The organism is Paenarthrobacter sp. TE3676 (genome assembly GCF_056279165.1).
Genome location: NZ_JBWBQU010000001.1, coordinates 55,265 through 803,991, shown reverse-complemented (window position 1 = coordinate 803,991; position 748,727 = coordinate 55,265). Strand labels below are relative to the sequence as shown.

Genomic DNA, 748,727 nt, shown 5'->3' with positions numbered 1-748,727 from the left:
CGGGCAAGATCACCAGTGACTCCGAAGAACACCAACGACGACGGCCCGGCAATACGATTCAGGCGCCGATCCCGCGGATCCCGCAAAGGATTCCGGAGACCGGCGTTCTTCCTGCCGTTTTCAGTTTCTGGCATGTTTGGTTCTGTGCCTTAGCTTTCGAGTGCGCTAGCCTGGTTGGCCAACGCAGCGACGACTTCCTGGAGTTGGGCTACGCCCGCAGCGCGCTCAGTGAGGTGCAGGCGCAATACCGGGCGGCCATGGCCTTCCAGGACCTGGGCGTCGCCCGAGGCCTGGGCAGCAATGAGCTGACCGAACGTGAAGGGCCGCTCCGGGATCTCAAGATCAGTGGAGGATGCTGCAGTGACCTGCAGGAACACTCCGATGGCCGGTCCACCCTTGTGGAACTGGCCAGTGGAGTGCAGGAACCGCGGGCCCCAACCGAACGTCACCGGACGCCCGCTGACGGCGGCGAGTTCGCCGCGGATGCCTTCAAGCGGTGCATGGGAAATGCGGTCAAGATAGGCCTGAACGCTCAAGTAACCGTCTGTGCCGAGCTGGCCAAGGAGCGCCTGCACGGCTTCGCTTGCCGTCGAGGCGCTACCGAGCCATTCGCCGCCGCGTACTTCCACTGCGCCGTCCGTGAAGGCCGCTGGAGTGGGTTCGGGGCGTGCGTCCAGCAAGCCGCGCGCGGCCACCTTGGCGGCCTCGACGTCGGGCTGGTCAAACGGGTTGATGCCCAGCAGGCGACCCGCCACGGCGGTGGCAAACTCCCACACAAACATCTGCGAAGCCAGTCCACCGGCAATGGCAACCTCGTTTTCACGAAGTTCTACGTCCGCATCGGCGTCCACCAGCCGGACCACCAGGATGTCTTCGGCACCGTTCAAGGCTTCCGGGGATTCCGGGCCTGCTACGACCGGCAGCACGCCGGTGCCCAGCTTGCCGGTGGATTCAGCGATAAGCTGTTCGGCCCAGTCGGCGAAACCGACTATGCCTGATCCGTCCTCGGCGATGACGATCTTGTTGCGCAGCGGGCTGGTACCACCGAGGGCGATGCCGAGCGCCAGACCGATGTTGTCAGCTGAGTCCTCGTTGAGGATCTCAGCAGCCTCTTCTGCTTCGTCCAGGAACGCCTGGATGTCCACGCCGGCCAGCCCGCAAGGCACCAAGCCAAATGCGGTCAGCGCTGAGAAACGGCCGCCAACGTTGGGGTCAGCGTTGAACACTGCACGGTAGCCGGCTTCGCGGGAAGACTTATCCAGCGGAGAACCCGGGTCGGTGACAATGATGATCCTGCTCTTGGCGTCGATACCGGCATCATTGAACGCCTTCTCGAACACGCGGCGCTGGGAGTCAGTTTCCACGGTGGAGCCGGACTTGGAAGAAACGACGATAGCTGTTTCCGCCAAGCGGTCCGCCAAGGCCGCACTGACCTGTTCAGGATCAGTGCTGTCCAAAACAGTCAGCTCGACGCCGGCAGTGCCGGCAATGACCTCGGGAGCCAACGAAGACCCACCCATGCCGCACAGGACAATGCGTGAGACGCCGTCGGCGCGGAGGGCATCGCGAAGTTCCAGAATGCCTTCGACCAAAGGTTGGGACACGGTGGCAGCCTCTACCCAGCCGAGACGAATCGCCGACTCAGACTCCGCTTCAGGACCCCATAGAGTGTGGTCTTTCGAGAAAATCCGGGTTGCGATCTTTTCCTCGACCAGGCTGTCAATGTGCTGGGCGATGGCCTGTTGGGCAGCACCGCTGGCGTCGTAGCTGATTGTGCTCATGATGGGTTAGGAAGCCTTCCGTGCGGTGACGAGTGCGCCTTCGACGTCGGCGAGGAGTTCCTTCCAGGAGCCTACGAACTTCTCGAGGCCTTCGGTCTCGAGGAGGGTGACGACGTCGTTGTAGGAGACGCCGAGGGCTTCGAGGGCGTTGAGGGTCTCGTTCGCTTCGTCGTAGGTGCCGGTGATGGTGTCACCGGTAACGACGCCGTGATCGAACGTGGCGTCGAGGGTCTTTTCCGGCATGGTGTTGACCACGCCTGCTGCGACGAGCTCGGTCACGTAGAGGGTGTCCGGGTAGGCCGGGTCCTTCACGCCAGTGGAGGCCCACAGAGGACGCTGGGGGAGCGCGCCGGCCTCGGCCAGCACTGCCCACCGCTCTGTGGAGAAGAGCTCTTCGTAGACCTGGTACGCGAGGCGTGCGTTCGCGACGCCGGCTTTGCCCTTGAGTGCCTTGGCTTCATCGGTGCCGATGGCGTCAAGGCGCTTGTCGATCTCGGAGTCCACGCGGGACACGAAGAACGAGGCCACTGAGTGGATCTTGGAGAGGTCGTGGCCGTTCTCCTTGGCCTGCTCAAGGCCGGACTGGAAAGCGTTGATGACCGCGCGGTAGCGCTCAAGGGAGAAGATCAAGGTCACGTTGACGCTGATGCCCTCGGCCAGCGTAGCCGTGATGGCTTCGAGGCCTTCAAGCGTTGCCGGGATCTTGATGTGGACGTTGTCCTTGTTGACCTTGGCGTAGAGGTGCTTGGCCTCGGCGATGGTTCCTGCGGTATCCCAAGCAAGGCGAGGGTCAACCTCGATGGAGACGCGGCCATCCACACCCTTGGTGGCGGCGGCGATGGGAGCGAAGAGATCGCAGGCGTCAACGACGTCCGTGGTGGTGATTTCGAAGATCGTTTCTTCGACGCTGGCACCGGCCGCGGCCTGCGCTGCGATGGTGGCGTCGTAATCCGTGCCGGCAGTGATGGCGGCGTGGAAGATCGACGGGTTGGTGGTCACACCAACAACGTTCTTCTCGTCGATGAGCTTCTGCAGGGTGCCCGTCTCCAAGCGGTTGCGGGAAAGGTCATCAAGCCAGATGGAGACGCCGGCGTCTGAGAGCTGCTGTGTGGGAGTTGTAGACATGTGTTTTTCTCCTTGTGAGAGGGAAGCAGGCTGTTATGCGTTGGAGTCTGCGAGGGAGTCTTTTGCTGCGGCGGCAACAGCTTCGGCAGTGATGCCGAATTCGTTGAAGAGCCGCTTGTAGTCAGCCGAGGCGCCGAAGTGCTCCAGTGAGATGGAACGGCCGGCGTCGCCGACGAATTCGCGCCAACCCAGTGCGAGACCGGCTTCAACCGAAACACGGGCCTTCACGGAGGCCGGGAGTACGGACTCGCGGTAAGCCTCGTCCTGCTTGTTGAACCATTCAACGCACGGCATGGACACGACACGCGCTGCGATGCCTTCAGCCTGGAGGGCTTCGCGGGCCTGGACTGCGAGCTGGACTTCGGAGCCGGTGCCGATCAGGATGACCTGCGCGTCAACGGTTTCGCCGTTCTTGGAGGCCTCAGCCAGGACGTAACCGCCCTTGGCCACACCAGCGGTGGAGCCGAACGTGTCGCCGCTTGCTTCACCTTCGCCGCGGGCGTAGGTGGGGATGTTCTGACGGGTCAGGACAATGCCCGCCGGGTTCTCGTGGTTCTCCAGCATGACCTTCCATGCCGCGGAGACCTCGTTCGCGTCGCCGGGACGGACAACATCCAGGCCCGGGATGGCACGCAGGGAGGCGAGCTGTTCCACCGGCTGGTGGGTGGGGCCGTCTTCGCCCAGGCCGATGGAGTCGTGTGTCCATACGTACAGGGAGGGAACACCCATCAGCGCGCCGAGGCGGATGGCCGGGCGCTGGTAGTCGCTGAAGATCAGGAACGTGCCGGAGAATGCGCGGGTGCGGCCGTGCAGGGAAATACCGTTCACGATCGACGCGGCAGCGTGCTCACGGATACCGAAGTGCAGCACACGTCCGTACGGGTTGCCCTTCCAGGCGTCCGTTGAGCGGGACGTCGGGATGAACGACGGCGAGCCTTCAATGGTGGTGTTGTTGGACTCCGCGAGGTCGGCTGAGCCGCCCCACAGCTCCGGCAGGACCGGGCCGATGGCGTTCAGGACCTTGCCCGAGGCTGCACGGGTGGAAACGTCCTTGCCTGCTTCGAACACGGGGAGGGCAGAGTCGATGCCAACGGGGAGCTTCTTGGCTTCGACGCGTTCCAGCAGGGCAGCAGCGTCCGGGTTGGCGGACTGCCATGCCTCGAACGAGCTCTGCCAGGCAGCGCGGGACTCGGCGCCGCGGTCCAGGACCTTGCGGGCGTGTGCCAGAACTTCTTCGTCAACATCGAAGGACTTGGCCGGATCGAAGCCGAGTACGGTCTTCAGTGCTGCGACTTCCTCGGCGCCCAGGGCGGAGCCGTGGATCTTGCCCGTGTTCTGCTTCTTCGGTGCCGGGTATCCGATGATGGTGCGCAGCGAAATGATGGACGGCTTGTTCATCTCAGCCTTGGCAGCGAGCAGTGCAGCGTAGAGTTCCTGGACGTCTTCGACGTAGTCGCCGGTCTTGGTCCAGTCAACGCGCTGGGTGTGCCAGCCGTAGGCCTCGTAGCGCTTGAGGACGTCTTCGGTGAAGGCGATGTCGGTGTCATCTTCGATGGAGATGTGGTTCTCGTCGTAGATCACTACGAGGTTGCCCAGTTCCTGGTGGCCGGCGAGCGAGGAAGCCTCGGACGTTACGCCTTCCTGGAGGTCACCGTCGGAAGCGATGACCCAGATGGTGTGGTCGAACGGCGATTCGCCGGCGGGAGCATCGGCGTCGAACAGGCCACGTTGGCGACGCTGGGAGTAAGCGAAACCAACAGCCGAGGCCAGGCCCTGGCCCAGCGGGCCGGTGGTGATTTCCACACCGGCGGTGTGCTTGTACTCCGGGTGGCCCGGGGTCAGTGAACCCCAGGTACGCAGTGCCTCGAGGTCCTTCAGTTCCAGGCCGTAACCGGAGAGGAACAACTGGATGTAAAGGGTCAGCGAAGTGTGGCCGGGGGACAGGACGAACCGGTCGCGGCCGAGCCAGTCCGGGTTCTTCGGGTCATGACGCATCAGCTTCTGGAACAGCAGGTACGCTGCCGGAGCCAAGCTCATCGCCGTACCAGGGTGGCCATTGCCGACCTTCTCCACGGCGTCGGCGGCCAACACGCGAACGGTGTCAACAGCCTTCTTGTCCAGATCGGTCCATGACAGTTCTTGCTCTTCCAAATGTGGCACGAAAACCGAGCCCCTCTCTGTGCTGACGGCAGGCGTATGGACACGGCACGCAGGAAGCACAGGATGGCGCCCGCTGCAATGTGTCTACCAGCCGTTCACCATTGAAACGTTGATCTCTCATCCAGACGCACGGATATCCAAGAATACGGTTTCCCGGATCGTCAACGTGTGCTGATCTGCTCAACAGCTTAGCCCTAAACGTGTCATGGAACTCAGGGAATCCCACTAACTGGACAGAATTTCCCTTATATGAATCACTATGGCCCGGCGGAGGAGTGAAGATTCGGAAACATTGGCGTATTTTGCGGACATCGGGCCGCTTTCCGCCACGGTATGATATTTGGAGGCCAGCAGCGGTTCATGCGCCCGGTTCGAGGGACGGCAGCCGCTGCGAGAACCCCAGAGCATAGAACAGAGTGACTGCCGCCGTGAGCACAACTGATACGCCCCTTAACGCGTCCCCGGCCCGGGGAAGCGTCGGAATGTCCCGTAAGTTCAAGGCGTATCTGGCTCTGACGAAGCCCCGTGTCATTGAGTTGCTCTTGGTCAGCACGCTTCCCACCATGATCTTCGCGCAGCGCGGCTTCCCGTCCATCGGCCTGATCCTTGCCACCCTCGTTGGTGGCGCGTTCGCTGCGGGCAGCGCCGGCGTCTTCAACTGCTACATCGACCGCGACATCGACAAATTGATGCACCGCACGGAGAAACGTCCGCTGGTCACCGGTGAAGTGACTCCCCGCGAAGCTCTGATCTTCGCCTGGATCCTTGGTGCCGCCTCCATCGCAATCCTGTGGTTTGGCGCCAACCCGCTGTCTGCTTGGTTGGGCCTCGGTGCAATCGTCTTCTACGTGGTGATCTACACCATGATCCTCAAACGCCGCACTGCCCAGAACATCGTCTGGGGTGGCGCTGCCGGTTGCTTCCCGGTGCTCATCGCCTGGGCGGCCGTCACCAACACTGTCGAATGGCCCGCCATCGTGCTCTTCATGGTGATTTTCCTCTGGACGCCTCCTCACTACTGGCCGCTGTCCATGCGTTACGGCGAGGACTACCGCAACGCCAAGGTTCCCATGCTCGGCGCCATTGCCGGCGCGAAGGTGGTCTCCGTACAGGTAGTTCTTTACGCGTGGGCCATGGTTGCCTGCTCGCTGCTGATGATCCCGGTGGGCGGGGCCGGGTGGGTCTACACGATCGTAGCTGTTGCTGCCGGAGCCTGGTTCCTCTACGAGAGCCACGCATTGTACAAGCGTGCGCAGGGTGGCGACGTTTCCAACAAGGGGGCCATGAAGGTGTTCCATGGCTCCATCAGCTACCTGACGTTGCTCTTCATCGCGCTGGCCGTTGATCCGTTCATCGGCTCAGCGATCGTCGGCGGCTAGCCCACCAACGCCCTCTCACGTCCCACTGGCTTGAGGCCAACGCCCGCTCACGTCCCACTGGCTTGAGGCCAACGCCCGCTCACATCACGACTCAAAAGATGCAACCAGTCGAGCCAGCGGAGGAGGCGCCTGTCCTTCCGGTAGCGCGTTGACAAGCAGAGGCGCGTATCGGATCTTATTCCCGCTGCGCCCCCCGAAGAACCGCCGTAACTGCCTCTCCACAGACCGGTCCCGCAACGAGGGCTGGCGTTGCAGGAGCTCAAAGGACGCGAGCTCCCCTTGGTCCGCGATGACGTCGAGCACGGCATCCACGCCAAGGCACCGGATGAGTTCGTCCTCTAAATCGGCGTTACAGACCTGGAAGCCATGGTCTTCCAGCGGGCCTGCCCCCATGCCAGCCCGCATGAGGGCACGGCCAATGCCCGCGGCCTCGCCGAAATCGCAGAGACCCAACAATCGGTGGCCCGCCCCACGCGGGCCATAGCGGTCGAGGAAGCGCACGATGCTCGTGGCGCCATTCATGGGCACAACCGAAACGCGTTCCATCCTTAGGTCGTGGCCAAGCCTTTTAGCCAGCATTTCCACTGCCAGCCGGTCGCTCTCGCCCTCCACCAACACAGTCGTCTCCAGCACATGACCAGTATGGCGGACAAGGGTGGCAACTCCTTTAACCAGCGCAAACCAAGAGATCAACACCTAGAAGCCGCATTGCGGCACCTAGTTTGGACCCCCTGAACACTTATCTTTTGCCTGAACGCCACCTAGAACCTCGAAAAGCAGCCTAGGTGGTGCTCAAGGCGACTTACCGTTCGAGATGGAACAGAGTTGTTCCACTTCACACGAGCCTTTGGGGATTCTCATGAAGAACATCCTGCGCACAGCCGGGGTGCTTGCAGTTGTTTCAGCCTCTGTATTGACCGGGGTGTCTGCAGCCCAGGCCGCACCGGCGTGCTCCACCGCACGAGTATGCCTATACGACAACTACTGGTTCACGGGGACCTCCAGGTCCTTTGGCTGGGTCACGTACAACGTGGGCGTGGACGCCAATGATAAGGGGAGTTCCTTAGTAGTTAGACCTGCCGCAGATCCAGCTTCGCCTTATGTCTATTTCTATGTTGACAGCAATTTTGTTGGCCACAATGTGGTTTTTCGGGCCGGCAATGCCTCAAATGATCTGCGCGGACTCTACATGACGTCCACCCGGAACTGGGACGACGAAATCACGAGCGTCTGGGGCTAGTCTCTTGGCGTTCAAGATCCAAAGGATGCCGTCCGCGGCACTTGGCGTGCTGGCGATACTGGTTGCTATCGCCGGCACGTCGTGCTCCAGCGAACCCGCCCGTCCGTCCGAACCCGGGCCCACCCTCAGCTTGCCTGCGATTGATCGGAGCGCCGGAGCGAACGCGCGGGCTTCCCTCAATGAGATGACCGGAGAGGTTGTGCTGCCCATGAGCGCCTACTGGTACTCCGACAGGGAAAACGTCATGGTCAATTCCGCGGTCGCGTTTCTCATTTTCGACTGCGTTGAAGAGGCTGGATTCACTGTGGCTTCTTGGGGAGGCGGCGGCAAGGCACTCCAGGACAGCAGGTATGGTCAGTGGTCACGTGCCTTGGCCGCAAAGAATGGGGGCCCTGCCGGAGATCCGGAAAATTCCTGGTGCGATGGAGGAGCAACCGGAGCGCCCGGCACTTAGCTCCAAGCAACAAGAAGCGGAATCCCAGTGCACCAAGTCTGTAGGGCGCGCTGGCTTACCTGAACTTCTGGAGGGACTTGTCGGCGATACGTCCCTCCAGAACCAGATCTCCGACATCGCGGTGGGGCTGACAGAGCGTGACCCGGAGTTCGTTGCCTTCCGCCAGGGCTGGGAAGACTGCTTGGCAGGAAGAGGCCTGAAGCTCACTGAAGCAGGTTCCTGGAACCTGCAATCAACAGGGTCAAAAGAAGACGAAATCCGTGTTGCCCTGCTGGCTCTTGACTGCAAGGACGCGGGCGGCGGTGCCAGGAAACCCTATGACATCCTTGCTCAGTACCAAGCAGCACAGATGAAGGACCATCAGGCTGAGCTCAACGCCTTGGCAGAAGAGAAGGCGGCCGCCGTTGAACGAGCCAGGCAAATACTGAGGGACCACGGTGTGGCTGGTGCACGACTCTGAGGTGATCCCGGCGGGTCGTGCCATGAGGCGCGTTCCCCGGTGGTGGCTCATTCCAGCGCTGCTGGTGATGGTGTTGGCAGGCCTGGGCGCCGCCTACTGGACTGGTGCCAGCAGCGTTGCCAGCGCAGGGCCCTTCCCTGTTTCGGCAACCGTGGAGCGTCGCGCGGTCATCAAACAGGTGGTGCTCTCCGGCAAAGTCGTGGCAGGTGCACAACACGCGATCAAAGCGAGTTCCACTGAAGGTATTGACAGGCTGGTCTTGACGGCAGCCCCCAAAATGGTGGGAAGCGTGGTGGTTCCAGGTGAACTGCTGGCCGCTGTGTCCGGGAGGCCGTTACTCGTACTCCCCAGCGGCGTGCCCCTGTACCGCGATATCGAACTGGGTGATTCGGGCCCCGACGTCGCGGCGTTGCACGGCGCATTGGCTGGCTTTGGCTACGCCGTTTCTTCGGCGGATACCTTCGAAACCGGCACGCAACGCGCCTTGATCGACTGGTACAAGGCGGCCGGTTACGAAGCCCCAACCTCAACACCTTCGTCGAAAGCGATCAAACCCGGGGACGTGGACTCCCACCCATTTTCGACCAAGCAGGCCCCCGACGCGGTGGTTTTTCGGTGGAAGGAATTCGTTCAAGTTCCCGGAGACACGGGGACAATCGCCGCCATGGCCGGCAACGGATCGGTTCTCGGTGAGCATGGCATCGTTGCCCAGGTAAAGATTGCTGACGACTCCATTGTTGCCCGGGCGGACGTTGTCCAGTCCGAGAGTTTTCCCGTGGGTGGGGCCGTTACTGTTCGCGCCGGCTCCGCAGTCCTCGAAACCAAGGTAGTGCTTGTCAGCGACTTTTTGGAGGGTGACCAAAGCAAGAACGAAATCCCCGGAAAGGACATCACGTTTGCTGTGCCACCCGGCACGCAAGGATTCGCCGCGGACCAGTCCGTGACTGTAACTGCTGGCAGCGCCGCCGCGGAGTCCTTGGCCGTACCCCTGATCGCGGTTCGCCAGGAGGAAGGTGTCCCTTACGTGCTGCTGGAAAAGAACGGTGAGCCGCGGCGGGTGAACGTAAAGGTCATGGCACAGGCGGACGGGTGGGCGGCCATTGCCGACATGGACGGGTTGGCTCCAGGCGACGAGGTCAAGTTGCAATGACTTCACACTGGCATGTCCCGGAAGCGACCGATCCGCCATCACACCGTCCGATACTTGGCATGCGGGACGTCCGGCGAGACTTTTCCGGCGCGCCCGCCCTGGCCGGTTTGCGCCTCGACATCTATCAGGGCGAGTTCGTGGCTATCGTTGGCCCCTCCGGCTCGGGAAAGTCGACGCTTCTCAACGTCCTCGGCCTTTTGGACACAGCTTCGGCAGGAACGTACTCGGTGCAGGGTACGGACGTGTCGGGCCTCAGCGAGCGACAGAGAGCCGAGCTGCGCGCCAGTCTCTTCGGTTTCGTCTTCCAGGACTCGCACATGGTGGGACGCGATGCTGCCGCACGCAATGCCGTCCTCGGACTGCGTGCAAGGGGGATTGCCCTGTCCGTCCAAAAGCGACTAGTGATGCCCGCACTTCACAAGTTTGGCCTTGCGCATAAGGCGGCCACCCCCGCTTCCTTGCTCTCCGGGGGCGAACGACAGCGGCTGGCAATTGCACGTGCCGTCATCGGAGCCCCGGGAATCGTGCTCGCTGATGAACCGACAGGCAGCCTGGACACCGTCAATGGCGGGCTGGTCCTGGTCCATCTCCGCGAGCTTCACGCCACAGGAACCACCGTCGTCCTGGTCACCCATGACCCAGGCATCGCTGCTGCTGCTGATCGGGTCATCACAATGCGGGACGGGCTGATCGTGGGTGACACCGGCTCCGCTACGGTCCACAGCGACCCGCCAATAACATCAGGCGACAGTTCCGCTTCCTATCACCTTGCCCGGCGCATCCACCATGAAGCTGCAGACGTGGTTGCGGATGCGTTGTCTGCGCTGACGGTCCGCCCGGCCAAGGCCCTTCTGCTGGTACTGGCATTCCTGCTGGGGAGCGGCGGGCTTGTAGCCGCCATGGGGCTGAGCGAGAGTGCAGCCGTCAAGGTGTCCGCGAGGATCGACGCAGCCGCCAGCGACGAAGTGCGGGCTACGCGTGAGGGCGGATACGCCTCGTGGGACGCCATGACAGAGGATCTTCAGCGGTCAAAGGAGCTCTCCAGCGTCCTCGAAGCCGGAGTTCTTGCTGAGCTGTCGGCGTCGATAGTCCAGCCCGCGACCTTCCGCCCTGGGTCCTTTCCCGAACAGCCTGTCTTCACCGGAGCAGTCCGGGTGGCTGATTCGGCCTATCTCCGACTCCAAGGGGCCACCCTTTCCTTCGGCGATGCCAGCCTGCTTGATCAATCTTTCGGTGGCCCGGTCGCGGTCCTTGGTCAGGATGCCGCCATCCAACTGGGTATCGCAAGGCCAGGTCCCGGCGTCGTCATCTGGCTGTATGGTGAGCCCGTTCCGGTGGTGGGCATCATCGAGAATCCGGGGAGGGATCCGATGCTTCCAGGGTCGGTGGTGGTGGGAGTCGGTTCATACCCCGTGACCAGCAGAGTCGCAGCCAACCTGGTCTTACGGACAGATCCGGGCATGCCGGCGGCCATCGCGGAGGCGCTGCCCAAGACGCTGAGCCCCGCTGAGACAGGCGCCGTGACAGTGCAGACCGTGGCCGACCTACGGGACCTCAAGCACGGGATTGACGCTGATCTGGGGAGGCTGGTGGGCATTGTCTCCATTGTGCTCCTGGCCATCGCCTGTTTGAGTGCGGAACCACGATGTACCTCGGTGTCCTGGCCCGGTCGAGCGAAATAGCCCTTCGACTGGCACTGGGCATGCGGAGGGGGCCACTGGCCGGGATGTTCCTGCTGGAAGGCGCCGTGGTGGGGGTGTTAGGCGGCACTGCCGGAGCGGCAGTGGGCATGGGGGCAGTCCTGTTATACGCCTCCACTGAAGGTTGGGCGGCCGTGATCCCTTGGTATGCAGCGCTGTGGGGAATCGGAGCCGGGCTGGCCAGCGGAACCCTGTCCGCGCTGTACCCGGCCCTGGTGGCTTCGCGATTCAACCCCGCCCAGCTCATCCGGGCATAGAAAAAGCTAGTTGGCGGGGCTGTGTTTCGCCAGGTCGGCGGCGTTGGTGGCCGCGCTCATCAGCACAGCTGCGCCGAACATGTGTGCACCAACCAGGAGAGCAGGGATTCCGTTGTAGTACTGGGTGAAGCCGATGACAGCCTGTAGCAACGTGACACCCAGCAGAAGATACGACGCCGATCGGAACGGACCGCCGATCTTGTGCCGGATCACCAAGTACACCGCGAAGAGCGTTCCGGCAGTGATGAGGTACGCAGGGACCGCGTGGATGTGCGAGAAGAGGTCCCAGTCGAGGTCGTTGCGGGGAGCATCTGCATCTCCGGCGTGGGGTCCGGCTCCTGTAACTACGACTCCCAGCATGACAGAGAGCGCGGAGAAAACTGCGACAGCAAGCATCACGGGGCGAGCAAGCCGGGGGAGGTCCGGGAGGGTGCGGTTCATGAAGCGGCCGGTCCGCCCGTAAGCCCGATTGACCAGCAGCGTGGCAAAAACCACCAAGGCCATGGATACGAGGAAGTGCAGGCCAACAACCCAGGGGTTGAGGCCGGAAAGTACGGTGATTCCACCGATCACTGCCTGTGCCGGGATGCTGGCAAGGAGTCCCAATGCAAGCATGAAGAGGTCGCGGCGTTCCTTGCGGAGGTTCCACAAGTACACCAACATCATGGCGGCCACCGCGGCGAGGGCGAAGGTGAGCAGGCGGTTACCGAATTCAATGAACCCGTGAATGCCCATCTCCGGCGTGTTGACCAACGAATCGCTGGTGCAGCGCGGCCACGTCGGGCAACCCAGGCCCGAAGCTGTGAGTCGTACGGCACCACCGGTTACCACCAGAACGGTCTGCCCAATGAGCGACAACAATGCCAGGCGGCGCACGGCCTTGTTGACCTCGGTTGGCAACTTGGAGGTCAATCGCTGGACGGTTTTTGGTAGGCGCGATGCCGTGCTCACAGTTTTCTCACTTCTCAGTTCTGCGTTGGTGGTTAGTGCCTGGACGGGTTAGTTCCATTTGAACCAGCGGATGGCCGCGGCGCCGGCCAGTACGGTCCACAGGAGGAGGACTGCTACGGCGGGGAAGGGAACAGCGCCCAACAGGAAGGCGTCCCGAAGTGCTTGGCCCAGGGCCCCGGAGGGAAGGAATTGAACGATCCCCTGAAGCAACGACGGCAATCGCTCAGCAGGCACCACAATGCCGCCCAATGCCCCGAGGAGGATCCACAGCAGGTTGGTAATCGCCAGGGTAGCTTCCGGCCGCACGGTGCCCGCCACCAGCAAGCCCAAGGCGGTGAAGGCGGCAGCGCCAAGAACCAGAAGCCCCGCGCCGGGAAGCCAGGCCTCGAGCCGAGGTTGCCATCCCAGCAGACCGGCAACAGCGCCGACTACCAGTACTTGAAGGAACAGGACCACCAGCACGGCGAGAATCTTGCCCGCGATGAGCCCGCCCCTGCCAAGGGGAGTAGTGGACAGGAAGCGGAGTACTCCGTAGCGGCGATCAAAACCAGTGGCGATGCCCTGGCCGGTGAAGGCCGTGGACATGGCGCACAGCGCCAGAATCCCGGGCGTGGCCACGTCCACGCGGGACCCGCCGAGGCCGTCAAGTAGCGGGGTAACAACCAAGCCCACGAGGGCCATCAGGGGCAGGACGACAGCGAGGATGAGTTGCTCACCGTTCCGCAGCATGGTGATGGTTTCGTAGCGGCCCTGCTGCATGATCCTGCGCGGCAGGGATGCCGGTCCGGCATTGGGGGACAGGAGCTTGCTCATCGGAGGTCCCTTCCGGAAATGTCCAGGAACACGTCTTCCAGGCTACGGGCTTCCAACCGCAGCGAGGCCGGCATGATGTTCCGTTCGGCCCACCATGCCGTCAATGATGCAAGGTCCTTGGGCGTGATGGCACCGGTGATTGAGTAACTCCCGGAGCGGGTTTCGGTGATCTGAAGGCCCGCACCGACAGCACCGTTGAAATTTAGTCCTCCGGGGGCATCGAAGTAGAGCGTCCGATCCGTGATGGCCGAGTCTGCGGCATGATCGTGCCGGAGCAGCTCGGCTACCGTTCCCTCCACCACGTTGTGACCGCCGTCGATGATGTACACGTAGTCGGCCAGGCGCTCAGCATCATCCATCAGGTGCGTTGTCAGCACGATGCCCATCCCGGCGTCCCGCAGTTCGGCAATGAGCTCGAAAACCATTTGCCGGGACTGCGGATCCAGCCCTGCGCTGGGTTCGTCGAGAAACAGGATTTCAGGATTGCCCACGAGGGCGGCCGCTAGTGCCAGCCGCTGCTTCTGGCCCCCGGAAAGACGGCGCACGCTGGTCCTGCTGAACTGGCTGATTCCCAGCCGTTCCACCAGGGCGTCAACGTTCATGGGCTTTTGGTACATGCCGGCGACGTGCCGCAACAGTGGGATGGGACGGGCCGACGGCGGGAGGCCGCCGTCCTGGAGCATCACACCTACACGGGACCTCAGGTCGGCACCTGCCGTGTCGGGGTCCGCTCCCAGCAGGGAAATACGTCCGCCCGTCCGCTTCTGCAGGCCTTGAGCACACTCCAGGGTGGTGGTTTTACCAGCGCCGTTCGCCCCCAACAGGGCGGTTACTTGGCCGCGTTCGGCCACAAGGGACAGCCCACTGACTACCCTGAGCATTTTGCCGTCAAGGGAGGCCAGGGGGCCTACATCCTTAATGAGTCCATCTATAGTGAGGACAGGGGAATCGGGGGATCGCACCAGAGTATTCTACGGGAAGTAGTACGGTCACACTTGGCGGCTGGCTAAGGTCAGTCTTGCCTTACTGGATGCATGAAACAAATTACGACATGATTGTGTTGTGTATTCCATGAGCAGTCCAACTTCCATGCCCGCAACGCGGCATGCTGCAGCGGCAGAGGCCTTCGGTGCTTCTCCTGTGCTGCCGGACGCGGATGACCGTACACGGGACCGGGTTCTGAGCGCTGTACTGGAGAACGGTCCGGTAAGTGCCGCGGAGCTGGGCGACCTTCTGGGCTTCACGCCCGCTGCAGTTCGACGTCACCTTGACCATCTGGAACGCAGCGGGGTTATCGAAGTTAAACGAGTAGCCAAAGCCGGTTCCGGCGCAGGCCGCCCGGCGCGCCGCTACGTCCTCAGCTCACAGGGGCAGTCCAAGCTCGGCGACGATTACCTGAATATTGCCAGCTCCGCGCTAAGGCGCCTTCAGGAACTTGCCGGCGAGGATGCAGTCCGGGAGTACGCGGAAGAACGCTTCTCGGACATGGAACGCCGCTACGCCCCCGAGGTGGAAGCCGCTGGTGATGACATCACCGCCCGCGCCATGGCACTGTCAAAGGCCCTCAGTCGTGATGGCTTTGTTGCCTCAGCCCACTCCATCGAAGCCAAGGCGCCACTGCCGGCAGCGTTGTCCAGTGTCCAGCTTTGCCAAGGCCACTGCCCGATTCAGCGGCTTGCCGCAGAGTTTCCCGTGTTCTGCGACACGGAGACCAAGGTCTTCTCGCGCTTGGTGGGTGTCGATGTCCGGCGCCTCTCCACGCTCGCGCAGGGCGGACACGTCTGCACCACCCACATACCTACCGGGCGCCCGGCTGCCACGGCATCCCCAGATGTCGCAGAGCAGCCCGGGAACCCGTACCAGGAATCAAACAACCAGCAAGAAAGGCCGTGATGACGGACCAAATAGCAGAGAAAGCGGTAGCTGACGGCACTGTGATCTCGGAGATTCTGGAGAAGAATCCCGAACTGCACGGTATCGGAAACTACGAGTACGGCTGGGCCGACAAGAACGACGTAGGCGCCAACGCCCGTCGTGGCCTCAACGAGGAGGTCGTCCGCGACATTTCCTCGAAGAAGAACGAGCCCGAATGGATGCTCGATCTGCGGCTCAAGGGCCTTAAGTACTTCGACCGCAAGCCCATGCCTACCTGGGGTGCAGACCTCTCGGGCATCGACTTCGACAACATCAAGTACTTCGTGCGCTCCACCGAGAAGCAGGCGGCAACGTGGGAAGACCTTCCGGAAGACATCCGGAACACCTACGAAAAGCTCGGCATCCCGGAAGCTGAGCGCAGCCGCCTGGTTTCCGGAGTCGCAGCCCAGTATGAGTCCGAGGTCGTCTACCACCAGATCCGCGAGGACCTGGAAGCCCAGGGCGTCATCTTCCTGGACACTGACACCGCCCTGCGGGAGCACCCGGAGATCTTCCAGGAGTACTTCGGCACCATCATCCCGGTGGGCGACAACAAGTTCGCGTCACTGAACACGGCCGTATGGTCCGGCGGATCCTTCGTGTACGTGCCCAAGGGCGTGCACGTTGACATCCCCCTCCAGGCATACTTCCGTATCAACACGGAAAACATGGGCCAGTTCGAGCGCACGCTGATCATCGCCGATGAAGACTCCTACGTTCACTACATCGAAGGCTGCACGGCTCCGATCTACACCTCGGACTCGCTGCACTCGGCTGTTGTGGAGATCATCGTGAAGAAGGGCGCCCGCGTCCGCTACACGACCATCCAGAACTGGTCCACCAACGTGTACAACCTGGTTACCAAGCGCGCCATCTGCGAAGAAGGCGCCACCATGGAATGGATCGATGGCAATATCGGTTCCAAGGTGACCATGAAGTACCCGGCCGTCTACCTCGTTGGCGAGCACGCCAAGGGCGAGACGCTGTCCATCGCTTTCGCCGGCGAGGGCCAGCACCAGGACACCGGCTCCAAGATGGTCCACATCGCACCGAACACCAAGAGCTCCATCATTTCCAAGTCCGTGGCCCGCGGTGGCGGACGCGCTGCGTACCGCGGCCTGGTACAGGTCCGTGAAGGCGCCAAGCACTCGGCCAACACCGTTCGTTGTGACGCCCTTTTGGTGGACACCATTTCCCGTTCGGACACGTACCCGTACATCGACATCCGCGAGGATGACGTTGTGATGGGCCACGAGGCCACCGTTTCACGCGTCAGCGAAGAGCAGCTCTTCTATCTGATGTCCCGCGGCATGCCTGAGGACGAGGCCATGGCCATGATCGTGCGCGGCTTCATCGAGCCGATCGCGCGTGAATTGCCCATGGAATACGCTCTTGAGCTGAACCGCCTGATTGAACTGCAGATGGAAGGGTCCGTCGGTTAACAATGACTGATATCACTACTGAAAAGGCGCGCATCGGCGCGCCCTCGGCCCAGCCGTTTATCAACGGTTTCACCGAGGAAGGCGAGAACCTTTCGCCCGTCAACACCGGAACGAACACCAGCACGACGTCGGAGCAGCCTTCCGCTGGTCCGCTCGCCGGTGCTTCGGCCAAGAGCCACTCGCATGGTGGCGGCGTTGGGATTCCGGACAGCTCCCGCGCGGGTCGTCTCACCTCTTACAAGCTGGCGGACTTCAAGCCACTTAACGGCCTCGAGGAAGACTGGCGGTTCACGCCGCTGAAGCGCCTGCGTGGCCTCCACACCGAAGTACTTAACGGCGCAGCTCCGGCTGTCAGCGTCACTGCACCGGCCGGCGTCGTTGTTGAAACCGTTGGCCGCGATGACAAGCGCATTGGCCAGGCGGCAATCCCGGAGGACCTCGTGTCTGCCAACGCGTGGGAGAACTTCGCCGAGGCCACTGTCGTCACGGTGCCCGCCGAGCTGCAGGCCGAGAGTGAAGTTTCTGTCCTGATTACCGGCGCTGGGGAGGCACCGTCTGCCCAGCACATCGTGATCGTGGCAGAACGCTTCTCCAAGGCCGTTGTGGTTCTGGACCACCAGGGTTCCGCAGTTGTGTCCGAGAACGTTGAAATCATCGTTGAAGACGGCGCTGAACTGACCGTTGTGTCCTTGCAGGAATGGGCGGATAACGCTGTCCACGCGTCATCGCAGCAGGCAAAGATCGGCCGCGATGCCAAGTTCAAGCACATCGTGGTCAGCCTTGGCGGCGACCTCGTGCGCGTTACGCCGTCCACGCGCTTCACCGCGCCGGGTGCCGACGTCGAAATGTTCGGCCTTTATTTCGCAGACGCCGGACAGCACCTTGAGCAGCGGCTCTTCGTTGACCACGCAGTGGCCAACTGCAAGTCGCGCGTGCTCTACAAGGGCGCCCTTCAGGGCCGCAACGCCCACAGCGTATGGGTCGGCGACGTCCTGATCCGCAAGGAAGCAGAGGGCACGGATACCTACGAGGCCAACCGTAACCTGGTCCTCACCGATGGCGCCCGCGCGGACTCGGTTCCCAACCTCGAAATCGAAACCGGTTTGATTGAAGGTGCAGGCCACGCCAGCGCCACAGGCCGTTTTGATGACGAGCACCTGTTCTACCTCATGGCCCGTGGCATCCCGGAAAAGGTTGCACGCCGCCTGGTGGTCCGAGGCTTCCTCAACGAGATCATCCAGCAGATCAAGGTCCCGGCAATCGAAGAGCGCCTGACCGCAGCTGTTGAGCGCGAACTCGCCGCGACCGACAACTAAGACAGGCCAGGCAGAGCAACAATGAGTGAAGAAACCAAGGGCGAACTGGTATGCAACGCCAATGACATCCAGGTCAAGCAAGCGCTGCGCGTCCTGATTGATGACTACCCCGTAGCCATTGTCAGGGACTCGATGGGCGACATCCACGCCATCGCCGATACCTGCTCGCACGCGGACATCTCGTTGTCCGAAGGTGAGGTTGAAGGCTGCGCGATTGAATGCTGGGGACATGGTTCCCAGTTCGACCTCCGCAGCGGACAGCCCCTCCAGCTGCCTGCTTACGACCCCGTCCCCGTTTTCGCCGTCACCATCGACGGAGACGACGTTTACGTGGACGTGACCAACGTTGTGAACGGCGCCTCGGTAGATCACTACTGAGCGCCCAGTACCGCCAGACTTACGAACGGAAAGAAAGAAGAGCATGTCAACTCTTGAAATCAAGGACCTGCACGTCAGCATCGAGACGGAGCAGGGCACCAAGGAGATCCTGAAGGGCGTCAGCCTCACCATCAAGACCGGTGAAACGCACGCCATCATGGGCCCCAACGGCTCTGGCAAGTCCACGCTTGCCTCCACCATCGCCGGCCACCCGCGCTACAACGTCACCAGCGGCACCATCACGCTGGATGGCGAAGACGTGCTGGAAATGAGCGTCGACGAGCGCGCCCGTGCAGGCGTCTTCCTGGCCATGCAGTACCCGGTAGAGGTTCCCGGCGTCACCATGACCAACTTCCTGCGGACCGCCAAAACGGCGATCGACGGCGAAGCACCGGCCCTTCGCACGTGGACCAAGGACGTCAAGGCAGCGATGCAGCAGCTGCGTATCGACGCCGACTTCGCACAGCGCAACGTCAACGAAGGCTTCTCCGGTGGTGAGAAGAAGCGCGTTGAAATCCTTCAGCTCGAACTTTTCAAGCCGAAGTTCGCCATCCTTGACGAGACCGACTCCGGCCTGGACGTCGACGCTTTGAAGGTCGTCTCCGAGGGCGTCAACCGCGCGCACGAAGAGGGCAACATGGGCACCCTGCTCATCACCCACTACACCCGTATCCTGCGCTACATCAAGCCGGACTTCGTTCACGTGTTCGTTGACGGCAAGGTTGTTGAAGAGGGCGGACCCGAGCTCGCGGACCGCCTTGAGGATGAGGGCTACGACCGTTACGCTCCGGGCGCAGGCGTTGCCGTTGCTCCTGCTGTGCAGGCCTAGTTAGGATCGTTCCATGACCGAAATCAACACGGCGCGAACCAGTCTCGAGGACGTCGAAGAAGCGCTCAAGGACGTTATTGACCCGGAACTCGGAGTCAACATTGTGGACCTGGGCCTTCTCTACGGTCTCAAGTACTCCGACGAAGACGGCGCACTCCTGATCGACATGACACTGACCACGGCGGCTTGCCCGCTGACGGACGTGCTTGAAGAGCAGGTGGGCAAGTCCCTCGACGGCGTGGTTGATGATTGGCGCCTGAACTGGGTATGGATGCCGCCATGGGGTCCCGAGCGGATCACCGACGACGGCAAGGACCAGATGCGGGCCCTCGGCTTCAACATCTGATCAGCAGTTTTTGCTCGCTTCGGCGGGCACAAGGAAGGGTTCCGGGCTTGCCGCCCGGAACCCTTCCTTTTTCATGTCGTCAATGCGCTCATGTCGTCAAATGCACTACGGCGCAGCCACCCCAAAGGTGTCGCACTTGTTGATATCGCCCGTGGTGTATCCCTGATAGAACCACTTCTGCCGCTGCTCACTGGACCCGTGGGTCCAGGATTCAGGAGACACCCTGCCGGTAGCCGCCTCCTGGATCCGATCATCACCAACGGCGGATGCGGCCGAGAGCGCATCCTGCAGGTCCTGCTGGGTCAGGGGATCGAGGAAGGGCTTGCCGCTGGCGTCCGTTTGGGTGGTGGCGTGCCGGACCCAAAGTCCCGCATAGCAGTCAGCCTGGAGCTCCACCCTGACGGCGCCGGACTGGGGACCTTGTGGGTCCTGCTGGGCTTGGTCAAGGTTACCGAGGACATTCTGGACGTGGTGACCAAATTCGTGGGCCACTACATACTCCTGTGCCAGGGGACCTCCTGAGGAGCCGAACCGGGTTACCAAGTCATCAAAGAATCCAGGATCAAAGTATGCGGTGGTGTCCGCAGGGCAGTAGAACGGACCCACGGCACTTGTGGCCGCACCGCAACCGGTGTTCGTGGCTTGGCTAAAAATGACGGTCTTGGGACGGGGATACTCCACGTTGTAGTCAGCAAGGTAGGCAGGCCAAAAGGCATTGAGGCTGTTCACTGTCCCTGTGATCCGGCAGTCCAGCCGTTTGTCCGCATCGGCGCCTGTCTGGCATTCCTGGACACCTCCGGCCCCGCCACCACTTTCGACGGCGGGTGGCTGGCTTCCGCTACCTGTCAGGTCCCCGAGGATGTTGGGATTGATACCGAAAAGTGCCAGCAACAGCACCACTATTCCACCGCCGATGCCACCGCCGATCTTGGTGCCGCGGCCCATGCCGCCGCCACGTCGGTCTTCTACTTGCGAGGGGTCAAGCTGCGCGCCGTCATTGAAACTCATACAGTCAGAATAGACGTCACTTTTGGTGCCCGGGGCCGAACACTGCCGTAAAATTGTGTGGATGCCTTTCCTGGACAAACTTCAGCTCTGGGCCGAAGAGCGCCCCCACGACACCGCCGTCGTTGTGGGCAGCAGCCGGCTCACCTGGGCGGGACTTCGCGACGCTGCAGCAGGGCTGCTGGGCGACGCGACTGCCACTACTGTTCTTGCCGAGCCCAACTCCGTGCGCTTTGTTGAGCGCTACGCGGCCGCGGTGGCGGGGGAGCGTCGCTGTGCGGTGCTGGATCCCGAATGGCCGCTCCCCATGATCGAGGAAGTTTCATCACGCGTTGTCGGGACCACCACCACCATTGATGCCGGGTTGGTAGACGGAAACCCGTCAAGTACCTTCCTCATCGGTCTCACGTCCGGCACTACTTCGGTTCCCAAAGCGTTCACCAGGTCTCGTCGTTCCTGGCAAGTGTCGTTCGAAGCGTCCATCGAATTTTTTGGCCTAACGCAGGACGATTGCACCCTGGCGCCGGGGCCCTTGTCAGCCAGCCTGAACCTTTATGCCCTCTCGGAATGCCTGTACGCGGGGGCCGCGTTCCACACGCTTGAGTCTTTCGACGTCGGCGACGCCCATGCTGCCATCAGTCACGACGGAATCACCCGGCTGGTCCTGGCACCCACGGCGCTGCGTCTACTCAGCGAACGGGGACTCGCCGGCGACATTGATGCTTCCGGTATCCGCAGCATCATTTGCGCGGGTTCCAAGTTGGACGCCCGGACCTTGGAGGCGGCCCGGCGGTGGGCGCCCCATGCGGCCATTTATGAGTACTACGGTGCCTCAGAGTTGAGCTTTGTTTCCGGCACCCGCCTTGCCGCTGGTGAACCACTGGACGCCGGTGGCACCGGCATTGGCTTGCCTTTCCCGGGTGTTGAACTGAGCATCCTCGATGACACCGGCAGGTCCGTGCCGGACGGCGAACACGGCAATATCAGCGTTCGCAGCGGAATGGTCAGCAACGGCTACCTTTGGGGAGACGATGGCCAAGCCCTGCGGTGCCTTGACGGCTGGTACACCGTGGGGGACCAGGGCTTCCTGGAAAACGGCACCCTTCACATTCTCGGCCGCCGCTCGGACATGATCATCACCTCTGGAAAGAACGTCTACCCGCATGAGGTTGAGCTTGCAGTTGCCTCCGTGCCCGGTGTGGACGTTGCGATTGCCGCCGGGGCACCTGACGATATCCGCGGCCAAAAGGTGATTGCCGGCGTCGTGCCTGCCTACGGCGCGGTCACCGCCACCCAGCTGCGCACGGGCCTGGATGGTCTGCTGGCAAGGGATAAATGGCCGTTGCAGTACTACTTATTGGCGGAGTTGCCCATGACTGACCGGGGCAAGGTCAGCAGGAAAGTCCTGCTGGACTGGATCAAGAATCATGACCCCCGGGCACAGCCCCTTGGGTAACGGCAGCCCTTTGGGTAGCGGCAAGCCTGGCGCCGAAGAGTTGCAACACGGCTCCAACGAATCCCGGCAACCCGTCATCATCGCCGCGCTCCGGTCTCCGATTTGTCGCGCCAACGGGCAACTGAAGCATCTCCGCGCGCCGGATCTCCTGGCACCCGTGCTGGGTTCTCTTCTGCAGAACATAAATGCGGAACCTGCGGATGTGGATGATGTCATCATCGGAAACGCCGTGGGCGGGGGAGGTAATGTGGCCCGGTTTGCCGCACTCCAGGCCGGCTTGCCCGTCACCGTACCGGGCCTTACCGTTGACCGGCAGTGCGGTTCAGGCCTGGACGCCATTGCGCTGGCGTCACGGCTGGTGGCTGCAGGGGGTAATCCGCTGTACCTTGCCGGCGGCGTTGAGAGCATCAGTACCGCACCGGCCAGGGCCAACAGAACCGACGACGGCGAACTGGAGTTTTACTCAAGGGCCAGCTTTGTGCCTCCACAGTTCGGCGACCCTGACATGGGTGTTGCGGCGGAGAACGTGGCCCGCGCGTTTGGCGTGACCCGGGAGAAACAGGACGAGTACGCACTCCGGAGCCATCGCCGCGCGGTTGAGGCGGCAAGTGCGGGCTCCTTTGCGGATGAGATCGTTCCGCTCAAGAGCAACGAAAAACTGGTGGATTTCGATGACGGCCCCAAAGCGACCCTGCGGGCGCCGCTGATGTCGAGGTTCCCTGCCGCGTTCGTCCCGGATGGAACGGTCACGGCGGCCAACTCCTGCTTCGACGCAGACGCAGCCTCAGCGGTGGTCATAACGTCACTCGAGCGGGCCCGCGAGATGGGAGCCTCGGACGGACTATTGATACTGGGGTGCGATACGGCAGGCGTTGATCCGGAAGTCCTTGGTATCGGAGCCGCCCATGCCGCCGAACGGCTCTTAAGCCGCCACGACGTGGCCGCAGGAGACCTTGACCTGATTGAGTTCAACGAGGCGTTCGCCTCCCAAACGATTGCATGTCTGGCTTACTTAGGCGTAGATCCTGAGCGAGCCAACCTGGACGGCGGCGCCCTGGCTTTGGGCCACGGCTACGGCGCCTCGGGAGCGGTCCTGGTGACGCGGTTGATGGCCCAGGCACGCAGCCGATATGCAACGGATGGAGAGACTCCGTTGGCGTTGGCAATGATCAGCATTGCAGGCGGCATGGGAACCGCAGCACTGCTGCAGTACACCAGGTTTTAGTCCCTTTCCGGTTCGCCCAGCCCGCGGGCTGCCAACGCGTCGCCGGTTTGACGGGCGTACGCCACAGTAGTGATGAAGACAGGAAGGACCAATGCGCGGGGATTGCGTTCAAGGCCGCGTGCCCGGGCGGAGTCCCGTACGTCCGAGAAAGTGCCCGCAATGAACGGAATGCTCCGCAGCATTACTGCGATGGTCAAGGCGAATCGTTCAGGATCGGCACCGAAACGCCGGAACGGTTTTGCCAAGGCCACCACCCCGTCCAGCAGCGCCTGCACGGGGGTGGTGGCTGTCAGCACGGACGCTGCCACCACACAAATAAGCACATTCAGTACGATGCGTGCGGCGGTGGGTCCACCGAGTTGCCACCACTGGAAGAGACCGATGACCAGCAGGATGGGCGTAACCATCCAGATGGCCCTCAGAAGTCGGCGGAGGCCGGCGCCGGTCAGGAGGAACAAGCCGCACATGATGGCGAAGACCACAAGGGAAACGGTCCAATCCACAATGAGGAAAGACGCCGTTCCGCAGGCGGCTACCACAAGGAATTTCAGCCATAGGGGAGTTCGGTGGATGATCGAGTTTCCGCGAACGTAATTCGCAATCAGGAATCCATGGCCCCTCACCTCGACACATCACCTAAGGGGCCGCTGGGCAGGGCAGCCGCGCACAGCGCACGGTAACGTGCGACGCCGTCGGCAGCATCGCCGTCGAATACGATTCGTCCGGACTCCACCACCAGCACCCGGTCCATGTCGAGCGCGAGGTCGAGATCGTGCGTGGACATGATCACCTGTTGGTCCAGTTCGGCTACGGTGCGCCGCAGGAGTTCACGGTTCCGGAGGTCCAGAAGGGTGGACGGTTCGTCAAGGACCAGAACTGCCGGATCAACGGCCAGGACCGCAGCCAGTGCCAACAACTGCCTTTCACCACCGGAAAGTTCGTAGATGCTTTGATCGGCAAGGTGCAGCAAGCCGAAACGATCCAGGACTGTTTCTGCCCGCGATGCCCGCTCCTTGGAGTTCTTGATGGAACGGCGCAGGGAGAGCTCAACGTCCTCCCGTCCCGTGGGCATCACCAACTGGGACAGGGGATCAGTAAAGACGAAGCCCACATTGCCGCGAACGCGACGGACCTCGGCGACGGTGTCGCCGCCGTGGACCACAACAGTGCCTTCGCTCGGGACAACCAAACCGTTCAGGAGACGGAGCAGGGTGGATTTCCCGGATCCGTTAGCGCCGATCACCCCGATCCTGCGCTCGGTCAGGTCCAGGGAAATGTCCTGCAGCAACGTCTTGGGCACGTCGCTTCCATCAACGGGGACGCGCACCGAGACACTGCTGAAACTGATGGAGTTCATCTACTGATTGTTCCTGCTTTACTTGACCCGACGCACCAGGACGTCCGGGAAAGCCTTGTGGATCGCCATGGCGATGATCACAGCCAGGACGTTCTTGAGGATGTCGCCGGGCACGAACGGGAGGTCTGCGAGGAGAGCTTTGGTGAAGTCCAATTTTGCATTGACCATCAATCCAAGGATGCCCAGCGCATGGATGACCACGATGCTGCTTACCATTGCCGCGGCGAAGAGCCACAGCGCACGGAACTTAACCGTCCGACGGATGACGACCCCCGCAAGGTATCCGGTTGCCGCTGCGGCCAAGGGGAACGCAATGATGTAACCGGCGGAGGGCGTCGCGAGAATCCCCAGTCCGCTACGGCCGCCGCTGAAGATCGGCAGCCCGGCGAAGCCGAGCAGCACATAGAGCCCGACGGCGGCGAAACCGCGCCCGGCGCCCAGCACCAGCCCGCTGAGCATCACTGTCAGGGTCACCAAGGTGATGGGAACGCCAAGGGCGCCTACCGGAATGCCGGGGACGATCGCGGAGGCGGCGACGAGGGCAGCGAAAACGGCAATGAGGCCGAGGTCGGTGGTGGTCCAGCGTTTGCGGGAGGAGGCGGTGCGTTGCACTGTTGCGTCGGAAGTGGCAGCAGTGTCAGGTTGGGTCTGGCTCATGACGTTCCTATCGGGTGCGGTGCAATGAAAGTTGTTTCCCCTGATGTCGAGGGTACGGAGGGACGGGGGGCGGCATTTTGGAGCCTTCCCACAAAGTCTTTCGGGAATTGTTTGGCCGTTGGCACAGTTTTCTCTTTCGAGGGCCGATGTCAGCCTGCGGCCGGGGTACCGGTAGACTTGAACAGGCTGTTCTCACGGCCACATCCCGCCGCACTTATCGGACCCACCGGTCCCCGCGAGCGTTCCCCATTGAAAGGCATCACCCGAATTGATTACCGTCCAGGACCTCGAACTCCGCGCCGGCGCACGCCTGCTCATGGACCAGGTCAACTTCAGGGTGGACAAAGGGGACAAGATTGGTCTCGTCGGACGCAACGGCGCCGGCAAGACAACCCTCACCCGGGTCCTTGCCGGCGAAGGCCTTCCGGCAGGCGGCAAAGTCACCCGCAGCGGTGAGATCGGCTACCTGCCGCAGGACCCGCGGACGCCGGACATGGAGCAGCTTGCCCGGGACCGTATCCTTTCCGCCCGCGGCTTGGACGTCGTGGTAGGCAAGCTCAAGAAGGCCCATGAGGACATGGCAAGCGATGATGCGGCCGTGCAGCGCAAAGCCATGAACCGCTACGATCGCCTCGAAGCTGAGTTCCTCTCGGGTGGCGGCTACGCTGCTGAAGCCGAAGCCGCTGCGATCTCCTCCAACCTCGCCCTGCCGGATCGGCTCCTCAACCAGCCGTTGAAGACCCTCTCAGGTGGCCAGCGGCGCCGTGTCGAGTTGGCACGCATCCTTTACTCGGACGCGGAAACCCTGCTCCTCGACGAGCCCACCAACCACCTTGACGCCGACTCCATTACTTGGCTGCGCGACTTCCTGAAGAACCACCAAGGCGGCTTGATCGTGATCAGTCACGACACGGACCTGCTCGAAGCAACGGTGAACAAGGTCTTCCTGTTGGATGCCAACCGCGCCCAGATCGACTTCTACAACATGGACTGGAAGCGCTACTTGCTGCAGCGCGAAACGGACGAGCGCGCCCGGAAGCGCGAACGCGCCAATGCCGAAAAGAAGGCGCAGGTCCTGATCGACCAAGCCAACAAGATGCGCGCCAAGGCCACCAAGGCCGTGGCTGCCCAGAACATGGCCAAGCGCGCCGAGAGGCTCCTCAGTGGATTGGAGGCCGTGCGCGAAAACGACCGCGTGGCCGCCTTGCGTTTCCCGGATCCCTCACCATGCGGCAAAACCCCGCTGACGGCGGAGGGGCTGAGCAAGTCCTATGGCTCCTTGGAAATTTTCACGGATGTGGACCTGGCCATTGACCGCGGTTCCAAGGTGGTCATCCTTGGCCTTAACGGTGCCGGCAAGACCACCCTCTTGCGCATGCTGGCCGGTGTTGACAAGCCCGACACTGGCGACATCATCCCCGGGCACGGCCTCAAGGTGGGCTACTACGCCCAGGAGCATGAAACGCTCGACGTCGACCGCACGGTCCTGGAAAATATGCGGTCTTCAGCCCCGGACATGAAAGACGCCGAAGTCCGAGGCATCCTGGGTTCATTCCTGTTTTCAGGCGACGACGTCGACAAGCCCGCAGGCGTACTTTCCGGTGGTGAGAAGACCCGCTTGGCCTTGGCTACAATCGTGGCCTCCAGCGCGAATGTGCTGCTCCTTGATGAGCCCACCAACAACCTGGACCCTGCCAGCCGCGCCGAAATCCTGGGGGCGCTCAAGAACTACAGCGGCGCCGTCGTCATGGTCAGTCACGACGAAGGTGCCGTGTCGGCACTGAACCCGGAGCGCGTTGTGCTGCTTCCGGACGGCGTAGAGGACCACTGGAACGAGGACTACCTGGACCTCATCACGTTGGCCTAACCGCCCCCGGGGGCTCTTGCGTACCGCTTCGCGGCGCGCTCGATGTGCCGCGTGCTCGCTCGTTCCTCGCTTAGACGCACGCTACGCACATCAAACGCGTCGCTCCGCTGGCGTTCATGTCACCTCGCGTGCGCTAACGAACCTGGAGTTCCCTAGCGTTTGTGATGCGTGCCAGTTCCTCGTAGCTGATGGAGAACATTGAATTATGGTCTCCGGCGCCTGCCCATAGCAGCGGGTGTTCCTGCAGCGAGGTGTCCAAGAGGGTTCGGATCCGGCTGGGGTGGCCTACCGGTGCTACTCCGCCTACTTCCTGGCCTGTGTGTTTCAGCACGAAGTCTGGCTTGGCGCGTCGAATCTTTCCGATTCCCAGCTGGTCGGCCACCAGGGCCGTATCCACTTTGGCTGCTCCACTGGCCAGGATGAGCAGGGGTTCGCCGTCGAGCTCGAACACCAGGCTGTTGGTGATCGCGGCGACGTCACAGCCCAGGACCAAGGCAGCTGCGGCTGCCGTCGGCACGCTGACGTCGAAAGTCCGGACAGTGTCCTGGGCGCCGGAAGCTGTCAAAGCTGACCTGACGGTGATGACGGGATCAGGCATCAAATCAGTAGCCTTGTGCATCCAGGATCGCGTCTTCCTCTTCTTCGGACGTTCGCCGTTTGTTTTTTCGGGGTGACGGGGTGCGGAGTTTTGGCGTTCCACCGGCGGCGAGGATTTGTTCGTCCTCTTCCTCTTCAGCATCGATTGCCGCGTTCCGGGCTTGTTGCCGCGCTGCGTATCCGAACCCGATAAACATCAACACGCCAAAGGCGAACCACTGCAATGAGTAGGAAAGGTGTGTTCCTTCTTCGGTGGCAGGTTTCGGGAAGGGCGTTGGCATCGGCTGCACTGCGGGGGCTTCGCTGGCCAGTTGCCCGTATGCCCCTGTCGCGATGGGATAGGGAAGTTCACTGGCGAATCCGGCGAGGTCAATGGACGCCAGCTGACCGTCCACCGCGCCCCGGTCCAGCTTGGGTTCGGCGGGCTTTAGCCGCGCTACCACCGTCACCTCGCCAGGGGGAGGAGCCGGAATGACGTCAGGACGGCCTGGTGTATTGTTTCCGATCGGCAGCCAACCCCGGTCGATCACCACGGCTTCGCCTGTGGTCAGCCGAAAAGGAACCACGACGTCGTAACCTGGCTGGCCGTTCAGCGGCCGGTTCCGCACAACCCGCTGACCATCAACATCGTAGCTCCCACGCAATTCAACCTGGGTCCATTCCCGCTCGGGGTCCAGGGCGTCGAACTGCTCTTTAATCTCCGTGTAGGGAATGGGAGTTGCCGAGTAGTTGCTCACCACGCGATTGATCTCGGCCAGCGTTTCAGCCCTGCGGTCCATCTGCCAGCGGCCCAGGAAAACGCAGGCTGTGGCGAAGATGACAGCCAGCACGAAGTATCCCAGCCACTTGCTGGAGAAGAGGAAACGATACATTCAGCCGGCCCCATTTGCTGCTTCTTGACTGGCCGTGAACGGCACAGTTTCTTTCCAGAGGCCACGCGTCTGCAGGTAGTCCTCCAGCCAGTCCCGGTGGTCGCCGCACGATAACCACACCTTGCGTCGATCCGGCGTATGGATGCGGGGATTGTTCCATAAGAGTTGCCATTGGGCGCCGGCTCTGCAACCTTTACGGGAGCACAAGGCCGGACCCGTGGCACGTTCGGACTCCTGGCTGGCCGCACCCGGGCCGCCAAGATTAAAGATATTCATGAAGCCGCCCGTTCGTCGCCGGGATGCCCGGCCTCGCTTGCATGGCCCGTCGCGGGGCCCGCTTGTTTGCTTGGTGGTTCATCGTCCACCAGTTCTCCTTGAAGCACTGTCGGCCCGTCCGCAGGAGCTTCTTCCGGCTCCGGGGAACGTTCGATCTCAGGAACGGCCACGTAGTCCAGCAGGGACTCGCTGTGGTCCTCCGCTTTGTCGTTGCCATTTGCTATGACCACAGCAATCCAAGGCAGGAACACGGCACCAGCGATGGCGATGATCTTGAACCAGCCGTCAACCACGAAAATCAGGATGATACAGACCATGCGGATGCCCATGGCCACCGCATACTTGATCATGCGGTCACGCATGTCTTCGGAGTGTGCGGCCGCGGCATCGGTGATGCTGTGGACCTCGGGGTCGCTGGAAACAGCGTCCGGTTCCCCGGGCACTTGCTGCAGGGGACTGTTTTCTCGTGTCACAACTGAATCATCACGCTCCAAAGGCCTGTCTCAATTCTCTCACCAAGGCTGTAACCGCCCAAACCGCGCTGGTTGCCGGTTACCCGCGGGTTGCAGCGGGCTGCGGATAGGATCGAATCAGGAAAATCCCTCTTCATAGCGGCAAAAGAATGCCGCGGAACCTGGAGCGAAAGAATGTCTGAAGCAGTATCCACCGGCCGCAGTGTCCTCATTACCGGCGGCAACCGGGGCATCGGCCTCGCTATCGCCGAATCGTTCCTTGCCAACGGTGACAAGGTGGCCGTCACCTACCGCAGTGAAACAGAACTGCCTGAGGGCATCCTGGGCGTCAAGGCCGACGTCACGGACGAGGCATCAATCGACGCTGCCTTCAAGATCGTCGAAGAGGCGCACGGACCTGTGGAAGTGCTGGTAGCCAATGCCGGAATCACCAAGGACACGCTGCTGCTGCGGATGAGCGAGGAAGACTTCACGTCAGTTCTCGACACCAACCTGACCGGAGCCTTCCGTGTGATCAAGAGGGCGTCCAAGGGCATGATCCGCCTGCGAAAGGGCCGCGTTGTGCTCATTTCCTCGGTGTCGGGCCTCTACGGCGCGCCTGGCCAAATCAACTACTCCGCCTCCAAGGCCGGCATGGTGGGCATCGCACGCTCCCTGACCCGCGAACTTGGTAGCCGCGGCATCACCGCGAATGTTGTTGCGCCCGGCTTCATCAACACCGATATGACGGCCGAACTGCCCGAAGACACCCAGAAGTCCTACCTGTCCAATGTTCCGGCGGGACGCTTCGCCGAAGCGTCCGAGGTAGCCAACGTGGTGCGCTGGATTGCCAGCGACGAAGCCGCGTACATCTCCGGTGCAGTGATCCCTGTCGATGGCGGCCTCGGGATGGGCCACTAGGAAACTAGCCTGCACGGCTGTTTTTTGTCCGGGGTCAACAACGGATTTCCTTCGTGCCGCTGGCATGATGGAATCCGAGCCCACGGAATTTGGATGAAGTGAACAAAAGGAGCACGAATGGGAACGCTGGATAACAAGACCGCCATCGTCACGGGGTCTTCCCGGGGAATCGGCGCCGAAGTTGCCAAGATCCTCGCTGGTGAGGGTGCCGCCGTCGTCGTCAACTACCGTCAGAAGGCGCCGCGAGCCAACAAGGTAGTGGCAGAGATCCAGGCAGCAGGCGGACGCGCGGCTGCTGTAGGGGCAGACCTCACCACTGACGAAGGCGTGCACGCACTGGCAAGCACCGCCATGGAGGAGTTCGGTTCCCTCGATGTCTTGGTACTTAACGCCTCCGGCGGCATGGAATCGGGCATGGAAGAGGGGTACGCACTCAAGCTGAACCGCGATGCCCAGGTGAATGTGCTTAACGCAGCTGTTCCGCTCATGCCCGAGGGTTCGCGCGTGGTTTTCGTCACCAGCCATCAGGCGCACTTTGTGGAAACCGTGCCCACCATGCCCGAGTACGAGCCCGTTGCCAAGAGCAAGCGTGCCGGTGAGGACGCCCTGCGCGCCCTCCTGCCCAACCTTGCGGACAAGGGCATCTCACTTGTGGTCGTATCCGGCGACATGATCGAAGGCACCGTGACTGCCACCTTGCTGGATCGCTCCAACCCGGGAGCCATTGAAGCCCGTCGAGCGGAAGCCGGCAAGCTGTACTCCGTGGAGGAGTTCGCGGCCGAGGTTGCAAAGATGGTGACCGCCGATGTGGAATCCGGCCATACCGAATACGTGGGTGGTGCAGACTACTTCGGTAAGACTGCCGAATAGCCCGCACAGCAAATTATCGGCGGCCCGGGACCAACGTCCCGGGCCGCTGCTGTTTAACAGCCGCTCCTCTCTGCAAATAACAGTTCCATAAATTATTCAGCATTTCGCGTCACGAAATAGCAATTTTTGTTTCGCAACTTTAGCTTTGCATTAAACGAACTTATCTGATTAACTCTCCAAAGCGCCCTCGTCCTTGTTTGTAAGCAGGCCGCATGAACCCGGTTGGCGGCTCTATGCCAACTCGCGCACTCAGACATCAAGTGGAAACTTCGCGGTTGACTCACAGGGGCGGCCATTGTCCCTTTGTTTAGGAGCTTTCTTTGGACCTGTTATTGCACGCTGATGATATTCATGCCTCGTACGATCATCGGCGCATCCTTAAAGGCGTCGGACTTTCCGTACAACGTGGCGAGATACTGGGGTTGATCGGCACCAACGGTGCGGGAAAAACCACGCTAATGGGCGTACTGGCCGGATCCCATAGGCACGACACCGGAATGATGACGCTGGCCGGAGAAAAGTATGTGCCGGACTCCATAGAGGAAGCGCAGGCCTGCGGGGTTGGTCTCATCCCGCAGAACTTCCGGATCGATCCCCAACTAACCATTGCAAGGGCCATTTTCCGGGGTACTTTCCAAGCAGATAAGCCTCATCACGAACTCCGGGATCAAGCAGGAAAGTTAATACGCGACATCGGCATCAACTTGGATCCCGACATGAAGGTCGGAACGCTGATTCGTGCTGAGCAGGCCCTTGTGGAAGTGCTGCGGATGGTTGCCGAAGAAGCCCAGTTGGTCATCATGGACGAGGTCGCCGCTTCGCTGCCGGACCATGATGTCGCTGTCCTGCATCAGGTGTTGCGAATGCTGGTCCGGCAAGGTCGCGCAATCATCTACATCACGCATCGACTGGATGAGGTCCGATCCATTGCACACCGTATAGCCGTCCTCCGGGAAGGCCGGGTGCACAAAATACTTGAAGCCAGTCATACCGACGTCGACGAATTGGCCTTTCTGTTGCTTCAGCAGGAACTCGAAGACGGCACCAGGCCTACTGACCCGGCAACGGGTGAAGAGGCACTGCGGGTGGTGAACCTCAGCATGGAAGACAAGGTTCGGGAGGTCACCTTCAATGTATCCAAAGGCGAGATTTTTGGCTTGGTCGGAACTCATCGGTCAGGTGTCTACGAGTTGGTCGAAGCGCTGGCGGGAGTTCACCCCAGCACCTCGGGACACATCCTTTTGCACGGTCAACCGGTTCAGATCCGAGGGGTCCAGGATGCCTCCCGCTTAAAAATCGGCTACTTGTCCGATGCCGCGGAGAATGGTGAGGAGACGGGCAGCATCGTGGACGGCCTTCAGCCTGTGCCGGAAGCAGGGGAGGCAACTCTACGGGACGAGATTTCCCAGCTCCGTGGTGTAACTGAGGTCATTCGACGCATGCGCATCAGCACGACGAACATCCACGGCAACATCGCCACCCTCTCCGGCGGGGACAGGCAGAAGATTCAACTCGCCAAATGGATCGGCTCGGACTGCGATGTGCTGATCCTTAGCCATCCCAGCCGTGGCATCGACATTGGCGCCAAGGAGACGGTCTACAAGATGCTGAGCGAGCTCAGCCAAACAGGGGTTGCCATTATCCTCTTGTCTTCCGACTTGTCCGAACTGATCGGCTGGTGCCACCGGGTGGGCGTGATGCGGGACGGCGAACTTGTGACTATCGAGGCCAATGCCAACACCAATGAGGATGTTTTGGTACACCACATGCTGGGTGTGAAGTTTGAATCCGGTGGCGGCGACGCACGCCGTGTGAGAAATTGACGCTGTTTCTTCCTTCTGCGAAAGAACGATCCGACGTGCAAGACAACGAAAGGGGACGGTGACGCGTGCGCCACCGTCCCCTTCGTCTCCCGCCGGAAATCAGATGGTGATGTCCTTGGCAAGGTTTTTGAGCTTGTGCCTGGCCAGTGCCAGGTTCGCGTACGTGCGATCGAGTACGAGGTAGACGAAGAGGCCCCTGGAACCGCTTGAGTTCAGGACGTTGATCAGGTGGTACTGGGTCCCGAGCGTGATGAGGATGTCTTCAATGTCGCTGTCAACGCTTAGCTCAGCCATGGTGCGCAGTTTGGCGCTCACCACATTTGAGTTCCCCGCAGCAGCAACGCCGAGGTCGAAGCCCGGGTTTCCACCTTGGGCCAAGGCCATTCCACTGGAATAGTCCACCACGGCCGCGCCAGTGGCTCCTTCGATAGCCAGTAGTTGCTTTATGGACTCATCAAGTGTGCTCATATCGGGTTGTTCCTGTTCTGTTGTGTCATCGGCAGTGCCCGTGAAGTTGGTAGTTCGGGTGACGTTGACGTCGTTGTGATTCGCCTGCAAAAACTCGTGGAGGGGTGTTAAACGCTCATCCGGAATTTTGTCATCAGGTTCCCTCGATTCGAATACGTAGTCGCGTTTCCACCACTTCCACGTGCGCTCCGAACGGTTCACTTCCTGCCCCCGCACTTTCCTCGTTCCAGCCTGCCGCCTGCTTTGCGGAGATATAGATGGAAGTCTTCACTTTACACAACAACTAATGCTCCAAAGCACAAGATTTACGCATTAAACGAAAAGTGCTGTTGATTACGAACAAGAATGACAGTTTGATAAATAGTTGCTTTTTCTGCGTCACGAAATTGGTTTTGCTGTTTCGCTCCGAATGCTTCTTTTCGACTGTCGCACTTCTCCTGCAAGCGTGCCTCTCCGGGCAAACTAAAGCACCGGTGGAGAAACTCCACCGGTGCCAGGTCAGGGTAATGCGAAACGGCGTCGCGCAAGCGACGTCCAGCCTTCAGACGTTGGCGATATGCCGCACTGCGTCAAGATACGGCATGGTGATGACAGCGTCGGCCACTGCGCGCACTGCTGGTTTGGCGTTGAAGGCGACGCCGAGGCCGGCCGCACTCAGCATGTCCAGGTCGTTGGCGCCGTCGCCCACCGCTATGGTGTGCTCAATACTGATGCCTTCCGCGGCCGCCCACTCACGCAAGTACTTCTCTTTGGCAGCCCGATCGATGACTGAGCCGAGAACCTTACCGGTCAACACGCCGTCGACGATCTCGAGCTCATTGGCAATCCAATAGTCCAAGCCAAGCTCTTCAGCAATGGGCCCCAAAATCTGGTTGAATCCTCCGGAAACAACAGCCACCACATGCCCCGCCTCCTTGAATGCGGCCACCAGTTCAGCCGCACCAAGGCTTAGGCGCACCTCTTGGCGAACAGCATTAACGACGGCGGCAGGAAGTCCGGCAAGGACGGCAACGCGGGCATGCAAGCTCTGGGCGAAGTCCAATTCACCGCGCATGGCAGCCTCTGTGACGGCAGCGACTTCCTCCCGTTTGCCGGCGTGCGCTGCCAGCAGCTCAATGACCTCCTGCTGGATCAGGGTTGAATCCACATCCATGATCAGGAACTTCCGGGGGGCTTGGCGCAGGCTCCCGGAAACAATGGCTGTATCCACTCCTGCCTCGGCAGCTTCGGCCACCAGCCGCCTCACTGTCAAAAGGCCCGCTTCCGTGTCGGCGTCCACCACAAGATCGGCCGTGTGCACACCGAAGCGCTCGTCGCCGCCCTGTGATTCCGACGACACTGAGGCTCCGGCGTCAGCCAGAACTTTGAGCACATTTTCCAGTGATTCGGGGGACAAGTTCACGCCGTAGCTGACTGCAGCCAAGTTCGAAGTCATGGCCTCAATCCTACTGAGGGCGCTACATCCATCCGAATTCGTTTCCCCTCGTAAACCAGGAGATACCCCGGTTATCAGTCACACCTACTTTTGTCCTAGTGTCTACTGCTATGAGTGATGTTCTGGAATTGGCTTCCGTCAGCGTTGTCCGAGGCAAGAAGACCCTGCTGGACAAGGTCGACTGGGAAGTCAACGAAGGCGAACGCTGGGTCATCCTGGGACCGAACGGCGCGGGCAAGACCACCCTGCTCCAGATAGCTGCCGCCCGCATGCACCCAAGCAGCGGCAAGGCCGGGATCCTGGACGAAACCTTGGGGCGCGTTGATGTTTTTGAACTCCGTCCCCGCATCGGCCTTTCTTCGGCAGCACTCGCTACCCAGATTCCAGAACACGAGAACGTCCTGAACGTCGTGGTCACGGCAGCTTATGGAGTTACCGGTCGTTGGCGTGAGGGATACGAACGCGACGACGAACGCCGCGCCTTCGGCTTGCTCAATGACTGGGGGATGGGTCCGTTGTTGAACCGCACCTTTGCCACCCTGTCCGAGGGGGAGCGCAAACGCGTCCAAATTGCCCGTGCGCTGATGACCGACCCTGAACTGCTACTGCTGGACGAGCCTGCCGCAGGCCTTGACCTCGGCGGGCGTGAAGAACTGGTCCACAAGCTCGGTAAGCTCGCCAGCGACGAAGCCGCTCCGGCGATGGTCCTTGTCACTCATCACCTTGAGGAAGTACCGCCTGGATTCACGCACGCCATGCTGCTTCGCGAAGGCGGAGTGGTGGCTGCTGGTCCCATCAAGGAAGTACTTACGGACGAACACCTCAGCAAAACCTTCGGCTTGGCGCTGGACGTTTCGGAAAACGCCGGCCGCTACACGGCCACGGCCCGCCGCTAGCCCGGTCGCGTAGTCAACAATGGAGATCCTTAGCAGCATTCTGGTCTTTTTCGCGGGCCTGTGGGCCGGCACCATCAACGCGGTAGTCGGTTCCGGCACGCTGGTAACCTTCCCCGTGCTCATAGCCCTCGGCGTCACACCGGTGGTCGCTTCCATGAGCAACGCGATGGGACTCGTGGCCGGCACGGCCGCGGGTGCCTGGGGCTACCGACGCGAACTGGCAGGCCGTGGCAGGCAGCTGATGAAACTCCTGCCGGCCTCCTTGCTCGGTGGAATCACCGGCGCGTGGCTGCTGCTGCACCTGCCGGAGAAGGTCTTCCACTACGTAGCCCCCGTCCTTCTGGTCCTTGCCCTCCTCATGGTGGTGTTCCAGCCCAAACTGCAGGCATGGGTCCGCAGCAGGGAAGAGAATCCGGAACATGCCATCCGAGACCGCAGCCACGGATTCCTGCTGGTGGTCCTTGTGTACTTGGCGGGTGTGTATGGCGGCTACTTCGTCGCTGCGCAGGGAATTCTCCTGGTAGGCATCCTCGGGGTATTCCTCAGCGGAACCATGCAAAATGCCAATGCCATGAAGAACATCCTGGTACTGGGCGTCAACATGGTGGCGGCAATCTCTTACCTGATCTTCGCCTTCGACCGCATCAACTGGCTGGTTGTCCTACTCATCGCAGTCAGCTCCACCATTGGCGGACTCGTCGGTTCCAAGGTAGGCCGGAAGCTGTCTCCCAAGGTCCTCCGGGCAGTGATCTTCACCCTCGGCATCGTGGCCTTGGGCTTCATGGTCGCCAACCTGCTGAAATAATCACCCGGTGACATTCCATTATCTTGAGTCCGCCAACGATCCCCGCGTCACGGACTACACCACGCTCACCGATGTACACCTGAGGAAGCTGCGAGAGCCCCGGGAGGGCATGTACATCGCCGAATCCTCCAAGGTCCTCCGCAGGGCACTCGCTGCAGGCCACCAGCCACGTTCCTTCTTCCTTGCTGAGAAGTGGCTGGAGGACCTCGACGACGTCTTCCGGGCTCATCCTGATGTTCCGGTCTTCATTGGCAAGGCCTCCTTGCTGGAAGAAATCACGGGGTTCCACCTGCACCGCGGAGCCATGGCTGCAATGCACCGGCCGGCTCCCGTCCCGTTGTCGGACCTCTTGGCCAACGCGCAGCGGATCGCCGTCCTGGAGGACATCGTGGACCATACCAACGTGGGTGCCATCTTCCGCTCTGCCGCTGCACTTGGAGTGGACGCGGTCCTCGTGTCGCCACGGTGCGGGGACCCGCTGTACAGGCGCAGTGTTCGCGTCAGTATGGGCACGGTGTTCCAGGTTCCATGGGCGCGCCTGGAGAGCTGGCCGGGCGACCTGGCGCAACTGAAGGAACAGGGCTTCACAGTGGCGGCCATGGAGCTGACCGATGATGCCTTGGACCTGGACGATCTCGCGGCACGGAACATCCCCAAACTGGCTCTGGTTCTTGGAACCGAAGGGGCAGGCATGAGCCTGGAGACGTTGACCGCCGTCGATCTCGCCGTCAAGATTCCCATGCGTGCAGGCGTCGATTCACTCAACGTCGCCGCGGCCTCGGCAGTGGCGTTTTGGGAACTCCGTCCACGCGATTGAGCGCAGTTCGTACGGAATGGCCGTTTCGGCTATGATTGGTTGTTGGCCCGGCCGCTGGAATGTTCGCATTGCAGCAAAGGTCCACCTCCATTCATACCTGGCAGCTGGCAAAATCCAGTTGCGCGAACAAAAGGTCCCATTATGAAGTCTGATATCCACCCGAAGTACGAAGCTGTTGTTTTCAACGACCTGGCTTCCGGTACACAGTTCCTGACCAAGTCCACCGTGTCTTCCTCGAAGACCATCGAGTGGGAAGACGGAAACACCTACCCGGTTATCGACGTCGAAATCTCTTCGGAGTCCCACCCGTTCTACACGGGCAAGCAGCGCATCATGGACTCCGCTGGCCGCGTCGAGCGCTTCAACGCTCGCTTCAAGGGCTTCGGCGGCAAGAAGTAACCCACTTCACCCCAAGGCTTTTCGAGGCCCGTATTGCTGGATTTCCGGCAATGCGGGCCTTTGTGTTTTCCGGCAAGATGGACACCATGACTACCCACCCGGCTCAGGAACCGCACACCCACGACGACGACGCGCGACTTCACGGCGAATATAAAGTCCCCGGCGGCAAACTTGTGGTGGTGGACCTGGAAGTGGCCAATGGCCGGTTTTCCAACGTATCCCTGAGCGGCGACTTTTTCCTGGAGCCCGACGAAGCCCTTGAGGACATCAATCGGGCACTCACCGGCCTCCAGGAGAATTCAACAGCGGCAGACATCGCCGCAGCCGTCAATGCCGGATTGCCCCCGGAGGCCGTACTGTTCGGGTTCTCCGCAGAGGCGGTGGCTGTAACCGTCCGCCGTGCGCTCTCCAAGGCGACGGGCTGGGCGGACCACCAATGGGAAGTCATTCCACCTTCGGTACTGCCCACGCAGGTGAACGTGGCGTTGGATGAGGTCCTCACGGAGGCAGTGGGAGCAGGGCGGCGCAATCCCACCTTGCGGTTCTGGGATTGGGAAGAGCCGTCCGTTGTCATTGGCAGTTTCCAGTCGGTACGAAACGAGGTGGATCCGGACGGCGTCTCCAAGCACGGCATCACGGTGGTGCGCCGCATCAGTGGTGGCGGTGCCATGTTCATGGAAGCAGGCAACTGCATCACCTATTCGCTCTACCTCCCGCAGACGCTGGTGGATGGAATCAGCTTCGCTGACTCGTACGCATTCCTGGATGCCTGGGTCATGGCCGCGCTCGAGAAGCTGGGCATTACCGCCTTCTACGTGCCCCTCAATGACATTGCCACCGATCAGGGCAAGATCGGTGGTGCAGCACAAAAGCGGCTCGCAAGTGGCGGTATGCTCCATCACGTCACCATGAGCTACGACATTGACGCGGACAAGATGGTGGAGGTCCTGCGCATCGGCAAGGAGAAACTCTCTGACAAGGGAACCCGGAGTGCCAAGAAGCGCGTGGACCCGTTGCGGCGCCAGACAGGCCTTGCGCGCTCGGCAATCCTCCAGGCCATGCAGGACGTCTTCACAGAACGTTACGGCGCTGTGGAAACCCGGCTTACGGACAACGAACTCGCCGAAGCAAGGCGGCGCGTGGACGCGAAGTTCGGCACCGGGGAATGGTTGAACCGGGTTCCCTAGGTTCTTTCCGGTCGGCTGTCCTTCGCGGTCAGCCGGCCGCTTGCGCCGTCAACGCCCGCAACAGGTGGCTCCGTTGCTCGATGATGATGCGGCGCAGGGCGCGGGGAGCTCCATCGTGGTCACGAAGCCAATGGTCGGCACGCACCAGTACCGGGTGATCAGCAGGCCGCACGCCTTCTGGCAGGTCCTGGGCTCCGGGGAAGAGGCCACGGACAATCCGGCCCGCGATTTCAATACTGCGTTCGGACCAAACACGCTCAAGGCACTCGAAGTAGGGCTCGACGTAGCGTTCCAGTAGGTCTCCGGGAGCCGTAACAAAGCCGGCGATCGTGGCACTGAGGATCTCGTTGGAAAGGCCTGTGCTGTTGACCGCGGAATCCCAGGCAGCTGCCTTGACTGATGCGTCCGGTCGGGCCGCTGAGGCAAGGGCATGCCCCTCCCTGCCCGATGCTGTCTTATCAGCCTCAAGCTCGTGGTCCAGTTCGGCCAGGGTCGCTTGCCCGTGGGCCGCCAGCGCCTGCCAGAGGCTCCATCGTAGTTCGGCGTCCACGGCAAGGCCCTCCACCACGGTGCTGCCCTCCAGGACTCCCCGAACGAGGGTCAGCTGGCTGTCACCATGCCTGGAGACGTCGGCCAAGGTCCTGGCCCAGGCCAGCTGGGAGTCTGAGCCGGGAGCAGCAGCCATCAACTGCTCAGCAGCCACCGCCAGGAACTCTTTTCGCACGGCTTCGCGAGTCTCCGAGGCTACATAACGCTCGATGGCGCTGGCAGCATTGCCCAACACGTTCAGCAGGACACCTATGCCCGTTTCGGAAGTCGCGAACTGCTCGACGGCGGACACGTAGCGGGCCGCTGGGGTAACTCCGTCCCGGGCCGAATCCCAGAGCGCGGTCCAGCAGAGGGCGCGGGCCATGGGATCCGAAATCTTATCCAGGGAGGTCCGCACTGTGTGTTCGGACTCGGGGTCCAGCCGCACTTTGACGTAGCTCAGGTCGTCATCATTGACCAGCAGCAGCGCTGGCCGGCGCTTTCCGTTCAGAGCAGTCACCAGCGTGCTTGGGCCGGCGACGTCCACGTCGATGCTTTCAGTCCTCACCAAGGCACCAGTGGAGTCGGTGTCATACAAGCCCAACCGCATGCGGTGCGGACGGAGCTCCTGGTGGCCGGTCAGGGGATCGATGGCCTCTTGTTGGAGGGTGACGGCGCCGAGGACCCCATCGTCTTCCACGATCTCAGCGGCAACAGTGGAGATGCCCGATGTCTGCAACCATTGGCGTGCCCAGTCGGCGAGATCCCTGCCCGAGGCAACGCTGAGCGCCTGAAGGAGGTCCTGAAGGGATGTATTGGCAAATTCGTGATCCCGAAAATACTGACGGGACCCCGCAATGAAAGCATCAAAGCCAACATAGGCGACCAACTGTTTCAAAACAGAGGCGCCCTTGGCATAGGTGATGCCGTCAAAGTTCTGCTTGGCGGCCTCGAGGTCAGGAATGTCCGCGACGATCGGGTGCGTTGTGGGCAGTTGGTCCTGCACATAAGCCCAGGCTTTACGCTTGCTGGCGAAATTCACCCATGCAGTGTCCCAATCCGTAGCCCGGTCTACACCCAGGGTTCCCATGTAGTCCGCGAATGACTCCTTGAGCCAGAGATCATCCCACCAGTTCATGGTCACGAGGTCGCCGAACCACATGTGGGCCATCTCGTGCATCAGCGTATTGGATCGGGCTTGATACTGGGCATCCGTAGCGCGGGAAGCGTAGACGTACTTCTCCGTGAACGTCACCAGCCCGGGATTCTCCATGGCTCCGAGGTTGTATTCAGGCACAAACGCCTGATCATACTTGCCCCATGGGTAGGGGTAGGCGAAAAGCTCGTTGAAGAATGCCAGTCCACTCTTGGTCAGCCGGAACAACTCGCCGGCGTCGAATGAGCCTGCCAAGGAGGCCCGGCAGAAAAGTGCCAGCGGGACGTCAAGGCGGGTGCCGTCGTCGAGCTTTGCTCCCCAGTGATCTTCGGCCTTGAAGTAAGGGCCGGCGAGCACAGTAGTGATGTAAGTGGACATTCGCTTGGTGGTGGCGAAATCCCATTGCGCGGCACGAGGATCGCCCGGCACAGGCGTGCGGGCTTCTTCCACTCCGTTGGAGGCGACTTCCCAGGCAGCGGGAGCGATCACGTGGAACGTAAATTCAGCTTTGAGGTCGGGCTGCTCGAAATTGGCGAAGACGCGGCGGCTGTCCGCCGGTTCATATTGCGTGTAGAGATAGCATTCACCATCGGCGGGATCCACAAAGCGGTGCATGCCCTCCCCGGAGCGGCTGTAGAGCGCCGTCCCGGTCACAGTCACCATGTTTTCGGCTTCGAGACCTTCCAGGATGATCCTGTCGCGGTCCACCACTGATCCAACGTCGAGCGACCGGCCGTTCAACACCACGGAATCCACGCCGCCGCTGATGAAATCCAGGAAAGTGGCGGTGCCGGAGTCCGCTGAGAAGGTGATGGTACTGGTGCTCGCGTATCCGGCGACGGCAGGATCTGCTGCGTCGCGGACATCGAGGGTGACGTCGTAGCTGTGGGTGGTGATCAGGGCTGAACGGGTAGCGGCTTCATCGCGCGACAGATTGTGATTCGACACACAGCTATCTAATCATGATCCACGCGGCCCCCAGGCCCAACGATGCGATGAGGAGCCAGGACCCCAAGGCCACCAGAATTGCTCGCCCTCCCGTGTGAATCAGGGTGCGGACCCGCACCGCCGAACCAAGCCCGAACAGCGCCGTCGCCAAGAGGATGTCCTGAATAGCCGCCGCGATCTCCAGTCCCGCCGCCGGTGCCCAACCCAAGGATCGGAGGGCCACCATGGACAGGAAGCCGATGACGAACAGCGGAACAATCGGCGGGAACCGTCCGTCAACGCCGTTGGCGGCGCCACCCGTCCCGTTGCTGCGTTCCCTCACTTGGAGAATCCGCTGGTGGACCCCGGCTGCTGCTGCAACAGGCGCCAGCAGGACCACCCGGGTCAATTTCACGACGACGGCGATCGCCAGCGCCGAGGTACCTGCGGTTTGTGCCGTGGCCACCACCTGGCCGACGTCGTGCACTGATGCGCCGGTCCAGGCCCCGAACTGTTCGGGATTAAGGTTCAACGGGTGCATGAGAAGTGGGAGTACACCAATGGCAAGGGTTCCGCACAGTGTCACCAGCGCTACGGGGAGCACGGTGTCTTGATGCTTGATACGGCGCACAGCTGCCATTGCGCCAATCGCGGAGGCTCCGCAGATGGAAAAGCCCGTGGCGATAAGGAGGGCGGCTTCTCCGGGGAGGCGCAGCAGACGCGCCAGCCCATAAGTTCCCGCGAAGCTCACCAGGACAACACCTGCGATCAGCAGTAGGGATAACCAACCCAGGCCAAGGACGTCGCCGATGCTGACCTTGAGGCCCAAAAGCACGATGCCGGCACGCATGAGGTGCTTTCCAGCGAAGTCCAGGCCTGGCCGGGCGCGCCCCGCGGTCAACACGGCAGTGCCCGGTATATTGGCTGAAAGCAGGCCCAAGGCAACAGCAAGTGTCATGGCCGGAACCACCGGAAAGACAGTGTGGATGGCGAAGGCAAGACCCGTTGCGACGATGCTCAGGACCAACCCGGGCCCCAGCCGGGACAACTGGGGCGCAAGACTGTTGAAGGGCATGCCTCAACCCTGCCGGATGGGGACACGGAAGGCGAACCGGGAGTGCCCGGAAACGGCCACACAACCAGCGCGAAATGCGCTCGACTCAAAAAGGTGATTACCTGAATCCCATGTCTGACCTATTTCAGGATTACTCCGAGGCCGCCGCGCGCAGCGGTGCCTATGACGAGATGTTTGCCCAGGGCCACGTTGCCAGAAGATCCTATGGTCAGGTTTCCGGGGCTCTCCGCGAGCTTTCCCTGGCGGATGTCACCGCCCGGGCGGATTCCATGGCCCGAACTTTCCTGGACCGCGGCGTGACGTTCGACTACGCGGGGGAGGAGCGGCCATTTCCCCTGGACATTGTCCCGCGCGTCATTCCCGCCGACGAGTGGGATGTACTGGAGCGCGGCGTTGCCCAGCGCGTCAAAGCCCTTGAAGCATTCCTGAACGATGTCTATGGGCGGATGGCCGTAGTCACCGATGGCGTGATTCCGCGGCAGCTTGTGACCACCAGTGCACATTTCCACCGCGCGGTCCACGGTTTCGAGCCCTCAGGTGGTGTTCGTGTCCATGTTTCGGGCATTGACGTCGTCCGGGATGCAGCTGGAACCTTCCGCGTGCTGGAAGACAACGTCCGCGTACCTTCGGGTGTCAGCTACGTTTTGGAGAACCGCCGGGCCATGGCCAAGGGTTTGCCTGAGGCTTTCGGCCAGCAGCACATCCGGCCTGTGGAGGAGTACCCCCGCCGACTCCTCTCTGCACTGCGCAAGACCGCTCCCTCAGGCGTGGACGATCCCACCGTTGTTGTCCTGACGCCGGGCGTCTTCAACAGCGCTTACTTTGAACACACCCTCCTTGCAGGGCTTATGGGCGTGGAGTTGGTGGAAGGCCGGGACCTCATCTGCCGTGGCAACCGCGTGTACATGCGAACCACAGCGGGTGAACAGCGCGTGGATGTCATCTACAAACGCATCGATGACGACTTCCTGGATCCACTGCAGTTCCGTTCGGACTCCATGCTCGGCTGCCCGGGATTGGTCAACGCCGCCCGCGCCGGGGGAGTGACCATCGCCAACGCTGTGGGCAACGGCGTAGCCGACGACAAGCTCGTGTACAGTTACGTGCCTGACCTCATCCGGTACTACCTCCACGAAGAGCCGATCATCGCCAACGTCGACACTTTCCGGCTTGAGGAAAAGGAAGCCCGGGAGCATGTTCTGGACCGCCTCGACGAGCTGGTGGTCAAGCCCGTGGACGGGTCGGGTGGTAAGGGATTGGTCATCGGGCCGGACGCCACGAAGGACGAACTCGACGCCCTGCGCAAACGGGTCATCGCCGATCCCCGTGGATGGATCGCACAGCCGGTCCTGCAGCTCTCCACGGTGCCGACACTCTCCGGAGACAAGTTCGGCCCCCGCCACGTGGACCTGCGTCCTTTCGCAGTCAACGACGGCGACGACGTCTGGGTCCTGCCCGGAGGCCTCACCCGGGTGGCGCTCAAGGAAGGGTCCTTGATAGTGAACTCCAGCCAAGGCGGCGGTTCCAAGGACACATGGGTTTTGGCCGATTCCCCGCAACTGCCGGCCGAAGTGATTCCACGCCAATCCGTGACGGTCCGCGAGCAAGTATCCGTGTGGCCGGTTGAAAGCAACTGGCGGGACCGCCAAACGGAGCAGCAGCAGTGAACACGCTCCACCAACACTTAAACTTCGACATGCACCACGCGAAGGAGGCAGTTCCATGCTGAGCCGCATTGCTGAGTCACTCTTCTGGATTGGACGCTACGTAGAGCGCGCCGACGGTACTTCCAGGATTTTGGATGTGCACCTTGAGCGCCTGAACCACCTGCCCCTGGAGGAACAGCGCAGCGTCGCCCGGGAGCTCCTCGCCGTGATGGGAGCGAAGCCGCAAAGCGAAGACTTCGGCCTTCCCGAGCTCCTGCACGCCCTGGCCTATGACAAGCACAGCGCGTCATCCATAGCAGGTTCATTGGGTGCAGCCCGCGAGAATGCCCGACGGGCGCGCGAAACTGTCTCCCAGTCCCTCTGGGAAAGCCTCAACACCACGTATTACGGCCTCAACCAACACCGCAAGGACGTTGTGGGAACCTACCGTTTCTGCAACTGGGTTTTGGAGCGGACCGCCATGGTCCGCGGTCTCGCGGACACTACGGTCAGCCACGACGAGAGCTGGTTGTTCATGGTGCTCGGCCGCTCCTTGGAAAGGGCCGATATGACTGCCCGCATGTTGTCCACACGCGACGTTCAGTCCGCTGGAATGTCGTGGGTCAACATGCTGCGGTGTGCGGGAGCTTATGAGTCCTTCATCCGTACCCGCAGGGCAGCGTTCGGGGACCAGCACGCGGCGGAGTTCCTGCTGTTGGACCGGTTGTTCCCGCGCTCGATTGTCTATGCGTTGCGCGATGCCGACGAGTGCCTCGCCAAGCTGGATCCGTCGGCGCAGCGCGTGGGATTCATCAACGACGCCCGCCGAATTGTGGGCCAGGCCCGAACCTTCCTTGAGTTCCACCGCACAGACGACCTCATGTCCGAACTGCCTGAACACATGGAACGTGTGCAGAAGGCCGTGACGCAGGCCTCGGACGCAATTTCCCGTAAGTACTTCAATCAGGCTGATGAGCACGCCTGGGTGGGAGAAGTTTCATGACCCGGCTGAGCATCGTTCACAAGACTGCCTATAAGTACAATCGCCGCGTGACCTTGTCCTACAACGAGGCCCGGATGACTCCGCTGACTGACGGTCAGCAAGTTGTCCTCGAGGCCTCGCTGAAGGTCTCACCCAACCAAGCCTCTGTCAGTAACTACCGTGATTACTGGGGAACGCGGGTCACTGCGTTCGATATGCAGATGCCACATGAGAGCCTTGAGGTCCTTGCGACGGCCACCGTTGAAGTGCACCGCACCGAACGGGTGGCAACCGAGGACGACATTGTGGGATGGGACGTCATAGCTTCGGAGAAGGTCCAGGACGAATTCAGCGACTGGTTGCCCCAATCCCGGCTCAGCGGGCCTGGTGAGGAAGTCCTGGAGATCATCCCGGATATCGTCAAGGGAAAGAACCCCCACGAGGCGGCAATGGCAGTCTTTGCGTGGATGGCCGGCGAGATGACCTACATGAAGGGCACCACGGGGGTCACCACGAATGCCGAACAGGCGTGGTCCCAGCGTCAGGGAGTATGCCAGGACCTGGCCCACCTGGCCATCGGCGCCTTGCGCTGCAGTGGCATTCCTGCCCGTTACGTTTCGGGATACATCCACCCCCGCTCCTCGGCGGACATCGGCGAAACTGTTGCCGGACAATCCCACGCCTGGCTGGAATGGTGGGATGGCGAATGGCGAAGCTGGGACCCCACCAACCACAAGCCGGCAGGTGACTACCATGTCACAGTGGCTCGAGGCCGCGACTATCGCGATGTTCCCCCGCTGAAGGGAATACTGTCCGGTGGAGGCGGCTCGGGGCTCTCCGTTTCAGTGGAGATCACCCGCCTCGCATAAGTATTTTGTACAGATAAGGCCCTTAAGAGTAGATCTTAAGGGCCTTATCTGTACTCAAACTTTCTACCAGGGGGAGGGCTTGTAGTCCTTGAGGAAGACACCGTACTGGTCCTCGCCCTTTTCGCCCATCACAATGGGGTCGTAGACACGCGCGGCGCCGTCCACCAAGTCCAACGGAGCATGGAATCCTTCTTCCATGAGCCGGACTTTGGTGTAGTGCGGCCGTTCGTCAGTGATCCATCCGGTATCAACTGCGGTCATGAGAATGCCATCGGCATCCAGCATTTCCTGTGCGCTGGTCCGGGTCATCATATTAAGCGCGGCCTTGGCCATGTTGGTGTGGGGGTGTCCGGGGCCCTTGTAGGCACGGGAGAACTGCCCTTCCATGGCTGAGACGTTGACAATGTACTTCCTGTGGGCCGTGGATCGCTTCATGGCATCGCGAAGGCGGCTTACCAGCAGGAAGGGTGCCGTGACGTTGCAGAGCTGAACTTCGAGCATCTCCAATGGATCCACCTCGTCCACCACCTGGGTCCAGCTGTTGATGGACGCGAGGTCCGGAACCAAGCCACCGGCGTCGATCGCCGTTCCTGACTCAATACGCTCCAATGATGCAGAGCCGGTGGAGAGCGCCAGCGAGGTGATCGCGTCGCCCGCCAGGACCGGGTGCTCGGTGACGCTGCTGGCGAGGGCAAGCGGGTGCTTGTCATGCGCATGACCAAAGGTCACCAGCTCGGGGCCACCGTTGGCAGCTTCAAGGGCCGCAGGCAGTGGCTCGTCCTCTGCGTCGACCAAGGGCTTGTAAGCGTTGCCGGAGCGCCGGACGGTCTGAGCTGCGTTGTTGATGATGATGTCCAACGGGCCGGCCTCGTTGAGCGAGTCGGTCAAGGCCATGACTTGTGCCGGGTCACGGAGGTCTATGCCAACAATCCTGAGCCGGTGGAGCCACTCTCCGCTGTCTTCCATGGCAGCAAAGCGCCGCGCGGCGTCCTTGGGGAAACGGGTAGTGATGGTGGTGTGGGCGCCATCCCTGAGCAGGCGCAACGCAATGTACATGCCGATCTTGGCGCGTCCGCCGGTCAGCAATGCCCTGCGTCCCGTGAGGTCCGTGCGCGCATCGCGCTTGCTGTGGCTGAAGGCCGCGCATTCAGGGCAGAGTTGGTGGTAGAAGGCGTCAACCTGCGTGTAGTGCTTCTTGCAGATATAGCAGGGACGCGACCGGATGAGGTGCCCGGCGATCTCGCCAGTGGCTGAAGGCTCCAGCTTGTTGCCGCGGGTTTCGTCGTCAATGCGATCCGGCGCGGCGGTAGCCGTCAGAGCGAGGACAGCCCGGTCAGCCTCGGCGATGGAGTCGCGTTTGGTGACACGGCGGTGGCGTTTGACGGCTTTGAACATCTTGCCGGTGGCACGGCGGACAGCAACGTAGTCCGGGTGCTCTTCGTCGTAGACGTGGATCGTGGTCAGAACCTTGAGGCAGGCCTGGATCTCTTCAGGCGTCAGATCGGTGGAGCTCATTGACCTGATTTTACAGCCTTGGGAGCCTGAGGCCTGCCTCGGGTTCTGCCATCGTCAGCCGGGTACGTTCGGGCTAATGTGAGGCACCCTGGGCCGCGGCGTCGGCCACGCGTGACTGGATGCCCGCCGCTACCTTTTCGGCGGAGTCACGGATGTCGGGATCATCATGGGTGGCCGCCTTGACAGCTTCCGGCAGCCCACGGCGATGTTGCGCCGAAAGCGCCAGCTCTGCCTCGCCGGGCTCCGGAACAACCTGGCCCTTCGCAAGCACGGTAATGCCCGACTCAGTGACCTTGTAGCCCCGCGCCTTATCCAAGGCAGGGTCCAAACCGATGGCCGCGCCGGCGGGGACCTTGACGTTCTTGTCAAGGATTGCCCGCTTGATCACGGCACCTTCGCCGACACGGACCTTATCCATCAACACAGAGTCCTGGACACGGCTGCCGGCCGCCACATAGGCGTCGTTGGAGATTACGGACCCTTCAACGATGCCACCGGAAACCACCACGCCGCTGGCAACGATGGAATCGAGGGCCGTTCCGACCGTGTTGTTCTCGCCACGGACAAACTTTGCAGGGGGCGAGATGCTCTGGCGGGTGTAGATCGGCCACTCGGAGTTGTAGAGGTTGAAGATCGGCACGGGGGAGATGAGGTCCATGTGTGCGTCGTAGAACGAGTCGATGGTACCGACGTCGCGCCAGTAGGTCCGGTCGCGCTCGGTGGCGCCTGGGATGTCGTTGAGCGTGAAGTCGTACACGCCGGCTTCGCCCTGGTCCACAAAGTAGGGAATGATGTCCCCGCCCATATCGTGTTTGGTATCAAGTCTTTCCGCGTCCACGTGCAAGGCTTCAACGAGGGCGTCCGCATTAAAGACGTAGTTGCCCATGGAGGCGAGGAACTGCGTGGGGTCGGCTGCCAGTCCGGGGGTGCTGGCCGGCTTTTCCACGAAGGCCGCAATTTTTTGGGGATCGTTCTGGTCTACCTCGATCACACCGAACTGGTTGGCCATGTTCAGTGGCTGCCGCACTGCAGCAACTGTCGCTTTGGCCCCGCTGGCAATGTGCTGCTCCACCATTTGGGAGAAGTCCATGCGGTACACGTGATCAGCGCCGACCACTACCACGATGTCCGGGGCGTCGTCATGGATGAGGTTCAGCGATTGATAAATTGCGTTGGCACTGCCAAGGAACCAGCTCTTGCCCACGCGCTGCTGCGCCGGAACAGAAGCCACATAGCGGCCCAGTTGCGTGGACATACGCCAGGTTTCAGAGATGTGCCGGTCAAGGCTGTGCGATTTGTACTGCGTCAGCACGACGATTTTCAAATATCCCGAATTAACGAGATTGGATAGTGCAAAGTCAATTAACCTGTAGCCGCCTGCGAACGGAACCGCGGGCTTGGCCCGATCCGCCGTCAGCGGCATGAGTCGGTTGCCTTCTCCGCCTGCCAATACGATTGCCAAAACTTTCTTCAACGCCATGGTCACAGCTCCCCGTACGTCTTCGTATCCCCCAAAAGTCCGATTTTCCGGACTCTTTCACACTAGAACACATACGCCGGAACGACTACGTTGGTTAGCGTGCGAATAGACATTGTGACTAAAGAATTCCCTCCGGAAATTTATGGCGGTGCCGGTGTCCACGTTGCCGAGCTCAGCCGGGTGCTGGCAAAGCACGTCGACCTTCATGTCAGGGCGTTCGGCGCGCCCCGTGATGCCGACTATCATGGGGCTTCCGTGGCGTCCTACGCCACGCCCGAAGACCTCGGCGAAGCCAACGCCGCCATCCAGACCCTCGGCGTGGACCTGAGGATAGTTCCGGACATTGCGGGAGCGGACGTTGTCCACTCGCACACCTGGTACGCCAACATGGCCGGCCACCTCGCGTCGCTGCTGCACGGCATTCCGCACGTGCTCAGCGCCCACAGCCTGGAGCCCCTGCGTCCATGGAAGGCCGAGCAGCTTGGGGGCGGCTATGCCCTGTCCTCCTGGGTGGAGAAGACAGCGTACGAGGCAGCCGCCGCTATCATTGCCGTCTCCGATGGCATGCGTCAGGACATCCTCCGCAGCTACCCCAACGTGGATCCGGACAAGGTTCGCGTGGTCCACAACGGCATCGATGTCTCCCTATGGGAGCGTGATGAAGAGGATGATGCGATCCGCGCGCTTGGTATCGATCCCGCCAAGCCCAGCGTGGTCTTCGTGGGCCGCAACACCCGCCAGAAGGGTGTGCCGTACCTGCTCCGTGCCGCGTCAAGCCTGCCCGAAGATGTCCAATTGGTGCTGTGCCTCGGGGCTGCGGACACTCCCGAACTTGCCGCTGAAACTGCACGCCTTATTGAGGAACTGCAGGCAAAGCGGGAGGGTGTCATCCTCATCGAGCGGATGCTGCCCCGGAAGGAGCTTATCCAGGTCCTCAGCCATGCCACCGCGTTTGCCTGCCCCTCGATTTACGAGCCCCTGGGCATCGTGAACCTCGAAGCCATGGCCTGTGGTGCCGCAGTGGTGGCCAGTGCCACAGGCGGCATTCCGGAAGTGGTCCGGCATGGCGAAACCGGGCTCCTCGTCCAACTGGAGCAGGTCACTGACGGGACCGGGACGCCGTTGGATCCCGGGAAGTTCGTCAGCGACTTCGCTGCAGCCCTGAACGAGGTAGTGGCCGATCCTGCGCGCGCCCGTGAGATGGGCATTGCTGGACGACGCCGTGCGGAAGAACACTTCTCCTGGGAGTCCATCACCGAAACAACCCTTGAGGTCTACCGATCAGTCCTGCGCTAGATCCCTAGCCTCCCGGTAGCAGGCCAAACCACGACGGCGCCGCCCCCTTTTGGTGGGGACGGCGCCGTCGAGGTTTTCAAGAGTTCCGCAATTGTTCACCGCGTGGCAGCGAACTCCTGCTAACGGGCCTTGGATGCCTTCAGCGCCAGGAGCGTTTTCTCGTCCGCGGGGGCGTTGCCGTTGGCCCGCAGCTCGCGGAAGTGCTCGCGCGCCTCATCCTGCCGGACGGCTTCTGCGCCGGTAGCGATGGAGGCGCGAAGATGCTCCGGGCCGTAGCCGAAGGCGTCCACGAGGTCTACGGCGTGGGGACGGATCTTGACCAGGAGCCGGTTGATGTAGGTGCCCACGGTGCGGCCACGCTGCATCGAGAGCCTTCCGTTCATCAGGTACCAGGAGAGATGCTTCTCGATCAGGGACAAGCCGAACAGGTCCCGCAGCCAGGTCAAGACGCGCTTGGTTCCCTCATCCGATACATGGGTGAGGGCCTCTGTGAAGGCCTCCCACTGAAGAAGTTCCGCATGGGCCTGGGCCGCTTCGATGAGTTCGTGTTGGTGCTGGTTGAACAGGGCTGCGGCCTGGTGCTGTGGAAGCTTGTTGGCTCCCTTCAGTGCAGCACCGACGTCGGCGACCATTGACTGAACGCGGTCAGCCAAGAGCGTGCGCTGGCCTTCCTCGTCCCGCAATGCCAAAGCCGCCTTCTGGACCGAGCCGGTATCAGCCACGAACTGGGCAACCTGCCGGAGGCCCGTCCGGTGCAGAGCCACACCGGCGGCCTGATCAACTACATAACGGGCAAGAACACCAAAATCGGCGCTCCGGAATTCCTTGGCGTAGTCAGCCAGGAGCCGCTTGGCTACCAGCTGCAGCAGCACGGTGTTATCACCTTCAAACGTGACATACACGTCGAGGTCCGCACGCAAGGAGGCAAAGCGGTTCTCGATCAGGAAGCCGGCTCCGCCACACGCTTCGCGGCACTCCTGCAAAGTGTCCAAGGCATGCCAGGTGCTAAGGGGCTTGAGCGCGGCCGCCAGCGTTTCCAGGTCCTGTCGGTCGGCATCTGTATCGTGTGCGCCGGAGAAGACGTCGTCGAATTTCTGCAGGAGCTGTTCGTGGGCGAAGCTGGCCGCGTAAGTGGTGGCCAAGCGGGTGAACAACCGGCGCTGGTGCCGCTGATAGTCCAGCAGGACCTCTTCATCGGTGCTGGACGAAGCATTGAACTGCCGACGCTCGGTGGCGTACTGAATAGCTGTCTTGAGGGCCACCTTGCTCGCGGCCACAGCGGCTCCGTCGAGGGAAACACGGCCTTGGACCAGAGTGCCGAGCATGGTGAAGAAGCGGCGTCCCGGGCTCTCAATGGTGGAGGAGTACGTGCCGTCCTGAGCGACGTCGCCGTAGCGGTTCAGGAGGTTGGTCCGGGGAATGCGTACGTCCGTGAAGTGCAATCGGCCGTTGTCAATGCCGTTCAGTCCACCCTTGATGCCGTCATCTTCACCGCCGATGCCCGGGAGAAATTCCTTGGTGACAGGATCGCGGAGTTCCACATAGAAGGCGTGGACGCCGTGATTGACGTTCTTGGTGATCAGCTGGGCGAACACCACGGCGGCCAGGCCGTCGTTGGCTGCATTGCCAATGTAGTCCTTCCATGCCGCACGGAAGGGTGTGGTGATGACGAATTCCTGGCTCGCTTCGTCGTACGTAGCCGTGGTGGCAATGCTGGCGACGTCGGAGCCGTGGCCGGTTTCCGTCATGGCAAAGCAGCCCGGGATCTCCAGGCTCATGATGCCGGGGAGCCACTTGTCCTGATGTTCCGCCGTGCCGAGGTGCATGACAGCGGAGCCGAAGAGGCCCCACTGGACGCCGGCCTTGATCTGAAGGGAGGGGTCGGCTGTAACGATCTCTTCGAAACCGGCGATGTTGCCGCCGTGATCGTCGGAGCCGCCCAGCCTGGTTGGGAAGGCGCGGTGGACGGTGTTGTTATCCACCAGGAACTTCAACTGCTCAAACACCCGTGCACGATGCTCGGTGTGGTGCAGGCCCTCGATCTTTTGCACCACTGGATTGCCTGCCACCTTGCGGGCTTCGTGGCGGATATGGGCCCATTTTCCGAGGAGCTGCTCCCCGAGGGCGGCGACGTCGACCACCGGGTCTGCGCCAGAGGCAGCCTCTTTGCGGCCGGCGGGTTGCTGGGCGGATGAGGCCCGATCCACTACTTCAGTCATGTTGCTTCCTTCTTTGGTTCCGACAACTGATGAGTCATTGCTGGTCTCACGTGCTGCTTTTGAGCTCCGGGGCGATGCCGAGGCACAGCCAATCCGTGATCTGCCCGGCCATGGTTGCCTGATCGGGCTTAGTCCTGCCGGCGGGACTTCCCAGCCACATTTCTCCGGCGTTCCTCACGAGTCCGATAGCGGCCGTAGGCCAGTAAACGATGACCGATTCCTTCTCTTCGCCCAGGTGTTCCCGCATGGGAGTCGCGATCATGTCCGTAATTTGTTCGAAGAAGTTACCCAGGGCACCTGAGGCCGCGATAGCGTCCTGCGCCGAGGCCTCCCCGGGGGTAAGCCGGGTGATGAAGGCGTATACGTTGGGGCTGGATTCGGCCATCTGCAGATAGGCGGAAACCATGGCGAAGAGTCCCTCCCGCGGGGTTTGCGCCAATTGGGCGGCCTCCTGCATGCGGCGTTGCATCTGCCCCAGCACCACTTCACCCATGGCTTGCTGAAGACCTGCTTTGTCCCCGAAATAGCGATAGAAGACCGATTTGGATGTCCCCGCGGAGCCGGCTATGTCCTCCATGGAGGCTTCACTTCCGAGCCTATGAACAGCCTTTCGCGCGGCTTTGATGAGTTCACGCCGGCGCTCCTCACGATGGGACTGCCATCGGGCCGCACGTCCATCAACCATGGCTTCGGCTTCACCGGCCAAGGGAACTTCACTTGCAACCCGTGCCGAGCCGGCGGCACCGGCGGATTCTCCATCGCGACTGTTCACGATACCCAGCGTATCAGGTACGCTGGGTATCAGTAACTGGCATTGATCGAAGGAGACAAGCATGGCTACGGCAGACGTGACTACGGACGGGCCCCTGGAACCGACCACTGGCCCGCAACCAACACGCTCGGCGGTCATCGTGGGCGGCAACCGCATTCCGTTCGCAAGAACCGGCGGCGCCTACGTAAAGTCCTCCAACCAGGACATGCTGACCGCGGCCCTGGAGGGGCTGGTGGCCAGGTTCGGACTCCAGGACGAACGCATCGGAGAGGTCGCAGCCGGGGCAGTGCTTAAGCACTCAAGGGACTTCAACCTCACACGGGAAGCTGTCCTCGGCTCGGCTTTGTCGCCCGAAACCCCTGCATACGACCTCCAACAAGCCTGCGCAACCGGATTGGAGACCGTTCTTGGGTTGTCCAATAAGATCAAGTTGGGGCAAATCGACTCAGGGATCGCCGGCGGTGTGGACTCGGCCTCTGATGCCCCGATCGCCGTCAGTGAGGGATTGCGCGAAATACTGCTTGACCTGAACCGGGCAAAGACCACCGTGCAAAAGCTGAAGATCATCGGCCGGATCCGCCCCAAGGATCTGGCCCCCGATGCTCCCAACACCGGTGAGCCCCGCACAGGGCTGTCCATGGGCGAACATCAGGCCCTCACTACTGCGCAGTGGAAAATCTCCCGGGAAGCGCAGGACGAGCTTGCTTTTAACAGCCACCGCAACCTGGCTGCCGCCTACGAACGGGGCTTCTTCGATGACCTGATCACCCCGTACCGCGGGCTTAACCGGGACTCCAACCTGCGTGCAGACACCACGCTGGAGAAGCTCGCCACCCTCAAGCCCGTCTTCGGCAAGAACCTTGGCTCCGAAGCAACCATGACCGCGGGCAACTCCACACCCCTGACAGACGGTGCATCAACCGTCCTCCTGGCTACCGGAGAATGGGCAGACGCCCACGGGCTGCCGAAGCTCGCCACAGTCCTGGACGGCGAAGCGGCCGCCGTCGACTTCGTTCACGGCAAGGACGGCCTCCTCATGGCGCCGGTCTTCGCGGTTCCCCGCTTGCTGGCTCGGCACGGCCTCACTTTCGAGGACATCGACTTCTTCGAAATTCATGAAGCCTTCGCCGGAACCGTCCTCAGTACCTTGGCCGCGTGGGAAGACGAAGAGTTCGGCCGGACGCGCTTGGGACTTGACGGCGCACTGGGAAAGGTGGACCGGGCCAAGCTCAACGTCAATGGCTCATCGTTGGCTGCCGGCCACCCGTTTGCGGCCACGGGTGGCAGGATCGTAGCTTCACTTGCGAAGATGCTGCATGAGAAGGGCACCGTTAATGGCCGCCCTGCGCGTGGCCTGATTTCCGTGTGCGCCGCCGGCGGTCAGGGCGTTGTTGCGATTCTCGAAGCAGCGTAGGGGGAGTGCGATGACAGACAGGTACACACAGCTGGTAAGTCAGGGACTGGGGAAGGACGTAGCCAAGAAGCTGGGCCTGCCCCAGCCCGTGGTGCTTCGACGCCACCAACCCGGCGCACCGCTCATCACAGGCCCGGTCTTGGTCAGTGGCGACAGTGCAGGGGCAGATGACATTGCCACCACCCTGCTTGGTTGGGGTTTGGACGTCCGCCGCAACGCGCTGCCCAAGGAGAAACTTGGGGCAATCATCCTGGTACTTGATGCAGTCCAGCACCCCGGGGACCTGGGAAAATCAGTCCTTACCGCTGGCGCATCCCTTCGGGACCTCTCGCCCAACGGCCGTGTCATCACCATGTCGCGGACGTCGCAGTCAGCCCCGACTCCGGCGTCTGCTGCTGCGCGGCAGGGCATTGATGGATTCCTGCGGTCTCTCGCCAAGGAACTACGCGCGGGGGCCACGGCCAACGGCACTCTCCTGGATGGCCAGCTCGCGACCACCAGCCCTTCGGCACTGGGGGCCCTGAGGTTCTTCCTCTCGGGCCGCTCCGCTTATGTGGATGGACAGTTCCTGACCGTCCACTCAACGGCAGGCAGCTTGCCGAACGACGCCGACAAGCCGCTCGCCGGAAAAGTAGCAGTTGTTACCGGCGCAGCGCGGGGGATCGGTGCAGCAATCGCCCGTACCCTGCACCGCGACGGGGCCAAGATCGTGGCTGTGGACATCCCGGCTGCAGGGGACCACCTGGCAGCTGTAGCCAACGAGGTACGCGGGACGGCCCTGCAGCTTGATATCAGCAGGGATGACGCCGGACACCGCATCATCGAACATGCCGTGGAACGCCACGGCCGGCTCGACATCGTGGTGCACAACGCAGGGATTACCCGTGATCGACTGCTTGCCAACATGGACGAGGGCCGCTGGCAATCAGTCATTGCCGTCAACATCGCGGCCCAGCTGAGAATCAACGAGGCACTTCTGGCGTCGGAGCATTTCAAAGAATCGCCGCGCATTGTGTCAGTCGCATCCACAAGTGGCATCGCCGGAAACAGGGGCCAGACCAATTACGGCGCATCCAAGGGTGGTGTCATTGGCATGGTGAGATCCACGGCTGCCCTGATGGAACCTTTCGGTGGGACCATCAACGCGGTAGCTCCTGGTTTCATCGAAACTGAGATGACGGCCAAGATGCCCTTCGCAATCCGCGAGGCGGCTCGCAGGCTCAACTCCCTCAAGCAGGGCGGCCAGCCCCAGGATGTGGCAGAGGCCATCGCGTTCCTTTCCAGCGATTCTGCCGGTGGAATCTCCGGTGAGGTACTGCGCGTGTGCGGGCAACAACTGGTGGGAGCATGAACCATCCCCAGCCGGTTGTCCTTGGCGAGCTTCCGTCGCTCTCCAAGTTGTATGTCAACGCCGCTACCGCAGCAGCCCGCCGTCGGGTTCTGGGAGCATCCTCCGGGAAGAAGCGGCTTCCTGCGGTCAGCCACGAGGTCAGGGGGGTGCGGGCCGACGTCGAAAATCTGACCGCCTACCAACATTTGGTGGGTGAGACCGCCAGCGACACCCTCCCTGCCGGCTACGTTCATGCTTTGGCTTTTCCCGTATCCATGAGCGTCATGAACCGTGAAGACTTTCCGCTGCCGCTTCTTGGCATGATTCATCTGAAGAACCGTATCGAACAACTGGCACCCATCCAGTTCTCCGAGCAACTGGACATCCGCTCCTGGGCGGAGAACCTTGCCGGCCACAGGGCCGGAACCCAGCTGGATGTAGTGGCCGAGGTCCGTTCCGGTTCCAGCGGTGACATATTGTGGCGCGGCGTGTCCACGTACTTAGCCAAAGGTGTCTTCCTGCCGGGTATCGACAAGCCAGGCAGCCCGAATGGCGCATTTGCCGGAGACTTTTCGCCGCCTGATCCCACTGCGCTGTGGCAACTCGGCCTGGATACCGGAAGGAGCTACGCTACCGTGTCGGGCGATTTCAATCCGATCCACTTGAGCGTCCTTTCGGCCAAAGCCCTGGGACTGCGGGGATCAATCGCGCACGGAATGTATCTGGCCTCGCGTGCACTTGCCGACGTCGGGGCCGTGAAGTCGGATTCCTTTACCTGGGACGTTGCCTTCGAAGCCCCTGTGTTCCTTCCAGCGCGAGTTGCCTTGGACATCACCACGGTGCAAGCGGATTCGGGAAGTTGGGAGCGCTCGGACTACGTTGCGTGGAATCCCCGCAGCGGCAGGCGGCACTTTGCCGGAAGTGTTGTTGCTCTGGCATAAGCTGCCGCAACGGGAAATGGCGGCAGCCACCTGAAGGTGACTGCCGCCATTTCTTCGTTAACGACAAGTAAGGAAACAGTTGTGACTAAGCTCGCATGCTGTTCTTGCCAAAGTAGATCAGGAGAAACAAACAAGGCCCAAAATCCGTGGATTTCAGGCCTTGTGATTGTGCGCGGAGGGGGACTTGAACCCCCACCCCCTTTCGAGGACTAGCACCTCAAGCTAGCGCGTCTGCCATTCCGCCACCCGCGCAGGTGGTGTTCAGATGGTCCATTTTGCACCTTGCGGTGCTTCACTTTCCTCCGAAGCAGCGAGAAAAACTCTAACACGGTTTCAGGTAGCTGAAAAATCGGCCCTGGTCCGGGAACATCCGATGTCGCCCCCGTGCGTGCGCTTATCCACATTCCGGACGTCTCCCGCCACTGGTGGGTAGGCTGAGGGGACACGGGACGGAAACGCTGGGAAAACCACAGCGCGCGTCTCCGGAACCTGCAGCCCAGCCACGCAAGGAGAGTTTCCATGTCTGTCATCCGCCCCGAAGACGAAGTTGTCCGGATCTGCCAGGAGCTCATCCGCATCGACTCCTCCAACTTTGGAGACGACTCGGGTCCGGGGGAGCGCGCGGCAGCAGAGTACACGGCCGGGCTGATCACCGAAGTCGGACTTGAAGCCGAGATCTTCGAGTCCGCCCCGGGCCGCGCCAACGTGGTAACCCGCATGACCGGCGAAGACCCCTCGGCCGACGCCCTGGTAGTACATGGGCACTTGGATGTTGTCCCCGCGCTCAAGGACCAATGGAGTGTGGACCCGTTCAGCGGCGAACTGAAAGATGGCCTGGTCTGGGGCCGCGGCGCCGTGGACATGAAGGACATGGACGCCATGATTCTTTCAGTCATGCGTAACTTTGCCAGGACGGGCCGGAAGCCAAAACGCGACATCATCTTCGCTTTCTTCGCAGATGAGGAGGCGGGCGGCACCTACGGTGCCAGGTACGCCGTCGAGCACCGACGTGAACTTTTCGACGGCGCCACTGAGGCGATCTCGGAAGTCGGCGGATTCTCCGCCACAATTGGCGGACAACGGACCTACCTGCTGCAGACTGCCGAGAAGGGATTGTCCTGGTTGCGGCTGGTAGCGCACGGCCGGGCGGGCCACGGTTCCCAGATCAATACTGACAACGCCGTTACGCGGCTTGCCGCCGCTGTGACCAGGATCGGCGAACACAAGTGGCCCGTGGAACTGACGCCAACCACGCGACAGTTCCTGGACGGCGTCACCGAACTGACGGGAGTCGAGTTCGACGCCGACAACCCGGACATCCTCCTCAAGGAACTTGGAACTGTAGCCCGGTTCGTCGGTGCCACACTACAGAACACTTCCAACCCCACGTTCCTGCGCTCCGGCTACAAGCACAACGTCATTCCCGAGTCGGCCGAGGCGTTCGTTGACTGCCGAACACTTCCGGGGCAGCAGGAACTGGTGTTCGAGACCATCAAGGAACTCGCCGGGGACGGCATTGAGATCAGCTACGTCAACAAGGATGTTTCCTTGGAGGTGCCCTTTGCAGGGAACCTGGTGGACTCCATGATCGATGCCCTGCACTCCGAGGACCCGGGCGCCAAGGTCCTCCCTTATACGCTTTCCGGGGGCACCGACAATAAATCGTTGAGCAAGATCGGCATCACCGGATACGGTTTCGCTCCGCTGATGCTGCCCGACGAACTCGACTTCACAGGGATGTTCCACGGCGTCGATGAGCGCGTGCCGGCCGAGTCCCTCCAGTTCGGCGCACGGGTCCTGAACACCCTGCTCAGCAACTACTAAAGGGCTCAGCAACTACTAAGGCAAGCACCCGAAGGACCATCATGACTCCCGAAGAAATTCTGCCCGACGAACTGCTTGAAAAGCTGCGTGGCCGCGCCGCAGGTTACGACCAGAACAACCAGTTCTTCCACGAGGACCTGGAGGACCTGGCAGCCGCCGGTTACCTGAAGCTGTTCGTGCCGGAGGCCGACGGCGGTTTCGGGCTCGGGCTCGAATCGGTGGCTGCATTGCAGCAACGTCTCGCCACGGCTGCCCCGGCCACAGCGCTGGCGGTGAATATGCACTTGGTGTGGACCGGCGTCGCGCAGGTCCTGACGGCCCGAGGGGACAGATCCTTGGATTTCGTGTTGAAGGAGGCGGGGCAGGGTGAGGTCTTTGCCTTCGGCATTTCCGAGGCCGGCAATGATTCCATGTTGTTCGATTCCGGCACGGCCGCCGAGCCGCTGCCTGACGGGAGCTACCGGTTCACTGGCCGGAAAATCTTCACCAGCCTCTCACGCGGCTGGACCCGGCTGGGAACATTCGGCAAGGATGCCGATGCCAGGGACGGTGAGGGGGAGCTCGTCTTTGGCTTTCTCCGCCGCGACGAGCCGGGCCACGAAACTCTGAGCGACTGGGACACCCTGGGTATGCGTGCCAGTGCGTCCAACACCACCCTCCTGCACGGAGCCGTGATTCCGGCAGAACGGATCTTCCGCAAGCTCCCCGTGGGACCCAACAAGGACCTGTTGATCTTCGCGATCTTCGCGTGCTTCGAGACCTTGCTCGCCGCTGTGTACACGGGCGTTGCCGAACGTGCATTCACCCTTGGCGTAGCGAACGTCAAGCGAAGGGTTTCAGCCAAACACGGTGGCCGGAGCTACGCCCAGGACCCTGACATCCGATGGAAGGTGGCAGACGCTGCCCTGGCCATGGACGGAATCGCACCTCAAATCTCTTCCCTGGCCCGCGATGTGGACAACCTGGTGGACCACGGAGCCCAATGGTTCCCCAAACTTGTGGGACTAAAGTCCCGGGCAACGGAGAACGCACGCCACGTAGTGGACTTGGCGATCCGTGTCACGGGAGGATCCAGCTACTTCCGTGGGTCTGAGATGGAGCGGCTCTACAGGGACGTCCTGGCAGGCATCTTCCACCCTTCCAACGATGAATCCGCCCATAACACTGTGGCGAACGCATGGTTGGGTCCGCTGGAGGACCAGCGGTAAACCTGAATGCGTGATGCCGCTGTGTTCAGACGGTTCGCTGCACGGAATAGACTTTGCGGCGCAACCAGAAGCGGCGCCCGCCTCCGAGGTAGAGCACGCTGCGCTCGAGTTCCCACTTGCCATATTCGGAATGCTCGGCGAGTCGGCGTCGGGCTTCCGGCAGTGAATCGTCAGGTCCCACCGTCAGTACGAGGTATTCGTACTGACGTGCGTAGTCTCGTTGGCGCTCAACGGAGCTGCCCGGAAATTGTTCTCTCATCCCTCTCCATTTTCGTCCTTTTCCGGCTAACGTGAAGTCATGAGCATCGATCCGCGTGTCGCGCTTCAATCACTGACCGCCGCCCTGGAAGAACACCTGGCCGCCGCATCAGCGCGCAGGGGCGAAGGTGACCCCAATGTCGAAGCGGCTTTTTTCGCCGTCGCCGATGCCTTCGAAGTTTATGAAGATGCGCTGTACGAGGCGTACTCCGAGGTTACTCCGCTCCAAGTCTTCGACGACGAAGATGAAGAAGACGAGGACGTCCTGGACGAAGACATGGAAATCGTAGAGGACTAACTGACCTAACGAACCGGCCACCTTGGGGTGGCCGGTTTTTTGTGCTCCCTTCCTGCAGCTTTTGTGCTGGTTCCAGACCGGATTTCCGCAGTTTTTGCCCTCCTGCGCGCCACGAAAGCACGTAGTGCCGCCGTCGCCGGCTAGGTACTCGCACGTAGGTGCAATGGGTAAACCTGCGCAAACTTGAGTACCGACTACTGGTGCGCCTCCTGACTGCCGCCGCTTCACTGATAAGTAGGCAATGGCAGGTCTGCAAAGAAGGCTGACATGGTGAAAGTTCCAGTCTTGCGTACGGGCAAGGTAGCGGCACCCACGGGTGCGGACCGTGCCTTGGCGGGTTCAGTCTTTCCCGCAAAAACTGCCATCGCCGACGTCAATCCGCCGGTGTCTCCCTGGATTGACAAGTCCGTTGCTGCACAACGGACTGAGAAGGCGGGACTGGCGGCACCGAGCTCCGAGGTCACCCTGGACTTCGTGCCGCCAGTCACCCGCAGGACCCCTCGGATCACGTTCCCCCGCCGGGGCAGGACCGACTGGGCGCATTCACTGACCAACAGTCTTCGCATGACGGACATGGCCCTCGTTGCTGCCGCAGTGTTCGCCGGTTTCGTTCTCAACACCGAGGGCCTGACCCTGGCTGCGGAGAGTCCTGCCTACACACGCCATCTGGTGATGGCACTGATTCTTGGACTGGTTTGGTTGGGTTCGTTGGAGGTCTACCGCACCCGCGATCCGAAAGTCCTGGGCGTTGGTCCCGAGGAGTACAAGCGCGTCCTGTCGGCAAGTTTTCGTGTCTTTGGTTTCCTGGGCATCGTTGCCGTGATTTTCCGGCTTGATGCTGTCAGCTCATTCGTACTCGTCTCCCTGCCGCTTGGCTTGGTGGCGCTCACCGGCAGCAGGTGGAGCTTCCGCCGGTGGCTGAGCCACGAAAAGTCCCGTGGCCGCTGCCTCTCCCGGGCGATCGTTGTAGGTGAGCCCCAAGACGTTCGGTACGTCATCAAGCAGATCAATCGAAAGTCCGGCACCGCGTACGACATCCTCGGAGCATGCCTTCCAGGGGCACGGCGAGGTGCGGTCCTCAAGGTGGACCACCTCCGTGTCCCAGTCCTTTCTTCGATCTACGGGATCTCCCACACTGTCCGGCAAACAGGCGCCAACGCGGTGATTGTGGCCGGCCCCGTGCCCGGTGGAAACCAGTTCATCCAGGAGCTCGGGTGGCGGCTGGAGGAAAATTCCGCGGAACTTGTCCTCGCTGCGGCCCTAACGAACGTGGCCGGTCCGCGAATCCACTGGCGCCCGGTCGAGGGACTTCCCCTGATGCACGTGGACATCCCGCACTACTCCGGGGGGAAGCACACACTCAAGCGTCTGATGGACATTACGGTCTCGGCGTCGGCATTGCTGGTCCTGTCACCGGTCCTGCTGCTCCTGGCAGCCATAGTTCACCAGGACAGCCCCGGGCCTGTACTTTTTCGCCAGGAACGGGTCGGCAGGAGGGGCACTACCTTCCACATGCTGAAGTTCCGTTCCATGGTGGTGGACGCCGAATCCCGCCTGGAGGAACTTAGCGCCCAGGATGAGGGCGCCGGCGTCCTGTTCAAGATCCGCGGCGACCCCCGTGTTACCAAGTGCGGCCGATGGATGCGTAAGTACTCCCTCGATGAATTGCCCCAGTTCTGGAATGTCCTGGTGGGCAACATGAGCCTCGTGGGACCGCGGCCGCCGTTGGCCCGTGAAGTCAGCGGATACGAACGCCATACGCATCGTCGGCTGCTCATCAAGCCCGGTATCACGGGCCTATGGCAAATCAATGGGCGGTCGGACCTTCCATGGGACGAGGCCGTACGGCTGGACCTCTATTACGTGGAGAACTGGTCCATAGCTGGAGACCTGATGATCATGTGGCGGACGTTCAGGGCAATGATTCAACCTTCCGGGGCCTATTAGCCAATAACTGCAACAAACCAAGCGAATCGCGCTGTCAACACAGAAGCAGAGTGGGAAATGAGCATACGAACGATTCCATCAGGACAACTCAACGGCCACGGCCCACAGCCCAGGCTCCGCATTGCGGTAGTGGGGGCAGGATACTGGGGCCCCAATCTTGCCCGGAACCTCAAAGCCAGCCCTGACTGGGATCTCGTTGCCATCTGCGACCTCGACGTCGAACGAGGGCTAAGGCTCGCCGAGACGGTTGGCGGAGTGGCCGTCGTCGAATCCTTGGACGAACTGCTTGACACGTACAACTTGGACGCCGTTGCAGTAGCTACGCCGGCGCATACCCACCACGGAGTGGTGATGACTGCCCTGCGCGCCGGCAAACATGTCCTGGTGGAGAAGCCGTTGGCTGACAGCCGTGCGAAGGGCCTGGAGATGGTGGAGGAAGCGAAGGCCAGGGGATTGGTCCTCATGGCAGACCACACCTACTGCTTCACACCAGCGGTCCTCAAGATCCAGGAACTGGTAGCCAGCGGTGCTCTCGGCGACATTTTGTATGTGGATTCCGTCCGCATCAATCTTGGACTTGTCCAACCGGACGTCAACGTTTTCTGGGACCTGGCGCCCCACGACCTTTCCATCCTGGACTTCGTCCTGCCGGGTGGCTTGCATCCCACGGAAATTTCCGCTCACGGCGCGGATCCCCTGGGAACCGGCAGGGATTGCGTCGGGCACCTCACTTTCGGCCTGCCCAACGATGCCATGGTCCATATTCACGTGAATTGGCTCAGCCCCACAAAGATCCGGCAAATGATCATCGGGGGGTCAAAGAGGACCTTGGTGTGGGACGACCTCAATCCCCAGCAGCGCCTCAGCGTGTACGACCGCGGGGTCAGCCTGGAGCATCAGCCCAGATCTGCAGCTGACAAACGGACCTCCGCCATCTCCTACCGCCTGGGCGACACTTGGTCTCCGGCATTGCAGGAACGCGAACCCCTTGGCCAGGTGGTGTGCGAACTTGCCTCCTCCATCCGCAACCGGACCATGCCACGGACCAGCGGGGAATCCGGGCTCCGCGTCTTGTCCGTTCTCGAAGCCGTCACGCAAAGCCTCAGCACTGACGGTCAATCAACAATCGTCGCCGGGAATGAAGTCTCTCTCCAGGTTGCACGGTGAAAAAGCTTCTAGGGGCCAGTGTCCTGGTCACCGGAGGGGCCGGCACCATTGGTTCGACGCTGGTGGACCAACTGCTCGACGCCGGCGTGGCGCACGTAGACGTGCTGGACAACCTCGTCCGCGGCCGCCGTGCAAACCTTGACGAAGCTCTCTCCACCGAAAGGGTACGGCTGGTCGAAGGCGACCTCCGTGATCGCGACCTCGTCCACGACCTGACCCATGGCAAGGACCTGGTTTTCCATCAAGCCGCCATCCGCATCACCCAGTGCGCGGAAGAACCACGGTTGGCCCTCGAGGTACTGGTGGATGGAACGTTCAACGTTTACGAGGCTGCTGCGGCGCACAAAATTGACCGACTCATCTCAGCCTCAAGTGCCTCCGTTTATGGCATGGCCGAGGAATTTCCCACTAAGGAAAGCCACCACCACCACAACAACGACACCTTTTACGGCGCGGCGAAGTCCTTCAACGAAGGAATGGCGAGGAGCTTTCGCGCAATGTCAGGCCTGGACTACGTCCTCCTGAGGTACTTCAACGTTTATGGACCCCGCATGGACGTGCACGGGCTCTACACCGAAGTCCTTGTTCGTTGGATGGAGCGCATAGTGGATGGCCAGCCCCCACTGATTTTCGGCAACGGGCAGCAAACCATGGACTTCATCCACACCGCGGACGTCGCCAGGGCCAATGTCCTTGCCGCCGTCAGCAATGTACGCGAGGGCGTCTATAACGTGGCCAGCGGTACGGAGACCAGTCTGGTGGAACTGGCGCAAACACTGCTCAAGGTCATGGCTTCACCCCTCCACCTGGAACATGGTCCGGAGCGTGCCGTCAACGGAGTTGCCCGACGGCTTGCCGACGTCACGGCAGCACGCGAAGACCTGGGCTTCGAGGCAGCCGTTGGCCTGGAAGACGGCTTGCGCTCGCTGGTCTCGTGGTGGCGTCCGCTTCGTGCTGAGATTGCTGCCGCCCGCACCATGAGCCGCCCCGCACCGACAGTCGGTGCGCGATGACCATCTCCGAAACCCGCTTGGGCCGCATTGACGTCATGAAGCCGTGGCTCGGCGAAGAAGAAGCCCAGGCTGTCGCAGAGGTCATCGCCTCCGGTTGGGTGGCCCAGGGTCCCAAGGTTCGCCAATTCGAGGACGCGTTTGCAGCCGAGCAACATGCTGGATTCGCGGTCGCAACGTCGAGCTGCACCTCTGCACTCCACTTGGCCCTCGTCGTTGCCGGCGTCGCAGCCGGTGACGACGTGGTGGTGCCATCGTTCTCCTTTATTGCTACTGCCAACGCCGCAACGTACGTGGGTGCGCGGCCCGTTTTCGCCGACGTCGATATCCTCACTGGCTGCGTTACTGCAGAAACCGTCAAGGCTGCCCTGACTCCCGCTACTACAGCGGTCATCGCCGTCGACCAAGGTGGAGTCCCGGTTGACCTGGAACCTATCCGGGCGCTGTGTGATCCCCTGGGAATCATCGTGGTGGAAGACGCCGCGTGCGCTATTGGCTCCAGATATCGGGGACAGCCCGTAGGTTCAAACGCCGATTTGGCTGCTTGGTCGTTCCACCCGCGCAAGATCCTCACGACGGGTGAGGGCGGCATGATCACTACACCGCGCCAGGACTACGGCGACAGGGCACGGCGCCTCCGCGAACATGCCATGAGTGTTTCAGCCGCTGACCGACACGCCAGCCTGCTCGCCCCCGCGGAGGAGTATCTCGAGGTCGGGTTCAACTACCGCATGACCGACCTTCAGGCCGCCGTCGGAATTGTCCAACTTGGCCGCCTCAATGCCGCTGTCCAGCGACGGCGCGAACTGGCCGCTACCTACGCATACGCCTTCGCCGGAGTGGAGGGCCTACGCCTGGTAAGCGATCCGGAGTATGGCATCAGCAACTTCCAGTCATGCTGGCTGGAGGTCGGCCCGGCGTTCCCGCTGGGCCGGGACGCCCTCATGGCACGTTTGGCCGCGGATGGTATCTCTGCCCGCCGCGGGATCATGGCCGCGCACCGGCAGCCTGCGTACGCAGGCACGGACACAGGCACGGCCGGGCTGGACGCCACGGAGTGGTTGACGGATCACACACTCATACTGCCCCTCTTCCACCAACTGGCGCTGGGCGACCAAGTCCGCGTCATCGACTCAGTATTACGAGCCGCGGGTCAGCCATGAGCGAGCTACTCCTCATCGCGGCAAGCGGCCTCGCCCGGGAGGTCCTTGCCATGGTCCGCAGCAGCGGGCCTTTCGACGTCATTGGGATCCTCGACGACGACGAAGACAAGCTAGGCCGCGTGGTGGACGGGGCACATGTCCTCGGTCCCGTCCGGGAAGCTATGAACTACCCCCACGCCCTGCTGCTGATCTGCATTGGATCCGGCAGCGGCCGGGAAAGCGTGGTGATGCGGCTACGCGCCTTGGGGCTGGGCGAAGACCGCTACGCTACAGCGATCGATCCTTCCGTGCGCGTTCCAGAGGGCTGCATGATTGGCCGGGGGAGTATCCTCCTCGCCCACGTGAGCATGACAGCTTCGGTGACCATCGGCGACCACGTGGTCGCAATGCCAGGGGTCACGTTCACACATGACGACGTCATCAGCGATTACGCCACCTTGGCCTCCGGGGTGTCCCTCGGCGGCAACGTCCACGTTGGCCGGGCCGCCTACATCGGCATGAATGCCAGTGTCCGCGAGCGCCTGACCATCGGCGCGAAAGCGATGATCGGCATGGGCGCCGCTGTCCTGGCCGATGTTCCTGAGGACGAAACGTGGGCCGGCGTGCCGGCAAGGGTGATCCGGCGGGGAAATACCCCGGAGCTGGAGGGCGTCCTGTGACACTTCGGAGCCCGGTGACTCCCAGGCGGACACCAACGCCCACCAGGGCATTCGTGATCAGCGTGGTCAACGCTTTCATCACGAAGCTGGGCACGATCGGAATCGGAATCGCACTGGCACGCCTGCTGGGGCCCGAAGAATTCGGAACCTACGCCGTAGCATTTGTAGCTTTGGTTGCGGTCTTGAGCTTCAACGAATTGGGAGTCAGTCTCGCGATCGTTCGCTGGCCCGGTGACCCAAAGGACATAGCAGCAACCGTCACCACTATTTCGGCAACATGCAGCGTCCTGCTGTTCGGGGTTTCCTATGCAGCTGCACCCTACTTCACGGCCGCCATGGGAAATGAAGCAGCCACGGACGTGGTCCGGGTCATGGCGGTCTGCATCGTGCTGAACGGCTTGGTAGCCACCCCTGCAGCCCTGCTGCAACGGAACTTCCGTCAAGGCCAGCGCATGGTCATTGACCAAGTCAATGTTTGGCTGGGGGCAGGTGCCTCACTGATCATGGTGATCGCCGGGATGGGCGCCATGAGCCTTGCCGTTGGGCGGGTCTTGGCCAGCCTGGTAGCCGGCGTCCTGTTCCTGATCTATTCGCCTTTGCCCTATCGCTTTGGATTCTCATTGAAAGGTGCCAGGCAATTGCTGGCCTTCGGGCTGCCCCTGGCCGGCGCCAGCATGGTGGTCTTTGCGGTTGGCTATGTTGATCAACTCGTCGCGGGGAAGATGCTGGGGCCGGTCGCGTTGGGCCTGTATGTCATGGCGTTCAACATGGCTGGCTGGCCTTCCAGTTTGTTGTCCCCGCCCCTTAGGAGCGTGGCACCAGCAACCTTTGCCAGGTTGCAGGACAGGCCGGGGGATATGCAGTCGGCCCTGTTGTCCCTAACGGGGGCGCTGGCGGCGGTTCTTTTGCCGGTCTGCGCGGTAATGATGGGATGTGCCGTCCCACTGGTCATGCTGGTTTATGGCGACGCTTGGGCTCCGGCCGGCCTCGCCCTTTTTTGGTTGGCTCCGCTGACCGCCGTGCGAGTGCTTCACGAGCTGTTCTACGACTACCTGGTCATTCTTGGTTTGTCTGGTTCGATTTTCACGGTCCAAGTGATGGCGCTCGCAGCTTTGGTCCCCGCCCTGATTGGTGGGGCGATTTATGGCGGGATGTCGGGACTGGCGGCAGCGCCGGTGGCCGTTGCTGTTGTGGTGACCTCGCCGATGTACCTCAGGGCCATGAAGCGGGCGAACGTTTCACTGCGCGCGTTGGCCGGTCGACTTTTCCGGCCCTTCTTGGTGGCTGTTGCTGCCGGTATTGGTTGCGCGCTGCTGAGCCAATCTGTGCGGTCACCGATGGAGGCTGTTCTTTTGTCTGCTGGTGTGGGCGTCCTGGCGATGGGCCTCACGCTTGCGTTCGGGAGGCGGGACATTGCCGATGTCCGGCGTTGGGGCCGTGGCCGGGGCCCTGAGGAGGCCTGGACATGAGAATCCTCGTTTACCCACACGACCTCCGCCTGGGCGGCAGCCAGCTGAATGCAATTGAATTGGGCGCAGCCGTACAGCGCTTGGGGCACGATGTCCTGCTCTTTGGGCAACCGGGTCCGCTGGCGCAAACGGCTGTTGAGTTGGGATTGGAGTACGTTCCCGCACCACTTCCCGGGAAGCGTCCTTCGCCAACGGTCATCAGCGCCCTGGTACGCACTGTCCGCGAGCGCGGTGTGGAGGTTCTTCACGGATACGAGTGGCCACCGGCCTTGGAGTGCCTGGCTGCTTCCAAAGTGGTCGGTGGCACCACGGCGGTCGCCACCGTCATGTCCATGGCTGTGGCTCCGTTCATTCCAAAGTCCATGCCGCTCATGGTGGGTACTGAGCAGATCCAGCAATGGGAGTCTTCCCGGGGGAGGGGAGAAGTGCACGTCATGGAGCCGCCGGTGGATACGCACGCCAACCAGGCTTCCGCGACGGTGGGCTTGGACGCATTTACCCGGAAGTTTGCACTGGCTGATCGTTCCCTGACCGTTGTCTGTGTTTCACGCCTGGCGCAGGAATTGAAGCTTGAGGGCCTTCTGAGCGCCATGGACGCCGTCCGCCTGTTGTCCCTTGAACATCAGGTGACGCTGATCATTACGGGAACCGGTCCGGCCTCGGATACAGTCGCTAGCCGGGCGGCGCTTATCAATGCAGCCACCGGGCGGGAGACGGTGATCCTCACGGGTGAACTCGCGGATCCGCGGCCTGTCTATGCTGCCGCTGATGTGGTGCTGGGGATGGGCGGTTCAGCCTTGCGCGGGCTTTCCTTCGGCAAGCCCCTTGTGGTCCAAGGCGAGCGCGGGTTTTGGGAACTTCTCACCCCCGATTCCCTACCTACCTTCCTGTGGCAAGGATGGTACGGATCCGGTCCGGGGACAGGCGGTGAAGGACAAACCGCTTTGCTCGCCATCCTGCGAGCGCTAATGGAAGATGAGCAACTTCGCCGGGACTTGGGTGGCTTTGGTCGGCGGGTCGTCGAGGAGAGGTACTCATTGGACTCCGCTGCTCGACGTCAGGTGCGCTTTTACGAGGATTTTGCCGCTGCCCGCCCTGGCCTGGCTGCGACCATGGCGTCTGAAGTGGCAGCCATAGGCCGATACGCCGGGTATGTGGGGAAACGACGTTCTCAGCGCGTGCTGCGACGACTGCCACGGGACGACTTCAATGCACGCCCTGTTGCCATGACGGCCGCTTCGAACACACCCGCGGCGGTGAAGGCATGAACGGCACCATCATGTACATCTCTGGTGGCCAATGGGATGGTGTGCCTGGCACAGACAGGCTTTTGGCGGAGGCTTTGAGCGTCCGCGCAAGGGTTCTCTGGGTTGATCAACCAGTCTCTGTCGCCAGGGATGGCAACGTACGTCGCCACACTGTCCGCAGCTTCCGTGGGGTGCCTGAGACTGTGGCGCCCACGGTTAGCAGGTTGCGAGTGCCTTCCCTGCCCGGCTTCAGCCGCCCCGTGGTACGACGCTCCACCGAGGCGATCGCCCGATGGACCATGCGGTCGGCAGCGAGGAGGGTGGGGGACGGCCTGGCAGGAGTGGTCAATGCATCCCCATTGGTTCATTTCCCCCGGGAACTATCCGCGCCACGTCTTCTACATCTGACCGACGATTGGCTTGCCTCCGCGGAGCTCATGGGTTTATCACGCATACATGTGGAGCGGGTCCTCATGTCCAACATCGCTGCGGCCGACGTCGTCACGGCAGTGTCGCCCGCACTGGCTCAGAAATTCTCTGAATTCTCTGGCCGTAAGGTCGAGTTCCTACCAAATGGTTGCAGGACACCTGTTCCGGCCGAATCCGGAACAGTCCGCCCACCGGTCGCCGTGTTGGTGGGCCAACTCAATGAACGTCTTGACTTTGCCACACTCAGCGAGCTGGGCAGGACGGAGCTTCCCGTCATCGTGCTGGGACCTAGGACGGAACGGGAACAGCACGCCCGGAGAAGCCTCGACGAGTTCTTGTCCCGGCCCAATGTTGATTGGCGCGGCGAGGTGTCCGCTCTGGAAGTTGCCAAGGTACTGGCTACGGCAGCCATAGGTCTAACCCCCTACACGGATTCGGAATTCAACCGTTCAAGTTTTCCCCTCAAAACACTCGAATACCTCGCCTCCGGGGTGCCTGTGGTTGCGGCGGACCTTCCGGCTACGCGATGGATCAGCTCCGATTTCGTGAAGATAGCCACGACTCCACGGGACTTTGTTGATCTGGTGCGATCAGGCTTGGAGACGGAACTGACGTGCGAACAGCGACGAAGGATCCAATCCTCAGCGCAGCAGCACACCTGGGACGTAAGGGCAGAGAAACTGCTTTCCCTTTTGGGTGAGCAACAAACCACGGAGCCGCTCGGTAAACGCGCTCCCCGTCACATTGGGAGCAAATGATGCAGTTGCGAACTGTTCTGGCGAGCGTTGCGCGCCGGTGGTACTTGGTGGTTGCAGGCATGCTCGTCACCGGGCTGCTGTGTATGTCAATCCAAACGAGCGCGCCGGAAAAGTACAAATCTCAAGCAAGCCTGGTCCTCATGCCCTCAAGCCAGAGCATTGGCGACGCCGGAAATCCATATCTGTATCTGGGCGGTATGAGCGAGGCCCTTGACATTCTGATCCGCAAAATTACGTCACAGCCCGTGAAGGAACGGCTCCTGGCGAACTTCGGATCCGCAACCTACGTCGCAGAACCCGACCGCGGTACCAGTGGTGCGATCCTGGTCATAACTGCCACTGCAGACAACCCCGAAGAGACCATGGCAGTCCTGAAGGCAGTGATGGACGAGACTCCGCGCTCCCTCAACGACATGCAGGCAGCCCTCGACGTCGCTGTGCCGGCAAGGATCACCACCATGAGTCTTCTCGTGGACCGGCAGGCCGTACCCGAAGTGAAGGCCCGCACACAGCTGGTCCTCATTGCCGGGGCTGGGGGAGTGTTACTGACCCTGGTCCTGTCTGTCTTGGTGGATGGCTTGTTGATGACCAGGAAACGCAGGAAGGAAGCTTCGAGGAAAGAAGCCCTGCGGCCTGAGCAGCCCCCTCATAGGCGCGCAGCCCATGACGCCAAAGAAACGGATGAAGAGATTCGTGGAGTCCTGCCGCTGTCTTCAGGGCCAAGTTAGCCATGACTGCGTCAACTTTCCTGGGGATCCTGCTGCGCCGATGGTACATGGTGGCCTTCGGACTGGCGCTAGGTCTGGCTGCCCTTGGCGCCATCCGGTCATCGGAGCCCGTCTTTTGGACTGAAGCCGACGTTACCTTCGTGGCCCCTGAACGCGAACCGGCCTACTGGATCTCCGGTGGCAGCGCCATGACCTTGACGGAATTCGCCGACATGGTCAAGCGACGCGTCAATCAGGAAGCTCCATCTGTAGATCTGGGCCTGACACGGGGAACCCTCTACGGTGCCGGCGTTCAAAAGGGGTTCTCGGTGACGTTACCCGCCAACGGCGGTCAATGGAACAAGACATTCAGCCAACCGGTGCTCAAGATACAGGTAGTGGATACCAGCGCCGAAAGAGTGAACCAGGTCCTCGCCGACGTACTCGACCGAATAAACGACGCCACGATCCAATTGCAGAACGAAGCAACCGTAAAAGCGGACCGTATTTCCACGCAGACCACCCCGTCACAAGCAGAAGTCATATTCGGCGGCGGCACCCCGGTGACCCGCATGAAGGGATCAGTGGTGTGGGCTGGCCTGTCCTTGGCCCTCACTTCAATAGCAACCCTCTACGCTGATCGCGTCCTGGTGCGCCGCAAACAAAACCGCAACAACCAAGTGGAGGGGACACTCAATGCATCCCTCCTATGAAAGCACCACCGCCCCAGGCGGAGCCAGTGCTCTGGACGCCCCGGAGCGCAAAGACGTTTCATGGTTTGTCATCGTTTACTTGTTCGCTACGTGCCTTATTCCCTCAAATCTGACGATAACTGCTTTAGGCTCCGTTGGACGACCAAGCACACTCTGCGGCCTCTTGGCCTTCGCCTGGTGGCTGCTGTATCAGTTGCAACGCACTACGCCAACGCGCACAGGCACCCAAGCTGTCCGAATTGCCATGGTGGTTTTCCTGGCCGCCGCCCTGACCAGCTATTCGTTGGCAATGCTGCACGGCGTCCCCGATTCGGAGGCCAGCCCCGCAGACAGCGGGCTGATCAGGCTGGCCAGCTGGGCCGGAATCTTCCTGCTCATCAATGACGGACTGGCCAGCCGCCAAACTCTGATCAAAGTGCTGCGAAGCTTTGTCGTTCTCGGGACGGCGACGGCCGTCTTGGGATTGATGCAATTCGCCACAGGATCATCCCTTGTGGACTGGATCAGCATTCCCGGCTTCAGCGCAGCCTCGGAACTGACGGGCGTGCAGTCCAGGGGAGGGTTCATTCGTGCCGCCGGAATGGCCAGCCACCCATTGGAGTACGGAGTGGTACTAGCCGCTTCACTCCCCATCGCCATCGCGCTCGCCGTTACTGACCGGGCCAGAGGCTGGCTCCTGCGATGGCTGCCCGTGGCGGCCATCTCTTCGGCCGCCGTCCTATCGGTCTCCCGCTCGGCATTGATGGCCTTCGGCGTCGCTGTGCTTGCCTTGGTGCCGTCCTGGCCCAAGAAGGTTCGGCGTGGTGCACTGCTGCTCGGCCTCGTGCTGGCCGCAGGAATGTACCTGTTGACTCCCGGGATGCTTGGGACGCTCCGGGGGCTTTTCACGGTGGGGACAGCAGACCCCAGCATCAGTTCGAGGACCAGTGCATACACGACCGCTTTTGGGATGCTCGCCAACAACCCCGTGGTTGGGCGCGGGTTCGGAACCTTCCTCCCGGACTATGTCATCGTGGACAATCAATTCCTCGGGATCCTGGTGGAACTGGGATTCGTCGGCTTGGCGGCATTCGTAGCGTTGATTCTTTGCGCCATTGTCTGCTCTTGGCGGGCCCGTAAGCTGGCGTCCGATGACCAAATGCGCCAGGTCAGTCAGGGCGTTTTGGCCTCGATCACCGCGATCGCCGTGACCTTCGCGTTCTTTGACGGATTGTCGTTCGCCATGGCAGCCAGCCTCTTCTTCTTCATGCTTGGAATCGCTGGTGCGCTGTGGCGCCTGGCACGACAAACCGATGACGTCGATGCCGGACGGACATACCGTGTCCAAGGCCAGCCAGGAAAGCGGTAGCCATGAAACGGAAAACAACCGCAATGTTAGGCGCACTTGCCTTGTTCTGCCTCTTGGCCGCAACAGCGGTCGTTGGTGGCGCGCCGGGACCAGGCCCCGCTGCCGAACCAGAACCCAGTATCCAAACGCCGCGAAGCACAACGACGCACCCGCCTGGAATAGAACTCCGCGACGTCGACGGCGGCCTCGACTTCTACTCTCGATTCACGAACGGCTTACCCATCGAACCCTACTTCTTTCCTGTCGGCGTTTGGTTCGAAAGTGCCTTGGAAAAGGACTACGTCGCAAAGGATCGCGCGGCGGGACTAAACACGTACGTGGTCCTGACTCCGGACTCCGACCTCGACCTCGTCAGGGCTTCGGGAATGTACGCGATTCCCACATTCGCTGCAGCCCCGGCATCCGGCTATGCCTTGGGCGACGAAGTAGACATGTGGGGTGGGGCAGGAGACGCCCAATGGACCGGCAAGTTCCCGGGCGAAGGCCCTATATGCTCGCCTGAAGAGTCCAAATGCGGCTATACAGTGCAAAAGCAGTTACGAGCCTCCGCTCCACCGGGAATCATGACCTATGCGAACTATGGCAAAGGGGTGACGTTCTGGCTCTCCGATGAACAATCCCGGGCTTTCATCAACGGAACCCAGGACCTCGTATCAGCAGACAACTACTGGTTCACAGATCCCAACATTTGCGCCCAAACAGAGGGCGGAGCAATCACCGGCTACGCCAGGGACCTGACAGACTCCGAATGCCGATTGGCAGCCAACTATGGGTGGACCGTTGAGCGTATCCGAAAACTCACGGAAGGCAACGCACCCGTGTGGGCATTCGTGGAGGTGGGACACCCCTTTGAGGACTCACCACAGGCGACAACAATCAGCGGACCCGAAATTCGCGCAGCAGTCTGGAGCAGCCTCATCCACGGAGCCCGCGGGATCATCTACTTCAACCATAGTTTTGGCGGAGACTGCGTGACCCAACATGTGTTGCGTGATTGCCCAGGCGAAGCCCGCCCCACAGTTACCGCCGTCAACAAACAAATCAACAAGCTCGCCCCTGTCCTCAACGCCCCCTTCCTGGACGGCGCCACCACAGCCACCGGACCAGTGGACCTCGCAACCAAACTCCACAACGGCAAGGTCTACGTCTTCGCGGGAGCAGACAAGGGCACCGGCGGAACCGCAACCTTCACAGTGAACTGCGGCGGCAGCACCGCCGTCGTCATCGATGAAAACCGCACCATCCCCATAGAGGACGGAACCTTCACAGACGCCTTCGTCGATGGCAACGCAATCCACCTGTACAGCATCGAAGGCGGCGGCAGCTGCGGCTACTGACTAACGGCTGCTGTCGTCCCGCTCCCAAACGGCCGCCGACTTGCGTGATACCAGCGGACGACGACGGCCCGCACCGGCGAACGCGACATAGACGGCGGCATCGAACAAACTCAGCGGCCCCCGGACGGAGGACAGCAATTCCCGTATGGTCCGCGCACTGGAAGCACCGCCGGACACACCATCCTGCTCCGCGTTCCCCCGATACGTACGCCTGAGGACAGACAACAGTGCCGAGCACGTCCGCGGCGTCCGGACAACCACCGGCTCCGTGGGCAGCACCGCCTTCTCCCCGTCAGAAAAAAGCCGGTCCACATAGTAGTCATCACCGGTAAAGGAAGGGAACCTGCCCAACCTCTCGTGCCCTGAAAAGCTCAGGGCATACGCGCCTGCACCCCAAAGCCCTTGAGCATTACCCGGTATACGGGAACGGGCACGGTAGTAAGCCCTGACCAACACGGACGCGCCCTCGGTGTCATATCGAAAAGCAGGACGGGCGGCCAGCAAACTGTTGTCCTCCAAGGCAACAAAGACAGCACGAACCGCAGGGGCGCTAACCTCAATATCAGCATCCAGGTAAAGCCGCGGCCAACGCTCCGTGGCCTCGTCGGCAGCGTTCAACGCCGCAGTCTTGGACGCCTCGCGCACGTGAACCACATGAACACCTTTGCACCGGGACGCAATCGCTGCAGTAGCGTCCCTGCACCCGTTACAGGCCACCACCACATCAACCGTGCCCCACTCGATGACCTCCCTCAATGCCTCCAACGTCCTGCTGATCACCCCGGCCTCGTTATGCGCCGGAATGATGATTGCACCGGAGGGATAGGACCCGGTCATCGCAAGGTTACAGTCGAGGTACGCGTAGCGTGGGGGAGCGCCGCCCAACGCCGTTGACTCAGGACCGCCAACGCCGCGTCCCGATGCCCGGGCTTATTGAAGCGGGCAACCTCCGCGGCGAGCACAGCACCCCTAAAAGCCATGGCCCGGCCACGCCCAAGATATTTGGCCGCATAGCGGACCCGGTTGACCGACATCAAAGCAGTCAACTCCGGCGACGACCCCGACCCCCCACGCTCATGCCACATCCGGGCCGCCGGCTCAAACCAGATGGAAAAACCCGCGGCCCTCACACGATGGCAATAATCGGTTTCTTCCGAATACAGAAAGAACTGCTCGTCCCATGCACCCACCGCCTTCGCCGCATCAGCACTAATCAGCAGAGCCGCACCCGTCGCCCAATCAACCCGATGCCCATGCAGGTAACTCTCCGGGTCAAAGTCCATCTCCGACAACCAACCCGGCCTGGCCTTCACATGGCTGCCCAGCGCCGCGTCACCCAGCGCTCGCAGAACGCCCGGCTCACGGCGCAAGGACGGGTAGATACTTGCGTCATTGTCCAACAAGACCGGTACCACCATGCCGGCCCCCTGGGTGTTCATGCGCTTGAGCATGGCGGTCAACGCACCGGGTTCCACGCGCAGGTCCGGGTTGAGGATGAGATAGCTTCCTGCCTCTCCGGCCACGGACAACGCTGCATTGATGCCGCCGGCATAACCGAGGTTTCCTCCCGTTCGAACCGCCGTGATATCGGGATGGTGTGACAGTTCAAGAAAGGTGCTTTCGTCGGGAGAGTTGTCGGCCACCACCACTTTGATCCGAACAGCCGCCGCTTCTTTCCGCAGGCTGGCGACCAGTGGCCCGACGTCGTCGGCGTTGTTGTAGGTGACAACAACGACGGAGACGTCTGCCCTGTCGGTCGTCGGTACGAATGATCCCTGACCCCGGCTGGGCACGGGCTCAGGGACGAAGTTGGTCCCGATGGCTACAGGGCTTGCCACCGCACCGCCCGCGGCCGGGACACGGCTGCTCGCCATGCGTAATTTCACGTAGGCCTCCGGTCCCTCCACCAGGTAACGGCGGGCCAAGCGGCGCGGCTCCAGCATGAGGCGCCATGCCCATTCGAGTCCATGCGAGCTGGCCCATACGGGAGCGCGCCGGACATGCCCGGCCAGGAAGTCCACAACGGCACCGAATGCGAGCAGGACCTTGGCGCCGGTCAGGTGGCCGTACTCGGCAATCCACAGTTCCTGGCGGGGTTTTCCCAAACCAACCACCAGGACATCCGGGGCCGCCAGCCGTATCTCGTCGGCGAGCTTGCGGGATGAGGCCGCATCGCCCAGCGTGGATCTGGCAGGAGCCCACCATCCCACCACCGTCAAATCAGGCCGCTCTGCTGCGAACTTCCTCGCGATCAGTTCCTGGGTCTCTTCTGAACCTCCCAGGAAACCAAGGCGCAGTCCCCGTGTAGTTGCTCCATCCAACAGGGGGTGAATGAGGTCGCTGCCCGCAAGGCGGGGCCATATCCGCGAAGTGAGGCGCCGGGCCTCGGTGGCCAGGGGTGCGCCATCGATCAAGGTTAGCCATTCAACAGGCCCTGGTGGGTCCAATGTGCCAATCCAACGGCTTCCTGCTCCAAAATGCCGGATGTGGTCCAAATTTGCAGAACAAACGCCCAGGGGAGGTGCTTCGGGGGAGCTTGCACGGTCCAAAATCTCCCCTAGCGCGCCGTCAGCTTCCATGAGCCTTACTGGAACCCCGCCAAGGCTCACCCAAGGCGAATCGGACGCGCGCACTCCGGTTTCAACCATTCGTGCGTGCGGTTCAGGATGGAGATTACCGGCAGCGACACCGCGTCGCGGGTAAAGGTATGGGACTACCCGGTGGAAGAGATCTCCGGTGGGCACGATTTTCGGTAGCAGCATTCTCGGCTCCAACTCAAGGCATCACCATGTGGCCGACGATCCGAGGCTGCTGCACTGCCTGGATCGTCGGTGGCGGACCTGTGCCGCCGTGTCAACATGTTTACTTGAGTTGTCTCCCGGCCCCTGCAAGAGGCTGCCGTAGGGCCACTTTAGGACTTTTCAGGGCTCTCCGCTAGAGCTCCAAGCCTTTGAGGTACTCAGCCAGACGCTCCCTCGCATCGGGCGGATCAAATCCGGTGGCGCGGATTCTGCTCAGGTCCAGGACACTGCTTGGTGGCCTCGGCGCAGTGTTGGGCTTCGCGTAGTCCGATGTACTAATGGGTTGCACAAGATCTGGATCGACGCCCTGTAAGCCGTAGATGTCGCGGGCCACCTCATACCAGGACTTGGCTTCACCGCTGTTGCTGAGGTTGTACGTCCCGTAGGGCGCCTTGCTTCGGAGCAGGTGATGAATGCCCTCCGCGATGTCAGCTGCGAAGCTCAACCGTCCCCGTTGGTCATCCACCACCGATGGCGAGGCCCCCTTGACGGCCAACGAAGCCATGGTTCGAACAAAGTTCTTTCCGTCACCCACTACCCAGCTTGTCCTCACGATGTAGTGCTTCGGTACGGTGCTCACAGCAAGATCACCGGCGGCCTTGCTTTGGCCATAGACACTCAGGGGAGTGGGAACTTCATCTTCGTGGTGCACTTCTGTTGTTCCGTCGAACACGTAGTCGCTGGATACATGGACCAGAGTCAGTGAATGCTCGACGGCGGTACGCGCCAAGCGGGAAACGGCAGCGGAGTTGATGCTCCAGGCAGCTGCGCGGCCTTCCGGAGTCTCGGCGGCATCGACGGCAGTGAAAGCGGCTGCGTTGATGATCGTGGAGTAATTGCGCCAGTTGAGTGCCTCATATGCGTCCTCTACGCTGATGTCGAACTGCGCCCGACTGGCGAACTCCGCCGTGGCGTCGCCCGAGAAAGCATGCCGGAGGGCTGTACCCAACTGGCCGTCCGCTCCAAGGACCAGCGTCCGCCGCCCCTGCATGGGAACAACGTCACCCAACCGCGGATGCTTCCTGTCCTGTGCAGACACAATGGACTTCTCCAAGGGGATTGGCCACCGCACGGCTACTTCCTCATCGGCAAGGTTGAGGAACGTGTACTCCTTCTGTGCCTCCGCGCTCCAGTGATCGTTAACCAGGTACGTGTACGCCGTGTCGTCATCCAGCGTTTGGAAGGCGTTGCCCACCCCACGGGGGACAAAAACGGCGTCCTGAGGCGTCAGCTCTGCGGTAAACAGCGTCCCGAAAGTCGGGCCCTCGCGAAGGTCAACCCACGCGCCGAAGATCCGGCCGCAGGCCAAGGAAACGAACTTGTCCCAGGGTTCAGCATGAATGCCCCGAACCGTACCGCGCATTGCGTTGAAGGAAATGTTGTTCTGCACCGGACCGAAGTCGGGCAGCCCGGCATCCAGCATCTTGGTCCTGTGCCAGTTCTCTTTGAACCACCCCCTGTCATCCCCGTGAACAGGCAGCTCAAACAGCAGCAGGCCAGGGATGGGCGTGGTCCTCGAACGCAGCTGCCGTCCCGGCTCCACGCCTTAGTGCCCCTGTCCAGCGTATTTGGACTCCGTGGCTGCCTTCTGCGGCCGCCACCAGTGTTCGTTGTCCCTGTACCACTGCACTGTGTCAGCCAGCCCGGCGTCGAAGTCCGAATAACGGGGCGACCAACCGAGCTCGCGTCGAAGTTTGCTTGAATCGATGGCGTAACGGAGATCGTGACCGGGCCGGTCGGTCACCAGGTCATAAGCATCGCGGGGCTGCCCCACGAGGGTAAGCAACATCTCAACTACCTCGCGGTTGGAACGTTCGCCGTCGGCGCCGATTAAGTAGGTTTCGCCCAAGCGGCCGCCTTCCAATATCGCCAAGATTGCGGACGAGTGGTCCTCCACGTGGATCCAGTCCCGGACGTTCCGCCCGTTGCCGTAGAGGCGGGGTCGGAAACCGTCAAGGATGTTGGTGATCTGCCGTGGAATGAACTTCTCCACATGCTGGTAAGGACCGTAGTTGTTGGAACAATTACTGATGGTCGCCTTGAGGCCGAACGAGCGAACCCAGGCGCGCACCAACATGTCCGAGCCCGCTTTCGTTGCGGAATACGGACTTGTGGGACGGTATGTGGAGTCTTCCGTGAACCGGTGAGGATCGTCCAAGGCCAGATCTCCGTACACCTCATCCGTGGAGATGTGATGGAACCGGGTACCGTGCTTTCGCGCCGCTTCGATGAGGGTGAATGTGCCGAGCAGGTTAGTGTCCAGGAAAGGCCGGGGCTCCTCCAACGAGTTGTCGTTGTGCGACTCGGCGGCAAAGTGGACAACCGCATCCACCGAGGATGTCAATACGTCCACCACAGCAGCATCGCAGATGTCACCCTCGAAGAATTCAAAACGGTCTGTGGGTAGTCCCGACAGCGATTCAATGCTGCCCGCGTAAGTCAGTTTGTCCAAGACAGTGACATGGAGACGGGTGTGCTCCATGATGAAGTGAACGAAATTGCATCCGATGAATCCGGCCCCGCCGGTGACAAGGATTCTCTGCATGGCCAAAGCGTAACCGTCGAATACGGCGATGTGCAGCGGGAGAGGACAGTTAGATGCGCGGAATTATTCTGGCCGGTGGAACAGGATCCCGGCTCCATCCCATTACGCTCGGAATAAGCAAGCAATTGGTACCCGTCTTCGACAAGCCAATGATCTACTACCCACTGTGCACCTTGATGCTTGCCGGCATCCGCGACATCCTTATCATCACGACACCAACGGATGGCCCTCAATTCGAAAACCTGTTGGGCAATGGTTCCCAATTCGGCATTAATTTGAGCTATGCCCGGCAGCCGACGCCGGACGGGCTTGCCCAGGCATTCATTCTGGGGGAACAGCATATCGGTAGCGGCAAAGTGGCGCTGATCCTGGGCGACAACATTTTCAACGGCCCCGGCATGGGCAACCAGCTCCGACATTATGCCGATGTGGACGGTGGAGCCATCTTCGGGTACTGGGTCAAGGACCCGTCCGCCTACGGTGTGGTGGAGTTCGACGACCAAGGCATGGCCGTTTCCATCGAAGAAAAGCCCGCAGCGCCCAAAAGCAATTATGCCGTTCCTGGACTTTACTTTTATGACAACAACGTGGTTGCCATGGCCACGGAGCTGCAACCCTCTCCGCGGGGGGAACTGGAGATCACGGATATCAACAGGAAATATATGGAGCTTGGCCGGTTGCATGTGCAGAAATTTCCCCGGGGAACCGCTTGGCTGGACACCGGTACCTTCAGTGACCTGAATGACGCCTCAAACTATGTCCGTACCACGGAAAACCGACAGGGATTGAAGATTGGTGCTCCAGAGGAGGTGGCTTGGCGGATGGGCTACCTGACGGATGACGAGCTCCGCCAGCAGGCTGCCAAGCTCGCCAAGAGCGGCTACGGCAGTTACCTTTTGGACATTCTGGACCGCCAGTAGGCCGAAATCAAGCTGCTGAAACGTCCTCGAGAGCGCGCGCAATTTCAGCCGGCAGCGCCGTCAATTGGGCGTCCAGTACTTCCTTCAGCTGAACGGCGTTCCTGGGGCCGACGATTGCTGTGGCAACGCCAGGCCGGGAGAGCAACCAGCTGAGGGACACGTCCATCGGTGTCCGGCCAAGTCCGCGGGCGGCCATGGCCACGGCCTCCACCACACGTGATGGCCGCGACTCGAGATACGGCTCGACGTAACCGGCCAACCGACTCTGTGCGGCACGGGAATCGGCAGGAATCTGGCCACGGTATTTGCCGCTGAGTACTCCACGGCCCAGAGGCGCCCACGCCATCAGCCCCAGGCCGGCGTCTTCCACCGCAGGGATGAGTTCTTCCTCGGCTTTACGGTGGACGAGGGAGTATTCGGACTGGTTGGCCACGAGGGTGAAGCCGGCCACGGCCGCTGCCTTGGCCGTCTGCCAACCGTTGTAATTGGAGATACCCACATAGCGGGCACGTCCGCTCCGCTGGGCAAGTTCCAAAGCCGAAAGAGTCTCGTCCAAGGGAACATTCGGATCCCACTCGTGGGCGAACCAAATGTCAATGTAGTCGGTGCCAAGCCTGGCGAGGCTGGCATCAAGTGCGGAGAGCATTGCGCCGCGGGAAGCGTCGACGCTGCGCCTGGAGTCCGAGGACGACACGCCGGCTTTAGTGGAAATCACAATTTCGGAACGGGCCACGACGTCGCCCAGCATGGATCCCAACATCGCTTCTGCCCGGCCTTGCGCGTAGGACGCTGCCGTGTCTACAACAGTGCCGCCAGCGGCAACGAATTCATGGAGCAGTTCAGCCGCGTCCTGCTCGTCGGTTTCCTGGGCCCAGGACATGGTGCCAAGGGATAAAGAGGACACGCGGAACCCACTGTTTCCGACATAACGCTGCTGCATAGCAGTTAGCTTACGGGGAGTTTGCGGACTTCATGACGTAGGGTCTATTCACGTGAACTGGATAGAAGCAGCCTTGCTGGGCCTGGTGCAGGGCCTCACCGAATTCCTCCCGATTTCCTCGAGCGCACACCTGCGCATTGTCGGCTCGTTCCTTCCGAATGCCGCAGATCCGGGTGCAGCCTTCACGGCCATTACGCAGCTGGGAACTGAAACCGCTGTAATCGTCTACTTCTGGCGGGACATCGTCCGGATCGTCGGGGCTTGGTTCGGCTCCCTCACGGGCAAAGTCGAGCGCAACAATCCGGATGCCCGCATGGGTTGGCTGGTCATCCTGGGCAGCTTGCCCATCATCATCCTGGGCCTGCTGTTCCAGGACCAGATTGAGTCAGTGTTACGCAGTATGTGGATCGTTGCCACCATGCTGATCGTCTTCGGCATGATTCTTGCTGTCGCCGATGCCATCGGCCGGCAAGAGAGGGACCTCACGCAACTGAGCTATAAGCACGGCATCCTCTACGGCTTCGCGCAAGCCATGGCGTTGATCCCGGGCGTTTCCCGCTCCGGCGGCACCATCACAGCCGGCCTCCTCATGGGTTACACCCGTGAAGCAGCTGCCCGGTACTCCTTCCTCCTGGCCATACCCGCGGTGTTCGGCAGCGGCCTTTACCAGCTTTATAAGACAGTGACGAACGAGGGCCTTGCTGGCCCCTACGGTCTCCCGGAGACTGCCTTGGCCACGGTGATCGCTTTCGTGGTGGGTTACATCATTATTGGCTGGTTCCTGAAGTTTGTCTCCACCCGCAGTTACAGGCTCTTCGTTTGGTACCGCATCCTCCTGGGCCTGGCTTTGTATGTCCTGCTCGGTTTCAATGTCATCAGTGCCTAGCACTAAGGTTGAGTCGTGAAATCGTGGACCTCCCGCCCTGTTCCTGAGCTGCCCGGCAGCATGCCGCAACTACGGCTGTACGACACAGCCATCGGCCGAGTGGTGGACGTCGAGAGACAGCCGGAACAGTCAATGTACGTCTGTGGCATCACGCCGTATGACGCTACCCACATGGGACACGCGGCCAGCTATGTGGCATTCGACCTCCTGAACCGTGCCTGGCGCGATGCCGGCGTCCGGGTCTCCTACGTCCAGAACGTCACGGACATCGATGATCCGCTCCTGGAGCGCGCCACGGCAACAGGCGTGGACTGGCGTGACTTGGCCCAGAGCCAGATCGACCTTTTCCAGACAGACATGGACGCCCTGAATGTCCTCGCGCCGAACCACTACATCGGCGCAGTCGAGGCGATCCCGGACATCGTGCCCGCTATCGAGCAGCTTATTGCCGACGGCGTTGCTTATCGCGTTGCCGGTTCTGAAGGAGAGCCCGACGGCGATGTCTACTACGACGTCGAGACGGCGGGCAAGCGCTCCGACGCCACAGACGCCTGGACACTGGGCGATGTCTCCGGCCTCGGCGAAAAGGAAATGCTGGAGCTGTTCGCAGAGCGCGGTGGCGACCCAGCCAGGGCGGGCAAGCGCCACGCCCTCGATCCCTTGCTCTGGCGCGTTGCACGGGACGGCGAACCGAGCTGGCCCGGAGCTACCTTGGGCGATGGCCGGCCGGGTTGGCACATCGAATGTACGGTGATCGCACAAAAGTACCTTCCCGCCCCCTTCACTGTTCAGGGCGGCGGCTCTGATCTGGTCTTCCCGCACCATGAAATGGGCGCAGGCCATGCCTACTCCTTGTCCGGCGTTCCGCTGGCTCGCCACTACTCACACGCCGGCATGGTGGGCTTGGACGGCGAGAAGATGAGCAAGTCCAAGGGCAACCTGGTACTTGTCTCAAAGCTGCGCGCTGCAGGGGAGGAGCCGGCGGCCATCCGCCTTGCCATCCTTGCCCACCACTACCGCTCGGACTGGTCATGGACCGATGCGGAGTTCGCCGAAGCCAAGGACCGGCTCACACAGTGGCGTGCTGCCTTGGACTGCGCGCCGGCCGGATCCGCTGCAGGACTGATATCTGCCATGCGCGATGAACTTGCCAACGACCTCAACGCTCCTGGCGCAATCGCCGCCGTCGACTCTTGGGCGAAGGAAGCGATTCGCACTGCCGCTGAGAAGTCGGAGCAGGATACCGCCCTTGTTAGCGACGCCATTGATGCTTTGCTCGGCGTTGAGCTATAAGCTCCCCAAGAAAACAATCAACGGCCCTGACATCTTGTCAGGGCCGTTGTTGGTTTTTGCCGGTACTGATCCCTTAGGGGCGCTCTTTACCGCGTCGCTTCAGGTACCGCTCAAACTCGCGGGCGATTGACTCACCGGACGCCTCCGGGAGATCGGCGGTGTCCTTCGCTTCTTCCAGTTGCCGCACATAGGCAGCAATTTCAGGGTCCTCCGTGGCGAGCTCGTCCACTCCACGCTCCCAAGCCTCCGATTCTTCAGCCAACGCCTGGCTGTCCAAAGGAACCTGCAGCAGATCCTCGATCCTGTGCAGGATCGCGAGCTGTGCCTTGGGGGAGGGCGGCTGGGCGACGTAATGCGGAACTGCTGCCCACAGGGAGACCGTGGGCAGCCCTGCCAGCATTGCGAACTCTGCGAGCACGCCCACGATGCCCACTGGCCCCTCGTACTGGGAAGCCTCCAGGTTGAGGCGCTCCCGCAGGGAACTGTCCTCGGTGGTGGTGCTAACCGGAATTGGACGGCTATGGGGCACGTCGGCCAGCAGCGCGCCCACCAAAATCACGGAGTCCACCTTGAGCGCTTCGGCATGGACCAGTAATTCGGTGGTGTAGGCGCGCCAGCGGTATGAAGGTTCGGTACCGAGCACGAGGACCACGTCAACGTTGCTGTCCGGAACTTCAGCCTTGTAAATCCGGGTCGACGGCCATTTCACCTTCCGGGCACCTGAGGACGTGCGACGCACGGTGGGCCGCGTGAACTGGAAGTCGTAGTACTCCTCGGCATCCACAGTGGCAACCTTCTTGCCATCCCAGAGCTTGTTCAAGTAGTGCAGGGCATCGCTAGCGGCCTCTCCGGCGTCATTCCAGCCCTCAAACGCGGCGAGCATTACCGTGACACGTTGGCCGTCCGCGGGTTCCTTAAGGAAACGCTCGGGCTCCGCGGTGATGTCCTGTCCTTCGGGGGTCCCGTCCACACTGTTCATCCACTCACCCTACGTCCAAGACCCTCGTGGATGCATGGCATTTCACGCCGAAGCGTGTCCGGGATTCGCCCACAGCGCAACGGACGAACGGCCGCCCGCCAGGTTCCACGTAGACTGGAAACCATGCATTCGTTACCCAGCCAGCCCCTCCTCAAAGCCGTGCTCTGGGATATGGATGGCACACTCGTGGACACGGAACCCTACTGGATCGCTGCGGAGCGCGCCCTGGTGGAATCCCACGGCGGCACATGGTCCCACCAGCAGGCAATGCAATTGGTGGGACAGTCCCTGCTTCACTCGGCAGCCGTCCTGCAGGCCGCGGGCGTCAGGCTCGAAGCCCGTGACATCGTGGACACGCTGAGCGCACAAGTCATCGAGCAGGTCCGTAAAGAAGTCCCATGGCGGCCCGGGGCACGCGAACTGCTGGATGAACTCCACTTGGCGGGCATCCGCTGCGCCCTGGTGACCATGTCCGAAGGCCCGTTGGCCGGAGTGGTGGTGGAGAGCCTTCCCAAGCCCTACTTCGAGTTCATGGTGACAGGTGACACCGTCACCAACGGGAAGCCGCACCCGGAGGCCTACCTCACCGCCGTGGAACGCCTCAGGTTGAACGACCCGTCCGTCACCATCGACCACTGCGTCGCCTTGGAGGATTCCATCCCAGGTGCCACTGCCGCTATCGCTTCGGGTGTGGTCACAGTGGGAATTCCCCATCAGGTTCCCCTCCCGGAAGACCCCCGGATGATCACGTGGCCCACGTTGGTGGGCCGTACCGCAATCGATCTACAGCAGCTCGTGGCGGACCGATTCGCCGCAGCCAACCTGTTCGAAGGGGCCAACTAGGTGAGCAGCCCCTCCACACAGCAACACCCGCAAACCAAAAAGAGGGACGGCATTCCCCTCGGACGAATCGCCGGCATTCCCGTCTACCTTGCGTATTCGTGGTTTGTCATCGCGGCCTTTACGGTGTTCGTTTACGGGCCGGTGTTGATGGACTACATGCCCTACCTGAATAACTGGGCCTACCTTGTGGCGCTGTGCATTGCCCTGCTGCTCGCCATTTCCGTCCTGATCCATGAACTTGCACATGCGCTCAGCGCAAAGGCCTTCAAATGGCCAACCGAGAAGATCGTTCTGAATCTTTGGGGTGGACACACTCAATTCGAGAACTTCACAGCTTCCCCGGGGAAGTCCGTCATCGTCGCCCTGGCTGGGCCTGTTTCCAACTTCGTCGTCGCCGCGGTCATGTGGGCAGTAATGTCCGCCGACTTGCTCAGCGGAGTGTCGGCGACCCTGGGTGACATCCTGATGAGGGCAAACCTCTTGATCGGCATCTTCAACATACTTCCCGGGATGCCACTGGATGGCGGGCGTTTGGTGGAGTCTGCTGTATGGAAAGCGACCGGTAGCCAGGACAAGGGCACCATTGCCGCAGGGTGGTCCGGGCGCATCATCGTTGTGGTGCTGGTCATTTGGTTTATTGGCTTGCCCTTGATCAGCGGCGCTTGGCCGGACCTCACCTTCATTGTGATCACCGTGTTGGTGTGCGGCTTCCTCTGGATGGGCGCCTCGAGCTCCATCCACCATGCAAAGCTCCGCAGTCGTCTGTACCTGGTAAGTGCCGCGGGGTTGGCTGAGCCCGCAGTGGGCGTGCCGAACTCGGCTTCAGTGGCAGACGTCCTGGACATTTCACCCGCCGGAAGTCCCGCCGTCGTGATTTGCGGTCCCGACGGCAAACCGCAGGGAGTTGTGGATTTCGGCGCAACGCTCGCTGTTCCAGCCGCAGCTGCCACGACGACGCCTGTCACCGCAGTCGCGCATGCCCTGGCCGCCGGGGCGTACGTCCCCGAATGGTCCAAGGGGCAGGAACTGATCCAGTACTTGGCGCGCCTGGAGGGCGGCGAATACGCTGTGGTTGATCACAACGGAATCGTCACCGGGCTGCTCCGCCAGCAGGCCGTAGTGACGGCCATAACAGGTAAGGAAGCACGCAAGAGCGGGCGCGCCTGACTGCCTTGCCGGTAGAGTTACATGCCGGCGGTTATACAAGACAGACCCATTGAATTTTGGCGCCCACCAGCCGGTTACACACCGCGGCCCAGCCGTACAGGAGCGAGGAACACCACATGAGCAGCGAAACCGCCGCCCCCGCAGCAACCACAGGCACTGACGAGCCCGGTACCGGCTCAACAGTCCAGCCGACGGGCGCTGCACGACGCCGCGGGCCTTTCCGTGTGGGCGAGCGGGTCCAGCTCACGGACGAGCGTGGGCGCATGAACACCATCACCTTGGAAGTGGGCGGCGCCTTCCATACGCACCGCGGCTTCTTGAACCACGATGAAATCATCGGCAAGGTGGATGGCTCGGTGGTTAGCAACAACGTCGGCCAGCAGTATCAGACCTTGCGGCCGCTGCTCTCCGACTTCGTTCTGTCCATGCCCCGTGGTGCCGCTGTGGTTTATCCCAAAGATGCAGGCCAGATCGTCACCATGGCCGATATCTTCCCGGGCGCGCGGGTTGTGGAAGCCGGCGTTGGCTCCGGCGCACTCTCCATCTCCCTGCTGCGCGCAGTCGGCGACGGCGGCTACCTCCACTCCTTCGAGCGTCGCGAAGAGTTCGCGGACATCGCCAGGGGGAACGTTGAGACCATCTTCGGTGGACCGCACCCCGCGTGGCAGATCTCCCTGGGAGATTTCCAGGAAGAGGTAGTCAAGGCCGAGGCCCCGGGGTCCGTGGACCGGGTCGTGCTGGACATGCTTGCGCCGTGGGAGTGCTTGGACGCGGTTGCTACTGTCCTGGCTCCAGGCGGTGTCTGGATCAACTACGTAGCAACAGTCACCCAGTTGTCCCGCACTGCCGAAGCCATCCGCGCTGACGGCCGCTTCACCGAGCCGGACGCTTGGGAATCGATGGTTCGTGGCTGGCACCTCGAGGGCCTTGCTGTCCGTCCGGACCACCGGATGGTCGCCCACACCGGATTCCTGCTGGTCACCCGCCGTCTCGCTGAGGGCGTCACGGGAATTTCCGTGAAGCGCCGCCCTTCCAAGACCGAATTCAGCGAAGAGGACCTCAACGCCTGGACCCCTGCAGCAGTGGGGGAGCGTTCCGTCTCGGACAAAAAGCTGCGCCGTGCAGCACGTGATGCCATCGCCGGGACCAACGTTCAGGATGATCCCTCAGTCACAAACTGACAAAGGTCACAATAGGGTTCGCATTCCGGATGTCACCCAGCACCCTGAGCTTTTCGGGACTAAGGTCTTGTTAAGCGCAGGAAGGGGCTGATGAATCGTGGATACGTCAAACAACGACCTTGGACGGCCGACGCCGGAAGAAGCAAACGACGCAGCGGAGAATACGGCAAGCCGGGGGCTTGGCGTTGTTCAACCGCCGGAGACCTCGAGTGAGCTGACTGTTGCCGAACGGCAAATCAACATTCTCCGGGACAAGCTTCGCCACATCGACCGCCAGTTGGCAGCCGCGACCCAGAACAACGGCAAACTGGTCAGCATGCTGGAAACGGCGAAGGCTGAAATTCTTCGTTTGAAGGGCGCCCTGGAGCAGGAGGGCCAGCCTCCTTACAGCTTCGGTACCGTGGTGCAGATCAACCCACGGAAGCAGCCGTCAGCCGGCAGTTCCGGGCAGGCAGCCACCGAAGAGTCCGTGGATATCTTCAACTCCGGCCGCAAGATGCGCGTGGGAGTCAGCCCGCTCGTCAACCTCAACCAGCTCGCTGTAGGACAGGAAGTCCTGCTGAACGAGGCACTCCTGGTAGTGGCCGGGCTCGGTTACGAACGCGCCGGCGAACTGGTCACCCTCAAGGAAATGCTGGGCAAGGACCGGGCACTGGTGGTGGGCCGCGCCGACGAAGAGCGTGTAGTCAGGCTGTCCGGGGCACTCCAAAGTGTTCATTTGAAAGTGGGCGACGCGTTGTCGCTCGATTCAAGGACCGGCTACGCGCTGGAGAAGGTCCCTCGCGCCGAGGTGGAGAACCTCGTCCTCGAAGAAGTTCCGGACATCACCTACCAGGACATCGGTGGGCTTGGCCCGCAGATCGAGCAGATCCGCGACGCCGTGGAGCTGCCGTTCCTCCATCCGGACCTCTACCGTGAGCATGGCCTGAAGGCCCCCAAGGGCATCTTGCTCTACGGCCCTCCGGGCTGCGGTAAAACCCTGATTGCCAAGGCAGTAGCGAATTCCCTCGCTGCCCGGGCTGCGGAACGTGCGGGCAACACCGATCTCAAGAGCTATTTCCTGAACATCAAGGGTCCGGAGCTCCTTGACAAGTACGTGGGTGAGACCGAGCGCCACATCCGGCTGATCTTCTCGCGCGCCCGTGAAAAGGCTTCAGATGGCAGCCCCGTGGTGGTCTTCTTCGACGAAATGGATTCCTTGTTCCGCACCCGCGGTACCGGGGTGTCCTCCGACGTCGAAACCACCATCGTGCCGCAGCTTCTCAGTGAGATCGACGGTGTGGAGCGCCTGGACAACGTGATTGTGATTGGGGCCTCAAACCGTGAGGACATGATCGATCCCGCAATCCTTCGTCCCGGTCGCCTTGACGTGAAGGTCAAGATTCAACGACCCGACGCCGAGGCCGCAGCCGACATCTTCGCAAAGTACATCACCACTGACCTGCCCTTCCACCCTCAGGATTTGGCTGAATATGGCGGCGACGTGCAGGCCACCGTGGACGCCATGGTCCAGCGCACCGTGGAGGCCATGTACTCCACGGAGAAGTCCAACGAGTACCTCGAGGTCACCTACGCCAACGGCGACACCGAAATGCTGTACTTCAAGGACTTCAACTCCGGCGCCGTGGTCCAGAATGTGGTGGATCGGGCCAAGAAGTACGCCATCAAGGATTTGCTGACCAGCCACCAAAAAGGTCTTCGGATCGATCACCTGCTTCGGGCCGTGGTGGATGAGTTCCGTGAGCATGAGGACATGCCCAACACCACAAACCCCGATGACTGGGCACGGATTTCGGGCAAGAAGGGCGAAAGGATCACCTACATCCGCACCATCGTTCAGGGCAAGGCAGGCCAGGAGCCTGGCAAGTCCATCGAAACCACCGCCAACACTGGGCAATACCTGTGACAGCAAGGCCCGAGGGTTCACCCGGAGAGAAGCTTCCCGCAGGCGGCGCCATGCGCGTCATGGGCTCGGAAACTGAATATGGGATCCATGCACCGTCAGCGCCGGGAGCTAACGCGACCATGATGTCCGCCAGGATCATTCAGGCGTATGCAACTGTTACCCGGCAACGTGCGGCCGGCGGCGCGGAGACACGGTGGGACTATACGGACGAGGAACCGCTGCACGATGCCCGCGGTTGGACAGTGGATAGGTCAACGGCGGATCCCAGCCAGCTGACGGACCAGCCGCCAGTGCTCGACGCCGAAGCGGTCGCCTTGGCCTATGGCCGACAGGAGTTGGAACTGGACGGCGCTGACGAGTCCGGTTCCCTCCTGATGAACATGGTCCTCGGCAATGGTGCCCGCCTTTACGTCGATCATGCGCACCCTGAGTACTCCAGTCCCGAGGTCACCAACCCACGCGATGCCGTGGCCTGGGATGCCGCCGGTGACCTGGTGGCGTTGGCTACCGTCAGGAAGGTCGCGTCCGATACAGGGCTTCCTCCGATCAACCTCTACAAGAACAACACCGACAACAAGTCTGTGTCCTATGGCTCGCATGAGAACTACCTCATGCCCCGTTCGGTGCCCTTCGGGGACATCATCCGTGGATTGACTCCCTTCTTCGTTTCGCGCCAAGTCATGTGCGGTGCGGGCCGGGTGGGGATGGGACAGGACAGCTCAACGCCCGGCTACCAGATCAGCCAACGGGCTGACTTCTTTGAGGCAGAGGTGGGGCTGGAGACCACCATCCGGCGCCCCATCATCAACACGAGGGACGAGCCACACGCCACAGCGGACAAGTACCGCCGCCTCCACGTAATCATTGGTGACGCCAACCTCAGCCAGGCCTCAAATTTCCTGAAGTTCGGAACCACTGCCATGGTCCTGAGCCTCATTGAGGCGGGACAGGCTCCCAGGATCGAAGTTCATGAGCCTGTCCAGGCCCTCCAAGCCGTCAGCCACGACACCACCTTGGCTGTCACAGTAAGGCTCCTCGACGGCAGACGCGTGACAGCTCTCGATCTCCAGTGGATGTATTTCGAGGCCGCCGCCAAACTGGCCCAGGAGACAGGGGTAGCGGATTCAGTCACTGGAGACGGCCATACGCATCAGGTTTTGTCCCATTGGGAGTCCACGTTGACAACTCTCGGTACAGATCCTGATGCTGCTGCCTCGTCGGTTGAGTGGGTGGCCAAAAAATCGCTGCTGGAAGGTTACCGAAACCGAGACGGACTGGCGTGGGACGATGCCCGTCTGGGCTTGGTGGATCTTCAATGGTCCGATATCCGACCCGAGAAAGGCCTCTACTACAGGTTGCTCTCCAGGGACAGGATGAGGCGTATTGTCGACGACGGCGACATCACCCGGGCGGTCACCGAACCGCCGTCGGACACCCGGGCCTACTTCCGCGGCCGGTGCGTTTCCAGCTTCGGCAAGGACGTTGTCGGCGCCAGCTGGGACTCGGTGATCTTCGATGTTCCAGGGCTGGGAAAACTGCAACGGGTACCCACGCGCGAGCCTTTGAGGGGCACACAGGCTTTGACCGGCGCGCTCTTTGACCGCCACACGGATGCTGCTTCATTCCTGGCCGAATTGCTGGGTCAAAAACCACCGCCGGCGAGGAGCTGACGGATGAACGCCACAGGACTATTCGTGCCGGGTCAAAGCCGTCCGCAGCACCGGTCCGCGTGGCAATATTGCATTAGGAAGTCTCCGTCTTCAGGAGACTGACAGTAGGGAGAAAGAAAATGGCAGCACAGGAGCAGCAACAACCGCAGTCACGGGACACCGAGACCGAAGTCGACGTACCGGAAGCACCACCGGCAGCACCCGAGGCACAGGCTTCGGAAGCGACGCAGGGTGTGGATGACCTCCTCGACGAAATCGACGGCGTTCTCGAGTCGAACGCTGAAGAGTTCGTGAGGGCGTTTGTCCAAAAGGGCGGCCAGTAGGCGGACCCGCCAGAGGATGTACTGCCCGGCCGGCGTGAGGCCGCCGGGCATCGGAATGCAGAGTCGAAGGAGTGCAGCAATGCAGGACCCATCAACCGGCCCCCTGGCCACCCAGGCAACGTCTTCTTTCACGGAGCATCTTCAACGCTCGCGTCCCGAACTCCTTCCCTTCACTCAATCGTTACCCGCCGGTATGGTCCCGGCCTCGCCGCACGCCACCACGATCGTGGCCTTGACGTACGCCGGTGGTGTGCTGATGGCCGGGGATCGCCGCGCCACCATGGGCAACATCATCGCCAGCCGGCACATCGAGAAGGTATTTCCGGCGGACCAGTATTCAGTCCTCGGCATTGCCGGAACTGCCGGCTTGGCCATCGACATCACACGGCTTTTCCAAGTGGAATTGGAGCACTACGAAAAGATCGAGGGCACGCTCCTCAGCCTCGTCGGCAAGGCCAACCGATTGGGCGCCATGATCCGCGGAAACCTACCCATGGCAATGCAGGGCATGGCAGTCGTTCCACTGTTTGCCGGCTTCGACCACGTCTCCGGCGTGGGCCGCTTGTTCTCCTACGACGTCACAGGCGGCCGCTACGAAGAACAGGAGCATCACTCCGTTGGTTCCGGTTCCGTATTCGCGCGGGGAGCCCTGAAGAAACTGTGGAAACCAAACTTGTCAGAAGAGAACGCCGTGGCAGTGGCTGTTGAGGCCCTCTACGATGCCGCCGATGACGACTCCGCCACCGGCGGTCCTGACCCTGTCCGGCAACTATGGCCGGTGGTGTACACCGTCGACCGTTCCGGCAACCGGCGCGTCCCTGAACGGGACCTGGCCGCGATAGCCGGCGCCATTGTCGAATCGCGGGCCGCAGCAGGAAGGGAGGCCTGACATGACACAGCAGTTCTATGTCTCTCCCGAACAGCTGATGAAGGACCGTGCGGACTTCGCACGGAAGGGCATCGCCCGCGGACGTTCTGTAGTGGTCATCAGCTGCGCCGACGGCATCGCGCTGATCGCCGAAAACCCTTCGCCCTCGTTGCACAAAATCGGTGAAATTTACGACAAAATTGCCTTCGCTGCGGTCGGCAAGTACAACGAATTTGAAAGCCTCAGGCAAGCCGGCGTCCGCTACGCCGATGTCCGTGGCTATTCCTATGATCGCGAGGACGTTACGGCGCGCGGCCTTGCCAGTGTTTATGCACAAAGCCTTGGAGCTGTGTTCACGGCCGAGCAGAAGCCGTTCGAAGTGGAGTTGGCGGTAGCCGAAGTTGGCGTCACCCAGGAACAGGACCACCTGTACCGGCTCACCTTCGATGGATCAATCGCCGATGAGAACGGCTTCGTTGTCATGGGCGGGCTTGCCGACCAAATTTCCGACGTCGTCAACGGGGCTTGGGAGCCGGAGCTCAGCTTGGCGGGGGCCATGCAATTGGCCCTGCGCGCCTTGGCCACGAACAAGGAAGTTGAAGAACTGCCCGCCACTGCCGTCGAAGCCGCCGTGCTCTACCGTGCTTCGGAAAGCAACCGCGGATCCCGCAGGGCGTTCCGGCGGTTGTTGCCGGATGACATGACCCGGTTGCTCACAGAGGAGAGCTGAGATGGATAAACGGATTTTTGGCATCGAAACGGAATTTGGAATCTCTTATTCCAGCCCGGATTCACGCCCGCTGGCTCCCGAGGAAGTTGCACGGTACCTGTTCCGCAAGGTGGTCAGTTGGGGGAGGTCCTCCAACGTGTTCCTCACCAACGGTTCCCGTCTTTACCTTGATGTGGGCTCGCACCCTGAGTACGCCACGGCCGAGTGCGACGACCTTGCCCAGCTCATCGCCCATGACCGGGCGGGCGAACTTATCCTGGACGACCTCGTGGATGAGGCCCAGGCCAGGCTCGCGGCAGAGGGTTTCAATGGCACGGTCTACCTCTTCAAGAACAACACTGATTCGGCCGGGAACTCCTACGGCAGCCACGAGAACTACCTCATACCGAGGCGCGGGGAATTCTCCCGCCTGGCCGAGATCCTGATTCCCTTCCTGGTTACCCGGCAGTTGATCGCCGGGGCCGGCAAGGTATTGAAGACCCCGCATGGCGCCACGTTCGCTTTCTCCCAGCGCGCTGACCATATCTGGGAAGGCGTGTCTTCGGCCACCACCCGGTCCAGGCCCATTATCAACACACGCGATGAGCCGCATGCGGACGCGGAGTTCTACCGCCGCCTCCACGTGATCGTGGGCGACTCCAACATGTCTGAGACGTCCGCGCTGCTCAAGGTAGGCACTGTGGACCTCATCCTCCGCATGATTGAGGCGGGCGTCATCATGCGGGACATGCGCATGGAGAACCCGATCCGCAGCATCCGCGAAATTTCCCACGACCTTACGGGTCGCGCACTGGTTCGGTTGGCCAATGGACGGCAACTCACTGCCCTTGATATTCAGCGGGAGTACCTCAACAAGGTGACAGACTTCGTGGCCACCAACGGCGCGCACAACGCCCACGTACCGCTCATCCTGGACTTGTGGGAGCGGACCTTGAATGCCATCGAGAGCGGTGACACCAGCACCATCGACACCGAAGTGGATTGGGCTATCAAGAAAAAGCTCATGGACGGCTACATGCGCCGCCATGACCTCAGCCTGGATTCACCCCGTATTGCCCAATTGGACCTCACGTACCATGACATTTCGCGGCAACGCGGCATCTTTTTCCTCCTGCAGGCGCGCGGCGCAGCACGCAGGCTGGTTACGGAAACCGACGTCAAGGATGCCGTGGACGCACCACCCCAGACGACTCGCGCAAAGCTCCGCGGAGACTTTGTGCGGAGGGCGCAGGAGCTTGGCCGCGATTACACAGTGGACTGGGTACACCTGAAACTCAACGATCGCGCCCACCAAACGATCCTGTGCAAGGATCCTTTCCGGAGCGTGGACGAACGAGTGGATGCACTCCTGGACTCAATGGGCTGACGCGCTCTTTAAGCTGGCTCCCAGCTTCACGGGCTATTCTGGATAGTGGTCTCTTCCCGAGATACACCTTGCTTGGATGCGCTACGCGCCTTTCCGAGTGTCCCTTTGCCCCGACGAAAGTGTCTTTTTGTGCGCCGACTCCTAGCAATACTTCTTCCCGCCCTCCTGCTCATTACCGCCTGCGGTGGGGAAAGCACTCCGGCCGCTGAGCCCACCAGCAAGTCTGTTGGGGACGTCTCCAAGCTTGACTCCCTGAAGGTGACGGACAACGGCAATGACAAAGCGCCCGCCCTTGATTTCTCCAAGCCGCTGGCGGTGACGGGACCCACCGTCAAGGTCGTCAGCGAAGGTGATGGAGAGCCCGTCAAGATGGGTCAAATCGCCGAACTGGTGTTCGTCGCAGTGGACGGCACTGATGGCAAGACGCTGGAGGACGGTTACACCAAAGGACCCCAGCCGATCGAGCTCTCCGAGCAGATGAAAACCGGCAATGAGCTGATCTTCGACGCCATCATCGGCGCCAAAGTTGGCAGCCATGTAGCTATCGCCGCTCCGGGCAACTCGTCTGCCACGGCACCTGCGTCCACACAACTGGTGGTATTCAAGATCGCCTCCGCCAAGGACGCCCCCGGCCTGTTGAGCAAGGAAGAAACTGAGCAGCTGGACAAAGACGGCAAGCTTCCCAAGGTGACCTTTGACGACAAGGGCGTACCTTCCGTGGACATCCCCAAGACTGATGTGCCTGCCGGTCTTTCAGTCAAGGTCCTGTCCGAGGGCACCGGCGAGGAGTTGACAAGCTCTGACACGATCGATGCCAACTACAGTGGCTGGCGCTGGGAAGACAGCACCAAGTTCGATTCCAGCTATGACCGCGGGGAGGCCGCTACCTTTGGCCTGAACCAGGTCATCAAGGGCTGGACGCTTGGCCTCACAGGCCAAAAGGTGGGTTCCAAGGTTCTTCTGACGATTCCTACGGATCTCGCGTATGGTCCGAACGCCGCTGCCCAGGGCAAACCTGCCGGCCCGCTGGTCTTTGTCGTAGAGATCACCGGCAAAAAGTAGATCCCAACCAGGTTCTGGCTAAGCTGGTTCCTGAGAACTTCTCCGTCCCTTGAACTTAGGAGCAACCATGTCATTTGGTCAGCGTGACTTCGACCGCACCAAGCCCGAAATCGACTTCCCTGAAGGCGACGTCCCCACGGACCTCGTTATCACGGACCTCATTGAGGGCACCGGCCCCGAGGCCAAGGCCGGCGACACTGTGTCCACCCACTACGTCGGCGTCGCCTGGTCCACCGGCGAAGAATTCGACGCTTCCTGGGGCCGTGGCGCTCCGCTGGACTTCCGTGTGGGCGTCGGCCAGGTCATCCAGGGATGGGACCAGGGCCTTCTGGGCATGAAGGTGGGCGGCCGCCGTCGCCTGGAGATCCCTTCGGAGCTCGCCTACGGCTCACGTGGCGCTGGTGGAGCAATCAAGCCCAACGAGGCCTTGATCTTCGTGGTCGACCTCGTGGCTGTCCGCTAGGACTCTGGCATCCGCAAGGCGCGTTACCCTCCGGTTTTGCCGGTCGGTGACGCGCCTTGCTGCTTTCCCGCTGGTTTTTAGTAACGTAGCAACCGTGTCCGCATCCCGCACTGAACGTCTCCTGAACCTTCTCCTGGCTTTGCTCAATACCAAAGTGGGCCTTCCACGTGCCGTGCTGCGCGAAAAGGTCTACCACGATTCAGCGGACAATGATGTCGCTTTTGGACGGATGTTCGAGCGCGACAAAGTGGATCTGAAGCAGTTTGGCTTCGAGATCGAGACCCTGATGGACCCGCGCAACTTCGGTGCGGACGACCCCGCCTCGACACGCTACCGGATCGGCAAGGACTCCAACCGGCTTCCTGATGTGAGCTTGACGACTGCGGAGAGCACCGTGCTTCTGCTGGCGGCTCAGCTGTGGGAACGCGCTGCCCTGGGAACAGCGGCTGCCAACGCTGTTCGCAAGCTGCAGGCCGCAGGAGGCTTCACGGATGTTGACCTGCCTGCGGGCGTCCAACCCAGGATCAAACCTGCCGGACAAGCCTTCGACGACGTCGTTGCGGCCATGCACGGCAAGCATCCTGTCCGCTTCGGCTACCTCGCGGTCAGTACCGGCCGGGAAGAAGTCCGCGAAGTCGAGCCATGGGGGTTGGGCAGCCGCTTTGGTCAGTGGTACCTCGCTGGCTGGGATCGGGGGAGAGGGGCCAAAAGGCTCTTCAGGCTCTCACGGATGACTACCGCAGTGAGCGTTGTAACCACGAGCAGTTTCCAACCACCGGAAGGCTTCAGCGCCCGGGCCGAGTTGGACGCACTCAAGGAGCTGCCCGTCCAACAAGCCATTCTGGACGTCGATAAGGACAGGCTGCTTGCCTTGCGCAAAAGGGCCGTGTCCGTCGAGGCAGCCCCGGATGCAAGCAGTCGTGACCGCATCACCGTGGATTTCCGGGATCCTGAGCAGCTGGCCGAAGAGCTGGCCTCTTACGGCCCCCATACCAAGGTGGCTGGACCCACAGAGCTGCGCACCGCCGTCGTACGCCGCCTCAAGGCTGCCGCTGACTTTGATGACTCTCCGCCAATACTCATTGAATTTCCCGAAGCGGGCCGTGCTCCGCGGGCGCGCAAACGCACCTCTGAAGACCAACTCGCCAGGATGCTGCAACTGGTTCCTTTCCTGGTTCACCACCAAGGCCTGCATATCCAGCAGGTGGCCGATCACTTTGGCATCAGCCGCAAGGCACTGATCGATGACCTGAAGATCCTGATCTGTTCGGGGCTGCCCGAGGGATACCCTGACGACCTCCTCGACATCCAATGGGAAAACGATCACGTCTACATCTCCGAGCACCTCGATTTGAACCGTCCAGTGCGTTTCAGTGAAGACGAAGCGGCTGCGTTGCTGACCGGCCTGGCCATGCTGGGCGATCTGCCGGCACTGGCAGGAATGCTTGAGGATGAGTCGGGGAGCGCCCTGGAATCCGTGACCATCAAGCTGACAGGCGCTGCCGGGCAGGCCGCACGATTGGCCGGCTCAGTCTCCGGACAGTCGGTGGCACCGGAACAGTCACAAGCTTTCGCCGCAATAACCCGCGCGATCCGTGAAGGGCAGCAACTGCGACTCAAGTACTTCTCACTGCAACGCGACGAAGTGACCGAGCGTGACGTGGACCCGCTGCGGCTCTACTCGCTGGACAATACGTGGTACTTCGAGGCGTACTGCCACAGCAAGGCCGGAATCAGGAACTTCCGTCTGGACCGGGTAGAAGCGTTGGAGGCCAACGGCCGCGCCGTGTCCATGCCGGCAACGGCCGGGCAGGATTTTCCGGCCCGGCTGTTCACGCCCAGCGACGATGACGTGCTGGTGGTCCTCCAGGTGACCCGTCAGGGAGCCGGATTGGCTGACGACTACTACGCCGAACGCACCGCTCAACTGCCCGACGGCGGTCTGGTCGCCGAAGTTCGGTTCGGCAACGCCGAGTGGCTTCCGATGTTCGTTTCGCAGCATGGAGGCAGCGTTCGGATCCTCGAACCCGGGCACCTTCAGCAGGAAAGCCGCGCGTGGGTCGACGCGGCCCTCGCGCAGTACAACTCACCTTCCACCACGAAGGCTGGCTAGACTACTCAGATGCCTTGGTGGTTCTGGATCCTGTTGTGGATCGCGCTTATAGCCCTGTCGTTGCTCTTTCACCTGACTTTGGGCTATCGCCTGTACAAGAAATTCATGTCAACTGTTCATGATTTAGGTGCCGCGGGTAAACGTTTCAGCAACCTTGCTCCTTCCCAGGAAACCTCCGATGTTGAAACCGCCGAACCACGGTCCGCGCCGGGGTCCGCAATTTTTGCCTCACCGGAACAGATGCGTCATGATTACCTGACGGCCAAAGCCTTCCGTCAGGAAGTTCGTCGTCAACGACGCGTCAAGCGCAAAGCCGAGCGGGGTCAACCCCAATCCCTGCACGACATTGAATTCAGATAGACGTAGGATGTATCCAAAAGGAAAGGACCTCCCCACATGAGGCTCGAAGGCTGGCATCTCATCATCATCATCGTCCTGGCTCTGGTGCTCTTTGCAGCGCCGAAGCTGCCGTCCATGGCGCGCAGCATTGGGCAGTCGATGCGCATTTTCAAGTCTGAGGTCCGCGAAATGAAGAAGGATGGTTCTTCCGAAGCCAAGGACTCGCAGGACGCTTCCGACGCCGTGGAAGGCAAAGTAGTGGGCCACCCGGACGTCAAGGCCAAGAACAACGGCGAGACTGACGTACCGCCCTCCAACCGCGTCTAAAGAGAAGTGGTAGAGACGAAGGGGCGCAAGGCCAACCCCGAAGCCCGGATGGCGCTCCTGGATCACCTCAAGGAGCTGCGAAACCGGCTCTTCAAGGCTGCAATCGGCGTCATCCTGGGAACAGTGGTGGGCTTCATCGTCTACCAGCCTCTCCTGGAGGCGCTGATCAAGCCGATCAAGGACCTCAACGAAAAAGAGGGACGCGCTGCCACGCTGAACTTTGATGGCGTCGCCAGTTCGTTCGACCTCATGGTTCAAGTGTCGGTCTTTCTTGGCGTGATCCTGTCAAGCCCGGTCTGGATTTACCAGCTGTGGGCCTTCATCGTTCCGGGCCTCCACAAGAAGGAACGGCGCTTGGCATTGTCCTTCGTGGCAGCAGCCGTACCGCTCTTCATCGGCGGTGTCCTGCTTGCCTGGCTGGTGTTGCCCAACGCTGTTCGCGTCCTGACCGACTTCACTCCGGTGGGCGGCTCAAACTTCATCAGCGCCGAAATCTATCTGGCCTTCGTCCTTCGGCTCCTCTTGGCCTTCGGAATCGCCTTCCTCGTCCCCGTGGTGCTGGTGGGATTGAACCTGGCCGGACTCATAAAGGGCAAGCAGCTCATCAAGAGTTGGCGAATCACCATTTTCCTGGTGTGCCTGTTCGCTGCGATGGCCGCTCCCGGCGCTGACGCCATGAGCATGTTCTACCTCGCAGCGCCCATGCTGCTCCTGTTCTTCGCGGCGATCGGTGTCTGCGTCCTGAATGACCGCCGCCGTGAGCGCCGTGCCATCAAGCGGGCGGCTGAGACTGAAGCCACTGCAGACATCGCAACCCCGGCCACGGATCTGGAGAATCTCTAGACCTTGGGCCACTAGGCTTGATGCATGTCCTCCATTTCCGGGTCTTCATCTCCATCAGACCGTTACCAGGCGGCAGCCCAGCGTGCGGCTGAGTCGAAAACTTATCTGGGCGCCTTCGCACGTTCCCTGGACTTTGAACTGGACGACTTCCAACGTGAGGCGTGCAGGTCCCTCCAGGAGGGTCGCGGCGTTCTCGTGGCGGCCCCCACCGGTGCTGGTAAGACGATCGTTGGCGAATTCGCCATCTACCTGGCTTTGGAACGCGGACTCAAGGCTTTTTACACCACTCCCATCAAGGCCTTGAGCAACCAGAAGTACTCTGAACTGGCGGCAAAATACGGGTCGGCGAACGTCGGCTTGCTGACCGGTGACACCACCATCAACGGCGAAGCTCCCGTAGTGGTCATGACCACCGAAGTTCTTAGGAACATGCTTTACGCCGACTCCGAAACCCTTGGCGATCTTGGGTTTGTGGTGATGGACGAAGTTCATTACCTGGCCGATCGCTTCCGTGGTGCCGTGTGGGAAGAAGTCATCATCCACTTGCCCAGCGAAGTGCAGGTTGCCTCGCTGAGTGCCACGGTTTCCAACGCGGAAGAGTTCGGCGCCTGGCTGGATACCGTGAGGGGCGATACCGACGTCATTGTCTCCGAACACCGTCCAGTACCGCTTTGGCAGCACGTCATGGTGGGCCGTGAAATAGTGGATCTCTTTGCCGGCGACACAACGTTCGACGAAATTGCGCCCCAAGCCCCGGGAATGCAGGAAACCGAAGCACCGGACCTTTCCGAGGCCCATGAGGTGGTGGCCGAGCCTGTCACCGCTGACCACCGGCGCGCCTCAGCCAAGCGCTCGTCTGCAGAGACAGTCCGCCAAGCAGTCACCGGCCCCGAGTTCGAAGTCAATCCGGACCTGTTGGCCATGGCCCGCTCCGAGAGCCGGATGAACATGAACGGCCGGTTCGGCCACGGTGGCCGGAGTCGGCGTCGTCAGGACCGTTATCGCGATGAGCGGCAACAATCCGAGCAGCGCAGTCCCGTGCGGAAAGCCAGCCGTCCCCAAGTCATTGAGAGCCTCAGGCGTCAGGATCTCCTGCCTGCCATCACCTTCATCTTCTCCAGGGCCGGCTGTGACGCTGCCGTCGCTCAGTGCGCAGCATCGGGACTTTGGCTGACCACCGAACGCGAACAGCAGATCATTGCCCAGCGGGTGGACGAGGCGAGCCACGAAATTCCGGCGGACGACCTCGACGTCCTCGGATTCTGGGGTTGGCGCGACGGTCTCATCAGGGGCTTTGCTGCCCACCACGCAGGCATGCTTCCCACGTTCAAGGAAGTGGTGGAAAAGCTCTTTGCCGACGGCCTTGTCAAGGCAGTCTTCGCCACCGAAACGCTGGCTCTTGGCGTCAATATGCCCGCACGCTGCGTCGTGCTTGAAAAACTGGAGAAGTTCAACGGCGAAGCGCACGTCAACATTACGGCGGGGGAGTACACCCAACTTACTGGTCGAGCCGGACGTCGTGGCATCGACGTCGAAGGCCATGCCGTTGTGCTGTGGCAGCCGGGAACTGATCCGGCTGCCGTAGCCGGCCTTGCCTCCCGACGCACCTACCCCCTGAACTCCAGTTTCAGGCCTACGTACAACATGAGCATCAATCTGATTGCCCAGTTCGGACGCGTCCGGGCCCGTGAAATCCTGGAATCCTCGTTTGCCCAATTCCAAGCTGACCGCTCCGTAGTAGGCCTTGCCCGGCAGGTGCGGGGGCGCGAAGAATCGCTGGCGGGCTATGCCAAGTCCATGCAGTGCCACCTGGGAGACTTCACCGAGTACTCAAAGCTCCGGCGCGAACTCAGCGACGCCGAGAATTTCGCCGCCCGCGACCATCAGCGGGCCCGTAAATCCCATGTAGCGGATTCCCTCGCGCGCCTGATCCCCGGTGACGTCATCAGCATCTACAGCGGCCGGCTGGCAGGACATGCCGTTGTGCTGGAGGTGGACCGCAACGCCAGGGAACCAAGGCCCTCCGTTCTTACCTCTGATAACCAGCTGCGGCGCATCGGTGTCCACGACCTCGACGGTCCGGTATCGCCGGTGACGCGTATCCGGATTCCCAAGTCCTTCAATGCCAAGGTCCCCAAATCCCGCCGGGACCTCGCTTCGTCGATGCGGCATGCCATCAGTGAGGACGCACCCCACAGCCGTCGCAACAGCAGGCACGAAGATTTTGGCCTCGGGGCGCGCCTGCCGGATCAGGAGAAGAAGATCGCGGACCTTCGGCGGGCCCTGCGGGCTCATCCGTGCCATGGCTGCAGCGAACGCGAAGACCATGCACGGTGGTCGGAGCGTTGGTGGAAGTTGCGCAGGGAGACCGATGGGTTGGTCAGGCAGATCCAAGGCAGGACGAATACCATCGCCAAGACTTTCGACCGCGTCTGCGATGTCCTGTCTGTCTACGGTTACCTGGAAAGCAACGACGCCGGACACGTCACCATCAGCCTCGACGGGCAGCGGCTTCGGCGGATCTACGGTGAGAAGGACCTGCTCATATCCCAGACTGTGCGGCGCGGTGCCATCAACGACCTCGACGCCGCCGAACTGGCCTCGCTTGCCAGCACCTTGGTTTACCAAGCCAAACGGGAAGACCGTGGCCTTCGGCCCAGGATGCCCAGCGTTGCCCTGGAATCAGCCATAGACATCGTCATCCGCGAATGGTCCCAGCTGGAGGATACCGAGGAACGCAACAGGCTGCCATTGACCGGCGAACCGGAACTCGGCCTGATGTGGCCCATGTACAAATGGGCCAAGGGACGCCATCTTCAGGACGTGCTCAGCGGAACCGACCTCGCCGCCGGCGACTTTGTGCGCTGGGCCAAGCAAGTGGTGGACCTCCTCGACCAGCTGGCCAAGATCCCTCAACTCGACCCACGCTTGGCCCGCATTTGCCGCGAGTCCATCGACTTGGTGCGACGCGGCGTCGTTGCCTACTCAACAGTGGCTTAGCGCCCCTACTCTCATTGAATGTTTTCAACGCTCGAGGAGCACAACGCATGAATCAGCCAGGCGTGCCAGCCGGCCAGGACCGCACCGCGAAGGACCGCAAGGTCACGATGTACCGCAACGGTTCGATCTATACCGCCGCAGATCCTTTTGCCACCGCGCTGGTGGTGGACGGGGATACCGTTGCCTGGGTCGGCTCCGAACAGGCTGCCACTTCCATAGTTGACTCATCCATGGAGGTTATTGACCTCCGCGGAGCCCTCCTGGCGCCGGGATTCGTGGACTCCCATGCACACCTGACGGAGTCAGGCCTTGCCCTGTCCGGACTGCAGCTCACCGGCGTACGTTCGGCCAAGGAACTACTCGACGCCGTTGCCTCCGCCAGCGGCTCGGGCACAGTCCTGGGCCACGGTTGGGATGAAACGACGTGGCACGACTCCACGCTCCCCACCTCGGAGGAAATTGACAGGGCGTCTGCCGGGCGGGCTGTCTACCTGTCACGCATCGACGTCCACTCCGCCCTGGTTTCGTCGTCGTTGGCCGCGGCCGCAGGGCTGGATGGCCTCGATGGTTTCTCCGGCACCGCCCGCGTTGTTCGTGCGGCACATACGGCCGCCCGGCTGACTGCACGGAAGTTCCCGGAACACGAACGGCGCGGATACCAGGAGTCAGCCCTGCAGGAGGCCGCTTCGCACGGATATGTCGCCTTGGCCGAGATGTCCGCACCGCATATTTGCGGGGCCGAGGACCTCAGGATGGCCATGTCCTGGAACGAACACGGGAACCGGCCGGAGGTGCTTGCCTATTGGGGCGAGTTGGCTACCTCGGAGGAGCACGCCCAAGCTATTCTTGACGGTTTAGGCGCGAGGGTCCTGGGCCTCGCCGGCGACCTCAATATTGACGGTTCAATCGGCTCCCGCACAGCGGCCCTCGTGGATGACTATTCCGATGCACCGGGCCAACGCGGCAGTTTGTACCTGTCAGTGGCCGATGCCACCAAACACCTTGTGGCCACGTCCCTCCTGGGAGTTCAGGCTGGGTTTCATGTCATAGGTGACGCCGGGCTGGGGGCAGTGCTGGAAGCATTGGACGCAGCGGCTGACGAGGTGGGCGAACAGCGCCTCCGGGCAGCCGGCCATCGGCTGGAACACGTGGAGATGGCGGACCAGTCCGCCATCGACCGGCTGGCCAAGTACTCAGTGTCGGTCAGCGTGCAGCCCGGTTTCGATGCTGCGTGGGGTCAACCAGGCGGGCTCTACGAACAGCGCCTGGGTGGCCGCAGCCAAACGATGAACCCCTTTGCTTCCTTCTACGCAAGCGGCGTCCCTATCGCTTTCGGCAGTGACAGCCCTGTCACCCCTCTCCGCCCGTGGTCGAGCGTACGAGCCTGCCTGGAGCACAGCAACCCGGAGCAAAGGATCTCGGCTCGTGCCGCATTCTTAGGCCATACACGGGCGGGGTGGCGGGCTACCAAACACCGGAACCCGCTGATGGGCCAATTGGTCCCGGGCGCGCCGGCCAGTTTCGCTGTGTGGGAAGTGGACGAACTGATGGTCCAGGTGGCTGATAGCCGCGTTCAGTCCTGGAGCACTGATCCACGGGCACGGACGCCCCTTTTGCCGGCCCTGGACACCGGCAGCGACCCCCGTTGCCTTCAGACAGTGCGCGAGGGTCGAGAGTTGTTCGCCCACGAGTCGCTGAGGGTGTGAGGCAGGATTTTGCCGCTGCCGTGCGGCGCCTGAACTCGGGCAATGGACGAAGCCAGGTCTGCCCATCAATGTCCTGCCAGAACCCGGACCATGTGTCCGGGACCACAACCGCCAAATGAATCCTTGCCGTCGTCCTATAATGGAGAGTTGCGCCAGAACGCCAGCCGCCAGGCTGCTCCGGCACACTGACCGCTCCATCAAGGAAAGGCCTCTTCTTGCGTGTCCTGACGATCATTCCCACCTACAACGAGCTGGAATCGCTCCCCGTGACATTGGGACGGCTGCGCGCAGCAGTACCCGACTCCGATGTGCTGGTGGTCGACGACAACAGCCCTGACGGCACGGGAAAGCTTGCCGACGGCTTCGCGGCAGAGGACAGCCAGGTGCATGTCCTGCATCGCAAGGGCAAGGAAGGCCTTGGGGCCGCCTACATCGCCGGCTTCAAGTGGGGACTGGCTGCAGGCTATGACGTCCTGGTTGAAATGGACGCCGACGGTTCGCATAAGCCGGAGCAACTGCCGCTTCTGCTCGACGCCGTCAAGGAGGGTGCAGACCTCGCCATGGGGTCCCGGTGGGTTCCCGGTGGCAGCGTGGTTAACTGGCCGCTCTACCGCCAGGCAATCTCCCGCATCGGCAGCACCTACGCCCGCATCATGCTCGGCGTCAAGATCAAGGACGTCACAGGAGGCTACCGGGCATTCCGCCGCAGCACGCTGGAGGCGCTCAACTTGGACGAAGTGGAGTCGGTTGGCTACGGCTTCCAGGTTGACCTCGCATGGCGCGTGGCCAAGCTTGGCCTGCGCATCGAGGAGCGTCCCATCACTTTCGTCGAACGTGAGCTCGGGGCATCGAAGATGAGCGGCAACATCGTCGTGGAAGCCATGATCAACGTCACCAAATGGGGACTGGCAGCACGTTGGGAAAAACTCACGCGCAAGTCGCCCGCAGTGGCAAAGTAGCTCGTACCTTTCCAAGCAGAAAGGCCGGGTCCGATTCCCAAGAGGAACCGGACCCGGCCTTTGTCTTTAAATCAGCAACCGATATTATGCGGAGCGGCGCTCTCCACGGCGCTCACGCAGGATGTTCAGACGGTCCTCGAGGATCTGCTCGAGCTCGGGAAGGCTGCGGCGTTCCAGGAGCATGTCCCAGTGGGTGCGGACGGCTTTCTCATTGGCGTCCACAGGTCGCTCGCCATCAACCAGCAGCGCTTCCTTGCCGGTCTTGGAAACCCATACGGGGGGAATTTCGGCTTCGGAGGAGAAGGTCACGAAGACCTGCTCGCCATCCTCGCAACGGTACTCGACCCGCTGGCGCGGTGCCGGTTCAACGCCGGATTCTGTTTCCATGCTTTGGGCGCCAAGACGCATACCCCGCAGGCTGCGATCGCTCATGATTACTCCCTCTGTCTGTTCGCGGAGCAGGAACTCCGCGCTAGCCGTAAGCCGTTTTCACGATCCTTACGGACTACTTCTGCACACCTTGCATCACTAATTGCAACGCCTGGCCAAGCTTTAATGTTCCATCCACGCTGAACCAGCCGGACAAATATCCCATTATACGCGGATGAGCGCCCACTACTCAAAAGGAACCAACAGACAACGAGCGGTCAGCCTGAAGGGCTGACCGCTCGTTGACCCTGCGACAGTGGATTATTCAGCTGGCCGGGGCTGCGGGGCTGCCGCTGCCGGGTCTGAAGTCCCGGACTGTTCATTGTTTCCAAAGAGGCCAACGGGGGAGTCACCGTTGTTGCCACCAAGGGCGCCGCCGATACCCTTGAGCGCCTCACCGACTTCACTCGGGATGATCCAGAGCTTGTTCGAGCTTCCCTCGGCGATCTTGGGGAGTGTCTGCAAGTACTGGTACGCAAGGAGCTTCTGGTCCGGGTTGCCCTTGTGAATGGCGTCGAAGACCTTCTGGATGGCTTGGGCTTCACCGTCTGCCCTGAGGATGGCCGCCTTCGCGTCACCTTCAGCCGCGAGGATGGCTGCCTGCCGTTGCCCTTCGGCGGTGAGAATCTGCGACTGCTTGGTGCCTTCAGCCGTCAGGATCGCAGCGCGGCGGTCCCGCTCCGCGCGCATCTGCTTCTCCATCGAGTCCTGAATGGAGTGGGGCGGATCAATCGCCTTCAGCTCGACGCGGGACACGCGGATTCCCCAGCGGCCCGTAGCTTCGTCCAAGACACCACGCAGCTGGCCATTGATCTGGTCGCGGGACGTCAAGGCTTCTTCGAGGTTGAGCCCGCCCACCACGTTACGAAGCGTGGTGGTGGTCAACTGCTCCACGGCCTGGATGTAGTTGGCGATCTCGTAGGTTGCCGCCCGGGGATCAGTGACTTGGAAGTAGACAACGGTGTCGATCGAGACCACCAGGTTGTCCTCGGTAATGACCGGCTGAGGCGGGAACGACACCACCTGTTCACGCAGGTCAAGCAACGGCAGCAGCCGGTCGACGAACGGGATCAGGATGGTTAGTCCCGGGTTGAGCGTCCTCTGATACTTGCCGAGGCGTTCAACGACGCCGGCACGTGCCTGCGGGATGATCCTTACCGAACGGACCAACACGATGATGACAAAAATGACGAGAACAATCAGCACAATTGCCGCTGCTGTTCCTCCTAAGCCGTCCATACATCTCCTTCATTCCCCAATTGCGTGGTTTGATGCGACTGGACCCGGGCAGGCTGCCCGGATCGGCAACCGCTGAAATTCAAAGGCGCGCCTAGCGCGGGCTGTTCTCGGCACGCGAGGCTACTACCGCCGTCGCGCCGTCGATCCTGGTGACCTGGACCGTCGAACCGGCGTCGAGAACACCGGCCGTGCTGCGGGCGCTCCACACGTCTCCGCCGATCTTCACCAGTCCGCTGGTTCCGCTCACGGCTTCAATGACCAGAGCGGACTGACCGATGAGCCGGTCGATATTGCTGCGCTGTTCCGCCGGTCCCTTGTGAAGGTGCTTCATTGCTACGGGCCGGACAAAGACAATCATCAGGAGGGAGACCACTGAGAAGATCACGATTTGGAGCCAGAAATCGGCCCCCGCAAAGTCTGCGATCAGCCCGGCAAGGGCACCGCCGCCCAGCATGATGAAGAAGAGGTCGAGGGTAAGCATCTCCACCACTGCGAACGCGAGGAAGACCGTGAGCCAGAGGGCCCACCAATTCTCGCCGAGCCATTCAAACATCATTTCCCCCTTGGTCCCGGATCCCGCGAGCGGGATCACAGTCACTGTTCCTCCATCCTAGCCCGACGTTCCGTCCCACGTCAGGAGACGACGAATTCGCTGATCCGGAACTTCGCTGTGGTTGCCACGGAACCTTCCAAGGTTGCCAATTCGGCCAACTCCCCACGCTTCAGATGGTGCCCGGCCGGACCCATATAGGCCAGGTCAGCTACCTCCTGGCCACTCAGCAGCAAGGGAAGGTCCAGGCTTTGGCTGGTGCCAGAGTCAAAATAGCCCTTCATGGATTCTGCCAGCCGCTCATCCTTGCCCTCTTCAATGCCAAGCATCCCTGTCCGGGCTGCGATCTCAGCGAGGTGGCCTGGCCTGGGTGTCACAACAATCAACGAGCCCCCGGGGCGCAGCACACGGGCGAACTCGGCGGGGTTTCGCGGGGCAAAGACCACCGTGACCACGTCCGCAGTGTTATCCGCCATGGGCAACGGACGCCAAATGTCCCAAACAAGGTTGGCGGCCTGCGGATTGAGCCGGGCGGCGCGCCTCAGTGCGAACTTGGAAATGTCCACACCGATTCCCGTCGCCCCGGACATCTGAAGGACCGCTGCCAGATAGTGCCCGGTCCCGGTTCCGGCGTCCAGAACCAGCGCGTCGGGACGTTGAAGTGGTCCGGCGGCGGCTTGGGCAAGGGCTCGGGCAAGTCCGGAGTAGTGTCCGGCCTCCAGGAACCCGTGACGGGCTGCCACCATGTCCGCAGAATCGGCTTCGAAGACCGTGCCTTTGCCTGTCAGCAGGTTGAAGTAGCCCTGTTTAGCGGCGTCGAACAGGTGTCCGGACTCACAAGCGAGAGTCCGCTGCTGGCCTTCCCTGAGCTGGAACGTCCCTTGGCAAACAGGACAGCGGAGGGCAGCAACAGCGTGGGACAACATGGCTTCAATCCTACGGCGGACGGAGTGTCTGGTGCCGGGCGTGGGACCGCCGGGCTAGGCTCACCAACGTGAAACCCGAGCAATTGCATCTGCTGAACACCGTGTCCGCCCCGGCAATCCACCCCGACGGCAGCAAGGCGGTGGTTTCCGTCGTGAGGCCGGACTTTGATGCTGACAGCTATGTCGGCCAGCTGTGGAGCATTCCTTTGGACACCACCAAGTATCCGCGACGCATCACGCGCGGCTTCCGGGACAGTTCCCCGGCTTTCTCTCCCGACGGCCTGGTATTGGCGTTCCTCAGGAGCGACCCGGATGGCAAGCCGCAACTATTCGTCGTGGAGGCCGCGGGCGGCGAGCCACAACGGATCACGGACCAGCAGGCCGGCGTGGGTGGTTTCGTGTGGGCGCCGGATTCCCACCGCATCGCGTTCGAGGCCCGCGTGCCCGAGCAAGGCCGTTACGGAACGGTGGATGGAGTCCCATCCGGCGGTGAAGATGCCCGCCTTATCACCACCAACCAATACAGGATGAATGGCCTCGGATATACGGCAGACCAGCGTCAGCAGCTGTTTGTGGTTGAAGTCCCGGAGCTGGGCGGCGAACCGGTGGTTGTTCCGCGCGGGAGGGCCGCCCATGAACAGCCGACGCGGACGGTTACGGGGGTTCCTGCTGCACAGCAGGTCACGTTCGGCGACTCGGACCACGAGTCGCCGTGCTTTTCAGCTGACGGCTCCCACCTGTACTTCGTTGCCGCCCTCCATGAAGGGCACGACGACGACCTGGTCACCTCCGTCTATCGGATCGGCGCCGGCGGCGGCCAGCCGACCGTCGTCGAACCTTCCAACAAGAAGTTGCAGACTGTCACTGCTGTCCGTGCCTCCACGGACGGCCGTTGGCTGTTTTACGTAGCCCAGAACTTAGGACACACCGGCAAGGACTTTGTGGCTCGGAATTCTGTTCTGTACGTCATGCCCGTCGCAGGGGGAGAGGCTGCGGCGCTGACCGACGAGGAACATTTGGACGTGTCCGGTCCGCTGGAACCCAGCGGACCAGCCAGTGTGCTGGTGCTGAACACAGCGTTGGGAAGTGTCGAACTGCTGGACGTCACGGCGGAAGGTGGGATCACACCCCTGGTCCACGGTGCCCGGGTAGTTGTTGGGGCGACGGTGGCTGCCAACGGGGAAATTGCCGTAAGTTTCTCCGATTCCTCAACCGTGGGAGATGTCGCGTCACTTGAACGGGGAGAGATCCGCCTCCTCACGGACTTCTCCGCCATCCTGCGCAACAACTCCCGTGTAACGGAACCTCTGGACTTCGACGCCGAATCCACCGACGGACACCCCCTTCATGGTTGGGTCGTCTTGCCTGATGGCCCAGGCCCACACCCGGTCCTACTCGCCATCCATGGCGGCCCCTTCTCCCAGTACGCAGGCGCATTCTTCGATGAAGCGCAGGTTTACGCCGCTGCAGGGTACGCAGTTGTCATGTGCAATCCAAGAGGGTCCGCCGGCTACGGCCAAGCCCATGGGCGCGCCATCAAGGAACGTATGGGGACGCTGGATATGCAGGACGTGCTTGCGTTCCTCGACTCAGCGTTGGCCTCCTTTGACGCCTTGGATAAAGACCGGGTGGGGATCATGGGGGGTTCCTATGGTGGCTACCTGACCGCCTGGACCATCGCCCACGATCACAGGTTCAAGGGTGCGATTGTGGAGCGCGGCTTCCTGGACCCGGTCAGCTTTTCGGGTTCCGCTGACATCGGTTGGTTCTTCGGGGCCGAATACACCGGAGGGACATCGGAACAGATGACGGCCCAAAGTCCCATGGCCGTAGTTTCGCGTGTCGATACACCTACCTTGGTGATTCACAGCGAGAACGATCTACGGTGCCCCATCGAACAGGGGCAGCGGTACTACGCACATTTGAAGGCCCAGGGCGTGGACACTTCCCTGCTGATCTTTCCTGGGGAAGACCACGAGTTATCACGGTCCGGGACGCCACATCACCGGAGGCAGCGCTTTGACCACATTCTCCGTTGGTGGGCGCAGTACCTTCCAACGGATGCCAACCAACCGGAGGACCAGCCGTAGCCGTACTGGCCGGATTCTACGTCAGCGAAGGAATCCCAGAGCCCGGCGGGCCTCGTCAATCTCCGGCGCGAACCACCGGGCCGAGTGTTCAGCATTGCTGGAAAGGGAGCGCAGTTCGGCCCGGTCCAGATACAGGATGCCGTGGAGATGGTCCGTTTCGTGTTGCACAATGCGGGCCTGCCACCCCGAGAACCACTCTTCCACGGGTTCGCCCGCGGGACTTGTGTAGCGCAACTCGACGTTCCGGTGTCGTGTCACAACAGCCTGATACCCGCTGACGGAGAGGCACCCTTCATAAAACGAGGCCGTCTCAGTACCGAGTGGACGGTACTCCGGGTTGATGACCGCGAAAAATTCCAGCTGTTCCCTGTGACGCACTGCGGCAGACTCCGGGTCCACCTCATATTTGTCTTCAAGGACGGCCAGCTGCAGGGGGATGCCCAGCTGTGGGGCGGCCAGTCCAACGCCCGGGGCGTCATGCATGACGTCCCTCATTCGTTCGATGAAAGCGGCCAACTCGGCATCATCAACCTGGCCGTCATACGGGGCCGCCAACTGCCGCAGTACGGGGTGCCCGGCCTGCACAATGGTCGGGAGCCCGTCTGCATCAAGCAACCGTCGGACAGCGTCACGTATCCGGGTGGGGTTGTAGTCCGTGGCGGGGCTCGTGGCCTCAGGATGAGGTTGGTGCGTCATACAGTGAGCCTAACGCGATGAGGGCATTCGCGAGTGTGGGCTAGGCTCGACGAATGATCGATTCCACCCCTTTGGATTGTGTACTCGGGTTTGTTCGAACGGTTGAAGCCGGTGGCGGGGCTGCTGAACTGCGGCCTTTCCTGGCCGACGATTTCAAGCTCACGGAGTGGCCGCACGCCCTGTCCAAAACGGGCTCCACGCGGAACTTGGCAGAAACGTTGGCTGGCGCCGACCATAGCAAGGACATCGTCTCCGATCAGCGTTTTGAGGTGGTCCGCACAACAAGCCAGGACAACCGGGTGGTGCTGGAGATGAACTGGTCAGCCACACTGCTTCTTGACCTGCCGCACTGGGACCGCGGCGATACCATCCGGGCGAGGAGCACTGCGGTCTTCGAGTTGCGGGATGGCCTGATCATCAGCCAGGACACGTACGACTGCTATTACACGACGCCGGAATAGCCAGCGACCCGGAAATACCTAACGCATGGTGAAGCGACGCTCCACCAGTTCTGAAATTGCCGGTACAGCCAGGGCGCTTGCGAAGAGCATGTTCCTTGCTGACATGGCGGGAGCCGGCAGCGGTCTGCCCAGTGCCATATTTAGCCCTGCCTGACGTGAAGCGCGAAGCGCCGCTTTCCTTCGTAACTTCTCGAAATTCACCACATCGCGTCCTACGTTGGCGCCCCGCAGGGATGCATCCATGATGGGGGCCAGTGCTGCAGCATCCAACCAGCCAAGGTTCATGCCCTGCCCTCCGATGGGGCTGATTTCGTGGGCGGCATCCCCAAGAAACACCACCCTGCCGTGAACCATGCGTTGGGCCAGCCGCGACCGCACTTCAAAAGCACTCAGCATCGAGTTGCCGGCTATGTCCAGCACCTCACCGGTCCTGGCTGCGATCAGCCCAGCCAGCCCCACCGGCGTCGGATTCTTGTGCGGTGCGCCCAGCCTGACAACCCATCTGCGGACACCTCCTGGCAGGGGAAACGATTCCACGATTCCTTCGGGTTCCAGGTACAAGACGGCGTCGGAGCCATGCCCGGTGTCATCCGGGAAGTCGCCCATGATGTAGCAGTCCGGATAGCTGCGGGAGGGCACACCGGGCAGGTAGCGCCGACGGATGGTGGAATGCGCTCCGTCGGCGGCTATCACCAAACGGGCTCCCACCTCCAAACTGCCGGAAGGCGAATCTGCGCGGACTCGCAAGGTACTCCCGGTGGCGTCAATCTCCTGGACGTCGGCATCTCGGACGACCGCATCGGCATCCAGTTCCTTTACCGCCAACTCCAGGACTTCCTCGGTGATCATCTGCGGAACGGCAAGGATGAAGGGAAAGGCATCGTCGCCGTCGAACGCGAGCTCGGCCACCCGCCGTCGCCGGCTGTACGCCACTCCCCGCCTAATGTGGATCCCGGCAGTTACCAAAGGGTCGGCGACTCCCGCGCGTGCCAGCTCCGCCAATGCCGGAGGGTGGATTCCGATGGCCCTCGAACTGTTACTCCTGTTGCTCCGGCGCTCCAGTATGCGGACCTGGTGCCCCCGCTGGAGCAACAGAACCCCCATGAACAGGCCTACTGGCCCCGCACCGACAATCACGACGTCAGGCACGGTCCTCCCATGGGTGCCCGGCATCAGCTTGGGGAAATTCACGAACCGGACCTTCATGAAAGAGGAGATGGTGCCACGGCCCGTTTCGTTCCACTGACCATGAGGATGGAACAACGGCTTTCAGTTCCGCCGCGGTGTAACTGCGCCTGATGGACGTCAAACCATCCCCGCAAATATAGGAGCCGACGCCCAACGGCCAAAAGCCCGCCAGGAACAACAGGTACGCGATGTTGCTGCGAGTGAGGTCGTTATGGAGGCAAAGCCCCCGGCTTAGCAACTCCGAATCGTGGAGGACCGCTGCAAGCTGCCCCGGATCCAGGTGGTGAAGGATGTGGTTGGAAATGACGACGTCGAATTTCCGCCCTTCAGCGACCAGCTGGGAGCTGTGAGCCTTACGGTAGCTGACACCTTCCACGCGAGGCGCTTTGGAGGCGAAGGCAAAGGCTCTCTCATCCGGGTCAATCGCTGTCACGGTGAGCCTGAAGCCATCCCGCCGGGCCCACCGCGCAAGGCACCGAGCCACATCACCGCTGCCACCTCCGATGTCCAGCACGGACGCCGAACCGTTGGCTACCAACAGCGGACGGAGTCGTCGACGATACGTCCCGCGCCACCCCGATAACAGCCTGTTCACCACAGGAAAACGAGCGTAAGTCCTATTAAGGCGCCTGGGATCGCAGTCAGCTTTGTCCATCTCCTCGACGGCGTGCAGGTCCCTCTCCTGGAGGGATCCCCAAGGCCTCACAGGGCAGGGGAGACCAGCGTAAAAAGTCCCGTCTCCACCGTCAGGCCGGGGCCGAACGCCATTGAACAGATACGCTCCTCACGTTCACTGACCGGCTGCTCCAGCATGTACTTAAGGACGAACAACACAGTAGCGCTGCTCATATTCCCGTATTCCCTCAGTGTTTCCCGCGCCGGAACCAACTGCTCTTGGGTGAGTTCCAACTTCGACTCAACCTTGTCCAGGATGCTGCGGCCGCCGGGATGGATGGCCCAGTGGGTAATGTCGCGGTAGGTGAGGCCCGCCACTGAAGGATCCTTGGCGAGCAACGGCGCCAGGGCACCGGTGATGTGTTCCTCGATAATGTGGGGGACGTACGAGCCCAGGACCATTTCAAATCCTTCGTCGCCGATGTTCCAGGCCATCGCTTCCTCGCCCACAGGCGTCAGGACCGTCTCAAAGTGGTCCAGCCGGATGGCCGGCTCGGGTCCCTGCAGTTCCCGCGCAGTTACGACGGCGGCCGCCGCACCATCGCCGAATATCGCGGACCCCATGATCGTGTCCGGGTCGTTTGAGGTCCGCACGTGCAACGAGCAGAGTTCAACACAAATCACCAGCACAACCGCAGTGGGGTCGGCAAGGCAGAACTGCTTGGCTGCCTTGAGCGCGGGGAAAGCTGCATAGCAGCCCATGAAGCCAAGGTGGTAGCGCTGGACGGCGGGGTTGAGCCCCAGAGCCCTGACCACCTTGTAGTCCGGACCGGGATTGAAGAATCCTGTGCAGGACACGGTAATGACGTGCGTGATGTCGTCCAGGTCGATCCCCGGCGCCTGAGCCACTGCGGCTTTGCCGGCCTCCACGAACAGTTTGGTGGCTTCAGTTGCAAAGATCTCATTCCGCACTTTCGTACTGGGGCTCAGGACCCGATTGGTTTCGGGATCGAAAAACTGCGGATTCTCAGGATGTGCATCAAGGCTGAGCTCAGCTACAGCGGTGTACCGGGTATCTATGGCTGCTGAGTCGAAACAAGTGCTCACGAGGCGCGTTCCCAGCCTTGTAAGCCCGGGTTGGGATGCGAAAACGTCACGGGCTTGCTGCTGGACAAGGATGGTTTGCGGAACGGCGGTTTCAAGGGACCTCATGTATACCGGCATGCTTCATTCTTAGCGAGTAAACCGAGGAAGACAATGGCAGAATCAAACGTACTGACCGTTGCCGGTCAGAGAGAGCCAGGCGACGCCGACGGGGGACTGTTGGGCAACGCCGCCTAACGGATGGAGAAATCATGACTATTGCCACGAGCACGGACACGCAATCTCCCGGGTCCCATGTTGCGGACACCCACGATTTGATCCGGGTCCAGGGTGCACGTGAAAACAACCTGAAGGACATCAGCATCGAGATCCCGAAGCGCCGGCTCACGGTGTTCACGGGCGTCTCCGGCTCCGGGAAGAGTTCACTGGTCTTCGCGACCATCGCCGCAGAGTCGCAGCGCATGATCAACGAAACCTACAGCGCCTTTGTGCAGGGCTTCATGCCGTCCCTGGCGCGGCCCGACGTCGACGTGCTTGAAGGCTTGACGACAGCGATCATCGTGGACCAGGAGCGAATGGGCTCCAACCCGCGCTCGACCGTGGGTACCGCCACGGACGCCAATGCCATGCTGCGGATTTTGTTCAGCCGCCTTGGCCAGCCCCACATTGGTTCGCCCAACGCCTACTCATTCAACGTGCCCACGGTAAAGGCCAGCGGCGCTATCACAGTGGAACGCGGAGAAGGCAAAACAAAGACCGAGAAGGCCACGTTCAATCGCTTGGGAGGCATGTGTTCACGCTGTGAGGGCATGGGCTCGGTCAACGACTTTGATCTCACGGCTCTCTACGACGACACCAAATCCTTGAGCGAAGGCGCCCTCACCATCCCCGGCTACACCATGGATGGCTGGTATGGACGCATCTTCAGCGGCTCAGGGTTCTTCAACATGGACAAGCCCATCGCAAAGTTCACCAAGAAGGAACTCCACGACCTCCTATACCGTGAGCCCACCAAAATCAAAGTGGAAGGGATAAACCTCACCTACGAAGGCGTGATTCCCAAGATCCAGAAGTCGATGCTCAGCAAGGATGTAGACGCCTTGCAGCCGCACATCCGCGCCTTCGTGGAGCGTGCCATAACCTTCACCACATGTCCCGAATGCGAAGGCACAAGGTTGAGCCCCGAGGCAAGGTCCTCCAAAATCAAGGGCAAGAGCATCGCTGACGTGTGCACCATGCAAATCAGCGACCTCGCAGACTGGGTTCGCGAACTTGATGAGCCCTCCGTAGCTCCTCTGCTCAAGGGCCTCCAGCACCTCCTTGATTCTTTCGCCGGAATCGGATTGGGTTACCTATCCCTTGACCGACCCGCGGGAACGTTGTCCGGGGGAGAGGCCCAGCGGACAAAGATGATCCGGCACTTGGGGTCGTCCCTCACGGATATTACTTACGTCTTTGACGAACCAACCATTGGCCTGCACCCACACGACATCGAGCGAATGAACCAGTTGCTGCTGCAGCTTCGCGATAAGGGCAACACGGTGCTGGTGGTGGAACACAAGCCGGAAACCATCGCGATCGCTGATCACGTGGTTGACCTGGGTCCCGGCGCCGGGACCGGAGGCGGCACGGTTTGCTTCGAGGGCGACCTTGAGGGTTTACGGGGGAGCGACACCATCACCGGGCGCCACTTGGACGATCGGGCGTCCATTAAGGACAGTGTGCGTTCCGCCTCAGGTCATTTGGAAATCCGGGGCGCCTCAACAAACAACCTCAAGAACGTCGACGTCGACATCCCCCTTGGCGTTCTCTGCGTCCTCACCGGGGTGGCCGGGTCCGGCAAGAGTTCGCTGATTCACGGCTCCGTAGCCAAGCGAGACGGTGTCCTGGTGATTGATCAGGGCGCCATCCGCGGATCCCGCAGAAGCAACCCCGCCACGTATACAGGCCTGCTGGAACCCATCCGTAAGGCTTTTGCCAAGGCCAACGGTGTCAAGCCGGCACTGTTTAGTTCGAACTCCGAGGGCGCGTGCCCAACGTGTAACGGAGCGGGTGTGATTTACACGGACTTGGGCGTGATGGCCACCGTTGAGTCACCCTGTGAAGAGTGTGAAGGAAAGCGCTTTCAGGCATCTGTGCTGGAGTACCGGCTGGGTGGACGCAATATTGCAGAGGTGCTTGCAATGTCTGTGGATGAGGCTGAAGTGTTCTTCAGTGAGGGCGAAGCCCGGACCCCGGCTGCCCACAAGGTTCTCGATCGCCTTACCGATGTCGGCCTTGGCTACCTAACGCTGGGGCAGCCACTCACCACATTGTCCGGTGGTGAGCGCCAGCGGCTCAAGCTGGCAACGCAGATGTCCGAAAAGGGAGACATTTACATCCTGGACGAACCGACCACCGGCTTGCACCTGGCTGATGTCCAAAACCTGCTGGGCATGCTGGATCGTCTTGTTGAGTCCGGAAAATCGGTGATTGTCATCGAACACCACCAAGCTGTCATGGCACATGCTGACTGGATCATTGATCTTGGACCAGGCGCCGGACACGACGGCGGCAACATCGTTTTCGCAGGAACGCCGGCTGAGCTCGTGACGGATAAGCCAACGCTAACGGGCAAGCACCTGGCTGCTTACGTCTCGGTGTAACGCGTCCATTGGTGTGGTCGCTCGGAAGGCATTCATAGCGACCACACCAACCAGCCCCACCCGCTTCCCAGGGACACTCCCATAACGCCGATAATCTACATTATGTAAAGTAACGAAGTGATCGACACTCCCCAAGGCGAACCTGGCACGACTCTGGGCCATAACCGACTGGCCGGAGTCACATCACATCGACTACCCATTCAAGTCAATTATTCAGAGAATTCAACGGAATTTTCAGAACTAAGAATTGACGACCGCCCTGCCACCTCTGAGTACCCAGCCAAACTCGCGGGTTGCAACAAAACAGGGTGGGTGTTCCCTCAAAGGGACACCCACCCTGCCTTTATGGATAATGTCTAATCGGACGGCGTGGCGCCAGAGCGTCGGCGTGCAATCACTACCGATGCGGCGCCCGCTGCCAGGACGCCTGCTCCAGCCAGCCCCCAAACAATGAGGCCGGGATCAGTAGCCAACTTCTCCGGCCCTACTGCTGCACGAGCGTCCGTGACGCTGGAGACAGCAACGAAATCGGAATCATGGTTGCCACCCCCCAGACCGTTGCCGTTGTTTCCGCGTCCGTGGTTGCCGTTGTTTACAGCCACCCGCGCAGAGCGGGTAACTCCGGACTCTGAACCAACGGCTGTGATCATGAAGCTTCCGGCGTCTTCGAAGGTGACGCTCGTAGTGATGGCGCCATCACCGTTGGCGATAACGCTGAAGTTCGCTGGAGCGCTCCCCCGTGGTCCACCCCTCTTCTCGAAAGTGATGTTGACGGTTTCGCCTGGGAGGTATCCGCTGGCGGAGAAGGTGATGGTTTCACCGCGGTCAATCGTGCCGTCTGAGACGGTTCCTTGCTCATTGCCTGGTGCCGGGTAGGTGCTGGCTACGGCTGGTGCAATACCCGCGAACATGACGGTTCCCGCAACCATAAGAGTTGTGATGGTCTTTTTCATTTGTTTCCCTTGAGATCAATGAGTAAATCTACGTAAATGATGGCCTAACCGTTACGTAAATAACTTGTGGAACCCCCCTATGCAATAGCAAGCGAAACGTTATCACGCAGATGTTGCCGCTACAAGGCAGGATTGAACGATTATAAAGCCTTAACCAGCCGTTCAATTGACACAACTATCTCACTTTCTTCATTTCTTATACTGTATTTGTGACAAGATCAACAGGCTCTGTGACAAGCAGGCGAGCTCCAGCCGTGTGCTCAATCGGGGAGGGAACCAAAAAGGATGCCCATCCGGTAATCCGGATAGGCATCCCTGTTGTTGTCCTAAGCCGCCGGGCTTCCGGCCGGCCACGAGCAGAGTTATTGGGCCTGCTGTGCTCCTGCAATGTTGACCAGCCAGCCGATGCCGAACTTGTCTACGCACATTCCGAAGGTGTCACCCCAAGGCGCCATCTCCAGCGGGACTGTCACGGTGCCGCCGTCGATCAGCTTGTCCCAGTACCCGCGGAGCTCCGCTTCATCCGCCGAGTCTCCACTCAAGGAGACCGAAATGTTGTCACCAGGGTTGTACTCCATTCCGGTGGGCGTGTCGGCAGCCATCAACGTCAATCCGCCTGGAGTTTCCAGCATGGCATGCATGACCTTGTTGGCTTCCGCTGGATCTTCGCTGGCCTGGTAGTCGCCGAAGGTGCTGATGTTTAGTTCGCCGCCAAAGACGGATTCGTAGAAAGTGATTGCATCGCGCGCGTTATCGCGAAATGAAATGTACGGGTTGAGGCGGGTCGTCATTGGTCAGTTCTCCTCATTGTTGTGATAGTCACACGTCATCGTGCGGCAATGCTAACAGCGCCAACCGGCGCCTGTCCCCCATAGCGTTTAGTCGCCGTCGTACGCCCTTTGCAGAACATTGATGTCAAGCTTTCGCATCTTCATCATGGCCTCGAGGGCACGCTGTGAACCTTCGGGATCGGGGCCCGCCAACAGTCCGTTCATCGCTGTGGGAACGATCTGCCACGACAGGCCGAACTTGTCTTTTAGCCATCCGCATTGACTCTCCTGACCGCCGACAAGCAGGGCGTCCCAGTATTTGTCCACCTCCTCTTGAGAATCGCAATTGACCACCAGCGACACAGCCTCATTGAACGAGAATGCCGGTCCCCCGTTGAGGCCCATGAACTGTCTGCCCTCGATCTCGAACTCAACAGTGAGCGCCTCTCCATCGGGCCCCTGCATGGTTTGTCCCATGGATGAATGATCGAAAGTCGATGTGTAAAACCCGGCGGCTTCAGCCGCTTGCCCGTCGAACCATAAACAAGTGGAAATCTTCTGCATCTGCTGCTCCTCCAGGGACGCGTCGGGAACAGCCTGTCCCCCGTCAGAGGCTAGTACCGTGAGATCGCCCACACAACGCCCGACGGCGAAAAGGGCTTTTGCTGACCCGGCACCAGGCGCCGTGGTGATGGAGCGGTCACTGCCAGTCAGTCCCCCGACACGCGTATCCGACTCACCAGGCCCACAGTGTTGGCCTCACTGTCCTCGATGAAGGCCATCCACTCTTCCGAGCCGGCGGGTCCCAAAGTGCTGTCTTCATGCATATGGATCACGTGCGGCTCGGCGATGATGCGCACTCCCCTGCGCCGAAGATCTGCCACGGTTCCTTCAAGATCTGCCACCTCGAAGTAAACGAGCGCCGACGGTGCACCTTTCTCCAACAGGAGGCGAACCCCGCCGACATCAAAGAACAGGAGGCCGGGCGGATCAAAGATGGCACTCGGTTCGGCGTCCAACAGCACTGCATAGAAAGCCGCTGCCCTTTGAAGATCTTCGGCATGCTGGGCCACCTGGACAAATCGCACGGCATCCTCCAAATCTGCGCTGCCACGTGGGCACCTGCCCTCATGGTGACGGCCCATCGGACCACACGCAAGGGCTGTGGCCCAGGAGCCGGCTTCGCGCATGAAGGAAGGCCCGGATAGTGTCGGCAGTATGTCTTCACCATCTCGACTGTGGATTACCGCAGCTATTGCCGACCTTCTGCTGATTCTTGTCTTCGCCGCCATCGGCCGCGACGCACACGCCCGCGGAGACATCATTTCGGGAGCCTTCTCCACAGCATGGCCGTTCCTGGCCGGAGCGGCAATTGCGTGGGTGGTCACTCGCGCGTGGCGTGCACCCTTGGCTGTATGGCCATCCGGGGTGAGCATCTGGATCGGTGCGGTGCTGGTGGGAATGTTGTTGAGGGCTGTCACTGGCCAAACCGTCGTACTGCCTTTTGTCCTCGTGGCGCTGATCAGCCTCGGCGTATTCCTTCTCGGGTACCGGGTCCTTGCGACGCTGCTACTGCGGGCGCCGCGTAAGCGGCAACGCCGGGCGTGATCAAGCCACGCCCAGCGGGAATGCACTAGGCTGGAAACCGTCCGCAACGATGCATTTCCGGAAAGGCCCCACGTGATCACCGCTTTCGTCCTGATCAAAACCGATGCCTCACGCATACCGGAGACCGCCGAACAGATCTCGGCCATTCAGGGCATCAGTGAGGTCTACTCTGTCACCGGCGAATGGGATCTCATCGCGGTGGCAAGGGTGACCAAGCACGACGAACTAGCCGACGTGATCGCCGATCGCCTGTCGAAGGTTGCTTCAGTGGTCCACACCACCACCCACATCGCTTTTCGGGCCTACTCACAGCACGACCTTGATGCAGCTTTCGCGCTCGGATTCGAGTAACAACTCCGAATAACGGCGGGGCCGCCCATCGTCAGCTTTGGCTGAGGGCTATCCACTTAGCGAGTACTTCGGCGGCCTTACCGGAGTCAACGGACTCTGCTGCTCTTGCAAAAGCGGTGCGCATCCGCTCCTCGAGGCTCCCGTCGGCGTCGAGGTCGATTGACACCAGCCCAGCCGCGGCGTTCAGCAAAACGGCGTCACGCACCGGACCCGTCTTACCTTCCAGGATTTCGCGCACTACTGCCGCATTGGCAGCAGCATCCCCACCGCGAAGGTCCGCGACGGTCGAGGGTTGGATCCCCAGGTCTTCAGGCGAAAACACCTGTTCCCTGACTGCTCCTTTCCTGATCTCCCAGACGGTGGAGGGGCCTGTGGGGGTCAATTCATCCAGTCCATCGTCACCACGGAACACCAGGCCCCGGCTGCCTCGGCGGGCCAGAACTCCTGCCACCAACGGCGCCATGCGGGCATTCGCTACGCCCACGGCGGAGGCTTGCACGTGCGCAGGATTGGTCATCGGCCCCAGGAAATTGAAGGCCGTGGGTACGGCCAGCTCGCGGCGCGGAACAGCTGTATGCCGGAACGACGGGTGGAAAACCTGGGCAAAACAAAAAGTGATTCCCGCCTCTTCGGCGTTCCGCGCCACCTGCTCGATCGAAAGATCCAAGCGGACGCCCAAGGCTTCCAGGACGTCGGCCGATCCTGATGTGGACGACGCAGCCCGATTGCCGTGCTTGACCACCTTGGCCCCGGCTCCAGCGGCCACGAGCGCGGCCATGGTGGAGATGTTCACGGTGTTCAACCGGTCCCCGCCGGTTCCTACGATGTCCAGCTTCTCACCGGAAATATCGATCGGATTGGCGTGCTGGACCATGGCCGCAACCAAGCCGGCCAATTCTTCCACCGTCTCTCCCTTGGCACGAAGCGCAACAAGGAAGCCGGCGATCTGAGCGGGAGTCGCTTCACCGGACATGATCGTGTTCATGGCCCACTCTGTGTTGCCCAATGCAAGGTCGTCGCCGTTGATCAGTGCAGAGATGAGCCCTGGCCAGGTATTACTGGCTGCAGGTGCCGATGCCGGAGAAGTCACTCCCTGATGCTATCGAGCCAGCCACGCCGATGACCAATGTGAACGAGGCCGGGAACTTTTCCGCGCGAATTCGCGTCTTTGTAGAAAAAGTCTCCCGAATCGGTGGTTTGCATTGGGAAGTCTGGACTTTTACAGACATAATGTCCTTGTGACATCTGCGACCCATGCCCCCAGTACCCCGGCGCACCCGACGCTGAACCGCCCCAACCTGGTTTCTGTTGGAACCGTTGTTTGGCTGTCCAGTGAGTTGATGTTCTTCGCCGGCCTCTTTGCCATGTACTTCACCCTGCGCTCCACATCAGGAACGATGTGGGCCGAGGAGACGGCCAAGCTCAACTTCCCGTTTGCGCTCGTCAACACCATCGTCCTTGTGGCAAGTTCCTTTACTTGCCAGATGGGCGTCTTTGCCGCCGAGCGGCTCGAGCCGCGCCGCACCGGTGGGCTCCTGCAGTTCACGCGTTGGGGCATGACCGAATGGTTCTCCCTCACGTTCGTCATGGGCGCCTTCTTCGTAGCCGGCCAGACCATGGAATACGCCATGCTCGTTTCCGAGCATGTATCCCTGTCGTCCAACGCTTACGGCTCCGCCTTCTACATGACCACGGGCTTCCACGGTCTCCACGTCATCGGCGGCCTGATCGCATTCCTGTTCATCATCGGCCGCGCGTTCGCAGCCAAGAAGTTCGGACACTTTGAAGCGACGTCGGCGATCGTCACCTCGTACTACTGGCACTTCGTTGACGTTGTGTGGATCGGCCTCTTCCTGGTCATCTACGTTCTGAAGTAAGCCCGGCTTTGACTCTTTTTCTACAAGAGGCAGAATTTCAAGAAGCGGCTCTCGGAGCCGACGCAGGATCGAATAAAGGAACCACCACGTGAAGGCACTCTCGCAGAAGCGACGTCACCCACTGGCAGCCATTGCGCTGTTGCTGATGGGCCTCCTCCTCACTGGTGGGCTGTACGCCGTTGCCACAACTGTCAACCAGGCCAAGGCCAGCACCACAAGCTTCAGCGCAAGTGACGTAGAAGAAGGCGGCAAGCTCTTTGCCGCTAACTGCGCCACCTGCCACGGCATGGGTGCAAGCGGAACCCAGGACGGCCCCTCGCTGGTCGGCGTGGGTGCTGCTGCAGTTGACTTCCAGGTTGGCACCGGCCGCATGCCCATGCAGATGAGCGGACCGCAGGCCCAGCAGAAGCCCGCCCAGTTCAATGCGGAACAGACCAAGCAGCTCTCTGCTTACGTTGCATCCCTCGGTGCAGGTCCAGCTATTCCCGAACAGAACCTCCTCGACGGGAAGGGAGACGCAGCCAACGGTGGCGAACTCTTCCGTGTCAACTGCGCCATGTGCCACAACGCCGCTGCTGCCGGTGGCGCCCTGACCCGCGGCAAGTTTGCCCCGGCCCTGGCAGGTGTAAGCGCTGAGCACATTTACGAAGCCATGGTTACCGGTCCCCAGAACATGCCCGTCTTCAGTGACTCCAACGTCACCCCTGAGGACAAGCGCGACATCATCACCTTCCTGAAGACCATCGAAGCCAACGGGTCCCCCGGTGGCGCAGACCTGGGCGCACTTGGCCCGGTATCTGAAGGTCTGTTTGTTTGGGTTGCCGGCTTGGGTGTCATCATCGCATTCACGATCTGGTTGACGTCCCGCACGTCCTAACCCGGACACGACAAAACTTCTGCTGCACGGTCAGCAGTTTGAAACTGAAAATAACTCGGCCCCGGCCGAGACAACGAGAGAAGGATGAGGCGAATTATGGGCAACCATAGTGACGGCAGTCCGAACCACTCGGGCACCGTAGCTACGGCTGGTCAGAATGAGGTGGAGAAGTTCCAGGATCCTGGACTGCCTCCGCATCGTTTGCGCCTGGCTGACACGGACCCGGTAGCCGCAAAGCGCGCCGAGCGTCAGGTAGCCATTCTGTTTGGCACCTCTGTAATCGGTACGCTGGTGTTCCTGGTGGCATACTTTGCCATCGACTTGGGCGACGATACCTCTATTGCAACCATCCGCACCCAGAACCTTCTTCTGGGACTCGGTACGGCGTTCGCAATGCTGGGAATCGGCACCGGAATCGTGCACTGGGCCAAGGCCCTGATGCCCGATCACGAAGTGTCGGAAGAGCGCCACGCTATCCGTACTGAAGAAGATCGCCAGGCAGCAGTCCGTATTGTCGATGACATCGTCGACGAGACCGGCATCAAGCGTCGCCCGCTGATCCGCAACACCCTTCTTGGTGCCGTTGCACTTGCTCCCCTGCCTGCCCTCGCCATCTTCGGCGATCTGGGTCCGCGGCCGGACAACGCTTTGGCACACACCATGTGGGCGCCTGAAGGCGACAAGCTCAAGCGACTGACCCGCGACCCTGATGGCACCCCCATCAAGGCTTCGGATGTCACCATCGGTTCGGCTTTCCACGTGATCCCCGAAGGCCTCAACGAACTCCACGAAGGCAAGCTGAACGAGAAGGCAAAAGCCGTCGTTCTCCTGATGCGCCTGGACCCGGATTCGTTGAACCCCTCCGAGGGCCGCGAAGACTGGAGCTACAACGGCATCGTTGCTTACTCCAAGATCTGCACGCACGTCGGTTGCCCGGTTGCTCTCTACGAGCAGCAGACGCACCACCTCCTGTGCCCCTGCCACCAGTCCACCTTTGACCTCACGCAGGAATGCAAGGTCATCTTCGGACCGGCAAGCCGTCCGCTCCCCCAGCTGCCCATCGCAGTTGATGCAGAGGGCTACCTCGTCGCAACCAGCGACTTCAGAGAACCTGTAGGACCGAGTTACTGGGAGCGTGACGAGCATGAGCGCCTCATCAACAGCTGAAGCCCCCTTCGTCCCGAAGACCAAGGTTGGTAGTTTCACCAACTTCGTGGACGAGCGTGTTGGCGGCTCCGGCATCCTGCGCGAGTTCGGCCGGAAGGTCTTCCCCGACCACTGGTCGTTCATGTTCGGTGAGGTGGCGCTGTACTCCTTCGTCATCTTGCTGATGTCAGGTACCTTCCTGACCTTTTTCTTCGACCCCTCCATGGCGGAAACCCATTACCAGGGTTCCTACACGCCGCTGTACAACGTCGAAATGTCGGTTGCCTACAGCTCGTCACTGAACATTTCGTTTGACGTTCGTGGCGGTCTGTTCATGCGCCAGGTTCACCACTGGGCAGCGCTGTTGTTCGTAGCGTCCCTCGGTGTGCACATGCTGCGCGTCTTCTTCACGGGCGCTTTCCGCAAGCCCCGCGAAATGAACTGGGTAGTGGGCGGCGTGCTGCTCATCCTGGCAATGGCTGCCGGCTTCACCGGCTACTCCCTCCCCGATGACCTGCTGTCCGGCAACGGCCTGCGCATCATCGACGGCGTCATCAAGTCCATTCCGGTCATCGGAACGTACACCTCGTTCTTCCTCTTCGGCGGAGAGTTCCCGGGTACGGCCATCATCGGCCGTCTGTACGTCCTGCACATCCTCCTGGTGCCGGCGCTCATCCTCCTGATGATTGTCATCCACCTCTTCATGGTGGTCGTGCACAAGCACACCCAGTACCCCGGCCCGGGACGCAATGACGGCAACGTCGTCGGCTACCCCCTCGGCCCGGTATACGCCGCAAAGGCTGGTGGATTCTTCTTCATCGTCTTCGGAGTCCTGGCGCTCATGGCGGCAGCGTTCACGATCAACCCGATCTGGAACTACGGCCCCTACGATCCCTCCCCGGTTTCGGCCGGTACCCAGCCTGACTGGTACATCGGTTTCGTTGACGGAGCCCTGCGTCTTATGCCGGGTGTCATCAACGACTTCCACTTCGAGTGGGTCATCTTCGGATACACCCTGACCCTCAACGTCCTGCTTCCCGCGCTCGTACCGGCCGGCATCATCTTCACTGTGCTGTTCATGTACCCGTGGATCGAGCGGTGGGTCACCAAGGACAACCGCGAACACCACGTCCTGGACCGCCCGCGCAACGCTCCTACCCGTACTGCCATCGGTGTTGCAGGCTTCACTTGGTACTGCGTGATGTGGGCGGCTGCTGGCTCCGACCTGATCGCAACACACTTCCACGTGTCGTTGAACGATGTCACTTACTGGCTGCGGACACTGTTCTTCATCGGCCCTGTCATCGCCTTCATCGTGACCAAGCGAGTAGCACTGGCCCTCCAGCGCAAGGACCGCGAAATTGCACTTCATGGTCGCGAGACAGGCCGCATCGTCCGACTCCCCCACGGCGAGTTCATCGAGGTTCATGCCCCGCTGGATGAGTACAAGCGTTACAAGCTCGTCGGGTTCGAATCACCGGCTCCGATCCCGGCCCAGCCGAACGAGCACGGCGTAGTCACCCGCAAGGAGAAGCAGCGCGCGGCACTCTCCCGCTGGTTCTTCGAAGACCGTGTTGCCCCGGCAACGCCTGCGGAACTCGAAGCAGCACACGCACATGGCCACCACGAGGCCATCGCAGCTGGTGAAGACCAGAAGAGCCTGAGCCACTAGCGCTTAGCACTCGACATAAGGGAAGGACCCGGTCCACATGGACCGGGTCCTTCCCTTATGTCTGCTCTATTTCGGCAGCCTGCAGGGCGTGCGGGCAGCTCAAGGTCTACTGTGTGCGGTACCCCGACGAGTAGTTGCGCGTGGGACGAATTCCCGGGCGCTGCAAGGGAACCCACAGTTTGTAGCGGTCCGCACGGTAGTACGAGACGGAGTAGTCAACCATTGCACGGGCAACGAAGGCGTGCCGCTGAATCTTGAGTAGCGGGGCGCCGACGTCGACGTTGAGAAGCCGGGCAGTTGACGGCGACGCTGCAGTGGCCTCAATCATGTCCTCACCCCACTCCATCACCAAGCCGAAGCGTTCGCTCAGAACGTTGTACAGCGACGTTGGCGGTGCCTCGTCGAGCAGTCCAGGCACCCGATGGGCCGGAATGAAGTTCTCATCCACGCTCATGGGTTCGTTATCGGCCAACAGCAGACGCCTGAACCGCACCAGGGGCGTGCCCTCGTCCAGTTGCAGCTCCCTGGCGAGGAAAGCACTTGCCGCAATTTGTTCGAAGCTCAGTACCTTTGCAGCGGGCACCATTCCGCGACGCTGCATTTCCTCGCTGTAGGAGGTTAACTTCACCTGCAAATCCAGCTTTGGCTTCCTGACAAAGGTTCCAAGGCCCACTACACGCTCTATTACCTCTTCGCCAACCAGAGCATCAATAGCCTGACGAACTGTCATCCTGGCCAGCCCGAACCGTTCCGACAGGCCCCGCTCGGATGGGAGCGCAGACCCTGGTGGGCAGGACTGGGCGATAAACGTGCGCAGAATTTCACGGAGTTGAACGTAGATGGGCGTCCCGCTGGCACGGTCGATTTCGCCGGCAATGCTTGCTGCCTCAGCCACGGCAGACTTCCAGCAATTGAGTCATGCTTCAAGGATAATTCAGCATGGCCGGAGGTCTAGACCACCGAGGTGCCATGTGGAATGGGCGGCGCCCCGGCGGCTACGCTGGTATGGATCAATTTTCAGACGGAAGTTCCGTCGTATCAAAGGAGCTGGGTTGCCGGAGCAGAGAACCTTCGTTGCCGCTGAAATCGGGCTGCACGCACGGGCAGCCGCAGTATTTGTTCGTGCTGTCACCGAAACAGGACTGCCGGTGACGATTCGCAAGCCCGACGGCGACCCGGTGGACGCCCGTTCCCTTCTGGAAGTGATGACCGAAGATTTCGGACATGGGTGCGAAGTCTTCCTCGCAGTAGCTCCAGACGCACTCAGTGGCGATCAGAGCCTTCCGGAAGCCGAGAATGCCCTCCTAGCTCTTTCCGCCGTCCTGGAGGGCGCACAAGCCCACTGAAAGCACTCTCAGCTTCATGTGAAGATCCACTGTGATGCGATTGCGTTCCCGCACAACGAGGACTTAACGACGATGGACCCCACCTTCCGGTGGGGCCCATCATTGTTATACCAACTAGTTAGTGGGCGTGATCGCCACGGCTGTACTCGAAGACCCAGCCAACCAAAGCAATCAAGGCAAGTCCGCCGGCAACGTACGTCACCCAGAACCCAATGGCGAGACCGAGGAAGCCTCCTGCGCAAGCCAAACCAAGGACCAGCGGCCACCAGCTCCAGGGGCTGAAGTGACCCTGCTCGCCAGCTCCCTCGTGGATCTCTGCGTCGGGACGGTCTTCGGGTCGAAGGCCGATGCGCTTACCAGTGAATCCGAGGTAGGCACCGATCATGCCGGCAAGGCCACCGACCAGGAGGATGCCCAGGACACCGACCCATTCATTCCATTCCGTCAGGAAACCGTAGGCGATGGCTACGGGGACGAAGAAGAAGACTCCGGCTCCGAAGAGCCACGATTCAATTTTCATTTGCTGACGTCCCTTTGGTCGGCGTTACCCAAAACGGCTGCTGCGGGTGACGGGGCCTCGGCGGTGTGAACCTGGGCCAACTCCGGGTGGTGAAGGTCCAGGGCCGGGCGCTCGGAGCGGATACGGGGCAAGGAAGTGAAGTTGTGGCGCGGCGGCGGGCAGGAAGTTGCCCACTCCAGCGAGGCACCGAAGCCCCACGGGTCATCCACTTCTACCTTTTTGTTGCTACGCCAGGTGATGTAGACGTTCCAGAAGAACGGCAGGAGGGAAGCACCCAGGACGAAGGAAGAAATAGTGGAGAACTGGTTCATCCACGTGAAGTTATCCTGCGGCATGTAGTCGGCGTAGCGACGCGGCATACCCTCAACACCCAACCAGTGCTGGATGAGGAACGTGCCGTGGAAGCCGAGGAACAGCAGCCAGAAGTGGATCTTGCCGAGGCGCTCGTTGAGCATCTTGCCTGTCCACTTGGGCCACCAGAAGTAGAACCCTGCAAACATGGCGAATACGACGGTACCGAACACAACGTAGTGGAAGTGCGCCACAACGAAGTACGAGTCAGATACGTGGAAGTCCAGCGGCGGCGAGGCCAGGATGATGCCGGTGAGACCACCGAAGAGGAAGGTCACGAGGAAGCCGATGCTCCAGAGCATGGGCGTTTCAAACGTAATGGAGCCCTGCCACAGCGTTCCGATCCAGTTGAAGAACTTCACGCCGGTTGGAACTGCGATGAGCATCGTCATGAAGGCGAAGAACGGCAGCAGCACGGATCCGGTCACGTACATGTGGTGGGCCCACACGGTGACGGATAGTGCGGCGATGGCGATCGTCGCGTAGACCAGACCCTTGTAGCCAAAGATCGGCTTGCGGCTGAAGACCGGGAAGATCTCGGACACGATGCCGAAGAACGGCAGCGCGATGATGTACACCTCGGGGTGGCCGAAGAACCAGAACAGGTGCTGCCAGAGGACCGCACCGCCGTTCTCGGGGTCGAAGATGTGGGCACCGAAACGGCGATCCGCACCGAGTGCGAACAGCGCTGCAGCCAGCGGCGGGAACGCCATCAGTACCAGGATGGCCGTAACAAGCGTGTTCCACGTGAAGATGGGCATGCGCCACATGGTCATGCCGGGTGCACGCATGCAGATGATGGTGGTGATGAAGTTGACAGCACCAAGGATGGTACCGAAGCCTGACAGAGCAAGGCCGAAGACCCACAGGTCACCACCGACACCGGGACTGAACGTTGTGTTCGAGAGAGGCGCGTAAGCAAACCAACCGAATGATGCAGCACCCTGGGGGGTGATGAATCCGGACACGGCAATGGTCGAACCAAAGAGGAAGAACCAGAAAGCCAAGGCGTTCAGACGCGGGAAGGCAACGTCGGGCGCGCCAATCTGAAGCGGCATGATCACGTTGGCGAAGCCAGCAAACAGCGGTGTAGCGAACATCAGGAGCATCACGGTGCCGTGCATCGTGAACATCTGGTTGTACTGCTCTTTGGTCTGCAGAATCTGCATACCAGGCTCGAACAATTCAGCGCGGATCAGCAGCGCCATGACGCCGCCGAGGCAGAAGAACACGAACGACGCAATCAGGTACATGTACCCGATGGTCTTGTGGTCCGTGGAGGTGATCCAGTTGACGACAATGCGTCCCTTGGATTTAGGAACTACGGGGGCTTCTAGGACCCCCGGTGCGGATTGAGTGTACGTAGCCACGTCGCTCCCCTTACTTGGTTTCGTTCAGGTTCGGGTTGCGGTCATATTCCGCACCGAGCAGGCCCGTGTTGCCATCCTGGCGCAGCTTCTCCATGTGAGCCTGGAATTCAGTCTCGGAGACAACCTTCACGCGGAAGAGCATTTCGGAGTGGTATTCACCGCAGAGTTCGGCGCACTTGCCATCGAAAGTGCCCTCCTTGGTGGGGGTGAACCTGATGTAGTTCGTCTTGCCGGGAATCATGTCGCGCTTCTGAAGGAAGGCGGGAACCCAGAAGGAGTGGATGACATCGCGGGAGTTCAGCTCCAGGTCCACTGACTTGCCAACCGGCAAGTACAGGGTGGGGAGAAGTTCCTTGTTGACCTCGGCACCGGTCAGGTGGGCTTGAACGCCGGCCTCGTGGAGGTCTTCGTTGATGACCTCACCCTTTTTGTAGTTGAAGTCCCAGGCCCACTGTTTGCCGCGGACGTCAACAACGACGTCGGCGGGCTGCGAGCGGTCATCGATCGCACGCTGGTCCTGGTCGGTGAAGTAGAAGAACACCAGCACCATGAACAGCGGGATGGTCAAGTAGAAGACCTCGAGCGGCAGGTTATAGCTGAGCTGCTTGGGGAAACCCGTGGTGCCCTTGCGGCGACGGTAAGCGATGATGCACCAGACCAGAAGGCCCCACGTGATAATACCGACTGCCAAGGCGGCGATCCATGAGTTGACCCAGAGGTCCATGATCCGGTCAGTGTGGTTGGTCGTGCCGCGCTCTGTAGGCAGCCAACCCTTCTCTACCTCTGGTGAACATCCGGTCAAAACCAACGCGCCGGCTAGTGCCAAGCCAGTGATCGATGTGATCTTTATGCGTCGGCTGCCGGTTCGGTTCTGCGAACTCACAGACGGCCCTTCCTCTTGTTGCTGTCTCCCGGCAGGCCGAAGGCTCACCGGGCACACTAAAAGTTTTACTACCCGATGTAGAGCTTACCGCTATCACGCGGTTTTCGCGCACATGTCGGCGCCGTGGCTCCGAACGGTTTCAAACCGCGCGAAGAGGCGCCGACATGCGGCGATGGCTCACATCAGTGGAATGAATCGCCGCAGGCGCAAGACCCGCCGGCGTTTGGGTTGTCGATGGTGAAGCCCTGCTTCGAAATGGTGTCTTCGAAGTCGATGCTTGCGCCGCTGAGGTAAGGAACGCTCATCTTGTCCACTACGACCTCAACGCCGTCGTAGTCGCGCACAGCGTCTCCGTCGAGCAGGCGCTCATCGAAGTAAAGCTGGTAGATCAGCCCCGAGCATCCTCCGGGCTGGACTGCAACGCGCAGCCGAAGGTCTGTGCGCCCTTCCTGCTCGAGGAGGCTGCGGACCTTGCCTGCGGCGACGTCGGTCAGATTGACCTCGTGCGTGGCCAGTTCGTCGTCGTTGGTGACGAGCTGTGCTCCGGTGCTGTTTTCGTTGGTTGCAGTGCTCATTGGCCTACCTTCTTATGAAGCTCCTGGCGGCGGCGCCGGAACGCTGCCTGCCCTTACCCAATTACGTACGGGTTATAGCTAATGCTACGTCGCGCAGACGCTTAGCTATAACTCCTGACGTAACCACAGACAGCATTCCGTTGTTCCCGGCGCGCCGTGGGAGCTTACTCCACCAAGCCCTCGGCGTTGAGGCGGGCCAGCATCAGGGCTTCGGCCAACACCGCGTGCCGGAAGTCTCCGATGTGCAACGATTCGTTGGCACTGTGCGCGCGGGAATCGGGGTCCTCCACACCTGTCACGAGGATCTGGACGTCCGGATACATCTCCAAGAGGTCGGAGATAAACGGAATGGAGCCACCGATGCCCATTTCCACAGGTTTGACGCCCCATGACTCACCCAGCGCCCACAGTGCCACCCGCGCCGCAGCGGAAGTCGTATCGGTGGAGAAGGCATTACCCCTCTCCCCCGGCGTGAACGTCACCTTTGCACCAAAAGGCGCATTGGATTCAACGTGCTGCTTCAGGGCCGCCATTGCTGCTTCGGGATCCTGGCCCGGAGCCAACCGCATGCTGAATTTTGCGCGGGCCGCCGGTATGAGGGTATTCGAAGCGACATCGACAGCCGGGACGTCCATACCGATGATGGACAGTGCGGGCTTGGTCCACAGGCGGGAGGCGATGGTTCCGCTCCCGGCGAGCCTCACGCCGTCGAGCACTGAGGCATCGGCGCGATAGTCCGCTTCGGTGAGGTCCACGGCCGCCTCGTCACGGCCCACAAGTCCTGCTACCGCAACGTTCCCATCATCGTCGTGAAGCGTGGCAATGAGCCGGGACAAGAGAGTAGGAGCATCGAGCACCGGGCCGCCGAACATGCCTGAGTGCACGGCATGCTCGAGGACGCGCACTTCGAACGTGCCGTCCACCAAACCCCGGAGGCTGGTGGTCAGGGCGGGAACGCCCACTTTCCAGTTACTGGAGTCGGCAACAACAATCACATCTGCCCGGAGAAGTTCCTGGTGCTCCTCGAGGAATGTCCGGAAAGTGGGCGACCCCGCTTCTTCCTCACCTTCGAAGAACAAGGTCACGCCGAGCCCGAAATCTTCCCCCAGGACCTTAGTGACAGCACTGTATGCGGCCAGGTGCGCCATGATCCCTGCTTTGTCGTCGGCAGCGCCGCGGCCGTACAACCGGCCATCACGTTGTTGGGCGACGAACGGTTCCGACTTCCAGAGGCTCCGGTCCCCGGGCGGCTGGACGTCATGGTGCGCGTAGAGCAGGATGGTCGGCTTGCCTTCGGCGGCAGGTCGGCGCGCGACGACGGCAGGACCACCGGGCGTACCGTCACCCTTGTTGCAGCGAAGGATGCGGACGTCCTCCATGCCGGCTTCCTTAACCAAGGAAGCCACGGCGTCAGCGCTTCGATCCAGTTCCTTGGGATCGAAGCTTGGCCATGCAATCCCGGGAATACCCACCAGCTCTTCCAGTGACGCGAGTGTGTTCTCGAAAGAGTCGTTGACCGCCGTGGTCAGTGCCTCGACCGGAGTGGAGTCGGGGTGCCCTTGCTTGTTCTGCGGGATCTCCGCATGTGCTGAAGTCATGGGCCACACTTTACCGCCGGGGATTCTCCCGCCGCAGCAGGCGCAGCCCAAGCCATGGGGCTTGATGCAGGGCAAAGGGCTCGAGCAACCGGACACGTAACGTGCGCCACCTTCTTGAGGGGTATTCTGTATGGGTGTTCGGACGCAAAAAGGAAGAGCCCAGCGCTCAATCAGTAGTAGATCAGGCCTACGCCACCGCACCGGAGTCCGGTGCGGGAAAAGGCGCCCCAACGCCCAAACGGAAGGACCAGGAAGCGGCCCGCAAGCGCCCTTTGGTTCCCAACGACCGTAAGGCCTCCAAGGCAGCGGAAAGGGTAGCCATCCAGGACCAGCGGCAGAAAATGCGGCAGGCCCTCGATACAGGTGACGAGAGGTTCCTCCCCCTTCGCGACAAGGGGCCTCAAAAGCGTTACACGCGTGACTACGTGGACGCTCGGTTCAGCTTGGGCGAGTACCTCATGTTCGGCGCTTTGCTGTTCGTCGTAATTTCCCTGATCATTCCGCCCACCAGCGCCGGCATCAGCTACGTCCTTATTGGATTCTGGATCATGTTCCTCGCTGTCTTCGTGGACGTCTTCATCCTGTCGCGCAAGCTTCGCAAGCGGCTAACCGAGAAGTTCGGCGAAGTGGAACGGGGCTCCATCTGGTATGGATGCATGCGTGCCCTCCAGTTCCGCAAACTCCGCCTTCCCAAGCCCCAGGTAAAGCGCGGGCAGTACCCCGCCTAGGCGCCGGAAACCCAGGCACCCCAACCCTTGCATTCAAGAAGACCCCGGACCACTGGTCCGGGGTCTTCTTGTAGCTGGTATCAGCGAGCTGCCCGCTGACGAAGTTTCACGAGGCCCTTGTTGATGCGCGAAGCCCAAAAAGGTCCTTCATAGAGGAACGCTGTATAACCCTGCACCAGAGTTGCTCCAGCGTCCAAGCGGTCCTGAACATCCTGCGGCGTCTCCACGCCCCCCACCGCAATGAGCACGAGCTGGTCCCCCACAGCGTTCTTGAGCCTGCGCAATACATCCAGGGAGCGCTGCTTCAGGGGTGCTCCCGACAAGCCGCCCGCACCCAGGGACTCCACCTTCGCGGCGTCGGAGACGAGCCCATCACGCGAAATCGTGGTGTTGGTGGCAATAATCCCATCGAGCTTCAGGTCCAGCGCAAGGCGTGCGACGTCGTCGACATCATCATCGGACAGGTCCGGCGCGATCTTGACCAGAAGGGGTACATGCCGGCCGGCAGCTTCGTCCGCAGCGTCGCCAACAGCCCGCAACAGGGGACGCAGCGTCTCCACATTCTGCAGCAAGCGCAGCCCCGGCGTATTCGGAGAACTAACATTAACCACCAGGTAGTCGGCTGCCGGCGCCAGGCTACGTGCACTCACCAAATAGTCCTCGGTAGCGTCGTCGAGCTCAACCAGCTTGGTCTTGCCGATGTTCACCCCAATAACCGGCCGGACGTCGGGGTATTGCCGCTGCAAAGCAGCTCGTGCTGACTTGAGTCTCGGCGCGACTGCTGCGGCGCCGTCGTTGTTGAATCCCATGCGGTTGATGACCGCTTTGTCCTCAATCAAACGGAACAGGCGGGGCTTTTCATTGCCTGGCTGCGCCTGGCCGGTGATGGTCCCCACCTCCACATGTCCGAAGCCGAGCTCGGATAAGGCTTCAATGCCGTGACCCTCTTTGTCGAAGCCTGCTGCCAAGCCGAAAGGAGACGGAAAGGTGAGCCCCAGCGCTTCCGTCCGAAGGGAAGCATCAGGAGCTGTAATCCTGGACAAAATCCGGCCGGCTCCGGAACGGTGGGCCGCCCGGATGCCTTGGAAGCCGATCTTGTGGGCTTTCTCGGCATCCATCCAGGAGAAGGCCAACTTGAAGAATGTGGGGTAAACACGCATGGTCCTAGTTTTCCCGCTTACAGACAACTCACCAAACCCGTGACCCGGCCTGCCGCTAGCATGTAGGCATGCCGCCGGAAAATCGTGACGCAGATCATGGAAGCCAAAAGGTCGCTGCCGACGTCGTAGTAGTGGGAGCCGGGTTGTCCGGGCTGGTTGCCGCGGCTACGGCCTATGCTGCCGGCAAGTCAGTGGCTGTCCTGGACCAGGAACCGGGGGTATCCGTGGGCGGTCAGGCGCACTGGTCCTTTGGCGGCCTTTTCATGGTCAACACGCCCGAACAGCAGCGCCTGGGTGTCAGGGACAGCACAGAACTCGCCCTTTCGGACTGGCTGGCGTCGGCCGCTTTTGACCGCTCCGTGGACCAGAAGGCCCGGGAGTGGGCCGAGGCTTATGTCCACTTCGCCTCAGGTGAGAAGCGGACATGGCTACGGAGCCTGGGCGTAGGCTTTTTTCCTTTGGTGCAGTGGGCTGAACGCGGCGGCTACGGGCCGCAGGGCCACGGCAATACCGTGCCCCGGTTCCACGTCACATGGGGCACGGGACCCGCGCTGGTTGAACCGTTCCTCGCCAAGGTGCTGGAGGGCGTTGATACCGGGAGGGTCGGCCTTCACTTCAGGCATCGGGCTTTGTCGCTGACGACGACGGCGGGCAGGGTCACCGGCGTTTCCGGCGACGTTCTGCAACCGTCGACGGCGGTCAGGGGACAAGCATCCGGCCGCATCGTCATCGGGAGCTTTGAGGCAACGGCGGGAGCCGTGGTGGTGACCACTGGCGGCATCGGCGGCAATCACGCCAAAGTGCGCCGGCAATGGCCGGACGACACGGCTCCCGACTACATGCTCAGTGGAGTACCAGCTTCAGTTGACGGCGAGTTCCTGTCCGCCGTGGAATCCTCGGGAGCTGCCCTGGTCAACGGCGACCGCATGTGGCACTACCCCGAAGGAATCCACAACTATGATCCGGTGTGGCCCAACCATGGAATCCGCATCCTGCCCGGCCCATCCTCACTTTGGCTCGACGCCGAAGGACATCAGCTGCCGGCGCCGCTCTTTCCTGGCTTTGACTCACAGGGAGCGCTTCGGCACATAGTCGGGTCGGGACATGGGTATTCATGGTTTGTCCTCAACCGCACCATCGCACTCAAGGAACTGGCCCTCTCCGGGTCCGAGCAGAACCCGGATCTCACAGGTAAAGATTTCCGGCTGCTCGCAACGCGGCTCCGGCCTGACAGCGACGCGCCCATTCAGCGTTTCATGGACAAGGGTGTTGACTTTCTCCAGGCGGCAACGCCTATAGAGCTTGCTTCACGCATGAACCACCTCACAGGAAGGTCCTTGATCGACGGCGACGGGCTCGACTCAATGATCCGGGCCAGGGACAGCCAAGTAGCCAGCGGACTAGGCAAGGATCCGCAGTTGTCAGCTATCAGGGCAGCACGGCGCTTTGCAACCGACAAACTCATGCGGGTGGCTCGCCCGCATCGTTTGACTGACCCTGCGCACGGACCCCTGAGTGCCATTCGGCTGTCCGTACTGACACGTAAGAGCTTGGGCGGTCTCACAACCGATCTGCGCTCAAGGGTGCTGGACGATGAGGGGAACGATATCCCGGGCCTCTATGCGGCCGGAGAAGCTGCCGGATTCGGCGGAGGCGGTATCCACGGGTATCGGGCTTTGGAAGGAACATTCCTCGGCGGTTGCCTCTTCACGGGGAGAGCCGCGGGCCGGGACGCCGCCGCCAGTGTCTAAGCTAAAGCCATGGAGTGGACGGCTGACATCCTGGGAACCGACTTCCAATCCTGCAGGGTTGACGCCCCAGGGCCGGATGGCGTGGTCCGGCGCGCCACCTTGATTCGGCACAGGGTGGAATCCAAAGACCAAGCTGACAGCGACGCCTACTCAGCGCCGAAGCGCTACGGTGCCGTACTTTTCCTGCACGGTTGGAGCGATTACTTTTTCAACACCGAGCTGGCCCGCTTCTGGGCACAGCAAGGCTACGACTTCTACGCCCTGGACATGCACAACCACGGCCGGAGCCTGCAGGCCGATATGCCCGGCGGCTACGTGGCCGACTTGGCCGACTACGATGGCGAGATTGAGAAGGCCATCGAAATCATTCGCCACGACCACACTGCCTCCTCAACTGGAAGCCTGACCCTGATGGGCCATTCAACCGGAGGACTGGTTGCGGCGCTTTGGGCCAGCCGCCACCCGGACGACATCCAATACCTGATTCTCGACAGTCCATGGCTGGAGATGCACGGTAGTTCATTGGTGCGGCGCGCAGCGCAAGCCATGGTGTCCCCGATCGCACGGATCCGCCCGGAGATGGTTTTGAGGTTGCCGGAGCGGGGCTTCTACTTCCGGAGCATCAGCAGCACTGCTGAGGGGGAATGGACCCTGGATGAGAACTACAGGCCTCCGCTCGCTTTCCCTGTCCGGGCAGGTTGGTTGAGCGCTGTGTTCGCAGGCCATTCGCAAGTTGCCCGCGGCTTGAAGCTGGAGATGCCTGTCCTTGTGCTGACGTCCACCACCAGCGCCAATGGCATGGTGTGGCAGGAAACGATGCGCCGATCGGACGCCGTCCTGGACGTTAGCGTCATTGCACTGCGGGCGATGGCCTTAGGCCGGACAGTTACCTTGGAACGCATCGACGGAGCCCTCCATGACGTCTTCCTTTCAGCGCCGGCAGTAAGGAAGGACGCTTATTCACGACTTGCCCGGTGGGTCAAAGGATTTATGGACAACAACGAGCCGGATCGTCGGCGGGAAGGGGACGCATGACCACCACGGAGGAGTCGGTTTCACTATGGCAGCCCGACGTCCTCGGCCACGGCTACGAGCGCATGGATTTGCCCTTGAAAGCCGACGAGGAGGGGCCAGTAAAGACGACCCTCATCAGGCATGCACCGCCCGTGGCCCATCCGTCCCAGCAAGGCGTGCTTGATTTCCTGGCTTCCTTTACCAAGAGCAAACGACGCCCCGCCCCATCTGATCCCGGCGGAGCCCCGACGGTGGTCCTCTACCTGCACGGATGGGCGGACTACTTTCTACAGACGGAGCTGGCCGAGTACCTCACGGCGTCAGGATTTCACTTCTATGCCCTGGACCTCCGGAAATTCGGCCGCAGCCTGCTACCGGGACAGACACCCGGCTACACATCCGATCTTGGCGTATACGACGAAGACCTCGCCGCAGCCTTACGTGTGATCGAACGGGACGTAGCCACAAGGACCAATAACGCGACGCCACCCACTATCCACCTGCTCGCCCACTCCTTGGGCGGCTTGATCGCGGCCCTTTGGGCCGACCGTAATCCCGGCCGAGTGGGAACGTTGGTCCTGAATTCTCCATGGCTGGAACTGCAGGGAAGCAGCCTGGTCCGAAGTATCGCCATGCATCTGGTGGAACCCTTTGCCCGGACCGATCCAAAACGGCCTTTCAGGTTCCCGGAAATGCCCGCATATTGGGAAAGTGTCAGCAACGAGGCACATGGCGAGTGGATGCTGGATCTGGTGTGGCGTCCGCGGGCTTCGTTTCCTATCCGGGCCGGATGGACAAAAGCAGTTCTAGCGGGCCACGCCGCGGTAGGGCGCAAGCTCAACATAGACGCCCCGGTGCTTGTGCTTTTGTCCGGGAGGACCAGGATCCAGGCCGAATGGACTGCCGACCTCATGCGTGCCGATGCCGTCATCGACGTTGAAGAAACGTCGCGGCGGGCGCTTGGTCTTGCCCGCAGGATCGCTGTTTTCCGCTATCCCGGCGCCCTGCACGACGTATTTCTGTCAAGGCGCACAGTCCGCCAACAGGCATACCGTGACGTTGCTGTGTGGCTGGCGGCCTACCCGTACTGAGTTAACGTGTATGTGCTATTTGACAGCGGGCGCCGCGTCCACGGCCCCTCCGTAGCGACGGTCGCGTTTGGCATAAATTTCGACGGCGTCCCAAAGGGTCCGCCGATCCACATCCGGCCACAACGTATCCATGAAGACGAACTCCGCATAAGCCGACTGCCAAAGAAGGAAATTGGATAGCCTCTGCTCCCCCGAACTGCGCAGGAAGAGATCCACATCGGGAAGGTCCGGTTCGTCCAAGTACTTTTGAATGGTCTTCTCCGACACCGACCCCGGCTTCAACCGGCCAGCGGCGACGTCGTGCGCGATTGCGGAAACGGCGTCGGCAATTTCTGCACGCCCACCGTAATTAACACACATGGTCAGCGTGCAGGTGTCGTTGGCTCGGGTGTAGTCCTCTGCCTCTTCCAGCTCCTTGATGACCGATCCCCACAGGCGGGGCCTGCGGCCAGCCCAACGGATGCGGACACCCCATTCATCGAGTTGGTTGCGTTGGCGGCGTAGTACATCCTTGTTAAATCCCATGAGGAATCGAACTTCCTCCGGTGACCGGCGCCAGTTCTCGGTGGAGAACGCGTACACACTGACGTACTTGATCCCGAGTTCGATCGCTCCTGCCATGACGTCCAAGAGCGCAGGCTCGCCGGCCTTATGTCCCTCTATCCGAGGGAGGCCCCGCTGATTAGCCCAACGCCCGTTGCCGTCCATGACTATGGCCACGTGCTGCGGAATGAGCTCACTCGGAATACTCGGCGGCAGAGCTCCGGAAGGGTGTCCATAAGGGGCAATCACCGGGGCAGTCCTCGCCGCTGTTGATTTACTCTTCTTTCCAAGTACCACTGTCAGCTTCGCTCCACGTGTTTGAGTGATTTCAGGGCTCGTTCAAGATGCCACTGGAGGTAACTGGCAACCAAGCCGGCAGCCTCCCGCCTGTGCCGCGGATCCGAAGCATCAGCGACGCTCCAATTGCCAGTTAGTAAGGCGCCCAGCAACAGTACTGTCTCCGGCGCCGGAGCCGGAGAGCCCGGGGGCCTGCAGTCGCCGCACACCATGCCGCCAACGGGGGCGGCAAACGCTGTGTGAGGACCGGGACGGCCACACCGTGCACAATCAGTGAAGCTTGGTGCCCACCCACCGGTGGCCAGCGCCCGCAAAAGATAAGAATCAAGAATGAGCTCGGGTGGATGGTCCGAACGGCTCAAGGCAGCCAGCGCACCAACCAGCAGATTATATTGGGCGGTCCCTGATTCGGTATCAGCATCCGTGAGCTTCTCGGCAGTCTCCGTCATGGCTGCAGCCACAGTGAACCGCCCATAGTCGGCCGCGATACTACTTCCGTACGCGCCCTTCGCCACGGCCTGGGTCACAATGTCCAGGGTCCGGCCCGAGACCAGTTGCAGGTCCGCCACCATGAAGGGCTCCAGCCGCGCCCCGAAGCGGCTACTGGTCCTGCGAACACCCTTGGCAACGGCACGAACCTGACCATGGTGTTTGGTCAGCAGAGTGATGATTCGATCCGCCTCGCCCAGCTTGTGGGTACGAAGCACCACGGCATCGTCCCGATAGGACCGCGCTGCAAACGACGGATTGGCCACAACTAATCTTCCCACTATGCCTGGTCCGGCAGTGTTCGCCGGACCGTGTGGTGACGGTATTTCCCGTCACCACACGGTGGGCTTAGGCCTGGGCGTCCCGGACGGCCCGGTTCACTGCCGAGATCAATGCCTTGAGGGAGGACGTGGTGGTGCTGGGGTCAATTCCGACACCCCACAAAACGCGTTCTCCGACAGCACATTCAACGTAGGCCGCAGCACTGGCACTGCCGCCTTCGGACAGGGCGTGCTCGCTGTAATCGAGCACCCGCACGTCAACGCCATCGTGGTGGAGTATGTCCAACAGGGCTGCAATGGGACCATTGCCATGGCCGGTGCGGCGGACTTCGACGCCGTCGATCCGCAGGTTTGCGTTCATGGTCATGGCGCCCGATTCATCCGTCTCGGTGCTCACGCTACCCAGCCCATAGCGACCCCACTGAGCCTGCTCTTCTTCGGAGGGCAAGTACTCATCCTGGAAGATCTGCCACAGCTGGGCACCGCTGACCTCGCCGCCCACGGCATCGGTACGACGCTGGATGACTCCGGAGAACTCGATCTGTGCCCGGCGGGGCAAATCCAGGTTGTGCTCGTTCTTCAGCAGGTAGGCCACGCCGCCCTTGCCGGACTGCGAGTTAACCCGGATAACAGCTTCATAGCTGCGGCCGAGGTCCTTGGGGTCGATGGGCAGGTAGGGAACCTGCCAGGTGAAGTCGTCAACCGACTTCCCGGCAGCAGCAGCGTCCTTCTCGAGCGCCTCAAAGCCCTTCTTGATGGCATCCTGGTGCGAACCGGAGAAGGCCGTAAAGACGAGGTCGCCACCGTAGGGCGAACGCTCCGGGACCGGCAACTGGTTGCAGTACTCCACAGTGCGGCGTATCTCATCGATATCTGAGAAATCAATCATGGGGTCTACACCCTGCACGAACATGTTGAGCCCCAGCGTCACCAAGTCGACGTTGCCGGTACGTTCGCCGTTGCCGAACAAGCAACCTTCAATGCGGTCGGCGCCTGCCAGGTAACCCAGCTCAGCTGCAGCGACGCCGGTGCCGCGGTCGTTGTGCGGGTGGAGGGAGATGATGATTCCCTCGCGGGGGTGCAGGTTCCTGTGCATCCACTCGATGGAGTCTGCATAGACGTTGGGGGTTGCCATTTCCACCGTGGCCGGCAGGTTGATGATGACCTGCTTGTCGGCAGAAGCCTCAAAGACATCAGCAATGGCGTTGCACACGCGGGCGGCATACTCGAGTTCGGTTCCCGTGAATGACTCCGGTGAGTACTCATACGTGATGTGCGTGTCTGTCAGGGTCTCTTCATACTTCTTGCACAGACGCGCACCCTGCAGCGCAATATCCAGAATGCCGTCTTCGTCCTGGTTGAATACAACGCGACGCTGCAATACGGACGTGGAGTTGTACAGGTGGACGATAGCCTGCTTGGCGCCGACCAGGGATTCGTAGGTGCGTTCAATCAAGTGTTCACGCGCCTGCGTCAGAACCTGGATGCTGACGTCGTCCGGAATATGACCGCCCTCGATGAGCTGGCGAACAAAGTCGAAGTCAGTCTGCGATGCTGAGGGGAAACCAACCTCGATTTCCTTGTAGCCCATCTTGACGAGCAGCTGGAACATCTTCAGCTTGCGTGCCGGGCTCATGGGGTCGATCAGTGCCTGATTGCCATCGCGCAGGTCAACTGCGCACCAACGCGGAGCCTTGGTGATGACCTTGTCCGGCCAGGTGCGGTCCGGAACCTCGACGCTGATCTGGTCCTGGAACGGCAGGTAGCGGTGAATCGGCATACCGGAGGGCTTTTGTGCATTACGCATGACGTGTGGCCTTTTCTCTAAGAACTAAATGAAAGCTTAGCCGGACACAACGGAACTCCGCGGCGAGGATGGCCCAGCTTCAGATAGCTTTCAGGCCCCGCCGCGGCAGCTAAGAAGAAGCATCGCCGTACGCACAAATTCACACTAACACGATGCGTATGATGACAGTGCAACACCTCATGCAACGTCCACTATGCAGACGCCGCGACGGTGGAAACGCCGACTGCAGCGTCCACACAAGGAGCCACAGTGCCACAGTCGGGGATCTCTCTTTCCAACATCGATCACAGCGTCCGGCCCCAGGACGACCTCTATCAGCACGTCAATGGTGCGTGGCTCAACAGCACAACGATTCCGGACGACAGGCCGCTTGAAGGTACTTTCACGGCTTTGCGCGATGGCGCGGAGCTGGCCGTGAAGGCGATTATCGAAGAGGCGGCCGCCAAAGGCGGGTCAGCCACCGGCGTCGAACAGAAAGTTGGCGGACTCTACGCGAGCTTCATGGACGAAGAAGCAGCCGAGGCGAAGGGGATGGAGCCCGTGCGAGGCCGTCTTGATGAGGTTCGCGAGGTGGGCTCCCCAGCGGAACTGGCTGCCCTGATCGGACGATTGTTCCGCTCGGACGTCTCCGGGCTCTTTTCGATCTACCCCGCACCGGACGCTGGCAACCCGGAGCGCATTCTCCTTTATATCGGACAAGGGGGCCTGGGATTGCCGGACGAGTCCTACTACCGAGAAGAAAAGTTCGCGGCCATCGTCGCGGCCTATGGCGACTACATTGCCAAGCTGTTCAACCTCGCAGGCATCCCCGACGCGCAAGCTGCCTCCCAGCGCATCGTCGCACTCGAAACCGCTCTGGCATCCCACCACTGGGACAATGTCACGCTGCGGGATCCCCAGAAGACCTACAACCTCAAGACCGCGGCTGAAGCCGTGGAACTGTTCCCCCTGCTCGACACCTGGTTCCAGGCGGCAAGGGTGGAACCAGCCAAGCGAAGTGAAATCGTGGTGAGCACGCCGGACTTCTTTGCGGGCGCGGCAGCTTTGCTGGAATCCCAGCCCCTGGAAACCTGGAAGGAGTGGCTGACCCTCCGGGTTCTCAGTTCGGCTGCGCCCTATCTTTCGTCCGCGTTCGTTTCCACGAACTTCGACTTCTACGGCACCACGCTCAGCGGTACGCCGCAGAACAGGGAACGGTGGAAGCGCGGAGTGGCCGTCGTTGAGGCGGCCCTCGGCGAGGCAGCCGGCCAGATCTACGTTGACCGGCACTTCCCTGCCGGACACAAAGCAAGGATGGAGACCCTGGTCTCAAACCTGATCGAAGCTTATCGGGAGAGTATTTCTTCCCTAGGATGGATGGGCGAGGAGACCAAGAAAGAGGCACTGAAGAAGCTGGACGCGTTCCGTCCAAAGATCGGTTTCCCGGACAAATGGATCGATTACTCCGCCGTGGAAATCGATCCGACGGATCTCCTCGGCAACGTGGAGCGCGCCCATGACGCGGATGTGGACCGGCACCTGGACGAGATCGGTAAGCCGGTTGATCTGACGAAATGGCTCATGACGCCGCAGACCGTAAATGCCTACTACCATCCGATGCTCAACGAGATCGTTTTTCCCGCGGCTATCCTTCAGCCACCCTTCTTTAACGCAGATGCGGATGACGCTGTGAACTACGGCGGAATCGGCGCGGTGATCGGTCACGAAATCGGCCACGGTTTCGACGACCAAGGGTCCCAGTTTGATGGCAGCGGCGCACTCCGCAATTGGTGGACGGAAGACGACCGTACAGCCTTCGAAGCCCTGACGGCGAAATTGGTTGCCCAGTACGACGCCCTGTCCCCCTACGCTGCGCCCGACCATAAGGTCAACGGCAAGCTGACTCTGGGCGAGAACATAGGCGACCTCGGAGGCCTCACTATTGCCTACAAGGCCTATCTCCTGAGTCTGAACGGAGCCGAGCCGGAGGTCCTGGACGGCTTCACGGGCTTCCAGCGGTTCTTCATGTCGTGGGCTGCCGGTTGGCGCCAGGTGATCCGCACCGAAGAAGCGATCCGGAGACTGGCTACGGACCCCCACTCCCCCAACGAGTTCCGCACCAACGCCATAGCCCGCAACCTCGATGCCTTCCATGAAGCCTTCGACGTGTCGGAAGCCGATGGCATGTGGATGGAACCCGGGGAACGCGTCAGCATCTGGTAGTACCCGGAAGCGCAACGGCCGGCCAGTTGAAGAACTGGCCGGCCGTTGTTGTGTTCGGCTAAAAGCAGGGAATCTCTTACTCGTCGATGTAGAGGGGATTCACCTGTTGGCAAACGGCATCGCTGGCCGTTTGGTTGACAACATCTGATGGTACTGAGGCTGCACCGTACGCAGTTCCGGTGCCGAAGTCCGTGCCAACGTACAGCTGCACGCCCGCTACACCCGGGGCTTCCTGGACTTGGGCGGCCGGGATGCCGAACAGGGTGGCCACGTCGGCGGCCACATCCGCAAAACCCGGTCCGTAGTAAAGCACAGTTTGATCCACAGGATTGGCCAAGTAGGACACCGTCTGGGCAAATCCGTTCCCCGTGAGCACGGCCAGGAGCTCCTGTGCCCGTGTAGCGACGCCGCTGCCGTTGGCAACGGCCACCGGTTGGATCGCTTTGTCATACGCCGGTGCGGCAGGCGTGGTGGCCGTTGGCTGAGGAGCCGGGCTTTCGCTAGGTGCCGGAGTGGACGTCGCGCCGGGTGTTGTGAGGTCCAGGTCGGCACGAAGTGCGGCGAACAGCTGTGATGACTGAGGCTCCACGAGCTCCAACCGGTTAAGGTCGGCCGCCGCCTGCTGCGTGGGCACCGCCACGAACGCCACCTTGGAAACATCAATGTCCTTGAGCCGCCCACCAATGGTCAACAGTGACGGAACTGACGCGAGACCCTCGTCCACTGTCAGGTTCTGCGTGACCACATCCGCGATCTGCAACAGCCGCTGCGGGTTGCCCAAAGTTCCCTCGTCCTTGAGCTTCCGGGTGAGGGAAGAGAGGAAGGCCTGCTGGCCCTTGATGCGGCCGAGGTCGCCTCCGTCACCGAAAGCATGCCTGGTTCGGAGGAATGCCAAAGCCTGTTCGCCTTCCACCAGGGAATCGCCCTTGACCAGGCGGAGCCGGGAATCCGGATCAAAGACCGGATCACTGACGCAAACGTTGACGCCACCCACCGCGTGGGAAAGCTCCTTGACGGCGTTGAAATCAGCCATCATGAAATGGTCGATTTCCAAGCCGGTCAACTGGTTGACGGTATCCACAGCGCAGCCGATGCCAGCCTCAGCCATGGCCTCGTTGATCATCACCCCACTGCGGGCAGGGAACGTCTGGTTATTGGTACGGTCCGTGCACTGCGGAACGTCCACCAACAGGTCTCGCGGGAAACTCAGGACGTTAACCCGTTTGTTGTCCGCGGAGATATCCAAGAGCATCATCACATCGGAGTGGCCATAGCCGGTTGAGTCTTCCGTGCTGCCGTATTCGGCGTTCTTTCCATCACGGGTATCGGAGCCAAGGATCAGGATCTGCAGGCGATCCGTCTTGTCATCGACCAGCGGATCACCGGCATTGCGTGTCTCGCCGGCACTCAAGGGGGCCTTGGTGATGTTGGTCTGCAACCGGATAAACCAAAAAGCGGCAAAGGCAACGCCTGCAACCAGCGCAACGGAGACCACGCCGGTAACAATTTTCAACCAAAGCGGCAGGCCTTTTGGCGCCTTCATGTGGCGAGGGGTACCGTCGGCATCCTCTCCATGGCGTGCCCCACCGGGGACAGCGGTGCCGGTGCCCTGCGGGCGGGCGTCACGACGTCGCACTATTTGGTTTACCTTTCATCAAACAGCTGGATCCCCGCAATCATAGTTGCCGTTTCTGGGAAGTTCCTTATCGCGCCCGAAGCCACGCCGGATCCAGTGGTGCCAATTAGAACCCGAGTTTGACCAGTTGCTTGGGATCGCGCTGCCAGTCTTTAGCTACTTTTACGTGGAGATCAAGGTAAATCCGGGTTCCGAGCAGCGTTTCAATCCCCTTGCGGGCGTTGGTTCCCACCTCGCGCAACCGGCTTCCGCCCTTGCCGATAATGATGGCCTTCTGCGAAGGCCGCTCGACATAGAGATTCACTCGAACATCCAACAGCGGGTTGTCCTCGGTCCGGCCTTCGCGGGGAACGATTTCCTCCACCACCACTGCCAGTGAGTGCGGAAGTTCATCACGGACTCCCTCGAGGGCCGCTTCGCGGATAAGCTCAGCGATCATGACGGCCTCGGGCTCGTCAGTCAGCTCGCCATCAGGATAAAGCGGCGGCGACGACGGCATGTGGCTGATCAGCACATCCGCCACTGTTGAGACCTGGAAACCATCGGCAGCAGAAACAGGCACAATGTCAGCCCAGCCCTGCTCACCAAGAACGTCGCGTCCCAATGCGGCGACTGCGAGCAGTTGCTCCGTCAACGCCTGACGGTCCACAAGGTCCGTTTTAGTCACCAGCGCCACGATCGGCTTGCGTCCGACGGCGGCCAATTGGGCTGCGATGTATTTGTCCCCGGGGCCGATCTTTTCGTTCGCGGGAAGGCAGAAACCAATGGCATCGACTTCCGCCAGGGTGTCTGCCACCAGTTCGTTAAGACGCTTCCCCAGGAGGGTCCGTGGACGGTGAAGGCCCGGCGTGTCCACGAGGATAAGTTGCGCATCATCGCGGTGAACGATACCTCGAATGGTGTGCCGTGTAGTCTGCGGCTTGGCCGAGGTGATGGCAACCTTCTGGCCAACCAAGGCATTGGTCAGAGTCGACTTTCCCGCGTTGGGTCGGCCGACAAGCACCGAGAAGCCAGCGTGGAAGCCACCGAAATCGGCATCGGCATCGAATTTCTTATTTTGCTTGCTCACGTGGAACTCCCTGTTGCGTTGAGTCGGCGTCATCGAGTAGGTCTTCAAAGTCAGTGTCTTCCTTTGGCATGGCTGCCGCAATGATGTGGCTGACCCTGTTTCGGCGACCCTCCAGCCTATCTGCCCGAAGTGAAATACCGTTCACTTCGACGGAGCTCCCAACAATGGGAACCTGACCAAGGGCTTTCGCGAGGAGGCCACCTACGGTATCCACTTCGTCGTCGTCGAGGTCGATATCGAACAACTCGCCCAGGTCATCGATGCTCATGCGGGCACTCACGCGGTACGTGCCATCGCCGAGGTCGACCGCCTCCTCGGCTGCGGCGTCGTATTCATCCACAATCTCGCCCACGATTTCCTCAATGAGGTCCTCAAGGGTGACCAGTCCAGCGGTGCCGCCGTACTCGTCGATCACGATCGCTACGTGTGTGGACTCCTTTTGGAGTTCCCTCAGGAGGTCGCTCACTGGCTTGGATTCCGGGACATAACGAACATCCCTTGCAAGTGAGTCAACGTCATGGGCTTGTAGTCCCGGTTCGCTGCGATGCATGGCTGCAGCCACGTCCTTGAGGTAAAGAATTCCACGGATCTGATCCGTGTTCTCACCGATGACCGGGATTCTTGAGTAACCAGAACGCAGGAAAAGGCCCATTGCAGTTTCGAGGTCCGAGCCCGTACCGATGCTGACAATGTCCGTGCGGGGAACCATCACGGAACGCACCAAAGTGTCACCGAAGTCGAAGACTGAATGGATAAGTTCAGCCTCATTGTCTTCAATCATGTCCGACTCCGCGGCACGATCCACGAACTCACGGAACTCTTCTTCGCTGACGAACGCGTCGTCCCCGCTCGGGGCGCCAGGTGCAACTGCCTGCCCCAGGGCAACCAACCAGCCGGGGATTGGTCCCAATATCCAGCACAGGAACCTGATCAGCGGAGCAGTGAAACGAACGACGGGTCCGGAGTGGGCCCTGCCCAACTGCCTGGGCGAGACACCCACAAGTACGAAGCCAATCACCGCCATGATGCCCGTAGCTGCGAGCCCGGCGAGCCATACGTTGTCCAGCAAACTGTGCAGGACCACGGCGACGGCAACTGCTGCCGCCATTTCGAACCACACGCGCCAAAAGCGCAGCGCCCGCATATGTGCGATCGGGTTCTTGAGAATGCCCCCCAGTGCTTTGCCCTTGCTGCGCACTATTGATTGTTCGGCCTCATGCCGGGGCAGGAAGTTGAACGCAGCCTCGGCTGCGGTCAGCAGTGCAACGAAGCTGAGGAAAACCAGCGCCATGCCGACCAGGATGATCGAGGTCACTGCATGGTCTCCATGGGGGCATCCTTGCCCAGGAATTCAGACAGCAGTTCCCGCTGCAAGCCGAACATCTCTTCCTTTTCCTCCGGCTCCGCATGGTCAAAACCAAGCAGGTGGAGGATGCCGTGGGTGGTCAGGAGAAGCATCTCATCCTGCGTGGGATGCCCGGCGTTGCGCGCCTGAACCTCGGCAACCTGCGGGCAGATGGCGATATCACCCAGCATGCCCTGCGGCGTGGGCTTGTCCGGAGTGCCCGGCGTCAATTCGTCCATGGGTACGGACAAGACGTCCGTAGCTCCGGGCTCGTCCATAAGTTCGATGTGCAGCTTTTCCATGGCCGGTTCATCGACAAGGAGAATGGACAGTTCGGCCTGGGGGTGGATGTACAGACGCTCAAAGATGAAGCGGGACAACGTCACCAGTTGCGCTTCGTCCACCGCTACACCGGACTCGTTGTTTACTTCAATGCTCATTTACGTTCTCCACGTTGGTACTGTGCGCCAGTGGCGTCTGTGCGGTGTGCGTCGTCCCATGTGCTGTAGGCGGAGACGATGTCGGCAACCAAGCGGTGCCGCACGACGTCAGCAGCCTCCAGAATGGAGAAATTGACGTCGTCAATCCCCTTCAGGATCTCCCTGACGATCCGCAGGCCCGATGTTGAACCGGAAGGCAGGTCAATCTGGGTGACATCGCCCGTGACCACCATTTTCGATCCGAAACCGAGGCGGGTCAGGAACATCTTCATCTGCTCCGGAGTGGTGTTCTGCGCTTCGTCGAGGATGATGAAGGCGTCGTTCAGTGTCCGTCCTCGCATGTAGGCCAAAGGAGCGACCTCGATGGTCCCCGCAGCCATCAAACGCGGGATGGATTCAGGATCCATCATGTCGTGCAAAGCGTCATACAGCGGGCGAAGATAGGGGTCGATCTTGTCGCTCAGCGTGCCGGGGAGGAAGCCCAGCCTCTCCCCCGCTTCCACAGCGGGCCGGGTCAGGATGATCCGGCTGACTTCCTTCGTCTGCAGGGCCTGCACTGCTTTGGCCATTGCCAGGTACGTCTTTCCAGTACCAGCCGGGCCAATTCCAAAAATCACGGTGTTGTCGTCAATGGCGTCAACATAGTTTTTCTGGTTCAGCGTCTTCGGCCGTATGGTTTTACCCCTGCTGGACAGGATGTTGTGCGTCAGGACATCCGCCGGATTCTGCACGGACTGCGTCCTCAGCAGGGACACGAGCTGCTGCAGGATGTCCGGAGTGACCACCGTCCCCTTCGCCACGAGCCCCCGGACTTCCTCCAAGAGCCGCATGATGCGTGGAATGACTGCGGAAGGCCCGGTCATGGAAAGTTCGTTGCCACGGACGTGGAAATTAACGTCCTGGAACTGTTCCTCGATGTATCGCAAGGCTTCGTCGTGGCTGCCCAACGAGTGAACCATTTGGTCGGAGTTGTCGAACGTGACAACTTCCGTGCGCGTACCCGGTAGTGTGTGCGGGAACTCGGTGGGCGGCTGGTTGCCGTTTCCGGTCCTGAGCCGCCCGTTCAAAGATTCACTCATAGTGCTGGCCTTAGGGCCTTTTCTCCTCCGGTTGGTCGTATTAACGCCATCGATTCGACATTCGTGGCCACTTAAAGGCGACCGCCCGGATGCCGGAATGTCTTCAATCCTACGCCAGCCCGGCCCACGTTGAGCCTCAACGGACGGCATCATCGGGGCCCGCCCTGCGATGTCATACATTTTGTCTCAACTCTGCATCAAGCCGGTATCAATCATGTTTCAGTTGGCGCCTGGCAGCCCGATCCTGGCCGACCGCCGTCGACGATGTGCCAAGCTGGCATAGCGGGTGGGATCAGCACCCTGCGGTCCGGCCCGGTGGCTGCGGCCGCCAAGAGAGACACGTTAAGGCAGGAAGCCCATCACGAAGCCAGCAATCATCGGGAATGGCTCGCGCAGTCGGACGAGGTCCGTCATCGCCGTGCCAGCGATGTTTGCTGTCCTTTTGCTGACCGGTTGCATCGCCAACGGCGGCAGTAGCCAAGCAAGCGTTAGTTCGCCACCAGTCACCGTCCAGGACGCCCCTGCCAGCCACGCCCCGCTGGAGACCACGCAGGCTTCCACCAAAATCCCGGTGTACTGGATCGGACGCAGCAAGGAGGAGGTTTACCTCTACCGCGAGTTCAGGGACATTTCGAGCGACGAAAATCCTGTGACCACAGCGCTGCGGATCATGATGGCCGAAAAACCCTTGGACCACGACTTCTTCACGCCGTGGCAGGACCCCGAGAGTCTTGCTACGTCCATCTCGGGCAAGAATGTGATCACCGTTGATATTTCGCGGGACGCCTTCAACTCAAACCTCGACGCCGGGATGGCGCATCGCGCCGTCCAGCAATTGGTCTACACGGCTACAGCAGCAGCTTCGTCCTCCGGACTCATAAACTCAGGCCAGCAAATCCAGGTTGTCATTTTGGTTGACGGACACAAGGACTACATGGCGTTCGGGCAGGTACAGCTCGGCCAACCCATGGAACGGAATGCCTCCCTGGTTGCGCCGCTTTGGATTATCGATCCGCAGGAAGAAACGTCCTTGCCGGCAGGCGTCGTCAAGTTCAACGGCCGCAGCACCGACAGCTCCAGGCCCGTCAGCTGGCAGATCCTCCAAGAGAACGGCAAGGGCGAAAAGACCGGCCTGCTCACCGGTCAAACCAAGGCGACCGGTGAACCAGGTCAGTACGGACTTTTTACCTTCAGCGCCACGTTGAAGACCGGAAAGTATGAGTTGCGGGTTTCACAAGTCGATGAAGCAGGCGCCACCATCGAAACGAGCACCGATACCCGCCTGTTCAACGTCGGATAGCGTGCGGGGCTGGATAGCCTGCGAGGCTGGTTACCAGCGGCCCAGAACGTCACTGGCAAGAACGACGGCGGCGGGTCCCGCCGTCGACGACCGCAAGACATGGTGACCCAACAGGGCCGTTACGGCGCCTGCGTCGCTGAGCCGTGTTACTTCACGCGGTGAGATTCCGCCCTCCGGTCCAACGATCAAAAGAACCTCCCGCTGTGACCCCGCAGCGTCACTGGGCAACGCAGCCGACTCTTCGAGGACAGTCCGCAAGGGATTTTTGGCGTCTTCATGCAGGATGATGGCCAAGTCAGCGGCCTCGACCGCCTTCGCCAAATTAGCGGTATCGACGATGGACCGGACCTCAGGAATCCAGGCTCGCCGCGCCTGCTTGGCGGCCGCAGTGACCACCGACTGCCACTTCGCGTGGGCTTTGGCAGCCCTTTCGCCCTTCCAACGCACGATTGCGCGCTCAGACTGCCATGGAATGACAGCATCAATTCCTAGTTCCGTGGCGGTCTCGATGGCAAGTTCATCGCGGTCACCTTTAGCCAGGGCCTGAACCAGCACCAACCGGACCTCCGGCTGCTCCTCGAAAAGCACCTCAGACGCCTTCACGGTCAAACTGCTGGATCCGGCATCCACCACCGTGCCTATCAGCCGCGCACCTGAACCATCCGCTATATCAACGGGCTCGCCCGCGGCCAGGCGTTTGACCGTTACAGCATGCCGGGCCTCGGGACCCTCGAGCACGAATGTGGAACCGGGGATCACCTGGCCGAGGCTGCCCGCGGCTGTGAAGAAAACGGGGTTGCTCACCGCTACAGGTTACCGAGCTTGTCCCGCAGCTTCGCGAACATGCCCCCGCTTGCCACAAGCTTTCCTTCGGTGAATTGCTCATTGCGCAGCTTGGCGAGCTGCTGCAAGAGTTCTTCCTGGGCTGGGTCGAGCTTGCTTGGCGTCTCTACGTGCAGGTGAACCTTGAGGTCGCCTCGTCCGTAACCACGGAGGTGCGTGACGCCCAGGCCGCGGAGGGTAATGATTTCGCCCGACTGCGTGCCGGCCTTCACGTCGATATCCTGTGCGCCGTCGAAGGTGTCCAGCTGCAGCTCGGTGCCAAGTGCCGCCGCCGTCATGGGGACGCTCAGTGTGGCATGAAGGTCGTCGCCTTCGCGCATGAACATGGAATCGTTGTTGACCCGGATTTCTACATAGAGATCACCGGCAGGACCACCTGCGGGACCTGCTTCGCCCTGCCCGGACAACTGGATGCGCGTCCCGGTTGCGACGCCTGCCGGTACCTTGATGGTGAGGGAACGGCGGCTGCGGATTCGGCCCTGTCCATTGCACTCGTTGCAGGGGTCCTTGATGACCGTGCCGAAACCTTCGCAGGAACCACAAGGCGCGGTGGTCATGACCTGACCGAGAATGGATCGGACAGCCCGCTGTACCTGGCCGCTGCCACCGCAAATGTCGCAGCGTTCCGGGTGGGTGCCCGGGCGGCAGCAGCTGCCGTCACAGGTGGGGCAAACCACGGCAGTGTCCACTTCAAGCTTCTTGTTGACGCCGAACACGGCGTCCTTCAGGTCGATGCGGACGCTGATGAGTGCGTCCTGGCCGCGACGGACACGCGAGGCTGGTCCACCGTGGCCGCCACCGCCACCAAAGAAGGTGTCGAAGATGTCCTGGAACGCGAAACCCTGGCCGGAGTAGCCGCCACCGAAACCGTTGTCGGTGCCGTTCTCATTGCCGGTGGCATCGTAGACCCGGCGCTTCTGGGGGTCGGACAACACTTCGTAAGCGTGGGTCACGGCCTTGAACTGTTCCGCGACATCTTCACCGGGGTTTACGTCGGGGTGCAGTTTCCGCGCCAACTTGCGGTACGCCTTTTTGATCTCTTCCCCGGTGGCTTCCGGCGAGACTCCCAAAACGTCATAGTGGCTGCTCAAAGTCGGTATCTCTTCCTTGTTGTACTGCGGATGTTTCCTCGGACCGGTTTTCAGCCGCCGAGAATGCGGGAAAGGTAACGGGCCACGGCGCGTACGGCTGCCATGGTGGTGGGGTAGTCCATGCGTGTCGGACCAAGAATCCCCACCTTGGCCCCGGAGCCATAGCCGGTAGCCACGACGGACGCCTCAGCCAAGCCGTCGTACGGATTTTCGCGTCCAATGCTCACGGTGACGCCACGGGGATCATCCCCCATGTCTGACAACAACCGAAGCATGACAACTTGTTCCTCGAGTGCCTCCAACACGGGACCGATGCTCAATGGGAAATCCACATTGGAGCGGGCCAGGTTGGCCGTTCCTGCCATCAGGATGCGCTCTTCGCGGCTGGTGTCACTGAGTGATTGCAGCCCCTGAGCCAACGTCTGCGCCAGGCTGCGGAGCTCCGGCGGACACAGGGCGACTACCGATGGCAGCACCTGCGGCAAAAGAGCCATCTGGGTGGCTGCGATGCTGCCGAGGAAGCGGGACCGCAGGAGCATCAGCGCCTCGTTGCTCACGTCAGAGCCGGCGTCGATGACCTTCTGCCCAACGCTGCCCGTATCCGCAATGAGGACCACAAGCACCTGCTTTGGGGCCAACAGGACGAATTCCACGTGCCGGACCAGCGCGCGATTGGAATGGGGATACTGCACCACGGCCACCTGGTTGGTCAGCTGCGACAGAAGCCGTACTGTGCGCTCCAGGATGTCATCAACATCATCCGGGCCCTCAAGCAACGAGTGGATGGCCCTGCGCTCGGCGGCCGAAAGCGGTTTGACCTGGGAAATTCGGTCAACGAATAAGCGGTAACCCTTGTCCGTTGGGATTCGGCCTGCGCTAGTGTGGGGTGCCGCGATGAGGCCTTCCTCTTCCAAGACAGCCATGTCATTCCTGATGGTGGCACTGGAAACGCCAAGATGGTGCCGTTCCACGAGGGCCTTAGATCCAACAGGTTCCCTGGAATGCACGTAATCCTCAACGATGGCACGCAGCACCTCAAGCTTGCGCGGCTCACTCATTGCTCCACCTCCTGACGACTGCCTTGGTCCCTGCGACCGGTCAACGCGGGATCTCAATCGGACCACCACACTTAGCACTCAACATGCCCAAGTGCTAACAAGTCTAGTATGAGCCACCCCGTTGCTAGCATTGAAACCTCCCGCGACCGCCTTCGGCCCGCGCCATAAACCAGCACAAAAGGTAGGAATCCCTTGGCTTTCGACAATTGGGGCCCGCAGGATCTGTCCGCTCCTGGCAAAAAACAGCTGCCGGAAGTGGCCGTACAGCGGGGAATGGTCCTCGAAGACGTGCAGTCGGGCTGGGTGGGCGAAGTCACCCGTGTTGAGAAATCAGGCGGAATGCACGTCGTCTCCCTTGAAGACAGGCGCGGAAAGACCAAGTCGTTCCAGTTGGGATTCGGGTTCCTACTGGAAGGGCAGGCAATCCGGCTGATGCCTCCTGCTGCCCGCCCTGCCGCCTCTGCCGCCCCTTCCACCCGGACAGCGTCCGGATCCGTGAGGGTACAGGGCCAACGTGCCCAGGTGGCCAAGGCGAGCCGCGTCTGGGTGGAAGGAAAGCACGACGCCGAGCTCGTCGAGAAGGTCTGGGGCGACGATCTCCGCGTGGAAGGCATCGTCGTGGAGCCATTGCATGGCGTTGACGACCTGAAGTCGGCCATCGCTGCCTTCAACCCCGGGCCGGGTCGCCGCCTTGGCATCTTGGTGGACCACCTTGTCCCCGGGTCCAAAGAGTCGCGCATCGCAGCCGAGGCAATGACGGTGCCCGGAGCGGCAGGAAACGTTTTGATTGTCGGCCACCCCTACGTGGACGTCTGGCAGGCCATCCGGCCAAAGGTCCTGGGCATCGAGGCTTGGCCTGCCGTACCCCGGGGGATCGATTGGAAGACAGGAATCCTCACGGCCTTCGGCTGGCCCCACGAGACCGCTGAGGACATAGGCTTGGGCTGGCAGCGGCTACTCGGGGCAGTTCGCACCTATGCCGACCTTGAAGCATCTCTTCTGGGCCGCGTTGAAGAAGTCATCGATTTCCTGACGGTTCCTTGAGCCACGGTCCATGAGCTATCAGCAACTACCGTGTCAACGGGGCGTTGGTCCCGGGAAGTACCTTGGGGCCGGTATTCTGGGACAGCAATACCGCAGCATCTTTACAGCAAAGGGAAGACACCGTGGCAGATAACGCTCCTGAAGAACCGGGCAGCGCCGCAGGCCGGCCCCAGTACCATGGCGCGCCTGCCAACGCACTCCCGTTGACGGCCAGCGAGGACAGGCAGTGGGCTACCTTGGCCCACTTTGGCGGCATCCTGGGATGCCTGCCATCCCTTCTGATCTACTTGATTTTCCGGGATCGCGGGCCGTTCACCGCACAGGAATCCAAAGAGGCGCTGAACTTCACGTTGCCTCCCACCATCGCCGCAGTGCTGGCCAACATTCTGGTGCTGCTGCCGGTTGTGGGCAACATCTTCGCCGTGATTGCCACCGCTATCTGGGTGGCCCTCACGTGCTTCTCCGTCTCGGCGGGAATCCGCGTAAACCACGGGCAACCCCACCGTTACAAGGTCAACCTGCGTTGGATTAAGTAGCCCCGCCTGCCCTTTCGGGCGGGCACTGCGGTTAGTCCGGAAGAATCCTGCGGACTACGGCGTCGGCCAACAGCCGCCCCTTCAGCGTGAGGACAAGCCGGCCCTTGAAAGCCTGGACGGGGTCCACCAGCTCGTCCGCAATCAGCCCGGCCATCGCATGGCGCCCGATCGCGTCCAAGGCATCCACGGACAGCCCCGTTCCGAGCCGCGCTTCGAGCATGATGCGCTCAACCTCACGGGTTTCGGCGTCGAGGGTTTCCCGGCCGGCAGCCGGCGAGCTTCCTGCGGCCAGCCGTCCCGCATAGGCAGTGGGGTGCTTGACGTTCCACCACCGGACACCTCCCATGTGGGAGTGGGCTCCGGGTCCGATGCCCCACCAGTCATCCCCGCGCCAGTAGGCAAGATTGTGCCGGCAGGCCTGTTCCGGCGTTCGGGACCAATTGCTGACCTCGTACCAGTTCAGGCCTGCCTGGGAGATCATCTTGTCTGCCAGCTCGTATTTAGCGGCGTGGTCGTCGTCATCGATTCCGGGGACTTCGCCGCGACGGATCTGGGCGGCAAGTTTCGTGCCGTCTTCGACGATCAATGCGTAGGCGCTGATGTGATCAGGCTGGTACGAGAGTGCAGTTTCAAGTGACAGCTGCCAGTCCGCCATGGATTCCCCGGGCGTGCCGTAGATGAGGTCCAGGCTCACTGCAAGGCCGGCTTCACGTGCCCACTGCACCACTAGTGGCACGCGGCTTGGCGTATGGGTGCGGTCCAGTACTTTCAGAACGTGTGGGACTGCGGATTGCATGCCGAACGAGACCCGGGTGAATCCGGCGTCAGCCAGCACCCTCAGGGATTCAGGCGTCACCGAATCGGGATTGGCCTCCGTTGTCACCTCGGCCCCGGGCTCCAAGCCCCACTGGTCGACGGCGGCGCGCAGGATCCGCGCCAGGTCTTCCGCCGGGAGGAGCGTGGGAGTGCCACCACCAAAGAAAACAGTGCTGAGGGGACGCCGAGGCAAACCGGAAGCGTCCAAGGCCAACGCCGCGAAGTCGAGCTCAGATACCGCCGTCGTAGCGTAGGCATCCTGCGAGGCCCCACCGCCAAGCTCGGTGGCCGTATAGGTATTGAAGTCACAGTAGCCGCAGCGAACGGCGCAAAACGGGATGTGGACGTAAAGCCCGAATTTACGATGCTCGACGCCGGCCAACACCTGCGGAGGCAATATGCCATCCGCAGGTGCAGGGTCGCCCAGAGGTAGGACGCTGGGCATTTACTTCTTGGCCTTGTCCTTGGACTCGTCAGTGGTCAGGGCAGCGATGAATGCCTCTTGGGGCACCTCCACGCGCCCCACCATCTTCATGCGCTTCTTGCCTTCCTTCTGCTTTTCCAGAAGTTTGCGCTTACGGGTGATGTCACCGCCGTAGCACTTGGCAAGAACGTCCTTGCGGATGGCCCGGATGCTTTCGCGGGCAATGATGCGTGATCCGATGGCGGCCTGAATGGGCACCTCGAACTGCTGCCTGGGAATAAGCTCACGGAGCTTCCCCGTCATCATCACACCGTAGGCGTAGGCCTTGTCGCGGTGGGTGATGGCGCTGAATGCGTCCACTTGTTCACCTTGGAGCAGGATGTCCACCTTGACGAGGTCGGCCACCTGCTCGCCGTCGGCCTTCCAGTCCAGGGAGGCGTAGCCGCGCGTCTTGGACTTCAGGAGGTCGAAGAAATCGAACACGATTTCGGCCAGCGGGATCCAGTAGCGGAGCTCCACGCGATCCTCGGACAAGTAGTCCATGCCGCGCATTTGGCCGCGGCGGCTTTGGCAGAGTTCCATGATGGAACCAACAAACTCGTTGGGTGCCAGGATGGTGGCGGACACCATGGGTTCGCGGACCTCGGAGATCTTGCCCGTGGGGTACTCGCTGGGGTTGGTGACGTGGATGACCTTCTTGTCCTCCAGTGTCACCTCGTACTCCACGTTGGGAGCCGTGGAGATAAGGTCCAGGTTGTATTCACGCTCGAGGCGTTCACGCGTGATCTCGAGGTGAAGCAACCCCAGGAACCCAACACGGAAACCGAAGCCCAGCGCTGCCGACGTCTCGGGCTCGTAAACCAGCGCGGCGTCGTTGAGCATCAGCTTTTCGAGGGCGTCGCGAAGTACCGGGTAATCCGTTCCGTCCAGCGGGTAGAGACCCGAAAAGACCATAGGCTTGGCGTCCGCGTAACCGCTGAGCGACTCCGATGCCGGCTTGGCCAGGTTGGTGACGGTATCGCCGACCTTGGACTGGCGGACGTCCTTCACACCGGTGATCAGGTATCCCACCTCACCGACGCCCAAGCCCTTGGACGGTGTGGGCTCCGGGGAGCTGACACCAATTTCCAGGAGCTCGTGCGTGGCACGGGTGGACATCATCTGGATGCGTTCCCGGGGGTGGAGCATGCCGTCAACCACACGGACATAGGTGACCACGCCGCGGTAGGTGTCATAGACGGAGTCGAAGATCATGGCGCGGGCCGGAGCATTGGGATCGCCCACGGGCGCAGGGAGGTCGCGGACAATTTTGTCCAGCAGCGCTTCTACGCCTACGCCGGTCTTACCGGAAACCTTGAGCACATCATCCGGGTCGCCGCCAATCAGGTTGGCAAGCTCAGCCGCGTACTTCTCGGGCTGCGCGGCCGGGAGATCGATCTTGTTCAAGACAGGAATGATGGTGAGGTTGTTTTCCATCGCCAAGTACAGGTTGGCAAGGGTCTGGGCCTCGATGCCTTGGGCAGCATCCACCAGCAGCACTGCACCTTCACAGGCCGCCAGGGAACGGGACACCTCATAGGTGAAGTCGACGTGGCCAGGAGTATCGATCATATTCAGGGCGTAGCTGTTGCCATCGAGCTCCCACGGCATACGAACAGCCTGGGATTTGATGGTGATGCCGCGCTCACGTTCGATATCCATACGGTCCAGATACTGGGCCTTCATGTCGCGTTGCTTAACGACGCCGGTGTACTGCAGCATGCGGTCGGCCAGGGTGGATTTACCGTGGTCGATGTGGGCGATGATGCAGAAGTTCCGGATGATGGCCGGATCTGTTGCGGCGGGCACCGGTGCGGTGCGGGCCATGGGAGACACGCAGGATCCTTACTGTCGACACTCGCGCGGTAATTCCCGTCACTGGGCATAGACCAGCCGGAACACGCCGCGCATCTGATCCTCTAGTCTCCCATGAACAGGCGCTTCGCCGTACATTGTGTGCCGGGCATCAGCAGGAGCCAGCTGTAGCGTTGTCACATGGCTTTCGACTTGCGCCCTCTGGGCAAACTCATCCTGCGGTCCCTCAAGTCATTGGGAGGCACCAGCACCAAGACGGCCACCCCTGCACGCGCCCGAAGGACGCAGTCCCGGCGATCCGACGTCGAACATCAGCCAGGCCCCTACCCCGGCGACTTCAGCGGTTCAGTTAAGGTCAATTACTCCCCCAAGCCCGATGGCCAACCGGACCCTGGCGAGATTGTGTGGAGCTGGGTTCCTTATGAAGAGGACCACACGAAAGGCAAAGACCGCCCCGTACTTCTTGTTGGTCGGGACCGCGAGTGGCTGTTGGGTCTCATGCTGACGTCCAAGGACCACGACAACGACGCGCGGGCGGGCGAGTATGTCGATATCGGAACCGGCGCCTGGGATCGGCAAGGCAGGCCCAGTGAGATCAACGTGGGTCGCGTCATCCGGCTGAATCCCAACGCGATCCGGCGGGAAGGCGCTGTTCTGGGAAAGTCGCAGTTCCACGAGGTTGCCCGGGCTCTCCAAGCCCGGAACTAGCCGGACTATGCGCCAGGTTCTGCGTGACGCCTGAGTTTCTGCTATCCTTTATAGCTGTGTGTCCGTGCAGGTCGACGGCCATACATGGTTGGCTGCCATAGGCATCCCCACGCCGCTCAGTCGATGGCCAACCTGAAAACCCTCTAGACCATTTCCGCATTAAAAAGAGAGTTCATACGTGGCTAATATCAAGTCCCAGAAGAAGCGCATCCTCACCAACGAGAAGGCTCGCCTGCGTAACAACGCCGTCAAGTCTGAGCTGAAGACGGCCATCCGCGCCGTCACCACCGCCGTTGAGTCTGCCGACAAGGATGCTGCTGGAACTGCACTTGTTGCTGCCAGCCGCAAGCTGGACAAGGCTGTCAGCAAGGGCGTTATTCACAAGAACAACGCTGCAAACCGCAAGTCGGCGATCTCCAAGAAGGTCAACGCACTCTAAGGTTTTCCAGTTCGACTGAGCTGATCAAAAGGCCGGCGCCCATTGGGTGCCGGCCTTTGGGTTTAAACGGAAGCCGCGGTGAACGCGCCAGCTTCAGCGGCGGCTGGCCGACGTGGCAATAACCGTGACCGCGTGCTCCACCGCATAGACAGGGTCACGCGATTCGCCCTTCACCTGGGCATCCGCCTCGGCGATGACTTGGATAGAGCGAATCAGGCCCTCAGGGGTCCAGCGGCGGACATCGCGTTGGGCCTGCTCTACGAGCCAGGGCTGCATTCCCAAGTTCTTGGCGATGGTGGCCGGTGAACCATTGGCTCCCGCAACTTTTGCCAGAGTGCGCAGCTTGGCCGCCAGTGCCGCAACCAAAGGAACGGGATCCACGCCGGTGGCCAAGGCGTGCCTCAGAGTGGACAATGCCACCGGTCCGTTGCCAGCCATGGCAGCATCGGCCACTTTGAACGCCGTAGCTTCCACGCGGCCACCGTAGTAACGCTCCACGGTTTCGGCTGTAACAGCTGTGGTGGCGTCGGCAATCAACTGGCTGCATGCCGCCGCGAGCTCCGAGAGATTGGCACCCACGGCATTCACCAAAGCCTGGACGGCTTCGCCTTCAATGCGGCGTCCCGCAGCCCTGAACTCGGAGACGACAAACGCCGTTTTGTCCGAGTCCTTCTTCAGGGGCTGGCAATCAATGACTGGCCAGCCGGCAGACTTCACGGCGTCGAGCAGCTTCTTGCCACGTACTCCCCCGGCATGGCGCAAGACAAGGACAACGTCCTGGTCCGGATGCTGGAGATAGGCCAACCCGTCTGCCAGAAAGGCGTCATTCATAGCTTCGAGGCCCTCGACCTCAATGAGTTTGCCCTCGCCAAAGAGCGACGGGGTGACGGTCATCGCCAAGGACCCGGCCTCGTAGGCGCCAGCGTTCAGCCGGCTGAGCTCAACGTCCGGAGTGCTGGTTCGAACTTGGGTACGAATCCCATCGGTGGCGCGAATTCCGAGGTACTCCTCCGGGCCAATGATCAGGACTACGGCGGCCGGCGCGGCGTCACGCCAGCTGACAGTGTTCGCCGCGACGCTCTTGGCCCGGGTGTTTTGGGCAGCAGCCACTGGTAGTTCCTTCCGGACGTTTATTTTGCAGGCTTCAAGTCTGCCATGTTTGGTGACCGTGCTGCGTTTAGTGATTGTGCTGCCGCCTTGAGCTAAGTGCCGACGACGGCGTACTCGCCTTTCAGTTTGTCGGCCAGGCCTTGGAGGTCCGTTGTTGACGACCGGCCGCCCGCGATTCTGCTGAGATCGACAACCATCCAGTTGGCGCCGCGAACCAGGGGGATTTTGCCCTGACTTGAGTCAGCCCACGTTTGATAGCTCTCATCAAGGGCGCCCTGATTCGGGTACAGGTCTATCTGCACATTCTCTGAACAGACTCTCTGCGCGGAAGCGAGTCGGCCGCCATCGCCCATAGGAACAACCGGGTTGCCAATGGCTTCAGAATCGCATCCCAGGATCTCATCGACGGCAGCGTACGCCTCATCCATGGAGCTGAAAGACTGCAGTTCATTGCTGGCCGCTTGCTGCCCCGCGCATCCCGCGAGCGAGGGCCCGAGAAGAGAAATCGCTATTGCGATGCCGGCCGGATGTCTACGCTTCATCACTTTCCCCCAAGGCTAATGATCCATACCTGCTCGGACTCCGGGAAGCCCAATCATTGCCACCGTAGAACCATCTCCATTCCCACGGCGCATGCGGCGGATCACAAGAGCATAACCTTCTCCCCGACTGGCGCCACAGGATGAACCTGCTCCGTACTTACTTCTGACTCATAAATCAGAATCCACAGGAGCGAAAGATGGCCTTCCGATTTGCCAGCACCCAGTTACTGCGCGTCCAAGCGGTTGATGACATCGGCGATATCAGCTCAACCGAAATCCACATTGCCTTGATGTGCTTGATTGTCCTGGCGACTGCTCTGGCGACCTTCCTCGTCGTCTGCGTCTTCCTGCTGACAGTACCGCTGGCAACACTGGTGTTCCGTAAGAAAATCGCGGCGCTGGCTAACGAGCTAGAGTCCAGCTCACCCGGCAGCCCGCCAACGGCCGATCCTCTGGGCATGACACCAGGAACCGCCTCTCGAGTCCCAAAACACCATGTAGCCCGAGTGGAAACGCCGATGCAGGTGCCCGATCCGAGCCCGCACGGGCGTCAGGTCCGTGTTGTACATCAGCCAAATGTCGACCACCCCGCAAGGAGCGTTGACTTGACTTCTAAATCTATATAGCTAGATTAGGCGCATGGAGAACATGGGACGGATCACCCCGGCCACTGCACTTGTCCTCGAAGCGCTGTTGTCGGCAGAGAGCGTGTGGGGGCTGCAGATCGTCAAAGATACGGGCAAAAAGCCCGGTACGGTTTATCCCATCCTGGAGCGCCTCGAAGCCGCTGGCTGGGTGCAGGGGGAATGGGAAACTTCGTTAGAACGCAAAGGACCACGACGGCGTTACTACCGTCTCCTTGCCGACGCCCGTCCACTGGCGCAGGAGTTTGTGAGAGCGCAAAAATCACGAACTTCCTCTGCTACGCCCCCGTCGCCCGCTTTCGGCGATAGTGCATGGAGGGCTGTATGAAGCCACAAGAGGCAGTCCTAGCTGTATGTCTCGCTTTGACGCCTGCAGGGCTTCGGCCAATCCGGGAAGAACAGTGGAAAGCTGACCTACTGGACGGTCCAGGAATGGGCATATCTCCCGCCACTTTGCTGTTTGGCGCTGCATGCTCATCAGCGGCGTCGAGGTTTTACGACCTCAAACATCGCGGCGGGATCGTCCTGTAGCACATTACCAAGGGGGAAAACGTGAAGCTCGTACTAGGTGCTTTGGGCACGGCAGTGGTGCTGGCTGGTGCAGTCGCAGTAAGCGTCCAAGCTAACGCAACAGCGCCACAGGATGACGCCTTTTCATTCAAGGGACCGGTGGCAGACCGACCCATCGGCGGATATGAAGGATGGTGGAACTCATCGCACTTGGACGGGACCCCGGCAGGCCCCGAGGAGACCGTGGCCGTAAACACGAACACCGGAAAGATCGTCGACTACTCCAACTGGGCGAAGAACGCGGCCGGACAAGTGCTGACGGCCGCAGATGCCACCTACAACGTCGTCCCGGATCCGACTTGGCCAGCCAGCTCGATCGTCATCATTGACACATCCACAGGGAAGGTCATTGAGGACTTCCCCGTAGACGAAAAGGGCCGGGTCATCTATACCCTCGAAGACGGCACGAAGTTCGCTGGATGACCTTCCGCGCACAAACGCGACGCCAGAGATAGCGCACACTTTGGGTGGGCCTCACATGCGACCTCTGATCGCGAACATAATCGAGGTGCCATCACCACAAAGAAATGCTAGTGACGGCTCCGGCGTCAGGCGAGCGGATACCGGGTCGAGGGCGACCCCTAGTAAAAGGTCCGTCCCGACAACCGACTAGCTTTGCGTCGTCGGGACGGACAGTCGTCTAGAGGACTGGCCTTGAGCATTCGTTCATGCAGGCGACAGCATAGGTTACGACCCGATGGGTACTACTTCAGCGTGACCGTGGTTTCGGCCTTTTCCTTCTTGTCGTGGTCCAGCTTGCCGTCAGCTGCAGCAGGAGTCATAGTCGCCTCGATCTCGGTCTCCTTGCCCGCGGTGTAGGCAAAGTTCTCCGCAATGTTGAAGGACTCGCCCGGCTTCAGCACGAACGGGGCCTCTTCCTTGAGCTTCACGCCGGAGCTGCTGAGCCCATGCTTCTTGTACCCGTCGCTGCTGGAGTCCGAAGGCATTCCGCCCATGTACTTCCAGTCCGTGTACTTTGCGCTGGGAGTGATCAGCGAGTGGCTCAGGGGAATGTCCGCGGACGAGGTGTTGGTGACCACGTAGTTCAGGTAAACCACCGGATCGCCCTTCTTGAGTAGGTTTTCCTTGGTTTCCTTGTCCACGAACATGCTGTCCTTGGACGCGACATCGGTGGCCACCTGGTAGATGTCGACGCTGAAGCTGTCGCCCTTGAGGCTGCCCAACTTGTCCCCTGCCTCCGAGATGGGCAGCGCCCAGGCCGCTACCTTGTAAGAACCCGAGGAGGTGCCGGCGCCCTCGGACGAAGTAGAGGCCAACGGGGAAGCAGACGCTGAAGGCGAGTTGAACGCAGACGAGGACGAGGACTCCGAAGGTTTTGAACTACCGGCCGCGGAACTGCCACAAGCGGTCAGGGCCAGCAGACCCGCCAGCGCAAGGCTGCCTGACTTTACTACGAGATTTATGCGCATTCTTCTCCCAAAACTGGTTGATGTGATTGAAGGCCCCCATGTTAAAGGAGTAGCCGCGGCGCTGTGTTTGTGTCGCGATTAGGTGAAGCTTTAGGAATTGCCTTACAACGCATTGACAGGGGCATGGAAGAAAGCCTGGCTCAGCAATACGCCGCCATCCGCTACTCACAATGTGACCCGGCAAGGACGATCGAATTGGATCCCCCATACTGCTCTAGGCTGTTCCGCATGCGAGTTTGCGCATTCTGTCGTGGTGTTCCCCTACCCCGCGAGCACGTCGTCCCGCCGCGGCTATAGCGGAAGTAGCCAGCTGAAAAGTGCAACCGGTGAGGGACTCGAAGGTGTCATGCTTGCCAACGCCCGTCCAAGCTAATGCCGTTGGACTGGATATTAGCAATGGGTTTCATTGACAGGTTCTTTCAGAACCTGTCAAGACCCCCGGGGTCAGACGGCTGCTGGTCACTCGTCTGGCCGCCGAGCGCGTCGCTCAAGGCATCCCGCCCCTGCTTGATCTGCTCCTCGAACCGGCTGCCGGTCAGCTTGTTGGCCGCTGCGCCAGCCTGGTCAAGTGCATTGTTCTTTATGTCCTGCCCTTCGCTGGTACCCAGGAAGTCTTTGGCCATGTCTTCTAGTCCCACGATGTTTCTCCTATTGGCTTGTCCCGGCCGGCCGCCGAGACACAATCCCCGTCCCTGGGGCTGACAGATCAACTCTTAGGATCAGCCACACAGGTCGAGAGGAAACGCTCAGGGACAAGACGTCCCTGGCCACTCCGACGCATAACCTGACAACTTGCGCCGTTATCCAATATGTGAAGGTTCTCTCGCAGTCGTGACGTGAATCATGGCAACTATCGGTGAAGTTCAGGATTCCTCTTGGAGGAAATCACATTGAAAGTTGCTGCGGAAACAGCCCTTGGGGCACGCTCTGCTTTTACTTTCCGGAGCCGTTCGATGACGAGCTCGGACTCAGTAAATCGGATTTCCGCATGCAGTGGGTCATCGTCCGGTCAGGAAATTCACGACGTGGCGCTGGCCTGTTTAGGGTCCGACTTCCACTGGCAACATGATCAGGTACTCGGCAAGGAGCCCTGAAGCGATGACCATGCGGTATGTCGTGTCAGTTTTGATGGTTCTGTCGGCTTCTTCGGCGATGGAGTCGTCCACCACGAATTGCCCGCAAGAGGTGTCGAGCTTATAGGACGTGCGACTTCGGTTCTCATGGGAAATGACCACGCTCTTGGTGGTGCAGACCTTTTCTGATGTGGGCCGCAGAACCTTCTCCACTGCCGGGGCACCAAAGGACAACGCTACAAGCACCCCCACACATATGAGGTACGTTCGGACCCGGATCTGCGTCGGAGATTTCCTGATGCGTGGCATCCGAGTTCCTGATGGTTCCGCGCTCATGGCTTGACTCCCTCCGGTGGTGGATTATCGAGTAGTTGGGCAAATTGTGAAACGCAATCATCAGGACGAGCTTGAGGACCAGGTACACGACAAAGCGACCAGGATCGAGCCGAAGATGCCGCTGATTATGATCGCAAAGACTGTTTCAGAAACGATGATCCTTGGCGACACGGACGCTTCAAACCGATATCGGTAGTGATCTCGCATGTGCTGCGACTTCGGCATGCCTCGACGCTAGCACTCGTGAAGCCGCGGCCCGGCAATCCAACGGCTCAATGACCGACGGCAGCGTCGGCAGAACCAGGAGACGGCATATCACAATCAGAAAGCCCGCCGAAGTGCTGGTCTGCGAACGAATCACATGATACCCCCCTACGAGAGGTACACAGACTCGATTCTTATCCTTTTTAAGAGGTTGTAAATGCTATAACGTGACGCAACCTTCGGATAAAAGTGCTCTGATTTTTTTAGTGCCGAAATAATCAGCCCTGTCGGAAGACATGCTTGACTTGCAATCCGGACCAGGCCTATTCTTGGCTGCGAGCGGAAAGCGCATTCCCATAGTCACTTCCGATAAATCCAGCAATGAGGCGGAGCATATGACCGCCGTCGTTGACATATCCGACAATACTGCCGGCAACCTGGCCAAGAGGATATGTGCGTTCCTGGACGGGCCGGGATGTAATCCCGGGGACCCGCAGCTCGGCAATGGTGGACTCGACCGCCGGTGAAACAGAACGTGCCAGATACGTGAACTGGCTGTCGCCACTGAGCGCAGTTCTAATATCCTCGACTGGCTGGCCGAGCGCATGAGCCAATTCAATCAGTCCATCTTCGCGGGTAACGTCACGGATTGTGCCGTCGGAAGCACGCCGTGGAAATGTCTCAGCCGCATTGTTCTCCCGCGGAGAGCCAACTATGTCGTAACGGATGATGCTCTCAGCCAGGACGACCCCCGAGGCATCGACGATTTTGCCACGGGAGGCACCCGGCACGGAAGACTGCGTTCGTAGATCATTTGCTGCATTGGCGAGACCCGTCGGATCAAAGCCCTGAACAACAATCACGCGGCCGGCAATAACTACCAGGAACGCCAGCATGATCCCATACCGATCCGCAGCCGGGTTTTGCCCCGTTCAGCGTCGCGATGTCCTGTTACTAACGCTGCTGGTTTGCGCACGACGGATGTCCCCACCTCGAATATCTTTATGAGCCACTACCGCAGGTGCGCATCCCCGTGGTTGGCATGTACCCAAGCAGGCTACGGCATGCCGGCCTTGCCGGACCCGCAGACCCGCGGACCTGCAGACCCGCAACGGCATGAAGCGCTGGGGGGCTGTCTTTATCCTTATGACGCTCGGCTGGTCCGTTCCAACGGCTTACCTCTCGCAACTAACCAAGCTGCGCCAGCAGCAAGAACGCTGGATACCAGAAACGCAGGCAGTGGGGACGGACCACTGGTTATCGGGATTCCGGCAAACCCAGCCAACAACGGTAGGGCGAAGACCACCAAGTATGTCATCCAAGGCAGGGCTTGCCCGCTACTGAGCGTCAATGCAGCCATAGAAACGATCAAGATTATGAAAGTCGCACTGACCGGGAACTGGTCCCAGGAATGACCCTTGTAACCATAGAAAGTCATCCGGGAACCGGCACCGAGCCGATATGCAGCGAAGGTAATGCCGGCAGCCAGGACAGGCGCGGACCACAGCATTATTGGCGTCACCTTGTTCATCCGGGCTGGGTCACCGAGAAGCCCCAGCGAGGAGGCAAGGGCAAAGAAAGCAGGAACATACCAAGCTGGAGCCACAGAAATGCCGGTAAAAGCCGTGATTACCGGCACGAGGATTGCTGTCGCGATGACCAACCAATGACATATTGCTCGAAGGCCGCGGAGCCGGAGCACTGTCGCGCCGAAGGCCACCAACCACAGCAGATGGATCAGGCTGGCCGCCGACGTGAAGGGGCCGAAGAGCGCGACGTCAGGACCATAGCTGCCGTACCGAAACCAGCGCCCCAGCTCGCCAAGCACCATCATGGTCGCAGCTGCAGCTGCGCCAATAACCGTGGCGCCCACAGCCACCCGGTTCCGGCGGCCTACCGGAAACCAGCCGACCACCACCATTATTCGGGCAACAAGTCCGTTGCTGCAGAGACTGAAAATATGGCGCCACATGGCCCCCGGCCGTTGGATCACTGACTGTGTTGTCGGCTCTACATGTCCATCCGGCCGGCTCAATCAGCTTTCCGGAGATCATCTGAGCCCGCCGGAGATAGTGAACACTGCCTCGGCTGTGGCAGGTGCTGTTTCTTCTCGAAGGCTAAAGATGACAACGATGTTCAATTCCGCGGCGCTCGCGCCCTGGTCTACGCGAAATGACGCAGCAACCTGCGGCCTTGGTGAAGGTGTACCTGCAACGGTAGGCGTAGCGCCCGGCGTCGGTAACACCGTTGGAAGTTAAGTCTGGATCGGGTCGACAGGAACAGGAAACCCCGGGAACAGCGGCGGTACTGACACCACGGGCGAGCTGCCCCACGCCTGAGATGTTTGCCGCGGTGACAGGACCGCACCAGGACTAGCCGACCCAGGACTCGACGGCCTGACCAAGGCTGGAACCGTTGGATGCAACTGTTCCTGCCGCCCGACAGTCCCCTCCGCGGCCGGGACCATCGGCGTTTGCTCGGCAGGCGCCGTCGTTTGGCTCGGCGCAATGGTGGGCCCGGGTACCAGTGATGCCTCCGCGACAGGAACATCGGCGGTCGGCGCACCGGTCCCTCCCAGTGCTACCGCAGTTCCAACAGCGACAACTGACGCCGCCAGCACGCCAGTACCCACTTTCAACAACAGAGGCAAAGCCCCATGGGCACTGTGAGACCCAACTGCGCTGATAGCGGTCCCGCCCACCCCTGCCGACAGGGTAGGTATCGCCCCTGTGAAAGCTATGCCGGCAACCATGGGGAAGATCACAGCACGCATTGCAGACTGCATGTCATTGAGGTCCAGCAAAAGGGCCGTGCACTTCGTGCAGTTGTCCAGATGCGCCCGAATCTTGCCCATGGACCGCGAACCCAGACCGGTGTTTCTTTCAAGCCTGCCTATAGCGGACCGGGCGTCGCGCAGCCATGCAGTTCGGTGCGGTCCGAACACAGATCACCTCTGCGGGGGGCCTTTCGGCCTAGGACGTTTGGTTGATCGCCGCGGCTTATGGAGCCCTCGTTGCGTTTCCTTGGCTGCTCCGCATCCGCCCACGCGTTTCCCCGGCCAGCGACCGAGGAGCACCACCACGGCATCATGCAGCCCAACGATGCCTGCCATGGCTTGCGTAGGGTGGAACGCTCCCCAGACAAGCAATAAAGTCATCATCGAGAAGGCCACCATGGACACAATCCCGGCCGGTCCTTCGGCCCATGGCAGGGCTGCCCCGGGCAAGTGCGCGAAGAACCTGGCCACGCCGGCCACCACGCCCGCACAGGTCCCGGCGACGGCTATGGGAACTGGTGCCAGCCATGGCAGACCAACTGCCAGCGGAACGGCGAGGGTCCCGAACACCGTCACCGGGGCCACCAAAATGCCAGCCACCACATTGGCGATGAACGCGTAGGGAGTGAACTGCGGTTGAAGGGCCACAATCACCGGGCCGCACAGCAGCTGCGCAGACAACGGAACGGCAACCCCCGAGGCCAACCACCGTGGCACCCATACAGGGATCCATGACGCAACGCGAGTGGCCAGCAGGACAATGCCCAAGGTCGCCAGCACGGACAGCAGGAACCCGACATTCGCCGCCATACTCGGATCAAGCAGCAAGAGAACAATGGTGGCTAAGCAGAGGAACGTCAAGGATCGACCCCGCAGGCCCCCAATTAAGGCCGCCAGCCCCACAGTCCCCATCACAGCAGCCCGGAGCACACTTGGTTCCGGACCCACCATCACAACAAAAGCCGCCAGACCACACGCAGCAAAAGTGCCGGCTACGGGGCGTGTCAGCCTCAGGCATCGCGCCAACAGAATGAAGCCTCCCAGCACCAAGCTGCAATTAGCACCGCTGACCGCGGTCAGGTGTGTCATTCCGGTTGTCTTCATATCCGCCTCCAGACTTTCCGGAAGAGCGCTGGTGTCTCCTGTGACCATGCCCGGCATGAGCCCGGCCGGGTCCGGCGGCAACCAACCCGAAGCTGCGACGAAGTGCCTCCGCACGTCGGCGACGGATTGCCGGATATCAAGAGTCGACGCGACGACAACGGGAGCGGAGGACGCCGCCAAAAGAGCAGCCTGCGTTTGTCCCTCCCGCACAGCCTTTATCGTTCCCGAAGTTCTGACCCGCTGCCCGGGCCGCACGTCTTGCCAGCCGTTCCCACCCACTATCACCAGGTCAGCGGAACCTTGAATGACCGAACCCTTGGAGGTGACCTCAACCAAGGCTGCATCTACCGACCACCTGTTTCCACTCGCATGGCCCGGCACGCGGACCTCGGTAGGAACTCCTGTGATGAGCACGTGGATAAGGACACCACTCCCCCCTGCTACCGCCTCAGCGAGCGGCCCCTCTTCGCGCGTATTGGCCATGACAGCACAATCAACAGCCACTACAGCACCCAGGATGCATGCAAGGGCAATGGTGGCGGGGACCGTTCTGGCACGGTGCAGGGCTGGCCGATGACGCCGCGCCCCCACCAACAGCAGACCCCCAGCCAAGGCAAAAACCCCCGCCAGGGCTGCGGACCAGGTTGCATCAATAAAAGCCCCCGCCAGGGCAACGGACCACGTCACCAGCACAGCGGGAACCAGCCTCAGATCCGTACGCCGCGGTAACGCAGAGACTCCGGCAAGCCTTGTCACCTCAGCCGAATTAGCCATCCTGCACCGTGACAAGGTCTTTGAGTGATTCCATGAGCTTGGGTCCTATGCCGTCAACCGCGTCAAGTTCATCAACCGAGGCAAAAGGTCCGTGCTCTTTCCGCCAATCAATAATTCCTTGCGCAGTCACCGGCCCGACTCTCGGCAACGTTCCCAGTTCTTCCAGCGACGCCGTGTTGATGTTGACCTTGGCCTCTGCGGCCGCAGGGCCCGCGGCCCCTGCAGAACCGCCAGAACTTCCAGCAACTGGAGCAGGCTGCGGCACCTCCCCGACCACCGGGACCTGAATCTTGGCCCCGTCGCTCACCACCTCAGCAAGGTTGAGGCCGTTGAGTTCCGCGTTGGAAACAGCTCCGCCCGCAGCCTCAATCGCTTGGAAAACCCGGCTGCCCATCGGCAAGGAAACAACACCGGGTTTCTGCACCGCACCGGCCACGTGCACGAGCACGCTCCCCCCAGCCTCCGTGGCCTCTGACTGAGGGGATTCGGAAGTACCCGGCATGCCGGGCCCCGCAGACGAGGATGACGTGAGGGGTTCCGTTGTTGGCTGCCCCACGGCCGATTGCCACAAGTGCCAGGCAATAATGGCAACTCCTACAACGGCAAGGAGGGCAGCAACCCGCCATGGGGTTCGCCAGCGGGTCCGCAGATAACGCGTCCCGGATTCCGGGTCCGAATCTTCGGGCGTCGGCTCGGGCTCGGTGGGCAACTGTAATAGCGGAATGGTCTGGGTGTCCGTACCCAGACGGGATGCAAAACGCTGCCGGACTGCCTGCGCTGCGGCATCTGGGGAGGCATCCCGGTTCCGGCGTGGCATAAAACGAGCCTATGGCTGCCACCACTGTCACAGCGGGGACGAGGTGTCCTATGTGGATAAGAGCAGCAAAGGATCAATCCGTTGGCGTACTGCTCTCCCCCACGATGACCGCGAGAACGCCTAATCCTGCATGTGCTGCCAACACAGCCGGAAGCGCACTGATTTGGGGTGCCGGGCAGTCAGGGCATTTTTCGTTCAGGCGGGCTGCCAAGGCTTCGGCCTCCAACTGATTGCCAAAGTGGTGAACTGCCAATCGTTGCTGGCCGGCCGGGCGGGAGGCGACGTCAGCGGCAACGATCTCCTCCAAACGGGCCACGGCTCGCACAGCGGAACGGACCTTTTCCAGCGGCACGATCCTGCCGCCGTCGACCGCCAGGATGGGTTTAATAGCCAAGACGGTACCGAACAGAGACGCTGCCGCCCCGATGCGCCCACCCCGTCTCAATTGTTCGAGGCTGGGCACGTAGAAGTAGACCTTGGTTCGCTGCATGCGCTTCTCAGCAAAGTCGCGGACTTCTGCCGCTCCTTGGCCATCGGCTGCCGCCACCACTGCACTCTGGACACCCATTCCTTGAGCCATCCCCACAGTGCGCGAGTCCACTACTTCAACCGGGATGCGGACGCGTGCGGCAGCCAACCTTGCGGCATCAGCGGTTCCTGAGAGCTCGGACGAAATGTGGATGGACACTACAGCCTCGAAACCGTAGCGCTCCGCAGCGAGGTACGCCTGTTCGAACTGTCCAGGCGACGGCCGTGAAGTTTTCACCGAGGCGCCGGAGGCAAGAGCCAAGGAAAGGGTTTGTGTGATGTCGTCTTCGCCCTCGCCGTAGATTTCGCTTCCCACCATGACTGGCATGGGAACAACCGCAAGGCGGCCGTCTGAGGTAAAGGCAGATACCCAGTCCGGCGGCAGGGCAGCGGCCGAATCGGTGACAACCGCAGTTTTGACGACGGCGGCCAGCGGCACGTCAGCGACAGGAACCGGTGCCGTGGGCTGCCGGAGGCGCGCCACTCTTTCCTTGAGCCATATCCATGCGGGTGGTTCTCGCTCAGGCACGCAACCTCCAAAGATGATGGCTGGCCGCCGGCAGAACGCCGGCGGCCGCACTATCCCTGCTAGGCAGGAACGATGTTCACCAGTTTAGGTGCACGCACGATGACGGTGCGGATGCCACGGCCGTCCAAGGCACGCTGGACGTTTTCCGAGGCCAAGGCGAGCTCACGCAGCGCGTCCTCGGTGATGTCCGGCGACACTTCAAGACGGTCGCGAACCTTGCCCTGCACCTGGACAACGGCGGTGACGGTGTCCTGCACCAGCAGTGCATCGTCGTGCTTCGGCCAGCCTGCATTCGCAACCGAAGCCGGGTGACCGAGCGTGTTCCAAAGGTCCTCGGCCGTGTAGGGCGCAAAGAGGCTCAGGATTACGGCTACGGCTTCCACCGCTTCACGAACAGCTGGATCTGCGGCACCTGCACCCGAATCGATGGTCTTGCGCGTGGCGTTGACCAACTCCATGAGGCGGGCAACCACGACATTGAACTTGTTATTGTCCAGCAGTTCAGCGGCATCTGCGATGGTCTTGTGCGTCACGGTGCGCAAGGCACGGTCACCAGTGGCCGGATCAACGCCCGGTTCACTGCTGACGTCCTGGCCCAGGCGCCACGCACGGGCCAGGAACTTGGCCGAACCCGACGGCGAAACGTCCGCCCAGTCGACGTCGTCCTCAGGTGGGGAGGCGAAGACCATGGTGAGGCGAACGGCATCGACACCGAACTTGTCCAACTGCTCGCCCAAATCCACGCCGTTGCCGAGGGACTTGCTCATGGCCTTTCCGCCGTTGAGTACTTGGCCCTGGTTGAGCAGCGCAGAGAACGGTTCGTTGGCTTCGATCAGGCCGATGTCCTTGATGACTTTGGTGAAGAAACGTGCGTACAGCAGGTGCAGGATGGCGTGTTCTACGCCGCCCACGTACTGCCCGACCGGCATCCAGTTGTTGATCTTTTCGGGATCGAACGGGCCTTCGGTGTAGTCCGGCGATACGAATCGCAGGAAGTACCAGGACGAGTCCACGAACGTATCCATGGTGTCAGTATCACGCTGCGCTGCCCGGCCACAGTTGGGGCACTCAACGTTGACCCACTCGACGGCGGCGGCCAGCGGGGAGGTCCCCTTCGGCGACAACGCCTCACCGCGCAGGTTGTCGGGCAACCTGACGGGGAGCTGGTCATCTGGAACTGGCACTTCGCCACATTCACCACAGTGGATGATGGGGATCGGGGTACCCCAGAAGCGCTGGCGGCTCAGCAGCCAGTCACGCAAACGGAAGTTGACGAACTTTTCGCCGGTCCCGAGCTTCTCGAGAATCTCGATCGCCGCGGGAATGCCGTCGGACTTGGAAAGGCCGTCCAACACACCGGAGTTCTTGAGCGTGCCTTCACCTGCAGTGGCGACGCCGGTCTCTGCGGGATCTTCGTCACCGGTATCCAGTACCGCGCGGACGGGCAGCCCGAAAGTCTTGGCGAAGTCGAGGTCGCGCTGGTCGTGTGCCGGGACGGCCATGATGGCGCCCGTGCCGTAGTCGGCCAGGACGTAGTCAGCGGCCCACACCGGGAGCTTTTCTCCATTGAGCGGGTTGACGGCGTAGCGGCCGGTGAAGACACCGGTCTTCTCGCGTTCGGTGGACTGGCGCTCGATTTCCGAGAGTGCCTTGACCTTTTCGCGGTAGGCCATGAGTTCATCGTGCTGTTCAGGCGTCACCAAATCCAGCGCCAGGTGAGCATCCGCTGCAACGACGAAGAACGTTGCACCGTAGAGGGTGTCCGGCCGGGTGGTGAAAACGGTGACTTCGCGTTCGGCACGATCATCCGTGGCTTCGATGACAAAACGCACGTGGGCGCCTTCGGAGCGGCCAATCCAGTTGCGTTGCATGGCCAGAACGCGCTCGGGCCAGTGACCCTGCAGCTGGTCCATGTCTTCAAGAAGACGATCAGCGTAGTCCGTGATCTTGAAGTACCACTGGTTCAGGGACTTCTTGGTGACAAGCGTGCCGCAACGCTCACAAGCGCCGTTGACTACCTGCTCGTTGGCGAGCACAGTCAGGTCCTTGGGGCACCAGTTGACGGGCGAGTCCTTGCGGTAGGCCAGGCCACGCTCGTAGAAGCGTTTGAACAGCCACTGAGTCCACCGGTAGTACTCGGGGTCGGAGGTGTGGAGGCGGCGGGACCAGTCGGCGGAGATTGCGTAGCGCTTGAAGGACGCCGCCTGGGTGTCGATGTTGGCGTAGGTCCACTCACTGGGGTGGGCGTTGCGCTTGATTGCAGCGTTCTCAGCGGGCAGGCCGAAGGAGTCCCAGCCGATGGGGTGCAGGACATCGAAGCCCTTCTGGCGCAGGTAACGCGCCACGACGTCACCCATGGCGAAGGCTTCGGCGTGGCCCATGTGGAGGTCGCCGGAGGGGTACGGGAACATGTCCAGCACGTAGCGGCGTTCCCGCGAACCGTCGTCGGCAGGCGTGAAGACTTTGAGGTCCTCCCAGACCTGCGGCCACTTGGCTTCCATCGCAGCGAAGCTGTAGACGCCTTCTTCGGGCGCTTCGGCTGCGGCTGTTTGTGCTGTTCCGGTCTCTGTCTCCGGCTGAACGCTCACTGCTGCCCTCTTCTGTTCTTCGATGGCGGTTTTGACTCCTGCTATGGCACCGGAAAGTCCCGGACACACAAAAGCCCCTCAACAATGGAGGGGCGGCCGCACGGCTATTGAAAGCCGAGCGGCTAGCTAAGCAGAAGGATCGCACGCATAGATCTACAATAGCGCACGATCAACGTTCCACTCACCGGCAAATCATGGTGGGCGCGCGGCGCACAGCGTCGAAAAAGGGGCCGATGACTCCCCGCCATGGTGTGGTGGGCACCGCGAAGCGGGCGGGCGGGAGTCATCGGCCCCTTTTTGAACTACTTCACGTCTTCGTCGACCCAATCCATGGATTTGGTCACGGCCTTCTTCCAGAGCCGCAGCTGACGCTCCTGCTCCTCCGCCGGAAGCTGTGGCTCCCAGCGCTTGTCTTCGTTCCAGTTTGCGCTGAGCTCGCCGAGGTCTTTCCAGAAGCCGACGGCGAGGCCGGCCGCGTAGGCAGCACCGAGGGCCGTGGTTTCCACGACCTTCGGGCGGACGACGGGCACGCCAAGGATGTCGGCCTGGAACTGCATGAGTGCCTCGTTGGCGACCATGCCGCCGTCGACCTTCAACTCGGTGAGCGGAACGCCCGAGTCGGCGTTGACGGCGTCGAGTACTTCACGCGTCTGGAATGCAGTTGCTTCGAGTGCGGCGCGGGCAATGTGGCCCTTGTTGGCGAAGCGCGTGAGTCCGACGATCGCGCCGCGTGCGTCTGCACGCCAATACGGTGCGAACAGGCCGGAGAAGGCCGGCACGATGTAGACGCCGCCATTGTCCTTAACGCCGGCGGCCAGATCTTCTACCTCAGGTGCGGAGCTGATCAGGCCGAGGTTGTCGCGGAGCCACTGGATCAGGGACCCGGTGACGGCAATGGAGCCTTCAAGGGCGTAGTGCGGCTTGGCGTCGCCCAGTTTGTATCCAAGGGTGGTGAGCAGGCCGTTCTTTGAGTGAACGATCTCTTCGCCCGTGTTAAATATCAGGAAGCAGCCGGTGCCGTAGGTGTTTTTGGCTTCGCCGGGCTGGAATGCAGCCTGCCCGAAGGTTGCCGCTTGCTGGTCTCCGAGAATGCCGGCGACCGGCGTTTCGCGGAGCAACTGCGAGGTGTGGACGTGCCCATATACCTCGGAGGAGGACTTGATGGCAGGCATCATGGAGGCCGGGACGCCGAAGACGTCCAGAATCTCCTGGTCCCACTGCAGCGTTTCGAGGTCCATGAACAGGGTTCGGGAAGCGTTGGTGACGTCGGTGACGTGCACGCCGCCGTCAACACCGCCGGTCAGGTTCCAGAGAACCCAGGCATCGGTGTTGCCGAACAGGAGGTCGCCAGCTTCGGCACGTTCGCGGGCGCCATCCACGTTGTCCAGGATCCATTTGATCTTGGTTCCCGAGAAGTACGTGGCCAAAGGCAGGCCGACCTTCTGTTTAAAGCGCTCCACTCCCCCGTCTTGGGCCAGTTCATCCACGATGGGCTGGGTTCGGGTGTCCTGCCAGACGATGGCGTTGTAAACGGCCTCGCCGGTGTTCTTGTCCCAAACGACGGCGGTTTCGCGCTGGTTGGTAATGCCGACGGCGGCAATGTCGTGCCGTGTCAGGTTCGCCTTGGATAGGGCGGAGGCGATGACTTCGCGGGTGTTGTTCCAGATTTCGGCGGGGTTGTGCTCCACCCAGCCTGCCTGCGGGAAGATCTGCTCATGCTCCATCTGGCCGGTGGACACGATGTTGCCCGTGTGGTCAAAAACGATGGCGCGGGAGCTGGTGGTGCCCTGATCGATGGCGATGACGTATTGATTCATGGTGACGTCCTTGTCTTTGTTTGTTAGCTTCTCAAGTGTTTTATCTACAACGTGCGGTGAAGCGAAGTGCGCGTACGTGCAGGACTAGCCTGCGATTGCAGGCATGATGTCCGGTACCCAGAGGGCAACGATGCCTGCAAGGGCGCCGCCAACCAGCGGTCCGACGACAGGGATCCAGGAGTAGGCCCAGTCGCTGGTGCCCTTGCCCTTGATGGGGAGGAGAGCGTGGGCGATGCGGGGGCCCAGGTCACGTGCAGGGTTGATGGCGTAACCGGTGGGGCCACCGAGGGAAACACCGATACCAACAACCAGCAATGCCACAGCCAGCGGACCGAGGCCCGAAGGGGTGCCGCCGAAGGTCAGGATGACGAAGACCAGAACGAACGTGCCAATGATTTCGGTGATGAGGTTCCACGGGGTGGAGCGAATGGCCGGCCCGGTGGAGAAAGTGCCGAGCTTGTTCGCTGCGAGGGGCTCTTCATCGAAGTGCTGCTTGTAGGCGAGCCAGCAAACAACGGCACCCAGGAAAGCGCCGAGCAGTTCAGCGCCGAAGTACGTCAGGGTGGATGCGAAATCCACGGCAACACCGGGGGCGTATTCTGCTTTGCCGTTGACAAGCAGGCCCAAGGTGACGGCCGGGTTAAGGTGCGCACCGGACTTTGCGGCCACGAAAACGCCCGCGAAGACCGCAATACCCCAGCCCCACGTCACCATCAAGAATCCACCGCTGTTGCCCTTGGTGCCTTTGAGCGCAACGTTTGCCACGACGCCGCAACCCAGCAGGGTCAGCATCATGGTTCCGAATACTTCGGAAAGGAAAACAATTCCAAGAGACATCTTTGACTCCTCATTTTTCTGTTGTCAGCCTCCTCGCGGGTGAAGAGGCTGTTGGGACGGTTCCGTTGTCTCCGGAACCGTCCCGGTGTGGTGGTCCCCTGGCGGGCCCACCTACCCCATTCCGCCCCTGCCGCACATTGGGACGGTCAAGCTGTTTCCGCTGCTTGGTGTCAGGCTACGAGACTGTGCACGTCGACCTTGTGGAACCGCTGCAGTACTTCCTGGGCGTGGCGGATTTCTGCTTCACGGGCAGCAGCATCCCAACCAAGAGGCTCGGCCAACGCTGCTGCTATTTCATTGAGCAACTCCCCGGTGACAAGCCCACGGAAGGCCAGCGACGTCCTGCGGATGAGTACATCCACCAGGTGCCCGATCTGCTCGTGCTCGGCCATGAACGCCAGCTCCCGGACGCTCAGTTCGCGGGTGGAACGCAGCGGAGTGTCGTGTCCGGCATTCAGGTAGTCGATGACGGCGTCTGCGCGCGTTCCGTACCGGGTCAACAGGACGGCTACGCGGTCAGCATCCAGCCCCGGTCCCATGTGCTTCTTGATCCATTCCTGCTCGCCTTGTTCAGTGGCAGGGAAGCCGGCGCCGCCTCCGATAGCGAGTTTCGCCGTCGAGACCTTGCGCTCCATGCCCAGTTCGCGGAGGACGTCGTTGGTCATGTGTTCGGCCAAGGCGCGGAAGGTGGTCCACTTGCCGCCCACCAGGCTGAGTACGACGGCGGCCTTACCGCCTGGCGTAGCGACGGAGTCGCTGCCAGTGCGGACGCTGCGTTCGATGCGGTAGTCGCGTGAGACGAATCCCGGCTGGGTTTCGTCGTGGCGCGGCAGGGGCCGGACGCCGGCGAAGCTGTAGACGATCTGTTCGCGCTCCACCTTGATGGTGGGAAACACGTGGCCGACGAGGTCGAAGAAGTAGTCGATTTCTTCTTCAGTGCACACGGCGTCCTGGGACATATCAGCGTCCACATCCGTGGTGCCTACCAGCACGCGGTCCCCCATGGGGTAGATCAGGACGATACGGCCATCAGTGTGCTCGAAGAAGATTTCGCGGCCGTTGCACGCTGCCAGCAGTTCCGGGTGGTCCAGGACGATGTGCGATCCCTTGGTGCCGCCCATGAACTTGCTGACGGCGCCCATGGCCTGGTTGGTGAGGTCCACCCAGGCCCCCGTGGTGTTGACGATGACGTCCGCCTGGAAGTCGAATTCCTTGCCGGTCAATTCGTCACGGAGCCGGACTCCGTCCGAGCCCATGGACACGAGAGAAACGTAGTTGCTGGCGCGGGCGCTTCCTCCCGGGAGTCCCCCGCCGCGGCCTGCTTTCTCGCCATCCTGCAGGACGTCAAGGGTCAGACGCTCCGGGTTATGGACCGAAGCATCAAAGTAGGTAGCGGCGTACTTGATACCGGAATGAAGTTTGGGAAGTTCAGCCAAGGCCTTGGTCCGCCCACGGAACTGGTGGCGCGGCACGCTGCCGCCGTCGCGGGAGAAGAAGTCGTACATGCTCAGGCCAACCTTGATCAGGAAAGCGCCGCGTTCCTTGGGCTTGCCTTGCTTGTGGGTGAGGAAGCGCATGGGTGCAGACAGGATGCCGGAGAACGTGCTGAAGATCGGGATGGTGGTCTGCAGTGGCTTAACGTAATGGGGCGCGATCCGCAGGAGCCTGTTGCGCTCGACCACGGACTCCTGGACCAAGCGGAACTCGCCGTTTTCCAGGTACCGGATGCCGCCGTGGATCATGTGGGAGGAGGCGCCGCTGGCACCTTGGCAGTAGTCACCACGTTCAGCAAGCGCAACGTCGACACCCTGGAGGGCGAGATCGCGGAACGTTCCGACACCATTGATGCCACCGCCGATGATGAGTACCTTGGCCGAGGGCCGCTCCTGCAGTGCAACGACGGAGTCGCGCTGTGTGTGCTGTGAGGTACCGGAAATCCTGTTGTGTCCCAAAACTGCTCCCTTGGGCTTGGTTCGTGCGCCGCGCCACTCGCTGCTGCACCGTTCACCACTAATCTGGCGAAGGTGGAAAATGGAGTCAAGCTATTTGCACAAACGTGCAGTAAGGAAATGAGATGGGACGATCACGTCACTCGGATGCACTCCGGGCTGCACAGATGTACTACCTGCAGGACCTCACCATGGATGCGATCGCCCGGGAGCTGAGGACATCCAGGTCCACGGTCTCCAGGCTGTTGTCTTCGGCGAGGGAAACGGGCCTCGTGCAGGTCCAGATTCGAAGCCCTTTCGATACCGGACCTGAGCTGGAAAGCCAGATCCGGAACCAATACGGCGTGGATGTCCACGTGGTTCCGGTACTGGACACGCTCAACGAAGCAGAGACCCTGGACCGCGTAGCCATGCAGGCTGCACGGACAATCGGACCCTTGGTGGACTCGAATGCCATCATCGGAGTGGCCTGGGGTGCGACGCTCAGCGCGGTCAGCAGGCACCTCACGCGCAAGGTGACCCACGACAGCATCGTGGTCCAGCTCAATGGCGCCGGCAACATGCAAACCACCGGCATTACGTATGCCAGTGACATCATGCGCCGCTTCGGCAGCGCGTACGGCGCCCGCGTGGAACAGTTCCCTGTTCCGGCTTTTTTTGATCATGCCTCCACCAAGACCGCCATGTGGAATGAGCGCAGCGTTCAACGCATCCTGGACCTGCAGGCCCGGATGAGCATCGCTATCTTCGGCGTCGGATCTGTGGACTCGGACTACCCGAGCCATGTCTATGCCGGCGGTTACCTCGATGAACACGACCTCACCATGCTGGCCGCAGACGATGTTGTGGGCGATGTAGCCACGGTCTTCTTCCGGAGTGATGGTTCCTCTGACGGCATCACCTTGAATGAGAGGTCAACCGGTCCCAGCCATGAACAATTGCGGCAAGTCAGGCGACGGATCTGCGTGGTCTCCGGGGCATCCAAGATCAATGGCCTCCAAGGAGCCCTGGCTGCGGGACTCGCGACGGACCTCATTCTGGACGAAGCCTCAGCCCGACGCCTGGTGAGTTTCAATGCCCATTCCTGAAGCAATCGTGCAAGGAATGGGTAGAGTCGTTGCTATGAGATCCCCATCCAAGCTGACATCGAACAGGCTGGCACTAAACAACGGCGTTCAGATGGATCGCATGGGATACGGGCTCTATAAAGTTCCAGCCAAAGACGCAGAGGCCTTGGTTGCCACGGCTTTGGGTGAGGGCTACCGCCGGTTTGATACTGCCGCGATGTACGGCAACGAAGTCGGGGTGGGCCGCGCTCTCGGCGGTGCGATCGGTGACGCCGCGGAAGCCAACAGAGGTACCGGTGGCTCCGGCGAGTCGGTACACGCGCTGGCACGCGAGGACCTCTTCGTTACCACCAAGGTCTGGAACGATGACCAGGGCTACGACGCGACACTACGGGCGTTCGACACGTCCATGGCGAACCTTGGACTTGATTACGTGGACCTCTACCTCATCCACTGGCCGTGCGCCGGCCGGGGGTTGTTCGTGGAAAGCTACAAAGCCATGGAAACCCTTTACAGGGAAGGCAAAATCCGGGCCATAGGTGTTTCCAATTTCCAGCCCGGACACCTCGATGAGCTCATGCAAAAGGCAGAGGTTGTTCCGGCAGTGAACCAGATAGAACTGCACCCCTGGTTGCAGCAGACCAGATTGCGGACGTTGCACGAGCAACTCGGAATCCGTACCGAGGCGTGGAGCCCCCTTGGTCGCGGGCAAGTCCTGGCTGACCCCGCTATTGTCTCGCTATCAGAAAAGTACGGCCGGACTCCGGCCCAGGTCATTCTGCGGTGGCATCTTCAGCTGGGGAACCTGGTCATTCCCAAGGCAAGCTCGGCCGGACGGATCAAGGAAAACATCGCCGTCTTCGATTTTGAATTGGACGCCGGGGATATGGACGGCATAGCCGCATTGGAACGCCACCATCGGACCGGGTCCCACCCGGACAACGTGAACTAGGAATAGACGAATGGACAACGTGGACACCGCGCACTCCCCAAAGGGTGCGCAGGCCCCCAGCGAATTCTTCAGCGAATCCTTGCAGGGGCGGACGCATGCCTCGGAGGTTGAGGTGGATGGCAGCAAGGTAGCTTACTGGACCTACGAACCGGTCACCGTCACTCCCCTGACGCGCACCATCCTGGTCATCCACGGTTTCCGGGGTGACCACCACGGATTGCTGCGCGTAGCCGACCAACTTCCCGGGATGAGGATCATCATGCCGGACTTGCCGGCCTTCGGAAGCTCGGAGCCTTTCGTCCACGATGAACACAGCGTTGAGCGCTATGGAAAGTTCATCTCCGGTTTCATGGCCGCGCTCGATCTGAATGACGAGACTGTCCTGCTGGGCCACTCCTTCGGCTCAATCGTGGCCAGCCACTTCGCCGCCGCGAATCCCGGAACCGTCTATCCGCTGATCCTGATCAACCCCATTGCCGCACCCGCGTTGGAGGGTCCCAAGGGCATCATGACCAAACTAGCGGTGCTGTACTACCAGGCGTCCGCCAAGCTTCCCCGCCAGCTCGGACTAGCGGTCCTTCGGAATCGGGTGATCGTTCGCATCATGAGCATCACCATGGCCAAAACCAAGGACAGAGTCCTTCGTCGTTTCATCCACGGCCAGCACGACGCATATTTCAGTGCCTTCGCAGACAGGAAGAGCCTGCTCGAATCGTTCAAGGCCTCCGTCTCGGGCAACGTGGCCGAGGTCGCCGGGAAACTAACACTTCCCGTACTCCTGATCGCCGGCGAAAAAGATGAGATCGCCACTCTTCCCAACCAGCACAAACTCATGAAGCGACTACCTGACGCCAAGCTGGAAGTGATTCCCGACGTCGGGCATCTTATCCACTATGAGACGCCGGTTCCGGCCGCTGAAGCAATCCGTACCTTCCTGGAGGAACATCCCGCGTGAAAATTGTCATCGACGCCCGCTTTACCCGAACGGACCATCACGATGGCATCAGCCGCTACGGTTCCAGCCTCATAGCCGCAACGTCCAAAATCGCCGATGTCACCATGCTCATCAGCGACAAGCGCCAACTGGCACTTCTGCCCGACGTCCCGTACGTGATGCTCAACAGCCCCCTGTCACCTATGGAATTGTTCGTCGCCCGCAAGGTCAACCCCCTTGGTGCTGACGTGGTTGTGTGTCCTATGCAGACCATGGGCACCGTGGGCCGCCGTTACGGACTGGTGCTTACCCTTCACGACCTCATTTACTATGAGCACCCGACTCCCCCGGGCTTCCTGCCAGCCCCCGTGCGCCTTCTCTGGAGGCTCTACCACAAGGCGTTCTGGCCGCAGAGGCTCCTGCTCGACCGCGCGGACATCGTGGCCACCATCAGCCGCACCACTGAAGCCCTCATGGCCAAGTACAAACTGACCAAGCGTCCCGTGCGCATCGTGGGCAACGCACCCCAACCCGGTCAAACGCCCCGCGACCCTGAAGGAGGCGCAGACAAATCCCTCCTCTACATGGGTTCGTTCATGCCTTACAAGAACGTGGAAACCATGATCCGGGGCATGTCCGGACTGCACGATTACACGTTGCATTTGCTCAGCCGGATCACCCCCGAGCGCAAAGCCGAGTTGGAGGCGTTGATCCCCGATGGAGCAAAGGTGCTGTTCCATAACGGTGTCACTGACGCCGAGTACGACGAACTCCTGCTGCGGGCCACCGCATTGATCAGCCTGTCACGGGCCGAAGGGTACGGTTTGCCGTTGGTGGAGGCGATGGCCTTGGGCACCCCCGTTATCGCAAGCGATATTCCGATTTTCCGTGAAGTGGGTGGTGACGCCGTCAGCTATGTCCACCCCGAATCGCCGACGGAATTCGCGGCAGCTGTGACGGCCCTTGCCGACGACGTACTTTGGCAGCAAAGCTCCCGCAAGTCAGTGGAACGCGCTGCAGAATTCAACTGGGACGAGTCGGCGCGGCAGCTCGTGGCTGCGGCGGAAGAAGTTGTGGCCCGGCGCGCACGCAAGACCCGGGAACGCGCTTAGCGCACTCCCAGGTCCAGGGGCGGCACCCTGTCATCCAGTAGTCGCTCTTGACGCAGGCTGGTTGGTTGCGGAGGATGCAATCTCTTCGTAGGGCCGCAGTCGGAACAGGGCGACTGCCGCGAGGAGGACCACCACGGCCACTCCGATGTAGAGCTGGTGGGGGTTCCATCCGTTGTCAAGCAGCGCGCCGACCGCAATGGGAGCGAGGATGGCACCGGCCCGGCCAATACCAATCCCCCAGCCCACACCCGTGGTGCGGACACCAGGCTCGTAGGTCATGGGAGCCACGGTGTAGAGACCAGCGATGCAACCGTTGACGAGCATGCCGACGACCACGCCGGACGAGAACGCCAGCAGCGGCAGGGGGCTTGTGGTGATGAACAGGACGAGGGTCACGGCCGAGAGCACGGTGAAGACCATGAGGGTCAACCGCGCGTCCCACCGGGTGGTGAGCACCCCATAGAGCAGCGAACCGAAGGTTCCACCCATGGTGAGCATGAGTCCCCCGATGATGCCCTGCTGCTCCGTCATCCCTGATTCCACGAGCAGCCGGGGCGTCCATGAGTTGGCGAAGTAGAAGCCGAACATGATGACGAAGAAGGAGATCCAAAGCAGGATGCTGGCCGTGCGGTACCGCGGGCTCAGGAGCACGGCCACGCTGCCCTGCTGCTTACCGGCGCTCACAGGGGCAGGACCGGGATTGACGTCACCCTCGAGACCCAGACGGCCGGCGATGCGCTGGAGCTTCGCGGCCGCGCCCTCCGGTCGCCGGGCGCGGAGGTAGTCGACGGACTCGGGCATGAGGACAACCACCAGAGCGATCGCCAGGAGAGTCAGGAGGCCACCAACAAGGAACACGGAGCGCCACCCAAAGGCGGGGATGAGCTGGGTCGCTCCCATCCCACCGAGCGTGGCCCCTACTCCATAGCCCGCGGTGAAGATGCTGACGGCCATACCGCGACGGCGGGCATTGGCGTACTCACTCGTGATCACAGTCGCGGAGGCGAGGATGCCGCCCACACCCAGTCCTGTGACGACGCGCCACAGGCCGAGCTCAAGCGCGGAGTTCGCTGTTGTGGACAGGAACAGTCCGACGGCGTTGATCGCCAGTGCCACGATGAGGATCTTGCGTCGGCCGTAGCGGTCCGCGAAGGGCCCGAGGACGAGCGAACCCACGGCCATACCGATGAGGCCCGCACTGAGCAGCCAGCCAAGCTGGGAACCGGAGAGTCCGAACTCCTTGGTCACGGACGTGGCTGTAAAGGCCATGGCCAGCACGTCGTAGCCGTCGAGGGCGTTGAGGAAAGTGGTCACGGCGATGATGAGCCACTGGTAGGACGACATCTTGGATGCGTCGATCTGGTGTCTGATATCCATGGTGCTGATGCCTCTCAGGGGACGTCGATGGTGAGGATGGTGGGACGGGGCGTCGGGTCTGTGCCCGGTTCGGCGGCGGCCACCCGCGAGACGCAGCAACACATTTTGGTGTTGGGTTCCTTCTGGCGGTCCGAATAGAAAACGTCGCGGTGGTCGATCCGTCCGGCGAGCTCAAGGACCTTGACCTGGCACAGGCCGCACTCGCCCTTGCGGCAGTCCGACATCATGTCCACGCCATCACGTTCGAGGGCCTCCAGCACGGACTCGTCGGAACCGACAATTGTCTCTACCCCCAGCCGCGGTATCCGTACGGTGAACGGTTCTGCCTCGTACCAGCCGCTGTTGCCGAAAGTCTCGTAGCGCAGGTTCGTGGGTTCGAGCTCCCGTTCGGTCCATGCACGGCGGACAGCGTCCATGAGCCGGATAGGCCCGCACATGTAAAACTCTGCGTCCTCGGGGGCTGAGCCCACGAGAGCCCGGACGTCAAGGGGAGCGCCCTCCGCGTCGACGTGCGCCTCGAAACGGTCCCCGTGCATGGCGGCGAGGTCATCCAGGTAGGCCATCGCATCCCGGGAACGGGCCACATAGACCAGGCGGTAGTCGGCGCCGAGGCGGCGCAGCAACGCGGCCATCCCGGCGATTGCGGTTATGCCGATGCCGCCGGCAAGCAAGACATAGGAGGGGGCTCCGATCCGCAGCGGGAAGTTCTGCAACGGCTGGGTGATCTCCAGGCGCTGCCCCGGCTGGAGTGAGTGCATGAACACGGATCCTCCCCGGGAATTGGGAGTCCGGTAGACGCTGAGGGCGAGGTGCGTGCCATCGTCGGCGGCGTTGACCACGGAGTATGAGCGGACATGCTGCTCGCCGTCGATGGTCGTGCGGACATCCACGTGCTCGCCGGGACGAATGGGGCAGGGACGCTCCGGACGCAGGACGATGCGGCGGATGTTCTCTGCCACGTCGGAGACGGCGTCGACGACGGCCCGCTGCCAGAGGATGTGGTGGGAATCGGCCATGGTTTCTCCCCCTGCTCAGCTGCCCGGCAGGGTTGCGAGGCGACCCTCGGCTTCGAGCGCACGCTCGAGGAGCCGGCGCACCCACATCCCGCCCATGTCGATGTTGAGGTTGTAGAACTCGTAGTCGGGGTTGGCGTCGATGGCCGCCTGCTGCGCAAGAAGCATAGCCTCGTCTTCGCCGAAGACCCCGTGCACGCCGTTGCGCAGCTGTGTGGTGATGAGCTGGCTCTCCAACCGGTAGTTGCGCATGAACGCCCAGAAGTAGTGGCAGGAACGTTCAGTCTCCGGCGTGATGGTGTTCATCACGTAGCCGTTCACCCCGCGGGAGCGATCGCCCTCGGGAGCTCCGGTCCCGGCCGCGGCGACCCCGACGTCGATGCAGATGGTGGACGGGAAGTAGTAATGGATGATCTGCCAGCGGTCCACCTTTCCCTCGAAGTCCGGGAACTTGTCGCGCATGTTCTTCAGCCAAAACGGCGGCGCATCAATGTTGCGCATCCAGCGGGTGACAGTGACGGATGTCTCGTCGTGGGTCACCTCGAACTCGGACTCGGACAGTTCCTCTTGCCCGATCGAGGAGCTGTGCACGAACTCCTCGTGGGTGAGGTCCATAAGGTTGTCGAGGACCAGCTGGTAGTTGCACGGGGCGTGGATGGTCTCGCCATCTCCCGCCCACTCGGAGCTCTCCAACTGGTGCATGTCCGGCAACAGGCCCGGGTCGGCCTTCGTAGGGTCACCGAGCCAGACCCACACATAGCGGTACCGCTCCACCACAGGGAAAGAGGGCACCGTGGCTGAAGGATTGAGGGTTTCCTGCGCGGGCATCGAGGTGCAACGGCCAGCAGCGTTGTAACGCAGCCCGTGGTACGGGCACTGGATCTCGTCGCGGCCCACGAGTTTACCCTGGGACAGCGGGGCAAGACGGTGCCAGCAGGCGTCGGCCAATGCGACAGCGCGGCCGTCCTCGGTTCGGTAGAGGGCCAGCGAGCGGCCCGCAATGGTGCGGGCCAGAATCCCCTTGGCGGAAATCTCATGATCCCACCCCGCCACGAACCATGCGTTGAGCGGAGAGGGCAGGAGCTTGGCGGTGGATGTGGTCTTTGTTGCAGAGACAGTCATGAAGCGGTCCTCATCTTTGAGCGGGCCGGGGGGCAGAAAATAACTATCAACATAGCTATTTGGTGACGTGAGACACATACTATCTATCTCGATAGTGGTTTGCAAAGCTCTTCTGGAGCTAAGCTGTAATTGCCGTCCTGAAAGGAGCGCGTGTGACCCTTCGCTCAGCTCTGCTGGCACTGCTGTCCTCAGGCCCGCTGACGGGCTACGACTTGGTCAAGCAGTTCAGCTCCTCCGTGGGCCACGTCTGGCACGCCCCCGACTCCCAGATCTACCCGGAGCTGCGTAGGATGCACGCCGAGGGCTTACTCTCCAGCAGGCCTGTGCCGTGGGGCACCCGCGGAGCGACGAAAACGGAATATGCCCTCGCGCCGGCAGGCGAGGCGGCTCTGATCGAGTGGCAGAATCAGCCGCTCACTTACGTCCGGGACCGGGACCCTGCCCGCCTCAGGGCCGCTTACTTCGAGTGGGCACCGTCCGGCGTGGCGGCTGCGCAGCTGCGAGCCCACATAGCCCATTACGACGAACAACGCATCCAAACTCTGTACATGATCGAAGCTCTCGAGCAGCGTACCCATCCCACGCTTGCCCGGCGCCTCGCCCTGTATTCCGAAGAGGAACGAGAGCATATTGTCCGCTTTAAAGTCTTCGCCTATGAAGGTCAGCTTGCCCATGCCGAGCAGGAAATCGCGTGGGCGAAGCGCGGCCTGCAGATACTTGAGGATATAGAGAACCCCGGAACGTCTGATCCGGTGAACGAACCAGGGACCTAGAGGACGTCTACGCCGTCCAAGCGCAATTGCACAGGGCCAGCGGTACGCTTGGCGGCATTTGCTACCTTCACGGCCCGCATGGCACGGGTGGCGGTCGCAGCGTCAGCGTAGGGAATGAAGTAGAGCGTCCTGACCTCCGCATCGCTCTCATCGGCTGACGACTGGGCTCCTCCGAATAGCTGCACCGGCGCAGGTCCGGCTTTGCGAAGTTTCGGTGCCGACGCCAGCTCGGCGTTGGCTTCCAGCGCGTCACTGAAATGCACGACGTCGGCCCTTGCGCCGGTCACGGAAGCCACCCTGACCGCCGGGGGCAGCTGCAGTTCCTTCCGAAGCGTCAGTTCGCGTGATGCGTAGCCGGAAGCATCCCACCGCAACAGTGCTCCCGTCGCCGCGGTGTCGTCCGCAGTAATCACCACCAGCCCACCTTGGCTGGCCGGCTTCACGAGGGAGGCGGCATTGAACCACCGGCGAACAGTGTCCTCCCCCGCCCGCAGGTTCTCCCGCCGGAGCAGCGAGTTGCCGTCCAACAGCAGGGCAGCCGCGTAACCGTTTGGTGCAACCGGCTCGGCACCCACCGTAGCGACTACCAGTGCGGGTGCATCCGGGACTGTTGCCTTGATGTGTTCGCCGGAGGACGTCACCACGGCCTTGCCGGGGAAGGCCCGTCCCAGTTCCTCGGCAGTACGCATGACTCCAGCCGCTCCACGGCGCAGCTTTGTCCCGCTGCAGTGGGTGCAACGCCATTGAGGAGCGGGGGTGGAGCACCACCGGCATGCCGGCATCGCGGAACTGCTGGACACGGCCAAGGGGCCCTGGCAGGCGTTGCAGCGCGCTAGTTCCCGGCACGTCTCGCACACCAAGGACGGGGCGTACCCGGCTCTGGCCACCTGAACCAGGACCGGCCCGCGTTCCAGGCCTTCCTTGGCCGCCCGCCACGCTGCGCCGGGCAAACGGGCAATGCGGGCCAGCGGATCACGTTCTTGCTCGAAACTGTCAGCTGTGTTGAGGACTCTGGGCACGGTGGCTCGGACAGTAGTGCGCGGCGCTTCGATGGGCACCGCCCATTGCCTTTCAACAAGGCGCTGGAGTTCGGTGCTGCGGCCATGGGACGCCATGAGGCAGGCGGCATTCTCCTGCTCGGCCCGAAGCAGAAGGACTTCCCTGCTGTGTGCATAGGGAGCCCTTTGCTCGATGTGGAGGTCGTCGCCGTCGTCCCAGCACACCACCAAGCCGAGGTCGCGAACAGGAGCGTACGCCGCCGAACGTGTGCCGATGGCAACGCCCGCGGCGCCGCTCAGAAGTCGCAGGAAATTCCTGTAACGGGGCGTTTGGCCATCATCCGCCGTTAGTCGGGCAACGTCCGACGTCGGCAGGACCTTGGCCAGTGCAGCCTCCAACTGCTCAAGATCCCGATAGTCCGGCACCACCACTACTGCTCCGCGCCCGGAGGCCCGAACAGTAGCCACGGCAGACGCCACGAGAGCCGGCCAACCATCAGGGCCGAAGCCCTGAAGAGCCGTGAGGACAGCTTTGGGCGAACCTCCGCTGGCCAGGTGCTGCAGGTAAGCGGCCCCGTTCGCGTACGAAGCCCAGGCATGGGCATCCGTGGCCGGCTTCAAGTCCACTACGTCAGACTCAAAATCTCCGGCCAGCAGTTCCTTCTCCACCTTCGCCACCCGTGGAGGAACAGCCGTTCTAAGGACATCGCTCAGCGTTCCGGCATAACGGGCGGCGACAGTCCCGGCAAGCCCCATAATGGCCGGAGTCAGGACCGCTACGGGGGAAACCAGCTTATGCAGCGGAGTTAGCGGATGGGCCGCGTCGGAATCCGCGCGGCGCTCAGCAATGTAACCATTCAGTTCCTGGCCGTTGAACTTAACTTTCACGCGGACGCCGGGGACTGCCGTTTCGGCGAGGTCAGCGGGAACACTGTAGTCAAAGGGCCTGTCGAGGTGCGGCACGGATGACTCCAGTACCACACGGGCCACCGGATCCTTCGCGGCCAGAGGCGGTCCGTTGACCGGTGCCCGATCCGGAAATCCCTGCAGCAGCGAAGGCTGAAGCAAGGACTGTTGGGCCTCGTGTCCCGTCATGCTCGTCACCTCCCAGTCATTGCACAAGCTGATTCCCATGGAACGCTTCTACACACCTCAACGCAGGATGCCCACAGCGGGATCGACCCGCTGCGGGCATCTCTCTGGCACCAGCCAATCACGGGCCACCGACAAAAACAGAGGCCAACGACAAAACAGGTCAGGCGTTGAAGTATTCCTTCAGGTCGGCCACCCGGTCCAGGCGTTCCCACGTGAAGTCGGGCTCGTCGCGACCGAAGTGACCGTGGGCCGCCGTCTTGGTGTAAATGGGCCGCTTGAGGTCAAGGGCATCAATGATGGCGCGGGGACGGAGGTCGAACAGTTCGTCGATTGCTTCGCTGATGCGCGCCGGATCAACAGTTTCGGTGCCGAAGGTCTCCACGTATGTTCCAACAGGGCGTGCCTGGCCGATTGCGTAGGCAATCTGAATCTCGGCGCGCTTGGCCAGTCCAGCGGCTACCACATTCTTGGCAACCCAGCGCATGGCGTAGGCGGCGGAGCGGTCCACCTTGGACGGATCCTTGCCGGAGAAGGCGCCACCGCCGTGGCGGGAGAATCCGCCGTAGGTGTCCACGATGATCTTGCGGCCTGTGAGGCCTGCATCGCCTACCGGGCCGCCGATGACGAAGGCACCTGCAGGATTAAGGATGTTCGCCGTGCGGGCAATGTCCAGGTTGGACGCCGACATCACGGGGTCGATCACGTAGCTGGCAAGGTCTGCACGAAGCTGCTCAAGGCTTGCTTCTTCTGCGTGCTGACTGGAGATGACCACAGTTTCCACCGAAACCGGCCGGTCGCCGTCGTACCCTACGGTGACCTGGGTCTTGCCATCCGGGCGGAGGTAAGCCAGCTCGCCGTTCTTGCGGACTTCGGTGAGGCGTTCAGACAAACGGTGGGCCAGCCAGATGGGAGTGGGCATATAGGACGCCGTCTCATCGCTGGCGTAGCCGAACATGATGCCCTGATCGCCTGCACCCTGGAGGTCGTAGTCGTCCTCCTGGCGGCCTTCACGGGCCTCGAGTGAGTTGAACACGCCACCAGCGATGTCGTTGGACTGCTGGCCTATTGAAACGGACACACCACAGCGGGCACCGTCGAAGCCGTTGGCGGACGAGTCGTATCCAATCCCAAGGATCGTCTCGCGGACAATCTGCGGAATTTCCACGTAAGCGTCGGTAGTGACCTCACCCGCCACGTGCACCAGGCCGGTGGTGGCCATGGTTTCAACGGCCACGCGGGATTCAGGATCAGCGGCGAGCAGCGCATCCAGGATGGCATCGCTGATTTGGTCGCAGATCTTGTCCGGGTGCCCTTCAGTGACCGACTCGGAGGTGAAGAGCCGGAGCTTGGACGGGGTGCCATGGTGTTCATGGTGCAGCGGTAAAGTCACTCGTCCACCTTACTGGGTTGTGGGACGGCGGTCTTTGCCGTGTGTCCCTTTGCTAAGAATTCGGGTGTGGGCTCGATTACAACGCCGGGAAGACCCGTGTGAGCTCGGTGCCCACCCGATCAATCACGGCAGCGGCGACGTCGGCTTTGGAACCGGCAGCCGACTGAGGTTCGGCTCCGTGGCCGGAGAGGATCACCACGGAATTGTCATCCTGGCCGAACACCCGGCCAATCCCCACCTGATTAACCACCAGGAGGTCGCAGCCCTTTCGCTTGAGCTTGGCCGTTGCATGCTCCAGGACATCGCCCTGGGCGTCGCCCGTTTCGGCCGCGAAACCAACAATCAGCTGCTGGCCGCCCCCGGCGTTGCGGCGTTCCACGAGCTCATGCAGGATGTCCGGATTGCGGATCAACCGCACAACAGGGGCATCCTCGCCGTCGACCTTCTTGATCTTGGTGTCCGAAACCTCTGCCGGACGGAAGTCAGCCACGGCAGCGGCCATAATGACGACGTCGGAGTCCACCGCCGCTTTCAGCGCCGCGTCGCGTAGCTCCAAGGCTGATTCGACGCGGACAAGCTCGACGCCGGCAGGCGGCTCGACGTCCATGTGCGCTGCGAGGAATCTCACAGTTGCACCGGCAGCCAGGGCCGCAGCAGCCAGAGCAACCCCCTGTTTTCCAGAAGATCGGTTACCCAGGAAGCGGACGGGATCCAACGCTTCCCTGGTCCCGCCTGCGGAAACGGTGACGGTACGGCCTGCCAAGGATGCGTGCGCGGCAGGTTCGGCCTTCGCTGCACCATCCACCGAGGCCTCGGCCAGCGCCATGGCAGCAGCAAAGATCGCTTCGGGCTCGGGCAAACGGCCGGGACCCGAGTCAGCACCCGTAAGGCGACCCGAGGCAGGCTCGAGCACTGTGACGCCACGGCTGCGCAGGGTCTCCACGTTTGCCTGAGTTGCGGCATGCTGCCACATTTCCGTGTGCATCGCAGGGGCAAACAGAACCGGCCCATGGGCCATAAGGAGCGTGTTGGTGAGGAGGTCCCCCGCTTGTCCGGTTGCTGCCTTGGCCAGGAGGTCGGCCGTAGCGGGAGCAACCACGATCAGGTCAGCCTCATGCCCCAGACGGACATGGTTGACCTTCTCAACGTCGTCGAAGACGCTATTGCTTACGGGGTTGCCGGAGAGGGCTTCCCACGTGGCCACTCCGACGAATCGGGTTGCGGCTTCGGTGGGGATGACCGTCACCTTGTGACCGGCTTCAGTAAAAAGCCGGAGGAGCGATGCAACCTTGTAGGCTGCGATCCCTCCCCCGACTCCGAGGACTATGCGCACGTGACCTCCGTCAACAGGCAGTCTTTGTTATTCGGTGGGCTCGATCGGCGTGGAAACCAGAAGGCCTTCGTTGATCTCGCGGAGTGCGATGGACAGCGACTTCTCGTTCAGCTTGGTGTCAACCAGCGGGCCGACGTACTCGAACAGGCCCTCGTGCAACTGTGCGTAGTAGGCATTGATCTGGCGGGCGCGCTTGGCGCCGAAGATGACCAGGCCATACTTGGAATCAGCAGCCTCAAGCAGCGAATCGATCGGCGGGTTGATGATGCCTTCAAGGTTCGTGGACACGAATTCTCCAAATTTTAGCGGGCCAACAAATGCAAGCGCTTAGCGCTGGTGCGGGGTAAGCCCCATGAGTGAAACAAGCTCGTCCGCTGCCCGGCGAACGTCGTCATTGATGACGGTGTGGTCAAACTCCGGTTCAGCAGCAAGTTCCAGTTTAGCGGTTTCCAGCCTGCGCTGCTGTTCCTCAGGAGTTTCGGTGCCGCGCCCCACCAAGCGACGGACCATTTCGTCCCAGCTGGGCGGTGCCAGGAACACAAAATTCGCGTCCGGGACGGCAGCTTTGACTTGTCGCGCACCCTGGAGGTCGATCTCCAGCAACACTGATTTGCCGTCGGCGATGGCGGCGTCAACGGTACTGCGAAGCGTCCCGTAGCGGTTCTGCCCGTGGACCACAGCCCACTCCAGCAATTCACCCTCAGCTACCAGGGAGTCGAACTCCTCGGCGGACTTGAAGAAGTAGTGAACGCCGTCCTTTTCGCCCGGACGCGCAGCCCGGGTGGTTGCCGACACCGAGAGCCAAACCTCTGGATAGTTGTCCCTGATATAGGTGGATACGGTTCCCTTGCCAACGGCAGTGGGGCCTGCAAGGACAGTCAGTCCGGGTTTCTTGCTCACGGATTCCTTCGGGGAGATGCGTCAAACGCTTTGCTGGGTATCCATAAAATCTACCAGCGCCCGGGCCTGATGAATTCCCAGGCCCTTGATGCGCCGGGATCCTGCGATACCAATCTCCGCCATGATCCCGGCAGCCCTGACGGGCCCAATGCCCGGCAGGGCCTCCAGCAACTCCACCACCCGCATGCGCGCAATCGCTTCGTCCGTTGAACCGGAAGAAATCAGCTCCGCGACACTCACTTCGCCGCGCTTGAGCTTTTCCTTGGCAGCGGCACGCACGGCCCGCGCCTTGGCAGCCTTTTCAAGCGCATCGGAACGCTCCTGCGGTGTCAGTTCTTTAAGGCCCACTGCCAAACCCCTGTCAGATCGCAATTGTGATCCAGATCACGCGGACTGATCCTGAACCTACCGGCAGGGGCCGCGTTGCGCAATGAGGGTAGGAAACTTACTCTGAGCGAAGCCCGGCCAGCGTCCCTTCCGTTGCGGCACGAAGGCCGGCCAGGGACGGACCAGCGGCCAGGATCCCCCGGCTGGAGGTCGCCAGGACAGTGGGGTAGGCAACGCCGAACGTCGCTCGAAGATCGGCCGGAGTGGCCCCCTGGGCACCAAGACCAGGAGCCAGGATCGGCCCGCGGACAGGGCCGAGGTGGATGTCCAGATCCTCAAGCGCGGAACCGATAGTGGCTCCAACAACCAAGCCAACAGAACCAAGGGAGCCCGCGTACCGCTGGTTCTCGGCCGCAGCCGCGGCCACGATCCTGCGCGCCACCGAGTCGCCTCCGCCGACATGCTGGACAGACTTGCCTTCAGGGTTCGATGTCAGTGCAAGTACAAACACTCCCCTGCCGTACTGCGCAGCAAGGTCCAAAGCGGGGCGCAGCGACTCAAAGCCAAGGTAGGGGCTCAGTGTCACGGAGTCCGCAGCCAAGGACGAACCATCCCGCAACCAGGCATCCGCATACGCCGCCATGGTGGAGCCGATGTCCCCGCGCTTGGCATCGGCGATGCTGAGCACACCTGCCTCCGTGGAGGCAGCCAGGGTGCGCTCCAGGACTGCCATGCCGGCGGAGCCGTGACGCTCATAGAGTGCCACCTGCGGCTTGACCGCGGCAGCGAGGGAAGCCACGGCCTCCACCACTGTCAGCGAAAAGCGTTCCAGTCCCGCGGCGTCGTCGTTCAATCCCCATTCAGCCAAGAGCTGCGGGTGCGGATCGATTCCAACGCACAGCGGACCGCGCGAGGCCATGGCGGCAGCCAGCCGGGAGCCAAAAGACTCCCGGACCGGCTGCTGCCCTTGCTCTGGTGAAGCAGACTCAGGCATTGGCTGCTTCCACTGCTGCTGCCAGGTTGGCAGCGTGCTCCTGCAGGCTGGTCACGGACCATTCGTAGGTGCGCAGCGCCTCAATGGCCTGCACTGCGGCGTTGAACTCGGCAACGGTGGTGATGCAGGGAATGCCGATGGACGTTGCCGCGGCACGAAGTTCGTATCCGTCGCTGCGGGCTTCGCCACCGGAGGGCGTGTTGAAGACCATGTCGATCTCGCCTGCAATAACCAGGTCCGCAATGGTGCCTTCGCCTTCTGCGCTGCTGCCCTCGGCAACCTTGCGGACCGGAGTCGCCTGGATGCCGTTGCGACGCAGGACGTCAGCCGTGCCACCGGTGGAGACGATCTCGAAGCCGAGGTCCGAGAGGCGCTTGACGCCCATGATGACCGAACGCTTGTCACGGTTGGCTACCGAGACGAAGATCTTGCCTTCGGTGGGCAACGCGTTGTTGGCAGCGGCCTGGCTCTTGGCGAAGGCGGTGTCGAAGTGCTTATCGATGCCCATGACTTCACCGGTGGAGCGCATTTCCGGGCCCAGCAGGGAATCGACGACCTTGCCTTCAGGTGTACGGAAGCGGCTGAACGGAAGGACCGCTTCCTTGACGGCAACCGGGGCGTCCAGGGGCAGGGTGGAGCCGTCACCGGACTCCGGCAGCATCTTGTAGGCGCCGCGGAGCTGGTTGATGGTCACCCCCGTGCCGATGAGGGCTGCCGCCTTGGCCATCTGCACACCCGTTGCCTTGGAGACGAACGGAACCGTGCGGGAAGCGCGCGGATTGGCTTCAAGGACGTACAGGACGTCGGAGGCCAACGCGAACTGGATGTTGATGAGGCCGCGGACACCCACGCCTTCGGCAATGGCACGGGTTGCCGTGCGCACGCGCTCGATCACGTTATTGCCCAGGGTAATCGGAGGAAGCACGCAAGCGGAGTCACCGGAGTGGATGCCGGCTTCTTCGATGTGTTCCATGATGCCGCCGAGGTACATGTCAGTGCCGTCAAAGAGCGCGTCGACGTCGATTTCGACCGCGTCTTCGAGGAACCGGTCAATCAGCACCGGGTGGTCCGGGGTAATTTCCGTGGCATTGGCGATGTAGCGGGAGAGGTTTGCTTCGTCGTACACGATCTCCATGCCACGGCCGCCCAGGACGTAAGACGGGCGGACCAGTACCGGGTAGCCGATTTCGTCGGCGATCTTCTTGGCGTCCTCGAAGGAAACGGCGGTGCCGTTCTTCGGGGAAGTCAAGCCGGCTTCGTCAAGGACGCGGGCAAAGGCACCGCGGTGCTCGGCGAGGTCGATCGCTTCCGGCGACGTGCCAAGGATCGGAACACCAGCGTCGGCGAGCTGCTGTGCCAGCTTCAACGGAGTCTGGCCACCGAGCTGCACGAAGACACCCATGACGCCACCGGTGCGCTCTTCAGCGGCGATGACCTCGAGGACGTCCTCAAGGGTCAGCGGCTCGAAATAAAGGCGCGTGGAAACGTCGTAGTCGGTGGAGACGGTCTCGGGGTTGCAGTTGACCATGACGGTCTCGTAGCCGGCCTTGCGCAGCGCCATGGAGGCGTGGACGCAGGAGTAGTCGAACTCGATGCCCTGGCCGATGCGGTTGGGCCCCGAGCCAAGGATGATGACAGAGGGCTTCGCGTGCAGGCCTACCTCATCCTCCTCGTCGTAGGACGAGTAGTGGTACGGGGTGTAAGCAGCAAACTCAGCGGCACAGGTGTCCACCGTCTTGTAGACCGGACGAATGCCCAAAGCCTGGCGGACGCCACGGACCACTGCCTCGTTGTTGTGCGTCAAGGCACCGATCTGCTCGTCGGAGAAGCCGTGGCGCTTGGCGTTACGCAGCATTTCCTCGGTGAGCACGCCGGCCTTGCGGATCTCCTGCGCAGTCTCGTTGAGAAGCTGCAGCTGGTCCAGGAACCAAGGGTCGATCTTGGTGGCTTCGAAAAGGTCTTCCACCGTGGCGCCACCCAGGAGGGCGCGCTGCACCTGGTGCAGGCGGTCCGTCGTGGGACGCTTGGCCTTCTCGATGAGCTCGGCAACCTCGTACTCCGGCACGGAGCTGAAGTCCAGCTGCGAGCCCTTCTGCTCCAAGGAGCGAAGGGCCTTCTGCAGGGCTTCGGTGAAGTTGCGGCCCATGGCCATGGCTTCGCCAACAGACTTCATGGTGGTGGTCAGCGTGTTGTCGGCTGCCGGGAACTTCTCGAAGGCGAAACGCGGAACCTTGACCACTACGTAGTCCAACGTGGGCTCAAAGGAGGCCGGCGTCTTCTGGGTGATGTCGTTCGGGATCTCGTCCAGTGTGTAACCGAGGGAGAGCTTGGTTGCGATCTTGGCAATTGCGAAGCCCGTTGCCTTGGAGGCCAGCGCGGAGGAGCGGGATACGCGCGGGTTCATTTCGATGACCACTACGCGGCCCGTGGCGGGGTCGATGGCGAACTGGATGTTGCAGCCACCGGTGTCCACGCCAACTTCGCGGATGACGGCGATGGAGACGTCGCGGAGCTTCTGGTACTCGCGGTCTGTGAGGGTCAGCGCCGGTGCAACCGTGATGGAGTCACCGGTGTGGACGCCCACGGGGTCGAAGTTCTCGATGGAGCAGACAACAACGACGTTATCGTTCTTGTCGCGCATCATTTCAAGCTCGTACTCTTTCCAGCCGAGAATGCTCTCTTCGAGCAGGACCTCGGTGGTGGGGCTGTACTGGAGGCCCTGGCCGACGATGCGGCGGAGGTCGTCCTCGTTGTAAGCCAAGCCTGAGCCCAGGCCACCCATGGTGAAGGACGGCCGGACCACCATGGGGTACCCGAGATCCTCGGCAGCGGCGAAGGCCTCTTCCATGGTGTGGATGATGTGGCTGCGTGCGGACTCCGCGCCACAACGCTCCACAACACCCTTGAACTTCTCACGGTCTTCCCCGAGCTCAATGGCAGCAATGTTCGCGCCAATGAGTTCCACGTTGTACTTCTCCAGCACACCGTTCTTGTCCAATGCGATGGCAGTGTTCAGGGCCGTCTGGCCACCCAAGGTAGGCAGGATGGCGTCCGGACGCTCCTTGGCGATGATCTTCTCCACCACCTCGGGGGTGATGGGCTCAACGTAGGTGGCATCGGCGAACTCGGGGTCCGTCATGATGGTGGCCGGGTTGGAGTTTACGAGGATGACCCGCAGGCCCTCCTCCTTGAGGACGCGAAGTGCCTGGGTACCGGAGTAGTCGAACTCGGCCGCCTGGCCAATGACGATGGGGCCGGAACCGATGACAAGGACGCTCTTGAGATCTGTACGCTTGGGCATTACTTCTTGTCCTCAGTCTTGGAGTCGGTGGAGTTGGCGCCTGTGGCCTTGGACTTGGTATCGGCCATGAGGTCGATGAAGCGGTCGAAGAGGTAGGCAGCATCGTGCGGTCCGGCCGCCGCTTCGGGGTGGTACTGGACCGAGAACGCAGGGATGTCGAGGCAGGCGAGTCCTTCAACGACGTCGTCGTTCAACGAAACGTGGCTGACTTCAACGCGACCGAAGCGCTCTTCCGGCGCTACGGTGGAGCCGTTCAGCGGCGCGTCAACAGCAAAGCCGTGGTTCTGCGACGTGATTTCCACCTTGCCGGTCCGGCGGTCCATCACAGGCTGGTTGATGCCCCGGTGGCCGTAACGGAGCTTGTAGGTGCCGAAGCCCAGGGCACGGCCCAGGATCTGGTTACCGAAGCAGATGCCGAAGTACGGGAGTTTCTCATCCAGCACCGAGCGCAGCAGGGAAACCTGGTGGTCGGCCGTAGCGGGGTCGCCGGGTCCGTTGGACATGAAGAAGCCGTCAGGGTTGACCGCGTTGACGTCCTCCAGGGTGGACGTGGCCGGCAAGACGTGCACGCGCACGCCGCGCTCAGCGAAGCGCACCGGAGTCATTGCCTTGATACCAAGGTCAACGGCAGCGATGGAGAAGCGCGGCTCGCCTTCCCAGCCGTGGTCCTTGGGCTCCACGACGTAGGCCTCGTCAATGGAGACTTCCTCAGCCAGCGCTGCGCCTTCCATGGGCGCACTGGCCAGGACAGCGTCCAGCAGTTCCTTGTCGGTGGCCTGCGCGGCCTCGCCGGAGAAAATACCTGCGCGCATGGTCTTGTGCTCGCGGAGGTGGCGGGTGATGGCGCGGGTGTCTACGCCCTGGATGCCAACGATCCCCTGCTCCACCAGTTCATCATCGAGGCTTCGTTCGGACCGCCAGTTTGAGGGGCGGCGGGCGGCGTCGCGCACAATGTACCCTGCCACCCAGATGCGGCGTGACTCAGCGTCTTCGCTGTTGACGCCGGTGTTGCCGATGTGCGGCGCAGTCTGGACCACCAGCTGACGCGCATAGGAGGGGTCGGTGATGGTCTCCTGGTAGCCGGTCATGCCGGTGGCGAAGACGGCCTCACCAAGAGCGGTTCCCTGGGCTCCGTAGCTGCGGCCGCGGAACATGCGGCCGTCTTCGAGCACGAGTACTGCTGCTGAGGGGGTGGGTGTGGTGGCTGCTTTACTATCCGTCACTTTATTACTTTCCACTATCGGCATCTGCCTGAGGGGCTGCGGAGATCAATTCTTGGAGGGCTTCGAGGAGGAGCTGCTTGTCGGTTGCGTGCCTGGAACGGAATCCGGTGTCGAGTTCCCGGTCACCAAGCTTCCAGTTGACGACCAGGAGCCCGTCCTTTTCGACGAATTTCCCGGCCATACCGTTGGCTTCGCGGCTGTCCACCAGGGCGGCTCGCGGGATGAACACAGGGGCGGCACCGGATCGGTCGAACAGCACGCCTTCTGCGTGGATGCTCAGTTCCGCATTTGTCCGGATACCCAGGCCCTGCACTGCGATCCGGTCCAGCCAGTCGCCCGCGGTGGTGGTGGCAACGTATTGGCCGTCCGCGACCACCGTTGCCGGCGTCAGCTGCTCCGGCACCCCGGGAAGGCGTTCGACGTCGGTTTGTCGCCTCAGCCGGTTCCTCCATCCCAGCCAGATCATCGCCAGGACGACGACGATCAGCGGCACCGTGATGAGCACGGTCAGTGTTTGGTTGTCCATTAGTTGCTGCTGACTGCCGGGTACCTGTACGGCGTGTTGAGCTGGCCGTCGAGGACGGTTGGGTGACCCTTGAAGAAAGTAGCCACCACGGATCCGGGCAGCTCTTTGCCCTTGAACGGTGAATTGCGGCCCATGGTTGCCATTTTATGGGGGTCAACGGTCCAACGCGCAGCAGGGTCCACCAGGATGACATTGGCGGGCTCGCCAACCTCCAACGGTCGGCCCTGATCAACCACCCGGCCGATGACTGCCGGCGCGAACGAGGTAACCCTGGCGAAGTCGGCCCAGGTCATCAGGCCGGTTTGGATCATGGTCTCCTGGACCACGGACAAAGCGGTTTCAAGGCCGGTCATTCCCATTGCTGCCTGCGCCCATTCGCATTCCTTGTGCTCGCTGGGGTGCGGGGCGTGATCGGTTCCCACGACGTCGATGGTGCCGTCCGCCAAGCCCTCACGGAGGGCTTGAACGTCGGCGTCGGTACGCAGCGGCGGGTTGACCTTGTAGACGGGGTCGTAGCTACGGACCAGCTCATCGGTGAGGAGCAGGTGGTGAGGGGTGACCTCGGCAGTGACATTGATTCCACGCGCCTTCGCCCAGCGCACGATTTCCACGGAACCTGCCGTGGAGACGTGGCATACGTGGAGACGGGAACCAACATGCTGGGCAAGCAGGACATCGCGGGCAATGATGCTTTCCTCGGCGACAGCCGGCCAGCCGGTGAGTCCCAGCACCGCGGAAACAGCACCTTCGTTCATCTGTGCGCCAGCGGTAAGGCGCGGCTCCTGCGCATGCTGGGCCACCACGCCGTCGAACGCTTTGACGTATTCCAAGGCCCGGCGCATGAGGACGGGATCGTGGACGCAGATGCCGTCGTCGGAGAACATCCTGACCTGGGCACGGGAATCCGCCATGGCCCCCAGCTCGGCGAGCTGCTCCCCCGCCAAGCCCACGGTCACGGCACCGACAGGACGCACATCCACCCAGCCGGACGCCCGGCCCAGGCTGTGAACCTGCTCCACGACGCCCGCGGTGTCTGCCACGGGGTTGCTGTTGGCCATGGCGTGGACCGCGGTGAAGCCACCAAGCGCGGCGGCCCGGGTGCCGGTTTCCACCGTTTCGGCGTCTTCGCGGCCGGGTTCGCGCAAGTGGGTGTGAACGTCCACCATGCCAGGCAAGGCAATGAGGCCTTGGGCGTCGATGACTGTTGCGTCGTCAGCTGACAAGTCCTTGCCGCGTGCTTCAATGACGCCGTCACGGATCAAGAGATCTTCAGCTTCGCCGCCGAGGATGGCGGCCCCACGAATCAGGTAGGTGTTCTCGGCCATCAGTTGGTCTCCTTGCTGGACTGGCTTACGTTCGGGGCGGCTTCACGGGAGTCCCCGGAGAGCAGCAGGTAAAGGGCGGCCATACGGACTGAGACACCGTTCCGTACCTGCGCGAGCACAGTGGAACGCGGCGAATCCGCGGCTGCCGAAGATATTTCCAGCCCCCGGTTCATGGGGCCGGGATGCATGATGATGGTGTCCTTCATGCCGAGATCGTCCAGTGCCCGGAGCCTGGCGTCGTCGAAACCCCAGCGGCGCGAGTACTCGCGGGTCGAGGGGAAGAACGACGCGTTCATGCGCTCGCCCTGCACACGCAGCATCATCATGGCGTCGATGCCGGCCTCCAGCGTCTCGTCCAGGTTGTAGCTGACCTTGCAAGGCCAGTGCTCGACGCCGATGGGCAGCAGCGTGGGCGGTGCCACCAGGGTGACCTCAGCGCCAAGGGTCTTCAGCAGCCAGACGTTGGACCTGGCGACCCGGGAGTGCAGGACATCCCCGGCGATTGCTACCCGCATGCCCTTCAGGTCTGCTCCCGTGGACTCGGTGCCGTTGACCTGCGACCAGTGCCGACGCATGGTGAACGCGTCCAGCAGCGCCTGGGTTGGATGCTCGTGGGTGCCATCGCCGGCATTGATAACAGCTGCGTCAATCCAGTCAGTGGCAGCGAGCCGGTGTGGCGCCCCGGAAGCCCAGTGGCGGATGACGACGGCATCCGCACCCATGGCTGCGAGTGTCTGCGCCGTGTCCTTGAGAGACTCCCCTTTGGAAACCGAGGACCCCTTGGCGGCGAAGTTGATGACATCGGCTGACAGGCGTTTGGCCGCGGCCTCGAAGGATATACGGGTACGGGTGGAGTCCTCGAAGAAGAGGTTGACTACGGTACGGCCGCGCAGCGCCGGTAGTTTCTTTACTTCACGCTCGCCGACTGCGGACATTTCCTCAGCCGTGTCCAGAACACGAATGGCGTCGAAAAGACTGAGGTTTTCGGTGGAAAGGAGGTGTTTCACTTGCCGGCCTCAATAACTACCTCGTTGACGGGCACGCCGTCCACGGAGTCGATCTCCTCGAGGTGGACCCGGACCTTTTCAGATGAGGAAGTGGGCAGGTTCTTGCCCACGTGGTCTGCACGGATGGGAAGCTCGCGGTGGCCCCGGTCCACCAACACAGCCAAGCGCACTATCCGCGGACGGCCGAGGTCAACCAAAGCGTCCAGCGCGGCGCGAATGGTCCGGCCCGAATAAAGGACGTCGTCGATCAGGACAACAACCTTGTTGTCGATCCCGGACAACGGAAGCCGTGTGTGGCGTGGGGGCCGCGTGGGCTGGTGGGAGAGGTCGTCACGGAACATGGTGACATCCAGCTGGCCGACCATCGTCTCGGCGTTCACCGCGGGGTCGGCCGCTGCAATCTTGTTGGCAAGCCGCACTGCCAAAGGATAGCCGCGGCTGGGAATGCCCAACAGGACCAGGTCCTTGGAACCCTTATTGGCTTCGAGGATCTCGTGGGCGATACGAGTGAGCGCACGGTCAATGTCCGCCTGATTGAGAACAACCCGCGACGGCACGTGCGCTGAAGTGACTTCAGTCATCGCTCGTCTCCCCTTTCCCCGCCTCACGGGACGGAATTAAAAAAGGAATATTTGCTTTTCAAAGCTACCACGGCGCCCCTTTCCCACCTCACCGGGGACGGTAGTGAAGCGTGAGTTTAAGCTCACACTTCGCAGTGTGGAATAGGCTCGTGCCCATGACCATGAACCACCACGGCCAACCGTATCCGCGGCCTTATCTGGAACCTGGCGCCAATCCCACCTGGATCGGCCGCGTCCAGCCGGGGAACTATCAACCGGCTCCGGGTAATCCGACGTCCCTCCCCCGCCAAACCTGGGCAATGCCGCCGGCGCCGCCAGGTCGCAGGTCCTGGGGCATGCTTCCGTTACTCATTGTGGGAACCGTTCTGGTCTTCGGCAGCCTGCTGCTGGTGGTGCCGTTCCTGCTGGGTAATACCGGCATTACCGGTTTCGTGGTCGGCTTCATCGCCTCCCTTGTTCCACTGTCCGTGGTGCTGTTGACAGTACGCCTGATCGATCGCTGGGAGCCCGAGCCAAAGAGGCTCCTGTGGTTCGCTTTCACTTGGGGTGCCGCGGTTTCCATTGCCGGGACACTGCTCATCCAGCCGGTGTTCGCACTCGCCGCACCAACCTCCAGCGAAGAAGCATTCACCTACTTCATGGCCACGGTCCAGGCCCCCATCGTGGAAGAGTTCACCAAGTCTCTTGGGTTGCTGGTCCTGATCCTGGCTGCCCACAAGTACTTTGACGGACCTGTGGACGGTGTCGTCTTCGCCTTCACCATTGCCGCAGGCTTCGCCTTCACGGAGAACATCCTCTACTTTGGCCGCGAAATAGCCTCATCCACCGACCCGGGCACCGACTTGGTCCGAATTTTCATCCTCCGTGGAGTCATGTCGCCGTTCGCCCACGCGGTGTTCACGGGGACCACCGGACTGATCATGGGCTTCGCAGCCCGGAAATGGCACTCGGGCTATGCCGTCCTGGCGTTCTTCGTCGGTTTGCTGCCCGCGATGTTCCTGCACAACCGCTGGAACAGCATGGGGCAGAACTTCCTGGTGGAGTACTTCGTGGTCCAGGTGCCGATCTTCCTGATCGCTGCTGCAGGCATCATCCTTCTCCGCGTTGCCGAAGGAAAAATCACCCGCCAGCGGCTTCTCGAGTATGCCCGGGCAGGCTGGTTCACGCCAGCAGAAGTGGAGATGCTGGCCACGTCACGAGGCCGGCGGCAGGCTGTTCGTTGGGCGTCGTCGCGCGGTCGCGGCAACCAGATGAAGTCATTCATCAAAGGGGCCACGGCACTGGCGTTTACCCGGCAGCGGATCCTCAGTGGCCGGGACGTCCACGTTCACCAGCACGATGAACTGGAGCACCTGCGCAGCATCCCCTCCCTCAGGGCGGCCGTGCTTCAGTAGCGCACCGGACCTGCTGGTAATACGAATGCTGGTAATGCAAAAAGGACCCGCATCCTGTGGATGCGGGTCCTTTTCCTCATGAATGCCTAAGCGAGAAGTGACGGCTTGAGCTTCTGCAAGCGGCCAAGCAGCCCGTTGATGAAGGCTGGTGACTCGTCGGTGGACATCGTCTTGGCAAGGGCCACAGCTTCGCTGACAGCTACGCCGTCAGGAACTTCGTCATTGTAGAGAAGTTCCCAAGCGCCGATACGAAGGATGATGCGGTCTACGGACGGCATACGCTCCAATGTCCAGCCCTGGGCGTAGGTCTCCAGGAATTCATCGATGGTCGCCTGCATGGAAACAACGCCCTCCACGATTTCCACCGTGTAAGGGTTGATGACAAGGTCGGTCTTCTCCCGGCGCGCTGTCATCGCGTCGAAAGCCGAAACGGAACGCTGCTCCGCCTCGAAAAGTACTTCGAGCGCCCTGCTACGGGCTTTACCGCGTGCGCTCACTAGTCGTTGACCCGGCCCAAGTAGCCGCCATCGCGGGTGTCTACCTTGACCTTGGTGCCCTGCTCGACGAACAGCGGAACCTGGATTTCGTAGCCCGTCTCCACAGTTGCGGGCTTGGTGCCTGCCGAGGAGCGGTCGCCCTGAAGGCCCGGCTCCGTATAGGTGATCTCGAGGACAACGCTCGGGGGCAATTCGATGTACAGCGGCGTGCCCTCGTGGATGGCAATGTTGACCATCTGGTTCTCGAGCATGAAGTTGGTGGCGTCGCCTACAGTGGCACCGGAAACGGTGATCTGGTCGTAGTCCTGAGTGTCCATGAAGACGAAATCTTCGCCGTCCTGGTACAGGTACTGGTAGTCGCGGCGGTCAACCGTTGCGGTTTCGATCTTCAGGCCGGCGTTGAAGGTCTTATCGACCACCTTGCCGGACATGACGTTGCGCATCTTGGTGCGAACAAAGGCGCCGCCCTTGCCCGGCTTGACGTGCTGGAACTCAATGATGTTCCAGAGCTGGCCCTCGAGCTTCAGTACGGTCCCGTTCTTGATGTCGTTTGTGGTTGCCACTCGTATCCTCTGGTTTCTCTCACTGGTTCAAGCTGCCAGTTTGTCTATGCCAAGCAGGCATGCCAAACGGCCCGCCAGCGCGTATTTATCAAAAATCCAAGAACCATTCTACCGGCAAATACTGCCACGGCTTGCGAGCTGCTTTTCCCGCTGCTTCAGGAAGCCAGTTCAAGTACATTCCGGGCCCTTTGCAGGGCAACAGCGGAAGAGTAGATCAGCGCCGCATCGGCGGCCATGGCGACGCGGAGATCCAAGGCCTTGGCGAATTCCTCGGATGCGGCCAGTGCATTGCCGCTGACAAAGTATGCCCTGCCCAGATACTGGTGCACGATCGCTTCCTTGGAGCTGCCCTGGACGTCCTGCAACAGGTGCCTGAACAACTGCACCGCACGGTCCAGCCGGTTGGTTGCCCGGTGGACTTCCGCTTCAAAAATCCTCAACCGGAACGACTCCGGATCTTTGTAGCGCGCCTCGGCCAACAGCTCAGCCGCCTCGTTGGGCTGGTTGTCCAGCAGTAGGGCCATGATGCGGTCCGCGGGGTCTTCCGACGCCGCGAGGGCGGACTCCATGACTTCCTCATTGACTACCACGGGAAGCAAGGTATCCGGGTTCATCCGGACTCCGGGGAAACCGGCAGTAGGCCAGTCGCTGATGCCTTCCCGAAGAGTGACGGTCATGATGCGATCTCCTGGTAGGCGGCAAACAGGAGTGACGTGTCAGGGACCTCCAGGATGCCCGGCTTGGCAACGCCGTCAAGGACAACGAACCGGAGGAGATCGCCACGGGACTTCTTGTCCCGGCGCATTCCATCCAGAAGACCCTGCCAGCGGTCCCTGCGGTACGTGATGGGCAGGCCAAGGCTCTCCAGGATGGTGCGGTGTCGGTCTGCGTCAGCATCGGACAAACGCCCGACACTTCGCGACAACTCGGCAGCGAACATCATTCCCACGGAAACGGCGGCGCCGTGACGCCATGAGTAGCGTTCCACGAGCTCGATGGCGTGGCCCAGCGTGTGACCGTAGTTCAGGATTTCGCGGAGGCCGGACTCCTTGAGGTCCTGGGAAACGACTTCAGCCTTCACGGAAATCGCGCGTTCAATGAGCTCCCGAACTACATCGGATCCCGGATCCATTACTGCGTCGGTGTTCTTTTCCACGAGGTCGAGGATTGCAGGGTCAGCGATGAAGCCACACTTGATGACCTCGGCCATCCCTGAAATAAGCTCGTTCTTCGGCAGGGTCTGGAGCGTGTCCAAGTCAGCCAGGACTGCGGCCGGGGGGTGGAAGGAGCCCACAAGGTTCTTGCCCTCGGCAGTGTTGATGCCTGTCTTGCCTCCCACCGAGGCATCCACCATGCCCAGCAAGCTCGTGGGCATGTGGATGACTTTGACGCCACGGAGCCACGTGGCTGCCACGAAGCCTGCGAGGTCCGTTACAGCGCCGCCACCAACTGCCACGATGGCGTCGGACCGCGTGAAATCGTTCTGGCCCAGCACTTGCCAACAGAACGCCGCAACCTGGATGTGCTTGCCCTCTTCAGCATCCGGGATTTCGGCTGTGAGTGCCGTGAACCCTGCAGCCTCAAGTTCGTCCCGGACGGTATCGCCGGTCAGGCGCAAGGCCCGCGGGTGGATCACCAGAACTCGTCGTACGCGTTCGCCAAGCTTGGCGGGCAGGGTGTCCAACAGCCCGCGGCCCACCACGACGTCGTAGTTCTCATTAACCGACTGGCCGGTCACCTTGATGACAGTTGCTTCGTTGCTCACTTTTCAACTTCCTCTTTCAAGGCTGCATGCTGGAGCAGCCGCTCCTCCAAATGGAGGCCGATTTCTGCCACGGATCCGGAACGGACATCCACGACAATGTCCGCGAGACGCTCATAGACGGGACGCCGGGTGGCAAACAATGCTTCCCAGCGGGTCATGGCGTCACCCTGCAGCAGTGGCCGTCCGGTGTTCCGGGCAATCCTGTCTGCGACCGTTTCCGCATCGCATTCCAGATAGACAACGGTGCACTCCCCCAGCAACTGCTGGGTCCCGGAGTCAAGAACCGCCCCGCCGCCCAGGGAAATGATGGCCGGATCTACTTTGGCAGACTCAATGGCCTTCGCCACTGCCCGCGCTTCAATCTCGCGGAACGCATGCTCTCCCCTGCCGGCGAAGATGTCTGCAATGCTGCCGTGGGCAGCTACCACCACCGCGTCAGTGTCCACGAACGGTACACGGAGCTGGTGGGCCAGTTGCTGGCCGATCGCCGATTTTCCGACGGCCATGGGGCCCACGAGAACAACGGGGCGGCCATCCGGGATAGCGCCAACCACTACCGGCCGACCGAGTCCAGGGTGGCCGGGATGCTCTCAAGGTAGCTCTGCAGATTCCGCTGGGTCTCCGCGACGGAGTCGCCACCGAACTTCTCGGCGACAGCCTCGGCCAGAACCAAAGCCACCATCGCCTCCGCCACAACGCCGGCTGCGGGAACCGCACAAACATCTGAACGCTGGTGGTGTGCCTTGGCAGGCTCACCCGTGCTGACATCGATGGTGCGAAGTGCGCGAGGGACCGTGGCAATTGGTTTCATGGCCGCCCGAACACGAAGAACCTCACCGATGCTCATGCCGCCTTCGATGCCACCGGCCCGGTTGGTCTGGCGAACGATCTTGCCATTTCCGTCCTTGAGGATCTCATCGTGGGCAGCAGATCCACGGCGTGCAGCCGTGAGGAAGCCGTCGCCCACTTCTACACCCTTAATGGCTTGGATGCCCATGAGTGCGGCCGCGAGGCGGGAGTCGAGGCGACGATCCCAGTGGACGTAACTGCCGAGTCCCGGGGGAAGCCCGTATGCCAGGACCTCTACCACGCCACCCAGGGTTTCGCCTTCCTTGTGGGCAGCATCAACCTCAGCCACCATCGCGTTGGACGTCTCGCGGTCGAAACAACGCAGGGGGTCGGCGTCGAGGGCTATGACGTCCTGCGGCAACGGCAAAGGCCGGCCTTCGGGCACTGTCACGCTGGCAATGGAAACGGTGTGGCTTACCAACTCGATGCCCAGTTGCTTCAGGAACTGTGCAGCGACGGTACCAAGAGCCACTCGCGTGGCGGTCTCGCGTGCGCTGGCACGCTCAAGGACCGGACGGGCTTCGTCGAAGCCATACTTCTGCATGCCCGTGAAATCGGCGTGCCCCGGGCGCGGACGGGTCAAAGGTGCATTGCGGGCTTGGTCGGCGAGGACCTTGGGGTCCACGGGATCAGCAGACATGATCTGCTCCCATTTAGGCCACTCGGTGTTGCCAACCTGGATGGCAACAGGGCCACCCTGGGTAAGTCCATGCCGGACGCCACCCATGATGGTGACCTCGTCCTGTTCAAACTTCATGCGGGCACCACGTCCATAGCCCAAGCGTCGACGCGCCAACGCGTCACGAATCTGCCCGCTGGTGAGTTCAACACCGGCAGGCACGCCTTCAACAATTCCGATCAGGGCCGGACCATGGGATTCACCGGCAGTCAACCAACGCAACATATAACCAATCCTGCCATGTAAGGCTTCTAGAACACTCGCCGGGGAAGCCCGACTGAGTCGCACATCACATCTATGACGGCGGCATCCACGTCACAGCCGCTGAAACGCCTGATCTGCTCGGCCGCCTGATACATCAGCATCTCCAGGCCCGGGACTACCGCTCCCCCGTGACCATGCCACACTTCCGCGAGGCGACTGGGCCAAGGATCGTAGGCAACATCCAGCAGGACTCCAGCCCCGGTGCCGGGCAACTCCGCAAGCTCCTCAGCCAACGAATCGGCAGCGCGAGGCGGGAACGTGGAGATCACCAGATCCGTGCCGGCCACAGCAGTTGCCGCTTCCGTCAGGGGCCGGATGGCCAGGGAAATTCCGACGGCGGCTGCGGCCGCTTGCGCATCGCCGGCACGTCCCGCGTCGCGAACGAAAACGTCGACGTGACGGGCCCCAAGTTCCTGCACAGCGGCTACAGCCGCAGCTGAGGTGCCACCGCCACCAAGGATGGCCGCGTGGGGTGCGGCTGCGACGCCCGCGTAGCGGACCGCTTCCACTATGCCGGCAACATCAGTGTTGTAACCCACCCGACGGACCTGTCCGGCGTCGTGCTCGAAAACCACCGTGTTGATAACGCCCAGATGGGCGCCGGCGCCACGGACTTCGTCCACTTCCTTGACCATGGCTGACTTCAGCGGCATGGTGACCGAGAGGCCGCACCAAGCGTCATCTCCGCGGAGCGAGTCCATGAAAGAAGGAAGCCGTTCCACAGTGACGTCGATGGCCGAGTACTCGATATCCACACCCAACTTGGCGTAGGCAGCTGAGTGCAGTGCCGGAGATTTCGAGTGTGAGATCGGGTGCCCCAGTACCGCGGCGCGACGACTCACACACACCGTCCCGCGTTGGCCTGGCACCACGCGTTGTACTGCTCAACGTAGGTGTTGTGCTCAGCCAACGTCTTGGAGAACTTGGTTTCCTTGCTGTCCAGGTTGATGGTCACCCAGTAGAGGTATTCATTCTGCGTTGGCTTGGCTGCAGCATCAATCGCTGTCTTTCCAGGCGAGCCAATAGGTCCTACCGGTAGCCCGACGTTGGCGTACGTGTTGTAGGCGTTGGACTTGTCGGCCTTTTCTTCCTCAGTGAGGTGGAACGACTTCTTGCCCAAGCCGTACGTCACAGTGGCATCGGACTGGATCAGGCCGCTGGTCTCTACGTTGTTGGGCTTGAGCCTGTTGTAAATGGCTCCGGCCACGTTCCCGTAATCTGCCTGACCACCTTCGGCCTGCACGATGCTGGCGATGGTTACGGTGTCGTACTGCTTGGCGGGGTCCGTAACGCCCTGGGCTTTGAGTTCATCAAGGGTGGTGGTCACCAACTTCTGGATGATGTCCTTCGCGGGCGTCCCCAGCTCAAACCGGTATTCGCCCGGGGCAAGGAAGCCTTCCAGGTTTTTAGCCTTGGCAGGAACTCCGAACTGCGCCGGGGCCTGGTTCAAGGCGTTGAGCTGCTGCATGGGAATGCCGGAACCCTTGGAAATGGCCTCCAGTGACTCATTGATGCGCAAGCCGGCACTCAGAGCGAAATACATCACTTTGCCGGCGTCCTTGTTGACGAGGACAGCCACGGCGTCGGAGTTCTTCATTTCGGTACGGAACGTGAAGTCACCCGGAGACAGTTCCCCGCCTTCACTCAGGAACGCCTCAACAAAGGCATCGGGGTCTGCAACCACGCGGTTTTGAACGAGCTCGTTGGCTACGGCCTTGGGACCGGATCCCTCGGGTACGGTGATGGTCACCGATCCCGTTCCGGGACCCGGGTAATCGGTGACCCTATCCATGCCCAGCAGGGGCTTCAGGAACTGTGCACCAATGGCGATGGCGGCGACGAAGACACCCAGCGTGATCAGGAGAGCCAGGACACGACGACGGCGGCGGGCCTTCTTCGCGGCAGCCTTGGACGCCGGACTGGCAGCAGGGGCAATAAGGTCATGGTGGTGCTCATCATGGAGATGAACGTCATCGTGAAGTTCTTCGTGGATGTCCAGCTCATAGTGGCCGTCATGCGCAGCGAACTCGTGCTGGTCATGACCGTCGTGAATATCACCGTGATCAACGGCGGCGTGTTCACTGAGGTCGTGTTCTCTGACCTCGTGTCCACTGACCTCGTGTTCACTGGCCTCTTGGGCGTGGACTTCATCCTCGTGGACATGGACGTCTGCCTCGTGCAGGTCCGCGTGATGACTTCCCTGCTCACCAAGCACCTGTGCTGCGTGCACCTCGGCGTCGCCGGCCTCATCGACAGGCGGCGCGGGCGTTGGGGGTGCCACAGGAGTCGGCGGTGCTACAGGTGTTGGGGGCGCGACGGGTGTGGGGGGCGGCGTCACGGGCGCAGATTGCACGGCCGGGACTGGTCGGGGCAATTCCGGCTCAACTTCCGCCGAGGGAACCGCCTCTCCCGGAGTCGCTTCAGGAACGGGCACCACATTGTGGTTCTGCGTGGCGAGGAATCGTTCACGCGCCCGCAGCTCTTTGCGGGTTAGCGACATACCGCCGCCGGCGGTTCCGCTGGAGGGGTCGTTGTTGACCGGGCTCACAGTTGCAGTCCCCTCTTAGAAGAATCGGATTCACGGCCTGAGGCAGCCCGCAGCGTTGGGGCACTGCTGGGTTTCTCGGACTGCGCCGGTGCCTGCACTCGGCGGCCAACGTCCGTTCCTCGGGCTTTTTGCATGTCGATTGCGTGCTGAAGTATTCCAGCAGCGGCAACCTGATCAACCACTTTACGGTGGTTCTTGCTGCTCATGCCAGCTTCGTGCAGGTTGCGGTGTGCCGTCACAGTGGAAAGTCGCTCATCGACGAGGTTTACGGGAACGTTCAAACCGGCGCGCGAAAGCTCACTGGTAAGAAGGTCCGCGTAGTCCATGGCCATTTGGGCAGACGCGCGTTCCTCGCCCTTCATGGTTCGTGGTAGACCCACAAAAATCTGGACCGCCGGCAACTCCGCCGCGTGCTTGACCACTACGCGAACATCGGAGTTTTTCTTGCTGTCCCGCCCTACCGTCTTGAACGGGGTGGCCAATATCCCCTCGGGATCACAAATGGCCAGACCCACCCGGACGGTACCGACGTCTACCCCCAGCTTGATGCCGTGGGGGTAGACGCCGCTGTCAGTACTGGAATTCACCGTCAGCGCTTGGCTATCGCATCCACCACCGCTGTGAGGGCCTCGGAGACCTTCCCAGCGTCGGTGCCGCCGCCTTGGGCGACATCGTCCTTGCCGCCGCCGCCGCCACCGAGGATCCCTGCGGCAAGGCGGACAAGCACGCCGGCCTTTACGCCTGCTTCCCGGGCAGCCTCGTTGGTGGCGATTAGAATGACGGGCCGGTCATTGCTTACACCCGCAACAGCCACGGTGGAGGCCTCCGAACCCAGGCGATTACGCAGATCGAGGGCGAGGTTGCGCAGATCGTCAGCTCCGCCCACCTGACCGGCGTCGTGAGTTACCACCCGAACACCAGCGGCATCCTTGGCGGTACCCACCAGGTTAGCGGCCGCTGCTGCAAGCTGTTCCTTGCGGAGACGGTCAAGCTCCTTCTCCGTGGCCTTGAGCTTGTTCAGGGTGCTGGAGATGCGGTCAGCAAGTTGTCCGGACGGAACTTTCAAGAGTTCCGTGAGCTCGGAAACCAGAGCACGCTCGGCTGCCAAGTGACGGAATGCGTCCAAGCCAACAAAAGCCTCGACACGACGGTTTCCGGACCCAACAGACTGTTCGCCCAGCAAGGAAAGGCTGCCGATCAGGGAAGTGTTGGAAACGTGGGTGCCACCGCACAATTCGCGGGACCAGGCGCCGTCGATCTCCACTACGCGGACTTCGCTGCCGTAGTTCTCACCGAACAGAGCCATGGCGCCCAGTGCTTTGGCTTCAGGGAGCCCCATGACTTTGGTGTCCACCCGGTAGTTGTTCCGGATGGCGATGTTGGAGACCTCTTCGATTTCAGACCGTGTGGCGGTGCTCAAACCCTCGCCCCAGGCGAAGTCGAAGCGAAGGTACCCGGCCTTGTTGTAGGAACCGCGCTGAGTAGCTTCCGGGCCCAGGATCTGGTGCAGTGCCGCATGCACAATGTGCGTGCCGGTGTGGGCCTGCTCGGCAGCATGGCGGCGTTCACGGTCGACGGCGGCGCGCACCAGCGCGTCGGAACCGATCTCACCTTCACGGACAATTGCTTTGTGCACGCTCAGGCCCTTGATGGGACGCTGCACGTCCAGGACCTCCACCACGAAACCATCGCCGGTGATGAGGCCGGTGTCAGCCGACTGGCCACCGGCTTCTGCATAGAACGGGGTTTCGTTGAGGACCAACTCAATCTCATCGCCTGTGGAGGCGTGCGCTACGGCACGGCCACCGCTGACGATGCCGCGGACCTTTGCCTCGCCCTCAAGTTCGTCGTATCCCGTGAAGACGGTCTCACCCTTGCCGAGGAGCTCCTGGTAGGCGCTGAGGTCGGCGTGGCCGCCCTTCTTGCCCTTGGCATCGGCCTGGGCACGCTGGCGCTGCTCGAGCATGAGCGCACGGAAGCCTGCCTCGTCCACCTTGAGCCCGGCCTCTTCCGCCATTTCCAAGGTCAGGTCAATCGGGAAGCCGTAAGTGTCGTGCAAGGCGAAAGCGTCCGCGCCGGACAGGGGAACGCCGGCAGCCTTCGATTCGGCTACTGCATCCTCCAAGCGGGCCGTACCGGAAGCAATAGTGCGCAGGAACGCCTTTTCTTCGGCGTAGGCAATACGGCTGATGCGGGCAAAATCAGTCTCCACCACCGGGTAGACGCCCTTCATGGCGTCGCGGGAGGCGGGAAGGAGGTCAGGCAGGCAAGCTTTTTCGACGCCGAGCAGGCGCATGGCGCGTACAGCGCGGCGGATGAGCCGGCGCAGCACGTAGCCACGGCCCTCATTGGACGGTGCGACGCCGTCAGCGATGAGCATCAACGCAGAACGAATGTGGTCGCCAACGACGCGCATGCGGACATCGTCCGTGTGGTGCGGGTCTTCCGGAGATTCAGCCGAGGTGTACTCGCGGCCGGACAATTCAGCAGCTTTGTCGATGACCGGACGGACCTGATCGGTCTCATACATGTTTTCGACACCCTGGAGGATCATCGCGAGACGTTCCATGCCCAAGCCGGTGTCAATGTTCTTCTGCGGCAGTTCACCAACGATGTCAAAGTCCACCTTGGAGCGGACGTTCTCGATCTGGTACTGCATGAACACGAGGTTCCAGATTTCGATGTAACGGGTCTCGTCGGCCAGGGGGCCGCCTTCGATTCCGTAGGCAGGGCCGCGGTCGTAATAGATCTCCGAGCAGGGGCCGGCCGGGCCTGGCTGGCCAGTCGACCAGTAGTTGTCAGCCTTGCCCATCCGCTGGATGCGCTCTGCCGGAATTCCGGTGTTCTTGAGCCACAGCTCCTTGGCTTCGTCGTCCTCTTCGTAGACAGTCACCCAAAGACGTTCGGCCGGAAGCCCGTAACCGCCGTCGTCAACACTGGTGGTGAGCAGCTCGAAAGCGAACTTGATGGCGTCTTCCTTGAAGTAATCGCCAAAGGAAAAGTTGCCACACATTTGGAAGAACGTGCCGTGGCGGGCGGTCTTGCCCACTTCCTCGATGTCTCCGGTGCGGATGCACTTCTGGACGCTCGTTGCACGGCTGTAGGGAGGCTCTTCGCGCGCGGTCAGGTAAGGAATGAAAGGCACCATTCCGGCCACAGTGAAGAGAAGTGACGGGTCGCTGGAAACGAGCGACGCGGAGGGAACGGCGGTGTGGCCCTTGTTGACAAAAAAGTCCACCCAGCGCTTGGTGATCTCCTGCGACTTCATTAGCTGATTACTTACCCTTCTCAATTCACTGCACACGATGTGCGCGGAACCGGCTGGTGCCGTTCCGCAGCTTTCCATTCTGCCCTGTTGAGGGCGTGGGGGCGAACCGCTCCCACTAGCGCCGAGCGGCTCCGGCGTCGTCGATCCCCAACGCTGCCCGCAAATCCTCTTCGCGTTGATGCATCCCTGTACGCACGGCGTCGGCAAAGTCGAACAGTCCGTCAGCCATCCGGCCGACGGCACGATTAAGGCCCTCCGGCCCAAGGTTCGCTTGCGCTTCGGTGATCTTACGGAAGGCAATGACGCCGATGGCGACGCCGATGCCCATCCAGACAATTCTCTTCATGAGGTTTCAGTCTCCCTGTAATTCAGCAGTTGGCTTGTTCGGCGGCTGACTTGTTCAGCGGCTGCGACGGCCGGAGGAAGGCGTCCGGCGTCCGGCGAAGGCAGAACGAACGCCATAGCTGAAGGCAGCCACCTTGATCAGCGGTGAGCCTACCGTGGCTGCAACGAGCGAGGACAACGCGGAGATGTTGGCCGATGCATCGGAGACGTTGGAGGCGATGCCGTCAACCTTCTTCAACTGCTGGTTGGTGGTGGTGACCGTTGCAGTCACTTCATCCATCAGGGGCGTGGCGCCGTCGCTGATGGAACGGATGGAGGTCCGCACCTCGTCAAAGACGCCGCCCAGCTTCAAAATGGGCACGGCCAAAAGCAAGACGAGGAGCGCGAAGACTCCTGCTGCGATGAGGCCGGCGATGTCGCCACCAGACATAGAATTTCTCTCCTTGGATCGTTTCGCTGCCTCGCACCAGCCGGTTCACGGCTTTGGCCGAAGCCTCCCCAAGTACCTTACCTATTTGGACCGGTACCTTACATACAAAGAAGCCCGCGGCGTGTGCCACGGGCTTCTTTGTATGCGCTGCTTGAATTTAGCGAGCGTAGAATTCGACGACGAGCTGCTCTTCGCAGATCACGGGGACCTCGGAGCGCTTCGGGCGACGAACCAGGCGGGCCTGAAGGGCGTCAATCTTGACGTCCAGGTATGCCGGCACGTTGTTGAGCACGTGTGCGCCAGCGGCTGCCACCTGGAACGGGGGCATAACCTCGGAGCGGCTGTGAACGTGGATGAGCTGGCCTTCGCCAACGCGGAAGGACGGGCGGTCCACGCGGATGCCGTCAACCATGATGTGGCGGTGCACAACCAGCTGGCGGGCCTGTGCGATGGTGCGGGCGAAGCCTGCACGGAGCACGAGGGCGTCCAAACGCATTTCGAGCAGCTCAACCAGGTTTTCACCGGTGAGGCCCTTGGTGCGGCGTGCTTCTTCGAAGGCACGGGTCATCTGGGCTTCGCGGATGCCGTACTGGGCGCGCAGACGCTGCTTTTCGCGCAGACGTACGGCGTAGTCGGAGTCCTGCTTCTTGCGGGCACGGCCATGCTCGCCGGGGCCGTACGGACGGCGCTCCATGTACTTGGCGGCCTTGGGGGTCAGAGCAATGCCGAGTGCACGCGAAAGGCGTGCGGTACGGCGAGCACGAGTGTTGTTAGCCACTTGTGTCCTTCCAATTACTGCGGTGTGTCAGTGTTACTGGCCTCCATCAGGGAGAGCATCGGCCAACCGCTGCCTCTTGCTACTAGCCCGGGCGCACAGCACTATTGAAGAAATCTTCAAAGGGGTTGTGCGTCGGGCCATGCCAGACAAGCAATTATCCTATCACGCGCAGGGCCGCCACCCGCAGTTGGCCTGATCCTGCCGGCTACTCCCCGCGTACGATCTTGCGGAGCCGTTCCAGCCTGGCGGCAATATCCCGTTCAGCTCCGTTATTGGTGGGCTGGTAATAGTCCTTACCCACCAGGTCATCCGGCGGATACTGCTGGGTTGCCACACCGTGTGGTTCGTCGTGCGCGTACTTGTAGCTCTTGCCATGGCCCAACTGTTTGGCCCCGGGGTAGTGCGCGTCACGCAAATGCAGGGGAATGCCGCCACCAAAACCGGCACGAACGTCGGCCACCGCTTTGTTCAAACCCATATAGGCGGCATTGGACTTGGGCGCAGTGGCCAGGTGGACCACGGCTTCGGCCAACACGATGCGGCCCTCCGGCATACCGATCAACTGCACTGCCTGCGCCGCCGCGACTGCAGTCTGCAACGCCGTGGGGTCGGCCATGCCAATATCCTCGGCCGCCGAGATCACGATCCGTCTCGCCACGAACCTTGGGTCCTCCCCGGCTTCAAGCATGCGTGCCAAATAGTGCAAGGCCGCGTCCACGTCCGAGCCCCGGATGGACTTGATGAACGCACTGGCCACATCGTAGTGCTGGTCGCCGGCGCGGTCGTAGCGAACGGCCGCCGCATCCAAAGCGCGTTCAGTATGCCGGAGTTCCACCAATACCGGAGCGTCAGGCAGGCCGTCGTTGGCTAGTCCGGATTCGCCGCCGTCAGGGTCGCCCTCCCCTTCGGCCACTATTGGGGCGTCGTCCGAAATATCGACGGCGGTAGAGTCACCGAAGGCGACGCCGGCAGCTGCTTCCAGTGCTGTCAGCGCCCGTCGGGCATCACCGCCGGATAGCCGGACCAGGTGGTCCAATGCCTCAGGGCTAAGCTCCACACGGCCGGCAAGGCCGCGGGCGTCGGCCACAGCCCTCTGCAGGAGACCCGAAATGTCGTCATCGGTGAGCGGCTTCAGGGTGAGCAGGAGTGAGCGTGACAGGAGCGGCGACACCACGGAGAAGGAAGGATTTTCCGTCGTTGCAGCTACCAGCACAACCCAGCGGTTCTCGACACCGGGCAGCAGTGCATCCTGTTGGGCCTTGTTAAAGCGATGAATCTCGTCGAGGAAGAGAACCGTGGTTTTCTTGTACAGATCCCGGGCCGTCAGGGCCTCGTCCATGACGCGCCGGACGTCCTTGACTCCGGCGGTGATTGCCGACAACTCAACGAACTTACGTCCGGGTCCGCGCGCGATCACGTGGGCGAGCGTGGTCTTCCCTGTTCCGGGAGGCCCCCAAAGGATCACCGAGCTCGGACCCGCCGGGCCGGCAGCCTCAGCACCCGCTGCCAGTTGCCGCAAAGGCGAACCTTGCCCCAGGAGGTGCTGCTGCCCTACCACCTCGTCCAGCGACCGGGGACGCATTCTTACCGCCAGTGGACTGCGTTGGGAAGCCATCCAATGAGCATCGGAGGGACCCCCTGACGCAGGCAGATCCTCCGACTCGTCGTCGTCAACTGCACCGGCACCAAAGAGATCTTCCACATGGATAGGCTACTCATAGTTCCAGCAAAGGAGACATCGACGTGGATCGCCGAGCATCTGCCCCGCACCAGCCTTCCGGCAGGCGGACCGCTTTGGTGCCCGCGGCCAGGTTGCAGGGTTGGGCCGACCGGTTCGCGGCGAGCCACGGCGCCGTTGCTGAAGACCTCGACGACGGTGGGCTGCTCCTGCGGGCAGCCGACGGTGCGACTGCAATGTTGAAGGCCCCTTGGCCGGCTGACGGACGTCCGGGACGGGGCGGTACTGAGCTGGAACGCCTGGCTGCGCTTGCGAACCAGGAACGGGGGCTTGGACTGCTCCTTATTCGCAGGGGCGGCTACGCCATAGCTGCTGCCAGCGGCTCCACGATCCTGGCTTCGAAGAGCGGCAGTCGTTTCCTCGAAGCCAAAGCCACGGCAGAACAGGCCTCCCGCATCTTCAACGAACACCGCATTGAGTACATCGTCCCGGGCGGCGACCGCGTCCTGGTGGATCAGCTTCTCTCCCAGCCCTTGCTCAAAGCCCTAGCAGGACGGACTCGCTTAGCCTTCCTGGACTTTCAAGGGCCAAAGACTGCCGTGCTGGCGAAAGCGGCTGCCGACGCCTGCTCTGTGCGCATTACGGTCACCGACCCGCAACCCTAGCAGCCGCTGGACGCACGCCTCAGCGGCGCCTGCCGGTACAGGTAGCTGCCGGAGTGGGCGAAACCTGTTTGCGAGTACAGTATCTGCGCTCCACGATTGGCCTCGGTGACAAGGAGCCAGAATCCCTTAAGATCCTGCCGGGTCCCGGCGTGCAACAACGCAGTCAGCACGTCCGTCCCATAGCCGCGCCTGCGGTGCCCGGCCGCCGTCGCCATGCTGTAAATTCCGCCCCAACCATCCACCAGGGCGAGACGCCCGACGGCGGCGGGGACGCCGTCGTCGTCCCTCACCGTTGCGAACAGCGCCGGACAGCCGGTGAGAATCCTGTGGGCGACGGACAGTTCTGCACTACCGCCACGGCCGTCCACGGACCACCAGACGCGCAGCCATTCTTCGGAGGGCTCATCAGCCAGTTCAACGTTCCGTCCCGAACTGCTGACCGGCAGCTCATCCATGCCGCGGACCATGATCCTTGTTGCGGATTGCCTGGTGAAGCGTTGCTCATCCAGGACAGCATTGAGTCCGGCACTGCGGGAGTCGTCGAACACCTGGAAGATCAAGGGAAGGCGACGATGCCGATACCACTCCGCTGCTGCACGCACGGCTCTTGTGATGCCCGGCTTGCCGTTCGGGCCGCCGCCCGAGGTGCTTGGCCACACGGAGTTAGCCCTCTGAGTCACTCCGCCCGAAGCACGGAGGACCCACTCCCCCGATTTTTCACGCTCAAGGGCGGGCCAGGCCTTGTCCATAAGTGTTTCCAGGACTGCTTGCTCCATCATGCGGGTCTCCTTGTGGCTGGAACGCAAAAAGCTCCCCACATCAGTGAGGAGCCTTTTGGGCAGAAACTTACTCGGACTTCGTTTCCGGCTTGGCTGCGGGCTTGGACTCCGACTTGACCTCCGGCTTGAAGTCGACGCCGGCTTCCTTGCGCTGCTGCGGCGTGATCGGTGCCGGTGCCGCGGTCAGGGGGTCGTAGCCGTTGCCCGACTTCGGGAAGGCAATGACGTCGCGGATCGACTCGACGCCGGCCAGCAAAGCAACCACACGGTCCCAGCCCAGTGCCATTCCGCCGTGCGGAGGTGCACCGTACTTGAAACCTTCGAGCAGGAAGCCGAACTTGGTTTCGGCGTCTTCCTTGTCCAGGCCCATGAGCTGGAAGACGCGTTCCTGTACTTCGCGCTCATGGATACGGATGGAACCGCCGCCGATCTCGTTGCCGTTGCAGACGATGTCGTAGGCGTAGGAGAGCGCCGATTCCGGGTCCTTGTCGAAGGTGTCCAGGAACTCGGGCTTCGGCGAGGTGAAGGCGTGGTGCACAGCCGTCCACTGGCCACCGCCCACTGCAACGTCACCGGACGCGACAGCCGCGGCCGCGGGTTCGAACATGGGAGCGTCCACGATCCAGACGAAAGCCCAGTCCTTGGGGTCGATCAGGCCGGTGCGGTGACCGATTTCAACGCGGGCAGCACCCAGCAGGGCGCGGGCTGCGGACTTTTCGCCTGCCGCGAAGAAGATGCAGTCGCCGGGCTTGGCGCCAACAGCGTCCGCCAGACCTTCGCGCTCGGCCTCGGTCAGGTTCTTGGCCACCGGACCAGCCAACTCGCCGTCTTCCTTGAACAGGACATAGGCCAGGCCCTTGTGCCCGCGCTGCTTGGCGAATTCCTGCCAACCGTCCAGGGTACGGCGCGGCTGGGAAGCGCCACCGGGCATCACGACGGCGCCCACGTACGGCGCCTTGAAGACACCGAAGTTGGTGTCCTTGAAGAACTCGGTGAGCTCAGTCAGTTCAACACCGAAACGCAGGTCCGGCTTGTCCGAGCCGTACTTGGCCATGGCGTCCAAGTACGTCATGCGGCGGATCGGGGTGGGGATCTCGACGTCGATCAGCTGCCACAAGGCCTTGACGATTGCCTCGCCGAGCTCAATGACGTCGTCCTGGTCCACGAAGCTGGCTTCGATGTCCAGCTGCGTGAATTCCGGCTGGCGGTCCGCGCGGAAATCCTCATCACGGTAGCAGCGGGCAATCTGGTAGTACTTCTCGAAGCCGCCCACTTGGAGGAGCTGCTTGAAAAGCTGAGGCGACTGCGGGAGGGCGTACCAGGAACCCGGCGCCAGACGTGCCGGGACCACGAAGTCACGGGCGCCTTCCGGCGTCGAACGCGTCAGCGTCGGGGTCTCAATTTCGACGTAGCCCCGCTGGTGGAGGAGTTCACGTGCCACACGGTTCGCCTCGGAACGCAGACGCATGTTGCGGGCGGGGCCGGGGCGGCGGAGGTCAAGGTAGCGGTGCTTGAGACGGGCTTCCTCTCCGACCTCCACGTGTTCGTCGATCTGGAACGGCAGGGGTTCGGAGGTGTTGAGGATGACAACCTTGTCCGCGATGACCTCGATCTCACCCGTAGCCAACGCAGGGTTCTCATTGCCTTCAGGACGCTTGTTGACAGTACCCGTCACCTGCAGGACGTACTCATTCCGCAAGCCGTGGAAGACCTCTTCCTCACGGACAACCACCTGGGCTACACCGGACGCATCACGCAGGTCAACGAATGCAACGCCACCGTGATCACGGCGGCGCCCCACCCAGCCGGCCAAGGTAACGGTTTGTCCAATGTGCTCGGAGCGAAGAGATCCGAGGTCATGTGTGCGCAGCACAGCATTCCTTTCAGCATGAAATATAGGGGGATCGTTGCAAAGACGATCCCGTCCGAGTTTACCCGCCCCCGCCACAGCTCATGCCACGAGGACGGAACAATGGATGTTGCCTAGCCCGCGGTGGTAACGCGGACGTACAAATCCTCTTCAGAGGGCGTCCAGCTGGCGGGGTCGGCGTCAACCTGTTCCCCGGAACGGATGTCCTTGACCTGGTGGCTGCCGTCGTCGTCGGTGAACCACACAAAAGGGATGCCCCGGCGATCAGCGAACTTAATTTGCTTTCCGAACTTCTCGGCCTTGGCTGCCACTTCCGTGGCAATCCCCCGGCCCCGCAACTGGGCCGCAATGTCCTGCGCAGCTGACCAGCTGTCGTCCGAGTTCAGGGCGACCAGTACCGCCGTGGGCACAGAACGCGACGCTGTGGCCAGTTCCTGGCTGAGGATACGGGAAACAAGCCGCGTCACGCCGATGGAAAGTCCGACGCCGGGGAACTTGCGGTTGCCCTTGCTGGCAAGTGCGTCATAGCGGCCTCCGGAGCAAATTGAACCCAGCTGCTCGTGGCCCACAAGCACCGTCTCAACCACAGTCCCCGTGTAGTAATCCAGGCCGCGGGCGATGCTGAGGTCTGCCACTACCTTGCCGGGAGCGCGCTGGACTGCCGCCTGGATGACCTGCTCAAGTTCATTGAGGCCCTCTTCAAGGAGATCGTCTTTCACTCCCAGCGCGCGGACCTTGTCCACGAATGAGGTGTCCTCCGTACGGATCGTGGCCAATTCGAGGGCAAGACCGGCCTGTTCATCAGTAGCACCAAGCTCGCTCTTCAACAGCTCCGCCACCTTCGCGGCACCGATCTTTTCCAGTTTGTCGATGCTACGCAGTACACCGGCCGTGTCCGTCAACCCAATGCCGCGATAGAAGCCTTCGGCCAGCTTGCGGTTGTTGATCCGGAGCCTGAAGTCCGGGATCGGCAGGGCGCTAAGGGCCTCAGCGATGACCAGCGCGATTTCGACGTCGTAGCGGAACGGCAGTTCGCCGTCGCCCACAACATCGATGTCTGCCTGGGTGAACTCGCGTGCCCGGCCTTCCTGCGGCCGCTCGCCCCGCCAGACCTTCTGGATCTGGTACCGGCGGAAGGGAAATGCCAGGTACCCGGCGTTCTCCACCACGTAGCGGGCAAAGGGAACGGTCAGGTCGAAGTGGAGGGCCAAGGCGTTCGGGTCAGCCTTGTCGGGTTGGGTCTGCTTCGCAGCCTCACCCTCATCGTCCTGGAGCCTGCTCAGGCCATAGACCTCTTTGTCGATCTCGCCTTTGCGAAGCAACTGGCCCACGGTCTCAACAGCGCGGGTCTCAATGGAAGAAAAACCGTGTAGTTCAAACGTCTTCCGGAGCGTATCCAGCACATGGAGCTCCACCAACCGCTCCTGGGGAAGCCACTCGGGGAATCCGGACAGGGAGGCGGTACGTGCCATGGTGGAAAAGTCTCCTCGAAGAAAGCTGAAACTGGCTTTGCACCGCAGCTTTAAACGCCCTTTCGGCGTTTACAGGGCGGGCGTCCAGCCGGTCATGCATAAACTATGTGCGGCAGCCAGTTTATGCTTTCCGCGCGTGCACATCTAATGCAGCATGCCCGGTTCCTGTCGGCAGCCATCGAAAGTGGACACAATCAGGAGGACTCTTGGCAACAAGGTCGCGGGATGACCGCGAAGCGAAACGGCGCATCAGGCAGATGGAAGCGAAGCGTGCCCTGCGGCAGGAACAGGGCAAACGACGCAAACGCGACAACACCATCGCCGTGAGTGCAGCTGGCGTTGCAGTGGTTCTGGCCGTAGTGCTGCAACTGACCGTCTTCAGTTCCAACCCCACCGAGGCAGAGTTCGCCGCCGCGGAGGCTGGGCTCACTTCGCCCTCCGCTTCCCCGTCCGCTTCCAACAGTGCCGACATTCCCAGCCCGGACACGGCTGCCGGAAAGACCTTCACCGGCGAGCTGGCATTGAACAGCGGTGTTGTCGGCTTGGAACTCAACGGAACCGCAGCTCCGCAAGCTGCTGCCGTGTTCAAGTCCCTGAGCGACGCCAGCTACTACAACGGAGCGTTCTGCCACCGGCTGACAACGTCCGAAACGTTTGGCCTCCTCCAATGCGGAGCCAAATCCGAAGACGGCGCAGACGACGCAAATTATCGGTGGGGGCCACTGGAAAATACCCCCGCAGACAACAAGTACCCTGCAGGGACGATTGCCGTTGCCCGCACCGGCAACGATGCCTATGGAAACGGACACCAATTCTTCATCGTCTACAAGGACACCACCATTCCGGCGGATACTGCAGGCGGATACACCGTGGTCGGCAAGGTCACCAGCGGCCTGGACGTGGTCACCAAGATCGCCGCAGCAGGCCTTAAGCCCGGTGAAAACGCCACCGACGGCGCCCCTGTGGCACCTGTCACGATAGACTCGTTTTCTCTGAAGTAACCAGCTCCAGGCCCGGCCTGCGGTGCATTACCTGAGCAGTTCCCTCCAAGCGAAAGACTTTTAGCGGTGACAGACAGTCAGAAATCCGACGAAACAGCAGTAGTGGCCAACCAAGACACAGTCGAGGCAACCGGCACCAACGGTACCGAGGCACCAGCTCCGGCGGAGCCCACTCCAGCCAACGAAGCAACTCCGGCTGCCGAATCAGCTCCGGTGGAGGCCGCCCCAGCCGCGGAAACTGCTCCGGCTGCCGCGGAAACACCGGAAGAGGCGCCGGTCGCAGAACCCGCAGCCCCTGCCGCTCCACGACCGACGCCTTCCGCGGCGCCGTCCCCCGCGGCCTTCGCGGCCCGGCCCAAGGCTCCTGCCGCCGTCGTACCTGCCGCCCCCGCGGTCTCCGCTGCCTCACTGGCCGAGGCAGCCAAATGGGGACGGGCTGAAGGTGATGGCCACGTCTTCCTGACGCTGGATGGTGAGGAAATCCCTGTCGGTCAGTACCCGGGTGTCAGCGCCGACGAAGCACTTGGCTACTTTGCCCGTAAGTTCGACGACATCATCGCGCAGGTGGTTCTCCTGGAACACCGTGTGGAGTCCAAGGCTCCTGCCACGGACATGCAGAAGACGGTTACTCATTTGCGCGAGCAACTCGCGGAACGCAACATGGTGGGTGACATCCGTGCTGCTGAGGCCCGCTTGGACGCCCTGTCAGCCCAGATCGTAGAACTCGAGAAGTCCGAGAAGGCTGCCCACGAGGCGGTGCGCGCCAACGAACTCGCAGCGCGCGAAGCAATTGTTGCTGAAGCTGAGACCATTGCCGGCCAGGACCCTGCGCAGATTCAGTGGAAGACTTCAAGCGCACGCATGAACGAGTTGTTTGAAACGTGGAAGGCCGCACAGAAGAGCGGGGTCAGGCTTGGCCGCAGTAACGAAGACGCACTGTGGAAGCGCTTCCGCTCGGCACGCACTGTATTTGATCGTCACCGCCGCGCATACTTCTCGCAGCTTGACAGCAACAACTCCGCTGCAAAGTCAGCCAAGGAGGCCTTGATCGCGGAGGCCGAGGCGCTTTCCACGTCTACCGACTGGGGATTCGCGGCCGGCGAGTACCGCAGGCTGATGGACCAGTGGAAGACCACTCCGCGTGCAAGCCGCAAGGACGATGACGCTCTCTGGGGCCGGTTCCGCGCCGCCCAGGACGTCTTCTTCAGCAACCGCCAGGCCGCCAACGAGCAAATCGACCAGGAATACACTGCGAACCTGGCCGTCAAGGAACAGTTGGTGGCTGAGGCGCAGGCGCTCCTGCCCATCAACGATCTCAACGCCGCCAAGAAGGCCCTACAGTCCATCAGGGACCGTTGGGAAGATGCCGGCAAGGTTCCCCGCGCCGACATGGGTCGGATTGAGGCCGGGCTTCGCAAGGTCGAAGATGCGGTCCGTGAAGCCGAGGAAGACAAGTGGCGCCGGAGCAACCCGGAAACCAAGGCCCGCACCAACAGCGCCTTGTCACAGCTTGAATCGGCTATTGCAGGCCTCAAGGACGATCTGGAGAAGGCCGAGAAGGCCGGCGACCAGCGCCGTATCAAGGCCGCCCGAGAGGCTCTGGAAGCTCGCCAGGCATGGCTTGACCAGATCCAGCGCTCGGCAAGCGACCTCGCCTAGAGGACTCCGGGCCAAGATCTTTCCTACAGGCTCCGTTCCGGTTATCCACATAACCGGGACGGAGCCTGTACTCGTAGGGTGGCCGCACGGAATGATCGATGAATGGTCCCCGCTGTCAACGCCCCGCATCTACTGGAGCCGGTCATCTCCGAGCTCTACTCCCCCAGCCGAATCTTTACGTGGAACGAACTGCAAAGTATGGCGTTCGATGGCATCCTGCTGCCCCTGTACGGGAAGAGTTACGCCTCCCCTGGTGTTGCTGTCACTCACCGCCTCAGAGCCCGTGCAGCGGCGCTCACAGTCCCGGAAAGAATCCGAACCAAGGTTGTGGCCGGCCGGCTAACGGCAGCATGGATCTACGGTTGCGCCAATCCGCCCGAGCACCTGTCACTACTGGTCGATGCAAAACATCGCATATCCAGCCTGCGGGGAACCACACAATGTAGTCTCCATGAGGTTCGGCTGGGTCAGATGGACGTGGTCAGTCTCGGAGGAATGCTGGTCAGCAGCCCACTACGTACCGCGGCGGACATCGCCCTCCATGTCGAGCCCGATCGCGCGCTGCCGGCGTTGAAGCGCCTTCTTGAACGCGAGGAGCTTGGCATCAGGCTGCGGCTGCTCACCCTGGCCGTCGAGACGGCTCCCCGAGTGCCACATAAGAAGCGTGCCTTGGCAACACTGGGCCAGCTGGCTTCCTCAGATCCGGGCTAGCTGCGACGGCGGTTTCCCGTAGTGCGATACACGTCAAAAACGCCATCAATGCGGCGAACCGCGTTCAAGACGTGATGCAGGTACTTCGGATCGCCCATTTCGAAGGCAAACTTCGAGATCGCCACCCTGTCACTCGACGTATGAACCGACGCGGCCAGGATGTTCACGTGGTTCTCGGACAAGATACGGGTCACGTCGGACAGCAGGGACTTCCTGTCCAAAGCTTCCACCTGAATCTCCACCAGGAACACGCTCGACTGGGTGGGTGCCCACTCAACTTCAACAATTCTGTCCGGCTGGTCACGAAGACCCGAGACATTGGTGCAGTCAGTCCGGTGGACAGAAACTCCTGATCCACGCGTGACGAAGCCCAGGATGGGGTCCGGTGGTACCGGGGTGCAACACCGGGCCAGCTTGACCCACACATCACCGACGCCGCGCACGATGACGCCCGAATCCGAGAACTTCGACTTCGCAACCTGGGTAGGAATACTGACTTCATCGAGGTCTTCGTCGGGTGTTTCATGACCACCCAAGTGCTCCACGAGCTTTTCCATGACGGACTGGGCCGAGGTGTGCCCGTCGCCAACGCCCGCATACAGCCCGGAGATGTCTACATAGTGGAAGTCCTCCGCCACCGCGGACAAAGCGTCGTGCGTCATCAGGCGTTGCAAGGGCAGGTTCTGCTTCCGCATCGCCCGCGTCAGCATGTCCTTGCCGCGTTCAATGGCTTCTTCGCGGCGTTCCTTGGTGAACCATTGGCGGATCTTATTGCGTGCCCGCGCCGACTTGACGAAATGCTGCCAGTCCTGGCTGGGCCCGGCGCCTTCCGCCTTGGAGGTGAAGATCTCTACCCAGTCGCCATGGTTCAGCTCGCTGTTGAGCGGAACCAATTTGCCATTGACGCGGGCACCAATGGTTCGGTGGCCCACCTCGGTGTGCACGGCGTACGCGAAGTCCACAGGGGTTGATCCGGCCGGAAGGGCCATGACCTCACCCTTTGGAGTGAAAACAAATACTTCCCGGGCGTTGATCTCGTAGCGGAGTGAATCCAGGAATTCTCCCGGATCCGACGTCTCCTGCTGCCAGTCCACCAGCGACCGCAGCCAGCCCATGTCACCGTCACGAGGGCTGCCCGGGCCTTGCGCGGTGCGGTTGGGCTGGTCCTTGTACTTCCAGTGGGCTGCCACACCGTATTCGGCACGGCGGTGCATCTCGTGGGTGCGGATCTGGATCTCCACAGGCTTGCCGCCCGGGCCAATCACCGTTGTATGCAGTGATTGGTACATGTTGAACTTGGGCATCGCGATGTAGTCCTTGAACCGGCCCGGGAGGGGGTTCCACCGCGAATGCAGCGTCCCCAAGGCGGCGTAGCAATCACGAACCGAATCAACCAGGACACGCACGCCCATGAGGTCGTTGATGTCGTCGAAGTCTTTGTCCCGGACGATCATCTTCTGATAAATCGAGTAGTAGTGCTTGGGCCGGCCAGTGATGGTCGCTTTGATTCGTGCCGTTCGAAGGTCATCCGCTATCTGGTTGCGGATGACGCTGAGGCTCTTTTCCCGCTCCGGTGTGCGGTCGCCCACCATGCGCACGATTTCCTCGTACACCTTGGGATACAGCGCAGCGAAGGAGAGATCTTCCAGTTCCCACTTGATGGTGTTCATACCGAGGCGATGAGCCAGGGGTGCGAAGATCTCCAGGGTTTCACGGGCTTTGCGCGATGAAGACTCCGCGGAAACGAACCGCCAAGTGCGCGCATTGTGGAGGCGGTCTGCAAGCTTGATCATCAGGACACGGATGTCCTTGGCCATCGCGACCACCATCTTGCGAACGGTTTCCGACTGCGCAGCCTCGCCAAAACTGACTTTATCCAGCTTGGTGACGCCATCCACCAACATGGCAACTTCGGGTCCGAAGTCCCGCGTAAGGTCAGCCAGTGTGTAGGGGGTGTCCTCTACTGTGTCGTGGAGCAACGCTGCTGCCAGAGTAGTCCCGGTCATGCCGAGTTCAGCCAGGATGGTGGCCACGGCCACCGGATGGGTGATGTACGGATCACCGCTCTTGCGCTTCTGACCCTGGTGGCTCTGCTCTGCCACTGCGAAGGCGCGCTGGATCAGGTCGAAGTCCTCTTTGGGATTGTTCGCCCGGACCGTCCGCAGCAGTGGCTCCAGGATCGGCGAGTACGGAGCGATTCCCCGTCCCGTCAGGCGGGCAAGCCGGGAACGCGTACGCTCCCGCCGTCCCGGGAAGGTGGGACGCGCGCCGGGAGCATCGACCGGAACCGCAGCTGCAGTCCGTCCGGGCACACTCGTTGCCGGAACTGCCACAGTCTCGCGGCCGTCATCCCCGCCCGCCGGTGGTGCCGACGTCGCACGTTCTTCCACAGAAGTACCCCTCACAACCGATTTAATTCTCCCAGTCTATTCCCGCAGGTGAATGCTTCTGCAACCGGGCAGCACATGACGATGACGCAGGCAAGTCAAAGAGCCGGCCTCCGCAGTCGTGCGGAGGCCGGCTCCCGGCCAAACAACGGTACTGAAAACCCCTAGACTGTGGCCTCAGTCCTGCGGTGGGCAACCTTCTTGGCTTGCTTGACGAGGTCGGGCTCGCTCTGGCGGAGCCACGCGTACAGCGGTGCCGCAATGAAGATCGTGGCCGCGGTACCAATGAGGATACCCACGAACAACGCCAGGGAAAGATCGCGAAGGGTGCCCGCGCCCAGAAGCCCGGCACCAATGAAGAGGATTGCCGCCACCGGGAGGACGGCCACCATCATGGTGTTGATGGAGCGGACCAAGGTTTGGTTGACGGCGAGGTTGACCTCTTCACTGAACGTGCGGCGGGTGGAGGTGGAGATGTCCGAGGTGTTTTCACGGATCTTGTCGAAGACCACCACGGTGTCATACAACGAGTAGCTGAGGACCGTCAGGAAGCCGATGATGGCCGAAGGCGTCACTTCAAAGTCGCTCAGGGCGTAGACGCCCGCCGTGGTGAACATGGTGACCAGCATGCCGACGAGTGCCGACAAGGACATCTTCCAGGTCCTGAAGTACAGCGCCATCAGGACAGCGGCCAAGGCAACGAAGACCACCAGACCGATGAGGGCCTGGCGAGTGACATCCTGACCCCAGGTTGGGCCCACGAAGTTGGATGTCACTTCGTTTTCCGTCACGCCGTAGGCGCTGGTGAGGCCATCCTTGATCCGGTTCGTCTCGTCATCGGTCAGCTGATCCGTTTGGATCCGCATGGTGTTGCCTGCCACGTTGGCAACGCGGGGAATGGCATCGGGCACGATGTCGTGGACGGCCTTTTCGCCCAGGCTTGCATCAGCGGTGCTGACATTTGAAACAGTGAACTCGGAGCCGCCACGGAATTCGATTCCAAGGTTGAAACCGCCCTTGACCACCGGAATCAGGATGGAGAGTGCCACGGCGACCGCCGCAATGATGAACCAGATTTTCTTGGAATTGACGAAGTTGTACGAGCGCTTGCCCGTGTATAGCTCGTGGCCGAAGGTTGCGAAGCTCGTGGTCATTACTTCTCCTCCTTGGTGCCGTTGGAAGTACCAGTGAGCTGGCCCTTCTCGGCAAGGCGCCTCTCGGCGATGGTCATGCGTCGTTCGGCTTCGGCAGCCGCACCGGTGTTGCGTGCGCGAACCACGGCAGGCTTTTCCTCAGGCGTACGGAGGCGGCCCGCGCCCCGGTAAAGGGGAACTGCGCCGAGACGGTCCGGGGAAAGCCCTGAGAAACGGTGGCCTTCGCCAAAGAACTTGGTGCGGGCAAGGACCTGCAGCATGGGGTGCGTAAACATGAACACCACCAGGAGGTCAGCCAGGGCCGTCAGGCCGAGGGTGAAGGCAAAGCCACGTACGTTGCCGACAGCTACGAAATAGAGGACCAGAGCGGCAAGGAGGTTGACGGCCTTGGAAGCCAGTACGGTGCGCTTGGCCCGCTTCCAACCATTCTCGACGGCGGACACCAGGCCACGGCCCTCGCGCAGCTCATCCCTGATGCGTTCGAAGTAGACGATAAACGAGTCAGCAGTCTGGCCAATGGCCACGATCAGGCCCGCCACACCTGCCAGGGAGAGACGGTAGTTTTCCGTCCACCCAAGGATGGCAATGGCGAGATAGGTCAGCACACCAGCCACCACAAGGGACGCGATGGTGACAAGGCCCAAAGCGCGGTACTGGAACAGGGAGTACACAACCACCAGCAACAGACCGATCATGCCTGCCAGCAAGCCGAGGCGAAGTTGGTCGCCACCGAGGGTGGCCGAAATCTGCTCTTGTGATTGGATCTCGAAGCTGATGGGCAGCGCGCCGTAGCGCAACTGGTCAGACAAAGCCTTCGCTGACGCCTGGGTGAAGTTACCCGTGATCTGCGGCTTGCCATCGGTGATGACAGCCAGGGCTCGCGGGGCTGAAAGTACCTTGTCGTCCAGGACAATAGCGAACTGTGACTTGGGATCGTCAGTACCCTGGGTCTGCGCTGCAGCATAGAACTGGTTGAGGCGTTCGGTTACGGCTTTGAACTTTGCCGTTGCATCCGAGTTGAAGACAATGTTGACGCCCCAGGAATTCGTCACGGAGCCCTGGGCACCCTGCACCTGGGTAAAGGTGGAATCGCTGATGTCCTGGCCCTTGACCTCAACGGGCCCGAGGATGTACTTGATTGCCGGAGTCGTCGCAGTGGCCGCCTCGCAGGTTACCAGCGGTTTGGCAGGATCCGACCGGTCGCGCTTTTCCGGTGACGGATTAACACAGTCGAGCGCTTCAAATTCCTTCTGGACTTCCGGGGTGATCCAGTTGACATCACTGGCGTTGGCCGGCTCCGCCGTCGGCTTGTTCAGCTGGTCCTCAGGAGTGCGCTGCTCGGCCGGTATAGCTGCCGGGTCGCCATAGGTGATGACCGGACGGAAGTTCATGTCGGCCGAAGCCTGGATCAGGTCACGGGTTTCCTTCGATGGTGTTCCCGGAAGGCTGACCACCACGTTGCGGCCGGACTGCGTGCTGATTTCGGCTTCAGCAACACCGGAGCCATCCACTCGCTGCCGGATGATGGCGACTGCCTGGTTGAGTTGCTGCTCATTGATCTCGCTGGAACCCTCCACGCGGGGTGCCAGGATCATCTGGGTTCCGCCTTCAAGGTCCAGAGCAAGCTTGGGAGCCCAACTGGCATTGCCAGTCACCACTCCGCCAGCAAGGACAGCGGTTAATACAACGAAAATTGCTCCAAGCCAGGTCAGCACCCTGCGGGCTGAGTTTTTGGGGCCGGTCCGTGCCATTATCGATCTTCCTGTTATCGCCGGACAGCCGCCGGCCGACGCTGGTGAGCGTCTGCCGGCGGCTCTCCGCTGCCGTAGAAGTTGCCTTGCGCGGTGTCGCCGCGACTGACGGTGCTAGTTGTCCTTCTTGTCCTCTTTGTTGAGGCGCGCGATGGTTTCGTCCGGTGTCTCGACGGCGGCAGGAGCCTCAGCCTCCGCGGCGGTCAGGGAAGAAGCGTCATCCGGGACAACCGGTGCTTCCTCGGGGGTGGATTCGACCACCTTGGTGACTGCCTGGCGGTGAACCGTTGCCTGGTTACCCGGGGAAAGTTCGATGACAACCTTGTTCTCGGCTTCGTCGATGGACACGATGCGGCCAAAGAGACCGAAGCTGGTCATGACGTCAACACCAGGAGCGAACTTGGACTGCATTTCAGCCTGCTGCTGCTGGGTCTTCTTGTTGCGGCGGAACATCATGAAGACAAAGAGTCCAAGCATGACGAACAGCAATATGGTCATTGGATCCACAGGGAAGTTCCGTTCTGTACTTACGTTTTGGTTCACGGCAACGTCCCTGGCAGATCCGCATAGCGGGCATTGATCAAGGACTCGAACGTGCCGAGCGTCATACCAGTCTAGTGGGAAAAGCTGAACAGAGCGTGTTAACCGACCGTATCTATGCTTTCGGCGTGGTTTTCGTCCTCACCGAACAAGGCGAGGGTCTCTTGACCAAAGACTCCGGCCGGTACGGCGTAGCCGAGGTGGGTCCAAGCCGACGCCATCGCGATTCGACCCCGCGGAGTACGTCCCAGAAGTCCCTCGCGTACAAGGAACGGTTCAGCCACGGTCTCAACCGTTTCGGGTTCTTCACCGACGGCAATGGCCAATGTGGACAAGCCAACAGGGCCACCGTTGAACTTGGTTATGAGGGCTTCCAGAACGGATCTGTCCAGCCTGTCCAAGCCACGCTCGTCTACTTCGTACATATCCAAGGCAGCTGACGCCGAACGGGCATCGATTTGCTCGATGCCATGAACAAGCGCCCAGTCACGGACACGGCGCAGCAGCCGGTTGGCTATACGCGGCGTTCCTCGCGACCGACCGGCGATCTCGGTGAAACCCGCGGAGTTTACCTTCAGGTCCAGAAGCCCGGCAGAACGGCGGAGGACGAGTTCGAGTTCGGCCACCGAATAAAACTCGAGGTGCCCGGTGAAACCGAATCGGTCCCTCAAGGGCCCCGGAAGGAGTCCCGCGCGGGTGGTGGCACCTACCAGGGTGAAAGGCGGAAGCTCCAGGGGAATTGCAGTTGCGCCTGCTCCCTTGCCCACCACGATGTCCACGCGGAAGTCCTCCATGGCCATGTACAGCATTTCTTCTGCAGGCCTGGACATGCGGTGTATTTCGTCAAGGAACAGGACCTCGCCCTCCGAGAGCGAGGAAAGGATGGCAGCGAGATCCCCGGCATGCTGGATGGCCGGTCCGCTGCTGATCCGCAACGGCGCGTTCATCTCCGCTGCAATGATCATGGCAAGTGTGGTCTTACCGAGTCCGGGAGGTCCGGACATCAGCACGTGGTCGGCGCTGCGGCCACGCATCTTCGAAGCCTCAAGCACCAGGGCAAGTTGCTTGCGGACCCGATGCTGTCCTACGAAGTCGTGCAGGTTCTTGGGGCGGAGAGCAGCCTCAATGACCCTCTCTTCCGGTTCCTCTCCCCCGCTGACGAGTGACTGCTCAACCACGGCTGCCTACACGATTGCCGGCGCGAGCCCCGTCCTGGCCAAGCCAGCGCAACGTAGCCCGAAGTATTTGGGCCACGTTTCCTGCGTCTACGAGTTCCGGCGAATCGGCCATCGCTTTGTCGATACTGCCGTTGGCGTCTTTCTCGGACCATCCCAAACTGGTCATGGCTGCGACTACCTGCGGCTTCCATTCTGCGTTCGGGGCCGCGGCGGGAGCAGCACCAGTGCCGGTTCCATGCGGAACCAACTTCCCGGCCAGCTCGAGGACAATACGGCCGGCCACCTTAGGGCCGATGCCCGGCACCTTGGTGAATGCCTTGTTGTCACCAGTGTGAGCCGCCACCCGGATGGCTTCCGGTTCGTGCACGGCGAGGACGGCCAAGGCCAAACGGGGCCCAACCCCGCTGACGCTGAGCAGGACGTCGAAAACTTCGCGTTCGTCGTCGTCGGCAAATCCGAACAGCGTGAGTGAATCTTCACGGACGATCATGGAAGTGAAGAGCTTGGCTTCGGTTCCTGTTTTGAGGTGGCTCAAGGTCTGCGGTGTGGCGAAGACACTCATTCCCGCACCGTTGAGGTCGATAACAGCGGTGGACAAACCAACGTGGGCTACGGTTCCACGGAGAAAACTGATCAAGACCCGGCTCCTGAAATACTGCCTGCTCCGTTACCGTGAAAACTGCGGCCAAAGCGGACTATCCGAACATATCTACGAATACCCTAGCAAGAGCGGCCGACAATCACCGTTTGCGGCGCGCTTTTGCTTCGGCTTCGGCCCACGCTTTCTGCGCGGGAGTGAGTCCGGCCTTGCCGTTGGCGCCACCGGCTGAGCCCATGCCACTGCCTGCGCGCCACGCGTGGGTGAGGGCCAGGGCCAGGGCGTCGGCAGCATCAGCCGGCTTGGGTGGAGCATCCAGGCGCAGAATCTTGGTCACCAATTTGGTGACCGCGTCCTTGTTGGCAGTGCCGCTGCCGGTAACTGCGGCTTTCACCTCGGAGGGTGTATGCATGGCGACCGGGATACCCCGGCGTGCTGCCGCCACGATGACGACGCCCGAAGCCTGGGCTACGCCCATCACCGTGCTCACGTTCATTTGCGAGAAAACACGTTCGACGGCGACGACATCCGGCTTGTGCAGATCCAACCATTCGTCGATTGCCTGGGCGATGACCAGTAAACGCTTGTCCAAGGTCAGCTCGGCGGACGTGCCCACCACTCCGACGGCCACCATGGTTGCCCGGCGGTTCCGCTCAATGTCCACCACACCGATGCCGCAACGGGTGAGGCCCGGATCGACTCCCAATACGCGAAGAGTCAAGTCCGGGCCTTCCTGATGGCTTTAAGCCTGCTGGTTGTCAAAATTGATGCGCTGCGCCCACCCGATTACTCGGCGTCGAGGGCAGCCTGCACTTCCTCGCTGAGGTCCGCATTGCTGTACACGTTTTGGACATCGTCCAGGTCTTCCAGCGCATCCACGAGCTTCATGAACTTCTTGGCGCCGTCAACGTCCAAGTCAACCTGCATGGACGGAACGAATTCGGCTTCGTCAGTTTCGTAGTCGATGCCGGCTTCCTTCAAGGCGTCACGGATGGCCTGGAGATCGGAGGGCTCGGAGTGGATTTCCCAGTTTTCACCGCTGTCCTTGACTTCCTCGGCTCCGGCATCAAGGACAGCCATCAGGATGTCGTCTTCGCTAAGGCCGTTCTTGGGCAGGACAACAACACCCTTGCGGGCGAAGAGGTAGCTCACGGAACCGGGATCGGCGATGGTCCCGCCGTTGCGCGAAATCGCCAGTCGCACCTCGGAAGCGGCACGGTTCTTGTTGTCAGTCAGACATTCAATCAACAACGCCGAACCCTGGGGACCGCGGGCTTCGTACATGATCTCGGTGTAGTCCACCACTTCACCGGTGAGGCCCGCACCACGCTTGATGGCGCGGTCGATGTTGTCGTTGGGTACCGAAGTCTTCTTTGCCTTCGTGACTGCGAGCTCAAGGCCCGGGTTGCCGGCAAGGTCCGGTCCACCCATGCGGGCAGCAACTTCGATGTTCTTGATCAGTTTCGCGAACGACTTTGCACGCCTGCCGTCAATGATGGCTTTCTTGTGCTTGGTGGTCGCCCATTTGGAGTGGCCTGACATGCTTTACGCTTCTCCTCTGATCATTCGAATAAAGAGTTCATGCACGCGTTTCTCTCCCGTCACTTCCGGGTGGAAGGAGGTGGCCAGCAGTTGGCCGGAACGCACTGCAACAATTCTAGCCACTCCATGCAAAGTAGCCGTGTGGCTGGCGTGGTCGGGATCAACCTGGGCAAGGACTTCCACGCCCGGACCAACACGTTCCACCCAGGGGCCGCGGATGAATACCGCGTGAACGGGATCCACACCGGATTCACCGGCACTGAAATCCAAGCCCTTGAAATCGAGGTCGGTTTCGAAGGATTCGCGTTGTCGTCCGAAGGCGTTGCGGCGGACCGTAATATCCAGACCGCCGAAAGTCTGCTGGGGATTTCCGTCAAGGTCCGTGGCCGGGTCTGCAATTTCATTGGCCAGCAGGATCATGCCGGCGCAGGAACCGTAGACGGGAAGGCCCTCTGCGATGCGCTTTTGAAGGGGGTCACGGACTTCGAAGATCCGGGAAAGCTTGTCTATGGTGGTGGACTCGCCGCCGGGGATAATCAGGCCGTCGATGTCGTCGAGCTCTGACGGGCGGCGAATACCCACGCCGGTGGCTCCAGCGGCCTCAACAGCGTGGATATGCTCGCGGAAGTCGCCCTGGAGAGCCAGCACGCCTATTCGGAGTCCTGCACCCACGCGTGACGAAGCGTCGGAAAGGGGGTTGGTCATTGGTCCATCATAGTGGTCCAAGCCCTCAGTAACCTTGTGTCCGGCCGTCGGGCGCCGCCGTCAGGCAGGGTTCCATGCCCCGACTGGGATATATTACAGAGCATGCTTTCCTTCAGCGTTCCCCTCGGCAAGCTGGTCCGCACACTGTCCCGGCTCCGGGGCGGAGGCTCAGCTTTTCCCGGCTTGGTGGTCGAGAAGATCGACCCCGGCTTCATGCAGCGAACGCTCGCGTCGCTCCCCCTTGGTGTAGCCGTGGTCAGTGGTACCAACGGTAAAACCACCACCACCAAAATGGTGGTGGAACTCCTTGAAAGCCAGGGCTTAAAGGTCTTCACCAACCGCAGCGGCAGCAACTTCACCCGAGGTGTGGCCGCTTCGCTCCTGGGCGATGTGGATTGGCGTGGACGACTCGATGCGGACATCGCCATCCTGGAACTCGACGAAGCCCACGCCGTGCACTTCGTCAACAAAGTGGAGCCACGCTTCAGCCTCCTGCTGAATGTCCTGCGCGACCAACTGGACCGCTTCGGAGAAATCGACAAGACCGCCCGCTTACTGGAGCACATCGCCTCCAAGACAACGGACACCGTGGTCCTCAACCGGGAAGATCCGCGCGTTGCCCGGATTGCCGCCGCCCTCAACACCCTAGACGCTGTTCACCACCCCGAAATCCGGTACTTCGGACTCGACGAATCGTTGCGCAGCACTTTCCCCAACGACGACGAAATGCGCACCACAGGCATTGGTCCATCCCCGTCAGGCACCTCTGTTGCTGCGGAAACCGGTGACGATGTAGAACTGCCGGCTGCCGACGTCGTACTCCGCCGGGTGGGCGCCCAGGACGCTGACTTTGAGTTCGACGACGAAACCGTCACCACATCGATGAAACTGCGTGGCGTCTACAACATCTTCAATGCGGCGGCAGCTTTGTCGCTGGCGCGCGCCATCCTGGGAACCGGGCCGGTGGACACGCCCAAACTCGTCAAGGCCCTGGGGGAAGTTGCTCCCGCGTTCGGCCGCGGCGAAAGCCTCACGGTGGACGGCCAGCCCCTGGAGCTGGTGCTTGTGAAGAACCCGAGCGGTTTCCGACTCGGACTGAAGTCCTTCCCCGCCGGCGGATACGCCACCATGATTGCCATCAACGACAACTACGCCGACGGCAGGGACATGTCCTGGCTCTGGGACGTCGAGTTCGAATCCCTGCGGGAAGACGGCGTGGAAGTCCTCACCGGCGTCCGCGCCTACGACATGGCCCTCCGCCTCCAGTACGACGATGTGCCGTTCGGAACAGTGGAACCGGACATCACCGCTGCCCTGCGGACTTTCATAGACGGCTCGCGAGGCAAGCCCAAGCGCGTCTTCTGCACTTACACCTCCATGCTCGCCATTCGCCGTGAACTGGCCAAAATCACCATAGTTGAGGTGGTCTCATGACCTCGGAAACACAGCCCCACTCAGACGCACAGCCCAGCAAGGGAACAATCCGCGTCCTCCAGCTCTACCCGCGGGAAATGAACATCTACGGCGACTGGGGCAACGCCCTGGTACTGAAGCAACGGATCAAGTGGCACGGTTATACGCCCGAGTTGCTCGAATACAACGTGGGTGACGAGTTCCCGGACGACGTCGACATTATTGTGGGCGGAGGCGGGCAGGACAGTGGACAACTGGTCATCCAGGACGACCTGCAGGCGCGTGCCACGCAGTTGAAGCAGCTCGCGGATGAAGGCGCCCCCATGTTGGTGATTTGTGGGCTGTACCAGCTTTTCGGCAAGTTCTTCAAGACCAGCACCGGGCCCGTCATTCCCGGCATCGGCATTCTTGACGTCGAAACCCACGGTACTGACGAACGACTCATCGGCAACGTAACCATGAAATCTGCCGAGTTCGGCGACATTCTGGGCTACGAGAACCACAGCGGGCAGACAACTTTGGGTCCCGGCGTCGAGCCCCTCGGCACTGTCACGAAAGGCGCCGGCAACAACAGCAAGGACGGACATGAAGGCGCCCGCTACAACAACGTCGTAGCGAGCTACCTGCACGGTTCACTGCTGCCGAAGAATCCGGCCATTGCGGACTTCCTGATCCGAACGGCAGCCGAACGCAAGTTCGGAACGTTCGTGCCGGGAACGCCCGACGACGGTTACGCCCGCCTTGCGCGCGAACACGCCGCACGCCGGCCGCGGTAGGCGCTACTTTTCCTTGGTGATCAGCAGTTCGTGCGCGCCTGCTGTTGCTGCGCCCATGGACTCAACCACCGCTTTGGTTCGCTGGTAGGTCTCAGCATCGGCCGCGGGTGTAGCGCAGACTCCCTGTGGTGCATCGCTGGCCACGGAGCACCAACGATAGGGATCGCGAACGATCACTGACGGGGCCCAGGCGAGATCCGACGCAGTCCAAACACCTGCTGCGTTCTGGCTGAACTGCGCCCGGACGAGAAGCCCCTCATTGTTCAGGACATACCACGGGGACAGTTCGGTGACGCCGTTGCCCAGCCCATAGACGATCCAGGTGCCTTTGTAATTCTCGATCGGCAGCACCGAGTGGGTGTGGTGCCCGTAGATCATGGTGAACTGGCCGCTGTCCACCAACGCGTGCGCAACTTCCTGCTGCTGGGCATTGGCTTCGCTGGCGTACTCGTCACCGGCGTGCATGACGCCCAGGACAATGTCGGCTCCCAACGCCTTTGCCTGTTTCGCCTTAGCGATCATGGCCACTGGGTCCAGCTCGTCAACCAACCACGGGTATTCAGGGATTTGCCCGTTGTGGCCATACGTTCCAATGATGACCGCCACCTTGGCAGCGTCCGTTTGGAGCATGAGTATCTCCTTGGACTCCGCTTCCGTCCGGTAGGACCCCGTGTGCTTGAGGGCCGCCGCGTCCAACGCGTCCAGTGTCCGAAGCAAACCTTCAGTACCGCGATCAATGGTGTGGTTGCTGGCCGTGGTGCAGGCCTGGTAGCCGACATCCTTGGATGCTGTGATGATCTGCGGTGGCACGTTGAAGGATGGATAGGCAGAGAACGGCCCTTCCGGGGTTGCAACGGGAGTTTCCTGGTGGCAAATGGCGAGATCGCTGTTACGAATGTAGCGACGCTGCCCCTCGAGAAGCGGAACGAACGTATAGCCGGGCTGACCAGCTGCCGCAGCGTCAGCTCTCGCTTGTTGCCAGAGCTGCGTATGGACCAACATGTCGCCTGTCACCGTGATGGAGGTGCAGCGTAACTCCGGGCAGGCGGGCCCCTTACCTGGGGTGGGGTTCGGTGCGGGGGTGCGGGTCGGGCTTGGGCTTTCCATGGCCGGGGCAGAAGTTGCGCTGCTGCGGTTCGCGTCATCATTTTCCGCGATGACACCGCAGGCATTCACCGATAGGGACATGACCACGGCACTCAGCACGAGTACCGCCTTGCGAGGACCGAACCATCCCCCGGAATATGTGATTTTGCCCATGGCTTTCATCCTACGGCGGGAGCTTTGCGGAAGCGGGCGTGCCGCCCTTGAGGACACGATTCTTACGTGAAAGAGTCACTTCATGACTAATCCACTCTTGAGCCCCAGCCCCCTGCCCTATGGGCTGCCGCCTTTTGCCGGCATCTCAGCAGAGCACTATGCGGAGGCTATAGAGGCAGGATTGGCATCGCACCTCCAGGAGATTTCCCGGATCGTGGCCAATCAGGAGCCAGCTACCTTGGAAAACACGGCACTGGCCATGGAGCGGTCAGGGCTTCTCCTCAACAGGGCGGCTGCGGCATTCTTCACCTTGGTTTCTGCGGATGCTTCCGACGCCATCAAGGCGCTGGAGACAGAGCTGTCACCTAAGTTCTCGGCACACCAGGATGCTGTTTACATGAACCGCGCGCTCCACCACAGGTTCGCAGCCATCGATACAACAGACTTGGAAGCAGAATCGTCCCGGCTGGTACAGGAGTACCTCAAGGAGTTCCGGCAGTCCGGAATTCAACTGGATGACACCGGGCAACAACGCTTGCGTGAAGTTAACTCCGAACTGTCCCGATTGGGCACCGAGTTTGGCCAGCGCGTCAAGGAAGCCATGAAGTCTGCCGCCCTGCTTCTTGACGACGCCGATGATCTTGCCGGGCTGCAGCCCGAAGTGGTCACCGGCGCCGCGGAAGCAGCCAAGCTTGCCGGGCATGACGGCAAGTACCTACTGACCTTGATCCAACCCAGCAACCAACCCGCCATGGCGTCTTTGGAGAACCGGACCATCCGCCGTCGTCTATTCGAAGCGTCCCTGGCACGCGGCACCGATAGCGGCGACTTGGATGTCCGTGAACTTGTGAAGGCTACCGCGCGTTTGCGGGCAGAGAAAGCAACGCTCCTGGGGTTTGCCAACTTCGCTGAGTTGGTGGTGGACCAACAGACTGCTCCCGGTTTCAGCGAGGTGGCGGCGATGCTGGGCCAGTTGGCACCTGCTGCTGTGCGTAACGCCCGGAAGGAGGCAGACGCCTTAGCGGAATCCGCCGGACACCAACTCGAGCCGTGGGATTGGGCGTACTACTCTGCACTTGTCCGAAAGGAAAAGTTCGAGGTGGACGAGCAGGCACTCCTGCCCTACTTCAGCCTTGAAACCGTGCTCAACGACGGTGTCTTCCATGCGGCAACGCAGCTTTACGGGGTCACTTTCCATGAGCGCGAAGACTTGGACGGCTATCACCCCGACGTCCGAATCTGGGAGGTCCGGAATGAAGACGGCAGCGGCCTCGGCCTCTTCCTGGGCGACTACTACACGCGGGAATCAAAGCGCGGAGGTGCCTGGATGAATTCCCTGGTCGAACAGTCCAGCCTCCTGGGAACGCGCTCCGTGGTCATTAACAACCTCAACATCACCAAGCCGGCGCCCGGCGAGCCTACACTGTTGTCCTTGGACGAGGTCCGTACCGTTTTCCATGAATTCGGCCACGCCCTGCACGGCCTCTTTTCCGATGTCACCTATCCGCGGTTCTCCGGCACGTCCGTGCCGCGCGACTTCGTGGAGTACCCGTCCCAGGTCAACGAAATGTGGATCATGTGGCCGGAGGTACTGGCCAACTACGCACGTCACTACTCCACCGGGGAAGCTCTCCCCCAGGACACGGTGGACAAACTCAATGAGTCGTTGTTGTGGGGAGAAGGTTTCGCAACCACCGAATACCTCGGCGCGGCCCTCCTTGACCTGGCGTGGCACGTGCTGTCCGAGTCCGAAGTTCCGGACGACATTCCCGCCTTCGAAGCCAAGGCTTTGGCCGACGCGGGAGTCGCGCACCCACTGATCCCGCCGCGGTATCGCACCGGCTACTTCCAGCACATCTTCGCCGGCGCGGGCTACGCAGCCGGCTATTACTCCTACATCTGGAGTGAGGTGCTGGACGCGGACACCGTGGAGTGGTTCAAGGAAAACGGCGGCCTTACCCGATCCAACGGGGACCGGTTCAGATCCGAGCTGCTATCGAGGGGTAACAGCCGCGATCCGCTGGAATCCTTCCGCTCATTCCGAGGCCGTGACGCCGAGCTGGACCCCCTGCTAAAGCGCCGCGGCCTCAACTAACTCACACACCCCAAAAAAACGAAACGGTGGGCGCTGATCCGGCAGTGTGCGTAAAAGGGCCCCCGCCCCAGCCACCGCCAAAGTGGCGGCAGCGGGAGCGGGGAATAGCACACAGAGGATCAGCGCCCACCGGGCGCAATGAGACCTACCAGCCGCGCTCTGCGAGGCGGTGGGGCTGCGGGATGTCGTCCACGTTGATGCCGACCATGGCTTCGCCGAGGCCGCGGGAGACCTTGGCGATGACATCGGGGTCGTCGTGGAACGTAGTGGCCTTCACGACGGCGGCGGCACGCTCTGCGGGGTTGCCGGACTTGAAGATCCCCGAACCAACGAACACGCCGTCGGCGCCGAGCTGCATCATCATCGCAGCGTCAGCCGGGGTAGCGATGCCACCGGCGGTGAACAGCACCACGGGGAGCTTGCCGGTGGCGGCAACTTCCTTGACCAGCTCGTACGGGGCCTGCAATTCCTTGGCCGCAACGTAGAGCTCGTCCTCGGGCAGTGCTGCGAGCTTGGCGATCTCCGAACGGATCTTGCGCATGTGGCCGGTCGCGTTGGAAACATCGCCGGTGCCGGCTTCGCCCTTGGAACGGATCATCGCCGCGCCCTCATTGATGCGGCGCAAAGCCTCACCGAGGTTGGTGGCACCGCAAACGAAGGGGACGGTGAAGTTCCACTTGTCGATGTGGTTGATGTAGTCGGCCGGGGTCAGGACCTCGGACTCGTCGATGTAGTCAACACCGAGGGACTGCAGGACCTGGGCTTCGACGAAGTGGCCGATGCGGGCCTTGGCCATGACCGGGATGGACACGGCGGCGATGATCGCATCGATCATGTCCGGGTCGGACATGCGGGACACGCCGCCCTGGGCGCGGATATCGGCCGGGACACGCTCGAGCGCCATGACAGCGACGGCACCGGCATCCTCGGCGATGCGGGCCTGCTCGACGTTAACGACGTCCATGATGACGCCGCCCTTGAGCATCTCCGCCATGCCCCGCTTGACGCGGCTGCTGCCCGTGACGCTGTTCGCGGACGAACCGGCTTCGTTGCTTACATCTGGTGTAGACACAAAAACCCCTATGGGTAGATAAACGACCTTCTTGCCGGGGGCGCACGCAGCCACACGACCGCTATCAGCGCACACCGGGTTTCAGGTCAAGGTGACCAAGTACTAGTAATAGTAGTCGCACCTTGCATGGTGGCAGTACATTCATTACTGCCTGAGCGGGCAACAAAGCGGGCTCCAGTAGGGCAGGTGCACAACTTCGGAGGAGCCACATTGGTCGCTTGCCAGTTCCTTTGGCAAGCATTGCCTGCTGGTCCTTTACGCTGCAGCGGTTCCATCGGCTTCAGCCGTAGCCTGCCGCCGCACTGCCGACATTCGCTGGACGATCGTCACCAGGCTGGCCAGGGCAAGAAGAATCAGGGTCCCGAACAACACAACCGGCGGGAGCCCCAATCCCGTGAGCCCCGTGATGAGCAGCACGGAAGCCAAGCGTTCTGCGCGCTCTGCGATCCCCACACTGGCTTGGTAGCCCAAGGACTCCGCTTTGGCCCGGGCATAGGAAACAACCATGCCAAGAACCAGGCAGACGACGGCGGCGGTGCCTATTGCCGGATCCTCACCGCCGGTGAAAAACCAGATGGTGAGGCCGGCAAAAATCGCGCCATCGGCGAGACGGTCCAAGGTAGAGTCCAGGAAATTACCCCAACCACCGCTCCGCCCCTGCAGCCTTGCCATGATTCCGTCTACGACATCCGAGAACGCAAAAAAGGCGACCACGACTGAACCCCACCATAAGAAGCCCAGCGGGTAGAGGACGAGTCCTCCCAGGATGACGCCGGCGGTCCCTGCAATGGTCACTGCGTCCGGAGACACACCGATCCTGAGGAGCCAACGCGCTAGAGGTGTAAAAAGTGAAGTGAAAAAGCCGCGCGCATGCCTATTGAGCATTCGACTCCCCCGGCCAGGCTTCGGCCACAAGCTTGCGGACCTCATCAAGGGTCTGCGTAATGGCCTTGGTCTGGGCGATGATCGGGAAAAAGTTTCCATCCCCGCCCCAGCGCGGAACCACGTGCTGATGGAGATGCGCGGCGATGCCTGCACCGCCGGTAACACCTTGGTTCATGCCCAGATTGAAGCCGCTGGGATTCGAAACCTTCCGCAGCACCCGCATTGCCGTCTGGGTAAGATCGGCGAACTCTGCCGTTTCCTCCGCCGTGATGTCCGTGTAGTCGGGAACGTGCCGGTAGGGACAGATCAACAGATGGCCGGGGTTGTACGGGAACAAATTCAGGACCACATAGCAGGTCCTTCCCCTATGGACGATGAGGGATTCCTCATCCGAGCGCGTGGGTCCTACACAGAACGGGCAGTCATCCTTGTTTTTGAATTGATCCTGCCCGCCCTTGATGTAGGCCATACGGTGCGGAGTCCACAGGCGCTGAAACGCGTCCGGTACGCCCGCCAATCCGAAGTCATCGGTTACGTCTGCGTCGCCTGGAAGGTCAGCTGCCGCGCCTGTGTTCTCCTGCACCGTCTATGTGTCCGTTCCGTCAGCTCTCGCGGTTCTTGACGGCGTCAACGATCCTGCGGACCGCCTCGGCCACGGGAACCCCGTTATCCTGGCTGCCGTCCCGGAAGCGGAACGACACCGCACCGGCTTCTGCGTCCTCACCTCCGGCAATCAGGACGAAGGGGATCTTGTCTTTGCTGGCCGTGCGGATCTTCTTCGGGAACCGGTCCGAGGAGATATCAACCTCGGCACGGATTCCTGCAGCTTTGAGCTGGCCAACGACGTCGAACATGTAGTCGTTGAAAGTTTCCGCCACGGGGATTCCCACCACCTGGACAGGAGCCAGCCAGGCCGGGAACGCCCCGGCGTAGTGCTCGGTGAGTACACCCATGAAGCGTTCTACGGAACCGAAAAGGGCTCGGTGGATCATGACCGGCCGCTGGCGTGTGCCGTCGGCTGCCTGGTACTCCAGTTCGAAACGCTCAGGCAGGTTGAAGTCCAGCTGGATGGTGGACATCTGCCAGGTCCTGCCGAGTGCGTCCTTTGCCTGTACGGAGATTTTAGGTCCGTAGAATGCTGCTCCACCCGGGTCCGGTACCAGCTCCAAACCGGAAGCCGCAGCAACCTCGGAAAGAGTGCGGGTGGCTTCCTCCCAAGCGGCATCGTCACCAACGAACTTCTCCTCGTTCTTGGTAGAGAGTTCCAGGTAGAAGTCGTCCAGGCCGTAATCCTTGAGCAGGCCCAGGACGAAGTTCAGCGTAGTGGTGAGCTCGTCCTTCATCTGTTCGCGGGTGCAGTAGATGTGGGCGTCGTCCTGTGTCATGCCACGGACGCGGGTCAGACCGTGCACAACCCCGGACTTTTCGTAGCGGTACACAGAGCCGAATTCGAAGAGGCGCAGCGGAAGTTCGCGGTAGGACCGGCCCCGGGAGCGGAAGATCAGGTTGTGCATGGGGCAGTTCATCGGCTTCAGGTAGTAATCCTGCGCCGGCTTTCGAACGGTGCCGTCTTCGTTGAATTCAGCGTCTACCTGCATCGCCGGAAACATGCCGTCCTTGTACCAGTCAAGGTGGCCGGAGACCTCGTAGAGGTGTCCCTTGGTGATGTGCGGGGTGTAGACGAACTCATAACCTGCATCCACGTGGCGTTGACGGGAGTAGTCCTCCATTGCCTTGCGGATGATGCCACCCTTGGGGTGAAACACAGGGAGGCCTGAGCCCAGCTCATCCGGGAAGGAGAAGAGGTCAAGTTCGACGCCGAGCTTGCGGTGGTCCCGTCGCTCAGCTTCAGCAATGCGCTCCTGGTAAGCCTTGAGGGCTTCCTTGGTGGGCCACGCGGTGCCGTAGATGCGCTGCAACTGCTGGTTGTTCTGGTTGCCGAGCCAGTACGCGGCGGAAGAACGGGTCAACGCGAAGGCGTTGGAGATGATTTTGGTGTTCTGCAGGTGGGGACCGCGGCAAAGATCGCACCAGATGCTCTCGCCGCTCTTTCGATCCACATTGTCGTAGATCGTGATGTCGCCCGCACCTACCTCGACATTGACGCCTTCCACCGCATCGCCTGCGTCGTTCTTCTTGCCCAGCAGCTCCAGCTTGTAGGGCTCGTTGGCCATCGCTTCGCGGGCTTCTTCTTCGGTAACCACACGGCGAACGAATTTCTGGTTCTGGTTGATGATCTTTTGCATCATCTTTTCCAGCGTGCGGAGGTCTTCCGGGGTGAAGGGATCAGCGACGTCGAAGTCGAAGTAGAAGCCGTCAGTGATGTACGGGCCGATTCCGAGCTTGGCGTCGGGGCGCAACTGCTGAACGGCCTGTGCCATAACGTGGGCTGTTGAGTGGCGGAGAACGTTGAGCCCATCGGGGGAATCGATGGTGACGCCCTGGACGTCTGCGCCTTCGGTGAGGACCTGATCAAGGTCCTTCAGCACACCATCCACACGGGCTACAACGACGTCGCGGCGCTCGAAGAAGAGTTCCGCGCCGGTAGTCCCTTCCGTCACCTTGGTCTCTTCGCCATCGACGATGAGGGTGATCTGTTGGGCATCTGACACGGGTGTCTCCTATTCATAGTTAAGGCTTCATAGCTTGTGGCGTACGGGGACCACAGCCAGCCACCGTCAATCGTATCCGCTTCAGCGAAGGCGGCCAAAGCAGCGCGCCGTGGCCGAATCTGGCTAACCGAGGCATGATTCTGCCGGGTTCAGCTACCCAGGCCGGTGATGGCAAGGTTCCTGGAGATGCCGTGGAGCGGCCCATGCTGGGTGTATTCCTCCGGTAGCCCGGTTTCGGCAGGTAGGAGCTCGGCAAATGGCAGCGCTTCGGGCCGGCTGAGGTCCCAGGCTTTGCTGGCGCTCAGGCTGATTCCCTTGGGGCCTGTCCTTCTGGTGGTTCCACGGATCAGCAGCAGGCGGGTACCAAACAGCAGTGGCCCGGATTCTTCCTGCGCTTCATGGAAGAAGACCGAATCCACACAGCCGGTACCGTCGTCGATGCTGATGAAGACGACGCGCCGCCCGCCTCGCATGGGTGGGGTCTGGGTCGCTATTCGGACCCCTGCCACCAGGACTTCGGTCCCGTTGCGCAAGCCCAGGAGTTTGTCTGCCGTTGTAACTCCCAGTTTGTCCAACAGTGGCCTGTGGCTATCCATCAGATGCTCGCTGACATCCACAGCCATGAGATCAAGTTCCGCCCTGACGTTGTCCACCATGGAAGGTTCGGGAAGTTCAGGAGCCAGGTTCCTCAATTCAATATCGCCCAAGGCAAATGACAGTTGACCTTCGATGACGTCTGCAGCTTTTTTCGAGGGGCTGCTTTGGAGTGCCTGCAAATGGTGCACAAGATCGGCCCGGTTAGCCTTTCCGCCAGAGTCTTTATGCAAAGCATCGAAGGCGCCAAGTTGGGCAAGTCTTTTGATGTTCGGTTTGCTCACCCTTGCCCGCGCGCGCAGGTCCGCCAAGGAATCATAAGGTTGCCCGGCCGCGATGCGTTTCAGCTCTGCGCCTGAAAGTCCGTAGATTCCCGTGAGGCTCAAGCGGATTCCGAGCTTGCCCTGGTCGGGGCCCTGTTGGATTTTCTCCACTCGATATTCAGCCTGGCTCCTGTTGATGTCCAAAGGCAGGATGGGAATGCCGAGTCGGCGGGCTTCCGCTACCAGAAGGCGTTTGGGATACATCCCGGGGTCATGTTCCCACAGACCGGCAAGAAAAGCCTCGGGATGATGGGCCTTGAGCCAGGCTGACTGATAAGTGGGCACCGCAAAGGCAGCACCGTGGGCTTTGCAGAAACCAAAACTGCCGAAGGCTTTCAAGGTTCCCCAGACCTTGTCCACCACTTCGGGAGAGTAGTTCTTGATTGCTTCCCTGCGGAAGTACTTCTCCACACCCGGCTCATGCACTTCGTCGCCCAGGGCTCTGCGAAACTCATCAGCCCTGTCCAAACCGCAGCCAGTCATGACGTGGAAGGTCTTCAGGATCTGTTCATGGAACACGGTAACGCCATGGGTCTCTTCCAGCACGGGCTTCAGGTCCTGGTGGGGATAAATCTCAGGAGCAAAGCCATGCCGATGTTCCAGGAAGGGTCGCACCATGTCGGATTTCATGGGTCCGGGCCTGAAAAGTGAGATGTCGATGATGAGGTCGTTGAATTCCCGGGGCGCCATCTTTCCAATGAGCTCACGCTGTCCCGGTGATTCGATCTGGAAGCAACCGAGTGTGTGGGTGCTCCGGATCAACTCATATGTTGGCTCATCGTCGAAGGGTACGGCGTTGAGGTCAATCCTGCCGTCAGGGGCGATGTAGTCGGGACCTGCGCCACCTGGCTCCACTGAATGCCGCCCGGCTGCGACAACTTCAGCCTTGGAAGGATGCAGCCTGATTACTTCCCGAACCGCGAATGCCATGGCGCTCTGCATGCGCACTCCCAGGACATCCAGTTTGAGCATGCCCATGGGGTCCATGTCGTGTTTGTCGAACTGGCTCATGGGCAGGCCCAAACCGCTGGGCTGAATGGGAGTTCGGTCCAGGAGTGTTGCATCTCCCAAAATCACTCCACAGGGATGCATGGAGATGTGCCGGGGCAGCCGATCCAGCCTTTCGGTGAGATCCACCAACAAATCCAACTGCTGGTTCTCCTCCATGGCACCCCGCTCCACGCGCCCGGCAAAATCGCGCAACTCGGGCTTCTCCACCAAGGCTTCGCGGAATTTACGTGCAGAGAATCTCCACAGTTGCTTGGCAATCTCACCCACTTCTTCGTCAGGCATTCCCAAGGCCATGCCTGCATCCCGAACGGCACCACGTGCCCTATAGCCGTTTTGCATGCTCATCAGGGTGACGCGTTCGGCGCCGAAGCGGTCAAAAATCTTTCGGTAAACGTTATGCCTTTCAGCACTTTCCACATCAATATCAATGTCAGGAAGCGTGGACCTGCGGCCGGAGAGGAAGCGCTCGAAGATGAGGTCATGGCGGATCGGGTCAACCTGGCTGATATCGATCAAGTAATTGACCAGGCTTGAGGCACCGGATCCCCTCGCAGCTACCCTGACCCCCATATCGAGGATCATCCTTGAAACTTCTGCCACTGTAAGGAAGTACGAGGCAAAGCCGAGCCTGCCGATGATTCCCAGCTCGTGCTCCAACCGCGAGCGCAGATGTTCTTCTGCATCTCCATTGATGCCCGGGAACCGCCGGATGATTCCGGCTTCGCAGCGTTGGGTGAGTTCAATCATGGGGTCAGCGTCGATGCCGATGATGGAGGCCTCGGGAACTACCGGCTTCTTCCATCCCATATCAAGGACAGGATTGATGCGGCATTTGTCCGCGAGCGCTTCAGTGTTTGCGAGGAGTTTGGTGAGGTCGGCTTTCCCCAGGCCAGCTGCGCTCATGATTTCTTTGCCGAGTTGGAGCATTTGGTGCGGCGTCTTAAGCCAGCCCTGCCCTGTTGGTTGGAGCTTCCCTGTTGGTTGGAGCAGGGGTGCCGTTGAGAGTTCAGGGAGGGATTTGAGGGTTCGTGCGGAGTCGAGGACGTCTGCGGTGGCGGCGCCGTCCTGGGCACAGTAGCGGACGGCGTTGCTGAGGATTGCGGGAATGTTGTATTCGAGTGCGAGCTTGAGCATGCGCACGGCATGAGCTGTGCTTAGTGGTTCTCCGGGGGCGCTGAGGTGGGATACGACTTCAGCGACCATGGTGCCGGGTGGCATGGCGTCGATCCATTGCTTGAAGAGGGTTCTGGGCCTGAGGTATTTGCGGCCTCCCATGGCTTGGCCGACGTCTGAGTCGGGTCCTATCAGCACGGTCAGGACTGGTTTGAGGGTTTTGGGGTCGAGGGTCCTTGAGGCGAGTTCGCCGCGGGTGACTGCAGCGGGGACCGCTCCCCCGGCTTTGCCTGAAGTGCGTGCGTGGGCGTCGGATATAAGGCGGCACAGTGCCCTGTACCCGGCGCCGTTGTTGTTTCCGTGGGCGAGTACGACGACGCGGCCCGCGACTTGGGTGCAGTGGTCGCCGTCGTCGTCGAATACCGCCAGGTCCACCCCTACGATGGGGTCGATGCCTGCGTCCATGCATGCTTTGAGGTGTTTGATGGTGCCGTACAGGCCGTCCCGGTCTGTGCAGGCGAGCGCTGTGGCTCTGTCTGCTGCGGCTGTTTGGGCTAGCTCATCCGGCCAGGAGACGCCGTAGTGTGCGCTGAATGCCGTGGAGGCGTGCAGGTGGGTGAAGCTCAACGTTTACGCCGCTTCTTCGGGTTCTACGGTGCGTGCTGGTGCGGCGTCGTGGATGCGCAGGAGTCTCCAGCGTCCGCTTCCTATGTGCCGGACCAGGTCGAGGGTGATGGGGTGGCTGGTTTCTGCGTCAGATGAGGTTGGCAGGAGTTGGACACGCCAGATCTCGTGGTCAACCAGGCCAGCTCCGCTGCCAAGGGGGGCGCGGCTTTCTTCAAGCCACCATTGGCGCCGTTCGTACCATCGAACAGGTTCGTTGGTGACCGTGTATTGCGTTCCTTTCCATTGGACTTCCCGCGGCTGGCCTGCGTCAGTGCAGCTAACTCCGACAGATTCACTGAACAGCCCCATGCCCTCACCTCTTTACGCCAGGAAACCATATTCGAAAGTATGTTCGAATAAATCAAGTTTACGCCGACGTACCGACAAAACCTACTTCGAAGTTTCAGCCTTCTCCCGGGCTCCGGCCACACGTTTTCCCACCTGCCTCAGCAAGGCGTCACGCCATGGTTGTGCGCCCTGGGCAAGAGCAATGCTCCCCATAGCGGAAGAAGCCGAGCGGAGTAGCTGGGTTCGTATGACCCGCCTGCTGTTGTAGGTGGCGAGTGCCTGGTCAATGGGTTGGTCGTTCAGCAGTTTGCCCAGGGTCACAGCATCGATGAGGGCTTCGCAGGCGCCACGCCCCAGGTTTGGGGTCATGGCGTGCGCGGCATCCCCTACCAGCGCAACGCTCCCTCGCGTGTATCGGCCCATGGGTGGAGTGGTCCAGATGCGTTGCGCCAGTGACGTCTCCGGATTTGCCTGGGAGAGTACACCCCGCACTGCGGACGAGTAGTTGGCATAGCGTTGACGTGTCACTTCGAGTGCCTCTGCGACGTCTACCTTGTCCGGGCCCAGCTCGGAGCGGAAGGAGGCGTACCAGTTGCTTCCCCCTATGGCAGGGGCCAAGCCGAAAATTTCACCGCGTCCCCAGTATTCTCCAACGTCGCGTGGGGACGGGGTTCCGGGAACGACTCCCCGGACTGCCAGGAAGGGCGTGGGCTTTGCCGCACTTCGTTTGCCCCACGAATCCCTCCGAACAATGCTGTTGACTCCATCGGCTCCCACGGTCAACGTGGCTGCGCCAGAAGGTTGATCCACCCTCCCCGCTACCCGGCGTACGGAGACGGGCACCGCGGTGTCCAGCAGCCTCAGCAGTTCGGGTCGGGATACTCCCAACAAACCCTCTCCCTCCATGGACAGCAGGGCTTCTCCGGAGGGCCGTCGAAGTGCGCCGGCTTTGATAATGGCTCCATGATTCCGTACGGCCCCGAGTATCCCCAGCCTGGATAACGCCTGCTGGGCTTCCGGCCACATGGCCAGGGTTGTTCCGACTGCTGGGAGTTCGGTCCGCTGTTCATGGACAGTGACGTCGAACCTGCCGGGGTTGAGCATTCCTGCGAGCGCAAGCCCGGCGATTCCTCCACCAATGATGTCCACTTTTTCCATGGCCACACTGTACTACTACATTTGTAGTACCGATAGGGTTTGAAGCTAGACTTTCGCCATGCCGGACCGCCGAACCGAACTTGCCGACGCAGCGCTCGCAGTCGTTGCTGCCAAAGGCCTCAAGGGACTCACCCACCGGGCCGTCGACGCCCAAGCAGGCGTCGCCGTCGGAACTACCTCGAACTATTTCCGCAGCCGTGCAGCGCTGATAGGGGCCGCCGTCGACCGCGTTGAAGAACGGGACCGCCTCCTGCTCCAGCAGGGTGGAAGGGAAATCCCGACGTCGGTAGCCACCTTGGCGGAGCAGATCGCCGGAGCGGTCATGGGACTCGCGCATGAGAACGCGGAACTGACCCGGGCCCGTTTCGCCTTTGCCCTTGACCAGCCCGATGTTGTGGCTGCCGGGCACGAGCGGCTGGTATCGGCCTTGGCGCAACTGCTCGAAGCCATGGGAATACCAGAAGCCAGGGCCCGGGCGGAAGCAGTATCCGACTACAGCGACGGCCTGGCCATGCACCTGCTGACCGCCCGCAAAGGGCAGCACACGGACAGCGCTACGGTGGCACGGAACGTCCGGCGCTTGCTGGAAGGTTGAAAGTCAAGGGGTGGACGGCAGCCGGTCCACAGAGCAGGATTGTGGCATGAGCACCAATGACGCACTCCTGAAGCAGGTCAACATCTCCGCCGAAGACGACAACCTCGTGGCACGGTTCGAAATCGATGGCAACATACCAGGCTCCGGCGCTTACGTCGTGGGCCTTGTTGCTGCCAGCGAGGACTATTCCTCACAGCGCAGGCTCGGAATCGAGTTCATGAACGGCGAGGCAATCTCGTTCTACTCCTTCAACCATTCCCTCAGTGCCGAGGAGAACTACGACATCAAGGGCGTGGAGCACTCCGGCAACGTCATCACGGGGAACTTCCCGATGTCGGCCATCCACGGCCTCAGCAAAGGCCACGTCATGACGGGCTTCAGCGAAGCCGATGGCCGGGAGTTCCAATCCGGCGTGCCGGTGAACGAAGCCCTCTGACTCCTAGAAGAGACCCTCTACCGGTTCGATGAGTTCCGGTGAGTTGTTACGGACATTGCCCACTGCGGCCCCCACCGGGTCCAGCGTCCAAGCAGCGGCGGCGTCGTGTGCCCTGGACCGGACCATGTCCACCAACCCCTGGGCGTCTTTCCCGCGCGGATCCAACCACGCTTCCATCGTCTCAGTGCTCATGGGCAACGGAACCCTGTCATGGAGGGCAGTCAGTTCGTCAAACACCGAAGCACTGCGCCGGGTTCGCGCCTCCTCCACCGTTGGGGTGTCGGCGGTCAGGATGGACATGGACAGCAACCAGCGGCCCGGATCATCAGGGGAAGCTGACTGGTCCCGCCACCACTCGTACAAGCCCGCAAAGACCAGACCGTGGCCGTCCGCCGGATGCACATAGTACGGTTGCTTGTTCTTGCCCTCGCCCTTCTTCCACTCGTAGTAGCCATCCGCGGGAACCGCACAACGCCTGGACACCGCAGCTTTCTTGAAGGGCGGCTTCTCCAACAACGTTTCGCTGCGGGCGTTGATAAGCCTCGCGCCGCCCTTGGGGTCCTTCGCCCATGAGGGCACCAGCCCCCACTTCGCGACGTGGAGCTGTCGCTTAACGTCGTCGTCAATCAGTCTCTCCAACACAATGGGAACAGCATCCGTAGGAGCCACATTCCACGATTTCCCGAGGGCAATCTCGTTCTCAAGCTCGGCGTCGAAATCGGCAAGCAGGTCCCCCACCGCACGGGCCATCACATAACGTCCACACATGGCAACAGTCTGCCCCCTCCCCGCCGAACGCACCAGCGCAGGCATGTGACGTAACCCGGCTTCGCCACCGAACGGGAATTATTCGGACGCGGGTTACCGTTGATAACAACGAACCATCCCGTGCAAACGATCAATACTGAGGAGAGCTCTGTGGACTTCACTCCCGACTCCGGCACCATCACCATGTTCTCGACCACCTGGTGCGGCTACTGCAACCGCCTGAAGAAGCAGCTGGACGCCAAAGGCATCGGCTACACCGAGATCAACATCGAAGAAGTGGATGGCACTGCCGAACTCGTCGAGCAGCTCAACGGAGGCAACCGTACGGTCCCCACCGTCCTCTTCCCCGACGGAACCGCGGCCACCAACCCCTCAGCCTCCGAAGTCGAAAACCGCTTGGCCGCATAAGCTGCCCACTCGGCTACTGCCTGGGCCCGCACGGAACAATCCACATACTGTCTGTCACCTGTGATAGACAGAATGGGAATCCGTAGCGGGCCCTGCTGCATTAAGGGGCCTGCCCTCCGAGAGCCCGAAGGGAACATCTCCATGGTCCACGCAGTCAAAGGTGTCGTCGTCCGATCCAAAGGCGCACCCGCAACCCTAGAAACCATCCTGGTTCCCGAACCCGGACCGGGAGAAGCACTGGTAGACATCCTCACCAGCGGCGTCTGCCACACAGACCTCCACTACAAACTGGGCGGCATCAGCGACGATTTTCCGTTCCTGCTCGGCCACGAAGCCACCGGCGTTGTCAGCGCGGTGGGCCCCGATGTCACCGATGTAGCCCCCGGCGACCGCGTCGTCCTCAACTGGCGGGCAGTCTGCGGTAACTGTCGTGCTTGCAACCGCGGCCAAGCCCAGTACTGCTTCAACACCCACAACGCCACCCAAAAAATGACCCTCGAGGACGGCACGGAACTCTCGCCCGCCCTGGGCATCGGCGCGTTCACCGAAAAGACCCTGGTCGCCGCCGGACAATGCACCAAGGTAGACCCCGACGCCGATGCCGCCGCTGTCGGGCTGCTCGGCTGCGGCGTCATGGCAGGCTTGGGTGCGGCACTGAACACCGGCGGCGTCAAGCGTGGCGACTCGGTGGCCGTCATTGGTTGCGGCGGCGTGGGCGTAGCAGCCATCGCCGGTGCCGCGCTCGCAGGCGCCACCACCATCATCGCCGTCGACATCGACGCAAAGAAGCTCGAGCGCGCCAAAGAACTCGGCGCGACACACACCGTGGATTCATCCACGGGAGACCCTGTCGAAGAAATCCGCGCCCTGACAGGCGGCTTCGGCGCAGACGTGGTGATTGACGCCGTCGGACGTCCCGAAACCTACAAGCAGGCGTTCTACGCCCGCGACCTCGCAGGCACCGTGGTCCTGGTTGGTGTCCCCACTCCGGAGATGACACTGGAACTACCACTTCTTGACGTCTTCGGCCGAGGCGGATCACTCAAGTCATCCTGGTACGGCGACTGCCTGCCCTCCAGGGACTTCCCCATGCTCGTGGACCTCTACAAGCAGGGCAAGCTGGACCTGGACGCATTCGTGACCGAGCGCATCACCATCAACCAGGTCGAAGAAGCGTTCGACAAGATGCATCAAGGCGCCGTCCTGCGATCGGTGGTTGAGCTGTGAGCGCCGGCAACCTCTCAATCGATCACGTCGTTACTTCCGGGACATTCTCCCTGGACGGCGGAACCTGGGACGTTGACAACAACGTCTGGATCATCGGCGACGACTCCGAATGCATCGTCATCGACCCCGCCCACAACCCCGAAGCGATTCGCGAGGCCGTGGGCGGCCGCACCGTCAAAGCTATTTTGCTGACCCACGGCCATGACGACCACATCAGTTCCGCCGGCGCGTTTTGGGAGCTCGTCAAAGCTCCCATCCACCTGCACCAGGACGACTGGATGCTATGGCGGGCAGTGTTCCCCGAAATTGATCCCGATGTGGCAATCGTGGACGGCGACGAGTTCACCATTGCCGGTGCAACACTGAAAGCGATCCACACTCCCGGACACTCGCCCGGGTCTGTCTCGTTCCACCTGCCCAGCGAAGAAACACTCTTCAGCGGAGACACACTCTTCCAAGGCGGACCCGGTGCGACGGGACGCTCATACAGCGACTTCCCCACCATCATCGAGTCCATCCGGACCAAGCTCCTCCCCCTGCCCGAGGCAACCGTGGTCCGCACCGGACACGGCGATTCCACCACCATCGGCGCGGAAAAGCCGCACCTGGATGAGTGGATCGCCAGGGGTCACTAGCTCCAGCGCGAGCCAGCTTCACGGTTTCGTTCGCGTCAGCCGGCTGCCGACCCGTATACCGGGGCGGCGGCCGGCTCAAGCCTGATAATCACCGACTTCGAGGCCGGAGTATTACTCTCCTCCGCCGTCGAATCCAACGGCACCAGGACGTTCGCCTCCGGATAGTAAGCAGCTGCGCATCCCCGCGCACTGGGGTACGCGACCAAACGCAACTGAGGCAGGACACGGTCAACGCCGTCGTCGGCCTCGCTGTGTACATCCACGTAGCCCCCGTCCTCGAAACCCAATTCGGCCAGGTCCGAGGGGTTGACCAAGAGGACCATGCGGCCTTTCTTTATGCCCCGGTACCGATCGTTCATGGCATACGTGGTGGTGTTGAACTGATCATGTGACCGGATTGTTTGCAGGAGCAGGCGGCCCTTGGGAATCGTCATTGTCTCAAGCTCGTTGACGGAGAACATGGCCTTGCCCGTTGCTGTGGGGAATGTCCTGCTGTCCCTTGGCCCGTGCGGCAAGACGAAGCCATCCTCCTCACGGATGCGGGCATTGAAATCCTCAAACCCCGGCACGACGCGGGATATGTGATCCCGGATGGCGTCATAGTCGCGTCCCAGCCCGACCCAGTCAACCGGCACTTTATCGCCCAGGACAGCTTGGGCCATGCCGCTGACGATGGCCACCTCGGACAACACATTCGGGGCTATTGGCTCAAGCGGACCCACCGAGCGATGTACCGCGCAGACCGTGTCCTCCACGGTGACAAACTGCGCCACGCCGCCCTGCCTGTCGATCTCTGTCCGACCCAACGTCGGCAAGATCAGGGCCTGCTCACCTACCACCACATGGGAGCGGTTGAGCTTGGTTGAGATTTGTACCGACAGACGCGTTTTCCGCACCGCCGCTTCAGCAACCTTGGTGTCTGAAATTGCGTGGACCAGGTTACCTCCCAACGCGATCAGGACTTTGATCCTGCCATCCCGCATGCCCCTAATGCTGTCCACTGCATCGACGCCGGGATTCTGTGGCGGGGCAAAGCCGAACTCCCGCTTGATTGCCTCCAGGAACCATGACGGCATCTTCTCCCAAATGCCCATGGTCCGGTCACCCTGGACGTTGCTGTGTCCACGGATCGGGCACGGCCCTGCGCCGGGCTTTCCGATGTTGCCGCGTAACAGGAGCAGGTTGATGATCTCCTTGATGGTGGGCACGGCCTTCTTGTGCTGCGTAATACCCATGGCCCACGTGATGATGACCTTTTCGGCACGGACGTACCTTGCGGCCAGTTCATCAATATCGGCGCTGCCAAGCCCAGTGGCAATGAGGACATCGCGTTCATTTAATGTGGCGAGGTGAGCTGCCAAACCGACGAAGCCCTGGCAATGCTCATCTATGAACGTGCGGTCCAGCACCCTTCCGGGAGCAGCCCTCTCGGCATCGAGGACACGCTTCGAAAGTGCCTGCAACAATGCCATATCCCCGGCAATGCGGATTTGCAGGAACTGGCCTGCCAGATCTGTGCCCTTGCCTACTAATCCCCGAGGCCGTTGCGGGTTCCGGAAGTTGATCAGACCAGCCTCGGGCAACGGATTCACGGCCACAATCTCCGCGCCCGCTTCTTTCGCTTCCTCCAGGGCCGTAAGCATCCGCGGATGGCAGGTTCCCGGGTTCTGGCCCATGATGATGATCAGGTCAGCCTTGGCAAAGTCCGCATAGGTGATGGCAGACTTCCCCACCCCGATGGTTTCCCCCATCGCGACCCCTGTGGATTCGTGGCACATGTTGGAGCAGTCGGGGAGATTATTGGTTCCGAATGCCCGAACGAAAAGTTGATAGAGGAACGCTGCCTCGTTGCTCGTGCGTCCGCTGGTATAGAACGTCGCCTGGTCAGGGGTCCCAAGCCCGTTCAGCTCCTGGGCGATGACCTCAAACGCCCGGTCCCAACTCACAGGTTCATAATGATCAGAGCCCGCAGCCTTATAGACCGGTTCCACCAACCTTCCTTGCTGTCCCAGCCAGTACTCGGATTTGGACTCCAAGGCACCCAAGGTGTTGTCCGCCCAGAACTGCGTGGGAATCCTGAGTGGCTCCGCCTCCCACCCGATTGCCTTGGCGCCGTTCTCGCAAAATTCAGCCGCCTTACGTTCCGGCGGGTCAGGCCAGGCGCAACTCATGCAATCGAAACCGTCCTTTTGGTTGACGGCCCGTAGTGTCTTCCACGCCCGGGACGGCCCCATATCGGCCATGGCGTGCGGGAGTGTTTCGCTCAGACTGGGCAATCCCGCGGCGGATCTCTTGGGCGGGCTGACGCTGATGCCTACGTCAGAATCCTCAATAGGGTGCTTCTTCCGGCCCATTGTTCCACCGCGATCCGCGTGCTTGGGAAACCCTGTCTAATTCAGACTAGACCCGGGCACCAACACGCTCAACGGACCTGCGGCGACTAGGCCAGCAAAGTCTGGAAGTCGCCGTCGATGATGTCTGCGTAACCGCGGTAAGCCTCAATCACGGCGTCCTCCACCGTTGCTACGTCCAGATGCGGCAGCAGGTCATTCGCAGCCCCGGCAGTGGCGGTGTCCCATTCGAGGCCGAGCGCAGCATAACTCGCGGCCAGTACCTCGCGAATGGGTTTGGAGTCCTCCACCACGATCACGGAGCTGAACAGCCAACCTCCGGAGACGACGCGTTGGGCAGTGCCGATGAGCTTGATGCGGTGAGCAGGAAAATCGGGGTCCTCACCGTGGACGCTGAACTCCCCCGGACAGTACTCCCCCGGAATTTCGCCGACGGCGGCATGGACGCCGACGCTGCGAAGCGCACCGGCCAGCAGCTCACCAAACTCCGAGAAACGGGCTTTGGCACGCACGATCGCGTCGGGATGCGGCTCAATATGATCTATGACCAAGGTCCCTTGGTGATACGCGGCGGCGCGGCCCCCGGCTTTGCGTATCAGGGGCTCAAAACCGAGTTCCCGGCATGCCTCCTCCGCTGCGTGAAAACCAGGAAGGTTTGCATCGCGCTGGCCGAAAGCCACGGTAGGTTGCGGACGATACAGGCGGAGGGACGGACCGAGCTTGCCGTTGCGGGCACGCTGAAGCAGCTCCAAGGCGAAATCGAGGTCTCCCGCCGCCCCCATCGAATCCTTCTGGCGATAAACCGTAAGCTGGCGGGTCCCTGCTTCCGAGCCGCCCATCAACTCTTCCTCAACGTCAGGATCTGTTCAGCCCGCCCAAAAGGTCCGTTGGCATCATGGAGCACAGTGGATGTCAGGCCGATGCCGTCAGCCCCGAAAGAGACCTTGTTGTCCAGCCCCAACCATTCACCAGACGGAGCACGATACATGTGAATCTGAAGATCAACATTGGGAAAAATGTAGCTGTTTTCGCCCGGCGGAACTCGGGCCGCGATGCCGTTCGCGGTGTCCACCAAGCCCATGAGGCGGGCGAGATCGGTGCTGTCGTGTTGGTCGGTCAGCGGGTGGGATGTCCGGATCCACACCTTCCCTGATCCTGGACGGTGTCCTTCGGCAATGCGCATCTCCAAGGACCGGATGTATCCCCCGGGCCACACGCTGGCGCCATCCCATGGCTTGCATTCGTCGGGGGCCGGCATGGACTCGTCTTCCACTGCGGCTACAGCACTGGTGTCGCTGGTGACCATACGCCACGCGGCAGCACGGATAGCCACACGGCCTCCCGCGGAAAGCTCTGCCTGGATAAGTTCGATGGTCCGTCCCGGCCTCAACGTCGATGTGGTCACCTGGAACTCGCCGCCGGGAATCAGCCCGAGGATTTCGTAGCTGATCCGCGCCAGGCGGACGTCGTCCCGGGGTTCATGGCGCACCAGGGCATCGGCAATGATGCCCGAGGCGGGGGCCATGTGTTGTTCATGGGGATTCCACGCACCTTGGGCATGGATGGTGGACCGGTAGCGGCCCTCGCCCAATGATTCGTAGTAAAAATCGCCGTCCGCCAGTTCCGGTAATGCAGTAGTCAACCCAGGCCTTTCGCCGATCCAGCTGTAGAACTCAGACCACTGTATCCGCTGATTTGGTCCTCGCCCGACGCCGACGGAACACGACAACCCAGACGACGATGGCCGCCAAGGCTGCGATTCCCACCGCAGCACCAACTGGCGACGCCGCCGCTACCGCCAGCCACGCCTCCAATGCAGCAAGGCCAATGGTCGCGTAAAGCAGTGCCCAGATGACAGAACCCGTCACGGCGGCGGGCAAGTACCGCCGGAGCGGCATGCGGGCAGCGCCCGCTGCAAGGTTGATGGCCGTCTGGAGGCCGATGGTCAGGAAAGAGAGTACGACGGCGTATGGTCCCCAGCGCTGTATCAGGGCCTGGGCCCGCGCTGCTTTGGGCCGCTCCAAAGAATCACCGAAGCGGGTGTGCGCGAGTCCGGCCACCGCTCCCCGCCCAATCCAGTAGGTGACGTTGACGCGGATCATGACGATCGCGAAGAGCGCCGCGAGTGCGACGCCGAAAGGCAAACTCATGATCTGGTCCACTCGACTTAGGCTACCCTAAGCAGCGGGTCAATGAAGACCCGGGCTCATGTACTGCACGGCGGAAACTCTGGACGTGCCAAACCGTAGGACCAGTGCGAACCCTAGGATGAGTGGATGGACCTCCGCGATGCCGCCCAGGAGCTGTACGCCGTGACACCCCGTGATTTCACGGCGGAACGAACCGCGCTTGTCCGCAAAGCGAAGGTTGCCGGCCAGAAGGACCTGGCTAAAGAGATTGGCAACCTCCCAAAGCCGGCCGCCGGCGCCTGGGCCATCAACATGCTGGCCGTTCACAAGCCCGAGGTGATTGACGGCGTCGTACGCTTTGGTGTTTCGCTGCGAACCGCCCAAGAGGAGGGCGACGCAGAAGCGTTCCGCGAACTCGGACAGCAGCGCCAAAGCCAACTGACATCTGCTGTGCATGCGGCAAAGGATCTTGCCTCCGAGCTTGGCGCTCCTCTTAGTGCTGCCGCGGCATCCGACGTTGAGCAAACGTTCAGGGCCGCCATGGCCGATGCCGGGGCCGCCGCCGCGGTAGGAACCGGGCGGCTGGTGCGGGGGCTCAGCGGGAGCGGCTTTGAGGCAGTGGACCTTACAGGTGCCATCGCTGCGACCGGGCCGGATGACGAAGCTGGCCCCGTATCTGCGAAGGCGCCTGCAAAGCGCGCGGCCAAGACGGAACCGGCGACAACTCCCAGGGCCGCCACGACCTCCAAACAGAAGCCGTCCAAAGAGAAAACATCCAAAGACGAAGCGACGTCCCTCGCCGATCGGCGTGCCGCCAAACAACAAGCAGCACTGGAAGTGGCCCGCCGCGAATTCGAAGCCGCCGACAAGGACGCCAGGGAAGCAGAAGCGGCAGCAGCCGAGGCGTGGGACACCGTCAAAGAGTTAGCCGGCCGTCGAACAGACCTCAAATCCGAGATCGAAGACATCAAGAAGCGTCTGGCCACTCTTGAAGCCGAACTCATTGGGATTACCCGTGATGCGGAATCCGCGGAATCAGACAAGAAGCGTGCGGTCCGGGCCGCAACGCAGCAACGACGCGCCGCGGACCAAGCCCAACGGCGCGTCGAGCGGCTGAGCTAGTCCTTCTTCTTAGCCGGCGACTTCTGCAGGTGGTGCGTGGCCGGGCCTTCCAGGTACTTTCCTTCCGGGGTGAAGCGCGAACCGTGCAAGGGGCAGTCCCACGATTTTTCAGCGTCGTTCCAGGTCAATAATCCGCCCAAGTGCGCGCAGCTGGCGGACACCATGCAGACCTTCCCGTCCACGGTGGACACCGCCGCCGGCTCGCCCTTGTAGAGCCCGACGACGCCACTGCCTTCCGGTGGGCGCGTTGCGTCAGTGATTTCAGGGTTGCTCCTGACCTTGGCTTTGTCCTCGATCATCCGTTTGGCGGTGCTGGCATTGAGGCGAATGGCTTGGATGGCACCTTGGGGTGATGTGACCCGGTGATGGATGGCCGTGGCCCAGTCGGACTGGCCACCCAGGATGTCCGAGGTGATGGACAGGGCAGCAGCCACCCCGTTGCTCATCCCCCATTTGTTGTAGCCGGTGCCAAAGAAGATCCGTCCGTGGCCACGGGGAAGTTTGCCGAAGAACGGCATCAGGTTAGTGGCTTGATAGTCCTGCGCCGACCAGGTGTGGGTCACCTCGGCACCGGGGTAGTGCTCATTGGCCCATCCCAGCAGGTCATTCAGATGCTGTTGCGGCGAAGTGGCGCGGCCACCGGTATGCCCGTAGCCGCCAACCAAGAGCAACTCGCCCTCGGGAGTGGGATAGGTCCGCTGGGATCGGGTTGGCGCGTCGATGGACAGGTACATTCCCTTCGGAATGTCCCCTGCCACGCGAAGGGCGGCGGCGTAGGAACGGTTCGGTTCGAGCTTGGCGAAGTACAAGCCGCGGTCCAGGATGGGCGTTCCTGTGGCAACCACCACAGTGTCCGCAGTGAACGTTCCTTTGCGGGTGGCCACTTCCAACGGCAGATCTGAGCCCACGTTCTGGACCTGCACGCCCTCAACGATCAGGCCGCCGTGCTCCCGGACATCGCTGGCGAGGGTCTCAAGGACATCCATGGGGTGGATCTGCGCTTGGTCTTCGAGCTCCAGCGCCTCCACAACAGGGAACGGCAATCCGGGATCACGGCTGAAATGGACATCCAAACCCGCGTCCCGCGAAACGGCAGCTTCCTTGCGGAGCCGCTGCCCGCCCTCGTCGGTGGTTGCGAAGGTGACCGCGGTCCTGCGCTGGAAGGGGACGCCTTGCTGCTCCATGTACTGCGCAAGCCAGGCTTGTCCGGTCTTGTTGGCTTCCACATAGGCCTGGACCACCTTCAGCGAGTACTGACTGCGCAACGCGGAAAGCACACCGCCCTGCAGGAGGCTCAGCTTGCCAGTGGTATTTCCCGTAGTCACAGCGCCTAGTGTTCGGGCCTCGAAAACCACCACGCGCTGGCCGGAGCGGGACAAGAGCAACGCTGCGACCATTCCGGTGAGGCCGGCGCCCACCACAATCGTGTCAAAGTGCTTCTCAGCGGGGATTGCGTCAGACGTGAAGTGAGATTTGCGGTCTAGCCATAGCGATTTCATCGAACAATCCGCCTCTCAAACTCACTGGCATGTGTTGAGGGAAACGCTAGGCGGGTCGCTGGTGCTTATCAAGGGGTGGCGGTGTCTCTCGCCAGAGCCGCTGCATGCCGTAGTTCGGGGTCAGGATCAATCGCCCAACGTTCCAGTACGCGTTCTGCGCGTTCCTTCGCGAGTCCCTCCAGCCGCGCAATGAGAGGCCTCACAACGTCTGCAGCCAGGGGATCCACCAGCTCCCGGGTTCCTGCACGCCTGATGAAGCCTTCGATACGGGTGAGGTCCGTGTTGACGAGAAGCCCGACCTTGGTTTGCAGCAGAACCACCGCTGCGAGGCGGCGTTCGAAGACCGGCTCCTCCCAAAGTTCCGAGCTCAGGGCAGTGATGTCGTCATGGTTGAGGTTCTTGTACCGCTTCAGCGCATCCCGGACCGTGCCACGCACCGCGCCCACGGACGCGCCGTATACCTTCAGGCTCCCGCCCAGTCGCTCACTGGCCTCTGCCGCCTTCTCCCAGGTCGATTCCATCTGCAGGGTGTAGTCCACGAATTCACCGGCTTCACTCACCTGTCTATTTTGTCAGTGCCTCCCCCTAGCGTGATGACAACAGCAATCGACAGGAGCAACATGCCGTCCCAAGAGCTCGCCACCGAGGCATCCTTTCCGGGTGTCCCCGCTGCTTCGTCCATGCCCGACTGGTACCCGACACTGCTCAACACCGTGGCTCAAGAGGTCCGTGTCGGCAGGACCCGGGCGCTGGCAGCCGCCAATAGCGAGTTGTTGAATTCTTACTGGAGTATCGGCCGGCAGCTCGCCGAGCGTGAATCCCAGCAAGGCTGGGGAGCCAAGGTGGTCACCCGCTTGTCCGCCGACATCCGCACACGGTTCCCGGAAGCAAAAGGCTTCTCCCCCAGGAACCTGAGGTACATGAAGAGCTTCGCCCAGGCATGGCCGGACTTTCAAATGTTGCAAGCGCCGCTTGCAACATTGCCCTGGTACCACCAGATCGCACTGCTTGAAAAGCTCGACGACGCCGCCACGCGCCTTTGGTACGCCGCGGCGGCTGCCCAACACGGATGGTCGCGCAACGTGCTGACCCACCAGATCTCAACGCGTCTGCACGAACGCTCAGGGCAGGCCATCACCAACTTCAAAACCACCATGATCCCTGCCGATTCGGACCTCGCGCAGCAGGCGACCAAGGACCCCTACGTCTTTGACTTTCTGTCCATGAGTGATCGGCACACCGAACGGGACCTGGAGCTGCAGTTGGTGAAACACGTGGAGAAATTCCTGCTGGAGCTGGGCCAGGGTTTCGCCTTCGTTGGTGAGCAGGTGCGGCTGGAGATTGCCGGGGACGAGTTCTTCGCGGATCTGCTCTTCTATCATCTGAAGTTGCGCTGCTACATGGTCATCGAACTCAAGGCCGTGAAGTTCGAACCTGGGTTCCTCGGTCAATTGGGTATGTATATGGCGGCCGTGGACGACCTCATGGCGCATCCCGACGACAAGCCCACCATCGGCCTGCTGTTGTGCAAAGAGAAGAACAGCGTGGTGGCCGAGTACGCCTTGCGTGGGTTCAACGCTCCTGTGGGCATCGCGGAGTGGAAAACCTCCCTTGCTGACTCCTTGCCTGATGAGTTGGTGGCGAGCCTGCCGAGTATCGAGACCTTGGAGGCCGAGCTGGCGAGCGAGGCTGCACGGTTGCAGGGCTAGGGGTGTTTAGACGTTGTCCTTGAACCATGTCAGGGTGTCGTTCCAAGCCGCAGTTGCCTGGGCCTCCACGTAGCGCTCACCTGTGTCATTGTGGAACGCGTGGTCCACGCCGGGGTACACCTTGAGCTGGTGCTTGACCGTTGAGGCATCCAAGGCTGCCTGCAGTTGGGGCATCGCGCCGGTGATACGTGCATCGTTCTCCGCGTAGACGCCAAAGACCGCCGGTTTGATGGAGGGGACCTTGGCCAGGTCCGGCGCGGGACCGTAGAAGGCGGATGTTGCTTTCAGTCCTTCGACCTCGGTGCTTGCCTGCCATGTGATGCCGCCGCCGAAGCAGAAACCCACCATGGCGATCCGGCCCTCTTCGACGAAGTCCTGGCCCTTGAGGTGTTCGAAGGCGGCTTTGAAATCGTCCACGTGCCTTTGGGCGCCCGCCTGCGTCAGAGCGCCGGGGACAGCATCCGGATCCATACTCGCTGTGCCGCCCTCCCTGCTCAGCAAATCCAGCGCCAGCGCCGCGTACCCTTCCTTGGCGAAGCGCCGGGCGACGTCCTGGATGTGCGGCGTGAGCCCTCGGTTTTCATGGCAGATCAAGACGCCGGGACCCTTTTGGCTCCCCTCGGGCCTAGCCAGGTACGCGCTGATTTCCGTCCCGTTTGCGGGGAACGTCACTGTTGCCGTCGTCAGGCCCGCAGCACCTTCCGGGACAGATAACGGACTCTTGGCGTTGGGAACTGCAGTGGTCGCGGTCCCTGTTCTTGCCGCCTCGGATGTCGGTGAAGGCGTGGGCATGGGGTCGGTGGTTTGGGGAACCTCGTCCGGTGTACAGCCCACCAAAGTCATGGCCGCCGCAGCCGCGGTCATGCTTCCCATGATGAACGCCACCCGTCTGGTGAACGTCTTGTGCGACATGTCCCCCGACCGGAAGTCGTCGTAGAACTCTTCGATCAAGTACTTTTCGAACTTGCCCAGCTGAGTCATGGTGAACCTCCCGAAGATGGCAGTTATCCTCCCCTGATGTGAAGACGCGGACAAGGGCGGGATGGTTCAATCTCAGTCCCGGGCGAAGCGTCTAAAAATGTCAGTGCCTCCTGCGAGAGTAGGGACATGGAGCAGATCCGGGAAAGGCAAACGAAGACAGCGGTGTCCGCTGCGCCTCTTCGTGCCATTTCCCGAGGCGTGTCTCAACCCGGCGCGGTTTCGGCCGGTTCGGTTTCGGCCGGTTCGGTTTCGGCCGGCACCGTGAGTGGGGACCTGATTGAGCAGTTGCGGGTTTTGGAGGAGATGAAGTCGGCCATTACGGCTTTGCAGGCGCGGGTTGCTGTGGCTTTTGATCTTGCCCAGCGTGCCGAGCAGGCCGAGGCCGGTGTTCCTGTTTCGGAGCGTGGCAGTGGTGTGGGTGCTCAGGTGGCGTTGGCCCGGCGGGAGTCGCCGAATCGTGGGTCCCGGTTGCTGGGTTTGGCGAAGGCCCTTGTGCTGGAGATGCCGCGGACGTTGGCGGCCCTGAAGGCGGGGCAGTTGAATGAGTGGCGGGCCACGCTGCTGGTGAAGGAGACGGCGTGTTTGTCTGTTGAGGACCGGTGCGCGGTGGATGAGGAGCTCGCTCCCGATACCGGGACTTTTGAGGGGAAGGGCGATAAGGCGATTGTTGCGGCGGCGAAGGCTGCGGCGTATCGGCGGGATCCGCGGTCGGTGGTCGGGCGTGCCAGCCGTGCCGCCGCCGAGCGGATGGTGAGCCTGCGCCCGGCGCCGGACACCATGACGTACCTGACCGCGCTGCTTCCTGTGGCCCAAGGGGTGGCTGTTTACGCTGCTCTTTGCCAGGCTGCTGATTCGGCCCGTTCCAGCGGTGATGCGGGCTCTGGTGTTGTCCCGACCCGTGGTCAGGTCATGGCCGATACCTTGGTCGAGCGCGTCACCGGCACACCTGGCGGGATTTCAGGGATCAACCTGGACCTCGTCATGACCGACCGCACCCTGTTCCAAGGTGACAGCGAACCAGCCCGGCTCAAGGGCTACGGAATAGTCCCCGGAGAATGGGCAAGGGAACTTCTCGGCCCGGGACAAACCGCAACCGCGAAACCGACTGCAACCCAGGGGCAGACCGCAACCCTGGAACTGACCGCAACCTTGGGGCAGGCAGCGGCGAACCTATCCTCCGGCCGGGGGCGAACCGGCAAAGATCACGCGGGAACGCCGGATACAGAGCTCACTGTCTGGCTTCGCCGGCTCTACACCGCGCCGGCCAGTGGCGAGCTCCTGAGCATGGACTCCAAAGCCCGGCTCTTCCCGACGAGGCTTCGGCGTTTCATTGAAACCCGCGACGATACCTGCCGGATGCCGTACTGCGATGCGCCCATCCGGCATATCGACCATGTGGTTCCTTGGCGTTCCGGAGGGAAAACAAACCTCGCCAACGGTGCAGGACTGTGCGAGGCGTGCAACCACACCAAGGAAAACCCCGGCTGGGCCACCAAAACCGTACACGCCGACGTGCACGGGGGTACGCACACCCTGGAAATCAGCACCCCCACCGGGCACAGCTATCAATCGAAAGCCCCACCCCTACCCGGACACCGCCCCTCCAGAACGTAACCACTCATCGGCGGCGCTGCGACGCCTCAAGTTGCGCACAAAAAAGGCGGACAGCGATCGCTCGTTGTCCGCCTTCTAAAAGTCGACTTATAGACGACGTCTTAGAACTCCCAGTCCTCATCTTCCGTGTTGACAGCTTTGCCAATCACGTAGGAGGAGCCTGAGCCGGAGAAGAAGTCGTGGTTCTCGTCGGCGTTCGGGGACAATGCCGAGAGGATGGCCGGGTTCACGTCGGTGACGGAAGCCGGGAACATGGCCTCGTAGCCGAGGTTCATGAGCGCTTTGTTGGCGTTGTAGTGCAGGAACTTCTTGACGTCCTCGGCCAGGCCGACACCGTCGTAGAGGTCGTGCGTGTACTGGACTTCGTTTTCGTACAGCTCGAAGAGGAGCTCGAACGTGTAGTCCTTAATTTCCTGCTTGCGGGCCTCGGAAACCTTCTCCAAGCCCTTCTGGAACTTGTAGCCGATGTAGTAGCCATGCACGGCCTCATCGCGAATGATGAGGCGAATGAGGTCAGCCGTGTTCGTGAGCTTGGCTCGCGAGGACCAGTACATGGGCAGGTAGAAGCCCGAGTAGAACAGGAAGCTCTCCAGCAGCGTGGAGGCAACCTTGCGCTTCAGGGGATCGTCGCCCTGGTAGTAGTCCATGACGATCTGGGCCTTCTTCTGCAGGTTCTCGTTTTCGAGGGACCAGCGGAAAGCGTCGTCAATCTCCTTGGTGGAGCACAGGGTGGAGAAGATGGACGAGTAGGACTTGGCGTGCACCGACTCCATGAAAGCGATGTTGGTGTACACAGCTTCTTCGTGCGGGGTGATCGCGTCCGGAATCAGCGAGACGGCGCCGACGGTGCCCTGGATGGTGTCCAAGAGAGTGAGGCCAGTGAAAACGCGCATGGTGAGCTGCTGCTCGTCCGGCGTCAGTGTGTGCCACGACTGGACGTCGTTGGACAGCGGCACCTTCTCCGGGAGCCAGAAGTTATTGACCAGGCGGTTCCAGACTTCCACGTCCTTGTCGTCCTGGATCTTGTTCCAGTTGATGGCCTCGACGTGTGTCAGCAGCTTGACCTTTTCGGTCATTTCATCCCCTTAAAGCGATGGTTTTCTTGAGATAAGCCTACGACGGCGGGTGGTAACCCGCCGTCGTGCTCTTTAGTTTTATGTGAGGCCGAGGCCTCAACTAATCAACCAAAAACGGTTGACTACAGCATGCAGCTGACGCAGCCTTCCACCTCAGTCCCTTCCAGCGCGAGCTGGCGGAGACGGATGTAGTAGAGGGTCTTGATGCCCTTGCGCCATGCGTAGATCTGCGCCTTGTTGATGTCACGCGTGGTGGCGGTGTCCTTGAAGAACAGCGTCAGGGACAGGCCCTGGTCCACGTGCTGCGTGGCAGCGGCGTAGGTGTCGATGATCTTCTCGTAGCCGATTTCGTACGCATCCTGGTAGTACTCCAGGTTGTCGTTGGTCAGGTACGGAGCCGGGTAGTAAACGCGGCCGATCTTGCCTTCCTTGCGGATTTCGATCTTGGCGGCCACCGGGTGGATCGAGGACGTGGAGTTGTTGATGTAGCTGATGGAACCGGTAGGCGGCACGGCCTGCAGGTTCTGGTTGTAGATACCGTGCTCCATGACGGAAGCCTTCAGCTCGCGCCAGTCATCCTGGGTGGGGATGTGGTGGCCGGCGAAGAGCTCGCGGACGCGCTCCGTCTCCGGAACCCATTCCTGCTCGGTGTACTTGTCGAAGAACTCACCGGAAGCGTAGGTGGACTTCTCGAATCCGCCGAACTTCTGGCCGGTCTCAATGGCCAGGCGGTTGGAAGCGCGCAGGGCGTGGAACAGCACCGTGTAGAAGTAGATGTTGGTGAAGTCCAGGCCCTCTTCGGAACCGTAGTGGACGTGCTCACGGGCAAGGTAGCCGTGGAGGTTCATCTGGCCGAGGCCAATCGCGTGGCTCTGGGCATTGCCCTGGGCGATGGAAGGCACGGAGTTGATATACGACATGTCCGAAACAGCGCTGAGGGCGCGGATGGAAGTCTCAATGGAGAGTCCAAAGTCCGGCGAATCCATGGTCTTGGCGATGTTCATGGAACCGAGGTTGCAGGAAATGTCCTTGCCAACGGTCTCGTAGCTGAGGTCCTCGGCGTAGATGGACGGCGAAGAAACCTGCAGGATCTCCGAGCACAGGTTGCTCATGGTGATCTTGCCGTCGATCGGGTTGGCCCGGTTCACGGTGTCCTCGAACATGATGTACGGGTAGCCGGACTCGAACTGGATCTCCGCGAGAGTCTGGAAGAACTCGCGGGCGCTGATCTTGGTCTTCTTGATCCGGGAATCATCAACCATCTCGTAGTACTTCTCGGTCACCGAAATATCGGAGAACGGAACGCCGTAGACCTTCTCGACGTCGTACGGGGAGAAGAGGTACATGTCCTCGTTCTTCTTGGCGAGCTCGAACGTGATGTCCGGAACCACGACGCCCAAGGAAAGCGTCTTGATGCGGATCTTCTCGTCAGCGTTCTCACGCTTGGTGTCCAGGAAGCGGTGGATGTCCGGGTGGTGGGCGTGCAGGTACACGGCACCTGCGCCCTGGCGGGCACCGAGCTGGTTGGCGTAGGAGAAGCTGTCTTCGAGGAGCTTCATCACGGGGATGACGCCGGAGGACTGGTTCTCGATCTGCTTAATCGGGGCGCCGTGCTCGCGGATGTTGGTGAGCGAAAGAGCTACACCGCCGCCGCGCTTGGAGAGTTGGAGGGCGGAGTTGATGGCGCGGGCAATCGACTCCATGTTGTCCTCGATGCGGAGCAGGAAGCACGAGACGAGCTCGCCGCGCTGAGCCTTGCCGGCATTGAGGAACGTGGGAGTGGCCGGCTGGAAGCGGCCGTCAATGATTTCGTCGACGAGGCGGTTGGCCAGCTCTTCGTCACCGCGGGCCAGGTGGAGGGCCACCATGCAGACGCGGTCTTCGTAGCGCTCGAGGAAACGCTTGCCGTCAAAAGTCTTCAGCGTGTAAGACGTGTAGAACTTGAAGGCGCCGAGGAAGGTCTCGAAGCGGAACTTCTTTTTGTACGCGCGGTTGAAGAGGTCGCGGATGAAGTTCATTGTGTACTGGTCGAGGGTTTCGCGCTCGTAGTACTGGTTCTTCACCAAGTAGTCGAGCTTCTCTTCCAGGTCGTGGAAGAACACCGTGTTGTTGTTCACGTGCTGCAGGAAGTACTGGTGCGCAGCTTCACGGTCGGCTTCGAACTGGATCTCACCGTTGGGGCCATACAGGTTCAGCATGGCGTTGAGCTCGTGATAACCCAAGCCCTTGAAAGCCTCAGGCAGCGGCTTCTTGACCGTGTCCACAGCGCCCCCGGTTACTTCTGTTTCTGCGACAGTTGTGTCCAAAACTTTTCCAGCCCTTCGTTGACCCGTTGAACGTCTTCCGGCGTCCCCATGAGTTCAAATTTGTAAAGATGCGGCACCTTGCACTTGACGGAGATGATGTCCCCCGCTGCGCAGTAGTTATCCGCGAAATTGGTGTTCCCTGCTCCAATAACACCCCGGATCAGTTTCCTGTTCCGGGGATCGTTCAAAAACCTGATGACCTGTTTCGGCACCGAACCTTCACCGTTTGTTCCGCCGTAAGTGGGCAGCACAAGGACGAAAGGTTCAAGGGCCTGAAGCGGCGCATCCTGGGCATAGAGCGGGATGCGCGCTGCATCCCTGCCCAATTTTTGGACGAATCGTTTGGTGTTCTCGGAAGTCGAGGAAAAGTAGATGAGGTGACTCCTGGTGGTGACAGCTTCCGCAGCTTCGCGTACGGTTGCCGTTGCCAGCGGTGCCATGGGAGTCACCTCCACTACATAGGAATTCTGAGTTTGCTGTGGTGGCGAAGTTTGAATGGAAACTTAGGCCACGGAGGAAACAGCCTGGGCCAGTTCCTCGATCTTGTCCGGACGGAAACCAGACCAGTGGTCCTGCTCGGTCACGACAACCGGCGCCTGCATGTAGCCCAGGGCCTTGAGGCGCTCAAGGGCCTCGACATCCTGGGAGATGTCGACACTCTGGTAGGCAATGCCCTTCTTGTCGAGTGCGCGGTAGGTTGCGTTGCACTGAACACAGGCCGGCTTCGTGTAAACCGTAACGGTCATGATCCCTGTCCCCTTAGTTGAAGTCTGTCGCTCTTCGTATCTGGCGGGCTCAACCGGAACTAGTTTCTGAATCCGATACCGGCCCGCGGGCTGCTGTGGCAGCCAACACGCTTATTTAGTCTTGTGCTGGTTTCCCGCTCAATCCGTAAATCGATACTACATGTAGTGCAAGCGCCTCGCCGGAACCCCAAGATGATGTATTACAAGTATGTCATTCAATCCACCGCTCGTCCACAGGCGGGGGCCCTCAAAATGTCCGTGATTCCGCCGAATTGAGAGATGTCATCCACACCCTGTGGACTACTTAGCCACATTTAATCTTCAGCGTGTCGCCCGGATACGGCGTGTCGTGACACTTTGAAAATGTGGCGTGGCGAACAGCTAAAATCGGCTGATGGTCAACCTTCTCCATCTCCGCACCTTGATGGAGGTCACCCGGTTGGGTTCCTTCGCAGCCGCTGCCGCCCAACTCGGCTACACAGCTTCCGCAGTCTCCCAACAGATGGCTGCGCTGGAACGCGATACCGGCGTCGAGCTCTTCCAACGGTCAGCCCGCAGCGTTGTCCCAACGGAGGCCGCGTTGACCATGACCCGGCACGCGTCGAAAGTGCTGACCGACGTCGAGGCCCTCATGGCGGCTGCCTCAAGGACCAATGACTCCCCCGCGCAGGAACTAAGGCTGGGCATTTTCCCCAGCCTCGCAACCTACGTACTGCCGGACATCCTCAGGAATGAGCGATGGAGCGGACTGGGTATTGAGCTGCGGGTCTCCGTGGCCGAGCCGGCACAAACCATTCAAGGCCTGCGCAGCGGCGGTGAACTGGATGTGGCACTTGTGTACCAGGTGGGGCAGTCCGGTCTGGCGTGGCCGCATTCACTGGAACGCCAGTGGATAGGCGACGACGACTTCCGCGTAGTGCTGCCGGCATCCTGGAAGATCCGCGAGGACGCCGAGATCGAAGCAGCACATCTCTCCGACATGCCATGGATCGTCCACCACCCGGGCACCAGCGATGCCCTGGTGATCGAACGCCTGTTCGCCAGCTGCAACCTGCACCCCCGGGTGGTGGCGTACAGCGACGATTTCCACGCGAGCCTGGAGATGACAGCCGCCGGCCTTGGTGCCTCGCTGGTACCGGAACTGGCCCTGCGGCACCGGCCACCCGGCGTCGTGGTCCTTGACGTACCGGACATCCGGCTGGCCCGGAACGTGTTCGCCCTTCTCATCAACGAAAAGCGCACAGCCCAAGTGCAGTTGTTCACACAGTTGCTTGCGGACACTCTCAGGGACACCTCGGGAAAGAGTGGTCTTCACCCCCTGAAATCCGCTCCTGTCAAGGGCCGCAAGCTCCAGAGGTGAATTGCTGCGAAGTGCTGGAACCCGCCGGTTGATGGGGTTAGATTGATCACATGGGCAAGGTAGCGAGCAAACATTTTGGGGAGATCGAGCTCAATCACGGGCGTGAACATTGCTTCGTCGCGAGACACGAACTTGGCGGCAACCAGCTTGAGCTGGACCTCAATGTCACCGCGCACGACCACTTCGATGAGGCGGCCATGCGCAAGGTGGACTATAGATTGCGCTTCCTGCCGGAACTAGTGGATCAGGTCAGGGAGATGATCGCCGATGAACTCGACCAGGACGGCACCAATCCCCAACAGTTCCTGCACTTCCACAGCTCGCAGCTCAAGGAAGAGCAACTCGAATCGGTCTTTGGTGTCAGCGACAAGGGCCAGCTCACCAACGACGTCTTCCTGAAAGCCCTCAAACTCGGCCATGTGGCCATCTATCCGGGTCAGCCGGAGCGGTACTTTGTGTTGGACTTCACCCTCGGCTCGCACTTCACCGACGAGCTGCTGGTAGTGGCCGCTGATGAGGACGGCGTGGTGGACGACGAAATCCTGTGGGAGTCGTAAACAGCTTTTAACCGCGAACGACGGCGGCCGGTCACCTTTTCGGGTGACCGGCCGCCGTCGTTATGGCTGGCTTGACGAGGTTGTGCAGGACTCTTCAGTCTCCACGTAGCCACGGGTCTTCAAACCGCAGTCGGGGTTGACCCAGAGCTGGCGGGACGTGCGGGCACGGACGTCCTCGCGGCGGACGCCTTCAGCGGTTGCGCGGGACGCGATCACAGCAGATGCTTCGTCAAGTCACCATGGCCTATCCATACCCGGGGCTTTGTCCGGTCCTCGCAGGTACTCGCCGCGTTCCTGACCCTCCGAACGCTCCCGCTGGGCCTGTTGCGCGTTCTCTTCAAGTTGCTGAAGCTGTTCCTGTTTGAGGGGCGACGGCGCTTCCTGGTTGGGGGTGGCTGGATCGTCGTTCCGCGACTCGCCCTCGGTGATTTTGCCGGCCAGCCGGTCCTGGGCCGCGTCCAGGCTGCCACCTTCTCCGGCGGCGTTTGCCGGACCTTCCGCGTGGCACTGCGGCGGTGCGCTTTTTGCTGCCGCCATAGCTTCCCTGAACAGTTGGGCGGCGGCATCCCGATCCCCGGCGGCGTCCCCCAGCTTCTCAATGCTGAGGACCAGATTGACGCGCACTTTGCACTCATCTACGCCGGAGCCGGCCCTCAGCGCTGACTCAAAGTCCTTCCGCGCAGCTGTGAAGTCGCCCGCCAAAACGTGGGCATCCCCGGAGGCGAAATGTGCCTTGTGCGGCTCTAGGATGTTGGCTATCTGCAGCCAAGACGCCGCGCTGGCCACTCCCTGCTGCTGCCCGGAATCGAAGGACTGACCGGCAGAGGCACCCAGCACCCCAACACTCAGAAGCTTCGCCGTAACGGCGAGCGCCACGAGCGCAGGTGGCGCTGACCAGAGCACGAGGCTGCTTCGCCGCCGTCGTGCTTTGTCGCCGGTCATGTGGTGGGCTCCTTCCGCATGGCTGGCCGAAGCGTTTGAAGTGCGGTGAAGTGCCGCAACGGCTCGTGGATTGCCAGGAGGAAAGCGGCCAGGGCGAGCAGCCAGTAGAGTTCTACGCGCCCCGGGCCGTCGTGTGTCATGCCGGTCATGGCGCCGGGGCGGGCCTGGCCCAACATGTCCGATGTTGGCTCGACGCCTGTTCTGTGGGCGTAGGGGACGTGGAGTTGCTCTGCGATGGTTCGCAACTGCGCTTCGTCAATTCGTGAGACCGCGTCCTGTGGGTTATTGGAGGTTTTGTCCTTCACGTATCCAGCGTCAGGGTCCGCGGTTTCCTTCATCGGGCCGCCCTCGCTGGTGCCGTACCCCAGCACCGCTCCCCCGGCCACATGGGTGGTATCCATGGGGGCCGGGGCCTCGGCACTGGTGTTCTCGCCGTCGCCGGCGTAGAAGACCAGTGCCGGACGACCCGGATGTTGCTGGTTAGCGGCTGCGAGCCTTTCTTTCAGGAGTTGTGCCGCACCCGTGACGCTGCTCCCCTTGGCGTACCTGCTGTTTTGGGGTTGCAAGGTGGTCATGGCGGTTTGGAGGGCTGTTGCGTCCTGTGTGAGCGGCATGCGGACGGTTGCTTTGTTATCGAAGGTGATGAGGGAGAACTTGGCTCCCGCGAGTTCCTTTGCGATGGCCATGACGTCCTGTTTGACCCCTGAAAGCCGGGTGCCGGTTCCGTTGTAGTCTTCGGCTGCCATGCTGGTGCTGGTGTCTACGACGAAGTAGACGTCGAGGTCAGCGGTCGCGGTTTGGGCTTGGCCACCTGCCCAACCGGGACGCAAAGCGGCGAGCAGAAGAAGTACGACGGCGGCGCTCCGCAGGGCTGCGGGCCTCCAGGTTCGAAGCGGCTGGCTTCGAACACGCCTCATGTAGGTCCAGGCAGTGAAGCCCAGCACGGCGACGAATGCCAAGGCCAGTAGGGACCACGGAATGATGGGGGCGAAGGTCATGGCTCCAGCCGCCATCCGAGCAGCAGCATTCCCGAGCCGGCAAGCAAGGCGATACCCAGAGGCCAAGCGGGTGTATCTGCGACTACTGCCTGCGGTGCCGCGAGGTAGCTCGTGGCCTCGGTTTCCTGCACTTTTTGGACAATGCCCGGCACGGCGGTGGGGCTGTCCAAGGTGAAGTAGGAGCCGCCGGTCCTTTCTGCTGCAGCCCTGAGCTGTGCACCGGGCTGCTCGGGTTGCTCGCCGTAGTCCATGTCGCCGGGGTTCAGGGCGTACACCTTCACGTTTTTCCCAGCGGCCAGGGCTGCGGCCTCGTCCAACGTAAAGATCGGTTCCCCGGAGAGGAAGTTATCTGTGGCCAGCACCACGGACCGTGAGCGCTGGTTGTCTCCTAGCTGGTTGTCTCCTCGTTTGGTATCTACTGCGGCGTTGTCGGGGAAGCTCTGTATGCAGGATGCCAGTCCGTCGCCAATGAGCGAGGAGCCTTCCCCGTTCCAGGTGCCGTCGAAGAAGGACCCGGTGCCGCTGTCCAAGGCTTCCTTCGCTTGCGTGAGTTGTTCGGCGGCGAACTGGTAGTCGTCGGTGAGCGGGAAGAGTTGCACACTGCTGCTGTCGAAGATGACCATGCCGATTCTTTCGCCGTCGAACTCCTTGGCCAGGTCTTCGAACACTGCAGCGATGGCGGCATCCGTGCTGGTCATGGACCCGGAGACGTCCAAGCACAGCACGATGTCCCTGTTCCTGATTTCCGGCTGCTCTGTTGTGCGTTGGATGGGCCTTGCCGCTGCCGTGGCGGTCGCAGCGAGGAACACTGCGCCCAACACCACCGCGAGCGCCAAGCGGGTGCGGTGCCGGCGCAGGCCCCTTTGGTATTCGGGGAGTTCAGTGAGCCGCCCACCGTGCGCGATTGGCTTGGTTTTTTGCGGACGACGGCGGCGGTACAGCCATGCTGTGACTGTCACGGCTGCTGCGGCCATGGGAAGAATCCACCAGTAGCTTAGTTCCATGCCAGGACCACCTGACGCGCGGTCTCCGCGGATTGCCTGACCGTATGGACGGGTAGCGGCGCGAACTCGTTGGGATAGATGCCGGCCACAACTGCCGCAAGTTCCTTGAGGTCGTGGCGGTGGAGATCCTCGAGGGTCATGGAGGTCACTGGCAGGCTGGTGGCCGCTCCGGCGAACTCCCGCACGAGGAAGCTGAGCCGCTGGTGCGCATCGCGCTCGGGTAGGCGGCCGGCGTCGGCGTCTGAAGCTGTGGCGTTGATTGCGGCCAGGCAGGTGGCCCGAAGTGTCTCAAGGTCCGGCACCACCGTCACCTGACGGGCTGGATTTTCGTGGACCGCCACCATTTTGCGGGCGGGCCGGAAGATCCATGCGTACCAAGCCCCGATGATGAGCACCAGAACGAGCCCAAGCCACAACCATTGTGGCTGATACTGCAGGGGCGAATAGAAGCCGGCTTCATCCTGCACGAGTGCCACCCCGGGCAAAGGTTCTTGTGGTGAAAGTTCCGGAGCGGTGCTTTTCCAGGAGTGAGAAGACTGCAGTCAGGACGTTCTCATTGCCGGTTGTGTGTTCCTCGGCGATTCCCAGCCTGTGGAACACGTCCCGCCGCACCTGGTCGCGTTTAAGCATTGCCGCAGCGTAGGCGGCACGTACTTTGCCATCCCCCGCCACGGACCGGGGAATTCCACGTCCCGTGCCCACGTCCGTGCTGTCTTGCATGTGGCTCCCTGCCTCAGCAGCGAGCTCGGCGTCCCGAACGGTCAGCCACAGGACTTCGTGCCGGCCGCGCAACCTGCGCATCAGGCTCTCTGTGCGGGCATCCGGCAGGAATTCGTCCGCAATGACGACAATGAGCAGGCGCCCCTTCAGGTACCTCAGCACATAATCCAGCTGCGCTGCGATGCCACTGGCTGGGCCGTCAAGGGAAGCACCCGCATCCACTTCACGGAGCAGCCGTTCCAAGTGCTCCTCGCCACTGCGGGGCGGGACATACTTGGACGCAACAGCGTTCCCGTGAAGGAGACCCACGTCGTCACCGTGCCGGGAAGCAAGGTACCCCAGGACGCCGGCCGCATGAACGGCGATGTCCTTCTTGGACTCCCCCGAGAACGCCTGTGCCGCCATGTTCCTTCCGGTATCCACCAGTAACAGGACCGCATGGCGGCGTACTGCGACATAGCGCTTGACCAGGGGTGATCCGTGCCGTGCCGTGGCTTTCCAATCGATGTCACGGACCTGGTCGCCAGGGACATACGCCCGGAGTTCGTCGAAGTCCAGGCTGCGTCCTTTGAAGACCGAACCGTATTCGCCGTCAAGGAGGGTCAGTGTCCTACGGTGGGCGAAGATGAACATCTTCGATTTGACGCGTCGGAGGAGGCTGGGCACGTGCAGGCCCTGCTACGGCGTCTGGACGGACGCCAGCACGGCATCGATCACGGTTTCCACGGAAATTTCCTCCACCACGGCATCGAATCCGAGAATGATCCGGTGACGCAGGATCCGATGTGCGAGGTTTTTGACGTCCTCAGGTATGACGTGGTCACGCCCCTTGAGCAATGCCATGGCGCGGGCTGCCTGGCTGAAGGCGATGCTCGCCCGCGGGCTGGCACCGAATTCCACGACGTTGGCCAGCCTGGGCTCCAGATACTGTGAAGCGTTGCGGGTGACGTAGGCGAGTCCCACGATGTAGCGGACGATCGCCGGATCAATGTAGACCCGCCGTACCAATTCCTGGACCTGGACTACGGCGTTAAGGGAGGCGGCCGCCGGAGGCTTCTGGTCCGCGTTGAACACGCCGGCGTCAATCCGCCGGATGACTTCCGCTTCCTCCGCAGGACTTGGATAATCCAGTACGTCCTTGAGCATGAACCGGTCCATCTGCGCCTCGGGAAGTCGATACGTCCCTTCTTGCTCTATGGGGTTCTGCGTAGCCAGCACCAGGAAGGGCTGTGGCAAAGGGTAGGACTCGCCGCCGATGGACGTCTGCCGCTCCTGCATCGCTTCCAGCATGGCGCTCTGGGTCTTGGCACTGGATCGGTTGATCTCGTCCAGCAGGACGATGTTGGCGTGGACCGGGCCCAATTGGGTGACAAACGTGCCTTTGACGGCGTCGAAAATCTGCGTACCGGCGATGTCGCTGGGCAGGAGGTCCGGCGTGCACTGGATCCGGCGGAACTCTGCGCTCACCGACTCCGCGATTGCTTGGGCCGCGGTGGTCTTGGCCAGGCCGGGCACACTTTCCAACAGGACGTGCCCACCGGTCAACAGGCCGATCACAAGCGTCTCCCGCAGCCGTGCCTGGCCCACCACTTTGTTTTCGAAGCTTCGTACGATGCTCCCGACGAGTTGCTGGGCACGGGCCATGTCCGGCGCATCGATTCCGGCCATGGCTGTCATCTGTTGCACTCGTGGTCCCCTTGCTTGCTGGCGTTGATGTGAAACGGCCACTTCATCCAAGCCTTCCTGGAGCGTCGTTGCAATGGGGACCCCTCCCCATGTGGTCTTCCTGGGTCTATTCTTTTGCCATGCATCAGCTACCAGCCGCCTATCAGAAGTACCTCGCCTCCCAGGACCAGCACGTCATCGACGCCGTACGGCCGGTTCTCCTCCAGTCTGCAGCAGACCAACGGCATGGAGTCCGGATCACGTACAACACAGGATCCACTGGGCATCAAGCCCATCTGGACGATTCCATACCCTATGGGGAGATCATCGAGGACATCGACTGACACCGAACTAACCCTTCATAGCGCCAGACAGGGCAAACGAATTTCCCATGCCACGCGATACCAGCGCATAGAGCACCAGCACAGGGACCGAATACAAGATGGAGAACGCGGCCAACTGGCCGTAAGCGATAGCGCCGTGCTGGCCAAAGAAGCTGAAGATGGAAACGGCGGCTGGTTGCTTGCCTGTGGACAGCAGCAGGATGAAGGGGACGAAGAAGTTCCCCCACGCCTGGATGAAAACAAAAATAAACACCACTCCCAGTCCCTGCCTCATCAGAGGCAGGACGATGCTCCGCAGGGCCACCATCGTGGAGGCCCCATCCACCCACGCCGCTTCCTCCAACTCTAGAGGAACGGAATCCATGAAGTTCTTGGTCATCCAGATCGCCATGGGCAACGTGGTAGTTGCCATGAAGAAGATGGTGGCAGCCATGGAATCCAAAAACTGAAGCTGAACAAACAAGCCATAGACAGGCACCATGATGGCCGTCACAGGCAACGACGTCCCAAACAGGACCGTGTACATGAAGGGCCTGTTGAACCGTGATTGATACCTGGACAACGGGTAGGCGGCAAGCACAGCTGCAAGCACATTCACCACAGCCGTGCCCGCTGACAACAGAAAGCTGTTTGCCAAGGGTTGAAACAACAGCTCGGGAGTCATCACCGCACGGAAGTTCTCGGTGGAAGGCGCCAAGGGAACCTTGGTCTGGTACCCGGCTTGAGGGTCGACGGCGGCCAGCAGCAACCAGAGCAACGGCGCGACAAAACAAATCCCAATGACCGCCAGGGCGATGTCCGCGCCCAACTTGGCCTTGGTGGTCATGGCCGTTGCTCCCGTAGCAACCGCACGTACACTGCGCCAAAAACCATCCCCAACAGAATCAGCACCGATGCCACAGCGGTGCCGTAACCAATGTCTCCGAACTTGAACGCTTCCTGGTAAGCCAACACCGGCAAGGTGGTGCTCGCATTGGCGGGGCCTCCGGCAGTCATCACCCAGATGAGGGTGAACACAGCCAACGTCTGAAGCGTGATCAGCATCAGGTTGGTGGCGATACTGCTCCGGATGAGCGGCAGCGTGATGAAGGCGAGCCGCTGCCAGCCTCGGGCCCCATCCATGAGCGCCGCCTCTGCGATATCCCTGGGAACGTCAGCCAGCGCTGCCCGGTAAACCAGCATGGAGAAGGCCGTTCCACGCCAGGTGTTCGCCAAGACGATCGCCACCAGGGGAAACGAGTACAGCCAATCCGGGCCCACACCACCGAAGGCTCCCACTACCTGGTTGAGCGTTCCCTCACGGTTGAAGTAGGCGTAGGCGGCAAACGCAGCCACGATCTCCGGAAGCACCCAGGCCGCCACCACAGCGGTCCCCACCCAGGATGCCATTGCCCTGCGCGAACGCGTCATCAACAGGGCAATCAGCAAGCCCAACACATTCTGTCCCAGCACCGCCGACGCTGCGACGAACACTACCGTGAGCCACGCGGCCAAAGGGAAAGAGTCGTCGCTGAACATCCGGACGTAATTGTCCGCACCCACCCACTGCGGGTCTTTGGCCGCCCGCCCTGACAACGCGGCGTCCGTGAACGAGGCGTAGAAGGACCACGCCACAGGAGCCAGCAGGAACAACAGGAGCAGGAGAACGGACGGGACGACGGGGAGCAGCCGCAGGAAGCGGCGCATTCTCATTTCTCCAGAACCTTGTCCTCACCTACCAGCTTGCGGACGGTGGCATCGTATTCAGCCGCGGCGTCCTCAGGACTCCGCTTACCCGTGATGACGGACTCAGTAGCTACTTGGACGGCCGTGGAGATCCTCGGGTAATCGGCAGTCGCCGGCCGGTAATGCGTTACCTTCACCAAGTCCGAAACGTCCTTCACGAACGGGTTGGCTGCCAGATACTCAGGCTCCGATGCAACATCCGTGCGGACAGCGATCTGGGAGTTGTTGATGTCATAGGCCAGGGCGTTCTTCTTGTTCAGCGCTGTGGTGAGGAACTGGAAGGCCAGTTCAGGGTTCTTACTCTTCGCCCCCACAGCCAGGGTCCAACCACCGGACATGCTCACGCCACCGGGGTCCTGTCCCTTCTGTGTGGGAAACATTGCTACGCCCATCTCCTGCTCATAGCCGGCCCACTCATACGCGCCGCCTTTCTGCCAGAACGACGGCGTGTAGGAACCTTCCACAGTTGCCCCGAGTTTGCCCTGCGGGAACCACTCGCCAAAGACCTTCTTCCAGACGTTCGCGTCCAGGGCTTCGGCAGGGCTCACGGCGAGCTTCTCGTCATACAGGGTTTTCAAGAACGCCAACGAGTCGGTGAACCCTTGGGAGCCCACCACCCACTTCTTTTCGTTCTCGTCATACAGGCCGCTGTCTGTGCCATAGAGCAGTTCATAGAAGCCCTGCATGACCGTTCCCTCGCCGGTCCCCTTGCCTGCATACATGTTGAACGGGATCACATTGGGATCCGCAGCTTTCATGGCGCGCGCGGCGGTCAGGATCTCGTCCCACGTTTTCGGTTGCCACGGTACGGAAATTCCCGCCTTCTGCAGGACGGACTTGTTATACCAAATGGCCCGGGTATCCGTGCCCAACGGCACCGCATAAATGCCGCCGTCATCCGCGCGGCCAGCTGCCTTTGCAGCTTCGTTGAACGCCCCCCAGTCGTCCCACTTCTCAAGGTAACTGTCCAGCTTGAGGAGGTAACCGGCGTCGACGTCGGACCGCACCTTGAAGGTGTCCTCATAGAAAACATCCGGCGCCGTATCAGCGGAACGCTGAGCCAGGGCGAGCTTAGTCCCATAGTCGTCGTCATTGGCCTGGATGGGCTGAAGGTCCACGGTCACACCGGAGTTGGAAGCTTCGAATTCCTTCTTGGCGTCCTGCATGACGGTGTCCAAGGCCGTGAACGAGTCCGTTTTCTGATAGACGATCTTGAGCGTTTTGCTCTCAGCAGCCTCAGGTGTGGGCGAACAAGACGTCGCTGCCGTAAGAACGGCAGCGACGGAGACAACGGCAGCGAACTTAACTGCGGCAGACTTCACCGACATTTTAGTCATTGCCTTGTTTTTCACAGGGCGGCGCATGATGCTCCATTCTGTCGAACGTGGCTACAGCCCCCATACTTCACCGTGACACCCATGCGACGTGGCCGAGCCTTGTGGATATTCAGTTGTCCTGCTTCGAACTAGCCTTCCAGCAGGAGCCTTTGCGCGCGCGGAGCCAGCATGTGCTCCAGAACCAGGCAGGCGGCACCAATGGCCCCAACGTCTTCACCTACACCGGTTCCCACGACTTCCAGGTCATGGATCATGCGGGCTGCGTTGTTCTTGTCCAGCAAATCCGGAACGCGTTCCAGGAAGTAAGGGGACATCCGCCCCCAGAACGGACCGCCAAAGACGACGCGCTCCACGTCCAGTGTGTTGGTCACGATGGAAACGGCGCGTGCCACCAGTGTGGCGGACTTGTCCAGGATGGCAATGGCTTTTGCGTCACCAGCATCTGCTTTGTCGCACAACGCGGCATAGCGTTCCTGGACTTCAGGGCCGTCCGCACCCTCCCGGTGCCCTTCGAGCAAACCGGCGGCTTCGGCCTCGGCCACCAGCACCTGCGGAATGCAGGAAGACTTGACGCAGCCGTGCAATCCACAATCACACTGCCGACCGTTAGGGTCCACCACGATGTGGCCGATTTCGCCGGCATTGCCGGAAGTGCCGCGCACTACTTCGTCATTGAGCACAATGCCGCAGCCGATACCGGTTCCCATGTACATGAACACGAAGCTGCCGGCCCCACTCGCGCCACCGGCCCAGGTTTCCGCCACCGCGGCACTTGTCACGTCCTTGTCCACCAACGTTTCCATGCCGGTGGCTTCAGCCAAAGCCTCGCGGATGCGCACGCGGTTCCATCGCGTCAGGAGGGGCGGCTCCACCACGGAGCCCTCGTCGAGGTCGATCGGGCCCGGAACCGCAACACCGAGTCCGGCGATCTTGGAAGCATCGACGCCTGACTCTTCGATCAGGACATTGATCTGTTCGGCGATGCTGGTAATCACGTCGGCAGGGTCACCACCGGGGGTTACCATCCGCGAATGCCTTACGACGTCGCCCAGCAAGTCGAGGACGACAAAGGTGATGACGGCCGGGTCCAGATGAACGCCCACCGCGTACATACCCGACGGGTTGAGGCGCAGGATGGTCCTCGGCTTGCCGGGGCCCGAGCCTTCCTTACCGGCCTCCACTATCAGCTGCTGGTCCAGGAGGCGCCGGGAGATATTCGAGATCGTCTGTGGGGAAAGGCCCACGATCTGAGCCAGCTCAACACGGCTGAGACCGCCCGATGACCGCCGGATCGCCTCCAGAATTACGGTCAGGTTGAAGTCCCCCATGCGGGGAAGGTTGGTTCCGCGCCTCGGTGTCGGCTGCCGGATCTCAGTCACTGATGCCCCTCGTCATTGGGATGAACTTCGTCGAAGATGGTCTTTGTCTGAATCGTACGATACCGCCGCCGCTTCGGATACGAGCACACGCTGACGCAGGTGTCAGGGCTTGGTAACGATGCCGCTGCATTCCATGCCACCGGGGTCCCGGCAGGCCCTTGATGGCCAGGCTCAGGACTTCCGGCTTCGAGTCACAGTGAACTTCGGATTCCGGCCTTCCTCCACCGTTGGCCCGATGTTCCGTTCCAGGGCGGCCCGGTACTGCAAGTGGCTGTTATATACGGTCCACAACTCTCCCCCGGGGGCAAGAACACGGGCGGCCGCTTGAAACATCTTGAGCGCAGCGCCAGCATGCACGCTGGCACCCAGATGGAACGGCGGGTTCAGCAAGATGAGGTCAACACTGCCAGGCTCGAGGGTGGACATGGCATCATCGTGGATCACTGCCACCCGCTCCCCCAACCCGTTTGCAGCGGCCGTCGCCCTGGCTGAAGCAACGGCTGCAGCTGACTGGTCGGTGGCTACGACGCGGGCATCCGGGTGGCGAAGCGCATACATTGTGGCGAGAATACCGGTCCCGCAGCCCAGATCCACAACCTGCTTCGATGCCGGCATACGATCCAGGAACGTCAGAAGGTAGCGTGTGCCGATGTCCAGACGGGCGCCGGAGAAAGCAGCACCATGCGCGCACACTGTGATTCCCAACTCCGGCAGCGACTCCACCACAGGAAAGGGACGCTTTCCGGGCGTCGCTTTGGGGGCCCGTGCCACCAGGACCCGGGATTTCTGCCGGGCAAGTTGCGGCTGGACCGATGAGAAGTAGCGTTCCAGGACCTCATTCATGCCGAGTGACATGTGCTTCACGCGACCCCCGGCCAGCAGGACCGCATCCGGCGCCGCAAACCGCGCCACGGCGTCGGCGATTTCCTCCAACTCAGCCAGAGACTTAGGCAACTGCAGAAGCACAACGCCTGCACCGTCCAGCAAGTCCCGGTTCAGTTCGTATTCGGTGAAACGTCCCTCCAAGCCAGCAACCACGGCATTGCGTTTCAGCGCAAGCCTTCCAGTGAAAAGGTCTTGGCTGACGCGTACATGCCCGACGCCGAGCCCAGCCAAGGTGCCCAATGTCAGCGCGCCATAGCGGTCGCCGATGACAACCACCTTTGTGTCGGGCCCCAGCGGATCCGCCGCCGTGTCCAACAGGAGCCTGTCTGTGGCATCGAAGGCCTGCAGGTTGTCCGCTTCGACGTCGGGAAGCCTGCTCAACGTACCCAAGAGCGCTTCTACATCCATTGCCGTCACGGTGTGGTTCTCGCTTTCATGCTTAACTGTCTCGACTTTAGGGCGGCTTGGGAGGAACCTAGTTCTTGCACCACGCAAACACCTGTCATGCCTTCGGCTGGAGACCACCAAGGCGGCAGGCACAGGTCACGGCGACCCTTGGAGCCAGGCACCGGGATCCACTCATCATTGGGCTCCCCTTTCCCTGCGAGAAGCCATGAGTGTCAATGTTGTCACGAACCTTGAAGTAAAGTCCCACAACTCTCCCGACGAAACGCGACGCCCCGATAAGACGGTCCTGGACCTCGTCACCGTGGGAGACTACACAATCGGCCGTATGACCTTTGAACCAGGGTGGACCTGGGCCGACTGCATCAAGCCAGTGGTTGGCACCGACTCCTGCGAATTGAGCCACGTCGGGTTCTGCCTTTCCGGCAACTTGGAGGTAGAAACCAATGACGGCGGCAAGATCAGCATTTCAGCCGGCGACTCCTACACCATCCCACCGGGTCACAACGCCCACGTGGTGGGCGATCAACCCTTCCAAGGCGTCGAGTTCGTCAGCGGCGCCGAATTCGCGCGTCCTCCGCAGTAGTGCCACAGGACCACGGGTTGAATAACAAAAAGACCCCGCTCATTGAGCGGGGTCTTTCTTCCGAAGTGGAGCTGAGGGGACTCGAACCCCTGACCCCCTGCATGCCATGCAGGTGCGCTACCAGCTGCGCCACAGCCCCGGATTTGCTGACTACAAGCGGTTCAATTTCTCTTCCCGCCGAAGCAACTCGTCAATACTAACCACAATCCCCCGAGAAGCGAAATCGCCGGAACATGAGCTGCATCACGCCACCCCTTGCGGTCCGACGGACGGCGATCCGCAGCCGAGGTGCGCTGGATTACTCCACCGCACCTCCCCCCAAACCGGCCGCGAAGGAGCCATCCGCCAAAACTGCGCGGCTCCACTTGAAGTCTAGATTTTCTTCGGAACAAAACCAAACCGTTCAGTCGGTTTATGTTCCGGTGAGGCCGTGGTCGGCTGATGGTAGCGTTGTGGAGTCTCGACGGCGGCCCGCTCCTCCGTCTCCTGCCTGACCTGAGAGGCTACCCACCGCCCATGCAGCAACGTGCGAAAGACACCCGGCTTTCCGTCATCGAAGGCGCTGCCCGGGTCTTCGCGGAAATCGGCTACGGAAATGCCAGCCTGACCGACATCACCAAGCGTGCAGGCGTGACGAAGGGGGCGCTGTACTTCCACTTCACGTCAAAGCGGGACCTGGCTTTAGCTGTCATCGAAGAGCAGCACGCCATCGTCTTGGCCGCGGGGTCTGAAATCGTCGCCTCGGGCGCACCCGCCTTGGACAGGCTCATAGGACTCTGCAGGATGTTCGGCCAACAGCTGCTGGATGAGCCGGTGGTCCAAGGAGGCATTCGGCTCACGTTTGAAGCCTCCGCTTTCGACGCCGACGTCTCAGGTCCCTATCAGGACTGGATCAACACGGCAGAGCAACTGCTGCGGCAGGCTGCAGAGGATGGCGCCGTACGTCCCGAGCTGGACGCTGCAGCGTTCGCCCGGTACTTGGTTGCGTCGTTCACCGGCGTTCAGATGGTCTCTGAAGTACTGACCTCACGTGAAGACGTGCTGCCAAGGATCGAACAGATGTGGGAGTTCATGCTGCCGGCGTTACGCCCGGCACCGGCCAAATAGCCACGAGTTCTGCAAGCGGCTGCCTCCGGGTACGAAAAAAGGCCCTGCCTTCTCCATGCAATTCATGAAGAAGACAGGACCTTGGTGGTGGAGCTGAGGGGACTCGAACCCCTGACCCCCTGCATGCCATGCAGGTGCGCTACCAGCTGCGCCACAGCCCCATATTCTTGCTGCTTCGCAACTGGTTTTTTGGACCATCCGCGCCGAAGCAACTCAAATATCTTAGAACAGCATTTCCGAAAATTCCAAATCGGACATATTTCGGCTGACCGCTGTTCCTAGTGCTCGAAATCTTCCGCCGAAACAGACTTCGCGGAAGCGTCGTCGCCCAATTCGAGGTCCACTACAGGGCAGTCCTTCCAGAGGCGTTCCAAGGCATAGAAGACGCGGTCTTCAGCGTGCTGGACATGGATCACGATGTCCGCATAATCCAAGAGAACCCAACGGCCTTCAGAGCGGCCCTCGCGGCGCACGGGGCGAAGATCCTGCTTCATCAGTTCTTCCTCGATGCCGTCAACAATGGCGTTGACCTGGCGTTCGGTGGGAGCGGATGCAATCAGGAAGACGTCGGTGAGCGCCAAACGCTCACTGACGTCCAAGGCGACAATGTCCTCGGCAAGCTTGTCTGCCGCGGCACGCGCAGCGTGACGGGCGAGGGTAATGGATTGTTCATGTGCAGACACGGGTACTCCTTGTTGTGGCCAGTGGCCTATGTTTGGCGTGAGCCGTTGTTCAGCGGAATTAGCCGCTGGTGATCATGATGATGCCGACGATGAGTGCCACGATGCCCAACCCCAGGACGCCGAATTGCAGCAACCTGTTCCGTTGCGCCCGGGCCAAACCGGCGGTGTTGGCATCCAGGGGGTCAAGGCCATACGCGGCGCTGGCCGAAACCGGTGGGCGCTGGGTCTCTTGGCTGGGCTCCGCGGCGGCGACAGGACGTTTCCCGACCGACTTCGCAACTGCTTCTGCGCGGGCAAGAACGCCGGCACGGCCGCGTGCTGCCGGCTTTTTTCCCTGGGCTTGTTCTGCGTCGAGCTTTGGCCCCGCAGACGTGATCAGCGGTACAAAGGTGGTGCTCGGGCGCTTCATGACAGGGCGTTCGATCCCCGGCATCTTAACGAACTCCAAGGGAGTCACCATCGCCAGGTTGTTAGCCGTGGAAGGACCCACCGTAGCGGCCGGCGACTTGCCGTCACCCCCGGAACCCGACGCATTCTTGGCGGGGTCCGACGCATTCTTGGCGGGTTCCGACGTGTTTTTGGCGGATTCTCCCTGCGTCTTCTCGGCAAGCTTCTGCTTAGCGGCGGCGCGCTTGTTCAGGACGGCAGCACGCTCGGCAAGGGCGATCTGCTGGGCCAGGACCTCAGGATCTACAGCCAATGGGTCCTGCTCGGCAATGTGTTCCAGCTTGGACGTCTGGTTTTCCACCTGCGCGGCGATCAGCTGCCGAACCGCAAGCGCCTGCTCCACGGACATTTCGGACTCAGCAGGAGCCTTGCCGCTTCCCGCGCCACCCGTTGTGGGCTTGGGAGCGCCTTGAGTCTTCTCGTTGGGAGCTTTGCTGGCAGGCTGCGGCTTGGAAGAATCCGGTTTGGAAGACTTGGCACCCTCCGACTGACCCGTGTCCATTGCCGCTGGGGCGGGAACAATGGGATTCATTGAGGTAGCAACTTCGGCCTGAAGTTGCTGGAGGCGCAACTGGCGACGAGTAGGCGGTCCCCCACCGGAGAGCTGCTCCTCTTTGTCCGCCAGCTCCTTGATGGTGCGCAAAGCGGCACGATCCCGGGCACGGATCTGCGATGACCGTTCCTGGGCTGCCGGTCCCACTGCGTCCACAGGGACGTCGGCGGCACGACGATTGCGGCCGTTCGGGCGATCGGCTTGAGGAAGGTTTTCCACGTCCGCAGGCGCGGACGTATCCACTTGCTCAGCCTCGGGGTTTTCCTCCCGGGCACGTCGAAGCTCGCGCCTGCTACGGATGGGTCGCTGGTCCTGGCTGCTCATTCAAAACTCATTCAGTACGTGCTTGGTCGTCTGATCCGGACAGTGCTGGTGTCAGATCCGCTGCGTTCGCCGGCGCCGCATACAGTCCATATTTTGCGATGTACTGCACAACTCCATCAGGCACGAGGTACCAGACAGGATTTCCGGCCCCAACGCGGGTCCGGCAATCCGTGGAGGAGATGGCCATGGCGGGAACTTCCAACAGGCTGACGTCGTCCCTGCCCATGTCGTGCAGTTCATGGCCGGGACGGGTCACGCCGACGAAATGGGCCAAGGACCACAATTCGTCAACGTCCTTCCACGAAAGGATCTGCGCCAAGGCATCTGCACCCGTGATGAAGAACAGGTCAGCGTCAGGACGCTCTGCACGGAGATCGCGGAGGGTGTCGATGGTGAACGTCGGCCCCGGCCGATCAACATCCACCCGGCTTACAGTGAACCTTGGATTGGAGGCCGTGGCGATGACGGTCATCAGGTAACGGTGTTCAGGCCTGCTGACCAGCTTGTGTGACTTCTGCCAAGGCTGGCCCGTGGGCACGAAAACCACTTCGTCAAGGCCGAACTTGGCTGCGACTTCGCTGGCAGCAACAAGGTGGCCGTGATGAATGGGATCAAATGTTCCACCCATCACGCCCAGCCGGAGCCTGCGCCCCGCCTCCCCACGCGGTGTTGCGGCGATAATGTTAGTGGCCTTGGCCGTGGGTGTGCTTGTTCGGGTGCTGGCGGTGCGGATCGGAGTGCTCTTCAACTGCCTCGTGACGGTTGCCAAGGTTGGTGTAGGAGAGGGTAACGAACAGGAGAACCAGCATGAGGGCGAACATCACTACGCCGAAAACCCACGGCTCGGCCCACAGCGGAGCGAGTTCCTCGTGGCCGCCTTCAGTTTGGGCGGCAATGGACGTGGCGATCTGCTGAAACAGCATCTTCTCCCCTATTGGTTCTCAAAGGATTTTCGACGGCGGGACTCCCCGCCGTTCCGGACTTCTGTTCTATGTTACCGCGTTGCTAGGCGCGGATCTGGCCCTCGCCCTGGACGATCCACTTGGTGGTGGTCAGCTCCGTGAGGCCCATAGGACCCCGGGCGTGCAACTTCTGGGTGGAAATACCCACTTCGGCTCCGAGGCCGAGCTCCCCTCCGTCAGTGAACCGGGTGGAGGCATTGACGATCACGGCAGCAGAATCAATGTCCGCAATGAACTTCTCAGCGTTGGCCAGGTTATTGGTGAGGATCGCTTCCGTGTGACCGGTGGTCCAGGTGCGGATGTGGTTGACCGCTTCATCCAGGCTGTCCACCATGGCAACCGCGAGATCAAGGTCCATGTATTCGGTGGCCCAATCGTCATCGTCGGCGGGAACGGTTTCAACGTCCTTGCCCAAGGCAGAAGCGATCCGCTCATCAACGTGGAGGGTGACGCCGGCTGAACGCAGTGCTTTGGCAACGGCAGGCAGCACAGTGGCGCCCGAGTGCACCAGCAGGGTTTCAACTGTGTTGCAGACGCTGGGGCGTTGCGTTTTGGCGTTGAGGAGGATTTCCACGGCCATCTCTTCATTCGCGGACTCGTCAATGAAGATATGGACATTGCCTTCGCCGGTTTCGATGACGGGTACAGCGGAGTTGGTCACAACAGTCTGGATGAGATCCCGTCCACCGCGGGGAATCAGGACATCCACCCGGCCGCGGGCGCGCATCAGTACGTTGGCTCCTTCGCGACCGTACTGGTCCACAGTCTGCACGGCATCCGCGGGCAGGCCGACGGAATCCAGCGCTTCGCGGAGGATCTGAACCAGTGCCTCGTTGGTGTTCGCAGCGGCGGAACCTCCCCTGAGGATTACTGCGTTCCCGCTCTTCAATGCCAGGCCTGCGATATCCACCGTAACGTTCGGACGGGCCTCATAAATGGCGGCGACAACACCCATGGGGACGTTCACTTGGCGCAAGCGCAGTCCATTGGGCAGTGTTTGTCCACGGACCACGTTTCCCACGGGATCGGGCAAGCCAGCCAGGTTCTCCAAGGCAGCAACCAAACCGTCGATGCGGGCAGGAGTCAGGGTCAAACGGTCCAGCAAAGCCGCTGACGTACCGTTGGCGCGGCCCAGGGCTACATCCTTGGCGTTGGCCTCCAGCACGCGCTTCCGGTTCTCCACCAAGGCAGTTCCGATGGCACGCAACGCGCGGTCCTTCCATGCACGGTTGGCCTGTCCCATGCGGCGTGCAGCTTTACGGGAACGGTCCGCGATGGCGTGAACAGCTGCCTGGACATCTTCCGGTGACAACGGGACGCCTGCCGCAGGGTTCTCCGGCGTCTGGCCGGTGGTACCGGATACGTCGGAGATCACAGGGGCGTCAGGGGTCAGCGCTTCAGTCATGCTCCAAGTTTAGATGAGCGCGACGCCCTCAGGAGCACCAGATCGTCAACATGAACAACTTCGCGGTCATAGCCGCGACCCATGGCCTGGCCGAGCTCCTGCGTTGTACGGCCCAACATGCGCGGGAGTTCCTCCGAAGAGTAGTTCACCAGGCCGCGTGCCACCACGGTTCCGTCATGGGCAACCATCTCAACGGGATCTCCTGCTTCGAAATCACCGCTAATGTCCGAAATGCCTGCGGGAAGGAGTGACCTGTGCCGGTCGCGCACGGCCTTCACGGCGCCGTCGTCGAGTATTAGACGGCCGTGAACGGTGGCCAGGTGTGCCAGCCAGAGGAGTCGGACCGGCTTGCGATTGCCGTTAACGGCAAACCACGTTCCAACGTCCTCGCCAGCCAAAGCCGCCGCAGCATTGGCCGTGGACGTGACCAGGGCATGTATACCCGAACCGGCAGCGATGGACGCTGCTTCCACCTTGGTCATCATGCCGCCGGTTCCGACGCCGGCTTTGCCCGCCTTGCCTATGGTCACGTCCTCGAGGTCCTGCGGACCACGGACCAAAGGAATACGCTGGGCGCCCTGGGACGGCGGGCCGTCGTAGAGGGCGTCGACGTCGGACAGCAGCACGAGCGCATCGGCGCGAACCAAGTGGGCCACCAAGGCAGCGAGACGATCGTTGTCACCGAAACGGATTTCATGCGTGGCCACGGTGTCGTTCTCATTAACTACCGGAACGACACCAAGGTTTAGCAGCCTGTCCAATGCCCGGAAGGCATTTGTGTGCTGCGTCCGGCGCATCAGGTCATCGGCGGTCAACAGGACCTGGCTGACTGTTACACCGTGGGCGCTGAAAGCCTGGGTATACCGTGCCATCAGGAGTCCCTGCCCCACACTCGCGGCAGCTTGCTGCGTGGCGAGGTCTTTGGGTCGCTTGGCCAGGCCTAAAGGGGCAAGCCCGGCAGCGATGGCACCCGAGGACACCAGGATGATCTCTGTCCCCGCATTGCGCTTTTCAGCCAAGGCATTGACGAGCCCCGTGAGGGACTTTTCGGAGATGCCCCCCTTGATGCTGGTCAGTGAGGACGAGCCCACTTTGACAACAATCCGCTTGGCGGTGGCAAGGGCCTGCCGCTCAAGTCCCTCAGCTATGTCCGGAGCGTCGACAGTCTTAGTCGTCATCACCGGAATCCAGGTGGCTTTCCTTCACTGCCTGGGCACGGCGACCACTGACGGATTCAGTCCAGATGCCAGCCTTGCGTTCTGCTTCAAGCTCAGCCCTCGCGGCAGCCTTGGCTTCGCGGCGCTCGATCTGCTCGTCGCGCTTTTGTGAACGCGTGGGGCGGTCGCCGATGTCCGCGACGCGAATGTCGGTTCCGCGGGGCGTCGCCAGGAGCTCGGCGCCGGCCATCATGGTGGGCTCCCAATCGAACACCACGCCATCGTCTTCACCGATAACCACGGTGTCGCCGGGCTTGGCGCCAACCTTGAAGAGCTCGGTTTCAACACCGAGCTTGGCGAGGCGGTCGGCGAGGTAGCCAATCGCTTCCTCGTTGGTGAAGTCGGTTTGCTTGACCCAGCGCACGGGCTTTTCGCCCAGGACGCGGAACAGCGGCTCGAGGTTTTTCTCCTCGCGGCGGATCTTGAAGCCGGACTCGTTGACGGCGCGCGGCCTGAGGACGGGAGCAGCCACCTTGGGAGGCGTGGCCTGAACGGCGTCACGAGCTGCCTGGACGATCTCAGCCATGGCAAAGCCGAGCTGACGCAAACCCTCGTGGCTCGTTGCAGATACCTCAAAAACGCGGTAGCCACGGGCTTCGAGGTCAGGACGGACGAACTCGGCCATGTCCTTGCCGTCAGGAAGATCCACCTTGTTAAGGACTACCAGCTTCGGGCGCTCGTTAAGGGGCACCACTTCACCGTCAACACCGGCGTAGCTCATGTCAACTGCATACTTCTCAAGTTCGGCCTCGATGATGGCGAGGTCGGACAGAGGATCCCGGTCAGATTCAAGGGTTCCGCAATCAAGGACGTGAACCAGTGCAGCACAACGCTCTACGTGACGCAGGAAGTTGTGGCCCAGGCCCTTGCCTTCGCTGGCGCCCTCGATCAGGCCGGGAACGTCGGCGATAGTGAAGCGGACATCGCCGGCCTGCACCACGCCGAGGTTGGGAATGAGGGTAGTGAACGGGTAGTCGGCAATCTTGGGCCGGGCAGCAGACATGGCTGCAATGAGGCTCGACTTACCGGCAGAAGGGAAACCAACCAGGGCGATATCTGCGATGGACTTAAGTTCCAGGACGATATCGCTGGATTCACCTTCGATACCAAGCAGGGCAAAGCCCGGAGCCCGACGCTTCTGCGATGAAAGGGAGGCGTTGCCGAGGCCGCCCTGGCCGCCGGCAGCTGCAATGTACTCAGTACCCTCGCCAACGAGGTCGGCCAGAACGTCGCCGTCCTTGGTCTTGACCACGGTGCCATCGGGCACGGGAAGAATCAGGGTTTCACCGTTCTTGCCGCCACGCCAGTCACCCATGCCGGGGCCACCGTTGGTGGCGTGGCGGTGGGGAGCGTGGTGGTAATCAAGCAGGGTTGTGGTCTGGGCGGATACGCGCAGGATGACATCGCCGCCGTTGCCGCCGTTGCCGCCGTCGGGGCCGCCGAGCGGCTTGAACTTTTCCCGCTTGACAGAGACACAGCCGTGGCCGCCGGTTCCGCCGGATACGTGCAGGACTACCCGGTCTACAAAGCTCGCCACGTGAATCTCCTCAGTTGCTGTCTTACAGCGCTTGTTGCTGTTGCCAGCGTTGTTGCAAAAACCAGTGCGCTAAAGCGCCCTAGTCGATTGTAATGCGGTTAAAAGAACGGTGGAGCGGGCCGTTTGGCCCGCTCCACCGGTTCAGAACTTGTAGTTACTCTGCAGCTGCAGCAGCAACAATGTTCACTACGCGACGGCCGCGGCGAGTACCAAACTCAACCGCACCGGCCTGCAGTGCGAACAGGGTGTCGTCGCCACCGCGACCGACGCCTGCACCGGGGTGGAAGTGGGTTCCACGCTGGCGAACGATGATCTCGCCAGCGGAAACTACCTGACCACCGAAACGCTTGACGCCCAGGTACTGAGCGTTGGAGTCACGACCGTTGCGAGTGGAACTCGCGCCTTTTTTGTGTGCCATGTGAAATGCCTGCCTCTAAATTTCTGGGGAAACTGATAAACCTGAACAGCGGGTAACGAAAGTTACGCGATGCTGGTGATCTTGATCTTGGTCAGTTCCTGACGGTGACCCTGACGCTTCCGGTAGCCGGTCTTGTTCTTGAACTTCTGGATGACGATCTTCGGACCACGGAGGTCCTCGAGGATCTCAGCCGTGACCTTGACGTTGGCCAGTTCCGCAGCTGCGGAGGTGACCTTCTCGCCGTCAACCAGGAGCAATGCGGGCAGCTCAAGCGTGCTACCGGCTCCACCGGGGACGCGGTTCAGCGTTACGTAGTCTCCAACGGAAACTTTTTCTTGGCGGCCGCCTGCGCGGACAATCGCGTACACCACTTGGGTACTCACTTCTCTCGACGTTTATTACAAAATTTGCGTGCGGAACCTTGAACCGGAATCAGCCCTGGTTCGCGCTGTGCCTCAACGCCGTGGACTTCTGAATCGAAGTCCGCGAGTCATCCCATGAACAATTCCAAGGGGCATAACCCAAGTGTTGGCGTAAGCACCGAAGATCAAGATTACGCTAGTTTGACCTTCAGCTGCAAATGAGGCCGGGTCCGGAGGCTACCTCGTGACTTGCATCACCAGTTGTAACGGACTCTCCCGGCACCGTGCCCATACAGCCTACAGGGTTTGAGCGAGATTAACGCGATCCGGCCAGCGACGCGCGGACGTGTCGCCGCAATTGGCCTCAAGTGCGTGCCCGGAAAGCTACTGAGCGCGCGTGAACGAAGCCTGGGCAAACAGCCTGGGAGCATCGAAAAACGCCGTCTCGTAGCGGCAGGACTGAGTGAAAGCATCCATCATCGCAGTCCGCTCCGTGCCAGAAGCCGCGACGGCCGCGGCAGCAGTGAAGTTGATCGCTTTCCGTGTTGCCGCCGCGAAATCCTCGTCGGCATAAGTCTTCAACCAGTCCGCGTATGCGTGGTCCGCAGGCGCGCCGGCGTCTACGTATGCCGTATGAAGCTGCTGACCCACCTCCGCGTACAACCAATAACAGGGCAGGATCGCCGCCAGCACCACGGCGTAGCTGCCGGCGGCGGATGTTGCCAGTAAATGGTCCACGTAGGACTTGGTAACCGGTCCGGTTGCCGTGGAGGCTTCCCGCGTGCTCAGCCAGTTCCTGTGCAACTCCGATTCAACCTCCAGGCACTGCTGTGATGCCTTTGCCCAGAACAGTTGTTCTTCCTCCGTGGGCGCCAAGGCGCCCGCACGTGCGAGGACCCTCGAATACCCATTGAGATAGAGAGCGTCCTGGGCAAGGTAGTAATTGAAGTCACGTTCCGGCAGCTCGCCGGATTGAAGTCCTTGAATAAACGGGAGCCCGTAAATCGCTTCGAGTTCGGGGACGGCTTCGTTCCACATCGCCGCAGCGAAAGCGCCCGGCGTGGATGCCTGCTGGAAGTGGTGGAAGTGGTTCACGGGCCCGTTGCCTTGACCCACGTGCAGGGTGTCAGAGGCCTGCAATGCCCCTAGCAACCACGGCTTGACTTCCCGCAATGAAACTTCCCAGTCACCGGTTCGTGCCTGGACTGTGGCCAAGGCGGAAGACAGAGAGCACCCGGTACCGTGGCTGTTCCGCGTTGCAACCCGGGGACCTGCCACTTCGATCACGTCCCGGGACAGCAGCCCGCTCGTGTTCACCAGCGCATCGGGGCACTCCGGCGCTGGCAGGTGGCCGCCCTTGACCAGGACCGTGTTTCCGTACTCCGCTGCCAGCCGTTTGCCCTGGTCCAGCGCCGAAGCCCAGTCAGTTGCCTCGGGCTCCCCCAGCAACATGGCCAGTTCAGGAAGGTTCGGCGTAATGAGGTGGGCCAAAGGCAGCAGCGAACGCAATGCCTTCTCAGCAGACTCCCGCAGCAGCCGGTCACCGCTGGTGGCCACCATCACCGGATCAAGGACCACGACGGCGGGACTCACCTCTTCGAGCCAGCCCCGGACCTCGTTGATGACGGCTGCGTCGCCGAGCATTCCGATCTTGACGGCGTCAATGGTGATGTCGGCACTAATGGCTTCCAGTTGCTGACGCAGGAAGTGCGCGGGAGGGACGTGGACGGCACTGACTTCCCTGGTGTTTTGCGCGGTGAGGGCCGTGATGGCAGCCATGCCATACCCGCCGAAAGCGGCGATGCTCTTCAGGTCCGCCTGTATTCCGGCGCCACCTGAAGGGTCCGAGCCGGCAATGCTCAGAATGCGCGGGGTTGGACGGCCCGAAGCCGGAGCGTCGAGGGGGTACACCGATGAATATGATGATGCAGTCATGAGGACATCCCTTCGCCGGTGCTAACCGGACAGGTTCAACGGGTTTGGATCTCAGCCTGGCCCAACGCCCGGCACCCCGTGTCAGTCCCCAAGCGTAGCCGGGAAGCAACGCGCCGCGGGAACCGGGCCACACCGACGCCCGGATGTGACTCTGAACGCAGCCTGTGCGTGGCTTGCAGAGCGGACGCAAAAGGACCCCGCGCTACCCGCCGTTTGGCATAGCGCAGGGCCCTCTTCAACTTATTCGCCGCGATTAGAGCTCGGAAGCAGGAACTCCAACGCCGAGGATGATGGGCTCATCCTTTGGTAGCTTCTTGGCCGGTTCCACAGGCGCCTTGGCCTCATGGGCCGAACCCCGGGTGGCCGACGCTGTCGCCTCATGGTGTTCAACGCTGGTTTCATTGGCCGCGCCCTGGGCCCTGCTGGCACTCCGGTTACGGCGACCACGACGACCACGCGAGGCTGAAACAGCCTCGGGATCTTCCTCAGCAGTCCGTGCCGGAGAAGCAGCCTTCGGGGCTGAAACCGGAGCGGCTTCCTGCTCGGGTGCCGGAGCCGCACCGAGGTGCGAAAACGCTTCGGCCAGCAGATCCAGGCTCATCGCAGGCTTGGCTGCCTGCGGTTCCTCGTGGTGCTCAACGAACGGCAAGGCAACTTCTTCCCCGCCGAAGCGCAGTACGGGAGTAGATCTTGCTTCCTGGACTGCTGCTTCCCTGCTTGCAGCATCGCGGGCTGAAGCCCCTGCTTCGCCGCTGCCTGCTTCACTACTGGCGGCGGTGCCGGCTGTAGGGCTTCCGTCCGGCTCGTGCCGGCCTGCCGCCCGCGCTTCCTCCTCTGCACGGTGAACTTCGTCGTCGTGCAGGTGTGCGGCGTGCGCTGCAGCGGCAATCGTCGCCAGGGCGGCCCTGGTTGCCTCGGCTTTGGCTATCCGGGCAGGATCCTGCGGTTCAGCCGTGGTGGATGCTGCGACCGGGGCGGACGTGGTGGTGTGGACCTGCGCGGGAGCTTCGGCAACAGCCGGTCCCCCGCCCTTGCCGCGGCGGCGTTTGCGTTCGGTCCGCGCAGCAGGCTGCTGCGCTTCCGTGTGCGGGCGGTGATGTTCAGCAGCCACTACGTTGGCGCGTCGGTGCTCAACGGGCTCGTCGTGCGTGACGACACCTCGGCCAGCGCAGTGCTCGCACTGCTCACCGAAGACCTCAAGGAGGCCGGTACCCATGCGCTTGCGCGTCATCTGGACCAGGCCCAGCGACGTTACTTCGGCCACCTGGTGCTTGGTGCGGTCCCGTCCGAGGCACTCCACCATGCGGCGGAGGACGAGGTCGCGGTTGGATTCAAGGACCATGTCAATGAAGTCAATGACGATAATGCCGCCGATATCGCGCAGACGAAGCTGGCGAACAACTTCCTCGGCCGCTTCCAGGTTGTTCTTGGTGACTGTTTCTTCAAGGTTTCCGCCACTGCCGGTGAACTTGCCGGTGTTGACGTCCACTACAGTCATGGCCTCGGTGCGGTCGATGACCAACGAACCGCCGGAAGGCAGGAAGACCTTCCGCTCCAGGGCCTTGTGGATCTGCTCGTCGATGCGCCACGCGGCGAAGATGTCCTGGTCCTTGGTCCACTTTTCGAGGCGGCCCACCAGATCAGGGGCAACGTATGTCACGTAAGCCTCGATGGTGTCCCAGGCGTCGTCGCCGGAGACGATCAGTTTGGAGAAGTCCTCGTTGAAGACGTCACGGACCACCTTGATGGTGAGGTCAGGTTCGCCGTAGAGCAGTTCCGGAGCCAGGACCTTGGTGGACGAGGCCTGTCCTTCGATGCCTTCCCACTGCGCACGCAGACGGTTGATGTCGTGGGTGAGCTCTTCCTCCGAAGCGCCCTCGGCTGCTGTGCGAACAATGACACCGGCGTTCTCCGGCAGGCGGTCCTTCAGGATGCGCTTGAGGCGGTTGCGCTCGACGTCGGGCAGCTTGCGTGAGATGCCGGTCATGGAACCACCGGGTACGTACACCAGGTAGCGGCCCGGCAAGGAGATCTGGCTGGTAAGGCGGGCACCCTTGTGTCCCACGGGGTCCTTGGTGACCTGGACCAGGACGGAGTCGCCGGACTTCAGGGCGTTCTCGATCCGGCGCGGCTGGCCTTCAAGGTTGACTGCGTCCCAGTTGACTTCACCGGCGTACAGGACGGCGTTACGGCCCCGTCCGATGTCCACGAACGCAGCTTCCATGGACGGCAGCACGTTCTGGACCTTGCCCAAGTACACGTTGCCGATCAGGGAGTCCTGCTGGGTCTTGGACACGAAGTGCTCAGCAAGCACACCGTCTTCCAGGACACCAATCTGTATTCTGTCGTCGCGCTGGCGGACGATCATCTGGCGGTCCACCGACTCGCGGCGAGCAAGGAACTCAGCCTCGGTGATGACCTGGCGGCGGCGTCCGGTTTCACGGGACTCGCGTCGGCGCTGCTTCTTGGCCTCCAGCCTGGTGGATCCCTTGACGCCGGTAACGCGGTTGGAGGGTGCTGTCTCCGTGATGGGGCGCGGCGCGCGGACACGGGTGACTGTGTTGGGCGGATCATCATCCGAGCCGCCGGTCAGTTCAAGATCCTGGTCTCCACGGCGGCGACGACGCCTGCGCCGAGACGTGACACCTTCTTCGAGGGCTTCTACTACCGGCGCTTCCTCGTCCTCGGACTCGGTGCCATCCTCGGTCTCGTTCTCGTCCCGCTCGGTTCCACGGCGGCCACGGCGGCCGCGGCTCCTGCGACGCCGGCGACTACCTGCGTCTTCCAGCTCGCCTTCAGTGGTAGTTTCGGTTTCTTCTTCGGGCTCCTCAGCCTTCTCTTCCACCGCGGCGACGCGGGGAACTGTGGTGAGGTCCGGGGCCTGGAAGATCATGGAGGTGATGGAAACCGGCTCCATGAACAGGGAGGTGGACGTTGCAGGGGCAGCTTCTTCGGCAGCTTCGTCCGCGGCGGCTTCCGCTTCCGGGTTTTGGGCAGCAACATCGGTGGCTACCTCAGGGACCGGTACTTCCGGCTGGGAGCCATTTTCCGGCGTCGTGGTTTCCTGCGCGGCTTCCGCGGCAACCGGCGCCTCTACGGCTTCAGTTTTGGGCTTGGTAGCACGACGACGGCGGACCGGCTTTTCGGGGGCCGGCTCAGCGGCCGCTTCGGGCTTGGCTTCGGCAGCTGCCGGGGCGGCAGCGGCGTCTTCGCCCACAGCAGTGGCTTCGTCGCCCAAACCGGGCAGGGTTTCGGCGGGCTCTGCCTTCTTGCGGGAACGCGTGCGACGCACTGGTGCTGCGGCGGCCTCAGGGGCGGCTTCCGAGGCGGGGGCCTCGGCCGCAGGTGCCTCTACGTCAGCGGCGACTTTGGGCGCTGCCTTGCGCCGGGTCCTGGTGGCTTTCTTGGGCGCTTCCGCAGTTTCCGCGGGAGCTGCCTCGTCATTAACGGCTACAACCTGGTCATTATCCATATGTGGCAACACTCCTGCCCCAGCGACGCCGCCACATCCGGCGCCCAGTGGAGCAAATATTGTCAAAACCCGCAGGCGTTGACAGAAGTCGGCAGTATGCCTTCCGGTTCGCACCAGCATTGGGGTGCGGCAGCCCTGGAAGGCCGGCGGCTTTATTCTGAAACCCGTTGTTCTGCTGCCACAACCAGGTGCCGTCCATTGTCATGGCGGGCCTACCGAGGATCACGCGATCCGGGCATGCCCAGCTCATACTGGCGGTCTTGGGAACAAAGTCACCGGACCGGAATTCGAATGTGGATCGACTCCCGGCCATGTTCATTCTCTCACACCCCTGCACATTCCCAGGGTAGGTCGCTGTGTCGTGGAGCTCCGTGCACAAGCTGGGGCCGGCGCCCAGCCTTCGGAGTTACAATCCTCCCAAGAGCCCTTCCCGGCTTGCCGGGCCATTTGTCGAAAAGGATCACATCCGCGATGCCAAGCACCGCCAGGGAAAACCTGGCCAACAAAGCCACAAGCCATGTGGAGGACATATCCACCCAGCAGGATTCCCTCCCGAATACGGTCCGTGACAAGCCTTTCGCGTGGCTGCTGTTGATCACCGGCGTCGTTGGCTGGCTGGCTTCCGGAATCCTGGTGCTGGAGAAACTTGAGGTCCTCAAGGATCCCAACCACGTAACAGTGTGCGATGTAAATCCGTTTGTCTCCTGCGGTGAAGTGATGCAGACACCGCAAAGCTCGGTATTCGGCTTTCCCAACATGTTCATCGGCATCGTTGCTTTCGCTGTCATCATCACTACAGCCATGGGCATTCTCGCGGGAGCCAGGTATTCACGGGGCTACTGGCTGGGCCTGCAAACCGGTGTGACCCTTGGTTTCGCGTTCGTTGTGTGGCTATGGTCGCAGGCACTCTACGTTATTCACGTGCTGTGCCCGTTCTGCATGGTGGTGTGGGCCGCCATGATCCCCCTGTTTGTCTGGGTAACCATCCGCAACGTCACCAGCGGGGTCATCAAGGCGCCGCCGGCACTGGTCAAGCTTTTGTCCGGATCGGGATGGATTATCGTTGCCCTGCTGTACATCGCCGTGATCGCCACGATCTTCTTCTCGTTCATCCACCTCTTTGTGGCGTCCACAGCGTAGAACCACCACTCGCGAGATAACAGTTAAGGCCAATGTTCACGAAGAACATTGGCCTTAACTGTTATCTCGGCGGGGGGTGTTTAGCCCTCGAACCAGATCTTGATCTCACGCTCTGCGGAGTCGACTGAATCTGAGCCGTGAACGAGGTTCTGCTGGACTGCCAGGCCCCAGTCGCGGCCGAAGTCGCCGCGGATGGTGCCCGGTGCCGCCGTCGTCGGATCCGTTGTTCCGGCCAGCGAGCGGAAGCCTTCGATCACGCGGTGGCCTTCGAAGACTGCAGCGATAACCGGTCCGCTGAGCATGAACTCAACCAGCGGCTCGTAGAACGGCTTGCCAACGTGTTCCTCGTAGTGCTGCTCCAGCAGCTCGCGGGTCGCGTTGACCTTCTTCAACTCCGCCAGGGTGTAGCCCTTGGCTTCGATCCGGGCGAGGATGCTTCCGCCCAGGTTGCGGGCGACGCCGTCGGGCTTGACTAGGACAAGTGTCCGTTCAATGCTCACAGTTGCTCCAATGTGGTTGTTCGGTGGTTTTCCCAGCCAGTTTACGGGGTTTGCGGTCCAGCCTGGTCACCGTGGGCTGCATCCCATTCCGCCTGCTCGCGGTCGCGCTGGGCCACCTCGCGGTCAATCCGCATACCGGCCCTGATCCCGTACCACCAGCAGATGGCGAACAGGATCCCCACAATGAACATGGTGGGCTCGGCGAAGCCCGTCAGGATCAGCACAAGCTGCAGTGCCCAGCCAATCCCGATGCCCCATGGCTTGGACAGTACGGCGCACGCCAACACCAGCACCACCGTCAGTGCGATGCCAACCCCAAGAATGATGCCGGGGTCAACTTCTCCACGCCTCAGGCCGAAGACTGCCAACGTGCCGAAGAACGCGACGAAGGCTTCAAGCAGGAGCACGGTAGACGCGAACATCACCTTCGTGGATCGGCGCTTCCTGGGCATGCCGGGCCGCCATTCACGCTGCGCCTTGGTCATTTTCGCCATGCTAGGCACTCGCCTTTCCGAGCAGGATCCGCGCCTCGGCCACCACAGTGATGGAACCCGTTACCAGGACACCGCCTGCCAGGTCATCGTTGGATTCGGCGCGCTCCACAGCCCATTCCAGGGCGTCGTCCAACTTCTCCGCGATGTGGACGTTGTCCTCGCCGAAGCCGAGGTCGACGGCGAGTTCGGCCAGTTCCGCCGCCGGAACGGCACGCGCCGAGTTGGATTGGGTGAAACAGAATTCCTCGGCCAGGCCACCCAGTGATTCCTTGAGGGTCTTAAGGATCTCCTCGGCGTCTTTCTCCCGCAGGACGCCCACCACAACCACCAGCTTGCTGAAGCTGAAGGCCTCCTGGATGGCTTCCGACGAGACGCGGATGCCGTCCGGGTTGTGTGCAGCATCCACCACGACGGTGGGCGCAGTGCGCACAACTTCGAGCCGGCCGGGCGAAGTCACGTTGCCAAAGGCTTCTTTGAGCACCTCGGCATCGAGCTCTTTCTCTCCCCCACCGAAGAACGCTTCCAAAGCCGCGACGGCTACGGCGGCGTTTTCGGCTTGGTGGGCACCATGCAGTGGCAACAGAAGGTCCTCATAGCGGCCGGCGAGGCCCTGAATGGTCAGAACCTGGCCGCCGACAGCGACGCTGCGGGACTCGACACCGAATTCGACGCCCTCAAAACGGAACGGCACGTCAACTTCACGGGCTTTCTCCAACAGGACCTGCGCAGCGTCAACGGGTTGAGCTGCACTGACCAGGAAGCCGCCCGGTTTGATGATGCCGGATTTCTCGTAAGCGATGTCCTCGGTGGTGTCACCCAGAAGATCCGTGTGGTCCAGCGAAATCGGTGTGATGACTGAGACTTGGCCATCGCCAACGTTGGTGGCATCGGTGATGCCTCCCAAGCCGACTTCCATGACGGCAACATCAACAGGCTGATCGGCGAACACCGCGAAGCCAAGAATAGTCAGGCACTCGAAGTAGGTCAGTCGCGGTTGGTCTTCGGCGACGAGCTCGCTGTCCACGATCTCCAGGTAGGGGCGGATTTCGTCCCAGATACGCACGAACGTCGCATCCGGTACAGGCTCTCCGTCAATGCTGATGCGCTCAGTCACTTTGGACAGGTGCGGGCTGGTGTAACGGCCCGTGCTCAGGCCGTGGGCACGCAGTCCGGCCTCGATCATGCGTGCCGTGGACGTTTTGCCGTTGGTGCCGGTGATGTGGATGATCGGGAAGGCCTTGTTCGGCTCCCCCAGCACATCCATCGCCCGGAACAACGGAGCCAGGCGAGGTTCCATCTTGTTTTCCGGGGCACGGCCCAGAAGTTCGGCGTAGACACTTTCAACCGAGAATTCGTCAGTCATGGATCAGGCCCCTGCCTTTGCAACGGTGACCTGCGGTTCGTCGACACTGGCCAACAGAACCTCCAGTTCCAACGTTAGAGTTTCGGTCTTGACGAGTTCCGAGTTGGCTTCCAAGGCGTCAACCACATCCTGTGCGGCCTCCACGGAAGTGCGGATGCGGTCGCTCACGTTCAGTCCGGCGTCCTTGCGAGCCTGCTGGATGGCGCGGACCATGTCGCGGGCCAGTCCCTCGGCTGCAAGTTCAGGAGTGACCTCAGTGTTGAGGACAACGAAACCGCCGCCCGGCAGGACAGCTACTGCCGAGCTGCCGCCGTCGGCCGTTTCTGCCACGACAGTTTCAAGCGTGTATTCCTGGGGCTCGAGCTCCAAGCCACCGGCCACCACCACGCCGGCGTCATTGACAGACCAATCGCCGGACTTGGATCCCTTGATGGCCTGCTGCACGTTCTTGCCAAGGCGCGGACCCGCGGCCCGGGCGTTGACCACGAGCTTCTGCTCAATGCCGAACTCCTCAGGCGAGGCAGTTGCAGCGTCCAGGAGCCGGACGGAACGCAGGTTCAGTTCATCGGCGACGACGGCGGCAAAGCCTTCCAGCGCATCTGCACCAGGTGCCACCACGGTCAACTCCTGCAACGGCAAGCGGACGCGCAGGTTTGCTGCTTTCCGGAGGCTTGAGCCGGTGGAGCAGATTTGCTGGACGCGGTCCATTGCTTCAACCAAGTGCGGGTTGGACGGGAACAGCGAAGCGTCAGGCCAGTCGGCGAGGTGAACAGAGCGGCCACCGGTCAGCCCACGCCAGATCTCTTCCGTCACCAGCGGCAGCAAGGACGCCGATACACGGCACACCGCTTCGAGCGCGGTGTAAAGCGCGTCAAAGGCGTCAACGCTTTCATCGAAGAAGCGCTGGCGGCTGCGGCGCACGTACCAGTTGGTGAGCATGTCCAGGTAGCTGCGCAGCTCATCGCAGGCACCGGAGATGTCATAGCTGTCCAGGCTTGCGGTGACATTGCGGACCAGGTCCCCGGTGTTGGCCAGGAGGTACTGGTCGAGGGTGTCGGCGTAGCCGTCGTAGCGCAGCTTCGCCTCGTAGCCCGAGCCGCCATTGGCAGCGTTGGTGTACAGCGTGAAGAAGCTGTAAACGTTCCACAGCGGCAGGATGACCTGGCGTACGCCGTCGCGGATGCCCTGCTCGGTGACCACAAGGTTGCCGCCGCGCAGGATGGGGCTGGACATGAGGAACCAGCGCATGGCGTCGGAACCGTCGCGATCCAGGACCTCGGACACGTCAGGGTAATTGCGCAGGCTCTTGGACATCTTCTGGCCGTCAGAGCCCAGCACGATGCCGTGACTGATCACATTTCGGAACGCAGGACGGTCAAACAGTGCGGTGGACAGGATGTGCAGCATGTAGAACCAGCCGCGGGTCTGTCCGATGTACTCGACGATGAAGTCCGCCGGGTTGTGGGTGTCGAACCACTCCTCGTTCTGGAACGGGTAGTGCACCTGGCCGTACGGCATGGAACCGGAGTCGAACCAGACGTCCAGGACGTCTTCGACGCGGCGCATGGTGGACTTACCCGTGGGATCGTCCGGGTTGGGACGCGTCAGTTCATCGATGAACGGCCGGTGCAGGTCTACCTGACCCTCATTGTTCATCGGAAGACGGCCGAAGTCGGCTTCGAGATCGGCCAGGGAACCGTAGACGTCGGTGCGCGGGTATTCGGGGTCATCAGACTGCCATACGGGGATGGGCGAACCCCAATACCGGTTGCGGCTGATGGACCAGTCGCGGGCGTTATCCAGCCATTTGCCGAACTGGCCGTCCTTGACGTTGCCCGGGATCCAGTTGATCTCCTGGTTCAGCTCGGACATACGGTCCTTGAACTTGGTGACTTCCACGTACCAGGACGACACGGCACGGTAGATCAGCGGGTTCCGGCAGCGCCAGCAGTGCGGGTAGCTGTGCTCGTAGCTGGCTTGGCGGACCAAGCGGCCATCGGCACGGAGCACCTGGGTGATGGGCTTGTTGGCGTCGAAGACCTGGAGGCCGACGATCGGGGCCAGCTCGCCGTGCGCGAACAGCGGCAGGAACTTGGCGCCTTCGTCGACGGACAGGACCACGGGGATGCCGGCGTCTTCACAGACCTTCTGGTCATCCTCACCGTAGGCCGGAGCCTGGTGGACGATGCCCGTACCGTCGGTGGTGGTGACGTAGTCGGCTACGAGGAAACGCCAGGCGTTCTGGGTGCCGTACTTCTCAGCATCGGCAAAGTCGTTCCAGAGCGGTTCGTACTCAAGACCGGCCAACTCGGTGCCTGTGTGAGTGGACACGACAGCGGCAGCCGCGGCAGCAGCGTCGTCGTACCCCAGATCCTTGGCGTACGCCCCCACAAGGTCAGCTGCCAGCAGGAAACTGCCCGTGACGGGCGCTTCAGCTGAAGCGGCCTTGACGCCGTTGGGTCCGGCAGGCAGGACTGCGTAAGAGATGTCCGGCCCGACGGCGAGCGCCAGGTTGGTGGGCAACGTCCAGGGCGTGGTGGTCCAGGCGAGTGCCTGAACACCGGCGAGTGCCTTGGAGAGCTCGGACTCCCCTGCCTTGACGGGGAACGTTACAGTGACCGTTTGGTCCTGGCGGTTCTTGTAGACGTCGTCGTCCATGCGGAGTTCGTGGTTGGACAGCGGTGTCTCGTCCTTCCAGCAGTATGGGAGGACGCGGTAGCCGTTGTAGGTGAGGCCCTTCTCGTGCAGCTGTTTGAAGGCCCAGAGCACCGACTCCATGTACTCGACGTTGAGCGTCTTGTAGTCGTTCTCGAAGTCCACCCAGCGTGCCTGGCGGGTGACGTAGGCCTTCCACTCATTGGCGTACTTCATGACCGAGGCGCGGCAGGCGTCGTTGAATTTGTCGATGCCCATGGCTTCGATCTGGGTCTTGTCCGTCATGCCCAATTGCTTCATGGCTTCGAGCTCTGCCGGGAGGCCGTGGGTGTCCCAGCCGAAGCGGCGCTCCACGCGCTTGCCACGTTGGGTCTGGTAGCGGCCCACAAGGTCCTTGGCGTAGCCGGTCAGGAGGTGGCCATAGTGCGGGAGTCCGTTGGCGAAGGGAGGGCCATCGTAGAAGACGAACTCGTTGCTGCCGTCCTTGCCTGCATCACGTTGGTCGATGCTGGCTTGGAAGGTGCCGTCTTCGTCCCAGTATTTGAGGATGCGCTCTTCGATTTCCGGGAACTTCACGGAAGCGGACACGCCGTGCGTGCCGGACGAAGACGCTGAGGCCTTGGGGTAGTGGGTCATCTCATATCCTGTGATAGCTGGTTGACTGTCAGGATGCGAGGACGGCTTCTGTGCTGCCTGTCGGCTGCGCAGGTACCGCGGTACCACCTCACTTACCGGAACGCGAAGTTCCGGCCTCTCATTACTGCTGTGACGGGCTTACCCGTCCGGTTCTACTGGGCGCTTGCCGCCTTTGCAGGTGGTCAGTGCTGTTCTTCCGGAAGCTCACCGGTGATGGCCGGGTCAAAGCTGCTCTTCCAAGTCTAGCGGCAGCGGAGGGCCCCGCTCTACTTGTGAGTTCATCCTGTGGATGGAGTCCGGTTCGCTGGGCGATGCATAGACTCAAGCCCATGACACACCCCGGGACTGCCGTGATGGAAACCCGTCCTGCGCCGCGCCACGCTTCTTTGGCGTGGTCGGTGATGGCGTTGCTTGCTGCGCTTCCCGTGGCGGGGGTATCGATGTTCCGCGCGGTCCCCGCGGAGTGGCCCTTGATCGTGGTGCAGCTGTTGTCCTTCACCCCGTGGATGGTTCTGCCGGCGGCGCTTGCCCTGGTGCTTGCCTTGGTAGGGCGGCGGCGTTGGGTCATCATCATGACGACGGCCCTGTTGGCGGCCCAGTTGTTCTGGCTGTTCCCGTTGGACGCCGGAAAGCCAAATTCTTTGCCTGCCGGTACTGCAACAATCCCTTTGAGAGTGATGAGCCTCAACTCCGAATACGGAGAGGCGGACGCCGCCACCATCGTGAATTTGGTCCGGGAAAACGGGATTCAGCTGCTGACCATCCAGGAACATAAGCAGGGACTCGAGGATCGCCTAACCTCCGCGGGCATGGAGGATGTACTGCCGAACCGGGTCAGTGAACCCAATGCCGACGCATCCGGCGGCGCCGTGTATTCGGTGTTCCCGCTTGAGCCCGACGGCCTCCTGCCTGACACGCCCTTCCGGATTGACGTCACGCGGGTACTCGTCTCACACCCGGAGTCCGGTGCCAAGGCCTCCTTGAACCTCAGCAACGTGCACGCCTTCCCACCGGTGGATGAGCGGATTGACCAATGGCGGAGCGACCTCGGCAAGATCGCCCGCCAAGCATCAGAATCCGGGAATCACCTGCTGATGGGTGACTACAACGCCACGTACGATCACTCCGAATTCCGGGCTTTGCTGGACACCGGACTCGACGGCACCTCGGCAGGCGGCACGAAGCTTGTGGATGTGGGCACGGCCTCTGCCGGCGGACGGTTCTCCCCCACGTGGCCCATGGAAGGGCCACTGCTTCCGGGCATCGTGATCGATCACATGGTCACCTCGCCCGGCATCGGCAGCAGCGACTACGCGGTCCTCCGGGTTCCCGGTTCGGACCACGCGGCTATCATGGCCAGGCTGATCATTCCAGCTGGTTGAGCGTCTCAGCCTTCTTTGCGGACAAGCTTGTGGTTCGCCGCTTGGGCCACCGGGCGGATGACGATCTGGTCGAGGTTGATGTGGTGCGGCAAAGAGACTGAGTACGCCACGACGCCTGCCACGTCCTCGGCGGTCAGTGGCTTCTCCACACCGGCGTAGACCTTGGCGGCTGCGTCTTTGTCACCGAGGCGGTTCAGGGCGAACTCCTCCGTCTGCACCAAGCCCGGGGCAACCTCGATGACCCGGATGTTGTTGCCCACCTCTTCCAGGCGCAGGGCATTGGTCATTGCGTGCTGGGCAAATTTGGCTGCGTTGTAGCCCGCGCCGCCTTCATAGGCGGACAGCCCTGCCGTGGACGTGAGGTTGAGGACGGTTCCCTCGCCGTTGTCCCGCAGCATGGGCAGGAAGGCCCGGGTGATTTTCATGGTGCCCAGGACGTTCACCTGGTACATCCAATCCCAGTCTTCAGTGTCAGCGTTCGCGATGGTGTCCGCGCCGCGTGCCCCACCGGCGATGTTGATGAGCGTGTCGGCACCCCCGGCTTTGGTGACGGCCGCGAGCAAGGCCGAGACGTCGTCGTCGTCCGTGATGTCAGCCGGGAACGGCACGGCGCCGGTTTCGGCTCCCAAGGCGTCCAGCCTGTCCGCCCGGCGGGCCACCGCGAAGACCTTCCATCCGGTGGTAGCCAGCGCCTTCACCGTGGCCTCGCCGATGCCGGTACTCGCACCGGTTACGACTGCCGTCTTGTTGTTGTCTACATTCTGTCCGGAAGGCGTGTTGTGCGCAGCCAAAGTCATGGCACCACCTTATCGGGGGTGCAGGCTGCACGGAGGGCGGGCGGTAACGCCAGGCCATGAAACAATTGACCCATGGCTGAATCAACGCAGGGTACAGACACGCCCGCCACCGCCCCCATCAACGTTCCCGACAAGCCGGCCCTTGAAGGCCTCGAGGCTGCCTTGACGCAGCGCTGGCTGAAGGAAGGAACCTACAAGTTCAACCCGGACACCACCCGGGAGCAGGTCTACTCGATCGACACTCCCCCGCCCACGGCATCCGGCTCGCTCCACGTGGGCCACATGTTCTCCTTCACCCAGACTGACGTCCAGGCCCGCTACATGCGCATGACCGGCAAGAATGTCTTCTACCCCATGGGATGGGACGACAACGGCCTGCCCACGGAGCGCCGCGTCCAGAACTACTACGGTGTGCGTTGCGATCCCGCCATCCCCTACAAGGCCGACTACACGCCCCCGGCGCAGCCTGCCAAGAACCAGCGCGATTTCGACGTCGTTTCGCGCCAGAACTTCATCGAACTGTGTGAAGAACTCGCCGTTGAGGACGAGAAGGTCTTCGAGAACCTGTTCCAGACCCTTGGTTTGTCGGTGGACTGGGACCTCACCTACCGCACCATTGACGACACTTCGCGTGCGGTGTCCCAGCGTGCCTTCCTCGCGAACCTCTCGGCCGGTGACGCGTACATGGCCGAAGCACCCACACTCTGGGATGTCACGTTCCGCACCGCTGTTGCCCAAGCCGAGCTTGAGGACCGCGAAGTTGCCGGCGCCTACTACCGCTACCCCTTCTTCACGGAAGACGGCGAAAAGATCTTCATCGAAACCACGCGCCCGGAACTTCTTGCTGCTTGCGCGGCCCTGGTGGCGAACCCCGACGACGAACGGTACCAGCCGCTCTTCGGCAAGACTGTAAAGTCGCCCCTGTTCGACGTGGAGCTCGAGGTTAAGGCACACCCGCTCGCCAAAGCTGACAAGGGTTCCGGCATCGCCATGGTGTGTACCTTTGGTGACCTGACCGACGTCACCTGGTGGCGCGAACTGCAGTTGCCCACCCGCGCCATCATGGGCCGCGACGGCCGCATCATTGCCGAGACCCCTGAATGGATCACCACCGACGCCGGCAAGGAAGCCTACGCTGCGATCGCCGGCAAGACCGCGTTCTCCGCCAAGGAAGCCGTGGTTGAACTGCTCAAGGCAGCGGAGCTGCTGGACGGCGAACCAAAGAAGATCACCCACCCGGTGAACTTCTTCGAGAAGGGCGACAAGCCCCTCGAGGTTGTTACCTCCCGTCAGTGGTACATCCGCAACGGTGGGCGCGATGAGGAACGCCGCGAACGCCTGATCGGCCGTGGGCAGGAAATCACCTTCCACCCAGCGTTCATGCGTTCCCGTTATGAGAACTGGATCGCGGGCCTGAACGGTGACTGGCTCGTATCCCGCCAGCGCTTCTTCGGCGTGCCCATCCCTGTCTGGTACCCGCTGGATGCCCAGGGCAACCCGGACTACGACAACCCCATCCTGCCTTCGGACGAGATGCTCCCCGTGGACCCGGCCGCAGACGCTGCTCCCGGCTTCGAGGAATCCCAGCGCGACCAGGCCAACGGCTTCACAGGTGACGCCGATGTGCTGGACACCTGGGCAACGTCATCGCTGACCCCGCAAATCGTGGGTGGGTGGAGCCGTGACGAGGAATTGTTCTCCAAGGTCTACCCCTTCGACCTCCGTCCTCAGGGACACGACATCATCCGAACCTGGCTGTTCTCCTCTGCCGTTCGCGCAGATGCCCTGCAGAAGAACGCCCCGTGGAAGCACGCGGCCATCTCCGGCTGGATCCTGGACCCGGACCGCAAGAAGATGTCCAAGTCCAAGGGCAACGTTGTTGTGCCTACGGACGTGCTGAACGAGTACGGTTCGGACGCCGTCCGCTATTGGGCAGCCTCGGCCAAGCTCGGTGCTGACACGGCCTACGAGATCGCCCAGATGAAGATCGGCCGCCGCCTGGCCATCAAATTGCTGAACGCTTCGAAGTTCGTGCTGAACCTCGGCGCCACCGAGAACTCAGTGGTGACATCTGACCTGTCGGTGCTTTCCAACCCCTTGGACCGTGCGCTGTTGGCGCAGCTGTCCGACGTCGTTGCCCAGTCCACCAAGGCGTTCGAGAACTACGACTACGCCCGCGCGCTCCAGATCACTGAGTCGTTCTTCTGGCAATTCACGGACGACTACGTGGAGCTCATCAAGGACCGTGCCTACGGTGCCGCCGGCGAAACAGAGCAGGCATCCGTCCTGGCAGCCCTGGCAACAACCCTGGACTCGCTCCTGCGCCTGTTTGCACCGTTCCTTCCCTTCGCAACCGAAGAGGTCTGGGGCTGGTGGCGCACAGGATCAGTTCACCGTGCCCAGTGGCCTGCAGCCTTGGAAATCACCGATGGCGACACCACGATGCTTGGCACCGTGGGTATAGCACTCAGCGGTATCCGCAAGGCCAAGTCTGAGGCGAAGGTGAAGCAGCGCACCGAGGTGTTGTCGGCATCCATTACGGCTTCGGAAGTACTCGTCGCCCAGCTGAAGGCCGGCCTTGGCGACCTGAAGGCAGCCGCAAACGCTCAGGAGATCACTCTCCAGTCCGGTGAAGGCGAACTGACGGTCAGCGATGTTGTCCTGGCGCCCGCCGAGGAACAGCCTGCGTCCTAGTAAATAGTCAGCCGCCCGTTTTAGGGCAAAGGGGAAGCCCCATCAGCGTTTTGCCGTTGGTGGGGCTTCGACTTTTCGGCTGTCTGGTGATGTCTTGACAGTCTGGCGGAATCCTTGGAATTTCAGGTCTTCCTACCTCATCACTGGTAGGTTACTTCCAACTTTGCCAAAGGCTGCGTTGGTTGCAATCACTGAATCTTTGGTTTCCGTGTCCCTCTTCTTTCGAAGTGGGTAAGAACCATTGTTGTCCCGCTGAGGACGATGCACAAGGGGTTCGAAAGAACTACAACCCTGTAGTTTTCCTGCCGGAAGATGGCTATCTGTGGCAGAGTATTGACCATGCCGGAACTCCCCGAAGTGCACGGCCTGTGCATGTACTTGGACACCCAACTCCATGGAGCCGTGCTGACTGAGGTCCGCATCAACTCCATCTCTGCGCTCAAGACGGCAGATCCTCCCTACACGGCTCTGGAGGGACGGGCCATTCGTGGCGCAAAGCGCATCGGGAAGTTCGTGTGCATTGACGCTGACGGACTGTTCTTCGTGTTCCACTTAGCGAAAGCCGGCTGGGTCAGGTACACCGAGCACCCGTCCTCGGCCGGGCTGCGCCTGGGCAAAAGCAACATCTCAGCACGACTCTTACTCCACCGCCCCGCCGACGATGCCCACATTGGGGTAGACCTGACCGAAGCCGGAACGAAAAAGAGCCTCGCCATCTACGTGGTGAAAGATCCACAGGACGTCCCGGGAATAGCAACCCTTGGACCAGAACCCCTCAGTCCCGATTTTGATCTCGAAGCGCTGGCCGCAATCGTCGGCTCAAGTTCCCAACAAATCAAAGGTCTGCTCCGCAGCCAGAGCGTGATCGCTGGAATCGGCAATGCCTACAGCGACGAGATTCTCCACGCCGCGAAAATTTCACCTTTTGCCACCGCTAAGTCCTTGGACCAGGCAACGGTGGCCCGGCTCTATGAGGCCATGCAGGAAGTTCTGGTGGGCGCCGTCAACGCAGCTGCGGGCAAGCCTTCCAGCGAACTCAAGGACACTAAGCGCAGCAATTTCCGGGTGCATGCCAGGACGGGCCAGCCTTGCCCTGTGTGTGGAGATACCGTCCGTGAGGTGTCCTTCGCGGACACCTCACTTCAGTATTGCCCTACATGCCAGACCAACGGGAGGATCCTCGCCGACCGCAGGACCTCACGGTTTCTGAAGTAGGGCTGCGCCGCTAGTTGAACTCAGGGCTTTCAGTTCGGCTGCGCTTAAGCTCGAAGAAGTGGGGGTAGCCAGCCAAAGCCACCGTGGCGTCCCAGAGCTTTCCTGCTTCTTCGCCCCGGGGAATCCGTGTAAGGACAGGACCGAAGAACGCCGTGCCATTGACGGCTACCACGGGAGTTCCGACGTCTTGCCCCACAAGGGAGATACCGGCTTCGTGGCTGGCGCGCAGCTGGGCATCGTATTCATCTGATCCGGCAAAGCGTGCCAGGTCAGCGGGCAGTCCGGTGTCGGCGAGGGCCTTCTGGATCACCGAAGCCCGGTCCTTGTTACCCTCGTGGTGGATCTGCTCCCCCATGGCGTCATACAAAGGCTTGACGTACCTGCTGCCGTGGAGCTCCTGGGCTGCGATGATCACTCGAACAGGCCCCCAGCTATCGTCCATCATGGCCCGGTAGTTATCGGGAAGGTCACGGCCCTCGTTGAGCACCGAGAGGCTCATGACGTGCCATTCGGTCTCGATGCCCCGTACCTGCTCCACCTCGCCGATCCAGCGCGACGTGATCCACGCGAAGGGGCATACGGGGTCGAACCAGAAATCGGCCTTGTTGACGTTCTCTTCGGACATAAGCTGTTCGGTCGAAGTCTGCTCGGGCACAGGGTACTCCTCTGAAAGGTGTGAAAGTGGCATGACCAAGGTCCCAGCGGAACCATGTCTTGTTTAGGCCAACAGGAGGCTAAGCCGACTTATTCCGGCGCTTGGCCACGACGTCGTGGGCGATCATGGTGGGCTGGGCCTTCTTGGCCACCACGTCCGCCGTGATCACCACAGTTGCGATGTCATCCCTGCTGGGGAGATCGAACATCACGGGCAGCAGCACATCTTCCATGATGGCCCGCAGGCCACGTGCACCAGTGCCACGTTCAAGGGCCTGGTCCGCTATGGCGTCCAAGGCGTCGTCGTCGAACTGCAGCTCTACGCCGTCCAACTGGAACATCTTCTGGTACTGCTTCACCAAAGCGTTCTTTGGGGTAGAGAGGATCTGGATCAGCGCCGGCCGATCGAGGCTGGACACCGTGGTGATGACAGGGAGCCGCCCGATGAATTCCGGGATGAGGCCGAACTTGAGCAAATCCTCCGGCATGACTTCGCCGTAAGTATCCACGTTGTCCCGGGCCTCGTTGAGCGGCGCACCAAATCCGATGCCCTTTCGTCCGGAGCGCGAACCGATGATGTCCTCCAGCCCGGCGAACGCGCCGGCCACAATGAAGAGAACATTGGTGGTGTCGATCTGGATGAATTCCTGGTGCGGGTGCTTCCGGCCGCCTTGGGGTGGAACGGAGGCGACTGTGCCCTCCAGGATTTTCAAGAGTGCTTGCTGTACACCTTCGCCCGAGACATCACGGGTGATCGACGGGTTCTCACTCTTGCGGGAGATTTTGTCGATCTCGTCGATGTAGATGATGCCTTGCTCGGCCTTCTTGACGTCGTAGTCAGCAGCCTGGATGAGCTTGAGCAGGATGTTCTCGACGTCCTCGCCAACATAGCCGGCTTCCGTCAACGCAGTGGCGTCAGCTACGGCAAACGGCACATTAAGGCGACGAGCCAGTGTCTGCGCCAAGTAAGTCTTGCCGCAACCCGTAGGCCCGATCAGCAGGATATTGGACTTGGCGATCTCAACATCCTCATGGTGCGAACCCTCGCCGAGGCTGCCGGCCTTGGGCGCGTGACCGGCCTGAATGCGCTTGTAGTGGTTATAGACCGCTACCGCCAGGGAACGCTTGGCGGGTTCCTGGCCGATGACGTATTCCTGCAGGAAGTCGAAGATCTCACGAGGCTTGGGCAGCTCGAAACTACCGAGATCGGAGACTTCAGCGAGTTCCTCTTCGATGATCTCGTTGCAAAGCTCGATGCACTCATCGCAGATGTAGACACCGGGCCCGGCAATCAGCTTCCGTACCTGCTTCTGGCTCTTTCCGCAGAAAGAACACTTCAGCAGATCCGTGCTCTCGCCAATCCGAGCCATGTGGGAATCCCTTCGTTGCATACGGGTGATGCGGCTCCGCGCCGTACCCAGGTGTGCGGCCACGCCGCGGTTGGCACCACCGTGACAACATCCACTCTAGGTCACAATGGGCTGCTTGGGTGGAAACAGAACGCCGGTGCGGTCCATATTTCGTGAACCGCACCGGCGTCGAAATCCGTGCTCTACCGGGCGATTGCCTGGGGCTTGATCTTACGGGAGTCCAGAACCTGGTCGATGAGACCGTAGCTCAGGGCGTCCGCCGCAGTGAGGATCTTGTCTCGCTCGATGTCGTTGTTTACCTGCTCGGACGTACGGCCTGAGTGGTGCGCCAGCGTGTCCTCGAGCCAGGTGCGCATACGCATGACTTCGGCCGCCTGAATCTCGAGGTCCGAGGCCTGTCCGCCTTGACCGCCGGAAAGAGCCGGCTGGTGAATCAGGACGCGGGCGTTCGGCAGGGCCAGGCGCTTCCCGGGTGTACCAGCAGCCAGCAGGACCGCAGCGGCGCTGGCTGCCTGTCCAAGGCACACCGTCTGGATCTCCGGACGAATGTACTGCATGGTGTCGTAGATGGCCGTCATGGCAGTGAACGAGCCACCCGGCGAATTGATGTACAGGGTGATGTCACGATCCGGGTCAGTCGACTCAAGGACCAGCAACTGGGCCATGATGTCGTCAGCGGACGCGTCGTCGACCTGGACACCAAGGAAGATGATGCGGTCCTCGAACAGCTTGGTGTACGGGTCCTGGCGCTTGAAGCCGTAAGGCGTGCGCTCCTCGAACTGGGGCAGGACGTAACGGCTGGACGGGAGATTACCGGCAGACCATCCGAAGTTGTAGTTCATGTTCTTTACTCCTGGGGTTTCAGTGGTTCTTTGTGCCGGTTAGTTTTCGGAGTTCGACTGGTTGGCCGTTCCGCCGCCACCGGCGACAGAACCGGCGTGCGCCGAGATCTTGTCGAAGAAGCCGTACTCCAGGGCCTCAGTAGCCGTAAACCACTTGTCGCGGTCGTTGTCCTTGAGGATGGTCTCCACGGACTGCCCGGTCTGCTCTGCCGTGAGTTCTGCCATGACCTTCTTCATGTGCAGGATCAGTTCTGCCTGAATCTTGATGTCCGACGCCGTGCCGCCGATGCCGCCCGAGGGCTGGTGCATCAGGATGCGTGCGTTGGGCGTTGCGTAACGCTTGCCCTTGGTGCCGGAGGAAAGAAGGAACTGACCCATTGACGCTGCCAGGCCGGTTGCCACGGTGACGACGTCGTTCGGGATGAACTGCATGGTGTCGTAGATGGCCATGCCGGCCGTCACGGATCCACCCGGTGAGTTGATGTACAGGTAGATGTCCTTCTCCGGGTCTTCGGCCGAGAGGAGGAGGAGCTGCGAGCAGATGGCGTTGGCGTTCTCGTCACGGACTTCAGAGCCGAGCCAGATGATGCGCTCTTTCAGCAGGCGGTTGTAGATGTAGTTGTCCTGGGCTGCGGGATCGACAGTTGCCATCCGGGGAGCCTCTGATTGCTGTGACATAAGTACTTACCTCTCGCTGGTGCCAGTGACCTCACTGAACTTCACTACTTGGACACTAACCGTTTTCGCGGGTGATTTGTTCGCCGAAATCGCACTGTTCGCTGACGGCGCACGTCTGCGTTCAGCACCAATGTTCAGCCTTAAAGCAAACCGGCCCCGGATCAAGAGATCCGGGGCCGGTTGAAGTCGTTGACTAGAACTTCACTGCTGCGGGGTCGTCGCTTGCGACAACGTCGGCTTCTTCGTTTGCCTCAACCGCTGCAGCCTCTTCGGCTGCTGCTTCGCCGGCGGGGCGGACGAAGTCAGTGAGGTCAACCTTGTTGCCCTCGGAGTCGACTACCTCAGCCTGACCCAGCACAACGGCAAGGGCCTTGCGGCGGCGAACCTCGGAAACCATCATGGGAACCTGGCCGCTCTGATCAATGATCTGGGCGAACTGGTTGGGATCCATGCCGTACTGGCTTGCGGTGGTAACGATGTAGTCGATCAGCTCGTTCTGGCTGACGTCTACCTCTTCCTTGTCCGCAATGGCGTCAAGGATGATCTCGTTCTGGAAGGCACGCTCGGTGTTGGCCTTGACCTCGGCGCGGTGCTCCTCGGTGTCGTGTTCACCTTCGCCGTGTGCGTTCTCCGGGTTGAAGTGAGCTTCGATCTGCTCCTCAACAACGGAATCCGGAACGGGAACCTCAACGAGCTCAACGAGCTTGTCCAAGACCTTGTCGCGTGCTTCAACGCCCTGCTCGACTACCTTGGAGTCCGCAGCCTGCTTGGCGAGGTCCTCACGGAGCTCAGCAAGGGTGTCGAACTCCGAGGCGAGCTGAGCGAAGTCGTCGTTTGCTTCGGGGAGCTCGCGCTCCTTGACAGCCTTGACAACAACCTTCACCTGCGCGGACTCGCCGGCGTGGTCGCCGCCAACCAGCGTGGTCTCGAAGATTGCTTCTTCGTCGGCGGAGAGGCCTGTCACGGCTTCGTCGAGGCCTTCGAGCATGGTGCCGGCACCAACCTGGTAAGAAAGGCCGGAAGCGGAATCGATGTCTTCGCCGTCAATCGTGGCGGTGATGTCGATGGTCAGGAAGTCGTCGTTCTTGGCCGGACGCTCAACGGACTTCAGCGTGCCGAAGCGGCCACGCAGTTCGTCCAGCGCCTTGTCAACGTCAGCTTCGGAAGACTCAGCAGCCGCAACCTCAACCTTGATGCCGGCGTAGTCCGGCAGCTCGATCTCGGGGCGGACGTCGATCTCCACCTGGAACTTGAGTTCACCATCGGTTGCGGACGGGTCCGGAACCTCGGTGATTTCAACTTCGGGACGGCTCAGGGGGCGAACACCCGTTTCCTGAACTGCAGCCTGGTACCAGCCGTTGAGGCCATCGTTGATGGCAGTCTCCAGAACATAGCCACGGCCAACGCGCTGGTCGATCAGCTTGGAGGGAACTTTGCCCTTGCGGAATCCGGGAACCTGGATCTGCGAAGCAACGGTCTTGTACGCGGCATCGATGCTCGGCTTCAGTTCCTCAAAGGGAACCTCAACGTTGAGCTTGACCCGCGTTGCGGTGAGGTTCTCGACAGCGCTCTTCACAGTCTAAGTACTCCTGATTTTGTGGGTATGGGTTTCTGTCGTGCCCCTGAAGCGGACACAAACACAGAGTCGGGGTGACAGGATTTGAACCTGCGACTTCCTGCTCCCAAAGCAGGCGCTCTAGCCAAGCTGAGCTACACCCCGAACGCACAGGACAGTCTACGGGCAAGCGAGCCCAGAATGCACATTTGACACTGCCGCCGGAATTAGGTTTAGTAGTACCCGGCTTCAACAGCCACCAGGAAGATGTCCTGAACAAGGATATCCGTCCTGGGGACGTAGCTTAATGGTAAAGCCTCAGTCTTCCAAACTGATTACGCGGGTTCGATTCCCGTCGTCCCCTCCACGCAAAAGGGCCCCGATCAACGGATCGGGGCCCTTTTTCTCTTATTCAAAGATGAACTCCTACACCTGGCAGCCGGGACACCAATACAGCTTGCGCGCACCGATTTCCGTCATCCCCACGAGCGTCCCGCACGCCCGGCAGGGCATGCCGTCCCGCTTATAGACGAAGTGGGCATCGGCGTCAGGCGCTACAGCACCACCGCCGGTCCACAGCGTCGGGGGCGTCGTAACAATACGTCCGTCACGGACGCCGTCGGACATGGTGTCCACGGTGTCGTCCCAGAGACGGCCAGCGGTTTCCGCATCAATGCTGCTCCCCGGTGTCCACGGATCGACCGCTTGCCGGAACAAAACCTCGGCCCTGTAGATGTTGCCGACGCCGGCCAGGACGGACTGATCCATCAAAAGCAGGGCCACCGCAGTCTTGCGGCGGCGAAGGCGGCGGATGAACTCCTCACGGTCACCCCGGCGATTGTGCAGCGGATCCGGGCCCAGCCGCGCCAACACGGCGGCTGCCTCGGCCGCAGTGATGGCGGCACAGGTGGTGGCACCACGGAGATCCGCCCAGCCGTGCCCGGACACCAGCCGGACACGCACCGCGCCCACGGGAGGAGGCGGGCCGGCGTAATCGCCGTCGTCGGAAGACGGACCTGCCTCCCGTTCGCCGATACGACGCGGAGCCCCGATGCTGGAGGCGCCCGTGAAGGACCTATCTCCGCCAAAGCTCCAGGCCCCATAGAGGCCCAGGTGGACGTGCAGGAACAGCTCGTGGTCAAACCTGAGAAAGAGCTGCTTGCCATGGGCAGTGGCTTCAACCATGGTGTGCCCGGTGAGTAGCTCCGCGCCGGCGGCAAACCTCCCTTGCGGGCTGGAGACATCCAAACGCCGGCCGCCAAAAACATCCTGGAACTGGCGGGCCAGCCTATGGACCGAATGCCCCTCAGGCACTACTCGACGATCTCGCCGGTGGTTTCGTACACCGCAATTTTTCCGATCCGGCGAACGTGGCGTTCGTCGTTGCTGAAGGGTTCCTGCAGGAAGGCTTCGATGAGTTCCGTGGCCTCTTCAACGGTGTGCTGGCGTCCGCCAACGGCCACAACGTTGGCATCGTTGTGTTCGCGGGCCAACTTCGCGGTGGAGAGGTTCCAGGCCAAGGCCGCGCGGACGCCGTTGACCTTGTTGGCAGCAATTTGTTCCCCATTGCCCGAGCCGCCCAGCACGATGCCGAGAGCGTGCACACCGGCTTTCTGGTCTGCCACCACGGCAAGGCCGGCATTGATGCAGAAGGAGGGGTAGTCATCCAGGGCGTCATACTCCTTGGGCCCGTGATCCACCACTTCGTAGCCTTTGGCCGTGAGGTGGCTGACCAGGTGGGCACTAAGTTCCATGCCGGCGTGGTCCGTGGCGATGTGGACGCGGGGTGTAGTCACAGGAAGTCCATTCTTTCTGGCGCGCGGGTACGGCATATGGCCGGGCGCGGCGTTGAGGGATGCGCTACCTAGGGTACCGCTACCCGGGTTGTTGGGCCTGCCCGTCGCCATGGGCGCGATGCGCCGCCCTGTTGAGAACACCGGCCAGCTTGTCTGCGGAAGCCTGGGTCCCTGCGCTAAGTGCCACGCGGCCTCCGTTGAGTTTCCTTACGACGACGGCCGGGCCACTGCTGACGAGCATCGCTGTCGCGTCGTCATGGTGCCGCCAGCCCCACCCACCATAGTCTGCCGCCTTTACGTCCGCAGGGGCTGCCCCAGCGATGTCGACGGCGGGGACGGTCAGGACGCGGACGATGCCGCCGGCGAATACCTGCAACCCTCCCCTGTCCGCCCGCACCCGTGCGAACAGGAAACCTGCGCCGATGAGGGCCGCCGCTGCTACCAAGGCACCCAGCCATGGAACTGCCACGGCTATCAGCGCAGCGGGGAACAGTGCCGAGACTATGATCATGACGAAAACGGAACTCCGGGCATGCACCCACAGCCTGAGCGTGTCGCGGGCGAGATCGGGATCTTCGAGAAGTCTCAACTCTTCTTCGAGCGCAACGTCATCTTCCCTGGTCCAACGAGGGTCCGGCTTAAAGGCGAACATCATGATGACGCCCAGCGCCACAGCGGCTCCGCTGCCCATGGCCAGCACGATCGGATCAACGTGGGACTCGCGCGCGTCCGCCAGCCCGGACTGGCCGACCAGACCTGCAGCCAACACGGTGGTGATGAAAAGGCTGACCATGAGGCCCACACCCATCATGACGCGGCGCATGACCACCGGCCGGGAAATCGACACCGCTTGGAGGAAGACTGCCCAACCGCAGAAGGTGATGAGGGCAGCGCCGCCTGCCACGTAGGCGCCGAAAGGAGCGAAGGAAGAGCCGCCGTCGGCGCTCCACATAACGGCGACCGGGTTTGGGAGGTCGTTGCGCAGCATCTGGGCGCACACGACAAACCCGACGGCGAGAAGCAACGGAAAGGCGACCGCAAACCTCAGTGCGCGGAAATCGAGGGTGTCCCGGAACGATGCCATAATCCAACGCTACTCCGTGGTGCGACACTGTGGTGCCCGCTCCTTGCCTTCACGGCGTGGAGTGAAAGAATGACTTCACACCAGCGACCGGCCATGACGGGCCGGCCATCCCAAATCTCCGGAGGCACCACTTGCCAGGCCTGAATCTTACGCGCGATGAAGCCGCCACGCGCGCCGAACTACTCAACGTCGAGTCGTACAACGTCACCCTGGACCTGACCCAGGGAGCAGAGACCTTCGGCTCCACCACTGTTGTGAAGTTTTCCGCGGAGCCGGGATCGTCCACGTTCATCGATGCCATCACCGCAGCGGTCCACAGAGTGACTCTTAACGGCACCGAGCTGAACCCCGCTGAGGTCTCTGACGGCGTCCGCATCCAGCTCCCGGATCTGTCAGCGGACAACGAACTCGTGGTGGTGGCAGACGCTCCCTACATGAACACCGGTGAGGGACTCCACAGATTCGTTGACCCTGTTGATGGTGAGGTTTACCTCTACACGCAGTTCGAAGTTCCTGACTCCAGGCGCATGTTCGCCGTCTTTGAACAGCCCGACCTGAAGGCCAGCTTCACGTTTACCGTCACCGCTCCTTCGCATTGGGACGTGATCTCCAACTCCCCCACGCCGGTTCCCGTTGAAGCCCCTGGCGCCGATGACGGCACCGCACGTTCGGTGTGGAAATTTGCCCCCACGCCCCGACTGTCTTCCTACGTCACCGCCTTGATTGCCGGACCGTACCAGTCGGTCCGCTCCGAGGTCACCAGCTCAGATGGCCGCGTCATCCCGCTGGGAGTATTTGCCCGCAAGTCACTCATGCAGTACCTCGACGCGGACAACATCTTTGAACTGACCCGCCAAGGCTTCGAGTTCTTCGAGGCACAATTCGGGTTCCCGTACCCGTTCGAGAAGTACGACCAGCTCTTCGTCCCGGAGTTCAATGCCGGAGCCATGGAGAATGCCGGTGCCGTGACCATCCTGGAGGGCTACGTTTTCCGTGGAAAGGTCACGGGTGCACAGATTGAGCGGCGCGCCATCACGGTCCTGCACGAGCTGGCGCACATGTGGTTCGGGGACTTGGTAACCATGCGTTGGTGGAACGACCTCTGGCTCAACGAATCCTTTGCCGAATACATGTCTCACCTGGCCGCCGTAGAGAACACCGAATTTGACCGGGCCTGGACCACGTTCGCCTCCGTGGAAAAGTCCTGGGCCTACAAGCAGGACCAGTTGCCCACCACGCATCCGATCTTCGCCGAGATCAACAACCTCGAAGACGTCGAGGTGAACTTCGACGGCATCACCTACGCCAAGGGCGCCTCTGTCCTACGACAATTGGTGGCTTGGGTGGGACCTGAACAGTTCATGGCAGGCGTCCGCACGTACTTCGCCAAGCACGCTTGGAAAAACACCGAGCTCGCGGACCTCATGGTGGAGCTCGAAGCTGCGTCCGGCCGCGACCTGGACGCGTGGGGCAAGCTCTGGCTCGAAACTGCCGGTGTGAACACCCTCGCCCCGGAGCTGACCGTTGCCGCGGACGGCAACATTACCGATTTCGCGATCCTGCAAACCGCGATCGACGAACAGCCCACGCTCCGCCCGCACCGCCTGGCCGTTGGCTTCTACTCGCTCTCGGGCGAAGGCAAGCTGGAGCGGACCCACCGCGAGGAACTCGACGTCGATGGCCCCCGTACCGAGGTACCTGCCTTGGTTGGCAAAGCCCGGCCGGACCTGATCCTGTTGAACGACGACGACCTCGCGTATGCCAAGGTCCGCCTCGATGAGCACTCCCTTGCCACCGCCAAAGCCCACCTGAAGGACTTCGCCACCAGCCTGCCCCGCACTTTGGTGTGGGGTTCGGCCTGGGACGCCGCCCGCGACGGCGAAACCCCGGCCCGCGGCTACATAGAACTGATCCTGGCGAACATCGCCTCGGAAACAGACTCCTCCGTGATCCTGGTCCAGCTGCGCCAGCTCGCCACCACCTTGACCTATTTCGTGGCCGCCGATCACAAGCTTGACTCAACGACCGCGGCTGCGGACAAGTTGTGGGAGCTCGCATCGGCAGCTGTCGCAGGTTCGGATGCCCAGCTGCAGTTCGCCAAGTCGTATGCCCAGCTGGCCCGCAGTGGCGGACAGTTCGACCGTCTTCAGGCCCTTTTGGACGGTACGGAGACCCTCGAAGGACTCAGCATCGACCAAGACATGCGTTGGGAACTGCTGACGGCCCTTGTTGCCGGCGGCCGGCAGGGCCAAGCCCGGATCGACGAGGAGCTTTCCCGGGACAACACTTCCAACGGCCAAAATGCAGCAGCCCAGGCGACAGCAGCCATCCCCACGCCGGAGGCCAAGGCAGCAGCTTGGGACTCGATCGTGGTCAAAGGAGAACTCTCCAACGCCTTGCAAGCCTCAGCCGTGGCCGGCTTCATGCGAGTCGTGGACACCGGCTTGTTGGAACCTTTCGCGGAGAAGTACTTCGAGGCCGTACCCGGAATCGTTGAGGACCGAACGCACGCCCTGGCCCAGCAGATTGTGGTAGGTCTCTACCCGGCACAGCTCACCACGCAGGCCACCGTGGAACGCACGGACCAGTTCCTGGCCGGTCTTCCGGAGGAGAGCGCAGCACTGCGCCGCATGATGCTGGAAAACCGGGACAGCGTAGCCCGGGCACTGCGCGCACGGGCAGCAGACGTCTAAGCCCGCAGGATCGTGAGGCCCGTGCGGACGGTTGTGGCCCCAAAGCTAAACTGTCCGCATGGGCCTCCACGAACACCATTACGCACTGACCGTCCGCTGGACCGGAAACCTCGGCGAAGGCACGGCCAGCTACCGGGGATATTCAAGGGACCACGACGTCGAAATCAGTGGCTTGCCCACCTTGAAGGGCTCAGCAGATCCGACGTTCCACGGCGACCGGACACGCTACAACCCGGAACAGTTGTTACTTGCGGCCCTCTCGCAATGCCACATGTTGTCCTTCCTGCACGTGGCCGTCAAGCATGGGGTGGTAGTTACCGGCTACGAGGACAACGCCGAAGGCCTCATGAAGCTCAACCGGGACGGCAGCGGGCAGTTCGAAAGCGTCACCCTGAAGCCTCACGTCATCATTGCCGATCCCGCCCACGAAAGCTTGGTCCCGCAGCTTCACCATGAAGCCAACCAGGTCTGCTTCATCGCCCGCAGCGTCAACTTCCCGGTACTCCACGAACCGATCACGACGGCGGCAGCAGCCTAACGCTGTTCGAGCTGCCAGAGTGCCACGAGCCTTTGTTCCGTTTCACGGCTCAGGCCGGCTTTTCGTTCCCTGTCCAGGCCTCGCGCCCGTTCATCCTCGAGCGTGGCCGCCAGGGTTTCCTGCCACGGCCGCAGGACCATTCCGCGCTCACGTGCCGCCCGGTTGCTCCGCGCCTGAAAGCCGTCATGGCCTGACGGGAGCCACAGAGGCAGGGAATCCGGGCCGGACCAGTATTCGACACCGTGCTGCACGAGCCAATCCACGTCAGGCACGACGAAGTCCGGGGTTCCAACCGCCCGCTGGGACTCGGCGATGTAGTCCTCGAACCGCACTACCTCTCCCAAGGCGTTGTAAATTCCCGTCAGCCCTTCCTCCGCGGACTGCAGGATCCACGCCGCGAGGTCCCGGACATCAATGATCTGGGTGGCGTCGTCCGGGATGTCCGGGACCAGTACCGTGTCAGTGTTCGCAGCGAATCGGGCAGGCCAATAACCGTATCTGTCGGTGCCGTCCCCGGGTCCGCCAATGAGTCCCGCCCGGACGATATGCGCCTTTTCCCCCACAGCGGCAAGCGTCATTTGCTCGATCGCCGACTTGGACTCCCCATACGTTTCCGGGGTGCCTGCCTGGCCTTCAGGCAAGGGCTCCAAGAGGGACGCATTCTCATCCGCGTCAGGCATTGAGTGGTCCGCGTACACGGAGCAACTTGAAACAAAGGTCCAATGAGCGGCGGAAGGGCCCAGCACGTCCAGTGCCACACGCGCCTGTACCGGATCCCGGGAAACATCCACCACTTCGTCCCAGCGTCCGTCGATCTCCGCGAAGGCCGTTGCACCCGCCGCGCGGTCGCTCCTGACCCAAGTGACGCCGTCGGGCGGGCTTGTTGAACTGCCGCGAGCCAAACAGGTGACCTCATGCCCGGCTTCAACAGCCTGCCGGGCGATTTCTGCTGACAAGAAGGCGGTACCGCCCAAGACCAGGATGCGCATACCGTCACGCTACGGCGCTAGGGTTGTAGGTGGACAGAGTGTTCCGCGCCCGGCGAACACGGGCCGACGACAAGGAGCTATTCCACCTTGACCTCCATCCCCCTGGCGGAAACCATCAACATTGAACCCGAAAAAATCGACCTCATGTCGATCCTCATCACAGTGGGCGTAGGCCTGGCTGTGTGGATCGTGGCGCGGTTCATCATCCTGCGCATTACGCGACGAGTCTCGGCGGGCAGTTCTTTCTTCAAGAAGCCGCACTTCAAGTGGGTGCAACCCGCAATCCGTGCATTGGACCATGAACGACGCTCCCAGCGCGCCGAGACCATCGGCTCGTTGCTGACAAGCCTGGTAAGCGTTGTGGTGGTGGTGATCGTGATCATCTACGTCCTCAAATACATGAACGTGGACGTCGCACCGCTCCTGACCAGCGTGGGCATCCTCGGTGTTGCCATCGGTTTCGGCGCCCAGCAGTTGATCCGCGACTTCCTCGCGGGAATCTTCATCACCATTGAGGACCAATACGGAATCGGCGACGTGATCGTTACCAGCGAAGTCATTGGTACCGTTGAATCGGTGGGCCTGCGCATTACCCGGGTCCGCGCTGAAGACGGCGCCATCTGGTACCTTCGCAACGGCGAAATCCTCCGCGTGGGCAACCGTTCGCAGGGCGACTACGTACCGCTGGAGACACCTGACACCAGCGACGAACCAGGCGCTGCAGCTGCGCCCGTCACAGCAGGCGCACCGCGCGTCACCAAAGCCGAGGAGAAGTCCAATGAGTAACTCTGCAGGTGGGCAACCGCCAGCACCGCAGGCGGGCCCCCGACGCCAGCTGATGCAGAACGATCCGTTCAGCCAGCCCGCCTACACGGACAGCTTCTACGCGGCAGTTGGCGGCCATGAGACGTTCGTCAAGCTCATCGACGTCTTTTACGACGGCGTAGCCACAGACCCGTTGCTTCGACCCATGTACCCCGAAGAGGACCTCGAACCGGCAAAGCGCCGCTTCCTCATGTTCCTGGAGCAATACTGGGGCGGTCCAACCACCTACGGCGAAGAACGCGGCCACCCACGGTTGCGCATGCGCCATATGCCGTTCCGGGTGACCCCCGAAGCCAAGGACCGCTGGTTGTTTCATATGCGCACGGCCGTGGACTCTTTGGAGCTCTCGCCGTTGCATGAGGGCACGCTGTGGGACTACATGGAGCGCGCAGCGCTGACCATGGTCAATAGCCCTTCGACAGGCCCTGAGGCCTAGGTCCTAGAAACCGAGCCCCAGGCCTGCTCCGGTCCGGACCAGCACATGGCCGCGAGGGCCGCTCAGGCGGAACCAGCGGCCATTGCGGAAGACCTTCTGCTCGGACTCGCCCAGGAAACCCAAAGCGAAAGCGGCGAAAGCCGCACCTGCCGGCAACCCGTCCAGACATGGCAGTTCCCGGCCCCACACTGAGGCCCTGGCTGTGTTGACCACTGCGGCGCCCGCCAAAGCGGGAATGACGCCCGCCACCTCCGCAATGCCGGCCTCCGCCGCAGACTTGAGGTCGGCGTCGGGAACTGTTCCTTGGGCTTCCCAGCCGGTCCGCGGTGCGCCAACGCCCGCCCAGGATTCAGAAACTGTCGACGGCGGGATGGGCAGTTCCACATCCTCGGCCCCTGAGCGGGCCAGCCGGTCCAAAACGGACGCGAGCGTCACAGTAACGTCGGCTTGCGCAGGCTCTGCCAGGGCCATGGTTCGCAGGCCAAGAATTGTAGGGGTTGATTCGCCCAGGATGCGGGGCCTCAGCACACACACGTAGGCAGCCAGGACATTGCCCGTGGCCTGAAGGCGGATAGCGCCGTCGTCGATGCTCTTTGCCCGCGTAACGAAGGTTCGCAGGTCAGCGAGGTCGCGGGAATCGGCGAAGCGGAAGGACTGGGTCAAGACGTCTGTCACATCATCGACTCTACCGGCATGTCCCCGGTTGAGAGGGGTTGGGGTGCCGTCTAAAGTCGAACCATGACTGACACGAACGCTGGCCTCGAGGTGGAGGCACCCGTAGAAGACCCCATGGAAGTGCTGATTGGCCTGCTGGATCTTGGTGACTTTGACGGAGCCCGCACCAACGAGGACATTTTCCTGGGGCCGTCCCAAAAGCAACCCAGGCACCGCGTTTTTGGTGGCCAGGTGCTGGCGCAGTCCATGATGGCCGGCATGAGGACCGTTGAGCCGGACAGGGTGGCGCACTCCATGCACGGATACTTTCTCCGTCCGGGTGATGCCAACAAACCCATCACCTTCGGTGTGGAGAGGCTGCGGGATGGCCGGTCCTTCTCGGCCCGCCGCGTACATGCCTACCAGGACGGCGTACCGATTCTCTCAATGATCGCTTCCTTCCAGGTGGAAGACAGCGGCCTGGACCATCAGGCACAGATGCCTGAGGGCATCCCTGATCCGGAAACCCTGCCCAGCACCGCCGAGCTGTTGTCCCACTACGATCACCCCATGGCACGGCACATGTCTTCAGAGCGGCCCTTCGACGTCCGCCACATCGACCCCGCGCTCTACGTGTCCCCACCCACCGATCATGAAGCTACCAATGCTGTCTGGATGAAGACCATGGGCCCCCTTCCCGATGAGCCCAACCTTCACCGGGCCGCCTTGGCGTACGCGAGCGACTACACGCTGCTGGAACCCATCCTCCGTAAGCACGGCCTGGCCTGGATGACGCCGGGCATGAGCGTTGCCAGCCTCGATCACGCCATGTGGTGGCACCGTCCCGTGCGGGTGGACGAGTGGATGCTGTATGTGCAGGAATCCCCCAGTGCCCAGGGTGCCAGGGGACTCGCCACGGGACGCATCTTCAACCGGGACGGGCAGCACGTTGCCACGGTGGCCCAGGAAGGCATGGTCCGGATTCCGTAGCCTTGCCTTAAAGCCAAGAGGCCGATCCCTGCTGGGACCGGCCTCTTGTGTTTGCGGCTTACTACTAGTCGCGGGTCAGGCGGCGGTGGGTCACCCGGTGCGGCTTTGCGGCATCGGGGCCGAGGCGCTCCACCTTGTTCTCCTCGTAGGAGTCGAAGTTGCCCTCGAACCAGTACCACTTGGAGGGGTTCTCGTCGTCACCTTCGTAGGCGAGGATGTGGGTCGCAACCCGGTCCAGGAACCAACGGTCGTGCGATACCACTACGGCGCAGCCCGGGAACTCGAGAAGGGCGTTCTCAAGGCTGCTCAGGGTTTCGACGTCGAGGTCGTTAGTAGGTTCGTCAAGGAGCAGGAGGTTGCCACCCTGCTTGAGTGTCAGGGCCAGGTTCAGGCGGTTGCGCTCACCACCGGAGAGGACACCCGCCTTCTTCTGCTGGTCCGGTCCCTTGAAACCAAACGCCGAAACGTAGGCACGCGAAGGCATCTCAACCTGGCCGACCTGGATGAAGTCATGGCCTTCGGAGACAACTTCCCACAGGGACTTGTTGGGATCGATGCCGCCACGGGACTGGTCCACGTAGGAGATCTTCACGGACTCGCCGATTTTGAGCTCACCATCGTCCAAAGGCTCCATACCGACGATCGTCTTGAACAGCGTGGACTTACCCACACCGTTGGGTCCAATGACGCCGACGATGCCGTTGCGGGGCAGCGAGAAGGAAAGGTCTTCGATCAGCACCCGATCGTCGAAGCCCTTCTTCAGGTTCTTGGCCTCGATGACCAAAGAACCCAGGCGCGGTCCAGGCGGAATCTGGATCTCTTCGAAGTCCAGCTTGCGGGTGCGCTCGGCCTCGGCAGCCATTTCCTCGTAGCGGGCCAGACGGGCCTTGGACTTGGTCTGGCGGCCCTTGGCGTTGGAGCGCACCCACTCAAGTTCCTCGGTAAGGCGCTTGGAAAGCTTCGCGTCTTTCTTGCCCTGGACCTCCAGGCGGGCTTTCTTCTTCTCCAGGTAGGTGGAGTAGTTGCCCTCATACGGATAGAGGTGGCCGCGGTCGACTTCTGCGATCCATTCAGCCACGTGGTCAAGGAAGTAACGGTCGTGGGTCACGGCAAGGACAGCGCCGGGGTACTGAGCCAGGTGCTGCTCAAGCCAAAGTACGCTCTCGGCGTCCAAGTGGTTGGTGGGCTCATCAAGGAGCAGGAGGTCGGGCTTCTGCAGGAGAAGCTTGCACAGTGCTACGCGGCGGCGCTCACCACCGGAGAGGACTGTGACATCGGAATCAGCCGGCGGGCAGCGCAGTGCGTCCATGGCCTGCTCGAGCTGGGAATCGATGTCCCAGGCATCAGCAGCATCAATGGCTTCCTGAAGCTTGCCCATCTCGTCCAGGAGCGTCTCGTAGTCCGCATCCGGGTTAGCCATTTCTTCGGAGATCTCATTGAAGCGCTGGATCTTGCCGTAGATCTCGCCAACACCCTCCTGGACATTGCCCAGGACGGTCTTTTCCTCGTTCAGCGGCGGTTCCTGCAGGAGGATGCCCACGGTGTAGCCGGGGCTCAGGCGGGCCTCGCCGTTTGACGGGGTGTCCAGTCCGGCCATGATCTTCAGGATGGTGGACTTGCCAGCACCGTTCGGACCCACGACGCCGATCTTCGCGCCAGGGAAGAACGACATGCTGACGTCGTCCAGAATAAGTTTGTCGCCAACGGCCTTGCGAGCCTTGGTCATCGTGTAAATGAATTCCGCCATGCCCTTAAATCTAATGGGTAGGCGTACATAACTCACATTCGAGCCCTGCGGTGGAGCTAGCGGGCGTCTCCCACGAAGCATTTTCCGGTGGCCAGCACCGGCAGCACCGTAACCACTACCCCGCCGTCGCGGATCTGCCCCATGATGCAGCTCTCCCCCGTCAGCGCTGCGGCTTCCATCGCATCCACGTCAAGGCCCGTGGGCGTACGGCTCACGGACACCTCTACGTTGGCGTTGGGGATGCCTGCAGCAACCAGGGCCGCACGCAGGGTTTCGCGGTCGGGCTTGGGGTTGCTGGCTACCAGGGTTTTCAGCGTTGACTCCACGGCAGAGGTGGTTGCTGCAACAGCCGGATCAATGGTGGCCGTGGCCACCGGACTCGCGGACGGTGAGGGAGTAACCGCAGGCTGAACGGTGGATGACGTGGGCGTTGCCGTGCAAGCGGTGATCGTCAATGCCGCCGCGACCATCAGCGACAACCCGGCTACGCGGACTTTCGATGCGTCTGCTGCCCTGCCATATGCCTGTGCGGTTCGCCTGCTTATCACCTAGCCATTCTGCCATCCACAAACGAGTGCGCCATTCACCTGCGAGCGCCATTCACAGGGCGTGCTGACGGGCGTAGCGTTTTCCCAGTTAGGGTTTAGCGCTTCCAAGTGACATTTCAGGGCAGATCGATAGGTGGTTGCATAATGCGTGGACCAAGAAGCGGGCCAATACCTGATGCGGTCGCATCGACCACCATTGCTGCCCCTCCTGAAAAGGTATGGGAAGCCCTGACTGATCCGGCCCTCATTCGGCAGTATTTCCTGGGAACCAATGTCACCACGACGTGGCGGGTGGGCGATGAGATTACGTACGCCGGCGAGTACAACGGCAAGCTGTACCAGGACAGAGGCACCATCCTTGCTTTCGATCCTCCGAAGTTGCTGAAGACCACTCATTACAGTCCATCCTCGGGGCTCCCTGACGTTCCCGAGAACCACCACACTGTGGAATACAACGTGACTGACGAATCTGACGGAACAAGAGTGACCATCATTCAAGGCAACAATTCGAGTGTGGAGGAAGTGGAGCAGTCCACCGCGACTTGGGAGTTGGTGCTCCGAAACCTCAAGGAATTTCTCGAGTAAGGGCGCTAACGAGTGAGTGCCTTTTAACGCGGACATCCCCCTTGGACGCTGTTCCAAGGGGGATGTTTCAGTGCCCCAGGAGGGAATCGAACCCCCGACCGGCGGATTAGAAGGCCGCTGCTCTATCCCCTGAGCTACTGGGGCGCACTCGCGCCAAGACCACATGGGCCGCTGGCGCCACAAAGAGTTTACAGTGCGATCAGCCAACTGCTTGCCATCCCATGCAAGGTGCCTCTAGTCCTCCACAGCCGCCGTTATCCACATAGGCGCATGAGGCACTGCCCTCACTGACTTCCCTGGATGAAGCTGAAAGAGCCGGACAGGCACTTCACCAAACCGAGAAGGACCACCATGAATGACATGATCACCGTTCGGGGCTTCGTGGCCTCGGAGGTCAAGAGCTCCACCACAACACGGGGCACGTCCACGGCATCGTTCCGCCTGGGCACCACGGAACGCCGCTACGACCGCGCCACCAACACCTGGGTGGACGGGAACACCAATTGGTACACGGTTCAGTCATTCCGCTACCTCGCCGGACACGTTGGATGCAGCGTGAAAAAGGGACAGCGCGTCCTCGTCGTTGGGAAGCTCCGGTTGCGGCAATGGGAACATGAGGGCCGTGTCTATCACGTAGCCGAAATCGACGCCGAATCAGTGGGACATGACCTAATGTGGGGCTCTGCCAACTTCACCCGAATGACCGGCGCCTCAGCCCCTGCCGATGCAGCACCTGCTGTCGAGGTACCCGGCACCCCTGACCACAGCAATGACTGGGACTCGGACGACCACGAACAAGTTCCACCGGAAGACGAGTCCATCGTGAGGGACGTTGACGGTCCTGATGGCACCGGTCCCCTACTGGTCAACACCACAACAGGCGAACTGGTGGGTGCCGGCGTGTGATCGTTGCACCACGATTCCGGCGTCCACGGGACCAGCAACGCGGGCCCGGCCTATTGTGGGTCCATGGAACACGGCCATCCTGCTTCGAAGATCGAGACAGCTCCTGCCACCTGGGCGGCTGTTGAGGAATTGTTCGGAACCAAGGGCGAACCCTCCCGGTGCTGGTGCCGGTGGTTCGCCCTTACCGGCAATGATTGGGCCGGAACATCGCCCGGTGACCGCAGGGAATTGTTGAAGTCATCGTTCCAAACAGGTCCTGCGCCCGGCGTACTGGCGTTCCGGGATGGTCGTCCGGTCGGCTGGTGCGCAGTGGAACCACGAGCCAAGTATCCGCGCCTGAAACGATCCCAGGTCCTCAGAGAGGCAGGTCTCCGGTCGGAGGACGGCCTCGATCTTTGGGCCGTCAGTTGCTTTGTTGTAGCACCGAACCACAGGCGCACCGGAGTGTCGTCCGCTCTGCTTGCTGCCGCGATGGATCACGCTTTCAACAACGGTGCGAACGTCATCGAGGCCTATCCGGTGGATACGGATCATAGGACCAAAGCGACGGCCTCGGACCTGTTCCACGGCACGCTTTCTCTTTTCAAGGCTGCCGGCTTCAGTTCCGTGTCCGAATCAGTTCCCGGTCGGCCGGTGGTACGCCTCAAAAAGCGTGGTGCGGCTCGATAACGAGGCCCGGCAAACTACGGCAAAGTGAGGATCATCGGCCCGTCAGCCGTGACGGCTACAGTGTGTTCGCTGTGGGCGGCGCGTCGCCCGTTTGCCGAACGAAGAGTCCAATCGTCCTCGTCGTGGTAGTAGTCGTCCTTGCCGCCCAGGATCAACATGGGCTCAATGGCAATGACCAGGCCTTCCTCGAGCTTCATGCCCCGGCCAGGTCGTCCCAGGTTAGGGACAGGAGGTTCGGCGTGCATTGTCCGTCCTATGCCATGCCCTCCATGATCAGCCAACAGCCCATATCCGGCACGTTTCGCCTCGCCACCAATCGCATAGGCAAGGTCACCCATCTTGTTTCCTATGCGGGCAGCGTCGATACCGCGGACAAGTGCGGCTTCCGTTGCTTTCACCAAGTCATGATCCGCCGGGTCTCCGTCCCCTACGACGAAGCTGACGGCGGCATCACCGCACCAGCCTTCCACGAAGGCACCACAATCGACGCTGAGCAGATCGCCGTCCTCCAGTACGTATCCATTGGGGATCCCGTGCACCACGGCGTCGTTGACACTGGTACAAATGACGCCGGGGAACGGCACAGCCGCCCAGCGTGGGTGGTAATCCAGGAAGGCAGGCTTTGCCCCGGCATCGGAGATTACGGCGGCAGCGACGTCGTCGAGTTCCTTAAGCGAAACACCCACTGCAGCTTGCTCCCGGACTGCGGACAGTGCATTGGCCACTACGCGACCGGCCTCGCGCATCATCGCGATTTGGTCCGGTGATTTCAGCATTGACATCAAGGTTCCTTCGTTGTGGCCGATGTGAAGTTGGTTGTTGCCGGCGGGAGTTCGTTGTTGCCGATATGAGTTCGGGAGCCGATGGCCGCGAAAAGGAACAGCGGGCCGAATATGCCCACTCTACGGTGGCCGAACAGCGGGGACCACAGTTCTCGCGCAGCGGCTCACACCCCGTCGTCCGTCACCGACCTAGAGTTATGGCATGAGCCCCAATGTCCTCGTGGAGTCGATCCGATCAACGCTCCGATCAGCCGCTGATGCCGAACGCGGCGCCGGAGCCCAGGCTTACTTGAAGTCCGACATGCCTTCTTGGGGTGTCCGGGTTCCCGAGGTTCGCAGGATAGTGAAGGTTGCAGTAAAGCAGTTCCCGGTGACCTCGCCAGCTGAGCTGCAAAAAGCCGTTCTTGAGCTGTGGCGCAACGCGGAGGCCCGCGAAGAGCGATACGCAGCCATCGACCTGACAGGCCTGCGAATGGTCAAGGAAGACCTGCAGATGCTCCCCCTATATGAGGAAATTATCCGGACGGGTGCATGGTGGGACCTCGTCGATGGGGTCTCACATCGGATCTGCGCGCTTCTTCTTGCGCACCGGCCCACGATGACGCCGATACTGCTGCAGTGGTCCACTGACCACGATATGTGGATTCGCCGGGCGGCAATCACCGCACAGCTAGGGGCCAAGTCAGAGACTGATACCGGCCTCCTGTCAGCGGTCATCTCCGCGAACCTCGCCGACAATGAATTCTTCATCCGCAAGGCCATCGGGTGGGCGCTCCGTGAGTACAGCAAAACAGATCCAGCATGGGTCAAGGCGTTCGCTGCCAACAACTCAGCCGCGTTGAGTCCGCTGTCCACCCGCGAGGCATTGCGGCTGTTGCCGTCCGACTGACGCGGAACGCAGCAGGCCGGACAGGGCCGGGACTTCAGATAATCGGACGCAGTCCGGATTCGTCCCGCACCCGGAACAAGCTCTTGGTCTTCGGATCCATGAAAATCAGGTAAATGGCGAAGAACAACGCAATAACAGCCGCCCCGATCCGGGCCAGCAACAGTGCCAAGCCCAGGTCTTCACTCTGAAGGTACGGGAAGACGTCCAACTGGTCGGAGATCGCGTAGACCATGAAGAATGACACAACGAAGTACAGTGCCTTCACCTGCCAGTCGTTGCGGATGCCGGTCACGGCAAACAGGGGGATCAACCACACCACGTACCAGGATTGGATCATTGGTGCCAGCAGGACAATGGCAGCAAATGCCAACGTAAGCCGCCGCATGAGCCGGTCGTAGTCTCCCCGGAAGATCATCCAGGCAACAGCAGCAACCATGAGGACCTTGCCGGCGTCGTAAACCACCTTGGCCATGACCTGGCCGTCCAAACCCAAAACGCTGGAAATCGATCCGACAGCCAACCCGATAAGACCAACGGGCGCATACCAGATTGCTACGCTCCCGGGCGCCGACAAGCCGTTGATCCATCCGAACCCGAAGCCGTTGACCAGGCTGAGTGCATAGAGGAGCCCGAAGCTCAGAGCCGCTGTCAGGAACCAGTAGAGAAATCTGCGCGGCCATGAGGCATGCTTGCCGGCCCACAGAAGTCCAATGAAGGGAAGGAATACCACCGTGATCGGTTTGACTGAGATGGAGAGCGTTACCAGCACCAGTCCGCGAATGACGCGGTGGGTTGCGCAGTAGTACAGGCCTGCCAGTGCCAGCCCGATCATCAAGGCGTCGTTATGGACGCTGGCAATGAAGTTAGTGAGAAAGAGCGGATTGGCAGCTGTCAGCCATAGTGCCCTGTGGGGATTTACACCGTGGAGTTCGGCCAGCTTCGGCACGTAGATGATGCAGAGAACCACACCCACTGCAGCGACGAGGCGGAAGAGCATGATGCTTGCTTCCGGTTGGACGTTGGTCACCCACACCACAAACTGTTCAATCCAAAGAAACAGCTGTCCGTACGGTACCGGCGCCTCTGTCCATTGCTTGTCAGCTCCCAACTGGAAGTAGTTGGGCAGCGCCGATATGCCGTTCTCATAAGGATTGATGCCCTCCACCATCAACCGGCCTTGGCCGATATACGCGTAAACGTCCCTGCTGAAGAGGGGAACAGTGAACATCATGGGCAGGCCCCAGGCCACCACCGCCTGCAGCGTGGCTTTTCGGGCTTCCATTCCCCAGACCCGGACCCGCTGGCCTAGACGAAGCCAGGCGCGGACGAGCAGCATACCGCCGATGGCCAGTAAAACAATGGAAAGTCCGACGCCCACACCTTCGGTGCGCATCCAGATGAAAAGCGGGAGTCGGCGAAGTTCCGAGACCGGAGCAAGCCAGCCAACCCCCAGTGAGCCAAACACCATGAACATGGAACCAACGAAGCCGGCGATCAGCGGCGAACGTGCGTTATCTACCTCGCCGGCAACGGCGTCAGCCGACGGCGTCGCTGTCCCTGCCAACTGGGCGGCGGGTACTGGCACCGTCATGTAGTCGTCATCCAATCGTTCACCCGCTGTGTTCGGGTCAAAATTCTGCGTCATGGGGGCTTTCGGCAACAGGAAGAAACGACACTGCCGCGCTCAAAAATCGTACCATCGCAGCACTTGTAAGCCACTGAGGGATAGGCTTGGCGCGTGCCTATTACTAATGAACGCATCGTCTGGATCGACTGCGAAATGACCGGCCTGGACCTCACGAACGACGCCTTGATCGAGGTTGCAGCGTTGGTGACGGATTCCGAGCTCAACATTCTGGGCGACGGCGTTGACGTCGTCATCAAGCCGGACGACGCCGCGCTGGAACAAATGAATGACTTCGTGCGGGACATGCACACCCGCTCCAAGCTCCTGGACGAGCTCCCCCACGGGAAGACCATGGCAGAGGCAGAAGCACAGGTCCTTGAATACATTGAGAAGTGGGTTCCGGATCCCCGTAAAGCTCCCCTGGGTGGAAACTCTGTGGGAACAGACCGCATGTTCCTTGCCAGGGACATGCCCAACATCGTAGAGCACCTCCATTACCGCGTGATCGATGTCAGCACCATCAAAGAGCTCTCACGCCGTTGGTTCCCGCGCGCGTACTTCCAGTCCCCGGCCAAGCATGGCGGTCACCGCGCCCTGGGCGACATCAAGGACTCCATTGACGAGCTCCGCTACTACCGCCAGGCTGTCTTTGTGCCGGCGCCGGGACCGGACACGGCAACGGCACAGCGCATTTCCAAGGACATCATGGCTACCGCAGAGACCCTGGGGTCCAGCGAAAAAGTGTGATCTGCACCATTTTTTGAGGTTTTTTTGCCAAAACCGGCAAAAGTGGACTTTGCACCCCAAAACAGCAGGTAAGCTATTTGTCGTTGCCTTGAAGGAAAGCCGGTCAAACGGTTCAGCCCAAAAAGGCACATGGTGGGCTTAGCTCAGTTGGCAGAGCGCCTGGTTGTGGTCCAGGAGGTCGCGGGTTCAACCCCCGTAGCTCACCCCACCGAGATTGGCTCCAGAGCCGGTTTCCACAAAGGCCGCACCGGTTATCCGGTGCGGCCTTTGCTTTTAACCCAAAAGCGGACCAAGGCCGCTTCCGGACCGCAGCGCTAGACGAAGGAAAAACTGAGATGACCGTCCTGCCAGTCACCATTTGGGGCGAACCTGTATTGCACCGCCGGGCAAGTGAAGTCGAGGTTTTCGACGACGAACTCCGCGCCTTGATCGCGGACATGTTCGAGACTAATGACGCTGCCAACGGCGTAGGGCTCGCCGCGCCCCAGATCGGCGTGGGCAAACGCCTTTTTGTCTACAAGTACGCCAACGATGACGACGTCCCCGAACAGGGTGTTGTAGTCAACCCCGTGCTGACGCTGTCCAAGGTCTCCGGCGCACTCCCGGATCCCGATGAACACGTTGAGGGCTGTTTGTCCTTCCCCGGCGAGTACTACCCGCTGCAGCGCGCTGAATGGACACGGGTTCAGGGCTTTGACGGTGACGGCAAACCCCTGGATTTCGAAGCGACAGGCTGGTTCGCCAGAATCCTGCAGCACGAGTTCGACCATTTGGACGGAAAACTTTACGTCAATCGTCTCGTGGACCGGTACTCAAAGAAGGCCCTCAAGCAAGCAAAGAAAAACGGCTGGGGTGTGCCGGGCCTGACCTGGATGCCTGGCGTCGACCCAGATCCGTTCGGGCACTAAGCCATGGCCGCCAGCCCTCACGCAGAGCTTTTTGAGCTCCTGGACATCACCGGCGAAGACGCCACTGAATGTGCGCACCTACTGGGGACGCCCCCGGACGAGCATGTTCTGCAGGCAATGAAGACGATGCAGGAAAGGCTTGGGACCTTTCCAGTAGACAGCATTCGGGCCGACGGCGCTGTGGAGACGGTGTGGATCGAAGCACTCCTCCGCTTCGCGCCCTCAGTTCACGCCTACCATCTGGAGCTGGGAATCAGTCCCGCTGTCTCGGCCGCATCCTTGGCAGACATGGGCTTGCAGCTTCGTATCAACAGGCGGGTCCATGGCCGTTTTGGCCTGGACACCTGGAGTTGGCTGACGTTGCACATGGCCGGCAATTTGTTCCGGCTTGGCCGACTGCAGTTTCATTTGGTTCCGGCCGATGGTCGGGGCTCAGGCTGGGTTCTTGGCGTCCATATACCCGAAGATGGAGGCCTCTCCCCTGCGCTGGTGGATGCCAGTTTTGCGGAGGCAGGATCCTTCTTCCCCCGGTATTTTCCTGACAAGCCTGCGCGCAAAGCCACGTGTGATTCATGGATGCTGGACCCGTATCTCGTCGAGCGCCTGCCGGACAGCAACATCGCGTCGTTTGCCGGACGTTTCACGCTCGACCGCTGCACTGATGCTCCTACGGATGCCATCTACTTCACTTTCAGGCAGCGGGGACTCCACGACTTGGATAAGCTCCCGCGGGAAACCTCACTCCAGCGCGTGGTCCTGGAGCGGATAGACGACGGCGGCATCTGGCAACTGGGGCACGGTCACCTGGCATTGTAGATGGTTTGCTGTTCCGGGCACGAGGACAAAACCCGCTTCATGGCGTCCTTTTCGGCCTGCGTAATCCAGAGCTTATAGGCCGCTTTCACGGAGACCTGCCGGGCGACGTAGTGGCAACGAAAATTCTTGTTAGCCGGCAACCACGTGGCCGCGTCACCTGCGCCCTTCTTGACATTGGCGGGACCGTCGGCGGCGATCAGGTTCAGCGGATCGTTCGCGAATATTTGCCGCTGCTGCACAGTAAGCTGCTGGGCGCCCTTTTGCCAGGCGTCGGCGAGGGCCACCACATGATCGATTTGAACTGCAGCGCTGGTGTCCTGGCCTCTCCGGAAAGTCACCTGCGCCCCCGTGTATGGTTCGTGAAAGCTGCCACCGGCAACCTTGCACGATGAGCCTTCCGTGAATTCGACCGCCGAAAGGTCCCTCCGGAGAATGTCGTTTCTGGTGTCGCACCCATTCCGGTCAGCGTCCGCCCAGGCTTGCCCGAATGCGGCCCTATCGTAGTCCGATTTGGCCGCGCGCCCTTTTACCGGGAGTCGCTCCAAGGCGTCACTCGCCTTTTCCGGGGCAACGGGCACCCCACCGCGAAGGGGTTTCATCCAGCCGGGATTGTAGACGGGCGCTTCACTAGGGCCGGCGGCCCATGGTTCCGCGGCCGTGAATTGTCCTGTGGTGAAATACCAGGAAAGCCCTGCCACCACGGTTGCGGCGGCCAGTCCCAGAATGGCCCACGCCTGACGTGACCGTCGCCGCGCGCGTTTGTAGGCAGACCACGTGATACTCAAGGGACTCCATCCAGTGGGGAAACAGCAATGTCCTACGAGCGTAGGACATTGCCCCGACAGTCAGAGTCGATATCCACAGTGTGCAGGAGAAGTCACACTGCGCAGATGTGATGCTTCAGTGGGTTATTGCTCACGCATTACGCGCTGCAGGTCCTCTGTTGCCAGCGCGAGGAGGCCTCGCAGTTGTTCCACGCGCTGATCCGGGACGTCGCCGGAAGCGTTGGCTGAAATAGCTTGATCCAGAAGTTTTTGGGCCTGTTTGTGGTTGGCCTTTGCGACGTCCAGGGCGTGCTCCAGGGTGGTCTCATGTTCCAACGTTGATTCGTTTTCCATGAACCCATTTTGGTCAGGTTTCCCGGCTGATACCAGTGACTCAGCCGGGAAACCCGTGAATACTTCGGCGTGCTTAGGCTCCAGCGCCTTCAAGCACTGCGATGGGAGCAACCACGTCGCGTGCCGGGAACGACGGCGGGTTGACGCCGGCCATTTCTTCCATGACACGGACAACCTGGCAGGAGTAGCCGAACTCGTTGTCGTACCAGACGTACAGAACGAGGTTCTTGTCATTGGAAATCGTTGCGAGGCCATCAACGATGCCCGCGCGGCGTGAGCCAACGAAGTCAGTGGAGACAACATCGGGAGAGTCGATGTAGTCGATCTGCTTGCGAAGATCGGAGTGCAGGGACATCTCACGGAGGAAGTCGTTGACTTCGTCGCGGGTGGTTCCCTTTTCAAGGTTGAGGTTCAGGATGGCCATGGAAACATCCGGAGTAGGAACGCGGATGGCATTGCCCGTGAGCTTGCCCTGCAGTTCCGGAAGTGCCTTGGCTACGGCCTTGGCGGCACCAGTCTCCGTGATGACCATGTTCAGGGCCGCGGAACGGCCGCGGCGATCGCCCTTGTGGAAGTTGTCGATCAGGTTCTGGTCATTGGTGAAGGAGTGCACAGTCTCAACGTGGCCGTGGATGATGCCGAACTTGTCGTTGATGGCTTTCAGCACCGGCGTAATGGCGTTGGTAGTGCAGGATGCCGCGGTGACGATCTTGTCATCATCGGAGATGTCCCGGTGGTTGATGCCGTGGACGATGTTCTTCAGCTCACCCTTGCCCGGTGCAGTGAGCAGCACACGGGAAGCACCCTTGCTCTGCAGGTGCTGGGAGAGACCCTCGGCGTCGCGCCAGCGGCCCGTGTTGTCCACCACCAGGGCGTCCTTGATACCGAAGGCCGTGTAGTCCACAGTGGCCGGGTTGTCCGAGTAGATGACTTGGATTTGCACGCCGTTGGCGGTGATGGTGTTGGCTTCCTCGTCCACGCGGATGGTGCCTTCGAAGGAACCATGCACCGAGTCGCGGCGCAGCAGGCTGGCGCGCTTCACAAGATCGTTCTCGGCCCCCTTGCGCACTACGATCGCGCGGAGTCGCAGGCCGTGCCCGCCACCGGCCTTCTCAATGAGGATGCGGGCCAGGAGGCGGCCAATGCGGCCAAAGCCGTAAAGAACGACGTCGGTGCTGGTGCGGTCGTCTGCGCCACGCTTTCCCACGATTTCGGCGAGCTCGGCACGGAGGTACTCATCCAGCGAGGCGCCGTTGCCTTCGGCCCGGAACTTCTCTGTCAAACGTGCGATATCAATGGCGGCTGCGCCGAGTTCCAGCTCGGACAGGGCGTTCAGCAGCGGTGCGGTCTCTTCGAGCAGCAGCTCGTGGTTGCTCATCCGGCGCGCAAAGCGGTGGGCCTTCAGGATGTTCATGGTGGACTTGTTGATCAGGCTCCGGCCGTGGATGCTCGTGACCACGTTGTTTTCCCGGTACAACCGGCCGATCACCGGAATCATGGCCTCGGCGAGAGCCTCCCGGCCCATCCACTTATCAAGACAAGAATCTGACGTCTGGCTCACAGAACTACCTTCCTTGGGTCAACCACATACGTCTTCGTATGCAGATGGCAGCGGCCGCCCGGAGTAGTCCTGCGGCTCATGCGCCGGCGGGCTTCGGTCCACCCACAGCGCCTTGAACGAGAGCAAAGAAAATCCGCCGGCTGCGAACGCAGTCCCGGCGGCAGAACATCTACGTTCAGTAACCATTCTAGGGCGGAAGGAAGCGGTGAAGGCCGCCCCGCGGCGTGAAATCACTCACACGGCGGAAATTCGGGAGTAATAAATGGATGGGTCGACCGATACGCCGGGTTCTGTCATCCCCTGCCGTTACCGGAAAGGGAGTGGCGGCCATCCATCTACGAACGCCGTTGCCGACGCCCTCCAGCAGCCTACCCGGACACTCGGGCGAGCAGCCCTCAAGCGTGTCCTGTCTGGCCTTGCTCCGGGTGGGGTTTACCTAGCCTCCCCGGTCACCCAGGGAGCTGGTGGTCTCTTACACCACCGTTTCACCCTTACCTGCTGCGCTGCGATGCAAACATCACGACGCCCAGGCGGTCTCTTCTCTGTGGCACTGGCCTGCGGGTTACCCCGAGTGGGCGTTACCCACCACCCTGCTCTACGGAGCCCGGACGTTCCTCGAGCCACTTTCGTGACGCGCGACCGCCTGGTCGACCCATCCGCCGTCCAGTCTACCGGCGTTGGGACCACCCAAAGACCCCGGTAATATCGACGGGTGCTGATTCTGCTGCCGCCTTCCGAAGGCAAGACCCCCGCTGCCAACGGTCCCTCCATCAACTGGGAATCGCTCAGCTTCCCTGAGCTGAACCCGCACCGGGCAAAAGTACTGGAAGCGTTGGGCACGGTGAGCGCGCACGAGGATGCACTTGCGCTGTTGGGGGTCGGCGCCTCGCTGCGGGACGACGTCGAACGTAATACGCGGCTGCATGCCGAACCGGCCGCTCCCGCGCATCAGGTCTATTCAGGGGTTCTGTATGACGCCCTTGGCTACAACACCATGACCCCGACGCAGCGCCGGAAGGCGAACGAATCCATCCTGGTGGTTTCCGCACTGTGGGGCGCCATCGGCTTTGGCGACCATGTGCCCGCCTACCGGTTGTCCATGGGAACTGCACTGCCCGACCTCGGACGCCTCGCCTCCTACTGGAAGCCGCAGCTTAACGCCGCCCTCGCCTCACGTGCTGAAGGTGAGCTCCTGGTCGATTGCCGCTCCAGCACCTACGCCGCGGCCTGGGCTCCCCCGGCGACGCAGACAGTCAATGTCAACGTCTTCAACGAGGCGAACGGCAAGCGCACGGTTGTCAGCCACTTCGCCAAACACACCCGCGGGGAACTGGCGCGACACTTGCTGACCCGGCGTGGCAAGGCGCCGGCAACCCCGGATCAGCTCCTGAAGGCCGCGCGGGAAATCTGGAGAACAGAACTTGTTGAGGGAACGGACCGAAAGCCGCACGCCCTCAACATCATCCTGTCCAACTGACTGCTCCCGCCCAGCTGAGGTTGGGCTGCGTCAGTTCCACTCCGCCGAACGGACCAGGATGACACCTGAGTCCGGGCAAAAAACAATGTCGTCCTCTGCGGCTGCTTTGACTTCGGCAAGGTCGCCGGGGCTGAGCATCATGCCGGAGCCTTCGGACTTACCGTGGAACAGCCGGGCTGCACCGACTCCCCGCTTGGTAATGGTCTTCTCGTAGATGGCAAGCACTCCCGCGTCCAGTGATTCCGCGAAAGCGGCACGTTGCCCGCGGACCACGGTTTCTTCAGCGGCAATCTCTGCAATAGCCTCGTCCAGCTCAGCCCGGATGCTGCCGAACGAGCCCTGGATGTCGTCCACGATCGCCTGCTGGGCAGCCTGACGCTCCCGCAACGTATCCAGGCGCTCCAGGATTTCGAGTTCCACGTCTTCTAGGTCCGAACGGCGCTTATTGAGTGAGGCAATGTCGCTCTGCAGCGCCACCAGGTCCTTGGACAGGCCGGTGCCGCTGTTGAGCCGGGTCTCGTCGCGTTGAATGCGGGTGGCTACCTGCTCAACGTCGGCTTCCGCACGGCGAAGTTCGGCCTCGGCGTCGTGGACGGCAACCTTGGCAGCGCCAAGTTCGCCGTTGGCCACGTTCAACGCATCCGTGAGGTCCGTGATGCGTGGATCTGTTTCCAGAACCTTCCGTCGGCCGGCAAGCGACCTGAGCTTGGCATCGAGCCCCTGCAGTTCAAGCAATTTCAATTGTTCTGCCGGTGCTGCTTTCGCCACGCTTACCTCCGCTAATCGCCACCGGTCCTGGGGATCAGGTCCGGCCGGACCGCCACTATCTGTCAGGGCTGCCCGTATCTTTCTAGACTCTAGTCCCCGCCGGGAGTGAGTATGAAGTCCCATGGGTCGCTGTTGGTGCCGCTGACGCGGATCTCGACGTCGTAGCCCTGGTCTGCGAGCACGTTACCCAGCGCTTCGGCGGCTGCAGGCAGCCACAGCCATTCACTGGCAAAGTGCGAAACATCGATCAGGTAGGGCCGGCCGTTTGTGGCCCCTTCGCGGGCCTCCGATGCCGGGTGGTGACGCATGTCTGCCGTGACGTACACATCCGCATGGCTGGCCCGAACGGCGTCGAACAGGCTGTCCCCGGCTCCACCGCAAACTGCGACACGCCGGACCAGGCCGTCTTTATCGCCAGCCACCCGGACTCCCCCGGCGACAGCGGGCAGCATCTCAAAGACGCGCGCTGCGAAATCACCGAGCGTCTCAAGTTCAGGTAGGTCCCCCACCCTGCCGATGCCCTCCTCCGGAAGGCCGTTGCTTGCAGCAGTCAGCGGAGTGACGTTCTCCAATCCGAAAGCGTCGGCCAGGACATCGGAAACCCCGCCCACTGCTGAATCACCATTGGTGTGCACGGTCAAAAGGCCCGTACCGGCCTCTATCAACCGGTGGACAGCGAGGCCCTTTGCGGACGTGGCTGCCACAGAGTTCACCCCTTTGAGAAGCAGGGGGTGGTGGGTGATGAGCAGTTCGGCTCCCCACTCCACGGCCTCATCGATCACGGCCAGCGTGGGATCCACAGCAAAGAGGATTTTGGTGACGGGGGCGTTGGGTCGGCCGACAACAAGGCCCACCTCATCCCAGTCTTCAGCTAGGGACTCCGGCCAGAGTTCCTCGACAGCCAGCAACACCTGACCGAGCGTAGGATCACCGCTGGCGTCAACTGTTTCGTCTTCTTCGACGGAATCCGCATCAGAAATGTCGGTGTTTACTGCTTCCATGCTCTTATTCTTCCCTACTGGGCCCGATCGGGCGGTTGCCGCACCGGCAGCACCTCCCTGGTGCCGTAATTCTCCCGTAAGGTGAAGCGGGAATCATCAGGCCCTCCGATCCATTGAAGAGAACATGAAAACTTTCGTACTTGGCGGCGGCTGCTTCTGGTGCCTTGATGCCGTATACCAGAAGACCCGCGGCGTCAGCTCGGTTGTATCCGGTTACACCGGCGGACACGTCCGCAATCCCGATTACTACGAAGTGTGTTCGGGTACTACGGGCCATGCAGAAGTTGTCGCCGTGACATTCGATGAAACCGTGGTTCCGGAGGAAGTCATCCTGGACATGTTCTTCGCCCTGCACGACCCCACCACGCTGAACCGTCAGGGCTATGACGTGGGAACCCAGTACCGATCCTCGATGTTCTACACAACGACGGAAGAGAAGGTGCTGTTCGAGGAAGCCATCGAGCGCGCCCAGGCCCTATGGTCCGATCCGATTGTGACCGAGGTCAGCCGCCTTCCCGAGTTTCATGAGGCCGAGGAAGTCCACCAGAATTACTATGCGAAGTTCCCGTATCAGGGGTACTGCCAGGTGATCATTAACCCGAAATTGGCTAAGGCCCGGAAATATTACTCTGCGTGGCTTACTGCTTAGCAGGGTTTCGATCCTGCTGGTTAGGCTGACCTCAGCATTCCCTCTTCAGAGATAGGCGTAATTTTCATGGCAAGGATCTACGACGACGTCACGCAGCTTGTCGGCCGCACCCCGCTGGTCCGTCTGAACCGGCTGACCGAAGGCCTCGACGCCACCGTTGCAGTCAAGCTTGAGTTCTACAACCCGGCCAACAGCGTCAAGGACCGTATTGGCGTGGCCATCATTGATGCCGCCGAGAAGTCGGGCGCCCTGAAGCCCGGTGGAACCATCGTCGAAGGTACCTCCGGCAACACCGGCATCGCACTGGCTCTGGTGGGTGCAGCCCGCGGTTACAAGGTCATCCTGACCATGCCTGAGACCATGTCCACTGAGCGCCGGGTCATGCTGCGTGCGTACGGTGCGGAAATTGTCCTGACGCCCGGTTCCGAGGGCATGCGTGGCGCCGTCGAGAAGGCACAGGAAATCGTCGCCAACACGGAGAACTCCATCTGGGCTCAGCAGTTCGCCAACGAGGCCAACCCGGCGATCCACCGCACCACGACCGCCGAGGAAGTCTGGGAAGACACCGATGGCGAAGTAGACATTTTTGTTGCTGGCGTAGGCACCGGCGGCACCATCACAGGTGTTGGCCAGGTCCTCAAGGAGCGCAAGCCCGGCGTGCAGATTGTCGCTATCGAGCCCAAGGACTCCGCGATCCTCAACGGTGGAGCGCCCGGTCCGCACAAGATCCAGGGAATCGGCGCCAACTTCGTTCCGGAAATCCTGGACACCAACGTTTACGACGAAGTCCTGGACGCGACTCTGGAGGACTCGGTCCGCGTAGCCCGTGAACTCGGCGCTCGTGAAGGTATCCTCGGCGGCATTTCCTCCGGCGCCATCGTGTGGGGTGCACTGGAACTGGCCAAGCGTCCCGAGAACGCCGGCAAGCTGATCGTCGCCGTCGTGTGTGACTTTGGAGAGCGTTACATCTCCACGGTGCTGTTCGACGACATCCGCGGCTAACACTTCGCCCGCACGCCTTCATTTCCTGTAGAAAGGTCTTTGTGAGCTTCTTCGCAAGGCTTAAGGAAGACCTCGATGCCGCCCGGTCCCACGACCCGGCGGCTCGAGGCTCTTTTGAGAACTTTTTCGCATACTCCGGCCTGCACGCCATTTGGGCCCACCGTGTGACGCACCGGCTGTGGCAGAATCCGGCGCTCCGTTTTCCTGCGCGCCTGATCTCCCAGCTGGCCAGGTTCCTTACCGGAATCGAAATCCATCCCGGTGCCACCATCGGCCGCCGATTCTTCATCGACCACGGCATGGGGGTGGTGATCGGTGAGACCGCAGAGATCGGCGAGGACGTGATGATTTATCACGGAGTAACGCTCGGCGGACGTTCGCTGGCCAAGGTCAAGCGGCACCCCACCATCGGTGACGGCGTGACCATCGGCGCAGGCGCAAAGGTCCTTGGGCCAATCACCATCGGTGCCGGCAGCGCAATCGGCGCCAATGCCGTGGTGGTCAAGGACGCGCCAGCGGAATCCATCATCACAGGCATTCCGGCCACATGGCGACACCGCGATGCACGGTCGGAAACCAAACCCGCTGTGGATCCGGCGGAGTACTACATCGAATACCGGATCTAGCCGGCGAGCCTTCTATAAAAATTCCAGAAGACAGCGTCGAAGGCGCGGTCCGGAAGAACCCTTCGCAATGCCAGGACGCTCCAGGCTCCCCTACCCACCGGGTAGCGGGTCCTGGGGCGTTTTGCCGTTGCGGCCCGTACTATCGTTTTCGCCACAACCCGCGCCGGGGTCGACAACACATGACCGGTTCCGGATGTTGATGCCAGTGCGGCAGCCACTATGTGGGCTTGCTCGCTGTAGGGCCCTCCGCCGGAGGCGGCCAACAGGCCCTCGCCCGCGATGGTGCCCCATTCACTGTCCGTTCCCGACGGTTCAATAATGACCACGTCGATGCCGTGCGGCCCCAGCTCCAGGCGCAGGGAATCGCTCATTCCCTCAACGGCAAATTTGGTGCCGTGGTACCACGCTCCCAAGGGCTCATGGATCTTGCCGCCAATCGACGCCACATTGATGATCCTGCCTGAACGCGAGCGGCGCATCCCGGGTATGACGAGTTGGGTCATCCTCGCCAGGCCCATGACGTTGACCTCGAACTGGCGCCTGCCCTCAGCCAGTGGAACTTCCTCGAGTGAGCCGTAGGAGCCGTAGCCGGCGTTGTTGACGAGCAGGTCGATTCGCCCATGTGCCGCTTCAACCAGGCCAACAGCAGACGCCATTGATTCCTCCGAAGTGACGTCCAAGGACAGCACCGTGATGCCATGCTGCTTCAACGGCTCCATCTTGTCCACACGGCGTGCCCCTGCGTAGACGGTGAAGCCGGCGGACCTGAGGGCGACGGCAGTTTCGAAACCGATTCCCGTTGAAGCTCCGGTGACAAACGCGATACGGGATGCCATGACTGGTCTCCTTCAGCTGGGTACGGCAAAGGCCGGTCTCCACAGCGTAACTGGGAGGAACCGGCCTTTGACGGGAAGCTGCTGCTAGTGGGTGTCGACTGCCGAGATCTCGGACTTGTCTTCTCCCCAGAGGGTGTGGAACGTGCCCTCGGTGTCCACGCGACCGTAAGTGTGTGCACCGAAGAGGTCGCGCTGGCCCTGGATCAGGGCAGCGGCAACGCGCTTGCGGCGCAGGCCGTCGTAGTAGGCCAGCGAGGAGGAGAACACCGGTACCGGGATGCCCAGCTGGACTGCGGTGGCTACCACGCGGCGCCATGCCGGGAGGGCCTCGGCGATGGCCTTGGTGAAGGCCGGCGCGAACAGCAGGTTGGCGGGCTTCTCTTCCGCGGCGTAGGCCTTGGTGATGTCCTTGAGCAGTTCTGCCCGGATGATGCAGCCAGCGCGCCAGAGGGAAGCGATCTCGTCCAGCTTGAGGTCCCAGCCGTATTCCTTGGCAGCGGAGGTCAGCATGTCCAGGCCCTGGGCGTAGGAGACCAGCTTGGAGGCGTACAGTGCCTGGCGGACGTCCTCGACGAAGGTCTCGGGAATTTCCACGGAGGCTTCTTCGCCGGCCAGCAGTTCCTGGCCAAGCTTGCGCTGCTCGGCCTGGGAGGAGAGGCCACGGGCAAAGACGGATTCGGCGATGCCTGAGATCGGAGAACCGAGCTCCAGGGCGGAGATGACCGTCCAGCGACCTGTGCCCTTCTGGCCTGCAGCGTCCACGACCACATCCACGAACGGCTTGCCCGTCTTGGCATCAACGTGGCCCAGGACCTCGGCGGAGATTTCGATCAGGAAGGAGGACAGGTCGCCCTTGTTCCATTCAGCGAAGATCTTGGACTGCTCTGCGGGCTCGATGCCGGCGCCGGAGCGGAGGAGGTCGAATGCTTCGCCGATGACCTGCATGTCAGCGTATTCGATGCCGTTGTGGACCATCTTGACGAAGTGGCCGGCGCCATCGGTGCCGATCCATGCACAGCACGGTTCGCCGTCGACCTTCGCGGAGATCTTCTCCAGCAGCGGGCCGAGGGCGTCGTAGGACTCACGCGAGCCGCCGGGCATGATGGACGGGCCGTTCAGTGCGCCCTCTTCGCCACCGGATACGCCGACGCCTACGAAGTGGAGGTCCTTCTTAGCCAGCGCGGCTTCACGGCGGCGGGTGTCCTCGTAGTGCGAGTTACCGGCGTCGATGATGATGTCACCGGCTTCGAGAAGCGGTTCGAGCTGCTCGATCACGTTGTCAACGGGAGCGCCTGCCTTGACCATGATGAGGACGCGGCGGGGCTTTTCGAGGGAGTCGACGAGTTCCTGCAGGGTTTCCGTGCGGATGAAGTCGCCGTCCGTGCCATGCTTTTCGAGCAGGGCGTCAGTCTTTTCCACGGAGCGGTTGTGGAGAGCCACGGTGAAGCCGTTGCGGGCGAGGTTGCGGGCCAGGTTGGCGCCCATCACCGCAAGGCCGGTGACACCGATGTGTGCTGACATCAAAACTCCAATTCGTTCGTTTGCAAACAGTCCCACCTACCCCCCTGGGGGCACGCAGGAAGCGAATTCAAAACCAGGGGCTGTAATAAACCATACGTATTAAAACCGTGGGCCGGAAAGCGGCGCCCACGTTTTGGAACGGCGCCGCGTCATAAACAGTCTATGATGCCGACCCGGATCCGACTGCGCACGGGACGTCCCCGCGCCACTATGCTTACCTCTATGTCAACCAGCCTCCACCACCGCGCCGTAGAGCATTTGGGCACCAGGATTGTCGGTGGCGCCCTTCCTACAGGCCACGTCATGCTGGCCGAGCATTTGGAAGACGAACTCAAAGTCTCGCGCTCCGTTGTCCGTGAAGCTGTCCGTGTGCTGCAGTCGCTGGGGCTGGTGGAGACCATTAAGCGGGTGGGCATCCGGGTCCTCCCGGCCCACCGTTGGAATCCCTTCGATCCGCTGGTGATCCGTTGGCGGCTTGCCGGCGAGGGGCGTGGCGCCCAGTTGAGGTCGCTGGCCGAACTCCGTTCCGCCGTCGAGCCTGTTGCAGCAGAGCTGGCCGCAGGAAACGCACCCGAAAGTCTTCGGCAGGAGCTGGTGGGCATCTCCCTGGCCATGAAGGAAGCCGGTGATGCCGGCGATATGGCCCGCTTCCTTGACCTCGATATCCGGTTCCATGCGCTGGTCCTCTCCGGCTCCGGGAACGAAATGTTTGCCAACCTTATTGGGCAGGTCACTGAAACCCTCACCGGTCGCACCGTCCATGGGCTCATGCCGGAACACCCTCAAAAGCAGGCGCTTCAGTGGCACATGGATGTTGCACACGCGATCGACGCCGGCGACGGTTCTGTCGCGCGCGATGCCGCCGCCAAGATCATGCGGCAGACCATCGCGGAGTTGGCACCCAGCTGGAATGACCAGCCCCGCGTCTTCGTCCCCATCGCGCAGAACTGACTGTCGCCAAGAGCCAGCTACTGCCGGAAGTTCAGCAACACCTTGCCGGATTCGGCTGAGTTCTTCGCCACCTCAAAGGCTTCCAGGGCTTGGGCGAGGTCGAACTCGTGTGTCACCACAGGATCGACAAACAGCGAGCCATCAGCCAGGGCATCAATGACCTCATCGATCTCGTTGTTGAAGCGGAACGAGCCAAGCAGTTCCAACTCGCGGGTGATGGCCAGTGAGATGAACACCGGCTGCGGTCCCGACGGCAGGAGCCCCACCATCACCACTTTGCCACCCCGGGCAGCACCCTTGATAGCCGAGGCCAGCCCGAAATGGCTTCCAGAGGATTCAATAACGACATCGGCATCCACGGCGGCGATGGCATCCGCATCATCACCCTTAAGGACGTCATCGGCGCCGACGGCCCGGGCGATTTCCAAGGGCTTGTCATGCATGTCGACAGCGACGATCCTGGCCGCACCGGCACGCTTGAGAACGGCGACCACAAGCGCACCAATAGGGCCGTTGCCGATCACAAGCGTGGTCTTTCCCTTGACGTCTCCTGCGCGTCCTACCGCGTGCCAGGCAACACTGGCAGGTTCAACCAGGGCAGCGGTGCGAAGGTCCAGGTTTTCCGGCAGCGGTCGCAGCATTCGCGCGGGCAGGTTGGCGTAGCGGCTGAACGCACCGTCCGTGTGCGGGTACCGGGCAGCACTGCCCAGGTACGTACAGCCCGGGGACAGATTTGGCCGGTCCTCCGGGTACCTGACGTCACCTGAGGCAGGGGTAGCCGGATGGACCGCCACACGTGTGCCAACCCCGGGGCCGGCACCATCAACAGCTTGCTGTACCACCACGCCTACGATTTCGTGCCCGAGGACCAGGGGTTCTTTGAGGACGGACTCCCCCGCTGCACCATGCAGCCAATAATGCAGGTCTGACCCGCAGATCCCACCGTAGGCGATCTCCACCACCGCCTCATGGGGAGCAGGTGCCGTCAAGGGAATGTCTTCAATCCTGAGATCGCCCTTGCCGTGGGCGACTACGGCGGGGCCGAAGGTCGGGAGACTGATGCCCATCAGACCACCACCGTCATTCCGCCGTCGACGAAGATCGTCTGGCCGTTCACAAAATTGGATGCCTGCGAGGCGAGCCACACAGTTGGCCCGGCAAGATCGGCTACTGTACCCCACCGGTTGGCCGGCGTCCGGCCCAGGATCCACGAGTTGAAATCGTCATCATCCACCAGGTTCTGGGTCATTTCCGTGTGGATGTACCCGGGCGCTATGCCATTGATCTGCAAGCCGGAGGCAGCCCACTCTGCAGTCATGGCGCGGGTCAGGTTGCGAAGTCCACCCTTGGCCGCCACATAGGGTGCAATGGTGGGACGGGCCAGGTCCGTCTGGACAGAGCAGATATTGATGATCTTCCCCTGTCCCCGGGGGATCATGTGCCGGGCCGCTTCCCGGCCCACAAGGAAGGCGCTGGTGAGATTGGTGGTAATCACACGCTCCCAGTCCTTCACATCAAGGTCCAGCATGGGAACACGGTGCTGGATTCCGGCATTGTTCACCAGGATGTCAAGAGGACCCACGTTCTCCTCCACCCAGGCCATTCCTTCAGCGGCGGCCGTGGCGTCGGTGACGTCGAAGGACAGGCTGTGGACCCTTCCCTCCGGGTAGTCAGCAGCCATGGCCTGCCGGGCTGCTTCCAGCCGTTCGGCATTGATGCCATTGAGCACCACGGTCGCTCCGGCATCCGCCAGCCCCCTGGCCAGGGCGTTACCGATCCCCCGGCTTGAACCGGTGACCAACGCAACCCGGCCGGTCAGATCAAAAAGTCCATTCATAGTTTGTACGTCATTTCTTCTTCGGTCGGGCCGTCTCTTCTTCAGTTGCCCCGGTCAGTTACTGTTCGACGCCGCGGCCGCCACGCTCAGGTTTGCGATGGCCTGGCGAACCACGGCGAGGTCCTGGTCTCCGAGTCCTTGGCGCTTGAGTTCGTCGTATAAATCGATTGCCGCCGAAGCCATGGGAACGGCGGAGCCAACCGCTTCAGCGCTGGTGAGCACGAAGCCCAAGTCCTTATGCATGAACTTGGCAGGCCCTGTCGGGGCATAGTCCTTGGCAGCCAGGCGGGGGCCTACGTTGTCCAGCACCCGACTTCCGGCCAGCCCTCCCGAGAGGACCTCGTAAAGCGCCACCACATCCATGCCGGAGCGTTCCGCGAGTTCGGCCGCTTCGGCCAGCGCCGCCGTCGTGGTTCCCACGATGAGTTGATTGCAGGCTTTGGCGAGCGACCCCGATCCAAGAGGACCCATGCGCCGCACCGTGGTCCCCATGGTTCCCAGGAGCGGCTCGAGCGCTTCGAACTGGCTTTCGGTCGCGCCCACCATGATGGCCAGGCTTCCGCTTTGTGCCCCGGAGGTGCCGCCGCTGACCGGCGCATCAACCACCGCGGCGTTGCCACCGGATGCCTGGTGAACAGTCTCGCCGAACAGCCGGACTGCGGTTGGTGAGACGCTGCTCATGATGACGACGGCGGTGCCCGGCTCGGGTGGATCGTTCCGCCATGACTCGAGCAATTCCGTGGCCGCTTCCTCAATGAAGGGCAGGTCAGGGAGCATGAAGATGATGGTGTTTTCGTTGCGCAGCTCTGCGACGCTGGCTGCGCGGCGGACGCCGGAGAGGTCCTCAAAAACGGTGTCTGAGCGGTTCCAGGCGGTGACATTCCATCCTGCGCCGGCGATGTTGGAAGCCATGGGCGCTCCCATGAGTCCTAGGCCGACGAAGCCCACGCGTTTGCTGGTCACGGTAGGTAACACCTCACTTCTTTGTGGTCATCCAGGAGATTTCTGTTCAATATCCTAGCCTCCATTCAGTATGATGAACACCATGACGACTGACGAACTTACCATCGCCATCGCTGTGCCGCTCGAAGCAGAGCACGTAGAGCTGATCCGCGCTGTAGATCCCTCTGTAACCGTTTTTTACGATCCCGAACTTCTTCCGCCGGAAAGGTTCCCCGCCGATCACGCTGGCGATCCGGAGTTCAAGCGCACGTCGGAGCAGGAGGAACGCTACTGGGCCATGCTTAACAGGGCCCAGGTCCTGTACGGCTTCCCTAACGAGAGCCCGGCCGGACTGGCGCGCATAGCCGACAGCAACCCCCACCTGCAATGGATCCACGCCATGGCGGCCGGAGCGGGTGGCGCCGTCAAGGCATCCGGCCTGGACACGGAAACCCTTCAAAAGTTCCGCGTGACGACATCCGCGGGTGTCCATGCGCTGCCCCTGGCAGAGTTCTCAGCCTTCGGCATCCTCAACGGGTTCAAGCGCAGCGCCGAAATGGCGCAGGACCAGGCCACCAAAAACTGGCCCGAGCTGAGGACGCCCACCAAGCTGGTCAACGGCTCCAAAGTGGTCATCGCAGGCCTCGGCGAGATTGGCATGGAGACTGCTCGAATCGCCCGGGCCTTGGGGATGAAGGTCAGTGGAACGAAGCGCACTGTGGAACCGATGGAGGGGATCGACGAGGTCACCACCAATGAGGGCCTCCCCGGCCTGCTGGCGGACGCCGACGCAGTGGTGAACACACTGCCCGGCACCCCATACACGGAGAAGCTGTTCAACAAGGACATTTTCTCCGCCATGAAGCCGGGAACCGTATTCGTCAACGTCGGCCGCGGCACCGTAGTGGATGAGGTCGCTTTGCTGGAAGCCCTGAACAACGGCCAGATCTCATACGCCTGCCTCGACGTATTCGCGGTGGAGCCACTTCCGCAGGACAGCCCTTTGTGGAATCATCCCAAAGTCCTGGTGTCACCGCACACCTCGGCATTAAGCACAGCGGAAAACCGGCTCATCACGGAACGCTTCTGCAGCAACCTGCGCACATTCCTGGACGGTGGCGAACTCCCCCACCTGGTTGATCCGGTCCACTTCTACTAGGCCGGAAACTACCATCCTGTGGCGTCAAACCACCTCTCGGACAACGTCTCGGTCATGGTCCTGACGTAGGTACTCGAGAGGTGGTTGTCGTCGAGGTAGACATACACGTTGCCAACGATGCCCGGGCATGAAGATCCGTCGCAGATCAGGTCCGTCATGTCCAAGATGGACAACCCCGTGAAAGTACCCTCCAACTGATCCAAGGGATTGCTTTCGGCAAGCACCGACGACTGGGCTGGACGGCAGCGTGGGTCCTCTACGCCTGACGCCATTGCACACTCACTCGGGCTGAATGAGAAGCGCGGGTTGTCCCTCATGGCGATGACCTCAATGCCCTGGTCAGTGATCTCGCCAACCAGTTCGTCAAGACCCCAAGTGAGGTCCTCATCCGGCGAGTCTGTAACTGCTGCCGTCCCCACAAGGAAGACAGCATCGGGCTGATGGATACGGATGTGTTCCCGGACGTTTCGGTTGAAGGCGTTGCATTCGTCCCCTACCTCGTCCGTTTCGGTCATGAACGGGCAGGCCCCGAACGTGATGACCTGGACACGCCACTGGTGCTCCTTGGCCAGGGGGCCGATGGCTCCAAGCCACTGCAGCGAATGGGACTGACCCACCACAAAGACGGTCCTCTCGGCGTCAGCACCGACGTCGTTCTGCTGGCACTCTGCAAACAGCACCGGATCCGTTGGACGAAGATCTCCGGTACACGCGCCGTCGAGCCTTCCCCAATCTTCCGGCAGCTGCTCAGGGGTGGGCAGCGTCCGCGCGCCCTCGCTAACAAGGTCGACATATCCGGGTAGCAACGCCCGCGCCCCCGGGTTATCGTCGGTATTCTGCGAAGCGATAATGTTCTTCGCCATTTGTTGCTGGTATCCGAACTGCACCATCGGAGCGGCAGCGACCGCAAGACAAACAAATACAGCCAACGCCAGACGCCGGCGTTTGGCCTCCGGCCATCGCCATGCACGCAAGGGTTGCTCCACAAACCGGGTAGTGAGGAACGCCAACAGCAGCGACGCACCCACGATCAAGGTGCCGGTGATCGCATCTGCTTGGTCTTGGCCGATCCACACCAAAGTAATCACCAACAGCGGCCAATGCCACAAGTAGAGCGCATAGGAGGTAGATCCCAGACCCACCAACAGCTTGGACGAAAGGATCCTGTCAACTCCGAAGCGACTGCCCGATTGCCCCGCGACAATGACAGCCACGGCCGCAAGGGTCGGCCACAAAGCCACAAAACCAGGAAACGCGGTCTGCACCTGAAGAAGGGCGCCACAGCTCAGCATGGCGGCCACCCCTGCCCAGCCAAGCACGCTTCGCAGTCCCCGCCCGGGCCGAAGATACGGAAGCAACAGCGCCACCAGCGTGCCCAAGGCAAACTCCCACAACCGGGCAAAGGTATCAAAGTAGGCCAATTCCTGATTGGCCGCCGTGAAGTAGATCGAATACGCCAGCGATACTGCGAAGATCAGCCCGAAGACTCCAAGCAGCACGGCCCGGTACCGCAGATTCAGACGGCGGCACACCCAGGCCGTGGCAACGAAGATGGCCGGCCAGAGAATAAAGACCTGCCCCTGGATGGACAGCGACCAGAAATGCTGAAAAGGACTCGCCAAGCTATGGTCTGCCGCGTAGTAATTGACCACCTGGCGTTGGAGCAGCCAATTTTCGACGTAGAACAGCGAAGCCCATCCCTGGCTGACTATTTCGATCCAGCGTGTGCGGGGAATGAACACATACGTGGCCGCGAGAGTGCCAAGCAGGACCACGACGACGGCAGGCAGCAGCCGCCAGAACAGGTGCAGCCAGTGCCGCACCAGTGATACCGGCCGCGCGTCCTCGTAACGGCTGACGAATTGCAACGTCATCAGGAACGCCGAAATCAGCAGGAAGACGTCCACTCCACCGGAAACCCGGCCGAACCAAATGTGGTATGAAACGACCATGAGTACGGCCAAGGAACGCAGGCCTTGGATCTCAGGCCGAAACGTAGTCTTCCCTGCCCCGGCCCGGACCTGCCCGGTACTCTCCGGTGACGCAAGGCCCTTGGTTGCCGTCATCGACACGCTCCTCTTTCGCTGCACCAATTCTGCACTGCCACCCGCGAATTTCCACCACAGTCTGAGCCACTCATTTTTGTGTTCAGTCGCAAAACAGCGCGGCACCCTCTTGAAGGAGGTGCCGCGCTGTTTTGGGAGTTCCTGGTGCAGGTGCTTCTGCGGAACCTACTTTGCGTCGTCGGTACTGACGAGGTCCCTGCCAGCCGTCTCAGGGGTAAAGAACGTGGTCACGAAAGAGATGAGCGCCAGGACCAGGGAGTAGATGGCCAGGACCAGCCATGAGTGGTTGGTGGCGGCCAACATCAGCGCGCCGAGCAGCGGTGCAAGTCCGCCAGCCAGGACCGCCGAGATTTCGCGACTCATGGCGACGCCGGTGAAGCGGTACTGGGATCCGAACAGTTCCGGCAAGAGAGGGCACTGCGGGCCCAGCATCGACTGAACACCGATTGCAATGCCTACCGCCATGACTACCCATACCAACGTGACGTTCCCCAAAGTGACCAGGTAGAAGGCAGGAACCGCGATGATCGCCTGAAAGAGTGCGCCGTAGCGGTACACAGGAACACGGCCGAACCTGTCGGACAAGGCACCGAAAGTTACCACCATGACCGCGGCGAAACCGGCCGCGATCAGCAAACCCACAGGACCGATGGAGTTGTTACCAGCGAACACGCCCGCCGGCATGCTCATGAAGGACACCAGAAGCGCGGAGTAGATCGAAGAGTTGCCGTTCTCGCCCATGCGAAGACCGATGCCGAGCAACACGTTCTTCTTGGAGTGCTTCCAGAGAGCGCCAATGGGGTTCTTGACCACGTTCCTGTGCTTCTCCAACTCCTGAAACGCGGGCGTTTCCTTGAGCTTGAGACGGATGAAAATGGCCACGGCGATCAGAATGAAACTGGCCAGGAAAGGCACCCGCCACAGCCACCCCTGAAGGACGGCCTTGTCCGCCATGGCAATGAGCGCGAAGGTGCCGGCACCGAGGAGCGTGCCCAACTGGATGCCGACAAACGGCAATGAAGCGAAGAACCCACGACGGCGGCGCGGAGCCACTTCTGAAATCAGGGTCGTGGCGCCGGCTTGCTCGGCTCCGGCCCCCAACCCCTGGATGATTCGCAGCGTGACCAGCAATACAGCGCCGAGCATTCCGGCTTGTTCGAAGGTGGGAAGAAGGCCAATGGCGAAGCTTGCAGTTCCCATCAACGCGATGGTGAGGATGAGGACCATTTTCCTTCCGAACCTGTCCCCGATGTAGCCGAAGATCAAACCGCCAAACGGACGGGCAGCAAAGCCAACGCCGTAGGTGGCGAACGACGCAATCAACGCGCCGTCAGGGCCCAGCGGAGAAAAGAACAGCGGACCGAAGATCAGCGCCGAAGCCAAGCCATAAATGTAGAAGTCGTAGTACTCCAGCGCGGAGCCGACAGAGCTGGCCAGCGTAGCCCGTCGGAGCTGTTCCGGCTCGACTACAGCGTCCCCGGCCTCGGCCGCGAGCTTTTCATTTGCACGAGTTATCACAAGCACTCCCTCAAAATCACCCCGGGCCCCCGTTGGCCCAGCGAGATAGTGATGGCATCACCGCCAAGATCACTATGATGAACAGCGTACAGCTTGTTGAACGCGCTGCCAAGGTTGTAATCAGATTTATTTAGACCGTTTGAAGGGACCTAACCCATAGGGTTGCCCAGGGAACGCGCCAATTCCTTAAGTTCCTTGACCATGAGGGCGCCCTGCTCCTCCGAGTAGGTGGCCTTAAGCGCTGTCACCGACAGGCCAAGGCTTGGGCCATGCGCCCCGCGGGTAGGGACCGGCACGGCCAGGCAGACTACGCCTACCGTGGACTCCTCATCCTCGAAGGCGTACCCCTGCTTGCGGATGGTGGAAATCTGGGCCTTGAGCTCCTCCGCAGTCTTGAGGGAGTTCGCGGTCATGGTGGGCAACTCCATGCCATCCGGGAACATCGCGTCGAGATCGTGATCGTGAAGCTGTGCAATCAGGGCCTTGCCGACGCTGCAGAGCGAGACGGGCATCTTGTCGCCGATGTTGGACGTCAGCCTGACCGCTGGATGGCCCTCGTACCGTGCCAAATAGATGACATGGTCGCCATCGAGCATCGCAATTCTCACAGTCTCTCCCGAGAGCGTAGGCGCTTGCTCGCAGTACTTGTAGAACTCCTGCACCTCGTCCAGGCGACTGAGGTATGCAGCTCCCAGTTCCACAAGCTTCCTCCCCAAGGCAAAGTCGGCACCTTGGCGGGTAATGAGCCGCGCTTCTTCCAGCGCCAATAGCAGGTTGGACGTGGAGGACTTGGGAATTCCGAGTTCACGCGAGAGATCGCTCAGCGTTAGTCGGCCCGTGGGGGACTCGGCCAGCACCTCCAACACGGCTGCAGCGCGGGTGACGGCAGGCGCCGGCGACGAAGCGCCCAGCCCTTCGGAACGGGAGGTGCGGGAATCGGCCATGATTCTCCTTCGACATCGCAATTCGACTGTTCATTCTGCTGAACAATACTCATCATAGTGGAATGGGGGCGTCTCAGCAGGGTGAGTTGGGCCCCCCGCGGCGTCTCCGGTGAGACCGTACTTTCCAAACCAAAAAGTTCTCTGTATATTCATCTTCGAGCTCTCCACCGCGGCATCCCCCAATAGTCGTGGTGGAGAGCTCATCCATTTCCGGCGTCAGCCTAAGCAGCAGCGAGTTCCTCGCCCCGGAGGCGCCAGCCCCCACCAGTTCCGTCCCTCACCAGTTCCCAGGTAGCGATGCCGGACCGTGGGTTGCTCCCCAGGCGGACCTGGACCTGCCAGACTTCAATATCAACCCGCCCTTGCCCCCTGGGCATCCGGCGGGACTGCTCCCACCAGGCAACCCGCTCAAACCACCGCACTGGTTCCACCACCATGCGCCACTCCCGGCCGCCCCTCATGATGACCGCCGGGGCGCCTGGCTCAACTGTGACGATGTGTACGTGCTCCATGGAAGAAACCGTAGGGCGCAGGTCTGACATTCAAGATCGCGGGCGGCTGGAAGGAGGCAAACAAAAACCCCGCCCTCCAAGCCTTTCGACTTGAATGACGGGGTTTTCCTGGTGGGTCCTACCGGGATCGAACCGATGACATCCACGGTGTAAACGTGGCGCTCTACCAGCTGAGCTAAAGACCCAAACCGCGGCTTCCGTGCTTCGTAACTTCCTCCGCGCTTCAACCAACGAACAATGACTCTACATGATCAACCGCCCGAAACACCAATCGGCGCAGGAGCTTGTGGAAGATCCGGCAAAGAGCGCGCAAGGTAGTCCAATGCGCCGCTGACTCCCAGTTCCAATTTCACTTGAGCAAAGTCGTCGCCGCGGGTAGTTCCCCGGTTGATGATGACCACTGGTTTTCCCGATTTTGCGGCGTGGCGCACGAACCGCAGTCCGCTCTGAACCGTCAGCGACGATCCCGCCACCAAGAGGGCGTCCGCGTTATCCACCATCTCGTAGGCGCGGGCCACCCTGTCCTTGGGGACGTTCTCACCGAAGTAGACAAAGTCCGGCTTCAACGTCCCACCGCAAATGGGACAGACCGCCATCACGAACGAGGTAATGAGCTCGTGGTCCTCAACTGTTGCGTCAGCGTCCGGAGCCATCTCTACTACACCGGACTCCAGTGCCGCCTCCAGGAAACCAGGATTGATTTCTTCAAGGATCGCTGCGATCAAGCGCCGGGTGAAGGTGTGTCCATTGCTGAGGCAAACCACCTGGTCGAATCGGCCGTGCAAGTCCACCACGTTGATGCTTCCGGCGTCCTCATGGAGCCTGTCAACATTTTGTGTAATGAGACCGGACAACAGGCCGCGACGTTCCAGAACCGCGACTGCCTTATGGCCGGCATTAGGATCGGCATGCCTGAGGTGGGACCAACCGATGTGGTTCCGCGCCCAATAGCGCCGCCGGTTTGCCTCACTTCCCACGAACTCCTGGTAGGTCATGGGGTTCCGGGGCGCAGAACCGGGCCCTCGGTAGTCAGGAATCCCTGAATCGGTGCTCAACCCGGCTCCGGTGAGTACAGCTAAGCGCTTCCCCCTTAGGAGCTCCCCGGCAACTTCGAGCGCCTGCAACTCTTCGGGGTCAAGTTGCCCTACGGGCGCGGATGGCATGCTGGCAAATCCAGTCATGCCGACTCCGGGCCTGGGATGGTTCATGACGGCTGGTCCGCCAAAGACGACAACGCCCGGCGATACTCGGCAAAGTCCCTCGCTTGGCCGCGGGGATTGACAACGACATAGCGGATGACGCCTGTAGCGTCGATGATGAACGTCCCCCTTAGGGCCATTCCACTCGCTTCATCGAAGACGCCATAGTCCCGCGCCACGGCCCCATGCGGCCAGAAGTCCGCCAAGAGGTCGAAGCCAAAGTTCTCATGCTCCGCGTAGGCCCGTTGTGCGAACTTACTATCTACGGACAACGCCAGTACCGTGGCATTCGAATCCTTGAAGTCCGCGATGTTGTCGCGAATCTCACAGAGTTCGCCGGTGCAAATGCCGGAGAAAGCAAAGGGAAAGAACACGAGGACAACATTGCGGCCCCGGTAGTCCGCCAAACGGACAGGCTCGCCGTACTGATTCAGCAGTTCAAAATCCGGTGCAAGCCGCCCCGTTTCAGGAACGAGCACCTGGGCCGGAGCCTGTTGGACTGCTGTCACTTGTTCTTCTTGGGCACCAAACGCGTGGCGCTCCAGTCCTTTGAGACCCCTGCCGATGTAGTCAGGTGTAGTCCTGAAGTGGGGGCGGCATCCTGGATGTCTGCAGGAGAAACGTAGTTGTCACGGCCTGACTTTGGCGTCAGCACCCAAACAACCCCGCCTTCCTTCAGGTTGGTGAGCGAATCCATCAGGGCATCAACAAGGTCACCGTCGCCATCCCGCCACCAGAAAACAACAGCATCCACGACGTCATGATCATCTTCATCCAACAACTCGGAGCCTGTGACATCTTCGATGTCGTCACGCAAGTCGAAATCGACGTCGTCGTCGTAGCCGCGTTCCTGAATCAGATCCCCATCTTTGAAACCCATTCTTTCCGCCACATTTACCGATGTGGCGGCGTCGGCCTCGCTCACGTTTCCTCCTTTTGCAGTGACTTCCATTACTAACAGCCAACACCCTTTGGGCGTGTGCTTCAAGCTATTGTCCCAGCCAGCGGCCATATTCCGCATTCCACACGGTGTTTCGACGCCAAGAGGATTGCGTGCTTTGCGTCACGGAGGCCGCGGGAGTGTGACATACAACGCCCCTAGGCACCCACGGCTACGCATCGCGACGCCGCGAAAGCTAGAGTGGCCATGAGCGCTACGGCTGCAGGGCGACCGCCCCGAGAAGTTCCACAGGCAGCCAAGCGCTCACAAGACCTGCCCGGCGCATCCGACCGGGCTGTTGAAACAGAGATGTCGCACACGACGCGTTCACGACGGGCAGTTACCCTGCCGGACTTGAGGCGCCGATGCATGCGCCTAAAGGAAGGTTGGACGTGGCTGCAGGAGAAGAGACCTCACACATCCTCAGCGGGTTGACTGCCCAGCTGCCTGATCGTGATCCGGAAGAGACCGCGGAGTGGATTGAGTCCCTTGATGCGTTGATCGCGGAGCAGGGTACCGAGCGTGCCCAGTACGTTATGCGTTCGTTGCTCCAGCGTGCCGGTGCCAGGTCGGTGGGTGTGCCGATGGTGACGACCACTGATTATGTGAACACGATCCCGGTGGACCAGGAAGCGCCGTTCCCGGGGAACGAGGAGTTCGAGCGCCGGTACCGGGCGTACATGCGGTGGAACGCCGCGGTGATGGTTCATCGTGCGCAGCGTTCGGATATTGGTGTGGGCGGGCATATCTCCACGTATGCCGGGGCTGCGACGTTGTATGAGGTGGGTTTCAACCACTTCTTCCGCGGCAAGGACCACCCCTCGGGTGGGGATCAGGTGTTCTTCCAGGGCCACGCCTCGCCGGGCATGTACGCCCGGGCGTTCATGGAAGGCCGTCTCACGGAAGAGGACCTGGACGGGTTCCGTCAGGAAAAGTCCAAGGCCGGTCATGCCCTGTCCTCCTACCCGCACCCGCGCCTGATGCCTGATTTCTGGGAGTTCCCGACCGTGTCGATGGGTATCGGCCCGATGAACGCGATCTACCAGGCCCAGTCCAACCGGTACCTGCAGAACCGCGGCATCAAAGACACCTCCGACCAGCAGGTCTGGGCGTTCCTGGGCGACGGGGAAATGGACGAGCCCGAGTCCCGTGGCCTGCTCCAGCTCGCCGCGAACGAGAACCTGGACAACCTGAACTTCGTGATCAACTGCAACCTCCAGCGCCTGGACGGACCGGTCCGCGGTAACGGCAAAATCATGCAGGAATTGGAGGCGTTCTTCCGCGGTGCGGGCTGGAACGTGATCAAGGTCGTCTGGGGCCGGGAGTGGGACTCCCTGCTGGAAGCGGATAAGGACGGGGCGTTGGTGAAGATCATGAACGAAACCCCCGATGGTGACTACCAGACCTACAAGGCCGAGTCCGGCGGGTTCGTTCGTGAACACTTCTTCGGCAAATCCCCGCAGACCAAGGACATGGTCGCGGACCTGGACGACGAACAGATCTGGGGCCTCAAACGCGGCGGCCACGACTACCGCAAGGTCTACGCCGCCTACAAGGCAGCGACCGAGTTCAAGGGCAAACCCACCGTGATCCTGGCCAAAACGGTCAAGGGCTACGGCCTGGGCCCGCACTTCGAAGGCCGCAACGCCACGCACCAGATGAAGAAGCTGACCATGGACGACCTCAAAGCCTTCCGTGACCACCTCCGCATCCCGATCAGCGATGACCAGCTCGACGCTGACCTTTACCGGCCCCCGTACTACCACCCCGGCATGGACGCCCCGGAAATCAAATACCTGATGGAACGCCGCGCCGAACTCGGCGGGTTCGTGCCCGAACGACGCCGCACCCACACCCCCGTGACCCTCCCGGACGCCAAATCCTACGAAGTGGCCAAACGCGGGTCCGGGAAACAACAAGCCGCCACCACCATGGCCTTCGTCCGTTTGTTGAAGGACCTGATGCGGGACAAGAACTTCGGGGCCCGGTTCGTGCCCGTCGTCCCCGACGAATCCCGGACCTTCGGCATGGACGCGTTCTTCCCGACCGCGAAAATCTACAACCCCAAAGGCCAGAACTACCTCTCCGTGGACCGCGACCTCGTCCTGGCCTACAAAGAATCACCCGCCGGTCAACTGATCCACCCCGGCATCAACGAAGCCGGCGCCGTCGCAGCGTTCACCGCCGCCGGCACCGCCTACGCCACCCACGGCGAACCCCTGGTCCCGATCTACGTGTTCTACTCCATGTTCGGCTTCCAACGCACCGGCGATTCCTTCTGGGCCGCCGCGGACCAAATGACCCGCGGCTTCATCATCGGCGCCACCGCAGGACGAACCACCCTCACCGGCGAAGGACTCCAACACGCCGACGGACACTCCCCCATCCTGGCCTCCACCAACCCCGCCGTGAAAACCTACGACCCCGCCTACGGCTACGAAATCGGCCACATCATCCGCCACGGCCTCGAAGAAATGTACGGCAACGCTGACGGCCCCGGTGAAGACCGTAACGTGATGTACTACCTCACCGTCTACAACGAACCCATCACCCAACCCGCCGAACCCGAAAACCTCGACATCAACGGGCTCCTCAAAGGCATCTACCGCCTCGCCCCCGCCCCCCAAAGCGACGGCACCACCGGGAACCGGCCCACCGCGAACATCCTCGCCTCCGGCGTGTCCGTACCCTGGGCCCTCGAAGCCCAACGGATCCTCGCCGAAGACTGGAACGTCGCCGCCGACATCTACTCCGTGACCTCCTGGAACGAACTCCGACGCGACGGACTCGCCGCCGAAGAACACGCCTTCCTGAACCCCGGCCAACCCGCCCGCACCCCGTTCATCACCGAACAACTCGCCGGCACCACCGGACCCGTCATCGCCGTGTCCGACTACATGAAAGCCGTCCCCGACCAAATCCGCCAATTCATCCCCAACGACTTCGCCTCCCTCGGAGCAGACGGCTTCGGCTTCTCCGACACCCGCCAAGCCGCACGCCGCTACTTCAAAAACGACACCCACTCCATCGTCGCCAAAACCCTCCAACTCCTCGCCGCCAAGGGAGAAGTTGAAGCAGGTGCGCTGGAAAAGGCGATCGAAAAGTACCGGCTTCTGGATGTGAACGCCGGCACCACCGGCGGAGCAGGCGGCGACGCCTAACTGTTCGTCGGGTAATTCGCGGCAAAAGCAGCGACAGCAATATCCGCGACGGCGGCTTTCACCGAAAGGTGGGGGCCGCCGTCGGGCGTTAAGCGGGTTAGGTCATACATGCCAAGGACGTGACCAGCAACAACACGAGTTGTAGCCTTCTCACAAATGGAGCTTGTCCGTGATGGGCCGTATGCTCGTTCCATGGCAGAGCCGAGCAAAACAACCACCAAGCGCAAGGCAGCATCCCAGGCATTGTCACCCGAAAAGGCTGAAACCCTTCGGCAACTCCGCGCCAACGTGGGCCAACTGTCCACCAGCACCATGCGCCAGCTCGAGAAATCGCTGCCTTGGTATGGCCGCCTGAGCTCCGATGAGCGCTCGGCCTTGGGCCTGGTGGCCCAGAATGGCATCGCGGCCTTCGTGACGTGGTACGAACGGCCCAGTTCGCCGTCGTGGATCCTCACAGACGTCTTTGGCAACGCCCCCACGGAACTGACTCGTTCCATCAGCCTGCAAAAGGCCCTGCAGCTGATCCGCATCGTGGTGGAAGTCGTCGAGGACCAGGTGCCCGTAATCGCCCCGGAATCGGACCAGCCGTCACTCCGGGAAGCCGTACTGCGCTATTCACGGGAAGTAGCTTTCGCGGCCGCTGATGTTTATGCGCGGGCTGCGGAATCCCGCGGGTCCTGGGATACGCGGTTGGAAGCGTTGATCGTTGACGCCATTTTGCGAGGCGAGAACACCGATGCGTTAAGGTCCAGGATTGCAGCCCTTGGCTGGAAAGCGCAGGAGCGATTCACAGTGATGGTGGGAAATTCGCCGTCGGAGCCCAGCGCCAGCTATGTCAGCGAGCTTCGCCGTACCGCCGGCCGCTTCGCCGAAGACGCACTGGTGGGAATCCAGGGCGACCGGCTCATCTTGATCCTTGGCGGGGTGCAGGACCGCGACACAGCCTATGTCAAGCTCAGTGAGCTCTTTGCACCAGGGGCTGTGGTTTACGGCCCGGAAGCAGGCTCGTTGCTTGAGGCGAGCAGTTCCGCCCAAGCGGCATTCGCAGGGCTGACCGCAGCCCGTGCATGGCCGTCCGCGCCACGGCCTGTTGCTGCAGACGACCTCCTCCCCGAGCGTGTCGTTTCCGGTGACGACGCCGCGCGCAGGTCACTGATCAAGAACATTTACAGGCCCCTGCTGGCGGCCTCAAACGGGCTCGTGGAGACCCTGGGCACGTACTTGGAGCTCGGCCACTCGCTGGAAGCCACGGCACGCGAACTATTCGTCCATGCCAACACCGTGCGCTACCGTTTGAAGCGTGTCTGCGATGTGACAGGCTGGGATCCGCTCCTCCCCAGGGAAGCGTTTGTGCTGCAAACGGCGTTGGTGGTGGGCCGCCTTTCGGCCCAACCGAAAGCCGCCGCCGAACGTCACGCGTCACGTTCACAGAACTGAACCGTTGTAGACTTCCTACAAACTGACCCAGTGAGCTTGGTGTACCAAAACACCAGTGGATCACGTGGCAATTTGGAAAGCTGGATACGTGCTTGCAATCGTCTGCCCTGGACAGGGCTCCCAGACCCCCGGATTTTTGGCCCCTTGGCTGGAACTCCCCTCCGTCGAAGGCCAATTGGCCGTACTGAGCGAAATCGCAGGCATTGACCTCAAGGCCCACGGAACCACCTCGGATGAAGAGACCATCAAGGACACTGCCGTAGCGCAGCCATTGATCGTCGCCGCCGGCCTGGTTGCTGCCAAGTCCTTGTTCGATGTCGAACTCAGCACCCTTCCCGTCATCCTCGCCGGGCACTCGGTGGGCGAAATCACGGCCTCAGCCCTCGCGGGCGTCCTCACCGAGGCCGAGGCCATGAGCTTCGTTCGGGAGCGGGCCAACAGCATGGCTGCAGCAGCCGCAGTGACCCCCACGGGCATGAGCGCCGTTGTGGGCGGAGACCCGGCCGAGGTCCTGTCGGCAATTACTGCCGCGGGTGCCACTCCAGCCAATGTCAACGGCGCGGGACAAACAGTCGCCGCAGGTACCTTCGAGCAACTCAAGGCCTTGGCGGACAACCCGCCAGCGAAGGCCCGCGTCATACCCCTCAAGGTGGCCGGCGCTTTCCATACTTCCCACATGGCACCGGCAGTCAGCGCCCTTGAGGCCCTCAAGCCGTCCCTGTCGCCGCGAAACCCGGCAGTTCCGCTGTTGTCGAACTACGATGGCAAGGAAGTCACAGAAGGGTCTGCCGCAGTCGAAAGCCTGATCGCGCAGGTCTCGCGCCCGGTCCGCTGGGATCAGTGCATGGAAACCCTCGTTGAACGCGGCGTCACCGGTGTGATCGAACTTGCCCCTGCCGGCACGCTCGCAGGGCTCGCCAAGCGCGGCATGCCCGGCGTCAAGACGGTTGCTGTCAAAACCCCGGAGGATCTCTCCGCGGCTCTCGCACTCTTTGCTGAATTGGAGGGGCAGGCGTGAGCACTCCAGTACTCAACAAGGCTGCTGTCAACGAGAATGCACGCATCCTGGGCATCGGCGCCTACCGGCCGGACGTCATCGTCACCAACGACGACGTGTGCCAGTGGATTGACTCCTCGGACGAGTGGATCCGCCAGCGCACCGGCATCATCACCCGTCATCGTGCAGCCGCGGATGTCAGCGTGATCGACATGGCCGAAGGCGCCGCACGTGAGGCCCTCAAGCAGGCAGGAATTGAACCGTCCCAGCTGGGTGCCGTCATCGTGTCCACCGTGACACACCCCTACGCGACTCCTTCCGCTGCCGCTGCGCTTACCGACCGATTGGGCGCGACGCCGGCACCGGCCTTCGACATCTCGGCCGCCTGCGCAGGGTACTGCTACGGCGTGGCCCAGGCTGATGCCCTTGTCCGTTCCGGCGCTGCCGAGTACGTTCTCGTGGTCGGCGCCGAGAAACTCTCAGACGTCATCGACAACCACGAACGGACCATCTCGTTCCTCCTCGGCGACGGCGCCGGCGCGGTGGTGGTCGGCCCGTCCGACACCCCTGGCATCGGACCTTCGGTCTGGGGCTCCGATGGCAGCAAGTGGGACGCGATCGGGATGACCCACTCCTTGGAAGATGTCAAGAAACTCGGCGAATCTGCCCGCCACTCGGACGAAATCGACGACCCCGCCATCCTCTCCGCGACTCAGGACGTTTGGCCCACCCTGCGCCAGGACGGCCAGACCGTTTTCCGCTGGGCAGTCTGGGAAATGGCCAAGGTAGCCCAGCAGGCTTTGGATGCCGCCGGCATCGAAGCCAGCGACCTCGCTGCTTTCGTTCCCCACCAGGCCAACATGCGCATCATCGACGAGATGGTCAAGAAGCTCAAGCTTCCCGAATCTGTTGTCATCGGCCGCGACATCGCCCAGGCGGGAAACACGTCGGCGGCATCCATCCCCTTGGCAACGCACCGCTTGCTTCAGGAGAACCCTGAGCTGAGCGGCGGCCTGGCACTGCAGATCGGTTTCGGTGCCGGACTGGTCTTCGGCGCCCAGGTAGTGGTTCTGCCGTAGACCGGGACACGTCCCGGCTACCACCAGCCAACTGAATACGACTTACATACCCAAGCCGCAACCCGCGGTTTGCCCCCTTTCCGGCAGTAGCCGGTACAACAAGAAAAGGAGCCAACAATGGCTAGCAACGAAGAGATCCTGGCCGGCCTGGCTGAAATCGTCAACGAAGAAACGGGCCTTGCAACTGAAGCCGTGGAGCTGGACAAGTCCTTCACCGAGGACCTGGACATCGACTCCATCTCGATGATGACCATCGTCGTCAACGCTGAAGAGAAGTTCGGCGTTCGCATCCCGGACGAAGAGGTCAAGAACCTCAAGACCGTCGGCGACGCCGTCAGCTTCATCGCCAACGCACAGGCCTAGTCCTGACACCAGCTGTGCCGGGCCAGGATTCCTATCCTAGCCCGGCACAGCCGCAGTAACACCCATAGATTTTCATGCCTCCCCCTGTGAACCGCGCATGCGGGATGGCTATCCGACAGAGAGTGATCGCATGGCACGCAAAGTAGTCATAACCGGTCTGGGGGCCACCACTCCCATCGGCGGCGACGTACCCACAATGTGGCAGAACGCGCTGAAAGGGGTCTCCGGCGCCCGCACGCTCGGCGACGAGTGGGTGGCCAAGTACGACCTCCCCGTCCACTTTGCTGCCCGGGCCTCGACGCCGGCACTTGAGGTCCTGAGCCGCGTTGAGGCAAAGCGCATGGACCCCTCCACCCAGTTTGGTGTCATTGCAGCCCGTGAGGCCTGGTCAGACTCGGGGATTGAAGAAATCGACCACGACCGCCTCGCCGTGGCATTCGCCACAGGCATCGGCGGTGTCTGGACGCTCCTCGATGCTTGGGACACGCTCCGGGACAAGGGACCCCGCAGGGTCCTGCCGATGACCGTCCCCATGCTCATGCCCAACGGTGTGGCAGCGGCAGTCAGCCTCGACCTCGGCGCCCGGGCCGGCGCGCACACTCCCGTCTCGGCCTGCGCTTCCGGCACAGAGGCCCTCCACCTTGGCTTGGACCTGATCCGGTCCGGCAAAGCAGACGTTGTGGTTTGCGGTGGCGCTGAAGCTGCCATCCACCCGATGCCGCTGGCCGCCTTCTCTTCCATGCAGGCCTTGTCCCGTCGCAATGACGAGCCGGAGCGCGCCTCGCGCCCCTACGACATTGATCGCGACGGTTTCGTCATGGGCGAAGGTGCCGGTGCGCTGGTACTGGAAGCCGAGGAGCACGCCATCGCCCGCGGTGCGCGCATTTATGCCGAGCTTGCCGGAACGTCCGTGACAGCAGACGCTTACCACATCACAGCACCGGACCCTGAGGGTCTGGGCGCTACCCGTGCACTGAAGGCCGCTATGTTCGATGGGCGGATCCAGGCGGAGGACGTGGTCCACGTCAACGCGCACGCTACCTCGACTCCTGTTGGCGACAAGCCCGAGTACACAGCCCTGCGCGCCGCCCTGGGGACCCACGTGGACAACGTGGCAGTCTCCGCTACGAAGTCGCAAATGGGCCACCTCCTGGGCGCTTCAGGGGCCGTTGAAGCTGTTCTGACCGTACTTGCCGTCTACGAACGTAAGGCACCGGTCACCATCAACCTCGAAAACCAGGATCCTGAGATCCCACTCGATGTTGTGACATCTGCCCGTGACTTGCCCAGTGGCGACATCGTGGCATTGAGCAACTCCTTCGGCTTCGGTGGCCACAACGCCGTCATCGCAGTCCGGAACGTCTAAGTCCGGCTTTCACCACTGCCTCGATGAGACATGAGAAGGGCCCCACCAACAGGTGGGGCCCTTCTCATTGCTATGGGAGACGCTTGTGAGTCAGTGCTCTGGATCGATTGCTGTTAACCGACTTGGTGCAACCAGCGCACGGGAGCACCTTCAGCTGCGTGGCGGAAGGGCTCAAGTTCCTCATCCCACGCTTCACCGAGCGCTAACGAGAGCTCGTGGTAAACCGCGGAGGGATCCCCTGCACCGGACTCATAGGCGTAGCGGATGCGGTCCTCCGTCACCATGATATTGCCGTGCACGTCGGTGACAGCATGGAAAATACCCAGCTCGGGGGTGTGCGACCAGCGCGCTCCATCCACCCCTTGGCTGGGTTCTTCGGTCACCTCGTAGCGCAAATGGGCCCAACCCCTCAGGGCTGATGCCAATTGCGCTCCCGTACCGGGCGCCCCGGTCCACGACAACTCCGCCCGGAACATTCCTGGCGCAGCCGGTTGAGGGGTCCACTCAAGATCGGTTCGCTTATCCACGACCGATCCGATGGCCCATTCAACATGCGGGCAAAGGGCCGTTGGGGCCGAGTGCACGAACAAGACACCGCGGGTTGTTGCAACAGACATTCCATCCTCCATAGCTGTAGGTACGTCTTCCCCAACGACCTCTGCCTGGATGTTTTGCTGTTGCTGCCGGATGCCATGAAACTCATGCGGGCCCTGACAGGCTATTCAGTTTTTAGTACTACAGACGATATTGGCACAGATATAACCCTCAACCGTGAATTGAAGGTTTCCCCGTGGTGCTTTCATTTTGCCGTACGCTGCACGTTTCCGCCAGTGGCGCCCTTGAGGGGCATACTCAGGCCCTCGGGTGCGCTTGTTGGTAGCTCTTCCGGAGCCGGTCCACGGACACGTGCGTATAGATCTGTGTGGTTGCCAGGCTGCTGTGACCAAGAATCTCCTGAACAGCCCGCAAATCTGCTCCTCCATTCAGCAAGTGGGTGGCCGCGCTGTGCCTGAGTGCGTGCGGCCCTGTGGCGGATGTGTCGCCCAGCGCCTGCAGCAATTCGCTGACCACTGCCCGGATTTGGCGGGGATCAACACGGTTGCCACGCACGCCCAGGAACAAGGCAGGTCCGCTCGCGGCTGTTACCACTGCCTGTCGACCCCGCCTGAGCCAATCGTCCACAGCAACAGCCGCTGGTACGCCGAACGGAACAGTGCGTTCCTTGTTACCCTTGCCCAGCACGCGGAGCGTACGACGATCAGGATCAAGGTCATCTATATCGAGCCCCGCTAGTTCCCCCACGCGGACTCCCGTCGCATACAAGAGTTCCACCATGGCCTTGTTGCGCAAAGCCATGGCGTCCCCGTCGGCGGCTGCAGAGTTCAGGTCATCCACCATCCGGGAGACCTGCTGTTGCTGAAGGACTCCGGGCAGGGACTTGTCCCGCTTGGGTGCCTGCAGACGGACCGCAGGGTCCGTCTGGATAAGTTCCTCCCGGAGCGCCCAGCCCGTGAACGACCTCGCGGTTGCGGCCCGGCGCGCCAACGTGGCCCGGGCCATGCCGGCCTCACTCTGCGCGCCAAGCCACCGACGCAGGGAGCCCAACTCCAATTCCCCAAGTTCCTTGACTCCTTCCTGCACGGCGAAGCCAAGGAGACTCTCGACATCGGCAAGGTAGGCACGGACTGTATGCGCAGACCTGGCACGTTCGCCCTCCAAATACCGCCGAAAGCCATCGACTGCATCTTGAAGGGGTGCTGGTAGCGATTGTCCGTCCACCCTTCACACTGTGCCAGTTACCAGTACAAAGAAGGTGCATCAACATGCTTGTCCTTGACGGACTAAGCATTTTTGACCCGTTTCCACCCTCCCCCTTCCGAGCCGGCCAAACCCAGCAACCCCAGCCGACCCAGGCCGGCCCGCACGGAATCCGCGCTCAGTCCTGCCACCACAGTCAGCTTTTCCACCGAGCTGGTGGACCGGAGAGGCAGTGCGTCCAGAAGAATGAGGTCCTCCAAGGACAGGCCATCGTGCACCGCTGCCCCTGAGTCCTTTTCCTCGCTTGTGGCTTCTCCTATGGCGCCGGCAAGCTCGGCAATTTCGCCAACGTCGGTAACACAGATTGCTCCCCCATCCCGGAGTAGGCGGTGACAGCCTGCCGAATTGGCACTGTGGATGGAACCCGGGACAGCAGCAACAACCCTTCCGATGGTTTCAGCATGATGGGCTGTGTTAAGGGCGCCCGACCTCCAGCGTGCCTCCACTACCACCGTCACTGATGCCAAGGCGGCAATGATCCGGTTCCGTTGAAGGAACCTGTAACGGGTTGGAGCCGATCCAGGTGGCACCTCAGAGATGACAGCGCCTTGAACGGACACTGCGCGAAGAAGGTCCTCGTTACCCGATGGGTAGAAACGGTCCACACCTCCTGCCATGACTGCGATGGTGGGCACGCTGGCGACTCCGCCGCTCAAGGCTCCACGATGTGCGTGAGCGTCGATGCCATAGGCTCCACCGGAAACCACGGTATAACCGCGTTGCGCCAAACCGTAAGCGAGATCACCTGTGACGGATGCTCCGTAATTGGTGCTGTCCCTGGAACCTACCAGGGCGATGGTTTGGCGGGCGGAGGGCAACTGCTGCTCCTGTCCCCGCCACCACAAACAAAGCGGCTCCTGGAGTCCCAGGTCTGCCAACTGCTCGGGCCACAAGTCATCACCGGGGATGATCAATCTCCCACCCAAACGACGCATGGTCTCCAAATCGCGGTCCGGCGCAAGGTCGGCGACGCGCGGTGCCCATCGCCGAAGGCTGGCCGGAAGTCCTGCCCACGACGATGCTCCTCCTCCGTCAACGAGCAAGGACGAGATCTCCTGTTCCAGGCTTTGACCTGTTCTCAGCTCGCCGCTTGCAACACCCAAGGCATCCACGGCGCCTACTGCCCTCACCAATGCGAGGCCTACTGAGTCCTGAGGTTCCATGAGCCGGGCCAATGCTGCCCTGGCTATGCGTTCTTTGTCTTGCTTCCCCAATTCGGCCACTGCTGTGAATCCCTTCGTGTCGGTATTTCTCATGTCGCAGCTGCAGCTTGGCGCAGGCCCAGTGCTTGGCCTATGTGATCCATGTCCGGCGTATCGCTGTGCGCGAGATCTGCCAGCGTCCATGCCAGCCGGAGGACGCGGTCGTAGCCGCGCGCAGTGAGGGTGCCCCGTTCCAGCGCAGTGTCCAGAATCCGGGTAGTCCCTGGAGGCAGCCGCAATTCACCCCGCAAGGTTCGCCCCGGCACTTGGGAATTCGTTTCAAGCCCCATGGCCAGCAGGCGCTCAAGCTGGCGTTCCCTGGCTGCCAGTACACGTTCCGCGACGATACGGGTATCTTCTTCTTCACCCGCATGGCCGAAATCGGCCAAGGACACCCGTTCAACCTGCAATTGAATATCTACGCGGTCCAACAGCGGTCCTGAGATTCGTCCGAAATACCTGCGCCGCATCATAGCCGTGCACGTGCAGTCCATGCCTTTGCCGGAGGCCTGTCCGCAGGGGCAGGGATTTGCGGCAAGTATGAGCTGAAACCGTGCCGGGTATGCCGCAGTTCCCGCTGAGCGATGGATGACCAGCTCTCCGCTCTCCAACGGTTGACGGAGGGCATCCAGTACCCGGCGCTCATACTCCGGGGCCTCGTCCAGGAACAACACGCCCCGATGTGCACGCGAGGCCGCCCCGGGCCGGGGCAGCCCTGAGCCTCCACCGATGATGGCAGCGGCGGTGGCACTGTGGTGGGGATTTTCGAAGGGCGGCCTGCGGACGAGCCGCACCGTAGACGACTGGACAGCGGCCAACGATCGGATAGCCGTAACTTCCATTGCCGCTGTGTCGGCCAAATCCGGGAGCAAGCCCGGCAAACGCTCAGCCAGCATGGTCTTGCCGGCCCCCGGTGGCCCGGTCAGCAACATGTGATGACCCCCGGCGGCAGCTACCTCCAGGGCACGTCGCGCCTCGCCCTGCCCCGACACATCGCAAAGGTCCGGCATCGTGGCTGCAACATCGTCGTCCTCATCCGGAGCATCGGCGTCCAAGGGATTGTAATCGAGGGCAAGGTCCTTGGGATCGGCGCCAAAGTCGAAGGCAAGCCGAGCGAGCGTTTTATAACCGCGGACCTTTGCCCCGGGAACAAGGGCGGCCTCCACGGCGTTGGAGTCGGCCACCACAATATCCGGATAGCCAGCCTGAACAGCGGCCATCACGGCAGGAAGTATGCCCCGTACCGGCCTCAACCTGCCGTCCAAGCCAAGCTCCGCGATGAAGACGGTTCCACCAATTTCACGGATGTCGTTGGCGGCGCGGAGCACGGCCATGGTGATGGCGAGATCGAATCCAGAGCCCCGCTTGGGGAGGGAAGCCGGAATCAGGTTGGCCGTGATCTTCCGTCTGCTCAGCGGAATCCCGGAATTCTGCGCCGCAGATCGAATGCGTTCCTTAGCCTCATTCAAGGAAGCATCAGGGAGCCCAAGGATCACAAAGTTCGGAAGAGTTTGGCCAATGTCAGCTTCGACCTCCACGATGTAGCCGTTGAGCCCTACCAGGGCAACGCAGTAGCTGCGTCCGACCCCCATCAGCCGACACCCCGCAGATGCTCCAGCTGCGGCTCGCCGACGCCGCTATCGATCACGGACACGACATCGATGCGCCTCCGCGGGGCGTTGAGGTCGTGCTCCCGGCACCACGCCGATGAGAGCCGGTGGAGACGGGCCAGCTTGGCCGCGTCTACTGCCTCAAAAGGATGTCCGTAATCCAGGCTCTTCCGGGTCTTCACCTCGGCAATTACCAAGGTGTCGCCCTCCAACGCCACAATGTCGATCTCGCCGTCCGGACACCGCCAATTGCGATCGACGATCCGCATTCCCTGGTTCTCCAGAAAACCGGCCGCCAGTGCTTCGCCGTTTCGACCAAGCTGGTCTTTTGCTCTCATGACCACCACCTCCGCTCACCAGCTTTCAGGCTGGTGGAAAGCGGCGGCAGAGGCCTATGAAGCTATGTGGGTAAACCTGGCCAAATGGTGGTTGTGGAGGACTACTCCAGGCAAAGGCAGGCGTTAGTTACCGAGATCTCCCAAATCCCCAAGTCCGCCATCCTTCGGCAGGGCCAGCTCCTCATTTCGCGGCAACTCTTCTACGTTGACGTCCTTGAACGTGATTACCCGGACGTTCTTCACGAAGCGGGCCGAGCGGTAAACGTCCCAAACCCAGGCATCCTGCAGGGTCAGGTCAAAATAGACTTCACCGTCCGCGCTGCGCGCCTGCAGGTCCACATGGTTAGCCAAGTAGAACCGCCGTTCGGTTTCCACTACATAACTGAACAGACCGACAACATCCCGGTACTCGCGGTAGAGCTGAAGCTCCATGTCGGTTTCATAGTTCTCAAGGTCCTCGGCGCTCATAGTTCCATCTTGCACTATCAGCCGGGCGGCCCGCGCCACGGAAGACGGCAGCGCCGCTCAGGGTGACGTCAGAGGAGTTCCGGCCCAGTGAGGTTCCAACTCGTCCGGTGGTACGCGCTTGGGCCCTGCAGGCGGATCATCTCCCGGTGGGCAGAGGTGGCGTAGCCCTTGTTCTCGTTCCAGCCGTAGGCAGGAAGTTCCGAATGCAGGCCCACCATGATGCGGTCCCGGGCCACTTTGGCCAGGACGCTGGCAGCGGCAACACTGAGGCAACTCATATCGGCCTTGACCTTGGTATGAACAGGCGCTTCGCACCATGGTCCCGAGTCGGACGTATCGAAGAGAGAGGCCTGAACCTCGGGCGACAACCAGTTGTGGCTGCCATCAAGCAGCACCGCATCAGGCGTAACACCGCCAGCCAGGATCTCGAACCAGGCGCGGGTTCCGGCCAAACGGAGCGCCGCGATGATGCCGATCTGGTCAATCTCCCGGGACGATGCGTGCCCAACGGCGGAGGCCACGGCCCACTCCCGTACCAGTGGTTCCAGCCTGTCGCGATCCTCAGGCTTGAGCAGTTTGCTGTCCCGGACGTCTGCCAACAAGCCGTGGTTCTCGAGGTTGACCACGGCAATTCCCACACTCACAGGACCAGCCAATGCTCCCCGCCCAACCTCATCCACACCGGCCAACAAGCGCACTCCGGAGGACAAGAAGGATCGTTCGACGTCAAGGGTAGGGAAACCCACCGGGTTCTTGGCCTTGGTGGTGGATTTCGCCGTTGTCTTGGACGCGGCTTTGACCTTCGCCTTGCCCTTCGTGCCGCTAGCCGTTGTTGCCATTACTTTGCCGGGATGCCTTACTTTGACGAGGTGCCTTCAGGGACGTCACGGAAAACGTCCTGATAGTTATCGAGGATGGTCCAGCGGTTGATCGGCCAAGCGATGACGGTAGCCTTGCCTTCGACGTCCTCAATGTCAACGAAGCCACCATTGACTTCCTGGTGCGCCCGGGAGTCCTCTGAGTGGTTTCGGTTATCGCCCATCACCCATACCTTTCCTTCCGGAACGACGACGTCGAACGTCATGGGCGAAGGCACTTCTGCCGGGTTGATATAGGTCTCGTTGACAGGCACACCGTTGATCGAAAGACGGCCCTCTGCATCGCAGCAGGAAACTCTGTCACCCGGGAGTCCGATGATGCGCTTAACAAGGTGTTGCTCATTGTCATCAGGAGCCAAACCTACGAACTCCAGACCGTCTCCCACCCAGTCCATGGGTCCGGCCGCCTTCTTGGCCACGGGCGGCAACCAAGCCTGAGCATCCTTGAAGACCACAACATCCCCGCGCTCAAGATCGAATGGCCCGGGAACCAAGAGATTGATGAAGATGCGATCGTTGACGTCCAAGGTGCTTTCCATGGATTCGGAAGGAATGTAGAACGCCCTGAACAGGAAAGTTTTGAGAAGGAAGGACAGCACCAGCGCAATCGCCACCACTGTGACGATCTCCTTGACCCACACGAGCACCGGATTTTTGCGCGGCTTCTCTGCAGCGTGGGAGCCGCCTTCAGAATCACGGGAACGGGGCTCGTCCGCGGCGTCGCGCGAGCCGGATGTGACGCCGTCGACCTGGCGCGGCTCAGCCACACCGGCGGCGGCACTTGCCGTTCCGTCTGAGAGCCGGGCGTCGTCGTCGTACCGCTCGGGATTCTCAGGAGCTTTGTCCGGCATTTACTGTCCGTTCTTCGATGATGTTTCAGCCTGCGCTGAGCGAGGCATCTCTGCAAATCTATCAAGTGGCCAAACAATCTGGACCGGTCGCCCGATAACACGCTCGACCGGGACCATGCCGCCACCCGGCGCTCCCAGTAGTCCACGGGAGTCAGCAGAACGCGAACGGTGGTCACCCATGAGCCATAGTCGGCCATCAGGAACTACGACGTCGAATTTCTGCGTGCTGGGCTCATCCCCCGAATACAGATATGGTTCCTCAAGAATCTGACCATTGACCGTGAGATGGCCTGCTGTGTCACAGCACTGGACGTGGTCGCCCCCGACCCCAATGACCCGCTTGACGTATGTCGTGTCACTGCCGGTGAGCCCGAACCATTGGCTTGCAGCCGACACCGCGTCAACGAATGGGCTCTGACCGCTGCTCAAGGGTGCGAAGGAACCGCGGCCGTCGAAGACCACAACGTCCCCGCGGCGGATCGGCTCGGCGCTGAAGGCCGTCCGCGAAACCAGGATCCTGTCCCCTTCAACGAGGAGGGGCTCCATGGACTCGGACGGAATGTAGTAGACATCCAGCCACAAGGACCGGACCAGGCCGCTGATCGCGACGGCCAGCACCAGTGCGAGCAAAACAAAACGCCAGCCCTGTTTACGGGGCTGGCGTTCTGTTGTGTCCATGACTCGTATCCCTGTTGCGTTGCGGATTGCTCCGGAACTACCGGGCACGAATCCTGGACCCGTTGCGTAAGTCGCGGGACTTACTTGGCGAAGTCGCGCTTTTCCTTGATCTTCGCAGCCTTACCGCGCAGTGCGCGCATGTAGTAAAGCTTCGCGCGGCGGACGTCACCCTTGGTGACGACCTCGATCTTGTCGATGATCGGGGAGTGTACCGGGAAGGTACGCTCTACGCCGACACCGAAGGAAACCTTGCGCACGGTGAAGGTTTCGCGAACGCCGTCACCCTGGCGGCCCAGGACGAAGCCCTGGAATACCTGGACACGGGAGTTCTTGCCTTCGATGATGTTGACGTGAACCTTGAGGGTGTCGCCCGCGCGGAACTCCGGAACATCGTTACGCAGCGAGGCTGCATCTACGCTATCGAGGATATGCATTAATCCACTCCTGGTGAACGCCACAGGTCATTCACTTTGGGTTACGGCAGACAAGCCCGGGCATGAAAGCAACCGGAAATCCCTGCCGAAGTTTCTTAGTGTCCAGCTCCGCCACTGATTGGCGTCGCCGGGTTGTCCGACTGTTGGCTGAACTCCCCCTGTGGCAGGTGTCAGCCCAGCAGACACAAGGGTTAATTCTGCCATAGTCGCCACCATCCGGCCAACTGCCATGACTCCCGCAACGTTCGACGGCGGAAAGTGGACTTAGTTTTCGGCGTCGCCGACCGGTCTGGCACGGAGGCGGCCGTCAACGACGTCGTACCCAAGGTCCGCGAGGGCCGTACGGTCCGCGCGACTCAACACACCGGCGTCGAAACCCTCCATAAGATCAGGCCTGCGCTCAGCCGTCCGGCGGAACTGCTCGTGGCGCCGCCACTGTGCAATCTTGCCGTGGTTACCGCTGAGGAGGATCGGGGGGACGTCGTGTTCCCGCCATGCCGACGGTTTGGTGTACACGGGATACTCCAAGAGGCCATCGGAGTGGGACTCCTCTACCAAGGACTCGGGGTTACCAACCACGCCGGGAAGGAGGCGGCCAATGGCCTCGACCATGGCCAACACGGCCACTTCTCCGCCGTTGAGGACGTAGTCACCGAGACTTACGGGCCGGACCGTGAAGTGTTCCTGCGCCCAATCGATGACGCGCTCGTCGATGCCTTCGTAGCGTCCGCAGGCGAACACCAGCTGCTCTTCTTCGGCTAGCTCATAGGCCAAGGCCTGGTTGAACTTCTCCCCTGCCGGCGAAGGGACAATCAGCACCGGCTTGGAGCCTTCGCGCGCTGCGGCAACCGATTCGAGGGCCTGCGCCCATGGCTCCGGTTTCATGACCATTCCAGCGCCGCCACCATACGGCGTGTCATCTACAGTCCGGTGCTTGTCCGTGGTGAAGGTGCGTAGATCGTGGACGTTGAGCTCCAACAACCCATCCTGGCGGGCCTTGCCGATGAGCGAAAGCTCGAGCGGGGCGAGGTACTCAGGAAATATGCTGACGACATCGATCCTCATTCAGGCATCATCCCCGGCGTCGTCCGTGGGCTCCTTGGGGTTCTCGTCGTTGATCTCAAAGAGCCCCGTCGGCGGGGTGATAAGGATGTACCCACCCTCGACGTTGACCTCCGGCACAATTTCCTCGACGAAGGGAACCAGGATTTCCTTGCCGTTGTCGGCCTTGACCGTCAACAGATCCTGAACGGGCAGCGTGGTGAGGGCGGCAACCTTGCCCACCACTTGCGAACCTACCCGGGCCTCCAGGCCAACGAGCTCGTGCTCGTACCAGCCCTCATCATCGTCTTCGTCGTCGAGTTCCTCGGTTTCGATGAAGAGCTTCGCCCCACGGATGACCTCGGCGGCATTGCGGTCGGCAATTTCTTCGAAGCCAAGCAGGAGGATGTCCTTGTTCCACCTGGCACTGCGGATGGTCAAAGGTCCAGCGGAGGCGGGCTCAACGACGAACTCCGTTCCGGCGACGAAGCGCTCGGAGGGGGCATCGGTGAGTACCTGCACCGTAACCTCGCCGCGGATGCCATGGGGTTTGCCGATCCGGGCCACCTGGAGCTGCATGGGTTCCTCTGAATTCTTGTAGTGTCCGCGCCGCCGGGCGGCAACGGACAGGAAAGTGTGGATAAAGCAATCCGGCCCCTCCACCATATTCGGTGAAGGGGCCGGATCTAAGACAAGTATTGCTGAGCGCGTTACCGGCGACGGTCTGTGTCGACGACGTCGACCCTGACCTGCTCGCCACCAGCCAAGGCTGCAACCACAGTGCGCAATGCGCGTGCGGTGCGTCCCTGACGGCCGATCACCCGTCCGAGGTCCTCCTGGTGAACACGCACCTCGAGGGATTCCCCGCGGCGGTTGTTCTTGGCACTGACCTTGACATCCTCAGGGCTGTCAACGATCCCACGGACCAAGTGCTCGAGCGCTTCTGCCAGCAACTTACTCAGCCTCGGTGGTCTCTGCTTCAGCCTCGGCCGGAGCTTCGGCTTCGTCCTTCTTGGCCTTCTTGGTGATGGCTTCCGGAATGATGACGGAACCCTTCTCCGGGGCTACGAAGGCTTCCTTCGGAGCTTTGGTCTTCAGGGTGCCTTCCTGGCCCGGCAGGCCCTTGAACTTCTGCCAGTCACCGGTGATCTTGAGGATCGCGGCAACCTGCTCGGTGGGCTGGGCGCCAACGGAAAGCCAGTACTGGGCGCGCTCGGAAGCGACCTCGATGTACGACGGCTCTTCGGTGGGGTGGTACTTGCCGATTTCTTCAATGGCACGGCCATCGCGCTTGGCGCGGGCATCCATGACGACAATGCGGTAGTACGGTGCGCGCATCTTACCGAAGCGCTTAAGGCGAATCTTTACGGCCACTTTTGTGGTCACTCCTGTTTCTGAAACGAGGTGAACCCGACGTTTTGCACCCGTGGGGCGGGCCATACTTGACGGTTCGAAGGACAAGATACGAGCACGGAGAGAGGGGCCGCACCGATCGAGTACCTGTCTATTGTGCCAGATGCCTGGAGCAAATACGACTCAGCCCACGTCGAGCGGCGTGTTCTTGCCCACTCCCCCGAATAAAACGTGCCGCGTGGTCCGCGTCAATGCATCATTCAGACCAGACGAAGAGTCCGGAGCGTTCCGCCTTTTCGACGTCCGTGGCGAGGGCGGCCAACTGCTGGACGTACTGGCGCGATCGGGCTGCATCAAACGGCATATCGTCCTGCGCGGCCCAGGCAGCAGCCACGTCATCGAGGACGTTCGCGTCGCCTTCGCTTTCATAGGTGAGCAGTTCGGCCAACGCCCTCACCATGGCTTCAGGAACCCCAAGAAGGGCATCACTGGTGACATCAACCAGGGCAAGCTCATAGTCAGCTCCGGCGGCGTGGACAGCTTGTCCTGCGAGGTCGCCCAACTGCTCCACCTCGAAGTCGGTGATTCCCTCAATCCTCACGGCGGGGCCGGTTACATCGGCACCCTTTTCAAGGGCAGCTGCCCGCTTGAGTGCTTCATCGTGGGTGGCTACAAAAATTTCGGCAAAGCCCATGGAGAGTACTCTCATTCCTTCGTGCTGACGGGGCGGCGGCGCGAATCCGAATGGCTCCGTGCCGTCACTGCCCAGCCTAGTGCAGGAGAAGCGGCAAGCTGCTAGCGGACGGCAACCCGCAGCTTGTTCCGCCACGGGTCCTCAAACTGAAGCTCAGCCCCGGTGTGCTGATGCTGCACTCCTGCAACCTTCAGGCGATCCGCCAACGCTGCGACGTCGTCACTTCCGGGCACTTCGATCAGAACCTCCCCGAGTCCGAGCGTGTCCTTTCGGGGGCCGGCACCGCGGCTGTTCCAGACGTTCATGGCCATGTGATGGTGGTAGCCGCCGGCGGAAACGAACAACGCCTGGCCATGCCAGCCTGCGGTCCGCTCGAAGCCGAGGGTCTCCACATAGAACTTTTGCGCAGTTTCGACGTCACCCACCTGCAGGTGCACGTGCCCGATCCCGGCAGCGGCCTCGCGTTGACCCGTCACGGCAGCTTCACTCAGGTGCTGCTGGAGGAAGCGCTGCGGGGGCAAGGCCACATTGTCCATCACAACATTGCTGCCGTCCCACTGCCAGAGCTCACGCGGCTTGTCGTAGTAAAGCTCAATTCCGTTGCCTTCGGGGTCAGTGAAGTAGAACGCTTCGCTCACCAGGTGGTCGGCGCTGCCTGCGAAAGCACGAGGTTCGTACTCCGCCGCCGTAGCAATAGTCGCGGCCAGCGACGGCTGATCCTGGAACAGGATTGCTGTGTGGAACAGACCGGCCTCTCCCCGCCCGGGAATCTGCAGTCCCGCAGCGGGGGCAAGGTGGACAACGGGCTTGGCTACGCGTCCGAGGTACAGGCCACCATCCTGCTCAGCCACGACTTCCAGGCCAAGTGCTCGCTGATAGTAGTCGCTCATGACCTTCATGTCGCCCACCTTGAGCATGACGCTGCCCATGGTGAGTTCGGCAGGCAGAAGATCCTGGCTGAATGATGAGGTCATGTGAAGCTCCCGGTTCTGAGGTGGCCGCGCATCGGCACCTTCTTACCTATCTAAATTACTTGAAGCTTCAATTTATTCCTAACGAACGACATTACCCCTGAGCACGACATGTTTGAGCGCCGCGATGGTACCCGGATGACGGCGCGGATCGTCACTGCACAGCACGACGTCGGCACTTGCGCCTTCGCTGATGCCCTCGACTCCCAGCCACTCACGGGCGCCCCAGGCGGCGGCGTGCAGGACCGCCGCCGGCGGAAGGCCGGCGTCGTGGAGTTCCATCATTTCGTCCGCAATCCTGCCGTGTTTGATCACGCTACCGGCGTCGGTACCGGCATAGACGGAAACCCCCGCTTCGAAGGCCTCCAGCACACGCTCGCGACGACGCTCCCAGAGACGCATCATGTGGTCCGCGTACTCCGGAAACTTCGGCGCTGCCTGGGCTGCGATATCCGGGAAGGTAGCGATGTTGACCAGGGTGGGGACGATGGGCACTGACTGTTCCACCAAACGGGGAAGGTGCCGCGGAAGGAGTCCGGTGGCGTGCTCTATGCAGTCGATATTGGCGTCGAGCATGTCATCGATGGTGTCCTCGCCGAAACAATGCGCGGTGACCCTTGCTCCCTCATCATGGGCCGCGGAAATGGCTTCCTTGACGGTCTTCGCGGGGAACGAGGCAGCGAGGTCTCCAACGCCGCGATCGATCCAGTCGCCCACAAGTTTTACCCAGCCATCTCCGTCACGGACTTCCTTTCGGACCGTTTCCACTAGTTCCCGCGGCTCAATTTCATGACCCAAACCGCGAAGATAACGCCGACTCCGGGCGATATGCCGACCCGACCTGATCAGTCGCGGCAGGTCCGTTCGTTGCTGCACCCAGCGGGTGTCGGCGGGCGATCCGCAATCGCGGATCAGCAGCGTTCCGGCGTCGAGGTCTGCTTGGGCCTGGGCGAGCGTTGCCTGTTCATCCACCGCTCCTCCAAGGCCGAGTCCGATGTGACAGTGGGCATCAACCAAACCTGGCAGGACCCAGCCATCCAATATCCTGTCCGGCGTCGCACCGGGACGCTCAAACGTCAGTATGCCGTCTACGGACCACAGCCCATGGCGCTCTTCGTCTGCCGATACGAGCGCAGGTCCGCTGAATTCGATGATGTTGGCCATGGCAAAAGCGTAGCGGGGGCGGCGTGTTGGAGCCTGGTGCCTGCATGTGACTGGGAGCCCGTCGGGAGCTGTGGTAGCTTCGTCTACGACCACACGGGGGCCCCTGCAGGGGCTGAGATCGGACTGACGCAGTCTGCGACCGTTGAACCTGTCCGGGTAATGCCGGCGAAGGAAGTGAGTATTCCCTTGAGCACCACAGAAACACAGCACAGCCCTGTTCAAAACCAGATCAACACGGGCCAAAACCAGACCAATACTGTCCAAAATACGGCGGAAACTGTAACGCAATCCCTGAAGTCCCATTCGTTGGCTTGGCTGGAAGATCCAGGTAACGGCATACGGGTCCCCGTCACGGAGATCGCCTTGGAGCCTTCTCCCAATGGGCAAGCAAACAAACCTCTGCAGGTATACCGAACAGCGGGCCCCGGAAGCGATCCCGTGGTGGGCCTGGAGCCTTTCCGTGCACCATGGATCGAATCCCGCGGAGACACGGAGGCTTATTCGGGGCGGGAAAGGAACCTGCTCGACGACGGTAAGTCCGCGGTTCGGCGTGGAGCCGCGTCAGCGGAGTGGAAGGGTGCGCAACCGGTGCCGCGCCGCGCCGTCGCGGGTAAGACCGTCACGCAAATGCACTACGCGAAACAAGGCGTCGTGACTCCGGAGATGCAGTTCGTTGCGTTGCGGGAGAACTGTGACGTTGAGCTGGTCCGCAGCGAAGTCGCCGCGGGATGGGCAATTATTCCGAACAACATCAACCACCCTGAATCCGAGCCGATGATCATTGGCAAGGCATTCTTGGTCAAGATCAACGCCAACATCGGCAACTCGGCAGTCACCAGCTCCATTGCAGAGGAAGTGGACAAACTGCAGTGGGCAGCCCAGTGGGGCGCTGACACGGTGATGGACCTCTCCACCGGAGATGACATCCACACCACTCGCGAGTGGATCATCCGCAACTCGCCCGTTCCGATCGGAACAGTGCCTATTTACCAGGCACTTGAGAAGGTAAACGGGGAGGCCAACCAGCTGACGTGGGAGATCTTCCGCGATACCGTGATCGAGCAATGCGAGCAGGGTGTGGACTATATGACCATTCACGCTGGCGTTCTGCTGAGGTACGTGCCCTTGACCGCCAACCGCGTCACGGGCATCGTTTCCCGCGGCGGATCGATTATGGCCGGATGGTGCCTGGCACACCACCAGGAGAACTTCCTCTACACGCACTTTGACGAGTTGTGCGAAATCTTCGCCAAATACGATGTCGCATTCTCCCTGGGTGACGGTCTCCGCCCGGGTTCCATCGCCGACGCCAACGACGCCGCGCAGTTCGCCGAGCTTGATACGCTCGCGGAGCTGACGCAGCGGGCGTGGGATTTCGACGTCCAGGTCATGGTGGAGGGACCCGGGCACATTCCCTTCCATCTGGTGCGGGAAAATGTGGAGCGTCAGCAGGAACTCTGCAAGGGTGCGCCGTTCTACACGTTGGGGCCGCTGGTTACCGATATCGCCCCCGGCTATGACCACATCACGTCAGCAATCGGCGCCACGGAAATTGCCCGCTACGGCACCGCGATGCTCTGCTACGTGACCCCCAAGGAGCATCTGGGGCTTCCCAACAAGGACGACGTCAAGACCGGTGTCATCACGTATAAGATCGCGGCTCACGCAGCGGACCTCGCCAAGGGACATCCGGGGGCCCATGAGCGTGATGATGCTCTTTCCAAGGCACGGTTCGAGTTCCGCTGGAGGGACCAGTTCGCTTTGTCCCTTGACCCGGTCACGGCAGAATCCTTCCACGACGAGACCCTGCCCGCCGAACCAGCGAAGACCGCGCATTTCTGCTCCATGTGCGGCCCCAAGTTCTGTTCGATGCGCATCAGCCAGGACATCCGTGACGAGTATGGTTCGGCAGAGTCGCAGGCCGCAATCGCCGGGATGTACAGCGGGATGCGGGAAAAGAGCGAGGAGTTCCTGGCCTCCGGCGGAAAGGTCTACCTGCCGGAACTTCAGGTCCCAACGAACTTAAACGGAAGCAGTTCAGGAAGCCTGAGCTGACATGGCTCGTCCGACGTCCGCGATGAATGAGCGGATTGCCTGATCGCCATCAACTGAATCCTGGGGCCGGTGTCCACCCGCTGCCACGCGGCGGAGGGCGCCGGTCTCCTGGAGATAGCCGGCGATTTCCTCGTACAGGGGCTCCCAACCGCCAGTGAGAACCAGCGTGGGAACGCCCGGCACAATGTGAAGCGGAGCTTCCCATGGCGGTGCTTGGAGCCGGAGCCTGTGTGCTGACCGCCGCGCCTCCGGAGTGTCCAGTCCGCCGGTCTCGGCGGAGAAAGCACGCCGGTAAAACTCACGCTGGTAATCGGCGTCGTTGAGCTGGTTTCGCACGTCGAACAGCGGTTCCATGAGGGCCCGATAGGAAGCAGTCGCCGGAAGCTCAGCGGTCAGGGACAAACAGGACGGCTCTACCAAGCAAAGTGAGTGCACCAAGTCCGGGCGCTCGACGGCTGCCAGCATGGCGGAAATTGCACCTTGTTCATGGGCAACGATGTGACCGCCGCCGGAATCGACCAACGCATTGATCAGAATGGCGACGTCCGCCGCCACGTTGGATTCCACCGGTTCGGCCATAGCGTCAAAGCCGTGCCGCCGGAGGAAGAGTGCATCATAAGCAAGGGCCATGCCATGCTGCTTCGGCCATGCCGCAGCACCGAAACTTCCCAGGCCATGGACGAAGACTACGCGCTGCTTATGCATTGGTTCAGCCTATTCCACGGCTCTGACATCCCAACTGCGACGCGGTTGGGATGTCAGCCACGGACTACTTGCCCAGGAACTTGTCGAAGCCCTTGGGGAGGTTGAGCGATGAGGGATCGAAGTCTGCTGCGCCTTGGCCGAATGCCGCGCCTGTGGGGGCTGCCGAGGCTGCATTTGCCCGTTTGGCTTCGGCATCCCGCAGCTCTTGGGCTGCCTTGGCAGGGTTGCCCGAGCGCGCTTTCTTCTTGGGAGCGTTCTTGCCGCCCTTGCGTCCGCCGCCGGGGCCGCCAAGGCCAGGCATCCCGGGCATACCCGGCATGCCACCGCCCTGAGCGAGCTTCTTCATCATCTTCTGGGCCTGGGCGAACCGCTCCAGCAGGCCGTTGACCTCAGACACGTGTACACCGGAACCCCTGGCGATACGTGCGCGGCGGGAACCGTTGATGATCTTCGGAGCCACACGCTCGTGCGGAGTCATGGAGCGGACAATCGCCTCGACGCGGTCGATCTCTTTTTCGTCGAAGTTCTCCAGTTGCTGCCGGATGTTTTGCGCACCCGGCATCATCATGAGCATCTTCTTCATGGAGCCCATGTTGCGGATCTGCTGCATCTGGGCCAGGAAGTCGTCCAGGGTGAAGTCTTCCTGGTCAGCGAACTTCTTCGCCATCCGGGCGGCTTCGTCTTTGTCCCACGCCTTCTCAGCCTGTTCGATCAGGGTGAGGACGTCACCCATGTCCAGGATGCGGGAGGCCATGCGGTCCGGGTGGAACAGTTCGAAATCGTCCAGGCCTTCACCGGTGGACGCGAACATGACCGGCTTACCGGTCACGGACGCTACCGAAAGCGCAGCACCACCGCGGGCGTCGCCGTCGAGCTTGGAGAGCACGATACCCGTGAAGTTGACGCCTTCATCAAACGCCATCGCCGTGTTGACGGCATCCTGGCCAATCATTGAGTCGATGACGAAAAGGACTTCGTTGGGGATGATCGCCTGACGGATGCGGCGGGCCTGATCCATCATCTCGGCGTCGACGCCAAGGCGGCCGGCGGTGTCAACGATCACGACGTCGTGCAGCTTCTGGCGCGCTTCCTCGACGCCGGCCTTGGCTACGGCTACCGGGTCACCGGCAGGGTGCTCGAGCTCGGACGTAGCACCGGGGTGCGGAGCGAACACGGGGACGCCCGCGCGCTGACCAACAACCTGGAGCTGGGTCACTGCATTGGGTCGCTGGAGGTCACAGGCCACCAGCATGGGGCTGTGGCCCTGGGCCTTGAGCCACTTGGACAGCTTGCCGGCGAGGGTGGTCTTACCGGCACCTTGGAGGCCGGCAAGCATGATGATGGTGGGGCCGGTCTTGGCCAGGCGGATGCGGCGGGTTTCGCCACCGAGGATCTCCTTGAGTTCCTCGTTGACGATCTTCACGATCTGCTGGCTCGGGTTCAGTGCTCCCGAGACTTCGGCGCCCAACGCACGTTCGCGGATACGGCCAGTGAACTCGCGGACCACGGATACGGCAACGTCCGCATCCAACAAGGCACGGCGAATCTCGCGAACGGTGGCATCGACATCAGCCTCGGTGAGGCGGCCCTTGCCACGAAGGTTCTTGAAGGTTGCTGTCAACCGGTCAGAGAGTGAATTGAACACGCGCCGTGCACTTCTTTCGATGGTCTACGAATGGCGGCCAATACGGCACGCCATAGTCTTGACGATTCTTGCCCCGGCAAATATGTCTCAAGTACGGGACTCGACTATCTAGGGTACCAAGTCGCACCTGCAAGATGGCATGCTGGCACAGTGACCAGCAAAACAACTGTAAAAACGTTGCTCATCCTCGGCGCGTCCGGGGACCTGACAGGCAGGCTGCTCCTGCCCGGACTTGCCGGACTCCTGGCTTCCGGCCGGGCGCCCGGACTTCGGCTGGTCGGGGCAGGTTCCGACCCTTGGTCCCCTGGACAGTGGCAGGAACGGGTTCATGGCGCCTTCGCTGCAGCGTCGGATGCAGCCGATGCAGGAGGCCGCGCTGCTCTGGCTGCTGTCGCCGCAGCAACCGAATACCATCAGCTCGATGTTACGGCAGACGGGCCTCTGGCGGAGCTGCTGGCCGGGTTGGGGGGCCCGATTGCCATCTACTTCGCCCTTCCGCCGCACATCAGCCAGAAGGCCTGCGAGGTTCTCCACAAGGATCAGCTGCCCGCGGGAACACGCTTGGTGATGGAGAAGCCATTCGGTTCGGGAACAGAATCTGCGCATGAGCTGAACAAGACGCTGGCCGCACTGGTGCCCGAGGACCACATCCACCGCGTGGACCATTTCCTGGGCAAAGCCACGGTGCTGAACATCCTGGGACTTCGTTTCGCCAACAGGTTCCTGGAACCGGTGTGGAACCGCGATCACATCGAGAAAGTGGAAGTCATCTTTGACGAGGACCTGGCACTTGAGGGCCGCGCCCGGTACTACGACACTGCCGGGGCCCTCCGCGACATGATCCAGAGCCACCTCCTGCACATCATGGCTTTCCTGGCCATCGACGCGCCGGCCACCATCGAAGAACGGGACCTGCGCGACGCCGTGGCGACGGTCCTGCGAGCCAGCAGCATCAAAGCCCCGTACACCGATTCCACACGCCGGGCCCGATACACCACGGGAACCCTCGGAGAACGAACGGTGCCGGATTACGCTGCCGAGGAAGGCGTGGACCCGGCCCGCAACACTGAAACCCTTGCAGAGGTCCGGGTGGACATCGATAACTGGCGTTGGAAGGGTGTCCCGTTCATCCTTCGCTCCGGCAAAGCCATGGGACGCCGACGCAAGGAGGCCGTGATCACCTTCCGTCCTGTCCCCCACCTGCCCAAAGGATTTTCGGGCGTGGACTCCCCCAACCAGCTGCGGATCGGTTTCGGTCCGGACGTGCTCCAACTCGACGTCGACGTGAACGGCCCCGGCGACATCTTCACGCTGGACCGCGCTAGTTTGGTGGCCCAGCTCAACGCAGCCGGAATGCTGCCTTATGGAGAGGTGCTGGAGGGCATCCTCAACGGCGACCCGTTGTTGTCCGTTCGGGGCGATACTGCCGAAGACTGCTGGCGGATCATCGAGCCTGCTCTTCGCGCCTGGGAGGGCGGCGACGTCCCGCTTCAGGAGTACGACGCCGGCAGCGCCGGGCCGGCGGACTGGCCCACCGTCGTCGAGGACTAAAGAAGGTGTGAAGGATAGACACCGCCAACACGGCAAGCGGGCCGGGTACCTTGAACTGGTACCCGGCCCGCTGTGTGTTGACTGAAGGACTTAGATTGCGGCTGCGCCGCGCTCCCCGGTCCTGACCCGGACTGCTTCGTAGACATCCACGGTCCACACCTTGCCGTCACCGGCGCGGCCCGTGTTTGAGCTGGCGATGAGGACATCCAGGATGTCGTCTGCCTGCTCATCCGTGGCCAGGACCTCGATGCGGATCTTGGGCAGCAGGTCCACGTTGTACTCGGCTCCGCGATACACCTCCGTGTAGCCGCGCTGACGGCCGTAGCCACTGGCCGCGCTGACCGTCAGGCCCTGGACCCCGTACGACTCGAGGCCTTCCCGGACTGCTTCAAGCTTTTCGGGACGGACGATCGCTGTAATGAGCTTCATGCCTGGACACTCTCCTTGCCTTCTGCGGGGGTCTTGGCTGCGGCGGGGTCGGATTTTCCAGTCACTGCATTGTGCAGCGGCTGGAAGCTGCCACCGTGGCCATTGACGCCGAACTCGTATGCCGTCTCAGCGTGGAGGCTGAGGTCGACGCCAACATTCTCCTGCTCCGTGGAGACCCTGAAGCCCATGGTCTTGTGGATGGCGAAGGCAATGATGGCGGTCATGATGGCGGAGAACGCGATGGCGATACCGGCCGCTGCGAGCTGTGCCCACATCTGCGTCATGCCGCCGCCGTAGAAGAGGCCGCCACCGACTCCATCAGTGGACTTGGCGATGAAGCCAAGGGCCACGGTGCCGATAATGCCGGAGACGAGGTGGACGCCAACTACGTCCAAGGAGTCATCGAAGCCCCAACGGAACTTCAGGCCAACTGCCAGGGCAGAGGCAACGCCTGCAACTACGCCCAGACCGAGGGCGCCAATGGGATCTACGTTTGCGCAGGCCGGGGTGATGGCTACAAGTCCTGCTACAACACCGGACGCTGCGCCGAGCGACGTCGGGTGGCCGTCACGAATGCGTTCGGTGATGAGCCAGCCGATCATGGCTGCTGCAGGGGCTGCCAGGGTGTTGATCCAGATCAGGCCCGCCTGTTCCGCGGTGGTTGCGGCGCCGCCGTTGAAACCGAACCAGCCGAACCAGAGAATCGCAGCGCCGAGCATCACGAACGGGATGTTGTGGGGGCGGTGGTTCGGGTCCTTGCCGAACCCGCGGCGGTTACCGATGATGAGGACCAGAACGAGTGCCGCGACACCCGCGTTGATGTGGACTACGGTGCCGCCGGCAAAGTCGATGGCCGGGCCGAGGGCCTTGCCAATGGCGCCTTCGGGACCGAACAGGCCGCCGCCCCAGACCATGTAAGCCAGCGGGCAGTAAACCAGGGTGACCCAGACAGGAACGAAGATGCTCCAGGCGCCGAACTTGGCGCGGTCTGCGATTGCGCCGCTGATAAGGGCGACGGTGATGATGGCGAAGGTGGCTGCGTAGCCGATCTTGATCATCGCGTCCGGTGTCGTTTCAACTCCGGCAAGACCGAAGGCAGCAAAGGGGTTGCCCACAATCTGCATGAAACCTTCACCGGAGCTCATGGAAGCGCCCCACAGCACCCAGACGACGCCCACGATGCCGATGGAGATGAAGCTCATCATCATCATGTTCAGGGCTGCTTTGGCGCGTGTCATGCCGCCGTAGAAAAATGCCAGACCAGGTGTCATGAACAGCACAAGCGCCGCCGCCACCATGACCCATACGTGACCTGCGGTAAGTTCCATGGTGCACGTTCCTCTCTTGCTAGATCTGCGGTTCAACCGCTGTCCTGACGCCGTTTGCGTCCTGCTTAAGAGTTTTGTGCCGCCGTGTTTCACCTGCGCAGGTTTTACATTGCGGGCTCGTTACAACAACCTCCCCAACGTAAATGGTGCATATCCCCGGTGTTACGGATATGTTTCAGGCGTCGGACTCCACCGGAAATACCCGGTTTTGGACCACAGGCACCTCAATATCCCCGGAAGTAACACCAGAAACCCCACCAGAAGGACCAGCACCGTATGACCGAGTCGCCCAGATCCGTCAAAGCCCCAAGGATCAGGCCGGATAAGGCTCCCCTTCCGCGCGACATCAAGGTGATGTTGGCTGCAGCGTTCCTGATCGCCCTGGGCTTCGGCTTGGTGGCCCCCGTACTGCCGCAGTTCGCTACGACGTTCGATGTTGGTGCCACGGCCGCCGCGGTGATCGTCAGCATCTTCGCGTTCATGCGGTTGGTCTTCGCCCCTGCAGGCGGCGCCTTGATTGGACGGTTCGGTGAGCGGAACGTCTACGTCACCGGTTTGTTGATCGTGGCCGTCTCCACCGCGGCATGCGCTTTCGCGCAGGACTATTGGCAACTACTGATCTTCCGGGGCCTCGGAGGGGCCGGCTCTGTGATGTTCACCGTTGCCGCCATGGGACTGCTCATCCGCCTCGCACCGCCCGAACGTCGGGGCCGCGTGTCCGGGGCTTACGCCTCCGCATTCCTGATCGGAAGCGTCCTGGGTCCGGTCGTGGGCGGTTTGCTGGCAGGCTTCGGCCTCCGGGTACCGTTCCTTGCCTACGCAGGAGCGTTGTTGGTGGCGGCCTTGGTGGTGCGCACCATGCTCAGCGGAGAAGGCAACGCGGCCGAGAACGCTACACCTGCCCCGGCCATGACGCTCAAGGAAGCCCTGGCGGACTCCGCTTACCGCGCCGCCATATTTTCGAGCTTTGGCAACGGCTGGGTGACCTTCGGCGTCCGAATGGCCACCATCCCGCTGTTCGCCGTGGCCGTCCTGCAGTCAGCGCCCGAGACCGCTGCCTGGGCGCTGGCCATTTTTGCTGTGGGCAACGCCTTGGCGCTGACCTTCAGCGGGCGGCTCGCAGACGCTTGGGGACGTAAGCCCCTGCTCATCCCAGGCTTGCTCATCACGGGCGCAGCCACCGGCGTTATAGGACTCACCACCGACCTGACTGCATTCCTCATCGCATCCGCAGTGGCGGGTTTCGGCTCCGGATTGCTGGGCCCGGCGCAACAAGCCGCCGTCGCGGATGTCATCGGTCGCGGACGCTCGGGAGGGAAAGTACTCGCCATCTTCCAGATGGCGGCCGACACGGGCGCGATTGTCGGTCCGATTGTGGCCGGTCTGCTCGCTGACCGCCTCGGCTACGGATGGGCGTTCGGCATCACCGGAGGAGTGCTCATCCTCACCGCAGTGGCATGGCTGCCGGCGCGCGAACCCTCAAAGCACTCCCCCTCCGGTGACGACGTTAATTGAGCAGTGCGTCCACAAAGCTCTCGGCGTCAAACGGTGCGAGGTCGTCCGGGCCTTCACCCAAGCCAATGAGCTTCACCGGGACGCCCAGTGACTTTTGGATGGCCACGACGATGCCGCCCTTGGCGGTTCCATCCAGCTTGGTCAGCACGATGCCGGTGATGTTCACCACCTCCGCGAAGACGCGGGCCTGGTTGAGGCCGTTCTGTCCGGTGGTGGCGTCCAGGACCAGCAGGACTTCATCAACTTCGGCCAGCTTCTCAATAACGCGCTTGACCTTGCCAAGCTCATCCATCAAACCGGTCTTGTTCTGCAGGCGTCCTGCGGTGTCAACCATGACCACATCGACTTCCTGATCGATGCCGGCCTTCACGGCTTCGTAGGCCACGGACGCGGGATCGGCGCCGTCGATGTCGGACTTGACCGTAGGCACGCCCACGCGCTGTCCCCAAGTGGCCAACTGCTCCGCAGCAGCTGCGCGGAAAGTGTCAGCGGCGCCCAACAGGACATCCTTGTCTTCGGCCACCAGCACACGTGCCAGCTTGCCCACTGTGGTGGTCTTGCCAACGCCGTTCACGCCAACAACCAGCACGACGGCGGGACGGTCAGCTTTGCGCTCGACGTTCAAGGAGCGGTCCATGGAGGGATCGACCAGCTTGATGAGCTCCTCACGGAGCATTGCCTTGACGTCCTCGGGGCTGCGCGTGCCCAGCACCTTGACGCGCTCACGCAGTGCATCGACCAGCTGCATGGTGGGTTCGGTGCCAAGATCGGCCAGGAGGAGGGTCTCCTCCACCTCGTCCCAGACGTTTTCATCGATCTTGTCGCCCGACAGCAGAGCCAGGAGGCCCTTGCCCAGGATGTTGTTGGACTTGATCAAACGCGCGCGGAGGCGGGTGAGCCTGCCTTCCACCGGCGCCGGAGTATCAATCGCGATGGTTTCGAGCCCGCCGGCGTCATCCGGGACATCCGTATCCTCCACGGTCCCGTCGAAGGTCGGGGCCGGAGCGGTCACCGCATCCGGGCGGTCCTCCACAAGGGTTCCGCCGCCTGCTGCTGATGACTGGACGGGATCGTTCGCGTCGCGTGTTCCGGGGTACTTGGCTCCGGTCTTCCGGGCTTTCATCAGTACCGGCACGAGTCCGCCGACCACTACGAGCGCAGCGAGAATGGACAGAATTATGGGTAGGAAATCGTTCACTCCCCTACCTTCTCATAAAGCTATGCCCCGGCACCGAGCCTCTGGCTGATGACCGTAGAGACGCCGTCGCCCCTCATGGTGACTCCGTAAAGCGCATCCGCCACTTCCATGGTGCGCTTCTGGTGGGTGATCACGATCAACTGGCTGGACTCGCGCAGTTCCTCGAAGATGGTGATGAGCCTGCCCAGGTTGGTATCGTCCAACGCCGCCTCCACCTCGTCCATGACATAGAACGGTGAGGGCCGGGCTTTGAAGATGGCCACCAGCAGCGCCACTGCCGTGAGTGAGCGCTCCCCGCCGGAGAGCAGCGAAAGCCTCTTGATTTTCTTTCCCGCAGGCCGGGCCTCTACTTCAATTCCCGTGTTCAGCATGTCGTCAGGGTCCGTGAGAACCAACCTGCCCTCACCACCAGGAAAGAGCCGGGCAAAGACGTGGTCGAACTGGGCGGAAGTATCAGCAAAAGCCTCAGTGAATACCTGCTGGACACGGTTGTCCACCTCTTTGATGATGTCCAGCAGGTCTTTGCGGCTGGATTTCAAGTCCTCGAGTTGCGAGCTAAGGAACTGATGCCGTTCTTCCAAGGCGGCGAACTCTTCCAACGCGAGCGGGTTTACTTTGCCCAGCGCCGCGAGTTCCCGCTCGGCCTTTTTGAGCCTCTTCTCCTGTTCCGCCCGGACGAACGGAACTCCCTCAATGATGGCCTCGCCATTCTCATCAACGGGCGCCCGCAGTTCAGCCCACTTATCGGTGGTGGTTCCAGGAGGCAACGGAACCGGTTGATCGGGACCATAATCTGCGATGAGTTGTTCAGCGGAGAGGCCCAGTTCTTCGATGGACCGCGTCTCCAGGGCCTCGATACGGAGCCGCTGCTGTGTCCGGGCCATCTCGTCCCGGTGGACGGAATCGGTAAGTTGGGCAAGCTCCCGGGCCAAGGCATCGTTACCAGCGCGGACCTCGGTGAGTTCCTTCTCCAGCTGCTCCCGCTTTTGCTCGGCAAGGTCACGATCATAGCCCGCCAAATCCACCGAAATATCGATGAACCGGAGGGTCTGCTCCACCGCTGACGCGACTGCCGCGGCACGCTGGGCCTGGGCGCGTCGGCGTTGGGCCCGGCGGGCGGCTCCTTCACGGGCGCGGCGTTCTGTCGCTGCTGCCCGCTCCAGCGATGCAGCCCTGTTGCTGATGGCCCCCACTTGCTCCTCGGACGTGCGGAGGGCAAGGCGGGCCTCCGTTTCTTGTGCCCGGGCGGTTCTGGCCTTGGCAGCGAGTTCGTCCCGTTGGTCGGTGGACGGTTCCTCGTCCGGAGCTTCCTGGGCCGCGGCGAGGCGCTCCGCCGCAACTTCGAGGTCCAGTTGAGCATCGGCGATGTTGGCTTCAGCCTTGGCCATGGAAGCAGCGAGCCGTTCGCTTTCTCCAACAGCACTGCGAAGAACCGAATTAAGGTGACCCAAGCGCTCGGCTACCGCCGCAAGCCGGGCGTCCGATTCGTGCAGCCTCTCCAACGCGGCATCGGCGCGGTCCTGCGCCTCAGCGCGGCGGGACTGGGCCCCGGCCAGGGCGAACCGTCCACGTTCCAGACGGGCCGTGACCTCCTGAAGCCGGGCAACGGCGTCGTCAACTGCTGCCTGGACCTCAAGCAGCGACGGCGCGTTGGCAGATCCTCCTGTGATGGTCAGGGAGGTCAGGATGTCACCTTCCCGGGTGACGGCCCTGAGGCCGGGATGTTCCGCGATGAAGGCTGCCGCCGCCTCCAGATCATCGACGACGGCGGTCCGCGCCAGGAGCCCGAGCGCGCCTTGGGCAGCGGGATCAGCAATCTTGACAACATCCGCTGCCCAGCGGCTGCCACCGGGAAGCGCGGGGTTGGCACGGCTGTCTGCATTGACAGCGGTACCGCCGGCTAGAAGCAATGCTGCCCGCCCGCCGTCGTTATCCTTCAACAATCCAATGGCTGCTAAAGCAATATCCTGATCGGCAACCACCAAGGCATCGGAGGCACTCCCCAAGGCGGCAGCTATGGCGGCCTCGTATCCCGGCTCGATGGAAACCAGCGCGGCCAAAGGTCCAAGCACGCCATCGGCCGTGAGGAGACTTCCGGACCCGTCCTTGCGGTTGAGCCCAAGCTGAAGGGCATCGCGACGTGCCATCAGCGCGTCCCGCTCACGGACAGCTTCCCGCTCAGAAGCTTTGAGCTCCTCGATTTCCGCGAGGACTGCGTCCAAGACGTCATTGGCATCCTCATAGTCAGCGTCAAGGCTCTCTTCGCCATCCTCAACACCGGCCACTTGCGACTCAAGGGCAGTGAACTCGCTCTGGGCCTTGCGGCGCCGTTCGTCACCTGCAGCGAGGGATTCCCTGAGGCGACCACGTTCGGCCTCGGCAGCTTCAGCCCTGGACCTGGCCGCGGCCACCTGGCCTGCCAATCTGGCCAGCCCTTCCCGACGGTCGGCGGCTGCCCTCAGCATGGCCGTCAAGCGTTTGTCTTCCGCAGCTGCGAGCGCTTCGGCCGAGTCCTTGGCAACTGTGGCTTCCAGGAGTGCCGCTTGCTTTGCAAGGATGTCGTGCTCAAGGGCAGCCTGTTCCTCACGGACCCTGGCGGCTTGGCGTTCGAGTTGCTCGGGGTCGCGTCCCGTGTCCGGGCTGACCTCCGAGGAACCCAAGAGCCTCCTGCGCTCCGTGGCCAGTGATCCGAGCGAGCGGAGTCGTTCCCTGTTTGCTGAGAGCTGGTACCAATGGTCGCGTGCTGCGTTGAGTCGCGGTGTGGCTTCGGTGGCCTGTTGCTCCAAGGCAGCTTGGCGTCGCCTCCCCGCACCCAGCTCCGCTTCAACCACCTGACGGCGCTCCTTGAGCGCTGCTTCGTCGGCGACGTCCTTTTCAAGGGTTGTGGTCAGTTGCACGAGGTCGTCAGCTAAAAGTCGTGCGCGGGCATCACGGACATCGAACTGGACTGTTTGGGCACGGCGGGCTATTTCTGCCTGCTTGCCCAAGGGGGTTAATTGCCGCCGTATCTCTGCCGTGAGGTCACCGAGCCGTGCGAGGTTGGCCTGCATGGCTTCCAGCTTGCGGACAGTCTTTTCCTTGCGGCGGCGGTGCTTAAGGATGCCTGCGGCTTCTTCGATGAAGCCGCGGCGGTCCTCAGGGGTGGCATGGAGTACGCGGTCCAGCTGGCCTTGTCCGACGATGACGTGCATCTCGCGGCCGAGGCCTGAATCGGAGAGGAGTTCCTGGATGTCCAGGAGCCTGCAGGGTGCGCCGTTAATGGCGTACTCGGACCCACCCGTACGGAAGAGGGTCCGGGAGATGGTGACTTCGCTGTACTCGATGGGGAGTGCGTTGTCCGCATTGTCGATTGTCAGGGCTACATGGGCCCGGCCCAGCGGAGGCCGGCCTGAGGTACCTGCGAAGATGACGTCTTCCATCTTGCCGCCGCGGAGGGTTTTTGCGCCCTGCTCTCCCATGACCCAGGCCAAGGCATCCACCACATTGGATTTGCCCGAGCCGTTGGGACCGACGACGGCAGTGACGCCCGGCTCAAAGTCGAAGGTCGTGGCCGACGCAAACGACTTGAATCCTCGGACAGTCAAACTTTTCAGGTGCAAGGCGCTTCGGTTCTCCTGGGTGGCCCGGGTGTCTGTATCCACTAAATCTACTGCGGTTTGTGCGAAATCCGCGGATCTGAAGGCGTAAGCCCTTGCGGGCGGCAAGCCACGCCCCTACACTCCTGCCAAGGGTTACTTGGCGGATTCGTTCCTGTGATCCGGCTTCGGCTTGAACTTCTGTTCGGTCTTTGCCGGATCCGGTCCCGATCTTCGGAACATCCATCCGTGATAATCCTGTATTTCATAACTGAAGATCTTGGTTTGACCCTGGCTGGGGAGCGGCAAGCAGGGGCTGCGCTTAAGGCGTGGCCCCGTCTTAGCAATCGGCGTACCACTCCAGGAGTTCTCATGCCCGGTCCTTCAGCTACCCAACCGCAGCGGGTCTTCAAAGGGTTTCTTGTGCCCTTGGTGCTTGCCATGGTGGCAGCCCTGCTGCCTCTTACAGCACCAGCAGCCGTTGCGGCAGGGCCTTGCGACCCCGTGGTAAACCCAGTGGTCTGCGAGAACTCCAAACCAGGCAGCCCCCCATCGGAGTGGGACATCCTTGGAGCCGGGGATGACAGCATTCAAGGCTTCTCGACCGAGATCAGCGTCAATGCCGGCCAGCCCATCCGCTTTAAGGTGGCCACGAATGCGCCGAGCTACACCATAGCGATCTACCGCACAGGCTGGTACGGCGGCAACGGAGCGCGCAAGATCGCGGATGTTGTGCCATCGGTCTTGCGCCAGAACCAACCTGCCTGCCGGAGCGACCTCGCCACGGAGCTGTACGACTGCGGCACATGGGGTGTGTCGGCAACGTGGCAAGTACCGGCAACAGCAGTATCCGGTGTTTATGTGGCCTTGCTAACAAGGCCTGATACTGGCGGCCAAAGCCACATAACGTTCGTTGTCCGCCAAGACGCCAGCCGCTCGGACGTGGTCTTCCAAACCAGTGACACCACATGGCAGGCCTATAACACTTACGGAGGCTCCAGCTTCTATGAGGGCGGTGACAATGGCAGGGCCTACAAGATCAGTTATAACCGGCCCATGAACAGCCGCGGCGGGCCCGACGGCAGGGACTTTTACTTCGCCAACGAGTACCCGATGGTCCGCTTCCTGGAGCAAAACGGCTATGACGTCAGCTACATCAGCGGGCTCGACACCGACCGCAGCGGGAGTTTGCTGCTCAATCACAAAGTGTTCCTGTCCGTGGGGCACGATGAATACTGGTCCGGCCCACAGCGCGCCAACGTCGCAGCGGCACGCGATGCGGGCGTCAACCTGCAGTTCTTGTCCGGCAACGAGATGTATTGGAGGACCCGTTTCGAACCCTCAATCGTGGATGGCGCAGCCGGGCGCACGCTGACCTCCTACAAGGAGACGTGGTCCAACGGCAAGATCGACCCCAGCCCGCAGTGGACAGGCACCTGGCGGGACCCGCGTTTCGCATCACAGGCCAATGGCGGCGGACTCCCGGAGAACGGGCTGACTGGAACCCTGTACATGTCCAACTACTCCGACCTTCCCGTGACCGTCAGCTCCGAGGAAGGCAAGACGCGGCTATGGCGTAATACCACTCTGGCTTCCCTGCCGGCAGGCTCGTCGGCGGCGTTGGCTCCGCACACCGTGGGGTATGAGTCGAACGAGGACATCGACAACGGCTTCCGTCCGGCCGGCCTCATCCGCCTGTCCACAACGGTAGGCAGCGTAGCTGAATATCTGCAGGACTACGGGAACACGGTGAAGCCCGGAACCACCACCCATAATGTCACGCTGTATCGCGCTGCGAGCGGGGCCCTGGTGTTCTCAGCCGGCAGCGTGCAGTGGACCTGGGGTCTGGATCAGGAACACGACGGCAACGGGGCTCCGGCTGACCCGAGGATGCGCCAAGCCCAAGTCAACCTTCTTGCCGACATGGGGGCGCAGCCGGCTTCGAGGGCAGCAGGCCTTGTGGCCGCGGCCGCCAGCAGCGATCGGACAGCGCCGACGGTTGCTGTTACCGCCCCGGCCAATGGGGCCACCATCCCCCATGGCAGCAAAGTCACAGTAAGCGGCACCGCAGCCGACACCGGCGGCGTGGTTGCCGGCGTCGAGGTTTCCACGGACGGCGGCAGCACTTGGCACCCCGCCGCGGGCAAGCAGAACTGGACCTACAGTTACATCCAGCAGGGCCTGGCGAATGCCACCATCCAGGTTCGGGCGATTGACGACAGCGCCAACATTGGAGCTCCGACCACCCGCAACCTCGTACTGAGCGGACCGTACAGCGTGTTCGGCCAAACGGTTCCCGCGATCCAGGACTCCGGTGATGGGGGCGCGTACGAAATGGGACTGCGTTTCACTCCCACGGTGGATGGCTTCATCACCGGCGTCCGCTTCTACAAGAGCACCGCAAACACAGGAACGCATACGGGCTCACTCTGGAGTTCCTCCGGCGAGCGCCTGGCCACCGCCACATTCAGCAATGAGACTGCCAGCGGTTGGCAGAGCACGCTGTTCAGCCAACCTGTAGCGGTCGCCGCCGGGCAGAAGTACACCGTCTCGTATTGGGCTCCACGGGGGCACTATGCCACCAAGGACTTCCAGTGGGTGAGCTTCGGGTCCACTGCTGCCCCACTGACGGTTGCGGGGGGCTTTGGCGCTGAACCCGCGGGTGTTTACAGCACCTCCCAGAGCTTCCCGACCACCAGCTTCAACGGGGGCAACTACTTCGCCGACGCCATCTTCAGCACCGTTGACAATTCCCCAATGACGGTGTCCGGGCACTCCCCGATCCCGTCGTCGTCAAGCGTCGCGGTCTCCACGAAGGTCAGCGCGGTGTTCTCCAAGCCCGTCACCGCCGCCAGCGTCCAGTTGACGCTGCGGTCTGCTGCCGGTCCCGTGGCCGGCACCACGACCTACGACGCTGCTACCCGCCGCGCCACGTTCACTCCGACGTCGCAGTTGGCCTTCAGTACGCAGTACACGGCGACTCTTGCCGGTACCGACACGGTAGGCGGCCAGGTAACCTCAGGCGGCACCTGGACGTTCACTACAGCGTCGACGGTGCCGGTTCCCGGTTCCTGCCCCTGCAGTCTTTACGACGACAGCGTGACGCCAGGGATTGCCGAGATCCGTGATGGCGTTCCGCTGACATTGGGTGTGCGGTTCTCGAGTGTTTCGGCAGGCGAGGTCACCGGCATCCGGTTCTACAAGTCGGCCGGCAACACGGGCACGCATACGGGCGCCCTCTACACGGCCACGGGCCAGCAGCTGGCAACAGTTACCTTCGCCAACGAGAGCAGCTCCGGATGGCAGACCGCAATGTTCAGCCAGCCCGTCCAGATTGCGGCGAACACTGAATATATTGCGTCCTACAAGTCACCCACGGGCGCCTACTCGGCCACGTCCAACGGCTTTGGGTCCGGCATGAGCGTTGGACCCCTTCGGACTGTGTCGGACGCGGGCGCGTACACGTACAGTGGCGATTTCCCGGGTTCGCGGTCGTCCGCCAGCTACTTGGTGGACGTGGTGGTGATGGTTTCGGCGCCACCGTTCACGGTCGGCGGTCATAACCCGATCCCGAACGCCTCCAGCGTCCCACTGAACTCGACCGTGAGCGCAGTCCTTTCCGAGGCCGCAGTTGCCTCAAGCGTTGCTCTGTCCCTCAAGACCGCCGCCGGCGTTGCGGTTTCAGGAACCACCGCCTACGACACGGCAACGCGCAAGGTCACGTTCACTCCGGCGGCCCCCTTGGCGGCCGGTACAACGTACACGGCAACGGTGACTGCGACGGCGACGTCCGGACAACCGATGTCGTCCGGCGGTACCTGGCAGTTCGCCACTGTCCCGCCGGCCGGCACGCCTGGTTCGTGCCCCTGCAGCCTGTACGAGGACACGGTGACGCCGACCACTGTCGAAGTCAATGATGGAGTGCCTTTGACGTTGGGCGTCCGGTTCAGCAGTGACACCGCCGGCCAGGTAACCGGCGTGCGCTTCTACAAGTCCGCGGGGAACACCGGAACCCACACCGGATACCTGTACACGGCGGCCGGCCAAGTTTTGGCTACCGTCACCTTCACCAATGAATCCAGCACCGGCTGGCAGACGGCCACCTTCAGCCAACCGGTGAACATCCAGGCTGACACGGAGTACGTGGCCGCCTACAAGACGCCTACAGGTAAGTACTCATACACGGCCGGAGGATTCGGAGAAGGCTTCACCAGGGGGCCGCTGAAGACCGAGCCGGATTCCGGGTCTTACTCCTACAGCGGGGATTTCCCGAATACCGCATCCACGGCAAGCTACCTCGTAGATTTGGTATTTACCGTAGCGGCACCGCCACTGAGCGTGGTGGCACAGGTGCCGGCACCCGGTGCAACGGCCATTCCGACTGACGTGAAACCGTCCATCACGTTCTCCACGGCCATAAAGCCCGGCGCCTCGTTCACCCTGACCGCGAACGGCTCGTCCGTGGCCGGGACGGCTGCCTTGTCCGCCGATGCGAAGACCATTACCTTCACGCCGACGGCTGCACTGCCGGCCAGCACTGCGATTTCCGCCAGTGTCTCAGGTGTGGCAACTCCACAAGGGCAGACGCTGCCCCCGAGCAATTGGCAATTCACCACGGCCGCCCCAACCATGCAGCAATCCACAATCTTTGGATCGTTGGTTCCACAGGTGGCCGCTAACTCCGACTTCCTATCTGTGGAACTGGGTACTGCCTTCACAGTCTCCCAAGCGGGAAATGTGACCGGCATCCGCTTCTACAAGGGGACCGGTAACACCGGAACCCATGTGGGCTCCCTCTGGAATGCGGCCGGCACCCGATTGGCTCAAGTAACCTTCACCAACGAGACGGCCACGGGCTGGCAAACCGCCACCTTGGCCACACCAGTGGCACTGGCGACAGGCCAAACCTACGTCGTGTCCTACCGGGCGCCGAACGGCCGCTACTCCTCAACGCAGGGCTTCTTCAACCAGACGTGGACGAGCGGAGTCTTTACGGCCACTGGCCCGAACAATGGCCGTTACCGGTACGGATCCGGCGGTGTGATGCCAACCAACTCCTGGAACGCCACGAACTACTTCGTTGACGTCGTGTACTCCACGGCGGCGCCTGCCCAGCAGCAGGCTGCGCCATCCGCCACAGCTACTCCGACTGCCACCGCCACCGCAACGCCGTCACCAACAGCGACGGCGACGGCGACGGCGACTCCGACGGCGACTGCCACCCCCAGTCCCACGCCCAGTCCCACACAAACCGGCGGGCTTCTCTGCGGGTTGCTGCGGACCTGCTGACGGCCGGCCGTAAACGGCGACTTCCGCTGGTGTCCGACCCCCGAACTCCGGGCCGGGCGCCAGCGGTTCCACGTACCAGCCGATTTTGAGCCCACTACCTACAGCGGACCACTACCTTCAGCGGACGACGCTGGGGGACCACCCATGAGCGATGAACAGGCTTGGCTGTGAGGTCGGGTCCGTTCCGAGTTTCCATATGTTGCTGTCACCGTTACCGCCATCGGCTGCCAAGCCATAGAGCAGGTTCCGGTTATCCAGCCATTCGATCTGGTCATCAACACTGCGCTTCTCGGAGAGCACGGTTTGTTGTCCCGTAGCGAGCTCAAGCACTGCGACTTTCCAGTGTGCGGCCAGCGCCCCGCCGTCGTTCTTCTTAAACGCGATCCTCGTGCCGTCAGGCGAAATGGACGGACACTCCACATTGTCGTGAATGGCAGTCAGGGTCTTCGCGGACAGGCTCCCCCGAACCAGCCAGATGCGCCCGGAGGAAGCGGCCGTTGCGTAGAAAACATCGCTCTGGCCAGGCGCGAACGTCACACCCCAAATATTCCTGTCCGTAGCCAGAAGCCTTTCGCCGTTCACCATCAAAGCAAAGTCCTCGAGGTTGCCTGATGTGCCTTCCGGAAGGCTGATCTCGGTGGCCGTGGAAAAGCCTGCCGTGGCGTAGGAGTGGCCCGAGACGAACACGGTGGTGGCAATCATTGATCCGTCGGGGCTGATGCGAATCCTGCTGGGTATTCCCGGGACCGGCCATGCCCTTTGCTGCTCCCAGTTGCGGTCCAGGACAGCAGCTTCAAACGCCGTCACCAGTCCACGGTTTGTCTTCAGGCACACCACCCTCTCAGACGTTCCGTACACGCGGTCGCACTCCTGCCCGCTGACGGCCCGGTTGCCATCGGGAGATGCCAACGGAACAGTGGCCGCGTTGCCATAGCCTTGGCCCGATGCTGTGTTGCGAAAAAGGATGAAGGGCGCTGCTGGAAGCGGCTGGCTCGCCGTGATGCCCACGGACGAAGCCGCAGTGCGGCTTTCTTCAAAACGCTGGTAGGCCGCCACCGCGTATATGCCGGCCGCCACCAGGACGAGTGCCGTGACGGCCAGGAGTGCACCCCACCGCAGCTTGCCTTCAGCGAGCGCGCCGCTCATGCCTCGTTGCCCGAGTCATCCGGGTCCCCTGCCGGCGCAACCCCTGCGCCACGCAGGATGAAGGCCACAGCCACAACAGCACAAGCGAGTAATCCACCCGCCACCACCATGGCCGATGGGGCACCAACCGCATACCAGAGAACACCAAAACCTGCCGATGCCAACATCCGGGTGAGCGCCACTACGGTCTGCGCGGACGCGATGCCCGTAGCAAGTTTTCCCGGAGGTGTCAGCTGGCTGGCCAAGGCGGCCAGCACGCCATCGGTGGCTGCATAGAACGCCCCTAGAAGGATGAGGCAACCGACGGTCGCCCACAGCCCACCAAAAGGTGCCGCCGCGAGAAGGTACGTTGCCAGCAGTGCAATATGCCCACCCACGAACACCGGGATTTTTCCCACCCGGTCAGCCAGCCGTCCCAGCGGAATGGCGAAAGCCAGGAACACCACGTTTGTGCCTACGAACAACAGCGGAAACCACTGGACTGCGAAAGAATCCCGTGCCTGCAGCACCAGATAGATGAAGCCGTCGCCGATGGTCACCAAGCCCAGCAAACCGGCAGCGATCAGCAGCTTGCCGAGGCCCGGTTCCTTCAGATGGGACCAGGAGAAAGCGAAAAGACGGCGGCCTTCACGCTCCTCCATGCCCTTAATGCCATGTGCCTTAATGTCAGGCACCACCAAGGCGAGGACAGCAACACCGATCACGGCGAACGCCAGCGACACCACAAACACCGTGCTGAAACCGTTGGGAATCATCAACAACACGAAGAAGGCGATCAACGGCCCGGCTGCGGCGCCGATGTTGTCCAGCATGCGATGAGCGCCGAACGAACGGGCCAGGTGTTCGGGCTGTGCTGAAACTGAAATGAGGGCGTCCCGCGGTGCCGTGCGGATGCCCTTGCCGATCCGGTCCCCGGTAACTATCGCCGCAATGGCCCAGAATCCGCCCGCGAAGAGGAAACCGATCCGCGCAAGCATTGATAATCCGTAACCGGCCAAAGCTATCCGTTTGGGGTGTCCGCTGCGGTCGGCAGCCCAGCCGGCCGCGATCCTGACGATTGCACTGGCACCCTGGTTGATTCCGTCGATGAACCCGAAGGCAATGGTGGACAGCCCCAGGAAGCCGGTCACGTACAAAGGGAGGATCGCTGTGACTGATTCCGAAGAAACATCGGTGACCATACTCACAATGCCCAGCCACAGAATGACCGGAGACAAACGGAACGGCACTTCGCTCGATAGTGCCGTTCTTGTTCCCTCCGGCTTGTCCCGTTTACCCCGGTCCGAAAGTGAAATATACATCGCTGCCCCTAGTCCGCCGCCGTGTGCAGGCTGCCCAAAAGCTGGAAGCGTGAGTTGCCTGTGCCTGTCGTCGACACTGAAACCGTGACCGTGTCTGCGCCTCGCACGAATCGTTCGGCCAGTGCGCCCTGTGCGGCCGGCGCAGCCTCAGACCAGAACCCGTGGGCAACCAACGACTGGCGGAAGGACGCCAAGACCTCTGCCTGTGGCTTGGCGATGATGCCATCAGCAGCCACCTGGAGGACATCACCCGACGTCGACACTGACGTGGAACCGATCGTTGTTCCTTCGGGCAACGTCAGAATGTCGGCAGGCCACCCGTCAACCACTTCGCCGGCTGCGCTGCCGGGGTCAGGCAAGGTGGTGACCAATGGTGCGGGGGCAGATGGTTGAGGCAGCCCTGTTGGGGTGGCAGTCACCGGCGGCAGGACTTCGAGCGGCTTGGCAGTGGACGGACCATCATCACCCTCACCGCTGCCTTCACCAATGCCGCTGCCTTCAGTCCCCGACGCCGGGCTGCCGGGCTGAGGATCGCCGGTGGGATCTCCCGTGCCGCCAGGGGTTGCTCCCCCGGATGGGGTGATGCTGGAGCCAGTACTCGGAGCGGAAGAGGATGTGCCTTGCGCAGCAGACGGCCCTGGCTTCCCGGCCATCTGGTCCAGAACTATGGCGACGGCGGCGATCAGCACAGCAAGGCAAATGCCCGCGATGACCAACCGCCGCGCCATCATGGCATACCCGGGGTGACTGGGTTGCCGAAAGGTTGGGAGGCGCTTTCACGAAGGAGAGCGGATAGAACTGACGCCACCCGCATCGTGGTGGCGTTGATCCTTGCGATGGCGATTCGAAGCGCCAAGCTGTTCATGGGGACAGTCTGCCATTGCGATCCCGATTCCGGAACAGTTTTGGGCCTACCAACGTCCATTCCGGGGCCGCGGTTGGCACACAGGGCAGGTATAGGAAGAACGGTTCATAAACTGTTCCCGCTTTATGATGCTGTGCAGGCCTGTCGCCTCGCAGCGGCCGCACATTTCACCAGCACGCCCGTAGGCATTCAGCGACCGGGCGAAGTATCCGGAATCGCCGTTGACATTGACATACAGAGAGTCAAAACTAGTCCCTCCCGCGGCAAGGGCAGCGTTCATGACCTCTCTCACGGCTTCAACCAGCCGTTCAGCATCCGAGCGGCGAAGCGTGTCCGTGGCCCTGGCGTAATGGAGGCGGGCGCGCCACAACGCTTCGTCCGCGTAGATGTTGCCGATGCCGGAAATAACCGCCTGGTCCAGCAGCGCCCGTTTCAGCCCTGTCTTGCGACTCCTGATCTTCCGATAAAACGCGTCGAACGAGAAGTAGGGGTCAAGCGGATCCCTGGCGATGTGCGATGCTTCTTCTGCGATCTCCGGCAGGGGCGTTTCGCCCAAGCCGCCAGGGCCGCCGTCGACAGTCGGCACCAGGGACGTCACGAACAGGCCGCCAAAAATTCTCTGGTCCACGAACCGCAGCTGCTCCGGCATACCATCCGCGGAACTGAGCCTGATCCTGACTTTGAGGTGCTTTTCATCCGGTACTTCGGGGTCCTGCATCAGCAGTTGGCCGCTCATTCCCAGATGCGCCATCAGCGCCACTTTAGGGAGATCTGCTGTGGGGGCCGGCGCTATTCCGGGGTAGGTTTCGGGCGAGTTCGACATGGCCAGGGGCATCCAGAGGAATTTCCCTCGCCGCACGACGTCCAGGACAGTGGCTTGCTCGAGATTCCCGATGAAGTCTTCGGTTCCGAGTGTGTGTCGCCGGATGGAGCGCGGATCGACGACGTCCACTCCGGTGATTGTTCGGCCACGGACCCAACGGGCCAAGCCGCGGCGGACTACCTCTACTTCGGGAAGTTCAGGCATTTTGGGTTCAAGAGGAAGCAGGACCGGCAGTAGTGGGGTCCAGGGCGGTCAGGGCACGCCATGCATCAGCGGCGGCTTCCTGCTCCGCTTCTTTCTTGGAGTGGCCCGAGCCCCGACCGTAGGGAGTTCCGCCGATGTTCAGAACTGCCTCGAACGTCCGGGCATGGTCCGGCCCTGAACCTTCGACGGCATAGTGAATGGCGCCCAGCTGCCGGCTGGCCGTAAGTTCCTGGATGCTCGTCTTCCAGTCAGTTCCCGCCCCCAGTGCGCCTGCATCCTTGAGGAGCGGTCCTACCAGGCGCATGACCAGTTGCCGCGCGGTCTCGATATCGTTCGAGAGATACGTGGCCCCGATCAGGGCTTCCATGGTGTCAGCCAGGATGGAGGCCTTGTTCTTGCCATCGGTGAGCTTCTCACCTTGCCCGAGATATATAAACTCGCCCACGCCGATTTGCCGGCCAATCCCGGCCAGCGCGCGCGTACTGACGACGGCCGAGCGTCGCTTTGCGAGCTCACCTTCGGGCAGCGAGGGGTTCTCACGGTAAAGGGAATCGGTCACGGAAAAGCCCAGGATGGAGTCGCCGAGGAACTCGAGGCGCTCGTTGGTGGGAATCCCGCCGTTCTCATACGCGTATGAGCGATGTGTCAGAGCAAGACGAAGCGTCTCGGTGTCAATCGAGACACCGAGACGCTTCAGAAGCTCTTCAGTTGAAGACATCCTTAGTCAGCCTGTACGGCAGATTAGGCGTCTGCGACCTTGCGGCCCTTGTATTCAAGGAACAGCGCGGTGCCGGCAGAGTCAGTGACGACCTTTGCCTGGTGCGGCAGGCTGTAGGTAACCTGACCGTTTTCGATGGTCTTGACCAAGTTGGGGGCAGTTGCCTTCCACTGGGCACGGCGGGCGCGTGTATTTGCGCGAGACATTTTCCGCTTGGGAACAGCCACGGCTATCTCATTTCTCTCTTAGACGAACACTTACTAATCGGTTTGCCGGTCAGTCTTAGCCAGATCAGCTAGGGCAGCCCAGCGAGGGTCAATGACCTCGTGGTGGTGCCCCGGCTCGTCTTCCAGGCGCGCTCCACATTCGGAACACAGGCCCTGGCAGTCTTCCCGGCACACCGGCTGGAACGGCAGCATAGTGACAACTGCGTCCCGCAACACCGGCTCAAGATCGATCAGATCGTACTCGACTCGACGTTGCTCTTCATCGTCTTCTTCGCCTGAAAGCTCAACACCTTCATAGAAGAAAAGTTCTTGCACATTGACCTCAAGGTCATACGCAAGGGGATCCAGGCATCGACCGCATTCGCCGGTTACTTCGACGACTACGGTTCCGGATACCAGAATTCCTTCGTGTACGGCCTCAAGACGAAGATCCAGCTCGATATCCGAGCCTTCCTTTACGCCAATGAGCGCCACACCAAGGTCACTTGGCGCAGGTACATGCTCGTTGAGTGTCCGCATGGTCCCTGGACTGCGTCCAAGGTCCTTGACTACCAGCGCCAAGGGCGAACTTGCATCTCGCTTAATGAGAACTCCTGTAGAACATATGACCGACGTACCATCTTAGCCTGATCACGCTTGAGGACTCAAACCGACGCCGGGCGCGCGTGAACGCGCAGTGGTTTCAGCTTGGGGAACTCTGCGCGATGGCGCAAGGTACCCGACAAGCCTACCCCTTGCGCGGCGGTTCTGTTGGCGGCTCGCCAGCAAGGAGCCTCTTCAGTACCGATTTGGGGACGAAATCGGAGATATCGCCCCCGAGGACATTGACCTCTTTGATCAAGGTGGAGGAAAGGTGCACGTAATGCGCTTCAGCAGGCAGGAAGACCGTTTCGACGCCGGCCAACTGGCGGTTCATGGTGGCCATCGGCAACTCGTAGTCAAAGTCCGACGATGAACGAAGGCCCTTGACTATGGCTGAGACACCGCGGTGGCGGCAGTACTCCGCCAGCAGCCCTTCACCCATCGGCTCAACGATGATGCCGCGCAAAGAGGCCAAAGTTTCCCGCGCCATCTCCATTCGGTCCTCAAGACTGAACCTGTACTTCTTGGCGTAGTTGGTGGACACGGCCACGATGACTTCGTCGAACAGGCCGGCGGCCCGGGCGATGACTTCGAGATGTCCATTGTGGATAGGGTCAAAGGATCCAGGGCATACCGCGCGTCTCATGAGACGAACCTACCCCATGGCTTTGCCGGGATACCATGTCTGACATGGCATCCGCAGGCAGCAATTCTTCCCTTGATATGAGCGCGGGCACCACCGCAGGTACCAACGCAACACCATGGCAGCGGGCGGCCACGGGAGCCAACCTGCTCTCCCCCGAAGGAACGCTGGGAGTGACCATTTTCGAGGAAATGACCACCTTGGCACTGTCCACCGGCGCCATCAACCTCGGCCAGGGATTTCCCGATGAAGACGGCCCCGCGGAAATCAAAGCGGCAGCCCAGTCCGCCATCGCCGCGGGAGCCAACCAGTATGCGCCCGGCAAAGGCGTTCCCGCGTTGAGGGAAGCCATCGCCTCCCACCAGCAGCGCTTTTACGGGCTGAACCCGGATCCTGATACTGAAGTCCTTGTCACCACGGGCGCAACAGAAGCGATCGCAGCGACGCTGCTCGCGTTCATCCAGCCCGGGGACGAAGTCCTGACCTTCGAACCCTTCTACGACTCCTACGGGGCCATCATCGGCATGGCCGGCGCCAAACACGTCACCGCTCCCCTGCTGGCCCCGGATTTCCTTCCCGACCTCGCGATGTTGGAAAGATCCTTCAGCACACGCACCAGAGTTGTCCTCCTGAACAACCCGCACAACCCCACGGGTGCGGTCTTTCCGGAATCCGTCCTGTCCATGATTGTGGAACTGGCCGCAAAGTACGGCGCCATCATCGTCAGCGACGAAGTCTACGAGCACCTCACCTTCGGCGTACCGCACCTACCGATTACTTCGCTGCCCGGCGCCGCCGAACGTACCATCACCATTTCATCCGCGGGAAAGACGTTTTCCTTCACCGGCTGGAAAATCGGCTGGCTTAGCGGACCGGCACACTTGGTGGCTGCAGTTCGCACGGTGAAGCAGTTCCTGACCTACAGTTCAGGCACCCCCTTCCAGAGCGCCATCGCAGTGGGCCTTGGCCTTCCCGATGAGTTCTATACAGGAATCGCCGATCAACTGCGCCGCAAACGGGACATTCTCGCCCAAGGCCTCCGGGCAGCCGGCTTCGGCGTCTACAACCCGAGCGGCACTTACTTCATCAACGTGGACACGGCACCGCTGGGCATTCGCGACTCCGTTGACCTCGCAAGGCGGCTGCCAGGGCTCGTCGGCGTGGCAGCCATCCCGGTCCCGGTGTTCTGCCATCCGGAGGGAGCCGAGCGTACGCGAAGCCTGCTGCGTTTCGCCTTCTGCAAGAAGACCGGCGTCCTGCAGGAAGCCGCCGAACGCCTCGCCACCCTTAAGGACCGGCTCTGAACGCCAGAGGCTCCGGCCAGCCCCAGGCATCGCGCTTCCTCCGAACCACGGGACAGCACGCCACCATCGAGAACGACACCCTCGTTGAGGGCGGCTTCATACTCAGCATCGGCGGAGCCGAACAATCGCACGTGAACCTGGCCGATCCCTCGGAGATCTTCTACGAGTACCTCCGCAGGATCGGGCATGTGGTGGACTTGGCTGCAGCACCCGGAATGCCCATCTGCGCCCTGCATTTGGGCGCCGGCGCCCTCACCCTGGCTCGATATATCCAAGCCACCCGTCCTGGCTCGGAGCAATACGCCGTTGAGCTTGAGCGTGAGCTGTTGGACTTCGTACTTCAGAAGCTGCCCATGCCTGACGGCACTACGTTGACCACTCACATCGGCGACGCCCGCGACGCCCTGGCAGAGCTTCCCGCGCAGGTGATGTTCGACGTCGTGATTCTCGATATCTTCTCCGGGCCGGAGGCCCCAGCCCATATTGCCTGCCGGGAATTCTATGAGGAAGCAGCAAGTAGGCTCCGGCCGGATGGGGTGTTGATCGTTAATGTGGGTGACGAACCTGCGCTGACGCTCGTCCGTAGCCAGGTGGCAGCGCTGCGCCAAGCCATGCCGGACGTCGCCGCCTTCGCTGAGACGGGAATGTTCGCCGGCCGCTACCCGGGCAACATCGTCCTGGTAGGCACATGCAAACCGTGGTCCCCGGACTGGACGGCGCAACTGCTGGCACGTGGCCCCCACCCCGCCAGCGTCCTCACGGGCGTTGAGCTGGACGGCATTACAGGCTAACGAGACGGTCCTCTAGGCCGGCTCAGCGAACCACAGCTTGGTCTCGCCATACTTCTTGTCGGCGAAACTTTCCAAGGCGTCGGGCCACAAAGGCTCCGGGCTCCGCGAACTCCGCTCCACCACCACAACGGCCGCATCGTCCAAATGCGGCCCCAGCTTTGCCAGCACAGCACTCAAGGCAGGCTCATCCAAGGGGTAGGGCGGATCAAGGAAGACGAGATCCCACATGTCTGCGTTACCCGCTCGCTCCAGGAATGATTCCACCTTGGAACGATGGACTGAGACCCTTTTCCCGCCCAGGAGTTGGTTCACCAGATCCGCATTGCGCTGGCAGACATCGCTTGCCTTGGCGTCGAACTCCACCAGATCCACGGTCCGGGCCCCTCGGCTGGCACTTTCGATTCCCAAGGATCCAGAGCCTGCATAAAGGTCCAGGACCCGGGCATCGTCGATGACTGCCAAGGATTCCAGGCGGGAAAAGAGCGCCTCCTTGACCCTGTCCGTGGTGGGACGCGTGGCCGTTCCCGGGACGCTGGCCAGCGGGTTCCCGCCACCAACTCCGGCGATGATCCGGCTCACAGGGATTCTCCATGAGCGCGCTTCCATGGATCTCTAACCGCGTTCAAGGAACGCCTCCTTCTCCGGGTTCAAATAATCATCTATTGCGGCGGCAAGTGCCGGCTGTTGTTGCAGGGCAGGGTCTTCCGACACCAGGCCTTGGGCGTCGGTACGTGCGCGGGCAATGATGTCTTCGTGTTCAAGTACACGGAGCAACTTCAGGGTGGAGCGTCCGCCGGATTGCGAAGCACCTAGAATGTCGCCTTCACGGCGGAGTTTCAAGTCTTCCTGGGACAGCTCAAAGCCGTCAGTCGTTGAAGCCACGGCATCAAGCCGGCGACGACTCGGGTGGCCGGGTTCCAGCGTGGTCACCAGCAGGCAAGTGCCGGGCAAACCTCCGCGGCCTACCCGCCCACGCAGCTGGTGGAGCTGTGAGATTCCAAAGCAGTCGGCATCGAGAATCACCATGAGGGTGGCGTTGTGGACATCGACGCCCACCTCAATGACAGTGGTGGACACCAGCACTTTGGTGTTGTTGGAGGCGAAGGAGGCCATCGTCTCTGACTTCACCTGCGGATCCTGCCGCCCATGGAGCGGCGCTACCGGGACGCCAGCCAGTGAAGGCTCCTGCAGGAGGCTTTCGACGACGGCGGTCACCGATGCGAGTTCCCGCGCCGGGCCTTCGTCCGCCAGGTCGGCATCGCTGGGTTCCGCTTCGCCCGGACTGAAGTCGCCGTCGTCGTCGGAGCCGATCTTGGGGCACACCACGTAAACCTGGTGACCCGAATCGACTTCTTCGCGGGAACGTTTCCATATTCGGTCCACCCAGCCCGGATTCTCCGCGAGCCCCACGACGTGAGTGGAAATCGGCGCACGCCCGGCCGGAAGCTCATCAAGGATGGAGGTCTCGAGGTCACCGAATACCGTCATGGCCACCGTGCGGGGAATCGGTGTGGCTGTCATGACCAGCAAGTGTGGAGGCCGCTGCGCCTTGGCCCGGAGGGCATCGCGCTGTTCCACCCCAAAGCGGTGCTGCTCATCGACCACGATCAGACCGAGGTCTTGGAAGCTGGTCTTGTCGCTCAGCAAAGCGTGCGTGCCAATGACAATTCCCGCATTTCCTGAGGCCGCGTCCAGCATTGCCTGTTTCCGCGCAGCGGTGGGCATGGAACCGGTCAGGAGCGTCACTTGAACGGCTTCCTGGGTGGAGTCGCCGCCAAGCATGCCGGCACCGCCAAAGATGTGGTCGCGGGCGAGCGCACCCAACGTCTTGCGGATGGAGTGGAAATGCTGGGCCGCCAGGACCTCCGTGGGCGCCAGGAGTGCTGCCTGGCCACCTGCATCCACTACCTGCAACATGGCCCGCAAGGCCACGATCGTCTTTCCCGAGCCCACTTCGCCCTGCAGCAGACGGTTCATGGGAGTGTCGCGCCCGAGCTCTTCAGCCAGCGTCTTTCCGACGGCGGATTGGCCGGCAGTCAGGGTAAAGGGCAGGTTTTGATCGAACTTAGTGAGCAAACCTCCCACGCGCGGACGGCGCGCAGTGGCTTCTTCTGCAGCCAGCTGGGCGCGCCGGCGTGCGAGGGCCGTTTGCAGCACCAGGGCTTCCTGGTACCGGAAGCGTTCCTGAGCGCGTTGCCAGTCCTTGGCAATCCCGGGTGAATGGATCAAGCGGTAGGCCTCAGCGACACTGAGCAGGCCGTCCCTTCGGACGATGCTTGCCGGAAGCGGATCTTCCAGGGAATCAAGGTCCATGGTCTGGAGCAGGGCAGTGATCACTTTGTGGATGGACCAACTGGTCAGCTTGGCCGTTGCCGGATAAATGGGGATGGGCATGGCTGCGAGTTTTTCGGGGTCTACAGACCCTTCCGCTTCCGGGTCCTCGTCCAGCAGAAGGAAGTCCGGGTTGGTCAGGCCGAGGGCTCCACCGTAACGGGTCACCTTGCCTGAAAACATGGCCCGACGACCAGCCAGGAGTTCAGCTTTTGCCCGGAACCCGTTGAAGAAGCTGACCTTCAACGTACCTGGAACACCGCTACCACCGGCTTCGTCCGTCACCACCACATCGGTGATCGAACCACGGCGGGCCCTCATCTGGCGGGTACTGTTGGACAGCACCCGGGCAATCAGCGTGACCTCTTCATCCAGCGGGAGCTTGCTGATGGGCGTCAACTCACCGCGGTTCAAGTATCTGCGAGGAAAGTAATTCAGCAATGCTCCGGCCGTTTTTAGGCCCAAATGCTTGTCTATGACGGCCGCAGACCGCTTGCCAATCCTGCGTTCGAGGGGCAGGTCCAGCTCAGTATTCATGCCGTGGCTGGCCTGATTCGCTGCCGACTGGTTCTTGTGTGGGAGCCGGGCGCTGCACGTCGTCACGGGGTATTGCCAACTGGCTTACTGCTATATCAGTCGGTTCTCCCAGCGAACGAATGAATGCGACGGCCGGTTCCGGGTCGGCGACGTGGACATGGACGCGCCAACGGTAACTGATCTCCACACTGGATTCGTCGTCGTCATCATCTGCGCCTTGGGCACCGCCGACTTGGCTCATGATGACGGAATCGCCCATCTCGTCCAGGCGTTGCCGAAGGATGGCCGCATTCAGGGGCGAGAGGTTGATGGTGCACATGACTTCCACGCCGTCGTCGGCCGGCATGTGCTCGTGGATGTGGGGATCCTGCAATTTGTAGCCGTGGAGGCCGTCGAGCAGCTCCTCCTGGAGTTCTTCCCCGAGGACGGCGGCTCGGAGGCAATCAAGCACCAGCAGCATCCCCACGCCGCCTGCGTCCACCACATGTGCTTCATGGAGTTGTGCGAGCTCATCCTCTGTCCGGACGACGGCTTGGTAGGCGGCCTCCACCACGGCGTCGAGCGAGAGCCCCAATGCATGGTTGCTGTCGTCGCCACTTTGGGATGCGTCCACGGCTTGAGCAGCATGGGCGGCCGCTTCCAAAACCGAAAGCATGGTGCCTGCCACAGGTTCACTCAGGGCAGACCAGGCACGGATCTGTGCCCTGTTCAGCGCAGTGGCAAGCAGGGGCGCGCTGAGGCGGGTTTTCCCGGCCAGGGGCTCGGCAGCGGCGCAGAGGAACACTGCAAAGAGTGTGCCCGAATTGCCTCGGGCTTGCTCCATGGCTGCCTGCCCGGCACGGGACAGTACGGCGCCGACGTCGTTGCCGGTTTCAGTGGAGTCCGGCGCAGTTCCGCCAAGGGCAGCCACAGCTGCCCGGACAGTGAGATAAAGGTTGGTTCCGGTATCTCCGTCAGCGACGGGGAAGATGTTGATCGCATTGAGACGGTCACTGTGGTTGCCGAGGACCACCTCCGCCTTGCCGAGCCAACGTTTCATGGCGTGTGCATTCGCGGCGATCTTAGTCTGCAAAGTGATCCCATCCAACGGTGTCAGCAGTTTGCCCGGCAATCCGGACGCCACTGCCTGGCGGCTCGACAACGGCTTGCACCGAGCCTATCGCAGTGAAGCCCTGCGGCAGCTGAATTCCTGCCGGGAACGTAGCAAGCAAACCATGGTCTTCTCCCCCGCCAAGCACCCACCGCATGGCTTCCCTTCCCAGAACGGCCGCTGCTGGTTCCAGTGAGGCTGCATAAGTCTTCAAAGCAACCGGATCGAAATCAAGGATCACGTTGCTCGCTCCGGCCAGGCGGCTGCCATCCCGCAGCAGGCCATCGGAAATGTCCATCATGGCCGTGGCACCGGTACGCGCAGCCAGCGGTCCGGCGGCCAGCGGTGGCATCGGCCGGCATTGGTTGTCCACCAGGCTCCGCAATTCAGAAGACAGGTTGTCGAACGGAATGTCGCTTTCCAGCAGGGCCCAGCCCGCAGCTGCCCTTCCCAGGGCCCCTGAAACCGCCACGACGTCCCCGGCTTTGGCACCGGACCTCAGCACTGGCGCAACACCGGCAAGCGTCCCGACGACGGCGACAGTCACCGCCAGCTCGCGGCCCCTTCCAAGGTCTCCGCCTGCCACCGAGCAATCCGAAGCGCCCAAGCCAACAATTGCCGCCGTGAGCCCATCAGCAAAAGCTTCAACCCATTCGACCGGCGTTTCCGGCGGCATGGTGAGGCTTACCACGAGACTCGTGGCGCTGCCGCCCATGGCGTTGATGTCGCTGAGGTTTTGCGCTGCGGCCTTCCAGCCGACGTCGAATCCTGTGGTCCGGTAGCCGTTACGCCACTCAAGCCTGAAGTCCTGGTCCTGCGTTTGGGTGTCGATGGAGATGAGCGCCCTGCCATCCGGCGCTGCTATCAGGGCGGCGTCGTCGCCGGGTCCCAGCAGAACGCCTGGGCTATGGTGCAGGCGCGGAAAAATCCGCGCGAGGAGCTCTGACTCCGACAGGTGTTGGACGGTCAACGGTTCTTCTGGCACTGCTGTCAACTCTTCTCTTGGCACGGCGCCTGCGTCTTCTCATGGCACCGCTCTACGCTATCGCGATCCACCGACAGAATAATGCGGCTCTCCGGACGGCAGTTCCAGCGGGAATGTGACCCGGGCAACGCGAATCTGCCTGCCGGCGCTTGCGGGATAGGCTGGATAAATGCACCGAAAGACCCTTCCCCGGACCGCCCTGGCCATCGCCTTGGCTTCCGCATCCGTCACCGTTTTGTCGGCCTGTGCGCCTACGGTGGACGTCACGGCAGCCTCCGACGCCGCCAATCCTGCCTGCGCGCCAATGATGGTTGCTCTGCCGGACCAGATCGGTGATGCTGCCCTCCGCAAAACCAACAGCCAGGCGACAGCTGCCTGGGGAGATCCTTCGCAGGTCATTCTCCGATGCGGAGTGAACGTTCCCGGACCCACCACGGACCGTTGTGTGAGCGTCAATGACATCGACTGGGTCATCAAGGAAGGCGATCCCGTCTACACCCTGACCACGTTCGGCCGCGAACCAGCCACGGAGATCTTGATAGATCCAGTCAAGCTGGAGGCGGCAAACATCAGTTCAGCAACTGTCCTGACTGAGTTGGCAGCCGCGGTTGGCAAGATCAAGGCGACCGGAAAGTGCGTGGGCCAGGAAGATCTGCAGAACCTGCCATCCCCGCAGTAGTGCTTTAGCGCAGCCCCGTCTTGCGGGTCAGAGCAAGGTGGATCAGTTCGTCGATCAAGTCCCCGTAAGCCAGCCCGGATGCCGCCCACATCTGCGGGTACATGCTCTTGGGCGTGAAACCCGGCATGGTATTGATCTCATTGATGATCAGTTCACCGGCCGGGGTGTAGAAGAAATCCACACGGCTGAGGCCTTCCGCCCCCACGGCGTCGAAAGCGACGGCGGCGAGTTCACGCACGCGTGCGATTGCCTCGTCCGGCATGTCAGCCGGGCAACTCAGGGCTGCGGCACCGTCTTCAACGTACTTGGCGGCAAAGTCGTAGAACTGGTGCTCACCGGTTGCCACCGCAATCTCACCAGGCATGGAAGTACGGGGCGCATCCGTGCCACGACCCTGCAGGACAGCACACTCGATCTCGCGGCCCACGATGCCGGCTTCAATGACCAGCTTCAGGTCATGGCGGCGGGCTTCCTCGATGGCAGCGTCGAGCCCTTCCATCGAGTCGACCTTGGAGATACCCATGGACGAACCCGCGCGGGCAGGCTTAACGAACACGGGGTACCCGAGCTTGTCCACGCGCTTACGGACGGCCTCGGCGTCCGTGGTCCATTCGCGGTCCGTGACGGCCACGTACGGTCCTACGCTCAGTCCGGCGGATTCAAAAACCACCTTCATGAAATGCTTGTCCATCCCCACGGCCGAGGCCAGCACACCGGCGCCTACATAGCGCGTGTCCGAAAGCTCCAGGAGGCCCTGGATGGTCCCATCTTCGCCCCATGGCCCATGCAGCAGGGGGAAGACAACGTCCACGGAACCCAGTTCCTGGGGAACCGCGTTGGGCTCGGTAACGATGAGCTGATGCTCACCACCCACTTCGGCCAGGGTCACGGTCCTGCCTGAGGGCGCCACCTCGGGAAGCGCTGCCGAAGTCAAGGACCAGTCGCTGGTGTCACCCGAGGCAAGTACCCACTGCCCCGATTTGGCGATGCCAATCGGTATGACCTCGTACTTGTTCTTGTCGATCGCTCCCATGACGCCAGCCGCTGTCACGCAGCTGACGGCATGTTCGCTGGAGCGACCCCCAAAGAGAATCGCTACGCGGGGGCGGCCCGTCAAGGGGGTGGATTGGTCAGTCACCATCAGTAGTCGCCTTCGGACTTCAGTGCCCGGGCCAACAGCCGTGGTCCCAGGTCATCAACGGACATTCTGCCTTCCAGCACTGCCACGACGGCAGCCGTAATGGGCATTTCAACATTCAATTTGCCGGCCAGCTCGTGCACAGCGGGGCCGGATTTGATGCCCTCTGCTGTCTGCGTCATCTGTTCAGCCACTTGCTCGAGGCTGAGGCCTTCACCAAGCAACCTGCCGGCGGTGTGATTCCGGGACAGGGCTGAAGAGCAAGTGGCAACAAGATCGCCGAGTCCGGCAAGACCGGCCATTGTGTGGGCTTCTCCGCCAAGGGCCAAGGCAAGCCGGGACGTCTCAGCGAGTCCGCGCGTGATCACCGAGGCTTTGGTGTTGTCGCCCATCTGCCGGCCTTCGCAAATGCCCACAGCAAGCGCAATCACATTTTTTACGATCCCGCCGATTTCCACGCCCACAACATCAGTGCTGGTGTACGGCCGGAAGTACGGCGCCGTGCAGCACAGCGCTATGGCAGCAGAAGTGTCTGCGTCACTGCAGGCAACAACTGACGCTGTTGGTTGTTCCCTGGCAATCTCCATGGCCAGATTGGGGCCTGAGACTACTGCTACACGCGGTGCGGGAAGACCCAACTCCTGGGCAATGACTTCGCTCATCCGGGCGTCCGTGCCCAGTTCCAGGCCCTTCATCAGGGAGACAACCACGGCGTCAGGCGCAAGGAAGGCCTTCCACTCCCCGAGCTGCGGTCGAAGTGACTGGGCGGGTACGGCGAGGACCACCAGGGTGGCATCCTTGAGCACCTTCTCCACATCCGTGGATGCTGTTACGGATGGTGGAAGCTCAATGTCTTTGAGGTACTGCTCGTTTCGGTGCGAAGAGTTGATCTGCTCCACGACCTCCGCCCGACGACCCCAGATCCGGATACTACGTTCAGATCCGGTAGCCGCAGCGGCATCGGCCAGGACCTTGGCAAACGTGGTTCCCCACGAACCCGCGCCCAAAACAGCCACGATGTCCGGCGTGGAGACATTCGTTTCCACCGTGGTCATTTGCCGTCCCCGCCTTCGTGGGCATCAGGAGAACCACCCTGAATGAAGCGGCCGTGCTTGGACTGCTTGTGCACAGCCGGATCCCAGCGTTCAGCCGGGGCCTGTTCGCCTCGAAGGGTTTCAAGGAGTTCGGTAATGGCATCCATGATGACTTCAGTGGCCGCTGTCAGCGTTGTGCGATCCAGCGGCCGTTCGCTGAAGGCACTGAGATCAACGGGCTTCCCAATAAGCACTCGGACGGTTTTCCGCGGGAAGATATGGAACCGCTTGGCATACCGGGGGAAAACCTCTTGTGCACCCCAGTGCGCCATGGGCACCACAGGGGCTCCGGTCTGCAGGGCTAGCCTGGCGGCCCCGGTATGGCCCTTCATGGGCCACAAATCGGGATCGCGCGTGAGAGTGCCCTCGGGGTAGATGATGATGGCACCACCGGCGTCCACCACTTCTTTGGCGACTTGAAGCGAGCGGTTCGCTCCCGCCGTCGAGCGTTCAACCGGTATCTGCTTGGTGGCGTGCAGCAGGGCACCCAGAACGGGCACTTTGAAGAGGCCCGTCTTGGCGAGGAAATGCGGTGGCCGCTTCTGGTTGTACACCATGTGTCCGATGACGATGGGGTCGATCTCGGTGCAGTGGTTTGGTACTGCGATGAAGCCGCCGGGTGGAAGGTTCTCCACGCCTTCCCACTTCCTGGCCATCAGGACATTCATCAACGGACGCGCGAGACCCGCCAGCAGCATGAACGTTGCACGGCTCTTGGCCGATTCCTTCAAAGGAGCCCCCGCTACTTGGTGGTGGTGATATCGAAATCGGCGCCCAGGCCGGCCAGCTTCTCGGTAAAGCGCTCGTACCCGCGGTTGATGATGTCGATGCCCGTAACGCGTGACGTGCCCGTAGCTGCCAGCGCTGCGATGAGGTGGCTGAAACCACCCCGGAGATCGGGGATGTCAATGTCTGTGCCCCTGAGCGGGGTGGGGCCTGAAATCACTGCTGAGTGCAGGAAGTTCCGCTGTCCGAACCGGCAGGGAACACTACCCAGGCACTCGCGGTGTACCTGGATGTTCGCACCCATCCGGGCAAGGGCTTCCGTGAATCCGAAGCGGTTCTCATAGACAGTCTCGTGGACGATGGAAACGCCCTCGGCCTGTGTCAGGGCAACCACCAGCGGCTGCTGCCAGTCAGTCATGAAGCCCGGGTGGACATCCGTCTCCAGGACGAGCGGGGAGAGCTTGCCGCCTTGGTGGTAGAAGCGGATACCGTCGTCGCCGATGTCCATGCCGCCACCAACTTTGCGGTAGGTATTGAGGAACGTCATCATGTCGCGCTGCGAAGCACCCTCAACATAAATGTCGCCACGGGTAACCAATGCAGCAGAGGCCCAGGATGCGGATTCGTTCCGGTCCGGGAGCGCACGGTGGTTGTAACCCCGAAGGTCCTTGACGCCCTCGATCCGGATGGTCCGGTCAGTCTGGACGCTGATGATGGCGCCCATCTTCTGCAGGACCGCGATGAGGTCGATGATCTCTGGTTCCGTGGCCGCGCCAATGAGTTCAGTGATGCCCTCGGCACGCGTTGCGCTCAGGAGCACCTGCTCGGTGGCGCCAACCGATGGATACGGCAGCGAAATTTTGGCTCCATGCAGGCCATTCGGGGCAGAGATATGGATGCCGCCCGGGCGCTTTTCCACCACCGCGCCGAACTGCCGCAGGACATTCAGGTGATAGTCGATGGGCCTGTCGCCGATCTTGCAGCCACCCAGATCCGGGATGAAGGCCTCGCCGATCGCGTGAATCAGCGGTCCGCACAGCAGGATGGGAATCCGCGAATCGCCGGCGTGCGCATCAATTGCCGTGCTGGAGGCCGTCTTTGCATCTTTCGGATCCAGGGTGAGGTCGCCCGATACCGGATCCTTCACAACGGTCACGCCGTGCAGCTGCAGCAGGCTGGTGACAACCTCGACGTCCTTGATTTCCGGCACGTTCCTCAGCACCGATGGTTCGCTGCCCAGCAACGCCGCCACCATGGCCTTGGGCACCAGGTTCTTGGCACCGCGAACGGTCACTCGCCCGGTCAACGGGACGCCACCGCGGATTGTCAGAACACTACTCATCTATACCGGTTTCCTCACGACTACTCGCCCCCCAAACTTACAAAGGCTCCAGCTAAGCATAGAAGCTCGCTTTACCGATCCGAAATGGAACCGCCCGACACACCCCGTATCCGGCTTCAGCCGCACCCCGACGAAAAAGGACCGGCAGACGCTCCCGAGGGAGGCCTGCCGGTCCGATTATCCGCAGGTTGCGGCCAAAGACAAGGGGCTACCGGGCATCAACTTTCGCCGGGAGTGTCTTCGGCTTGAAAGCCGGGCGGGTGGCCTCGTACGCCGTGATGTCCGACTCATGCTGAAGGGTCAGGCCGATGTCATCGAGGCCTTCCAGGAGGCGCCAACGGGTGTAGTCGTCAATCTCGAACGGCGCCACCACGTTGCCGCACTCAACCGTTTTGGACACCAGGTCAACCTTGACCTCAGTTCCCGGCTGGTTTTCCAGGACCTTCCAGATCAGTTCGATGTCATCCTGTGCCACCTGGGCTGCCAGCAGCCCCTGCTTTCCGGAGTTTCCGCGGAAAATGTCGGCGAACCGGGAAGACAGGACGGCTTTGAAACCATAGTCCTTCAATGCCCAGACAGCGTGCTCACGGGATGACCCCGTACCGAAGTCAGGGCCTGCCACCAGCACTGAGCCCGCATTGAACGGGGCCTGGTTAAGGATGAAGGACTCGTCCTTCCGCCAAGCAGCGAACAAAGCGTCCTCGAAGCCAGTGCGCGTGATGCGCTTGAGGTACACAGCGGGGATGATCTGATCGGTGTCCACGTTGCTCTGACGCAGTGGAACGCCGATGCCGGTGTGGGTAGTGAATGCTTCCATGGGATCCTCCTAGACTGCGATTCCGGTCAGTGTGCCTGCGGTAGCGGACTCGAGGTCCGACGGCGAACTCAGCGTGCCCCGGACAGCAGTGGCGGCAGCCACGACAGGCGAGACCAGGTGCGTGCGGCCGCCCTTGCCCTGGCGACCCTCAAAGTTGCGGTTGGATGTTGAGGCGCAGCGCTCCCCCGGCTCCAACTGGTCCGGGTTCATGCCCAAGCACATGGAACAACCGGCAAAACGCCATTCTGCGCCGAATTCCTTGAAGACCTTATCCAGGCCTTCCGCCTCTGCCTCCAGGCGGACACGGGCGGAACCCGGTACCACCAGCATGCGGACCTTGGGGTCCTTTTCGCGGCCACGAATGATGTCCGCAGCAGCGCGCAGGTCCTCGATGCGTGAATTAGTGCAGGATCCCAGGAAGACGGTGTCCACGCGGATGTCCTTCATGGGAGTGCCGGCTTCCAAGCCCATGTACTGCAGGGCGCGCTCGGCAGCTGCTTTGGCATTCTCGTCACCGAAATCTTCCGGCGACGGTACCTTGGCGGACAGCGACACGCCCTGGCCCGGGTTGGTTCCCCAGGTCACGAACGGTTCGAGCGTATCGGCGTCCAGGTCAACCTCGACGTCGAAAGTTGCGTCCGCGTCCGTGTTGAGCGTGTTCCAGTACTCGACGGCGGCATCCCAGTCTGCGCCTTCCGGCGCGTGGGGGCGGCCCTGCATGTAGTCGTACGTGGTCTGGTCCGGAGCCACCATACCGGCGCGGGCACCGGCTTCGATGGACATGTTGCAAATGGTCATCCGGGCATCCATCGACAACGCACGGATGGCAGAGCCACGGTATTCGAGAACATAACCCTGACCGCCGCCTGTCCCGATCTTGGCGATGACGGCAAGAATGATGTCCTTGGCGGTGACGCCGGGACGCAGGGTGCCTTCAACATTGATGGCCATGGTCTTGAATGGCTTCAAAGACAGGGTTTGGGTGGCCATGACATGCTCCACCTCGGACGTGCCGATTCCCATGGCCAACGCACCAAAGGCGCCATGTGTTGAGGTGTGCGAGTCGCCGCAGACCACTGTCATGCCCGGCTGGGTCAGTCCCAGCTGCGGCCCCACGACGTGCACGATCCCCTGTTCCTTGTCACCCAGGGAATGTAGTCGGACGCCGAATTCCTTGCAGTTGGCGCGCAGGGTCTCAATCTGCGTGCGGCTGGTCAGGTCCGCGATTGGCTTGTCAATGTCCAGCGTGGGAGTGTTGTGATCCTCCGTGGCGATGGTCAGGTCGACGCGCCGCAGGGGCCGGCCAGCCAGGCGCAGGCCCTCAAACGCCTGCGGGGATGTCACTTCGTGGACCAGGTGCAGGTCGATGAAGAGAAGGTCTGGCTGGGCATTGGCTCCTTCGCCCTCACCCTTGCGCACTACGTGCGCGTCCCAGACTTTCTCGGCCAGTGTCTTTCCCACGGCCTTGCTCCCTTCACTGCGGTTGGCTTGTTGCGTTGTTCTTGTTCCACTGAAGCAGCACCGCCGCGAAATAGGCCAGCGAAACAACTTGCATCTCAGATATTGAGACGGCAATATCATTACATGGACAATTCTAGTGGAGTCGGTGTCATTGATAAAGCGGCCCAAGTACTCGATGCACTTGAGGCAGGGCCCACGACTCTCGCGCAACTCGTAGCGGCCACAGGGCTTGCCCGGCCCACAGTTCACCGCCTTGCGCTGGCTCTGGTTCACCATCGCCTGGTGAGCCGGGACATCCAAGGACGCTTCGTCCTGGGCAGCCGGTTGGTGGAGCTCGCATCCGCTGCCGGTGAAGACCGGCTCATCGCCTCCGCAGGACCCGTTCTCATTCAGCTCCGGGACGCCACAGGCGAAAGCGCGCAGATCTTCCGCCGCCAGGGCGACTGGCGTGTCTGCGTGGCATCCGCGGAACGTCCCATCGGCCTGCGTGACACCATTCCGGTGGGGACCCAGCTCTCCATGAAGGCCGGCTCCGCCGCACAGGTCCTGCTGGCGTGGGAAGACCACGACCGCCTCCTCGAAGGGCTGCAAAACGCCCGCTTTACGCCCACCGTCCTTGCAGGCGTACGACGCCGGGGCTGGGGTCAGAGCCTTGGCGAACGCGAGCCCGGGGTCGCCTCGGTTTCAGCCCCCGTTCGCGGACCGTCAGGCCGGGTCATCGCGGCCGTGTCCATTTCAGGTCCGATTGAACGCCTTACCCGCCAGCCGGGCCGCCTTCACGCCGAGGTAGTTTGTAACGCCGCCCGGGTTTTGACCGAAGCCCTGCGCAAGAACAATGACTAGCCTGAGTAACTACGCCGTATTCCTCCGCGGCATCAATGTGGGCGGCATCAACATCAAGATGGCCGATCTCACATCAGCCCTCAAGGACTACCCGTTTACCAAGGTCAAGACGCTGCTGGCCAGCGGAAATGTGGTGCTTCAGAGTGAACTCAGCGCCAAGGACGTCAAGGCGCAGTTCGAGAAGTGCCTACGTGAAACCTTTGGTTACGATGCCTGGGTGGTTGTCCTTACTGCCGCACGGGTAGCGGAATTGGTGGACGCGTGCCCGTACCCGGCGGACGACAAAACCACGCACAGCTACATCACCCTCACCTCCGATACAGCCATGCTCGATGAACTTTTTCAGGCAGGCGAAGCGGTGGACGGCGTGGAACAAGTGCGGCTGGGCCCGGAAGCCTCCGCGTGGCTGGCTCCCGCCGGCGGGACGCTGGACAGCCCCTTCAGCAAGCTCTCGGCCAAGGCACGCTACAAAGCCAGCACGACTACAAGGAACCTGCGCACGCTCATCAAAGTCAGGGACGCCGCTTCGGCCCTTTAAGCTGCAGGGCCCTAGCCGGAGCGCGCAGCCTTCAGCGCCGCGTTGAACGCTTTCAAGCGCGTAATTTCCACCCCGACAGGCTCCACGATCCGTTGCTCGGCAACTGCTGCCACGGCGGCCTTTAAACGCTTCGCTGCTCCCGATGCCCTGACCCGGGCAGCCCAGCCTCCAAGAATCCTTCCAGTGATGGCAAGGACGATGCCCAGCGCCACTCCCCCGGCGACCATCAGAGTAGGCCACGGCCACCCTTCAGTTCGCGGGACCTCCGGCACTGGCATTTGGAAGTAGCCGAGTACGGCCAACACACCAAGCCACCCAAGGCCGCCTATTGCGAGCAGAAGCGCAATCCATTGAAGGGTATTGAAAAGGATCCACCACAGGGGACGTTTGCCCGCCTTCAAGTCGGTGCCTGCAATAGCTTGATCCAACGCGTCAGGCAGCTGCTCCCGCCCCTCCCTGGCCACGCTGCGAATGGCTGCACGCCAAGGACCGGGGGCGCCGGCGGAAGCCTCATCGGCAAAATCCCTGACGGCGGCGTCCGTCCGTGCCCGTTCCGGCGCCCCCGCAGGAGGCAGCGATGTCCGGCTCAATTCCGGCTTGGTGTCCTCCCTGCCCAGGTTGAGCCTCCGCAATGGGTCGGGTCGGAAACGCAACAGCCATCGGGTGGCGGGCCACCCGGTCCTCTTGGCTGACTCCCTCGTGAAAGATCGCTGCACGGCGTCCACCACCACCGGTACGTTTGCCGCCGTCGAGAGTTCAGACGCCAGGCGGGCCTTCGCGCTTCCTTTGATGCCTCGGGCTTCGCCCTCGCCGGAGGCCCGGGCAAGGTCCGCCGCGGCCTTGGTGACGTCTGCTGACAGGCGCTGTGTTGTTGCCTGCCGTTGGACCACTACGTTCCGGATGGCCGCGCGGAGAGTCGGGACGCCGTCGCCGGTTAGCGCCGAGGCACTGAGGACCCTGACTTTGCCTAGTCCGTCCCGCGCCAGGATCCCTTCCAAGGACTCCATCACGGCGGCTGCATCGGCTGCATTGAGTTTGTCCACTTGGTTCAGGACAACCAGCGTGACGGCACCGTGGGAGGCCATGGGTCGAAGGAAGTCGTTATGCACCGCAGCGTCGGCGTACTTTTGCGGGTCCAGGACCCACACCAGCACATCCACCATGCCCACCATGCGCTGAACAATCTCCCGGTTTTCCACCCTGGTGGAATCGAAGTCGGGCAGGTCCAGCAACACCAGGCCGCTGTTCTCGTCTGCGAGCCCTGGAACAGGCGGTAGGGTATGCCGCTCCTTGACGTCCAGCCAATCAAGCAAAGGGCCGCTGCCCTCTTCGCCCCAGATGCCCGCCAAAGGTGCAGACGTTGTGGGACGCCGCGCAGTGGCAGTCGCGAGATCGCTGCCGGATACAGCATTGAACAACGACGATTTTCCGCTGCCCGTCGCCCCGAAAAACCCCACCACAGTGTGCCCTGCCGACAATGACCGCCGCGAGGTTGCACGCTCCAAAACGTCGTACACTGACTGCAGATCGGGGTCCGGCAGGACGCCCTCAGCCAGTTCCCTGGCAGTGTTGAGCGATTCAAGCCGGCGCTGCAGTTGGGACGACTCGCGGACCTGGCCGTGGCGGCTCATGCGACCCCTGCCAGGCGGCGCAAGGCCTGGGCATGCCGGGCGAGGTTGTCTCCGGAGTTGGGATGGGCCGCTTCAAGGCGATCCAGGAACCGTTGCCTCTCGTCGTCCAGGAGTCGTTGGCACTGTGTGTGCAGATCATCCCTGGCCTGCTGGGCCAAGCGACGTACTGCGTCCTCACCGAACACGGCTTCCAGCAGCTTCTGTCCAACAACAGCCGTTCCGCCTGCGATACCGATCTCCAAGCCACTCAGGCCGGCGGTCATGGAGAACACCACCACCATGAGCGCGGCGCCGAGCCCGTTGACGCCGAAGGACAACCACCGGGCCTGGGTGCGTTTTCCCTGGCCCTGAGTGCGGATCATCTCCATCAGTCCTTCCTGCCAGGAACGAATAGCTGCTGCAGCCTTCGCATCGAAACCCTCGCTGGTGCCCGAAAGATCTTCGGAGCCAAGAAGTTCCCGACCAGCGGGGTCCGAACGCCATCGCCTGTCCACGTTTTCGGCCGCGTTCGCGGCCTCGTCCAGGATCACCGCCTGCAACCCGGTCTCGATCGCTGTTTCAACCTTCACAGCGGGAGCCGGCTCGCCCCGGAAGAAGGCCCCTACACGGTCCCGCATCCGGCCGATATTCTGCTCGAGTGCCCGGAAGAATTCCCCTGTTCCCACGAAGTCCTGCCACCGCGCCAACACTTCGCCGCGAAGCAGCGCTCCGTCCTTCGTGGCTTCCAGAATGCGCGAGAGAGCTTGCTCATACTCGGTGACGCACGTTGACTGGAGATCGTGGGCGGCGGCATCCTGGGCCGCAGCAGCACCCGCGATTCCCTCCAACCGGACGCTGACAGCTTTGACTGCGCCATTCAGTGTCCGCCTGGCCACTTCCGCCCGTCCGGCCGCATTGGCCGCCAAGGCCCCCAGCCACTGACGCAAGCCGACCACGGAGTCCTCCGGGAGCATCCCCAGCCCATCCAAGGCACTCTCCGGAACGACGAAGAGCTTCGCGTCAGCCAGGCCCTGCCGGTCCAGCATTGCCTGGAGGTCAGTCCTGACTTCATCCTCCGCAGCTGCGGGCACGCGGTCCAGGACCACCGCTACGGTGATATCCCGCGAAGCTGCGTCCAAGAGCAGGCGCCACGGCACGGCGTCGGCATAGCGGTTAGCCGTGGTGACAAACACCCAGAGGTCAGCGGCAGCAAGCAGTTGTCCGGCGAGCCGACGGTTGTCATCGGAGATGGAGTCGACATCGGGTGCATCCAGAAGGGCGATTCCCTGGGGCACTGACTCGTGTCCCACCAGTACCAAAGACGTGATGGCCTGTGCGTCCGGAGCGGCCCCTGCCTGATGCGCCGGGAGAGGACTCGCAGAGACGGTGCCGCGGATACGGTCCAGGCTGGGAAGTATCCGGTGGCCTTCAAACCACCCCGCGTCCAGAGGATGGTGCAGGAGGATGGGCTGGCGCGTGGTGGGCCTGATAGCGCCTGCACGGGTCACCGGGTAGCCGATCAGCGCGTTGACCAGCGTGGATTTCCCTGCGCCGGTGGAACCACCTACGACGGCCAGCAGCGGAGCGTCGAGGCTGCGGTAGCGGGGAATCACGTAGTCGTCGAGCTGGGCCAGGGATTCACGGATCCACTGACGGGCTTCCCGGACCTCCGGCACCGCGAGCGGAAGGGTTGTGGCCGCGAGTTCCGCACGGGCAGCTTCCAAGGCCTCGACGGCGGTTGCCGCACCTTGGGCAGCTTGGGTAGCCCGGGGTGTTGTCTCATCATCATTTGCGGTCACAGCATCATCATGCCAGCCCGATCTCCGTCACAGGAGCGGCGCAAGCACCGTGGCCGAAATTGGGGAAAAAGAAATCCCCCGGAACAGTGGTTCCGGGGGATTTGTTTGTGACCCCAGCGGGATTCGAACCCGCGTTACCGCCGTGAGAGGGCGGCGTACTAGGCCGCTATACGATGGGGCCTTGCACTTTTTGTCACCGTTTCCGGCGATCAAGCTGAATGAGTATTTCATACTTTCAGCTACGCTCCAAATCGACTAATCGACGTGAAACTTCTGAATTTCCAGCGTGTTTACGCGGATTTTCAGAGCTGGGATACCAGGACTCGAACCTAGAATGACGGTACCAGAAACCGTAGTGTTGCCAATTACACCATATCCCAAAGTGGCTTTTGGACCGGAGTTCAGCGCTTTGGTTTCCCTCAGCTTTTCCCTCCGTGCCCCTCAGCACGAGTAATGACTCTACCGGAGTCTTGCCACCTGCACAAATCGTAAAGCCGTTACCTGCATCACACGGCCCTCATGCCGGAGTAGCAGCCTTCACCAGTAGCCGCGACAGTGAGTCCACTTGGCGGCCGGCAAACTCTTCCACCACTTCCCCCGTCCTGTTAAGCCACACGCCAACCAAGCCCGCCGCCGTTGCACCGTCAGCATCAAGCAACCTGTTATCGCCCACATAGAGGGTCTCCGCCGGACGGGTACCCAGCAGGCGCACGCCTTCGAGGTAGATCGCAGGATCCGGCTTCGGCACACCTACAGTGTCCGTACCCACGAGGACCTTGATCCTTGCAAGGCCGGCACCATCCAGCTTGGCCCGCTGGTAATCATGCACATTATTGCTGACGGCGCCGTAAGGGATGCCTGCAGCATCGAGTGCGTCCAGTACGCCTTCTACATCGTCAAAAGCCCGGACGTACGCCGTCTGGCGTTGGTGATAGTCGGCTACCCACGCCTGCGACTCCTCGCCGTCCTGAAGCTCCACACCAAAGTGGCCCAAAGCGGCCCTGCCACGCAGCAGCCGCTGCTCGTTGAACGTCAACTCTCCGGCCAGGTAGCGGTCGTAGAAGTGCGTGGTTTCGTGGGTAAAGATGCGCCCGAACTTCACCCACCCGGCCTGGTCCAGGCCGGGCAGGAGATGCTCGCTGACATCGCGGAGTGCTGTTGTCATGGCGTACTCAAGGTCCACCAAGGTGTCATCAATGTCGAAGAGGACACCGCGAATGGTGCCGAAAGTACTTGAGATAGCCATGACTGCTTCCGTTGCTAGCCGCGGAAGGCGCGGACGCGGGCGAGCGAGGAATCCTTGCCGAGGATCACCATCGACTCGAAAAGCGGCGGCGAAATGCGTCGTCCTGAGATAGCAGTGCGCACAGGCCCGAACGCCGCACGCGGTTTGATACCCAAGTCCTCAACCAGAGCCTGCTTGAGCGCGGCCTGGATGTTCTCTGCCGTCCACTCCCCGATGGGCTCCAACGCCGCCAGGGCGGCATCCAGTACTTCTTCCAGGTTCTGCGGGAGACCCTTGCGGGCATCGTCCGCAACATCGATCGCGTCATCGGCCTTGAAGAGGAAAGCCAGCATCTCGGGAGCTTCACCCAAGAGGGTGATTCGTTCCTGGACCAGAGGAGCTGCTTCAGCGAGGATCTCCTCCTGCCGTGGAGTCAGGATCTCCCCAACGAAACCAGCAGCGCGGAGGTAGGGAACCAGGCGCTCCTTGAAGTCCTCCGGCGCGAGCATCCGCACGTGCGTTCCGTTGATGGCTTCGGCCTTCTTGATGTCGAAACGGGCGGGGTTGCCCAGGACATCATGAATATCGAAGTTAGCAACAAGCTGCTCCACGGTGAAGATGTCCTCGTCCGCGCTCAAGGACCAGCCAAGCAGCGAGAGGTAGTTGAGCAGGCCTTCGGGGATGAATCCTCGTTCGCGGTGCAGGAAGAGGCTCGACTCCGGGTCGCGCTTGGAAAGCTTCTTGTTGCCTTGGCCCATGACATAGGGAAGGTGTCCGAATTCCGGCATGTACTCGGCCACGCCAATGGCGTAGAGCGCACGGTACAACGCAATCTGACGCGGAGTGGAGCTCAGGAGGTCCTCGCCACGCAGGACATGGGTGATTCCCATGAGGGCATCGTCAACGGGGTTCACCAACGTATAGAGCGGAGCACCGTTGGCGCGGACAACGGCAAAGTCGGGAACCGAACCTGCCTTGAAAGTAATCTCGCCCCTGACGAGGTCGTTGAATGTCAGGTCCTCGTCCGGCATGCGGAGACGCAGGACGGCCTCGCGGCCCTCGGCCTTGAACTGTGCCAGCTGCTCATCCGTCAGGTGCCGGTCGAAACCGTCATAGCCCAGCTTCGGGTCGCGGCCGGCCGCCTTGTGGCGGGCTTCAATCTCATCGGGCGTGGAGTAGGACTCGTAAACGTGTCCCCCTGCCTTGAGCTTGGCGATAACATCCTGGTAGATGTCGCCGCGCTGCGACTGCCGGTAAGGCTCGTGCGGTCCACCAACCTCTACGCCCTCATCCCAATTGATGCCGAGCCACTTGAGGGCGTCCAGCAGCTGGTGGTAACTCTCTTCGCTGTCGCGGGCTGAGTCCGTGTCCTCGATGCGGAAGATCAGCTTGCCGCCGGTATGGCGTGCATAGGCCCAGTTGAACAGGGCGGTGCGGATCAGGCCAACGTGCGGCGTTCCCGTGGGTGACGGGCAAAAACGGACGCGGACCGGAGTCTCGGCGTTGACGGCAGGAATGGCGCTGGAGGCAGCGTTCGACGCAGAAGCAGTAGTCATAGTGGTTCCAACTTTACCGCTTGGCGACGCCTCGGATTCCCGTACGGAAACGCTCGACGGCGGCACGCGCCTTTCGTGTGAAAGGTGCGTGCCGCCGTCGAGGTTTAAGGCCTGGCTGGGAGCCTAGCGGCGAACCACCGGGTTGGAGAGCCGGCCGATGCCTTCGATTTCCACTTCAAAGCGGTCGCCTTCACTGACCAGGCCGACGCCGGCCGGAGTGCCGGTCATGATGACGTCGCCCGGAAGCAAGGTGAACGCGTGCGAAACGATCGAGACGAGCTCGCGTACACCGCGGATCATCTGGTTGGTGCTGCCGTCCTGGCGGAGTTCGCCGTTGAGCCGGCCCTGGATGGACAGGTCCTCATGGTCGAGTTCGGTTTCGATCCACGGACCCAGCGGTGCGGAGGTATCGAACCCCTTGGCCCGCGCCCACTGAAGATCGGTCTTCTGGACATCACGGGCGGTGAGGTCGTTACCGCAGGTGTAGCCGAAGATAACATCGTCCGCACGCTCCTCGGGAACGTCCTTGCAGATCCGGCCGATCACTACACAGAGCTCAGCTTCGAAGGAAACTTCCTCGGAGAACTCGGGAAGGATGATGGGATCGTTCGGGCCGATCACCGATGTGTTGGGCTTCAGGAACAGCAGCGGTTGCTGGGGAACCTCGTTGCCGAGTTCAGCGGCGTGCTCGGCGAAGTTCCGGCCAACGCCGATGACTTTGCTGCGGGGAATGATCGGGGCAAGGAGCCGCACGTCCTCCAGCTTGTGCTTCACATGGGTACGTTCGACGCCATTGAAGAAGGGGTCGCCGTTGATGACAGTGATTTCCTCACTGCCGGGCTCGCCTTCAACAACGCCGTAAAGGGGATCAGAATCAACTACAAACCGGGCGATACGCATGGGCTCAAGCCTACAGTCCGGGTTTAGCTTCGGAGGTAATCCAACTGGGCCGCAACGGAAGTCTCTGCCGCCCACCTGACGGAAGGGTCGACGTCGGGATAAACGGCATCCGTGACCGCAGCGACGGATGCCTCCGTACCGAGATGTTTCAACGCCGTCCGGATTTGGTCGAGCCGCTGCTCGCGATGATGACGGTACTCACGGCACTTTTCGTCCAGGGCCGGCAGAACAGGCCCATGTGCGGGCAGCAGTGTTGCGCGTCCTAGCCCTTCCAGCCTGTCCAAGCTTGCAAGGTAGTCTCCCAACCGGCCATCCGGGTAATCCAACACAGTGGTTCCACGGCCCAGAATCGTATCGCCGGTGAGGACGGATCCGCTGGGCCCGTCATCAGGGAGATGGAAGCAGAGGGAGTCCGACGTGTGACCCGGGGTGGCCACCACACGGATCTCCACGCCACCTGCAGTCAGGACTTCGCCGTCCATCAGCGGCTCGCCGCCGTGGCAATGCTCCGGCAATGCAGCACGGACAGGCGCCCCGGTGATCTGATGAAAACGTGCTGATGCCTCCGTGTGATCTGCATGCCGATGCGTAATGAGGACTACGTCCACAACCCCTGCCGATGCCAACACTGCCAAATGCTGTTCGTCTTCAGGGCCCGGGTCTACCACCGCCACATAACGGGATCCCGGGGCGCCGATGACGTACGAGTTGGTACCGTCCAGGCTCATCGGGCCCGGATTGGGGGCCAATCGGAAGCGGGTGAGTTCGCTGCTGCGTTGCAGGGAACTGTCATGGGAGGTCGCCGTTGATTCTGAAGTCACTGTCCCATCTTGGCACTGAACGGATGCTCTCTCACATCCCTAACCCTTCCCACCAACGCCCGCTCACATCCCTAACCCTTCCCACCAACGCCCGCTCACATCCCTAACCCTTCCCACCAACGCCCGCTCACATCCCTAGCCCTTCCCACCAACGCCCGACACCGTCGCCTCACCAAGGTGCCGCCGTCGCCAATCTAAAGCCTCCCGAGGGAGCTGAAAGAGCGTCCACCCCAAACCCGAGGGAGGGTGAAAGAGCGTCCGCCCCAAACCCGAAGGAGGTGAAAGAGCGTCCGCCCCAAACCCGAAGGAGCTGAAAGAGCGTCCGCCCCAAACCCGAAGGAGCTGAAAGAGCGTCCGCCCCAAACCCGAGGGAGCTGATAGAGCGTCGGGGAAGCAGAACGGCGGCCCTTCCGCTTGTTGCCAAGTGGAAGGGCCGCCGTCGTGCGTGCTGTTGAGCCGAAAACCTAGACCAGGCGGGTCAGCCAGCCGTGGGTGTCCTCGACGGTTCCGGTTTGGATGCCCAGGAGCTGCTGGCGGATGGCCATAGTGGTTTCCCCGGCCTTCGCGTCCTCGGAGCCGATGAATTCGGTGGCGTCCTTGAGCACACCGATCGGCGTGATCACGGCTGCGGTGCCACAAGCGAAGACTTCGGTGATCTCACCTGAGGCCACGCCGTCGCGCCACTCGTCCAGGGTGATCTTGCGCTCGGTGACTTCACGGCCCATGTCCTTGGCCACCTGGATAACGGACATGCGGGTGACACCTTCAAGGATGGTGCCGCTAAGGGCCGGAGTGACCAGGGAGCCGTCCTTCATGACGAAGAACACGTTCATGCCGCCGAGTTCTTCCACGGCGTCGTCGTTGAAGTGGTCCAGGAAAAGCACCTGCTTGCAACCGTTCGCTTCGGCTTCCTGCTGCGCGATCAGGGAAGCTGCGTAGTTGCCTCCGCACTTGGCGGCACCGGTTCCGCCGCGGCCGGCACGGGCATATTCGCGGGAGATCCAGATGGAGACGGGCTTGAGCTCGCCGCCGAAGTAGTTGCCGGCAGGAGAAGCAATGACGCGGAAGGACACTTCGCGCGCGGCACGAACACCAAGGAACGCCTCCGTGGCGATCATGAACGGACGCAGGTAGAGGGCTTCACCGTCGCCGGAAGGAACCCATTCCTTATCAGCCTGGACGAGTTCGCGGATCGCGCCGAGGAAGTACTCCTCGGGCAGCTCCGGGAGGGCTAGGCGACGCGCGGACTTGTTCAAGCGGGCGGCGTTGGCTTCGGGCCGGAAAGTCCAAACGGAGCCGTCAGCGTGGCGGTATGCCTTCAGGCCTTCGAAGATTTCCTGGCCGTAGTGCAGAACCGCAGCCGAGGGGTCCAGGGAGATGGGTCCGTAAGGCTCGATCCGGGCATTCTGCCAACCGCCATTTCCGTCGGCGTCAACCTTGTAGTCGACGACGGCGGTGTGGTCGGTGAAGTAGTCGCCGAAGCCTGGGTTCGCCAGGACGGCTGCACGCTCCTCAGCAGACTTCGGGGTATCCGAAAGCTGCTGGCTGAATTCGACGCCATGGGCAGTCTGAGTCATGTTTCCTCCACAGTCAGCTACCTGGCAGGGCGAACCGGGCCCCAAAAAAGGGTGTGGTTCAGCAATGGACCAGGGAAGCAGGTAAATAATTCAACACAAGCTTACGCCTGAGAAATGGGCCTAAAGTGCGGCCGCAATGGCATCGCCAATAGCAGCCGTGCTGCGCGGCTCGCCGGTGCGGGCTTCGACGTCGGCGACTACTGCCGCTTCGATCTTGCGGGCCGCCGTGGTGTAGCCAAGGTGGTCCAAGAGGAGCACTGCGGAGAGGATGGCCGCGGTGGGATCGGCTTTCTGCTGTCCGGCGATGTCCGGGGCTGAGCCGTGGACGGGCTCGAACATGGACGGTGCGGTGCGGTCCATGTTGATGTTGCCCGATGCCGCCAGGCCGATGCCGCCGGTGATGGCAGCGGCGAGGTCGGTGAGGATGTCGCCGAACAGGTTGTCGGTGACGATGACATCGAAACGGGAGGGGTCGGTCACCATGAAGATGGTGGCGGCGTCAATGTGCAGGTAGTCGTGGGTGACCTCGGGGAATTCCAGGGCCACAGCCTCGACCGTGCGCTTCCACAAGTGCCCGGCGAAGACCAGCACATTGTGCTTGTGGACGAGCGTGACGTGCTTGCGCGGACGCTCGTTGGCGCGGCGGAAGGCATCGCGGACGACCCGCTCCACACCGTGAGCTGTGTTGAGGGAAACTTCCGTGGCCACTTCGTGGGGTGTTCCGCCGCGCAGGGTGCCACCGTTGCCCACATAGGGACCTTCAGTACCTTCGCGGACGACGATGAAATCGATGGTGCCGGGGTTCGCCAGGGGGCTGCCGACGGTGCCGTACAAGCGGGACGGGCGCAGATTCACGTAGTGGTCCAGGCTGAAGCGGAGCTTGAGCAGCATCTCGCGTTCGATAATGCCGGAAGGGATGCGGGTATCCCCCGGGGCTGCGCCCACTGCTCCGAAGAGGATGGCGTCACGCGTGCGCAGGTCTTCCAGGACCTCGTCCGGGAGGGTCTCGCCAGTCTCAAGCCAGTGCTGGGCGCCAAGCTTGTAGTTGGTCAGCTCGAGGGCCACGCCTTCGGCGGCGACAGCCTTTTCGAGGACCTTGACGGCTTCGGCGATGACCTCAGGGCCAATGCCGTCGCCAGGGATGACAGCGAGATTGATGGACGTTGCACTCATAGCTCTATCTAGCCAAGCAATCCACATGCTGGTCAAAATCGTCTCACTCTTCGAACACTGGGCGTGCCCGGGACTTGGGTAAGACTCAGACCACGGCATGATGCCCGGGCCGGTCGCGTGCACATAGAGTCGTATCGTGGATAGAAGGCACGAGATATACGAATGGTTCCGGATCAACCGCTTCAAAGTTGATATGACGGCCACGTGCCTCCTTATCCTCCTCTTTGGTCCCGTATATCTGGTCGCGGACCGCCCTTGGCTGTTCCTCTTGTCCTGCAGCCTCCTGCTGCCCCTCGCATGGCGACGCACCCGCCCGGCCGTGGCGGCCGGCGTAGTCATCCTGGTGTGTCTCATCCAGTGGGCAGCGGGCGTCGAACCCGTAGCTGGCCAAATCGCCGTCCCGCTGGTCATCTACGCTACGGCGGCTTATGGGCCCGCGTGGGCGAGCCGGACGGTTCTTCTGGCCGGCCTGTTGGGTGGAGTCATGCTCACTACCCGGCTCTTTTCAACCACAGCTGAGTCCGGCATCCTGGGTCTCACCATCGGTGCGCTTTATACCGTGCTGATATGGATGCTGGTGCTGGTGAGCTGGACATTGGGCGACCTCACGCGCGTACGCCGGTTACAGCTTCAGGCTCTTGAGGATCGCACGCGGAGGCTTGAAGTGGAGCAGATGCAGGAGCGCAAGCTGGCTGCCGCCGACGAACGTTCCCACATTGCCCGGGAAATGCACGACATCGTGGCGCACTCCCTGTCCGTCATCATCACCCAGGCCGACGGAGCCCGATACGCTGCCGCCGCGAAACCCGAACTCGCGACCGAGGCACTGGCCACTATTGCGGCCACGGGCCGGGATTCGCTGGGCGAGATGCGAAGACTGCTGGGCGTACTCCGCTCCGACGACGACTCCCCTACCCGCCCTCAACCCCGGCTTTCCGATCTTGACGAACTCCTCCTCGGCTTCCGCGCCGCAACACTGCAGGTGGCGTTCGAACAAACCGGTGTACCCCGCAGGGCCCTACCAGCCGGCGCGGAACTCACGGCTTATCGAATCATCCAGGAAGCCTTGACCAACGTGATGAAACACGCAGGACCGAAGGCGACGGCGAGCGTCACCCTGACGTGGCAGGCCCGTGGCCTGCAACTGGACATCATCGACGACGGCCGGGGCGCCGCTGCTGATCCGCCCTCGGCAGGGGGCGGTAACGGACTATTGGGAATGGGTGAGCGTGTCTCCCTCTACGATGGTTCCTTGACCGCGGGACCTGAACAGGGCGGCGGTTTCCGTGTGTCCGCATTTATCCCGTATTCGGAGGCCTGATCCATGCCTGAAGTTTCCGCACCCATCCGGGTGGCCCTCGTTGATGACCAGCAGTTGGTCCGATCGGGTTTTGGCATGCTCATCAATTCGCAGCCGGACCTTGAAGTAGTTGCTGAGGCCGGCAACGGGATCGAGGCGGTCCAAGCCCTGAGCGCCACCGCTGCCGACGTGGTCCTGATGGATGTTCGAATGCCTGGTATGGACGGGATTGAAGCGACCCGTCGCATCCTGGAACAGGCAGCGGCACAGCCCGTCGGTTCGCAGCGGGCCGATGTCAAAATTGTGGTCCTCACCACCTTTGACCTTGACGAGTACGCCCTTGCAGCCATTCAGGCCGGCGCCAGCGGATTCCTCCTAAAAGATGCGCCGCCGGAGGAACTACTGGAGGCCATCCGCACTGTCTACCGCGGGGACGCCGTGATTGCCCCCTCCACAACCCGACGCCTGCTTGACCACGTGGCGCCACTCCTGAGGACGCAGACACCGGAGCAGACTGAACATGCTGCCGCAGTCGAGCGCCTCACAGCCCGCGAGCGCGAGGTTTTCCAGCTGATCGCGCAGGGACAATCAAACCCGGAAATCGCGGCGGGGCTGTTCTTGTCCGAGGCTACGGTCAAGACCCACGTGGGGCATATCCTGGCGAAGCTTGGCGCACGGGACCGCGTTCAAGTAGTGGTCATCGCCTATGAGACCGGCGTTGTAGCCCCTGGTACCTAGCAACTCAGACCAGGGTATGAGCAAGCCTCCCTGATAATGGGCCTGCGGCCCGATCCGGCAGGGCCGGCCGGAAACATAGCGTGGAACCATGACAACATTCACGCCTCTCCCCCACCCGTCAGGAACCGATCGGCCCGCAGGCCCGGAAGACGCCCAGGCTCGTCCCGCCGTGGAGGCGCATGAGCTGACCAAGAGCTACGGCCGGGCTGACACCACCGTCACTGCCTTGAACAAAGTGTCAGTGAGCTTCGATGCCGGAAAGTTCACTGCCATCATGGGACCGTCCGGTTCCGGCAAGTCCACCTTGATGCATTGCCTTGCCGGCTTGGACACGGCCGACTCCGGACGGATCTTGTTGGGCGGCACCGAATTGACGGGGCTCAATGACCGTCAGCTCACCGCTTTGCGCCGCGAGCGGATCGGCTTCGTTTTCCAGGCGTTCAACCTGGTGCCCACCTTGACCGCCGAACAGAACATCACGCTTCCGCTCGCCTTGGCGGGAACCACCGCCGACGCCGGGTGGCTGGATACCGTAGTCACAACGCTAGGGCTCAAGGACCGTTTGAAGCACCGGCCCCATGAGCTCTCGGGCGGCCAACAGCAGCGCGTGGCGGTTGCCCGGGCGTTGCTGACGCGTCCCGACGTCGTCTTCGGCGACGAACCCACTGGAAACCTGGACTCACGGGCGGGCGGGGAAGTCCTGGCGTTGCTGCGCAGGAGCAGCCAGGAGATGGGGCAAACGATCATTATGGTCACCCATGATCCCGTGGCGGCGAGCTACGCGGACCGCGTGGTGCTGATGAGTGATGGAGGCCTGGTGGGAGAGATCCACGATCCCACTGCCGATTCTGTGCTGGCTGCCCTCGGCAAGCTGGGGGCCTAGAGCATGTTGCGTGTTGCCCTTTCCCAATTGACCACCCATTTCCGGCGTTTCGTGGCCATCGGGCTTGCAGTTATGTTGTCTGTCATGTTCCTCTCCGCCACGCTGATGGTGGGCGCGAGCACCAATGCATCACTGGGCGCGAGCATCGGCGAGGCGTACCGCAACGCCGATGTTGTGGCTACGTCCAAGAACGGGGAGCCGTTCACCCAGGCAGCGGTGGACGCAGCGGTTTCCGCGCCCTCAGTGCAGGACAGCTATCCCGAGCGTTCCACCTACGTGACGTTCGAGGCTGGTGGCGGTGAACAATACGGCCGGTTGCGCAATGCGGCACCGGCTTCCCTGGAGGGCGCAGTGCTTTCCTCCGGGTCCATGCCATCGGGCGTCTCGGAAGCCGTCATTGACGTCAAGACGGCGGATCATCTGGGCCTCACAGTCGGCAGCACTTTGGAGCTGCGGGGTGCGGGACCCGTCAAGACTGCAAAGGTGACCATTACGGGCCTGACCAAGGCCACCAATGACCCTTTCTCGTCGTCGGCTGCCCAGCTGGTGGGTTCTGAGTCAGTGCTGAACGCGGTCCAGGACGCGGGCGCCGAATACTCGGGGCTACAGTTTGCACTCAAGCCCGGGGAAGACGTCACAGCAGCCAAGGACTACATTGCGCACCGTATGGAAGCAGCAGGTGCCGTTGGGGCCGTGCTGGAAACGGCGCAGGAGAAAGTCACCTCCACAGTGGCCATGCTCAGTGCAGGCCAGGACCAGTTGACCGTTGTCCTGCTAGCCTTCGCAGGGGTGGCCATCCTCGTTTCCACGTTGGTGGTGGCCAATACGTTCTCAGTGCTGGTAGCTCAACGGACCAGGGAGTTGGCGTTGCTCCGATGCTTGGGCGCCGGCCGGGCACAGATCCGCGGGTCGGTGATGCTGGAGGCGGTCGTGGTTGGTTTCATCTCTTCAGTGTTGGGTGTCCTCGCTGCCACGGGACTGATGACCGGCTTGATCGCCTGGGCCAAATCCCAGCCCGAGCAGGCGTTCGCTACGTTGGCGGTGCCGCCGTCGGCCATCATTGCCGGCTTGGTGGCCGGAACGCTTCTGACCGTAGTTGCCGCGCTGGTGCCCGCGAAGGCGGCCACCGCCGTCGCACCACTCGCCGCCCTCCGCCCGTCCGACGACGCCTCCGTAAGCAACCGCCGCGGCAGGATTCGCCTTGTCCTGGGCCTGTTGGCCCTGCTGGGCGGAACAGCCCTGCTGGTATACGGCAGCATGACTGTTTCCTTGCTTGTGGCGCTGCTGGGTGGAGCTGTCTCGTTTGTGGGCATCCTGTTGTGCTCCACCCTGTTCATTCCCACCGTGGTGGCCCTGGCCGGACGTCTGGCCGCACCGGCCGGTGTGCCAGGCAAGCTTGCCGCCGTCAACGCGACGCGGAACCCGGCACGTACCTCCGCTACTGCCGCCGCGCTGCTGATCGGCGTCACCTTGGTTTCCCTCATGATGACGGGGGCGGCTACCTCCAGGCACGCCTTCAACGACACCTTGGCTGAAAACTACCCGGTGGACCTGTCCGCCCAGACCGCGGTGGACGCCAGCGATCCCGCCCAGGCTGTATCCCGGATCAAAGCGCTCGACGGCGTCAGCGCTGCAGTGCTGCTGCAGCCGGTGGGAACGCTGAATGACAATGCGACGCCCGACGGCGGCATGACCATCTATGGTCTCTCCGCCGCAGACGCTGCATCCGTGGTGCGTGATAACCACTTGAAGCCGTCCGCGGACACCGTGTATCTGCCTGAGGACTCCACCGAAGGCCCGGCAAGCATCACGACGGCGGCCGGAACCATTTCGCTCGATGCCAAAGTCCTGCGTACCCGCCATGTGCCTGCCTTTGTGGAAAGCTCCAGCATCTCTTCCGGTACGCTGCCGGAAATTCCCGGGATGGTGTGGGTGAAACTGGATGATTCAGTATCCGCAGATCGGGTTCAGGCCATCCAGAAGGAGATCGCCGCAGAGTTGGGCGTGCATGAGCGCACTGTCAGCGGTGCCGCGATTGAGCGGGTGACGTTCAACAGCATCATCGATGTCCTGTTGCTGGTAGTCACGGGGCTCCTTGGTGTCGCGGTGGTGATCGCGTTGATCGGTGTGGCCAACACGTTGTCACTTTCGGTCCTGGAACGGACGCGCGAGAACTCGTTGCTCCGTGCTTTGGGGCTGACCAGGGGCCAACTCCGCGGCATGCTGGCCATCGAGGCCGTGCTCGTCGCAGGTGTGGCCGCGATCATGGGCGCAGGTTTGGGCATCGTTTATGGCTGGCTTGGCGCGCAGGCAAGCCTGGGAGGCGTAGCCACTGTTGTTCCGGCCGTGCCGTGGCTTCAGCTGACGGCTGTCTTTGGGGTCGCCGTGGTGGCCGGACTCCTGGCTTCGGTGGTCCCTGCCAGGCGCGCGGCACGGTTGTCACCGGTGGAGGGACTGGCCACAGCCTAGACCCTCTCCCACTTCATCGCCCTGTAACAGGAAACGCTCTCTCACTACCCCGGACGGACCGGAAGGTAGTGAGAGAGCGTTTCCTGTTTGTGGCTGTTATGTGAAAGAGGGTCTACGCCTCGACGGGTTCTTCGTAGCGCGGGAAGACGGGAGCCGGGGCGGGCAATTCCGTGCCGGCAACAATCGGGGTGGCGACGGCGGCGAACCGGCGCGACTCGCCTTCAGTCTGCCCGAGCACCTCAAGGAGCTTCGCGGACGACGACGGCATGACCGGCTGGGCGAGGATCGCCACGATGCGGACAACCTCCAAGGTGACGTACAAGACCGTGTTCATGCGCTCCGGGTCAGTCTTGCGCAGCACCCACGGAGCCTGCTCCGCGAAGTAAGCGTTGGTGTCGCCGAGGACAGTCCAGATCGCTTCAAGGGCCCTGCTGAATTCCTGCTTATCGAAGGCGGCACGTGCAGTGCCCAACAATTCGCCGGCCTGGGCCAACAAAGCGCTGTCCTCGGCTGTATACGCGCCGGGAACCGGAACCTTGCCTTCACAGTTCTTCGCCACCATGGACAGCGAACGCTGCGCGAGGTTGCCGAAGTTGTTGGCCAGATCCGAGTTCATGCGGCCCACGATGGCTTCGTGGTTGTAGTTGCCATCCGCCCCGAAAGGAACTTCGCGGAGGAAGAAGTAGCGGCACTGGTCCAGGCCGTACTGCGCCACGAAATCCTGAGGTGCCACAACATTCCCCAATGACTTGGACATCTTCACACCGTTGTTGGTGAGGAAGCCATGGATCATGACGCGCTTGGGCAGTTCCAGCCCTGCGCTCATGAGGAACGCGGGCCAATAGATGGCGTGGAAGCGTGAGATGTCCTTGCCGATGACGTGCACGTCGGCGGGCCAGAACTTCTTGAAGGATTCCGACTCGATGTCCGGGTAGCCGACGCCGGTCAGGTAGTTGGTGAGCGCGTCAACCCAGACGTACATGACGTGCTTCTCGTCGCCCGGGACCGGGACACCCCAGTCGAAGGTGGTGCGGCTGATGGACAGGTCCTCCAGACCACGTCGCACAAAGCTGATGACCTCATTGAAACGGGATTGCGGCGCACCGAATTCAGGCTGTTCCTCATACAGGGCAAGGAGTTTGTCCTGATAGTTGGAGAGCCGGAAGAAGTAGCTTTCCTCGGCAGTCCAGGTGACAAGGGTGTCCGTCTCCTTGGAGTAGCGGAGCCCATCCTCCTTCACCACGGTGTCGTCCTCGACGTAGTAGGCCTCGTCGCGGACGGAGTACCAGCCCTCGTACTTGGACAGGTAGATATCACCGTTGGCTTCCATCTTCTTCCAGATGGCCTGGGAAGCCGCGTAGTGGTCCTTATCCGTGGTGCGGATGAAGCGGTCGTGGGAGATCCCCAAGTCCTGGCTCATCTGCTTGAAGGCTGCCGAATTGCGGTCAGCGAGCTGCTTGGCAGTAATGCCTTCCTTCTCGGCTGATTGCTGCATCTTGAGTCCGTGCTCGTCCGTTCCGGTCATGAAGAACACCTCATGGCCGTCAAGGCGCTTGAACCGCGCCATGGCATCAGTCGCGATGACCTCGTAGGCGTGGCCGATGTGCGGCACGCCATTGGGGTAGCTGATTGCGGTGGTGATGTAGAACGGGGATTTCTCTGGAGACGTCACTCTAAGAAGTTACCTTTTTTTGGGATGAAATAGCTTAGTTAAGTTCGGTCAGCGTATCGCTGAGCCGGACCAGTTCATGGTCGTGGGAAGCAACCAGGACGGCAATGCCATCGCTGGTGGTGTCCTTGAGAATGCCGATGATGCGGTTGGCCGCTGCGCGGTCGAGGCTGGCCGTGGGTTCGTCCACCACCAGGACGCGGGTGCCCAGAATCAGGGCGCGGGCAATGGCGACACGCTGGCGTTCACCACCGGAGAGCTGCGCGGGACGGTGGCGCATACGGCGTCCGAGGCCCACCAGGTCCAGGAGGTCCTTTGCCATCTCGGTACGCTGTTCCACTTCGCCGTCGGGTACGGCGGGGAGCAGGACGTTCTCCAAGGCGCTCATGCCATCGATCAAGGCGCCGCCCTGGTCCACGTAACCAATCAGGGCCCGTCGGCGGTCCGCGATCTCGTCGTCGCCCATGGTGTCCAACGGCTGGCCTTCCCACAAGACCTTGCCCGACGTCGGGAGCGTAAGTCCCGCGCTCACCGTCAGGATGCTGGTCTTACCGGAACCGCTTCGTCCGGCGATGCAGTGCATCTCACCAGCGTGAAGGGTGAGGTTGAAGTCGTCCACGACGTCCACTTCCTCGGCACCGCCCTTGTCGCCACCGTAATGAATGGTGACCCGGCTCAGTTCCAAGGGAGTTGCGTGGTCCGTGGCCCTCACGATGGTGTTGGCACGGGTCTGCAGCGACTCGTCCGTGGATTCCGGGGTGGCCGTCAGCTCGGGGTTGAGGTTGTCAGTCATTTGACTACTTTCGTTGCAATCGGAATCCAGCAAATTACGGCCAGCAGACCGGCCAAACCGGCCCAAAGAGCCGCGTAGGGAGCCAGGAGCAATCCCAGCCCCAGGGCACCAAGGACACCCAAGGGAAGTGCCACTGTGCCCACAAGTGCGTTTTCGAAGAAGCGGACCTGGCCAAGCATGTCCGGGTTCCAGCCCATGGCACGCAAAGTACCGAGGTACTCCCGTTTGGCGTGGAGCTCGAAGCGGCCGGTGACCAAGGTCAGGAGAAGGCCAACAACCACACCGAACACAGCGAGGATGATGCTCGGCAAGGTGATGCTGGCAGCGGCCAGACCGCTCAAAGCGCTTGCGCCGGCTGCTCGGGGAATGTCGATCAGGAGCGCGATCAGGGCACCCACTGCTGCACCGAACACACCCACTGCCACGGCCAGGGAGATCGAGTTGAAGCGGTTGGTGGTGAGCTGCCTGTTGGCGAACGTCAGGGGCGAGTCAACAGTCACCAGGCGTTCATCGTGCTGCGGTTCCTGATCAATCACGACGCGGTGGCGCAACTGCTGGGCGGCGAGCAATGCAGCAGCGCTGTAGATGACCAGCATCGTGACTGAGACGATCACGGTGGCAACGTTCCAGCTCAGCAAGCTGAGGACGAGTCCCGCCGCCGCGAGTGCGGCAGCTCCCACCGCGAATTCTTCCAGGACCCAGGAGCGGATCCGTTTCTGGGTCCAACCCATGGCGCGGAGGATGCCGGCTTCGCTTCGGCGTTGTCGGATGTAGCTGACGGTGGAGGCGCCCGTCAGGAGCGTCGCACCAAGCAGCGTCAGGAACAGCAGGGTGATGTTGGTTCCGGTGAGGGAACCTGAGACGGCATCGGCTGCGTCCTGGCGCACCCACGACTGCTGGACAGTGCCCAGGGGTGATTCCTTGCCGGCGTCGTCCTTGCTGTAGCCGGGGACGAAGATATTGGCATCTTCACGGGCGGAACCCGCCACGACCGTAGCCTCAAGGCCGAGCTCACGGATCTGGGTGGCCAACTTCTCCACCTCGGGCTGTGCCGTCTTCCAGTTTCCGGTTGCTGACGCTTTGACACGGATAGCGTCAATGACGTCCGCGTTGGTGTCGTAACCACGGGCGGCTGCCAGACCGTAGTAATCGGTGATGGCGCCGGCGGACTGGCTGACCAAGCCCGTAGCACTCAGCGATGGCTTCAGTTCCGTGCCCTCAACCTCTTTGCCCTCAGCGTCCTTGGTGAGAGTCATCGGCGTGGGGTCGTAGCCGCCCAAGGGCAGCTTGTTGACGTCCCCGGCAGCTGACTTCACGGCGGCAGGGTCGAAGGTGCCGTACACCATGGGCAGCGGCGTTGCCGGCTTCTTGCCTGTTTCCAGGTCTTCCCGGTATGAGCGCTCCTCCACCGGCTTACGCTGCGTCTGGTCCACGGGCGCACCGAAGGACGACTTCTCCGGCAGACGGTTCACCGTAACCCAGTCCCCCGGTGTGGCGCTCTTATCCGACGCGCCGTTGGAAGCTTCGTCGCCGTCCTTGTACTGGGGCGCTGCGGCAAATGCCGTGCTCCACGTGGCGGGATTGTACAAACCCTGGCTGAAGGAGGCCGTGCTGCCCAGCAATTTGCTGTGGTCGGTTGATCCAGGCCACTCGAGGGCGAATGGGGACTTCGACACGAACGGAAGGTAGTCCTTGTCCAGTGAACGCGTTACCGTGCCCACCTCATTGACTACCTTGCCGCTGGCGTCAAGTTCCTCGATCTTCACTGAGTACTGCAGGTCAAGGGACGTGCCTGAACGGACAATCAGCGGAATGGCTTGGGAGTCCGCAGTCAGCAGGCCGTCGCGCTTGGCCTGCTGGTACTGCGTCATCAGCGGCGCCCAGTGCTTGAGCTTGACGCCCAGGAAATCGGGACCTTCTTCCAACTGGTCCATGCTGAGGCCGGTGGTGAAAAGACTCTCGAAGTGGCGTCCGATAGCGCCCGCGTCACGGGCATCCGCCGGAGGAGCCTTCTCCAGCGGTGCCAGGAAATCTCCTGCTGAGCCCAGCAGCGCCCGCTCAGCGGCAGGGTCGACGGCAACGACGGACTCTGTCACCTCAGGCGCCAGGGGAAGCGCCACGGAGAGATTAAAGAGATTGTGCTCCGAGCCCAAGGCCGGGGCGGGGAACTTGACGCCCGTCTCGCCCTCAGGGCCTGCGATCCGGACGTTGGTGCCGCCCGCCGTCTGCTCCTGGATCAGGCGGCCCTTGCCCAAGGTGCCCTCAGCGCTGGTTTTGAAAAGGGTTTTCTGGTTAGCTCCGTCCGAGCTCGTGGCCGAGGCGGTCAGGCGGTACTTCTTGGGGGAATCAGGCAGTACTGATTCCGCTGCAGGCCACTTGCCCGAATCCATGGCGGATGGATCCCCCGCCGTCACTGCGCCGGCAAGGCCCGCGTTATAGCCCAGGTAGTCCATGGCGTTGAGCCGCGGAGCTTCAAGGTTCTGCGATACACGCGAGACCAGGCTGATGGGCGCGGCCACGGCCGTTTGGCCCATGGTCCGGATCTTCTCCAGCTGCTCAAAGCTGATGCCGCCTTGGCCGTTGGCGATTTCCGGCTGAATCAATGCACCGCCGTCGCCATCTTGTGATTGGTCAGGCTTTGCCTGGACCAGGATGTCGTAGAGTCCCCGCGAGTTCTCGTCCACTGTCCTGTTCAGAGCCGCCTGCGACTGGCTCTGGACGAGGACGGACAAGCACATGGCGACGATCAAAATGGCCGCGGTCAGCAGCAGCACACGGCTTCTGATGAACCTTTGGACGGCGTTCATTGGGCTCCCTGAGACCTTGATTGCGGGCGCGCACACACGCGCCGTGATTCCTCAAAAGACACAGAGGAAGACCGGGCTGTATGTGCAAAAAGTTGTGGCCGGCCTGCTGCCGGGTCCGAATCCCGGACCCAGCCATTGTAAGCAGACCGGCCACTCCTGCGTGCCATGGTGTGTCGCCGGCACGCGAACCTAGCTGATGAAGATCAGTGCTAGTCCTCCAGGTCCACTTCGCGAACCATCTCTGCGCCGATACCGGCCTTGATGGCTTCCAGGACCTGCTGCGGAACCGAGCTGTCGATGGTCAGGAGCGCAAGAACCTGGCCGCCTTCGGTCTGGCGGGCAACCTGCATCCCGCCGATGTTGATGTTGTTCATTCCCAAAATGTGTCCGATGGTGCCAATCACGCCCGGACGGTCGGCGTAGGCCACAACAACCAGGTGCTCGCTGATAGGAATTTCGACGTCGTATCCGTTGACGCCTACGAGCTTCTCCACCTGCTTGGGACCCGTGAGGGTACCGGCAACAGAGATCTGCGAACCATCGCTGAGGGCACCACGGATGGTCAGGACATTGCGGTAGTCCTCGGCGTCGGGGGTGGTGATCAGCCTGGTGTTGATGCCACGCTGTTCTGCGATTACCGGAGCATTCACGTAGGAGACCTGCTCCGTGACCACATCAGCGAAGACGCCCTTCAGCGCAGCCAGTTCGAGTACCTTGACGTCCAGCGCGGCAATTTCGCCGGCCACCTCAACGTCGATCTGGGTGAGGGACGCGTGGGTAAGCGCCGTGAAGATCCGGCCCAGCTTTTCGATCAGCGGTATACCCGGGCGAACATCGGGAGCGATGACGCCTCCGGCAACGTTCACGGCATCGGGAACCAGTTCGCCTGCAAGGGCAAGGCGAACCGACTTGGCCACTGACACGCCGGCCTTCTCCTGGGCCTCATCCGTGGACGCTCCAAGGTGCGGGGTGACAACGACGTTGTCGAGCTCGAAGAACGGCAGGTCGGTGCTGGGTTCCTTGACGAAGACGTCCACGCCGGCGCCCGCGATCTGGCCTTCCTTCAAAGCCGTGTACAGGGCTTCTTCGTCCACCAGGCCACCACGTGCCACGTTGATGACGTACGCCGTTTCCTTCATCTTGCGGAAGGCGTCGGCGCCCAACATGCCTACCGTCTCCGGCGTCTTGGGCATGTGGATGGTGATGAAGTCGGCGTTTTCCAACAGTTCATCCAAAGTTACAAGCTTGACGCCCAACTGGGCCGCGCGTGCAGCCGTGATGTAGGGGTCATAGGCGAGGATTTCGGTTTCGAATCCCTGCAGGCGTGCTGCTACCAGTGCGCCGATACGGCCAAGGCCGATGATGCCGATCTTCTTCTCGAAGAGTTCAATGCCGGTGTACTTTGAGCGCTTCCACTCGCCGTTCTTCAGCGCAGAGCTGGCCTGCGGAATGTGGCGGGCGAGGCTCAGGATGTGGCCCACGGTGAGCTCTGCGGCAGAAACGATGTTGGACGTGGGCGCGTTGACCACCATGACGCCTGCTTGCGTTGCGGACTTGATGTCCACGTTGTCCAGCCCCACGCCGGCGCGGGCGATGACCTTAAGGTTCTTGGCCGCAGCGATGGCTTCGGCATCCACTTGGGTGGCCGAACGGACCAGGACGGCGTCGACGTCGGCAATGGCGGACAGCAGCTGGGAACGGTCGGCGCCGTCGGTCTGTCGGATTTCAAAGTCCGGGCCCAATGCCTCGACTGTGGCGGGCGAAAGTTCCTCGGCGAGGAGGACGACGGGTTTGCTGACTGACACGGGGTGGCACCTTACTTTGGACAACTTTGGACAGAACTGGACAAGGAGCGGATGCGTGGCCCGGGGCACGGCGCCGGGACCAGCCCAGAATATCGAATCCGGGCAGGGTTTCCGGTGCCGGGGAGGGATGTTACGGCCGGGCCGGTAGTTGTTGTGAAGAAGTTCACAGCCCATGAGGCTGGGCAATTCACTGGAGAAACTGGTGTCGGTGGAGAAACGACGACGCCCGCCCGGCTATGTTCTCCGGACGGGCGTCGTAGTGCGCCGGCCGTTAGGCCAGCACCCAAGGATCAGCGGGCTGCGGAACCTTCAACATAGTCAGCGTCCTGCTGCTGCCAGGAGAACAGGGAGCGCAGTTCGCGGCCGACCTCTTCGATCGGGTGCTGCTCTGCCTTGGCACGCAGTTCCTTGAACTCGGTGCCACCGTTGTCCTGGTCGTCGATGAAGCGCTTGGCGAAAGCACCGCTCTGGATGTCGGCGAGGACAGCCTTCATGTTTTCCTTCACCTCGGGGGTGATGACGCGCGGGCCGGAGACGTAATCGCCGTACTCTGCGGTGTCGGAAACGCTCCAGCGCTGCTTGGCAATGCCGCCTTCCCACATGAGGTCAACGATGAGCTTGAGCTCGTGGAGAACCTCGAAGTAGGCGATCTGCGGCTGGTAGCCGGCTTCGGTCAGGGTTTCGAAGCCGTACTGGACGAGCTGGGAAACGCCGCCGCAAAGAACGGACTGCTCGCCGAAGAGGTCGGTCTCGGTCTCTTCGGTGAAGGTGGTCTTGATGACGCCTGCGCGGGTTCCGCCGATTGCCTTGGCGTAGGACTTCGCCAAGTCCCATGCGGAACCCGATGCGTCCTGCTCAACAGCGATGATGTCCGGGATACCGCGGCCGGCTTCGAATTCGCGGCGCACAGTGTGGCCCGGAGCCTTCGGGGCGATCAGGATGACGTCGACGCCTGCCGGAGCTTCGATGTAGCCGAAGCGGATGTTGAAGCCGTGGGCGAAGGCGAGTGCCTTGCCCTCGGTCAGCTTGTCCTTGATGGAGTCGTTGTAGATGGAGCGCTGGTGCTGGTCCGGTGCCAGGATCATGATGACGTCTGCCCATTCGGCGGCATCCGCAACGTTCTTGACAGTGAAGCCTGCGTCCTCTGCCTTGGCGGCCGACTTGGAGCCGTCCTTCAGCGCGATAACAACCTCGACGCCGGAATCGCGCAGGTTCAGTGCGTGGGCGTGGCCCTGGGAGCCATAGCCAACGATGGCTACCTTGCGGCCCTGGATGATCGACAGGTCTGCGTCGTCGTCGTAGAACATTTCAGTCACTTGCGTAACTCCTCTTGAGTGGTTTTTCGATATTGATAGTGGTGCTGCGGTACTGGACGCAACGCTCACGCGGAGCGGAGCGCCCTGTCACTCATGGAGCGGGATCCCCGTCCAACGGCCAAGGTGCCGGACTGCACGATTTCACGGATGCCGAACGGCTCGAGCACTGAAAGCAGCGCGGCGAGCTTCTCGGGGGTACCGGTTGCCTCAATCACCAACGAGTCTGTGGACACGTCGACGACAGCGGCACGGAACAGGTCTGCAGCCTGGGTAACCTGCAGACGTGTCGCGGCATCCGCACGTACTTTGACCAGGATGTGGTCACGTTGTACGGAAGATTCGGAAGTCAGCTCAACAATCTTGATGACGTTGACCAACTTGTTGAGCTGCTTGGTGACCTGCTCGATGAGGTCGCCGTCGGCGTCGACGACAACCGTCATGCGGGACATGCCAGGAACCTCGGTTGGTCCCACAGCCAGGGAATTGATGTTGAACGCGCGCCGGGCGAAGAGGCTGGCCACGCGGGTCAGCACGCCGGGCTTGTCTTCTACCAGAACGGACAGTGTGTGGCGGCTCATGCCTAGTCCTCCTCTTCCCATTCCGGGGTCATGTTGCGGGCAACCTGGATCTGGTCGTTGCTGACGCCCGAAGGCACCATCGGCCACACCATCGAGTTGGGGCTGACGACAAAGTCGATGACCACGGGACGGTCATTGATTTCGAGTGCCTTCTGGATGGTGGCATCGATGTCTTCGTCGCGCTCACAACGCAGTGCAGCACAACCGTAGGCATCGGCCAGTTTCACGAAGTCCGGAATCCGGATGGTGTCGTGGCCTGTATTCAGATCCGTGTTCGAGTAGCGGCCCTCGTAGAACAGCGTCTGCCATTGGCGGACCATGCCCAGCGAGGAGTTGTTGATGATGGCGACCTTGATCGGGATGTTGTTGATGGCACAGGTGGCCAGCTCCTGATTGGTCATTTGGAAGCAGCCGTCACCGTCGATGGCCCAGACCACGCGGTCCGGTTCGCCGACCTTGGCGCCCATGGCTGCCGGAACCGAGTATCCCATGGTTCCTGCACCGCCTGAGTTCAGCCAGGCGTGGGGCCGTTCGTACTTGATGAACTGGGCGGCCCACATCTGGTGCTGGCCAACGCCGGCTACGTAGATGCCTTCGGGACCCGTGAGCTCGCCGATCCGCTTGATCACGCGCTGCGGGGCGGTGAGCCCGTCCTCGGGCTCGGTCCACCCCAGCGGGTACGTGTCGCGAAGATTGCCCAGGAAGGCCCACCACGAGTCCAGGTCCGGGGTCCCGCTCAGTTCAAACTGCGTTTTCACGGCCTCGGTGAGTTCCGGAATGATTTCCTTGACCGAGCCAACGATCGGGACATCGGCCGTGCGGTTCTTGGAGATTTCCGCGGGGTCGATGTCAGCGTGGATGACCTTGGCAAACGGGGCAAAGGTCTTCAGCACGCCGGTGACGCGGTCATCAAACCTGGCACCGAGGGTGATCAGGAGGTCAGCCTGCTGAAGCGCAGTCACGGCGGAGACAGAGCCATGCATGCCCGGCATGCCAACGTGCTGCGGGTGCGAATCAGGGAATGCACCGCGCGCCATCAGGGTGGTGACCACGGGAGCGCCGGTAGCCAGCGCGAGCTCCATGAGCTCTGCTGACGCATGGCCCTTGACCACACCGCCGCCCACGTAGAGGACCGGCTTGCTGGCGGCAGCGATCAACTTGGCAGCTTCGCGGACCTGCTTGTTGTGGCCGCGCACTACGGGGCGATAGCCCGGCAAATCAACCTTCGGCGGCCAGGAGAAGGTCATCTGGCCAACCTGGGCGTCCTTGGCGATATCCACCAGGACGGGGCCCGGACGGCCGGTGGACGCGAGGTGGAAAGCCTCAGCCATGACATGCGGGATGTCATTGGGGTCAGTCACCAGGAACGAATGCTTGGTAATGGGCATCGTGATACCCACGATGTCCGCTTCCTGGAAGGCATCGGTGCCGATGACACCGCTGGAAACCTGGCCGGTGATGGCCACCATGGGCACGGAATCCATGTGGGCGTCCATGATGGCGGTAACGAGGTTGGTGGCACCGGGTCCCGAGGTGGCGATGCAAACGCCAACCCGTCCGGTAACCATGGCGTAGCCTTGCGCGGCGTGGCCGGCTCCCTGTTCGTGACGGACCAGGATGTGATTCATGCTGGAGGCCATCAAGGGGTCGTAGGTGGGCAGGATCGCGCCACCGGGCAAACCGAAAATATCGTCCACGCCGAGTTCTTCGAGCGAACGGACAATTGCTTGCGAGCCGGACATCACCGTTGGGGGTACAACGGTGTTCGGCCCAAGTACAGGAGAGAGAGGTGCAGCAGCGTCGACGACGACGGCCTCAGCCGTACGGTCGACCTTTTCCGGAGCTTTGTGGGCTCCAGCGGACTTTGCAGCCATCAGCGAGGGGCTGATCGGCGATCCTTTGCTCATCGGACTCTTCCTTAGTGGATCTTCAATAGGTGGGTCTTGCTTCGGGGAATAAAAAAACCCCTCAGCCTTCCGGCTCTTAGAGGGGTTTGCGCGTGACGGTTCGTTACCAGTCGGGCTAAGCCACGCGCTTGGTAAGGACGACGATGCCGACGGTAACGAATGTGATCATGCGTTCAGTGTTCCCTCAAAGTGAGATACGTGTCAATCGGGCACTATCGTATCTCACTATTTGGACAGCAATGTCCGCCTGCCGGACTCCGGCCGCCGCACGGCAGCCGGAGTCCGAAGCAGGAACTACCCGCAGTACGCTCCCGTGGAGGCACTGTGGACAAGCTTGGCGTACTTGGCAAGCACGCCCTTGGTGAACTTGGCTGGCAGTGGCTCCCAGCCCTCCTTGCGGGCCTCGAGCTCGGCTTCGTCGACCAAGAGGTCGAAGGAGCGGGCAGCGATGTCAACACGGATGCGGTCGCCGTCCTTCACGAAGGCGATGGGGCCGCCGTCGACGGCTTCCGGCGCAACGTGGCCGATGCACAGGCCCGTGGTGCCTCCGGAGAAGCGGCCATCGGTCAGCAGCAGGACATCCTTGCCAAGCCCTGCACCCTTGATGGCTCCGGTAATGGCCAACATCTCGCGCATGCCGGGGCCGCCCTTGGGGCCTTCATAGCGGATGACCACAACGTCACCCTTGTTGATTTCGCCATTGTCCAACGCGCTGAGGGCGCCCTGTTCGCGCTCGAAGACACGCGCAGTTCCTTCGAAGACGTCAGCATCGAAACCTGCACTCTTCACTACGGCACCTTCCGGAGCCATGGACCCGTGCAGGATGGTGATGCCACCGGTCTTGTGGATGGGGTTGTCCAAGGCACGGAGGATCTTGCCGTCAAGGTCCGGCGGATTGATCGAGGCGAGGTTTTCGGCAAGCGTCTTGCCGGTAACGGTGAGGCAGTCACCATGCAGCAATCCGGCGTCGAGCAGTGCCTTCATGATGACCGGCACGCCACCAATCTTGTCCACGTCGGTCATAACGTAGCGGCCGAAAGGCTTGAGGTCCCCCAGGTGGGGAATTTTGTCGCCGATGCGGTTGAAGTCGTCCAACGTCAGCTCGACTTCGGCTTCGCGGGCGATCGCGAGCAGGTGGAGCACGGCATTGGTGGAGCCGCCGAATGCCATGGTGACGGCGATGGCGTTCTCGAAGGCCTTTTTGGTCATGATGTCGCGGGCCGTGATCCCCAGGCGCAACAGGTTCACTACCGCCTCGCCGGACTTGCGGGCGAAATCATCACGACGGCGGTCGGCCGACGGCGGAGCGGCCGAACCCGGCAGGGACATACCCAAGGCCTCGCCGATGCAAGCCATGGTGTTGGCCGTGTACATGCCGCCACAAGCGCCTTCGCCGGGACAGATGGCTTTTTCGATGCGGGTGAGGTCTTCCATGCTCATTTTGCCGGCGGCACAGGCGCCCACGGCCTCGAAGGCGTCAATGAGGGTGACTTCCTTCTCCGAGCCGTCTTCCAGCTTGACCCAGCCCGGCATGATGGAACCTGCGTAAAGGAACACCGATGCGAGGTCCAGGCGGGCAGCAGCCATGAGCATCCCGGGAAGGGACTTGTCACAGCCGGCCAGGAGCACCGAGCCATCGATGCGTTCGGCCTGCATCACTGTTTCCACGGAGTCGGCGATGACCTCACGGGAAACCAACGAGAAGTGCATTCCCTCGTGGCCCATGGAAATACCGTCCGAGACGGAGATGGTGCCGAACTGCATCGGGAAGCCACCGCCCGCATGGACGCCTTCTTTGGCGCCCTGTGCAAGGCGGTTAAGGGAAAGGTTGCAGGGGGTAATTTCGTTCCACGAACTGGCAACACCAATTTGGGGTTTGGCGAAGTCGTCGTCTCCCATGCCCACCGCACGGAACATGCCACGGGCAGGCGCCGCGTGAATGCCGTCGGTCACCACCCGGCTGCGGGGTTTGATGTCCGGCGTGTTGTCCGTCGCAATTCGGGTGGTGTCACTCATGGTCCAAAGTCTATGTGTACCAGGCGGCTGCGAACGTTGATGCACGCCGGGTTAAGCCCAAACTGCCGAATGTTGCGATTTTTCGGCCACCCTGCCCCAAACGAAGGTCCGTGCCTCGAATGGCCTGCGCCTCAAACGTTGGGGCGTGTCTCATTGAGTTCCTTGGCAATGGATTCAGCTTCGCTCTTGAGCATATCCAGGACACTTGCAATGGTGGCCCGCGCGGCAACTTCCTGCCGCGACAAAGCCACGATGCTTCTGCTTGCTTTGACCCCTGTAAGTGGCCGGAGAACGAGTCCCCGCCGCGCACTTGCCCGGGCCGTGTATCGAGGCAGAAGGCAGATGCCATGGCCCGCGCCCACCAGAGCCTCAAGCACCCTCAAATCCGGATATCGCTGACCCCTCAGGGCCTGCCTGCCTGCATGGAGTTCGATCTGGCGAAGCACCGTGTCGAACGGGAAGCCCTCCGGGACCCCGATCCACGGGTAATCAACAACGTCCTGGGGGCTGAGCCGGACTTTTGCGGCCAAGGGATGACCGGCCGGCATGGCGACGTCCAGGGCTTCCTCCAGGAGCGGCACCACGGTCAGGCCCCGCCGGGCGAAAACTTCCGGCCCGTCCACGCTGTGCGCCAGCACAATGTCGTAGTCCGCCACCAAGGGAGCGAAATGGGCGGTTCCCGGATCCTCGAAATGTGCATCGAAAGTCAGACCATCCACGGAGGAGACCCGGTGCAGGACACCTGGGAGGAGCATTTCCGCAGCGCTGGGAAAGAAAGCAGCAGAAACACGTGTTTGCCAACCCTTCCGGTAGGTGTCAATGGTGGACTCGGCCCGGGCCATGGCTGTGGCTATATCCGCTGCTGCTGCCGCCATGGCCAGCCCTGCTTCGGTCAACTGAACGCCCCGGCCCACTTTCTCCACAAGGACAACACCGATCTCGGCCTGTAGCGTTTTCAGCTGCTGTGATACCGCCGAGGCTGTGACATTCATGGCCTCGGCGGTGGCGCCAACACTTTGCCGGTCCGCCAATTCGCGCAGAATCTGCAGCCTTTTGAAGTCCATGGAGCCAGACTAGGCGACTCCCGAAGAATTGCCTGCCCGCGAATTATCCCGGCCCGCAATTAGTAAGGCAACTGACATTTCGGGCAAACCGGCAGGTCAAACGCTGGACAGCCCATAAGCAGGCACGTAACGTCGGCATTACCACGAGCTTCACCCCAGTGAGCAGAAGGGCTTCCACCATGGACTGGTTAATTTGGGTCATTGTCATTGTTTTGGTCGTCGCAATTGTTTGGTGGCTAATGAACCGCAACAAGGCAGGAAACGTCCATACCACCCCAAGCCAGGCTCCCGCCGATGAACGCCTTTCCGGGACAACCAGCACCACGGCCCCGGCAGCGATGGAGCCCAGTAACACAGCTTCCATGCCTGACCCTGGTGCAACGGCAGCAGGTGTGGCCGGCCTGGCCGGGGTAACCAACCTGGGCAAGACCGCCGCCGAAGGCAGCGGCCCGACTGTCGACGAACCAAGGGTTGCCGAACCCGACATTGCCGAACCGGACGTCGCCGAACCCGGACCTTCCGAAGAAATCCACGGCGCCTCCCCTGTCACCCATGACATGCAAGCCGAGCCCCGCACCGCCGTCGACGACTCACCACCTGTTGTAGCCTCAGACGCTCAGCCGGCCACGACACCCGGATTGACCGTGGCCGAACCAGTCATCGCACCCCCCGCGGTGGCCGAACCCGTGATTGACGAACCAGTGGTGGCCGAACCCGTGGTGGACACGGACGCGAAGGTCCACGCCGCAGACGCCGGTGACATGGACGCCGGTGACGTGGACGACTGGGACACAGGTGCTTCCGCTGCCGCCTCCAAGGAGGCAGCAGATAAGGCTGAGTGGGAGTCTTCCTGGACAGACGGAAGCGGCACCCCTGTCCATCATCACGAGTACACCGATGCCCACTCACCCACCCTGCCGGGAGCAGAGTCCGCAGCGGCCGAGGATTCGGCGGCCTCTGGTCACCTGGCCGTCGAGCATCCCTACGGCACCGGATCATCCAGCGCCCCAGGGGATGCGTATCCGGTCAAGGCTGACGCCTCGGCCATGACCTACCACGACGAGGACACGGCAGGGTACGACGACGCTGCTGCCGATGTGTGGTTTGAGTCTTCCGCGCACGCAGAGGCTGCCGGCTTCCGCCCACCCCGCCGCAGCAGGCACTGAGAAGAACACGCGCTGGGAAGAACGCGCGGGCCAGACATGCAGGCAGGCAGGAACATGGGCAGGCGCTCTCCGGAACGGCGTGATCGCCTCATGCGCGCCTCCGCGCTTGTCCTGCTCTTGTCGCTAACGGGATGCACGGACAGTCCGTCGTCGCCGGGCACCGCGGCAACACCCAACGCGTCGGCGACCCAGGAGGGGACACCCGCTTCAGGGACGTCCGCCCCCGGAAGCAGCCAAACGACGCCCGCGTCGCCGCGGATCCCGGAAGTCGCTCAAAAGCTCGACGTCGGACTGCAACTGCCATGGTCGGTGGTCTTCCTGCCAAACGGCACAGCTGTGGTCTCCGAGCGCGACTCCGCCCAGGTCAAGAGCATCCGAAACGGCGAGGCCACCACCATAGGCGAAGTGTCCGGCGTCGACCCCGGCGGAGAAGGCGGATTGCTCGGACTGGCCCTCTCACCTGACTTCGCAACGGACCGGTGGCTGTACGCATACTTCACTTCGCCGAGCGACAACCGGATTGCGCGGATGAAGTTGACTGAGGACTCTGGTGGTCAATTGGCCTTGGGCGAGGCTGAAGTGATCTTCTCCGGGATGTCCAAGGCCTCAACCCATAACGGTGGTCGAATCCGTTTTGGCCCGGATGGGTTCCTGTACGTGGGCACCGGCGATTCCCAGCGCCGGGAGCAACCCCAGGATACAAACGCCCTGGGAGGCAAAATCCTTAGGCTTACTGCGGAAGGACGCCCGGCGCCGGGTAATCCCTTCGGCGATAACGCTGTCTACAGCTATGGGCACCGTAACGTGCAGGGCCTGGCGTGGGACAGTGACGGACGCCTCTGGGCCAGCGAATTCGGGCCGGACGTGGATGACGAACTGAACCTGATCACCCCGGGCGGCAACTACGGTTGGCCTACCGTGACCGGCGCGCCGGGCAGAAGCGGGCTGATCGATGCGAAGGTCGTCTGGCCCTCAACGTCGGACGCCTCACCGAGCGGACTCGAAATCGTGGATGGCATTGCCTACACCGGTGCGCTTCGTGGTCAAAGACTGTGGGCGGTTCCCCTTGAGGGTGAGAACGCGGGCACTCCTGTGGCCTATTTCACAGGACAATACGGGCGGCTCAGGGACGTAGCCCGAGCTCCAGACGGCACCCTCTGGGTTATCAGCAACAACAGAAACCCTGATTTCGCGGTGATTCTGAAGGTTGGGCCGTGACACCGCAGGCGACGAGGTGCCGATTTCCCTCTTCGGCGGAAGTCGTGTAGAGTTACATGTCGTTGCGGAGATCGCCGGGGAAAGAAAAGCTTCCGGGTTTGATCAGAATCAACAGCTGCACCTCTAGCTCAACTGGCAGAGCAATTGACTCTTAATCAATGGGTTCCGGGTTCGAGTCCCGGGGGGTGCACCAAGCAAAAGGCCTTGGAGTGAATCTCACTCCAAGGCCTTTTTTGTTGTTCAATACTCTTTTCGGGTCAATCAAATGGCGTTCATCACGCATTGCGCCTTTTGGTCTCCAACAGTCAAATAGTGGTGTAGAGTTATTTGTCGTTGCGGAGGTCAACGGGGAATGTGAATTTCCCGAATAAGCCGAAACAATAGCTGCACCTCTAGCTCAACTGGCAGAGCAATTGACTCTTAATCAATGGGTTCCGGGTTCGAGTCCCGGGGGGTGCACCACAGAGGAAAGGCTCCGGATCGTAGATACGATCCGGAGCCTTTCTGTATTCCATCTGTTTCCATGCCGGGGCTTCGCAACTTAAACCCCGGCCACAGGCTTCGGTCAGACTTGAGGCAGGTCGGTGTCAACCTGGTGCGATTCCGGCGCCGGCAGCCCGGCAAGGCCCCTGACAACGATCCGAAGCTCCTCGCGGAGGCGGGCGGTGTCCACGGCAACGGGCGACAAGACATCCTGCTCAAGCTTTACTGCTTCTGCAAGCGCTGCAATACCGGCGTCGGTAAGGGTCACCACGTGACTTCTGCGGTCGGAATCACTGCGTTGCCGGGTGACATGCCCGTGCAGCTCAAGCCTCGCCAGGGTGGTCCCCATTGTTTGGGCCTTGACCCGCGCAACTTCGGCCAAAGCCGCCTGCGTAATGGCACCCTTGGCAGCCAATACCTGCATGGCAATGACACCGGCGTGGGTCAGGCCGATGGACTTCAATTTTTCGTTCCACGAGATTTCCACCAGGCGTGCAGCTGTCGAAAGCAATCGGGTGGTGGGCCATCTCTCCATATCTGGCATGCCGACAGTATATGCGCGGAAGCGGTGAGGACGCGGCTTCTCCTACTAAACTGGGAAATCGCGATCACTGGCAAGGAGCACATTTTGGCTGAACGACTTATCCCGGGAGACATCGCCCCGGACTTCACACTTCAGGACGAAACCGGCAAGAGCATGAGCTTGGGGGACCTCCGGGGACGGAAAACCATCCTCTATTTCTACCCGGCCGCTTCCACTCCCGGATGCACCAAGGAAGCCTGCGATTTCCGCGACACGCTCGGATCACTGCAGGCTGCAGGGTACGAAGTGGTGGGAGTCTCCCCCGACCCCGTCAAGACACTTGCCAAGTTCAGTGAGGAAGAACAACTGACCTTCCGCCTCCTCTCGGACGAGGACCACTCCGTTGCCGAAGCGTATGGGGCCTGGGGCGAGAAGAAGAACTACGGCCGCAGCTATATGGGGCTGATCCGATCCACCTTTGTGGTCGATCCCGATGGAAAGCTCTCCCTGGCGCAATACAACGTACGCGCTACGGGGCACGTGGCCAAGCTCCGGCGGGATCTCAAGCTGGACAAGTAGCGGGTACACTGGAGGCCGGTATATGGCATCGACCGTCCAACCCGGCGGTTCGTTAGCCAGCCAGCGCGAGTGGTGAAATTGGCAGACACGCAGGATTTAGGTTCCTGTGCCTTCGGGCGTGGGGGTTCAAGTCCCCCCTTGCGCACAGATATGTGAATACCCCCGGTTGCACGACCGGGGGTATTTTTCTCCTCAAGCCGCGGGGGGCCATCCTGAGGTGCGCTGGGAAGTGCACTCAGGACGTTCAACTAGACTGGAATGCGGTCTGGCCGAAGCCGGCCACAGCACTTCCAACCGGCTTGAGGGGACAAGAGTGGCAAGCAGCAAAATGCGGCACCTAAGCATTCAGTTCGGAGCTGCCGTACTGGCTTTGGGACTGGCAGGGTGCACAGGAACACCCGGCCCCGCACTGTCTACATCCACCAGCAACTCCCCCGCCGTTGAACCTTCGGCAACTTTCAATTTCGGCACGGCGTCCATGCCCTTGGGCCTCGATCCTGCAGTCACCGCCGATTCCGAGTCCTACCGTGTCACCCGTCAAGTCCTCGAAGGGCTCGTGGGGGTAGACGGTGAGACAGGGCAGACCACTCCCCTCCTCGCCACTGAGTGGAAAGACAGCAACAACGGGCTGAGCTACGACTTCACGCTCCGCTCCGACGTGACATTTCACGACGGCACTCCACTGGACGCAACCGCAGTATGCGCCAACTTCAACCGCTGGTTCACCTTCCCCGAGGACCTCCGAAAGCAGGCCCCCGGGATTTCGTTCCAAAGCGTATTCAAGGCTTACTCGGACCAGCCGGTGTTCTCCATCTTCAAAGACTGCAAAGTGGTCTCGGCCAGCGACGTCCGGATCAATCTGACGCGTCCCTTCACGGGATTCCTCCAGGCGTTGACACTGCCGGCCTTCGCAATCTCCTCCCCGACCGCTCTGCAGGCACAGAAAGCCAACGTCCTTGACCAGGTCCGGAATGGCCAGGCCATGTCCAGCTACGCCGGCCATCCCGTGGGTACGGGCCCGTACGAGTTCACTGGCTGGGACGAGAAGAAACTCACCCTGTCCAGCTACAAGGGCTACTGGGGCAACAGGGGACAAATAGCAACCATCAACTTCGTCCCCTACGATCGCGCGGAAACCCGTCAGCAGGCCCTGCTGGACGGCAAGATCGACGCCTATGATCTTGTGACCTCCGGAACCTTTGACCAATTGGTCAAGAAGGGTGTCCAGATCATCCAGCGCGACCCGTTCTCGGTGATGTACCTCGGCATCAACCAGGCTGTGGCACCGTTGGAAAAGCCTGAGGTCCGCCAAGCGATAGAAATGGCGATCGACAAGGAAGCGTTGATCCGAAAGTTCTTCATCGACAACACCGCGCAGGCTTCCCAGTTCGTGCCGCCCAAACTAAGTGGCTTCAACAACAATGCTCCCTCGTTGGGATACAACCCGGAGAAGGCCAAAGAGCTCTTGAAGAAGGCCGGCTATAAGGGCGAAGAACTGAAGTTCTACTACCCGCTCAACGCCACACGGGCCTACATGCCCACGCCGGAAAAGATCTACGCCGAACTCAGCCGCCAACTCGTGGCTGTCGGCTTCAACATCAAGCCGGTTCCCATCGATTGGGAAGACGGCTACCTCCAGCGGGTCCAATCGGCCGGTGACCGCGGCCTGCACCTGCTCGGTTGGAATGGCTCCTACGCGGACGCGGACAACTTCCTGGGACCCTTGTTCGGCGAATCACGCGCCGAGTTCGGCTACGCAGACTCGGAAGTCTTCCACAAGATAGAACGCGCGCGGGCCATGCCCGAAGGCGACGACCGCAACACCCAGTATCAAGCCATCAACGCAGAGATCGCGGCGTCGGTACCGGCTGTGCCCATCGCCTTCCCCATCTCTGCCCTGGCGCTGTCCAACAAGGTGGAAAGCTACCCGGCTTCCCCGGTCCTCAACGAAGTTTTCACAAACGTCCGCCTAAAGCCTTGACGATTCCCCGCAATTTCAGTATTGAGTCTGCGCGGGGATATTCTGTGACAGCCAGTGCCGCCGCTAACGGAGATTGATCGTGACCTTCATTTCCAAGACTCAACATGCCGACGTCGTCCTTATTGGCGGTGGAATCATGAGTGCCACCCTTGGTGCGTTCATCAAGCAACTTGAACCCACCTGGACCATCTCCCTCTTCGAAAGACTCGACGAAGCAGGGCTCGAAAGTTCCGGACCATGGAACAACGCCGGCACCGGCCATGCTGCGCTGTGTGAGCTTAACTACTCTCCCGCTGCAAAAGACGGTTCCGTAGACCCCTCCAAGGCCCTGCACATCAACGAGCAGTTCCAGCTTTCCCGCCAGTTCTGGTCCCACTTGGTGGACAGCAACGTGATCGGGTCCCCCAAAGGTTTCATCAACACCGTCCCGCACATGAGCTTCGTCATTGGCGATGACCACGCGAACTTCCTGAAGACCCGGTACGAGGCCCTGAAGCCCAACACGCTGTTCCGCAGCATGGAGTACACCGAGGACCAGGACAAAATCGCCAAGTGGGCCCCCTTGATCGTCAAGGGCCGCGACCGCAAGCAGCGCGTGGCCGCAACCCGCGCTTCGGAAGGCACCGACGTCGATTTCGGCGCCTTGACCCGCGAACTGACCGGCTACCTGCAAAGCAGCGGCGCCGAGGTCAACTACGGACACGACGTCACCAACATCCACCGCGCAGCAGGTGGTGGATGGGACCTCTCCATCAAACACCCCAAGTCCGGCGAGCACGGCCGCATCCACGCGAAGTTCGTCTTCGTTGGAGCGGGCGGCGGTGCCCTCCACCTGCTACAGGCCTCGGGGATCCCCGAGAGCAAGGGATACGGCGGCTTCCCCGTGTCCGGCCAGTTCTTCCGCTGCACGGATGACGCCATTACCTCCCAGCACAGCGCCAAGGTCTACGGCCAGGCGTCCGTTGGCGCTCCGCCCATGTCCGTTCCGCACCTGGACACCCGCTACGTGGACGGCAAGCGTTCCCTCCTCTTTGGCCCGTACGCGGGTTTCTCCACCAACTTCCTGAAGACCTCCAGCTACCTGGACCTTCCGCTGTCCATCCGGCCGGGAAACATCATTCCCATGTTGGCCGTAGCCAAAGACAACATGGACCTCACCGCCTACCTCATCAAGGAGGTTGCCAAGCGGCATGAGGCCAAGGTGGAGGCCCTGCGTGAGTACTACCCCGAAGCAGCCGGGAACAACTGGGAACTGATCACCGCCGGCCAGCGTGTACAAATCATCAAGAAGCACCCTCAGAAGGGTGGCGTCCTGCAGTTCGGCACTGAAGTCATTGCTTCCCGCGATGGTTCCATCGGCGCCCTGCTGGGCGCTTCTCCGGGTGCTTCAACCGCCGTGCCCATCATGATCGAACTGTTGCAAAAGTCGTTCCCCAAGAACTTCAAGGGATGGCAGTCCAAGCTCAAGGACATGATGCCGGGCTACGGCGTCAAGCTCAACGAGAATCCGGACCTGGCCGCGGAACTGGAAGCAAGCACCGCCAGGTCGCTGCAATTGGAAGTGGCCAACGCCATCCAGAGCTAGGCCACACCCGGGGCTGCGGCCGGTTCCCGTCAGTCGAATCGTTACGTAGACCGCAGGAGTCAATGCAATGTTCCGCTTGGCCAAACTGTCCCTGGGAAACCGGGCCCTGATCGCGCTGATCACCGTCTTTGCGGCGGTGTTCGGCGTGATCACCATGGGGTCGCTCAAGCAGGAACTCATTCCTTCCATCGAGTTCCCGCAGATCACAGTGGTGACCTCCATGCCCGGCGCCTCCCCGGAGGTTGTGGACAAGCAGTTGAGCCAGCCGTTGGAAACAGCCCTGAACAGTGTCGAGGGTCTGGAATCCACCACATCGACGTCCCGCAACGGCGTTTCGCAGATCACCATGGTGTTCACGTACGGCTCCAACCTGGACCGGGCACGCAACCAGATTGACCGGGCGATCTCCAACGCCAAGCGGGTGCTGCCGGCCGACGTCGAACCCCAGTCCATCGCCGGCAACATCAGCGACTTCCCGATCGTCTATTTGGCGGTGTCCTCGGACAAACCCCTGAGCGAGCTCAACGCTGACCTCCTGCGACTCAGCGTGCCCCGGTTGCAGAAGATCGACGGCGTCCGCGGCGCCGATGTGACCGGCGGTTCCAGCCAACACATCCTGATTCAGCCCCGCCCCGCGGACCTCGCAACTACAGGGGCTTCGGTTCAGTCCATCAGCAATGCGTTGAAAAACAACGGCACCCTGGTTCCTGTCGGCACCATCGAGGATCAAGGCAAGACCCTGTCCCTCCAGCTCGGCAGCCCCGTGGATTCCCTCGACATCATCAAGGGACTTCCTTTGGCCGGTGCCAAGGGTGCTGCAACCATCGGGGCCGTGGCCGACGTCAGCATCGAGGACGACGCCGCTACTTCCATCACCCGCACCAACGGCAAGCCCACCCTGGCGCTGTCCGTCACCAAAAAGCCCGAGGGCGATACGGTGGCGATTTCGCATGCGGTGCGGGACGCCGTCGGCCCCATGGAAGACGAGCTCGGCAACAACGCGACCTTCACACCGGTATTCGACCAGGCACCTTTCATTGAGAAGTCCATCAAGGACCTCACTACGGAAGGGCTCCTTGGCCTGGGCTTCGCTGTCGCCGTCATCCTGGTTTTCCTGATGTCCGTGCGCTCCACCCTGGTCACGGCCGTTTCCATCCCGTTGTCCCTGCTGATCACCTTCATCGGCATCTCCGCCACAGGTTATTCGCTGAACATCCTTACCTTGGGCGCCCTCACCATTGCGATCGGGCGCGTGGTGGACGATTCCATCGTGGTCATCGAGAACATCAAGCGGCACCTCAGCTACGGCGAACACAAGCTGACAGCCATCCTGACGTCCATCCGGGAGGTGGCCGGGGCCATCACGGCTTCCACGCTGACCACTGTGGCCGTGTTCCTCCCCATCGCTTTCGTGGGCGACCTCGCCGGTGAGCTGTTCCGTCCCTTCGCCTTGACCGTGACCATCGCGCTGTTGTCGTCACTCTTGGTTTCCCTGACGATCGTTCCGGTCCTGGCCTACTGGTTCCTGTCCTCCCCCGGGAAAGGCCCTGAAGCACAGGCATCTGCCAAGGAAGCTGCCGAGAAGGCCAAGGAAGCCGAACAGCGGAGTCGCCTACAGCGCGGCTACCTTCCCATTCTTGCGAAGACGCAAAAGCACCCGGTCATCACCCTGTCTGCGGCAGCGCTGGTGCTGGTGGCGACCATCGCCGTCTCGCCACTTCTGGCCACCGACCTGCTGGGCCGTTCCGGAGAGAACAGCATGACGGTGCGCCAGGTCCTTCCGCCTGGCACCAGCCTGCAGGCCACCAGCGATGAGGCGTCCAAGATTGAGGTATCCCTCAAGGGCATCGAGGGTATCAAGGACGTGCAGGTCACTTCAGGGAATGCCCAAACGGGTTTCGCTGCCCTGACGTCAACCGGGTCCTCCAACTCAACGTTCACCATTGTCACCGACGAGAAAATAAATCAAGGCAAACTCCAGGACGAGGTCCGCTCCAAGCTGGAGGGGGCCGCCGGAAAAGTCACTGTGGGATCCCAGCAAGGTGGATTCGGTACTTCCTCTACTGTGGACATCACCATCAGGGCAGCCAACTCCGCAGACCTGCAGACAGCAAGCGATGCCATGGTGAAGGCCATGGAAGGCGTCCCGGGCAGCTCGGAAGTCGCCACGAACCTCGCTTCAAAGCAGTCGGTGGTCCAGGTTCGCGTTGACCGGGCAAAGGCTGTCGCAGCAGGACTGACGGAAGAGCAGGTAGGTGCCTTCCTCGCATCCACGGTAAGCCCCATTCCGGCCGGTACCGTCCGGATCGAAACCAATGACTACCCGGTGCAGATCGGCGAGGGCACGCGCTTCACCAGCATTGCCGCAGTACGTGCGCTCCAGCTCCCAACGGCCCGCGGTGGCGTCGCGCTGGAGACGATTGCCGCCGTCGAGCAGGTTGATACCCCCGTATCCATCACCAGCAGCAATGGGCAGAAGACCGCGAGGGTGACTGTGACGCCTTCCGGCTCCAACCTTGGCAGCGTCAGCGCCGCAGTGCAGGAAAGGCTGGCAGCTGTGGAACTGCCCGCGGGGGTCACGGCGACTATCGGCGGTGCCACCACACAGCAGGCCGAGTCCTTCCGCCAGCTGGGCCTGGCCCTCCTGGCAGCCATCGCGATCGTCTACGTGATTATGGTGGCCGCGTTCAAATCACTCGTGCAACCGCTCATCCTGTTGGTCTCTGTACCCTTCGCTGCCACAGGCGCAGTGGGTCTGCTGTTGGTGACAGGCGTTCCGTTGGGCCTGCCGTCACTGATCGGCATGCTGATGCTGGTGGGCATCGTGGTCACCAACGCCATCGTGTTGATCGACCTCATCAACCAATACCGCAAACCACATGACGGCAGTCAGGGCATGAACGTTGCCGATGCCATCACACACGGTGCACGGCAGCGCCTGCGTCCCATCCTCATGACCGCATTGGCCACCGTTTTCGCCCTGACTCCCATGGCGCTGGGCCTCACGGGTGGCGGCGGGTTCATCTCGCAACCACTGGCAATCGTGGTGATCGGTGGACTGGTTTCATCCACTGCCTTGACGCTGGTTCTGGTCCCGGTTCTTTACAAACTTGTGGAGGGCCGCCGGGAGAAGAAAGAGTTGCTGAAGGCCCTGCAGGACAAGCCGACGACGAAACGTGACGACGGACCCGGCGGCACTGACAGCAGCGGTGCCTCCAGCAACGGATCGGGCGAGTTCCAAGACTGGACCACTGGAATGATCCCCCGCGTTACGGGCCGCCGCGCGGCGCACAATCCCGGAGAATAGCAAGCTCCCCAGCACACTAACCTTCGATGGGCAGGGCCGGGAACAATTCCCGGCCCTGCCCTGTTACAGGTATCGATACATGCAAATGCATCTAGTTTTGAGGTACACTGTTTACAGAGCCCGGGACCTCGGGCAGGGAGAAAGGCACATCATGCAGATCGGCGTATTCAGCGTCAGCGATATCACCACTGACCCCACCACGGGCCGCACGCCCACGGAAAACGAACGCATCAAGGCCTCCGTTGCCATTGCCAAGAAGGTCGAAGAAATCGGCATGGACGTCTACGCCCTTGGCGAGCACCACAACCGGCCCTTCTTCTCCTCCTCGCCCACCACCACCCTGGCTTACATCGCAGCCCAGACCGAGCGCATCACGCTGTCCACGGCCACCACCCTGATCACCACCAATGACCCGGTCAAGATCGCCGAAGACTTCGCCATGCTCCAGCACCTCTCCGATGGCCGAGTGGATCTGGTCCTCGGCCGTGGCAACACAGCGCCGGTGTACCCCTGGTTCGGCAAGAACATCCAGGACGGCATCGAACTCGCCATTGAGAACTACAGCCTGCTCCGCAAACTGTGGGATGAGGACACTGTCAACTGGTCCGGGAAGTTCCGCACACCCCTGCAGAACTTCACGTCTACACCGCGGCCTCTCGACGGCGTGGCCCCCTTCGTGTGGCACGGCTCCATCCGGACGCCGCAGATCGCAGAAGTTGCCGCTTACTACGGCGACGGTTTCTTCGCCAACAACATCTTCTGGCCCAAGGAGCACTACCAGCAGCTGATCGGCCTGTACCGGGAGCGCTACGAGCACTACGGACACGGCAAGGCAGACCAGGCAATTGTTGGCCTTGGTGGTCAGTTCTTCATGAGGAAGAACTCGCAGGACGCCGTCAAGGAGTTCCGCCCGTACTTCGACAACGCGCCGGTCTACGGGCACGGACCGTCCTTGGAGGACTTCACCTCGCAGACCCCGCTGACAGTGGGCAGCCCGCAGGAAGTCATCGAGAAGACGCTGACATTCCGCGAGGCCTTCGGTGACTACCAGCGGCAACTTTTCCTGATCGACCACGCCGGCCTGCCGCTGAAGACCGTGCTGGAACAGTTGGACCTCTTCGGCGAAGAAGTCCTGCCGGTACTCCGCAAGGAATACGCCGCCGTGAAGCCAGCGCACGTGCCTGACGCACCGACGCACGCCTCACGCGCCGCCGCCGCGCTGGAAGCCACGGTCAGCGAATCCGCTACCGCTGGTGCTGCGGGGCAGGACGCCTGATGTCCAGCCCCTCGGCGTCCTCCGCCGTTCGCCTCGCCGCCGAAACCTGGGAGTCGTTGTTCCGCTCCCAGGTGGCGGTGATGCGGAAGCTGCAGTCGGGACCGGCCTTCAAGACACTGCCCGTCAAGGAATACGATGTCCTCTTCACGTTGTCCAAATGCCCTTCGGGCCAACTTCGGCTCAATGAGATCAACGACAAAGTCCTGCTGAGCCAGTCCAGCTTGAGCCGCTTGGTGGACCGTTTGGAGAAGCGCGGTTTGGTGGAAAGAACAACAGCGCCCGACGACGGCCGCGGAGTCCTGCTCTCACTCACCGAAGCGGGCAGTGAACTTCAAAAGACCATCGGCCGCGAACATGTCCGGGACATCGCGCACCTGGTGGCGCCTGCGCTCACAGCTGAGGAACAGCGGGAGCTTTTGCGGCTGACCGAGAAGCTCCGCGCTTCGGTGGCGGGACACTAACGCAAGCTGATGAGCTCCCGGGGGTCCTCCACCGGGAGCTCTCCGTTTACCGACGCACTGACCTTGAGTGTTTTCAAGGTCAGGCTGCCGCCCACGGTGGACAGGAACGCGGTATCCGATGAATCGCGTCCGGCAGTGATGCGGAGCATGGATTCGCGGGGAGCCAGTCCGGTGGGGTCGATGATGTGCCAGGCTCCGTTGATGTGTGCCTCGGCAACAGCATGGAAATCCATGGGACTCAGCCCTGGAGCGTACACCGCCGCCAGGCGCGCAGGAACGTCCTTTGACCTCAACAGGGCGATGGCGAGGTGGGCGAAGTCCCGGCACACACCTTTGCGGTGAAGCAAGGTTTCCACGGCTCCGTCAGTTCCCCGCGACGAACCGCTGACGTAGCGCAATTCCCCGTTCACCCAGTTGCGTACCGCTTGGAGCAGTTCGGCACCTTGCAGGCTGCCGAACTCGGCATAGGAAGTAGGCAGCAGCCTGTCTGACTCCGCGTACCGGCTGGGCCTGACGTACCTGATGAGCTCCATCGGGCTGGACGTATCAGGCTCTCCATAGCCATGAACCGTTGCCCGGTAGTCCACCGTCACCTCACCGGGCTCAGTGAACTCCAGGTAGTGGAAGCGGCCGCCATGGTGGTCGCTGAGTTCGGCAAAGGGAACCTCAGCACCATCCTTGGTGATGGACAGGGTTTCCTCCACTGCGTCGTAGCCATGGTTGTTAGCCACGGCTACGGCCATAGCCACCTTGGTGTTGGCTGCAGTCTTGAAAACGAGCGAGGCAGCAACATTGCGTTCCATTGATCTCCGGGGTGGGTTGCGGCGGGCATCCCCATCGCCGCCGTATGTGTGAATCAGCCAATCGCAGGGCTACAGATTGACCTTCAGAGACAGTAGCATCCGCTGGACATTGGCGAATTCAGATCCGTGGACCGCGTACTTCGCGGCCAGGTCCAGAGTATCGAAAGCCTTGGCCGGGGCCACCTTCTCGTCCGCGGCGAAGGCATGGATCGCCAGGACGTCGCCAAAGGAGATATCGCCCTTTCCGGCAGGGCCGAGCACCCTGTTCCTCAGTTCGCAGGACTGCCCGTCCACACCAGCCACCATATTGGTGATGCCGTAGGAGCCGAAAAATTTGTAGCCTTGGACCACACGGAAAACCACGCGCGGATCAATGGTGTCCGGGCCATCCGAGTGCGGGACGTCCAAGGGCACGCTGCTGATTACTACGTACGGGCGGGCCTGCCCGGCGGGGCATGCAACGGGCGCAGCCGAAGGCAGGCCTGTCTGGAGGGTGGCGATGTAGCGTCCTTCAGCATCCTTGACCTCCACCTTCACGGCATGGGCCAGCGAGCCTGCCTCCGGCGTCACCGACTGCGCTATCCACTCCTGCGGTAGCTCAAAGCTGACGGTTTTGGCGGAGTCCGCGTACGTCTTCCAGGACACCGCCGTTGCGCCCGGACTGGGTTCCGCGCTGGCCGAGGCGCTGCCGCCTTCGCTGGGGGCTTCGGAAGGCGAGCCTGCCGCGGAGGCCGTTGCCGGCGTCGTGCTTTCCGCAGTACCGGTCCCTGATTCCGAGGTGTTGGGCTGGGAGCTGGCCGTCGAGGTTACTTGCGGGCCTTTGTTCTCAGCGGAGCAGGATGTTGTGGCCGCGAGTACGGAACCAGCCAGTACCACGGCTGCGACCCGCATCGGAATGCGGTGCAGGTTCAGGATGCCCTTCATGAGCCCAGCCTAGCTGCGGCGATCCCGCGACACGCACAGGACTAGGCTGAGGGTATGGCTCCCGATCAGCAGGACTATTTCGAGGACGACATCCCCACTATGTCAGCGGTTGATATTGCCGACTGGCGCCTGCGGACGTTCGCTCTCTACGACAAGGTGCGTCAGCTCGCAGCCACCAACCCGTTCGACGCGCATGTCTTCTGGCGGCAGGAACGGGACCTGATGTTCGCTACCCATCCTGCTTCAGCGCTGACCGCGGAAATGAAAGCCTCATTTTCCGGGCTGCGGACCGCTGATTACGATCCCTCCTTCCGAATGTACGCCGCCTTGTCCCCCGACGGAGCCGGCCAGGAGATGAACGTCGAAACAGGGACTGACGGCGTAGTGCCTTTTACAAGGATCGGCACCCTCGAGCTACCCGGGCTGGGCTCCTTGGCGGCCTGGCGGCTACGCAGCTATGGTGGCGGCATCTTCGTGCCCTTCCGTGACTCGACTGCCGGCAAAGAGGGCGGAACCTACGGAGCGGGAAGATATCTGCTGGACACAGTCAAAGGCTCGTTCCATGGGACGCGGGAAACCGGCGCCGGGCAAGAGCTCGTGCTGGACTTCAACTTTGCGTACAACCCGTCGTGCGCCTACAACGAAGCTTGGGCGTGCCCGCTGGCTGGACCAGCCAACCGATTGGCGGCAGAAGTACCTGTGGGAGAACTTTACCTGGGCTAGCCGAACAGCCCACCCGGGCCAAAAACCGCGAGCGCCGCAACGGCGGCCAGTATTGTCAGGGGCGCCACGATCAGGCCGAAGAGCGCGTATCCCCTCCACTTGACCAGCACGTTCATGCGCACCAACCGGTCGTGCCATAACAGGGTGGCCAGTGATGCCCACGGCGTGATCAAGGGCCCCGCGTTGACTCCCACAAGAAGGGCAGCCATCCTCTCAGGGTTTCCTGCCAGTGGTTCGGCCAGCAGGTAGGCGGGGAGGTTGTTGACCACATTGGAGCCCAGGGCTCCCGTCATGGCCAGTCTCAATAGTTCAAGGAACCCATCCCCTTGCCCCGCCACTTGGCCAAGAAGCACTGACGCTCCAAGGTATTGACCTGCCTCGACCACTAGGAAGAGTCCGCACGTGAACAGCAACAGGGACCACGGAATCAACGTCACCCTGAGCACCTTGGGCCTACGGACTGCGAACGCCACCCCAAGGGTGACCGCGGCCGCTGCAGCAGGAATCCAGATGGCAACTCCGGATACCAGCGCCGGCAACAGCAACAACAGGACCACGGCACTGACCAGCAGCAGGACCCTGTCGGTGGTTGCTTTGGACGAAATTCCTTGGGCTGGACGGGTGGAATCGCGTGCATAGGTCTTGCGCAGTTCGCGCCTGAAAACGATGGCTATGAACGCCAAAGGGACCAGGACGGAGGCCACCGACGGCGCCCACATCAGTTGGGCGAACTGTGCGGGACTGATACCGCCCAGGTTGTGTTGCGCCAAGAGATTGGTCAGGTTGGAGATGGGAAGCAACACGCTGGCGGTGTTCGCGAGCCACACGGTTGTCAGAGCAAAGGGCAGGACGGGTAGGCCCGCTTGGCGGGCAACGGTGACCACCACCGGGGTGAGGAGAACCGCCGTCGTATCCAGCGACAGGAAGACAGTGCTCAAGGTGGCAAACAACGCCAAAAGCAACCACAGAAGGATGCTGCGTCCGCGCCCCCAACCGCGCAGATGGCGGGCTATCCATTGGAAGGCGCCGGCCTCACTGACGAGTTCTGTCACCACCGTCATGGCAACCACGAAGCCGAGGATGGGCGCCACCCGGTCCACCAGGACCGCCACTTCCTGCCATGGCAGGACACCCGTAGCCACGGTGATGCCACCAGCCACAAGGAGGACCAGCCCAATGATTGCCAGACGCATGGAACGGATTCTAAGCCCGGCCCCTGTGTCCTTCCTCCGCGCCACGAGGACAACGCGTCATCGAACCGTAAGCCTTGGAGCACCCGCACCGGTCCTGCGAAGCCTAGCCTTGGAGCATGAACACACTGTGGAGCATGACCCGATTCCGGAGACTGGTCCGGGCCCACAGGATCCTTGCGGCCGTGGCAGGTTTGGTGATCCTTTCAGCGGTGGTGGCGGGAGCCGCGTTGTTCCAGCCGTGGCGCCTCTTCACCAGCAGCACCCTCAATGAAGCGCTGCCCGCTGCACCGTTTTCTGCGAGCTCGGGACCTGCCGCCAGGCCCGCAGTCCCAGGCTCACCACCGCCCGCGTCCTCCGGTCCCGCAGCACCGGCTCCCACCCCGCCCGTCCCCGCAGCTCCGCTGGTTCTTAGCTCGGGTGCTTTCCAATCCCAGGAGCATGAGACCACTGGCACGGCCCAGCTGGTGAAACTCGCCGACGGGAGCCATCTGCTGCGACTTGAGAACCTGGCCAGCAGCGACGGTCCGGACGTCAAAGTCTGGTTGAGCAGCCTGGAAGCCGGTGGCGACTGGTTCAAGTACCGTTCAGGGCGATACGTGGACCTGGGAGCCATCAAAGCCACTCACGGCAACCACAACTACGCCATCCCCGCAGGGACCGACGTCGCCGGTCTGACGTCTGTGGTCCTGTGGTGTGACCGTTTCAGCGTTGCGTTCGGATCGGCCCCACTCTCCTGACGCGTTGCGAGGCCCGCTCTGCGCGCTAAGGGCGTGTCGTGGGGTGTAAAACGGGCCTCGCAACGCAGGGCGAAGCTCAGGGAGGACGTAGGATGTCATCATGACCTCGCTGCTCCCCCGTCGCATCGCCCGCGTCCGGCCCGTCCCTGCCCAGACCCCGACCAGTGAGTCCTTGAGCGGCCTGCCTTCGACGAGCCCGTATCCGGACGAGCAGTTCTTCGTAGCCAACAACGCCACGGATTTCGATTCGCCCGCAGGAACTCAGTGGACCGTGGTGGACTCCCCTTTCCCGGGATCAAGGGCGAACGCCAACAGTCCGGCCAGGGAGGGCTGGGAGCTTGGCGATGTGGTCAGCCAGGATTCGTTTAACTTCCTGGCCCCATCGGCTCCTGTCAACGTCTTCGGTATGGCCCACAACACCGGGCAGCCTGGCCGGGACCTGCCGCCCCAGGCCTTCCACAAAGCAGCATCCAGCGTCATCGGACCCGGCGAAGCAATCCAACTGAGCTCCACCGTGGGTTATGTGGACCCGGAAGCTGAACTGACCGTCGTCGTCGGCCGTGCCGCGCGGGGTTTGACCTTGAAGACGGCGAGGTCGGCAATCCTTGGATACACCATCGGCAACGACGTCTCCGCCCGAGACCTCCAGAAGTCCGACGAACTCTGGATCAGCGCCAAAAGCCAGGACACGTTCACGCCCGTCGGCCCGTGGATAGTCACGGACCTGAATGACTCGAACCTTGAAATCGGCATTGTCCACAATGGCCACGCCCTCAGCACCGCCGGTACAGCTGATCTCGGCTGGAAAGTGGACGAGATCATGGTTTATCTGACTTCGTTCATGACCCTCCAAGCCGGCGACCTCGTGCTCTCAGGGTTCCCCGCAGAGTGCGCGCGAATCCAGCCTGGCGACACCGTAGTGTGCCGTGTGGAAGGAATCGGAGAGCTCCACAACCCTGTAACCAGCGCTTCCTGGGAACAGTAGCCCGCATAGTGTGTCAGGCTTAACTCCATGGAGATAGCTGCGGAGGCCACTGAGCTACGCGCATCTCCCTCAAGCAAGCCACCAGGCCGGCAGAAGCCACCACGCAAGCGGCATCGCGGCGTCCTGAAGTACCCGGTGGTCCGGCAGTTGATCCGCTTCACCGGGGTTGGTGTCGTCTGCACAGCGAGTTCCCTGGCCATCTATGCCTTGCTGCGTCCGTGGATTGATCCCCAACTGGCCAACGCTGTGGCACTGATCCTGACGTCGCTGATGAACACGGCCCTGAACCGCCGCCTGACGTTCAAGATCACGGGCCGAAAGAAGCGCACGCAGGATCACCTGAGCGGAGTGATCGTGATCGGCATTGCCCTGATCATCACCGGGGGGAGCCTTGGCATGCTGCATCTCCTCCGGCCCGAAGCCACGGTGGCCGAGGAGCTCTGGACCACTACATTGTCCGGGTTCGTGGCCACGGCCGTTCGGTTTACCCTGTTGCGGCACTGGATTTTCCGGCGGGCCCGGCACGTATAGCCGGCACGGCCGCCGGTTCTAGCCTGGCTGCGGTGCCGCCAGATTCCGGACACGTCCGACGGCGGTTTCCACGGCAACGGCTGCCTGTTCCAGTTCGGCGTCAGTGACAGTTGACGTGAAGCTGAAACGCACCGCAGTCTGTGCCGTTTCAGGGGCGATGCCGAGGGCAACCAGCACCGGCGAGGGCGCGTCCGATCCTGCCGCGCAGGCCGAGCCACTGGAACACACCACCCCAAGCCGCTCGAGCTCAAGCAGCACCGACTCGCCGCTGGTGCCCGGGAAGCAGAAAGAGGCTACTGAAGGCAGCCGTTGGCTTCGGTGCCCCGTGAGCAAGGCGTCCGGAACGGTGGCGAGGATCTGATCGATGAACTGATTCCTCAGAGCGGATACCCGCGCAGCCTGTTCGGGTTGCTCGGCGTGGGAGAGCCTTAGTGCCGTGGACAGTGCCACAGCTCCAGCCACGTTCTCCGTGCCCGAGCGCCTTGCCCTCTCCTGGCCCCCACCGTGAACCAGTGGTTCCACGCGGAGACGCCCCTTGGTGAACAGGACGCCGGATCCCTTGGGCGCACCAAGTTTGTGTCCGGAAATACTCAATGCATCGACGCCAAGCGCTTTGACGTCCAGCGGCAACCATCCGGCGGCCTGCACCGCGTCAGTATGGAAAGGCACGCCGTGTTCCCGTGACACCGTCGCCAAGGCAGCGATCGGCTGGATGGTTCCGATCTCATTGTTCGCGTACATGATGCTCACCAAAGCCGTTTCGGGCCTTATTGTCGCCCGCAGGTCGTCGATCGACACCAGACCTTCTCCATCGACCGCAAGCACATCCACGGCGAACCCGTGCACTCGTTCCAGGTAGCGGGCCGACTCTTCCACCGCGGGATGCTCGATTGCGCTGATGACCACCCTGTTCAGCGAAGGGTCGGCCGCCTGACGGGCCAGCGCAATGCCCTTCACGGCAAGATTGTCCGCTTCCGTGCCTCCGGAGGTGAAGGTCACCTCGCCGGCACGGCAGTTCAGGACCTTCGCGACGCCGGAACGGGCCCCTGCGAGCGCAGCTGCTGCCGCTTCGCCCAGGCTGTGATGGCTGGAGGGGTTGCCGAACTCGCCGCTCAGATAAGGCCACATGGCTTCGAGAGCCTCGCGGCGGACCGGAGTGGTAGCTGCGGCATCAAGGAAGATCATGGCGGAAACGCCTTCAGTTCTGTGTGGCTTTGAGTTCGATGTCGAGGCCGAGGTCGAGCGCGCTTACGCTGTGCGTCAGGCCTCCGATGGAGATGACGTCCACTCCCGTCGAAGCGATTTCGGTGACAGTGTTGATGTTCACGTTGCCGCTCGCTTCCACGACAGCCCGCCCGTCCACCTGCTTGACACCGGCCCGGAGCTCGTCGACGGAGAAGTTATCCAGCATGATGGTGTCCACACCGGCCGCCAGCACCGGTTCAATCTGCTCGGCCCTGTCCACTTCAACTTCGAAGTGGGTGGTGTGGCCCAGCTGGGCTTTGGCGGCAACCAGCAATTCGGTCAGCTTGCTGGAGTCGCCTCCGGTCATGACGGCCAGGTGGTTGTCCTTGGCCAGAACGGCATCTGAAAGGCTGTAGCGGTGGTTCGCTCCCCCACCGCAACGCACGGCGTAACGTTCCAGGACACGAAGGCCGGGCGTGGTCTTGCGGGTATCAGTGATCCGCGCACGCGTCCCTTCCACGAGCTTTACGAATTCTGCGGTCTTGGTGGCGATGGCACTCATCCGCTGCACCAGGTTCAGGCCCACCCTTTCGGCAAGCAGCACTGAGCGGGCCCTGCCACTGACCCGCGCCAGGTGGGTTCCGGCGTCGAACGCTTCACCGTCAGCGAGCAGTAGCTCCACCTCGGTGTCCGGGTCCACAAGCTTCATGGCGTCGCGGAAAACGGTACCGCCGCTGAAGACTCCGGGGACGCGCGCGTTCAGCACGGCGGTGGCCCGGGCATCGGCGGGAATCAGTAGTTGCGAGGTGATGTCGCCGCTGGGTGCGTCCTCCGCGAATGCCCGTTCCAGGATGTCCCGGACGGGGGCTGCGGGGAGGGTCAGGTTAGTCATTGACGAGGCTCGCTTTCCGGCTCATGGTGTAACGCTTATCAAAATCCTCGACGGCGGCTGGTTCCCTCACGCTGTCATTGCGGTAATGCGCTCCCAGCGACTCCCGCCGCTCCCGGGCCGCGTGGACGAGCAACTGGGCCGCCAACAGCAGATTGGCGTCCTCATGCTCCCGGACATCAGGAGAATCCGGAACGTTGAGGGGCAGCACCCCGCTCTCCCACTCGCCAAGAGCGCCGGCGGCCTCACCCAACAACTCCCCGCTCCGGAGCACGCCGGCCTTGGCGGTCATGAGGCGGCGAAGTGCCTGCCGCGAAAATCCACCGGACTCTGCAGATTGAGACCGCACGTAACCGGCCACATCATCCAGCGGCGCCGCAGGCCCCGACAGCGGACGTCCGCTGTCAACAACCGGTAGTTCCGGAGGTCCCGACAGCGCCGTTGTCGCGTGAGCGCCCGAACCGGCCGCCGAGCTTGCGAGGCGATCGCCGGTACGAGGCTCGAGCGCAGGCGCCAAGGGACCTGTGGAACTACCCCCGAGGAACCCCTCAACAGCCCGCCGCCCAAACACCAGTCCCTCAAGCAGAGAGTTACTTGCCAAGCGATTAGCCCCCTGCACACCGGTACAAGCGACTTCGCCGGCAGCGAGCAAACCAGGAACAGACGTGCGGCCGGAGAGGTCGGTCACCACCCCGCCCATCCAGTAGTGGGCCGCTGGTGCGACGGGAACAAGTTGCCGGGTCCAGTCGACGCCGGCCTGGCGCGTCCGCTTGCTGAGGGTGGGGAAGCGCTTGGCCAGGAAGCCCCGACCTCGCTGTTCTTCGATCACGGTGGCGTCGAGGAAGACGTGGCCGTTGGGGTCGCCGAGTTTTGCCAGGTGCAGGGCGATGCTGCGGGAGACGACGTCCCGTGGCGCGAGTTCTGCGTCAGGGTGGTAATCGGGCATGAACCGGAGCCCGGTGGCATCGACCAGGATGGCCCCTTCGCCACGCACTGCTTCAGAGATGAGCAGGGGGTCGTTGTTCCCTTCTGCTTCCCTGGCCGCTGCCGGGAGCACCATGCATGTTGGGTGGAACTGGAAGAACTCGAGGTCTGCAACCGCGGCTCCAACGCGCCATGCAAGCGCCAAACCATCTGCCGTGGCAACCGCTGGGTTGGTGGTTTGGGCGAAAAGCTGTCCGGCACCGCCCGTGGCGAGGAGGACGGAGTCGCCGTGGACGCCGAGGTGGCGTCCGTCGTGGAGGAAATTGGCCCCCACCACGCGGCCACCCTGCGGTCCGCCCAACGAGAGCGAAGTGACTTGGGCGTGCCCGATGACCTGGATCCTGCCCGCGGCTTGGAAATCCAGGACTGTCCTGATCAGCGCTGCCGCCACTCCCGCACCGGTGGCGTCGCCGCCGGCGTGCAGGATACGCGGAGCCGAGTGGGCGGCTTCGAGACCCAAGGCGGGGCCGCCGTCGTCGTCGAGGTCGAACTGCACGCCGAACCGTCCAAGCCCGGCAATGTCCAGCCGCGCCTCGGTGCACAACACCCGTACTGCTTCTTCGTTGCAGTGGCCTGCCCCGGCTTTGAGGGTGTCAGCGATGTGCGCAGCCACCGTGTCACCGGGGGCTGGCTCGTCCAGCACGGCGGAGATTCCACCCTGGGCGTAGTAGGTGTTGCTGTCCGCGAGCGCACCCTTGGTCAGCAGTACCACTTCCGCACCGGCTTCCGCGGCAAGCAGCGCGGAGTACAGTCCTGCAATTCCGCTTCCGACGACGATCAGCCGCTTGGGGGCAGGCCCTTCAGCAACGCTCGCTGTAGTCATGTGAGGCTCGATTCGGCTAGTCCGGGGTGAAGTGCCAGATGGGGTGTGCCGACTGGCTTAGGCCGGTTTGGCTGCCAGCATGCGCTCCAGCGCAATCTTGGCGTTTTCCTGCACGGAGTCGTCCACCGTGATCCGGTTGACAATGCGTCCTTCCACGAGCTCCTCAAGGACCCAGGCGAGATAGCCAGGGTGGATGCGGTACATGGTGGAGCACGGGCAGATGACGGGATCGAGGCAGAAGATGGTGTGCTGCGGGTTTTCGGCGGCGAGCCGGTTCACCATGTTGATCTCGGTGCCGATAGCGAACGTGGTGGGTTCGGTTGCGGCAGCGATGGCCTTCTTGATGAAGTCGGTGGAACCGGCGGAGTCGGCGGCGTCCACTACCTCCATGGGGCACTCGGGGTGGACGATCACGTTGACGCCAGGGAAGTCCAGCCGGGCTTTTTCGATCTGGCCTACGTTGAAGCGCTTGTGGACTGAGCAGAAGCCGTGCCAGAGGATGACGCGGGAGTCCAGGAGCGCTTGTTCGTCGTTGCCGCCGAGTTCCTTGCGCGGGTTCCACATGGGCATCTGTTCCAGCGGGACGCCCAGTGCCTTGGCGGTGTTGCGGCCCAAGTGCTGATCGGGGAAGAACAGGACCCGCTGACCGCGCTCGAAGGCCCATTCCAGGACCACTTTGGCGTTGGACGAGGTGCAAACGATTCCACCGTTGCGCCCACAGAACGCCTTGAGCGCAGCGGAAGAGTTCATGTACGTGACGGGGATGACGGGTACACGCCCTGATGCGTCCGGCTCCGTGCCGAATATTTCCTCCAACTGCTCCCAGCACTCCTCAACGGAGTCTTCGTCCGCCATGTCCGCCATGGAGCAACCCGCAGCGAGGTTCGGCAGGATCACGGCCTGTTCAGGCGTTGAGAGGATGTCCGCCGTTTCGGCCATGAAGTGCACGCCACAGAAGATGATGGCTTCGGCGTCCGGCTTGGTCAGTGCTGCGTTGGCGAGCTGGAACGAGTCGCCGACGAAGTCTGCGTACTGGATGACTTCGTCACGCTGGTAGAAGTGGCCCAGAATTACGGCGCGGTCCCCGAGCGTCGCCTTGGCGGCCCGGATGCGGGCGTCAAGTTCGGCGTCGGTGGCCTTCTTGTACTCTTCCGGCAGCTGGCCTTGGCGCGGCGTGGCTTGGGGCGCAACGTCGTCACTTGAGGCTCCCGGGCCGTAGGCGGGCTCGCCGGCGAGGGCCTCGGCAAGGTCGTACTCCCATGGGCCCCTGGCCAAGGCCGGGCTGCACGTGGACCCTGCGCGGGAGAGGCCCTTCTCGGCTTCCTCGCGAGTGATCAGCTGGACGGCAGTGTTGACGCTGCTCATGGTGTACTCCTGTTATCTGGCCCGAGGCCGGGCGTGCCGGTAAAGCGGTAGAGGCGTGGTGGGCGGTGTTTTCCGCCTTGGAGGTATTCACCGGTTTCTTCGATTTCCGGTGTTGCCTTGACGTGCCTGCGGAAGTTTGCGGGATCGAGCTGGCGGTCCAGCACGGCCTCGTAGACTTCGCGGACCTGGGCGAGGGTGAAAAACTCTCCCAGCAGGTGGTAAGCGATGGACCCGTACGCCATCTTGTTGCGGAGCCGCCAGAGGGCGTAGTCAACGATTGCGTTGTGGTCAAAGGCCAGTTCGCCGAGCCGGTCTGCCCGGAACCAGCGCACATTCTCGGATTCGTCGGCGAGGGCAGCTTCGGTGGGTTGAACCAAAGCCCAGTACACAATGGAGACGACCCGCTGGGTGGGTGACCTGTGGAGGCCTCCAAACGCGTAGAGCTGCTCCAGGTAGTGGGGCGCGAGGCCGGTGGTTTCACGGAGGTTCCGCGAAGCCGCATCCTGAAGCGATTCGTCGTGGGCCAACGGCCCGCCTGGGAGGGCCCACATGTCTTTGTACGGTTCGCGGATGCGGCGGACCAGCGGCAGCCACAGCGTGGGGCGTCCGGACTTCTCGCTGGGACGGAGTGCGAAAATCACCGTAGAAATAGCCAACGACGGCGGTGCGAGCCGCCTCTCGGCGACGTTTGCTGAGTTGGTGTTCACGGCGTTCACCTCGCTTCATCGCCGTCCCAAACGCTCCCACCAAAACGGAGTGTTAGTTAAAGTCATCTTGACTAGAACTAATGGTACGACTCGACCGGTGGTTAGCAAAATGCCTTGCGTCACACTGTCTTCACGGCCGCTTCCATCAGCGGCAAAGTGCGACCTTGGATGTGGCTGTTCAGGACAATGACCGACGAGCACCGGACCACCGATTTGGTTGCGATCATGGCATCGAGCACGCGCTGCATATCCGGGTTGGACCGCGCCGCGATCCTCACCATAAGGTCCGAGTTCCCCGTGACTGTGTGGACCTCAATAATCTCCGGGATGGCACTGAGGCTTTCGATGATGGCGTCGTGGCCTATCTCCTGCGTGATGGTCACCGAGCAGAACGCCACCACCGGAAAACCGAAATTGGCGGGATCCGGCTGTGGAACCCAGGAACCAATAACACCGTTCTCAATCATTCGGTCGATCCTGGACTGCACCGTAGCCCGGGCAACCTTGAGCACGCGGGAGGCCTCCAGCACTGAGGATCGCGGTGAATCGGTGAAGAAACGTACAATTTTTGCATCAAGCGCATCGACCAGCATCAAAGTTCCTGTCCCCGGGGATCCATACCCATCACATCGCCAAAGCAAAAAGTGATGTATCTTACAAACTGCGAGAATTATTCCACGGCTCTTGCTGCGTCGTCGACGCCTGCGTGCCAAGCCCATGAGGCCAGCACGCCAAACCAGCATGTAATCCATAGAAGGTAGACACGTATGACAACGAAGTCCATCGCGGCTCCTGCCCCAACATCCGGCCTCGGCCATTCACTCAAACCGCGCCAGCTCACCATGATGGGGCTCGGAAGTGCGATCGGCGCAGGCCTCTTCCTCGGCTCCGGAGCGGGCGTCCAGGCCGCCGGCCCGGCAGTGCTTATTTCCTACCTCGTGGCCGGGACGCTGATCATCCTGGTCATGTGGGCCCTCGGCGAGATGGCAGCTGCCAACCCGAACAGCGGCGCGTTCTCCGTATATGCGGAGAAAGCCATGGGCAAGACCGCCGGCGGAACCATCGGCTGGCTGTGGTGGCTCCAACTGGTGGTGGTCATTGCCGCCGAAGCCATCGGCGCAGCCGGACTCCTGTTCTCCATCTGGCCGGTCATCCCCGTTTGGGTCCTTGCACTTGTCTTCATGGTGGTCTTCACCGGAATCAACCTGGTGGGCGTCCGCAACTTCGGCGAGTTCGAATTCTGGTTCGCCATCCTCAAGGTGGCCGCAATCGTCATCTTCCTGCTGATCGGCGCAGCCCTGCTGTTCGGTTGGCTGCCGAACGTTCCCTCCCCCGGATTCTCAGCTTTTGGCGACTTTGCACCCAACGGCATCGGTGGCATCGCCGCCGCCTTGTTCGTCGTGATCTTCGCGTTCGGTGGAACCGAGATCGTCAGCGTTGCTGCTGCCGAAACCGAGAACCCTGCCCATAGCGTTGGCAAGGCCATCCGCACGGTGGTCTGGCGCATCCTGGTCTTCTACATCGGCTCCGTGTTTGTCATCGCAGCCGTTCTCCCCGTGGGCTCGGACGGCCTGAAGTCCCCGTTCGCCGGCGTACTGGACCTTGCGGGAATCCCCGGCGCCGGCGCAGCCATCACCCTGGTGGCCGTCGTTGCCCTGCTGTCCGCGCTCAACGCCAATCTCTACGGCGCCTCCCGCATGATTTTCTCCCTCTCAGAGCGGGGGGAAGCCCCCCGCTTCCTGTCCCGCCTCAGCGGCTCAAAGGTTCCCGTCGCCGCCGTCGGAATTTCGGTTGCCTTCGGCTTCATCGCAACGGTCCTTGAACTGCTGTTCCCGGAAAAAATCCTGCCCGCCTTGCTGAACCTTGTGGGCTCCACTTGCCTGGTGGTCTGGGGTACGGCGCTGGTGTCGCAATTTATCCTGCGCCGCAGGGCGGATCGGGACGGCACAGAGCTCCCGCTGCGCATGAAGGGATTCCCCTTCCTCACCATCGTCGGCCTCGTCCTGCTGGGCCTGATCCTGGTGGTGGGCTTCGCCAACCCGGAAAGTGCCGGACAGCTGATCGGAACATTCATTTTGATCCTGGTCATAGCCGCCGGTTGCTTCATCAACGCCAAGTCAAAGGCCGTCAAGCACTCCACATCCGTCGAGTAACCAACTGCTTATCACCGCAAGAAAGCCCTGCACAGTTTGTACTGTGCAGGGCTTCTTTGTGTGCCCAAATTGTACAAAGTGTTTCGTTTGAACTGAGCTTATTGCGCACACCCTCATTGGGTGACTAGGGTCACAGCCATGACTACACATCCTGTGCTGGCCGCCGTCGATGATGACGCGGCCCCGCTCACCCACCAGCAACTACGTGAGCTGTACACCCTGATGGCAGCCGTCCGGCACCTGGACACTTCGGCCGTGGCTTGGCAGCGCCAAGGGATCATTCCGGGCTACGCGCCGGAGCTCGGCCAGGAGGCCGCGCAGGTGGGCAGCGGCTACGCCGTTGACCGGACCAGGGACTTCGTCTTCCCCACCTACCGCGAGATGGGTGTTGCACGGGCGATGGGCCTGGACATGGTGGGCTACATGTCCACGCACAAGGCCACGTGGCACGGCGGAATGTACAACCCGCTGGAATCCAGGTTCGCACCCATCCAGGCGGTGGTGGCAGGGTCAGTGCTGCACGCTGTGGGTTGGGCCCACGGCCAAACCCTGGCCGGCCATGCCACAGGTGAAACGGGCGTAGCCATGACGTACTTTGGCGACGGAGCTTCCTCCCAGGGCGACGTCCACGAAGCCATGAACTTCGCCGCAGTCATGAAAGCCCCTGTGGTCTTCTTCATCCAAAACAACGGCTGGGCCATCTCCGTCCCTACGGAACGCCAAGTTGCCGGAGGCTCCGTCGCAGCTCGCGCCGCAGGCTACGGAATCCCGTCCTTGCAAGTGGACGGCAATGACGTCGTGGCAGTCTACGAAGCCACTCGTTCTGCTTTCGCGTACTGCCGCGCAGGCAACGGCCCCGTGGTCATCGAGGCCATGACGTACCGCCGGGGTCCGCACTCCACTGCGGACGATCCCGGCCGCTACCGCACGCTGGAGGAGGAACGCCTCGACGCCGGCGAGGATCCGCTGGAGCGGTTCAAGCAGCGCCTCCTCGCCGAAGGAGTGGCCGACGAGGCCTTCTTCGCGGATGCACAACGATTGGCCGTAGATGAAGAAGAGGCCGTCCGGGCGGGCATAGCGGACCTGGGCCCAAGGCCCGGCGCCGAAATGTTCAGCCTGGTCTTCCAGGAACCAACGCCAGCCCTTCAATCCCAGGCCACCGCGTGGCGCGAGGAGTCAGAACATGCCTGAGACCATCACCGATCTGCGAATAAAAGACAACAGCACGGAAACCGCTACAGACGGCGTTCAACAGCTGTCCATGCAGCAAGCACTCAACCGTGCACTCGACGAAATCCTGGCTGAGAACCCCAAGGCCGTCATCTTTGGCGAGGACTGCGGACAGCTGGGCGGCGTCTTCCGCATCACCGACGGCCTCCAGGCGAAACATGGCGAGGCACGCGTCTTCGACACCCCGCTTGCCGAGTCCGGCATCCTCGGCATGTCCGTGGGCCTGGCAATGGCAGGCTTCCACCCCATCCCGGAAGTCCAGTTCGACGGTTTCGCCTACCCGGCCATCAACCAGATCGTCTGCCAAATCGCGAGGATGAACTACCGCAGCCGCGGCACCCTGCCCATGCCCATCACCTTGCGCGTACCCAGCTTCGGCGGCATTCGCGCACCGGAACACCACGGCGAGAGCCTGGAGGCGCTCTTCGCCCACGTTCCCGGGCTCAAGGTGGTCTCCCCCTCCAACCCGCACGACGCCTACCACCTGCTGAAGTACGCTGCCACCCGGCCGGACCCGGTGATCTTCATGGAGCCCAAATCGCGCTACTGGCAAAAGGGACCGGTGGACGTCACCACCGCGGTGCCCGGCGAGGCAACCCACGACGGCGACACGCCCTACGGCGGCAGCCTCACCGGCGCCCGGGTGGCCAGGGAAGGCCGTCACCTCACCCTGGTTGCCTGGGGTGCCATGGTCTCGCGCTGCCTGCAGGTTGCTGAGCTGGCGGCCGAGGACGGCATCGACGTCGAGGTCCTGGACCTGCGCTGGCTGAAACCGATTGACGCAGAAGCCCTGGCGAGGTCTGTCGGGAAGACGCGCCGCGCCGTCGTCGTCCATGAAGCGCCGCTGACCTCAGGTTTGGGTGCGGAGGTGGCCCAGCTCATCACGCAGAGCTGCTTCGCCACACTCAAGGCGCCTGTTGAACGCGTGACCGGCTTCGACGTGCCCTACCCCTCCGGAGACCTGGAGGACGAATACATCCCCAACATCGACCGCATCCTCTTTGGGATCCAACGCGTACTGGAGTACCGCCGTGGCTGAAATTTCCTTCCCGCTCCCCGACCTCGGCGAAGGCCTCATTGAGGCGACCGTGCTGGACTGGCTCGTGGAGCCCGGCCAGCAGGTGGAACGCAACCAACCGATCGTGGAGCTCGAAACCACAAAATCGGCCCTCGAATTGCCGAGCCCGCAGGCGGGTAAAGTGGTGCGTATTCACGGGGCGCCCGGTGACACCATCAACGTTGGCGAACCGCTGATTGTGTTCGAGGTTCCGGATGACACCGCCGGGATCGTGGGCACTGTTCCGAAGGACGAAGCACCCAAGCGCCGGGTCCGCCTGAGCGCCGTACTCGATGAGGACTGACATGATGACCGGCAGGCACACCATGGAACAGCACAGGCACACGGTAGAGGGAACGGACCCCGGGTTGTTCGTGGAAGTTCACGAGCCGGCCGCCGACGCCGGCCTGCGCCCCGTCCTGCTGATTCACGGCTTCTCTTCTTCCACGAAACTGAACTGGGTGGACAGCGGGTGGATCACCACCCTTCAGGATGCCGGCCGCCGGGTCATCACTGTGGACCTTCCGGGTCACGGCCGGAGCCACTCCCCCGAGGACCTGGATTCGTACACGCCCAGCCGCATCCGCGCTGACCTTCTACAAATAGTGACCGACGCCGGCGCGCGGCCCTTGCGTGACGGTGACCCGTCCACGGGACTGGACGTCATCGGCTACTCGCTGGGATCGCGGCTGGCTTGGGAGTTTGGCGCCACCCAGCCGGACCTGGTTCACCGCATTGTCCTGGGTGGGCCGAGTTCAGCAGATCCGTTGGCAGCTTTCGACCTCGTTGCTGCGCAGCGGCACCTGGCAGACGGTACACCCATTGAAGACGCCTCCACCGCCGGGCTCCTGAAGATGGCCCAGATGCTTCCAAGCAACAACCTGTTCGCCATGTTGTCACTGATCGAGGCCATCAAGGGCGAGCCCTTTGATCCCGCGGAGGCCGCCCCGCACATGCCCCTCTTGCTCGTAGCCGGCGAGAAAGACGAACGGGCGGCCACCATGCCCGAGTTGGCCTCGATCGCCGGCAAGCGTGGAGGCATGGTGGAGACCCTGGTGATTCCGGGGCGCACCCATACCAATGTGATAACCAGCCGGGCGTTCAAGGAAGCCGCCGTCGAATTCCTCGGGGTATAGAAGGTCAGCGGGCCAGCCGCTCAGCATTAAGGCTCATGCGTTCCAGCACGCTGAGGGCCATTGCGTACTCGTCGATGCCGATGCCCATGGACAAGTCCTGACGTGCATCTTCCACCATCCGTTGGGCCTCGTGGTATTTCTCCCGACCGCGTTCGCTCAGTGCCAGCCTGTCATCGATCATGGTGATCATTCCCCGCCCCACCAGTGCTGCAAGTTCCCGCTCGCGCAGCCGGACGTCGCCGCCCCACAGCGGCTGGAGGATGTCCTCCAGCTGATCAGGCAGCAGGGCACCCTCTGAAAGGGTGCCCAAGGCGTGCCATTGGCGCTTAGTGAGCTTGATCCTGGCCAAGGTGGCGTCCAGCTGGACTTCCAATGCGGCGTCCAGCCGTTTAATCCAATATCCGATGGGCTTGTTCACAAGGCCATGCTTTCAGCGGGGGCGCCACCGGGCAAGGGTTGGACGGTACGCTTGGGAGTGCAACGAATTACGTGGAAGTGGAGCAGATGGGCATGCGTTTCAAGGACCGCGCGGAAGCCGGTCGACGCCTGGCTGAAGGACTGCCCCAGCTGAGGGAACGGCCGGATACCATCGTCCTTGGCCTGGCCCGTGGCGGGGTCCCGGTAGCCGCAGCCGCAGCTGCAGAACTGTACTTGCCGTTTGGCGCTGTACTGGTCCGCAAGCTGGGCATTCCGGGGCGTGACGAGACCGCTTTCGGGGCATTGGCTTGGTCCCGGGGGGACGTCCTGCGGATCGTCAACAGGCCCCTGAAGGAGCTCGTCCTCGCCCACGGCATTTCCCAGTCCGCTTTGGATGCAGTGGAAGCGCATGAGCGTGCCGAACTTATCCGACGCGCCAACCGCTACCCGGGTATCGGCCACGATCTCCGGGGGAAGACCGTGGTGCTGGCCGACGACGGACTGGCTACAGGAGCCACCATGCGGGCAGCCGTGGAGGCGGTCCGGGCCGGCGGTGCCAGCACCATCGTCGCCGCGGTACCGGTCGCCTCGCTGGAAGCTTCGACGTCGCTGGGTCGGGTTTGCGACTTTGTGATGGCATTGCACACGCCCGGAAAATTCCATGCTGTTGGCGCCTTCTACGAACGCTTCGAGCAGTTGTCGGACGACGACGTCGTAGGCCAACTTGAAGCTGCAACGGCCAGCGGCCGCAAGTAGTCGCCGTCGTCCATAAACGCGAAGAGTCCTGCATGGACGCAAAGACGGGCGCGGTCCCCTGGACCGCGCCCGTCTTTTTGGACTCTGTTGGAGCGCCTAGTGATGGACGCTGTAGCCCAACGGCCTGCCGCGGGTTTCCTTGGCCAGGATCACGCCTATGGCAGAGATGACGCACAGCACCATGATGTAGATGCCCACTGAGCCGGACCACTTGGTGGTGTCCAGGAGTGCTTGGGCAATGAGCGGAGCGAAGGCGCCGCCCAGAATTGCACCCAACGCGTACCCGATGGAAATTCCCGAATAGCGGACCTGGGCCGGGAACATTTCGGCATACATGGCAGACATCGGACCGTAGGACAGACCCAACCCAATGGTGAGGACGAACAACGCGGTTCCGTAGAGCACGATGTCCTTGGAATCGATCAGCACGAACATCGGAATCATCCAGGCGAAGACCAGGCCGTAGCCGATGAGGAAAGTCTTGACGCGGCCTATCTTGTCCGACAACCAACCGCCCACCATAGTGAAGATGAGCCAGCCAAAGGACGCGATGGTGGTGGCCAGCAAAACCTGGGGCGTGGGCATCTTCAACGTACGTGTGGCGTAGGAGATGAAGAAGGCAATCAACAAGTAGCCAGCGGCGTTGTTGGCGATGAAGATCAGCGCGGCCAGGACTACTTCCTTTTTGTTCTTCCGGAACAATTCGCCCAGGGGTGCCTTGCTTTCAGCCTTTCGCTGGGCGATCTCCTTGAAGACAGGGCTTTCGCCAACTGCGCGTCGAATCAGGTAGCCCACCACAATGAGGACCACGGACAGCAGGAACGGAACGCGCCATCCCCAAGACGCGAAATCTTCCTTGGACATGCCCGACTGCAGCAGGAACAACAGCCCGGTGGCCAGGATCATGCCGATCGGAACACCGATCTGCGGGTAGGCGCCGAAAAGTCCGCGCTTTTTGAGGGGCGCGTGCTCCACAGCCATCAGTGCAGCACCACCCCATTCGCCGCCGGCCGAGAATCCTTGGACAACGCGCAGGGTGATCAGCAGGATGGGAGCCCAGACGCCGATGGTGGCATAGGTGGGCAGCATCCCGATCAACGCGGTGGCAGCACCCATCATGACCAACGTCATAACCAGCACGGCCTTGCGGCCGAGGCGGTCACCGAGGTGCCCGGCTACGAACGCACCCAGGGGCCTGAACAAGAAGCTGATGCCGATCGTGGCGAACGACAGGAGCTGAGCGACGCCCGGGTTGGACTTCTCCAAAGGAGAAAGGAACAACGGGGCCAACAGCGTGGCCGTCAGCTGGGCAAAGATGAAGAAGTCGTACCACTCAATGGTGGTGCCCACCAGCGTCCCGGCCAGAACCCGGCGCTCTTCGCGCTTGGTGCTGGGCCCTGACGGTGAATCGACAGTGGAAGTTTCGGTCATTGGAACTCCATGGGGTGAGAGTGACTGGTCGGCGCGGGACTTGCATTAACCGACAGAACGGTCAGTTAGGAAAGAATACTACAACCTGTGACTCAAAGCACAGACCCCCGTCGTGTCGGCCACCATAGAATGGTTCGCATGAATCCCCGCAGCGACGTCAAAGGTCCGCCGGAAACGGCAACGCAGGTTCCGCCGTCGCAAACGCTCTCCCGCGGAATCCGTGCGCTGGAAATTCTGGCAGCAGCCGAACGCCCCCTCAGCATCGCCGAACTCACGGAGGCCCTCGGCGTCCATCGGTCCGTGGCCTACCGAATTCTGCGGACGCTGGAGGACCATTCGCTGCTGGTGCGTGACGACTCCGGCCGCGTGCAGCCTGGCCCCGGGCTGTCGGTCCTGGCCCGCGGAGTCTCGCGGAACCTGCAATCGGCAGCACTACCCGAGCTCACCCAGTTGGCGAACACACTGCACATGACTGCATTCGTGGCGGTGTGGGACCATCAGGAATGCATCAACCTGGTCACTGTTGAGCCGCGACACTCAGGTGCCGCCCTCGCCCAGCACCCAGGCAACCGCCACCCCATCGCCACCGGCGCTCCCGGGATCGCCATCCAATCAACCATGACGGAGGACCGCTGGCAGCAGGTAGGAGCAGGAAACCCCTACCGCGCCGAAGCGCACGAGGCCCGCCGCCTGGGCTACGCAACCAGCCACGACGAAGTCATCGCCGGCCTGTCCTCCATCGCTGCCCCCATCCGGGTTCCTGGCGGCCGGCCGGCGGCGATCGCCGTCGTCTATATCCGCTTGGACCAGGACGCTGACGCCGTGGGCAAGGCGCTGGCCGCCAGTGCCGCGCGGATCGAAAGCCAACTGGCCTGAAACCTCCTCCCTGAACCATTCCTTTCAGGTCAAGTGACGTGCCCCACAGCACAAGACGGCAGCCTGGGGAAAGCGAATACTCGAACAAGGACCAGACACACCGTCCGGTCCTTCTTTCGAGCACGAGAAGGAACCCATGAGCCTGAATCTCCTTGATACCTCCAACTGGCTGCCACTGGACGGCCTGGCCCCCGGCTTCGACGCCAACAAGGCCCCTACCGTGCAAGACCTGGCAGGACAACAGTTCTCCGTCAGCGGCGACGGCGGACCCATGACTTTCAGCTTCGACGACGAAGAAGTCCAATGGGCTGCCGCCAGTCACACCGGAACATCCACCTATGAGGCCTTCCTGGTGGCCGAGGAGTTGTACTACGCCCAATGGCAGAGTCCCCAGGACCCGGAACTCGCCGCTTCCCTGGTGTTGGACCTCCTACACGGCCGCGCACTCTACATTGGCGCCACGCTCGGCAGGGCAACCCCCTCCAGCGTGGCCGTCAATCACGATTTCCGCCCAGGGACGCTCGATGGATACCGCGCCACGGGCACGGAAATCTCCGAAAGCCGTGCACTCATCGGCCGCCGCGTCGAATGGGTCTACAGCGAAACGCATGCCTACGAACACATCTACCTCAGCCCAACCTGGTACACGTGGCAGTGCCTGGCAGGTCCGGAGCGCGGATTGGCAGACACGGACTCCAACACCGTATTTCAGGTCCGCCCCGGGATTTTCGTCTTCACTTGGCGCGAGAAGGTCATACCCTGCGGCTCGGTCACCGTCGCCGACCACCGTGATCCCAACGCCATCAGGTCCCATGGCAGCCTCTTCGGCTGGGACGAGGCAGGAACGGAACCCGTGCACTTCACCTTCGGTGCACACGGCCGCCTGATCAGCATCACCCAGCACAGCCCGGCATTGAACCCCGCCCTGGACCCGGCCATGCGGGATTAGCCCAAGCAAAGAGGACAACAATGAAGCCCCGGCGAGCGCAACGCTCGCCGGGGCTTCATCTATGTTGCGCGGGTTATCAGTCCTCCGCGCCGTGGCCAATCCGAGCGTACAAGGCCGGCTGCGAGCGCCGGAGGCGCAAGCCCCAGATGACGCCCGCAACCCCGGGCAGCAGCACCAGCAACGGCAAGACGAACGTAGCGGCCGTTGACTCGGTCTGTCCCAGCAGGACGTTGAAGTTCGCCATGATGAGCACAAAGACAACGGCAAGAAGCACGAAACCCAGGCCTGGAGCGATCACCCTTACCCACAGGTTTGCCCCGTGCTGCTGCCGCCGGAAGAAACCGATCACAGCTATCGACACCACGGTCATCAGCAGCACCAGCCCCATGGCACCGCTGTTGGTCAGCCAAGTAAACATGGTCAGCACGGGATACAGTTCACCGAGTTCGGAACTTGCACCGGCAATTGCAAAGCCAAGCGTTACGACGACGGCGATCACCGTTTGCGCCAGCGAACCGGCGAACGGTGCCCCACTTTCCGCCCGCACCTTGGCGAGCGCCGACGGCAGGACGCGCTCGCGGCCGAGGGAGAAGAAATAGCGCGCTACGGCATTGTGGAAACTCACGAGTGCGGCGAAAAGGCTGGTGACAAAGAGAACCTGGGCGATGTCGCTGAGCAGTAGGCCCCCGTGGGCGCCAAGGAAAGCGAACATCATATCTGGTCCGTTGGTAGTTGCCGCCTCGACAACGGCGGACGGCCCTGCCCCTACGGTCATTGCCCAGGCGGAGACGGCATAGAACACGGCAATGATTCCCACAGCTGCAAACGTTGCCCTTGCGACCGTTCGTTTGGGGTCCTTGGATTCCTCCCCATAGATTGCAGCGGATTCGAAGCCCATGAAGGCGGCTATTCCAAAGGAGAGGACTGCGCCGATCCCGGGAACAAAGAGGCTTTCGGGGCTGAAAGTCACTGCACTGATGCCTTCCGGAGCTACAGCCAGGCTGACGATGTCGTACACGATCACCACCAGGAATTCGAGGGCCACCAGGACACCAAGCACCTTTGCGGACAGGTCCACCCTGTTCACACCCAACCATCCGACGACGGCAATGCAGGCGAGCACCGGGATCCACCAGGGAACGCTGATGCCAAGCCGCGCAGATAGGAGCGAGGAGACCGTGAAGCCGAACAACCCATAGATGCCCACCTGCATCAGGTTGTAGGCCATGAGTGCAATCAGCGATGCCCCCACGCCGGCGGGCCTGGAGATGCCCTGCGCTATGTAGGCGTAGAAGGCGCCGGCGTTGGTGACGTAGCGGCTCATTGCCGCGTAGCCCACGGCGAACAGCGCCAGGATTCCGCCCAGAATCAGGAATGACAACGGCACCCCGGTCACGCCGGTGACCGCGAAGGTGGTGGTCACACCTCCCGCCAGCACGGTCAGCGGTGCGGAGGCCGCGATAATCATGAAGGTCACTGCCGGTACGCCGAGCCGCCGTTTGGTACCGACTGTTCCGGCGGTTCTGCCCTTGACGGGGTTATCCACGCTCATAGTGTGCTCCTGCCTCGGTGCCGCGGGAGATTGCACGGCACGGTGTCTGTCATTCCGCAATCTTCCATCGCAGGGAGCGTGCGTGACTTGTCTCACACGGCAGGGTATTTGTCGCTGCACGCAAGCACGGCGGCACGTGGGCCCCGGTGTAGAATCGTGGGCAAGCTCACGTCCGCGTTATCGGCATACCGGCCCCGGAGGCGGCGTCGCCCGCGGGCCATTGAAAGGGAGTTTGATGACCGTCGCGGCTGATACGGGCCCCGCAACCGTGCAAACCATCGTGGCGGAGTCGTTCCAGGAGTGGAGCAAAGCAATATCCACCTCCTTCGTGCCTCTGTTGGCAACGGGGCCGCGCAGTTCTTCCCTCCAGGAGGCAACCTTCCACGGAACCATGCGTGCCCGGGTGCTGGGGCAGATCTCCGTAGTGGAGATTACTGCCGGCCCCCATACCGTCCTGCGCACACCGGAGCTGATTGCCAGGTCCACAGGGCGATTCTTCAAACTCAGCATCCAACTCGCTGGTTCGGGCCGCCTTGTTCAGGACGAACGCGAAGCCGTGTTGCGTCCCGGTGATCTCTCCATCTATGACACCTCCCGGCCCTATCAATTAACGTTCGACGACGACTTCCGCACTTTGGTGCTCATGTTCCCGCACGTGCTGCTGGACCTGCCAGCCGAAGCCATGGGCCATGTCACTGCCTTGCGCATTCCGGGCGATGAGGGCCTCGGCGAATTAATCAGCCCCTTTCTGGTAAAACTGGCCGACAACCTTGAAGCCCTCTCGGGCTCCAACGGGCTACGGCTGGTCCACAATGCACTGGATTTGGTGACCACGCTCTTCAACGGTGAACTCGATCAGCTGATCGAGACGGGCCGGGATCCGCATCTGCTGCTTCTGGGCCGCATCCACGATTACATTGAAGCCAACCTCGGCGACCCGGAGCTCTCCCCCGGAACCATCGCCGCTGCCCACTACATATCGACGCGGCACCTGCACGATCTCTTCCAGGAAATCGGGACTACGGTGGCCTCGTCCATCCGGCAACGACGACTCGAACGATGCCGGCGCGACCTCCGGGATCCGGTCCTTGCCGATCGACCGGTCACTGCCATCGCAGCCCGGTGGGGGTTCACCGACGCCGCCCATTTCAGCAGGATCTTCCGGGCAGCATTCGGGAACTCCCCCACCGGTTACCGCAACAGCCACTAACGGTTCCCCGCAACGGGAACCCAGCGGTCGCCGTCGAACACTGGCTATGCGGCCGCCGTCGGAGCCGTCCCCCGGTCCGTGAGGGCAGCCATCTCATCCAGCATTGCTCGCAGCAGGCGATCTTCCAGCGGGGCGAATTCAGGATCGCCCGCACGGTTGACCAGTTCCCCTGGATCGGTGTTGTGATCGTAGAGTTCGGCAATCTCCGTGCCGAAATAGCGGGTCAACCTGCCCTCAGCAGTGATGACGCTTCGCATTCGGACCGGACCTGGCAGCCCTTCCAAGCCAAAGGGTTGTTCTTCCTCCACCAGCAGCGCTTCCCGATGATGTTCAGTGTCCCCTAGCAGTAGTGGCACGAGCGAGCGGCCTTGGATTCCCCGATATCCCTTGGAGCCAGTGAGCTCAATAAGCGTCGGGGCCAAATCCGCGCTGGAAACCAAGGCCCCGGTGCGCCGCGGCGGGCTGCCGGGAAGGTGCACCAGCAAGGGAACATTGGTCACTGCGCGGTAGTGGACAAAGTGCTTCAGCATGAGGCCATGGTCCCCGAACAAGTCCCCGTGATCGCTCGTGAACACCACAATGGTGTCCTCGGCCAGGCCTTGATGATCCAATTCGTCGAGTATTCGCCCAATGTGCTCGTCCATCATCGTGATCAGGCCATACTGGGCGGCAGCGGCAAACCTGTACTGTTCCTCAGTAGCCGCCCACGTCATGGTTGGGTCCGCGTTTGGCTCACCACGGTGTTCCATCATGTCCCTCACATGGGCCGGCGAAGCCGAGTGGTCCTGCTCAAAGCCAAGCGGGAGTGGCAAGTCCAAGGGATCGTAGAGGTCCGAGTAGCCTTCCGGGGGCGAGAACGGGTGATGAGGGTCCGGGAAGGACACAAACATGAAGAATGGCTGGTCCTGCCCGGCGGCATCCTTCAGGTGCTCGATTGCTTTCTCGCTGACATAGCTGGTGGGGTGCACATCAGCGGGGATAGCCGTCTGGTACACCTGATCCCACCCGCTGTACTTGCTGGACGAATTTCCTGGACCTCCCAGCGTTTCCGGGTCGACGCCCCTTTCGCGGGCCCAGTGCACGTAGTGGCCGCCTGGCCGGTCCCCGTGGCCGATGACGAGGTCTACGTGCTGGTAGCCGTAGTAGTCGGAGGGGAGCGCAATGAAGCGGTCATCGTGCGCGTCGCGGTTCTCCCATTGGTCCCACCCCGGGGGAAAGCCCTGACGGCGGGCGTCGCCTACTCCGGTGTCCAACAGCAGCGGGTCGGTGGCCCGGATCTCCTCGGCCTGGTGCGGCTCAAATTCCCACCCCATATTTTGGTGGTGCAACTTTCCCACGCCCACGGTGCGGTAGCCGCCCGCTCCCAAGGACCCCGGAACGGTCTGCGTCAGCGGATCCAAAGTGATGCCATTGCACCGCGTCCCGTGTGCGGAGGGCCACCTGCCGGTCATCAGGCTGGCACGATTGGGCATGCACGTGGGATTCGCCACTGTCGCCTTCTCGAAAACAATGCTTTTGTCGGCGAGCGCATCCAGGTTTGGCGTCTTGACGGTGGCGTTGCCACCGAAACCCAGGTGGTCTGCCCGGAGCTGGTCGGCGATGATGAAGAGGACGTTGGGCCGCCGGCTGCCGGCTGCCCGGTGCTGCCCCGTCATACGGGCCTCTTGATGAGGGACAGCACTTCGGTGCGTTGCCGGGCGAAGTCCGGCAAGGAACGTGTAGTTATTTGATCACGCGGAGCAGGCAGGTCCACGTCCACCACCTTGAGGACGCGGGCGGGCCTGGAACCCAAGACCACCACGCGATCTGCCAGGTAGACCGCTTCGTCGATGTCGTGGGTCACCACCAAAATGGTCATGTTGAAGTCCTCCCGGATCTTGAGGCACAGATCCTCCAGGTCAAACCGGGTCTGCGCGTCCACTGAGGCGAAGGGCTCGTCCATGATGAGGATCTCCGGCCGGTACGCCAGCGCCCGGGCGATCGCCACACGCTGCTGCATTCCGCCTGACAACTGCCAGGGATATTGATTGTCGGCATGGGACAGGCCGACGGCGGACAGGGCACTATCGCAGCGCTCCTTCAGTTCCGCCGCCGGCAACTTGAGGTGCCGCAGGGGAAGGATCAGGTTCTTCCGGACGGTGAGCCACGGCATCAGGGAGCGGTTGTAGTCCTGGAAGACCAAGGCCATTTCGGGAGGAGGGCCGCTGATGGTCCGTCCGTCAATGGCCGCCCGTCCGCTGCTGGCCGGATGAAGCCCGGCCAAGCATTTCAGGAGTGTCGTCTTGCCAACACCTGAAGGACCTACGATGCAGACAATTTCGCCGGCATCGACGGTGAAGGTGAGGTCTTCGATAACTGTGTGTGATTTTTCGCCGCTGCCATAAGTCTTGGCAAGATGCGCCACGTCCAGCCGCGGAGTGGTCGCACTGATGCGGGTTTCTGGTTGCTGTGCCATGGTGGACTTTCTGTTTCGGATGGGAAGAGTCGGGGCCTGCCGGGCGCTCATGCTGCACGCGCCATGCGACGGGACCCGATGTACCAGGACAAGACCTTGTGCTTAAGCAGGCTGAACAGGATGTTGACCATGAATCCGATGACACCCAGGAGCAGTATCCCGGCCCACATGTCAGCGGTCATGAAGCTCTGCTGTGCAAGCAAGGTCATGGCTCCGATACCCTGCGAACTACCCAGCATCTCGCTCGCGATCATCACAATGAATGCCACCTGGAGGCTCACCTGCAGACCGGAGAAGATTTGGGGCATCGCCGCCGGCAGCAGGACATTGAGCACCCGTTCCTTTCGGCTGAGCCGGTACACTCTGGCGACGTCCATGAGGTCGTTGCTGACGCTGCGGATGCCGTCCACTGTGGCGATCATGGTCGGAAACAATGCCGCCAGGGCAATGCTGGTCACCCGCATCTGGGTTCCGAAGCCGATGAGGGAGATAAAGATCGGAACCAGAGCCACAGGAGGGATGCCGCGGAGGAAGTGGATCAACGGATCGATCATCCACCGGACCGGAGGAACCAGCGCCGTGACGAAGCCGAGGGCCACCCCGGCCACTCCTGCGATGGCGAAGCCCATGAACAGGTTTCCCAGGCTAAGAAGGACATCGGACTGGAAGTGGTCAAACAGCCACAGCTCCTGGAAGCGCACAATGATGGTTTCCAGCGGCGGGAAGAAGGGATCGGTGGAGTTCGCGGATAGGAACCACCAGGCTGCCAGCAGCAGCACAGGTGTGCCTGCACCGATCACCCAGTTTCGTATTTTGACGTTTCTCATCAGGGCACCACTTCCCGGTAGGACTCATGCCAGTGCAGGACCCGGCGCTCGGCCAGCCGGGTAGCACCTTGGAACAACAGACCCAGGACACCGAGGACAATCACCAGTCCGTAGAGACTGGCGTAGTCGCCCGCCGCCTGTGCCTGGTAAATGCTTTGGCCCAGGCCCGGGCCGCCGCCAAGGAGTCCTGCCACGACCGTGACTACCAAGGCGGCAGGCGCTGCCACCCGCATCGCAGTACCGATGTAAGGCATAGCGCTGGGCAGGACCACCCTGGCCAGAATCTCTCCCTCGCCCATGCCATAGGAGCGGGCCGTATCCCGTGCTACGGGATCGGTGCCCTGAACACCGTCGACGGTCTGCATGACGATGGGGAGCAAGCACCCGAACACCACCAGGAAAAGGGACATCTCTGCAGTGGGCCCCAGGACCAACACCGCGAGGGGAAGGATGACGATCGGCGGGACAGGCTTCAGAAATTCCAACACGGCCAAGGTGGCGTAACGGACGGATTCGAAGCTGCCAACGAGCAATCCGATGACCACTCCCGCCAAGGCCGCTACAGCCAACGCCAGCAACGCGATGCCAATGGTGGCGCCCAGGGACGACCAGAACATGCCCGTCCCCAGAATGCTTGCGAGTGTGGTGAACACTGTTGTGGCCGGTGGGAGCGCGTTGCCTGCCACGTTGGCCGCCGCCAGGACCTGCCAGATGACCAGGGCTCCGGCGATGCCCAAGGCGCTGAACGCATAGGGGCGGATGGATGTTTTCATGACGAATCTCCCATGTCGCTTACGGCCTACTTGCCGAAAATTACGTCAGCCGGCAGCTTCACTGGTGCACTCAGGAAACCGAGGTCAGCGAGGTTTTTGTTGGCGCGTTCGATGTCTTCGAGGCGTACCTCTTCGGGCCAGTAATTCACGGCACCGGATTTCACGACCTCCAGCGGAGTCTTGGTGATTTCGGCGCTGAGCTGCTGTGCTTCATCGATGTGGCCGTTGGCGTAGGCGTTCGCCTTGTAGATGGCCGCCTTGAAACCCACCAACGCCTTCTCCTTGGACTTCACCGTGTTCGCCCCTGACACCCAGAGGCCAATCGCGCCCTGTTCAAAGAACTCGACGCCGGGAGAGGCCAGGAGCCTGTTGCCCTCTGACGCGGCCTTGGACGTGAACGGGGCAACCAGGGAAGCGGCATCGACTCGTCCGGAATTCAGTGATTGGAGTGCCGATGACGGATCGAGGACCATCCAATTCACCTTGGCGGGGTCGCCGCCGTCGTCCTTGACGAGCTTGCTGACCGTAACCTCCAGCTGTGCCTTGCGGGCTGGAACACTGACGCTCTTTCCTTCCAGGTCCTTCGGCCGGTTGATGGCGGACGCCTGCTGCACCAGGAGTCCGGTGTCATCTACGCGGTTGAGGTCCGCCCCCTCACTAGCCCCGTCCTTGTAGCCATCGGCTGCCGCGATGATCTTGAGCGGTACGTTCTGGCTCAGTGCATTCAAAAGTGGGATGGATGGCGTGTAGGTGACGTCAATCTGGCCGCTCTGGGCAGCTGCAATACCGGCCGGCGGATTGGCTATGACCGAAATCTCGACGTTGAGACCCTGCTCCTTGAAGTAGCCTTTGTCAGCCGCGAGGCGGATACCGGCATCGGAACCGATGCCGATGGTTCCCACCTTGAGCGTGGTGGTCCCGTCGGCGGCGGGGGCGGCGGCCGGGCCCGCCCCGCCGCCGCAGGCTGCCAACGTCATGGACAAAACTGCGGCCAGGGCCAAGGGAATAGTGCGTCGCATGGTGCTCCTTGAATCACGAATGGTTGGAACGGAAAGGAATGGTTCTAGCTGGTGGATTGGTGGACTGTGCGGCCACCGCTCAGTGTGAGCCTGACCTCGGTGTCGAGGAGCTTTTCGATCTCCTCGTCCACGGGCCAAGGGTTGGAGAGAAGGCACAGATCTGCTGCCATGCCTGGCGTTAGGGCACCTTTGAAGTGCTCGGCGTGGTCCTGCCACGCGGCGTGGATGGTCATTGCAGCCAATGCCTGCAGGCCGGTGATCCGCTCGGGATCCCGAGGACTGCCCGGCTGGGAACGAGTGGCTCGTCGGACGGCTGCCACCACGGTGCGCCGCCAATCGGTACTGGTGACGGGGGCGTCCGAGGCAAGGTTGACATGAACTCCGGCTCCCACCGCTGATTTCAGGGGCTGGTGCCGGGAGAAACGCTCCTCGCCAAGAACTTGGCGCATGATGTCACCGGCCTCTTGACGGATGAGGGGGTTGGTGCTGTAACCAATGCCGTGGGAGGCCATGGTGTGCAGTGTCCCGTGATCACCGAAAGCCCCGTGGATGATGTAATGACGGTTCCCGGATGACGTTGGACGGCCCTCGGCACTGTCATCCGCAGCGATGATCGCCTCAACGGCTACGGCGGTGGCCGCGTCCCCCGTGGCATGGACCCCTGCCTGCAACCCGGCTTCGCTGATCAACCCCAGGATTTTGTGCAGCTCCGCAACCCGCTGGGCGTCGGTGGCCCCTTGGATCACCAGGCTGCCGTGCGTACAGGCCTTGCCATACGGCTCGCTCATCCACGCGGTGCCGCTGCGCGGAATGCCATCGGCGAAGATCTTGACGCCCGCGATCCGCAACTGCTCCGGATTGATGCCGCGGTTCAGGTAGGTAGCGGCCAGTCCGCTGCGAAGGCCTGCTTTAACCGCGTCGGCATTGGCTCCCCCGGTTCCCGCGAAGAGCATCAGGACGTTGATTCTCAACGTAAGTTCATCCTCCGCGGCGAGGTCGCCCAGCAACTCAAGTGCCGCCGTCGAACCGGTACCGTCCATGAGCCCAGCACTTGCAGGGCCCAGCCCAGGATCCGTGAGGGAAGTGATGCCGAGCGAGTGCAGGTGCTCCTGCAGAGCAAGCAGAGCCGGCCTCAAAGTGGATCCCGGAACCGGCGGCATTGCCCGCGAAAGAAGTTCCATGGCTCCGTCCTGGAGCAGGCCTGAGGGGTTGCCGTCGGCGGTTCTCTCCACGACGCCACCGTGCACGTCCGGTGTTGCGGCGTCAATTCCGGCCCTTCTCAGGGCTTCCCTGTTGGCTAACAACTGATGCCCTGTGCTGTCGAACGCCACCACGGGCGTGTCGGGCCTGGCTTCGAGCAGGAATCCCTGCGCCGGGCCCAGCAGGGCTTCGTCCCAGCCATGGGCGCGCACCCAGCCGTCATCCCCCGCCGGCGCTGCCTCCACGACGTCGACGACGGCCGCCCAGTCAGGGGCCACAGCCGGCTCCAGGCGCACATAGCCAAAGGCGGCCATGGCCGCTGAAACGAAGTGCAGGTGGGCATCGTTGATGCCTGGAATGACAGCACCACCCGTGGCATCGATAACGCGCGTGGAGGGGCCGATCAACTGGCTCACGTCGTTGTTGCCCAGTGCGGCCACGCGGCCGTCTTTGACGGCCACGGCATCGCTCACGTGATGAGATGCCGCCGGGTCCATGGTGTGGACCGAAGCATTCATGATCACCAGATCAGCGAAATCTTCCATCAGTTCTCCTCAAGTCACCACATCCGAATGTGATGCAGACAACGTTCCTGAAAGAAGTATGTCGCTTGACTGGGTCACTTGACTAGGTTTTGGCGTAAAATTTCTTTCAGAGGACTTTTCCACCTCCCCGGCACGGCCAAAACGACGTCACGGCGGTTAACGCCTACGATCGATGAGACCGCCTGAAAGAGAAGAAGGTGCATGAATGGCCAGGGTTCCCGCTGAGGAAAGGCGGCTGCAGTTCGTTGAAGCCGCAGCAAGGGTGATCGCCCAGGACGGCCTCGCCTCTGCAACCACGCGACGAATCGCCAGTGAAGCTGAAGCACCGCTTGCGGCACTGCACTACTGTTTCCGGAGCAAGGATGAACTCCTTGAAGAGGTCTACAACTTCCTCAGCAGGGACTACGCCAAGGCACTGGAACCTGTGGCCGATCCGGGAATGGGATTGCGCCACATGGTGGGCGCCCATGCCAGACGCATCTGGAGCCGCATGCTGGAAAACCCGCATGAGCAGGTCACCACCTTCGAACTGCTGCTTCGGCGCTTCCGAGTAGAGGCCGAAGACCAGCCACAGGCCTTGCTCATGAACCGTTCCATGTACGACGGCTGGGTTAACTCAACGCTGGAGCTTTTCCGTTCGGCCGCAGAAGCCGCTGGAGAACCTGTCCCCGCCAACCTGGAGGACATCACGCGCTTGTTCATTTCCGGGATCGACGGCATCAGCATGCAGCATTTGGCCGACCCCGACGACGAACGGTCCCTCCGGTTGGTGGAACTTATGGCCTCATCCCTCGCCGGAGCGCTCCACTAAGCCTGAGGCTTGCGCTTCATCACCAACCACGTGAGAACGCCCAGCAGCAAAAGGCCGGCTGCAGCGGCCATCGACACGACGAAGGCCGCACCCGGGCCTTGAGTTTCAGCCAATTGCCCGGCCAGATAAGAGCCCAAAGCAGTTCCAGCCACGATTCCGCTGGCCAGTGCCGTCATCACTGTGGCCATGCGGCCGGCCGGCGCCACCACTCCGCCGATGCTGAAGACGGTGACCATCACAGGCCCCACGGGAATACCCAGTATCAGCAGGACAAAGATCATGGGCCAGATACCCGCCGGAAGAAGCAGCAAGAGTGACAAAACGGACATCGCCAGCGCCGCGACAACCCAACGGGAAGCCAGGCTGAACCGTTGCGGCCAGAATGCGACGGATAGCGCTGCTACAGCTGAGCTGAGGCCCATTACTGCGTATAGAAGTCCAGCGATTTCGGCAGTGGCGTACTGTGCGGAAAAGGCACTCAGGGCGTTTTGGGTTGCCCCGAAAAAGGTACCCATGCACACCATCGCGAAGACCGGCACGGCCACCACCGCGCCTGCCCAACGGTTGCGGCTCGCAGGACTTACCGGGGCCGATTGCTCTCCTGGAGGCACGGCGCCGGCACTCGGCTTCCGGGGTGCCGGTACAACCGCCAGCTGGCTGGGATGGATCGCAAAAGCAGGAACCAACGTGATGGTCATGACGGCTGCCAAGGCGAGCGGCAACCAGGGTGCCACCATGCTGGCGAGGACACCCACCAGGGCAGGGCCCAGGACGAAGGTGATCTCGTCCGCGGTCCCTTCATAGGACAGCGCGGTGTCCAGGTCAGCCCGGTTGGCCGCGACGCTTCGGCCTCCGTTGGCTGAGGACTGGGATAGATTGCGGGTTGTCAGTGCCATCCATCGGACACGGGCCATGGGACCCACCTGGGGGCAGCTGGCTCCCGCGAGGAAAGCTGCAATGAGGACGCCAACTGCGTCGGCCACCGAGCCGTACGCGGGAGTGAGGTAAGCCGCAGCAAGGAGCCCCGCGACGGCGAGTGTGTTGATGACCGCTGCCACGAGGAGCACGATCCGTTGTCCTGCCCTGTCAGCCAGGGAGCCGAGGACGGGAGCACCCAGGGCCGAGCCGATGCCAACCGCTCCGGCCGCCATGCCGCCGATCGCGTAGGAGTGGCTGACGGCGGTGACCAGCGTCAGAGTGCCGACTGTCAGCATGGCCAGGGGAAGCCTGGCGAAAAGGCCCAGCGGAAGGAAACCGGGTCCGGCCAATTCGGGAAGCCGCGCGAAGCGGCCCGGAAGGCGTGAAGGGCGTGCGGGAGCCGATGATAGAGGCTGTGAAGCTAGAGAAGATTTTTCCATTAATCCGGGTTCGCTAAAGTGTGCGCATCGTCCCTCCTCCCGATGCGCGCGACCCGGTGTAACGGGTTAAGTCTATCGGATAGCTGTCAAACGGGAACGGCCTCGGCAATCCGCACGCTGGAACCGTGCCTGCCCTTGACCACCTGTAGCTGGCTGGTGATGCGTTGCTTCATCTCCCCGACGTGACTGACCAGCCCAACTACCCGGCCGCCGTCGCGCAGTCCCTCCAAGGCATCCATCACTTGTTCCAGGGCTTGTTCATCGAGACTGCCGAAGCCTTCATCAACAAACAGTGTCTCGATGTCCACGCCGCCGGCCTCCTGCTGGACGACATCGGCAAGGCCAAGTGCCAATGACAACGACGCCATGAAGGATTCGCCGCCAGAGAGGGTGGAGGTGTCCCGGCGCTGGCCAGTCCATTCGTCTACAACTTCAAGCCCGAGGCCGGACTTCGCTCCCCTGGCGGCCTTGGCGTCCGTATGTTGCAACGTATATCTGCCGTCGCTCATGGCCACGAGCCGCTCGGAGGCGGCGGTTGCCACTTGTTCCAGCCGTGCAGCGAGGACGTAGGTGTTCAGGCTCATCCGGTAGCTGTTGTCGCCCGATCCCCTCAAGGTGTCGGCCAGCTCAGCAAGCATGTGCGCCCTGTTCCGCGGTTCGCTTCCCGCTTGTGCCAGGGTTTCATACTCCCTCCGCAACCGGGCAACAGCGGCCGCCGATTTTCCGGCCATACCCGCAGACAAAGCCTCGGCCCGCGCTGTATCTGCGGCATTGGAAGCAATCAGTTTCGATTCAGCAAGTTCAGCTTCTCCCAAGGGAAGCTCGCCTATGTTCGCTTCCTTGGCGGCAAGGACCAGGTCCTCGCTGGCAAACAACTCATCCAAGCGGGATGATTCGGCGTCGAAATCAGCCAGGTCTTTCTCAAGGCCCACAACATCGGCCGGTGAGAGTATCTCCCGGCGAGCGTCGTCAGCGGAGGTGAAACCGGATTCCGGCAAGGCCCTTTCAAGCGACGCGGCGGCGTCTTCCCGGGCTTGCTCCGCCCGTTCCAGTTCCACATCTGCGTCCGCGACGGCTTGCAAGAGCCCGCGCTCAGCCATGAGTGCATCCAGCCGTTCACGCAGGCTCGGGAAGTCCCCCCTTAAGCCGGCGAGATCCGTTTCAAGGGCAACACATTGCTCCTGAAGCAGGTGAACAGCGGACGACGCCTGTGCAGCCTTGCTCACGGAAGCGTCGTGTTCTTCCTGCACCAGAGAGATCCGCTTGGTGAGGGCTTCCTGCCGGCCGCGAAGCTTCTCCAGCAAGCCTGCCGCCTTTCGTGCCGCCGAGGCAGCGTCCTGGGCCGATATCCGTTTGGCCTCTGCTTCAGCAGCATCGGTTGCACCCCCTTGGGCAACCAGTCCGGCAAGCACCTGGGCTGCGGAGGAAACTTGTTCGGAGAGGAGCCCCAGGGCTTTTTCACTGGCCTCGAACTGTTCCTTGGCTTCTTCCTCTTCCTGGGCCAGGGAGAGTGCTGATCGCACTGCTTCGGCAGGATTGGGGTGCTCTTCGCTGCCGCAAACAGCGCACGGCTTACCGCTTTCCAGTGCCGCGGCCAGCTCCCCTGCTGCATTGGCCAAACGCAGCTCGCGGACGTCGAGCCACTGTTGCCGGAGGTCCTGTGACACCGACCGGGCCTGGAGCTGCTTTCCGGTAACCTCAGCCAACTCGCTGGCAGCCGTTTCATGGCGGGCTACGATTCGAACCAGCTCCGCCGCAGCCTCCGCATTCCGTTCCAGTTCTGTCAGTTGGCCGGCCAAAGGCTCGAGGGGCTGGATTTGCGACTCCACAGTGGACGCGTCTTCGCGCAGCTGTTCCAGCACGGCCGACGAAGCCTCGGCAGCGGCTTGATGTTCCGCCGTTTGACTACGCCTGTCTGCAAGGCGCGCCGTGATCTCTTCCAATCGCTGCTCATCGGGCAGCCGTGCCTCAAGGACTGCGCTGCTTGCCTTGACGCCTTCCAAGGCAGCGGCAGTGTTTGTTGCCTCCAAGCCGACCGCGGCAAGCTTCCCTCGCAGGCCTTGCGTCCGCGCAGCCGCTGCTTCGAGTTTGCGCGCTGCAGTATCGACCGCTTCCAGATGGCCGCCGAGAACAGCGGCACGTCGGTGCTTTCCGAGCATCTCCTTGTTCTCCAGAGCCCGGGGCGCTGCCAGCTCCAGCAGGACCCGCCGCTGCATCGCAGCGCCGAGCCGCCCATGCCGTAGCGACTTCTCCTGAGCTTCTTGGAATTGTTCCATCAGGCGGGTAGCCAGGGATTCTGCCTCGGCGGCCTCGTCCTGCCGCCGCTTCCATTCAGCACTAACTTCCGCTTCCACAGCGGCAAGCCAGGCCTCAGGTTCCTGTCCTGGCTCCTCGCCGGCGGTTGGAGCGACTGCGGCAAGGCCCAGCTGTTCCTGCTCCGCTGCAACCCGGTCAAGCAGCAACTTGAGTTCTGACGCGTTCTCCTGCACGGCCCGGGTGGCCTCAGCTGCTTGCTGAACAAGTTGGCGTTCAACAGCTTCAAAACGGTGCGTGCCGAACAACTTTTGCAGCAGTTCCAACCGGTCGTTGGCCTTGGACCTCAGGAAAGCCGCGAAGTCGCCCTGGGGCAGCATCACCACCCGGGTGAACTGCTCCCGGTCCATCCCAAGGACGTCCGAAAGCTCGGCACCTACCTCATCATTCCTGGAAGATTTCTCTTCCCAGCTTCCTGCCACCCGTTCCCGGAGGAGGGTCTTGGCCTGCTGGGTGGTGAATCCGTTGCGGCCGCGGGCGCTGGGCCGGTCCCACGCCGGCGATCGCGTCACTTCAAAACGCCGCCCGCGTGCTGAGAACTCACAGATCACGCGCGGCTCCGCGCCTGGCGCCGCATGGTCGCTTCGTAGCCGTTTCCCTTCCTGGCGGGCACCTGGAACGGACCCATACAGTGCGAAACAGATCGCATTCAGAATGCTGGTCTTGCCGGCACCCGTAGCGCCGTTGAGGAGGAAAAGGCCCTGTGCGCTCACATGGTCGAAGTCAATGTGTTGGGGCGTCGCAAACGGACCGAAGGCTTCGATCTCCAAACGATGAATTCTCACAGCTCAGCCTCCTGCAACCGGACAGCTTCGAGTGCTTCCTGCAGCGCCGCTTCCTCTGCATCGCTGGCACCGCGATCCCTGACGTGTTCCAGGAATCCACAGCAGACTCCAAGGTCGTCTTCGGCAGCGGCGAGCCGATTGCTGTAACTGGTGGAAGTCCGTGCCTCTGCACCCTGGGGATCGAAGGAGAGAACCAGGGTGTCAGGGAAGCGGGTGCGCACCTTTTCCATGGCCTGCGCAGGCCGTTGCGCATCCGTCAACGTGATCTGGCAGTAAGCACTCTCTGCCCAGGCATGCTCTTCGGCACCGAGCAGATCATCCAGCGTTCCACGCAAGGTGGCAAGGGATTTGGGGGCATCCCACACAACTTCCTCAACAGCGATCACTCCATGGGCGTCAAGGTCCACCAGCCAGGCGCCTTTATGGTGCTTGGCCTCCGAGAATGAATAGGCCAAGGGAGAACCGGAGTACCGGACATTGGGTGCCAGCTCCTGCCGCCCATGGAGGTGACCCAGTGCGGTGTAGGTGAAGCCTTCAAAGAGATCCAATGGAACTGCTCCCAGGCCGCCGATGCTCAGGTCCCGTTCGCTTTCCGAAGTAATGCCGCCGCTGGCAAAGGTATGCGCTAGAACCACCGGATAAACGGGTCCGGATGCGCGGCGGGCTTCAACATCCTGCCGGATCCGATCCACTGCCGCAAAGGTGACATCAAAGTGGTTGGCGTTTTCAGCGCACAGACGCTCAGCCACAAGCCGGGGTTCAAGATAGGGAATGCCGTAAATGGCAACGTGGCCGCTTCCGGTGCCGTCCTTGCCATGCCCATCGGCGCCACGTCCATCGGCTCCGAGGGGCAAGAGGATTGGCACATCAAGATCTTCCACGCGCGTTCTCAGGTGCACTCCCCCGCGTTCCAACAGGCGGGAGGCAAAGCCCAGCCTGATGGCGGAGTCGTGGTTGCCACTGGTCAGGACAACCCCGGCCCCTGCCTGAGTAATGCGCACGAGGGCATCATCCAGCAGTTTGACCACATCCAGCCCGGGCAAGGCACGATCGTAGACGTCTCCTGCTATGAGCACCACGTCAACGGACTTGGATTCAACCAGCGATACCAACTGGTCCACGAAGTTGCGTTGGGCTTCAAGCATGCCAACGCCGTGGAATGATCGGCCAAGGTGCCAATCGGAAGTATGAAGTAACCGCATATTCTCAAGTTAACCGGGGGCACCGACAATAAAGCGCAGGCGAGCCGTCCGCCGTCGACCCCGTGCGGTTATTTGCCCTTTTTCCCATCAAAGAAGTCGCGCGCGTCATCACTGACCGGCGCAGCCGGAACACGTCGGGAAGCGTCCTCGTCAGATTTCTCAGGAGCTTCGTTGACCTGAACGTCCTCAACCGGCTCGTCATTGGCATCGAAGGAGTCGTTCACCCCATCGCTGCCGCCCTGGACGTCGTCGGTCACGGCGACGGTGGCCTGTGACAGGCCTTGGAAGCCACGGAAAGCGAGACCCGCAAGCGCGGCGCCCATCAGCGGAGCCACCCAGAAGAGCCATAGGCCCTCAATCGTCCAAGGCGAGCTGAAGAATGCCTGGGCCGTTGCCCGAGCGGGGTTGAAGGGAAGGTTTCCCAGGACCTGCCCCAGCTGAAGCAGGACAGCCATTGCAAGGCCTACCGCGAAGGGGGCCATGGCCGGAAGTGCGCGGCGTCCAGCGGTCGCGCCAAGGAATACGGCCACAATAAGGGCCGAACCGAGGACTTCGACCAGCAGAACTCCTGCCATCTGCGTTTGCGCGGAAGCATGCTCACCGAACCCCGGGGCAACGACGTCGAACGCCGCCCTGGCGTCCGTGAGGACAGGCACGGTGGTCACCACGAAATAGATTAAGGCAGCACCAACGACGCTGCCAATGATTTGGGCCGCCACATAGGCCAAGGCCGCCACGGCCCGGATGCGGCCGGCAATCACATTGCCTAAGGTGATCACCGGATTGAAATGCCCGCCGGAGACATAGCCGAAAGCCAGCATTGCCACTGTCACCGCCAACCCCGTGGCAAGAGCCACTGGCAAGGGCGCCCCACCAGGATTCGAAAATATCCCGACTCCCACCGCGGCAACCACAACGAACATCGAACCCAAAGCTTCAGCCGACAGCCGGGCAAGAAGTCCCGGTTGGTGTTCAGGCGTCGCTTGTACAGGAGAGGTCATGTCGAATGGGTCCTTACGGTTGGTATGGATGCCGGATTGACCGGCCGCACGCTGGTATTGGCAGGGGTAACGCAAGCTCAAAGCCACTGAGTATCCTGCCAGCAGAGTCTGGACGGTTGCTGAATCCCGCCTCCAAGCTTATCCACCCAAGGCAATGGCAGCGATGGCAGTGGCACCAAGGCCCATCACAGCCAGCGTGCTGACCAGGACAAGCCGGGCTGATGCCGCCTCGTTTCCGACCTGGAGTTGGCGTGAGCGAACCCACACCACGGACGCCAGTACGATGGTGGCAAGTGCCGCCATGAGTGCACAGATCCCTTGGTAATCAAGTCCGGGGAGACCGGCGACGAGGTTGCCCGTGGAGGGCTCAGACGTCAGCCAACTCCGCCAAATGAACAGGTCCACTACTACCAACGAGATCAGCGTCCGGCGCCATGCCAAGGTGGTGCGCTCGGGCTGCAACCCGGGGTCGCGGACTTCCATGCTTACCGCGCCACCAATATCAGCACAGCGAAGGCGAACGCCGCTACGGCAACAACAATGGTCATGAACAGCATGACCCTGGAGAACGGAAGCGCCTGATCGTTGCGCATCGCCGCTTCCATCTGCCCCCAACGGCGGTAGGAAAGCGCCGCCAGCCCGGCCCCGACCAGTGCCAGCAAGACACAAAGGACCAGCCGGACGGGTGTGGGCGCGATGTTCGGGGCCAGCTGGTCAACGGCAACCGCGCCGGCGAGCAATGCCAGGGACGTGCGGATCCACGCGAGGAAGGTGCGTTCGTTGGCAAGGGAAAACCTGTAGTCGGGCGTCTTGCCTGTCCGTCGCCAAGCAGGTTCACGCAAAATGTCACTCCAAGTTTTGTCAGTGCCGTGCAGCTTCCCCACCATATCAGCGGCGGTTCACGGGCACGGTAAGTTACTGGCATGAGTGTTGAGCCTAAATCCCCCGCTGTTCCTTCCTTCGAATCCCGAGTGCACGGGTCACTTCTGGGAGGAGCCCTGGGTGATTCCCTTGGTTATGCCGTGGAGTTCGACTCCATTGCCGCGATCCGTGCCCGCTATGGTTCCGGCGGCCTGACGTCTTTCGCGCAACTCGACGGCCGCAGCCACTTCTCGGACGACACGCAAATGACCTTGTACACCGTTGACGGTCTTGTGGAAGCGCTCGAATGGGCCAACGACGGCTTAGCGGCGGACGAAATCGCCTGCCTTTGGCTGGCCTACCTCCGCTGGCTCGCTACCCAGGATGTTGCTGTTGCCTCCTCCGCTCCCGTGCCGCAACCGCGCTGGATCGACGCCCAGGACGTCCTGCGTCACCGCCGGGCGCCCGGAAATGCCTGCCTCAGTGGTTTGGCAACGGGCGAAATGGGAACAGTTGCACGGCCGGTTAATGCCGACTCCAAAGGTTGCGGCACTGTGATGCGTTCTGCCCCGTTTGGACTCATCCCCCACATTTCAAGGGAAGCCGTCTACAAACTCAGCTCGGACGCCGCCTCCTTGACGCACGGACACCCTTCGGCGCGACTCAGCGCAGCAGCATTCAGCCTGCTGATCCACAACATCGTGGCCGGAAGCGACATCCGCACCTCCGCTATCGAGGCCCTCAGCTATGTCAACGGTGTCCCCACCAAAGCACCCGAGCTGGCGGAGCGGCTGGAAGCCGCCCTGCAGTTGTCGTTGCAGCCTGCCCCACTGGACCCCGAAGGACTGACCACAGCGCTCGGTGAGGGCTGGGTCGCAGAGGAAGCACTCGCCGTCGGGCTTTACGCTGTGCTGGCCACCAGCGGCGGAACGCCGGCAGAACACTTCCGCAATGCAATATCCGTGGCCATCAACCACAGTGGCGACAGCGACTCCACAGGCTCCATTGCGGGAAACATCCTGGGGGCCTACTACGGCGAAGACGGCCTGCCGTCCGACTGGCTCGAGTCCCTGGAAGCGCCGGAAGTCATTCGCGGCATGGCGGACAGATTGCTTGCCGTCACCACCGGCTAAACAATAGCTAGATCCGGCGGAGCGTCACGTTGTTGCAGGCCTCGCACACGTCCTCGGGGATGAGGCCCCTGCGCTGAAGGAACCCAAAGATCGCGCAGCCGAGGCAGAAACCCACAAACGCTTCCAGCGAAGCCGCCACGATCAGCAGCGCCAGCAGAATCCAGGCGGCTGGCTGGAAGCCGGTGAAAAACAGCACGACGGCGGCACTCGTCAGTGCGGCGCCGATCCCTTGGGCGAACCGCTTGGGAGGACCAGCCACAAGCTTGGCGTGCCCGATTCTTGGTGCCAACACCTTGACTGACAGAAGAGCGAGCGGAGAGACCCGTGGTCCAAACAGCACGCGAAGCCAGAATCCGACAGCAAGTACCACCAAGCCCCAACCCCCGCCGGTCAGCAAGGTGGCGACGGCCACCACCACAACCAGTCCGGCCGTGATCCGGGCAGCATATTCATTAACGGGATTGGGGAAAGCGAAAAAAGCCCGCCAACCAGCCCCACCGTTTGTTGCAGCGCCAGAAGGAGCGGGACCGCTGGCAGGACGGCGCTCGGGAGCTGGGGGAAGGGCTGACTTGGTCATCCCCCAAGGCTAGGAGTGCCGCTCTTCCGGCGGAAAGGATTATTGCGCAGTATGACCAGATGACCCGGCGGCCGGAAGGTTACGCGCCGCCCACCATCTGCAGGAACTCGCCCTCAGAAACAACCTCGATTTGCTGGCCCTTGGCATGCAGTTCCAGGACCCGTTTGGCTTTGCCAGTGAGTCGGCCGGCGCGAAGGTCGCCTGCCACGAAGCCATCACCGACGATCAGAACAGTGGTGCGCGCGGTGACCCGGCTTTCCGGACGTGCCCCCATGTCCGCGGCGCGGGATTTCGCCTCCGGCCTGGTGATAGCGAGGTCGCCTGTGAAGACAACTGTCTGGCCGAAGAGCGGATGTCCGGGTTCCGCAGCCGGGTTCGGCAAGGGGTTTGGGCCCTCCTCCGGCCAGCTCTGAAAACCGCTGGGGACGCCAAGTGCTCGCTCCAATGTTCGTTCTGCGAAGCTTCCGGTTCTGGCAGCGAGGGCGGACATGGTCGCTTTGGACAGACCTTGGGCTGGATCGAAGGCAGGTTGCTTCGGCAGGTTGAGGCCAAGGGAAAGGTAGAGTTCGGCGATGCTGTTGGCGCTGTTCCGTCGGGCGATGTCCACAAGGATTCCGGCGCAGGCGCGGGCGTCTTCCGCGGCGTCGTGGTGGTTGACCAGGGGAACGCCTGCCTCCTCGGCGGCATAGGGCAAAGAGTTGGACACCAATGAGTAGCAGCGGCGGGACAGCATCACAGTGCACACATAGTCGTAGGCTGGCCCGGCAAGACCGGAGACTTCCAGGCCTGACCGGATAACGCCGAGGTCGAAGGCAGCGTTGTGGGCCGCGAGTACGTCGTCACCGATGAAGGCGCCAATTTCCGGGAAGAGCTCCCCGAACCGCGGGCGATCAGCGACGTCTTCGGCGCGGATGCCGTGGATGCGCGTGTTGTGGAACTCGAAGTGATCGTGGTTTTCGGGCGGGCGCATGAGCCAGGAGGCTTCCTCCACTACTACTCCGCCACGGACTTTACTGAGGCCTACCGAGCACGGCGACCCCCGGAAGCCGTTGGCTGTTTCAAAGTCGATCGCCGTAAAGTCCAATGCCACTGGACAAGATTACAGGTGGAAAAGGCCGCCCTTGCCGATTTCCGCGGCGGGGCGGCCCTTCCGTCCTGCATTGTGGCCAACGCTACATTTGAGCCTATGGAGTGGCCCTGCGAAGGGTTGTGTAGGAACCGGCCGCCAGGATGACGCACAGCAGCGCAGCCCATCCGCTGATGCTAAGCGGCGTCTGCTGGGCAAACCAACCGCCAACGTGTCCCCATCCCTGCAAGAACGTCGTGAGGGCAGCGGCACCGATCAGGGCGACTGTTGAGCCCAAGGTTGAGACCAGCGTTCCAGTGGTGCCCCAACGCTTGAAGATGGTGGCGAACCAGAACCCGATGATGAACATGAACATCATCAGCACGAAGAAGAATGCTGCTGTCGAGTACCAAGGACCATCCGTGACCCAGGGGATATTGAAGAAGTAGCCATCGACACCCCAGCCGTTGGTTGCCCGTTCGATGACGCCACCCAGCATGTAGAGCACTGTCATCCCGAGCGCGATCAGTGAGAAGAGACCCAGAGTTCCCAGGTAGAACGCACGCCGGCTGATACTGAGGCCCTGAGAGAAGAGAAAGACCAAGGTCATACTCTGGATTCCAAGGACCAGGAAGTACCACAGGGGCGCTTGGCTGCCGCCACCATTTTTCCCCTCAGTGACGGGAATGAGCGCGAAGATAGCAAGCGACATCAGGAAGGATGCCGCCAGGATGGTCAACGGCCATCCGATGTACGTCCACTTGTTGATCAGCTGCATCCGGGCAACTGCCAGCGTCCTGCTCATCGCTTTGCCTCCATCGTGTCATCGGCGAAGTCTCCGGTATTTGATGAGAGGCCGGATTCGGTACCGGCCATGGTCTTCCGCACCACCAGCTGCTGCAAGGAAACCGGCGATAGTTCAAGGCCCAACTCCTGGGCTTCGGTGCGTTCACGGCCGCTTAGAACCTCGTCCACCGTCACGGAGGCCAAGGACCCCAGCGTTTCGCGGTGCAGGATCCTGCGGCCGGCCAGGAAGGCGTCCACCTTGTCTGCGGAACCTGACACAGTGACAGCCGAACCCCGGATCTCGTCGGCATCGGCGTCCATGATGATCCGTCCCCGGTCAATCACGATGACGTGTTCAAGGAGGTTCGCTACCTCGTCGATCAAGTGTGAGGAAAGGATGATGGTGCGGGGGTGTTCGGCGTAGTCCTCCACCAGGCGGTCGTAGAACAGTTGCCGTGCGACGGCGTCGAGACCCAGGTACGGCTCATCGAAGAACGTCAGTTCTGCGCGCGAGGCGAGGCCAATGATGACTCCGACGGCGGACAGCTGACCACGTGAGAGCTTCTTGATCCGGCGCTTGACGGGAAGCTGGAAGTCTTCGGCGAGGCGGTCAGCGAATCCTTGGTCCCAGTTCTTGTAGAAGAGCGCCGCGGAACGGAAGGCGTGCTGCGGCTGGAAGTCGTCCGGGTATTTCTGCGATTCACGGATGAAGCAGATCCGGGACAATACGGCATCGTTCTCGTAGGCGCTGCCGCCAAAAACCAGGGCTTCGCCGGAAGTGGCGAAGGCTTGGGCGGTGAGGATTGACATCAACGTGGTCTTGCCCGCACCGTTGCGTCCCAGCAAGCCGTAAATGCGATTCGCCGAGAGGCTGAGGTTAACGTTGTCCAGTGCGTTGAGGTCTTTGTAATGCTTGATCAGGTTACGGGCCTCGACGATGGTGTCGTTCACAGGGCCGCGCTCCTTTCCTTGTCTGTCCCGGTTTCCGGTGCAAGCCCGGAGCTGCGTTCGATCATCGTGTTCAGCTGCTCTGGTGAGATGCCCAGCTTTCGGGCCTCCATTGCGAGCGGCTTGACGTACTGCTCGAAGAATTCCTCGGTGCGGCGTGCTACCAACTGGGCGCGCGCTCCTGTGGCGACGAACATCCCTATCCCCCTGCGTTTATAGAGAATTCCTGAATCCACCAGCAGATTGACGCCCTTGGCGGCAGTCGCCGGGTTGATGCGGTGGAAAGCGGCGAACTCATTGGTGGAAGGAACCTGCGACTCTTCAGCCATGGTGCCGTCCACGATTCCGTTTTCGATGAGTTCGGCGATCTGCATGAAGATCGGCTTGCTGTCATCGATCATGAGCACCACCGCCTTACTGGTTCATTACTCATGTAACTAACCATACAACCAGCAAACCAGCGGTCAAGGGATAACCGGGAAAAATTCGACGACGGCCGTCAAGTAGGCTTGATGCGTGATCTTTTCTGCGATAAGCGACCTTGCCGTATCCACCTTCGGAGGCGCGGGACCGGTTTCGCCGCCTATGGCTTCGTTCCTGCCGGACTGGCTGAACCCCGACGTCTTCCTCCGCGATTCACCTTTGGGACCGTGGGTGGTCCTCCTGGTCTGCGCCATTGTGTTCGCGGAAACAGGCCTCTTGGTGGGGTTCTTCCTGCCCGGTGACTCCATGCTGTTTACGGCGGGACTCCTGGTCTCCACCGGCGCCATCGAGTTCAATCTGTGGGCCATGTGCGCCATGATCATCGTGGCCGCCATCATCGGCAACCAAACCGGCTACCTCATCGGGTCCAAGGCCGGCCCGGCAATCTTCAATAAGCCGGATTCACGGCTGTTCAAGAAGGAAAACGTGGAGAGCGCCCACGCGTTCTTCGAAAAGCACGGCGGCAAGGCTTTGATCCTGGCTCGGTTCGTTCCCATCATCCGCACTTTCGTGCCGGTGATCGTGGGTGTTGCGCAGATGGACAAGCGCAAATTCTTCCTCTTCAACGTCATTGGCGCAGTCCTCTGGGGCGGCGGCGTTACCTTGCTCGGCGCATGGCTTGGCCAGTTTGAGTGGGTTGGCAACAACATCGACATCATCTTCATCGTCATCGTCCTGATCTCCGTCATCCCGATCTTCATTGAGATCGGCCGGGGATTCATGGCCAAGCGCAGGGCCGCGGCCGAAGGCACCGACCCCGTGGAAGAGTTCATCGAGGAGCACGAGGGCGGCAAGCACAGCGAGCACTAAGGCTCAGGCAACCGCCAAAGCGCAGCAAAAAGGCACCCCGCACAGCGGGGTGCCTTTTGCGTCCACGAAGGAACTAGTTCGAACCGGCCTCGGACAACGCCGACACAATGGCGGGAAGCAATGCGCGGAACGCCTGCCCCCGGTGGCTGATGGCGTTCTTCTCCTCAGAGCTAAGCTCGGCACAGCTCCGATCCATCCCGGCAGGTTGCAGCACGGGGTCGTAGCCGAAGCCGCCCTCCCCGCGCGGCTCGCGCAGGAGCGCCCCTTCCAACTGGCCATACTCAACAGTCTCGCGGGCAATGCCGTCTGGACCCGGGACCGCCAGCGCAGCCGCACAGACGAACGCAGCGCCGCGGAACGAGTCCGGAACGTCAGAGAGCTGTGCCAGCAACAGGTTCAGGTTGGCGACGTCATCGCCGTGCCTGCCGGACCAGCGTGCCGAAAAAATACCGGGGGCCCCGCCCAGCACATCAACGGCCAATCCGGAGTCGTCAGCGATGGCCGGCAGGCCAGTCGCTTCCGCCACGGCCCTGGCCTTGAGGAGGGAGTTCTCGGCAAAGGTAACACCGGTTTCGGCAACATCCGGGGCACCTGCCGCAGCGGCGTCCACCACCTGGGTGTCGACGTCGAGCCCTGGAACCTGGCCCCGGAGAAGTTCGCGGAGCTCCTTCAGCTTGCCCTTATTGTGTGTTGCCAGGACGAGGCGTGGAGCCGCAGGAATCGGCGTGCCGCTCACGGAGCTTCCGCCAGCGTCTCGCGCTGGATTGCGGACAGCTGGGTGGTGCCGAGGAGGGCGAGATCAAGCAGCGCATTGAGTTCGTCGCGGTCGAACGGGGCACCTTCTGCAGTTCCCTGAACTTCCACAAATTTGCCCGAACCGGTGACCACCACATTCATATCGGTCTCCGCGCGGACGTCTTCCACGTACGGCAGGTCCAGCATCGGAACGCCATCGATAATGCCCACGGAAACTGCCGCGATGGTGTCCACCAAGGGCTCTGCGTTGCGGGCGATCAGCTTGTTCTCACGGGCAAAACGGATGGCTTCCGCCAGCGCCACATACGCGCCGGTGATCGCGGCAGTGCGTGTACCGCCGTCGGCCTGGAGGACGTCGCAGTCCAAAACGATCGTGTTTTCACCCAGCGCCTTGGTGTCGATGATGGAGCGCAGCGAGCGGCCAATGAGGCGCGAGATCTCGTGGGTGCGGCCACCAATCTTGCCCTTGACCGACTCGCGGTCGGACCGGGTGTTCGTGGCCCGGGGAAGCATGGCGTACTCGGCCGTTACCCAGCCGCGGCCTTCGCCCTTGAGCCAACGGGGCACACCCTCGGTCAGCGAAGCTGTGCACAGAACCCGGGTGTTCCCGAACTCGATCAGCGCCGAGCCCTCTGCCTGCTTGGACCAGCCGCGGGTAATGCTGATGGGTCGCAGTTGGTCAGGGGTCCGGCCATCGGCGCGGATGACGGGAGTGGCTGTAGCTTCAGAAGTCATGGTTCAAGCTTAGCCAAGCTGAGGGCCCCAACCCGACGCCCTGCAAAGTTGGATCGAAGCGAACAGCTGGGTCAAGCGGACAGCTAAATTGTGTAGTGGACCCCGGCTACGGCAACAGCCACGTCACCGGTGAAGACCGGTTTGGCTTCGGACAGCACTTTGGTCTGTGAAGTCCATACCGGGATGTGCGTCAGGAGGAGGCGCTTGGCACCTGCATTCATGGCGGCCTCGCCCGCACGCTTACCGGTGAGGTGGACGTCCTTGATGCCGTCGTCGCGGCCTTCCTCGAAGGCCGCCTCACAAAGGAACAGGTCTGAGTCCCTCGCGGCATCTTCGAGTCCCTGGCAGGAATCGGTGTCCCCCGAATACGTCAGGATCTTGGTCACGGATACGCCGTCCTTGCCCGGTTCCGTAGCCGTGACCCGCAAGGCATAAGCCTCTTCAACGGGGTGATTAACGGCGAAGGGGGTCACTGTGAACGGCCCCACTGTGACCGGCTTGAGCTCGGTCCAGTTGGTGAAGTCGAATTCCTCGTGCATGCCGGGATCCAGGTCCAGCCCATAGGCCGTGGCCATTCTGTCTGCAGTAGCTGCAGGACCCCAAACCGGCAGGCGATCCCGACCCCATCCACCGGGCTTCCACCGGACCGCGACATGCAGGCCGCAGAGGTCCATGCAGTGATCGGGGTGCAGGTGGGTGAGGAAGATCGCGTCGATGTCTTCCAAGTCCGTGTAGCGCTGGATGGCGCCCAAGGCACCGCTGCCCAGGTCCATCACGATCTTCCACTCGCGCTCACCGTCGTGGGCCGTCACCAGATAGCACGACGCCGGCGAACCCGGGCCGGGGAACGAGCCCGTGCAGCCCACTATGGTCAGCTTCACAGGCCACGCCCCATGGTTGTGCCGGTGCCGCCGGCGAGCGCGTCCCCGGGCTGGACGAAGTACGAGCGGCGGGACAGCCCCGCTCCCGATCGTGCCGCTTCCAGCATCTCGGGAGTAATGCGGGCAAGGCTGCCTGTGGGGTACTGGGCCGCAACGTGGTCCACGTGCTTCACGGAGAGGACCTCCGGGCCCAGGAAGCGGCGGGCCAGGGTCTCGAACTGGGTGGCATCGCCAGTGGCTATGAATTCGTGGCTGGGCGCTTGGGACTCTGTCCGCTGGATGCCGTGGTTGGCCAAGGCGCGGTAGACGTCCTTGGCGGTCTCTTCGGCGCTGGAGACAAGCGTGACGTCCTCGCCCATGACGAATGAGATGACGCCGGTCAGCAGTGGGTAGTGGGTGCAACCCAGGACCACAGTGTCCACTCCGGCGTCCTTAAGTGGCTCCAGGTATTCATTGGCGGCGGCCAGGAGATCCGGACCGGTGGTGATTCCGGCTTCCACGAAGTTCACGAACGCCGGGCAGGCCACGGATGTAATCGTCAGGTCCGGAGCGGCAGCAAACGTGTCTTCATAAGCCCTGGACCCTACGGTGGCCGAGGTTCCGATGACACCGATCCTGCCGGAACGGGTAGCAGAGACCGCCCGCCGGACTGCCGGTTGGATAACCTCGATGACAGGTATGCCATACCGGGCCGTATAGCGTTCCCTGGCATCACGGAGCACCGCGGCAGAGGCCGAGTTGCAGGCGATGGTCAGCAACTTCACCCCTGAATCCACCAGCTCGTCCATAACGCCAAGCGCATTCGCCCGGACCTCGGCAATGGGAAGTGGACCATAAGGGCCGTTTGCGGTGTCGCCCACATAGAGGATTGATTCGTTCGGGAGTTGGTCGATGATGGAACGCGCCACCGTCAATCCACCCACACCTGAGTCAAAAATGCCGATTGGCCGTGCCCCTATGAGTTCAACGTTGCCGATGGGGGCGTCATTGCCCAACGCGCCGCTTGTGGAACCCGATGATGAAGTCATAATTATTCGAGAATAAGGCTTCCCGTGGTGTGCGGCCATTACCTGTGCTCTCCGCCTCGTGTCTGATTTGTCACAGGGCAGTCGCATTTGTTTCAGGGCAGAAGCAGCAACCCGCCATCCGGCTTAGGATTTCGCCTGCCTTGCGGCCATCATCGCCTGCACCAAAGACTCTTGGAGCCACGTAGTGAAGTTGTAGACAAGGGCCAGGTAACTCTCCACGTCCTCCGCCTGGCTCCAATCCTGCATGCTGTGGATGTGCTCGGCATCCGCTTCATCACGAATGTCCAGGCGTTCGGCCAGTACAAGCCGGACGTCGTTCAACGCCATCGACCAGCGGGTAGCGTCCTCCGGCGTCAGAACGAGCTCGTTCTTGTCCAGGCCTAAAGCTGCAGCCCTCAAGGCGCCGATTTTGTTTTCCCGCACAGAGCGTTCGGTGAGCTGGCGGAACTCCAGCGAGCCGCCGTCGTCGTCCTTCATGACGTTCGGCAGGAGACGCAACAGGGCGCGGTCGCTGGGCTGCTTGACGTCCATATCCAAGCCGATCAGCGCTGCCAACGGGTCTTCGTTTTCCCGGACATCCGATTCCAGCATGGAAATGACGTCGTCAAGCAATCCGCGCAGGAGGTCACGCTCCGCCGGCTCCAGGTATCCGCTGATGCCCTTGAGGCCGTACTTGAATGCCTTAGCCACGCTGGCGGCCGCCCTTTCCAGGTGTTTCGTTGCCGCTCGCGGCCTTTTCCACAGTGGCCCAGAGACCAAAACCGTGCATGGCCACCGCGTGCTGTTCCACTTGTTCCTTACTGCCGTGGGCCACAATGGACCGGCCCTTCTTATGGACCTCCATCATCAGCTTGTGGGCTTTGGACTCGGAGTAGCCGAAGTAACTCTGGAACACATAGCTCACGTAGCTCATCAGATTCACGGGATCATTCCAGATCACAAGGTTCCACGGGATATCAGGGGCTGTCAGGACATCGGTGGACGATTGCTCTGCAGCTTTCGTCCGCTCATCGATGTCCGTGCCATACGCAACGCTAGGGCTCATCTGTCCATTCTATGGCGGCTCGCACTAGAGTGAATCCGTGAGTAGAGCCTCGTCGTGGGACCACCCCGCAACTTCCTTGTACACAGACCACTACGAACTGACCATGCTTCAGGCAGCCTTACACTCGGGCGCCGCGCACCGCCGCTCAGTGTTCGAAGCATTCGCCCGGCGGCTGCCGGACGGCCGCCGCTATGGCGTTGTGGGCGGCACGGGACGCCTGTTGGAAGGCATTGCCGACTTCCGGTTCGGCGACGACGAACTTGCCTTCCTCGAACAGAACAAAGTGGTCAACCAGGAAACGCTGGACTACCTCGCCGACTACAAATTCAGCGGCGACATCTGGGGCTACGCAGAAGGTGACGCCTACTTCCCCAACTCCCCCATCCTCATCGTCGAATCGACGTTCGCCGAGGCCTGCATCCTGGAAACCTTCGTCCTCTCGGTCCTCAACCACGACAGCGCCATTGCTTCCGCGGCTTCAAGGATGACCTCGGCGGCCGGCACTCGCCCCTGCATCGAGATGGGTTCCCGGCGCACCCAGGAGGAATCAGCGACGGCGGCAGCCCGCGCCGCTGTGATTGCCGGCTTCGCCAGCACCTCCAACCTGGAAGCCGGACGGCGCTACGGCATCAAGACCGTCGGCACGGCAGCGCACTCCTTCACGCTCCTTCATGACACCGAGCGCGAGGCCTTCGAGGCACAGATCGCCGCATTCGGTCCGGGCACTTCCCTGCTGGTGGATACCTATGACGTCGAGACGGCGGTGCGTACCGCCGTCGAGCTGGCCGGTGACAAACTCGGCGCAGTCCGGCTGGACTCCGGCGACCTCATTGCCCAGGCGCAGTGGGTACGCCAAATGCTGGATGACCTGGGCAACGTCAACACCCGCATCGTGGTCACCTCGGACCTCGACGAATTCGCCATTGCGGCCCTCCAGTCCGCGCCCGTGGACTCCTACGGCGTTGGCACTTCCCTGGTCACCGGTTCCGGGGCACCAACGGCCAGCATGGTGTACAAGCTGGTCAGCCGCACCAACGACGCCGGCGAATTCATCTCGGTTGCCAAGGCCGCAAAAAACAAGGCCAGCGTGGGTGGACGCAAATACGCCCTCCGCAAGCTCAACGAACGAGGCCAGGCCACCCAGGAAATCGTTGGGATCGGCCACCGCCCCGAAGACGACGGCAACGACCGCGTCCTGCTCCACCAGTTCGTCAAGAACGGCGAAGTGCTGCCCGGATGGACCGGACCTGAAGGCGTCATCCGTGCCCGTGAACGGCACGCGGCCACCATGGCCGAGCTGCCCGCCGTCGTAAACCGCCTGCAGCGCGGCGAGGCTGCCATCCCCACCATCTACGAGGAGAACTGATGTCCAGGGCCCTGATCATCGTCGATGTACAAAATGACTTCTGCGAGGGTGGAACGCTCGCAGTCGAAGGTGGCGCCGCCGTAGCAGGCGCCATCACCGAGTACATGGACGCCAACCAGCAACACTTTGACCACATCGTGGCCACCCAGGATTGGCACATCGAGCCCGGCGACCACTTTTCAGACGACCCGGACATGGTTGACTCCTGGCCTCCGCACTGCAGGGCAAGGAGCAAAGGTGCCGAACTCCACGAAGACCTTGATCCCGAGTACATCCAGGCGTACTTCCGAAAAGGACAGTTCACTGCGGCTTACTCAGGCTTCGAGGGAGTCCTGGCTCCTGAAGACGATGTCCCCACCGGCGACCTGAAGGCAGGCACCGCCGTAGCGGAGGTCCTCGATGAAGACGCGATAGGGCTCGATGACTGGCTGCAGAGCCACGACGTCGAAGAAGTGGTGGTGGTAGGGCTGGCTACGGACTACTGCGTCAAGGCCACGGCACTGGATGCCGTCCAGGCCGGTTACATCACGACGGTCATCGCTGAACTCACAGCCGGAATCGCCGAGGACCTTTCGGGCGCCTACGACGAAATGGAAGCCGCCGGCGTCGAAGTCGAACGGGACTGAAACCGCCCTTCTCAAGCTCAAAACCAAGGAGGGCGCCGCAACCGCGGCGCCCTCCCTTGTTTTTGCTTTTTGCTGACTTTGGAGCCAGCTACTTCCTGCCGATGAACCAGTCCTGGAGCTTTCGCAGGCGCGCCTGCAGCTGCTCCTCGTTCGCCTGGGCCACAGCGGGACCCCCACACACTTCACGCAGTTTGGTATGAACCACCCCATGGGGAGTGCCGGTGCGGGCGGACCAGGCGGCCACGTTCTTAGCCAGCTCGTTGCGCAAGTCCATCAGCATGCGGTGGTCAGGAACCGCAGGCGCAGCAGCAGCTGCCAAGGGCGACTGGCGCTTCTTGCGCGATTGCTGTTCATGCTGGCGCTGACGCAACAACGTGCCTACCTGTTCGGCGTCAAGTAGTCCCGGGATTCCCAGGAAGTCCAGCTCTTCATCCGAACCGATATCGGCACCCGTGCCGAACTCGCCGCCGTCGAAAAGGACACGGTCAAAGGAGGCCTGGGAGTCCAAGGCTTCAAACTTGCCCTTGGTGAGCTCGTCGGAGGCCTTGTCCTCGCGGTTGGCCTCCGCCATGAGGTTTTCTTCGGGGTTGAAGAGGCCGTCGTCGTCCTTTTCAGGGCGGTCCAATGCGTGATCGCGCTCGGCCTCCATGGTGTTGGCCAGCACCATCAGCGGAGGTACGGACGGAAGGAATACCGACGCCGTCTCGCCCCTCTTGCGGGCACGCACAAAGCGGCCCACGGCCTGAGCGAAGAAGAGCGGCGTTGAGGTTGAGGTGGCATAGACGCCCACCGATAGGCGTGGAACGTCCACGCCTTCGGACACCATGCGGACAGCCACCATCCATCGCTGATCCCCCGCGGAGAACTCCTCGATCTTGCTGGAAGCCTTGGAATCATCAGAGAGAATGACCGTGGGCGATTGGCCCGTTATTTTCTTCAGCTGACCGGCGTAGGCGCGTGCATCATCGTGGTCCGTGGCAATCACCAGCCCGCCGGCGTCCGGCACGGTCCTCCGAACCTCGCCGAGCCGTTTGTCTGCGGCCGCCAGGACGGCAGGAATCCACTCACCCGTGGGGTTCAGGGCAGTCCGCCAGGCCTGCGAGGTGATGTCCTTGGTTACAGCCGCTTCCCCTAGGGACGCCGCCATCTCGTCGCCGGCACTGGTGCGCCAGCGCATCTGGCCTGAATAGGCCATAAACAGGACGGGACGCACCACGTGGTCCCGCAGTGCGTTTCCGTAGCCGTAGGTGTAATCAGCCTTCGAACGGCGAATGCCGTCCCGGTCCTCAGCGTATTCGACGAAGGGAATTGGCGAGGTATCCGAACGGAAAGGGGTACCCGTCAGGGACAGGCGCCGCGCAGCAGGATCGAAGGCCTCCCGGAGGCCGTCTCCCCACGAAAGCGCCTCGCCGCCGTGGTGGATTTCATCCAGGATCACCAAGGTGCGGGCCGCTTCGGTCTTCGCGCGATGCAACATGGGCTTGCTCGCTACCTGCGCGTACGTGACGGCAACACCCACGAATCCCCGGCCGTGTTGGCCATCGGAGTTCTTGAAGTTGGGATCAATAGCGACTCCCACTTTTGCTGCGGCGTCTGCCCACTGCCGCTTCAAGTGGTCAGTGGGCGCCACGATGGTGATGCGGTTGACCACACCGCTGTCCAGCAGGGTGGTGGCGATGCGCAGCGCAAAAGTGGTCTTACCAGCGCCGGGCGTTGCCACAGCGAGGAAGTCCTTCGGATTGCGGGTCATGTAGAGGTCAAGCGCCTCCTGCTGCCACGCACGGAGCTTGGGCGCCGTACCCCAGGCGGCGCGCTCCGGATACGCCGGAGGCAGGGACGGTCCGCCAAAAAGTGTTTCTGTCATGCTGACTCCCCCGGCCTCATGGCAGAGACGGTGTTCTCCGGCTTTCCGGGCACGCCAAAGCGGACCGTAGGCCGGTGAAGTTCAGAAAGGGCCGGAGTTCTCTTCCCACCCACTACTTGGAGTTGCCCGGGCCGCCGTTTTTTCCACCGTCATTGCCGGGGCGGAGGCCTTCGTAAATCTCCTTGCACTCCGGGCAGACCGGGAACTTCTGGGGATCGCGCCCCGGCGTCCAGACTTTGCCGCACAGGGCAATGACGGGCTCGCCGGTCAGGGCCGACTCCATGATCTTTTCCTTGCGGACATAGTGCGAAAACCGCTCGCGGTCGCCGGGCTCCACTTCCTGGCGCGTTTCTTCGCGCTCAATGGTGGCAGTGGACGTTCCGGCTCCGGAAAGCTCGCGCATGGGGTCGTTTTCGAATGGATCCGGAGGAAGCGTAGTCATGCCAAACATCTTACCGTCTACAGGCCCTGCCACTCCGGCTTGTTGTCATAGGTATGCCGATAATAGTCGGCTAGTTTCAGCGATGACGCGGCCGCCTCATCCACCAAAATAGTGGCGTGCGGGTGCATCTGAAGGATGGAGGCCGCACAAATGGCAGCCACTGGGCCCTCCACGAAATCCCGGACAGCCTGGGCTTTCTGGGCCCCCGTTGCGACCAAGACCACATGCCGGGCATCCATGATGGTTCCGAGGCCCTGCGTGACTACATGGTGGGGAACGTCATCGATGCTGTTGAAGAAACGGGCGTTGTCCTTCCGGGTCTGCTCGATCAGCGTCTTGATGCGCGTCCGGGATGCCAAAGATGAGCCAGGCTCATTGAAGCCGATATGCCCGTCTGTTCCTACGCCCAAAATCTGGAGATCGACTCCACCTACCGCCTTAATGGCGTCTTCGTAGCCCTGGCATGCAGCCTCAAGATCCTCCGCCGCGCCATCCGGCCCATGGACGTTCTCGGGCTTGATATTTACCCGGTTGGTGAACTCGCGCCGGATGACCTCGCGGTAGGACTCGGGATGTCCTGCTTGGAGCCCTACATATTCATCCAAAGCGAACCCATGCGCCTCGCTGAAGTCCAATCCCCCTGCCTCGTACCGCCTGGCCAATTCGTCGTAGATGGGCAGCGGTGACGACCCCGTCGCCAAGCCCAGGACTGCATTGGGCTTGCGGCGTACCAGCGCTTCGATGGCATCGGCTGCAAGCGCACCGATCTGCTTAGTGCCAGGGAGAATGACAACTTCCATCGTCACGGCCTTTCTTAGTTATGAGCTATCTGACAAAGACGTTATCCCATGTCCCACCTACGGGCACGGTTGTTACGCAGGCTAGCGGTTCACGCTGAGTTGGGCGAACATTTCCGGACCGCGCGCATCCAACCATTTTCCCCCGAGCCGAACGCCAACCACGAAGAGGATGACGCCGAGCAAAGGTCCAACAGCCAGGTTGATCCAACCGGCCTCAGTACCCCCGCTGAAGGCCTGGACAGCCACCAATGCAAGCTCCGGAACGAGCAGGAGGGCCAAAACGCCCATACCGACGGCTTGCACTGCCAGCGTCTGGGCGACATTTCCCGGCGGTTTCTTGAACGGACTGTCTCCCGGCAAAGGTACTGCGATGTTATAGCGGGCCGAAATCACCGATGAGAGCCCCAGCCCGGTAAAGAGAGTTCCCAGCGACAACCCCAGAAGGTTGGGGAGCCATTGCCAGTCCCCAGTGACGAAAAGTGGCCCAATAGTAAAAACGAGCACCACTGGAAGTGAGATGGCCAAGCAGGCCAGGGAACGACCCAAGCGATCGTCAATGCCCTTGACGCCCGCCGCGAGGTGGAGCGCAAAAGCTGTGTTGTCATACGAGACATCGGCACAGATGGACCAAGCCATCATGAACGCTGTCAACGGTCCCAGGATCATGAGCAGGCCGTAGCTGCCACTCTGCGATCCGCTGAAGAAAAAGATGACGGGAAACAAGGGAACAATCACCAAAGAGGCCGCATACCTTGGATCCTTCATCCAGTAGATCAAAGCCCTGGCAGCAACTGCGCCTGCAGGAGTCCCGGGAAGAAGGGCAAACAATCCGAGCTTTCCACCCTTCCTGGCGGAGCCTCCGGAGTACGGGGGCGTTACCAAAGCACGCTGCAGCAGAAGATGCCAGCCCAGGAGGAGGCCGGCAATGGTTGCTGCAGAGATCAGAAATTTCAGCGCTGCGGTGCCGGTGTTGCCGGACTCCAGGTCTCCGCCCAAGGACCAGGCCGCACCCAGCGGCGTCCAGGACACAGTGCGGGCCAACAGGGGCAGGTAATCAGCACTGCCGCGAACGCCGTCCACAATTCCCACCATGATGGGTCCCAGCAGCATCAGCGGGATGAAGACAATAATGCTGCTCACGTCCTTGAAGCGTCGCGAGGAGGCAAGGCCGGCCGTCGCCGTCGTTACCACCTTGGACAGAACGATGCATGTAAGGGCACCCAGAATGGCACCCAAAAAGGCGCCGGCAGCAGCCGGAACGCTACGCCACCAGGTTCCCACCGTGCCCAAGGCGGCGAGCAAGGTAGCCAAACCCGGAATACCGATGAACCCCGCCAGGGCGAGCCCGGCCAGTAGTTGCCTCGGGGGAATCGCGAACGTGGTGAAGCGAGCGGGGTCCAACGTCATGTCCGCAGCGGAAGCGAGGAGCGGAATAATGGCCCATCCCAGCACCGTGGCCGCACCGCCCAGCACTACTACCGTGTGGGCAATCTCAGCATCAGCCCAACGCAAAGCAATGAGTCCGCCAATCAGAAGGGAAAGGACGCCCAAGGCATAGAGCAACCCGAGTGCCATCCCCACCAACTGCCATGGGCTGCGTTTGAATCCGTTAAGAAGCAGGCGCCACTTCAGGCTCAGAAGGTGCGCAACCATTCGAGCCCCTCCGTCCGGTGTCCGCCGCCCACCAATTGCACAAACCGTTCTTCCAGGGTGGAGCCGTTCCGAACCTCATCCACAGATCCAGCCGCCAGCACCCTACCGCCGGCAACCACGGCGACGTGGCTGCACATGCGCTGCACGAGGTCCATGACGTGGCTGGAAACGATGACAGTGCCGCCGGAAGCGACGTAACTCTCCAATATGCCACGGATGTTGGAGGCCGAGACGGGGTCCACCGATTCAAAGGGCTCATCCAGGACAAGGAGGCGGGGCGCATGAATCAGCGCAGAGGCCAAGGCGATCTTCTTGGTCATACCGGCCGAGTAATCAACAACCAAAGTGCCGGCGTCTGCCTGGAGATCGAGGGCGGCCAGCAATTCAGAAACCCGGGAACCCACAACATCACGATCCATGCCGCGGAGCAGTCCGGAATAGGTGACCAGCTGTTCGCCCGTCAGCCTGTCAAAAAGGCGCACGCCATCGGGCAGGACGCCCATGAGCTTCTTGGCTTCCAAGGGCCGGGCCCAAACATCAACGCCGTGGACCAGAGCCGTGCCAAAGTCGGGCCGCAACAGGCCGGTAGCCATGGACAGTGTTGTGGTCTTGCCGGCACCGTTGGGGCCAACCATCCCGTAGAAGGAACCCGCGGGGACCTCCAGGCTTACGCCATCGACGGCGATCTTCTCACCGAAACGCTTGGCCAGGCCGCGGATGGACAATGCGGCCAACGGCGCGCCCTCAGCCGGGCCACTGGCGGCCAGCGGGAGGGTGCCGTCCGGTAATTGGTTGACCGGCTGCGTGGCCGAAGCTTGTGGAGGCGTGGACGCTTGTGGCGGCGCGGAAGTGGGCGTGGGTTCATGGCGTGGTTCCGTCATGGACCCAGCCTAGCCTTGCCAACACGAACCTGAGGAGGTCCTAGAAGCCGTGGCGGGGAACGGCCCGCTGGTACTGCGGAACCCACGGAATATCGTGGCCGAGTTCGTATGCAGCCCTGAGCCACCAGTGCGGATCCCGCAATGCGGCACGTGCCATGAAAACCGCATCCGCCCTGCCGTTCGCCACAATATCCTCCGCTTGCGTGGCACTCGTGAGCAAGCCCACCGCGCCGGTGGGGACTCCGGCGTCATTCTTTACCTGCTGTGCAAATCCAGCCTGGTATCCGGGCACAGCCCTGATCTGCTGATGCGCTACTGCGCCGCCGCTGGAGACGTCCACAAGGTCAACGCCACGTTCGGCAGCAGCGCGGGCCAGGCGAACAGAAGCCTCGACGTCAACCCCGCCGTCAGCCCAGTCCGACGCGGAAATGCGGAGCAGCAGCGGCATGGAGTCCGGAATGACTTCCCTGACCGCATCCACCACGGCGAGCATGAGCCGATTGCGCCCCTCCTCATTTCCACCCCAGCCATCGGTCCGGGTGTTGATGAGCGGGCTTTGGAACTGGTGCAGGAGGTACCCGTGGGCTCCGTGGATTTCCACAGTGTCGAAACCCGCCGCAACTGCCCGGCTGGCAGCGGCGGCAAAGTCGGCCACCACGCCATGGATATCCGCGTCGCTCATGGCTTCCGGTGCGGCGTAGCCGTCAAACGGATCGCTGCTCGGCCCGGAGGTGGCCCATCCGCCGTCGGACTCCGGAACAGAGCCGGAACGATCGGAAAATGGCCAATACGTAGATGCCTTGCGCCCGGCGTGGGCAAGTTGCGCCCCTATTTTGGAATCGACGGCGCCATGCCGGTGGACGAACGCCACTATGCGCTCCCATCCGGCCGCCTGCTCATCGGAGTACAAGCCAGCGTCCAAGGGGCTGATTCTGCCTGCAGCGTTCACCGCCGCCGCCTCACTCAGGATGAGCGCGGCGCCGCCGGCTGCAAAAGAACCCAAGTGCATCAAGTGCCAGTCGTTGGGGACGCCTTCGCCGGTCTCCGGGTGGCAGCTGTACTGGCACATGGGCGATACCCAACCGCGGTGGGGAACGGTAAGCGAGCGCAGCTGAAGCGGAGTGAACAGCGCGGACGGCACTAGAAGAGAACCCTCGCGAGCCCTTGGCGCGCTTTTGCCACCCGTTCGTCCTGGGTTCCCACAACTTCGAAGAGCTCAAGGAGGCGCACGCGGGCGGTCTCACGCTCGGGACCGAAATTCCTGCCAATAAACGTGATGATGCGGTTGAAGGCGTCATCGATGTGGCCGCCGGAGACGTCAAGGTCGGCCACGGTCAACTGGGCCTGCACGTTGTCCGGCTCTTCGGCGGCGAGCTCGCGGAGGCTTTCTGCCTCGGGGGCCGAGAGCTGGTCTAATCTGGCCATCAGCTCAACCTGAGCCAAACCGGCCTTGGCGTCGGTGTCTGCCGGCTGTTCGAGGAGCGCCTGCTTGTAGGCTGCGGCTGCACCGGCGTAATCGCCGACCTCAATCGCGTCAATGGCTGCCTGATGGAGTGGCGGCAGTGGTGCGGGTTCCGCGTCCTCCGCCGGTGCGGCATCACCTATGCTGCCGGTGACCCCGTTCGCTGCAGCAACCTTGAGAAGTTCCTCAACCAGGTTTCGGATCTGTTCGTCATCCGCTGGTCCTTGGAAGAGCGGGACGGGCTGCCCCTTGACCACGGCAACTGCTGTGGGAACAGCCTGAACTTGGAAGGCCTGTGCCAGTTGCGGGAAGGTGTCCACATCGGCGGCTGCAAGCACCAAGCGACCACCGTAAGTCTCAACAACACGTTCGGCGGCATCGAGGACGGCCGGTGATTCGGGCGCATAGCGCGACCAAAGAAGGAAAAGCACGGGGATCTGTGCGGACAATTGCACCAGATCCTGGAAATTTGATTCGGTTGCATCCACTCGAAGTGGTGCTTTGCCGGTTTCGCCCCCTTGGGGCGTGCCATCCGCCGGCGATCCGCCCTCTGCCGAAGCAGAGGGGGCCGGCACTGGCGGGGCGGCCGGGCGGCGCAGCGACGACAAGTCAACGGCACCGCGAAGATTGAGCTGGCTGGCAGCGGCTGGAGTGGGTCGGTATCCGGGCGAACTCATACCGTCCACTCTAGCCGCTGCCCTGCCATGGGTACGCCTTACTTGAAGCTGGCTCCGACCAGCCCGCGGGTAGCCGCCACGAGCTTCATGGGGTCGGCAGAACCTGCCGGCGGAATGTACACGGCCACGGATTCGGCGAAGTTCAGAACCATGCCCGTGGTGGTTTCCTTACCACCGGCGAATACTGCGGAATCGTCTTCAAGCACCAGCTTGTCGCCTGCAGCCTTGGGTGTGCCTTCGAAAGCGAAATCCAAACGCCCCACAACCACGGCGCCGCCGTCAGCTGTCTTCAGGACCACAGTCTGGTTGGTGACCGGCGTGTGCGTGAACTTGAAGTTTGCGCTGGTTCCGTTCTTCACAGTGTCCGCCTGGTAGGCCAGTGCCCCTGCAATGTAAGGGGATGACTGCCCATCGGCCAACTTGCTTCGGTTGGGCGACTCCGGATTCGTCAGCATTTCGCTCAGGATTTCCAAGGCCTCATTACCGCTGTAGGCCAGGCCAGTGCTGTCGCTCGCGGGTACAGGCTCAGTTCCGTTGCGCGGAATGGGGAAGGACGGGAAGTTAGTGCCAGGCTGTAGCGGCGCACTGCCCCACAGCTTGTAGTTTTCACGAGGCGAAAGCTGCACAAGGGTCAGGACCTGCGGCACCACGTTTCCTTCACCCTGGGTGAGGGCGAAGACCGTTCGGGGCCAGTCCCGCTTGGTGCTGATAACGCTGCTCTGAAGCTTGGTGGCCCGCACCGGCATACGCGGCTCGTAGGCAGACACTGCGGACCGGATCTTGTAGTTCTGGGTCCGGATCTGGAGTTCCATCTTGTCTACTCGCGGGGCCAGTTTAGCCGCGTCCTTGGCTGCGTCCGCCGCATCCACAGTGCTCGCTACCTGCTCAAGGATCCGCTGCAGCTGGGATTCCAGCATGACAGGCGTGGCGGCCTCAGCGTCGGCCGCAGCTGACGAGGTCGTGGTGGCCTCGGGGGTCGTGGTGGCTTGGGCGGCGACTGCCGTCCCTCCGACCAGGACGGCGGCCATCGTAGCGGCGAGGGCCGTGACGCGGAGGGCTGGACCTTCGGCGCCGGCACCAGGACGACGACCTTTGTTGCCAGCAGGCGGCTGAACAGTAGGCGACTGGGTTGTAGCCGCCTCAACGCCCGGCGACTTGGCAGTAGAGGACTGAACCGGGAGCGCGGTGGTCTCTCCGCCATCGCGCGGCTCGTCGTCGTCGTGCTTGCGGCGGTTGCTGAGCGCTTTGGCGATGAACGGCAGCGCCGCTCCGATCAGGATGATGATGATGCCCAAGACAATCAGCGGCACTGCCCAGGGGGTGGTGGCGTTGTTCGGGAACGTCATGGAAATCGACGACGGCGCAGGCTGGGTACCGTCGCCGGCAACCAACAGGGACCACTCACCATCAGCGGGAGGGTTCCAGGTGTAGTCCAAATCGCCGCTGGCATCCTCGGTGCTGACCCACAAATCGGATCCAGCCGGGGAAGGCGCCGTGGCCTCGCCGTCAGCAGAGGACACCTCCAGCGACTTCTGGTCCGCAGAGACACCGGTCAACGTGTTGTGGGCAGTCTCGCCGACCCAGGCTTCGACGTCGTCCGGGCGTCCCGTAGCGACGATGAAGTTGCCTTCACCCTGGATCTTGATCTTCACCGGCCCGTCATGGAGGGCGATCAACTTTTGGTCGATCACGGTCAGCGGGGCAGCTGTGGTATCGCTGGGAACCGAAGCCGTCACGGTCTCGGAGGGGGCCCAAAAAGTCAGCTGGCCAATACCGGCCAGCATCGTCAGCAGGCCCAGCAGCACCAGCAAGGCTGCAGTCTTCAAACGCACAGGATCACCTATCATCAGCGGTCGTTGAACTTCAAGGGTAACCGTTTTGTTATCAGAGAGTCAGATCGAGGTGATCTCCCCGACATCCCGAAAAGCCCGCCACCGCGCCGCTGCAGCGCCAATCCGCGCTCCTGATAGTGTGGCGATGATCATGATATACGGGCCTTCCAGCGCCTAAGTCCACCCTTTACCACCACTGAAAAGGCAGCCAAACCGCGTGAAAGACCACATGGAGCCCCGTCCCGTCGATGAGCCCGGGTCAAGTGCGGTGGATGCCCCCTCCGAGGGCACTGCCGCGACGGTTCCGGCTGCGGCGGTTCCAGTCCGCACCGGACGCCTGGCTGCAATCAGCCGCAGGCTGAGGCAACCCATCCCCGGCGCCCGGAACCGCGTACGTTTCGAGATGCCCCCGGAAGCTGAATCGGATGAAGGCCGCGAAGGCTTCCGCCCCGAGGACGACCACGGCTTCGGCGCCCCTGGCCCGCGGATGTCATCCCAGCACCCTGTATATGTCGGATTCATGGGTACTGCAGGTGTCGGCATTGCGTTGGCCGTGTTCTACATCGCCAGCAACACCACCCAGCTCATCTTGTGGATCGTGGCGGCACTCTTCATCGCCCTCGGACTTGATCCCGTGGTCCGCTGGCTGGAAGGCCGCAAAGTGCCCCGGCCCGCCGGCATCCTCATATCCGTCTCAGCCCTTGTGCTCGCGGTGGCCGGATTCTTCGCAACGCTGATTCCCACCATCGTCGAACAGGTATCGGAAATCGTCCGCCAAGCCCCGGACTGGATCCGCAGCTTCCTGGACTCGGACTTCTTCCGCAACGCAGACAGCCAATTTGGCGTACGTGACCGCATCACCACCGAACTGGACAAGTTCGTCAAGGATCCCGAAGCGATGGGCGGAATCTTCGGCGGTGTGGTCGGTTTCGGGTCCACCGTTGCCAACGGCCTGTTCGGTTCCCTGATCGTACTGGTCCTCAGCCTCTACTTCCTGGCAGCCCTGCCATCCATGAAGAAGTGGGCCTATCGCCTCGCTCCCCGGTCCCGCCGTCCACGTGTTGAGGCGCTTTCCGAAGCGATTACCGACTCCGTGGGCAACTACGTCATAGGCCAGGTTTGCGTTGCCCTGCTGAACGCCATTTTTGCCTTCATCCTGATGACCATCCTGGGCATCCCCTTCAGCGTCCTGCTTGCCTTCGTTGTTGCCCTGCTGGCGTTCATTCCCCTGGTAGGCGGCATGATCGCCGCTGTCGTGGTCATCCTTGTAGCACTCACCGCCGGCTGGCAGACAGCCGTGATCTATGCGATCGCCTACTTCGCCTACCTGCAGTTCGAGGCGTACTTCATCTCACCGCGCATCATGCAGCGTGCAGTAGCTGTACCGGGGGCCGTGGCGGTGATCTCGGTGATTGCCGGCGGCAGCCTGCTCGGCGTCCTTGGCGCACTGATCGCCATTCCGACGGCGGCAGCCATCATGCTGCTGATCAAGGAAGTATTCATCGTCCGCCAAGATCGGCACTGAGTACCCCGCCCTCCACAGGTTCTTCATACAGATAATGCCCCTGAACACGATGTGTTCCCAGAGGCATTTTCTGCACACAGGCTCAACGGTTCGCGACCGGGTCAAGCACTAGCGACCGTACTAGGCACTCGCGACCGGCCCCGCCCACTCGCGTGGCAGGCCGTCCACTCCGGCACCTGCATGAGTGACGTCGTCGACGATTTCATCCAAGACGCGGGCCGCGTACTTCTCGCCCACCCAAAGGTGTTTTGCACCGTCGACGCCGACAAGCCGGGCCTGCGGCACCAGGCTGAACCGCTGGGCTGCTTCGGCAGGCTGCAGGTAGTCGTCATGCTCCGGCACCAGGACCGTGAGCGGCATGCCGGAGGCGGCCCACTCCTTGAGGTGCACATCAGTGGCGCGGTGCAAGGGTGGGGACAGCAGCACTGCACCTTCGATTTCCGGGGCCACCGGCTCCACCGCCCCGTACATGAGGGCAAGCTCGGTACCGAAGGACCACCCGACGAGCCAGCGGTTCGGGAGCCCGCGTTCCACGGCGAAACGGACGGCAGCCTCAACGTCGTAGCGCTCCCCAATGCCCTCCTCGAACTGGCCATCGCTGGTGCCACGCGGTGATGCCGTGCCCCGCGTGTTGAAGCGCAGGACTGCAACTCCCGACAGCGCGGGCAGCCGGTAGGAGGCCTTCCGGTAGACGTGGGAATCCATGAACCCGCCGTGCGTGGGCAGCGGGTGGAGGGTTATCAACGTCGCGGTGACCTCCCCTGATTCCGGCAACGCCAGTTCGCCCAGCAATACCTTGCCGTCCTCGGTGGTGAACTCCACGTTCTCGCGGCGGGCGGGAAGGACCGTGGAGGCGCGGATCTCCGATGGCGCGTCCTGCGGGGTAAACACGAACGAGGCGGGGTCGAAAGTCATGCAACCAAGCCTAAGGGAATCAGCGGTAGCGGTACGTCCTGCCCGTCCAGCAGTTGGTGTGCCAGTGCCTGCGTTCGGCCAGCCCTGCGGCTTGTCCAAACAGGTGACTGTCGGACCACACCACCAGATGCGCGATGCCGGGGACGATAGCGGTGGAGCAACCGGGGCAGATGTATTGCTTTTCCGCCTTCTTGGCCGTCATGGTCCGCACCATCCAGTCCCCGTCCGGTGCACTTTCGCGCCGGGCGATACCACCGCGCGCCCGCTCAAGGTCGAGCTCCGGCGTCGGTTCCGTCCATTTGCTGCCGCCGGCGCTGCCGGAGCGTGTGCTGGACGCGTTGCGACGAGGACGGTTGGAGCGGGGCATGCTTCCATTCTGCCTCAGCCACCCTGTTGTAGATGGTGAGACGGTAATGTGGGGCGGGTGCGACTCGTCATAGCCCGTTGTTCTGTTGATTACGTTGGCCGCCTCAAGGCCCATCTTCCCCTCGCTACCCGGCTCCTGCTGGTCAAAGCGGATGGTTCGGTGTTGGTGCATTCCGACGGCGGTTCCTACAAGCCGCTGAACTGGATGAGCCCCCCTGCAACCCTTCGTGTGACCACGCCTGAGGAAACCGAAGTGGAAGAAGGGGTGGTGGAACAGTGGACCGTCCAGTCCGCTAAGACGGACGACCGCCTCATCATCAACATCTACGAGCAATTGCATGACACCTCGCACGAGCTCGGCACTGATCCCGGCCTGATCAAGGACGGCGTCGAAGCAGACCTCCAAAGGCTGCTGGCCGAACAAATCGAGCTTCTGGGGTCCGGCTACTCCCTCATACGCCGCGAGTACTTCACCGCTATCGGCCCTGTGGACATCCTGGCCAGGGATGCTGACGGCGCCACCGTTGCCATTGAGCTGAAACGGCGCGGAGACATCGACGGCGTCGAACAACTCACGCGGTATCTCGAACTGCTCAACCGCGACCCCCTGCTGGCTCCCGTGAGGGGGATTTTCGCCGCCCAACAAATCAAGCCCCAAGCGAAGGTACTGGCCAACGACCGTGGAATCGATTGCGTCACGCTGGATTATGACGCCATGCGCGGTGTGGATGACAGCGAGTCACGGCTCTTCTGAGTTTTCCCCTTCGGGAGACTGTGCCGCAGGCCACTAGAATCAGAATTATGACTGTCGCATCCGGTTTTCCCTCTTCCTCCGCTCCGAGCCACCAGATCATCCGAGGAACACTCGTCAGCGACGGGGAGGTAGTGGAAGACGGCCTGGTTGCGGTCGACGGGGACAGAATTGCCTACGCGGGGCCGGCCAAAGGCTTCGATCCCGAAGATTTTGAGGGTTTCCAAAGCGCAATCCGCTTGGGGATTCCCAGCGGCAGCTACCTCTTCCCAGGACTCGTGGACGTTCACTGCCATGGTGGCAACGGCGGCGATTTCCCTGGCGGCGAAGAAGGCTCGGCGCGCAGGGCAGTGGAGTTCCTCCATCGCTCAGGGACCACCACTTTCCTGGCAAGCATGGTCACCGCTCCCCGGGCAGATCTCCTTCGAGGCATCGAGCTTTACGTGAAGCTAGTGGATGAAGGCCTCGTGGCCGGCATTCACTTGGAAGGCCCCTTCCTGTCCCATGCCCGTTGCGGGGCCCAGAATCCGGAATACCTGCTGGAGCCCGACCTGGAGCTCATGGACGAACTGGTGGGAGCCGCGGCCGGTAAGCTCGCCACCATGACTTACGCCCCGGAGCTTCCGGGGGCAGCTGCCTTGGTGGACTTGATGACTTCCCATGGAGTCACTCCCTCCTTGGGGCACACGGACTGCGACGACGCCACAGCCGCGGCGTCCCTGGCTGCGGCCCGCGAGGGACTCGAGTCAGCAGGATTCGACGGCGTCAGCTCGCTTCCCACGGTCACGCACCTTTTCAACGGAATGCCTCCCCTGCATCACCGCGCCCCTGGTCCCGTTGCGGCATGCCTGCGCATGGCCCAGGAAGGGAAGGCGGTTGTTGAACTCATTGCTGACGGAACGCATTTGGACCCCAGCACCGTGGCCACCGTCTTCCAGTTGGTGGGAGCGGGCAACATCGTGCTGGTAACGGATTCCATGGCGGCGGCAGGACTGTCCGATGGCAACTACATGCTTGGCCCGTCGCCGGTCACTGTCAGCGACGGCGTGGCCACGCTGGATGCCACCGGCTCCATCGCCGGAGGCACCTCCACGCTCCTGGAAGTCGTCAGCAAAACGGTGGCAGCCGGCGTCGCGCTTCCCGACGCCATTTGCTCGGCAACGGCGGTCCCGGCCGCTGTCCTGGGACTTTCCGACGAAATAGGCGGGCTCCGTCGGGGACTGCGGGCTGATGTCGTTGTAACAAACGAGGATCTGGAACTGACAGGCGTAATGCGCAATGGCCAGTGGTTGTCTTAGTTGAGCGACTGCCCTGGTTGCAGGAAAAGGACTTTGGTAATTGCAGAAGCCGACGTTACCTTCTTTTTACCGAAAATTTTCCTGAATTGCCCAAAACACCGTTGACCTCCGGCAGAGCTCATGAAAGTGTTGTAGCAGTCTTTGTGTAGGTGGTTTTCATGCTCGCAAGACCAGTTGCGAGCGTGAAGCTCCTGCGAATCAACCAAGCCCCGGCTTGTGCGGTATTCAGGTCTTCTCGCGGAGTAACAAACCCGGTACGAGGTGTATCGGACTGATGTTCCACAACGAGGAGAAATACATGGCACTGGGAACCGTCAAGTGGTTCAACGCTGAAAAGGGCTTCGGCTTCATCACCCCGGATGACGCGGATGGGGACGTTTTCGTTCACTACTCCGAGATCCAAACCGGTGGCTTCAAGACCCTCGATGAGAACCAGCGCGTTCAGTTCGAGATCGGTCAGGGAGCCAAGGGCCCCCAGGCAACCGGCGTTACGGTCGTCTAGTCTTACCCGTTGATCTCTGCTTGTTGCAGATACAACAAACACGTTGACCCTGGCTTCCGAGCCGGGGTCAACGCGTCTTAACCTAAAGAATGCCCGCCACAATACGCAGCTTGTCAACAAGACTTGTTACTAACCATGAAGAAATACCAAAAGGGTCCTTCCGATAAGTGTTGACAATTCAACCAACCAAGCTTCGAAGCAGCCGCGCGGAATGCCGGACTGACAATCCCGGAAGATAGGCCCTGCTGAGCGCACGCCCAATTGCAGGAAGATGCAGCGGGTCTTGGTAATACATGTACAAGGTTCTGTACTCGGGCTGGAACCTCGACTTAAAGGACGCCAGCGACCTGAATCCGTAAACAGGTTCCAAGGCGTGCCCCACCACCTCCAGTAGTCCTGCCAGACCTTTGGCCCGCTGCTCGATTTCGCCCTTTTCCCGGGCTAAAGGCGAACCGGACAAAGAAATCAGCTCCACCGAATCCCGCAGGTGCAAAACAGCCGAAGCTATCAGGAACTCCATGACCCCCGGGAAAGCATCGCCCCGTCGCCGCATGAAGTCCAGTGTCCAACTGACAATCACACCTTCCTCATAGACGGGAAGCCAACTGGTGACGCCATAGACAAAACCCTTGTCGTCCAAAGCGACGCAGCACAGGACGTCGTCGTCATCCAACTCGTCCAGGCCTCCCATGGTGAAGCCCATTTCCGGGATTTTTTTCTGGGCAGCCCATTCCTCGGAAACCTCACTCACTTGGGCACGCACTCCATGCGGGAGTTCGGAGTATCGGCCCCACCTGGCCGTGATCCCCATCTTCGCGGCACGGTTGAGGGATGTTCTGACGTTTTGCCACTCCTTGCCCTTGAACTCCAGGCCCGTGATCCGCAGTCGAGTCTCCTGGGCAACCGGCACCCGGCGGAATCCGCGCGAGTGCAGCATGGGCCAGAGTTCGTCCGTGCAGGAGTAGAGGCATGGCGTCAACGCATGCTGCGAGCAATACTCCAGGAAGCCTTTGGCGGTAGCCGCGTGATGCTGCCTTGCTCCGAAAGGACCAGCCAGCGTCAACGCCACGTGGCTGTGCTGCTGGTAGGCGACTCCCCCGGTACCTTCGGGAGTGAACCAGTATTTGTTTGGCTCCCAAAGAGCCATCCATGACAATGAATCTCCGCCCCGCTTCACCAGGGCACGTGCACCCTGACGCGCCTGACGGTCAAGTCCACCCGTGTGGTGTCCGCGGATCAGCAGCACCCATACGCCAATCAAGGCAACGAACCAAAACACCGTACCGGAGTAGGAAAAGAGGAAAACTTCCAGCACGTCGCGGTCAGCAAAAACCTTGCGGTAAACACCCGGAAGCGGCACGGGGAGATACTGCCTGGCTAGCTCAGCCACCAGACCCAGCACACCGCCGTCGCGAACCAGGCCACCGGAAGCCAGCCATACCGCTGCGTAGGCCAAGCCCAGCCCTAGCCCAGTCAAGCCGACCACCCAGAACACCTTCCGGCGCAGGTGGTCGGAGGTCACCACCCGGAAGTGGCCCCGATAGGCGAACAGGAGAAGCGCCAAAGCCAAGGGGACCAGCACAAGCGGAATGATGTGAACCACGGCCGAGTTGAGCATTCCCGCATGGGGGCGTCCTGCCGGCCTCGGCATACCGGCAAAAAGGCCAAGATAGATCGTGGACAAGACGACCACCACCAACTGCACGCCGATGGCAATTCCCAACGCGAGCCGGCGTCCGCGCCTCATGCCGTCGGCACAGATCAAGAGCAGGACAACCGGCACAACTGCCAAGGCCAAACCGAACGGTCCTGTGTAACCCTGGCGTGCAATCTCGAGGCAAGCGACGTCGATGGTGCCCCCGCAGTTGCTTTCCAGTTGGCTCAGGGTTGGCAGCGGGTTAAGGATGACGTCACGCAACAGGGCCAACGGCCCCGATGGACTCTTGGCTGCCGCGGTCACGATGGGACCCACGGCGAAAATTGCCATGGTCAGTGACAGGAGGTTCCGGATTTCACGGCTGGTGGACCTATGCAGGTGGAGATGGCCTTGGCTGCTTTGCATCCACCAGCCGGCGAGCAAGCCAATCAGGGCGCCCAGAAAACCAACAACTGTCTCCGCATGACCTACGTAGAGCACCAGCAACAGGGAAATGGAAAGCACCACTGTGCGCAGGCGACGCTGCCACAATGTGGGCAGGAGCGCACTCGCGGCCAAAGCCGTAGCAAGAATAGCACCGTATGGTCCGATCAGGCGGGTATCAGCCATCTCGGAAAGCCACCCGTCATCGACGTATTGCGCCACCTGGGTCACCAAGAGGAAGGCCGATATACAGCCGAACTGGCTCCCGAAGAACACTCCAGCCGTTTTAGGGGAGCCCAACTGCCGCTCTGCAAGTCCGAGCAGGAGCAAAATCATGAGGACGGCAGTGGCATAGGCCAACGGATTGGTGGTGAAGAACAGCGACGTCCAGATGGACCACCATTCTCCTGAGCGCAACCCTTCCAGGGACACACTGGCCACCGCAAGCCACGGCCGGGGTGGTCCAGTCAGGAAGCTCCCGGAGGCCAACGACAGGCCCACAAAAACGGCAAGCACGAGCAGGGTGAACGGCGTTGACCGCAAATGCCGGCCCGCCTGCCTCAGCGCAGGCTCCGCCACACCTCTGAGGGTAAGGCTCACCGCGGCAACCCCCACCGGGTGGCCAGGAAGTCGAGTCCGCCGGGCATTCCACGGATCACTGCATCCCAGGAGTGTCCGGCCTGAGGAATTGAATGATCTTCGGTTTCAAAACCAGCGTTTCGTGCCGCGTCAGCAAGCTCATGCATGTAGTCAGTGAACTCGTGGTCAGCTTCGCCCGAAACCAGATACACCCCGCTGCCGGCAAAGTTGCGCTGCTGCATCAACACCAGAGGTGTCCGGGATTCGAAGGCTTCAACGTCGCCGTCGAACGAGTCCGCAATGGTCTTGCTTCGATCTTTGGCCAGGGCAGGTTCCCTTTCTGCGGCGAAAGGCAGAATGGATGCGAACAGATCCGGGTGCAAAGTTCCCATTTGCATGGCGCATGTGCCGCCAAAAGAGAAACCGCCAACGGCCCACTGCTTGTGATCAGTCGCCACATCCAAAGTCTGAGTGATCCAGGCCGGGACATCCTTCGAAAGATAGGTGTCCACCGAGGCGATGTTGCTGTCCATGCACATGGTGTTGGCGTTGGCTGATCCGTTGGGGTCGACCACCACTGTGACAGGAGCAATCCCGTGATGATTTTCAGCGAACTGGTCCAGCAGGGAACGGAGCTGGCCACCAGTCAGCCAATCCGCCGGACCACCCGGCTGCCCGGCGAAGAGCACCAACACAGGCAGGCTGGGACGGGATGCGGTCTGATAGGCGGGTGGCAAGTAAACATATGCTTCCCGTGCGTTGAAGCCGGAGACCGTACCGGGAATGTCAGCTCTGCGCAGGACGCCGTTTCGGGGCATGGAATCCGGGGCTTTCCATGTGGAGGGGGCCTGACCGGGCTTTGCTTCTGCAGTGCGTTTGAGGCTCGATTCCAGTGGCTGTATGCGCGCCACCGCAGTACCCAGCAGGTCCGAGACCGTGTTATTCAATCCGAAATAGAGATTAATCTGGACCACGCATAAGAGCACGACGCCGAGCATCGCCACCACACTGAACGAGCGGCCGCGCCAGGAGTTTCGGGGGAAGCGCGCAGCGCACAGGAGAAGGGCTGCGACGGCGGGGACTGCCCAAGCTACAGTCTGAAAGGGAAGGTTCTCCGAGAACGTGGCCATAAGATCCACCAGGATCCAGTGAATCAGCGCCACGACACCTACAGCGAGCAGTAAGCTGCTTGCGACGAACAGAGGCCAGGAACGTCGTCGACGCCATAGGAGGTAGGCCCCGCCTGCTGCACCACAGGCGATGCTGAACCAGAGGAACGGCCCATCAACCAGACTGACGTCCGAAAGAAAGTCCATGGCGCCTAACGCCAGGTTCCGACGCCAATGACCGGCCCAGCTTCAAGCCAGGACGACAAACCCGCATAGGCATCGAAATTCATGGCGAGCATGAACTTCTTGCCTTCGTACTGCAGTTCAACCACGACCACGCCAGGTTGTATCCTGACGAGCTCTTCTTCCGTGGGCTGGCGGCGGCCAAGCAATTCAAGTGAACTGCGCGTGAACTTGTGCTTGGGGATGACGCTCAGGGACATCAAGCGGAACCACTCGAGCTCATTGTCCTGATAACGACAAACCCCCATTTGCCAGCTGTTTCCAGCCATGCAAATGGAGGCGTCGACCGTGCCCAGGGCGCGCCGCAGATTGAAGCGGCGCACCCCGAAAAGGCACAGTGAAATGATCAGCAACGTAAACGCTGTTGCCAAGGCGATGAACGGAATAAGGGAATCGTCCATCAAGGTCGTGCTATCGGATCCCCGCTGTAGCCGCTTCGCCCAATTTGGCGTTGTCAGCAACAATGACCACGCGATCGTTGTCGACGGAGAAGAATCCGCCGTCAACAACTACTGCGATGCGATCACCGGAAACCGGCTGGATTGCCAGCTCGCCCGCGGCCATGATGGCCAGAAGGGGCGAGTGGCCCGGCAGGATTCCGATTTCACCATCACTGGTGCGGGCCTTCACCATCTTGGCCGCACCGGACCACACGAAGTGGTCCGCTGCGACAATCTCAACCTCGAGCTCAGCCATACTACTTGGTCTGTTCCTGGATCTTGGCCCACTGACGCTCAACGTCATCCAGGCCGCCGACGTTGAAGAACGCCTGCTCTGCGATGTGGTCCAGCTCGCCGTCACAGATGGCCGTGAAGCCTTCAACAGTGTCCTTGATGGACACGGTGGAGCCCTCGACGCCGGTGAACTGCTTGGCGGTGTAGGTGTTCTGGGAGAGGAACTGCTGGATACGACGTGCACGCGACACGACGATCTTGTCCTCTTCAGACAGTTCGTCAACACCGAGGATGGCGATGATGTCCTGGAGTTCCTTGTTCTTCTGCAGGATCTGCTTAACACGAACAGCCGTGTTGTAGTGATCCTTGCCGATGTACTGGGGATCCAGAATACGGGACGTGGACGTCAGCGGGTCAACGGCCGGGTACAAACCACGGGAGGCGATTTCACGGGAAAGTTCCGTGGTCGCGTCGAGGTGTGCGAAGGTCGTTGCCGGAGCCGGGTCGGTGTAGTCATCAGCCGGCACGTAAATGGCCTGCATCGACGTGATGGAGTGGCCCTTGGTGGAGGTGATGCGCTCCTGGAGCAGACCCATCTCGTCAGCAAGGTTGGGCTGGTAGCCCACAGCGGACGGCATGCGGCCGAGCAGTGTGGAAACTTCCGAGCCTGCCTGCGTGAAGCGGAAGATGTTGTCGATGAAGAGCAACACGTCCTGGTTCTGAACATCGCGGAAGTACTCCGCCATGGTCAGGGCGGACAGGGCCACGCGAAGACGGGTTCCCGGCGGCTCATCCATCTGGCCGAATACAAGGGCGGTGTCCTTAAGAACGCCTGCCTCTTCCATTTCAACCCAGAGGTCGTTACCTTCACGGGTACGCTCGCCAACACCGGCGAATACGGAAGTACCACCGAAGTTGCGGGCAACACGGGTGATCATTTCCTGGATCAGAACGGTCTTGCCAACGCCGGCGCCGCCGAACAGGCCGATCTTTCCACCCTTGATGTACGGGGTGAGAAGGTCGATGACCTTGATGCCGGTCTCGAGCATCTCCGTGGAGCCCTCGAGGGAAGCGAAGGACGGAGCCTTGCGGTGGATCGGCCAGTAGGCGTCTGCCTTGATCTCGGACTCTTCGACGTCCAGCGGCTTGCCGAGAACGTTGAAGATGTGGCCCTTGACGCCGTCGCCGACGGGCACGGAGATGGGAGAACCGGAGTCCCGCACAGTGGTGCCGCGGACGAGGCCGTCGGTTGCCTGCAGGGAGATGGCGCGAACGAGGTTGTCACCCAGGTGTTGGGAAGTCTCGAACGTGATGGTTTTCGTCTGGCCGTTGAGAGTGATCTCAGTGGTCAGAGCGTTGTAAATCGAGGGGATTGCGTCAGCCGGGAATTCGACGTCGACAACCGGACCAATAACACGGGCAATGCGGCCGGTAGCACCGGCCGTAGCTACGTGTTCGGTAGCAGTGGCAGTCATCTCTCTCACTTCACTCAGTAGATGGCGTGGGTTTAAGTTTATCTGTTTGGTGCAGGTGCGGCTTCGAGCCGAATTCGTTGGAGGCTAAGACGCGAGGGCGTCTGCGCCGGCCACGATTTCGGAAAGCTCCTGCGTAATCTCGGCCTGGCGGGCCGTGTTGCGAAGGCGCGTGTACTTCTTGATCAAGTCGGTAGCGTTGTCACCGGCCGACTTCATAGCACGCTGGCGGGCTGCGAGCTCGGAAGCTGCTGCCTGCAGCATGGCTGCGAAGATGCGGGACTCGATGTAACGCGGCAGCAGTGCGTCAAGCACCTGCTCTGTTTCCGGCTCAAACTCGTACAACGGCAACAGCTCGGATTCCGAGGCTGCTTCCTCTTCGACGACCTCCAACGGGAGCAAACGGATGACCGTCGGCTCCTGCGTCACCATGGACTTGAAGCGGGTGTATACAACGTGGATCTCGTCCACGCCGCCCTCTTCGAAGTCAGTGGAGAAGTCTTCAAGAAGTGCAGCTCCGACTTCCTGCGCGGTTTCGAATTCCGGTGCGTCGGTGCCACCAGTCCATACGCGGGCGTAGGACCGGTTGCGGAAATCGAAGTACGCCTGCGCCTTACGGCCAACCAGGTATGCCTTGACTTCCTTGCCTTCTGCGTGAAGAAGCTCGGTGAGACCTTCAGCCTGCTTGAGCACGCTCGCGGAGTACGATCCTGCAAGGCCACGGTCCGATGTAATGATCAGGACTGCGGCGCGGCGGATCTGCTCCGGCTCGGTGGTCAGCGGGTGGTCGATTTCGCTCTGAGTTGCGACAGCAGAAACGGCGCGGGTAATCGCGTTCGCGTAAGGCAGTGAAGCTGCTACGCGGGCGCGGGCCTTACCGATGCGCGAGGTAGCGATCAGTTCCATCGCCTTGAAGATCTTGCGCATCGACGTCGTCGAGCTGATCTTCTGACGGTAGACCCGAATCTGGGCTCCCATACTTATCCTTTCCTAAGTTTCCGATGTGCTGCCCTGCCGGGGCCCTTGCGGACCCCGGCAGGGCAGGTGATCGGAACTAGCGCTTCTGCTTGACGATCTTTTCCTGGTCGACGTCGCCGCCGGAGATCGCTGCGTGCTCCTCGTGGCCAGCGCCAACCAAGTGGTTGTCGCCCTCGCCGAAGAAGCCCTTCTTGAAGGAAACAATGGCTTCCTTCAGAGCTGCAGCGGTGTCGTCATCCAGGACGTTGGTCTGAGCCAGCGTGGTCAGGATGGAGGACTTGTGCGTGAGGTGCTCCAGGAACTCGGACTCGAAGCGGCTGATGTCCTCAACCGGAACGTCGTCCAGGTAACCGTTGGTGCCGGCCCAGATGGAAACAACCTGGTTCTCAACGGGGAACGGTGAGTACTGGCCCTGCTTCAGCAGTTCCATCAGGCGTGCACCACGGGTCAGCTGCTGACGTGATGCAGCATCCAGGTCAGAGGCGAACATAGCGAATGCCTGCATGTCGCGGTACTGGGCCAGGTCCAGCTTCAAGGTACCGGAGACCTTCTTCATGGACTTGACCTGAGCAGCGCCACCAACGCGGGAGACGGACACACCAACGTCAACAGCGGGACGCTGGTTGGCGTTGAAGAGATCCGACTGGAGGAAGATCTGACCATCGGTAATGGAGATCACGTTGGTCGGGATGTAGGCGGAGACGTCGTTTGCCTTGGTCTCGACGATCGGAAGACCGGTCATCGAGCCGGCACCGAGCTCGTCGGAGAGCTTGGCACAACGCTCCAGCAGGCGGGAGTGCAAGTAGAAAACGTCACCCGGGTATGCTTCGCGTCCCGGCGGACGGCGAAGCAGCAGGGATACGGCGCGGTAGGCTTCGGCCTGCTTGGACAGGTCATCGAAGATCACCAGAACGTGCTTGCCGCCGTACATCCAGTGCTGGCCGATGGCCGAACCTGCATACGGTGCCAAGTACTTGAAGCCGGCAGGGTCAGATGCCGGGGACGCCACGATGGTGGTGTACTCCAGCGCGCCGTGGTCCTCAAGGGTCTGGCGAACGGCTGCAATGGTGGAAGCCTTCTGGCCGACACCAACGTAGACGCAGCGAACCTGCTTGGTGACATCTCCCGAAGCCCAGTTGGCCTTCTGGTTGATGATGGTGTCCACAGCGATTGCGGTCTTGCCGGTCTGGCGGTCACCAATGATCAGCTGACGCTGGCCGCGGCCGATCGGGATCATGGCGTCGATAGCCTTGAGACCGGTCTGCATCGGTTCGTGAACCGACTTGCGTTCGGTAACGCCCGGAGCCTGAAGTTCCAGTGCACGGGTGGCTTCGGCCTTGATCTCGCCGAGGTCATCGATGGGCTGGCCCAGGGGGTCGACTACGCGACCCAGGAAGGCGTCGCCAACCGGAACGGACAGGATCTCACCGGTACGGTGAACTTCCTGGCCTTCTTCAATACCGGTGAAGTCACCGAGGATAATGACACCGATCTCGCGGACGTCAAGGTTCTGGGCCAGGCCCAGCGTGCCATCTTCGAAGCGAAGCAGCTCGTTCGCCATGACCGAGGGAAGACCCTCAACACGGGCGATGCCGTCACTTGCGGTGGTCACACGACCAACCTCTACGCGCTCTGCGTTACCGGGTTCGTAGGACGCCGCGAACTCGTTCAACGCATTACGGACGTCGTCGGCGTTGATGGTCAATTCGGCCATCTGCAGTCCCTGCTCTCCTGTTTTCGTGATCATCGTTGCTCACGATGACCGGGTTTTATATCAGTTAAGTTGTGCTTTGTCTTCGCTAGCCAACGAGCTGGCGGCGGAGTTCGGACAGGCGGGCGATGACCGAAGCGTCGAGCACTTCGTCACCCACCTGAACGCGAATTCCACCGATCAGTGCGGGGTCAACATTGACGTTGACCTTCAGTTCGCGGCCGTACAGGGCATCAAGCCCGGCCTGCAGACGGCTGGCCTGCGTTTCCGTCAACGGACGGGTAACGCTGACAGTTGCAATCCAGCGCTGCTGGCGCTTGGCTGCAAGCTTGGCGAATGACTCGACGAGCTTGCTCGGCTTGACACCGCGTGGCTGCGTAACTGCCTGGCGGATGAGAACCTTTGATTCCTCGCTGCTGCCAGGAACAAGTTTCTCGGCCAGTGCAATCTTCGCCGCAGGAGATGCCTGCGGTTCAGACAGAGCACGTTGTACTTCGTGGCTGGAGGCGACGGCCTGGTTGAAGGCAAACAGATCGTTTTCCAGCTCTTCCAGCCCCGTGATACCGGAGGCAGAAACGGCCGACTTGTTTTCAGCTACGGCAATGACAACCGTGGCGGCAAGCGTCTCGAGTGCATCGCCGATATCGCGGGCCGATGCCCAGCGCGAGCTGGCCAATCCGCCTGCAATTTCAGCAGCATCAGCGGAGACTTTTCCGCCAACCAGCTGCTTGACCAGCGCCGACTTCTCGTCACCGGAACGGGACGGGTCAGTCAGGGCGCGGCGCAAGCCAGCCGAGCTGTCCACCGTTCCCAGGATTCCGAAGAGGTCCTTAGCCAACTGCAGCGAGGCGAAGGGAAGCTTGGCTTCCAGCTGCGCCAGCGCTGTGGTCAGCGATTCGCTCGATATACCTGCCATTACTTAGCTGCACCTGCGCTCTGGGTCTCCAGATCTGCAAGGAAGCGGTCCACAACACGTGCGGCGCGCTGGTCGTCGGTGAGTGCTTCCCCAACGATGCGGCCGGCCAGTGTGGTGGCCAAAGTGCCAACCTCGGAACGAAGCGAGACAACAGCTGCCTGGCGCTCCGACTCGATGGCAGCGTGTGCCTGCTCGGTGATGCGTGCAGACTCTGCTGCAGCCTTTGCCTTCAGGTCCGCGAGGATCTGGGCGCCTTCGGCGCGTGCTTCTTCACGGATTCGGTTGGCTTCGGCACGGGCATCAGTGAGCTGCTGCTTGTACTCTTCGAGAGCAGCAGAAGCTTCTGCCTGTGCCGCTTCGGCCTTTGCAATGCCACCTTCAATTGCTTCGGCGCGCTCTGCGAAGGTCTTCTCGAACATCGGAACAATGAACTTGATCACGATGTACAGGAGGACCGCAAAGCCGACGAGGACGACGCCCATTTCCCAAACATTGGGAACGAGAGGGTTAGCGGCCTCTTCGCCTTCAGTGGCGGCTGAGATGATCAGCTGATTCATATTTCACCCGTCCTATCTACTCGGTTGCGGAATTCGCTTGTTCTGAATCCGAAGACTAGAGAACGAACGCGAAGACGAGGCCGAGGATGGCGAGAGCTTCGGTCAGTGCCAGACCAAGGAACGCGATCGGCTGCAGCACACGCTGAGCTTCCGGCTGACGAGCAACACCGTTGATGTAAGCCGCGAACACGAGACCCACACCGATACCACCGCCGATTGCGGACAGACCGTAACCTACGAGGTTGAGATTGCCTTCCATTTTTTTCCTTTCAAGATGCCACCCATGTGGCAGGTTGTTTGGTTTACTTCAATCCCCACAAGGGGAAGTTTGGGAGCCTAGTGGCTGTCGGCGTGCAGTGCGCCTTCGATGTAAATCGCGGTCAACAGAGTGAACACGTAAGCCTGCAGGGCCATGATCAATGCTTCGAGCATGTACATGGCGATTGCCCCAACCAGGACCAGGACCGAGGTGCCCTTCAAGAGGACGTTCTCCTGCATGACGAGATACTCGATACCGGAACCGGCAAGCATGACGATCAAGTGACCAGCCAGCATTGTTGCGAACAGACGGAGGCTGTGCGTGACAGGGCGGACCAGGAAGTTGGAGATGATCTCGATCGGTACGACGATCGGGAGGATGTACCAAGGAACACCGGACGGAACGGTTGCGAGCTTGAAGTACTTCAGGCCGTTCTTCTTGATACCGATGATGATCCACGTGAAGTACACGATGCCGGCCAGCACGTAGGCGCCGCCAACGTGCGAGAAGCTCGGGAGCTGGATCACCGGGATGGCGCCGTAAATGTTGTTCACCAAGATAAAGAAGAACAGGCTGAACAACAGCGGGACGTACTTGATGAAGTCCTTGCCGCCGATGATGTCCTTGGCGATGCTGTTGCGGACGAAGCCGTAGGCCATCTCGCCTGCGAACTGCAGTTTGCCGGGAACCAGCTGCTGCTTACGTGCAGCGAGGATGAAGAATGTAGCGATAATGACGACCGAAAGGATCACCAGCAGCATCTGCTTGGAGAATCCGTCGTGTGCACCCCAAGGCAGGATTGCCGGCAGGTGCATTTCGTCGATTCCGGGTGGGGTGAATGACCCCGAATCCTGGGCGGGGAGCGCAAGCGCGATCAACGCGTTTCCTCTCTGCTGTGTCCATCATTGGGCATTGGTTGGAATCCGAACGCGTTGGACGCATTCACAATCCATGTGAAATTATTTGGCATTACTGTCCCCGTCCGTGGACGGACCGCTGTCTGCGTTGCTCTCGCCAGAAGGATTGGAGCTTTGCCTGGTGAGGCCGTGCATATGGGAAAGATAGAACCCTCCTGCGGCTCCCAGCAGAGCGCCAAGGAGCACAATCCAGCGGGTCCCCCACAGATTATCCAGACCCCAGCCTATCAAACTCCAGACAATGATCCCGCCAATGATGTAGCTGAAGACAGCGATGCCGGCGTTGTATCCGCCGTCGTTTCCAGCTTCGGCGGATTCATTGTGGTTGGCAGGTTGCTGAGCAGTGGCAGCCGGGCGTGAATAACGCTTACGCGGAGACATCCGGGCCACCCTTCGGTCCTGCGGGATCGTTGTAGATCTGGAGACGGGCCTTGCTGAAAGCGTAGATCTCTGCGGCCTGCCAGAAGACGACTGAAACAACCGCCCCAATGAGGAACCACCGGCCCTGGAGCCAGTCCGGCTTACCAAGCACAAAAAGCACTACGGCGAATCCGACGACTTTGATGAAGTAAGTCGCAACAAAGAGTCCGATTGCGCCGGAAGGATTGTTCCGGCCAACGAAGTGGCCAATCAGGAGACTGATGCCAAAGAAGAGCATGACCAGCATGGCGCCGAGAGCAGCCGAGAGTGCGCTCTGCCCGCCGGCCACGAGGGCCGCAATGACGCACGTGACGGCGGTGGCTGCCAGTGCAGCAACGACGCTGAAATAGAGCAGCCGGAGCCAGAGATTGGTGGTCGCACCGGAAACTCCAACACCACGTTTACCGGACGGGCGTCCGGTTTCGGCGTTGGATGTCATGGGGATACCAATCCTCGTGGCACAGGTGCCATATTCTCAAAGTGGGGTTACGGGCGAGTGACTGTCCGCAGAAAGAATTCTACATGAGATAGAACTGTGACCATAACCAGCCGTCACAACTACTCCCCCGGCCGCGGCGAGTTCCGGGTGAAGTAGGGCCATGCCGTCACAGCGGCCATGACGAGCGCTGCCACAATGATGACGATGAGCACGATTTGCCAGGGGAACACGGCAAAGGCGACGCCACCGAAGGCAAGAATGCACGTCCACACATAGAGCATGACGACGGCGCTGCGGTGCGAGTATCCAAGGTCCACCAGCTTGTGGTGGAGGTGCCCGCGGTCAGCCGACCACGGCGATTGGCCCCTGGCTGTCCTGCGGACAACGGCCATCCCCAAATCAAGAAGGGGAAGGGACAACACCGCGAAGGGCAGCAGGATGGGAACGATGGTGGGGATACCGTTGGCGCGGTCGTAGAGACCGGAGCCGATCTGCCCCGTGGCCACGACGCCGGCGGAAGCCATCAGCAAACCAATAAGCATGGCTCCCGAATCGCCCATGAAGATCTTTGCCGGAAACCAGTTGTGCGGCAGGAACCCGATGCAGCTGCCCACGAGGATGGCCATCAGGAGTGTTGCGAGGTCTGAGTTGTCAGTGGATGGGTTGTTCCTGTGAACCCAATAGGCGGTGAGGAAGAACGCTCCCCCACCAATGATGGCGACTCCTGCTGCCAAACCGTCCAGTCCGTCAATGAAGTTGACGGCATTCATGGTGGTGACAATGAGCCCTGCGGTGAGCACAATCTGCACGACTTCGGACTCAAGGAAGATCGGTTCGGGAATAAAGGGCACCACAGACATCCGCACACCCCAGATAGCCACGATGAAGGCGGCTGCGGCCTGGCCCAGGAGCTTGATCCACCAACGGATGTCCAGGATGTCGTCCGCGACCCCCACCGCGACAATCACAACGGCACCAGCGAGGATGCCCCAAGGGGCATCGTTGTGCCTGAAGATGTCCTTGACGAAGAAGGAATTGCTCGCGACCACCAACGCAGCGAAGAAGCCCACAAAGATGCCCAGTCCCCCGAGTTTGGAGATCAGGGCTGAATGCATGTCGCGGCTTCGGATGGGTTGGTATAAGCGAAGCTTGTTTCCCACGACGCGTGCACCCCACGTCCCCGCGTACGACACAACGGCCGCTGTAAGGGCCATCAGCATGTACATGATCATGACGCGGCCCCGGACAGCAGCCTGCACACCACACCGGAAGAATGAATCATCGAATGCAGCCGGCGGGTTTGATTGCCGTCTGGTTGTGGGCAGCTCAAGGTGTGGAATTCTGTCTTTGGATAAATGGAACTACTCCGTCGCCATGCCTGCACCGGCTGTGCCGAATGTTGCGGGATTACTGTGGACTCTAGTCACGATACTAATGCCAATGGCCGTGACCACCCTGTGATGCAGCCACCAAGCCCCAGCGTGTTCAGCTGGAAACTCACGCGGCGTAGCTGCTACCTGACGGGCCCCTGGACGTTACGCAGTGCGTAGATCCCATCGAGCACCTGGGCGTTGGACCGCGGAGCTTTCAGGCTGTGGCGCAGGCCTTTCAAGAGCCCGGCCAAAAGCACTTTGCGGTTCGGAGAGGCGGCGATGGTGCGGGTCCAATTGCGCAGCGAAGCGCCGGTAAACAGGACCTTTTCCCACGGCGCCAAGGCGTTCGATCGGGTATAAACCCAGAGCTTGTTCCGCACTTCATAATAGAAGCGCGGGCCGGGATCCGCTCCCGCATCACCAAATACCTTCGTGTGGTGGTTGGCCACCGATGCGTTGGTAGTCAAAGCGGTACCGCGGCGGGAAATCCTCGCGGTGTACTCAAGGTCATCGTTCCAGATGAAGTAGTCCGCAATTGGCAGGCCATGCTGCTTGATCTCTCCAGCGCGTATCAGCACCGACACGAAGGAAGCACTCCTGATCTGGGTGGCGCCCAGACGGGCAGCAACGCTGCGTTGGTCCTCGCTCGCTCCCATCCGCGGACGCATTCGGTTCATTGGGTGGTCACGGCCATCAGTCCACACAACACGGCTTGCGATGAAGGCCGGGGCCTCTCCCGTTTCCTGTTGGTAGGATTCCGACACGTCCAATGCTTCGCGAAGGGCATTCGCCTGCGGTTCCGTGTCGTCGTCCATGATCCATACGTGGTCGGCACCGTGGTCCAGCACGGCCCGTTCCATACCGACAACAAACCCACCGGCACCGCCCACATTCGTGTTCAAAGAGACCACATCAATGGTTACCGGGCTTTGATACTGCTGGAGGAACTCTGCGGTTCCATCCGTGGAGGCATTGTCCACAATGACCACGGCGTCCGGTACCCGGGTACCTGCAACAATGCCTTCCAAGGTCGTCTGGAGGAGTTCACGCCGGTTATAGGTCACCACAACAGCGACCACGACAGGGTGGGACGTCATTTACTTGCCTTTGGTCTTGGATGGTTGGAAACGGCGCCGAATCAGCAGGCCTGCCAGCTTCCAAGGTTCAACGAAAACTCTGTAGGCCACACGGCCCGGGTGAAGGACCAGCCGCCAGGCCCATTCGAGCCCCAAGCGGCCGAGCCAACGTGGCGCTAGTTTTTGGATGCCTGCGACCTGTTCTATGGCACCGCCGACGGCGCAATAGAGGGCAGGCGGCAACTCTGCGAGCCGGCGGTGCAGGACTGTTTCCTGCAGCGGCATCCCAAGTCCGAACAGGACCAGTTGCGGACGGAAATCCGTCAGCCAGTTCACCACCGCGTCCTCCAGGGTGCTGTCCCATCCCTCACCGGGCATTCCATCCACCGTTGCACCGGGGATGATGGAGCGCAGCCGGGCGACCGCCTTCGTATTGGCCGCCCGTCCGGCGCCAACCACGGCTACACGCTCCAGACCGTTGACCTTGCCGAGCTCCGGGATCCAATCCATGGAACCGAGCCGGTAGGCCATGGGTCCCTCACCCAGCGCCTGGAGTTGACGTTTGTGGGCGAGTCCCCAAAGCATCGCAACGGGAGCACCATCCAGTAGGACGATCGAGCTGTCCTCGTATAAGGAACGGACGTCCGGGCGCGAATGAAGCAGCGTGATGCTGTGAAGATTATGTCCAAGGGCGGTGGCGGTTGTTCCGGCTGCGATGAGTCCGGCCATCGCTTCAATTAGCTCGTCGACGCGCATGGGAGTGGCGTCGACGTCGAAGACGGGGACGCGTTGGCGCTCCGGAATCATTCGGGTTTGGCTTCGCTCGGGGCCCCTGGTTTCACTGATTCTTGGGTTGAATCCACGACGGCGGCCGTTTCCGTTACTTCGATCGGCGCGTCATCCGCTGCTGGGGTCGCGTCACCCGCTGCTGGGGTCGCGTCACCCGCTGTTGGGGTCGCGTCTTCCACAGGAGGCACCTCCGCAGGAATGGTTTCACCGATGCCCAGAATCGAGGGAACGATCTCGCGGAGTCGCTCCAGCTCGATGGCTCCTTGGCGCACTACCCGGAACGGCGTGGAAGTGGCATCCACAATCGTGGAGGGCAGGGCAGCAGTCCCCTTGACGGGACGGAAACCGCCTTCGAGGTAGACCTCTACGGACTCTGCCAGTTGGAGTCGTGCTTCCGAGGCCGTCTGTGCTGCTTCCTGGCCCGTCCGGTTGGCGGAGGAAACGGCCAACGGACCTGTGAGCCCCAGGAGTTCCAGGGCGATCTGGTCATCGGGCATCCTGAGGGCGACGGTGCCCTTGGTTTCGCCGAGGTCCCAGTCCAAGGACGGCTGTGCATGCAGGATCAATGTCAGGCCACCAGGCCAGAAGGCCTGCGCCAGAGCCCTGGCATCGGCAGGGACATCGGTGGCCAGCCCGTCCAGGGCATTGACCCGGGGTATCAGGACCGGAGGGGGCATCTGCCGGCTACGCCCCTTGGAAGCCAGCAACATGGTCACGGCCAACGGCGAAAAGGCATCAGCGGCAATGCCGTAGACGGTGTCCGTTGGCATCACGATGCACTTCTTTTCACTGATGGCGCGCTGGGCATGCTGAAGGCCTTCAGTCCGCTGGTCATCGGAAGTGCAGTTATAGGTTGTGGTCACAGCGCTATTCTTTCACTCATCGGGAGACGGGCTTGCCAGGACGGCACTGGTGGCACGTTCCTTGCCGTTCAGGTCACAGTGCGTGGTGACGTCTTTCCAACGCCCCGTTCGGTGCAGCATGCCGGCGATCCAGGCTGCTTGGACTTCCGCATGTTCCATCACGAAGTAACCACCGGGTTTAAGGAGGCGGGCCGCTGAGGCCGCTGCCGCCGTCGGAAGTTCCATGCCGTCCGATCCCCCACCGTACAGTGCCTCCGGCGGATCGTGGAGGGCGACTTCCGGCTCCGTGGGGATCGCTTCGGCCGGGATGTACGGAGGGTTGGACACGACGACGTCGAAAGTTCCGTTGTGCTCAGGGAGCGCATCCCGCAGATCGCCTTCAATGAGCATGACCCCCAAGGGTTCCAGGTTCCTGGCCGCCCAGGCATGCGCGAACGTGCTGTATTCCACCGCATGAACCTCAGCGTCCGGAACCTCATGGGCGATGGAACCGGCAATTGCACCGGATCCTGTGCCGAGGTCCACCACCTTGGGTTTCGGCATTCCAGCGAGGTGGTCAATGACCAGCTGCACTACCGATTCCGTTTCAGGACGCGGAATGAAGACGCCGGGACCGACACGCAACGCCAAGTGACGGAAATACGCGACGCCGGTGATGTGCTGCAGTGGGACCCGTCCGGCGCGCTCCTCCACCAGTTCCCGGTAGCCGTCGGGAGCTGGCGTGTCGCCAAGCATCATGGCTCGTAGGCGGCCAAGGCCGACACCGAGCAAGTGTTCGGCAAGCAACTCGGCGTCGACACGCGGGCTGGGCACACCGGCGTCGGATAAGACGGCAGTAGCCTCGCGAACAGCGTCCGCGAGGCTCTGGCCTTGGTAAAACGTCATGGATGAACTCTGCTGTGGTTGTTGTCCGGCAGCGCTATTCGCCGATGGCGTCCAGGCGTGCCTGCTCGTCAGCTTCAATGGCTGACTGGATCACGGGTTCAAGATCGCCGTTCATGACGGCATCGAGGTTGTAGGCCTTGTAGCCGGTGCGGTGGTCCGCAATACGGTTTTCCGGGAAGTTGTATGTGCGGATGCGCTCTGAACGGTCCATGGTGCGGATCTGCGACTTGCGCTGTTCAGAGTTGGCAGCATCAATTTGTTCCTGCTGGTGGGCCAGAAGGCGCGCGCGGAGGACGCGCATACCGGCTTCACGGTTCTGCAGCTGTGACTTTTCGTTCTGCATGGCCACAACGATGCCCGTAGGCAAGTGGGTAATGCGGACGGCGGAGTCGGTGGTGTTCACGGACTGGCCACCCGGTCCGGATGAACGGTAAACATCGATCTTGAGGTCGTTCTGGTTAATCTCAAGTTCTTCGGGCTCATCAACTTCGGGGAGCACCAGCACGCCGGCAGCCGACGTGTGGATGCGGCCCTGCGACTCAGTCACAGGAACCCGCTGGACGCGGTGCACGCCGCCTTCAAATTTCAAGCGGGCAAAAACGCCCTGTGCGGGGTCGTTCGAATTGCCTTTAATGGCCACGGCGACGTCTTTGTATCCACCAAGATCGGATTCGGTGGCGGAAATCATTTCAGTCTTCCAGCCCCGCGACTCGGCGTAACGCATGTACATCCGCAGAAGGTCGCCAGCGAACAGTGCAGCTTCGTCGCCACCTTCGCCGCCCTTGACTTCGAGAATCACGTTGCGGGCGTCGTCCGGATCACGAGGGATCAGCAGACGGCGCAGCCGCTCCTGTGCCGCAGGAATCTGCTCCTCCAACTGCACAACTTCTGCAGCGAATTCGGGATCTTCGTCTGCCATCTCTTTGGCAGCTTCCAGATCATCATTGAGTCCGCGCCATTTGTTGTACGCCTCCACAATGCCCTGAAGCTGAGCCGACCGACGCCCCAACTTCCGGGCAGCAGACTGATCGGCATAAACGGCAGGATCACTCAACTGCGCCTGAATAGCAGCATGCTCATCCAGCAATCCCTGTACGGACTCAAACATTTTCAAACCTCTTTCGACTTCTACAAGTCTAATAACTGCAACGTAGGGTCACGTACAGCCCATCTGGTGGGCCCACATGGGCCGGTTCTGACCTCACGTGGTGTTGGGCCAAGGATTCCTTTAAACAAAGACCGCTCAAAATATGCCGGCCAGGGAGTGGCTTCGGGCCTGCCGGAGCCGGGTAGCTTCCGATCGTAGATCGGAAGCTACCCGGCGTAGGGGCGGGGCCGGCATATTTTGAGCGGTTAGAGCACAGCTATTTATCGTTATCCGACTTCGCTCCGAGCGTCGTCTTCTGAACCTGCATGAGGAACTCGACGTTGCTCTGCGTCTCCCGGATCTTGTTGGTCAGCAGCTCAAGGCTCTGCTGCTGCTCCAGGCCGGAAAGGACGCGGCGCAGCTTCCACATGATCTTGACTTCTTCAGGCGAGAGCAGGTTCTCTTCGCGGCGCGTACCGGACGCGTTGACGTCCACTGCCGGGAAGATGCGCTTGTCTGCCAACTGGCGGGACAGGCGGAGCTCCATGTTGCCGGTGCCCTTGAACTCTTCGAAGATGACTTCGTCCATCTTGGAGCCGGTCTCGACGAGCGCGGTTGCAAGGATGGTGAGCGAGCCACCGTTTTCGATGTTACGGGCTGCACCGAAGAAGCGCTTGGGCGGGTACAGAGCTGCGGAGTCCACGCCACCGGACAGGATGCGGCCTGAGGCCGGTGCTGCCAGGTTGTAGGCGCGGCCCAGACGGGTCATTGAGTCCAGGAGGACCACCACATCCATGCCCATTTCCACGAGGCGCTTGGCGCGTTCAATGGAGAGCTCGGCAACGGTGGTGTGGTCGTCTGCGGGACGGTCGAAGGTGGAGGCGATGACCTCACCCTTGACGGTGCGCTGCATGTCCGTGACTTCTTCGGGACGTTCGTCCACCAGCACCATCATGAGGTGAACCTCAGGGTTGTTGGTGGTGATCGCGTTCGCGATGGACTGCAGGATGAGCGTCTTGCCGGCCTTCGGCGGGGAGACGATCAGGCCACGCTGGCCCTTGCCGATCGGGGCCACGAGGTCGATGACACGCGGACCGATCTTCTTGGGATCCGTCTCGAGGCGCAGGCGCTCGGACGGGTACAGCGGTACGAGCTTGGCGAACTCGACGCGATCCTTGAGTTCTTCCGGCGTCTTGCCGTTGACCGAGGTGACGCGGACGAGCGCGTTGAACTTCTGGCGGGCAGACTGCTGGCTGCGGTCTTCACCGTCCCGCGGTGCCCGGATGGCGCCGACGACGGCGTCGCCCTTGCGAAGGTTGTACTTCTTGACCTGTGCCAGGGAAACGTAGACGTCGTTTGCACCGGGGAGGTATCCGGAGGTCCGAATGAACGCGTAGTTCTCCAGAACGTCCAGAATGCCGGCTACAGGAAGAAGGACGTCGTCCTCCGTGACCTCGACGTCGTCAACGTCCGGTCCCTGCGCGCGGCCACGGCGGCGCTCGTTGCGGTCGCGGAAGCGGTCGCTGCGGGTGTTTCCATCACGGCTGTCCTGACCGCCACGGCGGTCGCTCCGGTCGTTCTGTTCGTTGCGGTCACGACGGTTGCGGCGGTTGCGGCGGTTGCCGGTGTCGTCGCCGTCGTTGTTGTCTTCACGGCGTCCGCGGGTGTTGTCGCGACGTTCGCGCTGCTGGTCGCCCGAGTCAGACTGTTCGCGCTGCTCACGCTGTTCCGTGCGGTCAGCACGCTGCTCACGCTGTTCGGTACGGTCGGCACGCTGCTCACGCTGTTCCGTGCGGTCGGCACGCTGTTCGGTACGGTCGGCACGCTGCTCACGCTGTTCCGTACGATCAGCACGCTGCTCACGCTGTTCCGTACGCTGCTCGGCTGCTGGCGCTTCTGCTGCTTCGGCAGGTGCCGCGGCAGCTTCGCCACGGCGGCGGTTACGCGTTCGCGGCTGGCGACGCTCAGTTGCGGCCTCGCCGGTCTCGACGGGCGCCGGAGCTTCAACAGCCGGTGCGGCTGCGGTCTCGGCAGGCGCAGCAGCGGCTTCAGCGGCTGCTACTACTCCGTCACTTGTAGCCCGACGGCTGCGACCACGACCACGACCGCGGGGTGCTTCCTGGGCCGGGGCCTCGACAGCTGCATCAGCAGGTGCGCTGCTTTCAGGAACGGCCTTCGGCTCTGCAGCCCGGGCTTCCTTGGCCGCAGTTGCTTTCGCTGTGCTGGCCTTGGCGGGCGCCTTGGTAGTTGAGGTGCCGGCACGGTGGGCGGAGATGGCCGTGACCAAATCCCCCTTGCGCATACGGGATCCCCCGGAAATGCCCAGCTGGCTCGCGAGAGCCTGGAGCTGGGCGAGCTTAAGGCCTGCGAGGCCGCTGCTCTTGGTGGTTGCTGCAGTTGACGACTCAGCAGCAGAAGATGTTGTGTCCACAGCTGAAGCCAGCTCAGTGGTTTCTGTCACGAAGGATCCTTCCCCCTCGACGGCGTCCAGAGCGAGAGCTGGACGCGATGATTTGTTCTGGGCTGCAGTTCAGATCTGCAGCCGGTGATTTGGGCCGTGCCTGATGGATTGTGGCCAACAGGGCCGGATACTGATCGTCATCACTGGATCCAGTTGCCCGGACAGCCGGCGTAGATTCAGGAAACAGAGAGATTTCTGCGGCACCTGAGACAGGCCGGAAAGAGACGACACCACCAACGTTGGCACAGTTGACGAAAGGTACGGCAAAACACCGAGATCCAAAATCAGGGAACTGCCCGCGGCTTTACCGGCGGTGCACTTCCACTCTAGCACCTTGATCGTCCACAGCCAGCGTCATCACGCGCCAACCGACGTCGGGTGTGTTGTCCGCCGTGAATGTGCCGATGAATCCGGCGACACTTACTGCTTCCTCAGCGCCATTGGCCAGCACCATCACGGTGGGGCCTGCGCCGGAGACAACCGCTGCATGGCCGGCCGACCTAAGAGCAGCGATGAGGTCGGCACTGGGGCGCATTGCCTGAGCGCGATAGCTCTGGTGGAGATAGTCTTCCGTGCCGGGCAACAGCAACGTGGGATCCGCGGTGAGTGCGTGAATCAACAGGGCTGCACGTCCGGAATTCATTGCTGCCGCGTGATGTCCAACGGATGCCGGAAGCAATCCGCGTGCAGTCTCCGTGGACAATTCGTAGTCCGGGACCGCCACCACGGGGATCACCGACCGTGCGACGTCAGCGCGTGTGGTGCTGTACTGCTCGCTGTCCTGCCACGACAGCGCCAGTCCGCCGAAAATGGCGGGTGCGACGTTGTCCGGGTGGCCTTCCATCTCGCTGGTCAACTGCAGGATCCAATCGCGGTCCTGCCGGAATTCGGCAGGGACCAATGCGTTGGCGGCAGATACGGCAGCAACCACAGCCGAGGCTGAAGACCCCAGCCCCCGGCCATGTGGATTGACGTTGTCCGCAATGATCTTCAGACCTGAGTGCCGGAATCCAAGCCGATTCAGCGCAAGGTCAATGGCACGAACAACCAGATGGCTGGCGTCACGTGGGAGGGAGTCAGCGCCCTCACCGGAGAGCTCGAACTCGAGCTCTCCGGTACTGAGGGTTTCCACCGTCAAGGTGTCGTAAATCGACAAGGCCAAGCCGAGGCTGTCGTAACCGGGTCCCAGGTTGGCACTCGTACCGGGGACCTTGACGGTCAGCCGCTGACCTGCCGCGACAAGTGCACGATCGGTCGCGGTGGGCTGCGTTGATTCCACTCTTAGTTTTCTTCCAGTCCCAGTTCTGCGGCAACGGTGACGACGTCGTTCGGCACCTTGACGGGCTGGACATCGCTGCCGTCCTCAGTGCGGAGGGCCCACTGCGGGTCCTTGAGCCCGTGCCCGGTGACCGTGATGACGATGGTTTTGCCGGACGGAACCTCGCCTGCAGCGTGCTTCTTGATCAAGCCCGCGACACCGGCAGCGGAACCGGGCTCTACGAACACGCCTTCCTTTGCGGAAAGCCAGCGGTGGGCGGCCAGGATCTCGTCATCGGTCACAGCCTCAATCAAGCCACCCGATTCGTCACGGGCCGCAACGGCGGTCTCCCACGAGGCCGGATTGCCAATGCGGATGGCAGTAGCGATCGTGTCGGGCTCGGTGATGGGATGCCCTGCAACGAACGGTGCGGCACCTGCAGCTTGGAAGCCCCACATGACGGGCGTCTTGGTGGAAACAGCCGGAAGTGTTCCGTTAGCCGTCTCGAACGGCGCGGAATACTCCTTGTAGCCCTTCCAGTAGGCGCTGATGTTGCCTGCGTTGCCCACTGGCAATACGTGGATGTCGGGGGCGTCGCCCAGCGTGTCCACAACTTCGAAGGCTCCGGTCTTCTGGCCCTGGATGCGCGCCGGGTTGACTGAGTTCACCAAGAACACCGGGTAAGCTTCGCCGAGCTTCCGAGCAATGTCCAGGCAGTTGTCGAAGTTACCGTCAACCTGGAGCAGGGTGGCACCGTGGGCGATGGCCTGGCTCAGCTTGCCCATGGAAATCTTGCCTTCGGGTACCAGCACCGCGCACTTGAGGCCTGCGGCCGTCGCGTACGCAGCAGCTGAGGCGGAGGTGTTGCCGGTGGAGGCGCAAACCACGGCCTTGGCACCGGCCTCCACAGCAGCTGTCATGGCCATTGTCATGCCACGGTCCTTGAACGAACCCGTGGGGTTCATGCCTTCGACCTTAAGGTAAACCTCGGAGCCGGTCAGCTCTGAAAGCTTCTGCGCGTGGACCAGAGGCGTGCCGCCCTCGCCCAGGGTGATGACCTTGGTGGCTTCCGTTACAGGCAAACGATCAGCGTATTCGCGGATTACTCCGCGCCATTGGTGAGCCACTTAGACCCCTTCTACCCGGAGTACGGATGTTACAGAATTGATGACGTCCAGGCCCTTCACGGCCTCGACGGTTGCCGCGAGTGCAGCTTCGGATGCACGGTGCGTCACGATTTTCAGCTCGGCCGACTCAACGTTCGAGGCAGAGTCGCGGTGGATCGTTTGACGCATTATTTCGATGGAAACGCCGTTCTCCGCAAAGATGTGCGCGATCCGGGCCAGAACGCCGGCTTGGTCCGCGACGTCCAGGCCGATGTAATAGCTCGTAGTGGACGCATCGATGGCCAGCGCCGGAACGTGGCCAGTGGTGGTTTCCGTCCGGCCCGGGCCGCCCAGGACCAAGCGCCGCGCGGCAGACACGAGGTCACCCAGCACAGCGGATGCGGTGGGCGTTCCACCTGCACCTTGGCCATAGAACATGAGTTCCCCGGCGTTTTCCGCTTCGATGAAGACGGCGTTGAAGGCACCACGGACAGCAGCCAACGGGTGTTCGCGCGGCAGGAGCGTGGGGTGGACGCGCACAGAAATGCCGCTGCCGTTGTCCGATGAGTCGATCTTCTCGGCGATTGCGAGCAATTTGATGACAAAGCCGGCTTCCTTGGCGGAGGCAATGTCCGCAGCGCTGACCTTGGTGATGCCTTCGCAATAGACATCGTCCAGGGAGAAGCGCGTGTGGAAGGACAACGATGCAAGGATCGCAGCCTTCGCTGCAGCGTCGTGACCTTCGACATCGGCTGTGGGGTCGGCTTCCGCATAGCCAAGGCGCTGGGCTTCGGCCAGGGCGTCGGAGAACTGCGCACCGGTGGTGTCCATCTGGTCAAGGATGAAGTTAGTGGTGCCGTTAACGATGCCCAGGACGCGGGTGATGCGGTCGCCGGACAGGCTGTCGCGGATAGGGCGCAGAATGGGGATCGCACCGGCAACGGCGGCTTCGTAGGACAGCTGCACGCCGGCCTTGTCTGCCTCTTCGTAGAGTGTGGGGCCGTCCTGTGCGAGCAGTGCCTTGTTGCCGGTGACAACGCATGCGCCGTTCTGGATGGCCGTCAGGATCAGCGAACGGGCAGGCTCGATGCCGCCCATGAGTTCAATGACGAGGTCTGCGTCCTTCACCAAGGTTTCGGCATCTGTGGTGAATAGTTCGCGCGGCAGTTCGACGTCGCGTGGGGAGTCGATATTGCGCACGGCGATGCCGGCAAGTTCCAAGCGGGCTCCGCTGCGGGCTGCGAGGGCCTCGGCGTCGTCAATCAGAATCCGCGCAACCTGGGCCCCAACGTTGCCACAGCCCAGCAGGGCCACCTTCAAGGTTTGCACTTCAGACATTCGCCACTCCCATGTCGCGGTTCAAGAGATCTTCTTCGGTTTCCCCGCGGACAATCAGCCGGGCGGCTCCGTCGCGTACAGCGACAACGCCAGGCCTGGCCAGGTAGTTGTAGTTGCTGGAGAGGGCCCAGCAGTAGGCGCCGGTACCCGGTACTGCGAGCAAATCACCGGCTGCCACGTCCGCGGGCAGATATACATCTCTAACAACTATGTCGCCGCTCTCGCAATGTTTGCCCACTACGCGGGACAGCTGAGGATCCGCCGAAGAGTTCCGGGAAGCCAAAATTGCCGAATAATCCGCGTCGTAAAGCACCGGGCGCGCGTTGTCGCTCATCCCGCCGTCCACCGACACATAGCGGCGGGGATACGTAACGTTGTTGTCCCCGTCTTCCCCCTCAGTTGCGTCAACACGAACGGTTTTGAGCGTGCCGACTTCGTAGAGCGTGAACGTGGTGCTGCCCACGATGGCGCGTCCGGGTTCAATCGAGATACGCGGTGGAGTGATGTCCAGTTCCGCGCATTTGGAACGCACGACGGCGGCCATCGCCTGCGCAATTTCGGCTGGCGGCCGGGGTGTATCCACCGGAGTGTAGGCGATTCCGTAGCCGCCGCCCAGATCCAGTTCGGGCATGACGATGGAGTACTTGGCCTGCATGGAGGCCAGGAAGCCCAGCAGCTTCTCCGCTGCAAGGGCAAAGCCGTCGGGCTCAAAGATCTGTGAGCCGATATGGCAGTGCAGGCCCAAGAGCTCGATGCTGGCGTAGGAGGTTGCTGCAGCCACCGCTTCCTCGGCTGCTGACAGGCCTGCTTCATCGGTGGTGTCTCCGGCCATGGAGAGGCCAAACTTCTGGTCCTCGTGTGCCGTGGCGATGAACTCATGGGTGTGGGCGTGTACGCCGGGGGTCAGCCGGAGCATGACCTTGGCAGTTTCGCCACGGCTGGAGGCAATCTTGGCCACCCGCTCCAGTTCATCGAGGCTGTCCACCACGATTCGGCCGACCTTCATATCCAGGGCGCGCTTGATCTCGGCGTCGGACTTGTTGTTGCCGTGCAGGCCAAGATTGGGCCCTTCGATTCCCGCACGGGCGGCAACAGCCAGCTCGCCGCCCGAACAGGTGTCCAAGCGAAGGCCTTCCTCGGAAACCCAACTGGCTACTGCAGTGCACAGGAACGACTTTCCGGCGTAGTAGACGTCCACTCCCCCGCAAATATCGGCGAAGGCGGAATCAAACGCGTCTTTGAACGCCCGTGCACGGGACCGGAAGTCCGATTCACTCATGACGAACAGCGGAGTTCCGTACTGTTCCTTGAGCTTACTGACGGACACGCCGTCAATGGTGACCTCACCGGCGTCGTTCTTCTCAACCCCGGCAGCCCACATGGGTGCCTGCAAGGCGTTGAGGTCCTCGGGAACAGCCAACCATTCGGGTGCGAGCGGAGAAGCGTGTGTAGCGTTGATGGTCATTTCCCTACATCCGTTCCGGCGCAGAAACGCCCAGCAGTTCGAGTCCGTTGGCCAGCACCTGGCTGGTGGCGTCATTCAGCCACAGACGCGTGCGGTTAACGTCCTGCACGGGTTCATCGCCTTGCGGCGAGACGCGGCAAGCGTCGTACCAGCGGTGGTAGGCACCGGCGATGACTTCGAGGTGGCGGGCCACGCGGTGCGGCTCACGCAGTTCGGCAGCCTTCGCCACAATAGACGGGTAGCTGCCCAGGTAGGAGAGCAACTCGTTTTCGGTGGCGTGGTCCAGGAGCGATGCGTCAAAGACGGAACGCTCTACGCCGGCCTCCGCAGCATTGCGTGCTGTGCCGCGGGAGCGGGCGTGCGCATACTGCACGTAGAACACCGGGTTCTCGTTGCTGTGTTTCTTCAGCAGTTCCGGATCCAGCGTCAGTGGCGAGTCAGCCGGGAAGCGGGCCAGGGAATACCTGACGGCATCCTTGCCGAGCCAGGAAATAAGGTCCTTGAGCTCGATGATGTTACCGGCACGCTTGGAAAGCTTGGCGCCATTGACGGACACAAGCTGGCCGATGAGGACCTCGATGTTGACCTCGGGATCATCTCCCGCGCATGCGGCGATGGCCTTCAAACGGTTGATGTATCCGTGGTGGTCCGCGCCGAGCAGGTAGATCTTCTCCGTGAAGCCGCGGTCCTTCTTTGAAAGGTAGTACGCGGCGTCCGCAGCGAAGTAGGTAGGTTCGCCATTGGCACGGATCATCACACGGTCTTTGTCGTCACCGAAGTCTGTGGTGCGCAACCAGACGGCACCGCCGTCGTCGAAAACGTGGCCTTGCTCGCGAAGGCGGGCGACGGCGGATTCGATCGCACCGGCGTCGTGCAGTTCCTTTTCCGAGAAGAAGACGTCAAACTCGACGCCAAACTCCGCCAATGTGGTCTTGATGTCTGCCATCTGTGCCTGGTAAGCAGCGGCGCGGATAACGGGCAGGGCTGCCTCGTCCGTCAACTCGCGGATATCCGGATGGGCCTTCAGTACTTCGTCGCCAAGCTCGCGGATGTACTCACCCGGGTAGCCACCCTCAGGCACGCCACGTCCGTGAAGCCGGGAGAGGACCGAGTTGGCGAAGACGTTCATCTGCGAGCCGGCGTCGTTGATGTAGTACTCGGCGGTGACATTCGCGCCCGAGGCACGCAGAACACGGGCAATGGCATCGCCCAGAGCAGCCCAGCGTGTGTGCCCGATGTGCAACGGACCGGTTGGATTCGCGGAAACAAACTCCATATTGACCACTCGCCCTGCGAGCGCCTGGTTGGTGCCATAGCTGGTTCCGGCCTCAACAATGGCCTTGGCGAGGGCGCCGGCTGTGGCAGCATCGACGGTGATGTTCAGGAAGCCCGGACCGGCGATTTCCACTCCGGTAACGCCGGGAATGCCCTGCAGATGGTTGCTGAGGATTCCAGCAAATTCGCGGGGATTCATGCCGGCCTGCTTGGAGAGTTGCAGGGCGATGTTGGTGGCCCAGTCTCCATGATCCCGGTTCTTGGGTCGCTCCACTCGTACGGCGTCGGGCACGGCAGATTCCGTCAGGGCGATTTCGCCGGTGGAAACGGCGTCCTTAAGGCAGGCGGATATGGCAGCAGAGAGTTCTTCGGGAGTCACTCTCCTAGCCTACCGGGGGCCCGCAAAGTCGCGGAATTGAGGGTCTCGTATGTGGATAAGCCGGTCACAGCCCACTCACAGGAACGGCTGCCCGACGCCACAGACTGAACCATTACGCTGAATTCAACGTTGTGAACACGTAGGAGGTGGCCTCGTTGGTCATCCCGGTACACGCAGTATCCCTTGACGTAAATGACCATTGACGAATTCTTGTCCAGTTGAAACGAGCAGAACCATGACTACGCCACTCCGCAAGAGCCTCTACGTTGGTTTCGCCGGCCTCTCCATCATTGGAACAGCTGCGGCCTGCGCCCCCACAACCGAAGCCCCCTCAACCCAAACCCCCGCTACCCAGGAGGGGGGCCAGGCCGCTTCCAGCAGTCCTTCATCAGCGGGCACGTCATCGTCAACGGCTGTCGCTTCCACCGGCGCTTCCACCTACAAGGACGGGACCTACAGCTCCGACGGCACTTACACGTCGCCCAATGGCCAGGAGACGGTGGGCGTCGAGCTGACGCTTGCAGCCGACAAGGTTTCTGCGGTCAACATCACGGTCCACCCGTCCAATCCCAATACCAAAAAGTTCCAGGGTGAGTTCGCCAGTGGCATCGCCGCACAGATCGTGGGCAAGGATATCGATGAGCTCAACGTCTCCAAGGTGGCTGGCTCTTCACTGACGTCCGGTGGCTTCAACGAAGCCGTGGAACAGATCAAGTCCCAGGCCAAGTAGCAGCCATGCCCCACCCTGGCTGGAGCACCTTCCGCTTCGAAGGGATCGGTACGCAGTGGGAGATTTCGACGCCGGACAGCTTAGTACCCGCCGTCCGAAGCGAACTGCTTGAAACAGTAGCGGCATACGACAAGACGTGGTCACGGTTCAGGATGGATTCTTTGGTGTCCGGCCTTTCCCGTAGTGCAGGCAAGGCCACCCTGCCGGGGCACGCCGTCGTCCTGCAAGAGGTCTACTCCGCGCTGTATCGCCTCACCGGTGGTGCCATGACCCCACTCGTCGGCAGCAGCCTGGAGCGGCTGGGTTATGACGCCACTTATGCCCTCACACCGTCGGGCACTCCCCTCCCTCCGCCCCGCTGGGAAGACGTCCTTGATTGGGCAGGAACCGAGATAACAGTGAAGGAGCCGGTGGTTTTGGACATTGGAGCTGCCGGCAAGGGCCAGCTCGTGGACCTCTTGGGTGAAGTCCTGCGGGAAGCGGGCTGCACCGACTTCCTGGTGGACGGCAGCGGCGACATGCTGCACTCCGGAAACCGCCCGGTCACCGTTGCGTTGGAGCACCCTTATAACCCGCGGCAGGCCGTAGGCACGGTGGAGATGGATAACTTCGCGCTGTGTGCCTCGGCCTCGAATCGTCGCACGTGGGGTGACGGCCTGCACCATGTCCTGGATGGAACCACGGGCAAGCCAATACACACCACAGTGGCAACCTGGACCATGGCTGCGAGCGCCCTGATGGCGGACGGCCTGGCCACGGCATTGTTCATGCAGGAACCTGCTCCGCTGGAGAAGGAATTCGAATTCTCATGGCTTACGGTGTCGTCGAGCGGTGCTGCCGCCTTTTCGAAGGGTTTTGAGGGGAGACTGTTCACATGATTGCCGCTAAGTCCCGCGTGGACACCTGGTTGGGCCGCTTCACCATGTACCGCTTGATTCTCTGGGTGCTGGGAGTACTGGCGGCCTACAGCATGGTCCTCAACGTCCTGGGATGGCTGACCTTTGGCCTACCTGAGATGTTGGTCCATTTGGTGCTCTGCCTGGGCGCAACCTATGCCTCCGGCCGACTCCTGGCTTTGCTCTTTGGTGTCAAGCAGCATACGGAGTCGTCACTGATCACCGGACTGCTGCTGTATTTCCTCTTCTGGCCCGCCTTTGGAGCGATGGATATGGCGGGCGTTGCTTTGGCTTGCGTGCTGGCCAGCGTGTCCAAGTACGCTCTGGCCTTCCGCGGGCGTCATATCTTCAACCCGGCCGCCGCAGGTGCGTTCATAACAGGCTTGACGGGGCTCAATATCGCCACGTGGTGGGCCGCCACCCCGGCCATGCTCTGGCTCCTGGTTCCGGGAGTGGTGATTGTCCTGTATCGCACACGGAAAATGCTGATGGGCACCGTTTTCCTGGTGGCTGCCACAAGCATCATCACCGTGGAGCTGCTGAGCCGCGACATGACGCTGGGACAGGCTTTATGGCAGGCCTTGGCCCAACGGCCGTTGCTGTTTTTCGTCGGCTTCATGCTTTCGGAACCTCTCACCCTGCCTCCCCGCCGCTGGCAGCAGTTGGCGCTTGCCGCCGTCGTGGGTGTCGTTTTCGCAGTCCCCTATAATTTCGGCTTCATTGCCAACTCCCCGGAGCTCGCATTGCTGCTGGGCAACCTCATTGCGTTCTTCCTTGGACAGCGCGGCGGCGTCCATCTGACGTTTAAGGGCTCGCGGCCCCTCACCCCCGCCAGTACTGAATTCAGGTTCGAACCGCAGCGGCCTGTGCGTTTTGAGCCCGGACAGTTCATGGAGCTCAACCTGCCGCATTCCGGATCCGACGGCAAGGGCCGTCGCCGCGTCTTCAGCATTACCAGCCCACCTGGCGCGGCTGAGGTTACCTTCGGCGTGGGTACGGCCGAGCCGCTGTCTGCAGCGAAGAAGGCACTGCTTGCGCTTCGACCCGGGGACAGCGTTTCCGCAACAGCGGTGGGTGGAGACTTTGTTTTACCGCACGACGCCGGGAAGCCGGTCCTGCTGATCGCCGCAGGAATCGGCATCACGCCTTTCCTGTCACAGCTGGCTGCCGACGACGCCGCACGCGACACGGTGGTGGTTTACCTCGCGAAAGGTCGCGATGAGCTGGCCTGCGTGGAACAGCTGGAAGCCTCCGGGGCCAAGGTCGTCGCCCGCCTTGCGGACGGTTCCACTCCCCCGGAGTACATGGTCGACGCCGGTACCTCCAGAATCGATGCAGCGCGCCTCAAACAGCTGGTTCCGGACATTGGGGATCGGGAGGTCTTTGTCTCGGGCTCCCCGGCGAGTGTGGATTCCCTTCGAGCCGCAGCACGTGGCGCAGGAGCGCGTCGGGTGCACGTGGACTCGTTTGCGGGTTACTGATTCGAAGGGTTCGGGGCCGGGCTTGCTGCTCCTGCGCCGTGACTTTCGTCTGCTGTGGCGGGTTTTCATTTGCGGCGCAGGGACTGCTAAGCTCTAGGACGTCCCACCGGCAACGGAGGGAACCCTGGATGCCCTCGTAGCTCAGGGGATAGAGCGTCTGCCTCCGGAGCAGAAGGCCGTAGGTTCGAATCCTATCGAGGGCACAACGAATACCCCGCCAGCCTTGCTGGCGGGGTATTTTTGTGTGCCGGATATGGACTATCAGTTGGGGGCTTGCCGGGCTTGGACCGCAATATTGTCAGCCCCTGCTCCTAGGCTGATTTCAGTTGGTCATACCGATAGCCAAAGGGGTTTTGCCGTGATGTGTTCAATCGTCCCGCCGTATATGCTGCGCAGGATCGCTGCCCGGAACGAACCACGACTCCGGGCAGTTGCCAGGGCCGCGAAGGAGTCGTTGCTGCATATCAAGGATCTGCAGGCCATCCGGACAGCCCCCATCCCTGCTGCACCGCCGAGCGCACGTCAAGCCAAACCCGGTCCGCCCAAGCGGACAATCTTCGATGCCGAGTCCTCCGAGACCTTGCCCGGCCGCATTGTCCGCAAGGAAGGAACCCCACCCGTCGGCGACGTTGCTGCGGACGAGGCCTACGACGGCCTCGGGAGCACACACCGGCTGTACGGGGAGATCTTCGGGAGGGACTCCATTGACGATGCAGGGCTCGCCCTGGATGCAACGGTTCATTACGGGAAGCTCTACGACAACGCCTTTTGGGACGGGAGCCAAATGGTCTTCGGTGACGGCGATGGCCAGATTTTTCAGCGCTTCACCAAGTCCGTGAGTGTCATAGGCCACGAACTTGCGCACGGGGTCACCCAATACACAGCCAATTTGGCCTATCGGAACCAGGCCGGCGCGCTGAACGAGTCCATGTCGGACGTTTTCGGGGTCCTCGTCGAGCAGTATCTGAAGCAGGAGTCCGCCCGGGATGCCAGTTGGCTCATCGGGGAGGGCCTCTTTACAGATCAGGTCCAAGGCGCCGCCCTGCGCTCAATGAAAGCGCCGGGGACGGCTTATGACGACGACGTTTTGGGTAAAGACCCGCAACCGGATTCCATGGATACGTACGTACGGACGAGTGCTGACAATGGCGGAGTGCATATCAACTCCGGCATCCCCAATAAGGCCTTCTACGTGGTTGCCACGGAACTCGGAGGCAATGCGTGGGAGGCGCCCGGCCAGATTTGGTACGACACCTTGACCAGCGGATCCTTGCCGGCAACCTGCACGTTTGGAAAGTTTGCCAAGACCACAGTCGCAACTGCTGTGGAACTTTTCGGGACCGGATCAGCTGAGCATGACGCCGTCCTGAAGGCGTGGGAGACTGTGAAGGTCAAGGTTTAGTCAGGTGGCGGGACCGGACAGTTTGGTTCGGTCCCTGCCGGTTGGCTGACAACGGAACGTCGAACGAGAAGCAGCCGGCCATGAAGATCACCGTCCAACGCAGTGGGGGAATCGCCGCGATGACACGCGTCTGGAGCGTAGATGCTGTGTCCCCCGATGAGAAGGAACGATGGGTGCCGATCGTTGAGGCCTGCCCGTGGGACGAAGCCAAGAGTCAGTCCCGGACACCTAATGAGCCGGACCGGTTTATGTACTCCATCCGTGCGGGGCAGCGGCGGGCAACTCTTCCCGACCGCGCCGTAACAGGCCCCTGGCAGGAACTGGTGGAATGCGCCAAGGCCGAAGGTGCAGAGTCGCGGGGCGGGTTCGGAAACCGCCGCTAGGAGGAGCCGCACTCATAGCCCGAAGCGGTTTCGGTCTGCTTCTGGTTTGCGCGATTTCAGATGGCTTCTGCCAACTGCCCCCGGAATGCCCGCCTGTAGCTTTGCGGACTTGTGTCCAACACTTTGGTGAAGTGGTGACGCAGCAGGACGGAATGCCCGAACCCTGCAACACGGGCGATCTCGTCGATGTTCAACTCAGTGGTTTCCAACAGTTCCTGCGCACGCAGCACACGTTGCGAGTTCAGCCAGGCTGCGGGCGTCGCTCCGGTTTCCGCCCGGAAACGGCGGGCAAACGTCCTGGGAGACATGTGGAGCCGTGCAGCCAACTCGTTCACGCTGTGCTCTTCGTCGAGGTGTTCAACCATCCAGCGCAGCAACGCCTCCATGGGCGCTGAACCACAGCGGGGCATGGGCCTGTCGATGAACTGGGCCTGGCCGCCGTCGCGATGCGGCGGTACCACCATGTCGCGCGCGATCGCGGCTGCTACGTTCGCTCCCAGCTCCTCACGAACGAGATGGAGGCACGCGTCGATTCCGGCGGCGGTGCCAGCGCTGGTGATGATGGTCCCGTCCTGAACGTAGAGGACGTTCTCGTCCACGATGGCGTTCGGGTACCGGCTGGCCAGGTCCTGCGAATAGTGCCAGTGCGTGGTGCAGCGACGCCCGTCCAGCAAACCTGCCCGGGCCAGGGCATAAGCACCGGAGCAAATGGACATCACCCACGCGCCCCTGGCATGCGCTGCGCGCAAGGCAGCCATAACGGACTCGGGGACGTCCTGGTCACGGCCGAACGGCGCCATGATGACGAGATCCGCGTCGGCTGCTGCTTCGAGGCCGAGGTTTACATGAAGGGACAAGCCGGATTTCATGCGGATATCACCCGGTTCCGGGGCAACCACGCGGAAGTCAAAAGCCGGTACTCCGGCACCCCGGTCCGATCGGTCAATGCCGAAGACCTCGAAGGCTGTACCGAATTCAAAGACCGAGAAGTTGGGAACCACGATCACCGCCACTGATTTCAACATATTTCCAGTGTGGCAGAAAATTATCTAAATGGGGCATTTCTGCCACTGTTTCTTCGGCTGCCGTGAGAGCAGGCTTGAGGCATGGAAATCTTTGGAATCATCCTCTTCATCGTCCTCATCACCGCCGTTGCTGCCACCGTTTCAGCCCTGTTGAAGGATGGACGCGGGCACAACCCGCCCATCAACTCCAAGGAGCCCTGGAGCGCTTTCGACGCTCCGAGCAGCCCATATTGGAACCCCCGTATCTACTAGGGGGATGCCAAGCCGCCGCGAGGTACACCAGGCCACATCCATATGACGCCCGCCCGTTCACGGAATTCTGCAGGATTCCCCCCGAACGGCGGGCGTCCCTATGTTGCCCATGGTCCCGCCAATGGACCCATGCGGATATCCCATGGGCTAGATTCACATGCATGATCCAAACGTCTGCGCGGCTCCTCCAGCTGTTGTCACTGCTGCAGGTGCGCCGCGAGTGGACGGGACCAGCCTTGGCCCACCGCATGGGTGTGACGGAGCGGACCGTGCGCCGGGACATCGACAAGCTGCGCAACCTGGGATATCCCATACACGCCTCCCCCGGCATAGCCGGTGGTTATCAGCTTGGTGCCGGCGCCCAGCTTCCGCCGCTGCTGCTGGATGACAACGAAGCCCTGGCTGTCGCCTTGGGTTTGAATTCCGTAGCCGCAGGCCCCGTGGCAGGCATCGGTGAGGCATCCATCCGCGCCTTGGCCAAGCTGGAGCAGGTCCTGCCGTCCCGCCTGCGTCCCAAGTTCGCCATGCTGAAAGCCGCCGTCACCACCCTCCCCAGCAACGCGGGGACCGTTGATCCCCAGCAACTGACCGTCGTCTCCGCCGCCATATCGGACCGGCGCCAAATCTCCTTCGACTACGTGAAATCCGACGGCGAATCGACTCGCCGGCTGGTGGAGCCCTACAGGTTGGTGGACACCGGACGCCGCTGGTATCTGGTGGCGTGGGACGTTGAACGGGAAGATTGGCGAACCTTCAGGGCTGACCGTCTTGCTTCCCTGCCATCGGAACGGAAGAGGTACACGCCAAGGCCCCTGCCGGCGGAAGACCTCGCCGCTTACGTGCAGCAGTCCATCACCCGCTCGCCGTACAGGTTCGACGTCGTGGTGCGGCTCCGCGCTCCACTGGCCGAGGTAGCCGCCACCATTAGTTCCCAATATGCGACACTGACTGCCGACGGCCTGAATGCCACCATCCTGCGCTCCGGATGGGACAACCTTGCCGCCCCGGCGGCGTACCTGGCAGCTATGGACCTGGACTTTGAGATCCTCGAGCCTGCTGAATTCAAGGCTTACGCCATGGAACTATCGAGCCGGCTGCGTGCTGCGGCCGGGACTGTGACGGACACAGCGGACGTGGAACCCCACTCACAGTAGACTGACAGCAGCCATGACACTTCATATTTCCTACCCCGCAGAGCTGCCCGTATCCGAGCGCCGCGAGGATCTGATGGCGGCCATCGCCGCAAACCAGGTGACCATCATTGCCGGCGAGACCGGTTCGGGTAAGACCACCCAGATCCCCAAAATGTGCCTCGAGCTTGGCCTTGGAGACAAGGGCCTTATCGGGCACACCCAGCCACGCCGGCTGGCAGCCCGCACCGTGGCCGAACGCATCGCTTCCGAACTAGACGTGGAAATTGGCCAGGAAGTCGGCTTCCAGGTCCGCTTCACCGGTGAGGTCAGTGCGTCCACCAAAGTCAAGCTGATGACCGACGGCATCCTCCTCGCAGAGATCCAGCGGGACAAACTGCTGCGGAAATACAGCACCATCATCATCGACGAAGCCCATGAGCGCAGCCTCAACATCGACTTCATCCTGGGCTACCTCAAGCGCATCCTCCCCCAGCGCCCGGACCTCAAGGTGATCATCACCTCGGCCACCATCGATCCCCAACGGTTTGCCAAACACTTCGGCACCGAAGAAGATCCGGCTCCGATCATCGAGGTCTCCGGACGAACGTATCCCGTGGAGATCCGGTACAGGCCTTTATCGCAGCCGGCGGGCGGGGACGAAGACACCTCGGACGATGAACTCGAAGAGGACCGCGATCCCCTGGACGCTGTGTGCGACGCCGTGGACGAGCTCGCCAAGGAAGCGCCCGGCGACATCCTCATTTTCTTCTCCGGCGAGCGCGAAATCAGGGATGCTGCTGAAGCCATCAATGGCCGCATCCAAACGAACAGGCGCCTGGCCGGGACGGAGGTTCTGCCCCTTTTTGCCCGATTGAGCCTGCAAGAGCAGCACAGGGTATTCAACCCCGGCGGAAAACGGCGCATCATCCTGGCCACCAACGTTGCCGAAACGTCGCTGACCGTGCCAGGCATCAAGTACGTGATCGATACCGGAACCGCTCGTATTTCCCGGTACTCACACCGTACTAAAGTCCAGCGCCTTCCCATTGAGCGCGTCTCACAGGCCTCGGCCAACCAGCGCTCGGGCCGCTGTGGGCGCGTTTCCGAGGGCATTGCCATCCGTTTGTACTCGGAAGAGGACTTCGAGTCGCGTCCGCTGTTCACGGACCCGGAGATTCTCCGGACCAACCTCGCTGCCGTCATCCTGCAGATGACCGCGATGGGAGTTGCCCGCGGACCCAAAGACGTAGAGAACTTCCCGTTCGTGGAACCGCCCGACTCCCGGGCCATCAACGACGGCGTCACGCTCCTGCGCGAACTCGGCGCCTTGACGTCGCCCAAGTCCGGTGACGCGGGTGGCAACGGTCGCAGCGGCAGTGGACTGACCGCCGTCGGGCAGAAATTGGCTCAGCTGCCTGTGGATCCACGGCTGGGCCGGATGATCGTGGAGGCGGGACAGCGCGGCTGTGTCCGCGAGGTCATGATCCTGGCGGCCGCCCTCACTATCCAGGACCCCCGTGAACGGCCAACAGACAAGCAACAGCTGGCTGCGGAGAAGCATGCACGATTCCGGGACGAACTCTCGGACTTCACCGGCTTCCTCAATCTGTGGAACTACATCCAGGAAAAGCAGCGCGAGCTGTCCTCCACCCAGTTCCGCAAGCTATGCCGCAACGAATTCATCAATTACCTGCGCGTGCGTGAGTGGCAGGACCTCTTCACCCAGCTCCGGCAGATGGCCAAACCCCTTGGCATATCGCTGGACAACAAACGGGAAGCGGATCCCGTAGGCAACTACGAGGGCGTCCACATCAGCCTGCTTTCCGGCTTGCTAAGCCATATCGGCCTGCTGGATGAGCGCAAGCGTGAATACGCCGGCGCCCGCGGAAGCCGGTTTGCGATCTTCCCAGGTTCAGCACTATTCAAGAAATCGCCAACGTTCGTTATGGCGGCGGAACTGGTGGAAACCAGCCGCCTCTGGGCACGTGTCGCCGCCAAGTTCGATCCCCTGTGGGCCGAGCAGGTAGCTCCGGACCTGGTAAAGCGGTCCTACAGTGAGCCGCACTGGTCTTCACGGCAAGGGGCCGTCATGGCTCACGAGAAAGTGACGCTCTACGGCGTCCCGATCATTCCCAACCGCCGCGTCAACTACGGACGGGTCGATCCCGAACTCTCGCGTGAACTGTTCATCCGCCACGCGCTGGTAGAAGGCGAGTGGAAGACCCATCACAAGTTCTTCCACCGTAACCGCGCCCTCCTGCAGGAAATCGAAGAACTCGAAACCCGCATGCGGCGCCGGGACATCCTGGTGGACGATCAGACGCTCTTCGAGTTCTACGACGCACGCGTGGGCAAGGAAGTGGTTTCCGAGAGGCACTTTGATAAGTGGTGGAAGGATACCCGCCAGTCAGACCCCGACCTCCTGGACTTCGACCAATCGTTGCTGATGAGCGAAGATGCCGAGGCACTGGACGACTCCGCATATCCGAAGAGTTGGCTGCACAAGGGATTCGAACTGCCCCTGAGCTACGAATTCCATCCTGTGGCTCCAGGCTCGGCCCCCAACCCGTCCGACGGCGTCACCGCCGAAGTTCCGGTGTTGTTCCTCAACCAATTGGACGACGCCCCCTTCCGTTGGCAGATCCCGGGCCAACGGGTGGAGCTGGTCACTGCCCTCATCAAATCGCTGCCCAAGCAAGTCCGGAAGAATTTCGTGCCTGCCCCTGACGTTGCTAGGCAAGCAACCGCAGCACTGGAAGCAGACTTCGATCCCGCCACCGATGAGCTCGAGCCGTCCTTGGAACTTGTCCTTCGACGGCTCCGCGGGCACGTCATTCCCCCTGGATCCTGGAATTGGGACGCAGTACCGCCGCATCTGCGCGTGAGCTTCAAGGTGGTGGACAGCAGTGGCAAGGTGCTCGACGAAGGAAAGGACCTCGCTGGACTCCAGGAAAAGCTGGCACCGGCCACGCGCCGCGCCATTGCCGAATCACTCGGAGCAACACCTGCGACGACGTCACGCGCCAAAGGCGTCAAGGCAACCGGCCCGCTGAGCGCACCCAACGGCGAAACGCCCGCTTCAGGGCCGGCTCCTGCCGGTGGCGGAGCGGTTGCGGAACGCGAAGGTATCACCGCATGGGACTTCGGCGCAGTGGAACGTCAAGTGACGCGCACCGTGAAGGGTCACGCCGTGACGGGCTTCCCTGCAGTCGTCGATGAGGGCAAGTCTGTCGCCCTTCGTGTTTTCCAGACCCGGCCGGAACAGGAAGCCGCCATGCGTGGCGGTGTTATCCGGCTGCTGGCCCTCCGGATCCCGCCACCCGACCGTTACGTGCTGGAACACCTCAGTAATACGGAGAAGCTGACGTTCAGCCAAAACCCGCATGGATCCGTGAGTGCCCTCATCGCTGACTGTGCACTGGCAGCCATCGACAAACTGGTTCCGCAGGATCTGCCGTGGGACAAGGAGGCCTTCGATGCGTTGTACGAAGTGGTCAGGGCAGAACTGATCGACACCGTGTTCACGGTGACCGCCGTCGTCGAACGCATCCTGGCCAGTACGCGGCGCATCCAGAAGCAGCTGAAGTCCAACACCAGCCTGCCACTGATCAGCGCCCTCAACGACATGAAGAGCCAGCTGGAGCAACTGGTGTTCCGGGGCTTTGTGGCACAGACGGGTTATGCCCAGCTCAGCCAACTGCCACGCTATCTGCAGGCGATCGAGAAGCGGTTGGAAAAGCTCCCGGGCAACGTTCAACGGGACAGCCTCAACATGGCAATAGTGCAGGCACTGGAGGACGACTACGACGACGCTGTGTCGGCGCTCCTTCCGGGACGCAGGGCGGGCACCGAGTTAACCCGGGTGCGCTGGATGATCGAAGAGCTCCGGGTGAGCCTCTTCGCCGTCGAGCTTGGTACTGCCTACTCGGTGTCGGAAAAGCGCATCCGCACGGTGCTGAACCAAGCCTTGGCACCCGCATAGCCGCGGCGCAATGCCATGAAAAAACCCGGCGGCGCTTAATAAGCACCGCCGGGTTAAGTCGTGCAGGACTCAGTCCTGAGGGACTGCGTCGCCGTGGCCTGCTTCCCGAAGCGCAGCACGGAGCTTTACAGCCGTGGCCTCCATGACTGCGGGATCGGGGTTATGGTCCACGTTGTGGATTTCAAAGTCTGCCGTGGAGTAGGCGGGCCACACGTGGACATGCAAATGGTCTACCTCGAAACCTTCCATCAGCACGCCAACGCGCTTGGCGTCAAACAAAGCCTCCTGCACCTTGCCGATGCGCTGGGCCACGTCCATGACCTTTGCCAGCAGTTCAGGGCTGGCTTGCGTCCACGAATCCACTTCTTCACGCGGAACCACCAAGGTGTGTCCCTGGGTAATGGGCGAGATGGTCAGGAAGGCGACCACGTCCTCGTCTTTCCAGACAAAACGGCCCGGGATCTCCCCATTGATGATCTTGGTGAACAGTGTGCTCATGCGTCTGCCCTTTCGGATGGTTCCTGAAGTGTTGCGGTGTCCAGTACGAAACGGTACTTCACGTCCCCGGCCACCATGCGGTCGTAAGCTTCATTGAGTTGTCCGGCTCCCACTATCTCGACGTCGCTCACGACCCCGTGTTCGGCGCAGAAGTCCAACATTTCCTGCGTTTCCTCAATGCCGCCGATCAGTGAACCCGCATAGGCGAGTCGTCGGCGGATGAGCAGTCCCGGGCTGACCGGCGGCATGTCGTCCGCGGGGAGGCCCAATTGGAAGAGGGCCCCATCCAGGCGAAGGGTCCGGAAGTACGGGTTGAGATCATGCGGCGCTGCGACGGTATCGATGATGACGTCGATGCTCCGGTTGGCGGCCTCCATGGCGTCCGCGTCCTTGGAGAGGACCACGTGGTCAGCGCCCAGTTCCCGGGCAGCCTCGAACTTGGATTCCGACGTCGTGAAAACGGTGACGTCGGCACCCATGGCTTTGGCGATCTTCACTGCCATATGGCCAAGGCCACCCAAGCCTACGACACCCACGGAGTCGCCTTCCTCCACATCGAAATAACGCAGCGGAGAGTACGTGGTGATTCCGGCACACAGCAAGGGAGCGGCCGCTGCCGGATCCAGGGCCTCCGGAATGCGCAGCACGAAACGCCTGTCCACCACTACCGACGTCGAGTATCCCCCTTGCGTAATGTCGTCCCCATGACGCGGGTCCGCAGCTCCATAAGTACCAACGTTGCCCCTCTCGCAGTACTGTTCCAGTCCTTCAAGGCAGCTCTCGCATTCGCGGCAGGAGTCCACCATGCAACCCACACCAACACGATCGCCGGGGGCAAATTCCTGCACCCCGCCACCCACACGTGTCACACGGCCTACGATCTCGTGGCCTGGAATCAACGGGTAGGGAGGAACCCGCCATTCACCGCGCGTTGCATGCACGTCCGAGTGGCACAAACCACAGAATTCAATCGCGATTTCGACGTCGTCCGCTGTAGGGGTCCGGCGCGCAACAGTCAGCGGCACCAAACCACTGTCCGGGGAAGTGGCCCCGTACGCTGCAGCCAGCGTTCCGGACCGGTTTTCACTGCTATCCAGGGTGACGGGCTTGGCGAGGGGCGGGGGCACAGGGCGTCCGGGAGTCATGCTCCGACGCTACTCCCGGCAGCCGTGCTTGTGCCACTTGGGGCCGCGGAGTCCTCGTCAAAAGGCGTGCTGCCCACAACCACGTCATTCGCAGCATTGTTTGACCACTGCGAGAATGAACCCGGATAGAGCGCCGCACGGTATCCGGCGATCTCCAAGGCAGCAATCTCATGGGAAGCTGTCACGCCGGATCCGCAATAAACAGCAACGTTGGACGACTGATCCAGACCCAACTCCTCAAAACGCCTCCGCAGCTCTTCCCTTGGAAGGAAGGTGCCGGCGGCTGAGACGTTCCCCGTGGTCGGCGCGCTCACCGCACCCGGAATGTGCCCGGCCCTGGGGTCTATCGGTTCTACCTCGCCCCTGTATCTCTCCCCTGCCCGGGCATCCAGCAAGACACCATTGCGATGCCACTGTGCCGCCTCCTGCTCCGTGATGGCCGGCATGAGGCCTTCGCCCAAAGTGACATTTCCGACGGCGGGACTCACCTCACCGGACTCCACCGGGTAACCAGCCGAACGCCAAGCGGCGAGGCCGCCGTCGAGCAGGTACACAGAGACGTATCCAGCGTTCCGCAGCATCCACCAAACGCGTGCCGCGGCCATGCTGCCGCTGTCGTCGTACGCGACCACGGTGTCGCCGTCGTTAATCCCCCACTTTCGAGCCGACTCCTGAAAGCAGTCCTTGGTTGGCAACGGGTGGCGGCCCAGCCCGGTCTGTGCGTGGTCGGCCAGCTCTGTGGGCAGGTCCACGAAAACGGCGCCCGGAAGATGGGCGCCCAGATATTCAAGGTGCCCGTCAGTGCGGCCCAGGACCCATCGGACGTCGAGAAGCACAGTCCGCCGCCCGGTTTCGAGTCGCTGGTGCAGTTCTGACGCACTCATCAACGTGGCCATGGGATCTCCTTCGTTCTGGCGGCTGGTCTTCCTGCAGAGGTTTCGTTGCTGCCGGTGTCCGAATTCCAGCCTAGGCTTATCCGGTGAGCAATTCGTGTATTCAGGACAGGGCATGGGCCAGCGAGGCCATCCGTAAGATCGAGGCCGAGAATAACCGCTCCGCCGACACCCACCTTTATGCGGTTCCACTCCCGGACCACTGGGGAGTCCAGTTGTACCTGAAGGACGAGTCAACCCACAGATCCGGCAGCCTCAAGCACCGTTTGGCGCGGTCCCTGTTCCTGTATGGCCTGGTCAACGGCTGGATCACCGAGGGCACCACCATCGTGGAAGCCTCCAGCGGCAGCACGGCCGTTTCAGAGGCCTACTTCGCCCGGCTCATCGGCTTGCCCTTCATCGCAGTCATGACTAAGACCACCAGCCCCGAGAAGATCGCCCTGATCGAGGATTTCGGTGGCGCCTGCCTGTTGGTGGACCACGCCTCGGAAGTTTACGCCGTGGCCGAAGAGACGGCCAGGACGTCCGGTGGCTACTACATGGACCAATTTACGTTTGCCGAGCGGGCAACGGACTGGCGGGGCAACAACAACATCGCCGAGTCGATTTTCGAACAGCTTTCCTTGGAAGAGCACCCGGTTCCGGAATGGATCGTTGTGGGCGCCGGCACCGGCGGTACCAGCGCCACCATCGGCCGTTACCTGCGGTACAACCGATACAACACCCGCCTGGCCGTTGTTGATCCCGAAAACTCGGCTTTCTACCCGGCGTGGCGGGACGGAAACGCAGCCGCAGCCACTGGCCAGCCGTCCAGGATTGAGGGCATCGGCAGGCCTCGATCTGAGCCCAGCTTCGTGCCGGCGGTCATCGACCATATGATCCAAGTGCCCGACGCCGCGTCCGTTGCCGCCATGCGGCACCTCCGGAAACTCACCGGCCTGCATGCAGGGCCTTCAACCGGGACCAACCTTTGGGGCGTTTGGCAGTTGGTTGCCGGGATGGTGGCTGGGGGCCGCAGGGGCAGCGTCGTTTCCCTGATGTGCGACGCCGGCGACCGCTATGCGGGAAGCTACAACGATGCCGGATGGTTGGCCGCGCACGGCCTGGACCCCGCACCGCATGAAGCAGTTTTGGAAAACTTCCACAACACAGGAGTGTGGACCGGCTAGACCTCCACCGACTCCTTGGGCGCCAGTCGCGCGTAAGTGGTTCCGTAGCGGGCCCCTATCCGGGTGACATGTCCCTCGACAATCCCCCGGCCCAGTTCGTTGAGCAGCCCGTCATGGACAGGGAATGCCTTTGGAGCTCGTACGGAAATGACGAAGTCCACTACCTCGCCCACCTTGGACCACGGCGCATGAATGGGGACAAGAAGGGTTTGGACGCTGATTCCGTCAGGGACCACGAACGAATCCCCGGGGTGGAATACGTTGTCGTCCACCAAGTAGCCGATGTTCGCTACCACCGGGATCTGGGCGTGGATGACGGCATGTTGACCACCGTAAGTCCGGATGTTGAAGCCTGCCGCGTCAAAGCCGGAGTTGGGTTCCACAGTATGCACGCGGGCAGCGACATCCCCGTTTTCCTTCAACGCAGCTGCCACCCCGGCTGGCGCGTGGACCTCCAGCATGGTGTTACTCCGCAGGGCTGCCGTCACTGCCGGACGGTCAATGTGGTCATTGTGCTCGTGCGTGACAAGTACAGCGTGGGCTCCGCTCAACGCTTCCTCTGACTCGGAGAAAGTCCCGGGATCAATCACCAGGACCCTTCCTTCCTTCTCCAACCGAACACAGGCATGGGTGTACTTGGTGAGCTTCATGGAGACAGCCTAGGGCCGCCCGCTGACAGTTTCCAAGGTTCCCCTACTGGTAAAATTGGGGTTTGCCAGCATCCCCAGGGAAGTGAGTCTTTCAATGCCACAAGGCACCAGTCCCGCCACGACCGGCCATGACGCGCCAGCCACCAGCGGCGTCAAGGAGCAGCGCGTCACCAAGCAGCGCTTGGCCGTCAGCGCTGCCCTGGATGAATTGGATGACTTCGTCAGCACCCAGGAGCTGTACCGGCTGCTGCAGAACAAGGGCACCTCCGTGTCATTGGCTACTGCGTACCGCATCCTGCAGTCCTTGGCGGACGACGGACTCATTGATGTCCTCCGAAACGGAGACGGCGAAGCCGTCTATCGTCGTTGTGCAGTCACCGGGCACCACCACCACCTGCTGTGCCGCAACTGCGGCAAAGCAGAAGAAGTGGAAGCACCCGCCGTCGAAACCTGGGCTGCCCGCACGGCAACTGAACATGGCTTCACCGAGGTAGCCCACACAGTGGAAATCTTCGGGCTATGCCCCGAATGCACGGCCAAGAAGGCAGCCGGCAAGCTCTAGAGGGCACCTGCCGGCTGGTCCCGCGACACCCGGCCGTTGATGCCTCTGTTGGCGCGGACCCTGCCAATGACCCGGCACACCACGTAGATCAGGAAGGACAGCGTGGTGACGTAAGGGCTGATGGGAATACGGCTACCCAGGGCCAGGAGAATACCGCCCACGGTGGCCGTCATCGCGAAGAGAACACTCAGCAGCACCACCAAGCGGGGCGATGTGGTGACCCGCAGTGCAGCGGCTGCAGGGGTAATCAGCAAGGCAAGTACCAACAGCGCGCCGACAATCTGGATGGACAGTGCCACGCTGACACCCAGGAGAACCATGAAGCCGATTGCCAGGCCGCGAACCGGAACACCTCTGGCCTCAGCCATCTCCGGGTCAACGCTGGCAAAGCTCAGTGGCCGCCAGATCGCCGCCAGCGCCGCCATCACCACCACTGCGGTGCCGGCCAAAACCTGCAGTTGCACCGTATCCACGGACACAATCTGACCGGTCAGCAGGCCGAACTTGTTCGCCGCGCGCCCCTCATAAAGGGCGAGGAACAGGATCCCCAAGCCCAGCCCGAACGGCATGATCACACCGATGATCGAGTTCTTGTCCCGGGCCCGGACTCCCATGAAACCCAGGAGCACTGCCGCGGCCACCGAGCCGATCAAGGAACCAAAAATGATGTCGGTGCCAATCAGGAGAGCAAACGCCGCACCGGCGAAGGACAGCTCGGAAATGCCGTGAACAGCGAAAGCAAGGTCGCGCTTCATCACGAAGGTGCCAACCAGTCCGCCCAGCAATCCGAGGACAGCTCCTGCCCAGATGGAATTTTGGACAAGTACCAGCAACTCACCGTAATTCTCGAAGTTGAAAATGGTCTGCAGGATGCTCTCGAGATCCATCTAGAACTCCTCCCCCGCGGTGGCGTGGGCATCGTCATGGAAGTGCGTGGTTGCGTCTGGAAGACCGACGACGACGATCCTTCCGTTGGTGTGGATGACCTCCACATGACTGTCGTACAGTTCGGAAAGAACTTCCGTGGTCATGACTTCCTGAGGCGTCCCTACACGGAACTGGCCGCCGGCAAGGTATAGGACCCTGTCTACATAGTCGATAACAGGGTTGATTTCGTGGGTGACGAAGACCACGGCACTGTTCCGATCGTGGCATTGCTTGTTGATCAGTGAACTGACGCCCTGCTGATGATGCAGGTCCAGGGAGAGCAGCGGCTCATCACACAGGAGAACCTGAGGCTCAGTGGCCAGTGCCTGAGCCACCCTGAGACGTTGTTGCTCGCCACCCGATAACTGACCCACCGGCACCTTGGCGTAGTCTGACGCGCCCACTTGCTCCAACAACTCGTCGATCCGCTGGTTGACCTTGCCGGATGCCAACCGCATTCCCCAGCGGTGCCCATCGATCCCCAGCCCAACCAGGTCGCGTGCCCTCAACGGCGTATCCGCTGCAAAGGACTTTTGCTGCGGTATGTATCCAATACGTTTACTGCCGCGTTCCACTGCGTGGCCGCCCAGCGAGACTGTTCCGGAATGCAGTTCCTGCAGCCCCAGAAGAACTTTCAGGAAGCTTGTTTTTCCGCTGCCATTGGGCCCAAGAACGGCAAAGAACTCTCCGGGGTGGATGTCCAGGTCCAGATCCCGCCACAGTGTCCTCTTGCCGAACTGCAGGCTCGCTCCGCGGAGGCTCACTACCGGTGTCAAAAGTTGTCCTCGATCCATGCGCCCCGGGAGGAGCGCAATAGTTGTGCCGCGGGTATCCGCGGCTGTGCTAATGGCAGGAAAAGGCCCCGCAGCCATCCTGAATATCTTAGGACGCCAACGGGGCTCTCCACTGCACGTTGTTATGCGGGGACGGCTACTTCTTGAGTGCTGCCGAAATGGATTCCACGTTATCCGCCATCCACTGAAGGTAGTCCTTGCCATCCGGAAGTGTTTCGGTGAAGTTCACAACCGGCACCCCGGCATTTTCAGCGGCGCGCTTGACGGACTCGGTCTGTGGCCCCTCCGTCTGCTGGTTGTAGGCGAGGAGACGCACAGATTTGGCGCTGACGAGGTCTGTGGTTTCCTTCAGGACGGCGGGAGGGACATCTGTTTCCTCTTCGATCGCGGCGCTGTAAGCTTCCGGCGTCTTATTTTCCAGGCCGGCCGCCTCCAGGAGGTACAGGGGAACGGGTTCGGTAACAGCAACGGGTGCGTGCTCGTTGCCGGCCTTGATGTCACCGAGCTTGCCGGTCAATTCAGAAATTTTGGTCTTGAAGGAATCCGCGTTCTCAGTGAATGTGGAGGCAGATCCGGCGTCCAGACTGCCCAACTTTTCGGCAACGGCATCGGCGAGCTTGCCCATGGCGTCCAGGCTGTACCAGACGTGCTCATTGAACTCGCCATGATCGTGCGCGTGCTCATCTTCGTTGTGGGCCCCGGCACTACTGGATTCCGGGCCGTGGCCTTCTTCTTCGGGAGCCAGCCCTGAGACCTCCACAGCGCTGATCATATTCTCGTGGCCAACCTTGGTCTCGTCAGCAATTTTGTGAAGGAATTCGTCGTACCCGCCCCCGTTCTCCACCACCAGCTTGGCCTTGGAGATCAGCAGCTTGTCCTGGGCCGTGGCTTCATAGGAGTGCGGATCCTGGCTGGTCTTGGTGATGATCGCACTCACGTTGACCTTGTCACCACCGATTGCCTTGACCACATCCCCATAGACGTTGGTAGAGGTCACTACCTCAATGGCATCAGATGAAGACGGAGTATTGCCGCCGGCCGGGCCAGCACAGGAGGACAACAAGAGGGCAGCAAGACCTGCAGAAGCGGCAAGGGAAAGTCGGGCGGCGAAAGGGCGCACGGAGACCTCGGATCTAGTCAAAATGAGAATCAAACACAATTAGGGGCTCCACCCAGTGTACCCCTAAATAGGAATGATTCCAGTTTAGACGGATCTGGCGCCGATGGAGATCCATCGACGCCAGACTCGTTTTCTCCTGCTATTGCGCTTGCTGACCACCGTAGCGGCGAATGCCGGTCGCCTGTGTGGCGTCACGGATTTCACCTACCAACTGCTCAATGACGTCCTCCAGGAACAGGACACCCTGAGTCTCGCCGCCCGCACCAACAACACGGGCCAAGTGTGAACCCGTCCGTTGCATGACGGACATTGCCTGTTCGATCTCGTCATCCGGGGAGAGGTTTGCCAGTGACCGGATGCGCCCCTCTGCGATGGGGTACCTCCGGCCCTCGTCGGGAATGGACAGGATGTCCTTCACGTGCAGGTATCCGGCGAGTTCGCCGTCGTCGTCAACCATCGGGAACCGGGAGAATCCGGTGCGGCTGACCGCCCTCTCGAGGTCCACGGGCGTGGACGCTGTCTTCAGTACCACCAGCTTGTCCAGGGGAACCATGATGTGCGAGGCAGTGTGCTCCGAGAACTCCAAAGCACCGCTGAGCAAGCCCGCTTCGTCGTCCACAAGGCCGTGGCGTGTGGACTCCTGGACGATCGACTGCACCTCCTCCAGCGTGAACGTAGAGGAGACTTCGTCCTTGGGTTCAATTTTCATCAACCTAAGGATGTGGTTGGCCAGCCAGTTCAGCGTCCAAATGATCGGATTGACCACCCTGGCTATGAACATCAGCGGCGGGGCCAGCAGCAGGGCAGCCTTGTCCGCAACGGAGACCGAAATGTTCTTAGGCACCATCTCACCAAAGGTGACGTGCAGGAACGTGACGAACAGCAACGCGATGGCAAAAGCGATGATGTCTGCCAGTTCAACCGGAACACCGACCAGTTCCAAGGGCTCCGCCAACAAGTGGTGGATTGCGGGCTCGGCAACCTGAAGAATCAGGAGGGAGCAGACAGTGATACCTAACTGCGCACAGGCGAGCATCAGCGAAACGTTTTCCATGGCGCGCAGCGTTGTTTGCGCGCGCTTGGATCCCGCTTCGGCAAGCGGCTCGATCTGGCTGCGACGCGCAGACATGACTGCGAACTCTGCACCCACAAAGAAGGCGTTGCCGATCAAAAGGACCACGAGCCAGACGATTCCTGCCCAGTCGCTCATACGGCACCTGCTTCGTGACGCGTGCTTCCGGAGTCAGCGGATGATGATTCGCCCGTCTCCACGTGATGGAAACAGATCCGGTCGATCCTTCGGCCATCCATCCTGGTCACGGTCAGCGTCCCGCCAACGGTGTCCACCACATCGCCTGTCCTGGCAATGCGGCCCAGCTGGCTCATGACGTAACCACCCACAGTCTCGTAGGCGGATTCATCAGGAACAGTGAGGTTGGGGATCTGCTCGGACACTTCGTCCGGCCTCAGCAAGCCCGGGAAATACCAGTCACCGGATGCACTCTGCAGCACTCCCGGCCGAACTTTGTCATGCTCGTCGGATACTTCGCCGACGATCTCTTCCACAAGGTCTTCGAGGGTGGTGATTCCCGCTGTGCCGCCGTATTCATCCAGCACGACGGCTAGCTGAAGGTTGCCTTCGCGCAGCTCAGACAGGAGTGCGTCCAGATGGATAGTCTCCGGGACCTGCAGGACGTCAGTCATGATCGCGCCCGCCTCAAGCTTGGCCCGACGCTCCGCAGGGACAGCAACTGCCTTCTTGACGTGAACAACCCCGCGGATATCGTCCGTCGAATCGCCAATGACAGGGAAACGGGAGTATCCGGTTCGCCTCGCAGCGTCCAGGACGTCTGAGACCGGCTGATCGGCGTCGATGGTTTCCATGCGGATGCGGGGGGTCATGACGTCCGCCGCCGTGCGCCCGGAAAAGTTCAGGGTGCGGGCAACGAAGTTGGCGGTCCCGGCATCCAGCGTCCCCAGCTCGGCCGAGCGCCGCACCAAGGACGCAAGCTCTGCGGGGGTCCTTGCCCCCGAGATCTCTTCCTTTGCTTCGAGGCCGAACAGGTTCAGCACCTTGTTCGAAAACCCATTGAGCACCACGATCGCCGGTTTGAAAACGGCGGTAAACATCAGCTGGGGCCGCGCGAGGCGTTTACCCAAAGGAAAAGCGAGGGCAATGGCCATGTTCTTGGGAACCAGCTCGCCCAGAAGCATCGACAGCAGCGTGGCAAACGCCATGGCAACAATCAGCGCGACCGAATGCGCTACCTCAGGGGCGAGGCCAAGCAAGCCGAGGGGCCCAACGAGCAACTGCCCCACAGAGGGCTCCATCACGAAACCGGTCAAGAGAGTCGTCAATGTGATGCCGAGTTGGCAACTGGAGAGCTGCGTGGAGAGCGATTTGAGGCACTTGAGCAGCGGCGCGGCAGCGTGGTCGCCGTTATCCACCGCCCGCTGAACGCTTGCCTGGTCCAGGGCAACTAGGGAAAACTCAACTGCTACAAAGAAGCCGGTGCCAAGAATCAGGGCAAAGCCGGCAAGGAGAAGAATCCATTCCATTTAGCGCATCACTCCAAGAGTGGGCACGTGCAATGGCGGTAACGCCTCTGGCGCGGGGATTCTCCCCGGCGGAGGCTGGTCGGGTCCCGCGGACGCATGGTCTGCGGCACCACCGGCTGTGAGCGCCGGCGCGTGATGGGCATGTGAACGGGTGTTGCCGGCTCGACGGGCGCGCTGTGCGGAGTTGCCAGATTGGCTCCCCCGACAGTTCCCAGGCCGGCACCTAGATTTACTGTCCATAAGAATTTCAGTCTACAGTCCACCCGGCCAGGGCGCCTCGCTGGCGTCACGTGCGCTTACATGAATGAAGGACATGCTCATTAAGTCAGCCGCAACATGATTTAGGTCACCACTATTGGCAGTTAACCAACGATCCTAACTAGACTGACATGGGTCTGAGTTCGCGGGACCCGGACCCTGGCCCATCGTTGTGGAGAGCATCTGTGGCCAGCGGGAAAACAACACTCATGGAAGAGGCGTATTTCAAGTGCCAGAGCAGCCCAGCCACCGTCTACCAGAGGAATTTGGCGGAAACGAGTGGCTCGTTGACGAACTGTACGAGCGGTACCAACAGGACAAGAATTCGGTCGACGCCAAGTGGTGGCCGCTCTTCGAGTCCTTTGCTTCCGGTGACGGCACTTCTTCCAACGGATCCTCCGCAGCCGCAACGGCTGCCAATCCCCCAACCCAAGTACTTCCCGTGGTAGCTCCGTCTGCAGCGGCACCGGCACCGGCGCCGGCCGCTCCGGCAGCTGCCCCCGAGGCTGCACCGGCGGCACCCGCCCCGGCGAAAAAGGCACCCGCCACGGTTGCCCGGGACGGAGCAAAGAAGCCCGCCGCCGGCACCACGGCCCAGCCCATCCCGGCACAGCTGCCCAAGAGCACCAAGGCTCCCACGGCACCTGAGGAAGACGTCGTTTCCGTCCTCCGCGGCCCGGCCAAGGCTATTGCCACCAACATGGTGACCAGCCTTGAAGTTCCCACTGCCACGAGCGTCAGGGCAGTTCCTGCCAAGCTGCTCATCGATAACCGGGTGGTCATCAACTCCAACCTTGCCCGCGCCCGCGGTGGCAAGGTCTCCTTCACCCACCTCATCGGTTATGCCGTTGTCCGTGCGCTCTCCCAGTTCCCCTCGATGAACGTCTACTACGACGAAATCGATGGCAAGCCGAGCGCGGTGCAGCCGGCTCACGTAAACTTCGGCATCGCTATTGACATGCCCAAGCCCGATGGCACCCGCCTCTTGATGGTTCCGAACATCAAGAAGGCAGAGACCATGGACTTCGCCGAGTTCTGGCACACCTACGAGGACCTCATCAAGCGCGCCCGCAACGGCAAACTGACCGCTGATGACCACGCGGGCACCACCGTCTCGCTGACCAACCCCGGTGGAATTGGTACGGTCCACTCCGTGCCGCGTCTTTCCAAGGGCCAGGCTGCCATCATCGGCGTCGGTGCCCTTGACTACCCGGCTGAGTTCCAGGGCGCCAGCGAGAAGATCATCGCCCAGAACGCCATCAGCAAGATCCTGACCCTGACCTCCACCTATGACCACCGCGTCATTCAGGGCGCAGGCAGCGGCGAGTTCCTCAAGCTTGTTCACCAGCTCCTCCTCGGCGCGCAGAACTTCTACGACGAAATCTTCGAAGCCCTGCGCATTCCGTACGAGCCGGTGCGTTGGAGCCCGGATCTCCAGGTTGACCCCGCTGACGAGATCAACAAGGTTGCGCGCATCCAGCAGTTGATCCACTCCTACCGTGTGCGTGGCCACCTGATGGCTGACACCGATCCCCTGGAGTACGTCCAGCGCAAACACCCGGACCTTGACGTCCTGACCTATGGCCTGACCCTCTGGGACCTGGACCGGGAATGGCCCACCGGCGGTTTCGGCGGCAAGCCGCAGCTCAAATTCCGTGACATCCTTGGCGTACTGCGTGACGCCTACTGCCGCACCACCGGCATCGAGTACATGCACATCCAGGAGCCCGCCGAGCGCAAGTGGTTCCAGGACCAGTTGGAGCACCCGTACTCCAAGCCCAGCCGCGAAGAGCAGTTGCGCATCGTCTCCAAGCTCAACGCTGCTGAGGCATTCGAGACCTTCCTGCAGACCAAATTCGTCGGCCAGAAGCGCTTCTCCCTTGAGGGTGGCGAGTCGCTTATTCCGCTGCTCGACGCCGTCATTTCAGACGCAGCCGACGACGGCCTGGACGAAGTTGCCATCGGCATGGCCCACCGTGGGCGCCTTAACGTGCTGACCAACATTGCAGGCAAGACCTACGCGCAGGTCTTCCGCGAATTCGAGGGCACCCAGGACCCCCGCTCGGTCCAGGGATCCGGTGACGTCAAGTACCACCTCGGCACCGAAGGCACCTTCACATCGGACAACGGCAAGCAGACCAAGGTTTACCTCGCCGCCAACCCGTCCCACCTCGAGGCAGTCGACTCCGTGCTGGAAGGCATCGTTCGCGCCAAGCAGGATCGCCTTGACCAGGGCGAATCCTTCCCGGTTCTGCCCATCATGGTCCACGGCGATGCAGCCTTCGCAGGCCAGGGTGTTGTGGCTGAAACCCTCAACCTCTCGCAGCTGCGCGGTTACCGCACCGGCGGTACCATCCACGTGATCGTCAACAACCAGGTGGGCTTCACCACTGCTCCGTCGTCTTCGCGTTCGTCCACATACTCCACGGACGTTGCCAAGATGATCCAGGCCCCTGTGTTCCACGTGAACGGCGATGACCCCGAGGCCGTAGTGCGCGTTGCACAGCTCGCCTACGAGTTCCGCCAGCGTTTCCACAAGGACGTCGTCATCGACATGGTCTGCTACCGCCGTCGCGGCCACAACGAAGGCGACGACCCCTCGATGACCCAGCCGCTCATGTACAACCTGATCGAAGCCAAGCGCTCCGTTCGCAAGTTGTACACCGAGTCGCTCATCGGCCGTGGGGACATCACCGAGGAAGAAGCAGAGCAGCTGCTCCGCGACTACCAGGAGCGCCTCGAGCGCGTCTTCGCCGAAACGCACGCTGCGCAGACGTCGCCGATCCCGATCATCACGGCTGACTCCGCGGCGGTCTCGGACATCGAGCGTCCCATTGCACAGCAGTCGGACTTCGGCACGAATTCGCCCGCGTCTACGGCGATTTCCGCAGAGACCCTTGCCCGCATCGGCAAGGCGCACCTGGAAATTCCGGAAGGCTTCACCGTTCACTCCAAGCTCAAGCAGCTCCTGGAGAAGCGTGAGCAGATGTCCCGTGAAGGCGGCATCGACTGGGGCTTTGGCGAGATCGCAGCCTTTGGCTCGCTGATCATGGAAGGCGTACCCGTTCGCCTGGCTGGACAGGACTCCCGTCGCGGGACGTTCGTCCAGCGTCACGCTGTGTTCCACGATCGCGCCAACGGCAACGAATGGCTGCCACTGGGCAACCTTTCCGACGACCAGGCCAAGTTGTGGATCTACGACTCCCTGTTGTCCGAATACGCTGCAATGGGCTTCGAATACGGCTACTCGGTTGAGCGCCCCGATGCCTTGGTCCTCTGGGAAGCCCAGTTCGGTGACTTCGTCAACGGTGCGCAAACCATTATTGACGAGTTCATTTCCTCAGCCGAACAGAAATGGGGCCAGCGCTCCTCGCTGGTGCTCATGCTCCCACACGGCTACGAAGGCCAGGGGCCGGACCACTCGTCTGCACGCATCGAACGCTTCCTGCAGATGTGCGCCGAGGACAACATGATCGTGGCCAACCCAACCACGGCTGCCTCTCACTTCCACCTGTTGCGCCGCCAGGCTTACAGCCGTCCACGGAAGCCGTTGATCATCTTCACGCCTAAGCAGCTGCTCCGCCTCAAGGGTGCCGCCTCGGCTGTCGAGGACTTCACCACCGGCGGATTCAAGACGGTTATCGGCGATCCGGAAGTGCAGCCCGCCAATGTGGACCGCGTCATCCTGGTCTCCGGACGCTTGTACTATGACCTCCTGTCCAACCGCCAGAAGTCCGGGGATACCTCCACGGCGATCATCCGCGTAGAGCAGCTGTACCCGCTGCCCAAGGCTGAGATCGACGCCGAGCTCGCCAAGTACCCGAACGCTGACATCGTGTGGGCACAGGACGAGCCCGCCAACCAGGGTCCGTGGCCGTTCATGGGCCTGAATCTGGCACCGGAGCTCGACCGCAAGCTCCGCCTCGTTTCACGTCCGGCGTCAGCATCCACTGCTGCCGGTTCCATGAAGCGCCACGCCGCTGAACAGGACGCCCTGATCAAGCAGGCGTTCGAACGCAAGTAAGCGAAACTGCCCGGCCTGAGGAGCGATGAGCGCGCCTTAGGCCGGGCAGTTCTGTTTAATGGGACAGGTACCCGGTTCCCAAACCGGCCGGTGATCCGGAAACCGTGCAAGGACCGTAACGAGTGTGAAGAGGTAACTGTGGAAGACAGGAAGCTGCGCATCGCAGCTGTAGGAGATGAACTGCTCGCGGGCCTGGGGGATCCCCGCGCCTTGGGTTGGCTCGGAAGAGTCCTGGCCCGCACACCCCAGGATTCCGTCGTGGTGGAAAGTTTCCCGCTCCCCTGCCCCATGGAAGGTACTGAGGGCCTTGCCGCCCGCTGGCAGGATGAAGCCGGCAGGCGTTTCAGTGATACGCATGAGAATCGATTGGTGATCGGCCTTTCGGGGCGGGATCTCGAGTTTGGGCTGTCCACCGCGCGCAGCCGCTTGAATCTTGCCAACATCCTTGATGGCGCTTCGCACAGCAGTGTGGAAGTCTTTGTGGTGGGTCCGCCTCCCACGCTTGATCCCACACGCAATAAGCGGCTTGCTGAACTGAACACCGCGTTTGCCGATGTCACCACCCGCCGAAATCACCATTACGTTGACACCTTCTCCCCCTTACTCAATCATGAGCAGTGGAGGACGGACCTCGCAGCCAATGGGGGAACACCGGGCCAGGCCGGCTACGGTTTGATTGCGTGGCTTGTTCTGCACCGCGGATGGTTCCAGTGGCTTAATATCGCTCAACCGGAGTAGCCATGACGCGGAACGTGCAGGTTTCTGTCAGAGCAGCATTCACAGCGGCCGTTGTTGCCGGGGTGGTAGCCACAGTTTCCTGCAGTTCCGGTCCACCGGCTCCTTCAGCGACGTCGTCTACGGCTACGCCTGCGTCGTCACCATCACCCAGTTCGCCATCACCGTCGACGCCCTCGGCTGCATTGCAGCCCTTCGATACCGGAACCCTGCGCGCAGACTTCGAGCGGACGGCAAAGGAAGTCCTCGTACCCGGGGCCATGATGCTGTTGGTTACCCCTGAAGGAACCCTCACAGCTTCGTACGGAACTGGCGTCCGCGACGCCCAACGCGCGATATCAGCAGAGGACCATATCCGCGTAGGGTCGGTCACCAAGACCTGGACCGCCACTGTCATTCTGCAGTTGGTTCAGGAGGGCAAGCTGTCCTTGGATGATCCTGTGTCCAAACACTACTCAGACGTTCCCAATGGGGACGCCATCACGGTTGAGCAAATGCTGACCATGCGGAGTGGACTGTTCAACTACACCGAAACACTCGAGCTCAATTCGGCCATGGATACGGACCCCCAAAGGGCGTGGAAGCCGGAAGAACTACTCGCCCTGGCGTTTGCCCGCCCACCATACTTCGCTCCGGGCCAGGGCTTCCATTACTCCAACACCAACACGGTCCTGCTCGGCCTCATCGCGGAAAAAGTGGAAGGGAAGCCACTCGGGCAACTTTTCAAGGAACGAATCTTCGAGCCGCTCGGCCTTAAGGGCACAATCTTCCCGGATATTTCGTCCAACAGTGTTCCGGAACCACATCCCCAGGGTTACTTCTTCGGAGACAACGTCTTGACCATGACCAATCCTGCACTTCCAGCGGACATGCAGAAAGAAGCGACGGCTGGCACTCTGGCCCCCAACGACGTCACTGATGTCAACCCGTCGTGGGCATGGGCAGCCGGTTCCGGGATCTCCACAGCCACTGACCTGAAGACTCTTGGTGAAGGCCTCGTCAACGGAAAACTCCTGAAGCCGGAACTCCAACAAAAGCGGCTTGAAAGCGTCCTGCCTACCAACCCGGATACCCCGGGCGGTGCGTCGTATGGTTTGGGCATTGCGAAGTTCGGGAACCTTTACGGCCACACGGGAGAACTCCCAGGCTTCAATACCTTCATGGGCAGTGACCCGGTGAACTCCGTCACGCTGGTGGTATGGACCAATCTGGCGCCCGCCGCCGATGGACGGGACCCGGCAGTGATCATTGCGCGTTCGCTCATCGGCCAAATCTACCGGCCCGCGGCCTGATTTACGCTAAGCGATTTCCGCTAAGCATTGCTCCTGGACCAGACGCGATATATCGTGTTCCTAGCCAACGCGATATATCGCAACTTGGAGGGATCATGTCTGACGAACTATGGACCGTGACGGGCCCGCAAACAATAGATGTAGAGGAGGTCCGCTCTCTCAAACTGGGCATCGTTAGGGGCCGCTTTGACGTGGTGACACACGACGAGCCGTACGTCCGTATCGAAATCAGTGAGATCACTGGCGACCCCCTGACGGTCACGCTTGTTGACGGCAGACTGGAAGTCCGCCACCAACTCCAAGGACCTCAGGGCTGGTTCCGCAACCTGATGCGGACCGTCAACAACACAAGCACCAACTCTGTGATCGTCGGCATTGCGCTGCCGTCCGGCGTCGACGTTGAAGCAGGCACCGTGAGTGGTGACGGCATGGTGTCCGGCATCAGCGGGCGCATCCGCCTGAACACCGTCTCCGGTTCCGTCCTGGCGGACAACACCAGCGGCGAGCTGCACGTTAACACAATCAGTGGCGAGGTCATCGCCAGAAACCACGACGGCGTCCTCACCGCCAAAAGCGTCTCCGGCGAAGTTACCGCCTCGGGCAAGTTCAAGAATGTCCGTGCGAGCACCGTGAGCGGCGACCTCAGCTTCGATCTCCAGGACTACACCAACGACCTTGGCGCCAACTCCGTCTCCGGCGACCTGACCATCCGGCTGCCGCACGACGTCGGCTTGGACATCGTAGCGAAATCGGCCAGCGGAACCGTGGTGATCGACGACCAAATGTACGCCCAGCCTGGCAGCAACGTTCACACCATTGTCGGCCCGGACGAAAGGCTGATGCTGGTGCGGACCAACACGGTATCCGGAAAGACTTACATCGTGCACGGATCTGCGCCCACGTCGGAAAACGGCCATCCGGTCCCTGGGGAAGCGGGCCTCTGATGCCCCCTGTCTTTGCGCACGGCGCCCTGCGACTGTACTTGCTTGCGTTGCTGGAGACAGGTCCCAAGCACGGATACGAGCTGATCAAAGCGTTAGGCGACCGATTCGGCGGCACCTACTCCCCCAGCGCCGGCACCATCTACCCGCGTTTGGGCAAGCTGGAGGAGGAAGGACTCGTTGCCACGGAGACCGAAGGGCGCCGCACCAAATACCTCATCACGGATTCCGGCCGTGCTGAGTTGGACAGCCGCCGGCAGGAGTTGGCCGACGTCGAGGACACCATATCGGCCTCCGTCAGGAGGCTGGCAGACGACCTGCGGGAGGACATCCGGGCAAATATGCGTGGCCTGCGGGCAGATCTTGCGGCCACAGCGGAGGCTGCGCGCACCAGCGCCTCTTCGGCTGCTTTTCGGAGCAGGACGGCGGGCTACACTCCCGAAGGCCAGCGAATCCTCAAGGAAGCTGAATTATTGGTTCAGTCCTTCAGGGACGACCTCCGTGTCGAGCTACGCCAACACGGCGCCTCGCAGCCGCTGACACCTTTGGCACTGGAAACCGTTCGCACAGTTTTGGAACAAGCCCGTATCTCGATCAGGAATTCCCTGCAAAGCTAACCATCCGGCTGGCTCCGAAATACTCCAACACCCGCCCGGTTCGCGGCGCAGCACCCGGATGTGCGAAACTGGAGGGCAGCTTTATTGAGTATCAATCCTTGAAGGAGGCCAGCTATGAGCAAGCGTGCACGTAAGCGTCGTGACCGTAAGCGCGGCGGCGCGAACCACGGCAAGCGTCCCAACACCTAAGCCATCGGCTTAGCGTCACAGGCTTAAAAGCGAAGGCCCCGGAAACCATGCGGTTTCCGGGGCCTTCGATGTTAAACCCTAATGAGTGGAATGAGAGCCGAATCAGGCGTCCACAGGCTTGATGGAGTGAATCCTGTCAAGGATGGAGTTTTTCAAGTTCTCCGGCGCGGACTCAGTGCATGATCGCTTGACCATGGTGCGAATGAGGCACTCAAGGTCATACTGCTCGGCGCACTCCTCGCAGGAGTCCAGGTGCTGCTTGATCTCAGTTAAGTCCTCGCGGGTCAACGCACCGTCGAGGTACTCGTAGATCCGCTGCATTCGCGTATCGTCGCAATCGCCCAATCCCTGGCAGTCGCTCATTTCTCTTTCTCCTGATTGTTGCTTCCGGCCGCGGCCTGATCTTCGGTTTGGGCCCTGAAGCCCCGTTCGGCGGCGTAATCCGCCAGCATGTCCCGCAGCATCTTCCTGCCGCGGTGCAACCGTGACATGACCGTGCCGATCGGGGTATTCATAATTTCTGAAATTTGCTTGTACGCATACCCCTCAACATCCGCGAAGTAGACGGCCAGCCGGAATTCCTCAGGGATCGACTGTAATGCGTTCTTCACGTCGGAATCAGGGAGGTGGTCAAGAGCCTCAGTCTCCGCGGACCTTAAACCAGCCGAAGTATGCGACTCTGCCTTGGCCAACTGCCAATCCTCAATCGTGTCCGAGTTGGACTGCAGCGGCTCACGCTGCCGCTTCCGATAAAGGTTGATATACGTGTTGGTCAGGATGCGATACAACCAGGCCTTGAGGTTGGTCCCCGGCTTGTACTGGTGAAAAGCAGAAAACGCCTTGGTGTAAGCCTCTTGAACCAGGTCTTCAGCATCGGATGGGTTGCGTGCCATCCGCATGGCTGCCGAATACAGCTGGTCCACGTACTGCATGGCGTCGCGCTCAAAGCGCGCCCGCCGCTGTTCTGGAGTTTCCGTAGCAGGATCGACGTCGGTTACAGCCGCCGCGTCGTCCGCGCCGGTTGCCTGGTACATGGCCGCTGCGGCCGGTTCAGTGGTGCTCATCGTTGCCAAGTCTACTGTCAGCTGCCGGGATTCCGGCTGCATCCCATACGCAGGCTCCGGTAGAACCAACCGGTCCTTAACCAAAGTCAAAAAACCAACTCCGTTCAACAGGCGGCAAACACGATGCCGCAGTCCGGTCTCCACCGCACCTGAAGTTCACAACGGCTGCTGCTGGGTAAATATTCCGCAAAAGTGCAAGACTAGAGCAGACTGCACCCCTTGAACACAACACTTATCGAACTAATGTGGCAAGCCATCCAGGAGGCAAGACATGTCTGTTATCCGTTTTCTCGCACGTCCCATGCTCGCGTCGAGCTTCGTCGTCGCAGGGCTGGATAAGCTCAGGAACGCGGACGACACTGCGAAGCAACTCTCGCCAGTCCTTCGCCGTGCCTCGGAATCCCTTCCCTTCAAAACTGATGAAAAGACCCTGGCGCGCGTCATCGGCGGGGCGCAACTGGGGGCCGGAGCCTTGCTCGGGCTCGGCAAGCTCTCCCGTTTTGCCGCCACGGTCCTGGCTGTGACGTCGGCTTTGAACTCCTACGTGGAGTGGCGGTCCGCCGATATCAGCACCAAGGAAGGCCGAAGTGCCCGCAAGGCCCAGCTGCTGAAGAACATTTCCCTCACGGGTGGTGTGCTTCTGGCCTCTGTTGATACCGCGGGCCAGCCGAGCATCGCCTGGAGGGCGGAGCACCTGGCCGCCGATGCCAAAAAGGTGACGGGCAAGCAGATCAAGCGTGCAGACAAAGCAGTTCGCAAGGCCGTTGACAACGCAGTTGGAGCATAAGGAAGCATGACCGGTACCACCGCCGCAAACACCGAATCAACCAAAGCCGCCACCATGCTGCCACTGTGGCCGGCCCCATACGCCAAGGGGCCCGTGGACGCAACGGTGACGGTCCCTGGTTCAAAGTCGCTGACCAACCGGTTCCTGGTGTTGGCCGCACTGGCGGATGGTCCTTCACGGCTGCGGGCTCCCCTTCATTCCCGCGACTCTGCGCTCATGATCCAGGCCCTCCGGCAATTGGGGGCAAGCGTCACCGAGGTATCCGGGGACGGCTCCTTCGGGCCGGACCTGGAAATTACGCCCATGGATCCCGCCGCAACAGGGGCTGAAACGGCAATTGACTGCGGGCTGGCCGGAACTGTCATGCGGTTCGTCCCCCCGCTGGCTGCGTTGCGTACGGGCGTCACCGTCTTCGACGGCGATCCCCACGCCCGCAACAGGCCCATGGGAACCATCATCGAAGCGTTGATCGCCCTCGGCGTGCCGGTGGCAGCAGACGGCGGCAGGACGCCGTCGTCCCTTCCCTTCGCCGTAGAGGGAACCGGCCAGGTCCGGGGCGGCCACCTTGTGATCGACGCCAGCGCCTCATCGCAGTTCGTTTCCGCGTTACTGCTGGTGGGTGCCCGCTTCGTTGATGGCCTGCATCTGGAACACGTGGGCAAGCCCGTCCCCAGCTTGGACCACATCACCATGACCGTGGAAGTCCTCCGCAGCGTTGGCGTCGTCGTGGACGATTCCGTGCCCAACCACTGGCGGGTCTCTCCGGGACCCATCCGCGCTTTTGACCAGCGGATCGAACAGGACCTCTCAAATGCAGGACCTTTCCTCGCCGCTGCGCTGGCCACACGCGGCACCGTCCGCATCCCCAATTGGCCGGCCGGGACCACACAAGTGGGCGACCAGTGGCGCACCATCCTGACCACCATGGGAGCAGAAGTAACTTTCGAAAACGGGACACTGACGGTGACCGGCGGGGCAGAAATCAAGGGTGCCGACTTCGACGAAACAAGCGAATTGGCACCCACTGTGGCCGCCCTGTGCGCATTGGCCAGCGGCCCCTCCCGGCTGACCGGTATTGCCCACCTCCGCGGACACGAAACGGACCGGCTCGCCGCGCTGGTTGCCGAAATCAACAGCCTCGGAGGCGACGCGGAAGAGACCGCCGATGGCCTGGTTATCCGCCCGTCGGCCCTTCACAGCGGCGTGGTCCACAGCTACGCCGACCACCGCATGGCCACTGCCGGGGCCATCCTGGGGCTCGCCGTCGAAGGCGTACAGGTTGAGGACATCGCCACGACATCGAAGACCATGCCGGATTTTCCCAAGATGTGGGAAGCAATGCTGCAGCCAACTGATGCCAACACCGATCTTGATGAGGCCAGCAACTAACCATGGGCCGTGACGCACGCTCCTGGGACGAATCCGACGTCCGGATCCGTCCCAGCAAAAAAGGATCCAGGCCACGCACCAAGGATCGCCCCAGCCACGATGACGCCGTAATAGGCAGGATCATCACAGTGGACCGCGGACGGTACAGGGCAATTGTTGGCGAAGATTCAGCCGACGAACGGATCGTTATTGCAGCCCGCGCCCGCGAACTGCGACGCAACCCCGTTGTCCCCGGCGACTTCGTCGCATTGGTGGGTGACGTCTCCGGGTCTCCCGATACCTTGGCGCGCCTGGTCCGGGTGGAAGAGCGGAAGACCCTCCTTCGCCGGAGTGCCGACGATACGGACCCCATCGAACGGGTGGTCGTGGCCAACGCCGATCAGCTCGTGGTGGTTGTTGCGGCGGCCAACCCGGAGCCACGCACCGGATTCATTGATCGCGCCTTGGTCGCAGCGTACGACGCCGGCATCGAGCCGTTGCTGCTCATCACCAAGGCGGATGTGAAAGACCCGGCGGAACTCCTGGCCAATTACCTGAGCTTGGATTTTCCCGTGATCATCAGCCGGACCGCTGACTCCGAGGCCGGCGGCATCGATGCCCGTTCCGATGACGGACTATCAGCCCGGCTGGACAAGGTCGCCGTATCCCAACTCCGCTCGCACCTGGGTGGAAAAGTCACCGTCATGCTCGGTCACTCCGGCGTTGGCAAATCCACCATGGTCAACGCGCTGACAGGTGCAGAGCGCGCCACTGGGGGCGTCAACGCGGTGACGGGCCGTGGCAGGCACACATCATCCTCGGCTTTGGCGTTGAAGCTGGATGATGCACCGTCCGGCAGCTGGATCATCGATACTCCCGGAATCCGCTCCTTCGGCTTGGCGCATGTGGATCCGGACCGGATACTGCACTCGTTCCCGGACCTTGAGCCCGGCACCGAGACCTGCGACCGCGGCTGCAAGCACGGTGCCACAGCCACCAATTGCGGGCTGGATGCATGGGTAAACGATGGCCATGCCGGGCCATCGGGAGTGGCCCGGTTGGCCTCCTTGCGCCGATTGCTGGGTGCAGACCCAAGGCTCGAAGCGAAAGAGACCAAGGAACTGGGCACCGTCAACTGATTCGTTGTCTGCTTCACGTCCCCAATGCAGCGAACGATTCAGGATAGTTTGGTGGCATGACCCATCCCGTTTCCACCTACAACGATGACCTGCGCCTGGCCCACGTCCTCGCCGATTCAGTCGACGCCCAGACCATGGATCGCTTCAAGGCACTGGACCTGCAGATCGAAACCAAGCCCGACCTCACACCTGTCACTGACGCTGACAAGGCCGCAGAGGAAGCAATCCGCGGTCAACTGTCCCGCTCCCGTCCGCGGGACGCGGTCCTGGGCGAGGAGTTCGGCAGCAGCGGTCACGGTTCACGTCGCTGGATCATAGACCCCATCGACGGGACCAAGAACTTTGTCCGCGGTGTCCCGGTGTGGGCAACGTTGATCGCCCTCGTGGATGAGGGGGAACCTGTGGTGGGCGTAGTAAGTGCGCCTGCACTAGGCAAGCGATGGTGGGCTGCGAAGGACATGGGCGCCTACATGGGCCGCTCCCTGGCCTCGGCAACGCGGCTCAAGGTGTCCAACGTTTCCCGCCTGGCCGACGCCTCCATGTCATATTCCAGCCTTTCGGGGTGGAAGGAACGCGGCAACCTGGATGAATTCCTGGGGCTGACGGAAGACATCTGGCGGACACGCGCCTATGGTGATTTCTGGTCGTATTGCCTCGTGGCCGAGGGGGCAGTGGATATCGCCTGCGAGCCTGAACTGAACCTCTACGACATGGCAGCACTCGTCCCGATCGTCACCGAGGCAGGCGGCCGTTTCACGTCCTTGGAAGGCGAAGACGGTCCGTTTGGCGGTAACGCCCTGGCCACCAACTCGATCCTGCACTCCGAGGTCCTCAAGCGCCTCAACCCCGGATTGGACGACCTTCTCTAAACCTATCCACGCCTGGCCAACCAAGCAGCAGGCGGAATTTTCGACGGCGGATGGCCCCCACAGAGGGTCTCCGCCGTTTTTTATTCGGCGAAGAAGGGATTTCGCATTCGACGTAACAAAGGGCTTAACAAAAGGGAGCGGCTTTGGAAGCCTCCCCGGACGTGCCTTAGCCTTTTTTACAGGTCACGAGTGCCAGCGCTAAACCCCGGTTTGCTGGCCGGCAACCCTCCATTCGCGGTGGGGTGCCCCGGGTGACGACCCGGCCGGTCCGGAACGGATGCGGCAAGCGCGGATCCCCCTATGGGGGTCCCTCTTGAGTGAGGTTCCATGAGCACTGTCACGTTCAACTCCAACACCATTCCGTCCTTTGTTGAAGAATCCACAGCAGAGACGACAACCGCTGTGCGTCCGCTTGCGGCGGTCACTGGCGCTGAGCTTCAGGCTCCCCTGATTCAGGGTGGCCACGTCCGCTACGCAAACTTGGACTACGGCGCATCGGCCCCGGCCCTGACCATCGTTTCGGCCTACCTCAACGAGGTCCTGCCCTACTACGCCAGCGTTCACCGGGGCGCCGGGTACGCCTCGCAAATCAGCACGTCGGTGTACGAGAACTCGCGGAACATCGTCCGTGATTTCGTCGGCGGGCGTGCCGATGACTCAGTGATCTTCACACGGAACACCACTGACTCGTTGAACCTCCTGGCCGGATGCCTCCCGCAGGTGGATGGCCAATTTGCGGGCGAGGTCCTGTACTTGGACATCGAGCACCACGCCAACTTGCTTCCGTGGCAGGGAGTCCCCCACCGCAGCGTCGTCGCGGCACCAACCCTGGCCGAAACGGTGGACAAGCTCAAGGCCGAACTTGCCCAGGGCGGGGTCAGCCTGCTGGCTGTTACCGGCGCCTCGAACGTGACGGGGGAAATTCTTCCCATCGCCCGCCTTGCTTCGCTTGCCCACGAATACGGCGCAAGGATCGTGGTGGACGCTGCGCAGCTCGCACCTCATCGCCGGATCAACATCACCGAGGCGGACGTTGACTACATCGTCTTCTCCGGACACAAGCTTTATGCCCCCTTCGGCGTGGGTGTGGTGGTGGGTCGTCCGGACTGGCTCGACGCCGGCATACCGCACCTGGCCGGAGGCGGCGCGGTACGTGAAGCGCGCCTGGACTCAGTGAGCTGGGCCGCGGGCCCGGCGCGCCACGAGGGCGGCTCACCCAACGTGCTGGGCGCCGCGACACTTGCCCGCGCCACCCAAGTCCTCGCAGGGCTCGATCAGGACGCGTGGCACGCCCACGAGTCCGCCATCCGCTCGTACCTGGTGCAGGGCCTGGAGGCCATCGATGGCGTGACCGTCCACAAGATCTTCGCTGACTCCCTGGACACCATCGGTGTGGTCAACTTCTCCGTAGAAGGATTCGACGCCGGACTGGTTGCGGCCTACCTGGCGGCCGAGCACGGGGTTGGCCTCCGTGATGGCCGGTTCTGCGCCCACCCGCTCCTCAAACGCCTCGGGCTCCCCTCCGGATCCCTGCGCGCCAGCTTCGGCGTCGGCTCCCGGTTGGAGGACGCCACAAGGCTGCTTGCAGGCATCGAAGGACTCAAGCGCGACGGACTGGGCTGGGACTACGTGGTGGACGAGGGCCGTTGGGTTCCTGCAAATGACCATCGCAGCTACCCCGAATGGGCCCCGAACACTCCCGGCACTGCGGGCGCAGCTCCCTGCACTGTTGACTAGGAACACTGCGGACCGGGAACACTGCGGTAAATTCATAGGGTACTTTTAGCGACCCTGTGAAGGAGCTTTCGTGGCCCTGCGTTCACCGGCTGCCGCCAGCGGACAGCCACGTACTCCCGGACCAGCCGGGCCGCGTGGTCCAAGGCTGCATGCTTCCCGCCGGCATGAACTCGGTCAGAGCTTCCAGGACGGCGGCGAACACTATGACCGCGTGCGACCCGGCTACCCCGCCGATTCCGTGGACTGGCTGGTTCCTCCGGGGGCGAGGTCCGCGGCGGACCTCGGAGCCGGCACAGGAAAGTTCACGGCACTCCTCGTAGAACGCGGCCTGGCGGTCACCGCCGTCGATCCTTCCACGGACATGTTGGAGCAATTGCGAAAAGCCTACCCCCACGTCAATGCGCTGGAGGGAACGGCCGAGGCAACAGGACTGACGGACTCAGCATTCGACGTCGTCAGCGTTGCCCAGGCCTGGCACTGGTGCGAGCCCCTTGCAGCGAGCACGGAGATCGCCCGGATCCTGCGGCCTCATGGGATCTTGGGACTGATCTGGAATCAACTGGACACTTCTGTTCCGTGGGTTCACCGCCTTTCACGCATCATGCATGCAGGCGATGTCCACAAGCCCGGATTCCGGCCAGTCATCGGCCCGGAGTTTGAAGGTTTGGAAAGTCATCTGACCCGGTGGGAGGATGCCCTGACGCCGGAGGACATCATGGAACTGACCAAGTCGCGCAGCTACTACCTCCGCGCCAACGACGCCACCCGTGCGAAGGTCATGGGCAACCTGGAGTGGTACCTCTGCGACCACCTCGGCCATGTCCCTGGTGAAACCATCGGGTTGCCCTACATGACGCAGACCTGGCGGGCAGTCAAGGGTCAAGGTACAACGCCACGGTAGGCTTGGGGTGTGAAGACCAGTACGCCCTCATCCTCGATCGAGGACTACGTCAAGGTCATCTACTCCTACACGGAGTGGCAGGACAAACCAATTACGTCGTCCCAGCTTGCCCAGCGCCTGGGAGTGGCTAACTCCTCGGTGTCTGAGATGGTGCGCAAGCTCAAGGACCAAGGCCTGGTTGATCACCAACCCTACAGTGCCATCAGACTGACCCCTCAAGGTATGCGGCTCGCGCTGTCCATGGTGCGCCGGCACCGGTTGATTGAGACGTACTTGGTGGATGAACTCGGCTACAGCTGGGACGAGGTCCACGACGAAGCCGAAATGTTGGAGCACGCCGTGTCCGATACGTTCATTGAGCGGATGTCGGCCAAGCTTGGACATCCTGTCCGGGACCCACACGGAGACCCTATTCCTTCGGAAGATGGTTCGGTCGACTTGCCGCACGCTTACCGAATGATTGAACTGGATCAGGGCCACTCAGGCAGGATCACGCGAATCAGCGATGAGAATCCGGACCTCTTGCGATACCTCGCCTCTGAAGAAATTTCCTTGGACGCGCCCGTTGAAGTGGTGGGCCGCAAACCCTTCGGAGGAGCTTTGGTGGTGCGCATCGGCAGCGGCGCAAAAGGCCGCGAGTTCGACCTCGCGGACGAGGTCACTTCAGCTCTCTGGGTTCAAAGCGCGGAGACGCACGAAGGCTGCATCCTTCCAGCCCGGTAAGCCCGATCCCGACAAGCCCAGGCCCCCTTGAGCCCAGGCGCGCTTTAGGTCAGCTTGGCTGCCCGCTCGCACCGCCGTCGTCGGACGCGGTATGAGGTTCGCTGACGGCGGCCGCCGCAGCTTCCTGCACAGGATTCCGGATTCCGACGGCGGAGGCCAGCGCCCCGAACAGGAACAGGCCCGCTGTCACCAGCAAAGCGTTGTACAGTCCGTCCCGGGTGAAGGCCGGCCCCACAATCACCCCTGCGAAGGCGATGGAGATCAGACCCGCAATACGGGCAACCGCGTTGTTCACGGCTGAACCGATCCCGGCCTCCTCCGAGGGAACAGCGCCTAGAATGGCAGCCGTGAGGGGCGCAACCAACGTCGCCAGGCCAAGGCCAAAGACAATCTGCCCCGGCAACACCTGCGTCCAGTAGTTGAGCGGCTCCTGGACAGTCAATGACATCAGGAAGCCCGCACCGCACAGTAGAGGGCCTACCGTCATAAACCATCTGGGACCGTACTTTCCGGCGAGACCACCAAAGTAGGACGCACCCAGCATCAGGATGACTGTGCCCGGAAGCAGCGCCAGGCCCGCCACGGTGGCGCCCATGCCGCCTACCTGCTGCAAGTAAATGCCCAACACGAAGAAACCCAGGGAGATCGCGGCATAGATGGCCAGAGTGGCGAGATTACCCCAGGCAAAATTGCGGATACTGAAGAGTCGCAACGGCAACATGGGCTCAGCAGTCCGGGCCTCGTGGATGAGGAACAGCACCATCGCAACCACACCCACCACCAGTGGGACCCACACCTGGGCGCTCCCCCACCCCATCCTCCCCTGTTCGATGAAGGCATACACTGGCCCGCCCAAGCCAACCATGGCCAGGAAAGCTCCCAGGTAGTCGATGCTTTTGCTCTTGTCCCTCGCCGCATCCGACGACCGCAGGCTTGCAAGCATTGGCCAGATGGCAACAGCTGGGATGACATTGATGAAGAAGATCACCCGCCATGAGAGCAGGTCTACAGCAATGCCGCCGATCAGCGGACCCACAATAGCCGCAGCGCTCGTCCAACCCGACCACTGCCCGATGGCTTTTGACTGCGCCGGGCCGGTGAACGACGAGATGATCATGGCGAGCGAACTCGGAACAAGGAGGGCGCCGGCGATCCCTTGCAGTGCCCGGGAGACTACCAACACTTCGCCCGTCCACGCGAGCCCGCACATCACCGAGGTCACGGCAAAACCGGCTAGCCCCCATTCAAGAATTCTTGCCCTGCCGAAATGGTCAGATAGTGAACCGGCAACCAGGATCAAGGCCCCCAGTGTGAGCAGGTAAGCGTCCACCACCCACTGCTGGATGACCAGGCCGCCACCCAGTTCCCTTCCGATGGCTGGCAATGCGAGATTCACCACAAATCCATCGAGGATAGCGATGAACGACGCCACAATTGCCACCACCAGCACGCGTTTCTGGAGAGGTGTGCTCGGCGGAAGGACCGCAGCGTCAGTCATGTGCACAGCCTACGCCCGGGAAGTCCCGTATCGTTGAATGGTGATTAGCAGACGTGATGCCGCATTGGCCCTTGATATTTCGATGGAAATGGCCCAACGCCACGGCATTCCGTCCCGCCTCTCCGAGGCCGAACTCCGGGACATCCAGGACAATCCCCCGGCGTGGTTGGTTCAGTCCAGGGCCAACCGCACCGGCAAGCGACCCGTCTGGGTACACCTGACGTGTGCTGTCTGCGGATACACCGAGGCCGTTCGCCCCAAGAAATGGTGGCCGGACTTTTCCTTCGTCTTCTGTGGCACCCACCGGAACAGCGAACTTCCCGAACTGTTCCTCGGCGATGTCCGCAGCGAATATGAAGGCGTGGGAAGCCGTTTCATCGGCGTTGTCGACGTTCGCGAGGGCTAGGCCAGCTGGCTCATTTCGGATGGCACGGCAGTCAGCTTCAATACTGTGCCTTCCCGGAGCACCGTCAGCGGGAACGGCTGGCCGATAGCCTCGGCAAACAGCAATTTCTGCAAACTTTCAGCACTGGACACCGCTCGATCCTGCGCACGCAGCACCACATCCCCCGCTTGGAGCCCGGACAATTCCGCCGGCGAGCCCGGAATGACCTCCACTACTCGCAGACCTTCTTTCTGGCCGGTCCGAACCACCGAACTTGCATCCAGCGGTATTGGAGTGCTCACCAGGCCAAGATAAGCGCGGCGCACGCGGCCGTCCCTCAGCAGCGCTGCGATGATGCGCTGGGTTGTGCTGTTTATGGGTACTGCCAGCCCCAGCCCAAGACCCGCGACGGCGGTGTTGATGCCCACGATGCGTCCCCTCGTATCCGCCAGTGCACCCCCGGAGTTCCCTGGGTTGAGCGCAGCATCGGTTTGAATGACGTCCTCAATCACCCGCCGGTGTTCGCCCGCTCGTACGGGGATGGAACGCCCCAACCCGCTCACCACGCCAGCAGTTACCGAACCGGCCAAACCGAGCGGGTTCCCCACAGCAATCACCAGCTGGCCCACCCGTAGAGTGTCAGCGTTGCCCAGCAAAGCCGGAGGCGGGGTTGACTTCACGCCACGGACCACGGCCAGGTCGGAGAGGGGGTCTGCGCCCACCAGCTCCACATCAGTTTGCTTGCCATCCGCGAAAACGGCCCGACCGGACTGGATGCCTGCCACCACGTGGGCGTTGGTCAGCATGTATCCGTCGCCGGTGAAGACCACAGCTGAACCGCTTCCTCCGCGGACCCGTCCGCGGCGGTCTGTACTCGTCATTTCGATTGCAGCAACGTGGGGCGTCACCGACTCGGCAACCCGAATGACAATCTTTGAGTACGCGTCCAAGGCTCCGTCGTCGTCTGACGCCTGTTCTTCGAAAGCCTGGTTTGTCGTCATCTCGTGCCTCCTGCCAAGGTCCGCAGCGCTTCACCGCTAACCTTCGGCGACGCGTCTACCCTGTACAACTGCCATGCAGTTGCCGGTAGTCCGGAAGTTGCTACGCCGTGGGTGAACGAAGGCGCGTGGCAAAAAGAAAACCCCCGGATCACGAGGATCCGAGGGCTTTCCGGGGTGGAGATGGGGGGAATTGAAAACCCGTACAGCTATATTTCGGCACATCAGTTCAAGCTGTACTCCGCGTAATCTAGCGGTTCTTGCCGCATCCCTCTCAGTCCTTGCCTGATCCTTGTTGGCGACGGCCAACAAATTTGAGCAAAGAAATAGCCCCATCCTCCGCATTGGAAGATGGGGCTATTTCTTGGTTCTCAGTTGGCCTAGTCGTCAGAGCTTCTGGCAGCCTCAATGGCCGCAGTGAAGAACGCAAGAGCATCTTCACCCAGCGCGGCGCATACCGACTCTAGATCGTTGATGGTCATTGGCGCGCCATCACGCAGACGCTTCCCCAGGTAGCTCTCTGTTAGGCCTGCACGTGAGGCGAGCTCCTTCACTGATATTCGTTGTCGTGCGAGGGCTGCGCGGACTTCTGCCGAAACCGCCCGCGCAAGCGTCCCCGATTCCGGTATTCTCCCAAGTGCCATAAGTTCCATGCTAACTGCTCCCGACACTCAATGTTCGCAACAGCACTCAACGTGCCTGTCTTGATCATTCTAGCGCGTATATACGCGCCATGCTTCTATTTTTAAGACCCCCAGTACTGCTTACGAGCTTTGGTTGTGATTTAAACATGTAGACCCTATGCGACTATGTTTAACCACAGACGATGGCTTAAGCAAAAGGCCACCCCACCAAGCATGCTCGCGACATGTCGGCGGGGTGGCTTATCGTCTATCTATAGAACATATATTCGAACCTACTACTGGGGGCTACACCTTGAACCGAGAGCAGAACCACCCGCCATCAATCCGCGAAGCCGTCAACTTGGAGACAATGACGATCCGAGAACTCGGCGACCTAGCAGAGGCTTATGAGATGAGACTACTGGACATTCTTACCCTCTAGCCGGCGCTCGGCGCGCTCGACCAGTTCAACGATGGAGAGGTCGAGCGCGTCAGCGATGCTAAACGCGACGGGCATCGGGATATCCCTCTCACCTGAGAGGTAACGGCTGAGCGTACTGGTCTGCATACCAACGCTCTGCGCCATATCCTTCTGCTTCATATCCAACGCAGCCATCTCAGCCTTTATCTGAGTGACAAGTGCGGCCTGGATCTCTGTTCCGTAATTTCCCATGTCCACAATCTAGCGCCCATTTGTGCAGTTAACAAGTCAGTTCGGGAAATTATCTACCCAAAGTGGGATTGCGGGTGGTAGTTGCGCGCACACACGCGAGCGCGCAAGTACCACCTAGCAGGACTACTTGGTTTCATCAAATCGGTACTCAGTTTTGGAAACATGACTACTTGCGCGATTCCCAAATGGGAGCTAAGTTCGAAACATGGGAACTGAGCCAGCCCGCCTCAACGCGGCAATCACCAAAAACATTGACCAGGCTCTTGAAGACCAAAACATCACACGACATGAGCTGTCCGAGATGGCCGGAATCTCCAAGAGCACCTTCTACCGAAACATGAAATACCCCGCCGAGAAGTTCACGATTCGGGAAACAGGGCAGATCGCCGAAGCCCTTGGAGTAGGACTCCTAGACATCCTCAAAGACGAGGAACCGGCATGACAGACCAAATCTTCAGAACACCCGAGCAAGTCGCCCCAGAGTTGGGGATGACCAAGACGGAACTTCGGAACTACTGCCGGATATCCGGCATCCACACCAGACTCAGCAAGAACCGCATCATGCTCCACCAGGATGACGTCACCAAACTCATCGAGTGGGTCCGCGAGCGTAAGAACGCCGCAGACGACTGGACCAAAGCACCCGAGCAAGACCCCTTCAAGTAACACCAGCCGACGCCGGCACCCACGCCCCATTGTCCGGGCAAACACCACACCGCATTACCCCTACTGGTCCACGATCGGAGGTTTCCTGTGCAGGACTATGCCCTTTTGCAGGAAGCGCTCGTCGGTTTGTCCAAGAAGGACGCCGTCGAGCATCTTCACCATCTATTCCCACACAAGGCCGAACGCTGGTTCTGCCGCAACCTTCAACATCTCATGTCCCTTGACCCGCTCGGGCTATCCCGAATCCTGGGCCATTCCGACCCGACTGCCGACAAGGCAATCCGCAACATCGAAAAGGTGAAGGCGGCCACCATGCCCGGTGACCGCCTTCAGAAAAACCCATATCAAGGAGAACTTCTGTGAACAGCATACAAGAACATGGGCGCGATGAGCTGATGTTAGACAGTGCAGGCCCAACAGCGACCGGCTTTGGATTGAAGATGCACGCCGGCGGACCTCAGACAGCGGAGACTCTGCTATTCATCGCCGACTCAATGCGTTCGATGCTGGACGAGCATGACGCACCAAACTACGTCGAGATGGAACTCCGGGCGAGTGATAGCAAGCAGTACATCATGACGCTGCAGCGCAAGGGCCACATCACTCCCCATCAGGCACGAGTCGCTGCCGAGGAAGCGTTGGCAGTTGCCACCGCGGCGCCTGGACTTCCCGGCGCAGTCCTCGAGCACATCAATCAACGCAGCGAGTACGTGACTGCTGCTCGAAACTCTGGCGGGGACGTAGCTGATTACTACCGCTGGCAAGGCCACATGGAAGCCCGCCGCCAACTGGCTGAAAGGCTCGGCTACACGGTGCCTTACGAGATCGGCGATAAGGCTGAACCAAAGGCGGCCACCGAATGAGGGCCCTCGCGTTGGAGCAAGACAAAGACGCGTGGCTCGAAGACGCGGTTGCCACGATTGTTGGCCTAGCTGAGTCGCAGGAGACGTTCACGGCTGATGATCTGCGCCGGGAGATGCGTGAGCCTGATGATTCGCATTGGCCTGGGACGGCGTTCACGAAGGCCAGGAGTCTGGGCTACATCGAGGGCGTGGACGGGCGCTACGTGACATCAACAACCCCCAGCCGCAACCACAGTGCTTTGAAGCTGTGGACGAAGAAGAAGGCGGAACGGTCATGAGCCTCGATTGCTTCTATGTGCTTGCGTTTGTCGTTGTGTGCGTCGTCGGTTGCATCGAGTTCGGCAAGGCGACACGGCATGACGCCCGCTTGGAACCGTGCGAGCCCGTTGATTACGACGCGCTGGCCGAAGAACAAGACACCCGCGAAGCCGACGACGGTGACGCATGGCGCAAGGAGGAACGATGAATTTCTTCCAGCTGGCCTTTTGGTTGAACAGGGATCAGCCTGTCAAGCACGGATACACGGCAGGCAGCGAGGAAGACCGGCCGGTGTTCCGAATCGGTCCCGTCGTAGTCGCTTGGGAACTTACTAAGGACCACTCATGATCCGTAACCCGCGCCGTGCCCCACACCTGAACCAGCGTCCGGCTGAGGGTATGCCGGCGGGTGGTTGGGCGGCCGCTGACCTGAACCTCCCGTGGTGGTGGTACGACCAGATAGCCCGGTGCGCTACCGGCTGCGAATACCCCATCAGCGGCGATCAGAAGCCAGAGAAAAGGGAGGCGGCATGAATCGCATCTGGTTCTGGAAGCCACAGTGGCATTGGTACGGCCGGAAGACTCTCATCCCCGTCTACTTCGGCCATGACGAGTATGCCCGCCAAACGATAATGCTCGGATGGACAATCACCGGCCGAGTCATCCTCGCCGTACGTGACTGTCGCTCTCCTGAATGCCATGACGCGGACTGGGCAAAGCGAGTGCTGGTTGCGCTGCGTGCCCGCAACGTACGGAAGCTTCGATGACAACCCCGCCAACCCTTCCGCCGCCTCTCCCGCCGATCCTCGCCGCGAAAGCCCGCAACCCCTTGCAAGTTGAACTTGCAACAATCCTCCGAGACTTGAAAGAAGAACCCACCAAATGAGCGCTTACCTGCCGGGCAACCCATACGCCGACGATGGCATGCAGTACACAGCCCAAGCATCCGAGCACAACGCCTGGAACTACGAAGACAGGCTCATCATGGCGACCATGGCCAACTCCTTCGCCACCCTTGCCCTCGCTCACGAGCAGCGCACCGCCAACCTCATCGCCTTATGGACAGAACCCAACGCTGACATAACACCCATGGGCGGAATCAACTACGGCAACATCGCTACGCAGATCAAGGAAAGGCTGGGCCTCTGATGTCTGACATCCCCTCCTTGTTGCAGCCCCTGAAAGACCGACTCGCCGCAGCCACACCCGGACCGTGGCAGGCGTATCGCAACGAACGCGAAGTGAACATGTGGGTCCTCTCCGGGGACGGCGCCTTGGAATGCAATCTCGGCTACCTCGGCAATAGGCCCGAGAATGACGCTGAGTTCATCGCCTCAGCCCCCACGGATCAGGCCAAGCTCATCGCAGCCATAGAAGAGGTCGCGAACCTTCACGAGCACCGCACCGGGGAATACCGCGATATGCACGGCCAGTGCTGGATTGGTGACTACTGCTTGGAGTGCCGCGACGAATGGCCCTGCGACACGATCACGAACCTCACCCAGGCGTTGGGTGGTGACACGGTATGAGCGAGCACCTGCACTATGTGAAGGTCACAGCGGCCGAACCTGACGAAGACGGATGGCGCGATGAGCCAGACGTAAAGTTCGAATGCCGAGGCAACGAATCATCCCAGTGCCGCAACTACCCAGGATGCGAATGCGAGTACTGGTCCGATGACCACGAGCACCCGTCCATCCCGCAAGACGAATGCTGGATGCAAGGCTGGTTCGACGTCGGTGGCCACTGCTACATAGATGATGGCGCGCATGACATGGATGACACCTGCCTTCCACGAGACATGACTCGCGAAGGCTTCATCGTCGCTTCCTTCGACGGCGACTGCCTCACTTGGGAATGGGTTGATGCCTGATCTGTTGCCGGGTATGGGCGCGGACTTCTGGCAACGACAAACCAACACCTACCCAGGCTGTGCATGCCCGCCCAGCCGATACGACCCGCGCACACCCAAACCCGTAAACCCCGCATGCCCAATGCACGGCCAAGGAGAACCGCCATGTGCAACCTCATCGAACACACCGAACGCGACCAACGACAACAACAAGCCAAACGGTTAGAACCCATATACGCCGCACTCGCTAATGAACGAGGCATCCCATACCAAGGCCCCACAGAGGGCCCTTTTTTATGCCCAGAAACGGAGCAGCAATGACCCTGCACACATACCCCGAGCTGGAACAAGGCTCTGACGAATGGCTCCAAGCACGCTGCGGCATCCTCACCGCATCTGTGATCGGCAACCTTGTTTCGTCCCGCCAGCCCACAGCCCTTGAAACTGGCTGCCCCGAATGCGGCGCCACACCAAACGGGCCCTGCCTTGGCAAACGCACGCCGGACCCGATCAAGACACTCCACCCAGCCCGGGCAGCAGCAGCCCGCGAACTGGACAGGGTCATAGCAGCGGACACCACCAGCGAAACAGCGCTCGGCCTCATCATGACCTTGGCGGCCGAACGCATCACCGGCTTTGTTGAGCCCACGGTGCAGTCCCGGGCCATGGAACGCGGGCAACTTGATGAGCCCTACGCCCGAGACGCCTACTCCACCCACCACGCCCGTGTCACCGAGCTTGGCTTCATGGTCCGCGAGTTCGATAGCTTCCGGATTGGCTACTCCCCGGATGGGTTGGTCAGTGATGACGGCCTGATCGAAATCAAGTCCCGCACCCAGAAGATGCAGCTCAAGACTGTCCTTGCTGACGAGGTGCCTGGCGAGAACATGGCGCAACTCCAAACCGGCTTGCTCGTCACTGGCCGCCCATGGATCGACTACACCAGCTTTTGCGGCGGCATGAAGCTATGGACCAAGCGCGTCTACCCAGACCCCGCATGGCACGCAGCCATCATCGACGCCGCCAACCAGGCGGAAACCATCATCAACAACATGGTCAGCGACTACCTCGAAGCCACCGCCGGCATGCCCGACACCGAACGCATCGACCACTTCCAAGAATTGGAGCTGTACTGATGGACCTCGCAGAGAGTGTTGCTCCACGATCTGATCAATTGAACGCGGACGACCTACTTCCTGGGCCGCAGACCTTCACTGTTGAGCGTGCGGAGTCGGTCGCAGCGGAAGGGCGAAAGAAGCTAGTTGTCCATCTCGTTGAGACGCCCGGGCGCCCATACAAGCCAAGCCTGAACATGGGCCGCGTGCTCATCAAAGTCTGGGGCCGGGACAGTACCGCTTGGCCGGGAAAGCGGCTCACCCTATACCGCGATGACAAAGTGAGATTTGGCCCAGAAACCCTCGGCGGCATCAGGATTAGCCACGTCTCCCATATCGAGCGCCGCACTTTGGCGCCGATCACACCAGCAAAGGGTAAACGTGGCACGTGGACAGTCGAGCCACTGCCTGACACGCCCAGCCCTGAACCCGCCACCGAACCATGGCTAGCCCAGTGGCAGGCGATTAAGAACGCACTCACCGAAGCCGGATACGAAGGCGACGGCAAAGCCATGCTAGCCACCGCCGGGCAAGTCATCGGCACCACATGGGAACACCCCAACAAAATCAGCCCCGAAGACGCACAAAAAGTCCTCGCAGCCGTCCGAGAAGACACCCACCAGGAGCCCACCGAATGAGCAAGACCAAAGAAGAAGGCCTAGTCAGCGTAAGTATCCACGCCGGCGAACTCGTAGACACCGGGCGCGGAAACGATGACACCCACCAACTCCGCATGGGCTACACCAACTTCATCCACATCACCCCGGAGACCGCCACGCAATGGCTTAGCGTGCTCACCCCCATCGCTAAGGAGGCCAGCGAATGAGCGGCGAAACAATGCTGACTATCCGCGGGCGCTTAGTCGCTGACGCTGAGCTTAAGTTCACACCGTCCGGCGCGGCAGTCGTGAACTTCAAAGTCGCCACAAACTCTTCCAAGCAGGACCGGCAGACAGGCGACTGGAAAGACCAGCCCACGAAGTTCTGGCGCTGCGAGGCGTGGAACCAAGGCAAACTGGCCCGCGCCGAGAACATCGCCAACATGCTGAAAAAGGGGGATGCGGTCATCCTTCACGGCGAACTCGTAACCCGCGAATACGAAACCCGGGAAGGCGAGAAACGCTCAGCCGATGAGATCCGCGTCGAAGCAATCGGCAAAGACCTCACCTTCCACGGCCAGGCATACGCACAGAACGAACAACCGCCGGCCGCCCAGTCGGACCCTTGGGCCACACCACCGCCCCAAGACAGCGGAGGATGGGGCACAACCGGAGAGGCGCCCTTCTAATGGCCGAAAAGACAGCCCTCGAACTGAAGATCCAGCGAGCATGGGAAGACGCCATGGATGACTTCTTCAGTCAAGTTTGCCGCTACGGGGAACGTGAAGGCATTACTGATTCGGACCTCACTGACGCGATAAGCAGGCAGATCGACGGGGACACAGCCGACTGTTTCCAGGACTATCTCAACGACTAACTCACCACACCCCAGGCCGCCCACGGGCGGTTTTTTCATGCCCAGCGGCGCCCGGCCACACGTCGGGCGCCGCTACCGAAAGGACCCAATGAACCACGCACAGCAGCTACTCGAACAGCACCAAGTACCAGTCATCCTCTACTCGAAGACACCCTGCGTCCAATGCGATGCCATGGTCCGGAAGCTCACCAAGGAAGGCGTGCCCTTCCACAAGGTAGACGTCACCCAGGACCCCGCCGCGTATGAGTTCGTGACCAGCCTCAACTACGCACAAGTCCCGGTCACTTACACCAGCGGCGACGAGCACTGGGGCGGATATGTGCCCGCCAACGTCGAAGCACTGACACCCAAGGAGGCAGCGGCATGAGCGAGACGGAAAACGGCGGCTGGTCATTTCCAAATACAAGCAGCCGCACCAAGGCCCATTTCTTCCCCAAAGCTGAATTGTTTGAGGCGAGCATCTGCGGCCGCTGGGCATACGTCGGGCTCCCTATCCAAGGCGGCCGCGACTCAGCCCCTTCGCCGGACGACTGCAACGCCTGCCGCAAGAAGATCGAGGCCGCATGAGCAAGCTGCTCACCGACCCGTGCTGCGGAATATGCCGGTCCAACACGGGTATCTGCCTGAGCCGCGGCGCATGCGACCACCATGTAGACGCACGCCGCCGACAAGACGCCAACGACCGCGCCATGACCACACACCGCGATCCCACAGGCAACAAAGCCGTCAACAACGTCATGCGCGCACAACGAAAACGCGCAACCGCACCCAAACGCCCATTCAACTACCCCAAGGAAGAACGATGACCAACCAACGGCTAGAGGCCGCCACCCGGGAAGCCTGCACCGACGACCGCCGAGGGAAACCAAGCCCAGGCTCCGGACGACACAAAACAATCGACCGTGAAGAAGTCCGCACCCGCACCCTCAACGGCCAAAGCCTCGAAACCATCGCCAACGAACTCGGATACAGCGTCCGCGGCATCGCAAACGTCCGCGCCGAACTCGGGCTAACCGGCAACCGAACATCACGACTCACCCCAGAACGCAAAGCCCGCATCGAAAAGATGCTGGACGACGGCTGGTCATTCGCCGAAATCACCCGCACTGAGGGCTCTGACTACGCAACCCTCCAACGCCACTTTCCTGGCCGCCAATGGACATGGGAGCAGCGCCTCGACTACCTCCGCACACTCCGCCAAACCGGCGTTACCCACCGCGGCCGCTACCAACGAAGGAAAGCAGCATGAACGCAACAGCCCACATCAAAGCCCTAGACCTCTTCGCCGGCACAGGCTGGGGAGTCGCCTGCCAATGGCTCGGCATCAAAGAAGCAGGCGTCGAAATCATGCCCGAAGCCGTAGTCACCCGCGAAGCCAACGGCATGGAAACCATCTACCGCGACGTGTGGGACGGGCTGAGCCTGACACAAGAACAGCACCGCGACACTTACGGATCATTCGGGCTAAGCATTGCCTCGCCGCCGTGCCAAACATTCAGTCCTGCTGGAAATGGAGCAGGCCGGGCAGCACTCAACGAGGTCCTTGAGGCCATCCAGTTGCACTCGTACAAGGACGTTGATGCGCTCCAGGCCTTTGGGGAGAAACATGATCCTCGTACAGCCCTCGTGCTGACCCCGCTTGCCTACGTTTGGCGTGACCGGCCAAAGCTTGTTGCTTGGGAACAGGTTCCCACTGTCCTCCCTGTCTGGCAGGCATGTGCAGATGTCATGCGCAGGTGGGGATACGAGGTGAAAGTTGAGGTGCTCCACGCAGAGCAGTACGGTGTCCCGCAGACCCGCAAGCGTGCCATCTTGGTGGCCCGGCGCGGAGGGCCCGTGCATCTGCCAATCCCTACCCACTCCCGGTACTACACCAACAGTCCAGCCAAGCTTGACCCTGGGGTGAAGAAGTGGGTCAGTATGGGCGAAGCCCTGGGACTCTCTGGCTTCTCAGCAGAGAAGGTCATGGGCAAAGGAATGGTCGAACGTCATGGGTCACGGCCCGGGCGGGATCACGAGTCACCTGCATTCACTATTCGGGCGTCCGCGGGCGGAATGGAGCCTGGAGGGTTTGTGCTGCGCTCCAACTACGGCACAGGCGGCGACCCTACCAAACGTGGCGAACGGACCATCGACCAACCGGCGGCGACCCTGACCAGCAAGGCAGACCGGATGAAATGGGACGGCGTGCGACGACTGACTGTGGAGGAAGCCGCCGCACTGCAGTCTTACCCGACAAACCTCGTGTTGTGCCACGGCGTACAAAAGAACTCGGCCCGCCGCCGTCTTGACGAACCTGCGGCAACGATCGCATTCGGGCATGACTCCGCGTCCAAGGGATTCGCCCCTGCCGAAATCGTCGATCATCTGGAACTGCGCGCTGCAAAGGCTGACGGCCGGTTTACTCCGATCACCATCAACCAGGCCGCCACGCTGCAGAGCTACCCACCGTTCGAATTCCGAGGCACCACGGGCAAGCAGTTCCTGCAGATCGGCAACGCCGTTCCGCCAGTGCTGGCCGAAGCTGTCCTAGCCGCCCTCATCGGGATCCGGCCCGGCAGATGACCGAACCACCAAGAAAGGAGTAGCCGTGGCGAAAGACACCCGCCCGTACTTCACGATGACGGCAAGCAACCCGCCACGCACCGATGGACCACGCCCACACTTGAGCGCAGGAAGGCACCTCATCCCTCAGCGATACGTAGTCGGCTGGCCCGATGGAATTGTGAAAGTCGGCGTGACCGACTTTGGGAGGCGACGTTGGGGCCCATTCTTGTCGCGTGGAGGAACAATGCTGGATCTTGCTTACTACGAGACTCTCGCGGACTCGTCACAAGCGGAATCTTGGCTGCAATCGAGGCTTCTGGAAAGGTACTCTTTCGCATTCAGCGATCGGAGCCAGGCTGAACCGTACTTAGGCGGACGTGGCGCGGGATCAATGGAATGCTTTCGGATCCCGGTGGGCGACTGGCCCGAGGTCATTGAACTTGCGAGGGCCGAGTAATGGCATGGTTCAACGCTGACGACAAAATGCACTCCCACCCAAAGTCCCGGGTAGCGGGGCTCGAAGCAATGGGGCTGTGGCTACTCGCCGGCACATACTGCACGGACTACCTCACGGACGGGGCCGTGCCGCTCTGGTTCGTTGAATCATGGCCCCGAGGCAAGCAACTAGCTCAGAAGCTCATCAAAGCCGGGTTCTGGGCTGCTGACAGTGAGGACTACCAGTTCCTCTCCTGGGGCGAGTACCAACGCACAAAGTCACAAGTGCTCGCGGACAAGAAGAAAGCTGCCGACCGCAAGAAGAAGTGGATGGAAGAACAAGCGAAGAACGGATAAGGAACGCCGTTCTGTCACCGTTCCAAAAACGTCAGGAACGCAAACCGGACGCCGTTCGAAAAAGTGCCCAAGACCAAGACCAAGACCAAGTACTTAATACTCACCTCGGGCGATCATCCTCACCCTCTGTTTCTGGCTGGCTTTTAGAGAAGTGATGAAAAGAGTTTCCAGCCAATCATCCAGTTACTTAACGCGAGACCAGGCGATTTTTGGTTGAAAGGAATCGACCATGACCAACACAGAATCAACCCGACACCTGTCGAAGCGGATGACCCCCGCGCAGGTCTGCCAAGCGAAAGGCTGGGCAGTAGGAACACGCATCAAAGGTGACGAAGGGTACGGCGAGACAGTCATCCAGATCACCGCCATCGGTGAAAAGCGAGTCCTAGCCCGGCAGATCACCCACAAGGGACAGGAGCAAACCGGCAGCGAATCAACATGGACCCTCGCGCACCGTGACTGGGAGCCAGTGTGATCACGGACCAACAGGCCCGCGCTGTGGCTTTCCTGCTCCACGAACTCCGACCGGACTGGGGCTTCACATCGCTGATGTCACTCATCGACAAGCACCGTGACATCCCAGACCTTGGGGCGATGATCATCGCAGCCACCACCAAGGCCATGGAACCGAGTTGCAAGACCCCGGCCCCGATCTTCCACCCAGGACCGCACTGGCCCGAACGCACCAAGCAGCTTATGCCCAAGCCGCCACCCTGCCAGCAGCACATCGGCCAGGACGCCCACAACTGCCGCTCCTGCCAAGGAGACATCAAAGCCGGACTACGACCCCCGGACATGATCGGCAAAACCTACGACCCACCCACAGAAGACCACGAAGCCCCGGCAAACGCTGGGGCTTAGCCATACCCAAGGAGAACAAAATGACCGAAGAAGCAGCAGCCGCGGCCGCCCCAAACGACAACGAGGCCTACAGGGAACTTGGCCGCCTGTCCAGGGCCATCGTCGAAAATCGCCAGTACCGCGAGAACGCCGAAGAGCGCAGGGACGCAGAGATCAAATGCATCGAGATGGAAACGGCGCGCATCGAAGAAGCTCAAGGCCGGATTCGTGAACTCGTCGCGGAACTCGGATTCACTCAGGAGTCCACCCGATGAAATTCAAGCTTGGCGATATCGTCCGCGTGATCAACCGCAACGACTACCACTGGGACCGCGTCGGACGCATCACCTCCATCTGCAAAGACGACACATGGCCTAGCCCATTCCATGTAGCCGGCCTCCACTCACTCGTCCCGCTCTGGTACGGGTCCGACGAACTCATCCTCGCCGAGAAAGAAGACAGCCGATGATCCGCAAAGAAGGCAAAGCGCGCTGGGTCTACGAATGCATCCCGTGCGATGACCGCGTGGAAGCGTTCGACCAATTCCGGGCCATCGAATACGGCCAGTACCACGAACGCACCTACCTCCATGGTCACGTAATCCTCGGGGAGGCAGTGAGTCGGGCTTGGGACGAGATCCGCGCAATCATCGCACCAGCCATCGAAGCAGCCGCAGAGTTCGGCCGCATCTTCGAGCCGCCGAAGAACCTTCCGCACGATCCAAGCCTGTTGAAAGACCGCCGGAAATGGGGCGGACGATGAAGCCACTCAGGATCATCGCCCACGGCACACCAGCATCCCAAGGCAGCAAAACCAGCTACGGAAAGAACTTGGTCGAGTCAGACAAGCAACTGCCCGCATGGAGATCAGCCGTCAAAGCAGCCGCCAAACTCGTCGCCGGACCCAACTTCCAGCCAATAGACGACCCAGTCAAAGTCGCCGGCGAAATCCGGATCCGTAAACCACGCACCACCAAGTTCCAGGACTACCCAGCAGGGCCCAAGGATTTGGACAAGATGCAGAGAGCCATAGGTGACGCGCTCGAATCCGCTGGCATCCTCACCAACGACGCACGCATAGTCCACTGGGACATTAAAAAGGTCTGGGCAACCGACATGCCAGGCGCCGACATCACCATCACGGAGGCGAAGTGATCAGCACAAGGAAAGCCCGAAAGCTGCGGGCATGGGTAACGCGCACCATCGAGATGCAACGCGCCCTTGACGCCAGCCGACTCGAGCGGCACAAGCAGGAAGCCGCCGGGATGATTGCCAAGCTCAAGCATCAACTCACGCCTGAATACCGCCTAAAGCTGTCACAATCGCTGGCTCAATGGGAGGCGCATCTTGACTCGCTTGAGGACGACGGCGTTCATGCACTGGTCAAAGGGAGCGAATAATGACCGCCCCGCACATTGAGGACACGACCGAGGGCAACGTGCGCTGGTTCCGCGACCATGGACCCACCCCCGTCCAGCCCTACACGGGTGACTGCCAGCACTGGGGCCAATCAGTCATCGCATGGGGCTGGGACCACAAACACTACGAACTCGTCACATGCGACATCGACCACAACAACACATCAGGCTGCCACTCCCGCGCATGGTCCAACCCACAAGGCCAAACCACCACCACATGGATGCAACCCAAGGAGGGGCAATGAGCGAACGACGAGCACCAGACGCGCCCGGAACTGCTGTACCGGTCATGAGCAACCAATGCGGTTACGACGCCGGCTACACCGGAGGACCTGTCTGCCCGAACCCCGCCACGGTGCACTTCTTCGCAGGGCAAGCGCCAGACAAGCCCTCTGACTGGTCAATGCAAGCCTGCCCGGACCACGTACGGTCCGCGATGGTGATCGCCTTTGACTGGCACGACCTCTCACCGGCCTGCATCACCCCGGGCGCCATGTGGAACTTCCGAAACCACCAAGGCGAAGGGTTCTGCTTCTGGCCCGAAGAAGAGGCCGTAATGCACGAAGCCATATCTGAACCGATCAAGGAGGCAAACCATGAGCCACGAGTGCACCACTGAAGGCTGCCTCCACCACACGGACACCTACCTCTGCCCGCAATGCGTCCAAGACCTCCAAGCATGGCTAGACAAGGTCCCAACACTCATCACGGCTCTCACGGTCACCGTCGCCAAACTCGACCACGTACGGCCCGTAGGAGGCGGCTGGAACGGTGGCGGTAAACCAGGATCAGCCGCCCCAATCAACCTCGACGCCCTACAACTCCAAGAGAACCTGAAAAGCGTCGGGACAAGCGCCAAGGACTACGCCCACGACGAACGAGCAGCAGGGCTAGCATGGCTCATCCAAGACTGGGTAACCAAAGCCGAACTCCTAGTATCCGGACCCGAAGCCGAATACGTAGACCACGTTGCGGTCAAGGCCAAGCTCAAGGAAGCCAACCTCCAACCCATGCCCACAAGACAACTACTCCCATGGCTCCGAGACAAAGCAGGCGTCCACCTCATCAGCCAACGCATCCGAGACTGGGTACGAGACGGACACCTCAGAGCACACAGCAACGACGGACAACCCACCTACCACCCAGCAGAAGTCATTGACGTCTGGCAACGCATAGGAAGGAAATGACACCGATGTAATTGCCCGCACTCAAATGTCCTGTTAAAGTGTGGGTAGAGCACGGCACAGCTGGCTCCACACACAGGTTCCACCAACACGGTGGGACCTTTTTTGTTTGTCCTCTTCCCCCAGGAGGTCAGCATCTCCCACGCAGGGTCAAGCGCACCGCCGCTCGTCGTGACGACGCCGGCACTGGGAGGATATGCGAATGGTGAGCAGCCTGTTTGCTAAACAGGTACGGCGTAAAAGCCCAGCAGGTTTCAATCCCTGCATCCTCCGCTGATCGAAACGCACGCCGACCAACAATAGAAAACGCGGCCTCGCAAAGTAGATCACCAACCCCAGAGCTGACGGATGGGTAAGACCGCAGCAACGCCGGGTGGTGGCAGGTGCACCTGCCACCATCTGGCACCAACGCAGGAGGTTGCCATGTCAACGAGAGACGGCAAAGGACACCGCGCATACCGCCGCAAAGCCAAGTCACTCCGACGTCGAGGCGAAGACTGCGCATGGTGCGGCAAACCCATCGACTACACACTCCCCGCAACAGACGCCATGTCATTCACAGCAGACCACCCCGAAGCAGTGAACAACGGCGGACACCTGTACAAGCAAGACCTCAAACCAATGCACCGCAGCTGCAACTCAAAGAAGAGTGACAGTGCACTACCCGTCATTCGGCCAGCAAGCTAGACCCCGGGGGTAGGCCCCTTGCCTCCGACTAACTGCCCACCCTCCGCCGCTCTGGGCATTTTTTCCTGCACACCATTTCACGCGAATCACACTATTTGAGTTGTCAGCCGTTTGGGAGGTTCCCATGCCCCGAGCGAAGGCCCCTTGCGGGACGTACACGGCCTATAAGAGGCACTTGCGGGATGGCGAAACGGTGGATGAGGCCTGCCGCCAAGCATCAGTTGAGCGATCACGGGAGCAGGTCCGGAATCGGCGTGCGGAAGAGCCTGAGAGGGAGGCCTCGCCGCCTCCGGAGGTTCCGCTTTCTGCCCGGACGCGTAAGCAGTCGTTGGAGTGGAATCTGAGTCTCATCGAGGCGGCTATGGGTGAGGTTGATGCTGCCCGTCTTGCTCCGTTGTCGAAGCGTCATTCTGAGTTGCTGGCTGAGCTTGCGACTCTTGCGGCCCCTGAGGTGAAGAAGGAGTCTGATCCGTTTGACGAGTTCTTCAGCGTTGATCTCTCCAACGTTGCCAGGTTCCCAACTTCCTCGGATCGAGAAGCGTCCTGAGGCGATTGGCACTCTTGGCCCTAAGGTTTCCCAATTCTCGAAACTTTGTGGCGTCGTCTTGGATGAGTGGCAGTCGTATGTGATTGATGGCTTGTTTGCTGTTGATGAGGCGAATGAGTGGGCGGCGACCGAGTTTGGCGCTCTTGTTGCCAGGCAGAACGGTAAGGGCGAGATCCTTGTCGCGTATGACCTCGCGCATTTGTTCTTGTTCCCGCGTTTGGACCGCCGGCGGAAGTCGATTCTGCATACGGCGCACGAGTTCAAGACAGCGATGGACGGTTTTGATCGTCTGCGGGGTGTCATTGAGTCTATTCCGCGCCTGAATGACCGTGTTGAGCAGATTTACCGGGGAAATACCGCTGAGATCCTGCTGAAGCGGGCGCCTGGGCAGAAAAGCTTGGGCAACCGCATCAAGTTCGTGGCCCGGTCCAAGAACTCCGGCCGCGGCTTCTCCGCTGATGTGATTGTGTACGACGAGGCCCAGGAGTTGAGTCTTCCGGCCCGAAACGCGCTGACTTACACGCAGTCAGCTGTGCCGAACCGTCAGGAGCTCTACACGGGCACTGTTCCGGAAGAGGGTTTGAACGATTCTGAGGTGTTTGAGGGTGTCCGTGACCGTGGGCGTTCTTCGGAACCGAATCGGACCGGCTGGATGGAGTGGTCCCCGGAAGGTTCCGAAGATCCGGACCTTGCCGAGCTGATCGATTTGGGCAGCGAGAAGGTTTGGGCTGACTCGAACCCGGCGAAGGACATCCGTATCCGTACGGAGACCATCGCAGAGCAGCATGACCGTGATAAGAGCCCGAACAAGCAGGACTTCGCCCGTGAGCGCTGCAGCGTGTGGCCTAATCGGCGCCCGGTGCAGGATGTCAGCCACAACGAGGTCAGCTTGCCGACGTGGAACGCTTCTGCAGACGCTGAGGCGACCTTGGGAGACCTTCCCGTGCTGGCGGTTGCTTTGGGCCGCGGCGGAGGCTATGCGACCATCGCAGCGGCTTCCCGTGCTGGTCAGAAGATCTTTGTGGAGACCAAAGACACTCGCGTGCAAACGCTGTGGGTGCCGTCAGCGCTAAAAGAGCTCATTGATTCCCTCGGCCCGGTCCTTGTTGTGCTGGATGAGAAGAATTGCGCTCCGATCCTCACTGATTTGACCGCCGCCGGCATCAAGTACATGGCCGTGAACGCTGGCGAGGTCGCTGGAGCGTTCGGGCTGATGGTCGAATCCGTCAATCAGTCGCTCGTGATTCACCGCGGCCAAGACGACTTGTACCAGTCCTTGAAGAACGCAACAACGCGGCCGCTTGTTGGCGGTTTGACGTGGGACCAATCAGACCCTTCCGAGCCCATAACCCAGATTCAGTCCGTGACTCTCGCCCATTGGGGTGTGAAAAAGGCTGAGTCCAGCCCGGCCAAAGAAGAAGCCGTCATAACAGGAATCAGGTGAGAGCGTGGCATTAAGCAGCACTGAGCTTTCCGCTCTCATTACTGACGAGCTATTGAAGCCGGCCCGGCAAGAGTGGGCCCGGTTGCGCTGGTTGCAGAAGAGCATCGAAGGCGGCTTGAACAAGACGTGGATGCCGGAGCACGCTGACACTGAGTACAAGGATCTGCTCGCTAAGGCCCGCTCGCCATGGTTGCTGTTCGTCCGTGACTGCATCGCCCAGGGAACTGTCATCGACGGCTATACGGATGAGCAGGTTTGGGCTGAAGCTTGGCAGGCCAACGGCATGGATGCCCGACAGGGGCCCTTGAACCGCGAAGTTATCGGATTGGGTTACGGCTACTTACTTGACCTCCCATCGGAGTCTGGCGGGGTTGTCATGCGGCCCCTGTCGGCTCATCAGACGTTCGCCACGAAGGAAGACCCGTGGGATGACTCGCCGAAATACGTTCTGCACCGCGTGAATGATAAGCGTTGGTACTTCTTTGACACCGAAGCGCAGTACATCATCACGGGCACACCTCAGAAGATCGAAGCGCTTGAAGTTGTCCCGTATGGCATGGGCATAAACCCTGTGACGATGATCGCCAACGAATTCGCGATGGAGGGCTTCCCGAAGTCGTCCATTGAGCCTGGAATTCCGGTGTACAAGCGCATTGTTGATGCCACGTTCACTCTGCAGATGGTCCAGCGGTACGGCGCGTTCCCGCAGAAGAATCAGTCAGGCGGCAAGATCGCCACTGACGATGCTGGTAACGCAATGGTTCGTCCGGCTATCGATTCACTGCTGCATTCCACTGACCCGGACACTCGTTGGGGTTCGTTCCCGGCTTCTGACATCAAGCAGGTTGCGGACGCTGTGGATACCCACATCAAGCACCTTTCCGCGGTTTGCCAGGTGCCCCCGCATTATCTGCTGGGCGCCATCGTGAACATGTCCGCTGAGGGCATCGCAGCCGCCGAATCAGGCTACTTCCGTAACATCCGGGACCACCAAGTGGTCATGGGTGAGGGTTACGAGCTCGCTCTCCGGAAAGCAGCAGGAATCCTCGGCAACGAACCCGCAGCCAGGGATACATCGTCACAAGTGCACTGGGCGGACACGTCCACACGGTCACTGGCTCAGATCAGTGACGCAGTGGTGAAGCTGCAGACCGTTGGTGCGCCTATGGAGATGCTTTTCGCGATGATCCCGGGCTGGTCCAAGACTGATGCCCTCGAAGCAGCCGATTACGTCCGCAGGAACGGCGTCCAAGGGGCACCTGAAGCGATTCAGGCGAACGCCCAAAAGACCCTGCAGGGCTTCAACGCCCTTCAGCAGCAAGAACTACCCGAATAGCGGGGATGCAGTCACGGCGGCTGCCTAAATCGCCGGTCATATCGACGGATTCACGGAAGAAGGAACCATCATGGGCGACATCGCTCCAACCACAGCAGGCACCAGCGAAGCTACGCAGACTCCCTCGGGAGACGCCGCGTTTACTCCGCCGGCGACACAGGCAGACCTTGACCGGATCATTCAGGATCGTGTGGCCCGCGAACGCAACAAGTTCGCTGACTACGACAACCTGAAGGCCAAAGCCACCGAATACGACCAGTTCAAGGAGTCCTCCAAGAGCGAGCATCAGAAGGCCATTGATGCCGCGAAGTTGGAAGGCGCCAGTGAGGTCACAGGGAAGTTCACCACTCGGATTGTCAACGCTGAGATCAAGGCCACCGCGGCCGCTCTCGGCTTTGCTGACCCGGGAGACGCAGTTGCCCTGTTCGGTGACATCTACAAGGTTGAAATCACCGACGACGGTCCCGACGCGGAAGCGATCAAGACCAAACTCGCTGACATCGCCAAGAACAAGCCGTACCTGCTGAAGGGTGACAACGCACCACGCGTTGCTACCCGCCCGAAGCCCAAGTCTGGTTCCGAATCAACTGAAACCAATAAGCCAGCGGGTAAGTCCCGCGCAGCTGCAGCGCTCCGCGAATTCAGCGGAATCCGCTAATCCCCCTGTTCTTTTGAAGGAGAACCATTATGCCCATTACCCGCGCTGATATTGCCGCTCTGATCGAGGAAGAGTACAGCCATGTACTTCTGAACCGGGCAACGGCCACTTCTACTGTCCTGTCCGCGTTCACGACCGTCCCCATGGGCGCCAAGGTCCAGAACATGCCGGCACTCGCTACCCGTCCCACCGCATCGTTTGTTGGTGAGACGGCCGGCACCCGTAAGAAGCCTTCCACGACGTTCTCTTTCGAGAACAAGCGTCTTGAAGCCCAGGAAATCGCCGCCATCATCGTCCTGAACGAAGAGGACCTTGAGGACGCGACAGATGACCTGCTGGCCAATGCCGCTGCTCTGGGCGGCGAAGCGGTTGGCCGCACCCTGGACGCCGCTGTCTTGTTCGGAACAGGCAAGCCCGCCGCATGGACCTCACCGGACCTGTTCGCTGCAGCCACCGCTGCTGGCCAGATCTACCAGGTTGGCGCCGCCGGCGAGGACGACCTTGTGGGCTCCATCTACCAGGCTGCCGAGTCTGTGGACGATTCCGGTGCTAACCCGGACTCGTTCCTGTCCCGCGGCGGCTTCAAGTTCAAGCTCGCGAACCTCCGCAACGCTGACGGCTCGCCGATCTACCTGCCCTCGCTGTCGGCCAGCCCTGGTTCCGTGGACAACGTGGCCGGCCTGGACGCGTACTGGAACAAGAACGGCGCATGGGACCGCACCAAGGCTCTCGGCCTTGTCGCTGACTCGTCCGCTGTCCTGATCGGTGTCCGCACTGACATTCAGGTGAAGTTCCTGACTGAGGCCACCATCGATGGCGTGAACCTGGCCGAAAATGACCAGGTGGCACTGCGCTTCCGCGCACGCTACGCATACACCCTCGCTGACGTCGTCGGCACCGAGGGTGAGGACATTTCCCCGGTCTCCGCCATCACCGCAGCTCCGGTGGTGCCGTAATCATGGCCAACATCGAACTGAGGCACGAGACGACGGGCCGCAAGGTCACGGTCAACGATGCAGTAGCGGAATTCTACACCTCGCGTGGCTGGGCGGAAGCTGACAAGCAGGCGCCGGTGACTGGTGAGGCGGAAGCTGCCGCGCAGCAGGCCGCTGAAGACGAGAAGGCAAAGGCTGACGCCGCGGACAAGGCAGGGAGTGACAATGCTGACTCTGACACTGGCGAAGGTACAACCGCTGCTCGTAAAACCACCAAGCGGGTCGCAAGCTCCTAGGGTTGAGGGCTGGCTGGCGGGTATCTCTGTTCTTCTGAATAAGAGGTACCCGTCAGCCTTCCCGGAACCTGTCGAAGGGGTGCCGGCGCAGAGCCTTGAACCGCTGTTCCTTGTCTATGTTGCTGACGCTGTGCAGAGGCGTCTGGACAAGGTCCGGCAGATGATCGATTCTGAGGCAGCTGGCCCGTACGCCACAAGGTGGAATCCGGCCAGCTCCCTCGGGGCGTGGTTCCTGCCAGCAGAGCTTGAAGAGATGGATGAAGTGACCGGCGGCGGTGGCACGAGAACATACCGGACGCCGGCCCCTGATTACGTCCGCTTCAACAACCGGATGGACACTTACGAGCCTGGGTCTGAGCTTGAGTACATCGCCGGAGAGTCGTTGGGGAGCCTTGAATGAGCATCGTTTCGGGCTTCCCGGATGCTTGGCGGGCTGATGTTGTGGTGCTGCGCGGTGGTGGCAGGGACCTGAAAGGGAACCCTCTTCCGGTAACGGAGATTGCCGTCAACGATTGCATTGTTGGCCCGCGGGCCACAAGGGAACCGGGCGACAGGTCCGACATCATTTCAAGTACCGCAGTCCTTTACCGGGATCCGGACGAGGCCTTCTCATTCCTCCCCAAGGACCGTGTACGTGTCCCGGTTGGTGCGCTGATGGCTGGTGAGTGGTCTGTCGATGGTTTGCCGGGTGAGTGGCCTCTTGGTGTTGAGGTTGGGTTGGTGAGGTCCTGATGACGTTGCGGAGGCTCCGTGGTTCTAAGAGCTATTCGGCTGATGATTCGGGTCTGAGGGAACTTGGCTCTAACCCGAAGGTTGCGGCTGCTGCTCTTGAGGCTGGTCGGCGTCTGGCTGGGAATGCTGAGGCTGTTGGCCGTGGGAAGTATGAGGCTAGGCCGGCGACTGTCACGGTGGGTTGGAAGAACGAGCAGCGTGCTGGTGCTGTTGTTCGGGAGGTTGATCCGGATTTCAGGGATGCGCGTGATTCGATTCTGCTCCGTGTGATGGCGTCTATGAAGGCGGTGCGCGGTGATTGATGGCCTCGTTTTCCCTGATGCAAGGGAGTGCCTGACTGATCTGGTGGACGGTACGGAGCATTTGGACGCAACAGTCCGGATGGTCTGGCACCTGCCGGCTGACAACTACGGCACTCTTGAGGGCCCGTTTCCGATTGTGCTGGTGTTCACGAATGGTGGCACCCAGGGCTTCGTTGACCGTGTGGACCGGGTGACGCTGGAATGTTACGCGCCCGGCACTCAAGCAGTGAACACCCTGGAATCCATCCTGGCGTTCATTTGCGGCACTGGCATTGAGACAGCTCACGGCTACTTGGACAGCATCAGCATTGACCAGGTCCCGGAGGATGTCCCTTATGCCTCGGACACGCTGAATAAAGCGACAGGCTCCCTACTGGTGACTTCCCGACCTCTCTAATACCCCGACTGGGGACAAACAATTCACATTGCCCTTGAAAGGGGTTCATTGCTATGCCTACACTCCAGACCCAAATGACTGGGGCCGATTCCCGCGCCCTCATTCGCAAGATCCAGCGTGCGATCGCCATGCTAGCTCCGATGAGCGTAGAGCTCCCGGAGACGCTCTATTCGGCCGGGTCCCTTGTCGATCTTAAGGCTGCCGGGTTCTTGCCCATCGGCATTGTCTCTCCTGACGGTTACTCGTTCTCGCGAGAGGTTGAGAAGGAAGCGGTTGACGCTTTCGGCTACGCTTCCCCGGTTCGTTCTGACGTGACCACGGTGCCGCGTTCGGTCAGCTTCACGCCGCTGGAAAAGGGCCGGAAGCACATGTACGAGCTGACGCTTGGCGCGGACCTTACGGGCGTCACCCAGGACCCGGCCACCGGTGAGATCGTCATCGATGAGCCTGACCTGCCGATCAATGCCGACTACCGCCTCATCATCGTCGGGGAAGACGGCCCCGCTACTGACAACTGGATCCTTGGCAAGGGTTACCACCGCGTGAGCCTGGCGACCACAGCCGAAGAGGTTTGGGGCACCAGCGGCGCCGTGTCCAGCCAGCTCACATTCGACGTGTTCACCGACGACGAAGTAGGCACCCCGGTGCGCCACTACATCGGCGGCACGGGCGCTGTGAAGCACAAGGACGTTCTGGGCTTCACTCAGGGCGTGTAGCCCTCCCTTATCCGCGGGCCGCGCCATTCTTCCGGGTGGTGGTGGCGCGGCCCGCTTCAAACCCTTCATTCACCGCCCAAACAAACCCGCCCGGGGAGCAAGTATGTCCATCCCGAAAACCGTTATTGAGTTCGTTGATAGTGCGCCGTCAAACGGCAATCCGCCTGTGGCTCACAAGACCAAGGAACTGCGAATCAACGGGGTTCCGGTACTTGTGGAGTCGGACTCTGTGTATCTCGAATTTGGAACCGATGAGCTCACCAAATTGACGGTGACGATCCTGCCAACCGAAGTCCACTTCAATCACGACCACACCAACCCCAAGGAGTCATGATGCCCCGTTTCACCAAAGAATCTGATGGCCGCACTATCGCGGTCGAGACGTCCGTTCCCCGCGAGGCCGCTGAGCTTCGCGCCCAGGGATTCACAGAGCAGAAGGCCAAGACGGCCGCTGTTCGCGTATCTGACGCGGCCAAGCCCGCAACCACGCCCAGCAAGTAACCAAACCACCACCACCCGGAGGTATCACCATGGCTGTTGACAAGCCGACTATTCACCTGTCCCTTTCCGCCCTTGAGGCTGAGGTTGCGAAGCCTGAGGCGTTCGTGCTCGCGCTCTCCGCCGGCAAGCGCATCACCTTCCCGGACCTTTACGACATGCCCGCTGACGAGGCGAGCGAGTTCTTCAAAGACCTCGAAGAGACAAACCAGAACGACTTTGACTTCCTCCAGAAGTGGCTCACCCCGAAGGACTTCGAGGCATACAAGGCGGAGAAGATCCCGCTGCGTGTCCACGCTGCTTTGATCCAGCGCGTCATGGATTACTACGAGCAGACGGTTGGGAAGCCGGGGGAAGGGCACGCCTCCGCGAGCTCCTAACCCGCTACCGCCCGCAGATCCGCGCCGACCTCGCACACGAGTACCCTGGCGTGGATCTTGCGGAGTGGTTCCGGGCTAAGCGGTGGGTGGCGTTACTCGAGCTAATCGACATGCTGCCTGCCGCTAGCCGGCTCAACGAGGCGATAGCGAATGACCCTGAAGCGGCAAAAGCGATTGCAGCCGCGCACCAGGGCAGGGAAAGCGAGCCGTGGGCGCCGCGCACCTCGGAATGGGATCTCCACGCGACCATGCTTGGCGACATCGCCACGAAGCTGGACCGGCTTGGCGCGATCCTCATCAAGGTCAACGGCGGCAATCCTGGCGATGTGAAGCCGTTCCCCACCCCCAAGTCTGAGATTCAGGCGGCCATGAAGGTTGCCGAGCGTGAATGGGCTGTGCAGTTCGCCAGTCAGTTTGGTTTCTCCGTGGAGGACCTGTGACAACTCAATAGGAGGCCCCATGCCCGTCATCGGCGTAGCTGAAGTTCTGGTCAAGCCCACGTTCAAGGGGACCCAGGCAGAAGTTTCCAAGGTCATGGACGGGGTGGGTGTTTCCGCTGGCAGGTCTGCTGGCGCGAACGTTACTAAGGGATTCTCTGAGGCTACGGCGAAGCTGAAGTCTGAGGTCACTCAGCTCAACCAGGTGATCTCCAAGTCTCAGGCGCAGATCACTTCGGCTCAGTCGAAAATCGTGGCTTCAACCGAGGCAGAGACAAAGGCTCTTGGAGCTGTCCGGGTTGCTGAGCTGAAGCTGCAGGAGGTCCGCGACTCTGGGAAAGCTAAGGCGTCCCAGATCGCGGCTGCTGAAGAGCGCTTGGCTGAGGCTCGCCGGAAGGCCGCCAAGTCCACTGGTGATCGCCAGACGGCTGAGCGCGACCTCGCGAAAGCAACAGCTGATCTGGAATCGGCGCAGGGCAAGGCCGCCAGCGCATCTGGTGAGCTTGAGAAGAAGCTCAAGAACGTTGGTGACGCGTCTGAGGTAACAGAGAAGAAGACCAGCCGCCTTGGCGATGCGATGGGTAAGGCCTTCAAGTGGGGCGCTGTTGCAGCTGGTACGGCTGCTGTGGCTGGTCTTGGTGTTGCTCTGACAAAAGGGTTCGGGCGGCTGCAGTCCATTGAGGACGCTAAGGCGAAGCTGACTGGCCTGGGGCACTCTGCTGAGACCGTGCAGGGCATCATGAACGATGCGATGGCCTCTGTGAAGGGGACCGCGTTCGGCTTGGATGAGGCTGCCTCCGTGGCCGCTGGCGCGGTTGCTGCTGGTGTGAAGCCGGGCAAGGACCTCGAGCGGACACTGCGTCTGACAGGTGACGCGGCGACTATCGCCGGTGTTGGCATGGGTGACATGGGTGCGATCTTCAACAAGGTCGCCTCATCGAACAAGATTCAAGGCGATGTGATCGCGCAGCTGAACGATGCGGGTATCCCCATTGTGCAGTTGCTCGGCAAAGAACTTGGCACTACTGCTGAGGAAACCCTGAACCTTGCCTCTGAGGGCAAGATCAATTTTGCGACCTTCCAGAAGGCTATGGAAAGTGGCCTCGGCGGGGCTGCGCTCAAGTCTGGCGACACCCTGCAGGGCGCCTTCAAGAACACCATCGCGTCTCTTGGACGAATCGGCGCAAGCCTGCTTTCCGGTGTTTACCCACGGATCCGCGAATTCTTTGCCGGCGCTATTGAGTGGCTGAAACCGCTTGAAGAGGGCGCGAAGGTTGCGGGCGCCGCGGTTGGCGTGTTCCTGGACAAGGCCATTTCCGGGGCGCAGGGTCTCTATGACCTGATCGTCAAGGGTGACTACACGGGCAAGCTTGCGGCCGCTTTCGGGTGGGAGGAAGATGCCCCACTCGTTGACTTCCTCTTCAAGGTCCGAGACGGCGCTATCGGCCTCTATGACCTCCTGGTCAAGGGCGATTACACGGGCATGCTCCGCCGCGCTTTCGGGTGGGAAGAGGATTCCCGGTTTGTGGACTTCCTTTTCACTGTGCGGGAAGCCGTGTTGAAGATCCCGGACGCTTTGAAGAAGCTCATCGACGGCGGCAGTGATGTGGCCAAGTTCCTCTGGGACATGCGCGTCCCTATCGGGATCATCTCTGGCCTGATCATCACAGCGCTCATCCCGCACTTTGTTGCGCTAGGTATTGAGGCTTTGAAGTCGGCCGCTCAGCAGAAGCTTGCTTGGATCATCGCGCAGGGCAGCGCTACGAAGGCTGCGTTTGTTCATTCGTGGTCTGTGGCGACGATGGTTGGTGGCTGGGTGCTCATGGGCGTTCAGGCCATGATTCAGGGTGCAAAGATCGCCGCTGGGTGGCTTCTTGCTATGGGGCCGGTTGGTTGGGTCATCGGCATCATTGCCGCTGTTGTGGCGGCTTTTGTGTGGGCTTACAACAATGTGGGCTGGTTCAAGGATGGCGTTGATGCGGCCATGCGCTGGATCGGCGAAGTTGTTACGAACGTTTTCAACTGGGTTCAGGACGTCATCCGTGGCGTTGTGGATTGGTTCACTGGCACGGCGCTCCCTGCGTGGGATGCGGCTATTCAGGCCATCGGCGGGTTCTTCAACTGGCTGTGGACGGGCGTTATCAAGCCTGCGTTTGATGGCATTGCTGCGGTCATCTCATGGGTGTTCAACTCGATCATCAAGCCTGTCTTTGATGGCATCAGTGCTGCGGTCAACGTGGTGGGTGCCATTTTCAACTGGCTGTACCTGAATGTGCTGAAGCCTGTGTTTGATTCGGCTGCTGTGATCATCGGCGGGTTCTACCTGTTCTTCCGCGGCATTTTCCAGGTCATCGCTTCGGTCATCGTGAACATTGTTATGCCGCTGTTCCAGGCCTTCTGGGACCAGATGGTGGCGGTGTTTACGGGCATCGGCACGACCGTTGCTGACTGGTGGAACGCTGCAGTAGCGATCTTCAACACGGCGGTGGCTTTCGTCCGGGACGTGCTCGCTGCAGCTTTCACTTGGCTTTACGACTACGTAATCAAGCCCGTGTTCGATTTGATTGGCACGGCGGCTACATGGCTGTGGAACAACGTTCTGAAGCCGACCTTCGATTCTTGGGTCTGGTTCTTCACGACTGTCATTCCGAACGCCCTCAACTGGCTGTATACGAACGCTATCAAGCCTGTGTTTGATGCGATCGGTTCGGCTGTGAACTGGGTTTGGCTAACTGTTCTTAAGCCGGTCTTTGACGCGTGGACGAACATCTTTATGGTGGTCATCCCGAATGCGTTGAACTGGCTGTACACGAACGGGATTAAGCCGGTCTTTGACAGCATCGGCACTGCCATTAAGACGGTTTGGGACACGGTCATCAAGCCGGTGTTCGATTTCCTCACTAAGGCGATCAACGAGGAAATCCCTAAGGCGTTCGAGACTGGTGTTGCAGCTGTCAAGAAGGCTTGGGACACGATCCAGGACATCGCTAAGGCTCCGGTGCGGTTCGTGGTCAATACGGTCATCAATGATGGTCTGATTGGTGCGTTCAACACTGTTGCTGGGAGTCTGCCCGGTATTGACAAGCTGCCTCGTGTTGCGTTGCCTGCCGGGTTCGCTGATGGCGGTTACACGGGTGACGGTGGTAAGTATCAGCCTGCGGGCATCGTGCACGCTGGTGAGTTCGTGTTCACGAAGGAGCAGACAGCTCGCGCTGGTGTGAGCAACCTTTACGCGATGGCTAAGGCTCTTGCTGGTTACGCGAAGGGTGGTCTTGTCCGGCCTATCGGTAGCGCCACCGTGTCTCAGCCTTTCCATGGTGGCCACAACGGTATCGACTTCGCAGCTCCAACTGGTTCTCCGGTTGTGGCCGCGGGCCCGGGCCGTGTGTCTTCTGCTGGCTGGTCATCGTATGGCGGCGGTAACGAGATCCACATCGATCACCCGAACGGGTTGCAGACCTGGTACGCGCACCTTTCATCGTTCGCGGTGAAGATGGGCCAGATGGTCACGGCCGGTTCGAAGATCGGTGAGGTTGGTTCGACCGGCAATTCCACTGGCCCGCACTTGCACTACATGGTGCTGAACGGTGGTTGGCCGAACTATACGAACCCTGCCGAGTATCTGAATGGTGGCGGTGAGTCTGGATCTGGTGGCGGGTGGACTTTCGACCCGATCGCTCCGATCATCGACGGACTTGTTTCCCTGTTCAAGCTGACCTTCCCTGCTGGCGGCATGATGGCTGACCTTGCTATCGGCATCGGCAAGAAGGCCATGACTAGCGCGTCGGACTTCCTGACTGGAAGGGCTGGGAAGAGGCCTGAGGGTGGCAGGGACAGCATGGGCTCGACTGGGCTGCCTTACCTGCATGACAACGGCGGGGTCTTGAATCCTGGCCTGTCGCAGATCATGAACGCCACCCGCAAGCCGGAATACATCCTGAATGACAAGCAGTGGGATACGGCATACCGGGCGATGCAGCAGGCTCAGGGGCCGGGCGGGTTCAACAACTACGGCACGATCCATGTCCGTGATGAGCACGAGTTGGCCCGAATTTACCAAACGGAGCAGCGTGATGCGCTTGCTCTCTTCCCGGCCTAAGTAAGGAGTCTCATGGGTATCAGTTATGCGATTCCTTACCGGCCGCCGGCGCCTGCTGCGAGTCCTTGGACGCGGTTGCGGATGACGTGGACGGCTAAGGGTGTGACGTGGCCGTTGACTAGCCCGGCATCGGGAATGTTCCTGATGCCGGGCGTCCGGGGAATGGGCACTGTCTCTACGGAGCGGCATTCGACGTCGTCACCGGCGGTTGCTGGGTCCCGACATGAGGGCACTTCAGTGCTTGACCGTGAGGTGTTCTGGCCGATCCACATCTTCTCGGACAAGCGCCTGGATGATGAGGCTGGTTCTCTGGCGTGGATGGAACGTGACCGTGCATTTTGGCGGGGCATGGACCCGGACGATACGGGCGTTTGGGAGATCACTCTCCCGGATAGTACGAAGCGGCGCTTGCTGCTGCGGTTCCGTGACGATGGGGACCACACGTTCACGTATGACCCGATGAAGCACGGCTGGCAGTCGTATGGGCTGAAGTTCGTGGCGGAGCGCCCGTACTGGGAGGGTGACCCGGTTGTTAGGTCTTGGAAGAACGGCGAGTATCAGCCGTTCTTTGAGCCGACCGGGCCGCACCTGTTCAATATCGGGTCTGGCGCTGAGATTTCTGAGGCGACCATCGACAACCTGGGCGACGTTGAATCGTACGCTCGCTGGTTCATTGACGGGGAAACCACTGAGGCGGCCGTTGGTATCGGTGACTTGGTGGTTGAGGTGCCGTTTGATGTGCCGCTGGGCAAGTGCCTGCTGATTCATTCGGACCCGGATCTTATCGGGGCGACGATGTACGACATTGTTCCGGGTGCTGAGGGTATGAAGCCGTCTGAGCGGGTGATTGGCGTTGACATGGTGAACCCGGTTGATCGTTCGGCGGATTTGGGTGAGGCGGATTTCGCGCCGATCCCTGCCGGGGCCCGCGTGCCGTTGTCGTTGTCTCTTGCTGGTACTGGCGCTGTTGAGGCGTTGCTGCCCTCGCTGTATCGGAGGGCGTGGTGAACGCGTTCCGGATCGGCGTGTACGACAAGGATCGTTTGTTCCGGTGCCAGATCGGTAACCCGTCCACGTTGACGGCGATTGTCAGGCACAACCTGATGGGGACACTGAGCATGACAGTCCCGTTGTCGCACCCGAAGCTGGGCGAGCTCATGGCTGACGGTGCCCGGTTGAAGGTGACGTTCAAGAATGAGCACCTGATCTCGGGGCCGATCACTGCTGAGGAAGGCGAGTCGAACGGTGTGGACGGGCGGGTGACGTTCACAGTCGAGGACGATTTCCGGGTGTTGCGGGACATCCTTGGCTGGCCTGTTCCTGGCTCGCCTGTTTCGAATCAGACGGCCGCGGAGTATCGGACTTACACGGGGAACGCTGAGTCGATCATCAAGACAGCGGTGACTGAGAACGGCGTAAACCGTCTCGCTGTTCCTGGCCTGACGGTGGCGACGAACGGTAACCGTGGCGCCGTGGTGCCGGGTGGGGTGCCTCTGAGGATGCACCCGCTCATGGACCAGATGTTCCCGGCGCTTGAGGTGGCCGGCATTGGTGTGCAGGTTCGGCAGGTTGGTGGTGGGCCTAGTGTCCCCGGCAGCCTTGTTCTGGACGTGTACGAGCCGAAGCTCTTCCCTCGAAAGCTGTCCGTGAAGGGCCGCACCTTGAAGAAGGTGAACTGGACCCGTACCCGCCCGACGAGCTCACGAGTGGTTGTGGCGGGGCAGGGTGAGGGCACGGCACGGAAGTTCCGGCAACTCGTCGACACGGCACGGGAAGACCAGTACGGGATGCGTGGTGAGACGTTCCGGGATGCGCGGGATGACAACACTGATTCGGTGTTGGATGCGCGTGGCCGGGAAACCCTGGATGAGAACGGGCCCAAGAACGGCCTCTCTCTCGATCTTGCTGGCACGGGCATCTTCCAGTACGGCGGGGCGAACGGTTTCCATGTTGGCGACCGCGTACCCGTGGACATCGGTAACGGGCTGGTCATCACGGAAACAATCCGTGAGGTCAAGCTCACGTGGAAGTCCAAGGATTACGCCCAGATTGAACCCTCCATCGGAGAAATCACTAACCAGCCTGCGCGCATCGTTGCGCAGCGACTTGCGGCCGTTTCTAAGCGGTTGCGGAACCAGGAGCGTCTCTGATGCCAGTGGAATTCACATCCCGCGGCTACGACACCACCGCGGCGAAACCATACGGAGAGGGCGCATGGTCCGTCGCCCACTCGAACGCCCCAATTGGTTCGGCCCGCTACGGCGTGTACAAGGCCGATCATTGGAAGGTCAGCATCGTTGCCGGCGCCACCCGTACCGTATCCATTGCCCCGGGCGTTGGCCATGGTTGTGGCGTCACGGACGAGACTTTCGAGAACGAGACCCTGCAGTTCCCGCCGTCCGAGTCAGGCACGCGCTGGGACACTGTTGCTGTTCGCCGCGATTGGAACCCCACAGCTGGTGAGTCGAAGTTCGTCATCATCCCGGGTGGTTCCACGAAGGCTGTGTCCGGGGCGCGGCTGTCCGGGCCTGGCAACATTGATGACCAGCCGATTGCGCTGGTACCGATCATTGAGAACCAGACAAACCCCGGAGCAATAGTGGACATCCGTTGCTGGGCCGCTAACGGTGGGGTCTTCGCGAAGGATGTGCTGGCATGCCAGTACCTCGCCCAGCTCGGGGCTATGGTGACCGTCGGGTCTGACCAGTGGCAGTACGTCATCCTTGACAACGACCTGATGGATTGGGTGAAAGTTGGCGGCGTGATGCGCGGGCCTTCCCCGATCACGCTCACGAGTGAATACCGGAATATCGGGACGCATCTCGGAGAGAACATTAAGGAGGCCGCGGTTTCCTGTATCGGGAACCGCGCATCTTCCGAGGGTGGAATCGCTAACAACGTCGCTATCACCTACAAGGCTAAGACGGCGTACATCATCGGCAGGTTTGACCCGTCCTTCGCGCCGAAGGTACGGAGCGATCCTTTCCCGCAAACCATCGTGGGTCTGTACCAGTGCCGGATGTGGGTGACCCCGGCTGGCGAGATCCGGGTTAGTTTCGCCGTGCCCGTTCCTGAGCAGGCCATCGGCGACATGGTCTTCCCACTGTCCGGGCTGGGGTGGAACTTATGATCGCGCACCCCATCCCTGACGTGATGGCCGGATAGGAGGGGCTGACGTGTGGATGCAGCGATGCTCACAGCCATTGGAACGATCCTCCTTGGCGTCGGCGGCGGGGCTTGGAAGCTCATCGACCGGGCTGACAAAAAGCGCGAACGGCGGGAGGTGGCCGTGGAAGAACTCCTGAAATCCCGAATCGCTGAGTTGGTCAAGAAGCTTAAGGGCCTTGAGCGGTACAACTCCCGCATCAAGGCCGCGGCTGGTAAGTGGCGGGAGCAGTTGATTGCGCAAGGTATCAAGCCAGAGCCCGCGGAGTGGCCGGAGGACAACGATGATGACACCGAGTGATCCGGAGCTTGAAGAGGCTGAGGCGAAGGTGGCGAGGTCCCGGCAGTCGGATAAGCGCGTCAAGAAGCTACTCACTGCTGTGTCGTTGCTGCTTCTCCTTGTGGGTGTCCTTGCTGCGTGGCTGGCTTTTGATAATCACCGGCTCGCCATTGTGAATGCCCAGTACGGGAATGAGCAGCGGGCCGAGAAGCAGAACTTGGCGCAGGCCGCCACTGACACGCTCTGCCAATCCAATGACCAGACGGTGGCCGCTTCGGAGACCTGCCGGAGCTTGGAGGAAGCCGCCACGGAGCCTAGCGAGGGCCCCCAAGGTGTGCAGGGCCTTCAAGGTGTCTCCGGCCCTCGCGGCGAGCCTGGCACGGATGGCGTTGATGGCGCTGTGGGACCTGTAGGTCCGCAGGGCGTCCAGGGTGTACAGGGTGAACCTGGCCCTAAGGGTGACACTGGACCCGCGGGCCTGAATGGTGAGAGTGGCGCTGATGGTCTCAACGGTTCAGACTCCACCGTGCCAGGCCCGGCCGGACCTCCCGGCCCGCAGGGAGAACAAGGGCTTACTGGCCCGGCTGGTCCCATGGGTCCAGTGGGGCCGGCGGGCGCGAATGGCACGAACGGAACCAACGGCGTGGACGGCAAGGACGGGACTTCCCCGACATCGTTCACGTTCACTGACCCGCAAACGGGCACGACGTACACGTGCACACCGAATCCTCCGGGGTCCTCCACCTACACATGCGCTGCTGCGCAACCCACTCCCATCGGAGGCACGCCATGAGCCTAGTCCTTTACGCGCCGAGTCGGGGCCCGATCACCCAGTGGTACGGGAACACCCAGCCTGATGGGATGCCGCACGCTGGCCAGGATTACGGCTACACGGATGGCCGGAACGTCTACCCCGAGGTCTACGCGGCCGCTGATGGTGAGGTGTTGTTCGCGGGTGACAGCCGTGACCTTGGGTGGCCGAACCAGTGGTACCTGAACCCGGACTTTGACCGTTCAGACAACGTTGACCAGTCCGCCGGCAACGTGATCATCCTTGGTCACAAAGCGGGCGGGGCGTCATTCATCGCTGATACGGGCTACGGGCACCTCGAGCGGTTGCTTGTCCGCAAGGGTGACTGGGTCAACGCTGGCGAGCAGATCGCAGTCAAGGGGAATACGGGCTACAGCTTCGGGAAGCACTTGCATTTCTTCCTGATGTTCCGGCCGTACAACTACAACACCAACACATACGGCTGCAGCAACCCGAACCCGTACATCACGGCGGGTGGCATGTCCATCGGACCTGCTGGTGAGGTAACTAAGCCAGCGGCCCCTCCCGCCCCGGTCTATACGCCCGATCAGCAGTTCCTTCTTAGTCTCGGACTCTCTCTCCCGTAAGGAGCCATCATGGCTGAACGACCATCACAGAAAATGACCAACCAGCAGAAGATCGACTTCCTTGTTGACTCGATCCTCGGGGGTGGCGACTCCATGGACGGCGGGAACTCCCTCCAGTTCCAGATCAAGCACGCCCCTATCGACGCGCTCAAGGCGCTGACGATGGACTGGGGCAAGTACAAAACCTCTGTCATTGACCAACTTGTCTTCACGGCCCAGGCGATGGACCGGGTTGAGGCGCGGCAGGTTGCGCAGAAGTCCGTTCTGGATCAGATCGCGGCGGCCGCAAGTAAGGGCGTGCCGGTGGTCATTGACTATGACGAGATTGAGAAGCGCATCGCGGCGAACATGCCGACGTATGTTCCTCAGGTCAAGGAGGGTGACAACTGATGGCTGAGCATCGTGCTCTTTCGACTCAGGAGCGTAATCCGCGGTCTGCTGTTTTGCGGACGGTGTTGGTTGCGGCCATCGCACTCTTCCCGCTGCTGAATGTGGCGCTGAAGATCGTGGTGGAGGAACTGGAACCTTACCGGGTGCATTTGCCTGAGTGGTTGTTCGCGGCCCTCAATATCTCGATCACGGTTGTTGTGGTGCTGATCGGTATTTTCACCCGCGTCATGGCTATCCCGGGCGTGAATGAGTGGCTGCGGAAGTACGTGCCATTGTTCGCGCCGGAAGACCGCACGGACGCACCGGACCACCGCGCATAGCCCACCACCCATTTTTTCGGGGCGGACCTACACATGGTCCGCCCCATCGTATTTAAAGGAGCCCCACTGTGGCTGATTACCCGATTGGGATGGAACTGGTTGTTGACCCGGACAACCCGATGAATGTTGTGGTGAACGGTTCGGTGGGGATCTACGCGCCGGAAGACGTGAACGGCACAACGTTGCTGGCTTTGAAGGACGCGAACGGTTTCCCCCTCGCAAACCCTTTGACATCCAACGCTTACGGGTTCCTCCCACCCTTCGTGCCACCCATCCCGCAAGTCCGGTGGATCTCCGGCGAGTTCACTGGTTTCTACCACTCGTACATCGGCCTCCGAAACGAAGCAGTAGAAGCCAAGAACGCAGCCCAAGACGCACAAGCCGAGGCTGCCACTGCCGGTGCCAACGCTGCTGAGGTAGCCCAGGAGGCTTTGGCTGGTGCTGTGGGTAACGCACAGACGGCCCAAACAGCGGCCACCAACGCAGCCAACGCAGCAGCAGCCGCACAAGCCGCAGCAGAAGCAGCCGCCGAAGCCGCTGCAGGGGCATCCGGCGGTGCGGCCATCTGCGAAGACACAGCAAACCCCGGCTTCTACTTTGTTGCCACGGGCGGGCAACTCACCCCCGACCCATCCAACCCCGGATTCTTCACCGTGACAGGAGCATGACCCAATGACTCAAAGAATCGTCTCTGTCGGGGATGACTTCGCGCTGCCAGCTGGCACGAAAGTACTCGACACCCACCTCCCCGCACGCCTCGGAACAACGACACTTAATGCCGCGTTCGCTCCTGCCCGGCGCTCTGTTTACGGCCCGCGCTGGGTCTTTGACGGTGACTCGATCACTGTAAATGGCATCGCCGCCGCTGACGGCAACCAAGATCGCTCTCGTTCCTGGACTTCTGAGATGGCGCGTCTTTCGATGGGCCGGATTAACTACGTCCACAACGCAGCAGTTAGCGGCAATAGGATTGACCAGCAGCTTGCCCGATTTGATGCCCACGTGGCTCCGCAGGACCCTGACGTAGTTGTCCTGTCAGTCGGGGCAAACGACATCCGGCAAGCGCGGACAATGGCGCAGTGGAAAGCTGACCTGATCGCCTACTTCGAGAAGTGCAAGGCCATTGGCGCTGACCTCATCGTGGGCGCTATCTGGCCATCATCCGACGAGGGTGGGGTGCACGCACCAGTAGCCCGGACGTGGAATACCGAGCTCTATGATTGGGCGGCCGCAAACAACGTTCAAGTATTGCCGTGGGATACCCTTGCTGACCCCAGCACTGGGGGTTGGCCCGCAGGGTGGTCAACCGACAACCTGCACCCCAGCTTCGGGACAGATGCTTACGCCGCAATTGGCAAGCTGGGGTGGCAGTCCGTAGAGCCCAAAGCAGGCCCTCCGATGATTCGCAGGGCAGTGTCAAACGGAGCAGACGCTCTGACTAACGGATTCTTCACAACGCTTACCGCACCACTGGCCCCGCCGAACTTGACGGCAGGCGCGACAGACACCACGTCTGGAACGCTTCCCGCGGGAACGTACTCGTATAAGTACACGGCCCGCACGTTTTGGGGCGAGTCCCTGCCATCTGCTGAACGCGTAGTGACGCTATCGGGCGTCGGTAAGATCACCATCACTAACGGGACTGTAGCGGGATCTCGTGGTTACCGCATCTACCGAAAGGGACCCAACGACTCCAACTGGAAGTACCTGACGTACCTCAACAGTTCGATCACAACAACATTTGTTGATGATGGCACCTTAGTGCCAGGGTCTGACATGTCAGGCGTCGATACTTCGCCGTATCCGGTGGGGCTGGTGTCCGGATCCACCACTCCGCATCAGCTTGGTTCCCCGGTGACGACAGAGCCAGGAACTCGCGGGAACGTGCTGGAGGTCAGGGCTCTTGAGGGGACCACGGCGTTTCCGAACGATCACTTCGCGGTCCCTGTAGTTGCTGGCGAAACATGGGTGATATCCGCCAAGGTGAGCACAACCGGAACCGCTGAGGCTGTGTTTGGCGTGAGGTTCCGAAACGGAGCCAACGCGAACATCGGGCAGGTCTATGTTGCGAGGGACCGGATGGCTGGCGGTGGGGGCCTCTCCCACCTAACCTTTGTTGTTCCGCCTAACGCGGTGACTGCACGCGTTAGCTTCGAACAGGCCGATGGGACATCGACGGGATCTGCAAGGTTTGCTGAGGTTCAGTTCCAGAAGAAGGTCAGTTAAGCGCTGCCCTTAGATGGGGTCCGATGAGCTTCGCCATGTAGGCATGTCCAGCATCCGTGGGGTGCACTTGGTCCGATCCGATGAGGGCTGCGTTCTCACCAAAGAACCAGCCCTCATTGACCGGGTCAACGAACGTCGCCCCGGCGTCTAGGGCCGCTGTGCGGACCGCATCACGGAGTGCTGTGATGTTCTCCGGGACGTTTTCGTTGACCCACATGGGGCCGACAACGAGTATCTTCGCGTTCGGTGCCGTCTTCTTCACCAAGTTGTAAGTGTCTGTGGCCGCTACTCGAACTGTCTCGGCTGGTGCACGCATGTCGTTCCGGCTGCCGACGATGACAACTAAGTCCGTTTTCGGCCCCATGATCTGCGGGACTACCTGCGAGAACATGAGCTTCGCCGTTCCTGGAGTTGCGTAACCAGCTGCACCAAGGCCGCGCACCACAAGGTTCATTTGCTTGCCCTCGGCGTGGAGATCAGCGCGTGCGACTTTCGTCCAGTTCTTGGCATTCATCCCACCAAAGGAAGTGCCCGCCGTGTAAGAGTCACCAATGACTGCGACAATGGGCAGTTCAGGCGCGGGAGGCGGCGGCGTGTAGCTGACTGCGGACGCGGGAGGATCGGGGCGCATGAAGGTGGCAATGCTGACTACGGCGATTACTGCTGCTGCGAGTAGACCCAGCCCGATGTACTTCCAAGGCATCCCACGACGTGCCCGCGTACGGCTCTGGCCCATTACTTCCCCCATCAAAATTCTGTGCAAGTCAACAGCTCATTGTACGTGCCCCATCCTCATCTGAGGGTGGGGCTCATTTCGTCGTTTAACTGTCGGTTCGGATGACGATGGCTTTGCAGTCTTCGGGGATGAGTGCCCGGGCCGCAGCATAAGCTTCCGCGTAATCGGCCCCAGATGCCTGCACTGTGCCTTGTTCGCCGGCCTCGTTCTCAATGGTCAAGATAACTTCCACCCCACCATCTTGGCATGATGGAACCTATGCCGATCCTCCCACCCACCACATTCGAGCTTGATGGCAGCACATACGAGTTCGTGGAGGTTCAACGTGTAGGCCCTGTGGAGGACGTCCGATCCTGGCCACTAGACGAACGCCCCAAAGTCCACGCCCGGATACCACTCAAAACCGGCGGCCACATCCACGTCTACGCCCACGCAACCCACTGGAACAAAACCCAAATCAGCGTCCAATGGTACGACGACGACAAAATCAGCCTCACCACCTGGCTACCCCGCGAACACGTCCGACCAGTCACCAACTCCGAATGGGACATAGACGAATACAACCGCTGCCCAGAATGGTTACGTGGCGTCAGATGGGGGAAGAGAATGCCCGGGATGCTGCCAGAGTGACTTATCCTAGCGCGTCAGCAGCGGCGGCGTCCGATGCCTTGGATAGCCTCGCGTAGACGCGCAGTGTGGTCTGTGGGTCTTCGTGCCCTAGTCGGGCTTGTACGACGTGCACGGGCACGTTGGCGTCCAGGAGGTGGGTGGTGTGCGCGTGCCGGATCTCGTGAATCCATGGCTTTCGGTCCAGGCTGCCGTCTGCCAGCAGCTCGACCATGAGTGGCTGCCAAACTTCTTTGTGGAAGCGCGAGTTGCGGATGTACTGGCCATCTGGTTGCTGGAACACGAACTCATCGAGGCCAAGCGGCTTCATGTGCTCGATTAGGTCCTCAGTGAGCGTGGCGTTACAGGTGACGGTGCGCTTGGCCTTCTTGGTCTTGGGCGGGCCGATCTCTTCGCCCTTGCCAACAGACTTCCATGCGCGCTCCACGCGAACAGCTGCGCGTCCTTGACGGACGCTGATGTCACGTTTACGGAGTGCTGTGGCTTCGGAGTACCGCAGCCCAGTGCCAGCAAGGAACCGGATGAATAGCGAGTAGTGCGGGTTGATGCGTTTAGCCAGCATCACAAGATCCTCTGGGGACAGGTAGACAGCTTCCCGCGCCTCGTTGAGATCCGCCTCAGCCACCCCCTTGGCCGGGTTTCGCTGCATCACCTCTTGGTCCATGGCTGTCACGAACGCTGCAGACAGTAGCGCGTGGACGTTTTGCTTGGACTTCCGTGAGAGCGACTCCCCCACTTTCTGGTTTGCGCCCTGCAGTACCTTCAACTGGTCCAGCCAGTCGATGACCGCAGCCTTGGTGACCTTGTCCACGGGCGTCTTTCCGAGGTCGCTGGGATCGATGTGGCCGGCGGCCATGCGCCGGTACTTCGCGATGGTGCCAGGCTGCGGCTTCCGGAGTAAATCGAGGTGCCGCTGGACCACCTCGGAAACCAGCGGCGCGGTGGAGTCCTTTCGAACCTTTGCCTTTGCTGCCAGCTTGAAGCTGTTGCCGTTGGCGTCGAGGAAGTCTTTGAGTTCCTGCGCCTTGTCTTTGTCATCGAAGGTTCGGGACTTCAAACCTTGTTCCGGGTCCCGCCAGTTGACAGTGTACGACGTGCCCTTCTTGAGTTCACGAGTGCGGATGCTAGCCACCGTAGATGGCCCGTCGTTTGTGCTCATCGGCCTCAACCATGACAGCGTGCATCTCATCCAGGCGGGACTGCAGATCCTCACGGGAGATCGGTTTGCCCTCCCACATATAGACATGCGTCATCGCGTAAGGGTTGGTCCGGGTGATTGGGTGCCGCGAGTCCCTCTCCTGCTTCATGTGTTCGTGAGCACAGGCCGTGAAGCCGTTATCCCAAGCTTCCACTAGGGCCGGCAGCGCGGCTGGGCGGCTCTGCGATGACGTCAACAGTTCCACATTGGCTCGTGCTGTTTGGAGCGCGCCAAGAAGCGGTCCGATGAGGTAGGTGGCGGCAGCTTCAACTGCCATCGTGGCCACCTTGTTCCCCTTGGTGGATTCCACGAGCTTCGCAACTTGCGTGGTGATGGCCTCTTCAGTGACACCGCTCGTCACGTCCGCGGCTGCTTCAAGTGCAGCCTTAGCGTCACGCAGGAACAGCCCGCGGACGTCTTCGGTCTCATTATCCCAATCAACGCCGAAGTGGCGCATGTAAATAGCTTTAGCGGCGGCGTCGATTGTCGCCTCTGAGATGGTCACAACCGAGTCCATCTCCTTCTCGATGGACTCCTTGACGTTCCGAGCGAAGTCCTTCCTTCCCTCTCGCGCATGTTGTTCATCGGCTGCTGTCCACTCCCCCGCCCGTTCGATCTCTTCCGTTCTGTCCTCTTGCTCAGCCAACTCGATCCCCTATCTATGCCGTTTCTCGCCAACAAAATTGGGGTTCTGGCCAACAGCCAAAAAGAAAACCCCGGAACCACAAGGGTTCCGGGGTCTACTGTAGTGGAGATGGGGGGAATTGAACCCCCGTCCGATGTCGTTTTGTCAGGGCTTCTCCGGGCGCAGTTCGCGTCGGATTTTCTCGGCCCCAGCCATCCTGCGAACAGGTGGCTGATCCGGGCCCAGTCATCTAAGAGTCCCGTTTACCTCAATGACGAAGGCAAACAGCAGTGGCTATCTAAATGACGCCAGGAACCGGGGCGATAGCAACCCCGGGCTGACGGACTGTCTTACTGCTTAGGCAGCGAGAGCGAAGTCAGTGCGCTTAGATTCGGCACTTATTGGTTTGCAGACAGCGTTTACGAGATAATTCTGCATCCTCGGCCCGCTTCACCTGTCGCGACTAACATCGTCGAAACCGATCATCCCCGTATTTTGTTACCAAACCCGGCAAGAGTCTTTGAACTCCCGTCGGACTACCCATCATAACGCATCCATCCGGCGAATCATTCCCCGGAGACACGCTGCCTAGCGTCGGTTGCGTTCCCGCAACTCACGCAGCGACTCACGCTTGTCCTGCTGCTCACGGAGCGTCTGGCGTTTGTCGTAATCCTTCTTGCCTCGGGCGATAGCAATTTCCACCTTGGCCCGGCCGTCCAGAAAGTAGAGCTGAAGCGGCACAACGGTGAAGCCGGACTCGCGAATTTTCTGCGAAATCTTGTCCAGTTCATCGCGGTGCAGCAGGAGCTTACGACGGCGGCGTGCAGCATGGTTTGTCCAGCTCCCCTGGTGATACTCAGGGATGTGGATGCCCTCCATCCACAGTTCGTCGTTGTAGAAGGTGCAGAAGCCATCAACCATGGAGGCATGACCTTCACGGAGGGACTTCACCTCTGTTCCCATGAGGGCAATGCCTGCCTCATAGGTGTCCAGGACATGGTAGTTATGCCGGGCCTTCCGATTGGTGGCCACTACCTTACGGCCACTTTCCTTGGGCACGGTAGAACTCCTTGTTTAGATGCGGATTTCAACTAGTGTACGCCAGCGCGGCCTAGCCTCTGCGCGCTAACGGCACGCTAGAGGAGAGTCATGGGGTCCACTGCGGCACTGTTGAGCCAGGTTTCGAAGTGCGCGTGGCAACCTGTCGAGTTACCCGTGCTGCCCGAGTATGCGATGAGTTGCCCCGCCGATACTTGCTGGCCGTTTGCTACGACAATGCTGCTGTTGTGGTAATAGATGGTGGTCAGCGAGTTGCCTTGCACCACACCATGGGACAGTTTTACCCGCCATCCGCCGCCGTCGGCCGAGTTCCAGCCCGAGTTGAAGACCTCGCCCGCCGCCGCTGCGTAGACGGGCGTGCCACATGCCGCACCGAAGTCGATTCCGGTGTGCATGTAACCACCGGTGCCATAGAAATCAATGGTGCCTGGTGGCGTTGCACGCCAGCCAAATCCGGAGGTGATGGGGACAGCACTTGCGAAGGGGTGCCGAAGGCCGAACGCCGACGGCGAACCAGCCGGCGGAGGAGAATACGGCGGTTCCGGAGGTGCAGGCCTACCTTGCGCTGCTGCTGCAGCAGCAGCCGCGGCCGCAGCCTCTTCGGCAATCCGGCGCTGTTCCGCTTCCCATGCTTCCCTCAGCTTCCGGTCACGCTCCACGATCTCGGCGGCCACCGTATTTTGTTCGGCCTTCACCCGGGCAAGATTGGCTTCGATGCCCGGCTTGGCGGCCTGCAGTTGTCCGTTGAGGCGGGTGGTGTCTTCAATGAGCTTGTCGACTTCGGCTTTCTTGCTCGCCGCCTCGTCCCTCGCCGACTTTTCCCGGTCAAGTGCGGCGTCCGCCTTGGCCTTCAGGTCCTGGATTTCTTCCTCGACAGCAACAAGCCTCGCTTGGGAGTTCACGTTGGTGGCGTTCTGCTGGGTGAGTTTGGTCATCGCCGCGTTTTGGCTGCGCATGGCCTGGTCAGCCAAATCCATGGACTCGGTCAAGCTTCCGGATTCACTGGAGCCGAACAAAAGTGCAATGTTAGTGGGAACTCCACCGGACTTGTAGGCCTGCGAGGCGATCTGTCCGATCAGCTTCTTGGTGTCCGTGATCTTCTGCTTATCGCTCTCCAGCTGCTCTGTAATCTTGGCCTTGTTCTGCTGGGCAAGCTCAACCCTGGCAGCAAGTGCCTCGACTTCTTTGACCGCACTCGCCACCCGACCCTGCGCCTCAAGCAGAGCCTGCTGTGCGCCAGGAAGCCGCCCCTGGTAGATCACCAGGTCACCGGCAGCCTTTGCGATGTTCGAGTCAACAAACTCGAGCGAAGCCTGGACCCGGGCCGCTTCTGCTTCCAGCGCAGCCTGCTGGTCCTCAAGGCTGTCTGCCTGGGCTGCTGGAGCGCCTGAAAGGAGACTGACAGCCAGGCCAACAGCAAGAACCGCCCCCAGAAACCGAGCATGGCCCGACGCAAGGCGCCTGCGCAGGGGGTTCGGGTCCAACGTGGTCATCAGGATTCCTTTTCGCTTGTCAGCATGGCCGTTGTTTCTGTCAGGGCGTTCACGGTTAGACCTTCAGGTAACGCCGGAGAGTCAGGAGGGAAGAGATGCCGGCAAGACCGGCGCCAAGGGCAATCAACACCGGCGCGATCACCAGGACCTGCGTGGAGGAGATGAACGGGGTGTTGAGGAACTGCCTCGACAAGTCGCCGTTGAGCCAGAAGTGGGCCATAAGCCAGAGCGTGACGGAGGCCAGCAGCGCTCCCACAACGGCAGCTATGACACCTTCCAGGATGAAGGGCAGTTGAATCACCGTCTTTGACGCACCCACCAGCCGCATGATTCCTGTCTCCCGGCGTCGACTGAAGGCCGACAGCCGGATGGTGGTGGTGATCAGGAGGACCGCACAGAAAATCATCACGGCTGCCACGCCAATGGCCGCAACCGATGCCCCGTTCATCCAGGAAAAAATGCGCTCGAGCACCTGCCGTTGGTCACTCACCGTTTCAACACCCGGTTGCGAGGAAAACGTCTCACTGATGATTTCGTATTTTTCGGGGTTCTTCATGTTGATCCGGAACGAGGCCGGCAACTGGTCCTCGGATACGGAATCCACGATCGGCGAGTTGGAGAACTGTTCCTTGAAGTGCGTGTACGCCTCGGCTTGGGACTCGAACTGGAAGTCGTTGATGTACGGCTTGATTGCCGGGGATTCGAGCATTGCCTGGAGGTTGTCCTGCTGTTCCTTGGTGGCCGACCCCGAAGCGCAACCGACCGCCGTCGAACCATCATTACAGAGGAAGACTGCTACCTGGACTTTGTCGTACCAGTAGCCCTTCATCTGATTGATCTGCATCTGCAGCATTCCCGCCGCACCCACGAACGTCAGGGAAACAAAAGTCACCAAGACCACGGAAATCACCATGGAGAGGTTCCGACGCAGGCCACCACCGATTTCCCCGAGGATAAACAAAAGCCTCACAGCTGTGCCCCCTGCGCACGGTTGAGCTCTTCCCCGCTGGCGTCCCGCAACCGGCGCGATTCCCCAACCACGGGAATCATCGAGGTGTACAGCGCCTTGGCTTCGTCGCGAATGACCTTGCCATTCTTGAGTTCCACCACGCGGCGGCGCATTTCATTGACGATGTCGTCGTCGTGGGTTGCCATCACTACCGTGGTGCCGTTCTGATTGATCTTGTCCAGGACTCCCATGATTCCCATCGACGTGATGGGGTCAAGGTTTCCGGTCGGTTCGTCCGCCAGCAAAATGCCGGGGCGGTTTACGACGGCGCGGGCGATCGCCACGCGCTGCTGCTCACCACCGGAAAGCTCATGAGGCATGCGACGTTCCTTGCCCTCAAGACCAACCGTCTTCAGGACCTCAGGTACTGTCTCCCTGATAATCGAGCGGCTTTTGCCGATCACCTGCATCGCGAATGCTACGTTGGCGAAGACGTTCTTCTGAGGGAGCAGCCGGAAGTCCTGGAAGACAACGCCGATTCCGCGCCGGAGCTTCGGGACGCGCCAACTCGAAATGTTGGCAACATTCTGGCCAGCGACATAGACGGATCCGGACGAGGCTTTGTCCTCTTTCAGGATCAACCGCAGGAACGTGGACTTGCCTGATCCAGAAGCGCCCACCAAGAAGGTGAATTCGCCGCGGTTGATCTCAAGGCTCACAGAATCGAGCGCCGGTCGGGCATTCTGCTCGTAGACCTTGGTGACATTCTCAAATCTGATCATGGCCCTTTAGAACCCCGCCGGACATGACATAGTCGCCCAGTCCAACAGCCGGAGCACGGGCTTTCGATGGGGGAAGTGAGAGCACCGGCCACTCGACTATACGCACGGTTCAGCCGCTATTCCGCGGCTTTCAAGGGCGTGTCGCGGAATCCAAAGCCTTGGGTGACCCGGGCCGCCTTATCCGGTTCCTAGTTGGCCGCTGCATTTCGGTTGCCGGTACGCCAGCGGATTCCGGCGTCGATGAAATCATCTATATCTCCATCAAGCACCGCCGAGGTGTTGCCCACCTCGTGTTCCGTCCGCAGGTCCTTGACCATCTGGTAGGGATTGAGGACGTAGGAACGCATCTGGTCGCCCCAGGACGCTTTGACGTCTCCGGCTAACGCTTTCTTTTCCGCGTCCTGCTGTTCCTTCTTAACCAGCAGCAATCGGGACTGGAGCACCCGCATGGCGGCCGCCCGGTTCTGTAGCTGCGATTTCTCATTCTGCATGGAGACCACAATGCCCGTGGGGATGTGAGTCAGCCTCACTGCGGAGTCAGTAGTATTGACCGACTGGCCGCCCGGGCCCGAGGACCGGAAGACGTCCACGCGGATTTCGTTGTCCGGGATCTCGATGGAGTCTGTTTGCTCGATCAACGGGATGACTTCTACCGCTGCGAAGGATGTCTGACGGCGCCCTTGATTATCAAAAGGACTGATGCGGACCAACCTGTGGGTTCCGGCTTCAACACTTAACGTGCCAAAGGCGTATGGTGCCTTGACTTCGAAGGTGGCGGATTTCAGGCCGGCTTCTTCGGCATAGGACGTGTCCATCACAGTGGTCGGGTAGCCGTGGCGTTCTGCCCAACGCAGGTACATCCTCATGAGCATCTCTGCGAAGTCGGCAGCATCAACGCCGCCGGCTCCTGCCCTGATGGTCACTACAGCTTCGCGTTCGTCATACTCGCCTGACAAAAGGGTTGTAATCTCGAGTTCCGCCAGCGCCTTGCGGATGGAGGAAAGTTCTTTGGCCGCTTCCGCCATCGAATCCTCATCGCCCTCGTCCTGGCCCAGTTCCACCAGGACTTCGAGGTCGTCAATCCGGGATGCGAGTCTGGACAGGCGCTCAACTTCGGACTGCCGGTGCGACAACCGGGAGGTGATCACCTGAGCAGAAGCGGGATCATCCCAAAGGTCCGGAGCCCCTGCCTGCTCGCTCAGCTCAGCGATCTCAGCCTTGAGGGCATCAATATCGGTGACGTTCTCGATTGAGCTGTACGTTGCTCGAAGTGCGCGGATTTCCGCGGGAAAATCAATTTCAGCCATGATCTTCCCAGCGTACGCTATCCGTTGGCCTCCCTCATGGCGTCCTCGCCCTGCCCGTGGAAGATGCACTTACTGGGTCAGCCGGGAACGGGCCGTTGACCTCGCCTCAATGAGAATCCCTTCGGGGAGTAGAAAGCTGACCATCGGCGGATGCGCCACGGCAGTGAGGACTACCACCGCGGTACCCCCCGGCTCGCTACCCGTCCCCGCTGCCACAGCCAGCTGGTCATGGCGGGAAAAAGCGTTGCTGGCGTCGAGGTAGGAGCCGGTTGCGGCCAGCACTCTCCCATCCACCAGCGAGGTGGAAGGAGTACCGCTTCCCCCAATATCGCCCGCCGTGTAGGAATCCGCGGCCGCGAGAGCCGCTCCGTCAGCCAGGGACAAGAGCTTCTTGCGCTCCAGATAGATAGCTGAAGCTCCCATGACCACCGAGGCCAGGAGAAGCGACAACAGCACGAACCCCAGGATGAGGACCGTTACCTGGCCATCCTCCCGAGGTTGTCCACTCGATGACACCACTGTCATTGGTAACGCCCTACAACCTGCGATGCCGAGGCACTGAGTCGACTCGCGTGCAATTGCAGCACGTCCCCGAATGGCATCAAGGGCAAAGACACCTCCAGGCGCACTGTCACGGTTACGGTCGCACCGGCCGCCAAACAACTCAAACGATCACAATCGATGGTGATGCTGGCCTTCTCGGGTCCATGGCCGTGGTCCTTGAGGGCCAGAAGAACACTGCGCTCCGCTGCGATCCTTGCGCTGGCGGGATCCCCTTGCGTCACGAAGACTTTAGCTGCCTGGTCAGCAGCACCCACCACAGCAAACGATCCGCCCTGAATCTGGCCTACGGTCACCACGAAATAGACCACGGGGACCATGAGCAACAACGCCAGGAAGGTGAATTCCACCGTGGCGTTGCCTCCCTGGGCTTCCTGTTCCTGACGGGGAGCGTAAGTCGTTGCTGTCCCAAGCGGCTCCGCCCGTAAGCACAAGGCCGCCCGCAGCCTAAGCCGGAAAGCGACGAGTAGTGACCTTGGCGTGTCACCCCGGGAGGTCTGCATGACCCTTGACCTCCAAGGTTTGGGCGGGGCCGATCAGGCCAACCACCGGCAGTGGTGCCCTCACTGTCACTTCCAAGGTTCGGATCCCATCCATCGTGATTTCAGTCGACGTGACATCGCGGGCAAAATCACCGCTCAACGCGGCACCAATCAACTCGGCAGTCCGGGAACGGGCGTCCGCGGACGTTCGATCCGACAACGCCCCGTACCGCGCTCCGGAAGCGGCAGCATCAATAAGCGTGTTCCGAACGTGCAGCACCAGCATTAGTTGAACAATCGCCATGAAAAACAGGGTCAGCAATGCGCCAACCAACACGAAGTCAACAACCGCTGATCCGCGCTCATTCACCTGTCCGACACTTGCCGGCTTGAAACAACCACCCACGGGGCCCTTATTGTCCATCCCGCGTCCTACTTGCCCACCTTGCTCATTGCTTGATTGAAGAGATCGCCCAACGCCGGTGTGGCGATGGCAAGTAGTCCAGCCACGAGGATCGCTGACATCAGGGTGATCATCACCCAACCAGGGACATCACCGCGCTCGCGATTTTCCTTGTGGGGCAGTGCTCTCAAAGCAATGGCCACGAACACCCATGAGGGGCAAAGCAGAGGGAGAGAGACAGCGGACAGTTTGTTTGTAACTCGTTTCATGGTTTCCCCAATGTGTTTCCAGCAGGCATTGACGTAGCGTCGCTGGTTGACTGTACGGATAGGACATATTGATGGCTGTGCGTTAGAGGCTCATTTCCAGAGCCGCAATGGCCGGGAAAGCAGCGAAGACTACGGTCAGAGGAAGCACGCCGAAGACAAGCGGCACCATCATGGCAATCTCTTTTCGGCCTGCAGACTCCATGAGTTCCCGTTGTGCGGCGTCGCGGACGTCTGCCGCTTGCGCCCGTAGGACGTCCGCCAAGGGCGTTCCGCGTTCAACAGCAACCACCAGACCGTCAATGAACCTGACGAGGGGCGGCAATTCCGCCCTTGATGAAAAGGCCTGAAGTGCTTCCGTCAGCGGTTTCCCCGACCGTGTATCCGCCAGGATTGTGGCAAATTCCCCGGAAAGTTCACCATTCGAGCTGCGGCTCACCCTGTCCATTGCGCCCATCGCGCTCTCTCCCGCGGCAACAGCGAGCGCCATGAGCTCCGCGAGACTGGGAAACTCGGACAACATCCTTGATTCCCTCCGTTTGATCCTCAGTCCCAACACAAAATCGCGAAGCAGGTAACCTCCTAGTGCGCTTCCCAGGACTGCGATACAAGAGCCGGCCGGACTGAATCGCCCGGAGGTCGCGCCCCCGATAACCACGAGGACAGCGAGCACGAAAGCGGCGCTGGCCCACAGAAGCTGCTCAGCCCGGAAATCCAAGGTGGATTTTGTCGATCCGGCACGGGCAAGCCTCTTGCCCAGGGCTGTGAAACCGGGATTGAAGCGGGACATAGCGATGATTGCATCGCGAATGACTGGGCGGAGAATCCGTTCCAACGGGCCGAAAGGCGTGAGATTCTGTGTTGGCGCGCGGAGAAGGCGCGAATCGAGGTTCTGCGACTTCAACTGCGGTTCAATGCGGTCAGAGAATCTCGGTGGCCGCATGAACGGGAGCCGCACCAGCATTAGCCAGCATCCGGCTCCGAGAATCAGGCCGCACAACATGGCGATAGCAACCGAGGTGTTCATTGAAACACCCGCTCATCCTCTGGCAAGGCACCAACGCGAAGCATCACGGAGTAGCAAAAAACTGAGATCAGCAGCCCTCCCAGTAACACCACCGCGCCCATGCCGGAGTTGAAAGCCATCATGGCTTCTGGCCGGCTTGCCATGACCACCAAGACAATCCAGGGAGCAGCTACAGCAAGCCGGGCAGCATTGATGGTCCAGGACTGCCGGGCCTCAAGCTCACTGCGGGTCCGGGCGCTGTCACGCAGGAACACCGAAAGGGTACCCAGCATGCGCCCAAGGTCTGAACCGCCCACTTCGCGGGTCATTCGCAGGGCCTCTATGATGCGGTCGGCCACAGGGTCCGCCAGCCGACCTTTGAGTCTGTTCACCGCCGCCTCAAAATTCCCGGCAGCTCTATAGTCGGCTCCAAAGTCCAGGAACAATTCCCTTAGCTCTTCCGGTCCATTGTGTCCCAGCTGGATCAACGCCTCCGGCAGTGCAAGACCCGCACGAATCGCCGACCGCAAGTGGTCCACCACATCCGGCCACAGTTGCCGGAGCGCAGTCCTGCGCTTCCGGGCCCGCCAACGTACAGCCGCAAACGGAATCCAGGAACCGAATATCGCAAAACACGAGGCAACCGGCGGCGACCCTGTCAGAACGTAGAACGCCAGCAGAGCAAACAAGCCGAAGCCGGCGCAGGTGGCAAGGAGTCCGCCGCCCGTTACTTTTTCGATCCCTGCTGACATCAGTAGGAGGTCCAAGCGACGGGGCCTGCTTCTTCTGGATTCAACCGGTGGCTCGACCCATGCGGACCACCAAACGAGGAACACTCCCAAACCACCCACGATCCCAAGCAACGGGGCCATCAGTTCAACTCCAAGAGGGCAGCCACGTCAAAGCCTGCCCTGGCAAACTTTTCCGCTGCCGGCATGGAGTTTGCCCTGGGCTGCAACTGACCTGCAACCAAGCCAAAGACACCAGTGGATTCGATGATCCCGTTTTCCACCCTGCGCCCCAGGGAGAGAATTTCGGTCACCTGCCTACGCCCGGTTGAATGTCGGCCGCAGTGCACCACGAGGTCGATGCAGGATGCCACTGTGGGTACTACGAAAGCGCTGGAGATATTCGCTCCTGCCAGGAGTGGTAGCGTGCAGATCTTAGTGACGGCATCATGTGCAGAATTGGCATGCACAGTGCACATCCCAGGCAACCCGGAATTCAGGGCGATCAGCATATCGAGGCTTTCGGCTTCGCGGACCTCTCCCACCACCAAGCGATCCGGACGCATCCGAAGCGCTTCCTTAACCAGCCGCCGCAACGGAATTTCCCCTCCCCCTTCGAGATTCGACTGGCGGCATTGCAGCCCGACTACGTCGCGCAGCGGGAGCTGCAATTCAAAGATCTCCTCGACCGTGATGACACGTTCACGGGAACCGATGCTTGCGGCAAGGCAGTTCAGCATGGTTGTCTTTCCCGCCTGGGTGGCTCCCGAGACCAGGATATTGAGCCCGCTGGCTACAGCCGCGCCAAGGAACCTGGCAGCTTGGGGTGTCAGACTTCCAAGCTCAACGAGGTGTTCGAGTCGGTTTGCCCGCGCGATAAATTTCCGGATGTTCACAGCCCAGTGCTTACGGGTGATGTCCGGGATCGCTACGTGCAACCTGGATCCGTCGGGAAGTGCCGCATCCACGAAAGGCGACGAGAGATCCAAACGGCGCCCCGAGCTCTTGAGCATCCTTTCCACGAGATCCCGCACCTGCTGCCCGGTGAGTGTTACGGTCGTCAGCTCGGATTCCCCATTGCGGGCCACATAGATCTCGTGCGGCGCATTGATCCATACCTCTTCGATTCCGGCATCATCCAAGAGCGGCTGCAGCGGCCCAAACCCTGCTACGGCATCGAAGATGTGTTGACGGGCGGCCTCGAGGTGTCCGAGTGAAGGCAGGGGGCCCAGGAGTGCCCGCTCGTCGTAATCGTTGACGGCCTCATCCACGAGGAGCCGAACGTCGTTTGTTTGTTCCAGCGGATCCAGCCCGCGGCGTCGTATGAGTTCCCGGACTTCTCCTTCGACGATTTTTACAGCATCCACATCTCTCCCCATGATCACGAACCGTAAATGAGAGGCGCATCTCGAGCCACTCACGCTAGGCGAGCGAATCCCTGCGCCCAAGTCACTGAGAAAACACGTGTGGATAAGTGCCATCATCTGTCACACAAGCATCCTGAATCCCACTAGTCACTCCAGTTTCGGAATGTTAGGGTAAAGCCCGTTAGGAGCTGGCCTTTGGTCTCATGCGCAGGCGCCCGCCCTGGAGCTTGTCCGCAAGCCACACCATGCGCCGCTAAGCCGCGGTACAGGGCCGGATGTGAAAATGAAAACTAATTCGATGGACACGGTCCACCGCATCCCTCTGGCACGTGCCGGGCTGGCACTAACTGTCGCATTGCTGGCGGCTTGCAGCCTTGGAGTTCCCGCATGGGCGCAGCCTTCCGGACCTCAACCAGCCCCGCATTCCAACACTCAGGAAAGCCCGCCACCGCAGGGCCCCCGGCCGGCCGGTGACGGCTCCGGGTCCGCGCCGGACAGCGAGTTGCCAACGGATGCGCAGGTGCCCGAGCAGCAAGAGCGGCCGGCCGCCGTCGAACCCTCACCAATGGTGACAAGCCCAACCGCCTCCGGTCAGCCCGAAGCACCTGCCGCAACACCCAAATCCATGCCCGGCAGCGCCCCGGACGCCGAAGCCATGAAAACGGCCATGCGAGCCGCCATTCCAGCCGGTGGTGCAGAAATGGGGCAGCGCTCGCCGAGAGTAATGGCCAAGCAGCAGAAGGCGGCTTCGCAGCCTTCTGGAGCGAAAGCAATCGGCGGAGCCGTGGACTCAGCGTTCCCCATGGCGGCTGACCCGGGACACTGGCGCCCCTCCATCGGCATTGCCGGACAGGACGTCAGTGCCCACCAGGGCAACGTCAACTGGCAGAACCAATGGAATCAAGGTTCCCGATGGGCATACGTCAAGGCTTCTGAGGGCAACTACTACCTCAATGAGAACTACACACAGCAGTACAACGGCTCCCGCAGCGTAGGCATGGTCCGGGGCGCCTACCACTTCGCCATACCCAACTGGTCATCAGGTGCTGACCAGGCCCGGTATTTCGTGGCAAACGGTGGCGGCTGGACAGCCGACGGTTACACGTTGCCTCCCGTCCTGGACATTGAGTACAACCCCTATGCCGGACGGACCATCAACGGGTTTTACTTCGGCAACACGTGCTATGACATGTCCAAGGCGCAGCTCGGACAGTGGGCGGCCGACTTTGGTAACACAGTCAAGGCCCTGACCGGCCGTTTCCCGGTGATCTACAGCACCACCGACTGGTGGAACACCTGCGTGGGAAACTCCACCTTCGGCAGCTACCCCCTGTGGATCGCGTCCTACTGGAACAACCCAACCAACTCCCCGGGCAACCTGCCGGTCAGTTGGGGCAACTACACCATGTGGCAGTACAGCAGCACCGGCCCCTTTGAGGGTGATTCAAACATTTTCAACGGCACCTATGACCAGCTTCGGACATTTGCGCGCGGAGTCCCCCGCCCATCCAGCCCCTCCATCCGGTCCGGGGCTGACGTGCTCGCTGCCATGCCCTCCGGACGCCTGGACAATTTCCCCGCAGACGGCCAAGGCCGCATCACGGGCCCGGTAACGATTGGGTCCGGTTGGGGCACTGCGCAGTCCGTCCACGTCGTTGACTGGAACCAAGACGGAGTCCAAGACATCCTCGCCCAGTGGCGGGACGGCTCGCTCCAAGTGTTCCGCGGCGCCTCCGGCGGCGGATTCCTTTCGCCTTTGCTGGTGGGAACAGGCTGGCAGGAGATGTCACTCACGGCTGGGTGGTGGAACTCGCGGGACGGATATCCGGGTGTCATCGGCCAGGATGGCAAAGGAAACCTTTACCGCTATACGAATGCGGCAGGAGGCGCCCTCAACGGAGGTGTCCTTATCGGGACCGGCTTCGGCGGGCACCAATTCAACCAACTGGACTTCGACGGTGACGGCAACCAGGACATCGTCTCCCGGACAGCCGACGGCATCATGCGTCTATACCGCTCCAACGGTGTGGGATCGTTCCTCTCCGAGTCGAGCCGGGTGATTGGCAACGGCTGGTCCGGCATGACATCGGTGAGCTCCGCGGCGGGTTTCAACGGATCCGGTTCGCAGGGCCTCCACGCCCGGACTGCCAATGGTGACCTGTACTACTATCCGGCAGTCTCCGGGTCCTGGGGCAACCGCTTCCTCATCGGAGTGGGATGGAACGACGCGAACGTGATCAGCGGCGCACCGGTCAACGTTGAGAGGACTCTCGGCGTCGACGCGCAAGACGTCGTGGCCGCACGTCAAGACGGCAACCTGTACCGTTACGCCGGGTCCGGGTCTACTTCCTTGATGCCAGCCGAGCTTATCGGCACGCAGTGGACCGGCCTCAAGGCGGGTTTCCTCGCAGACTGGAACAACGACGACGCTTTGGACATCGTTGCGCAGTGGACCGATGGACGGCTTAGTGTCTACCCAGGATTCGCGGGCCGGGGCTACGGGGCGCCGATCAGCCTCGGGACCGGTTGGAAGGACTGGACTCTTACAGTTGGTTCGTGGCGGAAGTCTGATGCACGACCGAGCATCGTTGGCTACGATCCCGCTGGTCGCTTGTTCCATATCAGCAATCCATCCGGCACCTCATTGGGCGCCCGGGTTCAGATTGGTACAGGTTGGGCCGGATTGGACATCGCCCAGATGGACTTCGACAAGGACTCCAACATGGACCTCCTGGCCAAGAATTCCGCCGGTGACCTGTTGCTATACCGGTCAAACGGCAGTGGAGCCCTGGTCCAGGAAGCGCCCGGCATAGTGGGAACCGGTTGGAACGTGGTCAACAGCTACGGAGCTATCCGTGGTTTCGCAGGAGTCGGTTCCACCGGAATCCTGGCGCGGACCACCGGCGGCGATCTGCGCTACTACCCTGTAGGACAGAATCGCAGCTGGGGCTCACCCACCAAAGTTGGCACTGGCTGGGGCGGGCTGAGAATCCTCGCACCCGCCTGAAGTTAGACGCCGGCGCGCTACGAGTCCGAAATTCGGCAAGGGCCTGCACACTCCGAAAAGGAGTGCGCAGGCCCTTTCGCATTTGGCAAAATCTACGTAAAGGAAACAAATAATGTTTAGGCCAACGGACAGGTCTAAATCCCGGGATTGCGTGATCTAATGAAGGTGGTCTCACGTATTGGCTGTTCAGCGCATTCGGGAAACGGGCTTTGTTTGGGGGCAAGCGAAGGTCACCAATGCGCACAATCAAGGAGTGATCTTTCATGGCGTTTACCGTTTCAACGGCCAAGGTCAGCATTTCGCCGCCGCTTGACGTCAATCCCTACATGGCGGGGTACGGGACCCTCGACGGCGGCCGGGAGGCCACCAGCAGCGCCCCCTACGAATCACTGTGGGTTCGGGCGATCGTGCTTTGGGAAAACGGCTCCCCCAACCTGATCATGAGCGTGGATATTCTTGCCCTGCCCAGGTCCCTCCATCAGCGGGCCCGGCAACGGATCCTGGAGTTGGCAAGCTGGTCCAACGGCGACATCCTGATCCAGTCCACCCACACCCATAACGGGCCGGCCGTAGTTGACACCCTCCACCCGTTCATGTGCTACGGGCTGTCAGATTTGTCAATGGTGGAGACCTACAGCCAGCACTTGGAGAACGACCTTGTGGACGCTGCCAGTGAAGCGCTCAACGCCTCGCAGACCGCCGTCACTTTGGATTACAAGGTCACAACGGCCAGCATCGCGTACAACAGGGTGGGCCTTCCCTACCTTGAGAACACAGTCCCCGTCATCGTGGCACGCAAGCCAAACGGCAACGCCGCGGCGGTGATCTTCAATTACGCATGCCATCCGGTCGCGGCAGGTATGCGCACACTTTTCGACGGCGATTTCCCCGCCGGGGCGTGCAACTACATCGAAAACACCAACCCTGAGTGTTTTGCCTTATTCCTGCAGGGAGCGGCTGGAGATCAGAACCCCATGGGCGTACCCAGTTGGGAGTTGAGGGACGAGTACGCCACCAGGCTCGGTGCTGCTGTTGATGTGGCCATGCAGACGCCGGGAAGGAGCATTGGCAGCCCGCTCCAGACCAGCTACCAAGAAGTTCAAATACCACTGGACATCACGCCCACGGCCGGAAACCTGGCAGCTGTCCGGGCAGCTTATGCGTCCCGGCTTCCCAACCTCGATGGTAATCCCGCCTGGTATGGACGTCACGCCCAGGTCATGATCGGTCGAATTGATAGCGGCAGTTATGAAACCTCAGTCGTTTGTCCCTTCCAGGTGTGGAAGTTCGGAGGCAGCCCTCAACTGAGGATCGGGATCGTCGGTGGCGAGCTGGTGAGCGGCTATGCCGCATACTTCCGGGCAAGGTTCGGCGGTGCAAACGGCGTGATCGTCGGGGGTTACGGCAACGAATCGTGCTATTACGTGCCCAGTGCACAGTTCCTGCCACCCTACTCATCCGGCGGCAGCTATGAGGGCGGCTGGGACCCGGACCATCCCGGGATCGCTGGCGGCTCCATGACTGTGTACGGACACATCGGCCATTTCCGTGGCGGAACAACGGGCGTAGAAGCAACTGTCATCAACACACTGAACTCGATGTTCGCCTAAGCACCGTGAACGTCGAAGGCCTTGGTCTCCGGAGCAAGGCCTTCGATGTACGCGCACCGCCAATTTTCGTAGCGGTATCGATACTCGATTCGCAGCCAAATTCATTGACCGGCGTTCGGGTTATGGCAACCATGGAGGTGGAGGTCACCATGCGAACCCTGTACCCGGCCGCTGCGGCGCTGCTACTGCTTGTGGCTGGTTGCTCAGGCGCTACGACACCCACGACGACGCCTTCGACCGGGGCATCGTCCGGTTCTTCTGCATCGGCACCTCCCACCACAACACCCTCATCATCAGCCACCTCGAGTCCCGAACCAACGGAACCAGGCGAAGGCAGCGGGCAGGGTGCCGGCGCGCCTGATGATTCAGGCCGGTTCTCGTACTTATGTTCAAGCCTGAACGAGGCTGTTCCAGACGTTGCGTACACAAGCCTCGCCGAGGTTTGGGCTTCCTCGGAATATGTCCGGCTGGCTTCCTGCACGGCAAACTACGAGGGGCCTGTCCCGTTCGAACCCACCGAAGATGAAGCGAGGATCATCTCCATAGCTGAGCCCGGAGTGCCGCCATCCGAAGGACTCGAAGCCTACCTAACTGCATTGTCGCTTTGTAGCCGCGTCAGCGACGAAGCAGCTTCCGAGCTCTTCGGACGCAGCAGCCGGCAGATGCTGCAGGCAGCCAGCGAGCTATGCCCCAGAGCGCCACAAGGAAGAGTCATTGGTTTTTGGGCGTCCGGCGAAAGAGCCGCGGACGGCGAGTATGCGGTGACGAACGACGGCCTGGTTCCCGGAAAGTTCCATCTCCGGAAGACCCCGCCGGAGGGCTGCACGTGGTCGGTGACGGCCTCTGACGGCAGCACGAAGGCCAGCGGCGGCGCAGCTGAAGGCCAATTAGGAATACTCCTGAAAGAAAAAGACGTACTAACTAGTGACAAATGCGGAATTTGGGAGAAGATAGAGTAATGCAGCCGGCAACGGCTGGGGCGAAAATCCAACTGCATGCGGAGCTGGGGAGCATCCGAATGAAGTGGGGATCCCTCGGTGGACATGCCAAGACGCGCTATCGTCCAGCTTGGCCTAGCCGGTCTCGTTCTTACAGGCTGCTCGGTCAAGGTCGTTGAAAATGTTGAGCCATTCAGGCTGGGCGTGACGAATGCCGGCGATGCCGACAAACCACGCGTCGAAAGACCCGAACCAGTAAAGCGCTATCAATTTGAGTGCCGCGGAATAAATGGAAATCCGCTCATCATCTTGTCGAGCCTTGAAGAGGTTTGGGCCAACACTCAATACAAGAAATTCGCAGATGTCGTGGTGACATATGTGGGCCCTCAGCCCCAGGTTTTGGTGGCCGAAGAAAATGCCGCGGTAAATGTCGCTCTTGAAGCGGGGGCCGTTGGTGCCCGCAATGACATTTGCCTTTTGATTATCAAAGCCTGCACCAGAAACAATCCACCAACCATAAGTACGGCACTCTACGGGCTTGGCGGTGTTCCCATCGTCAAGGGAGCGCTCACCCTGGCGCCCATGGCACCACAGGCCGCAGTCCTGACCAAGTGGCTGAAGGAAGTGGCGTGATGGAACAGCAGGTAAGGCACGACGGCGGTTGGCGGCTTCGCGGCCACAAGCTCACCACAGCACTGGCTGCGGTTCTTCTGACGGTTGCAGGTATGACAGCGGTGGTCTCCAGTACACCCGCACACGCCGACCAACAGAAACAAATCATAGGAATCGGGCTCACCAAGCCGGCTGGAACGGTTCTGGACCCCATCGGCAGGATGTGGGTTTCAGACAGCGTGGCCGGATTCTGCCGAATGTCCGAACCAGTTAATGGCAACGCCGGAACCATTGAGGAGGACACGTGCTTGGGCGGAAGTCTGCCTGGAGCCGGACCGGGCCCCAAAGTGCCCGGGGTTTCCATCGTGCTCGACCCGACGCCTGGCTCCATCGGCAACGGCGACGAAACAGCCTTCATCCCGGACTCAGCCGTTGGGAGTTCGCATCTTGTACGGGCTGTATGGAATCCGCCGCTGGACCTCTTTGAATACAGCAGTACGCTGACGGTCCTCGACGGCGACGTCCGCCCGAACGCAGTATCGGACGGCCCCGACGGCAACATCTATCTGTCGTTCGCCAACGCCCGATCAATCATCAAGATCGTTGATCCGACCATCATGCACCCAAGCATCGAATCCGTTGCGTCGGTCAGCACCCGGGCACTGGGCCTTGTGGCGGCAGGTTATGACAGCAATGGATATGTCAGTGTGTACGTTCTGGAAACCACTGGCCTGCGGGCGTTCTCTGCCCCGGGCAACGGGGAGATGACAGATTATGTACCCCTGGCTTCCTACAACGTCGGCGTTGCGGCGTCGATCTTCTACGACTACGACGCCCACGTTATCTACACGGGGACGAGCAGCGGCACGACCGCAGGCACCGACAAAGTGTCACGCCTCAACCTCGCCACCGGTGCAGTAGACAACCAATGGGCTCTGGGCTTCAGCAAGATCAGCGGCCTGGGTATGCGCGGTGGCCAACTGCTGGTCCTGGACGATCCCGGACAGTTGGGCTCCCCTCCGGGAACCGGCAGGGGCAGCATCAGCATCCTCGGCGGCGCTGTGGCCAAAATTACTTCCGGCCCCACGCTGGCGAGTGGTGCGCAAGCTCCCAACCCCGAATTCACCAACGACACCACTCCAACGTTCGGTGTGGCAGCGGAACCAGCAGGCAGCGCTTTGGAGTGCTCCATGGGCGGTGCTTGGGTGGCCTGCACTGGCGGAACGTACACGTCAACTGCACTGAACAACGGACCGCAGACGTTCTCCGTCAGGCCGGCCCCCGGCGGGGTTCCGGTTTCGCGGACCTTCACAGTGGACACGGTCGCCCCGGCTGCGCCGGTCTTCACTGCCCCGAACAGCGGTCAAGTGGTCAACGGCAAACCGGTCCTCGGTGCCACTTTCGAGCCAGGAACAACACTCTCCTGTTCTGTTGACTCCACTGCCGATGCCGCTTTCCAGACCTGTGTACCTGGCGACACTTTCACGCTCACAACTGCGGGCACCCATACCTTGAGGATCCGCAGCACAGACTCAGCCGGGAATGTCAGCCTTGCTGCTGCACAGACCGTGACAGCTGATCTGACGGCCCCCCAGGTAGCCATCACGGCTCCGGCCAGCGGGGCCACAGTCGGAGCCGGATACCAGTTCCAGTTCGCCTCCACCTCTCCGGATGTGGCGGGATTCCGCTGCCGCCTGGGAACCGATGCCTTCACCGCATGCACCTCACCCAAGGTCTATGCAGACATCGCCAACGGACCCAACAGGTTCGAGGTAGAGGCCCGGGATGTTGCCGGCAACACCACCGTCGCAGGCGTCAACTTCACCGTCTTCGTGGCGGACACGACACCACCTACAGTGACAGCCAGTCCCTTGGGCGGAACGTACGGTCCTGCAACCAAGGTCACGCTGACCGCGAATGAAGCCGACGCCAAAATCTACTACACGGAAAATGGCACGACTCCTACCACGGCCAGTACCCTCTACACCGGTCCCATCACGATGGGAAGCAAGACCATCACGTACATGGCCGTCGACGCATCCAACAACGCCTCCGCACCCCAAGCCCAGGTATACCTGTTGGACAATGTAGCGCCTACCGTGACTGCCAGCCCACAAGGTGGCAACCTCACCCTCGGGCAAAAGGTCACACTGACCACCGAGACCGGCGCGAAGATCTACTACACCACGAACAACTCCACTCCGACGGTTTCCAGCCCTAGCGGGACCACAACAGTTACGGTGACCCCAACGGCAACCACTACGGTCAAGTACTTCGCCGTTGATGCTGCAGGAAACCAATCCGCAGTAGCCTCGCAGACGTACACGTTGCCTGCGGCGCCAACCAACACCTGGAAGGACTACAACTCCGACGCCAAGAACGACGTCTTGGCCAGGGACGCCGCCGGTACTTTGTGGCTCTACCCGGGCAACGGCACAGGCGGATGGCTGGGCAAGGTCAACACGGGTACTTCGTGGAACAACTACAACCTGATTGTCCCAACGCGGGACTTCAGCGGGGACGGACGAAGTGATGTCCTGGCCAGGGACGCGTCCGGGCAGATGTGGCTCTTCAAAGGAAACGGCGTGGGCGGCTGGCAACCCCCTGAGGCAGCGGGCGCAGGCTGGAGCGGTATGACGTCCGTGATCGCCCCCGGGGATTTCAGCGGGGACGGCAAATCCGATGTCCTGGCGAGGGACTCCTCTGGAGTCCTGTGGCTCTACAAGGGCGATGGCCTGGGTAAGTTCAGCGCTGGCCGCACTCAAGTAGGAGCAGGGTGGAACGTCATGAATGCCATCTTCAGCACGGGCGATTTCAACGGCGACGCGAAGACTGATGTGTTGGCCCGGGATACTGCAGGTGCCCTGTGGCTCTACCCTGGCAATGGCAGCAGTGGCTGGGGCAGCCGCTCCCAAATCGGAAGCGGATGGAACGGCATGACAGCGCTGCTCGGCCCGGGAGACTTCAACGGGAATGGCAAAGCTGATGTACTTGCCCGGGACGCCAACGGCAACTTGTGGCTCTACCCAGGCAACGGTTCCGGGGGCTGGCTGGCTTGGGGCCAGGTAGGCACCGGATGGCAAGGATTCACGTCGCTCCCCTAATAGGGACCGGACATAGCTTGCCGTTTTGAGGGGTGCATCGGAGAATATCCGGTGCACCCCTTTCGTCTGCTGCCAGCGGTGAAGCCGGTTCCCTTCCACAGAAGGTATCCAACAATGAACTAGACTGAGGGTTTGCAAGGAACTCGTGACAACAGCGTTGCGGGCTGCGGCTGGCGTTCAAGAATTCGTCGGCACGAACTACCGAGGAGAGTCTTGACTTTCGACCAGGCAGGCCAACCGGATCTCTCCGTTGTGATCCCGGTCTATAACGGAGAACGGATTTTGGCGGCAACAATGGCCCGTCTTTCCGGCTACTTGACCAGTGGCACCTCCGAGATCATCATCGTGGAGAACGGTTCTTCCGACAACACACTCGAGGTCGCCCTCAAGCATGCGGTGGACACTCCCAACGTGACGTTCCAGGTTCTCCAGAGCCAAAAGGGCATGGGCAATGCATATCGCCGGGGCATCGAAGCCAGCTCCGGCCATAGAGTGCTTCTCACCGCCGACGATCTGCCGTTTGGCACAGATGATCTCGACGAAGACAAGAAGCTGGAAACCAAACCCCACATTGTCATCGGTTCGAAAGCCCATAAGGACTCGATCACCGAGCGCAGTGTCATTCGCGGTATTACCACTTTTGGTTTCAAGACGCTGCGACAGGTAATACTCGGGTCCAAGATTGGTGACTCCCAAGGAACGTTGATCGTCGACGGCGACTGGCTTCGAAGCATGGTTGACCGCTTCGATGACCCCGGGTTTCTTTTCAGCACCCAGGTTGTGTACGCCGCTGAGAAGCAAGGTTTCAGGATTGTTGAAGTCCCCGTCACGCTGGCTCCCGACGACGAACCAGGCGAAACCACCATCCGGACTGCCGACGTCGTAAAGATGTTCAAAGGGCTGGTAGCCATGCGCCGCCGTCGGAGTGAGTTTGCCGTGGCGCCAAGCGCGGGAACGCATGCCTCATGACGGGTTCAATCGCGGAAACACCTTCAAATGACAACGATCTGAATCCGGAACAGCCCGCTGCAAAGAGCACCAAGGCAAAGCTGGTCGACTTCGCCCGGCGAGCCTTGGTAGTGATCGTGTTTGCCGCCGCGGTGTATTTCATTGCAGTCCAATGGCCGCAAGTCCAAGCCACTGTCTTCGCCCTGCAATGGTGGCAGGTCCTGCTGTCCCTGTTGGCGCTCATCCCTGGTGTCCTCCTCGGGATGTACATGTGGCGGGTTGTCATGGCGAGTCTGCTCAGGTCAGTAGACATTGAACCCCAAGGTTTGGTGCTCAACCAGATCTACCTGGTCGGCCAGATCGGCAAGTACCTGCCCGGCTCTGTGTGGGCATTCGTGCTTCAGATGGAGCTTGGCCGTAAAAACGGCATTGCGCGCGCACAGGTTTTCGTAGCATCCCTGGTGAGCACCGGAATCACCATTGGCGCAGCCTTGGTGGTTGGAGCTTCAGCTCTTCCAATCCTGGTGCAGCGGCAGCCCAATCTGCAGTGGCTGTACGTCATACTCCCGGTGGTGATCCTGGCGATGAACCCGAACGTCGTGACGTTCCTGGTCAACATCGTTCTGCGAGTGTTCCGCCGGCCACCGCTCCCCGAACGAATTCAGGCCAACACCATGGTGAAGGCCTTCATTCTTGGCGTTCTGATGTACCTGTGCTTCGGCCTGCACCTGTGGATCCTGGTTGGTCATGAGGCCACCCTCGACCTCGCAACGTTCCTGGTACTGACTGGTGCATTGGCTCTTGGAATGACGCTCGGAGTGCTGGCGTTCCTGCTTCCCGCCGGCGTAGGTGCCCGCGAAGCCATCTTGATCCTTGCCCTGGCCGGAATGATGAGCGCCGGTGCCGCGACGGCAATCGCTGCACTTTCGCGAATTATGTTCACGATCGCCGATCTGCTGTGCGTCGGTATCGCCTTCGTTCACTTCCGGTGGCGGCAACAATCCGCTTCCAAGACCTCCGTAGACTCCGCCTCCGAGGCCAAGTAGCAGGTGGTAACGGACGCCCTCCGGCTTTCCGTTACCACGGCAGTCTTTCTGGCCCATATCCAAACTTATGCCGCGCGCTAAGGAGCAAGCTAAGACCATGACAGCAGGAACCTCCGGGGCTACTGCCCAGCGCCCCCCGGTCACTCGGCGGCGCTACTTCATGCAGCACGACTGGCATTGGGGAATTGTTACTGCCGCTATAGCGGCCGTTGCCTCCATTATTCCGCGACTGTTCAATCCCACGTTCTACTACTGGGATGACATGATGCAGTCGTTCCTCCCCTTGTGGCGGCATATGGGTGAGGAGATACGGTCCGGTCGATTCCCCTTGATGGAACCAGGCGGCTGGGTCGGCGGCAACATCGTGGCCGAGGTGGGCTACGGCATTTTCAATCCGGTCAACATCGTCAACTCAGTTATCGTCTCGAACTTCGAGAACTTGTCTCTGGCCAGCTATTTCATCATCGTGCAATTCATCGCGTTGCTGGCGTTCGGGACGTTCATGCTCGCCCGCGACTACGGCTCCAACAGGCCGCTCGCCCTGGCTGCCGGTGTAGCCATTCCCTTCAGCGGATTCACGCTCTTCTACGAGGCCGCTCGCTGGCCAGGCGGCCTGATGGCCTTCGCCTGGATTACCGTTTTCTGGTGGTCTGTTCGCCGCTACGCGCGTCGCAACACCTCACCGTTCCTGCCGTTCTTCTTGGGTTTCCTCACGATGACAGCAGGAAACCCCTACGGTGCCATAGGCGTCATCCTGGTTCTCGCGGCAGTCGCTGTCGAGCTGATGCTCATGAGGCACTGGCGTCGGCTGATTCCCATCGTCATCGTGGGTGCGCTGGTGGGTTTGACCGCCGTCCTGGTCTACTTCCCCTTGCCCCTCAGCTCGGCCGTCACCGTAAGGCAGCAGAGCGAAATCCTGAATGACCTCTTCCTTTCCCCGGATATGTCCTCGCTGCTGACCATGAGCACCTCATCCATGAGGCCCCGGATCAACAACTTCTGGGCCCCCATAGACAACGTCCCCTCCAGCTACTTGGCGTGGTTTGTCCTACCGTTGCTTCCGTGGCTTGATTTCCGCAGCTTCAGGAACCGCTCGCGTCAAATATTCAGTATCTACATCATTACGGGAATCTACTTCCTGCTGACCTTCGCTCCCTCCCAGGTGCTCGTCTTCCGCTGGCCCATTCGGCTCATCGAGTACGTATACCTCGGAGTCATCGTCCTCGTCGCAGTCGTGGCCTCAGCGGGCCTGAAGACCACGTCATGGAAAAAGCGGTTATTCATTACCGTGGTCATCCTTGGTTTTGGAACCTATCGGGCGTGGTCCATGGTGCCTGAGGGCGGCAAATGGCAGGTCTTCACCCTGGCCGTGACTTTGGGTCTGGTGGGGCTGGCCGTCCTTGGCTGGAAGCGATTCGGCTACCGCGGTCTCGCAGCCGTCATGGTGGTCGGAACAATCGCTACGCTTGGAATGCAGTCCAGGCAGTTCGTTCCCAACAACGCTGTTGCCGGGATCGGTTCCCCCGTGGATGCAGACACGCTCCGTGACTCAACCAGTAGTTACAGGGGTAACACCATTCAGATCTTCAACACCATGAAGATCACAGGAGAGGAATTCACTGAGGGCCGACTTCTCTACGGCAATCAGATCCTCAATGCCGACGTCAACAACAGCATGGGGCGGTACAGCGGGATCAGCTTCACCACCTATGTGAACGCCTTGTGCATGAACTACCGCGGGGAGACTTGTCCACTGGCCTACACTGAGTTGTTCAAGCAGGCATCAAGTGAAATTGACGTTACTTTGGCAGACGTCCTCCAAGTGGAGACTGTAGCCGTTCAAAAAACGTTGATCGCCCCGGACCAACTGAACGTAGCCCCGGGCTGGAGCATCGTGGCCTCGGATGAGACCAGGACAATCCTCCAGCGGGAGAACCCGCTACCCTATCCTGGCACCGTTTCCTGGGCTTCCGACGGTATCTCCGTGCAGGATGCTGTCAAGAACGGCAACGATGAACACATCACTCTGTCCGGCGACGGCAGCGCTGGAAAGCTGACCCTCGCCCGTCTCGCGTGGCCCGGTTACACCGTCACGGTCGACGGTGAACCACAGAAGCTCACTCAGGGCCCGGCGGGAGTAATACTCGTGGACGTTCCGGCCGGCGCAAGCTCTGTGGACGTTACCTTCACGACGCCGGGTCTCACCATGGGCCTTGCTGCTCAAGCAGCCGCGTGGTTCGGGATATTGGTGTTCACTGTCTTCCATTACGTTCGTCGGCATCGCCGGACTAAGTCGGAAGAGCATGTCATCCAGACGCCGGCTGAAAAGGTTTCTGTCTAGCCGCTGGGCATGGGCCCACAGGCACCTGCGACTCAGAAGAGCGTCCTTCCCTCACAGGGAAGGACGCTCTTCTTTTTTGTGGCCTTCCAAGACCCGCTGGAACCATCACGGAAGGCGGGGGTGCACTGATGGAATGGGTGGCTCAGGCACCTCAGAGCCTATCCGTATCCGATGCACCTACTAGTGTGCTGCGCCGGCCTTCTGATTGCCGCTCCGACCTTCTGATTGCCGCTCCGGGGTACGGCAAAGGCCACCTCCCATCTTTTGAGAAGATGGGAGGTGGCCTTCAATCCACCCTACAGCGTGGTCACATAAGGAGTACCGGCTAGTTGCTATCCCGCAGCCAAGCTACAGCTTCCTTGGCGGGGCCTTCGAATTGCACCGTGCCGGAGGCAAGGACAACTCCCCTGTCGCATATGCGCGAGATCATGTCGAGGTCGTGGCTGACAACCACCAGAGTCCGGCCTTCCGCCGAAAGTTGTTTGATCTTGGCCAAACACTTTTTCTGGAATGGTTCATCGCCCACAGCCAGGATCTCATCCACCAGGAAAATGTCCGGTTGCGTGTGGACCGCTACGGCGAAAGCCAGCCGCAGAAACATGCCGGAGGAATAAAACTTCACTTCAGTGTCGATGAACTGTTCTATCTCAGAGAACGCAACGATCTCGTCGAACTTCTCGTTGATTTCCTGCTCGCTCATTCCCAGAATGGCGGCATTGAGGAAGACGTTTTCACGCCCGGACAAGTCCGGGTGGAATCCTGCGCCAACCTCGATGAGCCCAGCTACGCGACCCTTTGTGCGGACCGTTCCCTTATCGGGCAGGATAACGCCCGATATCAGTTTGAGCAGTGTGGACTTTCCCGAGCCGTTGAACCCCAACAGTGCCACGGTCTCCCCCGGCTGAATCTCAAAGCTCACATCGTGGAGAGCATCGAACTTCCTGCTGAGGTCGCCTTTCCGACCCTTGACCAACCAAACGAGAGTCTCCTTGAGGGAGTGCGAATGGCGGAGATTGAACGTCTTCTTAAGGCCCTTGACGATTATTGCGGCGCCCATCTAGACCTCCTGCGCAAAGTGGCCCTCAAGTCGTCGGAAGACGAGTTGGCCGATGATAAGGAACAGGGCTGCCATACCGAGACCAATCAATCCCGTCCACATGAGGTGCGGAGGCAGTTCGACTGGGCGGTCAACAGTGGGAAACCAGAAGGCCCAGTGGAACAATTCAACAGCGACTGTGATCGGGTTGAGCTGATAGATGACCAACACCCAAGGGGGTGCCAGCCGACGGATCATTGTCCAGTCATAGAGCACCGGCGACGTCCACGTAACGATCATCATCAACATATCCACGATGTTTTCAGCGTCGCGGAAGAACACATTGATGGCGCCAGCCAACAGGCCCAAACCCGTTGCCGTAATGGCCACAATGACGAAGCCCAAAGCAGCTCCAATAAGCTGCATGATGTCTGGTTTCCACCCGTTCAGCAGCGCAGCTGCCAACAAGACCACCAGTTGTGGGAGGAAGTGAACTGCTGCCACCCACACTGACGCAACGGGGAACAGCTCCCTGGGCAGATAGATCTTTTTGACCAAAGCAGCATTCGACACGATGGATCTCGTGGCATTCGAAAACGCTTCGGAGAAAAAGTTGATGACAATGACGCCGGAGAACATGTACAACGCGTAGTTGGGAATCTGATCCCCGACGCGCAGGACAATTCCCAAAGCGAAGAACAGCACAACGTACTGAACCAACGGCTTGACGTAGGACCAGGCAAGTCCCAGGACCGAGCCCCGGTACCTTACTCGGAGCTCCTTACGGACTATCAGTTTGAGGAGGTACCGGCGCCGGTAAACGTCCAGCAGCCCGGCCCCAACCCCGGGAACAGCATAAGTATCTGTGGAAGTCGTCATTGCTACTTGCTGGGCTCCGAAGCTTCGAATGTTTCCCGCCACGACTCCATGGACGTGATCTCGGGAAGAGCCTCACGGTACTGAGCCCGGAGGGTCTCCCAGTTGGAGAAGAGCTGGGCATGGAGTTTGGCCGATTCCACCACCAATTGACGGGCCATCCTGGGGTTACGCAAGTGCCATGAAGCACCTGTACCGTCGGCATTGGACACCACTGCGCTATCCAAGTGCGCCAAGCTCCACCATTTGCCGTCCTGGTGGGCCACATGAGCCTCAGGATTGGCTTTCGCGGTATCGCGGACAGGGGCCAGCGTCTGCTTGAGGACAGTCTTAACCGCCCAGGGAAGCAGGCCCAAAGCACCTGGCTGCTTGTAAGACTGGGGCTTCTTGGGGGGACGCTTGAGGAAGACCTCCGGGAAAGCTGCAGGGTCGGTCTTGACCTGCGAGTCCGGGAACTCCTCACGCATGGCACGGAGTTTCGGCATCATGGTCGGCAGTTGCTCGTGCAGATTGCCTGGTCCGGCGAGAACGTCGCGGAGAGCCATGACACGGGCCTGCTCCGGGTAGTACTGCATTGACACCAGGTGCTTTACGTCCGTGTTCAAGCTTTCCCGCAGGATGCGTCCGCCCTTGGGGAACGGAGAGTGCAAGAGGGTCGCGATAAGTCGGTTTCGCTCGTGATAGTAGGCTTGCCAGTCCACCGAATCGTCCTTGTCAGCCCAGGAGACGTGCCAGACTGCTGCCCCGGGAAGGGTCACGGTGGGGAAGCCCGCTGCGCGGCCGCGAAGGGAGTACTCAGCGTCGTCCCACTTGATGAAGACAGGAAGGGACAGACCGATGGTTTCCACAACGGTTTTGGGAATGAGGCACATCCACCAGCCGTTGTAGTCTGCGTCCCAGCGACGGTGGAGTTGCGGAGTGGAGCGCAAACCTGCGGTGGAGAAGTCGTGGTTACCGAGTCCTTCCACAGGACCCCAGAGGAAGCGGTAGAAGTTGACTACCTCTGAGTAGGCGTGCAGGACGGACTTGTTGTACATATCGAACATGTGGCCGCCAACAATGGTCGGCTTCCGGCAGAGGTCGGCAAACGCCACTGCGCGCATGACGCCCTCTGTTTCCAGCTCGATGTCGTCGTCCAAAAGCATGACGTAATCGCTCTTGTCAGAAACGACCATCTCGTACATGTTTCGGGCAAAACCGCCCGAACCGCCCAAGTTGCCCTGGTTGATGATCCGAAGTTGATCGCCCATGGACTCCGCAACTGCATCGAAGCCAGCTTCGTCGGCAACTTTCTTGTTGCCTTGGTCCACGATGATGAGTTCAGCCAGGATTTCCCGTAGACCAGCGTCACCATCAATGGACTTGATGGTCTCGAGGCAGTAGTCGGCGCGATTGAACGTTGTTACGCCCAGCGTCACGCGGCCTTGGGGCCGGCCTTCATCGGGGACAGCCCAGTGAGCGCTTTTCAGCGTCATGCCATCGCCGCCCGCGATGAGGTCGAACCAGTACCAGCCGCCGTCGCCAAACGGCGCCAAGGTCAGTTCGAAATCATTGACGGAAGTGCCCTCAACCAGGATCGAGTCGACGCGCTGAGATGCGCCACGAGCGTTGGAGCGGTAAACGATGACCGTCCCCTCACCCTCGGTTTCAATGTGAAGAACGGTTTTGGTGGCAATGGTCCACTTGCGCCAGTAACTTGCAGGGAAGGCGTTGAAGTAGGAACCGAATGAAAGACGCTCACCCCGGCGCACCTGAACGGAGCCGCGGTTCAAGATGTCCTCCGGGTGGAGTTTCCTCGCCATGCCAATCGCCTGAACATCGGCGCTGCTGTCGCTCCTGTGGACCTTGTTGGTGTCAGGATCCACATACAGGGGCAGCGTGTCGAGGTCACGGTTGGCCGGGAAAACCACGCGTTGGACAATCCGCAGGCTCTGTTCCGTCGAAGCGGGGATTTCAGCGGCAGTTGTGGCCGTCATGGCGATCTCCTGGCTTTCGTTTGTTGTAGCGGTCATGCGTCTACTCCCCCACTTTCAAGCTTGGCGCCACCGGTGAAGTGCGGCTTGATCTTGTTGTCGAACATGGACAAGGCGGAACCAATTGCCATGTGCATGTCGAGGTACTTGTAGGTTCCAAGGCGGCCACCAAACAGGACAGATTTCTCGCCCTTGGCAAGGTCGCGGTAGGCCAGCAGTTTCTGACGGTCATCAGAGGTGTTGACGGGGTAGTACGGCTCGTCCCCCTTCTCAGCAAAACGCGAGAACTCGCGCATGATGACGGTGGCGTCCTTGGTGTAGTCCCGTTCGGGGTGGAAGTGACGGAACTCATGGATGCGCGTGAAAGCTGCATCTGCATCCGGGTAGTTCATAACCGAACAGCCCTGGAAGTCCTCAATGGGCAGGACTTCTTCTTCGAGATCGATCGTGCGCCAGGACAGATCGCCTTCTGCGTAATCGAAGTAGCGGTCAACCGGACCCGTGTAGATGACGGGTACCTGTCCGAGGACAGAAGACCGGCCGTACTCACCGTCGTCGAAGAAGTCCGAGTTCAAGACGACCTCAATGTTCGGGTGATCCGCCATGCGTTCAATCCAAGCCGTGTAACCGTCTACCGGGAGACCTTCGTAGGTGTCGTTGAAGTAACGGTTGTCATAGTTGTAGCGCACGGGAAGCCGCGAGATGATTTCAGCCGGCAGGTCCTTCGGGTCCGTCTGCCACTGTTTGCCCGTGTAGTGCTTGATGAAGGCCTCGTAAAGAGGACGGCCGATGAGCTGGATGCCTTTGTCGTTGAGGTTCTGGGGGTCTGTTCCCGCCAGTTCGCCAGCCTGCTCGGCAATGAGTGCCTTTGCTTCGGTGGGGCTCATGGCCGAACGGAAGAACTGGTTGATGGTACCCAGGTTGATGGGCATTGGGTACACCTCGCCCTTATGGCTGGTGTAAACCTTGTGCTGGTAGCTCGTGAACTTGGTAAACCTGTTCACGTAGTCCCACACTCGCTCATTCGAGGTGTGGAAGAGGTGGGCACCGTAGCGGTGCACCTCAATTCCGGTCTGCGCCTCATTCTCGCTGTAGGCGTTTCCACCAATATGGTGGCGGCGATCAAGCACCGCAACCTTCAGCCCCAACTCGGTAGCGGCGCGTTCTGCAATGGTCAGGCCAAAGAAACCCGAGCCGACGACGACGAGATCAGCGTTCACAAACTCTCCTGTGTATTGGCGTGCGGGCACAGAGATGCCCACGTCTACTGGTCAAGGCTACCCGACGTTGCGATCGTTCCCCGATTCGGCGGCGCCTGGCAGCAAGGCAGCATTTGTTCCGGAAAAACGAACGGGAGGCGTGGCCCATAGCCAGCCTCCCGTTCAATACTGCAAAAAGAACAATGCCTAGAGCGAGACCACGGAGCCTGTCCCTGCGGACTCGAGCACTGCTTCGGCAACGCGAAGGGTCTCAAGCCCCTCCGCCATTGTGACAATGTTCATGGACTTTCCGAGTACAGCATCACGGAAGGCCTCGTGTTCCATCTTCAGCGGTTCGCGCTTCGCCAGGGCAAAACGTGTGGATGACCCCTCGGACACGCCACGGAATGCCGCTATGGAATCCCAGTCTGTCTGGAAAGTGCCGTTTTCAATAAACGTCAGATCCGCCGAGATAGTGTCCGCGATGTATGCACCGCGCTCACCCAGAACAACCGTGGTGCGCTCCTTCATGGGGGACAGCCAGTTGACGATGTGGTTGGTGACTACGCCGCTCTTGAGGTGGCCAATTGCCGTGACCATGTCCTCGTGCTCGCGCCCGCTTCGGGAGGTGGTGTGCGCAACTACATTCACGAAATTGCTCTGTGCAAGCCATGCAGTCAGGTCGATGTCGTGAGTTGCCAGGTCCTTGACCACGCCAACGTCCGCAATGCGGGAAGGGAATGGCCCCTGGCGGCGGGTCGAGATCTGGTAGACCTCACCGAGGTCGCCGTTGCCGAGCCGTTCGCGGAGGCTTTGCAATGACGGGTTGAAGCGCTCGATGTGGCCTACCGCCCCGATCAATCCCCGCGAATCGAACGCTTCGGCGATCCTGCGGCCCGAAACGGAATCGTTGGCAATGGGCTTTTCCACCAGGCAGTGCACGCCGGCTTCGGCCAATCGCAGTGCCACTTCCTCATGAAGCACGGTGGGCACAGCGGCCACTGCCATGTCAATGCCCTGTTCGATGAGCTGTTCAACCGAACTGCACACCTCGAGGCCGCTGGCTACGTTGTGAGGGTCACCGAAGGAGTCAGCGACGGCAACGAGGTCCACGCCCTCCAGCTCGCGAATAACGCGGGCGTGGTGGCGACCCATCATCCCCAGTCCGATGAGGCCTGCACGCAGATTTGCCACTAGCTTCCTGCCTTCGCAATGGCGTTGACCGCAGCTACGATGCGATCAAGGTCGTTCTGGCTCAGCGACGGGTGTACAGGCAGCGACAATACGCTGGCCGCAGCTTCCTCCGTGACGGGAAGGTCATCAGAAGTCTGGAAAGGAGCCAAACGGTGGTTCGGGATGGGGTAATACACGCCACAGCCCACGTTGTATTCCTCACGCAGCGCCTTGGCGAAGCCGTCGCGGTCCTCAGCGATGCGAATGGTGTACTGGTGGTATACGTGCTCGTAGCCTTCAGAAACCTTGGGAGTGACAACGCCTTCGATATTTGCATCGAAGAAGGCCGCGTTCTCCTGCCGGGTCTTCGTCCAAGCGTTGATTTTGGTCAGCTGCACGCGGCCAATGGCAGCATGGATGTTCGTCATTCGGGCATTGAAGCCGACAAGCTCATTCTCGTACTGGCGCTCCATGCCCTGGTTACGAAGCAACCGGAGCCGACGCTCGACGTCGGCCAAACCGGTGCTGACCATGCCGCCTTCGCCGGACGTCATGTTCTTGGTGGGGTACAAGCTAAACATTGCGAAGTCACCGAACGTGCCCACCTTCCGACCGTTGACGGCGGCACCGTGTGCTTGGGCTGCATCTTCGAAGACCTTCACGCCGTGCTTGGATGCGACTGCGCCGATGCCGTCCACGTCGAACGGGTGGCCATAAAGGTGCACCGGCATGATGGCGGCCGTACGGTCCGTGATTTTTGATTCGACGGAGGCCGGGTCAAGCGTGTAGTGGTCCAGGTCCACGTCAGCGAAGATGGGCGTCGCCCCCGTCAGAGCTACGGAGTTGGCCGTGGCGGCGAACGTGAACGACGGAACGATGACCTCGTCACCAGGGCCAATCCCCGCAGCCAACAGGCCAAGGTGCAGGCCGGAAGTACCGGAGTTGACCGCTACAGCAGCCCGGCCGTCGAGGAGCACCTGAGAGAACTCCTGCTCAAAGGACGCAACCTCCGAACCCTGTGCGAGTTGGCCGGAGGCCAGGACGGCCTCTACTGCCTTGCGCTCGTCATCACCGATGATGGGCTTGGCGGGGGGAATGAATTCGGGGCTCATGCCTCTACCTCTCGAAGGGTCTCGTTCTGTTCAACATATGTGGCGCCGGTCTCCGGGCATACCCAGTTCTCGCCGCTGCGCTGCAGCGGGAAACCAGCTTTACCGACCCAACCATGGCGTTTGGCCGGCACTCCGACCATCAGGGCAAAATCAGGGACGTCTTTAGCCACAACAGCTCCTGCAGCTACTGTGGCCCATCGTCCGATGGTCACTGGGGCCACGCAGACGGCGCGGGCACCGATTGATGCACCTTCACGAATGGTGACGCCCACCGGCTCCCAGTCGTGAGCGCTCTTTAGACCGCCATCCGGGCTGACCGCCCGGGGGTAAGTATCGTTCGTAAGTACTACGGCCGGGCCGATGAACACTCCAGCCTCCAGCACTGCGGGCTCGTAGACAAGAGCATAATTCTGAACTTTGCAGTTGTCCCCCATCTTGACTCCGGTGCCAATATAGGCCCCGCGTCCTACGATGCAATTAACACCCAACTCGGCCTGCTCGCGGACTTGGGCCAGATGCCAAATCTTTGATCCATCACCAATAATCGCCTTGTCTGAAACATCGGCGCTCTCCGCAACCACTATCACCGGTGAAGGTCCTTCCTCATTGAGCACACGCGACAACGAGATTCATCTTAGCTGAGACACCATGCCCCGGTGTCAAGGCGGCGTCTGCATGAGCCTTGGCGAGAGTTTTCCACATAGGGCATTACGGCCGCAGCGCTTCAATTCGGACGGCCATAGCGTGATTCTTGTCAATCCGATGTTCAATGCCCTACGAAATGCGGAGGAAGAGCCCATGGCCTTGGAGTGCACGTTGGTCTGCGCCCCCGGAGCCGCTGGAACAAAGGGCCCGGAGGAACTCAGCATCGCCGTCCCGGAAGGCACGTCCGGCGCCCACGTACAGCAACTTCTCAGTGAAACACGTGGAACTGGCGTGCTCTCGGTGGGTGGACAGTTCTTGGCTACTCTCACGGTGGGAATACCGCCGCTTGTTTCTGGCGCCGTTATTGTGGATGGTCCTCCGCCGCATCGAGACACGAAGAACATGTCCATGCCCCTAATGTTGCTTACCCATTCAGGCCCCGGCGCAGGCTCCGCCTTCCGGATTCAACGGGGCAGGTACTGCATTGGCAGGGGCCCGTTCGATATTTCATTGCCGGATCCAGGGATGTCCAGGGAACAGGCTTACTTAGAGGTTTCCAGCACGGCGCTGATGTTGAGGGCGGTCGGCTGCGCGAACCCGGTTCTCGTGGATGGTCAGCCCGTTCATCGAAAGTTCATCACGTCAGCGTCATTGGTGCAGTGTGGGAACTCCACCTTCACCGTCGTCACGGGTAGTGGTCCCCCTTCGGAGATTTCAGTTGATGCAGGTCGTTCTGTTGACGTACCACTCGAAGTACCTCATGTCAGTCGCGCCGGAAACCGTCCAGCAATGGCCTTGGCTGCCGGGCTGCCATTAATTGCCGGTATCGGTCTGGCAGTTGCCACAGGAATCTGGATGTACTTGGGATTTACGGCCATCTCAGCGATCAGCCTTCTCGTCCCGCTGATCGCTGGGCAAAAGGGCCGCCGGGAACGCAGGCTGGCCGTTGCGCGCGCGGTGCAGCAAGACATTGAACGACGCCGGCAGTGCTCGCCTTCAGCTGCAGAGCTGATTGTGGCAGCTCACGGCGCTTCCAAGGTGGGACAGATGACAACGGAGCCCACCACGCACCAGGCCGTTGTCGCTGCTGCTGCGGTGTCGCCGGCAGGGACCAACGGGCCGACCGGGATCAGCAGTCAGGGCTACGATGTGTGGCTCAGGCTCGGCATCACACAGGCGGCAGCAAACATGCGCCTTGTTCCCGACGATCCCCAGTTCCGTCCGCCGTCCATAGGCAGCGCGGCAATGACTTTGGATCCCAAACATTCCGTGGTGACACTGTGCGGCCACCCGGATCACACGGAGGCGTTGCTTCGATTCGTGTTGATGCAACTAGCCAGCTTTTCGGGCTCGGCGGAGACGCCCGTCATTATTTTTGGCAGGACAGGAAGGTTGCCCTTGAGCGCCAGGTTCCTACCCAGGGTCACGCTCACAAGCACGCTGGCCACCGTCCTTTCTGCCCTGCAGCCTGCGAACGGCAAGCTGAAGGGGATGCTCATCATGCTCGATGATCCACCGCACGATCAAGAATCCGTGTCCGAGGTCGTGAAGACTGCTCAAATCGCCGCGTGGCGGGTTATCAGGTGCTCCGTACAGTTTGAGCTTTCCGGGGGCGTCATCGAAATATCGCCATCCGGAACAACAGGCTATCTGGAGACGGACGGCGAGCGCCGGCACTTCATCCCGGATCTCGTGCCAGCCGAAGTTTTCGATAGGTTCTGCCGTAGGGCGCGGGGTGCAGCTTTCGGTGAAGGACTTGGAATCAGCAACGCGATTCCGGAGGAATGTTCGCTCGCTGATTTGCTTCCTTACGGCCAGCGCAGGGTGCTCCGGCGGTGGGCAGAGTCATCCAAGCAAGACGGCCTCACCGCAGTCTTGGGCAAAGGCCACCGCGGGCAGTTGACCTTCGACTTTAAGCTCGACGGCCCGCATCTGTTGGTAGCCGGAACCACTGGTTCCGGTAAGTCCGAACTTCTTCGGACACTGGTAGCTTCGCTTGCACTGCGTGACTCACCCGATCGCACGACGTTCTTGTTTTTTGATTTCAAGGGCGGATCAGGCTTGCGGCCACTAGCGGGCCTACCTCACTGCGTCGGAATGCTGACGGACTTGAGCAAACACCATTTGGACCGCGCTCTTGTTTCCCTCCGTGGGGAGATACGGCGCCGAGAAGAGCTATTCGCGGCGGCCGGCGTGTCAGATCTCGCCGGATATCGGGGATTAGCGTTGGCAAGCGATCCGAAGATCCCGTATCTGATCTTGGTAATTGATGAGTTTCGTATGCTGGTTGACGAAGCCCCGGGCTCTCTCCGCGAGCTCATGCGTGTCGCCACCATCGGGCGCTCCCTGGGTATTCATTTGGTGATGGCTACCCAGCGGCCCCAAGGGGCCTTGTCAGCCGACATCCGGGCGAACGTGACATCAAGCATTGCCCTGCGCGTGCAGTCTGCGGCGGAGTCCATGGACATCATCAATACGAAGGCTGCTGCCTCCATAAGCGTGGGAGCGCCGGGACGGGCCTACCTTGCAACGGCTTCATGCAGCCCCGAAGAATTCCAGACAGCGTCCCTATCGGTTTCCCCGACCATGACTATGGTTGGCGTCAGGCGTAACAGTTCCTTGCCAACCGTGCAGTCAGCTTTGCAGGCGTTGGAGCCCCTTTCTACCGCAGCCAATACGTCCGCCAAACAGGACTCCCTCCAGGATGCTGGCGCCGAATGGGTGCTTTCAGCAGTCCACGAGGCATGGCAGCGCCTCTGCAAATCCATTCCCAGACGTCCAGTAGCCCCACCACTGCCCTCAACGATCCTTTGGGGTGATGAACTACCTGGAGCGGATGGCCCCGTGTCCACGACGGAAGGGCAGTGGGCGGTGGGACCATTGGCGATGCTCGACAGGCCGGCGCATCAAGTTGTGGAACCGCTGCTATGGTCACCTTCCAAAGACGGCCATCTGGCAATGATCGGCAGCGACTCGAGTGGCATACGGGACTGCTTCAGGGCAGCGTCCGCGATGCTCGCGACCCAGAAGCCCCAACCAGACCTCTATATCCTGGATGCAAGGGGCATCCTTGGACATGTCATCGAGGGAGGCCGAATCGGTGCCAGCGTGGGCCTGCACCAACTGCACCTGGCAGTGCGGGTCTTAAAGCGCCTCGCTGCGGAGATGGAGTGTCGACGAAGTGCCGGCGAAGCCGGGACGGCCAATTCACCCCTGGTCCTCATCGTGGCCGGGTGGTGCTCGTGGGCCACAGCGCTCCGGAGTGGGCCGTTTGGTTATGCAGAAGCAATTCTGCAGGACATCGTGAGGGACGGTTGTTCCGTCGGCGTCACTGTGTTGATCTCCGGCGAGCGGGAACTCGTCAGCTCACGGTTTTTTGCCTCGATACAGAATCGCGCTTACTTTCCTTCGGGATCTACTGAAGAGTCGCGGTTCCACTGGCCACGCCTCCCGGATATGGAATCCCTCCCTGGGCGCGCCGTCGTCATGGGAAATCTTGCCAGCCAACACGCAACCGTCGCTCAGTTTCGTGTGGCTCCGGACAATGGACGCTGGCCGTTCGGTGATCTAGCTCCATCTGAACCGCCGTTCCGGGTACGACCACTCCCAGAGCTTCTGGGAGGTGAGGAATTCCGCGACCTTGTGGCGGAATTCCAAGGACAAGGACTGCCGTCGGGATCAGGTTCAGGCCCGGCCCCCGGCAACGTAGCGCGAGCCTGCACCGCGGAAAGCAGCGCGTTGGGTCCACTGTGGATCGGCGTCGGAGGAGACGAAGCCCTCCCGGTAGCCATGCCGCTGCGGGAACATGGGGTCAGCGTCATCCTGGGCAGTCCTCGCTCCGGAAAGAGCTCGCTCCTGGCATCGCTGCACGCGCTGAATCCTTTGGTCCCATGGGTTTACCCGCCGGATACAGCTTCTGCCAGCCCATTCTGGGCCCTGGTGGCATCCCAGGCCGCGGCGAAGACCCTTGCCTCCAACAGCATCCTGCTGGTGGACGACGCCGATTTGCTTGATCCCCAAGGACGCCAAGCCTTGGTGGGCTTGGTCGGTAAAGTGCGTGGCATCGTCCTGGCAGCAACAACGAGACCGGCCTTGCTACATCATCTGCCGCTGGCAAAGGAAGCACAGGCGTCCGGTATGGGGTTGGTTTTAGCCCCCGGAACACCCCACGATGGCGAACTGCTCGGCGTGAGGCTGGAGTCCGATCCGGGCGGACGCCCGGGCCGCGGCTTTCTCATCAGCGGAGCGGAAGTAAAGCCCTTTCAAGGCGTACTCGCCACAAGCTTTCCATCGCAAGCCAAAGGGCACTGAACGGGTGCCAGGCTCGGTCCATGCTGCCGTGTGTCTGGAGCAGCCCGATGGCTAAAGCGCCCCGGAAGCTCCCCCAGTACGCGAGGCAAAAGCCACGACGTCCTTCTGAAAAAGGAAAACAATCGCAGCGAACGCCGGAATCAGCATCGCCGCTCCCTGCAACACCAGTCCCCCGGTTACGGTGGGGAAACCAATGGTGAGAACAAACAATTGGGCCACCAAAGCTGCGGCACGCGTCCACCTATAGCCGCGGAACAAGAAGTGGCCTACGGCGAATAGCCACGCAGAGAAGGCCAGCAGCAGCCCAAGAGTGAAGATTGCCCCCCAAAAGGTCAGCACTGGAGCACCCGTCAACAGTTCGAATGCGTACCAAGCAGCTGCCCCGAGGAGGGCGAGGGCTTCAAGCGCTACAACCACTGAGATGATGACGATTCCCAGGGGACGGCGACCAGCACCAAGTCTGTTGGCTGCGAGGCTCGACGACGTATCAGGATTGTCGCTTCCGTCCGGGCCGGACGCGGGTTGGGCAGGGTTTACGGGAGGTCTTGACACACTGGCACACTACCGGACATAGTCATCTAGCAGTGAGGGCACTGGCGGCTGATGTGATGCATCGCTCACGGATTCCGGGCATTTCGACCACTAACACCCCTTGTTTACAAGGCGTTAACATGAAACGCTTGACTCAGACGACCAAGGGGGCCCATGCGGGCCCCTTTCCTTTGGAGCCTCTCGTGAATGTTTTCACAAAAGGCCCTACTAGTTCTCACGAATGGAGTGACTGATCAGCATGGATTGGCGTAATCGCGCAGCCTGCCTCGAAAAGGACCCGGAGCTCTTCTTCCCAGTAGGCAACACGGGACCAGCACTTCTGCAAATCGAGGAAGCCAAAAGCGTCTGCCGCCGCTGCCCCGTCGTAGACACCTGCCTTCAGTGGGCCTTGGAGTCCGGACAAGACGCCGGTGTTTGGGGCGGCATGAGTGAAGACGAACGACGGGCACTTAAGCGTCGCGCTGCACGCGCACGCCGCGCTTCCTAGCCCAAGGACAGTGAAGGCCGCGGACCCTTGGTCCGCGGCCTTCTTCGTTAAGTGCTGCTCGTGAGATTCACGAAACCTGGCTTTGGGAGCTACGCCCGAGCGAGGTTGAGGACGATCTCGACAGCGGTCCCCCCGCCTTCGCGCGGGCTCCACTGAATGGACCCGCCGAGCTCGCTGGTCACGAGTGTACGAACAATTTGCAGGCCCAATCCTTCGGTGTATTGGCCATCCGGCAGGCCCACGCCATCGTCGGCTATAGTCACCGTCAGGAATTCGTCGTTGCCGTCGCCATCTGCCCGATCGGCCAGCAACCATACCGTTCCTGTGCGTCCCTCGAGTCCATGCTCAACGGCGTTGGTGACAAGTTCGTTGATGACCAAGGCCAGTGGGGTGGCAAAATCGCTGGGCAACTCGCCGAACAAACCTGAACGTTCTGTTCGCACTTGCTGGGACGGTGAAGCTACTTCAGCTGACAGCCTGAATTGCCGCCCAATCAGTTCGTCAAAGTCCACACTCTGAGTCAGGCCTTGGGAAAGGGTCTCGTGTACGAGCGCGATGGTGGCCACCCGCCGCATCGCCTGTTCCAGACCCTGCTTGGCTTCGTCGCTGACCATTCGCCGCGATTGCATACGCAGGAGAGCTGCAACGGTTTGAAGATTGTTCTTTACCCGGTGGTGGATCTCCCGGATGGTGGCGTCCTTGGTAACAAGTTCCATTTCCCTGCGACGCAGTTCCGAAACGTCACGGCAAAGGACAAGTGCTCCGAAACGCTGCTGCTCGTCGCGCAGTGGAATGGCCCGAAGTGACAGACTGACACCCCTGGACTCAATCTCGCTGCGCCAAGGCATCCGCCCTGTCACAACCAAAGGCAGCGTCTCGTCCACCATCCGCCGGTCCTTCAGAAGGCCGGCAGTCACCTCTGCCAGTGAACGCCCCTCCAGGGATTCCACTTCCCCCAGTCGACGGAAGGCAGACACGCCATTGGGGCTGGCATACTGCACAATGCCTTCCGCGTCTAGTCTTATGAGCCCGTCACCCACTCGGGGGGCGCCCCGTCGGGAGCCTGTCGGAGATGCGAAGTCGGGCCACAGGCCCAGGGTTCCCATCCGCAAGAGATCATAGGCGCATTGACGATACGTGAGTTCCAGCCTGGATGGCATGCGCGAACTGGACAAGTCCATATGCGATGTCACAACAGCGAGTGTTCTGCCGTTGCGCACCATGGGGACAGCCTCAACACGGAGTGCCATCTCACTGCTCCAGCTTGTTTCACTTGATCGCTCGATAGAGCGACTGTTCCACGCCTTATCCACAATCGGGCGGAGATCCGAGCGGATGCCCTCCCCCACGAAGTCCGCATGGAACACCGTATGCGATGTCGACGGACGGACGTGGGCGAGGGCAATATAGCCGAACTCCGGATGCGGGAACCACAAAGCGAGGTCCGCGAAAGCCAGGTCAGCGACCATCTGCCAGTCACCGACGAGGAGGTGCAGCCATTCGGCATCTCCAGGCCCGAAATCAGCGTGTTCCCTGATGGGGTCTGTAAAGATTGCCACTGCACCTCCATTTGCGACGCCGGGACGGACCCTAGCGTCGAACGATTGACCTCAAGAGCCTTAATGCTACCGACAGTGAAGCCATGTCGTCGGCTTCGAGCGCGTTGACCTCATCAAACATCGTCTTGGCACGTCCCAGCTGTTCGGCATTCTGCCCTTCCCACGCCTTCAGGCGATCCTCAGCCGAGGCGCCGGACTCTGTGGACTCAAGGACGGACGTCGTCATATCCGCCACCGTGGAGTACAAGTCATCACGGAGAGCTGCACGCGCCAATGCCTGCCAGCGGTCATCGCGAGGCAAGGAACTGATTCGTTCCAGCAGCGAATCCACATGGAAGCGGTTGAATACTGTGTAGTAGACGTGTGCAACGTCCTCGACGCCCTCGCTTCCGGTCTGGGCAATCCGTGCGATGTCCAAGAGTGCGTAGCTCTCAAACAGCTCAGCCCACCTGTGCGCAAGATGCTCCGGCAGTCCCCAGGTTCTGGCTTTGTCCAACCAGCCGGAAATTCGGATCTTGTCCTCACCCCGGAGGTAGTCCAGAAGCTTGGCCCTCAGCGGGGCCAACATGGGTTTGAAGGATTCAACAACATCGGAAATAGGCTGTGACCCCATCCCCTGGCCCAGCACCCAGCGTACTGCCCGGTCGAGCAACCGCCGGATGTCCAGATGGACTTCACTCCAGTGTTCGGTGGGGAAGGATGCCGGAAGTGCATTCAGCTCGGCAACCATGGGGTCGAGATCATAGATTTCACGCAGAGCCACGAAAGCCTTGGCAACGGCCACCTCATTGGCCGACGTTTCTTCAATGGCCCGGAAGGCGAAGGTGATGCCCCCCAGATTGATGATGTCATTGGCGACCACAGTGGCGATGATCTCGCGCCGCAGCGGGTGAGTGTCCAATTCAGCGTCGAACTTTTCCCGCAGTTGCTTCGGGAAGTACTCACGGATTGTGTCTGCAAACCATGGATCGTCGGCGAGGTTGCTGTCCCGCAACGCACCAGCCAGCTCGATCTTTGCGTATGCAGCCAGGACCGCCAGCTCGGGAGAGGTAAGTCCCTGGCCCTGTTCCAACCTCGACCGCAGGGTTTCCGTGGTGGGGAGTGCTTCAAGATCACGTTTGAGGTCGGCAGACTTCTCCAGCCAGTCCATGAGTCGCTCGTAACTTGGGCTCCAGTCCGCGACTCGGGTCCGGTCGTTGAGCAGCAGAATGTTCTGGTCGATATTGTCCTGCAGGACAAGCCGTCCCACTTCATCGGTCATGTCAGCGAGGAAGCTGGCTCGTTCGGCGGAGTCAAGTTTGCCGGCCGCGACCATCCGATCCACAAAGATCTTGATGTTGACCTCATGGTCGGAGCAGTCAACACCGGCGGAGTTATCGATCGCGTCCGTATTCAGAATGACGCCTTGCAAAGCGGCCTCGATACGTCCCCGCTGCGTCAATCCCAGGTTTCCGCCTTCGCCCACGACCTTGACCCGCAGATCCCGGCCGTCCACGCGGATAGCGTCGTTGGCTTTGTCGCCCACGGCTGCATGGGTTTCAGTACTAGCCTTGACATACGTGCCAATACCGCCGTTGTAGAGAAGATCTGCCGGGGCCAGCAAAATCGCGCGAAGAAGCTCCGGGGGGCTTAACTGCGTCGTTCCATCCGGCAGGCCCAATGCCTTGCGTACTTGCTCCGAGACCGGGATGGTCTTGGCTTGACGTGGATAGACGCCGCCACCTTCGCTGATAAGGGTGCGGTCATAGTCGTCCCACGAGGATCGGGACAGTTCGAAGAGCCTCTGCCGCTCGGCAAACGATGCAGCAGCATCAGGCGAGGGATCAAGGAAGATGTGGCGGTGGTCGAAGGCGGCCAGCAGCCGGATATGCCGGGAAAGCAGCATGCCGTTGCCGAAGACGTCACCAGACATGTCGCCAACGCCAACTACCGTGAATTCCTCAGTCTGGGTGTCCAGGTCGAGCTCACTGAAGTGCCTCTTGACTGATTCCCAGGCTCCGCGGGCAGTGATGCCCATGGCTTTGTGGTCGTAACCGACTGACCCACCCGAGGCAAACGCGTCACCGAGCCAGAAACCGTATTCGGCGGCAAGCCCGTTGGCGGTGTCGGAGAACGTTGCGGTGCCTTTGTCCGCTGCAACTACAAGGTACGAGTCGTCATCGTCGTGCCGAACAACGTCCGACGGCGGCACCAGCCTCTCGCCGTCTGCTGACGTAACGAGGTTGTCTGTGATGTCCAGAAGGCCGCGAATGAAAGTCTTGTAGCTCTCAATTCCTTCGGCCATCCAAGCAGCCCTGTCTACTGCCGGGTTGGGGAGCTTCTTGGCAAAGAAACCTCCCTTGGCGCCCGTTGGGACAATGACCGCGTTCTTGACGGTCTGCGCCTTAACGAGGCCCAGAATCTCCGTCCGGAAGTCCTCCCGGCGGTCAGACCAGCGAAGGCCACCGCGGGCTACCTTCCCGAAGCGCAAGTGCACGCCTTCAACTCTCGGAGAGTAAACCCAGATCTCGAACATCGGGCGTGGGAAAGGAAGACCTTCAATGGACGTGGGATCCAGCTTGAAGCTGACGTATTCCTTGTTCTGGTAGTAATTAGTCCGGAGAGTCGACTCAATAAGGTTCACGAAAGTACGCAGAACGCGATCGGCATCCAACGTGGCCACCTGCTCGATCGACTCAGCGAGCGCTGCCCGCGCCGCGGCTTGGCGTTCGGGCCGCTTTCCTTCCGGAACGGCGGGGTCGAAGCGTGCAGAGAAGAGCTCATTGAGTCCACGTGCAACATCGGGGTTGCCCAGCAAGGTATCTGCAATGAATCCGAAGGAATTGGTGTTGCCCATTTGCCGCATGTACTTGGCGTAGGCACGGAGTACCACCACTTGACGCCAATGTATGCCTTCACGGAGAACCAGCCGGTCAAAGTTGTCTGATTCGACAGCACCCGTGATGGCTGCACCGAAGGAGGCGCCCAGCAGGTCTCCCGTAGCCAGGGGGTCGACGCCCGCGGGGTACTTGAGTCCGAGGTCGTAAAGGAAGAAATCGCGATGATCCGAGGTTTCGATCTCGAACGGCCGCTCATCCAAGACTTCAAGGCCGAGGTTGTGGAAGTAGGGAAGGATTTGGCTAAGGCTCTTGGGCTCCATCAGGTAGAGCTTGACTCGGGCATCCTCCTCCAAGGCCTCACCGGCACCTTCGGGAAGATACACATGGACACCGGGCTTGATTTGCTTGGTGACCCGCCCTGCCCGCTCCGCCTCCGCGCCGTATTTCTCGAAGCGTTCAATGTCCTCCAGAGCGTCTTCCACTTCGTAGTCCACGCGGTACCCCGCGGGAAACGCCTCAGCCCACAGCGCAGACAGAACATCAGCGTCCTCGGCAGACCTGTGCTCACGGAGCACCTCTGCGATACCTTCGCTCCAAGACCGGGACGCACGCATCAGCCGTTGTTCCAGTTCTTTTACGTCAACTTCCGCCAGTTCAGCCGTGCGGGGCAACCTGATCCTGAAGAAGACACGAGCCAATGCGGATTCAGTGATCCGGGCCTCGTAGTCAATGCTTTCGGCGTGGAACGTCTCGCGGAGTTCCTGCTCGATCCGGAGTCTGACGCTGGTGGTGTATCGGTCACGGGGCAGGTAGACCACGGCGGACATGAACCGGCCGTAAATGTCCGGGCGCAGGAACAGCTTGGTCCGCCGTCGCTCCTGAAGTCGCTGGATGCCGGTGGCAGTGGCGGCAAGATCCGGTATCTCGATCTGGAACAGTTCGTCGCGGGGATACGTTTCAAGGATTCCCAAAAGATCTTTGCCCGAGTGGGAGTCAATGGGGAACCCTGCGTTGCGCAGGACGGCATCCACCTTGTCCCGAACGATTGGGATGTTGCGTACCGATCCAGTGTAGGCACTAGTGGCGAAAAGGCCGATGAACCGCCGTTCACCGTTAACGTTGCCCAACGCATCGAAGCTCTTGACGCCGATGTAATCAAGGTAGGCGGGCCGGTGCACAGTGGAACGCGAGTTCGCCTTGGTAATCACCAAGGCACGCTTCTCCCGCGCACGCTTCCGGCCGGCATCCGTGAGGTGCTGGACTTGACGCGTGGTGTCGCCGGCACGCAGGAGGCCGAGGCCGCTGTCTTCACGGAGTTGAAGAACGTCCTCGCCGTTCTCGTCCACGAGGTCGTATTCGCGGTAACCCAGGAATGTGAAGTTTCCGTTGTCCAGCCATCGCAAAAGGTCTTGTGCCTGCCGGAGTTCAGCGACTTGCTCTGGGTGCGTGATGCCGGCCAACGCCTCGGCTAGCTCGAGAGCTTTGCTGCGCATCTTTGGCCAGTCCTCCACCGCCGCCCTGACGTCGCCAAGGACGCGTTGCAGCCCGGCGATCAACTCTTCCCGCGCATCGTCACTTACACGGTCAATTTCAACAGCGATCCATGACTCCATATGCGACGCGTTATCGCCATCGCCCAAGAGGTGGGCAACGCTGGGGAGTGCGGCGGTGTCGCCGCTGGAGATGCCAACGTTGGACGGGACCCTGGAAATACCGCCCAGCTCACCGGACACACGGTCGCGGGTGACCACGAACAACGGGTGCATCACCAAACGGATCGCACAGTTCTGGCGAACAAGTTCTGCATTGACAGAGTCGACGAGGAACGGCATATCGTCCGTGACGATATATACAACGTTTCGCTCGGGTTCGGCGGCGATCTGGACGACGGCATTTCCGGGCCGTCGGGACTGGGCAACGTCCTTGTGCTTTGTGGCCCGCGCTATCAGAAGTTCAGGTGAATACGCACGCGAGTCTTCCTCTGCGAGGTGTTCATAGTAGTCACCGAAGAACCCTTCACGGACAACTGTTGCATCGGACCGATCCTCCACGCTGGATCCTGACGACATCTACAAACGCCTCCATCACATGTTCATTGCTGCGACTCTGCAGCCCACATGGCGAGCCTAGCGCTTAAAGAGGCGCAAAGCTCTGATAGTTCGACCAAACGAATTGCGATTTTGCTGGACGGGCGCACAGACCAAGCTGGCTATCGCCATCCTAAGAGGCGAGTCAGGCGCCACTTCCAGAAGGACTGCACCTGCCAGCAAAGCTGCGTCACACGCCAAAGAGTCTGCCGGAAGGTAGGCGTCCACGCCCGCTCCCGGACCATAGCGGTCCCAGGCGTCACACAGTTGCTGCCTGGGCGAATGACCCACTGCCGAACGCTTCACTTTGTTCAGCACGACACGGGGAGATACTTCCGGAACCGCGGACTCAAGCTCCGCCAGCCCTCTAACCAATCGCGGCACTCCAATGGCATCCGCCGCTCCTACGGCGAACACAACATCAGCCACTTCCAAACTGCGAAGCGTCGCGGCGTTCCGCCGCGGAGCCATGGTGTCAAAGCTGAGCTCTTCATCGGCTTCAAGGCAAAAACCTGTATCCACCACCACATGATCCGCAACTTGCCTTGCCCTTTCGAGGACCATCGAGACAGCCCCCGCCCTTAACTCCGTCCACCGGTCCGCCCTGGTAGTTCCCGTGAGTACCCGAAAGGTACCGGCCTTCGTGTAAACAGGAATGGCCGCCGACTTGAGTGCCTCGATGTCGAGCAAACCCTGGTCCGCCAGCCTGCAGGCCTGGGCAAGACCCGCGGACTCGTCCAGCAGCCCAAGCACCGCTGACACACTTGCCCCATAGCTGTCAGCATCCACGAGGATGACGGACTCGCCGGCTGCGGCCAGCTCCGCCGCGATGTTGACCGCCAGAAGAGTCCTGCCAGGTGCGCCGACCGGTCCCCACACGGCAGTTATCTGGCCTGACCCCCTTGGTGTGTCGTCGACGGATTCCGCCGCAGCCTCCAAAAGCACACCCGCCCCAGGGTCTGCGAATCCTGCGTCCCGACCAGCCAAAGGCTGGCTACGTGGACCTTCGCGGTCCACGGCCTCCGATATTTTGGCCGCCAGGTCCGCGGCATCGATGCCGGTCGAAGCTGTCACGGCGCCTATGGAGTGCAGGCGGTTCGCCTCAGCGGGATCATCGGTCAAGGCAACGATGGAGACGCCGACTGCTCCGAGGCGATCAACCAGTGTGGTGGTCAGTTCCTCGCAACCTTCCGCTACCACAGCCGCCACTGCGAGGCCGCTTTGGCAAGCAGCAATCAGTTCAGATAGCTCTGAACACCGGCGCACCACCGTCACCGGTCCGTGCAGGCGTTCCAACCCGCCGACTACAGCTTCCTGTGCGGAACCAACGGTAACGACAGGAATGCTCACCGAACCACGCCCGCAGGATTCCAAACAACCGATACCTTGGCCTTGTTTGCTTGGGCACCCAGCAATTTTGGCATTTGCTCATCAGTTACCAGCACCATCACCACGGTTGTTTTCGCAGCACCCAACGCAGAAGAGCCGCTGCTCATTCCGGCAATCTCCGCACTGGGCAGAAGTAGCCGCGGTTCCTCAAACGCTTGATTCGAACCCGGCACGGCAACCCAGACATCAACCCTGGTGCCTGGAACGGCCTGAGCGGGCAGCTCTTCCTCCATGGCAATGGCTACTGGCTTACGGTCGACGGCATCGGCAGACCCCAGGCTTGCCTGCGGGACCAGCTGATTCTTTGCTACCCGCTGCAGCGCAACCTTGCCCTCAGCGAAGCCGTGTTGGACTGTGACATAGCTGGGCTCGACTTCATCCAAACGGACCTTGACAATGGATAAGTCCGCTTCCGTGACCACCTGACCTACGGCTATGTCTTCCCGGGCCGAGTAGACCTGCGTAGTCCTGTCGGCCGAACCAAGCAACGCAATGACTCCGGCCACAGACCCCAAAACCAGCAATACGCCGATGAGCAGCCGGGGATCCTTCCACGATGGCTTCTTTAGCCTTGGAGCTGCAACGCCCGCACTCTGACCCATTTTCCTGCTCCCCCACTTTGAGTTATGGCACGGCCGATGGCACCTGCCTCCTCATTCTTACCGGCGTCTTCCACAGCTCCAAAGCCATTGGCCTCAAACAGGCGGTAACTGTGGATAACTACCCCAAAAGTGAACAAGGGTGGCAAAATGAAGCCATGCCCCGATTCCTGACTCTGGCGGATGTCGCCGAACAACTCCAAATCAATTCGCCTCAGGCCTATGCCCTGGTTAGAAGCGGCGAACTGAAGGCCCTACAGGTGGGAGGGCGGGGACAATGGCGCATCGAGGAAAAGATGCTTGAGCAGTACATCGAGGATCGCTACACAGAGGCCGGCCGCATGATCGAAGAGGCGAAGAACAAGGTTCATCAGCCTTAGTTGCCGCTACCCCCTGAAGTCTTGGCTCGCCCCAGAGCAAAGCGCTGCCAATGAACTGAAAGGGATGGTCAGGACAGCGGCTATATTGCCGGCCCGGCGTACTTCACCGTGCGGAACAACTGTGAGGTCGAAATGGTCACGCCCCACCCTGTCTATGACTCCATGCAACTTGTACCCATCGCCCGTCCGCACCTTCAGATGAACTACCAGTTCAGAGCGGTCCTTTGACAGTGCCCTCAGTGCTGAGGCAATCCCTAATGACTGCTGTATCCGTGACGAGGGCTTCAGTGCCAGCCGCCCCAATCCCTGGTAGGAGAGCACAGACGCGAAAGGCACCAGCCACTGTCGCGCACCCTCGGTCAGGACCAGCCACTCGCTGCCCGCATGACCTAGCACTCCTCGGATAACGTTGCCGTCAACCAGAACGATCTTGATTTCGGCACCACCGGCCCCGCGGAGGCGATCGGCCAGATCGATTCCCGCGAGCTCAACCCTGGCCCGATCTGTTATCTCAGATTCCTTCTCCAGGGCACGCCCTGCAGAGAATTGTGCCTCCAGATCACCAAAAAGAGAGTCCCATCTCATGTAGTCAGACTAGGCTGCAGGAAGAAGCAAGGGCAACCCCTCGGTTCGGGAAACATCGCGATTGGACAAGAGGGGGCAAGTATGTTCAAAATAGGTGCAGCAGGTCAAACTGCATCAAATTGCGTCAACTAGAGCTTGGGGGCTTTTGAATGGCACGAACATTGCGGAGAGACTCCGCCCTCGCAGCATCTGTGCTTGGTCTGGGACTGCTCCTGGTTCTTGTAGGAAACCTGCTCCTTGCACAATGGCAAGCTGCGGAGCGACTTAATCACAGGTCCACGTTTGAACATCTTCTCGGTTTTGTTGCCTGCGCTGCCGGGATTGCGATAGTAATTTGGTGGGCACTCTCCTTCTTCATCGCCTTCATGGCGTCGCTACTGCACCATGCAGGGCACAGGAAGCGTGCCGACTCGCTTTCAAAGTTCAGCCCTGGCTTCATGTTGCGAATCGCCGTGGCGCTCATGAGCCTGAACCTTCTGGGCGCAGGGGTCGCTCAAGCGGATACCAGCCCGCCTGAACCAGGTTGGCATCATGCTTCCTCCGGCAACACGGCCCACGCGCAGCCGGCGTGGAAGCCCTCTTCCGTGGAGCGCGCATTCTCCACCCCGGCATCTGTAGACGAAAACGATAAGGCCGGCAGTCCCGCCACTGATCCGCGCTGGCAGCCTCAACCTCCTGTGGTTGATCCAGGACTTCTGAGCCGCCAGTCCACCCGTTCATCGGCACCAGCCGGCGATGCCAGCGTTGTCGTCAAGGGTGGTGACTCGCTGTGGTCCATTGCGGCGTCCAGGATGGGACCCTTCGCAACTGACGTGGACGTGGCACTGGCCTGGCCCAAGTGGTACGCCGCCAACCGTGAAACCATCGGAAGTGACCCAGCAGTGCTGCTTGCCGGGCAGGTTCTGCAGCCACCCTCGCCGGGCTAGCAGTAAAGGGCTCGTGCCCGCCATTTCCACAGACGCGCCCGCTCAGGGGCAGCCTCCACCTATCAAAACCGATTCCTAGCGTCATCCCAGCAGAAGCCACCGAGCAAAGCGTCCCCACGCTGAAGCTCATGTAGTGAATGCCTGAGGTATGACCATGACCGTTGCAACAGCGAACCGACCATCAAGCCGTCGGAGCACAAAACGAACAACCCCGGCTTACGGCCCGGGGGGCCCGGACATCGATGTCCGGCTTGTGGCCAGGAGCATCGCGCAGGCAGCTTTGGAGGTGCTGGCCGGCACCCGTCCGCTGCAACAACTCTCCCGCTTACTGGATTCGGAGTGCTACCTGTCCCTCCAGCATCGGGCAGCCCTCACGCGAAAGCACGCAGCCAGGACCAGGGGCAATCCGCAGCCGCACCTGAGCCCCATGGTCCGCTCTGTTCGGGTCTGTTCAATATCCGAAGCCATTTGCGAGGCAAGCATCGTAGTGGCGGAAGAGCAACGTTGCCGTGCCGTAGCCATGAGGCTGGAGCGGTTGGACGGAGTTTGGCAGGTTACCGTACTGGAAATTGGATAACTTCAACGGCAATATTGCGCCGAGGCAGACAAAAAGGGTGAACCCTGGACCATTAGCCAAGGTTCACCCTTTTCATTACTGCTTTGCGAGACCGGTTCAGCGGCGCTTCTTCTTGGCCTGCTTGCGCTGGTCCTGGCTTGCCGCTTTCGCAGGATTGCCGGAGCGGCCTGAAGCCCGCCCCTCAATCCGCGTCTGGGTTGCTCCGTCTTCACCTGGCGCCGTGTACTGCAGCTGCGCCGGCTTTTCCGGCGCTTGGAGGCCTGCCGCACGGATTTGCGGGTCGTGGTGCTCGGTGTGCGTGCCAGCGGCGTCCGCCACCACCACATCTTCGGCAGGTGTTACCTCAACTTCGAGGTTGTAGAGAAAACCGATGCTCTCCTCACGGATGGCTTCCATCATGCTTTGGAACATCACGAACCCCTCGCGCTGGTATTCCACCAGGGGATCACGCTGGGCCATTGCACGAAGACCGATGCCCTCCTTGAGATAGTCCATCTCGTAGAGGTGTTCCTGCCACTTGCGTCCGAGGACCGAAAGCACAACCCGGCGCTCGAGCTCACGCATGCTCTCAGAGCCGATTGCCTCTTCACGTGCCTGGTAAACGAGCCGGGCATCAGAGAGGATTTCCTCCTTGAGGAATTCCGCAGTGACCCTGGACTTGCCGCCGGCTTCGTCAATGATTTCCTGGGCAGTCACTGTTGCCGGGTACAACGTCTTGAGGTTCGCCCACAGCTGGTTGTAGTCCCAGTCGTCGCCCGATCCTTCAGCAGTAGCGGCGTCAATGAGTGCGTTGATGGTGTCTTCCAGGAAGTATTGGACTTTCTCGTGCAAGTCATCGCCCTCAAGGATCCGACGCCTGTCGCCATAAATGGCTTCACGCTGACGATTGAGCACGTCATCGTACTTGAGGACGTTCTTACGCTGCTCGGCGTTGCGGCCCTCCACCTGGCCTTGCGCGGATGCGATTGCACGGGAAACCAGCTTCGACTCAAGGGCAACATCGTCAGGCACCGAACTGTTCATCAGACGTTCGGCCGCACCTGAGTTGAACAACCTCATGAGGTCATCTGTCAGCGAGAGGTAGAACCGGGATTCGCCGGGGTCGCCTTGCCGTCCGGAACGTCCACGCAACTGGTTGTCGATCCGGCGGGATTCGTGGCGCTCGGTTCCAAGCACGTAAAGTCCGCCAAGGTCCAGAACTTCTTCATGCTCGTCCTTGACTGCCTGTTTGGCTGCGGCAAGTGCCGCCGGCCACGCGGCCTCGTACTCTTCGGAGTTTTCCTCTGGATCAAGGCCGCGCTTGGCAAGTTCGGCAATGGCAGTAAATTCGGCATTGCCGCCGAGCATGATGTCAGTACCGCGGCCAGCCATGTTGGTTGCTACAGTAACCGCGCCCTTTCGCCCGGCCTGCGCCACGATGGACGCTTCCCTTGCGTGGTTCTTGGCGTTCAGTACTTCGTGCCGGATGCCTTCTTTCGCCAAGAGTTTGGAGAGGTACTCACTCTTTTCGACGCTAGTAGTACCTACTAGCACAGGCTGGCCGTGCTCGTGACGTTCGGCGATGTCTTGAACAACAGCATCGAACTTAACCACCTCGTTTTTGTAGACGAGGTCCGGCTGGTCGATACGCTGCATGTCGCGGTTAGTGGGAATGGGAACGACACCGAGCTTGTAGGTGCTCATGAACTCAGCGGCTTCGGTCTCAGCCGTACCCGTCATGCCGGCCAGCTTCGAATACATGCGGAAGTAGTTCTGCAGCGTCACGGTGGCGAGAGTCTGGTTCTCCGCCTTGATCTCGACGTTTTCCTTGGCTTCTATAGCCTGGTGCATGCCTTCGTTGTAGCGCCGCCCGGCAAGGATGCGGCCGGTGTGCTCGTCAACGATCAGGACCTCGCCGTCGAGGATGACGTAGTCCTTGTCCCGCTTGAACAGTTCTTTGGCCTTGATGGCATTGTTGAGGAAGCCAATCAGCGGGGTGTTGGCAGATTCGTAGAGGTTTTGTATTCCCAGGTAGTCCTCAACCTTTTCAATACCGGCTTCCAGCACGCCCACGGTTCGCTTCTTCTCATCGACCTCATAATCGACGTCAGGCTGCAAACGGAGCACGACTTTGGCAAATTCGCTGTACCACCGGTTGGTGTCGCCTTGCGCGGGACCGGAAATGATCAGCGGAGTACGCGCTTCGTCGATCAGGATGGAGTCGACCTCATCCACGATCGCGAAGTTATGGCCGCGCTGGACGAGCTCGCTCGAGTCCCAAGCCATGTTGTCGCGCAGGTAATCGAAGCCGAATTCGTTGTTGGTGCCGTACGTGATGTCAGCGGCGTACTGTTCGCGGCGGACGGTGGGATCCTGGTTGGACAGGATGCAACCACTGGAGAGACCAAGGAACCTGTAGACGCGGCCCATGAGTTCGGACTGGTACTCGGCAAGGTAGTCGTTCACCGTGACAACGTGGACACCCTTGCCCGAAAGAGCGTTAAGGTAGGCAGGCGCTGTAGCAACGAGGGTCTTGCCTTCACCTGTTTTCATTTCCGCGATGTTGCCCAGGTGCAGGGCGGCGCCACCCATCAGCTGCACGTCGAAGTGCCGCATCCCCAAAGTCCTGGACGAGGCTTCCCGCACAGCGGCGAAGGCTTCCGGAAGGAGGGATTCCAGGGATTCGCCGTCTTGGTGACGGGACCTGAGGCGGTCCGTTTCCTCGCGGATTTCAGCGTCCGAGAAGGACTTGAAAGTGTCTTCCAGGGCATTGATGGAATCGGCATAGTTCCGCAGTGTCTTGAGTGTCTTTTTGTCACCCGTGCGGAGAAGTTTTTCGATTAGTGATGCCACGTGAAATTGCTCCCAGTCTCATGCTGCCGAATTCTGGCTGTTTCAGTCTACGGGAGAGACCAGCGCCACGTTGCCGGGTTCCCCTCTGAGCGGACTGCCCGGTTGGACGCATTCTTCCGGCGCAGCATGACCTTTTGCCACCGCCTCGGAAAGCGCTCCGGCAAGGTCCCCGACCGGCCACACCACCACTACCTGAAGGCCGAGCCATGTAGCCATGAGCCTAAGTTCCTGGGCTAGTTCGACGGCGGTGTCCACCGGCGCGTTCATCTCACCAAAAGCGGAGCGCACCAGGAGCTGACCGGATGCCCGGTCCGCTTTTAGGTCCACTCGGGCTACGATGGCGTCCCTGAGCAGGAACGGCAGAACATAGTAGCCAAACCGTCGTTTGGCGGCAGGGGTGTAAATCTCAATCCGGTAATGGAATCCGAACAGTTCCTCGAGTCGCCGTCTTTCGAAGACCAAGGAATCGAAAGGACTCAGCAGCGCCCGGCCCGCGGCCTGTCGTGGCAGCTTGGCATCAACATGCTTGTAGGTTTCCCGGTCCCAGCCCCGAACCACAACAGGCTCAAGGCGGCCGGCACGGACCAAGCGTTGTACAGAGTCTGCACCTGCCTTCAGGGGTGTCCGGAAGTAGTCTGAGAAGCACCTCACCGTGCCAATGCCGTGGGCTCGGGCGGCTGCTTCCATCAGACGATCCAGGGACGCCTCGGCGTCGACTGCGGACGGAGTGACGTGTGGAATGACCCGTGAGGTCAGGGCATACTTGCGTTCAAATTGCGATGTTCGCGAAGCAGCGGAAATCCGACCTTCTTCGAACAGGTGCTCCAGCACTCGCTTGACGATGTTCCAGTTCCAGCCCCAGTTATCACGTTCCGGGTCTTCATCGTGTCCGAGCTTTACAGTCAGTTCGGATGCTGTCATCGGGCGTCCTACGGTGAGGGCGTCGAGGATTCGATCCTCCATATCCTGACGTACGGCCGGATCCAGGCCATGGGCACCCACCCAGGCCCGCTTTTGCCATACGAGCAAGTCCTGAAAGTGCTCCGGTCGGATAAAGCTTGCCTCGTGTGCCCAGTACTCCATCATTTTGCGTGGGTTGCGGCTTGCCATCGATTGGAGGATGAGGGGATCGTAATTGCCCAGTCGGGAAAAGAACGGAAGGTAGTGGCTACGTGCCACCACATTAACAGAATCGATCTGGACAAGCTGTAGTTGGGCAAAGGTCCGGCCCACCGCCCGTGAAGTCACGGAGCCGGCGGGCCGGACCTTTGCCAATCCTTGAGCTGCCAATGCGATCCGCCGTGCCTGTGACAGGCTCAGCGAAGCGGTCATTGAAGTCCCTTCGTGCTTAAGGTGAGGCTTTACTTGGCTGTGGCGGCCTGATCATCGGATCGGTAGGCGTGGATCTTTTCTTCCACTGCTTCCTCGCCGGGCTCGCACGTGGAGTCGAGGGTGATGACACCGTAGGTCCAGCCACTACGCCGATAAACAACCGACGGTGCGTTGGTTTCCTTGTCCAGGAACAGGTAGAAGTTGTGTCCGACGAGCTCCATGTTGTCCACAGCGTCATCAAGGGTCAGCGATGCTGCAGGGAAGACTTTCCGGCGGATCAAGACGGGAGAGTCACCGGCCGGAATGTCGTTCTCGATGTCATAGGGTGAGCGCTCGTCTGCCTGCGGCGCGGACTCTTGGTGGTTGCTTGCCTCTACATAAAGCGGCTCACTCGCACTGGCTGGCTCAAGTGTTGCCGTGGCTTCCCGCACAGCCTTAGGCGTATGGCGGCCGTGGTGCACCTTCTTGCGGTCCTTCGCACGACGAAGCCTCTCAAGCAGCTTGTTGTACGCGAGATCGAATGCAGCAAACTTGTCAGCGGCTGTGGCCTCGGCACGGATAACGGGGCCTCTGCCCAGGACAGTCACTTCAACGGTGAGTTCGCCAGGCGTCTGCCTGGGATTGGTTTCCTTGGAAACCTTGGCGTCAACCCGCTGGACCTTATCCCCCAGCGATTCAATCTTTGAGATTTTTTCGCCGGCATATTCGCGAAAGCGGTCAGAAACTGTGAGATTTCGTCCGCTGATCATGAACTCCATGGTGCCCTCCAATAACTCAGGTGACACGACAACGACGCTGTTGGGGGCTTGTCTGACGGACAGTCGAGCCCCTTTCCGAGCCGCTATCGACAGGTACATCTGTTCTTGGTACCCACAACCGACGTTAGTTCATCGGCACCCGTTATTCATCCTTTAGCCACTTAATTTTTGATTGAGTCTTAATGCCTGCATCAGGTGGTCCTCTGCAGCGACCGAGGCGTAGGCTGGTGGCCTCGTGGCCGCGAGCACAACAGCGCCGGAGACTACCCCGCCGGCAAGGGTAACCGCCCGCGCTGCCTCAGCAAGCGTTGCCCCGGTGGTGAGGACATCGTCAACGAGGATGCATCTCCTGCCCCTCAATTCTTTGCCTCTTCCCCTGCGTACCCTCATGGATCCCCGGACCCGGCGAGCACGTTCGCCTCTTCCCAGCCCCTTTTGACCACCGCTTCCACGTTCCACGGGGATACGTCCCGACACTTCCCCAAAAAGCCGGGCTGCCGCTTCCCGGACGGCTTGTGGGGCAGCCTTAATCACTGACGGATCCCCCCGCCGCTCCAACACGTCAATGACTGGGCAAAAGGGCAGCATCCGGCGCATGCGTATGAAAAAGAGCAGAAGATGCAGAGGGCTGAATCCGCGCCTGCGGTAGGCCTTTCCGCTACTGGGGACAGGGATGAGGCAATAACCGGACCGGCCACCGATGGCAGTCACCACGGCTTTGCCAAGGCAAGGACCCAGAACAGCCGCCAGCCGCCATTGACCGTGATGCTTGAAAGAGAGGAGGCACTTCGCCAGCTCATCCCGGTATGCCCCCGCTGCTACGACTTCGATCTTTGCCGTGCCGTCGACGTCAACCAATGCCGGCGACTGCTGCTCAGCCCTGAACGGCTGCTTGCATAGGTGACGGACCTTCCTTGCACAGCTGCCACAAAGTACCGCGTCTTCCATCTCACAGCAGACACAGTCGACGGGAACCAGCACAGCCAGAAGGTCAACCAGTGCCCCCTGCAGAGCGGCAAGGGCCCTACCCGTTCTTCGTTGGTCCGGGCCACGACGACGCGAACCGCCAGGTTCGGGCGGATCAAGGTCAGGGTCGACATATTGCCGGGTCTGCCGTGCACGGAACCATGAGCTAAGGAAGGTAAAAGTCACTCTTCAGCTTTACCGTCTGGTCTTTCTCGCGGAAGGCACACAGCACGCTATGTGCATAAATAATCGGGTTGAATCCATGGGGCGGAGCCCCTGATACAGAAGTCAGCCTGGAAATGCCGGTTCTGTTGGGCCTTTTAGCTGAAGCTCCCAGCCGTTTCCGACGCGTTGGAAGATGCCGGCAGCCGACTGTCCGTAGATTTGCTCAGCTCCGTTTCCGACGCTGAGGCTGGTCAATCCGTCCCACGGTGCCAACTGCTGCGGTTCACCCGATGCCAGCGACAGCAACTCCGGAACCACCGTCGAAGAGGCCGAACCGGACATCACGGCCACCGTAGAGCCATTGACCCAGGCGCCTTGGTCCGCGGCTGTATTGCTCAGCAGTGTGATGGGAAGCGTGAGGTCCTTCGGAACGCCGTCGGGGTTCCGGACTATGCCCGTAATCTGCACAGCGGACTTACCGTTTGCCTCGGAAATGACCAGCGCCCTGGTCCCCTCCCTCGAGACCCGGAAGTCCTTGACTGTTCGTCCCGTGAGCCAGGCCGGCGTCATGGTGACGCTGGGAACGCCGGTACCCGGGGCTGTGCCTGTGGGCTTGTAAGCCACAACTTCGGCTGCCCCGTTGGCGCCAGGGCCCGCTGTCCACACCCAATCGTTTGGGCTGAAGGAAGGACCAGTGAGGGTACTTCTGGTAGTTAGTTGTCGCGCAGGTTGCCCCGGTTCGATGGAGTAAAGCGTGGTTTTATCGCCGTTGAGGAAAGCGGCTGTTTGGGACACCGGCGACTCAGCGGGCGAGTGCGGCCCCAGACCGGCCACCGATTGAATGTCCGGCAACGGAGTAATCCTGTTGTTCTCGTACCGCACAAGATCGCCGTTGTTTACTGCGATCTGGCGGGCAGGAACGCTCTTGTCCAACACTGGCGGCAAAACAGTACCGTTGTCTTCCACGCGTACCAGGTCCTGATCGGCGCGAAGTTGAACGTTGATGACATCGGGCTGGCTACGGAAGGTCAGCGCCAATTGGTTTTGCATCCTCTGACGGTCCTCCGCAGAGGCGTCGAATAGCTCCTTGGCAGAGAGGTCCACCTGGGCTGCACCGGAGACAACCGGAACAGATTCGCGGGCGAGCTTCATTCCCGATGGGAAGGCACTGACCACTGCCCCGCGCAGGTAGGGGGCGGGGCCGGCAAGCAGGGCACTGGTCATGGACTTCACAGTGTTCTTTTTAATGAACCACCGGTAGTCCGGCACTGCGTAAGTGAACGTCGGGTCATAGAAGTAGATGGGGTTTGCCCCGTAGATAACCTTGAATGTCTCCTCCGGAATGGCCGTACCATCAGGGACCTTGGAGATCCGCCATTCTCCTTCCACCTGCTCAAGCGTTAGTGGAATGGTCTCTTTGGTACCCGGCGGGAACTGGGTCGCAACGCCGTCTGCATCCACCGAATATGCGAGATCGAGTTCGTAGAGGTATTCGTTTTCATCCGCTGCTTTGACTACCTGTGCCTCGCGGAAAACGATCGCACGTTTGTCCGGTTTCCACGTTACAGACTGCGCTTGCGTCAGGTACTGACGAGCCACGGGATAGTCATCCTCGTAGCCGCTGCCAGCCATGTAGAAATCCTCGATCACAGTCTCCGGACTGGAACCGGCGCGCGGTGCAGCAGGGAAAAATACCGGCGCGTTGGGGTTACCGGCGCCTTCGTCTTTGCTCTTGCCGACGGGGCCGGAGCGTGGAATCTGCGCGCAGGAAGCCAGCATGACCATCAGCACAACCAACAGCGCGACGATTGCCCTGGTACGCCCGGGACGCAACGTTCTCACGACTTCTCCCCTGTTCCATCGTCGTCAAGCGCCGGCATCCCGCCAACAGAGGGAGTCGGCTGCGGAGTCTCGCCGGAATCCTGGCCCAGTACCAGCATTTGCCGTTCGCTGGCCGCCCCGGGGAATCCTATGTCCGCAGGTTCCAGCTGAAGCGGAGACTTCACAATGGTGCCTCCTTGCCGCAGTGGAAGCGTCAGTCGGAAGTTGGAACCGGAACCCTTTCGGCCCCAGGCCTGAAGCCAACCGTTATGAAGCTTGGTGTCCTCGGCTGCGATGGAAAGGCCCAAGCCACTTCCTCCGGTGGTCCTGGCGCGTGCAGGATCTGCCCGCCAGAAGCGGTCGAAGACCCTGGCAGCCTCAGCCTGGGTCATTCCGATGCCGTGGTCCCTTACTGACACCGCTACAGCTTCATGATTGGCCGCGACAGATATATGGACAGGCTTGCCTTCACCGTGTTCGAGGGCATTGAGCAGCAAGTTGCGGAGAATGCGGTCGATCCTGCGGGAGTCCATCTCCACGATGATGCTCTTTTGCCGGGCGTTTAGCCGGACTTCCGAGCCGTACTCCGCGGCCACCGGCGCGGCACCTTCCATAACGTGCGAGATCACTTGGAAAATGTCCTGCGGTTCTGCATCCAGCACGGCGGCGCCAGCGTCGAATCGTGAAATCTCCAGCAGGTCCGAAAGCAGCGATTGAAAGCGCTCAACCTGGTGGTACAGCAACTCCGCCGATCTCTTGTTCATGGGATCGAAATCGTCCCGCGCATCGAACAGGACTTCGGCCGCCATTCGTACCGTGGTGAGCGGGGTACGCAGTTCGTGGGAAACATCAGAGACAAAGCGCTGTTGCATCTGCGACAACGTGGCCAACTGGGTGATCTGTTCCTGGAGGCTTGCGGCCATGTGGTTGAAGGAAGCGCCCAATCTCGCCACTTCGTCTTCTCCCTTAACCACCATTCGTTCTTGTAGTTGGCCGGCAGCAAGCTTTTCCGATACGACGGCAGCATGGCTGACCGGACTGACTACGTTACGGGTCACGTACCAGGCAATGGCACCGATCATGAGGACGAGAGCCGCACCGCCTGCCCACAGTACGTTCTGAATCTCGTCCAGTGTTTGCTGGGCGGTATTGAGGTCGTAGATCAGGTATAGCTCGTAAGCCGTTCCGTTGAACGTGACCATGTTTCCGACGGCGATACCGGGCCTGTCCTCGTTCCCCACCGGAAACTGCGTGGAGGCCCAGAATTGCTGCTTGCCACCGCTTTGAACAGCCTTACGCAGCTCGGGAGGAATGACGCGAACCGTCAGCTGGTCCGAAGCGCGCGATTCAACCCAACGGTTACGTGGTTTGGTTTGTTCCGGAGCAGCTTCGAAGACATACCTACGCTGGATGACCGAGCCCCGGCCTTCCACGGCTGTCAAGGTGTCATAGACCAAGGTGATGACGCTTGACTGGTCGGTGACTTGGGCGCCGTCGAACGTGTCCTGGACTTGCTTGACGTTAAAGCGCGACTCGGATTCCGCCTGTGCCAGCCTCTCCTGGAAGAGGTTGTTGGCGATTTGGTTGGACAGGTACGCGCCAACAATGGCGAACGACGTTACAGCGAGCAGCAATGTGGTCAGGACCGTGCGGAACTCCAACGACCGCCGCCATCGCCTCAACAAGGAACGCCAAACGAAGCGCAGCCCTGGTCTTATTTGCCGCACGCCAATGGCGACGAGTCGCGAAACCCGAAGGACCAGGATCAATCCCCGCCGTGTCCAGATCCGCGCCCGGGACAGGACCCAGGAAAGGTCCCTGGCCTCGCGAGCGGACTGATCAGGGGACTTATCGGGTTGCTCAGGGGACGTTTCCGGGGTCTCAGACTCAGCCGGGGTCGCCTGCTGGACACCGGCCGGATCGGGAGTTTTGGGGCCCGGGCCCCCGCCTGCCTCGCCGGTCTTGCCGACCGGGGACTCAGGAACCTGCTTTATATCCGACACCACGCACCGTCAAAACGACCTCGGGCGCTTCCGGATCACGTTCAATCTTTGAGCGCAGACGCTGGACGTGAACATTGACCAGTCGGGTGTCAGCCGCGTGGCGGTATCCCCACACCTGCTCGAGAAGCAATTCGCGGGTGAATACCTGCCACGGCTTGCGTGCCAGCGCTACCAAGAGATCAAACTCCAGGGGCGTCAAGGAGATCCGCTCGCCGCCACGGGTCACCAAATGACCGGCGACGTCGATGGTCACGTCTGCGATACGCAAGGTCTCGGGGGCCTTCTGGTCACCCGGCCGCAACCGGGCCCGGACGCGTGCTACAAGTTCAGCAGGCTTGAACGGCTTGGGCACGTAATCATCGGCGCCGGATTCAAGCCCGCGAACAACGTCTGAAGTATCGGACTTGGCGGTGAGCATGACGATGGGTACATCCGACTCGCCACGGATCTGCCGGCAAACCTCAATGCCATCCGAGCCCGGCAACATCAGGTCCAGCAGCACCAGATCCGGCTTTGAGGAGCGGAAGACCTCCAAAGCCTGGCCGCCGTCTGCGCAGAACACCGGCTCGAAGCCATCGTTGCGCAGAACGATTCCAATCATCTCTGCGAGTGCTTCGTCGTCGTCAACTACCAGAATGCGTGCCTTCATAGTTATATATTCCCTTATCACCAAGTCTTTGTCCCGTTGGGCGCGGCGCACGGCATGGCGCCCCTAAGGCACTTCCACCGTACTGCACCCTGCCGTTGTGCGCCCCGGTGGCAGCATGAGCTACAGGCTATGAGGGACGACGGCGGGACTATAGGCTGGGTGCGAAGGTCCGTGTGGGGGACGTCGGGAGTCGGCGGGCCGGATCTTATGGGGAGGGAATCGTGTCACAACCAGAGCACGGCCAGAATCCGCCGGGCGGTCAGCCCGCCTGGGGAAACCAGCCGCAATGGGGAAATCAACCGCAGTGGGGAAATCAACCGCAGTGGGGAAACCAACCACAATGGGGAGGCCCTCCGGGCTGGGCGCCACCGCAGAGCAGCGGGCAGAACCATCCAAGCCAAGCTGCTCCGGGATGGCCCCCAGGGCCTCCGTATGGGCAGCCCCTCTACGTCGCGCCCCCAAAGCCAGGAGTCATTCCCCTGCGTCCGCTGCAGTTCGGCGAGATTCTGGATGGCTCCTTCCAAACAATCCGCCGCAATGCTGCCTCGATGTTTGGTTCCGCCCTGATTGTCCAAGCCATTGGAGCAGTCTTCATCGGCATCGTCACCGTTGGGATGTTCCAGCTGTCGACTTCCCTTGAATCTGTCAGTTCAGAAGCAGAGTTGGCCGATGCGATGGGCCCGTTCCTCGCTTTCATGGCCGGCACCCTGGGCGTTTCCGTGCTGATCGGTTTCCTGGGTTCTGTCCTCCAAGGAGTTCTGGTTGTCCCGGTCTCCCGCTCGGTTCTCAACCGCCGGACTGGCTTCAAGCAAATGTGGAAGCTTGCAGGCCCGGGAATCCTGCCGCTCCTCGGCGTTGCCGCGCTGCTGACGCTGGGCGGCCTGCTCGTAGCTGCCGCAGTGATCGGGGTAGCGATCTTGTTATTCACTGCGATGGGACCCGCGGCCCTGCTTATCGTCCTGCCCTTGGGCCTGGGTTCCTTTGTGGCCTTCGTTTGGATCGGCCTGAAGTTAATGCTGGCTCCCGCCGCCATCGTGGTGGAGAAGACCGGCGTTTTCCAAGGATTGCTCCGATCCTGGCGATTGACGAAGAACAATTGGTGGCGGATCTTCGGCATCACCCTGGTGGTAGCCATCATGGTGGGAATCATCGCGCAGATCGTCCAAATTCCTGTGTCCTTGGCCTCCGCGGCCATTGGTGGAGTAGTTGCACCCCACCCTGATCCCGACTCGATGACCTCAACGTTGGTTCTGACCACTGTCATCTCCACTGCGATTGGGGCGTTGGTGGGGTCCGTGACATTCGCCTTTCAAGCGTCCGTGTCGGGCTTGATCTACATGGATCTTCGGATGCGTCGCGATGGCCTGGATGTTGAATTGATGCGGCTCATGGAAACTGGTTCCGATCCTGACGGTATTCCCGGTGGGCCATCCACGTTGACACGAAACACCAGCTGGCCACCTGATGGCGGGCAGTTTCCTTCCGTTCCCCCCGGGCAGCGGCCTCCCGCATGAAGGTCGCCGCCATTGACATTGCACCGTTGGCATTCATGGAACCACCGGTGGAACCGGACCGTGACGAAGCCCGGCGTTGGGCTGCTGAGGAGCTATCGAATCCCCGATATCCGGATGCAAGGCCCGGCTGGCTGGACCAGTTGTGGCGGGATTTCCTGGACTGGCTGGCATCGTTGGAAGGTGATGGACCTGGCACCGGACCCAACCTTGCTGTCCCGTTGATTGTGGTTTTGGCGCTGGCACTCATCATCGCTGCCGTCGTCGTCGTTCGGCCAAGACTCAACGCCCGACGACGGAAAGAACCCGGAGATCTCTATGGAGAAGACCAGAGCGTCGACGCCGGGAGCTACCGAAGCAGGGCGGCGACTGCAGCCGACAGTGGCAACTGGCCGGCCGCCGTCGTCGATCAATTTCGCGCTCTTGTCCGATCTGCCGAAGAACGGGACATCATTGATGCTCGAGCGGGCAGGACGGCAGACGAAGCAGCCGGTCAACTGGGCCAGGTTTTTGGTTCGGCCCAAGTCAGGCTGCTCGCCGCTGCGGGTGTTTTCGACGCCGTGCGGTACGGCGAACAAGCCGCAACACGGGCGGACTATGAGTCCGTCCGCCAGCTGGACGCTGATCTTCTTGATCTGAAGCCCGACTTCACAGGACAAGGCCACGCCGGATTCGCGGTACCACGATGACCACCATCTTGGAAGATAGCACCCCGGGTACCGACAATGCCGCTGCCGAAGGACTTCCCGCGGGTCAACGTTTCAGGGCCTGGTTCCGGAAACACCTGGTATGGATTGCCCTCGGCACCCTGCTTGCAGGCTTGGTCACTTTCCTGGCCATCAACAGCGTCTCCGGCGCAACTGATTCCCGGCGGCTCTCCGCACGGAATCCAGCGCCGGACGGCGCCATGGCTGCAGCCGAAATCCTCGCACGCCACGGAGTTTCCGTCACTCCGACAGACACGTTTGAAGACACTATGGATACGTTGTCAGCCAAGGACGAAGCCACGGTTCTCCTCTTTGACGCGCAGGGCTTTCTTGACCGGTCCCAACTGGAGGAGATCACTGCCGCAGCAGACCGCGTTGTGGTAGTTGCTCCACGGCTGAGGACACTCAATGGCCTGAACCAGGGGATCCGGCCCGGCGGTGTGGTTCCAGAAGCAACACAGGTGATCGAACCCGGATGTGAACAGGAAGATGCCAGGGCGGCGGGCCGGGTGTCCGCACAAGGATCTGTCCTGTCCGGGCCCGTGGTTTGTTATCCCACCCGCGAGGACGGACCAGGCTTGTATGCGGCGTCAGCCGATGGGCGGGTCATCGTCCTGGGCAGTAGGGAACTCATGGACAATCAACACCTAGCCTTGGAGGGCAATGCTGCCCTTGCCCTGCGTACCTTGGGGAACAACGCGGACCTCGTGTGGTACATCCCGGGCGTCGGCGATATCTCCGCCTCCAATTCAAACCCCACACTGAACGAGCTGGCACCGCGATGGCTGGCCTTCGCCGGACCGTGGCTGGGCTTGGTAGCCCTGTTGGCCATCGCTTGGCGGGGCCGGCGCATGGGCCCTCTCGTATTCGAGCCGCTGCCCGTGGTGGTCAAGGCCGTCGAGACAGCAGAAGGCCGGGCACGCCTTTACCAGGATTCACGGGCTGTGGGGCGGGCAGCCAACAACTTGAGGGCAGGAACCCTCTCACGGTTGGCCCGGCACTTCAACCTCGGCGCTGACACCACCGCCGAAGCAATAGTCGACGCAACAGCCCGCCATGCGGCGCAATCAACCCAGGAAGTCCGATTTGTCCTGATCGACTTCATGCCGGAAAGCGAAGGACAACTGGTGCAGTGGGCACAACAAATCGAACGAATCGAACAGGAGGCGACCGCCCGATGAGCAGCCAGCCAAACAGCTATACGGACAGCAACAGCCACTCCGCGGGAGGTACGACGCCTCGCCCGGATGTTATGCAGCCCGATGCACCCCAGCAAGACGCCAGCCCGCAGGGTGCTACCCGGCAGGGTGCGCCTCAGGCAACCGGACCCGCAGAAAACGGACAGCGCCGGCCCGGTGAGGATCCGGCGCGGCAGTCACTGCTGAATGTCAGGGCAGAGGTGGGCAAGGCCGTGGTCGGTCAGGACCCCACCGTAACGGGTATGCTGATCGCCCTGCTCTGTGGCGGACATGTTCTCCTCGAAGGTGTACCCGGTGTAGCCAAGACCCTGTTGGTCAGGGCGTTGTCCACCGCGCTGAGCCTGGACACAAAGCGCGTCCAGTTCACTCCGGACCTCATGCCCGGCGACGTCACGGGTTCACTGGTATATGACTCGCACACCTCTGAGTTCACTTTCCGCGAGGGACCGGTTTTCACCAACATCATGCTGGCCGATGAGATCAACCGGACCCCGCCCAAGACCCAGGCCTCGCTCTTGGAAGCAATGGAGGAACGCCAGGTTTCGGTGGATGGTGTGTCGCGTCCGCTTCCGAGCCCGTTCATTGTGGCGGCAACCCAGAACCCGGTGGAATACGAAGGCACCTACCCCTTGCCGGAAGCACAACTGGATCGGTTCCTCCTCAAGCTGACCATGCCACTACCTGGACGGGCAGAGGAGATCGAGGTCATCCGTCGCCACGCCAACGGCTTTGATCCCCGGAACCTGTCTGCAGCCGGCGTACGGCCCGTGGCGGGCGCCGTCGAGCTTTCCAGTGCCCAAGCGGCTGTCGCGCAAGTGGCCGTGGCTCCGGAAATCCTCGCGTACATAGTTGACGTGGTGCGCGCAACGCGGTCTGCTCCTTCTTTCCAACTCGGCGTTTCTCCCCGTGGAGCCACCGCCCTTCTCAACACTTCAAAGGCATGGGCATGGTTGTCCGGCAGGACTTTCGTGACTCCGGACGATGTCAAGGCTTTGTCGTTGCCGTGCCTGAGGCACAGGGTGGGTCTGCGTCCGGAGGCTCAAATGGACGGCATCCAAGTGGACGACGTCCTGGGCAGTATCCTGGCGTCCGTCCCGGTGCCGCGGTGATCTTCCGACCGGCATTGGCCGAGGGGGTTTGAGTGGCCATTACGGGTCGTTTCGTGTTGCTGGCCCTTCTGGGTTTGGTGCCCTTGGTGGTTTTTCCCGCGTGGAGCACCGTCCTGTTCGTGGCCGTGGGGCTGCTGCTCTTACTGGTTGCGGATCTTGTCTTGGCAGCCTCGCCCGCGAGGCTTGCCCTGGAACGCAGGCAACCTGGAAACGTGACGCTTGAGGGCGAGACGGACTCCGTTGTCACTGTCACCAATGGCACGCGGCGCAAGCTGCGCGCCGAGGTAAGAGACACGTGGCAGCCCTCCGCCGGCGCAGTGAACGCTGCACAGTCCTTGGTAGTCCCGTCCGGAGAGCGTCGCCGCATGACCGTGACCCTGGTTCCTCGTCGTCGCGGCGACCTCAAAAGCCCCCACGTGACCATCCGATCGTTTGGCCCCATGGGTTTGGCCGCAAGGCAGCGGACCCGCGCCCTGCCTGGCCAACTGCGGGTCCTCCCCCCGTTCCATTCAAAACGTCATCTCCCTTCCAAACTCCGGAAGCTTAGGGAGTTGGATGGCAGGGCCGCCGTACAGATCCGTGGGGCCGGCACCGAATTCGACTCACTGCGGGACTACGTCCGCGGTGACGATGTCCGGTCCATCGACTGGCGGGCCACCGCGCGGCGGACTTCAGTGGTGGTACGGACGTGGCGCCCGGAGCGCGACCGGCGCGTGGTCATCGTGCTTGACACTTCACGCACAGCAGCCGCCCGAATCGAGGATGAACCCCGGCTCGACACCGGAATTGAGGCGGCGCTGCTGCTCGCGGTGCTGGCCGAGCGCGGAGGCGACCGCGTGGACTTCCTCGCTTACGATCGGCGAATTCGCGCACGCGTTGAATCGGCCTCAAAAGGCAATCTGCTGGGTCAACTCGTCCAAGCCATGGCCCCCTTGGAAGCTGAACTGATCGAACTGGATTGGCAGCAGGTTCCGGCTCAGGTACGGGCAGTTTCGGCGCACCGATCCATGGTGGTCCTCTTGACAGCGCTCGACGGCGGCGCCCCCGAAGAGGGGCTCCTCCCCACTGTGGCGCAATTGTCGCGCCAACACGTTGTGGTGGTGGCATCGGTCCGGGATCCCCTGCTGTCTGCCATGAAAGAAGAAAGAACGACGGCCAGCCAGGTTTTCCGTGCAGCCGCCGCCGAGCGCGCATTGTTGGAGCGTTCCGCGGTGACGGCGCAGCTCCGGCAACTCGGAGCCGAAGTGGTTGACGCCGAACCCCACGATGTTCCTCCCTTACTCGCTGACACCTACATACGGCTCAAAGCAGCCGGGAGGCTCTAGTTCCAAGGTTTAGTTCCACGTACAAGGAAGGACCGCAATGAATACCCCCATCTACCAGCTGGCACTCGGCGACGAGTTCAGCCGGCTAACCCCGGAGCTCCAGGAGTATTTTTCGTTGGCTGCCGGCTCCGGATCGTATGGAATCGGAGAGGGAGTCTTTGACGTTGTCGGGTGCCGTCAAAAGTGGTTGCGGCCACTGCTCGCCCTGACGGGGAGCGAGGAGGCTTTCTTTCCTGATTACGGTGAGAGCATTCCGTTCCGCATCGAAAACCACGCCCATCTGGATCCTTTCGGACGACCGGCCCTGACGGCCCGTCGGGAGATCTATTTCCCTTCGGGTACACGGCTGTTCCACGATACGACGAGCGCGGTCCTGACTGGCTCCGACCATCGAAATGCCCATTTGGTGGACCATGTGGGGCGTTATCGCCGTCTTGTCACGGACCTGGATGTCAGCGTCACCGCTGAGGGCCGCCTTCGTGGCGTGTCCAAAGCAAGCAGACTATTCCTTGGCCCCTTGCGAGTACCATTGCCGAACGCACTTGATGCGCGTGCCTACGCGGAGCAGTGGTGGGACAGCGCAGAGCGCAAGCACCGCATCCAAGTCAAAGTCATCCAGCCCCAGATCGGCTTGGTCCTTGTATACGCAGGTCGCTTCGACTACCGCTTGGCACCATATCTGCCAGGAGCTGCGCCCGGTACCTCTCTCCCCCGCTATGCGGAACCAGACCGCTGGGAAGAGAGAATCTGACGCCTTCGCAGTTAGCCCTGAGCAAGCTGGTCCAGTCCGTCTGCCACTTGGGTCAGTTTAGATAGCACAGCCTTGGCCCTTGAAGGCTTGAAGTCAGCCAGCCCCTTAGAGGGAGTAACCCGGAGTCCCGCCAAGCCCGAGGCAGGAAGCCCGAGCTGCCGCCACGGCTTCGCGATGCTTTCAACAACCTCGGCGGTGCGTGGCAGTTGCGCCTGTGGCTCGCCTGTTGACAGTGCGCCCGCCCACAGGCGTTTTCCGTCCTCCACTGCTACAGCCAGCTGCTCCCATTGGCGTGTCGTCAGGGCTTTCAGGGGCACCGCGACGCCGTCGGCTCCCGCTGCCAGGATTCGCTCGATGGGCGCTTCGATTTCCGGTACTGAGACCACGGCCTCGACGACTCCCGCACTCTTGAGAGCGTCGATCACCACTCGCCACGCGCCTGTCACTTCCTCGCCGGATATGGACCGCAATGTTCGGTAGCCACTCGCCGTCGGGATCGTGCCGGCCGTGACGGAGGCGATGTCCGGCTCGTCAATTTGAACCACCAACCGGGCACCCGGGACAGCCGAGGCGATGCGGCTGAGGTGCTCTGTGATGCCGGCGGCCAAAGATTCCGCAATGTCCCTGCGGGCGCCATAATCCAGAAGTGCCCGTTCGCCGTTGTGCAGGTAAAGATTGGCAGCAAGACTCATGGGGCCCAACAGCTGGATTTTGAACTCCGTTGCAGCGACATCCTCGGCACCAGCTATGTCGGCCAATATATTGAGGTCGGTCGAGAGCGCAGAGCGGGCGCGCCGGGCATCCTTCCCGGGCTTGTCCACCAGACGCCAGCCGTGCGGTTGGACATCGATTGCCAGGTCGACCAACAGTGAGCCGGTCCTTCCGACAGCATCCGAGCCCACCCCTCGATCAGGCAACTCGGGCAGGAAAGGAAGGTGGGGGTCCCCCAATTCGCCCCGAATGATCCGGTTTGCTTCCGCGGGGTCGCTTCCGGGCCACGGGCCCAGTGCGGTGGCGCTGGCGCGCAAATTAGCCATTTCCGCCACGGCTCAGGCCTGCTGGCTGGAAATCTGGTGATCCTCGGCGATTGCCTCGTGATGGCGGATCACTTCGCTGATGATGAAGTTGAGGAATTTCTCTGCGAAGGCTGGATCAAGGTGCGCGTCCTCGGCCAGCCGTCGCAAGCGGGCGATCTGGGCCGATTCGCGGCCCGGATCTCCGGCGGGAAGCTTGTGGGTGGCCTTGAGGATTCCTACCTTTTGGGTGGCCTTGAAGCGTTCCGCGAGCAGGAAGACAAGTGTTGCGTCAATGTTGTCGATGCTGGACCGGATGGACAACAGCTCGTCCATGACTGCACGGTCCACTTGGCCGGCCAGGGAGCTCGCTGCCGGGTTGAAGGAATCGGCGTCATCAGGAAGGGCGTTGTTCTGCTCGGTCATGCATCCCAGTCTATGGTGTGGGGCGGTCCAGCCGCGGGTGATACCTGCGGGCCAGGACAGGCACGTTACAGCAACCATGGCCTCAGCTATTGGCGTATCCCTTAACGCGGAGAAGGTACGCCCGCCACAGTGGGGGGCGTACCTTCTCTACATTGCGTGGATTCTCCGGGGACGGTCTAGTCGCCAAGCAACGATCTAGCCGCCCAGCAGAGTGCGGTGCGCTTCCCGCCGTCGTGCTTGTTCGTCGGGGTCCGGCACCGGCAGCGAGGCGATGAGCCTCTTGGTGTACTCATGCTGCGGTGAGCCCATCACATGGTTTCCGATCCCCTGCTCCACCAGCTGGCCTTTGTACAGCACGCCAACCCAGTGGGACAACATGTCCACTACTGCGAGGTCGTGGCTGATGAACAGAGCCGCGAAACCGTACTGCTCCTGTATGTCCTTGAACAGGTCCAACACTTTGGCCTGCACCGAGACATCCAAGGCGGAGGTGGGTTCGTCGGCGATCAGGAGGCGCGGGTTGAGTGCCAGCGACCTCGCCAAGGATGCGCGCTGCCGCTGCCCGCCGGACAGCTCGTGCGGGTAGCGCTCCGCGTACGACGCCGGCAGCTGGACTGATTCGAGCAGCTCACCTACCTTTTTCCTCGCCTCAGCGGCACCGGGCTTGGTGTGGATAAGCAGCGGTTCTGCGACGCACTCGCCGATGGTGAGGTGCGGGTTGAAGGACGCCGCCGGATCCTGGAAAACGAAGCCGATCTCCTTGCGGAGCGGACGGAAGGTACGCTCTTTGAAGTCCAGCATCTCGTACCCAAGAACCTTCAGGCTGCCTCCGGTGGTTCGGGTCAGGCCAGCTATGGCCCGTCCAATGGTGGATTTTCCGGAACCTGATTCACCGACCAGTCCGAAAACCTCATTCTCCGAGACCGTAAAGCTGACGTTGTCCACGGCCTTGAACCCGTGCCTGCCGAAACGGCCGGGGTATTCGATGGTGAGGTTCTTTGCTTCCACCAGGATTTTGCCTCCCTGGTGGAGCCGGCCACGGGCACCCTCGGAGGCCGAGTTTCGTCCGAGGTGCGGTACTGCGGCCAGCAGTTTCCTGGTGTACTCCTGCCGGGGTTCGGCAAACAGGACCCGTGAAGGAGCCTCCTCCACAACGTCGCCCTGGTACATGACCACAACGCGGTCGGCCAAATCTGCCACTACACCCATGTTGTGCGTGATGAGCACGATTGAGGTGCCATAGTTGTCCCTCAGGTCGCGGAGGAGCTGCAGGATTTCAGCCTGGACTGTGACATCCAGCGCGGTGGTAGGCTCATCCGCCACGATCAGTCCCGGGTTGAGGGCCAAGGCCGCAGCGATTACCACGCGTTGCTTCTGACCACCTGAGAACTGGTGCGGGTAGTAGTTGACCCGCGTCTCAGGATCCGGGATGCCCACCTTGCGGAGCGCCTCGGTTGCCCGGTGCTTGGCTTCCTTGGCGGAGATGCGACGGCCGTCCGTGGCGTGTGCCCGGATACCTTCGGCAATCTGCCAGCCCACGGTGAAGACCGGGTTCAGGGCCGTGGAAGGCTCTTGGAACACCATGGCAACATCCCGGCCACGGATTTTGCGAAGCGTCGATTTGCTGACGCTGATGACGTTGTTGCCGTTGATCACCACGGCACCGGAGCTGATGGCAGTTTCCGGAAGCAGGCCCAGGATGGTTTTGGCTGTCACGGTTTTGCCGGAACCCGATTCCCCTACGATGGCCACGACTTCACCGGCTCCAACTTCCAGGCTGACGTCCTTTACAGCGTGAACGTCCCCGCCATCAGTGGCGAAGGTGACTTGGAGCCGATCGATGGTTAGTACAGGCGGCTCGGTGCTGACGTGATCTGACTCATTTCCCAAGTTGGTGGTCATGGCTTGCCTGCCTCTGTCGGGTTTGAAGGCGTTCCTGCCGTTGTTGGTGTTGGTGTCCTGCCCGCGCGTTTGCGTCCACGGATCCGGGGGTCATTGAGGTCGTTGATGCTCTCGCCCACGAGGGTCAGCCCCAGGACCGTGAGTACGATCGCGATCCCGGGGAAGACGCCCGTCCACCAAATACCGGACGAAGTGTCCGCCAGTGCCTTGTTGAGGTCAAACCCCCATTCAGCGGCTGATGTGGGCTCGATGCCGAAGCCAAGGAAGCCCAGGCCGGCGAGCGTCAGGATCGCCTCGGAAGCGTTCAGGGTGAACATGAGCGGCAGGGTCCGGGTGGCGTTCTTGAAAATGTGCCTCCCAATGATGCGCACGCTGGAAGCCCCGAGCACTTTGGCCGACTCGACGAACGGCTCGGCCTTGAGACGAATGGTCTCTGCCCGGATGACCCGGAAGTACTGCGGGACAAAGACCACCGTGATGGAGAAAGCACAAGAGAAGATGCCGCCCCAGAAACTGGATTGTCCCCGGCTGATCACGATGGAAATTACGATTGCCAGGAGCAGGGTAGGAAACGCATAGATGGCATCCGCCACTACCACCAGAATCCTGTCCAGCCACCCTCCGAAATATCCACTGAGCAGACCAAGGGCGACACCGAGGAACAAGGACATCGCCACTGACACAACGATGACTGTCACCGCTGTTTGGGAACCCCAAACCACCCGTGACAAGACGTCGTAGCCGCCAACAGTTGTTCCCAGCAGGTGCTTGGAGTTCGGAGCTTCCTGGGTGGGAAACGAACCGGATGCGTCGCTGAGTTGGGAGTAGCCATAGGGAGCAAGGAGAGGTGCAAAGATGCTCGTAAGGATGAAGAGTCCACTGAGGACAAGGCCCACAATGAGCATGCCTCGCTGAAGTCCGACGCTTTTCTTCAAGTGGCTTACCACGGGAAGCCTTGAGAACAAGGGCTGCTTGGGTCGGGTCAATGGGGAAGTGCTCATGGTCAGTACCTCACTCGAGGGTCGATGAGTGCGGCAATAATATCCACCACGAAGTTGGTGACGGCCACAATGATGGCCAGCAATACAACGATTCCCTGGACGGCCACAAAGTCGCGCGCGTTCAGGTACTGCACCAGTTGATAGCCCAGGCCCTTCCACTCAAAGGTGGTTTCGGTCAGAATGGCGCCGCCCAGCATCAGGGCAATTTGCAGGCCCATGACAGTAATGATGGGAATCAGTGCCGGTTTGTAGGCATGCTTGGTCACCAGGCGGAACTCACTGACACCGCGGGAACGCCCGGCCTCAACGTAGTCCTTTCCCAGCGTGCCGATGACGTTGGTGCGCACCAGTCGCAGGAAGACGCCGGCGGTCAACAATCCGAGGGCTACTGCGGGGAGCACCGCGTGGGCCACGATGTCCCCCAGGGCTGCGAAGTTGCCGCTGCGCAATGCGTCCAGCCAGTAAATGCCTGACGGTGCAGCCAGGCCGCTCATGGTCAGTTCCGTTCGCGTAGAGGCTCGACCAGCTACGGGGAACCATCCAAGCCACACGGAAAACGTCAGTTTGAGGAGGAGCCCGGAGAAGAAAACAGGTGTGGCGTAGCAGAGGATGGCGAAGAACCTCAGAAACGCATCAGGAGTCTTGTCCCGGTGCTGTGCGGCAATGAGACCGAAGGGGATGCCGACTGCCAGCGCGACGATCAGTGCGTTGATCGACAGCTCGAGTGTGGCTGCACCGAAAGTGGTAAGTACTTCCACCACTGGCCGCCGGTCGGTGATGGTGCTGCCAAAATTGCCGGTGATGAGTTGGCCCAGGTATTCGAAGTACTGGACCAGTACGGGCCGATCGTAGCCGGCCTCTTGTATTCGCTGGGCCAGGACGTCCGGGGGCAGGCGTCCGCCTTGCGATGCCGTGATGGGGTCTCCAATGACCCGCATCAGGAAGAAGACGAGAGTCACCAAGATGAAGACGGTGGGGATGATCAGGAAAAACCTGACCACGATGTATCTGCCCAGACCTCCCCCGGCTTTGGACTTGCTCTTGGGAGCAACGATGCCGGGCTCAGCCTCGGGAACCTCAATAAGTGTTGTCATTGTTACCTGCATTTCCTGCCCGTGGATTGCGCGGGGTTGTCTCATGCGAGCCGGCCACCTGGGTGGTCAGCAAAGGAGGCGGGACACCGGATCAGTGTCCCGCCTCCCTTTCCTCACAAAGGTGCGGTTACTTGGAAATTACTCCGAGGCGGAACTTGAACGATGGGTCCAGTGTCTTCTCGACGCCATTCACGCCGCTTCCGACAACCGCCACCTGGGCGCCCTGGAGCAGGGGCAGGGTGGAAATGTCCTTGGCCAAGGCGTTCTGGACATCCTTGATGGCAGCCTCGCGGCTGGTCTTGTCCGCATCCGTCAGCTGCTTGGCGATCAGCCCATTGACTTCGGGATTGTTGTAATGGTTCTTCAGGAAGCCGCCTTCCGGGAAGAACGGCGTCAGGTAGTTATCGGAATCGCTGAAGTCCGGGAACCAGCCAAACTGGAACAACGGGTACTCGTCGGCACGGCTGGCCTTGCTGTAAGTGACCCATTCTGTGGACTGCAGGTTCACGGTGAAGAGACCGGACTTCTCCAGCTGCTCCTTGACCATGGCGTATTCATCGCCGGAGGATCCGCCGTAGTGATCCGGGTTGTACTGCAGGTTCAGTGCGACGGGTTCCGTGATGCCGGCATCCGTCAGGACCTTCTTTGCCTTGTCCAGGCTTGGCTTTCCGGCATCGCCATAGGCGTCCTTGAACGACTCGTTGGCGCCGAGGAATCCGCTCGGAACGTTGGAGTACAGGGGCAGGTAGGTGCCCTTGTATACCTGGTCAGCGATAGCCTGGCGGTCAACGAGGTTGGCCACGGCCTGGCGAACTGCGAGTGCCTTCGCAGGGTCTGCGCCGGCTGCCTTGGGTCCGTACGGCATGGTGTCGAAGTTGAAGGTGATGTAGCGGATCTCGCCACCCGGTCCGGTGAGGACCTTGACCTTGGAGTCCTTGCGCAGGTCGTCGATATCCGTGGCGCTCAGGCTGCGGAAGGCTACGTCAATGGCACCTTGCTGGATTTCCAGCTTCAGGTTGGTGGGGCTGGCGTAGTACTTAATGGTGGCAGCATCATTGGCGGGCTTGCCAAGAACGCCTTGGTAGTCAGCGAGGGCCTTAAAGCTGACCAGTTCGTTCTTTTTGTAGCTGTCAATCGTGTACTGGCCGTAGAACGCGTTCGCTTTGATGATCTCGTCGTCCGAAAGAATCTTGTCGGCCGGGAAGACTTCATCGTCCACGATCGGCGCGGCAGGGCTGCTGAGGATCTGGCTGAACGTTTGGTCGTTGGCGTTCTTCAACTTGAATACCACGGTGGTGGCATCGGGCGTACTTACGCTTTCGATGTTGGTCAGCAGCGAGGCAGGTCCGGCGGGATCGTTGATTGCCACCTGTCGATCGAAGGAGTGTTTGACGTCCTTGGAATCCAAAGTGTGCCCGTTGGCCCACTTGAGACCCGACTTGAGCTTGACGGTGTATTCCGACGGCGCCGTGAACGACGACGATTCGGCGAGGTCGGGAACGGGCTCCGCACCGCCGGGCTTCGAATTCAGGAGAAATGAGTAGACCTGGTTCATCACCATAAACGAACCGTTGTCATAGGACCCGGCAGGATCCAGCGACGTGACTTTGTCAGTAGTGCCGTAGGCGATGGGGCCTGCGGCGGCCGGGGCGGATGATGAACCGCCGCCGGAGGGACCCGTGCATGCCGTCAGGGCGAGCGCGGAAATGCCCGCCAGCGCGATAACGCCGTGCAGGGCCTTCTTGTTCAGTGCCATCTGGTGAACCTTCTGTTCGATGGATTCGGCGCGCCGCCGTGGGATATTTGTGACGGCGCGCACTCTTGATTCCACGATTCAATCAGACTTCGAAGGCCGCGAACCCTTCATTTTGTGATTCGAGACACAAAATTTACTTTCCAGTAGGTTTCGCCGGGAAGGTGCCGGCTCCTAGAGGACTTCCCGCTGGAGTGAGCGGGCCGCGTCAATGGTTGCCTGCCCCAGGACGCGGCTGCCTTGGTAGAGAACGACGGTCTGGCCCGGGGCCACGCCTCTCAAGGGATCCGTCAGCGTGACAACAATCTGGGCACGCTCCACTCCGGATTCGTCAGCAACGGATTCAACACGGGCGATTGCCGGAACAGGATCGCCGTGCGCCCGGACCTGGGCGTGGCAGTCGAACTCAGCGCCGGTGGCGACTTCGGAAATGGGCACGCCGGCCCAGGAGACCTTGATACCGCGAATCTCGTCGATCGCCAGCAGGGCTTCCGGTCCCACGACCACCTTGTTTTCCTTGGGGCGGATCTCCAGGACGAACCGGGGCTTACCGTCTGCCGCGGGGGTTCCCAGCTTCAGGCCGCGCCGCTGCCCCACCGTGAAGGCGTTGGCACCGGGATGTTCGCCAACCTTGACACCGGTTTCGTCAACGATGTCGCCGGTTGTCATGTCAATCTTCTCGGCCAACCATCCGCGGGTGTCACCGTCGGAAATAAAGCAAATGTCGTGGCTGTCCGGCTTGTTGGCCACGGACAGCCCGCGACGCTCGGCCTCCGCACGCACCTCAGCCTTGGAAGGGGTGTCGGCCAGCGGGAACATGGAGTGCTTGAGTTGCTCGTGGGTCAGCACACCGAGAACGTAGCTCTGGTCCTTGGCCCAATCGGCGGCGCGGTGAAGTTCACGGTTGCCGTCGGCGTCTTCGATGACTTTGGCATAGTGACCGGTGCACACGGCGTCGAAGCCCAGCGCAATGGCCTTTTCCAGGAGGGCGGCGAACTTGATCCGCTCGTTACACCGCATACAAGGGTTGGGCGTCCTGCCCGCAGCGTACTCATCAATGAAGTCCTGGACCACATCTTCCTTGAAACGCTCCGAGAAGTCCCACACGTAGTAGGGAATGCCCAGAACGTCGCAGGCACGCCAAGCATCGCGCGAGTCTTCGATGGTGCAGCAGCCCCTGCTTCCTGTGCGCAGGGTGCCGGGCATGCGCGACAACGCAAGGTGGACTCCGACGACGTCGTGTCCGGCCTCCACGGCCCGGGCTGCGGCCACGGCGGAGTCTACTCCGCCGCTCATTGCTGCAAGTACTCGCATGCTGGCTTTCTGTGTCTGTGGGATTTGGAGCAACTGATCCGGCTGGGAAGAGTCGGCGTGCCCATCCATTCTAGCCCGTAATGTCACGCCCGCCCTAAAACCCCTTGACTGGCCACACCCCTGCTTCTAAAGTCAAAACTAGTGGTTTTAGAATCGAGCTGACATGGCAAACGAACACATCGTTATTGCGGGCGGCGGGCTCGCCGGGGCTACTGCGGCCAAAACCCTCCGGGCCGAGGGCTACGGAGGGGACGTCACCGTGGTGGGCGCCGAGCAGCGGACACCCTACATACGCCCACCCCTGTCCAAAGAATTCCTCCTGGGTAAAGCTGACGCAGATTCTGCCCTCGTAGTACCCGGGGACTGGTACGGGGAGAACGACGTCGAGCTTCTTCTTGGCAGCCCCGTCAGCCGGATCTACCCTGATGGACATCAGGTAACTCTGGCCGACGGCCGACGCCTCGTCTACTCCAAACTGCTTCTGGCTACGGGTGCCCGGCCTCGTACTCTCCCGCTTCCCGGCGTAGACCTTGGCGGAGTCATGACGTTCCGGACACTGGATGACAGCCTGCGACTTCGGTCCCTCCTGAAAGGCGGAGGACGGAGGGTGGTCATGATCGGGTCCGGATGGATCGGTATGGAACTGGCCGCTGCAGCCCGCACGTACGGCAACGACGTCACGCTGCTGGGGCTGGAAGACATACCTTTGAGTGCCGCTATCGGCCCTGAACTCGGCCTATACTTCCAACGTCTCCATGAAGACCAAGGCGTCAGTTTCCGTCTCCCGGCAAGCGCCGTCGGGATTGATGGACAGGACGGCATGGCGACGGCGGTTCGCACCAATACCGGCGAAATGCTGCCTGCTGACGTCGTCATCGTTGCCGTCGGCGTCGTACCGGACACAGCACTTGCCGAAGCCGCCGGGCTTGAAATACGCAATGGAATACTGGTGGATGCCGGACTGAGGTCCAGCGCTCCGGATGTGCTGGCCGCCGGAGACGTCGCCAACGCACTGCATCCCTTTACCGGCGAGCACCATCGCAGCGAGCATTGGGCCAACGCACTCAACGGCGGCAAAGTGGCGGCAAAGTCCATGATGGGCCAGGACGCCAGATTGGATGTGGTGCCCTACTTCTATACGGACCAGTTCAGCCTGAGCATGGAGTACTCGGGCTTTCCCTCGTTGACACTCGGAATCCCACCGGTGATTCGCGGCTCGTTGGATGAGGGCAGCTTCATTGCTTTCTGGTTGAGGGAGGGCAATGTAGTGGCCGGAATGAGCGTCAACCAGAGCCGCGTCCAGAAACCCATCAAGGCATTGATTTCGAACCGCGTCCCGGTAGATGTAGTGAAACTGACGGATCCCGGAGTACCGCTGGACGAACTGGTGCCTGGCTAGCAGGAGTCTCTACAAAGTTTCTGCCGAGGCTTGCCGGGCTACCGTCGCCGCTGTCTGAATGCTGGATTCATGACCAGCCATTCCTGCCTGCCTGGCCCTGAGGCATGCCTCGGGAAGTGCCTTCAGGAGCGCGTCCACATCCGCCTCGGTGGAACTGTGGCCCAGGGTAAATCGCTGGGCGCCGCGGGCAGTATCCTCGTCCAAGCCCATGGCCAGGAGGACGTGTGATGGCCTGGGCACACCAGCGGTGCACGCCGAACCCGTAGAAGATTCAACACCTGCCAGGTCCAGGAGAAAGAGCAGTGAGTCGCCTTCACAACCAGGGAAGGTGAAGTGGGCGTTTCCCGGCAGCCGACCGTCCCCGGGAGCACCCCTCAGCACCGCGTCGGGAATCAATTCGAGTACCCCGCGGATGAGGCGGTCCCGTAACGAGCTGAGGCGTTCACGTTCACGCTCCAAGTTTGCCGTCACAGCCTCGGCGGCTGCGGCAAAGGCTGCAATTGCGGGGGTGTCCAACGTCCCGGACCGTACATCGCGCTCCTGGCCACCCCCGTGCTGCACCGGCGTCAGCTTCACAGCCCTCCCCAGGAAAAGGGCGCCAACCCCTACGGGACCACCAAGCTTGTGCCCTGAGACGGACATTGCGGAGAGCCCGGAACCACGAAAATCCACAGGAACGGAACCGAACGCCTGGACAGCGTCGGAGTGGACCGGAATGCCATGCTGCTTCGCCAGTTCCACGATCTCCGTAACCGGCTGGATGGTGCCTACTTCATTGTTGGCCCACATGACGGTGATCAGGGCTACCGATTCGGGCTCGCGTTCGATTTCGTGCTTGATGACGTCCATCCGGGCCTTCCCGTCTGCGTCCACGGGAAGCCATGCAACGTGCGCGCCTTCATGCTTTTCAAGCCACTCCACGGTATCCATGACCGCATGATGCTCCACGGCGGAGCAGAGGATGCGCGTGCGGCGCGGGTTCTCGTCCCGCCTGGCCCAAAACAGCCCCTTGACTGCCAGGTTGTCCGCTTCCGTCCCGCCTGAGGTGAAAATAACCTCAGATGGAAGTGCCCCGGCAGCCGCGGCGAGCGTCTCCCGTGCGTCCTCTACCGCCCGCCTCGCGCGGCGCCCTGCGCCGTGCAGCGACGAGGGGTTCCCCGTCCGCGCGAGTTCGCGCGTCATGACGGCCAGCGCTTGGGCCGACAGGGGCGTGGTTGCAGCATGGTCAAGGTATACAGGCACCCTGCAATTCTACCGACGACGAGCGTTCAGAAGCCGCCCGCTCAGGAATCGCCCTCAAGGGTGGTGATGCGCGCACAGCAGTGTCCCGGTGCATGGTCCGGATCCGGCACGACGACGTCGGCGCTGAGTCCGGAGGCCGTCGCAGCACCGCTGAGGAAGGCGCCGTTCATGGCGCACACTACCTCCTTGTGGTCCAGCGACAGGCGATGGAAGGGACAGTTCAGCAGGCGGTATCCCCCGGAGGCATCGGGGGTGGGATGGTACCCAAGCTCCGAGATCGCACCCAGGAAATCGCCAGGCCTTCCCAACTCGCTTCCCCTGGCTGAAGCGACCTCATGCAGGGCAGCCTCAACGGGAGCGCCATCGGACTCAGCCCGCTGGATGGCTGCAGCCATGAGGTGGCCGGCGAGGTCATAGTGCCGCTCCGGGATGGAGACGCCAATCTCATCCACCATTGGCCTGTACAGCTTGGATGGCCGCCCCGAGCCTGGACCCGTCCGGTCGGGCGACTTCCTGAACTCGACTTGCAAAAGTCCTTCGCGAACCAGGCGGTCCAAATGGAAAGACACCGAACTGCGGGGCAAGTCCAGAGTCAAGGCCGCCTCATCCCGCCCCACCGCGCTGCTGGCATTCAGAACGTATTCATACAACTTGCGGCGGTTCTCATCGCCCAACACAGCGATAGCTGCGATTTTGCGGATCCACGGGAGGTCGAAAGTGCCCATGCATTACGTTAACTCTAAAAACAAGAATTGCTGCTTTATGCGCTGCCCGGATCAAGACGGCGGTACCACGACGAGCTGGGCCATGATCTCAGCACGCGCCGGGGCCAAGGTCTTGTCATCCGGGCATGCCAGGGAGACATACACCGAGGACGCGGGGGCGCTGAACAACCTGGCCAGGACAACAGCCGACTGGCCGCCGGATGCTGAAGAGGATTCCAAACTGAGGAACTCAACGCTGTGTTGCGGTTTGTCAGAGTCTTCCCCCCAACGCAACGACGCCGGCTTCAAGCTGTCCACCGCAGCGCCGGCATTCAAGTAATCGAACAATGCCTTGGTTGACGCGACGTCGTCGCCAGCCACCACCAACGGCCCCTGGTTCACGCTGACCCGGACCGCGAGAATGCATCCATCCGTCTTCTTGTATCTGGTCTCACCCTGCAGGGCGGAGTGAACCACGGACCAGCCTGGCACTTCCTCCAACCGCGTGGAGACAGTCACCGGCTCCCCCGGTGCCAAGGTTCCTCCTGCTGCCAGCGGCAAATCCTTGGCGGCCACCGCGGCCGCATCGTGTCCAGGAGTGATAGTCGGAGTAGCCAGCGTGGATACCGATGGCGAAGGCTTCGGGGCTGCCGGATCCGGAACGTTGACAGTGCAGCCAGCCAGCAGGACGCCTGCGGCTCCGCCGGCAACCAAGCCAGCCAGTCGTCGTCGAACGTTGTTCGCCACTATTTCTCCCCGTCTGCTCCCTAAGCCCTGCCGTCCGGGCCATGCCGCCTGATATCCGGCAACCGCGGCTTGTCGCCGCGATCGAGTCTAGCCGCCTGCCGCAACGAGGCTCCGCCAGCACCGCGCACGCACTAGGCAAGCACCCATAAGCCTGCGGGAACAAGATCGACGACGACGGGCAACTCGGCGATGCGCTCCCCGTCGGCGTAGGCCACCACGCTTTCGGCGTCCAACTGCACTTTCCGGACGCGCTTGATCTCCACGGCAGGATGGCTGGTGTGTTTTCCGGCGAAAACCTTGGGAAACACGGCAAGGAAGCTGAGCCGCGACAAGGGCTTCACCACAAACATGTCCAGCCACCCGTCATCGGGAACCGCGTCAGGTGTAATCTGCATGCCCCCGCCTATGAACTGACCGTTGGCCACTGAAATGAGCAAGGCAGGCTGACGCCAGGCCACGTCATCGGCGGTCACGGTGTAGGTGATTCGCCGGAAGGAAACCAGTTCCCTGAGCATCGCAAGGTTGTACCGGCTCTTCCCGCGGGGCCACCGCCAGGAATTGGCCCGCTCGTTGACGGCCGCATCAAAGCCGGCGGACAGGACGCCCGCGAAGTAGCTGGTCTCACCGCCTGCGGCGACCCGTCCGACGTCGATCCTGCGCCCGCCCGTTTCCAGGGCAGCCAGCAGCCTGCGGCACGCGGCACCAGTGTCGTTCAGCGGCAAAGCCAACAGCCGCGCGACGTCGTTGCCTGTTCCGGCAGGAACAATGCCGAGGGGAATGTCCATCCCGGCAACCGCATTGACACCCAGATGGACCATGCCGTCGCCACCCACCACTACCAACGCCTCCACACCAGCCGCCAAGGTCACATCCACCGCCCTCCGCAGGGCGTCGTAGTCGTCCGCTTCAAGTACGACGACGTCCAGGCCGGCGGCGCGGAGGAGACCTACGGCTTGGTGCCCGGCATTGCGCCCGCGGCCGAACGAGGCAGCAGGGTTGATGGCGACAGCGATTTTCTTCGGCATGCTCAGGTGTTATCGGTTGCCGAAGGGTTCACAGCGTGAATTATGCCAGCGGGAACCACGGGGCCCGTTACCGACGTTCACATAGTGGCTGGATAAACTTGCCAGTACCGCGCTTCCCCGGAAGCGCACCACCATCACAGAGAAGGGCCCGTGCTTGGCCGAGGGCAACAGCTCGCACTATCAGGTTCTCCGCGTTTCCGTCACAGCTACGGACAAGGAGATCAAAGTGGCGTACCGAAAGGCTGCCAGGAAGGCACACCCTGACCACGGTGGAGAAGCCGAGATGTTCCGGCGTGTCACCCTCGCTTACGAAACCCTGATTGATCCCAAACGACGGGCCGAATACGACCGAAGGTACGCCTGTGGAGCCTCAAGCGTCAGTCAGCCCCGGCCCGGGGACTACACCGGCGCTGCCTCGCCGGGTCCCTCCGCCACCACAAACGTCAAGCGACCCCAGGCCCAGCGCAATACGGCGGGCGACCCCCCGGTCTATGTCCCTGCGTTTGACGATCCCACCGAGGTTCCGCTCATTTCAGCGGCCGAAGCGGCCCAGCAGGTCCACGGGCTCCCGCGCAAACGCGGCAAATTTGGAGCCGAGGCCCGCATTCAACGCGAGATGCGCACTGTGCAGCTCATCAGCCGGCAGGTCCTGACTGCCATACCCGCCGCCAGGCTGATCAACGGCTTGCGCTCGCCGTCGGACAACAATCACATCGATCACGCCGTCCTTTCCGGCTACCGGCTGGCGCTGATCGGTTCCATGCTCCTGCCCAGAGGTGCCTATGCCTGGGATGGCCACTCGCTGCGGCACGGCGGTCGTTCGGTAGCTCCACCGCAGCTCGCGCACATCGTCCGCCATATGCAGGACCTCTTTCCCGAACTCAATGTCACCGGCTGGGTGGTTCTGCACAGTCCTGACGGCAACCTCCACGAACCAGTTATCGACCAATACGGCAAGGGCCAGTCGAGCCACAACGCTGTGGAAGTAGTCAACGCGGCAGGGCTGGTGAGGGGGCTCAAGCAATTTCTCAGTTCAGGGCCAGCGCCGAACACTGTGGTGATACCAGTCCTGGCACGTCTGCTTCGCGGGATGCACTAGGCGCAGCCGACTTCTACGCGGCTGACTAAGATGGGACCGTGTTCCGCATCCTCTTCCACACTCCAGAAATCCCGGGCAATACGGGCAACGCCATCCGTTTGGCCGCCATCACGGGGGCCGAGCTTCACTTGGTGGAGCCCCTCGGCTTCGATTTTTCCGATGCCAAGCTGCGCCGCGCCGGCCTCGACTACCACGATCTCGCCGTAGTTACTGTCCACAAAGACATCGATGCCGCGTGGGCCGCACTCAAGCCGGAACGGGTTTTTGCCTACACCTCCGACGGTGAGACGTCCTATACGGACATCAGTTACCGCGAGGGCGACGTCCTCATGTTTGGTCCGGAATCCGTGGGCCTGCCGGATTGGCTCAAACAGGATCCGCACGTTACAGCGCGTGTTCGCCTTCCCATGAAGCCTTCGCTCCGTTCGCTCAACCTGGCCAACGCTGCTTCGATCGCCGTCTTTGAAGCTTGGCGGCAGAACGGATTTGCCGGCGCCAAGGTGTAGCCCATCCAACGGCCCCACAGCACCGAATACCTTATGCAGGACAACTCCTGCCTTGGACATTCGTTGAGGGAGCCTACGTGAGTGCGCTGCAGACCAAGGTGATGACGGCAAGCCGCTGCACCGCCGCGCCGTCGACGCAATCCCGTGATGCTGCCGGTTTCAAACCGGACGACATATGCTGGACGGTGATGGACATCCCCAACAACCCCGGCCCCCCGGTCTCCGAAGCTACCGGCTCTGCGACTGATCTGAACTCGCAGCTGGCTGGCTTGCTCGAACTCGTGGCAGCACGCGACCAGCATGCTTTCGCCGAGTTCTATAGCCTCACCTCGCGGCGTGTGTTCGGTATGGCCAGGCGCGTCCTGATAGACCCTGACCTCAGCGAGGACGCCACCCAAGAGGTCTATATCCAGGTTTGGCAGGGTGCTGCCAAATTCGACCGTGCCGCCGGGACTCCATTGGCCTGGCTGATGACCATCGCCCACCGGCGGGCCATTGACCGTGTCCGCGCCGTGCAAGCGGCAACCGACCGCGAAGCCAAGTACGGCGCAGCGAGCCTCGATCCGGACCGCGACCTGGTGGCAGAGGAAGCCGACACGAACCTGGAGGCCGAAGCTGTTAGCCGCTGCCTCGGTACGCTCACGGACACGCAGCGCGAATCCGTCCGCCTCGCATACTATGGCGGACTGACCTACCGGGAAGTAGCCGAGCATCTCGGTGCCGCTGTCCCCACCATCAAATCCCGCATCCGTGATGGACTACTACGTCTGAAGACCTGCCTGGGGGTGGGTTGATATGAGTGAAAACACCAGTGGAGGCTTTATCCGCAGAATGTTTGCCAACGACATCGCCACCGACCTCGCCGAGGGCCGCGTTCTGGAACTGGCGGAAATCTATGCCCTGGACGCCGTGAACGACGACGAACGGGCCATGATCGACGACTACATCAAGGACGCTCCTGAACGTCCTGAGTTCCTGGATCGGGTCCGCGAAGCCCGCGAGGCACTGTCAGTCAGCTTCGCGCCGGAAGAGGCACCCCCGGTCGGGCTCTTCGACAACATCATGGAACGCATCACCACGGATGCCGTCATCCAACCCCCTGCTGAGCCGGCGGCCCCGCCGGCAGCGAATCCCGCCGTCGACGACCTTGCGGCGGCCAGGGCCAGGCGCGCAGAACGCACTCGCACCGGTGGCGCACGCAGATGGATCGTCGGAGCTGCCGCAGCAGCTGTGATTGCACTGGGCGGCATCGGAGTGGGCGCCTACGTTTCTGCGCAGAATGACCCGGTCAACCAGGTTCTGCAGGCACAGGACGTCCAGAAGAAGTCCGCGCCTGTTCCCGGCGGTGGTACGGCCACCATCTCTGCATCATCGGCCAAAGATTCCTTCGTGGTTCTGATGGACGGGGTTGCACCGGCACCGGAAGGCAAGGTCTACCAGTTGTGGACCTTGCCCAAGGACGGCTCCGCCCCTGTACCGCAGGGAACCATGGATGCGGAGACGCTCTCCAAGCCAGCCGTCGTAAAGGGCCTGTCCTCAGCCTCGTCCGTAGCCATCACCGTGGAACCCACTGGCGGATCCAGTGCCCCCACCACGGACCCGGTCCTGGTGGTGGGGCTCAGCGCCTGACACATGACGAAACAGCGCACGACGCCGGCCGCCCCACCTAAGGGGACGGCAGGCGTCGTGCGTTTGTCGGCTGCTTTCGCAGCTACAAGATCGTTTTCGCAGCTACAACACGAGCGATAGAAGCATCACGAAGCCGAAGCCCACCACGGAGATCAGCGTCTCCATCACGGACCAGGTTTTGAACGTCTGCCCAACGGTAAGACCGAACAATTCCTTGACCAGCCAGAATCCAGCGTCATTGACGTGGGACAGGAACAGGGACCCTGCTCCGATGGCCAAGGCCAGCAAGGCTGCGTGCGTCGGGCTAAGGCTGCTGGCGAGGGGTGCCACAATGCCCGCTGCAGTCACGGTCGCCACTGTCGCCGAGCCCGTGGCCAGGCGGAGAGCCACCGCCACGATGAAGCCGAGCACCAGGACCGACATGTTGGCGCCTTCTGCCCATTTCTTGACGGCATCGCCTACGCCGGCACCGATCAAGGTCTGCTTGAAACCACCACCGGCGCCCACAATGAGGAGGATGGCAGCGATGGGCCCCAGGCTTTCACCCAATTTGGCTGTGATCCTGCTGCCGGTGAAGCCTACGGCGTATCCGAACGTCACGATTGCCAAAAGGACCGCCAACGTCATGGCCACCAGAGGCTGGCCCACGAAGTCGAAGAAGATCCTGATTGCCGGTGCCGTTTCAGGGTTTGGCCAGATGATGCCGCCCAAAGCCTTCAGCAACATGAGGACCACGGGGAAGATAATGGTCAGCAGTGTCACAAGGAACGACGGCTGGCGCTTCACTTCGCTCAGATCGGCTGCGTGCTGGGTGTCGATGCCTCCGGCTACGGCCGGAGCGTCAACAGGTACCCAACGGGCAGCCAACCGCGAGAAGAGCGGGCCACAGATAATAACCGTGGGGATCGCCACGAGGATGCCCAAGCCGAGCGTTGTTCCCAGTTCCGCTTTGACTGCGCTGATCGCAATCAACGGACCCGGGTGCGGTGGCACCAGTCCGTGAAGCACGGACAGGCCTGCCAACGCCGGAATAGCGATACGCATCAGCTTCATCTTGGACCGCTGGGTTACCAGGACAATCACCGGAAGCAGCAGAACGAGTCCGATTTCGAAGAACATTGGCAAGCCGATGATCACAGCCACGAGCGTGATCATCCACACGAGCTTGTTGCCGCTGGCTTTAGCCAACAGGGTGTCCACCACGCGGTTGGCTCCGCCGGAATCAGCCAGCAGCTTCCCCAGCATGGCTCCGAGCGCAATGAGCAGGCCGACTTCCTTGAGGACACCCCCGACGCCGTCCTCGAAGTTGGTGATCACCTTGCCCAGTTCCACGCCTGACGCCAGTCCCACGAAGGCCGAGCCCAGGACCAGCGCCAGGAACGGATGCAGTTTCAGCTTCGCGATCAGCACCACGATCAGTGCAATGCCCAGTGCTGCCACCACAAGAAGTTGGGTGTCGTGCGCTGTCCATTCCTGCACCTGGGTCGCTGTTTCCAGGACCCTCACGAGGCGGTCACTTCGGTACCGGCGCCCAGGGGCCGGAGGCCGAGCCGTTCAATCACTTCGTCGGCTTCTTCGGCCGGCGACGCGGAAACACACAAGGAGATGTGGTGTTCGTCTTCCGTGGGTTCCTCAAGTGCGTCGAACTGGGATTCCAGGAGCGACGGCGGCATGAAGTGCCCATGCCTGGAGGCAAGGCGATCCGAGATCTTGTCCTTGCTCCCCTGCAGGAAGACGAAGACAACGCCTTCACCCCTGAGTACGTCGCGGTATTTCTTTTTCAGTGCCGAGCAGGTGATGATCGCCGGGGTTCCGGAATCCACGTGCGCCCTGATCCAATCCGAGATGATACCCAGCCAAGGCCAGCGGTCCTCATCGCTGAGGGCCTGTCCCGAGTGCATCTTTGCCACGTTCGCTTCAGGATGGAGATCATCGCCTTCGGCAAGGTCCCATCCAAGTTTCCCTGCCAATACGCCGGCTACAGTCGATTTGCCCGAACCGGAGACTCCCATAATCACCAGTACAGGTTGCTGCGCAGTCTTCGCCATCAAAGTCTGCCTTCCTCGAATAAATATGATTTAACCGAGATCAAGCATATGACACGGGTTACACCACAGCAACGTCAGAAACCGGCGATGGTGCTTGACCCGTTAACGGACACTACGTGGAAAGCCTCCGCGCTGGTCCCGGCGGGCAGGCCGGCACGCTCCCCGTTGACCAACATCATGCTCCGGACCACGCGCTCCATACCTTCGATATCCGGGTGCTGGCTCGCATGGACGCGGATGGCGTCAAGCTTTGCCTCCACGTGGTCCGAGACATCCACAAAGTAGTTCTCCCTGGCACCCGGGCTGGAGATAAACCACAACCACGGCAGCTTGTAGGCAGTAAGTCCTTCCGCGGCCAGCTCGGGGTAGGCAAAGGGATTTTCCACTGCCGGGTAGACCGCCCGGGTAACGGCTTCGCCTGCCGCGAGGTGGTCAGGGTGGCTCTTCTGCAGGCGATCCCAGTTCCTTTCCGGGTGCATGGTGAGCACGATGTCGGGACGGATCTCGCGAATCAGCTTCACTACTTGCTTGATGACGCCATGTGTCGGCTCAAGGTAGCCGTCATGCTCGTGCAGGTAATGGATGTCGGTGACTCCCACCAGGGCTGCTGCCCGCTGTTGCTCCTCTGCGCGGAGTTCGGTGATTCGTTCCCTATCCACCGGATCAAAGCCGCCGGCGTCGCCGTCGGTCATGATGCAATAGCTGACCTCGACGCCGGCCGCCGTCCAGGCCGCAATGGTCCCGGCAGCGCCAAAGTCGATGTCGTCAGGATGGGCAGTAAAACAAAGCACCCGCTCAACGCGCTCCGTAGAGGCGTCGAACGGGCTCTTCGCTGACGTGGCGTCAGTGGACAAAGGGATCAGCCTTTCCGCTTCTTAATCTCCGCAGTTGCCTGCGGGAGAACCTTGAAGAGGTCACCGATGATGCCGTAGTCGGCAATCTCGAACACCGGCGATTCTGCGTCCTTATTGATGGCCACAATGACCTTGGAAGTCTGCATCCCGGCCTTTTGCTGAATGGCCCCTGAGATGCCGGCAGAAATGTACAGCTGCGGTGACACCGTGACGCCGGTCTGGCCAACCTGTGCGTCGTGGCCGATCCACCCTGCATCGGTAGCGGCGCGGGACGCACCAACTGCCGCGCCCAGGGCATCGGCAAGCTCTTCGAGCGGGCCGAAGTCGCCGTCCACGCCACGACCACCGGCAACGACGATCCTTGCTTCGCTGAGGTCCGGCCGGCCGCTGACGGGCTTCTCGGTCCGCGCCGCGATGCGTGCGGAGTTCGCGATCGCGTCTGCCGGAACGTCTACCGTGGAGGTTGACGGGGCTGCCGCAGTACCAGCCGGTGCAGGCTCTACGTTGTTGGCTTTGACCGAAAGAACCGTCACCGGAGTGGTGGCCTTAGCGGTGGTGTTGTAGGAGCCCGCCAAAACCGACTTGTGCGCGGTGCCGTCAGCCTCAACGCCCACGACGTCGGTGATGACGCCGGCGTTGAGCTTGATGCCGAGCCTGCCCGCGATTTCCTTGCCCTCAGGCGAGTTGTCCAGGAGTACCGTCGTAGCTCCGGACGCTGCCACGGCAGCGGCGAGGTAAGCGGCCTTGGGTCCCACCAAGTACTTGTCGAGGTTGTCCACCGACGGCTGGTAGACCGTGGTGGCACCGTATGCACCCAAGGTGGCGGCGACGTCGTCGTGCAGCTGCCCGGTGAAGGCGACGGCGGTCTCCCCCAGGGAACGGGCGATGGTCAGGAGTTCCAGGGTGCTCTTCTTGAGCGCTGCTCCCGGGTTGTCAATGAAAACAAGTGCAATTGCCATGGTTGGAGTCCCCTTTAGAGCAGCTTCTGTGCGGCGAGGAAGTCGACCAGCTTGATGCCGGCGTCGCCGTCGTCTGTGATGATGGTTCCTGCAGTCCGCGGTGGGCGTGCCTCTGCAGACTCAACCACTGTCCACGAGCCGGCCAAGCCGACCTGCGAGGCGTCCACGCCGATGTCGGCCAGCGACAAGGAGGCAATCTTCTTCTTCTTGGCAGCCAGGATGCCCTTGAAATTGGGATAGCGCGGTTCGTTGATCTGATCGGTCACCGAGACCACTGCAGGGAGTTGCGCTTCAACCGTTTCGGAGAAGGCGCCAGCATCGCGGCGGGCCGTGACCTGGCCGCCTGTGACCTCAAGGCTGGAGGCAAAGGTGACCTGCGGGAACGACAAACGCTCGGCAAGCTGGGCAGGGATGAGCGAAGTCTCGCCATCCGTGGAGGCCATGCCCGTCAGAACCAGGTCCACCGGACGGCCATCGGCTGAGATGTGGCGGATGGCGGCGGAAAGTGCCAGAGATGTAGCAGCAGCATCCGAACCAGCCAAAGCGTCATCGCTGAGGTGGACGCCGGAATACGCGCCGATCTGGAGGGACTTCTTCACAGCATTGACCGCACCGGACGGGCCCATGCTCAAGGCAATGACCTCGTTTCCGGACTTCGGGCCGCCGCGTTCCTCCGCCAGTTGGAGCGCTGCCTCGAGGGCGTATTCGTCCAGTTCGGACAAAATGCTCTCTTCACGGTCGGTTGTGTTGCCAGGTCCGGTGATGTGCCGGTCGAACTGGGCGTCCGGGACGTGCTTGACCAGAACGACAATCTTCAATGTCTCTTCCACTGTCTTCGAAGCAGCCTTCCATGCTTGTGGACGGCCAAACGCAGCAGCGTGGCCGTAAATTGCCCATCGTGTGGGCTCGTCCTAGCTAAGCATATTGCCCGCAGAAAACCACTCCCTGCGTTAAGTCCTGTTTCAGCTACGCGCGATGCGTTTCGTTGCAGTTGACTGCGTGGCCACAGCAAAACGGCGGGCGACACCAAAGAGGTGCCGTCCGCCGTCGTACGTTGTTCTTGCCTGCTAATGGGCCGCCTACTGCTGGGCGGCGTCGAGGGTGACCTCTACCTCTTGTGTCTGGCCACCACGCTGAATGGTGACTTTCACCTTGGCACCGGCCGGCTGCTCGCGGACAGCGGCGGTCAACTGGTTGGGATCGCTCACGGTGTAGTCGCCGAACTTGGTTACGACGTCGCCGACTTTGAGCCCAGCCTTGGCAGCTGCCGAACCCGACGTCACTGAGGCAACCTCAGCACCCACGGAGAAGCCTGAATCGCTGCCCGAAGAGGACTTCGAACGAACAGACACACCAAACTGACCATGGCTGGCCTTGCCGGTATCGATGATCTCCTGCGCGACGCGCTTGGCGTGGTTGATCGGGACGCTGAAGCCAACTCCGATGTTACCGGTGGACGATTCGGAGGTTCCGCTGCCCGCGGAAGCGATGGCTACGTTGACGCCGATAACTTCACCCTTGCTGTTCACCAGGGCACCGCCTGAGTTACCTGGGTTAATAGCGGCATCGGTCTGGATGACGTTGATGGCAATCGAACCCTCGTTGGCCGCGCTCTGGCTCTGGCCACCGTTCGGTGGCGCAAACTGGAAGCCTTCGTCGTCGCCCTGGCTCTCATCCGGCGTACCTTCCGGCACCGCGGACGACGCAACACTAATGGTGCGGTTGAGCGTGGAAACGATGCCGTCCGTCACCGTACCGGTGAGGCCCAGCGGCGAACCGATGGCGACGGCGGTGTCCCCCACGTTGATCTTGGACGAGTCACCCAGAGTCGCCGGGACAAGGCCCGATGCGTCGCTCACCTTGATCACGGCGAGGTCTGACAACGGGTCCGTGCCAACCACTGTGGCCTTCAGGACCCTTCCGTCACTCGTCCGGACCTCGATGGCAGCGTTGGCGGTAGCACCGTCCAGCGTTACGACGTGGGTGTTGGTGAGGATGTGGCCCTGGTCGTCGAGGATGATGCCGGAACCCGTGCCGCCCTCGTTGCCGCTGGTCGCCTTGATGGTCACCACGCTGGGCGATGCCTTGGCCGCCGCAGCGGTAATGACGTTGACGTCGTCCTTGTTGTTCACGATGACCGTGCTGGACTGCCCGCCTGTTGAAGCAGCCGGGGCGGGGTTATCCCACAGCGCGTTACTGCCGGCCACCACACCGCCACCGACCAAACCTGCCGCAAGCATGCTTGCCACAAGGGTGCCGACACCGAATGCCGGCTTACGCTTGTTGGCTACCGCCGAAGAGTGGACTGGGGTGTGCTGCATTCCGGGGCCATTCTGCCCTTGGGCATTCTGGAATCCCTGTGCGTTGTGGAACTGGCTGCCGGCATTTCCATTTGTTCCGGGGTTTGAACCACCGTAGAACGGCTGGTGCTGTGGGTAGCTGGGGCGGTGAGCCGGATCATTCTGCTGCGGAGCGCCGTAGTACTGCGGCTGCTGCGGTTGCTGGGACTGCTGCTGGGCTGCCGGAGACTGGAAGGCAGGCAGCGGAGTGGTGTGCTGTGCAGTGCCTTTCGTACCGGCCAGTTGTCCTGACGTCCAGGCAGGCTGCTGCTGGGTGGTGGCTGCATCGCCCTGCTCCCCCGTCGTCCTCCGCGGCTCGGATGGCTCGCGGTCCTCTGGTGCGGTGCCCTGCGCTGGGTTCTCCGTCATGGGTCTTCCTTTCGTCCTCGTCTCCAACAACTATGTACCCAATAACTGGAACAAAAGCGGACGTTCGCTGGGAGCTTCCTGAAAGGTCCCGGCCCCTGTTCCCGCAGCCGGGGCGAACCTTTCAAAAAGACCCTCAACGGGTCAACATTCCAGCTCTCTCCTATATTTCGCTGGTGGCATATTCACCCCTGTGGACGGGCCATGGGGTGCACCATAGAATCAAGAGGAATTGCCACAGCGACCTGCGGCTTTACACCATGCGTGGGGGCGCTGAGCATTCTGTGACGATTGGTACGCCTTGTTCCAGTCGCAGACGTGCTGAAGGGTTGCACATGCGGTCAATAGTTAAACGCGTACTCGCTGTTATCGGCCTGGCTGGAATGTTGGCCCTGCCGGCCGGCGCAGCCTGGGCTGAGAGTCCAGTGACGCTCGATCCCGCCACCAAGATTGTGGACTCGGCCGGCGTACTCGGGGGAGACAAAGCGAAGGTCCAAGAGGCCATCCAAAAGCTCGGTACGGAGCACGCCATGACGTTGCACGCTGTGCTCGTCAAGCGATTCGAGAATCCGACAGATCGAGTTGCGTGGGCTGCTGACGTTGCAGAGAAAGCGCAGCTTGGGCCGAACGCCCTGGTTCTCGCAGTGGCAACCGACACGCGGCAGTACCAGCTGAGCAAACCCGACAACAGCAAGATCACCAATGCCCAACGGGACACGATTACCAGTAAGGCAATTGACCCCCAGTTGCGAGCAGGTAACTATGCCCAGGCTGTCATCGATGCAGCAGCAGCCATCGGAGATGCGGCCGGCGGAGGCAGCGGAACAGTGCCCAGCGGCAACGCCGGCGTTGGCGTCCTTGTCGGGGTGGGCGTGGTCGCAGCAGGCGGCGCCGGTACGTACCTCTATCTCCGAAACCGCCGCAAGAAGGGCAGCACCAAGGCCGTCAGCGCCAGCTACGGACCGCAAGGTGAAGAACTTGACCCTCTTGCGGGTCTCAGCATTCCGGAACTGCGCCAGAAGAGCGGTTCGCTGTTGATCGAGGCGGACGACGCCATCAAATCCAGCGAGCAGGAACTCGGTTTTGCGCAGGCGCAGTACGGTGACTCTGCTATTGGCAACTTCACCAAAGCTTTGGAAGAGGCGAAGGGCCACATGACGGAGTCGTTCAAGCTGCAGCAGCAGCTGGACGACCACATTCCTGACACCGAAGAGCAGCAGCGGAGCTGGCTTGGCGAAATCATCCGCCGCTCAGAGGCCGCCCTGGCGTCACTGCGTGATCAGAAGGCTGACTTCGACTCTTTGCGCGAGCTTGAGAAGAACGCCCCTCAGGCTTTGGCAGCAGTAACTGCGGGAGCCAAGGAAGCCGATGCCAAGATCGCCAGCGCAGAGCAGTCCCTAGAGGGATTGCGCGCCAAGTACGCCGAGTCCGCCTTGGCTCAGGTCTCAGACAACATCCTGCAGGCCAAGGAGCGACTCGCATTCGTGCAGAACGCCGCCACCGCCGCCCAGGAAAAGTTGGCAAACGGCGAGAACAGCCTGGCTGCTGTGGCAGTTCGTGCCGCAGAAGAAAGCCTGCACCAGACCAAGGTGCTGATCGATGCCATCTCCAAGACGGCAGGCAGCCTTGATGAGGCGCGCTCCTCCTTGGAAGGCGCCGTGGCGGAGACCAGCCAGGACCTTGCCCAGGCCCGTGCGATGATCCAGTCCGGCGAACACCCGGAACTTGCCGGGCCCGTGGCCGGCGTGGAAGCCGCCCTGGCACAGGTGAAGACCGAGATCCAAGGCGGAAAGATCGATCCCATCGCGACGCTGAGCCGCGTAGAGTCAGCCCACCAAGCGCTCGATCAGTCGTTGTCCGGCATCCGCGACCAGCAGGAGCAGGCCCGCCGGGCACAGGCCTCCCTGCAGCAAACAATCATGGCCGCCCAGGCGCAGATCAGCGCAACATCGGACTACATCACAGCCCGCCGCGGCGGCGTGGGCACAGAAGCCCGGACAAGGTTGGCGGAAGCGCAGCGCAACCTCGACTACGCGCTTTCGATCTCGCGCAACGACCCCGTGACCGCTCTTACTTATGCACAGCAGGCGCATTCCCTGGCAGCCCAGGCGGCGCAACTCGCGCAGTCCGACGTCGACCAGTTCGGCCACGCCGACCAAGGCTACGGCCGCGGCGGAATGTTCGGCGGGGGTGGCGGAGGCGGTGGCCTCGGCGGCGCAATACTCGGCGGCATCCTCATCAACTCCATCCTGAACGGCGGCGGAGGCGGCTGGGGCGGCGGCAATGACGGCGGAGGCGACGGTGGCTTCTTCGGGGGCGGAGGCGACTCCGGCGGCGGTTTCGACGGCGGCGGCTGGGGCGGCGACGGCGGCGGTGGAGGCGACTTCTAGCCAGACAGACTAGGCGGGGTCCATGCCCCGCATAGAAGCGGTACAACAACTGATCACTGATTTCAGTGTCACCACTGAGCAGGACGAAAGGCAACACCATGGTTAAGCAGTCCATTTTCGGTCGGATCTCGCAGCTCGCCAAGGCAAACATCAACGCCTTGCTGGACCAGGCTGAGGACCCGCAGAAGATGCTGGACCAGATGGTCCGCGACTACACGAACAACATTGCCGAGGCCGAATCAGCCGTTGCCCAGACCATCGGCAACCTGCGGATGCTGCAGGCGGACTACAACGAGGACGTCAAGAACGCTCAGGATTGGGGCAACAAAGCCCTGGCAGCATCCCGGAAAGCCGACGAGTACCGTGCTTCCGGTGATTCCGTTGATGCCCAAAAGTTCGACAACCTTGCCAAGGTAGCCATCCAGCGCCAGATGACGGCGGAGTCCGAGGCAAAGGGAGCAGAGCCGAGCATCGCGTCCCAGACCGAGGTGGTGGACAAGCTCAAGACCGGGCTTGACCAGATGAAGAACAAGCTGAACCAACTCACCGCCAAGCGCAACGAGTTGGTGGCACGTTCCAAGACCGCTGCCGCGCAGTCCCAGGTGCACGATGCCCTTAAGAGCATCGACATCATGGATCCCACCAGCGAGGTGGGCCGCTTCGAAGAGAAGATCCGCCGCGAAGAGGCCAAGGTCCTGGGCCAGCAGGAACTCGCCAGCTCCAGCCTCGATGCGCAGTTCAACCAGCTCGAAGATCTCGGAGAGCAGACCGAGATCGAAGCCCGTCTGGCGGCCCTGAAGTCGGGCGGTTCCAAGCCTGCCATCGGCGCGGGAGCTCCGGCGTCAACCGGCGCAACTGTCGACGAAGCTGACTTCGACAAGCTCTAGGAACTAAACCGGACTGTAACCGTCCATCGGGCGGTCTGCCCACAACATACCGCTGAACCAGGAAATGGGCCGGATCCTCGCAGGGATCCGGCCCATTTTTCGGTTTTCACCTAACCTGCCGAAGGAACTGGCGAATCCTGGCCGGGGCTGACGTCGGTTGCCACTTCAGCGCGGATTTCAAATCCCTTGGGGTGGAAGTAGGTCACCGTGCACTCCAGAACCTCTCCATGCGGGCCTAAAGTAGTCCGCTCCAAACGTGGCACCATAGCAAACCCGCGGACGTTCAGAGCGTCTGCCAGGTGCTCGGGCGGTGCATGCATTGTCACAGTGATTTCTGCCCGATGGAGGGGCTTCAGTGTCCTGTCTTGGATGACTTGATAGATGGAGTTTCGTTCGGCATCGGCAAGGCTGATGTGGCGGCCAATGTGCGAGGGGATGAAAATCTCGGCTATGGCATAAGGCCAACCCGCGCTTGAGTAGGAGCGGCGGATGACCAGAACTAGATTGTCATCGGAAACCAGCTTGGCTGGCACCGATTTGTCCTTCTCCATCCACTTGTATTCGATGAGTCCCTTGACAGTCTTCATGCCGGCCGCCGTGAACGTCTCCATGAACGGTGCCAGACGATTCAGCATCTTGACGGGGCGCTGAGCCATCACGAATGTCCCTTTGCCCTGCCTACGGACCAACAGGCCCTTCACAACCAGTGTTTCGATCGCCTTCCGGACGGTGGTCCGGCTAATGCCGTAGGCATCCATCAGGGACTCCTCCGTGGGAATCCGCGACCCCGGCTCCAGGCGGCTGACTTGATCCGTGAGCACGTCCGCCACCTGCTGATACACGGCAACAGGGCTGTCCCTCTGGAGGACTTCACGCTCTAGGCCAAACTTGTAGTCGTCGTTGACCATTGGGCCTTCCCATCCATTTCTTGCCTCAGCAAATCCGGGTTTGATGCTAGCACTGGTGTACCGGTAACCCCTTAAACAAAAGATCCGGACCAGTTGTCACTGATCCGGATCTTTTCTCCAGTTGCGGGGACAGGATTTGAACCTGTGACCTCTGGGTTATGAGCCCAGCGAGCTACCGAACTGCTCCACCCCGCGTCGCAAGAACAACTCTACCCCACCGCCCAGGGTGCTTCTGACCATATGGCATCCAAGGTGCCGCAGATCACTCCCTCAACCCTGAACATTTCGCGGTCACCGCGGCCGGCAGCCAAAAGGCGCTTCGCTGTCGGCCTGCCTATGCCTTCCGAGCGCCGGGCTTAAGCCCGAGGGGCGTGAGAGAAGGTTGGGCTTAAGCCCGAGGGACGTGAGAGAAGGTTGGGCTTAAGCCCGAGGGACGTGAGAGAAGGTTGGGCTCAAACCCGAGGGACGTGAGAGAGCGTCGGACCAGGGAAGATGCCGGCTTGGGACTTTCGGGGCAAAACAAAAGGTCCGGATCAGTGTTTACTGATCCGGACCTTTTCTCCAGTTGCGGGGACAGGATTTGAACCTGTGACCTCTGGGTTATGAGCCCAGCGAGCTACCGAACTGCTCCACCCCGCGTCGCAAGAACAACATTACCGTCCGGTGAATGGCAGACCAAATCGTAGCGACGTGATGTGTGTCTCGCCAACGGAAAAGGCCGGTGCCCGCCCCCGGAAGGGAGCAGGCACCGGCCTTTCAACCGCCTACAGAACTAGCTGCTTGGTGAGGGCGACGGCGTCGCACTGGGAGTAGCTCCCGGCGTCGCTGTTGGAGCCGGAGTAGCGTCCAAGCGGGCCTGAGCGTCGATCGCCTTCTTGAGGGCATCAGACAATTTGGTCTGCTGCGCACCGTAGCCGGCGAAGTCGCCCTTGGCCAATGCCGCCTGGCCATCCTGGATGGCCTTGTTGGCCTCATCCAGGGCTGCCTTGAGGTCAGCCTTGGCGTCAGTGGGGCCAGCAGGCGGCGGCGTGGTGCCAGGAGGCGAGGTGGGCGTCTGGCCGTTGTTGTCCGAGTCACCGGCAGTAGCACCGGAGTCGCCGCCGAACAACTGGTCAAGAGCTTCATCCAGCGTGGCCGCGAAGCCGATCTTGTCACCGAATGCCACAAGCACACGCTGCAATGTGGGGTACGACGTCTCACCTGTGGACTTCAGGTAGACAGGCTGTACGTAGAGCAGGCCACCACCCACGGGAAGAGTCAACAGGTTGCCGTTCAGCACATCTGATGCGCCCTGTCGCAGAAGGTTCAGTGCCTGAGACACAGTGGGGTCAGAGTTGAACTTGTTTTGCGCCTGTCCGGGACCAGGGACCTGGGTATCGGTGGGGAGCTCCAGGAGCCGCAGCTTTCCGTAACTCTCCCCCTTGACGCCCTTGACGTTCCCGGCGTCGGAGTCAGCCGCGAGGAAGCCGTACAGGATGTTTCGGGCGCTGCCGTTGACCGTTTGAGGAATGAAGGATGAGGTCAACTGGAACGCCGGCTTCTCCTGGTCAGGCATCTGCAGTGACATGTAGAACGGAGGCTGTTTGACGGCTTCCGAAACGGTGGGATCGTTCGGAACGCTCCACGCATCGTTGTTCTGGTAGAAGCTGTCCGGGTCGGTCACGTGGTAACGCCCGAGCAGTTCACGCTGAACCTTGAACAGGTCCTCGGGGTAACGTACGTGGCTCATGAGGTCGCCGGACATTTCCGAATAGGGCTTGATGACCGTCGGGAAGACCTTTTGCCATGCCTTCAGGATGGGGTCCTGGTCGTCCCATGCGTAGAGATTGACGGAACCGTCGTAAGCATCCACAGTGGCCTTGACCGAGTTGCGGATGTAGTTCACCGAGCTGTTCGGCAGAGCCACGGTACGTCCGGCACTGGTTTGCGAGTCAACAGTGGCATTCTGCAACTGTTGAGGCTGGGAGTAAGGGAAATACTGGCTGGTGGTGTAGCCGTCAACAATCCACTTGACCCGGCCGTCAACGACCGCCGGGTATGCATTGCCATCGACAGTCAGGTACGGGGCCAGCTTCTCTACGCGTTCGCGCGGATTGCGTTCGTAGAGAATCTGGGATTCCGCATTGACGCCGTCCGAAAGCAACAGATCCGAAGACTGGAACTTGATGGAATAGAGGATTCTGTTGAGCCAGTTACCGACGTTTGGTCCGCCATTACCGCTGAAGGTGTACTGCGTCTCCCCGCCACCTTCACGGCCCGCTGGCCGGTCCTGCTCGCGGTTCGGGGCACCATCCGGCGCGCCGACGATGGAGTATTCCGGAGAGTTCTCGCCGAAGTAGATGCGGGGTTCGTATGAATTGTCGTTGCCGAGGACGCCGTTGGACGGAATGCCCGACTGCAGGAATTCCGGCTTGCCGTCGGCCGTGAACTTGTTGCCCTTGGCTGCGACCACGCCATAACCGTGGGTGTAAACGATGTGCCTGTTAACCCACGTCTGCTGGTTGGCGCTCAGGCCATCCGGGTTCAGTTCGCGAACCGCAATAACGGTGTCCTGGACTTTGCCATCAACCATGTAGCGGTCAACATTCAGCGTCTGCGGGAACTGGTAGTACGGGCGGTACTGCTCAAGCTGAGCGAACGCCGAGGAAATGAGGTTCGGGTCAAGGAGGCGAATATTGGCGGTAGTCTGCGCGTCCGCCGCCAAGGCACCGGTAGTCGCCGTAGTGGTGGCGTTGTAAGCAGATACGTCGATCTTGTCCAGACCGTAAGCAGCCCGCGTCATCTTGATATTTCGATCAATGAACTCCTTTTCCAAGGTGTTCTCCGACGGACGAACCTGGAACTGCTGAATAACCCACGGGTAGACGCCGCCGGCCAGAATGGCCGTGATGACCAGCATTGCCGTGCCGATCACCGGAAGGCGCCAACGACCAATGACCGCGGCAATAATGAACAGGATGGCAACAAGGCCCGCGGCTACGGCAAGGATCGCCTTGGTGGGTACAACGGCATTAACATCCGTGTAAAGGGCACCGGCCCAGCGGCCGGAATTGCTCTGGACAGTTGTGTACCTGTCCAGCCAGAAGTTGATGCCCAACAGGACCAGGAAAAGAGCGCCGGTGACGGCGATATGGATTTGCGCTGCCCTGCTTGTAAAGATGCCGCGTTCCATAAGGCGGATGCTGCCGTAGAGGTAATGCGTCAGGATGCCTGCAATACCGGCAACAACGGCGATGCTGATCAGGAACCCCGTGACAAAACCCAGGAACGGCAGCGTCATCAGATAGAAGCTGATATCCATGTTGAACAACGGGTCGGCCTGTCCGAACGGCTCCTGGTTGAAGAACAACAGGGCCTTCTGCCATTGACTGGCTGCCGCACTGCCGGCGAAGAGCCCGAACAGGATGGGGAGGCCGATCATGACAACCCGACGGACAGGCTCAAGCTGTGCCTGGTAACGGTTGAGGTTGTCCCGGGCCTCAGCATCCGGAGCGTAGACGGGCCGGGAGCGGTAGGCGATCCTGATGGCGAAGAAAACAGCGGCAAACATCATGGCGAAACCGATGAGGAACGTAATGATCCTTGCGAGGTTTTCGCGGATATAAACTTCGAAGAAGCCAAGCTGCTGGTACCACAGGACGTCAGTCCACACATTGGCGAAGAAAATGAACCCGACGACGGCCACTGCCACGACAATGAGCGTCGGCGTCAGGGCACCTCGTCTCAGCGGTGATCTTCCGGGCGGGTTGGAGCTGGCGGGACGGGACAAACTCTGTACCTCATTGGTGTCAGTGAACAGTCGGTGTGCGAGTGTTGACTTTCCCTGCCGCTGGGATGTGGCAGGGGCCGTCATCTATGCCACGAGTGGCGGTGAAGCTAAGTTCCACCGTCAGTCTAGTTGTTTGTGCAGGTGGGAAGGCTCCCCGTGTCCTGGCCGGATCCGAGCCGCTCGACGGCGGCGGTGGCGTCAGCCAGAGTTTCCACTTTGACAACCTGAAGCCCGTCCGGAATGTGGCCCACGACGTCGGCACAGTTCGATGCCGGCGCGAGGAACATGGTGGCACCCTGGTGACGGGCGCCTATCATCTTTTGGGCAATGCCCCCGATGGGGCCCACGGCGCCATCGGCGGTGATCGTGCCGGTGCCCGCCACGTGTTTGCCGCCAGTAAGGTCCCCCGGCGTGAGGTTGTCCACGATCCCCAAGGCAAACATCATGCCTGCGCTTGGTCCGCCAACATTGTCCAAGGAAATGCTGACGTCGAACGGAAACGTGAAATCGCTGGCCAGCAGCACACCCAGAACGTAACGGTCCGACTGATTCTTGGTTGGCGTTATTGTTTCGGAAACCGAGGTGCCGTTCCTGTCCACGCCGACGACGACCGGGGCACCGGCGCCCGCGGCCAGTTCGGCTTGGACAACGCTCATGGACGTGATCGCCTTGCCGTTGATGGAGACCAGCCGGTCACCTTCCTGGATCTTCCCGGCGGACGGCGAAGGGTCTGATAGACCTGCGACATTGAGCCGCTGTTCAAAGGGGATCTCGAGCTCACGCAGGGCTGCGGCCACCGCGTTCTCCTGCGAGGTTTCCATGGCTATTTCGCCTTGTTGAACGGTCTGCTCGGCGGTGGTGCCCTTGGGATAGATAAGTTCTTCGGGATAAATGGCCCTGGAGGGATCCAACCAGGCGCGGAAGACATCGAAGATGGAGGCCGGACTCTTGGGACCGCCGGTCATGACCACGGTGGTCAGGTCAAGGTTGCCATTCGCTGGAAATGACTCACGGCCGGAAATGTTGATGACAGGCTTGTCGCCGTCCTTGCCCAGGGTATTGAAGGTAGGACCAGCTGACTCTATGACATATGGAACCGGCAACGCTGCCGCCCCGATGCCGAGGCCGAGTGCGAGGAGACCGGAGATCACCATGATCATGTAGCGACCGTCACGGGGCGGTGCCGGCGGCGTGGAGGTGGAATCGGCGTCGGGCGTTTGACGCGGGTCCAATGAGCCCTCGGGGCTGGGCGAAGTAAGCATTGAGGCCTCTCTATGCCGGCATTTGCGTGACCGGATCCATGGCTCCTGCCGCCGAAGGCGGCGGCGGCACATACCAAACATCAACACTACGCGGTCTGACGTTGCAGGGCTGCTTTGCCTACAGCGAACGGCACCGCCTCCGGGCAGACAGCCTTCCGGCCGCGCGGTACGGTGAAAGAGATCACCAGCCAGTTCGACGATCGGCGGCACCATGACTTCCAACCCCAACAATCCGTCCAACGACGACGAAACCCCTAAGGATCCGCTGGCAGAAATGCTCCAGAACCTGATGGGCGGCCAGGGCATGGGCAACATCGATCCCGCTGAGCTGGCCAAGGCCGCAGGCCTGCCCAACGATCCTCAGCTCCTTCAGCAGATGTTCGCTCAGGTACAGGCGATGATGAGTTCTACCTCCGAAGGTCCCGTGAATTGGCAGCTCGCCCACGAGAATGCACGGCGCGTCGCCGCTGCCGGTAGCGATCCCTCGGTCAACTCCCAACAGGCCAGGGAAATCGACGAAGCGCTCAGGCTTGCAGAACTTTGGCTGGACCCGGTTACTGATCTCTCGGCGACCGGCCTGATTGGTAGGGCATGGTCAAGGGCCGAATGGGTTGAAGCAACCCTGGGCACGTGGAAGCGCCTGACTGAGCCCGTGGCCAACAGCATCGCCAATGCCTTGTCCAACGCTCTCACCCAGCAAATGCCCGAAGAAATGAAGTCCATGATGGGCGGTGCCTCGTCCATGCTGCAGAACATGGGCGGAGCGATCTTCGGCATGCAACTGGGACAGGCCATCGGCGCACTCTCGGCCGAGGTTGTCAGCTCCACCGATATCGGTGTCCCCCTGGCAGACCTGGAAATGGCGCTGCTGCCCGCAAACGTAGCCAAATTCGGGGAAGGCCTCAGCCTCCCCGAGAACGACGTTCGACTCTTCCTTGCCGTCCGTGAAGCCGCTCACGCGCGCCTGTTTGTCCAGGTCCCATGGTTGCGTGGCCACCTCCTCGGAGCCATCGAGGCATATGCCCGCGGCATACACATTGATATGTCCCGCATCGAAGACCTCGCCCGCGACCTCGACCCGAGCAACCCCGAAGGTATTCAGGAAGCACTGTCCCAGGGAGTCTTCACACCGGAACGCACGCCGGTCCAGACGGCCGCGTTGGAGAAGCTCGAAACAGCTCTTGCCTTGGTGGAGGGCTGGGTAGACGAGCTCACCGCCGAAGCCACCGACAAGGTGCTGCCGTCGGCGACGGCGCTGCGCGAGACCGTGCGTCGTCGTCGGGCCACAGGCGGACCGGCCGAGCACGCGTTCTCGTCCCTCGTCGGCCTGGAGCTTCGCCCCCGCAGGCTCCGGGAAGCAGCAACATTGTGGGCAACCCTGAAGGAAGAAAGGGGCATCGCCGGCCGCGACGCCATTTGGCACCACCCGGATCTCCTGCCCACCGGTGAGGACCTCGACGATCCCAAGGGCTTCTCCGAACGTCGACGCCTTGCCGAGGCAAGTGACAGCGAGGTTGACGACGCCCTGCAGAAGCTTCTGAGCGGCGGATACGACTCCACCAAGACCGATGAAGCTGGAACGGAAGCTTCCAACGTTGATTCCGCGGAGAACGAGTCCGGCAATGAAACAACATCGGACGACAACGACCCCGAGGCGCCGACCAAGTAGGCCAGCCCTCGGAAGAAACAATGCAGCAAAGCGGCCGCCATCTCATGGCGGCCGCTTTGCTGTTGAGGAATGGTGCAGGGCAGGTTCTGCTGAGAGAAGCTGTGCGGCTAAGTCTCTGAGACCTTTAGTCAGTCAGTTCCACAGCCGAATCGCCGGGATCCCCGGACCCAGACTCTGCCGGGAGTCCCCGGGACGTAGCGAAGGCAACGCCCTCCAGAAAGGCCTTTGCCCGTTGCGTATCAGGGTAGGCCTCAACCAATCTCCAGAATTCGGCATTGTGGCTCGCCACCAGCAAGTGCGCGAGCTCATGGACCAGAACGTAGTCAATAACCCATTGCGGCATGGGCTGAAGCTTGTTGGACAGCCGGATGGTGCCGTCCCCAGGAGTTGCCGAACCCCACCGGGCGTTCTGGTTGGCTACCCAGCGGACCGACGTCGGAACCGCCCGCCCGCCGAGATACGTGTTTGAAAGGTGCTCGGCATGCTTGGCGAGGGCTTGATCCGTCGCAGGACGACGTCTGCCCGCACCCGTTTGCCGCTCCCCTTGCTTCTTCAGCTTGACCAGCATCCGCCGGACCCACTCCTGTTCCTGGGACTTGGTGAAGCTGGCAGGGATGGCGACCACGGCATTGCCGTCTTCCCAGAAAGCGGCAACGGTTCGCCGCCGTCTGGCTGATCTACGCACCACAACGGGAGCGCCGTCGTCGGTGATGTGCGGGATGGCGGTATCGGAGGAAAATCGGCTGGTCATCAGAGTTCACTGCTCTCGGCGAGCACTGCCAAGACAGCCTCGCCGTAGCGTTCGAGCTTGGACGGGCCGATCCCCGCCAGGCCGGCAAGTTCCTCAAGCGTTGAAGGCTTGGCCTCGGCGATGGCCGTCAGCGTAGCGTCCGTGAAGACTACGTACGCCGGGACGTCGGCCGATTGGGCTTCGTCCCTGCGCCACTGCCTTAAGGCATCGAAGGTCTGTTCCTCGTAGGTTGGCGGGCACTGGTTGCAACGTCCCACCTTCCGTTCGGCTCCACTCGCGAGCATGCTTCCGCATACCTTGCACGACGCCGGGGCGGCAGCTTTCCGCCGCGTGGGACCTGTCTTGCTGCGCGCGTTGGCGGAAGCCACGGAATTGGGGCGAAGTCCGTCGAGGAACCGGGACGGCTTGCGGTTGGCCCGTCCACCCGGTGTTCGGGCTGTGGACCATGAGAGATTCAGGTGCTCCCTGGCCCGGGTAATGCCGACGTAAAGCAGCCTGCGTTCTTCGTCCACATCCTCCGGGGTATCTGCGAACGAAATGGGCATCAGGCCCTCGCTGAGGCCCACCAGGAACACCGCATCCCATTCCAAGCCCTTGGCGGCGTGGAGGGAAGCAAGAGTGACACCTTGAACGGTGGGTGCGTGTTGCGCGACCGAACGCTCTTGAAGCTCGTTGACGAACTCAGCCAAGGTGAAGGATTCCCCGCGGCTGACAGCAAGCTCATCGGCCAAGGCGACCAGGGCTGCCAGGGATTCCCAACGCTCACGCAGTGCTCCGCCGTTGTGGGGGGCGGCCTCCGTGTAACCAAGTGAGGCAACGATGTCCCGCACGATCTGGCCCAGGGGTTCCAGGGGCCCCTCCGCCACGGCGCGGGTTGCCGCGCGTAACTGGAGGATCGCATCGCGGACTTCCTTGCGCGCGAAGAACCGCTCGCCTCCCCGGAGCTGGTAGCCGATCCCGGCAGAGGCCAGGGCTTGCTCGTACGCTTCAGACTGGCCGTTGGTGCGGAACAGGATGGCTATCTCACTGGCTTTGACACCGCTGTTGAGCAGCTCCTGAATTCTGCCTGCCACCACAGCTGCCTCAGCTTCGTCGTCCGGGCACTCCATGAACCGCGGTTCCGGACCAGAGGGCCGCTGGGCGACGAGCTTGAGGGGCGAAGCCCACGCGGCATCCGCCACCGGCCCACCGCTTCGGCGGGAGCCCAGGAGGTCGTTGGCCAACTTCACCACTTGCGGGGTGGACCTATAGTCACGAATGAGCTTGACGACGGTCGCTCCGGGGAACTGCCCTTTGAACCCGAGGAGATGCTTGGGTGAGGCTCCGGTGAAGGAGTAGATGGTTTGGCTGGCATCGCCCACCACGCACAGCTCGTTCCGGCCACCGAGCCACAAATCCAAAAGCCGCTGTTGCAGGGGTGAAACGTCCTGGTACTCGTCCACCACGAAATGACGGTATTGCTCCCGGACTGTTGCCGCTACTTTCGGGTCTTCCTGGAGGATACCCACTGTTATGAGCAGGACGTCTTCGAAGTCGATGACGTTGCGGTCGGTTTTGATGTCCTCATAGGCCTGGAACACCCGGGAGACCGCGGTGAGGTCGAAACCTCCGGGAGTTCCGCGGCCTTGTGCATTCTCCAGATAATTAGCGGGCGTCAGCATGGACACTTTGGCCCATTCAATCTCGGCTGCCAGGTCCCTGATGGATGCACGGTCAGTGCTCAGTCGAAGCCTGCGGGAGGCCTCAGCGATCATGTTGGCTTTGTGGTCCAGGAGATTGGGCAAAGTGCCGCCGATTGCCTGCGGCCAAAAGAACTGCAATTGCCTCAATGCGGCCGCGTGGAATGTGCGGGCTTGAACGTTGGCGACCCCAAGATCGCGGAGCCTGCTGCGCATCTCAGCTGCGGCCCGGGCAGTGAAGGTCACGGCCAGCAGTCTCTGCGGACTGTAAACCCCGGAGTGAACACCGTAAGCAATGCGATGAGTGATGGCGCGTGTCTTTCCCGTGCCTGCCCCTGCGAGGACGCACATGGGACCTGTCAAGGTACTGGCTACTTCCCGCTGTTCTTCGTCCAGCCCGCCGAGGATGCGCTCCTCAAGTGAGCCACCGCCGTCGAAAATCCCTTCGGTCACGGCTGCAGGTCTTCGATGACGCCGCCGTACCAATGCTCAATCAATGAACGCGCGATGGACAGGCGCGTTGAGATGGTGATTTCACCGCTCAACACCGCTTCCTGCAGCTCCTCACGGCTGAACCACCTCGCCCGTGTGACCTCGACGCCGTCGGGCCGGGCAACGGCGTCGTCTGTTTTGGCGGTGAATCCCAACATGAGGGAAGCGGGGAACGGCCAGGACTGCGAACCGAGATACTGGCAGGCCGTCACTCGGACACCCACTTCTTCGCCGATTTCCCGGACGACAGCCTGCTCCAGCGATTCCCCGGGCTCAACGAATCCTGCCAGCGTGGAGTAATTCTTGGCGTCGACGGGCCCCCCGCCGCCGAGCAGGAGACGGCCATCCGGGCCGATCACCGTGACAATGATGGCGGGATCCGTCCGCGGGTAATGCTCTGAGTTGTCCTTGGGACAACGCCTCACCCAGCCGCCGGCCTCGATGTCCGTGGGCGTGCCGCACTGCGGGCAATGTGTGTGGGTTGCATGCCAGTTGGAGATTGCGCTGGCCTCGATGAACAAAGCGGTGTCCTTGGCGTCAAGACGCGCCGCGACATCCCGAAAACCGGCCCATTCAGCATCCAGCGGCACCGTGGCGATGCCGGGCGCCGGCGGTTCAGTAACTGTGAACAGCACAACGGACGTACCCTCCGGCAAGGAGGACGACGTCAACGTGGCACCCAGGTAGATGGCAGCAACAGCGCCGACTTCGGACCCACTTAGAGCGTTCCAGAGCGGCGCAGCGTCTCCGAACCACAGGCCGTCAGCGGTCACCAACGCTTTGCGCTGTGAAATGACCATGGCCTTGGCGGTGCCGGAGGCGATGAGATCCTCAACCATGCCCGGCTTCATCCGCACGCCCGAGCCGCGATCCACCATGGCAGGACGGACGGGAAGAACAGTCTCCATCAGGTGATTGGCAAGCGCCGGCGACTCCGTTTGACTCATGTATCTACCGTACTGACTCGTACCGACAAAAAACATTTGGAAAGGTCCACTGTTGTGGACAGCACCCCGCACGGTTGCCCGCTTGGGTGCTTGAGCAATGTTTTGCTCCACATTTCCTGCGCATTTGCTGCGGATCTGAAGACTCGCCGCACTGCATCATGGCCACAGGCCGCACTCAATCTACCGTGGAGAACGTGAGAAGAACACCGCTCGAACTGGCCGCCATAGCAACAGCGGCGGTGCCTGGCCTTTCGCCAACGGCCGCAGCCTATTCCCCCGACGACGACGCCGACTTCGACTCCGCGCTGCTGTTGGACGCGGAAGGCAAACGCTGGCGAGTCCGTTCACCGCGCCATCCGGAAGCCAGCACGCGACTGGAAACCGAGTTTATGGTCCTGCGGGCCTTCGCGCCCGCCATCCGCGCTGAACTGCCTTTTCATGTGCCCACCATCGCCGGCACGGTGAGGCAAGGTGCTTTGACGACGTTCGTGTACGCCCATCTGCAAGGCTCCGTGCTCTCCATCGACGAACTGTCAGCCGGAAGCCCCGCCTTGGCCAAGGAAGTCGGCGCAGCGCTGGCAGCCATCCATGACTTGCCACTGACCTTGGTCACCAATGCGGACCTTCCCAGTTACTCGGCCAATGAGTTCCGGCAACGCAAACTCAACGAACTGGACCAAGCAGCAACCACCGGGAAGATTCCGGCCACCCTGCTGCGTCGCTGGGAGCACGCCCTCGAAGACGTTGCCCTTTGGCGGTTCAATCCCTCAGTGGTCCACGGCGACCTTCATGAAGACAACCTCATGGTGCAGGATGACACGGTCACGGCCCTAACGGGTTGGACTGATCTCCGGATCGGTGACCCTGCAGACGACTTCGCTTGGCTGGTTGCATCCAACGAAGCCTCGTTTGTTGAGTCCGTTTTGAGCCACTACACCCAAGCACGCCGCGAGATCCCTGACGCACACCTTCTCCGCCGGTCCGCCCTGCTGGCCGAGTTCGCCCTCGCCCAATATCTGGTCAAGGCAATGGCGGCAGGGCACCAGAGCATGACGGCAGAAGCAGAGTCCATGCTCCAGGCACTGGCCGATGACATCGACGAGCAGGCGCGTCGCGACGAAGAAGCCGCACAGGCAGCTGAGGACGAGGCCGCCGAGAACGAAGCTGCTCAGCACGAGGCCAATCACTTGGGAGCAGCGGATTCACGGGCAGACAAGCCTGCAGTCAGTGTGGCGGCGATTCCCGACGCCGAAGAGTCAGGGGGCTCCGAAGAAAGCGGCCCCGGCACGACATCACACGACGACACGTCCACTGCCGCTATCAGTGTTGTCAGCGTAACGCCGCTTCACACGGCCGAACGTTCCTAGAAGGCAGAACCCTGGAACCCCAGTGCCTTCCCGGGTTTCAGGGCGTTCCTACCCATCAGCGCTGGTCTTCAGTGCATTCGCCACGATCAGCTCCAGTTCCCCGGCGCTGCCAAGATCGTGCGGACGCACAACGGCGTCGTCAGCCACATAGTAGAACGCGGCACTGACGTCCTCGAGGGGTACATCCTTAAGCCGTGCCCAAGCCAGCCTGTAAACGGCCAGCTGCACCGCCCGGGTCGCCAGCTGCTGACCCGCGGGGCGTCGCCCGGTTTTCCAGTCAATGAGTTGCCAGCGGCCGTCAGCGTCGCGGAACACGGCGTCGATGCGCCCACGGACTACGACGTCGCCGATCCGCGTTTCCACAGGCACTTCGACGAAAGCCGGAGCGCGCTGGGACCACTCGGACTGTTTGAACGCCGCCACCATGTCATCCAAGCCGTAGGCCTCGTCGATGTGGGAGTCCGAACCCGGAGCTTCATCAAGGTCCAGCATGCCGGTTGTGCCAAAGTACTCCTCCACCCATGCATGGAATGCCGTGCCTTTGCGAGCCGAGATGCCCGGTTCGCGGGGAACGGGCCTGCGCAGCTGGGTCAGGACGGCGGCGGGGTCAGCACCGAGGTCAACGAAAAGTGAGGCAGAGATGTGGCTCGGCAGGTGGACATCCTGAACGGTCTTGAGCTGCCGTTGTCGATCCAGCAGTAGTTCGGCCTCCTGGGACCATTTCCCGGCGGCACCAATCAATTCATCTGAAGGGGCCGTGCGGGGTTCCTCGATGTATCCCCGGACCATGGCTGCGGCGCGGTCCATCGCAAGCCGCCTGCCCGGAGTCAGCCTCAGCCTGGCGCCGGTGCGTGGGTCTGACGGTCCTTCCAAGGGATCGTAGGGGAAGTGGGCAACCTCGAGCGCCGCGGTCAAGGGGCTTTCCTCAGGCAAGGCCTCTTCGGCCACCGATTCCGCATGGACCACCGCCCCTCCGACCGATCGCGAACCGCCAACCGACTGCGTCCGGCCAGCGTCATTATCCTCTCCAGCAACACCGGCAAGAGGCGCCAGTTCGGAGAGGAAGGCAGACATGCCGGCCATTCCTGATCGCGAGCCATTCCAAGCAGCGCTGGAAGCCCACAGGACGAACTTCGCCCTGGTGTAAGCGACGTAGGCGAGTCTTCTCTCTTCGGCCTCACCGTGATGCTGGACCTCGGATTTGAAGTCCTTCTCTGCGTCCAACCATCCCTTTTGGTCAGGCTGATCGAGATCCCACTGGGGAAGGTCGGCGCGATCGCCCCGCAAGGGCCACGGCAAGGCCGCGGCGCCGGTGCTCCACCGCGAATCCCTGTTGCTGGGGAACGAACCAGCATTGAGGCCCGGGACAAAAACAACGTCCCATTCCAATCCTTTCGAAGCGTGAACGGTCAGCAATTGCACCGCTTCCCGATTGGCCTCAACGGGGGCAACATCCAAGCCGCCTTCCTCGGAGGCTGCAGCTTCCAGCCACGACAAGAACGCCAGCAGGTCAATGCGTTGCGACGTCTGCAGGAACCCGGCTGCCGCATCCTGGAAAGCATCCAAGTTGCGGCGCGCCTGATGGATGCTGATCCCCGGCTTGGCCGCTACTTCGATGTCCAGGAGCATCGCACGTTCCACTTCGCCAAGGAGTGTGGTGAGGTCGTCGCCGATGTAGCTCCTCAGGGAGCGCAGTTCCGAAGCAAGGCGGGTCAGCCGATCCAGGGCAGCAGCGCTCAGGCTCCTCCCATGTCCGGACGTCCAGCCTGGACGGGGAAGGAAGTCAAGGGCCTCCACGAGGCTTGCGGCATCGGTGATGTCGCTTTCAATCACGGTCCCTGACGGTTCTTCGTCGTGGTCAAAGGATTCAGGCTGTGCTTCCGGAGCCGACCGTCGGCGGGCCAGGAAGCGGGACCAGTCACTGAAGGCCATCAAGTCTGCCGGACCAATCCTCCACCGCGCCCCGGCCAACAACCTCATCAGGGCATCGGAACGTCCTGGATCGGCAAGGACCCGCAAGGTCGCCACCAGATCCACGATCTCCGGTGTGTCCAGCAAGCCGCCAAGTCCAACGATCTCATAGGGAATCCCCTGCAGTTCGAACTCGCGGCGGAGGCACTCCATCTGCGCCCGTCGGCGGCAGAGGACCGCCATGGTGGGCTTGACCGGAGTGCCGTCCTTCTCTTCTTCGAAGACAGTCCGTTGGTACCGACGGACATCGCGGGCTATCACTGCGGCTTCGTCCTCATCCGTGCCGAAGCGACCGATCACCACGCTTCCATCCACCGCAGCAGGG

Annotated in this window: 702 protein-coding genes, 17 tRNA genes, 2 other RNA genes, 1 pseudogene and 3 riboswitches (1 of these 725 cut by a window edge); of the genes and pseudogenes, 307 read left to right on the top strand and 415 right to left on the bottom strand. The window is 61.5% G+C overall.

Features of this window, described 5'->3' with window-relative positions; translation table 11 throughout:
* Window positions 1–149: 149 nt before the first annotated feature.
* The 3 genes from ACZ881_RS03885 to tkt are packed head-to-tail and all read right to left on the bottom strand — an operon-like array spanning window position 150 to window position 5,066.
* Window positions 150–1,781, bottom strand: a complete 1,632-nt coding sequence (locus ACZ881_RS03885; RefSeq protein WP_476112637.1) for a glucose-6-phosphate isomerase — start codon at window positions 1,779–1,781, stop codon at window positions 150–152.
* A 6-nt stretch (window positions 1,782–1,787) separates the two neighbouring features.
* Window positions 1,788–2,906: a transaldolase gene (tal, locus tag ACZ881_RS03880; protein ID WP_476112635.1), complete on the bottom strand. Its 1,119-nt coding sequence runs from the start codon at window positions 2,904–2,906 to the stop codon at window positions 1,788–1,790.
* A 33-nt stretch (window positions 2,907–2,939) separates the two neighbouring features.
* Entirely contained in the window at window positions 2,940–5,066 is a 2,127-nt protein-coding gene (gene tkt, locus ACZ881_RS03875; RefSeq protein ID WP_476112633.1) for a transketolase, read from the bottom strand.
* A gap of 416 nt (window positions 5,067–5,482) precedes the next feature.
* Here tkt and ACZ881_RS03870 point away from each other — a divergent pair, with 416 nt between their 5' ends.
* Window positions 5,483–6,445: a heme o synthase gene (locus ACZ881_RS03870; RefSeq protein ID WP_476112631.1), complete on the top strand. Its 963-nt coding sequence runs from the start codon at window positions 5,483–5,485 to the stop codon at window positions 6,443–6,445.
* A gap of 84 nt (window positions 6,446–6,529) precedes the next feature.
* Here ACZ881_RS03870 and ACZ881_RS03865 read toward each other — a convergent pair whose 3' ends face one another.
* The gene (locus ACZ881_RS03865; protein ID WP_476112629.1) at window positions 6,530–7,078 is read right to left on the bottom strand and encodes a TOPRIM nucleotidyl transferase/hydrolase domain-containing protein; all 549 of its coding nucleotides are present in this window, start codon (window positions 7,076–7,078) and stop codon (window positions 6,530–6,532) included.
* Window positions 7,079–7,304: 226 nt separating this feature from the next.
* On the opposite strand from ACZ881_RS03865, the gene ACZ881_RS03860 reads away from it, so the two are divergent.
* From ACZ881_RS03860 to ACZ881_RS03835, 6 genes are read left to right on the top strand one after another with little or no spacing between them, the layout of a single operon-like run.
* Window positions 7,305–7,685 carry a peptidase inhibitor family I36 protein gene (locus ACZ881_RS03860; protein ID WP_476112627.1) on the top strand — a complete coding sequence of 127 codons (381 nt, stop codon included), beginning with the start codon at window positions 7,305–7,307 and terminating at the stop codon, window positions 7,683–7,685.
* 25 nt (window positions 7,686–7,710) lie between these two features.
* On the top strand, window positions 7,711–8,139 hold the full coding sequence (locus tag ACZ881_RS03855) for a hypothetical protein (RefSeq protein WP_476112625.1): 429 nt from the start codon (window positions 7,711–7,713) through the stop codon (window positions 8,137–8,139).
* A complete protein-coding gene (locus ACZ881_RS03850; protein ID WP_476112623.1) occupies window positions 8,108–8,599 on the top strand; it encodes a hypothetical protein in 492 nt (163 codons plus the stop codon). Before ACZ881_RS03855 ends, ACZ881_RS03850 begins: the two co-directional genes overlap by 32 nt.
* A complete protein-coding gene (locus ACZ881_RS03845) occupies window positions 8,586–9,749 on the top strand; it encodes an efflux RND transporter periplasmic adaptor subunit (protein WP_476112621.1) in 1,164 nt (387 codons plus the stop codon). Before ACZ881_RS03850 ends, ACZ881_RS03845 begins: the two co-directional genes overlap by 14 nt.
* Window positions 9,746–11,431: an ABC transporter ATP-binding protein/permease gene (locus tag ACZ881_RS03840; RefSeq protein WP_476112619.1), complete on the top strand. Its 1,686-nt coding sequence runs from the start codon at window positions 9,746–9,748 to the stop codon at window positions 11,429–11,431. Before ACZ881_RS03845 ends, ACZ881_RS03840 begins: the two co-directional genes overlap by 4 nt.
* A complete protein-coding gene (locus ACZ881_RS03835) occupies window positions 11,395–11,706 on the top strand; it encodes an ABC transporter permease (RefSeq protein ID WP_476112617.1) in 312 nt (103 codons plus the stop codon). Before ACZ881_RS03840 ends, ACZ881_RS03835 begins: the two co-directional genes overlap by 37 nt.
* Window positions 11,707–11,712: 6 nt before the next feature.
* On the opposite strand, the gene ACZ881_RS03830 is transcribed toward ACZ881_RS03835, so the two are convergent.
* Genes ACZ881_RS03830 through ACZ881_RS03820 form a run of 3 tightly spaced genes read right to left on the bottom strand, consistent with a single transcriptional unit; the run spans window position 11,713 to window position 14,432 of the window.
* Window positions 11,713–12,657, bottom strand: a complete 945-nt coding sequence (locus ACZ881_RS03830; RefSeq protein WP_178992795.1) for a COX15/CtaA family protein — start codon at window positions 12,655–12,657, stop codon at window positions 11,713–11,715.
* A gap of 48 nt (window positions 12,658–12,705) precedes the next feature.
* Window positions 12,706–13,470: an ABC transporter permease gene (locus ACZ881_RS03825; RefSeq protein WP_091470653.1), complete on the bottom strand. Its 765-nt coding sequence runs from the start codon at window positions 13,468–13,470 to the stop codon at window positions 12,706–12,708.
* Window positions 13,467–14,432: an ABC transporter ATP-binding protein gene (locus ACZ881_RS03820; RefSeq protein WP_364305088.1), complete on the bottom strand. Its 966-nt coding sequence runs from the start codon at window positions 14,430–14,432 to the stop codon at window positions 13,467–13,469. The genes ACZ881_RS03825 and ACZ881_RS03820 overlap by 4 nt, the downstream gene beginning before the upstream one ends.
* A 109-nt stretch (window positions 14,433–14,541) precedes the next feature.
* Here ACZ881_RS03820 and ACZ881_RS03815 point away from each other — a divergent pair, with 109 nt between their 5' ends.
* The 6 genes from ACZ881_RS03815 to ACZ881_RS03790 are packed head-to-tail and all read left to right on the top strand — an operon-like array spanning window position 14,542 to window position 19,695.
* Window positions 14,542–15,363 (top strand): helix-turn-helix transcriptional regulator, encoded by an 822-nt coding sequence (locus tag ACZ881_RS03815; protein WP_091470656.1) that lies wholly within the window; start codon window positions 14,542–14,544, stop codon window positions 15,361–15,363.
* The gene (gene sufB / locus ACZ881_RS03810) at window positions 15,363–16,826 is read left to right on the top strand and encodes a Fe-S cluster assembly protein SufB (protein WP_011774792.1); all 1,464 of its coding nucleotides are present in this window, start codon (window positions 15,363–15,365) and stop codon (window positions 16,824–16,826) included. Before ACZ881_RS03815 ends, sufB begins: the two co-directional genes overlap by 1 nt.
* Before the next feature lie 2 nt (window positions 16,827–16,828).
* Complete coding sequence (sufD, locus tag ACZ881_RS03805; RefSeq protein ID WP_364305090.1) at window positions 16,829–18,142, top strand: Fe-S cluster assembly protein SufD; 1,314 nt, start codon at window positions 16,829–16,831, stop codon at window positions 18,140–18,142.
* 21 nt (window positions 18,143–18,163) lie between these two features.
* Complete coding sequence (locus ACZ881_RS03800; RefSeq protein WP_091470659.1) at window positions 18,164–18,520, top strand: non-heme iron oxygenase ferredoxin subunit; 357 nt, start codon at window positions 18,164–18,166, stop codon at window positions 18,518–18,520.
* A gap of 43 nt (window positions 18,521–18,563) precedes the next feature.
* The gene (gene sufC / locus ACZ881_RS03795) at window positions 18,564–19,349 is read left to right on the top strand and encodes a Fe-S cluster assembly ATPase SufC (RefSeq protein WP_014921882.1); all 786 of its coding nucleotides are present in this window, start codon (window positions 18,564–18,566) and stop codon (window positions 19,347–19,349) included.
* Between the two features lie 13 nt (window positions 19,350–19,362).
* Entirely contained in the window at window positions 19,363–19,695 is a 333-nt protein-coding gene (locus tag ACZ881_RS03790) for a metal-sulfur cluster assembly factor (RefSeq protein ID WP_054808115.1), read from the top strand.
* Window positions 19,696–19,800: 105 nt separating this feature from the next.
* On the opposite strand, the gene ypfJ is transcribed toward ACZ881_RS03790, so the two are convergent.
* Window positions 19,801–20,703, bottom strand: coding sequence for a KPN_02809 family neutral zinc metallopeptidase (gene ypfJ, locus ACZ881_RS03785; protein ID WP_476112611.1), 903 nt, complete (start codon window positions 20,701–20,703; stop codon window positions 19,801–19,803).
* A gap of 61 nt (window positions 20,704–20,764) precedes the next feature.
* On the opposite strand from ypfJ, the gene ACZ881_RS03780 reads away from it, so the two are divergent.
* A complete protein-coding gene (locus tag ACZ881_RS03780) occupies window positions 20,765–22,156 on the top strand; it encodes a class I adenylate-forming enzyme family protein (RefSeq protein ID WP_476112609.1) in 1,392 nt (463 codons plus the stop codon).
* A complete protein-coding gene (locus ACZ881_RS03775) occupies window positions 22,128–23,381 on the top strand; it encodes a thiolase family protein (RefSeq protein ID WP_476112607.1) in 1,254 nt (417 codons plus the stop codon). Before ACZ881_RS03780 ends, ACZ881_RS03775 begins: the two co-directional genes overlap by 29 nt.
* Here the strand turns inward: ACZ881_RS03775 and ACZ881_RS03770 are convergent.
* Genes ACZ881_RS03770 through ACZ881_RS03760 form a run of 3 tightly spaced genes read right to left on the bottom strand, consistent with a single transcriptional unit; the run spans window position 23,378 to window position 25,395 of the window.
* Window positions 23,378–24,004, bottom strand: coding sequence for an energy-coupling factor transporter transmembrane component T family protein (locus ACZ881_RS03770; RefSeq protein ID WP_179016625.1), 627 nt, complete (start codon window positions 24,002–24,004; stop codon window positions 23,378–23,380). The genes ACZ881_RS03775 and ACZ881_RS03770 overlap by 4 nt on opposite strands.
* The gene (locus ACZ881_RS03765) at window positions 24,001–24,738 is read right to left on the bottom strand and encodes an energy-coupling factor ABC transporter ATP-binding protein (RefSeq protein ID WP_476112605.1); all 738 of its coding nucleotides are present in this window, start codon (window positions 24,736–24,738) and stop codon (window positions 24,001–24,003) included. The genes ACZ881_RS03770 and ACZ881_RS03765 overlap by 4 nt, the downstream gene beginning before the upstream one ends.
* An 18-nt stretch (window positions 24,739–24,756) precedes the next feature.
* Window positions 24,757–25,395, bottom strand: coding sequence for a biotin transporter BioY (locus tag ACZ881_RS03760; protein ID WP_476112603.1), 639 nt, complete (start codon window positions 25,393–25,395; stop codon window positions 24,757–24,759).
* Window positions 25,396–25,663: 268 nt separating this feature from the next.
* Between ACZ881_RS03760 and ACZ881_RS03755 the strand changes: the two genes are divergently transcribed.
* Window positions 25,664–27,262, top strand: coding sequence for an ABC-F family ATP-binding cassette domain-containing protein (locus ACZ881_RS03755; RefSeq protein ID WP_011774803.1), 1,599 nt, complete (start codon window positions 25,664–25,666; stop codon window positions 27,260–27,262).
* Between the two features lie 133 nt (window positions 27,263–27,395).
* Here the strand turns inward: ACZ881_RS03755 and ACZ881_RS03750 are convergent, their stop codons facing one another.
* The 4 genes from ACZ881_RS03750 to ACZ881_RS03735 are packed head-to-tail and all read right to left on the bottom strand — an operon-like array spanning window position 27,396 to window position 29,501.
* Window positions 27,396–27,881 carry a YbaK/EbsC family protein gene (locus tag ACZ881_RS03750; RefSeq protein WP_476112601.1) on the bottom strand — a complete coding sequence of 162 codons (486 nt, stop codon included), beginning with the start codon at window positions 27,879–27,881 and terminating at the stop codon, window positions 27,396–27,398.
* Window positions 27,865–28,731, bottom strand: coding sequence for an SURF1 family cytochrome oxidase biogenesis protein (locus tag ACZ881_RS03745; RefSeq protein WP_476112599.1), 867 nt, complete (start codon window positions 28,729–28,731; stop codon window positions 27,865–27,867). Before ACZ881_RS03745 ends, ACZ881_RS03750 begins: the two co-directional genes overlap by 17 nt.
* Window positions 28,732–29,007, bottom strand: a complete 276-nt coding sequence (locus ACZ881_RS03740) for a hypothetical protein (RefSeq protein WP_091470669.1) — start codon at window positions 29,005–29,007, stop codon at window positions 28,732–28,734.
* Window positions 29,004–29,501, bottom strand: a complete 498-nt coding sequence (locus ACZ881_RS03735; protein ID WP_178992784.1) for a DUF3099 domain-containing protein — start codon at window positions 29,499–29,501, stop codon at window positions 29,004–29,006. The genes ACZ881_RS03740 and ACZ881_RS03735 overlap by 4 nt, the downstream gene beginning before the upstream one ends.
* Window positions 29,502–29,654: 153 nt before the next feature.
* Here ACZ881_RS03735 and ACZ881_RS03730 point away from each other — a divergent pair, with 153 nt between their 5' ends.
* The 3 genes from ACZ881_RS03730 to ACZ881_RS03720 all read left to right on the top strand — a co-directional run bounded on the left by ACZ881_RS03730 (window position 29,655) and on the right by ACZ881_RS03720 (window position 33,073).
* Window positions 29,655–30,380 carry a beta-ketoacyl-ACP reductase gene (locus tag ACZ881_RS03730; protein ID WP_179016622.1) on the top strand — a complete coding sequence of 242 codons (726 nt, stop codon included), beginning with the start codon at window positions 29,655–29,657 and terminating at the stop codon, window positions 30,378–30,380.
* Window positions 30,381–30,497: 117 nt separating this feature from the next.
* The gene (locus ACZ881_RS03725; RefSeq protein ID WP_091470674.1) at window positions 30,498–31,250 is read left to right on the top strand and encodes an SDR family oxidoreductase; all 753 of its coding nucleotides are present in this window, start codon (window positions 30,498–30,500) and stop codon (window positions 31,248–31,250) included.
* 332 nt (window positions 31,251–31,582) lie between these two features.
* On the top strand, window positions 31,583–33,073 hold the full coding sequence (locus ACZ881_RS03720; protein ID WP_476112596.1) for an ATP-binding cassette domain-containing protein: 1,491 nt from the start codon (window positions 31,583–31,585) through the stop codon (window positions 33,071–33,073).
* Window positions 33,074–33,172: 99 nt separating this feature from the next.
* On the opposite strand, the gene ACZ881_RS03715 is transcribed toward ACZ881_RS03720, so the two are convergent.
* Together ACZ881_RS03715 and serB are read right to left on the bottom strand one after the other, a co-directional pair.
* Entirely contained in the window at window positions 33,173–33,742 is a 570-nt protein-coding gene (locus tag ACZ881_RS03715) for a roadblock/LC7 domain-containing protein (RefSeq protein ID WP_476112594.1), read from the bottom strand.
* A 340-nt stretch (window positions 33,743–34,082) separates the two neighbouring features.
* Window positions 34,083–34,976 carry a phosphoserine phosphatase SerB gene (serB, locus tag ACZ881_RS03710; RefSeq protein ID WP_476112592.1) on the bottom strand — a complete coding sequence of 298 codons (894 nt, stop codon included), beginning with the start codon at window positions 34,974–34,976 and terminating at the stop codon, window positions 34,083–34,085.
* A gap of 110 nt (window positions 34,977–35,086) precedes the next feature.
* Here serB and ACZ881_RS03705 point away from each other — a divergent pair, with 110 nt between their 5' ends.
* From ACZ881_RS03705 to ACZ881_RS03685, 5 genes are all read left to right on the top strand, one after another.
* A complete protein-coding gene (locus ACZ881_RS03705) occupies window positions 35,087–35,872 on the top strand; it encodes an ABC transporter ATP-binding protein (protein WP_091470679.1) in 786 nt (261 codons plus the stop codon).
* 19 nt (window positions 35,873–35,891) lie between these two features.
* Window positions 35,892–36,677: a sulfite exporter TauE/SafE family protein gene (locus ACZ881_RS03700; protein WP_091470680.1), complete on the top strand. Its 786-nt coding sequence runs from the start codon at window positions 35,892–35,894 to the stop codon at window positions 36,675–36,677.
* 7 nt (window positions 36,678–36,684) lie between these two features.
* A complete protein-coding gene (locus ACZ881_RS03695; RefSeq protein WP_420178099.1) occupies window positions 36,685–37,494 on the top strand; it encodes a TrmH family RNA methyltransferase in 810 nt (269 codons plus the stop codon).
* Window positions 37,495–37,635: 141 nt separating this feature from the next.
* A complete protein-coding gene (locus ACZ881_RS03690) occupies window positions 37,636–37,893 on the top strand; it encodes a type B 50S ribosomal protein L31 (protein ID WP_017200906.1) in 258 nt (85 codons plus the stop codon).
* Between the two features lie 86 nt (window positions 37,894–37,979).
* Entirely contained in the window at window positions 37,980–39,080 is a 1,101-nt protein-coding gene (locus ACZ881_RS03685; protein ID WP_243836888.1) for a lipoate--protein ligase family protein, read from the top strand.
* 28 nt (window positions 39,081–39,108) lie between these two features.
* Here the strand turns inward: ACZ881_RS03685 and pepN (ACZ881_RS03680) are convergent, their stop codons facing one another.
* Window positions 39,109–41,712, bottom strand: coding sequence for an aminopeptidase N (pepN, locus tag ACZ881_RS03680; RefSeq protein ID WP_476112591.1), 2,604 nt, complete (start codon window positions 41,710–41,712; stop codon window positions 39,109–39,111).
* A 4-nt stretch (window positions 41,713–41,716) separates the two neighbouring features.
* Entirely contained in the window at window positions 41,717–42,766 is a 1,050-nt protein-coding gene (locus ACZ881_RS03675; protein WP_476112590.1) for a YeiH family protein, read from the bottom strand.
* Between the two features lie 110 nt (window positions 42,767–42,876).
* On the opposite strand from ACZ881_RS03675, the gene ACZ881_RS03670 reads away from it, so the two are divergent.
* From ACZ881_RS03670 to ACZ881_RS03660, 3 genes are read left to right on the top strand one after another with little or no spacing between them, the layout of a single operon-like run.
* The gene (locus tag ACZ881_RS03670) at window positions 42,877–44,433 is read left to right on the top strand and encodes a circularly permuted type 2 ATP-grasp protein (protein WP_091470688.1); all 1,557 of its coding nucleotides are present in this window, start codon (window positions 42,877–42,879) and stop codon (window positions 44,431–44,433) included.
* A gap of 55 nt (window positions 44,434–44,488) precedes the next feature.
* Window positions 44,489–45,415 carry an alpha-E domain-containing protein gene (locus tag ACZ881_RS03665; RefSeq protein WP_014921898.1) on the top strand — a complete coding sequence of 309 codons (927 nt, stop codon included), beginning with the start codon at window positions 44,489–44,491 and terminating at the stop codon, window positions 45,413–45,415.
* Window positions 45,412–46,263, top strand: a complete 852-nt coding sequence (locus ACZ881_RS03660; protein WP_091470691.1) for a transglutaminase family protein — start codon at window positions 45,412–45,414, stop codon at window positions 46,261–46,263. Before ACZ881_RS03665 ends, ACZ881_RS03660 begins: the two co-directional genes overlap by 4 nt.
* Window positions 46,264–46,326: 63 nt before the next feature.
* Here ACZ881_RS03660 and ACZ881_RS03655 read toward each other — a convergent pair whose 3' ends face one another.
* Both ACZ881_RS03655 and glgC read right to left on the bottom strand, forming a co-directional pair.
* Window positions 46,327–47,778, bottom strand: coding sequence for an SDR family NAD(P)-dependent oxidoreductase (locus ACZ881_RS03655; RefSeq protein ID WP_091470692.1), 1,452 nt, complete (start codon window positions 47,776–47,778; stop codon window positions 46,327–46,329).
* A gap of 73 nt (window positions 47,779–47,851) precedes the next feature.
* A complete protein-coding gene (gene glgC, locus ACZ881_RS03650) occupies window positions 47,852–49,264 on the bottom strand; it encodes a glucose-1-phosphate adenylyltransferase (protein WP_208295846.1) in 1,413 nt (470 codons plus the stop codon).
* 93 nt (window positions 49,265–49,357) lie between these two features.
* Between glgC and glgA the strand changes: the two genes are divergently transcribed.
* Window positions 49,358–50,554: a glycogen synthase gene (gene glgA / locus ACZ881_RS03645; RefSeq protein WP_476112586.1), complete on the top strand. Its 1,197-nt coding sequence runs from the start codon at window positions 49,358–49,360 to the stop codon at window positions 50,552–50,554.
* A 119-nt stretch (window positions 50,555–50,673) separates the two neighbouring features.
* Here the strand turns inward: glgA and ACZ881_RS03640 are convergent, their stop codons facing one another.
* Together ACZ881_RS03640 and ACZ881_RS03635 are read right to left on the bottom strand one after the other, a co-directional pair.
* Window positions 50,674–52,773: an acyl-CoA dehydrogenase family protein gene (locus ACZ881_RS03640; RefSeq protein ID WP_364305135.1), complete on the bottom strand. Its 2,100-nt coding sequence runs from the start codon at window positions 52,771–52,773 to the stop codon at window positions 50,674–50,676.
* A gap of 46 nt (window positions 52,774–52,819) precedes the next feature.
* Window positions 52,820–53,608 carry a TetR family transcriptional regulator gene (locus tag ACZ881_RS03635; protein ID WP_476112583.1) on the bottom strand — a complete coding sequence of 263 codons (789 nt, stop codon included), beginning with the start codon at window positions 53,606–53,608 and terminating at the stop codon, window positions 52,820–52,822.
* Here ACZ881_RS03635 and ACZ881_RS03630 point away from each other — a divergent pair.
* The 3 genes from ACZ881_RS03630 to ACZ881_RS03620 are packed head-to-tail and all read left to right on the top strand — an operon-like array spanning window position 53,607 to window position 57,230.
* Window positions 53,607–54,959, top strand: a complete 1,353-nt coding sequence (locus ACZ881_RS03630) for an acetyl-CoA C-acetyltransferase (RefSeq protein ID WP_476112581.1) — start codon at window positions 53,607–53,609, stop codon at window positions 54,957–54,959. The two genes, ACZ881_RS03635 and ACZ881_RS03630, sit on opposite strands and share 2 nt — an antisense overlap.
* A 10-nt stretch (window positions 54,960–54,969) precedes the next feature.
* On the top strand, window positions 54,970–56,310 hold the full coding sequence (locus ACZ881_RS03625; protein WP_476112579.1) for a 3-oxoacyl-ACP reductase: 1,341 nt from the start codon (window positions 54,970–54,972) through the stop codon (window positions 56,308–56,310).
* Complete coding sequence (locus ACZ881_RS03620) at window positions 56,307–57,230, top strand: MaoC/PaaZ C-terminal domain-containing protein (RefSeq protein WP_476112577.1); 924 nt, start codon at window positions 56,307–56,309, stop codon at window positions 57,228–57,230. The genes ACZ881_RS03625 and ACZ881_RS03620 overlap by 4 nt, the downstream gene beginning before the upstream one ends.
* Window positions 57,231–57,399: 169 nt before the next feature.
* Here the strand turns inward: ACZ881_RS03620 and ACZ881_RS03615 are convergent.
* A tRNA-Leu gene (locus tag ACZ881_RS03615) sits at window positions 57,400–57,482 on the bottom strand.
* 267 nt (window positions 57,483–57,749) lie between these two features.
* On the opposite strand from ACZ881_RS03615, the gene ACZ881_RS03610 reads away from it, so the two are divergent.
* On the top strand, window positions 57,750–59,054 hold the full coding sequence (locus ACZ881_RS03610) for a M20/M25/M40 family metallo-hydrolase (RefSeq protein WP_091470704.1): 1,305 nt from the start codon (window positions 57,750–57,752) through the stop codon (window positions 59,052–59,054).
* A 41-nt stretch (window positions 59,055–59,095) separates the two neighbouring features.
* Window positions 59,096–60,262 carry an acyl-CoA dehydrogenase family protein gene (locus ACZ881_RS03605; protein WP_476112575.1) on the top strand — a complete coding sequence of 389 codons (1,167 nt, stop codon included), beginning with the start codon at window positions 59,096–59,098 and terminating at the stop codon, window positions 60,260–60,262.
* A gap of 25 nt (window positions 60,263–60,287) precedes the next feature.
* On the opposite strand, the gene ACZ881_RS03600 is transcribed toward ACZ881_RS03605, so the two are convergent.
* A complete protein-coding gene (locus ACZ881_RS03600; RefSeq protein WP_017200923.1) occupies window positions 60,288–60,521 on the bottom strand; it encodes a DUF5703 family protein in 234 nt (77 codons plus the stop codon).
* 39 nt (window positions 60,522–60,560) lie between these two features.
* Between ACZ881_RS03600 and ACZ881_RS03595 the strand changes: the two genes are divergently transcribed.
* The 13 genes from ACZ881_RS03595 to ACZ881_RS03535 all read left to right on the top strand — a co-directional run bounded on the left by ACZ881_RS03595 (window position 60,561) and on the right by ACZ881_RS03535 (window position 74,772).
* Entirely contained in the window at window positions 60,561–60,818 is a 258-nt protein-coding gene (locus ACZ881_RS03595; protein ID WP_091470707.1) for a hypothetical protein, read from the top strand.
* Between the two features lie 267 nt (window positions 60,819–61,085).
* Window positions 61,086–62,765, top strand: a complete 1,680-nt coding sequence (locus ACZ881_RS03590) for a sugar transferase (RefSeq protein WP_476112572.1) — start codon at window positions 61,086–61,088, stop codon at window positions 62,763–62,765.
* 57 nt (window positions 62,766–62,822) lie between these two features.
* Window positions 62,823–63,932, top strand: a complete 1,110-nt coding sequence (locus tag ACZ881_RS03585; protein WP_091470710.1) for a Gfo/Idh/MocA family protein — start codon at window positions 62,823–62,825, stop codon at window positions 63,930–63,932.
* Window positions 63,929–64,945, top strand: coding sequence for an NAD-dependent epimerase/dehydratase family protein (locus ACZ881_RS03580; RefSeq protein WP_476112570.1), 1,017 nt, complete (start codon window positions 63,929–63,931; stop codon window positions 64,943–64,945). Before ACZ881_RS03585 ends, ACZ881_RS03580 begins: the two co-directional genes overlap by 4 nt.
* Window positions 64,942–66,105, top strand: a complete 1,164-nt coding sequence (locus tag ACZ881_RS03575) for a DegT/DnrJ/EryC1/StrS family aminotransferase (RefSeq protein ID WP_476112568.1) — start codon at window positions 64,942–64,944, stop codon at window positions 66,103–66,105. The genes ACZ881_RS03580 and ACZ881_RS03575 overlap by 4 nt, the downstream gene beginning before the upstream one ends.
* Window positions 66,102–66,764 carry an acetyltransferase gene (locus ACZ881_RS03570; protein WP_476112566.1) on the top strand — a complete coding sequence of 221 codons (663 nt, stop codon included), beginning with the start codon at window positions 66,102–66,104 and terminating at the stop codon, window positions 66,762–66,764. The genes ACZ881_RS03575 and ACZ881_RS03570 overlap by 4 nt, the downstream gene beginning before the upstream one ends.
* Window positions 66,761–68,233, top strand: coding sequence for an oligosaccharide flippase family protein (locus ACZ881_RS03565; RefSeq protein WP_476112564.1), 1,473 nt, complete (start codon window positions 66,761–66,763; stop codon window positions 68,231–68,233). Before ACZ881_RS03570 ends, ACZ881_RS03565 begins: the two co-directional genes overlap by 4 nt.
* Window positions 68,230–69,501, top strand: coding sequence for a glycosyltransferase (locus ACZ881_RS03560; protein WP_476112562.1), 1,272 nt, complete (start codon window positions 68,230–68,232; stop codon window positions 69,499–69,501). Before ACZ881_RS03565 ends, ACZ881_RS03560 begins: the two co-directional genes overlap by 4 nt.
* Window positions 69,498–70,667, top strand: coding sequence for a glycosyltransferase (locus ACZ881_RS03555; protein WP_476112560.1), 1,170 nt, complete (start codon window positions 69,498–69,500; stop codon window positions 70,665–70,667). The genes ACZ881_RS03560 and ACZ881_RS03555 overlap by 4 nt, the downstream gene beginning before the upstream one ends.
* Before the next feature lie 140 nt (window positions 70,668–70,807).
* Window positions 70,808–71,395 carry a hypothetical protein gene (locus ACZ881_RS03550; protein ID WP_476112558.1) on the top strand — a complete coding sequence of 196 codons (588 nt, stop codon included), beginning with the start codon at window positions 70,808–70,810 and terminating at the stop codon, window positions 71,393–71,395.
* Window positions 71,396–71,397: 2 nt separating this feature from the next.
* Window positions 71,398–72,087, top strand: coding sequence for a hypothetical protein (locus tag ACZ881_RS03545; protein WP_476112556.1), 690 nt, complete (start codon window positions 71,398–71,400; stop codon window positions 72,085–72,087).
* Complete coding sequence (locus tag ACZ881_RS03540; protein ID WP_476112554.1) at window positions 72,071–73,435, top strand: O-antigen ligase family protein; 1,365 nt, start codon at window positions 72,071–72,073, stop codon at window positions 73,433–73,435. Before ACZ881_RS03545 ends, ACZ881_RS03540 begins: the two co-directional genes overlap by 17 nt.
* 2 nt (window positions 73,436–73,437) lie before the next feature.
* Entirely contained in the window at window positions 73,438–74,772 is a 1,335-nt protein-coding gene (locus ACZ881_RS03535; RefSeq protein ID WP_476112552.1) for a hypothetical protein, read from the top strand.
* Here the strand turns inward: ACZ881_RS03535 and ACZ881_RS03530 are convergent, their stop codons facing one another.
* The 4 genes from ACZ881_RS03530 to rfbB form a co-directional block, all read right to left on the bottom strand.
* Window positions 74,773–75,609 (bottom strand): glycosyltransferase, encoded by an 837-nt coding sequence (locus ACZ881_RS03530; protein ID WP_476112551.1) that lies wholly within the window; start codon window positions 75,607–75,609, stop codon window positions 74,773–74,775.
* Window positions 75,606–77,186, bottom strand: a complete 1,581-nt coding sequence (locus ACZ881_RS03525; RefSeq protein WP_476112549.1) for a WecB/TagA/CpsF family glycosyltransferase — start codon at window positions 77,184–77,186, stop codon at window positions 75,606–75,608. The genes ACZ881_RS03530 and ACZ881_RS03525 overlap by 4 nt, the downstream gene beginning before the upstream one ends.
* A gap of 520 nt (window positions 77,187–77,706) precedes the next feature.
* Window positions 77,707–79,116, bottom strand: coding sequence for a sugar nucleotide-binding protein (locus ACZ881_RS03520; protein ID WP_476112547.1), 1,410 nt, complete (start codon window positions 79,114–79,116; stop codon window positions 77,707–77,709).
* A 3-nt stretch (window positions 79,117–79,119) separates the two neighbouring features.
* Complete coding sequence (rfbB, locus tag ACZ881_RS03515) at window positions 79,120–80,118, bottom strand: dTDP-glucose 4,6-dehydratase (protein ID WP_476112545.1); 999 nt, start codon at window positions 80,116–80,118, stop codon at window positions 79,120–79,122.
* Window positions 80,119–80,171: 53 nt separating this feature from the next.
* On the opposite strand from rfbB, the gene rfbA reads away from it, so the two are divergent.
* A complete protein-coding gene (rfbA, locus tag ACZ881_RS03510) occupies window positions 80,172–81,038 on the top strand; it encodes a glucose-1-phosphate thymidylyltransferase RfbA (RefSeq protein ID WP_476112543.1) in 867 nt (288 codons plus the stop codon).
* 7 nt (window positions 81,039–81,045) lie between these two features.
* Here rfbA and ACZ881_RS03505 read toward each other — a convergent pair whose 3' ends face one another.
* Window positions 81,046–81,978: an aldo/keto reductase gene (locus ACZ881_RS03505; RefSeq protein WP_476112541.1), complete on the bottom strand. Its 933-nt coding sequence runs from the start codon at window positions 81,976–81,978 to the stop codon at window positions 81,046–81,048.
* Window positions 81,979–82,030: 52 nt separating this feature from the next.
* Between ACZ881_RS03505 and ACZ881_RS03500 the strand changes: the two genes are divergently transcribed.
* Window positions 82,031–82,864 carry an undecaprenyl-diphosphate phosphatase gene (locus tag ACZ881_RS03500; protein ID WP_091470731.1) on the top strand — a complete coding sequence of 278 codons (834 nt, stop codon included), beginning with the start codon at window positions 82,031–82,033 and terminating at the stop codon, window positions 82,862–82,864.
* Between the two features lie 15 nt (window positions 82,865–82,879).
* Complete coding sequence (mshC, locus tag ACZ881_RS03495; RefSeq protein WP_476112539.1) at window positions 82,880–84,157, top strand: cysteine--1-D-myo-inosityl 2-amino-2-deoxy-alpha-D-glucopyranoside ligase; 1,278 nt, start codon at window positions 82,880–82,882, stop codon at window positions 84,155–84,157.
* 73 nt (window positions 84,158–84,230) lie between these two features.
* Here the strand turns inward: mshC and ACZ881_RS03490 are convergent, their stop codons facing one another.
* The gene (locus ACZ881_RS03490) at window positions 84,231–85,136 is read right to left on the bottom strand and encodes a PAC2 family protein (RefSeq protein ID WP_054808090.1); all 906 of its coding nucleotides are present in this window, start codon (window positions 85,134–85,136) and stop codon (window positions 84,231–84,233) included.
* A gap of 30 nt (window positions 85,137–85,166) precedes the next feature.
* Between ACZ881_RS03490 and ACZ881_RS03485 the strand changes: the two genes are divergently transcribed.
* From ACZ881_RS03485 to ACZ881_RS03400, 18 genes are all read left to right on the top strand, one after another.
* A complete protein-coding gene (locus tag ACZ881_RS03485; RefSeq protein ID WP_364305186.1) occupies window positions 85,167–85,979 on the top strand; it encodes an HAD family hydrolase in 813 nt (270 codons plus the stop codon).
* Window positions 85,980–87,146 (top strand): site-2 protease family protein, encoded by a 1,167-nt coding sequence (locus ACZ881_RS03480; RefSeq protein ID WP_476112536.1) that lies wholly within the window; start codon window positions 85,980–85,982, stop codon window positions 87,144–87,146.
* 116 nt (window positions 87,147–87,262) lie between these two features.
* Entirely contained in the window at window positions 87,263–88,327 is a 1,065-nt protein-coding gene (locus ACZ881_RS03475; RefSeq protein WP_420178126.1) for a tRNA (adenine-N1)-methyltransferase, read from the top strand.
* Window positions 88,328–88,424: 97 nt separating this feature from the next.
* Window positions 88,425–90,233 carry a proteasome ATPase gene (gene arc, locus ACZ881_RS03470; RefSeq protein ID WP_091470741.1) on the top strand — a complete coding sequence of 603 codons (1,809 nt, stop codon included), beginning with the start codon at window positions 88,425–88,427 and terminating at the stop codon, window positions 90,231–90,233.
* A gap of 50 nt (window positions 90,234–90,283) precedes the next feature.
* Window positions 90,284–91,903: a depupylase/deamidase Dop gene (gene dop / locus ACZ881_RS03465; RefSeq protein WP_429331915.1), complete on the top strand. Its 1,620-nt coding sequence runs from the start codon at window positions 90,284–90,286 to the stop codon at window positions 91,901–91,903.
* Window positions 91,904–92,022: 119 nt separating this feature from the next.
* Complete coding sequence (locus tag ACZ881_RS03460; RefSeq protein ID WP_017200952.1) at window positions 92,023–92,226, top strand: ubiquitin-like protein Pup; 204 nt, start codon at window positions 92,023–92,025, stop codon at window positions 92,224–92,226.
* Between the two features lie 79 nt (window positions 92,227–92,305).
* Complete coding sequence (gene prcB, locus ACZ881_RS03455) at window positions 92,306–93,115, top strand: proteasome subunit beta (protein ID WP_091470744.1); 810 nt, start codon at window positions 92,306–92,308, stop codon at window positions 93,113–93,115.
* A 1-nt stretch (window position 93,116) separates the two neighbouring features.
* Complete coding sequence (gene prcA, locus ACZ881_RS03450; protein WP_091470746.1) at window positions 93,117–93,824, top strand: proteasome subunit alpha; 708 nt, start codon at window positions 93,117–93,119, stop codon at window positions 93,822–93,824.
* 1 nt (window position 93,825) lies between these two features.
* Window positions 93,826–95,190, top strand: coding sequence for a Pup--protein ligase (gene pafA / locus ACZ881_RS03445; protein ID WP_091470747.1), 1,365 nt, complete (start codon window positions 93,826–93,828; stop codon window positions 95,188–95,190).
* 129 nt (window positions 95,191–95,319) lie between these two features.
* Complete coding sequence (locus ACZ881_RS03440; RefSeq protein ID WP_243836894.1) at window positions 95,320–96,252, top strand: FKBP-type peptidyl-prolyl cis-trans isomerase; 933 nt, start codon at window positions 95,320–95,322, stop codon at window positions 96,250–96,252.
* Between the two features lie 67 nt (window positions 96,253–96,319).
* The gene (locus ACZ881_RS03435; protein WP_017200957.1) at window positions 96,320–96,715 is read left to right on the top strand and encodes an FKBP-type peptidyl-prolyl cis-trans isomerase; all 396 of its coding nucleotides are present in this window, start codon (window positions 96,320–96,322) and stop codon (window positions 96,713–96,715) included.
* A 94-nt stretch (window positions 96,716–96,809) separates the two neighbouring features.
* Entirely contained in the window at window positions 96,810–98,828 is a 2,019-nt protein-coding gene (locus ACZ881_RS03430) for a helix-turn-helix transcriptional regulator (protein WP_476112531.1), read from the top strand.
* A 9-nt stretch (window positions 98,829–98,837) separates the two neighbouring features.
* Window positions 98,838–99,188, top strand: a complete 351-nt coding sequence (locus ACZ881_RS03425; protein ID WP_476112529.1) for a hypothetical protein — start codon at window positions 98,838–98,840, stop codon at window positions 99,186–99,188.
* Window positions 99,189–99,224: 36 nt separating this feature from the next.
* Window positions 99,225–99,494 carry a Sec-independent protein translocase subunit TatA gene (gene tatA, locus ACZ881_RS03420; protein ID WP_017200960.1) on the top strand — a complete coding sequence of 90 codons (270 nt, stop codon included), beginning with the start codon at window positions 99,225–99,227 and terminating at the stop codon, window positions 99,492–99,494.
* Window positions 99,495–99,500: 6 nt separating this feature from the next.
* On the top strand, window positions 99,501–100,337 hold the full coding sequence (tatC, locus tag ACZ881_RS03415) for a twin-arginine translocase subunit TatC (RefSeq protein ID WP_091470754.1): 837 nt from the start codon (window positions 99,501–99,503) through the stop codon (window positions 100,335–100,337).
* 24 nt (window positions 100,338–100,361) lie between these two features.
* On the top strand, window positions 100,362–103,337 hold the full coding sequence (locus ACZ881_RS03410) for a DEAD/DEAH box helicase (protein WP_476112526.1): 2,976 nt from the start codon (window positions 100,362–100,364) through the stop codon (window positions 103,335–103,337).
* Window positions 103,338–103,384: 47 nt separating this feature from the next.
* Window positions 103,385–105,043 carry an amidohydrolase gene (locus ACZ881_RS03405; RefSeq protein WP_476112524.1) on the top strand — a complete coding sequence of 553 codons (1,659 nt, stop codon included), beginning with the start codon at window positions 103,385–103,387 and terminating at the stop codon, window positions 105,041–105,043.
* Window positions 105,044–105,258: 215 nt separating this feature from the next.
* Window positions 105,259–106,002: a polyprenol monophosphomannose synthase gene (locus ACZ881_RS03400; RefSeq protein WP_091470758.1), complete on the top strand. Its 744-nt coding sequence runs from the start codon at window positions 105,259–105,261 to the stop codon at window positions 106,000–106,002.
* 84 nt (window positions 106,003–106,086) lie between these two features.
* On the opposite strand, the gene ACZ881_RS03395 is transcribed toward ACZ881_RS03400, so the two are convergent.
* The 4 genes from ACZ881_RS03395 to ACZ881_RS03380 form a co-directional block, all read right to left on the bottom strand.
* Entirely contained in the window at window positions 106,087–106,434 is a 348-nt protein-coding gene (locus ACZ881_RS03395; RefSeq protein ID WP_011774875.1) for an RNA polymerase-binding protein RbpA, read from the bottom strand.
* A gap of 258 nt (window positions 106,435–106,692) precedes the next feature.
* Complete coding sequence (locus tag ACZ881_RS03390; RefSeq protein WP_178992740.1) at window positions 106,693–107,670, bottom strand: SPFH domain-containing protein; 978 nt, start codon at window positions 107,668–107,670, stop codon at window positions 106,693–106,695.
* Between the two features lie 91 nt (window positions 107,671–107,761).
* Window positions 107,762–108,223, bottom strand: a complete 462-nt coding sequence (locus ACZ881_RS03385; protein ID WP_476112680.1) for an NfeD family protein — start codon at window positions 108,221–108,223, stop codon at window positions 107,762–107,764.
* Window positions 108,224–108,303: 80 nt separating this feature from the next.
* Complete coding sequence (locus tag ACZ881_RS03380) at window positions 108,304–109,146, bottom strand: methyltransferase domain-containing protein (RefSeq protein ID WP_476112521.1); 843 nt, start codon at window positions 109,144–109,146, stop codon at window positions 108,304–108,306.
* A 68-nt stretch (window positions 109,147–109,214) separates the two neighbouring features.
* On the opposite strand from ACZ881_RS03380, the gene ACZ881_RS03375 reads away from it, so the two are divergent.
* A complete protein-coding gene (locus ACZ881_RS03375; protein WP_476112519.1) occupies window positions 109,215–111,236 on the top strand; it encodes a S9 family peptidase in 2,022 nt (673 codons plus the stop codon).
* 21 nt (window positions 111,237–111,257) lie between these two features.
* On the opposite strand, the gene ACZ881_RS03370 is transcribed toward ACZ881_RS03375, so the two are convergent.
* On the bottom strand, window positions 111,258–111,932 hold the full coding sequence (locus tag ACZ881_RS03370) for a peptide deformylase (protein ID WP_420178134.1): 675 nt from the start codon (window positions 111,930–111,932) through the stop codon (window positions 111,258–111,260).
* A gap of 53 nt (window positions 111,933–111,985) precedes the next feature.
* Between ACZ881_RS03370 and ACZ881_RS03365 the strand changes: the two genes are divergently transcribed.
* Window positions 111,986–112,393, top strand: a complete 408-nt coding sequence (locus ACZ881_RS03365) for a nuclear transport factor 2 family protein (protein WP_017200970.1) — start codon at window positions 111,986–111,988, stop codon at window positions 112,391–112,393.
* Between the two features lie 18 nt (window positions 112,394–112,411).
* Here the strand turns inward: ACZ881_RS03365 and ACZ881_RS03360 are convergent, their stop codons facing one another.
* From ACZ881_RS03360 to ACZ881_RS03350, 3 genes are read right to left on the bottom strand one after another with little or no spacing between them, the layout of a single operon-like run.
* The gene (locus ACZ881_RS03360) at window positions 112,412–113,542 is read right to left on the bottom strand and encodes an FAD-dependent oxidoreductase (protein WP_476112678.1); all 1,131 of its coding nucleotides are present in this window, start codon (window positions 113,540–113,542) and stop codon (window positions 112,412–112,414) included.
* On the bottom strand, window positions 113,535–114,287 hold the full coding sequence (locus ACZ881_RS03355) for a class I SAM-dependent methyltransferase (protein WP_476112516.1): 753 nt from the start codon (window positions 114,285–114,287) through the stop codon (window positions 113,535–113,537). The genes ACZ881_RS03360 and ACZ881_RS03355 overlap by 8 nt, the downstream gene beginning before the upstream one ends.
* Window positions 114,284–115,420: a type III polyketide synthase gene (locus ACZ881_RS03350; RefSeq protein ID WP_476112514.1), complete on the bottom strand. Its 1,137-nt coding sequence runs from the start codon at window positions 115,418–115,420 to the stop codon at window positions 114,284–114,286. Before ACZ881_RS03350 ends, ACZ881_RS03355 begins: the two co-directional genes overlap by 4 nt.
* Window positions 115,421–115,551: 131 nt before the next feature.
* Here ACZ881_RS03350 and ACZ881_RS03345 point away from each other — a divergent pair, with 131 nt between their 5' ends.
* Window positions 115,552–117,945 carry an ATP-binding cassette domain-containing protein gene (locus ACZ881_RS03345; protein WP_476112512.1) on the top strand — a complete coding sequence of 798 codons (2,394 nt, stop codon included), beginning with the start codon at window positions 115,552–115,554 and terminating at the stop codon, window positions 117,943–117,945.
* Between the two features lie 356 nt (window positions 117,946–118,301).
* On the opposite strand, the gene ACZ881_RS03340 is transcribed toward ACZ881_RS03345, so the two are convergent.
* From ACZ881_RS03340 to ACZ881_RS03325, 4 genes are all read right to left on the bottom strand, one after another.
* On the bottom strand, window positions 118,302–118,898 hold the full coding sequence (locus tag ACZ881_RS03340) for a hypothetical protein (protein WP_476112510.1): 597 nt from the start codon (window positions 118,896–118,898) through the stop codon (window positions 118,302–118,304).
* A gap of 362 nt (window positions 118,899–119,260) precedes the next feature.
* Window positions 119,261–119,689, bottom strand: coding sequence for a VOC family protein (locus ACZ881_RS03335; RefSeq protein WP_091467702.1), 429 nt, complete (start codon window positions 119,687–119,689; stop codon window positions 119,261–119,263).
* A gap of 87 nt (window positions 119,690–119,776) precedes the next feature.
* Window positions 119,777–120,232, bottom strand: a complete 456-nt coding sequence (locus ACZ881_RS03330) for a VOC family protein (protein ID WP_476112508.1) — start codon at window positions 120,230–120,232, stop codon at window positions 119,777–119,779.
* A 146-nt stretch (window positions 120,233–120,378) separates the two neighbouring features.
* Window positions 120,379–120,756: a VOC family protein gene (locus ACZ881_RS03325; protein ID WP_476112506.1), complete on the bottom strand. Its 378-nt coding sequence runs from the start codon at window positions 120,754–120,756 to the stop codon at window positions 120,379–120,381.
* A gap of 130 nt (window positions 120,757–120,886) precedes the next feature.
* Here ACZ881_RS03325 and ACZ881_RS03320 point away from each other — a divergent pair, with 130 nt between their 5' ends.
* Window positions 120,887–121,276: a DUF3054 domain-containing protein gene (locus ACZ881_RS03320; RefSeq protein WP_476112505.1), complete on the top strand. Its 390-nt coding sequence runs from the start codon at window positions 120,887–120,889 to the stop codon at window positions 121,274–121,276.
* A 72-nt stretch (window positions 121,277–121,348) separates the two neighbouring features.
* On the top strand, window positions 121,349–121,627 hold the full coding sequence (locus tag ACZ881_RS03315; protein ID WP_017197606.1) for an Lrp/AsnC family transcriptional regulator: 279 nt from the start codon (window positions 121,349–121,351) through the stop codon (window positions 121,625–121,627).
* Window positions 121,628–121,658: 31 nt separating this feature from the next.
* Here ACZ881_RS03315 and trpD read toward each other — a convergent pair whose 3' ends face one another.
* Window positions 121,659–122,717, bottom strand: coding sequence for an anthranilate phosphoribosyltransferase (trpD, locus tag ACZ881_RS03310; protein WP_476112503.1), 1,059 nt, complete (start codon window positions 122,715–122,717; stop codon window positions 121,659–121,661).
* A gap of 148 nt (window positions 122,718–122,865) precedes the next feature.
* Between trpD and ctaE the strand changes: the two genes are divergently transcribed.
* The 4 genes from ctaE to qcrB all read left to right on the top strand — a co-directional run bounded on the left by ctaE (window position 122,866) and on the right by qcrB (window position 127,199).
* Complete coding sequence (gene ctaE / locus ACZ881_RS03305; protein ID WP_081589141.1) at window positions 122,866–123,504, top strand: aa3-type cytochrome oxidase subunit III; 639 nt, start codon at window positions 122,866–122,868, stop codon at window positions 123,502–123,504.
* 88 nt (window positions 123,505–123,592) lie between these two features.
* Window positions 123,593–124,381 (top strand): cytochrome bc1 complex diheme cytochrome c subunit, encoded by a 789-nt coding sequence (qcrC, locus tag ACZ881_RS03300; RefSeq protein ID WP_091467705.1) that lies wholly within the window; start codon window positions 123,593–123,595, stop codon window positions 124,379–124,381.
* Window positions 124,382–124,477: 96 nt separating this feature from the next.
* Window positions 124,478–125,548: a cytochrome bc1 complex Rieske iron-sulfur subunit gene (qcrA, locus tag ACZ881_RS03295; protein WP_026005323.1), complete on the top strand. Its 1,071-nt coding sequence runs from the start codon at window positions 124,478–124,480 to the stop codon at window positions 125,546–125,548.
* Window positions 125,526–127,199 (top strand): cytochrome bc1 complex cytochrome b subunit, encoded by a 1,674-nt coding sequence (qcrB, locus tag ACZ881_RS03290; protein ID WP_178993937.1) that lies wholly within the window; start codon window positions 125,526–125,528, stop codon window positions 127,197–127,199. The genes qcrA and qcrB overlap by 23 nt, the downstream gene beginning before the upstream one ends.
* Before the next feature lie 106 nt (window positions 127,200–127,305).
* On the opposite strand, the gene ACZ881_RS03285 is transcribed toward qcrB, so the two are convergent.
* A complete protein-coding gene (locus ACZ881_RS03285; RefSeq protein WP_476112499.1) occupies window positions 127,306–128,094 on the bottom strand; it encodes a GntR family transcriptional regulator in 789 nt (262 codons plus the stop codon).
* 157 nt (window positions 128,095–128,251) lie between these two features.
* Between ACZ881_RS03285 and ACZ881_RS03280 the strand changes: the two genes are divergently transcribed.
* Window positions 128,252–128,545: an HPr family phosphocarrier protein gene (locus ACZ881_RS03280; RefSeq protein WP_178992669.1), complete on the top strand. Its 294-nt coding sequence runs from the start codon at window positions 128,252–128,254 to the stop codon at window positions 128,543–128,545.
* A gap of 118 nt (window positions 128,546–128,663) precedes the next feature.
* On the opposite strand, the gene ACZ881_RS03275 is transcribed toward ACZ881_RS03280, so the two are convergent.
* The 5 genes from ACZ881_RS03275 to ACZ881_RS03255 all read right to left on the bottom strand — a co-directional run bounded on the left by ACZ881_RS03275 (window position 128,664) and on the right by ACZ881_RS03255 (window position 133,842).
* Window positions 128,664–129,065 carry a cytochrome c oxidase subunit 4 gene (locus ACZ881_RS03275; protein ID WP_017197598.1) on the bottom strand — a complete coding sequence of 134 codons (402 nt, stop codon included), beginning with the start codon at window positions 129,063–129,065 and terminating at the stop codon, window positions 128,664–128,666.
* Complete coding sequence (ctaD, locus tag ACZ881_RS03270; protein ID WP_011774899.1) at window positions 129,062–130,786, bottom strand: aa3-type cytochrome oxidase subunit I; 1,725 nt, start codon at window positions 130,784–130,786, stop codon at window positions 129,062–129,064. Before ctaD ends, ACZ881_RS03275 begins: the two co-directional genes overlap by 4 nt.
* 10 nt (window positions 130,787–130,796) lie before the next feature.
* Window positions 130,797–131,669 carry an aa3-type cytochrome oxidase subunit II gene (ctaC, locus tag ACZ881_RS03265; protein WP_091467712.1) on the bottom strand — a complete coding sequence of 291 codons (873 nt, stop codon included), beginning with the start codon at window positions 131,667–131,669 and terminating at the stop codon, window positions 130,797–130,799.
* 182 nt (window positions 131,670–131,851) lie between these two features.
* Window positions 131,852–132,244, bottom strand: a complete 393-nt coding sequence (locus ACZ881_RS03260; protein ID WP_011774901.1) for a HesB/IscA family protein — start codon at window positions 132,242–132,244, stop codon at window positions 131,852–131,854.
* Between the two features lie 164 nt (window positions 132,245–132,408).
* On the bottom strand, window positions 132,409–133,842 hold the full coding sequence (locus ACZ881_RS03255; RefSeq protein WP_178992668.1) for a dipeptidase: 1,434 nt from the start codon (window positions 133,840–133,842) through the stop codon (window positions 132,409–132,411).
* Window positions 133,843–133,976: 134 nt separating this feature from the next.
* Here ACZ881_RS03255 and ACZ881_RS03250 point away from each other — a divergent pair, with 134 nt between their 5' ends.
* The gene (locus ACZ881_RS03250) at window positions 133,977–134,570 is read left to right on the top strand and encodes a DUF3043 domain-containing protein (RefSeq protein WP_017197596.1); all 594 of its coding nucleotides are present in this window, start codon (window positions 133,977–133,979) and stop codon (window positions 134,568–134,570) included.
* Window positions 134,571–134,650: 80 nt separating this feature from the next.
* On the opposite strand, the gene ACZ881_RS03245 is transcribed toward ACZ881_RS03250, so the two are convergent.
* Window positions 134,651–135,730, bottom strand: a complete 1,080-nt coding sequence (locus ACZ881_RS03245) for a quinone-dependent dihydroorotate dehydrogenase (protein WP_178992667.1) — start codon at window positions 135,728–135,730, stop codon at window positions 134,651–134,653.
* A 68-nt stretch (window positions 135,731–135,798) separates the two neighbouring features.
* Between ACZ881_RS03245 and ACZ881_RS03240 the strand changes: the two genes are divergently transcribed.
* From ACZ881_RS03240 to ACZ881_RS03230, 3 genes are read left to right on the top strand one after another with little or no spacing between them, the layout of a single operon-like run.
* Entirely contained in the window at window positions 135,799–137,481 is a 1,683-nt protein-coding gene (locus tag ACZ881_RS03240) for an FAD-binding dehydrogenase (RefSeq protein WP_476112495.1), read from the top strand.
* A gap of 9 nt (window positions 137,482–137,490) precedes the next feature.
* Window positions 137,491–138,516 (top strand): alpha/beta hydrolase, encoded by a 1,026-nt coding sequence (locus ACZ881_RS03235; protein ID WP_476112493.1) that lies wholly within the window; start codon window positions 137,491–137,493, stop codon window positions 138,514–138,516.
* Window positions 138,513–139,586, top strand: a complete 1,074-nt coding sequence (locus tag ACZ881_RS03230; protein ID WP_476112491.1) for an alpha/beta hydrolase — start codon at window positions 138,513–138,515, stop codon at window positions 139,584–139,586. The genes ACZ881_RS03235 and ACZ881_RS03230 overlap by 4 nt, the downstream gene beginning before the upstream one ends.
* 15 nt (window positions 139,587–139,601) lie before the next feature.
* On the opposite strand, the gene ACZ881_RS03225 is transcribed toward ACZ881_RS03230, so the two are convergent.
* From ACZ881_RS03225 to leuA, 3 genes are all read right to left on the bottom strand, one after another.
* A complete protein-coding gene (locus ACZ881_RS03225; RefSeq protein WP_178992663.1) occupies window positions 139,602–140,426 on the bottom strand; it encodes an isoprenyl transferase in 825 nt (274 codons plus the stop codon).
* A gap of 2 nt (window positions 140,427–140,428) precedes the next feature.
* Window positions 140,429–141,181: a DNA repair protein RecO gene (gene recO / locus ACZ881_RS03220; protein ID WP_091467725.1), complete on the bottom strand. Its 753-nt coding sequence runs from the start codon at window positions 141,179–141,181 to the stop codon at window positions 140,429–140,431.
* Window positions 141,182–141,263: 82 nt separating this feature from the next.
* Complete coding sequence (gene leuA / locus ACZ881_RS03215; RefSeq protein ID WP_091467727.1) at window positions 141,264–143,003, bottom strand: 2-isopropylmalate synthase; 1,740 nt, start codon at window positions 143,001–143,003, stop codon at window positions 141,264–141,266.
* A 249-nt stretch (window positions 143,004–143,252) separates the two neighbouring features.
* Between leuA and ACZ881_RS03210 the strand changes: the two genes are divergently transcribed.
* Complete coding sequence (locus ACZ881_RS03210; RefSeq protein ID WP_476112488.1) at window positions 143,253–145,205, top strand: M13 family metallopeptidase; 1,953 nt, start codon at window positions 143,253–143,255, stop codon at window positions 145,203–145,205.
* Window positions 145,206–145,281: 76 nt separating this feature from the next.
* On the opposite strand, the gene ACZ881_RS03205 is transcribed toward ACZ881_RS03210, so the two are convergent.
* From ACZ881_RS03205 to ACZ881_RS03185, 5 genes are all read right to left on the bottom strand, one after another.
* Window positions 145,282–146,841, bottom strand: coding sequence for an LCP family protein (locus ACZ881_RS03205; protein ID WP_476112486.1), 1,560 nt, complete (start codon window positions 146,839–146,841; stop codon window positions 145,282–145,284).
* A gap of 106 nt (window positions 146,842–146,947) precedes the next feature.
* Window positions 146,948–147,910: a GTPase Era gene (gene era, locus ACZ881_RS03200; RefSeq protein ID WP_017197589.1), complete on the bottom strand. Its 963-nt coding sequence runs from the start codon at window positions 147,908–147,910 to the stop codon at window positions 146,948–146,950.
* Complete coding sequence (locus ACZ881_RS03195; RefSeq protein ID WP_011774914.1) at window positions 147,894–149,225, bottom strand: hemolysin family protein; 1,332 nt, start codon at window positions 149,223–149,225, stop codon at window positions 147,894–147,896. The genes era and ACZ881_RS03195 overlap by 17 nt, the downstream gene beginning before the upstream one ends.
* On the bottom strand, window positions 149,222–149,695 hold the full coding sequence (gene ybeY / locus ACZ881_RS03190) for an rRNA maturation RNase YbeY (RefSeq protein ID WP_089595199.1): 474 nt from the start codon (window positions 149,693–149,695) through the stop codon (window positions 149,222–149,224). The genes ACZ881_RS03195 and ybeY overlap by 4 nt, the downstream gene beginning before the upstream one ends.
* On the bottom strand, window positions 149,692–150,774 hold the full coding sequence (locus ACZ881_RS03185) for a PhoH family protein (protein ID WP_364305249.1): 1,083 nt from the start codon (window positions 150,772–150,774) through the stop codon (window positions 149,692–149,694). Before ACZ881_RS03185 ends, ybeY begins: the two co-directional genes overlap by 4 nt.
* 427 nt (window positions 150,775–151,201) lie before the next feature.
* Between ACZ881_RS03185 and ACZ881_RS03180 the strand changes: the two genes are divergently transcribed.
* Window positions 151,202–152,074 carry a GerMN domain-containing protein gene (locus ACZ881_RS03180; protein WP_179016636.1) on the top strand — a complete coding sequence of 291 codons (873 nt, stop codon included), beginning with the start codon at window positions 151,202–151,204 and terminating at the stop codon, window positions 152,072–152,074.
* Window positions 152,075–152,104: 30 nt separating this feature from the next.
* On the opposite strand, the gene ACZ881_RS03175 is transcribed toward ACZ881_RS03180, so the two are convergent.
* The 3 genes from ACZ881_RS03175 to hrcA are packed head-to-tail and all read right to left on the bottom strand — an operon-like array spanning window position 152,105 to window position 155,066.
* Window positions 152,105–152,878, bottom strand: coding sequence for a 16S rRNA (uracil(1498)-N(3))-methyltransferase (locus tag ACZ881_RS03175; protein ID WP_476112482.1), 774 nt, complete (start codon window positions 152,876–152,878; stop codon window positions 152,105–152,107).
* Between the two features lie 2 nt (window positions 152,879–152,880).
* A complete protein-coding gene (dnaJ, locus tag ACZ881_RS03170) occupies window positions 152,881–154,008 on the bottom strand; it encodes a molecular chaperone DnaJ (RefSeq protein ID WP_178992658.1) in 1,128 nt (375 codons plus the stop codon).
* A gap of 50 nt (window positions 154,009–154,058) precedes the next feature.
* Window positions 154,059–155,066, bottom strand: a complete 1,008-nt coding sequence (gene hrcA, locus ACZ881_RS03165) for a heat-inducible transcriptional repressor HrcA (protein WP_091467740.1) — start codon at window positions 155,064–155,066, stop codon at window positions 154,059–154,061.
* A 192-nt stretch (window positions 155,067–155,258) separates the two neighbouring features.
* Between hrcA and ACZ881_RS03160 the strand changes: the two genes are divergently transcribed.
* The gene (locus ACZ881_RS03160; RefSeq protein ID WP_091467742.1) at window positions 155,259–156,110 is read left to right on the top strand and encodes a DUF3097 domain-containing protein; all 852 of its coding nucleotides are present in this window, start codon (window positions 155,259–155,261) and stop codon (window positions 156,108–156,110) included.
* A 122-nt stretch (window positions 156,111–156,232) separates the two neighbouring features.
* Window positions 156,233–156,646 (top strand): DUF4870 domain-containing protein, encoded by a 414-nt coding sequence (locus ACZ881_RS03155; RefSeq protein WP_026005318.1) that lies wholly within the window; start codon window positions 156,233–156,235, stop codon window positions 156,644–156,646.
* 31 nt (window positions 156,647–156,677) lie between these two features.
* On the opposite strand, the gene hemW is transcribed toward ACZ881_RS03155, so the two are convergent.
* Both hemW and lepA read right to left on the bottom strand, forming a co-directional pair.
* The gene (gene hemW, locus ACZ881_RS03150; RefSeq protein ID WP_476112478.1) at window positions 156,678–157,907 is read right to left on the bottom strand and encodes a radical SAM family heme chaperone HemW; all 1,230 of its coding nucleotides are present in this window, start codon (window positions 157,905–157,907) and stop codon (window positions 156,678–156,680) included.
* Window positions 157,908–159,761, bottom strand: coding sequence for a translation elongation factor 4 (lepA, locus tag ACZ881_RS03145; protein ID WP_026005317.1), 1,854 nt, complete (start codon window positions 159,759–159,761; stop codon window positions 157,908–157,910). It abuts the gene before it with no gap.
* Window positions 159,762–159,920: 159 nt separating this feature from the next.
* On the opposite strand from lepA, the gene ACZ881_RS03140 reads away from it, so the two are divergent.
* The gene (locus tag ACZ881_RS03140) at window positions 159,921–160,448 is read left to right on the top strand and encodes a type II toxin-antitoxin system PemK/MazF family toxin (RefSeq protein ID WP_429329961.1); all 528 of its coding nucleotides are present in this window, start codon (window positions 159,921–159,923) and stop codon (window positions 160,446–160,448) included.
* Window positions 160,449–160,626: 178 nt separating this feature from the next.
* Window positions 160,627–160,887 (top strand): 30S ribosomal protein S20, encoded by a 261-nt coding sequence (rpsT, locus tag ACZ881_RS03135; RefSeq protein WP_054808077.1) that lies wholly within the window; start codon window positions 160,627–160,629, stop codon window positions 160,885–160,887.
* 93 nt (window positions 160,888–160,980) lie between these two features.
* Here rpsT and holA read toward each other — a convergent pair whose 3' ends face one another.
* On the bottom strand, window positions 160,981–161,997 hold the full coding sequence (holA, locus tag ACZ881_RS03130) for a DNA polymerase III subunit delta (protein WP_476112475.1): 1,017 nt from the start codon (window positions 161,995–161,997) through the stop codon (window positions 160,981–160,983).
* Window positions 161,998–162,089: 92 nt separating this feature from the next.
* Complete coding sequence (locus ACZ881_RS03125; protein WP_476112473.1) at window positions 162,090–162,539, bottom strand: hypothetical protein; 450 nt, start codon at window positions 162,537–162,539, stop codon at window positions 162,090–162,092.
* 197 nt (window positions 162,540–162,736) lie between these two features.
* Here ACZ881_RS03125 and ACZ881_RS03120 point away from each other — a divergent pair, with 197 nt between their 5' ends.
* From ACZ881_RS03120 to ACZ881_RS03110, 3 genes are all read left to right on the top strand, one after another.
* Complete coding sequence (locus ACZ881_RS03120) at window positions 162,737–163,165, top strand: hypothetical protein (protein WP_476112472.1); 429 nt, start codon at window positions 162,737–162,739, stop codon at window positions 163,163–163,165.
* A 13-nt stretch (window positions 163,166–163,178) separates the two neighbouring features.
* Window positions 163,179–163,511 (top strand): PadR family transcriptional regulator, encoded by a 333-nt coding sequence (locus ACZ881_RS03115; protein WP_476112470.1) that lies wholly within the window; start codon window positions 163,179–163,181, stop codon window positions 163,509–163,511.
* Window positions 163,512–163,735: 224 nt separating this feature from the next.
* Window positions 163,736–164,176 carry a hypothetical protein gene (locus ACZ881_RS03110; protein WP_476112468.1) on the top strand — a complete coding sequence of 147 codons (441 nt, stop codon included), beginning with the start codon at window positions 163,736–163,738 and terminating at the stop codon, window positions 164,174–164,176.
* Between the two features lie 281 nt (window positions 164,177–164,457).
* Here ACZ881_RS03110 and ACZ881_RS03105 read toward each other — a convergent pair whose 3' ends face one another.
* From ACZ881_RS03105 to ACZ881_RS03050, 12 genes are all read right to left on the bottom strand, one after another.
* Window positions 164,458–165,183: a hypothetical protein gene (locus tag ACZ881_RS03105; RefSeq protein WP_476112466.1), complete on the bottom strand. Its 726-nt coding sequence runs from the start codon at window positions 165,181–165,183 to the stop codon at window positions 164,458–164,460.
* A gap of 419 nt (window positions 165,184–165,602) precedes the next feature.
* Entirely contained in the window at window positions 165,603–165,821 is a 219-nt protein-coding gene (locus ACZ881_RS03100) for an Rv0909 family putative TA system antitoxin (protein WP_476112464.1), read from the bottom strand.
* Between the two features lie 402 nt (window positions 165,822–166,223).
* On the bottom strand, window positions 166,224–166,565 hold the full coding sequence (locus tag ACZ881_RS03095; RefSeq protein ID WP_476112462.1) for a hypothetical protein: 342 nt from the start codon (window positions 166,563–166,565) through the stop codon (window positions 166,224–166,226).
* Window positions 166,566–167,119: 554 nt separating this feature from the next.
* On the bottom strand, window positions 167,120–167,692 hold the full coding sequence (locus tag ACZ881_RS03090; protein WP_476112460.1) for a hypothetical protein: 573 nt from the start codon (window positions 167,690–167,692) through the stop codon (window positions 167,120–167,122).
* Window positions 167,693–167,940: 248 nt separating this feature from the next.
* Complete coding sequence (locus ACZ881_RS03085; protein WP_476112458.1) at window positions 167,941–168,789, bottom strand: hypothetical protein; 849 nt, start codon at window positions 168,787–168,789, stop codon at window positions 167,941–167,943.
* A gap of 954 nt (window positions 168,790–169,743) precedes the next feature.
* Window positions 169,744–171,450 carry a ComEC/Rec2 family competence protein gene (locus tag ACZ881_RS03080; protein WP_476112456.1) on the bottom strand — a complete coding sequence of 569 codons (1,707 nt, stop codon included), beginning with the start codon at window positions 171,448–171,450 and terminating at the stop codon, window positions 169,744–169,746.
* Window positions 171,443–172,267 (bottom strand): helix-hairpin-helix domain-containing protein, encoded by an 825-nt coding sequence (locus ACZ881_RS03075; RefSeq protein WP_476112454.1) that lies wholly within the window; start codon window positions 172,265–172,267, stop codon window positions 171,443–171,445. Before ACZ881_RS03075 ends, ACZ881_RS03080 begins: the two co-directional genes overlap by 8 nt.
* A gap of 73 nt (window positions 172,268–172,340) precedes the next feature.
* Entirely contained in the window at window positions 172,341–173,324 is a 984-nt protein-coding gene (locus tag ACZ881_RS03070) for a DegV family protein (RefSeq protein WP_476112452.1), read from the bottom strand.
* Window positions 173,325–173,383: 59 nt separating this feature from the next.
* The gene (leuS, locus tag ACZ881_RS03065) at window positions 173,384–175,912 is read right to left on the bottom strand and encodes a leucine--tRNA ligase (RefSeq protein ID WP_476112450.1); all 2,529 of its coding nucleotides are present in this window, start codon (window positions 175,910–175,912) and stop codon (window positions 173,384–173,386) included.
* A gap of 302 nt (window positions 175,913–176,214) precedes the next feature.
* Window positions 176,215–177,729 (bottom strand): glycerol kinase GlpK, encoded by a 1,515-nt coding sequence (glpK, locus tag ACZ881_RS03060; protein WP_091467785.1) that lies wholly within the window; start codon window positions 177,727–177,729, stop codon window positions 176,215–176,217.
* Between the two features lie 84 nt (window positions 177,730–177,813).
* A complete protein-coding gene (locus ACZ881_RS03055) occupies window positions 177,814–178,566 on the bottom strand; it encodes an MIP/aquaporin family protein (RefSeq protein WP_476112448.1) in 753 nt (250 codons plus the stop codon).
* A gap of 170 nt (window positions 178,567–178,736) precedes the next feature.
* A complete protein-coding gene (locus ACZ881_RS03050) occupies window positions 178,737–180,518 on the bottom strand; it encodes a glycerol-3-phosphate dehydrogenase/oxidase (RefSeq protein ID WP_476112446.1) in 1,782 nt (593 codons plus the stop codon).
* 122 nt (window positions 180,519–180,640) lie between these two features.
* Here ACZ881_RS03050 and ACZ881_RS03045 point away from each other — a divergent pair, with 122 nt between their 5' ends.
* From ACZ881_RS03045 to ACZ881_RS03030, 4 genes are read left to right on the top strand one after another with little or no spacing between them, the layout of a single operon-like run.
* Window positions 180,641–181,603 carry a sugar-binding transcriptional regulator gene (locus tag ACZ881_RS03045; protein ID WP_091467790.1) on the top strand — a complete coding sequence of 321 codons (963 nt, stop codon included), beginning with the start codon at window positions 180,641–180,643 and terminating at the stop codon, window positions 181,601–181,603.
* A 34-nt stretch (window positions 181,604–181,637) separates the two neighbouring features.
* On the top strand, window positions 181,638–182,534 hold the full coding sequence (locus ACZ881_RS03040) for an aldo/keto reductase (protein ID WP_179016537.1): 897 nt from the start codon (window positions 181,638–181,640) through the stop codon (window positions 182,532–182,534).
* A gap of 10 nt (window positions 182,535–182,544) precedes the next feature.
* Complete coding sequence (locus tag ACZ881_RS03035; RefSeq protein WP_476112443.1) at window positions 182,545–183,489, top strand: alpha/beta fold hydrolase; 945 nt, start codon at window positions 182,545–182,547, stop codon at window positions 183,487–183,489.
* A complete protein-coding gene (locus tag ACZ881_RS03030; protein ID WP_476112441.1) occupies window positions 183,486–184,580 on the top strand; it encodes a glycosyltransferase family 4 protein in 1,095 nt (364 codons plus the stop codon). The genes ACZ881_RS03035 and ACZ881_RS03030 overlap by 4 nt, the downstream gene beginning before the upstream one ends.
* Before the next feature lie 30 nt (window positions 184,581–184,610).
* Here the strand turns inward: ACZ881_RS03030 and ACZ881_RS03025 are convergent, their stop codons facing one another.
* The 3 genes from ACZ881_RS03025 to ACZ881_RS03015 are packed head-to-tail and all read right to left on the bottom strand — an operon-like array spanning window position 184,611 to window position 188,092.
* Window positions 184,611–185,957, bottom strand: coding sequence for an MFS transporter (locus tag ACZ881_RS03025; protein ID WP_179016534.1), 1,347 nt, complete (start codon window positions 185,955–185,957; stop codon window positions 184,611–184,613).
* 14 nt (window positions 185,958–185,971) lie between these two features.
* Window positions 185,972–186,973, bottom strand: a complete 1,002-nt coding sequence (locus ACZ881_RS03020) for a PDR/VanB family oxidoreductase (RefSeq protein ID WP_364305353.1) — start codon at window positions 186,971–186,973, stop codon at window positions 185,972–185,974.
* 15 nt (window positions 186,974–186,988) lie between these two features.
* Complete coding sequence (locus ACZ881_RS03015; protein ID WP_476112438.1) at window positions 186,989–188,092, bottom strand: aromatic ring-hydroxylating oxygenase subunit alpha; 1,104 nt, start codon at window positions 188,090–188,092, stop codon at window positions 186,989–186,991.
* Window positions 188,093–188,244: 152 nt separating this feature from the next.
* Here ACZ881_RS03015 and ACZ881_RS03010 point away from each other — a divergent pair, with 152 nt between their 5' ends.
* Window positions 188,245–188,865, top strand: coding sequence for a PadR family transcriptional regulator (locus tag ACZ881_RS03010; RefSeq protein ID WP_429329984.1), 621 nt, complete (start codon window positions 188,245–188,247; stop codon window positions 188,863–188,865).
* Here the strand turns inward: ACZ881_RS03010 and ACZ881_RS03005 are convergent.
* From ACZ881_RS03005 to pyrR, 13 genes are all read right to left on the bottom strand, one after another.
* Complete coding sequence (locus ACZ881_RS03005) at window positions 188,862–190,958, bottom strand: primosomal protein N' (protein WP_476112435.1); 2,097 nt, start codon at window positions 190,956–190,958, stop codon at window positions 188,862–188,864. The genes ACZ881_RS03010 and ACZ881_RS03005 overlap by 4 nt on opposite strands.
* A gap of 160 nt (window positions 190,959–191,118) precedes the next feature.
* Window positions 191,119–192,348 carry a methionine adenosyltransferase gene (gene metK / locus ACZ881_RS03000; RefSeq protein ID WP_017197561.1) on the bottom strand — a complete coding sequence of 410 codons (1,230 nt, stop codon included), beginning with the start codon at window positions 192,346–192,348 and terminating at the stop codon, window positions 191,119–191,121.
* A 76-nt stretch (window positions 192,349–192,424) separates the two neighbouring features.
* On the bottom strand, window positions 192,425–193,681 hold the full coding sequence (gene coaBC / locus ACZ881_RS02995) for a bifunctional phosphopantothenoylcysteine decarboxylase/phosphopantothenate--cysteine ligase CoaBC (RefSeq protein WP_476112433.1): 1,257 nt from the start codon (window positions 193,679–193,681) through the stop codon (window positions 192,425–192,427).
* Window positions 193,682–193,708: 27 nt separating this feature from the next.
* Entirely contained in the window at window positions 193,709–193,969 is a 261-nt protein-coding gene (rpoZ, locus tag ACZ881_RS02990; protein ID WP_011774945.1) for a DNA-directed RNA polymerase subunit omega, read from the bottom strand.
* Window positions 193,970–194,008: 39 nt separating this feature from the next.
* On the bottom strand, window positions 194,009–194,581 hold the full coding sequence (gene gmk, locus ACZ881_RS02985) for a guanylate kinase (RefSeq protein ID WP_011774946.1): 573 nt from the start codon (window positions 194,579–194,581) through the stop codon (window positions 194,009–194,011).
* A 21-nt stretch (window positions 194,582–194,602) separates the two neighbouring features.
* Window positions 194,603–194,929: an integration host factor, actinobacterial type gene (mihF, locus tag ACZ881_RS02980; protein WP_091467803.1), complete on the bottom strand. Its 327-nt coding sequence runs from the start codon at window positions 194,927–194,929 to the stop codon at window positions 194,603–194,605.
* 97 nt (window positions 194,930–195,026) lie between these two features.
* On the bottom strand, window positions 195,027–195,902 hold the full coding sequence (gene pyrF / locus ACZ881_RS02975; protein ID WP_091467805.1) for an orotidine-5'-phosphate decarboxylase: 876 nt from the start codon (window positions 195,900–195,902) through the stop codon (window positions 195,027–195,029).
* A complete protein-coding gene (gene carB, locus ACZ881_RS02970; RefSeq protein ID WP_091467807.1) occupies window positions 195,895–199,203 on the bottom strand; it encodes a carbamoyl-phosphate synthase large subunit in 3,309 nt (1,102 codons plus the stop codon). Before carB ends, pyrF begins: the two co-directional genes overlap by 8 nt.
* On the bottom strand, window positions 199,203–200,450 hold the full coding sequence (carA, locus tag ACZ881_RS02965; RefSeq protein ID WP_364305362.1) for a glutamine-hydrolyzing carbamoyl-phosphate synthase small subunit: 1,248 nt from the start codon (window positions 200,448–200,450) through the stop codon (window positions 199,203–199,205). The genes carB and carA overlap by 1 nt, the downstream gene beginning before the upstream one ends.
* Complete coding sequence (locus ACZ881_RS02960; RefSeq protein WP_476112428.1) at window positions 200,431–200,952, bottom strand: PH-like domain-containing protein; 522 nt, start codon at window positions 200,950–200,952, stop codon at window positions 200,431–200,433. Before ACZ881_RS02960 ends, carA begins: the two co-directional genes overlap by 20 nt.
* Complete coding sequence (locus tag ACZ881_RS02955; RefSeq protein ID WP_476112426.1) at window positions 200,952–202,277, bottom strand: dihydroorotase; 1,326 nt, start codon at window positions 202,275–202,277, stop codon at window positions 200,952–200,954. The genes ACZ881_RS02960 and ACZ881_RS02955 overlap by 1 nt, the downstream gene beginning before the upstream one ends.
* Complete coding sequence (locus tag ACZ881_RS02950) at window positions 202,277–203,284, bottom strand: aspartate carbamoyltransferase catalytic subunit (RefSeq protein WP_364305365.1); 1,008 nt, start codon at window positions 203,282–203,284, stop codon at window positions 202,277–202,279. Before ACZ881_RS02950 ends, ACZ881_RS02955 begins: the two co-directional genes overlap by 1 nt.
* Window positions 203,281–203,865, bottom strand: a complete 585-nt coding sequence (gene pyrR / locus ACZ881_RS02945; RefSeq protein WP_476112424.1) for a bifunctional pyr operon transcriptional regulator/uracil phosphoribosyltransferase PyrR — start codon at window positions 203,863–203,865, stop codon at window positions 203,281–203,283. Before pyrR ends, ACZ881_RS02950 begins: the two co-directional genes overlap by 4 nt.
* Before the next feature lie 110 nt (window positions 203,866–203,975).
* Between pyrR and ACZ881_RS02940 the strand changes: the two genes are divergently transcribed.
* On the top strand, window positions 203,976–205,259 hold the full coding sequence (locus ACZ881_RS02940; protein WP_476112422.1) for a PrsW family intramembrane metalloprotease: 1,284 nt from the start codon (window positions 203,976–203,978) through the stop codon (window positions 205,257–205,259).
* A gap of 86 nt (window positions 205,260–205,345) precedes the next feature.
* Here the strand turns inward: ACZ881_RS02940 and nusB are convergent, their stop codons facing one another.
* From nusB to ACZ881_RS02870, 14 genes are all read right to left on the bottom strand, one after another.
* Complete coding sequence (gene nusB, locus ACZ881_RS02935) at window positions 205,346–205,756, bottom strand: transcription antitermination factor NusB (RefSeq protein ID WP_018777735.1); 411 nt, start codon at window positions 205,754–205,756, stop codon at window positions 205,346–205,348.
* Window positions 205,756–206,319 carry an elongation factor P gene (gene efp, locus ACZ881_RS02930; protein WP_024816828.1) on the bottom strand — a complete coding sequence of 188 codons (564 nt, stop codon included), beginning with the start codon at window positions 206,317–206,319 and terminating at the stop codon, window positions 205,756–205,758. Before efp ends, nusB begins: the two co-directional genes overlap by 1 nt.
* Before the next feature lie 155 nt (window positions 206,320–206,474).
* Window positions 206,475–206,996, bottom strand: a complete 522-nt coding sequence (locus tag ACZ881_RS02925; RefSeq protein ID WP_091467819.1) for a tetratricopeptide repeat protein — start codon at window positions 206,994–206,996, stop codon at window positions 206,475–206,477.
* Entirely contained in the window at window positions 206,993–208,084 is a 1,092-nt protein-coding gene (gene aroB, locus ACZ881_RS02920) for a 3-dehydroquinate synthase (RefSeq protein WP_091467821.1), read from the bottom strand. Before aroB ends, ACZ881_RS02925 begins: the two co-directional genes overlap by 4 nt.
* Window positions 208,081–208,638, bottom strand: a complete 558-nt coding sequence (locus ACZ881_RS02915; protein WP_476112418.1) for a shikimate kinase — start codon at window positions 208,636–208,638, stop codon at window positions 208,081–208,083. The genes aroB and ACZ881_RS02915 overlap by 4 nt, the downstream gene beginning before the upstream one ends.
* A complete protein-coding gene (gene aroC, locus ACZ881_RS02910) occupies window positions 208,638–209,837 on the bottom strand; it encodes a chorismate synthase (protein ID WP_420178203.1) in 1,200 nt (399 codons plus the stop codon). The genes ACZ881_RS02915 and aroC overlap by 1 nt, the downstream gene beginning before the upstream one ends.
* A 26-nt stretch (window positions 209,838–209,863) precedes the next feature.
* A complete protein-coding gene (locus ACZ881_RS02905; protein ID WP_454810916.1) occupies window positions 209,864–210,718 on the bottom strand; it encodes a shikimate dehydrogenase in 855 nt (284 codons plus the stop codon).
* Window positions 210,715–212,424, bottom strand: a complete 1,710-nt coding sequence (gene mltG, locus ACZ881_RS02900) for an endolytic transglycosylase MltG (protein WP_476112415.1) — start codon at window positions 212,422–212,424, stop codon at window positions 210,715–210,717. Before mltG ends, ACZ881_RS02905 begins: the two co-directional genes overlap by 4 nt.
* The gene (gene ruvX, locus ACZ881_RS02895; protein WP_476112413.1) at window positions 212,421–213,011 is read right to left on the bottom strand and encodes a Holliday junction resolvase RuvX; all 591 of its coding nucleotides are present in this window, start codon (window positions 213,009–213,011) and stop codon (window positions 212,421–212,423) included. Before ruvX ends, mltG begins: the two co-directional genes overlap by 4 nt.
* 2 nt (window positions 213,012–213,013) lie before the next feature.
* Window positions 213,014–215,692, bottom strand: coding sequence for an alanine--tRNA ligase (alaS, locus tag ACZ881_RS02890; protein ID WP_476112411.1), 2,679 nt, complete (start codon window positions 215,690–215,692; stop codon window positions 213,014–213,016).
* Window positions 215,693–215,807: 115 nt separating this feature from the next.
* Complete coding sequence (locus tag ACZ881_RS02885) at window positions 215,808–216,038, bottom strand: hypothetical protein (RefSeq protein WP_208295800.1); 231 nt, start codon at window positions 216,036–216,038, stop codon at window positions 215,808–215,810.
* Window positions 216,039–216,092: 54 nt separating this feature from the next.
* Window positions 216,093–216,467: a DUF948 domain-containing protein gene (locus tag ACZ881_RS02880; protein WP_017197541.1), complete on the bottom strand. Its 375-nt coding sequence runs from the start codon at window positions 216,465–216,467 to the stop codon at window positions 216,093–216,095.
* A gap of 157 nt (window positions 216,468–216,624) precedes the next feature.
* The gene (gene rpsD, locus ACZ881_RS02875; protein WP_011774968.1) at window positions 216,625–217,245 is read right to left on the bottom strand and encodes a 30S ribosomal protein S4; all 621 of its coding nucleotides are present in this window, start codon (window positions 217,243–217,245) and stop codon (window positions 216,625–216,627) included.
* A gap of 205 nt (window positions 217,246–217,450) precedes the next feature.
* Window positions 217,451–218,947 (bottom strand): replication-associated recombination protein A, encoded by a 1,497-nt coding sequence (locus tag ACZ881_RS02870; protein ID WP_476112408.1) that lies wholly within the window; start codon window positions 218,945–218,947, stop codon window positions 217,451–217,453.
* 41 nt (window positions 218,948–218,988) lie between these two features.
* Between ACZ881_RS02870 and ACZ881_RS02865 the strand changes: the two genes are divergently transcribed.
* Window positions 218,989–219,588 (top strand): Vms1/Ankzf1 family peptidyl-tRNA hydrolase, encoded by a 600-nt coding sequence (locus ACZ881_RS02865; RefSeq protein ID WP_476112406.1) that lies wholly within the window; start codon window positions 218,989–218,991, stop codon window positions 219,586–219,588.
* Here ACZ881_RS02865 and ACZ881_RS02860 read toward each other — a convergent pair.
* The 3 genes from ACZ881_RS02860 to hisS all read right to left on the bottom strand — a co-directional run bounded on the left by ACZ881_RS02860 (window position 219,585) and on the right by hisS (window position 223,709).
* Window positions 219,585–220,367: a GNAT family N-acetyltransferase gene (locus ACZ881_RS02860; protein ID WP_476112404.1), complete on the bottom strand. Its 783-nt coding sequence runs from the start codon at window positions 220,365–220,367 to the stop codon at window positions 219,585–219,587. The genes ACZ881_RS02865 and ACZ881_RS02860 overlap by 4 nt on opposite strands.
* 67 nt (window positions 220,368–220,434) lie before the next feature.
* Entirely contained in the window at window positions 220,435–222,240 is a 1,806-nt protein-coding gene (gene aspS / locus ACZ881_RS02855; protein WP_178992614.1) for an aspartate--tRNA ligase, read from the bottom strand.
* Window positions 222,241–222,350: 110 nt separating this feature from the next.
* Entirely contained in the window at window positions 222,351–223,709 is a 1,359-nt protein-coding gene (hisS, locus tag ACZ881_RS02850; RefSeq protein WP_476112402.1) for a histidine--tRNA ligase, read from the bottom strand.
* 206 nt (window positions 223,710–223,915) lie between these two features.
* Between hisS and ACZ881_RS02845 the strand changes: the two genes are divergently transcribed.
* The 3 genes from ACZ881_RS02845 (at window position 223,916) to ACZ881_RS02835 (ending at window position 227,080) form a co-directional block, all read left to right on the top strand.
* The gene (locus ACZ881_RS02845; protein WP_476112400.1) at window positions 223,916–224,710 is read left to right on the top strand and encodes a peptidylprolyl isomerase; all 795 of its coding nucleotides are present in this window, start codon (window positions 223,916–223,918) and stop codon (window positions 224,708–224,710) included.
* 66 nt (window positions 224,711–224,776) lie between these two features.
* Complete coding sequence (locus ACZ881_RS02840; RefSeq protein WP_476112398.1) at window positions 224,777–226,369, top strand: DUF349 domain-containing protein; 1,593 nt, start codon at window positions 224,777–224,779, stop codon at window positions 226,367–226,369.
* A gap of 102 nt (window positions 226,370–226,471) precedes the next feature.
* Entirely contained in the window at window positions 226,472–227,080 is a 609-nt protein-coding gene (locus ACZ881_RS02835) for a hypothetical protein (RefSeq protein ID WP_179016515.1), read from the top strand.
* Here ACZ881_RS02835 and ACZ881_RS02830 read toward each other — a convergent pair.
* From ACZ881_RS02830 to pdxT, 9 genes are all read right to left on the bottom strand, one after another.
* Window positions 227,077–229,470: a RelA/SpoT family protein gene (locus tag ACZ881_RS02830; protein WP_445931459.1), complete on the bottom strand. Its 2,394-nt coding sequence runs from the start codon at window positions 229,468–229,470 to the stop codon at window positions 227,077–227,079. The genes ACZ881_RS02835 and ACZ881_RS02830 overlap by 4 nt on opposite strands.
* Window positions 229,471–229,631: 161 nt before the next feature.
* Entirely contained in the window at window positions 229,632–230,621 is a 990-nt protein-coding gene (gene secF, locus ACZ881_RS02825) for a protein translocase subunit SecF (protein ID WP_476112396.1), read from the bottom strand.
* Entirely contained in the window at window positions 230,621–232,372 is a 1,752-nt protein-coding gene (gene secD / locus ACZ881_RS02820) for a protein translocase subunit SecD (RefSeq protein WP_476112394.1), read from the bottom strand. Before secD ends, secF begins: the two co-directional genes overlap by 1 nt.
* A 114-nt stretch (window positions 232,373–232,486) precedes the next feature.
* Window positions 232,487–232,870, bottom strand: coding sequence for a preprotein translocase subunit YajC (gene yajC, locus ACZ881_RS02815; protein ID WP_178992670.1), 384 nt, complete (start codon window positions 232,868–232,870; stop codon window positions 232,487–232,489).
* Between the two features lie 143 nt (window positions 232,871–233,013).
* Window positions 233,014–234,090, bottom strand: a complete 1,077-nt coding sequence (gene ruvB, locus ACZ881_RS02810) for a Holliday junction branch migration DNA helicase RuvB (RefSeq protein ID WP_178992609.1) — start codon at window positions 234,088–234,090, stop codon at window positions 233,014–233,016.
* Window positions 234,083–234,727 (bottom strand): Holliday junction branch migration protein RuvA, encoded by a 645-nt coding sequence (gene ruvA, locus ACZ881_RS02805; RefSeq protein ID WP_476112392.1) that lies wholly within the window; start codon window positions 234,725–234,727, stop codon window positions 234,083–234,085. Before ruvA ends, ruvB begins: the two co-directional genes overlap by 8 nt.
* A 103-nt stretch (window positions 234,728–234,830) precedes the next feature.
* Window positions 234,831–235,409, bottom strand: coding sequence for a crossover junction endodeoxyribonuclease RuvC (ruvC, locus tag ACZ881_RS02800; protein ID WP_054809251.1), 579 nt, complete (start codon window positions 235,407–235,409; stop codon window positions 234,831–234,833).
* Between the two features lie 65 nt (window positions 235,410–235,474).
* Window positions 235,475–236,230, bottom strand: coding sequence for a YebC/PmpR family DNA-binding transcriptional regulator (locus ACZ881_RS02795; RefSeq protein ID WP_091467853.1), 756 nt, complete (start codon window positions 236,228–236,230; stop codon window positions 235,475–235,477).
* A 3-nt stretch (window positions 236,231–236,233) separates the two neighbouring features.
* A complete protein-coding gene (gene pdxT / locus ACZ881_RS02790) occupies window positions 236,234–236,935 on the bottom strand; it encodes a pyridoxal 5'-phosphate synthase glutaminase subunit PdxT (RefSeq protein WP_091467855.1) in 702 nt (233 codons plus the stop codon).
* A gap of 102 nt (window positions 236,936–237,037) precedes the next feature.
* Between pdxT and ACZ881_RS02785 the strand changes: the two genes are divergently transcribed.
* Both ACZ881_RS02785 and ACZ881_RS02780 read left to right on the top strand, forming a co-directional pair.
* Complete coding sequence (locus ACZ881_RS02785) at window positions 237,038–238,369, top strand: Mur ligase family protein (protein WP_091467856.1); 1,332 nt, start codon at window positions 237,038–237,040, stop codon at window positions 238,367–238,369.
* Window positions 238,366–239,124, top strand: coding sequence for a type 1 glutamine amidotransferase (locus tag ACZ881_RS02780; RefSeq protein WP_476112389.1), 759 nt, complete (start codon window positions 238,366–238,368; stop codon window positions 239,122–239,124). The genes ACZ881_RS02785 and ACZ881_RS02780 overlap by 4 nt, the downstream gene beginning before the upstream one ends.
* Window positions 239,125–239,127: 3 nt before the next feature.
* On the opposite strand, the gene ACZ881_RS02775 is transcribed toward ACZ881_RS02780, so the two are convergent.
* Window positions 239,128–240,393, bottom strand: a complete 1,266-nt coding sequence (locus tag ACZ881_RS02775; RefSeq protein WP_476112387.1) for a CapA family protein — start codon at window positions 240,391–240,393, stop codon at window positions 239,128–239,130.
* Between the two features lie 73 nt (window positions 240,394–240,466).
* Here ACZ881_RS02775 and ACZ881_RS02770 point away from each other — a divergent pair, with 73 nt between their 5' ends.
* Window positions 240,467–242,479 (top strand): M3 family metallopeptidase, encoded by a 2,013-nt coding sequence (locus ACZ881_RS02770; protein WP_476112385.1) that lies wholly within the window; start codon window positions 240,467–240,469, stop codon window positions 242,477–242,479.
* 145 nt (window positions 242,480–242,624) lie between these two features.
* Here ACZ881_RS02770 and pdxS read toward each other — a convergent pair whose 3' ends face one another.
* The 7 genes from pdxS to ACZ881_RS02735 all read right to left on the bottom strand — a co-directional run bounded on the left by pdxS (window position 242,625) and on the right by ACZ881_RS02735 (window position 252,207).
* Complete coding sequence (gene pdxS / locus ACZ881_RS02765; protein WP_017197521.1) at window positions 242,625–243,551, bottom strand: pyridoxal 5'-phosphate synthase lyase subunit PdxS; 927 nt, start codon at window positions 243,549–243,551, stop codon at window positions 242,625–242,627.
* A 255-nt stretch (window positions 243,552–243,806) separates the two neighbouring features.
* Complete coding sequence (gene pgsA / locus ACZ881_RS02760) at window positions 243,807–244,436, bottom strand: phosphatidylinositol phosphate synthase (RefSeq protein ID WP_476112383.1); 630 nt, start codon at window positions 244,434–244,436, stop codon at window positions 243,807–243,809.
* Window positions 244,426–245,019, bottom strand: a complete 594-nt coding sequence (locus tag ACZ881_RS02755; protein ID WP_091467865.1) for an HIT family protein — start codon at window positions 245,017–245,019, stop codon at window positions 244,426–244,428. Before ACZ881_RS02755 ends, pgsA begins: the two co-directional genes overlap by 11 nt.
* A 19-nt stretch (window positions 245,020–245,038) precedes the next feature.
* Window positions 245,039–247,048, bottom strand: coding sequence for a threonine--tRNA ligase (thrS, locus tag ACZ881_RS02750; RefSeq protein ID WP_476112381.1), 2,010 nt, complete (start codon window positions 247,046–247,048; stop codon window positions 245,039–245,041).
* A gap of 149 nt (window positions 247,049–247,197) precedes the next feature.
* Window positions 247,198–250,716, bottom strand: a complete 3,519-nt coding sequence (locus ACZ881_RS02745; protein ID WP_476112379.1) for a DNA polymerase III subunit alpha — start codon at window positions 250,714–250,716, stop codon at window positions 247,198–247,200.
* A gap of 3 nt (window positions 250,717–250,719) precedes the next feature.
* Window positions 250,720–251,064, bottom strand: coding sequence for a DUF6504 family protein (locus ACZ881_RS02740; RefSeq protein ID WP_476112377.1), 345 nt, complete (start codon window positions 251,062–251,064; stop codon window positions 250,720–250,722).
* A gap of 81 nt (window positions 251,065–251,145) precedes the next feature.
* A complete protein-coding gene (locus tag ACZ881_RS02735; protein ID WP_476112375.1) occupies window positions 251,146–252,207 on the bottom strand; it encodes an FAD-dependent monooxygenase in 1,062 nt (353 codons plus the stop codon).
* 52 nt (window positions 252,208–252,259) lie between these two features.
* Between ACZ881_RS02735 and ACZ881_RS02730 the strand changes: the two genes are divergently transcribed.
* Both ACZ881_RS02730 and ACZ881_RS02725 read left to right on the top strand, forming a co-directional pair.
* Window positions 252,260–252,796: a TetR/AcrR family transcriptional regulator gene (locus tag ACZ881_RS02730; protein WP_476112373.1), complete on the top strand. Its 537-nt coding sequence runs from the start codon at window positions 252,260–252,262 to the stop codon at window positions 252,794–252,796.
* 46 nt (window positions 252,797–252,842) lie between these two features.
* Complete coding sequence (locus ACZ881_RS02725) at window positions 252,843–253,232, top strand: hypothetical protein (protein WP_091467874.1); 390 nt, start codon at window positions 252,843–252,845, stop codon at window positions 253,230–253,232.
* 3 nt (window positions 253,233–253,235) lie between these two features.
* Here ACZ881_RS02725 and ACZ881_RS02720 read toward each other — a convergent pair whose 3' ends face one another.
* The gene (locus ACZ881_RS02720; protein ID WP_476112676.1) at window positions 253,236–253,982 is read right to left on the bottom strand and encodes an SOS response-associated peptidase; all 747 of its coding nucleotides are present in this window, start codon (window positions 253,980–253,982) and stop codon (window positions 253,236–253,238) included.
* Between the two features lie 168 nt (window positions 253,983–254,150).
* Between ACZ881_RS02720 and ACZ881_RS02715 the strand changes: the two genes are divergently transcribed.
* The 3 genes from ACZ881_RS02715 (at window position 254,151) to ACZ881_RS02705 (ending at window position 256,270) form a co-directional block, all read left to right on the top strand.
* Complete coding sequence (locus tag ACZ881_RS02715) at window positions 254,151–254,408, top strand: mycoredoxin (RefSeq protein WP_017197512.1); 258 nt, start codon at window positions 254,151–254,153, stop codon at window positions 254,406–254,408.
* Between the two features lie 141 nt (window positions 254,409–254,549).
* On the top strand, window positions 254,550–255,635 hold the full coding sequence (locus tag ACZ881_RS02710; protein ID WP_178993470.1) for an S-(hydroxymethyl)mycothiol dehydrogenase: 1,086 nt from the start codon (window positions 254,550–254,552) through the stop codon (window positions 255,633–255,635).
* Window positions 255,632–256,270: an MBL fold metallo-hydrolase gene (locus ACZ881_RS02705; RefSeq protein ID WP_476112371.1), complete on the top strand. Its 639-nt coding sequence runs from the start codon at window positions 255,632–255,634 to the stop codon at window positions 256,268–256,270. The genes ACZ881_RS02710 and ACZ881_RS02705 overlap by 4 nt, the downstream gene beginning before the upstream one ends.
* A gap of 35 nt (window positions 256,271–256,305) precedes the next feature.
* Here ACZ881_RS02705 and ACZ881_RS02700 read toward each other — a convergent pair whose 3' ends face one another.
* From ACZ881_RS02700 to ACZ881_RS02685, 4 genes are all read right to left on the bottom strand, one after another.
* Complete coding sequence (locus tag ACZ881_RS02700; protein WP_476112369.1) at window positions 256,306–258,624, bottom strand: FdhF/YdeP family oxidoreductase; 2,319 nt, start codon at window positions 258,622–258,624, stop codon at window positions 256,306–256,308.
* 86 nt (window positions 258,625–258,710) lie between these two features.
* Window positions 258,711–259,460 (bottom strand): lipoate--protein ligase family protein, encoded by a 750-nt coding sequence (locus tag ACZ881_RS02695; protein ID WP_420178232.1) that lies wholly within the window; start codon window positions 259,458–259,460, stop codon window positions 258,711–258,713.
* Window positions 259,460–260,263: a thioesterase family protein gene (locus ACZ881_RS02690; protein WP_178993466.1), complete on the bottom strand. Its 804-nt coding sequence runs from the start codon at window positions 260,261–260,263 to the stop codon at window positions 259,460–259,462. Before ACZ881_RS02690 ends, ACZ881_RS02695 begins: the two co-directional genes overlap by 1 nt.
* A gap of 31 nt (window positions 260,264–260,294) precedes the next feature.
* The gene (locus tag ACZ881_RS02685) at window positions 260,295–260,783 is read right to left on the bottom strand and encodes a DedA family protein (protein ID WP_476112367.1); all 489 of its coding nucleotides are present in this window, start codon (window positions 260,781–260,783) and stop codon (window positions 260,295–260,297) included.
* 114 nt (window positions 260,784–260,897) lie between these two features.
* Here ACZ881_RS02685 and ACZ881_RS02680 point away from each other — a divergent pair, with 114 nt between their 5' ends.
* Entirely contained in the window at window positions 260,898–261,872 is a 975-nt protein-coding gene (locus ACZ881_RS02680; RefSeq protein ID WP_476112366.1) for a hypothetical protein, read from the top strand.
* Here the strand turns inward: ACZ881_RS02680 and ACZ881_RS02675 are convergent.
* On the bottom strand, window positions 261,869–263,371 hold the full coding sequence (locus ACZ881_RS02675; protein ID WP_476112364.1) for an FAD-dependent oxidoreductase: 1,503 nt from the start codon (window positions 263,369–263,371) through the stop codon (window positions 261,869–261,871). The two genes, ACZ881_RS02680 and ACZ881_RS02675, sit on opposite strands and share 4 nt — an antisense overlap.
* Window positions 263,372–263,439: 68 nt before the next feature.
* On the bottom strand, window positions 263,440–263,931 hold the full coding sequence (locus tag ACZ881_RS02670; RefSeq protein ID WP_476112362.1) for a DNA alkylation repair protein: 492 nt from the start codon (window positions 263,929–263,931) through the stop codon (window positions 263,440–263,442).
* Between the two features lie 60 nt (window positions 263,932–263,991).
* Here ACZ881_RS02670 and ACZ881_RS02665 point away from each other — a divergent pair, with 60 nt between their 5' ends.
* Window positions 263,992–265,080 (top strand): PDDEXK nuclease domain-containing protein, encoded by a 1,089-nt coding sequence (locus tag ACZ881_RS02665; RefSeq protein ID WP_476112361.1) that lies wholly within the window; start codon window positions 263,992–263,994, stop codon window positions 265,078–265,080.
* Window positions 265,081–265,086: 6 nt separating this feature from the next.
* Here the strand turns inward: ACZ881_RS02665 and ACZ881_RS02660 are convergent, their stop codons facing one another.
* Complete coding sequence (locus ACZ881_RS02660; RefSeq protein WP_476112360.1) at window positions 265,087–266,061, bottom strand: dienelactone hydrolase family protein; 975 nt, start codon at window positions 266,059–266,061, stop codon at window positions 265,087–265,089.
* Between the two features lie 126 nt (window positions 266,062–266,187).
* On the opposite strand from ACZ881_RS02660, the gene ACZ881_RS02655 reads away from it, so the two are divergent.
* Window positions 266,188–267,675 (top strand): HNH endonuclease, encoded by a 1,488-nt coding sequence (locus ACZ881_RS02655; protein ID WP_476112358.1) that lies wholly within the window; start codon window positions 266,188–266,190, stop codon window positions 267,673–267,675.
* A gap of 101 nt (window positions 267,676–267,776) precedes the next feature.
* Here the strand turns inward: ACZ881_RS02655 and nrdF are convergent, their stop codons facing one another.
* The 4 genes from nrdF to nrdH form a co-directional block, all read right to left on the bottom strand.
* Window positions 267,777–268,751 carry a class 1b ribonucleoside-diphosphate reductase subunit beta gene (gene nrdF / locus ACZ881_RS02650; RefSeq protein ID WP_011775019.1) on the bottom strand — a complete coding sequence of 325 codons (975 nt, stop codon included), beginning with the start codon at window positions 268,749–268,751 and terminating at the stop codon, window positions 267,777–267,779.
* A gap of 122 nt (window positions 268,752–268,873) precedes the next feature.
* Window positions 268,874–271,015 (bottom strand): class 1b ribonucleoside-diphosphate reductase subunit alpha, encoded by a 2,142-nt coding sequence (gene nrdE, locus ACZ881_RS02645; RefSeq protein ID WP_476112674.1) that lies wholly within the window; start codon window positions 271,013–271,015, stop codon window positions 268,874–268,876.
* A gap of 11 nt (window positions 271,016–271,026) precedes the next feature.
* Entirely contained in the window at window positions 271,027–271,497 is a 471-nt protein-coding gene (gene nrdI, locus ACZ881_RS02640) for a class Ib ribonucleoside-diphosphate reductase assembly flavoprotein NrdI (protein WP_091467904.1), read from the bottom strand.
* Between the two features lie 63 nt (window positions 271,498–271,560).
* Entirely contained in the window at window positions 271,561–271,803 is a 243-nt protein-coding gene (gene nrdH / locus ACZ881_RS02635; RefSeq protein WP_476112356.1) for a glutaredoxin-like protein NrdH, read from the bottom strand.
* A 394-nt stretch (window positions 271,804–272,197) separates the two neighbouring features.
* On the opposite strand from nrdH, the gene ACZ881_RS02630 reads away from it, so the two are divergent.
* Window positions 272,198–273,163 (top strand): LysR family transcriptional regulator, encoded by a 966-nt coding sequence (locus tag ACZ881_RS02630; protein WP_429330016.1) that lies wholly within the window; start codon window positions 272,198–272,200, stop codon window positions 273,161–273,163.
* A 50-nt stretch (window positions 273,164–273,213) separates the two neighbouring features.
* Complete coding sequence (locus ACZ881_RS02625) at window positions 273,214–273,720, top strand: DUF2004 domain-containing protein (RefSeq protein ID WP_011775024.1); 507 nt, start codon at window positions 273,214–273,216, stop codon at window positions 273,718–273,720.
* A 60-nt stretch (window positions 273,721–273,780) separates the two neighbouring features.
* On the opposite strand, the pseudogene ACZ881_RS02620 reads toward ACZ881_RS02625, so the two are convergent.
* From ACZ881_RS02620 to ACZ881_RS02590, 7 genes and pseudogenes are all read right to left on the bottom strand, one after another.
* A pseudogene (locus tag ACZ881_RS02620) lies at window positions 273,781–273,876 on the bottom strand (hypothetical protein); the annotation flags it as partial.
* Window positions 273,877–273,954: 78 nt separating this feature from the next.
* A complete protein-coding gene (locus ACZ881_RS02615) occupies window positions 273,955–274,662 on the bottom strand; it encodes a hypothetical protein (protein ID WP_476112354.1) in 708 nt (235 codons plus the stop codon).
* On the bottom strand, window positions 274,659–275,675 hold the full coding sequence (locus tag ACZ881_RS02610; protein ID WP_476112352.1) for a vWA domain-containing protein: 1,017 nt from the start codon (window positions 275,673–275,675) through the stop codon (window positions 274,659–274,661). Before ACZ881_RS02610 ends, ACZ881_RS02615 begins: the two co-directional genes overlap by 4 nt.
* Window positions 275,657–276,664: a vWA domain-containing protein gene (locus ACZ881_RS02605; protein ID WP_476112350.1), complete on the bottom strand. Its 1,008-nt coding sequence runs from the start codon at window positions 276,662–276,664 to the stop codon at window positions 275,657–275,659. Before ACZ881_RS02605 ends, ACZ881_RS02610 begins: the two co-directional genes overlap by 19 nt.
* Window positions 276,655–277,131 carry a hypothetical protein gene (locus ACZ881_RS02600; RefSeq protein ID WP_476112348.1) on the bottom strand — a complete coding sequence of 159 codons (477 nt, stop codon included), beginning with the start codon at window positions 277,129–277,131 and terminating at the stop codon, window positions 276,655–276,657. Before ACZ881_RS02600 ends, ACZ881_RS02605 begins: the two co-directional genes overlap by 10 nt.
* Complete coding sequence (locus ACZ881_RS02595; protein WP_476112347.1) at window positions 277,121–278,050, bottom strand: DUF58 domain-containing protein; 930 nt, start codon at window positions 278,048–278,050, stop codon at window positions 277,121–277,123. The genes ACZ881_RS02600 and ACZ881_RS02595 overlap by 11 nt, the downstream gene beginning before the upstream one ends.
* Before the next feature lie 12 nt (window positions 278,051–278,062).
* Window positions 278,063–279,061 carry an AAA family ATPase gene (locus tag ACZ881_RS02590; RefSeq protein WP_476112672.1) on the bottom strand — a complete coding sequence of 333 codons (999 nt, stop codon included), beginning with the start codon at window positions 279,059–279,061 and terminating at the stop codon, window positions 278,063–278,065.
* A gap of 128 nt (window positions 279,062–279,189) precedes the next feature.
* Between ACZ881_RS02590 and ACZ881_RS02585 the strand changes: the two genes are divergently transcribed.
* Window positions 279,190–279,393, top strand: coding sequence for a hypothetical protein (locus tag ACZ881_RS02585; protein WP_476112346.1), 204 nt, complete (start codon window positions 279,190–279,192; stop codon window positions 279,391–279,393).
* A 7-nt stretch (window positions 279,394–279,400) separates the two neighbouring features.
* On the opposite strand, the gene ACZ881_RS02580 is transcribed toward ACZ881_RS02585, so the two are convergent.
* The 5 genes from ACZ881_RS02580 to ACZ881_RS02560 form a co-directional block, all read right to left on the bottom strand.
* Complete coding sequence (locus tag ACZ881_RS02580) at window positions 279,401–280,219, bottom strand: carbohydrate ABC transporter permease (RefSeq protein WP_476112344.1); 819 nt, start codon at window positions 280,217–280,219, stop codon at window positions 279,401–279,403.
* On the bottom strand, window positions 280,216–281,085 hold the full coding sequence (locus ACZ881_RS02575) for a carbohydrate ABC transporter permease (RefSeq protein WP_476112343.1): 870 nt from the start codon (window positions 281,083–281,085) through the stop codon (window positions 280,216–280,218). Before ACZ881_RS02575 ends, ACZ881_RS02580 begins: the two co-directional genes overlap by 4 nt.
* Window positions 281,082–282,446 carry an extracellular solute-binding protein gene (locus ACZ881_RS02570; protein WP_476112670.1) on the bottom strand — a complete coding sequence of 455 codons (1,365 nt, stop codon included), beginning with the start codon at window positions 282,444–282,446 and terminating at the stop codon, window positions 281,082–281,084. The genes ACZ881_RS02575 and ACZ881_RS02570 overlap by 4 nt, the downstream gene beginning before the upstream one ends.
* A gap of 137 nt (window positions 282,447–282,583) precedes the next feature.
* Window positions 282,584–283,834 (bottom strand): ROK family protein, encoded by a 1,251-nt coding sequence (locus tag ACZ881_RS02565; RefSeq protein WP_476112341.1) that lies wholly within the window; start codon window positions 283,832–283,834, stop codon window positions 282,584–282,586.
* A gap of 171 nt (window positions 283,835–284,005) precedes the next feature.
* Entirely contained in the window at window positions 284,006–285,259 is a 1,254-nt protein-coding gene (locus tag ACZ881_RS02560; protein ID WP_476112339.1) for a class I SAM-dependent methyltransferase, read from the bottom strand.
* Window positions 285,260–285,332: 73 nt separating this feature from the next.
* On the opposite strand from ACZ881_RS02560, the gene ACZ881_RS02555 reads away from it, so the two are divergent.
* Window positions 285,333–285,710 (top strand): cupin domain-containing protein, encoded by a 378-nt coding sequence (locus ACZ881_RS02555; RefSeq protein ID WP_476112337.1) that lies wholly within the window; start codon window positions 285,333–285,335, stop codon window positions 285,708–285,710.
* A gap of 66 nt (window positions 285,711–285,776) precedes the next feature.
* Here the strand turns inward: ACZ881_RS02555 and ACZ881_RS02550 are convergent.
* Window positions 285,777–285,849: transfer RNA gene (locus tag ACZ881_RS02550), tRNA-Ala, on the bottom strand.
* Window positions 285,850–286,226: 377 nt separating this feature from the next.
* Here ACZ881_RS02550 and ACZ881_RS02545 point away from each other — a divergent pair.
* Window positions 286,227–286,817, top strand: coding sequence for a ScbR family autoregulator-binding transcription factor (locus tag ACZ881_RS02545; protein WP_364305980.1), 591 nt, complete (start codon window positions 286,227–286,229; stop codon window positions 286,815–286,817).
* 85 nt (window positions 286,818–286,902) lie between these two features.
* Here the strand turns inward: ACZ881_RS02545 and ACZ881_RS02540 are convergent.
* From ACZ881_RS02540 to ACZ881_RS02485, 12 genes are all read right to left on the bottom strand, one after another.
* A tRNA-Ala gene (locus ACZ881_RS02540) sits at window positions 286,903–286,978 on the bottom strand.
* 117 nt (window positions 286,979–287,095) lie between these two features.
* Window positions 287,096–287,500 carry a ribosome silencing factor gene (gene rsfS / locus ACZ881_RS02535; RefSeq protein ID WP_476112334.1) on the bottom strand — a complete coding sequence of 135 codons (405 nt, stop codon included), beginning with the start codon at window positions 287,498–287,500 and terminating at the stop codon, window positions 287,096–287,098.
* A gap of 58 nt (window positions 287,501–287,558) precedes the next feature.
* Window positions 287,559–288,824: a hypothetical protein gene (locus tag ACZ881_RS02530; RefSeq protein ID WP_476112332.1), complete on the bottom strand. Its 1,266-nt coding sequence runs from the start codon at window positions 288,822–288,824 to the stop codon at window positions 287,559–287,561.
* 7 nt (window positions 288,825–288,831) lie between these two features.
* A complete protein-coding gene (gene nadD, locus ACZ881_RS02525) occupies window positions 288,832–289,452 on the bottom strand; it encodes a nicotinate-nucleotide adenylyltransferase (RefSeq protein WP_011775039.1) in 621 nt (206 codons plus the stop codon).
* Between the two features lie 55 nt (window positions 289,453–289,507).
* Window positions 289,508–289,747, bottom strand: coding sequence for a hypothetical protein (locus ACZ881_RS02520; RefSeq protein WP_011775040.1), 240 nt, complete (start codon window positions 289,745–289,747; stop codon window positions 289,508–289,510).
* An 82-nt stretch (window positions 289,748–289,829) separates the two neighbouring features.
* Window positions 289,830–291,191 (bottom strand): glutamate-5-semialdehyde dehydrogenase, encoded by a 1,362-nt coding sequence (locus tag ACZ881_RS02515; protein WP_091467946.1) that lies wholly within the window; start codon window positions 291,189–291,191, stop codon window positions 289,830–289,832.
* The gene (gene proB, locus ACZ881_RS02510) at window positions 291,188–292,369 is read right to left on the bottom strand and encodes a glutamate 5-kinase (RefSeq protein WP_178994960.1); all 1,182 of its coding nucleotides are present in this window, start codon (window positions 292,367–292,369) and stop codon (window positions 291,188–291,190) included. Before proB ends, ACZ881_RS02515 begins: the two co-directional genes overlap by 4 nt.
* Window positions 292,359–293,945: a GTPase ObgE gene (gene obgE / locus ACZ881_RS02505; protein WP_178994958.1), complete on the bottom strand. Its 1,587-nt coding sequence runs from the start codon at window positions 293,943–293,945 to the stop codon at window positions 292,359–292,361. Before obgE ends, proB begins: the two co-directional genes overlap by 11 nt.
* Window positions 293,946–294,099: 154 nt before the next feature.
* On the bottom strand, window positions 294,100–294,363 hold the full coding sequence (gene rpmA, locus ACZ881_RS02500) for a 50S ribosomal protein L27 (protein ID WP_003803426.1): 264 nt from the start codon (window positions 294,361–294,363) through the stop codon (window positions 294,100–294,102).
* A 62-nt stretch (window positions 294,364–294,425) separates the two neighbouring features.
* Complete coding sequence (gene rplU / locus ACZ881_RS02495) at window positions 294,426–294,734, bottom strand: 50S ribosomal protein L21 (RefSeq protein WP_024816904.1); 309 nt, start codon at window positions 294,732–294,734, stop codon at window positions 294,426–294,428.
* A 375-nt stretch (window positions 294,735–295,109) separates the two neighbouring features.
* Window positions 295,110–296,660, bottom strand: coding sequence for a bifunctional hydroxymethylpyrimidine kinase/phosphomethylpyrimidine kinase (thiD, locus tag ACZ881_RS02490; RefSeq protein WP_476112327.1), 1,551 nt, complete (start codon window positions 296,658–296,660; stop codon window positions 295,110–295,112).
* Window positions 296,651–296,749: riboswitch (TPP riboswitch) on the bottom strand. It overlaps the preceding gene by 10 nt.
* Before the next feature lie 164 nt (window positions 296,750–296,913).
* The gene (locus tag ACZ881_RS02485) at window positions 296,914–300,132 is read right to left on the bottom strand and encodes an Rne/Rng family ribonuclease (RefSeq protein WP_476112326.1); all 3,219 of its coding nucleotides are present in this window, start codon (window positions 300,130–300,132) and stop codon (window positions 296,914–296,916) included.
* 471 nt (window positions 300,133–300,603) lie between these two features.
* On the opposite strand from ACZ881_RS02485, the gene ACZ881_RS02480 reads away from it, so the two are divergent.
* The gene (locus ACZ881_RS02480; protein ID WP_474661989.1) at window positions 300,604–301,272 is read left to right on the top strand and encodes a vitamin K epoxide reductase family protein; all 669 of its coding nucleotides are present in this window, start codon (window positions 300,604–300,606) and stop codon (window positions 301,270–301,272) included.
* 80 nt (window positions 301,273–301,352) lie between these two features.
* Here the strand turns inward: ACZ881_RS02480 and ndk are convergent, their stop codons facing one another.
* The 4 genes from ndk to ileS are packed head-to-tail and all read right to left on the bottom strand — an operon-like array spanning window position 301,353 to window position 306,920.
* On the bottom strand, window positions 301,353–301,772 hold the full coding sequence (gene ndk, locus ACZ881_RS02475) for a nucleoside-diphosphate kinase (protein ID WP_014922034.1): 420 nt from the start codon (window positions 301,770–301,772) through the stop codon (window positions 301,353–301,355).
* A 41-nt stretch (window positions 301,773–301,813) separates the two neighbouring features.
* Window positions 301,814–302,266, bottom strand: a complete 453-nt coding sequence (locus tag ACZ881_RS02470) for a DUF4233 domain-containing protein (RefSeq protein ID WP_476112324.1) — start codon at window positions 302,264–302,266, stop codon at window positions 301,814–301,816.
* Between the two features lies 1 nt (window position 302,267).
* Window positions 302,268–303,629 (bottom strand): bifunctional folylpolyglutamate synthase/dihydrofolate synthase, encoded by a 1,362-nt coding sequence (locus tag ACZ881_RS02465; RefSeq protein ID WP_091467963.1) that lies wholly within the window; start codon window positions 303,627–303,629, stop codon window positions 302,268–302,270.
* Window positions 303,630–303,632: 3 nt separating this feature from the next.
* Complete coding sequence (ileS, locus tag ACZ881_RS02460; protein WP_476112322.1) at window positions 303,633–306,920, bottom strand: isoleucine--tRNA ligase; 3,288 nt, start codon at window positions 306,918–306,920, stop codon at window positions 303,633–303,635.
* Between the two features lie 329 nt (window positions 306,921–307,249).
* On the opposite strand from ileS, the gene ACZ881_RS02455 reads away from it, so the two are divergent.
* Window positions 307,250–308,302 carry an endonuclease/exonuclease/phosphatase family protein gene (locus ACZ881_RS02455; RefSeq protein WP_476112321.1) on the top strand — a complete coding sequence of 351 codons (1,053 nt, stop codon included), beginning with the start codon at window positions 307,250–307,252 and terminating at the stop codon, window positions 308,300–308,302.
* A gap of 5 nt (window positions 308,303–308,307) precedes the next feature.
* Here ACZ881_RS02455 and ACZ881_RS02450 read toward each other — a convergent pair whose 3' ends face one another.
* Complete coding sequence (locus tag ACZ881_RS02450) at window positions 308,308–309,099, bottom strand: SDR family oxidoreductase (RefSeq protein WP_178994944.1); 792 nt, start codon at window positions 309,097–309,099, stop codon at window positions 308,308–308,310.
* Window positions 309,100–309,171: 72 nt separating this feature from the next.
* On the opposite strand from ACZ881_RS02450, the gene valS reads away from it, so the two are divergent.
* Window positions 309,172–311,793 carry a valine--tRNA ligase gene (gene valS / locus ACZ881_RS02445; RefSeq protein ID WP_364305958.1) on the top strand — a complete coding sequence of 874 codons (2,622 nt, stop codon included), beginning with the start codon at window positions 309,172–309,174 and terminating at the stop codon, window positions 311,791–311,793.
* A gap of 339 nt (window positions 311,794–312,132) precedes the next feature.
* Window positions 312,133–313,008: an Fpg/Nei family DNA glycosylase gene (locus ACZ881_RS02440; RefSeq protein WP_476112318.1), complete on the top strand. Its 876-nt coding sequence runs from the start codon at window positions 312,133–312,135 to the stop codon at window positions 313,006–313,008.
* A 10-nt stretch (window positions 313,009–313,018) separates the two neighbouring features.
* Here ACZ881_RS02440 and ACZ881_RS02435 read toward each other — a convergent pair whose 3' ends face one another.
* From ACZ881_RS02435 to ACZ881_RS02410, 6 genes are all read right to left on the bottom strand, one after another.
* Window positions 313,019–313,633, bottom strand: a complete 615-nt coding sequence (locus tag ACZ881_RS02435) for a mycothiol-dependent nitroreductase Rv2466c family protein (RefSeq protein WP_476112668.1) — start codon at window positions 313,631–313,633, stop codon at window positions 313,019–313,021.
* A gap of 109 nt (window positions 313,634–313,742) precedes the next feature.
* Window positions 313,743–315,032: an ATP-dependent Clp protease ATP-binding subunit ClpX gene (gene clpX, locus ACZ881_RS02430; RefSeq protein ID WP_026005788.1), complete on the bottom strand. Its 1,290-nt coding sequence runs from the start codon at window positions 315,030–315,032 to the stop codon at window positions 313,743–313,745.
* A gap of 182 nt (window positions 315,033–315,214) precedes the next feature.
* Entirely contained in the window at window positions 315,215–315,874 is a 660-nt protein-coding gene (locus ACZ881_RS02425; RefSeq protein ID WP_011775058.1) for an ATP-dependent Clp protease proteolytic subunit, read from the bottom strand.
* A gap of 39 nt (window positions 315,875–315,913) precedes the next feature.
* Window positions 315,914–316,525, bottom strand: a complete 612-nt coding sequence (locus tag ACZ881_RS02420) for an ATP-dependent Clp protease proteolytic subunit (RefSeq protein ID WP_014922040.1) — start codon at window positions 316,523–316,525, stop codon at window positions 315,914–315,916.
* A gap of 220 nt (window positions 316,526–316,745) precedes the next feature.
* The gene (gene tig / locus ACZ881_RS02415; RefSeq protein ID WP_178994936.1) at window positions 316,746–318,128 is read right to left on the bottom strand and encodes a trigger factor; all 1,383 of its coding nucleotides are present in this window, start codon (window positions 318,126–318,128) and stop codon (window positions 316,746–316,748) included.
* A 69-nt stretch (window positions 318,129–318,197) separates the two neighbouring features.
* Window positions 318,198–318,272, bottom strand: a tRNA-Pro gene (locus tag ACZ881_RS02410).
* Between the two features lie 128 nt (window positions 318,273–318,400).
* On the opposite strand from ACZ881_RS02410, the gene ACZ881_RS02405 reads away from it, so the two are divergent.
* Window positions 318,401–318,474: transfer RNA gene (locus ACZ881_RS02405), tRNA-Gly, on the top strand.
* Between the two features lie 59 nt (window positions 318,475–318,533).
* Here the strand turns inward: ACZ881_RS02405 and ACZ881_RS02400 are convergent.
* The 3 genes from ACZ881_RS02400 to ACZ881_RS02390 are packed head-to-tail and all read right to left on the bottom strand — an operon-like array spanning window position 318,534 to window position 320,987.
* On the bottom strand, window positions 318,534–319,421 hold the full coding sequence (locus ACZ881_RS02400; RefSeq protein ID WP_476112315.1) for an Fpg/Nei family DNA glycosylase: 888 nt from the start codon (window positions 319,419–319,421) through the stop codon (window positions 318,534–318,536).
* Window positions 319,421–319,939 (bottom strand): ribose-5-phosphate isomerase, encoded by a 519-nt coding sequence (locus ACZ881_RS02395; protein ID WP_091467988.1) that lies wholly within the window; start codon window positions 319,937–319,939, stop codon window positions 319,421–319,423. The genes ACZ881_RS02400 and ACZ881_RS02395 overlap by 1 nt, the downstream gene beginning before the upstream one ends.
* A 43-nt stretch (window positions 319,940–319,982) precedes the next feature.
* Complete coding sequence (locus ACZ881_RS02390) at window positions 319,983–320,987, bottom strand: hypothetical protein (protein WP_476112313.1); 1,005 nt, start codon at window positions 320,985–320,987, stop codon at window positions 319,983–319,985.
* Window positions 320,988–321,118: 131 nt separating this feature from the next.
* Here ACZ881_RS02390 and pepN (ACZ881_RS02385) point away from each other — a divergent pair, with 131 nt between their 5' ends.
* Both pepN (ACZ881_RS02385) and ACZ881_RS02380 read left to right on the top strand, forming a co-directional pair.
* The gene (gene pepN, locus ACZ881_RS02385) at window positions 321,119–323,680 is read left to right on the top strand and encodes an aminopeptidase N (protein ID WP_476112311.1); all 2,562 of its coding nucleotides are present in this window, start codon (window positions 321,119–321,121) and stop codon (window positions 323,678–323,680) included.
* 58 nt (window positions 323,681–323,738) lie between these two features.
* Window positions 323,739–324,218: an OsmC family protein gene (locus tag ACZ881_RS02380; protein WP_091467995.1), complete on the top strand. Its 480-nt coding sequence runs from the start codon at window positions 323,739–323,741 to the stop codon at window positions 324,216–324,218.
* On the opposite strand, the gene ACZ881_RS02375 is transcribed toward ACZ881_RS02380, so the two are convergent.
* Entirely contained in the window at window positions 324,215–325,207 is a 993-nt protein-coding gene (locus ACZ881_RS02375) for an NAD-dependent epimerase/dehydratase family protein (RefSeq protein WP_476112309.1), read from the bottom strand. The two genes, ACZ881_RS02380 and ACZ881_RS02375, sit on opposite strands and share 4 nt — an antisense overlap.
* An 87-nt stretch (window positions 325,208–325,294) precedes the next feature.
* Here ACZ881_RS02375 and ACZ881_RS02370 point away from each other — a divergent pair, with 87 nt between their 5' ends.
* Complete coding sequence (locus ACZ881_RS02370; RefSeq protein ID WP_017200600.1) at window positions 325,295–325,993, top strand: mechanosensitive ion channel family protein; 699 nt, start codon at window positions 325,295–325,297, stop codon at window positions 325,991–325,993.
* The gene (locus tag ACZ881_RS02365; RefSeq protein ID WP_476112307.1) at window positions 325,986–326,468 is read left to right on the top strand and encodes a globin; all 483 of its coding nucleotides are present in this window, start codon (window positions 325,986–325,988) and stop codon (window positions 326,466–326,468) included. Before ACZ881_RS02370 ends, ACZ881_RS02365 begins: the two co-directional genes overlap by 8 nt.
* A gap of 3 nt (window positions 326,469–326,471) precedes the next feature.
* Here ACZ881_RS02365 and ACZ881_RS02360 read toward each other — a convergent pair whose 3' ends face one another.
* Complete coding sequence (locus ACZ881_RS02360; RefSeq protein WP_476112305.1) at window positions 326,472–327,143, bottom strand: DUF8185 domain-containing protein; 672 nt, start codon at window positions 327,141–327,143, stop codon at window positions 326,472–326,474.
* A 63-nt stretch (window positions 327,144–327,206) separates the two neighbouring features.
* Between ACZ881_RS02360 and ACZ881_RS02355 the strand changes: the two genes are divergently transcribed.
* Window positions 327,207–328,112, top strand: a complete 906-nt coding sequence (locus ACZ881_RS02355; protein WP_476112304.1) for an acyl-CoA thioesterase — start codon at window positions 327,207–327,209, stop codon at window positions 328,110–328,112.
* Window positions 328,113–328,176: 64 nt separating this feature from the next.
* Here the strand turns inward: ACZ881_RS02355 and ettA are convergent, their stop codons facing one another.
* Together ettA and ACZ881_RS02345 are read right to left on the bottom strand one after the other, a co-directional pair.
* Window positions 328,177–329,859, bottom strand: a complete 1,683-nt coding sequence (gene ettA, locus ACZ881_RS02350) for an energy-dependent translational throttle protein EttA (protein ID WP_011775070.1) — start codon at window positions 329,857–329,859, stop codon at window positions 328,177–328,179.
* Between the two features lie 56 nt (window positions 329,860–329,915).
* Window positions 329,916–330,407, bottom strand: a complete 492-nt coding sequence (locus ACZ881_RS02345) for a DUF6993 domain-containing protein (RefSeq protein WP_476112301.1) — start codon at window positions 330,405–330,407, stop codon at window positions 329,916–329,918.
* 144 nt (window positions 330,408–330,551) lie between these two features.
* On the opposite strand from ACZ881_RS02345, the gene ACZ881_RS02340 reads away from it, so the two are divergent.
* The gene (locus ACZ881_RS02340; protein WP_364305939.1) at window positions 330,552–330,992 is read left to right on the top strand and encodes an SRPBCC family protein; all 441 of its coding nucleotides are present in this window, start codon (window positions 330,552–330,554) and stop codon (window positions 330,990–330,992) included.
* A gap of 71 nt (window positions 330,993–331,063) precedes the next feature.
* Here the strand turns inward: ACZ881_RS02340 and ACZ881_RS02335 are convergent.
* Window positions 331,064–331,136: transfer RNA gene (locus ACZ881_RS02335), tRNA-Arg, on the bottom strand.
* A 207-nt stretch (window positions 331,137–331,343) separates the two neighbouring features.
* On the opposite strand from ACZ881_RS02335, the gene ACZ881_RS02330 reads away from it, so the two are divergent.
* Entirely contained in the window at window positions 331,344–331,898 is a 555-nt protein-coding gene (locus tag ACZ881_RS02330) for a single-stranded DNA-binding protein (protein WP_476112299.1), read from the top strand.
* A gap of 63 nt (window positions 331,899–331,961) precedes the next feature.
* Window positions 331,962–332,567, top strand: a complete 606-nt coding sequence (locus tag ACZ881_RS02325) for a GNAT family N-acetyltransferase (protein WP_178994853.1) — start codon at window positions 331,962–331,964, stop codon at window positions 332,565–332,567.
* A gap of 14 nt (window positions 332,568–332,581) precedes the next feature.
* On the opposite strand, the gene map is transcribed toward ACZ881_RS02325, so the two are convergent.
* Entirely contained in the window at window positions 332,582–333,349 is a 768-nt protein-coding gene (gene map / locus ACZ881_RS02320; RefSeq protein ID WP_476112297.1) for a type I methionyl aminopeptidase, read from the bottom strand.
* A 202-nt stretch (window positions 333,350–333,551) separates the two neighbouring features.
* Between map and ACZ881_RS02315 the strand changes: the two genes are divergently transcribed.
* Window positions 333,552–334,238: a DNA alkylation repair protein gene (locus tag ACZ881_RS02315; protein ID WP_476112295.1), complete on the top strand. Its 687-nt coding sequence runs from the start codon at window positions 333,552–333,554 to the stop codon at window positions 334,236–334,238.
* Window positions 334,239–334,272: 34 nt separating this feature from the next.
* Here ACZ881_RS02315 and mptB read toward each other — a convergent pair whose 3' ends face one another.
* On the bottom strand, window positions 334,273–335,829 hold the full coding sequence (gene mptB / locus ACZ881_RS02310) for a polyprenol phosphomannose-dependent alpha 1,6 mannosyltransferase MptB (RefSeq protein ID WP_091469565.1): 1,557 nt from the start codon (window positions 335,827–335,829) through the stop codon (window positions 334,273–334,275).
* Window positions 335,830–335,976: 147 nt separating this feature from the next.
* Here mptB and orn point away from each other — a divergent pair, with 147 nt between their 5' ends.
* The 4 genes from orn (at window position 335,977) to ACZ881_RS02290 (ending at window position 338,336) form a co-directional block, all read left to right on the top strand.
* The gene (orn, locus tag ACZ881_RS02305) at window positions 335,977–336,612 is read left to right on the top strand and encodes an oligoribonuclease (protein ID WP_091468019.1); all 636 of its coding nucleotides are present in this window, start codon (window positions 335,977–335,979) and stop codon (window positions 336,610–336,612) included.
* A gap of 132 nt (window positions 336,613–336,744) precedes the next feature.
* Window positions 336,745–336,820, top strand: a tRNA-His gene (locus tag ACZ881_RS02300).
* Window positions 336,821–336,947: 127 nt separating this feature from the next.
* Window positions 336,948–337,520 carry a peptide deformylase gene (gene def, locus ACZ881_RS02295; protein ID WP_178994857.1) on the top strand — a complete coding sequence of 191 codons (573 nt, stop codon included), beginning with the start codon at window positions 336,948–336,950 and terminating at the stop codon, window positions 337,518–337,520.
* 3 nt (window positions 337,521–337,523) lie between these two features.
* Window positions 337,524–338,336 carry an acyltransferase domain-containing protein gene (locus ACZ881_RS02290; RefSeq protein WP_476112293.1) on the top strand — a complete coding sequence of 271 codons (813 nt, stop codon included), beginning with the start codon at window positions 337,524–337,526 and terminating at the stop codon, window positions 338,334–338,336.
* On the opposite strand, the gene ACZ881_RS02285 is transcribed toward ACZ881_RS02290, so the two are convergent.
* The 4 genes from ACZ881_RS02285 to rnpB all read right to left on the bottom strand — a co-directional run bounded on the left by ACZ881_RS02285 (window position 338,321) and on the right by rnpB (window position 341,670).
* On the bottom strand, window positions 338,321–339,121 hold the full coding sequence (locus tag ACZ881_RS02285; RefSeq protein ID WP_476112291.1) for an HNH endonuclease family protein: 801 nt from the start codon (window positions 339,119–339,121) through the stop codon (window positions 338,321–338,323). The two genes, ACZ881_RS02290 and ACZ881_RS02285, sit on opposite strands and share 16 nt — an antisense overlap.
* A 123-nt stretch (window positions 339,122–339,244) precedes the next feature.
* Complete coding sequence (locus tag ACZ881_RS02280) at window positions 339,245–339,454, bottom strand: hypothetical protein (protein ID WP_476112289.1); 210 nt, start codon at window positions 339,452–339,454, stop codon at window positions 339,245–339,247.
* Window positions 339,455–339,527: 73 nt separating this feature from the next.
* Window positions 339,528–341,015: a glyceraldehyde-3-phosphate dehydrogenase gene (locus ACZ881_RS02275; RefSeq protein ID WP_091468029.1), complete on the bottom strand. Its 1,488-nt coding sequence runs from the start codon at window positions 341,013–341,015 to the stop codon at window positions 339,528–339,530.
* Window positions 341,016–341,278: 263 nt separating this feature from the next.
* Window positions 341,279–341,670: RNase P RNA component class A (rnpB, locus tag ACZ881_RS02270), an RNA gene on the bottom strand.
* A gap of 57 nt (window positions 341,671–341,727) precedes the next feature.
* Between rnpB and ACZ881_RS02265 the strand changes: the two genes are divergently transcribed.
* Window positions 341,728–342,492 (top strand): YaaA family protein, encoded by a 765-nt coding sequence (locus ACZ881_RS02265; protein ID WP_476112287.1) that lies wholly within the window; start codon window positions 341,728–341,730, stop codon window positions 342,490–342,492.
* A gap of 30 nt (window positions 342,493–342,522) precedes the next feature.
* Here the strand turns inward: ACZ881_RS02265 and ACZ881_RS02260 are convergent, their stop codons facing one another.
* Window positions 342,523–343,260: a zinc ribbon domain-containing protein gene (locus ACZ881_RS02260; protein ID WP_178994862.1), complete on the bottom strand. Its 738-nt coding sequence runs from the start codon at window positions 343,258–343,260 to the stop codon at window positions 342,523–342,525.
* Window positions 343,261–343,349: 89 nt separating this feature from the next.
* Entirely contained in the window at window positions 343,350–344,261 is a 912-nt protein-coding gene (locus tag ACZ881_RS02255) for a Nif3-like dinuclear metal center hexameric protein (RefSeq protein ID WP_091468036.1), read from the bottom strand.
* 124 nt (window positions 344,262–344,385) lie between these two features.
* On the opposite strand from ACZ881_RS02255, the gene msrA reads away from it, so the two are divergent.
* The 3 genes from msrA (at window position 344,386) to epsC (ending at window position 346,538) form a co-directional block, all read left to right on the top strand.
* Window positions 344,386–344,910 (top strand): peptide-methionine (S)-S-oxide reductase MsrA, encoded by a 525-nt coding sequence (gene msrA / locus ACZ881_RS02250; RefSeq protein ID WP_011775087.1) that lies wholly within the window; start codon window positions 344,386–344,388, stop codon window positions 344,908–344,910.
* A gap of 66 nt (window positions 344,911–344,976) precedes the next feature.
* The gene (cysK, locus tag ACZ881_RS02245) at window positions 344,977–345,912 is read left to right on the top strand and encodes a cysteine synthase A (RefSeq protein WP_017200618.1); all 936 of its coding nucleotides are present in this window, start codon (window positions 344,977–344,979) and stop codon (window positions 345,910–345,912) included.
* Between the two features lie 41 nt (window positions 345,913–345,953).
* On the top strand, window positions 345,954–346,538 hold the full coding sequence (epsC, locus tag ACZ881_RS02240; RefSeq protein ID WP_091468037.1) for a serine O-acetyltransferase EpsC: 585 nt from the start codon (window positions 345,954–345,956) through the stop codon (window positions 346,536–346,538).
* Here the strand turns inward: epsC and ACZ881_RS02235 are convergent.
* Window positions 346,535–347,374, bottom strand: a complete 840-nt coding sequence (locus ACZ881_RS02235) for an oxidoreductase (protein WP_402933289.1) — start codon at window positions 347,372–347,374, stop codon at window positions 346,535–346,537. The genes epsC and ACZ881_RS02235 overlap by 4 nt on opposite strands.
* Before the next feature lie 84 nt (window positions 347,375–347,458).
* Window positions 347,459–348,895: an NADP-dependent phosphogluconate dehydrogenase gene (gene gndA, locus ACZ881_RS02230; RefSeq protein WP_364305921.1), complete on the bottom strand. Its 1,437-nt coding sequence runs from the start codon at window positions 348,893–348,895 to the stop codon at window positions 347,459–347,461.
* Between the two features lie 222 nt (window positions 348,896–349,117).
* Here gndA and ACZ881_RS02225 point away from each other — a divergent pair, with 222 nt between their 5' ends.
* Entirely contained in the window at window positions 349,118–349,846 is a 729-nt protein-coding gene (locus tag ACZ881_RS02225) for a FadR/GntR family transcriptional regulator (protein WP_178994870.1), read from the top strand.
* Window positions 349,847–349,863: 17 nt separating this feature from the next.
* On the opposite strand, the gene ACZ881_RS02220 is transcribed toward ACZ881_RS02225, so the two are convergent.
* The 3 genes from ACZ881_RS02220 to ACZ881_RS02210 are packed head-to-tail and all read right to left on the bottom strand — an operon-like array spanning window position 349,864 to window position 352,646.
* The gene (locus ACZ881_RS02220; protein WP_476112283.1) at window positions 349,864–350,913 is read right to left on the bottom strand and encodes an L-idonate 5-dehydrogenase; all 1,050 of its coding nucleotides are present in this window, start codon (window positions 350,911–350,913) and stop codon (window positions 349,864–349,866) included.
* On the bottom strand, window positions 350,913–351,683 hold the full coding sequence (locus tag ACZ881_RS02215) for an SDR family oxidoreductase (RefSeq protein ID WP_476112281.1): 771 nt from the start codon (window positions 351,681–351,683) through the stop codon (window positions 350,913–350,915). Before ACZ881_RS02215 ends, ACZ881_RS02220 begins: the two co-directional genes overlap by 1 nt.
* Window positions 351,684–351,737: 54 nt before the next feature.
* Entirely contained in the window at window positions 351,738–352,646 is a 909-nt protein-coding gene (locus tag ACZ881_RS02210; RefSeq protein WP_476112279.1) for an NAD(P)-dependent oxidoreductase, read from the bottom strand.
* 70 nt (window positions 352,647–352,716) lie between these two features.
* Between ACZ881_RS02210 and ACZ881_RS02205 the strand changes: the two genes are divergently transcribed.
* The gene (locus tag ACZ881_RS02205; RefSeq protein WP_476112277.1) at window positions 352,717–353,784 is read left to right on the top strand and encodes a D-2-hydroxyacid dehydrogenase; all 1,068 of its coding nucleotides are present in this window, start codon (window positions 352,717–352,719) and stop codon (window positions 353,782–353,784) included.
* An 8-nt stretch (window positions 353,785–353,792) separates the two neighbouring features.
* Here ACZ881_RS02205 and ACZ881_RS02200 read toward each other — a convergent pair whose 3' ends face one another.
* From ACZ881_RS02200 to ACZ881_RS02165, 8 genes are all read right to left on the bottom strand, one after another.
* Window positions 353,793–355,850: an acyltransferase family protein gene (locus ACZ881_RS02200; protein ID WP_476112275.1), complete on the bottom strand. Its 2,058-nt coding sequence runs from the start codon at window positions 355,848–355,850 to the stop codon at window positions 353,793–353,795.
* 165 nt (window positions 355,851–356,015) lie between these two features.
* Window positions 356,016–357,374, bottom strand: coding sequence for an MFS transporter (locus ACZ881_RS02195; RefSeq protein ID WP_476112273.1), 1,359 nt, complete (start codon window positions 357,372–357,374; stop codon window positions 356,016–356,018).
* Between the two features lie 143 nt (window positions 357,375–357,517).
* Entirely contained in the window at window positions 357,518–358,312 is a 795-nt protein-coding gene (locus tag ACZ881_RS02190) for an IclR family transcriptional regulator (RefSeq protein ID WP_476112271.1), read from the bottom strand.
* A gap of 221 nt (window positions 358,313–358,533) precedes the next feature.
* On the bottom strand, window positions 358,534–358,824 hold the full coding sequence (locus ACZ881_RS02185) for a hypothetical protein (protein ID WP_091468068.1): 291 nt from the start codon (window positions 358,822–358,824) through the stop codon (window positions 358,534–358,536).
* A gap of 109 nt (window positions 358,825–358,933) precedes the next feature.
* Window positions 358,934–359,009 (bottom strand) — tRNA-Val (locus ACZ881_RS02180).
* 66 nt (window positions 359,010–359,075) lie between these two features.
* A complete protein-coding gene (locus ACZ881_RS02175; RefSeq protein WP_476112269.1) occupies window positions 359,076–360,032 on the bottom strand; it encodes an NAD-dependent protein deacetylase in 957 nt (318 codons plus the stop codon).
* Window positions 360,029–360,532, bottom strand: coding sequence for a peroxiredoxin (locus ACZ881_RS02170; RefSeq protein WP_476112267.1), 504 nt, complete (start codon window positions 360,530–360,532; stop codon window positions 360,029–360,031). Before ACZ881_RS02170 ends, ACZ881_RS02175 begins: the two co-directional genes overlap by 4 nt.
* A complete protein-coding gene (locus tag ACZ881_RS02165) occupies window positions 360,529–360,948 on the bottom strand; it encodes a DUF3052 domain-containing protein (protein ID WP_026005795.1) in 420 nt (139 codons plus the stop codon). The genes ACZ881_RS02170 and ACZ881_RS02165 overlap by 4 nt, the downstream gene beginning before the upstream one ends.
* A gap of 380 nt (window positions 360,949–361,328) precedes the next feature.
* Between ACZ881_RS02165 and aceE the strand changes: the two genes are divergently transcribed.
* From aceE to ACZ881_RS02135, 6 genes are all read left to right on the top strand, one after another.
* Window positions 361,329–364,124 carry a pyruvate dehydrogenase (acetyl-transferring), homodimeric type gene (aceE, locus tag ACZ881_RS02160; RefSeq protein WP_476112265.1) on the top strand — a complete coding sequence of 932 codons (2,796 nt, stop codon included), beginning with the start codon at window positions 361,329–361,331 and terminating at the stop codon, window positions 364,122–364,124.
* A 192-nt stretch (window positions 364,125–364,316) separates the two neighbouring features.
* Window positions 364,317–365,561, top strand: coding sequence for a PucR family transcriptional regulator (locus tag ACZ881_RS02155; protein ID WP_091468076.1), 1,245 nt, complete (start codon window positions 364,317–364,319; stop codon window positions 365,559–365,561).
* Between the two features lie 88 nt (window positions 365,562–365,649).
* Window positions 365,650–366,579 (top strand): ACP S-malonyltransferase, encoded by a 930-nt coding sequence (locus ACZ881_RS02150; protein WP_178997597.1) that lies wholly within the window; start codon window positions 365,650–365,652, stop codon window positions 366,577–366,579.
* Complete coding sequence (locus ACZ881_RS02145; RefSeq protein ID WP_091468082.1) at window positions 366,576–367,637, top strand: beta-ketoacyl-ACP synthase III; 1,062 nt, start codon at window positions 366,576–366,578, stop codon at window positions 367,635–367,637. The genes ACZ881_RS02150 and ACZ881_RS02145 overlap by 4 nt, the downstream gene beginning before the upstream one ends.
* 117 nt (window positions 367,638–367,754) lie before the next feature.
* Window positions 367,755–368,000, top strand: coding sequence for an acyl carrier protein (locus tag ACZ881_RS02140; protein WP_011692310.1), 246 nt, complete (start codon window positions 367,755–367,757; stop codon window positions 367,998–368,000).
* 130 nt (window positions 368,001–368,130) lie between these two features.
* Entirely contained in the window at window positions 368,131–369,366 is a 1,236-nt protein-coding gene (locus ACZ881_RS02135) for a beta-ketoacyl-[acyl-carrier-protein] synthase family protein (protein WP_091468085.1), read from the top strand.
* Window positions 369,367–369,479: 113 nt separating this feature from the next.
* Here ACZ881_RS02135 and ACZ881_RS02130 read toward each other — a convergent pair whose 3' ends face one another.
* The 17 genes from ACZ881_RS02130 to ACZ881_RS02050 form a co-directional block, all read right to left on the bottom strand.
* Window positions 369,480–369,983 (bottom strand): DUF3145 domain-containing protein, encoded by a 504-nt coding sequence (locus ACZ881_RS02130; RefSeq protein ID WP_018776197.1) that lies wholly within the window; start codon window positions 369,981–369,983, stop codon window positions 369,480–369,482.
* A 235-nt stretch (window positions 369,984–370,218) separates the two neighbouring features.
* On the bottom strand, window positions 370,219–371,145 hold the full coding sequence (locus ACZ881_RS02125) for a tyrosine recombinase XerC (RefSeq protein ID WP_476112261.1): 927 nt from the start codon (window positions 371,143–371,145) through the stop codon (window positions 370,219–370,221).
* Window positions 371,146–371,207: 62 nt separating this feature from the next.
* Entirely contained in the window at window positions 371,208–372,440 is a 1,233-nt protein-coding gene (gene dprA / locus ACZ881_RS02120; protein ID WP_476112259.1) for a DNA-processing protein DprA, read from the bottom strand.
* Window positions 372,437–373,978: a YifB family Mg chelatase-like AAA ATPase gene (locus ACZ881_RS02115; protein WP_476112257.1), complete on the bottom strand. Its 1,542-nt coding sequence runs from the start codon at window positions 373,976–373,978 to the stop codon at window positions 372,437–372,439. The genes dprA and ACZ881_RS02115 overlap by 4 nt, the downstream gene beginning before the upstream one ends.
* Complete coding sequence (locus tag ACZ881_RS02110; protein WP_476112255.1) at window positions 373,978–374,343, bottom strand: YraN family protein; 366 nt, start codon at window positions 374,341–374,343, stop codon at window positions 373,978–373,980. The genes ACZ881_RS02115 and ACZ881_RS02110 overlap by 1 nt, the downstream gene beginning before the upstream one ends.
* A gap of 114 nt (window positions 374,344–374,457) precedes the next feature.
* Entirely contained in the window at window positions 374,458–374,802 is a 345-nt protein-coding gene (locus tag ACZ881_RS02105; RefSeq protein ID WP_026005632.1) for a DUF2469 domain-containing protein, read from the bottom strand.
* A 68-nt stretch (window positions 374,803–374,870) separates the two neighbouring features.
* Entirely contained in the window at window positions 374,871–375,641 is a 771-nt protein-coding gene (locus ACZ881_RS02100) for a ribonuclease HII (RefSeq protein WP_476112253.1), read from the bottom strand.
* Between the two features lie 17 nt (window positions 375,642–375,658).
* On the bottom strand, window positions 375,659–376,531 hold the full coding sequence (gene lepB / locus ACZ881_RS02095) for a signal peptidase I (protein WP_476112251.1): 873 nt from the start codon (window positions 376,529–376,531) through the stop codon (window positions 375,659–375,661).
* Window positions 376,532–377,209, bottom strand: coding sequence for a signal peptidase I (lepB, locus tag ACZ881_RS02090; protein ID WP_476112249.1), 678 nt, complete (start codon window positions 377,207–377,209; stop codon window positions 376,532–376,534). It lies immediately after the preceding gene.
* Window positions 377,210–377,289: 80 nt separating this feature from the next.
* On the bottom strand, window positions 377,290–377,643 hold the full coding sequence (rplS, locus tag ACZ881_RS02085) for a 50S ribosomal protein L19 (protein WP_014922079.1): 354 nt from the start codon (window positions 377,641–377,643) through the stop codon (window positions 377,290–377,292).
* A 264-nt stretch (window positions 377,644–377,907) separates the two neighbouring features.
* Window positions 377,908–378,708 carry a tRNA (guanosine(37)-N1)-methyltransferase TrmD gene (gene trmD / locus ACZ881_RS02080; protein WP_476112247.1) on the bottom strand — a complete coding sequence of 267 codons (801 nt, stop codon included), beginning with the start codon at window positions 378,706–378,708 and terminating at the stop codon, window positions 377,908–377,910.
* Window positions 378,709–379,263 (bottom strand): ribosome maturation factor RimM, encoded by a 555-nt coding sequence (rimM, locus tag ACZ881_RS02075; protein ID WP_178996731.1) that lies wholly within the window; start codon window positions 379,261–379,263, stop codon window positions 378,709–378,711. It abuts the gene before it with no gap.
* A 131-nt stretch (window positions 379,264–379,394) separates the two neighbouring features.
* Window positions 379,395–379,637 carry an RNA-binding protein gene (locus ACZ881_RS02070; RefSeq protein ID WP_011775119.1) on the bottom strand — a complete coding sequence of 81 codons (243 nt, stop codon included), beginning with the start codon at window positions 379,635–379,637 and terminating at the stop codon, window positions 379,395–379,397.
* 1 nt (window position 379,638) lies between these two features.
* Entirely contained in the window at window positions 379,639–380,058 is a 420-nt protein-coding gene (gene rpsP, locus ACZ881_RS02065) for a 30S ribosomal protein S16 (RefSeq protein WP_017199647.1), read from the bottom strand.
* Between the two features lie 235 nt (window positions 380,059–380,293).
* Window positions 380,294–380,731, bottom strand: coding sequence for a hypothetical protein (locus tag ACZ881_RS02060; RefSeq protein WP_256870802.1), 438 nt, complete (start codon window positions 380,729–380,731; stop codon window positions 380,294–380,296).
* 101 nt (window positions 380,732–380,832) lie between these two features.
* A complete protein-coding gene (locus ACZ881_RS02055) occupies window positions 380,833–381,705 on the bottom strand; it encodes a VOC family protein (RefSeq protein ID WP_476112245.1) in 873 nt (290 codons plus the stop codon).
* Between the two features lie 78 nt (window positions 381,706–381,783).
* The gene (locus ACZ881_RS02050) at window positions 381,784–382,866 is read right to left on the bottom strand and encodes an amidohydrolase family protein (protein WP_476112243.1); all 1,083 of its coding nucleotides are present in this window, start codon (window positions 382,864–382,866) and stop codon (window positions 381,784–381,786) included.
* A gap of 83 nt (window positions 382,867–382,949) precedes the next feature.
* A riboswitch (TPP riboswitch) is annotated at window positions 382,950–383,057 on the top strand.
* On the opposite strand from ACZ881_RS02050, the gene thiC reads away from it, so the two are divergent.
* On the top strand, window positions 383,053–384,921 hold the full coding sequence (thiC, locus tag ACZ881_RS02045) for a phosphomethylpyrimidine synthase ThiC (protein ID WP_476112241.1): 1,869 nt from the start codon (window positions 383,053–383,055) through the stop codon (window positions 384,919–384,921). Its footprint overlaps the riboswitch before it by 5 nt.
* Here thiC and ACZ881_RS02040 read toward each other — a convergent pair.
* Entirely contained in the window at window positions 384,904–385,626 is a 723-nt protein-coding gene (locus ACZ881_RS02040; RefSeq protein WP_054808948.1) for an alpha/beta fold hydrolase, read from the bottom strand. The genes thiC and ACZ881_RS02040 overlap by 18 nt on opposite strands.
* A 64-nt stretch (window positions 385,627–385,690) precedes the next feature.
* The gene (gene ffh / locus ACZ881_RS02035) at window positions 385,691–387,271 is read right to left on the bottom strand and encodes a signal recognition particle protein (protein WP_011775126.1); all 1,581 of its coding nucleotides are present in this window, start codon (window positions 387,269–387,271) and stop codon (window positions 385,691–385,693) included.
* 30 nt (window positions 387,272–387,301) lie between these two features.
* Between ffh and ACZ881_RS02030 the strand changes: the two genes are divergently transcribed.
* A complete protein-coding gene (locus ACZ881_RS02030; RefSeq protein ID WP_476112239.1) occupies window positions 387,302–388,822 on the top strand; it encodes a glucose-6-phosphate dehydrogenase in 1,521 nt (506 codons plus the stop codon).
* A 90-nt stretch (window positions 388,823–388,912) separates the two neighbouring features.
* Here the strand turns inward: ACZ881_RS02030 and ACZ881_RS02025 are convergent, their stop codons facing one another.
* Window positions 388,913–389,251: a P-II family nitrogen regulator gene (locus ACZ881_RS02025; RefSeq protein WP_011775128.1), complete on the bottom strand. Its 339-nt coding sequence runs from the start codon at window positions 389,249–389,251 to the stop codon at window positions 388,913–388,915.
* Window positions 389,248–390,579 carry an ammonium transporter gene (locus ACZ881_RS02020; RefSeq protein ID WP_091468128.1) on the bottom strand — a complete coding sequence of 444 codons (1,332 nt, stop codon included), beginning with the start codon at window positions 390,577–390,579 and terminating at the stop codon, window positions 389,248–389,250. The genes ACZ881_RS02025 and ACZ881_RS02020 overlap by 4 nt, the downstream gene beginning before the upstream one ends.
* A 276-nt stretch (window positions 390,580–390,855) precedes the next feature.
* On the opposite strand from ACZ881_RS02020, the gene ACZ881_RS02015 reads away from it, so the two are divergent.
* A complete protein-coding gene (locus ACZ881_RS02015) occupies window positions 390,856–392,094 on the top strand; it encodes an MFS transporter (RefSeq protein ID WP_476112237.1) in 1,239 nt (412 codons plus the stop codon).
* On the opposite strand, the gene ftsY is transcribed toward ACZ881_RS02015, so the two are convergent.
* Window positions 392,087–393,292, bottom strand: a complete 1,206-nt coding sequence (ftsY, locus tag ACZ881_RS02010) for a signal recognition particle-docking protein FtsY (protein ID WP_476112235.1) — start codon at window positions 393,290–393,292, stop codon at window positions 392,087–392,089. The two genes, ACZ881_RS02015 and ftsY, sit on opposite strands and share 8 nt — an antisense overlap.
* A gap of 20 nt (window positions 393,293–393,312) precedes the next feature.
* Window positions 393,313–396,891, bottom strand: a complete 3,579-nt coding sequence (smc, locus tag ACZ881_RS02005) for a chromosome segregation protein SMC (RefSeq protein ID WP_476112665.1) — start codon at window positions 396,889–396,891, stop codon at window positions 393,313–393,315.
* A 348-nt stretch (window positions 396,892–397,239) separates the two neighbouring features.
* Here smc and ACZ881_RS02000 point away from each other — a divergent pair, with 348 nt between their 5' ends.
* A complete protein-coding gene (locus tag ACZ881_RS02000; RefSeq protein ID WP_476112233.1) occupies window positions 397,240–402,156 on the top strand; it encodes a DUF4082 domain-containing protein in 4,917 nt (1,638 codons plus the stop codon).
* Between the two features lie 117 nt (window positions 402,157–402,273).
* On the opposite strand, the gene ACZ881_RS01995 is transcribed toward ACZ881_RS02000, so the two are convergent.
* From ACZ881_RS01995 to coaD, 8 genes are all read right to left on the bottom strand, one after another.
* Window positions 402,274–403,302: a TolB family protein gene (locus ACZ881_RS01995; protein WP_476112231.1), complete on the bottom strand. Its 1,029-nt coding sequence runs from the start codon at window positions 403,300–403,302 to the stop codon at window positions 402,274–402,276.
* On the bottom strand, window positions 403,299–404,531 hold the full coding sequence (locus tag ACZ881_RS01990; RefSeq protein ID WP_476112663.1) for an MFS transporter: 1,233 nt from the start codon (window positions 404,529–404,531) through the stop codon (window positions 403,299–403,301). The genes ACZ881_RS01995 and ACZ881_RS01990 overlap by 4 nt, the downstream gene beginning before the upstream one ends.
* 80 nt (window positions 404,532–404,611) lie before the next feature.
* Entirely contained in the window at window positions 404,612–405,334 is a 723-nt protein-coding gene (locus ACZ881_RS01985) for a hypothetical protein (RefSeq protein WP_476112229.1), read from the bottom strand.
* Window positions 405,335–405,514: 180 nt separating this feature from the next.
* Window positions 405,515–406,495 carry a bifunctional DNA-formamidopyrimidine glycosylase/DNA-(apurinic or apyrimidinic site) lyase gene (mutM, locus tag ACZ881_RS01980; RefSeq protein ID WP_476112227.1) on the bottom strand — a complete coding sequence of 327 codons (981 nt, stop codon included), beginning with the start codon at window positions 406,493–406,495 and terminating at the stop codon, window positions 405,515–405,517.
* A gap of 7 nt (window positions 406,496–406,502) precedes the next feature.
* Window positions 406,503–407,213 carry a ribonuclease III gene (gene rnc / locus ACZ881_RS01975; RefSeq protein WP_017199629.1) on the bottom strand — a complete coding sequence of 237 codons (711 nt, stop codon included), beginning with the start codon at window positions 407,211–407,213 and terminating at the stop codon, window positions 406,503–406,505.
* Window positions 407,214–407,236: 23 nt separating this feature from the next.
* Window positions 407,237–407,440, bottom strand: a complete 204-nt coding sequence (rpmF, locus tag ACZ881_RS01970) for a 50S ribosomal protein L32 (protein ID WP_011775139.1) — start codon at window positions 407,438–407,440, stop codon at window positions 407,237–407,239.
* Window positions 407,441–407,473: 33 nt separating this feature from the next.
* The gene (locus ACZ881_RS01965) at window positions 407,474–408,001 is read right to left on the bottom strand and encodes a YceD family protein (RefSeq protein WP_017199628.1); all 528 of its coding nucleotides are present in this window, start codon (window positions 407,999–408,001) and stop codon (window positions 407,474–407,476) included.
* A gap of 166 nt (window positions 408,002–408,167) precedes the next feature.
* Window positions 408,168–408,668: a pantetheine-phosphate adenylyltransferase gene (gene coaD, locus ACZ881_RS01960; protein WP_091468145.1), complete on the bottom strand. Its 501-nt coding sequence runs from the start codon at window positions 408,666–408,668 to the stop codon at window positions 408,168–408,170.
* A 77-nt stretch (window positions 408,669–408,745) separates the two neighbouring features.
* Here coaD and ACZ881_RS01955 point away from each other — a divergent pair, with 77 nt between their 5' ends.
* A complete protein-coding gene (locus ACZ881_RS01955) occupies window positions 408,746–409,969 on the top strand; it encodes an aminotransferase class I/II-fold pyridoxal phosphate-dependent enzyme (RefSeq protein ID WP_476112661.1) in 1,224 nt (407 codons plus the stop codon).
* The gene (locus ACZ881_RS01950; protein WP_476112659.1) at window positions 409,966–410,760 is read left to right on the top strand and encodes a spermidine synthase; all 795 of its coding nucleotides are present in this window, start codon (window positions 409,966–409,968) and stop codon (window positions 410,758–410,760) included. Before ACZ881_RS01955 ends, ACZ881_RS01950 begins: the two co-directional genes overlap by 4 nt.
* 12 nt (window positions 410,761–410,772) lie before the next feature.
* Here the strand turns inward: ACZ881_RS01950 and rsmD are convergent, their stop codons facing one another.
* The 4 genes from rsmD to thiL are packed head-to-tail and all read right to left on the bottom strand — an operon-like array spanning window position 410,773 to window position 415,703.
* Window positions 410,773–411,339, bottom strand: coding sequence for a 16S rRNA (guanine(966)-N(2))-methyltransferase RsmD (gene rsmD, locus ACZ881_RS01945; RefSeq protein WP_370629178.1), 567 nt, complete (start codon window positions 411,337–411,339; stop codon window positions 410,773–410,775).
* A gap of 33 nt (window positions 411,340–411,372) precedes the next feature.
* Window positions 411,373–413,628, bottom strand: a complete 2,256-nt coding sequence (locus tag ACZ881_RS01940; RefSeq protein ID WP_476112222.1) for an ATP-dependent DNA helicase RecG — start codon at window positions 413,626–413,628, stop codon at window positions 411,373–411,375.
* Complete coding sequence (locus ACZ881_RS01935) at window positions 413,618–414,667, bottom strand: DAK2 domain-containing protein (protein WP_476112220.1); 1,050 nt, start codon at window positions 414,665–414,667, stop codon at window positions 413,618–413,620. Before ACZ881_RS01935 ends, ACZ881_RS01940 begins: the two co-directional genes overlap by 11 nt.
* A gap of 22 nt (window positions 414,668–414,689) precedes the next feature.
* A complete protein-coding gene (thiL, locus tag ACZ881_RS01930) occupies window positions 414,690–415,703 on the bottom strand; it encodes a thiamine-phosphate kinase (RefSeq protein WP_476112218.1) in 1,014 nt (337 codons plus the stop codon).
* Window positions 415,704–415,872: 169 nt separating this feature from the next.
* Between thiL and ACZ881_RS01925 the strand changes: the two genes are divergently transcribed.
* The gene (locus tag ACZ881_RS01925) at window positions 415,873–416,382 is read left to right on the top strand and encodes a DUF3515 family protein (RefSeq protein ID WP_476112216.1); all 510 of its coding nucleotides are present in this window, start codon (window positions 415,873–415,875) and stop codon (window positions 416,380–416,382) included.
* A 4-nt stretch (window positions 416,383–416,386) separates the two neighbouring features.
* On the opposite strand, the gene ACZ881_RS01920 is transcribed toward ACZ881_RS01925, so the two are convergent.
* The 6 genes from ACZ881_RS01920 to leuC all read right to left on the bottom strand — a co-directional run bounded on the left by ACZ881_RS01920 (window position 416,387) and on the right by leuC (window position 422,960).
* Window positions 416,387–417,523 carry a D-alanine--D-alanine ligase family protein gene (locus ACZ881_RS01920; protein ID WP_179017224.1) on the bottom strand — a complete coding sequence of 379 codons (1,137 nt, stop codon included), beginning with the start codon at window positions 417,521–417,523 and terminating at the stop codon, window positions 416,387–416,389.
* Window positions 417,523–418,575 (bottom strand): NAD(P)H-dependent glycerol-3-phosphate dehydrogenase, encoded by a 1,053-nt coding sequence (locus tag ACZ881_RS01915; protein WP_476112214.1) that lies wholly within the window; start codon window positions 418,573–418,575, stop codon window positions 417,523–417,525. Before ACZ881_RS01915 ends, ACZ881_RS01920 begins: the two co-directional genes overlap by 1 nt.
* Complete coding sequence (locus ACZ881_RS01910; RefSeq protein WP_178996748.1) at window positions 418,572–419,345, bottom strand: lysophospholipid acyltransferase family protein; 774 nt, start codon at window positions 419,343–419,345, stop codon at window positions 418,572–418,574. The genes ACZ881_RS01915 and ACZ881_RS01910 overlap by 4 nt, the downstream gene beginning before the upstream one ends.
* 11 nt (window positions 419,346–419,356) lie before the next feature.
* On the bottom strand, window positions 419,357–420,682 hold the full coding sequence (gene murA, locus ACZ881_RS01905) for a UDP-N-acetylglucosamine 1-carboxyvinyltransferase (RefSeq protein WP_091468167.1): 1,326 nt from the start codon (window positions 420,680–420,682) through the stop codon (window positions 419,357–419,359).
* 208 nt (window positions 420,683–420,890) lie between these two features.
* Window positions 420,891–421,499, bottom strand: a complete 609-nt coding sequence (leuD, locus tag ACZ881_RS01900; RefSeq protein WP_476112211.1) for a 3-isopropylmalate dehydratase small subunit — start codon at window positions 421,497–421,499, stop codon at window positions 420,891–420,893.
* 9 nt (window positions 421,500–421,508) lie between these two features.
* Window positions 421,509–422,960 (bottom strand): 3-isopropylmalate dehydratase large subunit, encoded by a 1,452-nt coding sequence (gene leuC, locus ACZ881_RS01895; protein WP_476112209.1) that lies wholly within the window; start codon window positions 422,958–422,960, stop codon window positions 421,509–421,511.
* Window positions 422,961–423,083: 123 nt separating this feature from the next.
* On the opposite strand from leuC, the gene ACZ881_RS01890 reads away from it, so the two are divergent.
* Complete coding sequence (locus ACZ881_RS01890; RefSeq protein ID WP_014922101.1) at window positions 423,084–423,803, top strand: IclR family transcriptional regulator; 720 nt, start codon at window positions 423,084–423,086, stop codon at window positions 423,801–423,803.
* A 1-nt stretch (window position 423,804) separates the two neighbouring features.
* A complete protein-coding gene (locus tag ACZ881_RS01885) occupies window positions 423,805–424,341 on the top strand; it encodes a DUF1697 domain-containing protein (protein WP_474662271.1) in 537 nt (178 codons plus the stop codon).
* Window positions 424,342–424,352: 11 nt separating this feature from the next.
* Here ACZ881_RS01885 and ACZ881_RS01880 read toward each other — a convergent pair whose 3' ends face one another.
* The 10 genes from ACZ881_RS01880 to ACZ881_RS01835 all read right to left on the bottom strand — a co-directional run bounded on the left by ACZ881_RS01880 (window position 424,353) and on the right by ACZ881_RS01835 (window position 435,002).
* Entirely contained in the window at window positions 424,353–425,972 is a 1,620-nt protein-coding gene (locus ACZ881_RS01880; RefSeq protein ID WP_476112206.1) for a GTPase, read from the bottom strand.
* The gene (locus ACZ881_RS01875; protein WP_091468177.1) at window positions 425,969–427,750 is read right to left on the bottom strand and encodes a dynamin family protein; all 1,782 of its coding nucleotides are present in this window, start codon (window positions 427,748–427,750) and stop codon (window positions 425,969–425,971) included. The genes ACZ881_RS01880 and ACZ881_RS01875 overlap by 4 nt, the downstream gene beginning before the upstream one ends.
* Before the next feature lie 108 nt (window positions 427,751–427,858).
* A tRNA-Glu gene (locus tag ACZ881_RS01870) sits at window positions 427,859–427,931 on the bottom strand.
* A 127-nt stretch (window positions 427,932–428,058) separates the two neighbouring features.
* Window positions 428,059–428,130 (bottom strand) — tRNA-Gln (locus tag ACZ881_RS01865).
* A 137-nt stretch (window positions 428,131–428,267) separates the two neighbouring features.
* Window positions 428,268–428,996, bottom strand: coding sequence for an HAD family hydrolase (locus ACZ881_RS01860; RefSeq protein WP_476112204.1), 729 nt, complete (start codon window positions 428,994–428,996; stop codon window positions 428,268–428,270).
* 14 nt (window positions 428,997–429,010) lie between these two features.
* The gene (gene gltX / locus ACZ881_RS01855) at window positions 429,011–430,531 is read right to left on the bottom strand and encodes a glutamate--tRNA ligase (RefSeq protein ID WP_178996751.1); all 1,521 of its coding nucleotides are present in this window, start codon (window positions 430,529–430,531) and stop codon (window positions 429,011–429,013) included.
* 123 nt (window positions 430,532–430,654) lie between these two features.
* Entirely contained in the window at window positions 430,655–431,431 is a 777-nt protein-coding gene (locus ACZ881_RS01850) for a fumarylacetoacetate hydrolase family protein (protein ID WP_090818840.1), read from the bottom strand.
* Window positions 431,432–431,454: 23 nt separating this feature from the next.
* The gene (locus ACZ881_RS01845; protein ID WP_476112201.1) at window positions 431,455–432,252 is read right to left on the bottom strand and encodes an MBL fold metallo-hydrolase; all 798 of its coding nucleotides are present in this window, start codon (window positions 432,250–432,252) and stop codon (window positions 431,455–431,457) included.
* 464 nt (window positions 432,253–432,716) lie between these two features.
* Window positions 432,717–433,829 (bottom strand): branched-chain amino acid aminotransferase, encoded by a 1,113-nt coding sequence (locus tag ACZ881_RS01840; RefSeq protein WP_309075607.1) that lies wholly within the window; start codon window positions 433,827–433,829, stop codon window positions 432,717–432,719.
* A 120-nt stretch (window positions 433,830–433,949) separates the two neighbouring features.
* Window positions 433,950–435,002 (bottom strand): 3-isopropylmalate dehydrogenase, encoded by a 1,053-nt coding sequence (locus ACZ881_RS01835; protein ID WP_476112198.1) that lies wholly within the window; start codon window positions 435,000–435,002, stop codon window positions 433,950–433,952.
* Between the two features lie 136 nt (window positions 435,003–435,138).
* Here ACZ881_RS01835 and ACZ881_RS01830 point away from each other — a divergent pair, with 136 nt between their 5' ends.
* From ACZ881_RS01830 to ACZ881_RS01815, 4 genes are all read left to right on the top strand, one after another.
* Window positions 435,139–436,323, top strand: coding sequence for a sensor histidine kinase (locus tag ACZ881_RS01830; protein WP_364308705.1), 1,185 nt, complete (start codon window positions 435,139–435,141; stop codon window positions 436,321–436,323).
* A 3-nt stretch (window positions 436,324–436,326) separates the two neighbouring features.
* Window positions 436,327–437,040, top strand: a complete 714-nt coding sequence (locus ACZ881_RS01825; protein WP_091468192.1) for a response regulator — start codon at window positions 436,327–436,329, stop codon at window positions 437,038–437,040.
* Window positions 437,041–437,128: 88 nt separating this feature from the next.
* Complete coding sequence (locus ACZ881_RS01820) at window positions 437,129–437,923, top strand: ABC transporter ATP-binding protein (protein ID WP_364308707.1); 795 nt, start codon at window positions 437,129–437,131, stop codon at window positions 437,921–437,923.
* 3 nt (window positions 437,924–437,926) lie between these two features.
* Window positions 437,927–440,392, top strand: a complete 2,466-nt coding sequence (locus ACZ881_RS01815) for an ABC transporter permease (protein WP_476112195.1) — start codon at window positions 437,927–437,929, stop codon at window positions 440,390–440,392.
* 112 nt (window positions 440,393–440,504) lie between these two features.
* Here ACZ881_RS01815 and metG read toward each other — a convergent pair whose 3' ends face one another.
* The 9 genes from metG to ACZ881_RS01770 all read right to left on the bottom strand — a co-directional run bounded on the left by metG (window position 440,505) and on the right by ACZ881_RS01770 (window position 454,347).
* Entirely contained in the window at window positions 440,505–442,064 is a 1,560-nt protein-coding gene (gene metG / locus ACZ881_RS01810; protein WP_476112193.1) for a methionine--tRNA ligase, read from the bottom strand.
* 34 nt (window positions 442,065–442,098) lie between these two features.
* Complete coding sequence (locus ACZ881_RS01805) at window positions 442,099–442,854, bottom strand: ABC transporter ATP-binding protein (protein WP_364308710.1); 756 nt, start codon at window positions 442,852–442,854, stop codon at window positions 442,099–442,101.
* The gene (locus tag ACZ881_RS01800) at window positions 442,851–445,661 is read right to left on the bottom strand and encodes an FtsX-like permease family protein (RefSeq protein ID WP_179017215.1); all 2,811 of its coding nucleotides are present in this window, start codon (window positions 445,659–445,661) and stop codon (window positions 442,851–442,853) included. The genes ACZ881_RS01805 and ACZ881_RS01800 overlap by 4 nt, the downstream gene beginning before the upstream one ends.
* Before the next feature lie 209 nt (window positions 445,662–445,870).
* Window positions 445,871–447,466: a phosphoglycerate dehydrogenase gene (serA, locus tag ACZ881_RS01795; RefSeq protein ID WP_476112190.1), complete on the bottom strand. Its 1,596-nt coding sequence runs from the start codon at window positions 447,464–447,466 to the stop codon at window positions 445,871–445,873.
* Window positions 447,467–447,756: 290 nt separating this feature from the next.
* Window positions 447,757–448,815: a ketol-acid reductoisomerase gene (gene ilvC, locus ACZ881_RS01790; RefSeq protein ID WP_091469577.1), complete on the bottom strand. Its 1,059-nt coding sequence runs from the start codon at window positions 448,813–448,815 to the stop codon at window positions 447,757–447,759.
* Between the two features lie 32 nt (window positions 448,816–448,847).
* On the bottom strand, window positions 448,848–449,360 hold the full coding sequence (gene ilvN / locus ACZ881_RS01785; RefSeq protein WP_011775174.1) for an acetolactate synthase small subunit: 513 nt from the start codon (window positions 449,358–449,360) through the stop codon (window positions 448,848–448,850).
* Window positions 449,361–449,362: 2 nt separating this feature from the next.
* Window positions 449,363–451,267 (bottom strand): acetolactate synthase large subunit, encoded by a 1,905-nt coding sequence (locus tag ACZ881_RS01780; protein ID WP_017199595.1) that lies wholly within the window; start codon window positions 451,265–451,267, stop codon window positions 449,363–449,365.
* Window positions 451,268–451,561: 294 nt separating this feature from the next.
* The gene (gene ilvD / locus ACZ881_RS01775; RefSeq protein WP_179017214.1) at window positions 451,562–453,283 is read right to left on the bottom strand and encodes a dihydroxy-acid dehydratase; all 1,722 of its coding nucleotides are present in this window, start codon (window positions 453,281–453,283) and stop codon (window positions 451,562–451,564) included.
* A 131-nt stretch (window positions 453,284–453,414) separates the two neighbouring features.
* Window positions 453,415–454,347: a LysR family transcriptional regulator gene (locus tag ACZ881_RS01770; protein ID WP_476112186.1), complete on the bottom strand. Its 933-nt coding sequence runs from the start codon at window positions 454,345–454,347 to the stop codon at window positions 453,415–453,417.
* 179 nt (window positions 454,348–454,526) lie between these two features.
* Between ACZ881_RS01770 and ACZ881_RS01765 the strand changes: the two genes are divergently transcribed.
* From ACZ881_RS01765 to ACZ881_RS01750, 4 genes are all read left to right on the top strand, one after another.
* On the top strand, window positions 454,527–455,513 hold the full coding sequence (locus ACZ881_RS01765) for a sunset domain-containing protein (protein WP_476112184.1): 987 nt from the start codon (window positions 454,527–454,529) through the stop codon (window positions 455,511–455,513).
* 54 nt (window positions 455,514–455,567) lie between these two features.
* Complete coding sequence (locus ACZ881_RS01760) at window positions 455,568–456,731, top strand: PQQ-dependent sugar dehydrogenase (protein WP_476112182.1); 1,164 nt, start codon at window positions 455,568–455,570, stop codon at window positions 456,729–456,731.
* Between the two features lie 117 nt (window positions 456,732–456,848).
* Window positions 456,849–456,924, top strand: a tRNA-Lys gene (locus ACZ881_RS01755).
* Window positions 456,925–457,117: 193 nt separating this feature from the next.
* A tRNA-Lys gene (locus tag ACZ881_RS01750) sits at window positions 457,118–457,193 on the top strand.
* Between the two features lie 103 nt (window positions 457,194–457,296).
* On the opposite strand, the gene ACZ881_RS01745 is transcribed toward ACZ881_RS01750, so the two are convergent.
* The gene (locus ACZ881_RS01745) at window positions 457,297–457,758 is read right to left on the bottom strand and encodes a MarR family winged helix-turn-helix transcriptional regulator (RefSeq protein ID WP_091468228.1); all 462 of its coding nucleotides are present in this window, start codon (window positions 457,756–457,758) and stop codon (window positions 457,297–457,299) included.
* An 84-nt stretch (window positions 457,759–457,842) separates the two neighbouring features.
* Here ACZ881_RS01745 and bcp point away from each other — a divergent pair, with 84 nt between their 5' ends.
* The 7 genes from bcp (at window position 457,843) to ACZ881_RS01710 (ending at window position 466,926) form a co-directional block, all read left to right on the top strand.
* Window positions 457,843–458,316 carry a thioredoxin-dependent thiol peroxidase gene (bcp, locus tag ACZ881_RS01740; protein ID WP_476112180.1) on the top strand — a complete coding sequence of 158 codons (474 nt, stop codon included), beginning with the start codon at window positions 457,843–457,845 and terminating at the stop codon, window positions 458,314–458,316.
* Window positions 458,317–458,379: 63 nt separating this feature from the next.
* Window positions 458,380–458,461: transfer RNA gene (locus tag ACZ881_RS01735), tRNA-Leu, on the top strand.
* Between the two features lie 168 nt (window positions 458,462–458,629).
* Entirely contained in the window at window positions 458,630–460,297 is a 1,668-nt protein-coding gene (locus tag ACZ881_RS01730) for an ABC transporter substrate-binding protein (RefSeq protein ID WP_091468234.1), read from the top strand.
* Between the two features lie 79 nt (window positions 460,298–460,376).
* Window positions 460,377–461,882: a malate:quinone oxidoreductase gene (locus ACZ881_RS01725; protein ID WP_179017210.1), complete on the top strand. Its 1,506-nt coding sequence runs from the start codon at window positions 460,377–460,379 to the stop codon at window positions 461,880–461,882.
* 67 nt (window positions 461,883–461,949) lie between these two features.
* Window positions 461,950–465,189, top strand: coding sequence for an efflux RND transporter permease subunit (locus ACZ881_RS01720; RefSeq protein WP_476112177.1), 3,240 nt, complete (start codon window positions 461,950–461,952; stop codon window positions 465,187–465,189).
* Window positions 465,190–465,340: 151 nt separating this feature from the next.
* Window positions 465,341–466,465, top strand: coding sequence for an LLM class flavin-dependent oxidoreductase (locus ACZ881_RS01715; RefSeq protein WP_476112175.1), 1,125 nt, complete (start codon window positions 465,341–465,343; stop codon window positions 466,463–466,465).
* Entirely contained in the window at window positions 466,465–466,926 is a 462-nt protein-coding gene (locus ACZ881_RS01710; protein ID WP_054808488.1) for a MarR family winged helix-turn-helix transcriptional regulator, read from the top strand. Before ACZ881_RS01715 ends, ACZ881_RS01710 begins: the two co-directional genes overlap by 1 nt.
* Here the strand turns inward: ACZ881_RS01710 and ACZ881_RS01705 are convergent.
* Entirely contained in the window at window positions 466,923–467,729 is an 807-nt protein-coding gene (locus ACZ881_RS01705) for a transglutaminase-like domain-containing protein (RefSeq protein WP_476112173.1), read from the bottom strand. The two genes, ACZ881_RS01710 and ACZ881_RS01705, sit on opposite strands and share 4 nt — an antisense overlap.
* A gap of 69 nt (window positions 467,730–467,798) precedes the next feature.
* The gene (locus tag ACZ881_RS01700; RefSeq protein WP_476112171.1) at window positions 467,799–468,653 is read right to left on the bottom strand and encodes a hypothetical protein; all 855 of its coding nucleotides are present in this window, start codon (window positions 468,651–468,653) and stop codon (window positions 467,799–467,801) included.
* Between the two features lie 54 nt (window positions 468,654–468,707).
* Between ACZ881_RS01700 and ACZ881_RS01695 the strand changes: the two genes are divergently transcribed.
* A complete protein-coding gene (locus tag ACZ881_RS01695) occupies window positions 468,708–469,376 on the top strand; it encodes a DUF1684 domain-containing protein (RefSeq protein WP_476112169.1) in 669 nt (222 codons plus the stop codon).
* Here the strand turns inward: ACZ881_RS01695 and ACZ881_RS01690 are convergent.
* Window positions 469,373–470,569: an SLC13 family permease gene (locus tag ACZ881_RS01690; RefSeq protein ID WP_476112167.1), complete on the bottom strand. Its 1,197-nt coding sequence runs from the start codon at window positions 470,567–470,569 to the stop codon at window positions 469,373–469,375. The genes ACZ881_RS01695 and ACZ881_RS01690 overlap by 4 nt on opposite strands.
* A 116-nt stretch (window positions 470,570–470,685) precedes the next feature.
* Here ACZ881_RS01690 and ACZ881_RS01685 point away from each other — a divergent pair, with 116 nt between their 5' ends.
* From ACZ881_RS01685 to ACZ881_RS01675, 3 genes are all read left to right on the top strand, one after another.
* On the top strand, window positions 470,686–471,306 hold the full coding sequence (locus ACZ881_RS01685) for a DM13 domain-containing protein (RefSeq protein WP_476112165.1): 621 nt from the start codon (window positions 470,686–470,688) through the stop codon (window positions 471,304–471,306).
* Window positions 471,307–471,406: 100 nt separating this feature from the next.
* Window positions 471,407–472,291, top strand: a complete 885-nt coding sequence (locus ACZ881_RS01680; RefSeq protein WP_476112163.1) for a fumarylacetoacetate hydrolase family protein — start codon at window positions 471,407–471,409, stop codon at window positions 472,289–472,291.
* Between the two features lie 27 nt (window positions 472,292–472,318).
* Window positions 472,319–472,822 (top strand): GtrA family protein, encoded by a 504-nt coding sequence (locus ACZ881_RS01675; RefSeq protein WP_476112161.1) that lies wholly within the window; start codon window positions 472,319–472,321, stop codon window positions 472,820–472,822.
* Window positions 472,823–472,840: 18 nt separating this feature from the next.
* Here the strand turns inward: ACZ881_RS01675 and ACZ881_RS01670 are convergent, their stop codons facing one another.
* The 6 genes from ACZ881_RS01670 to ACZ881_RS01645 form a co-directional block, all read right to left on the bottom strand.
* Window positions 472,841–474,007, bottom strand: a complete 1,167-nt coding sequence (locus ACZ881_RS01670; RefSeq protein ID WP_476112159.1) for a cysteine desulfurase family protein — start codon at window positions 474,005–474,007, stop codon at window positions 472,841–472,843.
* Between the two features lie 13 nt (window positions 474,008–474,020).
* Complete coding sequence (nadC, locus tag ACZ881_RS01665; RefSeq protein ID WP_476112157.1) at window positions 474,021–474,899, bottom strand: carboxylating nicotinate-nucleotide diphosphorylase; 879 nt, start codon at window positions 474,897–474,899, stop codon at window positions 474,021–474,023.
* On the bottom strand, window positions 474,892–476,703 hold the full coding sequence (locus ACZ881_RS01660) for an L-aspartate oxidase (RefSeq protein WP_476112155.1): 1,812 nt from the start codon (window positions 476,701–476,703) through the stop codon (window positions 474,892–474,894). The genes nadC and ACZ881_RS01660 overlap by 8 nt, the downstream gene beginning before the upstream one ends.
* Window positions 476,704–476,760: 57 nt before the next feature.
* The gene (gene nadA / locus ACZ881_RS01655) at window positions 476,761–478,068 is read right to left on the bottom strand and encodes a quinolinate synthase NadA (protein WP_179017199.1); all 1,308 of its coding nucleotides are present in this window, start codon (window positions 478,066–478,068) and stop codon (window positions 476,761–476,763) included.
* Entirely contained in the window at window positions 478,065–478,784 is a 720-nt protein-coding gene (locus ACZ881_RS01650) for an NUDIX hydrolase (RefSeq protein ID WP_011775198.1), read from the bottom strand. The genes nadA and ACZ881_RS01650 overlap by 4 nt, the downstream gene beginning before the upstream one ends.
* Window positions 478,785–478,894: 110 nt before the next feature.
* Entirely contained in the window at window positions 478,895–479,368 is a 474-nt protein-coding gene (locus ACZ881_RS01645) for an Lrp/AsnC family transcriptional regulator (RefSeq protein ID WP_091468276.1), read from the bottom strand.
* Between the two features lie 174 nt (window positions 479,369–479,542).
* Here ACZ881_RS01645 and ACZ881_RS01640 point away from each other — a divergent pair, with 174 nt between their 5' ends.
* The 5 genes from ACZ881_RS01640 (at window position 479,543) to ACZ881_RS01620 (ending at window position 484,351) form a co-directional block, all read left to right on the top strand.
* Window positions 479,543–480,928 (top strand): amino acid permease, encoded by a 1,386-nt coding sequence (locus ACZ881_RS01640; RefSeq protein ID WP_476112152.1) that lies wholly within the window; start codon window positions 479,543–479,545, stop codon window positions 480,926–480,928.
* A 138-nt stretch (window positions 480,929–481,066) separates the two neighbouring features.
* Window positions 481,067–482,119: a thiamine pyrophosphate-dependent enzyme gene (locus ACZ881_RS01635; protein WP_476112150.1), complete on the top strand. Its 1,053-nt coding sequence runs from the start codon at window positions 481,067–481,069 to the stop codon at window positions 482,117–482,119.
* Window positions 482,112–483,197, top strand: coding sequence for an alpha-ketoacid dehydrogenase subunit beta (locus ACZ881_RS01630; protein WP_178996778.1), 1,086 nt, complete (start codon window positions 482,112–482,114; stop codon window positions 483,195–483,197). The genes ACZ881_RS01635 and ACZ881_RS01630 overlap by 8 nt, the downstream gene beginning before the upstream one ends.
* Window positions 483,190–483,519, top strand: coding sequence for a biotin/lipoyl-containing protein (locus ACZ881_RS01625; RefSeq protein ID WP_017200407.1), 330 nt, complete (start codon window positions 483,190–483,192; stop codon window positions 483,517–483,519). The genes ACZ881_RS01630 and ACZ881_RS01625 overlap by 8 nt, the downstream gene beginning before the upstream one ends.
* Before the next feature lies 1 nt (window position 483,520).
* Window positions 483,521–484,351: an alpha/beta fold hydrolase gene (locus ACZ881_RS01620; protein WP_091468284.1), complete on the top strand. Its 831-nt coding sequence runs from the start codon at window positions 483,521–483,523 to the stop codon at window positions 484,349–484,351.
* Between the two features lie 4 nt (window positions 484,352–484,355).
* Here ACZ881_RS01620 and ACZ881_RS01615 read toward each other — a convergent pair whose 3' ends face one another.
* Entirely contained in the window at window positions 484,356–484,769 is a 414-nt protein-coding gene (locus ACZ881_RS01615) for a MarR family transcriptional regulator (protein WP_179017198.1), read from the bottom strand.
* Window positions 484,770–484,855: 86 nt separating this feature from the next.
* Here ACZ881_RS01615 and ACZ881_RS01610 point away from each other — a divergent pair, with 86 nt between their 5' ends.
* Complete coding sequence (locus tag ACZ881_RS01610) at window positions 484,856–485,524, top strand: phosphoribosyltransferase (protein ID WP_476112657.1); 669 nt, start codon at window positions 484,856–484,858, stop codon at window positions 485,522–485,524.
* A 96-nt stretch (window positions 485,525–485,620) separates the two neighbouring features.
* Here ACZ881_RS01610 and ACZ881_RS01605 read toward each other — a convergent pair whose 3' ends face one another.
* Complete coding sequence (locus ACZ881_RS01605) at window positions 485,621–486,955, bottom strand: MFS transporter (protein ID WP_091468291.1); 1,335 nt, start codon at window positions 486,953–486,955, stop codon at window positions 485,621–485,623.
* A 129-nt stretch (window positions 486,956–487,084) separates the two neighbouring features.
* On the opposite strand from ACZ881_RS01605, the gene ACZ881_RS01600 reads away from it, so the two are divergent.
* A complete protein-coding gene (locus ACZ881_RS01600) occupies window positions 487,085–487,831 on the top strand; it encodes an IclR family transcriptional regulator (protein WP_370628992.1) in 747 nt (248 codons plus the stop codon).
* Window positions 487,832–487,967: 136 nt separating this feature from the next.
* Window positions 487,968–488,780 carry a MoaF C-terminal domain-containing protein gene (locus tag ACZ881_RS01595; protein ID WP_476112147.1) on the top strand — a complete coding sequence of 271 codons (813 nt, stop codon included), beginning with the start codon at window positions 487,968–487,970 and terminating at the stop codon, window positions 488,778–488,780.
* A 76-nt stretch (window positions 488,781–488,856) separates the two neighbouring features.
* On the opposite strand, the gene ACZ881_RS01590 is transcribed toward ACZ881_RS01595, so the two are convergent.
* Window positions 488,857–490,332 carry an APC family permease gene (locus ACZ881_RS01590; RefSeq protein WP_476112145.1) on the bottom strand — a complete coding sequence of 492 codons (1,476 nt, stop codon included), beginning with the start codon at window positions 490,330–490,332 and terminating at the stop codon, window positions 488,857–488,859.
* Window positions 490,333–490,567: 235 nt separating this feature from the next.
* Here ACZ881_RS01590 and ACZ881_RS01585 point away from each other — a divergent pair, with 235 nt between their 5' ends.
* Window positions 490,568–491,542: an AraC-like ligand-binding domain-containing protein gene (locus ACZ881_RS01585; RefSeq protein WP_476112143.1), complete on the top strand. Its 975-nt coding sequence runs from the start codon at window positions 490,568–490,570 to the stop codon at window positions 491,540–491,542.
* 44 nt (window positions 491,543–491,586) lie between these two features.
* On the opposite strand, the gene ACZ881_RS01580 is transcribed toward ACZ881_RS01585, so the two are convergent.
* From ACZ881_RS01580 to ACZ881_RS01555, 6 genes are read right to left on the bottom strand one after another with little or no spacing between them, the layout of a single operon-like run.
* Window positions 491,587–493,197 (bottom strand): sulfatase family protein, encoded by a 1,611-nt coding sequence (locus tag ACZ881_RS01580; protein ID WP_476112141.1) that lies wholly within the window; start codon window positions 493,195–493,197, stop codon window positions 491,587–491,589.
* On the bottom strand, window positions 493,194–494,048 hold the full coding sequence (locus tag ACZ881_RS01575) for an ABC transporter ATP-binding protein (RefSeq protein ID WP_476112139.1): 855 nt from the start codon (window positions 494,046–494,048) through the stop codon (window positions 493,194–493,196). The genes ACZ881_RS01580 and ACZ881_RS01575 overlap by 4 nt, the downstream gene beginning before the upstream one ends.
* Entirely contained in the window at window positions 494,045–494,824 is a 780-nt protein-coding gene (locus tag ACZ881_RS01570) for an ABC transporter permease (protein ID WP_091468308.1), read from the bottom strand. Before ACZ881_RS01570 ends, ACZ881_RS01575 begins: the two co-directional genes overlap by 4 nt.
* Window positions 494,824–495,597, bottom strand: a complete 774-nt coding sequence (locus tag ACZ881_RS01565; RefSeq protein WP_091468310.1) for an ABC transporter permease — start codon at window positions 495,595–495,597, stop codon at window positions 494,824–494,826. The genes ACZ881_RS01570 and ACZ881_RS01565 overlap by 1 nt, the downstream gene beginning before the upstream one ends.
* A gap of 26 nt (window positions 495,598–495,623) precedes the next feature.
* On the bottom strand, window positions 495,624–496,616 hold the full coding sequence (locus ACZ881_RS01560; RefSeq protein WP_476112136.1) for an ABC transporter substrate-binding protein: 993 nt from the start codon (window positions 496,614–496,616) through the stop codon (window positions 495,624–495,626).
* Window positions 496,617–496,660: 44 nt separating this feature from the next.
* Complete coding sequence (locus ACZ881_RS01555; protein WP_476112135.1) at window positions 496,661–498,361, bottom strand: amidohydrolase; 1,701 nt, start codon at window positions 498,359–498,361, stop codon at window positions 496,661–496,663.
* 205 nt (window positions 498,362–498,566) lie between these two features.
* On the opposite strand from ACZ881_RS01555, the gene ACZ881_RS01550 reads away from it, so the two are divergent.
* Window positions 498,567–499,172, top strand: a complete 606-nt coding sequence (locus tag ACZ881_RS01550) for a TetR/AcrR family transcriptional regulator (RefSeq protein WP_024817242.1) — start codon at window positions 498,567–498,569, stop codon at window positions 499,170–499,172.
* Here the strand turns inward: ACZ881_RS01550 and ACZ881_RS01545 are convergent.
* From ACZ881_RS01545 to ACZ881_RS01520, 6 genes are all read right to left on the bottom strand, one after another.
* Window positions 499,169–500,530 carry an MFS transporter gene (locus tag ACZ881_RS01545; RefSeq protein ID WP_454811010.1) on the bottom strand — a complete coding sequence of 454 codons (1,362 nt, stop codon included), beginning with the start codon at window positions 500,528–500,530 and terminating at the stop codon, window positions 499,169–499,171. The two genes, ACZ881_RS01550 and ACZ881_RS01545, sit on opposite strands and share 4 nt — an antisense overlap.
* 86 nt (window positions 500,531–500,616) lie before the next feature.
* On the bottom strand, window positions 500,617–503,628 hold the full coding sequence (locus ACZ881_RS01540; protein WP_476112132.1) for an AAA family ATPase: 3,012 nt from the start codon (window positions 503,626–503,628) through the stop codon (window positions 500,617–500,619).
* Window positions 503,625–504,830, bottom strand: coding sequence for an exonuclease SbcCD subunit D (locus tag ACZ881_RS01535; RefSeq protein ID WP_476112130.1), 1,206 nt, complete (start codon window positions 504,828–504,830; stop codon window positions 503,625–503,627). Before ACZ881_RS01535 ends, ACZ881_RS01540 begins: the two co-directional genes overlap by 4 nt.
* Before the next feature lie 68 nt (window positions 504,831–504,898).
* Window positions 504,899–505,831: an MIP/aquaporin family protein gene (locus ACZ881_RS01530; protein WP_476112128.1), complete on the bottom strand. Its 933-nt coding sequence runs from the start codon at window positions 505,829–505,831 to the stop codon at window positions 504,899–504,901.
* 138 nt (window positions 505,832–505,969) lie between these two features.
* The gene (locus ACZ881_RS01525) at window positions 505,970–506,314 is read right to left on the bottom strand and encodes a DUF202 domain-containing protein (protein ID WP_091468324.1); all 345 of its coding nucleotides are present in this window, start codon (window positions 506,312–506,314) and stop codon (window positions 505,970–505,972) included.
* Between the two features lie 2 nt (window positions 506,315–506,316).
* A complete protein-coding gene (locus ACZ881_RS01520; protein WP_175538584.1) occupies window positions 506,317–506,673 on the bottom strand; it encodes a YidH family protein in 357 nt (118 codons plus the stop codon).
* Between the two features lie 81 nt (window positions 506,674–506,754).
* Here ACZ881_RS01520 and ACZ881_RS01515 point away from each other — a divergent pair, with 81 nt between their 5' ends.
* Window positions 506,755–507,825: an ADP-ribosylglycohydrolase family protein gene (locus ACZ881_RS01515; RefSeq protein ID WP_476112125.1), complete on the top strand. Its 1,071-nt coding sequence runs from the start codon at window positions 506,755–506,757 to the stop codon at window positions 507,823–507,825.
* A gap of 7 nt (window positions 507,826–507,832) precedes the next feature.
* Here the strand turns inward: ACZ881_RS01515 and ACZ881_RS01510 are convergent, their stop codons facing one another.
* The 5 genes from ACZ881_RS01510 to ACZ881_RS01490 all read right to left on the bottom strand — a co-directional run bounded on the left by ACZ881_RS01510 (window position 507,833) and on the right by ACZ881_RS01490 (window position 511,603).
* Window positions 507,833–508,402 carry a DUF4395 domain-containing protein gene (locus ACZ881_RS01510; RefSeq protein WP_476112123.1) on the bottom strand — a complete coding sequence of 190 codons (570 nt, stop codon included), beginning with the start codon at window positions 508,400–508,402 and terminating at the stop codon, window positions 507,833–507,835.
* A gap of 79 nt (window positions 508,403–508,481) precedes the next feature.
* The gene (locus tag ACZ881_RS01505; protein WP_091468334.1) at window positions 508,482–509,492 is read right to left on the bottom strand and encodes a 3'-5' exonuclease; all 1,011 of its coding nucleotides are present in this window, start codon (window positions 509,490–509,492) and stop codon (window positions 508,482–508,484) included.
* A gap of 94 nt (window positions 509,493–509,586) precedes the next feature.
* Window positions 509,587–510,273, bottom strand: coding sequence for a hypothetical protein (locus ACZ881_RS01500; protein ID WP_476112120.1), 687 nt, complete (start codon window positions 510,271–510,273; stop codon window positions 509,587–509,589).
* Window positions 510,270–511,205: an ABC transporter ATP-binding protein gene (locus tag ACZ881_RS01495; protein WP_476112118.1), complete on the bottom strand. Its 936-nt coding sequence runs from the start codon at window positions 511,203–511,205 to the stop codon at window positions 510,270–510,272. Before ACZ881_RS01495 ends, ACZ881_RS01500 begins: the two co-directional genes overlap by 4 nt.
* On the bottom strand, window positions 511,202–511,603 hold the full coding sequence (locus ACZ881_RS01490; RefSeq protein ID WP_208295805.1) for a GntR family transcriptional regulator: 402 nt from the start codon (window positions 511,601–511,603) through the stop codon (window positions 511,202–511,204). The genes ACZ881_RS01495 and ACZ881_RS01490 overlap by 4 nt, the downstream gene beginning before the upstream one ends.
* Window positions 511,604–511,733: 130 nt before the next feature.
* Between ACZ881_RS01490 and ACZ881_RS01485 the strand changes: the two genes are divergently transcribed.
* Entirely contained in the window at window positions 511,734–512,495 is a 762-nt protein-coding gene (locus ACZ881_RS01485; RefSeq protein WP_178997619.1) for a DedA family protein, read from the top strand.
* Between the two features lie 73 nt (window positions 512,496–512,568).
* On the opposite strand, the gene rdgB is transcribed toward ACZ881_RS01485, so the two are convergent.
* From rdgB to clpS, 6 genes are all read right to left on the bottom strand, one after another.
* On the bottom strand, window positions 512,569–513,231 hold the full coding sequence (rdgB, locus tag ACZ881_RS01480; protein ID WP_476112116.1) for an RdgB/HAM1 family non-canonical purine NTP pyrophosphatase: 663 nt from the start codon (window positions 513,229–513,231) through the stop codon (window positions 512,569–512,571).
* The gene (gene rph, locus ACZ881_RS01475; RefSeq protein WP_011775233.1) at window positions 513,228–513,986 is read right to left on the bottom strand and encodes a ribonuclease PH; all 759 of its coding nucleotides are present in this window, start codon (window positions 513,984–513,986) and stop codon (window positions 513,228–513,230) included. The genes rdgB and rph overlap by 4 nt, the downstream gene beginning before the upstream one ends.
* 83 nt (window positions 513,987–514,069) lie before the next feature.
* On the bottom strand, window positions 514,070–514,867 hold the full coding sequence (locus ACZ881_RS01470; protein ID WP_091468347.1) for an MBL fold metallo-hydrolase: 798 nt from the start codon (window positions 514,865–514,867) through the stop codon (window positions 514,070–514,072).
* Window positions 514,864–515,934, bottom strand: a complete 1,071-nt coding sequence (gene murI / locus ACZ881_RS01465) for a glutamate racemase (protein ID WP_178996801.1) — start codon at window positions 515,932–515,934, stop codon at window positions 514,864–514,866. The genes ACZ881_RS01470 and murI overlap by 4 nt, the downstream gene beginning before the upstream one ends.
* Window positions 515,935–516,018: 84 nt before the next feature.
* Window positions 516,019–516,585, bottom strand: coding sequence for a DUF2017 domain-containing protein (locus ACZ881_RS01460; RefSeq protein WP_178996802.1), 567 nt, complete (start codon window positions 516,583–516,585; stop codon window positions 516,019–516,021).
* Window positions 516,578–516,940 (bottom strand): ATP-dependent Clp protease adapter ClpS, encoded by a 363-nt coding sequence (clpS, locus tag ACZ881_RS01455; RefSeq protein WP_011775237.1) that lies wholly within the window; start codon window positions 516,938–516,940, stop codon window positions 516,578–516,580. Before clpS ends, ACZ881_RS01460 begins: the two co-directional genes overlap by 8 nt.
* A 37-nt stretch (window positions 516,941–516,977) precedes the next feature.
* On the opposite strand from clpS, the gene ACZ881_RS01450 reads away from it, so the two are divergent.
* Window positions 516,978–518,306, top strand: a complete 1,329-nt coding sequence (locus ACZ881_RS01450; RefSeq protein WP_476112113.1) for a nicotinate phosphoribosyltransferase — start codon at window positions 516,978–516,980, stop codon at window positions 518,304–518,306.
* A complete protein-coding gene (locus ACZ881_RS01445; protein ID WP_476112111.1) occupies window positions 518,306–518,932 on the top strand; it encodes an isochorismatase family protein in 627 nt (208 codons plus the stop codon). The genes ACZ881_RS01450 and ACZ881_RS01445 overlap by 1 nt, the downstream gene beginning before the upstream one ends.
* Window positions 518,933–519,020: 88 nt before the next feature.
* Here the strand turns inward: ACZ881_RS01445 and ACZ881_RS01440 are convergent, their stop codons facing one another.
* The 8 genes from ACZ881_RS01440 to ACZ881_RS01405 all read right to left on the bottom strand — a co-directional run bounded on the left by ACZ881_RS01440 (window position 519,021) and on the right by ACZ881_RS01405 (window position 528,558).
* Window positions 519,021–520,796 carry a DEAD/DEAH box helicase gene (locus tag ACZ881_RS01440; RefSeq protein ID WP_091468360.1) on the bottom strand — a complete coding sequence of 592 codons (1,776 nt, stop codon included), beginning with the start codon at window positions 520,794–520,796 and terminating at the stop codon, window positions 519,021–519,023.
* 112 nt (window positions 520,797–520,908) lie between these two features.
* Window positions 520,909–521,247 carry a DUF3039 domain-containing protein gene (locus tag ACZ881_RS01435; protein ID WP_089595519.1) on the bottom strand — a complete coding sequence of 113 codons (339 nt, stop codon included), beginning with the start codon at window positions 521,245–521,247 and terminating at the stop codon, window positions 520,909–520,911.
* Window positions 521,248–521,255: 8 nt separating this feature from the next.
* Window positions 521,256–522,038 carry a glucosamine-6-phosphate deaminase gene (nagB, locus tag ACZ881_RS01430; protein WP_091468363.1) on the bottom strand — a complete coding sequence of 261 codons (783 nt, stop codon included), beginning with the start codon at window positions 522,036–522,038 and terminating at the stop codon, window positions 521,256–521,258.
* Window positions 522,039–522,119: 81 nt separating this feature from the next.
* Window positions 522,120–523,691: a transporter gene (locus tag ACZ881_RS01425; RefSeq protein WP_476112108.1), complete on the bottom strand. Its 1,572-nt coding sequence runs from the start codon at window positions 523,689–523,691 to the stop codon at window positions 522,120–522,122.
* A complete protein-coding gene (locus ACZ881_RS01420) occupies window positions 523,673–524,572 on the bottom strand; it encodes an ABC transporter ATP-binding protein (protein WP_091468368.1) in 900 nt (299 codons plus the stop codon). Before ACZ881_RS01420 ends, ACZ881_RS01425 begins: the two co-directional genes overlap by 19 nt.
* A 40-nt stretch (window positions 524,573–524,612) precedes the next feature.
* Window positions 524,613–525,713, bottom strand: coding sequence for an NADH:flavin oxidoreductase/NADH oxidase (locus ACZ881_RS01415; protein WP_476112106.1), 1,101 nt, complete (start codon window positions 525,711–525,713; stop codon window positions 524,613–524,615).
* Window positions 525,713–526,711 (bottom strand): co-chaperone YbbN, encoded by a 999-nt coding sequence (locus ACZ881_RS01410; protein ID WP_476112104.1) that lies wholly within the window; start codon window positions 526,709–526,711, stop codon window positions 525,713–525,715. Before ACZ881_RS01410 ends, ACZ881_RS01415 begins: the two co-directional genes overlap by 1 nt.
* Before the next feature lie 38 nt (window positions 526,712–526,749).
* Window positions 526,750–528,558 carry a DUF8094 domain-containing protein gene (locus tag ACZ881_RS01405; RefSeq protein ID WP_476112102.1) on the bottom strand — a complete coding sequence of 603 codons (1,809 nt, stop codon included), beginning with the start codon at window positions 528,556–528,558 and terminating at the stop codon, window positions 526,750–526,752.
* Between the two features lie 202 nt (window positions 528,559–528,760).
* Here ACZ881_RS01405 and ACZ881_RS01400 point away from each other — a divergent pair, with 202 nt between their 5' ends.
* On the top strand, window positions 528,761–530,068 hold the full coding sequence (locus tag ACZ881_RS01400; protein WP_476112100.1) for an AI-2E family transporter: 1,308 nt from the start codon (window positions 528,761–528,763) through the stop codon (window positions 530,066–530,068).
* Between the two features lie 120 nt (window positions 530,069–530,188).
* Here the strand turns inward: ACZ881_RS01400 and ACZ881_RS01395 are convergent, their stop codons facing one another.
* The gene (locus ACZ881_RS01395; protein WP_476112098.1) at window positions 530,189–530,983 is read right to left on the bottom strand and encodes an alpha/beta hydrolase; all 795 of its coding nucleotides are present in this window, start codon (window positions 530,981–530,983) and stop codon (window positions 530,189–530,191) included.
* A 19-nt stretch (window positions 530,984–531,002) separates the two neighbouring features.
* The gene (locus ACZ881_RS01390) at window positions 531,003–531,350 is read right to left on the bottom strand and encodes an ATP/GTP-binding protein (RefSeq protein ID WP_091468381.1); all 348 of its coding nucleotides are present in this window, start codon (window positions 531,348–531,350) and stop codon (window positions 531,003–531,005) included.
* A gap of 57 nt (window positions 531,351–531,407) precedes the next feature.
* Here ACZ881_RS01390 and nucS point away from each other — a divergent pair, with 57 nt between their 5' ends.
* The 3 genes from nucS to ACZ881_RS01375 all read left to right on the top strand — a co-directional run bounded on the left by nucS (window position 531,408) and on the right by ACZ881_RS01375 (window position 533,900).
* On the top strand, window positions 531,408–532,103 hold the full coding sequence (gene nucS, locus ACZ881_RS01385; RefSeq protein WP_178996812.1) for an endonuclease NucS: 696 nt from the start codon (window positions 531,408–531,410) through the stop codon (window positions 532,101–532,103).
* A 47-nt stretch (window positions 532,104–532,150) separates the two neighbouring features.
* Window positions 532,151–533,398: an N-acetylglucosamine-6-phosphate deacetylase gene (locus tag ACZ881_RS01380; protein ID WP_091468385.1), complete on the top strand. Its 1,248-nt coding sequence runs from the start codon at window positions 532,151–532,153 to the stop codon at window positions 533,396–533,398.
* A gap of 298 nt (window positions 533,399–533,696) precedes the next feature.
* Complete coding sequence (locus ACZ881_RS01375) at window positions 533,697–533,900, top strand: cold-shock protein (protein WP_017199737.1); 204 nt, start codon at window positions 533,697–533,699, stop codon at window positions 533,898–533,900.
* 178 nt (window positions 533,901–534,078) lie between these two features.
* On the opposite strand, the gene ACZ881_RS01370 is transcribed toward ACZ881_RS01375, so the two are convergent.
* The 25 genes from ACZ881_RS01370 to argS form a co-directional block, all read right to left on the bottom strand.
* Window positions 534,079–536,595 (bottom strand): bifunctional lysylphosphatidylglycerol flippase/synthetase MprF, encoded by a 2,517-nt coding sequence (locus ACZ881_RS01370; protein WP_476112095.1) that lies wholly within the window; start codon window positions 536,593–536,595, stop codon window positions 534,079–534,081.
* Window positions 536,577–537,875, bottom strand: coding sequence for an alpha/beta hydrolase (locus ACZ881_RS01365; RefSeq protein WP_476112093.1), 1,299 nt, complete (start codon window positions 537,873–537,875; stop codon window positions 536,577–536,579). Before ACZ881_RS01365 ends, ACZ881_RS01370 begins: the two co-directional genes overlap by 19 nt.
* Window positions 537,876–537,880: 5 nt before the next feature.
* Window positions 537,881–538,312, bottom strand: a complete 432-nt coding sequence (locus ACZ881_RS01360; protein ID WP_091468392.1) for a DUF2550 domain-containing protein — start codon at window positions 538,310–538,312, stop codon at window positions 537,881–537,883.
* Between the two features lie 10 nt (window positions 538,313–538,322).
* The gene (locus tag ACZ881_RS01355; protein ID WP_014922172.1) at window positions 538,323–538,607 is read right to left on the bottom strand and encodes a F0F1 ATP synthase subunit epsilon; all 285 of its coding nucleotides are present in this window, start codon (window positions 538,605–538,607) and stop codon (window positions 538,323–538,325) included.
* Between the two features lies 1 nt (window position 538,608).
* On the bottom strand, window positions 538,609–540,060 hold the full coding sequence (gene atpD, locus ACZ881_RS01350; RefSeq protein WP_091468394.1) for a F0F1 ATP synthase subunit beta: 1,452 nt from the start codon (window positions 540,058–540,060) through the stop codon (window positions 538,609–538,611).
* 84 nt (window positions 540,061–540,144) lie between these two features.
* A complete protein-coding gene (locus ACZ881_RS01345; RefSeq protein ID WP_011775258.1) occupies window positions 540,145–541,035 on the bottom strand; it encodes a F0F1 ATP synthase subunit gamma in 891 nt (296 codons plus the stop codon).
* A 76-nt stretch (window positions 541,036–541,111) separates the two neighbouring features.
* Window positions 541,112–542,749: a F0F1 ATP synthase subunit alpha gene (gene atpA / locus ACZ881_RS01340; RefSeq protein WP_011775259.1), complete on the bottom strand. Its 1,638-nt coding sequence runs from the start codon at window positions 542,747–542,749 to the stop codon at window positions 541,112–541,114.
* Between the two features lie 85 nt (window positions 542,750–542,834).
* Window positions 542,835–543,662, bottom strand: a complete 828-nt coding sequence (locus tag ACZ881_RS01335) for a F0F1 ATP synthase subunit delta (RefSeq protein ID WP_091468397.1) — start codon at window positions 543,660–543,662, stop codon at window positions 542,835–542,837.
* On the bottom strand, window positions 543,662–544,219 hold the full coding sequence (locus ACZ881_RS01330) for a F0F1 ATP synthase subunit B (RefSeq protein ID WP_017199730.1): 558 nt from the start codon (window positions 544,217–544,219) through the stop codon (window positions 543,662–543,664). Before ACZ881_RS01330 ends, ACZ881_RS01335 begins: the two co-directional genes overlap by 1 nt.
* 55 nt (window positions 544,220–544,274) lie before the next feature.
* Window positions 544,275–544,478, bottom strand: a complete 204-nt coding sequence (gene atpE, locus ACZ881_RS01325; RefSeq protein WP_009356484.1) for an ATP synthase F0 subunit C — start codon at window positions 544,476–544,478, stop codon at window positions 544,275–544,277.
* A 77-nt stretch (window positions 544,479–544,555) separates the two neighbouring features.
* On the bottom strand, window positions 544,556–545,356 hold the full coding sequence (atpB, locus tag ACZ881_RS01320) for a F0F1 ATP synthase subunit A (protein WP_017199729.1): 801 nt from the start codon (window positions 545,354–545,356) through the stop codon (window positions 544,556–544,558).
* 81 nt (window positions 545,357–545,437) lie between these two features.
* Window positions 545,438–545,776, bottom strand: a complete 339-nt coding sequence (locus ACZ881_RS01315; protein WP_178996815.1) for a hypothetical protein — start codon at window positions 545,774–545,776, stop codon at window positions 545,438–545,440.
* On the bottom strand, window positions 545,763–546,254 hold the full coding sequence (locus ACZ881_RS01310; protein WP_476112089.1) for a hypothetical protein: 492 nt from the start codon (window positions 546,252–546,254) through the stop codon (window positions 545,763–545,765). The genes ACZ881_RS01315 and ACZ881_RS01310 overlap by 14 nt, the downstream gene beginning before the upstream one ends.
* Before the next feature lie 119 nt (window positions 546,255–546,373).
* Window positions 546,374–547,486 carry an MraY family glycosyltransferase gene (locus tag ACZ881_RS01305; RefSeq protein WP_091468403.1) on the bottom strand — a complete coding sequence of 371 codons (1,113 nt, stop codon included), beginning with the start codon at window positions 547,484–547,486 and terminating at the stop codon, window positions 546,374–546,376.
* Between the two features lie 281 nt (window positions 547,487–547,767).
* Window positions 547,768–548,724, bottom strand: a complete 957-nt coding sequence (locus ACZ881_RS01300; protein ID WP_179017178.1) for a glycosyltransferase — start codon at window positions 548,722–548,724, stop codon at window positions 547,768–547,770.
* Window positions 548,725–549,510 carry a WecB/TagA/CpsF family glycosyltransferase gene (locus tag ACZ881_RS01295; RefSeq protein WP_178996818.1) on the bottom strand — a complete coding sequence of 262 codons (786 nt, stop codon included), beginning with the start codon at window positions 549,508–549,510 and terminating at the stop codon, window positions 548,725–548,727. It abuts the gene before it with no gap.
* Entirely contained in the window at window positions 549,507–550,355 is an 849-nt protein-coding gene (locus ACZ881_RS01290) for an L-threonylcarbamoyladenylate synthase (RefSeq protein ID WP_476112086.1), read from the bottom strand. The genes ACZ881_RS01295 and ACZ881_RS01290 overlap by 4 nt, the downstream gene beginning before the upstream one ends.
* A 12-nt stretch (window positions 550,356–550,367) precedes the next feature.
* Window positions 550,368–551,240 (bottom strand): peptide chain release factor N(5)-glutamine methyltransferase, encoded by an 873-nt coding sequence (gene prmC / locus ACZ881_RS01285; RefSeq protein WP_476112084.1) that lies wholly within the window; start codon window positions 551,238–551,240, stop codon window positions 550,368–550,370.
* Window positions 551,241–551,274: 34 nt separating this feature from the next.
* On the bottom strand, window positions 551,275–552,348 hold the full coding sequence (gene prfA / locus ACZ881_RS01280; protein WP_014922181.1) for a peptide chain release factor 1: 1,074 nt from the start codon (window positions 552,346–552,348) through the stop codon (window positions 551,275–551,277).
* Between the two features lie 256 nt (window positions 552,349–552,604).
* Window positions 552,605–554,788 carry a transcription termination factor Rho gene (rho, locus tag ACZ881_RS01275; RefSeq protein ID WP_476112082.1) on the bottom strand — a complete coding sequence of 728 codons (2,184 nt, stop codon included), beginning with the start codon at window positions 554,786–554,788 and terminating at the stop codon, window positions 552,605–552,607.
* 304 nt (window positions 554,789–555,092) lie between these two features.
* Complete coding sequence (gene thrB, locus ACZ881_RS01270) at window positions 555,093–556,067, bottom strand: homoserine kinase (protein WP_091468418.1); 975 nt, start codon at window positions 556,065–556,067, stop codon at window positions 555,093–555,095.
* A gap of 2 nt (window positions 556,068–556,069) precedes the next feature.
* Window positions 556,070–557,173 (bottom strand): threonine synthase, encoded by a 1,104-nt coding sequence (thrC, locus tag ACZ881_RS01265; protein WP_091468420.1) that lies wholly within the window; start codon window positions 557,171–557,173, stop codon window positions 556,070–556,072.
* A complete protein-coding gene (locus tag ACZ881_RS01260) occupies window positions 557,174–558,490 on the bottom strand; it encodes a homoserine dehydrogenase (protein ID WP_091468423.1) in 1,317 nt (438 codons plus the stop codon). It abuts the gene before it with no gap.
* Window positions 558,483–559,955 (bottom strand): diaminopimelate decarboxylase, encoded by a 1,473-nt coding sequence (lysA, locus tag ACZ881_RS01255; protein WP_476112079.1) that lies wholly within the window; start codon window positions 559,953–559,955, stop codon window positions 558,483–558,485. Before lysA ends, ACZ881_RS01260 begins: the two co-directional genes overlap by 8 nt.
* 4 nt (window positions 559,956–559,959) lie before the next feature.
* The gene (argS, locus tag ACZ881_RS01250) at window positions 559,960–561,609 is read right to left on the bottom strand and encodes an arginine--tRNA ligase (protein ID WP_091468428.1); all 1,650 of its coding nucleotides are present in this window, start codon (window positions 561,607–561,609) and stop codon (window positions 559,960–559,962) included.
* A 235-nt stretch (window positions 561,610–561,844) separates the two neighbouring features.
* On the opposite strand from argS, the gene ACZ881_RS01245 reads away from it, so the two are divergent.
* From ACZ881_RS01245 to ACZ881_RS01220, 6 genes are all read left to right on the top strand, one after another.
* Window positions 561,845–562,339, top strand: a complete 495-nt coding sequence (locus ACZ881_RS01245; RefSeq protein ID WP_178996825.1) for an FMN-binding protein — start codon at window positions 561,845–561,847, stop codon at window positions 562,337–562,339.
* A 5-nt stretch (window positions 562,340–562,344) separates the two neighbouring features.
* Window positions 562,345–563,217 (top strand): FAD:protein FMN transferase, encoded by an 873-nt coding sequence (locus ACZ881_RS01240; protein WP_476112077.1) that lies wholly within the window; start codon window positions 562,345–562,347, stop codon window positions 563,215–563,217.
* Window positions 563,214–564,716 carry an FAD-dependent oxidoreductase gene (locus ACZ881_RS01235; RefSeq protein ID WP_476112075.1) on the top strand — a complete coding sequence of 501 codons (1,503 nt, stop codon included), beginning with the start codon at window positions 563,214–563,216 and terminating at the stop codon, window positions 564,714–564,716. Before ACZ881_RS01240 ends, ACZ881_RS01235 begins: the two co-directional genes overlap by 4 nt.
* Window positions 564,717–564,846: 130 nt before the next feature.
* A tRNA-Arg gene (locus tag ACZ881_RS01230) sits at window positions 564,847–564,919 on the top strand.
* A 158-nt stretch (window positions 564,920–565,077) separates the two neighbouring features.
* Entirely contained in the window at window positions 565,078–566,118 is a 1,041-nt protein-coding gene (locus ACZ881_RS01225; protein ID WP_476112655.1) for a M4 family metallopeptidase, read from the top strand.
* A gap of 80 nt (window positions 566,119–566,198) precedes the next feature.
* Complete coding sequence (locus ACZ881_RS01220) at window positions 566,199–566,501, top strand: protealysin inhibitor emfourin (protein ID WP_091468445.1); 303 nt, start codon at window positions 566,199–566,201, stop codon at window positions 566,499–566,501.
* A 56-nt stretch (window positions 566,502–566,557) separates the two neighbouring features.
* Here ACZ881_RS01220 and ACZ881_RS01215 read toward each other — a convergent pair whose 3' ends face one another.
* Window positions 566,558–567,526 carry a GlxA family transcriptional regulator gene (locus ACZ881_RS01215; RefSeq protein ID WP_091468447.1) on the bottom strand — a complete coding sequence of 323 codons (969 nt, stop codon included), beginning with the start codon at window positions 567,524–567,526 and terminating at the stop codon, window positions 566,558–566,560.
* 81 nt (window positions 567,527–567,607) lie between these two features.
* Here ACZ881_RS01215 and ACZ881_RS01210 point away from each other — a divergent pair, with 81 nt between their 5' ends.
* From ACZ881_RS01210 to hrpA, 3 genes are all read left to right on the top strand, one after another.
* Window positions 567,608–567,778 carry a hypothetical protein gene (locus ACZ881_RS01210; protein ID WP_014922190.1) on the top strand — a complete coding sequence of 57 codons (171 nt, stop codon included), beginning with the start codon at window positions 567,608–567,610 and terminating at the stop codon, window positions 567,776–567,778.
* Between the two features lie 161 nt (window positions 567,779–567,939).
* Entirely contained in the window at window positions 567,940–568,932 is a 993-nt protein-coding gene (locus tag ACZ881_RS01205) for a helix-turn-helix transcriptional regulator (RefSeq protein WP_476112073.1), read from the top strand.
* A 13-nt stretch (window positions 568,933–568,945) separates the two neighbouring features.
* Window positions 568,946–572,893, top strand: a complete 3,948-nt coding sequence (gene hrpA / locus ACZ881_RS01200) for an ATP-dependent RNA helicase HrpA (protein WP_476112071.1) — start codon at window positions 568,946–568,948, stop codon at window positions 572,891–572,893.
* A gap of 69 nt (window positions 572,894–572,962) precedes the next feature.
* On the opposite strand, the gene ACZ881_RS01195 is transcribed toward hrpA, so the two are convergent.
* Genes ACZ881_RS01195 through ACZ881_RS01185 form a run of 3 tightly spaced genes read right to left on the bottom strand, consistent with a single transcriptional unit; the run spans window position 572,963 to window position 575,432 of the window.
* Window positions 572,963–573,391 (bottom strand): HIT family protein, encoded by a 429-nt coding sequence (locus ACZ881_RS01195; protein WP_091468455.1) that lies wholly within the window; start codon window positions 573,389–573,391, stop codon window positions 572,963–572,965.
* Window positions 573,388–574,536, bottom strand: coding sequence for an NAD(P)-dependent alcohol dehydrogenase (locus ACZ881_RS01190; RefSeq protein ID WP_476112069.1), 1,149 nt, complete (start codon window positions 574,534–574,536; stop codon window positions 573,388–573,390). Before ACZ881_RS01190 ends, ACZ881_RS01195 begins: the two co-directional genes overlap by 4 nt.
* Window positions 574,533–575,432, bottom strand: coding sequence for a sulfurtransferase (locus tag ACZ881_RS01185; protein WP_476112067.1), 900 nt, complete (start codon window positions 575,430–575,432; stop codon window positions 574,533–574,535). Before ACZ881_RS01185 ends, ACZ881_RS01190 begins: the two co-directional genes overlap by 4 nt.
* Window positions 575,433–575,515: 83 nt before the next feature.
* Between ACZ881_RS01185 and ACZ881_RS01180 the strand changes: the two genes are divergently transcribed.
* Window positions 575,516–576,598 carry a PLP-dependent cysteine synthase family protein gene (locus ACZ881_RS01180; protein ID WP_476112065.1) on the top strand — a complete coding sequence of 361 codons (1,083 nt, stop codon included), beginning with the start codon at window positions 575,516–575,518 and terminating at the stop codon, window positions 576,596–576,598.
* On the opposite strand, the gene ACZ881_RS01175 is transcribed toward ACZ881_RS01180, so the two are convergent.
* A complete protein-coding gene (locus tag ACZ881_RS01175) occupies window positions 576,595–577,248 on the bottom strand; it encodes an MBL fold metallo-hydrolase (protein ID WP_476112063.1) in 654 nt (217 codons plus the stop codon). The two genes, ACZ881_RS01180 and ACZ881_RS01175, sit on opposite strands and share 4 nt — an antisense overlap.
* Window positions 577,249–577,342: 94 nt before the next feature.
* Between ACZ881_RS01175 and ACZ881_RS01170 the strand changes: the two genes are divergently transcribed.
* On the top strand, window positions 577,343–577,810 hold the full coding sequence (locus tag ACZ881_RS01170; protein ID WP_476112061.1) for a Fur family transcriptional regulator: 468 nt from the start codon (window positions 577,343–577,345) through the stop codon (window positions 577,808–577,810).
* Here the strand turns inward: ACZ881_RS01170 and ACZ881_RS01165 are convergent.
* The 5 genes from ACZ881_RS01165 to ACZ881_RS01145 form a co-directional block, all read right to left on the bottom strand.
* Window positions 577,807–578,697 carry a metal ABC transporter permease gene (locus tag ACZ881_RS01165; protein WP_091468467.1) on the bottom strand — a complete coding sequence of 297 codons (891 nt, stop codon included), beginning with the start codon at window positions 578,695–578,697 and terminating at the stop codon, window positions 577,807–577,809. The genes ACZ881_RS01170 and ACZ881_RS01165 overlap by 4 nt on opposite strands.
* Entirely contained in the window at window positions 578,698–579,531 is an 834-nt protein-coding gene (locus ACZ881_RS01160; RefSeq protein WP_476112653.1) for a metal ABC transporter ATP-binding protein, read from the bottom strand.
* A gap of 136 nt (window positions 579,532–579,667) precedes the next feature.
* A complete protein-coding gene (locus ACZ881_RS01155) occupies window positions 579,668–580,684 on the bottom strand; it encodes a metal ABC transporter solute-binding protein, Zn/Mn family (RefSeq protein ID WP_476112058.1) in 1,017 nt (338 codons plus the stop codon).
* 106 nt (window positions 580,685–580,790) lie between these two features.
* Window positions 580,791–581,861 (bottom strand): hemolysin family protein, encoded by a 1,071-nt coding sequence (locus ACZ881_RS01150; protein ID WP_178996838.1) that lies wholly within the window; start codon window positions 581,859–581,861, stop codon window positions 580,791–580,793.
* Entirely contained in the window at window positions 581,858–583,210 is a 1,353-nt protein-coding gene (locus tag ACZ881_RS01145) for a hemolysin family protein (protein ID WP_091468474.1), read from the bottom strand. The genes ACZ881_RS01150 and ACZ881_RS01145 overlap by 4 nt, the downstream gene beginning before the upstream one ends.
* A 487-nt stretch (window positions 583,211–583,697) precedes the next feature.
* On the opposite strand from ACZ881_RS01145, the gene ACZ881_RS01140 reads away from it, so the two are divergent.
* Both ACZ881_RS01140 and ACZ881_RS01135 read left to right on the top strand, forming a co-directional pair.
* Entirely contained in the window at window positions 583,698–587,492 is a 3,795-nt protein-coding gene (locus ACZ881_RS01140) for a multifunctional oxoglutarate decarboxylase/oxoglutarate dehydrogenase thiamine pyrophosphate-binding subunit/dihydrolipoyllysine-residue succinyltransferase subunit (RefSeq protein ID WP_429330115.1), read from the top strand.
* A 138-nt stretch (window positions 587,493–587,630) separates the two neighbouring features.
* Window positions 587,631–588,230, top strand: coding sequence for a GDSL-type esterase/lipase family protein (locus ACZ881_RS01135; protein ID WP_026005442.1), 600 nt, complete (start codon window positions 587,631–587,633; stop codon window positions 588,228–588,230).
* Here the strand turns inward: ACZ881_RS01135 and ACZ881_RS01130 are convergent.
* The gene (locus tag ACZ881_RS01130; RefSeq protein ID WP_476112055.1) at window positions 588,208–588,489 is read right to left on the bottom strand and encodes a hypothetical protein; all 282 of its coding nucleotides are present in this window, start codon (window positions 588,487–588,489) and stop codon (window positions 588,208–588,210) included. The two genes, ACZ881_RS01135 and ACZ881_RS01130, sit on opposite strands and share 23 nt — an antisense overlap.
* On the opposite strand from ACZ881_RS01130, the gene ACZ881_RS01125 reads away from it, so the two are divergent.
* From ACZ881_RS01125 to ACZ881_RS01110, 4 genes are all read left to right on the top strand, one after another.
* Complete coding sequence (locus ACZ881_RS01125) at window positions 588,488–589,519, top strand: serine hydrolase domain-containing protein (protein WP_476112053.1); 1,032 nt, start codon at window positions 588,488–588,490, stop codon at window positions 589,517–589,519. The two genes, ACZ881_RS01130 and ACZ881_RS01125, sit on opposite strands and share 2 nt — an antisense overlap.
* A 95-nt stretch (window positions 589,520–589,614) precedes the next feature.
* Window positions 589,615–590,463, top strand: a complete 849-nt coding sequence (locus tag ACZ881_RS01120) for a DUF4097 family beta strand repeat-containing protein (protein ID WP_476112051.1) — start codon at window positions 589,615–589,617, stop codon at window positions 590,461–590,463.
* Window positions 590,463–591,077: a PadR family transcriptional regulator gene (locus ACZ881_RS01115; protein ID WP_476112049.1), complete on the top strand. Its 615-nt coding sequence runs from the start codon at window positions 590,463–590,465 to the stop codon at window positions 591,075–591,077. The genes ACZ881_RS01120 and ACZ881_RS01115 overlap by 1 nt, the downstream gene beginning before the upstream one ends.
* A 114-nt stretch (window positions 591,078–591,191) precedes the next feature.
* Window positions 591,192–591,266 carry a 50S ribosomal protein bL37 gene (locus tag ACZ881_RS01110; RefSeq protein ID WP_369299106.1) on the top strand — a complete coding sequence of 25 codons (75 nt, stop codon included), beginning with the start codon at window positions 591,192–591,194 and terminating at the stop codon, window positions 591,264–591,266.
* A gap of 102 nt (window positions 591,267–591,368) precedes the next feature.
* On the opposite strand, the gene rsrA is transcribed toward ACZ881_RS01110, so the two are convergent.
* Window positions 591,369–591,629 (bottom strand): mycothiol system anti-sigma-R factor, encoded by a 261-nt coding sequence (gene rsrA / locus ACZ881_RS01105; protein WP_017198486.1) that lies wholly within the window; start codon window positions 591,627–591,629, stop codon window positions 591,369–591,371.
* A complete protein-coding gene (locus tag ACZ881_RS01100; protein WP_091469589.1) occupies window positions 591,626–592,420 on the bottom strand; it encodes a sigma-70 family RNA polymerase sigma factor in 795 nt (264 codons plus the stop codon). Before ACZ881_RS01100 ends, rsrA begins: the two co-directional genes overlap by 4 nt.
* A 181-nt stretch (window positions 592,421–592,601) precedes the next feature.
* Here ACZ881_RS01100 and ACZ881_RS01095 point away from each other — a divergent pair, with 181 nt between their 5' ends.
* The 7 genes from ACZ881_RS01095 to ACZ881_RS01065 all read left to right on the top strand — a co-directional run bounded on the left by ACZ881_RS01095 (window position 592,602) and on the right by ACZ881_RS01065 (window position 599,854).
* Window positions 592,602–593,117 carry a DoxX family membrane protein gene (locus ACZ881_RS01095; RefSeq protein ID WP_178996843.1) on the top strand — a complete coding sequence of 172 codons (516 nt, stop codon included), beginning with the start codon at window positions 592,602–592,604 and terminating at the stop codon, window positions 593,115–593,117.
* 6 nt (window positions 593,118–593,123) lie between these two features.
* A complete protein-coding gene (gene aroA / locus ACZ881_RS01090) occupies window positions 593,124–594,506 on the top strand; it encodes a 3-phosphoshikimate 1-carboxyvinyltransferase (protein WP_476112047.1) in 1,383 nt (460 codons plus the stop codon).
* A gap of 2 nt (window positions 594,507–594,508) precedes the next feature.
* Window positions 594,509–595,624: a ribosome small subunit-dependent GTPase A gene (gene rsgA / locus ACZ881_RS01085; RefSeq protein WP_178996844.1), complete on the top strand. Its 1,116-nt coding sequence runs from the start codon at window positions 594,509–594,511 to the stop codon at window positions 595,622–595,624.
* A gap of 56 nt (window positions 595,625–595,680) precedes the next feature.
* On the top strand, window positions 595,681–596,493 hold the full coding sequence (hisN, locus tag ACZ881_RS01080; RefSeq protein WP_091468486.1) for a histidinol-phosphatase: 813 nt from the start codon (window positions 595,681–595,683) through the stop codon (window positions 596,491–596,493).
* Window positions 596,494–596,674: 181 nt separating this feature from the next.
* A riboswitch (SAM riboswitch) is annotated at window positions 596,675–596,788 on the top strand.
* Window positions 596,789–596,820: 32 nt separating this feature from the next.
* Complete coding sequence (locus ACZ881_RS01075) at window positions 596,821–598,230, top strand: aminotransferase class V-fold PLP-dependent enzyme (RefSeq protein WP_476112044.1); 1,410 nt, start codon at window positions 596,821–596,823, stop codon at window positions 598,228–598,230.
* Window positions 598,231–598,306: 76 nt separating this feature from the next.
* The gene (locus ACZ881_RS01070; RefSeq protein WP_476112651.1) at window positions 598,307–599,131 is read left to right on the top strand and encodes a class I SAM-dependent methyltransferase; all 825 of its coding nucleotides are present in this window, start codon (window positions 598,307–598,309) and stop codon (window positions 599,129–599,131) included.
* A 9-nt stretch (window positions 599,132–599,140) separates the two neighbouring features.
* Window positions 599,141–599,854, top strand: coding sequence for a metal-dependent transcriptional regulator (locus ACZ881_RS01065; RefSeq protein WP_091468491.1), 714 nt, complete (start codon window positions 599,141–599,143; stop codon window positions 599,852–599,854).
* 49 nt (window positions 599,855–599,903) lie between these two features.
* On the opposite strand, the gene ACZ881_RS01060 is transcribed toward ACZ881_RS01065, so the two are convergent.
* A complete protein-coding gene (locus ACZ881_RS01060) occupies window positions 599,904–601,358 on the bottom strand; it encodes a DHA2 family efflux MFS transporter permease subunit (protein WP_476112042.1) in 1,455 nt (484 codons plus the stop codon).
* Between the two features lie 31 nt (window positions 601,359–601,389).
* On the opposite strand from ACZ881_RS01060, the gene ACZ881_RS01055 reads away from it, so the two are divergent.
* Window positions 601,390–601,758, top strand: a complete 369-nt coding sequence (locus ACZ881_RS01055; RefSeq protein WP_256870808.1) for a hypothetical protein — start codon at window positions 601,390–601,392, stop codon at window positions 601,756–601,758.
* Here ACZ881_RS01055 and ACZ881_RS01050 read toward each other — a convergent pair.
* From ACZ881_RS01050 to ACZ881_RS01040, 3 genes are all read right to left on the bottom strand, one after another.
* Complete coding sequence (locus tag ACZ881_RS01050; protein WP_476112040.1) at window positions 601,755–602,738, bottom strand: S1C family serine protease; 984 nt, start codon at window positions 602,736–602,738, stop codon at window positions 601,755–601,757. The genes ACZ881_RS01055 and ACZ881_RS01050 overlap by 4 nt on opposite strands.
* A gap of 377 nt (window positions 602,739–603,115) precedes the next feature.
* On the bottom strand, window positions 603,116–603,379 hold the full coding sequence (locus tag ACZ881_RS01045; RefSeq protein WP_476112038.1) for a helix-turn-helix domain-containing protein: 264 nt from the start codon (window positions 603,377–603,379) through the stop codon (window positions 603,116–603,118).
* 397 nt (window positions 603,380–603,776) lie between these two features.
* Complete coding sequence (locus tag ACZ881_RS01040; RefSeq protein WP_476112036.1) at window positions 603,777–604,031, bottom strand: helix-turn-helix domain-containing protein; 255 nt, start codon at window positions 604,029–604,031, stop codon at window positions 603,777–603,779.
* 205 nt (window positions 604,032–604,236) lie between these two features.
* Between ACZ881_RS01040 and ACZ881_RS01035 the strand changes: the two genes are divergently transcribed.
* From ACZ881_RS01035 to ACZ881_RS00740, 60 genes are all read left to right on the top strand, one after another.
* Window positions 604,237–604,473 (top strand): helix-turn-helix domain-containing protein, encoded by a 237-nt coding sequence (locus tag ACZ881_RS01035; RefSeq protein WP_476112034.1) that lies wholly within the window; start codon window positions 604,237–604,239, stop codon window positions 604,471–604,473.
* Window positions 604,470–604,697 (top strand): hypothetical protein, encoded by a 228-nt coding sequence (locus ACZ881_RS01030; protein ID WP_476112032.1) that lies wholly within the window; start codon window positions 604,470–604,472, stop codon window positions 604,695–604,697. Before ACZ881_RS01035 ends, ACZ881_RS01030 begins: the two co-directional genes overlap by 4 nt.
* Window positions 604,698–604,784: 87 nt before the next feature.
* Window positions 604,785–605,060, top strand: coding sequence for a hypothetical protein (locus ACZ881_RS01025; protein ID WP_476112030.1), 276 nt, complete (start codon window positions 604,785–604,787; stop codon window positions 605,058–605,060).
* Window positions 605,057–605,560, top strand: a complete 504-nt coding sequence (locus ACZ881_RS01020) for a hypothetical protein (RefSeq protein WP_476112028.1) — start codon at window positions 605,057–605,059, stop codon at window positions 605,558–605,560. The genes ACZ881_RS01025 and ACZ881_RS01020 overlap by 4 nt, the downstream gene beginning before the upstream one ends.
* Window positions 605,557–605,838, top strand: a complete 282-nt coding sequence (locus ACZ881_RS01015) for a hypothetical protein (protein WP_476112026.1) — start codon at window positions 605,557–605,559, stop codon at window positions 605,836–605,838. Before ACZ881_RS01020 ends, ACZ881_RS01015 begins: the two co-directional genes overlap by 4 nt.
* The gene (locus ACZ881_RS01010) at window positions 605,835–606,026 is read left to right on the top strand and encodes a hypothetical protein (protein WP_476112024.1); all 192 of its coding nucleotides are present in this window, start codon (window positions 605,835–605,837) and stop codon (window positions 606,024–606,026) included. Before ACZ881_RS01015 ends, ACZ881_RS01010 begins: the two co-directional genes overlap by 4 nt.
* Window positions 606,023–606,166 carry a hypothetical protein gene (locus ACZ881_RS01005; protein ID WP_476112022.1) on the top strand — a complete coding sequence of 48 codons (144 nt, stop codon included), beginning with the start codon at window positions 606,023–606,025 and terminating at the stop codon, window positions 606,164–606,166. Before ACZ881_RS01010 ends, ACZ881_RS01005 begins: the two co-directional genes overlap by 4 nt.
* On the top strand, window positions 606,163–606,351 hold the full coding sequence (locus ACZ881_RS01000; RefSeq protein ID WP_476112020.1) for a hypothetical protein: 189 nt from the start codon (window positions 606,163–606,165) through the stop codon (window positions 606,349–606,351). The genes ACZ881_RS01005 and ACZ881_RS01000 overlap by 4 nt, the downstream gene beginning before the upstream one ends.
* Window positions 606,348–606,584 carry a hypothetical protein gene (locus ACZ881_RS00995; RefSeq protein ID WP_476112018.1) on the top strand — a complete coding sequence of 79 codons (237 nt, stop codon included), beginning with the start codon at window positions 606,348–606,350 and terminating at the stop codon, window positions 606,582–606,584. The genes ACZ881_RS01000 and ACZ881_RS00995 overlap by 4 nt, the downstream gene beginning before the upstream one ends.
* A 115-nt stretch (window positions 606,585–606,699) precedes the next feature.
* Window positions 606,700–606,966, top strand: a complete 267-nt coding sequence (locus ACZ881_RS00990; protein WP_476112016.1) for a hypothetical protein — start codon at window positions 606,700–606,702, stop codon at window positions 606,964–606,966.
* Window positions 606,966–607,346 carry a hypothetical protein gene (locus tag ACZ881_RS00985; RefSeq protein ID WP_476112014.1) on the top strand — a complete coding sequence of 127 codons (381 nt, stop codon included), beginning with the start codon at window positions 606,966–606,968 and terminating at the stop codon, window positions 607,344–607,346. The genes ACZ881_RS00990 and ACZ881_RS00985 overlap by 1 nt, the downstream gene beginning before the upstream one ends.
* Window positions 607,343–607,690, top strand: coding sequence for a hypothetical protein (locus ACZ881_RS00980; protein ID WP_476112013.1), 348 nt, complete (start codon window positions 607,343–607,345; stop codon window positions 607,688–607,690). Before ACZ881_RS00985 ends, ACZ881_RS00980 begins: the two co-directional genes overlap by 4 nt.
* A 296-nt stretch (window positions 607,691–607,986) precedes the next feature.
* On the top strand, window positions 607,987–608,805 hold the full coding sequence (locus ACZ881_RS00975; RefSeq protein WP_476112011.1) for a YqaJ viral recombinase family protein: 819 nt from the start codon (window positions 607,987–607,989) through the stop codon (window positions 608,803–608,805).
* Window positions 608,805–609,422: a hypothetical protein gene (locus ACZ881_RS00970; RefSeq protein WP_476112009.1), complete on the top strand. Its 618-nt coding sequence runs from the start codon at window positions 608,805–608,807 to the stop codon at window positions 609,420–609,422. The genes ACZ881_RS00975 and ACZ881_RS00970 overlap by 1 nt, the downstream gene beginning before the upstream one ends.
* Window positions 609,419–609,610 (top strand): hypothetical protein, encoded by a 192-nt coding sequence (locus tag ACZ881_RS00965; protein WP_476112007.1) that lies wholly within the window; start codon window positions 609,419–609,421, stop codon window positions 609,608–609,610. The genes ACZ881_RS00970 and ACZ881_RS00965 overlap by 4 nt, the downstream gene beginning before the upstream one ends.
* Window positions 609,607–610,071 (top strand): single-stranded DNA-binding protein, encoded by a 465-nt coding sequence (gene ssb / locus ACZ881_RS00960; protein WP_476112005.1) that lies wholly within the window; start codon window positions 609,607–609,609, stop codon window positions 610,069–610,071. The genes ACZ881_RS00965 and ssb overlap by 4 nt, the downstream gene beginning before the upstream one ends.
* A complete protein-coding gene (locus ACZ881_RS00955) occupies window positions 610,071–610,259 on the top strand; it encodes a hypothetical protein (protein ID WP_476112003.1) in 189 nt (62 codons plus the stop codon). Before ssb ends, ACZ881_RS00955 begins: the two co-directional genes overlap by 1 nt.
* Window positions 610,260–610,347: 88 nt before the next feature.
* The gene (locus ACZ881_RS00950) at window positions 610,348–610,626 is read left to right on the top strand and encodes a glutaredoxin family protein (RefSeq protein ID WP_476112001.1); all 279 of its coding nucleotides are present in this window, start codon (window positions 610,348–610,350) and stop codon (window positions 610,624–610,626) included.
* Window positions 610,623–610,826 carry a hypothetical protein gene (locus ACZ881_RS00945; RefSeq protein ID WP_476111999.1) on the top strand — a complete coding sequence of 68 codons (204 nt, stop codon included), beginning with the start codon at window positions 610,623–610,625 and terminating at the stop codon, window positions 610,824–610,826. The genes ACZ881_RS00950 and ACZ881_RS00945 overlap by 4 nt, the downstream gene beginning before the upstream one ends.
* Window positions 610,823–611,065, top strand: coding sequence for a hypothetical protein (locus tag ACZ881_RS00940; RefSeq protein WP_476111997.1), 243 nt, complete (start codon window positions 610,823–610,825; stop codon window positions 611,063–611,065). The genes ACZ881_RS00945 and ACZ881_RS00940 overlap by 4 nt, the downstream gene beginning before the upstream one ends.
* The gene (locus ACZ881_RS00935; RefSeq protein ID WP_476111995.1) at window positions 611,062–611,508 is read left to right on the top strand and encodes a hypothetical protein; all 447 of its coding nucleotides are present in this window, start codon (window positions 611,062–611,064) and stop codon (window positions 611,506–611,508) included. Before ACZ881_RS00940 ends, ACZ881_RS00935 begins: the two co-directional genes overlap by 4 nt.
* The gene (locus tag ACZ881_RS00930; RefSeq protein WP_476111993.1) at window positions 611,505–612,824 is read left to right on the top strand and encodes a DNA cytosine methyltransferase; all 1,320 of its coding nucleotides are present in this window, start codon (window positions 611,505–611,507) and stop codon (window positions 612,822–612,824) included. Before ACZ881_RS00935 ends, ACZ881_RS00930 begins: the two co-directional genes overlap by 4 nt.
* A 438-nt stretch (window positions 612,825–613,262) precedes the next feature.
* Entirely contained in the window at window positions 613,263–613,598 is a 336-nt protein-coding gene (locus ACZ881_RS00925; RefSeq protein WP_476111992.1) for a hypothetical protein, read from the top strand.
* 229 nt (window positions 613,599–613,827) lie between these two features.
* A complete protein-coding gene (locus tag ACZ881_RS00920) occupies window positions 613,828–614,073 on the top strand; it encodes a DUF7241 domain-containing protein (RefSeq protein WP_476111991.1) in 246 nt (81 codons plus the stop codon).
* A complete protein-coding gene (locus ACZ881_RS00915; RefSeq protein WP_476111989.1) occupies window positions 614,070–614,459 on the top strand; it encodes a hypothetical protein in 390 nt (129 codons plus the stop codon). Before ACZ881_RS00920 ends, ACZ881_RS00915 begins: the two co-directional genes overlap by 4 nt.
* Before the next feature lie 20 nt (window positions 614,460–614,479).
* Window positions 614,480–614,713 carry a hypothetical protein gene (locus ACZ881_RS00910; RefSeq protein WP_476111987.1) on the top strand — a complete coding sequence of 78 codons (234 nt, stop codon included), beginning with the start codon at window positions 614,480–614,482 and terminating at the stop codon, window positions 614,711–614,713.
* Window positions 614,710–614,907: a hypothetical protein gene (locus ACZ881_RS00905; RefSeq protein WP_476111986.1), complete on the top strand. Its 198-nt coding sequence runs from the start codon at window positions 614,710–614,712 to the stop codon at window positions 614,905–614,907. The genes ACZ881_RS00910 and ACZ881_RS00905 overlap by 4 nt, the downstream gene beginning before the upstream one ends.
* Window positions 614,904–615,200: a hypothetical protein gene (locus ACZ881_RS00900; RefSeq protein WP_476111985.1), complete on the top strand. Its 297-nt coding sequence runs from the start codon at window positions 614,904–614,906 to the stop codon at window positions 615,198–615,200. The genes ACZ881_RS00905 and ACZ881_RS00900 overlap by 4 nt, the downstream gene beginning before the upstream one ends.
* Window positions 615,197–615,592, top strand: coding sequence for a RusA family crossover junction endodeoxyribonuclease (locus ACZ881_RS00895; RefSeq protein ID WP_476111984.1), 396 nt, complete (start codon window positions 615,197–615,199; stop codon window positions 615,590–615,592). Before ACZ881_RS00900 ends, ACZ881_RS00895 begins: the two co-directional genes overlap by 4 nt.
* Entirely contained in the window at window positions 615,589–615,837 is a 249-nt protein-coding gene (locus ACZ881_RS00890; protein ID WP_476111983.1) for a hypothetical protein, read from the top strand. Before ACZ881_RS00895 ends, ACZ881_RS00890 begins: the two co-directional genes overlap by 4 nt.
* Entirely contained in the window at window positions 615,837–616,100 is a 264-nt protein-coding gene (locus ACZ881_RS00885) for a hypothetical protein (RefSeq protein ID WP_476111982.1), read from the top strand. The genes ACZ881_RS00890 and ACZ881_RS00885 overlap by 1 nt, the downstream gene beginning before the upstream one ends.
* Complete coding sequence (locus ACZ881_RS00880; protein ID WP_476111980.1) at window positions 616,097–616,474, top strand: hypothetical protein; 378 nt, start codon at window positions 616,097–616,099, stop codon at window positions 616,472–616,474. Before ACZ881_RS00885 ends, ACZ881_RS00880 begins: the two co-directional genes overlap by 4 nt.
* Window positions 616,452–617,042 (top strand): hypothetical protein, encoded by a 591-nt coding sequence (locus ACZ881_RS00875; protein ID WP_476111979.1) that lies wholly within the window; start codon window positions 616,452–616,454, stop codon window positions 617,040–617,042. The genes ACZ881_RS00880 and ACZ881_RS00875 overlap by 23 nt, the downstream gene beginning before the upstream one ends.
* Window positions 617,043–617,228: 186 nt before the next feature.
* Window positions 617,229–617,312: transfer RNA gene (locus ACZ881_RS00870), tRNA-Ser, on the top strand.
* Between the two features lie 150 nt (window positions 617,313–617,462).
* Entirely contained in the window at window positions 617,463–617,726 is a 264-nt protein-coding gene (locus tag ACZ881_RS00865) for an HNH endonuclease (RefSeq protein ID WP_476111978.1), read from the top strand.
* Between the two features lie 124 nt (window positions 617,727–617,850).
* On the top strand, window positions 617,851–618,273 hold the full coding sequence (locus ACZ881_RS00860; RefSeq protein ID WP_476111976.1) for a hypothetical protein: 423 nt from the start codon (window positions 617,851–617,853) through the stop codon (window positions 618,271–618,273).
* Between the two features lie 58 nt (window positions 618,274–618,331).
* The gene (locus ACZ881_RS00855; protein WP_476111975.1) at window positions 618,332–619,717 is read left to right on the top strand and encodes a hypothetical protein; all 1,386 of its coding nucleotides are present in this window, start codon (window positions 618,332–618,334) and stop codon (window positions 619,715–619,717) included.
* Between the two features lie 4 nt (window positions 619,718–619,721).
* On the top strand, window positions 619,722–621,053 hold the full coding sequence (locus ACZ881_RS00850; RefSeq protein ID WP_476111973.1) for a phage portal protein: 1,332 nt from the start codon (window positions 619,722–619,724) through the stop codon (window positions 621,051–621,053).
* Window positions 621,054–621,123: 70 nt separating this feature from the next.
* On the top strand, window positions 621,124–621,711 hold the full coding sequence (locus tag ACZ881_RS00845) for a hypothetical protein (RefSeq protein WP_476111972.1): 588 nt from the start codon (window positions 621,124–621,126) through the stop codon (window positions 621,709–621,711).
* Window positions 621,712–621,740: 29 nt separating this feature from the next.
* Window positions 621,741–622,667, top strand: a complete 927-nt coding sequence (locus tag ACZ881_RS00840) for a phage major capsid protein (protein WP_476111970.1) — start codon at window positions 621,741–621,743, stop codon at window positions 622,665–622,667.
* Window positions 622,668–622,669: 2 nt separating this feature from the next.
* Entirely contained in the window at window positions 622,670–622,942 is a 273-nt protein-coding gene (locus ACZ881_RS00835) for a hypothetical protein (protein WP_476111969.1), read from the top strand.
* The gene (locus ACZ881_RS00830; protein ID WP_476111967.1) at window positions 622,872–623,342 is read left to right on the top strand and encodes a hypothetical protein; all 471 of its coding nucleotides are present in this window, start codon (window positions 622,872–622,874) and stop codon (window positions 623,340–623,342) included. Before ACZ881_RS00835 ends, ACZ881_RS00830 begins: the two co-directional genes overlap by 71 nt.
* Complete coding sequence (locus ACZ881_RS00825) at window positions 623,339–623,674, top strand: hypothetical protein (RefSeq protein ID WP_476111965.1); 336 nt, start codon at window positions 623,339–623,341, stop codon at window positions 623,672–623,674. Before ACZ881_RS00830 ends, ACZ881_RS00825 begins: the two co-directional genes overlap by 4 nt.
* Window positions 623,675–623,968: 294 nt before the next feature.
* Entirely contained in the window at window positions 623,969–624,373 is a 405-nt protein-coding gene (locus ACZ881_RS00820; protein ID WP_476111964.1) for a hypothetical protein, read from the top strand.
* Window positions 624,374–624,426: 53 nt separating this feature from the next.
* On the top strand, window positions 624,427–625,089 hold the full coding sequence (locus tag ACZ881_RS00815) for a hypothetical protein (protein ID WP_476111962.1): 663 nt from the start codon (window positions 624,427–624,429) through the stop codon (window positions 625,087–625,089).
* Between the two features lie 103 nt (window positions 625,090–625,192).
* A complete protein-coding gene (locus tag ACZ881_RS00810; protein ID WP_476111961.1) occupies window positions 625,193–625,423 on the top strand; it encodes a hypothetical protein in 231 nt (76 codons plus the stop codon).
* On the top strand, window positions 625,420–625,590 hold the full coding sequence (locus ACZ881_RS00805; protein WP_476111960.1) for a hypothetical protein: 171 nt from the start codon (window positions 625,420–625,422) through the stop codon (window positions 625,588–625,590). Before ACZ881_RS00810 ends, ACZ881_RS00805 begins: the two co-directional genes overlap by 4 nt.
* Before the next feature lie 29 nt (window positions 625,591–625,619).
* The gene (locus ACZ881_RS00800; RefSeq protein WP_476111958.1) at window positions 625,620–625,967 is read left to right on the top strand and encodes a hypothetical protein; all 348 of its coding nucleotides are present in this window, start codon (window positions 625,620–625,622) and stop codon (window positions 625,965–625,967) included.
* Window positions 625,968–626,017: 50 nt separating this feature from the next.
* The gene (locus tag ACZ881_RS00795; protein ID WP_476111956.1) at window positions 626,018–626,407 is read left to right on the top strand and encodes a hypothetical protein; all 390 of its coding nucleotides are present in this window, start codon (window positions 626,018–626,020) and stop codon (window positions 626,405–626,407) included.
* A gap of 19 nt (window positions 626,408–626,426) precedes the next feature.
* Entirely contained in the window at window positions 626,427–630,503 is a 4,077-nt protein-coding gene (locus tag ACZ881_RS00790; RefSeq protein WP_476111955.1) for a peptidoglycan DD-metalloendopeptidase family protein, read from the top strand.
* 237 nt (window positions 630,504–630,740) lie between these two features.
* On the top strand, window positions 630,741–631,511 hold the full coding sequence (locus ACZ881_RS00785; protein ID WP_476111953.1) for a hypothetical protein: 771 nt from the start codon (window positions 630,741–630,743) through the stop codon (window positions 631,509–631,511).
* Window positions 631,508–632,653: a Gp37-like protein gene (locus ACZ881_RS00780; RefSeq protein WP_476111952.1), complete on the top strand. Its 1,146-nt coding sequence runs from the start codon at window positions 631,508–631,510 to the stop codon at window positions 632,651–632,653. Before ACZ881_RS00785 ends, ACZ881_RS00780 begins: the two co-directional genes overlap by 4 nt.
* Entirely contained in the window at window positions 632,653–633,633 is a 981-nt protein-coding gene (locus tag ACZ881_RS00775; RefSeq protein WP_476111950.1) for a hypothetical protein, read from the top strand. Before ACZ881_RS00780 ends, ACZ881_RS00775 begins: the two co-directional genes overlap by 1 nt.
* Before the next feature lie 60 nt (window positions 633,634–633,693).
* A complete protein-coding gene (locus tag ACZ881_RS00770; protein ID WP_476111948.1) occupies window positions 633,694–633,969 on the top strand; it encodes a hypothetical protein in 276 nt (91 codons plus the stop codon).
* A complete protein-coding gene (locus tag ACZ881_RS00765) occupies window positions 633,953–634,741 on the top strand; it encodes a hypothetical protein (protein WP_476111946.1) in 789 nt (262 codons plus the stop codon). Before ACZ881_RS00770 ends, ACZ881_RS00765 begins: the two co-directional genes overlap by 17 nt.
* Complete coding sequence (locus tag ACZ881_RS00760; RefSeq protein ID WP_476111945.1) at window positions 634,738–635,346, top strand: M23 family metallopeptidase; 609 nt, start codon at window positions 634,738–634,740, stop codon at window positions 635,344–635,346. Before ACZ881_RS00765 ends, ACZ881_RS00760 begins: the two co-directional genes overlap by 4 nt.
* A gap of 9 nt (window positions 635,347–635,355) precedes the next feature.
* Window positions 635,356–635,736 (top strand): hypothetical protein, encoded by a 381-nt coding sequence (locus ACZ881_RS00755; protein WP_476111944.1) that lies wholly within the window; start codon window positions 635,356–635,358, stop codon window positions 635,734–635,736.
* Window positions 635,736–636,056 carry a hypothetical protein gene (locus ACZ881_RS00750; protein ID WP_476111943.1) on the top strand — a complete coding sequence of 107 codons (321 nt, stop codon included), beginning with the start codon at window positions 635,736–635,738 and terminating at the stop codon, window positions 636,054–636,056. The genes ACZ881_RS00755 and ACZ881_RS00750 overlap by 1 nt, the downstream gene beginning before the upstream one ends.
* A gap of 68 nt (window positions 636,057–636,124) precedes the next feature.
* Window positions 636,125–636,724, top strand: a complete 600-nt coding sequence (locus ACZ881_RS00745; RefSeq protein ID WP_476111942.1) for a hypothetical protein — start codon at window positions 636,125–636,127, stop codon at window positions 636,722–636,724.
* Window positions 636,725–636,728: 4 nt separating this feature from the next.
* Window positions 636,729–638,282 carry an SGNH/GDSL hydrolase family protein gene (locus tag ACZ881_RS00740; protein WP_476111940.1) on the top strand — a complete coding sequence of 518 codons (1,554 nt, stop codon included), beginning with the start codon at window positions 636,729–636,731 and terminating at the stop codon, window positions 638,280–638,282.
* Here ACZ881_RS00740 and ACZ881_RS00735 read toward each other — a convergent pair.
* Both ACZ881_RS00735 and ACZ881_RS00730 read right to left on the bottom strand, forming a co-directional pair.
* The gene (locus ACZ881_RS00735; RefSeq protein ID WP_476111939.1) at window positions 638,275–639,018 is read right to left on the bottom strand and encodes an SGNH/GDSL hydrolase family protein; all 744 of its coding nucleotides are present in this window, start codon (window positions 639,016–639,018) and stop codon (window positions 638,275–638,277) included. The genes ACZ881_RS00740 and ACZ881_RS00735 overlap by 8 nt on opposite strands.
* Before the next feature lie 85 nt (window positions 639,019–639,103).
* Window positions 639,104–639,238, bottom strand: coding sequence for a hypothetical protein (locus tag ACZ881_RS00730; protein ID WP_476111938.1), 135 nt, complete (start codon window positions 639,236–639,238; stop codon window positions 639,104–639,106).
* A 26-nt stretch (window positions 639,239–639,264) separates the two neighbouring features.
* On the opposite strand from ACZ881_RS00730, the gene ACZ881_RS00725 reads away from it, so the two are divergent.
* Window positions 639,265–639,648 carry a hypothetical protein gene (locus ACZ881_RS00725; protein ID WP_476111936.1) on the top strand — a complete coding sequence of 128 codons (384 nt, stop codon included), beginning with the start codon at window positions 639,265–639,267 and terminating at the stop codon, window positions 639,646–639,648.
* A 1-nt stretch (window position 639,649) separates the two neighbouring features.
* Here the strand turns inward: ACZ881_RS00725 and ACZ881_RS00720 are convergent, their stop codons facing one another.
* The 15 genes from ACZ881_RS00720 to ACZ881_RS00650 all read right to left on the bottom strand — a co-directional run bounded on the left by ACZ881_RS00720 (window position 639,650) and on the right by ACZ881_RS00650 (window position 651,871).
* A complete protein-coding gene (locus tag ACZ881_RS00720) occupies window positions 639,650–640,804 on the bottom strand; it encodes a tyrosine-type recombinase/integrase (protein WP_476111934.1) in 1,155 nt (384 codons plus the stop codon).
* The gene (locus ACZ881_RS00715; RefSeq protein WP_476111933.1) at window positions 640,770–641,489 is read right to left on the bottom strand and encodes a hypothetical protein; all 720 of its coding nucleotides are present in this window, start codon (window positions 641,487–641,489) and stop codon (window positions 640,770–640,772) included. The genes ACZ881_RS00720 and ACZ881_RS00715 overlap by 35 nt, the downstream gene beginning before the upstream one ends.
* Before the next feature lie 100 nt (window positions 641,490–641,589).
* Window positions 641,590–641,958: a transfer-messenger RNA gene (ssrA, locus tag ACZ881_RS00710) on the bottom strand.
* Between the two features lie 98 nt (window positions 641,959–642,056).
* Entirely contained in the window at window positions 642,057–642,527 is a 471-nt protein-coding gene (gene smpB / locus ACZ881_RS00705) for an SsrA-binding protein SmpB (RefSeq protein ID WP_017198498.1), read from the bottom strand.
* Between the two features lie 77 nt (window positions 642,528–642,604).
* A complete protein-coding gene (locus tag ACZ881_RS00700; RefSeq protein WP_476111931.1) occupies window positions 642,605–644,020 on the bottom strand; it encodes a peptidoglycan DD-metalloendopeptidase family protein in 1,416 nt (471 codons plus the stop codon).
* A 55-nt stretch (window positions 644,021–644,075) separates the two neighbouring features.
* Window positions 644,076–644,990 carry a permease-like cell division protein FtsX gene (gene ftsX, locus ACZ881_RS00695; protein ID WP_017198500.1) on the bottom strand — a complete coding sequence of 305 codons (915 nt, stop codon included), beginning with the start codon at window positions 644,988–644,990 and terminating at the stop codon, window positions 644,076–644,078.
* The gene (gene ftsE, locus ACZ881_RS00690; RefSeq protein ID WP_017198501.1) at window positions 644,987–645,751 is read right to left on the bottom strand and encodes a cell division ATP-binding protein FtsE; all 765 of its coding nucleotides are present in this window, start codon (window positions 645,749–645,751) and stop codon (window positions 644,987–644,989) included. The genes ftsX and ftsE overlap by 4 nt, the downstream gene beginning before the upstream one ends.
* 188 nt (window positions 645,752–645,939) lie before the next feature.
* A complete protein-coding gene (prfB, locus tag ACZ881_RS00685) occupies window positions 645,940–647,058 on the bottom strand; it encodes a peptide chain release factor 2 (RefSeq protein WP_091468500.1) in 1,119 nt (372 codons plus the stop codon).
* A 69-nt stretch (window positions 647,059–647,127) separates the two neighbouring features.
* Window positions 647,128–647,583 carry a pilus assembly protein TadG-related protein gene (locus ACZ881_RS00680; protein WP_476111929.1) on the bottom strand — a complete coding sequence of 152 codons (456 nt, stop codon included), beginning with the start codon at window positions 647,581–647,583 and terminating at the stop codon, window positions 647,128–647,130.
* Entirely contained in the window at window positions 647,580–647,969 is a 390-nt protein-coding gene (locus tag ACZ881_RS00675) for a hypothetical protein (RefSeq protein WP_476111928.1), read from the bottom strand. The genes ACZ881_RS00680 and ACZ881_RS00675 overlap by 4 nt, the downstream gene beginning before the upstream one ends.
* Before the next feature lie 133 nt (window positions 647,970–648,102).
* Window positions 648,103–648,525, bottom strand: a complete 423-nt coding sequence (locus ACZ881_RS00670; RefSeq protein ID WP_474659296.1) for a TadE family protein — start codon at window positions 648,523–648,525, stop codon at window positions 648,103–648,105.
* Between the two features lie 8 nt (window positions 648,526–648,533).
* Window positions 648,534–648,773, bottom strand: a complete 240-nt coding sequence (locus ACZ881_RS00665) for a hypothetical protein (RefSeq protein WP_091468509.1) — start codon at window positions 648,771–648,773, stop codon at window positions 648,534–648,536.
* An 82-nt stretch (window positions 648,774–648,855) separates the two neighbouring features.
* Window positions 648,856–649,797 carry a type II secretion system F family protein gene (locus ACZ881_RS00660; protein ID WP_091468512.1) on the bottom strand — a complete coding sequence of 314 codons (942 nt, stop codon included), beginning with the start codon at window positions 649,795–649,797 and terminating at the stop codon, window positions 648,856–648,858.
* Window positions 649,794–650,648: a type II secretion system F family protein gene (locus ACZ881_RS00655; protein WP_420178446.1), complete on the bottom strand. Its 855-nt coding sequence runs from the start codon at window positions 650,646–650,648 to the stop codon at window positions 649,794–649,796. The genes ACZ881_RS00660 and ACZ881_RS00655 overlap by 4 nt, the downstream gene beginning before the upstream one ends.
* Entirely contained in the window at window positions 650,648–651,871 is a 1,224-nt protein-coding gene (locus tag ACZ881_RS00650) for a CpaF family protein (protein ID WP_476112649.1), read from the bottom strand. The genes ACZ881_RS00655 and ACZ881_RS00650 overlap by 1 nt, the downstream gene beginning before the upstream one ends.
* 283 nt (window positions 651,872–652,154) lie before the next feature.
* On the opposite strand from ACZ881_RS00650, the gene ACZ881_RS00645 reads away from it, so the two are divergent.
* The 8 genes from ACZ881_RS00645 (at window position 652,155) to ACZ881_RS00610 (ending at window position 665,477) form a co-directional block, all read left to right on the top strand.
* A complete protein-coding gene (locus tag ACZ881_RS00645) occupies window positions 652,155–654,878 on the top strand; it encodes a GH25 family lysozyme (RefSeq protein WP_476111926.1) in 2,724 nt (907 codons plus the stop codon).
* A gap of 263 nt (window positions 654,879–655,141) precedes the next feature.
* Window positions 655,142–656,488 (top strand): hypothetical protein, encoded by a 1,347-nt coding sequence (locus ACZ881_RS00640; RefSeq protein ID WP_091468521.1) that lies wholly within the window; start codon window positions 655,142–655,144, stop codon window positions 656,486–656,488.
* Window positions 656,489–656,610: 122 nt separating this feature from the next.
* Entirely contained in the window at window positions 656,611–657,447 is an 837-nt protein-coding gene (locus ACZ881_RS00635) for a hypothetical protein (protein ID WP_476111924.1), read from the top strand.
* A gap of 84 nt (window positions 657,448–657,531) precedes the next feature.
* Window positions 657,532–658,059 (top strand): hypothetical protein, encoded by a 528-nt coding sequence (locus ACZ881_RS00630; RefSeq protein ID WP_091468523.1) that lies wholly within the window; start codon window positions 657,532–657,534, stop codon window positions 658,057–658,059.
* Window positions 658,059–661,142: a chitobiase/beta-hexosaminidase C-terminal domain-containing protein gene (locus tag ACZ881_RS00625; RefSeq protein ID WP_476112647.1), complete on the top strand. Its 3,084-nt coding sequence runs from the start codon at window positions 658,059–658,061 to the stop codon at window positions 661,140–661,142. The genes ACZ881_RS00630 and ACZ881_RS00625 overlap by 1 nt, the downstream gene beginning before the upstream one ends.
* Before the next feature lie 213 nt (window positions 661,143–661,355).
* Window positions 661,356–662,111 (top strand): glycosyltransferase, encoded by a 756-nt coding sequence (locus ACZ881_RS00620; protein WP_476111922.1) that lies wholly within the window; start codon window positions 661,356–661,358, stop codon window positions 662,109–662,111.
* Entirely contained in the window at window positions 662,108–663,136 is a 1,029-nt protein-coding gene (locus ACZ881_RS00615; RefSeq protein WP_091468530.1) for a lysylphosphatidylglycerol synthase domain-containing protein, read from the top strand. Before ACZ881_RS00620 ends, ACZ881_RS00615 begins: the two co-directional genes overlap by 4 nt.
* Window positions 663,137–663,233: 97 nt before the next feature.
* Window positions 663,234–665,477, top strand: a complete 2,244-nt coding sequence (locus tag ACZ881_RS00610) for a hypothetical protein (protein WP_476111921.1) — start codon at window positions 663,234–663,236, stop codon at window positions 665,475–665,477.
* A gap of 325 nt (window positions 665,478–665,802) precedes the next feature.
* Here ACZ881_RS00610 and ACZ881_RS00605 read toward each other — a convergent pair whose 3' ends face one another.
* From ACZ881_RS00605 to ACZ881_RS00575, 7 genes are all read right to left on the bottom strand, one after another.
* Window positions 665,803–666,534, bottom strand: a complete 732-nt coding sequence (locus ACZ881_RS00605; RefSeq protein ID WP_091468535.1) for an ABC transporter ATP-binding protein — start codon at window positions 666,532–666,534, stop codon at window positions 665,803–665,805.
* Entirely contained in the window at window positions 666,535–667,392 is an 858-nt protein-coding gene (locus ACZ881_RS00600; protein WP_166660296.1) for an ABC transporter permease, read from the bottom strand.
* Between the two features lie 2 nt (window positions 667,393–667,394).
* Complete coding sequence (locus ACZ881_RS00595; protein ID WP_420178454.1) at window positions 667,395–669,401, bottom strand: glycosyltransferase; 2,007 nt, start codon at window positions 669,399–669,401, stop codon at window positions 667,395–667,397.
* Complete coding sequence (glf, locus tag ACZ881_RS00590) at window positions 669,398–670,582, bottom strand: UDP-galactopyranose mutase (RefSeq protein ID WP_091468543.1); 1,185 nt, start codon at window positions 670,580–670,582, stop codon at window positions 669,398–669,400. Before glf ends, ACZ881_RS00595 begins: the two co-directional genes overlap by 4 nt.
* A gap of 186 nt (window positions 670,583–670,768) precedes the next feature.
* Window positions 670,769–671,755, bottom strand: coding sequence for a Gfo/Idh/MocA family protein (locus tag ACZ881_RS00585; RefSeq protein WP_091468545.1), 987 nt, complete (start codon window positions 671,753–671,755; stop codon window positions 670,769–670,771).
* Window positions 671,755–672,846, bottom strand: coding sequence for a DegT/DnrJ/EryC1/StrS family aminotransferase (locus ACZ881_RS00580; RefSeq protein ID WP_476111919.1), 1,092 nt, complete (start codon window positions 672,844–672,846; stop codon window positions 671,755–671,757). Before ACZ881_RS00580 ends, ACZ881_RS00585 begins: the two co-directional genes overlap by 1 nt.
* Window positions 672,843–673,460 (bottom strand): acyltransferase, encoded by a 618-nt coding sequence (locus ACZ881_RS00575; RefSeq protein ID WP_091468551.1) that lies wholly within the window; start codon window positions 673,458–673,460, stop codon window positions 672,843–672,845. Before ACZ881_RS00575 ends, ACZ881_RS00580 begins: the two co-directional genes overlap by 4 nt.
* A 148-nt stretch (window positions 673,461–673,608) precedes the next feature.
* Here ACZ881_RS00575 and ACZ881_RS00570 point away from each other — a divergent pair, with 148 nt between their 5' ends.
* Window positions 673,609–677,802 (top strand): FtsK/SpoIIIE domain-containing protein, encoded by a 4,194-nt coding sequence (locus ACZ881_RS00570; RefSeq protein WP_476112645.1) that lies wholly within the window; start codon window positions 673,609–673,611, stop codon window positions 677,800–677,802.
* A 51-nt stretch (window positions 677,803–677,853) separates the two neighbouring features.
* Here the strand turns inward: ACZ881_RS00570 and ACZ881_RS00565 are convergent, their stop codons facing one another.
* Window positions 677,854–678,354 (bottom strand): hypothetical protein, encoded by a 501-nt coding sequence (locus tag ACZ881_RS00565; RefSeq protein ID WP_476111917.1) that lies wholly within the window; start codon window positions 678,352–678,354, stop codon window positions 677,854–677,856.
* Between the two features lie 238 nt (window positions 678,355–678,592).
* Here ACZ881_RS00565 and ACZ881_RS00560 point away from each other — a divergent pair, with 238 nt between their 5' ends.
* Window positions 678,593–678,841, top strand: coding sequence for a WhiB family transcriptional regulator (locus ACZ881_RS00560; protein WP_015937605.1), 249 nt, complete (start codon window positions 678,593–678,595; stop codon window positions 678,839–678,841).
* Window positions 678,842–678,930: 89 nt separating this feature from the next.
* Here the strand turns inward: ACZ881_RS00560 and ACZ881_RS00555 are convergent, their stop codons facing one another.
* From ACZ881_RS00555 to ACZ881_RS00540, 4 genes are read right to left on the bottom strand one after another with little or no spacing between them, the layout of a single operon-like run.
* Window positions 678,931–680,400, bottom strand: coding sequence for a sensor histidine kinase (locus tag ACZ881_RS00555; protein WP_091468558.1), 1,470 nt, complete (start codon window positions 680,398–680,400; stop codon window positions 678,931–678,933).
* Between the two features lie 31 nt (window positions 680,401–680,431).
* On the bottom strand, window positions 680,432–685,288 hold the full coding sequence (locus tag ACZ881_RS00550; protein WP_476111914.1) for an NAD-glutamate dehydrogenase: 4,857 nt from the start codon (window positions 685,286–685,288) through the stop codon (window positions 680,432–680,434).
* Between the two features lie 57 nt (window positions 685,289–685,345).
* A complete protein-coding gene (locus tag ACZ881_RS00545; RefSeq protein ID WP_476111913.1) occupies window positions 685,346–686,656 on the bottom strand; it encodes a CpaE/TadZ family protein in 1,311 nt (436 codons plus the stop codon).
* Entirely contained in the window at window positions 686,653–687,297 is a 645-nt protein-coding gene (locus tag ACZ881_RS00540; protein ID WP_476111911.1) for an SAF domain-containing protein, read from the bottom strand. The genes ACZ881_RS00545 and ACZ881_RS00540 overlap by 4 nt, the downstream gene beginning before the upstream one ends.
* 155 nt (window positions 687,298–687,452) lie before the next feature.
* Between ACZ881_RS00540 and ACZ881_RS00535 the strand changes: the two genes are divergently transcribed.
* On the top strand, window positions 687,453–687,674 hold the full coding sequence (locus tag ACZ881_RS00535; protein ID WP_091468567.1) for a helix-turn-helix domain-containing protein: 222 nt from the start codon (window positions 687,453–687,455) through the stop codon (window positions 687,672–687,674).
* Between the two features lie 6 nt (window positions 687,675–687,680).
* On the opposite strand, the gene ACZ881_RS00530 is transcribed toward ACZ881_RS00535, so the two are convergent.
* Window positions 687,681–688,259 (bottom strand): hypothetical protein, encoded by a 579-nt coding sequence (locus ACZ881_RS00530; RefSeq protein WP_364308781.1) that lies wholly within the window; start codon window positions 688,257–688,259, stop codon window positions 687,681–687,683.
* A gap of 149 nt (window positions 688,260–688,408) precedes the next feature.
* Between ACZ881_RS00530 and ACZ881_RS00525 the strand changes: the two genes are divergently transcribed.
* Together ACZ881_RS00525 and ACZ881_RS00520 are read left to right on the top strand one after the other, a co-directional pair.
* On the top strand, window positions 688,409–689,185 hold the full coding sequence (locus ACZ881_RS00525) for a LysM peptidoglycan-binding domain-containing protein (RefSeq protein ID WP_476111908.1): 777 nt from the start codon (window positions 688,409–688,411) through the stop codon (window positions 689,183–689,185).
* A gap of 154 nt (window positions 689,186–689,339) precedes the next feature.
* Window positions 689,340–689,762 (top strand): Rv3235 family protein, encoded by a 423-nt coding sequence (locus ACZ881_RS00520; RefSeq protein ID WP_256870811.1) that lies wholly within the window; start codon window positions 689,340–689,342, stop codon window positions 689,760–689,762.
* A 96-nt stretch (window positions 689,763–689,858) separates the two neighbouring features.
* Here ACZ881_RS00520 and secA read toward each other — a convergent pair whose 3' ends face one another.
* The 3 genes from secA to hpf are packed head-to-tail and all read right to left on the bottom strand — an operon-like array spanning window position 689,859 to window position 694,684.
* Window positions 689,859–692,594: a preprotein translocase subunit SecA gene (secA, locus tag ACZ881_RS00515; protein ID WP_091468578.1), complete on the bottom strand. Its 2,736-nt coding sequence runs from the start codon at window positions 692,592–692,594 to the stop codon at window positions 689,859–689,861.
* Window positions 692,595–692,636: 42 nt separating this feature from the next.
* Window positions 692,637–693,926 (bottom strand): winged helix-turn-helix domain-containing protein, encoded by a 1,290-nt coding sequence (locus ACZ881_RS00510; protein ID WP_476111907.1) that lies wholly within the window; start codon window positions 693,924–693,926, stop codon window positions 692,637–692,639.
* A 29-nt stretch (window positions 693,927–693,955) separates the two neighbouring features.
* Window positions 693,956–694,684 (bottom strand): ribosome hibernation-promoting factor, HPF/YfiA family, encoded by a 729-nt coding sequence (gene hpf, locus ACZ881_RS00505; RefSeq protein ID WP_026005453.1) that lies wholly within the window; start codon window positions 694,682–694,684, stop codon window positions 693,956–693,958.
* Window positions 694,685–695,302: 618 nt separating this feature from the next.
* Between hpf and ACZ881_RS00500 the strand changes: the two genes are divergently transcribed.
* The gene (locus ACZ881_RS00500) at window positions 695,303–695,584 is read left to right on the top strand and encodes a hypothetical protein (RefSeq protein ID WP_476111905.1); all 282 of its coding nucleotides are present in this window, start codon (window positions 695,303–695,305) and stop codon (window positions 695,582–695,584) included.
* A gap of 354 nt (window positions 695,585–695,938) precedes the next feature.
* On the opposite strand, the gene ACZ881_RS00495 is transcribed toward ACZ881_RS00500, so the two are convergent.
* Genes ACZ881_RS00495 through mtrA form a run of 3 tightly spaced genes read right to left on the bottom strand, consistent with a single transcriptional unit; the run spans window position 695,939 to window position 700,288 of the window.
* Window positions 695,939–697,648, bottom strand: coding sequence for an LpqB family beta-propeller domain-containing protein (locus tag ACZ881_RS00495; RefSeq protein WP_476112643.1), 1,710 nt, complete (start codon window positions 697,646–697,648; stop codon window positions 695,939–695,941).
* Window positions 697,649–697,653: 5 nt separating this feature from the next.
* Window positions 697,654–699,642 carry an MtrAB system histidine kinase MtrB gene (gene mtrB, locus ACZ881_RS00490; RefSeq protein WP_476111903.1) on the bottom strand — a complete coding sequence of 663 codons (1,989 nt, stop codon included), beginning with the start codon at window positions 699,640–699,642 and terminating at the stop codon, window positions 697,654–697,656.
* Window positions 699,614–700,288, bottom strand: coding sequence for an MtrAB system response regulator MtrA (gene mtrA / locus ACZ881_RS00485; RefSeq protein WP_014922244.1), 675 nt, complete (start codon window positions 700,286–700,288; stop codon window positions 699,614–699,616). Before mtrA ends, mtrB begins: the two co-directional genes overlap by 29 nt.
* A 548-nt stretch (window positions 700,289–700,836) precedes the next feature.
* On the opposite strand from mtrA, the gene ACZ881_RS00480 reads away from it, so the two are divergent.
* The 6 genes from ACZ881_RS00480 to ACZ881_RS00455 are packed head-to-tail and all read left to right on the top strand — an operon-like array spanning window position 700,837 to window position 706,890.
* A complete protein-coding gene (locus tag ACZ881_RS00480; RefSeq protein ID WP_476111901.1) occupies window positions 700,837–701,802 on the top strand; it encodes a DUF7847 domain-containing protein in 966 nt (321 codons plus the stop codon).
* A complete protein-coding gene (locus tag ACZ881_RS00475; RefSeq protein ID WP_476111899.1) occupies window positions 701,799–702,488 on the top strand; it encodes a DUF4129 domain-containing protein in 690 nt (229 codons plus the stop codon). Before ACZ881_RS00480 ends, ACZ881_RS00475 begins: the two co-directional genes overlap by 4 nt.
* Window positions 702,485–703,687, top strand: coding sequence for a DUF4350 domain-containing protein (locus ACZ881_RS00470; protein WP_476111898.1), 1,203 nt, complete (start codon window positions 702,485–702,487; stop codon window positions 703,685–703,687). The genes ACZ881_RS00475 and ACZ881_RS00470 overlap by 4 nt, the downstream gene beginning before the upstream one ends.
* The gene (locus tag ACZ881_RS00465) at window positions 703,684–704,814 is read left to right on the top strand and encodes an AAA family ATPase (RefSeq protein WP_476111897.1); all 1,131 of its coding nucleotides are present in this window, start codon (window positions 703,684–703,686) and stop codon (window positions 704,812–704,814) included. The genes ACZ881_RS00470 and ACZ881_RS00465 overlap by 4 nt, the downstream gene beginning before the upstream one ends.
* Before the next feature lie 32 nt (window positions 704,815–704,846).
* Window positions 704,847–706,139 (top strand): DUF58 domain-containing protein, encoded by a 1,293-nt coding sequence (locus ACZ881_RS00460; RefSeq protein WP_091468595.1) that lies wholly within the window; start codon window positions 704,847–704,849, stop codon window positions 706,137–706,139.
* A 37-nt stretch (window positions 706,140–706,176) separates the two neighbouring features.
* Window positions 706,177–706,890: a DUF4166 domain-containing protein gene (locus ACZ881_RS00455; protein ID WP_476111896.1), complete on the top strand. Its 714-nt coding sequence runs from the start codon at window positions 706,177–706,179 to the stop codon at window positions 706,888–706,890.
* An 11-nt stretch (window positions 706,891–706,901) separates the two neighbouring features.
* Here ACZ881_RS00455 and ACZ881_RS00450 read toward each other — a convergent pair whose 3' ends face one another.
* From ACZ881_RS00450 to mnmA, 7 genes are all read right to left on the bottom strand, one after another.
* On the bottom strand, window positions 706,902–707,927 hold the full coding sequence (locus tag ACZ881_RS00450; RefSeq protein ID WP_476111895.1) for a uroporphyrinogen decarboxylase/cobalamine-independent methonine synthase family protein: 1,026 nt from the start codon (window positions 707,925–707,927) through the stop codon (window positions 706,902–706,904).
* A 12-nt stretch (window positions 707,928–707,939) separates the two neighbouring features.
* Entirely contained in the window at window positions 707,940–708,329 is a 390-nt protein-coding gene (locus tag ACZ881_RS00445; RefSeq protein ID WP_054808477.1) for a chorismate mutase, read from the bottom strand.
* Window positions 708,330–708,524: 195 nt separating this feature from the next.
* Window positions 708,525–710,231 (bottom strand): dipeptide ABC transporter ATP-binding protein, encoded by a 1,707-nt coding sequence (locus ACZ881_RS00440; RefSeq protein WP_476111894.1) that lies wholly within the window; start codon window positions 710,229–710,231, stop codon window positions 708,525–708,527.
* The gene (locus ACZ881_RS00435) at window positions 710,228–711,232 is read right to left on the bottom strand and encodes an ABC transporter permease (RefSeq protein WP_476111892.1); all 1,005 of its coding nucleotides are present in this window, start codon (window positions 711,230–711,232) and stop codon (window positions 710,228–710,230) included. The genes ACZ881_RS00440 and ACZ881_RS00435 overlap by 4 nt, the downstream gene beginning before the upstream one ends.
* Before the next feature lie 2 nt (window positions 711,233–711,234).
* Window positions 711,235–712,326, bottom strand: a complete 1,092-nt coding sequence (locus ACZ881_RS00430; protein WP_091468608.1) for an ABC transporter permease — start codon at window positions 712,324–712,326, stop codon at window positions 711,235–711,237.
* A 127-nt stretch (window positions 712,327–712,453) separates the two neighbouring features.
* Entirely contained in the window at window positions 712,454–714,082 is a 1,629-nt protein-coding gene (locus tag ACZ881_RS00425) for an ABC transporter substrate-binding protein (protein WP_476111890.1), read from the bottom strand.
* A gap of 171 nt (window positions 714,083–714,253) precedes the next feature.
* A complete protein-coding gene (gene mnmA, locus ACZ881_RS00420; protein ID WP_243836845.1) occupies window positions 714,254–715,375 on the bottom strand; it encodes a tRNA 2-thiouridine(34) synthase MnmA in 1,122 nt (373 codons plus the stop codon).
* A 181-nt stretch (window positions 715,376–715,556) separates the two neighbouring features.
* Here mnmA and ACZ881_RS00415 point away from each other — a divergent pair, with 181 nt between their 5' ends.
* Window positions 715,557–716,792, top strand: a complete 1,236-nt coding sequence (locus ACZ881_RS00415) for an NAD(P)/FAD-dependent oxidoreductase (protein WP_476111888.1) — start codon at window positions 715,557–715,559, stop codon at window positions 716,790–716,792.
* Between the two features lie 9 nt (window positions 716,793–716,801).
* Here ACZ881_RS00415 and ACZ881_RS00410 read toward each other — a convergent pair whose 3' ends face one another.
* The 4 genes from ACZ881_RS00410 to ACZ881_RS00395 all read right to left on the bottom strand — a co-directional run bounded on the left by ACZ881_RS00410 (window position 716,802) and on the right by ACZ881_RS00395 (window position 720,510).
* On the bottom strand, window positions 716,802–718,034 hold the full coding sequence (locus tag ACZ881_RS00410; protein WP_476111887.1) for a cysteine desulfurase family protein: 1,233 nt from the start codon (window positions 718,032–718,034) through the stop codon (window positions 716,802–716,804).
* 41 nt (window positions 718,035–718,075) lie between these two features.
* The gene (locus ACZ881_RS00405; protein WP_476111886.1) at window positions 718,076–718,759 is read right to left on the bottom strand and encodes a helix-turn-helix transcriptional regulator; all 684 of its coding nucleotides are present in this window, start codon (window positions 718,757–718,759) and stop codon (window positions 718,076–718,078) included.
* Between the two features lie 51 nt (window positions 718,760–718,810).
* Window positions 718,811–719,485 (bottom strand): hypothetical protein, encoded by a 675-nt coding sequence (locus ACZ881_RS00400; protein WP_476111884.1) that lies wholly within the window; start codon window positions 719,483–719,485, stop codon window positions 718,811–718,813.
* A gap of 131 nt (window positions 719,486–719,616) precedes the next feature.
* The gene (locus ACZ881_RS00395; RefSeq protein WP_476111883.1) at window positions 719,617–720,510 is read right to left on the bottom strand and encodes a diacylglycerol/lipid kinase family protein; all 894 of its coding nucleotides are present in this window, start codon (window positions 720,508–720,510) and stop codon (window positions 719,617–719,619) included.
* A gap of 154 nt (window positions 720,511–720,664) precedes the next feature.
* Here ACZ881_RS00395 and ACZ881_RS00390 point away from each other — a divergent pair, with 154 nt between their 5' ends.
* The 4 genes from ACZ881_RS00390 (at window position 720,665) to ACZ881_RS00375 (ending at window position 723,744) form a co-directional block, all read left to right on the top strand.
* Window positions 720,665–721,609 carry a J domain-containing protein gene (locus tag ACZ881_RS00390; RefSeq protein WP_476111882.1) on the top strand — a complete coding sequence of 315 codons (945 nt, stop codon included), beginning with the start codon at window positions 720,665–720,667 and terminating at the stop codon, window positions 721,607–721,609.
* Window positions 721,610–721,647: 38 nt separating this feature from the next.
* The gene (locus ACZ881_RS00385) at window positions 721,648–722,115 is read left to right on the top strand and encodes a tRNA (cytidine(34)-2'-O)-methyltransferase (RefSeq protein ID WP_178996968.1); all 468 of its coding nucleotides are present in this window, start codon (window positions 721,648–721,650) and stop codon (window positions 722,113–722,115) included.
* Window positions 722,116–722,303: 188 nt separating this feature from the next.
* Window positions 722,304–722,909: an ECF RNA polymerase sigma factor SigK gene (gene sigK, locus ACZ881_RS00380; RefSeq protein ID WP_476112641.1), complete on the top strand. Its 606-nt coding sequence runs from the start codon at window positions 722,304–722,306 to the stop codon at window positions 722,907–722,909.
* 1 nt (window position 722,910) lies between these two features.
* Window positions 722,911–723,744 (top strand): anti-sigma factor, encoded by an 834-nt coding sequence (locus ACZ881_RS00375; protein ID WP_476111880.1) that lies wholly within the window; start codon window positions 722,911–722,913, stop codon window positions 723,742–723,744.
* A 102-nt stretch (window positions 723,745–723,846) separates the two neighbouring features.
* Here ACZ881_RS00375 and ACZ881_RS00370 read toward each other — a convergent pair whose 3' ends face one another.
* From ACZ881_RS00370 to ACZ881_RS00345, 6 genes are all read right to left on the bottom strand, one after another.
* Window positions 723,847–725,250 (bottom strand): GntT/GntP/DsdX family permease, encoded by a 1,404-nt coding sequence (locus ACZ881_RS00370; protein WP_091468631.1) that lies wholly within the window; start codon window positions 725,248–725,250, stop codon window positions 723,847–723,849.
* Window positions 725,247–725,792, bottom strand: a complete 546-nt coding sequence (locus ACZ881_RS00365; protein WP_178996970.1) for a gluconokinase — start codon at window positions 725,790–725,792, stop codon at window positions 725,247–725,249. Before ACZ881_RS00365 ends, ACZ881_RS00370 begins: the two co-directional genes overlap by 4 nt.
* A gap of 74 nt (window positions 725,793–725,866) precedes the next feature.
* The gene (locus tag ACZ881_RS00360) at window positions 725,867–726,646 is read right to left on the bottom strand and encodes a PIG-L deacetylase family protein (protein ID WP_476111878.1); all 780 of its coding nucleotides are present in this window, start codon (window positions 726,644–726,646) and stop codon (window positions 725,867–725,869) included.
* A gap of 5 nt (window positions 726,647–726,651) precedes the next feature.
* A complete protein-coding gene (locus tag ACZ881_RS00355) occupies window positions 726,652–727,605 on the bottom strand; it encodes an electron transfer flavoprotein subunit alpha/FixB family protein (protein ID WP_476111877.1) in 954 nt (317 codons plus the stop codon).
* Window positions 727,606–727,619: 14 nt separating this feature from the next.
* Window positions 727,620–728,423 carry an electron transfer flavoprotein subunit beta/FixA family protein gene (locus tag ACZ881_RS00350; RefSeq protein WP_476111875.1) on the bottom strand — a complete coding sequence of 268 codons (804 nt, stop codon included), beginning with the start codon at window positions 728,421–728,423 and terminating at the stop codon, window positions 727,620–727,622.
* Window positions 728,424–728,684: 261 nt separating this feature from the next.
* Window positions 728,685–730,313: a S1C family serine protease gene (locus ACZ881_RS00345; RefSeq protein WP_476111874.1), complete on the bottom strand. Its 1,629-nt coding sequence runs from the start codon at window positions 730,311–730,313 to the stop codon at window positions 728,685–728,687.
* A gap of 332 nt (window positions 730,314–730,645) precedes the next feature.
* On the opposite strand from ACZ881_RS00345, the gene ACZ881_RS00340 reads away from it, so the two are divergent.
* Both ACZ881_RS00340 and ACZ881_RS00335 read left to right on the top strand, forming a co-directional pair.
* Window positions 730,646–732,700, top strand: a complete 2,055-nt coding sequence (locus ACZ881_RS00340; protein WP_476111872.1) for a TPM domain-containing protein — start codon at window positions 730,646–730,648, stop codon at window positions 732,698–732,700.
* A 98-nt stretch (window positions 732,701–732,798) separates the two neighbouring features.
* Complete coding sequence (locus ACZ881_RS00335; RefSeq protein ID WP_054808911.1) at window positions 732,799–733,587, top strand: PspA/IM30 family protein; 789 nt, start codon at window positions 732,799–732,801, stop codon at window positions 733,585–733,587.
* Window positions 733,588–733,697: 110 nt separating this feature from the next.
* Here ACZ881_RS00335 and ACZ881_RS00330 read toward each other — a convergent pair whose 3' ends face one another.
* The 5 genes from ACZ881_RS00330 to ACZ881_RS00310 form a co-directional block, all read right to left on the bottom strand.
* On the bottom strand, window positions 733,698–734,495 hold the full coding sequence (locus ACZ881_RS00330; protein ID WP_178996974.1) for a GntR family transcriptional regulator: 798 nt from the start codon (window positions 734,493–734,495) through the stop codon (window positions 733,698–733,700).
* 121 nt (window positions 734,496–734,616) lie between these two features.
* Window positions 734,617–734,690, bottom strand: a tRNA-Met gene (locus ACZ881_RS00325).
* A gap of 370 nt (window positions 734,691–735,060) precedes the next feature.
* A tRNA-Met gene (locus ACZ881_RS00320) sits at window positions 735,061–735,134 on the bottom strand.
* A gap of 133 nt (window positions 735,135–735,267) precedes the next feature.
* Window positions 735,268–738,264, bottom strand: coding sequence for a UPF0182 family membrane protein (locus ACZ881_RS00315; RefSeq protein ID WP_476111871.1), 2,997 nt, complete (start codon window positions 738,262–738,264; stop codon window positions 735,268–735,270).
* Between the two features lie 125 nt (window positions 738,265–738,389).
* Window positions 738,390–739,526: a YlbL family protein gene (locus ACZ881_RS00310; RefSeq protein WP_091468651.1), complete on the bottom strand. Its 1,137-nt coding sequence runs from the start codon at window positions 739,524–739,526 to the stop codon at window positions 738,390–738,392.
* A 211-nt stretch (window positions 739,527–739,737) separates the two neighbouring features.
* Between ACZ881_RS00310 and ACZ881_RS00305 the strand changes: the two genes are divergently transcribed.
* Window positions 739,738–741,195 (top strand): zinc-dependent metalloprotease, encoded by a 1,458-nt coding sequence (locus tag ACZ881_RS00305; protein ID WP_476111869.1) that lies wholly within the window; start codon window positions 739,738–739,740, stop codon window positions 741,193–741,195.
* A gap of 124 nt (window positions 741,196–741,319) precedes the next feature.
* On the opposite strand, the gene ACZ881_RS00300 is transcribed toward ACZ881_RS00305, so the two are convergent.
* Genes ACZ881_RS00300 through nudC form a run of 3 tightly spaced genes read right to left on the bottom strand, consistent with a single transcriptional unit; the run spans window position 741,320 to window position 745,064 of the window.
* Window positions 741,320–741,946 (bottom strand): M48 metallopeptidase family protein, encoded by a 627-nt coding sequence (locus tag ACZ881_RS00300; protein ID WP_476111868.1) that lies wholly within the window; start codon window positions 741,944–741,946, stop codon window positions 741,320–741,322.
* Window positions 741,946–744,078, bottom strand: coding sequence for an ATP-dependent DNA helicase UvrD2 (locus ACZ881_RS00295; RefSeq protein ID WP_476111866.1), 2,133 nt, complete (start codon window positions 744,076–744,078; stop codon window positions 741,946–741,948). Before ACZ881_RS00295 ends, ACZ881_RS00300 begins: the two co-directional genes overlap by 1 nt.
* On the bottom strand, window positions 744,075–745,064 hold the full coding sequence (nudC, locus tag ACZ881_RS00290; RefSeq protein ID WP_476111864.1) for an NAD(+) diphosphatase: 990 nt from the start codon (window positions 745,062–745,064) through the stop codon (window positions 744,075–744,077). Before nudC ends, ACZ881_RS00295 begins: the two co-directional genes overlap by 4 nt.
* A gap of 194 nt (window positions 745,065–745,258) precedes the next feature.
* On the opposite strand from nudC, the gene ACZ881_RS00285 reads away from it, so the two are divergent.
* Window positions 745,259–746,431, top strand: coding sequence for a macrolide 2'-phosphotransferase (locus tag ACZ881_RS00285; protein WP_476111863.1), 1,173 nt, complete (start codon window positions 745,259–745,261; stop codon window positions 746,429–746,431).
* Between the two features lie 48 nt (window positions 746,432–746,479).
* Here ACZ881_RS00285 and ACZ881_RS00280 read toward each other — a convergent pair whose 3' ends face one another.
* On the bottom strand, window positions 746,480–748,727 hold the 3' portion of the coding sequence (locus tag ACZ881_RS00280) for an ATP-dependent helicase (RefSeq protein WP_476111862.1). Its footprint extends 1,280 nt past the window's final position; the window shows 2,248 of its 3,528 coding nt (coding positions 1,281–3,528); its start codon lies beyond the right edge, outside the window; the stop codon is at window positions 746,480–746,482.

Bases quoted from the DNA above. Each gene is read 5' to 3' on its own strand.
- ACZ881_RS03885 (WP_476112637.1), bottom strand. From the start codon at position 1,781: ATGAGCACAATCAGCTACGACGCCAGCGGTGCTGCCCAACAGGCCATC.
- tal (WP_476112635.1), bottom strand. From the start codon at position 2,906: ATGTCTACAACTCCCACACAGCAGCTCTCAGACGCCGGCGTCTCCATC.
- ACZ881_RS03860 (WP_476112627.1), top strand. From the start codon at position 7,305: ATGAAGAACATCCTGCGCACAGCCGGGGTGCTTGCAGTTGTTTCAGCC.
- ACZ881_RS03855 (WP_476112625.1), top strand. From the start codon at position 7,711: ATGCCGTCCGCGGCACTTGGCGTGCTGGCGATACTGGTTGCTATCGCC.
- ACZ881_RS03850 (WP_476112623.1), top strand. From the start codon at position 8,108: ATGGAGGAGCAACCGGAGCGCCCGGCACTTAGCTCCAAGCAACAAGAA.
- ACZ881_RS03840 (WP_476112619.1), top strand. From the start codon at position 9,746: ATGACTTCACACTGGCATGTCCCGGAAGCGACCGATCCGCCATCACAC.
- ACZ881_RS03835 (WP_476112617.1), top strand. From the start codon at position 11,395: ATGTACCTCGGTGTCCTGGCCCGGTCGAGCGAAATAGCCCTTCGACTG.
- ACZ881_RS03825 (WP_091470653.1), bottom strand. From the start codon at position 13,470: ATGAGCAAGCTCCTGTCCCCCAATGCCGGACCGGCATCCCTGCCGCGC.
- ACZ881_RS03815 (WP_091470656.1), top strand. From the start codon at position 14,542: ATGAGCAGTCCAACTTCCATGCCCGCAACGCGGCATGCTGCAGCGGCA.
- sufB (WP_011774792.1), top strand. From the start codon at position 15,363: ATGACGGACCAAATAGCAGAGAAAGCGGTAGCTGACGGCACTGTGATC.
- sufD (WP_364305090.1), top strand. From the start codon at position 16,829: ATGACTGATATCACTACTGAAAAGGCGCGCATCGGCGCGCCCTCGGCC.
- ACZ881_RS03800 (WP_091470659.1), top strand. From the start codon at position 18,164: ATGAGTGAAGAAACCAAGGGCGAACTGGTATGCAACGCCAATGACATC.
- sufC (WP_014921882.1), top strand. From the start codon at position 18,564: ATGTCAACTCTTGAAATCAAGGACCTGCACGTCAGCATCGAGACGGAG.
- ACZ881_RS03790 (WP_054808115.1), top strand. From the start codon at position 19,363: ATGACCGAAATCAACACGGCGCGAACCAGTCTCGAGGACGTCGAAGAA.
- ypfJ (WP_476112611.1), bottom strand. From the start codon at position 20,703: ATGAGTTTCAATGACGGCGCGCAGCTTGACCCCTCGCAAGTAGAAGAC.
- ACZ881_RS03780 (WP_476112609.1), top strand. From the start codon at position 20,765: ATGCCTTTCCTGGACAAACTTCAGCTCTGGGCCGAAGAGCGCCCCCAC.
- ACZ881_RS03775 (WP_476112607.1), top strand. From the start codon at position 22,128: ATGACCCCCGGGCACAGCCCCTTGGGTAACGGCAGCCCTTTGGGTAGC.
- ACZ881_RS03765 (WP_476112605.1), bottom strand. From the start codon at position 24,738: ATGAACTCCATCAGTTTCAGCAGTGTCTCGGTGCGCGTCCCCGTTGAT.
- ACZ881_RS03760 (WP_476112603.1), bottom strand. From the start codon at position 25,395: ATGAGCCAGACCCAACCTGACACTGCTGCCACTTCCGACGCAACAGTG.
- ACZ881_RS03750 (WP_476112601.1), bottom strand. From the start codon at position 27,881: ATGCACAAGGCTACTGATTTGATGCCTGATCCCGTCATCACCGTCAGG.
- ACZ881_RS03745 (WP_476112599.1), bottom strand. From the start codon at position 28,731: ATGTATCGTTTCCTCTTCTCCAGCAAGTGGCTGGGATACTTCGTGCTG.
- ACZ881_RS03740 (WP_091470669.1), bottom strand. From the start codon at position 29,007: ATGAATATCTTTAATCTTGGCGGCCCGGGTGCGGCCAGCCAGGAGTCC.
- ACZ881_RS03730 (WP_179016622.1), top strand. From the start codon at position 29,655: ATGTCTGAAGCAGTATCCACCGGCCGCAGTGTCCTCATTACCGGCGGC.
- ACZ881_RS03725 (WP_091470674.1), top strand. From the start codon at position 30,498: ATGGGAACGCTGGATAACAAGACCGCCATCGTCACGGGGTCTTCCCGG.
- serB (WP_476112592.1), bottom strand. From the start codon at position 34,976: ATGACTTCGAACTTGGCTGCAGTCAGCTACGGCGTGAACTTGTCCCCC.
- ACZ881_RS03705 (WP_091470679.1), top strand. From the start codon at position 35,087: ATGAGTGATGTTCTGGAATTGGCTTCCGTCAGCGTTGTCCGAGGCAAG.
- ACZ881_RS03700 (WP_091470680.1), top strand. From the start codon at position 35,892: ATGGAGATCCTTAGCAGCATTCTGGTCTTTTTCGCGGGCCTGTGGGCC.
- ACZ881_RS03690 (WP_017200906.1), top strand. From the start codon at position 37,636: ATGAAGTCTGATATCCACCCGAAGTACGAAGCTGTTGTTTTCAACGAC.
- ACZ881_RS03685 (WP_243836888.1), top strand. From the start codon at position 37,980: ATGACTACCCACCCGGCTCAGGAACCGCACACCCACGACGACGACGCG.
- ACZ881_RS03675 (WP_476112590.1), bottom strand. From the start codon at position 42,766: ATGCCCTTCAACAGTCTTGCGCCCCAGTTGTCCCGGCTGGGGCCCGGG.
- ACZ881_RS03670 (WP_091470688.1), top strand. From the start codon at position 42,877: ATGTCTGACCTATTTCAGGATTACTCCGAGGCCGCCGCGCGCAGCGGT.
- ACZ881_RS03665 (WP_014921898.1), top strand. From the start codon at position 44,489: ATGCTGAGCCGCATTGCTGAGTCACTCTTCTGGATTGGACGCTACGTA.
- ACZ881_RS03660 (WP_091470691.1), top strand. From the start codon at position 45,412: ATGACCCGGCTGAGCATCGTTCACAAGACTGCCTATAAGTACAATCGC.
- ACZ881_RS03655 (WP_091470692.1), bottom strand. From the start codon at position 47,778: ATGAGCTCCACCGATCTGACGCCTGAAGAGATCCAGGCCTGCCTCAAG.
- ACZ881_RS03640 (WP_364305135.1), bottom strand. From the start codon at position 52,773: ATGACTGAAGTAGTGGATCGGGCCTCATCCGCCCAGCAACCCGCCGGC.
- ACZ881_RS03630 (WP_476112581.1), top strand. From the start codon at position 53,607: ATGGCTACGGCAGACGTGACTACGGACGGGCCCCTGGAACCGACCACT.
- ACZ881_RS03635 (WP_476112583.1), bottom strand. From the start codon at position 53,608: ATGCTTGTCTCCTTCGATCAATGCCAGTTACTGATACCCAGCGTACCT.
- ACZ881_RS03625 (WP_476112579.1), top strand. From the start codon at position 54,970: ATGACAGACAGGTACACACAGCTGGTAAGTCAGGGACTGGGGAAGGAC.
- ACZ881_RS03620 (WP_476112577.1), top strand. From the start codon at position 56,307: ATGAACCATCCCCAGCCGGTTGTCCTTGGCGAGCTTCCGTCGCTCTCC.
- ACZ881_RS03610 (WP_091470704.1), top strand. From the start codon at position 57,750: ATGTCTGTCATCCGCCCCGAAGACGAAGTTGTCCGGATCTGCCAGGAG.
- ACZ881_RS03605 (WP_476112575.1), top strand. From the start codon at position 59,096: ATGACTCCCGAAGAAATTCTGCCCGACGAACTGCTTGAAAAGCTGCGT.
- ACZ881_RS03600 (WP_017200923.1), bottom strand. From the start codon at position 60,521: ATGAGAGAACAATTTCCGGGCAGCTCCGTTGAGCGCCAACGAGACTAC.
- ACZ881_RS03595 (WP_091470707.1), top strand. From the start codon at position 60,561: ATGAGCATCGATCCGCGTGTCGCGCTTCAATCACTGACCGCCGCCCTG.
- ACZ881_RS03590 (WP_476112572.1), top strand. From the start codon at position 61,086: ATGGTGAAAGTTCCAGTCTTGCGTACGGGCAAGGTAGCGGCACCCACG.
- ACZ881_RS03585 (WP_091470710.1), top strand. From the start codon at position 62,823: ATGAGCATACGAACGATTCCATCAGGACAACTCAACGGCCACGGCCCA.
- ACZ881_RS03575 (WP_476112568.1), top strand. From the start codon at position 64,942: ATGACCATCTCCGAAACCCGCTTGGGCCGCATTGACGTCATGAAGCCG.
- ACZ881_RS03570 (WP_476112566.1), top strand. From the start codon at position 66,102: ATGAGCGAGCTACTCCTCATCGCGGCAAGCGGCCTCGCCCGGGAGGTC.
- ACZ881_RS03560 (WP_476112562.1), top strand. From the start codon at position 68,230: ATGAGAATCCTCGTTTACCCACACGACCTCCGCCTGGGCGGCAGCCAG.
- ACZ881_RS03555 (WP_476112560.1), top strand. From the start codon at position 69,498: ATGAACGGCACCATCATGTACATCTCTGGTGGCCAATGGGATGGTGTG.
- ACZ881_RS03550 (WP_476112558.1), top strand. From the start codon at position 70,808: ATGCCCTCAAGCCAGAGCATTGGCGACGCCGGAAATCCATATCTGTAT.
- ACZ881_RS03545 (WP_476112556.1), top strand. From the start codon at position 71,398: ATGACTGCGTCAACTTTCCTGGGGATCCTGCTGCGCCGATGGTACATG.
- ACZ881_RS03540 (WP_476112554.1), top strand. From the start codon at position 72,071: ATGCATCCCTCCTATGAAAGCACCACCGCCCCAGGCGGAGCCAGTGCT.
- ACZ881_RS03535 (WP_476112552.1), top strand. From the start codon at position 73,438: ATGAAACGGAAAACAACCGCAATGTTAGGCGCACTTGCCTTGTTCTGC.
- ACZ881_RS03530 (WP_476112551.1), bottom strand. From the start codon at position 75,609: ATGACCGGGTCCTATCCCTCCGGTGCAATCATCATTCCGGCGCATAAC.
- rfbB (WP_476112545.1), bottom strand. From the start codon at position 80,118: ATGCAGAGAATCCTTGTCACCGGCGGGGCCGGATTCATCGGATGCAAT.
- rfbA (WP_476112543.1), top strand. From the start codon at position 80,172: ATGCGCGGAATTATTCTGGCCGGTGGAACAGGATCCCGGCTCCATCCC.
- ACZ881_RS03505 (WP_476112541.1), bottom strand. From the start codon at position 81,978: ATGCAGCAGCGTTATGTCGGAAACAGTGGGTTCCGCGTGTCCTCTTTA.
- ACZ881_RS03490 (WP_054808090.1), bottom strand. From the start codon at position 85,136: ATGAACAGTGTGGACGGGACCCCCGAAGGACAGGACATCACCGCGGAG.
- ACZ881_RS03485 (WP_364305186.1), top strand. From the start codon at position 85,167: ATGCATGGCATTTCACGCCGAAGCGTGTCCGGGATTCGCCCACAGCGC.
- ACZ881_RS03475 (WP_420178126.1), top strand. From the start codon at position 87,263: ATGAGCAGCGAAACCGCCGCCCCCGCAGCAACCACAGGCACTGACGAG.
- dop (WP_429331915.1), top strand. From the start codon at position 90,284: ATGCGCGTCATGGGCTCGGAAACTGAATATGGGATCCATGCACCGTCA.
- ACZ881_RS03460 (WP_017200952.1), top strand. From the start codon at position 92,023: ATGGCAGCACAGGAGCAGCAACAACCGCAGTCACGGGACACCGAGACC.
- prcB (WP_091470744.1), top strand. From the start codon at position 92,306: ATGCAGGACCCATCAACCGGCCCCCTGGCCACCCAGGCAACGTCTTCT.
- prcA (WP_091470746.1), top strand. From the start codon at position 93,117: ATGACACAGCAGTTCTATGTCTCTCCCGAACAGCTGATGAAGGACCGT.
- pafA (WP_091470747.1), top strand. From the start codon at position 93,826: ATGGATAAACGGATTTTTGGCATCGAAACGGAATTTGGAATCTCTTAT.
- ACZ881_RS03435 (WP_017200957.1), top strand. From the start codon at position 96,320: ATGTCATTTGGTCAGCGTGACTTCGACCGCACCAAGCCCGAAATCGAC.
- ACZ881_RS03425 (WP_476112529.1), top strand. From the start codon at position 98,838: ATGCCTTGGTGGTTCTGGATCCTGTTGTGGATCGCGCTTATAGCCCTG.
- tatA (WP_017200960.1), top strand. From the start codon at position 99,225: ATGAGGCTCGAAGGCTGGCATCTCATCATCATCATCGTCCTGGCTCTG.
- ACZ881_RS03410 (WP_476112526.1), top strand. From the start codon at position 100,362: ATGTCCTCCATTTCCGGGTCTTCATCTCCATCAGACCGTTACCAGGCG.
- ACZ881_RS03405 (WP_476112524.1), top strand. From the start codon at position 103,385: ATGAATCAGCCAGGCGTGCCAGCCGGCCAGGACCGCACCGCGAAGGAC.
- ACZ881_RS03395 (WP_011774875.1), bottom strand. From the start codon at position 106,434: ATGAGCGATCGCAGCCTGCGGGGTATGCGTCTTGGCGCCCAAAGCATG.
- ACZ881_RS03390 (WP_178992740.1), bottom strand. From the start codon at position 107,670: ATGGACGGCTTAGGAGGAACAGCAGCGGCAATTGTGCTGATTGTTCTC.
- ACZ881_RS03385 (WP_476112680.1), bottom strand. From the start codon at position 108,223: ATGTTTGAATGGCTCGGCGAGAATTGGTGGGCCCTCTGGCTCACGGTC.
- ACZ881_RS03380 (WP_476112521.1), bottom strand. From the start codon at position 109,146: ATGTTGTCCCACGCTGTTGCTGCCCTCCGCTGTCCTGTTTGCCAAGGG.
- ACZ881_RS03370 (WP_420178134.1), bottom strand. From the start codon at position 111,932: ATGACGCACCAACCTCATCCTGAGGCCACGAGCCCCGCCACGGACTAC.
- ACZ881_RS03365 (WP_017200970.1), top strand. From the start codon at position 111,986: ATGATCGATTCCACCCCTTTGGATTGTGTACTCGGGTTTGTTCGAACG.
- ACZ881_RS03350 (WP_476112514.1), bottom strand. From the start codon at position 115,420: ATGCCGGTATACATGAGGTCCCTTGAAACCGCCGTTCCGCAAACCATC.
- ACZ881_RS03345 (WP_476112512.1), top strand. From the start codon at position 115,552: ATGACTATTGCCACGAGCACGGACACGCAATCTCCCGGGTCCCATGTT.
- ACZ881_RS03340 (WP_476112510.1), bottom strand. From the start codon at position 118,898: ATGAAAAAGACCATCACAACTCTTATGGTTGCGGGAACCGTCATGTTC.
- ACZ881_RS03335 (WP_091467702.1), bottom strand. From the start codon at position 119,689: ATGACGACCCGCCTCAACCCGTACATTTCATTTCGCGATAACGCGCGC.
- ACZ881_RS03330 (WP_476112508.1), bottom strand. From the start codon at position 120,232: ATGCAGAAGATTTCCACTTGTTTATGGTTCGACGGGCAAGCGGCTGAA.
- ACZ881_RS03320 (WP_476112505.1), top strand. From the start codon at position 120,887: ATGTCTTCACCATCTCGACTGTGGATTACCGCAGCTATTGCCGACCTT.
- qcrA (WP_026005323.1), top strand. From the start codon at position 124,478: ATGGGCAACCATAGTGACGGCAGTCCGAACCACTCGGGCACCGTAGCT.
- qcrB (WP_178993937.1), top strand. From the start codon at position 125,526: ATGAGCGCCTCATCAACAGCTGAAGCCCCCTTCGTCCCGAAGACCAAG.
- ACZ881_RS03275 (WP_017197598.1), bottom strand. From the start codon at position 129,065: ATGAAAATTGAATCGTGGCTCTTCGGAGCCGGAGTCTTCTTCTTCGTC.
- ACZ881_RS03260 (WP_011774901.1), bottom strand. From the start codon at position 132,244: ATGAGCACTGCAACCAACGAAAACAGCACCGGAGCACAGCTCGTCACC.
- ACZ881_RS03255 (WP_178992668.1), bottom strand. From the start codon at position 133,842: ATGACTTCAGCACATGCGGAGATCCCGCAGAACAAGCAAGGGCACCCC.
- ACZ881_RS03245 (WP_178992667.1), bottom strand. From the start codon at position 135,730: ATGCGTGTTTACCCCACATTCTTCAAGTTGGCCTTCTCCTGGATGGAT.
- ACZ881_RS03240 (WP_476112495.1), top strand. From the start codon at position 135,799: ATGCCGCCGGAAAATCGTGACGCAGATCATGGAAGCCAAAAGGTCGCT.
- ACZ881_RS03235 (WP_476112493.1), top strand. From the start codon at position 137,491: ATGGAGTGGACGGCTGACATCCTGGGAACCGACTTCCAATCCTGCAGG.
- ACZ881_RS03230 (WP_476112491.1), top strand. From the start codon at position 138,513: ATGACCACCACGGAGGAGTCGGTTTCACTATGGCAGCCCGACGTCCTC.
- leuA (WP_091467727.1), bottom strand. From the start codon at position 143,003: ATGCGTAATGCACAAAAGCCCTCCGGTATGCCGATTCACCGCTACCTG.
- ybeY (WP_089595199.1), bottom strand. From the start codon at position 149,695: ATGAGCATTGAAGTAAACAACGAGTCCGGTGTAGCGGTGGACGAAGCG.
- ACZ881_RS03185 (WP_364305249.1), bottom strand. From the start codon at position 150,774: ATGAGTGAATCTTTGAACGGGCGGCTCAGGACCGGAAACGGCAACCAG.
- ACZ881_RS03180 (WP_179016636.1), top strand. From the start codon at position 151,202: ATGTTTGCTGTCCTTTTGCTGACCGGTTGCATCGCCAACGGCGGCAGT.
- hrcA (WP_091467740.1), bottom strand. From the start codon at position 155,066: ATGAGTGAGCCGCGCAAGCTTGAGGTGCTGCGTGCCATCGTTGAGGAT.
- hemW (WP_476112478.1), bottom strand. From the start codon at position 157,907: ATGCCCAGCGTCCTACCTCTGGGCGACCCTGCACCTGCGGATGGCATA.
- ACZ881_RS03140 (WP_429329961.1), top strand. From the start codon at position 159,921: ATGGCTTTCGACTTGCGCCCTCTGGGCAAACTCATCCTGCGGTCCCTC.
- ACZ881_RS03125 (WP_476112473.1), bottom strand. From the start codon at position 162,539: ATGAAGCGTAGACATCCGGCCGGCATCGCAATAGCGATTTCTCTTCTC.
- ACZ881_RS03120 (WP_476112472.1), top strand. From the start codon at position 162,737: ATGGCCTTCCGATTTGCCAGCACCCAGTTACTGCGCGTCCAAGCGGTT.
- ACZ881_RS03115 (WP_476112470.1), top strand. From the start codon at position 163,179: ATGGAGAACATGGGACGGATCACCCCGGCCACTGCACTTGTCCTCGAA.
- ACZ881_RS03105 (WP_476112466.1), bottom strand. From the start codon at position 165,183: ATGCGCATAAATCTCGTAGTAAAGTCAGGCAGCCTTGCGCTGGCGGGT.
- ACZ881_RS03095 (WP_476112462.1), bottom strand. From the start codon at position 166,565: ATGCCACGCATCAGGAAATCTCCGACGCAGATCCGGGTCCGAACGTAC.
- ACZ881_RS03090 (WP_476112460.1), bottom strand. From the start codon at position 167,692: ATGCTGGCGTTCCTGGTAGTTATTGCCGGCCGCGTGATTGTTGTTCAG.
- ACZ881_RS03080 (WP_476112456.1), bottom strand. From the start codon at position 171,450: ATGGCTAATTCGGCTGAGGTGACAAGGCTTGCCGGAGTCTCTGCGTTA.
- ACZ881_RS03075 (WP_476112454.1), bottom strand. From the start codon at position 172,267: ATGCCACGCCGGAACCGGGATGCCTCCCCAGATGCCGCAGCGCAGGCA.
- glpK (WP_091467785.1), bottom strand. From the start codon at position 177,729: ATGAATCAATACGTCATCGCCATCGATCAGGGCACCACCAGCTCCCGC.
- ACZ881_RS03055 (WP_476112448.1), bottom strand. From the start codon at position 178,566: ATGTCTCTTGGAATTGTTTTCCTTTCCGAAGTATTCGGAACCATGATG.
- ACZ881_RS03045 (WP_091467790.1), top strand. From the start codon at position 180,641: ATGGGACGATCACGTCACTCGGATGCACTCCGGGCTGCACAGATGTAC.
- ACZ881_RS03040 (WP_179016537.1), top strand. From the start codon at position 181,638: ATGAGATCCCCATCCAAGCTGACATCGAACAGGCTGGCACTAAACAAC.
- ACZ881_RS03035 (WP_476112443.1), top strand. From the start codon at position 182,545: ATGGACAACGTGGACACCGCGCACTCCCCAAAGGGTGCGCAGGCCCCC.
- ACZ881_RS03025 (WP_179016534.1), bottom strand. From the start codon at position 185,957: ATGGATATCAGACACCAGATCGACGCATCCAAGATGTCGTCCTACCAG.
- ACZ881_RS03020 (WP_364305353.1), bottom strand. From the start codon at position 186,973: ATGGCCGATTCCCACCACATCCTCTGGCAGCGGGCCGTCGTCGACGCC.
- ACZ881_RS03015 (WP_476112438.1), bottom strand. From the start codon at position 188,092: ATGACTGTCTCTGCAACAAAGACCACATCCACCGCCAAGCTCCTGCCC.
- ACZ881_RS03005 (WP_476112435.1), bottom strand. From the start codon at position 190,958: ATGACGGGACACGAGGCCCAACAGTCCTTGCTTCAGCCTTCGCTGCTG.
- pyrF (WP_091467805.1), bottom strand. From the start codon at position 195,902: ATGCCTGAGTCTGCTTCACCAGAGCAAGGGCAGCAGCCGGTCCGGGAG.
- carB (WP_091467807.1), bottom strand. From the start codon at position 199,203: ATGCCCAAGCGTACAGATCTCAAGAGCGTCCTTGTCATCGGTTCCGGC.
- carA (WP_364305362.1), bottom strand. From the start codon at position 200,450: ATGCCGATAGTGGAAAGTAATAAAGTGACGGATAGTAAAGCAGCCACC.
- ACZ881_RS02960 (WP_476112428.1), bottom strand. From the start codon at position 200,952: ATGGACAACCAAACACTGACCGTGCTCATCACGGTGCCGCTGATCGTC.
- ACZ881_RS02955 (WP_476112426.1), bottom strand. From the start codon at position 202,277: ATGGCCGAGAACACCTACCTGATTCGTGGGGCCGCCATCCTCGGCGGC.
- pyrR (WP_476112424.1), bottom strand. From the start codon at position 203,865: ATGACTGAAGTCACTTCAGCGCACGTGCCGTCGCGGGTTGTTCTCAAT.
- ACZ881_RS02925 (WP_091467819.1), bottom strand. From the start codon at position 206,996: ATGACCGTCACTCTTCGGGAAGGCATCAGCGACTGGCCTACTGCCGGT.
- aroC (WP_420178203.1), bottom strand. From the start codon at position 209,837: ATGTTGCGTTGGTTGACTGCCGGTGAATCCCATGGTCCGGCCCTGATC.
- alaS (WP_476112411.1), bottom strand. From the start codon at position 215,692: ATGAAGTCGCAGGAGATCACCAAGCGCTGGGTGGACTTTTTTGTCAAC.
- ACZ881_RS02885 (WP_208295800.1), bottom strand. From the start codon at position 216,038: ATGAAGAGAATTGTCTGGATGGGCATCGGCGTCGCCATCGGCGTCATT.
- ACZ881_RS02880 (WP_017197541.1), bottom strand. From the start codon at position 216,467: ATGTCTGGTGGCGACATCGCCGGCCTCATCGCAGCAGGAGTCTTCGCG.
- ACZ881_RS02860 (WP_476112404.1), bottom strand. From the start codon at position 220,367: ATGATGGAGCAAGCAGTCCTGGAAACACTTATGGACAAGGCCTGGCCC.
- hisS (WP_476112402.1), bottom strand. From the start codon at position 223,709: ATGGCACGTACCGCCTCCCTGTCCGGATTCCCCGAGTGGCTTCCCCAG.
- ACZ881_RS02835 (WP_179016515.1), top strand. From the start codon at position 226,472: ATGGTCCCCGCTGTCAACGCCCCGCATCTACTGGAGCCGGTCATCTCC.
- secF (WP_476112396.1), bottom strand. From the start codon at position 230,621: ATGACCACGAGCTTCGCAACCTTCGGCCACGAGCTATACACGGGCAAG.
- secD (WP_476112394.1), bottom strand. From the start codon at position 232,372: ATGGCACGGACCGGCCCCAAAAACTCAGCCCGCAGGGTGCTGACCTGG.
- yajC (WP_178992670.1), bottom strand. From the start codon at position 232,870: ATGACCATATTGCTGTTCGTCATGCTTGGACTCTTTGTCTTCATGATG.
- ACZ881_RS02795 (WP_091467853.1), bottom strand. From the start codon at position 236,230: ATGTCAGGCCACTCCAAATGGGCGACCACCAAGCACAAGAAAGCCATC.
- pdxT (WP_091467855.1), bottom strand. From the start codon at position 236,935: ATGACCAACCCCCTTTCCGACGCTTCGTCACGCGTGGGTGCAGGACTC.
- ACZ881_RS02785 (WP_091467856.1), top strand. From the start codon at position 237,038: ATGCTTTCCTTCAGCGTTCCCCTCGGCAAGCTGGTCCGCACACTGTCC.
- ACZ881_RS02780 (WP_476112389.1), top strand. From the start codon at position 238,366: ATGACCTCGGAAACACAGCCCCACTCAGACGCACAGCCCAGCAAGGGA.
- ACZ881_RS02775 (WP_476112387.1), bottom strand. From the start codon at position 240,393: ATGAAAGCCATGGGCAAAATCACATATTCCGGGGGATGGTTCGGTCCT.
- ACZ881_RS02770 (WP_476112385.1), top strand. From the start codon at position 240,467: ATGACTAATCCACTCTTGAGCCCCAGCCCCCTGCCCTATGGGCTGCCG.
- pgsA (WP_476112383.1), bottom strand. From the start codon at position 244,436: ATGCTCAATAGGCATGCGCGCGGCTTTTTCACTTCACTTTTTACACCT.
- ACZ881_RS02740 (WP_476112377.1), bottom strand. From the start codon at position 251,064: ATGGGGCTGTTCAGTGAATCTGTCGGAGTTAGCTGCACTGACGCAGGC.
- ACZ881_RS02730 (WP_476112373.1), top strand. From the start codon at position 252,260: ATGCCGGACCGCCGAACCGAACTTGCCGACGCAGCGCTCGCAGTCGTT.
- ACZ881_RS02725 (WP_091467874.1), top strand. From the start codon at position 252,843: ATGAGCACCAATGACGCACTCCTGAAGCAGGTCAACATCTCCGCCGAA.
- ACZ881_RS02720 (WP_476112676.1), bottom strand. From the start codon at position 253,982: ATGGCCCGTGCGGTGGGGGACCTGCTTGCCGATTTCGACGCCGAGCTT.
- ACZ881_RS02710 (WP_178993470.1), top strand. From the start codon at position 254,550: ATGGTCCACGCAGTCAAAGGTGTCGTCGTCCGATCCAAAGGCGCACCC.
- ACZ881_RS02700 (WP_476112369.1), bottom strand. From the start codon at position 258,624: ATGGGCCGGAAGAAGCACCCTATTGAGGATTCTGACGTAGGCATCAGC.
- ACZ881_RS02695 (WP_420178232.1), bottom strand. From the start codon at position 259,460: ATGGGCGGCTCGGAAGCAGGGACCCGCCAGCTTACGGTTTATCGCCAG.
- ACZ881_RS02680 (WP_476112366.1), top strand. From the start codon at position 260,898: ATGGACCTCCGCGATGCCGCCCAGGAGCTGTACGCCGTGACACCCCGT.
- ACZ881_RS02675 (WP_476112364.1), bottom strand. From the start codon at position 263,371: ATGAAATCGCTATGGCTAGACCGCAAATCTCACTTCACGTCTGACGCA.
- ACZ881_RS02665 (WP_476112361.1), top strand. From the start codon at position 263,992: ATGCCGTCCCAAGAGCTCGCCACCGAGGCATCCTTTCCGGGTGTCCCC.
- ACZ881_RS02660 (WP_476112360.1), bottom strand. From the start codon at position 266,061: ATGACTCAGCTGGGCAAGTTCGAAAAGTACTTGATCGAAGAGTTCTAC.
- ACZ881_RS02655 (WP_476112358.1), top strand. From the start codon at position 266,188: ATGGAGCAGATCCGGGAAAGGCAAACGAAGACAGCGGTGTCCGCTGCG.
- nrdF (WP_011775019.1), bottom strand. From the start codon at position 268,751: ATGACCGAAAAGGTCAAGCTGCTGACACACGTCGAGGCCATCAACTGG.
- nrdI (WP_091467904.1), bottom strand. From the start codon at position 271,497: ATGGCACCGCTGGCAACGGCAACCGTACGCGAAGCTGCGGAAGCTGTC.
- nrdH (WP_476112356.1), bottom strand. From the start codon at position 271,803: ATGACCGTTACGGTTTACACGAAGCCGGCCTGTGTTCAGTGCAACGCA.
- ACZ881_RS02630 (WP_429330016.1), top strand. From the start codon at position 272,198: ATGGTCAACCTTCTCCATCTCCGCACCTTGATGGAGGTCACCCGGTTG.
- ACZ881_RS02625 (WP_011775024.1), top strand. From the start codon at position 273,214: ATGGGCAAGGTAGCGAGCAAACATTTTGGGGAGATCGAGCTCAATCAC.
- ACZ881_RS02615 (WP_476112354.1), bottom strand. From the start codon at position 274,662: ATGACCGGCGACAAAGCACGACGGCGGCGAAGCAGCCTCGTGCTCTGG.
- ACZ881_RS02610 (WP_476112352.1), bottom strand. From the start codon at position 275,675: ATGGCGGCTGGAGCCATGACCTTCGCCCCCATCATTCCGTGGTCCCTA.
- ACZ881_RS02605 (WP_476112350.1), bottom strand. From the start codon at position 276,664: ATGGAACTAAGCTACTGGTGGATTCTTCCCATGGCCGCAGCAGCCGTG.
- ACZ881_RS02590 (WP_476112672.1), bottom strand. From the start codon at position 279,061: ATGACAGCCATGGCCGGAATCGATGCGCCGGACATGGCCCGTGCCCAG.
- ACZ881_RS02585 (WP_476112346.1), top strand. From the start codon at position 279,190: ATGCATCAGCTACCAGCCGCCTATCAGAAGTACCTCGCCTCCCAGGAC.
- ACZ881_RS02580 (WP_476112344.1), bottom strand. From the start codon at position 280,219: ATGACCACCAAGGCCAAGTTGGGCGCGGACATCGCCCTGGCGGTCATT.
- ACZ881_RS02575 (WP_476112343.1), bottom strand. From the start codon at position 281,085: ATGAGAATGCGCCGCTTCCTGCGGCTGCTCCCCGTCGTCCCGTCCGTT.
- ACZ881_RS02570 (WP_476112670.1), bottom strand. From the start codon at position 282,446: ATGTCGGTGAAGTCTGCCGCAGTTAAGTTCGCTGCCGTTGTCTCCGTC.
- ACZ881_RS02555 (WP_476112337.1), top strand. From the start codon at position 285,333: ATGAGTGTCAATGTTGTCACGAACCTTGAAGTAAAGTCCCACAACTCT.
- ACZ881_RS02545 (WP_364305980.1), top strand. From the start codon at position 286,227: ATGCAGCAACGTGCGAAAGACACCCGGCTTTCCGTCATCGAAGGCGCT.
- ACZ881_RS02530 (WP_476112332.1), bottom strand. From the start codon at position 288,824: ATGAGCAGCCAGGACCAGCGACCCATCCGTAGCAGGCGCGAGCTTCGA.
- nadD (WP_011775039.1), bottom strand. From the start codon at position 289,452: ATGGGTGGAACATTTGATCCCATTCATCACGGCCACCTTGTTGCTGCC.
- ACZ881_RS02520 (WP_011775040.1), bottom strand. From the start codon at position 289,747: ATGCTGTTTCAGCAGATCGCCACGTCCATTGCCGCCCAAACTGAAGGC.
- ACZ881_RS02515 (WP_091467946.1), bottom strand. From the start codon at position 291,191: ATGACTGAAGCGCTGACCCCTGACGCCCCTGTGATCTCCGACGTATCC.
- proB (WP_178994960.1), bottom strand. From the start codon at position 292,369: ATGACGACTAAGACTGTCGACGCTCCGGACATAGCTGAGGGACTTGAG.
- rpmA (WP_003803426.1), bottom strand. From the start codon at position 294,363: ATGGCACACAAAAAAGGCGCGAGTTCCACTCGCAACGGTCGTGACTCC.
- thiD (WP_476112327.1), bottom strand. From the start codon at position 296,660: ATGACTGCATCATCATATTCATCGGTGTACCCCCTCGACGCTCCGGCT.
- ACZ881_RS02485 (WP_476112326.1), bottom strand. From the start codon at position 300,132: ATGGATAATGACCAGGTTGTAGCCGTTAATGACGAGGCAGCTCCCGCG.
- ACZ881_RS02480 (WP_474661989.1), top strand. From the start codon at position 300,604: ATGCCAAGCACCGCCAGGGAAAACCTGGCCAACAAAGCCACAAGCCAT.
- ACZ881_RS02470 (WP_476112324.1), bottom strand. From the start codon at position 302,266: ATGGCGAAAATGACCAAGGCGCAGCGTGAATGGCGGCCCGGCATGCCC.
- ACZ881_RS02465 (WP_091467963.1), bottom strand. From the start codon at position 303,629: ATGACTGACGAATTCTCGGTTGAAAGTGTCTACGCCGAACTTCTGGGC.
- ileS (WP_476112322.1), bottom strand. From the start codon at position 306,920: ATGACCCACTACCCCAAGGCCTCAGCGTCTTCGTCCGGCACGCACGGC.
- ACZ881_RS02455 (WP_476112321.1), top strand. From the start codon at position 307,250: ATGACACACCCCGGGACTGCCGTGATGGAAACCCGTCCTGCGCCGCGC.
- ACZ881_RS02450 (WP_178994944.1), bottom strand. From the start codon at position 309,099: ATGACTTTGGCTGCGCACAACACGCCTTCCGGACAGAATGTAGACAAC.
- valS (WP_364305958.1), top strand. From the start codon at position 309,172: ATGGCTGAATCAACGCAGGGTACAGACACGCCCGCCACCGCCCCCATC.
- ACZ881_RS02440 (WP_476112318.1), top strand. From the start codon at position 312,133: ATGCCGGAACTCCCCGAAGTGCACGGCCTGTGCATGTACTTGGACACC.
- ACZ881_RS02435 (WP_476112668.1), bottom strand. From the start codon at position 313,633: ATGTCCGAAGAGAACGTCAACAAGGCCGATTTCTGGTTCGACCCCGTA.
- clpX (WP_026005788.1), bottom strand. From the start codon at position 315,032: ATGGCTCGGATTGGCGAGAGCACGGATCTGCTGAAGTGTTCTTTCTGC.
- ACZ881_RS02425 (WP_011775058.1), bottom strand. From the start codon at position 315,874: ATGAACTACAACTTCGGATGGTCTGCCGGTAATCTCCCGTCCAGCCGT.
- ACZ881_RS02420 (WP_014922040.1), bottom strand. From the start codon at position 316,525: ATGGCAACTGTCGATCCCGCAGCCCAGGACAACTACATCTACAACCGC.
- ACZ881_RS02395 (WP_091467988.1), bottom strand. From the start codon at position 319,939: ATGCCGTACCCGCGCGCCAGAAAGAATGGACTTCCTGTGACTACACCC.
- ACZ881_RS02390 (WP_476112313.1), bottom strand. From the start codon at position 320,987: ATGGCATCGTTCCGGGACACCCTCGATTTCCGCGCACTGAGGTTTGCG.
- ACZ881_RS02380 (WP_091467995.1), top strand. From the start codon at position 323,739: ATGGGCCTCCACGAACACCATTACGCACTGACCGTCCGCTGGACCGGA.
- ACZ881_RS02375 (WP_476112309.1), bottom strand. From the start codon at position 325,207: ATGCGCATCCTGGTCTTGGGCGGTACCGCCTTCTTGTCAGCAGAAATC.
- ACZ881_RS02365 (WP_476112307.1), top strand. From the start codon at position 325,986: ATGAGTAACTCTGCAGGTGGGCAACCGCCAGCACCGCAGGCGGGCCCC.
- ACZ881_RS02355 (WP_476112304.1), top strand. From the start codon at position 327,207: ATGACTGACACGAACGCTGGCCTCGAGGTGGAGGCACCCGTAGAAGAC.
- ettA (WP_011775070.1), bottom strand. From the start codon at position 329,859: ATGGCGGAATTCATTTACACGATGACCAAGGCTCGCAAGGCCGTTGGC.
- ACZ881_RS02340 (WP_364305939.1), top strand. From the start codon at position 330,552: ATGCGTGGACCAAGAAGCGGGCCAATACCTGATGCGGTCGCATCGACC.
- ACZ881_RS02330 (WP_476112299.1), top strand. From the start codon at position 331,344: ATGAATGACATGATCACCGTTCGGGGCTTCGTGGCCTCGGAGGTCAAG.
- ACZ881_RS02325 (WP_178994853.1), top strand. From the start codon at position 331,962: ATGGAACACGGCCATCCTGCTTCGAAGATCGAGACAGCTCCTGCCACC.
- map (WP_476112297.1), bottom strand. From the start codon at position 333,349: ATGTCAATGCTGAAATCACCGGACCAAATCGCGATGATGCGCGAGGCC.
- ACZ881_RS02315 (WP_476112295.1), top strand. From the start codon at position 333,552: ATGAGCCCCAATGTCCTCGTGGAGTCGATCCGATCAACGCTCCGATCA.
- mptB (WP_091469565.1), bottom strand. From the start codon at position 335,829: ATGACGGTGCCAGTACCCGCCGCCCAGTTGGCAGGGACAGCGACGCCG.
- def (WP_178994857.1), top strand. From the start codon at position 336,948: ATGACCGTCCTGCCAGTCACCATTTGGGGCGAACCTGTATTGCACCGC.
- ACZ881_RS02290 (WP_476112293.1), top strand. From the start codon at position 337,524: ATGGCCGCCAGCCCTCACGCAGAGCTTTTTGAGCTCCTGGACATCACC.
- ACZ881_RS02280 (WP_476112289.1), bottom strand. From the start codon at position 339,454: ATGGAAAACGAATCAACGTTGGAACATGAGACCACCCTGGAGCACGCC.
- ACZ881_RS02255 (WP_091468036.1), bottom strand. From the start codon at position 344,261: ATGGAAGCAGTAAACACCGACATTTCTGATGCGGATTCCGTCGAAGAA.
- msrA (WP_011775087.1), top strand. From the start codon at position 344,386: ATGAAAACTTTCGTACTTGGCGGCGGCTGCTTCTGGTGCCTTGATGCC.
- cysK (WP_017200618.1), top strand. From the start codon at position 344,977: ATGGCAAGGATCTACGACGACGTCACGCAGCTTGTCGGCCGCACCCCG.
- ACZ881_RS02235 (WP_402933289.1), bottom strand. From the start codon at position 347,374: ATGGCATCCCGTATCGCGTTTGTCACCGGAGCTTCAACGGGAATCGGT.
- gndA (WP_364305921.1), bottom strand. From the start codon at position 348,895: ATGTCAGCACACATCGGTGTCACCGGCCTTGCGGTGATGGGCGCCAAC.
- ACZ881_RS02225 (WP_178994870.1), top strand. From the start codon at position 349,118: ATGTCAACCAGCCTCCACCACCGCGCCGTAGAGCATTTGGGCACCAGG.
- ACZ881_RS02220 (WP_476112283.1), bottom strand. From the start codon at position 350,913: ATGGGCATCAGTCTCCCGACCTTCGGCCCCGCCGTAGTCGCCCACGGC.
- ACZ881_RS02215 (WP_476112281.1), bottom strand. From the start codon at position 351,683: ATGAATGGACTTTTTGATCTGACCGGCCGGGTTGCGTTGGTCACCGGT.
- ACZ881_RS02205 (WP_476112277.1), top strand. From the start codon at position 352,717: ATGATGAACACCATGACGACTGACGAACTTACCATCGCCATCGCTGTG.
- ACZ881_RS02200 (WP_476112275.1), bottom strand. From the start codon at position 355,850: ATGACGGCAACCAAGGGCCTTGCGTCACCGGAGAGTACCGGGCAGGTC.
- ACZ881_RS02190 (WP_476112271.1), bottom strand. From the start codon at position 358,312: ATGGCCGATTCCCGCACCTCCCGTTCCGAAGGGCTGGGCGCTTCGTCG.
- ACZ881_RS02185 (WP_091468068.1), bottom strand. From the start codon at position 358,824: ATGGAGCACGTACACATCGTCACAGTTGAGCCAGGCGCCCCGGCGGTC.
- ACZ881_RS02175 (WP_476112269.1), bottom strand. From the start codon at position 360,032: ATGAACCATCCCAGGCCCGGAGTCGGCATGACTGGATTTGCCAGCATG.
- aceE (WP_476112265.1), top strand. From the start codon at position 361,329: ATGCATGCGCCTAAAGGAAGGTTGGACGTGGCTGCAGGAGAAGAGACC.
- ACZ881_RS02155 (WP_091468076.1), top strand. From the start codon at position 364,317: ATGGCAGAGCCGAGCAAAACAACCACCAAGCGCAAGGCAGCATCCCAG.
- ACZ881_RS02140 (WP_011692310.1), top strand. From the start codon at position 367,755: ATGGCTAGCAACGAAGAGATCCTGGCCGGCCTGGCTGAAATCGTCAAC.
- ACZ881_RS02135 (WP_091468085.1), top strand. From the start codon at position 368,131: ATGGCACGCAAAGTAGTCATAACCGGTCTGGGGGCCACCACTCCCATC.
- ACZ881_RS02130 (WP_018776197.1), bottom strand. From the start codon at position 369,983: ATGTCTGTTGCAACAACCCGCGGTGTCTTGTTCGTGCACTCGGCCCCA.
- dprA (WP_476112259.1), bottom strand. From the start codon at position 372,440: ATGAGAAATACCGACACGAAGGGATTCACAGCAGTGGCCGAATTGGGG.
- ACZ881_RS02115 (WP_476112257.1), bottom strand. From the start codon at position 373,978: ATGGGGGTCGGACGCAGCTACTGCGTTGCCCTGGTAGGGCTCAACGGC.
- ACZ881_RS02105 (WP_026005632.1), bottom strand. From the start codon at position 374,802: ATGAGCGCCGAGGACCTTGAGAACTATGAAACCGACATGGAGCTTCAG.
- ACZ881_RS02100 (WP_476112253.1), bottom strand. From the start codon at position 375,641: ATGGCAACAACGGCTAGCGGCACGAAGGGCAAGGCGAAGGTCAAAGCC.
- lepB (WP_476112251.1), bottom strand. From the start codon at position 376,531: ATGCCGGACAAAGCTCCTGAGAATCCCGAGCGGTACGACGACGACGCC.
- lepB (WP_476112249.1), bottom strand. From the start codon at position 377,209: ATGGACACAACAGAACGCCAGCCCCGTAAACAGGGCTGGCGTTTTGTT.
- rplS (WP_014922079.1), bottom strand. From the start codon at position 377,643: ATGCATATCCTCGATAGCGTAGATGCAGCCTCGCTGCGTAACGATGTT.
- trmD (WP_476112247.1), bottom strand. From the start codon at position 378,708: ATGAGGATCGATGTCGTCAGCATATTTCCTGAGTACCTCGCCCCGCTC.
- rimM (WP_178996731.1), bottom strand. From the start codon at position 379,263: ATGCAGCTCCAGGTGGCCCGGATCGGCAAACCCCATGGCATCCGCGGC.
- ACZ881_RS02060 (WP_256870802.1), bottom strand. From the start codon at position 380,731: ATGGGCTTTGCCGAAATTTTTGTAGCCACCCACGATGAAGCACTCAAG.
- ACZ881_RS02055 (WP_476112245.1), bottom strand. From the start codon at position 381,705: ATGACCTCATCATTCAGCCAGGATCTTCTGCCTGCCGAACTCACCATG.
- ACZ881_RS02050 (WP_476112243.1), bottom strand. From the start codon at position 382,866: ATGGCCAACATCATCGAATTCAGCGGACCTGCGCTCGTATCGGCAGAC.
- ACZ881_RS02040 (WP_054808948.1), bottom strand. From the start codon at position 385,626: ATGCATAAGCAGCGCGTAGTCTTCGTCCATGGCCTGGGAAGTTTCGGT.
- ACZ881_RS02030 (WP_476112239.1), top strand. From the start codon at position 387,302: ATGGCGGCCAATACGGCACGCCATAGTCTTGACGATTCTTGCCCCGGC.
- ACZ881_RS02025 (WP_011775128.1), bottom strand. From the start codon at position 389,251: ATGAAGCTCATTACAGCGATCGTCCGTCCCGAAAAGCTTGAAGCAGTC.
- ACZ881_RS02020 (WP_091468128.1), bottom strand. From the start codon at position 390,579: ATGGAACTTACCGCAGGTCACGTATGGGTCATGGTGGCGGCGGCGCTT.
- ACZ881_RS02015 (WP_476112237.1), top strand. From the start codon at position 390,856: ATGACCGAGTCGCCCAGATCCGTCAAAGCCCCAAGGATCAGGCCGGAT.
- ACZ881_RS02000 (WP_476112233.1), top strand. From the start codon at position 397,240: ATGCCCGGTCCTTCAGCTACCCAACCGCAGCGGGTCTTCAAAGGGTTT.
- ACZ881_RS01995 (WP_476112231.1), bottom strand. From the start codon at position 403,302: ATGAGCGGCGCGCTCGCTGAAGGCAAGCTGCGGTGGGGTGCACTCCTG.
- ACZ881_RS01985 (WP_476112229.1), bottom strand. From the start codon at position 405,334: ATGATGGCGCGGCGGTTGGTCATCGCGGGCATTTGCCTTGCTGTGCTG.
- mutM (WP_476112227.1), bottom strand. From the start codon at position 406,495: ATGCCTGAACTTCCCGAAGTAGAGGTAGTCCGCCGCGGCTTGGCCCGT.
- rnc (WP_017199629.1), bottom strand. From the start codon at position 407,213: ATGTCTTCAACTGAAGAGCTTCTGAAGCGTCTCGGTGTCTCGATTGAC.
- coaD (WP_091468145.1), bottom strand. From the start codon at position 408,668: ATGAGACGCGCGGTATGCCCTGGATCCTTTGACCCTATCCACAATGGA.
- ACZ881_RS01955 (WP_476112661.1), top strand. From the start codon at position 408,746: ATGAGCGCGGGCACCACCGCAGGTACCAACGCAACACCATGGCAGCGG.
- ACZ881_RS01940 (WP_476112222.1), bottom strand. From the start codon at position 413,628: ATGAATACTGAGCTGGACCTGCCCCTCGAACGCAGGATTGGCAAGCGG.
- ACZ881_RS01935 (WP_476112220.1), bottom strand. From the start codon at position 414,667: ATGAAACGTTGGCTCGGCAAGGCGGAGGTGGTCCTCGGCAACCACAGT.
- ACZ881_RS01925 (WP_476112216.1), top strand. From the start codon at position 415,873: ATGCACCGAAAGACCCTTCCCCGGACCGCCCTGGCCATCGCCTTGGCT.
- ACZ881_RS01920 (WP_179017224.1), bottom strand. From the start codon at position 417,523: ATGGTGACTGACCAATCCACCCCCTTGACGGGCCGCCCCCGCGTAGCG.
- ACZ881_RS01915 (WP_476112214.1), bottom strand. From the start codon at position 418,575: ATGACCACGGTGGAAACGAATGTCTCCACGCCGGACATCGTGGCTGTT.
- murA (WP_091468167.1), bottom strand. From the start codon at position 420,682: ATGAGTAGTGTTCTGACAATCCGCGGTGGCGTCCCGTTGACCGGGCGA.
- leuD (WP_476112211.1), bottom strand. From the start codon at position 421,499: ATGGAAGCATTCACTACCCACACCGGCATCGGCGTTCCACTGCGTCAG.
- ACZ881_RS01890 (WP_014922101.1), top strand. From the start codon at position 423,084: ATGGACAATTCTAGTGGAGTCGGTGTCATTGATAAAGCGGCCCAAGTA.
- ACZ881_RS01880 (WP_476112206.1), bottom strand. From the start codon at position 425,972: ATGAGCCGCCACGGCCAGGTCCGCGAGTCGTCCCAACTGCAGCGCCGG.
- ACZ881_RS01860 (WP_476112204.1), bottom strand. From the start codon at position 428,996: ATGGCTATCTCAAGTACTTTCGGCACCATTCGCGGTGTCCTCTTCGAC.
- gltX (WP_178996751.1), bottom strand. From the start codon at position 430,531: ATGACTACTGCTTCTGCGTCGAACGCTGCCTCCAGCGCCATTCCTGCC.
- ACZ881_RS01850 (WP_090818840.1), bottom strand. From the start codon at position 431,431: ATGCGTATCGCCCGGTTTGTAGTTGATTCTGATCCCCTTTACGGCGTT.
- ACZ881_RS01840 (WP_309075607.1), bottom strand. From the start codon at position 433,829: ATGACTCAGACTGCCCATGGCGTCGAATTCAGCCAGCAGCTTTCGGAT.
- ACZ881_RS01835 (WP_476112198.1), bottom strand. From the start codon at position 435,002: ATGAGTGCAACGTCCATCAATCTCGCTGTCATCCCTGGCGACGGCATT.
- ACZ881_RS01825 (WP_091468192.1), top strand. From the start codon at position 436,327: ATGCCTGAAGTTTCCGCACCCATCCGGGTGGCCCTCGTTGATGACCAG.
- ACZ881_RS01820 (WP_364308707.1), top strand. From the start codon at position 437,129: ATGACAACATTCACGCCTCTCCCCCACCCGTCAGGAACCGATCGGCCC.
- ACZ881_RS01815 (WP_476112195.1), top strand. From the start codon at position 437,927: ATGTTGCGTGTTGCCCTTTCCCAATTGACCACCCATTTCCGGCGTTTC.
- ACZ881_RS01805 (WP_364308710.1), bottom strand. From the start codon at position 442,854: ATGACTGACAACCTCAACCCCGAGCTGACGGCCACCCCGGAATCCACG.
- ACZ881_RS01800 (WP_179017215.1), bottom strand. From the start codon at position 445,661: ATGAACGCCGTCCAAAGGTTCATCAGAAGCCGTGTGCTGCTGCTGACC.
- ilvN (WP_011775174.1), bottom strand. From the start codon at position 449,360: ATGAGCCGCCACACACTGTCCGTTCTGGTAGAAGACAAGCCCGGCGTG.
- ACZ881_RS01780 (WP_017199595.1), bottom strand. From the start codon at position 451,267: ATGAGCAAAGGATCGCCGATCAGCCCCTCGCTGATGGCTGCAAAGTCC.
- ilvD (WP_179017214.1), bottom strand. From the start codon at position 453,283: ATGAGTGACACCACCCGAATTGCGACGGACAACACGCCGGACATCAAA.
- ACZ881_RS01770 (WP_476112186.1), bottom strand. From the start codon at position 454,347: ATGGACTTCAAAAGGCTGCAGATTCTGCGCGAATTGGCGGACCGGCAA.
- ACZ881_RS01765 (WP_476112184.1), top strand. From the start codon at position 454,527: ATGGACTGGTTAATTTGGGTCATTGTCATTGTTTTGGTCGTCGCAATT.
- ACZ881_RS01760 (WP_476112182.1), top strand. From the start codon at position 455,568: ATGGGCAGGCGCTCTCCGGAACGGCGTGATCGCCTCATGCGCGCCTCC.
- ACZ881_RS01745 (WP_091468228.1), bottom strand. From the start codon at position 457,758: ATGCCAGATATGGAGAGATGGCCCACCACCCGATTGCTTTCGACAGCT.
- ACZ881_RS01720 (WP_476112177.1), top strand. From the start codon at position 461,950: ATGTTCCGCTTGGCCAAACTGTCCCTGGGAAACCGGGCCCTGATCGCG.
- ACZ881_RS01715 (WP_476112175.1), top strand. From the start codon at position 465,341: ATGCAGATCGGCGTATTCAGCGTCAGCGATATCACCACTGACCCCACC.
- ACZ881_RS01710 (WP_054808488.1), top strand. From the start codon at position 466,465: ATGTCCAGCCCCTCGGCGTCCTCCGCCGTTCGCCTCGCCGCCGAAACC.
- ACZ881_RS01705 (WP_476112173.1), bottom strand. From the start codon at position 467,729: ATGGAACGCAATGTTGCTGCCTCGCTCGTTTTCAAGACTGCAGCCAAC.
- ACZ881_RS01700 (WP_476112171.1), bottom strand. From the start codon at position 468,653: ATGAAGGGCATCCTGAACCTGCACCGCATTCCGATGCGGGTCGCAGCC.
- ACZ881_RS01695 (WP_476112169.1), top strand. From the start codon at position 468,708: ATGGCTCCCGATCAGCAGGACTATTTCGAGGACGACATCCCCACTATG.
- ACZ881_RS01690 (WP_476112167.1), bottom strand. From the start codon at position 470,569: ATGCGTCTGGCAATCATTGGGCTGGTCCTCCTTGTGGCTGGTGGCATC.
- ACZ881_RS01685 (WP_476112165.1), top strand. From the start codon at position 470,686: ATGAACACACTGTGGAGCATGACCCGATTCCGGAGACTGGTCCGGGCC.
- ACZ881_RS01680 (WP_476112163.1), top strand. From the start codon at position 471,407: ATGACCTCGCTGCTCCCCCGTCGCATCGCCCGCGTCCGGCCCGTCCCT.
- ACZ881_RS01675 (WP_476112161.1), top strand. From the start codon at position 472,319: ATGGAGATAGCTGCGGAGGCCACTGAGCTACGCGCATCTCCCTCAAGC.
- ACZ881_RS01670 (WP_476112159.1), bottom strand. From the start codon at position 474,007: ATGATCTTCCTTGATGCCGCAGCTACCACTCCGGTCCGCCGCGAGGCT.
- nadC (WP_476112157.1), bottom strand. From the start codon at position 474,899: ATGACTAACCTGACCCTCCCCGCAGCCCCCGTCCGGGACATCCTGGAA.
- ACZ881_RS01660 (WP_476112155.1), bottom strand. From the start codon at position 476,703: ATGACTACAGCGAGCGTTGCTGAAGGGCCTGCCCCCAAGCGGCTGATC.
- nadA (WP_179017199.1), bottom strand. From the start codon at position 478,068: ATGAGCAGCGTCAACACTGCCGTCCAGCTGATCACTCGCGAGGAAGCC.
- ACZ881_RS01645 (WP_091468276.1), bottom strand. From the start codon at position 479,368: ATGCTGGTCGATGCGCTTGATGCAAAAATTGTACGTTTCTTCACCGAT.
- ACZ881_RS01640 (WP_476112152.1), top strand. From the start codon at position 479,543: ATGACAACGAAGTCCATCGCGGCTCCTGCCCCAACATCCGGCCTCGGC.
- ACZ881_RS01635 (WP_476112150.1), top strand. From the start codon at position 481,067: ATGACTACACATCCTGTGCTGGCCGCCGTCGATGATGACGCGGCCCCG.
- ACZ881_RS01630 (WP_178996778.1), top strand. From the start codon at position 482,112: ATGCCTGAGACCATCACCGATCTGCGAATAAAAGACAACAGCACGGAA.
- ACZ881_RS01620 (WP_091468284.1), top strand. From the start codon at position 483,521: ATGATGACCGGCAGGCACACCATGGAACAGCACAGGCACACGGTAGAG.
- ACZ881_RS01610 (WP_476112657.1), top strand. From the start codon at position 484,856: ATGGGCATGCGTTTCAAGGACCGCGCGGAAGCCGGTCGACGCCTGGCT.
- ACZ881_RS01605 (WP_091468291.1), bottom strand. From the start codon at position 486,955: ATGACCGAAACTTCCACTGTCGATTCACCGTCAGGGCCCAGCACCAAG.
- ACZ881_RS01600 (WP_370628992.1), top strand. From the start codon at position 487,085: ATGGTTCGCATGAATCCCCGCAGCGACGTCAAAGGTCCGCCGGAAACG.
- ACZ881_RS01595 (WP_476112147.1), top strand. From the start codon at position 487,968: ATGAGCCTGAATCTCCTTGATACCTCCAACTGGCTGCCACTGGACGGC.
- ACZ881_RS01590 (WP_476112145.1), bottom strand. From the start codon at position 490,332: ATGAGCGTGGATAACCCCGTCAAGGGCAGAACCGCCGGAACAGTCGGT.
- ACZ881_RS01585 (WP_476112143.1), top strand. From the start codon at position 490,568: ATGACCGTCGCGGCTGATACGGGCCCCGCAACCGTGCAAACCATCGTG.
- ACZ881_RS01580 (WP_476112141.1), bottom strand. From the start codon at position 493,197: ATGACGGGGCAGCACCGGGCAGCCGGCAGCCGGCGGCCCAACGTCCTC.
- ACZ881_RS01575 (WP_476112139.1), bottom strand. From the start codon at position 494,048: ATGAGCGCCCGGCAGGCCCCGACTCTTCCCATCCGAAACAGAAAGTCC.
- ACZ881_RS01570 (WP_091468308.1), bottom strand. From the start codon at position 494,824: ATGAGAAACGTCAAAATACGAAACTGGGTGATCGGTGCAGGCACACCT.
- ACZ881_RS01565 (WP_091468310.1), bottom strand. From the start codon at position 495,597: ATGAAAACATCCATCCGCCCCTATGCGTTCAGCGCCTTGGGCATCGCC.
- ACZ881_RS01560 (WP_476112136.1), bottom strand. From the start codon at position 496,616: ATGCGACGCACTATTCCCTTGGCCCTGGCCGCAGTTTTGTCCATGACG.
- ACZ881_RS01555 (WP_476112135.1), bottom strand. From the start codon at position 498,361: ATGGAAGATTTCGCTGATCTGGTGATCATGAATGCTTCGGTCCACACC.
- ACZ881_RS01550 (WP_024817242.1), top strand. From the start codon at position 498,567: ATGGCCAGGGTTCCCGCTGAGGAAAGGCGGCTGCAGTTCGTTGAAGCC.
- ACZ881_RS01545 (WP_454811010.1), bottom strand. From the start codon at position 500,530: ATGGAAAAATCTTCTCTAGCTTCACAGCCTCTATCATCGGCTCCCGCA.
- ACZ881_RS01535 (WP_476112130.1), bottom strand. From the start codon at position 504,830: ATGCGGTTACTTCATACTTCCGATTGGCACCTTGGCCGATCATTCCAC.
- ACZ881_RS01530 (WP_476112128.1), bottom strand. From the start codon at position 505,831: ATGACCTCTCCTGTACAAGCGACGCCTGAACACCAACCGGGACTTCTT.
- ACZ881_RS01525 (WP_091468324.1), bottom strand. From the start codon at position 506,314: ATGGAAGTCCGCGACCCCGGGTTGCAGCCCGAGCGCACCACCTTGGCA.
- ACZ881_RS01515 (WP_476112125.1), top strand. From the start codon at position 506,755: ATGAGTGTTGAGCCTAAATCCCCCGCTGTTCCTTCCTTCGAATCCCGA.
- ACZ881_RS01510 (WP_476112123.1), bottom strand. From the start codon at position 508,402: ATGACCAAGTCAGCCCTTCCCCCAGCTCCCGAGCGCCGTCCTGCCAGC.
- ACZ881_RS01500 (WP_476112120.1), bottom strand. From the start codon at position 510,273: ATGAGCAGGACGCTGGCAGTTGCCCGGATGCAGCTGATCAACAAGTGG.
- ACZ881_RS01490 (WP_208295805.1), bottom strand. From the start codon at position 511,603: ATGATCGATGACAGCAAGCCGATCTTCATGCAGATCGCCGAACTCATC.
- rph (WP_011775233.1), bottom strand. From the start codon at position 513,986: ATGACTTCTGAAGCTACAGCCACTCCCGTCATCCGCGCCGATGGCCGG.
- murI (WP_178996801.1), bottom strand. From the start codon at position 515,934: ATGGCCGCACACCACGGGAAGCCTTATTCTCGAATAATTATGACTTCA.
- clpS (WP_011775237.1), bottom strand. From the start codon at position 516,940: ATGAGCCCTAGCGTTGCGTATGGCACGGACATCGATGAGCGGACGAAA.
- ACZ881_RS01445 (WP_476112111.1), top strand. From the start codon at position 518,306: ATGTCCAGGGCCCTGATCATCGTCGATGTACAAAATGACTTCTGCGAG.
- ACZ881_RS01440 (WP_091468360.1), bottom strand. From the start codon at position 520,796: ATGACAGAAACACTTTTTGGCGGACCGTCCCTGCCTCCGGCGTATCCG.
- ACZ881_RS01435 (WP_089595519.1), bottom strand. From the start codon at position 521,247: ATGTTTGGCATGACTACGCTTCCTCCGGATCCATTCGAAAACGACCCC.
- nagB (WP_091468363.1), bottom strand. From the start codon at position 522,038: ATGGAAGTTGTCATTCTCCCTGGCACTAAGCAGATCGGTGCGCTTGCA.
- ACZ881_RS01425 (WP_476112108.1), bottom strand. From the start codon at position 523,691: ATGGTTGCGCACCTTCTGAGCCTGAAGTGGCGCCTGCTTCTTAACGGA.
- ACZ881_RS01420 (WP_091468368.1), bottom strand. From the start codon at position 524,572: ATGACGGAACCACGCCATGAACCCACGCCCACTTCCGCGCCGCCACAA.
- ACZ881_RS01410 (WP_476112104.1), bottom strand. From the start codon at position 526,711: ATGAGTTCGCCCGGATACCGACCCACTCCAGCCGCTGCCAGCCAGCTC.
- ACZ881_RS01405 (WP_476112102.1), bottom strand. From the start codon at position 528,558: ATGATAGGTGATCCTGTGCGTTTGAAGACTGCAGCCTTGCTGGTGCTG.
- ACZ881_RS01395 (WP_476112098.1), bottom strand. From the start codon at position 530,983: ATGACTTTCGACCCCGCCTCGTTCGTGTTTACCCCGCAGGACGCGCCA.
- ACZ881_RS01390 (WP_091468381.1), bottom strand. From the start codon at position 531,350: ATGCCCCGCTCCAACCGTCCTCGTCGCAACGCGTCCAGCACACGCTCC.
- ACZ881_RS01380 (WP_091468385.1), top strand. From the start codon at position 532,151: ATGACTGTCGCATCCGGTTTTCCCTCTTCCTCCGCTCCGAGCCACCAG.
- ACZ881_RS01375 (WP_017199737.1), top strand. From the start codon at position 533,697: ATGGCACTGGGAACCGTCAAGTGGTTCAACGCTGAAAAGGGCTTCGGC.
- ACZ881_RS01365 (WP_476112093.1), bottom strand. From the start codon at position 537,875: ATGGACTTTCTTTCGGACGTCAGTCTGGTTGATGGGCCGTTCCTCTGG.
- ACZ881_RS01360 (WP_091468392.1), bottom strand. From the start codon at position 538,312: ATGGACGATTCCCTTATTCCGTTCATCGCCTTGGCAACAGCGTTTACG.
- ACZ881_RS01355 (WP_014922172.1), bottom strand. From the start codon at position 538,607: ATGGCTGAGCTCGAGGTTGAGATTGTCGCAGCGGACCACTTCGTGTGG.
- atpD (WP_091468394.1), bottom strand. From the start codon at position 540,060: ATGACTGCCACTGCTACCGAACACGTAGCTACGGCCGGTGCTACCGGC.
- ACZ881_RS01345 (WP_011775258.1), bottom strand. From the start codon at position 541,035: ATGGGAGCCCAGATTCGGGTCTACCGTCAGAAGATCAGCTCGACGACG.
- atpA (WP_011775259.1), bottom strand. From the start codon at position 542,749: ATGGCCGAATTGACCATCAACGCCGACGACGTCCGTAATGCGTTGAAC.
- ACZ881_RS01335 (WP_091468397.1), bottom strand. From the start codon at position 543,662: ATGGCAGGTATATCGAGCGAATCGCTGACCACAGCGCTGGCGCAGCTG.
- ACZ881_RS01330 (WP_017199730.1), bottom strand. From the start codon at position 544,219: ATGAATCAGCTGATCATCTCAGCCGCCACTGAAGGCGAAGAGGCCGCT.
- atpE (WP_009356484.1), bottom strand. From the start codon at position 544,478: ATGGAAGGCAATCTCAACCTCGTAGGTTACGGTCTGTCCGCAATCGGC.
- ACZ881_RS01315 (WP_178996815.1), bottom strand. From the start codon at position 545,776: ATGTCTCCGCGTAAGCGTTATTCACGCCCGGCTGCCACTGCTCAGCAA.
- ACZ881_RS01310 (WP_476112089.1), bottom strand. From the start codon at position 546,254: ATGACATCCAACGCCGAAACCGGACGCCCGTCCGGTAAACGTGGTGTT.
- ACZ881_RS01305 (WP_091468403.1), bottom strand. From the start codon at position 547,486: ATGATCATGTACATGCTGATGGCCCTTACAGCGGCCGTTGTGTCGTAC.
- ACZ881_RS01300 (WP_179017178.1), bottom strand. From the start codon at position 548,724: ATGACGTCCCACCCTGTCGTGGTCGCTGTTGTGGTGACCTATAACCGG.
- ACZ881_RS01295 (WP_178996818.1), bottom strand. From the start codon at position 549,510: ATGATTCCGGAGCGCCAACGCGTCCCCGTCTTCGACGTCGACGCCACT.
- prmC (WP_476112084.1), bottom strand. From the start codon at position 551,240: ATGACGTTTTACCAAGGCCAGAGCCTCGCGGACGCTGTTCGCGAGGCT.
- prfA (WP_014922181.1), bottom strand. From the start codon at position 552,348: ATGTTTGAGTCCGTACAGGGATTGCTGGATGAGCATGCTGCTATTCAG.
- ACZ881_RS01260 (WP_091468423.1), bottom strand. From the start codon at position 558,490: ATGTCTGAAGTGCAAACCTTGAAGGTGGCCCTGCTGGGCTGTGGCAAC.
- lysA (WP_476112079.1), bottom strand. From the start codon at position 559,955: ATGACCATCAACGCTACACACGCTTCTCCGCTCGCACCCGAATGGTTG.
- ACZ881_RS01245 (WP_178996825.1), top strand. From the start codon at position 561,845: ATGACTACGCCACTCCGCAAGAGCCTCTACGTTGGTTTCGCCGGCCTC.
- ACZ881_RS01240 (WP_476112077.1), top strand. From the start codon at position 562,345: ATGCCCCACCCTGGCTGGAGCACCTTCCGCTTCGAAGGGATCGGTACG.
- ACZ881_RS01235 (WP_476112075.1), top strand. From the start codon at position 563,214: ATGATTGCCGCTAAGTCCCGCGTGGACACCTGGTTGGGCCGCTTCACC.
- ACZ881_RS01225 (WP_476112655.1), top strand. From the start codon at position 565,078: ATGTGTTCAATCGTCCCGCCGTATATGCTGCGCAGGATCGCTGCCCGG.
- ACZ881_RS01220 (WP_091468445.1), top strand. From the start codon at position 566,199: ATGAAGATCACCGTCCAACGCAGTGGGGGAATCGCCGCGATGACACGC.
- ACZ881_RS01215 (WP_091468447.1), bottom strand. From the start codon at position 567,526: ATGTTGAAATCAGTGGCGGTGATCGTGGTTCCCAACTTCTCGGTCTTT.
- ACZ881_RS01210 (WP_014922190.1), top strand. From the start codon at position 567,608: ATGGAAATCTTTGGAATCATCCTCTTCATCGTCCTCATCACCGCCGTT.
- ACZ881_RS01205 (WP_476112073.1), top strand. From the start codon at position 567,940: ATGATCCAAACGTCTGCGCGGCTCCTCCAGCTGTTGTCACTGCTGCAG.
- hrpA (WP_476112071.1), top strand. From the start codon at position 568,946: ATGACACTTCATATTTCCTACCCCGCAGAGCTGCCCGTATCCGAGCGC.
- ACZ881_RS01195 (WP_091468455.1), bottom strand. From the start codon at position 573,391: ATGAGCACACTGTTCACCAAGATCATCAATGGGGAGATCCCGGGCCGT.
- ACZ881_RS01190 (WP_476112069.1), bottom strand. From the start codon at position 574,536: ATGACTCCCGGACGCCCTGTGCCCCCGCCCCTCGCCAAGCCCGTCACC.
- ACZ881_RS01185 (WP_476112067.1), bottom strand. From the start codon at position 575,432: ATGGCCACGTTGATGAGTGCGTCAGAACTGCACCAGCGACTCGAAACC.
- ACZ881_RS01175 (WP_476112063.1), bottom strand. From the start codon at position 577,248: ATGAAGCTCACCAAGTACACCCATGCCTGTGTTCGGTTGGAGAAGGAA.
- ACZ881_RS01170 (WP_476112061.1), top strand. From the start codon at position 577,343: ATGCCACAAGGCACCAGTCCCGCCACGACCGGCCATGACGCGCCAGCC.
- ACZ881_RS01165 (WP_091468467.1), bottom strand. From the start codon at position 578,697: ATGGATCTCGAGAGCATCCTGCAGACCATTTTCAACTTCGAGAATTAC.
- ACZ881_RS01160 (WP_476112653.1), bottom strand. From the start codon at position 579,531: ATGGATCGAGGACAACTTTTGACACCGGTAGTGAGCCTCCGCGGAGCG.
- ACZ881_RS01150 (WP_178996838.1), bottom strand. From the start codon at position 581,861: ATGAGCGACTGGGCAGGAATCGTCTGGCTCGTGGTCCTTTTGATCGGC.
- ACZ881_RS01145 (WP_091468474.1), bottom strand. From the start codon at position 583,210: ATGGAATGGATTCTTCTCCTTGCCGGCTTTGCCCTGATTCTTGGCACC.
- ACZ881_RS01125 (WP_476112053.1), top strand. From the start codon at position 588,488: ATGATGCTGTTGGTTACCCCTGAAGGAACCCTCACAGCTTCGTACGGA.
- ACZ881_RS01130 (WP_476112055.1), bottom strand. From the start codon at position 588,489: ATGGCCCCGGGTACGAGGACTTCCTTTGCCGTCCGCTCGAAGTCTGCG.
- ACZ881_RS01120 (WP_476112051.1), top strand. From the start codon at position 589,615: ATGTCTGACGAACTATGGACCGTGACGGGCCCGCAAACAATAGATGTA.
- ACZ881_RS01115 (WP_476112049.1), top strand. From the start codon at position 590,463: ATGCCCCCTGTCTTTGCGCACGGCGCCCTGCGACTGTACTTGCTTGCG.
- rsrA (WP_017198486.1), bottom strand. From the start codon at position 591,629: ATGAGCGACTGCCAGGGATTGGGCGATTGCGACGATACGCGAATGCAG.
- ACZ881_RS01095 (WP_178996843.1), top strand. From the start codon at position 592,602: ATGTCTGTTATCCGTTTTCTCGCACGTCCCATGCTCGCGTCGAGCTTC.
- aroA (WP_476112047.1), top strand. From the start codon at position 593,124: ATGACCGGTACCACCGCCGCAAACACCGAATCAACCAAAGCCGCCACC.
- rsgA (WP_178996844.1), top strand. From the start codon at position 594,509: ATGGGCCGTGACGCACGCTCCTGGGACGAATCCGACGTCCGGATCCGT.
- hisN (WP_091468486.1), top strand. From the start codon at position 595,681: ATGACCCATCCCGTTTCCACCTACAACGATGACCTGCGCCTGGCCCAC.
- ACZ881_RS01075 (WP_476112044.1), top strand. From the start codon at position 596,821: ATGAGCACTGTCACGTTCAACTCCAACACCATTCCGTCCTTTGTTGAA.
- ACZ881_RS01055 (WP_256870808.1), top strand. From the start codon at position 601,390: ATGGTGATTAGCAGACGTGATGCCGCATTGGCCCTTGATATTTCGATG.
- ACZ881_RS01050 (WP_476112040.1), bottom strand. From the start codon at position 602,738: ATGACGACAAACCAGGCTTTCGAAGAACAGGCGTCAGACGACGACGGA.
- ACZ881_RS01045 (WP_476112038.1), bottom strand. From the start codon at position 603,379: ATGGCACTTGGGAGAATACCGGAATCGGGGACGCTTGCGCGGGCGGTT.
- ACZ881_RS01040 (WP_476112036.1), bottom strand. From the start codon at position 604,031: ATGGGAAATTACGGAACAGAGATCCAGGCCGCACTTGTCACTCAGATA.
- ACZ881_RS01035 (WP_476112034.1), top strand. From the start codon at position 604,237: ATGGGAACTGAGCCAGCCCGCCTCAACGCGGCAATCACCAAAAACATT.
- ACZ881_RS01030 (WP_476112032.1), top strand. From the start codon at position 604,470: ATGACAGACCAAATCTTCAGAACACCCGAGCAAGTCGCCCCAGAGTTG.
- ACZ881_RS01015 (WP_476112026.1), top strand. From the start codon at position 605,557: ATGAGGGCCCTCGCGTTGGAGCAAGACAAAGACGCGTGGCTCGAAGAC.
- ACZ881_RS01010 (WP_476112024.1), top strand. From the start codon at position 605,835: ATGAGCCTCGATTGCTTCTATGTGCTTGCGTTTGTCGTTGTGTGCGTC.
- ACZ881_RS01005 (WP_476112022.1), top strand. From the start codon at position 606,023: ATGAATTTCTTCCAGCTGGCCTTTTGGTTGAACAGGGATCAGCCTGTC.
- ACZ881_RS01000 (WP_476112020.1), top strand. From the start codon at position 606,163: ATGATCCGTAACCCGCGCCGTGCCCCACACCTGAACCAGCGTCCGGCT.
- ACZ881_RS00995 (WP_476112018.1), top strand. From the start codon at position 606,348: ATGAATCGCATCTGGTTCTGGAAGCCACAGTGGCATTGGTACGGCCGG.
- ACZ881_RS00990 (WP_476112016.1), top strand. From the start codon at position 606,700: ATGAGCGCTTACCTGCCGGGCAACCCATACGCCGACGATGGCATGCAG.
- ACZ881_RS00985 (WP_476112014.1), top strand. From the start codon at position 606,966: ATGTCTGACATCCCCTCCTTGTTGCAGCCCCTGAAAGACCGACTCGCC.
- ACZ881_RS00980 (WP_476112013.1), top strand. From the start codon at position 607,343: ATGAGCGAGCACCTGCACTATGTGAAGGTCACAGCGGCCGAACCTGAC.
- ACZ881_RS00975 (WP_476112011.1), top strand. From the start codon at position 607,987: ATGACCCTGCACACATACCCCGAGCTGGAACAAGGCTCTGACGAATGG.
- ACZ881_RS00970 (WP_476112009.1), top strand. From the start codon at position 608,805: ATGGACCTCGCAGAGAGTGTTGCTCCACGATCTGATCAATTGAACGCG.
- ACZ881_RS00965 (WP_476112007.1), top strand. From the start codon at position 609,419: ATGAGCAAGACCAAAGAAGAAGGCCTAGTCAGCGTAAGTATCCACGCC.
- ssb (WP_476112005.1), top strand. From the start codon at position 609,607: ATGAGCGGCGAAACAATGCTGACTATCCGCGGGCGCTTAGTCGCTGAC.
- ACZ881_RS00955 (WP_476112003.1), top strand. From the start codon at position 610,071: ATGGCCGAAAAGACAGCCCTCGAACTGAAGATCCAGCGAGCATGGGAA.
- ACZ881_RS00950 (WP_476112001.1), top strand. From the start codon at position 610,348: ATGAACCACGCACAGCAGCTACTCGAACAGCACCAAGTACCAGTCATC.
- ACZ881_RS00945 (WP_476111999.1), top strand. From the start codon at position 610,623: ATGAGCGAGACGGAAAACGGCGGCTGGTCATTTCCAAATACAAGCAGC.
- ACZ881_RS00940 (WP_476111997.1), top strand. From the start codon at position 610,823: ATGAGCAAGCTGCTCACCGACCCGTGCTGCGGAATATGCCGGTCCAAC.
- ACZ881_RS00935 (WP_476111995.1), top strand. From the start codon at position 611,062: ATGACCAACCAACGGCTAGAGGCCGCCACCCGGGAAGCCTGCACCGAC.
- ACZ881_RS00930 (WP_476111993.1), top strand. From the start codon at position 611,505: ATGAACGCAACAGCCCACATCAAAGCCCTAGACCTCTTCGCCGGCACA.
- ACZ881_RS00925 (WP_476111992.1), top strand. From the start codon at position 613,263: ATGGCATGGTTCAACGCTGACGACAAAATGCACTCCCACCCAAAGTCC.
- ACZ881_RS00920 (WP_476111991.1), top strand. From the start codon at position 613,828: ATGACCAACACAGAATCAACCCGACACCTGTCGAAGCGGATGACCCCC.
- ACZ881_RS00910 (WP_476111987.1), top strand. From the start codon at position 614,480: ATGACCGAAGAAGCAGCAGCCGCGGCCGCCCCAAACGACAACGAGGCC.
- ACZ881_RS00905 (WP_476111986.1), top strand. From the start codon at position 614,710: ATGAAATTCAAGCTTGGCGATATCGTCCGCGTGATCAACCGCAACGAC.
- ACZ881_RS00900 (WP_476111985.1), top strand. From the start codon at position 614,904: ATGATCCGCAAAGAAGGCAAAGCGCGCTGGGTCTACGAATGCATCCCG.
- ACZ881_RS00895 (WP_476111984.1), top strand. From the start codon at position 615,197: ATGAAGCCACTCAGGATCATCGCCCACGGCACACCAGCATCCCAAGGC.
- ACZ881_RS00885 (WP_476111982.1), top strand. From the start codon at position 615,837: ATGACCGCCCCGCACATTGAGGACACGACCGAGGGCAACGTGCGCTGG.
- ACZ881_RS00880 (WP_476111980.1), top strand. From the start codon at position 616,097: ATGAGCGAACGACGAGCACCAGACGCGCCCGGAACTGCTGTACCGGTC.
- ACZ881_RS00875 (WP_476111979.1), top strand. From the start codon at position 616,452: ATGAGCCACGAGTGCACCACTGAAGGCTGCCTCCACCACACGGACACC.
- ACZ881_RS00865 (WP_476111978.1), top strand. From the start codon at position 617,463: ATGTCAACGAGAGACGGCAAAGGACACCGCGCATACCGCCGCAAAGCC.
- ACZ881_RS00860 (WP_476111976.1), top strand. From the start codon at position 617,851: ATGCCCCGAGCGAAGGCCCCTTGCGGGACGTACACGGCCTATAAGAGG.
- ACZ881_RS00845 (WP_476111972.1), top strand. From the start codon at position 621,124: ATGGGCGACATCGCTCCAACCACAGCAGGCACCAGCGAAGCTACGCAG.
- ACZ881_RS00840 (WP_476111970.1), top strand. From the start codon at position 621,741: ATGCCCATTACCCGCGCTGATATTGCCGCTCTGATCGAGGAAGAGTAC.
- ACZ881_RS00835 (WP_476111969.1), top strand. From the start codon at position 622,670: ATGGCCAACATCGAACTGAGGCACGAGACGACGGGCCGCAAGGTCACG.
- ACZ881_RS00830 (WP_476111967.1), top strand. From the start codon at position 622,872: ATGCTGACTCTGACACTGGCGAAGGTACAACCGCTGCTCGTAAAACCA.
- ACZ881_RS00825 (WP_476111965.1), top strand. From the start codon at position 623,339: ATGAGCATCGTTTCGGGCTTCCCGGATGCTTGGCGGGCTGATGTTGTG.
- ACZ881_RS00815 (WP_476111962.1), top strand. From the start codon at position 624,427: ATGCCTACACTCCAGACCCAAATGACTGGGGCCGATTCCCGCGCCCTC.
- ACZ881_RS00810 (WP_476111961.1), top strand. From the start codon at position 625,193: ATGTCCATCCCGAAAACCGTTATTGAGTTCGTTGATAGTGCGCCGTCA.
- ACZ881_RS00805 (WP_476111960.1), top strand. From the start codon at position 625,420: ATGATGCCCCGTTTCACCAAAGAATCTGATGGCCGCACTATCGCGGTC.
- ACZ881_RS00800 (WP_476111958.1), top strand. From the start codon at position 625,620: ATGGCTGTTGACAAGCCGACTATTCACCTGTCCCTTTCCGCCCTTGAG.
- ACZ881_RS00790 (WP_476111955.1), top strand. From the start codon at position 626,427: ATGCCCGTCATCGGCGTAGCTGAAGTTCTGGTCAAGCCCACGTTCAAG.
- ACZ881_RS00775 (WP_476111950.1), top strand. From the start codon at position 632,653: ATGCCAGTGGAATTCACATCCCGCGGCTACGACACCACCGCGGCGAAA.
- ACZ881_RS00770 (WP_476111948.1), top strand. From the start codon at position 633,694: ATGCTCACAGCCATTGGAACGATCCTCCTTGGCGTCGGCGGCGGGGCT.
- ACZ881_RS00765 (WP_476111946.1), top strand. From the start codon at position 633,953: ATGATGACACCGAGTGATCCGGAGCTTGAAGAGGCTGAGGCGAAGGTG.
- ACZ881_RS00760 (WP_476111945.1), top strand. From the start codon at position 634,738: ATGAGCCTAGTCCTTTACGCGCCGAGTCGGGGCCCGATCACCCAGTGG.
- ACZ881_RS00755 (WP_476111944.1), top strand. From the start codon at position 635,356: ATGGCTGAACGACCATCACAGAAAATGACCAACCAGCAGAAGATCGAC.
- ACZ881_RS00750 (WP_476111943.1), top strand. From the start codon at position 635,736: ATGGCTGAGCATCGTGCTCTTTCGACTCAGGAGCGTAATCCGCGGTCT.
- ACZ881_RS00740 (WP_476111940.1), top strand. From the start codon at position 636,729: ATGACTCAAAGAATCGTCTCTGTCGGGGATGACTTCGCGCTGCCAGCT.
- ACZ881_RS00735 (WP_476111939.1), bottom strand. From the start codon at position 639,018: ATGGGCCAGAGCCGTACGCGGGCACGTCGTGGGATGCCTTGGAAGTAC.
- ACZ881_RS00725 (WP_476111936.1), top strand. From the start codon at position 639,265: ATGATGGAACCTATGCCGATCCTCCCACCCACCACATTCGAGCTTGAT.
- ACZ881_RS00720 (WP_476111934.1), bottom strand. From the start codon at position 640,804: ATGAGCACAAACGACGGGCCATCTACGGTGGCTAGCATCCGCACTCGT.
- ACZ881_RS00700 (WP_476111931.1), bottom strand. From the start codon at position 644,020: ATGACCACGTTGGACCCGAACCCCCTGCGCAGGCGCCTTGCGTCGGGC.
- ftsE (WP_017198501.1), bottom strand. From the start codon at position 645,751: ATGATCAGATTTGAGAATGTCACCAAGGTCTACGAGCAGAATGCCCGA.
- prfB (WP_091468500.1), bottom strand. From the start codon at position 647,058: ATGGCTGAAATTGATTTTCCCGCGGAAATCCGCGCACTTCGAGCAACG.
- ACZ881_RS00680 (WP_476111929.1), bottom strand. From the start codon at position 647,583: ATGACAGTGGTGTCATCGAGTGGACAACCTCGGGAGGATGGCCAGGTA.
- ACZ881_RS00670 (WP_474659296.1), bottom strand. From the start codon at position 648,525: ATGGACAATAAGGGCCCCGTGGGTGGTTGTTTCAAGCCGGCAAGTGTC.
- ACZ881_RS00665 (WP_091468509.1), bottom strand. From the start codon at position 648,773: ATGAAACGAGTTACAAACAAACTGTCCGCTGTCTCTCTCCCTCTGCTT.
- ACZ881_RS00660 (WP_091468512.1), bottom strand. From the start codon at position 649,797: ATGAACACCTCGGTTGCTATCGCCATGTTGTGCGGCCTGATTCTCGGA.
- ACZ881_RS00655 (WP_420178446.1), bottom strand. From the start codon at position 650,648: ATGGCCCCGTTGCTTGGGATCGTGGGTGGTTTGGGAGTGTTCCTCGTT.
- ACZ881_RS00645 (WP_476111926.1), top strand. From the start codon at position 652,155: ATGAAAACTAATTCGATGGACACGGTCCACCGCATCCCTCTGGCACGT.
- ACZ881_RS00640 (WP_091468521.1), top strand. From the start codon at position 655,142: ATGGCGTTTACCGTTTCAACGGCCAAGGTCAGCATTTCGCCGCCGCTT.
- ACZ881_RS00635 (WP_476111924.1), top strand. From the start codon at position 656,611: ATGGCAACCATGGAGGTGGAGGTCACCATGCGAACCCTGTACCCGGCC.
- ACZ881_RS00630 (WP_091468523.1), top strand. From the start codon at position 657,532: ATGCCAAGACGCGCTATCGTCCAGCTTGGCCTAGCCGGTCTCGTTCTT.
- ACZ881_RS00625 (WP_476112647.1), top strand. From the start codon at position 658,059: ATGGAACAGCAGGTAAGGCACGACGGCGGTTGGCGGCTTCGCGGCCAC.
- ACZ881_RS00615 (WP_091468530.1), top strand. From the start codon at position 662,108: ATGACGGGTTCAATCGCGGAAACACCTTCAAATGACAACGATCTGAAT.
- ACZ881_RS00610 (WP_476111921.1), top strand. From the start codon at position 663,234: ATGACAGCAGGAACCTCCGGGGCTACTGCCCAGCGCCCCCCGGTCACT.
- ACZ881_RS00605 (WP_091468535.1), bottom strand. From the start codon at position 666,534: ATGGGCGCCGCAATAATCGTCAAGGGCCTTAAGAAGACGTTCAATCTC.
- ACZ881_RS00600 (WP_166660296.1), bottom strand. From the start codon at position 667,392: ATGACGACTTCCACAGATACTTATGCTGTTCCCGGGGTTGGGGCCGGG.
- ACZ881_RS00595 (WP_420178454.1), bottom strand. From the start codon at position 669,401: ATGACCGCTACAACAAACGAAAGCCAGGAGATCGCCATGACGGCCACA.
- ACZ881_RS00580 (WP_476111919.1), bottom strand. From the start codon at position 672,846: ATGAGCCCCGAATTCATTCCCCCCGCCAAGCCCATCATCGGTGATGAC.
- ACZ881_RS00570 (WP_476112645.1), top strand. From the start codon at position 673,609: ATGTTCAATGCCCTACGAAATGCGGAGGAAGAGCCCATGGCCTTGGAG.
- ACZ881_RS00560 (WP_015937605.1), top strand. From the start codon at position 678,593: ATGGATTGGCGTAATCGCGCAGCCTGCCTCGAAAAGGACCCGGAGCTC.
- ACZ881_RS00550 (WP_476111914.1), bottom strand. From the start codon at position 685,288: ATGTCGTCAGGATCCAGCGTGGAGGATCGGTCCGATGCAACAGTTGTC.
- ACZ881_RS00540 (WP_476111911.1), bottom strand. From the start codon at position 687,297: ATGGGTCAGAGTGCGGGCGTTGCAGCTCCAAGGCTAAAGAAGCCATCG.
- ACZ881_RS00535 (WP_091468567.1), top strand. From the start codon at position 687,453: ATGCCCCGATTCCTGACTCTGGCGGATGTCGCCGAACAACTCCAAATC.
- ACZ881_RS00530 (WP_364308781.1), bottom strand. From the start codon at position 688,259: ATGAGATGGGACTCTCTTTTTGGTGATCTGGAGGCACAATTCTCTGCA.
- ACZ881_RS00525 (WP_476111908.1), top strand. From the start codon at position 688,409: ATGGCACGAACATTGCGGAGAGACTCCGCCCTCGCAGCATCTGTGCTT.
- ACZ881_RS00520 (WP_256870811.1), top strand. From the start codon at position 689,340: ATGACCGTTGCAACAGCGAACCGACCATCAAGCCGTCGGAGCACAAAA.
- ACZ881_RS00510 (WP_476111907.1), bottom strand. From the start codon at position 693,926: ATGACCGCTTCGCTGAGCCTGTCACAGGCACGGCGGATCGCATTGGCA.
- hpf (WP_026005453.1), bottom strand. From the start codon at position 694,684: ATGGAGTTCATGATCAGCGGACGAAATCTCACAGTTTCTGACCGCTTT.
- ACZ881_RS00500 (WP_476111905.1), top strand. From the start codon at position 695,303: ATGCAGAGGGCTGAATCCGCGCCTGCGGTAGGCCTTTCCGCTACTGGG.
- mtrA (WP_014922244.1), bottom strand. From the start codon at position 700,288: ATGAAGGCACGCATTCTGGTAGTTGACGACGACGAAGCACTCGCAGAG.
- ACZ881_RS00480 (WP_476111901.1), top strand. From the start codon at position 700,837: ATGTTTGGTTCCGCCCTGATTGTCCAAGCCATTGGAGCAGTCTTCATC.
- ACZ881_RS00475 (WP_476111899.1), top strand. From the start codon at position 701,799: ATGAAGGTCGCCGCCATTGACATTGCACCGTTGGCATTCATGGAACCA.
- ACZ881_RS00470 (WP_476111898.1), top strand. From the start codon at position 702,485: ATGACCACCATCTTGGAAGATAGCACCCCGGGTACCGACAATGCCGCT.
- ACZ881_RS00465 (WP_476111897.1), top strand. From the start codon at position 703,684: ATGAGCAGCCAGCCAAACAGCTATACGGACAGCAACAGCCACTCCGCG.
- ACZ881_RS00455 (WP_476111896.1), top strand. From the start codon at position 706,177: ATGAATACCCCCATCTACCAGCTGGCACTCGGCGACGAGTTCAGCCGG.
- ACZ881_RS00450 (WP_476111895.1), bottom strand. From the start codon at position 707,927: ATGGCTAATTTGCGCGCCAGCGCCACCGCACTGGGCCCGTGGCCCGGA.
- ACZ881_RS00445 (WP_054808477.1), bottom strand. From the start codon at position 708,329: ATGACCGAGCAGAACAACGCCCTTCCTGATGACGCCGATTCCTTCAAC.
- ACZ881_RS00440 (WP_476111894.1), bottom strand. From the start codon at position 710,231: ATGACCACCAACTTGGGAAATGAGTCAGATCACGTCAGCACCGAGCCG.
- ACZ881_RS00435 (WP_476111892.1), bottom strand. From the start codon at position 711,232: ATGAGCACTTCCCCATTGACCCGACCCAAGCAGCCCTTGTTCTCAAGG.
- ACZ881_RS00430 (WP_091468608.1), bottom strand. From the start codon at position 712,326: ATGACAACACTTATTGAGGTTCCCGAGGCTGAGCCCGGCATCGTTGCT.
- ACZ881_RS00425 (WP_476111890.1), bottom strand. From the start codon at position 714,082: ATGGCACTGAACAAGAAGGCCCTGCACGGCGTTATCGCGCTGGCGGGC.
- mnmA (WP_243836845.1), bottom strand. From the start codon at position 715,375: ATGAGCGGCGGAGTAGACTCCGCCGTGGCCGCAGCCCGGGCCGTGGAG.
- ACZ881_RS00415 (WP_476111888.1), top strand. From the start codon at position 715,557: ATGGCAAACGAACACATCGTTATTGCGGGCGGCGGGCTCGCCGGGGCT.
- ACZ881_RS00405 (WP_476111886.1), bottom strand. From the start codon at position 718,759: ATGGGCACTTTCGACCTCCCGTGGATCCGCAAAATCGCAGCTATCGCT.
- ACZ881_RS00395 (WP_476111883.1), bottom strand. From the start codon at position 720,510: ATGCCGAAGAAAATCGCTGTCGCCATCAACCCTGCTGCCTCGTTCGGC.
- sigK (WP_476112641.1), top strand. From the start codon at position 722,304: ATGGACATCCCCAACAACCCCGGCCCCCCGGTCTCCGAAGCTACCGGC.
- ACZ881_RS00375 (WP_476111880.1), top strand. From the start codon at position 722,911: ATGAGTGAAAACACCAGTGGAGGCTTTATCCGCAGAATGTTTGCCAAC.
- ACZ881_RS00365 (WP_178996970.1), bottom strand. From the start codon at position 725,792: ATGGCGAAGACTGCGCAGCAACCTGTACTGGTGATTATGGGAGTCTCC.
- ACZ881_RS00355 (WP_476111877.1), bottom strand. From the start codon at position 727,605: ATGGCAATTGCACTTGTTTTCATTGACAACCCGGGAGCAGCGCTCAAG.
- ACZ881_RS00345 (WP_476111874.1), bottom strand. From the start codon at position 730,313: ATGACGGAGAACCCAGCGCAGGGCACCGCACCAGAGGACCGCGAGCCA.
- ACZ881_RS00340 (WP_476111872.1), top strand. From the start codon at position 730,646: ATGCGGTCAATAGTTAAACGCGTACTCGCTGTTATCGGCCTGGCTGGA.
- ACZ881_RS00335 (WP_054808911.1), top strand. From the start codon at position 732,799: ATGGTTAAGCAGTCCATTTTCGGTCGGATCTCGCAGCTCGCCAAGGCA.
- ACZ881_RS00330 (WP_178996974.1), bottom strand. From the start codon at position 734,495: ATGGTCAACGACGACTACAAGTTTGGCCTAGAGCGTGAAGTCCTCCAG.
- ACZ881_RS00310 (WP_091468651.1), bottom strand. From the start codon at position 739,526: ATGCTTACTTCGCCCAGCCCCGAGGGCTCATTGGACCCGCGTCAAACG.
- ACZ881_RS00305 (WP_476111869.1), top strand. From the start codon at position 739,738: ATGACTTCCAACCCCAACAATCCGTCCAACGACGACGAAACCCCTAAG.
- ACZ881_RS00300 (WP_476111868.1), bottom strand. From the start codon at position 741,946: ATGACCAGCCGATTTTCCTCCGATACCGCCATCCCGCACATCACCGAC.
- nudC (WP_476111864.1), bottom strand. From the start codon at position 745,064: ATGAGTCAAACGGAGTCGCCGGCGCTTGCCAATCACCTGATGGAGACT.